777 protein-coding genes, 17 tRNA genes, 3 rRNA genes, 10 pseudogenes and 4 riboswitches (1 of these 811 running past the window's edge) are annotated in these 922746 nt (G+C 72.9%); of the genes and pseudogenes, 442 read left to right on the forward strand and 365 right to left on the reverse strand.

Annotated features, from left to right (window positions below):
• Positions 1 to 73: 73 nt before the first annotated feature.
• Positions 74 to 814: a hypothetical protein gene (locus LIX60_RS15080; protein ID WP_227958874.1), complete on the forward strand. Its 741-nt coding sequence runs from the start codon at positions 74 to 76 to the stop codon at positions 812 to 814.
• 168 nt (positions 815 to 982) lie between these two features.
• On the opposite strand, the gene LIX60_RS15085 is transcribed toward LIX60_RS15080, so the two are convergent.
• The 4 genes from LIX60_RS15085 to LIX60_RS15100 are packed head-to-tail and all read right to left on the reverse strand — an operon-like array spanning position 983 to position 4583.
• Positions 983 to 1702, reverse strand: coding sequence for an ABC transporter permease subunit (locus LIX60_RS15085; RefSeq protein ID WP_019707424.1), 720 nt, complete (start codon positions 1700 to 1702; stop codon positions 983 to 985).
• 31 nt (positions 1703 to 1733) lie between these two features.
• Positions 1734 to 2651 carry an ABC transporter ATP-binding protein gene (locus LIX60_RS15090; protein ID WP_227958875.1) on the reverse strand — a complete coding sequence of 306 codons (918 nt, stop codon included), beginning with the start codon at positions 2649 to 2651 and terminating at the stop codon, positions 1734 to 1736.
• Positions 2648 to 3568 carry an ABC transporter permease subunit gene (locus LIX60_RS15095; RefSeq protein ID WP_227958876.1) on the reverse strand — a complete coding sequence of 307 codons (921 nt, stop codon included), beginning with the start codon at positions 3566 to 3568 and terminating at the stop codon, positions 2648 to 2650. Before LIX60_RS15095 ends, LIX60_RS15090 begins: the two co-directional genes overlap by 4 nt.
• Positions 3558 to 4583 (reverse strand): ABC transporter ATP-binding protein, encoded by a 1026-nt coding sequence (locus tag LIX60_RS15100; RefSeq protein ID WP_227962775.1) that lies wholly within the window; start codon positions 4581 to 4583, stop codon positions 3558 to 3560. Before LIX60_RS15100 ends, LIX60_RS15095 begins: the two co-directional genes overlap by 11 nt.
• Positions 4584 to 4791: 208 nt before the next feature.
• Between LIX60_RS15100 and LIX60_RS15105 the strand changes: the two are divergent.
• The 4 genes and pseudogenes from LIX60_RS15105 to LIX60_RS15120 form a co-directional block, all read left to right on the forward strand.
• Positions 4792 to 5700, forward strand: a pseudogene (locus tag LIX60_RS15105) (alpha/beta fold hydrolase); the annotation flags it as partial.
• Between the two features lie 27 nt (positions 5701 to 5727).
• The gene (locus tag LIX60_RS15110) at positions 5728 to 6189 is read left to right on the forward strand and encodes a hypothetical protein (protein ID WP_227958877.1); all 462 of its coding nucleotides are present in this window, start codon (positions 5728 to 5730) and stop codon (positions 6187 to 6189) included.
• Between the two features lie 176 nt (positions 6190 to 6365).
• Positions 6366 to 7268, forward strand: coding sequence for an LLM class flavin-dependent oxidoreductase (locus tag LIX60_RS15115; RefSeq protein ID WP_227958878.1), 903 nt, complete (start codon positions 6366 to 6368; stop codon positions 7266 to 7268).
• Positions 7269 to 7425: 157 nt separating this feature from the next.
• Positions 7426 to 8337 carry an HAD family hydrolase gene (locus LIX60_RS15120; protein WP_227958879.1) on the forward strand — a complete coding sequence of 304 codons (912 nt, stop codon included), beginning with the start codon at positions 7426 to 7428 and terminating at the stop codon, positions 8335 to 8337.
• 38 nt (positions 8338 to 8375) lie between these two features.
• On the opposite strand, the gene cydD is transcribed toward LIX60_RS15120, so the two are convergent.
• From cydD to hisC, 4 genes are all read right to left on the reverse strand, one after another.
• Entirely contained in the window at positions 8376 to 12062 is a 3687-nt protein-coding gene (gene cydD / locus LIX60_RS15125) for a thiol reductant ABC exporter subunit CydD (protein ID WP_227958880.1), read from the reverse strand.
• Positions 12063 to 12087: 25 nt separating this feature from the next.
• Positions 12088 to 13089 carry a cytochrome d ubiquinol oxidase subunit II gene (cydB, locus tag LIX60_RS15130; protein ID WP_227958881.1) on the reverse strand — a complete coding sequence of 334 codons (1002 nt, stop codon included), beginning with the start codon at positions 13087 to 13089 and terminating at the stop codon, positions 12088 to 12090.
• Positions 13090 to 13105: 16 nt separating this feature from the next.
• The gene (locus tag LIX60_RS15135; protein ID WP_227958882.1) at positions 13106 to 14617 is read right to left on the reverse strand and encodes a cytochrome ubiquinol oxidase subunit I; all 1512 of its coding nucleotides are present in this window, start codon (positions 14615 to 14617) and stop codon (positions 13106 to 13108) included.
• Between the two features lie 226 nt (positions 14618 to 14843).
• Positions 14844 to 15956: a histidinol-phosphate transaminase gene (gene hisC, locus LIX60_RS15140; protein ID WP_227958883.1), complete on the reverse strand. Its 1113-nt coding sequence runs from the start codon at positions 15954 to 15956 to the stop codon at positions 14844 to 14846.
• Between the two features lie 345 nt (positions 15957 to 16301).
• Between hisC and LIX60_RS15145 the strand changes: the two genes are divergently transcribed.
• From LIX60_RS15145 to LIX60_RS15155, 3 genes are all read left to right on the forward strand, one after another.
• A complete protein-coding gene (locus tag LIX60_RS15145; protein ID WP_227958884.1) occupies positions 16302 to 17405 on the forward strand; it encodes a LacI family DNA-binding transcriptional regulator in 1104 nt (367 codons plus the stop codon).
• A gap of 316 nt (positions 17406 to 17721) precedes the next feature.
• Positions 17722 to 18765 (forward strand): metallophosphoesterase, encoded by a 1044-nt coding sequence (locus LIX60_RS15150; RefSeq protein WP_374117859.1) that lies wholly within the window; start codon positions 17722 to 17724, stop codon positions 18763 to 18765.
• Between the two features lie 187 nt (positions 18766 to 18952).
• Positions 18953 to 19855, forward strand: coding sequence for a hypothetical protein (locus tag LIX60_RS15155; protein WP_374117860.1), 903 nt, complete (start codon positions 18953 to 18955; stop codon positions 19853 to 19855).
• Positions 19856 to 19960: 105 nt separating this feature from the next.
• Here the strand turns inward: LIX60_RS15155 and thiC are convergent, their stop codons facing one another.
• The gene (gene thiC, locus LIX60_RS15160; RefSeq protein ID WP_019707409.1) at positions 19961 to 21736 is read right to left on the reverse strand and encodes a phosphomethylpyrimidine synthase ThiC; all 1776 of its coding nucleotides are present in this window, start codon (positions 21734 to 21736) and stop codon (positions 19961 to 19963) included.
• Positions 21729 to 21885, reverse strand: a riboswitch (TPP riboswitch). (Overlaps the previous gene by 8 nt.)
• A 69-nt stretch (positions 21886 to 21954) precedes the next feature.
• On the opposite strand from thiC, the gene LIX60_RS15165 reads away from it, so the two are divergent.
• Complete coding sequence (locus LIX60_RS15165) at positions 21955 to 23292, forward strand: YibE/F family protein (RefSeq protein WP_227958886.1); 1338 nt, start codon at positions 21955 to 21957, stop codon at positions 23290 to 23292.
• Between the two features lie 75 nt (positions 23293 to 23367).
• Here LIX60_RS15165 and LIX60_RS15170 read toward each other — a convergent pair whose 3' ends face one another.
• The 3 genes from LIX60_RS15170 to LIX60_RS15180 all read right to left on the reverse strand — a co-directional run bounded on the left by LIX60_RS15170 (position 23368) and on the right by LIX60_RS15180 (position 24820).
• Entirely contained in the window at positions 23368 to 23805 is a 438-nt protein-coding gene (locus LIX60_RS15170) for an SsgA family sporulation/cell division regulator (RefSeq protein ID WP_030543712.1), read from the reverse strand.
• A gap of 332 nt (positions 23806 to 24137) precedes the next feature.
• The gene (locus LIX60_RS15175; protein WP_227958887.1) at positions 24138 to 24365 is read right to left on the reverse strand and encodes a DUF5326 family protein; all 228 of its coding nucleotides are present in this window, start codon (positions 24363 to 24365) and stop codon (positions 24138 to 24140) included.
• Positions 24366 to 24502: 137 nt separating this feature from the next.
• On the reverse strand, positions 24503 to 24820 hold the full coding sequence (locus LIX60_RS15180) for a cupin domain-containing protein (RefSeq protein ID WP_043464479.1): 318 nt from the start codon (positions 24818 to 24820) through the stop codon (positions 24503 to 24505).
• A 56-nt stretch (positions 24821 to 24876) separates the two neighbouring features.
• Here LIX60_RS15180 and LIX60_RS15185 point away from each other — a divergent pair, with 56 nt between their 5' ends.
• The 4 genes from LIX60_RS15185 to LIX60_RS15200 all read left to right on the forward strand — a co-directional run bounded on the left by LIX60_RS15185 (position 24877) and on the right by LIX60_RS15200 (position 27703).
• Positions 24877 to 25254 (forward strand): phage holin family protein, encoded by a 378-nt coding sequence (locus tag LIX60_RS15185; RefSeq protein ID WP_227958888.1) that lies wholly within the window; start codon positions 24877 to 24879, stop codon positions 25252 to 25254.
• 43 nt (positions 25255 to 25297) lie between these two features.
• Complete coding sequence (locus LIX60_RS15190) at positions 25298 to 26437, forward strand: cystathionine gamma-lyase (protein WP_227962777.1); 1140 nt, start codon at positions 25298 to 25300, stop codon at positions 26435 to 26437.
• 241 nt (positions 26438 to 26678) lie between these two features.
• The gene (locus LIX60_RS15195; protein ID WP_043464474.1) at positions 26679 to 27158 is read left to right on the forward strand and encodes an NUDIX domain-containing protein; all 480 of its coding nucleotides are present in this window, start codon (positions 26679 to 26681) and stop codon (positions 27156 to 27158) included.
• Positions 27159 to 27250: 92 nt separating this feature from the next.
• Positions 27251 to 27703: a GNAT family N-acetyltransferase gene (locus tag LIX60_RS15200; RefSeq protein ID WP_227958889.1), complete on the forward strand. Its 453-nt coding sequence runs from the start codon at positions 27251 to 27253 to the stop codon at positions 27701 to 27703.
• 36 nt (positions 27704 to 27739) lie between these two features.
• Here LIX60_RS15200 and LIX60_RS15205 read toward each other — a convergent pair whose 3' ends face one another.
• Together LIX60_RS15205 and dnaB are read right to left on the reverse strand one after the other, a co-directional pair.
• Positions 27740 to 29134, reverse strand: a complete 1395-nt coding sequence (locus tag LIX60_RS15205) for a serine hydrolase (protein ID WP_227958890.1) — start codon at positions 29132 to 29134, stop codon at positions 27740 to 27742.
• Between the two features lie 22 nt (positions 29135 to 29156).
• Positions 29157 to 30638, reverse strand: a complete 1482-nt coding sequence (gene dnaB / locus LIX60_RS15210; RefSeq protein ID WP_227958891.1) for a replicative DNA helicase — start codon at positions 30636 to 30638, stop codon at positions 29157 to 29159.
• 458 nt (positions 30639 to 31096) lie between these two features.
• On the opposite strand from dnaB, the gene LIX60_RS15215 reads away from it, so the two are divergent.
• Positions 31097 to 32434 (forward strand): MATE family efflux transporter, encoded by a 1338-nt coding sequence (locus tag LIX60_RS15215; protein WP_227958892.1) that lies wholly within the window; start codon positions 31097 to 31099, stop codon positions 32432 to 32434.
• 250 nt (positions 32435 to 32684) lie between these two features.
• On the opposite strand, the gene rplI is transcribed toward LIX60_RS15215, so the two are convergent.
• From rplI to rpsF, 4 genes are all read right to left on the reverse strand, one after another.
• Positions 32685 to 33131, reverse strand: a complete 447-nt coding sequence (gene rplI / locus LIX60_RS15220; protein WP_227958893.1) for a 50S ribosomal protein L9 — start codon at positions 33129 to 33131, stop codon at positions 32685 to 32687.
• A gap of 18 nt (positions 33132 to 33149) precedes the next feature.
• Positions 33150 to 33386 carry a 30S ribosomal protein S18 gene (rpsR, locus tag LIX60_RS15225; RefSeq protein WP_004950692.1) on the reverse strand — a complete coding sequence of 79 codons (237 nt, stop codon included), beginning with the start codon at positions 33384 to 33386 and terminating at the stop codon, positions 33150 to 33152.
• Positions 33387 to 33444: 58 nt separating this feature from the next.
• Positions 33445 to 34044 (reverse strand): single-stranded DNA-binding protein, encoded by a 600-nt coding sequence (locus tag LIX60_RS15230; RefSeq protein ID WP_125622581.1) that lies wholly within the window; start codon positions 34042 to 34044, stop codon positions 33445 to 33447.
• Between the two features lie 114 nt (positions 34045 to 34158).
• A complete protein-coding gene (gene rpsF / locus LIX60_RS15235) occupies positions 34159 to 34449 on the reverse strand; it encodes a 30S ribosomal protein S6 (RefSeq protein WP_019707397.1) in 291 nt (96 codons plus the stop codon).
• A gap of 269 nt (positions 34450 to 34718) precedes the next feature.
• Between rpsF and LIX60_RS15240 the strand changes: the two genes are divergently transcribed.
• From LIX60_RS15240 to LIX60_RS15250, 3 genes are all read left to right on the forward strand, one after another.
• On the forward strand, positions 34719 to 35048 hold the full coding sequence (locus tag LIX60_RS15240) for a hypothetical protein (RefSeq protein ID WP_043464464.1): 330 nt from the start codon (positions 34719 to 34721) through the stop codon (positions 35046 to 35048).
• Positions 35049 to 35205: 157 nt separating this feature from the next.
• Positions 35206 to 36324 carry a peptidoglycan bridge formation glycyltransferase FemA/FemB family protein gene (locus tag LIX60_RS15245; RefSeq protein WP_227958894.1) on the forward strand — a complete coding sequence of 373 codons (1119 nt, stop codon included), beginning with the start codon at positions 35206 to 35208 and terminating at the stop codon, positions 36322 to 36324.
• 107 nt (positions 36325 to 36431) lie between these two features.
• A complete protein-coding gene (locus tag LIX60_RS15250) occupies positions 36432 to 37463 on the forward strand; it encodes an alanine racemase (RefSeq protein ID WP_227958895.1) in 1032 nt (343 codons plus the stop codon).
• A 46-nt stretch (positions 37464 to 37509) separates the two neighbouring features.
• On the opposite strand, the gene LIX60_RS15255 is transcribed toward LIX60_RS15250, so the two are convergent.
• Both LIX60_RS15255 and LIX60_RS15260 read right to left on the reverse strand, forming a co-directional pair.
• Complete coding sequence (locus tag LIX60_RS15255) at positions 37510 to 38985, reverse strand: glycosyltransferase family 87 protein (protein ID WP_227958896.1); 1476 nt, start codon at positions 38983 to 38985, stop codon at positions 37510 to 37512.
• 137 nt (positions 38986 to 39122) lie between these two features.
• On the reverse strand, positions 39123 to 41798 hold the full coding sequence (locus tag LIX60_RS15260; protein ID WP_227958897.1) for a transglycosylase domain-containing protein: 2676 nt from the start codon (positions 41796 to 41798) through the stop codon (positions 39123 to 39125).
• A gap of 421 nt (positions 41799 to 42219) precedes the next feature.
• On the opposite strand from LIX60_RS15260, the gene LIX60_RS15265 reads away from it, so the two are divergent.
• The 3 genes from LIX60_RS15265 (at position 42220) to LIX60_RS15275 (ending at position 45575) form a co-directional block, all read left to right on the forward strand.
• Positions 42220 to 43041, forward strand: coding sequence for a PadR family transcriptional regulator (locus LIX60_RS15265; RefSeq protein WP_227958898.1), 822 nt, complete (start codon positions 42220 to 42222; stop codon positions 43039 to 43041).
• 49 nt (positions 43042 to 43090) lie between these two features.
• Positions 43091 to 44173, forward strand: coding sequence for an inositol-3-phosphate synthase (locus LIX60_RS15270; RefSeq protein WP_227958899.1), 1083 nt, complete (start codon positions 43091 to 43093; stop codon positions 44171 to 44173).
• A gap of 112 nt (positions 44174 to 44285) precedes the next feature.
• A complete protein-coding gene (locus tag LIX60_RS15275) occupies positions 44286 to 45575 on the forward strand; it encodes an MFS transporter (protein WP_227958900.1) in 1290 nt (429 codons plus the stop codon).
• Positions 45576 to 45689: 114 nt separating this feature from the next.
• Here the strand turns inward: LIX60_RS15275 and LIX60_RS15280 are convergent, their stop codons facing one another.
• Positions 45690 to 47165, reverse strand: a complete 1476-nt coding sequence (locus LIX60_RS15280) for a CCA tRNA nucleotidyltransferase (RefSeq protein WP_227958901.1) — start codon at positions 47163 to 47165, stop codon at positions 45690 to 45692.
• Between the two features lie 168 nt (positions 47166 to 47333).
• Here LIX60_RS15280 and LIX60_RS15285 point away from each other — a divergent pair, with 168 nt between their 5' ends.
• The 7 genes from LIX60_RS15285 (at position 47334) to trxA (LIX60_RS15315) (ending at position 57015) form a co-directional block, all read left to right on the forward strand.
• Complete coding sequence (locus LIX60_RS15285) at positions 47334 to 49769, forward strand: DUF6049 family protein (protein ID WP_227958902.1); 2436 nt, start codon at positions 47334 to 47336, stop codon at positions 49767 to 49769.
• Between the two features lie 45 nt (positions 49770 to 49814).
• The gene (murJ, locus tag LIX60_RS15290; protein ID WP_227958903.1) at positions 49815 to 52013 is read left to right on the forward strand and encodes a murein biosynthesis integral membrane protein MurJ; all 2199 of its coding nucleotides are present in this window, start codon (positions 49815 to 49817) and stop codon (positions 52011 to 52013) included.
• A gap of 110 nt (positions 52014 to 52123) precedes the next feature.
• Positions 52124 to 53878 (forward strand): protein kinase family protein, encoded by a 1755-nt coding sequence (locus LIX60_RS15295; RefSeq protein ID WP_227958904.1) that lies wholly within the window; start codon positions 52124 to 52126, stop codon positions 53876 to 53878.
• A 49-nt stretch (positions 53879 to 53927) separates the two neighbouring features.
• Positions 53928 to 54602: an RNA polymerase sigma factor SigM gene (sigM, locus tag LIX60_RS15300; protein ID WP_192883677.1), complete on the forward strand. Its 675-nt coding sequence runs from the start codon at positions 53928 to 53930 to the stop codon at positions 54600 to 54602.
• Entirely contained in the window at positions 54599 to 55531 is a 933-nt protein-coding gene (locus LIX60_RS15305; RefSeq protein WP_227958905.1) for an anti-sigma factor, read from the forward strand. The genes sigM and LIX60_RS15305 overlap by 4 nt, the downstream gene beginning before the upstream one ends.
• Positions 55532 to 55658: 127 nt before the next feature.
• A complete protein-coding gene (gene trxB, locus LIX60_RS15310) occupies positions 55659 to 56645 on the forward strand; it encodes a thioredoxin-disulfide reductase (protein WP_227958906.1) in 987 nt (328 codons plus the stop codon).
• A gap of 40 nt (positions 56646 to 56685) precedes the next feature.
• On the forward strand, positions 56686 to 57015 hold the full coding sequence (trxA, locus tag LIX60_RS15315) for a thioredoxin (RefSeq protein WP_019707381.1): 330 nt from the start codon (positions 56686 to 56688) through the stop codon (positions 57013 to 57015).
• Positions 57016 to 57137: 122 nt separating this feature from the next.
• Here the strand turns inward: trxA (LIX60_RS15315) and LIX60_RS15320 are convergent, their stop codons facing one another.
• From LIX60_RS15320 to rpmH, 9 genes are all read right to left on the reverse strand, one after another.
• A complete protein-coding gene (locus LIX60_RS15320) occupies positions 57138 to 57755 on the reverse strand; it encodes a GNAT family N-acetyltransferase (RefSeq protein WP_227958907.1) in 618 nt (205 codons plus the stop codon).
• Positions 57756 to 57953: 198 nt separating this feature from the next.
• On the reverse strand, positions 57954 to 59054 hold the full coding sequence (locus LIX60_RS15325; protein ID WP_227958908.1) for a ParB/RepB/Spo0J family partition protein: 1101 nt from the start codon (positions 59052 to 59054) through the stop codon (positions 57954 to 57956).
• Positions 59051 to 60169, reverse strand: a complete 1119-nt coding sequence (locus LIX60_RS15330; protein ID WP_308101374.1) for a ParA family protein — start codon at positions 60167 to 60169, stop codon at positions 59051 to 59053. The genes LIX60_RS15325 and LIX60_RS15330 overlap by 4 nt, the downstream gene beginning before the upstream one ends.
• A gap of 291 nt (positions 60170 to 60460) precedes the next feature.
• Positions 60461 to 61189: a 16S rRNA (guanine(527)-N(7))-methyltransferase RsmG gene (rsmG, locus tag LIX60_RS15335; protein ID WP_227958909.1), complete on the reverse strand. Its 729-nt coding sequence runs from the start codon at positions 61187 to 61189 to the stop codon at positions 60461 to 60463.
• A 135-nt stretch (positions 61190 to 61324) separates the two neighbouring features.
• Positions 61325 to 61831 (reverse strand): R3H domain-containing nucleic acid-binding protein, encoded by a 507-nt coding sequence (locus LIX60_RS15340; RefSeq protein WP_125623983.1) that lies wholly within the window; start codon positions 61829 to 61831, stop codon positions 61325 to 61327.
• Between the two features lie 11 nt (positions 61832 to 61842).
• On the reverse strand, positions 61843 to 62970 hold the full coding sequence (yidC, locus tag LIX60_RS15345; protein WP_227958910.1) for a membrane protein insertase YidC: 1128 nt from the start codon (positions 62968 to 62970) through the stop codon (positions 61843 to 61845).
• A gap of 3 nt (positions 62971 to 62973) precedes the next feature.
• Positions 62974 to 63291 carry a membrane protein insertion efficiency factor YidD gene (gene yidD, locus LIX60_RS15350; protein ID WP_227958911.1) on the reverse strand — a complete coding sequence of 106 codons (318 nt, stop codon included), beginning with the start codon at positions 63289 to 63291 and terminating at the stop codon, positions 62974 to 62976.
• Positions 63288 to 63686: a ribonuclease P protein component gene (gene rnpA, locus LIX60_RS15355; protein WP_227958912.1), complete on the reverse strand. Its 399-nt coding sequence runs from the start codon at positions 63684 to 63686 to the stop codon at positions 63288 to 63290. The genes yidD and rnpA overlap by 4 nt, the downstream gene beginning before the upstream one ends.
• A 25-nt stretch (positions 63687 to 63711) precedes the next feature.
• Positions 63712 to 63849 (reverse strand): 50S ribosomal protein L34, encoded by a 138-nt coding sequence (rpmH, locus tag LIX60_RS15360; RefSeq protein ID WP_019707372.1) that lies wholly within the window; start codon positions 63847 to 63849, stop codon positions 63712 to 63714.
• A 452-nt stretch (positions 63850 to 64301) separates the two neighbouring features.
• Between rpmH and dnaA the strand changes: the two genes are divergently transcribed.
• The 11 genes from dnaA to LIX60_RS15415 all read left to right on the forward strand — a co-directional run bounded on the left by dnaA (position 64302) and on the right by LIX60_RS15415 (position 79521).
• On the forward strand, positions 64302 to 66194 hold the full coding sequence (gene dnaA, locus LIX60_RS15365) for a chromosomal replication initiator protein DnaA (protein WP_227958913.1): 1893 nt from the start codon (positions 64302 to 64304) through the stop codon (positions 66192 to 66194).
• Positions 66195 to 67229: 1035 nt separating this feature from the next.
• The gene (dnaN, locus tag LIX60_RS15370) at positions 67230 to 68360 is read left to right on the forward strand and encodes a DNA polymerase III subunit beta (RefSeq protein WP_019707370.1); all 1131 of its coding nucleotides are present in this window, start codon (positions 67230 to 67232) and stop codon (positions 68358 to 68360) included.
• A 181-nt stretch (positions 68361 to 68541) separates the two neighbouring features.
• On the forward strand, positions 68542 to 69477 hold the full coding sequence (gnd, locus tag LIX60_RS15375) for a phosphogluconate dehydrogenase (NAD(+)-dependent, decarboxylating) (RefSeq protein ID WP_227958914.1): 936 nt from the start codon (positions 68542 to 68544) through the stop codon (positions 69475 to 69477).
• Between the two features lie 8 nt (positions 69478 to 69485).
• Positions 69486 to 70676: a DNA replication/repair protein RecF gene (recF, locus tag LIX60_RS15380; RefSeq protein WP_227958915.1), complete on the forward strand. Its 1191-nt coding sequence runs from the start codon at positions 69486 to 69488 to the stop codon at positions 70674 to 70676.
• Positions 70673 to 71374, forward strand: a complete 702-nt coding sequence (locus LIX60_RS15385) for a DciA family protein (protein ID WP_227958916.1) — start codon at positions 70673 to 70675, stop codon at positions 71372 to 71374. Before recF ends, LIX60_RS15385 begins: the two co-directional genes overlap by 4 nt.
• A 410-nt stretch (positions 71375 to 71784) precedes the next feature.
• Entirely contained in the window at positions 71785 to 73818 is a 2034-nt protein-coding gene (gene gyrB / locus LIX60_RS15390; RefSeq protein ID WP_374117861.1) for a DNA topoisomerase (ATP-hydrolyzing) subunit B, read from the forward strand.
• Between the two features lie 95 nt (positions 73819 to 73913).
• Positions 73914 to 76553, forward strand: coding sequence for a DNA gyrase subunit A (gyrA, locus tag LIX60_RS15395; protein WP_227958917.1), 2640 nt, complete (start codon positions 73914 to 73916; stop codon positions 76551 to 76553).
• Between the two features lie 3 nt (positions 76554 to 76556).
• Positions 76557 to 77270 (forward strand): DUF3566 domain-containing protein, encoded by a 714-nt coding sequence (locus tag LIX60_RS15400; RefSeq protein WP_227958918.1) that lies wholly within the window; start codon positions 76557 to 76559, stop codon positions 77268 to 77270.
• Between the two features lie 83 nt (positions 77271 to 77353).
• Positions 77354 to 77427: transfer RNA gene (locus LIX60_RS15405), tRNA-Ile, on the forward strand.
• A 155-nt stretch (positions 77428 to 77582) separates the two neighbouring features.
• Positions 77583 to 77723: a DLW-39 family protein gene (locus LIX60_RS15410; RefSeq protein ID WP_019706276.1), complete on the forward strand. Its 141-nt coding sequence runs from the start codon at positions 77583 to 77585 to the stop codon at positions 77721 to 77723.
• A gap of 271 nt (positions 77724 to 77994) precedes the next feature.
• A complete protein-coding gene (locus LIX60_RS15415; RefSeq protein ID WP_227958919.1) occupies positions 77995 to 79521 on the forward strand; it encodes a hypothetical protein in 1527 nt (508 codons plus the stop codon).
• A gap of 61 nt (positions 79522 to 79582) precedes the next feature.
• Here the strand turns inward: LIX60_RS15415 and LIX60_RS15420 are convergent, their stop codons facing one another.
• Positions 79583 to 81055, reverse strand: a complete 1473-nt coding sequence (locus LIX60_RS15420) for a serine/threonine-protein kinase (protein ID WP_227958920.1) — start codon at positions 81053 to 81055, stop codon at positions 79583 to 79585.
• Positions 81056 to 81084: 29 nt separating this feature from the next.
• Positions 81085 to 81636 carry a DNA-binding protein gene (locus LIX60_RS15425; RefSeq protein WP_039820343.1) on the reverse strand — a complete coding sequence of 184 codons (552 nt, stop codon included), beginning with the start codon at positions 81634 to 81636 and terminating at the stop codon, positions 81085 to 81087.
• 162 nt (positions 81637 to 81798) lie between these two features.
• On the opposite strand from LIX60_RS15425, the gene LIX60_RS15430 reads away from it, so the two are divergent.
• A tRNA-Ala gene (locus LIX60_RS15430) sits at positions 81799 to 81871 on the forward strand.
• Positions 81872 to 81946: 75 nt separating this feature from the next.
• Here the strand turns inward: LIX60_RS15430 and LIX60_RS15435 are convergent.
• Positions 81947 to 82693, reverse strand: a complete 747-nt coding sequence (locus tag LIX60_RS15435; protein WP_227958921.1) for a DUF5324 family protein — start codon at positions 82691 to 82693, stop codon at positions 81947 to 81949.
• 229 nt (positions 82694 to 82922) lie between these two features.
• Between LIX60_RS15435 and LIX60_RS15440 the strand changes: the two genes are divergently transcribed.
• Together LIX60_RS15440 and LIX60_RS15445 are read left to right on the forward strand one after the other, a co-directional pair.
• Positions 82923 to 83456 carry a peptidylprolyl isomerase gene (locus tag LIX60_RS15440; protein ID WP_019707362.1) on the forward strand — a complete coding sequence of 178 codons (534 nt, stop codon included), beginning with the start codon at positions 82923 to 82925 and terminating at the stop codon, positions 83454 to 83456.
• Positions 83457 to 83664: 208 nt separating this feature from the next.
• On the forward strand, positions 83665 to 84564 hold the full coding sequence (locus tag LIX60_RS15445; protein ID WP_227958922.1) for a rhomboid family intramembrane serine protease: 900 nt from the start codon (positions 83665 to 83667) through the stop codon (positions 84562 to 84564).
• A gap of 278 nt (positions 84565 to 84842) precedes the next feature.
• Here LIX60_RS15445 and crgA read toward each other — a convergent pair whose 3' ends face one another.
• Positions 84843 to 85097: a cell division protein CrgA gene (crgA, locus tag LIX60_RS15450; RefSeq protein WP_019707360.1), complete on the reverse strand. Its 255-nt coding sequence runs from the start codon at positions 85095 to 85097 to the stop codon at positions 84843 to 84845.
• Between the two features lie 149 nt (positions 85098 to 85246).
• Here crgA and LIX60_RS15455 point away from each other — a divergent pair, with 149 nt between their 5' ends.
• From LIX60_RS15455 to LIX60_RS15475, 5 genes are all read left to right on the forward strand, one after another.
• Entirely contained in the window at positions 85247 to 86032 is a 786-nt protein-coding gene (locus LIX60_RS15455) for a DUF881 domain-containing protein (protein WP_125623275.1), read from the forward strand.
• 94 nt (positions 86033 to 86126) lie between these two features.
• Positions 86127 to 86324 (forward strand): hypothetical protein, encoded by a 198-nt coding sequence (locus LIX60_RS15460; protein WP_227962988.1) that lies wholly within the window; start codon positions 86127 to 86129, stop codon positions 86322 to 86324.
• Positions 86321 to 86974, forward strand: a complete 654-nt coding sequence (locus LIX60_RS15465) for an aminodeoxychorismate/anthranilate synthase component II (RefSeq protein ID WP_227958924.1) — start codon at positions 86321 to 86323, stop codon at positions 86972 to 86974. Before LIX60_RS15460 ends, LIX60_RS15465 begins: the two co-directional genes overlap by 4 nt.
• A complete protein-coding gene (locus tag LIX60_RS15470; RefSeq protein WP_227958925.1) occupies positions 86971 to 88509 on the forward strand; it encodes a class E sortase in 1539 nt (512 codons plus the stop codon). Before LIX60_RS15465 ends, LIX60_RS15470 begins: the two co-directional genes overlap by 4 nt.
• A 30-nt stretch (positions 88510 to 88539) precedes the next feature.
• The gene (locus LIX60_RS15475) at positions 88540 to 89268 is read left to right on the forward strand and encodes a class E sortase (RefSeq protein WP_227958926.1); all 729 of its coding nucleotides are present in this window, start codon (positions 88540 to 88542) and stop codon (positions 89266 to 89268) included.
• Between the two features lie 150 nt (positions 89269 to 89418).
• On the opposite strand, the gene pknB is transcribed toward LIX60_RS15475, so the two are convergent.
• The 6 genes from pknB to LIX60_RS15505 form a co-directional block, all read right to left on the reverse strand.
• Positions 89419 to 91422, reverse strand: coding sequence for a Stk1 family PASTA domain-containing Ser/Thr kinase (gene pknB, locus LIX60_RS15480; RefSeq protein ID WP_227958927.1), 2004 nt, complete (start codon positions 91420 to 91422; stop codon positions 89419 to 89421).
• A gap of 168 nt (positions 91423 to 91590) precedes the next feature.
• Positions 91591 to 93051 (reverse strand): penicillin-binding protein 2, encoded by a 1461-nt coding sequence (locus tag LIX60_RS15485; protein WP_227958928.1) that lies wholly within the window; start codon positions 93049 to 93051, stop codon positions 91591 to 91593.
• The gene (locus tag LIX60_RS15490) at positions 93048 to 94445 is read right to left on the reverse strand and encodes an FtsW/RodA/SpoVE family cell cycle protein (RefSeq protein ID WP_227958929.1); all 1398 of its coding nucleotides are present in this window, start codon (positions 94443 to 94445) and stop codon (positions 93048 to 93050) included. The genes LIX60_RS15485 and LIX60_RS15490 overlap by 4 nt, the downstream gene beginning before the upstream one ends.
• A 10-nt stretch (positions 94446 to 94455) precedes the next feature.
• On the reverse strand, positions 94456 to 95982 hold the full coding sequence (locus LIX60_RS15495) for a protein phosphatase 2C domain-containing protein (protein ID WP_265584865.1): 1527 nt from the start codon (positions 95980 to 95982) through the stop codon (positions 94456 to 94458).
• A 138-nt stretch (positions 95983 to 96120) separates the two neighbouring features.
• The gene (locus LIX60_RS15500; protein WP_043466399.1) at positions 96121 to 96642 is read right to left on the reverse strand and encodes an FHA domain-containing protein; all 522 of its coding nucleotides are present in this window, start codon (positions 96640 to 96642) and stop codon (positions 96121 to 96123) included.
• A gap of 10 nt (positions 96643 to 96652) precedes the next feature.
• The gene (locus LIX60_RS15505) at positions 96653 to 97477 is read right to left on the reverse strand and encodes a DUF3662 and FHA domain-containing protein (protein ID WP_043466396.1); all 825 of its coding nucleotides are present in this window, start codon (positions 97475 to 97477) and stop codon (positions 96653 to 96655) included.
• Between the two features lie 416 nt (positions 97478 to 97893).
• Here LIX60_RS15505 and LIX60_RS15510 point away from each other — a divergent pair.
• The 6 genes from LIX60_RS15510 (at position 97894) to LIX60_RS15535 (ending at position 105079) form a co-directional block, all read left to right on the forward strand.
• Positions 97894 to 97977: transfer RNA gene (locus LIX60_RS15510), tRNA-Leu, on the forward strand.
• Positions 97978 to 98473: 496 nt separating this feature from the next.
• The gene (locus tag LIX60_RS15515) at positions 98474 to 100891 is read left to right on the forward strand and encodes a cation-translocating P-type ATPase (RefSeq protein WP_227958931.1); all 2418 of its coding nucleotides are present in this window, start codon (positions 98474 to 98476) and stop codon (positions 100889 to 100891) included.
• A 304-nt stretch (positions 100892 to 101195) separates the two neighbouring features.
• Positions 101196 to 101666 (forward strand): hypothetical protein, encoded by a 471-nt coding sequence (locus tag LIX60_RS15520; protein ID WP_227958932.1) that lies wholly within the window; start codon positions 101196 to 101198, stop codon positions 101664 to 101666.
• A gap of 247 nt (positions 101667 to 101913) precedes the next feature.
• Entirely contained in the window at positions 101914 to 102441 is a 528-nt protein-coding gene (locus LIX60_RS15525) for a hypothetical protein (protein ID WP_227958933.1), read from the forward strand.
• A 125-nt stretch (positions 102442 to 102566) separates the two neighbouring features.
• The gene (locus LIX60_RS15530) at positions 102567 to 103760 is read left to right on the forward strand and encodes a PLP-dependent cysteine synthase family protein (protein ID WP_227958934.1); all 1194 of its coding nucleotides are present in this window, start codon (positions 102567 to 102569) and stop codon (positions 103758 to 103760) included.
• Complete coding sequence (locus tag LIX60_RS15535) at positions 103757 to 105079, forward strand: MFS transporter (RefSeq protein WP_227958935.1); 1323 nt, start codon at positions 103757 to 103759, stop codon at positions 105077 to 105079. The genes LIX60_RS15530 and LIX60_RS15535 overlap by 4 nt, the downstream gene beginning before the upstream one ends.
• Positions 105080 to 105174: 95 nt before the next feature.
• On the opposite strand, the gene LIX60_RS15540 is transcribed toward LIX60_RS15535, so the two are convergent.
• Positions 105175 to 106677: a SulP family inorganic anion transporter gene (locus LIX60_RS15540; RefSeq protein WP_227958936.1), complete on the reverse strand. Its 1503-nt coding sequence runs from the start codon at positions 106675 to 106677 to the stop codon at positions 105175 to 105177.
• A gap of 391 nt (positions 106678 to 107068) precedes the next feature.
• Between LIX60_RS15540 and LIX60_RS15545 the strand changes: the two genes are divergently transcribed.
• Complete coding sequence (locus LIX60_RS15545) at positions 107069 to 107470, forward strand: MerR family transcriptional regulator (RefSeq protein WP_227958937.1); 402 nt, start codon at positions 107069 to 107071, stop codon at positions 107468 to 107470.
• Between the two features lie 101 nt (positions 107471 to 107571).
• Here the strand turns inward: LIX60_RS15545 and LIX60_RS15550 are convergent, their stop codons facing one another.
• Positions 107572 to 109173, reverse strand: a complete 1602-nt coding sequence (locus tag LIX60_RS15550) for a peptide chain release factor 3 (RefSeq protein ID WP_227958938.1) — start codon at positions 109171 to 109173, stop codon at positions 107572 to 107574.
• Positions 109170 to 109532, reverse strand: coding sequence for a MerR family transcriptional regulator (locus LIX60_RS15555; RefSeq protein WP_227958939.1), 363 nt, complete (start codon positions 109530 to 109532; stop codon positions 109170 to 109172). The genes LIX60_RS15550 and LIX60_RS15555 overlap by 4 nt, the downstream gene beginning before the upstream one ends.
• Before the next feature lie 396 nt (positions 109533 to 109928).
• On the opposite strand from LIX60_RS15555, the gene LIX60_RS15560 reads away from it, so the two are divergent.
• The gene (locus LIX60_RS15560) at positions 109929 to 111614 is read left to right on the forward strand and encodes a ribonuclease J (protein WP_227958940.1); all 1686 of its coding nucleotides are present in this window, start codon (positions 109929 to 109931) and stop codon (positions 111612 to 111614) included.
• 236 nt (positions 111615 to 111850) lie between these two features.
• A complete protein-coding gene (locus LIX60_RS15565; protein WP_227958941.1) occupies positions 111851 to 112114 on the forward strand; it encodes an SHOCT domain-containing protein in 264 nt (87 codons plus the stop codon).
• A gap of 73 nt (positions 112115 to 112187) precedes the next feature.
• Here LIX60_RS15565 and LIX60_RS15570 read toward each other — a convergent pair whose 3' ends face one another.
• From LIX60_RS15570 to LIX60_RS15580, 3 genes are read right to left on the reverse strand one after another with little or no spacing between them, the layout of a single operon-like run.
• Entirely contained in the window at positions 112188 to 112415 is a 228-nt protein-coding gene (locus LIX60_RS15570) for a DUF2180 family protein (protein ID WP_227958942.1), read from the reverse strand.
• Positions 112412 to 113536 (reverse strand): ACR3 family arsenite efflux transporter, encoded by a 1125-nt coding sequence (gene arsB, locus LIX60_RS15575; protein ID WP_227958943.1) that lies wholly within the window; start codon positions 113534 to 113536, stop codon positions 112412 to 112414. The genes LIX60_RS15570 and arsB overlap by 4 nt, the downstream gene beginning before the upstream one ends.
• On the reverse strand, positions 113533 to 113847 hold the full coding sequence (locus LIX60_RS15580; RefSeq protein WP_227958944.1) for a helix-turn-helix transcriptional regulator: 315 nt from the start codon (positions 113845 to 113847) through the stop codon (positions 113533 to 113535). Before LIX60_RS15580 ends, arsB begins: the two co-directional genes overlap by 4 nt.
• Positions 113848 to 113956: 109 nt before the next feature.
• Between LIX60_RS15580 and LIX60_RS15585 the strand changes: the two genes are divergently transcribed.
• The gene (locus LIX60_RS15585; protein ID WP_227958945.1) at positions 113957 to 114370 is read left to right on the forward strand and encodes an arsenate reductase ArsC; all 414 of its coding nucleotides are present in this window, start codon (positions 113957 to 113959) and stop codon (positions 114368 to 114370) included.
• A gap of 202 nt (positions 114371 to 114572) precedes the next feature.
• Here LIX60_RS15585 and arsM read toward each other — a convergent pair whose 3' ends face one another.
• Positions 114573 to 115385 carry an arsenite methyltransferase gene (gene arsM, locus LIX60_RS15590; protein WP_227958946.1) on the reverse strand — a complete coding sequence of 271 codons (813 nt, stop codon included), beginning with the start codon at positions 115383 to 115385 and terminating at the stop codon, positions 114573 to 114575.
• Between the two features lie 246 nt (positions 115386 to 115631).
• Here arsM and LIX60_RS15595 point away from each other — a divergent pair, with 246 nt between their 5' ends.
• From LIX60_RS15595 to LIX60_RS15615, 5 genes are all read left to right on the forward strand, one after another.
• Positions 115632 to 117560 (forward strand): sensor histidine kinase, encoded by a 1929-nt coding sequence (locus tag LIX60_RS15595; protein ID WP_374117862.1) that lies wholly within the window; start codon positions 115632 to 115634, stop codon positions 117558 to 117560.
• A 142-nt stretch (positions 117561 to 117702) separates the two neighbouring features.
• Entirely contained in the window at positions 117703 to 118365 is a 663-nt protein-coding gene (locus LIX60_RS15600) for a response regulator transcription factor (protein WP_227958947.1), read from the forward strand.
• Between the two features lie 292 nt (positions 118366 to 118657).
• Complete coding sequence (locus LIX60_RS15605; RefSeq protein ID WP_227958948.1) at positions 118658 to 120214, forward strand: DUF2252 domain-containing protein; 1557 nt, start codon at positions 118658 to 118660, stop codon at positions 120212 to 120214.
• A gap of 104 nt (positions 120215 to 120318) precedes the next feature.
• Positions 120319 to 121152: a hypothetical protein gene (locus tag LIX60_RS15610; RefSeq protein WP_374117863.1), complete on the forward strand. Its 834-nt coding sequence runs from the start codon at positions 120319 to 120321 to the stop codon at positions 121150 to 121152.
• A gap of 80 nt (positions 121153 to 121232) precedes the next feature.
• Entirely contained in the window at positions 121233 to 121577 is a 345-nt protein-coding gene (locus tag LIX60_RS15615; RefSeq protein WP_227958949.1) for a rhodanese-like domain-containing protein, read from the forward strand.
• Between the two features lie 149 nt (positions 121578 to 121726).
• Here the strand turns inward: LIX60_RS15615 and paaE are convergent, their stop codons facing one another.
• From paaE to paaA, 5 genes are read right to left on the reverse strand one after another with little or no spacing between them, the layout of a single operon-like run.
• On the reverse strand, positions 121727 to 122851 hold the full coding sequence (paaE, locus tag LIX60_RS15620) for a 1,2-phenylacetyl-CoA epoxidase subunit PaaE (RefSeq protein WP_227958950.1): 1125 nt from the start codon (positions 122849 to 122851) through the stop codon (positions 121727 to 121729).
• Positions 122852 to 123355: a 1,2-phenylacetyl-CoA epoxidase subunit PaaD gene (paaD, locus tag LIX60_RS15625; RefSeq protein ID WP_227962782.1), complete on the reverse strand. Its 504-nt coding sequence runs from the start codon at positions 123353 to 123355 to the stop codon at positions 122852 to 122854.
• The gene (gene paaC / locus LIX60_RS15630; protein WP_227958951.1) at positions 123349 to 124098 is read right to left on the reverse strand and encodes a 1,2-phenylacetyl-CoA epoxidase subunit PaaC; all 750 of its coding nucleotides are present in this window, start codon (positions 124096 to 124098) and stop codon (positions 123349 to 123351) included. The genes paaD and paaC overlap by 7 nt, the downstream gene beginning before the upstream one ends.
• Positions 124095 to 124382, reverse strand: a complete 288-nt coding sequence (gene paaB / locus LIX60_RS15635; RefSeq protein ID WP_227958952.1) for a 1,2-phenylacetyl-CoA epoxidase subunit PaaB — start codon at positions 124380 to 124382, stop codon at positions 124095 to 124097. Before paaB ends, paaC begins: the two co-directional genes overlap by 4 nt.
• Positions 124379 to 125506, reverse strand: a complete 1128-nt coding sequence (paaA, locus tag LIX60_RS15640; protein ID WP_227958953.1) for a 1,2-phenylacetyl-CoA epoxidase subunit PaaA — start codon at positions 125504 to 125506, stop codon at positions 124379 to 124381. Before paaA ends, paaB begins: the two co-directional genes overlap by 4 nt.
• Before the next feature lie 226 nt (positions 125507 to 125732).
• On the opposite strand from paaA, the gene LIX60_RS15645 reads away from it, so the two are divergent.
• The 3 genes from LIX60_RS15645 to LIX60_RS15655 all read left to right on the forward strand — a co-directional run bounded on the left by LIX60_RS15645 (position 125733) and on the right by LIX60_RS15655 (position 128517).
• Positions 125733 to 126449, forward strand: coding sequence for a DUF5819 family protein (locus tag LIX60_RS15645; RefSeq protein ID WP_227958954.1), 717 nt, complete (start codon positions 125733 to 125735; stop codon positions 126447 to 126449).
• A complete protein-coding gene (locus LIX60_RS15650; protein WP_227958955.1) occupies positions 126446 to 127768 on the forward strand; it encodes an HTTM domain-containing protein in 1323 nt (440 codons plus the stop codon). The genes LIX60_RS15645 and LIX60_RS15650 overlap by 4 nt, the downstream gene beginning before the upstream one ends.
• A gap of 101 nt (positions 127769 to 127869) precedes the next feature.
• A complete protein-coding gene (locus LIX60_RS15655; RefSeq protein ID WP_227962783.1) occupies positions 127870 to 128517 on the forward strand; it encodes a TrmH family RNA methyltransferase in 648 nt (215 codons plus the stop codon).
• Between the two features lie 168 nt (positions 128518 to 128685).
• Here LIX60_RS15655 and LIX60_RS15660 read toward each other — a convergent pair whose 3' ends face one another.
• On the reverse strand, positions 128686 to 130062 hold the full coding sequence (locus LIX60_RS15660) for a 6-phospho-beta-glucosidase (protein WP_227958956.1): 1377 nt from the start codon (positions 130060 to 130062) through the stop codon (positions 128686 to 128688).
• A 293-nt stretch (positions 130063 to 130355) separates the two neighbouring features.
• On the opposite strand from LIX60_RS15660, the gene LIX60_RS15665 reads away from it, so the two are divergent.
• Entirely contained in the window at positions 130356 to 131423 is a 1068-nt protein-coding gene (locus LIX60_RS15665; protein WP_227962784.1) for a carbohydrate kinase family protein, read from the forward strand.
• Between the two features lie 105 nt (positions 131424 to 131528).
• Here LIX60_RS15665 and paaN read toward each other — a convergent pair whose 3' ends face one another.
• On the reverse strand, positions 131529 to 133226 hold the full coding sequence (gene paaN, locus LIX60_RS15670; protein WP_227958957.1) for a phenylacetic acid degradation protein PaaN: 1698 nt from the start codon (positions 133224 to 133226) through the stop codon (positions 131529 to 131531).
• A 194-nt stretch (positions 133227 to 133420) separates the two neighbouring features.
• Between paaN and LIX60_RS15675 the strand changes: the two genes are divergently transcribed.
• Both LIX60_RS15675 and LIX60_RS15680 read left to right on the forward strand, forming a co-directional pair.
• Positions 133421 to 135043, forward strand: coding sequence for a 3-hydroxyacyl-CoA dehydrogenase (locus tag LIX60_RS15675; RefSeq protein ID WP_227958958.1), 1623 nt, complete (start codon positions 133421 to 133423; stop codon positions 135041 to 135043).
• Complete coding sequence (locus tag LIX60_RS15680) at positions 135040 to 135630, forward strand: TetR/AcrR family transcriptional regulator (protein WP_125624379.1); 591 nt, start codon at positions 135040 to 135042, stop codon at positions 135628 to 135630. Before LIX60_RS15675 ends, LIX60_RS15680 begins: the two co-directional genes overlap by 4 nt.
• Before the next feature lie 75 nt (positions 135631 to 135705).
• Here LIX60_RS15680 and LIX60_RS15685 read toward each other — a convergent pair whose 3' ends face one another.
• Positions 135706 to 136197, reverse strand: a complete 492-nt coding sequence (locus LIX60_RS15685) for an Lrp/AsnC family transcriptional regulator (RefSeq protein WP_043466340.1) — start codon at positions 136195 to 136197, stop codon at positions 135706 to 135708.
• 198 nt (positions 136198 to 136395) lie between these two features.
• On the opposite strand from LIX60_RS15685, the gene pdhA (LIX60_RS15690) reads away from it, so the two are divergent.
• From pdhA (LIX60_RS15690) to LIX60_RS15730, 9 genes are all read left to right on the forward strand, one after another.
• Positions 136396 to 137604 carry a pyruvate dehydrogenase (acetyl-transferring) E1 component subunit alpha gene (gene pdhA, locus LIX60_RS15690; protein WP_227958959.1) on the forward strand — a complete coding sequence of 403 codons (1209 nt, stop codon included), beginning with the start codon at positions 136396 to 136398 and terminating at the stop codon, positions 137602 to 137604.
• Positions 137605 to 137657: 53 nt separating this feature from the next.
• Positions 137658 to 138653, forward strand: a complete 996-nt coding sequence (locus LIX60_RS15695) for an alpha-ketoacid dehydrogenase subunit beta (RefSeq protein ID WP_227962785.1) — start codon at positions 137658 to 137660, stop codon at positions 138651 to 138653.
• A complete protein-coding gene (locus LIX60_RS15700) occupies positions 138653 to 140350 on the forward strand; it encodes a dihydrolipoamide acetyltransferase family protein (protein ID WP_227958960.1) in 1698 nt (565 codons plus the stop codon). Before LIX60_RS15695 ends, LIX60_RS15700 begins: the two co-directional genes overlap by 1 nt.
• A gap of 130 nt (positions 140351 to 140480) precedes the next feature.
• On the forward strand, positions 140481 to 141497 hold the full coding sequence (locus LIX60_RS15705; RefSeq protein WP_227958961.1) for a DUF6457 domain-containing protein: 1017 nt from the start codon (positions 140481 to 140483) through the stop codon (positions 141495 to 141497).
• Entirely contained in the window at positions 141494 to 143599 is a 2106-nt protein-coding gene (locus LIX60_RS15710) for a molybdopterin molybdotransferase MoeA (RefSeq protein WP_227958962.1), read from the forward strand. The genes LIX60_RS15705 and LIX60_RS15710 overlap by 4 nt, the downstream gene beginning before the upstream one ends.
• On the forward strand, positions 143596 to 144690 hold the full coding sequence (locus LIX60_RS15715; protein ID WP_227958963.1) for a TrkA family potassium uptake protein: 1095 nt from the start codon (positions 143596 to 143598) through the stop codon (positions 144688 to 144690). The genes LIX60_RS15710 and LIX60_RS15715 overlap by 4 nt, the downstream gene beginning before the upstream one ends.
• Before the next feature lie 16 nt (positions 144691 to 144706).
• On the forward strand, positions 144707 to 145684 hold the full coding sequence (locus LIX60_RS15720) for an NAD(P)H-quinone oxidoreductase (protein WP_227962786.1): 978 nt from the start codon (positions 144707 to 144709) through the stop codon (positions 145682 to 145684).
• Between the two features lie 147 nt (positions 145685 to 145831).
• Positions 145832 to 146440, forward strand: a complete 609-nt coding sequence (locus LIX60_RS15725; RefSeq protein WP_227958964.1) for a hypothetical protein — start codon at positions 145832 to 145834, stop codon at positions 146438 to 146440.
• Between the two features lie 147 nt (positions 146441 to 146587).
• Positions 146588 to 147160: a bacterial proteasome activator family protein gene (locus tag LIX60_RS15730; RefSeq protein ID WP_308101399.1), complete on the forward strand. Its 573-nt coding sequence runs from the start codon at positions 146588 to 146590 to the stop codon at positions 147158 to 147160.
• A gap of 235 nt (positions 147161 to 147395) precedes the next feature.
• Here the strand turns inward: LIX60_RS15730 and LIX60_RS15735 are convergent, their stop codons facing one another.
• Positions 147396 to 149105, reverse strand: coding sequence for a Stk1 family PASTA domain-containing Ser/Thr kinase (locus LIX60_RS15735; protein ID WP_227958965.1), 1710 nt, complete (start codon positions 149103 to 149105; stop codon positions 147396 to 147398).
• A gap of 358 nt (positions 149106 to 149463) precedes the next feature.
• On the opposite strand from LIX60_RS15735, the gene LIX60_RS15740 reads away from it, so the two are divergent.
• Entirely contained in the window at positions 149464 to 151089 is a 1626-nt protein-coding gene (locus LIX60_RS15740; protein WP_227958966.1) for a protein kinase, read from the forward strand.
• A 157-nt stretch (positions 151090 to 151246) separates the two neighbouring features.
• Here the strand turns inward: LIX60_RS15740 and LIX60_RS15745 are convergent, their stop codons facing one another.
• A complete protein-coding gene (locus LIX60_RS15745; RefSeq protein WP_227962788.1) occupies positions 151247 to 152296 on the reverse strand; it encodes a phosphotransferase in 1050 nt (349 codons plus the stop codon).
• 613 nt (positions 152297 to 152909) lie between these two features.
• Here LIX60_RS15745 and pdhA (LIX60_RS15750) point away from each other — a divergent pair.
• The 5 genes from pdhA (LIX60_RS15750) (at position 152910) to LIX60_RS15770 (ending at position 158737) form a co-directional block, all read left to right on the forward strand.
• Positions 152910 to 154073 (forward strand): pyruvate dehydrogenase (acetyl-transferring) E1 component subunit alpha, encoded by a 1164-nt coding sequence (gene pdhA, locus LIX60_RS15750; protein ID WP_227958967.1) that lies wholly within the window; start codon positions 152910 to 152912, stop codon positions 154071 to 154073.
• Position 154074: 1 nt separating this feature from the next.
• Positions 154075 to 155064: an alpha-ketoacid dehydrogenase subunit beta gene (locus LIX60_RS15755; protein ID WP_227958968.1), complete on the forward strand. Its 990-nt coding sequence runs from the start codon at positions 154075 to 154077 to the stop codon at positions 155062 to 155064.
• 19 nt (positions 155065 to 155083) lie between these two features.
• A complete protein-coding gene (locus tag LIX60_RS15760; protein WP_227958969.1) occupies positions 155084 to 156571 on the forward strand; it encodes a dihydrolipoamide acetyltransferase family protein in 1488 nt (495 codons plus the stop codon).
• Positions 156572 to 156707: 136 nt separating this feature from the next.
• The gene (locus tag LIX60_RS15765; protein ID WP_227958970.1) at positions 156708 to 157379 is read left to right on the forward strand and encodes a GntR family transcriptional regulator; all 672 of its coding nucleotides are present in this window, start codon (positions 156708 to 156710) and stop codon (positions 157377 to 157379) included.
• Entirely contained in the window at positions 157376 to 158737 is a 1362-nt protein-coding gene (locus LIX60_RS15770) for a nitrate/nitrite transporter (RefSeq protein ID WP_374117864.1), read from the forward strand. The genes LIX60_RS15765 and LIX60_RS15770 overlap by 4 nt, the downstream gene beginning before the upstream one ends.
• Before the next feature lie 73 nt (positions 158738 to 158810).
• On the opposite strand, the gene LIX60_RS15775 is transcribed toward LIX60_RS15770, so the two are convergent.
• Positions 158811 to 159539 carry a GntR family transcriptional regulator gene (locus LIX60_RS15775; protein ID WP_227958972.1) on the reverse strand — a complete coding sequence of 243 codons (729 nt, stop codon included), beginning with the start codon at positions 159537 to 159539 and terminating at the stop codon, positions 158811 to 158813.
• A 133-nt stretch (positions 159540 to 159672) separates the two neighbouring features.
• Here LIX60_RS15775 and LIX60_RS15780 point away from each other — a divergent pair, with 133 nt between their 5' ends.
• Complete coding sequence (locus tag LIX60_RS15780) at positions 159673 to 160551, forward strand: hypothetical protein (protein ID WP_227958973.1); 879 nt, start codon at positions 159673 to 159675, stop codon at positions 160549 to 160551.
• 44 nt (positions 160552 to 160595) lie between these two features.
• Here the strand turns inward: LIX60_RS15780 and LIX60_RS15785 are convergent, their stop codons facing one another.
• Entirely contained in the window at positions 160596 to 161423 is an 828-nt protein-coding gene (locus LIX60_RS15785) for a maleylpyruvate isomerase family mycothiol-dependent enzyme (RefSeq protein WP_227958974.1), read from the reverse strand.
• A 149-nt stretch (positions 161424 to 161572) separates the two neighbouring features.
• Here LIX60_RS15785 and LIX60_RS15790 point away from each other — a divergent pair, with 149 nt between their 5' ends.
• From LIX60_RS15790 to LIX60_RS15795, 3 genes are all read left to right on the forward strand, one after another.
• Positions 161573 to 162400 (forward strand): carbon-nitrogen family hydrolase, encoded by an 828-nt coding sequence (locus LIX60_RS15790; protein ID WP_227958975.1) that lies wholly within the window; start codon positions 161573 to 161575, stop codon positions 162398 to 162400.
• Between the two features lie 180 nt (positions 162401 to 162580).
• Positions 162581 to 162703 carry a hypothetical protein gene (locus tag LIX60_RS31480; protein WP_265584868.1) on the forward strand — a complete coding sequence of 41 codons (123 nt, stop codon included), beginning with the start codon at positions 162581 to 162583 and terminating at the stop codon, positions 162701 to 162703.
• A 91-nt stretch (positions 162704 to 162794) separates the two neighbouring features.
• Positions 162795 to 164708 carry an NHL domain-containing thioredoxin family protein gene (locus LIX60_RS15795; protein ID WP_227958976.1) on the forward strand — a complete coding sequence of 638 codons (1914 nt, stop codon included), beginning with the start codon at positions 162795 to 162797 and terminating at the stop codon, positions 164706 to 164708.
• 154 nt (positions 164709 to 164862) lie between these two features.
• On the opposite strand, the gene LIX60_RS15800 is transcribed toward LIX60_RS15795, so the two are convergent.
• The 3 genes from LIX60_RS15800 to LIX60_RS15810 form a co-directional block, all read right to left on the reverse strand.
• Entirely contained in the window at positions 164863 to 165093 is a 231-nt protein-coding gene (locus LIX60_RS15800) for a DUF6458 family protein (RefSeq protein WP_019707302.1), read from the reverse strand.
• 161 nt (positions 165094 to 165254) lie between these two features.
• The gene (locus tag LIX60_RS15805) at positions 165255 to 166553 is read right to left on the reverse strand and encodes a M18 family aminopeptidase (RefSeq protein ID WP_227958977.1); all 1299 of its coding nucleotides are present in this window, start codon (positions 166551 to 166553) and stop codon (positions 165255 to 165257) included.
• Between the two features lie 196 nt (positions 166554 to 166749).
• Positions 166750 to 168576: an acyl-CoA dehydrogenase gene (locus LIX60_RS15810; protein ID WP_227962789.1), complete on the reverse strand. Its 1827-nt coding sequence runs from the start codon at positions 168574 to 168576 to the stop codon at positions 166750 to 166752.
• Positions 168577 to 168709: 133 nt separating this feature from the next.
• Here LIX60_RS15810 and LIX60_RS15815 point away from each other — a divergent pair, with 133 nt between their 5' ends.
• The 4 genes from LIX60_RS15815 (at position 168710) to LIX60_RS15830 (ending at position 173396) form a co-directional block, all read left to right on the forward strand.
• Positions 168710 to 169189, forward strand: a complete 480-nt coding sequence (locus tag LIX60_RS15815) for an SseB family protein (protein WP_019707299.1) — start codon at positions 168710 to 168712, stop codon at positions 169187 to 169189.
• Between the two features lie 386 nt (positions 169190 to 169575).
• Entirely contained in the window at positions 169576 to 170850 is a 1275-nt protein-coding gene (locus LIX60_RS15820; RefSeq protein WP_227958978.1) for a glycoside hydrolase family 16 protein, read from the forward strand.
• A gap of 98 nt (positions 170851 to 170948) precedes the next feature.
• The gene (locus LIX60_RS15825; protein WP_227958979.1) at positions 170949 to 172139 is read left to right on the forward strand and encodes a glycoside hydrolase family 64 protein; all 1191 of its coding nucleotides are present in this window, start codon (positions 170949 to 170951) and stop codon (positions 172137 to 172139) included.
• A 285-nt stretch (positions 172140 to 172424) separates the two neighbouring features.
• Positions 172425 to 173396 carry a pirin family protein gene (locus LIX60_RS15830; protein WP_227958980.1) on the forward strand — a complete coding sequence of 324 codons (972 nt, stop codon included), beginning with the start codon at positions 172425 to 172427 and terminating at the stop codon, positions 173394 to 173396.
• Between the two features lie 72 nt (positions 173397 to 173468).
• Here LIX60_RS15830 and LIX60_RS15835 read toward each other — a convergent pair whose 3' ends face one another.
• Positions 173469 to 175658 (reverse strand): SpoIIE family protein phosphatase, encoded by a 2190-nt coding sequence (locus LIX60_RS15835; protein WP_227958981.1) that lies wholly within the window; start codon positions 175656 to 175658, stop codon positions 173469 to 173471.
• A gap of 154 nt (positions 175659 to 175812) precedes the next feature.
• On the opposite strand from LIX60_RS15835, the gene aspS reads away from it, so the two are divergent.
• Positions 175813 to 177585 (forward strand): aspartate--tRNA ligase, encoded by a 1773-nt coding sequence (gene aspS, locus LIX60_RS15840; RefSeq protein ID WP_043471039.1) that lies wholly within the window; start codon positions 175813 to 175815, stop codon positions 177583 to 177585.
• Positions 177586 to 177659: 74 nt separating this feature from the next.
• Here the strand turns inward: aspS and LIX60_RS15845 are convergent, their stop codons facing one another.
• The 3 genes from LIX60_RS15845 to metG form a co-directional block, all read right to left on the reverse strand.
• Positions 177660 to 178055, reverse strand: a complete 396-nt coding sequence (locus tag LIX60_RS15845) for a type II toxin-antitoxin system VapC family toxin (RefSeq protein WP_227958982.1) — start codon at positions 178053 to 178055, stop codon at positions 177660 to 177662.
• Entirely contained in the window at positions 178052 to 178318 is a 267-nt protein-coding gene (locus LIX60_RS15850) for a hypothetical protein (protein ID WP_227958983.1), read from the reverse strand. The genes LIX60_RS15845 and LIX60_RS15850 overlap by 4 nt, the downstream gene beginning before the upstream one ends.
• A gap of 123 nt (positions 178319 to 178441) precedes the next feature.
• Positions 178442 to 180166 (reverse strand): methionine--tRNA ligase, encoded by a 1725-nt coding sequence (metG, locus tag LIX60_RS15855; protein WP_227958984.1) that lies wholly within the window; start codon positions 180164 to 180166, stop codon positions 178442 to 178444.
• A gap of 349 nt (positions 180167 to 180515) precedes the next feature.
• Between metG and LIX60_RS15860 the strand changes: the two genes are divergently transcribed.
• Both LIX60_RS15860 and LIX60_RS15865 read left to right on the forward strand, forming a co-directional pair.
• A complete protein-coding gene (locus LIX60_RS15860) occupies positions 180516 to 181013 on the forward strand; it encodes a hypothetical protein (protein WP_019707290.1) in 498 nt (165 codons plus the stop codon).
• Between the two features lie 235 nt (positions 181014 to 181248).
• On the forward strand, positions 181249 to 182742 hold the full coding sequence (locus LIX60_RS15865) for a flotillin family protein (protein WP_227958985.1): 1494 nt from the start codon (positions 181249 to 181251) through the stop codon (positions 182740 to 182742).
• A gap of 229 nt (positions 182743 to 182971) precedes the next feature.
• On the opposite strand, the gene LIX60_RS15870 is transcribed toward LIX60_RS15865, so the two are convergent.
• Positions 182972 to 184822 (reverse strand): VWA domain-containing protein, encoded by a 1851-nt coding sequence (locus tag LIX60_RS15870; RefSeq protein ID WP_227958986.1) that lies wholly within the window; start codon positions 184820 to 184822, stop codon positions 182972 to 182974.
• A gap of 588 nt (positions 184823 to 185410) precedes the next feature.
• On the opposite strand from LIX60_RS15870, the gene LIX60_RS15875 reads away from it, so the two are divergent.
• Positions 185411 to 187504, forward strand: coding sequence for a PhoX family phosphatase (locus LIX60_RS15875; protein ID WP_227958987.1), 2094 nt, complete (start codon positions 185411 to 185413; stop codon positions 187502 to 187504).
• A gap of 174 nt (positions 187505 to 187678) precedes the next feature.
• Here LIX60_RS15875 and ligD read toward each other — a convergent pair whose 3' ends face one another.
• Together ligD and LIX60_RS15885 are read right to left on the reverse strand one after the other, a co-directional pair.
• Positions 187679 to 188608: a non-homologous end-joining DNA ligase gene (gene ligD / locus LIX60_RS15880; RefSeq protein ID WP_374117979.1), complete on the reverse strand. Its 930-nt coding sequence runs from the start codon at positions 188606 to 188608 to the stop codon at positions 187679 to 187681.
• Between the two features lie 137 nt (positions 188609 to 188745).
• Complete coding sequence (locus tag LIX60_RS15885; protein WP_227958989.1) at positions 188746 to 189333, reverse strand: TetR/AcrR family transcriptional regulator; 588 nt, start codon at positions 189331 to 189333, stop codon at positions 188746 to 188748.
• Positions 189334 to 189666: 333 nt separating this feature from the next.
• On the opposite strand from LIX60_RS15885, the gene LIX60_RS15890 reads away from it, so the two are divergent.
• The 3 genes from LIX60_RS15890 (at position 189667) to LIX60_RS15900 (ending at position 195753) form a co-directional block, all read left to right on the forward strand.
• Positions 189667 to 190302, forward strand: coding sequence for an NADPH-dependent FMN reductase (locus LIX60_RS15890; protein WP_227958990.1), 636 nt, complete (start codon positions 189667 to 189669; stop codon positions 190300 to 190302).
• Positions 190303 to 190568: 266 nt separating this feature from the next.
• A complete protein-coding gene (locus tag LIX60_RS15895) occupies positions 190569 to 191549 on the forward strand; it encodes a polysaccharide lyase family 1 protein (RefSeq protein WP_227958991.1) in 981 nt (326 codons plus the stop codon).
• A 283-nt stretch (positions 191550 to 191832) separates the two neighbouring features.
• Positions 191833 to 195753 carry a substrate-binding domain-containing protein gene (locus tag LIX60_RS15900; RefSeq protein ID WP_227958992.1) on the forward strand — a complete coding sequence of 1307 codons (3921 nt, stop codon included), beginning with the start codon at positions 191833 to 191835 and terminating at the stop codon, positions 195751 to 195753.
• A gap of 51 nt (positions 195754 to 195804) precedes the next feature.
• Here LIX60_RS15900 and LIX60_RS15905 read toward each other — a convergent pair whose 3' ends face one another.
• The 9 genes from LIX60_RS15905 to LIX60_RS15945 form a co-directional block, all read right to left on the reverse strand.
• Positions 195805 to 196596 (reverse strand): ABC transporter permease, encoded by a 792-nt coding sequence (locus LIX60_RS15905; protein WP_227958993.1) that lies wholly within the window; start codon positions 196594 to 196596, stop codon positions 195805 to 195807.
• Between the two features lies 1 nt (position 196597).
• Complete coding sequence (locus tag LIX60_RS15910; RefSeq protein ID WP_227962790.1) at positions 196598 to 197560, reverse strand: ABC transporter ATP-binding protein; 963 nt, start codon at positions 197558 to 197560, stop codon at positions 196598 to 196600.
• A gap of 80 nt (positions 197561 to 197640) precedes the next feature.
• Positions 197641 to 199077, reverse strand: coding sequence for an MFS transporter (locus LIX60_RS15915; protein WP_227958994.1), 1437 nt, complete (start codon positions 199075 to 199077; stop codon positions 197641 to 197643).
• A gap of 211 nt (positions 199078 to 199288) precedes the next feature.
• Positions 199289 to 199957: a hypothetical protein gene (locus LIX60_RS15920; protein ID WP_227958995.1), complete on the reverse strand. Its 669-nt coding sequence runs from the start codon at positions 199955 to 199957 to the stop codon at positions 199289 to 199291.
• A 300-nt stretch (positions 199958 to 200257) separates the two neighbouring features.
• Positions 200258 to 200701 carry a DoxX family protein gene (locus LIX60_RS15925; RefSeq protein ID WP_227958996.1) on the reverse strand — a complete coding sequence of 148 codons (444 nt, stop codon included), beginning with the start codon at positions 200699 to 200701 and terminating at the stop codon, positions 200258 to 200260.
• 236 nt (positions 200702 to 200937) lie between these two features.
• Positions 200938 to 201990, reverse strand: a complete 1053-nt coding sequence (locus tag LIX60_RS15930; protein WP_227958997.1) for a hypothetical protein — start codon at positions 201988 to 201990, stop codon at positions 200938 to 200940.
• Between the two features lie 678 nt (positions 201991 to 202668).
• Positions 202669 to 203037 carry a thioredoxin gene (gene trxA, locus LIX60_RS15935; RefSeq protein ID WP_043470998.1) on the reverse strand — a complete coding sequence of 123 codons (369 nt, stop codon included), beginning with the start codon at positions 203035 to 203037 and terminating at the stop codon, positions 202669 to 202671.
• A 76-nt stretch (positions 203038 to 203113) separates the two neighbouring features.
• Positions 203114 to 204835, reverse strand: a complete 1722-nt coding sequence (locus LIX60_RS15940; protein ID WP_227958998.1) for an aminotransferase class V-fold PLP-dependent enzyme — start codon at positions 204833 to 204835, stop codon at positions 203114 to 203116.
• Positions 204832 to 205137, reverse strand: a complete 306-nt coding sequence (locus tag LIX60_RS15945) for a hypothetical protein (RefSeq protein ID WP_227958999.1) — start codon at positions 205135 to 205137, stop codon at positions 204832 to 204834. Before LIX60_RS15945 ends, LIX60_RS15940 begins: the two co-directional genes overlap by 4 nt.
• A 434-nt stretch (positions 205138 to 205571) precedes the next feature.
• Here LIX60_RS15945 and LIX60_RS15950 point away from each other — a divergent pair, with 434 nt between their 5' ends.
• The 4 genes from LIX60_RS15950 (at position 205572) to LIX60_RS15965 (ending at position 208768) form a co-directional block, all read left to right on the forward strand.
• Positions 205572 to 206249 carry a peroxiredoxin gene (locus tag LIX60_RS15950; RefSeq protein WP_227959000.1) on the forward strand — a complete coding sequence of 226 codons (678 nt, stop codon included), beginning with the start codon at positions 205572 to 205574 and terminating at the stop codon, positions 206247 to 206249.
• 280 nt (positions 206250 to 206529) lie between these two features.
• Positions 206530 to 207819: an NAD(P)/FAD-dependent oxidoreductase gene (locus LIX60_RS15955; RefSeq protein WP_227959001.1), complete on the forward strand. Its 1290-nt coding sequence runs from the start codon at positions 206530 to 206532 to the stop codon at positions 207817 to 207819.
• A gap of 22 nt (positions 207820 to 207841) precedes the next feature.
• Positions 207842 to 208159: a TusE/DsrC/DsvC family sulfur relay protein gene (locus tag LIX60_RS15960; RefSeq protein WP_227959002.1), complete on the forward strand. Its 318-nt coding sequence runs from the start codon at positions 207842 to 207844 to the stop codon at positions 208157 to 208159.
• 138 nt (positions 208160 to 208297) lie between these two features.
• Positions 208298 to 208768: a DsrE/DsrF/DrsH-like family protein gene (locus LIX60_RS15965; RefSeq protein WP_043470985.1), complete on the forward strand. Its 471-nt coding sequence runs from the start codon at positions 208298 to 208300 to the stop codon at positions 208766 to 208768.
• 160 nt (positions 208769 to 208928) lie between these two features.
• Here LIX60_RS15965 and LIX60_RS15970 read toward each other — a convergent pair whose 3' ends face one another.
• Positions 208929 to 209882, reverse strand: coding sequence for a LysR family transcriptional regulator (locus tag LIX60_RS15970; RefSeq protein WP_227959003.1), 954 nt, complete (start codon positions 209880 to 209882; stop codon positions 208929 to 208931).
• Between the two features lie 70 nt (positions 209883 to 209952).
• Between LIX60_RS15970 and LIX60_RS15975 the strand changes: the two genes are divergently transcribed.
• The gene (locus LIX60_RS15975) at positions 209953 to 210924 is read left to right on the forward strand and encodes a dihydrodipicolinate synthase family protein (RefSeq protein WP_227959004.1); all 972 of its coding nucleotides are present in this window, start codon (positions 209953 to 209955) and stop codon (positions 210922 to 210924) included.
• On the opposite strand, the gene LIX60_RS15980 is transcribed toward LIX60_RS15975, so the two are convergent.
• Positions 210867 to 211133: a GntR family transcriptional regulator gene (locus tag LIX60_RS15980; protein ID WP_227962791.1), complete on the reverse strand. Its 267-nt coding sequence runs from the start codon at positions 211131 to 211133 to the stop codon at positions 210867 to 210869. The two genes, LIX60_RS15975 and LIX60_RS15980, sit on opposite strands and share 58 nt — an antisense overlap.
• 270 nt (positions 211134 to 211403) lie before the next feature.
• Between LIX60_RS15980 and LIX60_RS15985 the strand changes: the two genes are divergently transcribed.
• From LIX60_RS15985 to LIX60_RS16000, 4 genes are all read left to right on the forward strand, one after another.
• On the forward strand, positions 211404 to 212873 hold the full coding sequence (locus LIX60_RS15985) for an FG-GAP-like repeat-containing protein (protein ID WP_227959005.1): 1470 nt from the start codon (positions 211404 to 211406) through the stop codon (positions 212871 to 212873).
• A 245-nt stretch (positions 212874 to 213118) separates the two neighbouring features.
• Positions 213119 to 213850, forward strand: a complete 732-nt coding sequence (locus LIX60_RS15990; RefSeq protein WP_227959006.1) for a peptidoglycan recognition protein — start codon at positions 213119 to 213121, stop codon at positions 213848 to 213850.
• A 152-nt stretch (positions 213851 to 214002) separates the two neighbouring features.
• The gene (locus LIX60_RS15995; RefSeq protein ID WP_227962792.1) at positions 214003 to 215337 is read left to right on the forward strand and encodes a ferric reductase-like transmembrane domain-containing protein; all 1335 of its coding nucleotides are present in this window, start codon (positions 214003 to 214005) and stop codon (positions 215335 to 215337) included.
• A 130-nt stretch (positions 215338 to 215467) separates the two neighbouring features.
• Positions 215468 to 216070, forward strand: a complete 603-nt coding sequence (locus LIX60_RS16000) for an FMN-binding protein (protein WP_227959007.1) — start codon at positions 215468 to 215470, stop codon at positions 216068 to 216070.
• 59 nt (positions 216071 to 216129) lie between these two features.
• On the opposite strand, the gene LIX60_RS16005 is transcribed toward LIX60_RS16000, so the two are convergent.
• The gene (locus LIX60_RS16005) at positions 216130 to 217137 is read right to left on the reverse strand and encodes an alpha/beta fold hydrolase (RefSeq protein WP_227959008.1); all 1008 of its coding nucleotides are present in this window, start codon (positions 217135 to 217137) and stop codon (positions 216130 to 216132) included.
• 381 nt (positions 217138 to 217518) lie between these two features.
• On the opposite strand from LIX60_RS16005, the gene LIX60_RS16010 reads away from it, so the two are divergent.
• From LIX60_RS16010 to LIX60_RS16025, 4 genes are all read left to right on the forward strand, one after another.
• Entirely contained in the window at positions 217519 to 218379 is an 861-nt protein-coding gene (locus tag LIX60_RS16010) for a DUF4397 domain-containing protein (RefSeq protein WP_227959009.1), read from the forward strand.
• A gap of 371 nt (positions 218380 to 218750) precedes the next feature.
• A complete protein-coding gene (locus LIX60_RS16015; protein ID WP_227959010.1) occupies positions 218751 to 219521 on the forward strand; it encodes a class F sortase in 771 nt (256 codons plus the stop codon).
• A 46-nt stretch (positions 219522 to 219567) separates the two neighbouring features.
• Entirely contained in the window at positions 219568 to 220125 is a 558-nt protein-coding gene (locus tag LIX60_RS16020) for a sigma-70 family RNA polymerase sigma factor (protein ID WP_227959011.1), read from the forward strand.
• Complete coding sequence (locus LIX60_RS16025) at positions 220109 to 220699, forward strand: hypothetical protein (protein WP_227959012.1); 591 nt, start codon at positions 220109 to 220111, stop codon at positions 220697 to 220699. Before LIX60_RS16020 ends, LIX60_RS16025 begins: the two co-directional genes overlap by 17 nt.
• A gap of 247 nt (positions 220700 to 220946) precedes the next feature.
• On the opposite strand, the gene LIX60_RS16030 is transcribed toward LIX60_RS16025, so the two are convergent.
• Positions 220947 to 221846: a serine hydrolase gene (locus LIX60_RS16030; protein ID WP_308102065.1), complete on the reverse strand. Its 900-nt coding sequence runs from the start codon at positions 221844 to 221846 to the stop codon at positions 220947 to 220949.
• A gap of 410 nt (positions 221847 to 222256) precedes the next feature.
• Here LIX60_RS16030 and LIX60_RS16035 point away from each other — a divergent pair, with 410 nt between their 5' ends.
• Both LIX60_RS16035 and LIX60_RS16040 read left to right on the forward strand, forming a co-directional pair.
• Complete coding sequence (locus LIX60_RS16035; protein ID WP_227959013.1) at positions 222257 to 223207, forward strand: DUF3048 domain-containing protein; 951 nt, start codon at positions 222257 to 222259, stop codon at positions 223205 to 223207.
• A 238-nt stretch (positions 223208 to 223445) separates the two neighbouring features.
• Entirely contained in the window at positions 223446 to 224723 is a 1278-nt protein-coding gene (locus LIX60_RS16040; RefSeq protein ID WP_227959014.1) for an alkaline phosphatase PhoX, read from the forward strand.
• 131 nt (positions 224724 to 224854) lie between these two features.
• Here LIX60_RS16040 and LIX60_RS16045 read toward each other — a convergent pair whose 3' ends face one another.
• Together LIX60_RS16045 and LIX60_RS16050 are read right to left on the reverse strand one after the other, a co-directional pair.
• The gene (locus LIX60_RS16045; RefSeq protein WP_227959015.1) at positions 224855 to 225268 is read right to left on the reverse strand and encodes a hypothetical protein; all 414 of its coding nucleotides are present in this window, start codon (positions 225266 to 225268) and stop codon (positions 224855 to 224857) included.
• Between the two features lie 263 nt (positions 225269 to 225531).
• Positions 225532 to 226977 carry an erythromycin esterase family protein gene (locus tag LIX60_RS16050; RefSeq protein ID WP_227959016.1) on the reverse strand — a complete coding sequence of 482 codons (1446 nt, stop codon included), beginning with the start codon at positions 226975 to 226977 and terminating at the stop codon, positions 225532 to 225534.
• 274 nt (positions 226978 to 227251) lie between these two features.
• Between LIX60_RS16050 and LIX60_RS16055 the strand changes: the two genes are divergently transcribed.
• On the forward strand, positions 227252 to 229039 hold the full coding sequence (locus tag LIX60_RS16055) for a cellulase family glycosylhydrolase (RefSeq protein ID WP_227959017.1): 1788 nt from the start codon (positions 227252 to 227254) through the stop codon (positions 229037 to 229039).
• A gap of 83 nt (positions 229040 to 229122) precedes the next feature.
• Here the strand turns inward: LIX60_RS16055 and LIX60_RS16060 are convergent, their stop codons facing one another.
• Both LIX60_RS16060 and LIX60_RS16065 read right to left on the reverse strand, forming a co-directional pair.
• Positions 229123 to 230340, reverse strand: coding sequence for an FAD-dependent monooxygenase (locus LIX60_RS16060; RefSeq protein WP_227959018.1), 1218 nt, complete (start codon positions 230338 to 230340; stop codon positions 229123 to 229125).
• On the reverse strand, positions 230337 to 231026 hold the full coding sequence (locus LIX60_RS16065; RefSeq protein ID WP_227959019.1) for a TetR/AcrR family transcriptional regulator: 690 nt from the start codon (positions 231024 to 231026) through the stop codon (positions 230337 to 230339). Before LIX60_RS16065 ends, LIX60_RS16060 begins: the two co-directional genes overlap by 4 nt.
• Before the next feature lie 491 nt (positions 231027 to 231517).
• Between LIX60_RS16065 and LIX60_RS16070 the strand changes: the two genes are divergently transcribed.
• The 3 genes from LIX60_RS16070 (at position 231518) to LIX60_RS16080 (ending at position 234448) form a co-directional block, all read left to right on the forward strand.
• A complete protein-coding gene (locus tag LIX60_RS16070) occupies positions 231518 to 231727 on the forward strand; it encodes a hypothetical protein (RefSeq protein WP_227959020.1) in 210 nt (69 codons plus the stop codon).
• Positions 231728 to 233240: 1513 nt separating this feature from the next.
• Positions 233241 to 234032, forward strand: coding sequence for a YeeE/YedE family protein (locus LIX60_RS16075; protein ID WP_227959021.1), 792 nt, complete (start codon positions 233241 to 233243; stop codon positions 234030 to 234032).
• Positions 234032 to 234448: a YeeE/YedE thiosulfate transporter family protein gene (locus LIX60_RS16080; protein WP_043463676.1), complete on the forward strand. Its 417-nt coding sequence runs from the start codon at positions 234032 to 234034 to the stop codon at positions 234446 to 234448. Before LIX60_RS16075 ends, LIX60_RS16080 begins: the two co-directional genes overlap by 1 nt.
• A 187-nt stretch (positions 234449 to 234635) precedes the next feature.
• Here LIX60_RS16080 and LIX60_RS16085 read toward each other — a convergent pair whose 3' ends face one another.
• The gene (locus LIX60_RS16085) at positions 234636 to 235085 is read right to left on the reverse strand and encodes a DUF5707 domain-containing protein (protein WP_227959022.1); all 450 of its coding nucleotides are present in this window, start codon (positions 235083 to 235085) and stop codon (positions 234636 to 234638) included.
• Positions 235086 to 235436: 351 nt separating this feature from the next.
• Here LIX60_RS16085 and LIX60_RS16090 point away from each other — a divergent pair, with 351 nt between their 5' ends.
• The 7 genes and pseudogenes from LIX60_RS16090 to LIX60_RS16120 all read left to right on the forward strand — a co-directional run.
• On the forward strand, positions 235437 to 237887 hold the full coding sequence (locus tag LIX60_RS16090) for a histidine kinase (protein ID WP_227959023.1): 2451 nt from the start codon (positions 235437 to 235439) through the stop codon (positions 237885 to 237887).
• Positions 237884 to 238564: a response regulator transcription factor gene (locus tag LIX60_RS16095; RefSeq protein ID WP_227959024.1), complete on the forward strand. Its 681-nt coding sequence runs from the start codon at positions 237884 to 237886 to the stop codon at positions 238562 to 238564. Before LIX60_RS16090 ends, LIX60_RS16095 begins: the two co-directional genes overlap by 4 nt.
• 77 nt (positions 238565 to 238641) lie before the next feature.
• Complete coding sequence (locus LIX60_RS16100) at positions 238642 to 238965, forward strand: SCO4225 family membrane protein (RefSeq protein ID WP_227959025.1); 324 nt, start codon at positions 238642 to 238644, stop codon at positions 238963 to 238965.
• 35 nt (positions 238966 to 239000) lie between these two features.
• On the forward strand, positions 239001 to 239780 hold the full coding sequence (locus LIX60_RS16105; RefSeq protein WP_227959026.1) for a VCBS repeat-containing protein: 780 nt from the start codon (positions 239001 to 239003) through the stop codon (positions 239778 to 239780).
• 249 nt (positions 239781 to 240029) lie between these two features.
• The gene (locus LIX60_RS16110; RefSeq protein WP_227959027.1) at positions 240030 to 240971 is read left to right on the forward strand and encodes a hypothetical protein; all 942 of its coding nucleotides are present in this window, start codon (positions 240030 to 240032) and stop codon (positions 240969 to 240971) included.
• Positions 240972 to 241386: 415 nt separating this feature from the next.
• Positions 241387 to 242904, forward strand: coding sequence for an FAD-binding oxidoreductase (locus tag LIX60_RS16115; protein ID WP_227959028.1), 1518 nt, complete (start codon positions 241387 to 241389; stop codon positions 242902 to 242904).
• 210 nt (positions 242905 to 243114) lie between these two features.
• A pseudogene (locus LIX60_RS16120) lies at positions 243115 to 243257 on the forward strand (site-specific integrase); the annotation flags it as partial.
• 476 nt (positions 243258 to 243733) lie between these two features.
• Here the strand turns inward: LIX60_RS16120 and LIX60_RS16125 are convergent.
• The 3 genes from LIX60_RS16125 to LIX60_RS16135 form a co-directional block, all read right to left on the reverse strand.
• Positions 243734 to 244168 carry a PIN domain-containing protein gene (locus tag LIX60_RS16125; protein WP_227959029.1) on the reverse strand — a complete coding sequence of 145 codons (435 nt, stop codon included), beginning with the start codon at positions 244166 to 244168 and terminating at the stop codon, positions 243734 to 243736.
• Positions 244165 to 244404 carry a ribbon-helix-helix protein, CopG family gene (locus LIX60_RS16130; protein ID WP_019707241.1) on the reverse strand — a complete coding sequence of 80 codons (240 nt, stop codon included), beginning with the start codon at positions 244402 to 244404 and terminating at the stop codon, positions 244165 to 244167. The genes LIX60_RS16125 and LIX60_RS16130 overlap by 4 nt, the downstream gene beginning before the upstream one ends.
• Positions 244405 to 244587: 183 nt before the next feature.
• Positions 244588 to 244661 (reverse strand) — tRNA-Gly (locus tag LIX60_RS16135).
• A 671-nt stretch (positions 244662 to 245332) separates the two neighbouring features.
• Between LIX60_RS16135 and dcd the strand changes: the two genes are divergently transcribed.
• The 4 genes from dcd to LIX60_RS16155 all read left to right on the forward strand — a co-directional run bounded on the left by dcd (position 245333) and on the right by LIX60_RS16155 (position 249970).
• Positions 245333 to 245908: a dCTP deaminase gene (gene dcd, locus LIX60_RS16140; RefSeq protein WP_125623515.1), complete on the forward strand. Its 576-nt coding sequence runs from the start codon at positions 245333 to 245335 to the stop codon at positions 245906 to 245908.
• A gap of 389 nt (positions 245909 to 246297) precedes the next feature.
• Positions 246298 to 247761: a DUF3494 domain-containing protein gene (locus LIX60_RS16145; RefSeq protein ID WP_227959030.1), complete on the forward strand. Its 1464-nt coding sequence runs from the start codon at positions 246298 to 246300 to the stop codon at positions 247759 to 247761.
• A gap of 501 nt (positions 247762 to 248262) precedes the next feature.
• Entirely contained in the window at positions 248263 to 248838 is a 576-nt protein-coding gene (locus LIX60_RS16150; RefSeq protein WP_227959031.1) for a DUF5819 family protein, read from the forward strand.
• Positions 248828 to 249970 (forward strand): HTTM domain-containing protein, encoded by a 1143-nt coding sequence (locus tag LIX60_RS16155; protein ID WP_227959032.1) that lies wholly within the window; start codon positions 248828 to 248830, stop codon positions 249968 to 249970. Before LIX60_RS16150 ends, LIX60_RS16155 begins: the two co-directional genes overlap by 11 nt.
• 126 nt (positions 249971 to 250096) lie before the next feature.
• On the opposite strand, the gene LIX60_RS16160 is transcribed toward LIX60_RS16155, so the two are convergent.
• From LIX60_RS16160 to LIX60_RS16170, 3 genes are all read right to left on the reverse strand, one after another.
• Positions 250097 to 251038: a Yip1 family protein gene (locus LIX60_RS16160; RefSeq protein ID WP_227959033.1), complete on the reverse strand. Its 942-nt coding sequence runs from the start codon at positions 251036 to 251038 to the stop codon at positions 250097 to 250099.
• Between the two features lie 551 nt (positions 251039 to 251589).
• Positions 251590 to 253185 carry an FG-GAP-like repeat-containing protein gene (locus tag LIX60_RS16165; RefSeq protein ID WP_227959034.1) on the reverse strand — a complete coding sequence of 532 codons (1596 nt, stop codon included), beginning with the start codon at positions 253183 to 253185 and terminating at the stop codon, positions 251590 to 251592.
• Between the two features lie 354 nt (positions 253186 to 253539).
• Positions 253540 to 255819 carry a (Fe-S)-binding protein gene (locus LIX60_RS16170; RefSeq protein ID WP_227959035.1) on the reverse strand — a complete coding sequence of 760 codons (2280 nt, stop codon included), beginning with the start codon at positions 255817 to 255819 and terminating at the stop codon, positions 253540 to 253542.
• 431 nt (positions 255820 to 256250) lie between these two features.
• Between LIX60_RS16170 and dnaK the strand changes: the two genes are divergently transcribed.
• From dnaK to LIX60_RS16195, 5 genes are all read left to right on the forward strand, one after another.
• Entirely contained in the window at positions 256251 to 258110 is a 1860-nt protein-coding gene (gene dnaK / locus LIX60_RS16175; protein ID WP_227959036.1) for a molecular chaperone DnaK, read from the forward strand.
• Entirely contained in the window at positions 258107 to 258802 is a 696-nt protein-coding gene (gene grpE, locus LIX60_RS16180) for a nucleotide exchange factor GrpE (protein WP_125624734.1), read from the forward strand. The genes dnaK and grpE overlap by 4 nt, the downstream gene beginning before the upstream one ends.
• A 33-nt stretch (positions 258803 to 258835) precedes the next feature.
• Positions 258836 to 260035, forward strand: coding sequence for a molecular chaperone DnaJ (dnaJ, locus tag LIX60_RS16185; RefSeq protein ID WP_227959037.1), 1200 nt, complete (start codon positions 258836 to 258838; stop codon positions 260033 to 260035).
• A 1-nt stretch (position 260036) separates the two neighbouring features.
• Positions 260037 to 260567 carry a heat shock protein transcriptional repressor HspR gene (locus LIX60_RS16190; protein ID WP_227959038.1) on the forward strand — a complete coding sequence of 177 codons (531 nt, stop codon included), beginning with the start codon at positions 260037 to 260039 and terminating at the stop codon, positions 260565 to 260567.
• A 414-nt stretch (positions 260568 to 260981) separates the two neighbouring features.
• Positions 260982 to 261329 carry a YkvA family protein gene (locus LIX60_RS16195; protein WP_227959039.1) on the forward strand — a complete coding sequence of 116 codons (348 nt, stop codon included), beginning with the start codon at positions 260982 to 260984 and terminating at the stop codon, positions 261327 to 261329.
• A 42-nt stretch (positions 261330 to 261371) separates the two neighbouring features.
• On the opposite strand, the gene LIX60_RS16200 is transcribed toward LIX60_RS16195, so the two are convergent.
• Together LIX60_RS16200 and LIX60_RS16205 are read right to left on the reverse strand one after the other, a co-directional pair.
• On the reverse strand, positions 261372 to 261827 hold the full coding sequence (locus tag LIX60_RS16200; RefSeq protein WP_227959040.1) for a DoxX family protein: 456 nt from the start codon (positions 261825 to 261827) through the stop codon (positions 261372 to 261374).
• A gap of 169 nt (positions 261828 to 261996) precedes the next feature.
• Positions 261997 to 262413 (reverse strand): ATP-binding protein, encoded by a 417-nt coding sequence (locus LIX60_RS16205; protein WP_227959041.1) that lies wholly within the window; start codon positions 262411 to 262413, stop codon positions 261997 to 261999.
• 304 nt (positions 262414 to 262717) lie between these two features.
• Between LIX60_RS16205 and LIX60_RS16210 the strand changes: the two genes are divergently transcribed.
• From LIX60_RS16210 to LIX60_RS16230, 5 genes are all read left to right on the forward strand, one after another.
• Entirely contained in the window at positions 262718 to 263569 is an 852-nt protein-coding gene (locus LIX60_RS16210; RefSeq protein WP_227959042.1) for a helix-turn-helix transcriptional regulator, read from the forward strand.
• Positions 263570 to 263576: 7 nt separating this feature from the next.
• Positions 263577 to 263768 carry a DUF397 domain-containing protein gene (locus LIX60_RS16215; protein WP_227959043.1) on the forward strand — a complete coding sequence of 64 codons (192 nt, stop codon included), beginning with the start codon at positions 263577 to 263579 and terminating at the stop codon, positions 263766 to 263768.
• Between the two features lie 125 nt (positions 263769 to 263893).
• Positions 263894 to 264532, forward strand: a complete 639-nt coding sequence (locus tag LIX60_RS16220) for a Uma2 family endonuclease (protein WP_227959044.1) — start codon at positions 263894 to 263896, stop codon at positions 264530 to 264532.
• Between the two features lie 250 nt (positions 264533 to 264782).
• Positions 264783 to 265154, forward strand: coding sequence for a cupin domain-containing protein (locus LIX60_RS16225; protein ID WP_374117980.1), 372 nt, complete (start codon positions 264783 to 264785; stop codon positions 265152 to 265154).
• 44 nt (positions 265155 to 265198) lie between these two features.
• Entirely contained in the window at positions 265199 to 265489 is a 291-nt protein-coding gene (locus LIX60_RS16230; RefSeq protein ID WP_227959046.1) for a hypothetical protein, read from the forward strand.
• A 108-nt stretch (positions 265490 to 265597) separates the two neighbouring features.
• On the opposite strand, the gene LIX60_RS16235 is transcribed toward LIX60_RS16230, so the two are convergent.
• The 5 genes from LIX60_RS16235 to LIX60_RS16255 all read right to left on the reverse strand — a co-directional run bounded on the left by LIX60_RS16235 (position 265598) and on the right by LIX60_RS16255 (position 270063).
• Entirely contained in the window at positions 265598 to 266527 is a 930-nt protein-coding gene (locus tag LIX60_RS16235) for a transketolase family protein (RefSeq protein ID WP_227959047.1), read from the reverse strand.
• A gap of 48 nt (positions 266528 to 266575) precedes the next feature.
• Positions 266576 to 267226 carry a transketolase gene (locus tag LIX60_RS16240; RefSeq protein ID WP_227962794.1) on the reverse strand — a complete coding sequence of 217 codons (651 nt, stop codon included), beginning with the start codon at positions 267224 to 267226 and terminating at the stop codon, positions 266576 to 266578.
• A gap of 166 nt (positions 267227 to 267392) precedes the next feature.
• The gene (locus tag LIX60_RS16245) at positions 267393 to 267797 is read right to left on the reverse strand and encodes a pyridoxamine 5'-phosphate oxidase family protein (protein ID WP_227959048.1); all 405 of its coding nucleotides are present in this window, start codon (positions 267795 to 267797) and stop codon (positions 267393 to 267395) included.
• Between the two features lie 74 nt (positions 267798 to 267871).
• Positions 267872 to 269233: an MFS transporter gene (locus LIX60_RS16250; RefSeq protein WP_227959049.1), complete on the reverse strand. Its 1362-nt coding sequence runs from the start codon at positions 269231 to 269233 to the stop codon at positions 267872 to 267874.
• A gap of 251 nt (positions 269234 to 269484) precedes the next feature.
• Positions 269485 to 270063, reverse strand: a complete 579-nt coding sequence (locus LIX60_RS16255; RefSeq protein WP_227959050.1) for a Uma2 family endonuclease — start codon at positions 270061 to 270063, stop codon at positions 269485 to 269487.
• Between the two features lie 248 nt (positions 270064 to 270311).
• On the opposite strand from LIX60_RS16255, the gene LIX60_RS16260 reads away from it, so the two are divergent.
• Entirely contained in the window at positions 270312 to 273044 is a 2733-nt protein-coding gene (locus LIX60_RS16260; RefSeq protein WP_227959051.1) for an ATP-dependent Clp protease ATP-binding subunit, read from the forward strand.
• Positions 273045 to 273151: 107 nt separating this feature from the next.
• A complete protein-coding gene (locus LIX60_RS16265) occupies positions 273152 to 273697 on the forward strand; it encodes a YbjN domain-containing protein (protein ID WP_227959052.1) in 546 nt (181 codons plus the stop codon).
• A 133-nt stretch (positions 273698 to 273830) separates the two neighbouring features.
• On the opposite strand, the gene LIX60_RS16270 is transcribed toward LIX60_RS16265, so the two are convergent.
• On the reverse strand, positions 273831 to 275003 hold the full coding sequence (locus LIX60_RS16270; protein WP_227959053.1) for a pyridoxal phosphate-dependent aminotransferase: 1173 nt from the start codon (positions 275001 to 275003) through the stop codon (positions 273831 to 273833).
• Between the two features lie 245 nt (positions 275004 to 275248).
• Here LIX60_RS16270 and LIX60_RS16275 point away from each other — a divergent pair, with 245 nt between their 5' ends.
• The 11 genes from LIX60_RS16275 (at position 275249) to LIX60_RS16325 (ending at position 287033) form a co-directional block, all read left to right on the forward strand.
• Complete coding sequence (locus tag LIX60_RS16275) at positions 275249 to 275515, forward strand: hypothetical protein (RefSeq protein ID WP_374117865.1); 267 nt, start codon at positions 275249 to 275251, stop codon at positions 275513 to 275515.
• Between the two features lie 378 nt (positions 275516 to 275893).
• Positions 275894 to 276412 (forward strand): DUF2617 family protein, encoded by a 519-nt coding sequence (locus LIX60_RS16280; protein WP_227959054.1) that lies wholly within the window; start codon positions 275894 to 275896, stop codon positions 276410 to 276412.
• Between the two features lie 76 nt (positions 276413 to 276488).
• Positions 276489 to 278126, forward strand: a complete 1638-nt coding sequence (locus LIX60_RS16285; protein WP_227959055.1) for a polyamine aminopropyltransferase — start codon at positions 276489 to 276491, stop codon at positions 278124 to 278126.
• 181 nt (positions 278127 to 278307) lie between these two features.
• Entirely contained in the window at positions 278308 to 279519 is a 1212-nt protein-coding gene (locus LIX60_RS16290) for an SRPBCC family protein (RefSeq protein ID WP_227959056.1), read from the forward strand.
• 168 nt (positions 279520 to 279687) lie between these two features.
• Positions 279688 to 280476, forward strand: a complete 789-nt coding sequence (locus tag LIX60_RS16295) for an aldose 1-epimerase (RefSeq protein ID WP_265585487.1) — start codon at positions 279688 to 279690, stop codon at positions 280474 to 280476.
• 126 nt (positions 280477 to 280602) lie between these two features.
• Entirely contained in the window at positions 280603 to 281139 is a 537-nt protein-coding gene (gene pyrE / locus LIX60_RS16300) for an orotate phosphoribosyltransferase (protein WP_019706803.1), read from the forward strand.
• Positions 281140 to 281519: 380 nt separating this feature from the next.
• Entirely contained in the window at positions 281520 to 282542 is a 1023-nt protein-coding gene (fbaA, locus tag LIX60_RS16305) for a class II fructose-bisphosphate aldolase (protein WP_019707211.1), read from the forward strand.
• 223 nt (positions 282543 to 282765) lie between these two features.
• Positions 282766 to 283179, forward strand: a complete 414-nt coding sequence (locus LIX60_RS16310) for a DUF3151 domain-containing protein (RefSeq protein WP_227959058.1) — start codon at positions 282766 to 282768, stop codon at positions 283177 to 283179.
• A 260-nt stretch (positions 283180 to 283439) separates the two neighbouring features.
• Positions 283440 to 284282 (forward strand): tryptophan 2,3-dioxygenase family protein, encoded by an 843-nt coding sequence (locus LIX60_RS16315; RefSeq protein ID WP_019707209.1) that lies wholly within the window; start codon positions 283440 to 283442, stop codon positions 284280 to 284282.
• A gap of 13 nt (positions 284283 to 284295) precedes the next feature.
• Entirely contained in the window at positions 284296 to 285861 is a 1566-nt protein-coding gene (locus LIX60_RS16320; RefSeq protein ID WP_227959059.1) for a kynureninase, read from the forward strand.
• The gene (locus LIX60_RS16325) at positions 285858 to 287033 is read left to right on the forward strand and encodes an alpha/beta hydrolase (protein ID WP_227959060.1); all 1176 of its coding nucleotides are present in this window, start codon (positions 285858 to 285860) and stop codon (positions 287031 to 287033) included. The genes LIX60_RS16320 and LIX60_RS16325 overlap by 4 nt, the downstream gene beginning before the upstream one ends.
• Before the next feature lie 263 nt (positions 287034 to 287296).
• Here LIX60_RS16325 and LIX60_RS16330 read toward each other — a convergent pair whose 3' ends face one another.
• Positions 287297 to 288034 carry a dienelactone hydrolase family protein gene (locus LIX60_RS16330; RefSeq protein ID WP_227959061.1) on the reverse strand — a complete coding sequence of 246 codons (738 nt, stop codon included), beginning with the start codon at positions 288032 to 288034 and terminating at the stop codon, positions 287297 to 287299.
• Between the two features lie 381 nt (positions 288035 to 288415).
• Between LIX60_RS16330 and LIX60_RS16335 the strand changes: the two genes are divergently transcribed.
• Complete coding sequence (locus LIX60_RS16335) at positions 288416 to 289960, forward strand: sensor histidine kinase (protein WP_227959062.1); 1545 nt, start codon at positions 288416 to 288418, stop codon at positions 289958 to 289960.
• A 65-nt stretch (positions 289961 to 290025) separates the two neighbouring features.
• Positions 290026 to 290721 carry a response regulator transcription factor gene (locus LIX60_RS16340; RefSeq protein ID WP_308102067.1) on the forward strand — a complete coding sequence of 232 codons (696 nt, stop codon included), beginning with the start codon at positions 290026 to 290028 and terminating at the stop codon, positions 290719 to 290721.
• A gap of 388 nt (positions 290722 to 291109) precedes the next feature.
• On the opposite strand, the gene LIX60_RS16345 is transcribed toward LIX60_RS16340, so the two are convergent.
• A complete protein-coding gene (locus tag LIX60_RS16345; RefSeq protein WP_227959064.1) occupies positions 291110 to 292777 on the reverse strand; it encodes an ABC transporter permease in 1668 nt (555 codons plus the stop codon).
• Complete coding sequence (locus LIX60_RS16350) at positions 292774 to 293757, reverse strand: ABC transporter ATP-binding protein (protein WP_227959065.1); 984 nt, start codon at positions 293755 to 293757, stop codon at positions 292774 to 292776. The genes LIX60_RS16345 and LIX60_RS16350 overlap by 4 nt, the downstream gene beginning before the upstream one ends.
• A gap of 214 nt (positions 293758 to 293971) precedes the next feature.
• On the opposite strand from LIX60_RS16350, the gene LIX60_RS16355 reads away from it, so the two are divergent.
• Entirely contained in the window at positions 293972 to 294469 is a 498-nt protein-coding gene (locus LIX60_RS16355; RefSeq protein ID WP_227962796.1) for a GbsR/MarR family transcriptional regulator, read from the forward strand.
• A 648-nt stretch (positions 294470 to 295117) separates the two neighbouring features.
• Here LIX60_RS16355 and LIX60_RS16360 read toward each other — a convergent pair.
• Positions 295118 to 295789: pseudogene (locus LIX60_RS16360) on the reverse strand (hypothetical protein); the annotation flags it as partial.
• 176 nt (positions 295790 to 295965) lie between these two features.
• Between LIX60_RS16360 and LIX60_RS16365 the strand changes: the two are divergent.
• A complete protein-coding gene (locus tag LIX60_RS16365) occupies positions 295966 to 297249 on the forward strand; it encodes an adenylosuccinate synthase (RefSeq protein WP_227959066.1) in 1284 nt (427 codons plus the stop codon).
• A gap of 155 nt (positions 297250 to 297404) precedes the next feature.
• On the opposite strand, the gene LIX60_RS16370 is transcribed toward LIX60_RS16365, so the two are convergent.
• Positions 297405 to 298745: a vanadium-dependent haloperoxidase gene (locus LIX60_RS16370; protein WP_227959067.1), complete on the reverse strand. Its 1341-nt coding sequence runs from the start codon at positions 298743 to 298745 to the stop codon at positions 297405 to 297407.
• A 307-nt stretch (positions 298746 to 299052) separates the two neighbouring features.
• On the opposite strand from LIX60_RS16370, the gene LIX60_RS16375 reads away from it, so the two are divergent.
• From LIX60_RS16375 to LIX60_RS16390, 4 genes are all read left to right on the forward strand, one after another.
• Positions 299053 to 299913: a Scr1 family TA system antitoxin-like transcriptional regulator gene (locus LIX60_RS16375; protein ID WP_227959068.1), complete on the forward strand. Its 861-nt coding sequence runs from the start codon at positions 299053 to 299055 to the stop codon at positions 299911 to 299913.
• Positions 299914 to 299926: 13 nt separating this feature from the next.
• Positions 299927 to 300118, forward strand: coding sequence for a DUF397 domain-containing protein (locus LIX60_RS16380; protein ID WP_227962797.1), 192 nt, complete (start codon positions 299927 to 299929; stop codon positions 300116 to 300118).
• 497 nt (positions 300119 to 300615) lie between these two features.
• Complete coding sequence (locus LIX60_RS16385) at positions 300616 to 300840, forward strand: hypothetical protein (RefSeq protein ID WP_227959069.1); 225 nt, start codon at positions 300616 to 300618, stop codon at positions 300838 to 300840.
• Positions 300840 to 301133: a hypothetical protein gene (locus tag LIX60_RS16390; RefSeq protein ID WP_227959070.1), complete on the forward strand. Its 294-nt coding sequence runs from the start codon at positions 300840 to 300842 to the stop codon at positions 301131 to 301133. Before LIX60_RS16385 ends, LIX60_RS16390 begins: the two co-directional genes overlap by 1 nt.
• Positions 301134 to 301238: 105 nt before the next feature.
• Here the strand turns inward: LIX60_RS16390 and LIX60_RS16395 are convergent, their stop codons facing one another.
• Entirely contained in the window at positions 301239 to 301679 is a 441-nt protein-coding gene (locus LIX60_RS16395) for a VOC family protein (RefSeq protein WP_227959071.1), read from the reverse strand.
• Positions 301680 to 301893: 214 nt separating this feature from the next.
• Between LIX60_RS16395 and LIX60_RS16400 the strand changes: the two genes are divergently transcribed.
• Positions 301894 to 302136 (forward strand): type II toxin-antitoxin system HicB family antitoxin, encoded by a 243-nt coding sequence (locus LIX60_RS16400; protein WP_227959072.1) that lies wholly within the window; start codon positions 301894 to 301896, stop codon positions 302134 to 302136.
• On the forward strand, positions 302136 to 302351 hold the full coding sequence (locus LIX60_RS16405; protein WP_227959073.1) for a type II toxin-antitoxin system HicA family toxin: 216 nt from the start codon (positions 302136 to 302138) through the stop codon (positions 302349 to 302351). Before LIX60_RS16400 ends, LIX60_RS16405 begins: the two co-directional genes overlap by 1 nt.
• A gap of 125 nt (positions 302352 to 302476) precedes the next feature.
• On the opposite strand, the gene LIX60_RS16410 is transcribed toward LIX60_RS16405, so the two are convergent.
• The 3 genes from LIX60_RS16410 to LIX60_RS16420 all read right to left on the reverse strand — a co-directional run bounded on the left by LIX60_RS16410 (position 302477) and on the right by LIX60_RS16420 (position 306064).
• On the reverse strand, positions 302477 to 304642 hold the full coding sequence (locus tag LIX60_RS16410; RefSeq protein ID WP_227959074.1) for a serine/threonine-protein kinase: 2166 nt from the start codon (positions 304640 to 304642) through the stop codon (positions 302477 to 302479).
• A gap of 82 nt (positions 304643 to 304724) precedes the next feature.
• Positions 304725 to 305150: a MarR family winged helix-turn-helix transcriptional regulator gene (locus tag LIX60_RS16415; protein ID WP_227962798.1), complete on the reverse strand. Its 426-nt coding sequence runs from the start codon at positions 305148 to 305150 to the stop codon at positions 304725 to 304727.
• Between the two features lie 158 nt (positions 305151 to 305308).
• Entirely contained in the window at positions 305309 to 306064 is a 756-nt protein-coding gene (locus LIX60_RS16420; protein ID WP_374117866.1) for a DJ-1/PfpI family protein, read from the reverse strand.
• A gap of 539 nt (positions 306065 to 306603) precedes the next feature.
• Here LIX60_RS16420 and LIX60_RS16425 point away from each other — a divergent pair.
• From LIX60_RS16425 to LIX60_RS16435, 3 genes are all read left to right on the forward strand, one after another.
• Positions 306604 to 307308: a GntR family transcriptional regulator gene (locus tag LIX60_RS16425; protein WP_227959075.1), complete on the forward strand. Its 705-nt coding sequence runs from the start codon at positions 306604 to 306606 to the stop codon at positions 307306 to 307308.
• Positions 307309 to 307429: 121 nt separating this feature from the next.
• The gene (locus tag LIX60_RS16430) at positions 307430 to 309490 is read left to right on the forward strand and encodes a glycosyl transferase (protein ID WP_227959076.1); all 2061 of its coding nucleotides are present in this window, start codon (positions 307430 to 307432) and stop codon (positions 309488 to 309490) included.
• A 144-nt stretch (positions 309491 to 309634) separates the two neighbouring features.
• Positions 309635 to 310288, forward strand: a complete 654-nt coding sequence (locus LIX60_RS16435; protein WP_227962799.1) for a hypothetical protein — start codon at positions 309635 to 309637, stop codon at positions 310286 to 310288.
• A gap of 187 nt (positions 310289 to 310475) precedes the next feature.
• Here the strand turns inward: LIX60_RS16435 and LIX60_RS16440 are convergent, their stop codons facing one another.
• Positions 310476 to 311198: an SLATT domain-containing protein gene (locus tag LIX60_RS16440; RefSeq protein ID WP_227959077.1), complete on the reverse strand. Its 723-nt coding sequence runs from the start codon at positions 311196 to 311198 to the stop codon at positions 310476 to 310478.
• 468 nt (positions 311199 to 311666) lie between these two features.
• On the opposite strand from LIX60_RS16440, the gene purD reads away from it, so the two are divergent.
• The 4 genes from purD to LIX60_RS16460 all read left to right on the forward strand — a co-directional run bounded on the left by purD (position 311667) and on the right by LIX60_RS16460 (position 318134).
• Complete coding sequence (gene purD / locus LIX60_RS16445) at positions 311667 to 312956, forward strand: phosphoribosylamine--glycine ligase (RefSeq protein ID WP_227959078.1); 1290 nt, start codon at positions 311667 to 311669, stop codon at positions 312954 to 312956.
• A gap of 373 nt (positions 312957 to 313329) precedes the next feature.
• Entirely contained in the window at positions 313330 to 315315 is a 1986-nt protein-coding gene (locus tag LIX60_RS16450) for a hypothetical protein (protein WP_227959079.1), read from the forward strand.
• 201 nt (positions 315316 to 315516) lie between these two features.
• Positions 315517 to 317010 carry a N,N-dimethylformamidase beta subunit family domain-containing protein gene (locus LIX60_RS16455; protein ID WP_227959080.1) on the forward strand — a complete coding sequence of 498 codons (1494 nt, stop codon included), beginning with the start codon at positions 315517 to 315519 and terminating at the stop codon, positions 317008 to 317010.
• A 170-nt stretch (positions 317011 to 317180) separates the two neighbouring features.
• A complete protein-coding gene (locus LIX60_RS16460; protein ID WP_227959081.1) occupies positions 317181 to 318134 on the forward strand; it encodes a phosphoribosylaminoimidazolesuccinocarboxamide synthase in 954 nt (317 codons plus the stop codon).
• 49 nt (positions 318135 to 318183) lie between these two features.
• On the opposite strand, the gene LIX60_RS16465 is transcribed toward LIX60_RS16460, so the two are convergent.
• From LIX60_RS16465 to LIX60_RS16500, 8 genes are all read right to left on the reverse strand, one after another.
• Positions 318184 to 318256, reverse strand: a tRNA-Gly gene (locus tag LIX60_RS16465).
• A gap of 34 nt (positions 318257 to 318290) precedes the next feature.
• On the reverse strand, positions 318291 to 318992 hold the full coding sequence (locus LIX60_RS16470) for a response regulator transcription factor (RefSeq protein ID WP_227959082.1): 702 nt from the start codon (positions 318990 to 318992) through the stop codon (positions 318291 to 318293).
• Positions 318989 to 320491, reverse strand: a complete 1503-nt coding sequence (locus tag LIX60_RS16475) for a histidine kinase (protein WP_227959083.1) — start codon at positions 320489 to 320491, stop codon at positions 318989 to 318991. The genes LIX60_RS16470 and LIX60_RS16475 overlap by 4 nt, the downstream gene beginning before the upstream one ends.
• Positions 320492 to 320598: 107 nt before the next feature.
• Positions 320599 to 321375: an ABC transporter permease gene (locus LIX60_RS16480; RefSeq protein ID WP_227959084.1), complete on the reverse strand. Its 777-nt coding sequence runs from the start codon at positions 321373 to 321375 to the stop codon at positions 320599 to 320601.
• Positions 321375 to 322409 (reverse strand): ABC transporter ATP-binding protein, encoded by a 1035-nt coding sequence (locus LIX60_RS16485; protein ID WP_227959085.1) that lies wholly within the window; start codon positions 322407 to 322409, stop codon positions 321375 to 321377. The genes LIX60_RS16480 and LIX60_RS16485 overlap by 1 nt, the downstream gene beginning before the upstream one ends.
• A gap of 188 nt (positions 322410 to 322597) precedes the next feature.
• A tRNA-Gly gene (locus LIX60_RS16490) sits at positions 322598 to 322670 on the reverse strand.
• An 86-nt stretch (positions 322671 to 322756) separates the two neighbouring features.
• Positions 322757 to 322828, reverse strand: a tRNA-Gly gene (locus LIX60_RS16495).
• A gap of 87 nt (positions 322829 to 322915) precedes the next feature.
• Positions 322916 to 323233: an Lsr2 family protein gene (locus LIX60_RS16500; protein ID WP_043463578.1), complete on the reverse strand. Its 318-nt coding sequence runs from the start codon at positions 323231 to 323233 to the stop codon at positions 322916 to 322918.
• A 402-nt stretch (positions 323234 to 323635) separates the two neighbouring features.
• On the opposite strand from LIX60_RS16500, the gene purS reads away from it, so the two are divergent.
• From purS to purM, 8 genes are all read left to right on the forward strand, one after another.
• The gene (purS, locus tag LIX60_RS16505; protein ID WP_019707179.1) at positions 323636 to 323899 is read left to right on the forward strand and encodes a phosphoribosylformylglycinamidine synthase subunit PurS; all 264 of its coding nucleotides are present in this window, start codon (positions 323636 to 323638) and stop codon (positions 323897 to 323899) included.
• A complete protein-coding gene (gene purQ, locus LIX60_RS16510; protein ID WP_227959086.1) occupies positions 323896 to 324576 on the forward strand; it encodes a phosphoribosylformylglycinamidine synthase subunit PurQ in 681 nt (226 codons plus the stop codon). The genes purS and purQ overlap by 4 nt, the downstream gene beginning before the upstream one ends.
• Positions 324573 to 326822 (forward strand): phosphoribosylformylglycinamidine synthase subunit PurL, encoded by a 2250-nt coding sequence (gene purL / locus LIX60_RS16515; protein ID WP_227959087.1) that lies wholly within the window; start codon positions 324573 to 324575, stop codon positions 326820 to 326822. Before purQ ends, purL begins: the two co-directional genes overlap by 4 nt.
• A gap of 251 nt (positions 326823 to 327073) precedes the next feature.
• Positions 327074 to 327583, forward strand: a complete 510-nt coding sequence (locus LIX60_RS16520; protein ID WP_227959088.1) for a helix-turn-helix transcriptional regulator — start codon at positions 327074 to 327076, stop codon at positions 327581 to 327583.
• Between the two features lie 247 nt (positions 327584 to 327830).
• Positions 327831 to 328772, forward strand: a complete 942-nt coding sequence (locus LIX60_RS16525; protein WP_227959089.1) for a M23 family metallopeptidase — start codon at positions 327831 to 327833, stop codon at positions 328770 to 328772.
• 97 nt (positions 328773 to 328869) lie between these two features.
• Positions 328870 to 329712: a sterol carrier family protein gene (locus LIX60_RS16530; RefSeq protein ID WP_227959090.1), complete on the forward strand. Its 843-nt coding sequence runs from the start codon at positions 328870 to 328872 to the stop codon at positions 329710 to 329712.
• Positions 329713 to 330159: 447 nt separating this feature from the next.
• Positions 330160 to 331719 (forward strand): amidophosphoribosyltransferase, encoded by a 1560-nt coding sequence (gene purF, locus LIX60_RS16535; RefSeq protein WP_019707173.1) that lies wholly within the window; start codon positions 330160 to 330162, stop codon positions 331717 to 331719.
• Positions 331720 to 331815: 96 nt separating this feature from the next.
• Positions 331816 to 332907: a phosphoribosylformylglycinamidine cyclo-ligase gene (purM, locus tag LIX60_RS16540; RefSeq protein WP_227959091.1), complete on the forward strand. Its 1092-nt coding sequence runs from the start codon at positions 331816 to 331818 to the stop codon at positions 332905 to 332907.
• A 179-nt stretch (positions 332908 to 333086) separates the two neighbouring features.
• Here the strand turns inward: purM and LIX60_RS16545 are convergent, their stop codons facing one another.
• Both LIX60_RS16545 and LIX60_RS16550 read right to left on the reverse strand, forming a co-directional pair.
• Entirely contained in the window at positions 333087 to 333344 is a 258-nt protein-coding gene (locus LIX60_RS16545) for a DUF3073 domain-containing protein (RefSeq protein ID WP_019707171.1), read from the reverse strand.
• 319 nt (positions 333345 to 333663) lie between these two features.
• Entirely contained in the window at positions 333664 to 334779 is a 1116-nt protein-coding gene (locus LIX60_RS16550; RefSeq protein WP_227959092.1) for a Glu/Leu/Phe/Val dehydrogenase dimerization domain-containing protein, read from the reverse strand.
• A gap of 323 nt (positions 334780 to 335102) precedes the next feature.
• Between LIX60_RS16550 and LIX60_RS16555 the strand changes: the two genes are divergently transcribed.
• Together LIX60_RS16555 and bldC are read left to right on the forward strand one after the other, a co-directional pair.
• Complete coding sequence (locus LIX60_RS16555; protein WP_227959093.1) at positions 335103 to 335957, forward strand: hypothetical protein; 855 nt, start codon at positions 335103 to 335105, stop codon at positions 335955 to 335957.
• Positions 335958 to 336601: 644 nt separating this feature from the next.
• Positions 336602 to 336808, forward strand: coding sequence for a developmental transcriptional regulator BldC (bldC, locus tag LIX60_RS16560; RefSeq protein ID WP_003949541.1), 207 nt, complete (start codon positions 336602 to 336604; stop codon positions 336806 to 336808).
• Positions 336809 to 338024: 1216 nt separating this feature from the next.
• On the opposite strand, the gene LIX60_RS16565 is transcribed toward bldC, so the two are convergent.
• A tRNA-Asp gene (locus LIX60_RS16565) sits at positions 338025 to 338099 on the reverse strand.
• Positions 338100 to 338190: 91 nt separating this feature from the next.
• Complete coding sequence (gene hrpA / locus LIX60_RS16570) at positions 338191 to 342252, reverse strand: ATP-dependent RNA helicase HrpA (RefSeq protein WP_227959094.1); 4062 nt, start codon at positions 342250 to 342252, stop codon at positions 338191 to 338193.
• A gap of 503 nt (positions 342253 to 342755) precedes the next feature.
• Between hrpA and LIX60_RS16575 the strand changes: the two genes are divergently transcribed.
• The 6 genes from LIX60_RS16575 (at position 342756) to LIX60_RS16600 (ending at position 347357) form a co-directional block, all read left to right on the forward strand.
• Positions 342756 to 343274 carry a hypothetical protein gene (locus LIX60_RS16575; protein ID WP_227959095.1) on the forward strand — a complete coding sequence of 173 codons (519 nt, stop codon included), beginning with the start codon at positions 342756 to 342758 and terminating at the stop codon, positions 343272 to 343274.
• A 162-nt stretch (positions 343275 to 343436) separates the two neighbouring features.
• A complete protein-coding gene (locus LIX60_RS16580) occupies positions 343437 to 344021 on the forward strand; it encodes a hypothetical protein (protein ID WP_227959096.1) in 585 nt (194 codons plus the stop codon).
• Between the two features lie 301 nt (positions 344022 to 344322).
• Positions 344323 to 345114 (forward strand): DsbA family protein, encoded by a 792-nt coding sequence (locus LIX60_RS16585; RefSeq protein WP_227959097.1) that lies wholly within the window; start codon positions 344323 to 344325, stop codon positions 345112 to 345114.
• Entirely contained in the window at positions 345111 to 346007 is an 897-nt protein-coding gene (locus LIX60_RS16590) for a cytochrome c biogenesis CcdA family protein (protein WP_227959098.1), read from the forward strand. Before LIX60_RS16585 ends, LIX60_RS16590 begins: the two co-directional genes overlap by 4 nt.
• Positions 346008 to 346194: 187 nt before the next feature.
• Positions 346195 to 346800, forward strand: a complete 606-nt coding sequence (locus LIX60_RS16595; RefSeq protein WP_227959099.1) for a DUF1349 domain-containing protein — start codon at positions 346195 to 346197, stop codon at positions 346798 to 346800.
• A 245-nt stretch (positions 346801 to 347045) separates the two neighbouring features.
• Entirely contained in the window at positions 347046 to 347357 is a 312-nt protein-coding gene (locus LIX60_RS16600; protein ID WP_227959100.1) for a DUF6234 family protein, read from the forward strand.
• Between the two features lie 106 nt (positions 347358 to 347463).
• Here the strand turns inward: LIX60_RS16600 and LIX60_RS16605 are convergent.
• The 4 genes from LIX60_RS16605 to LIX60_RS16620 form a co-directional block, all read right to left on the reverse strand.
• Positions 347464 to 347537: transfer RNA gene (locus LIX60_RS16605), tRNA-Phe, on the reverse strand.
• A gap of 20 nt (positions 347538 to 347557) precedes the next feature.
• Positions 347558 to 347632, reverse strand: a tRNA-Asp gene (locus LIX60_RS16610).
• A 51-nt stretch (positions 347633 to 347683) separates the two neighbouring features.
• A tRNA-Glu gene (locus LIX60_RS16615) sits at positions 347684 to 347756 on the reverse strand.
• A gap of 83 nt (positions 347757 to 347839) precedes the next feature.
• Positions 347840 to 349456 carry a metallophosphoesterase gene (locus LIX60_RS16620; protein ID WP_374117867.1) on the reverse strand — a complete coding sequence of 539 codons (1617 nt, stop codon included), beginning with the start codon at positions 349454 to 349456 and terminating at the stop codon, positions 347840 to 347842.
• 219 nt (positions 349457 to 349675) lie between these two features.
• On the opposite strand from LIX60_RS16620, the gene LIX60_RS16625 reads away from it, so the two are divergent.
• Genes LIX60_RS16625 through crcB form a run of 3 tightly spaced genes read left to right on the forward strand, consistent with a single transcriptional unit; the run spans position 349676 to position 351146 of the window.
• The gene (locus LIX60_RS16625; protein WP_030547706.1) at positions 349676 to 350026 is read left to right on the forward strand and encodes a metallopeptidase family protein; all 351 of its coding nucleotides are present in this window, start codon (positions 349676 to 349678) and stop codon (positions 350024 to 350026) included.
• Complete coding sequence (locus LIX60_RS16630) at positions 350023 to 350772, forward strand: CrcB family protein (protein WP_374117868.1); 750 nt, start codon at positions 350023 to 350025, stop codon at positions 350770 to 350772. Before LIX60_RS16625 ends, LIX60_RS16630 begins: the two co-directional genes overlap by 4 nt.
• Positions 350769 to 351146, forward strand: a complete 378-nt coding sequence (crcB, locus tag LIX60_RS16635; RefSeq protein ID WP_227959102.1) for a fluoride efflux transporter CrcB — start codon at positions 350769 to 350771, stop codon at positions 351144 to 351146. The genes LIX60_RS16630 and crcB overlap by 4 nt, the downstream gene beginning before the upstream one ends.
• Before the next feature lie 150 nt (positions 351147 to 351296).
• Here crcB and LIX60_RS16640 read toward each other — a convergent pair whose 3' ends face one another.
• The gene (locus LIX60_RS16640) at positions 351297 to 351911 is read right to left on the reverse strand and encodes a hypothetical protein (RefSeq protein ID WP_227959103.1); all 615 of its coding nucleotides are present in this window, start codon (positions 351909 to 351911) and stop codon (positions 351297 to 351299) included.
• 814 nt (positions 351912 to 352725) lie between these two features.
• Between LIX60_RS16640 and LIX60_RS16645 the strand changes: the two genes are divergently transcribed.
• The 3 genes from LIX60_RS16645 to LIX60_RS16655 all read left to right on the forward strand — a co-directional run bounded on the left by LIX60_RS16645 (position 352726) and on the right by LIX60_RS16655 (position 357096).
• On the forward strand, positions 352726 to 354954 hold the full coding sequence (locus LIX60_RS16645; RefSeq protein WP_227959104.1) for a DEAD/DEAH box helicase: 2229 nt from the start codon (positions 352726 to 352728) through the stop codon (positions 354952 to 354954).
• 214 nt (positions 354955 to 355168) lie between these two features.
• Positions 355169 to 355244, forward strand: a tRNA-Lys gene (locus tag LIX60_RS16650).
• Between the two features lie 1102 nt (positions 355245 to 356346).
• Complete coding sequence (locus LIX60_RS16655; RefSeq protein WP_227959105.1) at positions 356347 to 357096, forward strand: MerR family transcriptional regulator; 750 nt, start codon at positions 356347 to 356349, stop codon at positions 357094 to 357096.
• Positions 357097 to 357320: 224 nt separating this feature from the next.
• Here LIX60_RS16655 and LIX60_RS16660 read toward each other — a convergent pair whose 3' ends face one another.
• Entirely contained in the window at positions 357321 to 358688 is a 1368-nt protein-coding gene (locus tag LIX60_RS16660; RefSeq protein ID WP_227959106.1) for a hypothetical protein, read from the reverse strand.
• A 317-nt stretch (positions 358689 to 359005) separates the two neighbouring features.
• Here LIX60_RS16660 and LIX60_RS16665 point away from each other — a divergent pair, with 317 nt between their 5' ends.
• The 3 genes from LIX60_RS16665 to LIX60_RS16675 all read left to right on the forward strand — a co-directional run bounded on the left by LIX60_RS16665 (position 359006) and on the right by LIX60_RS16675 (position 363754).
• Complete coding sequence (locus LIX60_RS16665; protein WP_227959107.1) at positions 359006 to 360193, forward strand: PP2C family protein-serine/threonine phosphatase; 1188 nt, start codon at positions 359006 to 359008, stop codon at positions 360191 to 360193.
• Between the two features lie 369 nt (positions 360194 to 360562).
• Positions 360563 to 360730, forward strand: a riboswitch (cyclic di-AMP (ydaO/yuaA leader).
• Positions 360731 to 360741: 11 nt separating this feature from the next.
• Complete coding sequence (locus LIX60_RS16670) at positions 360742 to 361773, forward strand: M23 family metallopeptidase (protein WP_227959108.1); 1032 nt, start codon at positions 360742 to 360744, stop codon at positions 361771 to 361773.
• A gap of 466 nt (positions 361774 to 362239) precedes the next feature.
• Positions 362240 to 363754 (forward strand): MFS transporter, encoded by a 1515-nt coding sequence (locus tag LIX60_RS16675; RefSeq protein WP_227959109.1) that lies wholly within the window; start codon positions 362240 to 362242, stop codon positions 363752 to 363754.
• 133 nt (positions 363755 to 363887) lie between these two features.
• Here LIX60_RS16675 and LIX60_RS16680 read toward each other — a convergent pair whose 3' ends face one another.
• The 3 genes from LIX60_RS16680 to lhgO all read right to left on the reverse strand — a co-directional run bounded on the left by LIX60_RS16680 (position 363888) and on the right by lhgO (position 367581).
• Positions 363888 to 365396 carry a PrsW family intramembrane metalloprotease gene (locus LIX60_RS16680; RefSeq protein WP_227959110.1) on the reverse strand — a complete coding sequence of 503 codons (1509 nt, stop codon included), beginning with the start codon at positions 365394 to 365396 and terminating at the stop codon, positions 363888 to 363890.
• Positions 365397 to 365441: 45 nt separating this feature from the next.
• The gene (gene trmB, locus LIX60_RS16685; RefSeq protein ID WP_374117869.1) at positions 365442 to 366260 is read right to left on the reverse strand and encodes a tRNA (guanosine(46)-N7)-methyltransferase TrmB; all 819 of its coding nucleotides are present in this window, start codon (positions 366258 to 366260) and stop codon (positions 365442 to 365444) included.
• Between the two features lie 103 nt (positions 366261 to 366363).
• Entirely contained in the window at positions 366364 to 367581 is a 1218-nt protein-coding gene (lhgO, locus tag LIX60_RS16690; RefSeq protein WP_227959111.1) for an L-2-hydroxyglutarate oxidase, read from the reverse strand.
• Between the two features lie 237 nt (positions 367582 to 367818).
• Between lhgO and LIX60_RS16695 the strand changes: the two genes are divergently transcribed.
• Positions 367819 to 368634: an alpha/beta fold hydrolase gene (locus LIX60_RS16695; protein ID WP_227959112.1), complete on the forward strand. Its 816-nt coding sequence runs from the start codon at positions 367819 to 367821 to the stop codon at positions 368632 to 368634.
• Positions 368635 to 368731: 97 nt separating this feature from the next.
• Here the strand turns inward: LIX60_RS16695 and LIX60_RS16700 are convergent, their stop codons facing one another.
• Positions 368732 to 370165 carry a hypothetical protein gene (locus LIX60_RS16700; protein WP_019707144.1) on the reverse strand — a complete coding sequence of 478 codons (1434 nt, stop codon included), beginning with the start codon at positions 370163 to 370165 and terminating at the stop codon, positions 368732 to 368734.
• A gap of 620 nt (positions 370166 to 370785) precedes the next feature.
• Here LIX60_RS16700 and LIX60_RS16705 point away from each other — a divergent pair.
• A complete protein-coding gene (locus LIX60_RS16705) occupies positions 370786 to 372936 on the forward strand; it encodes an asparagine synthase-related protein (protein WP_227959113.1) in 2151 nt (716 codons plus the stop codon).
• A gap of 293 nt (positions 372937 to 373229) precedes the next feature.
• Here LIX60_RS16705 and LIX60_RS16710 read toward each other — a convergent pair whose 3' ends face one another.
• Both LIX60_RS16710 and LIX60_RS16715 read right to left on the reverse strand, forming a co-directional pair.
• Complete coding sequence (locus tag LIX60_RS16710) at positions 373230 to 375191, reverse strand: NPCBM/NEW2 domain-containing protein (RefSeq protein ID WP_227959114.1); 1962 nt, start codon at positions 375189 to 375191, stop codon at positions 373230 to 373232.
• A gap of 210 nt (positions 375192 to 375401) precedes the next feature.
• Complete coding sequence (locus LIX60_RS16715) at positions 375402 to 376172, reverse strand: TetR/AcrR family transcriptional regulator (RefSeq protein ID WP_227959115.1); 771 nt, start codon at positions 376170 to 376172, stop codon at positions 375402 to 375404.
• Between the two features lie 428 nt (positions 376173 to 376600).
• On the opposite strand from LIX60_RS16715, the gene LIX60_RS16720 reads away from it, so the two are divergent.
• Both LIX60_RS16720 and LIX60_RS16725 read left to right on the forward strand, forming a co-directional pair.
• On the forward strand, positions 376601 to 377896 hold the full coding sequence (locus tag LIX60_RS16720) for an NAD(P)/FAD-dependent oxidoreductase (protein ID WP_374117981.1): 1296 nt from the start codon (positions 376601 to 376603) through the stop codon (positions 377894 to 377896).
• 251 nt (positions 377897 to 378147) lie between these two features.
• Positions 378148 to 380151 (forward strand): SpoIIE family protein phosphatase, encoded by a 2004-nt coding sequence (locus tag LIX60_RS16725; RefSeq protein WP_227959117.1) that lies wholly within the window; start codon positions 378148 to 378150, stop codon positions 380149 to 380151.
• A gap of 63 nt (positions 380152 to 380214) precedes the next feature.
• Here LIX60_RS16725 and LIX60_RS16730 read toward each other — a convergent pair whose 3' ends face one another.
• Positions 380215 to 381528 carry an MFS transporter gene (locus LIX60_RS16730; protein WP_227959118.1) on the reverse strand — a complete coding sequence of 438 codons (1314 nt, stop codon included), beginning with the start codon at positions 381526 to 381528 and terminating at the stop codon, positions 380215 to 380217.
• A 162-nt stretch (positions 381529 to 381690) separates the two neighbouring features.
• On the opposite strand from LIX60_RS16730, the gene LIX60_RS16735 reads away from it, so the two are divergent.
• From LIX60_RS16735 to rrf, 4 genes are all read left to right on the forward strand, one after another.
• Positions 381691 to 382239, forward strand: coding sequence for a MarR family winged helix-turn-helix transcriptional regulator (locus LIX60_RS16735; protein WP_227959119.1), 549 nt, complete (start codon positions 381691 to 381693; stop codon positions 382237 to 382239).
• 571 nt (positions 382240 to 382810) lie between these two features.
• Positions 382811 to 384336, forward strand: a 16S ribosomal RNA gene (locus LIX60_RS16740).
• 305 nt (positions 384337 to 384641) lie between these two features.
• Positions 384642 to 387767, forward strand: a 23S ribosomal RNA gene (locus tag LIX60_RS16745).
• Between the two features lie 75 nt (positions 387768 to 387842).
• A 5S ribosomal RNA gene (gene rrf, locus LIX60_RS16750) occupies positions 387843 to 387959 on the forward strand.
• The 16S, 23S and 5S rRNA genes sit together here, the layout of an rRNA operon.
• A gap of 149 nt (positions 387960 to 388108) precedes the next feature.
• Here rrf and LIX60_RS16755 read toward each other — a convergent pair.
• The 7 genes from LIX60_RS16755 to LIX60_RS16785 all read right to left on the reverse strand — a co-directional run bounded on the left by LIX60_RS16755 (position 388109) and on the right by LIX60_RS16785 (position 396276).
• On the reverse strand, positions 388109 to 390148 hold the full coding sequence (locus LIX60_RS16755) for a type IV secretory system conjugative DNA transfer family protein (RefSeq protein WP_227959120.1): 2040 nt from the start codon (positions 390146 to 390148) through the stop codon (positions 388109 to 388111).
• A gap of 2 nt (positions 390149 to 390150) precedes the next feature.
• The gene (locus tag LIX60_RS16760) at positions 390151 to 391581 is read right to left on the reverse strand and encodes an ATP-binding protein (RefSeq protein WP_227959121.1); all 1431 of its coding nucleotides are present in this window, start codon (positions 391579 to 391581) and stop codon (positions 390151 to 390153) included.
• 10 nt (positions 391582 to 391591) lie between these two features.
• Complete coding sequence (locus LIX60_RS16765) at positions 391592 to 393145, reverse strand: SCO6880 family protein (protein WP_227959122.1); 1554 nt, start codon at positions 393143 to 393145, stop codon at positions 391592 to 391594.
• Positions 393142 to 394449 (reverse strand): hypothetical protein, encoded by a 1308-nt coding sequence (locus tag LIX60_RS16770; RefSeq protein WP_227959123.1) that lies wholly within the window; start codon positions 394447 to 394449, stop codon positions 393142 to 393144. Before LIX60_RS16770 ends, LIX60_RS16765 begins: the two co-directional genes overlap by 4 nt.
• Entirely contained in the window at positions 394439 to 395284 is an 846-nt protein-coding gene (locus LIX60_RS16775; protein ID WP_227959124.1) for a hypothetical protein, read from the reverse strand. The genes LIX60_RS16770 and LIX60_RS16775 overlap by 11 nt, the downstream gene beginning before the upstream one ends.
• A gap of 243 nt (positions 395285 to 395527) precedes the next feature.
• A complete protein-coding gene (locus LIX60_RS16780) occupies positions 395528 to 395836 on the reverse strand; it encodes a hypothetical protein (RefSeq protein ID WP_019707132.1) in 309 nt (102 codons plus the stop codon).
• Between the two features lie 239 nt (positions 395837 to 396075).
• Positions 396076 to 396276, reverse strand: a complete 201-nt coding sequence (locus LIX60_RS16785; RefSeq protein ID WP_227959125.1) for a DUF397 domain-containing protein — start codon at positions 396274 to 396276, stop codon at positions 396076 to 396078.
• A gap of 252 nt (positions 396277 to 396528) precedes the next feature.
• On the opposite strand from LIX60_RS16785, the gene LIX60_RS16790 reads away from it, so the two are divergent.
• Positions 396529 to 397530, forward strand: a complete 1002-nt coding sequence (locus LIX60_RS16790) for a bifunctional lytic transglycosylase/C40 family peptidase (RefSeq protein WP_308101460.1) — start codon at positions 396529 to 396531, stop codon at positions 397528 to 397530.
• 301 nt (positions 397531 to 397831) lie between these two features.
• Complete coding sequence (locus tag LIX60_RS16795; protein ID WP_227959127.1) at positions 397832 to 398551, forward strand: phosphatase PAP2 family protein; 720 nt, start codon at positions 397832 to 397834, stop codon at positions 398549 to 398551.
• Between the two features lie 146 nt (positions 398552 to 398697).
• Here LIX60_RS16795 and LIX60_RS16800 read toward each other — a convergent pair whose 3' ends face one another.
• On the reverse strand, positions 398698 to 398871 hold the full coding sequence (locus LIX60_RS16800) for a hypothetical protein (RefSeq protein ID WP_265585948.1): 174 nt from the start codon (positions 398869 to 398871) through the stop codon (positions 398698 to 398700).
• A gap of 118 nt (positions 398872 to 398989) precedes the next feature.
• Between LIX60_RS16800 and LIX60_RS16805 the strand changes: the two genes are divergently transcribed.
• Together LIX60_RS16805 and LIX60_RS16810 are read left to right on the forward strand one after the other, a co-directional pair.
• Positions 398990 to 399826, forward strand: coding sequence for a hypothetical protein (locus LIX60_RS16805; RefSeq protein ID WP_227959129.1), 837 nt, complete (start codon positions 398990 to 398992; stop codon positions 399824 to 399826).
• A gap of 170 nt (positions 399827 to 399996) precedes the next feature.
• Positions 399997 to 400191, forward strand: coding sequence for a hypothetical protein (locus LIX60_RS16810; protein WP_039820188.1), 195 nt, complete (start codon positions 399997 to 399999; stop codon positions 400189 to 400191).
• 225 nt (positions 400192 to 400416) lie between these two features.
• On the opposite strand, the gene LIX60_RS16815 is transcribed toward LIX60_RS16810, so the two are convergent.
• On the reverse strand, positions 400417 to 400719 hold the full coding sequence (locus tag LIX60_RS16815) for a metal-sensitive transcriptional regulator (protein ID WP_019707125.1): 303 nt from the start codon (positions 400717 to 400719) through the stop codon (positions 400417 to 400419).
• Positions 400720 to 400967: 248 nt separating this feature from the next.
• Here LIX60_RS16815 and LIX60_RS16820 point away from each other — a divergent pair, with 248 nt between their 5' ends.
• Both LIX60_RS16820 and LIX60_RS16825 read left to right on the forward strand, forming a co-directional pair.
• Positions 400968 to 401588, forward strand: a complete 621-nt coding sequence (locus tag LIX60_RS16820; protein WP_030545898.1) for a DUF47 domain-containing protein — start codon at positions 400968 to 400970, stop codon at positions 401586 to 401588.
• A 6-nt stretch (positions 401589 to 401594) separates the two neighbouring features.
• On the forward strand, positions 401595 to 402593 hold the full coding sequence (locus tag LIX60_RS16825) for an inorganic phosphate transporter (RefSeq protein ID WP_227959130.1): 999 nt from the start codon (positions 401595 to 401597) through the stop codon (positions 402591 to 402593).
• 150 nt (positions 402594 to 402743) lie between these two features.
• Here the strand turns inward: LIX60_RS16825 and pstB are convergent, their stop codons facing one another.
• The 4 genes from pstB to pstS all read right to left on the reverse strand — a co-directional run bounded on the left by pstB (position 402744) and on the right by pstS (position 406883).
• Positions 402744 to 403520 (reverse strand): phosphate ABC transporter ATP-binding protein PstB, encoded by a 777-nt coding sequence (gene pstB / locus LIX60_RS16830; protein ID WP_019707122.1) that lies wholly within the window; start codon positions 403518 to 403520, stop codon positions 402744 to 402746.
• Between the two features lie 57 nt (positions 403521 to 403577).
• A complete protein-coding gene (gene pstA, locus LIX60_RS16835; protein WP_227959131.1) occupies positions 403578 to 404657 on the reverse strand; it encodes a phosphate ABC transporter permease PstA in 1080 nt (359 codons plus the stop codon).
• Positions 404654 to 405652: a phosphate ABC transporter permease subunit PstC gene (gene pstC, locus LIX60_RS16840; protein ID WP_227959132.1), complete on the reverse strand. Its 999-nt coding sequence runs from the start codon at positions 405650 to 405652 to the stop codon at positions 404654 to 404656. The genes pstA and pstC overlap by 4 nt, the downstream gene beginning before the upstream one ends.
• Positions 405653 to 405752: 100 nt before the next feature.
• Entirely contained in the window at positions 405753 to 406883 is a 1131-nt protein-coding gene (gene pstS, locus LIX60_RS16845; protein WP_227959133.1) for a phosphate ABC transporter substrate-binding protein PstS, read from the reverse strand.
• 392 nt (positions 406884 to 407275) lie between these two features.
• Between pstS and LIX60_RS16850 the strand changes: the two genes are divergently transcribed.
• Both LIX60_RS16850 and LIX60_RS16855 read left to right on the forward strand, forming a co-directional pair.
• The gene (locus LIX60_RS16850; protein WP_227959134.1) at positions 407276 to 408370 is read left to right on the forward strand and encodes an NlpC/P60 family protein; all 1095 of its coding nucleotides are present in this window, start codon (positions 407276 to 407278) and stop codon (positions 408368 to 408370) included.
• 417 nt (positions 408371 to 408787) lie between these two features.
• Complete coding sequence (locus LIX60_RS16855) at positions 408788 to 410152, forward strand: PP2C family protein-serine/threonine phosphatase (protein WP_227959135.1); 1365 nt, start codon at positions 408788 to 408790, stop codon at positions 410150 to 410152.
• Positions 410153 to 410394: 242 nt separating this feature from the next.
• Here LIX60_RS16855 and LIX60_RS16860 read toward each other — a convergent pair whose 3' ends face one another.
• The 3 genes from LIX60_RS16860 to LIX60_RS16870 all read right to left on the reverse strand — a co-directional run bounded on the left by LIX60_RS16860 (position 410395) and on the right by LIX60_RS16870 (position 412087).
• Positions 410395 to 410754: a DUF2516 family protein gene (locus LIX60_RS16860; protein WP_030545914.1), complete on the reverse strand. Its 360-nt coding sequence runs from the start codon at positions 410752 to 410754 to the stop codon at positions 410395 to 410397.
• Positions 410755 to 410949: 195 nt separating this feature from the next.
• Positions 410950 to 411585, reverse strand: a complete 636-nt coding sequence (locus LIX60_RS16865; protein WP_227959136.1) for a hypothetical protein — start codon at positions 411583 to 411585, stop codon at positions 410950 to 410952.
• A 25-nt stretch (positions 411586 to 411610) separates the two neighbouring features.
• On the reverse strand, positions 411611 to 412087 hold the full coding sequence (locus LIX60_RS16870; RefSeq protein WP_227959137.1) for a helix-turn-helix domain-containing protein: 477 nt from the start codon (positions 412085 to 412087) through the stop codon (positions 411611 to 411613).
• A gap of 252 nt (positions 412088 to 412339) precedes the next feature.
• Between LIX60_RS16870 and LIX60_RS16875 the strand changes: the two genes are divergently transcribed.
• The 4 genes from LIX60_RS16875 to LIX60_RS16890 are packed head-to-tail and all read left to right on the forward strand — an operon-like array spanning position 412340 to position 416999.
• Positions 412340 to 413122 (forward strand): TnsA-like heteromeric transposase endonuclease subunit, encoded by a 783-nt coding sequence (locus tag LIX60_RS16875; protein ID WP_227959138.1) that lies wholly within the window; start codon positions 412340 to 412342, stop codon positions 413120 to 413122.
• Complete coding sequence (locus LIX60_RS16880) at positions 413088 to 415175, forward strand: Mu transposase C-terminal domain-containing protein (RefSeq protein ID WP_227959139.1); 2088 nt, start codon at positions 413088 to 413090, stop codon at positions 415173 to 415175. The genes LIX60_RS16875 and LIX60_RS16880 overlap by 35 nt, the downstream gene beginning before the upstream one ends.
• Entirely contained in the window at positions 415166 to 416029 is an 864-nt protein-coding gene (locus LIX60_RS16885; RefSeq protein WP_227959140.1) for an ATP-binding protein, read from the forward strand. The genes LIX60_RS16880 and LIX60_RS16885 overlap by 10 nt, the downstream gene beginning before the upstream one ends.
• A gap of 52 nt (positions 416030 to 416081) precedes the next feature.
• Entirely contained in the window at positions 416082 to 416999 is a 918-nt protein-coding gene (locus LIX60_RS16890) for a hypothetical protein (RefSeq protein WP_227959142.1), read from the forward strand.
• Positions 417000 to 417109: 110 nt separating this feature from the next.
• On the opposite strand, the gene LIX60_RS16895 is transcribed toward LIX60_RS16890, so the two are convergent.
• Positions 417110 to 418150, reverse strand: a complete 1041-nt coding sequence (locus LIX60_RS16895) for a hypothetical protein (protein WP_227959143.1) — start codon at positions 418148 to 418150, stop codon at positions 417110 to 417112.
• A 459-nt stretch (positions 418151 to 418609) separates the two neighbouring features.
• On the opposite strand from LIX60_RS16895, the gene LIX60_RS16900 reads away from it, so the two are divergent.
• From LIX60_RS16900 to LIX60_RS16915, 4 genes are all read left to right on the forward strand, one after another.
• Positions 418610 to 419128 (forward strand): hypothetical protein, encoded by a 519-nt coding sequence (locus tag LIX60_RS16900; protein WP_227959144.1) that lies wholly within the window; start codon positions 418610 to 418612, stop codon positions 419126 to 419128.
• 274 nt (positions 419129 to 419402) lie between these two features.
• A complete protein-coding gene (locus tag LIX60_RS16905) occupies positions 419403 to 421661 on the forward strand; it encodes a glycoside hydrolase domain-containing protein (protein WP_227959145.1) in 2259 nt (752 codons plus the stop codon).
• A gap of 48 nt (positions 421662 to 421709) precedes the next feature.
• Positions 421710 to 422162, forward strand: a complete 453-nt coding sequence (locus LIX60_RS16910) for a hypothetical protein (RefSeq protein ID WP_227959146.1) — start codon at positions 421710 to 421712, stop codon at positions 422160 to 422162.
• Entirely contained in the window at positions 422159 to 422905 is a 747-nt protein-coding gene (locus LIX60_RS16915; protein WP_227959147.1) for a hypothetical protein, read from the forward strand. Before LIX60_RS16910 ends, LIX60_RS16915 begins: the two co-directional genes overlap by 4 nt.
• 131 nt (positions 422906 to 423036) lie before the next feature.
• Here the strand turns inward: LIX60_RS16915 and LIX60_RS16920 are convergent, their stop codons facing one another.
• The 12 genes from LIX60_RS16920 to LIX60_RS16975 form a co-directional block, all read right to left on the reverse strand.
• A complete protein-coding gene (locus LIX60_RS16920; protein ID WP_227959148.1) occupies positions 423037 to 424095 on the reverse strand; it encodes a 3-oxoacyl-ACP synthase III family protein in 1059 nt (352 codons plus the stop codon).
• A gap of 169 nt (positions 424096 to 424264) precedes the next feature.
• Positions 424265 to 425440 carry a hydroxymethylglutaryl-CoA synthase gene (locus tag LIX60_RS16925; protein ID WP_227959149.1) on the reverse strand — a complete coding sequence of 392 codons (1176 nt, stop codon included), beginning with the start codon at positions 425438 to 425440 and terminating at the stop codon, positions 424265 to 424267.
• Positions 425430 to 426506, reverse strand: coding sequence for a hydroxymethylglutaryl-CoA reductase (locus tag LIX60_RS16930; RefSeq protein WP_227959150.1), 1077 nt, complete (start codon positions 426504 to 426506; stop codon positions 425430 to 425432). The genes LIX60_RS16925 and LIX60_RS16930 overlap by 11 nt, the downstream gene beginning before the upstream one ends.
• Positions 426503 to 427582 carry a type 2 isopentenyl-diphosphate Delta-isomerase gene (gene fni, locus LIX60_RS16935; protein ID WP_227959151.1) on the reverse strand — a complete coding sequence of 360 codons (1080 nt, stop codon included), beginning with the start codon at positions 427580 to 427582 and terminating at the stop codon, positions 426503 to 426505. Before fni ends, LIX60_RS16930 begins: the two co-directional genes overlap by 4 nt.
• The gene (locus LIX60_RS16940; protein WP_227959152.1) at positions 427582 to 428766 is read right to left on the reverse strand and encodes a phosphomevalonate kinase; all 1185 of its coding nucleotides are present in this window, start codon (positions 428764 to 428766) and stop codon (positions 427582 to 427584) included. Before LIX60_RS16940 ends, fni begins: the two co-directional genes overlap by 1 nt.
• Positions 428766 to 429767: a diphosphomevalonate decarboxylase gene (gene mvaD, locus LIX60_RS16945; RefSeq protein ID WP_227959153.1), complete on the reverse strand. Its 1002-nt coding sequence runs from the start codon at positions 429765 to 429767 to the stop codon at positions 428766 to 428768. Before mvaD ends, LIX60_RS16940 begins: the two co-directional genes overlap by 1 nt.
• Complete coding sequence (gene mvk, locus LIX60_RS16950) at positions 429754 to 430788, reverse strand: mevalonate kinase (RefSeq protein ID WP_227959154.1); 1035 nt, start codon at positions 430786 to 430788, stop codon at positions 429754 to 429756. Before mvk ends, mvaD begins: the two co-directional genes overlap by 14 nt.
• Before the next feature lie 166 nt (positions 430789 to 430954).
• A complete protein-coding gene (locus LIX60_RS16955; protein WP_227959155.1) occupies positions 430955 to 432325 on the reverse strand; it encodes an NAD(P)/FAD-dependent oxidoreductase in 1371 nt (456 codons plus the stop codon).
• Positions 432322 to 433776: an NAD(P)/FAD-dependent oxidoreductase gene (locus LIX60_RS16960; RefSeq protein WP_227959156.1), complete on the reverse strand. Its 1455-nt coding sequence runs from the start codon at positions 433774 to 433776 to the stop codon at positions 432322 to 432324. Before LIX60_RS16960 ends, LIX60_RS16955 begins: the two co-directional genes overlap by 4 nt.
• Positions 433773 to 434801, reverse strand: coding sequence for a terpene synthase family protein (locus LIX60_RS16965; RefSeq protein WP_227959157.1), 1029 nt, complete (start codon positions 434799 to 434801; stop codon positions 433773 to 433775). Before LIX60_RS16965 ends, LIX60_RS16960 begins: the two co-directional genes overlap by 4 nt.
• Before the next feature lie 227 nt (positions 434802 to 435028).
• On the reverse strand, positions 435029 to 436108 hold the full coding sequence (locus LIX60_RS16970; RefSeq protein WP_227959158.1) for a polyprenyl synthetase family protein: 1080 nt from the start codon (positions 436106 to 436108) through the stop codon (positions 435029 to 435031).
• Positions 436105 to 437205 (reverse strand): polyprenyl synthetase family protein, encoded by a 1101-nt coding sequence (locus LIX60_RS16975; RefSeq protein WP_227959159.1) that lies wholly within the window; start codon positions 437203 to 437205, stop codon positions 436105 to 436107. Before LIX60_RS16975 ends, LIX60_RS16970 begins: the two co-directional genes overlap by 4 nt.
• A 587-nt stretch (positions 437206 to 437792) precedes the next feature.
• Here LIX60_RS16975 and LIX60_RS16980 point away from each other — a divergent pair.
• Positions 437793 to 439151 (forward strand): tetratricopeptide repeat protein, encoded by a 1359-nt coding sequence (locus tag LIX60_RS16980; protein WP_227959160.1) that lies wholly within the window; start codon positions 437793 to 437795, stop codon positions 439149 to 439151.
• Positions 439152 to 439388: 237 nt separating this feature from the next.
• The gene (locus LIX60_RS16985; protein ID WP_227959161.1) at positions 439389 to 440795 is read left to right on the forward strand and encodes a cytochrome P450; all 1407 of its coding nucleotides are present in this window, start codon (positions 439389 to 439391) and stop codon (positions 440793 to 440795) included.
• Positions 440796 to 441619: 824 nt separating this feature from the next.
• Here the strand turns inward: LIX60_RS16985 and LIX60_RS16990 are convergent.
• From LIX60_RS16990 to LIX60_RS17005, 4 genes are all read right to left on the reverse strand, one after another.
• The gene (locus LIX60_RS16990) at positions 441620 to 442411 is read right to left on the reverse strand and encodes an ABC transporter permease (RefSeq protein ID WP_227959162.1); all 792 of its coding nucleotides are present in this window, start codon (positions 442409 to 442411) and stop codon (positions 441620 to 441622) included.
• The gene (locus LIX60_RS16995; protein ID WP_227959164.1) at positions 442408 to 443430 is read right to left on the reverse strand and encodes an ATP-binding cassette domain-containing protein; all 1023 of its coding nucleotides are present in this window, start codon (positions 443428 to 443430) and stop codon (positions 442408 to 442410) included. Before LIX60_RS16995 ends, LIX60_RS16990 begins: the two co-directional genes overlap by 4 nt.
• 81 nt (positions 443431 to 443511) lie before the next feature.
• Positions 443512 to 444357 (reverse strand): DUF4097 family beta strand repeat-containing protein, encoded by an 846-nt coding sequence (locus LIX60_RS17000; protein WP_227959166.1) that lies wholly within the window; start codon positions 444355 to 444357, stop codon positions 443512 to 443514.
• 97 nt (positions 444358 to 444454) lie between these two features.
• Positions 444455 to 444967: a toxin-antitoxin system HicB family antitoxin gene (locus LIX60_RS17005; RefSeq protein ID WP_227959168.1), complete on the reverse strand. Its 513-nt coding sequence runs from the start codon at positions 444965 to 444967 to the stop codon at positions 444455 to 444457.
• Positions 444968 to 445442: 475 nt separating this feature from the next.
• On the opposite strand from LIX60_RS17005, the gene LIX60_RS17010 reads away from it, so the two are divergent.
• Entirely contained in the window at positions 445443 to 446291 is an 849-nt protein-coding gene (locus LIX60_RS17010) for a helix-turn-helix transcriptional regulator (RefSeq protein ID WP_227959170.1), read from the forward strand.
• Positions 446270 to 446491, forward strand: coding sequence for a DUF397 domain-containing protein (locus tag LIX60_RS17015; protein ID WP_227959172.1), 222 nt, complete (start codon positions 446270 to 446272; stop codon positions 446489 to 446491). Before LIX60_RS17010 ends, LIX60_RS17015 begins: the two co-directional genes overlap by 22 nt.
• Here LIX60_RS17015 and LIX60_RS17020 read toward each other — a convergent pair.
• The gene (locus LIX60_RS17020; RefSeq protein ID WP_227959174.1) at positions 446472 to 447221 is read right to left on the reverse strand and encodes a tyrosine-protein phosphatase; all 750 of its coding nucleotides are present in this window, start codon (positions 447219 to 447221) and stop codon (positions 446472 to 446474) included. The two genes, LIX60_RS17015 and LIX60_RS17020, sit on opposite strands and share 20 nt — an antisense overlap.
• A gap of 129 nt (positions 447222 to 447350) precedes the next feature.
• Between LIX60_RS17020 and LIX60_RS17025 the strand changes: the two genes are divergently transcribed.
• The 4 genes from LIX60_RS17025 (at position 447351) to LIX60_RS17040 (ending at position 449659) form a co-directional block, all read left to right on the forward strand.
• Positions 447351 to 447878, forward strand: a complete 528-nt coding sequence (locus LIX60_RS17025; protein ID WP_227959176.1) for a GNAT family N-acetyltransferase — start codon at positions 447351 to 447353, stop codon at positions 447876 to 447878.
• Positions 447879 to 447882: 4 nt separating this feature from the next.
• The gene (locus LIX60_RS17030; RefSeq protein ID WP_227959178.1) at positions 447883 to 448104 is read left to right on the forward strand and encodes a DUF397 domain-containing protein; all 222 of its coding nucleotides are present in this window, start codon (positions 447883 to 447885) and stop codon (positions 448102 to 448104) included.
• 162 nt (positions 448105 to 448266) lie between these two features.
• Positions 448267 to 449103 (forward strand): alpha/beta fold hydrolase, encoded by an 837-nt coding sequence (locus LIX60_RS17035; protein WP_227959181.1) that lies wholly within the window; start codon positions 448267 to 448269, stop codon positions 449101 to 449103.
• A gap of 22 nt (positions 449104 to 449125) precedes the next feature.
• The gene (locus LIX60_RS17040; protein WP_227962802.1) at positions 449126 to 449659 is read left to right on the forward strand and encodes a TetR/AcrR family transcriptional regulator; all 534 of its coding nucleotides are present in this window, start codon (positions 449126 to 449128) and stop codon (positions 449657 to 449659) included.
• A 105-nt stretch (positions 449660 to 449764) separates the two neighbouring features.
• Here the strand turns inward: LIX60_RS17040 and LIX60_RS17045 are convergent, their stop codons facing one another.
• Positions 449765 to 450655 (reverse strand): HAD family hydrolase, encoded by an 891-nt coding sequence (locus LIX60_RS17045; protein ID WP_227959182.1) that lies wholly within the window; start codon positions 450653 to 450655, stop codon positions 449765 to 449767.
• A gap of 250 nt (positions 450656 to 450905) precedes the next feature.
• Complete coding sequence (locus LIX60_RS17050; protein ID WP_227959185.1) at positions 450906 to 451886, reverse strand: GntR family transcriptional regulator; 981 nt, start codon at positions 451884 to 451886, stop codon at positions 450906 to 450908.
• Between the two features lie 136 nt (positions 451887 to 452022).
• On the opposite strand from LIX60_RS17050, the gene LIX60_RS17055 reads away from it, so the two are divergent.
• Positions 452023 to 452202 (forward strand): hypothetical protein, encoded by a 180-nt coding sequence (locus tag LIX60_RS17055; RefSeq protein ID WP_019707101.1) that lies wholly within the window; start codon positions 452023 to 452025, stop codon positions 452200 to 452202.
• 51 nt (positions 452203 to 452253) lie between these two features.
• Here LIX60_RS17055 and LIX60_RS17060 read toward each other — a convergent pair whose 3' ends face one another.
• The 3 genes from LIX60_RS17060 to LIX60_RS17070 are packed head-to-tail and all read right to left on the reverse strand — an operon-like array spanning position 452254 to position 455496.
• Positions 452254 to 453516 carry a GNAT family N-acetyltransferase gene (locus LIX60_RS17060; RefSeq protein WP_227959186.1) on the reverse strand — a complete coding sequence of 421 codons (1263 nt, stop codon included), beginning with the start codon at positions 453514 to 453516 and terminating at the stop codon, positions 452254 to 452256.
• A 24-nt stretch (positions 453517 to 453540) separates the two neighbouring features.
• Positions 453541 to 454746, reverse strand: a complete 1206-nt coding sequence (locus LIX60_RS17065; RefSeq protein WP_227959187.1) for an asparaginase — start codon at positions 454744 to 454746, stop codon at positions 453541 to 453543.
• Between the two features lie 48 nt (positions 454747 to 454794).
• Positions 454795 to 455496 carry a hypothetical protein gene (locus LIX60_RS17070; RefSeq protein WP_227959188.1) on the reverse strand — a complete coding sequence of 234 codons (702 nt, stop codon included), beginning with the start codon at positions 455494 to 455496 and terminating at the stop codon, positions 454795 to 454797.
• A 138-nt stretch (positions 455497 to 455634) separates the two neighbouring features.
• Between LIX60_RS17070 and LIX60_RS17075 the strand changes: the two genes are divergently transcribed.
• Complete coding sequence (locus LIX60_RS17075; RefSeq protein ID WP_227959189.1) at positions 455635 to 456141, forward strand: D-aminoacyl-tRNA deacylase; 507 nt, start codon at positions 455635 to 455637, stop codon at positions 456139 to 456141.
• Positions 456142 to 456181: 40 nt separating this feature from the next.
• Here LIX60_RS17075 and LIX60_RS17080 read toward each other — a convergent pair whose 3' ends face one another.
• From LIX60_RS17080 to LIX60_RS17090, 3 genes are all read right to left on the reverse strand, one after another.
• Positions 456182 to 458359 carry a SpoIIE family protein phosphatase gene (locus LIX60_RS17080; protein WP_227959191.1) on the reverse strand — a complete coding sequence of 726 codons (2178 nt, stop codon included), beginning with the start codon at positions 458357 to 458359 and terminating at the stop codon, positions 456182 to 456184.
• 191 nt (positions 458360 to 458550) lie between these two features.
• Entirely contained in the window at positions 458551 to 459534 is a 984-nt protein-coding gene (locus LIX60_RS17085) for a folate-binding protein YgfZ (protein WP_227959193.1), read from the reverse strand.
• Positions 459535 to 459543: 9 nt separating this feature from the next.
• The gene (locus LIX60_RS17090) at positions 459544 to 460110 is read right to left on the reverse strand and encodes a Fur family transcriptional regulator (RefSeq protein ID WP_227959194.1); all 567 of its coding nucleotides are present in this window, start codon (positions 460108 to 460110) and stop codon (positions 459544 to 459546) included.
• 382 nt (positions 460111 to 460492) lie between these two features.
• Here LIX60_RS17090 and LIX60_RS17095 point away from each other — a divergent pair, with 382 nt between their 5' ends.
• A complete protein-coding gene (locus tag LIX60_RS17095) occupies positions 460493 to 460930 on the forward strand; it encodes an ATP-binding protein (RefSeq protein ID WP_227959195.1) in 438 nt (145 codons plus the stop codon).
• A gap of 54 nt (positions 460931 to 460984) precedes the next feature.
• On the opposite strand, the gene LIX60_RS17100 is transcribed toward LIX60_RS17095, so the two are convergent.
• From LIX60_RS17100 to LIX60_RS17115, 5 genes are all read right to left on the reverse strand, one after another.
• A complete protein-coding gene (locus LIX60_RS17100; RefSeq protein WP_019707093.1) occupies positions 460985 to 461548 on the reverse strand; it encodes an FABP family protein in 564 nt (187 codons plus the stop codon).
• Positions 461549 to 461863: 315 nt separating this feature from the next.
• Positions 461864 to 462943: a hypothetical protein gene (locus tag LIX60_RS17105; RefSeq protein WP_227959196.1), complete on the reverse strand. Its 1080-nt coding sequence runs from the start codon at positions 462941 to 462943 to the stop codon at positions 461864 to 461866.
• Entirely contained in the window at positions 462940 to 463662 is a 723-nt protein-coding gene (locus tag LIX60_RS17110; protein ID WP_227959197.1) for a hypothetical protein, read from the reverse strand. The genes LIX60_RS17105 and LIX60_RS17110 overlap by 4 nt, the downstream gene beginning before the upstream one ends.
• Before the next feature lie 182 nt (positions 463663 to 463844).
• Positions 463845 to 463970, reverse strand: coding sequence for a hypothetical protein (locus LIX60_RS31485; RefSeq protein WP_265584878.1), 126 nt, complete (start codon positions 463968 to 463970; stop codon positions 463845 to 463847).
• A gap of 51 nt (positions 463971 to 464021) precedes the next feature.
• Positions 464022 to 464513 (reverse strand): hypothetical protein, encoded by a 492-nt coding sequence (locus LIX60_RS17115; protein WP_227959198.1) that lies wholly within the window; start codon positions 464511 to 464513, stop codon positions 464022 to 464024.
• 388 nt (positions 464514 to 464901) lie between these two features.
• Here LIX60_RS17115 and LIX60_RS17120 point away from each other — a divergent pair, with 388 nt between their 5' ends.
• Positions 464902 to 465264: a DsrE family protein gene (locus LIX60_RS17120; protein ID WP_019707090.1), complete on the forward strand. Its 363-nt coding sequence runs from the start codon at positions 464902 to 464904 to the stop codon at positions 465262 to 465264.
• Positions 465265 to 465312: 48 nt separating this feature from the next.
• Here LIX60_RS17120 and LIX60_RS17125 read toward each other — a convergent pair whose 3' ends face one another.
• The 8 genes from LIX60_RS17125 to LIX60_RS17155 all read right to left on the reverse strand — a co-directional run bounded on the left by LIX60_RS17125 (position 465313) and on the right by LIX60_RS17155 (position 471300).
• Positions 465313 to 465567: a DUF3099 domain-containing protein gene (locus tag LIX60_RS17125; protein ID WP_043466493.1), complete on the reverse strand. Its 255-nt coding sequence runs from the start codon at positions 465565 to 465567 to the stop codon at positions 465313 to 465315.
• A gap of 191 nt (positions 465568 to 465758) precedes the next feature.
• Entirely contained in the window at positions 465759 to 466046 is a 288-nt protein-coding gene (locus tag LIX60_RS17130; protein ID WP_043466490.1) for a DUF1416 domain-containing protein, read from the reverse strand.
• Positions 466047 to 466109: 63 nt separating this feature from the next.
• Entirely contained in the window at positions 466110 to 466949 is an 840-nt protein-coding gene (locus LIX60_RS17135) for a sulfurtransferase (RefSeq protein WP_227959199.1), read from the reverse strand.
• 234 nt (positions 466950 to 467183) lie between these two features.
• Positions 467184 to 467264 (reverse strand): putative leader peptide, encoded by an 81-nt coding sequence (locus tag LIX60_RS31950; RefSeq protein ID WP_362475060.1) that lies wholly within the window; start codon positions 467262 to 467264, stop codon positions 467184 to 467186.
• Between the two features lie 274 nt (positions 467265 to 467538).
• Positions 467539 to 468246 carry a DUF2993 domain-containing protein gene (locus tag LIX60_RS17140; protein WP_227959200.1) on the reverse strand — a complete coding sequence of 236 codons (708 nt, stop codon included), beginning with the start codon at positions 468244 to 468246 and terminating at the stop codon, positions 467539 to 467541.
• 63 nt (positions 468247 to 468309) lie between these two features.
• Positions 468310 to 469755, reverse strand: coding sequence for a hypothetical protein (locus LIX60_RS17145; protein ID WP_227959201.1), 1446 nt, complete (start codon positions 469753 to 469755; stop codon positions 468310 to 468312).
• Positions 469756 to 469765: 10 nt separating this feature from the next.
• Positions 469766 to 470029, reverse strand: coding sequence for a MoaD/ThiS family protein (locus LIX60_RS17150; protein ID WP_043462777.1), 264 nt, complete (start codon positions 470027 to 470029; stop codon positions 469766 to 469768).
• 191 nt (positions 470030 to 470220) lie between these two features.
• Positions 470221 to 471300: an alpha/beta fold hydrolase gene (locus tag LIX60_RS17155; RefSeq protein ID WP_308101487.1), complete on the reverse strand. Its 1080-nt coding sequence runs from the start codon at positions 471298 to 471300 to the stop codon at positions 470221 to 470223.
• Between the two features lie 260 nt (positions 471301 to 471560).
• Between LIX60_RS17155 and LIX60_RS17160 the strand changes: the two genes are divergently transcribed.
• The 6 genes from LIX60_RS17160 (at position 471561) to LIX60_RS17185 (ending at position 477340) form a co-directional block, all read left to right on the forward strand.
• The gene (locus LIX60_RS17160) at positions 471561 to 471725 is read left to right on the forward strand and encodes a hypothetical protein (protein WP_227959202.1); all 165 of its coding nucleotides are present in this window, start codon (positions 471561 to 471563) and stop codon (positions 471723 to 471725) included.
• Positions 471722 to 472534: a response regulator transcription factor gene (locus LIX60_RS17165; protein ID WP_227959203.1), complete on the forward strand. Its 813-nt coding sequence runs from the start codon at positions 471722 to 471724 to the stop codon at positions 472532 to 472534. Before LIX60_RS17160 ends, LIX60_RS17165 begins: the two co-directional genes overlap by 4 nt.
• Before the next feature lie 24 nt (positions 472535 to 472558).
• Positions 472559 to 473584, forward strand: coding sequence for a LacI family DNA-binding transcriptional regulator (locus LIX60_RS17170; protein ID WP_039817960.1), 1026 nt, complete (start codon positions 472559 to 472561; stop codon positions 473582 to 473584).
• 130 nt (positions 473585 to 473714) lie between these two features.
• The gene (locus tag LIX60_RS17175; protein WP_227959204.1) at positions 473715 to 474848 is read left to right on the forward strand and encodes a S1C family serine protease; all 1134 of its coding nucleotides are present in this window, start codon (positions 473715 to 473717) and stop codon (positions 474846 to 474848) included.
• 165 nt (positions 474849 to 475013) lie between these two features.
• On the forward strand, positions 475014 to 475745 hold the full coding sequence (locus tag LIX60_RS17180) for a response regulator transcription factor (RefSeq protein ID WP_227959206.1): 732 nt from the start codon (positions 475014 to 475016) through the stop codon (positions 475743 to 475745).
• Positions 475742 to 477340, forward strand: coding sequence for a HAMP domain-containing sensor histidine kinase (locus LIX60_RS17185; protein WP_227959207.1), 1599 nt, complete (start codon positions 475742 to 475744; stop codon positions 477338 to 477340). The genes LIX60_RS17180 and LIX60_RS17185 overlap by 4 nt, the downstream gene beginning before the upstream one ends.
• 159 nt (positions 477341 to 477499) lie before the next feature.
• Here LIX60_RS17185 and LIX60_RS17190 read toward each other — a convergent pair whose 3' ends face one another.
• Entirely contained in the window at positions 477500 to 479308 is a 1809-nt protein-coding gene (locus tag LIX60_RS17190; RefSeq protein WP_227959208.1) for a bifunctional UDP-sugar hydrolase/5'-nucleotidase, read from the reverse strand.
• Between the two features lie 244 nt (positions 479309 to 479552).
• Here LIX60_RS17190 and mshD point away from each other — a divergent pair, with 244 nt between their 5' ends.
• The 5 genes from mshD (at position 479553) to LIX60_RS17215 (ending at position 485619) form a co-directional block, all read left to right on the forward strand.
• A complete protein-coding gene (gene mshD / locus LIX60_RS17195) occupies positions 479553 to 480482 on the forward strand; it encodes a mycothiol synthase (RefSeq protein WP_227959209.1) in 930 nt (309 codons plus the stop codon).
• Positions 480483 to 480700: 218 nt separating this feature from the next.
• A complete protein-coding gene (locus LIX60_RS17200) occupies positions 480701 to 483100 on the forward strand; it encodes an RNA degradosome polyphosphate kinase (RefSeq protein ID WP_374117870.1) in 2400 nt (799 codons plus the stop codon).
• 82 nt (positions 483101 to 483182) lie between these two features.
• Positions 483183 to 484565 (forward strand): CHAD domain-containing protein, encoded by a 1383-nt coding sequence (locus tag LIX60_RS17205; RefSeq protein ID WP_308101490.1) that lies wholly within the window; start codon positions 483183 to 483185, stop codon positions 484563 to 484565.
• Between the two features lie 167 nt (positions 484566 to 484732).
• Positions 484733 to 485131 carry an NUDIX hydrolase gene (locus LIX60_RS17210; protein ID WP_227962805.1) on the forward strand — a complete coding sequence of 133 codons (399 nt, stop codon included), beginning with the start codon at positions 484733 to 484735 and terminating at the stop codon, positions 485129 to 485131.
• A 110-nt stretch (positions 485132 to 485241) separates the two neighbouring features.
• Positions 485242 to 485619, forward strand: coding sequence for a VOC family protein (locus tag LIX60_RS17215; RefSeq protein ID WP_227959211.1), 378 nt, complete (start codon positions 485242 to 485244; stop codon positions 485617 to 485619).
• Positions 485620 to 485834: 215 nt separating this feature from the next.
• Here the strand turns inward: LIX60_RS17215 and LIX60_RS17220 are convergent, their stop codons facing one another.
• The 8 genes from LIX60_RS17220 to LIX60_RS17255 all read right to left on the reverse strand — a co-directional run bounded on the left by LIX60_RS17220 (position 485835) and on the right by LIX60_RS17255 (position 492145).
• Entirely contained in the window at positions 485835 to 487364 is a 1530-nt protein-coding gene (locus tag LIX60_RS17220) for a DUF6177 family protein (protein ID WP_227959213.1), read from the reverse strand.
• A 112-nt stretch (positions 487365 to 487476) separates the two neighbouring features.
• Positions 487477 to 488013 carry a hypothetical protein gene (locus LIX60_RS17225; protein ID WP_227959214.1) on the reverse strand — a complete coding sequence of 179 codons (537 nt, stop codon included), beginning with the start codon at positions 488011 to 488013 and terminating at the stop codon, positions 487477 to 487479.
• Between the two features lie 235 nt (positions 488014 to 488248).
• Complete coding sequence (locus LIX60_RS17230) at positions 488249 to 488893, reverse strand: hypothetical protein (protein WP_227959216.1); 645 nt, start codon at positions 488891 to 488893, stop codon at positions 488249 to 488251.
• Between the two features lie 8 nt (positions 488894 to 488901).
• The gene (locus LIX60_RS17235) at positions 488902 to 489363 is read right to left on the reverse strand and encodes a hypothetical protein (protein WP_227959217.1); all 462 of its coding nucleotides are present in this window, start codon (positions 489361 to 489363) and stop codon (positions 488902 to 488904) included.
• 16 nt (positions 489364 to 489379) lie between these two features.
• Positions 489380 to 490054: a hypothetical protein gene (locus tag LIX60_RS17240; protein ID WP_227959218.1), complete on the reverse strand. Its 675-nt coding sequence runs from the start codon at positions 490052 to 490054 to the stop codon at positions 489380 to 489382.
• A complete protein-coding gene (locus tag LIX60_RS17245) occupies positions 490054 to 490440 on the reverse strand; it encodes a hypothetical protein (RefSeq protein WP_227959219.1) in 387 nt (128 codons plus the stop codon). The genes LIX60_RS17240 and LIX60_RS17245 overlap by 1 nt, the downstream gene beginning before the upstream one ends.
• Before the next feature lie 5 nt (positions 490441 to 490445).
• Positions 490446 to 490835, reverse strand: coding sequence for a DUF6507 family protein (locus tag LIX60_RS17250; protein WP_227959220.1), 390 nt, complete (start codon positions 490833 to 490835; stop codon positions 490446 to 490448).
• A gap of 500 nt (positions 490836 to 491335) precedes the next feature.
• Positions 491336 to 492145, reverse strand: a complete 810-nt coding sequence (locus tag LIX60_RS17255) for a class I SAM-dependent methyltransferase (protein WP_227959223.1) — start codon at positions 492143 to 492145, stop codon at positions 491336 to 491338.
• Between the two features lie 327 nt (positions 492146 to 492472).
• Between LIX60_RS17255 and mshA the strand changes: the two genes are divergently transcribed.
• The 3 genes from mshA (at position 492473) to LIX60_RS17270 (ending at position 495206) form a co-directional block, all read left to right on the forward strand.
• Positions 492473 to 493735 carry a D-inositol-3-phosphate glycosyltransferase gene (gene mshA, locus LIX60_RS17260; RefSeq protein ID WP_078649339.1) on the forward strand — a complete coding sequence of 421 codons (1263 nt, stop codon included), beginning with the start codon at positions 492473 to 492475 and terminating at the stop codon, positions 493733 to 493735.
• Positions 493722 to 494282: a YbjN domain-containing protein gene (locus LIX60_RS17265; RefSeq protein ID WP_227959224.1), complete on the forward strand. Its 561-nt coding sequence runs from the start codon at positions 493722 to 493724 to the stop codon at positions 494280 to 494282. The genes mshA and LIX60_RS17265 overlap by 14 nt, the downstream gene beginning before the upstream one ends.
• Positions 494283 to 494447: 165 nt before the next feature.
• Positions 494448 to 495206: a phosphoglyceromutase gene (locus tag LIX60_RS17270; protein WP_019711287.1), complete on the forward strand. Its 759-nt coding sequence runs from the start codon at positions 494448 to 494450 to the stop codon at positions 495204 to 495206.
• A gap of 232 nt (positions 495207 to 495438) precedes the next feature.
• Here the strand turns inward: LIX60_RS17270 and LIX60_RS17275 are convergent, their stop codons facing one another.
• From LIX60_RS17275 to phoU, 3 genes are all read right to left on the reverse strand, one after another.
• On the reverse strand, positions 495439 to 495975 hold the full coding sequence (locus tag LIX60_RS17275) for a hypothetical protein (protein WP_227959225.1): 537 nt from the start codon (positions 495973 to 495975) through the stop codon (positions 495439 to 495441).
• A 370-nt stretch (positions 495976 to 496345) separates the two neighbouring features.
• Complete coding sequence (locus LIX60_RS17280) at positions 496346 to 496507, reverse strand: hypothetical protein (protein ID WP_185831369.1); 162 nt, start codon at positions 496505 to 496507, stop codon at positions 496346 to 496348.
• Between the two features lie 469 nt (positions 496508 to 496976).
• Positions 496977 to 497654: a phosphate signaling complex protein PhoU gene (gene phoU / locus LIX60_RS17285; protein ID WP_019711284.1), complete on the reverse strand. Its 678-nt coding sequence runs from the start codon at positions 497652 to 497654 to the stop codon at positions 496977 to 496979.
• A gap of 440 nt (positions 497655 to 498094) precedes the next feature.
• On the opposite strand from phoU, the gene LIX60_RS17290 reads away from it, so the two are divergent.
• On the forward strand, positions 498095 to 499447 hold the full coding sequence (locus tag LIX60_RS17290) for a cell wall metabolism sensor histidine kinase WalK (RefSeq protein WP_227959227.1): 1353 nt from the start codon (positions 498095 to 498097) through the stop codon (positions 499445 to 499447).
• 211 nt (positions 499448 to 499658) lie between these two features.
• The gene (locus tag LIX60_RS17295) at positions 499659 to 500339 is read left to right on the forward strand and encodes a response regulator transcription factor (protein ID WP_030546079.1); all 681 of its coding nucleotides are present in this window, start codon (positions 499659 to 499661) and stop codon (positions 500337 to 500339) included.
• 241 nt (positions 500340 to 500580) lie between these two features.
• On the opposite strand, the gene LIX60_RS17300 is transcribed toward LIX60_RS17295, so the two are convergent.
• Positions 500581 to 501255 (reverse strand): DUF461 domain-containing protein, encoded by a 675-nt coding sequence (locus LIX60_RS17300; RefSeq protein WP_227959228.1) that lies wholly within the window; start codon positions 501253 to 501255, stop codon positions 500581 to 500583.
• 606 nt (positions 501256 to 501861) lie between these two features.
• Between LIX60_RS17300 and LIX60_RS17305 the strand changes: the two genes are divergently transcribed.
• The 7 genes from LIX60_RS17305 to LIX60_RS17335 all read left to right on the forward strand — a co-directional run bounded on the left by LIX60_RS17305 (position 501862) and on the right by LIX60_RS17335 (position 509850).
• Positions 501862 to 502344, forward strand: coding sequence for a CarD family transcriptional regulator (locus LIX60_RS17305; RefSeq protein WP_003953493.1), 483 nt, complete (start codon positions 501862 to 501864; stop codon positions 502342 to 502344).
• A gap of 393 nt (positions 502345 to 502737) precedes the next feature.
• The gene (gene ispD, locus LIX60_RS17310; RefSeq protein ID WP_227959229.1) at positions 502738 to 503547 is read left to right on the forward strand and encodes a 2-C-methyl-D-erythritol 4-phosphate cytidylyltransferase; all 810 of its coding nucleotides are present in this window, start codon (positions 502738 to 502740) and stop codon (positions 503545 to 503547) included.
• Complete coding sequence (gene ispF / locus LIX60_RS17315) at positions 503537 to 504109, forward strand: 2-C-methyl-D-erythritol 2,4-cyclodiphosphate synthase (protein WP_374117871.1); 573 nt, start codon at positions 503537 to 503539, stop codon at positions 504107 to 504109. Before ispD ends, ispF begins: the two co-directional genes overlap by 11 nt.
• Positions 504110 to 504414: 305 nt before the next feature.
• Positions 504415 to 504819 (forward strand): PPOX class F420-dependent oxidoreductase, encoded by a 405-nt coding sequence (locus LIX60_RS17320; protein WP_227959230.1) that lies wholly within the window; start codon positions 504415 to 504417, stop codon positions 504817 to 504819.
• A 157-nt stretch (positions 504820 to 504976) separates the two neighbouring features.
• Positions 504977 to 506392: a cysteine--tRNA ligase gene (gene cysS, locus LIX60_RS17325; RefSeq protein WP_227959231.1), complete on the forward strand. Its 1416-nt coding sequence runs from the start codon at positions 504977 to 504979 to the stop codon at positions 506390 to 506392.
• A gap of 321 nt (positions 506393 to 506713) precedes the next feature.
• Complete coding sequence (gene rlmB / locus LIX60_RS17330) at positions 506714 to 507664, forward strand: 23S rRNA (guanosine(2251)-2'-O)-methyltransferase RlmB (RefSeq protein ID WP_227959232.1); 951 nt, start codon at positions 506714 to 506716, stop codon at positions 507662 to 507664.
• A gap of 281 nt (positions 507665 to 507945) precedes the next feature.
• Entirely contained in the window at positions 507946 to 509850 is a 1905-nt protein-coding gene (locus tag LIX60_RS17335; RefSeq protein ID WP_227959233.1) for a DoxX family membrane protein, read from the forward strand.
• A gap of 334 nt (positions 509851 to 510184) precedes the next feature.
• Here the strand turns inward: LIX60_RS17335 and LIX60_RS17340 are convergent, their stop codons facing one another.
• The 3 genes from LIX60_RS17340 to LIX60_RS17350 form a co-directional block, all read right to left on the reverse strand.
• Entirely contained in the window at positions 510185 to 510928 is a 744-nt protein-coding gene (locus tag LIX60_RS17340; RefSeq protein WP_227959234.1) for a nucleotidyltransferase family protein, read from the reverse strand.
• 267 nt (positions 510929 to 511195) lie between these two features.
• Positions 511196 to 511618 carry a hypothetical protein gene (locus tag LIX60_RS17345; protein ID WP_227959235.1) on the reverse strand — a complete coding sequence of 141 codons (423 nt, stop codon included), beginning with the start codon at positions 511616 to 511618 and terminating at the stop codon, positions 511196 to 511198.
• Between the two features lie 273 nt (positions 511619 to 511891).
• Entirely contained in the window at positions 511892 to 513028 is a 1137-nt protein-coding gene (locus LIX60_RS17350) for an ABC transporter ATP-binding protein (protein ID WP_125626028.1), read from the reverse strand.
• Between the two features lie 355 nt (positions 513029 to 513383).
• Here LIX60_RS17350 and LIX60_RS17355 point away from each other — a divergent pair.
• A tRNA-Thr gene (locus tag LIX60_RS17355) sits at positions 513384 to 513459 on the forward strand.
• A 697-nt stretch (positions 513460 to 514156) separates the two neighbouring features.
• Here LIX60_RS17355 and LIX60_RS17360 read toward each other — a convergent pair.
• From LIX60_RS17360 to LIX60_RS17405, 10 genes are all read right to left on the reverse strand, one after another.
• Positions 514157 to 515308: a site-specific integrase gene (locus LIX60_RS17360; RefSeq protein WP_227959236.1), complete on the reverse strand. Its 1152-nt coding sequence runs from the start codon at positions 515306 to 515308 to the stop codon at positions 514157 to 514159.
• Positions 515308 to 515490, reverse strand: coding sequence for a helix-turn-helix domain-containing protein (locus LIX60_RS17365; RefSeq protein WP_043462853.1), 183 nt, complete (start codon positions 515488 to 515490; stop codon positions 515308 to 515310). The genes LIX60_RS17360 and LIX60_RS17365 overlap by 1 nt, the downstream gene beginning before the upstream one ends.
• The gene (locus tag LIX60_RS17370; RefSeq protein ID WP_227962807.1) at positions 515483 to 516805 is read right to left on the reverse strand and encodes a replication initiator; all 1323 of its coding nucleotides are present in this window, start codon (positions 516803 to 516805) and stop codon (positions 515483 to 515485) included. Before LIX60_RS17370 ends, LIX60_RS17365 begins: the two co-directional genes overlap by 8 nt.
• 136 nt (positions 516806 to 516941) lie before the next feature.
• On the reverse strand, positions 516942 to 517187 hold the full coding sequence (locus LIX60_RS17375) for a SpdD protein (protein WP_227959237.1): 246 nt from the start codon (positions 517185 to 517187) through the stop codon (positions 516942 to 516944).
• Between the two features lie 25 nt (positions 517188 to 517212).
• On the reverse strand, positions 517213 to 517407 hold the full coding sequence (locus LIX60_RS17380; protein ID WP_227959239.1) for a hypothetical protein: 195 nt from the start codon (positions 517405 to 517407) through the stop codon (positions 517213 to 517215).
• A 14-nt stretch (positions 517408 to 517421) separates the two neighbouring features.
• Positions 517422 to 517613: a mobile element transfer protein gene (locus tag LIX60_RS17385; RefSeq protein ID WP_043462864.1), complete on the reverse strand. Its 192-nt coding sequence runs from the start codon at positions 517611 to 517613 to the stop codon at positions 517422 to 517424.
• Positions 517614 to 517624: 11 nt separating this feature from the next.
• Entirely contained in the window at positions 517625 to 518263 is a 639-nt protein-coding gene (locus LIX60_RS17390; RefSeq protein ID WP_227959241.1) for a DUF2637 domain-containing protein, read from the reverse strand.
• Between the two features lie 82 nt (positions 518264 to 518345).
• The gene (locus LIX60_RS17395; protein ID WP_227959243.1) at positions 518346 to 519725 is read right to left on the reverse strand and encodes an FtsK/SpoIIIE domain-containing protein; all 1380 of its coding nucleotides are present in this window, start codon (positions 519723 to 519725) and stop codon (positions 518346 to 518348) included.
• Positions 519725 to 520084: a hypothetical protein gene (locus LIX60_RS17400; RefSeq protein ID WP_227959244.1), complete on the reverse strand. Its 360-nt coding sequence runs from the start codon at positions 520082 to 520084 to the stop codon at positions 519725 to 519727. The genes LIX60_RS17395 and LIX60_RS17400 overlap by 1 nt, the downstream gene beginning before the upstream one ends.
• Before the next feature lie 156 nt (positions 520085 to 520240).
• The gene (locus LIX60_RS17405) at positions 520241 to 521029 is read right to left on the reverse strand and encodes a GntR family transcriptional regulator (RefSeq protein WP_227959245.1); all 789 of its coding nucleotides are present in this window, start codon (positions 521027 to 521029) and stop codon (positions 520241 to 520243) included.
• A gap of 108 nt (positions 521030 to 521137) precedes the next feature.
• Here LIX60_RS17405 and LIX60_RS17410 point away from each other — a divergent pair, with 108 nt between their 5' ends.
• From LIX60_RS17410 to LIX60_RS17430, 4 genes are all read left to right on the forward strand, one after another.
• Positions 521138 to 521545: an NUDIX hydrolase gene (locus LIX60_RS17410; RefSeq protein WP_043462880.1), complete on the forward strand. Its 408-nt coding sequence runs from the start codon at positions 521138 to 521140 to the stop codon at positions 521543 to 521545.
• A gap of 46 nt (positions 521546 to 521591) precedes the next feature.
• Entirely contained in the window at positions 521592 to 522020 is a 429-nt protein-coding gene (locus LIX60_RS17415) for an ATP-binding protein (RefSeq protein WP_227959246.1), read from the forward strand.
• Positions 522014 to 522364, forward strand: a complete 351-nt coding sequence (locus tag LIX60_RS17420; protein WP_374117872.1) for a hypothetical protein — start codon at positions 522014 to 522016, stop codon at positions 522362 to 522364. The genes LIX60_RS17415 and LIX60_RS17420 overlap by 7 nt, the downstream gene beginning before the upstream one ends.
• A gap of 822 nt (positions 522365 to 523186) precedes the next feature.
• Complete coding sequence (locus LIX60_RS17430; RefSeq protein WP_227959249.1) at positions 523187 to 523849, forward strand: HNH endonuclease; 663 nt, start codon at positions 523187 to 523189, stop codon at positions 523847 to 523849.
• Between the two features lie 300 nt (positions 523850 to 524149).
• On the opposite strand, the gene LIX60_RS17435 is transcribed toward LIX60_RS17430, so the two are convergent.
• The 3 genes from LIX60_RS17435 to LIX60_RS17445 form a co-directional block, all read right to left on the reverse strand.
• Positions 524150 to 525028: a serine protease gene (locus LIX60_RS17435; RefSeq protein ID WP_227959250.1), complete on the reverse strand. Its 879-nt coding sequence runs from the start codon at positions 525026 to 525028 to the stop codon at positions 524150 to 524152.
• A 523-nt stretch (positions 525029 to 525551) separates the two neighbouring features.
• Positions 525552 to 526748, reverse strand: coding sequence for a tyrosine-type recombinase/integrase (locus tag LIX60_RS17440; protein WP_227959252.1), 1197 nt, complete (start codon positions 526746 to 526748; stop codon positions 525552 to 525554).
• The gene (locus LIX60_RS17445) at positions 526741 to 527289 is read right to left on the reverse strand and encodes a helix-turn-helix domain-containing protein (protein WP_227959253.1); all 549 of its coding nucleotides are present in this window, start codon (positions 527287 to 527289) and stop codon (positions 526741 to 526743) included. The genes LIX60_RS17440 and LIX60_RS17445 overlap by 8 nt, the downstream gene beginning before the upstream one ends.
• A gap of 138 nt (positions 527290 to 527427) precedes the next feature.
• Here LIX60_RS17445 and LIX60_RS17450 point away from each other — a divergent pair, with 138 nt between their 5' ends.
• The 6 genes from LIX60_RS17450 to LIX60_RS17475 are packed head-to-tail and all read left to right on the forward strand — an operon-like array spanning position 527428 to position 531407.
• Positions 527428 to 527625 carry a helix-turn-helix domain-containing protein gene (locus tag LIX60_RS17450; protein ID WP_227959254.1) on the forward strand — a complete coding sequence of 66 codons (198 nt, stop codon included), beginning with the start codon at positions 527428 to 527430 and terminating at the stop codon, positions 527623 to 527625.
• Positions 527622 to 527921 (forward strand): hypothetical protein, encoded by a 300-nt coding sequence (locus LIX60_RS17455; protein ID WP_227959256.1) that lies wholly within the window; start codon positions 527622 to 527624, stop codon positions 527919 to 527921. Before LIX60_RS17450 ends, LIX60_RS17455 begins: the two co-directional genes overlap by 4 nt.
• Complete coding sequence (locus tag LIX60_RS17460; protein WP_227959257.1) at positions 527921 to 528802, forward strand: bifunctional DNA primase/polymerase; 882 nt, start codon at positions 527921 to 527923, stop codon at positions 528800 to 528802. Before LIX60_RS17455 ends, LIX60_RS17460 begins: the two co-directional genes overlap by 1 nt.
• A complete protein-coding gene (locus LIX60_RS17465; RefSeq protein ID WP_227959258.1) occupies positions 528799 to 530133 on the forward strand; it encodes an AAA family ATPase in 1335 nt (444 codons plus the stop codon). The genes LIX60_RS17460 and LIX60_RS17465 overlap by 4 nt, the downstream gene beginning before the upstream one ends.
• A gap of 19 nt (positions 530134 to 530152) precedes the next feature.
• Positions 530153 to 531091: a hypothetical protein gene (locus LIX60_RS17470; RefSeq protein WP_227959259.1), complete on the forward strand. Its 939-nt coding sequence runs from the start codon at positions 530153 to 530155 to the stop codon at positions 531089 to 531091.
• 13 nt (positions 531092 to 531104) lie between these two features.
• Positions 531105 to 531407, forward strand: a complete 303-nt coding sequence (locus LIX60_RS17475) for a hypothetical protein (RefSeq protein WP_227959262.1) — start codon at positions 531105 to 531107, stop codon at positions 531405 to 531407.
• A gap of 618 nt (positions 531408 to 532025) precedes the next feature.
• Here the strand turns inward: LIX60_RS17475 and LIX60_RS17480 are convergent.
• The 11 genes from LIX60_RS17480 to LIX60_RS17530 all read right to left on the reverse strand — a co-directional run bounded on the left by LIX60_RS17480 (position 532026) and on the right by LIX60_RS17530 (position 537687).
• The gene (locus LIX60_RS17480) at positions 532026 to 532163 is read right to left on the reverse strand and encodes a hypothetical protein (protein ID WP_227959263.1); all 138 of its coding nucleotides are present in this window, start codon (positions 532161 to 532163) and stop codon (positions 532026 to 532028) included.
• A gap of 163 nt (positions 532164 to 532326) precedes the next feature.
• Positions 532327 to 534453 (reverse strand): FtsK/SpoIIIE domain-containing protein, encoded by a 2127-nt coding sequence (locus tag LIX60_RS17485; protein ID WP_227959265.1) that lies wholly within the window; start codon positions 534451 to 534453, stop codon positions 532327 to 532329.
• 87 nt (positions 534454 to 534540) lie between these two features.
• Positions 534541 to 534864 (reverse strand): hypothetical protein, encoded by a 324-nt coding sequence (locus LIX60_RS17490; protein WP_227959267.1) that lies wholly within the window; start codon positions 534862 to 534864, stop codon positions 534541 to 534543.
• 3 nt (positions 534865 to 534867) lie between these two features.
• Positions 534868 to 535074 carry a hypothetical protein gene (locus LIX60_RS17495; protein WP_227959269.1) on the reverse strand — a complete coding sequence of 69 codons (207 nt, stop codon included), beginning with the start codon at positions 535072 to 535074 and terminating at the stop codon, positions 534868 to 534870.
• Between the two features lie 22 nt (positions 535075 to 535096).
• Positions 535097 to 535477, reverse strand: a complete 381-nt coding sequence (locus tag LIX60_RS17500) for an RNase adapter RapZ (protein WP_227959271.1) — start codon at positions 535475 to 535477, stop codon at positions 535097 to 535099.
• The gene (locus tag LIX60_RS17505; RefSeq protein ID WP_227959273.1) at positions 535477 to 535665 is read right to left on the reverse strand and encodes a hypothetical protein; all 189 of its coding nucleotides are present in this window, start codon (positions 535663 to 535665) and stop codon (positions 535477 to 535479) included. The genes LIX60_RS17500 and LIX60_RS17505 overlap by 1 nt, the downstream gene beginning before the upstream one ends.
• An 88-nt stretch (positions 535666 to 535753) precedes the next feature.
• Complete coding sequence (locus tag LIX60_RS17510; protein WP_227959275.1) at positions 535754 to 536116, reverse strand: DUF6251 family protein; 363 nt, start codon at positions 536114 to 536116, stop codon at positions 535754 to 535756.
• Positions 536113 to 536919: a DUF2637 domain-containing protein gene (locus tag LIX60_RS17515; protein WP_227959276.1), complete on the reverse strand. Its 807-nt coding sequence runs from the start codon at positions 536917 to 536919 to the stop codon at positions 536113 to 536115. Before LIX60_RS17515 ends, LIX60_RS17510 begins: the two co-directional genes overlap by 4 nt.
• The gene (locus LIX60_RS17520) at positions 536916 to 537143 is read right to left on the reverse strand and encodes a hypothetical protein (protein WP_227959277.1); all 228 of its coding nucleotides are present in this window, start codon (positions 537141 to 537143) and stop codon (positions 536916 to 536918) included. Before LIX60_RS17520 ends, LIX60_RS17515 begins: the two co-directional genes overlap by 4 nt.
• Positions 537140 to 537286 carry a hypothetical protein gene (locus LIX60_RS17525; protein ID WP_227959278.1) on the reverse strand — a complete coding sequence of 49 codons (147 nt, stop codon included), beginning with the start codon at positions 537284 to 537286 and terminating at the stop codon, positions 537140 to 537142. Before LIX60_RS17525 ends, LIX60_RS17520 begins: the two co-directional genes overlap by 4 nt.
• Positions 537283 to 537687 (reverse strand): hypothetical protein, encoded by a 405-nt coding sequence (locus tag LIX60_RS17530; RefSeq protein WP_227959279.1) that lies wholly within the window; start codon positions 537685 to 537687, stop codon positions 537283 to 537285. The genes LIX60_RS17525 and LIX60_RS17530 overlap by 4 nt, the downstream gene beginning before the upstream one ends.
• A 397-nt stretch (positions 537688 to 538084) precedes the next feature.
• Here LIX60_RS17530 and LIX60_RS17535 point away from each other — a divergent pair, with 397 nt between their 5' ends.
• The gene (locus tag LIX60_RS17535) at positions 538085 to 538399 is read left to right on the forward strand and encodes a hypothetical protein (RefSeq protein WP_227959281.1); all 315 of its coding nucleotides are present in this window, start codon (positions 538085 to 538087) and stop codon (positions 538397 to 538399) included.
• 652 nt (positions 538400 to 539051) lie between these two features.
• Here the strand turns inward: LIX60_RS17535 and LIX60_RS17540 are convergent.
• The 3 genes from LIX60_RS17540 to LIX60_RS17550 form a co-directional block, all read right to left on the reverse strand.
• The gene (locus LIX60_RS17540; RefSeq protein ID WP_308101507.1) at positions 539052 to 540281 is read right to left on the reverse strand and encodes a hypothetical protein; all 1230 of its coding nucleotides are present in this window, start codon (positions 540279 to 540281) and stop codon (positions 539052 to 539054) included.
• Positions 540282 to 540954: 673 nt separating this feature from the next.
• Positions 540955 to 541539: a QsdR family transcriptional regulator gene (locus LIX60_RS17545; RefSeq protein WP_227959282.1), complete on the reverse strand. Its 585-nt coding sequence runs from the start codon at positions 541537 to 541539 to the stop codon at positions 540955 to 540957.
• A gap of 277 nt (positions 541540 to 541816) precedes the next feature.
• Entirely contained in the window at positions 541817 to 543706 is a 1890-nt protein-coding gene (locus tag LIX60_RS17550; RefSeq protein WP_227959283.1) for a glycosyltransferase family 39 protein, read from the reverse strand.
• A gap of 144 nt (positions 543707 to 543850) precedes the next feature.
• Between LIX60_RS17550 and LIX60_RS17555 the strand changes: the two genes are divergently transcribed.
• Complete coding sequence (locus tag LIX60_RS17555) at positions 543851 to 544414, forward strand: GNAT family N-acetyltransferase (protein ID WP_227959285.1); 564 nt, start codon at positions 543851 to 543853, stop codon at positions 544412 to 544414.
• Between the two features lie 88 nt (positions 544415 to 544502).
• Here LIX60_RS17555 and LIX60_RS17560 read toward each other — a convergent pair whose 3' ends face one another.
• The gene (locus LIX60_RS17560) at positions 544503 to 545519 is read right to left on the reverse strand and encodes a zinc-binding dehydrogenase (RefSeq protein WP_227959287.1); all 1017 of its coding nucleotides are present in this window, start codon (positions 545517 to 545519) and stop codon (positions 544503 to 544505) included.
• Positions 545520 to 546532: 1013 nt separating this feature from the next.
• On the opposite strand from LIX60_RS17560, the gene LIX60_RS17565 reads away from it, so the two are divergent.
• Positions 546533 to 547234, forward strand: a complete 702-nt coding sequence (locus LIX60_RS17565) for a triphosphoribosyl-dephospho-CoA synthase (RefSeq protein ID WP_374117873.1) — start codon at positions 546533 to 546535, stop codon at positions 547232 to 547234.
• A gap of 525 nt (positions 547235 to 547759) precedes the next feature.
• Positions 547760 to 548581 (forward strand): intradiol ring-cleavage dioxygenase, encoded by an 822-nt coding sequence (locus LIX60_RS17570; RefSeq protein WP_227959289.1) that lies wholly within the window; start codon positions 547760 to 547762, stop codon positions 548579 to 548581.
• 54 nt (positions 548582 to 548635) lie between these two features.
• On the opposite strand, the gene LIX60_RS17575 is transcribed toward LIX60_RS17570, so the two are convergent.
• From LIX60_RS17575 to LIX60_RS17590, 4 genes are all read right to left on the reverse strand, one after another.
• Positions 548636 to 549133, reverse strand: a complete 498-nt coding sequence (locus tag LIX60_RS17575) for a hypothetical protein (RefSeq protein ID WP_227959290.1) — start codon at positions 549131 to 549133, stop codon at positions 548636 to 548638.
• 264 nt (positions 549134 to 549397) lie between these two features.
• Positions 549398 to 550138, reverse strand: a complete 741-nt coding sequence (locus LIX60_RS17580) for an MBL fold metallo-hydrolase (protein WP_227959292.1) — start codon at positions 550136 to 550138, stop codon at positions 549398 to 549400.
• The gene (locus tag LIX60_RS17585) at positions 550138 to 551223 is read right to left on the reverse strand and encodes an S-(hydroxymethyl)mycothiol dehydrogenase (RefSeq protein WP_227959294.1); all 1086 of its coding nucleotides are present in this window, start codon (positions 551221 to 551223) and stop codon (positions 550138 to 550140) included. The genes LIX60_RS17580 and LIX60_RS17585 overlap by 1 nt, the downstream gene beginning before the upstream one ends.
• 247 nt (positions 551224 to 551470) lie before the next feature.
• On the reverse strand, positions 551471 to 552046 hold the full coding sequence (locus LIX60_RS17590; protein ID WP_019711265.1) for a TerD family protein: 576 nt from the start codon (positions 552044 to 552046) through the stop codon (positions 551471 to 551473).
• Between the two features lie 197 nt (positions 552047 to 552243).
• Here LIX60_RS17590 and arfB point away from each other — a divergent pair, with 197 nt between their 5' ends.
• Together arfB and LIX60_RS17600 are read left to right on the forward strand one after the other, a co-directional pair.
• On the forward strand, positions 552244 to 552681 hold the full coding sequence (arfB, locus tag LIX60_RS17595; protein ID WP_125625793.1) for an alternative ribosome rescue aminoacyl-tRNA hydrolase ArfB: 438 nt from the start codon (positions 552244 to 552246) through the stop codon (positions 552679 to 552681).
• A gap of 413 nt (positions 552682 to 553094) precedes the next feature.
• Positions 553095 to 553442 carry a hypothetical protein gene (locus LIX60_RS17600; RefSeq protein WP_227959295.1) on the forward strand — a complete coding sequence of 116 codons (348 nt, stop codon included), beginning with the start codon at positions 553095 to 553097 and terminating at the stop codon, positions 553440 to 553442.
• 262 nt (positions 553443 to 553704) lie between these two features.
• Here LIX60_RS17600 and LIX60_RS17605 read toward each other — a convergent pair whose 3' ends face one another.
• The gene (locus tag LIX60_RS17605) at positions 553705 to 554256 is read right to left on the reverse strand and encodes a flavin reductase family protein (protein WP_227959296.1); all 552 of its coding nucleotides are present in this window, start codon (positions 554254 to 554256) and stop codon (positions 553705 to 553707) included.
• A gap of 295 nt (positions 554257 to 554551) precedes the next feature.
• Between LIX60_RS17605 and cdgB the strand changes: the two genes are divergently transcribed.
• The gene (gene cdgB, locus LIX60_RS17610) at positions 554552 to 556222 is read left to right on the forward strand and encodes a diguanylate cyclase CdgB (RefSeq protein ID WP_227962810.1); all 1671 of its coding nucleotides are present in this window, start codon (positions 554552 to 554554) and stop codon (positions 556220 to 556222) included.
• Between the two features lie 352 nt (positions 556223 to 556574).
• Positions 556575 to 557600 carry a carbohydrate-binding protein gene (locus tag LIX60_RS17615; RefSeq protein WP_227959297.1) on the forward strand — a complete coding sequence of 342 codons (1026 nt, stop codon included), beginning with the start codon at positions 556575 to 556577 and terminating at the stop codon, positions 557598 to 557600.
• A 130-nt stretch (positions 557601 to 557730) separates the two neighbouring features.
• Here the strand turns inward: LIX60_RS17615 and LIX60_RS17620 are convergent, their stop codons facing one another.
• Positions 557731 to 558783 carry a PfkB family carbohydrate kinase gene (locus LIX60_RS17620; protein ID WP_227959298.1) on the reverse strand — a complete coding sequence of 351 codons (1053 nt, stop codon included), beginning with the start codon at positions 558781 to 558783 and terminating at the stop codon, positions 557731 to 557733.
• Positions 558784 to 558964: 181 nt separating this feature from the next.
• Positions 558965 to 560254, reverse strand: a complete 1290-nt coding sequence (gene nagA / locus LIX60_RS17625; protein WP_227959299.1) for an N-acetylglucosamine-6-phosphate deacetylase — start codon at positions 560252 to 560254, stop codon at positions 558965 to 558967.
• A gap of 914 nt (positions 560255 to 561168) precedes the next feature.
• On the opposite strand from nagA, the gene LIX60_RS17630 reads away from it, so the two are divergent.
• The 3 genes from LIX60_RS17630 to otsB all read left to right on the forward strand — a co-directional run bounded on the left by LIX60_RS17630 (position 561169) and on the right by otsB (position 564237).
• A complete protein-coding gene (locus tag LIX60_RS17630) occupies positions 561169 to 562386 on the forward strand; it encodes an extracellular solute-binding protein (RefSeq protein ID WP_227959300.1) in 1218 nt (405 codons plus the stop codon).
• Positions 562387 to 562691: 305 nt separating this feature from the next.
• Complete coding sequence (locus tag LIX60_RS17635) at positions 562692 to 562949, forward strand: DUF3263 domain-containing protein (protein ID WP_227962811.1); 258 nt, start codon at positions 562692 to 562694, stop codon at positions 562947 to 562949.
• A 421-nt stretch (positions 562950 to 563370) separates the two neighbouring features.
• On the forward strand, positions 563371 to 564237 hold the full coding sequence (gene otsB, locus LIX60_RS17640; RefSeq protein WP_227959301.1) for a trehalose-phosphatase: 867 nt from the start codon (positions 563371 to 563373) through the stop codon (positions 564235 to 564237).
• 504 nt (positions 564238 to 564741) lie between these two features.
• Here the strand turns inward: otsB and LIX60_RS17645 are convergent.
• Together LIX60_RS17645 and LIX60_RS17650 are read right to left on the reverse strand one after the other, a co-directional pair.
• Complete coding sequence (locus tag LIX60_RS17645) at positions 564742 to 566196, reverse strand: trehalose-6-phosphate synthase (RefSeq protein ID WP_227959302.1); 1455 nt, start codon at positions 566194 to 566196, stop codon at positions 564742 to 564744.
• A gap of 581 nt (positions 566197 to 566777) precedes the next feature.
• Positions 566778 to 567743, reverse strand: coding sequence for a glucosyl-3-phosphoglycerate synthase (locus tag LIX60_RS17650; RefSeq protein WP_227959303.1), 966 nt, complete (start codon positions 567741 to 567743; stop codon positions 566778 to 566780).
• 178 nt (positions 567744 to 567921) lie between these two features.
• A riboswitch (SAM riboswitch) is annotated at positions 567922 to 568077 on the forward strand.
• Positions 568078 to 568094: 17 nt separating this feature from the next.
• Between LIX60_RS17650 and thrC the strand changes: the two genes are divergently transcribed.
• From thrC to groL, 4 genes are all read left to right on the forward strand, one after another.
• Positions 568095 to 569450, forward strand: coding sequence for a threonine synthase (thrC, locus tag LIX60_RS17655; protein WP_374117874.1), 1356 nt, complete (start codon positions 568095 to 568097; stop codon positions 569448 to 569450).
• Entirely contained in the window at positions 569447 to 569722 is a 276-nt protein-coding gene (locus tag LIX60_RS17660; protein ID WP_043462920.1) for a MoaD/ThiS family protein, read from the forward strand. Before thrC ends, LIX60_RS17660 begins: the two co-directional genes overlap by 4 nt.
• A 469-nt stretch (positions 569723 to 570191) precedes the next feature.
• Complete coding sequence (locus LIX60_RS17665) at positions 570192 to 570395, forward strand: cold-shock protein (protein ID WP_003986833.1); 204 nt, start codon at positions 570192 to 570194, stop codon at positions 570393 to 570395.
• Positions 570396 to 570757: 362 nt separating this feature from the next.
• The gene (groL, locus tag LIX60_RS17670) at positions 570758 to 572380 is read left to right on the forward strand and encodes a chaperonin GroEL (protein ID WP_227959305.1); all 1623 of its coding nucleotides are present in this window, start codon (positions 570758 to 570760) and stop codon (positions 572378 to 572380) included.
• A gap of 162 nt (positions 572381 to 572542) precedes the next feature.
• Here the strand turns inward: groL and murQ are convergent, their stop codons facing one another.
• Together murQ and LIX60_RS17680 are read right to left on the reverse strand one after the other, a co-directional pair.
• Entirely contained in the window at positions 572543 to 573526 is a 984-nt protein-coding gene (gene murQ, locus LIX60_RS17675; protein ID WP_227959306.1) for an N-acetylmuramic acid 6-phosphate etherase, read from the reverse strand.
• A 186-nt stretch (positions 573527 to 573712) separates the two neighbouring features.
• On the reverse strand, positions 573713 to 574723 hold the full coding sequence (locus LIX60_RS17680; protein WP_227959307.1) for a MurR/RpiR family transcriptional regulator: 1011 nt from the start codon (positions 574721 to 574723) through the stop codon (positions 573713 to 573715).
• Between the two features lie 326 nt (positions 574724 to 575049).
• Here LIX60_RS17680 and LIX60_RS17685 point away from each other — a divergent pair, with 326 nt between their 5' ends.
• Both LIX60_RS17685 and LIX60_RS17690 read left to right on the forward strand, forming a co-directional pair.
• Complete coding sequence (locus LIX60_RS17685; RefSeq protein WP_227959308.1) at positions 575050 to 575412, forward strand: hypothetical protein; 363 nt, start codon at positions 575050 to 575052, stop codon at positions 575410 to 575412.
• Between the two features lie 301 nt (positions 575413 to 575713).
• Positions 575714 to 576019, forward strand: a complete 306-nt coding sequence (locus tag LIX60_RS17690; protein ID WP_227959309.1) for a DUF4031 domain-containing protein — start codon at positions 575714 to 575716, stop codon at positions 576017 to 576019.
• Positions 576020 to 576240: 221 nt separating this feature from the next.
• On the opposite strand, the gene LIX60_RS17695 is transcribed toward LIX60_RS17690, so the two are convergent.
• From LIX60_RS17695 to LIX60_RS17705, 3 genes are all read right to left on the reverse strand, one after another.
• Positions 576241 to 577446, reverse strand: coding sequence for a Cmx/CmrA family chloramphenicol efflux MFS transporter (locus LIX60_RS17695; protein WP_227959310.1), 1206 nt, complete (start codon positions 577444 to 577446; stop codon positions 576241 to 576243).
• A 473-nt stretch (positions 577447 to 577919) separates the two neighbouring features.
• Positions 577920 to 578558: a hypothetical protein gene (locus tag LIX60_RS17700; protein WP_227959311.1), complete on the reverse strand. Its 639-nt coding sequence runs from the start codon at positions 578556 to 578558 to the stop codon at positions 577920 to 577922.
• A 125-nt stretch (positions 578559 to 578683) separates the two neighbouring features.
• Positions 578684 to 580822 (reverse strand): ATP-binding domain-containing protein, encoded by a 2139-nt coding sequence (locus LIX60_RS17705; protein ID WP_227962812.1) that lies wholly within the window; start codon positions 580820 to 580822, stop codon positions 578684 to 578686.
• Between the two features lie 682 nt (positions 580823 to 581504).
• On the opposite strand from LIX60_RS17705, the gene LIX60_RS17710 reads away from it, so the two are divergent.
• A complete protein-coding gene (locus tag LIX60_RS17710) occupies positions 581505 to 581816 on the forward strand; it encodes a hypothetical protein (protein WP_227962989.1) in 312 nt (103 codons plus the stop codon).
• 220 nt (positions 581817 to 582036) lie between these two features.
• Positions 582037 to 583314 carry a glycosyltransferase 87 family protein gene (locus LIX60_RS17715; RefSeq protein WP_308102070.1) on the forward strand — a complete coding sequence of 426 codons (1278 nt, stop codon included), beginning with the start codon at positions 582037 to 582039 and terminating at the stop codon, positions 583312 to 583314.
• Here the strand turns inward: LIX60_RS17715 and LIX60_RS17720 are convergent.
• Entirely contained in the window at positions 583266 to 584936 is a 1671-nt protein-coding gene (locus tag LIX60_RS17720; RefSeq protein ID WP_043462934.1) for a DNA repair helicase XPB, read from the reverse strand. The two genes, LIX60_RS17715 and LIX60_RS17720, sit on opposite strands and share 49 nt — an antisense overlap.
• Positions 584937 to 585380: 444 nt before the next feature.
• Positions 585381 to 588374 (reverse strand): helicase-associated domain-containing protein, encoded by a 2994-nt coding sequence (locus LIX60_RS17725; RefSeq protein WP_227959313.1) that lies wholly within the window; start codon positions 588372 to 588374, stop codon positions 585381 to 585383.
• A 211-nt stretch (positions 588375 to 588585) separates the two neighbouring features.
• Between LIX60_RS17725 and LIX60_RS17730 the strand changes: the two genes are divergently transcribed.
• Both LIX60_RS17730 and LIX60_RS17735 read left to right on the forward strand, forming a co-directional pair.
• Positions 588586 to 589932 carry a hypothetical protein gene (locus LIX60_RS17730; protein ID WP_227959314.1) on the forward strand — a complete coding sequence of 449 codons (1347 nt, stop codon included), beginning with the start codon at positions 588586 to 588588 and terminating at the stop codon, positions 589930 to 589932.
• Positions 589933 to 590031: 99 nt separating this feature from the next.
• Positions 590032 to 590766, forward strand: a complete 735-nt coding sequence (locus LIX60_RS17735; protein WP_227959315.1) for an HAD family hydrolase — start codon at positions 590032 to 590034, stop codon at positions 590764 to 590766.
• On the opposite strand, the gene LIX60_RS17740 is transcribed toward LIX60_RS17735, so the two are convergent.
• Positions 590739 to 590993 (reverse strand): hypothetical protein, encoded by a 255-nt coding sequence (locus tag LIX60_RS17740; protein WP_043462936.1) that lies wholly within the window; start codon positions 590991 to 590993, stop codon positions 590739 to 590741. The genes LIX60_RS17735 and LIX60_RS17740 overlap by 28 nt on opposite strands.
• A 215-nt stretch (positions 590994 to 591208) precedes the next feature.
• Between LIX60_RS17740 and LIX60_RS31760 the strand changes: the two genes are divergently transcribed.
• On the forward strand, positions 591209 to 591592 hold the full coding sequence (locus tag LIX60_RS31760) for a cold-shock protein (protein WP_019711245.1): 384 nt from the start codon (positions 591209 to 591211) through the stop codon (positions 591590 to 591592).
• 68 nt (positions 591593 to 591660) lie between these two features.
• Here the strand turns inward: LIX60_RS31760 and LIX60_RS17750 are convergent, their stop codons facing one another.
• The 4 genes and pseudogenes from LIX60_RS17750 to LIX60_RS17770 all read right to left on the reverse strand — a co-directional run bounded on the left by LIX60_RS17750 (position 591661) and on the right by LIX60_RS17770 (position 596130).
• Positions 591661 to 592653, reverse strand: a complete 993-nt coding sequence (locus tag LIX60_RS17750) for a 1,4-dihydroxy-6-naphthoate synthase (protein ID WP_374117982.1) — start codon at positions 592651 to 592653, stop codon at positions 591661 to 591663.
• 354 nt (positions 592654 to 593007) lie between these two features.
• Positions 593008 to 593730, reverse strand: a pseudogene (locus tag LIX60_RS17760) (futalosine hydrolase); the annotation flags it as partial.
• A 70-nt stretch (positions 593731 to 593800) separates the two neighbouring features.
• Entirely contained in the window at positions 593801 to 594319 is a 519-nt protein-coding gene (locus LIX60_RS17765) for a hypothetical protein (RefSeq protein WP_227959316.1), read from the reverse strand.
• Positions 594320 to 594345: 26 nt separating this feature from the next.
• Positions 594346 to 596130 carry a hypothetical protein gene (locus LIX60_RS17770; protein WP_227959317.1) on the reverse strand — a complete coding sequence of 595 codons (1785 nt, stop codon included), beginning with the start codon at positions 596128 to 596130 and terminating at the stop codon, positions 594346 to 594348.
• Between the two features lie 502 nt (positions 596131 to 596632).
• Between LIX60_RS17770 and LIX60_RS17775 the strand changes: the two genes are divergently transcribed.
• The 3 genes from LIX60_RS17775 (at position 596633) to LIX60_RS17785 (ending at position 602552) form a co-directional block, all read left to right on the forward strand.
• A complete protein-coding gene (locus LIX60_RS17775) occupies positions 596633 to 597577 on the forward strand; it encodes a DUF3027 domain-containing protein (RefSeq protein WP_227959318.1) in 945 nt (314 codons plus the stop codon).
• A gap of 704 nt (positions 597578 to 598281) precedes the next feature.
• The gene (locus LIX60_RS17780; protein ID WP_227962813.1) at positions 598282 to 601761 is read left to right on the forward strand and encodes a sacsin N-terminal ATP-binding-like domain-containing protein; all 3480 of its coding nucleotides are present in this window, start codon (positions 598282 to 598284) and stop codon (positions 601759 to 601761) included.
• A 302-nt stretch (positions 601762 to 602063) separates the two neighbouring features.
• A complete protein-coding gene (locus LIX60_RS17785) occupies positions 602064 to 602552 on the forward strand; it encodes a GNAT family N-acetyltransferase (RefSeq protein WP_227959319.1) in 489 nt (162 codons plus the stop codon).
• Between the two features lie 91 nt (positions 602553 to 602643).
• On the opposite strand, the gene LIX60_RS17790 is transcribed toward LIX60_RS17785, so the two are convergent.
• Both LIX60_RS17790 and LIX60_RS17795 read right to left on the reverse strand, forming a co-directional pair.
• The gene (locus tag LIX60_RS17790; RefSeq protein ID WP_227959320.1) at positions 602644 to 605157 is read right to left on the reverse strand and encodes a cation-translocating P-type ATPase; all 2514 of its coding nucleotides are present in this window, start codon (positions 605155 to 605157) and stop codon (positions 602644 to 602646) included.
• A gap of 42 nt (positions 605158 to 605199) precedes the next feature.
• The gene (locus LIX60_RS17795; RefSeq protein ID WP_227959321.1) at positions 605200 to 605577 is read right to left on the reverse strand and encodes a DUF2530 domain-containing protein; all 378 of its coding nucleotides are present in this window, start codon (positions 605575 to 605577) and stop codon (positions 605200 to 605202) included.
• Positions 605578 to 605959: 382 nt separating this feature from the next.
• Between LIX60_RS17795 and LIX60_RS17800 the strand changes: the two genes are divergently transcribed.
• From LIX60_RS17800 to thpR, 4 genes and pseudogenes are all read left to right on the forward strand, one after another.
• The gene (locus LIX60_RS17800) at positions 605960 to 607420 is read left to right on the forward strand and encodes an NCS2 family permease (RefSeq protein WP_227959322.1); all 1461 of its coding nucleotides are present in this window, start codon (positions 605960 to 605962) and stop codon (positions 607418 to 607420) included.
• 230 nt (positions 607421 to 607650) lie between these two features.
• Positions 607651 to 608088, forward strand: a complete 438-nt coding sequence (locus LIX60_RS17805) for a MarR family winged helix-turn-helix transcriptional regulator (protein WP_019711236.1) — start codon at positions 607651 to 607653, stop codon at positions 608086 to 608088.
• Positions 608089 to 608254: 166 nt separating this feature from the next.
• On the forward strand, positions 608255 to 609646 hold the full coding sequence (locus tag LIX60_RS17810; RefSeq protein ID WP_227959323.1) for an MFS transporter: 1392 nt from the start codon (positions 608255 to 608257) through the stop codon (positions 609644 to 609646).
• A 95-nt stretch (positions 609647 to 609741) separates the two neighbouring features.
• A pseudogene (thpR, locus tag LIX60_RS17815) lies at positions 609742 to 610374 on the forward strand (RNA 2',3'-cyclic phosphodiesterase); the annotation flags it as partial.
• 349 nt (positions 610375 to 610723) lie between these two features.
• Here the strand turns inward: thpR and LIX60_RS17820 are convergent.
• Both LIX60_RS17820 and LIX60_RS17825 read right to left on the reverse strand, forming a co-directional pair.
• Complete coding sequence (locus tag LIX60_RS17820; RefSeq protein WP_227959324.1) at positions 610724 to 611719, reverse strand: aldo/keto reductase; 996 nt, start codon at positions 611717 to 611719, stop codon at positions 610724 to 610726.
• Positions 611720 to 611822: 103 nt separating this feature from the next.
• On the reverse strand, positions 611823 to 612518 hold the full coding sequence (locus tag LIX60_RS17825; protein ID WP_227959325.1) for an SGNH/GDSL hydrolase family protein: 696 nt from the start codon (positions 612516 to 612518) through the stop codon (positions 611823 to 611825).
• 76 nt (positions 612519 to 612594) lie between these two features.
• On the opposite strand from LIX60_RS17825, the gene LIX60_RS17830 reads away from it, so the two are divergent.
• Positions 612595 to 613830 carry a hypothetical protein gene (locus LIX60_RS17830; RefSeq protein WP_227959326.1) on the forward strand — a complete coding sequence of 412 codons (1236 nt, stop codon included), beginning with the start codon at positions 612595 to 612597 and terminating at the stop codon, positions 613828 to 613830.
• Positions 613831 to 613960: 130 nt separating this feature from the next.
• Here LIX60_RS17830 and LIX60_RS17835 read toward each other — a convergent pair whose 3' ends face one another.
• The gene (locus tag LIX60_RS17835; RefSeq protein WP_227959327.1) at positions 613961 to 614860 is read right to left on the reverse strand and encodes a TetR/AcrR family transcriptional regulator; all 900 of its coding nucleotides are present in this window, start codon (positions 614858 to 614860) and stop codon (positions 613961 to 613963) included.
• A gap of 312 nt (positions 614861 to 615172) precedes the next feature.
• Between LIX60_RS17835 and LIX60_RS17840 the strand changes: the two genes are divergently transcribed.
• Together LIX60_RS17840 and LIX60_RS17845 are read left to right on the forward strand one after the other, a co-directional pair.
• Positions 615173 to 616198 carry an ATP-binding cassette domain-containing protein gene (locus LIX60_RS17840; RefSeq protein ID WP_227959328.1) on the forward strand — a complete coding sequence of 342 codons (1026 nt, stop codon included), beginning with the start codon at positions 615173 to 615175 and terminating at the stop codon, positions 616196 to 616198.
• An 89-nt stretch (positions 616199 to 616287) separates the two neighbouring features.
• Entirely contained in the window at positions 616288 to 617205 is a 918-nt protein-coding gene (locus LIX60_RS17845; RefSeq protein WP_227959329.1) for an ABC transporter permease, read from the forward strand.
• A gap of 131 nt (positions 617206 to 617336) precedes the next feature.
• Here the strand turns inward: LIX60_RS17845 and serC are convergent, their stop codons facing one another.
• Positions 617337 to 618455, reverse strand: a complete 1119-nt coding sequence (gene serC, locus LIX60_RS17850) for a phosphoserine transaminase (RefSeq protein ID WP_227959330.1) — start codon at positions 618453 to 618455, stop codon at positions 617337 to 617339.
• Between the two features lie 475 nt (positions 618456 to 618930).
• Here serC and LIX60_RS17855 point away from each other — a divergent pair, with 475 nt between their 5' ends.
• Positions 618931 to 622125 (forward strand): FAD-binding and (Fe-S)-binding domain-containing protein, encoded by a 3195-nt coding sequence (locus LIX60_RS17855; RefSeq protein WP_374117875.1) that lies wholly within the window; start codon positions 618931 to 618933, stop codon positions 622123 to 622125.
• 86 nt (positions 622126 to 622211) lie between these two features.
• Here LIX60_RS17855 and LIX60_RS17860 read toward each other — a convergent pair whose 3' ends face one another.
• Both LIX60_RS17860 and LIX60_RS17865 read right to left on the reverse strand, forming a co-directional pair.
• Positions 622212 to 622463 carry a DUF397 domain-containing protein gene (locus LIX60_RS17860; RefSeq protein WP_227959331.1) on the reverse strand — a complete coding sequence of 84 codons (252 nt, stop codon included), beginning with the start codon at positions 622461 to 622463 and terminating at the stop codon, positions 622212 to 622214.
• Positions 622460 to 623248, reverse strand: a complete 789-nt coding sequence (locus LIX60_RS17865) for a helix-turn-helix transcriptional regulator (RefSeq protein ID WP_227962815.1) — start codon at positions 623246 to 623248, stop codon at positions 622460 to 622462. Before LIX60_RS17865 ends, LIX60_RS17860 begins: the two co-directional genes overlap by 4 nt.
• Positions 623249 to 623411: 163 nt before the next feature.
• On the opposite strand from LIX60_RS17865, the gene LIX60_RS17870 reads away from it, so the two are divergent.
• From LIX60_RS17870 to LIX60_RS17880, 3 genes are all read left to right on the forward strand, one after another.
• Positions 623412 to 624128: an ATP-binding protein gene (locus LIX60_RS17870; protein WP_227959332.1), complete on the forward strand. Its 717-nt coding sequence runs from the start codon at positions 623412 to 623414 to the stop codon at positions 624126 to 624128.
• Positions 624129 to 624919: 791 nt separating this feature from the next.
• A complete protein-coding gene (locus tag LIX60_RS17875) occupies positions 624920 to 626254 on the forward strand; it encodes an HNH endonuclease signature motif containing protein (RefSeq protein WP_227959333.1) in 1335 nt (444 codons plus the stop codon).
• Between the two features lie 863 nt (positions 626255 to 627117).
• The gene (locus LIX60_RS17880) at positions 627118 to 627606 is read left to right on the forward strand and encodes a GNAT family N-acetyltransferase (protein WP_227962816.1); all 489 of its coding nucleotides are present in this window, start codon (positions 627118 to 627120) and stop codon (positions 627604 to 627606) included.
• Between the two features lie 163 nt (positions 627607 to 627769).
• Here the strand turns inward: LIX60_RS17880 and LIX60_RS17885 are convergent, their stop codons facing one another.
• Positions 627770 to 629011 (reverse strand): PP2C family protein-serine/threonine phosphatase, encoded by a 1242-nt coding sequence (locus LIX60_RS17885; RefSeq protein WP_227959334.1) that lies wholly within the window; start codon positions 629009 to 629011, stop codon positions 627770 to 627772.
• A gap of 738 nt (positions 629012 to 629749) precedes the next feature.
• On the opposite strand from LIX60_RS17885, the gene LIX60_RS17890 reads away from it, so the two are divergent.
• The 8 genes from LIX60_RS17890 (at position 629750) to LIX60_RS17925 (ending at position 641286) form a co-directional block, all read left to right on the forward strand.
• Entirely contained in the window at positions 629750 to 630586 is an 837-nt protein-coding gene (locus LIX60_RS17890) for a TIGR03084 family metal-binding protein (RefSeq protein ID WP_227959335.1), read from the forward strand.
• 149 nt (positions 630587 to 630735) lie between these two features.
• Positions 630736 to 632517: an acyclic terpene utilization AtuA family protein gene (locus LIX60_RS17895; protein WP_227959336.1), complete on the forward strand. Its 1782-nt coding sequence runs from the start codon at positions 630736 to 630738 to the stop codon at positions 632515 to 632517.
• A 118-nt stretch (positions 632518 to 632635) separates the two neighbouring features.
• Positions 632636 to 634231 (forward strand): acyl-CoA carboxylase subunit beta, encoded by a 1596-nt coding sequence (locus LIX60_RS17900; RefSeq protein WP_227959337.1) that lies wholly within the window; start codon positions 632636 to 632638, stop codon positions 634229 to 634231.
• 8 nt (positions 634232 to 634239) lie between these two features.
• Positions 634240 to 636333, forward strand: a complete 2094-nt coding sequence (locus LIX60_RS17905; protein WP_227959338.1) for a biotin carboxylase N-terminal domain-containing protein — start codon at positions 634240 to 634242, stop codon at positions 636331 to 636333.
• A gap of 356 nt (positions 636334 to 636689) precedes the next feature.
• Entirely contained in the window at positions 636690 to 637940 is a 1251-nt protein-coding gene (locus LIX60_RS17910; protein ID WP_227959339.1) for an acyl-CoA dehydrogenase family protein, read from the forward strand.
• A 291-nt stretch (positions 637941 to 638231) separates the two neighbouring features.
• The gene (locus LIX60_RS17915; protein ID WP_227959340.1) at positions 638232 to 639833 is read left to right on the forward strand and encodes a 4-coumarate--CoA ligase family protein; all 1602 of its coding nucleotides are present in this window, start codon (positions 638232 to 638234) and stop codon (positions 639831 to 639833) included.
• Positions 639830 to 640630, forward strand: a complete 801-nt coding sequence (locus LIX60_RS17920) for an enoyl-CoA hydratase family protein (RefSeq protein WP_227959341.1) — start codon at positions 639830 to 639832, stop codon at positions 640628 to 640630. Before LIX60_RS17915 ends, LIX60_RS17920 begins: the two co-directional genes overlap by 4 nt.
• The gene (locus tag LIX60_RS17925) at positions 640618 to 641286 is read left to right on the forward strand and encodes a TetR/AcrR family transcriptional regulator (RefSeq protein WP_227959342.1); all 669 of its coding nucleotides are present in this window, start codon (positions 640618 to 640620) and stop codon (positions 641284 to 641286) included. Before LIX60_RS17920 ends, LIX60_RS17925 begins: the two co-directional genes overlap by 13 nt.
• Before the next feature lie 138 nt (positions 641287 to 641424).
• Here LIX60_RS17925 and LIX60_RS17930 read toward each other — a convergent pair whose 3' ends face one another.
• A complete protein-coding gene (locus LIX60_RS17930; protein WP_227959343.1) occupies positions 641425 to 642525 on the reverse strand; it encodes a citrate synthase 2 in 1101 nt (366 codons plus the stop codon).
• 515 nt (positions 642526 to 643040) lie between these two features.
• Between LIX60_RS17930 and pdxH the strand changes: the two genes are divergently transcribed.
• On the forward strand, positions 643041 to 643670 hold the full coding sequence (gene pdxH, locus LIX60_RS17935; protein WP_039823699.1) for a pyridoxamine 5'-phosphate oxidase: 630 nt from the start codon (positions 643041 to 643043) through the stop codon (positions 643668 to 643670).
• A gap of 652 nt (positions 643671 to 644322) precedes the next feature.
• Positions 644323 to 645813 (forward strand): PAS domain-containing protein, encoded by a 1491-nt coding sequence (locus LIX60_RS17940; protein WP_227959344.1) that lies wholly within the window; start codon positions 644323 to 644325, stop codon positions 645811 to 645813.
• Between the two features lie 42 nt (positions 645814 to 645855).
• Here the strand turns inward: LIX60_RS17940 and LIX60_RS17945 are convergent, their stop codons facing one another.
• Positions 645856 to 646677 (reverse strand): SIS domain-containing protein, encoded by an 822-nt coding sequence (locus tag LIX60_RS17945; protein WP_227959345.1) that lies wholly within the window; start codon positions 646675 to 646677, stop codon positions 645856 to 645858.
• A 321-nt stretch (positions 646678 to 646998) separates the two neighbouring features.
• Here LIX60_RS17945 and LIX60_RS17950 point away from each other — a divergent pair, with 321 nt between their 5' ends.
• Complete coding sequence (locus LIX60_RS17950) at positions 646999 to 647691, forward strand: metal-dependent transcriptional regulator (RefSeq protein ID WP_227959346.1); 693 nt, start codon at positions 646999 to 647001, stop codon at positions 647689 to 647691.
• A gap of 976 nt (positions 647692 to 648667) precedes the next feature.
• Positions 648668 to 649531: an alpha/beta fold hydrolase gene (locus tag LIX60_RS17955; protein WP_227962817.1), complete on the forward strand. Its 864-nt coding sequence runs from the start codon at positions 648668 to 648670 to the stop codon at positions 649529 to 649531.
• Between the two features lie 32 nt (positions 649532 to 649563).
• On the opposite strand, the gene LIX60_RS17960 is transcribed toward LIX60_RS17955, so the two are convergent.
• Positions 649564 to 651246, reverse strand: coding sequence for a transporter (locus LIX60_RS17960; protein WP_374117876.1), 1683 nt, complete (start codon positions 651244 to 651246; stop codon positions 649564 to 649566).
• A complete protein-coding gene (locus tag LIX60_RS17965; protein WP_043471708.1) occupies positions 651243 to 651986 on the reverse strand; it encodes an ABC transporter ATP-binding protein in 744 nt (247 codons plus the stop codon). Before LIX60_RS17965 ends, LIX60_RS17960 begins: the two co-directional genes overlap by 4 nt.
• 956 nt (positions 651987 to 652942) lie before the next feature.
• Here LIX60_RS17965 and LIX60_RS17970 point away from each other — a divergent pair.
• Positions 652943 to 654322, forward strand: a complete 1380-nt coding sequence (locus LIX60_RS17970; RefSeq protein WP_227959348.1) for a transcriptional regulator — start codon at positions 652943 to 652945, stop codon at positions 654320 to 654322.
• Between the two features lie 322 nt (positions 654323 to 654644).
• Positions 654645 to 656261 carry a hypothetical protein gene (locus tag LIX60_RS17975; protein ID WP_227959349.1) on the forward strand — a complete coding sequence of 539 codons (1617 nt, stop codon included), beginning with the start codon at positions 654645 to 654647 and terminating at the stop codon, positions 656259 to 656261.
• Positions 656262 to 656370: 109 nt separating this feature from the next.
• Here LIX60_RS17975 and LIX60_RS17980 read toward each other — a convergent pair whose 3' ends face one another.
• The gene (locus LIX60_RS17980) at positions 656371 to 657690 is read right to left on the reverse strand and encodes an ABC transporter substrate-binding protein (RefSeq protein ID WP_227959350.1); all 1320 of its coding nucleotides are present in this window, start codon (positions 657688 to 657690) and stop codon (positions 656371 to 656373) included.
• A gap of 172 nt (positions 657691 to 657862) precedes the next feature.
• Here LIX60_RS17980 and LIX60_RS17985 point away from each other — a divergent pair, with 172 nt between their 5' ends.
• Entirely contained in the window at positions 657863 to 658309 is a 447-nt protein-coding gene (locus LIX60_RS17985) for a hypothetical protein (RefSeq protein WP_019711901.1), read from the forward strand.
• A gap of 127 nt (positions 658310 to 658436) precedes the next feature.
• The gene (purU, locus tag LIX60_RS17990; protein ID WP_125626450.1) at positions 658437 to 659378 is read left to right on the forward strand and encodes a formyltetrahydrofolate deformylase; all 942 of its coding nucleotides are present in this window, start codon (positions 658437 to 658439) and stop codon (positions 659376 to 659378) included.
• Positions 659379 to 659494: 116 nt separating this feature from the next.
• Here the strand turns inward: purU and LIX60_RS17995 are convergent, their stop codons facing one another.
• Together LIX60_RS17995 and LIX60_RS18000 are read right to left on the reverse strand one after the other, a co-directional pair.
• Positions 659495 to 660730 (reverse strand): zf-HC2 domain-containing protein, encoded by a 1236-nt coding sequence (locus LIX60_RS17995; RefSeq protein WP_227959351.1) that lies wholly within the window; start codon positions 660728 to 660730, stop codon positions 659495 to 659497.
• Positions 660727 to 661317, reverse strand: a complete 591-nt coding sequence (locus LIX60_RS18000) for a sigma-70 family RNA polymerase sigma factor (protein WP_227959352.1) — start codon at positions 661315 to 661317, stop codon at positions 660727 to 660729. Before LIX60_RS18000 ends, LIX60_RS17995 begins: the two co-directional genes overlap by 4 nt.
• A gap of 309 nt (positions 661318 to 661626) precedes the next feature.
• On the opposite strand from LIX60_RS18000, the gene LIX60_RS18005 reads away from it, so the two are divergent.
• From LIX60_RS18005 to LIX60_RS18025, 5 genes are all read left to right on the forward strand, one after another.
• Entirely contained in the window at positions 661627 to 662001 is a 375-nt protein-coding gene (locus LIX60_RS18005; protein ID WP_227959353.1) for an STAS domain-containing protein, read from the forward strand.
• A gap of 318 nt (positions 662002 to 662319) precedes the next feature.
• Positions 662320 to 662901, forward strand: coding sequence for an EF-hand domain-containing protein (locus LIX60_RS18010; RefSeq protein ID WP_227959354.1), 582 nt, complete (start codon positions 662320 to 662322; stop codon positions 662899 to 662901).
• Between the two features lie 387 nt (positions 662902 to 663288).
• Entirely contained in the window at positions 663289 to 663921 is a 633-nt protein-coding gene (locus LIX60_RS18015; RefSeq protein WP_227959355.1) for an ATP-binding protein, read from the forward strand.
• Between the two features lie 559 nt (positions 663922 to 664480).
• Positions 664481 to 665032, forward strand: a complete 552-nt coding sequence (locus LIX60_RS18020; protein WP_227959356.1) for an RNA polymerase sigma factor — start codon at positions 664481 to 664483, stop codon at positions 665030 to 665032.
• Entirely contained in the window at positions 665029 to 665766 is a 738-nt protein-coding gene (locus tag LIX60_RS18025; protein ID WP_227959357.1) for a hypothetical protein, read from the forward strand. The genes LIX60_RS18020 and LIX60_RS18025 overlap by 4 nt, the downstream gene beginning before the upstream one ends.
• Before the next feature lie 117 nt (positions 665767 to 665883).
• On the opposite strand, the gene LIX60_RS18030 is transcribed toward LIX60_RS18025, so the two are convergent.
• Together LIX60_RS18030 and LIX60_RS18035 are read right to left on the reverse strand one after the other, a co-directional pair.
• On the reverse strand, positions 665884 to 667029 hold the full coding sequence (locus tag LIX60_RS18030; RefSeq protein WP_227959358.1) for an NAD(P)/FAD-dependent oxidoreductase: 1146 nt from the start codon (positions 667027 to 667029) through the stop codon (positions 665884 to 665886).
• A gap of 354 nt (positions 667030 to 667383) precedes the next feature.
• Positions 667384 to 668034, reverse strand: coding sequence for a TetR family transcriptional regulator (locus LIX60_RS18035; RefSeq protein ID WP_227959359.1), 651 nt, complete (start codon positions 668032 to 668034; stop codon positions 667384 to 667386).
• Between the two features lie 313 nt (positions 668035 to 668347).
• Between LIX60_RS18035 and LIX60_RS18040 the strand changes: the two genes are divergently transcribed.
• From LIX60_RS18040 to LIX60_RS18050, 3 genes are all read left to right on the forward strand, one after another.
• Entirely contained in the window at positions 668348 to 669148 is an 801-nt protein-coding gene (locus LIX60_RS18040) for a VOC family protein (protein ID WP_227959360.1), read from the forward strand.
• A 407-nt stretch (positions 669149 to 669555) separates the two neighbouring features.
• Positions 669556 to 672183 carry a PQQ-binding-like beta-propeller repeat protein gene (locus tag LIX60_RS18045; protein WP_227959361.1) on the forward strand — a complete coding sequence of 876 codons (2628 nt, stop codon included), beginning with the start codon at positions 669556 to 669558 and terminating at the stop codon, positions 672181 to 672183.
• Between the two features lie 318 nt (positions 672184 to 672501).
• Positions 672502 to 673002, forward strand: coding sequence for a hypothetical protein (locus tag LIX60_RS18050; RefSeq protein WP_227959362.1), 501 nt, complete (start codon positions 672502 to 672504; stop codon positions 673000 to 673002).
• 430 nt (positions 673003 to 673432) lie between these two features.
• On the opposite strand, the gene LIX60_RS18055 is transcribed toward LIX60_RS18050, so the two are convergent.
• Complete coding sequence (locus LIX60_RS18055; RefSeq protein ID WP_227959363.1) at positions 673433 to 673591, reverse strand: hypothetical protein; 159 nt, start codon at positions 673589 to 673591, stop codon at positions 673433 to 673435.
• Positions 673592 to 673809: 218 nt separating this feature from the next.
• Positions 673810 to 676743: a BTAD domain-containing putative transcriptional regulator gene (locus LIX60_RS18060; protein ID WP_227959364.1), complete on the reverse strand. Its 2934-nt coding sequence runs from the start codon at positions 676741 to 676743 to the stop codon at positions 673810 to 673812.
• Positions 676744 to 677091: 348 nt separating this feature from the next.
• On the opposite strand from LIX60_RS18060, the gene LIX60_RS18065 reads away from it, so the two are divergent.
• A complete protein-coding gene (locus tag LIX60_RS18065; protein WP_227959365.1) occupies positions 677092 to 677799 on the forward strand; it encodes a bifunctional 2-polyprenyl-6-hydroxyphenol methylase/3-demethylubiquinol 3-O-methyltransferase UbiG in 708 nt (235 codons plus the stop codon).
• Between the two features lie 166 nt (positions 677800 to 677965).
• Here LIX60_RS18065 and LIX60_RS18070 read toward each other — a convergent pair whose 3' ends face one another.
• Complete coding sequence (locus tag LIX60_RS18070; protein WP_227959366.1) at positions 677966 to 679090, reverse strand: DoxX family protein; 1125 nt, start codon at positions 679088 to 679090, stop codon at positions 677966 to 677968.
• A gap of 169 nt (positions 679091 to 679259) precedes the next feature.
• Positions 679260 to 680933, reverse strand: coding sequence for a CehA/McbA family metallohydrolase (locus LIX60_RS18075; RefSeq protein ID WP_227959367.1), 1674 nt, complete (start codon positions 680931 to 680933; stop codon positions 679260 to 679262).
• Positions 680934 to 681749: 816 nt separating this feature from the next.
• Here LIX60_RS18075 and LIX60_RS18080 point away from each other — a divergent pair.
• Complete coding sequence (locus LIX60_RS18080) at positions 681750 to 684371, forward strand: bifunctional FO biosynthesis protein CofGH (RefSeq protein ID WP_227959368.1); 2622 nt, start codon at positions 681750 to 681752, stop codon at positions 684369 to 684371.
• A gap of 213 nt (positions 684372 to 684584) precedes the next feature.
• A complete protein-coding gene (locus tag LIX60_RS18085) occupies positions 684585 to 685700 on the forward strand; it encodes an ADP-ribosylglycohydrolase family protein (RefSeq protein WP_227959369.1) in 1116 nt (371 codons plus the stop codon).
• Between the two features lie 141 nt (positions 685701 to 685841).
• On the opposite strand, the gene LIX60_RS18090 is transcribed toward LIX60_RS18085, so the two are convergent.
• From LIX60_RS18090 to LIX60_RS18100, 3 genes are all read right to left on the reverse strand, one after another.
• Positions 685842 to 686075: a DUF397 domain-containing protein gene (locus tag LIX60_RS18090; RefSeq protein WP_227959370.1), complete on the reverse strand. Its 234-nt coding sequence runs from the start codon at positions 686073 to 686075 to the stop codon at positions 685842 to 685844.
• 335 nt (positions 686076 to 686410) lie between these two features.
• Complete coding sequence (locus LIX60_RS18095; RefSeq protein WP_227959371.1) at positions 686411 to 687268, reverse strand: helix-turn-helix transcriptional regulator; 858 nt, start codon at positions 687266 to 687268, stop codon at positions 686411 to 686413.
• Between the two features lie 374 nt (positions 687269 to 687642).
• Complete coding sequence (locus LIX60_RS18100) at positions 687643 to 688371, reverse strand: GPP34 family phosphoprotein (RefSeq protein ID WP_227959372.1); 729 nt, start codon at positions 688369 to 688371, stop codon at positions 687643 to 687645.
• Between the two features lie 297 nt (positions 688372 to 688668).
• Between LIX60_RS18100 and LIX60_RS18105 the strand changes: the two genes are divergently transcribed.
• The 4 genes from LIX60_RS18105 (at position 688669) to LIX60_RS18120 (ending at position 697228) form a co-directional block, all read left to right on the forward strand.
• Complete coding sequence (locus LIX60_RS18105; protein ID WP_227959373.1) at positions 688669 to 691833, forward strand: D-alanyl-D-alanine carboxypeptidase; 3165 nt, start codon at positions 688669 to 688671, stop codon at positions 691831 to 691833.
• Between the two features lie 257 nt (positions 691834 to 692090).
• Entirely contained in the window at positions 692091 to 692540 is a 450-nt protein-coding gene (locus LIX60_RS18110; protein ID WP_227959374.1) for a hypothetical protein, read from the forward strand.
• Between the two features lie 288 nt (positions 692541 to 692828).
• Positions 692829 to 695702 (forward strand): hypothetical protein, encoded by a 2874-nt coding sequence (locus LIX60_RS18115; protein WP_374117877.1) that lies wholly within the window; start codon positions 692829 to 692831, stop codon positions 695700 to 695702.
• A 68-nt stretch (positions 695703 to 695770) separates the two neighbouring features.
• Positions 695771 to 697228 carry an extracellular solute-binding protein gene (locus LIX60_RS18120; RefSeq protein ID WP_227959376.1) on the forward strand — a complete coding sequence of 486 codons (1458 nt, stop codon included), beginning with the start codon at positions 695771 to 695773 and terminating at the stop codon, positions 697226 to 697228.
• 129 nt (positions 697229 to 697357) lie between these two features.
• Here the strand turns inward: LIX60_RS18120 and LIX60_RS18125 are convergent, their stop codons facing one another.
• The gene (locus LIX60_RS18125) at positions 697358 to 698116 is read right to left on the reverse strand and encodes a DUF4232 domain-containing protein (RefSeq protein WP_227959377.1); all 759 of its coding nucleotides are present in this window, start codon (positions 698114 to 698116) and stop codon (positions 697358 to 697360) included.
• Positions 698117 to 698296: 180 nt separating this feature from the next.
• Between LIX60_RS18125 and LIX60_RS18130 the strand changes: the two genes are divergently transcribed.
• On the forward strand, positions 698297 to 699868 hold the full coding sequence (locus tag LIX60_RS18130; protein WP_227959378.1) for a helix-turn-helix transcriptional regulator: 1572 nt from the start codon (positions 698297 to 698299) through the stop codon (positions 699866 to 699868).
• A gap of 67 nt (positions 699869 to 699935) precedes the next feature.
• On the opposite strand, the gene LIX60_RS18135 is transcribed toward LIX60_RS18130, so the two are convergent.
• Positions 699936 to 700355: a nuclear transport factor 2 family protein gene (locus LIX60_RS18135; RefSeq protein WP_227959379.1), complete on the reverse strand. Its 420-nt coding sequence runs from the start codon at positions 700353 to 700355 to the stop codon at positions 699936 to 699938.
• 97 nt (positions 700356 to 700452) lie between these two features.
• On the opposite strand from LIX60_RS18135, the gene LIX60_RS18140 reads away from it, so the two are divergent.
• Positions 700453 to 701067, forward strand: coding sequence for a TetR/AcrR family transcriptional regulator (locus LIX60_RS18140; protein WP_227959380.1), 615 nt, complete (start codon positions 700453 to 700455; stop codon positions 701065 to 701067).
• 85 nt (positions 701068 to 701152) lie between these two features.
• Here the strand turns inward: LIX60_RS18140 and LIX60_RS18145 are convergent, their stop codons facing one another.
• Positions 701153 to 701533, reverse strand: a complete 381-nt coding sequence (locus tag LIX60_RS18145) for a helix-turn-helix domain-containing protein (RefSeq protein ID WP_227959381.1) — start codon at positions 701531 to 701533, stop codon at positions 701153 to 701155.
• 148 nt (positions 701534 to 701681) lie between these two features.
• On the opposite strand from LIX60_RS18145, the gene LIX60_RS18150 reads away from it, so the two are divergent.
• Positions 701682 to 702089, forward strand: a complete 408-nt coding sequence (locus tag LIX60_RS18150; protein WP_227959382.1) for a RidA family protein — start codon at positions 701682 to 701684, stop codon at positions 702087 to 702089.
• 223 nt (positions 702090 to 702312) lie between these two features.
• Here LIX60_RS18150 and LIX60_RS18155 read toward each other — a convergent pair whose 3' ends face one another.
• The 4 genes from LIX60_RS18155 to LIX60_RS18170 form a co-directional block, all read right to left on the reverse strand.
• Positions 702313 to 704577 (reverse strand): UvrD-helicase domain-containing protein, encoded by a 2265-nt coding sequence (locus LIX60_RS18155; protein ID WP_227959383.1) that lies wholly within the window; start codon positions 704575 to 704577, stop codon positions 702313 to 702315.
• Between the two features lie 229 nt (positions 704578 to 704806).
• Entirely contained in the window at positions 704807 to 705013 is a 207-nt protein-coding gene (locus LIX60_RS18160) for a DUF397 domain-containing protein (protein ID WP_125625259.1), read from the reverse strand.
• Between the two features lie 34 nt (positions 705014 to 705047).
• Positions 705048 to 705254 (reverse strand): DUF397 domain-containing protein, encoded by a 207-nt coding sequence (locus tag LIX60_RS18165; RefSeq protein WP_227959384.1) that lies wholly within the window; start codon positions 705252 to 705254, stop codon positions 705048 to 705050.
• Positions 705251 to 706138 (reverse strand): helix-turn-helix transcriptional regulator, encoded by an 888-nt coding sequence (locus LIX60_RS18170; protein ID WP_227959385.1) that lies wholly within the window; start codon positions 706136 to 706138, stop codon positions 705251 to 705253. Before LIX60_RS18170 ends, LIX60_RS18165 begins: the two co-directional genes overlap by 4 nt.
• A gap of 149 nt (positions 706139 to 706287) precedes the next feature.
• Between LIX60_RS18170 and LIX60_RS18175 the strand changes: the two genes are divergently transcribed.
• Together LIX60_RS18175 and LIX60_RS18180 are read left to right on the forward strand one after the other, a co-directional pair.
• Complete coding sequence (locus LIX60_RS18175) at positions 706288 to 706776, forward strand: ATP-binding protein (protein ID WP_227959386.1); 489 nt, start codon at positions 706288 to 706290, stop codon at positions 706774 to 706776.
• 4 nt (positions 706777 to 706780) lie between these two features.
• Complete coding sequence (locus LIX60_RS18180) at positions 706781 to 707263, forward strand: GNAT family N-acetyltransferase (protein WP_227959387.1); 483 nt, start codon at positions 706781 to 706783, stop codon at positions 707261 to 707263.
• A gap of 133 nt (positions 707264 to 707396) precedes the next feature.
• Here LIX60_RS18180 and LIX60_RS18185 read toward each other — a convergent pair whose 3' ends face one another.
• The 11 genes from LIX60_RS18185 to LIX60_RS18235 all read right to left on the reverse strand — a co-directional run bounded on the left by LIX60_RS18185 (position 707397) and on the right by LIX60_RS18235 (position 721888).
• Positions 707397 to 707816 carry a hypothetical protein gene (locus LIX60_RS18185; RefSeq protein WP_227959388.1) on the reverse strand — a complete coding sequence of 140 codons (420 nt, stop codon included), beginning with the start codon at positions 707814 to 707816 and terminating at the stop codon, positions 707397 to 707399.
• 239 nt (positions 707817 to 708055) lie between these two features.
• Positions 708056 to 709720: a phospholipid carrier-dependent glycosyltransferase gene (locus LIX60_RS18190; protein WP_227962819.1), complete on the reverse strand. Its 1665-nt coding sequence runs from the start codon at positions 709718 to 709720 to the stop codon at positions 708056 to 708058.
• 426 nt (positions 709721 to 710146) lie between these two features.
• On the reverse strand, positions 710147 to 712126 hold the full coding sequence (locus LIX60_RS18195; protein ID WP_227959389.1) for an ATP-binding protein: 1980 nt from the start codon (positions 712124 to 712126) through the stop codon (positions 710147 to 710149).
• Between the two features lie 129 nt (positions 712127 to 712255).
• Complete coding sequence (locus LIX60_RS18200; RefSeq protein ID WP_227959390.1) at positions 712256 to 712873, reverse strand: histidine phosphatase family protein; 618 nt, start codon at positions 712871 to 712873, stop codon at positions 712256 to 712258.
• Between the two features lie 197 nt (positions 712874 to 713070).
• Positions 713071 to 714147, reverse strand: a complete 1077-nt coding sequence (locus LIX60_RS18205) for a hypothetical protein (protein WP_227959391.1) — start codon at positions 714145 to 714147, stop codon at positions 713071 to 713073.
• Positions 714144 to 715793 (reverse strand): GMC family oxidoreductase N-terminal domain-containing protein, encoded by a 1650-nt coding sequence (locus LIX60_RS18210; protein WP_227959392.1) that lies wholly within the window; start codon positions 715791 to 715793, stop codon positions 714144 to 714146. Before LIX60_RS18210 ends, LIX60_RS18205 begins: the two co-directional genes overlap by 4 nt.
• Positions 715790 to 716551 (reverse strand): DUF5987 family protein, encoded by a 762-nt coding sequence (locus LIX60_RS18215; protein WP_227959393.1) that lies wholly within the window; start codon positions 716549 to 716551, stop codon positions 715790 to 715792. The genes LIX60_RS18210 and LIX60_RS18215 overlap by 4 nt, the downstream gene beginning before the upstream one ends.
• Entirely contained in the window at positions 716536 to 717252 is a 717-nt protein-coding gene (locus tag LIX60_RS18220; protein ID WP_227959394.1) for a hypothetical protein, read from the reverse strand. The genes LIX60_RS18215 and LIX60_RS18220 overlap by 16 nt, the downstream gene beginning before the upstream one ends.
• A gap of 383 nt (positions 717253 to 717635) precedes the next feature.
• Positions 717636 to 718976 carry a ferric reductase-like transmembrane domain-containing protein gene (locus LIX60_RS18225; protein ID WP_227959395.1) on the reverse strand — a complete coding sequence of 447 codons (1341 nt, stop codon included), beginning with the start codon at positions 718974 to 718976 and terminating at the stop codon, positions 717636 to 717638.
• A 232-nt stretch (positions 718977 to 719208) separates the two neighbouring features.
• Positions 719209 to 720681 (reverse strand): hypothetical protein, encoded by a 1473-nt coding sequence (locus LIX60_RS18230; protein ID WP_227959396.1) that lies wholly within the window; start codon positions 720679 to 720681, stop codon positions 719209 to 719211.
• Positions 720682 to 720904: 223 nt separating this feature from the next.
• A complete protein-coding gene (locus LIX60_RS18235) occupies positions 720905 to 721888 on the reverse strand; it encodes a hypothetical protein (protein WP_227959397.1) in 984 nt (327 codons plus the stop codon).
• A 181-nt stretch (positions 721889 to 722069) separates the two neighbouring features.
• Here LIX60_RS18235 and LIX60_RS18240 point away from each other — a divergent pair, with 181 nt between their 5' ends.
• From LIX60_RS18240 to amaP, 5 genes are read left to right on the forward strand one after another with little or no spacing between them, the layout of a single operon-like run.
• Positions 722070 to 722543 carry an Asp23/Gls24 family envelope stress response protein gene (locus LIX60_RS18240; RefSeq protein WP_227959398.1) on the forward strand — a complete coding sequence of 158 codons (474 nt, stop codon included), beginning with the start codon at positions 722070 to 722072 and terminating at the stop codon, positions 722541 to 722543.
• A 48-nt stretch (positions 722544 to 722591) separates the two neighbouring features.
• On the forward strand, positions 722592 to 722783 hold the full coding sequence (locus LIX60_RS18245) for a hypothetical protein (protein ID WP_019711856.1): 192 nt from the start codon (positions 722592 to 722594) through the stop codon (positions 722781 to 722783).
• A 3-nt stretch (positions 722784 to 722786) separates the two neighbouring features.
• On the forward strand, positions 722787 to 723194 hold the full coding sequence (locus LIX60_RS18250) for a hypothetical protein (protein ID WP_227959399.1): 408 nt from the start codon (positions 722787 to 722789) through the stop codon (positions 723192 to 723194).
• Complete coding sequence (locus tag LIX60_RS18255) at positions 723191 to 724033, forward strand: DUF6286 domain-containing protein (protein WP_374117878.1); 843 nt, start codon at positions 723191 to 723193, stop codon at positions 724031 to 724033. The genes LIX60_RS18250 and LIX60_RS18255 overlap by 4 nt, the downstream gene beginning before the upstream one ends.
• A gap of 8 nt (positions 724034 to 724041) precedes the next feature.
• Positions 724042 to 724638, forward strand: a complete 597-nt coding sequence (amaP, locus tag LIX60_RS18260; protein ID WP_227959400.1) for an alkaline shock response membrane anchor protein AmaP — start codon at positions 724042 to 724044, stop codon at positions 724636 to 724638.
• A gap of 117 nt (positions 724639 to 724755) precedes the next feature.
• Here amaP and LIX60_RS18265 read toward each other — a convergent pair whose 3' ends face one another.
• Positions 724756 to 725187, reverse strand: a complete 432-nt coding sequence (locus tag LIX60_RS18265) for a DUF2000 domain-containing protein (protein ID WP_227959401.1) — start codon at positions 725185 to 725187, stop codon at positions 724756 to 724758.
• A 49-nt stretch (positions 725188 to 725236) separates the two neighbouring features.
• Here LIX60_RS18265 and LIX60_RS18270 point away from each other — a divergent pair, with 49 nt between their 5' ends.
• The 4 genes from LIX60_RS18270 to LIX60_RS18285 all read left to right on the forward strand — a co-directional run bounded on the left by LIX60_RS18270 (position 725237) and on the right by LIX60_RS18285 (position 728608).
• Complete coding sequence (locus LIX60_RS18270; RefSeq protein WP_227959402.1) at positions 725237 to 726115, forward strand: AraC family transcriptional regulator; 879 nt, start codon at positions 725237 to 725239, stop codon at positions 726113 to 726115.
• Between the two features lie 266 nt (positions 726116 to 726381).
• Complete coding sequence (locus tag LIX60_RS18275; RefSeq protein WP_227959403.1) at positions 726382 to 726768, forward strand: GntR family transcriptional regulator; 387 nt, start codon at positions 726382 to 726384, stop codon at positions 726766 to 726768.
• A complete protein-coding gene (locus tag LIX60_RS18280) occupies positions 726765 to 727673 on the forward strand; it encodes an ABC transporter ATP-binding protein (protein ID WP_227959404.1) in 909 nt (302 codons plus the stop codon). The genes LIX60_RS18275 and LIX60_RS18280 overlap by 4 nt, the downstream gene beginning before the upstream one ends.
• Positions 727670 to 728608 (forward strand): ABC transporter permease, encoded by a 939-nt coding sequence (locus LIX60_RS18285; protein ID WP_227959405.1) that lies wholly within the window; start codon positions 727670 to 727672, stop codon positions 728606 to 728608. The genes LIX60_RS18280 and LIX60_RS18285 overlap by 4 nt, the downstream gene beginning before the upstream one ends.
• A 279-nt stretch (positions 728609 to 728887) precedes the next feature.
• Here the strand turns inward: LIX60_RS18285 and LIX60_RS18290 are convergent, their stop codons facing one another.
• The 3 genes from LIX60_RS18290 to LIX60_RS18300 form a co-directional block, all read right to left on the reverse strand.
• A complete protein-coding gene (locus tag LIX60_RS18290; RefSeq protein ID WP_227959406.1) occupies positions 728888 to 729070 on the reverse strand; it encodes a hypothetical protein in 183 nt (60 codons plus the stop codon).
• The gene (locus tag LIX60_RS18295; protein WP_227959407.1) at positions 729067 to 729387 is read right to left on the reverse strand and encodes a hypothetical protein; all 321 of its coding nucleotides are present in this window, start codon (positions 729385 to 729387) and stop codon (positions 729067 to 729069) included. The genes LIX60_RS18290 and LIX60_RS18295 overlap by 4 nt, the downstream gene beginning before the upstream one ends.
• A gap of 84 nt (positions 729388 to 729471) precedes the next feature.
• Positions 729472 to 730326, reverse strand: coding sequence for a helix-turn-helix transcriptional regulator (locus tag LIX60_RS18300; protein WP_227959408.1), 855 nt, complete (start codon positions 730324 to 730326; stop codon positions 729472 to 729474).
• A gap of 271 nt (positions 730327 to 730597) precedes the next feature.
• Here LIX60_RS18300 and LIX60_RS18305 point away from each other — a divergent pair, with 271 nt between their 5' ends.
• Positions 730598 to 731305, forward strand: coding sequence for a type 1 glutamine amidotransferase domain-containing protein (locus LIX60_RS18305; RefSeq protein WP_227959409.1), 708 nt, complete (start codon positions 730598 to 730600; stop codon positions 731303 to 731305).
• Between the two features lie 116 nt (positions 731306 to 731421).
• Here the strand turns inward: LIX60_RS18305 and LIX60_RS18310 are convergent, their stop codons facing one another.
• The gene (locus LIX60_RS18310) at positions 731422 to 731868 is read right to left on the reverse strand and encodes a DUF1772 domain-containing protein (RefSeq protein ID WP_227959410.1); all 447 of its coding nucleotides are present in this window, start codon (positions 731866 to 731868) and stop codon (positions 731422 to 731424) included.
• A gap of 91 nt (positions 731869 to 731959) precedes the next feature.
• Between LIX60_RS18310 and LIX60_RS18315 the strand changes: the two genes are divergently transcribed.
• Complete coding sequence (locus LIX60_RS18315) at positions 731960 to 732538, forward strand: TetR/AcrR family transcriptional regulator (RefSeq protein ID WP_227959411.1); 579 nt, start codon at positions 731960 to 731962, stop codon at positions 732536 to 732538.
• Between the two features lie 134 nt (positions 732539 to 732672).
• Here the strand turns inward: LIX60_RS18315 and LIX60_RS18320 are convergent, their stop codons facing one another.
• A complete protein-coding gene (locus tag LIX60_RS18320) occupies positions 732673 to 733281 on the reverse strand; it encodes a hypothetical protein (protein WP_227959412.1) in 609 nt (202 codons plus the stop codon).
• Between the two features lie 262 nt (positions 733282 to 733543).
• Between LIX60_RS18320 and LIX60_RS18325 the strand changes: the two are divergent.
• The 3 genes and pseudogenes from LIX60_RS18325 to LIX60_RS18335 form a co-directional block, all read left to right on the forward strand.
• A pseudogene (locus LIX60_RS18325) lies at positions 733544 to 734390 on the forward strand (ATP-binding protein); the annotation flags it as partial.
• Between the two features lie 306 nt (positions 734391 to 734696).
• On the forward strand, positions 734697 to 735074 hold the full coding sequence (locus tag LIX60_RS18330) for a Pycsar system effector family protein (protein ID WP_227959413.1): 378 nt from the start codon (positions 734697 to 734699) through the stop codon (positions 735072 to 735074).
• A 27-nt stretch (positions 735075 to 735101) separates the two neighbouring features.
• A complete protein-coding gene (locus LIX60_RS18335) occupies positions 735102 to 735827 on the forward strand; it encodes a Crp/Fnr family transcriptional regulator (protein WP_227959414.1) in 726 nt (241 codons plus the stop codon).
• A gap of 190 nt (positions 735828 to 736017) precedes the next feature.
• Here the strand turns inward: LIX60_RS18335 and LIX60_RS18340 are convergent, their stop codons facing one another.
• From LIX60_RS18340 to LIX60_RS18365, 6 genes are read right to left on the reverse strand one after another with little or no spacing between them, the layout of a single operon-like run.
• Positions 736018 to 737631, reverse strand: a complete 1614-nt coding sequence (locus tag LIX60_RS18340) for a hypothetical protein (protein WP_227959415.1) — start codon at positions 737629 to 737631, stop codon at positions 736018 to 736020.
• Positions 737628 to 739136 (reverse strand): protein phosphatase 2C domain-containing protein, encoded by a 1509-nt coding sequence (locus tag LIX60_RS18345; RefSeq protein WP_227959416.1) that lies wholly within the window; start codon positions 739134 to 739136, stop codon positions 737628 to 737630. The genes LIX60_RS18340 and LIX60_RS18345 overlap by 4 nt, the downstream gene beginning before the upstream one ends.
• A 2-nt stretch (positions 739137 to 739138) precedes the next feature.
• Positions 739139 to 739819 carry a hypothetical protein gene (locus tag LIX60_RS18350; protein WP_227959417.1) on the reverse strand — a complete coding sequence of 227 codons (681 nt, stop codon included), beginning with the start codon at positions 739817 to 739819 and terminating at the stop codon, positions 739139 to 739141.
• Positions 739820 to 739860: 41 nt separating this feature from the next.
• Positions 739861 to 741582, reverse strand: a complete 1722-nt coding sequence (locus LIX60_RS18355) for a hypothetical protein (protein ID WP_227959418.1) — start codon at positions 741580 to 741582, stop codon at positions 739861 to 739863.
• A gap of 2 nt (positions 741583 to 741584) precedes the next feature.
• Positions 741585 to 743846, reverse strand: coding sequence for a hypothetical protein (locus LIX60_RS18360; RefSeq protein WP_227959419.1), 2262 nt, complete (start codon positions 743844 to 743846; stop codon positions 741585 to 741587).
• Positions 743843 to 744613 carry a hypothetical protein gene (locus tag LIX60_RS18365; protein ID WP_227959420.1) on the reverse strand — a complete coding sequence of 257 codons (771 nt, stop codon included), beginning with the start codon at positions 744611 to 744613 and terminating at the stop codon, positions 743843 to 743845. Before LIX60_RS18365 ends, LIX60_RS18360 begins: the two co-directional genes overlap by 4 nt.
• On the opposite strand from LIX60_RS18365, the gene LIX60_RS18370 reads away from it, so the two are divergent.
• Together LIX60_RS18370 and LIX60_RS18375 are read left to right on the forward strand one after the other, a co-directional pair.
• Positions 744612 to 745034, forward strand: a complete 423-nt coding sequence (locus tag LIX60_RS18370) for a type II toxin-antitoxin system RelE/ParE family toxin (RefSeq protein WP_227962821.1) — start codon at positions 744612 to 744614, stop codon at positions 745032 to 745034. The two genes, LIX60_RS18365 and LIX60_RS18370, sit on opposite strands and share 2 nt — an antisense overlap.
• A 72-nt stretch (positions 745035 to 745106) precedes the next feature.
• Positions 745107 to 745457, forward strand: coding sequence for a helix-turn-helix domain-containing protein (locus LIX60_RS18375; protein ID WP_227959421.1), 351 nt, complete (start codon positions 745107 to 745109; stop codon positions 745455 to 745457).
• Positions 745458 to 745791: 334 nt separating this feature from the next.
• Here the strand turns inward: LIX60_RS18375 and LIX60_RS18380 are convergent, their stop codons facing one another.
• Positions 745792 to 746088: an HGGxSTG domain-containing protein gene (locus tag LIX60_RS18380; protein ID WP_308101546.1), complete on the reverse strand. Its 297-nt coding sequence runs from the start codon at positions 746086 to 746088 to the stop codon at positions 745792 to 745794.
• A 237-nt stretch (positions 746089 to 746325) separates the two neighbouring features.
• On the opposite strand from LIX60_RS18380, the gene LIX60_RS18385 reads away from it, so the two are divergent.
• Both LIX60_RS18385 and LIX60_RS18390 read left to right on the forward strand, forming a co-directional pair.
• Positions 746326 to 747264 (forward strand): MerR family transcriptional regulator, encoded by a 939-nt coding sequence (locus tag LIX60_RS18385; protein WP_210986940.1) that lies wholly within the window; start codon positions 746326 to 746328, stop codon positions 747262 to 747264.
• Between the two features lie 146 nt (positions 747265 to 747410).
• A pseudogene (locus LIX60_RS18390) lies at positions 747411 to 747906 on the forward strand (GNAT family N-acetyltransferase).
• A 35-nt stretch (positions 747907 to 747941) separates the two neighbouring features.
• Here LIX60_RS18390 and LIX60_RS18395 read toward each other — a convergent pair.
• The 3 genes and pseudogenes from LIX60_RS18395 to LIX60_RS18405 form a co-directional block, all read right to left on the reverse strand.
• A pseudogene (locus LIX60_RS18395) lies at positions 747942 to 749197 on the reverse strand (IS256 family transposase).
• A gap of 529 nt (positions 749198 to 749726) precedes the next feature.
• A complete protein-coding gene (locus tag LIX60_RS18400) occupies positions 749727 to 749936 on the reverse strand; it encodes a KTSC domain-containing protein (protein ID WP_227959423.1) in 210 nt (69 codons plus the stop codon).
• Positions 749936 to 751837, reverse strand: a complete 1902-nt coding sequence (locus LIX60_RS18405; RefSeq protein ID WP_227959424.1) for an ATP-dependent endonuclease — start codon at positions 751835 to 751837, stop codon at positions 749936 to 749938. The genes LIX60_RS18400 and LIX60_RS18405 overlap by 1 nt, the downstream gene beginning before the upstream one ends.
• Positions 751838 to 752031: 194 nt before the next feature.
• On the opposite strand from LIX60_RS18405, the gene LIX60_RS18410 reads away from it, so the two are divergent.
• Both LIX60_RS18410 and LIX60_RS18415 read left to right on the forward strand, forming a co-directional pair.
• Positions 752032 to 752571, forward strand: coding sequence for a winged helix-turn-helix domain-containing protein (locus tag LIX60_RS18410; RefSeq protein WP_227959425.1), 540 nt, complete (start codon positions 752032 to 752034; stop codon positions 752569 to 752571).
• Complete coding sequence (locus LIX60_RS18415; RefSeq protein ID WP_265585546.1) at positions 752568 to 753095, forward strand: transposase; 528 nt, start codon at positions 752568 to 752570, stop codon at positions 753093 to 753095. Before LIX60_RS18410 ends, LIX60_RS18415 begins: the two co-directional genes overlap by 4 nt.
• A gap of 430 nt (positions 753096 to 753525) precedes the next feature.
• On the opposite strand, the gene LIX60_RS18420 is transcribed toward LIX60_RS18415, so the two are convergent.
• The 3 genes from LIX60_RS18420 to LIX60_RS18430 are packed head-to-tail and all read right to left on the reverse strand — an operon-like array spanning position 753526 to position 754675.
• On the reverse strand, positions 753526 to 753921 hold the full coding sequence (locus LIX60_RS18420) for a hypothetical protein (RefSeq protein WP_227959427.1): 396 nt from the start codon (positions 753919 to 753921) through the stop codon (positions 753526 to 753528).
• On the reverse strand, positions 753918 to 754271 hold the full coding sequence (locus LIX60_RS18425; protein ID WP_227959428.1) for a hypothetical protein: 354 nt from the start codon (positions 754269 to 754271) through the stop codon (positions 753918 to 753920). The genes LIX60_RS18420 and LIX60_RS18425 overlap by 4 nt, the downstream gene beginning before the upstream one ends.
• Positions 754271 to 754675, reverse strand: coding sequence for an ATP-binding protein (locus LIX60_RS18430; RefSeq protein WP_227959429.1), 405 nt, complete (start codon positions 754673 to 754675; stop codon positions 754271 to 754273). The genes LIX60_RS18425 and LIX60_RS18430 overlap by 1 nt, the downstream gene beginning before the upstream one ends.
• Positions 754676 to 754888: 213 nt before the next feature.
• Here LIX60_RS18430 and LIX60_RS18435 point away from each other — a divergent pair, with 213 nt between their 5' ends.
• Together LIX60_RS18435 and LIX60_RS18440 are read left to right on the forward strand one after the other, a co-directional pair.
• Positions 754889 to 755197, forward strand: coding sequence for a putative quinol monooxygenase (locus LIX60_RS18435; protein WP_227959430.1), 309 nt, complete (start codon positions 754889 to 754891; stop codon positions 755195 to 755197).
• On the forward strand, positions 755194 to 756417 hold the full coding sequence (locus LIX60_RS18440; RefSeq protein ID WP_227959431.1) for a helix-turn-helix domain-containing protein: 1224 nt from the start codon (positions 755194 to 755196) through the stop codon (positions 756415 to 756417). Before LIX60_RS18435 ends, LIX60_RS18440 begins: the two co-directional genes overlap by 4 nt.
• Positions 756418 to 756555: 138 nt before the next feature.
• Here the strand turns inward: LIX60_RS18440 and LIX60_RS18445 are convergent.
• Both LIX60_RS18445 and LIX60_RS18450 read right to left on the reverse strand, forming a co-directional pair.
• Positions 756556 to 756631 (reverse strand) — tRNA-Arg (locus LIX60_RS18445).
• Positions 756632 to 756862: 231 nt separating this feature from the next.
• A complete protein-coding gene (locus LIX60_RS18450; protein ID WP_227959432.1) occupies positions 756863 to 757336 on the reverse strand; it encodes a MarR family winged helix-turn-helix transcriptional regulator in 474 nt (157 codons plus the stop codon).
• Between the two features lie 72 nt (positions 757337 to 757408).
• Here LIX60_RS18450 and LIX60_RS18455 point away from each other — a divergent pair, with 72 nt between their 5' ends.
• Positions 757409 to 757783: a cupin domain-containing protein gene (locus LIX60_RS18455; RefSeq protein WP_227959433.1), complete on the forward strand. Its 375-nt coding sequence runs from the start codon at positions 757409 to 757411 to the stop codon at positions 757781 to 757783.
• Positions 757784 to 757839: 56 nt separating this feature from the next.
• Here the strand turns inward: LIX60_RS18455 and LIX60_RS18460 are convergent, their stop codons facing one another.
• The 4 genes from LIX60_RS18460 to LIX60_RS18475 form a co-directional block, all read right to left on the reverse strand.
• Positions 757840 to 758472 carry a hypothetical protein gene (locus LIX60_RS18460; protein WP_227959434.1) on the reverse strand — a complete coding sequence of 211 codons (633 nt, stop codon included), beginning with the start codon at positions 758470 to 758472 and terminating at the stop codon, positions 757840 to 757842.
• A gap of 151 nt (positions 758473 to 758623) precedes the next feature.
• Positions 758624 to 759529: a zinc metalloprotease HtpX gene (htpX, locus tag LIX60_RS18465; RefSeq protein WP_227962822.1), complete on the reverse strand. Its 906-nt coding sequence runs from the start codon at positions 759527 to 759529 to the stop codon at positions 758624 to 758626.
• A gap of 5 nt (positions 759530 to 759534) precedes the next feature.
• Entirely contained in the window at positions 759535 to 759816 is a 282-nt protein-coding gene (locus LIX60_RS18470) for a hypothetical protein (protein WP_228429500.1), read from the reverse strand.
• Complete coding sequence (locus tag LIX60_RS18475) at positions 759813 to 760697, reverse strand: PspA/IM30 family protein (RefSeq protein WP_227959435.1); 885 nt, start codon at positions 760695 to 760697, stop codon at positions 759813 to 759815. The genes LIX60_RS18470 and LIX60_RS18475 overlap by 4 nt, the downstream gene beginning before the upstream one ends.
• A gap of 334 nt (positions 760698 to 761031) precedes the next feature.
• Here LIX60_RS18475 and LIX60_RS18480 point away from each other — a divergent pair, with 334 nt between their 5' ends.
• Entirely contained in the window at positions 761032 to 763656 is a 2625-nt protein-coding gene (locus LIX60_RS18480; RefSeq protein ID WP_227959436.1) for an FUSC family protein, read from the forward strand.
• Positions 763657 to 763769: 113 nt separating this feature from the next.
• Here the strand turns inward: LIX60_RS18480 and LIX60_RS18485 are convergent, their stop codons facing one another.
• Entirely contained in the window at positions 763770 to 765479 is a 1710-nt protein-coding gene (locus tag LIX60_RS18485; RefSeq protein WP_227959437.1) for a M6 family metalloprotease domain-containing protein, read from the reverse strand.
• A gap of 419 nt (positions 765480 to 765898) precedes the next feature.
• Between LIX60_RS18485 and LIX60_RS18490 the strand changes: the two genes are divergently transcribed.
• Positions 765899 to 766549: a TetR/AcrR family transcriptional regulator gene (locus LIX60_RS18490; protein ID WP_227959438.1), complete on the forward strand. Its 651-nt coding sequence runs from the start codon at positions 765899 to 765901 to the stop codon at positions 766547 to 766549.
• A gap of 485 nt (positions 766550 to 767034) precedes the next feature.
• A complete protein-coding gene (locus LIX60_RS18495) occupies positions 767035 to 768591 on the forward strand; it encodes an MFS transporter (RefSeq protein WP_227959439.1) in 1557 nt (518 codons plus the stop codon).
• A 199-nt stretch (positions 768592 to 768790) separates the two neighbouring features.
• On the opposite strand, the gene LIX60_RS18500 is transcribed toward LIX60_RS18495, so the two are convergent.
• A complete protein-coding gene (locus LIX60_RS18500; RefSeq protein ID WP_227959440.1) occupies positions 768791 to 769294 on the reverse strand; it encodes a MarR family winged helix-turn-helix transcriptional regulator in 504 nt (167 codons plus the stop codon).
• A gap of 174 nt (positions 769295 to 769468) precedes the next feature.
• On the opposite strand from LIX60_RS18500, the gene LIX60_RS18505 reads away from it, so the two are divergent.
• Entirely contained in the window at positions 769469 to 770284 is an 816-nt protein-coding gene (locus LIX60_RS18505) for a dioxygenase (RefSeq protein ID WP_227959441.1), read from the forward strand.
• Positions 770285 to 770341: 57 nt separating this feature from the next.
• On the opposite strand, the gene LIX60_RS18510 is transcribed toward LIX60_RS18505, so the two are convergent.
• Positions 770342 to 770899 carry a GNAT family N-acetyltransferase gene (locus LIX60_RS18510; protein ID WP_227959442.1) on the reverse strand — a complete coding sequence of 186 codons (558 nt, stop codon included), beginning with the start codon at positions 770897 to 770899 and terminating at the stop codon, positions 770342 to 770344.
• Between the two features lie 163 nt (positions 770900 to 771062).
• Between LIX60_RS18510 and LIX60_RS18515 the strand changes: the two genes are divergently transcribed.
• The 5 genes from LIX60_RS18515 (at position 771063) to LIX60_RS18535 (ending at position 776883) form a co-directional block, all read left to right on the forward strand.
• Positions 771063 to 772088: an RNA polymerase sigma factor RpoD/SigA gene (locus tag LIX60_RS18515; RefSeq protein ID WP_227959443.1), complete on the forward strand. Its 1026-nt coding sequence runs from the start codon at positions 771063 to 771065 to the stop codon at positions 772086 to 772088.
• Between the two features lie 333 nt (positions 772089 to 772421).
• On the forward strand, positions 772422 to 773183 hold the full coding sequence (locus LIX60_RS18520; RefSeq protein ID WP_227959444.1) for a DeoR/GlpR family DNA-binding transcription regulator: 762 nt from the start codon (positions 772422 to 772424) through the stop codon (positions 773181 to 773183).
• Positions 773184 to 773469: 286 nt separating this feature from the next.
• Positions 773470 to 774420 (forward strand): 1-phosphofructokinase, encoded by a 951-nt coding sequence (gene pfkB / locus LIX60_RS18525; protein WP_227959445.1) that lies wholly within the window; start codon positions 773470 to 773472, stop codon positions 774418 to 774420.
• A 57-nt stretch (positions 774421 to 774477) separates the two neighbouring features.
• Complete coding sequence (locus tag LIX60_RS18530) at positions 774478 to 776589, forward strand: fructose-specific PTS transporter subunit EIIC (protein WP_227959446.1); 2112 nt, start codon at positions 774478 to 774480, stop codon at positions 776587 to 776589.
• A 111-nt stretch (positions 776590 to 776700) separates the two neighbouring features.
• Positions 776701 to 776883 carry a hypothetical protein gene (locus LIX60_RS18535; RefSeq protein WP_019711817.1) on the forward strand — a complete coding sequence of 61 codons (183 nt, stop codon included), beginning with the start codon at positions 776701 to 776703 and terminating at the stop codon, positions 776881 to 776883.
• Between the two features lie 62 nt (positions 776884 to 776945).
• Here LIX60_RS18535 and mscL read toward each other — a convergent pair whose 3' ends face one another.
• The 5 genes from mscL to LIX60_RS18560 form a co-directional block, all read right to left on the reverse strand.
• Positions 776946 to 777431 (reverse strand): large conductance mechanosensitive channel protein MscL, encoded by a 486-nt coding sequence (gene mscL / locus LIX60_RS18540; RefSeq protein WP_227959447.1) that lies wholly within the window; start codon positions 777429 to 777431, stop codon positions 776946 to 776948.
• 1116 nt (positions 777432 to 778547) lie between these two features.
• Positions 778548 to 779417: an S-methyl-5'-thioadenosine phosphorylase gene (locus LIX60_RS18545; RefSeq protein ID WP_050363591.1), complete on the reverse strand. Its 870-nt coding sequence runs from the start codon at positions 779415 to 779417 to the stop codon at positions 778548 to 778550.
• Between the two features lie 159 nt (positions 779418 to 779576).
• Positions 779577 to 779921 (reverse strand): FmdB family zinc ribbon protein, encoded by a 345-nt coding sequence (locus tag LIX60_RS18550; protein ID WP_227959448.1) that lies wholly within the window; start codon positions 779919 to 779921, stop codon positions 779577 to 779579.
• Positions 779922 to 779987: 66 nt separating this feature from the next.
• Entirely contained in the window at positions 779988 to 781478 is a 1491-nt protein-coding gene (locus tag LIX60_RS18555) for an MFS transporter (protein WP_227959449.1), read from the reverse strand.
• A 433-nt stretch (positions 781479 to 781911) separates the two neighbouring features.
• The gene (locus LIX60_RS18560) at positions 781912 to 783375 is read right to left on the reverse strand and encodes a potassium/proton antiporter (RefSeq protein ID WP_227959450.1); all 1464 of its coding nucleotides are present in this window, start codon (positions 783373 to 783375) and stop codon (positions 781912 to 781914) included.
• A 230-nt stretch (positions 783376 to 783605) separates the two neighbouring features.
• Between LIX60_RS18560 and LIX60_RS18565 the strand changes: the two genes are divergently transcribed.
• Positions 783606 to 786404, forward strand: a complete 2799-nt coding sequence (locus LIX60_RS18565) for a penicillin acylase family protein (protein ID WP_227959451.1) — start codon at positions 783606 to 783608, stop codon at positions 786402 to 786404.
• A gap of 143 nt (positions 786405 to 786547) precedes the next feature.
• On the opposite strand, the gene LIX60_RS18570 is transcribed toward LIX60_RS18565, so the two are convergent.
• Positions 786548 to 787153: a 5-formyltetrahydrofolate cyclo-ligase gene (locus LIX60_RS18570; RefSeq protein ID WP_227959452.1), complete on the reverse strand. Its 606-nt coding sequence runs from the start codon at positions 787151 to 787153 to the stop codon at positions 786548 to 786550.
• An 82-nt stretch (positions 787154 to 787235) separates the two neighbouring features.
• Here LIX60_RS18570 and galU point away from each other — a divergent pair, with 82 nt between their 5' ends.
• The 12 genes from galU (at position 787236) to LIX60_RS18630 (ending at position 799717) form a co-directional block, all read left to right on the forward strand.
• Positions 787236 to 788138: a UTP--glucose-1-phosphate uridylyltransferase GalU gene (gene galU / locus LIX60_RS18575; protein WP_039824437.1), complete on the forward strand. Its 903-nt coding sequence runs from the start codon at positions 787236 to 787238 to the stop codon at positions 788136 to 788138.
• Between the two features lie 211 nt (positions 788139 to 788349).
• Entirely contained in the window at positions 788350 to 789729 is a 1380-nt protein-coding gene (gene glp, locus LIX60_RS18580) for a gephyrin-like molybdotransferase Glp (protein ID WP_227962823.1), read from the forward strand.
• A gap of 54 nt (positions 789730 to 789783) precedes the next feature.
• Positions 789784 to 790284 carry a cyclic pyranopterin monophosphate synthase MoaC gene (moaC, locus tag LIX60_RS18585; protein WP_019711806.1) on the forward strand — a complete coding sequence of 167 codons (501 nt, stop codon included), beginning with the start codon at positions 789784 to 789786 and terminating at the stop codon, positions 790282 to 790284.
• Complete coding sequence (locus LIX60_RS18590; RefSeq protein WP_227959453.1) at positions 790281 to 790853, forward strand: molybdenum cofactor biosynthesis protein B; 573 nt, start codon at positions 790281 to 790283, stop codon at positions 790851 to 790853. The genes moaC and LIX60_RS18590 overlap by 4 nt, the downstream gene beginning before the upstream one ends.
• On the forward strand, positions 790850 to 791473 hold the full coding sequence (locus LIX60_RS18595) for a GNAT family N-acetyltransferase (RefSeq protein WP_227959454.1): 624 nt from the start codon (positions 790850 to 790852) through the stop codon (positions 791471 to 791473). The genes LIX60_RS18590 and LIX60_RS18595 overlap by 4 nt, the downstream gene beginning before the upstream one ends.
• 151 nt (positions 791474 to 791624) lie before the next feature.
• On the forward strand, positions 791625 to 792773 hold the full coding sequence (gene glpR, locus LIX60_RS18600; RefSeq protein ID WP_227959455.1) for a gephyrin-like molybdotransferase receptor GlpR: 1149 nt from the start codon (positions 791625 to 791627) through the stop codon (positions 792771 to 792773).
• Between the two features lie 117 nt (positions 792774 to 792890).
• Positions 792891 to 792964 (forward strand) — tRNA-Ala (locus tag LIX60_RS18605).
• 383 nt (positions 792965 to 793347) lie between these two features.
• The gene (locus LIX60_RS18610) at positions 793348 to 794655 is read left to right on the forward strand and encodes an extracellular solute-binding protein (protein WP_227959456.1); all 1308 of its coding nucleotides are present in this window, start codon (positions 793348 to 793350) and stop codon (positions 794653 to 794655) included.
• 38 nt (positions 794656 to 794693) lie between these two features.
• Complete coding sequence (locus LIX60_RS18615; protein ID WP_227959457.1) at positions 794694 to 795614, forward strand: carbohydrate ABC transporter permease; 921 nt, start codon at positions 794694 to 794696, stop codon at positions 795612 to 795614.
• A gap of 38 nt (positions 795615 to 795652) precedes the next feature.
• Entirely contained in the window at positions 795653 to 796438 is a 786-nt protein-coding gene (locus tag LIX60_RS18620) for a carbohydrate ABC transporter permease (RefSeq protein ID WP_050363613.1), read from the forward strand.
• 50 nt (positions 796439 to 796488) lie between these two features.
• Positions 796489 to 798729, forward strand: a complete 2241-nt coding sequence (gene yicI, locus LIX60_RS18625) for an alpha-xylosidase (protein ID WP_227959458.1) — start codon at positions 796489 to 796491, stop codon at positions 798727 to 798729.
• Positions 798713 to 799717, forward strand: coding sequence for a LacI family DNA-binding transcriptional regulator (locus LIX60_RS18630; protein WP_227959459.1), 1005 nt, complete (start codon positions 798713 to 798715; stop codon positions 799715 to 799717). The genes yicI and LIX60_RS18630 overlap by 17 nt, the downstream gene beginning before the upstream one ends.
• A gap of 85 nt (positions 799718 to 799802) precedes the next feature.
• Here the strand turns inward: LIX60_RS18630 and trxA (LIX60_RS18635) are convergent, their stop codons facing one another.
• Positions 799803 to 800228 (reverse strand): thioredoxin, encoded by a 426-nt coding sequence (trxA, locus tag LIX60_RS18635; RefSeq protein WP_019711798.1) that lies wholly within the window; start codon positions 800226 to 800228, stop codon positions 799803 to 799805.
• Positions 800229 to 800638: 410 nt separating this feature from the next.
• Between trxA (LIX60_RS18635) and LIX60_RS18640 the strand changes: the two genes are divergently transcribed.
• Entirely contained in the window at positions 800639 to 802096 is a 1458-nt protein-coding gene (locus tag LIX60_RS18640) for an NAD(P)/FAD-dependent oxidoreductase (protein ID WP_227959460.1), read from the forward strand.
• A 45-nt stretch (positions 802097 to 802141) separates the two neighbouring features.
• On the opposite strand, the gene LIX60_RS18645 is transcribed toward LIX60_RS18640, so the two are convergent.
• The gene (locus LIX60_RS18645; RefSeq protein WP_227959461.1) at positions 802142 to 802708 is read right to left on the reverse strand and encodes a GNAT family N-acetyltransferase; all 567 of its coding nucleotides are present in this window, start codon (positions 802706 to 802708) and stop codon (positions 802142 to 802144) included.
• 66 nt (positions 802709 to 802774) lie between these two features.
• Here LIX60_RS18645 and LIX60_RS18650 point away from each other — a divergent pair, with 66 nt between their 5' ends.
• Together LIX60_RS18650 and LIX60_RS18655 are read left to right on the forward strand one after the other, a co-directional pair.
• Positions 802775 to 803581, forward strand: coding sequence for an exodeoxyribonuclease III (locus LIX60_RS18650; protein ID WP_227959462.1), 807 nt, complete (start codon positions 802775 to 802777; stop codon positions 803579 to 803581).
• A 94-nt stretch (positions 803582 to 803675) separates the two neighbouring features.
• On the forward strand, positions 803676 to 804518 hold the full coding sequence (locus LIX60_RS18655) for a class I SAM-dependent methyltransferase (protein ID WP_227959463.1): 843 nt from the start codon (positions 803676 to 803678) through the stop codon (positions 804516 to 804518).
• A gap of 42 nt (positions 804519 to 804560) precedes the next feature.
• Here LIX60_RS18655 and LIX60_RS18660 read toward each other — a convergent pair whose 3' ends face one another.
• Positions 804561 to 805361 carry a MerR family transcriptional regulator gene (locus LIX60_RS18660; protein ID WP_227962824.1) on the reverse strand — a complete coding sequence of 267 codons (801 nt, stop codon included), beginning with the start codon at positions 805359 to 805361 and terminating at the stop codon, positions 804561 to 804563.
• Positions 805362 to 805948: 587 nt separating this feature from the next.
• Here LIX60_RS18660 and LIX60_RS18665 point away from each other — a divergent pair.
• From LIX60_RS18665 to LIX60_RS18675, 3 genes are read left to right on the forward strand one after another with little or no spacing between them, the layout of a single operon-like run.
• The gene (locus tag LIX60_RS18665) at positions 805949 to 807556 is read left to right on the forward strand and encodes an NAD(P)/FAD-dependent oxidoreductase (RefSeq protein WP_227959464.1); all 1608 of its coding nucleotides are present in this window, start codon (positions 805949 to 805951) and stop codon (positions 807554 to 807556) included.
• Positions 807553 to 808557, forward strand: a complete 1005-nt coding sequence (locus tag LIX60_RS18670) for an alpha/beta fold hydrolase (RefSeq protein ID WP_227959465.1) — start codon at positions 807553 to 807555, stop codon at positions 808555 to 808557. The genes LIX60_RS18665 and LIX60_RS18670 overlap by 4 nt, the downstream gene beginning before the upstream one ends.
• Entirely contained in the window at positions 808554 to 809465 is a 912-nt protein-coding gene (locus LIX60_RS18675) for an SDR family oxidoreductase (RefSeq protein WP_227959466.1), read from the forward strand. Before LIX60_RS18670 ends, LIX60_RS18675 begins: the two co-directional genes overlap by 4 nt.
• Positions 809466 to 809596: 131 nt before the next feature.
• Here the strand turns inward: LIX60_RS18675 and LIX60_RS18680 are convergent, their stop codons facing one another.
• Together LIX60_RS18680 and LIX60_RS18685 are read right to left on the reverse strand one after the other, a co-directional pair.
• Positions 809597 to 809941, reverse strand: coding sequence for a hypothetical protein (locus tag LIX60_RS18680; RefSeq protein WP_227959467.1), 345 nt, complete (start codon positions 809939 to 809941; stop codon positions 809597 to 809599).
• Between the two features lie 124 nt (positions 809942 to 810065).
• On the reverse strand, positions 810066 to 813503 hold the full coding sequence (locus LIX60_RS18685; protein WP_374117879.1) for a S41 family peptidase: 3438 nt from the start codon (positions 813501 to 813503) through the stop codon (positions 810066 to 810068).
• Between the two features lie 335 nt (positions 813504 to 813838).
• Here LIX60_RS18685 and LIX60_RS18690 point away from each other — a divergent pair, with 335 nt between their 5' ends.
• From LIX60_RS18690 to LIX60_RS18725, 8 genes and pseudogenes are all read left to right on the forward strand, one after another.
• Positions 813839 to 814438: a TetR/AcrR family transcriptional regulator gene (locus LIX60_RS18690; RefSeq protein ID WP_227959469.1), complete on the forward strand. Its 600-nt coding sequence runs from the start codon at positions 813839 to 813841 to the stop codon at positions 814436 to 814438.
• A 398-nt stretch (positions 814439 to 814836) separates the two neighbouring features.
• Positions 814837 to 817191: an MMPL family transporter gene (locus LIX60_RS18695; RefSeq protein ID WP_227959470.1), complete on the forward strand. Its 2355-nt coding sequence runs from the start codon at positions 814837 to 814839 to the stop codon at positions 817189 to 817191.
• 387 nt (positions 817192 to 817578) lie between these two features.
• Entirely contained in the window at positions 817579 to 818460 is an 882-nt protein-coding gene (locus tag LIX60_RS18700) for an energy-coupling factor ABC transporter permease (protein ID WP_227959471.1), read from the forward strand.
• A gap of 35 nt (positions 818461 to 818495) precedes the next feature.
• Positions 818496 to 818723 (forward strand): annotated as a pseudogene (locus LIX60_RS31955) (PDGLE domain-containing protein); the annotation flags it as partial.
• Between the two features lie 248 nt (positions 818724 to 818971).
• Positions 818972 to 819733, forward strand: a complete 762-nt coding sequence (gene cbiQ, locus LIX60_RS18710; protein ID WP_227959472.1) for a cobalt ECF transporter T component CbiQ — start codon at positions 818972 to 818974, stop codon at positions 819731 to 819733.
• 127 nt (positions 819734 to 819860) lie between these two features.
• Entirely contained in the window at positions 819861 to 820682 is an 822-nt protein-coding gene (locus LIX60_RS18715; protein WP_227959473.1) for an energy-coupling factor ABC transporter ATP-binding protein, read from the forward strand.
• A 171-nt stretch (positions 820683 to 820853) separates the two neighbouring features.
• On the forward strand, positions 820854 to 822050 hold the full coding sequence (locus LIX60_RS18720) for a serine hydrolase domain-containing protein (RefSeq protein WP_227959474.1): 1197 nt from the start codon (positions 820854 to 820856) through the stop codon (positions 822048 to 822050).
• A 795-nt stretch (positions 822051 to 822845) separates the two neighbouring features.
• Positions 822846 to 824186 (forward strand): HNH endonuclease signature motif containing protein, encoded by a 1341-nt coding sequence (locus tag LIX60_RS18725; RefSeq protein ID WP_227959475.1) that lies wholly within the window; start codon positions 822846 to 822848, stop codon positions 824184 to 824186.
• Between the two features lie 880 nt (positions 824187 to 825066).
• Here the strand turns inward: LIX60_RS18725 and LIX60_RS18730 are convergent.
• Positions 825067 to 826698, reverse strand: coding sequence for a penicillin-binding transpeptidase domain-containing protein (locus LIX60_RS18730; protein ID WP_227959476.1), 1632 nt, complete (start codon positions 826696 to 826698; stop codon positions 825067 to 825069).
• A 93-nt stretch (positions 826699 to 826791) separates the two neighbouring features.
• Complete coding sequence (locus LIX60_RS18735; protein ID WP_374117880.1) at positions 826792 to 828726, reverse strand: dolichyl-phosphate-mannose--protein mannosyltransferase; 1935 nt, start codon at positions 828724 to 828726, stop codon at positions 826792 to 826794.
• Between the two features lie 115 nt (positions 828727 to 828841).
• Between LIX60_RS18735 and rsmI the strand changes: the two genes are divergently transcribed.
• The 20 genes and pseudogenes from rsmI to LIX60_RS18835 all read left to right on the forward strand — a co-directional run bounded on the left by rsmI (position 828842) and on the right by LIX60_RS18835 (position 854131).
• On the forward strand, positions 828842 to 829768 hold the full coding sequence (gene rsmI, locus LIX60_RS18740) for a 16S rRNA (cytidine(1402)-2'-O)-methyltransferase (RefSeq protein WP_227959477.1): 927 nt from the start codon (positions 828842 to 828844) through the stop codon (positions 829766 to 829768).
• Positions 829769 to 829856: 88 nt separating this feature from the next.
• Positions 829857 to 830843 (forward strand): TatD family hydrolase, encoded by a 987-nt coding sequence (locus tag LIX60_RS18745; protein WP_227959478.1) that lies wholly within the window; start codon positions 829857 to 829859, stop codon positions 830841 to 830843.
• Between the two features lie 1295 nt (positions 830844 to 832138).
• Positions 832139 to 833128, forward strand: coding sequence for a ubiquitin-like domain-containing protein (locus LIX60_RS31765; protein ID WP_308101570.1), 990 nt, complete (start codon positions 832139 to 832141; stop codon positions 833126 to 833128).
• 178 nt (positions 833129 to 833306) lie between these two features.
• Positions 833307 to 834275, forward strand: coding sequence for a 16S rRNA (adenine(1518)-N(6)/adenine(1519)-N(6))-dimethyltransferase RsmA (gene rsmA, locus LIX60_RS18755; protein WP_227959480.1), 969 nt, complete (start codon positions 833307 to 833309; stop codon positions 834273 to 834275).
• Positions 834276 to 834416: 141 nt separating this feature from the next.
• On the forward strand, positions 834417 to 835472 hold the full coding sequence (locus LIX60_RS18760) for a 4-(cytidine 5'-diphospho)-2-C-methyl-D-erythritol kinase (RefSeq protein WP_227962826.1): 1056 nt from the start codon (positions 834417 to 834419) through the stop codon (positions 835470 to 835472).
• A gap of 138 nt (positions 835473 to 835610) precedes the next feature.
• Positions 835611 to 837431 carry an ABC-F family ATP-binding cassette domain-containing protein gene (locus LIX60_RS18765; protein ID WP_227959481.1) on the forward strand — a complete coding sequence of 607 codons (1821 nt, stop codon included), beginning with the start codon at positions 835611 to 835613 and terminating at the stop codon, positions 837429 to 837431.
• A gap of 304 nt (positions 837432 to 837735) precedes the next feature.
• Entirely contained in the window at positions 837736 to 839850 is a 2115-nt protein-coding gene (locus tag LIX60_RS18770) for a PQQ-binding-like beta-propeller repeat protein (RefSeq protein ID WP_227959482.1), read from the forward strand.
• Positions 839851 to 840175: 325 nt separating this feature from the next.
• Complete coding sequence (locus LIX60_RS18775) at positions 840176 to 840856, forward strand: LuxR C-terminal-related transcriptional regulator (protein WP_227959483.1); 681 nt, start codon at positions 840176 to 840178, stop codon at positions 840854 to 840856.
• Between the two features lie 333 nt (positions 840857 to 841189).
• On the forward strand, positions 841190 to 842263 hold the full coding sequence (gene galT, locus LIX60_RS18780; protein ID WP_227959484.1) for a galactose-1-phosphate uridylyltransferase: 1074 nt from the start codon (positions 841190 to 841192) through the stop codon (positions 842261 to 842263).
• A 14-nt stretch (positions 842264 to 842277) separates the two neighbouring features.
• A pseudogene (gene galE / locus LIX60_RS18785) lies at positions 842278 to 843369 on the forward strand (UDP-glucose 4-epimerase GalE); the annotation flags it as partial.
• 215 nt (positions 843370 to 843584) lie between these two features.
• Positions 843585 to 844739 carry a galactokinase gene (galK, locus tag LIX60_RS18790; RefSeq protein WP_227962827.1) on the forward strand — a complete coding sequence of 385 codons (1155 nt, stop codon included), beginning with the start codon at positions 843585 to 843587 and terminating at the stop codon, positions 844737 to 844739.
• Between the two features lie 336 nt (positions 844740 to 845075).
• Complete coding sequence (locus tag LIX60_RS18795) at positions 845076 to 845852, forward strand: response regulator transcription factor (RefSeq protein ID WP_227959486.1); 777 nt, start codon at positions 845076 to 845078, stop codon at positions 845850 to 845852.
• Between the two features lie 489 nt (positions 845853 to 846341).
• Entirely contained in the window at positions 846342 to 847151 is an 810-nt protein-coding gene (locus LIX60_RS18800; protein WP_227959487.1) for an ABC transporter substrate-binding protein, read from the forward strand.
• 85 nt (positions 847152 to 847236) lie between these two features.
• Entirely contained in the window at positions 847237 to 847890 is a 654-nt protein-coding gene (locus tag LIX60_RS18805) for an amino acid ABC transporter permease (protein WP_043470408.1), read from the forward strand.
• A 14-nt stretch (positions 847891 to 847904) separates the two neighbouring features.
• Positions 847905 to 848681, forward strand: a complete 777-nt coding sequence (locus tag LIX60_RS18810; RefSeq protein WP_374117881.1) for an amino acid ABC transporter ATP-binding protein — start codon at positions 847905 to 847907, stop codon at positions 848679 to 848681.
• Between the two features lie 91 nt (positions 848682 to 848772).
• Entirely contained in the window at positions 848773 to 849690 is a 918-nt protein-coding gene (locus LIX60_RS18815; protein ID WP_227959488.1) for an enoyl-CoA hydratase/isomerase family protein, read from the forward strand.
• Positions 849687 to 851288 carry an AMP-binding protein gene (locus LIX60_RS18820; protein ID WP_227959489.1) on the forward strand — a complete coding sequence of 534 codons (1602 nt, stop codon included), beginning with the start codon at positions 849687 to 849689 and terminating at the stop codon, positions 851286 to 851288. The genes LIX60_RS18815 and LIX60_RS18820 overlap by 4 nt, the downstream gene beginning before the upstream one ends.
• Entirely contained in the window at positions 851285 to 851827 is a 543-nt protein-coding gene (locus LIX60_RS18825) for a thioesterase family protein (protein WP_227959490.1), read from the forward strand. Before LIX60_RS18820 ends, LIX60_RS18825 begins: the two co-directional genes overlap by 4 nt.
• Positions 851818 to 853458, forward strand: a complete 1641-nt coding sequence (locus LIX60_RS18830; protein WP_227959491.1) for an amidohydrolase — start codon at positions 851818 to 851820, stop codon at positions 853456 to 853458. Before LIX60_RS18825 ends, LIX60_RS18830 begins: the two co-directional genes overlap by 10 nt.
• 10 nt (positions 853459 to 853468) lie before the next feature.
• Positions 853469 to 854131 carry a TetR/AcrR family transcriptional regulator gene (locus LIX60_RS18835; RefSeq protein WP_125624005.1) on the forward strand — a complete coding sequence of 221 codons (663 nt, stop codon included), beginning with the start codon at positions 853469 to 853471 and terminating at the stop codon, positions 854129 to 854131.
• Positions 854132 to 854167: 36 nt separating this feature from the next.
• Here the strand turns inward: LIX60_RS18835 and LIX60_RS18840 are convergent, their stop codons facing one another.
• Positions 854168 to 854665: a MarR family winged helix-turn-helix transcriptional regulator gene (locus tag LIX60_RS18840; RefSeq protein ID WP_227959492.1), complete on the reverse strand. Its 498-nt coding sequence runs from the start codon at positions 854663 to 854665 to the stop codon at positions 854168 to 854170.
• A gap of 161 nt (positions 854666 to 854826) precedes the next feature.
• Here LIX60_RS18840 and LIX60_RS18845 point away from each other — a divergent pair, with 161 nt between their 5' ends.
• Positions 854827 to 855654 carry a trans-aconitate 2-methyltransferase gene (locus LIX60_RS18845; protein WP_227959493.1) on the forward strand — a complete coding sequence of 276 codons (828 nt, stop codon included), beginning with the start codon at positions 854827 to 854829 and terminating at the stop codon, positions 855652 to 855654.
• A 157-nt stretch (positions 855655 to 855811) separates the two neighbouring features.
• Here LIX60_RS18845 and LIX60_RS18850 read toward each other — a convergent pair whose 3' ends face one another.
• A complete protein-coding gene (locus tag LIX60_RS18850) occupies positions 855812 to 856501 on the reverse strand; it encodes a TetR/AcrR family transcriptional regulator (protein WP_063831803.1) in 690 nt (229 codons plus the stop codon).
• A complete protein-coding gene (locus LIX60_RS18855; RefSeq protein ID WP_227959494.1) occupies positions 856498 to 857502 on the reverse strand; it encodes a fatty acid desaturase in 1005 nt (334 codons plus the stop codon). Before LIX60_RS18855 ends, LIX60_RS18850 begins: the two co-directional genes overlap by 4 nt.
• A 192-nt stretch (positions 857503 to 857694) precedes the next feature.
• On the opposite strand from LIX60_RS18855, the gene ppc reads away from it, so the two are divergent.
• Positions 857695 to 860436, forward strand: a complete 2742-nt coding sequence (gene ppc, locus LIX60_RS18860) for a phosphoenolpyruvate carboxylase (protein WP_227959495.1) — start codon at positions 857695 to 857697, stop codon at positions 860434 to 860436.
• A 98-nt stretch (positions 860437 to 860534) separates the two neighbouring features.
• Here ppc and LIX60_RS18865 read toward each other — a convergent pair whose 3' ends face one another.
• From LIX60_RS18865 to LIX60_RS18895, 7 genes are all read right to left on the reverse strand, one after another.
• On the reverse strand, positions 860535 to 861059 hold the full coding sequence (locus LIX60_RS18865; protein WP_227959496.1) for a hypothetical protein: 525 nt from the start codon (positions 861057 to 861059) through the stop codon (positions 860535 to 860537).
• Positions 861060 to 861151: 92 nt separating this feature from the next.
• Positions 861152 to 861742 carry an aminoacyl-tRNA hydrolase gene (gene pth / locus LIX60_RS18870; RefSeq protein ID WP_227959497.1) on the reverse strand — a complete coding sequence of 197 codons (591 nt, stop codon included), beginning with the start codon at positions 861740 to 861742 and terminating at the stop codon, positions 861152 to 861154.
• 146 nt (positions 861743 to 861888) lie between these two features.
• Positions 861889 to 862473, reverse strand: a complete 585-nt coding sequence (locus LIX60_RS18875; protein WP_227959498.1) for a 50S ribosomal protein L25/general stress protein Ctc — start codon at positions 862471 to 862473, stop codon at positions 861889 to 861891.
• 318 nt (positions 862474 to 862791) lie between these two features.
• Complete coding sequence (locus tag LIX60_RS18880; protein ID WP_019711758.1) at positions 862792 to 863769, reverse strand: ribose-phosphate diphosphokinase; 978 nt, start codon at positions 863767 to 863769, stop codon at positions 862792 to 862794.
• 104 nt (positions 863770 to 863873) lie between these two features.
• Positions 863874 to 865328: a bifunctional UDP-N-acetylglucosamine diphosphorylase/glucosamine-1-phosphate N-acetyltransferase GlmU gene (gene glmU / locus LIX60_RS18885; protein WP_227959499.1), complete on the reverse strand. Its 1455-nt coding sequence runs from the start codon at positions 865326 to 865328 to the stop codon at positions 863874 to 863876.
• Between the two features lie 114 nt (positions 865329 to 865442).
• Positions 865443 to 865514: transfer RNA gene (locus tag LIX60_RS18890), tRNA-Gln, on the reverse strand.
• Positions 865515 to 865543: 29 nt separating this feature from the next.
• Positions 865544 to 866437: a hypothetical protein gene (locus LIX60_RS18895; protein ID WP_227959500.1), complete on the reverse strand. Its 894-nt coding sequence runs from the start codon at positions 866435 to 866437 to the stop codon at positions 865544 to 865546.
• A gap of 154 nt (positions 866438 to 866591) precedes the next feature.
• Here LIX60_RS18895 and LIX60_RS18900 point away from each other — a divergent pair, with 154 nt between their 5' ends.
• Positions 866592 to 868100, forward strand: a complete 1509-nt coding sequence (locus tag LIX60_RS18900) for a sensor histidine kinase (RefSeq protein ID WP_227959501.1) — start codon at positions 866592 to 866594, stop codon at positions 868098 to 868100.
• A gap of 143 nt (positions 868101 to 868243) precedes the next feature.
• Here the strand turns inward: LIX60_RS18900 and LIX60_RS18905 are convergent, their stop codons facing one another.
• The 3 genes from LIX60_RS18905 to LIX60_RS18915 all read right to left on the reverse strand — a co-directional run bounded on the left by LIX60_RS18905 (position 868244) and on the right by LIX60_RS18915 (position 873302).
• Positions 868244 to 869338 carry a cellulose-binding protein gene (locus tag LIX60_RS18905; protein ID WP_227959502.1) on the reverse strand — a complete coding sequence of 365 codons (1095 nt, stop codon included), beginning with the start codon at positions 869336 to 869338 and terminating at the stop codon, positions 868244 to 868246.
• Positions 869339 to 869595: 257 nt separating this feature from the next.
• Entirely contained in the window at positions 869596 to 872289 is a 2694-nt protein-coding gene (locus LIX60_RS18910; protein WP_227959503.1) for an SUKH-4 family immunity protein, read from the reverse strand.
• 5 nt (positions 872290 to 872294) lie between these two features.
• The gene (locus LIX60_RS18915; RefSeq protein WP_227959504.1) at positions 872295 to 873302 is read right to left on the reverse strand and encodes an SMI1/KNR4 family protein; all 1008 of its coding nucleotides are present in this window, start codon (positions 873300 to 873302) and stop codon (positions 872295 to 872297) included.
• 417 nt (positions 873303 to 873719) lie between these two features.
• Here LIX60_RS18915 and LIX60_RS18920 point away from each other — a divergent pair, with 417 nt between their 5' ends.
• The 7 genes from LIX60_RS18920 (at position 873720) to LIX60_RS18950 (ending at position 886128) form a co-directional block, all read left to right on the forward strand.
• Entirely contained in the window at positions 873720 to 874244 is a 525-nt protein-coding gene (locus LIX60_RS18920) for a YwqJ-related putative deaminase (RefSeq protein ID WP_227959505.1), read from the forward strand.
• A gap of 1 nt (position 874245) precedes the next feature.
• Positions 874246 to 874767 (forward strand): SUKH-3 domain-containing protein, encoded by a 522-nt coding sequence (locus LIX60_RS18925; RefSeq protein WP_227959506.1) that lies wholly within the window; start codon positions 874246 to 874248, stop codon positions 874765 to 874767.
• Positions 874768 to 875412: 645 nt separating this feature from the next.
• Positions 875413 to 876282 carry an ABC transporter ATP-binding protein gene (locus tag LIX60_RS18930; protein ID WP_227959507.1) on the forward strand — a complete coding sequence of 290 codons (870 nt, stop codon included), beginning with the start codon at positions 875413 to 875415 and terminating at the stop codon, positions 876280 to 876282.
• Positions 876282 to 878846: an ABC transporter permease gene (locus tag LIX60_RS18935; RefSeq protein WP_227959509.1), complete on the forward strand. Its 2565-nt coding sequence runs from the start codon at positions 876282 to 876284 to the stop codon at positions 878844 to 878846. Before LIX60_RS18930 ends, LIX60_RS18935 begins: the two co-directional genes overlap by 1 nt.
• Positions 878847 to 879131: 285 nt before the next feature.
• Positions 879132 to 879551 (forward strand): hypothetical protein, encoded by a 420-nt coding sequence (locus LIX60_RS18940; RefSeq protein ID WP_227959511.1) that lies wholly within the window; start codon positions 879132 to 879134, stop codon positions 879549 to 879551.
• Positions 879552 to 879822: 271 nt separating this feature from the next.
• Positions 879823 to 883368, forward strand: a complete 3546-nt coding sequence (gene mfd / locus LIX60_RS18945) for a transcription-repair coupling factor (RefSeq protein ID WP_227959513.1) — start codon at positions 879823 to 879825, stop codon at positions 883366 to 883368.
• 39 nt (positions 883369 to 883407) lie between these two features.
• The gene (locus LIX60_RS18950; protein ID WP_227959514.1) at positions 883408 to 886128 is read left to right on the forward strand and encodes an HAD-IC family P-type ATPase; all 2721 of its coding nucleotides are present in this window, start codon (positions 883408 to 883410) and stop codon (positions 886126 to 886128) included.
• A 147-nt stretch (positions 886129 to 886275) separates the two neighbouring features.
• On the opposite strand, the gene LIX60_RS18955 is transcribed toward LIX60_RS18950, so the two are convergent.
• Complete coding sequence (locus LIX60_RS18955; RefSeq protein WP_227959516.1) at positions 886276 to 888354, reverse strand: neutral/alkaline ceramidase; 2079 nt, start codon at positions 888352 to 888354, stop codon at positions 886276 to 886278.
• Positions 888355 to 888782: 428 nt separating this feature from the next.
• Here LIX60_RS18955 and LIX60_RS18960 point away from each other — a divergent pair, with 428 nt between their 5' ends.
• The gene (locus LIX60_RS18960) at positions 888783 to 889556 is read left to right on the forward strand and encodes an HNH endonuclease family protein (protein WP_374117882.1); all 774 of its coding nucleotides are present in this window, start codon (positions 888783 to 888785) and stop codon (positions 889554 to 889556) included.
• A gap of 52 nt (positions 889557 to 889608) precedes the next feature.
• Here the strand turns inward: LIX60_RS18960 and LIX60_RS18965 are convergent, their stop codons facing one another.
• Positions 889609 to 890445, reverse strand: a complete 837-nt coding sequence (locus tag LIX60_RS18965; RefSeq protein ID WP_308101585.1) for a DUF4352 domain-containing protein — start codon at positions 890443 to 890445, stop codon at positions 889609 to 889611.
• Between the two features lie 347 nt (positions 890446 to 890792).
• Between LIX60_RS18965 and LIX60_RS31495 the strand changes: the two genes are divergently transcribed.
• Positions 890793 to 891527: a hypothetical protein gene (locus LIX60_RS31495; RefSeq protein WP_265584889.1), complete on the forward strand. Its 735-nt coding sequence runs from the start codon at positions 890793 to 890795 to the stop codon at positions 891525 to 891527.
• The gene (locus LIX60_RS18975; RefSeq protein ID WP_227959517.1) at positions 891524 to 893125 is read left to right on the forward strand and encodes a serine/threonine-protein kinase; all 1602 of its coding nucleotides are present in this window, start codon (positions 891524 to 891526) and stop codon (positions 893123 to 893125) included. Before LIX60_RS31495 ends, LIX60_RS18975 begins: the two co-directional genes overlap by 4 nt.
• Before the next feature lie 88 nt (positions 893126 to 893213).
• Here LIX60_RS18975 and LIX60_RS18980 read toward each other — a convergent pair whose 3' ends face one another.
• The 3 genes from LIX60_RS18980 to LIX60_RS18990 form a co-directional block, all read right to left on the reverse strand.
• On the reverse strand, positions 893214 to 894746 hold the full coding sequence (locus tag LIX60_RS18980) for an alpha-2,8-polysialyltransferase family protein (RefSeq protein WP_227959519.1): 1533 nt from the start codon (positions 894744 to 894746) through the stop codon (positions 893214 to 893216).
• A gap of 2 nt (positions 894747 to 894748) precedes the next feature.
• Entirely contained in the window at positions 894749 to 895714 is a 966-nt protein-coding gene (locus LIX60_RS18985; protein ID WP_227959520.1) for a glycosyltransferase family 2 protein, read from the reverse strand.
• Positions 895715 to 895913: 199 nt separating this feature from the next.
• Positions 895914 to 897203: an acyltransferase gene (locus LIX60_RS18990; protein WP_227959521.1), complete on the reverse strand. Its 1290-nt coding sequence runs from the start codon at positions 897201 to 897203 to the stop codon at positions 895914 to 895916.
• Between the two features lie 427 nt (positions 897204 to 897630).
• On the opposite strand from LIX60_RS18990, the gene LIX60_RS18995 reads away from it, so the two are divergent.
• The 13 genes from LIX60_RS18995 (at position 897631) to LIX60_RS19055 (ending at position 912075) form a co-directional block, all read left to right on the forward strand.
• The gene (locus LIX60_RS18995) at positions 897631 to 898272 is read left to right on the forward strand and encodes a SurA N-terminal domain-containing protein (protein WP_227959522.1); all 642 of its coding nucleotides are present in this window, start codon (positions 897631 to 897633) and stop codon (positions 898270 to 898272) included.
• A 170-nt stretch (positions 898273 to 898442) separates the two neighbouring features.
• A complete protein-coding gene (locus tag LIX60_RS19000; protein ID WP_227959523.1) occupies positions 898443 to 899531 on the forward strand; it encodes a MazG family protein in 1089 nt (362 codons plus the stop codon).
• 28 nt (positions 899532 to 899559) lie between these two features.
• Positions 899560 to 899994, forward strand: a complete 435-nt coding sequence (locus LIX60_RS19005; RefSeq protein ID WP_050364393.1) for a DUF6479 family protein — start codon at positions 899560 to 899562, stop codon at positions 899992 to 899994.
• 167 nt (positions 899995 to 900161) lie between these two features.
• Positions 900162 to 900986: a lysoplasmalogenase gene (locus tag LIX60_RS19010; RefSeq protein ID WP_227959524.1), complete on the forward strand. Its 825-nt coding sequence runs from the start codon at positions 900162 to 900164 to the stop codon at positions 900984 to 900986.
• Positions 900987 to 901193: 207 nt separating this feature from the next.
• Positions 901194 to 902507, forward strand: coding sequence for a cytochrome P450 (locus LIX60_RS19015; RefSeq protein WP_227959525.1), 1314 nt, complete (start codon positions 901194 to 901196; stop codon positions 902505 to 902507).
• Positions 902508 to 902622: 115 nt separating this feature from the next.
• On the forward strand, positions 902623 to 903504 hold the full coding sequence (locus LIX60_RS31770; protein WP_308101589.1) for a transglycosylase family protein: 882 nt from the start codon (positions 902623 to 902625) through the stop codon (positions 903502 to 903504).
• Positions 903505 to 903824: 320 nt separating this feature from the next.
• Positions 903825 to 903989: riboswitch (cyclic di-AMP (ydaO/yuaA leader) on the forward strand.
• A gap of 4 nt (positions 903990 to 903993) precedes the next feature.
• A complete protein-coding gene (locus LIX60_RS19025; protein ID WP_227959526.1) occupies positions 903994 to 904731 on the forward strand; it encodes a transglycosylase family protein in 738 nt (245 codons plus the stop codon).
• Positions 904732 to 905019: 288 nt separating this feature from the next.
• Positions 905020 to 906306: a phosphopyruvate hydratase gene (gene eno, locus LIX60_RS19030; RefSeq protein WP_019711736.1), complete on the forward strand. Its 1287-nt coding sequence runs from the start codon at positions 905020 to 905022 to the stop codon at positions 906304 to 906306.
• 147 nt (positions 906307 to 906453) lie between these two features.
• The gene (locus tag LIX60_RS19035; protein WP_227959527.1) at positions 906454 to 906930 is read left to right on the forward strand and encodes a septum formation initiator family protein; all 477 of its coding nucleotides are present in this window, start codon (positions 906454 to 906456) and stop codon (positions 906928 to 906930) included.
• Positions 906931 to 907062: 132 nt separating this feature from the next.
• Positions 907063 to 907653 (forward strand): DUF501 domain-containing protein, encoded by a 591-nt coding sequence (locus LIX60_RS19040; protein WP_227959529.1) that lies wholly within the window; start codon positions 907063 to 907065, stop codon positions 907651 to 907653.
• The gene (locus tag LIX60_RS19045; protein WP_227959531.1) at positions 907650 to 908591 is read left to right on the forward strand and encodes a Ppx/GppA phosphatase family protein; all 942 of its coding nucleotides are present in this window, start codon (positions 907650 to 907652) and stop codon (positions 908589 to 908591) included. Before LIX60_RS19040 ends, LIX60_RS19045 begins: the two co-directional genes overlap by 4 nt.
• Before the next feature lie 486 nt (positions 908592 to 909077).
• Positions 909078 to 910496, forward strand: coding sequence for an NAD(P)/FAD-dependent oxidoreductase (locus tag LIX60_RS19050; protein WP_227959533.1), 1419 nt, complete (start codon positions 909078 to 909080; stop codon positions 910494 to 910496).
• A 256-nt stretch (positions 910497 to 910752) separates the two neighbouring features.
• A complete protein-coding gene (locus tag LIX60_RS19055) occupies positions 910753 to 912075 on the forward strand; it encodes a cyclopropane-fatty-acyl-phospholipid synthase family protein (RefSeq protein ID WP_227959534.1) in 1323 nt (440 codons plus the stop codon).
• A 163-nt stretch (positions 912076 to 912238) separates the two neighbouring features.
• Here the strand turns inward: LIX60_RS19055 and LIX60_RS19060 are convergent, their stop codons facing one another.
• Together LIX60_RS19060 and LIX60_RS19065 are read right to left on the reverse strand one after the other, a co-directional pair.
• Positions 912239 to 914755 carry an ABC transporter permease gene (locus LIX60_RS19060; protein ID WP_227959535.1) on the reverse strand — a complete coding sequence of 839 codons (2517 nt, stop codon included), beginning with the start codon at positions 914753 to 914755 and terminating at the stop codon, positions 912239 to 912241.
• Between the two features lie 144 nt (positions 914756 to 914899).
• A complete protein-coding gene (locus tag LIX60_RS19065) occupies positions 914900 to 915676 on the reverse strand; it encodes an ABC transporter ATP-binding protein (RefSeq protein ID WP_227962830.1) in 777 nt (258 codons plus the stop codon).
• Between the two features lie 458 nt (positions 915677 to 916134).
• Between LIX60_RS19065 and LIX60_RS19070 the strand changes: the two genes are divergently transcribed.
• A tRNA-Leu gene (locus LIX60_RS19070) sits at positions 916135 to 916217 on the forward strand.
• Between the two features lie 264 nt (positions 916218 to 916481).
• Here the strand turns inward: LIX60_RS19070 and LIX60_RS19075 are convergent.
• Complete coding sequence (locus LIX60_RS19075; protein ID WP_227959536.1) at positions 916482 to 917492, reverse strand: potassium channel family protein; 1011 nt, start codon at positions 917490 to 917492, stop codon at positions 916482 to 916484.
• Positions 917489 to 918718 carry a cation:proton antiporter gene (locus tag LIX60_RS19080; RefSeq protein WP_227959537.1) on the reverse strand — a complete coding sequence of 410 codons (1230 nt, stop codon included), beginning with the start codon at positions 918716 to 918718 and terminating at the stop codon, positions 917489 to 917491. The genes LIX60_RS19075 and LIX60_RS19080 overlap by 4 nt, the downstream gene beginning before the upstream one ends.
• A gap of 579 nt (positions 918719 to 919297) precedes the next feature.
• Here LIX60_RS19080 and LIX60_RS19085 point away from each other — a divergent pair.
• Complete coding sequence (locus LIX60_RS19085) at positions 919298 to 920137, forward strand: Bax inhibitor-1/YccA family protein (RefSeq protein WP_227959538.1); 840 nt, start codon at positions 919298 to 919300, stop codon at positions 920135 to 920137.
• Positions 920138 to 920341: 204 nt separating this feature from the next.
• On the opposite strand, the gene LIX60_RS19090 is transcribed toward LIX60_RS19085, so the two are convergent.
• Complete coding sequence (locus LIX60_RS19090; protein WP_019711705.1) at positions 920342 to 920572, reverse strand: DUF4287 domain-containing protein; 231 nt, start codon at positions 920570 to 920572, stop codon at positions 920342 to 920344.
• Between the two features lie 97 nt (positions 920573 to 920669).
• Here LIX60_RS19090 and LIX60_RS19095 point away from each other — a divergent pair, with 97 nt between their 5' ends.
• The gene (locus LIX60_RS19095; protein WP_227959540.1) at positions 920670 to 921035 is read left to right on the forward strand and encodes a hypothetical protein; all 366 of its coding nucleotides are present in this window, start codon (positions 920670 to 920672) and stop codon (positions 921033 to 921035) included.
• A 40-nt stretch (positions 921036 to 921075) separates the two neighbouring features.
• On the opposite strand, the gene LIX60_RS19100 is transcribed toward LIX60_RS19095, so the two are convergent.
• Both LIX60_RS19100 and LIX60_RS19105 read right to left on the reverse strand, forming a co-directional pair.
• A complete protein-coding gene (locus LIX60_RS19100) occupies positions 921076 to 921888 on the reverse strand; it encodes a hypothetical protein (protein ID WP_227962831.1) in 813 nt (270 codons plus the stop codon).
• Positions 921889 to 922370: 482 nt separating this feature from the next.
• Positions 922371 to 922746, reverse strand: partial view of an acetyl-CoA C-acetyltransferase gene (locus LIX60_RS19105; protein ID WP_227959543.1) — the 3' end only. The gene runs 845 nt beyond the window's last position; 376 of the gene's 1221 nt are visible here — the last part of the coding sequence; the start codon falls outside the window, past its right edge; the stop codon is at positions 922371 to 922373.

Raw genomic sequence — 922746 nt, forward strand, 5'->3', positions numbered from 1 at the left:
AGCAGCCTTCGCTCCTGGTCCCTGGATACGGGCAGTCCCACATCCGTTCCGGAACGAAGGGGAGGGCACTCTCATGCCACCCGAATCCGCACTGCTCGAATCACGCGCGCTCCGCGAGAGCCTCGCCGCGCGCACGGGCGTGCTCGACAAGGTCAAGGTCCTGGCGATGCTGCCGGACGGGCTGCATGTCACGACGCGCATGGTCGCCGAGTACTTCGAGGTCTCCCACGACACGGTCAAGACGCTCGTCAAACGTCACCGCGGGGAGCTCTCCTCGCATGGCCTGCGCACACTGCGGGGCTCTGAACTGCGCTTCTTCGAAAGGTCCACCTTGGACCCTTCAGAAGGGAGTTATCCACAGGGGCGCGTGCACCTGACGCTTTTCACCCGCCGCACCGTCCTCAACGCCGCGATGCTGCTGCGCGACAGTGAGGTCGCCCGTGCGGTCCGGAGGTATCTCCTCGACGCGGAGGAGGAGGCCGGCCGGGCACACCGGGAGGCCGTCGGCGACCGGCCGTCCCCGGAGCGCTCGCTCGAAGCCAGGATGACCGTCGCCGAGTCCTGTCTCGCCGATGTCGGTGCCGCGCTGCGCGACCTCGGTCCGGTGCTGCGCCGGACCTCCGACCGGCTGGACCGGATCGATGAGCGGCTCGACGGGATGGACCGCCGCATCGCCTTCATGGACCGGCGGCTGGACCACACCAACCAGGTCGTCTGTGCGATGAGCGAGCGCATGGCCGGCATGGACGTCCGGCTGCGGCAGCTCCGGGAGGAGACGGCGCGATGCCCGCGCCCGCGGGGCGGCCGGCGCTGACCGGTCACGGCCCCGCGCGCCCGCGGGGTCCGCACGGCCCGCGCTGACCCGAGGGCAGTCTCCGCGGGCGGGCACGGCCGAGGCCGGGGCGCGCACCCCTTCAGTCGCGCGCCCCGGCCCGTTCCGTTCCTTCTCGTCGCCCTTCCGCCGTCCCGCCGTCGCCCCGGCTCACTCCTCGCCGGCCAGCTTCAGGACGCGCAGCTTCTGGCCCGCGTACCAGGTGGCGAGGGCCGTGACGACGGAGAGCAGCACCACGGCGGGGACGAGTCCCACGTCCGAGGTCACCAGCCCGCCGTCGGCGGTCTTCTGCGCGAGGGCCAGCGCCCACTGCTGCACGCTGAGGGTCCGGGCCCCCTCGATCAGGCTGCCGAACAGCGATTCCCACACCAGCGCGTAGACGAGCCCGGCGACGACCGCGTGCCGGGTGACCGTGCCGAGCAGCAGGAAGACGGCGCTGTAGGCGACGGAGGCGACCGCGGCGGCCAGCGCGTACGCGACGGCGACGTTCTGGCTGTTGCCGTTCAGGATGAAGCCGGCGATCAGCGTGGGCACCGCCGAGAAGACGACCGTCACCCCGATCGCCACCAGCAGTTTGGTGACGATGATGGTGGGCCGCTTCACCGGTTTGGCGAGCAGGTAGACGATCGAGCCGTCGTCGATCTCGGGGCCGATCGCTCCCGTGCCGGCGATCACGCCGATCAGCGGGACCATCGTGGCGAGGGCGAAGCCGCCCAGCACATCGGCGGCGATCTGGTCGTCGACTCCGGTCAGCTGGCGCACCGCCACCGCGATGAGCAGCAGCAGTGCGGGGAGGAGGAAGAGGATCAGCGCCCGGCGGCGGCCGAGCAGGCCCCGGTAGGTGAGCCGGGCGACCGTGGAGTTGTACATCGGTTCGGGCTCCTTCAAGCCGCTGGGCCGCTCAGGCCGTTACGAGGTAGGAGAAGACGCTCTCCAGGGACTCGTCGGAGGGCGAGACCGTGAGGAGCCGGATGCCGTGCTCGCGGGCGACCCGCGGCAGCAGTTCGGTGAAGCGGGGGAAGTCGACGGCCTGGACGTGCAGCGCCCCGTCCGCCCGGTCGATCTCGATCCCGGCCGTGGACGGATCGGCGATCAGCGCGGCGGCCAGGGCGCGGTCGTCGCTGGACCGGATGAGATAGCGGTGCGGGCGGTCCGTCATCAGGCGGCGGATCTTCCGGAAGTCGCCCGAGGCCGCGTGCCGGCCGGCGACGATCACCTCGATGTGCTGGGCGAGCTGTTCGACCTCTTCCAGGATGTGCGAGGAGAAGAGCACGGTGCGGCCCTCGTCCCCCATCCGCCGCAGCAGGTCCATGAGCTGCATCCGCTGGCGCGGGTCCATGCCGTTGAACGGTTCGTCGAGCAGGAGGACGGACGGCTCGTGGACCAGCGCGGAGGCCATCTTCACGCGCTGCCGCATCCCCTTGCTGTAGGTGGCGATCTTGCGGTTCTGCGCGTACTCCATCTCGACGGTGGCCAGCGCCTGCCGGGCCGCCCCGCGGGGGTCCTTCAGCCCGTGCAGTTCGGCGTTGGCGAGCACGAACTCCCGTCCCGTCAGGAAGTCGTACATGGATTCCCGTTCGGGGACGATGCCGATCCGCCGGTACGCCCCCTCGTTGCGCCAGACGGCCGCGTCGTCGAGGGTGACGGTGCCGGTCGAGGGGGCCAGGAAGCCGGCCATCATGTTGATGAGGGTGGACTTGCCGGCGCCGTTGGGGCCGAGGAGGCCGGTCACGCCGGGGCCGATGGTCATGGTGATGTCGTTGACGGCGACCACGTTGCCGAACCAGCGGGAGACGTGGTCGATCTTGAGGGTGGTCACAGCCCGACCTTCCGGTAACGGCGCATCAGCAGCGCGTACGAGCCGGCGATCAGCCCGAGGACCACCGCCGGGTAGACGATTCCGGCGAGCGCGCCGGACGGCCCCTCGGCGCCGGGGAAGGCGGAGTCCGCGCCGAGGAACAGCGACTGCACCCCGTCGACGAGGGTGACCGGTGAGAACAGGCCGAGCCAGCCGATGGCCTCCTGGTTGCCCTGCTCCCAGGCGATCGCCTGGACGGTGCTGACCGCGCCGTAGGAGATCGTCATCACGGCGATGACGGCGGCGACGCCGAAGCCCCGGCGGGGGGTGAGCGCCGCGACGACCAGCCCGATGCCCGCGAAGAGCACGGACAGGACGGCCACGGAGGCCAGGCCCTGGCCGAACCCCTTGGTCTGGTCGGCGAAGTCCAGCTTCGCCAGCAGCGCGCCCGCGTAGAGGATGACGAGCGGTGCCGCGGTGAGCAGGAAGAGGGCCGAGGCCATCGCCGCGTACTTCGCTGCCACGTAGTCCACCCGTTCGATCGGACGGGAGAAGTAGAGCGGCACGGTGCGGAACCGCAGATCGCGGGAGACGGACTGCGGGGCCTGGGCGGCGAGATAGAGGCCGATGACGGCCTGGAGGTAGATCGCGTACCGCGTGTATTCGAGCGGCAGGTCCTTCATGTCGGTCGCCACGGCCACCGCGACGATGATGCCCGCCGGCAGGCACATCACGGCGAACAGCAGCATCGGCAGGACCTTGGACTTGGCCGAGCGGCCGAGTCCGTACGCACCGCGCAGGCTCTGGGAGAAGAGGGAGAGCCGGGCGTAGGAGCGCCCGAGGCGGGGGCCGTCGTAGCGGCGGTAGCCGATGTTGTGGATGCGGGTCGGGTCGGCGGACGGGTCCGCCGCCGTTGGCGTCGTGCTCTCAGGCGGCATCGCGGCCACCTCCGTTCCGTCCGTCCGTGCTGCTGGGGTGCGGCTGGGCGGAGGGCTCCGGCCCGGCGGGCCCCGTGGGTTCCGGGGGCTCCCCGGGGCGGAAGACCTCCGCGATGTGGTGACGGCGCTGTTCCATGCGCACCAGGCCGAGCCCCAGTCCGGCGACGGTGTCGCGGACCGTGTCGTACGTCCGGTCGCCCTCGGCGTCGAGGAGCAGCACCCGGCCCGCCCCGGGCGCGTGTCCGCCGGCGGCGTGGCGGACGCCTGCGCGGGCCAGTGCCTCCGCCAGCGCGGCCGTGCCGTCGGGGTGCTCTTCGGTGTCCGTGACCTCGACCGCGATGACCGCGGTCTTCTGGGTGAAGTCGCTGGTGGAGCTGGAGCGCAGCAGGGCACCGCCGTCGATGACGACGACGTGGTCGCAGGTGCGTTCGAGCTCGCCGAGGAGGTGGGAGGTCACCAGCACGGAGATGCCGAAGTCGGTGTGGACGCGGCGGATGAGGCCCAGCATCTCGTCCCGGCCGACCGGGTCGAGGCCGTTCGTCGGCTCGTCCAGCAGCACCAGTTTCGGGTCGTGGACCAGCGCCTGGGCGAGCTTGACCCGTTGCTTCATACCGGTCGAGTAGCCGCCGATGGGCCGGTAGCGCTCCTCGTAGAGGCCGACGTGGCGCAGGGTGTCGGCGGTGCGCTCGCGGGCGGCGGAGGGCGGCAGCCCCGAGATCCGGGCCATGTGCACGACGAACTCGGTCGCGGACACGTCGGGGGGCAGGCAGTCGTGCTCGGGCATGTAGCCGACCTGTTCCCGGATGGCGCCGCCCTCGCCGGCCACGTCGAGGCCGAGCACGGCGGCCCGCCCCTCGGTCGCCGGGGACAGTCCGAGCAGGATCTTGATCAGGGTCGACTTGCCGGCCCCGTTGGCACCCACCAGGCCGGTCACGCCCGGGCCGATGGTCATGGTGAGCCGGTCGAGCGCGGTCACCTTGGGGAACCGCTTGCTGAGGCTTTCGGTCACGATCACTGTCACGGCCCTGACGCTAGTGGTGCGGACCACACCGGGCGTCAGCCCTGACGGCTGTCTCCGCGTCCCCCTTCAGGCGTAGGGACCCGTAGGGGCCGTACACCTAAGTTGTTACCATCGGTAACAATCGTTGGTAACGTCGGGCGCGGAGGAGCCGGGAGAGCAGCGGCTCCCTGAGGGCGGAAGGCGGTGCCGGGTGACCGGTGACATGCGCGAACGCTGGGTGCGGGGCGGGGACGGCGTACGGCTGTGCGTGGCCGCACTGGGAGATCCCGGGCGGCCGGTGGTGGTCCTGGTGCACGGCTATCCGGACAGCAAGGAGGTCTGGACGGAGGTCGCGCGGCAGCTGGCGGACCGTTTCCACGTGGTCCTCTACGATCTGCGCGGCTGCGGCCGCTCGACCGCGCCCCGGCCGCTGCGGGGCGGCTTCACCCTGGAGAAGCTGGCCGCCGACTTCCGCGCCGTCGCGGACGCGGTGAGCCCCGGCCGGCCCGTCCATCTGGTGGGCCACGACTGGGGCTCGGTGCAGGGCTGGGAGTTCGTCACCACGGCCGCCGCGGACCGGATCGCCTCCTTCACCTCCGTCTCCGGCCCCTCGCTGGACCACTTCGGCCACTGGGCCGCACGGCGCCGGAGCGGGGCGCTCGGCGCACGCGGTGTCCGCGAACTGCTCGGCCAGCGTCTGCGGTCCTGGTACGTCTACGCGCTGCACACGCCGGTTCTCCCCGAGCTGGCCTGGCGCGGGCCGCTCGCCCGCCGGTGGCCCGGCGTCCTGCGCCGGCTGGAGAAACTGCCCGGCGACGGCTACCCGACTCCGTCCCTGGCCCGGGACGCCGCCCACGGCGCGTGGCTCTACCGCGACAACTTCCGCCCGCGCACCCGCCGTCCGCGCGGGGACGCCCGTGCCCGGGTGCCCGTCCAGCTCGTCGTGCCCGCCGAGGACGTCTTTCTCTCCGAACACCTCTACGACGACCTCGGTTTGTGGGCGCCCCGGCTCGTCCGCCGGCGCGTGGCCGCCGGGCACTGGGTGATCCGGACACAGCCGGAACGGGTGGCCGGCTGGATCGCGGAGTTCGCTCTGGAGACCGGTGCCTCCTCCGGCTTTCCCGCCACGGAGCCGTCGGCCGGCTGACACACTCGGGGCATGGAGCCGCCTCCCGAACAGTTGCCCAGCACCGAGGCCGCCGTCACCGCCGTCCGGGAGATCGCGCGGGAGTTCGAGCTGACAGTACGGGTCACCGACGACATCGGAGCCGACCGCTCGGCCCGGCGGACGGCGGCCGGGGCCTTCGCCGTGACCGATGAGGACGGCTCGCTCCCGCACGAGGCCCATGCCGAACTGTCCGGCTCACCGGCGGTGGAGGTCGAGCTGTACTCGGAGGGCGACGCCAAGATCACCGTCGAGGGGGTCGAGTTCCACGACCTCCCGCGCGACGTGGTGCCGGACTTCCTGCGCTCCGTGTACGGGGGAGCGGCCCATGTGAAGGGCCGCTTCTTCCCGCCGGGTCACTGGCTCGTCGTGCCGCTGCCCGGAGGCCGCTCCTACAAGGAGCTCGTGCTCCCCGGGCCGGTGCTCTCCCCCTGGCTGAGCCGGTCGGTGCGCTGAGCCGGTCGGTGCACCGAGACGTTCGGTGCACCGAGGCGGTCGGTGCACCGAGGCGGTCGGTCGGACGGCCGGGCGATCGGTACGGCGCTCGGCCGGGAAGGCGCGGTGCCCCGCACGATCCCGGCCCGATCCCCGCACGACCGGGGCCGTGGGGAGGCCGACGTAGGCTCGGGGCCATGAGTCCGCGCCTGAGCACCGTGATCCTCCCCGTCGACCGCTGGAACGAGGGCGGCCGCGCGAAGTGGCAGCGCGCCGAGGAACTGGGCTTCCACGCCGCGTACACCTACGACCACCTGTCCTGGCGGTCCTTCCGCGACGGCCCCTGGTTCGGCGCCCTGCCCACGCTCACGGCCGCCGCCACGGCGACCGGCCGGCTCCGCCTGGGCACCCTCGTGACGTCACCGAACTTCCGGCATCCCGTGACGCTCGCCAAGGAGCTGATCTCCCTCGACGACATCTCGGGCGGCAGGATCAGCCTCGGCATCGGGGCGGGCGGCAGCGGCTTCGACGCCACGGCGCTCGGCCAACGCCCGTGGACCCCGCGCGAGCGGGCCGACCGTTTCGGCGAGTTCCTGCCGCTGCTGGACCGGCTGCTCACCGAGGGCACGGTCTCGCAGCGGGGCGACTTCTACACCGCGGAAGAGGCCAGGAACCTCCCCGGCTGCGTCCAGCGGCCCCGGCTTCCCTTCGCCGTCGCCGCCACCGGCCCGCGAGGGCTGAGGCTGGCCGCACGGCACGGACAGGCATGGGTGACGACGGGTGACCCGAAGCTCTACGAGACGGGCACGCCGCAGCAGTCGGACGAGGCGATGCGCCGCCAGCTCGGAGGACTCACCGCGGCGTGCGCGGAGACCGGCCGGGACGTCGCGGAGCTGGACAAGATCCTGCTGACCGGGTTCACCCCGGACCGCGCCCGCCCGCTGGAGTCCCTGGACGCCTTCGTGGACTTCGCCGGGCGCCACCGGGAGCTGGGCTTCACCGAGATCGTGGTGCACTGGCCGATCCCCGGCTCGGACTTCGCCGCCGACCAGGCCGTCTTCGAGAAGATCGCCACCGAGGCGGCCGCGCAGCTCGGCTGACGGGCGGAACCCGTCCCCGCACGGTCCGGCACGGGCTCCGCACGGCATACGGCCCGCAGACCGGGGGCGCAAGGGACCAGAGGAGTCGCACGGCGGCGTTCTCCCCGGCCCCCCGTGACGCTCCCTTGTGCGTACCGTCGCACGCTTGTGCGCGCATATGCGCGAAGATGGAGAGGTGACCTCAGCTACCGAGCGGCCCGAGCCGCACCACCCGGCCCCCGCCGGAGCCGGTGACCCGGCCTCCGTGACCGGGCCCGTACGGCTGATCGCCACCGATCTCGACGGCACCCTGCTCCGCGACGACAAGACGGTCTCCGACCGGACGGTCGCCGCGCTGGCGGCCGCCGAGAAGGCCGGCATCGAGGTCTTCTTCGTGACCGGCCGGCCCGCGCGCTGGATGGGAGTCGTCAGTGACCATGTGCACGGCCACGGCCTGGCGATCTGCGCCAACGGCGCGGCCGTCGTCGATCTGCACCGGGGCGGCCGGGTCGTCGAGGTCCGCCCGCTGCACCGGCTCGCCGCCATGGACGTGGTCGGTGCGCTGCGCGTCGCCGCGCCGGGCACCTCGTTCGCCGTCGAACTGACCACCGGGCTCCACTACGAACCGGAGTACCCGCCCTTCCACCTCGACCCCGGGGCCACGGTCGACGCCGCCGAGCGGCTTCTCTCCCAGGACGCGTGGCACGCGGAGACGCCGGTGCTCAAGCTGCTGGCCCACCACCCGGAGATGTCCCCGGACGACTATCTCGCCCTCGCCCGGGAGACGGCGGGCGCGCACGCCTCGTTCACACGTTCCAGCCCGACCGCGCTGCTGGAGATCAGCGGGCTGGGGGTCAGCAAGGCCTCCACCCTCGCGCAGTGCTGCGCGGAGCGCGGGATCTCCCCCGGTGAGGTGGTGGCGTTCGGCGACATGCCCAACGACCTGGAGATGCTGACCTGGGCGGGCAGCTCGTACGCGATGGCCAACGCGCATCCCGAGGTGCTGGCCGCCACTCCGGCCCGTACGGCCGCCAACAGCGAGGACGGCGTCGCGGTCGTCATCGAGCGCATCCTGGAGGAGCAGGCGTAGCGCCGTCCCACCGTCCGGCCACCCCGTGCGGAGCGGCCTCAGCACGCCGCCGGCGCGGCCTCCGGAAGCTCACGGGGCAGCCGGGCGCCCGCCGTGTCCGCCGCACGCTCCCGCTCCCGCATCCGCCGGAACGGCCCGTCGGCGGCCGCCAGCTCCGCGTACGTGCCGCGCTGGACGGCGCGGCCCCGGTCCAGCACGACCACCTCGTCGACATCCTCCAGCCCCGCCAGCCGGTGGGTGATGAGGACGGTCGTGCGGCCCTCGGTCGCCGCGAGCAGATCGGCCGTGAGGGCGTCCGCCGTCGCCAGATCGAGGTGTTCGGCGGGCTCGTCGAGCACCAGCACCGGGAAGTCCGCGAGCAGGGCCCGGGCCAGGGCGAGACGGCGGCGCTGGCCACCGGACATCCTGGCGCCGTGCTCGCCGACCATCGTGTCCAAACCCTCGGGCAGTCCGTCCACCCAGCCGAGCAGCCGGGCCCGGGCCAGGGCGGCGCGCAGCTCGGGTTCCCCGGCGGACGGGCGGGCGAGCCGCAGGTTCTCGCGGAGTGAGCTGTCGAAGATGTGCGCGTCCTGCGCGCAGAGCCCGACCAGCCGCCGCACGGCGTCGCCGTCGAGCGCGCCGGCATCGGTACCGGCCAGCGTGTAGCGGCCGGATTCCGGGTCCAGGAAGCGCAGCAGCACCTGCGCGAGCGTCGTCTTGCCCGAACCGGACGGGCCCACCACGGCGATCCGGCGCCCCGGTACGAGGTCGAGATCCAGGCCGTCGAGGGCGGGCAGCCGCTGCCCGGCGTAGCGGGCCGTGAGATGCCGCACCGCCAGCGGGAACGGTGTGGCGGGCGGTGTGGCGGGTTCGGCCGGCTCGCGGACCGGCTCGGGAGCGGCCAGCACCTCCCGGATCCGCCCGGCGGCGCGCCGGGCCCGCTGCTGGTGGAGCACGGCGAGGGGAAGGTCCGTGACCGCCTCGAACGCCGCGAGCGGCAGCAGGACCACCACCGCGAGCGCGACCCCGGCGAGCCTCCCCTCGTGCACCGCCTGCACTCCGGCCCAGGCCGTACCGGTCACGGTGAGCCCGCAGACCAGTGCGGAGAGCCCGGCACCGGCGCCGGCGGCGGCCGCGGAGCGCCCGGCGAGCCCGGTGAGCTCGGCGTCCGCGCGCCGGGCCTCCTCCGTACGGGACCGGAGCGCGCCGGCCACCGTCAGCTCGGCGGTGCCGGACAGCAGATCCACGACCCGGGTCGCCAGAACACCCCGGGCCGGGGCCAGTCGCCGCTCCGCCCGGCGCGACACGGCCCCGGAGAGCAGCGGCACCCCAGCTCCGGCGGCGAGCAGTCCCAGCGCCAGCACGGCCCCGGCCTCCGGCAGCAGCCAGGCGGTGAAACCGGCGGAGCCCGCGGAGACCAGGAGCGCGACGCCCACGGGCAGCAGGCGGCGCAGGAAGTAGTCCTGGAGGGAGTCGACGTCGGCGACGAGCCGGGAGAGGAGGTCGCCCCGGCGGGTGGTGCGGAGGCCCGCCGGCGCCAGCCGTTCGAGCCGCTGGAAGACGGCCACGCGGAGGTCGGCGAGCATCCGGAAGACGGCGTCGTGCGCGACGAGCCGCTCGGCGTAGCGGAACACGGCCCGTCCGATGCCGAAGGCCCGGGTGGCCGTGACGGCCACCATGAGGTAGAGGATCGGCGGCTGCTCGGAGGCCCGCGAGATGAGCCAGCCGGAGACACCCATGAGGCCCACCGCGCTGCCGAGCGCAAGGCTGCCCAGCACCAGGGCCAGCACGAACCGGCCCCGCCGTGCCCGGGCCCGGTCCCGCACCCAGCGCAGCGGATCCGGGCCCCGCCGGCGGAGGATCCCGCCGGGCCGGCCGCCCCGGTCGGGCCCGTCCGGCCGCTCCCCCGCCGCCGCGGGAACGGCCGCCACGATGCCCGCGCCCCGCGGGCCGCCCCGGCCGCCGGCACAGATGCCGTCCACCGGCCCGCCCGGTGTCTCCGGCGACGCGGCCGGCGTCACCTCCCCGTCCTCCGGGACCGGCGGGACGGAGACCGCGGCGACCGGTGCCGATACCGGAGCCGTGACGGGCTCCGCCGTCCCGGCCGGCCGGGGCAGCTCCACCACCCGGTCGGCGACCGCCAGCAGGGCCGGCCGGTGCACGGCCATCAGCACCGTGCGCCCCGCCGTCAGCCGTGCGACCGCCTCCACGACAGCCGACTCGCTCTCGCCGTCCAGGTTGGCCGTCGGCTCGTCGAGCAGCAGCACGGGACGGTCGGCGAGGAAGGCCCGGGCGATCGCGATCCGCTGCCGCTGGCCGGCCGACAGCCCGGCGCCGCCCTCGCCGAGGACGGTGGCGGGCCCCTCGGGCAGCGCGGTGACGAAGTCCAGTGCGCCCGCGTCGCGCAGCGCCTCCCGCACGGCCGCGTCGTCCGCGTCCGGCCGGGCCAGCCGTACGTTCTCGGCGACGGTCCCGGCGAAGAGGAAGGGGTGCTGGGGGAGCCAGGCGATCTGCCGCCGCCAGCCGTCGAGGTCCACGGTGGAGAGGTCCGTGTCCCCGAGCAGCAGGCGCCCCTCCGCCGCCTCGGCGAACCCGAGGACGGCGTGGAGCAGGGTGGTCTTCCCCGACCCGCTGGGGCCGGTCAGTGCGACCGTCTCACCGGGCCGGACGGTCAGGGAGGTGCGCGGCAGCGAGGGCTCCGGGCGCCCGGGGTGGCGGACGGCCACACCGTCCACCCGCAGCCCGGAGACCCGGGCGTCGGGGGCGGGAGCCGTCCCGCCGGTGCTCCCCGGCGGGGTCTCCAGCACCGTGAACACCTGCTCGGCGGCGGCCAGCCCTTCGGCGGCCGCGTGGTACTGGGCTCCCACCTGCCGGATCGGCAGATAGGCCTCGGGGGCGAGGATCAGCACCACCAGCCCGGTGAAGAGATCCAGGTCGCCGTGGACGAGCCGCATACCGATACCGACGGCGACCAGCGCCACCGACAGGGTGGAGAGGAGTTCCAGCGCGAAGGAGGAGAGAAAGGCGATCCGCAGGGTTCGCAGGGTGGCCCGCCGGTAGTCGGCGGTGATGGCGCGGATCGACTCGGCCTGGGCCTTGGCGCGGCCGAAGACCTTCAGGGTCGGCAGGCCGGCCACCACGTCGAGGAAGTGCCCCGACAGCCGGGTGAGCAGCTGCCACTGACGGTCCATCCGTGCCTGGGTGGCCCAGCCGATGAGCACCATGAAGAGGGGGATCAGCGGCAGGGTCACCACGATGACCGCCGCGGACACCCAGTCCGCGGTGACGATGCGGGCGAGGACCGCGGCCGGGACGACGACCGCCAGCCCCAGTTGCGGCAGATAGCGGGCGAAGTAGCCGTCCAGGGCGTCGATGCCCCGGGTGGCCAGTGCCGTCAGCTCTCCGGTGCGCTGCGAGCTCAGCCAGCCGGGTCCGAGCCGTGTGGCATGGTCCAGCAGCCGGGTTCGCAGCTCGGACTTGACCGAGGCTCCGGCCCGGTGCGCGGCCAGCTCGGTCAGCCACGAGACGAGCGCCCGTCCGGCGGACACGGCCACGAGCAGCAGCAGCTCAGTGGTCAGCCCGCCGGCGTCCAGCCCCTGCTGGAAGGCGCCCACGATCACCTCGGCGAGCAGCACGGCCTGGGCCACCACCAGGCCGGCCCCCGCCAGTCCGAGGGCTACGGCGGCCAGCAGGAAGATCCGGGTGGCCCGTGCGTAACGGAGCAGGCGGGGGTCGACGGGTTTCACGTGAAACAGTCCCTCGGTTTGTTCCTCAGTGCACGTCGGCGAGGTGCTGGGTGCCGATGCGCTTGCGGAAGACCCAGTACGTCCAGCTCTGGTAGAGCAGCACCAGCGGGGTGGCGATGCCGGCGCACCAGGTCATGATCTTCAGCGTGTACGGGGTGGAGGAGGCGTTGCTGACCGTCAGGCTCCACTCCTCGTTCAGCGTGGACGGCATGACGTTCGGGAAGAGCGTCAGGAAGAGCATCGCGACGGCGGCCACGATGGTGACCCCGGAGAGCGCGAAGGCCCAGCCCTCCCGGCCCCGCTGGTTCATGGCGATGGCTCCGAGCAGCGCACCGGCCGCGGCCAGCATCGCCATGAGGCTCACGGCATCGCCCTTCTCCAGCTGGGTCCAGCCCAGCCACAGCACCGCGAGCACCGCGGTCACCAGGCCCACCCCGGTGGCCAGCTTCCGGGCCCGGACCCGGATGTCGCCCACCGTCTTGAGGGCGACGAAGACGGCACCGTGGAAGGTGAAGAGGGTGAGCGTGACCAGCCCGCCCAGCAGCGCGTACGGGTTGAGCAGATCGAAGAAGCCTCCGACGTACTCCTTCTCCTGGTCGATCGCGACGCCGCGCACGATGTTGCCGAAGGCCACGCCCCAGAGGAACGCCGGCAGCAGCGAGGTCCAGAAGATCGCGTGCTCCCAGTTGGTCTGCCAGCGGTCCTCGTCCCGCTTGTGCCGGTACTCGAAGGCGACGCCCCGCACGATCAGGGCGAGCAGGATGAGCAGCAGCGGCAGATAGAAGCCGGAGAAGAGAGTGGCGTACCACTCGGGAAAGGCCGCGAAGGTCGCGCCACCCGCGGTGAGCAGCCAGACCTCGTTGCCGTCCCAGACCGGTCCGATCGTGTTGATCAGTACCCGGCGCTCCTTCCGGTCGCGGGCCAGCACCTTGGTGAGCACGCCGACCCCGAAGTCGAAGCCCTCCAGAAAGAAGTAGCCGGTCCAGAGGACGGCGATCAGGATGAACCAGACGTCGTACAGTTCCATGTCCAGCTCCTCACTCTCAGTACGAGAAGGCCATGGGCCGGTCGGCGTCGGCGTCGTCGTCGCCGCCGATCTTGGTGGGCGGGTTGAGGTCGGCCTCCGTGAGCTCCGGCGGTCCGGCCTTGACGTACTTGACGAGGAGCTTGACCTCGATCACCGCGAGAATCGCGTAGAGCAGCGTGAACACGCTCATCGACAGCAGCACCTCGCCCTGGGTCACGCCGGGGGAGACGGCGTCCTCGGTGCGCAGCACGCCGTAGACCACCCACGGCTGGCGGGCCATCTCGGTGAAGATCCAGCCCCAGGAGCTGGCGAGCAGCGGAAAGCCGATGGTGAGCACGGCCAGCTTCCAGTACCAGCCGGTGAGCGCGGCGCCGAGTTCCCGGTCCCGGGTGAGGGCCAGGCGCGGCGGCTCGTTCTCGGTGGTACGGAGCCGGGGCGCCAGCCACAGCTTGTTGCGGGTGAGGTAGAGGCCCACCACGCCGATGGCGAAGGAGACCATGCCGAAGCCGATCATCCAGCGGAAGCCCCAGTAGGCCACCGGGATGTTGGGCCGGTAGTCGCCGGGCCCGTACTGCTCCCGCAGGTCCTCGTTCACATCGTTGATGCCGGGGACCTCGGTCTCCAGATCGCTGTGGGCCAGGAAGGAGAGGAGCCCGGGGATCTCGATGGCGACCTTGTTGTGGCCCTCGTCGACATCGCCGTAGGCGAAGACGGAGAAGGGCGCCGGCCCCTCGGTGTCCCACAGCGCCTCCGCCGAGGCCATCTTCATGGGCTGCTGCTCGTACATCACCTTGCTGAGCCGGTCACCGCTGACGGCGGTCAGCAGGCCGCCGACCACGAGGGTGACCAGGCCGAGCCGGAGCGACGTCCGCATCTCCGGGAGGTGCCTGCCGCGGCGGAGGTGGACGGCGGCGATGCCCACCATGAAGGCGCCGCCGGCCAGGAAGGCCGCGGTGAGGGTGTGGAAGACGACGACGACCGTCGTGTCCTGGGTGAGCACGGCCAGGAAGTCGGTGAGTTCGGCGCGCCCGGATTCCTCGTTGATCCGGTAGCCGACGGGGTGCTGCATCCAGGAGTTGGCGGCCAGGATGAAGTAGGCGGAGAGCACGGTCCCGATGGCGACCATCCACATGCAGGCGGCGTGGATCTTCTTGGGCAGCTTGTCCCAGCCGAAGATCCACAGGCCGATGAAGGTGGACTCGAAGAAGAAGGCGATCAGCGCCTCGAAGGCCAGCGGGGCTCCGAAGATGTCACCGACGAAGCGGGAGTAGTCGGACCAGTTCATCCCGAACTGGAACTCCTGCACGATGCCGGTGACGACGCCCATGGCGATGTTGATCAGGAAGAGCCTGCCCCAGAACTTGGTCGCCCGGAGGTACTTTTCCTTGCCCGTCCGCACCCAGGCGGTCTCGAGGCCTGCCACCAGGGAGGCGAGAGAGATCGTCAGCGGTACGAAGAGAAAGTGGTAGACGGTGGTGATGCCGAACTGCCATCGCGCCAGCGTCTCGGGCGCCAAGGCTATGTCCACGGTTCCTCTCCTTCACATCGCGGTGATTCGATGCGGCAGATGTCCCGCTGCCTCCCCCGCGAGGAGACAGACAGGCTGGTGCTTGTGAACGCGTTCACATTCACAAGCACCAGTATGGCGCACCCTTTCCGTCCCGACACAACCAGGGGGTGTGCCCTGCGGCACACCCCCCTACCTGCGGTTTTTATACCCCCACCGGCATCTTGACGAAGCTGGTCGGCGCTGTTCACAGCTCCTTGCGGAAAGCCTCCGCGGCGCTCAGTAGAAGATCGTTCGCCTCGGTCTCACCGATGGTGATCCGCACCCCCTCGCCGGGGAACGGCCTCACGACCACACCGGCCCGCTCGCACGCCGCCGCGAACTCGGCCGTCCGCTCCCCCAGCCGCAGCCAGACGAAGTTCGCCTGCGACTCCGGAACCGTCCAGCCCTGCGCCGTCAGCGCCGCGGACACCCGCGCCCGCTCACCCACCAGCGCCTCCACCCGCTCCAGCAGCGCCTCCTCGCTGCGCAGCGAGGCCACCGCCGCGTCCTGCGCCAGCTGGCTCACCCCGAAGGGCACCGCCGTCTTCCGCAGCGCGGCCGCCACCGGCTCGTGCGCCACGGCGAAGCCGACCCGCAGCCCCGCCAGCCCGTAGGCCTTGGAGAAGGTGCGCAGCACGCAGACGTTCGGCCGGTCCCGGTAGACCTCGATCCCGTCCGGCACCTCCTCGTCCCGGATGAACTCGCGGTACGCCTCGTCCAGCACGACCAGGACGTCCGACGGCACCCGGTCCAGGAAGCGCTCCAGCTCCGGGCGGCGGACCACCGTGCCGGTCGGGTTGTTCGGGTTGCAGACGAAGACGAGCCGGGTCCGGTCGGTCACGGCGCCCGCCATGGCGTCCAGGTCGTGGGTCTCCCCGCCGGTCAGCGGCACCTGCACCGAGGCCGCCCCGGAGATCCGTGTGATGATCGGGTACGCCTCGAAGGACCGCCAGGCGTACATGACCTCGTCGCCCGGACCGGCCGTCGCCTGGATCAACTGCTGGGCGACACCCACCGAGCCGGTACCGGTCGCGAGATGGGTGGCCGGCACGTCGAAGCGCTCGGCCAGTTCGGCCATCAGCCCGCTGCAGGCCATGTCCGGGTAGCGGTTGAAACTCCCCGCCGCGCCGAGAACGCTCTCCATGACCCCCGGCAGCGGGGGATACGGGTTCTCGTTGGAGGAGAGCTTGTAGGTGACCGGCCCGTCGCCGGCCGTGGCCGGCTTGCCCGGCTTGTACGTCGGAATGCTCTCCAGCACACCGCGCAGCCTGGGAATCACCGGGGTCTCGGGGGAGTCCCCCCGGGAATCAGTGTGCATCGCCGTCCTCCTCGACCGTCCCACCGCCATCAATGCTGCTTACCTTATGAGGATTGCGGCGCCGGGCAATGGGCCGGGCAAACCGGAGGCGCGCGCTTCCCCGCGGCGCACGCCGGTGGCCCGCGCCCTGGCGCGCGTCACTCTTCCAGGTGACTTGAGACCGCTTCACACCAAACATCGTTCACTGGACAACAGCACATCTTGTCCCCAACGAGAGCCGGGGAACCGCTCAACGGCCTTTGATATAAAGGCGGTTGATAGATTCGATCTTGCAGAAACGTGACTCTTGACGGTTCATCGCCGACCCCCTCGGCCGGAGCCCAGTCGCCCTAGTATCGGCTGGCCATGACAGCAGCAGAGAAGCACCAGGTGAGCCGGTCGACCAGCCGTCGGCTGGGGCGGGCGGGCATCCGGGACGTGGCCGCCGCCGCCGGTGTCTCGATCACGACTGTCTCCGACGCCCTCAACGGCAAGGGCCGGCTCCCCGACGCCACCCGACGCCATGTCCGGGAAGTGGCCGAGCGGCTCGGGTACCGGCCGTCCGCCGCCGCCCGCACCCTCCGCACCGGCAGATCCGGCCTGATCGGCCTGACCGTGACCACCTACGGGGACGAGCCCTTCACCTTCACCGAGTTCGCCTACTTCGCCGAGATGGCCCGCGCCGCCACCTCCGCCGCGCTGGCCCGCGGCTACGCGCTCGTCATCCTCCCCGCGACCTCCCGTCACGACGTCTGGTCCAACGTCGCCCTCGACGGCACGGTCGTCATCGACCCCTCCGACCACGACCCGGTCGTCACCGAGCTCGCCCGGCAGCGCATCCCCGTCGTCTCCGACGGCCGGCCCGCCGGCTCCGTACCCGTCACCGCCTGGGTCGACAACGACCACGAGGCCGCCGTCCTCGGCCTGCTCGACCATCTCGCCGACGCCGGCGCCCGCCGGATCGGCCTGCTCACCGGAACCACCACGGACACCTACACCCGGCTCTCCACCAGCGCCTATCTCTCCTGGTGCGAACGGGCCGGACAGGACCCGGTCTACGAGAAGTACCCCGCCCACGACCCGCGCGCCGGAGCGGTGGCCGCCGACCGGCTGCTGGCCCGTCCCGACCGGCCGGACGCCGTCTACGGCCTCTTCGACCCCAACGGCACGGATCTCCTCGCCGCCGCCCGCCGCTACGGCCTGCGGGTCCCGGAGGACCTGCTGCTGGTCTGCTGCAGCGAGTCCACCGTCTACGCCAGCACCGAGCCGCCCGTCACCACCCTCTCCCTCAAGCCGCGCCGCATCGGCACCGCGGTCGTCCAGCTGCTGATCGACGCCATCGAGGGTCTGGACGAGGGGCGGCCGGTGGAGCAGGTGATACCGACCGAGCTGATCGTGCGCACCTCCTCCCAGCCGCGGACCTCGCGCGCGACCGTCAGCCCGCCCCGGTCGCCCGCCGAACCGGCCTGACGCGGAGGGCGCCCGGCCGTCCCGACGGGCGGCATGCCCGGCGGTACCACCGGGCGGGACGGCCACGGCGGCGACCACGACCACCGCGACCACCAGGGCAATCCGGCACAAACTCCCGGCGCTCACGCCATCGCGGTGATTGCCGGCTCCCTGGTGCGTCACAACCCACGAGCGGCATTCCTATGATGGGCGCACGACACCGCGGATCCCTTGACCACGAGGGGCCTCCCCACCCTGTGGTGTGGGGCGAGTGCCTCCGCCCGCAGCGGGGAGGCAGGTCCGACCGGTGCACGGCGGCGCGATGGTGGAGGGGTCGATGATCCAGGGGGCCGGTCAGGGACCCGCGGTGCGGGGCATGATGGTCATGCCGGTGGTGCCCGTGAACGCTGCGGTACCGCCGTACGCGGCCGACGAGGGCTACACCCCCACCGAACGGAACCTCCCGGTGGTCGGCCGCGGGCCCACCCCCGACGTGCCGACGGTGCCCCTCATGCCACCGGTGCCCGAACCCGAGGCGGGCGCCCCCGCCTCCGCGGACGGCCCCGGCCCGCTGTACGTCGTCGGCGACGTCCACGGCTACCTCGACGAGCTGCGGGCCGCCCTGCTCGCCCAGGGGCTGATCGACTCCCAGGACCGCTGGGCCGCCGGCAAGGCCCGCCTGTGGTTCCTCGGCGACTTCACCGACCGCGGCCCGGACGGCATCGGGGTCATCGACCTCGTCATGCGGCTCTCCGCCGAGGCCGCCGCGGCCGGCGGCTACTGCAAGGCCCTGATGGGCAATCACGAACTGCTGCTCATCGGCGCCAAGCGCTTCGGCGACACCCCGGTGTCCTCCGGCGCGGGAACCGCGTCCTTCCACGCCGCGTGGCTGCTCAACGGCGGGCAGCGCAGCGACATGGACCGGCTGCAGGACCACCATGTGCAGTGGATGTCCCGGCTCGACGCGATGGCCGAGGAGGACGGCCATCTGCTCGTCCACTCGGACACCACGGCCTACCTCGACTACGGCGATTCGATCGAGGCCGTCAACGACGCGGTGACCGAGACCCTTCAGCGCGCCGACGCCGAGGAGTGCTGGGACCTGTTCCGCAAGTTCACCAAGCGCTTTGCCTTCCGCGACCAGGGCGGCGCCGAGGCGGTCCGCGAGCTGCTCGGGGCGTACGGCGGCCGGCGCGTCGTCCACGGTCACAGCCCGATCCCCTATCTCACCGGCCAGGTGGGCAGTGAGGACGGCGAGGACGGCGGCGCGCCCGTCGTCGACGGCCCGCACGTCTACGCCGACGGACTGGCCATCGCCATGGACGGCGGCGTCACCATGGCCGGAAGGATGCTGGTCGCGCAACTGCCGCTGCCTGGCTGAGGATTACGCGGTCCGCTGCCGGGGCAGGTAGTCAGGTCCACGGTCGGGTCAATTTCCGGCAACACCTGTCACCGCGTGCCGTGGGCGCCCTACCATCGGCTTATCCGCAGCAGGCTCTCCTCCGTTTCCGCCCTTCCGCCCGGTGAGAATCGGCGTGCCAGGGCCTACGGAGCATCGGGGGATGCACATGAACAGCGCACCGCATCTGCTTCCCGAGGACCGCCCCGACTTCGCGCGAGTCCTCGACCAGGTTCTGCGTCATGCGCACCGGCGCCCGGAGCTCGGCGCCGTCGGCCGGCGGCTCAACGCCGAGCAGCTGCGCACCAGAGCCCTGGACGCGGCCCCGGAGATCGCGGCCCGCGCCGCGGCCGAGTACCGGCAGTACACCGAGCTCCGCGACGAGTCGCGCCGCGTCCCGCCGCAGGACGACGGCCGGGGCGGTGCCCCGGCGGTGAGCGGGAAGGACGGCAGGGGCGGGAACGGAGCGGGCTTCGCCGGAGCCGTCGGCGAGGTGGCCGAGAACTCCGGCGCCGGACTCCTCGCGGTCTTCGCCGTGCTGGCTCCGGTGCTGGCGGGCGCCGCGGCGGCGATCTTCCTGCTGATCGGCTACCTGCTCCATCTGGTCAGCCCCGAGCAGCCGATGGCGGAACCGATCATCACCGCCGGCTGGATCTTCCTCGCGCTGACCGCCGCGGGCATCGTCATCGCGATGTTCGGTCTGCTGTTCACCGCGCGGCGCGACGGCGCCGGCTCCCTGCGGGCCTCGGCCGAGGAGGACGGGACGAGCGAGCTGGCCCTGGCCCGGGAGGCCTGGCGGCAAGCCCTGCTCGACCGCGGCATCGTGCCGTTCCTGCGAGAGGTCCTGGAGGAGCCGCCGGCGGCCGGGCAGGCCACCGGAAGCCCGTACGGCGGCGCTCCGGACCCGGCCGGGGCCCCGGAGGCCCGCACGCCCCAACTCGGCTACAGCAAGCCGGGATTCAGCAGCCCGGCCACGGGCGACGACCCGGGGCGCGGCAGCACGCGCCCCAGCTTCAACAGCCCCGGCTTCTCCAGCCCGGACTACGGCGGCCCGGAGCACCAGCCGGAGTAGCCGCCGCTCCCGGCCGCCGGCCGCCCGTCCGTCCCGCCGCCCGGAAGCGCGTTCGCGCCGGAGGGGCGGGACGGACGGGACGGACGGGACGGGAACCGGGCTCGGTCAGTCGGTGACCGGCAGATAGACCCGGTTGCCCGCCGCCGCGAACTCCCGGGATTTCTCCGCCATACCGGCCTCGATCTCCTCCATCTCCCCGCCGTGCCGCCGGCGGATGTCCTGGGAGATCTTCATCGAGCAGAACTTCGGCCCGCACATCGAGCAGAAGTGGGCCGTCTTCGCCGGTTCGGCCGGGAGGGTCTCGTCGTGGAAGGCCCGTGCCGTGTCCGGGTCGAGCGCCAGGTTGAACTGGTCCTCCCAGCGGAACTCGAAACGCGCGTCGGACAGCGCGTCGTCCCACTCCTGGGCTCCCGGATGCCCCTTCGCCAGATCCGCCGCGTGCGCCGCGATCTTGTACGTGATGACACCGGTCTTCACATCGTCGCGGTCGGGCAGCCCCAGGTGCTCCTTGGGGGTGACGTAGCAGAGCATCGCCGTCCCCCACCAGGCGATCATCGCCGCCCCGATGCCCGAGGTGATGTGGTCGTAGCCGGGCGCCACATCGGTGGTCAGCGGGCCCAGCGTGTAGAACGGCGCCTCCTCGCAGATCTCCTGCTGGAGGTCGATGTTCTCCTTGATCTTGTGCATCGGGACATGGCCCGGGCCCTCGATCATCGTCTGCACGCCGTGGGCCTTGGCGACGGTGTTCAGCTCGCCCAGGGTGCGCAGTTCGGCGAACTGCGCCTCGTCGTTGGCGTCCGCGACGGAGCCGGGGCGCAGCCCGTCGCCGAGCGAGAACGTGACGTCATAGGCCGCGAGGATCTCGCAGAGCTCCTCGAAGTTCTCGTAGAGGAAGCTCTCCTTGTGGTGGGCCAGGCACCAGGCGGCCATGATGGAGCCGCCGCGCGAGACGATGCCGGTCTTCCGGCGGGCCGTCAGGGGGACGTAGCGGAGCAGGACCCCGGCGTGGACCGTCATGTAGTCCACGCCCTGCTCGGCCTGTTCGATGACGGTGTCCTTGTAGATGTCCCAGGTCAGCTCCTCGGCCCGGCCGTCGACCTTCTCCAGGGCCTGGTAGAGCGGGACGGTGCCGATGGGGACGGGGGAGTTGCGCAGCACCCACTCGCGGGTCGTGTGGATGTTGCGGCCGGTGGACAGGTCCATGACCGTATCGGCGCCCCAGCGGGTGGCCCAGGTCATCTTCTCGACCTCCTCCTCGATGGAGGAGGTGACGGCCGAGTTGCCGATGTTGGCGTTGACCTTCACCAGGAACCGCTTGCCGATGATCATCGGTTCGGTCTCGGGGTGGTTGACGTTGGCCGGCAGCACCGCACGCCCCGCGGCGATCTCCTCGCGGACGGTTTCCGGGGAGACGTTCTCCCGGAGCGCGACGTACTCCATCTCGGCGGTGATCTCACCGCGTCGCGCGTAGGCGAGCTGGGTGACGGGGGAGCCGTCCCGGCTGCGGCGGGGGCGCCGCGGCCCGCCGGGGAAGACGGCGTCGAGATTCCGCAGCCCGCCGCCGGGGCCGGTGGCCCTGAGGCCGTCGTCCTCGGGGCGCGGCGGCCGCCCGTCGTACTCCTCGGTATCGCCTCGGCCGGTGATCCAGCCCTCCCGGAGCGGCGCCAGGCCGCGCCGGACATCGGTGTCGACAGTGGGATCGGTGTACGGGCCGGACGTGTCGTACAGCGTGACGTCGCGGCCGTTGGTGAGGTGCACCCGTCGTACCGGAACCCGCAAGTCCGGGCGTGAGCCGGTCAGATGGTCCTTGTGCCATCCGATCGGCCCGTTCCCGTTCCCGCCGGGTTCCCGGGCAGACGTGTGCGCATCCTGAACGGTCATGAGACCTACTCCCTACGCCGGCATTACCCGGTACCAGGTTCGGCGGTCGGCGCAGCGGCTTCCGCGACGGTACGGCCGGTCCCGGCCACTCCGTGTACGGAGGTCAGCGCCCTCTCAGCCCGGTGCTCCGAGCTCCCGCGTGTGCAAAGGCAGCCCCCACGCTAACGCCGCCCCGGTGTTCATGACCAGAGGGCCCCTCTTCTTGCGATGATCTGGCGGTGACCTCGATCCCCGAAAGCCACGCGCACACCCACGCCCACGGCCCGGCGGCTCCCGTGTCCCGGAGACTGCGCAAGATCATCGCCGCGGTGCTGATCCCGTTCGCCGCGGCCGTCGCCGTCGGGCTGCTGGTGCTCTGGCCCGGTGGCACGCCGGGGCACGAGCCGAGCGGGGTCGGCATGGACCGGCAGATGGAGCAGGGCGAAGTCGTCGGCGTCGAGAAGGTGAAGTGCTCCGACGTGAACGCGGGAGGCGGACAGCCGCCCGGCGAGGGGCAGCCGGAGACGCCCGGCACACCGGGGGAAGCCCGTGGCGACATCTGCGAGAAGGCGACCGTGCGCGTCACCACCGGCGACGACAAGGGACGCGAGTTCACGGAGATCGTCCAGCCGGACTCCACCCGCCGGCTGAGCGAGGGTCAGGGCGTGGTCGTGGCGTACGCGCCGGACGCGCCCCGGGAGCTGCAGTACTCGGTGACGGATGTGGACCGCGAGGTTCCGATCTCGCTGCTCGCCGGGCTCTTCGCGCTCGCCGTGGTGGCGGTGGGAAGGCTGCGCGGGCTGTTCGCGCTGGTCTCCCTGGTCGTCAGCTTCGGGGTGCTGACGCTCTTCATCCTCCCCGCGATCCTGCAGGGGGAGAATCCCCTGCTCGTCGCGGTGATCGGCAGCAGCGCCATCATGCTGGCCGCGCTCTACCTCTGCCACGGGCTGACGGCCCGTACCTCCGTGGCCGTCCTGGGCACGCTGATCTCCCTGCTGCTGATCGGTGTGCTGGGGTCCGTCTTCATCGACTGGGCGAGGCTGACCGGCAACACCTCCGACGAGACCGGGCTCATCCACGGCCTCTACCCGGACATCGAGATGAGCGGCCTGCTGCTGGCCGGCGTCATCATCGGTTCGCTGGGCGTGCTCGACGATGTGACGGTCACTCAGACCTCGGCGGTGTGGGAGCTGAAGCAGGCGGATCCGACGATGTCGGCGCGGCGGCTGTACCGGGCGGGCATCCGGATCGGGCGCGACCACATCGCGTCGGTGGTCAACACCCTGGTGCTGGCCTACGCGGGTGCCGCCCTGCCACTGCTGCTGCTGTTCTCCATCGCGCGGAGCAGCGTCGGCACGGTCGCGCTGAGCGAGGTCGTGGCCGAGGAGATCGTCCGGACGCTGGTGGGCAGCATCGGGCTGATCGCCTCGGTGCCGGTCACCACCGGCCTCGCGGCGCTCGTCGTCTCGGCGGACCGGTCCGCCGCGGCCGTCTCGGCGCAGGGTGCGGGGACGGAGACGGGGCAGCCGCGGCGCGCGGAGGGCGGGCGGGGGCGCGGGCGCCGCCGCAAGCCGTGACCGCGCGGACGAAGGCGCCGGGTGTGCCGGGCCGGTGGCCGGCCGCGCCCGCCGCCGTCCGCGCGGCCCGGGAACTCAGCCCGCGTTGCGGGCCTGGGAGAGGATGCGGTCGAGTGTCTCCGCCAGACGGTCGTCGAAGTCCCCGGCGGACTGCTCCTGTCCCATGGGGACGATGCGGTCGGTCCGGTCGAGGAAGGCCACCAGCGGGGCCGCGCCCGCCCGGAAGGTGGCGCGGTCCTCGCCGACCTGGAGCCGGATGAAGACGTCGGAGAGCACGCCGGGGGTGACGGGAGCGATGTGTACGTCACCGTCACCGGTGGGCGCGCTCAGCCCGTCCAGCAGCAGATCGCGGGCGAATGCCCAGGTCACCGGTGCGTCGCCCGGCAGATGGAAGGTGAAGCGGACCGCGAAGGGGTCGGCCGGTTCGTACTCCAGCTCCACCGGAATGCGGAAGGAGAGCTCCTCGGAGACGAGGAAGCTCATCATCAGCTCTGCCTGAATCGTGTCGCGCATGGTCCACTGCCCCGTGTCGCTCGGGTGGCCTGTCCTGGAGCCTCCTCGGTCCTCCCGGCGCCGTGGTGCTCAACGCTCCGGCGGGACCGCTAGGAGTGGTGGTGCAGGTGTTTCAGGTGCGGGCGGGGCCACAGGGAAGTCCGCCCAGTGCGCAGCGTAGCCGTTTCGGCGCAAGGAGTTGCTGACCGCCATGGGGTCGGGGCGGAGAAAGACGACGGGATGAACGCGACGGCGCCGAGCCCCGGCCGGCGGGCCGGGGCTCGGACGCGGACCGGACACGGGCATCCGGCCGGCCGGTGGACAGGGCACCCGGCCGGCACCGGCGACGCGCTTCACCAGTCGCCGCGCGAGGACCCGTCCCGTGAGGCCGTGCCGAACTTCCGGACGACGTAGACCAGACCGGCCACCAGGGCGACGAACACCAGAACCTTGAACAGCAGTCCGATGATGAAGCCGACCACGTTCATGAGCAGGCCGCCGAACACGATGAGCGCCAGGACCGGAATGGCGACCCACTTCACCCACCACGGCAGACCTTCGAAGATCTCCTTGACCGCCACTGTCGTTCCCCTGCTTCCCGATTGCCGAGCCGGGATCTCCGGCTGCTTCCGATGCTAGACGCGCCGGGGGCGCGGCGGAGGGGCCGCTGCCCCCGTCCTTCCCTGACCCGTCCCCTACGGGGCCCGGAGGCGGTGGGTCAGCTCTCCGGGGGAGAGAAGACCACCATGACCCGGAGGTCCTCGCTGATGTGGTGGAACTTGTGCGGCACCCCGGCCGGTACGTACACGACACTGCCGCGGGCCACCGTGGTGGTCTCGGTGCCGACCGTGATCGAGGCCCGGCCGGTGATGACGACGTAGATCTCGTCCTGCCGGTGCGGCTGCTGCGGGTCGATCGACCCCGCGTCGAGCGCGTACAGCCCCGCCGACATGTTCCGCTCGCGCAGGAACTGCAGATACGCGCCCTCGTTCGCGGCGCGTTCCGCGTCCAGTTCGTCCAGCCGGAAGACCTTCATGCCCACCCCTCGCTCCGCCCCTCGGCTCAGCCCGTTCCGTCTGGGACGATCACACCATGACGAACTTCGTAGTCAAGACACTCGCCAACGCGGCCGCTCTGGCCGTGGCCATCTGGCTGCTCAAGGACATCACGCTCACCGGGGACAGCACAGGCGGCAAGACGCTGGCGCTGTTCCTGGTCGCGCTGATCTTCGGCGTGGTCAACATCGTGGTGAAGCCGGTGGTGCAGTTGCTGTCACTGCCCCTCTTCGTCCTCACCCTCGGGCTGTTCACGCTGGTCGTGAACGCGCTGATGCTGATGCTGACCTCCTGGCTCGCGGATCTGGTCGATCTCCCCTTCCACGTCGAGGGCTTCTGGACCGCTGTGCTCGGCGGCCTGATCATCTCCGTCGTCTCCTGGGCGGTGAACATGATGCTGCCCGACGGCCGCTGACCGGGACCGGACGGGACTGACCGATGATGGACGGATGAGCGAGATGACCGGAGACGGAACACGTGCCGTCCGGGCCGGGCTGCCCGAGCCGGTGGCGTACGAACCTTCGCTGCCCGGGCCGGTGTTCGCCGCCCACTACCACCTGCCGGGCGAACCGGTCGGTCCCTATACCTACGGCCGCGACGAGAACCCGACCTGGACCCGGCTCGAGGAGGCCATCGGGGAGCTGGAATCCCCGGGCACCGCGGCCGAGACCGTCGTCTTCCCGTCCGGGATGGGCGCCGTCTCGGCCGTGCTGCTCTCCCAGGTGCGCTCCGGGGACGCCGTGGTGCTGCCCAGCGACGGCTACCAGGCACTGCCGCTGGTGCGGGAGAGGCTGGAGGCCTACGGCGTCGAGGTGCGCACCGCGCCGACGGCGGGGGACGCACAGCTCGGGGTGCTCGACGGCGCGAAGCTGCTGTGGATCGAGACTCCGTCCAATCCCGGCCTGGACGTCTGCGACATCCGCCGGCTGGCGGGGGCGGCTCATGCGGCGGGCGCGCTCGTCGCCGTCGACAACACCCTGGCCACACCGCTCGGCCAGCGCCCGCTCGACCTGGGTGCCGACTTCTCGGTGGCCAGCGGCACCAAGGCGCTCACCGGGCACGGCGATGTGCTGCTGGGCTATGTCTGCTGCCGTGATCCGGAGCGGGCCGCGACGGTGCGGAAGTGGCGCAAGACCGCGGGCGCCGTGACCGGCCCCATGGAGGCCTGGCTCGCGCACCGCTCGCTGGCCACGCTCCAGCTGCGGGTCGACCGGCAGGCGGTGACCGCCCTGGCGCTGGCCGAGGCGCTGCGCGAACGTCCCGAGGTGACCGGACTGCGCCACCCCGGGCTGCCGGACGATCCCGCGCACCCGGTCGCCGCGGCGCAGATGCGCGCGGGGCGCTTCGGCTGCGTCGTCTCCTTCACCCTGCCCGACAGGGCGCACGCGGAACGCTTTCTGGCCGCCCTGCGGCTGGTCGACGAGGCCACGAGCTTTGGCGGCGTACGGTCCACGGCCGAGCGGCGCGGAAGGTGGGGCGGGGACGCCGTGCCGGAGGGCTTCATCCGCTTCTCGGTGGGTGTCGAGGACGCGGACGATCTGCTCACCGACGTGCTGCGGGCCCTGGACGAGGCGGCCGGCCCGGCGGCGCAGGGCTGACGGACCGCGACGGCCGGACGGCTCGAACCTCCCCCCTCATGGTTCGAGCCGTCCTCGGTTCCGCGCGCGAGAAACCGCTTCCACAAGGCTAGTTGACGGTCAGTCATTGTCCAATCACCCTGACAGTACAAACCTGGACGACGCCTGTGCCCGCCGGGCGCCCGTCTCTTCGCGGTGCGCGCCGACAGCGCATCTCGGGCGCCGGTGTTTCGATCGGGCCGCCCTGGGCCACATCAACCCCATGACCGAACGGTTGGTGGTCAAGCGCACCGCCCGCGCCATTCTGCTCGACGGCGACCACATGATTCTGATCAAGCGGACGAAACCGGGCCGTCCCCCGTACTGGATCACGCCCGGCGGCGGGGTGGAGCAGGAGGACGCCACCGTCGTCGACGCTCTGCACCGGGAGGTGGACGAGGAGCTGGGGGCGAAGGTCACGGATGTGGTCCCGGCCTTTGTCGACACCGTGGAGCACGCCACGGAGGACGGGGCGGCCGGGGTGAAGGTGCAGCACTTCTTCCTCTGCCGGCTGGAGTCGATGGACCCGTCCCGGCGGCATGGCCCCGAGGTCGAGGAGCCGAGCGGGGAGTACGAGATCGTGCGGATTCCCTTCACCCGCGTCGGGCTGGCGTCCGTAGAGGTCGTACCGCTGTCGCTGCGGCACTATCTGGACGGCAACATCGAGGGCGTACGGGCTCTCCACGCGCCGGATCTGGGCTAACCCTCCCCATCCCCGGCCCGATCCGTTTCACGTGAAACAGGCAGTTTCACGTGAAACGGATCCGGATGATCCCCGCTTCTAGACTCCTGACCATGAGCACCCTCGCGATCCGTCCCGCCACCCCGGACGACTTGGGCCCCATCGTGGCCATGCTGGCCGACGACCCTCTCGGCGCCCAACGGGAATCCCCCGACGACCTGGCCCCGTACCGCGCCGCCCTCGACCAGCTCACCGTGGACCCCAACCAGTACCTCATGGTGGCCGTACGGGACGGCCGACCAGTCGGAACCCTGCACCTCACGGTGATCCCTGGACTGTCCCGCCGGGGCACCACCCGCTCGGTGATCGAGGCCGTCCGCATCCATGCCGACGAGCGCGGGAGCGGGCTCGGCACCCGGCTCATCGGGTGGGCCGTCGACGAATCCCGGCGCCGGGGATGCGGGCTGGTACAGCTCACCTCGGACGCCACGCGTACCGACGCCCACCGCTTCTACGAGCGGCTGGGCTTCACCGGCTCGCACATCGGCTTCAAGCTCGGGCTCTGACCCGTCTCCGGCGCGTCCGCACCGCACGCCCGGGCATCACCGCGGCGGGTGGGCGTCGGCCGGCCGCCAGCCCTCCCCGTCCACTCCGCCCGGCACCGGCGCCGAAGGGTCGTACGGCTCCCGTGTGAAGACGAAACTGCCCAGATCCAGGTGGCTGAGAGAGCCGTCCGGGCGGCGGACGGCCCGGAGCGTTTCACCGAGGTAGTAGCCGTCCAGTCCGGTCCAGGTACCGTCCTGGGCGGCACGGAAGCGAGAGGTGCGGCCCGCGCCGGCGAGTGCGGCGAGCTCCAGCCCGCTGCCGGGGAGCAGCCGCAGCGCGAAGGGCGTCGGACCCCAGTACCAGGGGCCGGTCAGCTCCAGCAGCCCCGGATCGGCCTCGGGAAGCGGCCGCCAGGGCTCCGGGATCCGCGGCTCGCGCTCCGCCACGATCTCCACCAGATCCGCCGAGACCTGACCGACCGCGGGGCCGGAGGTGGCGTTGGCCATCACCAGTCCGGCGACATCCTCCTCGGCGCTGATCCACAGGGTCGCCAGATAGCCCGGCAGCGACCCCGTGTGTCCGGAGAACGCCCGCCCGTTCCTGCGGAACAGCTGCAGGCCGAGTCCGTATCCGGCGTCCCAGCCGCCGGGTGCCGGCACGGCGGCGGGACGGCGCATCTCGGCCACCGTCTCCGGGCCGAGCACCCGTTCGTCGCCGCGCATCAAAAAGGCGGCGAAGCGGCCCAGGTCCGCGGTGGTGGACCACAGCTGCCCGGCGGGGGCCATGATCCCGAGGTCCTCGGCCGGCTCGGGCAGCATGACGTCCGCCCACGGATGCACCGCCCAGCCCTTGGCGTAGGGAGCGCGGGGCCGCACGCCGGTGCGCGTCATCTCCAGTGGTTCCAGCACTTCCCGGAGGAGCGTCTCCTCCCACGGCTCCCCGCGCAGCTTCTCCACGAGGGCGCCGAGCAGGGTGTACCCGGGGTTCGAGTAGTGGTGCACCCGGCCCGCCGGATGCAGCACCGGCCGGTCCCCCAGCACGTCCGCGAGACCGGGCCGCAGCTCCCCCGGGCTCCGCTCCCACCACGGCCCGGGCGCCTCGGCGGCCAGACCCGCGCCATGGGAGAGCAGTTGGGCGATGGTCACCTCCCCCACGCCGGTGTCCGGCAGATGCCTCTCCAGCGGGTCGTCGAGCCCGATGAGGCCCTCCTCCCGCAGCCGGAGCACCAGCACCGCGGTGAAGACCTTGGTGATCGACCCGACGCGGTACTGCGTCCCGTCCCCCGGTGTCCCGTCCGCGGCCGTACCGCGCCCCGCGCTCCAGACGGTCCGGCCGCCGCGCACCACGGCCGCCACCAGGGACGGCGTCCGGCCCTCGGTCTGGGCCACGGCAATCCGGTGGTACAGCGCACGGACCGTCTCGGGCAGAAGATCTTCGAAGGAGGCAGTCATGGGCCAACTCAAGCAGGCCGGATCAGGTCTGTGCCATGTCGACGAAGCGGGAGTAGTGGCCCTGGAAGGCGACGGTGATGGTGGCCGTCGGGCCGTTGCGATGCTTGGCCACGATCAGGTCCGCCTCGCCGGCCCGGGGGGACTCCTTCTCGTAGGCGTCCTCGCGGTGGAGCAGGATCACCATGTCGGCGTCCTGCTCGATGGAGCCGGACTCGCGGAGGTCGGAGACCATCGGCTTCTTGTCGGTCCGCTGCTCGGGTCCCCGGTTCAGCTGCGACAGCGCGATGACCGGGACCTCCAGCTCCTTGGCGAGCAGCTTCAGGTTCCGGGACATGTCCGAGACCTCCTGCTGGCGGCTCTCCGGCCGCCGGGATCCGCCGGACTGCATCAGCTGGAGATAGTCGATCACGACGAGCTGGAGATCGTTCCGCTGCTTCAGCCGGCGGCACTTGGCCCGGATCTCCATCATCGAGAGATTCGGGGAGTCGTCGATGTAGAGGGGGGCCTGGGAGACGTCCGGCATCCGGCGGGCGAGCCGGGTCCAGTCCTCGTCCGTCATGCTGCCCGAGCGCATGTGGTGCAGGGCCACCCGGGCCTCCGCGGACAGCAGGCGCATCGCGATCTCGTTCCGGCCCATCTCCAGGGAGAAGATGACGCTCGGCATGTTGTTCTTGATCGAGCAGGCCCGGGCGAAGTCCAGGGCGAGGGTGGACTTGCCCATCGCGGGCCGGGCGGCGATGACGATCATCTGGCCCGGGTGGAGCCCGTTGGTGAGCGAGTCGAGATCGGTGAAGCCGGTCGGCACCCCGGACATCTGGCCGCTGCGGGAGCCGATCGCCTCGATCTCGTCGAGCGCGCCCTCCATGATGTCGCCGAGGGGGAGGTAGTCCTCGCTGGTGCGCTGCTCGGTGACGGCGTAGATCTCCGCCTGGGCGCTGTTGACGATCTCGTCGACGTCGCCGTCGGCGGCGTATCCCATCTGCGTGATGCGGGTGCCCGCCTCGACGAGCCGGCGGAGCACCGCGCGCTCGTGGACGATCTCGGCGTAGTACTCGGCGTTGGCGGCCGTGGGGACCGACTGGACGAGGGTGTGGAGGTACGAGGCGCCGCCGACGCGGGTGATCTCACCGCGCCGGGTCAGCTCGGCGGCGACGGTGATCGGGTCGGCCGGCTCGCCCTTGGCGTAGAGGTCGAGAACGGCCTGGTAGACCGTCTCGTGCGCAGGGCGGTAGAAGTCGCTGCCCTTGAGGACCTCCACCACATCGGCGATGGCGTCCTTCGAGAGCATCATGCCGCCGAGGACGGACTGCTCGGCGTCCAGGTCCTGGGGCGGTACCCGCTCGAAGCCGGACCCTCCGCCCGGGCCGGCCCACGGGTCGTCCCGGCCGCGGTCGTGCTGGTCGGTGCGGGCGCGCTCGCCCCGGTGGGCGGGGCGCGACGCGGGCAGCCGCTCGCCCGGGCGGACGTCCGGTGCCCAGGTGTCTTCCATGTCCGGCTGGGTCATTCCGGCACCTCCTCCCGTCCGCGGCGCGGACTGTTCACCGCCCGGCAGACCCCCTCGCCGTGCGACTCTTTCTTACGGCACGGCTCTGACAAATGGGATGCCCGACTGCCGTGGCGGCGCGTCGAGTTCAGTGCGGTGGCCGGACCACCGTAGGGCCGGGGGAGCGGAGGACCAAGAAAGTTATCCACAGGGTGTGTGGACGACGGATCCCATCCTGTGGAGAACTCGCCCCAACCTGTGCACGAGCCGGGGGACAGCCCTGTGGACAGTACGCCAATCACACCATTGAGACCGCCCTGACCTGCTGTTTCGTCATCCACCGGCTGTGCAGAAGAAAAAAATCCGCAACCCGGCCGAGATCACGGGAAAGAGGTCCCGGCGGACCGCCGGGATACCGGGCCGGTAAGGGCTGTGGGTAAACTCCGTCCCTTACCTGTGGAAGATTGGAGCCGCCGGCCATGTCCCAGGCCCCCGCGCCGCCCCGGCCCGGCCGCCGCCACGACCGCGAGATCGTGTCACTCGCCGTCCCCGCCTTCGGCGCCCTGGTCGCGGAACCCCTCTTCGTCATGGCCGACAGCGCCATCATCGGTCACCTCGGCACTCCGCAACTGGCCGGTCTCGGCGTCGCCGCCGCGCTCCTCATGACCGCCGTCAACGTCTTCGTCTTCCTCGCCTACGCCACCACCGCCGCCGTGGCCCGACGCGTCGGGGCCGGCGACCTCCCCGCCGCGATCCGGCAGGGCATGGACGGCATCTGGCTCGCCCTGCTCCTCGGCGCCGCCGCCGTCGCCGTCGCGCTTCCCGCCGCCCCCTGGCTCATCGGCCTCCTCGGCGCCTCCGGCACCTCGGCCCCGTACGCGGTCACCTATCTCCGCATCAGCGCGCTCGGCATCCCGGCGATGCTGGTGGTCCTGGCCGCCACGGGCGTACTGCGCGGGCTGCAGAACACCCGCACCCCGCTCCACATCGCCGTCGGCGGATTCACCGCGAACGCCGCCCTCAACGCCCTGCTGGTGTACGGCGCCGGGCTCGGCATCGCCGGCTCCGCCTGGGGCACGGTCATCGCCCAGTGCGGCATGGCCGCCGCCTATCTCACCGTGGTCGTCCGGGGCGCCCGGCGGCACGGCGCCTCGCTGCAGCCGGACGCGGCGGGGATCCGCGCCTGCGCGCGGGCGGGCGCCCCGCTGCTGGTCCGCACCCTCTCGCTGCGCGCCATCCTCGTGATCGCCACCGCGGTGGCGGCCCGCCTCGGGGACGCGGAGGTGGCCGCCCACCAGATCGTGCTGACCCTCTGGTCGCTGCTGGCCTTCGCGCTGGACGCGATCGCCATCGCCGGGCAGGCCATCACCGGGCGCTATCTGGGCGCGGGGGACACCGCGGGCGCCCGGGCCGCGTGCCGTCGCATGGTGCAGTGGGGCGTCGCCTCCGGGGTCGTCCTGGGCCTGCTCCTCGTCCTGGCCCGGCCCCTGCTGCTGCCCCTCTTCACCGCGGACGAGGCCGTCCACGGCCTGCTGCTGCCCGCGCTGCTGGTGGTGGCACTCGTCCAGCCGGTGTCCGGGGTCGTCTTCGTACTGGACGGGGTGCTGATGGGCGCCGGCGACGGACCGTATCTGGCCTGGGCGATGCTCGCGACCCTCGCCGTCTTCGCCCCGCTCGCCCTCGCCGTGCCGGCGCTGGGCGGCGGCCTGACCGCGCTGTGGTGGGTGATGGGGGTGATGATGGCCGTGCGGCTGGTCACCCTGGGCCTGCGCGCCGCCTCCGGCCGCTGGCTGGTCACCGGCGCCGTACGGGGCTGAGAGCCCCGCGGGGGCCCGGAGCCGCCCCGGAGGCCCGGGCGCCACGCCCGGGAGGGCTGGGCGGTACGGAGACCGCGGCCCGGGGCACGGGACGGCCGTCCCTGCGGGCGCCGCGTGGCACACCGCGCCCGCCCGGGCATCAGGGAAGCCACCGGAAGCCTTCGGAAGCCACCGCCACCGGACATGCCACGGGGCCGTACCCCCTCGCGGAGGGGATACGGCCCCGTACACGCTCTGCCGAGCGCCGCGATCAGGCGGCGACGACCTCGACGCCCACCTTGGCGGCGACCTCGGCGTGCAGACGCACGGACACCTGGTGCGCGCCCAGGGTCTTGATCGGCGAACCGAGCTCGATGCGGCGCTTGTCCACGTCCGGACCGCCGGCCTGCTTGATCGCCGAGGCGATGTCGGCCGGGGTGACGGAGCCGAAGAGGCGGCCGGAGTCACCCGAGCGGGTGGCCAGGCGGACCTTCACGGACTCCAGCTGGGCCTTGACGGAGTTCGCCTGCTCGATCGTGGCGATCTCGCGGATCTTGCGGCCGCGGCGGATCTGCTCGACGTCCTTCTCGCCGCCCTTGGTCCAGCGCATCGCGAAACCGCGCGGGATCAGGTAGTTGCGAGCGTAGCCGTCCTTGACGTCCACGACGTCGCCCGCGGCACCGAGGCCGGAGACCTCGTGGGTGAGGATGATCTTCATTTTCCGGTCACCCTTCCCTTATCGCGCGGACGAGGTGTAGGGCAGCAGCGCCATCTCACGGCTGTTCTTCACAGCCGTGGCGACGTCGCGCTGGTGCTGGGTGCAGTTGCCGGTGACGCGGCGGGCACGGATCTTGCCGCGGTCGGAAATGAACTTCCGCAGCATGTTCGTGTCCTTGTAGTCCACGTACGCGGTCTTGTCCTTGCAGAACGCGCAGACCTTCTTCTTCGGCTTGCGCGGAGGCGGCTTCGCCATTGTCTCTCTCCAGTGTGATCAAAAAGTTTCGCTGACCGCCCGGTCGGGGCCTCGCGGCCTAGAAGGGCGGCTCGTCCGAGTAGCCGCCGCCGGAACCGGAGCCGGAGCCACCGCCCCAGCCACCGCCGCCGCCGGCCTGCTGTCCGCCGCCGGCCGGTGCGCCGGTTGCCCAGGGGTCGTCGGCGGGAGCACCGCCGCCGCCCTGCTGGCCGCCGCCGGGGCCGCCGCCCCAGCCGCCGCCACCCTGGCCGCCACCGCCCTGGCCACCGCCGTAGCCGCCCTGTCCGCCGCGGCCGGTGGTCTTGGTGACCTTGGCCGTGGCATTGCGCAGGCTGGCGCCGACCTCGTCGACGTCCAGCTCGTAGACCGTGCGCTTGACGCCCTCGCGGTCCTCGTAGGACCGCTGCTTCAGACGGCCCTGCACGATGACGCGCGTGCCGCGCTGGAGCGACTCGGCGACGTTCTCCGCCGCCTGCCGCCAGACCGAGCAGGTGAGGAAGAGGCTCTCGCCGTCCTTCCACTCGTTCGTCTGGCGGTCGAAGGTGCGGGGGGTGGACGCGACACGGAACTTCGCGACCGCCGCACCGGACGGGGTGAAGCGCAGCTCGGGGTCGTCGACGAGATTGCCGACGACCGTGATGACGGTCTCGCCTGCCATAGGGGTACCTCTCGGCGGTTCTGCTGGCTGCGGATTGCTGGTGGACCGGACTGCTCGGCGCTGCCCGGTTCAGCCCCGGGCATCACCGCTGAACGTGCGCCGGAGCGCGGGCGCTCAGTGGGTCTCGGGACGGAGGACCTTGGTCCGGAGGACCGACTCGTTCAGGTTCATCTGACGGTCGAGCTCCTTGACGACCGCGGGCTCGGCCCGGAGGTCGATGACCGAGTAGATGCCCTCGGGCTTCTTGTTGATCTCGTACGAGAGACGACGACGGCCCCAGGTGTCGACCTTCTCGACCTTTCCGTTGCCCTCACGGACGACGGAAAGGAAGTTCTCGATCAGCGGCGCGACTGCGCGCTCCTCGAGATCGGGGTCGAGGATGACCATCACCTCGTAGTGACGCATGTGGAACCCACCTCCTCTGGACTCAGCGGCCACGGTCTTTCCGTGGCAGGAGGGTCGTGATGCGTGCGCAACGGTACCGGCCGGCACTGACAACCGCGGGAATCCGGGAGGAGCCGGGGATGAGGGCCGGGCATGTGGACACCGGTGCAGACCGTTCAGCCTACCCGCAAGTCCGCTTCCGGTTGAAATCCCGTGGCAGGGCCCCGCAATCTGGGTACATCGGGTGTGACCGGCGCTACAGTTCGCCGCTTTCCGCCAGGAGGTGTCTCATGGCGCAGCCAGTACGTCATCACCGCAATCCCCTCTCCGCCGTCAGTTCCGTCTTCAACAGCGACGGCAGGGCCCACCCCGTCGAGAACAGCTTCGTCGCCGCCACCGTGGTCCTCGGTGTGGTGGCCTTCATCACCGCGCAATTCGACGACCTGCACCTGGTCAGCTCCTGGACCGGCCTGCTCGGCATCCTCAGCGGGGCCTGGGGCCAGATGATCTCCGCGACGACCGCCGAGCGCTTTGCGCTGATCATCGGTCTGGGGGCGGCGGGGTTCGGCTTCTTCCTCGGCATGGCGAACGGCGGTCTCTTCGGCGGCCTGATCGGTTAGCCCGCGCTCCCCGGAAGGTGCGGGCCGGGCCGGGGCCGCTCCCGGCGCGGCCCCCGGGGCCGTACGCCCGAACGGGGCCCGCCCCGGCGCAGTAGGCTTCGCGGCGAGAGCCGGAGCCCCAACCCCCTGGGGACGAACCTGCCGAGGAGCACCCCGCATGAGCCTGACCCTGAGGACCATCAGCCGTGAGCAGCATCTGGCGTACATCCAGAGCCTGCCCTCGGCCAGCCACTGCCAGGTTCCGGCGTGGGCGGACGTGAAGACGGAGTGGCGCTCGGAGAATCTGGGCTGGTTCGACGGATCCGGCCGCCTCGTCGGCGCCGGGCTGGTCCTCTACCGGCAGCTTCCCAAGGTCAAGCGGTATCTGGCGTATCTCCCCGAGGGCCCGGTCATCAACTGGTTCACGCCCAACCTCGAGGACTGGCTGCAGCCGATGCTGGCCCACCTCAAGCAGGCCGGCGCCTTCTCCGTCAAGATGGGCCCGCCCGTCGTCATCCGCCGCTGGGACGCCCCGGCGATCAAGGCCGGTATCCAGAACCCGGACGTCAAGCGGCTCCGGGACGTCGAGGCCACGTTCATCGAACCGCGCGCCTTCGAGGTGGCCGACCGGCTGCGCCGGATGGGCTGGCAGCAGGGGGAGGACGGCGGCGCGGGCTTCGGTGACGTCCAGCCGCGCTACGTCTTCCAGGTGCCGCTGGAGAACCGCTCCCTGGAGGACGTCCACAAGTCCTTCAACCAGCTCTGGCGGCGCAACATCAAGAAGGCCGAGAAGGCCGGCGTGGAGGTCGTCCAGGGCGGTTACGACGACCTCGCCGAGTGGCAGCGGCTGTACGAGACCACCGCCGAGCGCGACCGCTTCCGGCCGCGGCCGCTGAGCTACTTCCAGCGCATGTGGACGGCGCTCAACGCCGAGGACCCCAACCGCATGCGCCTGTACTTCGCCCGGCACGAGGGCGAGAACGTCGCCGCCGCCACGATGCTCATCGTCGGCGGCCACGTCTGGTACTCCTACGGCGCCTCCGCCAACCACAAGCGCGAGGTGCGGCCCTCCAACGCCATGCAGTGGCGGATGCTGTGCGACGCCTACGCGCTCGGGGCGAGCGTCTACGACCTGCGCGGCATCAGCGACTCCCTCGACGAGAACGACCATCTGTTCGGGCTCATCCAGTTCAAGGTCGGCACCGGCGGCCAGGCGGCCGAGTACCTGGGCGAGTGGGACTTCCCGCTCAACAAGCTGCTGCACAAGGCACTCGACATCTACATGTCGCGGCGCTGACCCCGCCGGGCCGCCGGGCCGCCGCAGCCGCAGGCGCCGCCGCTTCAGCCGCTGACCGCCGTTCACAGCTCATCCACCGAAAACACGAGAGAGGTACCGGACCGGCCATGGCGCTCACCCTCTATGTCGACACCGCTCGCTGGCGGGCGCATCAGCAGTCCGTTCTCCAGCAGTTCCCGGGCATGGTCCCGGTCTGCAAGGGCAACGGCTACGGCTTCGGCCACGAGCGGCTCGCGGAGGAGGTCACCCGCTTCCGCTCCGACATGCTGGCCGTGGGCACCACCTACGAGGCCGCCCGGATCAAGGACTACTTCAGCGGCGATCTGCTGGTTCTCACCCCCTTCCGGCTGGGCGAGGAGCCGGTGCCGCTGCCGGACCGCGCGGTGCGGTCCGTGTCCTCCGTGGAGGGCGTGCGCGGGCTGGTCGGCGCACGGGTCGTCATCGAGCTGATGAGCAGCATGAGGCGGCACGGCGTGGTGGAGGACGACCTGCCCAAGCTGCACGCGGCCATCGAGGACGTCCGCCTGGAGGGCTTCGCGCTGCATCTGCCGCTCGACCGCACGGACGGCTCCGACGCGGTGGAGGAGGTCCTCGGGTGGATGGACCGGCTGCGCAGCGCGCGGCTGCCGCTGCACACCATGTTCGTCAGCCATCTCGCGGCCGGTGAACTGGCCCAGCTCCAGCAGCAGTTCCCGCAGACCCGCTTCCGCGCCCGGATCGGCACCCGGCTGTGGCTGGGCGACCACGACGCGACCGAGTACCGCGGCGCGGTCCTGGACGTCACCCGTGTCGCCAAGGGCGACCGCTTCGGCTACCGCCAGCAGAAGGCCACCTCCGACGGCCATCTGGTGGTCGTCGCGGGCGGCACCTCGCACGGCGTGGGCCTGGAGGCCCCGAAGGCCTTGCACGGCGTCATGCCGCGGGCGAAGGGCGTCGCCCGGGCCGGGCTCGCCACCGTCAACCGCAATCTGTCGCCGTTCGTGTGGGCCGGGAAGCAGCGCTGGTTCGCGGAGCCGCCGCACATGCAGGTGTCGATCCTCTTCATCCCCGCCGAGGTGGCACCGCCGCAGGTGGGCGACGAACTGGTGGCCCATCTGCGCCACACCACCACCCAGTTCGACCGGATGGTCGACCGCTGAGGCCGTTTCCCGCCCGCTCCGGCCGTCCCCGGCCGGAGACCGGGGTTCATCCCCGCTGCGCCGTCCCGCCGGCCTGTACGCCCCACTGCAGCCGCTGTCCGCCGAAGGACGGCGGCTGCTCCGCGTGCGGCGCGGGGCGCCGCAGGACGAAGGCGTCCGGGGCGCCGTCGAGGAGGCCCCCGGAGGGGTCGTCGGAGCCGTCCCGCCGTACCGGGTCGCGCTCGGGGAAGAGGATGTCGCGGACGACGACCGCGCAGAGGTAGAGGGTGCCCAGCAGATGCACCAGGATGATCAGCTGGTAGCCCTCGGCCGGGAGCCCCCGGTGCGCGTCACCGCTGGAGGTGTAGGCCAGGTACATCCAGATGCCGAGGAAGTAGACGGCCTCGCAGGCCTGCCAGATCAGGAAGTCCCGCCAGCGCGGCCGGGCCAGCGCGGCGAGCGGTACGAGCCACAGCACGTACTGCGGGGAGTAGACCTTGTTGAACAGGATGAAGACGGCCACGACCAGGAACGCCAGCTGCGCGAAGCGCGGGCGGCGGGGCGCGCGGAGCGTCAGTACGGCGATGCCGGCGAAGGACAGCAGGGTCAGGGCCGTGGCCCAGGTATTGGCCCCTTCCAGGGGGTCGCCCGTGCGCTGGGAGATGATCAGCCAGAACGAGCCGAAGTCGACGGGCCGTTCCTGGCTGAACGTGTAGAACTTCTTCCAGCCCTCCGGCGCCAGCGCCATCACCGGCGCGTTCACCACGAGCCAGGCCACGACCGCTCCGCCCAGCACGCTGCCGTACGCCCGCATCCGCCCCGCGCGCAGGCAGAGCAGGAACAGCGGCCCGAGAAGCAGCACGGGGTAGAGCTTGGCGGCGGTGGCCAGACCGATCAGGACACCGGCGGGGAGCGGGCGGCCGCGGGACCACAGGAGCATCGCGGTGGCGGTCAGGGCGACGGCCAGCAGATCCCAGTTGATGGTCGCGGTGAGGGCGAAGGCCGGCGCGAGGGCGACCAGCAGGGCGTCCCAGGGGCGGCGGCGGTGCGTACGGGCCACGCTGACGGCGATGACGGCCGCGCAGATCATCAGCATCCCGGCGTTGACGAGCCAGTAGACCTGCTCGCGGTGCTGGATCGTGCCGTCGTGCGGGGTGAGCCAGGAGGCGACCTCCATGAACACCCCGGTCAGCACGGGGTATTCGAGGTACTCCATGTCACCGGGCAGCCGGTCGAAGTACGGGATGAGGTCGGCCGCGAAGCCGCGGGCGTTGTACAGGTGCGGGATGTCGGAGTAGCAGGCGTGGGTGTACTGGGTGCCGGCGCCGTGGAACCAGCCGCCGTCGTAGCACGGCAGCTTCTGGACCATGCCGAGCGCGAACATCCCGATGGCGAGCAGGGCGATGATCCGTACGGGAGTCCACCAGCCGGTGCCGTACCGCGCCCGGCGCCCGGCCGGGCCCCCGATCACCTCGCCGGCGGCGGCGGCCACGTCGTCCTGCAGGGTGGGCCGTACGGGTTGCTCGTCACGCACGCTCGTCATGGGGCCATCCTGCCGTACGGGCCGGGACGCGGCGGTGCCCCCGCCCATGACGGTCCATGGGGGCGGGGGCACCGCTGACGGGGCGGGAGGAGCGGGGCGGCGTTGGCCCGCGGCCGGCGCGCCCCGCCCCTCCGTTCCTATCCGGTGTCTCCGTCGGGGCCGCCGAGCCAGCCGCCGCCACCGTTGTTGCCGTTGCCACCGCCCGGCGGCGAGGTCGTCGGCGAACTGCTGATCCCGCCGTCGGCTCCCCCGTCGACGCCCCCGTCGACGCCCCCATCGGTGCCTCCGTCGGCACCGCCCGTGGGCTCGTCCTCGTTCTTGCACTTCGGGTCGAAGAAGCCACAGGTCTTGCTCGGCGACGAGGACGGCGTCTCGCTGGGCGTCTCGCTGGGCGAGGGCTCGGTGGGCTCGCTCTCCGACGGGGTGGGGGTGGGGGTCGGCGTCGGGGTCGGGCTGGCGCCGTCGCCGTAGATCTTCTTGCCGATCGGCTCGGGCTTCGGGAACTGCTCGATCTTCTCGCCCTTGAGCGCCCGGCCCATGTAGTCGGCCCAGATCTGGGCGGGGAACGACGAGCCGTGGATGCTCTGCTGGTCACCCGTGCCGTACATCTCCAGGAACTTCTGCTTCTCCGCCCGGTCGTTCACCCGGAACATGCCGATCGCGGTGGAGAGCTGGGGGGTGTAGCCGGCGAACCAGGCGGACTTGTTGCCGTCGGTGGTACCGGTCTTGCCCGCCGCCGGCCGGCCGTCGGGCAGCTGCGCCGTGGTGCCGGTGCCGTTCTCGACCACGTTCTTCAGCACGTCGGTGACGTTGTTGGCGACCTTGGTGTCGAGGCCCTGGGTCTTCTTGGCCTTGTGCTCGTAGACGGGCTGGCCGTTCTTCTCCACCGTCTTCACCGACCACGGGGTGATCTGCTCGCCCTCGGCGGCGAAGGTGGCGTACGAACCCGCGAGCCGAATGGCGCTGGGGGAGGAGGTACCGAGGGAGAAGGAGGGCACGGTCTGGGCGAGCTGGTCCTCGACCAGACCGGCCTCCAGCGCCGTCTCCTTCACCTTGTCGGTGCCGACGTCCACGCCGAGCTGGATGAAGGGGGTGTTGATGGACTCCTGCATCGCCTTCCGGAGGGTGACCTCGCCGTAGCTCTTGTCACCGTCGTTGGTCTGGTGCCACTCCTTGTTGTCCTTGTCCAGCCAGGTGGAGCCGTCGTAGTTGAGCAGCTTCACCTTGTTGTCGCCGTTGTAGACGCTCAGGGGTGAGACCGGGGTGCGCTGGTCAGGCCCCTGGTCGGGATCTCCTTCGGGGTCGCGCACACCGTCGCTCATCGCGGCGGCCAGGACGAACGGCTTGAACGTCGACCCGACGGGGACACCGGTGTAGTCGGAGTTGTTGGTGAAGTGCTCGGTGGCGTCCTTGCCGCCGTAGATGGCGACGATCTCCCCGGTCCGGGGGTCGATGGACGCCCCGCCGAACTGGACGTACTTGTCCTCGTCGCGCTCCTTCGGCCTGAGATTCTTCTTCGTCACCTTCTGCACAGCCTTCTCCAGCTGCTGCATCTTCTTCTTGTCGAAGGTGGTGTGGATCTCGTAGCCGCCACGGTCCAGTTCGGCCTTGGAAATGGTGCTCTTGGAGGTGATGAAGTTGTCGGCGAGCGTGGTGAGGTAGCCGATCTGGCCGGCCTTGTTCGTGGCGGGCTTGGGGTCGTTCGGTTTCGGGAAGCCGTCCGCGATCCACTTGCTGCGCTCGGCGGCCTCCATCCGGCCGGTCTCGACCTCGCGCTTGAGGGTCCAGGCCCAGCGCTCCTCCGCGCGCTTCCGGTTCTTCTCCGGTGTCGCCGCCGAGCCCACGCCACCGGCCGGGTCGTAGAGGTTGGGACCGTTCAGGGTGGCGGAGAGAAACGCGCTCTCGCTGGCCGTCAGTTTGTCGCAGTCCTTGCCGTAGTACGCGCGGGACGCGGCCTGGATGCCGTAGGCGCCCCGGCCGTAGTACGCCGTGTTGAGGTAGCCGGCGAGGATCTCTTCCTTGTCCTTGACGGCGCCGACCTTGATGGAGATGAACAGCTCCCGCACCTTCCGGGAAATGGTCTGCTCCTGGCTCAGCATGGCGTTCTTGACATACTGCTGGGTGATGGTGGAACCACTCTGGGTGGTGCCGCCCTTCGCCATGTTGAAGACGGCACGGGCGATGCCCATCGGGTCGACGCCCGGGTCGTCCTCGAAGGAGGCGTTCTCCGCGGCGATGACCGCGTTGCGCATCTCCTTGGGGATGCTGTCGTACTTGACGATCTGGCGGTTGAACTCACCGGCCCCGGCCACGACCATCTGCTCGCCGTCCGCCCAGTAGTAGACGTTCTTCTCGACCTGGGAGTCGTCCTTGACCTCGGGGATGTCGACCACGGCGAACGCTATCCCCGCGCCGCCCACGAGCAGGCCCATGAAGCCCACGGCCGTGCCCGCGACCTGCTTCCAGGACGGGATCCACCGGCGGGCACCGGTCCGGCCCGACCGCGGATAGTCGATCAGGCGCTTCTTCTGCGGACCGTTCGCGGCCGCGCGGCGGCCCCGCCCCACGGCACCCGCACCGGTGGCCGTGGCCCCGGCCTCGGCGGCCCGGCGTCGACCGCCGCCTCCGCGCTGCGCCGCCCGCCGGGCCTCGGCGCGCCCTCCGTAGGGGCGCCCCTCACCGGGCGGCGGCGACTCGGGTTCGGTGGCTCCACGCCTCGGCGCGGCACGGCGGCCTGAGGCCTGCGCCCCGCGCCGGGCCGCGGCGCGTCCACCACCTGCGGACTGCGGTGGCTTGCGACGGTGCTCGCTCATGGAACAGATACTCCTCGGGCAGGCGCTATCGCCTGAAAGCGGCAGTTTTCTTCCGGTACCCCCGACGTACGGACCGGCGGCCACCCCGGAGGGGCGCCGGGCCGCACTGCACCCAGGACGAGGACGCTCCGCCGCGCCCCGCGGTTCCCGGTGGTCTGCATGGCGCACAGACTACGCAGGGCCAAAACCCTCCGGATGGCCATCTTCCGCACAAAACAGGCAACTTGTCTGTGTCAAAACAGTGATGTGACGCCGTTCACCCCAGCCCCTCTTGTGACGGCGGTGAGGCCGTTCTATCGTCTGGATGTATCGATCCGATACATCGGCTGGACATAGCAGAAGACACAGCAGAAGACGCAGCAGAAGACAGCGCGGACGGCAGCGCGGATCACGGAGCAGCGGAAGGCGAGGGAGGAGACGCATGAGCAGACGCTCCGGCGTCCTCGAGTTCGCCATTCTCGGACTGCTCCGCGAGTCCCCCATGCACGGCTACGAGCTGCGAAAACGCCTGAACACCTCCCTGGGGGTGTTCCGGGCCTTCAGCTACGGAAGCCTGTATCCCTGCCTCAAGACGCTGGTGCGCCAAGGCTGGTTGATCGAGGAGTCCGGCAGCGCGCCGGAGGACGCTCTCGCCGCCACCCTCGCCGGCCGGCGAGCCAAGATCGTCTACCGGCTGACGGCCGAGGGGAAGGAGCACTTCGAGGAACTCCTCGCCCACTCCGGTCCGGACGCCTGGGAGGACGAGCACTTCGGAGTCCGTTTCGCCTTCTTCGGACAGACCTCGCGGGATGTGCGGATGCGGGTGCTGGAGGGCCGCCGCAGCAGGCTGGAGGAGCGGCTGGAGAAGATGCGCGCCTCGCTCGCCCGCACCCGGGAGCGTTTGGACGACTACACCCTGGAGCTCCAGCGGCATGGAATGGAGTCCGTGGAGCGCGAGGTCCGCTGGCTCAACGAGCTGATCGAGAGCGAGCGGTACGGGCGTGACCGCAACCGGGCCGCGCCGGCCGCCGGCCCGGCGTCGGGGGAATCCGCGCCGGGCACCGCACCGGAGCCGGCCTCACCGGCGGGGCCCGGACCGGATTTCGGAGCAGACCCCGGAGCGGACTCCGCAGAGCGCGCACCGGAGCGGTCCCGGCCTCCGCGGTCTCGCGCGTCGTTTCAGGAACCATCGGAAAGCACGGGCGGCCTGCCCCGGAACCGGGGTAGTTCCCGGCCGGATCCGTCCGACGACACCGCCAAGTGAGGCCCGCATACAGCGGGACCTCGTCGAATGAACAAGGGGAGTAACCGGAATGGGTTCGGTTCGTGTAGCCATCGTCGGTGTGGGCAACTGCGCCGCCTCGCTGGTGCAGGGCGTCGAGTACTACAAGGACGCCGACCCGGACAGCCGTGTCCCGGGTCTCATGCATGTGCAGTTCGGCGACTACCACGTACGTGACGTGGAGTTCGTCGCCGCCTTCGACGTGGACGCCAAGAAGGTCGGTCTTGATCTCGCGGACGCCATCGGCGCCAGCGAGAACAACACCATCAAGATCACCGACGTGCCCTCCACCGGTGTGACGGTGCAGCGCGGCCACACCCTCGACGGTCTCGGCAAGTACTACCTGGAGACGATCGAGGAGTCCGCCGAGTCGCCGGTCGACGTGGTCCAGGTGCTCAAGGACCGCCAGGTCGACGTGCTCGTCTGCTACCTGCCGGTCGGGTCCGAGGACGCGGCCAAGTTCTACGCCCAGTGCGCGATCGACGCCAAGGTGGCGTTCGTCAACGCTCTTCCGGTCTTCATCGCCGGCACCAAGGAGTGGGCGGACAAGTTCACCGAGGCGGGCGTCCCGATCGTCGGTGACGACATCAAGTCGCAGGTCGGCGCGACGATCACCCACCGAGTGATGGCCAAGCTGTTCGAGGACCGGGGTGTGATCCTGGACCGCACCATGCAGCTGAACGTCGGCGGCAACATGGACTTCAAGAACATGCTGGAGCGGGAGCGCCTGGAGTCGAAGAAGATCTCCAAGACGCAGTCCGTCACCTCGCAGATCCGTGACCGCGACATGGGCGCGGACAACGTCCACATCGGCCCCTCCGACTACGTCGCCTGGCTCGACGACCGCAAGTGGGCCTATGTGCGGCTGGAGGGCCGCGCGTTCGGTGACGTCCCGCTGAACCTGGAGTACAAGCTGGAGGTCTGGGACTCCCCGAACTCCGCGGGTGTCATCATCGACGCGCTCCGGGCCGCGAAGATCGCCAAGGACCGGGGCATCGGCGGCCCGATCCTCTCCGCCTCCTCGTACTTCATGAAGTCCCCGCCGGTGCAGTACTACGACGACGAGGCCCGCGAGAACGTCGAGAAGTTCATCGCCGGCAAGGTCGATCACTGACCGGTGACTGAGCCGCGCCCTCTGCCGCACGGCTTACCCGCTTCCCCGTACGGACCCCGGGCACCGCGCCCGGGGTCCGTCCGCGTCCCCGCACTGTGTGAGGCTGTGGAGCATGGCTGTTCTGCGTGACGCGGGAACACTGCTGCGGCTCCGCGGCTTCCGCCGGCTGCTGGCCGTCCGGCTGCTCTCCCAGTCCGCCGACGGCGTCTACCAGATCGCGCTCGCGGCGTACGTCGTCTTCTCCCCCGAGCGGCAGACGTCCGCCGCCGCCATCGCCTCGGCCATGGCGGTCCTGCTCCTGCCGTACTCCCTCGTCGGCCCCTTCGCCGGCGTCCTCCTCGACCGCTGGCGCCGCCGCCAGGTCCTCCTCCACGGCAATCTGCTGCGGGCGGCACTGGCCGCCGCCACCGCCGCGCTGATCGTCGCGGAGGTGCCCGACTGGCTCTTCTACCTCTCGGCGCTGTCCGTCACGGCCGTGAACCGCTTCATCCTCGCCTGCCTCTCGGCGGCGCTTCCCCATGTCGTCGCGGACGAACGGCAGTTGGTGACCGCCAACGCCCTCTCCCCAACGGCCGGCACCCTCGCCGCCACGGCCGGCGGCGGGCTGGTCTTCGCCCTGCGCCTCACCGGGTGGGAGTCCGACGCGGGAGCCGTCCTGCTCGGGGCCGCGGTCTACCTCGGGGCAGCCCTGACGGCACTCCGGCTCGGACGCGATCAACTGGGCCCCCGCGGTCTGGTCCGGGTCCGGTTCGGGGCCGCGGTGGCCGGCACGGCACGCGGGCTCCTGGACGGGCTCGCGCATCTGTCCCGGCGGCGTCCGGCCGCTCGTGCGCTCGCCGCCATGGCTCTGATGCGCTTCTGCTACGGAGCGCTGACCGTCATGGTCCTCATGCTCTGCCGCTACGCCTGGACCGGCGACGGCACGGAAGGACCCGCCGACGAAACGAGCGCCGCCGCCGGCCTCTCCCTGCTCGGCCTGGCGGTCGCCCTGTCCGGAGCCGGCTATTTCACCGCGGCCGCCATCACCCCCTGGGCGGCCGGGCGCCTCGGCCCTTCCGGCTGGATCACGGCGTGCGCGCTGGCGGCGGCCGTTCTGGAACCGGCCCTTGGCCTCACCTTCGCCCCGGTACCGGTCCTGACCGCCACCTTCTTCCTGGGCCTCACCACCCAGGGGGCCAAGATCGCCACGGACACGGTGATCCAGTCCACGGTGGACGACGCGTTCCGCGGCCGGGTCTTCTCCCTCTACGACATGCTCTTCAACGTCGCCTTCGTCGGGGCGGCCGGGCTCGCCGCCGTGATATTGCCGCCCGACGGGCGTTCCGCCCTCCTGGTCGGCCTGGTGGCTCTGCTCTACAGCGCGACCGGCCTCACCCTGCACCGGTTCCGGACGCCCACCTGAGCGCCGGCACCACAAGGGGCGGGGTGTGTTTCACGTGAAACGCACCCCGCCCCTCCATCCCGACCGGCCGCCGGGCGCCGTGTTTCACGTGAAACAGGGCCCCGCGAAGGAGCCTCACCCCTGAGCGGCCCACCACTCCTTCAACGCCGCCACCGCCGCGTCATGCTCCATCGGGCCGTGCTCAAGCCTCAGCTCCAGCAGATGCTTGTACGCCTGGCCCACCACCGGCCCCGGGGGAACGCCGAGGATCTCCATGATCTCGTTCCCGTCGAGGTCCGGCCGGATCGCGTCCAGCTCCTCCTGCTCCTGGAGCTGGGCGATGCGTGCTTCCAGACCGTCGTACGCCCGGGAGAGGGCGTTCGCCTTCCTCTTGTTCCGGGTCGTGCAGTCCGACCTGGTCAGCTTGTGCAGCCGGTCCAGCAGCGGGCCGGCGTCCCGCACATAGCGGCGCACCGCCGAATCCGTCCACTCACCCGTGCCATAGCCGTGGAAGCGCAGGTGGAGTTCGACCAGCCGCGAGACATCCTTGATCATCTCGGTCGAGTACTTGAGCTTCGCCATCCGGGACTTCGTCATCTTGGCCCCGACCACCTCGTGGTGGTGGAAGGAGACCCGGCCGTCCTTCTCGAACCGCCGGGTCTTCGGCTTCCCGATGTCGTGCAGCAGCGCGGCCAGCCGCAGCACCAGGTCGGGGCCGTTCTCCTCCAGGTCGATGGCCTGCTCCAGCACCGTCAGCGAATGCTCGTACACATCCTTGTGCCGGTGGTGCTCGTCACGCTCCAGACGCAGCGCCGGCAGTTCCGGCAGCATGTGCGCGGCCAGGCCGGTGTCCACGAGCAGCGTGAGCCCCTTCCTCGGCCGGTCGGCCAGCAGAAGCTTGTTCAGCTCCTCACGCGTGCGCTCGGCGGAGACGATCTCGATCCGCCCGGACATCGCGGTCATGGCCGCGACCACCTCCGGGGCAACCTCGAAGTCGAGCTGTGCCGCGAACCGCGCGGCCCGCATCATCCGCAGGGGATCGTCGGAGAACGACTCCTCCGGGGTGCCCGGGGTCCTCAGGATCCGGGCCGCGAGGTCCTCCAGCCCACCGTGCGGGTCGATGAACTCCTTCTCCGGCAGGGCGACCGCCATCGCATTGACCGTGAAGTCACGGCGGACGAGATCCTGCTCGATCGCGTCACCGTAGGACACCTCGGGTTTGCGCGAGGTGCGGTCGTATGCCTCCGAGCGGTAGGTGGTCACCTCGATCAGGAAATCGCCCTTCCGGCAGCCGACCGTCCCGAAGGCGATGCCCACCTCCCAGACCGAGTCCGCCCACCCGCGCACGATCTTCAGCACGTCGTCGGGGCGGGCGTCCGTGGTGAAGTCCAGATCGTTGCCCAGCCGGCCCAGCAGCGCGTCCCGCACCGATCCGCCGACGAGGGCGAGCGCGTGACCGGCCTCCCGGAAACGGCGCGCCAAGTCGTCGGCGACGGGGGACACCCGTAGCAGCTCCCCCACAGCGCGGCGCTGCGCCCGGCTCAGCGTCTGCGCGGCGTTCGAGATCTGCGGGGCCTGCGGGTTGAGGCTGTCATTCTTCGCGTTCGGCACGACAGACCAGGGTACGGCCCCCGCGCCCCCGCGGCGTCCACGTTTCCCGCGGCAGCTCCCCCGCGGATCTTGTGAGGCCATCCCCAGCACTCGGCCCGGCCGGGCATCGTTACCATGCGTGGACGCACATCCGACGACCACCACCGATGACGAGGGACGGGCGAGCGCGTGGCCGAGGTGGCAGCAATCCAGGGGACGACCATCGGTCCCGCCCGCCGGTGGTGGCGGAAGGCTGCCGCAGTACTGGCCGGCACACCGCTACTCGCCGGACTGGTCCAGCTTCCCGCCGCGCCCGGAGCGGAGGCCGCGGCATCGGCCACCGGCTCCCGGACCGTCGATGTCTCCATCAACTCGCTGACCCCGGTGGTACCCGCGGACGACGACACGATCACCGTCACCGGCCGGATCAGCAACAACGGGAAATCCGCCGTCGACGGTGCCCGTGTGGGTCTCCGTGTCGGCCAGACGCCTCTGAGCAGCCGCGGCGCCATCGGCATCGTCGCCAAGCGCAAGGGCTTCTCGGCAGCGGAGGACGGCCGCGCTGTCGACGGCGAGCACACCGTGAAGCTCGGCGAGGTGCCACCCGGCGCCAGCCGCGAGTTCAGCATGACGCTCCCCGCCGAAGATCTGGACCTGGGGGAGGCGGGGGTCTATCAGCTCGGTGTGGCCCTCAGCGGCCGCACCGCGGGCCAGTACGACCAGGTACTGGGCATCGAGCGGACCTTCCTCCCCTGGCAGCCGGGGGAGGCACGGAAGCCGACGAAGATCGGGTACCTCTGGCCGCTCGTCTCCACCCCCCACCTCACGGCCCGGACCGGGTCGGACCAGCAGCAGACCCCCCAGTTCCGCGACGATTCCCTCGCCGCCGAACTGGCACCGGGCGGTCGGCTCCAGCAGCTCGTGGCCCTCGGCAAGGACCTCCCCGTGACCTGGGTGGTCGATCCCGACCTGCTCGTCAGTGTCGAGATGATGACCAAGGAGTACGAGATCCGGGAACCCGACGGGTCGGTCACCAAGGGGGAGGGACAGGCGGTCGCCCGCCAGTGGATGAGCGACCTGCTGGCCGCCGTGGAGGGCCGGGAGCTGGTCACACTGCCGTTCGCCGATCCCGACCTCGCCTCACTCGCCCACCGCGGGACCAAGGTCTCCGGATCGATCAGTCATCTGAAGACCGCCACGGATCTCGCCGTGAAGACCGGCGAAACGATCTTCGGCCGCAAGCCGCGCGCCGACTTCGCCTGGCCCGTGAACGGGGCCGTGGACACCTCCGTCATCGACGTCGCCACCTCAGCGGGCGCACGCAACGTCATCACCCGCGGCGACAGCCTGCGCGGTGAGGACGAGCCGCCCTACACCACCAGCGCCGTCCGGCCGATCGGTGGCGGCACCACGGCCCTCGCGGCCGACACCCGTCTCTCCACGGCCTTCCGGGGCGACATGACCGGCGCGGAGAACTCCACACTCGCGGTGCAGGAGTTCCTCGCCCACACCCTGATGGTCAACCGGGAGGCGCCGGGCCGGGAACGCAGCCTCGTCATCGCTCCGCAGCGCAGGCCCACCGCGCACCAGGCCCGGGCGATGGCCGAGGCACTGGAAGGGCTGCGGGCCGGCGGCTGGACCCAGCCGCAAGAACTCCGGGACGCCGTCCAGGAGAAGCCCGACCCGCGGGCGGCCACCCGGGTCCCGGGCGTTCGCTCCTATCCGGAGGCGCTGCGCAAGCAGGAGTTGGCCACCGGGGCTTTCGAGGACGTCCAGCGGACCCAGAACGCGCTCAACGGCTTCACGGTGATCCTCTCCGAGCCGGACCGGGTGATCACACCGTTCGGCAACGCGATCCTGCGCGAGATGTCGACCGCCTGGCGGGGCGAGCCCAGGGCCGCCGAGGCCTACCGGGAGTCCGTGGAGGACTATCTGGCGGGTCTCACCCAGGAAGTGAAGCTGATCGAGAAGGCCCAGCGGAAGCTGACGCTGTCCGGACGCAGCGGCACGATCCCCGTCACCGTGCAGAACAACCTCCTGCAGGGCGTCGAGGACCTCAAGCTGGTGCTCCGGTCCAGCTCTCCGCACCGGCTCGACCCGGGGGAGCCCCAGTCGGTGGAGATCGGCAGCGGCCACAGCCAGACCGTCAAGTTCGACACCACGGCCAACGCGAACGGCCTCGTCTGGGTCGAGGCCCAGCTCTACACGGAGGACGGCCGGCCCTACGGCGCCCCGATGTCGTTCAAGGTGAACGTCACCGAGATCACCTCCACGGTCATGCTGGTCATCGCGGGCGGGGTGCTCCTTCTGGTTCTGGCCGGCATCCGGATGTACACCCAGCGCAAGCGGGCCGCGGCACGGGAGGCGGACGGGCCCACCGGGGGAGCGGGGACCGCGGAGGACGAGCCGCAGCCCGCCGGGACCACCGGAAACGCGGGCGCGGAGAACGCCGGGGACCCCGAGGAGGCGGAGGGAACCGGGCAGGACGCTCCGACGGATCCCGCGCCCGCCGGCGGGGACGGCACGGCCCGAACCGAGGCCCCCGGCGAGCGCGAGACCGGGGGCGCCGAGGCGGGACCGGAGAAGAGCGAAGCTCCCGATCCGGGTGAGAGGGTGGAGCGTTGAGCGAAGTCGTGGTCTGGTGGCCCGGGATGATGAAGTGGGGAAGCGATGAACGCGCCGTACGACGGTGACCGGGGCCGGTACCCGGGCGGTGACCCGGCCGGCCAGGCACCGCCGCCCGCCCACGACCCGTACGCCCGGGAAGCCGGCCACGACCCATACGCCCCGGACACCGGCCACGCCCCCTACGCCGGAGCCCCGCACACCCCGGCGTCCGGCCCGGACCCGTACGCCCAGAGCCCCGGCCCGGACCCGTACGCCCAGGCGCCCGCCCCGGGCCCTTCGGCCGGCCCCGGCGGCGACGCTCCCCACCACCAGACCACCGGGCCCCCCGCCCCCGGGCCGTCCCCGTGGACGCCCCCACCCGGTCCCGAGCGCGGGGCCGCCGGGCAGCAGGACGCCTTCGCACACCTCTACCGGGACCAGCAGCAGCCGTACGAGCCGCAGCAGCCACCCCATGCGCCCCCGGCCGTCCAAGCGCCTCCGCCGCCCCAGTCCCCCGCCTTCCGGGCCCCTGAGGCCTCTCCGCCCCCCGCCCCGCCCCCGGCCACCGGCCCGAACCCGGAGCGTCCGTCGGATCCCGAACCGGCGCCGGCGAAGAAGTCCGCCGGACGGGCTTCGGGACTGCTGAAGTCCAGCGCGGTGATGGCGGCCGGCACCCTGGTCTCCCGGATCACCGGATTCCTGCGCACCCTGGTGATGGCCGCGGCCATCGGCGTCGGCACACTCAACGACGCCTACCAGGTCGCCAACACCCTCCCGACGATGATCTACATCCTCGTCGGCGGCGGGGCGCTCAACGCCGTCTTCATCCCGCAGCTGGTGCGGGCCATGAAGAACGACGACGACGGCGGCGAGGGCTACGCCAACCGCCTGCTCACGCTCGTCATCGTCCTGCTCGCGGGCGTCACCACCGTCTGTGTGCTCGCCGCCCCGCTGCTCATCAGGATGATGTCGGCGAAGTGGGTCTCCCAGCCCGCGCAGATGGACGTGGCCGTCGCGTTCGCCCGGTACTGCCTCCCCACCCTGTTCTTCATGGGCGTCCACGTCGTCCTCGGGCAGATCCTCAACGCCCGGGGCCGGTTCGGCGCCATGATGTGGACCCCGGTTCTCAACAACGTCGTCGTCATCGCCACCTTCGGCGGCTTCATCTGGGCCTTCGGCGGCTTCACCAGCACCGGCATGGACGCGGAGACCATCACCCCGGAAGGCGTCCGGCTCCTCGGCATCGGCACCCTGCTCGGACTCACCGTCCAGGCGCTGGCGATGCTGCCCTACCTCCGCGCGGCGGGCTTCACCTTCCGGCCCCGCTTCGACTGGCGCGGCCACGGCCTCGGCAAGGCAGCCCGGCTGGCCAAGTGGACGTTCTTCTTCGTGCTCGCCAACCAGCTCGGCATGATCGTGGTCACCCAGCTCGCCACCTGGGCGGGCACGGTCGCCGAGAAGCAGGGCTACCCCGGCACCGGCATCACCGCGTACAACTACGCCCTGCTGCTCTGGCAGATGCCGCAGGCCATCATCACGGTCTCCGTGATGACCGCGGTCCTCCCCCGGATCTCCCGTGCCGCGGCCGACGACGACCCCGGAGCAGTCCGCGACGACATCTCCTACGGACTGCGCACGTCCGCCGTGGCCATCGTCCCCTGCGCCTTCGCCTTCCTGGCGCTCGGCGTCCCCATGGCCACCCTGCTCTACGGCGCCTCCGGCGAGTCCGGCGCACGCAACATCGGCTTCACCCTGATGGCGTTCGGCCTGGGTCTCATCCCGTACTCGGTCCAGTACGTGGTCCTGCGCGGTTTCTACGCCTACGAGGACACCCGGACGCCGTTCTACAACACGGTCATCGTCGCCACGGTCAACGCCGCGGCCGCCGGGGCGAGCTTCCTTCTGCTCCCGGCCCGCTGGGCCGTGGTCGGCATGGGGGCGTCCTATGGATTGGCCTACATCGTCGGGGTAGGCGTTGCATGGAAGAGGCTGAGCCGTCGGCTCGGCGGCGATCTCGACGGGCGCCGCGTCACGCGGACCTACGCCCGGCTGGCAGGGGCCGGTATCCCGGCCGCGCTCGCGGGAGGAGCGGCGAGCTATGGCATCACACAGGCTCTCGGCAACGGCGGACTCGCCTCGCTGGCGTCGCTGGCCGCGGGCGGGATCGCGCTCCTGGCGGTCTTCGTCCTGGCGGCGAAGCGGATGAGGATCGAGGAGATGACCGCCATGGTCGGGATGGTCCGCGGCCGCCTCGGCCGCTGACCGCGTACAACCATCGTCCGACGCCGCATGTCGTGCGGAGGGACGGACTGTGGGCACAATTGCTTAGCTGTGGTGACCGGCGTGCAACGGATGGGGAGGCAGGAACGACGGTGGCGGAACGGAGTACGGCTGCCGTCGACGTGGCAGACAACAGCGGCGAGGACCCGCTGACCGCCCAGGCGGGAGATGCCAACGCCGACGAGGTGAAAGCCCAGGACACGACCGGCACGGCGGACACGGACGCCGCCCGCACCGACACCGGCCCCCGGAACGCGACGAGACCACGGCCGGCGTCCGTGGCCGATGTCGACCCTCCCGAGCTGCACAGCGGGCACAAGCTCGCCGGACGCTACCGGCTGGAGGAGTGCCTCACCCGTCTGGACGGCTTCAGCAGCTGGCGGGCCGTGGACGAGAAGCTCCGCCGCGCGGTCGGCGTGCATGTGCTGCCCGCCGACCACCCGCGCGCTCGGCCCGTCCTCGCCGCCGCGCGCTCCGCCGCCCTGCTGGGCGACCCCCGCTTCGTCCAGGTCCTCGACGCCGTCGAGGAGAACGACCTGGTCTATGTCGTTCACGAGTGGCTGCCCGATGCCACCGAACTGACCGCCGTCCTCGCCGCCGGCCCGCTGGAACCGCACGACTCCTACCAGCTCGTGACCCAGGTGTCCCAGGCCATGGCCACCGCGCACCGCGAAGGCCTCGCCCACTTGAGGCTCACCCCCGGCTGCGTTCTGCGCACCCACTCCGGCCAGTACCGGATCCGGGGACTGGCCGTGATGGCCGCCCTGCGCGGCATCAGTTCCCAGCATCCGCAGCGCGACGACACCGAGGCGATCGGCGCCCTCCTCTACGCCTCCCTCACCCAGCGCTGGCCGTACGAGGAAGACGCCTACGGTCTGCCGGGGCTGCCGAGAGGAACGGGGCTCATCGCTCCCGACCAGGTGCGGGCCGGGGTCCACCGCGGGCTCTCGGACATCGCGATGCGGGCCCTGGTCAACAACGGCTCCACACCGCTCCGCCTGGAGCAGCCGTGCACCACTCCGGAAGAACTCTGCAAGGCCGTCGCGGCGCTTCCCCGCATCCGGCCCCCGGAGCCCTCCTTCGCCACCCCCGCCTATCAGCCGGGCTCGTACCAGCCACCGGCCGCCTACCCGCAGACTTCCGCCAGGAACGGTATGGCACCGGCGGCCCAGCCCGTCCCGCCGCCCCCTCCGCCGCCGCTGCACAGCCGGACGGGGAAAGCACTGAAGTGGACCGTATCGGCCCTGCTGATCACCGCGCTCGGTCTCGGCAGCTGGCAGGTCGCGGACACCCTGATGAACCGCGACCAGCGCACGCCCGGCGATGCCGACCTTGCCCAGGGCGGCGAACCCGAGGAGAAGCCGCAGCAGAAGGAGAAGGCGACCCCTCTGAAGATCTCGGCCGCGACCGAGTTCTCACCCCTGGACGCGCCCGTGGCCGCCGGCAAGGTACCCAACGCCGTGGACGGCGATCCGGGCACCGCGTGGGTGACTCCCCACTACAAGGGCCATGCCAACTTCGGAAATCTCCCGAACCGCAAGGACGGCAGCGGACTCATCGTCGATCTCGGCAGTGTGCAGGCCGTGACCGGTGTCCGGGTGCAGATGTACCGCAGCGGTCAGACGGCTCAGGTGCTGGCGGCCCCGGAATCCGGCTCCGCTCCCGCGTCACTGGACGACTTCTCCAAGCGTCTCAGCAAGCAGGAGAAGGCCGGCAGTGAACTGAGGATAAGCACCGGCAAGCCCGTCCGGACCCGGTACGTACTCATCCACATCACGGAGCTGCCGCACGACGGTTCGGCGAACCAGTTCCGGGGCGGAATTTCCGAGATCACTGTGACAGGCTGAGTCGCAGCCGGAGCCGAGGCGGAGGGGAGGGCCCGACGTGGACGACGCCATGCGCGGCTCCATGACCGACAAGGATCTCCTCGCACGACACGTCGCCGGTGATCAGGAAGCCTTCGGAGAGATCGTCCGACGCCACCGTGACCGTCTGTGGGCGGTGGCGCTCCGGACCCTGGGGGACCGCGAGGAAGCCGCCGACGCGGTCCAGGACGCCCTCGTCTCGGCCTACCGGGCCGCACACACCTTCCGCGGCCAGTCGGCCGTCACGACCTGGCTGCACCGCATCACCGTGAACGCCTGTCTGGACCGGGCCCGCAAGACCGCCTCCCGCAGAACGTCCCCGGTCGCCGAGACCGAGCGGCTGGAGCAGCTCCTGGAGCCCCACGAATCGGCCTCCGCCCCCGCCGAGCGGGGGGATCTGCACCGCGAACTCCTGCAGGCCCTGGGCACCCTGCCCCCGGAACAGCGCGCCGCCCTGGTGCTCGTCGACATGCAGGGGTACCCCGTGGCAGAAGCCGCCCAGGTTCTCGGTGTTCCCAGCGGAACCGTCAAGAGCCGGTGCGCCCGTGGCCGGGCCCGGCTGCTCCCTCTGCTCTCCCATCTCCGCGGTGGCGAAAGCGGTAGTACGGATTCGAATGAGGGAAGGAACCGTGCGCCGAGGACATCCGTCCCACCGGCGGCACCACCGCGGGATCCAGATGCCGTGAAGGGAGGCAGGCGGGCGTGACATCCACGATCGACACGGATCAGCATCCGGACGTTGCGGAGATCTCCGCGCTCACGGAAGGAGTGCTGCCTCCGGAGCGCACCTCCGCTGTCCGCGGCCATCTCGATGACTGCGATCTCTGTACGGAGGTGCGGGTCTCCCTGGAAGAGATCCGCGATCTGCTGGGCACCCTGCCGGGGCCGTCCCGCATGCCCGCCGATGTGGCAAGCCGGATCGACGCGGCGATCGCCGCGGAGTCCCTTCTCGATGCGAGCGCCCCCGGCACGGTTTCACGTGAAACGGCCTCCCTCGCCCCTTCCTCTGTTTCACGTGAAACAGAGGAAGGCCGGTCGCCGCTCACCCGTCCGGGTGGACGGCGGATGCGGCCCCGCGGCAGCACGGGTCCCGGACGGCAGGCCGGCGGCCGGCGCCGCTGGCGGACGGCGGTCCTCGGCGTGGCCTGTGTCCTGGGTCTGGGAGTCGGCGGTGCGGCCCTCGTCCAGTCCATGGGCTCCTCCCAGCAGGGTGATGCAGCTGCCGCGGGCGAAACCTCCTCCGACACGAAGAGCGAAGGCGCGGGACTGAGCGCCGCGACCTTGGAGAGCAAGGTACGGAGCCTGCTCGACGAGGGCCGCGAGAGCCGGGAAGGCCCGAAGGAAAATCCCTCCACCACGGAGCCGGATACGCTCGGAGCCCAGTCGAGCCCTGCTCAGCCGTTGAACGGAGCCGATGTGGTGCTGCCTCCGTGCATACGGAATGGCATTGATCCCCAGGCGGAGCCGCTGGCCGCGGGGGAGAGCACCTTTGAGGGCAAGCCGGTCTACGTCGTCGTCCTGCCCCACCGCGTGGATGCGGACAGGGTGGACGCCTACGTCGTCGACTCCTCGTGTATCACCACCGCGGAGCCGCGTGGCGACGTCCTTCTGAACCGCGTCTATGCCCGACACTGACCCCTGGAAACCCACGGGGTCAGCAGTGGGAATGCCTGCCGTCTAGGATCCGTTGGGTGGGGTGGGACTCCGGAACGGGCCCCTGATTGACCCTGGACAGCAGTCGGCAGAGACGAGGAAGACACCCGTGAGCGACGTCCGTAACGTGATCATTATCGGCTCCGGGCCGGCGGGGTACACCGCGGCGCTCTACACCGCCCGCGCCTCGTTGAAGCCCCTGGTCTTCGAAGGGGCGGTCACCGCCGGTGGCGCGCTCATGAACACCACCGATGTGGAGAACTTCCCCGGCTTCCGCGACGGCATCATGGGCCCGGACCTCATGGACAACATGCGGGCCCAGTCGGAGCGTTTCGGTGCCGAGCTCGTTCCCGATGACGTCACGGCTGTCGACCTGACCGGGGACATCAAGACGGTCACCGACTCCGCCGGCACTGTCCACAAGGCCCGCGCGGTCATCATCGCCACCGGCTCCCAGCACCGCAAGCTCGGGCTGCCCCGCGAGGACGAACTCTCCGGGCGCGGGGTCTCCTGGTGCGCCACCTGCGACGGGTTCTTCTTCAAGGACCAGGACATCGCTGTGGTCGGCGGCGGTGACACCGCGATGGAGGAAGCGACCTTCCTCTCCCGGTTCGCCAAGTCCGTCACCGTCATCCACCGCCGCGACACACTGCGTGCATCCCGGGCGATGCAGGAGCGGGCCTTCGCCGACCCGAAGATCACCTTCGCCTATGACAGCGAGGTCGCCGAGATCCACGGCGACCCGAAGCTCACCGGCGTCACTCTGCGCTCCACCAAGACCGGCGAAACCCGCGAGCTTCCCGTCACCGGCCTCTTCATCGCCGTCGGCCACGACCCCCGCACGGAGCTCTTCACCGAGCAGCTGGACCTGGACGACGAGGGTTACCTCACCGTCGACGCCCCCTCCACGCACACCAACCTCGCCGGTGTCTTCGCCGCCGGCGACGTCGTCGACCACACGTACCGCCAGGCCATCACGGCCGCCGGGACCGGCTGCTCCGCCGCCCTGGATGCCGAGCGCTACCTCGCCGCCCTCTCCGACACCTCCGCTGAGCACACCCCGGAGCCGGAGAAGACCGCCGCGGCCACCGTCTGACCATCCCCCCTTCCCCTCCCGAGAAAGCTAGGAGATCGCCATGGCCGGCGCCCTCAAGAATGTGACCGACGCGAACTTCGATGAAGAGGTTCTCAAGAGCGACAAGCCCGTTCTCGTGGACTTCTGGGCCGCCTGGTGCGGTCCGTGCCGTCAGATCGCCCCCTCCCTTGAGGCCATCGCCGCGGAGCACGGGGACAAGATCGAGATCGTGAAGCTGAACATCGACGAGAACCCGGCGACGGCCGCCAAGTACGGCGTCATGTCGATTCCGACGCTCAATGTCTACCAGGGGGGCGAAGTCGCCAAGACGATCGTCGGTGCCAAGCCGAAGGCGGCGATCGTGCGCGACCTGGAGCCCTTCATCGGCTGACAACGGGGTTTCACGTGAAACAGGGCCTGCCCTCTCAAGGGGGCAGGCCCTGTTCCGTTCTCCGCTTCGTGTCCCCCGGCACCGGAGATCAGTCCGGCACACAAGAGCTACCCGAGTGAGAGCTACAGCGGTCGGAGTGCCGGTTCCTTCTGCACCGCACCGAGCAGGCGGTCCAGCGCCATCTCGACGTCCTCCTTCCAGGAGAGCGTCGTCCGCAATTCCAGCCGCAGCCGGGGATAGCGGGGATGCGGCCGCACGGTCTTGAAGCCGACCGCCAAGAGGTGGTCCGCGGGCAGGACGCAGGCCGGTTCCGTCCAGCGGGCGTCACCGAAGGCCTCGATCGCCTTGAAGCCCCGTCTCAGCACGTCCTTCGCGACGGTCTGGACGAGGACGCGTCCCAGCCCCTGGCCCTGGTAGCCCGGCATGATCGAGGCTGTCATCAGCTGAACGGCGTCCGCGGCGACCGGGCTTGTCGGAAAGGCCGTCGACCGCGGCACATACGCGGGCGGCGCATAGAGGACGAAGCCCGCGGGCACCTCGTCGACGTAGAGAACGCGACCGCAGGATCCCCACTCCAGCAGGACACCGGAGATCCAGGCCTCCTTCTCCAACTCCGGCCGGCCTGCCTGAACCGCGGCCTCACCACTGACCGGATCGAGCTCCCAGAAGACGCAGGTACGGCAGCGCTTGGGAACGTCCGGAAGGTTGTCCAGGGTGAGCGGTACGAGCCGACGACCCATGAAGTCTGCTCCTCACTTTCACTCCCGTCCTCCACCACTTCGAGCGCGGCTCACGTCGGTCCCACTCGCTCTCCGCGCGAACAGCGAAGCCGAACGCCCGCCATGTCCTCGGGCATCGTATCCAGCCTGCCTCCGGTCCGGAGCGAAGGCAGAGCACAGGGCGGGTCACGATCCGCGTGACCCGCCCTGTGCCTCGGTTCACCTGCCCTCGGAGCCCTCGGCTTCCGCCTCCGGGCCGAGTTCCAGAACCCGGTCCTCTCCCGGAGCGAGCGTCCCCAGGATCCTCTCCAGATCCTCTATGGAGGCGAACTCCACGACGATCTTGCCCTTCTTCTGCCCGAGGTCGACCTTCACCCGGGTCTCGAAGCGGTCGGAGAGCCGCGAGGCCAGCTGGGTGAGCGCCGGGGACACCCGGTTTCCCGCTCGCGGCCCCTTGGGCTTCACCGTGCTGTCCTGCCGGGACCCCATAAGAGTCACGATCTCCTCGACGGCCCGCACCGACAGCCCTTCGGCCACGATCCGGTGGGCGAGGCGGTCCTGCTCCTCCGAGTCCTCCACGGACAACAGGGCCCGTGCATGCCCGGCGGACAGTACTCCGGCGGCAACACGGCGCTGGACAGGGGTGGAGAGCTTGAGCAGCCGTAGCGTATTGGACACCTGAGGCCGGGACCGGCCGATGCGGTCCGCCAGCTGATCGTGCGTGCACTCGAAATCCTTGAGCAACTGATCGTAGGCAGCCGCTTCTTCGAGAGGGTTCAGCTGGGCCCGGTGGAGGTTCTCCAGCAGCGCGTCCAGCAGCAGCTTCTCGTCCTCGGTGGCCCGGACGATCGCCGGGATGCGCTCCAGGCCCGCCTCACGGCAGGCACGCCACCGGCGCTCCCCCATGATGAGCTCGTAGCGCTCCGGAGCCACCTGCCGCACCACGACGGGCTGCAGCAACCCCACCTCTTGGATGGACGTCACCAGCTCGGCCAGGGCGTCCTCGTCGAACACCTCCCGTGGCTGGCGCGGGTTCGGCGTGATCGAGTCCAGGGGCAGTTCCGCGAAATGGGCACCGGCCGGCTGCTCGGCCACCACCTCGGCCGTCGCGGGCACGCTCTCCGCGCTCTCATCGGCACCGTTCTGGGGCAGCGCGGTCACCCTGGCCGCCGCCACACCCCGCTCCTGCGTGAGAACCGGGACCGCCGTGGGGGAGGTGGCTCCCTGGGCCACCGCCGAGACCGGCTGGTCGCCGCCCTGAGGCGCGGCGGGGATCAGCGCGCCGAGCCCCCTGCCCAGACCTCTGCGTCGTTCACTCACTGCGTCCCCTCCGGCCTGCCGTGCTGTTCGTGCTGAGCGTTGCCGCCCATGGTGTGGGCATTGTGACCCTCATAGTTGACTCCCACCCCGCGCAACGCGATCTCCCGGGCCGCTTCGAGGTAGGAGAGAGAACCACTGGAGCCGGGATCATAGGTCAGGACCGTCTGACCGTAGCTGGGGGCCTCCGAGATCCGCACGGAACGCGGGATGCTGGTCCGCAGGACCTCGTTGCCGAAGTGGCTGCGCACCTCGTCCGCGACCTGCGAGGCAAGCCGGGTCCGGCCGTCATACATCGTGAGCAGGATGGTGGAGACGTGGAGCTTGGGGTTGAGGTGCCCACGTACCAGTTCGACGTTCCTCAGGAGCTGACCCAGCCCTTCCAGCGCGTAGTACTCGCACTGGATGGGGATGAGGACCTCGGCCCCCGCGACGAGCGCGTTCACGGTCAGCAGCCCGAGCGACGGCGGGCAGTCGATGAGGATGTAGTCCAGCGGCTGTTCATAGGCCTGGATGGCGCGTTGCAACCGGCTCTCCCGGGCCACCAGCGAGACCAGTTCGATCTCCGCGCCGGCCAGGTCGATGGTCGCAGGCGCGCAGAAGAGGCCCTCCACATCGGGTACGGGCTGCACGACATCGGAGAGGGGCTTGCTGTCGACCAGGACGTCATACACCGAGGGCACCTCGGCATGGTGGTCGACACCAAGCGCGGTTGAGGCGTTTCCCTGCGGGTCGAGGTCGATCACCAGGACCCGCGCGCCGTGCAGAGCGAGCGACGCGGCGAGGTTGACCGTGGTGGTGGTCTTGCCCACTCCACCCTTTTGGTTGGCCACCACCATGACCCGGGTCTGCTCGGGGCGCGGCAGACCGTCACCGGCGTGCCCCAGAGCTTCGACGGCCAGTTGAGCGGCGCGGCCGATGGGGGCGCCGTCCAGGGAGGGCGGCGTTTCACGTGAAACATCAACCCCCGGTGGCGGGGTGTCGGAGGTCACCCCCCGAGAGGGCTCAGCGGCACGGGGACCGGGGACCGGATCGGTCATCGGTCCCGCGATATTGGCGTCGGACCGCAAGGATTCACTCTCCTCGACTTCTGGCTCGCGATAGACAGAGCCTGCCATGCTTTCGGGGTTATGAACCAGCGAGGTCCGTTCTCCTGTGGATGAATCCGCCTCGGACGACCCCTCTGTGGAAAACCGGACCCCCCGCCGGGGCGAGTCCGACGGTGGGTCGGTTGCCGCTTTCTCGGATGCGGCGTGGTGGCGGGGCACGGCGGCCCGGCCGCGACTAATGATTCCATGCAACAGGGAGCGACGTTTCACGTGAAACACGATGCACGCGCCCGGGTTCACCGGGCGCAACGACACTCCGATTTGGGTGGTTTTGGCAGCTTGTATGGAGCAATGCCGGTTTCAGCGCCGCCTTCGCGCACTCCGTGAGGGCCTGGCAACCCGCGCGGCCTTGGCCCGTTTGGCAGCGAAGCGGACACCGCCGGGGCTCTCGCCGACCTCAACCCTCACCACTGTGGAGAGGGGATCCACCACACCCTCTCCGACCTGGAGCACGGAGGTCCGGACGACACCGAGTTTGCTCAGCGCCGCCCTGGCCCCCTTGAGTTCCTCCTCCGCCGTGTCCCCCTTCAGGGCCAGCATTTCGCCGTACGGCCGCAGCAGGGGAACGCCCCATCCCGCCAACCGGTCCAGCGGTGCCACGGCCCGCGCCGTCACCACATGCACGGGTGGCAGTGAGCCCAGCACCTCCTCGGCCCGCCCGCGCACCACCGTGACATGGTCGAGGCCCAGGAGTTCCACCACCTCCTGCAGGAAAGTGGTCCGCCGCAACAGCGGTTCCAGCAGAGTGATGCGCAGATCCGGACGGACGAGCGCCAGCGGAATGCCCGGCAGCCCCGCCCCGGAACCCACGTCACAGACCGTCACGCCCTCGGGTACGGCCTCGGAGAGCACCGCGCAGTTCAGCAGATGCCGTTCCCAGAGCCGGGGTACTTCCCGGGGACCGATCAGACCGCGGCGCACCCCCGCGTCCGCGAGCAGTTCGGCGTAGCGGACGGCTTCCGGGAGGCGCTCGCCGAACACCGTCTGTGCGGCGGGAGGTGCCGGGGGAAGCTCTGCTGCCTCGGTCACGGGACCGTCCTTCCTCGGGTTTCCGGGGCACCGCTGCCCGGACCTACGACGCCCGGCGGGACGCCGGCTTGCAAGGCTCACAAAGTACGGCCCCGCCTGCGAACAGGCGGGGCCGGGTGACACATCCGCGTGTGGTCAGACCGGAAGAACGACGACGCAGCGCTGGGGTTCCTCGCCCTCCGACTCGCTGCGGAGGCCCGCGGCGGCGACGGCGTCGTGAACGACCTTGCGCTCGAACGGGGTCATCGGCTTCAGCTTGACCGGTTCTCCGCTGCCCTTCGCCTCTTCCGCGGCCCGCGCGCCGAGCTCCGCGAGCTCCTCGCGCTTGCGGGCGCGGAACCCGGCGATGTCCAGCATCAGCCGGCTGCGGTCACCGGTCTCGCGGTGCACGGCAAGGCGCGTCAGCTCCTGGAGCGCCTCCAGCACCTCGCCGTCACGCCCGACCAGCTTCTGCAGATCACGGCTGGTCGAGTCGCTGATGATCGACACCGCTGCCCGGTCGCCCTCGACATCCATGTCGATGTCGCCGTCGAGGTCGGCGATGTCCAGCAGACCTTCGAGATAGTCGGCCGCGATATCACCCTCCTGCTCCAGGCGGGTCAGGGTGTCGGCGCCGTCGGTGGCGGTGGTGCCCTCCGTCACTGGGTGGCTCCTCACTTCTTGGTCGGGTGCTTGGGCCGCTGCCGGCCCTTGCGCTGTCCGGACTTGGTGGTGCGGGAGGCGGACGCGCCCCCGGACTGCTTCTGCTGGTCGCCCTGAGCCGGCTTCTTCTCCAGTGAGGGCTTTTCCTGGGCCTTCTCACCGCCCGCCGGCTGCTTGCCCGTACCCGGCCTGGCGGGTCCCTGGGGGGTGGCCGCCTGGCGCTTCGCCTTGGGCTGCCGCTTCGGCTGCTGCCGCTTGGCCCGCGCTTCCTCGACCGCCCGCTTGGCCTCGGCCTGGGCCGGGTCCTCCTTGAGCTTGCCCTTGGCGCGCAGCTTCTCCTGGCGCTGCTGGAAGGCGATGCTGCCCGGAGTGGGATTGCGCTGGATCACGTACATCTGCTGACCCATGGTCCAGACGTTGGTGGTCAGCCAGTAGACCAGGACACCGACCGGGAAGTTGATGCCGAAGACGGCGAACATGATCGGGAAGATGTACATCAGCATCTTCTGCTGCTGCATGAAGGGCGTCTTGACCGTCAGGTCGACGTTCTTCGTCATCAGCTGGCGCTGCGTGTAGAACTGCGAGGCCGACATCAGGACGATCATGATGACGGTGACCACGCGGACGTCGGCGAGGGTGGCACCGAGACTCTCGACCTTGGCCGCGCTGTCCATGAACTTGGACGCGATCGGAGCACCGAAGATGTGCGCGTTACGGGCGCTGCCGACCAGGTCCTTGCCCATGACGCCGACCGCTTCATCGTTCGCGATCTTGTTGAGGACCTGGTAGAGCGCGAGGAAGAAGGGCGACTGCGCCAGAATCGGGAGACAGCTCGAGAGCGGATTGGTGCCCGTCTCCTTGTAGAGCTTCATCATCTCTTCGGACTGGCGCTGCTTGTCGTTCTTGTAGCGCTCCTGGATCGCCTTCATCTTCGGCTGGAGCACCTGCATGTTCCGCGTCGCCTTGATCTGCTTCACGAAGAGCGGGATCAGAGCGATACGGATCAGCACCACCAGCGACACGATGGACAGACCCCAGGCCCAGCCGCTGTTCTCGTCGAAGACAAGGCTGTACAGCGAGTGGAACTGGACGATGATCCAGGAGACGGCGATATAGAGAGGACCGAGGATCGTGTCCACGAATCAGGCTCCTTGGGCGTTGGGCTGAGTCTCGGGCTGTCCCTCGGGCGCCCCGGTGGAGTGAGCACTCCACCGGTTCCGCAGCCGTTGGTGCCAGACCGGATGCTTCCGGGGAGGGACGTGGTCGACGCCACCGGGCGACCACGGATTGCAGCGCAGGATGCGCCAGGCGGTCAGTGCCGTCCCTTTCACCGCGCCGTGCACCCGGATGGCCCCATAGCCATAGTGTGAACACGACGGGTAGTACTTGCAGACCGGACCCAGCAACGGGCTGATGGTCCACTGATAGAGCTTGATCAACCAGAGCAGCGGATACTTCATCGCTCCGCCTTCTCCTCGGCCTTGCCATGGACGGCCCCACCCAGCAGCCGCCTCAGCGCGGCGTCGAGATCGCGGGTGAGCTCGTGGTGACCGGCCGTTCCCGCCCCGGGCAGTGCCCTTACGACCACCAGGCTACCGGCGGGCAGTGCGGGCAACCGCTCCCGCATCAGGTGCCGCAGCCGCCGCTTCACCAGATTCCTGGTCACGGCCCCGCCGACGGCCTTGCTGACGACGAAACCCGCACGCGCCGGGGGAACCTTCTCCCCAGGCGCGTGCGGGTCGGTTGAACCGTTGCGCAGGTGCACGACGAGGAGCGGGCGACCGGCCCGGCGCCCTCGGCGTACCGCGGTGGCGAAGTCCTCGCGCCGCCTCAGCCGATTCTCGGTAGGCAGCACGACATGGACCCTGAGCTCTGGTCGCTCAGGCCGACAGACGCGTGCGGCCCTTGGCGCGGCGGGTCGCGAGGATCGCGCGGCCGGCACGGGTCCGCATACGCAGCCGGAAGCCGTGGGTCTTCGCGCGGCGGCGGTTGTTCGGCTGGAAGGTGCGCTTGCTCACTCGGGGGCTCCACTAGGACTCGGGTATTGCGTGACGTCATCTGGCTGTCACCGTGCGCCCACGAGTAGCTCGCACACGCCCGAGTGCACCGCATGATCGACACTCAAGCGATCTTCGCCCATCGGAGGCAGGCGGCAGCAGCCATCGACAACTCGACCTGCTCACGGTACGCGCGGCCACGTCACCCGGTCAAACCGGGTCCACGCCGGGCACCGGAGCCCCGCCGTCATGCCGCGGCCCCGTCTCCGCCGGCGGGGCTGCGGGCGAGGCCGTGGAACAGCGGGCGGGCCGAGCATGGCACATTTGTACACACCCTGTGGACAACGACTTGAACCCCGCGCGTCGGCCTGACTACCGTGGCGGAACTCCCGATTCTTCCCTCCCGCCCCGAGAACCACACATCCGTGGGATCCGTCGGCGCCACCCACCCAGTGAGTGAGAGAGCGTGCCTTGTGGCTGACGTACCTGCTGATCTTGCCGCGGTGTGGCCCCGCGTCCTCGATCAGCTTCTCGGCGACGACGCCCAGGGCATCGAGGCCAAGGACCGCCGCTGGCTGAAGGACTGCCAGCCGCTCGTTCTGATCGCCGGGACCGCGGTGCTCGCGGTCCCCAATGAATACGCCAAGGGCGTCCTCGAAGGCCGGCTGTCACCGCTGATCAGTGACGCCCTCAGCCGCGAGTGCAACCAGACGGTGCGCCTGGCGGTGACCGTCAGCGCCGCCGAGTCCGGCTCCGCTCCCCCGGCCCCGGCGCCGAACCCGGTACCGCAGCAGGCCCAGCGCTACGAGGACCCCCAGCACTACGAGGAGCCGCAGCACCCGGAGCCGCAGCGGGACGTCTACGACTACGACGGCGGATACGACGGCTACGGCCGCCCCGCCGACGGCCTGCCCACGGCCCGCCCCGCCTACCCGGACTACCAGCGGGGCCGCCCCGAGCCCGGCGCCTGGCCCCGGCCGCGCGAGGACTACGGCTGGCGCCCGCCCCGGTCCGGGGGCTTCCCGGAGCGCGATCCCTACGCCTCCCCGCACGGGGACCAGCAGCAGGGCCGCCCGCACCGCTACGAGGACGCCCCGCGCTACGACGAGCCGCAGCGCTACGAGGACCCCCAGCGCTCCGTGCCACAGCAGGGCGACTACCGGTCCGGCGCCTCCGACCGCCCGCCGTACGGATCCCAGCACCGCGAGCTCCCCGAGCCGCCGGCCGGCCGCGGCCACGGGGGCCCCGGCGGACCGGCCGGGCTTCCCGCGCCGAGCGGTGCGCCCGGGCCGCTGGCCGCGCAGCCCGCGCCCGCGACCGGCCCGGGTGAGCCCACCGCGCGGCTGAACCCGAAGTACCTCTTCGACACCTTCGTCATCGGTGCCTCCAACCGCTTCGCGCACGCCGCCGCGGTGGCGGTCGCCGAGGCGCCGGCCAAGGCGTACAACCCACTGTTCATCTACGGGGAGTCGGGGCTCGGCAAGACCCACCTGCTGCACGCCATCGGGCACTACGCGCGGAGCCTCTACCCGGGCACGCGGGTGCGCTACGTGAGCTCCGAGGAGTTCACCAACGAGTTCATCAACTCCATCCGCGACGGCAAGGCGGACGCGTTCCGCAAGCGCTACCGCGACATGGACATCCTGCTGGTCGACGACATCCAGTTCCTGGCGAGCAAGGAGTCGACGCAGGAGGAGTTCTTCCACACCTTCAACACCCTGCACAACGCCAACAAGCAGATCGTCCTCTCCTCGGACCGGCCGCCCAAGCAGCTCGTCACCCTGGAGGACCGGCTCCGCAACCGCTTCGAGTGGGGCCTGATCACGGATGTGCAGCCGCCCGAGCTGGAGACGCGGATCGCGATCCTCCGGAAGAAGGCCGTCCAGGAGCAGCTCAACGCCCCGCCGGAGGTCCTGGAGTTCATCGCCTCCCGCATCTCCCGCAACATCCGGGAGCTGGAGGGCGCGCTGATCCGGGTGACCGCCTTCGCCAGTCTCAACCGCCAGCCCGTGGATCTCGGCCTGACGGAGATCGTGCTCAAGGACCTGATCCCGGGCGGTGAGGACGCGGCACCGGAGATCACGGCCTCGGCCATCATGGCGGAGACGGCCGCCTACTTCGGGCTCACCGTGGAGGATCTCTGCGGTTCGTCCCGGAGCCGGGTGCTCGTGACCGCCCGCCAGATCGCCATGTATCTCTGCCGGGAGCTGACGGATCTCTCCCTGCCGAAGATCGGTGCCCAGTTCGGCGGACGCGACCACACGACCGTGATGCACGCCGACCGCAAGATCCGCGCGCTGATGGCCGAGCGGCGCTCGATCTACAACCAGGTCACGGAGCTCACCAACCGCATCAAGAACAGCTGACGGACCGCGCGGCCGCCGCGGCGGCGGTACGAGAGGGCGCTCCCGGGAGTACGGCTCCGGGGAGCGCCCTTGGCGTTTCCCGGCCTGGGCCGGCCCCGAGCCGCTGAGCCGGGCCGGACGGTGCGCGCCCGCGGCTCGGGGCGCGCCTTTCCATGGCCTGCCGCGGCGTCTCCGTGCGCCTCTCCTTGGGCGTCTCCGTTGCCTCTCCCCGCGCATCCGGGGCCGGTCCCGGCTCCCCGAAGACATGCGTACACCGCGCGCACCTCGCGGCGACCGTGCTCCGCGCGTCCCGGCGCTGTTCGAATACGCACCGCCGCAGGGCAGTTCTCCACAGCGGATGGGCAAATGAGCCGTCCACACCCTGGGGAGAGGGAAGTTGTCCAGATCTTGTCCACAGCCGGCCTCCGGCGAGGGCGGCACCGGGAGGTCAAGCGCCTGTGGACTTGTGGCTATCCGGTCTCCACAGACTGTGGAGGAACGGCCCGGCCTTCGGGCGTCGGTCCGGTTGTCCACCGTCCGCCCACAGGGAAGGGCCTGTTGTGCACAGCCTTTCCACACCGTTGTCCACTGTTCGGCAACACAACACCCCTCGTCACCGCCAAGAGTGAACTGCATCACATCAACGCGCCGGATTGGGCTGTGCAGAACCTGGGTAAAACTGGGGACGCCGCTGGGGAGAACCCGCCCTTCCCTGTGTACGGCGTGTGCAGAACTCTTCCCCGTCCACAGGACCGGTGAGTTGTCCACCGGTCCCGCCCACAGGGCCCGTGGACAAAAAACAGCTGCTGAGCTGCGAAAAGCGGGTTATCCACGGTTTCCACAGGCCCTACTACTACGACCACGTAGTTACAGGGGGAAATCCGTTTCGAAGTGGGGCCTGTGCACAACTCGCCCTCGGGCCGCGCCACGCCTCCCGGCCCGACTTGACCCCGGAGCGCACCGAGTGTCCGTGGTGTGCGTCAGACTGGACCGGCGGCACACAGCCGACGACGAAGGCCAGCAGGGCGAGCCAGCAACAGCAGGAGGCGGCTTACGGTGAAGATCCGGGTGGAGCGCGATGTACTCGCGGAGGCGGTGGCCTGGGCGGCCCGCAGCCTCCCGGCCCGTCCGCCGGTGCCCGTCCTCGCGGGCCTGCTGCTGAAGGCCGAGGACGGTTCCCTGAGCCTGTCGGGCTTCGACTACGAGGTCTCGGCCCGCGTCTCCGTCGAGGCCGACGTTGAGGAGGGCGGCACCGTCCTCGTCTCCGGCCGGCTGCTCGCCGACATCTGCCGCGCCCTGCCGAACCGCCCCGTGGAGATCTCCACGGACGGTGTGCGGGTGACCGTGGTCTGCGGCTCCTCCCGCTTCACGCTCCACACCCTCCCCGTGGAGGAGTACCCGGCGCTGCCGGACATGCCGGACGCCACCGGTACCGTCCCCGGCGAGGTCTTCGCCGCGGCCGCCGCGCAGGTCGCCATCGCCGCCGGCCGGGACGACACCCTCCCGGTGCTCACGGGCGTCCGGATCGAGATCGAGGGCGACACGGTCACGCTGGCCGCCACCGACCGCTACCGCTTCGCGGTCCGCGAGTTCCTGTGGAAGCCCGAGGTCCCCGACCTCTCCGCCGTCGCCCTGGTGCCCGCCAAGACGCTGCTCGACACGGCCAAATCGCTCACCAGCGGCGACACCGTCAGCATCGCGCTGGCGGGCTCCGGCAAGGGCGAGGGCCTGATCGGCTTCGAGGGCGCCGGCCGCCGCACCACCACCCGCCTCCTCGAAGGCGATCTGCCGAAGTACCGCACCCTCTTCCCGACCGAGTTCAACTCCGTCGCGGTGATCGAGACCGCTCCGTTCGTCGACGCGGTCAAGCGCGTGGCGCTGGTCGCCGAGCGGAACACCCCGGTGCGGCTCAGCTTCGAGCAGGGCGTGCTGATCCTGGAGGCCGGTTCCAGCGACGACGCACAGGCTGTGGAAAGGGTGGACGCCCAGCTCGACGGGGACGACATCTCGATCGCCTTCAACCCCGGCTTCCTGCTGGAGGGCCTGAGCGCCATCGACTCCCCGGTGGCCCAGCTGTCCTTCACCACCTCCACGAAGCCCGCCCTGCTGAGCGGCAGGCCCGCCGTGGACGCGGAGGCGGACGACGCCTACAAGTACCTGATCATGCCGGTGCGACTGAGCGGCTGAGCGGCGGGTACCCGGCGGGAGCCGGCGCCCGCGCAGGCCACCGTGCCGGGCCCGGCGTTTTGTCCCCGCCGCCCCCTCCGACGTGCGTCTGAGCACCGGAAGCCCACAGGTGAGCGGCGGGTGCCCGGGCGTAGGCTCGGCCGGGTACCAATCGCAACGACTAAGTCGAAGAGGGTCACTGATGGAGCTCGGTCTCGTCGGTCTCGGCAAGATGGGCGGCAACATGCGCGAGCGCATCCGCCGCGCAGGTCACACCGTCATCGGATTCGACCACAATCCGGATCTTGCCGATGTCCACAGCCTGGAGGAGCTGGTGGGCCGGCTCACGGGCCCGCGCGTCGTCTGGATCATGGTCCCGGCCGGTGCGGCGACCCAGTCGACCATCGACGCCCTCGGCGAACTGCTCTCCCCCGGGGACGTGGTGGTGGACGGCGGCAACTCCCGCTGGACGGACGACGAGAAGCACGCCCGGGAGCTCGCAGAGAAGGGTGTCGGCTTCGTCGACTGCGGCGTCTCCGGCGGTGTCTGGGGCCTGGAGAACGGCTACGCGATCATGTACGGCGGTGACGCCGCGGACGTGGCCAAGGTCCAGCCGGTCTTCGACGCCCTCAAGCCCGAGGGCGAGTTCGGCGCCGTCCACGCGGGCACGGTCGGCGCCGGCCACTTCGCCAAGATGGTCCACAACGGCATCGAGTACGCCATGATGCAGGCCTTCGCCGAGGGCTGGGAGCTGCTGGAGGCCGCCGGCTCCGTCACGGATGTGCGCGAGGTCTTCCGCAGCTGGCAGGAGGGCACGGTCATCCGCTCCTGGCTGCTGGACCTGGCCGTTCGCGCCCTGGACGACGACGAACACCTCACCGCCCTGCGCGGCTACGCCCAGGACTCCGGCGAGGGCCGCTGGACCGTGGAGGCCGCCCTCGACCACGCGGTGCCGCTGCCCGCGATCACCGCCTCGCTGTTCGCCCGGTTCTCCTCCCGCCAGGACGACTCCCCGGCCATGAAGATGATCGCCGCCCTGCGCAACCAGTTCGGCGGCCACGCGGTCACGGCCGCAACGGGGGACGAGAAGGGCGCCGACGCCCCGGGCGCGGACGTCGAACCGCCGGTGGGCGGCTGACGGTCCCGATGCACGTAGCCCATCTGTCGCTCGCCGACTTCCGGTCGTACGTCCGGGTCGAGGTCCCCCTCGAACCGGGCGTCACCGCCTTCGTCGGTCCCAACGGCCAGGGCAAGACCAATCTGGTGGAGGCCGTCGGCTATCTCGCCACGCTCGGCAGCCACCGCGTCTCCTCCGACGCCCCGCTGGTGCGGATGGGCGCCGAACGGGCGGTGATCCGGGCCGCGGTGGTCGGCGGCGACCGGCAGCAGCTCGTCGAGCTGGAGCTCAACCCGGGGCGGGCCAACCGGGCCCGGATCAACCGCTCCTCGCAGGTGCGGCCGCGGGACGTCCTCGGCATCACCCGCACCGTGATGTTCGCGCCGGAGGACCTCGCCCTGGTCAAGGGCGACCCGGGAGAGCGCCGGCGCTTCCTGGACGAGCTGATCACCGCCCGCTCCCCGCGCATGGCGGGGGTGCGGTCGGACTACGACCGGGTGCTCAAGCAGCGGAACACGCTGCTGAAGAGCGCCGCGATGGCCCGCCGTCACGGCGGCCGCGGGGCGGACCTCTCCACGCTCGACGTCTGGGACCAGCATCTGGCCCGGGCCGGCGCGGAGTTGCTGGCCCAGCGGCTGGATCTGATCGCCGCGCTGCAGCCGCTCGCCGACAAGGCCTACGAGCAACTGGCGCCCGGGGGCGGCCCGGTCGTGCTGGAGTACCGCGGCTCGGCGGGTGAGCGGCTGGGTGAGGCGGGCAACCGCGAGGAGCTGTACGAGGTGCTGCTGGCGGCGCTCTCGGAGGCCCGCAAACAGGAGATCGAGCGCGGGGTGACGCTGGTCGGGCCGCACCGGGACGACCTGGTGCTCAAGCTCGGCCGGTTCCCGGCGAAGGGCTACGCGAGCCACGGGGAGTCCTGGTCGTACGCGCTCGCGCTGCGCCTCGCCTCCTACGATCTGCTGCGCGCCGAGAGCCCGGCCGGTCCCGCCGTTCCGGCGGCTCCGGAGGGCGGCGGCGGGCGGCGGGCCGGCGAGCCGGTGCTCGTCCTGGACGATGTCTTCGCGGAGCTGGACACCCGCCGCCGCGACCGGCTCGCGGAGCTGGTGGCCCCGGCGGAGCAGGTGCTCGTGACGGCGGCGGTGCCGGAGGACGTGCCCGGCGTGCTGGCGGGAGCGCGGTACGAGGTGGCCGGCGGCACGGTCGAGCGGGTGGCGCCATGACGGACGGCGGAGTGCGCGGGCCGGGCGGGCCGGGCGGGCCGGTCCGCCGGGACGGCCCCGGAGCGCCGGGTCCGGCCGCGGCCGGACCGGGAACCGGCGGCTCGGGCCCAGGCGGCTCGGGCGGGCCCGGAAGCGGCGGTCCCGGATCCGCGGGCGAGGTACCGGCGGGGACGGCGCCGGAGCGCCCCGCGGGGCCGGAGTCCTCCGGGGTCGATCTCGCCCGCGTCGCCCTGCGGGCGGCGAAGGAGCAGGCCCGGGCCCGGGGCGCGGCCGCCCAGCAGAAGAAGCAGGCCCGCCGCGGTGGTCTGCGCTCGGGGGCGCGGGCCGACGGCCGGGACCCGCTGCCGCTGGGCGCGGCGATCGACCGCCTGATCACCGACCGCGGCTGGGAGGCCCCGGCGGCGGTGGGCGGGGTGATGGGCCGCTGGCCGCAGATGGTCGGCCCGGATGTGGCGCAGCACTGCGCGCCCGAGCGGTACGACGAGGAGGCGCGGGTGCTGACGGTGCGCTGCGACTCCACCGCGTGGGCCACCCAACTACGCCTTCTGGCACCTCAGTTGGTGGCCCGGCTCAATGGCGACCTGGGCCGGGGCACGGTCCGGCTGATCAAGGTCCTGGGTCCGGGGGGCGGGCCCCGGCAGGGCTACGGTCCGCTGCGCGCGCCGGGCAGCAGAGGGCCGGGCGACACCTACGGCTGACGCTTCTCCGAGTCCGGGACGGCGCCCGCGGAACCCTCCGCGGAGCCCTCCCCGACCGCCCCGCGGACGGCCCCGGAACCGCTGGGGAACCGCCGCCGGGCCGCCGCCGCGGCGCCGCCAGGACGCTGTGACGGATGTGCCTCCGGGGGCGTCCCGCTGCGTGGTCGGGGGTTGACAGCCCGAAGCGCTGAGTGCCCCTGTGGGCCGCTCGGAGCCCGGGCCCGCATATGGGGAGTCGGCGGACGCCGGTTCAGGGCGGCACACAACGATCCAGGCACCGGCAAACCCCCATTCATGTCAGCGCTACCGGTAGACTGGTGGCCATACCGCCGACTTGCGGAACATGTCGAACGACGCAGCCGCTCCTGCACGCCGGGAGATGGCGTGTGCTGTGCCAGAAAGGGCGCTTCGTGGCCGATTCCGGCAACCCCAACGAGACCAACACCGCTCCCCCCACCGCTTCCGGTGACGGCCCGCCGTCCGTGTACGAGGCCGCACAGGAGGTCGCGTACGACGCCAGCGCGATCACGGTCCTGGAGGGCCTGGACGCGGTGCGCAAGCGGCCCGGCATGTACATCGGTTCGACCGGTGAGCGGGGCCTGCACCACCTTGTGCAGGAGGTCGTCGACAACTCGGTCGACGAGGCTCTGGCCGGGCACGCGGACACCATCGAGGTCACGATCCTCGCCGACGGCGGGGTGCGGGTGACCGACAACGGCCGCGGCATCCCCGTGGGCATCGTCCCGTCGGAGGGGAAGCCCGCCGTCGAGGTTGTGATGACCGTGCTGCACGCGGGCGGCAAGTTCGGCGGCGGCGGCTACGCCGTCTCCGGCGGTCTGCACGGCGTCGGCGTCTCGGTCGTCAACGCGCTGTCGACGCGCGTCGCCGTCGAGGTGCGCACCGAGGGCCACCGCTGGACGCAGGACTACAAGCTCGGGGTGCCGACGGCGCCGCTGGCGAAGAACGAGCCGGTGGAGAACACCGGCACCACGGTCACTTTCTGGGCCGACCCGGACATCTTCGAGACCACCGACTACTCCTTCGAGACGCTGGCGCGGCGCTTCCAGGAGATGGCCTTCCTCAACAAGGGTCTGGCCATCTCGCTGACCGACGAGCGCGCGGACCATGTGGACGAGGAGGGCAAGCCGCTCTCCGTCCGGTACCACTACGAGGGCGGCATCGTCGACTTCGTGAAGTACCTCAACTCCCGCAAGGGCGAGCTGGTCCACCCCTCCGTCATCGACATCGAGGCGGAGGACAAGGAGCGGCTGCTCTCGGTGGAGATCGCGATGCAGTGGAACGCCCAGTACACCGAGGGCGTCTACAGCTTCGCGAACACCATCCACACCCATGAGGGCGGTACGCACGAGGAGGGTTTCCGGGCCGCGCTGACGGGGCTGATCAACCGCTACGCGCGCGAGAAGAAGCTGCTGCGGGAGAAGGACGACAACCTCACCGGTGAGGACATCCGCGAGGGCCTGACGGCGATCATCTCGGTCAAGCTGGGCGAGCCGCAGTTCGAGGGCCAGACGAAGACGAAGCTGGGCAACACCGAGGCGAAGACCTTCGTCCAGAAGATCGTCCACGAGCACTTCATGGACTGGCTGGACCGCAACCCCAACGAGGCCGCGGACATCATCCGCAAGGGCATCCAGGCCGCCACGGCCCGGGTCGCGGCCCGCAAGGCGCGCGATCTGACCCGCCGCAAGGGCCTGCTGGAGAGCGCGTCGCTGCCGGGCAAGCTGAGCGACTGCCAGTCCAACGACCCCACCAAGTGCGAGATCTTCATCGTCGAGGGCGACTCCGCCGGCGGCTCCGCCAAGTCCGGCCGGAACCCGGAGTACCAGGCGATCCTCCCGATCCGCGGCAAGATCCTCAACGTCGAGAAGGCGCGGATCGACAAGATCCTCCAGAACCAGGAGGTGCAGGCGCTGATCTCGGCCTTCGGCACCGGGGTGCACGAGGACTTCGACATCTCCAAGCTCCGCTATCACAAGATCATTCTGATGGCGGACGCCGATGTCGACGGCCAGCACATCAACACCCTGCTGCTGACGTTCCTCTTCCGCTTCATGCGCCCGCTGGTCGAGGCCGGTCACGTCTACCTCTCCCGCCCGCCGCTCTACAAGATCAAATGGGGCCGCGACGACTTCGAGTACGCCTACTCGGACCGCGAGCGGGACGCGCTGATCACCCTCGGCCGGGAGAACGGCAAGCGGATCAGGGACGACTCGGTCCAGCGCTTCAAGGGTCTGGGCGAGATGAACGCCGAGGAGCTCCGCATCACGACCATGGACACCGACCACCGGGTGCTGGGCCAGGTCACCCTGGACGACGCGGCCCAGGCGGACGACCTGTTCTCGGTGCTCATGGGCGAGGACGTCGAGGCGCGGCGCTCCTTCATCCAGCGCAATGCCAAGGACGTCAGATTCCTGGACATCTGACGCATCCCGGCATCCGCTTCTGGACTCCGGCGCGGCGCCGGCCCCGATCCGGGCCGGTGCCCCGCGCCGTACCTCGAAAGGACTTCTGAACTGCCATGGCCGACGTGACCCCGCCTCCCTCCGAAGGCGGCCCCGCCGTCCCCGTTCCCGTCAGCCCCGAGGGCGAGCCCGTCGCCATCGAGGGTGTGGGCATGCGGGTCGAGCCGGTGGGCCTCGAAACGGAGATGCAGCGCAGCTATCTCGACTACGCGATGTCCGTCATCGTGTCGCGTGCGCTGCCCGACATCCGCGACGGGCTCAAGCCGGTGCACCGCCGGGTGCTGTACGCCATGTACGACGGCGGCTACCGCCCGGAGAAGGGCTTCTACAAGTGCGCCCGCGTCGTCGGCGACGTGATGGGCACGTACCACCCGCACGGCGACTCCTCGATCTACGACGCGCTGGTCCGCCTGGCGCAGCACTGGTCGATGCGGCTGCCGCTCGTCGACAGCAACGGCAACTTCGGCTCCCCGGGCAACGACCCGGCCGCGGCCATGCGGTACACCGAGTGCAAGATGACGCCGCTGTCGATGGAGATGCTCCGGGACATCGACGAGGAGACCGTCGACTTCCAGGACAACTACGACGGCCGCAACCAGGAGCCGACGGTCCTGCCGTCCCGCTTCCCGAACCTGCTGATCAACGGCTCGGCCGGGATCGCGGTCGGCATGGCCACCAACATCCCGCCGCACAACCTCCGCGAGGTGGCGGCGGGCGCGCAGTGGGCGCTGGAGAACCCGGAGGCCTCCCGCGAGGAGCTGCTGGACGCGCTGATCGAGCGCATCAAGGGCCCGGACTTCCCGACCGGCGCGCTCGTCGTGGGCCGGAAGGGCATCGAAGAGGCGTACCGGACGGGCAGAGGCTCGATCACCATGCGGGCCGTGGTGGAGGTCGAGGAGATCCAGGGCCGCCAGTGCCTGGTGGTCACCGAACTGCCCTACCAGGTCAACCCGGACAACCTCGCGCAGAAGATCGCCGACCTCGTGAAGGACGGCAAGGTCGGCGGGATCGCCGACGTCCGCGACGAGACCTCCTCGCGCACCGGCCAGCGTCTGGTCATTGTGCTCAAGCGGGACGCGGTCGCCAAGGTCGTGCTGAACAACCTCTACAAGCACACCGATCTGCAGACCAATTTCGGTGCCAACATGCTGGCCCTGGTGGACGGCGTGCCGCGCACGCTCTCCCTGGACGCCTTCATCAAGCACTGGGTGGACCACCAGATCGAGGTCATCGTCCGGCGGACGCGGTTCCGGCTGCGGAAGGCCGAGGAGCGGGCGCACATCCTGCGCGGCCTGCTCAAGGCGCTGGACGCGATCGACGAGGTCATCGCGCTGATCCGGCGCAGCGACACCGTCGACACGGCCCGCGGCGGCCTGATGGGCCTGCTGGAGATCGACGAGATCCAGGCGAACGCGATCCTGGAGATGCAGCTCCGCCGGCTGGCCGCCCTGGAGCGGCAGAAGATCACCTCGGAGCACGACGACCTCCAGGCCAAGATCACCGACTACAACGAGATCCTGTCCTCCCCCTCGCGGCAGCGGCACATCGTCAGCGAGGAACTGACCGCGCTGGTCGAGCGGTTCGGCGACGACCGGCGCAGCAAGCTGGTGCCCTTCGAGGGCGACATGTCCATCGAGGACCTGATCGCCGAGGAGGACATCGTCGTCACCATCACGGGCGGCGGTTACGTCAAGCGCACCAAGACGGTGGACTACCGCTCCCAGAAGCGCGGCGGCAAGGGCGTCCGGGGCACCAAGCTGAAGCAGGACGACATCGTCGACCACTTCTTCGTCTCGACCACCCACCACTGGCTGCTGTTCTTCACGGACAAGGGCCGGGTCTACCGGATCAAGGCCTACGAACTGCCGGACGCGGGCCGGGACGCGCGCGGGCAGCACGTCGCCAATCTGCTGGCCTTCCAGCCGGACGAGAAGATCGCCCGGATCCTGGCCATCCGCGACTACGACGCGATGCCGTACCTGGTGCTCGCCACCAAGTCCGGCCTGGTGAAGAAGACCCCGCTCAAGGACTACGACTCGCCGCGCTCGGGCGGCGTCATCGCGATCAACCTCCGGGAGACGGAGGACGGCCGCGAGGACGAACTGATCGGCGCGGAGCTGGTGTCGGCCGACGACGACCTGCTGCTGATCAGCAGGAAGGCCCAGTCGATCCGGTTCACCGCCTCGGACGAGACGCTGCGCCCGATGGGGCGGGCCACATCGGGCGTGAAGGGCATGAGCTTCCGCGAGGGCGACGAACTCCTCTCGATGAATGTCGTCCGGCCGGGTACTTTCGTCTTCACCGCCACCGACGGCGGTTACGCGAAGCGGACGAACGTCGACGAGTACCGCGTCCAGGGCCGCGGCGGCCTCGGTATCAAGGCCGCCAAGATCGTGGAGGACCGCGGTTCGCTGGTGGGCGCTCTGGTGGTCGAGGAGAGCGACGAGATCCTCGCCATCACGCTGAGCGGCGGTGTGATCCGGACACGGGTCAACGAGGTCAGGGAGACGGGCCGTGACACCATGGGCGTCCAACTGATCAACCTGGGCAAGCGCGATGCCGTGGTCGGTATCGCCCGGAACGCCGAGGCCGGACGTGCGGCTGAAGAGGTCGAGGAAATCGCCGACGCAGCCGTCGCGGCCGAGCCCGAGGCGGCCGGGGACGAGGAGTCCTCGGCCGGAAGCCAAGAGGAGTAAGCCGTGAGTGGAGCCACGGGCACCGGCGCGGGTGGTGCGGAGGCCGAGGGGCGACCCGTCCCCCCCGGGGCCACCGGGACGGGCGGTGTCCGCGGCCCCGCCGCGGCCGGCGGCCCTCCGCACGCCGCCCCGTATCCGGCAGGCACACACCATGGGGGGACCGCCGCTGTGACGGACACGCGCCAGCCTTATCCGCAGCAGCCGGCGGAGCCGTACCACCCGCCGCAGGCCTACGCGTCGCCCGCCGAGGCGGGGCAGCCGCCCGTCGCGGTCCCGGCCCAGGCGCCGGGGCAGCCGGTGCGCAGACCGCGCACCGGCGCGGGGGCCCGTACGGTCCCGCGGACGCGCAAGGCGCGGCTGCGGGTCGCCAAGGCGGACCCGTGGTCGGTGATGAAGGTCGGCTTCCTGCTGTCCATCGCGCTGGGCATCTGCACCATCATCGCCGTGGCGGTGCTGTGGATGGTGCTGGACGCCATGGGGGTGTTCAGCACGGTCGGCACGACGATCGGGCAGGCGACGCAGTCCGGCGAGGGCGGCGGTGGCGGTTTCGACCTGGAGTCGTTCCTGTCGCTGCCGCGGGTGCTGATGTTCACCTCGGTCATCGCGGTGATCGATGTGGTGCTGGCGACGGCTCTGGCCACGCTGGGCGCCTTCGTCTACAACCTCTCCGCCGGCTTCGTCGGCGGTGTCGAGCTGACGCTCGCCGAGGACGAGTAGCGGCCGGACGGGGGCGCCTCACCACCTGCGGAACCGATTTTGGGACCGGGCCCGGTGTGCGCTAATCTTCAGGGGCAGCGCGCGGGGCTATAGCTCAGACGGTTAGAGCGCTTCCCTGATAAGGAAGAGGCCACAGGTTCAAGTCCTGTTAGCCCCACTCCTGTGCATCGGCCCGGACGGATCCCGTCCGGGCCGATCTCGTCTGTCCCGGCGGCCGGTTGGCGCTGCCGCCGGAGGTCACCGACGGGTATCGGCCGGTGTGTATAGTCGGGCGGCAGAGGTCCCCTACGTCAAGAAGGACGAGGTAGCGCGGTGAAGAAGCTGCTCCTGGTCGCACTGGCCGCCATCGGCGGGCTCCTCGTGTACCGCCAGATCCAGGCGGACCGCGCCGAGCAGGATCTGTGGACGGAGGCGACCGACTCCGTGCCCGCAGGTTCGGGTTCCGGTGTGTGAGACCGACGCCAAGCCTGTACGAGCCCCGGCCGCCGTGAGCGGCCGGGGCTTCGTGCTGTCCGGCCGCTCATGGCGGCCTCTTGCTGTTGCTCCAGCGAATAAATATGGTGCAAAAGCAAAGAGTCCTGGCCGGTCCGGGAGGGGGCACGGGGCGCGGCGGGCGGACCGGGGGCCGTGCCGCGCGGCGGCGCCCCGCACCGCCGTACGCTGCGTGCCCGTACGGCCGGGGCCCGGCGGGGACGGCCGGGGGACGACGGAGGGCGGTCGTGCGATGAGGCAGGGCGCAGGGGGAGGGACCCGGCTCGCCGCGGTGGCGGCGCTGTGCGCGGCGGTGCTGTGCGGGGCGTTACCGGCCCCGGGGCAGCCCGCCGCGGTGGCCGCCGACGGCACGGCGGACCCCCCGTCGGCGTACCGGACCGCCGAGGGCGCCGAGCGGACCGAGGGCACCGCGAGCAGCACCGGCGCCCCGGAGCTGAAAGCCCGCCATCACTACACCGACGCGATCGGTGCCGGCGAGACCCTCTTCTACCGGGTCCGGCTGGACGAGGAGTCCAACGCCCATCTCTCCGCGGTCGCCGCGCTCCCGCCCGCCGGCGGAACGGCCTACGGCGACGGCATCGAGGTGACGCTGCGGAGCGCGGACGGCGCCCGGTGCAACGGTCTGCGCGGCACGGCCGGCCCCGGCGGCTTCGGCCTGCCGGTCGCCGCCACCGCCTCCCGTCTCGTCCGGCCCAACGCGAGCTGCCAGGAGGCCGGTGAGTATCTGTTCACGGTGGAGCGCATCGGTGACGCCGCCTCCGGTCCGGGGGACTGGCCGCTGGAGATCTCCTTCCTGGCGGAGCCCGGTGTCACCGGCGGGGCCACCGAGGCGCCCGGCGGGGCCGGGTGGAGCACCGAGCCGCCCGCCGCTTCCGGTGACGCGGGCGGCCTCCCGCGGAAGGTGCGGGGCGGCACCGGATTCAACGACGCGGCGGCCACCGGTACGGGGGTCTGGAGGGACCGGCTGGAGCCCGGTGAGACGCTCTTCTACAGAATCCCGGTCGACTGGGGCCAGCGGCTCCGCGTCACCGCGGACGTGGGCGGCGCCGAGCTCACCGGCGGTGCCCCCCACCTCGGCAGCGGAGTGCTGCTGCGGCTCCACAACACGGCCCGCACCCCCGTCCACGAGCAGGGCGCGGTCTTCGACGGGCAGCCGAAGAGGCTGGGGTTCTCCACCGCGCCCGCCGCGTTCGGCCACCGGTTCGGCGGCACCGCCAAGGCCGGGGAGATGCGCTTCGCCGGCTGGTACCACCTGTCGGTGGCCCTGACGCCGGAGGCGGCCGGGCACATGGAGGGCGGTGTGGACCTCACCCTCCGGCTGGCCGTGGAGGGCGAACCGCAGCCCGGGCCGGCCTACGACGGCGACGCGGCCGCGGCCGGATTCGCCGTCTCCGACGAGGACCGGGAGCGGGCGGCGGAGGGGCGGGCGACGGCACCGGAGCACGCGGTCGGGGAGACGGACGGGAAGACGGACGGGGACGGGGCGCTGCGGACCGTCGGGTTCGCGGGCATCGGCGCGGGCACCGTGCTGCTGCTGGGGCTCGTGGTCTGGACCCTGGCCGCCCGGCGCCGTACGGCCGGGTCCGCCGACACAGCCACCACAACCGCCGGACCCGCTGTCACCGCCGCCTCCGGCGGAATGCCGCACCTGCCGGCACCGGGCCGGCGGCCGGAGCATCCGCTGCCGGGAGGCCCCGGTCCGGAGAGCACGCCGCCGGAGCGGCACGGCGGCGGCTACGGGCAGCCGCCCCGGCACTGACTCCCGCGGGCATCGGCTCGGGCCCCGGCACCGGCTCACGCCCTGCCCCGGTGGAGCCGGCTCACCCGGCGGTCAGGGCCCAGATGCCGACGGCGTAGCACAGCAGCGCCAGGACGAGCACCGGAACGGCCACCTTCGCGGGCGGCCCCGGCCGCCTCCGCGCCGGAGCGCGGTGAGCCGCCGGGCGGCGTGCGGCGGCACCGGGCGGCCCGGCGGCCGCGGGGATGCCGGGCGCGGTGTACGGACCCGTGGCGGCGTAGTCGCGGGGTACGTCGGCGGTGGTGGCCTGGGAGAAACCGGGGGAGCCGGGGAAGGCCGCGAGGGACACGGGCCCCGCCGTGCCGGGGCGGGGGACACCGGGAAGCGGGGTACCGGCGAACGGGCCGGGCGGGGGCGCGTACGCGGGGGCCGGAGCGGGAGCCGGGGCCGGGACCGGGACAGGGGTCGGCGGTGTGGCCGGCGGCTCGGGCACCGGCGGTGCGGCCGCTCCCGGGTGCGCCGGGGGGCGGGCCGGAGGCGCCAGGGTGAAACTGCCGGTGTCCGTGAGCGGGGAGCCGGGCGCCGTGGTGGCCGCCGGTCCGCCCGGTCCGGGGCTCCGGGCGCCCCCGGTTCCGTCCCCCTCGCCGCCGGCTGCCGGTACCGCGGGCCGCGGCCGTAACGGGCCATCGGGCCCGAACCCCTCGGGCAGCGGCCCGAGTTGGTCGAAGACCTCCACGGCCTCCTCGTCCACCGCGCCCTCCGGCAGCAGTTCGACGGCGGCGGCCAGCGCCTTGCGCGCGCCGGTGGCGGTACGGAAGCGGGCGCCGGGGTCCGGCCGCAGCAGGCCGGCCAGTGCCTGCCAGAGCGGGTCCGGCACCTCCTCGGGGGCGTCCGGCACGCCGTGCGCCGTGAACCGCTCGACGAGCGCCCGGGCGTCGGGCTTCTGCCCCGTCAGCAGATAGAGGGCCAGCAGGCCGGTGGCGAACAGGTCGGCGGGGAAGTCGGGTTCGGCGCCCAGCATCTGCTCGGGCGCGAAGTAGCCGGGGGTGCCGACCACGTAGTCGGTCTCCGTCAGCCGGGGTTCTCCCTTCCGCAGCGCGATGCCGAAGTCGGAGAGCCGCAGATGCGGCTGCCGGACCCCGGTGGCCTCCAGCAGCACGTTGGCCGGCTTGATGTCCCGGTGGATGACGCCCTCCGCGTGCACCGCGGCCAGCCCGGAGAGCAACTGGTCCAGCAGCAGGCAGACATAGCGGGGCGGCAGCGGTCCGTAGTCGCCGATGAGATGGGCCAGCGAGCCGCCGCGCACCAGGTCCATGGTGAAGAGGACCTTGTCGTCGTCCGCGGCCCAGCTCGCCGGGGCCAGCACATGCGGGTGGTCGATGCGCAGCGCCTGTTCCCGTACGAAGCGCAGCAGTGTGTGGGCGTCGCTCTGCCGCAGCACCTTGGCGGCGACGTAGCGGCGCCTCCGGTGGTCCCAGGCACGCCAGACGGCGCCCGCCCCGCCCCGGCCGACCGGGTCGACCAGTTCATACCGCCCGGCGAAGACCTCACCCATCGTGCCGCCTCCCCTCGCGGACCGTCCGGTCAGCTCTGGTGCGCCTCGTAGTGGGCGACCGCTTCCGCGGTCCGCCCGGCACCGTACACCCGGAGGAACTCCGCCAGTTCGGGCTGGGAGGGTGCGAGCGCCTCGGCGGCCTCGATGATGTCCCCGGCGGCGGCGACGGAACGCAGCAGCGACTGGATCTCGCGCACCACCCGGCGCACGGTGGGCGCGCCCGAACTGGAGGTCGTCTGCGAGCCGGTGGGGGTGAGCACCGAGCCGCCCGAGCTCCGTTTGATCTCCTCCATGCGCTCCGCGGCCTCGGCGGCGCTGACGCTGCCGCCCGCGACCTGCGCGGCCAGTTCCTGCAGCGCCTGCACGCGCTGCACGACGGCCGGGTTGCCGATCTTCGCCCGCTGGCCGCTCATGAGCTGCGACAGCATGGGGGCCGAGAGTCCCAGCACAGCGGCGAGCCGGGCCTGGTTGAGCCCCAGATCGTCGATGAGCCGCCGGAAGAGCGCCCCCAGCGGTTCCCCGTACCAGCTCCGCTGCATCTCGCGGGCTCTGGCGGTGGCTTCCTGCTGTGCTGCTTCCATGGCGACTCCCCTTCGCTGCTGCGAACCTCGCGCCGCCATCCTACGGAGCGTGACGGGGGATCGGGAGTCCCCGTCCTTTGCCGGGATCACTCCGCGGACCCGGTACTCTTGTCTGCGGCGGACACCGGAGCGCGCCCGCGCGCGACGGGGATTCACCGGCCCGGGGCCTTAGCTCAGTTGGTAGAGCGCTGTCTTTGCATGGCAGATGTCAGGGGTTCGACTCCCCTAGGCTCCACGCGCACGACGAACGGCGGGAGACCACTGGTCTCCCGCCGTTCCGCTGTTCCCGGCCGCTCGCGCGGGTACCGGTTCAGCGCTTTTCGTCGCTTTCCGTAGCGCCGCCGCTCTCCGCTCCCCCCTCGGGGACGCCGGTCTGGTGTGACCGGAGCTCCGCGTCCAGCTCGGCCTGCTCGGTGCCGTCCACGGACGCCAGGGGCGCCCCCTCGCCGAGTTCGGTCGCGGCGGGCGGCTCGACCAGCCAGTCGGGGTTGGCCTGCTTGTCCCACCACTTCCAGGCGGCGACGGCGGCGCCCGCCAGGGCGCCCAGGATCAGCAGCCGCTTCGCCGCCCGGCCGTTGCGGGCGCGGCGCTCGCGCTTCCTCACCAGCTTCTGGATCTCCGCGGAGGTGACCTGCCCGCGGATCGCGGCCACCGCGGCCGCACTGCGCGCGGCGGCCTCGGCGCGGGCGGGCTCGGCCGCGGCGATGGCGTCGGCCAGGGCGTGCTCGACCCTCGGCACGGCGTAGTCGGCGGCCTGGCGGGCGGTCTCCCGCGCCCGGACCACCGCCTTCTGCGCCGCCAGGTCGACCTTGGGCGGCAGCTGGCCGCGGGCCAGCTCGATCCGGGGCTGCAGCGCGCCGTACTGCGCGCGGGCGGTGGTGCGGGCCTGCTGCGCAGCCTGCGACACCTTCGGCGCCAGCTTGGCCCGTGCCTCGTGCGCGTAGTGCGCGGCCTGGTGCCTGGCCGTGCCGGCGTACGGCGCCACCACCTCCGCTGCGTGCAGCACGCTCTCCTTCGCGGTGTCGGTCGCGGCGCGCACGCTGTCGATGCGTGTCACGGGATCCTCCTCCTCGGTGGTGGAACACGGGTGCCTGGGGGATCCCCCAGTAGGGACGCAGTTCGCCTATCCACCCGAAGAGAGATCATGCCCGTGGCGCCGGGGCACGGCATGCGGTGACGCGCATCCGGGTGGGGCCGGGCGGGCGGCCGGATCGGTGGTTGCTCGTCGCCGCGGGGCCGGGCGTGCGAGGATCGGGGGCGTCAGTGAGAACTACGGAAGGCAGATCGTGGCCGAGCAGCTCTACGCCACCCTGAAGACCAACCACGGAGACATCGAGGTACGGCTGCTGCCGAACCACGCCCCGAAGACGGTCAAGAACTTCGTCGAGCTCGCCCGGGGCGAGCGTGAGTGGACGCACCCCCGGACCGGCAAGAAGACCAGCGACCGCCTCTACGACGGCACGGTCTTCCACCGGGTCATCAGCGGCTTCATGATCCAGGGCGGGGACCCGCTGGGCAACGGCACGGGCGGACCGGGCTACGAGTTCGGGGACGAGTTCCACCCCGACCTCTCGTTCGACCGTCCGTACCTGCTCGCCATGGCCAACGCCGGCCCGGGCACCAATGGTTCGCAGTTCTTCATCACCGTCTCGCCCACCGCGTGGCTGACGAACAAGCACACCATCTTCGGCGAGGTCGCGAACCCGGAGGGGCAGAAGGTCGTGGACACCATCGCGGCGCTCCCCACCAACCCGCGCACCGACCGTCCGACGCAGGACGTGGTGATCGAGTCGGTCGTCGTGGAGACCCGCGAGGGCTGAACCCCGGCCGGCGGACCGCCGGAGGACCGCCCCGCCCGTCCGCGAACGCCGGCCGGGGCGGTCCCGGTGATCCGCCGGCGGCCGGCCGCCGCCCGCTGCCGCACGCGGCACGGGCAGGGGGAACCGCGGCACCCGTACGACCGTCAGGTGTACGGCCGCCGCACCGTACGACGCAGGACCGCAGGGCCCGCAGGACCGAGGGGGATCGATGGAGCAGGCGCCGGGAAACCCGGAACGGCCCGCGGCCGAGGGCGGTCTGCCCGGCTGCTACCGGCATCCGGACCGTGAGACCGGGATCAGCTGTGTCCGCTGTGAGCGGCCCATCTGCCCGGACTGCATGATCAGTGCCTCGGTCGGCTTCCAGTGCCCGGACTGCGTGCGGAGCGGCTCGGGCACGGGGCACGCGCCCGGAGCCAACCGGCCGCGGACCCTCGCGGGCGGAGTGCAGACCGCCGATCCGCGGCTGGTGACGAAGGTCCTGCTGGCCGTCAATGTGGCGGTCTGGATCGCGGCCCTGGTGATCCAGGACCGGTTCATCGACTCCCTCGACATGCTCGGCCTGGCCGTGGACCGCGGTACGGGCGAGGTGGTCGGCGTCGCCGACGGCGAGTGGTACCGGCTGCTGACCTCGGCGTTCCTGCACGAGCAGCCGATGCACATCGCGTTCAACATGCTCGGTCTGTGGTGGCTCGGAGGACCGCTGGAGGCGGCCCTGGGCCGGGTCCGCTATCTGGCGCTCTATCTGCTGTCCGCGCTCGGCGGCAGCGCCCTGTCCTATCTGCTCGCGGCCCAGAACCAGCCGTCGCTGGGCGCTTCCGGCGCGATCTTCGGACTGCTGGGGGCCACCGTCGTGCTGCTGCGGCGGATGAACCAGGACATGCGGCCGGTGGTCATCCTGCTGGTGCTGAACCTCTTCATCACCTTCACCTGGGCGAACATCGCCTGGCAGGCGCACATCGGCGGTCTGGTCGTCGGCGCCGCGGTGGCGTTCGGCATGGTGCACGCCCCGCGAGGCCGGCGCGAGCTGGTGCAGTGGCTGACCTGCGGGGCGGTGCTGCTGGCGATCGCCGTGGTGCTCTGGGTCCGGACCCTGCAGCTTCTGGGCTGAGCGCCTCCCGGACCGGGGGTTTTCCGCAGCGTGACGGCCGTTGTCCACAGCGGGTGCGGGATCTTGTGCACAGTGTTGACGGGAGGACGGGCACCCTCCGTCAACACCAGGTTGACCTGCGCTTTTGCGGACCGGACTGCGGATTGTACGACAACGAGGCAGTCGTATCGGCGGTCTGCCCGGCTGAGTTATCCACAGCTCTTAGTATCTTTTCCCCCGCTGTGGATAACTCTGTGGACAACGTGTGGGCAAAGCTTGACCGGCACGGTCACCGACCGCTACTTCCACTGGGTCGAGACCACGAACCCCGCCGCGATGAACCCGAAGCCCACCACGATGTTCCAGTTGCCGAGCGACTTGACCGGCATGTCACCGGTGGTCACATAGAACACCACGATCCAGGCCAGCCCGATCAGGAACAGGGCCAGCATCAGCGGCGCCACCCAGCTGCGGCCGCTCGACAGCTTGACGGTGGTCTGCTTCGCCGGCGGCGGCGTGAAGTCGGCCTTCTTGCGGATACGTGACTTCGGCACGAGAGACTCTCCTGTCGATCCTGTCGATGCGCTGTGCGGCCGCGCAGGGATCTGGGCTGTCGGCCGGTTGAGAGCGACGGGGACACTTGCTCCCCCGGGCGCGTCCGTTAGCGTAGTGCTTCCGCGGCTTCGAAGGAGATAAGGGTACGGTGAGCAATCCGGCGGATCCCGCCCCCGAACCCCGCCTCCCCGCGCCCCGGAGGCCGGGATGGCATCCGGTGCGGCTTCTCACGGCAGGCATCTTCGCCCTGGCCGGCCTGCTGTTCTGGACCAGTTTCAATACCGCTCAGGGTACCAATCTCCGCACCGACGACTCCCTGCTGGAACTCTCCGATCTCATCCAGGAACGCAGCCGGGAGAACGCCCGGCTCGACGACCGGTCCGCCGCCGTGCGCGCCGAGATCGACCGGCTGGCCCGGCGCGACGACGGCAGCACCGACGCCCAGGACCGGAAGCTGGACGCGCTGGAGAAGGCCGCCGGCACCGAGAAGGTCAGCGGCCCCGGTTTGACCGTCACCCTCACCGACGCCCCGCCGGACGCCACGGCCCGCACCCCCGGCGCCCCCGACCCCCAGCCCAACGATCTCGTCATCCACCAGCAGGACCTCCAGGCCGTGGTCAACGCCCTCTGGCAGGGCGGCGCCAAGGGCATCCGCGTCATGGACCAGCGGCTCATCTCCACCAGCGCGGTCCGCTGCGTCGGCAACACCCTGATCCTGCAGGGCCGGGTCTACTCGCCGCCGTACGTGGTCACCGCGGTCGGTGACACCGGGTCCCTCCAGCAGGCGCTCAACGACTCCCCGGCGATCGAGAACTACCTCCGCTACGTCGACGCGTACGGCCTGGGCTGGGAGGTGGAGCGGCACGACGCCGTGACCCTGCGCGGCCACGCCGGCACCGTCGACCTCCAGCACGCGACCCCGGTGGAGAGGTGATCCGCCGCGGGGCCGCGGTCCCGCGGCGTCAACCGGAAGAGGTGCTTTCCCCCGCCGACCCCCGGCCGGGGCCCGGATCCCCTTACTCTGGTCGGTGCACCGATCGGAAAGGGTCAGCATGTACGGCTGGATCTGGCGGCAGCTGCCGGGGAACACATGGGTGCGGGCACTGCTCTCGCTCGTGCTCGTGCTGGCGATCGTCTTCGTGCTGTTCCAGTACGTCTTCCCGTGGGCGGAGCCGCTGCTGCCGTTCGGCGACGTGACGGTCGACAACGGGGGTGGTTCCCGGTGAGCGCGCGCATCCTCGTCGTGGACAACTACGACAGCTTCGTCTTCAACCTCGTCCAGTACCTCTACCAGCTCGGCGCCGAGTGCGAGGTGGTCCGGAACGACGCGGTGGAGCTCGGCCACGCCCAGGACGGCTTCGACGGCGTCCTGCTCTCCCCCGGCCCCGGCACTCCCGAAGAGGCGGGCGTCTGCGTGGACATGGTGCGCCACTGCGCGGACACCGGCGTCCCGGTCTTCGGCGTCTGCCTGGGCATGCAGTCCATGGCGGTGGCCTTCGGCGGCGTCGTCGGGCGGGCCCCCGAGCTGCTGCACGGCAAGACCTCCCTCGTGAACCACGGCGGTGAGGGCGTCTTCCGGGACCTGCCCACACCGTTCACGGCCACCCGCTACCACTCGCTCGCGGTCGAGCGGGACACCGTGCCCGCCGAGCTGCGGATCACCGCCTGGACGGGCGGGGACGGCCCGGAGAGCGGCATCGCCATGGGGCTGCGCCACCGCGAACTCCCGGTCGAGGGCGTGCAGTTCCATCCGGAGTCGGTCCTCACCGAATGGGGGCACCGGATGCTGGCGAACTGGCTCGCCGAGTGCGGGGACGGCGGCGCGGTGGAACGGTCGGTGGGTCTCGCGCCGGTGGTCGGCAAGGCCGCCGCGTGACCGCCCTCCGCCCCGAACGGGACAGCTCCCGCGCCCCGTACGAGGGCGGCGGGACACCGCCGTACGACGAGCCCGTCTCGTTCCCGGCGGACGGCGGTCCGGCCGACCCGCTGAACGGTCCCCTCCCCGGCTCCCCCCGGCACGCCCGCCCCGGCGGAAGCACCGTGCCCGGTTACGGCGAGACGCACGCCGCGGCCGCCCACTCCGGGGGGTACGACGACCCGTACGCACCGCCGGCGGCCCGCCCGCACGAGGAGTTCCCGGCCGAGGCGTACCCCCGGAGCCCTGCCTTCCGGGCCGTGGCGGACCCCCTGGCGCCTCCGGCGGGCCCCGTGCACAGCGGCTACGGAGACGCCCCCGCGGAGCCCTACGAGAACGCTCAGGCGCCCCGGACGCACCGGCGGGGCCCCAGCCCCTTCACCGCCGGGCTGGCGGCCGTCTCCGGCGCCCCGGAGACCCCCGCCGCACCGGACCCGGCGGTTCCGCCCGGCCCCGCCGCGGCCCCCGGCGACGACCGCACGGTGACCTTGCGCGCCCCGGAACCACCCGCGGACGAGGCCACGGTGGCCCTGCGCATCGCCGACATCCCGGCCACGGACACCGGAGCCGGCCGCGCGGACCCGTCCACCGGGACCCCCGCCACCGGCGGCCGGGCGGCCCGGCGCAAGGCCGCGCAGAGCGGCGGCCGGCGGCACGGGAGCGGCCGCCGTGCCCGCCGTCCCGGAACCGCCGCGGCCGGCGGTGCGGCCGCGACCGCAGCCGCTGCCACGGCTCCGGCCGGCTCCGGTGCCGCCGCGGCGCCGTGTTCCCGGGTCGAGGCCCGCCGGCTGGCCCGGGCCCGCAAGGACAGCCCCGGGGTGATCGCCAGCCGGGTGCTCGGTGAGACGTTCATCACGGTCGGCGTGCTGATGCTGCTGTTCGTCACCTACCAGTTGTGGTGGACGAACGTCCTGGCGAATCAGCAGGCCGGCGGCGCCGCCAGCAACCTCCAGGAGGAGTGGGACAAGGGCGGCGGCGAGAAGACCGAGAACCGGGACCCGGGCGTCTTCTCGCCCGGCGAGGGCTTCGCGATCATGTACATCCCCAAGCTGGACGTGAAGGTCCCGATCGCCGAGGGGATCGACAAGCACAAGGTGCTCGACCGCGGCATGGCCGGGCACTACGCCGAGGGCAAGCTGAAGACGGCCATGCCCTGGGACGAGAAGGGCAACTTCGCGGTGGCGGGGCACCGCAACACCCACGGCGAGCCGTTCCGCTACATCAACAAGCTCAAGCCGGGCGACGAGATCATCGTCGAGACGCGGGACACCTACTACATCTACGCGATGGCGAGCATCCTCCCGCAGACCCCGCCGTCCAACATCAGCGTGATCGACCCGGTGCCGAAGCAGTCGGGCTTCACCGGACCCGGCAGGTATGTCACCCTCACCACCTGCACCCCGGAGTTCACCAGTACGTACCGGATGATCGTCTGGGGCAAGATGGTCGACGAACGGCCGCGGAGCGAGGGCAAGCCCGACGCGCTCGTCGGCTGAGGACCGAGCAGAACGGACAACGGGGACGCCGTGGCAGCCACGACCGAACACGACGAGCAGACCGGGGCGCCGCGGCCCGCCGCCCGACCGCGCCGGAGGGGGCGGATCGCGGCGGTGGTCGGCGTGCTCGGCGAACTGCTCATCACCGCGGGGCTGGTGCTGGCCCTCTTCGTCGTCTACTCGCTGTGGTGGACGAATGTGCTGGCCGACCGCGAGGCGGACCGCAAGAGCGAGCAGATCCGGGACCGCTGGGCGGGCGGCCCCGGCGCCCTCGACACCGGGGACGGCATCGGCTTCCTGCACGTCCCGGCGATGGAGGAGGACGCGATCCTCGTCACCGAGGGCACCGACACCGAGGAGCTCAACGCGGGTGTCGCCGGCTACTACACGGACCCGGTGAAGGCCGCGATGCCGTGGAAGAAGAAGGGCAACTTCTCGCTCGCCGCACACCGCGACGGCCACGGCGCCAAGTTCCACAACATCCACAAGCTTCAGGACGGCGATCCGGTCGTCTTCGAGACCCGCGACACCTGGTACGTGTACCGGGTCTACGAGAAGCTGCCGGAGACCTCCAAGTACAACGTGGACGTGCTCGCCCACGTCCCCGAGGCGTCGGGGAAGACGAAGGCCGGCCGCTATCTGACGCTGACGACCTGCACCCCCGTCTACACCTCGGACTACCGCTACATCGTCTGGGCCGAGCTGGAGCGCACGGAGAAGGTCGACGCCGACCGCACCCCGCCGGCCGAACTGCGCTGACCGCGGGGGCGCCCGCACACCACCGGACGCCGGTCCGTCGTCCCGCCGGCCGCTCATGACGAAGTCCCCGGCACCCGCGAGGGGTACCGGGGACTTCCGCGTGACGGAACGGGCCGCCGGAAGGCGGAGTGCCGGTTCCGCAGCCCGGGGCTAGTCGTCGCCGCCGGCACCGCCGAAGAATCCGCCGAAGCCGCCGCCGTCCCCGCCGTCACCGCCGCCGTTGCCGCCCGGTGCGGCGATGGTGACCAGGGTGACGGCCTGGCCCTTCTTCACCTGTTCGCCCGCGGCCGGCGAGGTGTTGATCACCACGGCCTTGTCGTCGTCCGGGCCGGTGAAGCCGCCGATGGTGAGCCCGGCGTCCTGCAGGGTCTTCTTGGCGTCCTTGACGCTCTGGCCCTTCACATCCGGCATCGGGAACTGCTCGGCGGCCTTGGCGATCTGGATGTTGACGGTCGAGCCCGCCGCGACCTGCTCGCCCGGCCGGAAGCTCTGCGAGACGATGGTGCCCGGCTCGGCGTCCGACTCGACCTCGCTCTGCTCACCCAGCACCAGACCGGCGCCCTCGAGGATCGTCTTGGCCTCGTCCGGCCGCTTGCCCGTGAGATCCGGGACGGTGGACTGCTCCGCCTCCTTGGCGACGGAGAGGGTGATGGTCACGTCCTTCGCCCGCTCACTGCCCGCCTTGGGGGACTGCTCGATGACCGTGCCCGGGGTGCGCTCGGAGACCACGTCCTTGCGCTGGATGTTCTCGAAGCCCTTGTCCTCCAGATCGGACTTGGCCTCGTCGAACTTGGCCCCGATGACATCCGGGACGGAGATCTTCTCCGGGCCGGAGCAGACGGTCACGGTGACCGTGTCGCCCTTGGGCACCTCGGTCTCCGGCTCCGGCGACTGCTTGATGACGTCGCCCTTCTCACCACTCTCGCAGGGTTCGCTGCCGCCCTTGGCGATCTCCAGATCGGAGTTGAGGACGCGCTCCTCCGCCTCCTCGTAGGACTTGCCGATCAGGTTCGGGACGGGGCGGTCGTCGTCGGGGCTGCTGCCGAAGATTTCCCGGCCGATGAAGATCGCGCCGATGAGGACCAGCAGCCCCGCGACGACGAGCAGGATCGTCGAGGTGTTGGTCTTCTTGGCCGCGCCGCGGCGCCGGTCGGGCCGCTCGTCGTAGCCGAAGCCGCCGTCGTCGTCGCGCATCGGCGGCAGCATGCTCGTCTGCCCGCCCGCGCCCTGGGCCGGGAGGGCGGTGGTGGGCTGGTCGGCGCCGTAGGCCGCGCCGTAGCCGACGGCACCCATGGCGGCGGTGGCGGCGACGGGCTGGCCGTCGAGGGCGGCCTCGATGTCGGCGCGCATCTCGTCGGCCGACTGGTAGCGGTAGTCCGGGTCCTTCGTGAGCGCCTTGAGGACGATGGCGTCCATCTCCGGCGTGATCTCGGGATCGAAGGTGCTCGGCGGCTGAGGCTCTTCACGGACGTGCTGGTAGGCCACGGCCACGGGTGAGTCGCCGACGAACGGTGGCCGCACCGTGAGCAGTTCGTAGAGGAGACAGCCGGTGGAGTAGAGGTCGGAGCGGGCGTCGACCTGCTCGCCCTTCGCCTGCTCCGGGGAGAGGTACTGGGCGGTGCCGATGACGGCGGCGGTCTGCGTCATCGTCATGCCGGAGTCGCCCATGGCGCGGGCAATGCCGAAGTCCATGACCTTGACCTGGCCGGTGCGGGTCAGCATGACGTTGGCGGGCTTGATGTCGCGGTGGACGATGCCGGCCCGGTGGGAGTACTCCAGCGCCTGGAGGACCCCGATGGTCATCTCCAGTGACCGTTCGGGCAGCAGCTTCCGCCCGGAGTGCAGCAGCTCCCGCAGCGTGGAACCGTCGACGTACTCCATCACGATGTACGGGATGGAGACGCCGTCCACGTAGTCCTCGCCCGTGTCGTACACGGCGACGATGGACGGGTGGTTCAGGGAGGCGGCCGACTGGGCCTCGCGGCGGAACCGGGCCTGGAACGACGGGTCGCGGGCGAGGTCCACCCGCAGGGTCTTCACAGCGACGGTACGGCCGAGCCGGGTGTCGTGGGCGAGGTACACCTCGGCCATGCCACCACGGCCGAGCACCGAGCCCAGCTCGTACCGGCCGCCGAGGCGACGCGGCTCTTCCATAGCTTCTCCAGCCCTCTCCGTCATTCCCGACCGCACCGACATGGGGCCCGGCGGTGTGCTGTCCGGGCATACCGTACCCGGCGCGTCTTAAGCGGTCCGGGCGTCAGGACGAGCTGATACACGACCGGTACGACAAGAAGGGCGGATCGCTTCATGGGGTGACCGAGATCACTTCTTCAGCACGGCCCGCATGACGTCTTCCGCGATCGGAGCAGCCAGCCCGCCACCGCTGACGTCGCCCCGGGCGGCGTCGGAGTCCTCGACCACGACGGCCACGGCGACCGGGGAACCCTCGTCCGTCTTCGCGTAGGAGATGAACCAGGCGTACGGCTTCTCGCTGTTGTCGACACCGCGCTGGGCGGTACCGGTCTTGCCGCCGACCGTCACCCCGGGGATCCGCGCCGCTGTGCCGGTGCCCTTCTCGACCACCGTCTCCATCGCGGACTGCAGCTTCTGCGCGTTCTCCGGCGAGAGCGGCCGGCTCATCTCCTCGGGGCTCGTCTGCTCGATCACATTGAGGTTCGGCGCCCGCAGCTCGTCGACCATGTACGGCTGCATCAGCTTGCCGTCGTTGGCGACGGCCGCGGCGACCATGGCCATCTGGAGCGGGGTGGCCGCCGTCTCGAACTGGCCGATGGCGGAGAGCGCCGTCTGCGGCTTGTCCATCTCGGTGGAGACGTTGCTGCGGCCGGCCCGGACCGGGGTGTCGATCTCGGAGTTGTTGAAGCCGAACTTCTTGGCCGTCTCGACCAGCTTGTCCCGGCCGAGATCGGCGCCGATCTTGCCGAAGACCGTGTTGCAGGAGACCCGCAGGGCCTCCCGCAGGGAGCCCTTCTCACACGTCGGGTGGGGCCCGTCGTTCTTCAGCTCGGTCTGTGTGTTCGGGAGGATGTAGGGGTCGGGGGTGTCCGTCTTGGCGTCGATGTCGTCGATCAGACCGTGCTCGAGCGCCGCGGCTGCGGTGACCACCTTGAACGTCGAGCCCGGGAAGAAGGTCTCGCGCAGTGCCCGGTTGTGCATCGGCTTGTCCGGGTCCTTGAGGAGCTTCTGGTAGTTCTCGCCCTCCTCCTCGCTCATGCCGGCGATGTCGGAGGGGTCGTAGCTCGGGGCGCTGGCGAGGGCGAGGATCGCGCCGGTGGACGGGTTGATCGCCGCCACGGCGCCCTTCTTGTCGCCCAGACCCTCGAACGCGGCCTTCTGCGCCTTGGCGTTGAGCGTGGTGACGACCTGGCCGCCGGTCTTCTCCTTGCCGGTGAGCATGTCGATCGTGTTGGTGAAGAACAGCCGGTCGTCGTTGCCGGTGAGGATGCCGTCGTAGAGCTTTTCGAGCTGGTTGGCGTCGTAGACCTGGGAGGCGTAGCCGGTGACCGGCGCCCACATCTCACCGTTCTTGTATGTGCGCTTGTACTTGAAGTCGCCGCTGTCGGTGGTGGTGGAGCCGGTGATGGCCTTGCCGTCGACGATGATGTCGCCGCGCGGCACGCTGTACCGCTCGATGGCGACTCTGCGGTTGTGCTTGTCGCTCTGCAGTTCGTCGGCCTGGACGAACTGCACCCAGTTGACGCGGACCAGCAGGGCCAGTATCAGCAGGCCGCAGAAGATCGCTACACGGCGGAGTGGCTTGTTCACGTTCGGACCACCTGGGTCATCTCGGCGTCGGTGGACGGTGCCGGGGCGGGGGCCGGGCGGCGGGCGGTGTCGCTGATTCTCAGCAGGATGGCCACGAGCGCCCAGTTGGCGATCACGGAGGATCCGCCCTGGGCGAGGAACGGCAGGGTCATACCGGTCAGCGGGATGAGGCCGGTGACGCCGCCGGCGACGACGAACACCTGGAGGGCGAAGGCTCCGGCGAGGCCCACGGCGAGCAGCTTGCCGAAGGGGTCGCGGGCGGCGAGCGCGGTGCGCATCCCGCGCTCGATCAGCAGGGCGTAGAGCACCAGGACGGCCATGACGCCGGTGAGCCCCAGCTCCTCGCCCACGGTGGCCAGGATGTAGTCGCTCTTGGGGGCGATGCCGCCGATGAGGCGGGAGTAGCCCTGGCCGAGACCGGAGCCGAGGATGCCGCCCGCGCCGAAGGTGTACATGGCCTGCGCGGTCTCGGTGACCCCGCCGTCCTGCAGCTCCAGCGGGTTCAGCCAGTTGTGGACCCGGCTCTGGACGTGGGAGGCGAAGGAGGCGACGGCGACGGCGCCCACGGCGCTGAGGGTCAGGCCGAAGACGACCCAGCTGGTGCGCTCGGTGGCCACGTACAGCATGATCACGAAGAGGCCGAAGAAGAGCAGCGAGGTGCCGAGGTCGGTCTCGAAGATCAGGATCATCAGGCTGAGCGCCCAGATGACGATGATCGGGCCGAGGTCCCGGCCGCGGGGCAGGTACATGCCCATGAAGCGGCGGCTGGCGAGGGCGAGGGCGTCCCGCTTGACCATCAGGTAGCCGGCGAAGAAGACCGCGATGATGATCTTGGCGAACTCGCCCGGCTGGAGCGAGCCGACGCCCGGAATGGTGATCCAGATCCGGGCGCCGAAGCGGGCCGGGAAGAACATCGGCAGGATCAGCAGGATCAGCGCCACCACCATGGAGATGTAGGTGTAGCGCTGGAGCACCCGGTGGTCCTTGAGGAAGAACAGCACGCCGAGGAAGAGGGCGACGCCGAGGGTGGACCACATCAGCTGGCCGGGCGCCATCGCGCCGCCGAGCTGCGGGGTGGTGATGCTCGGCTCCAGGTCGAGCCGCCAGATCAGCACCAGGCCGAGGCCGTTGAGGAGGGTGGCGATCGGCAGCATCAGCGGGTCGGCGTACGGCGCGAACTTGCGCACCATGAAGTGGGCTATGCCCGCCAGCAGGCCGAGGCCCGCGGCGTAGCCGAGGACCCCCGCGGGGACGGTGCCCTCCTTCGCCAGGCCCACGTTGATGTAGGCGAAGACGGGGATGAGCACGGCGAAGACGAGCAGCGCCAGCTCGGTGTTGCGCCGGCTCGGTGCGCCCATCGGCCCGATGGTGGTGGTGTTGGCTGAACTGCTCATGGCTGGCCCCCTACGGCTGCGTGCTGTCGCACTGCTTGGCCAGCCGTTGCTCTTCCTCCGAAAGGCTGGGGCCCGGCGACGGAGTGGCGGCCCTGCTGGCGTCGTTGTCCTGGTCCTCGGTGCCGGTCCGGTCGCCCGGGGCGCCGGCCTCCTTCTGCCGTTCCTCGGCTTCCTTCTCCTGGGCGGCCTGTTCCTCGGCGGCGGCCTGCTGTTCGGCCTTCTTGCGGCAGGCGGTGGCCTGCTTGCCGAGGTCGCCGACCTTGTCGCGGGCCTGCGAGAGGCTCGCGACCGCGATGGTCTCCTTGACCTGGTTGCGCTGGTAGACCGGAAGGTACTTGAGTTCGATCTCGGGGTGGTCCTCGTGGACCTTGTTGAGGCTGATCCAGGCGAGGTCCTGGCTGATCCCCTGGTAGAGCGCGACGTGCTCGCCCTCGGTGCCCACGTAGTACTGGGTCTGGGTCCAGCGGTATCCGGCGTAGAGGCCGCCGCCGAGGACGCCCAGGACGAGGACGAGCCCCAGGGATCTCTTGAGCCACTTGCCGCGCCGCGGCTTGCCCGGATCACCGCCGGCGTAGTCGCCGTAGGCGCCGTCACCGGGCGGGTCGCCGACGGGGGCGCCGCTGCCGGGCGGGCCGAAGCCGCCCGCCGGGGCGCCGGGGTTCTGGCCCTGCTGGGGCACGCCCCGGCCGAGGCCGGCCGCGCGCCCCGCCGGGGTCTGCATCGCGCCGTTGTCGCCGAGCTGCGCCTGGTTCTCGGCGACGGCGCCGACCACCACGGGGGTGTCGTTGAGCCGGCCGGAGAGGGTGTCGGTGCCGTCCACGTCCAGGACGTCGGCCACGATGCAGGTGATGTTGTCGGGTCCGCCGCCGCGCAGCGCGAGCTGGATGAGCTCCTGCACGGTCTCGTGCGGGCCCTGGTAGCCGGCGAGGGTGTCCTCCAGCGTCTGGTGGCTGACGACGCCGGAGAGCCCGTCGGAGCAGATGAGGTAGCGGTCGCCGGCCCGGACCTCGCGGATGGAGAGATCGGGCTCGACGTGGTCGCCGCTGCCCAGCGCGCGCATCAGCAGGGAGCGCTGCGGGTGGGTGGTGGCCTCCTCTTCCGTGATCCGGCCCTCGTCCACCAGCCGCTGGACCCAGGTGTGGTCCTGGGTGATCTGGGAGAGGACGCCGTCGCGGAGGAGATAGGCGCGGGAATCGCCGACGTGGACCAGGCCGAGGCGGCGGCCCGTCCACAGCAGCGCGGTGAGGGTGGTGCCCATGCCCTCCAGCTGCGGGTCCTCCTCGACCATCACGCGCAGCTGGTCGTTGGCGCGCTGCACGGCCGTGCCGAGGGAGGTGAGGACGTCCGAGCCGGGCACGTCGTCGTCGAGCTGGACGAGGGTGGAGATCACCTCGGAGCTGGCGACCTCGCCCGCCGCCTGACCGCCCATGCCGTCGGCGATGGCGAGGAGGCGGGGGCCGGCGTAACCGGAGTCCTCGTTGCCCTCGCGGATCATGCCTTTGTGCGATCCGGCGGCGAAGCGCAGTGACAGACTCATGCGCACCTCGCCTGTCGGCTCCGGGTACATCCGCACGGTGCCCACCCTCCGGTCGGGAGCGCGCGGGAGTCCCCTGCCGGGACGGTCCCGGCGGCTGTGTCCGCCGGGGCGCGCTCGCTCCGCTCGCTCATTGTCTTACTACTTCCGCAGCTCGATGACGGTCTTGCCGATGCGGATCGGCGCACCCGGCGGAATCGGCGTCGGCGCGGTGAGTCGGTTCCGGTCGAGATAGGTGCCGTTGGTGGAGCCGAGGTCCTCGACGATCCACTGGCCGTCCCGGTCCGGGTAGATCCTGGCGTGCCGGCTGGAGGCGTAGTCGTCGTCGAGCACGATGGTCGAGTCGTGCGCGCGGCCGAGGCTGATGGTCTGCCCCTGCAGCGCGACGGTGGTGCCCGTCAACGTGCCCTCGGTGACGACGAGTTTGGTCGGGGCGCCACGCCGCTGCCGGCCCCCGCCGCGGCCGCCCGTCTGCTGGCGCGGGGGCTGCGGCGGACGGGCCGCCGGGGCCGCGCGGCCGGGCTCGGCGCCGCGGCGTGCCGCGCGCTGCGTCACGCGGGTGCCGAACAGATCGCTGCGGATGACCTGTACGGCCACGATGACGAACAGCCACAGTACGGCGAGAAAACCCAGCCGCATGACCGTCAGGGTCAGCTCTGACATTGCCCCCGCTTCACCCTTCGGCTTGCCGGTAAACGATGGTGGTACTGCCCACGACGATTCGCGAGCCGTCGCGGAGCGTAGCGCGGGTGGTGTGCTGTCCGTCCACCACGATGCCGTTGGTCGACCCGAGATCCTGGATCACCGTGGGCGTACCCGTCCGGATTTCACAGTGCCGGCGGGAGACTCCGGGGTCGTCGATGCGGACGTCGGTCTCGGTGCTGCGGCCGAGGACCAGCGTCGGACGGGAGATCTGGTGGCGGGTGCCGTTGATCTCGATCCAGCGGCGGGTCTGCGCGCCGGGCAGCGGTGCCGCGCCGGGCAGCCGCGACACCGGCGCCGGACCGGGCGGAGGGCCGGGCGGCGGCGAGGACGGCATCGGCGGCGGACCGCCGGGCTGCGCCGGATAGCCGCCGGGGTGCGGCGCCGCGGCGGGGCGGCGGCCGGCCGGGGCCTGGGACTCGCTGGAGGCGAGGGTGCGGCTGCGGACCCGGTACAGACCGGTGTCGAGGTCCTCGGCCTTCTCCAGATGGACCTGGACCGAGCCCATGAAGGTGTAGCGCTGCTGCTTGGCGTAGTCGCGGACCATGCCGGACAGTTCGTCGCCCAGCTGGCCGGAGTACGGGCTGAGGCGCTCGAAGTCCGGTGCGCTCAGCTCGACGATGAAGTCATTGGGCACGACCGTCCGCTCGCGGTTCCAGATGGTCGCGTTGTTGTCGCACTCGCGCTGGAGCGCGCCGGCGATCTCGACCGGCTGCACCTCGGACTTGAACACCTTGGCGAAGGTGCCGTTCACGAGACCCTCGAGACGCTGCTCGAAGCGCTTCAGTACTCCCACTGGGCACCTCCTTCCCTGACCCGTGCCGCAACCCGCCGCTGGTACTGCCTACTGATCGTATCCACGAGCCGCAAACACGACTGGTTCCACATCCCGCCCCTGCCTGTCAGTGTCGCCGCTCACAGGATCGTAGAGGCGGCTGCCAACAGTGTCCCGCAACCTGCGGGGTGCTCGGGCGGTCGGGGGCGGGAAAGCGGAGCTCCGGGAGAAGATCGCGGGACGGATGGGGAGAGAGCGGACGCGCGGGGCGGGGAACGCGGCCGGCGCGGGCCCTGCGCCGGGTCGCGCGGAGGCGCCGGAACGCATGTGAAGTCACCCTGGCCGGCGTGCTAATCTTCTGGATGTCGGAAGGCGCTCACACACCACCGGCCCGAGAGGGTCCGGGAGATGTGAGAGAATCGTTCGGCAGCACCCATGCGCGGGTGGCGGAATAGGCAGACGCGCTGGATTCAGGTTCCAGTGCCCGAAAGGGCGTGGGGGTTCAACTCCCCCCTCGCGCACGCATGAGGTATCGGTAACGGGCCTCTCCGAGTGACACATGTCGCTCGGAGAGGCCCGTTTCGCGTTGCCGGGGCCGGGGCCGGGGCCGTTGCGGACGCCGGAGCGCGGCGCAGGGCGGCAGGCCCGGTCCGCGCAGGCGCGGTCCGGTGTCCGTCCGCGTCGGCACGTGACCGGCGAGCTGGGAGGCGGGCGCGGAAACCCCGTCCATGGGGGTGAACGGTGCGCGGCCCCGGCGGGTCAGCGACCGGGGGTCCCCCGTGGTCGTCCCACACTCGGACGGTGCTGGTCACCAGGGGCCCGGGGCCGGTACACGGCCGCCCGGTGCCGGACCGCGCATCCGGTCGGGGCGTTCCCGTGACGGCCTCGTCCGCCCGTCCGGGCGGTGGGGGGCCCGGGCTTCGGCCGGGCCCGCGGCGTCGCCTCACCGTTCCGGCGGACGCGTCCTCAGCGGCCCTCCGGCGGACGGCCGCTGAGGAGATGAAGGAGGAAGCGGCCGTGTCCCACCCGGCACGTGATCACCGTGATGCCGCGGACCACCCGGCCGGCGACAGCGGCAGGCACGGCACCGTCGTACTGGAGACGGGCGGGCTGCAGTGGGCGTCGCAGCAGAGCACCGTGACCGCCGTCCTGAAACGCCGGCCCGGCGTCCTGGAGGTCGAGGCCAACCCGGTCGCGCAGACGGCCACCGTCGTCTTCGACCGGGAACGCACATCACTGGCCGAGTTGCGGCGCTGGGTGACCGAGTGCGGATATCACTGCGCGGGTCAGTCCGTCCCCGGTCACATCTGCGACCCGTTGACCGACCCCGGCCGGACTCCCGCCGAACGGGCCGCCGGCCGGCCCGCGGAGCCCGGGGCTCCCGCCGGGGCCGGGGAAACGCGTGCACCGCGGGAGGCGATGGGACACGGTGGCCACGGTGAGACCTCCATGGCCGCCATGGTGGCCGGCATGCGCAACCGCTTCCTGGTGGCCGTGCTGTTCTCGGTTCCCATCGTGATCTGGTCTCCGATCGGTGAGGAAGTCCTCGGCCTGCACGCCCCCGTGCCGTTCGGGTTGCGGCAGGACGTGTGGGCGCTGTTGCTGAGCCTGCCGGTGATCTTCTACTCGTGCACGGTTTTCTTCGGCGGCGCCGTACGGGCCCTGCGGGCGCGGACCCTGGACATGATGGTGCTGGTGGCGGTCGCCGTCGGCTCGGGCTGGCTGTACTCACTGATCGTCACGCTCACCGGCGGTGGTGAGGTCTTCTACGAGGCGGCCACCGTCCTGGCGGCCTTCGTGCTGCTGGGCCACTGGTTCGAGATGCGCGCCCGGGGCGGCGCCAACGACGCCATCCGCACCCTGCTGGACCTCGCCCCGCCCGGGGCGCTCGTTGTCCGCGACGGTGAGCCGGTGGAGATCCCCACGGCCGAGGTCGTGGTGGGGGATCTCCTGCTCGTCCGCCCCGGTGCCAAGATCGCTGTCGACGGCACCGTGGAGGAGGGCGAGAGCGAGGTCGACGAGTCGATGGTCACCGGTGAGAGCCTGCCGGTGCACAAGGCCCCCGGCTCGGAGGTCGTCGGCGCCACCCTCAACGCCAACGGCACCCTGCGGGTGCGGGCCGGCCGGGTCGGTTCCGACACCGCGCTGGCCCAGATCGTCCAGCTCGTCCAGGAGGCCCAGAACTCCAAGGCGCCCGGCCAGCGGCTGGCCGACCGGGCCGCCTTCTGGCTCGTACTCCTCGCCCTGATCGGCGGCCTGACGACGCTGGGTGTCTGGCTGCTGCTCACCGACAGGACCTTGGGCGCGGCGATGCTCTTCGCGATCACCGTCGTGGTCATCACCTGCCCGGACGCCCTGGGCCTGGCCACTCCCACGGCGATCATGGTGGGTACGGGGCTGGGAGCGGGCCGGGGTGCGCTGTTCAAGAACGCCTCCGCCCTGGAGACCTCTGCCGGGATCCACACCGTGGTCATGGACAAGACCGGCACCCTGACCAAGGGCGAACCGGAGGTCACCGACGTCATCACCGCGCAGGACTTCGGCGAGGACGAACTGCTGCGGCTCGTCACGGCGGTGGAACGGGAGTCCGAACACCCGCTGGCGGAGGCCGTCGTCCGCTGTGCCGCAGACCGGGGCGTGGTGGCCCCGAAGGCCGGCGGCTTCGAGAACGTGCCCGGCCACGGGGCGACCGCCGTCGTGGACGGCCACCGGGTCGCGGTCGGGAACCGCCGCCTGGCCGAACGCGAGGGCGTTGATCTGGGCCCCCTGGCCGCACGGCGGGAGGAACTGGCCGCCACCGGCCGCACCGTCGTCATCGCCTGTGTCGACGGCCGGGCGGCCGGGCTGATCGGCATCGCCGACGCGCCCCGGGAGACCTCGGCCGGCGCCGTGCGCGCTCTGCACGACCTGGGCGTCGAGGTGGTGATGCTCACCGGCGACAACCGGGCCACCGCCGAACGGATCGCGCGGCGACTCGGCATCGACACCGTCATCGCCGAGGTCCTTCCCGGGGACAAGGCCGCCCGGATCGCCGAGTTGCAGCGCGGCGACCGGAAGGTCGCCATGGTCGGCGACGGTGTCAACGACGCCCCCGCTCTCGCTCAGGCCGATCTCGGCATCGCCATCGGCGCGGGCACCGATGTCGCCATCGAGACCGCCGACCTCGTGCTGATGCGCTCCGACCCGCTCGACGTGCCCACCGCTCTGCGTATCGGCCGCGGAACCCTGCGCAAGATGCGGCAGAACCTCGGCTGGGCCATCGGCTACAACGCCGTGGCCCTGCCGATCGCGGCGGGGGTCTTCGAGCCGGCGTTCGGCCTGGTCCTCCGGCCGGAGATCGCCGCGCTGTCCATGTCCGGTTCCAGCGTCATCGTCGCCCTCAACGCCCTGGCCCTGAAACGGCTGCGGCTGCCGGGGAGCGGAGCTGAGGCGTGATCCGTACCGGCTGCAGGAGGGCATGACCGTTCGACGGTTCGGCGGTGAGGGGAGCGGAGGGCCCGAGAGGGCGTGCGGCCTCCGCCGCAGCGCCGGTCCGGCCCGGCCCGGCCGGCATCCGGCCGGGCGAAGCTGGCACGACCCGGCCTGTCCGGCCCGTCCCGTGCGGGCCCCGGGCCGGGGGATGCCACCGGGCCCTCCCGGCGGGCCGGGGCACCGGACCCGCCGCTTCAGCCCCGTCGTGAACCCGCCGTTCTTGCGGAGGAGTTCGGTGCTGGAACGGTCAAGTGGCTAGGATCACGGCATGATTACGGCCCGGCCGCCTTTCGGTACGCGGCGGTTCCGCTCCTGGGCGGAACCGCTGCGGGTGCTGTGGTTGGCCGCGCTGGTGTTCGGCGTGGTGTACGCCCACGCGGTGAGCACGGAGGGCGTGACGGGCCACCTCGCGGTACCCGCGCCCGCGTCGGCCGCCATGAGCCCCGTGACCCAGGTGAGCGGGACGGGGCCCGGCGCCGGCAGCGGGCCGCAGGTGATCGAGGGCACGGCGCCGGAGCGCCATGGAGGTGGCCGCGGCCACGACTCTTCCCACCCGGTGCAGGAATGCGTGCCCGGACAGCCGCAGCAGGGCCCCGGATCGGGAGCTCCGTGCGCCTCCGCGCCCGCCGGTGAAGGGAACATCCCGCACATGGCGCCCAGCGGGCTCTTCCCGGGTGGCTCGGTGGCCGCCGAGCCACCGCCGGTGGATTCCTCCAGATCGGCCGTACTGCGGATCTAGCATCCGGCGCTCTTCCCACCGGTTACGCCGATGCCCTGGTCCGCCGCATCCCGCGGCCCGGCCGTCTCCGGCCCCAGGGCTCCGCGCCTCCGGTCACCGGCGTCCGGCTTCTCGTCAACTCCTCTCCCGCCGCCCCTCGGCGGGGTGGTCGAGCGAGCCCGGCGCCGCGCCCCGAGCCGTCCGTCACCGCCCGTACGCCCCCTTTTCCGGCCGCATGCCGGGAAGGCGGCCGCTCCGCGGAGGACCTGTGCCGACCCGCTTCCGTACCCCCCGGATCTCCCCCGTACCCCGTGTCTCCACCGCTCGGCCCGGGCCGTACCGGCTTCTCTCGCTGGTGCTCGGCGGGTTGCTGCTGACCGCCTTCGACTGCGCGGTGCTTCTGCACGGCCCCGGCCACGCGGACGGCACGGCGGCCCGCGCCGTTTCCGGACCCGCCCCGTTCCACCCCTCGGACCACCGCAACGCGCACGATCCCGACGCCGACGCCGACGCCAACCACGCCCACGCCCACGACGCGGTCGGAGCGGAGCGCGCGGGGCCGGATCCGGCCGAGCCGGCCCGTCCCGGCGACTCGTGTTCCCCGCCGGGACCCGCCGCTGTGCCCCACAGCCGTGCTCTGTCACCGGTCCCCGGCCCGGCCGCCCCGGCCGTCCCGCCGGCGGCGACCGCGGAGACGGCGCCCGGCGGTGCGGCGCTGTGGCCCGCTCCCCCCGAGGCCCGAAGAACGCTTTCCGGCCGGTCCACGCTCCGCGTCGTCTGCCGGTGGCGCATCTAGACCGCCCGGCAGCCGTGAGAAACCGGCTGCCGCGTGCCGCCGGCCGGCCCCCGGACACCGCCCGGGCCGAGAAGGCGGCACACCGAGCCCCTCGACGCACCTCTCCATCGACCGAGAGCGGGAAGATGAACCCCCCGACCACCGATCTGACACCCCCCACCGGCTCCGCCCTCCCCGGGCTGGTCGGCAACACCCCTGTGCTCCGCGTGTCCGAACCGCTCGCTCCGGCGGGCCGCGGCTTCTGGGCGAAACTGGAAGGCTTCAACCCCGGCGGGATCAAGGACCGCCCCGCACTGCACATGGTGGAACGGGCCCGGGCCCGCGGCGATCTGCGGCCCGGCGGCCGGATCATCGAGTCCACCAGCGGCACCCTCGGCCTGGGGCTGGCCCTGGCCGGCATGGTCCACCGCCACCCGGTCACCCTGGTCACCGACCCGGGCCTGGAAACGTCCATGACGCGGCTGCTGACCGCCTACGGAGCCCAGGTCAACGTCGTCTCCGACCCGCACCCCACCGGCGGCTGGCAGCAGGCCCGCCGCGACCGGGTCGCCCGGCTGATGGAGCGGCACCCCGGCTCCTGGTGCCCGGACCAGTACAACAACCCCGACAACACCACCGCCTACACCCCGCTCGCGCTCGAACTCGCCTCCCAGCTGGGCCATATCGACGTCCTGGTGTGCAGCGTGGGCACCGGCGGCCACTCCGCCGGCGTGTCCCGGACGCTGCAGCACCTCTACCCGGGGTTGCGGCTCGTCGGCGTCGACACCATCGGCTCCACGATCTTCGGCCAGCCCGCCCGTCCCCGTCTGATGCGCGGACTGGGCTCCAGCATCTACCCCCGCAACGTCGCCTACGGGAGTTTCGCCGAGGTCCACTGGGTGGCGCCGGCCGAGGCGGTGTGGGCCTGCCGGCAGCTCGCGGCCTCGCACTACGCCACCGGCGGATGGAGCGTGGGAGCGGTCGCCCTGGTCGCCGGCTGGCTGGCCCGCACCCTGCCCGCGGACACGAGGATCGCGGCGGTCTTCCCCGACGGCCCGCAGCGTTACCTCGGCACCGTCTACGACGACGACTACTGCGCCGCCCACGGACTCCTGGAGACCCCGCCGGCCGCCGAACCGGAGGTGATCGGCCGGCTGAACGAGAAGGAGGTCACCCATTGGACGCGGTGCACCACCGTGACCGACCCCCTCACCCTCACCGCCGGCGAACCGCGGGACACGGAACCCGCGGCCCCGCGGGCCACCGTGGACCGGCCGGACACCCCCGAGGCCGGGACCGAGGTCCACGGCGGGTCCGGAACAGGGGAGGAGAGCCGGTGAAGGCGGCCGTCACGCAGCTGCGGTCGTACGAGCGCAGCGTCCAGTTGCTGATGGTGAACCAGTTCACCATCAACCTCGGCTTCTACATGCTGATGCCGTACCTGGCCGCGCATCTCTCGGGCACGCTCGGGCTGGCCGGATGGATTGTCGGACTCGTCCTCGGCGTACGGAACTTCAGCCAGCAGGGCCTGTTCCTGGTCGGCGGCACGCTGGCCGACCGGCTCGGCTACAAACCGCTGATCGTCGCCGGGTGCGTGCTGCGCACGGCCGGTTTCGCGATGCTGGGGCTGGTCGACTCGCTCCCGGCCCTGCTGGCCGCTTCGGCGGCCACCGGGTTCGCCGGGGCGCTGTTCAACCCCGCGGTCAGGGCCTACCTCGCCGCCGACGCGGGGGAACGCCGGGTGGAGGCGTTCGCGTTGTTCAACGTCTTCTACCAGGCCGGGATTCTGCTCGGCCCGCTGGTGGGGATGGTGCTGACCGGGGTCGACTTCCGCGTCACCTGCCTGGTCGCGGGAGGGATCTTCGCCGTGCTGAGCATCGTGCAGATCCGCAGCCTGCCCGCCCGCCGGGCCGGTGACTCCGGCGGCACGGAGACGGAGACGGGGAACGCGGGAAGGCGGCGGGAGAGCGTGGTGTCGCAGTGGCGCGGCGTGGTCCGCAACCGGCCGTTCCTGCTGTTCTCCGCTGCCATGATCGGCTTCTACGTCCTGCAGTTCCAGGTCTACCTCGCGCTGCCGATGGAGGTCCGGCGCCTCGGCGGCGACGGGAACTCCGGCACGGCGGCGGTGGCGCTGCTCTTCGCCGTCTCCGGGCTGAGCACGATCCTCTTCCAGACGAGGGTGACCGCCTGGTGCAAGGCCCGTATGGAGCCGGGTCGTGCTCTCACCTGGGGACTGCTCGTCATGGGCGCCGCCTTCACACCGCTGCTGGCTGCCACGGCCGTTCCCGTACCGGAGGACGGTGCGGCGCTGTGGCTGCTGGCCGCCGTGCCGCCGACACTGGCCGCGCTGGTGCTGGCCATCGGCACGATGATCGCTTACCCGTTCGAGATGGACACCATCGTCCGGCTTTCCGGTGACCGTCTCGTCGCGACGCACTACGGGCTGTACAACACCATCTGCGGTATCGGGATCACCCTGGGCAATCTGCTCACTGGTGCCGCCTTGGACGCGGCCCGCGCGGCGGAACTGTCCGCACTGCCGTGGCTGGCGCTGCTCGCGCTGGGACTGGCCTGCTCCGGTGCCCTCTACGGGCTGCACCGCAGTGGCCGCCTGGCACGGCCCGCGCCGCGGGCGGAACCCCGGCCCGCGACGGCCTGATCCGCCGGCTCCGCACGGGAGGGGGCGGGCCGCGCCGCCCGCCCCCTGCTCCGCACTCGGGTGCCTCGTCCCGGTCACCGGCCGGGACGGCGGGGTCAGTGCCCGGGGGTGAGCTGGCCGGCGAGCTTGGTGTGCATCTCGGCGCTGGGCTTGTTCAGGCCGACGATGGTGACCTTCTTGCCGCGCTGGGCGTACTTGGTCTCGATGGCGTCCAGGGCGGCGACGGAGGAGGCGTCCCAGATGTGGGCGTCGGTGAGGTCGATGACGACGTCGTCCGGGTCGTCCTTGTAGTCGAACTGGTAGACGAGGTCGTTGGAGGAGGCGAAGAAGAGCTCGCCGGTGACCGCGTAGACCACCTGGTTGCCGTCCGGGTCGACCACGCCGGAGACCTCGGCGAGGTGGGCGACGCGCTTGGCGAAGATGACCATCGCGGTGACGCAGCCGACGATCACGCCGATGGCGAGATTGTGGGTGGCGACGACCACGGCGACGGTCACCGCCATCACCCCCGTCTCGCCCAGCGGCAGTCGCCGCAGCGTCCCGGGCTGGACGGAGTGCCAGTCGAAGGTGGCGGCCGAGACGAGAATCATCACGGCGACCAGGGCGGCCATGGGGATGTCGGAGACGACGGGCCCGAAGACCACGACCAGGATCAGCAGGAACATGCCGGCCAGGAAGGTGGAGAGCCGGGTGCGGGCCCCGGAGGTCTTCACGTTGATCATCGTCTGGCCGATCATGGCGCAGCCGCCCATGCCGCCGAAGAAGCCGGTGACGACGTTGGCGATGCCCTGGCCGATGGATTCCCGCGTCTTGTTGGAGTGGGTGTCGGTGATGTCGTCGACCAGCTTGGCGGTCATCAGCGACTCCATCAGGCCGACCAGCGCGAAGGCGAGGGAGTACGGGGCGATGACGGTGAGCGTCTCCAGCGTCAGCGGCACGTCGGGCAGGCCGGGGACCGGCAGCGAGGAGGGCAGCTCTCCCTTGTCGCCGACCGTGGGGACGGCCAGACCGGCGCCGATGGTGATCAGGGTGAGGATGACGATGGAGACCAGCGGGGCCGGGACGGCCTTCGTCAGCCGCGGGAAGAGCACCATCAGCACGAGGCCCCCGGTGACCAGCGGATAGACGGCCCAGGGCACGTTCCGCAGCTCGGGGACCTGGGCCAGGAAGATCAAGATCGCGAGGGCGTTGACGAAGCCCACCATCACCGAGCGCGGGACGAAGCGCATCAGCTTGGCCACGCCCACCGCGCCGAGGGCGATCTGCATGAGGCCGCCGAGGATCACCGCGGCGATCAGGTGCCCCAGTCCGTACTCGTGGTTGAGCGGCGCGATGACCAGCGCGATCGCACCGGTCGCCGCCGAGATCATGGCCTTCCGGCCGCCCACGACGGAGATCACCACGGCCATGGTGAAGGAGGCGAACAGGCCGATGGCGGGGTCGACTCCGGCGATGATCGAGAAGGAGATGGCCTCCGGGATCAGGGCCAGGGCCACCACGAGGCCGGCCAGCACCTCGGTGCGGAACACCTTGGGGGAGGCGAGCCAGTCGGGGCGGGACAGGCGCAGCTTGGGTCCTGCGGACAGCGAGAAGGACATGCAACCGTTTCTGTTCGGGCGCAGACGTCCAACCGCTGGATGCCCACGCGTGCTCTGCTCCGCACCCGGTGCGGAATCCCGGCGGCCCGGCCTCGACGGGGGCCCTGCCGGTAGGGGGTGGCGGCCGTCGTGGCCGCCGGTCGGGCATCATGGCCCGGAAGTCTGCTGGTGCCGGCGCGGCCCGGTGGGGCCGCAGTACGGCGGCGCCCGGGCCGCAGCTGTACAGCGCGGGCGTCCACGTCGAAAACCCTACCCTGACGTGAGGGCAGAGTGGGACGCGGAACTGTGAAATGCAGGTAAACAAGCGCTCGGATCATGTGATTCCAGACACGTGGGCTGGATCGATGCGAACGTTCGAAGCGGTGGAACGGCAGAGGGAGCAGGCGCGGCGATGACTGAGCGGCAGATGCAGATCGGCGAGGTGGCCGAGCGGACCGGGTTGTCGCTCCGGACGATCCGCCACTACGAGGACGTCGGTCTGGTCAGCCCCTCCGCCCGCAGCAAGGGCGGCTTCCGCCTCTACACCGACGCCGACGTGGAACGTCTCATGGTCGTCCGCCGGATGAAGCCGCTGGACTTCTCCCTGGAGGAGATGCGGGACCTGCTGGAGATCACCGACCGTCTCTCGGGCGCCGGTGATCCGCCGGCGGGCGGAGAACGGGAACGGCTGCGCGAGCGGCTGGACGCGTACCGCAAAGTGGCCGACGCCCGCTGCGAGACCCTGCGGGCCCAGCTGATGGCCGCCGAGGACTTCGCCGCCACGCTGCGCCGGCGGCTTGACGCGGGCGGCTGACGGTACGGCGCGCAGGCGCCCACGGGCCCCGGGTGTGCCCGGCCTCCCGCACGGCCGGGACCGAAGGGCCCGGTTTCCGTTCCGCCGCTGCCTTCGGGGCTCTACTGGTGGGCGGCCAGCAGGGGTTCCAGCCGGGCGTCCGGGAAGGCGCGGCGGAAGGAGTTGGCCTGCCAGCGGTCCTGGAAGAGGGCCAGGTGCGCGTTGTCGCGGATCCTGGTCAGCGCCTCGCCGCGGGCCAGCCGTGAGCCGTTGAGCGCTTCGGCCCCTTCGGCGTCGGTGGCCCTGGCCACGTGGTACGGGAGCGGCTCCAGCCGTACGGGGGCGGAGAACTCCCCCGCCATGCGGGCGGAGACCACGTCGAACTGCATGGGTCCCACGGCCGCCAGGACGGGCGCCTGGTCGCCGCGGAGATCGGACACCAGAACTTGCACCACACCCTCCTCGTCCAGCTGCGCGATACCGCGCCGGAACTGCTTGGAGCGGCTGATGTCGGCGGGGCGGGCGACCGCGAAGTGCTCGGGCGCGAAGGTGGGCATGGCCGGGAACACCGCGGGCGGACCGGCGTGGAGGGTGTCGCCGACGCGCAGCGCCGCGGCGTTGACCAGGCCGACGACGTCGCCCGGGTAGGCGGTGTCGACCATGGAGCGGTCCTGGCCGAAGACGCTGTGCGCGTACTTGGTCGCGAACGGCTTGCCGGAGGCGGCGCGGGTGACGGTCGTCCCGCGTTCGAACACCCCGGAGCAGACCCGCAGGAACGCGATCCGGTCCCGGTGCGCGGGGTCCATGTTGGCCTGGACCTTGAAGACCAGGCCGGAGAACGGGGCGTCGACCGGGCGGGTGCCGCCGCCCTCCAGTTCGCGGGGTCCGGGCGGCGGTGCGAAGTCCACGAGGGCGTCGAGCAGCAGCCGTACCCCGATGTTGGAGATCGCGGCGCCGAAGAAGACCGGGGTGGACTTCCCCGCCAGGAAGGACTCGCGGTCGAAGCCCGCCCCGTCCGCCTGGAGCAACTCCAGCTCCTCGACCGCCTGTTCCCAGTCCGGCCCTTCCGCGGAGGCGGCCTCGGCGGCGGAGACCGGCTCCTCCAGCGCCTCCTTGGACCCGCCCGGGGTGCGGGTGTAGCGCAGCATGTGCTCCGGTTCGCGGACGTCCACCAGCCCGCGCAGATGGCCGGCGATGCCCACGGGCCAGGTCACCGGGGTGGGGCGGAGCCCGAACTCCCGCTCGATCTCGTCCAGCAGCTCCAGAGCCTCGCGGCCGGGCCGGTCCCACTTGTTGACGAAGGTGATGACCGGGATGCGGCGGTGCCGGCAGACGTCGAACAGCTTGCGGGTCTGCTCCTCCAGGCCCTTGGCTGCGTCGATGAGCATCACCGCGCAGTCCACCGCGGCCAGCACCCGGTAGGTGTCCTCGGAGAAGTCCGCGTGCCCGGGGGTGTCCAGCAGATTCAGCACACACCCGCAGTGGGCGAACTGCAGCACCGCGGAGGTCACGGAGATCCCGCGGGCCTTCTCCATCTCCATCCAGTCCGAGGCCACCCCGCGCCGCCCTGACTTGCCGTGCACCGCACCGGCCTCGGTGATCGCGTGCGCGTGCAGGGCCAGCGCCTCGGTCAGCGTCGACTTGCCCGCGTCCGGATGGCTGATCACGGCGAAGGTCCGCCGCCGGGCCGCCTCACGCGCCGCCGACCGCGCGGCCGCGGTCACCGGACCGCCTTCCGGGACGCCGCCGAGGCGGCCGGCAGCCGCGGGAGACGCCCGTGCGGGGCGCCGGCGAAGTCCTCGGCCGCCCTCAGCTCACCGCGCAGGTCCTCGCCCCGCGCATCGGCCCTCTCCCAGTACTTCCGCAACGTCGTCACCAGTTCCTCGTGTGCCTGTTCCCCGGTCGCGGGCAGCGGCCCGCCGGTGTCCGGCAACTGCCCCAGCACGTTCAGCAGCCTCCGCACATCCTCCAGGCAGAAGCCGAGCGGACGCATCCGCCGCACCAGCACCGGCCGGCGCACCTCCGCCCCGGTGCGGAGACGGAAGCCGCCCGGGCTGCGCTCGCCGGGGCCACCACCTCGCATCGCCCGCCGGCATGCTCGCCGCCGCAAATCTACCCTGACGTTAGGGTAGGTTGGCAATCGCTGAACCGAGGGTGGCCCCGCGGGCCGCCGTCGTCGTCGGGCGCCGCCGCTCCTTCCCCCCGTGGGGGCGGCGCCGATCATGGCCGCGTCCCGTCGGCGGCCCGGCCGAACGCCCCGCGTCGGCAGGGGAGTTGCTGTCCTCGTCGGCGTGGCGGCCGCGCTTGCGAAGAGGGCCGGGACGGAGACCGCCCGGGCCGGCCCGGCATGCCGCGGCGCCCGCCTCCCCGGCCACCGCGGTGGCCGCACACCCCGGCCGTACCCGATCGGGCGGTGCCCGGTCGCCCGAGCGGTGGGGGCGGGGAGCCGCCTGCCGGACTCTCCGGTAGCGTCAGGATAATGAGTCATCCCCATCCCGAATTGAAAGCCGCTCCTCCGCTGCCCGACGGCGGGCTGAGGGTGGTCGCCCTGGGCGGCCTGGGCGAGATCGGCCGCAACATGACGGTCTTCGAGCACGCCGGCAAGCTGCTCGTCGTCGACTGCGGTGTGCTCTTCCCCGAGGAGCACCAGCCCGGGGTGGACGTGATCCTCCCCGACTTCACCTCGATCCGGGACCGGCTGGACGACATCGTGGCGGTGGTGCTGACCCACGGCCACGAGGACCACATCGGCGGTGTGCCGTATCTGCTCCGCGAGCGGGCGGACATCCCCGTGGTGGGCTCCAAGCTGACGCTGGCGTTTCTGGAGGCCAAGCTCAAGGAGCACGGCATCAGGCCCCGCACGGTGCGGGTCCGCGAGGGGGACCGCCGGGGCTTCGGCCCGTTCGACTGCGAGTTCGTCGCGGTCAACCACTCGATCCCGGACGGCCTGGCCGTGGCGATCCGCACCGGCGCGGGCCTGGTGCTGCACACCGGCGACTTCAAGATGGACCAGTTCCCGCTGGACGACCGCATCACCGACCTGCGGGCCTTCGCGCGGCTGGGTGAGGAGGGCGTCGACCTGTTCCTCACCGACTCCACCAACGCCGAGGTGCCCGGCTTCACCACCTCCGAGCAGGAGCTGAACCCCGCGATCGAGCAGGTGCTGCGCACCGCGCCGCGGCGGGTCATCGTCTCCAGCTTCGCCAGCCATGTGCACCGCATCCAGCAGGTGCTGGACGCGGCGCACCAGCACGGCCGCAAGGTCGCCTTCGTGGGCCGGTCGATGGTCCGCAACATGGGCATCGCCCGGGACCTGGGTTATCTGAAGGTCCCGCAGGGGCTGGTGGTGCCGGTGAAGGAGCTGGAGAAGCTGCCGCCGAGCAAGATCGCGCTGGTGTGCACCGGTTCGCAGGGCGAGCCGATGGCCGCGCTGTCGCGGATGGCCAACCGCGACCACATGATCCGGATCGGCGAGGGCGACACCGTCCTGCTGGCCAGCTCCCTCATCCCGGGCAACGAGAACGCCATCTACCGGGTGATCAACGGGCTGACCCGGTGGGGCGCCAACGTCGTCCACAAGGGCAACGCGAAGGTGCACGTCTCGGGGCACGCCAGCGCCGGTGAGCTCGTGTACTGCTACAACATCGTCAAGCCCCGGAACGTCATGCCGGTGCACGGGGAGTGGCGCCATCTGCGGGCCAACGCCGATCTGGCCGTCCGCACCGGGGTCGACCCCGACCGGGTGGTCATCGCCGAGGACGGCGTGGTCGTCGACCTGGTGGACGGGCGGGCCTCCATCACCGGCAAGGTGCCCGCCGGGAACATCTACGTGGACGGCATGGAGGTCGGCGGAGCCACCGAGGCCTCTCTCAAGGACCGGGTCACGCTCGCCGAGGAGGGCGTCGTCACCGTCGTGGCCATCGTCGACGCCGACACCGGAGCCCTGGCCGAGGCCCCCGATTTCCTCGCCCGTGGTTTCGTCCACGACGACACCACGTTCGAGCCGGTCGTCCCCGTCATCGAGAAGACGCTGGCGAAGGCGGCGGAGGAAGGGGTCGGAGAGGCCCACCAGCTCGAACAGCTCATCGCCCGCGCCGTGGCCTCCTGGGCCTTCCGCACCTACCGCCGCAAGCCCCTCATCATTCCCGTCGTCATCGACGCCTGACGACGGGCCGCCGGCCGGCCCGGCCCGGCCGGGGCGGCTGCGGCCTCGGCCCGGACTCCGCTTCATGCCCCCAGGGGAGTCACCCCTGCAGGGTGGGGGTATTTGGTCCCGGGCCACGGCCCCCACCGGCTCATGCGGGTGGCCGGGAGAAGAGGCAGTCTGGAGGGTGAGGGCGGTGGACGGCCTGGGCGGCCGGCCCGTGTTCGCGGCCCGGGATCCGAAGGGCGTGAGAGATCATGATGTTCTGGTACGACCACGATGTCAGCGGCTGGGGCTGGTTCGCGATGTCCGCCGGGATGATCCTTTTCTGGGTGCTGATCATCACCGGTGCGGTGATGCTCTTCCGTGCGCTGGGCAGCCGGTCGGAGCAGCCGCAGCGGTCCGTTCCCCCGTCGCCGGAGCAGGTCCTCGCCGAACGGTTCGCACGGGGCGAGATCGACGACGAGGAGTACCGGCGGCGTCTGGACACGCTCCACTCCGCCGGGCCGCCCCGGAGCTGAACGGCCGGCGGCCCGCGGCGGGCCTGTGCGCCCGCCGCGGGCCGCCGTGATGCCGGCGCTCGCGAGCTCGCGGTTACGCGGCCGTGGTGACCGCCACCGGGGTCTCGGCGCCGGCCGTCGCGCAGTCCGGGCAGAGGAGCCGGCGCTCGGTGCCGTACAGCGCCGGGCCGATGATCGGGCCGCGGCGGACGTGCCGGAGTCCGATCCGGGTGTGCTCCCGGCAGACTCCGGTGCCGCAGGTGTGGCAGAGGCCGGTGGCCGGGGCGGTGTCCCCGTGCAGGGTGCAGGTGAGGCAGTTCATGACAGCTTTCCTTCCGGGCCGGCGGCCGGGGCGGGGGAAGCGAACCGGTTGCGCCAGGCCAGTGACACGTAGACGAGGCCGATGAGGACGGGGACCTCGATCAGGGGGCCGACGACGCCGGAGAGCGCCTGGCCGGAGGTGACGCCGAAGGTCGCGATGGCGACTGCGATGGCGAGCTCGAAGTTGTTTCCGGCGGCCGTGAAGGCCAGGGTCGCGGAGCGGGCGTAGGGCAGGCCGATGGCCTTGCCGAGGGCGAAGCTGCCGAACCACATCACCGCGAAGTAGACGAGCAGGGGGAGAGCGATGCGGGCGACGTCCAGCGGCTGGGAGGTGATCGTCTTCCCCTGCAGGGCGAAGAGGACCACGATGGTGAAGAGCAGGCCGTAGAGGGCCCAGGGGCCGATCCTCGGGAGCACCTTCGCCTCGTAGGACTCGCGGCCCATCCGCTGTTCGCCGATGCGGCGGGTGAGGAAGCCGGCGAGGAGCGGGATGCCCAGGAAGATGACGACGTTGAGGGCGATCTCCCACATGGAGATGTCGAGGCTGCTGCCGTCGCCGAGGCCGAGCCAGCCGGGGAGCAGGTCGAGGTAGAACCAGCCGAGCAGGCCGAAGGCCAGGACCTGGAAGACGGAGTTGAGGGCGACGAGGACGGCGCCGGCCTCGCGGTCGCCGCAGGCCAGGTCGTTCCAGATGATGACCATGGCGATGCAGCGGGCCAGTCCGACGATGATCAGCCCGGTGCGGTACTCGGGCAGGTCGGGCAGGAAGATCCAGGCGAGGGCGAACATCACGGCCGGGCCGACGATCCAGTTGATCACCAGCGAGGAGATCATCAGCCGCTTGTCGCCGGTGACGGCGTCCAGCTTGTCGTAGCGGACCTTGGCCAGGACCGGGTACATCATGATCAGGAGGCCGAGCGCGATGGGCAGGGAGATGCCGCCGATCTCCACCGCGGCCAGGGCGTCGTTCATCCCGGGGACCAGCCGGCCCAGGCCGAGCCCCACGGCCATGGCGATCAGGATCCACACCGCGAGGAAGCGGTCGAGGGTGGAGAGCTTCGCGACGACGGAGGAGCCGGGGTCCTCCGCGGTCGTCGCGGGAGGCGGGTCGGTGCGGGTCACGGGCAGGACCTCTTCGTGTCGGTGGCCTGGGTGGCGCGGGCGGCGCGGGCCAGCTCGGCGAAGGAGCCGGCCAGGGCTTCGATGACGTCGGGCCGCAGCCTGTAGTACGTGTAGCGGCCGCAGGGCTCGGTCTCGACGACCCCGGCCTCGCGGAGCACGCGGAGGTGGTTGGAGAGGTTCGTCTGGCGGGCGCCGGTCTCCTGGACCAGATGTGTGGTGCACAGCGTCTCGCTCGCGAGCAGCGTCACGATTCTCAGCCTGAGCGGGTCCGCGAGCACCCTGATCAGTTCAGTGTCGACTGACGTCATCATGGGCTGATACTCTCACATCAGCGGCGGATGATGCCAGTGGCCTCGGGTCCTCTTCGCCGCGCCTGTGTGCTCCCGCACGGTCCGCCCCGACGGCAAGAGAGAACCCCTGATGACCGAGAAGCCCTCCGTGCTCTTCGTCTGCGTCCACAACGCCGGCCGCTCCCAGATGGCAGCGGCCTGGCTGACCCACCTCGCGGGTGACCGCGTCGAGGTCCGCTCCGCCGGTTCGGCCCCCGCCGACCAGGTCAACCCCGCCGCCGTCGAAGCCATGCGCGAGGTGGGCGTCGACATGTCCGCGGAGGTGCCCAAGGTGCTGACCGTGGACGCCGTGCGGGCCTCCGACGTCGTGATCACCATGGGCTGCGGCGACACCTGCCCCGTCTTCCCCGGCAAGCGCTACCTGGACTGGAAGCTGGACGACCCGGCCGGGCAGGGCGTCGACGCCGTACGGCCGATCCGCGACGAGATCAGGACCCGGATCGAGGGCCTGATCGCCGAGATCGCCCCGGAACCGGCGGCCTGAGCGCCCTCGGCGGCCCGGGCGGACCGCACGCCGCGGTCCGCCGAACCCCCGGCATCGGAATCCTGTGGGGCCGGCACTCGTGCGGGTGCCGGCCCGGGGTGGGACCGGGGGCCGTGGAGCCGGGCGGGCCCGGGGGCCGGGTCCGCCCGTCCGTGCGCCGTCGCGGTGCGGCGGGTGCGGCGGGTGCGGTGGGTGGCCGGTGTCAGCCGCAGCAGGAGCCCCCGGCGGTGGTCTCCGGAGTGCTCCGGACGCCCGGGGCCGCGGGAGCGTCCGCGGGCTTGACCGCCCGGACGATGGCGGACCGCATGCCCTCGGCGACCTCGTGCGCCGGCGTGATCCCGATCTCGCCGAACCCGGCCGCCTCCAGGCCCGCGCGGTACTCGGCGTAGGACAGCGCCCCGGCGATGCAGCCCACGTAGTTGCCGCGCTCCGCGCGCTGTGCGGGGGTGAGGTGGTCCTCGGCCACCACGTCCGAGATGCCGATGCGGCCGCCGGGCCTCAGGACGCGGAACATCTCGGCGAAGACGGCGGCCTTGTCCACGGACAGGTTGATCACGCAGTTGGAGATCACGACGTCGATGGTGCCGGCGGGCAGCGGGATGGACTCGATGGTGCCCTTGAGGAACTCGGCGTTGCGGGCACCGGCCTTCTCCGCGTTGGCCAGCGCGAGGGCGAGCATCTCCTCGGTCATGTCCAGGCCGTAGGCCTTGCCCTTCGGTCCGACCCGGCGGGCGGAGAGCAGGACGTCGATGCCGCCGCCCGAGCCGAGGTCGAGCACCCGTTCGCCCGCGCGCAGTTCGGCGACGGCGAGCGGGTTGCCGCAGCCGAGGGAGGCCGCCACGGCGTCCTCGGGGAGCGCCGAGAGGTCCTCGTCGCCGTAGGGGCGGGCGCCGAAGCTCTCGTCGATCTCCGGGGACCCGGATCCGCAGCACGCGGTCCCGCCCCGGGTCACCTGGAGTGCGGCGGCGGCGTATCCGGCGCGGACGGTCTCGCGCAGCTCGGACTGGTCGTTCATGAGGACTCCCCTGGGATCGATCCTGCATTGACGGTTGTGGAATCAAGAGTGGTGCTTGAATCGAAGAACGTCAACATAGAGGTGCGTCGAATCAGAACATCGCATCAATCCGCCGCTCTCCCGGGCTGCCGTCCCCCCGAGGCGCCCGCCGGGTCGGCCGGCGGTGCCCCCGAGGACGACTTTCGTTGCGCGCGGCCGCGACGAAAGGCGGTGCCGCCGGGGCACCGGCCTGCCTAGGTTGGGCCCGTGGAAGCACGGGAGGACGTACGGGAGAGGGCGCGCGAGCTCCGGGGGCGGCTGTTCCCCCGGGCCGACTGGCCGGGCAGGCGTATCGCCGGGGAGCTGGTGCTGGCCGCGCTGCTGGCACTGTCCGCGGCCGGGATGGAGGCGCTGGGGGACGGCGGCGGGCTCCGCGCGGCGGCCACCGCACTGGCGGTGGCCGTGCTGTCACTGCTGCGGCGGGCGCTCCCGGCGACGGTGCTGGTGGTCACCGCGGCCGGATCCGGGATGGTGGACGGTTTCGCGCTGCTGCTGATGGCCGCGGGCTGGTCCGCGGGGCGGCGGATCACCGGGGCGGGCCGGGCCCTGGCGGCGTTCGCCGCGGCGCTGGTCCTCAACTCGGGGCTGGGGGTGCTGAGGGAGTACCCGGGGTTCGGGGCGGAGCTGCCGGCCCTGATCGTCTTCTCCGCCGCCTTCTTCCTGGCGACGACGGTGGTGCCCGGTCTCGCCAGCCGCCACTGGTGGCAGCGCCGCACCCTGCTGCACACCCTGCGCGAGCACAACGCCCACCTGCTGCGCGAGCGCGCCATGGTCGTACGGCAGGCGCGGCTGCGGGAGCGGCAGCGCATCGCCCAGGACATGCACGACAGCCTCGGCCACCAGCTCGCGCTGATCGCCGTCCACACCGGTGCGCTGGAGGTGGACCGCGAACTGACGGGACGGCAGCGCGAGGCGGTGGGCGTGCTGCGCGAGGCGTCGGTGGCGGCGATGCACGAATTGCGCGAGGCCGTGGGCATCCTGCGGGACGGCACGGAGGGCCCGGAACCGGCCGGGGACGCGCGGCCGGCGGCCCGGGGCGTGGCGGGCGTCGAGGGGCTCGTCGAGGCGTCGCGGAGCGCCGGGACACCGGTCGAACTGGTGCGCTCCGGTGAACCGCGGGACCTGCCGCCGGCCGCCGGGCACGCGGCGTACCGGATCGCGCAGGAGGGGCTGACGAACGCGCACAAGCACGCGCCGGGTGCGCCGATCACCGTGCAACTGCGGTACGAGCCGGACTCGCTCGTGGTCGAGGTCGCCAACGGTCCCGCCGCGGTGCCGCTGCCCCGGCCCGCCTCCGTTGCCGCGGCCGTCGGCGCCGTGGCGGTTGCGGACGGCGGGCGCGGTGACGGCGCGGCGGGGGGTGCGGCCCTCCGGGTGGCGGTTCCGGTCGGCAGTGAGGTGAGCGGCGGGCAGGGACTCCCGGGGCTGCGCGAACGGGCCCGGCTGGTCGGCGGGATGGTGCACGCCGGCCCGGTGGACGGCGGCGGTTTCCGGCTGGCGGGCGTGCTGCCGTACGGGCCGGAGCAGGGAGGGGCGCGGGAACGCCCCGGGAGCGCCGGGGAGGGCCGCTCCGGTGTGGTGGGCGCGTACGGCGCCGAGGGCGCCGCGCAGATCCCCGGGGCGCACGGGCCGGGGGGCGGGGCGGACGGGTGGCCCGGTGCGACCGGTGCGACCGGTGCGGACGTCCTCCCCGCTCCCGACAGCGTGTACGGGGATGCCCCGGACCCCTGGGCGTACCGGCCGCAGAGCGGGTCCGGCGCGGTCACCGACGGCAGGTCCGGGGGCGTGGCCACCGGCTGCGGGATCGCCGTGCTGGTGCTGCTGGTGGTGGCCCTCCTCGGCTGGGGGGCCGTGACGCTGTTCCGGTCGATGGAGGCGTCGATGATCACGCCCGAGGTCTATCAGTCGGTGCGGGTCGGGGACTCCGAGGCCGAGGTGCGCGAGAAGCTGCCGGAGGGGCGTTCGTGGTTGACGGACGGACTGGCGGAGCAGGGGCCGCCCCGGCCGGAGGGCTCCCGCTGCCTGGCGCTGCTGTCCACCGAGACCTCGGCGGACTGGTATGTCGATCCGGCGTTCCGCTTCTGCTTCCGGGACGGAAAACTGGTGCAGAAGCGGTCCTACGACGGCCGGCTGTAGCCGGTCCGTCCGCGCGGGCCGCTCCGCCCGGTCTCCCGTGGTCCGCTCCGCCCGGCTCGGGTGAGGGTGCTTCCCCGCACGTCACCGGGCGCGGAGCCCCGGCGGGCTCCGCCAGAGGAAACGGCCGTCGGACAGGAGAGCTGTGATCAAGGTCCTCGTCGTGGACGACGAGCCGCTCATCAGGGCGGGCATCAGAATGATCCTCACCTCGGACCAGGACATCGACGTCGTGGCGGAGGCGGGCAACGGCCGGGAGGCGGTCGAACTGGCCCGCGCGCACGGCGTCGACGTCGTGCTGCTGGACCTCCAGATGCCGGTGCTGGACGGGCTGTCGGCCCTCCCGGAGCTGCGCCGGGCCGCGCCGGGTGCGCGGGTGCTCGTCCTCACCACCTTCGGCGAGCGGGAGAACGTCCTGCGGACGCTGGGGACGGGCGGGGCCGGGTTCCTGCTGAAGGACTCGGCTCCCGGGGAGCTGATCCGGGCGGTACGGGCGGCGGCCGCGGGGGACGCCTATCTGTCGCCGGCGGCGACGCGGCATGTCGTCGACTCCCTGGCGTCGGGGGGAGCGGGCCACGCGTCGGCACGGGCGGAGCAGGCGCGGCGCCGCCTGGAGACGCTGACCGCGCGGGAGCGCGAGGTGCTGGCCCTGCTGGGCGAGGGGCTCTCGAACGCGGACGCGGGCGCGCGGATCCATATGAGCGAGGCGACGGTGAAGACCTACGTCAGCCGCATCCTGGCGAAGCTGGACTGCGAGAACCGGGTCCAGGCGGCGCTGCTGGCACGGGACGCGGGACTGGGGGCGTAGGGCGCGGGACGCGGGGCGCGGCGCGGGGCCGGGGACAGCCCGGGGCAGGGAGGGGCGGGGAGGGGCGGGGACGCGGGCCGGCACCGGGAGCGGCCGGGACGGCGGGGCAGCCGGGGCCGCGCGTCCGGGAGGATGACGGACCTTGCGCAGGTCGGACCGGGGGACGGAGCCCTGTGGAGAAGTTGTCCACAGGGGAGTGCCCGGTGCCGGCGGCCGGGGGTACGGTCATGGGCAGTCGAGGGCGGGCCGCCGTACCGGACGGCGGCCGCGGCTGTGGGGGAGGCGACAGGACATGGCGGAGACGGGTGCCCGCGGGCCGGTGGAGGCGCGGGCCGGCGGGGAGCCGGGCCCGGGCGGGGCCGGGGCGTCCCGTCCCGAGGCCGGACCGGGACGGGCCGTTGCCGGGCCGGGGCCCGGCGGCGCGGGGCGGGCGCGACCGGACCACCGGATCCCGGCGGTGCCGGGCTTCGCCCCCCGGCCGGCGGAATCCGCGGTCTCCCCCAAGCGCCTGGGCAAGGAGCTGCGGGAGCGGGTACCGCGGTCCGCGCACGGCGGGCTGAGCACGGCACCGGACCGGCCGGGCGCGGTCCGCGCGGTCGAGGAGTCCAACACCGGCCGGCTGCCGGAGCTGACTCCGATCCGGGTCGGCCGGATGGCAGCGAGCCCCTTCGCCTTTCTGCGCGGCTCCGCCGGGCTGATGGCGTACGACCTGGTGTCCACGGCGGTCAGCGGGATCGGCGCTCAGCTGTGCGGGGACGCGCACGCGGCCAACTTCGGGCTGTACGGCGACGCCCGCGGCGGACTGGTCATCGACATCAACGACTTCGACGAGACGGCGTACGGCCCCTGGGAGTGGGATCTCAAGCGGCTCGCCGCCTCGCTGGTGCTGGCGGGCCGGCAGAGCGGCGCCGCCGAGGACAGCTGCCGCGCCGCCGCCCACGACGCCGCCGGCGCCTACCGGCGGACCATGCGGCTGCTGGCGAAGCTCCCGGTGCTGGACGCCTGGAACGCCATCGCCGACGAGGAGCTCGTCTCGCACACCGACGCCCATGACCTGCTGGGCACGCTGGGGCGCGTCGCGGAGAAGGCGCGGCGCAACACGAGCGCGCGGTTCGCCGCCAAGTCCACGGAGCGGCTGCCCGACGGATCCCGGCGCTTCACGGACGCGCCGCCGGTGCTGCGCCGGGTGGAGGACGAGGAGGCCGCCGCCGTGGCGGGCTCGCTGGGCGAGTACCTGGGGACGCTCCCGGAGGACCGGCTGCCGCTGCTCGCGCGGTTCTCGGTGCAGGACGTGGCGTTCCGGGTGGTGGGCACCGGCAGCGTGGGCCTGCGGTCCTATGTGGTGCTGCTGCTGGACCACCGCGGGGCGCCCCTCGTGCTCCAGGTGAAGGAGGCACGGCCGTCGGTGCTCCTGCCGTATCTGGAGAAGACCGCGCTGGACCCGCGGCCGGGCCGCCCGGCTCCGGAGTCCGGCCACGAGGGTCGGCGGATCGTGCTGGGACAGAAGCGGATGCAGGTGGTGAGCGATGTCCTGCTCGGCTGGTCCACCGTGCGGGGCCGGCCGTTCCAGGTACGGCAGTTCCGCAACCGCAAGGGCAGCGTGGATCCGGCGGCGCTGACGGCGGCCGAGCTCGACGACTACGGGCGGATGACCGGCGCGCTGCTGGCGCGGGCGCACGCGCACAGCGCCGACCCCCGGCTGATAGCGGGCTACTGCGGCCGCAGCGAGGAACTGGACGAGGCGGTGGCGGCGTTCGCGGTGGCGTACGCGGACCGGACGGAGGCGGACCACGCGGACCTCGTGGCGGCGGTCCGGAGCGGCCGGATCGCGGCGGAGACGGGGGTCTGAAGGCGGGCCGGGCGGACCGGGCGGCACGCCGGGCGGGGGGACGGCCGCGGACTGCGGGCGGCCGCGGGTCCGACGCGCGCCGGCGTTGCTCGTAGGCTGTACCGGTGACGAATCCGGAAGCCGAGCAGACCGAGCCCACGCCCGAGCAGCGCGAGGCCGAGCGGGCGGCCACCCAGCGTCTGGAGCGGGCGGTGCTCGCGGCGGAGCAGGCACTGATCGAGTTCGAGATCGCCGTGGAGACCTTCCGCATCGAGGTGGAGAACTTCTCCCGGCTGCACCACCAGCGGCTCGGCCCGATGTACTCCCGGCTGGACGAGCTGGACGCGCTGATCGCGGAGGCGGTCGCGGCGCGCACGGGCAAGCCGGAGGACGTACGCCGGGCGGAGGAGCTGCGCGGCCTGGTGCAGCCGATGCCCGGGGTGGAGGAGCTGTTCCACGGCTGGATCGACTCGGAGGGCATCCCGCCGGAGGCCGCGGCCATGCTCAACGAGAAGCCGGTGCGTCCGCCCTCCCGGGTGCGGCCGAGCGAGGAGGCCCGGCGGATCTACCGCGAGCTGGTGCGCAGGGCCCACCCCGATCTCGCCCGGGACGACGCCGAACGGCGGCGCCGGGACGACTTCATCGTCCGGGTCAACGCCGCGTACTCCATCGGGGACGAGGACGCGCTGCGGAAGCTCACCGAGGAGTGGGAGTCGGGCCCGCCGCCCGCGGAGCGCACGCTGGACCGGAGTGAGGAGCTGTACGCGCGGCTGGAATGGCTCGCCCAGCGGAAGGAGATGCTGTCCGGTCTCGCCGCGGAGCTGGAGTCGAGCGCCATCGGGCAGATGCTGAAGATGGCCCCCGACGATCCGGACACGCTGCTGGAGGAGATCGCCGAGCAGTTGCTGGCCCAGGTCTCCGAGCGCGAGGCCGCGCTGGCGAAGCTGGCCGCCGAGTAGCGCGCCGGACGGTTCGGGGCGCTGGTGCCCGACAACGGCCGGGTGTTTCAACGGTCCGAAGGTTCGACGAAAGGCTGATCATGCACTTCGCCCAGGTGCCCGCGGTGGACGCCGCGGCCGTACCGCAGGACGGTTTCCTGCTGGACGTCCGTGAGGACGAGGAGTGGGCCGCCGGGCATGCGGAGGGCGCGCTGCACATTCCGATGGGTCTGATCCCCGCGCGCATCGGAGAGGTGACCGAGGCGGCGGCGGAGGCGGACCGGGTGTATGTGGTGTGCCGCGTCGGCGGCCGGTCGGCCCGGGTGACGCAGTACCTCCTCGCCCAGGGTGTGGACGCGGTGAACGTGGACGGCGGCATGCTGGAGTGGGAGGCGGCCGGACGGCCCCTGACCGGTGACGGTGACGGGCAGCCCCGCGTGATCTGAGGCGCCGCCCCGGAACCCGGGCGGGCCGCCGGGCACGGAGCCCGGCACCGGACCCGGTCGCGTCCCCCGGGCCCTGCCCTCGGTACGGCCCGGGCCCTCGGTAGGCTGGCCCCTCAGCCCTCAGCCCGGCCCTCCGCCCCGGCGGCTGGTCAGCGGTCGAAGTCCAGGGCCACCCGTTCCGTCGCGGGGTGCGACTGGCAGGCCAGCACATAGCCGGCGTCGAGCTCGTCCGGTTCCAGGGCGAAGTTGCGGTCCATCCGCACCTCCCCCGAGACCAGCAGGGCCCGGCAGGTGCCGCAGACGCCGCCCTTGCAGGCGTAGGGGGCGTCCGAGCGGTTGCGCAGCACCGTCTCCAGCAGGGATTCGCCGCTCCGCACCGGCCAGTCGCCGGAGCGGCCGTCGAGGGTCACGGCCAGCGTGCTCTCCTCGGGGCCCGGCGCCGCCGGGGCCGAGACGGTCGTTCCCTGCCCGGCGGTCACGGTCCCGTTCGTGCCGTCCACGCCGTCCGTGCCGTCCACATGGAAGATCTCCTGGTGCACACGGTCGCGCCGGACACCGAGTCCGCGCAGGGCCCGGGAGGCGCCCTCGACCAGCCCGTACGGGCCGCAGAGGAACCATCCGTCGACACGGTCCACGGGCAGCAGCGCCGGGAGCAGGGCCGTCAGCCGCTCCGCGTCGAGCCGGCCGGAGACCGGACCGGTCTGCTGCTGCTCCCGGGAGAAGGTCTGCACGAGCTGGAACCGCCGCGGATGGCGGTCCTTGAGGTCCGCCAGCTCTTCCAGGAACATCGCCGAGGCCGTGGTCCGGTCGCTGCGGACGAGGCAGAAGCGGGCCTCCGGTTCCCGCGCGAGCAGGGTCGCCGCGATGGACAGCACGGGCGTGATGCCGCTGCCGCCGACCACGGCGGCGTACGTCCCGGGGCGCGGGTCGAGGACGAACCGGCCGGCCGGCGTCATCACCTCCAGGGTGTCCCCGGCGGAGAGTTCCTTGAGGGCGTAGGTGGAGAAGGCGCCGCCCTCCACCAGCCGGATGCCCACGCGCAGGGTGCCGGGGCCGTCCGGGCCGGTCACCGGGGCGCAGATCGAGTAGGTGCGGCGGACCTCCGCGCCGTCGAACCACGTCCGCAGGGTCAGATGCTGCCCGGGGCGGTGGCGGAACGCCGGGCGGAGCTCGGGTGGCACGGTGAAGGTGACGGTGACCGAGTCGTCGGTCAGCCGGTCGACCGCGGCCACGCGCAGCGGATGGAACGCGCCGTGACGGGCAGCCGCGGTCATCTACAACTCCTTGAAGTGGTCGAAGGGTTCGCGGCAGGCGTCACAGCGGCGCAGCGCCTTGCACGCCGTCGAGGAGAAGCGGCTCAGCAGGGTCGTGTCGGTCGAGCCGCAGTTCGGGCAGCGCAGGGACAGCTCCACGGGCACCGGTCCGCCGGCCGCGGCGGGCCCGCCGGGGCGGGGCGGAGCGATGCCGGACTCCCGGAGCTTCCGCCGCCCCTCCGCGCTGATGGCGTCCGTGGTCCAGGGCGGGGAGAGGACGGTGCGGACGGTGACCTCCGGTATGCCGTCCTCCCGGAGGATCCGCTCGATGTCCGCGGCCATCGTGCCGACCGCGGGGCAGCCGGTGTAGGTGGGGGTCAGTTCGACCTCGACCCGGCCGGGCCCCAGCAGCCGGAGCCCGCGGACGACGCCCAGCTCGGCCAGCGAGAGCATCGGCAGCTCCGGGTCGGGGACGGAGCCGGCCAGTTCGCGCAGCCGCTCCTCCAGCGCCGTGGCGGTCACCAGGACGCTCCGGGGTGGCTGCGGTGCAGATGCTGCATCTCGGCCAGCATCCGGCCGAAGGGCTCCGTGTGCAGGCCCTGCCGCCCGGCTCCGGCCGTCCAGGCGCTGTGCCGGGGGCCCTCCGGGAGGGGGAGCGCGGCCCGCCGGAGCACGTCCGTGATCCGGGCGGACCACTCCGCCTCCAGCTCCGCCGTCGCGGCCGCGTCGAGGCCGAGCCCCTCCACCGGCTGGAACAACTCGCCGGTGAAGCGCCACAGTTCGGTCAGACCGGCCGCCATGCGGCGGTGGCTCTCCTCCGTGCCGTCGCCGAGGCGGAGGGTCCACTGCTCGGCGTGGTCGCGGTGGTAGGCGACCTCCTTGACGGCCTTGGCGGCGATCGGCGCGAACGGCCCGCCGCCCTCGGCCAGCCGTCCGTACAGCAGCTCCTGGTACACGGAGAAGTAGAGCTGGCGGGCGATGGTCCGGGCGAAGTCGCCGTTCGGCTGCTCCACGAGCTGGGTGTTGCGGAAGGCGCGCTCCTCGCGGAGGAAGGCCAGCTCGTCCTCGTCCTCGTCACCGGCGAGGGAGAGCAGCAGCCGGGCCTGGCCGAGCAGATCGAGCGCGATATTGGCGAGCGCGACCTCCTCCTCCAGGACGGGGGCGTGCCCGGCCCACTCCCCCAGCCGGTGGGAGAGGACGAGGGCGTCGTCGCCGAGGGCCAGGGCCGCCGCGGCGGGCGCCCCCGTGAGGTTCGGTGGCGTGCTCACAGATGCCGCACCCCCTCGGGGATCTCGTAGAACGTCGGGTGCCGGTACGGCTTGTCGGCGGAGGGATCGAAGAAGGAGTCCTTCTCGTCCGGGGAGGAGGCGGTGACGGAGGCGGAGGGCACCACCCAGATCGAGACGCCCTCGGCGCGCCGCGTGTAGAGATCGCGGGCGTTGCGCAGGGCCATCTCGGCATCCGGGGCGTGCAGGCTGCCGGCGTGGGTGTGGGAGAGGCCGCGCCGGCTCCGTACGAAGACCTCCCACAGCGGCCAGTCGTCGTGGCTCATGCGTCCGCCTCTCCGTGCGCGGCGGCCCGCGGCCCGCCGGTGCTCTGCTCGCCGGTGTCCGGCCCGCCGGTGCCCGGTCCGCCGGTGCTCTGCTCGCCGGGCTCCCGCCCGTCCGCGCCGTGCCTGGCGGCGTACGCCGCCGCTGCCTCCCGCACCCAGGCGCCCTCCTCGTGCGCCCGGCGGCGCTGGGAGATCCGCTGGTCGTTGCAGGGGCCGTTGCCGCGCAGGACCTCGCGGAACTCCTGCCAGTCGATCGGACCGAAGTCGTAGTGCCCGCGCTGCTCGTTCCAGGCCAGCTCCGGGTCGGGGAGGGTCAGGCCGAGGGACTCCGCCTGCGGGACGCAGATGTCCACGAAGCGCTGCCGCAGCTCATCGTTGGAGTGCCGCTTGATCTTCCAGGCCATGGAGCGGTCGCTGTGCGAGGACTCGGCGTCCGGGGGGCCGAACATCATCAGGGAGGGCCACCACCAGCGGTCGACGGCGTCCTGCGCCATCGCGTGCTGGGCCTCGGTGCCCCGGCTGAGGGCGAGCAGGAGTTCGTACCCCTGGCGCTGGTGGAAGGACTCCTCCTTGCAGATCCGCACCATCGCGCGGGCATAGGGCCCGTACGAACAGCGGCACAGCGGGACCTGGTTGGTGATCGCCGCGCCGTCCACCAGCCAGCCGATCGCGCCGACGTCGGCCCAGGTGAGGGTGGGGTAGTTGAAGATGGAGGAGTACCGCTGGCGGCCGCTGTGCAGCTTGTCGAGCAGCTCCGCGCGGCTCACGCCCAGCGTCTCGGCGGCGCTGTAGAGGTACAGGCCGTGGCCGGCCTCGTCCTGCACCTTGGCCATCAGGATCGCCTTGCGGCGCAGCGAGGGCGCGCGGGTGATCCAGTTGGCCTCCGGCTGCATGCCGATGATCTCGGAGTGGGCGTGCTGCGCCATCTGCCGGACGAGGGTGGCGCGGTAGTCGTCCGGCATCCAGTCGCGGGGCTCGATGCGCTCGTCCGCCGCCACCGTCGCCTCGAAGACCGCCTGCGCGGCCTCGGCGCCGGGCGTCTCCGGTGCCGCCCTCCCGGCGGGCGCCGCCGGGCCGGGCGCCGCCCCGGTCCGCGCCGCCGCTGTCGTCCCAGCCGCCGTCATGCCACCCCTCGTTCCCGTCCTCCGGCCCCAGCGGCCACCGACATCCGGCCCCTGCGGGCCACCGTCCTCCGGCCCGGGCGGGCCACCAACCGACCGATCGTTCGGTTCAATGGTGCGGGGAGGGATGTGGGGTGTCAAGGCTGTGGATAACCTGACGGACCTGTGCCGGTCCGGAGCGCGCTGAGTACCGTTCTCCGGAACCGGGGGGAAGCCAGGGAGAGGCGCGATGGACGCACACGAACAGGGAGCGGCGGGGCACGCCGGGGTGGGGGCGCTGTCGTGGCCCGCGCGAATAGCCGTCGCGGTGGCCCTCGGGGGCATCACGGTGACCGCCCTGGTCCATCTGGCCATGGTGTTCCTGCACGTCGCCCCCGGTAACACGGTCTCCGACCGGCACGGCGGAACGATCGACGGCTACGTCTACCCGGAGTTCGAGCAGAACTGGAAGCTGTTCGCCCCCAACCCGCTCCAGCAGAACATCGCCGTGCAGGCCCGGGCGGAGGTCATGGGGCCCGACGGCGGCGTCTCCGTCACCCGCTGGACCAACCTCACCGCCCGTGACGCGGAGGCCGTCCGCCACAACCCCGTCCCGAGCCACGTCCACCAGAACGAACTCCGCCGCGCCTGGGACTTCTTCACCGGCTCGCACGACGACGAGAACCGGCCGAACGGGCTGCGGGGCGCGCTCTCCGAGGAGTATCTGCGGCGCATCGTCCTCTCCCGGATCGGCCCGGAGACCGCCGGGACCGAGGTCCTCCGCGTACAGGTGCGCTCCGCCACCACTCCGGTGGCCCCGCCCGCCTGGGCCCCCGGCGAGGACGGGACGGCCGGCCGGGAGGACGGCGGTACGGTGCACCGCGAACTCCCGTGGTGGCCGGTCGGCCCCGGTGACGTACCGGGCAGTGCCCGCCCCGGGCAGGCAGCGGTGGTGAGCGGCACATGAGCGTCTCCCGCCTCGCCGGCGCCCTCGCGCGCGGCATCACCCGTGTCACGGGCGGTGCCCTCGGCCCGTACCAGTCCGCCGTGGTGCGGATCGGCTTCTCCTTCACCTGGCTGGTCTTCCTGCTCCGCGAGTGGCCGCACCGCCGGGAGCTGTACGGCCCGGACGGGCCGTGGAGCTGGGACATGGCCCGGCAGCTGATCGACGGCAACGGCGCCTTCACGGTGCTCATGTGGTCCGACGGGCGGCTGTGGTTCGAGACGGTGTACCTGCTGTCCGTGGCGGCGAGCGCGCTGCTGCTGCTCGGCTGGCGCACGCGCACGGTCTCCGTGCTGTTCATGGTGGGCGTGCTGTCGCTGCAGAACCGCAGTGTCTTCATGGGCGACGGCGGGGACAACGTCATCCACCTCATGGCGATCTACCTGGTGCTGACCCGCTGCGGCAGGGTCTGGTCGCTGGACGCCCGCCGGGAGCGGCGGCGGGCGCGGGAGCGGGAGAGCGGTTCCGCGGGCGGGGAAGCGGCGGAAGCCGCCCCGGCCGTGGGGCCCGGAGGGCCCTCGGCGCTCCGGGACCTCCGGGCGCCCCGGGCCCCGCGGGATGTCACCGGCATCGTCCTCTGGTCGCTGCTCGGCCTCGTCCTCGCCCTGGCGTCCCTCCTCCCCGGCCTGGCCACCGGCTGGGCGGTGGTCTTCTGGGGCCTCTGGCTGGTGCACGCCCTGTGGTGGGCGGTGAACCGGTACGTGCCCGGCGGCGAACTCCGCGCCGTCCTCGACATGACCGCCAACCTCGTCCACAACGCCGCCCTGTTCGTGATCATGGCCGAGGTCTGCCTGATCTACGCGACGGCCGGCTGGTACAAGGTGCAGGGCTCCCGCTGGCAGGACGGCACCGCGCTGCACTACCCGCTCCACCTCGACTACTTCACGCCCTGGCCCGCCCTCTCCGAGGCGCTCGGTTCCAACGGCGTGATGGTGATGCTCATCACCTACGGCACGGTGATCGTCCAAGTCGCCTTCCCGTTCACGCTCTTCAACCGCCGGGTCAAGAACGTCCTGCTGGCCGCGATGATGACCGAGCACTTCGCCATCTCGGTGGTCCTCGGACTGCCCTTCTTCTCGCTGGCGATGATCGCGGCGGACGCGGTGTTCCTGCCGACCGGCTTCCTGCGGGCTACCGGACGGATCGCGGGACGGATCACCGGCCGGGCCCGCGACCGGCTGCTGCCCGGCCCGCGGCGGCCCGGTGGCGGCACGGACGGCACGTCCGGGAAGCCGGCGGCCGGCGACCCGGAGGACCGGCGGCGCCGTACCCTCGTCGGGTGAGCAGCGAGAACCCCTCCCGGACGGAACCACCGGCGGCACCGGACGAGCCGGTACGGGAATCCGGGAGGGAAGCCGAGGGGGAGACCGGCCGGGAAGCCGGCCTGGAAGCCCTCCCCGAACCCGTGCAGTACGACGAGGGCTACGCCCCCGGGACCGTCGGCGTCGGGCCGCATCCGAGGCCGTGGCCCGCCGGGGACCGCTGGGACCCGGAGCTGCTCGCGCACGGCGACCGCCGCAACGTCGTCGACCGGTACCGCTACTGGACGCGCGAGGCGATCGTCGCCGACCTGGACACCCGCCGCCACGACTTCCACATCGCCGTCGAGAACTGGGCCCACGACTTCAACATCGGCTCCGTGGTGCGCACCGCCAACGCCTTCCTGGCGAAGGAGGTGCACATCGTCGGACGGCGCCGCTGGAACCGGCGGGGCGCCATGGTCACCGACCGGTACCAGCACGTCCGGCACCACCCGGACACGGCGGACCTCACCGCCTGGGCCGCCGCCGAGGACCTGCCCGTCATCGGCATCGACAACCTGCCCGGCTCCGTACCGCTGGAGACCACCGTCCTGCCGCGCCGCTGTGTGCTGCTGTTCGGACAGGAGGGGCCGGGGCTCACCGAGGAGGCGCGGAAGCACGCCGCCATGGTCTGCTCCATCGCGCAGTTCGGCTCCACCCGGTCGATCAACGCGGGCGCCGCCGCGGCCATCGCCATGCACGCCTGGGTCCAGACGCACGTGTTCGGCTGAGGGCACGCCCGACACCCCTCGGTGATGCGGTGATGCGGTGATGTGGTGATGTGGTGACGCGGCTTGCCGTTGACACGCCTGCGAGCCGGCTCCGCCGTCCCGGCGCCTCCCAACCGCGCTCCTTCCCCGTCGCCGGTCCTCCCCCGTCGCCGGTCCCCCCCGGGCGGGTCACCCGCGGAAGCCACCCGCCGCGTCCAGGATCCGCTCCGCGACCCGCACCGAGTCCACCAGCGGGTGGAGGGCCAGCGCCCGCAGGGCCGCGGCGCGCGAGCCGCTCTCGGCGGCCCCGATCGCCGACCGCTCCACGGCCTTGAGGGTCAGCATCAGCCCGAGCTGGTCCGGTGCCACCGCCCCGGTGGCCAGCGGACGCGCGCCCCCGGCGTCCACCAGGCAGGGGACCTCCACCACGGCGTCCGTGTCGAGCGCCGGCACCGCGCCGCGCCCCGGCACGTTGAGAATCAGCTTGGTCCGTTCGTTGCGGGCGATCGCGCGCATCAGGGCCAGCGCCACCCGGTCGTAGCCGCCGCCGTCGAGGTCGCAGCTGTCGCGCTGCCAGCCGCCGGTCGCCTCGCGGCTCTCGGCCATGTACGTCTCCTCGCGTTCGAGGCGGGTGCGCTCCCACGCCTCGTAGGGATCCGCCGCGGCGTCGCCGCCCGCGGCCTCGCCGGCGTAGAAGCGGGCCTGCTGGCGGTGGAGGAACTCGCCCCGGGTGGCCTCGGCGGCGGTCACGGAGGCCACCGTCTCCCGGTTGAAGTAGTAGTAGTGCAGATACTCGTTGGGCAGTGCGCCGAGGGCCCGCAGCCAGTCGGCGCCGAAGAGCTTGCCCTCCTCGAAGGACTCCAGCGCGGCGCGGTCGCCGAGCAGGCCGGGCAGCAGATCGCGGCCGTCCACGGTCAGCCGGCGCAGCCAGCCCAGATGGTTGAGGCCGACGTAGTCGTAGTCCGCGCGGTCGGGGTCGGCTCCCAGGGCGCGCGCGGCACGCCGGCACAACCCCACCGGGGAGTCGCAGATGCCGATCACCCGGTCGGGCAGGCCGCGTTCGCGGAAGACACGGCCCATGGCCTCGGTGACCATGCCCGCCGGGTTGGTGAAGTTGATGACCCAGGCGTCCGGGGCGACCGCGGCGACCCGTTCCGCGATCCGTACCGCCACCGGCAGGGTGCGCAGCCCGTAGAGCACGCCCCCCGCGCCCACCGTCTCCTGGCCCAGGACCCCCTCGGCCAGCGGGATCCGCTCGTCGCGCACCCGGCCCTCCAGACCCCCCACGCGGATCGCGGAGAAGACGAAGTCGGCGCCGCGCAGCGCGTCGTCCAGTTCCGTGGTGAGCCGGACCGCGGGCGCGGGGCCGCCGGTGCCGCGGCCGTCCCCGGCGCGGCGGGCGGCCTGGCGGGCGAGCACGGCGCCGATGGCGTCGAGACGGCCGCGGTCGGTGTCGTACAGGACCAGTTCGGTGCAGCGGCCCGCCGGATCACCGCTGTCGTCGAGCAGCGCCCGGTACACCAGCGGTACGCGGAAACCGCCTCCGCCCAGCACGGTCAGCCTCATACCTGGACCACCTCCCCATCGCCTACGCAAGGTGTCCGTCACACTAAGGGTTGTCCGGTGATCCCCCTCGGGTCCGTGACACCCGGCACCGCGCCTCGCCGCGCAGCCGGGCACGCCCGTGTACGCCCAGTGCGCGGGCGGGCCTCCGCCGTGCGGTGCACCACGGCACCGGACGCCGCGGCCCGGCCGGCGGGCAGGACCGGACGGGCCCCAGTGAGATCAGGTCCAGCGAGAGAGGCACGAATGCGTTGAGTAACACCGGAACCGCCCATCCGGCGCCGTCGCGGACGCCGATGGACCCGCTGGCCTCCGTACGGCGCGAGGACGACCCCGTGACGGACGTCTTCCTGACCGGCACCGTCTTCCTCGACATCGTCTTCACCGGGCTCGACCACGCCCCGGTGCGGGGCACCGAGACCTGGGCGCGCGGCATGGGGTCCAGCCCGGGCGGCGCGGCCAACATGGCCACCGCGCTGCGCCGGCTCGGGCTGCGGACGTCACTGGCGGCGGCCTTCGGCGACGACGTCTACGGCGACTACTGCTGGGAGAGCCTCGCGGACTGCGAGGGCATCGACCTCGGGCCCTCCCATCGCGCGCCGGGCTGGCACTCGCCGGTCACCGTCTCCATGGCCTACGAGGGCGAGCGGACGATGGTCTCGCACGGCCACGAGGCGCCCACCCCGTGCGTCAGCGTCGCCGAACGGCCGCGCTCCCTGGCCTGTGTGGCCTCGCTCGACCCGGGCCGGCGGCTGGACGACTGGGTGCGCCGGGCCCATGGCGAGGGCAGCAGGATCTTCGCCGATGTGGGCTGGGACGGAAGCGGTGTCTGGGATCCGGACACTCTCGCGGACCTGACGCACTGCCACGCCTTCCTGCCCAACGCCACCGAGGCCCAGCACTACACCCGTACCGACAGCCCCGAGGCGGCGGTGCGGGCGCTGGCCGAACTGGTGCCCGTCGCGGTGGTCACCAAGGGGGCCGCGGGCGCGGTCGCCGTCGACGGCCTCACCGGGGAGAGCGCCGATGTGCCGGCCCTCGGGGTGGACGCCCTCGACCCGACCGGCGCGGGCGATGTCTTCATGGCGGGCTTCATCACCGGCACCCTGGCCGGCTGGCCGCTCGCCGACCGGCTCGCCTTCGCCAATCTCACCGCCGCGCTGTCCGTACAGCACTTCGGCGGATCGCTCTCCGCCCCCGGCTGGGCCGAGGTCGCCGCCTGGTGGCAGTACGCCATCAAGTGCGGCGGGCAGAGCGACGAGGTGATGCGGCGCTACCGCTTCCTCGCCGATCTGCTGCCCGCGGGCACCGCCGACTGGCCGCTCCGGCGGGCCACCCCGACGATCGGTTTCCGCGCCACCTGAGCGGACCGCGGGCGGCCGGGAACGGCCACCCGATACGCAGCCGCCGCCGGGGTCACCGGACTCCGGCGGCAGCTGCGCCCTGCCCGGGGGCACCGGGCTCCGCGCTCAGGCGGGCCGGCGCACCTCGACGGTGCGGAAGCGGTTCGCCACGAAGGCCGCGTCGCACAGCGCGGCGTTCGCCGCCGGGTTTCCGCCGGAGCCGTGGAAGTCGGAGAAGGCCGCGGTCTGGTTGACGTAGACCCCGCCGGTCAGGTTGAGCGACAGCTGGGCGCACTCCTCCAGGCAGACCTCCTCCACCAGCCGTTCCACCTCCTCGGAGGTGGTGTACGCGGAGACGGTCATCGCCCCGTGCTCCCGGACGGTGCGGCGCAGCAGCTCGATTCCGTCGGCCGTGGAGTCCACGGCGACGGCGAAGGCCACCGGGCCGAAGCACTCGCCGAGGAAGGCCGGCCGGTCCCCGGCGCCCTCCCACCGCTTCCGGGCGCCGTCGAGCTTGACCACGACCGGGGTGCGGACCGTGGCGCCGGGGAACTCCGGGTTGGCCACCGCGCGGGAGGCGAGAGCGGTCTCGCCCAGTCCGCCGGCCTCCTCGACGCGCTTCTCCACCTGCGGGTTGACGAGGGCGCCGAGCAGGGCGTTCGCCCGGGCGTCGTCACCGAGGAGCTTGTCCACGGCGGCCCCCAGGTCCGCCACCACCTCGTCGTAGGACTTGGGGCCGGCGTCCGTGGTGATGCCCTCGCGCGGGATGAGGAGGTTCTGCGGGGTGGTGCACATCTGGCCGCTGTAGAGCGAGAGGGAGAAGGCGAGGTTGGCCAGCATGCCGCGGTAGTCGCCGGTCGAGTCGACGACGACCGTGTTGACCCCGGCCTTCTCGGTGTACACCTGCGCCTGGACGGCGTTCTCCTCCAGCCAGTCGCCGAACGAGGAGGAGCCGGTGTAGTCGATGATGCGGATCTCCGGCCGGGTGGCCAGCGTCTTCGCCAGGCCCTCCCCGGGCAGCTCCGCGGCCAGCGCCACCAGATTGGGGTCGAAGCCGGCCTCCGCCAGGACCTCCCGGGCCGCCGCGACGGTCAGGGCGAGCGGCAGCACGGCCCGCGGGTGCGGTTTGACCAGCACCGGGTTGCCGGTGGCCAGGGAGGCGAAGAGGCCGGGGTAGCCGTTCCAGGTGGGGAAGGTGTTGCAGCCGATGAGCAGCGAGATGCCGCGCGCCACGGGCGTGAAGGTCTTGGTCAGTTCGAGGGGGTCGCGCTTGCCCTGCGGTTTGGACCACTCCGCGCGCTCCGGCACCCGGGTCTGCTCGGCGCAGGCGTACGCCACCGCCTCCAGGCCCCGGTCCTGGGCGTGCGGGCCGCCGGCCTGGAAGGCCATCAGGAAGGCCTGGCCGGAGGTGTGCATCACGGCGTGCGCGAACTCATGGGTGCGGGCGCTGATCCGGGCCAGGATCTCCAGGCAGACCAGGGCGCGCGTCTCCGCGCCGGCCCGCCGCCAGTCGCCCATGCCGGCCCGCATGGCGGGCAGCAGCACCTCCGCGTCGGGGTGCGGGTACTCCACGCCGAGCTCGGTGCCGTACGGCGAGACCTCGCCGCCCGTCCAGGCGTCGGTGCCGGGCTGGTCCAGCTCCAGGCGGCGGCCGAGCAGCGCCTCGAAGGCGGCCCTGCCCTCCTCGGCGGCGTTCTCGCCGTAGGCCTTCGGATGCTCCGGGTGGGGCGACCAGTACGCCCGCGTCCGGATGGCCTCCAGGGCCCGGTCGAGGGTGGGGCGGTGCCTCTCGGCGAGCTGGTGTGCGGTGAGATGGGGGGCCATGTCTGACCAACTCCTCGTCGAGCCGGAATGACGGCGCGCGTGAGCGCTCCGCGGGGGGCGGTGAGTTCTCGGGTGGGGTCTCGGGTGGGGCGTGGATGCGGGAACGGCTTTAGAGTAACCGAACGATCGGTCGGGACAAGGGGCTGTGGAAAACTCCGGAAACCCCTCGTCCCCGGGGTGAAAGGGATGTGCGCATGACCGCAGCCGAGCCGACGCCGGCCCCCGGTGGGAAGGCCCGGGCGGACTCCGTCCGGCCCTCCGAGGACACGGCCCCCGCCCCTGCGACCGCCCAAGCCGCCCCCCTCGGCACCGACCGGACGGTCGCCGTCGTCGGCACCGGCACCATGGGCGCCGGCATCGCCCAGGTCGCCCTCGTGGCCGGGCATCCCGTCCGGCTCTACGACGCCGTGCCCGGCCGGGCGGCCGAGGCCGCCGAGGGCATCGCCGCGCGCCTCGGCCGGCTGGTGGAGAAGGGGCGCATGACGCCCGCCGACCGCGACGCGGCCCGCGCCCGCCTCATCCCCGCCGCCGGGATCGCCGAACTCGCCGACGCCGCACTGGTCGTGGAGGCTGTCGCCGAGGACGCCGAGGTCAAGCGGGGCCTGTTCACGGCCCTGGAGGAGGTCGTCGCGGACGACTGCCTGCTGGCGACCAACACCTCCTCGCTCTCCGTCACCGCCGTGGCGGGCGCCCTGCGGCGGCCGGGCCGCTTCCTCGGACTGCACTTCTTCAACCCGGCGCCGCTGCTGCCGCTCGTCGAGGTCGTCAGCGGCTTCGCCACCGACGCCTCGGCGGCCGACCGCGCGTACGCCACGGCCGCCGCCTGGGGGAAGACCCCGGTGCGCTGCACGGACACCCCCGGCTTCATCGTGAACCGGGTCGCGCGCCCGTTCTACGCCGAGGCGTTCCGGGTGTACGAGGAGCGGGCCGCCGACCCGGCCACCGTCGACGCCGTCCTGCGCGAGTCCGGCGGCTTCCGGATGGGCCCCTTCGAACTGACCGATCTCATCGGCCAGGACGTCAACGAGGCCGTCACCCACTCCGTGTGGGAGTCCTTCTTCCGGGACCCCAGGTTCACGCCCTCCCTCGCCCAGCGGCGCCTGGTGGAGTCCGGGCTGCATGGCCGCAAGACCGGCCGCGGCTGGTACGCGTACGGCGAGGACGCCGAGCGGCCCGCCCCGCACACCGCGCCGCCGTGCGAGGCCCCCGCCGTGATCGCCGTCCACGGCGACCCGGGGCCGGCGGCGGCCCTGTGCGCGCTGATCGAGGAGGCGGGGATCGAGGTCACCCGGGACCTGACGCCGGACGCCTCCGAGGGCTTCCTCGCGCTGCCCGGCGGCACCCGCCTCGCCCTGACCGACGGCTCCCCGGCCACCGCCGACGAGGCCGGCACGTACATCAAGTTCGACCTCGCGCTGGACTACCGCACCGCGGCCCGTATCGCGCTCGCCCCCTCCGAGCGGGCCGATCCGGAGGCGGTCGCGGCGGCCATCGGGCTGTTCCAGGCGCTGGGCAAACAGGTCAGCGTGGTCGGTGACGTACCCGGCCTGATCGTCGCCCGCACGGTCGCCCTGCTCGTGGACTTCGCCGCCGACGCGGTGGGCCGCGGCGTGGCGAGCGCCGAGGACACCGACACCGCCCTGCGGCTGGGCGTCAACTACCCCCGCGGGCCGCTGGAGTGGGGTGACGCGCTGGGAGCCCGCTGGGTGCGGGATGTCCTGCTGAACCTCCACCGGGTGTACCCCACCGGCCGCTACGCCCCGTCCCCGTACCTGCTCCGCCGGGCCGCCGCCGGACAGAACCTGCTTGAATCGTGACCATGACCAAGCGCGACACCTACACGCCCGAATCGCTCCTCGCGGTCGCCGTCGGGGTGTTCAACGAGCGCGGTTACGACGGCACCTCCATGGAGCACCTCTCGCGGGCCGCGGGGATCTCCAAGTCGTCGATCTACCACCATGTGCGCGGCAAGGAGGAGCTGCTGCGGCTGGCCATAAGCCGGGCGCTGGACGGCCTCTTCGCCGTGCTCGACGAACCGGGCGCCCGGGAGGGCCGGGCGGTGGAGCGGCTGGAGCACGTGACCCGGCGCACCGCCGAGGTGCTGATGGCGGAGCTCCCCTACGTCACCCTGCTGCTGCGGGTGCGCGGCAACACGGGCACCGAGCGCTGGGCCATGGAGCGGCGCCGGGAGTTCGACCAGCGGGTCGCGGCCCTGCTGAAGCAGGCGGCGGCGGACGGCGATCTGCGCGAGGACGTCGACGCGCGGCTCGCCACCCGCCTCCTCTTCGGCATGATCAATTCCATCGCGGAGTGGTACCGCCCGGACGGCGGCGGGGCGGCCGAGCGCGAGCGGGTCGCGGACGCGGTGGTGCTGCTGGCCTTCGGCGGTCTGCGCACCTCCTGAGCGGAGCGCCCCGGCCGGGCCGGTCCCGCCCCCGGGGCCGGAACCGGAACCGGCGGGGGGTGCCGGACGGAACACCTACGGCTCCGGGCCCAGGTCCGTCTCCTCGAAGACCAGCAGGGTGCGGGTGCTGAGCACCTCCGGGATCGACTGGATCTTCGTGAGCACCAGCTCCCGCAGCGCCCGGTTGTCCTCGGTGTGCACCAGCAGCAGCACGTCGAAGTCTCCGCTGACCAGGGCGATGTGGGCGGCACCCGGCAGCTCCTGCAACTGTTCGCGGACCCGGCGCCAGGAGTTCTGCACGATCTTGAGGGTGATGTACGCGGACGCGCCCTGGCCGGCCCGTTCCTGGTCGACCCGGGCGCTGAAGCCGCGGATCACCCCGTCCTCGATGAGGCGGTTGATGCGGGCGTAGGCGTTGGCGCGCGAGACGTGCACCTGCTCGGCGACGGACCGTATGGAGGCACGGCCGTCCGCGCGCAGGATCTGCAGGATGTCGCGGTCGATGGAGTCGAGCGGCCGTGCGGGAGGTCTGGACCCGTCATCGGCGGCCATCTGTTCAGCCGGCATTTCCCTGCGCCACCCCCTCCTGGACGTCCTGTACACATCCCACGTTGTGGAAAACCGTTTGTCCACAGGCTGGGGCCGCCTGTAGCCAAACTGTGCCGACGGACCGAACAATCGGTAGGTGGAGTCCACCCCGCTCCGCGCCCGAAGCCGCCCGCCCCCCGGCGCATCCCGCCGGGGCAGTTCAGGAGGTGTTCGTCCATGACGGTCCTGCAGCAGACCGCCGCGTCCCCCCGGCCGGTCCCGCCGCCCGCCTGGCGGCCCCGCACCGATCCCGCCCCCCTGCTGCCGGACCAGGAGCCGTTCCGCGTGCTGGGCACGCCCGCGGCCCGCGACGCCGACCCGGCGCTGCTGAAGCGTCTCTACGCCGCCCTCGTGCTCGGCCGCCGCTACAACACGCAGGCCACGGCCCTCACCCGGCAGGGCCGGCTTGCCGTCTACCCGTCCAGCACCGGCCAGGAGGCGTGCGAGGTCGCCGCCGGACAGGTCCTGGCCGAGCGCGACTGGCTCTTCCCCAGCTACCGCGACACCCTCGCCGCCGTGTCCCGCGGCCTCGACCCGGTCCGGGCCCTGACCCTGCTGCGCGGCGACTGGCACACCGGCTACGACCCCCGCGAGCACCGGGTGGCCCCGCTCTCCACTCCGCTCGCCACCCAGCTCCCGCACGCCGTGGGCCTGGCGCACGCCGCCCGCCTCAAGGGGGACGACGTCGTGGCGCTCGCCATGGTCGGCGACGGCGGCACCAGCGAGGGCGACTTCCACGAGGCGCTGAACTTCGCCGCCGTCTGGCGGGCCCCGGTCGTCTTCCTCGTCCAGAACAACGGCTTCGCCATCTCCGTACCGCTCGCCAAGCAGACCGCGGCGCCCTCCCTGGCGCACAAGGGCGTCGGCTACGGCATCCCCGGCCGCCTGGTCGACGGCAACGACGCCGCCGCCGTCCACACCGTCCTGGACGAGGCGGTGCGGCGCGCCCGCTCCGGTGGCGGGCCCACCCTCGTCGAGGCCGTCACCTACCGCATGGAGGCACACACCAACGCCGACGACGCCACCCGCTACCGGGAGGCGGACGAGGTCGAGACCTGGCGCGGCCACGACCCGATAGCGCTGCTGGAACGCGAGTTGCGGGAAGCGGGGCAGCTCGGCGACGCGGACGTGGCGGCCGCGCGGGAGGCGGCCGAGGAGATGGCCGCCGGCCTGCGGGCCCGGATGAACGAGGAGCCGGTGACCGACCCCATGGACCTCTTCGCGCACGTCTACGCCCGGCGCACCTCGCAATTGCGCGAGCAGGCCGAGCAGTTGCGCGCCGAGCTGGACGCCGCCGAGGAGACGGAGCCGACGGACGGGGCCGAGCCGACGGAGCGGACGGACCAGGCGGAGCAGACGGAGCAGACGGGGGAGGACCACCGGTGACCACCGCACCGGCCGCCGAGAGGCCGGCCACGACGACCCGCAGGCCCGCCACCATGGCGCAGGCCCTCAACCGCGCCCTACGCGACGCGATGGCCGCCGACGCGGCGGTGCACGTCCTCGGTGAGGACGTCGGCCCGCTGGGCGGCGTCTTCCGGATCACCGACGGGCTGGCCGCCGAGTTCGGGGACGACCGCTGCGCCGACACCCCGCTGGCGGAGGCGGGCATCCTCGGCACGGCCGTCGGCATGGCGATGTACGGGCTGCGGCCGGTCGTCGAGATGCAGTTCGACGCCTTCGCCTATCCCGCTTTCGAACAACTGCTCAGCCATGTGGCCAAGATGCGGAACCGCACGCGCGGTGCCATGCCGCTGCCCATCACGGTGCGGGTGCCGTACGGCGGCGGCATCGGCGGCGTCGAGCACCACAGCGACTCCTCCGAGGCCTACTACATGGCGACGCCCGGCCTCCACGTCGTCACCCCCTCCACGGTCGCCGACGCCTACGGCCTGCTCCGCGCGGCCATCGCCTCCGACGACCCGGTGGTCTTCCTGGAGCCCAAGCGGCTCTACTGGTCCAAGGCCGACTGGTCCCCGGAGTCCCCGGAGACCGTCGCCCCCATCGGCCGCGCGGCGGTCCGCCGCACCGGACGCTCGGCGACGCTCATCTCCTACGGCCCGTCCGTGCCCGTCTGCCTGGAGGCGGCCGAGGCGGCCCGCGAGGAGGGCTGGGAGCTGGAGGTCGTCGATCTGCGCTCCCTGGTGCCGTTCGACGACGAGACGGTGACCGGCTCCCTCCGCCGCACCGGCCGGGCCGTCGTGGTGCACGAGGCCACCGGATTCGCCGGCCCCGGCGCGGAGATCGCCGCCCGGGTCACCGAGCGCTGCTTCCACCACCTGGAGGCCCCGGTGCTCCGCGTCACCGGTTTCGACATCCCGTATCCGCCGCCCATGCTGGAGAAGCACCATCTGCCCGGCGTCGACCGCGTCCTCGACGCGGTGGCCCGGCTCCAGTGGGAGGCGGACTTCACCGGCCGCGAAGGGGCGCGCTGATGGCCGCCGTCCGTGAATTCGCGCTGCCCGACCTGGGCGAGGGACTGACCGAGGCGGAGATCGTCCGCTGGCTGGTGGAGGTGGGCGACGTCGTCGCCGTCGACCAGCCCGTCGTCGAGGTGGAGACGGCCAAGGCCATGGTGGAGGTCCCCTGCCCCTATGCGGGGGTGGTCACGGCCCGCTTCGGCGAGGAGGGCACGGAACTCCCGGTCGGCGCGGCGCTGCTGACGGTCGCCGTGGGCGCGGGGTCCCCGGCGGAGGGCGGCGCGGGCTCCGGCGGCTCCGCCCGTTCCGGCGGCCCGGCCGCTTCCGGGGAGCAGGGGCCGGAGGGTTCCCGCGCGCCCGCGGCGGGCGGCGGGGCGACGGACGGGGCGGCCGGTGAAGGCTCCGGCAACGTCCTCGTCGGCTACGGCACCGGCGCGCCCCCCGCGCGCCGCCGCCGGGTCCGCCCCGCCACGGGCTTCGGCGCCCGCGGCACCACCGGCGCGGGCCGCGCCCCGGCGGCCCCGGGAGACACCCGTTCCCGGAACGGCTCCCGCCCCGGGAGCGGCTCCGGCCGCACCGGGTACGGCGGAACGGGCTTCCGCGAGCCCGGGGCGGAGACCGGCCCCGGTAGCACCGCCGGACCGGTGCGCGGCGCTGCCCCCGGCCCCGGCACGGCCGGGACCGCCGGCGCGGACGGAGGCGCTGCCGGAACGGACGGGCGGGGCGGACCGGTGGCCGTCATCTCCCCGCTGGTCAGGCGGCTGGCCCGGGAACACGGCCTCGACCTGCGGCAGTTGGCGGGCTCCGGTCCCGAGGGACTGATCCTCCGCGCCGATGTCGAGAGCGCGGTGCGGCGGGCCGCCGGGCGGACCGGCCCGGCCGCTCCGGCCACGGCACCGGAGACGCCGGCCCGCGTGGAGCCGCGCACGGCCGGGGCCGGTGCCGCCGGCGGGGCGGAGCCGCCGTCCTCCGCGGCCCGAACGGGGACCTCACCGGCGACCGCGGCGGCCGGGCGGGGCCTGCGCTCCGAGCGGATCCCGCTGCGCGGCGTCCGGGGGGCCGTCGCCGACAAGCTGTCCCGCAGCCGGCGCGAGATCCCCGACGCCACGACCTGGGTCGACGCCGACGCCACCGAACTGCTGGCGGCGCGGTCGGCGATGAACACCCCCGGGCGCCCCAAGGTGTCGCTGCCCGCGCTGCTGGCCCGGATCTGCACGGCGGCCCTCGCCGAGTACCCGGAGCTGAACTCGACCGTGGACACCGCGGCCCGCGAGGTCGTCCGGCTTCCGGCCGTGCACCTGGGGTTCGCGGCGCAGACCGACCGGGGCCTGATGGTGCCGGTGATCCGGGACGCCCACACCCTCGGCGCCGCCGCGCTGTCGGAGGAGTTCGCCCGGCTCACGGAGTCCGCCCGCGCGGGCCGGCTGACCCCCGCCGAACTGACCGGCGGCACCTTCACCCTCAACAACTACGGCGTCTTCGGCGTCGACGGCTCCACACCGATCATCAACCACCCGGAGGCGGCCATGCTCGGCGTCGGCCGGATCGCCCCGAAACCCTGGGTGCACCGGGGTGAGCTGGCTGTGCGGCAGGTGGTGCAGTTGTCGTTCACCTTCGACCACCGGGTCTGCGACGGCGGCACGGCCGGCGGCTTCCTGCGCCATGTGGCCGACTGCATAGAGCAACCGGCCCTGCTCCTGCGCACGCTCTGACGGGGGCCGGGCCGGCCGGGACGGGACGCGGGACGCGGGACGCGGAATGGGGGACGCCGGTCGGCAGGGGGCGCGGGACCGGAGGCCGGCCGGTTGTCCGCGCCGGTCGGCTCCCGGTGATACTCGGGGCATGACTGTGCTGGTGTACGACGCCGTGGTGCTGGCCGGCGGAGCCGCGAAGCGGCTGGGCGGGGCCGACAAGCCCGGGCTGCGGGTGGGCGGCCGCCCCCTGCTGGACCGGGTGCTGGACGCCTGCGCGGAGGCGGCCGGGACGGTGGTCGTGGGCTCGCGCCGACCGACCGTACGGCCCGTGCGCTGGACGTTCGAACAGCCGCCGGGCGGCGGGCCCCTGGCGGCGCTCGACGCGGGCGTCCGTCACGTCACCGCCCCGGTCGTGCTCGCGCTCTCCGCCGATCTCCCGTTTCTGACGGCGGACACCGTACGGGCCCTGCTCACCGCCCTCGACGCGCCGTACGCGGACACCGGCACGGAGACGGACGCGGGCGCGGGGGCCGGGACCGGCGCGGGCGCGGCGACGGGCACGGGCCGGGAGGCTGCCGTCCCGCGGCCGCCCGCCCGGGCCCGCCGCCCGGAGAGCCCGTACCTCCCGGCCGGCCCGGACCGCCCCGACGGCGTGCTGCTGACCGACGCCGACGGCCGGGACCAGCCCCTCGTCGCCGTCTACCGCACCGAGCCGCTGCGCCGCGAACTCGCCCTGATCGCGGCCGAACACGGCGGCCTCGCGCACCTCCCGCTGCGCCTGCTCACCGCTGACCTGTCGCTCCGCCGCCTGCCGGCCCCCGACCCCGCCGCGGCCTTCGACTGCGACACCTGGGACCACCTTGCCGCGGCACGGGCCCGCATCAGGGACCATGGGCGGGTGTTGGACGAATGGATTTCCGAAGTCAAGAAGGAACTCGGCATCGAGCTGGACGTGGACACCGCCGCGCTCCTCGATCTCGCCCGTGACGCCGCCCACGGGGTGGCCCGGCCCGCCGCGCCGCTCACCACCTTCCTGGTGGGCTACGCGGCCGGTCACTCCGGGGGCGGTCCCGAGCAGGTGCTGGCCAACGTCCGCCGGGCCGCGGCGCTGGCCGCGCGCTGGGCCGAGGAGGCGGGCGAGGACCCGGGGAAGAACACGGAATGAGACACCCGGGAGCGGACCGCGGTGCCGCCGGCGCCGACCGGGACGTCGACGAGGCCCTCGCGATCGCCAACGACGGCCCGCCGTCGCCGCGTCCGGCCGTGGCACCGTCCGCGGGACCCGCCGCGGAGCCGGCGGCGCCTTCCGCCGGGGCACGCTCCGAACCGGCCGCCGCGGCACCCGGCGGGTCCGGCGGACCGTCCGCCGGGCCGCTCGCCGGGGCCGACGGCGCCTGGGACCCGTGGGAGCGGATCAACGGCGACGGCTCCCCCGAGGGGGCGGCGCCCTCCCCGGAGGCGGCGGCCTCCGGCGGAGAGCCGGGAGACGGCCACGGCCACGGGTACGGGCACGGCCACAGCCACGACCGCGACCACGGCTGCCACGCCGGTACCGGCGGCCGGGAGACCCCGGCGGGCCACGTCGTACACACCGCAGGGCCGGGCCCGTCCGGCACCCCGAGCGCACCGGGGGCACCTGGGGCACCTGGGGCACCGGGGTCACGTGCCGGGCACCGGCACGGGGCCATGCCCTGGTCCGAGGCCCGCGCCACCGCCGCCCGCGCGGTGCGCGGTCCGCTGGCCCCGGAGGTCCGCCAACTCCCGGACGCGCTGGGCACGGTGCTGGCCGAGCCGCTCACCGCGCTCACCGATCTGCCGTCCTTCGACTCCTCCGCCATGGACGGCTGGGCCGTGTCCGGCCCGGGCCCCTGGCGGATCGCCATCGGCGGACACGGTGTCCTCGCCGGGGACGACGGGCTCGTACCGCTGGAGGACGGCCACGCGGTCCGGATCGCGACAGGGGCGCGGGTGCCGCCGGGCACCACCGGTGTCCTGCGCAGCGAGTACGGCGAGATCCGCCGGCGCCCGGCCCGGGGCCCCGGCGGGAACGGCGGCGCGGACCGCGACGTACACGGCGGCGCCGACGGCAGCGCGCACAGCGGCGCGGACAGCCGGGACGGCCACCGGAACGTCCCCGAGGACGGCGGGCACACCGGCGGGCACACCGGCGGGCACACCGGCGGGAACGGCGGCGGGAACACCGGCGCGGGCAGCGGCGGCACGGGCGACCGCAGCGGGACGAACCCCCCGGCCGGCGCCCCCCGCGGCGCGGAGCACAGCACCGCCGGAGCCCCCGCCCCCTGCGACGCCTCGCTCCACACCACCGGCGGCCATACCGTCGTGCCCGGCCAGGACATCCGCCCGCGCGGCCAGGAGTGCCGCAGCGGCGACCGGCTGCTGGCGGCCGGGACGGCGGTCACCCCCGCGGTCCTCGGCCTCGCCGCCGCCGCGGGCTACGACGAGCTGCGGACGGTCCGCCGCCCGCGCGTGGAGGTGCTGGTCCTCGGCGACGAGCTGCTGCACGCCGGGCTCCCCCGCGACGGGCGCATCCGCGACGCGCTCGGCCCGATGCTCGGCCCCTGGCTGGAGACGCTCGGCGCGGAGGTCACCGGGACGTACCGGCTCGGCGACGACGCCGAGGTGCTGCACACCGCCGTCACCGCGTCGGCCGCCGACCTGATCGTCACCACCGGCGGTACGGCCGCCGGCCCGGTCGACCATGTGCACCCGGTGCTCCGCCGGGCCGGGGCCGAGGTGCTGGTGGACGGCGTCGCCGTGCGGCCGGGCCATCCCATGCTGCTGGCCCGGCTCGCGCCCGGCCGGCATCTCGTCGGCCTGCCCGGCAACCCCCTCGCCGCCGTCTCGGGGCTGCTGACGCTCGTCGAGCCGCTGCTCCGCGCGCTCACCGGCCGCGCCCCGCGCGCCGCCGCGTACGTCCCGCTGGCGGAGGGGGCGCCGGGCCACCCCCGGGACACCCGCCTGGTGCCCGTGGTGCGCCGCACCGGCGACCCGGCGGCGTCGCTGTCCGGCCGCTCCGGGCACCCCGGCGGACGTGCCCCGGGCAGCCGGGGGACCGGCGCCCGGAGCAGCGGAAACACCGGCGCGGGGACCGGCCACCGGGCGGTGCCGCTGCGCTTCAACGGACCGGCTATGCTCCGCGGGATCGCCGCCGCCGACGGGCTCGCCGTCGTGGCGCCGGGCGGCGCCGAGGACGGATCCATGGCGGAGATTCTCGAACTCCCCTGGTTCGAGGGGGAGACCGAGTGAAGCTGCCGAGTTACGACGTCGCCGCGCGGGATGCCCCGGACGCCACCGGCTTCCGCATCCAGCTGCCGCGCCGCATCGCCGCGCACCCCCTGCGCCAGGTGGCGCGGCGGCTGCTGCTGGCGCTGCTGGTCCTGCTGACCACCATTCTGATCGTCTACCTCGACCGCGACGGCTACACCGACAACACCGACGAGAGCGTCGATTTCCTCGACGCCGCCTACTACGCCACTGTCACCCTCTCCACCACCGGCTACGGCGACATCATCCCGGCCAGCGACAGCGCCCGGCTCGTCAACATCCTGGCGGTGACGCCGCTGCGGGTGATGTTCCTGATCATTCTCGTCGGCACGACCCTGGAGGTCCTCACGGAGCGCACCCGTGAGGAGTGGCGGCTGGCCCGTTGGAGGACCCACTTGCGCGACCACACCGTCATCATCGGCTACGGCACCAAGGGCCGTTCAGCCGTGCAGACCCTGCACGCCAAGGGTCTGCCGAAGGAGCAGGTCGTCATCGTCGACCCGAGCAGCAAGGTGATCGACTCGGCCAACGCCGAGGGCTTCGTGGGCGTGATCGGGGACGCCACCCGCAGCGACGTCCTGCTGCGCGCCGAGGCGCAGAAGGCCCGCCAGATCATCATCGCCACCCAGCGCGACGACACCGCCGTCCTCGTCACCCTGACGGCCCGTCAGATGAACCGGGCGGCGAAGATCGTCGCGGCCGTCCGGGAGGAGGAGAACGCCCTGCTGCTCCGCCAGTCCGGCGCCGACGCCGTGATCACCAGCGCCAGCGCGGCCGGCCGGCTGCTCGGCCTCTCCTCCCTCAGCCCGAGCGCGGGCACGGTCATGGAGGACCTCATCCAGCAGGGCAGCGGACTGGACCTCGTCGAGCGCCCGGTGGTCAAGTCCGAAGTGGGCCGTTCCGTGCGGGAGACGGACGACCTGGTGGTTTCCGTGCTCCGCGGGCACCGGCTGCTGGCCTACGACGACCCGACCGCGAGCCCGCTGCGCTCCACCGACCGCCTCATCACCATCGTCCGGGCCCGCCCCCGGCCGCACCCGGCGGAACCGGAGGAGCGCCGGCCGCGGGAGTAGCCTCGCGGGCATGTCCATTCACGCGATCACCATCCCCGAACCCGGCGGACCCGAGGCCCTGGTGTGGGCCGAGGTCCCGGATCCCGTACCCGCAGAGGGGGAAGTGCTGGTCGAGGTGGCGGCCAGCGCCGTCAACCGCGCCGACCTCCTGCAGCGCCAGGGCTACTACGACCCGCCCCGGGGCGCCTCGCCGTACCCCGGTCTGGAGTGCTCCGGGCGGATCGCGGCGCTGGGACCGGGGGTCGCGGGCTGGGCCGTCGGCGACGAGGTGTGCGCGCTGCTCTCGGGCGGCGGTTACGCGGAGAAGGTGGCCGTGCCGGCCGGGCAGCTGCTGCCGCTGCCCGAGGGGATCGACGCGGTGACGGCCGCGGGCCTGCCGGAGGTCGCCTGCACGGTCTGGTCCAACGTCTTCATGATCGCCCATCTCCGGCCCGGCGACACCCTGCTGGTGCACGGCGGGGCGAGCGGCATCGGGACCATGGCGATCCAGCTGGCCAAGGCGGCCGGTGCCCGGGTCGCGGTCACCGCGGGCAGCGCGGAGAAGCTGGAGCGCTGCCGGGAGCTGGGCGCGGACATCCTGATCAACTACCACGAGCAGGACTTCGTCCAGGAACTGCGCAAGGCCACCGACGGCGCCGGGGCCGACGTCATCCTGGACATCATCGGCGCCAAGTACCTGGACCGGAACGTGAAGGCGCTGGCGGTCAACGGCCGGCTCGCCATCATCGGCCTGCAGGGCGGCGTCAAGGGCGAACTCAACCTCAACGCCCTGCTGTCGAAGCGGGGCGCGGTCACCGCCACCTCGTTGCGCGCCCGCCCGGACGCGGAGAAGGCGTCGATCGTCGCGGCGGTGCGCGAGCACGTGTGGCCGCTGGTCGCGGCGGGCCGGGTGCGGCCGGTCGTGGACCGCACGCTGCCGATGCGGGACGCCGCCGAGGCGCACCGGGCGATGGAGGCCGGCGGCCACGTCGGCAAGATCCTGCTGGTGCCGTAGCGGCCTCCCCGCCGGGGCGGCGGGAGGACGCCGAGTGCCGGGGCGGCCGCGGCGACGGAAGGCCCGGGACGGCCGGGATGCCGGGCGGGTCCCCCCGTGTGACGCTGGACACCGTCCTACCGTTTCGGCCCGGGAAGGTGTCCGACCGTGACTCCGGTGTTCCGTGCACGGCTCGCGTCGGGACTGCTGGCAGCCGCGGTACTCGTCCCCGCGCCCCTCGTCCTCCTGCACGACCGCCTCTCCGGCGACGCGGAGCCGCGGGCCGCGTCCTCCCCCACCGCCCGGCGCGACGCCGAGACCGCCGCGGGACGGCGGGCGGCCGAGGGGCGCACCCGGCCCGGCCGGAACACGCCCCCGCCCCGCCCCGGCCGCCCCGGGCACCCACCGCCCGGCGGCGCGGCCCCCTGGTTCCCGCCCCCGGAGGACCACGGCGCGGCGGCGGAGGGGCGGCGCCAGGACCTCCCGTACGGGTACCGGTACGAGGACGAGACGTATCCGTACGGCCCGCGCCCGTACGAGTGGAGCCCGGACCGAGCCCCCGGCCCGCCGGAGAAGGGGCCGGACGGCTCCACGGAAGCGGGCGGCACCGGTGGCGCCACGGACGCGGGCCCGGGCTCCGGTACGGATTCCGGTACGGGCGCCCCCGCCGCCGTGCGGACCGGCCGCCCGGCGATGCGGGTGCTGCCGCTGGGCACCGGTCTGGTGCTGGTCGGTCTGGGGCTCGGCTTCATCGGCCTCCGCCTGCGCCGCGGCTGAGCCCGCGCGCTCCGTCGCGCGCCCGCCCGGCGCCCGCGCTGCCTCTCCGCGCCCCCGCCCGATCCGGTACCCCTCCGCGCCGCTGTGAGGATCGTCTCCCCGGGCCCCTGCCCGCCCGGCCCGCGCCGTGTGCGCGAGAATGGCCGCATGGAGAAGCCGAGTAATGAACGGTCGCAGGAGAGCTCCCATGTCCTGGTCGTGGGGCCGGACGGGATGGCTCTCGGAAAGGCCGCCGGCGCCGGCGAGGAGGAGCAGGGCGAGTCCCGCGAGACCCCGCTGACGGAAATGGTCGAACAGCCCGCCAAGGTCATGCGCATCGGCAGCATGATCAAGCAATTGCTGGAAGAGGTCCGGGCGGCTCCTCTCGACGAGGCGAGCCGGGTGCGGCTCAAGGAGATCCACGCGAGCTCCGTCAAGGAGCTGGAGGACGGACTGGCCCCGGAGCTGGTGGAGGAACTGGAGCGGCTCTCGCTGCCGTTCACCGACGACGTGGTGCCCACCGAGGCCGAGCTGCGCATCGCGCAGGCCCAGCTGGTCGGCTGGCTGGAGGGCCTCTTCCACGGCATCCAGACCGCGCTCTTCGCCCAGCAGATGGCCGCCCGCGCCCAGCTGGAGCAGATGCGCCGCGCGCTGCCCCCGGGCGTCCAGCTGCCGGACCAGGAGATCGAGGAGGAGGGCGGCCGTCCCGGCGGCGGCGCCCGCTCCGGCCCGTATCTCTGACCGGCCGGAACGCCCCGCGGACGGTCCGAGGACGGTTCGCGGGGCCTCTCGCGGGATTCCCGTGCCTCCCGGCCTCCCGTGCCCCGGCTGCGCGGGCAACGGCCGGGGACCGGCACACACGGCGTGTGACGCGCGCCGTACGTGCCGGTCCCCGGCCCAGTTCTTCTCCCGGCTCCGTTCCGCGACCCCCGTCGGGACTCCCTGTCCGGGACGCCCCGTCCGGGACCGGTTCCGCCTACTCGGGCTTGCCCGTGGCGACGGTCAGCGTGATCGTGTCCTTGTCCGGGTCGAACGGCTCGCCCTTGCGGGGGATCTGCTCCAGGACGGCGTTCTTCCCCCAGATGGAGGAGTCCTCGTACTCCAGGTCGTTGTACTTCCACCCCGCCTGGTTCATGCAGTCCTTCACCGACGCGATGTGGCGGAAGCGCAGATCCGGCATGGACACCGCGTCCTTGTCGTCGTAGTGCTCGTAGGCGTCCGTGCACTTCTCCGGGTCGATCGTCCGGCTCTTGTCCTCCGCGATCTCCTTGGCCGGCGCGGCCTCGCCGCCTTCGCCGTCACCCGTCTCGCCGCCCGTGGGGGACGGGCCCGCGGACTCGCCGGTCCCGGGACCGGCCTGCTTCCCGTCGTCGTCCTTGTTGAGGGCGAGAGCCGTGATCAGACCGCCGAGGGCCAGCAGGACCACGACGACGGCGCCCACGACCACCGGCATGTTGCTCCTGCCGCCGCCCGTGCCGCTGCCACCGGCCGGCGGCGAGAGGTTGTACGGCGCGGCCGGGCCGGAGGGGCCGTAGGGGGAGGGCGTCGGATAGCCCTGCTGCCCCATCGGATAGCTGGGCGGCGGCGGAGTGGACGGGCCGAAGCCGCCCGGGCCCGCGAGGCCCGGCACGGGCGGCGGCTGGTACGGCGTCTGCACGCCCTGCATGCCCTGCGCGCCCTGCGCGGACAGGGCGGGGTTCTGCTGGTCCAGCGGCGGGAAGACCGCCGAACCCACCCCCGCGCCGCTGGCCCGCGCCCCCGCCCCGTCGACGATCGCCGGGGCGGCGCCGGTCCGCGCCGCGGACGCCACCCGCTCGCACTCCTGGCGCATCGCCTCCGCCGTCGGGAAGCGCTCGTTCGGGTTCTTCTTCAGCGCCCGGGCGATGAGCGCGTCCACCGCCGGCGGCAGGGAGCGGTTGATGGACGACGGGACGGGCGGCTCCTCCTGCACATGCGCGTAGGCGATGGCCAGCGGGGAGTCCGCGTCGAACGGCAGCTGCCCGGTGAGCAGTTCGAAGAGGAGGATGCCGACGGAGTAGAGGTCGGAGCGGGCGTCGACGCCGCGCCCCAGCGCCTGCTCCGGCGAGAGGTACTGGGGGGTGCCGACGACCATGCCGGTCTGCGTCATCGACGTCACGCCGGACTGCATGGCCCGCGCGATGCCGAAGTCCATGACCTTGACGACCTCGCGCCTGTTCATCATGACGTTGCCCGGCTTGATGTCCCGGTGGACCAGGCCCATCTCATGGCTGACCTCGAGGGCCGCCAGCACATCGCCCGCGATCTTCAGGGCCTTCTCGGCGGGCATCGCGCCGTACCGGGCGATGTCCTCGTCGAGCACGGAGCGCAGCGGGCGGCCCTCCACGTACTCCATGACGATGTACGGCATCTTGCCGCCGCCCTCGGCGTCGGAGAGGGCGTCCTCGCCGGTGTCGAAGACGGAGACGATGTTGGTGTGGGAGAGTTTGGCGACCGACTGCGCCTCGCGCCGGAAGCGCTCGCGGAACGCCTCCTCGCGGCCCAGCTCGGTGTGGAGGACCTTGATGGCCACCTGCCGGTCCAGCACGGTGTCGTACGCCAGGTGCACGGAGGCCATCCCGCCCGCGCCGAGCAGGTCACGCAGCTGGTACCGCCCGCCCGCGACCGAGCGCCCCCGGTAGCGGCCCTGCCCGCCGTCCTCGCTCATGTGACTGACTCCCCCTGTGCGGACGGCCGGGCCGATCGTCCTGGCCGGCTGCTCGAACAACCTTGATTACCGGCCAAGTCTGCCGCAGGGGTCGGCCACGTCAAGCCGGGTGCCCGTTCCGTGACCGGATGGGCGAGAAGAGTTCGAGAAGCGTTACAGCATCACCATGGACGGGGGAAGGATTTGCCTCCGTGCGCCCCCGGCGGTTTGGATGGTCTGTCCACCGGGGAACGGCGCGCCGCGCGGAGGCTGTAGCGTGCCTACCGGAAGACCCCTGGGTCCCCGAGCCGGCGGCGGGGGATTCGGTGAGGGGATCCCGGACCGCGTACAGCGGACAGACTGACTACGGCGAGGACTGATGGCACAGACGCGCTCCGGGGGCCCGTCCGAATCCGAACCGGCGAACGGCGGCAACGGCAACGGTAACGGCGGCTCCGGTGACTCCCCCGAGCTGTGGGGCGACGGCGGACTGGTGGGGGACGGGCGCTACCGCCTGACCCACCGGCTCGGCCGCGGCGGCATGGCGGAGGTCTTCGCCGCCGAGGACGTACGGCTCGGCCGCACGGTCGCGGTGAAGCTGCTGCGCTCCGATCTCGCCGAGGACCCGGTCTCCAAGGCCCGCTTCACGCGCGAGGCCCAGTCGGTGGCGGGGCTGAACCACCACGCGGTGGTCGCGGTCTACGACTCCGGCGAGGACGTGATCGGCGGCAGCACCGTCCCCTACATCGTCATGGAGCTCGTCGAGGGCCGGACGATCCGGGATCTGCTGATCGAGTCCGACGCGCCGCCGCCGGACCAGGCGCTGATCATCGTCTCCGGGGTGCTGGAGGCGCTGGCGTACAGCCACCACCACGGCATCGTGCACCGCGACATCAAGCCCGCGAATGTGATCATCACCAACACGGGCGCGGTCAAGGTCATGGACTTCGGCATCGCCCGCGCGCTGCACGGCGCGCAGTCCACGATGACCCAGACCGGCATGGTCATGGGCACCCCGCAGTACCTCTCGCCGGAACAGGCCCTCGGCAAGACCGTGGACACCCGCTCCGACCTGTACGCCACCGGCTGCCTGCTCTACGAACTGCTCGCGCACCGCCCGCCGTTCACCGGCGAGAGCCCGCTGTCGGTGGTCTACCAGCACGTCCAGGACATGCCGGTGCCGCCCTCCCGGGTGTCGGGCGCGGTGCCGCCGGAGCTGGACGGGCTGGTGATGCGGTCGCTGGCCAAGGACCCGGACGACCGGTTCCAGACCGCCGAGGAGATGCGCGGGCTGGCGCAGTACGCCCTGCAGATGCTGACCGAGCACGGCGGCCACACCGGCGCCTGGGACACCGGCACGGTCGCCATGGCGGGCGCGGCCCCCGCGGCCGGTGCGACCGCCATGATGCCGGCGGGCGGCGGCGACACCTCGCAGATCCCGGCCCCGCTGCTGGGCCCGCCGCGGGGCGACGACGGCGGCTTTGACGGCACCCGGCACGACGGCGGCCGGGGCGGCTCCGGCCGGAGCCGCGGCCCGCTGCTGCTGGTGGCGGCGCTGGCGCTGATCGCCGTCACCGTCGGGATCATCTTCGCGCTCGACAGGAGCGACGACGGCCGGGAGCCGGACCAGAAGCCCTCGCCGACGGTCTCCCAGAGCCAGGACAAGGAGACCTCCCCGTCGCCGGAGGACGAGGCCACCCAGGACACGGAGACGGATCCCGGGACCGGCGGGCAGAACGAGGACTACACGCCCGAACAGCCGAGCGGCGAGTACACCCCGTCCCAGGACCCGACCGGCGGCGAGACCCCCTCCACCACGCCGAGTCAGCCCTCGCCGTCGACCCCGTCCCAGAGCACCCCGAGCGATCCGGGCAGCGACCCGGGCGACACCGGGGAACCCGGCGGTGACACGGGCGATACGGGCGATGCCGGCGGCGATCCGGGCGGTGCCGGCGCCGGCGGTGGCGACGCGGGAGCGGTCGACGGCGGGGGCGCCGGAGACTGACCGGCCCGGGCCCGCACTCCCCGGCCCGCCACCACCGCCGTACATGGCCACGGCCCCCGTCCGCACCGGACCATCTGCCCGGTGCGGACGGGGGCCTTCGCCGTCGCGGTCCGGTGTGCCCGGCCCCGGCCCGCCCGCTGCCGTACCCCCCCGGTCCTCAGGCCGTGAACGCGTCCCGCACCGCGTCGTAGTGCTCGGTCCACCACACGGCCAGGGCCGCCGCCGCGGGGAACTGGGCGTCGGCGCGCGGGTCGCGCAGTTCGTAGCGCCAGCGCAGCATCCAGAAGTCGTTCAGCCGTTCCCACCACACCCGGTGGACGGCCGCGGCCAGTTCGGCCGGGTCCGCACCGGAGGCCCGCCGGTAGCCGCGCGCGTAGGAACGGATCTTGGGCAGGGCGAGGGGACCGCGGGGGCGGACGAAGAAGATCGCCGCGGCCCGGACGGCCTCCTCGGCGCGCGGCTGGACGCTCAGCCGGTCCCAGTCGACGATCGCGGCCGGCTCGGTGCCCCGGTAGAGAAGGTTGAGCGGGTGGAAGTCGCCGTGCACCCAGCCCGCGGCGGGTTCGGCGCCGGGGCGTGGGCGGCGGTGGGCGTGGCGGCGGAGCAGGGCGCGCCGCTCGGTGAGCCGGTGCTCGGCGAGTTCGTCGAAGGCGTCGCGCTGCGGCCGGCGGCGGGCGCGTGCCAGGAGTTCGTCGATCAGGGCGTAGGTGTCGGCGGGCTCGGCGCTGGCCAGGGCGGGCGGGCTGGTGGGCGAGGCGGGGCGGCGGGGGCCGGGTAAGCGGAGGCGGTCGCCCGGCCCGGTGCCGCCCGGCCCCGGAGCGGACGCCGGCGCGGGCGGCATGATCCGCTCCAGTGCGGTGTGCACCCGGCCCAGGAGTTCGCCGAGCCGGCCGCACTCGGCGCGGGTGAGCTGGGATCCGTAGCGGTGCCGGCCGTCGATCCAGGGGTGCAGGGCGAAGCAGCGGCCGCCGGTGACGGTGACGGTGGAGCCGGCGGCGTCGGCCAGCGGCGGGACGACGGGGAGGCCGAGGGCGGCGAGCCGGGCGGTCGCGCGGTGCTGGCGGGCGATGGCGGGGCTGTCGCCGTCGAGATGGTGTTTGAGGAAGAAGCGGCCGCGGGTGGTGGTCAGGGCGTAGCCGCGGTTGAGCAGGCCGTGCGTCACCCGTTCGCAGGAGAGCGGCCCGCCGAGGGCGTAGCGGCGCACCAGGACGGTCAGCGCCTCCGTGCCGGGAGTGTCCGTGCCGGGCGCGCCGGGGTCGCCGGGCCCGTCGGTCCGGGAGGGGCCGGAGCCGCCGGGACCGGGGTCCGGCCGGGCCGGTGCGAGGGCCGTGGCCGGGGTGACCGGGCCGGGGACGGGGCCGGGTGGAGCGGGGGCAGGGGAGCCCGGTGGAGCGGGGGCAACGGATGAGCGCGGCACTCGTCAAATGTTAGATCACGCTGAGTACTCGATCCGGAACCGGGGCCTCAACAAGACGGGCTCCCGCTCCGGCTTATCCCCGCGAACTCTTCCCGTGCTCTTGCCCCCCGGGTTAACGTGCCGTTGTCCCGGCTCCGCAGGGCTGTGACCAGTGGTCTTCCCCGGCTTTCCCGATTTACTTGGAAATCCAAGCAAAATCCCAGGTCAGAGGGGGTTTCGCAGGAATGCGGACCACTGGGTAACGTGCGTCCTGCGGCCAGAGCCGGGCGCCTGTCACGCCCGGTCCGCCGGCCGCACCCACCCCGTGCGCCGTTTCGAATCGGGTGAGCCCCCCCTGCCGTCGGCAAGGGGACCTACTGGGCCACCGGCGACCCCGGGGGCCGGACAGACGGAGGAGCACACCGTGACCGTGGAGAGCACCGCGGGGCGCAAGCCACGCCGCACCACAGCGAAACGCGCCGGCGCCAAGAAGCCACCGGCACCGGCCGCGGCAGCCGGGCAGCCGGAGCTCGTACAGCTGCTGACCCCCGAGGGCAAGCGCGTCGAGCACCCCGAGTACTCCATCGACCTCAGCCCCGAGGAGCTGCGCGGGCTGTACCGGGACATGGTGCTGACCCGGCGCTTCGACGCCGAGGCCACCGCGCTCCAGCGCCAGGGCGAGCTGGGCCTGTGGGCCTCGCTGCTGGGCCAGGAGGCCGCGCAGATCGGCTCCGGCCGGGCGCTGCGGGACGACGACTACGTCTTCCCCACCTACCGCGAGCACGGTGTGGCCTGGTGCCGGGGCGTGGACCCGACCAATCTGCTGGGCATGTTCCGCGGTGTGAACAACGGCGGCTGGGACCCGACGAGCAACAACTTCCACCTCTACACGATCGTCATCGGCTCGCAGGCGCTGCACGCCACCGGCTACGCCATGGGCGTGGCCAAGGACGGCGCCGACTCCGCCGTGATCGCCTACTTCGGCGACGGCGCGAGCAGCCAGGGCGACGTGGCCGAGGCGTTCACCTTCTCCGCGGTCTACAACGCCCCGGTGGTCTTCTTCTGCCAGAACAATCAGTGGGCCATCTCCGAGCCCACCGAGAAGCAGACCCGCGTCCCGCTCTACCAGCGCGCCCAGGGCTACGGCTTCCCCGGCGTCCGGGTCGACGGCAACGACGTCCTGGCCTGCCTCGCCGTCACCCGCTCCGCGCTGGAGCGCGCCCGCCGCGGCGAGGGCCCGACCCTCGTCGAGGCGTTCACCTACCGGATGGGCGCCCACACCACCTCCGACGACCCCACCAAGTACCGGCGGGACGAGGAGCGGGAGGCCTGGGAGGCCAAGGACCCGATCCAGCGGCTGCGCGCCTATCTGGAGGCCGAGGGCATCGCCGACGCGGCGTTCCTCGCCGGGCTGGACCAGGAGAGCGAGGAGCTGGGCCGCCATGTGCGCGACGCGATCCGGCTGATGCCGGACCCCGACACCATGGCGATCTTCGAGAACATCTACGCGGACGGCCACGCCCTGGTCGACGAGGAGCGCGCGCAGTTCGCCGCCTACCAGGCGTCCTTCGCCGAGGAGGGCAACTGACATGGCTGCCGAGAAGACCGTGAAGCTCCCGATCGCCAAGGCGATCAACGAGTCCCTCCGCAAGGCCATGGAGGACGACCCCAAGGTCCTGATCATGGGTGAGGACGTCGGCAAGCTCGGCGGCGTCTTCCGGGTCACCGACGGCCTGCAGAAGGACTTCGGCGAGGACCGGGTCATCGACACCCCGCTCGCCGAGTCCGGCATCGTCGGCACCGCCATCGGCATGGCGCTGCGCGGCTACCGCCCGGTGGTGGAGATCCAGTTCGACGGTTTCGTCTTCCCCGCGTACGACCAGATCGTCACCCAGCTCGCCAAGATGCACGCGCGGGCCCTCGGCAAGATCAAGCTGCCCGTGGTCATCCGCATCCCCTACGGCGGCGGCATCGGCGCGGTCGAGCACCACAGCGAGTCGCCCGAGGCGCTGTTCGCGCACGTCGCGGGGCTCAAGTGCGTCTCCCCGTCCAACTCCGCGGACGCCTACTGGATGATGCAGCAGGCCATCCGGAGCGACGACCCGGTCATCTTCTTCGAGCCCAAGCGGCGCTACTGGGACAAGGGCGAGGTCGACACCGACGCCGCCCCCGGCCCGCTGCACGGGGCCGTCACCGCCCGCGAGGGCACCGACCTCACCCTCGTCGCCTACGGCCCGATGGTGAAGGTCTGCCTGGAGGCGGCGGCCGCGGCGGCCGAGGAGGGCAAGTCGCTGGAGGTCCTCGACCTCCGCTCGATGTCCCCGATCGACTTCGACGCGATCCAGCGCTCGGTCGAGAAGACCCGGCGGCTGGTCGTCGTGCACGAGGCTCCGGTATTCCTGGGTACGGGATCGGAGATCGCCGCCCGGATCACCGAGCGGTGCTTCTACCACCTGGAGGCCCCGGTGCTGCGCGTGGGCGGATACCACGCGCCGTACCCGCCGGCCAGGCTGGAGGAGGAGTACCTGCCCGGCCTGGACCGGGTGCTCGACTCCGTCGACCGCGCTCTGGCGTACTGAAGGGACGGGGACAGTGACGATGACAGCGACTTCCCAGCGCTTCCGCGAGTTCCGGATGCCCGACGTGGGCGAGGGGCTCACCGAGGCCGAGATCCTCAAGTGGTACGTGGGGCCCGGCGACACCGTGTCCGACGGGCAGACGGTCTGCGAGGTGGAGACCGCCAAGGCGGCCGTGGAACTGCCCATCCCCTTCGACGGCGTGGTGCGCGAACTGCACTTCGAGGAGGGGGCGACGGTCGACGTCGGCTCCGTCTTCATCACCGTCGACACCCAGCCGGGCGCTGACGGCGACGGTGACGGCGGCGCCGCACCGGCCGCCGAAGCGGTGCCCGCCCCCGCCCCCGCCGCGGAGGCGGCGGCCCCCGAGGGGGCGGAGCAGCCGCAGGAGCGGCAGCCGGTGCTGGTGGGCTACGGCGTCTCGGCCGCGTCCACCAAGCGCCGCGCGCGCAAGCCGCAGCCCGGTGCCGGACAGGCGGGCGGCGGAGCGGCCGTGGCCGCCGCCGCGCCCCCGGCACCCGTGCCGGCCCCGGCCGCTCCAGCCGCTCCGGCGCAGAGCGTCCCGGCCGGTGTCCCGGAGGCTCCCCGGCCGCTCGCCAAGCCCCCCGTCCGCAAGCTCGCCAAGGACCTCGGCGTCGATCTGGCATCGATCACCCCGACCGGTCCGGACTCCATCGTGACCCGCGAGGACGTGCACGCCGCGGCCGCCGCGGCGAGCGCCCCCGCGGCGGCTCCGGAGGCGGCCCCGGCCGCTCCCGCCCCGGCCGCCCCGGGCGCCGGAGCGGCAGCGGCCCCCGTCTCCGCCGACGGCCGCGAGACCCGGGTGCCGATCAAGGGCGTCCGGAAGGCCACCGCGCAGGCGGTGACCGGCAGCGCCTTCACCGCCCCGCACGTCACGGAGTTCATCACCGTCGACGTGACCCGGACGATGAAGCTCGTCCAGGAGCTCAAGCAGGACCCGGAGATGGCCGGGCTGCGGGTCAACCCGCTGCTGCTGGTCGCCAAGGCCCTGCTGGTCGCGATCAAGCGCAACCCGGAGGTCAACGCGGCCTGGGACGAGGCCAACCAGGAGATCGTGCACAAGGAGTACGTCAACCTCGGTATCGCCGCGGCCACCCCGCGCGGTCTGATGGTGCCGAACATCAAGGACGCGCACGCCAAGACCCTGCCGCAACTGGCCCGGGAGCTCGGCGAACTGGTGGCCACCGCCCGGGAGGGGAAGACCTCCCCGGCGGCCATGCAGGGCGGCACGGTCACCATCACCAACGTCGGCGTCTTCGGCGTCGACACCGGTACGCCGATCCTCAACCCCGGCGAGTCCGCGATCCTCGCCTTCGGCGCGGTCAAGGAGCGGCCGTGGGTGCACAAGGGCAAGGTCAAGCCGCGCCAGGTGACGACGCTCGGCCTCTCCTTCGACCACCGGCTGGTCGACGGGGAGCTGGGCTCCAAGGTCCTCGCGGACACCGCGGCGATCCTGGAACACCCCAAGCGGCTCATCACCTGGGCCTGACGAAACAGCCTGCAGAGCCCAACCCCCGGAAGCCCGGACGCCATGCGCGTCCGGGCTTCCCGGCGTTCAGCCGCCGGACCCGTCCGCATCCCGGACCGCTCCAAACCCGTTCATCTCATGTATCTAAGCTGTGTCCATGCTGTCCGCCCTCACCCCCGCCACCGCCCCCGGCAAGCGGCCGCCCGCCGCCGACCGGGTCTACGCCCACGTCAAGCAGGCCGTCCTGGACCGCCGGTACGAGGGCGGCACCCTGCTCACCGAGGGCCACCTCGCCGAGGTCACCGGCGTCTCCCGGACCCCGGTGCGGGAGGCCCTGCTGCGGCTGGAGGCCGAAGGGCTGCTCAAGCTCTACCCGAAGAAGGGCGCCCTGGTGCTCCCGGTCTCCGCGCAGGAGATCCGCGACGTGGTCGAGACCCGGCTGCTGGTCGAGGAGCACGCCGCCCGCAAGGCCGTCCCCGCGAGCCCGCGCCTGGTGGAGCGGCTGGAGGAACTCCTCGGCGAACAGCGGCGCCACGCGGCCGCCGGCGACCTCCCGGCCTTCTCCGCCAGCGACCGCTGCTTCCACGCCGAGATCGTGCGCAGCGCCGGCAACCTCATCCTGGAACGCCTCTACGACCAGCTCCGCGACCGGCAGCTGCGCATGGGCGTCGCCGTGATGCACGCCCACCCCGACCGCATCGCCAAGAACATCGCCGAGCACACCGAGATCCTCCGCGCGCTGCGCTCGGGTGACGCGGAAGCCGCCGCCGGGGCCGTCGGCCGGCACATCGGCCGGGTGCGGGAGCTGGCCGGGGGCGATCCCCGGTGAGTCCCGGCGCGCGTCCCGGCGGTCCCGCGCCCGCCTTCCCCGGCTCCGCCGTGCCCGACCCCCGCGGTGGCGGGCGGGCGGCCTTCGTCTGGGGCATCGGGGTCCTGGTCTACTTCCTGGCCGTCTCCTACCGCACCAGCCTCGGCGTGGCCGGACTCGACGCCGCTGACCGCTTCCAGGTGAGCGCCTCCGCGCTGTCGACCTTCTCCATCCTCCAGCTCCTCGTCTACGCGGGGATGCAGATACCGGTGGGCCTGCTGGTCGACCGGCTGGGCACCAAGCGCGTCCTGATCATGGGCATCGCGCTCTTCACCACCGGCCAGTTCGGCTTCGGCCTCTCCGACTCCTACGCCATGGCCCTGGCCTCGCGGGCGCTGCTCGGCTGCGGCGACGCCATGACCTTCATCAGCGTGCTGCGGCTGGGATCCCGCTGGTTCCCGGCCCGTCGCGGCCCGTTGATCGCGCAGGTGGCGGCGCTGATCGGGATGGCCGGCAACCTGCTCTCCACGCTGGTGCTGGCCAGACTGCTGAACACCTTCGGCTGGACCCCGGCCTTCGCGGGCAGCGCGGCCGGCGGCGTGGCCGTGCTCGCCCTGGTGCTCGTCTTCCTCAGGGACCACCCGGAGGGCGCCGCCCCCGCCCCGCGGGACGGCGCGCGCAAGGGAAGGGCCGCGGCGCCCCGCTTCGGCGTCGGCCGGCAGATCGCCGACGCCTGGCGCGAACCCGGCACCCGGCTCGGCATGTGGGTGCACTTCACCACCCAGTTCCCGGGCATGGTCTACCTGCTGCTCTGGGGGATGCCGTTCCTGGTCGAGGCACAGGGCCTCTCCCGGACGGAGGCCGGTGAGCTGCTGACCCTGGTGGTGCTCTCCAACATGGCCGTCGGTCTCGTCTACGGGCAGCTCATCGCCCGGCACCACCGGGCGCGGATGCCCCTCGCGCTGGGCACGATCGGCCTGACCGCCCTGTTCTGGGGCACCGCGCTGGCCTGGCCGGGCACCGCGCCGGGGTGGCTGCTCGTCGCGCTCAGTCTGGTGCTGGGGCTCTGCGGCCCCGCCTCGATGATCGGCTTCGACTTCGCCCGCCCGGCCAATCCGCCGGAACGCATCGGCACCGCCTCCGGCATCGTCAACATGGGCGGCTTCACCGCCTCGATGACGACGCTGCTGGCCATCGGCGTGCTGCTGGACGCGACCGGGGACAACTACCGCGCCGCCTTCGCCTCCGTGTTCGTCCTCCAGGCACTGGGCGTCGCACAGATCCTGCGCCTCCGGAGCCGGGCCGACCGCCGCGAGCGGGAACGGACCGTCGCCAGCCGGGTCGAGACGCTGCACGTGCCGGCCGTCCGGCAGGGCTGACGGGCCCCGGCCCCGGCGCCATCGGCCGGCCCGCGCGCCGCGACGGCGGTTGGGCGAACTCGCGGTGTGTCCGCTACGCCCGGCCGCTGTGTGACGTGGCGCCCCGCCCCGTTCCGTGCTGAGCGGAATCGGCCAGACCGGTCGCGGTCAGCGTGAGATGCCGGATCAGCACCTCGGCCGCGGTGCCGGCGTCGCGGGCCAGCGCGGCCTCTTCCAGCCGTCGGTGCTCCGCGGCGCCGTCCCGGCCGGGATTACGGTGTGCCGACCAGCGGCGGGCCAGCTCGCTCGCCGTCCACATCCGGTCGAAGGTCTCCAGCAGCACGGGGTTGCCGCAGCCCTCCAGCAGGGTCCGGTGGAAGACCCGGTGGGCCTCGGACCAGGCTTCGCTGTAGTGCGTGGTCTCCTCCGGCGTGTACGCCGGGGTCCGGGCCAGCCGGTGGTGGGCGGCTCGCACCCGGGCCTCCCAGTCGACGTCGCCGCGCTCGACGGACAGGCGCAGGACGACCGGTTCGATCGTGCGACGGGCCTCGGCGATCTCCTGCCAGCGCCGGTCGGAGAAGGCCGGGACGGCGAAGCCGCGGTTGTGCAGCCGGTCGGCGAGGCCGTCGCCGACCAGCCGCACCAGCGCCTCGCGCACGACGGCCAGGCTCACGCCCTGTTCCCTGGCCAGATCCTGCGGCTTGAGGGCCTCGCCCGGAGCGTGGTCCCCGCGCATGATCGCGTCCCGCAGGCGGGCGTGGACCTGCTCCGAGAGCATCTGCTTCCCCGGCGGGGCGGAGGAGGCGGCAGCTGTCCGTGTCATGGCCCCAGCATAGACAACGCGGTCAATAATCGATTATTGCTGTTATGGTCGATGGTGCGGGCCGCTCTTCGCGCGCTCCCGCGGCCGCCTCCCGGCCCCTTGACGACCCGTCACGCCCAAGGAGAACAACGCGATGCACACCGCCCGCCCGTCCGACGGCGCCCGGCCGGACAGCCGTCCGACAGCTCTGACAGCCGTCCGCGAGGTCAGCCGCGCCATTCAGGCGTCCCACCTGTTCGTCTACCTCGTCCCCGAGACCGCCGAGGAGGCCGCCGGGCTCGGCGTGACCGAACGCGGCCCGGCCTACTTCGCGTTCCGGTCGGCCGCGATGGGGGCGGTCCCGTGGCAGGTCGCGCTCGCCGCCTTCTACAACTTCAGCCCCCGGGCGGTGCGGCGCATGACGGGTGTGTGGGACGCCGCGCCCCCCGAGCGGTGGCAGGCCGCCCGCTTCGTGGCCGTCGGCCGTGCGCTGCGGCGCGTCGGCGTGTGTCTCACGCCCGACCGGATCGCGGAGGCGCGGTCGCTGATCGACCCGGTCGTCGCCGGTGCCGACTACGCCGGCAAGACGCTGGCCGCCGCGAACGCGTCGGTCGCGCTTCCGTCCGACCCGCTCGTCGCGCTCTGGCAGCAGATCACCGTCCTGCGCGAGTGGCGTGGCGACGCGCATCTCGTCGTGCTCGCCGGCAACCGCCTCGGGCCCTGCGAGTGCAACGTCCTGCAGACCGCGATGGGCCGCCTCCCGACAGGGCTCATCCGGGCGACCCGCCGGTGGAGCGACGAGGAGTGGGCCGCGGCGACCGCACGCCTCGTCGAACGCGGCTGGCTCACCGCCGACGGCACCGTCACCGACACCGGCACCGCGGCACGCGAACGGATCGAGGCCGAGACCGACGAGCACTGCGCCGAGCTGTGGGCACCGGCCGGCGAGGCGGGTGCCCGCCGCCTCGCCTCGCTCCTCACGCCGATCGACGAGGCCTTCACCGCGGCCGGGACCTATGAACAACTGCGCTAATCGCAGCGGCCGGAGAGTCCCGGGGCCTCGCGGGCCGCGCGACCCTACGGCGTCGTCGAGAAGTTCCGGAGGATCGCCTCGGCGAGCTTCTGGTCGCCCTCCGTCTTGATCCGGTCCGCCACCGCCGCCGGCTTCACCCGGCCGCAGGCCAGCAGCGCGTACGTCTCCCAGTCCAGGGTGAGCGTCACCGCGGGGCCCAGCGACGGGCTGCCGCTGACCGAGGCCCGGCCCTCGCCGTCGACCCGCACCGTGCGCATGAACTCCACCGGCCCGTGCACGTCGACCACCACCGCCGTGTTCGGCGGTGCGCCCGCGTCCTTGGCGACGACCTTCGGCAGTCCCTCCAGCAGCAGGTCGCGGGCGACCAGCGCGCCCGGCGAGTCCAGATTGCCGGGCTGCCGCAGCGCGCGCCGCAGATCCTGCTCGTGCACCCAGACGTCGAACGCCCGCAGCCGCAGGCAGTGTTCCAGCGTGATCTCGGCGCCGCCCAGCGGCCCCCGGACCTTCGTACCCGGGTCGCGTCCCTCGTTCCGCAGCTGCCGCGAGCGGCGGATGATCGTGTACTCCAGCTCGGACGTCATCTCCGGCCCCGTGTGGCAGCGCCGCACGTCGACCTGGACCTCCATGTAGCGGGTCAGCTCGTCCGTCACGTGGTACAGGTCGCGCGGCAGCGTGTGGATCGGCCGGGGATCGCCCAGCATCTCGCACTCGATTCCGATCACATGGGAGACGACGTCCCGCACGGACCAGCCGGGACAGGCGGTCGCGCGGTTCCACTCACCCTCGACGAGCGGTGTCACCAGCTCGGAGATCGCCTCGATGGAGTGGGTCCAGGCGTCGATGTAGGGCTGCAGGCTTGGGTGGACGGTCACGTGACCCCTCGGCGGTTCGTACGCGGGCTGGGTGCTTGAGCCACCGGCTCACGCAGTTAAGTTACGCTGCGCGTGGGCACACCGGCAGTGCTTTCGTGTGACGATCGTAGGCCCGTCACGACGGGCCGAAGGCCGAGAGTGGTGGTACCGTGCGCGCCTCCCTGGTGCAGATTGCCGTCAATTCCGGCGAAACGGTCGAAGCGCGCCGGGAACGGGTGGCCGCGCTAGTCCGGGAACAGGCCGGTTCGGACCTGGTCGTCCTCCCCGAGCTCTGGCCGACCGGCGCCTTCGCCTACGACCTCTTCGAGGAGCACGCCGAGACCCTCGACGGCCCCACCGTCACCGCCATGGCCGCCGCCGCGGCCGAAGCGTCGGTCTGGCTGCACGCCGGGTCCGTCGTCGAACGCGCCCCCGACGGCACCCTCTACAACACCTCCGTGGTCCTCGGCCCCGACGGCGGCCTCCGCGCCTCCTACCGCAAGATCCACCGCTTCGGCTTCGACAAGGGCGAGGCCGCCATGATGGGCGGCGGCGGGGAGGTCGTCACCGTCCGCCTCCCGGAGAGCGGGACCGAGACGGAGACCGTGGCCGGCCTGGCCACTTGCTACGACCTGCGCTTCCCCGAACAGTTCCGGCAGCTCACCGACGCCGGCGCCGAACTGCTCGTCATCCCGGCCGGCTGGCCCGCCCGCCGCCGGGAGCACTGGACCCTGCTGGCCCGCGCCCGCGCCGTCGAGAACCAGGCGTACGTCCTCGCCTGCTGCTCCGCCGGAACACACGGCGGCGTCGAACAGGCCGGGCACAGCCGGATCATCGACCCCTGGGGCGAGGTGATCGCCGAGGCCGGTGAGGACGAGGAGATCCTCACCGCCGACCTCGACCTCTCCCGCGTCGCGAAGACCCGCACCGACTTCCCGGTCCTCCGCGACCGCGTCCTCGGCCTCCCGACCCCCCGCCCCGCCGCGCCGGACGCCTGAGCGGGGTACACGCCGGGGCGCGAGGGCCAAGACGCGGCGGCACCCCACGCCCCCGTCAGTCCCGACGTGATCTCTTCCGCGAGGTGGTCGGCGATCTGCTGGTACGGGTGGCGCGGGTCGTCGGGGTTGATGGTGCGGACCATGAGCCAATAGTGCGTTCTGGACGACCCGAAGGCGACGGTGTCCGAACTGCGGTACGCGGCGAAACGGCTCGCCGAGTGCCTGGCTGATGCCCTGCTGGTCGCCGAGTCACGCGGTGGCCGGCTTGGGTCGCCGGACCCGGACGAAGCGGTGCTGCCGTGACGCGCTGACCGCTCCCCGGAGCCCTTGGGCGACCGCGGCCATGCCCGTGCCCGGCGTCCGGGCCCCGCCCGTCGTCAGGCACGATGGACGGATGGCAAAGCACGCACGCGTCCGCGCTCCCGAATTGACCGGCAAGGGCGGCTGGCTCAATACCGGCGGCACCTCGTACACCCTCGCCGACCTGCGGGGGCGGATCGTGATTCTCGATTTTTGGACGTTTTGCTGTGTAAATTGCCTGCATGTGCTCGACGAGTTGCGGGAGTTGGAGGAGAAGCACCGCGACACGGTCGTGGTGATCGGGGTCCACTCGCCGAAGTTCGTCCACGAGGCGGAGCATCAGGCGGTCGTGGACGCCGTCGAGCGCTACGAGGTGCATCACCCCGTCCTCGACGACCCCGAGCTGGCCACCTGGAAGCAGTACGCCGTGCGCGCCTGGCCCACGCTCGTCGTCATCGACCCCGAGGGCTATGTCGTCGCCCAGCACGCCGGTGAGGGCCACGCCCACGCCATCGAGCGGCTCGTGACCGAGCTGGAGGAGGAGCACGCCGCCAAGGGCACCCTGCGGCGCGGCGAGGGCCCGTATGTCGCGCCCGAGCCGGTGCCGACCGATCTGCGGTTCCCCGGCAAGGCCGTGCGGCTGCCCGGCGGTACCTTCCTCGTCTCGGACTCGACCCGGCACGCGCTGGTGGAGCTGGCCGCCGACGGCGAGACCGTCGTCCGCCGGATCGGCAGCGGTGAGCGCGGCCTGGCCGACGGTGGTCCGGCCGAGGCGCGGTTCAGCGAGCCGCAGGGCCTGGCGCTGCTGCCCGACGGCAGGGTCGTGGTGGCCGACACGGTCAACCACGCGCTGCGGTCGGTGGACGTGGAGACCGGCCGGGTGACGACGGTCGCCGGCACCGGCCGCCAGTGGTGGCAGGGCTCCGCGACCTCCGGACCGGCCCGGGAGACGGACCTCTCCTCACCTTGGGACGTCGCCTGGTTCGGGGACCGGCTGTGGATCGCCATGGCCGGCGTCCACCAGCTCTGGACCTGGACCCCACCAGGGGACGGGGACGGGGAGGGGGACGGGGGCGAGGGAGCGGGCGGCAGCGGCACGGTCGAGGCCGTCGCCGGTACGACCAATGAGGGCCTGGTGGACGGCCCGGCCGCCGAGGCGTGGTTCGCGCAGCCCTCCGGGCTCGCCGCCGCCGGGGACCGGCTGTGGATCGCCGACTCCGAGACCAGCGCCCTCCGCTGGATCGAGCGGGCCGAGCAGGCCGAGCCGGACGATCCGGCCGAGCGGGCCGAACCGGGCGCCGGGGGCGCGGAGTTCATCGTCCGTACCGCCGTCGGCACCGGCCTCTTCGACTTCGGGCACCGCGACGGGCCCGCCGGTCAGGCCCTGCTCCAGCACCCGCTGGGCGTCACCGCCCTCCCCGACGGCTCGGTCGCCGTCAGCGACACCTACAACCACGCGCTGCGCCGCTACGACCCGGCCACCGGTGAGGTGACCACCCTCGCCACCGATCTGCGCGAGCCCTCGGACGCCGTGCTCGACGGCGACGCGATCGTGGTGGTCGAGTCCGCCCGGCACCGGCTGACCCGGCTGCGGTTGCCCGAGGAGGCGGTGCGGGTCGAGCCGGTGGCGCACCGGACGCAGCGGGCGGCCACCGAGGTGGCGCCGGGGCGGCTGCGTCTCGACGTGGTGTTCCGGCCGCCGGCCGGGCAGAAGCTGGACGAGCGCTACGGCCCCGCGACCCGGCTGGTCGTCAGCGCGACACCGCCGGAGCTGCTGGCGGAGGGCTCCGGTACGGACACCGGCCTCGGGCGCGACCTCGTCCTGGCCGAGGGGGTCACGGAAGGTGTGCTGCACGTCTCCGCGATGGCGGCGTCCTGCGACGACGACCCGGCGCAGGAGTATCCGGCCTGCCATGTGCACCAGCAGGACTGGGGGGTGCCGGTGACGGTGGCCGAGGGCGGCGCGGACCGGCTGCCGCTGGTGCTGGCGGGGCTCGACGCTCCCTGAGACGGGTCCGGGCTCGCCTGACGGGGGCCGTACGACGGCGTCCGCGGCCCCCGGTGGTGCGGGACCGCGGACGCCGTTGTCCCGCAGCTGAGTGCTTCTCCGTCGTTCTCCGTCGTTCTTCGTTGTTCCCGTTGTTCCTCCGCGCCGTTGCGCGTCACCTGTAGTAGCGGTTGTGGTCCTCGACCTCGACCACCGGGGCGCCCGGGGCCGGCGGCTGGACCCTGCGCCGCTTCAGGATGCTCACGTAGGCCGCGAGCCCGATGAGGCCGACCGCCATCATGATGAGGCCGGCCAGATCGAGGTTGACTCCGGCAATGTTCCAGTCCACGGCGAAGGTGAGGATGGCACCCACCGCCATCAGACCGATGCATCCGCCGATACCCATGGGATCCGCCTCCTCAAGCGTTGGCTCTCTGGGCTTCGTGCGTAGCCTCCGGATACCCGGGGCGGGGGGCTCCATGCGCCGCGTGGTGGAGGGGGAACCGGCGGGGTGTCAAGTGCTTCGCGCGCCAGGGCGTTCCGGCCGCGGGCCGGAACGCCGCCCGCTCAGTCCTCCAGGAAGGCCCGGATCGCGTCCGCGAGCAGGTGCGGGTCCTCGGCGCCGCACAGTTCGCGGGCCGAGTGCATGGAGAGGATGGCGGCGCCGATGTCGACCGTCGCGATGCCGTGCCGGGCGGCGGTGATGGGGCCGATCGTGGTGCCGCAGGGCATGGAGTTGTTCGAGACGAACGCCTGCCACGGCACCCCGGCCCGTTCGCAGGCGCGGACGAAGACGGCCCGGCCGGCGCCGTCGGTGGCGTAGCGCTGGTTGACGTTGACCTTGAGGATCGGGCCGCCGTTCGGCATCGGGTGGTGGCCGGGCTCGTGCCGCTCCGCGTAGTTGGGGTGGACGGCGTGGCCGGTGTCGGAGGAGAGGCAGAAGGAGCCGGCGAAGGAGCGGGCGCGGTCCTCGTGGCTGCCGCCGCGGGCGAAGAGGGAGCGTTCCATGACGCTGCCGAGGAGGGGCCCGTCGGCGCCGGTGTCGGACTGGCTGCCGTTCTCCTCGTGGTCGAAGGCGGCGAGGACGGGGATGGCGGTGAGGTGTTTCCCGCCGTCCCGGGCGACGGCGGCCAGGGCGGCCGTGCCGGCGTGCACGGACAGCAGGTTGTCCATGCGCGGCCCGGCGAGCAGTTCGCGGTCGCGGCCGAGGTAGGCGGGCGGTTCGACGCTGTGGACCATGAGGTCCCAGCCGGCGATGTCCCCGGCGGCGACCCCGGCCTCGTCCGCGACGAAGGAGACGAGGTCGCCCTCGTGGACGTCGCCGATCCCCCAGATCGGGGTCATGTGGCGCTGCTTGTCGAGCTTGACGCCCTCGGCGTTGACGGCGCGGTCGAGGTGGACGGCGAGCTGCGGCACCCGCAGCAGCGGCCGGTCGGCGCAGACGAGCCGGCTGGAGCCGTCGCGCAGGGTGAGCCGGCCGCTGAGGCCGAGGTCCCGGTCGAGCCAGGTGTTGAGGAGCGTGCCGCCGTAGATCTCGACGGCGATCTGCCGCCAGCCGTGCGCGCCGGTGTCCGGCACGGGCTTCACGCGCAGGTTGGGGGAGTCGGTGTGGGCGCCGATGATCCGGTACGGCGTCTCGGGGCCGGCGCCGTCCGGGACGTACCAGGCGATGAGGGCCCCGCCGCGCAGGACGTACCGGCCGCCCGCCGAGCCGTCCCACGCCTCGGTCTCCTCGACCCGCCGGAACCCGGCCGTCTCCAGCCGCCCCGCGGCGTTGGCCACCGCGTGGTAGGGCGACGGGCTCGCCGCGAGGTAGGAGATCAGGTCGTCGGTGTGGGCTCGGGTGAAGCGGGGAGGTCGGCTCATGGGCCTCAGCATATGGAAGGGCCCGGAGCGGCCCGAACGGGCTCGCTGCGCGCAGAAGATGACCCCCGCCCGGTGGGACCTGCCGGGCGGGGGTCGGGACCTCGGCCGCTGGGGCGCGGACGGCCTGGGCGGCCGAGGTTTCAGGGCCTCATCCGCGGACGGGGACCTGGTTGCGGGGGAGCCGGGGGAGGAAGCCTCAGAAGGCGGCCTCGTCCAGCTCCATCAGGGAGTTGTCGGTCTTCTCGGCCAGGGTGCGCTGGACGGAGACGCCCGGCAGCACGGTGTGCGCGAAGAACTTGGCCGCGGCGATCTTGCCCTCGTAGAAGGACTTGTCCTTGGCGGAGGCCGAGGCGAGCTTGGAGGCGGCGACCGCGGCACCCTTGAGGAGCAGGTAGCCGACGACGACGTCGCCGGAGGCCATCAGCAGGCGGGTGGTGTTGAGGCCGACCTTGTAGATCGACTTCACGTCCTGCTCGGTGGCGGCGAGGTCGGTCAGCATGTGGCCGACGATGGCCTCCAGGTCCACCGCGGCCTTGGACAGCTCGGCGCGGGCGTCGGCCAGCTCCTCGCCGCCCTCGGCGTCGCCCAGGAACTTCTTGATCTCCTCGGAGAGGGCGGTCAGTGCCTGGCCCTGGTCGCGGACGATCTTCCGGAAGAAGAAGTCCTGGCCCTGGATGGCGGTGGTGCCCTCGTAGAGGGTGTCGATCTTGGCGTCCCGGATGTACTGCTCCAGCGGGTACTCCTGGAGGTAGCCGGAGCCGCCGAAGGTCTGCAGCGACTGGGCGAGCAGCTCGTAGGACTTCTCCGAGCCGTAGCCCTTGACGATCGGCAGCAGCAGGTCGTTCAGGCGGTGGATGGCGGAGGCGTCCTCGCCCGCGGCCTCCTTGACCAGGATCTCGTCCTGGATCGAGGCGGTGTAGAGGACGAGGGAGCGCATGCCCTCGGCGTACGCCTTCTGCGTCATCAGCGCGCGGCGGACGTCGGGGTGGTGCGTGATGGTGACGCGCGGGGCGGTCTTGTCCGTGAAGGCGGCCAGGTCCGGGCCCTGCACGCGCTCCTTGGCGTACTCCAGGGCGTTGAGGTAGCCGGTGGAGAGGGTGGCGATGGCCTTCGTGCCGACCATCATCCGCGCGAACTCGATGATCATGAACATCTGGCGGATGCCGTCGTGCTTGTCGCCGATCAGCCAGCCCTTGGCGGGGTGGCGGTCGCCGAAGGTCATCTCGCAGGTGTTGGAGACCTTGAGGCCCATCTTGTGCTCGACGTTGGTGGCGTAGACGCCGTTGCGCTCGCCCAGCTCGCCGGTCTCGAAGTCGAACTCGTACTTCGGCACCATGAACAGGGACAGGCCCTTGGTGCCGGGGCCGGCGCCCTCGGGGCGGGCCAGCACGTAGTGGATGATGTTCTCGGACATGTCGTGCTCGCCCGAGGTGATGAAGCGCTTCACGCCCTCGATGTGCCAGCTGCCGTCCTCCTGCTGGACGGCCTTGGTGCGGCCGGCGCCCACGTCGGAGCCGGCGTCCGGCTCGGTCAGCACCATGGTGGAGCCCCACTGCTTCTCCACCGCGATCTGCGCGATCTTCTTCTGCTCCTCGGTGCCCTCGTCGTAGAGCACGCCGGCGAAGGCCGGGCCGGAGGAGTACATCCAGACCGCCGGGTTGGAGCCCAGGATGGTCTCGGCGAAGCCCCAGAGCAGGGAGCGCGGGGTGATGGTGCCGCCCAGCGCCTCCGGGATGCCCAGCCGCCACCACTCGGCGTCCATGAAGGCCTGGTAGCTCTTCTTGAAGGACTCGGGGAGCGGTGCGGTGTTGGTCTCCGGGTCGAACACCGGCGGGTTGCGGTCCGCGTCGGCGTAGGACTCGGCGAGCTCGTTCTCGGCGAGGCGGGCGATCTCGGACAGGACGCTCTTGGCGGTGTCGACGTCCATCTCCGCGAACGGGCCGGTGCCGTACAGCTTGTCGCGGCCGAGCACCTCGAAGAGGTTGAACTCGATGTCGCGGAGATTCGACTTGTAGTGCCCCATGGCGACGGCTCCGTAGCTTCGGGGAGGCGGCATACCTCTACTGCGTACCAAACGTGGTTCCGCCATGATGCTACCCGTCAGTAATAAGACGCAAGCCCCCGCCGGTCAACTGTGACTCGTTACCCTTTGGGGCATGTACGGCTATGACCAGAACCCGGGCGCCGGGCAGAGCTACGCGGCCCCTCCGCCACCCCCGCAGCAGGGGCGCGGCGGCTACGGCGCCCAGCCGGGCCAGCCGCTCTACCCCGAGCCGTCCCCGCCGTCGCTGGCCGACGCGGTGCGCGCCTTCACCACGGGCTCGATGTCGGCCGAGGACTTCCAGCACATCTTCTCGACGTCGAAGATTTACTGCCCGCGCGGCGAGGGCCCCGGTTTTCTGGCGCTGCACAGCACCCAGCAGCCGGTGATCCCGCTCTTCACCTCGCTGAAGGAGCTGCGCGGCTACGCCGGCAAGGAGTCCAAGTACTTCACGCTGACCGGCGCCGAGGTGCTCGACCTGCTGCCCACGGGCTACGGCTTCGTGCTGGACATGGAGGGCGAGCACCGGATGGTCTTCGACGCGAAGGCCGTCGAGCAGATGGTCGACTTCGCGATGCGGCGGATGTACGGCTGAGGGCCGTCCCTGTCTCCTCCGCGGTGGCCCGGCGCCGCCCCGCCGGGCCCGCAGCCGGCACGGCCGGCGGCATCCCGGGCGGGTCCGGGGCGCATCCCGGACATAAGCGTCACGGTCCGCGGCCGGCGCATTAAGCCTGGCTTAAGCGCGGCTCAAGCGTTCCTCAGCTCCCCGCACCTTCTCGCGTTTCCGCAGGTCAGAGGTTTTTGGAGCTTCGCCTTCCGATTGGCGGGGCCCTTCGTCGTGCGTATCGTCGTGGGCCACCGGCGGCGCGCGGCGCACAAAGAGAGCGCTCTCAAGGAACGAGTCCGGCTGTCCGTGTGCTCGATGCGCACCGTCCGGCGCCCGACGCCGAACCTTCCCCACAGACGAGGTGTGTCCACGCCATGGCAGCTCATCGCGCACGCCGATGGTCCTTCGGAGGGCTGGTGCTTCTCATCACCACCGCCCTCGCCTCCGCCATCCTCTTCAACACGTCCGGCCCGGCCACGAACCGGGCGAGCGCCGCCGCGGCGCAGACCTGGTCCGACGACTTCGACGGCGCCGCGGGCAGCGCGCCCGACTCCTCGAAGTGGACCCTGGAGACGGGCGGCAGCGGCAACGGCAACAACGAACTCCAGTACTACACGAACAGCACCGACAACGCCGCGCTCGACGGCAAGGGCAACCTGGTCATCACCGCCCGCAAGAACAGCGACCCGGGCCTGCAGTGCTGGTACGGCACCTGCCAGTACACGTCGGCGCGGCTGAACACGGCGAAGACCTTCACCCAGAAGTACGGCCACTTCGAGGCCCGCATCAAGATCCCGCGGGGCCAGGGCATCTGGCCGGCCTTCTGGATGCTGGGCGACGACCTCGGCTCCGTCGGCTGGCCCGACAGCGGCGAGATCGACATCATGGAGAACGTCGGCAACGAGCCCGGCACCGTCCACGGCACCCTCCACGGCCCCGGCTACTCGGGCGCGGGCGGTATCGGCGCCTCGTACACGCTGCCGAACGGCGCGGCCTTCGCCGACGACTTCCACGTCTTCGCCGTCGACTGGACCCCCTCCGGGATCACCTGGTCCGTGGACGGCCGGGCCTACCAGACCCGCGGCCCCGGGGACGTGGGCGGCAACAAGTGGGTCTACGACCACCCGTTCTTCCTCATCCTGAACCTCGCGGTCGGCGGTAACTGGCCCGGCAGCCCCGACGCCGGCACCTCCTTCCCGCAGACGATGACCATCGACTACGTCCACGTCACCACCTCCGACTCCGGCGACAGCGGCGGCGGCACGCCCCGCACCGGCGCCATCAAGGGCATCGGCGGCATGTGCGCCGACGTCGCGGGCGCGAGCAGCGCCGACGGCACGCCGATCCAGCTGCACAACTGCACGGGCCACGACGCCCAGAAGTGGACGGCGGGCAGCGACGGCACCGTGCGGGCCCTCGGCAAGTGCCTGGACGTCAAGGGCGGTTCGCACGACGACGGCGCGGCCGTGCAGCTCTACACCTGCAACGGCACGGCGGCGCAGCAGTGGACCCACACCGCCGCCCGCGACCTGGTCAACACCGGATCCGGCAAGTGCCTCGACGCCAAGGACAACTCCTCGGCCGACGGCACCCGCCTCCAGATCTGGACGTGCACCGGCGCCGCCAACCAGAAGTGGACCATCGGCTGAGCGCCCGCGGCGCCGCGCCGCGCCGCCTCCCGCTTCCTCCTGCTTCCTCCTGATCCCCCGAGTGCCCCGGCCCCCCGGCCGGGTCCCAAGGAGTACCCATGGCACCTCGTCACCAGCGCAATCTGACCCGTCGCAAGATGCTGTTCGCCCTGGGCGGCGCGGCCGTCGCCGTCCCGGCGATCGCGACCGTCACCCCGTACGCCATCGGCGGCGAGGCCCGCACCTCGGCCGCCGGCTCGCTCCCGGTGACCATCGCCAACAACACCGGTTCCTTCCGCAACACCTCCGTGCACCTCTACGTCGTCGGCAACCTCGACGGCCGGCAGGTACGGCTCACCCCGGAGGGCACCGTCGTGCCCATCGCCCTGTCGGACAACGGAGCCGACGGCTTCACCGACTACGCCATCCCCCTGGCGGGCAGCGGCGAGACGAAACTGTCCCTCCCCCACATGTCGGGCCGCATCTATGTGTCCCTCGGCGAGAAGCTCAAGTTCAAGGCCGTGGCCGACGGCAACGGCAACGCGGCTCTGCAGTACCCGGCCGGGTGGGTCGAGTCGGACCCCAACTACGGCGTCCTGCACGACTGCGCCGAGTTCACGTACAACGCGGCCGGCATGTTCTGCAACACCACGATGGTCGACATGTTCAGTGTGCCGCTGAGCATCCGGCTCACCGGTGAGAAGGACCAGACGACGGGCACCCTGCGCGACGGCGGGCGCGCCGCCGCCTTCGCCGCCGTCAAGCGGACCGAGGAGTTCGCACGGCTGGTCGTGGACGACACCCGCATCATCGCTCCCGGCCACGGTCTGGACGCGGGCCTCTTCCCGAAGGACTACTTCGCCCCGTACATCGACGAGGTGTGGAGCACCTACACCGGCAAGGACCTCAAGGTCACCACCAACGCCGGCACGTTCACCGGCCGGGTGCGCGGTGAGCGGTTCACCTTCGACGGTCCGGCCTCCGTGTCCTTCGCCAAGCCCTCCACCCGCGACGTCTTCTTCTGCGACGGCAACCTCGCCGCGCCCAACGACGGCACCACCGGTCCCGTCGCCGCCGTCCTCGGCGCGGGCTTCAACCGCTCGACCCTGCTCACCGACACCGCCCAGCCGGCCACCGACCCGGCCGCCTTCTACCGGGGCGAGCTGACCAACCACTACGCGAAGGCGGTGCACGCGGCGACCGAGGACGGCAAGGCGTACGGCTTCGCCTTCGACGACGTCGCGGACTTCGCCTCCTACATCCAGGACACCCGCCCGACCGGCTTCACCCTCACGCTGACGCCGTTCTGACGGGCCGGGACGGCGGACCGGAAGAGGGACCGCCCGCGCGGTGATCGCGGGGCCGTGGCCGCGCCCTCATGAGAGGGCGCGGCCGGCTCCGTCCGCCGCCCGCTTCCGCCGTCCGCGCCTCCGCGCCGTCCGCCGCGGACCGGAGGCGGTCTCGCGCGCCGTGCCGTGCATGGGGCATGCTCCCCGCACAAGGGGTGCCGGATGAGGGGATGATGTCCGGTCTCGGGAATGGCGGCGCCTCGGGTTGTTGTTTACTGTTCAACTAAAGCCCCCGAGGAGGACCCCATGCCCGCCATCACCGTCGATAACCCCCTGACCCTGCCGCGCGTGGCCGCGCCGGCGGATGCCGCGGCCCGCCCCGTGCTGGCCGTGACCACCGCGCCGAGCGGCTTCGAGGGCGAGGGCTTCCCCGTCCGCCGGGCCTTCGCGGGGATCAACTACCGGCACCTGGACCCGTTCATCATGATGGACCAGATGGGTGAGGTGGAGTACCAGCCGGGGGAGCCCAAGGGGACCCCGTGGCACCCGCACCGCGGCTTCGAGACCGTCACCTACATCATCGACGGGATATTCGACCACCAGGACTCCAACGGCGGTGGCGGCACCATCACCAACGGTGACACCCAGTGGATGACGGCCGGCGCCGGCCTGCTGCACATCGAGGCGCCGCCGGAGCAGCTCGTCATGTCCGGCGGGCTCTTCCACGGGCTCCAGCTGTGGGTGAACCTCCCGGCGAAGGACAAGATGATGGCGCCGCGCTACCAGGACATCCGGGGCGGCAGCGTCCAGCTGCTCACCTCACCCGACGGCGGCGCGCTGCTGCGGGTGATCGCCGGTGAGCTGGACGGACACCGCGGCCCCGGGATCACGCACACGCCGATCACGATGGTCCACGCGACGCTGGCCCCCGGTGCCGGGATCACCCTGCCCTGGCGCGAGGACTTCAACGGCCTCGCCTACGTCCTCGCGGGCCGCGGGACGGCCGGGGCCGAGCGCCGTCCGGTCCGCCTGGGCCAGACCGCCGTCTTCGGCACCGGTTCCTCGCTCACCGTCCGCGCCGACGAGAAGCAGGACGCCCACACGCCGGACCTGGAGGTCGTTCTGCTCGGCGGCCGGCCGATCCGTGAGCCCATGGCCCACTACGGTCCGTTCGTCATGAACACCCGCGAGGAACTCCAGCAGGCGTTCGAGGACTTCCAGAAGGGGCGGCTGGGCACGGTCCCGGCCGTGCACGGGATGTCCGAGGGCGGGCTGTAGGCCGGACCGGGGCCCCGCCCCTTCCCCGCCGCCGGCCGGCCGGACCGCTCCCGCCGGCCGCGCTCCGGCCGGTCAGGCGGCGAAGTCCGGCACGGCCTCGGGGAACAGCGGCCCGCGCGGCTCCGGCTCGTCCGGGCCGGGCGGGCCGGGGTTCTCGTACAGCTCGAACCAGGTGGTCTTGCCCTCGCCCCGGGGATCGACCCCCCAGGCGTGGGCGAGCAGCTCCAGCAGCACCAGACCGCGCCCCGAGGAGGCCAGCTCGCCCGGGCGGCGGCGGTGCGGCAGCTCGTCGCTGCTGTCGGCCACGTCGACGCGGAGCCGCCGGCCCGCACTGCCGTCCCCGTCCGGTGCGGTGATCTCCGCGACCGCCACGGCGTCACCGTCCGTGTGCACCAGCACATTGGTGACCATCTCGGACAGCATCAGCTCGGCCGAGTCCACCTGCTCCGGGTCCGACCAGTCGTGCATCAGCTCGCGCAGCTGGCGGCGGGCCAGGGAGATGCGCTCCGGCTCGGCCTGGGCGATGGTCATGACCGCGCGGCGCATCTGGCGCGGCGGATACAGGGCGGGGGCGCCGCAGCCGGGTCCGTTCCGGCAGAGCAGCAGGAGGACGATGTCGTCCTCGCGCCGGTCGGAGAGCGGGCCGGTCCGGTAGTGCGAGGAGGGGCCGTGCACGGCCTGGATCAGGCTGTCGGCCATGTCCTCCATGTCCTCCGAGACATGCTCCTCGATCGCCTCGCGCAGCCGCTGCCAGCCGGTCTCCAGGTTGTGCCCGCCGGTTTCGAGCAGACCGTCGGTGAAGAGCATCATCAGCTCCCCCGGCTCCAGGACGATCCTGGTGATCGGGTAGTCGGCGTCCGGGGAGACGCCGAGCGGCAGCCCGCCGGCCGTGGTCCGGGTCATCATGGTGCCGTCGTGCATCCGGGTGACGGGCTCCTGGTGGCCGGCGCGGGCGATGTCCAGGGTCCCGGACGCCGGGTCCGCCTCGATGTAGAGGACGGTGGCGAAGCGCGGGTCGTCCTCGCCGCCCTCGCCGTCCGGCCGCCGGTCGGCGAGCCCGGCCAGGAAGCGCGAACCGCGGGAGAGCACGGCGTCGGGGTGGTGTCCCTCGGAGGCGTAGGCGCGCAGGGCGATCCGCAGCTGGGTCATCAGGCTCGCGGCGCGCACGTCGTGGCCCTGGACGTCGCCGACGACGAAGGCCACGCGGTCGGACGGCAGCGGAATCATGTCGTACCAGTCGCCGCCGATCTGGAGCCCTCCGCCGGTCGCCACATAGCGGGCGGCGACCGTCATCCCCGGGGTCTCGGGCGGCACCGGGGGCAGCATGGCCCGCTGGAGCCCGACGGCCAGCTCCCGCTGGGACTCCTGGGTGCCGGCCCGGGAGAGCGCCTGGGCCAGCATCCGGGCCACGGTGGCCAGGATCGAACGCTCGTCCGGGGTGAAGGCGACGCGGTGGTCGAAGGTGGCCAGCCAGGCGCCGGTGGTGCGGCCCGCCGTGATCAGCGGGACGTAGGCCCAGGACTGCAGGTCGAAGCGGGACACCAGCGGCCAGGTGAGGGGGTACCGCTCGCGGAACTCCCCGGGCGAGGAGAGGTAGACGGCCCGGCCGGTGCGCACCACCTCGGCGGCCGGGTAGGGCGTGTCCAGCGGCATCTCCTCGAAGGGCGGCTCCTCGTCGTCGGGGCGGGCGCCCTGGAACCCCACGATCTTCAGCCAGTCCCCCTGGACGGTGAAGACGACCAGGCCGTTCGGGGAGAACCCCGGCATGGAGAGGTTCCCGGCCACCCGCAGCACCTCGGAGGTGGACCTGGCCTCGGCCAGCGCCCGTCCGGCGTCCAGCAGGAAGGCCTCCCGGGCCCGCCGCCAGTCGCCGGTGACCCGGGGCGGCGCCTCGGTGTCGTCGGCGTGCCGCGGCTCCTCGGGGAGCTCCTGGACGGTGCCGATCAGCGTGACCCGGCCGGCGTGCCGGTGCGGCCGGGCGCGGACGCGGATCCTGCGGAGCACCCTGCCGTCGTCGCCGATCACCCGCATCAGCACCTCGGCCAGGGTGCGCTCGGCGAGGGCGAGGCTCACGACCTCGTTCATCTCCACCCAGTCCACCGGGTGGAAGCGGGCCCGGGTGGCCCCCGGGGAGAGCGTGGTGTCGACCGCGTCGAACCCCAGCAGCCGGGCCGCCTCGGCGTCCACCCGCAGGGCTTTGGAGGCGGTGTCCCAGCGCCAGAGGCCGGTCGCGGTGGCGGACAGGACATCCTCGGAGCGCATTACATCACTTTAGGCAGCTTTGGGGCATTCTGACGACCGGCTGTGGGGCAGGTGGCTACCGGTACCCTTGACGGGGCCCTCGACGGGCCCGCTCCCACGGGCGCCCGGCGCCCCCCACCACGATCCGACGACGATCCGACGACTTGGATGAGCGATGCATCGGTACCGGTCCCACACCTGCGGCGAACTCCGCGCCGCTGACGTCGACACCGAGGTGCGACTGAGCGGCTGGCTGCACAATCGTCGCGATCTGGGCGGCATCCTCTTCGTCGACCTCCGCGACCACTACGGCCTGGTCCAGCTCGTGGCCCGGCCGGGCACGCCGGCCAACGAGGCGCTGGGCTCGCTGACCAAGGAGACCGTCGTCCGGATCGACGGCCGGGTCAGCGCCCGCGGCGCCGAGAACGTCAACCCCGACCTGCCGACCGGCGAGATCGAGATCGAGGTCGACGAGGTCGAGGTGCTGGGCGAGGCCGAGCCGCTGCCGTTCACGATCAACACCGAGGACGGGGTGAACGAGGAGCGCCGGCTGGAGTACCGCTTCCTCGACCTGCGCCGTGAGCGCATGCACCGCAACATCGTCCTGCGCTCCCAGGTCATCGCCTACCTCCGCCGGGAGATGACCGCCCTCGGCTTCATGGACATGGCGACGCCGATCCTCTCGGCCACCTCGCCCGAGGGCGCCCGCGACTTCCTCGTCCCCTCCCGGCTGCACGCCGGCAAGTTCTACGCGCTGCCGCAGGCCCCGCAGCAGTTCAAGCAGCTGCTGATGATCGCGGGCTTCGACCGCTACTTCCAGATCGCCCCCTGCTTCCGCGACGAGGACGCCCGCGCCGACCGCTCGCCGGGCGAGTTCTACCAGCTCGACATCGAGATGAGCTTCGTCGAGCAGGAGGATGTCTTCGGGGTCATCGAGAAGGTGATGACCGACCTGTTCACCGAGTTCGGGCAGGGCCGCGAGGTCACCTCGCCGTTCCCGCGCATCCCGTTCCGCGAGGCGCTGCTCAAGTACGGCAGCGACAAGCCGGACCTGCGCGCCAAGCTGGAGCTCACCGACGTCTCGCACGTCTTCGCGGACTCGGGCTTCAAGGCCTTCGCCGGCAAGCACGTCCGCGCGCTGGCCGTGCCGGACACCGCGGAGCAGCCGCGGAAGTTCTTCGACCAGATGGGCGAGTTCGCCGTCGAGCAGGGCGCCAAGGGCCTGGCCTGGGTCCGGATCGGCGAGGACGCGAAGCTCACCGGCCCGATCGCGAAGTTCCTCACCGAGGACGACACCGAGCGGCTGATCGCCGAGGTCGGCGGCAAGCCCGGCACCGCGGTGTTCTTCGGCGCCGGCGAGTTCGACGAGGTCTCGAAGATCATGGGCGCCGTCCGCGTCGAGGCCGCCCGCCGGGCCGGGCACTTCGAGGAGAACGTCTTCCGCTTCTGCTGGATCGTCGACTTCCCGATGTTCGAGAAGAACGAGGACACCGGCGAGATCGAGTTCTCCCACAACCCCTTCTCCATGCCGCAGGGCGGCCTGGAGGCGCTCCGGGAGAAGGACCCGCTGGACATCCTCGCCTGGCAGTACGACATCGTCTGCAACGGCGTGGAGCTGTCCTCCGGCGCCATCCGGAACCACGAGCCCGACGTCATGTACGAGGCCTTCGGGATCGCCGGCTACTCCCGGGACGAGGTCGAGCGCGAGTTCGGCGGCATGCTCCGCGCCTTCAAGTTCGGCGCCCCGCCGCACGGCGGCATCGCCCCGGGCGTGGACCGCATGGTGATGCTGCTGGCCGACGAGCCCAACATCCGCGAGACCATCGCCTTCCCGCTCAACGGCAACGCCCAGGACCTGCTGATGGGCGCCCCGACCGAGGTCGAGGAGGCCCGCCTCCGGGAGCTCCACCTCAGCCTGCGGAAGCCGCAGGTGAAGCAGGAGCGGTAGGCGGCGTCTCCCCCTGCACGTGATCTCGGCCCGGTCCCTCGAAGGAGGTACCGGGCCGAGATCGCTTCGGGCTGTCAGTCGATGACCCTGACCGGGCAGCGGAGGCCCGGAGCGCGGGCCAGGCGTCCGTCCGCCGTGAGCAGCGCGCAGTCGTAGGCCTCGGCCGCGGCCACATAGGTGGCGTCGTACATCGTGAGGTTGCCGTGGAGTCCCCAGACGCGCTGGAGCAGCATTCGGGTCAGCGGGACCACGGGGCTCAGCTGGGAGAGGGCCGACACGGCGTCGACGGCGTGCTCCCGGGTGATCTTGCCACCCAGCAGATTGCCCCGGATCACGGACATGACCTCGACCGTCCAGTGCTCCGGGGAGATCCAGCGGTCGTCCGCGGCCAGGGCCTCCCGGCACCGGTCACCCGTGGGCCCCTCGTCCAGGAGTGAGAAGGCGTAAACGGAGGCATCGACAACGATCACTGCGCGGCCTCCGGAAGGCCGAGGTGCGCCAGCCGCTCCGCGCGGGCCTCGTCCAGGGCTCCGAGGATGTCCTCCTTGGAGAGGTGGGTGCCGTACCGCTTGTCGGCGAACCGCTCCAGGACGGCCAGGTTGTCCCTGCGGCGGACCTCGTCGTTGACCAGGTCGAAAAGATAGGCCTGCAAGGACTGCCCGCGCTGTTCCGCTATCGCCGCCAGACGGTCGCGGACGTCTTCCGGCACATCACGGATCTGGAGAGCTACCATGCATGCGATTGTACATGCGTGGTGTCCGGTTTGTGTGGTCCACCGGGGATTCCGGTTCTGCCGGTGTGCCGAAGCCCCGGGCACCAGGCCCGGGGCTTCCTCTGATACCGGAGAGGGCGGCCGTTACTCCTCGCCGCCGAAGCGCTCGCGGTAGGCGGCCAGGTCGTCCTCGGTGATCTTGGCGAAGAGGACCGGCGGGACGGTGAAGGCCGTGCCGGCCGGGACGGCGGCCAGGGCCGCGGCCTCCTCGGCGGTGACCCAGGCGGCGGTGTCGTCCTTCAGGTCGAACGCGGCGCGCATGGCCTTCGCCGAGGCCGGGATGAACGGCTCGGAGACCACCGCGTAGAGGTGGATGAGGTTCATGGCCGTACGGAGGGTGAGCGCCGCCGCGTCCTGGTCGGTCTTGATCTCCAGCCAGGGGGCCTTCTCCTCCAGGTAGGAGTTGCCCGCGCTCCACAGGGCGCGCAGCGCCTGCGCCGCCTTGCGGAACTGCAGCTCCTCCATGTGCCGCTCGTACTCGGCGAGCAGGCCCGCGATCTCCCCGCCCAGCTTCCGCTCGGCCTCGCCGGCCTGCGCGCCCGCCGGGACGGTGTCGCCGAAGCGCTTGCGGGAGAAGGAGAGCACGCGGTTGACGAAGTTGCCGAGGGTGTCGGCGAGGTCCTTGTTGACGACCGAGGAGAACAGCTCCCAGGAGAAGGAGGTGTCGTCCGACTCGGGGGCGTTCGCCATCAGGAAGTAGCGCCAGTAGTCGGCCGGCAGCAGCTCCAGGGCCGCGTCGGTGAACACCCCGCGCCGCTGGGAGGTGGAGAACTTCCCGCCGTAGTAGGTGAGCCAGTTGAAGGCCTTGACGTAGTCGACCTTCTTCCAGGGCTCGCGGGTGCCGAGCTGGGTGGCCGGGAACATCACGGTGTGGAACGGGACGTTGTCCTTGGCCATGAACTCGGTGTAGCGGACGTCGTCCGCGCCCGCGGGCTCGTACCACCAGGACTTCCAGTCCCGGACCTCGCCCTCGCCCGCGCGGTCCGCCCACTCCTTGGTGGCGCCGATGTACTCGATCGGGGCGTCGAACCAGACGTAGAAGACCTTGCCCTCGGCGGCCAGTTCGGGCCAGGTGTCGGCCGGGACCGGGACGCCCCAGTCCAGGTCGCGGGTGATCGAGCGGTCGTGGAGGCCCTCGGTCAGCCACTTGCGGGCGATGGAGGAGGCGAGCGTCGGCCATGCGTCGCCGACGGCGTCGATCCACGCCTCGACCTCGCCGGCCAGCTTCGACTGGAGCAGGAAGAGGTGCTTGGTCTCGCGGATCTCCAGATCGGCGCTGCCGCTGATCGCGGAGCGGGGCTCGAACAGATCGGTGGGGTCGAGCACGCGCGTGCAGTTCTCGCACTGGTCGCCGCGGGCCTTGTCGTAGCCGCAGTGCGGGCAGGTGCCGACGATGTAGCGGTCCGGCAGGAAGCGGTCGTCGGCGAGGGAGAACACCTGGCGGATCGCGCGTTCCTCGATGAAGCCGTTCTCCTTGAGGCGGCGCGCGAAGTGCTGGGTGATCTCGATGTTCTGCTCCGAGGAGCTGCGGCCGAAGTAGTCGAACTCCAGGCCGAAGCCGTCGTAGACGGCCTTCTGCGCGTCGTGCTGCCCGGCGCAGAACTCGTCCACCGGCAGCCCGGCCTCCTTGGCGGCCAGTTCCGCCGGGGTGCCGTGCTCGTCGGTCGCGCAGATGTACAGCACCTCGTGACCGCGCTGCCGCAGATAGCGGGCGTACACATCGGCCGGGAGCATGGACCCCACCATGTTGCCCAGGTGCTTGATCCCGTTGATGTACGGAAGGGCGCTGGTGATGAGGTGTCGAGCCATTGCGGCTGCTCCCGGGTAGCAGGTGGATGCGCGGAGTGATGAAGGGTTCTGCGGGCGGTCAATATCGTATCGGAGCGGGTGGCGCCACCCGTCCGGTTATCCGGTGGGCGGACGCCGGGCGGTGACCGGGCGCCTCCGCGCGCGACCGGGGCGCCGGAGGGGCCGGCCGCGGGGACGCGGGACCGGGACGCCGCGGTACGGGCCGGGGCGGTCCCCCGGCATCAGGGCGGCGTGAAGATTGCCGGAACCCGGCAGTGCGCCAGGGCCCTTCCGGCTGCGAGACTGCCCGGAACGCGGGAAGTGCGGGGCGCGTACGGGGTCCCGCTCCACGCGGGGAGAGGGGGACCGGATGGCGTGGTTTCTGGGGCTCGGCGCGGCGGGACTGGTGCTGCTGGTCCTCGCGTTCGTCTTCGACGGTGTGCTGGACGGCGTGCTGGACGGGGCCTTCGGGGGGATGGTCTCGCTGCCGGCCCTGGCCGGGTTCGTCTCGATGCTCGGCTTCGGCGGCGCCATCGTCCTCGGCACCACCGGAGCCGGGCCCGTCGGCGCGACCGCGGCCGGGACGGCCGCCGGGCTGGGCACCGCCTGGCTGGTGGTCCGGCTGAGCCGGGTGCTGATGCGGGACCAGACCGCGCCGACGCTCCGCTCCGCCGACCTGGTGGGCACCCCGGGCTCGGTGGTGACGCCCATCCCGCCGGGCGGCTACGGCGAGGTGCTGCTCCGGGTCGGCGGCCAGCCCCTGAAGTACGCGGCGCGCAGCGAGGTGGCGCAGCCGCTCGGTGAGGAGATCTGGGTGACGGCCGCGCTGTCCAGTACGGCGGTCGAGGTGCGCGCCGTGGAGCGCTAGCGGTCCTGCCCGGTTGTCCGTTCGCCGGCCCGCTCGCCGGTCCGTCCACCCTCGGCCCGGCCGTCCGCCCGTCCGCTCGCCCGGCGGGCCGCCCCGGCCCTGCCGCGGGTCGTCCCGCCGTCCGGGCGCCGCCGGTTCGTACGTCCACGGGGGGACGGGCGAACCGGCCCTCGGGCCGCCCCGGTTACCCCAGTTGTTATGCATCATCCGGTTGTCCGCAGAGAGGCAGGACCCCATGAGCCCAGTGCTCGTCGCCGTGGTCGGAGTCGCCGTACTCCTTGTTCTTCTGGCCGTCATCGTCATCTCGCGCTACAAGGTGGCCGGGCCGAACGAGGCGTTCATCATCACCGGACGCCGGGGCAAGAAGTCCGTCGACGCGGTGACCAGCCGCGTCAGTTACGACACCAGCGGCCAGAAGGTCGTCGTCGGCGGCGGCGTCTTCGTGGTGCCGTTCGTCCAGCAGCGCCATGTGATGGACCTGTCCAGCCGGCACATCCCGGTCGCCGTGCGCGGCGCGGTGACGCTGCGCGGCGTCAAGGTCGACCTGGACGGTGTCGCCATCGTCAAGGTCGGCGGCGACGAGGACGCGATCCGCGCCGCCGCCCAGCGGTTCCTCCAGCAGCAGGACGGGGTGGTCGGCTTCACCCAGGAGGTGCTGTCCGGAGCCCTGCGCTCGATCGTCGGCCGGATGTCCGTGGAGGACGTCATCCGGGACCGGGCGGCGTTCGCCGGGCAGGTCGCGGAGGAGGCCGAGGCCAGCCTCTCCGGCCAGGGGCTCGTCCTCGACACCTTCCAGATCCAGGACATCTCCGCCGAGGGCAGCTATCTGCAGGACCTCGGCCGGCCCGAGGCCGCCCGCGCCCGGCAGGAGGCCGACACCGCCGAGGCCGACGCCCGCCGCATAGCCGAGCAGGCGCGGCTGCGGGCCGAGGAGGAGATCGCGGTCGCGCAGCGGGTGCTGGCGCTCCGTCAGGCCGAGATCAAGGCCGAGACGGACGCGGCGGCCGCCCGCGCCGCGGCGGCGGGGCCGCTGGCCGAGGCCGCGCGGCAGCAGGAGGTGCTGTCGGAGCAGGAGAAGGTCGCCACGCGGCAGGCCGCGCTGAAGGATCGCCAGCTCGACACGGAGATCCGCAAGCCGGCCGACGCCGCCCGGTACCAGGCCGAGCAGGAGGCGGAGGCGCACCGGGTGGCGCGGGTGAAGCAGGCCGAGGCGCAGGCCGAGGAGTCCCGGCTCACCGGTGAGGGCGAGAAGCAGCGGCGTGCGGCGCTGGCCGACGCGGTCCGGCTGGAGGGCGAGGCGGAGGCCGCGGCGGTTGCCGCGCACGGCACCGCCGAGGCCGAGGCGATGCACAAGAAGGCCGACGCCTTCGAGCGGTACGGCGACGCGGCCGTACTGCAGATGCTCGTCGAGGTGCTGCCGCAGGTCGTCGCGAAGGCGGCGGAGCCGATGGCGGCCATCGACAAGCTGACGGTGATCTCCACGGACGGTGCCGGGAAGCTGCCGCGCGCGGTGGCGGACAACGTCGCCCAGGGCATGGAACTGCTGGGCTCCACGACCGGGATCGACCTCGCGTCGATGCTCTCCCGGCTGGCGGGTGGCGCGGCCGGCGCTCCGGGGGCGGACGCCGGGACCGGGACGGCCGCGGCGGAAGGCGGGCCGGCCGGGTCCGCCGGGGCGGCCGGCGGGAACGGCAAGCCGGGCGCGGAGCGGATCGAGGTCACCGGCTGAACGGCGGCGCGGCCGCCCTGCGGACAGCCGCGCCCGGGGATCTCAAGGCTCCGGAGGAGCCACGGGAAACCCCGGGCGCGGCGCCGTGCCACCGGAACGGCAGGGGACGGAACGGGAGAGGACGGGACGGGCGCGGCCGCCGGCGGGTGAGCCGGCCGGGCCGCGCCCGGTGCCGTGCCGACCGCCCGTCTCCCGTGTGCTCCGGGTACGGGCGCCGGGTGCGGGGCTGTCAGCCGAGGATGCCCTTCTCCCGGGCCTCCTCCAGCCACGTCGGGAACTCGGCGAGCAGCTGCTCGTACAGCTTGCGGTTGGTGAGCTTCTTCGGCTCCGGGCCGGCGTGGAAGAAGCCGGCGTTGTCGGCCTTCCGCCGCTCCGGCACGGACAGGTTGTCGAGCTTCCGGAGGAAGTCGAAGCCCTTGGCGTCCGTCTCGCCGAAGCCGATGAACTGCCAGAAGAGCGGCAGCTCCGCCGCCTCGCACAGGGCCTTCTCGGCGGCCGCCTTGCTCGTGGGGGCGCCGTCGGTCTGGAAGATGACGAAGGCCGGGGCGGTGGAGCCGGACTTCTTGTAGTGCTCGACGACGGTCTCGATGGCGCGGTGGTAGTTCGTCCGGCCCATGTGGCCGAGGTCCGCGTGGAGCGCCTCGATACGGCCCTTGTAGTCGTCCAGGGCGATGTCGGCGGTGCCGTCGATGTCGGTGGAGAAGAACACCACGGGGACGGTGCCGTCGTCGTCCAGGTTGGCGGAGAGGCCGAGGGCCTGCTCGGCGAGGTGCTGGACGGTGCCGTCCTTGTAGTAGCCGCGCATGGAGCCCGAGCGGTCCAGGACGAGGTAGACGGCGGCGCGCTGTCCGGCCAGGCCCTCCTTGTCGAGGGCCGCCGACGCGGCCTTGTAGAGGCTGACCAGGCCGGGGGCGGTCTTCCGGAGCTTCTCCGGCGGGATGGCCCCGGCCGCGGGGCCGTTCCCGGCCGCCGTGCCGGAATCCTGCCCGGCCGTGCCGGTGTCCTCCGTCGCGGACTGCTCCGTCGCGGACTGCTCCGGCTCGGGCGCCTCCGCGGGTGCGGCCTCCTTCTCCGGGGCCGTCTTCGCGGCGGTGGTCTTCGCGGCGGTGGTCTTCTTCGGGGCGGCCGTCTTCTTGGCGGCGGTCGCCTTCTTCGCCGTGGTCCCGGCGCCCTCCGCGGTGGCCGGGGTCTTCTCCGGCCCGGCGTCCGGGTCCGGGGCGGTGGGGTCGTTGTCGCCGGCCAGCGACGCGGCCTCCGCCTTGGCCTCGTCGGCGGCGGTGCCCGCCCCGGTCTCGGTGCCGGGTGCCGGCTTGCCGTCGGTGGCCTCGGCGGCCTCGGCCTTGGCGTCCTTCACCGGCTCGGGCGGGGCGTCGCCCGAGAGCTCGGCGACCGTGGCCGTCACGGCGTCGACCTCCGCCCGCGCCTCGGCGGAACCCTCCGCCGCGAGATCCCGGCCGGTGCCCCCGGTCTTGTCGGCGGACCCGGCGGTGTCCTGGCCGGCGGGGCCGGTGACGGGCTCCGGAACGGCGCCGGCGGAGAGGGAGCCGGCCTCCGCGATGGCCTCCTCGGCGGCCCGGTTGGCCTCGGCCGCGGGGCCGGACCCGCTCGTCGCGGCGCTGTCGGCGCTGCCAGCGGTGTCGGCGGTGGCATCGGCGGGAGTGGCGGCGCTGGGTTCGGCGGCCTTGCCGCCGGTGGGCTTGCCGGACGCCGCGTCCTTCGCGTCCTCCGAAGCCGCCGTCCGCTGTTCGGGGGTCCGGGGCTGGTCGAAGGCCGACATCAGGTCGGCGCTGATCCCGCCGGTCTCCTGCTCCGGCTCCGCCTTGCCGGCCGGGCCGGTGCCCTCGGACCCGGTGGTACGGCGCGACTGGGCCGGGACGGAGCCCTCGGCGCCCGCCGGTTCCCCGGCTCCCCGGGACTGTTCCGGTACGGCCGTGCCGCCGCTCTCGCCGGCGCCGCCGGCCGGAGCGGCCGTGCCGGTGGCGTCTGTCGCGCCGGCCGTACCGGCCGCCGGGGGTGCCTGTTCCTCCCGCCCCGCCCGGGACCGGCTGAACACATTCCGCAGCAGACTCCGAATGCCCATGGGAGAAGCCCTTTACAAGTATCGGGTGCGATGAATGTCCGAGGTGCGGGATTCGTCCCTGACCAGGACGGACATGTAAGGCTAGCCAGCAGGGGTCCGGCCGGGCGCGGCCGCCCTCCGCGGCGGGCGGAACGGGGTGCCCGCCGTCCGCGGCCCCGTCGTCAACGGGCCGTACGGAACGGCCCGTTCGAGCGGGGTCGGGGGTTCTGCGATCACGGGTGCTCCTCGCGCCTCCGCCGCGCGGCACCACGCGTCGTCTCGGCCGAGCCGGCCCGGCCGGGCGTGCGGCTCTGCGACAGCGTCCCAGAAGTCGCCGCGTGTGGCGAGATCTTGTCCTCACGGATCACCGGTCCGATACGGATCGTTGGCCGGATTCCGCCCTGCTCCGGCCGGTGCGGGGCTTGCCGGTGACCGCGGCCCGTGCTCCGCCTCCGTTTCCGCGGCTTCACCCCGGGTTCATCCGGGGGTTTCCGGCGCGCGGGTCTACGCCCTTAGCGTCAACGCGCGGAGACTGGCTGTGCGCCCGGTCGTATCCGGTCGTAACCGGTCGGGAGCCGGTGCCGGAGGAACCCTACGGAGGAGAATCACGTGCGGAGACTGCTGCCTCTGATCAGTTCGCATCCGGGCGGGAGGTCTGCCATGACCTGCCGTTACCGGTGCGGGAACGCCTGCTTCCACGAGGTGCCCAACACCAGTGACAACGCCTACGCGGGCGACATCATCGCCGGTGCCCTGTCGCGCCGCTCCATGCTGCGGGCGGGCGCCGTGGTGACCGTCGCCTCGGCGGCCGGAGCGACGCTGCTGGGGCAGGCGCCCGGCGCCGAGGCCGCCCCCCTGGACGCCTCCTCCGCCGCCGCGGCGCGGGGATCCGGCCATCACCACCACGGCCGGCGGGCCGCGCGGGGGCTCCGGTTCACGCCGGTCCCGCCGAACACCGCCGACGCCGTCACCGTCCCCCCGGGGTACCGGCAGCAGGTCGTCATCCGCTGGGGAGAACCGATCCTGCGCGGGGCGCCGGCCTTTGACCCGGACCGGCAGACCGCCCGGGCCCAGGCCGGTCAGTTCGGTTACAACAACGACTATCTGACGTTGCTGGACCTGCCCGGCGAGCGGTGCCGTCAGGTCATGGTGGCCAACCACGAGTACACCAACGAAGAACTGATGTTCACCGGCTACGACCCGGAGAACCCGACGCGCGAGCAGGTCGAGATCGCCTGGGCGGCGCACGGCCTGTCGGTCGTCGTGGTGGACGAGGAGCGCCGCGGCGGCGCGCTCACCCCGGTCACCCGCCACCGGCTCAACCGCCGGATCACCGCCACCACGCCGTTCCGGGTCACCGGCCCGGCCGCGGGCAGCCGCCTGCTGCGGACCTCCGCCGACCCGGAGGGCACCACGGTCCTCGGCACGCTCAACAACTGCGCGGGCGGCACCACCCCGTGGGGCACCGTCCTCTCCGGCGAGGAGAACTTCAACCAGTACTTCGGCAACGCCGACGCCGTCACCGACCCGGAGACCACCGCGCGCCTGGCGCGCTACGGCATCACCGACGCGGTCAGCGAGCGCAAGTGGGAGCGGTTCGACCAGCGGTTCGACCTGGGCCGGGAGCCCAACGAGGCCAACCGTTTCGGCTGGGTCGTCGAGCTCGATCCGTACGACCCGGACTCCGTGCCGCGCAAGCGGACCGCCCTCGGCCGCTTCAAGCACGAGGCGGCCCAGCCCCGGCTGACCCGGGACGGCCGCCCCGTCGTCTACATGGGCGACGACGAGCGGTTCGACTACTTCTACAAGTTCGTCTCGAACAAGCGGATGATGCGCGGCCACGGCCGGGCCGCCCGCGAGCACAACCTCACCCTGCTCGACGAGGGCGCGCTGTACGTCGCCAAGCTCACCGGCGACAGCCCCGCGAGCGAGATCGACGGCAGCGGCAAGCCGCCCCGGGACGGCGAGTTCGACGGCTCCGGCGAGTGGATCAAGCTGGCCGAGGGCGACACCTCGTATGTGCCCGGCATGACCGCGGAGGAGGTGTACGTCTTCACGCGCCTCGCGGCCGACAAGATGGGCGCCACCAAGATGGACCGCCCCGAGGACGTCGAGCCCAGCCCGCGCACCGGCCGGGTCTACATCGCGCTGACGAACAACAAGGAGCGCGGCCTGGCGGGCAAGGCGCCCGCCGACGAGGCCAACCCGCGCAACGAGAACAAGCACGGCCAGGTGCTGGAACTCACCGAGCGCCGGAACGACCCGACGGCGGAGCGCTTCGCCTGGCGGCTCTTCCTGGTCTGCGGCGACCCGGAGGACCCGGGCACCTACTACGCGGGCTTCCCCAAGGACAAGGTCAGCCCGATCTCCTGCCCGGACAACATCACCTTCGACGCGTACGGCAACCTCTGGCTCTCCACGGACGGCAACGCGCTCGGCAGCCACGACGGCCTCTTCGGCGTGGCCGACCGCGGCCGGAACGAGGGCCAGGTGCGGCAGTTCCTGACGGTGCCGGCCGGGGCGGAGACCTGCGGGCCGGTGGTGCAGGAGAAGCGGGTGCTGGTCTGTGTGCAGCACCCGGGCGAGGTGGACGGTGCGACGGCCGAGAACCCCGCCTCGGCGTGGCCGGACGGACCCGGGAAGCTCGTCCGCCCGTCGGTGGTCTGCGTCTGGCGCGCGGACGGCGGCGCGATCGGGGTCTGAGCCCGCGGACGTGGACCCCCGCGGTGCGGTCCGGCCGATACCTGGCGGAGGCGGCCGGGACGACCGGCGGGGAAGGGCCGAGCGGTGAGGCGGAACCGAGCGGCCGATGGCGCGGTGTGAGGTGATACGGCTGAGCGGCACCGGCGGGACCGGAGACGGTTCCGCCGGTGCCGCTCAGCGTTGCTCCGCCATCTCCGCGAGCCGGCCTTCCGCGGTCCGCAGGGTGCGCCCCCGGCGGGGCATGCCGGCCCAGGGGTCGTCGCCGGCCAGCCGTTCGCCGAGGGTGGCCAGCGTCCAGCGGCGGGCGTGGAGCTTCGGGTCGTCCAGCTCCCGGCGGGCTATCGGCGTGGCGACCGGCGCCCCGGGGAGCGCGCGCACCGCGTACGGGGCGACCGCCGTCTGCGCGTAGGCGTTGCGCTGGATGTCCAGGTAGACCCGGTCCTTGCGCTCGGCCTTGCGCTGCTCGGTGGTGAGCCGGCCGGGGTGCCGCTCCGCCAGCAGCCCGGCCACGCGGCCCGCGAAGGCCCGTACGGTGCCGAAGTCCGCCTGCCGGTCCAGCGGCACGACGACGTGCAGGCCGCTCGACCCGGTCGTCATCAGCAGGGTGGGGAGCCCGAGTCCGTCGAGCAGTTCGCACACCCGGTGGGCGGCCCAGCGCACGTCCTCGAACCCGGAGCCGTCGGACGGGTCGAGGTCGAGGACGAGCCGGTCCGGGTGGTCCGGCCGGTCGGCGCGGGAGAGCCAGCGGTGCGGGGTGACGCAGGCCTGGTCGGCGAGGTAGACCAGGGTGGCGGCGTCGTCGCAGACCACATGGGTGACGGTGCCGCCGCTCTCCCTGCGGACCTCGGCCCGGTGCACCCAGTCCGGGAAGTGGCCCGGGATGTTCTTCTGGACCAGCGGCTCGCCGTCGATGCCGTCGGGGTGGCGGACCATCATCAGCGGACGCTCCCGCAGCTGGGGCAGCATCCGCCGGGAGACCGAACGGTAGTGCTCGACGAGGTCCGCCTTGGTGATGCCGTCGTCGGGGAAGAGGACCTTGTCCGGACGGTGAAGGGTGAGGGTCCGCCGGCCGATCCGGATCTCGCTCGTATCGCTCACCTTCAGCGCCTTGCCCCGGCGGTGCGCGCCAAACTCCCCCCGCGCGGCCGGTGCGTTGGGCGGGGCGATCGCTTCGGGCGCGGGGGGTCCCGCACGTGTGCCGGACGGCCGTGGGAGTTCCGGGGGGCGCGGCCGGAGGCCGTTCAGTGGCGGGCCCGGCAGCCGTCCAGCAGCAGGGCGAGGAGGGCCCGGGCGAACTCCTCGGTCGGCGGCCGCCGCCGCAGCAGGAGCTGCACCCACAGCGCTCCGGCCAGGGCGTCGGCCAGGGGGCCCGGATCGAAGCCGGCGGGCAGCTCGCCCCGGGCCGCGGCCCGTTCCAGGATCGGCTGCCGCCGTGTGAAGCCGTCGTCCAGCAGGGAGACCACCAGCTCGCGCAGCGCGGGGTGGCGCACGGCCCCCACGAGCGCCGCCTCGACGAGGGCGCGGGTGCGCTCCTCGCGGAGCAGGCCGCGCACGGCGTCGGCGAGCGCGGCCAGATCGCCGTGGAGGCTTCCGGTGTCGGGAACCGTGACGCGGAGGACGCCGGAGTGCAGCAGGGCGTCGCGGAGTAACTCCGGCTTGGAGCCCCACCAGCGGTAGATGGTGGTCTTGTTGACCCCGGCGTGCTCGGCCGCCTGTTCGATGGTGAGCTCGTCGTATCCGCGCTCGGCCAGCAGATCGAGGGTGGCGCCGAAGATCTCGGCCTTCCGCCGGGGCCCGGCTTCCTTCGGCACCGCTTGCAGGTCCGTCATCCGCCCGCTCCTCTCCGTGAGTTGAGCCGCCAAGGGCAGCACGGCGCAAGGTTGCTCTGCAAACGGGGCCGATGGTGCTGAACGGCATGTGCGGGTTCCGTGGGGGCCGCGGGGTGCGGGGGTCTCCCCGGTTTGCGCAGCCCACGGGTGTTCCGGGCCCCGGGGGCCGCTCCCGGCGGCCGCTCCCGGCAGCCGGGGCCCGGGGGCCGCGGCCGGTGCCGGTTGACCTCAACCATTGTTGAGGTTGAAGGCTGTTGCCGCGGGCCGGAGGGCGGTCTCCGCCGCCGGCCCGCATGTCTTCGTCCGACCATCAGTCCGTCCGAGGAGTCTCCGATGTCTCTCACCACCGTGTCCTCCCCGTCCGTCGCGCCGTCCGCTCTCCCCTCGTCTGCCCCGCTCCGGCTCGCGGTCATCATCGGCAGTGTCCGCGAAGGGCGGTTCGGGGCGGCCGTGGCGCACTGGTTCGCCGGCGCCGCGCGGCAGCGCCCCGATCTGGAGGTCGAGGTGATCGACCCGGCCGGGCTGCCGCTGGAGGTCACCGGGCCCACGGAACGGCCCGGTGACGGGACGGCGCGCTCGCTGGAGGCGCTGCGCCCCCGGCTGGCGGCCGCCGACGCCTTCGTCGTGGTGACGCCCGAGTACAACCACAGCTACCCGGCGGCGCTGAAGAACCTCATCGACTGGCACCGGGAGGAGTGGCAGGCGAAGCCGGCCGGCTTCGTCTCGTACGGCGGCATGTCCGGCGGCCTGCGGGCGGTGGAGCATCTGCGGCAGGTCTTCGCCGAGCTGCACACCGTGACGGTGCGGGACACCGTCAGCTTCCACAACGCCTGGGACCGCTTCGGCGAGGACGGCCTGCGCGGGGACGACGAGAGCGCCGGCGCCGCCGCGAAGACCCTGCTCGACCAGCTCGTCTGGTGGGGCCGGGCCCTGCGCGAGGCCCGCGCCGGCCACCCGTACGGCGGCTGACCGCGCCGGCTCGCGGACGGCACACCGGGCCGGAAGCCCGGTGTGCCGCCCCGCACGGGCCCGCCGCGCCTGCCCGCCGCACCCGGCCGGCGCCGGCGGCCAGGGCGGCGGGGCAACGGCCGCGCGCAATAGTCCACATGGGGCGCCTGATCGTCCACGGGAGCCGCCCTAGCATCGTCGGAGATGCCGGCCGCGCGGCACCGGTGTGCACCCAGGAACACAGTTCGACACCCCCCTCACATCCCCCACATCGGACGGAGATTTCGATGCGCAGGACGAGCGCGCGATACAAACTGGCCGGCGCCGCCGCCGTGACGGCGACCGTCGTCGCCCTCGGCGGGCTGACCGCCGGCAGCGGCGGGGCCGCCGAGCGGCAGGCCGAGAAGGAAGCGGCCCCCGCAGCCGCGGCCTCTCCCGTCGGCTTCGGCGCGGGCACCACGGGCGGCGCGGGCGGCTCCACCGTCACCGTCTCCAGCGCGAGCGCCTTCATCGACGCCGTGCAGAGCAGCAGCCCGCTGACCGTACGCGTCAACGGCACCATCTCGCTGAGCTCCATGACCAAGGTGGCCTCGAACAAGACGGTCGTCGGTGTGGGCACCTCCGGCCGGATCACGGGCAGCGGGCTCAACATCAGCAAGGTCTCGAACGTGATCATCCAGAACCTCACCTTCACGGGGTCGAACGACGACGCCATCAACGTCCAGTACTCGACGAAGGTGTGGATCGACCACAACGACATCTCCGGCGCCAAGGACGGCGGCGTCGACATCAAGCGGGCCTCGGACCAGATCACCGTGTCCTGGAACCGCTGCCACGACCAGGACAAGAACATGCTGCTCGGGCACTCCGACAGCAACGCCGGCGAGGACTCCGGCAAGCTCCGGGTCACCTACGACCACAACTGGTTCGACGGCACCAACCAGCGCAACCCGCGGGTCCGCTTCGGCAACCCGGTGCACGTGCTGAACAACTACTTCGACAACGTCGGCAGCTACGGCGTGGCGTCCACCGAGGGCGCCGGGGTGCTCGTCGAGGGCAACTACTTCGAGAACACCGAGGACCCCTTCCACCTGGGTGAGGCGTCCTCCGGACCGGGCACGCTCCGCGCCGTGAACAACAGGTTCGTCAACTCCGGTGCCGGCCAGAGCGGCGGCAGCGTGGCGCCGATCCCGTACGGCTACTCGGCCGAGAACGCGGACAGCGTCAAGTCGAGCGTGACCGCGGGCGCGGGGGTCGGGAAGATCTGACCCGGCCGGCCCGCCGGGCCGGTACGGTCCGGCCGTTCAGCTCCCACCGGGCGGGGTGCGGAGGGGACGACCGCGCCGTTCCCCCGCCCGCGGCACCACCGGGCCCCGGGCGCCCCGCCCCCCCGGGGCCCGGGGCCCGGGGCCTCCGGGCCGGCGCCCGGGCAGGACCGGAGACCTCTCCGGCCTTGTCCGGGCGCGGGCCCGCCGCTATCGTCCACGACCCCCGGCCGGTATGCCGCTCGCGCGGCGGCCCGGGGTCGTTTCCGACGACCAGCGAGGCACCATGGCGGAACAGGGGCCCCCACGGGCGCGGCCACCGGACGGCCCGGACGGCCCGGACGGCGGCCGGGAGAGCCGCCCCGGCTGCCGCCCGGACCGCCCCGGCGGCAGCCGTCACGGCAGTCGTCCCGGCAACCGTCCCGCCGGCGGGCGCCCCGGTGACGGGCGCCTCACCATCGGCCTCGTCACGGCCAATATCCACCTCGGCGTCGGCGCCACCCTCTGGTCCGGCGTGCTGGCCGCCGCCGAGCGCAACGACGTCAGCCTCGTCTGCTTACCCGGCGGCCCGCTCCGTCCCGGCGGCGCCCCGCGCAACGCGCTCTACGAGCTGATCGGCCCGGACCGGCTCGACGGCGTCATCTGCTGGACCTCCACCCTCGGCCTCCCCGGCGCGAGCGACCGGGCCGAGCGACTGGCCCGGCGGCTCGACGGGCTCCCGGTCGTCAGCCTCAACCGCGGTCTCGACGGCCACGAGACCCTGCTCCTCGACAACCACGCGGGGATGCGGGATGCGGTCGGCCATCTCGTCGGGCACCACGGCCGCCGCCGGCTCGCCTGCATCCGCGGCCCGCTGGCCAACCCCGTCTCCCTCGACCGCTACCGCGCCTACGCCCACGCCCTGGCCCGGCACCGCCTCCGCCTCGACCGGTCGCTGGTCTCCGCCGCCGTCGACTTCGGCAGCGGGGCGGGCGCCTCGGCGATGCGGGTGCTCCTCGACATCCGCGGGCTCCGCCCGGGCCGCGACTTCGACGCCGTCGTGGCGTGCAGCGACGTCCTGGCGGCCGACGCCCTGCGCTTCCTCACCGGCCGGGGCGTCCGGGTCCCGGAGGACGTGGCGGTCATCAGCTTCAACGACTCCCCGGAGGCCCGGCTCTCCGATCCGCCGCTCACCTCGGTGGCCCTGCCCTTCGCCGAGCTCGGGGAGCTGGCCGTGGACACCCTGCTGGCCCGGTTGCGCGGTACGCGCCCGCCGGCGCGGAGCGTGGTGCCGGGGACGCTGGTGACGCGCCGGTCGTGCGGCTGCCCGTCCCCGCTGGTGACCCAGGAGACGGACACCCCGCCGGACCCGGGGACGCCGCTGGCGGGGGTGTTCGCCGGACTCCCCGGGGCGGGCCCGGAACTGGCCGCCGCGCTCCGCGCGGACTCCGCGCTCGGCGGCGGGTTCCTTCCGCTGCTCGAACGGCTGATCGGGAGCGAGGTCCGCACCCCCGAGGACGCCGCCGCCTGGGACGGCGCGCTGCTGCGCGCCCGCGCCCTGGTGGCCGCCGGCAACGCACCGGGCGCGGGGACGCCCACGGCGACGGCCATGGGCGCGGCCCGGGCCGAACGCCTCTTCGGGCAGGCGCGGTTGATGGTCGCCGACAAGTCCCGTCGGCTGCTGGAGGGCGAGCGCTGGGCGGAGGAGCAGGAGTCGCGCCGGCTGCGCGAACTCGGCACGGCGCTCACCACCGCCGTCGACATCGACGCGCTCACCGGGGCGCTCTCCCGGCATCTGCCGTACATCGGCGTCAACGGCTGCCGTCTCGTGCTGTACGAGGACGGGGCCGCCCCGTTCCGCGCGGTGCGGGCCGCCCCCGGAGCGCCCTCCGCCCCCGCCCGGCCGGCCGGCCCCCCGGACGTCTCCCGCGCGGCGCGGGCCGTCCTCACCCGCGAGGAACTGGAGGCGTCGCGTGCCGCCCGGGCCGGTGCGGCCTCCGGCGCGGGTGCCACATCCGGCCCGGGCCCCGGCTCCGGCCCGGGCGCGGCCGTTCCGGCACAGGCCCCGTACCGGGCCGAACTCCTGCTCCCCGACGCGTTGTTGCCGCCGGAGGGCCGGCGCTACACGCTCGTCGCCGAGCCGCTCCACATCGGTGACGAGCAGCTCGGCTTCGCCCTCTTCGACGCGGGCGGCCGCCGCCACTCCGCACACCGGGACGGCGCGCTGTACCGGGCGCTGGGGGACCAGATCAGCGCGGCGCTCAAGGGCATCCGGCTGTTCGACGAGGTGCGCCGTGCCCGGGACGCGGCCGAGCAGGCCAACCGGCTGAAGACCCGGCTGCTCGACAACGCCACCGATGAACTCCGCACCCCGGTCGAGGCGGTCCTCCACCACACCCGCCCCGGCCCCGCACCGTCGTCCCCGGGCCCGCGGCCCGGCCCGGACCCCGCCGGGGTGGCCGACGCCCTGCGGACCGCGCACGAGCACGCCGGGCGGCTGCTCCGGCTCATCGACGACCTGCTGGACCTCTCCCGCTCCGAGATCGACGCCCTCGACCTCTCCCGGCACCTGCTCGACCCGCGCCCCCTGCTCGCCGAGGCGTTCGACACCGCGGCCCGCGCCCGTCCGGGCGGCGACGGCTGGCGGCTCCGGCTGCCCGGACGGCTCCCGGCGGTCAGCGCGGACGGCCCGCGCCTCCGGCAGATCCTGCTCAACCTGCTGAACGCGGCCGCCGACGGGCCCGCCGACGGGCCCGTGGAAGGACCGGCCGGCGGGCCGGGGCCGCGCTCCGGGGGCGGCCCGGGGAGCGGGCCCGGCCCGGGGAGCGGGGCCGTCCGGCTGACGCTGGAGGCCGAGGTCCGGCCGCCGCTGCTCCGCGTCCTCATCACCCGCCCCGACCCGGCCGCGCCGGCCGCCGAGGCCGAAGACCTGTTCCAGCCCTTCGCCTCCGGAGCGCCGGGGATGCGGCTCGGGCTGGCCATCGCCCGCCGCCTCGCCGTACTGCACGGGGGCTCGGTCACCGCACGTACCGACGGCGGCCGCTACGGCTTCCGGCTCGAACTGCCGCTCCCCACCCCGGCGGACGCCCCCGGCGCCGTCCCCGCGCCCGTGCCCGGCGGCGGCCCGGACGGTCGTACCCTCCTCGTCGCGGCCGCCGGCACCCCGCCGCGCGAGATCGCCGCGATCGCACGCCGGTGCGGGCTGCATCCGCGCCGTCTGCACCCGGACGACGACATCGCCTCCCTCGTCGCCGGCCACGCCCCCGGCGACGGCGGCGGTCCCGGCGCCGCTCCCGCGCCCGGCTGCGCTCCCGGCCCCGCCCCGGGGCCCGCCGCCGTCGCCTGGGACACCGACCGGACCCGCCCGCAGGAGTGGTCCCCCGTCCAGCGGCTGCACGACCACCCGGCGCTCCGCCACACGCCGTTCCTGCTCTACGGACCGGTCTCCGGCCGCGACCTCGCGCAGGCCCTGCACGCGCTGCGCCCGCCCGGCCTGGCCGACCCGGTGGTCGTCGTGGACGGCGACGCCGCCTCCCGCGAACGGTTCCGGCGGCTGCTCGGCGGAGCGCTGCCCGGTCACCCCGTCCGCACGGCGGCCGACGGCACGGCGGCGCTCGCCCTGTTCGCCGAGGACGTGCCCTGCCTGCTCGTCGTCCCGCGCGAACCCGCCGACATGGACGGCTTCGACATCGTCGAGCGGATGTACGAGATCGCGAGCCAGGACCGCGGCCCGGAACAGCCCGTGATCCCCGTCCTGATGCTCAGCGACCGGGGCTTCACCCACGACGACGTGCGCCGCGCGGAGCCGCACCCCGGGCTGATGCTGCTGGGCCGGGACATCCTGACGGAGGAGGAGACCGCCGGCCTGCTGACCCGGATGACGCGCCGCGGCGACCCGGGCGCGCACCGCGCCCACGCACCCGTGCGGCACGCCCTCGCGTACATCGAGCAGCACTACCGGCATCCGCTGTCCCGCCGCCAGATGGCCCGCGCGGCCGGGGTCAGCGAGAACCACCTCGGCCGCCTCTTCCACCGCGAGATCGGCCTGACCCTCTGGGACTACCTCACCCGGCTGCGCATCCAGCGCGCCAAGGAGCGGCTGCGGCAGAGCGACGACAGCGTGCAGACGATCGCCCGCGCCGTCGGCTTCCACGACCGCGCCTACTTCAGCCGTGTCTTCCGCAAGGTCACGGGAGTCGCCCCGCACGTCTACCGTGAGGCGTCCTGAACCCGCGGGCCGCCGCACGGTGGTCCCGGGCCCGGCCGCCCGTCCGGGTCCTCACTCCCAGCGGAACCAGCGGGCCGCGGCGACGACCAGGACGAGGGCCCAGAGGCCGCTGACCCCGAGGTGCGTCCAATCCGGCCAGTCACCGGCCGAGGCCTGGCGGAGGGCCTGGGCGGCCGAGCCCAGCGGGGTGAGCTCCACAACGGTCCGCAGCGTCCCGGACATCACCTGCACCGGCACCCAGACGCCCGCCGTGAACATCGCGGGGAAGAAGACCAGCGAGCCCAGGACATTCGAGATCTTCGTGCTGGGCGAGACCGCCGAGATGACCGTGCCCAGGGCGAGCGCGCTCAGCGTCGCGGTGCCGAACGCCAGGGCGTATCCGAACGGCTGCTGCGGGAACGCGACGCCGTACGCGGTCCGGCCGACCACGAGCGCGACGGCGGCCGCGACGAGGATGGCGCCGAAGTGCACGGCGATCTGGGCCGTCAGCAGGCTCACGGGGCGGGCCGGCGTGGTGGAGAGCCGGCGCAGGATGCCGCGTTCGCGGTAGCCGGTGAGCACGGCCGGCATGCTCTGCAGCCCCGCCGTGATGGTCGACAGCAGGATGACCGTCGGGACGTACAGGTCGATGACGCGCAGCCCGCCCAGATCCTCCCCGGGCCTGCGGAAGTCCGGGATGAGGCCGAGGATGACGAGCAGCAGGGTCGGGAAGGCGATGATCCAGAAGATCGCCACGGGTTCCCGGCGGAAGAGCCGCACCTCGGCCCTCAGCACGGCGAGGGACACGGCGCCGGACGGCGTGCGGGCGAGGGCGCGGGACAGGGCCGCGGGTCCTACGGGCATCTCACTTCGCTCCCTCGGAGGAGGCGGCGGCCGGGCCGGACGGGCCGGAGGGTACGGGCGGGCCGGCCCGCCGCCCGGTGAGGTCGAGGAAGGCGTCGTCCAGTGTGGCGTCCTCGATGCGCAGCCGCTCCGCCGTGATGCCGTCCCGGACGAGCAGCGTGATCAGGGCGTTCACGGTCTCGTCCGTCCCGCCGACGGTGATCCGGCCGCCCTTCTCCGCGACGGAGGCGGCCCCCGGCAGGGCCCTCAGCGCCTCGTGGCCGATCGGCCGCGAGGGCGTGAAGGAGATGAGGGTGGCGTTCGCGGCGTGCCGGATCAGCTCCGCCGGGGTGTCCAGCGCGACGAGGCGGCCCCGGTCGATCACCGCCACCCGGTCGCACAGCCGCTGCGCCTCCTCCATGAAGTGGGTGACGAGGAGGACCGTCACGCCGGAGCCGCGGACGTCCTCGATCAGGGACCAGGTGTCGCGCCGTCCGCGCGGGTCGAGTCCGGCGGTCAGCTCGTCCAGGACGACGATGCGGGGATTGCCGATCAGTGCGAGGGCGATGAACAGCCGCTGCTTCTGGCCCCCGGAGAGCTTCTCGAAGCGGGCGCCCAGATGGCCCGTGAGGCCGAGCCGTTCGCCGAGCAGCCGCCAGTCCGCCGGTGCCCGGTAGAAGGAGCTGTAGAGCTCCAGGGCCTCCCGGACGGTGAGCTTCGCCTGGAGCTCGCTCTCCTGGAGCTGGGCACCGAGGATGCGGGTGATCTCGTCGTGGTCGGCCACGGGGTCGAGCCCCGCGACCCGTACGGTGCCGCCGTCGGGCGTCCGCAGACCCTCCACGCACTCGACGGTCGTGGTCTTGCCCGCGCCGTTGGGGCCGAGGATGCCGAAGATCTCGCCCTCCTCGACGGCGAAGGAGACCCCGTCCACGACGGGTCTGCCCCCGTACACCTTGCGCAGCCCGTCCACCTCGACCATCGCCATGACCATGGCAGCAGTCTCCCCGGCCGGGATCTCCGCGGCATCCTCCGCAGGTCCCGGTTTCCCGGCCCCGGACGGCCCCGTCAGGCGCGGGTGCGGGCCGGTGCGGGGGAGACGGCTGACCGGGCGGGGGCGGGCGGGCGCAGGATGCCGGCGGTGAAGACGGCCGTCACGCAGAACGCCACCGGCAGGAAGAACGTGAGGTTGAGCGGCATGAACGCGGTCATCGGACCGATGATCGCGGGTCCGGCCAGCATGCCGAGATAGCCGAGGCCCGCCACCCGGGAGACGTTGGCCCCGGAGGCGTCCTCGTCCACATGGCCCGCCGCGCTGAAGAACTGCGGGACGCAGCCGGACAGTCCGAGTCCGAAGACCGTCCAGCCCGCCAGGGCGAGCGGCACCCAGGACGACAGCGCCGCGGCCGTCAGCCCGGCCGCCGCCAGGCCCGCGCCGTACCGGACCACGAAGACGGGGCCGTACCGGGCCGCGACGCGGTCCGCCGACAGCCGTCCGAGGGTCATCGCCGTGGCGAAGGCGCCGTACGCCAGGGCGGCCGTGGCGGCGGGGGCGTCGAGCACGGTCCTGACGTGCAGCACGCTCCAGTCGTAGGCCACGCCCTCGCTGAGCATCAGGATCAGGGCCAGCAGGGCCAGTGCCCACACGCGGCGGGGCGGCCGCCGCTTCGCCGGCGGCGCGGGGGGCGCCTCCGGCGGGGGCGCGGGCTGCTGGGCCGCGGGCTGCTGGGCCGCGGTCTGCTGAGGCAGGGGTGTCCGCGGACCCGCCGGGCCGTCCGCCCCGGGCGCCGTGACGGGAGCCGCCGCCCCGGACGCCTTCCCGGCCTCCTCCGGGACGGTCCCGGTGTCGCGCGCGTCCGCCGCGGAGAGCGTGCCCGGCCGCAGCAGGGTGGGCGCGGTGAGCACCGAGGCCACCGCGCAGAGCGCGCCGATGCAGCCCAGGGTGAGCGGCACGCTCCAGCCCCAGCTGATGGTGCGGGCGCCGGCCAGGGCCGCGAAGACGCCGCCGATCGAGAACACCGCGTGGAAGGCCGACATGACGGGCCGTCCGTAACCGCGTTCGACCTGCACCGCGTGGGTGTTCATGCTGACGTCCATACAGCCGTTGCCGAAGCCGAAGACGACCACGGCGGCGCCCAGCGCCCAGACGTTCTCCGCCAGGCCGGGCAGCACCAGGGAGCCGCTGCACAGCACCGCGGCCACCGGCAGCGTACGGTGGCTGCCGAACCGGTCGCTCAGCGGGCCGGCGAGCTGCAGCCCCGCGAAGGCGCCGCCGCCCATGCACAGCAGCAGCCAGCCGAGCACGGCGTGGGAGATGCCGGCCCTGTCCTCGACGGAGGGGATGTGCACCACCCACACGCCCATGACGAAGCCGTTGAGCGCGAAGTACGCGAACGTCCCCCGGCGGGCCCGGCGCAGGAGCGGGCCCGGTGGGGTCCGCCCGGTGGCCGTCCGGCCGTCCGTGCCCGGGCTCCCGCCGTCGTCGCTCCTGCTGCCCTTCCGCATGCACAGCAGGCTAACGCGCAGGTGACGGGCGCATGGAAGCGTGCCCACCCTGTGGACGGCGCCGCCCGGGCGCCGGCCCGTGCGGGCCCGGCCCACGGCGGCGGCATGCGGGAGCGGGGGCCGGGAGTCCGGCGCGGGGCCGGTCGGTCGGCGCGGGGCCGGTCGGCCGGGGCGCGGCACGGCTCCGCGGAGAGCGGCCGCGCGCGGCCGCTCAGCCCGTGGGCAGGCCGTTCCCGCCCCAGCCGAGCCCGCCGGTGAGGTTCCCGGTGAGCTCGCCGAGGGCTCCGGTGAGGCCCTCCACGGTGCCGGACAGGGCGGTGCCGTCGTCGTCCCGGCTCCCGCCGCCCGTACTGCCGCCCGTGCCGCCGGCCGGCCCGGCCGCGCGCGGCTCCGTTCCGGGGTTCGTTCCGGTGTTCGTCCCGGCGGAGGAGGGCGCGGAGCCGGCACCGGACGCGGAACCGCCGGGTGCGGGGCCGCCGCCGGGCTTCCGGCCGGCCCCCTCCGCCTTCCGTGCCGCGGCGGCGTGCTCGCGGGCCCGGCCGGGACGGCCGTCCGGGGTGCTCTCCGCGGCGGCGGCCCCGCTCCGCAGGGAGCCGGTATCCGAGCCGTGCGTCACCGGCCGGGGCGCGGCGGAGGACGAGGGGGAGGGGCCGCCGGTCTCCCGCGACCCCGGCTCCCCCGACGATTCGGCGGGGCTCGCCGGGAGGTCGGGCCCCCGGTCCTGGGCGGTGACGTCGGCGCGGGCCCGGGCGGTTCGGTCGTCGCCCGAGGAGGCGTGGAACGCCACGGCGATCGTCCCGGCCACGCCGAGTGCCGCCACCGTCCGCAGGGCCGTACTCCGTACGTGCCCCGCGGAGGTCTGTCTGCTGTGTCTGCCCATCGGACGCGCTGCCTTCCCCCGTTGACGTGAACCGGGGTCAGTTAAGCGGATGGAAGGTTTCTGTGACGGTGCGATATCGAGTTGTGACGGGAAGGGGTGGTCAATCGATGCTCTCCGCCGTCCTGTTGACCGGGTCTGCGCGCAACTGATCGTTCCGGGGCTGCTTCGGCGTAGTTCCTCCGCTCGTTCCCATCGGCGCCTTCCCGCCTTCCCTTCCCTTGCTCTTCCGGACCGGTCCGCGCGATGCCCCGGAGACCCGCCCCCTGGGGGGCAGTCCTCCGGGGCACGGGAACGCGGAGGTCAGTCCGCCGTGGTCACCCGGGCCCGCTGGCCGTGGCGCCGCTCGCCGGACGGGCGGACGAGGGGGTCCACCGCCCAGGGGCCCGGCCCGAGGGCGGCGATGAGCAGGAAGGCCCAGGCGTAGAACGCCGACAGTTCCCCGTGGTTGACCAGCGGCAGCAGCCCGTCCGGCTGGTGCACCACGAAGTACGCGTAGGCCATGGAGCCGGACGCGACCACCGCGGAAACCCGGGTGAGGAGCCCCACCATGACGAGCGCGCCGCAGACCAGCTGGATCAGGGCCGCCCACCAGCCGGGCCAGACGCCGAAGGCGACGGCCTCGCCGGTGCCCCGGTTGCCCCCGAGTACACCGAACAGGGAGGCCAGACCGTGGCACAGGAACATCAGCCCCGTGACGACACGGAAGAGGGAGAGTACGGGTTCGCCGAGCCGGTCCGTCTGCACGAGATCACCTCTCTGCGGGGTGTGGGGGTGGGGTGCGGGAACGCGGTGTGCGGGAAGGCGGCGTGCGGGAAACGCGGTGTGCGGGAACGCTCGAACAGCGGAACGGGGAGGTGGGTCTGCCGGGGAACGGCGGGGAGGAGACCGCGGCCGGGACCCGCGGCCCGGTTGGGCCGGGCCGGGACCCGGGCCGGGCCCGGTCTCCTGGAGCGCCGGGGCGGCCCGGGGCCCGGGGTGGATCAGCCGCGGGCGATCCAGCCGACCATGATCCCCATCACGCCGTGGTGGGAGTGGCCCGCCAGCTCGTACCGGCTGGTGATCCGCAGTTCGTCACCGCGGCTGATGGCGCCCAGCGGCTCGCCCGTGCAGGAGGACATGTCGGAGATCTCGGTGCGCCCGTGGAGATCGATGAACTCGGGCGTCCCGCCCTCCTCGGCCACCGACTCGCAGAGCAGCCGCCCGGTGGTGAGGTTTTCGGTCTTCACCGTCGTACCGCCGTGGTGCAGATGGCCGCGCATGTGGATCAGCTCGCCGGAGACCGTGGACGTCCATGTCCAGCTCTTCTCACTGACCCCTTCCGGAGCGTCGTACTCACTGCCGCGGCAACCGCCGACGTCCATCCAGAGCGGCGTGAGGGCCTTGCGGCCGGAGAGGAAGGCGGACTCGTGGGTGAAGGTCAGCTCGATGTGGACGGTCTTCTCCGTGTCGGCGTGGTTCATCAGGTCGTACAGCAGCGTCCAGCGCTCGCCGGAGTCCACCTTGATGCCGTAGCCGTCGGGGAACACGCTCTCGACCCGCTCGTTGCCGGAGGCGAAGACCCGCTGCCCCGGGAGTTTGCAGGTGACATCCGTCGCGCTGCCCTTGAAGAGCACCATGTGATGGAGCATCGGGCCGGTGTTGACGTTGGCGTTCGAGCCGTCCTCGTAGACGAGGTTGGGCTTGACGCTCGTGATGAAGCAGTTGGTGCACGGTTTTCTGACATTGAACGCGATCCGGTTGCTGAGCTCTCCGTGCTCCTCCCCGGTCGACGCCGGAATGGTGTACGAGCCGTAGCGCACGGTGGTGGTCCGCTCGGCCGTCGCGCCCTGCCGTTCGCTCGCGGTGCCGGCAGCGTCCGTGCCGCCCTGCGCGCCCCGGGCGGCCTGCGTGGCCTGTGCGGTCTGGGTGGTCTGCGTGGTCTGCGTGGCCTGTGCGGTCGCCGGTGCGCCGTGTGCGGTGGCCGGTACGAGGACCATCAGGCCGACCGCCGCTGTGAAAGCGGCGATCCGGCGCACTAATCGATTCGGCACCATGGATTTCCTCCTGGGGGGTTGGTGAATCCCTGTCCGTACTGCCGTGCCCCCGGCCCGGAAGGGGAACCGGCCGCTTGCGGAGAAGCGGGAGGGGAAGGGGAGAAGGCCGCTTCGAAAGGCGCTGTACGGCCTTGTGCGGCACCCGTGGGCCGGGATCCACCACAGAGTGGGGGTGGGGTGTTCCACTGTCAACGGGCGAGGGAACGGCCGGTCGCCGGAGGCGTGACGGACACGGCCGTGAGCTGGTGCGGCGCGGGTCCGGGGTGCCGCGCCGCCGGGGAAGACTGGTGATTTCACCGATAGGCGCGTGAGTGCGCCCCCGGCCGCAGGAGGGCCCGGGGGAACCGGAATTGCGGAGATCGTTGCGCACCGGGGGTCCCTTTGCCGGCCCGCTGGATGCGGGGCACCGGGCGTATTTCCGTCACCGGCGCCCGGATTCGCCGTGAAAAGGGCGGCGGAAAGCCCCCGGGCCGAGGGGCCGCGAGGGCTTTCCGCGGTGCGGCGGGGCATCACGCACACGCATGCGCACACACCGCACCGCACCGGAATCGGGGGAAGGTTTCCGGATGCGGTGCGGTGGCGTCGGGGGATCCGGTCCCGCGCGGGACGGATCCGGAGGGCGGCCGGTCGAGCCCGGCGGGTGCTCAGCCCCGGCGGGTGCTCAGCCCCGGCCGGTGCTCAGCCCTGGCCGGCGCGGGCCGCGAGCTGCCGCCGTACGTCCTCCATGTCCACGGCGCGGATCTTGCCGATCAGCTCCTCCAGCGCGGGGGCCGGGAGGGCGCCGGGCTGGGCGTAGAGGACGGTGCGGTCGCGGATGGCCATCAGCGTCGGGATCGAGGAGATCTGGAACTCCGCGGCGAGCTCCGGCTGCGCCTCGGTGTCCACCTTGCCGAAGACGATGTCGGGGTGGCTCTCCGCCGCCTTCTCGAAGACGGGGGCGAACATCCGGCACGGTCCGCACCAGGCGGCCCAGAAGTCCACCAGCACGATGCCCGCGCTCGTGACGGTCTCCTCGAAGTTGTCCTTGGTCAGCTCAATGGTCGGCATGGGCCCGGCTCTCCTTCTCTCTATACCCACTGGGGTATTGCGGCGGGTATCCCTGCCAACAGGGGGCAGGGCGGATTCATTCCGGGACCGCGCCCCGGTCCAGGCACGCCGGTGGCAGATGGAACCAGCGCATCCGTTCGAAGTCCTCGGGCAGTCCGGTCGGGCCGTCGTCCACGCCGTCCGGACGGGAGGCGAAGAGGCTCCGGGCCTCGTCGAGCCGGCCGGCGAGCGACTCCTCGCCCGCCCGGCGCCGCTCGTCGCGGACGACCGGCCGGCCCCCGGCGTCGTAGCCGAAGGAGGACAGCCGCAGCGGTGGCTCGGTGGCGGCGCGGCGGTGGTGCCAGCCGCCGGTGTGCGGGTCGAAGCGGTAGTCCGGCAGCAGCCGGTGGCCGTGGCGGGCGATCAGTTCCACGGCACGCACGAGGTAGTCGCGCACCGTCTCGGAGATGAAGTAGTTGAAGTTGATCCGGACCCAGCCCGGCTTGACGCCGTCGCAGCCGCGGGTGATCTCGTCCAGGTAGGCGTCGGAGGCGGCGGTGTCGATGGCGAGCAGCCGGTGCCCGTACGGCCCGGCGCAGGAACAGCCGCCGCGGGCCTGGATGCCGAACAGGTCGTTGAGCAGCGCCACCACGTAGTTGTGGTGCAGATAGCGCTCGCCGTGCCGGATCCGGAAGGAGACGATCGACAGCCGCCGCACCCGGTGGTTTCCGAGGATCTCGATGGCGGGATCGCGCTCCCAGCGCTCCAGCGCGTACTGCCAGTGGCTCTCCTCGCGGGCCTGGATGAGATCGGTGCCCACGGCCTGCTTGAGCGCGAAGACGAGCCCGGCGCGGATCGACTCGACGATCGCCGGGGTACCGCCCTCCTCGCGGACCACCGGATCGTCCAGATAGCGGTGGCCCAGCGGGCCGACGAAGGCCACGGTGCCGCCGCCGGGCGCGGTGGGCACCGGATTGCGCACCAGTTCCCGCCGCACCACGAGGACGCCGGGCGTCTGCGGGCCGCCGACGAACTTGTGCGGCGAGAGGAAGACCGCGTCCTTGTGGTCGCCCGCGCCGGGCGCGCTCGCCGCGACGCGCAGCGGCACATACGGGCCGGCCGCCGCGTAGTCCCAGAAGGACAGCGCGCCGTGGGCGTGCAGCAGGCGGGCGATGCGGTCGGTGTCGGTGAGGATGCCCGTGACGTTGGAGGCGGCCGAGAAGCTGCCGATCAGCAGCGGCCGCCCGGCGTACCGGACCAGTTCCTCCTCCAGCCGGGCCGGGTCGATGTGGCCGTCGGCGTCCTCGCCGATGACGACGACGTCGGCCACCGACTCGCGCCAGGGCAGCTCGTTGGAGTGGTGCTCGTAGGGGCCGACGAAGACCACCGGACGCTCGGCGGGCAGCACCGCGGCGCTCGGCTGCTCCCGCAGGCCGAGGATGCCGACCAGCTTGTTGACGGCGGCGGTGGCACCGGAGCCGGTGAAGATCACCAGATCGTCCTCGGTGCCGCCCACGGCGTCGCGGATGACGCGGCGGGCGTCCTCGCGGAGGCGGGTGGTCTGCAGGCCGGTGCTGGAGCTCTCGGTGTGCGTGTTGGCGTAGCGGGGGAGGACGTGGTCCCGGATGAAGTCCTCGATGAAGCCGAGGGACCGCCCGGAGGCGGTGTAGTCGGCGTAGACCAGGCGGCGGGGGCCGTAGGGGCCGTCCAGCACCTCGTCGTCGCCGATGATGCCCCGGCGGACGCGCTCCAGCAGGGGCGTGGTGGGCGCCGGGTCGCGGGAGGGCCCGGTCCGCCGGGCGGTGGGCGCGGCGGTCACGGTCTGAACCCGTGGCCGGCGTGGCGCGCCGGGCCGTGCTGGGCCGCGTAGAAGGCGACGGAGCTGGGGCGGGCCGCGGCGGTCGCCCGCTCGGGGGTGCCGGTGGTGCCGGTGCCGTGGTGCGCGCCGGTGGCGCCGCCGTCGCCGGTGGTGGCCGCTCCGGGCCGGGCGTTCCGCGGCTCCGGGGCGGCGCGCTGTGCGGGTGTGGACGGCCGTGGGGCGGCGGACCGCTGTGGAGCGGCGGACCGCTGTGGAGCGGCGGACCGCTGTGGAGCGGTGGTGCCGGATGTCCTGGGGGTCATGGCCACGTCTCCTTCCTCCGGGCCGCCGGCCTCCCGGATGGAACCCCGGATGTGCCGGGCGCCGGGTGCCGTGCGGCCGGCCGGTGCCGGTGGGTACCGGTTCACCGGACGGGTTACCGGTTGCCGTGGCCGGAATCACGTCCGGCCCGGCCGGTCGGGCCGAGCGGACGGAACCGGATGTGCGGAACCGGACGGACAGGACTGGACGGACAGGACTGGACCGGGCCGTCCGGGGAACCGTGCTCTCCAGTGCACCCCGGCCGGAATGGAGCAGGCAGGGGCCTTGCGTACCGGGGAAAGGGCCGTTCGGCCCTGCCCCCGGACCCGGGATTGCAATACCCTCCCCCGTATATGACCCGGGGCTGGGAGTACTCGGGGTAACGCTCCCGGTTCCGTCCGGATTCCCGTCCAGTACCCCGAAGGAGTTCCCGACCATGACCGTCTCCGAGCAGCAGGCGCCCGCCGCGACCGAGGGGCGGCTCCCCCTCATCGGCGACCCGGCCCCGTACTTCGAGGCCGACAGCACGCACGGCACCGTCAAGCTCACCGACTACACGGGGAAGTGGCTGATCCTCTTCAGCCACCCCGCGGACTTCACCCCGGTCTGCACCACCGAGTTCATCGCCTTCACGGAGCTCGCCGACGAGTTCGCGGCCCGCAACGCGGCGCTGCTGGGCAACTCGGTCGACTCGGTCTTCAGCCACCTGGCCTGGGTCCGGGCCATCGAGGAGAAGCAGGGGGTGCGCATCCCCTTCCCGATCGTCGCCGACCTGGACATGAAGGTCTCCCACGCCTTCGGCATGCTCCACCCGAACACCTCGGGGACCTCGGCCGTGCGCGCGGTCTTCGTCATCGACCCGGAGCAGACCGTCCGCGCGGTGCTGTACTACCCGATGAACGCGGGGCGGATGATCCCCGAGATCCTGCGTCTCCTCGACGCCCTGCAGACCTCCGACCGCGACCAGGTGTCCTGCCCCGCCAACTGGCAGCCGGGTGACGACGTGGTGGTCGGCGCCCCGAGGACGCAGGACGAGCTCGACGCCCGGCTCACCGACGACAGCGTGCAGCTCGCCGACTGGTACCTCGCGACCAAGCCCGGCGCGAAGAGCTGAGCCGGCCGGCCGGCCGCCGCGGGGCGCATGCGCTTCCGCTCCCGCCGGCCCGCCGCGGCACGACCCCGGGGCCCGGCCGTTCCCCCGCGGCCGGGCCCCGGCGCGTCCAGCCGTCGTCCGAGGTCCGTGCCGGCCCGTGTGCCGCCTGTGCGCCGAACGGCCGGTGTGCCGACCGGTGTGCCGACCCGGGACCGACCGCCTCCGGATATACCCCTATGGGTAACTGGCCGGGGACCAAAGGCCCCTGACCGCGCCTCGTTCCCCGCACGACAGTGGAGGCATGAACAGGCGCATCGTGATCCTCGGAAGCGGCACCGCCGGAACGCTCACGGCCAACCGGCTGCGGCGGCTGTACGACAAGAGCGAGTACGAGATCGTGGTCGTCGACCAGAACGACGAGCACGTCTACCAGCCCGGACTGCTGTTCGTTCCCTTCGGCCTCGCCGAACCCCACGCCCTCGTCCGCCCCCGCGGACGGCAGCTGCTGGACGGGATCGAGTACCGCCGGGCCGAGATCGACCAGGTGGACCTGGAGGCGGACCGGGTCCGCTTCACCGACGGCGACTCCCTCGGCTACGACGTCCTGGTGGTCGCCACCGGCGCCGTCCTGCTGCCCGAGGAGACCGAGGGCCTGACCGGCCCCGCCTGGGGCAAGCAGGTGCACACCTTCTACGACCTGCCCGGCGCCACCGCCCTCCACCGGGCGCTGGAGGAGTTCGAGGGCGGCCGGCTGGTCGTCAACGTCGCCGACCTGCCCCTCAAGTGCCCGGTCGCACCGCTGGAGTTCTCCTTCCTCGCCGACTGGTACTTCCAGCGGCGCGGCATCCGCGACAAGGTGCAGCTCACCTACGTCACCCCGCTCGACAGCGCGTTCACCAAGCCGGTGGCCGCCCAGGCGCTCGGAGGGCTCCTGAAGGAGAAGGGCGTGGAGCTCGTCACCGACTTCACCCTCGGCTCGGTCGAGATGGACGAGGTGGAGACCGGCCCCGGCGGAGGCGGCCGCCTGGTCTCCTACGACGGCACCGAGGTGCCGTTCGACCTCGCCGTGGTCGTCCCGCTGCACGGCGGCGCCCCGTATGTGGGCCGCTCCGAAGGGCTCGGCGACGAGCTGAACTTCGTCCGCGTCGACCAGCGCACCCTGCAGTCCAAGGCCCGCCCGAACGTCTTCGCCCTCGGCGACGCCGCAGGACTGCCCGCCTCCAAGGCCGGCTCGGTCGCCCACTTCGAGGGCGAGGTGCTCGTCCACAACATCGGCCGCCACCTGGCGGGCGAACCGCTGGACGGCTCGTACGACGGCCACACCAACTGCTTCATCGAGACCGGCTTCCACAAGGCGCTGCTGATCGACTTCAACTACGAGACCGAACCGCTGCCGGGCCACTACCCCGCGGCCGTGGGCCTGCCGCTCCTCAAGGAGTCGCGCGCCAACCACCTCGGCAAGCTCGCCTTCGAATGGCTCTACTGGCACAGCCTGCTGCCCGGCCGCGACCTCCCCGGCATCGGCTCGGCCATGCCGGAGCACGGCAAGTCCCGGCCCGCGCCCGCGGACGCCGCCCACCCCGTCGCCTGACCGCACCGAACGGAGAACAGCCATGACCACCACCACCTACGCCGGCACCCCGGTCGTACTCGACGACGAGGGCTTCTTCGCCGACCCGGACCAGTGGACGAAGGAGATGGCCCCGGAGATCGCCAAGGAGCAGGCCATCGACGAACTGACCGACCGCCACTGGACCGTCATCACCTTCATGCGCGCCGAGTACGCCGAGAAGGGCACCGGCCCCACGGTCCGGGTGCTCGGCAAGGCGTCGGGCGTGAGCGTCAAGGAGCTCTACCAGCTCTTCCCCAAGGGCCCGGCCAAGACCGCCGCGAAGATCGCCGGCATCCCGAAGCCCAAGGGCTGCATCTGACCGCCGGACCCGCCGCGCCGGCCCGTCCGCCCCGCACACCACGGCCCGCCGGCGCGGCCGCGGCCACCGGTCCGCCGCCCGCCACACCAGCCCACCCGGCCCACCCAGCCACCGCTCACCGATACAGGAGAACCCGCGATGACCACCGCCACGCTGGAGAAGGTCTCGATCGTCGTCTCCAAGGGATCCCTGGAGGGGATCTACCCGGCCCTCATCATGGCCAACGGCGCCCGCGCCGAAGGCATCGAGGCCGATCTCTTCTTCACCTTCTTCGGCCTCGACGCGATCACGAAGAAGCGCTACGAGCACATCAAGTTCGCCACCGTCGGCAACCCCGGACTGCACCTCCCGACCGTGGTCGGCGCCCTCCCCGGCGCCCCGGACATGATCACCCGGCTCATGGAACGCCGGATGGCCAAGCTCGACATCCCGCCCATCCCCGAGTTCATCGAGATGATCAGCGACACGGGCGCGGGCCTCTACGCCTGCAAGGCGTCCGTGGACCTCTTCGAACTGGAGAAGGACGACCTCATCGACGAGGTCCAGGGCATCATCACCGTCGGCGACTTCTACAACCTCGCCGCCAACGCCCAGATCATCTACACCTGAGGGCAGCCGCCCATGACACCCACCCCCGAAGACCGCCCGGCCGGGACGCGACCCCCACGTACCGGCCGGGCCCCGCGTTTCCGGGCCTGTGCGTCCCGGTGACCGATCCGCACTCCGGGCCCCTGCCGACCGAGACCTCTCCGAGCACAAGATCCGCGACTCACCGCACCGAAGCGGCCCGTGCGGAAGCACCGCCCGTGGCGCCCACCGCTGTCCGCGCCGCCGCCACGAATGCCGCGATCGCCGGGTGGGTGCCGCCGCCCGCCCGGAAGGCCACCTTCGAACGGCGGAAGAGGGGCAGCCGGGTCAGGACCACGTCCTCGGGGGCGTGTGCGGTGGCCATCTCGGGTACGAATCCGGCGCCTTGCCCGATGGCGGCCAGCGCCAGGACCGTACGGAAGTCGTTGACCTGATGGCGGATGCGCGGCTGGAATCCGGCCGCCTGACAGGCGCGTACGGCCATCGCGTGACCGGTCGTGCCGTCCCGGGCCGTGATCCACGGTGACGCGGCCCACGGTCCGAGCAGCTCCGCCAGCGTGTCGCCACGGGCGGCAGGACCAGTGGCGGGCGCGCTGCCGGTGGCGCCACCCGTGGCCAGGTACATCGGCTCCTCCAGCAGAGGCACCTGGCCGACCGTGGTGTCCGGTGACGCGGGCACGAAGTCGTAGTCGTGGACGAGGGCCACGTCGAGTTCGCCGGCGCGCAGGCCGTCGGAGACCCGCGCCGAGTCGATCTCCTGCACCATCGGTTCCAGCGCGGGATGCCGCTGGGCCAGTTCGGCCAGCGCGGCGGGCACGATCGCGGGGCCGCCGGAGGGAAACGTCCCGATCCGCAGCGGCCCGCGGATGCCCTCGCGCGCCCCGGCCAGCTCGGAGACCGCCAGTTCGAGGCGTTCGAGGACGGCATCGGCGTGGGTGACGAGGGCGCGGCCCGCCGGGGTGAGCACCACCCGTCTGCCACTGCGTTCCAGCAGGGGCACGCCCGCCTCGCGCTCCAGCACGCTCAGCTGCTGGGAGACGGCCGAGGCGGTGAAGGTCAGCGCTTCGGCGACGGCCGCGATGGTGCCGCGCCGGTCCAGTTCGCGCAGCAGGTGCAGACGCCGGACATCGAGCATAAGACCAGCTTATGCAAGAGCGAAGAAACATGAACTGGATCTACTGGGTTTGCCGGGTCAGGCTGGACGTATGAAGCCCGAAGCGCATCTCACCGGCCTGTTCGTCCCCTTGGTGACTCCGTTCACCGATGACCTGCGCCTCGCCCCGGACGCGCTCGCCCGTCTCGCCGACGAGGCGCTGTCGGCCGGCGGCGCCCGGGGACTCGTCGCCCTGGGGACCACCGCGGAGGCGGCCACGCTGACCACCGAGGAGAAGCGGGCCGTGGTCCGTATCTGCTCGGCCGCCTGCCGGGCACACGGAGCTCCGCTGATCGTCGGCGTCGGCACGAACGACACCGCCGCCGCCATCACGACACTGCGGGAGCTCGCAGGGAGCGGTGACGCCGACGCGGCGCTGGTTCCGACGCCGCCCTACACCCGGCCCGGCGAGGCGGGAGCGCTGGCGCACTTCACGGCACTCGCCGAGCACGGGGGCCTGCCGCTGGTCGTCTACGACATCCCGTACCGCACCGGTCAGTCCCTCGGCACCGGCACGCTGAACGCGCTCGGGCACCTGCCGGAGGTCGTCGGGGTCAAGTACGCGACCGGCGCGATCGACGCGGCCGCGATGGAACTGCTCGGCTCCCCGGCCCCGGGCTTCGCGGTGCTCGGCGGCGACGACGTCGTCATCTCGCCCCTGCTCGCGGCGGGCGCCCACGGCGGCATTCTGGCGTCGGCCAACGTCCGCACCGCTGACTACGCCGAGCTGGTCTCGCTGTGGCAGCGCGACGCCGCCGGACCGGCCCGCAGGCTGGGAGCCGAGTTGGCCCGGCTGTCCGCCGCTCTCTTCGCCGAGCCGAACCCGACCGTGATCAAGGGGGTGCTGCACGCCCAGGGCCGTATCCCCAGCCCGGCCGTCCGGCTGCCGCTGCTGGCCGCCTCCGCCGATTCGGTCCGGCAGGCGGCAGCCCTGGCCACTGCCGGGATCCACCGGGGTGTACGGGTTCAGTGTGGGAGCTCGTCCACCACGAACGTCCCCAGCCCGACCTCCCCGCGTGTGTAGCCCTCCTCGCGGACGTGCCGCATCGCCTTGGCCGCCGTGGCGTTGACGACTCCGAACTCTTCGGCGACCTCCAGCGTGGACGGCACACGGCTTCCCGGCGGATAGGTCCCGCCCTCGATCCGCCGGATGATCTCCGCTGCGATCTGCCGCCACAGCGGGCGTTGCGACCAAGATCCATATTTCCAGCGCCACCTGCCTGTGCTTCTGATGTCCGGGCTCGCACACCCCCGAAAACGGCCCGGCCGGGACGCCCCCCAGGCCCCGGCCGCGCCCTCGCGCGGGTCGCGCCGCGTGGTGCCGCAGCGGCGGAAAAGGACTTACGGGGCGTCTCGTTTTCTCGTACAACCCTTCGAGTTCACCCGGGGTCTTCTCTGCGTCAACTGCCGCCCGCCCGGGGAACGTCCGGGCAGGGACGCGCGGTCCGGCACCCACTCGACTGCGGATGCGTCGCGCATCCCGCATGCACAGGAGAACCCCGCATGCACAAGCACTTCCGTACGGTCCTGGCCACCGCTGCCGCCGCGGCGCTGACCGGTGGCCTGCTCGCGGCCACGGCGGGCACGGCCGCCGCCGAGGGCGCCCGCCCGACGGCCGACTTCAACGGCGACGGTTACCTGGATGTCGCGGTCTCCGCCCCGGGCGCCTATGTGAACGGCCGGGCCCACGCCGGTCAGGTCGTCGTCCTGTACGGCACCGCCAACGGCATCTCCGGTGCCAAGCGCACCGTGCTCAGCCAGGACAGCGCGGGCGTCCCCGGAGTCTCGGAGCAGGGCGACCGCTGGGGCGCCGACACCACGGCCGCCGACTTCAACAACGACGGCTACACCGACCTCGCCGTCAGCGCTCCCTACGAGAAGGTCGGCGACGACGTCAACGGCGGCACCGTCCAGATCGTCTGGGGCTCCGCGAGCGGCCTGTCCGGCGGCACCACCGTCAAGGACCCGGCGTCCACCTCGCACGACCGGTTCGGCTACACCCTGGAGGGCGCCGACTTCAACGGCGACGACAAGGCCGACCTGGCGATCGGCTCCAGCTCCGCCACCATCCGCGTCTACCGCGGCGGCTTCGGCAAGACCTCCGGCACCACCGGCGGCGTCTACTCCGTCCGTCCCGCCATGCTCAGCGGCTCCGACACCGGACCGCTGAACCTGCACTCCGGTGACGTCAACGGCGACGACATCGCCGACCTCGTGGCCGACGGCTTCGAGAACGAGTCGTCCGACGGCGAGACCCACTGGAACGCCAACTACTACCTGCCGGGCACCGCCTCGGGCCTCACCGTCACCGGCGGCTCGAAGCTGGCCGCGGGCGTCATCACCGACATCGGCGACACCAACAGCGACGGCTACGGCGACATCGTCATCGGCATGTTCTGGGACGCCGACTCCGGCGTGCCCGGTGCGTCGAAGGGCGGCAAGGTCAACATCGTCTACGGCTCGGCCAACGGCCCGGACAGCGGCCGCACCGCGATCACCCAGGACAGCCCCGGCGTCCCCGGTGGCTCGGAGAACTACGACGGCTTCGGCGCCGAACTCGACCTGGGCGACGTCAACGGCGACGGCCACCTCGACCTGGTCGTCGGCTCGCCCGGTGAGTCGCTGGGCGGCCTCGCCGCCACCGGCGCCGCCACCGTGCTCTACGGCGCCGCCGACGGCTCCGGGATCACCGGCGCCGGCGCGCAGATGTTCCACCAGAACACGGCGGGCGTCCCCAACTCCAACGAGGAGGGCGACAACTTCGGCTCCGACGTGCACCTCGCCGACCTCAACGGCGACGGCAAGGCGGACCTGACGGTCGGCGCCATGGGTGAGAACGGCGGCAACGGCGCGGTGTACGCGCTGAAGTCCAACGGATCCGTGATCGGCGGCAGCGGCGTCTCGATCTACACCTCCACCGTGGGGGTCTCCGCTTCCGGCTCCCCGGTCCTCGGCGTCAACTTCGCCGGCTGAGCGGGCCGTTCGGCGCGCCAGCAGCACGACGGCACAGCATGTGACACCCGGGGCCCGGTCGGCGACGACCGGGCCCCGGCCCGTCCCCGCCCTCTTCCCGGGCGTTCCCCCGCCCCGTCCGCGCCGCCGCTGTCCGGCGCCCGCCTGGCGTGCTCGGGAAAAACCCGCAGCTCAGAGCAGGTGGCTTCACCCGAACGGCGCAGTTAACCCGGGGCCCCGGGGGCCGGTGCCCGCAGGCTGGTCCCATGTGGTCACGCCGACTGGCCCTGGGCGCCGGGGCCGTCGTCCTCCCGCTGGCTCTGCTGGCGGTGCGGGACGCGGCCGTACGGTCCGACCCTCCCGGCCGACACGAACCCGCCGCGATACGCCCGGCGGCACCCCGTCCCGCGATCGTCAGCAGGCAGAAATGGGACGCGGACGAGGACCTGGTCCGCGAGCGCGCACCGTACAGCGGCGCCGTCAGCGCCGTCTTCGTCCACCACACCGGGCACCCCAACGGCTACGACTGCGCCGACGTCCCGGAACTGCTGCGCTCGCTCCAGACCGAGCACGTCACCCACGAGGGCTGGGACGACATCGGCTACAACTTCGTCGTGGACCGGTGCGGCACCATCTACGAGGGCCGGGCCGGCAGCGCCAGCCGCCCCGTCCGCGGAGCGCACGCCAAGGGCTTCAACGCCCACACCGTGGGCATAGCAGCGCTGGGCACCTTCACGGAGGGGACGCCGGTACCGGGGGAGCTGATCGCGGGCATGGCGAAGGTCGCCGCGTGGAAACTGCGGCCCGGGGCCGACCCCCGCGGCATGGTGCGGCTGACCTCGAGCAACGACGAGAGCCGCTACGACAAGGGCGACCAGGCCGAACTCGACGTCATCTCCGGGCACCGCGACGGCTACGAGACCGACTGCCCCGGCGAGGCGCTGTACCAGCGGCTGCCCGCGCTCCGCGAGGCCGTGGCCCGGCTGCGCGACCGCTGAGGGCCACCGCCGTACGCCGGCCGGGGCCCGTCCGCCTCTTGCTCCGGGGTGCACGCCGGTGGGTAGGGTGCCCGGGCGCCCCCCACGCGCAGCATCGGGAAAGAAAGTCCGTGACGACGATCCAGTACAGCCGCGCGGGGAGACGGCAGGCCATGCGCCGCGTCCGTCCCCGGCGCTCCCCCGCCATACCGCTGCTTCTCCTCGCCTGGTCCGGCGCGGCCGCCGTCCTGTGGCTGTGGTGGCGCAACACCCCCGCCGTCTCCGGGGCCTCCGGATGGGCCGTGAACGCGGGCCGCATGACCGGACTGCTGGCCGGCTACGCCGTCGCCCTGGTGATCGTCCAGATGGCGCGCGTCCCCGCCCTGGAGCGCAGGGTCGGCTCCGACCGGGTGACGCGCTGGCACGCGACGAGCGGCCGCTACGCCGTGCTCCTGACCGCGGCCCACGTCGGTCTGACCCTGTACGGCTACGCGCTCCAGGCCGGCACCGGCCTCGTGGCGCAGACCGTCTCCGTCGTGACCCGGTACCCCGACATGGCCGAGGCGGCCGCCGGCACGCTCCTGCTGTTCCTGACCGGTCTGCTGTCCGCCGGCCCCCTGCGGCGCCGCATGCGCTACGAGCTCTGGTACTACCTGCACCTGCTCACCTACGCGGCCGTCCTTCTCGCCTTCTGGCACCAGCTCTCCACGGGCGCCGAGTTCGCCGGCGACCCCGCCGCCCGCACGGCCTGGTACGCCCTGTACGGAGCGGCCGGCGCGCTGCTGCTCTGGTACCGGGTCCTCGTCCCCCTGCGGCTCAACCTGCGGCACCGGATGCGGGTCGACTCGGTCGTCCCGGAGGCCCCCGGCGTGGTCTCGGTGCTCATCCGGGGCCGGCGGCTGCACCGGCTGGGCGCCGAGGCCGGGCAGTTCTTCCGCTGGCGGTTCCTGACCCGGGGCCTGTGGTGGACCGCGAATCCGTACTCCCTGTCGGCCCCGCCCCGCCCCGACCTGCTGCGGATCACCGTCAAGGCGGTCGGGGGGCACAGCGCCGCGCTGGCCGCGCTCCCTCCCGGTACCCGGCTCTGGGCCGAGGGCCCGTACGGGGCCCTGACCGCGGCCCGGCGGAGCGGCGGCGGTGGCAAGGTCCTGCTGCTGGCCGGCGGGGCGGGGATCACACCGCTCCGGGCGCTGTTCGAGACGCTGCCCGGCGCGCCCGGTGACCTGACGCTGCTCTACCGGGCCCGCACGGCGGAGGAACTGGCGCTCCGCGCCGAGCTGGAGGAGATCGCCGACCGGCGCGGGGCCCACCTGCTCTACGCCGTCAACGGCCCCGACGGCAGGCGCCCCGCGATCAGCGCCCGGACCCTGCGGAAGCTGCTCCCCGACATCGACCGGCACGACGTCTACCTCTGCGGACCGCCGGGGCTGGCCGAGGAGTCCTACGCGGCGCTCCGCGAGGCCGGGGTCCCCGACCGGCGCATCCACCACGAGTCCTTCGCATTCTGAGCCCGGGGCCGGAGACCCGAGGCCGAACCCGGAACCCGGAGCCCCGAGCCCCGGCCCCGCGTTTCGGCCCCGCGTCCCGGCCCGCAAGGCCGGGCCCGGCCCGGTGAGCCCTCGGAGGTGTCACAAGCCCGTGAGGAACAGACATCCGTACCGCAGAACGGTGCTGGCCGCGGCCGGCACCGTCTCCGTCATCGTGGCGCTGCTCGCGCTCAAACCGGACCGGGACCCGGCTCTCGCCCGGGCCGGCGGCCCCGGCACCCCGTCCACGGCGGCCGTCTCACCGGCGCAGCCCTCCTCGCCGTCCCCCTCGTCCGCCTCGGCGAAGCCGTCGAAGAGCACCAAGCGCGCGTCGGCCGAGCCCTCCCCGAGCCCGCCGGCGCCCCGCACCACCGCGCCGGCCCCGGCCCGGACCAGCAGGGCCCCGGCCGCCCCGGAGACCACCACGGCGCCCCCCGCCACCCGCAGCGTCACCGGCGACACCGTCCGGACGGAGCACGGCCCCGTACAGGTGCGGATCACCCTGACCGGCAGCAGGATCACGGCGGCGGCCGCGCTGCAGTCGCCCGCCGGCGACCCGCGGAGCGAGCAGATCTCCTCCACCGCCATTCCCCGGCTCAACCAGGACACCCTGGCGGCGCAGAGCGCGGACATCGACACGGTGTCCGGCGCCACGTACACCAGCGACGGATACCGGCAGTCCCTGCAGAGCGCCCTGGACCGGGCCGGGCTCTGACACCGGCGCTTCCGGTGCTTCCGCCGGCCGCCGGCACCCCGGCACCGACGGCCCGGCCGCTACGCGACCGGCGTCCGCGCCACCCCGCCCCGGTCGCCCCCGCCACCGGAGACACCCCCGTCGCCACCGTCGCCCCTGTCGCCGCCGTCGCCCCGTTCGGGCAGGCGTGCGGTGTGCGCCGTGTGCTCCGCCGCGTCGGTGATCAGCCGGGCCACCGGGCCCGGGTGGGAGACCTGGGCGAAGTGCGGGGCGTCGATCTCCGCGGTGCGGGCGCCGGCGCGGCGGGCCATGAAGCGCTCGGCGGCGGGCGACAGGGCCCGGTCCTCGCGAGCGACCAGGAACCACGAGGGGATGGTCCGCCAGGCCGCCGCCTGGGACACGCCGGTCACCGCGGCCAGCCCGATCGGCCGCTGGTGGACCGCCATCAGCGCCGCCTCGCGCCGGGGGACGTCCGCCATCAGGACCTCGCGGTACCGGTCCCGCCGGACGTAGAACTCGGTGCCCGTACCGCCGTCCGGCCGCGTGTAGGGCACCGGCACGACCGCTTCCGAGACCTCGCCGCCGGGGAACGCCTCGCTGATCGTCTCGGTGCTCTCGCCCACGTCGAGCGCGAAGGCCGCGATGTAGACCAGCGCCTTGACGTCCGGGTCGCCCGCCGCGGCGTTGCTGATCACCGCGCCCGCGTAGGAGTGGCCGACGAGCACCACGGGCCCCTCGATGTTCCGGAGGACGGACGCGATGTACGCGGAGTCCCCGGCGAGGTCCCGCAGCGGGTTGGCCGGGGCGATCACCGGGTACCCCCGGTGCCGCAGCCGCTTGATCACGCCGCGCCACGCGGAGCCGTCGGAGAAGGCCCCGTGCACCAGCACCACCGTGGGCCGGTCCCGGTGCCCCGGCCGGGAATCGGTCCCGCCCGCGCCGCCGTCCCCGCCGCCGGGGGTTCCGGCGTGCGACGGGACCACGCTGCCGAGGAGAGCGGCGGCGATCAGGGCGACGGCGCCGGAGGCGCGGCGGAGCCGCGAGCGGGCGGTGCGGCGGGTGCCGGAAGCAGGCGGGAGCAGGGGCACGGCGGAACTCACTCTCTGGCGGGGCCGGGGCGGTGCGGTGTGGTGTGGTGCGGTCCGTGCCACGCGCGGGCTCGTGCACGAGCCGGTACGGGCCCGCGCACGGACCCTGCGAGGGCGGTGACAGCCCGAGCCTCACCGAGCCGGCCGCGCCCGTCGCGCCGGGCAGGGCGAACGAGTGAGGTGCGGGGCGGCAGCGGAAGACGGACGGCGCCGATGGCGGAGAACGGGGCACGGGGGACGGGGGACGGGGGACGGACGGACCCGGGAGAAGCGCCACCGCAAGAAGATCTGCTCTCCCTGCATCCGAACACGGTCCTCAACCCGAAATATGTGATGAATGCTCCGCAATCGGACGGAGCGTCGTCGTGAAGGGGTATTTCGATGAGGAATTGCCGCAGCGCCGCCGCCATCGCGGCCACGGTGGGCATATGCGCCCTCGGACTCTCCGCCGCCCCCGCCCAGGCCGGGCCGGCGCAGACCGGTGAGGGCAAGGCACAGGTATCCGTCTTCCATGGCGTTCCGGGCCTCACCGTCGATGTGTACGCCAACGGCAAAGAACTTCTGTCGGACTTCAAGCCCGGCACCCTGACACCGCCGCAGGCGCTCGACCCGGGCAGCTACGACATCGAGGTCTTCAAGGCCGGCGCCGACCCCGAGGGCGAGCCCGCCATCCAGAAGACGGTGGAGGTCCCGGCCGGGGCGAACGCCACGGTCGCCGCCCACCTGACCGCGGACGGCAAGCCCACCCTCAACGCCTACGTCAACGACGTGTCGAAGGTGCCGGCCGGCAAGGCCCGGCTCACCGTGCGCCATGTCGCGGCCGCACCGGCCGTGGACGTACGGGCCGACGGAACACCGATCGTCAAGGGGCTGGAGAACCCCAAGGAGGCCACCACCACGGTGCCCGCGGGCACGGTGAACGCCGACGTCACCCTGGCCGGGACGGACGATGTCGTCATCGGCCCGGCACAGCTCGCCCTGAAGGAGGGCACGAGCAACGTCGTCTACGCCTGGGGCAGCGCGGAGGAGAAGAACCTCGCGCTCAAGACCCAGACCTTCAGCGGCCTCCACAGCGCTCCGGGCGGAGTCAAGGGCGGCCAGAGCGACTCGCTGATGCGGGCCGGCGTGGACAGCTCGGACGGCGCCTCCGCCTGGGCGGCCTGGTCGGGTGCGGGCGCGCTCGCCGCGGCGGGTGTGCTGCTCACCCGTACGGCCCGGCGCGGCAGCCGCTCCCGGAGCTGAGCACCGGTCGGGGCCGGTGCCCCGGCCCTCCCCGGTCTCCCCGGCACCCCTCGGCGCCGCGGTGCCCGCCGCCGGCTCCGGCCGGCGGGTGGTGGGCGACCCGCGGCCCGGATGGCCGGTGACCGGTGACCGGAGCGGCCGGACGGACCGGACGGGCAGGTGCGGCAAGGCCGCCCGGCGTGCGCCCGCGCGCCGGGCGGCCGCCCGCGCGGCCGGGGCCGGGCCGCGGAGATACGGGCCGTGCTGTGCCTCCAGGGCCAGGAAACGGAGCGGAACCCCGCGCGAGGAGAGACCACCGGATGAGAACCCGGGCGAGAACCCGGACGAGGGACCGGACGAGGGACCGGACGAGAGCAGGGGCGAGAGCTGGGATGAACGTGAGGACCGGAGCGGGAACGCGAGTGTGGACGGCGGTGCGGCAGGCCCTGGCCTCCCGCGGATTCCGCCCCTGGCTGTCGGCCGGCGCCGTCGCGGCGATGGCCGCGATCGTGGTGGTGGCGACTCTGCTGGCCGTGCCGGAGCCGGGAACCGGGGAGGGCGCGCCGCCGCCCGGTTTCGGCGACCGGCGGTCCGCCGCGGAGACGGGCGGCGGGGACGGCGGCCGGGAGGACGACGGGGGCGCACCCCCCGGCCGTACGCGGGACGCACCGGACGGCATCGCCCGCGCGGAGCCGGACCGGCGGGCCTCCGCGGTCACGCCGCCGGTCCGGCTCCGCATACCCCGGCTGCGGGTCGACGCGGAGGTCCAACCGGTCGGCCTGGCCCGGGACGGCACGGTCGCGGTGCCCGGTGACGCCGCCGGCACCGGCTGGTACCGGTACGGCCCGGCCCCCGGTGCCCCCGCCGGCTCCGCCGTCCTGGTCGGCCATGTCGACTCGCGCACGGGCAGGCTGGGCGCGCTGGCCGCGCTCCACGACGTCCGCGCGGGGGACGCTGTCGTCGTCCGCCGCAAGGGCGCGCCGGCGGTTCGCTACAGGGTGGCGTCGCGGGAGGTCCGGGACCGCGACCGGCTGCCGGGCGAGCTGTTCCGCCGCAACGGCCCCCCGGTGCTGACGCTGATCACCTGCACGCTGCCGTACGACCGCGAGCAGGGCGGCTACCGGAACAACCTGATCGTGACCGCCACCCGGGTGAGCGGCTAGCCGTGGTGCGGAGGATCGGGACGACCGGCTCCCTATCGTCGCGTGGGTGACCGGAACCCGCACGGACGCCGAACTGGCCGAAGGCTTCGCCCGCGGTGACGAGGGCTGCCTCGCGGAGGCGTACCGCCGCTGGGCGGGACTGGTGCACACGTTCGCCGGCCGCGCGCTCGGCGACGCGAGCGAGGCGGAGGACGTCACCCAGGAGGTGTTCGTCAGCGCCTGGCGGGGCCGTGCCGGCTACTCGCCCGACCGGGGTTCCCTGCCGGGCTGGCTGCTCGCCATCGCCCGCCGCAGGATCGCCGACGCCCTGCGGGCCCGCAGCAGCCGCCAGGACAAGGCCCGGCGGGCCGCGGGCGCGGTCGTCGACCGGCCGGGGGGCGACCCGGTGGACGGGGTCGTCGACAGCGTGCTGGTGATGGACGAGCTCTGCGCCCTGCCGCAGCCGCAGCAGCAGATCCTGCGGCTGGCCTTCTACCACGACTTCACGCAGGCGCAGATCGCGGAACGGCTGGATCTGCCGCTGGGCACCGTGAAGGCCCATGTCCGCCGGAGTCTGGGCCGGCTGAGAATGCGAATGGAGACGGACGGTGACGGAGCACGCTGACCCGGCCCTGCTGGCCGAACTGGCCCTCGGCAACCGGCCGTCCGCCGGGGAGGGAGCCGAGGCGGACCCCGGCTCCGCCGGCGGCGGGACGGAGACGCGGGCCGCCGAGCACCATCTCGCGGCCTGCCCGCGGTGCCGGGACACCCTGGCCGTGCTGCGCCGGATCATCGGGGCCGCCCGGAACGTCTCCCCGGACGACAGGGTGACGGCGCCGCCGGAAGCCCTCTGGGAGAGCATCGCGGCGGAACTCGGCCTGACCGGCGTGACCGGTGCGACCGGTGCGACCAGTGCGACCGGCGTGACCGGCGGCGGAACGCCCGGCTCCCGCCTCCGGAGCCGGCTGCGCCGCACCGGCCCGGTCGAGCCCGTGCCGGTCCGCCCGGCGGAGCACCCCGCCGAGCCCGGGCCGGCGGCGCATTCCGTCCCGCTGCGAGCCGTACCGGCGGAAGAAGCCGTGCCGCAGGCCGCCGTGGGAGAACCGGCCCAGCCGGAAGCGGCGGAGGCCGAACCCGTCCCGGCCCGCCCGGGCGGCCCGGGCGGCACGGACGGGCCACCCGGCGACAGCACGCGCTGAGACCGTCGAGCCGCAGCCCGCCGTCCGGCCGACCGGCAATCTGCCAACCGCCGCCCGCTGACCGCGACGTCACGCGGCCGGCCGTACGGGCCCCGGCACGACGCCGCCGTCCGCACGGCGCTCGGCGAGCCGTGCGGACGGCGGCGGCCGGACCGGCACCGCGGACCCCTCGGGGTCCGGCGGTCCCCCGTCCACGTTCCCGGGTCCCCGCTCCCCGCTCCGCTCCCCGGTCAGTACGGCCGGCCGGTCAGTCCTGCTCCGCGCCCGAGGGCAGCCGGCGCAGGGTCATCCTGGAGGCGGTGTCGCTGCCGAAGCCGTAGTCCAGCAGCTTCGCGGCATCGGTGTAGCGGCTGCTGCCGTTCAGGATGACACCGACCAGGGTCTTGCCGCCGCGGGTCGCGGCGAAGACGAGGCACGGTCCCGCGGCGGTCCCGGTGCCGGTCTTGATGCCGACGGCGCCGGAGTAGGAGCCGAGCAGCCGGTTGGTGTTGTACCACGTGTAGGTGCGGGTGCCGCCGGTGCTCGTTTTGGCGTAGCGCACGGTCTTCCGCGTCTTCACGACGGTGCGGAACGTCGAGTACTTCATGGCGCTGCGGGCCAGCTTCGCCAGGTCGCGCGGGGTGGTGTAGTTGTTGCCGGTCGTCGAGATGCCGTCGAACGAGTCGAACTCGGTGTTGCGCATGCCGAGGGTGTCGGCCTTCTTGTTCATCTTCCCGATGAACGACTTCACCCGCGCGGAGCGCGTGGTGCCGCTGCCGAAGGTGTCCGCGAGGGCGTACGCGGCGTCGCAGCCGGAGGGCAGCATCGTCGCGTAGAGCAGCTGCCGGACGGTGACCTTGTCGCCCGTCCTGAGGTCGGCCGTGCTGGCGCCCTCACGGGCGACGTAGTCGCGGTACGCCTGCTGGACGGTGACCTTCCGGTCCAGGTCGAGACCGGTCTGGCTGAGCACCACGCGGACCGTCATGATCTTCGTGGTGCTGGCCATCTGCCGCTTGGTGTCGGCGTACTTGCCGTAGACCCTGGAGCCGTCCGCCTGGTTCAGCAGGAACGCGCCCTTGGCGCTGACGGAGGGCGCGGGCGGCCCGGACGGGGCGGCTTGCGCGGGCGTGGCCACGGCCGGTACGGCCAGGACGGCACCGGCGGTCACGACGACGGCGGCGGCCCGGCGTCCGCGCGCGAGCGGGGGCGCACCGGCTCCGCGCGCACGCGGGCCCTTGTCGAGGGTTCTCACTTCACACGCTCCGAATCGGCCTGAAACGGCGGGAATCTGTCAGCAGCGGACAGCCGGGCGGGCGCTGTTCCACTCTCTCCACGACTCATGACTCATGAGACCGGCCGAAGTATGTACGGACCGGAGGAGTGGATTCTCGTACGGTCCGACCGGACCGCCCGAGCCGGGTCCTGCTTCGCACCCGCCCCGGCCGAGGACCGCACGCACGGCCGCCCCTGGGCGCCCCCGCCCCAGGGCGGTCGGGCCCTTCTTTGCCCCGATGGGCCGATGCCGTTCGCCGGCCGGGGAGGCACACTTCGAGTACACGGACGAGGAGGCGGGCAGCCATGGCCAGGACGGCAACGCGACGGACCGTACTGCTGACAGCGGCGCTGTCGCTGCTGGCGGCGGCCTGCCAGACGGAGGACGGTGACGGGGACGGCGACGGACGTTCGCCCTTCACCGGCGAACGGGGCGCGGGTGAGAAGGTCCTCGCCGTCAAGATCGACAACGTGCGGGCGGCCAGGCCCCACACGGGCCTGGACAAGGCCGACATCGTCTACATCGAGCAAGTCGAGGCCGGGCTCACCCGGATACTGGCGATCCTCGCCTCCGAGCTGCCCGAATCGCTCGGCCCGGTGCGCAGCGCCCGCGAGTCGGACCTCGAACTGCTGCGCCAGTTCGGCACCCCCGCACTCGCGTACTCCGGTGTGCAGAGCAAGCTGCGCCCCCTGGTGGAGGCCGCCCCGCTGATCCCCCTCCCGCCGGGCGAACTCACCGACGGGTACGTCCGCGACCCGAGCCGCTCCGCGCCCCACAACCTCTACCTCCGCCCCGACCGCGCCGTGCGCGCCGCCTCCGGGGCCTCGGCGCCGAGCGACATCGGCTTCCGCTTCGGCCCGGCACCGAGCGGCGGCCGGGAGACCGGGGAGCACACCGTCCGCTTCCCGGCCGCGAGCTTCACCTTCGACTGGTCCGCCTCGGAGAAGCGCTGGCTGGTCTCCATGGACGGGTCACCGGCCCGCACGAACGGCAGCGACCGGCTGGGCGCGGCCACCGTCGTCGTCCAGTACGTGACGGTCCGCCCCTCCGACTACGGCGACCGCTCGGGCAGCATCACCCCCTACACGGAGACCGTGGGCTCCGGCCGCGCCCTGGTCCTGCGCGACGGCCGGGAGTACGAGGCCGAGTGGAGCCGCCCCTCGGCGAACGCCGGCACCACCTTCACCGACACCGAGGGCCGCCGCCTCCCCTTCGCCCGCGGCCCGGTCTGGGTGGCCCTCGCCCCGGTGGACTGACCGGCGGCGGAACCGAACACGGTCGGAAGGCGTGTCCGTGCAGCCTGGCCGGCGGCCGAGGGCTGCTGCGCGGCAGCTGAGGGGCGTGCGGTCCTGCCCGATCGTTTTCGGACAGGGCAACGTTCACCGGCCAATACCCCGGCGGGTAACCGGCAGGGGGTCGGGCGTTAACGAAGCGCTCTTAGCGTCCGGCGCAGCCACCCCGCACATCAGGGTCACCCACAGAAGGACGCACACCATGCGCCGCACCCGCCGTACCCGCCTCATCACCGCAGCCCTCGCCGTCGGCATGGGCCTGCCCCTCGGTCTGCTCTCCGCCGCTCCCGCCTCCGCCCACGGCCACGGCCGCTCCCACGGCGGGCCGATGGCGTTCCAGCCGATCGAGGGCTCCGCCTACGACCGGATGTCGGCCGACTGGTCCGAGCCGCTGGTCGCCCCCCGGGGCTTCCGCCAGAAGCTCGTCGCCGACGAGACCGTCCTCGACATCTACGGGGGAGGCACCGACGACCTCACCGACATGAACACGGTCAACGAAACCGGCCGTCAGGCGGGCCGCTACCTCTACCGCACCCACGAGGTCTCCTCCAATGGAGCCGTCTCCGTCGTCGACCTGAGGACCGGCGAGGCGAAGGTCATCGCCCAGCGCGCGGACTGGCGCCGCCTCGACGGCGTGCGCTGGACCCCCTGGGGCAGCCTGCTGGTCACCGAGGAGACCAGCGGTGGCCGGGTCTTCGAGGTGTTCCTCGACCGGAAGGACCTCACGAAGGTGACCCGGGTCGAGGAGCGCCGCGAGCTCGGCATCCTGCGCCACGAGGGCATCGACGTGCTCCCCGACGGCACCGTCTTCGTCATCGACGAGCTCAACGGCGGCTCGGTCTACAAGTTCGTGCCGACCCGCCGCGGCGACCTCTCCGAGGGCCGGCTCCACGCGCTCAAGATCAACGGTCTCTCCGACGCCGCGCAGAAGTGGAACCCGGAGACCTACGGCGAGAAGACCGGCGCCTTCACCTGGGTCCCGCTCGACGAGGAGCAGGTGGTCTCCGACGCCGACGCGGCCTCCGACGCGGTGAACGCCACCGAGTTCGGCCGTCCCGAGGACGTCGAGGTCATCGGCGACACCCTCTACGTCGCCAACACCAGCGAGAACCGTGTCGTCGCGGTCAACCTGCGCAAGAACGTTCTCTCCGCGTTCGTCCAGGCCGGCGTGAACGCGCCCGTCGAGGACCGGGCCGCCGGCGTCACCGGCTTCAAGAGCCCGGACAACCTGGCCGAGGGCCCCGACGGCCGGCTGTGGATCGTCGAGGACAACTACGCCAGCGACATCTGGGTCGCCGGCCGGGACCGTGACCGGGACGGCGCCGCCGACACCACTGAGCTCTTCGCCTCCCTGAAGGACCCGGGCGCGGAGGTCAGCGGCATCTACTTCGGCAAGGACCCGAAGACGCTCTTCTTCAGCGTCCAGCACCCCGACAAGCCGCTCGCGGACGGTACCTGGAAGATCACCCGCCGCCGCTGACGGCGCCGCCGGCGGCCCCGGCCGCCCGGACACGAGGGTCCCCGCCGGTCATCCGGCGGGGACTTTCCGATGCCGGGTCCGGGCCCGGTGCCCGGGAGCGGCCGGGACACACCGTCAGAGCCTGCGGACCGTCACCAGCCGGTGGGCAGGGCGGCCACCGGTACGAGAGAGAGCTCGTAGAGGTAACCGGCCTCCTCGATGCCGGTCAGCGTGACGTCGTAGGCGTAGTAGACGATGGTGAGACCGGTGTACTGCGAGACCTCGGTGACGTAGGCGATGCGGTCGGCCATGTCCCCGATCTCGCTCTCGGTCGCCAGGATCCTGTCGGCCATGACACCAATGGAGTCCTCGGTGTAGAGGACACCGTCGAGCGACTGCTCGTAGACCGAGGCGCCCTCCTGCCCGACGTAGACGACGGCGTCGGAAACCGTCGTCGCCGCGGCGGCCCGCGGCGCGGTGATGCCGGCCGTCACGGCCAGCAGGCTGGTGAGAAGGAGAACCGGCAGAAGGATCTTCCTGAGGGTCGGTGTCACTGCTTGCAGCATTGCTTTCTCCTTTCGGAGAACGGGAATCGGGAATCCGAGGTATATACCCCTGGGGGTATATACCTCGGTGAACTCTCGACCCCGGGCCGGGATTCCGGTCTGCGCTGTGCTCTCCGCCACAGCCGCCCCCGAGGGGGCCGGGACCACCCGGCCCCCTCCGCACCGGCTCGGCCGCACACCGCCCGCCACCGTGCCCGCCCGCACCGGCACCGCCGTGCCCTGGGGCGGCATGACCGAGCGGACCAGGGCACGGCCGGGCGTCGTCAGGAGGCGGGCAGCGGCTTCGCGGCCGTGACCCGGTGCAGATGGATGAGGACGTCGTGGGCCTCGCCCAGCGCGATGTCCTGCTCGGGCACCGGCCAGGCGGCGCCGATGTTGCGGGTCGGGCGCGCCTCCGCCAGCCAGGCGCGGGCGGGAGCGGGGGCGGTGCGCAGGTCCACGATGTAGTCGCGGTGGCGGACACGGTCCAGGAGATGCTCGTTGCCACCGGGCCGAGCGGCGCCCACGGTGAAGGTCTCCTCCGGCGAGGCCGGCCCCTCCTCGGAGCCGAAGCCCTGGAAGGACCCGCGGTCGAAGGTGAAGCCGATGCTCACATAGCCCTCGCCGAACCGGTCCCCGAGGACGGCGCCCTGCGTCTTGGGATAGAACGGGTCGAAGCTGTCGTAGGCGACGTGGGTGTTGTGCGCGGACAGCAGGATCTTGTCGCCGGTGTGCCGCTGCCACCAGGCCACGTTGTCGGCCATGACCCGGTCGCGGTACTTCATCATGGCGGTGATCTGCTCGTCGTCCTCGACGTCGAAGGCGTAGCCCCGGGTCATCTGGTCGACGGCACGGGCGTGCTGGACGGCCCACAGGCGGTCCCGGCGGTCGGCGCCGGAGCCGGCGGGCAGCTTCTCCAGCAGGTCGAGGACCTTTCCGGTGCGCTCGGCGCGCTCCTGGCGCTCGGCGAGGGGAAGGGACGGGTAGTCGGTCATCCAGGTGCCCGCCGAGGTCGTGGGCCGCAGGCCCTGGTACAGCTCGGTGACGCGCGGCAGCAGCCGCGGATGGGCCTCCGCCACATAGTCGGTGACGCGGTCGTACAGTTCCGGACCGACGTGGCCCATGTCGTTGCCCATGAACCGCACCGGGTCGTGCGGATGGCTGCGGTTGTGGGCGCGCATCCACGAGAAGAGCTCCAGGTACTCGGCCTTGCTCATGATCCTGTAGACGCCCTGGAACTCCTCGTCCATGATCTGCCGCGGGTCGCCCTTGCCGTGCAGGACATAGTCGTTGAGCCGCATGCCGGTGCTCCAGGGGGCCTCCAGGGAGAAGGTGCGGAACCCCTTCTCCTCCACCAGGTGGCGGAAGACCCGGTGCTTCATGGCGAAGAACTCGTGGGAGCCGTGGGTGGCCTCGCCCAGCCCCACCACCCGGGCGTTGCCCACCATGCGGCTCAGCGGACGGAGGTCCCGCGAGCTTCCGTACGGCTCGGTGGAGCGCAGCGGGCGGGCGGCGCGTTCGAGGGCGCGCAGAACGCGCCGCTCCTCCCCGGAGCGGGAGGCGGAGGACGGGGCGAACGTGCCCTCCCGCGCGGAGACGGACTGCTGCGCGGAGACGGTCTGCGGCGCGGCCGGCGCCCCCTGCGCGGGAGCCGCGGAGACGAGCGCTCCGAGCGAGAGGAGAACGGCGGCCGGGACGAGTCCCGCGGTGCGGATGCGTCGTGAAGTCATGCCACAACCCTCCTGTGCGCACCCCTGGCGCCACCAACCGCCGGGCACCCCGGTTCCGGGGTGTAGGTAAGTCCACCCCGGGCGGGGGCGGCGCCCCCGGATGCCGTCCCTCCGCCCTTCGCCGGCAGCCGGGGGCGCGGGCCGGTGCTCTTGCGCCCCCGGGGTGTCGCTGCCAGCATCGCGGCGAAGCGGAGTCGGCCGCCCCGCCCCGGCCGGCCCCGGACACGTTCGGTTCCTTTCCCCCACTCCGGCGTACGCGCCGACAAGGAGCATGATGAACGTCTTACACGGCACCACAGGAACGGTCCGCGGGCGGGCCCGCGGGCCGGCGAGATGGGCGGTCGCACTGCTCGCGGGGCTGAGCATGCTGGCCGCGGGCGGCAGCGCGTCGGCGGCCACCCCCGCAGGGCCCGCCACGGCACAGCCCGCCGCCGCACAGCCCGCCACCGCACCGGAAGTCCGGGCCTCCGGGGACGCGATGGCGCAGGTCGCCGCGATGCAGCCCGGGTGGAACCTCGGCAACTCGCTCGACGCCACCGGCAGCGACGAGACCTCCTGGGGCAACCCGCGCATCACGGAGGAACTGCTCGACAACGTCCGGGCGCAGGGGTTCAAGAGCATCCGCATCCCGGTGACCTGGAGCGGCCACCAGGGCCCGGCCCCCGGGTACACCCTGGACGCGGACTATCTGAACCGCGTCGAGGAGGTGGCCGGCTGGGCGCTCGCCGACGGCTTCCACGTCATGATCAACATTCACCACGACTCCTGGCAGTGGATCGCGGACATGCCGGCCGACCGCGCCGGCGTGCTCGCCCGCTACAACGCCATCTGGACGCAGGTGTCCGGCACCTTCCGGGACTCCTCGTCCAAGCTGGTGTTCGAAAGCATCAACGAGCCCCAGTTCAGCGGCAGTTCGGGCGACGCCGAAAACGCGGAGCTGCTGGACGAGCTCAACACCTCCTTCCACCGCACCGTGCGCGGCTCCGGTGGCGCCAACGAGACCAGGCTGCTCGTCCTGCCGACCCTGCACACCTCGGCCGACCAGGCCCGGCTGGACGAGCTGACCACCACCTTCGACGCCCTGGACGACCCCAACCTCGCCGCGACCGTGCACTACTACGGGTACTGGCCGTTCAGCGTCAACGTCGCGGGCGGCACCCGCTTCGACGCCACCGCGCGGAAGGACCTGACCGACGCCTTCGACCGGGTGCACAACACCTTCGTGGCCCGCGGCATCCCCGTGATCCTCGGCGAGTACGGGCTGCTCGGTTTCGACCGGCACACCGGCACCATCCAGCAGGGCGAGAAGCTGAAGTTCTTCGAGTACCTCGGCCACCACGCCCGCACCCGGCAGATCACCACCATGCTGTGGGACAACGGCCAGCACTTCCAGCGCAGCGGTTTCCGGTGGAACGACCCGGAGCTGTTCGCGCAGATCAGGTCGAGCTGGACGACCCGGTCGGGCACGGCCTCGTCCGACCAGGTGTTCAGCGCCCGCTCCGGGCCCGTCACCGCCAAGACGCTCACGCTGAACCTCAACGGCACCGCGTTCACCGGGCTGCGCCACGGCGGCACCGAACTGGTGCGCGGCACGGACTACACCGTCCAGGGCGACCAGCTGACGCTCACCGCCCCGGCCCTCACCCGGTTGAGCGGCTCGCGGGAGTACGGCACCAACGCGGAGCTGTCCGCGCGGTTCTCGGCCGGGGTCCCATGGCGGATCAGCCTCGTCACGTACGACACGCCCGTCCTGCGGGACGCCACCGGGACGACGGACTCCTTCGCCGTTCCCACCGACTTCCGCGGTGACCAACTCGCCACCATGGAGGCCCGGTACGCCGACGGCAGCAACGCCGGACCGCACGACTGGACGTCCTACAAGGAGTTCGACCGCTCGTTCGCGCCGGACTACAGCGCCGGCGAGACCGTCCTGACGTCCGAGTTCTTCGCCGAGGTGCAGGAGGGAGCCCGGGTGACCCTCACCTTCCACTACTGGAGCGGAGCGGCGGTCACCTACCACGTCACCAGGACCGGAACCTCGGTCACCGGCACCACGGCCTGACCGGCGCCGCCCCGGCCCCCTTCGCCACCCCGGCCCCCTGCGCCGCCGCTCCCCCGGAGGCGGCGGCGCACGGGCCGGGGAGGTCATTCGCTCAGCTGCGCCACCGTGGAGCGGGACGTGGGGAACAGCGCGCCGGTCAGCAGGCGGTCCAGGCCCGGCACCCGCATCGCGCGGAACCCCCAGCGCCGCAGCAGCAGCCGGGAGGGCGAGGTGGGCAGGAACCACTCGCCGACCCGCTGCCGTGCCCGCGCCTGGACCTCGCCCGCCACGGGGCGCCAGCGCTCCTCGTACCCGGCAAGCGCCGCGGCGACGGATCCGGCGGGCGCGGCGGCCCCGGCGGGCGCGGCGGACGGCGCGGCCCCGGTCGCGCGCAGCCGCTCGGCCAGCACATAGGCCCCGGCGACCCCCAGCGAGGCCCCCTGTCCGGCGATCAGCGACACCGCGTGGGCCGCGTCCCCCAGCAGCACCACCCTGCCGCTCCGCCACCGGGGCGCGTCGATCTGGGCGACGTGGTCGTAGTACACCTCTCCGCCCGGAGGGCACCGGTCCAGGGCCCGGCGGACGAGCCGGCCCATGCCGCCGAACTCCCGCCGGAGCGCCTCGCGCGGGTCGGCGGGGAGGGCCGGGTCGCGGGTGCGGTGCACGGTGAAGACGGCGACGCGTCCGTCGGACAGTCCGTAGAACCCCATCTGCCGGTGCAGGGTGTCGGTGAGCGCGAACCGGTCGCGCATCCGCCGGAACACCTCCTCGTCCTCGAAGACGAAGGCGCCGGTGTGCATCCCCAGATAGCGGAAGTGGTCGCGCTCGGGCCCGAAGACCAGGGAGCGGATCCGGGAGTGGATGCCGTCGGCGCCCACGACGAGGTCCGCGGTGGTCCGGGTGCCGTCCGAGAGCGTCACGGACCCGCTGTCCTCCGCCACCTGGTCGACGGTGGTGCCGTACTGGAGCACCGCCCGGTCCGCGACGGCCTCCCGCAGCAGCAGCTCCAGGTCGGGACGCATGATGCTGACGAGCCCGCCGCCCGTCGCCTTCCGGAACCGGTCGTAGTCCACGCCGGCGACCCGGCGGCCCTCCCCGTCGACGTAGCAGAACTCCGTGGCCGGATGACCGAGTTGGCGGAGCCGGGGCTGGAGGCCCATCGCGGTCAGGGCCTCGAACCCCGGACCGAAGAAGTCGATCATGTAGCCCTGTGCGCGCGGGCCGGGGGCCTTGTCCACGAGGTGGACGTCCCAGCCCTGGTCGAGGAGGCGCGCGGCGAGCGCCAGTCCGGCGATGCCGGCTCCGCAGATGAGCGCCTTCACGGGCGTTCTCCCTTCGGTGGCTTCGGTGGCTTCGGTGGCTTCGGGGGGTCGGCCATGAGGCCGCGGACGAGGGGGGTGATCCGTGCGGCGGAGAGGCCGGGGTCCACGGCCTTGTGGAGGAGGTAGCCGTCGAGGACGGCCATCAGAGCGGTGGCCGCGGCCTCGGGGTCCCGGTGCCCGGCCAGTCCGGGGCCGGCGGTGAGGCCGGCGCGGAAGCCGCTGGTCAGCTCGCGCAGCCGCGTGCGCAGGACCTCGTCGCGGGTGGCCGCCAGATAGGTCTCGGTGAAGAGGAGGGACTCCGGATCACGTCCGGTGAACCGGTCCAGGGACACCAGCAGGGCCTCGGCGCCGTCGGCCGGGGTGGCCGCGGAGGCGAACACGGACACGGCCTCGTCGAGGGCGGGGCGCATCGCCTCCAGCGCGGCCTGCCGGAGCAGGGCCGCCAGGGACTCGAAGTGGTAGTGCACCAGCCCGGACCGGACTCCGGCCCGCTCGGCCAGCATCCGGGTGGTGACCGCGTTCCAGCCGACCTCACTGATCAGCACGGCGGCCGTGGTCAGCAGCTTTCGCCGCACCTCCCGGCCCCGTGCGGCGGCGGTCGGCCGTGCGGGGCTCACCTCGTGGTCGCCTTGGCCGCCCTGGTCGCCCTGGTCGTCTTGGCCGCCTTGGTCGTCTGCCTTGGTCATCTGTCCAATGTAGCGCGGCGGCCCGGACTCCGCGACCGGGGCGGGGGGCCGCCGGGCGGGCGGTGGGCCGGCCGGGCGGAACGGGCCGGCCGGTTTCCGTGAATCTGCACACCGAATGCGCAGCTGCGGCACGGAACGCACGGGCCGCGCACGAGGGATCCCGCCGGGCACGCCGTTTCTGCGGAATGTCCCGCTCCATTTCGCGGCGTCAATCCCGGTGGTGTTACCGGGGCCACAGGGAATGTGAAGAAGCGACCCCGAATGTGTGTGCGCATCTGCACGAATGGATAACCGTGGCGCCGAACCACTGTGACGGGGGTCTCAGTCGATTGGATACCCGGCGGACCCCCGTGCTTTGATCCTTGGCAGCCGCCGGAGTCGCACGAGTATTTCCCGAAATGGATGCCGTGCGTCCGTGGCCGAGGCCCGCCATCTGTGCCGAGCGGGGCCACCCCCCACTGTGGAAAACCCATACGAAGGGAAATATCGCCATGAACTCCGCTCACCGGATTGAGACGGCCGACCTCTCCGACGCCGAACTCGACACCGTCTCCGGCGGTCTGAGCCCGGACGTCAGCGTCGTCGCCGGCCCCGCGTCGATCAGCGGCTCGGACGTCCTCGCCCAGGTTGACGCGGTCAAGGACCAGGCCCTGGGCGCCGTCGGCCAGTACGGCCACGCCGGCGTCAGCGTCTCCCTCTGACCCATGCCCTGATCACCGGCGCACCCCGCCCGCCCGAGGGCGGCGGGGTGGAGCCGGGCGCAGGCCGTACGCCACGGCGAAGCTCCTGGCAGACGCGTTCTCGCACCGAGAACACCCGTGTCTGCCAGGAGCTTTGTGCTGCTGTCGCCGAGGGGCGGGTGTGCGCCCGCCCGTCCGGCGTGTGGGGGAGGCCCGGGGCCGGGCGGCCGGACGGGGTGGGGGGCGCCGCCCGGCCGTCACGTCATGCGGGGCCCTTCAGCCAGCGGACGAGCCGGTCCCGCAGGCCGCCCCGCGACCGGTGCGCCGGTGCTCCCGTGTGCCGGGGCGAACCCGGGTCCGGGAGGGCGGCCGCCTCCGGTGCCCGCTCGCGCGCGCGTCCGCTCTGCGCCGGCGCGCAGGTGCAGCGACGCGGCGCCGGCACGCCCGCGAGTACTTGCTCGACATGCCTGCCACAGCCCGTATAGGTCACCTTCCGGCAGGTCGGACAGATGGCGCGTTGGCACATAACTCCCCATGAGGTGTTCTCATTGAAAATGCGAATGGTTGCTTTTCCGCCGGGTCCGCGTATCGGCGTGTGAGCCGGCGGGGTGTTCGTCATGCCTGGTGTTGCTCTATGGCGTTCACCGTCCCACTGTCCGATCCAATACCCCCGGGCGTTTCTGAAGGATACCCCCAGGCGTTTACGTCGAGAATACCCCTAGGGGTTTGTTTTCCCTGCTCGGGCGGGAATCCGGACGCTGCCGTACCATCACCACTTGCTTGCGATACGGAAAGAATGATTGGGTCGCGCATGAACGTGGTGACGGAAAGTCACACACGCCGCTGTGCCCGAATTCCCGGATGGCTCGAAATCGCCGAACGGGCGCGGCAGGAATCCAGAACCGAGGACGGCAACCATCCCCCGAGGGGGCGGTACGCCCGATCCCGAAGGGAGCGACGTGGGCTGCACACACGCCGTGGGGTGCCCTCTCTTCCCGCTGCTGAAGGCGGGCATGCAGAGCTGGCGCGACCACTACTGCGACAGTGACCATCAGTGGCGCGCCTGCGCGCGCTACCAGACTTCGCTCACCGGTGAGCGCGTGCCGATCAGCCTGCTGCCCAACGGACGCCACGCGCACCACCTGCGGCGCGCGGCCGACACCGCTTCGTGCGGTGAGGCGATACCGGAGCAGCCGCCCCGGCAGGCCCGGCCCGCCCCTCCGCCTCCGCCCCGGCAGGCACAGCCGCCGCAGCCGTTACAGCGTGATCCGTGGGCACCGGAAACGGATCCCTGGTTCCGGCCGCCGGTACAGGAACAGCCGCGGCCCCACGACCCCTACGCGCCGTACGGCCGGGGACCCGCGGCACCGGAGACCACGGCCCGGTTCGAACCGGCACCCCTGTGGGAACCGGCCCGGCCCGGCCAGGCGCCCGTCAGACGAGCTCCCGCGACACCCGACCACCGCGCCCGGCAGGCACCCGGCACGAAGCGGGGCCGGTGGGCGCGGTTGATGGAATGGATGAGAGGTCCCGCATGAGTCCTTACTGGCCCTGGTGGGCGGGCGCCGTCGGGCTGGCCCTGGTCACCATCGTCCACACCCTCACCACCGACCGGTCCCTCGGGGTGTCGTCGGCGTGGGACCGCGTCCTGCACTGGCGCAGCGAACGCGAACTCGAGCGCCTGGACGAAGAGTTCACCGACGAACAGGCCTTCGCCGACGCGCTCGCCGCGGCCACCGCGGAGCACTTCGGGCCGGCCGCCGGGGCGCCGGCCGCGCCGCAGCACTTCCCGGGACAGCACTCCCCGGCGCAGTACTCCCAGGCGCAGTACTCCCACGCGCAGTACTCCCATGCGCAGTTCGCGGAGGAGCAGTACCCCCCGGCGCAGTACCCCCAGGAGCAGTACCCCCCGGTGCAGTACACCCGGGACGACGCCCCGGCCCCGGCCGCGGAGCCCGGGCCGGCGACGGCCGGCAGCACCCCGGTCGCGGCCCCGCGTCCGGCCCCGGTGGTCACCCAGGCCGCCCTGCTCGTCTCGATCCTCCTCGGCGGATGGATCGCCGCGTACACCTCCGGGCGGTTCGAACTCCGCTTCGACATGGGCGCCGGTTTCGAGAGCCTCGTCACGGCCGATCCGCTCATCATGACCGCCGTGCTGTTCGCGGGGGGCATCCTCGTCGGCTTCGGCACCCGGCTGGCGGGCGGGTGCAGCTCCGGCCACGGGCTCAGCGGCTGCGGCCGGCTGCGCCCGGTCAGCCTCGTCGCGACCGCCGTGTTCTTCGGCACCGCCGTCGCGGTGTCGTTCCTCCTGTGGAAGGTGATCTGATGCGTACCCGGGGCGGCGTGCTGCTGGCCAACATCATCGCCGGACTGGGTCTCGGCTACACCGTCACCAACATCGGCTTCGGCGACTACGCCGAGCTGAACCGCATGTTCACCTTCCAGGACCTGCGGATGTTCCTCGCCTTCGCGGGCGCCGTCGGCATCATCGTGTGCGTGTTCGCCCTGCTGCGGGTCCGCCGCACCCCCGGCCGCATCCACGCCGGAGTGATCCCGGGCGCGATGCTCTTCGGCACGGGCTGGGCGATCTCGGGCGGCTGCCCGGCCATCCCGATCATCCAGGTCTCCAGCGGCTATCTGCCCGCCCTGGTCACGCTCGCCGGCGTCGTCGTCGGCATGCGGCTGTGCCGCTGGGCCAACGGCCGCTACTTCCAGCTCGACAGCGGCTCCTGCGGCCTGTGAGGAGACCCCCCGCCGGCCGGGCCCTCCGGACCCGGCCGGCTCAAGGGCCGCACCCGGGAGGGGCGTTCCCGCCCCTCCGGTGATCTCCCCGCCGGCCGGCCTCGCCGTGATCTCCGGCGACGACCGGACCATGCGGTGACCGGGCACGAACCCCCGCGTGCAGGAACGGGGGTTCGTGCCGGGCGGGTCAGCGGGTGACGTCGAAGGCAGCGGCGCGGGGCACGAACGCCGTGCCCCCGTCCTCGGCCTCCGCCCGCGCCGAGACATACCAGGTGCCCTCGGCCATGCCGGCCGCGTCCCGCTCCGTGACCTTCAGCGTGTAGACGCAGCGAGCGGTCTCGCCGGAGGTGCTCCGGCACTCGGCGCTCTCCACGAAGCGAAGCTCCGCCTCGGTCGGGTCGAGCTTCGAACTCGCGGGCCAGACGAGGACCTTGAGGTCCCGGATACCCGAGTCGTCACTCACGTCGGCGGTGTAGGTGAACGAGCCCGTGCCGCCGCCGGACGGAGCCGTGTAGCGGGCCGAGCCGTTCTCCACGGCCGGCTCCGTGGGGGCCGAGGCCAGGGCGATACCGCCGGCGGCCACCGCGCCGAGGGCGACGGCGCCGATGAGCGAGGAGAGGACGATGCGCTGGGACATGGGAGATCCCCCGATTTCGGTGAAGGGCCGAAGAGCCGAAGAGTTGAAGATGCGGAGAGCTGCGGAGCTCTGGAGCCGGAGAGCCGGAGAGCCGCAGCGGACGCGGACGGAGTGGAAGAACCGCCGGCGGAGCCGCTGGGGAAACCGGTTCCGGCAGATGTTCGTGGAAGCGGTGGCCTGCCGCGTTCCCGATGTGATCGAGCCTAGGGCCGGGGTACGGCGCCGTCCTCGTGCCACAGGACGGTTGGCGCGTTGAACCGCGGGCGGAGACTCTGCACCCCAGGTAAGAGACCGGAATCCCCCTTCAGCCGGAGCCGGGCCGCTCACCTGCGGCCATAGCCTTGCTCCGACATGAAGCGAACCGACGACCGGCTGCTCCCGGTCCTGCTGATCTGCGCCCAGGCCGTGGTGTGGCCCGGGGCGGCGCTGGTGCGCGGGGCCGTCCCGCCCGCGTCCGCCCTTCTCGTGGCGGCCCTGGTCGCCGGCGTGGTGACGGCCGCGCTCGCGCTCCGCCGTGCCCGCCCGGTGACCACACTCGTCGTGGTCGCCGCGGCCTGTGCGCTGGGAGCGGGGCCGTTGCCCACCGGGGCGACGGCGGTCCTCGGCACCGCGGGCGTCGCGCTCGCCCTGTTCACCGTCGCGACCGAACGCGACGCCTTCACCGCCGTGTTGTGCGTGGTGGCACTCGCCGCCTGGCAGCTTCTGTACAACCTCAGCCTGCACGGGCTCAGCGACCACGACGGACTCGACCTCGTCCTGACCTCGGTGCTGTACGCCGCGGCGTGCGGCGCCGGCCTCCTCGTACGGCGGGCCCGCCGCGCGCGGAAGGCGGCCGAGCGACTGCTGCGCCGGGCCGAGTCCGAGCGTCACCGGCTCCCGGCGGTCGAGCGGCGCCGTATGGAGCGGGAGCTGCACGACGTCAGCGCCCACCATCTGACGGCCGTGGTCGTCACGGCGGGGGCGGCCCTCGGGCTGCGCGACCGCCGCCCCGAACTGGCCGCCGAAGCACTGGAGTTCGCGGCCGAGACCGGCCGCGAGGTCACCCGCGCGCTCGGCGCGGTACGGGCGCCGGCGCCCTCCCGCGAGGACACGCCGTCACCGGAGGAGAGGCTGCTGGACCTGGTCGCCGGGTTCCGGCGCCTGGACCAGCGGGTGGACTGCGAGATCGACCCCCTGCCGGACGGCACCGTCGCGGACGCGGCGTACGGCATCGTGCGCGAGGCGCTGACCAACGTGGCACGGCACGCCCCCGGCGCGGACACCAGGGTGCGCGTCCGGTACGGCGACACCCGCACGGACGTCCGGGTCACGAGCGCGCCACCGCCGCCCGGCGCGGTGGCGCACGGCGCGGGGCTCGGCGGCGGCCGCGGCCAGGCCTTCCTGAGGTCGCGGGCCCGCGAGGCGGGCGGCACCCTCACCAGCGGCCCGACGGCGGCGGGCGGCTGGGACGTGCACGCGGTCCTGCCCGGCCGGACCGCGGCCCTGGTGGAGCGGTCCGTACCGCGGAGCTACCGCCTGGCGCAGCTGACGGCCGCCGTCGGCCTGGTGGTGCAGCCGCTGCTCCCGCTGCTGGTCATCCGGGCGGAGGAGATGCCGAGCGGTGGGCGGGTGTCCGCGGGCGTCCTCTTCGCGCTGCTGGTCGCGGCGCAGGCGGTCGCGCTGCTGTGGCTGCGCCGCGCGCCCCGCGCGGCCCTGGGGATCCTGTTCGGTCTGGCCCTGCTCTGGCCGGTGGCGATGGCCACGGGCGGCTACACCGGTCCGGTGGTACTGCCCCCCGCGCTGAGCCTGCTGGCCACGTGCGCGGCGCTCGCGGCGGACGCCGCCGGTACGGCGGCCGGGCCGTCCCGCGCGGGGAACCGCCCGCGCCTGCCGCTGCGGGCCCGCACCGCCGCCGGCCCGCCGGCCGCCGGCCCGTCCGCTGCCGGCCCGTGCGCTGCCGGTGTCCGTCCGCGCCTGCCCCTCCCGGCTCTCCTGGCCCTCCTGACTCTCCCGGCCTTCCCGGCTTTCCCGCTCGCGGCCGTGGCCGTGGCAGCGCACGCGGCGGCCGCGACAGCGGCCGTCCTGGACCGGGGCACGACGGTCCCCGTCTGGGCGGTCGTCGCGGGGACGACGGCCGCGGCGTCCCTGGCGGTCGCCGCGGCCCGCCGGGCCGGTGTCCTGCGCGGGCGGCGCGACCGGGCCGCCCGGTCCACGCGGGAGGAACGCCTCGCCGCCTGGACCGAGGAGGCCGTACGCGACGCGTGGGCCGAACGCCGCAGGATCGCCGCCGGACTGGAGACCACCGTCCTCTCCCGCACCGGCGACATGGTCGCGGAGGCGGAAGCGGGCCGGCTCGACGTGACCGCCGAACGCGCCCGCGAGGCCCTGGCCGCGATGCGCGCCCTGCTGGACGCGGTACGGGAGGGCGAGACGGGGCCCGACCTGCGGCCGCAGCCCACCCTCCAGGCGCTCGACCTGCTCGCCCACCAGCTCCGCGCCACCGGCCGCGACGTCGAGATACGGCTGACCGGCCGGATACCGGAACGACTGCCCACCGCCGTCGACCTGGCCGCCTATCACGCCGCCGAGACGGTGCTCGCGGCCGTCGGCGAGGAGCCGGCGGTGCTCGAACTCGACGCGGACGACGATAGGTTGACGCTCACGGCCACCGGTGTGCCCCGCGCCGCCGACCCCGGCGTACGGGAGCGGCTGACCACGCGGGTCACGGCACTCGGCGGCACCCTGACCACCGGCCCGCGGGGCACCGTCCGCCTCCGGCTGCCCCTCGCGGCCGCGCCGGGCGACGAGAAGAGGGAACGATGAGCCTCAACGTGCTGGTCGTCGACGACCAGGGCATCGTCCGGGCGGGGTTCGCCGCCGTGATCGACGCCGAGGAGGACATGACGGTCGTCGGCGAGGCCGCCGACGGCGCCGACGCGGTACGGCTCGCCGGAGAACTGGCGCCCGACGTCGTCGTCATGGACGTCCGCATGCCCGAACTGGACGGCATCGCCGCCACCCGCATCATCACCGGCCGCCCGGACGCGCCCCGTGTCCTCGTCCTGACCACCTTCGACCTCGACGCGTACGTCTTCGACGCCCTGCGCGCCGGCGCCTCGGGCTTCCTCCTCAAGGACGTGCAACCCTCCGAACTGCTGGACGGGATCCGGGTGGTGGCGTCCGGCGAGAGCGTGCTCGCCCCGTCCGCGACCCGCCGCCTGATCAGCCACTACGCGTCCGGACCGCGCCCTGTGCTCCCGGTCGGGAGCTCCCCCGAACTGGACAGCCTGACCGGCAGCCAGCGGGGCGTCCTCACCCTGGTCGCGTCCGGCCTCACCAACGCGGAGATCGCCGAGCACCTCGGCATCACCGTGGGCACCGTCAAGTCCCATGTGAACGCGGTGCTCCGCAAGCTCGGGCTGCGCGACCGCGTCCAGGCGACGATCCTCGCCTACGACCTCGGCCTCGCCCGCCCGAACCCACCGGGCACCCACCTCTGAGCACCGCGCCGCACCGCACTGCGACACACCGCACGAGCACCGCACGAGCACAGCACCGCAACCAAGGAGCCCACCCCGTGACCGGTACCGCTTCCGGCAGATCCGTCCTCCACCGCCTGCGCGGCGCATTCGGCGCCGTCGGCCTCGCCTACCTCGCGCTCTGCGTGGCCCTGCTCGTGTGGGCGATCGTGGTGTCCGCGACCGACGACTCGGGTGAGTCCATGGCGGGCGTCATCCCGATCCTCGCCGCCGCCCCGGGCAGCCTCGTGCTGCTGGTCCTGCCGGAGAGCGCCGTGATGCTCGTCGCGGCCATCCTCTTCGGGGCCCTGGTCAACGCCGCGATCATCGGCTGGTGCACCCGTGCCCTGAGCCGCGGCAACCGCCCGGACCCGGCGTCCTGAGCCCGGACGCCCGGGAGAGGAGCACCATCGATCCGATGTCCGCCATCGGCCAGGGAAGGGGGCACGTCGTGCGCGGTGGAGAAGGGACGCCCGGGCGGGTGCGGTGCGCACTGGCGCTCGCCGCGACCGTTCTGGTGACCGGGTGCGGCGACGGCCTGGGCGATCCGCCTCCGCGCCCGACCGCCGGGCCGGTGATCAGCAGTTGTGTGACCCCTTCCGGGGACCTCGTGGCCGACCTGAACGCCGACGGCACGGCCGACCGTGTCTCTCCTCCTTCGCTCACAGGCGCCGGCCTGACCGTCACCTTCGGAGCCGAGAACGGGCGGGACACGGAGGTGGGACCCCGGGACCTCGTCGGAAAGCAGGGTGAGGACGCGGTGGACGTGCTGGCCGCCGTGGCCGACTTCGACCAGGACGGCTGGAACGACCTCTTCATCGCCGCCACCGGTGCGAACGGCGGTGACGACCCGTTGGAACCGGAGGTCTCCGAACTGCGGCTCGGACCGTTCTCGCCGCGCGGACGCGGACAGAGCGCTCACCCGGTGGAGCTGTCCGAGCCGCGTGCCGTCACCGTCGCCGACTACAACCACGACCGCTACCCGGACCTCGCCTCCTACGGCCACGAGGGCGACGGCGTCTACGCGACCACGGCCCGCCTGGGCGGCGGGAAGGGCGTCGACCGGGGGTTCGACGAGGGGAACAAGCCGTACGAGAAGGAGGCCGAGCGCACCGGCCGGATGACCCCCGAGTCCATGCCCGAGGCCGACCCGACGGCGTTCCACCCGCCCTGCGCCGGCGACGACGGCCCCGGCTGACGAGCCGCCCCGGAACCGCCGGCGCCCCGGGACCGGCGGCAGCACGGCGGCGAACCTGCCGCAGTTCCCTGCCGACTTCTCGCACACCTTTGGCACGGACGACGTGCTGAGAGCAGACACGGTGCGGGCGCCCCCGGTCCGGCGGACGTGACGGGGTGCCTGACCATGCGCGTGACGCTTCATGATCCACTTGCGCTCCTGGAGCAGGAGCCGGGGAAAGCCGGCTCCTGTTTCCCAGGAAGGATTGACGTGCTTTTCAGACGCACCGTGCTGACCGCGGCGCTTGTTGTCGCCGCCGGTCTGCCGATGGCAGGGACCGCCGCAGCCGAGCAGAAGCCGGCGGCCGGCTGGATCACCGCCACCGACTACTCCTCCGGCTCTCCCGCCCTGGCCGCGCTCGACCCCGTGAGCGGGGACATCGCCGGCCCCTTCGTGCAGAACGCCGAGGACGGCGTCCTTTCCCCGAAGGGCTCTGCCGTGGCGTACATCCAGCGCGACGACACCTGCATCCCCCAGGACGAGGGCTGCATGTACGCCCGGAATCTGGTGGTCGCCGACACCGACGGCGGTGACCAGCGCGTCCTGGTCCAGGGCATCCGGCCCGAGACCGGCGAGGCCCCCTACGTCGGGCACCCCGACTGGTCCCCGGACGGCCGGCGGATCGTCTACCACAGCCCGCGCGGCATGGAGTGGGTCAACACGGACGGCACCGGGCAGGAGGTGCTCACGACGGCCGGCGGAGCGGGAACCTTCTCGCCCGACGGCCGGAGCATCGCCTTCGTGAAGACCACCAGGTACGAGACGCCCGACGGCTGGGAATCCGCCAGGGACGTCTGGGTCATGGACACCGCCACCCGGCAGGCGCGCCAGATCGGCACCGCCGGCAACGCGCTGTCCGGGCCCGTTGACTGGTCCCCCGACGGGCAGCGCATCGTCTACGCCACCGAGTACGGCCTGAGCGTCGTCACCGTGGCGACCGGCGCCGTCACCGAACTGCAGAGCGGCTGGACGACCCCGCTCACCGGCATCCGGGGCGCCGTCTTCTCACCGGACGGTGCCCGGATCGCCTTCTCGGCCATGGACGCCTTCACCTATACCCGCAGCACCTACGCCGTCGACGCCACCGACGGAAGGAACTCGCAGGTCCTCACCGCCCAGTCCGTGATCCCCACCGACTGGCGCACCAAGTAGCCCGGACGCCGGCTGCGGGCCCGAGCACCCGCAGCCGGCCGCTCCGTACTCGGAGTTCAGGGCGCACGAGAGCGTTCCGCACGGTTGATGCCGACAACCCCGGCTTCCCCAGCCGGGTGCGGAGGCGCGTCGATGTACATGCACAGCTGCTCGCGCTCGCCGGTCTCGGTCGCACGCCCGCGGCCGCCGCTGAATGAGACGGAAACCGAGACGGAAGGGTGTCGCCTGCCAGGGTGGTTGCCTCACCGGCCAGGTGCATCCGGCTCGTGCCGAACCTACGGCGTCAAGCGCCTCGGTCGTGGTTGCGAGCGTGTCGAGAGAGGCCGCTCTGGCCGCCCTTGCTAACGTCCGATTCGTCGAAAATATTCATAAAAGGGCTGATTGGTGCCCGCCGGCGGTCGAGAGGACACGGACCATGAACGACTTTTCCCGTCGCAGACTGATCAAGGCGACGGCGATCGCCGGTGCCGGCGCGGTCGTCGTGCCGGGCCTCCAGGCCGCCGAAGCCTTCGGTGCGAGTGCCGTGACCGGGGCCTCCATGAGCGAGGCGCACGGGGCGGAGTGCCCGCCGGCGAAACTGACCGGCCGCATCGTCCGCCCCGACGACCCCGGGTACACCGACGCGCGCCTCGGCTGGGACCAGCTCTTCTCTCACTATCCGCTGGTCATCGTCTTTGCTCAGAACACTCAGGACGTGGTCAACGCCCTGACGTGGGCGCGGCAGAAGGACGTCGCGCTGCGGATCCGGGGCGGCCGCCACAGCCTTGAGGGCTGGTCGAACGTCGACAGTGGCCTTGTGATCGACATCAGCGAGCTGAAATCGGTCCGCATCGACAGCGCCGCTTGTGTCGCGACGGTCGGCGCCGGACTCAACCAGCTGGAAGCGGTGACCACGCTCGCGCAACAGAACTTCGCGGTGACGACAGGGACCGAGGGCAGCGTGGGCCTGGCCGGGGCGACTCTCGGCGGCGGCTTCGGCTTCCTCACCCGCTGGCTCGGTATGGCCTGCGACAGCCTGATCGGCGCCGAGATCGTCGTCGCGGAAGGCGCCGAGTGCGCCAAGGTGATCAACGTCGATCTGCACGACAACGCGGACCTGCTCTGGGCGCTGCGTGGAGCGGGAAACGGCAACTTCGGGATCGTCACCTCACTCACCTACAAAGTGGCCCCGCTGAAGAGCGTCTCGTATGTGCAGGCCACGTGGGACGGAATCGGCGACCTGCGCAGGGTCTTCGACGCCTGGCAGCGGACCGCGCCGTACACCGACGACCGCCTCGGCACCCAGCTCGAAGTGCACCGGAACCAGACCCTGTTGTTCGGGGTCCTCGCGGAAGGAACACCTTCGGAGGCGAAGAAGCTGCTGGCCCCGATCCTGTCGGTCGGCAGTCCCCAGGTGTCGGTGCAGGTGGGTAACTGGGGCCAGGTGTATTCGGGATTCCAGACCCCGACAGAGCAGGACCCCGCGAACTGGAAGTTCTACTCGCAGTTCACCAGGAAGCCGTTCCCGAGCAAGGCGATCGACGTGATCTCCTCGTTCATGCGGGACGCACCAACGGACGAAAGCAACTTCTTCACCCAGGCGTTCGGCGGGGCGGTCAGGAGGAGCCCCCGCGGCGGCACGGCGTTCCCGCACCGCGACGCGATCTTCTACTCCGAGCCCGGAGCCGGCTGGGGGACCCGTTCCGACGAGCCGGGCGTGTGCGACCCGCTCACCCCGCAGGCCCAGGCTTGGATCGCCGAATTCAGCCACGCACTGCGGCCCTATGTGGACGGCGCCTACGTCAACGTGCCGAACATCGGCATGCAGGACTGGGAGACCGCCTACTGGGGGTCCAACTTCGACCGGCTGCGAAGGATCAAGGCGAAGTACGACCCGCACAACGTCTTCCAGTACGACCAGAGCATCCCGCCCGCGACCCGCCGGCCGGTCTGAGGCCCTGAGCGGAGACCGTGTCCGCGCATCGCGGAACACGGCGCGTCCCGCCGGTCTTTGACGGCTCCGGAAGCCCAGCGGCCAGGGACAGGAATAGGAGTCCCCCGTCTGACAGCCCAACAGTGGCCTCAGGACATCGAAGGGTCTCCTGCCCACGAGGCGCTCGCGGGCAGGAGGCCCTTCCATTCACTTCTTCTGTTCGCGGGGGCAAGCTGTTTCGGGCGGAAGTGGCGCAGGGCCCGGGCCGCTGCGGGGACGCCGGACGGCTTCCGCTTCCACGGTCTTCGTCACACCGGGTACACCTGGCGACCCGCTCCGGGGCGACGCTCAAGGACAGGATGGTGCGCGCCGGGTAGTCCTCGGAGAAAGCGGCGCTGATGGAAAGGCCCGGGTCTATGACCTGGGCCTTCGTCGTGGAGCGGGTGACGGGAATCGAACCCGCGCTCTGAGCTTGGGAATCACCGGGCTGCGCGGCCCAGAAGAAGCTTTGACCTGCGCAAATGAGCGAGATGCGGTGCTGCACGACCCCTTCCGCAAGACCCTGGTTGGCCGCGGTGTACCCCCCGTCGGGCACGCATCGGGCACGGCCACGAACAGTCGCCCCTCGCTCCGACACTCCCGCCGGCGCACACGCTTGCCAACTGTCCACCCCGCGGCGGGAAATTCGCCTGCGTCCATCACCGGCTGGTCGCCGGGAGGCGTGTTGGATGACGGTCGGCTGCGGCCGACGCCGACGCCGACGCCGACGTGCGGCGGTGATGTGCATGTACTGCCTGCCGCCAGCCGGTGACTGCGGCTTTCAGCCCTTCAGGACGGCGACAACTGCCTTTTACAGGTCGTCGGGCAGAAGCCGAAAGGCGTGATTGCCGGTGAGGGGGGTGACAGCTCTGAAGTCCCGGCGGTCGAGGGTCAGGATGGTCTCGGTGTCGTACGCCTCGGCCAGGACGATGTTCACGGCGTCGGTCAGATCGAGCCGCAGGGCCGCGTAGCGGTTCTGGACCATGCGAGCCTTGCGCAGTGTGTCGGCGGACAACTCAGGGATGGCCAGGCGTCCGGTTCGCTCTTGGGCCAGCAGCCAGTCGTTCACCACGTAGGCGGCTCTGCGGTTGACGTTGCGCGTGGTGATGTGCTCGATCTCCAGAGTCACCAGTGGCGATACAACGGTCAGTGCAGCCTGGCGCAGGGCGGTCCGTGCGGCTTCGTGCTCGGGATCCGACGCGTTGAGGGCAGCCACCAAGCCGGAGGTGTCACCGATGACGATCACTCGGTGTCCGCCACGCCATCCGATACCGCTCGGTCGATCTCCTCGGCACTAACCGGTCCCCCGAAGTCCAGGCTCGGGATGTCCCAGTCCTCGTCCCAGCGCCGGGTACGCAGGGCCGCGAGGTGGAAAGCCTCCCGGAAGTACTCCGACTCCGGCCTTCCCTCGCGCGCTGCCGCTTCCTTGATCAGCGCGAGATCCTCCTCATCGACCATGACGGTCGTCTTCTTCAGGCTCATGTGGTTATGGTACCTCAACCATAACCATGCCTCTGGGGTCTTCCGACGGCAACCGCCCATCCCGTGGCTCGGGAATGCTTTCGCGCCAGGGGAGAGTGGCCTTCCGGTGCGGATCTAGTGCAAGGCGCTTGGAGCGGTCCAAACGCCAAAGAAGCCCCGAGCCGCTGGCCCGAGGCTTTCGCGTGGAGCGGGTGACGGGAATCGAACCCGCGCTCTGAGCTTGGGAAGCTCATGTTCTACCATTAAACTACACCCGCGAGGAGGGGCTGTTGGAGGCGCCTCACCGTCGCATACTGTACCCCATCGTGACCCCCGGCGTAGAAGCCGCGGGGTCTTTTGCGTTGTTTGGGAGGGGGTGGGGCCGGTGTGCGGGACCGGTCGGGACTCGGTGCGACGGGGAGCGCGGGAGGTGCCCGGGAGCGGTTATGGGGTGCGGGAGTTGGGGCATACGGTGGGGCGGAGAGCCGCCTCGGGTGGCGTCGGGTCCATCCCCTAATGTGGCCTTCGTCCGTCCACGCTTCATGGGGATTGGGGAAAAGGACTCGATGCAGCACACCGTCGTCCGCTGTGCCGAAGGGCACGTTTTCAGCACCGCTTCGTTCCCGATGCAGAACCTCGGCCGTGGCCGGCTCGGGCCCGGCCGGCTGCTGCGGTGCCCGCGCTGCGCCCGGCTGCGTCACTCGGTGCCGGTGGGGCAGGGGAAGCGCTAGCGGGAGCGGTTCCCGGCTCGGGCTCCGCCCAGGGCTTCGGCTCCGGCGCCCGGTCCGGGCCTCGCGCCCGGGTCCGGCTCCGGGGCCCGGCGCCGGGGTCTCCCGGCCGCCGGTGAGCGGTCGTTGAGCGGGTTGCGGTCCGCGGGCAGGCGGAGGGAGCGGCGTGGGGGCCCGGGGCGATTGGGCCGGGTCCACACCGGCCGCGTAACCTTCGGTCCGTGCTTCTCTCCGACAAGGACATCCGGACCGAGATCGACGCCGGACGGGTGCGGATCGATCCCTACGATCCCGCCATGATCCAGCCGTCGAGCATCGACGTGCGGCTGGACCGCTACTTCCGGGTGTTCGAGAACCACCGGTACCCCCACATCGACCCCGCCGTCGAACAACCCGATCTGACGCGGCTGGTCGAGCCCGAGGGGGACGAGGCGTTCATCCTGCACCCCGGCGAGTTCGTGCTCGCCTCGACCTACGAGGTCATCACGCTGCCGGACGATCTCGCCTCCCGGCTGGAGGGCAAGTCCAGCCTCGGCCGGCTCGGGCTGCTGACCCACTCCACCGCCGGATTCATCGACCCCGGCTTCTCCGGCCATGTGACGCTCGAACTCTCCAACATGGCCACGCTGCCCATCAAGCTCTGGCCCGGGATGAAGATCGGACAGCTCTGCATGTTCAAGCTCGCCTCACCGGCGGAGCACCCCTACGGCTCCGCCGCGTACGGCTCCCGTTACCAGGGGCAGCGCGGGCCGACGCCTTCGCGCTCGTATCTCAATTTCCACCGGACCCAGGTCTGAGACCCCCTGCCGTCTTGATGCGGTGACAGCACGCCCCTCGACGGGTTGTGCGCAAACCCGCTCTTCCGGGGGCTTCCCTTGCTTTTCGCCGCGGCCATGAGGACCTTTCATGGCTGCTTTTGTGGTGTGACGTAGATCTTCAGTCGGCATATGCGGTCGTGTGGTTATGTGATGTATTTTGATCACCCATGGCCATTATTGTCGTAATTCACTCATATGCACTGTGTTGTAACGTTCTTCAGCGGCTGATCTGGCGTTTGATTCGGGGGATCGAAGAACAGAGCGTTGAACCCTGATGCCGTCGTTATGGGGAAAGGCAAAACGGTTCGGCGTGCCGGCCAAGAGCCGTGAAAAATTCCTCACAATTCCGCGCAGGAGTAGGGCTCTCCATGACACTGAACATCTCTTGTGTGCCTCGTTGGCGCACGCTTTCCACCTGGATCGCGGCAGCCCTCGCCGTGGCAGTCGCCACCTTCGCGGTGGCCATGATGCCGACGCGAGCGCACGCCATCGCAACGGCCGTCCCGCTCGGCACCGCCGACTCCTTCGCGGTGCTGGCGGGCCAGTCGGTCACCAACACCGGTCCGACCGTGGTGCTCGGCGACCTCGGAGTGAGCCCGGGAACGGCGATCAGCGGATTTCCTCCCGGCCTGGTGATCGGCAGTGTGCATTCCGCCGATGCCGTGGCACTGCAGGCCAAGACCGACTTGACCACCGCGTATCTCAACGCCGCCAGCCAGGCTCCGGATGCCAGCATCTCCGGTGACCTGGGCGGCCTGACGCTGACTCCGGGCGTCTACAACGCCTCTTCCTCCATCGGACTCACCGGCACACTCACGCTGGACGCCCAGGGCGACCCCAACGCGGTGTGGGTGTTCCAGGTCGGATCGACGCTGACGACGGCGTCCGCCAGCCGCGTGCTCCTGGTCAACGGTGCCTCGCCGTGCAACGTCTTCTGGCAGGTCGGGAGTTCCGCCACGATCGGCACCGACTCGACCTTCGTCGGCACGATCCTGGCCCAGGCGTCGATCACCGTCACTTCGGGGGCGGACATCAACGGCCGGGCACTGGCGCGGACCGGCTCCGTGACGATGGACAACAACAGGATCACGCGGCCGTCGTGTGGGGGCGCCACCACCGGCGGGACCACTGGTGGGACCACCGGGGCGACCACTGGCGGGACCACCACTGGCGGGACCACCACCGGTGGAACCGTCGGCGGCGCTCCGGGCGGTGTGCTCGGTGGTGCCACCACCGGTACCACTACGGGCGGAACGACCACAGGTCTGATCGGCGGCCTCATCGGCGGCCTCTTCCCCGGCGGCACCACGGGTGCCACAACGGGCGCCACCACAGGCGCCACAACGGGTGCCACCGCGGGCAGCACCGCAGGCGGATTCCCTGGCGGCACCATCGCCGGGACGACGGGCGGCGTCGACGGCGGTCAGACCATCGGTGGTGGAGACGGCGGCAAAGACCACGGCAAGCACGGCAAGCACGGCAAGCATGATGAGCACCACGGTGATCACGGTGACAAGCACCATGGCGAGCACCACGGCCAGCAGTGTGAACACCACGGCAAGCACCACGGCAAGCACGGCAAGCACGGCAAGCACCAGGGTGAGCACCACGGCAAGCACCACGCCAAGCACGGCAACCACCACGGTGACCATCACGCCAAGAAGGGTGAGCACGGCAAGCATCACGGTGAGCACCAGGCCGGGGACGCCACCCACCACGGCAAGCACCATGGCAAGCACCACGACAAGCACTGCGGCCACCAAGGGCACGAGAAGCACAAGGACCGGCAAGGTCATGAGGCCCATCAGGGCCACACCGGCAACCACGCGTGATGATCACGAGGGGCGTGCCTGATCTCGGCTCGGGCCGAGAGAGCGGGAAGGCGTAGCCGGCCTCCCGCACCCCCCTCTGCCGGTCCCCCTCCGGGCAGTTGCCCTCCCTCAGCGGCTCGCGGACACGCGCAGCGCAGTGGGACGGACGGTGCGCGGCGGATCCTCCGGGATACCGCCGCGCACCGTTCGAGGGCTTCACCCGGGAAACCGGAAACCGGAAAGGGGACGGCGCCGGCGTGGAGCCGTCGGGCGATGCGCGCAGCCGGGTTTTGGAGCAGCAGAACGAGAGCAGTCAGGACGGAAGGACCGAGTGCGGCCGTGACGAGTGCCACCCCATCACTTCACGTCGGAGAACCGGACGGCGCGCCGGACGGCGGCCCGGCCGGCGAAGACCACACCGCGGACCCCGCTGGGCCCTCTCGGCAGGGATCCGGCCGAGGATTCGCGGGACTCTCGCGGTCGCTGAGGACGGCCGTCGGCGGCGCGGTCATTCTGTGCCTGGTGGTGTCCCTTCTCCATGTACTTCTGGTGTTTCTGCACATCGCGCCCTCGAACAGGATCTCGCAGCATTACGGCAAGCAGATCAACGCCTGGATCTACCCTCTCTTCGAACAGAACTGGCGGCTCTTCGCGCCGAACCCCGAGTCCGTCAACCACCGGATCTCGGTGCGGACCCTGCGGACTTCCGCCGACGGCGGCGCTCACGTCAGCGGCTGGTTCGACCTGACGGCCCTCGACACCTCCGCCGTCGAGCACAACCCGTTCCCGAGCCACACGGCGCAGAACACTCTCCGCCGCGCCTGGACCGCCTATCTCGAGACATTTGGCGGTGAGGACGAGGCACGCTCGGACCGGGCCCTGATGATCCGGGACTACCTGCGCAACATCGCGGCGGAGCGGGTCCGCGCCCATCGGCCCGGGCCCGGCGACTTCACGTCGATCCAGCTGAGGGTGGTCACGCAGCCGATCGTCCCGCCCCGGCCGGAGGGCGCCGCAGCGGCTGCGCCCGCCCCGCCCCCCGCCCCCGCGAACACCAGGCATCTCCCGTGGTGGAAGGTGACGAACCATGCCGGCTGAGCAGGCCTCTCTTCCCACGTCCCCGTCGTCTCGCACGGACCCGGGGACCACCGGGGCGGGCGCACGGCGGTGGCCCGGCCGCCTCGCCGCGCTCCGCACCACCCTGACCGAGCGGCCGGTCTCCCTCTACGCGGCATCGGTGCTGCGGATCGGGTACGGCCTCCTCTATCTCGCCTTCCTGCTGCGGGAGTTCCCGCACCGGGACGAGATCTGGGGCCCCGGCTCGCCCTGGACTCCCGCCCTCGCGGCTCAGCTGTTCGAGCAGACGGGCTGGTCGAGCATCCTCCTGCTGTCCGACAGCCGCGTGTACTTCGAGTTCTGCTACGGGCTGGCTCTCCTCACCTCCGCTCTCTTCATGCTCGGCTGGCGGACCAGGGCGATGTCCGTGGTGTTCGCCGTCGTGGTGGCCTCCTTCCACGCGCGGGCCATCCTGATGACGGACGGGGGAGACAATCTGATGCTCCTCATGGCCGTCTACCTCTGCTTCACCGCCTGCGGCCGGCGCTGGTCCCTCGACGCGCGCAGGCACCGGCTCCGGGCTTCCGCGAGCGGGGCCGGGTCCTCGCCGGCCGGTGCGGAGGCGGACGCGCCCCGCCTTCTGCCGCAGCTCGGTGCCGCTCGCCGGCTCCTGGTCACCGTGGCGCACAACTGCGGTCTCGTCGTCATCGCCGCCCAGGTGTGCCTGCTCTACGGTTCGGCCGGCCTGTACAAGGTGCAGGGCAGCTTCTGGGCTGACGGGACCGCGCTGCACTACGTCGTGAACCTCGACCTGTTCCGGCCCTGGCCCGCGCTCTCGCAGATGGTGGACGAGCGCTGGCTGTTCGTCGCCGCCGCCGGCTACCTGACGGTGCTCCTGCAACTGGCCCTGCCGTTCGTTCTGTTCGGCAGGTTCAAGTACCCCGTCCTGGTCATGTTGCTCGGCATGCACCTGGCCATCGCCGTGCTCATGGGGCTGCCGCTGTTCTCCGGCGCGATGATCGTCGCGGATGCCGTGTTCCTGCCGGACCGCTTCTACCGGGCCCTCGCCGAGAGGGGACGGCGCGCGGTCCGGTGGGTGGCCTCCGGGGGCGGGAAGAGCCCGTCCCGGGCGGACGCCGCACTCGTACCGCCGCAGCCCGGGCCGGCCGGATGACAGCCGGTGCGCCGGCGCGGTGAGCCGGTCAGAGGATGCCGGAGGGCCCCGTTCCGTCATGGAACGGGGCCCTCCGGCGCGTGGTCCACGTCGTCTCCGGCGGCGGTGTGCCGGCGGACGCGCGTCCTAGAACGTGCCGAGCTTCAGCAGCGCCAGCAGCGCCGCGAGCTGGATCGCGGAGGCGCCCAGGGCCTTCGGCCACGGCAGGTCGTGCGACTTGCTCACCATCGAGGTGAACAGCGCGGCGGCCGCCAGCCAGGTCAGCCAGCCCACCACCTGCACCACGGTGTTGTCACCGCTCATGAACATCCCGAGCAGGAGCCGGGGCGCGTCCGTGATCGCCATGATCAGCATGGAGAGGCCCACGGTCGGCTGCCAGGTGCCGTTGCCGCCGAGCTGCCGCGCGAGGGTGTGGGTGACGGCGCCCAGGATCAGCGCGCTGAGGACGATCGCGATGCCACTGCTGATGACCCACGGAACGCTGTTGGAGAGGGTCGCGTTCAGCACGTCCTCGCGGGCGTCCGCGAAGCCGAAGACGGCGAGCATGCCGTAGACGAAGGTGACGGTGAGCGCGGGGCCCCACACCGGGTAGTCCCGCATCTGCCAGAAGGTGGCGCCCGGGCGGAACACGATGCCGCTCAGCAGCTGCTTCCAGTGCAGCCGCGGGCCGGCGGGCGGGGCGGGTTCCCCGCCGTACGGGTCGTAGCCGCCGCCGGGGCCCGGACCGTACGCGTCCGGGGCGTCGCCGAGGGAGAACGCCTGCGTGTGGCCCGGGTTGTTGGCGTACGGGTCGTGGCCGTGCGCCGCCCGCCCGGGAGCGCCGTGCGCCGGGCCGCCGTGACCGTGGTGCGGATCGTGACCGCCGAAGTACTCCGGGCCCTCGCCCGGACCACCCTGGCCGCCGTGCCCCGGCCACTGCTGGTGCGGGGCGTGAGGCGCGGTCGGGGGCGCGGGCTGCCCGCCGTACGGCGGTCCGTACGGCTGCTGCCGCTGCCCTTGTTGGTACTGCGGGGCCTGCTGCTGCGCGGAGCGGGAGTCCCGGCCGCGTCCCATCCTGAATCCAGCCACCATTCGAACGTACCTGGTCGGCGGGGACGAGGTGCGCCCACGGCCCCAATGGCCCCGCTTTGCTGCCTACCTGTGACATCCCTTAGGGGGACCCGGTGGGGAAAACCCCAGGCGGGGAGGGGTGATGGCGATACGGACGGATTGCCGCCGCGCGGCGGTGGCGCGCATCCGCCCGCGGCGGCACAGGAGTTGGCATCTGCCGGTGCCTCAGGGAGCGGGCGTGCGGCGGTGGGTCACGAAGGTCCTCGGCGCCGTGTTCCCGGGGCCGGAGTGACGCGGTGGGCGCGAGGGGCGGGAGTGTCAGTGGGGGCTGGCAGACTCCCTGCGAGTCGGCGGCGGGAAGGTGCTTCCACGGGGGGATGCACCATCCCGCACCATCCCGCAGCGGGCGCCCGTGTGCTTCCGCGCGGGCCGGAGGGCGGGACGGCGCCGCGCCACGGCCGGGCCTCCGGTCCGGACGTACGGTCCGGGCTTTCGGCCCGGGCGTCCGCTCCGGGCGTCCCGGGATCCCGGGCGCGGCCGGGCCGTGGCGGGGCGCCGTCGTGCCCTCGCTACTCGTCGATCGCCGCCCCGTAGCGCGCGTTGGCGGACGGTGCCGAGACGGAGCTCGCGCCGTACGTCCAGGAACCGGCGGCCGTCACGCCGCCGCTGCCCGCCGGGAACACCCACACCACACCGTCGTCGGTGTTCTCCCCCGGCGCCGCCGCCAGCAGCAGGTGCCGGCCGTCACCGTCCGGGTCGGCGAGACGGACCTGGCCGCCGAAGCGGTCGGCCGTCTCCGGGACGCCGGGCACGTTCTCGGTGTCCTGGTTGGCGTCCCGTACTCCGGTGGCGGTCAGGCCGCCCGCCGCGCCGCGCAGCACCCAGACCGCGCCCGCGTCCGCGAGCGAACCGATGTCCTCGCCCGGGGCGCCGATGGCCACGTCCGCGTAGCCGTCGCCGTCGGTGTCCGCGACGGAGAGGTCGGAGCCCCAGCCGTCGCCCTGTTCGGCGACGCCCGGTATGCCCGGGGAGTCCTGGGTCCACCACTGGGGCGGGGTCTCCGGGTCGGCGGCGCCGCCCTGCCCGGCCGGGCCGGACGCGCTGCCGTAGTAGACGCCGACGAGGCCGCCGGTGAGCGTGGAGCCGCCGTCGTCGGGGCTGCTCGGCTCGCCGGTGACGAGGTCGTCGAGGCCGTCACCGTTGATGTCCCCGGAGGCCGCGGCGGGGCCGCCGCGCAGCTCGCGCTGGTACGCGAGGGCGTCCTGGCCGCCCGCGAAGTACATCGACCAGCCGTGGCCGGGCTCCGCGCCGGTGCTGAGGCCCGTGACGACGAGGTCCGCCCAGCCGTTGCCGTCGTAGTCGCCGGTGGTGACGGCACGGGGGCGGATGTTCTGCGTGGGCGCGGCGGTGAGGCGCGCGGAGCCGGAGCGGCCGGAGCCGCCTGAGCCGCTGGAGCCACCGAGGCCCCGGACGGCGTCGTTCCGCAGAACGGGTGTGCGGGCCCCGGCGCCGGCGCCGTCCCGGCCCTCGCTGCGGATGGAGAAGTCGCGGGCGGCCTCGAAGGCGTACAGCTGCAGCCCGTCGCGGTCGACCACGGCGAGGAGGTCGCCCGCGTTGCCCTCGTCGAAGAATTGCGCCGCGGCCAGTCCGGTGCCGAAGGACTGGTCCTGGGTGGGGGAGGTGGACTCCAGCCAGACGGAGCCCGTGCCGGTGAGTCCCTGCGGGGAGCCCCAGAGGACGACGGCGCCGCCGGCCCGGGCCGTGGTGCCGATGGCCTCGTCCGGGATGCCGACGGCCGCGTCGTCGTAGCCGTCGCCGTCCAGGTCGCCGGTGGCCAGGGCCTGGCCGAAGGCGTCGCCGGGCTCGGCCCCGCCGGGCACTCCGGCGCTGTCCTGGTGGAGGACCACGGCGTTGGAGGTCGTGAGACCGCCGGAGGTGCCGTACTGGACGGTGACGTACCCGGCGCCGGCGTCACCGTTCACCGTGCCGCCGGGGGCGCCGACGAGGACGTCGTCGCGGCCGTCGCCGTTGAAGTCGCAGTTGCGGTCGGCCGCACGGATGCTGTCGTGGACGCCCGCGTGCGCCACGGGGGCCGCGGCGAGCCCCGCGGCGGTCAGCAGGAGTAACGAAGCCGCCGTGACGGCGGCCGGACGGTTCTTGTGCACGGAACGGCTCCTTGGTCGAGCGTCGAGCAGGGCCGGGCGGGCGCGGGGGGTGGGTGGCCGGGGAGGGCCCGGCGTCCCCCGGTGCCGGTTGGACGGTGGCGGGGCCGCGAGGGTTGTACGTCAGGTGTCGTACGGGACGGGAGAGGCGGGCCGCCCCCGCCCCCGCCCCCGTCCCCGCCCGCGCCCCGTCCGCGCACGGCCCTCGCCGCGCAGGAGGCCGCCGCACGCCGGGCGGGAGACACGCACACGGCAACGCCGACGGCCGGTGGCGCAGCACGCGGGGTGCTGTACCACCGGCCGTCCCGTGAACGCCCTGTGGGCCCTCCGCCGCGCGGGCCGCGCGGCGGGTGGTGCTCAGTCGACCGGCGCGGGCTCCGGCGCGTCCGTCGTCTCGGCGGCGCCGTCCGGCTCGGCGGGGGCCTTCACCGACTCCAGGAGCAGCTGGGCCACGTCCACGACCTTCAGCTCCTCCTTCGCCTTGCCGTCGTTCTTCTTGCCGTTGACCGAGTCGGTCAGCATGACGAGGCAGAAGGGGCAGGCGGTGGAGACGATGTCCGGGTTGAGGGAGAGGGCCTCGTCGACGCGCTCGTTGTTGACGCGCTTGCCGATCCGCTCCTCCATCCACATCCGGGCACCGCCGGCGCCGCAGCAGAAGCCGCGCTCCTTGTGCCGGTGCATCTCCTCGTTCCGCAGGCCGGGCACGTTGGCGATGATCTCGCGCGGCGGTGTGTAGACCTTGTTGTGCCGGCCCAGGTAGCAGGGGTCGTGGTACGTGATCAGGCCCTCGACCGGGTGCACCGGCACGAGCTTGCCCTCGTCCACCAGGTGCTGCAGCAGCTGGGTGTGGTGGATGACCTCGTACTCGCCGCCGAGCTGCGGGTATTCGTTGGCGATGGTGTTGAAGCAGTGCGGGCAGGTGGCGACGATCTTCTTCTTGGACTTGTCGAGCTTCGTCGACTCGTCCTCGTCGTCCTCGCCGAAGGCCATGTTCAGCATGGCCACGTTCTCCTGGCCGAGCTGCTGGAACAGGAACTCGTTGCCGAGGCGGCGGGCCGAGTCGCCGGTGCACTTCTCGTCGCCGCCCATGATGGCGAACGAGACGCCCGCCGTGTGCAGCAGCTCCGCGAAGGCCTTGGTGGTCTTCTTGGCGCGGTCCTCCAGGGCGCCGGCGCAGCCGACCCAGTAGAGGTACTCGACCTCGCTCAGGTCCTCGATGTCGCGGCCGACGACCGGGACGGCGAAACCGGTCTCGGCCTCGACCTCCTTGGTCCACTCCAGCCGCTGCTTCTTGGCCAGGCCCCAGGGGTTGCCCTTCTTCTCCAGGTTCTTGAGCATCGTCCCGGCCTCGCTCGGGAAGGACGACTCGATCATGACCTGGTAGCGGCGCATGTCGACGATGTGGTCGATGTGCTCGATGTCCACCGGGCACTGCTCGACGCAGGCGCCGCAGGTGGTGCAGGACCAGAGGACGTCCGGGTCGATGACGCCGTTCTCCTCCAGGGTGCCGATCAGCGGCCGCTCGGCCTCGGCGAGCGCGGCCGCCGGGACGTCCTTGAGCTGCTCCTCGGTGGCCTTCTCGTTGCCCTCCTCGTCCTTGCCGCCGCCCGCGAGCAGGTACGGGGCCTTGGCGTGGGCGTGGTCGCGGAGCGACATGATCAGCAGCTTCGGGGAGAGCGGCTTGCCGGTGTTCCAGGCGGGGCACTGCGACTGGCAGCGGCCGCACTCGGTGCAGGTGGCGAAGTCGAGGATGCCCTTCCAGGAGAAGTGCTCGACCTGGGAGACGCCGAACTGGTCGTCCTCGCCCGGGTCCTCGAAGTCGATCGGCTTGCCGCCGGACACCATCACGGGCAGGGCACCGAGGGCCACGTCGCCGCCGGCCTCGCGCTTGAACCAGATGTTGGGGAAGGCGAGGAAGCGGTGCCAGGCGACGCCCATGTTGGTGTTCAGCGCGACGGTGATCATCCAGATCATCGAGACGCTGATCTTGATCATCGCGAAGAGGTAGACCAGGGTCTGCAGCGAGGCCGCGGACAGCCCGTCGAAGGCGAGCACCAGCGGGTACGAGGCGAAGTACGCGGCCTCGTAGCCGTCGACGTGGTGGAGGGCGCCCTCCAGGCCGCGCAGCACCAGGATCGCCAGGCCGATGGTGAGGATGACGTACTCGACGAAGTACGCCTGCCAGGCCTTGGAGCCGGTGAAGCGGGACTTGCGGCCGGCCCGGACCGGCAGGTTCATCAGCCGGATGGCCATCAGCGTGACGATGCCGAGGACGGTGGCGAGGCCGATGAACTCGACGTACATCTCGAACGGCAGCCAGCCGCCGATGACCGGCAGCACCGAGTCGGCGGCGAAGAGCTGGCCGTAGGCCTGCGCCAGGGTGGGCGGCAGCGTGAGGAAGCCGATGGCCACGAACCAGTGCGCCACGCCCACGATGCCCCAGCGGTTCATCCGGGTGTGGCCGAGGAACTCCTTGACCAGGGTGAGGGTGCGCTGCTTCGGCTGGTCGGTGCGGGAGCCCGCGGGAACCTGCTGGCCGATCTTGACGAAGCGGTAGAGCTGCACGACGGCACGGGCGATGAGCGCAACGCCGACCGCCGTGAGGACCAGCGACACGATGATCGCGGCGAGTTGCATAGGGGCTCCTCGGACCTGCGAGAGCGGTAATTACTAAGCGGTAACTTAATCAGTATTCCTGAGATTACCCAGGATCGAGGACCGCTTGAAGGCGGCTGGCCGGTGATCTGTATCGCTCACCGGGCCTCCGGGCGCCCTCCGGCGCGCCCTCCCGCGCATCCCGGCGGGCTCCGGAGGTACGCGGAAGTATGGCCTCCGGCCGGTGCCGGTGTCATGGCGCGCGGCGTCGGGGGTGCCGGGGATGCCGGGGACGGGGGTCTCGGCGTGGGTCCCCGCAGAGGCCGTGCGAAGGCTCGTGCGGAGGCCTGCGCGGCGCGTGACAGACGCCCCCGCACAAGACTTGAGCCGGGTCGGCTCAGCTCCTTTGACAGAACCGAACGGGTCCGGCACCCTTGAGTCAGTTCCACTCAAGTCAGCTGGAGGAATCAACCATGGCACGTGCGGTCGGCATCGACCTGGGCACGACGAACTCCGTCGTCAGTGTTCTCGAAGGCGGTGAGCCCACCGTCATCACCAACGCCGAGGGCGCCAGGACCACGCCGTCCGTCGTGGCCTTCGCCAAGAACGGCGAGGTGCTGGTCGGCGAGGTCGCGAAGCGCCAGGCGGTCACCAACGTCGACAGGACCATCCGGTCGGTCAAGCGCCACATGGGCACCGACTGGAAGACCACCCTGGACGGCAAGGACTTCAACCCGCAGCAGATGAGCGCCTTCATCCTGCAGAAGCTGAAGCGGGACGCCGAGGCCTACCTGGGTGAGAAGGTCGCCGACGCGGTCATCACCGTCCCGGCGTACTTCAACGACTCCGAGCGCCAGGCCACCAAGGAGGCCGGTGAGATCGCGGGCCTCAACGTCCTGCGCATCGTCAACGAGCCGACGGCCGCCGCCCTCGCCTACGGGCTGGAGAAGGACGACCAGACCATCCTCGTCTTCGACCTCGGCGGCGGTACGTTCGACGTCTCGCTGCTGGAGATCGGCGACGGCGTGGTGGAGGTCAAGGCCACCAACGGCGACAACCACCTCGGTGGCGACGACTGGGACCAGCGCGTCGTCGAGTACCTGGTCAAGCAGTTCCAGAACGGTCACGGTGTCGACCTCTCCAAGGACAAGATGGCGCTCCAGCGCCTGCGCGAGGCCGCCGAGAAGGCGAAGATCGAGCTGTCCTCGTCCACCGAGACCACGATCAACCTCCCCTACATCACGGCCTCCGCCGAGGGCCCGCTGCACCTGGACGAGAAGCTCACCCGCGCCCAGTTCCAGCAGCTGACGGCCGACCTCCTGGAGCGCTGCAAGCACCCGTTCCACAACGTCATCAAGGACGCCGGCATCGCGCTGTCCGAGATCGACCACGTGGTCCTGGTCGGCGGTTCCACCCGCATGCCCGCCGTCGCCGAGCTCGTCAAGGAGCTGACCGGCGGCAAGGACGCCAACAAGACCGTCAACCCGGACGAGGTCGTCGCCATCGGCGCGTCCCTCCAGGCCGGTGTGCTCAAGGGCGAGGTCAAGGACGTCCTCCTGCTCGACGTCACCCCGCTGTCCCTCGGTATCGAGACCAAGGGCGGCATCATGACGAAGCTCATCGAGCGCAACACGACCATCCCGACCAAGCGCTCCGAGATCTTCACCACGGCCGAGGACAACCAGCCGTCCGTGCAGATCCAGGTCTACCAGGGCGAGCGCGAGATCGCCGCGTACAACAAGAAGCTGGGGATGTTCGAGCTGACCGGCCTGCCGCCGGCCCCGCGCGGCGTCCCGCAGGTCGAGGTCACGTTCGACATCGACGCCAACGGCATCATGCACGTGTCCGCGAAGGACCTGGGCACCGGCAAGGAACAGCGCATGACGGTCACCGGCGGCTCCGCGCTGCCGAAGGAAGACATCGACCGCATGATGCGCGAGGCCGAGCAGTACGCGGACGAGGACCACAAGCGCCGCGAGGCCGCCGAGACCCGCAACCAGGCCGAGCAGCTCTCGTACCAGACCGAGAAGTTCCTCAAGGACAACGAGGACAAGGTCCCGGGCGATGTGAAGACCGAGGTCGAGGCCGCCCTGGCGGACCTCAAGGAGAAGCTGAAGGGCGAGGACACCGCCGCCATCCGCGAGGCCACCGAGAAGGTCGCCGCGGTCAGCCAGAAGCTGGGCCAGGCCATGTACGCCAACGCCCAGGCCGAGGGCGGGGCGGCCGGTGCCGACGCCGGTGCCGCCGGCGGCGAGACCAAGGACGACGACGTCGTCGACGCCGAGATCGTGGACGACGACAAGAACGACAAGCGACAGGACGGTGCCGCGTGACGGAGGAGACCCCGGGCTTCGACCAGGAGCCCGACGTCCCCGCCGACGCCGAAGCCGCACAGACCCCTGACGCGGCGCAGGCCGCCGGACCCGCCGACCAGGCGGGCCCGGCGGGCCAGGCCGGGGACGCCGGGACGGACGACCAGGCCAACCGCATCACGGCTCTGACGGCCCAGCTGGACCAGGTCCGCACGGCGCTCGGCGAGCGCACCGCAGACCTCCAGCGGCTCCAGGCGGAATACCAGAACTACCGCCGCCGGGTGGAGCGCGACCGGATCACGGTCAAGGAACTCGCCACGGCGAGCCTCCTCTCCGAGCTGCTCCCGGTGCTCGACGACATCGGCCGGGCGCGGGAGCACGGCGAACTCGTCGGCGGCTTCAAGGCCGTCGGTGAGTCCGTGGAGACGGTGGCGGCCAAGCTGGGACTGCAGCAGTTCGGCAAGGAGGGCGAGCCCTTCGACCCGACGATCCACGAAGCGCTGATGCACTCCTACGCCCCGGACGTCACCGAGACCACATGCGTGTCGATCCTCCAGCCTGGGTATCGGGTCGGCGAACGAACGATCCGCCCCGCGCGGGTCGCGGTCGCCGAACCCCAGCCGGGCGCCCAGCCCAACCAGGCCCAGGGCGACGGCGGCCAGGAGGCGGCACCGGCGGCCGACGAGGAGAACGGTGGCCCGGACGAGGGCTGACGTCATGACGGACCGGAAGGAGGGACGCCGGGAATGAGCACGAAGGACTTCATCGAGAAGGACTACTACAAGGTTCTCGGCGTCCCGAAGGACGCGACCGAGGCGGAGATCAAGAAGGCGTACCGGAAGCTCGCCCGCGAGTACCACCCGGACGCCAACAAGGGCGACGTCAAGGCCGAGGAGCGCTTCAAGGAGATCTCCGAGGCCAACGACGTCCTGGCCGACCCCAAGCGCCGCAAGGAGTACGACGAGGCGCGCGCGCTCTTCGGCAACGGCGGCTTCCGTCCCGGTGCCGGGGGCCGCGGCGGCGGTCCCGCCGGCTTCAACTTCGACCTGGGCGACCTCTTCGGGGGCGCCCAGGGCGGAGGCGCCGGCGCGCCGGGGGCCGGCGGCTTCGGCGGCGGGCTCGGGGACGTCTTCGGCGGGATCTTCAACCGGGGCGGCGCCGGCCCCGGCACCCGCACCCAGCCGCGGCGCGGCCAGGACATCGAGTCCGAGGTGACGCTCAGCTTCACCGAAGCCGTCGACGGGGCCACCGTCCCGCTGCGGATGTCCAGTTCGGCCGCGTGCAAGGCGTGCTCCGGCACGGGTGACAAAAACGGTACGCCGCGGGTCTGCCCCACCTGCGTCGGCACCGGGCAGGTCACCCGCGGCGGCGGTGGCGGCTTCTCGCTCACCGACCCCTGCGCCGACTGCAAGGGCCGCGGCCTGATCGCCGAAACCCCCTGCGACGTGTGCAAGGGCAGCGGACGGGCGACCAGTTCGCGGACCATGCAGGTGCGCATCCCCGCGGGCGTCAGCGACGGCCAGCGGATCCGGCTGCGCGGCAAGGGCGCGCCGGGCGAGCGCGGCGGACCCAACGGCGATCTGTACGTGGTGGTGAACGTCGACAAGCACCCCGTCTTCGGACGCAAGGGCGACAACCTCACCGTGACCGTGCCCGTGTCCTTCACGGAGGCGGCGCTCGGCGGCGAGATCAAGGTTCCCACCCTCGGCGGGCCGCCGGTCACGCTCAAGCTGCCGGCCGGCACACCCAACGGGCGGACCATGCGCGCCCGGGGCAGGGGCGCCACGCGCAAGGACGGCACCCGCGGCGACCTGCTGGTCACCATCGAGGTGTCCGTTCCCCGGGATCTGAGCGACAAGGCGCGGGAAGCGCTGGAGGCGTATCGCGAGGCCACCGCGGGTGAGGACCCGCGGGCGGAGCTGTTCCAGGCCGCGAAGGGAGCATGAGATGGACATCCGAGGAGGCGGGCGCGCAGCCGGGAGCGCGGGCGGAGGCGGCACCGGAGGCTCCGGTGGCGTCGCCGGCGGGGGCACCGGCCGCGGCAGCCGGAACCCGTACCAGCTGACGGACGAGTCACCGGTGTACGTCATCTCGGTCGCCGCCCAGCTCTCCGGTCTGCACCCGCAGACCCTCCGGCAGTACGACCGGCTGGGCCTGGTGTCCCCGGACCGCACCGCGGGCCGCGGGCGGCGCTACTCCGCCCGGGACATCGAACTGCTGCGCCAGGTCCAGCAGTTGAGCCAGGACGAGGGCATCAACCTCGCCGGGATCAAGCGCATTATCGAACTGGAGAACCAAGTCGCGGCGCTCCAGGCGCGGGTGGCCGAGCTCCAGCAGGCGGTCGAGGGCGCGGCGATGGCCATGCGCCAGCGCGAGGCCGCGGTGCACGCCTCGTACCGCCGGGACCTGGTGCCGTACTCGGATGTCCAGCAGAGCAGCGCGCTGGTCGTCTGGCGCCCGAAGCGGCGGGGCGAGTAGGGCCCGGGCTCCGCCGCGGTGACGAGATGAACCGTTCCGCCCGGCTGACCGGGTTATTACCCTGCGGCAGGTCCCGCCGCGCCCGGCCCCGCCCGCGCCGCCGGCCGCCCTGTCCTTCCCGCGTGCCCGTTCCTTCCCGCGCACCGTCCCGGGCCCGGAGAGCATCCCGCTCCCGGGCCCGAGGCGTTTGCGGGCCTCGGGCGTTCCCGGCCTGAGCCGTTCCGGACCTCAGGGCCTCCGGACCTCAGGCGTTCCGGGCCGCATCCGCCGGACGGTGTAGGCGCGTGGTGGCCACCCGCTCGGGAAGAAGTAGCACAACCACCGCCACGACCGGACTCCCCGGTTAGGATCCGGACAAGACGGTACGAGTCCCAACCCCGGGCATGCTCCGGGCCGTTACGAGGGTGGAAACCTGTGATCGACCAGCTCGGCGGACCGGTGTTCTGGGGGCTTGTGCTGCTTGCCGTGGCGATGCTGGCCGTCGCCGTCGTCCTCGCGGTGAAGCTGTGGCGCACCTACCGGATGCTGCGCAGCGAGGACACTCCGGTCGGCGACAAGCTCCTGTTCTGGGGCGCGATCGTCTACACCGTCTTCCCCGTGGACCTGCTGCCGGACCCCATCTACCTGGACGACATCGGCCTGCTGCTGGGCGCCCTCCACCACCTGGGCAAGGCCGCCGCGAAGCGCGGCACGGACGCCCGGACACCGGCACCGCGGGACGGCGACCGCACCCCGCCGGCCCGCCCCGCGAAACGGCTCTGATCCGCTCCTGACCCGTCCCTCTCCACCCGCCCGGTCGGGGTCTCACCGGCCGAGGGCACTCCGCAGCCGGGTGAACAGCTCCGGCACGGTGTGCCGCTGATGCCAGGCGATGACGGCGATCGGTATCGCGAAGAGCAGCGGCGAGGCGGCGTTCTCCCCGTCGAAGACGGTCATGGTGATACCGAACGCGCAGATCAGCAGCGCGACCAGCGAGAACGCGGCCAGTCCGGAGAGCAGCGGGATCAACAGCGCGATCCCGCCTGCCAGTTCGAGGACCCCGGTCAGGTACATGAACCAGTCACCGAGGCCGATCTCGTCGAAGCCCTCGGTGGCCGAGGGGTGCGCGATGAGCTTCGGCAGCGCGCTGGCGAAGACGAAGAACAGGCCGAAGACGATCCGGAGCACCAGCACCGTGATCGCCATGGCGCGCCCCTTCCGCGCCCCGCCCGCCGTGCTCCCCCGAACCGTGCCGTCCTGCTGTGCCTGCGTGTCACTCATGACGTTCTCCCGTTCCGCTCTCTCCGTGGTCTGTGCAGGGGTTGACCGGCGGGCGGCCGAAAACTCATCGGTGCGCGCGGAACCCCTGCCGGGGAGGGGAGTTGGCAGACCCCCGTGTCTCCTGCGGACAGTCCAGCACGGGGGACTGACACCGGCGGCGGGCCGCGGTTCAACCGGGCGCGGACCGGCTGATCCTGCACCAGACGACCTTGGACTCGGCGCCGCCGCAGACGTCCGGCCGCACCGGATAGTGCGACCAGCGGTCGGCCAGCGTCCGCAGCAGATGGAGACCCCGGCCGCCCTCGCTGTCGTCGTCGGAGATGCGCAGCTCCGGCGGCTTGGGGTTGGTGTCCCAGACGGACAGCCAGAGGGATTCCCGCGCCCAGCGCAGCCGGAGCTGTGCCTCGCCGTCGGAGTGCACGATGGCGTTGGTGAGCAGCTCGCTCGCGAGGAGTTCGGCCCGTTCGGTCAGCTCGGGCACCTCGTGCGCGGTGAGGGCGGCGCGGAGGGAGCGTCTGGCGACGCCCACGGCGCGCGGGTCGTGCGGGAGTTGCATCCGGTACTCGAAAGGGGCGGGTGTGGGCATGGTGGCCTCCGGGCGTGGGTGCATGCGGTTGAGTGGTGAGCCGTGTCGACCGCGAACGCTGCGCGGCGTACGTACTGACGTGGGGCCTCCGCGGTGGCCTGCCACCGCCCGCCGCCCTCGGCCAGCCCGGGGCAGGGCACGGTGGTGCGCTTCCGGCTGGCCGGAGTCCCGCTGCGTGAGCGGCGCAGTACTGAAAGTAAGTAACAGCCTTGATACGTTGCAAGCCTTATCCGAGATTTCCCCCGAACGGGGTGGGACGGGTATGGAGCGCTCGCAAGGCCCCGTACGTACCGAGGAAGGACCCATGCCGCCGAGGAGCCATCCCACTGCCCGGCAGGAGCGTTTGGGCGCGGAGCTGCGCAAGATGCGCGAGCGCGCCGGGATGACCGCGCGAGAGGCCGGTGAGCTGCTGGGGACCGGTCCCATCCAGATCAGTCACATCGAGGCAGGCCGCATCGGGGTCAGTGAGGAGCGGCTGAGGCGGCTCGCCTCGCACTACCGCTGCGCAGACACCGAGTTGGTCGACGCTTTGGTCTCGATGGCCACGGAACGAGGGCGTGGATGGTGGGAGGCGTACCGGGGTGTCCTGTCGAGCAGGTCCCTGGATCTCGCGGAGCTGGAGCACCGGGCCAGGCGCCTGTGCAGCCTTGAGATCGTCCATGTGCCCGGGATCCTGCAGACAGAGGACTACATCAGGGCGATCCACACCTACGCCGGCCCTCAGCCGACGGCCGACTACCTGGAAGCCGTCGTCGGCTTCCGCCTGCAGCGCGGACAGGCTCTTGTCGGTAAGCCGGCGAATCACTTCTCGGCTGTCATCCACGAGGCCGCACTGCGCATCAGGGTCGGCGATCGCAAGGTGGCTCGTGAACAGCTCGCGTTCCTCCTGGACGTCGCCGAAGGTCCGACTGCGATGGTGCGCGTAATCCCCTTCGACGTCGATGGTTTCGCCGGCTCGGGCTACTCCATGCTCTACGCCGAGGGCCCCGTGGCAGACCTCGACACGGTGCATCTCGATGCCGCTCATGGCAGCGTGTTCCTGCACGCGGAGGCCCAACTTGACGCCTACCGCGAGTTGTTCGAGAAGGCGGCCGACCTTGCGCTCAGCCCTGCCGACTCCCGGAAAATGATCAGCCGAATCGCCCGAGACTTGTGAGGTGCCCATGACCGAATGGCAGAAAAGCTCCTTCTCCGGCAACGGACCGGACAACAACTGTGTCGAAGTCGCTGCTGAGTCCGGGGTGGTCAGCCTGCGGGAGAGCGATGCGCCGGGTGTGGTCGTCACGGCGACGCCCTGTGCTTTTGGAGCGCTGATACGCGGGATCAAGGAGGGCGAGTTCGGCCACCTCCGCTGAGGGTTCACCCGGACGAGTGGCGATGACCCGTTCGGGAGCCGTGCGTCGGATCGTCTACGTAGCGTGACGGTGTTGCTTGTGCCGCAAGGCCGCTCAGCCCACACTTGAGGAGGAGGTGCTGCGCCATGACCGCTGTGCTGTGCGAGAGGACCGAGGCTCCCATGATGACGAGTGAGGCCGAAGTCGATCTCGACGGGGCTCTGTGGCAGGCGTGGAAGACCCTGGAACTCCCCGAGGGCTTCCACGCCGAGATCGTCGAGGGGTTCATCGAGGTGTCTCCCACTGGCCGCAGCCGTCATGGCATCGTCTCCAACCGGCTCCGTCGCCGTGTGGAGAAGTTCCTCGAAGGCAGTGACTGCGCCGCTTACCAGGACATGAACATTCTCCATGGCCGAAAAGTGCTGATCCCGGACGTTTTTGTCGCGCCCGAGGATCTTGAGGAGGCGCTGGACGAGGACGGGCTGGGCGTCTCGGCCGAGTCTGTCGCCCTCGTCGCCGAGGTCGTCTCGCCCGGGCGGGACGCTACCGAGCGGGACCGGGTGCGGAAGCGGAGGGCGTATGCCCGGGCCGGGATTCCGGTCTATGTGCTGATCGACGACTTCGACGGGCACGGCACGGTGACGGTGCTGACGTCGCCCTCCCCGAAGGAGGCCGTCTACGCGGCCGAGATTCGCGTGCCGTACGGCAAGGCGGTGGAGATCCCCGACGGGCCGGCCAAGGGGTTCGCGATCGCTGAGGAGATCACCGGGGAGCCGCTGGACTGACGGCCGGGCTGCTGCTCTCCGGGCTTTCGCGGAGGCGCCTGCCGCATGCGTGACCGGGGTCCGTCGCTCGATCGGAGCGGCGGGCCCCGGTCGTTTGGTCACATCCGGGCTCAAGTCGCGTAATAGGCCAAATGGGTCGATACTGGATGTGTATGGGGCTCAGTCGGCGTGCCGCGGCAGCGGAGCCGATGCCCCGGTGGCGGCGGTAACCGACCGGGTCCGTGCACGGATCGACCCAACCCGGATGGAGATGATCGCCGTGCAACTGGAAATCAAGACCGTCGACAAGCCCGACGAACGCCGGGACTTCCCCCGCGGCCACATCGAAGCCCTGCATCTGACCGGGCTCGACTTCGCCGTGGCGACCTTCGAGCCCGGCTGGCGCTGGTCGGAGTCGGTCGGCCCGGTGGTGGACACCGAGAGCTGCCAGGTGCACCACAACGCCTACATGGTGCAGGGGCGCCTGCGGATGCGGATGGACGACGGTGCCGAGGCCGAGGCCGGCCCCGGGGATGTCGTCGTCTGCCCGCCCGGCCACGACGCCTGGGTCGTCGGCGACGAGGCCGTCGTCCTGTACGACTTCGCCGGCGGGATGGCCGCGGAGTACGCCAAGTCCGGCTGAATCGGCTGGGCCACGTTCGCACAACCTCCAAGGAGCGAGAAATCATGGCCTTTGTGCAGATCATCGAGTACGAGACGACCCGCGAGCAGGAACTGGAGCCGCTGTTCGAGGAGTGGGAGCAGGCGACCGAGGGGAAGCGCACCTTGGCGCGCGAGTTCCACGCCCACGACCGGGACAACCCGAACCACTACGTGGACATCGTCGAGTTCCCGTCCTACGAGGCGGCGATGAAGAACAACTCGCTGCCCGAGACCCAGAGCTTCGCGGACCGGCTGCGCGAGCTGTGCACCACGGAGCCGAGGTTCATCAATCTCGACGTGGTGAGCCAGCACTGAGCACAGCACGTGCCCGCTGAGTCCGCCTCGGGCGCACGGCCATGCCGCCGCGCACAACTCATCCGCAGTTGGCGTGAGCGGCATCTGCCGTGCTCGATCGAGACGCGCTCACGTCCGCGGGCGTCCCGGCGCGCCGGAAGCTGCCCGCAGGAACGCGGTGATGCGCTCCCGCAGCGAGTGCGGGTCGAGGCCGTGCGCGGCCAGGTGCTCGGGGAGGGTGCCGTAGCGGCGCAGTTCGCGGCGGGCCACGCCGAGGCCGAGCACGCGGTGCGGGATGTCGGCGAGGGCTTCACTCGCGGCGGCCGTGGAGGTCCCGGCGAGGTACGGCTCGACGAGGACGACGTCGGAGCCGCCCGCCTTGGTGGCCCGGCGCAGGGCGGGTCCGTCGAAGGGGCGCACGGTGGTGGCGTACAGAACGGTGAGGTCCAGCCCTTCGGTGGCGGCGAGTACGGCGTCGAGCATCGGTCCGACGGCGACCACGACGCCGGAGCGGCCCTCGCGGAGGGTGAGGAAGCGTGCCCCGTCGACGGGCAGGGCGTCGGTGTTGGACTGGACGGACAGCCGGACGTAGACCTTGTCGTCACCGGCCGCGACGGCGTGCCGCAGCAGGGTCTCGGCCTCGTCGGGATGGCCGGGTACGTGGACGGTCCAGCCGTCGAGGGTGTCGAGCAGGGAGATGTCGCCGGGGGCCATGTGGGTGTAGCCGCCGGCGGGCCAGTCGAAGGAGGCGGCGGCGCTGACCAGGACCGCGCCGAGGCCCTGGTGGCCGAGATCGAGCTTCACCTGCTCGAAGGGCCTTTCGACGAGGAAGCTGGCGAAGGTGTGCAGGACCGGCCGCATGCCCGTCAGGGCCAGACCGGCGCCCGCGCCGATGAGCAGTTGCTCGCGGATGCCGACGTTGATCACGCGGTCGGGGTGCCGCCGCCGGGCTGCCGCGAAGCCGTCGACGCCGATCTCGGCGAGGACGACCGCGACGCGCGGGTCCTCGTCGAGCAGGCGGGAGACGACCGGGGCGAAACGGTCGCGCATGGTGTCCACGGGAAGACGTCCTTCCGGATCACGGGGAGGGGCTGCGGGCGGGATTGCTCAGGCCTGTTTGGGCTGGACGCGCGCCACGACGACGTGCGGGCGCCCCGGGTGCGGGGCCGTGAAGGCCGCGTACAGGGCTTCGTGGTCGCGGCCGTCGACGGTGACGGCGGACCAGCCCGCCGCCTCGAAGCGGGCGACGATGCCGCCCGGACGGGCATGCGAGGCGGAGGAGTTGTCGACGACGACGGTGTGCAGCCGCTCCAGCCCGGCGGGGCCGGCGAAGGCGATGGCCTCGTGGTTGCTGCCCTCGTCCAGTTCGGCGTCGCCGGTCAGCACCCAGACGGCCGGATCGGCCAGCCCCTGAGCCCGCAGGCCGAGGGCGGTGCCGACGGCGATCGGCAGCCCGTGCCCGAGGGATCCGCTGCCGATCTCGGCGCCGGGGACCAGGGTGCGGTCGGGGTGGTGGCCGAGTAGGGAGTCGTAGGAGCCGAAGGCGGGGAGCCAGCCGGCCGGGAGGAAGCCCTTGGCGGCCAGCACCGCGTAATACGCCATGGGGCCGTGCCCCTTGGACAGCAGGAACCGGTCCCGTCCGGGGTCGTCCATGCGGTCCGGGGCGACCCTCAGGACCCGGTCGTAGAGCACCCACAGCACGTCGAGGGTGGAGGTCGCGGCGGGCCCGTGCTTCTCGTCACCGGTCATCAGGCCCATCAGATGGTGCAGATGGTGCAGCGGGGGGTGGCCGAGGGCGTCGGGCGCCGGGTGCGGGGGAGAGGCGGTGGTCTTCATACCGCAGATCCTGATACCTCAACTTTAGTTGAGGTCAAGTCCCGGATTCAGGCGTCGGACGACCGGCGCCCCGCGGAGCGGCCCGGGCTCAGCAGTGGCCCATCGCCCGGTCCACCGTGATCTCGACCAGCACCCGCTCGGGGTTCGGCGTGGGCGTGCGCTCGTAGCGCACGGCGTAACGGTTCACCGCGTCGGCCACCGCCTCCGGCTCCGTACGGACCACCGCGCGGCCCTCCAGCGTCGCCCACCGGCCGCGCGAGACCTGGCAGACCGCGACCCGCGCGCCGTCCGGTCCGGCGGCCAGGATGTTGCGGACCTTGCGGCTGGTCTTGCGGGTGATCACCCGGGCGATCCCCTGCTCCGCGTCGAAGGTGACGCCGACCGGCACGACATGGGGGGTGCCGTCGGGGCGGAGGGTGGTGATGGTGCAGAGGTGGCGCTCGCCCCAGAAGGCGAGGTAATCGGGGGTGAGCGTGCTGAGGTCGGTGGCCATGCCGGAGAGCGTATCCGGGGCGCGGAGGGCGGTTGGCCGGGGTTGCGCCCATCGGGCCGGGAACGGCCGGTTCCCTACGGTTCCCGGGATATCTCCCGCGCGTCCGAGGGGGGACGGGAGCGCAGGGTGTGGGGCGGAAGGTGCCGTTCGAGGAGCAGGACGGCGCCCGCGGCCAGGCAGTTGACCGCGCCGAGGGCCGCCCACGGCAGGGAGCGGTGCAGCTCGAACAGGGTGGTGAAGAAGGCGGGCGCGACGATCCCGGCGAAGGTGAAGCTGTACTGGTAGGCGGCCAGATAGCGGCCCCGGGCGGCGAGCGGGGAGACCGCCGTCGCCAGGCCTATCGAGATCGGGGCGTGCATCAGTTCGGCCAGGGTGAAGAGCAGCGTGGCGGCGGCCAGCAGCGGGAACACCCACGACGGCCGGTCCGGGACGAGCCCGGAGTACGCGAAGGACCAGACCGCCCACAGCACGGCCGCGGCCACCAGCACCCGGGTCCGCCGGTACGGGGCGAGCCGCCGCGCCACGGAGGCGGCGAGCAGCGCCACCAGCACCGTATTGCCGACCAGGACCGCCGAGGTGAGCCCGGCGGGGCCGTGCAGCCCGGTCTCCACGAAGGTCGGGAGCGCGAGGGCGAGCATCATGGTGGTCATGGCGAAGATCGTGTTGACGCCGGTCAGGGCGAGGAAGGGGCCGTCCCGGAGCAGGGTGCGGTAGCCGGCGCGCGGGGCTCCCGTACCGTCCGCGCGCCCGCCGGCGCGCACCTCCGCCTCTTCCGTTCCGCCCTCTCCGCCGCCGTCCCCCCGGCCGCGGTGCAGGGGCCTGGGCGCGCGAACGAAGACCGCGATCACCAGGGCGGCCACGGCGAAGCACCCCGCGGCCCCGTACGCGACGGCGCGGTAGGCGTCCGCCCGGCCATCGGCGATGACGAGCCCGGTGAGGAGCCCGCCCGCACCGAACCCCGCCGTGCGGGCCATGGTCGCCCAGCCGAACCAGGTCTCCTTCGTCAGCGCGGACCGGCTGCCGTCCGCGTAGTCGGCGATCGCGGTGAAGACGGCCGACCAGAAGAAGCGGACACCGCTCGCGACCAGCGTGACGGCGAGGAAGACGCTCACCGGCCCGTCGGCCCGGCCGTACGCGAGATAGCCGAGGCCGTGCAGCACCTGCGAGGCGACGACGACGGGGAGCGCGCCGAACCGGTCGGCGAGCAGCCCCGTCCACACGGGGATCGGCAGGGTGAGGATGTTGGCCGTGCTGATCAGCACCCCGAGCGGGCCGACCGGGATGTCGGTGAGCCGGAGGAAGTAGACCAGGGAGAGCGGCAGGAACAGCCCGTTGCCGATCGCGTCGAGGACGAGCGCCCCGATCAGCACGGGCCCGCCTCGGCTCGCCCCGCCGCCGTGCCCTGGACTTCCCTCGGCGGATGCTGCCATGGCCATGGGACGGGGGTCTCCGGGTGCTCGTCGAGGGGTGAGCGGTCGTGGTGGGGCGGGAGTGGTGCGGAAACGGGGGGCGGGGCGGGCGCGACGAGCGACGGTAGTGCCCCGGACCTCTGGGCGCACCTCAATTCGGCTGCGGCGAAGGCGGGTTGGGCGCCGCCACATCGGCGGACCGGCAGGAGCCCAGGCGACGTGCCTTGCGGAGCGGGGTGTCCGGCGGGCGCTTCGGCCCGGGAAGACGAGAGCTCGCCTCAGGCGAACTCGGAGGTGTCCAGGGCGAAGCCGAACGGCTCGGGCAGTGGCATGGGCTTGCCGAAGGACGCGGAGTGCGACTCGGCGTAGTCGGCCTCCTCCGGTTCCTCGAAGAGCGTGACCGTGCCCTTCTCCCGGTCGATCAGGAGGTAGAGGGGGATGCCGGCGCGGGCATAGCAGTGCCGCTTGGCGAAGCGGTCGCCGTCCGGCTTGGCGGAGGTCACCTCGGCGACCATGGCGACGCCGTCGGCGGGCATCCAGGGTTCGGCGCCGCGGAAGAGCCGGAGGTCTCGCGGGGCGAAGGTCGCGTCGGGAATCGCGTAGTTCTTGGGGCACAGTCCGCCGCGGGGCAGGACGAGTCCCTTGTTCCCCGAGCACTGCATGTCGGTTGCCGACCGCCGGTAGACCTGCATGACGACGAGGTCCACGGTGTGCTGGTGGTTGCCGTCGGGTGGTGTGGTCACCGAGATCTCCCCCTCGATCAGCTCGGCCCGGACCCCCTCCGGGGTGCCCAGGGCCAGAAAGCCTTCCCGGAGAAGTTCGTCCCCCGCGGGCGCTGGATCGTGTGCCACGGCCATCGTGCTCCCCTCCCCGTCCTTCCTCGTGCTGCGGCGACCGTACGAGCCGAGGGCGGTCCGTTGTTCGGAAGAGCGGATGAGTTCGCCCGATCGTGGGGCGGAGCGGGTAGCCGCTGACGAGGGCCGAGGTGCTCCGCCGCCCCGCCAATCCGGGCCGGGAGCCGCACCCGCCCCACCCTTGAGTGGGGTAGACTCAACTTAGTTCAGGTGAGCCAGAGCAGGACCCGCAGGAGAGGAGCAGAGGTCACGTGGATGCCGAGCTGACCAACAGGAGCCAGGAAGCGATCAGCGCGGCCGGCCGGCGTGCTGTGTCCGCGGGCAACCCGGACATCACCCCCGTCCATCTGCTGCTCGCGCTGCTCGAGGGCCAGGAGAACGAGAACATCCAGGACCTCCTGGCCGCCGTCGAGGCCGACCAGGCCGCCCTGCGCTCCGGGGCCGAGCGGCTGCTCGGCGCGCTGCCCGCCGTGCAGGGCTCCACCGTCGCCCCGCCGCAGCCGGACCGCGAGCTGCTCGCGGTCGCCGCCGACGCCTCGCAGCGCGCGAAGGAGCTCGGCGACGCCTACATCTCCACCGAGCATCTGCTGATCGGCCTCGCCGCCCAGGGCGGCCGCACCGGTGAGCTGCTCCACCAGCAGGGCGCGAGCGCCGAGAAGCTGCTCGACGCCTTCCAGAACAACCGCGGAGGACGACGCGTGACCACGCCCGACCCGGAGGGCACCTACAAGGCCCTGGAGAAGTTCGGTACCGACTTCACCGCCATCGCCCGCGAGGGCAAGCTCGACCCGGTCATCGGCCGCGACGCCGAGATCCGCCGGGTTGTGCAGGTGCTCTCCCGCCGTACGAAGAACAACCCGGTCCTGATCGGTGAGCCCGGCGTCGGCAAGACGGCCGTCGTCGAAGGGCTCGCCCAGCGCATCGTCAAGGGCGACGTCCCCGAGTCGCTCAAGGACAAGCGCCTGGTCGCGCTCGACATCGGCGCGATGCTCGCCGGCGCCAAGTACCGCGGCGAGTTCGAGGAGCGGCTGAAGACCGTGCTCTCCGAGATCAAGGAGAGCGAGGGCCGGATCATCACCTTCATCGACGAGCTGCACACCGTCGTCGGCGCGGGCGCCGGCGGCGACTCGGCGATGGACGCGGGCAACATGCTCAAGCCGATGCTGGCCCGCGGCGAGCTGCGCATGGTCGGCGCCACCACCCTCGACGAGTACCGCGAGCGGATCGAGAAGGACCCGGCCCTGGAGCGCCGCTTCCAGCAGGTGCTGGTCGCCGAGCCCAGCGTGCAGGACTCCATCGCGATCCTCCGCGGCCTCAAGGGCCGCTACGAGGCGCACCACGGCGTGCAGATCGCGGACTCCGCGCTGGTCGCCGCCGCCACCCTCTCCGACCGCTACATCACCTCCCGCTTCCTCCCGGACAAGGCCATCGACCTCGTCGACGAGGCCGCGTCCCGGCTCCAGATGGAGATCGACTCCTCGCCCGTCGAGATCGACGAACTCCAGCGCGCCGTCGACCGTCAGATGATGGAGGAGGAGTCGCTGCTCGCCACCGAAGTGGGCGACGAGAAGCGCAAGTTCCTCAAGAAGCAGGACCGCGAGAAGGACCTCTCCCCCGACGCCCGCGAGCGGCTGGAGAAGCTGCGCCGGGAGCGCGCCGAGAAGGAGGAGAAGCTGCGCGCCCTGCGGGCCCGCTGGGACAACGAGAAGGCCATCCACACCCGGGTCGGCGAGCTGAAGAAGCGCCTCGACGAGCTGGAGACGGAGCTGGAGCTGGCCGAGCGCAAGGCCCCCGAGACCGGTGACTGGGTCACCCCCGGGCGGCTGCGCTCCGAGGTCATCCCGCAGACCCGCAAGGAGCTGGAGGAGGCCGCCGCCGCGCAGAAGGACCTCCAGGGCGGCGGCATGGTGGGCGAGGAGGTCGGCCCGGACGACATCGCCGGCGTCGTCGCCGCCTGGACCGGCATCCCCGCCGGCCGGCTGCTGGAGGGCGAGACGCAGAAGCTGCTGCGGATGGAGGACGAGCTCGGCAAGCGCCTCATCGGGCAGCAGGAGGCGGTCCGCGCGGTCTCGGACGCCGTGCGCCGCACCCGGGCCGGGATCTCCGACCCCGACCGGCCCACCGGATCGTTCCTCTTCCTCGGCCCGACCGGTGTCGGCAAGACCGAACTGGCCAAGACGCTCGCGGACTTCCTCTTCGACGACGAGCGCGCCATGGTCCGCATCGACATGAGCGAGTACAGCGAGAAGCACTCGGTGGCCCGGCTCGTCGGGGCGCCCCCCGGCTACGTCGGCTACGAGGAGGGCGGCCAGCTCACGGAGGCGGTGCGCCGCCGCCCGTACAGCGTGATCCTGCTGGACGAGGTGGAGAAGGCCCACCACGAGGTCTTCGACATCCTGCTCCAGGTGCTGGACGACGGGCGGCTCACCGACGGCCAGGGGCGGACGGTCGACTTCCGCAACACCATCCTCGTCCTCACCTCCAACCTCGGCTCGCACTATCTGGTCGACCCGGCGATCAGCGAGGAGGACAAGAAGGCGCGGGTGCTGGAGACCGTACGGTCCTCCTTCCGGCCCGAGTTCCTCAACCGCCTCGACGACCTCGTGGTCTTCCACGCCCTGGGCACCGGACAGCTCAAGCGGATCGCCCAGCTCCAGATCGAACACCTCCAGCAGCGGCTGACCGACCGCCGGCTCACCCTGGACGTCAGCGAGGACGCCCTGGAGTGGCTGTCCCGGCTGGGACACGAGCCGAAGGCCGGGACCGCCGGTGCGGAGGGGGCCGGGGCCGCCGAGGCCGGGCCGGATCTGTCGTACGGAGCGCGGCCGCTGCGCCGGCTGGTCCAGACGGCGATCGGTGACCAGCTCGCCCGGGAGATCCTGTCCGGCACCGTCCGGGACGGCGACACCGTACGGGTCGACGTGTCGGAGGACGGCCGCGGCCTGACCGTCGGCGCGGCCGCCCGGACCGGGACGGACGGCTGAGGCGGCGCCCGGCCTGACACGCCGGGTGCCGGATCGGCGGCCCGGGCTTGCCAGCCCCCGCCCGCAGTGGGGGAGGATGGCAGAAATCGTCTGAAGGGAAATCCACGGTGAGCATCGACCCGTCCTCGATTCCGAATTTCGGGGGCCAGCAGCCCGAACAGCAGCCGTCGGGGCCGCCGCCCGGTCCCGTCGTCCCCGATCAGGACCTGGTCAAGCAGCTTCTGGAGCAGATGGAGCTGAAGTACGTCGTCGACGACGAGGGTGACCTCGCCGCGCCGTGGGAGCAGTTCCGCACGTACTTCATGTTCCGCGGTGAGGAGGAGCAGCAGGTCTTCTCGGTGCGGACGTTCTACGACCGGGCCCACGAGATCGGCACCAAGCCTCAGCTGCTGGAGGCGATCGACGACTGGAACCGCCGCACCCTGTGGCCGAAGGTCTACACCCACACCAATGACGACGGCACCGTCCGTCTGATCGGTGAGGCGCAGATGCTGATCGGCGTCGGCGTCAGCCTGGAGCACTTCGTCTCCAGCACGGTCAGCTGGGTGCGCGCCTCGATCGAGTTCGACAAGTGGCTCGTCGAACAGCTCGGCCTGGAGGCCGAGGTCGAGTCCGCCGAGCCGGAGGACAAGAAGGACGACGGCCAGGCCTGACCACGCCCCGCCGCTCCACGGCACCACAGCACCACAGCACCACGCGAGCCCGGCCCTCCCGGCCGGGCTCGTGCGCGTTCCCCGGGCCTGGTGCGGCGCACGCCCCGGCGCCCGGCACACGGCCCGCGCCGTCTCAGCCCTCCCGCAGGCACCCCAGCCGCTCGACCGCTTCCGCCAGGACCTCGGTCCGCTTGCAGAACGCGAAGCGGACGAAGGGCGCGCCCTCCTCGCGGTGGTCGTAGAAGACGGCGTTGGGGATCGCCACGACTCCGCAGCGCTCCGGCAGCGCCCGGCAGAAGGCGAAGCCGTCGTCGAAGCCGAGCGGCCGGATGTCGGTGGTGATGAAGTACGTGCCCGCGGGCCGGTAGACGGTGAAGCCCGCCTTCGCCAGGCCGTCGCCGAGCAGGTCGCGCTTGGCCCGCAGATCGTCGCGCAGCCCGTCGAAGTAGCTCCGCGGCAGCCGCAGCGCCTCGGCCACGGCGTACTGGAAGGGCCCCGCCGAGACATAGGTCAGGTACTGCTTGGCGGAGCGGACGGCGGTGACCAGCTCCGGCGGGCCCGTCACCCAGCCGACCTTCCAGCCGGTGAACGAGAAGGTCTTCCCCGCCGAGCCGATGGTGACCGTGCGCTCGCGCATCCCGGGGAACGCGGCGAGCGGCAGGTGCTCCCCGTCGAAGACCAGGTGTTCGTAGACCTCGTCGGTGACGACCAGCAGATCGCGCTCGCAGGCCAGTTCGGCGATCGCGGTCAGCTCCTCGCGGCCCAGGACGGTGCCGGTCGGGTTGTGCGGGGTGTTGAGCAGCAGCAGCCGGGTGCGGCCGGTGACGGCGGCGCGCAGCTCGTCGAGGTCGAGCCGGTACGCACCGCCGTCGGGACGGAGGGTGACGGGGACGCGGGTGCCACCGGCCATCGCGATGCAGGCGGCGTAGGAGTCGTAGTACGGCTCCAGCGCGATCACCTCGTCCCCCGGTTCGAGGAGGGCGAGGAGGGCGGCGGCGATGGCCTCGGTGGCTCCGGCGGTGACGAGGACCTCGCGGTCCGGGTCCCAGGCGAGCCCGTAGCGCTCGCGCTGGTGATCGGCCACGGCGGTCCGCAGCTCGGGGATGCCGGGGCCCGGCGGGTACTGGTTGCCCTTCCCCTCCCGCAGGGCGCGGACGGCGGCCTCGCGGATCTCCTCGGGGCCGTCGGTGTCGGGGAAGCCCTGGCCGAGATTGATGGAGCCGGTGCTGAGCGCCAGCGCCGACATCTCGGCGAAGATCGTCGTCCCGAACTCGGCCAGGCGGCGGTTGAGCGGTGGTCTTCCCATGCGGCCCATGGTCCCACGGGCGGGTGCGCGTGCGGCCTGTGCGGCCGGCTCCGCCGGCGGCGCCGGGGGCTGCCACGGCGCCTGGTCCCGGGGGGCGTTCACCCGGTGCGTCCGCGCCGGGGCGCGTCCTCCGGCGCCGAACCTCTGGATTTGCTCAACTCTGCTTTCGCCTCCTGACGCGACGGGCATCTCCCCCGCACAGTGCGAGCGGGGGCTCGCTTCGGGGGACGAGAAGGGGGAGTCGCGTGATGGGAATCGTGGTGTTCGGGGTGCTGGTCGCCGTGGTGCTGGCGGCGGTCGCGGGGGCACGGGGCCAGTCCGGGCGCGACCGGGGGCGCAAGCGGACGCGGGGGCGGAGCGGCGGAGGAGACTCCGGGAGCTCCGGCAACTCCTGGTGGGCCGGCGACAGCGGTTCGTCCGGTGACGGTGGTGCGTCCGGTGACGGTGGTGCGTCCTGCGGGGGCGGTTCCTCGTCCTGCGGCGGGGGAGGCGGCTGCGGCGGAGGCAGCTGACCGCGGGGAGAGCACCGCGGGGGCGCCCGGCCGCGCGCCGGGTGCGGGGGGAGGGAGTGACGCCGACCGGCACGGGGCGGTCGGCGTCACTTTCGCGGCCACGGCCGGGTCATGCGTCTGGCCCATACCACCTCGCATATGCCGTGGACCGTATTCAACATCGTTTTATCGCATAGTTTTTGAACTGGTGAACAGCACAACCCCCTGGGGCATGGAAACCCGTCGAAGATGGGTAAAAACGCTGTGGGCACCGTGCACTTCATGATTCCGTATTCATCGGAACACCCCACGTGGGCACGAGCCGGCGAGTGATCTTTCTTGGGTCCTCCTCCGAGGCGGGCCGGCCCACCATCCACTGCGTGCTTGCGGAGCCGACCCATGCTCACCACTCTCGAAACCGCTTATTCCGACACCCGCGCAGCCGATCTCGCCTGGTGTCTCGGCAAGGAGGCACTGCCCGCGCTGGCCGTCCTCGATCTGCGGCTGGGCCCGGCGGAGGTGCAGTTGCGCCTGCTCGGGGCCTCCCATCAAGTCATCCTCAGGGAAGGGGAGAGCCTGTGCTCCGAGACGGTCGCCTGCATACCCGGCAGCAGCACCCCGCTGCCCCTCGGAGCCGCCGAGAGCATCGGCGGCTGGGAGTACGAGTTCGCGGCGCGCGTCGAGACGCTGTCGCGCGGGTCGTTCGCCGGCCGGGCGCAGGAGCTGCTGGCCCTGGTGGCCGACCATCCCAACGGCCTGGCCGGGACCTTCCCCGGCGATCCGCACGCCTTCACGGCGATGCTGGTCCAGCGGTGCGAGGGCCGGGTGCGGTGGCGCACCTGGCACGCGTATCCGCAGGAGGGGGCGCTCGTCACCACGCGCACCCAGGTCGGCGCCCGGACGATGGCCCCCCTGTAGTGCGCCCCCGGGCGCCCTTCGAGACAACCCTTGTGGGTGACAGGGCCGTTCACGCGGCTCACGTAGCGTTCCCCGCATGATCGATTCGCCTGAGCCACGGCTCCTGTCCCGCGCGGTCGCGCCGGACGAGCCGGAGACCCCGGTGCGGCTGCCCGTACCGGCCGGGCTGGGACGACTTCTGGTGCTGGCCGCGGTCTTCGTCTGCGCCGCCTGCGGACTGGTGTACGAACTCGAACTGGTGGCGCTGGCCTCGTATCTCTTCGGTGACTCCGTCACCCAGGCGTCCGTCGTGCTGTCCGTGATGGTCTCCGCCATGGGCGCCGGCTCGCTGCTCGCCAAGCGGCTGCGGTGCCGGGCCGCGGTGGCCTTCGGACTGGTGGAGGCGGTGCTCGCGCTGGTCGGCGGCTGCTCGGCCATCGCGCTGTACGCCTCCTTCGTCTGGTTCGGCGGCTCCCATGCCGTACTGGTCGGCTTCTCGCTCGTCATCGGAGTGCTGATCGGGGCCGAGGTGCCCCTGCTGATGACCCTCATCCAGCGCGTCCGGCGGCAGGACGCGGGCGGGGCCGTCGCCGACCTCTTCGCCGCCGACTACATCGGCGCGCTGGCCGGCGGGCTCGCCTTCCCCTTCCTGCTGCTGCCGCTGCTGGGCCAGCTGAGCGGTGCCCTGCTGACCGGGGCGGTGAACGCCCTGGCCGGCGGGGCGCTCGTGCTGTGGCTGTTCGGCCGCGATCTGACCACCCGGGGCCGGTGGGTCCTGATCACGGCGAACGGCGCGGTGCTCGCGGTCCTGGCCGCCGGAACGTTCCTGGTGCCCTCCTTCGAACGGGCCGCGCGGCAGGCCGTCTACGGGGAGGACGTACGGGTCGCCATACGAACGGACTACCAGGAGGTGGTCCTCACGGGGGGTCCCGACGGGGCCGGCGGTGGTGCTCCGCTCTCGCTCTTCCTCGACGGCCGGCTGAGATTCAGCGGACGCGACGCCTGCCGCTACCACGAGGCCCTGGTCCACCCGGCCATGGCCGGCCCCCGCGCCCGGGTGCTCGTGCTGGGCGGCGGGGACGGCCTCGCCCTGCGCGAAGTGCTGCGGTACCCGGACGTCCGTTCGGTCACCGTGCTCGCGCCCGACCCCGGGCTGCTGCGGCTGGGGCGCAGCGATCCCGGGCTCTCCCGGCTGAACGGGCGCTCCCTCGCCGACCCGCGGGTGACGACGGTCACCGGGGACGTCTTCGGCCGGCTGCGGACGGGCACGGCGGCCGCGGGCCCGTACGACGTGATCGTCTCGGATCTGCCCGACCCCGGCATCACGGCCAGCGCCAAGCTGTACTCCCAGGAGTTCTACGGGCTCGCGGAGCGCGCCCTCGCGCCGGGCGGACGGCTGGCCGTGCACGCGGGCGCCCCGGACACCCACCCCCGGAGCTACTGGACGGTCGACGCGAGCCTGCGGGCGGCCGGGCTGCGCACCTCGCCCTACGCGGTCGGCGGCCGGCGGTCGGCCTACGCCGCCGGCCCGGACCGCTCGGCGGCGGCCGAACACCCGCCCCGCACCTGGGGTTTCGTCCTCGCCGCCCGTGAGCCGGAGCGCCCGCGCCTGGCGCCCGACGCGCCCGTACCGCTCACGCTGACCCCCGGCACGCTCCGCTCCGCGGAGCGCACGGCCGAGAAGTTGCGGGTCCCGGGGGCGCGGGCGTCCACGCTGACCCACCCCCGGCACTGAGGCCCTCCGTTCCCCGCCGTTCCGCCGGAACGATTCACCCCGCGCGGGGCGGGTCGGGGCCCCCGGCGGGCCCGGCGGGCGGTCCGGGCACGGGCGCGCCGCGCCCGGCGGACCCGGGCGCCCCGCGGAACTCGCGCGGACAGGGGTGCCGGAGCGCGTCCGCTGGGTAGGCTCGGCTCCCATGGAGCATGAGGTGTTCGTTCCGTTTCCGCCCGGGACCGTGCGGCAGGCGCTCGCGGACCCGGAGCGCGTCGCCCGCTGCGTCCCCGGTTTCCAGTGGGACGCCGGCTCGGGTCCCGGCACGCTGGCGGGCCGGCTGCGGCTCCGCGCCGGCGGCTCGACCATCACGTACCACGGCACGCTCCGCGTCACCGAGCGGGACGGCGGTGAGCTGGCCTTCGAGGCGGAGGGGTCGGAGGCCCGCGGCGACGGCTCCGCCGGAGTCACGCTCGTCCTGCGGCTGAACGCCGCCGACGGCGGTACGTCTCTGGGCTGCGACGGGACCGTACGGAGCCGGGGGCGGCTCGCCGAGGTGGACGGCAAGGCGGCGGCGTCCGCCGGACGGCGCCTGCTCGACCGGTTCGCCGCGGCGCTCGCCGCCGACCTGGAGGAGACCCCGGTCCGCCCGGCGCCCCCCTCGGCCCCCGCGGCCTCCGGCGAGAACGGCGACGGCAGGGCCGGGCGCGGCGAGCCCGGTGGTGACGGCGGTGGGCAGGCCCCGGGCGGCAAGCGGTCCGGGGAGAAGGGCCGGAAGGACGCGCACGGCACCGGCGGCACCGGCGGCAACGGCACGGCCCCGGACGGCCCGGAAGCCGGCGGCGACGGCCCGGACGGCTCCGGGGGCGCGGAGGACGAGGCCGGCGCGGCCGGCGGCGGGGAAACCGGCGGCCTCGGCCGGGCCGACGACAACGACCCCGTCATCCCCGGCATCCCCTCGCCCGAGCCGGGCCCCGACGCTGCCGGCGCGCCGACCGCGAAGCCCGGGACCGGGGACAAGCCAGGAGCCGGGCGGGCCGGCGGCGAGGGCGAGGAGCCCCGGCCCGGCACGGCCGAGGCCGCGAGCGCCGCCGCCGAGGCGGGAGGCGGCACCGCCCCCGAGGCGGCGTCCGTCTTCGAGACCGACGTGCCGCCCTCCTCCCTCGACCCGCTCGCCGACGACCTCGCCGAAGCGGACGGCGACACCCCGCCCGCCGAAGCGGCCCACGCCCGCCGCACCATGATCGGCCGCAGCGCCGAGGAGGTGGACCACGCGCCGCCCCGGGGCCGCTACGCCCCCGTACCGGCGCCCCAGCCCGCCTCCGCCGGTGAGACCCTGCGCTGGGCGGCCCCGGTGGCCGCCGCCGTGGTCGCCTCGGCGGTGATCCTCAACCGCGTCCTCCGCCGCAGGCGCTGAGGCCCGGCGGGGATCCGCCGCCCCGGCCGCGCGGGGCGGCGGCGTCAACCCGCGTCCGTGGGTGCGCGCGTGGCGGAAAAGGCGGGGCCGCGGGGCGGGCCCGGACTCGCATAGGGTCGGTGCGTGAGCACTCACGAGACGACCGAAGCGGCCCCGGAGGCCGGAGTCCTGCTGGCGGCGGGCAACGCCGAGGTGACCGTACGGCCCGAGCTGGGCGCCCGGCTCGGTTCGCTGCGGATCGACGGCACCGAACTGCTGAGACAGGGCCCCCGATACGGTTCCTTCCCCATGGTGCCGTGGTGCGGCCGGACCGCGAACGGCGTGTTCCGCGACGGCGCCGAGCGGCACGAACTCCCGCTCAACTCCCCGCCCCACGCCATCCACGGCACCGGCCGCGACCAGGTGTGGCGGACCGTCCGCGCGGACGGCACGGCGGCCGTCTTCACCTACGACCTGGGCGACCCCTGGCCGTACACCGGCCGCGTCACCCAGCTCGTGGAGCTCGCCGACGACGCGCTGACGCTGAAGATGGGCGTCGAGACCTACGGCAACTCCTTCCCGGCACAGGCCGGCTGGCACCCCTGGTTCCTCCGCCACCTCGCCGGCGGCGGAAACGGCGCGGACGAGGGCGTGCGGATCTCCTTCGACGCCGCCTGGCAGGAGGAGCGCGGCGAGGACCACCTCCCGACCGGCCGCCGGACCGACCCGCGCCCCGGACCCTGGGACGACTGCTTCGGCATGCCCGACGGCGTGGACGTCACCCTCACCTGGCCGGAGCGGCTGGAGCTGAGGGTCACCAGCCGGGCCGAGTGGGTCGTGGTCTACGACGAGCAGGACGAGGCCGTGTGCGTCGAGCCGCAGTCGGGGCCGCCCAACGGCCTCAACACGGCCCCGCGCCTGGTGACCCCGATCGACCCGCTGGAGATCTCCACCACCTGGCGCTGGCGCCGGCTCTGAACCGGCTCCGGACGGCGGCGGGGCGCGGCCGGCCCGGGGCAGCCGGCCCGGGGCGGCTCCGGCCCCGGGCGGCCGGCACCGCCGCTGCCCGGGGCGGCCGCCGGGGCCCCGGATAGGCTCGTGGCCATGACCGACGCGCGTGAAGCCCTGCTGCGGCAGATCAAGGACAAGGCCGTGGTGCACGGCAAGGTGACCCTCTCCTCCGGCCTGGAGGCCGACTTCTACATCGACCTCCGCCGCATCACCCTGGACGGCGAGGCCGCCCCGCTCGCCGGACAGGTGATGCTGGACCTCACCGCCGATCTGGACTACGACGCGGTGGGCGGGCTGACGCTGGGCGCCGACCCGGTGGCGACGTCGATGATGCACGCGGCGGCGGCGCGCGGACGCCGGCTCGACGCCTTCGTCGTGCGGAAGGCGAACAAGGCCCACGGGCTGCAGCGGCGCATCGAGGGCCCGGACGTCAAGGGCCGCCGGGTGCTGATCGTCGAGGACACCTCCACCACCGGCGGGTCCCCGCTCACGGCCGTCGAGGCGGCGCGCGAGGCGGGGGCCGAGGTGGTGGCGGTCGCGGTGATCGTGGAGCGGGGCGCGGCGGGTGCGATCGCGGAGGCCGGACTGCCGTACTACCAGGCGTACGGGCTGGACGACCTCGGCCTCTGACCCCGCGCCGGCGGGGCTGCCGGGCCGGCCGGTCCGACCGGGCCGGCGGGGGCGGGCCGGTGGCCTCCTTCCGGCCGGCGGGTGGGCCGCGCCGCCGCCGCGCCACCCCGCCCCGTCCCTTCTCCGGCCCGTCCGGCGGCCCCTCCCCGGCCCGTCCGGCCCTTCCGGGCCGGGGGCGGAGGGACGAAAATGCGCTGCGCGAACGGGAGTTCACCGGGGGAAGAGGGGTTTCACGTGAAACCCGCACCGCCCGTGTCCGGTTCGTCCGCTTGGGTGGTGTGGAGCGGAACGCCGTATCTGGGAGGATGACCCCAGACGATGATGTCGCCCCACGGTCAGGGCCTACTCGAATAACCGGCACATTCACAAGGAGCCGACAGATGCCTATCGCAACCCCCGAGGTCTACAACGAGATGCTCGACCGGGCGAAGGCCGGCAAGTTCGCCTACCCCGCCATCAACGTGACCTCGTCCCAGACCCTGCACGCGGCGCTCCGCGGTTTCGCCGAGGCCGAGAGCGACGGCATCGTCCAGATCTCCACCGGCGGTGCCGAGTTCCTCGGGGGCCAGTACAGCAAGGACATGGTCACCGGCGCGGTCGCGCTGGCCGAGTTCGCGCACATCGTCGCCGAGAAGTACCCGGTCAACATCGCGCTGCACACCGACCACTGCCCCAAGGGCAAGCTCGACGGCTATGTACGGCCGCTGCTCAAGGTCTCGCAGGAGCGCGTCGCCGCCGGCCGCAACCCGCTCTTCCAGTCCCACATGTGGGACGGTTCCGCCGAGATCCTGGACGACAACCTCGCCATCGCGCGCGAGCTGCTCGCCGAGGCCGTCAAGGCCAAGATCATCCTTGAGGTCGAGATCACCCCGACCGGCGGCGAGGAGGACGGCGTCTCGCACGAGATCAACGACGAGCTCTACACCACCGTCTCCGACGTGGAGCGGACCGCCGACGCGCTCGGCTTCGGCGAGAACGGCCGCTACCTGCTGGCCGCCTCCTTCGGCAACGTGCACGGCGTCTACAAGCCGGGCAACGTAGTCCTCCGCCCCGACCTGCTGCGCCAGCTCCAGGACGGTGTGGCCGCGAAGGCCGGCAAGGCCGACCCGTTCGACTTCGTCTTCCACGGCGGCTCCGGCTCCACCGAGCAGGAGATCCTGACCGCGCTGGAGAACGGCGTCGTCAAGATGAACCTCGACACCGACACCCAGTACGCCTTCACCCGCCCGGTCGCGGACCACATGTTCCGCAACTACGACGGTGTGCTGAAGGTCGACGGCGAGGTCGGCGACAAGAAGACCTACGACCCGCGCAGCTGGGGCAAGAAGGCCGAGGAGGGCATGGCGCAGCGCGTCGCGCAGGCCTGCTCCAACCTCCGCTCCACCGGCACCAAGCTGAAGTAACCCCCGGCACCACCGCAACAGCACCACCGCAGCAGCGCAGCGGCACCACCGCCGCAGCAGCACCGCCGCGGTGCGGAGCGCGCCGGAGCCCGGTGGCCGCGACCGTCCAGGTCACGGCCGCCGGGCTTCCGTGCGTGCCGGAGCTTCCGCGGCGGAGCGCGCACCACGGGACGCACACCACCGCGCCCGTCCGTTCCGCGCGTCCGGCAGGCAGACTGGGCCCATGGCCACACACGAGAACCTGCTCGGGGGACCGCCCCCGACCCGCCTGCCCGACGACCCGGAGCCCCGCGAACTGCTCGCCTCCGGCTCGGCCCCCGCCGAGGTCGCCGCGAAGTACCCGTCCTCCTCGCTGGCCTGGGCCCAGCTCGCCGACGAGGCGTACGAGAACGGCCGCGTCGTCGAGTCGTACGCCTACGCCCGCACCGGCTACCACCGGGGACTGGACTCCCTGCGCCGCAACGGCTGGAAGGGCCACGGGCCGGTCCCGTTCGAGCACGAGCCGAACAGGGGCTTCCTGCGCTCCCTGCACGCCCTCGCCCGCGCCGCCCAGGCGATCGGCGAGGAGGAGGAGTACGAGCGGTGCAGCACCTTCCTGCGTGAGTCCTCCCCGACCGCCGCGGAGACCCTCGGCTGACGGGCAGGACCGGGCCGCACCGGCCCGGCCGGGCCGCGTCCGGCCCCGGCGGCCCCGCGCGGGCCGCGCACCCTCCGTCCCCCGGGCCGGCCGTGCTCACACGGCCGGCCCTTGCCGTCGCGCCCCCGGTCCACGGATGATGCGCGGAGGGATCCGCTCCGCGCCGACCGTGCGGGCGGACCCGAGAGGGGACCGGGGCTCCGATGCCGAGAGGAAGGGGCGGACCGCTACCCGGGAGCACGCAGTACGAGGAGACAGCGATGTCGGCACAGCACGACCTGCCCGAAGCCGGTCCGGAGACCCCGAACCTCGACTTCCAGGGCACCACCCCCTACGAGGACTACGTCAAGGCGGACGTTCTCACCCATCTGCAGCACCCGCTCTCCGACGACCCGGGTGAGATGGTCTTCCTGGTGACCACCCAGGTCATGGAGCTGTGGTTCACCGTGATCGTCCACGAGTGGGAGACGGCCGCGCAGGCCCTCCGCCGGGACGACCTGCCCACCGCCATGGCGGCGCTCAAGCGGTCCGAGCACGAGCTGCGCGCCCTCAACGCCTCCTGGGAGCCGCTCGCGCACCTCACCCCCGCCCAGTTCAACGCCTACCGGGGCGCGCTCGGCGAGGGCTCCGGCTTCCAGTCCGCGATGTACCGGCGGATGGAGTTCCTGCTCGGCGACAAGTCGGCGTCCATGCTCGTGCCGCACCGGGGCGCGCCCCGCGTCCACGCCGAGCTGGAGAAGGCGCTCGGCGAGCCCGGCCTCTACGACGAGGTGCTGCGGCTGCTCGCCCGGCGCGGCCACGCCGTCCCCGCCGAGGTCCTCGAACGCGACCTCACGCTGCGCTATGACGCCCACCCGGCCGTCGAGGAGGTCTGGGCGCGGATCTACGCCGGGCCCCAGGAGGACGAACTGGTGCGGCTGGGCGAGGCGCTGACGGAGGTCGCCGAGCTGGTCTGGCGCTGGAAGAACGACCATCTGGTGGCGACCCGGCGGGCGATGGGCGCCAAGACCGGCACCGGTGGCTCCCCGGGCGTCTCCTGGCTGGAGAAGCGGGCCCGCAGGAACGTCTTCCCCGAGCTGTGGACCGCCCGCAGCCATGTCTGACACCACGGAAGCCATGTCTGAGACCACCGATCACCGTACGGCCGGCACCGCAGGGGCCGCTGGGGCCGCCGGCGCCGGGTTCGCCGAGCGGGCCGCGCGGCTCGACGCCGGAGACCCGCTGGCCGGGCTCCGCGACCGCTTCCTGCTGGAGCGGCCCTCCGACGGGGACGCCGCCGTCTACCTCGACGGCAACTCCCTCGGTGCGCTGCCCGCCGGTGTGCCGGCCCGGATCGCCGAGGTCGTCGAACACGAGTGGGGACGGCTGCGCATCCGCTCCTGGACGGAGGGCGGCTGGTGGCAGGCGCCCGAGCGGATCGGCGACCGGATCGCCCCGCTCGTCGGCGCCGCGCCCGGCCAGATCGTGGTCGGCGACTCCACCAGCGTCAACCTCTACAAGGCCCTGGTCGCGGCCGTGCGGATCGCGCAGGAGGGCGCCCCGGGCACCCTCGGCGGCTCCGGTGCGGCGGGCACGGCCGGTGCCCAGGGGGCGGGCTCCGCGGGCGGGGTCGGCTCCCCGGACGGCGCGGGCTCCGCGGACGGGCAGGTCGGTCTGCCGTCCGCGCCGGCCGCCGACGGTCCGCTGGCGCGGGCCGGTTCGCTGCCGCGGCCGGCCGGGGCCGGGGGCGGCGGTGAGGGTTCCGGGCCGCCGCGCGACGAGATCCTCGTCGACGCGGAGACCTTCCCCACCGACGGCTACATCGCCGAGTCGGCTGCGCGCATGACCGGCTGCCGCATCCGCGCCGTGCCCGCCGGGGAGATCGGCGCGGCCTGCGGGCCGCGCACGGCCGTGGCGCTGGTCAACCACGTCGACTACCGCACCGGGCGGCTGCACGACCTGCCCGGTACGACCGCCGCGGCGCACGCTGCGGGCGCCCTGGTGGTGTGGGACCTCTGCCACAGCGCGGGCGCCCTGCCCGTCGGACTCGACGCGCACGGCGTGGACCTGGCGGTCGGCTGCACCTACAAGTACCTCAACGGCGGGCCCGGTTCACCGGCCTTCCTGTACGTGCGGCGGGAGCTCCAGCCCCGGTTCGACTCCCCGCTGCCGGGCTGGAACTCGCACGCCGACCCGTTCGGGATGGCGCCCTCCTACGCGCCCGCCGACGGCGCTGTGCGCGGCCGTGTCGGAACCCCGGACATCCTGTCGATGCTGGCGCTCGAAGCGGCGCTGGAGGTGTGGGACGGGGTCGCGGTCGAGGACGTACGGGCCAAGAGCCTGGCGCTCACGGACTTCTTCCTGGAGTGCGTGGCCGCGTACGTGCCGCGCGGGCGGGTGGAGTGCGTGACGCCCGCCGCGCACGCCGAGCGGGGCAGCCAGGTCGCGCTGCGCTGCGAGGACGCGGAGGAGGTCATGCGGGAGCTCATCGCGCGCGGGGTCGTCGGCGACTTCCGCCGCCCGGACGTCCTCCGCTTCGGCTTCACCCCGCTCTACGTGGGCTACGCCGACGCGGAACGGGCGGCGCGGACCCTGGCGGACGTCCTCGCCGAACGGCACCCGGGCGGCGGCCCTCCCGGCGCCGGCGGCACCGGGGGCGGCCTCCCCGGCGCCGGCGGCCCGGGCACCGGCTCCGGGGCATGACCGCGCCGGACAGCGGCTCCGGCGGGCACCCTCGGGTGCCCGCCGGGGCGGCCCCCGGCGTCGGCCCGGCCGGCCGCTCCCCCGGAGAATCCGCGGAGGCCGTCCGGGCCGACGAGGGAGCCGACACCACCGGTCACACCGCGGATGCGGCCGGTCACACCGCCGACGCGGCCGTCCGCGCCGCCGCCGAGGCGGAGGAGGCCGCGCTGCTCGGTCTGGCGCCCCGGGCGCCGCACCGCACCGTGCGCTACGGCCCGCACCCGTCCCAGCTGATCGACTATCACCTGCCGGACGGCACCCCCGAACTCCGGGTGACGATCCTGCACGGCGGCTTCTGGCGCGAGGCGTACGACCGCACGCATCTGTCGCCGCTCGCCGCCGCGCTGGCCCGGGAGGGCTTCGCGGTGGCGCTGGCCGAGTACCGCCGGGTCGGGGGCGGCGGCGGCTGGCCCGCCACCTTCGACGACGTCTCCCGGATCGTCGCCACGGCCTGGGAGGCGCAGGATCCCCGGGGCGGTGGGGAGGAGCAGGACCCCCGGGGCGGCGGGCCCGACGGCGCCCCGCGCGCCGGCTGCTCGGAGCGCTCCGGCCGCACCGGGGGAGCCGCCGCGGAGAGCGCGGGGCGCCCCGGCGTTCCGGCCGCCGGACGGGACGGCCGCGCGCGTCACGTCCTGCTCGGGCACTCCGCCGGCGGGCACCTCGCCCTCTGGGCGGCCTCGATGCGCACGGCCGCGGGGGCCGCGGGCAGAGGCGGGACGTACGGAGGCGGGACGTACGGAGCCGACGGAGCCCCGGCCGCCCCGGACCGTGTCGTGGCCGTCTCGCCGGTCGCCGCGCTGGGGCGGGCCCATGAGCGGGAGCTGAGCCGGGGAGCGGTCGCCGGGCTGCTCGGCGGCCCCGGTGCCGTGGCCGAACTCCTGCCGCTGGCCGACCCGTTGCTGCTGCCTCCCCCGGTCGCGCCGGTGACGATCCTGCACGGCACCGCCGACCCGGACGTCCCCCTCGCCCTCTCCCGCGAGTACGCCGGCGTCATGCGCCGGGCCGGTGCGCGGGTGGAGCTGCGGGAGCGTCCCGGAGGCGGGCACTACGCACCGCTCACCCCGGGCACCGGCGCCTTCCGCGAGCTGCTGGACGCGCTGCGGGGCCTCCCACCGGAGCCCTCCCCCGGGTGAGACGGGCGGTCCGGCGCCGCTCGCGGGACTCGTCACACCGCCGTCCGGAGCCGGTGCCGGGGTCCGGCCGAGATGCGTGCCACCGAGGCAATGAGTTGAGCTTGATGTGACTTTGCGGTGGTCAGCACAGTGAAGCCGCAGTCAATGCGTACGCCTCGCCCTGGCGGCCGGAACGGACCGCCGCGGGTCGCGAGGATCACGGCAGGGAGGGGACGGTGAGGGCCCGGCGCGGACCGGGCCCGGCGCCAGGCTGTTCGCCCGGGTCAGGCCCGCGGATTCTCCGTCACGGGCAGGCACTCGGCGAGCAGGCCGACGACATCGCGCCAGGCTCGCTGCGCGTGCTGGGGGTGGTAGCCGACGCCGGGGACCGTGGGGTGGTCGACCGGCGGGTGGTGGAAGGCGTGCAAGGCGCCGCCGTAGACCGCGAGGCGCCAATCGACGCCCGCGGCCTGCATCTCGGCGGTGAACGCGTTCCATTGCGCGGGCGGCATGATCGGGTCTTCCGACCCGACCCCGGCCCACACCGGGCAGCGGATGCGCGCTGCCTCGCCCGGTCGCCCCGTGGTCAGTGCGTTGACTGTCCCGATCGCGCGCAGGTTGGCGCCGTCGCGCCCGAGTTCCAGCCCGATGGCGCCTCCGGTGCCGTAGCCGATGGCGGCGATCCGGTCGGGGTCGGTCCGCGGTTCGGTGCGCAGCACGTCGAGCGCCGCATGGCCGATGTCCCGCATCCGGTCGGGGTCGGCGAGCAGCGGCAGGCAACGGGCCAGCATCTCCTCGGGGTCAGCCACATAGCGCCCGCCGTGAAGGTCGAAGGCCAGCGCTACGTATCCCAGTTCGGCGAGAGCATCGGCCCTGCGGCGCTCGACGTCGCTGAGCCCCATGCCCTCCGGTCCGAGCAGCACCGCGGGCCGGCGGTCGGTACCGGCCGGGAGCGCGAGGTGCCCGATCATCGTCAAACCGTCGGCCGGGTACTCGACCGTGCGCGTGGTCATCGTCGTCATGAGCTGGACTGTAGTGATCGTCGAGCCCGGTCCGGCCGGTGTTCTGCCGCCGGCGGAACCGTGCGCGTGTCCCTCTGGAGTACGGGGCCGGGCACTCAGGGCTTCAAGATCATCGCCGTGCTCCTCTGGCGGGCGCCTGGGGCACACCCGTGGTGCCTCCCCGGCGGCCCGCCCGCGTCGCCCTCCCGGCTCCCCGGGCGCGGGGAGGCGGGGTCAACGCGCGCCGCGAAAGGGTGTGGTGCGAGCCCGGCGCCCCGAACCGCGTGAACCGGCCATGAGCAGGGATGACGCTCCGGACCACGGGTCATCCTCAAGTCGTATGCCGGGAAGTCCGCATTCACGGTGACGACGCGGACGGCCCGCGTGCGTAGCGTTCACCGTATGAACGAGACGACGCCGACGCCGGCCTGGACCGAGTCACGGATAGCCCGGACGGTCTGGAGCAACCTGCGGGAGGACCTCCTCCAGGACATCTGGAAGTTCCGGCCCCTCCCCCCGGTCAGCGCGGCGCGTCTGCGGCAGCGCCCGCTGTTGCGGCGGCTGGGCGGCCGCTGGCTGACGCACTGGCTCGTCGGTTCCCTGGCGCTGTTCCTGCTGCTGACGGACATGACCGCAGCGCCGTGGGAGCGGCCCGGATTCCTGGTGCTGATTTTCGGGCTGGCGCAGACCCTGCCGCTGGTGCTCGCCCTGTTCCGGCCGCTGGGGGCCTGGTGGGTGTCGCTCGGTGTCTTCCTCTTCATGACGGTGACGTCCGCCTGGCAGGGCCCGGGGGTCCTGGCGCTTCTGGGCGTGATGGTCGTGGTCGCGCTGCGGTCCCGGCCCCGGGTGGCCCTGGAGATGTGGGCCATCGGCGTGCTGTCCGTGACCATGGCCGCCTTCGTGTTCCACCCCGGAAACGCCTATGTGGTCTTCCCGGTGGCCATCTTCTCCGGCTGCGTTCTCGGCACGGTGGTCGCGATGCGCGGCTGGTGGCTGGCGCGGAACCGGGTCGAGGAGCAGGAGACGCTGGTCGCGGACGTGCGCGGCAAGCACACCGCGCTGGAGGAGCGGGCCCGGATCGCCCGCGAACTCCACGACGTGGTGGCCCACCACATGTCGGTGATCGCGATCCAGGCCGAGGCGGCCCCGTACCGCGTCGACGACGCCCCGGAGGAGCTGACCCGCAGCTTCGGCACCATCCGGGAGAGCGCCGTCGAAGCCCTGTCCGAACTGCGCCGGGTGCTGGGCGTGCTGCGGTTCGAGGAGGCCGGCTCCCTGGGCGTGCCGGACGCGCCGCAGCCGGACCTGTCCCGCCTCGACGAACTCGTCCAGGGCGTACGGGAGGTGGGTCTGGACGTGGAGATCGCCCGCACGGGTGCGGAGCGGCCGCTGCCGCAGGGTGTGGAGCTGTCCGCGTACCGGATCGTCCAGGAGGCGCTGAGCAACGCGCTGCGGCACGCGCCGGGTTCCCGGGTGCGGGTCGAGGTGGCGTACGTCCTGACCGGCCTGGGCCTGCGCATCGTCAACACGGCGCCGACCGGACCGGTGTCCCCGTCGCCCGGGATGGGCCACGGGGTGACGGGGATGCGGGAGCGGGCCGTGATGCTGGGCGGCGAACTGACGGCCGAACCGACCGCCGAGGGCGGCTACGAGGTCGCGGCCTTCCTGCCCGCCGGGCCGGTCGAGGACGAGGAGCGCGAGGCGCCCGTCGGGCGGCGCGGCGCGAGCCCGGGGGACGTGCCGGAGCCGCGGCGCCCGGACGGTCCGGTGGGCTTGACCAAGACCGGCGCGGTGGGGCCGGCGCGGGGACGGACGCCCGCCGCCCGTGCGGACGCCGTCGGCCGCTCCGAGAACACCGGCTCCGGCGACCCGGCCGAGAGCCGGGGGAGCCAGGAGAACCCGGACAGTGCCGATCGCGGTACCGGCCGTTCGGAGGAGCGCTCGTGAACGACGCCGACGCCACCCCCGACACCACCCCCGCCCCCACCCCCGGCCCGGAGCACAGCACCCCCGTGCCCGCCCGCGACTCCGCCGCCCCCATCCGCGTCCTGATCGCGGACGACCAGGCGATGGTCCGCGAGGGTTTCTCCGTCCTCCTCGGCGCCCAGCCCGGGATCGAGGTGGTCGGCGAGGCGGTGGACGGTGAGCAGGCGGCCGTGCGGGCGGCGCGGCTGCGGCCCGACGTGGTGCTGATGGACGTCCGGATGCCCGGCACCAACGGCCTGGAGGCCACCCGGCGGATCGCGGCCGAGCGCGAGGAGGGCGGCCACCCGCGCGTCCTCATCCTCACCACCTTCGACCTCGACGAGTACGTCTACGAGGCGCTGCGCGCCGGAGCCAGCGGCTTCCTCCTCAAGGACGCCTCGGCCCGCCAACTCGCCGACGCCGTACGGATCGTGGCGGCGGGCGAGGCACTGCTGGCGCCGACCGTCACCAAGCGGCTGCTCGCCGAGTTCACCCGTCTCGGCGCCCCCCGCGCCCCGCGCATGGACCGCATCCGCGATCTCACCGAGCGCGAGACGGAGGTGCTGGCCCTCATCGCACAGGGCCTCTCCAACGGGGAGATCGCGGCCCGGCTGACCGTTTCGGAGGCGACGGTGAAGACCCATGTGAGCCGCGTCCTCGTCAAACTCGGCCTGCGGGACCGCACCCAGGCCGCCGTTTTCGCGTACGAGATCGGCCTGGTCACCCCGGGCGGCAGTATGTGAGCCGGGGCGGGTGCGCCGTCGGGGTGAAGGGGAAGGGGCAGGCAGCGGCACGGCGGCGGCCACCGAAACCCCGCCGCCCCGCTATGCGCCGACTTCCGCCGTTCTGTGCGCGGCGGGCGGGAACTCTGTCCACAGGCTGTGGACAGAGTTCCCGGTGAGGGCTCGGCCCTTCTCCCCTTGCGCGGAGTGCGTTCGCAGGCACCGAAGGGCAAACCAGGATAAATCGCCAGCAGCGCCCGCTGCGTCACCGCCCCGGGGCCGTCACCCGGCGACGGCGACGGCGACGGCGAGGGCGAGGGCCAACGGCAACGGCAACGGCAACGGCACGGCGACGGCCCCGGCGCGGGAAGCCGCCGGGGCCGTCGTCCCAACCGAGCCGGGATATCGCCTACTTGGTCTCCAGGTCCCGCCGCCGGAAGCCCAGGAGCCCCAGCCACACCAGCCCCGCCGCGAGCGCGGTGAGGACCAGCAGCGGCGCCCACTCCAGATCGGCGGCGGGCAGCTGCGGCACGTGGCCGAACGGCGAGAGGTTGTTCAGCCAGTCGGCGAACTGGAGCATCTGCCCCAGGTAGCCGACGACGAACGAGTACACCGGGATCAGCCAGGCCAGCGTGCCGTAGCGCGGCACCCAGCCGAAGAGCGCGACCGCGAAACCGATGGTGAACCAGAGGGCCGGCGCGTAGGCGATCGAGGCCCACGTCAGCTTCCCCACCAGGTCGTTGTCCCCGGTCGCCGCCGCCCCCGCGATCCCGAAGCCGAAACCGGCCACGGCCAGCAGCAGCACACCGCCGACGGCGGCCACGGTGACGTGGCTGAGCACCCAGCGGGTCCGCGACAGCCCGGTGGCCAGGAGGGGTTCCGCGCGGCCCCCGCTCTCCTCGGCGCGCGGCCGCAGGGCGGCCATCACCACGTAGATGGAGGCGACGATGGCCAGGATGAGCGCGATGATCGAGGCGAAGGACTCGGTGATCGTCGCTCCGCCCAGCGCCTCGATGGCCTCCTGGATCTCCTGCAGGTCCTTGAGCATGTCCTCGGCGTCCCCGAGGATCGATCCGTACATCACGCCCAGCGCGAAGACGCCGGCGCCGAAGCCGATCAGCATCCCGCGGTGCAGCCGGAGCGCGAAGCCCACGGGCCGGGTCAGCAGGTCGGAGGCCGCCGGGCGGCCGAGCCGGGTGGGCCGCAGCCCCGCGCCCACGTCCCGCCTGGTGCTCAGCGGGAACGCCACGGCGGCGACGAGCGCGGCGAAGGCGAGCGTCAGCAGGACCGGCCACCAGCGGTCGTCGACGTAGACGTAGGTGCGCTGCACCCAGCCGATCGGCGACAGCCACGCCAGCGCCTCGGTGCCGACGTCGCCGGTGGCGCGCAGGGCGTAGGCGAGACCGATCACGGCGAGCGCCATGCCGGAGGCGCCCCGCGTGTGCGCGGTGATCTGGACGGTGATGGCGGCCACCGCGGCGAAGACGATCCCGGCCGCGGCATGCGCGAAGCCGTAGAGCAGCGAGCCGCCCCAGCCGATGGACTCGATGCCCATGACGGCCAGCCCGGCGGCGAACAGCAGGGCCAGGGCGACGTTGGCGACGACGGCGACGCCCAGCGCGGCGGCCAGCTGGGCATGGCGGCCAACCACCGTGGAGCGGACCAGCTCGGCGCGGCCGGTCTCCTCCTCGGCCCGGGTGTGCCGGGAGACGATGAGCACGCTCATGATGCCGACCAGGACGGCCGTGAAGCCGAGCATCTGGTGGCCCATCATCGAGCCGAAGGTGTAGTCGGTGAGGTAGTGGCGCGGGCCCGAGGTGGCGAGGGCGGCGGGGCTGCCCATGGTCTCGGCGGTCGAGGCGCGCTCGGCCTCGGTGGTGTAGAGGGTGCTCAGGCTGTTCGCCGTGAGCATGGTCCCGAGCGTCAGCGAGAGCAGCCACACGGGGATCCGGATCCGGTCCCGGCGCAGCCCGAAGCGCAGGAGGACGCCGGTGCCGGCCAGGGCGGCGGACCGCGCGGTGGCGGGCGGTGGCGGTGACGGGGTCCGCGGTGCGGCGGTGGCGGTGGCGCCGGTCATCGGACGCCTCCGTCGCCGGCGGTGCCGGTGCCCGAGGTGCCGCCGGTGCTGTCGGCGTGGCCGTTGAGGTCGCCGTTGGAGTGGCCGTTGGCGGCGAGCTCGTCGCCGTAGTGGCGCAGCATCAGCTCTTCGAGGGTCGGCGGGTGGCTGGTGAGGATGTGGATGCCGAACTCGCTCAGCTTGCGGATGGCGCCGTCGAGGTGGGTGCCGTCGACGGCGAAGCGGACCCGGGTGCCGTCGATCACCGGCGTGTGGATGCCGGGCAGTTCGGCGAGGCCGGTGACGGGGCGTTCGGTCTCGGCCTCGACGGTCGTCCGCGTGAGGTGGCGCATCTCGCTGAGCGTGCCGGACTGGACGGTCTGCCCCTTCCGGATGATGCTCACGCGGTCGCACAGCTTTTCGACCTGGGCCAGGATGTGGCTGGAGAGCAGCACGGTCTTGCCCGCGGCCTTCGCCTGGAAGATCACGTCCTGGAAGACCACTTCCATCAGCGGGTCGAGTCCGGCGGTCGGCTCGTCGAGCAGCAGCAGTTCGGCGTCCGAGGCGAGCGCGGCGACGATCGCGACCTTCTGCCGGTTGCCCTTGGAGTAGGCCCGGCCCTTCTTGGTCGGGTCGAGGTCGAAGCGCTCGATGAGCTCGTCCCGGCGCTTCTTGTCGAGGCCGCCGCGGAGCCGGGCGAGCAGGTCGATGGCCTCGCCGCCGGTGAGGTTGGGCCACAGTTCGACGTCCCCCGGGACGTAGGCGAGCCGGCGGTGCAGTTCGACGGCGTGGTGCCAGGGATCCTTCCCGAGCAGCTGCGCGGCGCCGCTGTCGGCGCGGAGCAGACCGAGGAGGACGCGGATCGCGGTGGACTTGCCGGCGCCGTTGGGGCCGAGGAAGCCGTGCACCTCGCCGGTCTCGACGGCCAGGTCCAGGCCGTCGAGCGCGTGGGTCCGGCCGAACGACTTGTGGAGGCCGGCTACGGAGATTGCCTTCGTCATGGTTCCGAAGCTACGCGCACTTCACAAACTTGTGAAGTTAAGGAAGCATATAAACTCGCCCTCACCGCCCAGGATGCTGATCAAGGGAGATGGAGCGGACGTGACCGACGAGCCGACCGGGTGGCCGCAGCGGCCGGAGACGCAGCCGGAATCGCAGCCGGAGCCGGAGGCGAAGCCGGAGACCCGGGCGCAGTCGCAGCCGCAGCCGCGGTCCCTGCGGCGGACCGACCCGGACCCGGAGGGCCTCTCCCGCTTCGTGGAGCGCTTCGCCTCGGAACTCGTCGAGGCCGGGGTGCCGCGGATGCCGGCCCGGGTCTTCGCGGCGCTGATGGTCTCCGAGAAGGGCCAGCTCACCGCCGCCGAACTGGGGGAGCAACTGCAGGTCAGCCCGGCCGCGGTCTCCGGCGCGATCCGGTACCTCACTCAGGTCAGCCTCATCAGCCGGGAACGCGAACCGGGTTCCCGGCGCGAGCGCTACCGCCTCCACGACGACCAGTGGTACCTCTCCTTCAGCCGCCGGAACGAGGTCCTTCTCCGCTGGGAGAACACCCTGCGCACGGGCGTCGAAGCGGTCGGCACGGAGAGCGCGGCCGGGCGCCGGCTGGAGGAGACGCTGGACTTCTTCGCGTTCCTCCGCCGGGAGATGACCTCGATGCTGGACCGCTGGATCGAGCACCGGGACCAGCGGCGCAGGGAGGGCGGCGCCGGCTGACGCGGTGTCGCCGGGCCGGGTGCTCCCGGGGCGGGTGCTCCCCGGGCCCGGCGCTCGTTCCTGCACCCCGGCGAGGGCCGGGGCCGCTCAGGATCCGCCCGAGGGCGGAGCCGGATGCGGAAGAGTCAGCCGAAGGGCCCCGGGGCGGACCGTCCAGGTACGGGTGCGGACCGGTCCGCCGACCACCGCGTCGGCCCGGTAGTGGAAATCGGGACCGGAGACGGTGATCGCCCGCGCGTGCGCCGTGACCGGGGCACCGCCCCGGCCGCCGTCCACCGGCTGGATGACGATGTGCGCGAGCCCGCCGCAAGCGGAATCCGGTCCGTGCGCCGTCGCCCCGGGGCCGCCGCCCGCCGCCGGTCCGGCGCCCGGCTCCCGCGTCCGGCCCGCCCCGCCTCCGTCCTCCGTACCGGCTGCCCCGGGACCGCCGGACCCGTTCCGCGCCGCGCCGCCCCGTCCGGCGCCGGAGGCGGAACCGGACGGGGCGCCGTGGCCGGTCGTTCCGTGGCCGTTCCGGCCGGAGCCCGCCGCGCGCCGGCCGCGGGCTCCTTCCCCGCCGGTCCCGTCCCCGCCGGTCCCGTCCCACCGCGACCCGTCCCGCCCCGCGCCGCCGGCCTCCCACGGCTCCGTCCCGCCCGGCCGGAACCCGGAGGCGCCGCCGCACACCGTCACCGACACGTCCCGCACCGGCCGGTCGAGGTCCACGAGCACCACCCCGTCCGCCTCCACGCGCAGCCGGTGGTGGCCCGCCCCCTCGCCGTCCCGGCCCCCGTCCCCCGCACTGCCGTTCGTCCGGCGGTGGCCGCGCACCAGTCCCCGGCAGCCGCGCAGCGCCGGCTGCCACCAGGGCGTACGCACCGCGAACCCGCCGTCCCGCCCCGGGATGCTCAGCCCGCCGATCACCACCCCGTCGCTGTCGTCGACCAGCAGATCGAGCCGCCGCTCCCTGCCGTCCAGCACCACCCGCGCCGCCGGCACCGCTCCCAGCGGCACCCCCAGCTCCCGCGCCAGCGCGGTCGACCGGGCCGAGGCCCCCACCGGGACGAAGGCCAGCGCCGCGTCCGCCAGCTCCCGTTCCCGGTGCAGCAGCCCCACGATCCGGCGCAGCGCGAGATCGTCACCGACCACCACCGGACGCCGCCGTCCCCGGTGCGCCAGATGGCGGGCCACGTCCTCCGGCCCGTCCGGGAGGCAGACCTTGGCGGACGCCCCCGCGCACAGCACGTCCCGCACGATGCGGACCGATTCGGCGTCGTCGCGGCGGGCCACGGGGTCGATGACGATGAGCAGTGGGCGTTCGCCGGGTGCTGGAGCCGACACCTCGGTCCTTCCTCAGGTAATCTCTCGGTGCAAGAGCCCCTGTCGCTGTCTTGCGCCAGGGGCTTCGTCTATCCGGGGCACCGGTTCGACGGCTCTGCGGACGGCGCGCGCCGAGAACGCCGCGCGATCGCCGCCGTGCACGTTGGACATGCCCCGCCCGGAAGGGGTGTACGCCTGTGCCCGCACTTGTGCTGCTCGGTGCTCAGTGGGGTGACGAGGGCAAAGGGAAGGCCACCGACCTGCTCGGCGGCTCCGTGGACTATGTGGTGCGCTACCAGGGCGGCAACAACGCCGGCCACACCGTCGTCGTCGGCGACCAGAAGTACGCGCTGCATCTCCTCCCCTCCGGCATCCTCTCGCCGGGGTGCACCCCGGTCATCGGCAACGGCGTCGTCGTGGACCCGGCGGTCCTGCTCTCCGAGCTGAGCGGGCTCCAGGAGCGCGGCGTCGACACCTCGAAACTGCTGCTCAGCGGTAACGCGCACCTGATCACGCCGTACCACACGACCGTCGACAAGGTGACCGAACGTTTCCTCGGGAAGCGCAAGATCGGCACCACCGGGCGCGGCATCGGCCCGACCTACGCCGACAAGATCAACCGGGTCGGCATCCGCGTGCAGGACCTCTTCGACGAGTCGATCCTGCGGCAGAAGGTCGAGGCGGCCCTCGACTTCAAGAACCAGATGCTGGTCAAGCTCTACAACCGGCGCGCCATCGCCGCCGACCAGGTCCTGGAGGAACTGCTCGGCTACGCGGACGAGCTGCGCGGCTTCGTCGCCGACACCACCCTCGTCCTCAACAACGCCATCGACGAGGGCAAGGTCGTCCTCTTCGAGGGCGGCCAGGGCACGCTGCTCGATGTGGACCACGGCACGTACCCCTTCGTCACCTCCTCCAACCCGACCGCGGGCGGCGCCTGCACCGGCGCCGGAGTCGGCCCCACGAAGATCAGCCGGGTCATCGGCATCCTGAAGGCGTACACCACCCGTGTCGGCGCCGGCCCGTTCCCGACCGAACTGTTCGACGAGGACGGCGACAAGCTCCGCACCATCGGCGGCGAGCGGGGCGTGACGACGGGCCGCGACCGCCGCTGCGGCTGGTTCGACGCTGTGATCGCCCGCTACGCCACCCGCGTCAACGGCCTCACCGACTTCTTCCTCACCAAGCTGGACGTCCTGACCGGCTGGGAGCGGATCCCGGTCTGCGTGGCGTACGAGATCGACGGCAAGCGCGTCGAGGAGCTCCCGTACAACCAGACCGACTTCCACCACGCGAAGCCGGTCTACGAGATGCTGCCGGGCTGGTCCGAGGACATCAGCAAGGCCAAGACGTTCGAGGAGCTCCCGAAGAACGCCCAGCGGTACGTCAAGGCCCTGGAGGAGATGTCCGGCGCCCCGATCTCCGCCATCGGCGTGGGCCCGGGCCGTACGGAGACGATCCAGATCAACTCGTTCCTCTGAGCCGCGCGCCGTGGCCGGCGGGCTTGCACCCCCGCCGGCCCGGACCGGGCACGGCTCAGACTCCTCGGCAGGTGAACGGATGACGTGAGGCTGCCGCAGCACAGCACCGCCGATCCGACCGGATCGGCGTGCTGCGGCGCTTCGGTGCCAGCGCCCTACAGCTTCTGGAGTTCGTTGCCGATGACGTACGTGGCCACGTCACGTCCCAGCTCGAGTCCGTCGACGGCGTCCCAGCGGTAGTGGACACCCAGGTACAGGCGGCTGAGCGCGTTTTCCTCGGCCGCGGCACTGAAGCTGTCGAACGTCCGGTTCCTGACCGGCGAATTGGGCTCGTCGGTGGTGGCGGTGAAGGAGATCCGGTCGGAGCCCAACGCCTCCCTCATCACGGTCTCCCACGCTCCGGCGAAGGTCGCGTGCCCGGACGCCCAGGCGGGGAAGCAGGGGGTGGGCCCCAGCGGCTGCCAGGCCGGGTCGTTCAGGCCCACCTGAATCGCGGAGACGGGCCGCCAGAGGTCGATCGGCGTCCTGTACTTGACGTCCCACTCGGCGATCGCACCGTCCGCCATCGCCAGCGACAGCAGCGCGAAGAGCCGTGCCGTCCGGTAGGTCTGCAGGTTCTGCTGGTTGGCGACGGCCGTGGTGATGGCAAGCAGCTGTCCCAGCGGCTTGTAGGTGCCGTCCGCGTCGTTGGCCCAGAACCAGGCCGCCGCGGTCTGGTCGGGGGTGCGCGCCGTCGAGGTCGCCGAACCGAGCCTGCGCACCTCGTCCACCTGAGCCTGGTATGCCTGGCTCGCCAGGAGCACCTCGTACGTGCCGTAGGTCTCGGGCGTCGCGGGCCGGAACTGCGCTCCCGAGGACAGGACGAACGGCCGCACGAGCCCCCAGTCCGGGTCCACGGCGTCGCTCTCCAGGGCGCAGGTGCCGCCGGTCGGACGCCAGGCGCCCGGCTTGTCCTCCACGGTGTACGCCTCGCCTTCGCTGGAGCCGTCGTTGTAACGGGCGTTCCAGATCCGGTCGGCGACCGGCTCGGCCACCAGCGGCTTGAGGACGTCGAAGCTGGTCCACTCGTTGCCGAAGCGCTCCTTGAAGCGGGTGTTGATGAACGTCGTCTGGGCGGGGAAGAGCCGGACCAGGAGGTTGCGCGCGGTGTGGCCGATGACGCGCTCTTCCTCGTCGGGTCCCTCCAGTAAGGGGGCCCCGGAGTACTTGGGCGCCTCCAGGAAGGGTTCGTACCTCAGGGAGTGCCAGGTCCGCTGGTAGGCGCTCTCCGCGTCGTAGATACCCGCGTTCATGATCGCCGCGGCCCTGGCGAGCGGGCCGGGGCCCACGTCCGTCTGCCGCCTGAAGACATCGATCAGTACGGAGTTCCAGAACTGCACCGGCCTGCCGTCGAACGCGGCCGCCTGTGCGGAGCCGGCCGCGGAGGAGGGTGCCGCGGTCGACGGGGCGGCGGTGGTGAGCGGTGCGAGAAGCGCCGCGAGTACGACGAACAGCACGAGCCCGGTTCTCCGGCTCGTGCCTCGCCACGGAATCGGTAGCCGTCTTGAGGGCGGTGAGGCCATGTGCCATCCCCTGTTCCACTGAACCGGTACCCGCTGCACCGGCGCGCTCAAGCTAGCGAGTGCCTGCGGACCCCGGCGTCCCACAGGAGACGGACCACCGGGTAAACCGGTGCGGTAGCCGGCGCCGGTCGCTGCAACCCGGGCGGTAGTGACCCAGCCGCAGGCGGGAGCCCTGGGTTTTGCGGCTACGGTGGCCTGGCCGGAGGAAGTGCTGGGGCACCATGACGGAGGGGGAGTGCCGATGCCGGTCAGGAAGCCGGCGACCGAGCGGCAGCGGCGGCTCGGGGCGGAGCTGCGCAAGATGCGCGAGCGGGCCGGGCTGACCATCAACGAGGCCGCCGTCATGCACCGCACGGACCGGACCACCGTGAGCAACGTCGAGTCCGGCCGCTTCGGGGTGAGTGCCGATCGTGTGCGTGTCTGGGCGGCCAACTACTCGTGTCACGAAGCCCCGTACATCGACGCGCTCGCCGAGATGGCCAGGGAGCGTCGTGCCGGAGCCGCCAAGTGGTGGGACGAGTATCGGGACGTACTCGTCTCGACACTGCTCGACCTCGCGGAGTTGGAGGACTGTGCCGTGGCTCTCCGTGCGGCGCAGATCACGCACATGCCCGGGCTGCTTCAGCACGAGGAGTACGTGCGGGCCGTCTTCGGCGAGGCGGTCCCGCCCATGGCGCCGGACGACTTCGAGCGCAAGCTCGCGTTCCGGCTCAGGCGGTCCGGCGTGCTCGGTAAACCGCAGCCGCCCGAGTGCGACTTCATCATTCACGAAGCGGCTCTGCGGATGGAGTTCGGTGGCCGGAAGACGGTCAGGACGCAGTTGCGGCACTTGCTGGAGGAATCCGAGCGGGAGAACGTCACCGTCCGCGTTCTGCCGTTCGCGGCCGGTGGTTTCCCCGCTGCGGCGAGTTCGACTCTCTACGCGCAGGGGCCGGTGGCACAGCTCGACACGGTGCAGACCGACACCCCGGTCGGGTCGTCGTTCCTGGACGCGGAGACCCATCTGGCGAACTACCGTTCGGTGTTGGACCGTATGGAAGAGCGCGCCCTCAGCCCGAGCCGGTCGCGGGACTTCATCCGCGACGTGGCGCAGGAACGATGAAAGCGTGGGAAGAATGGACATACGGTGGCAGAAGTCTTCGTTCTCGGAGCAGCCGGAAGGTAACTGCCTGGAGCTTGCGGCAGGCGAAGCTGTGGTCCTGATGCGAGAGAGCGATGCCCCGGCGGGGGTCATCGTGACCACACCCGAGCGTCTTCGTGCGTTGGTCGCGGGAGTCAAAGCCGGAGAGTTCGACACACTTCTCTGACTCGCGTTATCGATTTCCGGACCTGCGTTCGCCCTGGCGGGCGTTCTACAACCCCTTTGGTGCGGCAGGGCATATGCCGTATCGAATTCACGCTTACAACACGTTGTAAGTAGCTGCTGTTTGTCGCTAGCGTTTCCACGGCTTCGCGGAACGGGAGATCACGTTGCGCGCAGGCACAAGGTGCCCCGGCGGCGTTGCAGCGCCCCGGGGCGTGGCCAACGCCTACCAGGAGCGTCAGCATGAACCACCGTATCCGGCGTGCCCTCCGGCGCGCACTCGCCCGGCTCCGCGCGCCGCTCGCCCCTGCCACGGGGCGGCGGCGCGCCACCGGGGCTGTGCCCGTTCCGTTTGCCGCACCGGCCGTGGCCGCGGCACCTGCCCGAGAAGCACGTACCGCCACCGGTGTGCGGCTCCTCGTCCGGGCCGGTGACCCGCCGTACCGGTTGGGGCGCCTCCGGCCGCACCCCTGGCCGGAGCCCCAGCCGTACCACCGGCCCGTGGAGCTGCCGGTTCGGGACGGCGGTGGGCGGCAGGCCGGTGCGTCCGTGGGGCCCGGCCCCTCTGCTCAGGCACGGCGCCGGGCCGCGCTCGCGCTGGCGATGGACGGGGTCCTCGCCTGCCCCGAGACCGTTCAGGCTTATGACCTCGGGGCGGCGCTCCTCACGCGGGGCGCCGGCGGCCCGGTCGGCGGGACGGCTCCCGTGGCGGGGGTGGCTGCCTGATGCGCACCCGGACCCCCGGCAACTCCGGCCCCGCGCAGGGGCTCTGCGTCAGCCGCGTGCCCGGCAAGCCGGTGGCGTGGGAGGCGGACGGCCGGCTCGCCGTCCATCTGTGGCTGCGGCAGGACGGCCGGTTCGACACCGACCTCGCCCTGCGGCTCTCCGTCGCCGAGGCGGAGGTGCTGCACGCGCAGCTCTGCTACGCCCTCGCCGACGAACCCGTGACGACCCCGCCCGGCGCCACGCCGTACTGCCGGAGCCACCAACGGGAGGACGCGGCGGCGCGCCGCTCGTAGGAAGCCCCGTGAACCGGTCCGGGCAGGCGTCCCCCGTGCCTGCCCGGACCGCTCCGTTCCCGGCCATGGCCGGCAGGGGCCCCGGCCCGGCGCGGCGGACACGGCTCACCCGGGCTCCGGGAGGTCGAAGGCGGGGATGCGCGCCAGGACATCCAGGTAGTGCGCGTTGTACATGATGCCCAGGACGTTGCCGAAGGGGTCGGTCACGGATGCCGTCACGAAGCCCTCCCCGCGCGGGGTGACGGGCTGGTACTCCGTGGCGCCCATCGACAGCAGGCGCTCCACGGTGGCCGCCACGTCGCCCACATGCCAGTGGACGACGGCGCCGCCCGGGCCTTCGGCCGCCGCGGCGGGAGGGGCGTAGCGGCGGTCGATCAGGCCGAGTTCGGCCTGGAAGTCGCCGAGGCGGAACTCGGCGTAGGCGAGCTTGCCGTCCGGGCCGGAGCGTTCGAAGTACGGCCTGATGCCGAGCAGTTCGCTGTACCAGCTCTTCGCCGCTTCGACGTCGTCCGCCCAGAAGCTGACGGTGGCGAGACCTCGCAGCATGACCGTTGATCCTTCCGTCACCGCGAGATCCTTCCGCTCGCGCCGTGCCGTCACGCTATGGGCCCTTGCGGACAGGACGGGTCCGCAACGCGCGGCTGGGCGGGCTGCCGGCCCGTCGGCCCAACTCTCGGCGATCGCAGATCAAGACCGTGGCCCGGACGGAGCGGGCCGTAAAATCAAGATGATGTCCTCACGCTGCTCCAGGAGAGCCCGAATGGCTGATCAGCGCGTTACCTTCCACATCCATTACACGCCCGACGAGGGCGGCTACAACGCCTTGGAGCCGGTGACCGGTACTACGAGCTGGGGCAAGGATCTCGCAGAAGCCAAGGCGATGATCACGGAAGCCCTTGAGCTGTACTTCGCCGAAATGTCCCGGGAGGATGCCGAGGCGATCGCCGCCCGCCAGGCCGATGCCTGGTCCGGTGACGTCGACGTCACGGTACAAGCAGCCTGATGCCTCCGCTTCCTCAGATCTCCTCCGACCGGCTCATCAAAGCCCTGGAACGGCTCGGCTTCACTCGCCGGACCGGCAAGGGCTCGCATACGGTGTTGCGTCGCGGCAGCGTTGTCTGTGTGGTCCCGCATCGCAGTCCGGTGCCCCGGGGGACCCTCGCCAACGTGCTCCGGCAGGCCGGTGTCAGCGCGGACGAACTCAAGGACGTGATGTGACCGGCCGGGATGCCGCAGCGTGGAGAGCCTGCGTGTTGACGGGAGCCGCGCCCGGCGGAGACAAGACTCCGGCCGCCGGACCTCTGGCACCTGAGAGCTGTACATGACGGGGCATCCGGTCCGGGTCAGTCGATCCTCGTGTAGACGAGGGGCTTCTCGGTGCCCTCGGAGAAGACGCGGCGGAGGCTGCCGTCGGACTCCATCTCCAGGGTGGTGACCGGGCCGGGTTGGCAGGCCGTGTCCGGCTGGGCGATCTCCACGGTGGACGCCTCCAGTTCGACCGGAGGGCCGCCGGTCCGCAGCCGGGCGCTGAACTCGCAGTGGTAGCCGGGGCCGTCGGCGTCCAGCCGGAAGACCGTGTCGCCGGGGCTGCCCTGGGCCAGGGTGAAGCGGCGGACGTCCTGCTCCGCCGTGCCGAAGGCCGCCTCCCAGGTGCCGAGGTACTCCTGCGGGACGGCGCCGGGTGTGGGCTGCGGCGAGGGGGAGGCGTGGTCGGTGTCCGGGTTCGGGCTGTTCGGGGTGTCCGGGGTGCCCTGGGAACCGGAGGCGCCGTTCCGGCTCCGGTCGGCTGCTGAGCCCGCGTTCTTGAGCAGGGTGTAGACGGTCGTGCCGCCGATGACGGCCACCGCCAGGGCCACGACGGTGACCAGAGCGCTTATGCGCCAGTGGCGGGTCGTCCGGGCCGAGCCGTCGGGATGGACTCCGTGGTCCGGCCGGTACGGGGGGAGGTAGCCCGGCGTGGTGTTGTACTGCTGCGTGCCGTATCCGTAGCCGGAACCGGGGGGCGGCGGGCCGTAGTACGGCGTGGAGGCGGGCGGCGCGGACCCCCGGGGCGGGGGAGGAGGCGGCGGCGGTGCCGGGACGTCCGAGGTCGCCGTGGGCGCGGTGTGCGGGGTGTGGGGGGCGGGCCCGGCGGGCGGGGGCTGGTGGCGGTGGTTCTCCCGTCCGCCCTGGCCGCCCCGGTGGCCCTGTCCGGTGTGGCGGCCATGCGGGCCGTAGCCGTTCCGGCCGCTGGGGCCGCCGGGGCCGTCCTCGTGCCCGGTCGGGCCCTCGTGTCCGCTGAGGCCGTTGCGGTCGTCGTGGCCGTTCCGGCTGTCGCCGTGGCCCGCGCGCGGGGCGCCGTGGGCTTCCCCGCGCGCCGGTCCGCCACCTGGTCCGTTCTCCCGGCCGGGGCCGTACGGTCCGGCGCCGTACGGGTCTTCGCCCGATCCGTTCACCGGTGTGTGCTCCGGCGCCGGCTCGTACGGCTGTTCCGGTGCCGGACCCGTTCCGTGCGCCAGGCCGTGTCCGTACGCGTGTCCGGTTCCGGCCGTGGGGCGGTCCGCCGCCGGAGGGGCCACCGGGTTTGTCGCGGCCGGGCCGCCGTCGGCCGATGCCGGGTTCTCCGCGTCCAGCAGCTGTACGGCGTGCCGTCCGAGCTGGGCCACCACCCGGCCCGGGAGCCACGGTTCCAGCGCCCGGCCGTCGCCCAGCGTCGCGTCCGCGCCCGAACGTTCCCGCAGCTCGGCGGGCGAGGGCCGCCCGGCCGGGTCCTTGTGCAGACAGTTCGCCACCAACTCCCGCAGGCCGTCCGGCAGTCCGGTGAGGTCCGGCTCCTCCTGCGCGATCCGGTACAGCACCGCCGGCACCCCGCTCTCCGTACCGCCGAACGGCGGCCGCCCCGTCGCCGCGTGCACCAGCACCGAGCCGAGGCAGAAGACGTCGCAGGCCGGCGTGATGCGTTCGCCGCGCACCTGTTCGGGCGCCATGAAGCCGGGGGAGCCGACGATGGCGCCGGTGCGGGTCAGCCCGCCGTCCGTGACGGTCTCCAGGGCGCGGGTGATGCCGAAGTCGATGACGCGCGGCCCGTCGATGGTGACCAGGACGTTCGACGGTTTGAGGTCCCGGTGCACCAGCCCGGCCGCGTGGATGTCCTCCAGAGCGGCGGCCAGCGACGCCGCCAGGATGCGCACCGACCGCTCCGGCAGCGGCCCGTGCTCGCCGATCAGCCGCTGGAGCGACGGCCCGGCGATGTAGCCGGTCGCCAGCCACGGCAGCGCCGCCTCGGTGTCCGCGTCCAGCACGGGCGCCGTCCACCGGCCGCCCACCCGGCGCGCCGCCCGCACCTCCTGGCGGAAGCGGTCCCGGAACTCGCCCTGGGCCGCCAGCTCCTGCCGCACGAGCTTGACCGCGACGGTGCGGCCCCGGTCGGAACGGGCGAGGTAGACCAGGCCCATGCCCCCCGCGCCCAGCCGGCCCAGCAGCCGGTACGCGCCGATCCGCTGCGGGTCGCCGTCCCTCAGCTCATCCATAAGCCCCGTGCCCTTCCCCCTGGTGCTCTCCCCAACAGGGGGAGAATAGGGCGGGACGTCCCGTGGTGGGACGACTGCGCGCTCAGCGACCCCCGATTGTGTCCATCGCGTCCACCAGCCGTTCCAGAACCCGTACCGTTTCCTCCAGTTCCCCGGGCCCCATGGACCCCGCCAGCCGCCGCGCGAACTCCGCGTGTGCCGGGTCGATGCGGCGGACGGCCGCCCGGCCCTCCTCGGTGGGGCGCAGCAGCTTGGCCCGCCGGTGCGCCGGGTTCGGTATGTACTCGGCGAGGCCCCGGCCGGCCAGCAGGTCGGCGACGCGCTGCACGCTCTGCCGGGTGACGCCCATGGCACGGGCGATCCCGGCGACCGGCAGCGGCTCGCGGAGCACCGCGCCGAGCACCTGCCACCAGGCGGCGGTGAGCCCGGCCGGGCGGGCCATGGCCTCGGCCGCCGCCAGGAACTGCCCGTTGAGGCGGAAGGCGGCCAGGGCGGTACGGGACAGCAGTTCGGGCTCGGACGGGCTCCCCGGCTCCGCGGGTCCCTGGGGCTCCGCCGGTCCCTGGGGCCCCGCCGGCCCCGCCGGCGCCCCGGCGGCGTCCGGGGCTTCCGGGTTTTCCGGGTCTTCCGGGCTCCCCGTGCCCTCCCGTGGGCTCGTCGGCTCGTTCACGCGGCGCTGTCTCCCGGAGCGGACACCCGTCCGGACTCGGCGCCCGGGTGGGGCGTCTCCGCCGTGCCGTTCACGATGCCCCCCGCGGTGTCGTCGCCGGTGTGGTCCGCCGCCGCGCTCTCCGCCGCGCTCATCAGCACGGGGAAGGCGGTCGGGTCCGAGGCGGCGTAGAGCCGGAACCAGGCGTCCAGGACGTGCGGCTCCATGAGGTCCAGCTCGGTGGCGATCTCACGGGCGAAGGCCACGGGCTCGGTCGGCCCGGCGGTGATCAGGCCGCGGTCGCGGACGGCGTCCGCGTCGCGGTACCGGTCGTGCCCGCCGTAGCCGGGCTGGTGGGCCAGGTACTCGGCGACGGCGCTGGTGTGGTCCCGGTCGTCGAGCAGGCCCGCGCGGGCGAGTCCGGCCGTGCCGCCGCAGATCGCGGCCACCGGGACGCCGGCGTCGAGGAAGGCGCGGGCCGCGCCGGCGAACGGGGCCAGCTCCTCGCCCGCGTCCCAGAGCCGTGCCCCCGGGATGATCAGCAGCGAGCTGTCACCCGGGCGCAGCTCGTCCAGCGCCATGTCGGGCACGATCCGCACGCCGCCGATGGTGGTGACGGGCCGGCCGGCCCCGCCGAGCGAGACGGTGCGGACCCCGACGGGACGGCGGGGCGCGCGGTGGTAGGTGGACTCGCGGAGGACGGCGGTGGCGTAGCCGAACTCCCAGTCGGCGAGGGTGTCGTAGACGGCGAGGTGCACGGTGGTGCTGCTCATGGCTCTCTCCTGGGTCCGGACCCGGTGGACCGGGGCGGCGGTGGCGGGCCGGTGGGCGCGTGGGCCGCGCGGCATCCGGCCTGCCTTGGACAGCATGTTGTCAATCCGTCAGTATGCTGTCAATCGGAGAGGGCGTACGGGTGCCCCGCCTCCCGGACGGAACCCCGCCCGGCAGGCCCTGGCCCCAGGGGGGCCGGGGGCGCGCGGAGCCCGGCGCGGGCGCACGCCCGGAGGGATCGCGGATTTCCCTCCCCGCCCGGTGAACAAGGGCCGCCCCCGCCCCGTACCCATGGGTGCAACCGCCGCGGAGGCCGAGGAAGGGCGGGCGGCTCTCGACGAGGAGCCGCCGGTCGCCTCCGCGCATACGGTGCGAACGGGGCCCGCCGTGTCCGCACGGCCGGGCCCCGTTCGTCCGGCCGGGCCGTCCCACGTGCGGGGACGGTGTGAATCCGCCGGAGACGGGTGCCCCGCCGTCGCCTAAGGTGACCCGGAGGCCGCGCGACCAGCGCTCCCGTGTCACGGCGAAGGAGACCGACCCCATGCCCGGCAGCGGCAGCCACCCCCGCGGCTCGGCAGTCACCCGCAACACACTGCGGCAGCAGATCGCCGAGGCGCTCCGCGACGAAGTGCTGGCCGGCCGTCTGCCCGCGGGGCAGCACGTCGCCGTCAAGGAGATCGCCGAGCAGTACGGCGTCTCCGCCACCCCCGTGCGCGAAGCGCTGGTCGACCTCGCCGCGCAGGGCCTGGTCGACCTGGAGCACCACCGCGGTTTCCAGGTGCACCGGTTCACCCCGCAGGACTTCCGCGACATGGTGGAGGCGCGCACCCTGATCGTCGACGGCATCTTCCGGCACGCGGTGCAGCGCATCCTGGACGCCCTCACCCCGGCCGCTCTCCGCTCCCTGCGGCGCCGGGCCGACGAGGCCGTGCGCGCCTCCCGCGCGGGCGATCTCGACGTGCTCATCGGGCACGATCTGCGCTTCTGGCGGGAGCTCGGCCAGCTCGTCGGCAATCCCTACATCCGCGACATGCTCGACCGGGTGCGGGTGCAGAGCTGGGTCTTCGCCGTGCCGTACCTGCGGCGCGAGGCGGATCTCGCGGGGCGGCTGTGGAGCGGGCACGGGGAACTGGCGGACGCCGTCGCCGCCCGCGACGAGCAGGCCGCCCGGCTCATCATCACGGGCTACAACGACCACTCCCTGGAGCTGCTCGACCGCTTCACGGCCCGTTACGGACCGGCATGACGACCGCCCGCGCCGGCGCTCCGGCGCACCGCTCCGCCGGCGGACCGGACGCCGCACGGGCCTCCGGCACCCATGCCCCGGCCCTTCCCACCGGGCGGCACGACAGGACGGGAGAAGGACAGTGAGCGAGACGTACGCGACCCGGGACGGGGAGGCCGGAGAGGGCGCGGCGGAGAGCGCGCCGGGAAGCACCCCGGCGGACGTGCCCGTGGACGTCCCGTCCGGCCCGCCGTCCGAACCGCTGCCCGAACCCCCGTCCGAGGCTCGGCCGGACACCCTGTCCGAAAGGCCGTCCGAAACCCCGGCCGGTACTTCATCCGAAAGCCCGTCCGAAGACACCGCCGCCACCGCCGCCGCCACCGGCACCCCGGACGGCGCCGGTGAGCGGGCCAACGCCCGGCGCCGCCGGCTGCCGCGTCCCGCCGCGCTCGCCGTGCCGGCCGGCTACCTCCTCGCGTCCCTGCTGCTGTACGCCGGGCTCTGGGCCGATCTCGACCGGAGCTATCTCGTCGACAGCGGGCGGGACCAGAACCAGTGGGAATGGTTCTTCGCGGTCACCGCCCACCACGTCCTCAGCGGTGACAGCCCGCTCTTCACCACGCTGCAGAACTACCCGCTCGGCGCGAACCTGATGGCGAACACCGCCATGTTCGGGGTCTCCATCCCGCTCGCCCCGCTGACGGCCCTCCTGGGGCCCACGGTCACCTGGGCCGCCGTGCTCACCGGTGGCCTCGCCGCCACCGCCACCGCCTGGTACTGGCTGATCCGGCGCCACCTGACGGGCAACCGCACGGCGGCGGTCGTCGGCGGCGCCGTCGCGGCCTTCGCGCCGCCGATGATCGCCCATGCGAACGCCCACGCGAATCTGGTCGTGCTGTTCGTCCTGCCGCTGGTCATCGACCGGATGCTCAAGCTGTGCACGGGCCGCCGCGTCCTCCACGACGGGGTCGTTCTCGGTCTGCTGATGACGTGGCAGATCTTCCTGGGCGAGGAGGCGCTGCTGCTCGCCGTCACCGGCATGGTCGTCTTCGCCGCCGGCTACGCCTGCGCGCGGCCGAGCGCCGCCCGCGCCGTGGCCGGGCCGCTGGCGCGCGGTCTGCTGACCGGCGCCGGCGTCTGCCTGGCCCTGGTGGCGTTCCCGCTGTACTGGCAGTTCTACGGCGAGCAGAGCTACGCGGCCATCAACCACGGCCCGACCGGCAACCCGCTGCTCGCGCTCGTCGAGTTCGCCGAACGCTCCCTCGCGGGCGACCCCGCGACCGCTGACCGGCTCTCCCTCAACCCGACCGAGCAGAACGCCTTCTACGGCTGGCCGCTGGCCGTGCTGTTCCTCGTCGTGACGGTGACGCTGTGGCGGCGCCCCGTGGTCAAGGCCCTGGCCGCCACCGTGCTCGTCGCGGCGGCCCTGTCCCTCGGCTCGGACATCTCCCTCGCCGGCACCGAGGGCGCGGCGACCGTCCCCGGCCCCTGGCGGCTCCTCGACGGGCTGCCGCTCTTCGAATCGGTGATCGAGTCCCGGTACGCGATGGTGTGCGCCCCGCCGCTCGGGATGCTGCTGGCGCTCGGCTGGACCGCCGTCTCGGACGCCGCCGCGGCCGCCCGTTCGTCGTCGTCCGCGCCCGACGACCGGGCCCGCCGCGACCGGGCCGTCCTCATCCGGGTCGCGGGCGCCCTGGCGCTCTGCGCCGCGCTGCTGCCCGTCGTGCCCACGCCGCTGGAGACCACCGAACGGCCGACCGTGCCGACGGTGGCGACGAGCGGCGCCTGGCGGTCGTATGTGCGGCCCGGCGAGTCGCTGGTGCCCGTACCGCTGCCCTCGCCCGGTGAGGCGAGCGCGCTGCGCTGGCAGATCGAGGCGGACTTCGCCTTCCCGCTGCCCGGCGGCTACTTCATGGGCCCGGCCGGCCCCCGGATCCCGGGGCAGGGCAGCCCGCCCGGCTACTACGGAGCCGTACCGCGCCCGACCGGCGAGCTGCTCTGGGACGTGCGCTGGAGCGGCCGGGTGCCCGCCATCGGCCCCGAGGAGCGCCGGGCCGCCCGCGAGGATCTCGCCTTCTGGCGGGCGGGCGCCCTGGTGCTCCAGCGGCAGCCGAACGACACGGCCCTGCGCGCCACGCTCGACCGGCTGCTCGACGAGCCGGGACGGCCGGTCGGCGACGCCTGGGTCTGGGACGTCCCGTAAACGGGCAGAACGGGCAACGGGGGGCCCGGAGGCGACGCTTCCGGCCGTTCCGCCCCGCTCCACCCCGTGCCGCCGCCCGCGCGGCGGCCCCGCCCATTACGCTGATCCGACCATCGTGCCGACCCGGACAGAGAGCGAGTGCTCGTGGCGTGTGATCTGTGGCTCGTCCCGCTCGTCGATGTGCTGTGCCAGAGCCCCGACAACCCCTTCGCCGAAGAGATCGCGGTCTACGACAAGGCCCTGCGCGAGGCGGGGCTGCCCCCCGTTCCCGTGTTCGGCTACATGCCCGGCCTGAGCGGGGACGTCGCCCCCGTCGCCGGCTTCGACTACGACGCGCTGCACTTCCTGCGCCGTGCCTATCTGCTCCAGGTCTGCGGACTGCCGGTCACCCCGGTGGACGAACTCGGCGGCGACTACGAACAGTTGCTGGAGATGTTCGAGACCACCGCGCAGCAGTCGCACCTGGTCTGGCACTACGACCACGCCGGCGCCTACGTTCCGGTCGACTTCCCCCAGCCGCTGTCCAACGAGGAACTCCTCGGCGGCGGCGGCCCGCTGGGCTCCGCCCACGGCCTGCTCCGCGAACTGGAGGCGGTCGCCCCGGCGATCGGCATCGACCCGGTCAACCCGCCGATGGCGCCCGCGCCGCCGGGCCGCCCCACCAGTCTGGAGGAGCCCGCGGTCACCGTCTCGTACGAGGACAGCAGCCCGTATGCCCGCGAACGGCATGTGTGGCTGGGCCTGAACGCGGCGGCGACCCGGAGCCTCAGCCAGGGATCGATGATCGTCTTCAGCTGACCGGAACCCGGACCCGGACCCGGACACCCGGACCCGGACACCCCGACCGGACACCCGGGCCCCGCGCCCGCCCGGCCCGTACCGCAGCCCGGCGGTACGGGCCGCGGTCGTCCCGCGCGGCGGCGGCGCGTTGCCGCGCCCCCCGGGGCTGCTGCCCCCGGGCCACCGCCCCCCGGCCGCCGCCCCGCTACCGCGGCGGCTCGGGAGGCCGCTGCCGGGGCATGTTGGGCCGGGTGCCCGGCGGCAGCTGGAAGCGGGTGACCGTACGGCCCTCCTGCCGGCCCCAGGGCACCAGCGACTGGGTGAGCAGCGGCGCCGAACCGGACCGGAACTCCACCATCCAGTCCGCCGTCTCGAACCGCACGAGCTCGGACACGTCCTCCGAGAAGCGCCGCAGCACCGACAGGCAGCGCTCGGCGGCCTCGCTCGCCGTGCCCTCCGTCGGGCCGAGCACCTCGCGGACGCTCTCCGAGGCCCAGTCGAACTGCAGTGCCTCCAGCCGGCGCTGCACGGCCTGCGCCGTGGCGACGTTCCGCATCCAGCCGGACGTCAGTCCGAAATAGCGGTCGCAGACCACGCAGGCGGCGGCGCCGACCAGCGCGGCACAGCCCCAGGCCGCGCCGTGGCCGACCGCGCCGGTCAGCTCCAGCAGCGGCAGCGAGAAGCCGGCCGTGGCCAGCAGGGCGCTGCCCGTCCGCAGCAGCCTGGCGCCGCGGCGCTTCCAGCCGCGGTCGGCGAGATACCACTCGGAGGTGCGCAGCGCACGCTCCTCCACCCAGCGGTACAGCTCGTCGAGCCGTTCCGCGGGCTCTCCCCAGTCACCGAGCGGAAGAGGACGGCCGAGCAGATCGCCCTGCCGCCCACCGTCCTTCGGGGGAGGCCCCTCGGGCTGCATTTCCGGCTGGCTCACCCGTGTGCTCCCTCTGTGGTCGGCGGTGCTGCCCGCAAGGATGCCGTCGTTCCGCGTCCGATGGGACACGGGGGACGGGCGGGAACCGCGTGACGGCTGCTGCGCGCCACCCTTCATACCGCCGAATGGTGGGGCTCACCTGCGATACGGCTCGATTTACCCACAGATGGGGCCTGTGATCAGGTATAGAGCCCGATTCGATCACCCGAAAGGGTGGTGGCCGCCGGAAGACGGGATATGCCCCGCGCGCCACCGCGATGCTGGCCGCGGGTGCGGTGCGTGTGCCGCGTGGGGCCCGCGGGGCTCCGGATTCTCCCAACTCGCCTGTGGGGCACGGCTCGTGGCCGTCCCGGGGGCCGCCCGGCGGGCCGGGACGGGCGCGCGTACCGCCACGGATCCGGACGGCCCGGGCGAGCGGCCGTGAGACGGCCCGGCGGGCCCGCCCCGGCGGCGGCTACCCTGAGCCGCGTGAAGGTCCTCGTCATCGGCGGCGGCGCCCGCGAACACGCCCTGTGCCGCTCTCTCTCCCTCGATCCCGACGTCACCGCGCTCCACTGCGCCCCCGGCAACGCCGGCATCGCGGAGCTCGCCGAGCTGCACGCGGTCGACGCCCTCGACGGCGCGGCCGTGGCGGATCTCGCCGCGGACCTCGGCGCCGGGCTGGTCGTCGTCGGCCCCGAGGCGCCCCTGGTCGCCGGGGTCGCCGACGCGGTGCGCGCCCGGGGCATCCCCGTCTTCGGCCCGTCCGCGGAGGCGGCGCGGCTGGAGGGCTCCAAGGCGTTCGCCAAGGACGTCATGGCCGCCGCCGGCGTGCCCACCGCCCGCAGCCACGTCTGCACCACCCCGGAGGAGGTCGACGACGCGCTGGACGCCTTCGGCGCCCCCTACGTCGTCAAGGACGACGGCCTCGCCGCCGGCAAGGGCGTCGTCGTCACCCACGACCTGGAGACCGCCCGCGCGCACGCGCTGAGCTGCGACCGGGTCGTCATCGAGGAATTCCTGGACGGCCCCGAGGTCTCCCTCTTCGCGGTCACCGACGGCCGGACGGTCGTCCCGCTCCAGCCCGCCCAGGACTTCAAGCGGGCCCTGGACGGCGACGAGGGCCCCAACACCGGGGGCATGGGCGCCTATTCGCCGCTGCCGTGGGCCGACCCGAAGCTGGTCGACGAGGTCCTGGACACCGTCCTCCAGCCCACCGTGGACGAACTCCGGCGCCGCGGCACGCCGTTCTCCGGACTGCTCTACGCCGGGCTGGCGATCACCTCCCGCGGCGTGCGCGTCATCGAGTTCAACGCCCGCTTCGGCGACCCGGAGACGCAGGTCGTCCTGGCCCGGCTGCGCACCCCGCTCGCCGGGCTGCTGCTCGCGGCCGCCACCGGCGACCTCGCCGACTTCCCGCCGCTCGCCTGGGGCGGCGGCGCGGCCGTCACGGTCGTCGTCGCCTCCCACAACTACCCCGGCACACCCCGCACCGGCGACCCGATCACGGGCCTGGACGCGGTGGCCGCCGGGGACGAGCACGCGTACGTACTCCACGCGGGCACCCGGCGCGACGCGTCCGGGCAGGTGCTCAGCGCGGGCGGGCGCGTCCTGTCCGTGACGGCCACCGGGCCGGACCTGGCCGCGGCGCGCGACCGCGCGTACCGCGCGGTGTCCCGGATCCACCTCGACGGCTCGCACCACCGTACGGACATCGCGGCCGGTGCGGCGGCGGAGGCCGCGGAGGCCGCGGAGGCTGCAGGGGCCGCGGAGAGCTGACGCACCGTCCACCCACCGGAGCCACGGGGCCCCGGGCCCCTTCGCCGCGCCCCGCGCGCGGCCGGAGGAGCCCGGGGCCCTCGCGGTGTCGCGCAAGTGTCCCGGAAACCAAGCCCGGGGGAATGAGCTCTGACCAAAGCCATTCCATCGAGTGACCGCCCGGAGGTACTGCTGACGTACACCCGCCCGGCCGCTTAGGGTGCCCGCTGACGGCCCCGTACCGGTTCCCGACCGGACGGGAGCCCGTTGCGGCAACCGGACCACCGGCGTTGCGGTCGCCGTGCCCGGTGCCACAGTGGGGGTGGGGAACAGTCGGCAGACCAGCAGGGAGTGAGTTTCGTTGGCGTCCGAACCGGCCGGTGCGGAGCCCGGAATGCGGGTGGCGCGCACCCGGGCCCTGGCGGTCCTCCACGTCCGCGGTACGGCGGTGGCCGCCGTGCTGCTCCCGGCCGCCGTCGCGATCGTGCTGTTCGCCGCCGCGGCCTCCGGCCTGGCCACCGGCGCGGGCTGGGACACGGCCCGCTGGGCGGTCACCGCGCTGGCACTGGCCGTGCTGCTCCCGGCGGTGGTCACCGCGGCCGTCGTGGCGCGGGCCCGGCCCGCGGTCAGCCCGACCGTGGCGATCCGGGAGGAGACCGCCCCGGATCTCTACCGGCTCGTCCGCGAACTCGCCGACCGGCTCGGCGTCCCCGCGCCGTCGGCCATAGCGACCACCCCCGACTGCGACAGCTGGCTGGAGGACCGGGCGCATCTCACGCGCCGGGCGCCCCTCGGCGGCCTCCGCGCCCTCCTCGGCCGGCCCGGCCTCCGGGGCCGCGGCGGGCTCCGCCGGAGCGGGAAGCCGGGGAGCCCGGCGGTCCCGCCGGGGGACCGGCGCTTCCGCCGCCCCGCTCCCGAGCCGCCGGAACTGGTCATCGGCTCACCGTTCCTGTGGTGGATGCGGGTGGCCGAACTGCGGGCGCTGCTCGCCCCGGTGGTCGCCGGAACGGGCCCCTCGGCGCAGCCCGACATAGCGGCCGCCCGGCGCTTCGTCCGCGGTCTGGACGCGGCCGTGGCCGTCGCCGCCCGCCACCGGGCGCTCGCCGTCACCGGCTGGGCGGCCCGGACCCTGCTGCGCGCCTGCCGCGCCCACGCCGCGGAGATGGAGCGCGGGGTCGCCGCCGCCGCGTCGGCCCGCGCCCAGGCGGTCGACTACGGCCTGCGGATCGTCGCCCAGGAGCAGGTCGGCCTCGCCTACGCGGGCTGGGACCGGCTGCTGACCCGGGTGGCGCTCCCGGCCTGGCGGATGGGCCGCTGGCCGTCCCGGCTCGACGCCGGGGTGGTCTCCGCGCTGACCGAGCTGTCCCGGCGCGACCGGCTCGCCGAGGGCTTCGCCTCCCGGCTGGGCGAGCGCCCGGCCTGCGATCTGCTGGAGGAGCCCGGGCTGGTCGACGAGGCGGCGTCGCTGCTGGCGGCCCGGCTGTTCCACGGCGGCCCGGCGGAGCGCGGGCCCGGCTGGGCGCCGGTCGACTGGGAGACCTATCCGGAGGAGATCGTGGACCGCAAGTGGCGGCTGGACGCCGCCCGCCTCCAGCGGGTCCTCGACGAACTCCCGCCCGCCGACGGCCCCGGGACGCCCCGGACGCCGGGCGGGCCGAAGGCCGCGGTGACGGCCGGGGTCGCGCCCGCGGCGCCCGGCGTGGTGCCCGCGGCGGCCGGGGCGGCGCCCGCGGCGGCCGGGGCGGCGCCCGCGGTGACACCCGGGAAGGCACCCGGGAAGACGGCGGGGAAGGCAGCCGGGAAACCGGCCGGCGCGGCGCCCGGGGCTGCGCCCCTGGAGGCGGCCGCGGTGACGCCCGCCGAGGCCGCCGCCGGACCGCCCTTCGGCGGCCCCACCCTCGCCCGCGTGCTGGACCGGCTCACCGGCGGACGGGCAGCGGACGACGGCGGGCTGGGCGAGCGGCTGGCCGCGCGTCTCGACGCGGAACTCCACCGCGAGGAGCGGGAACGGGACCGGCCCGGCGCGCCCGGCGGCGCGGCGGCGGACGGCGCCCCGGCGCCCTCCGCGGAGGGCCCGGGGGGAGCGGAGCCCCGCGGAGTGGACGCGGTACCGCTCTTCCCGCTCCAGGTCCCGCGCTCCGGCAAGGAACTGCTGGTCGACCATGTGACGGCCATGGTCTGCTGCGCGGCGGTGGACACCGCCGGCGCGGCACCGGGTCTTGACTGGCTCGACGGCCCCGTGCTGTTGTTCGGCGACAGCCGGGGGGCCGACCTCGGCGGCCCGGTGCTGCGCCTCGTCGAAGAGGGGGACGACACCGAGCTGCGGAGCTGGCTGAACGAGGCGGGGGTGCGCCCGGAGAAGCCCGTGCGCCTCGTCTGACGGGCCGGTGGCACGGCGCCGGTAAACGACCGCACGGAAATCGAACACGGCAATTCACGACGACCGGTGACGCAATGCGCGCGGAATGTGATGTGCTGTCACGTATGGCCGTGTCTCCCGCCGCGCCGGGGAATGTCGTGCATAACGGGCGCGGCGGCGGAGCACGGTCCGGAAGACGCGGTGCGGGGAGGGGAACGTTCGATGGGTACCGATCACATCCGGCGCTGGGAGTCGGGGGCCCTCGCGCACGGGGTCACGGACCCGTTCGGCCAGGGCCCGCTGCCCTGGCTCCGCGGCAGCGAGAACTACTTCGACGACACGGGCCGCATCGTCCCCTGGTACGTCGACCCGGCCGTCGCCCTCGACGAGCCCGGCATTCCCCGGCCCCGCCGCGGCTCCGGCAGTTCCTCCCCGCGTACGGCCGACGACGTCCACCAGCAGATCAAGGGATTCGTCTCCACCGGCGCGGTCGCCCCGGGGGAGGCCCTGGACTTTCACATCGCGGTCAACCCGCCCCAGCAGTTCGGCGTGGACATCTACCGCATCGGCCACTACGCCGGTGACGGCGCGGCGAAGATCACCACCAGCCCGCGGCTCTCCGGGATCGCCCAGCCCGCCCCGCTCACCGCCGACCGCACCGTCTCCTGCCACCACTGGTGGCTCTCCTGGCGGCTCCACGTGCCCTCCTACTGGAGCACCGGTGCCTACGTCGCCGTCCTCACCACCGCCGACGGCTACCGCAGCCACGTCCCGTTCACCGTCCGCGACGACCACCCCGCGGACCTGCTGCTGGTGCTGCCCGAGGTCACCTGGCAGGCGTACAACCTCTTCCCGGAGGACGGCCGCACCGGCGCCAGCCTCTACCACGCCTGGGACGAGGAGGGCCGGCTGCTCGGCGAGGAGGACGCGGCGGTCACCATCTCCTTCGACCGCCCCTACGCCGGCGCCGGGCTCCCCCTCCACGTCGGCCACGCCTACGACTTCATCCGCTGGGCCGAGCGCTACGGCTACGACCTCGCCTACGCCGACACCCGCGATCTGCACGCCGGCCGCGTCGACCCCAGCCGCTACCGGGGCCTGGTCTTCCCCGGCCACGACGAGTACTGGACCGTCCCCATGCGCCGCGCCGCCGAGCGCGCCCGGGACGGCGGCACCTCCCTCGTCTTCCTCTCCGCCAACACCATGTACTGGCAGGTGGAGCTCTCCCCGTCGGCCTCCGGCGTCCCGGACCGCCTGCTGACCTGCCGCAAGCGCCAGGGACCGGGCCGCTCCGCCCTCTGGCGCGAACAGGGCGCGCCGGAGCAGCAGTTGCTCGGCATCCAGTACCTCGGCCACGTCCCGGAGCCCCATCCGCTGATCGTGCGGAACGCCGGGCACTGGCTGTGGGAGGCCACCGGTGCCGGCGAGGGCGACGAACTGCCCGGGCTGGTCGCGGGCGAGGCCGACCGCTACTTCCCCCGCACCGCCCTGCCCGAGCACACCCACCGGAAGCTCCTGGCCCACTCCCCGTACGAGGACCGGGCGGGCGCCCTCCGCCACCAGGAGACGTCGATCTACCGCGCACCCAGCGGCGCCCTGGTCTTCGCCTCCGGCACCTTCGCCTGGTCCCCGGCGCTCGACCGGCCGGGCCACACGGACCCGCGCGTCCAGCGGGCCACGGCCAACCTCCTCGACCGCATCTGCAAACGGGACTGAGGCGGGGCCCGGCACGGGCCGGGTACGGCGGAGTGCTCCGGGCAGGCGGAGAGGGACGGCCGGAGCGGCCCCGGGCGGGCCCCCCGTCCGCAGGAGCACCCTGGACGGGCCGCGCCGACGCCTATGCGGAAGAATCGGAAGCTGTCCAGGACCGACCGATGGAGGGCAGTGTGTCCGGATTCGTATGGAAACCCGAGCCGGTGCAGGTACCCGGTCTGGTACATCTGCACACCGGCAAGGTGCGCGACCTGTACCGGAACGAGGCCGGTGACCTGGTGATGGTGGCCAGCGACCGCATCTCGGCCTATGACTGGGTGCTGCCCACCGAGATCCCCGGCAAGGGCCGCGTCCTCACCCAGCTCTCCCTGTGGTGGTTCGACCTCCTCGCCGACCTCGTCCCGAACCATGTGCTGAGCACCGAACTCCCCGAGGGCGCCCCCGCCGACTGGGAGGGCCGCACCACGATCTGCCGCTCGCTGCGGATGGTCCCGGTCGAGTGCGTGGCCCGCGGCTATCTGACCGGCTCCGGCCTCGCCGAGTACGAGCGCGACCGCACGGTCTGCGGGCTCGCCCTCCCCGAGGGCCTCACCGACGGCTCCGAGCTACCCGCGCCGATCTTCACCCCGGCGACCAAGGCCGCCGTCGGCGACCACGACGAGAACGTCAGCTACGAGGAGGCCGCCCGCCGGGTCGGCGCCGACACCGCCGCCCGGCTGCGGCAGACCACCCTCGCCGTCTACAGCCGGGCCCGCGAGGTGGCCCGTGAGCGCGGCATCATCCTCGCCGACACCAAGTTCGAGTTCGGCTTCGTGGAGACGGGCGGCGGGGGCGGGTCCGCCGACGAGGGCGGCAACGAGCTCGTCGGCGACCGGGACCTGCTGCTGGCGGACGAGGTCCTCACCCCCGACTCCTCCCGCTTCTGGCCCGCGGACCAGTGGGAGCCGGGACGCGCCCAGCCGTCCTTCGACAAGCAGTTCGTCCGGGACTGGCTGACCTCCCCCGCCTCCGGCTGGGACCGGCACAGCGAGCAGCCGCCGCCGGAACTCCCCGCCGAGATCGTCGAGCGCACGGCGGCGAAGTACATCGAGGCGTACGAGCGGCTGACCGGCACGGCCTGGTCGTGACCGAACGCCGGAGGGCCCCGGTCGTGATGACCGGGGCCCTCCGGGAACGAGCGGACGACGAGATTCGAACTCGCGACCCTCACCTTGGCAAGGTGATGCTCTACCAACTGAGCCACGTCCGCCTGCGCCGCACGTCGCCGCGCGGTGCGCCTCCCACTATAGCCAACCCCGCTCGCGTGCGATGCGCACCGCCGTGTGACGGTTCTCGGCGGAGAGCTTCGCGGCGGCGGCCGAGAGATAGTTGCGCACCGTCCCCGGGGACAGCGCGGCCCGCCGCGCGATCTCGGCGACGGGCGCCCCGTCGGCCGCCAGCTCCAGCAGCTGCGCCTCGCGGGCGGTCAGGGGCGAGTCACCGGCGCTGATCGCGTCGGCCGCCAACTCCGGGTCCACATAGCGCTGTCCTGCGTGCACCGTGCGGATGATCTCGGCCAGCCGCCGGGCGGAGACCGTCTTGGGCAGAAACCCGCGCACCCCGGCGGCGAGAGCCCGCTTGAGATGGCCGGGACGGCCGTAACTGGTGACGATCATGCTTCGGCAGGCCGGCAGTTCCGTGCGCAGCGATGTGGCGACCGCCACACCGTCGATCCCCGGCATCAGCAGATCCAGCACCGCTACATCCGGACGGTGCGCCCGGGCCATGGCCAGGGCCTCCGGCCCGGTGGCCGCCTCGGCGACGATCAGCAGATCCTCCTCCAGGGAGAGCAGGGCGGCCAGAGCGCCCCGGATCAGATGCTCGTCATCGGCGAGCAGCACCCGCACCGGTGCTCCGGCGGACGCCGCGTCCGCGGACCCGGCGTCCGCGGACCCGGCCTCCGGCTCCGCGCCGTCGGCGCCCCCCGGGATTCCGGCCCCGGTCATCCCGTCCCCTCCGTTCCCGGTCCGTCCCACCGCGGTCGCCGCCGACCGACCCGGAGCCGGAACGACCACGTCCGGACGGGCCCGGTGCCCGCGGGGGCCCGGCCGGAGGAATCCCCGTCCACGCTCCGCACTCCCCCCTCCGTGTCCGCACCGGCGCCCGTCCCCGCTGCGGCGCCCGTCCCCGCCGCGGCGCCGGTCTCCGAGCCTGCGGGGGCGGTCACGCCGTCCGGCACCTCCGCCGTCAGGCGGAAGCCGCACCCGGCCAGCGGGCCGGCCGTGACCGTACCGCCCGCCTCCGCCAGCCGCTGCCGCAGTCCGGCGAGGCCCGAGCCCGCACCACCGTTCGCGCCCGGTGCAACGTCCGGACCGCCGCCGTCCGCACCGCCGTCCGGCACGCCGTCGTTCTCCATCACCAGGACGGTCGTCCGCCCGCCGTCCGGTGACCGCCCGGGCCGTACCCGGATCGCGCAGTGCCGGGCTTCCGCGTGCCGCAGCACATTGGTGGTGCCCTCCCGGACCACCCAGCCCAGCGCCGAGCGGGCCGCCGGCGAGAGCCCGCCGGGATGCCGGTCGTCGATCCGGCAGTCGATGCCGGCCGAGCGCAGCACGGCGCCCGCGCCGACCAGTTCCGTGTGCAGATCGGCCTCCCGGTAGCCGCGGACGACCTCCCGGACCTCCCGCTGCGACTCCTGCGCGATCCGCTGGACCTCCACCATCTGGTCCACGGCGGCCGCCGAACCGCGCCGCGTCAGCTGGACGGCAAGCTCGCTCTTGAGGGCGATCACGGCCAGGTTCCGTCCCATCACGTCGTGCATGTCCCGGGCGAACCGCAGCCGTTCCTCGGCGACGGCCAGCCGGGCCTGCACCGTCCGGGACTCCTCCAGCTCGTACATCACGGCCAGCATCCACACCGAGCAGCGCACCGTGAAGGCGGACCAGGCGCAGGAGAAGACCAGCCCCAGGGCCGTACCGGCGAGCAGCGGCCGGTCCACCCCGGCGACCGCGAACCCGGCGAGCACCGCGGCCACCCAGCCCGCCTCCACCAGGACGACGGTGCGCAGCGGCGCCAGCAGCGCGTACGGGGCGAGGAACGGGATCACGGTCAGGGACGCCAGCAGCACGGGCAGACCCTCGTCGCCCAGGGCCTCGCCGGCCGCCAGGACGGCCACCGGCACCAGCGCCGCGGTCATCAGCGCGGCCCCGGCCACCGTCTCCCCGCGGGGCACCGGGCCCCGGCCCCGGTACTGGTCGATCCCCCGCCGCAGCAGCCGCACCGCGGACACCGCCTGCGCCGGCGCGACCAGGGCGAGCAGGACGGCCGCCCCGTTCTCCACCGCGCCGCCGAGGCCCTTGGAAGCGGTGGCCGCCAGCAGGAAGAGCGTGTACGGCGGGATCAGCCAGATCATGACGTACAGCGAGCCGCGCGTGTAGAGATCGACCTGCGCGATCCTGCTGCGCTTCCCCCAACGGCCCCGTGCCCCGAACACCCGCCCGAACACCCGTCGGTCCCTTCGTCGTTCCGCAGCCGTCACCGGGCCGTCTCCGGGCCGTCTCCGGCCGTGCCCGCGAGCAGCCCCCGCCCGTCCCGCCCCCGCGCCGCGAGCGCTCAGCGCCGCGGCTCCCAGCGGAACCACCGTCGCACGGCGTACCCCGCGAGGGCCGTCCAGGCCACCGCGAGGAGCAGCGCCCGGACCGTCCCGCCGCCTGCCGCGGTCTCACCGAGCCAGCCGGTCCGCACCAGCTCCACGACCGGGGTGAACGGCAGCACGCCCAGCGCGTCCGCCAGCCGGTCCGGCATCAGCTCCAGGGGCACCACCAGCCCGGAACCCAGGAACGACACCATCATCAGCGGCAGCACCGTGACCTGAGCGCTCTCCACGGTACGGGTCACCATCGCCGTCGCCGCGGCCAGCACGGACAGCAGGACGACGCCCAGGACCAGCCCGGCCACCAGCAGCTCCGGCCGCCGGGGTGCCGTCAGATCGAGCAGCGCGGTTCCCGCGGCGACGAGCAGGGCGCACTGGGCGAGCGCCAGGCCGGCGGTGGGCAGCGCGGTCCCGGCCAGGATCTCCGGGTCCGTCGGCTCGCCCGTCCGCAGCCGCTTGAGCACCAGCTCCTCCCGGCGGGCGACGTAGGCCGCGACCAGATTGGTGTACACGACGAGGATCAGGACGGCACCGATGCCACCGGTCATCGTCACCCCGCCCGCACTGAGCCCGGTCCCGCCCAGATCCGCCTCGGCGACCGAGGTGCTGATCAGCCAGACCATGCCGATCGGCATCAGCAGCGCCGTGAAGAGCGCCGTCCGGTTCCGCAGGAGCAGGGTGAACTCGGCCCGCCCCAGGGCCGTCATCCGCGCCGTCGTCGCGCTCACCGAGGCCATCACCGCTCCGCTCCCGTCCCCGTCGTCTCCTTCGCACCGGCCCCGCCGCGCACCGCTCCGAAGGCCGCTTCCGCCGCGGCGCCCGCCGGCGCGTCCGGTGGTGCGTCCGCCGGCGCGTCCGAGCGCGCGATGGCGAGGAACGCCTCCTCCAGCGAGGCCGAGCGGGCGTCCAGCCCGTCAAGGGCCAGCCCCTTCTCCCCGGCCCAGCGCAGCAGCACCCCCAGCGACTCCTGGAGCCCGTCGGTCCGGATCTCCACCCACCGGTCGTCCCCGACGGCGGCGCGCAGCGACAACGGCAGCTCGCCCGGCGCCACCCCGTCCGGCAGCAGGAACCGGATCCGGGACGGCCGCGAGGCCGTCACCTCGGCCGGGGTCCCGGAGACGACGATCCGGCCCTGCCGCATGATGGCGAGCCGGTCCGCCAGGGACTCGGCCTCCTCCAGGTAGTGGGTGGTGAGCAGGACGGTGGTGCCGGCGTCGCGCAGCCCGCGCACCAGCCGCCAGGTCTCACGCCGCCCCTCGGCGTCGAGCCCGGTGGTGGGCTCGTCCAGGAACAGCACCTCGGGCCGGCCGAGCAGGGCCATCGCCAGATCGAGCCGCCGCCGCTCACCGCCCGAGAGCTGCTTGACCCGCACCCGGGCCCGTCCCGCCAGCTCGGTCATCTCCAGGGCCTCGCCGGGGGGCCGGGCGCCGGTGGTGCAGCCGGCCCACATCCGGGCCGTCTCCGCCACCGTCAGATCGGAGGGGAAGCCGCCCTCCTGGAGCATCACGCCGATCCGGGGCCGGACGGCGGGCCGCTCCCGGTACGGATCGCGGCCCAGCACACGGACCCGTCCGCCGGTGGGGGCGGCCAAGCCCTCCAGCAGCTCCACGGTGGAGGTCTTGCCCGCCCCGTTCGTGCCGAGCAGGGCGAAGAGCTCGCCCCGCGCCACGGAGAAGGTGAGTCCCCGTACGGCGTCGAATCCGCCCCGTCCGGCGGGCCCGTACCGCCGCCGCAGGTCCGTGACGTCGATCACTCTTGCGTCGCTGTCCATGCTTCCGAGTCTCGCGGCGGTGCCGGAGCGCGGTAAGTGCGTGGTGTCACCGCCGCGCATGACAAATGCCATGAGGGGCGGGCCGGGAGCTCCGGGGGATTCCGTCCCCGGCGGGCCCGCGGCGGATCGGGTGATCGGGGGACGGAACGACGAAGGCCCCGGTCACGATGACCGGGGCCTTCAACCCGAGCGGACGACGAGATTCGAACTCGCGACCCTCACCTTGGCAAGGTGATGCTCTACCAACTGAGCCACGTCCGCATGCCTCCGAGAAGCTTTCACCTCTCGGCGCGAGCACTACTCTACCTGATCCATTCGACTGGTCGACTGATCCGGTGAGTAATGAGAGCGGGTGACAGGGATCGCACACTGCGCCTCCCTCTTGGAAAGAGGGCGCTCTACTACTGAGCTACACCCGCGTGACTCCTCGGGGCCCGGCCTTCCGGCCTCGCCCCTCGGCGTGCTCCAGACTTTAGCCGATCAACGGGGGTGGAGCGCAAGTCGGTTCAGCTCGCGGCCTCGAAGGCCTCGTAGACCTTCTTCGGGATGCGTCCGCGGGGCGGGACGTCCATGCCGTGGGACCGGGCCCAGGCGCGGACGGTGGCCGGGTCCGGGGCGACCGCGGTGCGGCGGTACGTCCGGCCGGACCGGGACCGCTTGCGGCCGGCCTCGACGTAGGGCGCCAGAACTCCCCGCAGCTTCTTCGCATTCGAAGTGCTGAGGTCGATCTCGTACGTCTTGCCGTCGAGACCGAACATGACCGTTTCCGCCGCTTCCCCGCCGTCGATGTCGTCGGAGAGTGTGACCACTACGCGCTGAGCCACGGATATCGGTCCTTTCTGCCGGCGTCACCACCATGACATGCGGTGATGGTGTACGCCGTGGTGATCGGGGACAGGGCTAATTCATTTGTACAGGCATGGGCATTGCATGGTGAAACCCTGTGAATTCCCATGCGGGCGTCACAGGGCAATCAAGACCGTACGTTTTCTCTGCCGGTTTTTCCACAACAGTTACGGCGCCCGATACGCGAATGTGACCGCCGGGGCGATATCTACCCGCGTAGATTTCCCGGCCGGGTAGGCTGGGGTACACCTAGCCGGGGGTCCGGGGAGTCAGCTCCCCGCAGGACTTCGGGGCTCCGGGGCCGTACCCCGGATCACTTTGGGCCCGATGGCGCGCCTCCGGAATGACACAGCCGCACCACCACACCACCGGGAGTGCCAGTGGCACGCGTCGTAGTCGACGTCATGCTCAAGCCGGAGATCCTCGATCCGCAGGGCCAGGCGGTGCAGCGTGCACTGCCCCGCCTCGGCTTCGCCGGAATCTCCGACGTACGCCAGGGAAAGCGCTTCGAACTCGAACTGGACGGACCGGCCGACGACGCCGCGCTCGCCCGGGTCCGGGAGATGGCCGAGACCTTTCTCGCGAACACCGTCATCGAGGACTTCACCGTCCGGGTCGAGGAAACCGTGAAGGCGGAATCGTGACCGCTCGTATCGGAGTCATCACTTTTCCGGGAAGCCTCGACGACGGGGACACCCGGCGCGCGATCCGGCTGGCGGGCGCCGAACCCGTCACCCTCTGGCACCGCGACAAGGAGCTGAAGCAGGTCGACGCCGTCGTCCTGCCCGGCGGCTTCTCCTACGGCGACTACCTCCGTGCGGGCGCCATCTCCCGCTTCTCGCCGGTCATGGAGACCCTGATCGGCGAGGCCCGGGGCGGCCTCCCGGTGCTCGGCATCTGCAACGGCTTCCAGGTGCTCGCCGAGACGCATCTGCTGCCCGGCGCCATGCTGCGCAACAACCACCTCCACTTCATCTGCCGGGAGCAGAAGCTCCGGGTGGAGAACGCGGAGACCTCCTGGACCACCGACTTCACCGCCGGCCAGGAGATCCACATCCCGCTCAAGAACGTGGACGGCCGCTATGTCGCCGACGAGCGCACCCTCGACATGCTGGAGGCGGAGGGCCGCGTCGTCTTCCGCTACCGGGATCTGAACCCCAACGGTTCGCTGCGCGACATCGCCGGCATCACCAACGAGGCCGGCAACGTGGTCGGCCTCATGCCGCACCCGGAGCACGCCGTCGACCCCCTGGTCGGCACCGGCGGCACGGACGGCCTCGGATTCTTCACCTCGATCCTGAAGAAGCTGGTCAGCGCATGAGCCTCGACACCACCAAGCACGCCGCGGACACCCCCGGCACCGAGCAGCCCTGGGCCGAGCTCGGCCTCAAGCAGGACGAGTACGAGCGCATCCGCGAGATCCTCGGCCGCCGCCCGACCGGCGCCGAGCTCGCGATGTACTCCGTCATGTGGTCGGAGCACTGCTCGTACAAGTCGAGCAAGGTGCACCTCAAGCAGTTCGGCGAGAAGGCCCCGGAGAACGACGCCATGCTCGTCGGCATCGGCGAGAACGCCGGCGTCGTGGACGTCGGCCAGGGCTACGCCGTCACCTTCAAGGTCGAGTCGCACAACCACCCGTCGTACGTCGAGCCCTACCAGGGCGCGGCCACCGGCGTCGGCGGCATCGTCCGCGACATCCTCGCCATGGGCGCCCGCCCGGTCGCCGTCATGGACCCGCTGCGCTTCGGCGCCGCGGACCACGAGGACACCAAGCGGGTGCTGCCCGGCGTCGTCTCCGGCATCGGCGGCTACGGCAACTGCCTGGGCCTGCCCAACATCGGCGGCGAGGTCGTCTTCGACCCCTGCTACCAGGGCAACCCGCTGGTCAACGCGCTCTGCGTGGGTGTGATGAAGCACGAGGACATCCACCTCGCCAAGGCGTCCGGCGCCGGCAACAAGGTGATCCTCTACGGCGCCCGCACCGGCGGCGACGGCATCGGCGGCGTCTCCGTGCTGGCGTCGGAGACCTTCGAGTCCACCGGCCCCGCCAAGCGCCCCGCCGTCCAGGTCGGCGACCCGTTCCAGGAGAAGCTCCTCATCGAGTGCACCCTGGAGATCTTCGCCGAGGACCTCGTCGCCGGCATCCAGGACCTCGGCGGCGCCGGTCTCTCCTGCGCCACCAGCGAGCTGGCGAGCGCCGGCTCCGGCGGTATGCGCGTCGAGCTCGACACCGTGCCGCTGCGCGACGCCAGCCTCTCGCCCGAGGAGATCCTCATGAGCGAGTCGCAGGAGCGGATGTGCGCGATCGTCGAGCCGGACAAGGTCGGCCGCTTCCTGGAGATCTGCGAGAAGTGGGACGTCATCGCCACCGTCATCGGTGAGGTCACCGACGGCGACCGGCTGGAGATCTACTGGCACGGCGAGCAGATCGTCGACGTACCGCCGCGCACGGTCGCCCACGAGGGCCCCGTCTACCACCGGCCCTACGCCCGGCCGGACTGGCAGGACGCCCTCCAGGCCGACGACGCCGGCAGGCTGCCGCGCCCGGCGGACGCCGCGGAGCTGCGCGAGCAGGTGCTCCGGCTGGTGGCCTCGCCGAACCAGGCGTCCAAGAGCTGGGTCACGGACCAGTACGACCGCTTCGTCCAGGGCAACACCGTCCTCGCCCAGCCCGAGGACTCCGGCATGATCCGCGTCGACGAGGAGACCAACCTCGGCGTCGCGGTCGCCACGGACGGCAACGGCCGCTACGCCAAGCTCGACCCGTACACCGGCGCCCAGCTGGCGCTGGCCGAGTCCTACCGCAACGTCGCCGCTTCCGGTGCCAAGCCGCTCGCCGTCACCGACTGCCTCAACTTCGGCTCGCCGGAGGACCCGGCGGTCATGTGGCAGTTCGCGGAGGCCTGCCGCGGGCTGGCCGACGCCTGCCTGGAGCTGGGCACGCCCGTCACCGGCGGCAATGTCTCGCTGTACAACCAGACCGGTGAGACGGCCATCCACCCGACCCCGGTGGTCGGGGTGCTGGGCGTCATCGACGACGTCACCCGCCGCACCCCGATGGCCTTCGCCGAGGAGGGCCAGCTCGTCTACCTCCTCGGGGAGACCCGGGAGGAGCTGGGCGGCTCGGCCTGGTCCCAGGTGGTCCACGGGCATCTCGGCGGGCTTCCGCCGAAGGTCGACCTGGCGCGCGAGAAGCTGCTCGCCGAGATCCTGATCGCGGGCTCCCGCGACGGCATGATCGACGCGGCGCACGACCTCTCCGACGGCGGCCTGGTCCAGGCGGTCACGGAGTCCTGCCTCAAGGGCGGGAAGGGCGTCCGGCTGGTCGTCCCGGAGGGTCAGGACCCGTTCGTGTTCCTCTTCTCCGAGTCGGCGGGCCGCGCGATCGTCGCGGTGCCGCGGAGCGAGGAGCTCCGCTTCACCGACATGTGCGGCGCGCGGGGCCTGCCGGCCACCCGCGTCGGTGTGATCGACGGCGACGCGGTGGAGGTGCAGGGCCAGTTCTCCCTCCCGCTGGCCGAGCTGCGCGAGGCGCACGAGGCGACGATCCCGGCCCTGCTGGCCTGACCGGCCCCACTCCGGGACCGCTTCGCGCGGTCGCCCCGGCCGCCGCGCCACCCGGGTTGTCACGGCCCCGTCCACTCCAGTGGACGGGGCCTTCGCGCTGCCCGGGGTCCCGGGGGGCGGGGTGCCGGGCGTGCGGGCGTCCGGGCGGCCCGCGGCCGGCGTCCCCGTCTCCGCCTTCCCGGCCGACGTTGTCAAGGATTACGTCATTACGTAAAGTGGTTCTCGCGGAAGGCGGAGAAACCGGAGAAGCCATGGCACTGGAGGAGCGGGTCACCGCGCTGGAGCGGCGGCTGGCCGAGCTGGAGGAGATGGGGAGCCGGAAGGACCGGCCCGCCATCACGGAGCGCCCGGACTTCTGGGCGCTGGACGGGCTCAGGGCCCGGCTGTCGGAGTCCGGGGCGGAGAGCGGCGGCGTGCTGTTCACCGGATCCGTCCGGCTGCCCACCGGCGAGCAGTACGAGTGGCAGTACGGGCTGCCCACGGACCAGCTGCTGGCGGACCCGTGGGAGGACGCCGCCGAGGCGTTCGCCGCGCTGGGGCGCCCCGTGCGGCTGCGGCTGCTCCGGGAGATACTCGGCGGCCGCCGCACGGCGGCGGAGCTGACCGAGCTGACGGAGATCGGCACGACCGGGCAGGTCTACCACCATCTGCGGCAGCTGACCGCCGCCGGATGGCTGCGCTCGTCGGGCCGCGCGGGATACGAGGTCCCGGCCGGCCGGGTGGTCCCGCTGCTCGTCGCGCTCGCCGCGGCCGGGCACTGACCACGGCCCGGTCCGGCCCCGCGCCGGCCCTTCCCGTCCCGGCCGTGCGCCGGCCGCGCGAACCGGCTCACCTCCGCGGCCCCGGTCCGCCCGGGCACCGAGCGCGCCGGGGACGCCGGGACGCCGGGGACGCCGCCCGCACCGGCATCCGTGCCGGTGCCGCCGTCCGCACGGGACCGCTGTCCGCACGGGACCGCTGTCCGCACGACACAGGAACCGAACCGACACACCGCAGGGGGAACCGGCGATGTCCTTGATCCACGCGCTCAAGCAGGCGCGGCCGTACTACTACGGTCTGCTGGCGCTCCTCATCGTGCTCGACCTGGTGTGGCTCGACGCCGTCCGCGACGTCCCCCTGTGGGTCATCGGGCTGGTCGTGGCGTCCGGCCTCGCGGCCGAGTTCCTTCCCGCCCGCTCGCAGCGACGGCCCCGGGCCGAGCGGCGGGAGAACCCGGGGGAACCCCCGGCCGCCGAGGTGGAGCCGCCGGTCTCCGGGCGGTGGCGGGCGCTCAACAGCCCGGCGGACAAGGTGCCCAGCCACGGCACCCGCGTCTACGGGCAGTCCCACGCCATCGACCTCGTGCGGGAGGCGGAGCCCGGGGAGCGGGCCCGGCCGGGGTTCGGCTGGTGGCCCGTCGTCCGCCGGAACCAGGACTTCCCCGCCTTCGGGGAGCCGGTCCTGGCCGTCGCCGACGGCACGGTGGTGCGGGTCCGGGACGGGCGCCGCGACCATCTCAGCCGCACCTCCTGGCCCGCTCTGCTGTACTTCTTCGCCGAGGCCATGGTCCGCGGCTGCGGCACCCCGGCCGCCGTCGTCGGCAACCACGTGGTGCTCGACCTGGGGGACGGCACCTACGCCCTCTACGCCCATCTGCGCCGCCGGTCGGCGGCCGTCCGCGAGGGCGACCGGGTGAGCGCCGGGCAGCGGCTGGCCGGAACCGGCAACAGCGGCAACTCGACCGAGCCGCATCTGCACTTCCAGCTGATGGACCGCCCCGACCCGCTGGAGGCCCGGGGCCTCCCGTTCCACTGGCGCGGCATAGGCGTGCCGGCGAACGGCGAGGTCTTCACGGCACCCGAACCGGGGCCCGGGGGCGGAAGCGGCGCGGGGGAGAGCGCGTCCGAGGGCGCTTCGCGAGAGAACGCGGCGGCCACCCGTCCGGCCACCCGTCCGGCCACCGGGCCGTAACGGAGCACGGTCCCCGCCGGCCGTCGCCCGGCCCGGATGGTCCGGATCCGAACCATGTCCGGGCGGCACCGCCGCGCCGGGCTCTAGGCTCGCCCGTATGACCTCGCGAGCGCGCAAGCCACGCCCCCGCAGCTACGACCCCGCCCGGACCCGCGCGGCGCTGGACGCCGAGGTACGGGCCGTACGGGAGGCCGTCCGCGTCCTCTGCGCGGCCCCGGACGCCCCCGAGCTGCTGGAGGCCCCGTCCGGGCTGGCGGGCTGGACGGTCCGGGACCTGGTGGTGCACATCGCCGTCTGCCTGGACTTCCTCCCGCGCCGGCTGGCCGAGGAGCCGGGACCGGCCAAGCCGGACCTGGACCTCCAGGGATACCTCGCCCGGTTCGGGTCGGAGGGGAAGGACCTGGCCGCCGGGGTCGCGGAGACGGCGGTGCGGGAGGCCGCCGCCCTGCCCGGCACCGGCGCGGCCGTACTGGACCGGTTCGACACCGCGGCGGCCCGGCTGGCCGGGACGGTCGCGGAGACGGACGCCCGCAGCACGGTCCGCACCCTCTTCGGGGTGATGACCGTCGACGACTTCCTGGTCACCCGGCTGCTGGAGGCGGTGGTGCACGGCGACGACCTGACCGCCGCCACCGGTACGGCCGTCTCCCACGACCGGCAGGCGCTGGCCGCGGTGGTCCGGCTCACCGCCGACGCGCTCGCCGCGAAGGCGCCGGGCGGATCCGTCGAGGTGCGCATCCCGCCGTTCGCGGTCGTGCAGTGCGTCGAGGGACCCCGGCACACCCGGGGCACCCCGCCCAACGTCGTCGAGACCAACCCGCTGACCTGGATCCGGCTGGCCACCGGCCGCAGGCCCTGGGCCGAGGCGCTGGACGCGGCCGAGGTCTCCGCGAGCGGCGAGCGCGCGGATCTCTCCGGGCTGCTCCCGGTCCTGGGCTGACCGGCCCGCGCCGCCGCTCCGGGCCCGGCCCCCGCACCGTCCGGCCGGGTCTCCCCGCTGCGCCGGGATCCGGGGCCCGACCGCCGTCCGGTGGCACCCCCGCGACCGCGCGCGGTGCCTCCCCCGGCAGGGGACGCGGGCTCCCGCGGACCGTGACCTTCGACACCGCTCCCGGCCACGGTGAACCGGGCCGCGAGGACCGTCGGCGGGCGGGCCCGAGCGGCCCCCGCCCGGCCGTGCGCAGCCCGTCCGCACCCGGCCCGGGCGCCCGCACACCCCTCCCACCAGGGACTCCGCCGATGTGCGGGCCTCCGCACGCTCCCCGCCCCGGAGCAGCGGAGAACGGCGCTCCGGCCGGGCCCTTCCCGCTTCCGTCCTGTCCGGGAAAGCCCTTGCGCCGGAATCCCCGGTTCGGACGAACCCGCAACCTGGCCTAGACTCGGTGACGTGCCACGTGGTGACGGACGACTCAGCCACGATCTCCTTCCCGGGGAGAAGGGCCCCCAGGACGCCTGCGGCGTCTTCGGTGTCTGGGCCCCGGGAGAAGAGGTCGCCAAACTCACCTATTTCGGGCTGTACGCGCTGCAGCACCGTGGACAGGAGTCCGCGGGCATCGCTGTGAGCAACGGCTCCCAGATCCTCGTCTTCAAGGACATGGGCCTGGTCTCCCAGGTCTTCGACGAGACCTCGCTCGGCTCCCTCCGGGGCCACATCGCCGTGGGCCACGCCCGCTACTCCACCACCGGTGCCTCGGTGTGGGAGAACGCGCAGCCGACGTTCCGTGCCACCGCGCACGGTTCCATCGCGCTCGGCCACAACGGCAATCTCGTCAACAGCCACGAGCTGGCCGCGATGGTCGCCGAGCTGCCCCGGGAGAACGGCCGCGCCTCCCAGGTCGCCGCCACCAACGACACCGACCTCGTCACCGCGCTGCTGGCCGGCCAGGTCGACGAGGACGGCAAGCCGCTGACCGTCGAGCAGGCGGCGCCGATCGTGCTGCCCAAGGTCCAGGGCGCCTTCTCCCTCGTCTTCATGGACGAGCACACCCTCTACGCGGCCCGCGACCCGCAGGGCGTGCGCCCGCTGGTCCTCGGCCGACTGGAACGCGGCTGGGTCGTGGCGAGCGAGACCGCCGCCCTCGACATCTGCGGCGCGAGCTTCATCCGCGAGATCGAGCCCGGCGAGATGATCGCCGTCGACGAGAACGGGCTGCGCTCCTCCCGCTTCACCGAGGCCCGCCCCCGCGGCTGCGTCTTCGAGTACGTCTACCTCGCGCGCCCCGACACCGACATCGCCGGCCGCAACGTCTACCTCTCCCGGGTGGAGATGGGCCGCAGGCTGGCCGCCGAGGCCCCCGCCGAGGCGGACCTGGTGATACCCACACCCGAGTCCGGCACCCCGGCCGCCGTGGGCTACGCCGAGGCCAGCGGCATCCCGTACGGTTCCGGGCTGGTCAAGAACAGCTATGTGGGCCGGACCTTCATCCAGCCGAGCCAGACCATCCGCCAGCTCGGCATCCGGCTCAAGCTCAACCCGCTCAAGGAAGTCATCCGCGGCAAGCGGCTGGTGGTCGTCGACGACTCGATCGTCCGCGGCAACACCCAGCGGGCCCTGGTCCGGATGCTCCGCGAGGCGGGCGCCGCCGAGATCCACGTCCGGATCTCCTCCCCGCCGATCAAGTGGCCGTGCTTCTTCGGCATCGACTTCGCGACCCGGGCCGAGCTGATCGCCAACGGGCTGTCCGTCGAGGAGATCGGCAAGTCCCTGGGCGCCGACTCGCTCGCGTACATCTCGATCGACTCGATGGTCGAGGCGACGACGATCCCGAAGAACGAGCTCTGCCGGGCCTGCTTCGACGGTGAGTACCCGATGGACCTGCCGGACCCGGAGCTGCTGGGCAAGCACCTGCTGGAGTCCGAGACGGCGGAGCCGGACCGCACCGACGCGGACGGCCTGGTCTCGCCGACCGCGGGGGTCGGCGGCGCGGACGCCCTGCGCCGCCCGTAGCCCGGCCGTTCCGCCGCCCCGCCCGTACCGGGGCGCTTGTCCACCGAGCCCCCGGCCCGAGCCCCGAGCCACCGAGCGACGAAAGACTGAGGCGTCATGTCCGAGAGCACCGCTGCCGGCCGTCCGACGGCGTCCTACAAGACGGCGGGCGTCGACATCGAGGCGGGCGACCGCGCGGTCGAGCTGATGAAGCAGTGGGTGAAGAAGGCCACCCGCCCCGAGGTCGTGGGCGGTCTCGGCGGCTTCGCCGGGCTCTTCGACGCCTCCGTCCTCAAGCGCTACGAGCGCCCGCTGCTGGCGTCCGCCACGGACGGCGTCGGCACCAAGGTCGACATCGCCCGCCGCATGGGCGTGTACGACACGATCGGCCGCGATCTGGTCGGCATGGTCGTGGACGACCTGGTGGTGTGCGGTGCCGAGCCGCTGTTCATGACCGACTACATCGCCGTCGGCAAGGTCCGCCCGGAGCGGGTGGCGGCCATCGTCAAGGGCATCGCCGAGGGCTGTGTGCTGGCGGGCTGCGCGCTCGTCGGCGGGGAGACCGCGGAGCACCCGGGCCTGCTGGAGCCGGACGACTTCGACGTCGCCGGGGCCGGCACGGGCGTGGTCGAGGCCGACCGCCTGCTGGGCGCCGAACGGATCCGCGCGGGGGACGCGGTGATCGCCATGGCCTCGTCCGGACTGCACTCGAACGGGTACTCGCTCGTCCGCCATGTGCTCTTCGACGGGGCGGGCTACGCGCTGGACCGTGAGATCCCCGAGTTCGGCCGGACCCTCGGCGAGGAACTGCTGGAGCCCACCCGGATCTACTCGCTGGACTGCCTGGCGCTCACCCGCACCACCGAGGTGCACGCCTTCTCGCACATCACCGGCGGTGGCCTCGCCAACAACCTCGCCCGGGTGATCCCGGACGGCCTGCACGCCACCGTGGACCGCGCCACCTGGACGCCGTCCCCGGTCTTCGGCCTGGTCGGCTCCGCCGGATCGGTCGAGCGCACCGAGCTGGAGAAGACGCTCAACATGGGCGTCGGCATGATCGCGGTGGTGGCGCCGGAGGGAGCCGACGCCGCCCTGGCCACGCTGGCCGACCGCGGCGTGGACGCCTGGATCTGCGGTGAGATCACCGACCGCGGGGAGAGCGGCGAGCGCGCCGAGGCGGTGGCCCTGACCGGCGACTACGCCGTGTGACGGGCGCTACCCGGTATGCACGGTCGCCCCGGAACGGCGCACCACCTCGCGGCACCGGTCGTGATGACGGCCGGTACCGCGAGGCGGGCGGCGCCGGAGGACAGCACAGAACCCGGTCCGTTGGCGGGCCCTCGGACCGGGTCTGTTGTGTGCGTGCCGGGGACGCGGACGCCGCGGCGTCAGGCGCGGCGGCGTGAGGAATGGTCGGAGGCTTGCGCCTCCTCGTCCTCGTCCTCGTCGTCGTTGTACAGCTCCGCGTACTGTGCGTACGGGTCGTCGTCCGGCTCATCGTCCGCGAAGCGCTCGCCGTTCGGCGGCTGTTTCGTCGTCGATGCGCCCAGCTCGTCGGCCAGCCGTGAGAGGTCAGTCCCACCGCTGTTGTACTTCAGCTGGCGGGCGACCTTCGTCTGCTTGGCCTTGGCCCGGCCGCGCCCCATGGCTCGACCCCCTCGATTGCGGGGCTCGACGGCCCCAGAGTCTTGACACGCGTTCATGATCCGGAGCGGACTCTCCGTGAAGAGGCCGTCCCGTAGGACTTCAACGGTACCTGCTTCCGCCGCCATACGGTACGTCGCCCGCAGGACGCGCCCGGCGGCGGGGTCCGCGAGGAGGATCGTCCTCGCTGGTCAGCCCCGATTTTACCGAGTCTTCCGGATCGACCCGCCGACGGGTGGTGAGTCTTCTCTCGTCGCTTCCCGTCACCTCGCGTCGGCGGGTCGATCCGGCGTGCGTGCCCCGGATGAGCGCCGTCAGGCGTCAGGCGGTGCGGGCCTCCGCCATGCGCTGCTCGGCGATCCGGTCGGCGGCGACGGCGGGCGGGACACCGTCGGTCCTGGCGCGGTCGAATATGGCCAGCGTCGTGTCGAAAATCTGCGCCGCCTTGGCCTTCGCCCGGTCGAAATCAAAACCGAGCAGCTCGTCGGCGACCTGGATCACGCCACCGGCGTTGACGACGTAGTCGGGCGCGTACAGGATGCCGCGGCCGGCGAGGTCCTTCTCGACACCCGGGTGGGCGAGCTGGTTGTTGGCCGCGCCGCAGACCACGCGCGCGGTCAGCGCGGGCACCGTGTCGTCGTTCAGGGCACCGCCGAGGGCGCAGGGGGCGTAGACGTCCAGGTCCGCGCGGATCAGGGACTCCGTGTCGGGCACGGCCACCACCTGCGGATGCCGGGCGCGCACCCGCTCCACGCTCTCCGGCCGCACATCGGTGACCACGACCCGGGCGCCGTCCTCCACCAGGTGGTCCACCAGGTGGTGGCCGACCTTGCCGACCCCGGCCACGCCGACGGTCCGGCCGCGCAGGGTGGGCTCGCCCCACAGCGCCTGGGCGCTGGCCCGCATGCCCTGGAAGACGCCGAAGGCGGTGAGGACGGAGGAATCGCCGGCGCCGCCGTTCTCCGGGGAGCGGCCGGTGGTCCACCGGCACTCGCGGGCGACGACGTCCATGTCGGCGACGTAGGTGCCGACGTCACAGGCCGTGACGTAACGGCCGTCCAGGGAGGCGACGAAGCGGCCGTAGGCGCGGAGCAGCGCCTCGCTCTTCAGCCCGCCCTCGGAGACCGGGGCGGGGCTGCCGATGATCACGGCCTTGCCGCCGCCGTGCGGCAGCCCGGCGAGGGCGTTCTTGTACGACATGCCGCGGGCGAGGTTCAGGGCGTCGAGCACGGCCTCCTCGTCGGAGGCGTAGGCATGGAAGCGGGTGCCGCCCAGGGCCGGGCCCAGGGCGGTCGAATGGAGGGCGATGACGGCCTTGAGGCCGCTCTCGCGGTCCTGGCAGAGCAGGACCCGCTCGTGGCCGCCCTGCTCGGAGCGGAAGAGGGTGGAGAGGGCGCCGAGGTCGCCGGCGGCGGTGGGGTGGGACGCGTCGGTCACGGTGGTGACTCCCGGAGTCGCGAAGGGTGCCCTCCTGTGGGTGGGGAGGGCCGGTGAGGCACAGAGTAGAACCTCAACCGGCTCCGATCACCAGTGCCGTGGCGGAGGACGGGGGCGGGGACCGGAGCGGGCCGCCGGAGCCGCCGCGACGGTGCGCCGGTCGTGCGCCGGTGACGCGCCGGTGACGCCCCGGGTGGTGCGCCGGCGTTCCGGGGCACCATGACCGCGGCGGCCCCCGGGTCCGTAGGCTCTGACGCGGAACGGACATGGACGCTCCGGACCCTCCCGCGGGCGGATCCGGGCTTGTGGACGGGAGTGAACGGGTGGGGCTGGCGTCATCGCTGTTCGTGCCGTACGCCGCGTATCTGCGGGTGTACGAGCCACTGGCGGCGTTTCCCGAGCCGGAGCGCTCGCACTGGTACCGCTACGCCGGGCGCACCGACCCCCCGACCGCGCAGGACGAGCTGCGCCGCTCGCTGGTGGACCTGCTGCCCACCCCGCCGGTCGCGGTCCCGGTGCACGAGAGCGGGGACGCCTTCGTGACGATCGTGGACGGCGTCACCTGCGTCTGTCCCTGGCGGACCCGGCTGCGCGGCTGGGAGGCGCTGGAGGCGCTCCCCGAGCTGCTGCCCGCCCCGGTCCTGGACGCGGCCCTGCCGCAGGTGGTGCGCCGGCAGGCGGCGGACGACCACGAGCGCTGGCGGGAGCGCAACCCGGACGCCCGGCCGTGGATCCGGACCGCGACCTGGCATGTGCCGGTGCGGTGGTTCGCGCTCTTCACGGAGGGGGAGCGGGAGTACGTCCAGCGGTCGGGGGAGGGGGACAAGGCCGAGGGGCCGGTGCTCCGCTACCGCACCCCGATGGTCGAGGCGAGACGGCGCGTGGCGCGTGGGCTTAGAGTTCTGCGTGAGGCGTTGAACGAGAGTCCGTTGATCGACGGCCTGGAGGATGTGGGTCGTTGGCTGGAGGAGTTTCACCCCCGCTCGCTGGTCGAGCTGGACTACGGGGGTCTGGTGCACGCCCTGACGGACGACTGGCTGGCCGGGGACCGTTCGGCCGCCGACGTCACCGAGGGGCTGGAGGCGCTGCGCGCGGGGGACGGCGTGCGGGCCGGGGAGGTGTACCAGCGGCTCGTGGAGCGCTGGCGCGCGGTCCGGGAACGGGAGTTCGCCAGCTGACATCCGGGCGCCGCCGGGGCGTTCCCGTTCCGCTCCGGCGGGCCGGTCCCGCGGCGGTCCGGACCGGTGCCCGCGGTCGTCGGCCCCGCCGTGCGGCGCCTTCCGGGGCGTTCCGGGACGAACGGCGCGAACGGGCCGGGGGTCGGGCGCATTCCGGCCGTACGGCTGACCGAGAGCTCACCGGCGCGGGCGAGGCATCCCGGGCGTAGTGCCCGATCCGGGCCATTGGTGCAAGCGTGACGGAGAGCACTAATCAGGGCCTTGCTCTTTTCCCCCACCTGCGTGCCAAAATGGGACAAGGAGTCCCGCAAGGGCTCCTTCCGTCCATGTATGGGCGGATGGCTCTGTTATGCGCTCCTTGGTGGGGCTGGTGGTCACTGATCACGGTGTGACTGATCGTCACGAGCGGGTAACTGTCCGTTCTGGACCGGTCCATCGGGATCCGTCGAGCTTGGACACCTCGGAGGGCAATTCCATCGGTTTGGCCGACGCGGCTGGACAGATGGTGTAGTTGTAGTGCCGAGGACAAGCCGTTCGTCCTATAACCGACTCGGCCCGCGTCTGCCATTTCGGGCAACGCGGGTCAAGGTGCAGAATTTAGAGGAAAGAACCGTGATGGTTCGGTTCTCCCGAGGAGGCCGCTCATGACCGCTCGCACCCCTGATGCCGAGCCGCTGCTGACCCCGGCTGAGGTCGCCACGATGTTCCGCGTGGACCCGAAGACGGTCACGCGCTGGGCCAAGGCCGGCAAGCTCACGTCCATCCGCACGCTCGGAGGGCATCGGCGCTACCGCGAAGCGGAGGTCCGCGCACTGCTGGCGGGCATCCCGCAGCAGCGCAGCGAGGCCTGAAACACCTGCATAACCGGGCATTTCCGGGTCCCCCACGGTCCGGTTCGAGCCCACACCCCACCCCACGACAGGAGCCTGCCCCTTCAGGCTCCGGTCCCTTGTTCCTGAGGGCGCGTCGTCGATCGCGCTGGACTCCGCCGGGTCCAGCGCGATCTTTCGTTTGTGCGGGGCGGGAGGCCGGATCCGCGGTCGCGGAGGGGGTCGGAAGTCGGTTCCGGGCGCCTTTTTCCGGGCCCTCGCCGGGGTGGCCGGCGATCGGTTCTGCGCGTCCGTGTTGGGCTCCGGATGCCCCTTCGGGCGGCCCCCGGGAAGCCTTCGCGCAGCCCTGTCGAGGAGAGTGCAATTGCACATATTAAATCGACGGCCCGCGAGCGGTGTCCGAGTTCCCCTGGTGGAAAAACTCATTCAGTGACACCCGTCACAGCCCGGCATCCTTGCCCGTCCCAACTGGCTTGCGGTAGTGGGAATTGAGTCTTCCCGCCGCTGCTCAGCGGCGGGCCCGCACGGGAGGGCGCGGGACGGCACGGCGTGGACGGACCGGTTGAGCCCGGGGGCCGCGCCGTACCGGTCGGCGGCGGGCCGGCGGGCGGCCCCCGCGTCTCCGCCGGAGCCTCGCGGACGCGGCTGGGCGGCAACTCGCCACGGGTCTCCGCGGTCCCGTCCCTCCGCGGGCCGCCCCGTCTCCCCCCGCCTGGGTATCCCCCGGCGCCCGGCACCGTCAAGACGGCGCGGCCCGCGCACCGGCCGGGCAGGCGCATGTCGGCCAACCTGTGGCCGAGCCGGGCGAGTTGATGACGCAGCGTCCGGGGCCGGCCCACGCGCGGGTGTGCGGCGCGGAGGGCGGCCCGTACGGAGACGGCCGGGCCCGGAGTGGCCGGAGGGGCGGGCGGGGCGTGTGAGGCCGCTGGAGGCCCGCGTGCAGCCGGGTGTGCGGTCCTGAGGGGATTTGCTGAGTTACCGGCGGCTACACCGCCCGGGCGGGCGGTGAGCGGCGGGCGGCAGGCGTTCACCGCGGGCGCGGCCCGCCTCGGGGGAGGGGGAGGCGGCTCGGGGTATGGGCCCGCCTCGGGTGCCGGCTCATCCGGCGCGTGGGGGCCTGACGGGATGTGCTGTGCTCGTCTGCGGCTGTCGCCGCGGGCGCCGCCTCCGCCGTGGGGTGGCTCGGGAATGGAGAAGGGCCCGCACCCTCGCGGGGTGCGGGCCCTTCCAATCCGTGCGGTCCTGACGGGATTTGAACCCGCGGCCTCCACCTTGACAGGGTGGCGAGCACTCCAAACTGCTCCACAGGACCTTGTTGCCGCGCTGTCTTCCGTTGCGCTGCGAAGGCAGACTCTACAGCAGGTCAGGCAAGCAGTCGAACTGAAGCCTGGCCGTCCCGGAGGTCAGCGCGCGGTGGAGGGCGCGGCCGCGTCGACGGCCTTCACGATGCGCTTGTCGGAGACCGGATACGCCGTGCCCAGCGCATGGGCGAAGTAGCTGACCCGCAGTTCCTCGATCATCCAGCGGATCTTCCGCGCCTCCGGCGGCACCGGGCGGCCCGGCGGGAACTGCTCCAGCAGCCAGGCGTACTCGTCCTGCATCTCGTGGACCTTCGCCATCCGGGTCCGGTCCCGCTCGGAGTGGGCGGGCATCTGCTGGAGGCGGCGGTCGGCCGCCACCAGATAGCGCATGAGGTCCGGCAGCCGTCCGACCCCGTGCTCCGTGACGAAGCCCGGTCCGATCAGTCCGGCCAACTGCTGCTTGACGTCCGCCACCGAGGTGAGGAGCGCCGGGGACGTGGTGGACCGCAGCCGCTGCTCGCAGGCGTGCCAGGCGGCCAGCACCTCGCGGACCTTGCGGACGGCGTCCATCGTGGCGTCCACGAGGTCGGCCCGCACGGCGTCGTAGAGCTTGCGGAAGCTCTCCTCGTCCCAGGCGGGGCCCCCGCGGGCGGCGATGAGGCGGTCGGCGGCGGCTGTCACGCAGTCGTCGAAGAGGGCCTGGACGCTGCCGTGCGGATTGCGGGAGAGCGCCAGCTTCTGCTGGTTGGAGAGCTGGTTCTGGGCGAACTTCGCGGGGTTGACCGGGATGCCGAGCAGGATCAGCCGGCGGGTGCCCCGCCACATCGCCTCCGTCTGCTCCCACTCGGTGTCGAAGAGCCGTACGGCCACCGAATCGCCCTCGTCCACCAGCGCCGGGTACGCCTTGACGGGTTGTCCGGCCCGCCGGGTCTCGAAGGTGCGCGGCAGGGTGCCCAGCGTCCAGGAGGTGAGCCCGGTGCGCTGGACCGGGCCGGCCGGTGCCCCCGCGGGGCGTTCACCGGACGCGGGAGCCTCGAAGGACTGGTCGAAGGCCTTGGTGATCGCGGCCTGGGTCCTCGGCTTGAGGCGCAGCTTGAGCGTCTCGATGTCCTTGTCCTCGGCGACCTTGCGGCGGCGCTCGTCCACCACCCGGAAAGTGATCTTGAGGTGGTCCGGCACCTTGGCCGGGTCCCAGTCCTCCGGGTCGATCCGGACGCCCACCATCCGCTGGAGTTCCCGGCCGAGGGCGGCCGTCAGCGGCTCCTGCCCCGGGACGGCGGCGGCCAGGAAGCGCTGGGCGTAGTTGGGCGCCGGTACGTAGTTGCGGCGTACGGGCTTGGGGAGGGAGCGGATCAGCTCGGTGACCAGCTCCTCGCGCAGCCCCGGGATCTGCCAGTCGAAGCCCTCGGGGGTGACCTGGTTGAGCACCTGGAGCGGGACGTGGACGGTGACGCCGTCCGCGTCGGCGCCCGGCTCGAACTGGTACGTCACGCGGAACTTGAGCTTGCCCTGCCGCCAGGTGTCCGGGTAGTCGTCCTTGGAGATGCCCTCGGCGCGCTCGTTGATGAGCATCGACTTCTCGAAGTCGAGCAGTTCCGGTTCCTCGCGGCGCTTCTTCTTCCACCAGGAGTCGAAGTGCGCACCGGAGACGACATCGTCGGGCAGCCGCTGGTCGTAGAAGTCGAAGAGCGTCTCGTCGTCCACGAGGATGTCGCGGCGGCGGGCGCGGTGCTCCAGTTCCTCGACCTCGCTCAGCAGCTTGCGGTTGTCGTGGAAGAACTGATGGTGCGTCCGCCAGTCGCCCTCGACCAGGGCATGACGGATGAACAGTTCCCGCGAGGTCTCCGGGTCGATCCGCCCGTAGTTGACCTTCCGCTGGGCGACGATCGGGACCCCGTAGAGCGTCACCCGCTCGTACGCCATCACGGCCGCCTGCTTCTGCTCCCAGTGCGGTTCGCTGTGGTTGCGCTTCACCAGATGCTGTGCGAGCGGCTCGACCCACTCCGGCTCGATCCTCGCGTTGACCCGCGCCCACAGCCGCGACGTCTCCACCAGCTCGGCCGACATGATCCAGCGCGGCGGCTTCTTGAAGAGCGCGGAGCCGGGGAAGACCGCGAACTTGGCGCTCCGCGCGCCCAGATACTCGTTCTTCGCCTCGGTGTCCTTGAGCCCGATGTGCGAGAGGAGACCGGCGAGCAGGGAGGTGTGGATCCGGTCGGCGGGCGCGACGGGCTCATCCGCGGCGCCGGTGTGGATGCCCATGCTCCGGGCCACCTGCCGGAGCTGGGTGTAGATGTCCTGCCACTCCCGTATCCGCAGGTAGTTCAGGAACTCGCTGCGGCACATCCGGCGGAACGCGGAGGAGGACAGCTCCTTCTGCCGGTCGCGCACGTAACGCCAGAGGTTGAGGAAGGCGAGGAAGTCGGAGGTCTCGTCGCGGAAGCGGGCGTGCTGCTGGTCCGCCTGCTGCTGCTTCTCGGCCGGGCGTTCGCGCGGGTCCTGGATCGAGAGGGCCGCCGCGATCACCATGACCTCGCGGACGCAGCCGTTCCGGTCTGCTTCGAGGACCATCCGGGCCAGCCGCGGGTCCACCGGCAGCTGGGAGAGCTTGCGGCCGGTCTGCGTGAGCCGCTTGCCCGCGTCCCGCGCCGAGCCGGCGGCACCCTTCTGCCCGGTGGAGAAGGCGCCCAGCTCCTCCAGGAGTTGCACGCCGTCCTTGATGTTGCGGCGGTCCGGCGGGTCGATGAACGGGAAACGCTCGATGTCGCCGAGCCCGGCCGCGGTCATCTGGAGGATGACGGAAGCGAGGTTGGTGCGGAGGATCTCGGCGTCCGTGAACTCCGGGCGGGAGAGGAAGTCGTCCTCCGAGTAGAGCCGGATACAGATGCCGTCGGCCGTACGGCCGCAGCGGCCCTTGCGCTGGTTGGCGCTGGCCTGCGAGATCCGTTCGATCGGCAGCCGCTGCACCTTGGTGCGGTGGCTGTAACGCGAGATACGGGCCGTACCCGGGTCGATGACGTAGCGGATACCGGGAACGGTCAGCGAGGTCTCGGCGACGTTCGTGGCCAGGACGACGCGGCGGCCGGCGTGCCGCTGGAACACCCGGTGCTGCTCGGCGTGCGAGAGGCGGGCGTAGAGCGGCAGGATCTCGGTGGAGCGCAGGTTCCGCTTGCCCAGGGCGTCCGCCGTGTCGCGGATCTCCCGCTCGCCGGAGAGGAAGACGAGGATGTCGCCGGGGCCCTCGGCCTGCAGCTCGTCGACGGCCTCGCAGATGGCGGTGACCTGGTCGCGGTCGCTCTCCTCGGACCCCTCCTCCAGGAGCGGGCGGTACCGCACCTCGACGGGGTAGGTGCGGCCGGACACCTCCACGATGGGGGCGGCGCCCCGGTCGTCTTCCTCGCCGGCGCCGGCGCCCGCCGCGCCGCCGGGGACGGGGGTGCGGAAGTGGCGGGCGAAGCGCTCCGGGTCGATCGTCGCGGAGGTGATGACGACCTTGAGGTCGGGACGCTTCGGCAGCAGCTGGGCGAGATATCCCAGGATGAAGTCGATGTTGAGGCTGCGTTCGTGGGCCTCGTCGATGATGATCGTGTCGTACTGGCGCAGCTCCCGGTCCGTCTGGATCTCGGCGAGCAGGATGCCGTCCGTCATCAGCTTGACGTGCGTGGCGGGGCTCACCTGGTCCGTGAACCGGACCTTCCAGCCGACCGCCTCGCCCAGCGGTGTGTTCAGCTCCTCGGCCACCCGCTCGGCGACCGTGCGGGCCGCGATACGGCGCGGCTGGGTGTGCCCGATCAGACCGCGGACCCCTCGCCCCAGCTCCAGGCAGATCTTGGGGATCTGGGTGGTCTTGCCGGAGCCGGTCTCGCCCGCGACGATCACCACCTGGTGATCGCGGATCGCCGCCAGGATCTCGTCCTTCTTCTGGCTGACCGGCAGCGCTTCCGGATACGTCACGACCGGCACGCCCGCACGCCGCCGCGCCACGCGCGCCTCGGCCTGCTCCATCTCGGCGGCGATCTCGTCCAGCACCGCCTGCCGGGCCTCGGGCTTGCGGATGCGGCGGGCACCGTCGAGGCGCCGCCCCAGCCGGTGCTCGTCACGCAGCATCAGCTCGGGCAGCCGGGCCTGGAGGGCGGCGAAAGCGGGGGGAGAGGAAGTAGACATACCGAACCCAGGATCTCACCTCGCGGAAGCGACTGGCGAACGAGTTACGCGGCGCCGCCGGGAAGTCCCGCGGGCGGTGGGGGCCGGCGGCGGAGAGCCGGGGGCCGGGAGCCGGGGCGCCGGCTCGGTGAAGCGGGGGTCGCGCGGGGTGCCCGGGCGCCGGTGCGTGGGGTGACGCGGTCAGGGCCGGGGTGACGCGCGGGGCGGGTGCCGTGTCCGAACCCGGCCCGGGGTGTGTCCGTGGCCCGGCTCACGCTGGGGCCGTCCTCGTCCTCGTCCTCGTCCTCGTCTCCGTTCTCGTTCCCGTCCGTTTGCCGTGCCCCCGTGCCCGTGACCGTCGTCCCCGCGCCGGGGCAGACCTCCGACGGGTGCGAGCCGTCTCGTGCCGGGGTCCCGGCCGGTGGTGCCGGCCGCCGGGTCCGGATCGGGCGGGCCCGGCCCGTCCCGGCGTGCCGAGCCGGCGGTTACGATGCCTGGAGTCCACCTCTCCGGAAGGCCCCGCAGTGATCAGCAGCACCGCCGCGCACCGCCGCCGCCTCGCGGCCGGCGCGGTCGCCGGTGCGCTGATGGCCGTTCTGGCGGCGCTGCTGTGCCTGCCGGGCCGGGCGGCACCCGCCGCCGCGCCCGGCGGTGGCGGAACCGCGGCGGTGGCCCAGGGCTTCCCGGTGGCGGACCGGAGTCCCGTACCGGCCGAGGAACCGGCGGATGCCGCGCCCGAGGCCGGACAGCCGTCCGGGCGGGCCTTCGCCGCCTCCGGAACCACCGGCCGGGCCGAGGCACCGCCGGCGTGGTCGGCGGACGACGACGGCTCCTCGAACTGCAAGCGTCCGCAGGACGGGGGAACCGGCGCCGCCGTGCCGGCGACCGCCGTCTCCGTCCATGACCAGTGCCCCGCCCTCGGCGCGCGGCTCGCGTACGCCGAGGGCGACGCGTCCGAGGCGGCCCGCGGGCTGCCCGCCGTACGCGGTCCGACGGGCGGCCCCGCCACTCCTGTGACGCTCTCCGTCCTGCTGCGCGTGTAGATGCCGCGCACCGGTGCGGGCCCGTAGCGCCACCGCGCAGGGTCTGCCGCCGTCCTCGCGGTGCGCGGACAAGGCGTCGTCCGCCGCGCGCCGCGCGCACGGCTACGGCTTCCGCACCGGTCTCCGCGCCCCGGCATCCGCCGTCCCCGGACAGGAGCAGACGTGAAGGACCCTCGAACCACCGTGCGGCTGGCGTTGCGCGCCCCCGCCCTCTGGCCACCCGCCCGCTGGGGCGCCGCCCTGGCCGCGGCCGTACTGACCGCGCTGGCGGCCGGCCTGCCCACCGCCGTCATCCCGAACCCGGTCTTCGGCCGGACCGTGCCCACCACGTGGTGGGCCTACCCGGTGCTCGCCGCCACCGCCGTCCTCGGCGGGCTGCTGCTCGCGACCTACGTACGGATCGGCGCCGAACGCCGGACCGAACCGCCGGAACCGGACGGGCCGGAGCGCAGGCGCCGCCGGCTGGGCACGGCGGGCGGGCTGCTGTCGTTCCTGGCCGTCGGCTGCCCGGTGTGCAACAAGGTCGTCCTGCTGCTGCTCGGAACCTCCGGCGCGATGACGGTCTGGGCGCCGGTCCAGCCGGTGCTGGCGGTCGCCTCGGTGGTGCTGCTGGCCGTGGCGACCGCGCAGCGGCTGGCGGGCGAGGTCGCCTGCGGGGCGCCGGCGGGAGCCGCCCCCGCGGCGGCCGTGTCCGGCGCCCGGGGCCCGTCGGCCGCACCGGACGCGCGCGACACACGCCGCGGCTGACCGGCAGACGGGGCTCCCCGGGGCTCCCCGGGGCCCCGGTGCGTACGGCGCACAGCGCGGCAGAGGCGCGTGCTGTGCGCGGCCCGAGCCCTTCCGCCGGGTCGGTGCCCGGTCGGCGTCCTGTTGACGCCCGGTCTGCGCCCGGTCTGCGCCCGGGAACGTGCCCCGTCCGGCTGTGCCCGCCCGCCCGGGCCGGCTCCGCCGCCCACCTCAACTCCCCATCCGTCCATCCGTCTTCACGTCCACGCGCGGACGGCACCGCCCTGTGCCGGCCCCGCGCCGCTCCCCAGGAGAGACCTCCATGCCCAAGAACGGCGACAAACCCACGTCCGGCCCCTCCCCGGCCACCCGCAGGAACCGCGGCATCGCGATCGGCGCCCTGGTGCTGGTCGCCGCCCTGGTGCTCGGCGTCCTCTCGGCCTTCGCGACGGGCGGCGGCTCGTCCGGCGACTCCCCGGCCGTGACGGTCGAGACGCCCGGGGAGGGCTCGGCCGACCCCAACGCCGACACCTATGCCCAGCTCGCGGAGCTCGCCCGCCGCGACAAGGACGACAAGCTGGCGATGGGCCGCGCGGACGCCCCCGTCGTCCTGATCGAGTACGCCGACTTCAAGTGCCCCTTCTGCGGCAAGTTCGCCCGCGACACCGAGCCCGAACTGGTGAAGGAGTACGTCGACAAGGGCGTGCTGCGCATCGAGTGGCGCAACCTCGTGGTCTTCGGTGAGGACTCCGCACAGGCCGCCTACGCGAGCTGGGCGGCCGGGCAGCAGGGCCGCTTCTGGCAGTTCCACGAGGTGGCGTTCTCCGAGGAGGACAACATGAAGAAGGGGTATTCGAAGGAGCGCCTCGACGCGATCGCCGAGAAGGCCGGCGTCAAGGACATGGACCGCTTCCACACCGACATGGAGAGCTACGCGGCGAAGCAGGCGGTGGAGAAGGACCAGGAGGAGGCCTACGGCATCGGCGCCACCAGCACGCCGTCCTTCCTGGTCAACGGCAAGCCGATCGCCGGGGCCCAGCCCACGGAGGTCTTCGCCGAGGCCATCGAGGCGGCGGCGAAGCAGGCGGAGGCGGCCGAGGGCTCGGACAAGTGACCGACATCGGCTATCTCGCCGCCTTCCTGGGCGGACTGCTGGCCCTGCTCAGCCCGTGCAGCGCGCTGCTGCTGCCCGCCTTCTTCGCCTACTCGATCGACAGCACCTCGCGCCTCGTCGCCCGCACCGGCATCTTCTACCTGGGCCTGGCGACGACCCTGGTGCCGCTCGGCGTCGGCGGCTCGTACGCGGGGCGGCTGTTCTACGGCCACCGCGATCTGCTCGTCGCTCTCAGCGGCTGGCTGATCATCGCGCTGGGCGTGGCGCAGATCCTCGGGCTGGGCTTCGCCTCGCGCCGCCTCCAGGAGGCGTCCGGCCGCATCCGCCCGACGAGCGCCGCGAAGGTCTACGCCCTCGGCACGGTCTACGGTCTCGCGGGCTTCTGCGCGGGCCCGATCCTCGGCAGTGTGCTGACGGTCGCCGCGGTGAGCGGCAGCCCGGTCTACGGGGGTGTGCTGCTGGCGGCGTACGCGCTGGGCATGGCCGTACCGCTGTTCGTCCTGGCCCTGCTCTGGGAGCGCTTCGAACTGGGACGGAAGGGCTGGCTGCGCGGGCGTACCGTCCGCGTCGGCCGGCTGGAACTGCACACCACGTCCCTTCTCTCCGGGCTGTTCTTCATCGCCCTCGGCACGATGTTCCTGGTCTTCGACGGAACGACGGCCCTGCCCGGACTGCTCGGCGTGGACGGCTCGTTCGAGGCGGAGCGGTGGGCCCAGAGGGTGGGCGCGGCCGTACCGGACGGGGTCCTGCTCGGCCTGCTGGGCGCGGTGGGCGCGGGCATCGCGCTGCTCGCCGTACGGCGGGGGCGGCGGGAAGGGAAGGACGATCCGGCCGCAGGGGCGGAAGCGTCCTCCGCCCGTACCGGGAAGGCGCCCGCCGACGACCCGCGCTGACGGGCCGCCGACGCGCTGACGGACACCGCTGCACGGCCGGGCCCGCGGAGGGAACTCCTCCGCGGGCCCGGCCCGCGGTCGTCCACGGGACTCCCGGCCGTACCGCCCGTCCGGCTCCCTGGCCGAGGCCCGGCCCATCCGACAGGATGACGCACGGCGGGGCAGCCGGCAGACACAAGGAGAGACGGTGGCGGACACACAGCACCGAACCGTGGCATGGGACGAAGCGCGGTGGCTGAACCACCCGCCGCAGGCGGCCCCGGACGGCACGGGCGCGCTCGTCGTGACCACGGGGGCCCGCAGCGACTTCTGGCGCCGCACGAGCTACGGCTATGTGCGCGACGACGGACACGCCCTGCTGACCGCCTTCCCGCAGGGCGGCGCGGTCGAAGTGACATTCGAAGCCGACTTCACACACCTGTACGACCAGGCGGGACTGATGATCCGCGTCGACGAGGCGAACTGGGTCAAGGCGGGAATCGAGTACACGGACGGCGCGCCGCATCTCGGCGCCGTCGTGACGCGCGAGTTCTCGGACTGGTCGCAGTCGCCGGTGCCGGAGTGGGCGGGCAGGCCGGTCACCATCCGGGCCAGCCGCGCCGGCGACGCCCTGACGCTGCGGGCCCGGTGCGCCGACGGCCCCTGGCGGATGTTCCGGCTGGTGCCCCTGCCCCCGGACGCGGCGGCGACGGCGGGCCCGTTCTGCTGCTCACCGGAGCGCGAGGGGCTGACAGTCCGGTTCACCGGTTACACCACGAGCCCGGCGGACCCGGACCTGCACGGGGCGGAGTAGGCCCGGGTCGCCTCCCGGCCCCGTTCCGAAGCCGCTGGCGGGGACGCGGCGGGGGCAGCGATCACCGCACGGGGGCCCCGCCGGATGACCTGGTCTCCGCCGGGGCCCTGCTGGGTCCTTGCCGCCGGCCTCGCCACTGAACAGCCGCGCGCCTGAGTAGCCGTACTCATGTGCGGTGCCCGCCACGCCAGCATGCTGGACGGCATGCGATCGCAGGCTGTCACTCGCGGACGAAGGTGGTGGGGATGGGGAGCGGGAGTGAGCCGTCAACCGGCCGGCAGGTCGGGGTGAGCATGGCGCTGCTCGTCATCGACCTGATGGTCATCGCCTGGCTGCTGTTCCGCTACGGCATGGCGGGATGGGCCGATGGCTACGACCCCGGCAACCCGCCCGACGCGCCCGGGGAAGCGTTGCGGGGGGCCTGGATCCTGGCCGGCGGCGCGGTCGTCACGGGCGGTGGTCTCCTGTACCAGCGGTGGCGCATTCCCGGCATCGTGCAACTGGTGGTCCTGGGCGCCGGAGCGGGTCTGCTGGCCCTCCTCCCCGCCGCTGAGTAGGGGGCTGCCGGGCCGGGAGCCCCTCGCGCACACACCGCTGCCGAAACGGCACGAAGAAGCCCCCGCCGAATGATCTCGGCGGGGGCTTTGCCCTGCTGGGCGGTTGTGGCTGGGGCCGGGGTCGAACCGGCGACCTTCCGCTTTTCAGGCGGACGCTCGTACCAACTGAGCTACCCAGCCACGCAACCTCGCGGTTGCAGCGGTCCTGACGGGATTTGAACCCGCGGCCTCCACCTTGACAGGGTGGCGAGCACTCCAAACTGCTCCACAGGACCAAGCTCGTGCGAGCACTGGCGACGTTCTCCAGTCTCGCACATGGTGATGCGTGCCCCCAACGGGATTCGAACCCGTGCTACCGCCTTGAAAGGGCGGCGTCCTGGGCCACTAGACGATGAGGGCTGAATGGCCCGCCTGCAGCGCCTTCCGGCACCGTCGGGGACGTGAGAAGCATATGGGATGCGGGGAGGGATCGCCAAAACGGTTTACGGCGCCTCCGTGGGGGAGGGCGACGGTGTCCGGCGGGCGGGCGGTGAGGCCGTACCGGAACCCGGTCCGGCGGACGGGGACGAGGGCGACGGCGAGGGTGACTCCGCCCCGCCCGGAGTGTTCTCCTCCGGCAGCCTGCGGCTCACCTCGGCCGTCGACAGGCCTAGGCCGCCGAGCGTGATCTCGTCCCAGGCCTGCAGCTTCCGGGTCTCCCGGTCCAGGTAGAGCACGGAGGCCTGGACGTCGGCGGGTTCGTCGCCCTCCACCGCGCGGAGCCCGTCGCCGCCGGTCGAACCCTGGACCATCAGCCGGGTCCCCCCGTCCAGCTCATGGGTCTTGCGGTTGTGGGTGTGCCCGGCCAGGACCAGGGGGACCGCCCCCGCCGTCTCGCGGGCCGCCATCGGGTTGTGCGCCACCGCGATGTCGGCCGGGTCGCCCTTGGCCCGCTGCCGGCTCATCGCCGCCGCCAGCCTGCGCCCCGCGGCCCGCTCGGAGCCGTCACCGGCCGGCTGCACCGAGCGGTCCGGGGTGAACTGCGGGTCGCCGATCCCCGCGATCCGCAGACCGGAGACGGTGATGGACTTGCCGTCGTCGAGGACACGGACGTTGTCGAGGTCCTCCAGGTACTCCTGTGTCGCCGCCGAGTCGTGGTTGCCGCGTACCCAGACGTAGGGGGCGCCCAGATCGCTGATCGGGTCGAGGAAGCCGTTCTCGGCGGTGGTGCCGTGGTCCATGGTGTCGCCCGAATCGATGATCACATCGATGTCGTACTGCTTGACCAGCGACTCGATGATGTGCCAGGCCGCCGGGTTGAGATGGATGTCCGAGACGTGCAGCACGCGCATGGTCGTCGGGTCCGGCTGGTACGTCGGCAGGTTCGCCGTGGCGTCGTAGAGCTGGGTGACGTTGGTGACGAGGCGGGCCAGTTCCTGCTGGTAGATGTCGAAGTCGCTGACGATGCTGCGGGCGTTGCCCACCACACTGGGCGCGCTGCTCAGCAGCCCGGAGAACTTCGGCTCCAGGACGGACTTCGGATTCCAGGTGGCGTACGCGGCGGCGCCGGAGGTGACCAGCAGCGCCAGCGCCAGACCGCCCGCCGTCAGCGCGCGCCGCGGGCGCCGGTAGACGGCCAGGCCGAGCAGCGTGGCGCCGGAGACCACGGCGACGACCGACCGCACACCCAGGTCGATGGTGCCGGCCGCCACGTCGCCGGCGATCTCCTCCTGCAGCCCGGCGAGCCGCTCCGGATGCTTGACCAGCGCCTGGGAACGCTCGGGGTTCAGCTGGTCGACGTCCACGTCGAGGCGGAGGGGCGCGTGGTGGCTGTCGAGTTCGAGGGCGCCGAGCGGTGACACGTTGATCTTCGTACCGCCCGAGACCGACGGGCGCAGCGCCATCTTGGTGTCCATGGGACCCACCGGCGTCCGCACGCTGCCGACCACCAGAAGGCCCAGCCACGCGCCGATCAGCACCACGGACACCATTCCGAGGGCACGGGCGTACGGACGCGGTGTGTGGCCGAGCGGCCGTACCGCCGGACCCTTCGGAGGAAGGCCGCCGCTCCGGCCCCGGAAGGGCATGCGAAAGCGGCGGCGGAGTGGTTCGCGTGCCATTGCAGCCGTATGCCCTTCCGCGGTGATCGCTATGCGGAAGTCAACCGGCGCGGCCTCCGGTTCGTTCCCGCCGGTCGCCATCGACGGTCTCCGCCGGCCGCCGCCGCCGCCGCGGCCACCGCCACCGCCACGGCCGCGGTCCGGCCCCGGCCGCCGTCCCCGGTCCCCCTCTCCGGCCGGACGACGGCGGGGGGCGCGGGTGTGGCGCAGAATGGCGGCGTGCTGGAGATGACGCGTGAGGAGTTCGAGGAACTGGTCGCCGAGGCGCTGGACCGCATCCCGCCCGAGCTGACGCGGCTCATGGACAACGTGGCGGTCTTCGTCGAGGACGAGCCGCCCGCCGAGGACCCGGAGCTCCTCGGCATCTACGAAGGGACTCCGCTCACGGAGCGGGGGGAGTGGTACGCGGGCGTGCTGCCGGACCGGATCACCATCTACCGGGGGCCGACGCTCCGGATGTGCGGAAGCCGGGAAGAGGTCGTCGAGGAGACCGAGGTCACGGTCGTCCACGAGATCGCCCACCACTTCGGCATCGACGACGAGCGGCTGCACGCCCTGGGGTACGGATGAGCGGGACGGGCCCGGGGGCGGGCGGTTCCGCCGACGGGGACGGCTCCGCCGCCGCACCGGAGGACCGGGACGGTCCGGGATGGCCGGCGCCTCCGTCCCGCCCGGGGAACCCGGGAGGCCCGGGCGCGCCCCCGGGATCCCGCAGCGGTGCGGGGGACGCCGCCGGCCCGGCCGGCGCCACGCCCGCGGGCCGGGCGCCCCGGGCGGTCGACCCCGACGTCGATCTGCGCGTACCGGAACAGCGGGCCGAGGCCACCGGCCGCGCGCTGTGGGGCATCCTCGCCGTCGTCTCGGCGGGCGGTGCGCTCGGCGCCTGCGCCCGGTACGGGATGACGCTCGCCTGGCCCGCGCCGCACGACGCGGCCCCGTGGGCGGTCCTCCTGGTCAACGCGTCGGGCAGCGCGCTGATCGGCGTCCTGATGACGCTGGTGAGCGAGCGGCCGGGTGTCTCCCCGCATCCGCTGCTGCGCCCATTCCTGGGCACCGGTGTGCTCGGCGGCTTCACCACCTTCTCGACGTACGCGGCCGATGTGCCGGAGCTGCTGGCGCGGGGCGAGACCGCTGCCGCCCTGGCCTACGCGGCGGGCACGCTCGCCGCCGCGCTGACCGGCGTAGGGGCGGCGGCCGTGCTGACCCGGAAAGCCCTGGGCCTGCACGGCGCTGCGGTGGCGGAAACGGGCCCCGGGGCGGAGGCCGGGGCGAGCGGGGCGGGGAACGGTACGGGAACGGGGGCGCGGGCCCGGTGAACTGGCTGCTGGTCGCCCTGGGCGCCGCCGTGGGCGCGCCCCTGCGCTATCTCATCGACCGCGCGGTCCAGGCACGGCACGGCTCGGTGTTCCCGTGGGGCACGGTCGTCGTCAATGTGGCGGGCAGTCTGCTGCTCGGGCTGCTCACCGGCGCCCTCGGGGCCGGAACGGGCTCCGACCAGGCCCGGCTGCTGCTCGTGACAGGGCTGTGCGGGGCACTCACCACCTACTCGACGTTCTCGTACGAAACCCTGCGGCTGGCCGAGCGGGGGCGCGCGGGGCTCGCGGCGGCCAATGTCGGCCTGTCGCTGGCGGGCGGACTGGGGGCGTACGTCCTGGGCGCGGGACTGACGGGAGGGCTCGGCCCGGGCTGAGGTCTCCGTTCAGCCCCCGGCCGGGGCGGGAGGAGTGCGCGGGGTGCTGGACTCACCTCGCAAGAGTCCAGCTCGCAAGAGCCCAGCTCGTAAGGTCGGCCGCACCACGTCCGCCCACGGGCCTCGCCACGGTCCGCCCACGGGCCCCGCTCACGGCGCCGGGACGCCCGGCGAGAGCGGTGCGGGCGCCGACTCCGGGGACACGCCCGTCGCCGACGCCGCGCCACCGGGCTCGGGCTTCGGCTCCTCCCCCGTCGGCGCCGGATCCGGGCTCGACGGCTGCGGCTCCGGCTCGGGCTCCGGCTCGGGTTCCGGGGACGGCCGCTCCGGTGCCGGGCGGGTCGGATCCCCCTCTCCTCCCGGCTGCCGCGGCGCGCGGGGGCCGGGCCCCCCGCGGTCCTTCTCACGGCCGCTGTCCGCGGCCGGGCCGGAGCCGGGCGCGGAGGCGTGCCCGGCGCCCGAGTCCGGGCGGCCGGACACCCCGCCGGCACCGGTCTCGCGCTCCGTGCGGGAACCCGGGCGGCCCGCCTCGGCACGGTCGTCCTTGCCCCGGCCGCGATCGGCCTTGCCGCGCCCGTCCCGCGCCTCCGGGCCGCCGTCCGCTCCGTGGGGCTGCTCCACGCCCTCGCCGTCCGGGGACCGGTGACCGGCGCTCCCCGGTCCGTCCTCCTGCCCGGCAGACCCGGTGGGCTTGGGCGGGTCGGTCCTGTCGCTGACGTTCATGCACCCGGTCGCGGTGGCCAGGGCGAGTGCGGCGGCGGCCACGCGCAGGGGGGTGCGGAAGCCCGTGCGGCCCTCCGTCCGGGGCAGGGCTGCGGACCTTGCCCCGGCCCCGCCCTCCGGCCGGGCGGGCTGTCCGGCTCCGGCCCCGGCCCCGGCCCGGTACCCGTCCACGGACCCGTTCCCGTTTCCGGCCCCGGCCGCCGGGGGCCGGGCGGGCCGCCGGGACGGCTCGCGCGCCCCGCCCTCCGGGGCCGCCATGGGCTCGGCAGGGTTTCCGGCGACGGGGGAGGGACCGGGGAGACGGGTGGGGAGCGGGCGCACAGGCGGGCACCTCCGGATACGGGGCGGGCAGGCCGCTCTGCTCAACTCCGCCCACACCGCGCAGGACACGGACAACGCCGGACAACCACGCCGTCCGGCCCAGGCGCGCGGCGGCGGTTCGTCCGGTGGCGGCCGGCGGGGCGACGGGGCCGGGGCTCCGGACCCGGGCGTCCGACGCTCCGGGGCGGCCGGGGCTCAGCCGGGCCCGCACCAACCGGAGAGCCGGTGGCCGCGCCCGTCCGGTACGCTGGGTGCAGCGCGGTTCAGGCCGCGACGACGACCCCGCGACCGACCACCACATCCACCCCGGGATCCCCCGCCGGAGCCGATTTGCGCTCCGGGGTTCCGAGTGCGTATGGTGACAGATCGTTTGATCCCATTTGCCCGGCGCTACCGTATCTCCTCGCAGACCGAGGTGATGAACGCGCCGTGTGGCGCGTTCCTGTACCGAACCGTGGCTGACCGCATAGAGGCGGGCGTATGCATACACGGAGTTTGGGCGCGTGCCGAGACTCCGGAAGGTTTTGCATTTCGCATGTCCATTTCTGCCACTGACCGCGCCGTCATGCCCGAGGACGCGGAGATCACCGCCCTCGCCGGTACCGGGCTCGACGAGATCCCCACCACGGCCGACGCCACCACCGAGGCTCCCGAGGCCCCCGGAGTCACCTTCGGTGACCTCGGTCTCGCCGAGGCGATCGTCCGCAAGCTCTCCCAGAACGGTGTCGTCACCCCGTTCCCGATCCAGGCCGCGACCATCCCGGACGCCCTGGCCGGCAAGGACATCCTCGGCCGCGGCCGCACGGGCTCCGGCAAGACCCTCTCCTTCGGTCTGCCGCTGCTCACCCGCCTCGCCGGGGGCCGCACCGAGAAGAAGCGCCCGCGCGGCCTGATCCTCACCCCCACCCGCGAGCTGGCGATGCAGGTCGCCGACGCCCTCCAGCCCTACGGTGACGTCCTCGGCCTGAAGATGAAGGTCGTCTGCGGCGGCACCTCCATGAGCAACCAGATCTACGCGCTGGAGCGCGGCGTCGACATCCTCGTCGCCACCCCCGGCCGGCTGCGCGACCTCATCGACCGGGGCGCCGCGACGCTCGACCAGGTCGAGGTCGCCGTCCTCGACGAGGCCGACCAGATGGCCGACATGGGCTTCCTGCCCGAGGTCACCGAGATTCTCAACCTCGTGCCGGCGGGCGGCCAGCGCCTGCTGTTCTCCGCGACGCTGGAGAACGAGATCGACACGCTCGTCAAGCGCTACCTGGTCGACCCGGTGACACACGAGGTCGACGCGGCGCAGGGCGCGGTCACCACCATGAGCCACCACGTGCTCGTCGTGAAGCCGAAGGACAAGGCGCCGGTCACGGCCGCCATCGCCGCCCGCAAGGGCCGCACGATCATCTTCGTGCGGACCCAGATGGGCGCCGACCGCGTCGCCGAGCAGCTCCTCGACACCGGGGTGCGCGCGGACGCGCTGCACGGCGGCATGACGCAGGGCGCCCGGACCCGGACGCTGGCCGACTTCAAGGACGGTCGCGTCAACTGCCTCGTCGCCACGGACGTCGCCGCGCGCGGCATCCACGTCGACGACATCGACCTGGTCCTGAACGTGGACCCGGCCGGTGACCACAAGGACTACCTGCACCGCTCCGGCCGTACGGCCCGCGCGGGCCGCAGCGGCACCGTCGTCTCGCTCGCGCTGCCGCACCAGCGCAAGCAGATCTTCCGGCTGATGGAGGACGCGGGTGTCGACGCCTCGCGCCACATCGTCGGCGGAGCGGGCGCGTTCGACGAGGACGTCGCCCGGATCACGGGTGCCCGTTCGCTGACCGAGGTGCAGGCCGAGTCCGCCGGCAACGCCGCGAAGCAGGCCGAGCGCGAGGTCCAGGACCTCACCCGTCAGCTGGAGCGCGCACAGCGCCGCGCCGCCGAACTGCGCGGGGAAGCCGACCGGTTGGTGGCGCGGGCCGCGCGCGAGCGGGGCGAGGACCCGGAGGCGGCCGTCGCGGCCGCCGCCGAGGCCATGGTCGCCGCCGCCGCGGCGGAAGCCGCGGAGGAGGAGTCGCGGGCCGCCGCGTCCGTGCCGGCCCAGTCCGCGGCCGCGGGCGAGCGTCGCGACGACCGGGGCAACTTCGACCGCCGTGACCGTCGCGACGACCGGTCCGGCGGCTACGGAGACCGCGGTGGCAACAGCGGTGGCTACGGCGACCGCGGCGGCTACGGCCGCGAGCGCCGGGACGACCGCTCCGGCGGCTTCAACCGCGACCGCGGTGACCGCCGCGACGACCGCTCCGGCGGCGGCTACCGTCGGGACGACCGCCCGAGCGGTGGGTTCAACCGTGACCGCCGGGACGACCGCCCGGGTGGCGGCTTCAACCGTGACCGCCGGGACGACCGCCCGAGCGGTGGCTACAGCCGCGACCGCCGGGACGACCGTCCGAGCGGTGGCTACGGTGCCGGCCGTTCGGGCAGCGGTTACAGCCGTGACCGCCGCGACGACCGTCCGGCCGGCGGCTACAGCCGCGACCGCCGGGACGACCGCGGAGGCTTCGGCGCCGCCCGTCCGCACGAGCGCCGCGACGACCGCCCCGGCTTCGGCCACCGGGGCGGCGACCGCCCGCACAACCGCGACCGTCGTGACGACCGTCCCTTCAGCCGCGACGACCGCCCGGCCCGCCGCGACGACCACCGCGGCAGCACCAACACCGCCGGCGGCCGTCCGTTCGACCGCCGCGCCGACAAGCCGCGCTGGAAGCGCAACGGCTGACGGCACCTGACCGAACACCCGTGCCTCGGGGCCCGTACGCACCGCGTCGTACGGGCCCCGAGGCCGTGTCCGGGCCCGCGCCACCGTGCCCGGTCCGCACCGACGGCGGGGCGCGGCGACGCGGGCCCGGAATCCCGGGCCGCTGTCGGCGAACAGGGGTATACCCGATCGGTTCGCGGCCCGCGGAGGGCTATGCTCGGGGGAGCACGACCAAGGGCCGTTAGCTCAATTGGCAGAGCAGTGGACTTTTAATCCATTGGTTGTGGGTTCGAGTCCCACACGGCCTACCACCGAGGCCCGGATCGGCACCGACGCCGATCGGGGCCTCACGCATTCCGGCCACTCCCCGCACCGGCAGGACGAGTTGGCGGGTGCGGTGGTGGCGTTCGCGGCAACTGTGTCCGCCGTCCCGCCGGTTGGGGCGCCGGCGGACTGCCGGGCACGCCGCCCGCCCTGAAGCCGGTGATGTGCGGTTGCGCGTGGGTCAGGGGCAGGGGCCGTGTGCAGGGGCCGCTGTGACCGCGGCAGCGCGCCGATGACCTCGATGACACCGGTGGTCGCGGTGATCCCCATGACCGGGAGAGGTCCTGGGGTCCCGGTGCGGGAGGAGCCCGGGCACCGGCTGAAGGAGAGGGCCGCGGAGGAGGGGGACCAATGGTCCCTCTCCCGGGCCGACCGGGCCCTGCCGCCCGTGTGCCGCTACGGCGATGGTGGGTCATGCGGGTCCTGCTGTGGGGGCGGGACACATTGGGGTAGCCGGACGTGCGGTCGGGCGACCGGGCACGGATACGACCCGTGCCGGGTGCCGCGCGCACCGTACGTCCGGCAGGTCTCCGGACCGGCTCGTGGGGACGGGTGCGGTCACGGCTCCGCGACGGGGACGGCGGGTGGGACCGCCGTCCCCGTCGTCATGCCGTCCACCGCCGGCACTGCCGCGGCCCCGCCACCGCAGCCGCCACCACCGCCGTCCGGCGCCGCACCCGGCCGGCCCGCTGCGGCCCCGCCGCCCGGCTCTCCCGTCCGGTGCCACCTTCAGCGCGCGGTCCGGCCGGCCGCCGTCCACCCGGTTTCGGCCGTCCCCGGCCCGGCGTCCGGTGCTCCGCTGCCGTCACGGGCGGACCTGTCGCCTCGCTCCTGGTCCGTGCGCCCGGAACGGCCTTCCGCGGTCCCGCCCGCCTCCGCGGTCGCCTCTGCGGTCACCTCCGCAATCGCCTTCGCGGTGCCGTGGCCCGGTGATCCGGAGTGGCCGCGGCCCCGGACCGATGGCCCGTATGCCGGGAGCCGAGCTGTTCGTCCGCATTCGGGTTGACCTTTACGCTACGTCAAGTTCTACGGTCGTGAGCACCGGGTGAGAGACGCCCGGGGATGTGAAAACAGCAAGGGGGAGCCGCGATGGAGTGGTCGATCCAGGACATCGCGCGCCGTGCGGGGACGACCAGCCGGACGCTGCGCCACTACGACGACATCGGCCTGTTGCCGCCCAGCCGGATCGGCGGCAACGGCTACCGCTACTACGACCAGTCCGCGCTGGTCAGGCTTCAGCGGATTCTGCTGCTGCGCGAGCTGGGCCTGGGGCTGCCCGCCATCGCCGAGGTGCTGGCCGGGCAGCGCGACGAGACCGCCGCGCTCCGCACGCACCTGCGGCTGCTGGAGCATGAACGGGAGCGGATCGGGCGGCAGATCGCATCGGTGCGGACCACCTTGCGCAAGACGGAGGAGGGCGAAGAGCTCATGGCCGACGAAATATTCGACGGGTTCGACCACGACCGGCACAAGGAGGAGGTGATCGAGCGCTGGGGGCGTGACGCCTACGACAGTTCCGACCGCTGGTGGCGCTCGCTCGGCGACGAGGGCCGGCGATCCTTCCAGCAGCGGGAGCTGGACATCGCCCTGGACTTCGGGAAGGCCGCGCGGGCCGGTGCCTCCCCGGACAGCGAGGAGGCGCAGGCGATCACCCGGCGCCACTACACCTGGCTGTCGGACGCCTCCCCGGATCCCTCCAAGGGCTACTTCATCGGGCTGGCCGAGATGTACGTCGCCGATCCGCGGTTCGCCGCTCATTACGACCGGCATGGTGAGGGCGTCGCGGAGTTCGTCCGGGATGCCATGAAGGTCTATGCCGAGCGGCACCTCGGCGACTGAGGGGGCGTGGCGGGAAGGGGTGTCCGGTGGTCCGGCGGACACCCGGCCGGGGCATGGCACCGGACGTACCCGGGCCGCCGATCCGGGTCGGCGGCCCGGTTGCCGGTTCGAGCCGTCGGCCCGGACCGCCGGGCGGGCCGGGTTCGTCCGGTCCCGGCGGCCGCCGGACGGTCCGAGGAACCCGGGCCCCGGAACGGCCCGGATACCGCGGACACGGCGGACGGTCAGAAGCCTCCGCCGCCGCCGAAGTCCCCTCCGCCTCCGAAGCCGCCGCCGTCGAACCCTCCGCCGAAGTCACCCGGGTTGAAGTCGGAGCCGGTGTACTCGCCGCCCTCGGCGCCCGCACCGTAGTCACCGCCGCCGTAGGCGCCGTAGGCGTGAGGGGCGAACATCATGTTGCCGAGCATGGTGCCGACCAGCAGCCCGGGCAGCATCCCGCCGCCGAAGTAACCCCCGGCCCAGGGCGCGTAGGCGGGTCCGGCCTCCCAGTACGGCCGGCGGCCGGACGCCGTCTCGACGGTGCGGGCCATCGGCTCGTGGCCGTCGGCGATCCGGGCGGCATCGGCGGCGCACACCGGGACGGTGCGCGCCGTTCCGCCCTCGGGCGCCCACTCGACGTCCTCGGTGGACGGGCCGTGGCGGGGGTCGAAGAAGCAGGGCGGCCGGCGTTCCGGCAGTGGAGTTCCGGCGCGCCGGGCCTCCAGGGTGGCCAGCGCGAAGCGGCCGTCCTCCAGGGCCTCGGTGACAGGGCGGACGTCACCGGGGTGGTGGGCGCGGGCCATCGCGGCCTTCGCCTTCTCGTAGGAGTCCAGCGCGTGGGAGAAGTCGCGGCGCATGGTCTCGTCGGTCTCCGGCGCGGAGGGGTCGAAGTCGAGCCGGTCCAGTTCCTCGCCGAAGGCGGTGATGTCCTCGTCCACCAGGGGCCGTACGGTCTCGAGTTCGGCCTTCTCGCGTTCCGCCCGGCGCGTGCGGTTGCGCCGGGAGACGGTGAAGGCCGCCAGGACGCCCGCCAGCGCCAGAGCGCCGATGGTGACCAGAGTGACGACACCGGCCACGGTATTCGTCCCGCCGTCGCCGCCGCCGTCGCTCCAGGAGGCGGGCGCGGAACCGTTGGCCTGCTGGACCGCCTGGCCGACAAAGTCGTCGAGCAGGGCGGCGGTGTCGGTGCCGTGTTCCCGCTCGACGGCGCCGGTCAGGTTCCCCATGGCGTTCTGGGACATGACCCGGTTGTCGGCGCCCGCGTCGAAGCCGTCGCCGAGGGCGACCGCGTAGACGCCGCTGACACCGACCCGGGTCCGCAGATCCCGGAGCAGGCTGTCGGGATCGAACTCCGCGGCCTCCGGCAGGACGGCGACGAAGACGGGCTTGTCGGCGTTCTCGATGGTGTCGGCCAGTGCCTCGGCCTCGGCGCCGGAGAGCCGGCCGGAGGCCCGGGGATCCACATAGACCGGGCCGCTCCGCAGGGCTTCCGCGGCGCCGCCGAGGCCGTCGGCCGCCCGGGAGCCCGGAGCGAGGAGCCCGGCCGCGACCAGAAGGGCCGCTAGCAGGGCGAGCACCGGTCCGAGCACGGCATTGCGCGATGTGCTCCTCATATCTTCGAAGCTACACGAAAGGGGGCAAGAACCACCGGGTCCGGAGTCACCGGACTCCGGGCGGAGGCCGACGGTGAGGCCCGGTGGACCCAGCGCTTGCCGTCCGCCCACGCCCCTGACCCACGCCCCTGACCCACGCCCCTGACCCACGCCCCGCCCCGGCCCTTGCCGCTGTCCGTGCCACCGCCCGTGCCACCGCGGCCCGTCACCCGAACGGCGGACGCGGATTCGCCCTCCGGACCGGAACGGCCGAGGGTGGCAGGGGGCGCGGTGTCGTTCCGTAACCGGACGGACCGGGACCGGGCAGGAGATCACAGGTGGTGCAGCGAGGACAGCTGTGCAGCAGGGGCGACGGCGGGACACGGTTCCGCGGTGCTCCGTTCCCCTGCTGGATCCCGGGCGTCCTGATCGTCGGCGGCCTGGCCTTCGGCCTGTTGGCACCGCCGGAGCTGACCGGCTCGCCGTTCTTCGCGGCCGCGCCGATGGTCGCCGCGGCCCTCTACACCGGCCCCGCCACGATCCTGACGGCCGTCGTCTCCAGCCTGGCGATGCTCGGGATCGCTCTGCTGCACGGCACGGTCGGGCAGTACCAGTCACTGCTCGACACCGCCACGGTGGTGACCGTGGCGGGCCTCGCCGTCTTCATCAACCGTGTGGTGCGCCACGGCCACCGCGCACTGGCCTCCGTCCGGAACGTCGCGGAGGCCGCCCAGCGGGCCGTGCTGCCGGCCCCTGCCGGCCGCATCGGCGGGCTGCGCGTCGCCGCCCGCTACGAGGCCGCGCAGGCGGACGCGGGAATCGGCGGCGACCTCTACGCGGTCCAGTCCACCCCGCACGGGGTGCGGCTCATCGTCGGTGACGTACGCGGCAAGGGCATAGAGGCGGTGGGCGCGGTCGCGATCGTCCTCGGGGCGTTCCGGGAAGCGGCCGAGGAGGAGCCGGAGCTGACGGGGATCGCGGAACGGCTGGAGGTCGCGCTCGTGCGGGAGGCCAAGCGCCGGGAAGGGCTGGAGCGGGCCGAGGGGTTCACCACGGCCGTGCTCGCCGAGATCCCGCACGAGGGCTCCCTCGGGGCGGACCCGGGTGGATCCGGCGCTCCCGGCGGGAGCGCTTCCGGGCTGTCGGCCCGGAGGCTTCGGCTGCTCAACCGCGGCCACCCGGCCCCGCTGATGCTCACCGGGGACGGCGCCGTGTGCGCCGTCGAACCGGAAGTGCCCGCCGTACCGCTCGGCCTGGCGTGGCTGCGGACCGAGCCGGACCGGGTGGAGGAGATCGTGTTTCCGCGCGGGTGCACCCTCCTGCTCTTCACCGACGGCGTCACGGAGGCCCGCAACCGTGCCGGTGAGTTCTACGATCCCCAACTCAGTCTGGCCGGACGGTCCTTCAGCGACCCGGAGGAGTTGCTGGACACCCTCGTCGGGGACGTGGCCCTGCACACCGGCGGCCGCGCCCACGACGACATGGCGCTCCTCGCGGTCACGGACGTCCCCGAGCGGCGCTCCTGACCGCCGGATCCCCGGACCGCCGCCGGACCTCCCCGCTGCCGTACCTCCCCACGGCCGGATCTCCAGACTGCCGGGCCGGGGCCACGGGCCCCTGCGGTCCGCTCCGGCGCCCCGCCCCTCACGCCCGCCACCCGGCCTCCGCAACGCTGCGTGACGACAGGTGTCCGGGCGATAACGACTGACGCACGATCAGCGGGAACAGGTTTTCCGGCGCCCGGTCAACTCGCCCGGCTCTGGCGGCCGATGTCCGTTTTCTCCGTGGGGTCATTACCAAAAGATCAGCCGGAACGGCTTGGAATACGGGGGCTCCGTCAATTAACGTTCGATAACGCAGCGCGGTCGTCCCAGCCGCCACCAAGGGTGGCACCGCCTGCGCAGTCGCCGAATCCCGCATGCGCGGAACAGCACCACCTGCACCAAGGGAACCGGGGAACCAATCCTTGGGGTGAATCGGGCCCCTCCGCGAGGAGGGAACCGTAGGAGACCTTCCTGCTCCGAACCCGTCAGCTAACCCGGTAGGCGAGAAGGAAGGAAAGGAGTGCGCCTCCGTGGCGTCCAGCAGCCCTGCCCCCGAGACGTGGGCCGGTCCGTCCACCTCCGGACCCCTCTTCGACGGAGAGCCCGTCGGTGAGTGGAATCCCACCGCCGACTCCACCGCCCCGGTCCGGGGCAGGCACCGCGTCGTCAAACAGCGCGGCGGAGGCATGGCCCGGAGCGGCGCCGTCCTGGGCGTCGGGGTGATCGCGGCTGTAGGCGCCGGCGGCATGGCCACGGCCAAGGACCGTCCCCCGGCCCCCATCTCGCTGCCCGACCTCTCCCCGGTGACGGACAAGCTGCCGGCCATCGACTCCCTGGTCGGCGGCTCCAACGACGTCTCCGCCACCGCGAGCCGCGCCCCGCTGTCGCAGGCCGGGCTCACCACGGACGAGATCGCTCAGGGCGCCGACGCCGGTGAGGCCCTGCGGGCCCGCATCATGCGCCAGGCCGAGCAGCAGCAGAGCGTCGCCGAGACCACCGAGCGGCTGGCCGCCGAGCAGGCCGCGCGGGAGAAGGCCGCCGAGGACGCCGCCGCCAAGAAGGCGGAGGCCGAGGCGGCCAAGAAGAAGGCGGCCGAGGAGGCCGAGCGCAAGGCGGCCGAGGAAGCCGCGCGCAAGGCGGAGGAGGAGCGGCTGGCCAAGCTGGCCGCCAGCTACGCGCTTCCGCTTTCCTCCTACACCCTCACCTCGAGCTTCGGCGAGTCCGGCTCCATGTGGTCCAGCAGCCACACCGGCCAGGACTTCGCCGCCCCGACCGGCACCCCCGTCAAGGCGGTGCACGGCGGCACGATCACCGAGGCCGGCTGGGCCGGTTCGTACGGCTACCGCATCATCCTCACCCTCGATGACGGCACGGAGATCTGGTACTGCCACCTCTCCTCGATGACCGTCACCTCCGGCGAGGTCACCACGGGCGACACGATCGGCCGCGTCGGCTCCACCGGCAACTCCTCCGGCCCGCATCTCCACCTGGAGGTCCGGCCCGGCGGCGGCGACCCGGTCAACCCCGCGGCCTGGCTCCGCGACCACGGCAAGAACATCTGAACCGCGCCACCGCACCACCACACCGCAGCCCAAGCCGTCAACCTCCGGCATCCCGCGGCATGTTCGCGGACGGGCCACGCTCGCTCGGCCCGGTCCGGGGGCCGGAAGCGGAGGGCGCGCTCGCAGACGCGCCCTCCGGCCTCCGGGTGTTACCCCGTGTCCCGCTTCTGCGTATGCCCCACCCGCCCGTCGCAAACCCCGTGCCCCGCGGTTTTCCACGGACGGTCCCGGCAGACCCCGTTCCGGCCTCCGACCTCCCCGCGTCTCCCCGCCCGCTCGCGGCGCGGGCCTCTACTCCGGCAGCCCTGGTGCGTCCCCCCGACGCCAGGGCTGCCGGCCTGTCCGCCTCCCTGATCCGCGTCGGTCGACCCGCCCCGGGGGCGTGAATCGCACGGCGCCGGGAACCTGCATGCACGGATGAGCCCGGGGCGCCGCCCCGGGCCGGAGTCGAGCGGAGGGTGCGGGGATGGCGGCGGACTACCCCTTGGACGCACGAGCGGGAACGGGCACGGTCACCACGGCCGTGCCCGCCCGGCTGGACAGACTGCCCTGGTCGCGCTGGCACTGGACCATCGTCATCGGCCTCGGCACCGTGTGGATCCTCGACGGCCTGGAGGTCACCGTCGTCGGCAACATCGCGGGCCGGCTCTCGGAGGAGGGCAGCGGTCTGCCGATCAGCTCCGGCCAGGTCACCGGTGTCGCCGCCGCGCTGTACGTCGCCGGGGCCTGTCTGGGCGCGCTCTTCTTCGGCCGGCTCACCGACCGCTACGGCCGCAAGAAGCTGTTCATCATCACGCTGGCCGTCTATCTCGGCGCCACCGCGCTGACCGCCGTCTCCTTCTCCAGCTGGTGGTTCTTCGTCTTCCGCTTCCTCACCGGCTTCGGCATCGGCGGCGAGTACGCGGCCATCAACTCGGCCATCGACGAGCTGATCCCCTCCCTCTACCGGGGCCGGGTCGACCTCATCATCAACGGCAGCTTCTGGCTGGGCGCGGTCGGCGGTTCCCTGCTGTCCATCGTCATGCTGGACACCGACATCTTCCCCAAGGACCTCGGCTGGCGGCTGACCTTCGGCCTGGGCGTCGTCTTCGGACTGGTGATCCTCCTCGTCCGCCGGCACGTGCCGGAGAGTCCGCGCTGGCTCTTCATCCACGGCCGGGGCGAGGAGGCGGAAGCCCTGGTCCGGGAGGCCGAGGAGCAGGTCACCGCCGAGAAAGGCGGGGAACTCCCGGAGCCGGCCGGCGAGATCACCATCCACCAGCGCAAGAGCATCGGCTTCGGCCTGATCGCCCGCACCGTCTTCTCGCACTACCGCAGGCGCGCCGTCCTCGGCTTCTCGCTCTTCATCGGCCAGGCCTTCCTCTACAACGCCATCACCTTCGGCTTCGGCGCGATCCTCACCACGTTCTACGACGTGGGCACCGGATCCACCGGCTACTTCTTCGCGGTGATCGCGCTGGGCAACTTCTTCGGCCCGGTGCTGCTCGGCAAGCTCTTCGACACCGTGGGCCGCAAGGTCATGATCTCCGGCACCTACATCCTCTCCGGTGTGCTCCTCTTCATCACCGCCTGGCTCTTCGACGGCGGCCATCTGACCGCCAGGACCCTGACCGCCTGCTGGTGCGTGGTGCTCTTCTTCGCCTCGGCCGGTGCGAGCTCCGCGTATCTGACGGTCAGCGAGGTCTTCCCGATGGAGACCCGGGCCATGGCGATCGCCTTCTTCTACGCCATCGGCACCGCCGCGGGCGGCATCAGCGGCCCGCTGGTCTTCGCGAAGCTCACCGGGTCGGGCGTCGTCGGCGACACCGTGCTGGCCTTCCAGATCGGTGCCGCGCTGATGACCCTGGCCGGTGTGGTGGCCGCCATGCTCGCCGTGCCGGCGGAGCGGCGTTCGCTGGAGGACATCGCCACCCCGCTCTCCCAGCGGACCGCCGAGCCGAGCGGGGCCGCCGGGGGACCGGCGCCCCGTACCGCGGGCTGACACCGGTGCCGCGCCCCGCGCCGGATCGGTGACCCCGGCCGGGGAGGGGTGCCCGCGACTCAGTGACGGTGGCTCAGTAACGGTGGCTCAGTGACCGCGGCTGAGCCACGGCGGCTGGCTGAGCGACGGTGGCTCAGTGGCCGCGGGAGCCGGGGCCGTACGAGCCGTGACCATACGGTGCGTACGGCCCCGGCCGCGGCTGTTGCCCCGGCGGCCACGGTCCCGGCTGTGCTCCCGGCTGCGGCCCCGTCCACGGCCCCTGCTGCCCCTGCTGCCCCGGCTGGTACGGGACCCCGGGTCCGCCGGGCCCCGGCCCGTACGGCATCCCCGGCCCGTACGGCTGCCACCGCGGTGGTGCCACCGGTGCCGTGACCGCCGCGGCGTGCAGCAGGGCGGGCCGCGCCAGGGCCTTGCGCTGCCACAGATGGTGCAGCAGCTCCTGCTCGCGGACGGCGAAGTCCGCGCCCGCCGCGCCCTGGTGGGCCCGCCGCCGCAGAAAGGCCAGGGCCGTGGCGAAGGACTGGTACTCGGAGACGGCCCGGGCCGCCGGAGCGCCGTGCGTACGGCGCGCGAGCCGCCGGGCGACCGCACGGGCCCGCATCGACGCCAGCGCGTGCGGCTCGGCGGGCGCGAGCCAGCCCGCCGCCACATACGCCGGCAGGTACTCCCGGACGGCCCGCAGCTCGCCCGCCCGGGAGCGGATCACCACGGTGGTCAGCACCACGAACAGCGGCACCATGAACAGGGCGTAGACCGCGATGAAGCCGTGACCGCCCAGGGACGTCGAGCCGTTCCACACACTGTGCAGGCCCATGGCCGTCGCCAGCCCGGAGAGCGGCAGCAGCACCCGGCCGGCGCGTGCCCGCGGCGTGAGCTGCGCGACGAGCCCGAAGCCGATCCCGGTCAGCGACGTGAACAGCGGATGCGCGAACGGCGACAGCACGATGCGGACGATGAAGGTCTGCGCGGTCACGGACTCGAACCCCGAGTTGCCGAGCGCCTCGTCCTCGCCGAAGGCGGTGCCCAGGAAGAGGATGTTCTCGGTGAAGGCGAAGCCGGTGGCCGTGATCCCCGCTATCACCACACCGTCGACGATGCCGTGGAAGTCCCGCCGCCGGAAGACGAACAACAGCAGCAGCGCCGCGGCCTTGGCGCTCTCCTCCACCACCGGGGCGACGACCGCCGCCCCCCAAGTGTCCGCGTCACCGGCCGAGGAGACCCCGGCCCGCGCGACGATCCACCGCACCGCGAGACCGTTGGCCAGAATCGCCACGAGGGTGGCGGCACACGCTCCCCAGGCGAAGGCGAACGCCAGATTCCGCCAGGGCTCGGGCTCGACCCGGTCCAGCCAGCAGAACGCCGCCACCAGCAGGGGAACGGGAAGCACGGCGAGGCCCAGACCGACCACGAAGCCCCGGGTGCCGGTCTGCTGCCGGACCAGCGCGAGGATCACCAGACCGCACAGCGCCAGCAGGATGACCAGCGCGCCGACGCGCACCGCTCTGCTCTCCCAGAGCGCGCGGCGCGGCCGGTAGCGCCACTGCGCACGGTCGGGCACGGCGTCGAACCGGGGACGCGGCTGGTACTCCGGCACCGGCGGCTGCGCGGGACCGGGCCGCTGCGGGGGTGGGGACGGGTGCATCCACCGACCCTAACGAGACGGGCCCGGCGGTGCGGCGGCCTTCGGTCAGCGGCGGCGGAACAGGACGTCGTGGACGCGGTGCCCCTTGCCGAGACCGGCGTTCTCGAACTTCGTCACCGGACGGAACGCGGGCCGGGGGGCGTAGCCGCCGCCGGGCACGGTGTTCTCCAGCTCGGGGCAGGCGGTCAGCACCTCCAGCATCTGCTCGGCGTACGGCTCCCAGTCGGTCGCGCAGTGGAACAGCGCGCCCGGCCGCAGCCGGTCCGCGGCCAGTGTGACGAACTCCGGCTGGATCAGCCGGCGCTTGTGGTGCCGCTTCTTGGGCCAGGGGTCCGGGAAGAACACCCGCAGGCCCGCCAGGGTGCCCGGCTCGATCATCTCCCGCAGCAGGATGATCGCGTCGCCGTTGGCCACCCGGATGTTCGTCAGCCCTTCGCGCTCGGCGAGCGCCAGCAGATTGCCCTGGCCGGGGGTGTGCACATCGGCGGCGAGTATGCCGGTGCCGGGGTCGTCGGCGGCCATCCGCGCGGTGGCCTCCCCCATGCCGAAGCCGATCTCCAGCACCACGGGCAGGCCCCCGAACAGGGCGTCGAGATCGAGCGTGGACCGCCCGTCGATGTCCAGGCCCCGCGTCGGCCAGAGCCGGCGCAGCGCCTCCCCCTGCCCGGCTGTCACGCGCCCGCGGCGCGGCCGGAAGCTCCGGATCCGGCGCTCGTGGTGCGACCCGGCCGGGTCGACCGCGGGACCTTCGGGAAACAGCAGCTTCCGCTCGGAGCGGTTCGCCGCCCGCGGGGCGGCCTCGGCGCGGGTGGCGCCGTGCGGCTCGGGCACCGGCGGGGACGTGTGGTTACGGGAATCGGACACAATGCCTCCGATTCTACGGCGGCCCGCACCCGCCCCGCCCCGGCCGGGGCCGGAACCTCCGCAGCCGGCGGGCGGGTCCGACGCGCCGAGCGGCGGGCAGGCCCTACACCCGCACCATGCCCAGGGCGGCCAGGGCCCGCCGCGCCACCTCGCGTCCGATCGGCAGGGAAGCCGTGGCGGCCGGGGAGGGGGCGTTCAGCACATGGACGGTCCGAGGCGCCTCGGCGAACAGGAAATCGTCCACCAGACCGCCGTCCGGCAGCACCGCCTGCGCGCGGACCCCCGCCGGCGCCGGCACCAGGTCCGCGGGGGACACCTCGGGCAGCATCCTCCGCACCGCCTCCGTGAAGGCCCTCTTCGAGAGCGAGCGGCGCAGCTCACCGGCGCCGTACCGCCAGTGGCGGCGGGCTATCCGCCAGGAGCCGGGGAACGCCAGCGTCCCGGCCAGCTCGGCGGGGCGCAGGGTCCGCCAGTCGTAGCCCTCGCGGGCCAGCGCGGGGACGGCGTTGGGGCCGATGTGCACATGGCCGTCGATGCCCCGGGTGAGATGGACTCCCAGGAACGGGAACGCCGGGTCCGGCACCGGATAGACCAGGCCCCGGACCAGCCCGGCCCGGCTCGGCGCCAGTGCGTAGTACTCCCCGCGGAAGGGGACGATCCGCATGCCCGGCTCGTCACCGGCCAGCCGCGCCACCCGGTCGCTGTGCAGCCCCGCGCAGTTCACCAGGGCCCGGGCCCGCAGCACCGCGCCGTCGGCGGTGCGCACCGCCACCGACGAGGAGCGCCGGGCGACGGCCCGCACCTCGGCGCCGTACCGGATGCTCGCGCCCGCCTCCTCCGCCAGCCGGGCCAGCCGGCGGGCGACCGCCCCGTAATCGCACACCCCGGTGGAGCCGACATGGATCGCGGCCAGCCCTCGCACCGCCGGTTCCCGCTCCGCGATCTGCGCCGGCCCCAGCTCGCGCACCGGTATGCCGTGTTCCCGGCCGCGCTGCACCAGGGCGTGCAGCCGCGGCAGCTCCTCGCGTCCGGTGGCGACGATCAGCTTGCCGGTCACCTCGTACGGCAGGCCCTGCTCGGCACAGAACCGCACCATCTCCGCGGCACCCCGCACCGCGAACCGCGCCTTGAACGAGCCCGGGCGGTAGTAGATGCCGCTGTGGATCACACCGCTGTTGCGCCCCGTCTGGTGGAGCGCCGGGCCGGGCTCCTTCTCCAGCACGACCACCCGGGTGCCGGGCGCCGCGCGCGTGATCGCGTACGCGGACGACAGCCCGACGATTCCGCCGCCGATCACCAGGACGTCGCAGTCGTACGACACCGCCCCGCACCTCCCCGCTCGCGCTCCGCCTCTCCCGATGATGCCCTGGCCCACTGACAGTCACCCGAAACCTGTCGGCACAGCTCCGCCGCCGGGTCCCCGAGGGCGGGATCGCCGGGATCGGCGGGATCGGCGGGATCGGCGGGACCCTTCGTCAGGGCGGTGCCCACGCCGCCCCTGGGGCCGGAGGCGTAGGCTTCCGTCCCCGTGCCGGTGACCGACGCCAGGGGTGCCCCGATGAGCCGTTTGACGGTGAACGACGCCACGCTCCACTACGACGACCTCGGTCCGGCGGACGGCATACCGGTCGTCCTGGTGCACGGGCACCCGTTCAACCGCACGCTGTGGGCTCCGCAGACCCGCGCGCTCACCGCGGCCGGGCACCGGGTGATCACCCCCGACCTGCGCGGCTACGGGGACAGCGATGTCACGCCGGGCAAGGTGTTGCTCTCCGGCTTCGCGGACGACATCGCCGCCCTCCTGGACCACCTCGGCGTCGGGCGCGCGGTGGTCGGCGGCGTGTCCATGGGAGGCCAGATCGCCATGGAGTTCCACCGCCGCCACCCGCGGAGGGTCCGGGCGCTCCTGCTGTCCGACACCTCGCCGTCCCCGGAGACGGCGGAGGGCAGACGCTTCCGCAACCACCTGGCCGACCGGCTGCTCGCCGAGGGCATGGACGGCTACGCGGACGACGTCATCGACAGGATGCTCGCCTCCTACAACGTCACCGCCCTCCCCGACGTGGCCGAACACGTCCTGGGCATGATGCGCGCCACCGACCCCCGAGGTGCCGCGGCCGCGCTGCGCGGGCGGGCGGAACGCCCCGACTACCGCGACACGCTCGCCGACGCCGGGGTCCCCACCCTGGTCGTGGTCGGCGCGGACGACGTGTACACCCCGGTCGCCGAGGCCGAGGCCATCAGCCGTCTCGTCCCGCACGCCGCGCTGAGCGTGATCGACGGAGCCGGGCACCTGCCGGGAGTCGAACAGCCCGAGCGCTTCAACGCCGTCCTGCTGGACTTCCTCCGCACGCGGGTGTCCGCCCACGCGTGAGGTGAGGTCTGTGCGGGGCTGTACGGATCCGTGCCCGGGTGGCCGGCTCCCGCTCATGGGCCTTCCCGGCTCGCCCCTCGCTCCGGACGATCTCCGCCTAGGCCGGCGCCACCAGCAACGGCCGTGCCCGCTCCCGCAGTTCCGCCACGCGCGGCTCGTCCCCGTACGGCTCCAGCCGGTGCAGGAGGTCCCGCACATACTCGGTGGTCCGCGCGGAGGAGATCCGCCCGGCCACCTCCACCGCCCGCGTCCCCTGCGCGCACGCGGCGTCCAGGTTCCCGGATTCCAGTTCGGCGACCGCGGCGACGACCAGCCGCAGTCCGTGCGAGCGGACGAACTCCTCCGTCGGCTGCGAGAGCGCCTGCTCGGTGAAGCGCCGTACCTGCCGGGGCACCTTGAGGTCGCGGTAGCACTCCGCGGCGTCGGCCGCGAACCGCCCCTCGGAGTAGAACCCGAGCCAGTTGGGGTCCTGATCGCCCGGCCGGGAGCGCTCCAGCCAGCCCTCGGAGGACCGCAGCGCGGCGCTGGCCGCGTGCGAGTCGCCGGCCTTGGCGTGGGCGCGGGCCTCGACGAGCCGGAAGAAGCTCATGGTGCGGGCGGTGGCCAGGCCGCGGTTGCGTTCGACGGCGGCCTGGGCGAGGTCGACGCCCTCGTCGGCGAAGCCGCGGTAGGTGGCCTGGAGGCTCATGGAGGCCAGGACGTAGCCGCCCAGCGGCACATCGGCGGCGGCGCGCGCGAGCCGCAGCGCCTGGATGTAGTAGCGCTGGGCCGCCTCCTGCTGGCCGGTGTCGAAGGCCATCCACCCGGCGAGCCGGGTGAGTTCGGCGGTCGCGCCGAACAGGGAGCGCCCGACCTCGTCGCTGTACGAACCGAGGAGCAGCGGCGCCGCGTCGACCCGCAGGCACTCGGGGACCATCGACGAACGCCAGTCACCGCCGCCGTACTTGGAGTCCCAGCGGCGGGCGTCCTCCGCGGCCTCGCGGAGCTTGGTGACGTCGCTGTGCCCGACGCGCTGTGGCGGGCCGTCGGCGGCGGCGGCCTCGGCCTCCTTCGGGTCGCGGGCGGCGTTGCTGTCGGCGGGCGTGATCAGCCAGCGCGAGGCGGGCGTCGCGTAGGCGCTGACGGCGAACGATCCGGCCAGGCTCTGCCAGATGCCGCCGCTGCCGGCCCGGCGGCCGGCGAGGTCGAGGCGGTACAGCTCGGTGGCCGAGCGGACGGCGGCACCCACGGCCCGCGGGAAGGCGAGACCGACCTCGGGTGCGGGATCGGCGTCGGCCAGGCCTATCTCGTGCAGCGGCACGGGGCGGCCGAGTTTGCTGCCGATGGCGGCGGCGATCAGATGGGGCGCGGCGCCCTGCGGAACCATGCCCTTGGAGACCCATCTGGCCACCGAGGTCTTGTCGTAGCGGAGCGTCAGACCGCGCTGGGCTCCGAGGTCGTTGACGCGGCGCGCCAAGCCGGCGTTGCTGATGCCCGCGAGGGCGAGAACGGTGCCGAGCTTCTCGTTCGGCCCGCGTTGCTCCCTGGACATGAGCCACCCCTCGACACACCGACGGCCGCCCCGGCATAGGCACGGGGCATTCGTAAGCCCAGCGTAGTTGCCCACATCCCGACCGTTAAGGGGCGAAGTACCGGATGGCGAGAATGTGGCCGTGACGGGGAGCGCGGCCGGGCCCGTGCCCCGGGGGTGTGCCGCCTTGCGCCCGGATGTGCGCGCTGTCCCGGCCAGCGCGAGAGCGCTTCCATGAGGAGCGCGTGGGTCGGCCCGCCGCACCGGATCCAGCGGGCCGGGGGGACCCCGTCGCCTCTTTCCCCGCGGGCGGCGGGACGGTCCGGGAGGCGCTGATCGTCTCCCGGACCGCACCGTTCCCGACGGTGGCGCCCACCCGTACGGCCGCCCGAAGTTGGCTTGTTTTCGCCCTTCTCAACGGGGCGCATGGCGTGGGAGTGCGTGCTCCCTCAACCGCCCCTTGTGCGCCGTTCCCGTGGCAGCATGGAGCCTGACGGGAACCACATTGCCCCGGCCCGCGGCCAGTTGGCGGGCGCGCCGCTCCCGGAGCGTCGCCGGGCCGATGCCGGACCTGTCGGACTACTGTGCACGATGACTGCGTGCGGCGGGTACAGGGTTGCCCTCGGGCTGTGGAGGCGGCGATGCGGTGGTTGGTGGGGTGGAGCAGTGCCGCCGCAGGCGCTTCCCGCAGCGCGTGGAGCACGACAGGCGACGGCGGCGGGACCCCCGTCCACCCCGTCGGCTCCCAGCCGCTCTGGAGCGGCCCCGATCCGCTCTGGGCCGTCGGTGACTGGCGCCCCGACGAGATCCGCGTCGTCCAGGCCGACCCCTTCACCCGGATCGCGGTGCTCGGCTGCTGCGGCGCCACCGACGAGGAACTGCGCGTCGCCCTGTTCGCCGCCCGCGGCGGCGCCCTGCGCCATCTCACCGCCTGGCCGGGCGGGTACACCGCCGTCCTCCAGGTCGGCCGCCGCATCACCGTCACCGGCGATCTCGCCGGCGCCCGCCCCGTCTTCCACACCCCCTGGCGCGGCGGCACCGCCTACGCCACCGCGGCGCTGCCGCTCGCCGACCTCGTCGAGGCACAGCTCGACGTCGGCCACCTCGCCGCGCTGCTCGCCTGCCCCGACTCCCCGGAGGCCCTGCGCGACGGCACCCCCTACAGGGGCGTCAGACGGGTGCCGCCCGGCCACGCCCTCGTCCTGCGCGACGGAGCCCGCGAGATCACCGGTTACGAGCCGACCGCCTCGCTCGCCGTGGCGGCGCCCCAACTCGACCCCGGCCAGGCCGTCGACGGGGTGCGCGACGCCCTCGTCGAAGCCGTACGCGCCCGCCTCGCCGCCCCCCGCCACGCCCCGGAGGCCGAGCCGGCCGACCCGGGGCCCGTGCCCGGCATGGGCCCCGCGGAACGCCGCGCGGCGCGCGGGGCCCCCGCCCCCGGCATAGGCGCCGACCTCTCGGGCGGCAGCGCCTCCTCCACCCTCGCCCTCCTCGCCGCCGGACTCCCCGGCAACCCCGGCACGATCCACGGCCAGCACGGCACCGGCGCCGGCGAGCGGCTGCTCGCCGTCACCTTCAACGACCTCGCCGCGGGCGGCGGCCGGGAGCGCGAGGCCGAACTGGAACGGGCCCGCGGCCTCGCCGCCAACCCCCGCCTCCACCACGTCGTCGTCGCCGGCGGCGAGGAGGCCCTGCCGTACGCCGGCCTCGACACCGTCTTCCTCACCGACGAGCCCGGCCCGTCCCTCGTCACCGCCGCCCGCCACCGGTACCGGCTCGCCGCGGGCAGCGCCGACCACATCGTCGGCCACGGCGCGCGCCAGGTCCTCGACGCCCACCCCGCCCGCCTCGCCGACCTGCTCCTCGACCGCCAACGGCGGCGGCTGCTCCGCCCGATGGCGGCCCTCGTCCGGGCCGACGGCCCCGGCGCCCAGTCGCTCTTCGTCCCCTTCACCGTCTACCGGGCGGCGCGCCGGCTCGCCCGTACGCCCTACCGCGAGGGCGTACGGGACGTGGCGGGGATGCTCCTGGAACGCCGCTTCACCGACGCGGGCGGCCACGGCGGCCAGGTCCGCGGCCTTCCGGTGACGGCCGCCGACGCGGGTGCCGTCGACGCCTCCCTGGCCGCGCTCGCCTGGTGCCGGCCCGGCCCGGCGGCGCGCTGGCTGACGGGCGAGGCGCTCGCCGAGGTGTCGGTCCGCCTGCACGACGCGGCGTCCCGGCCCGGCACCGTGGAACGCCCGGGCGAGCGGCGCGCCAATGCCGCGCTCGCCCGGTACGCGGCCGACCACCGGGTCTTCGAACAGGCCGCCGAGATCAGAAACCAGCGGCTGCACGCGCCCTTCCTCGACAACCAGGTCGTCCGTGCCTGCCGCGCGCTCCCCGAGGCGCTCCGCGTCCAACCGGGGGCGCGCTCCTCGGTGTTGCGCACCGTGCTGGCGGGCGCGGGCATCCACGACCTGCCGCCCGGCTGGGGAGCGCCCTCCCAAGCCTCCCAGGCGGCCTCCGTCCGGGCCGGGCTGCGCGCCTCGGTGGACGGGCTCGTGGCGCTCTTCGACGCACCGCTGCTGGCGGACGCGGGGCTGGTGGAGGCCCGGGTGGTGCGCAAGGCGCTGCGCGCGGCGGCCCAGGGCGAACCGGTACCGCTGGACGGCCTGGCCGAACTGGTCTCCACCGAGCTCTGGCTGCGCCGGCTGATCGCGCGCCGGGGGAGCTGCTGGACGGGCTCGGAGGCGCCGCGGCAGCGTGCGGTGTCCGGAGGGGTGCCGGGGACCTCACGACCGGCTCTGTGAGGTGCTGAGCCGTTCCACGGGCTTGCCCGGGGGGCCCGCGGCCCGGACCGGGGCACGGCCCCGGAGCCGGCTGCCGGACCGTGGGCCACCGGTCTGTACGGCAGTCCGTACGGCAGCCCCGTACGCGGAGGGCAGGGCGCGCCGGCGCGCGAGCTTCACGCCGGGAAGGCCGTTCGGCGCCGGACGGCTCGCTCTCCCGCGCGCCGGGCGCCCGGCGGCCTCCGATCCCGCCGCCGCCCGGTGGGGCGGCCACCGCGTCCGCCTCACCGGCTGGCACGCTCCCGGGCCGCCGGTCACCGGCAGCTGATGCGCGCCCCGGCCCAGTCCGCCAGAGCCTCCGGACTCCGGCGGTACGGCTCGACGACCAGCCGGAGGGTCCGGACACCCGCCAGGGGGACCTGGACCGGCAGAGCCGCGTCCCCGTCGCGCAGGACGTCCGAACGCCACAGCAGCGCGCCGTCCCCGTAGACGGAGAACAGGGCAGCGCCCGGCACCGGTCGCAGGTCGTCCAGCCCGACCCGCGCGCTGTACGCCGTGCACGGCCGGTTGAGGTCGACCGTGACCGACGACCGGGCCTGCACGGTCACCCCGTCCGGGAACAACTCCCGGCCGATCATGATCCCTTGACGGGGCCACAGCCAGGAGCTCTCCGCGCTGCGCACCTCCGGGCCCGTGCCGTCGCCGTGCGTGTCGTACGCCAGCTCGCCGAGGTCGTACGCCAGCGGGGCCGGCTTCGGCTCGACGGAGGGGCCGGGCGAACTCGGGACGGGAGCGGAGGACGGCGGCGAGGAGCCGGAGGCGGATGCCGGCGGGGAGGACGTGGTACCGGACGGGGACGCGACCGCCCCCGGGGAGGAAGGCGCCGGGGAGGTGCCCCCGGACCGCGCCGGCCCCCGGGACCCCGCCGGGCCCGTGGACCCGCCCGCCGCGGAACCGGGCGGAGCCCCGGAGCCGGCACGCTCCCGCCGCGTCTGCGCGGGCGTGGCCGCCGGCCCGGGCGCTTCCGGCCCCGGGCCGCCGACCGCCCCGGAGCCCGGGCCCGGCTCCCCGGGGGCCACCGGCGCCGGTGCCCGGCCGGCCCGCGGCCCGCTGTCGGGCGCACCCGCACCCCCGGCCAGAACGACGAGAACGGCTGCGGTGGCGGCCGCAACCCCGGCCGCCAGCCCCATCCGCACCGGCGCACCGCCGGTCTCGGGCACGACCCGGCCCGTTCCTGCTCCGTCACCCGGATGCCTCCCCGGGGCGGCCCCGGCCGCATGCCGCGGATATCCCGCCGCCAGGGGCCCGAGGACCGCGACGGGCAGCGCCATCCGCAGCCGGACGCCGGCGTCCGCCGCGTCCCGTACAGCCGCGCGGCACCGTGCGCAGGCCGCGAGATGCCGGCGCACCCCCCGTACCGTGCGGGCCCGCGGACCGCCCTCGGCGCAGGCGGCGAGGAGCGGAGCGGAGCGGGCACAGTCGCCGCCCCCGGCCGAGGCATCCGCCAACCGGACCCTCAGGCAGGCCTGTTCGAGCCCCTTGCGCGCCCGGTGCGCCAGTGCGGTCGCGGCCTCGGGGCTCATTCCGAGCAGCCGGGCGGCGCTCTCCGGGGACTCGGCCTCGACCAGGGTGTGCCAGAGCACGGTCTGCCAGGGCGCGGGCAGTCCGCGGAAGGCCCGGACGACCTCCGAGTGCGCCGCCTCCCGCATCGCCCGGACCCCGGCGTCCGCCTGCGCCCGCCGGTCCGCGGCTCCGGCCGGAGGCCCGGCCGGGCCCGCGCCGCCGGCGCCGCTCCCGGAACGGGCATCGTCGAAGTCCGGCGCACCCTGAGTCCCCGGCGCGTCCGCACACCCGGGCAAGCCCGCCGTGCCGGGTGCCGGGGCCGCGCCGGTCATCCCGGCGCCCCCCGCGGGGCGGCCGGGGCCGGTGGCCTCCGCGAGGAGGGCGAAGCCGGCGAATCCGGGGCGGAGCCGCTCACCCTTGTCCGTCCGGCTCCACTCCGCGGCCACCCGGCGGACCGTCGTCAGCAGATGGATCCGCTCGGGTGCGTCGGGGCGGACACCGCCGCGAATCCCGCGAAGCGTACGGGCGAAGGCCTCGGTGGTGAGGTCGTCCGCGGAGTCGGTGTCGTGGCAGCAGTCGCGGGCGTGGCGCCGGACGGCCACCGCATGGCGCCGGAAGAACTCCTCGAAGGCCGTGTCGTCCCCGTCCGCGGTCCGCCGGAGCAGATCCGCGTCGGCCGGCGGCGGTCCGCCCGTCGGCTGCTCAGATCCCATGGCAGAAGCCCCCGTACCCGACGACACACCCGAGCCCCCGGGAAAGACTGCCACAATGCCCGGCCCCGGCCCCATACAAGGAACCAGAACCACCCTCCGGACAGGGGGACTTCACGGAAAAAGACGCGAAGGCCACCCTGCCCGCCGGGCCTGCGGACATCCGGCCGGACCGGCCCCGGGCCCCGAAGGACCGCGGAGCCGGTCCCTCCCTCAGAGCGCGCGCGGGCGCAGCCCCTCCAGGAGGATGTCCAAGAGCCGCGCCGAGGCCGCTTGCTGCTGCGCCGCGTCGGGCAGAGCCGGAGCCGCGGTGGCTATCACGAGCAGCACGTCGGCGACGGTCACATCGCCGCGCAGCTCGCCGGCGGCCCGGGCGCGGTCGACCAACTGCCCCACGACGTCCAGCAGGACCGCGGCGCCCGGGTCGTGCTCGGCCGGCTCCGGGGTGCGTTCGACGAGCCGCAGATCCGGCTGTCCCTGCCCCGGCACGGCGGGCTGCCGCTGCTGCGGCACCCGGGCGGCGGCGTCCGCCCCCTCCGGCTCCGGGCCGACGCCGACCCGCAGCACCTGCGGCGGCAGCAGCCGGCCGGCTCCGGACGCGACCGAGGTGCGCAGGAAGCGGGAGAGCGCCGACCACGGCTCCTCCTCCTGGCCCAGGGCGGCCCGCGCCTGCTCGGTGAGGCGCGCGGTCTCCTCCTCGGCTATCCGCCGGACGAGTACGTCCTTGCTCGGGAAGCGCCGGTAGACGGTACCCACACCGACCCGGGCCCGCCGTGCGACGTCCTCCATCGGCGCCCCGTATCCCAGCTCACCGAAGACCTCGCGCGCCGCGCGCAGGACGTGCTCCAGATTGCGCTGTGCGTCCACCCGCAACGGCGTCGAGCGCGCGGCACCCATGACGTCGGAGCCGTCCGCGGTCGCCCGCGCGCTCCCGTCCGGTGCCGATGCGAGAGCGGCCGGCCAGTGAGAACTCTGCGTATGCATGTGTTTTCCCCCGGTAAATGACGTCTCCCCCCGGAGACTCCCCGCCGTGACTGCCGGGAGACGGTCTGGCTCCCCCGACGGGATACGAACATAGTTGAGCCCAGGCCCGGAAAGAAGAGGGCAGTTCCGCACAGACCGCCCTCCGGCCGGTGCGGAGGACCACCCGGCCCCGGCCGGCATGTCCCGCTTGGCGAACGGCCCCGCGCTGACCTGCGCAGCTTGCGGCCATCCCTGCGGAATCGCCCGTTCCGCACGCCGCGGCGCACCGGTCATACATTTAGCGGGGCCTGTGGACAAACGGCCGCCGCCGGTGCGTCATGGGAGGGTGCCGCGCTTTCAGGGAGCGGGCACGGCGGAACAACATCGCGAGGAGACCCTCTGTGACGGAACCGGCGCGCATTCTCGTGGTCGGCGGTGGCTGTGTCGGGATGTACACCGCGCTGCGGCTCCAGCGGAGGCTCAAACGCGGCGAAGCACTGATCACCGTGCTCGACCCCGAGCCCTACATGACGTACCAGCCGTTCCTCCCGGAGGCCGCGGCCGGCTCGATCTCCCCGCGCCATGTCGTCGTCCCGCTGCGCCGGGTGCTGAGGAAGTGCCAGGTGGTGGTCGGCGAGGCCACGGCCATCGACCACATCGCGCGCACCGCGACCGTACGGACCCTCGCCACCGAGGAGGAGGGCACCGACCCGGTCGAGATCGGCTACGACGAACTGGTGCTGGCCCCCGGCTCGGTCTCCCGCACCCTCCCCGTCCCCGGCCTGGCCGAATTCGGCATCGGGTTCAAGACGGTCGAGGAAGCCATCATGCTGCGCAACCACGTCCTGGAGCAGCTGGACATCGCCTCCTCGACCCGCGACCCGGCGGTCCGTTCCGCCGCCCTCACCTTCGTCTTCGTCGGCGGCGGCTACGCGGGTGTGGAGGCGATCGCCGAGCTGGAGGACATGGCCCGCTACGCCCTGCGCTACTACCACAACGTCGAACCCGAGGACATGAAATGGATCCTCGTCGAGGCCACCGGGCGCATCCTGCCCGAGGTCGGCGAGGAGATGGGCACCTACGCCGTCCGCGAGCTGCGCGGCCGCAACATCGACATCCGCCTCGACACCCGGCTCGAATCCTGCGAGAAGCGGGTCGCGGTGCTCAGCGACGGCTCCCGTTTCCCCACCCGCACCCTGGTGTGGACGGCGGGCGTCAAACCGCACCCCGTGCTCGCCGCGAGCGGCCTCCCGCTCAACGACCGGGGCCGGCTGCGGTGCACGGCGGCCCTGCGCGTCGACGGCACGGAGCACGCGTGGGCCGCGGGTGACGCCGCCGCCGTACCGGATCTCGCGGCGGGCACACCGGACGCGCTCTGCGCCCCCAACGCCCAGCACGCGGTGCGCCAGGCGCGGACCCTCGCCGACAACCTCGTCGCCTCCCTCCGCGGCGGCGGGACCAAGGACTACGAGCACGCGCACGCCGGATCGGTCGCCTCCCTGGGCCTCCACAAGGGCGTCGCACATGTGTACGGCAAGAAGATCAAGGGCTATCCGGCCTGGTTCATGCACCGCGTCTACCACCTCGGCCGGGTGCCGACCTTCAACCGCAAGGCCCGGGTGATCGCCGAATGGTCCCTCGCCGGACTCTTCAAACGCGAGATCGTCTCTCTCGGCTCTCTGGAGCACCCCCGCGCCGAATTCGAACTCGCGGCCGGGACAGATCACCCATCCGACGGCAGATGACCCGAAGGCGAAGCAAGCCGGAACTACGCGATCGGCGGCCTCGTCTGACGGATGTCAGCCCGGTCCGCCACACTGGGCATGTGACCATCAAGGGTGGGCTCGCACCCGTCGAGAGAGCCGCTGCCTCCCGGCCCCGGGACAGCGGCGACCGGCGGCACCGCCGGGCCCCCGCTCCCCTTCCCGAACCAGGAAACCAGCGGCATTCCCCGGCCGTCCCGCTGATCCGAAGCGACATCACGAGGCAAATCTCAGTGAACTTCACGCGCTGGAGCGCCCGGCTCCCCGGTACACAGCGACGCGCCGCGGTGCGGTCCGACCGCGGCGGCAGTCCCCAGGCTCCGTCCGCGCCGGGCAGCGCCGTGCCCACCGCCCGGGAGGAGCCGCCGCAGCCGTTCGAGACGCCACCACCGGCCGGATCCCCGGGCGGGCGCCCGGCCGCGCGGGAGCTGCTGGCCCGGGACGTCCTCGACCAGGTGCCCGGGCTGGTCGCGGTCGTCCACGGCCCGGAGCACCGCATCGCCTACGTCAACGACGCCTACACCACCGTCTTCGGGGACCGCTCCCTCGGCGGCCCCGCCCGTGAGCTGCTGCCGGAGCTCACGGAGCTCGGTCTGCTGCCGCTCATGGACCAGGTCCTGCGCAGCGGCAAGCCCCGCACCCTCAAGGCCCGCCGCGCCCGCGGGCTGTCCCGCTCGGGCCACTACACCTTCACCTGCACTCCCGTCGAACTCTCGTCCGCGGACGGGCCGGAGGGGAAACCGCACACCGAGGGAGCGGCCGCCCTTGCCGCCACCGGCACGGTGCCGGGCCCTCCCCCGGACAGCGCGTCATCCGACGGCGCGTCATCCGACGGCGCGTCACCCGACAGCGCGTCTGCCGACAGCACGTCCCCCGACGGCACAGCTCCCGGCTCCGCCCCAGGCGGCACCGCTTCGGCCGGCGGCGACGGTCACCCCGACGGCGCCCGCGACCGCGCGGCGGCCCGGGCCGTCCTCCGCGCGGCGGGAGCCGCGGACCGCCGCCCGGCCCGGCCCGGTTCACCCCGCAAGGGCGTCATGGTCTTCGCCACGGACGTCACTGACCAGGTCGAGGCCGCCGAGCGGCTGCGCACCAGCGAGCGCCGGCAGCGCGAGACCGCCGTCACCCTCCAGCGGAGCCTGCTCCCGCAGAAGCTCGAACAGCCCGACGACCTGCGCGTCGCCGCCACCTACCAGCCGGGCGGCACCGACGAAGCCGTGGGCGGGGACTGGTACGACGTCATCACCCTCGGCGCCGGCCGCACCGCCCTGGTCATCGGCGACGTCATGGGCCGCGGAGTCCGCGCCGCGGCGGTGATGGGTCAACTCCGCACCGCCGTACGGGCCTACGCCCGGCTCGACCTGCCCCCGCACGAGGTGCTCCAGCTCCTCGACGGACTCGCCGCCGAGATCGACCCCAACCAGATCGCCACCTGCCTCTACGCCGTCCACGACCCCAACGAGAACCGCCTCGTCCACGCCTCGGCCGGCCATCTGCCGATCATCGTCCGCGACGCCGACGGCACGGTCCGCCGCGCCGCCGAACCCACCGGCCCTCCGCTCGGCACCGGAGGCTGGGTGCACACCTCCGGCTCCGTGCCGCTGGAGCCCGGCGCCACCGCCGTGCTCTACACCGACGGCCTCGTCGAGCGCCGCGACGCCGACATCGACGACGGCGTCTCCGCGCTCGAACAGGCCCTCGCGGGCGCCGACGGCACCCCGCAGGCCGTCTGTGACCGGCTGATCCGCGCCCTGGGCGTCACCGCCGACCACGACGACGACGTCGCCGTCCTCGTCCTCCAGCACCCCGCCCGCACCGGACACGACGCGGAGCTCTTCCACAACGCCGCCCTCGACCTCCTCGGCGGTGTCGAAGCGGCTCCCCGCGCCCGGGCGTTCGCCTCGGGCGTCCTCACCAGCTGGCGCTTTCCCACCGAGCTGCACGACCTGGGCGTCCTGGCCGCGAGCGAACTGGTCGCCAACTCCCTCCAGCACGGCGTCCCGCCCATGCGGCTCCGGCTGCGCCGTACGGACCGCCGCCTGATCGTCGAGGTGACGGACGGGGACGACCACCTCCCGCGCCGCCGCCGCGCCGAACCGGCGGACGAGTCCGGCCGCGGCATCTCGATCATCGCGACCATCGCCTCCTCCTGGGGCTCCCGGCGGACCCCGGGCGGAGGCAAGGCCGTCTGGTGCGAGTTCGCCCTCCCCGACAGCTGCCGTACACCGCATCCCTGATGGAGTCCGCGGCGCAGGGAACCGCGACCGCGGTCGGCGACCCCTCGGCGTCCCGGCGAGCCGTCAGATGCCCACGGGCACCGGTGCCGAAGCGTGCGTCTCCGCGCCGGCGACTGCCGGAACCGGCGGTGCGGCCGCCCGCAGCGGGCTGTCCTGTTCCGCTGTGAGCCGTCTCCCCAGCCGCAGCGCCAGCACCGAGATCCCCAGCGAACAGACGACCAGCATCGCGATGTAGGCGGTATACGCCCCGGCGCCGGCCATGAGTCCGCCCACCGCCGGCCCGACGGCCAGCGCCAGCTGCTTCACCAGCGCGAAAGCGGAGTTGTACCGGCCGATCAGCTCTCGCGGAGCCAGGTCCGCCACCAGCGGGGCCACGGTCGGCGACAGCATCGCCTCGCCCAGCCCGAACAGCGCGTAGGTCGAGATGATCGCAGCCACCGCCCAGGCGTGACGGCCGTGCAGCAGTCCTGACGCACCGGCCGCCACCCAGGCCAGGGTCCATATCAGCCCCACCAGAGCGATCACACGGCTCCGCCGCCGCCGTTCCACCAGCCGCAGGACCACGAACTGCGCCAGCACGATGACCGCGGTGTTGGCGGCCAGAGCCACCCCGAGGGTGGCGGGCGATATGCGCGCGACATCGACCGCGAAGGCGGAGAGCCCCGACTCGAACTGGCCATAGCAGGCGAAGAAGAGCACGAAACCCAGCACACACAGGCCCACCATCGACCGGTCCCGGAGCAGAACCCGCAAGCCGCTCCCGCCACCGCCGGCAGCCGGAACCGCCTCTCCGTATCCCGCCCCCGCGGCCTTCGCCGGACGGACGGATGCCACGGCCGCGCCGAGCACCAGGAACATCACCGCCTCGATCCCGAACAGCACCAGGAAGCTGCCGGCACGGGAGATGTCCACGATCAGCCCGCCGAGCAGACCGCCGATGCCCAGCCCGAGGTTGTTCAGGAAGAACTGCGTGGCGAACGCCCGCGAGCGAGTGGCGGGGGACGAGCACCAGACGATGAGCGTGGCCAGGGCGGGCTGGATCACCGATATCCCCGTGCCCAGCAGCGCGGCCGCAGCGATGACCAGCGCCTCGGTGGACGCCAGGCCCATCCCGGCGGACCCGGCGGCCGCGGCAGCCGAACCCACGACCACCACCGGCAGCGGCCCGCGCCGGTCGATGATCCGGCCGGTGAACGGCAGCGCCACCAGGGCGGCCAGGGCGAAGACGGCGAGCACGACCCCCGCGGTGCTCGCTCCGAGATCCCGCACCCGCGCCACATAGAGGAACAGATACGGAACGGTGAAGCCGTTGCCGAACGCGCTCAGCGCATTGCCCAGCTGGATCCGGCGCAGCGCGGCGCTCGTCGCGGTGGTCACACTCACCTGCCCAGGTCGTGGAGGAAGAGAAGAAGAGAGAGGAGAAGGAGGGAGCAGGACCCATGGAGTCCAGCCTTGAAGACTTCGAACCTAAACTTTGACGGTGAAGACTACACATCCGAAGCCTTCGATGCCAAAGAGACGCGTGCCATACTGCCCGCCATGTCTGACAACGCCACCGAGGACGAGCCGAGCATCGAGGAACAGATCGCCGCCTACCAGCGGGAGTTCCGCGACCTCGACCCCCAGGTCGAGCAGGTCGTCTCATCGCTGCAGCGGCTGAACCGCAGGATGAACGTCGCCTACGGCCGGCAGACCGCCACCCTCGGCATGAGCAACGCCGAGTGGGAGGTCCTCCAGGCCCTGGTCCTCTCCGGCGCGCCGTACCGACTGGGCCCCGGAGACCTGGCCAAGCGCCTCGGCCTCACGCCAGCCGCGATGACCCACCGGATCGACCGCATGGTGGGGGAAGGGCTCGTCACCCGGGAACGCGACGAGAGCAACCGGGTCCGCGTCATCGTGGAGCTGACGGCCGCCGGCCGGGAGAAGTGGCTTGAGGCGATGCGCCTGGCAACCGTCTTCGAGGAGGGGCTGCTGCAGGACCTGACGACAGCCGAACGGGCCCTACTGGGAGAACTGCTCACCCGCCTTCTCCGGCGGGTCGAGGACGCCCAGCCCGACGCGGAAGGACGCCTCAGCGACCTTGACTGAGGCGAGTTGACACCTTCCGGGGCCGACCGTAGTGTTCTCCGGGTTGCCACGGATCCCCGAGGATCCCGGCGGCCACTTCCCGCCGCTTTCGGCGGCACCCACTGAAGCAGGGTCTCCCCGATCGGGGATGGGTTCCGGCATGCCGGAATTCGATACCGAAAGGCTCGATTATGAGCCGGCCGGGAAATCCGCTAACGTAGGGGCCGCGCCGGAAGGCGCAGCGGAAACCCTCTCCAACGGGGACCGGAAACGGAATTCGGGCCGGGAAATCGGTTCGGAAAGTGTCTGGTAGGGTTGGAAACACCGAAGGGAAGCGCCCGGAGGGCCCGGAGACGGGGCCGAAGGAAGCGTCCGTTCCTTGAGAACTCAACAGCGTGCCAAAAGTCAACGCCAGATATGTTGATACCCCGTCCGGGCGGCAGATTCAGGTTTGCTGCCGGGATGAGGTTCCTTTGAAACAAGTCCTTCCGTGCCACCGTTTCGGCGGTGGTGGTCGGGAGGCAATTGACAGCGAGGACGCTGTGCGCGGTCCGGATTATTCCTCCGGGCTGCGCCGCTCTTGCGTGAAGCATTCACGGAGAGTTTGATCCTGGCTCAGGACGAACGCTGGCGGCGTGCTTAACACATGCAAGTCGAACGATGAACCTCTTCGGAGGGGATTAGTGGCGAACGGGTGAGTAACACGTGGGCAATCTGCCCTGCACTCTGGGACAAGCCCTGGAAACGGGGTCTAATACCGGATACGACCATCTCGGGCATCCGATGGTGGTGGAAAGCTCCGGCGGTGCAGGATGAGCCCGCGGCCTATCAGCTTGTTGGTGGGGTGATGGCCTACCAAGGCGACGACGGGTAGCCGGCCTGAGAGGGCGACCGGCCACACTGGGACTGAGACACGGCCCAGACTCCTACGGGAGGCAGCAGTGGGGAATATTGCACAATGGGCGGAAGCCTGATGCAGCGACGCCGCGTGAGGGATGACGGCCTTCGGGTTGTAAACCTCTTTCAGCAGGGAAGAAGCGCAAGTGACGGTACCTGCAGAAGAAGCACCGGCTAACTACGTGCCAGCAGCCGCGGTAATACGTAGGGTGCGAGCGTTGTCCGGAATTATTGGGCGTAAAGAGCTCGTAGGCGGCTTGTCGCGTCGGATGTGAAAGCCCGGGGCTTAACCCCGGGTCTGCATTCGATACGGGCAGGCTAGAGTTCGGTAGGGGAGATCGGAATTCCTGGTGTAGCGGTGAAATGCGCAGATATCAGGAGGAACACCGGTGGCGAAGGCGGATCTCTGGGCCGATACTGACGCTGAGGAGCGAAAGCGTGGGGAGCGAACAGGATTAGATACCCTGGTAGTCCACGCCGTAAACGTTGGGAACTAGGTGTGGGCGACATTCCACGTCGTCCGTGCCGCAGCTAACGCATTAAGTTCCCCGCCTGGGGAGTACGGCCGCAAGGCTAAAACTCAAAGGAATTGACGGGGGCCCGCACAAGCGGCGGAGCATGTGGCTTAATTCGACGCAACGCGAAGAACCTTACCAAGGCTTGACATACACCGGAAAGCCGTAGAGATACGGCCCCCCTTGTGGTCGGTGTACAGGTGGTGCATGGCTGTCGTCAGCTCGTGTCGTGAGATGTTGGGTTAAGTCCCGCAACGAGCGCAACCCTTGTTCTGTGTTGCCAGCATGCCTTTCGGGGTGATGGGGACTCACAGGAGACTGCCGGGGTCAACTCGGAGGAAGGTGGGGACGACGTCAAGTCATCATGCCCCTTATGTCTTGGGCTGCACACGTGCTACAATGGCCGGTACAATGAGCTGCGATACCGCGAGGTGGAGCGAATCTCAAAAAGCCGGTCTCAGTTCGGATTGGGGTCTGCAACTCGACCCCATGAAGTCGGAGTCGCTAGTAATCGCAGATCAGCATTGCTGCGGTGAATACGTTCCCGGGCCTTGTACACACCGCCCGTCACGTCACGAAAGTCGGTAACACCCGAAGCCGGTGGCCCAACCCGTAAGGGAGGGAATCGTCGAAGGTGGGACTGGCGATTGGGACGAAGTCGTAACAAGGTAGCCGTACCGGAAGGTGCGGCTGGATCACCTCCTTTCTAAGGAGCACTTCTCACCCGGTTCTGCCGGGTCAGAGGCCAGAACACCGGCGAGTGTCCGGTGCTGGTTGCTCATGGGTGGAACGTTGACTATTCGGCGCATCACGGTTGCTGCTGCTAGTACTGCTCTTCGGGGCGTGGAACGCGGTGGGGGCCGGGGTGTGCCGGGCGCGCTGTTGGGTGTCTGAGGGTACGGGCTGTTTGCTTGTGTCTTCGGTTGCCGGTCCCGGTGAACCGCACGGTTGGTGTGGGTGGCGGGTGGCTGGTCGTTGTTTGAGAACTGCACAGTGGACGCGAGCATCTGTGGCCAAGTTTTTAAGGGCGCACGGTGGATGCCTTGGTACCAGGAACCGATGAAGGACGTGGGAGGCCGCGATAGGCCCCGGGGAGCTGTCAACCGAGCTTTGATCCGGGGGTGTCCGAATGGGGAAACCCGGCAGTCGTCATGGGCTGTCACCCATACCTGAACACATAGGGTATGTGGAGGGAACGCGGGGAAGTGAAACATCTCAGTACCCGCAGGAAGAGAAAACAACCGTGATTCCGGGAGTAGTGGCGAGCGAAACCGGATGAGGCCAAACCGTAGGCGTGTGATACCCGGCAGGGGTTGCGCTTACGGGGTTGTGGGATCGCACTTCGGTGGTCTGCCGGCCATCGGGCGAGTCAGAAATTGTTGGTGTAGGCGAAGGGCATGCGAAAGGCCCGGCGTAGAGGGTAAGACCCCCGTAGCCGAAATGTCAGCAACTTGCTTGTGCGACACCCAAGTAGCACGGGGCCCGAGAAATCCCGTGTGAATCTGGCGGGACCACCCGCTAAGCCTAAATATTCCCTGGTGACCGATAGCGGATAGTACCGTGAGGGAATGGTGAAAAGTACCGCGGGAGCGGAGTGAAATAGTACCTGAAACCGTGTGCCTACAAGCCGTGGGAGCGTCGCGCATCGGACTTGTCCGGTGCGTCGTGACTGCGTGCCTTTTGAAGAATGAGCCTGCGAGTTTGCGGTGTGTTGCGAGGTTAACCCGTGTGGGGAAGCCGTAGCGAAAGCGAGTCCGAATAGGGCGGTATAGTAGCGCGCTCAAGACCCGAAGCGGAGTGATCTAGCCATGGGCAGGTTGAAGCGCGGGTAAGACCGTGTGGAGGACCGAACCCACCAGGGTTGAAAACCTGGGGGATGACCTGTGGTTAGGGGTGAAAGGCCAATCAAACTCCGTGATAGCTGGTTCTCCCCGAAATGCATTTAGGTGCAGCGTCGTGTGTTTCTTGCCGGAGGTAGAGCACTGGATAGGCGATGGGCCCTACCGGGTTACTGACCTTAGCCAAACTCCGAATGCCGGTAAGTGAGAGCGCGGCAGTGAGACTGTGGGGGATAAGCTCCATGGTCGAGAGGGAAACAGCCCAGAGCATCGACTAAGGCCCCTAAGCGTACGCTAAGTGGGAAAGGATGTGGAGTCGCAGAGACAACCAGGAGGTTGGCTTAGAAGCAGCCATCCTTGAAAGAGTGCGTAATAGCTCACTGGTCAAGTGATTCCGCGCCGACAATGTAGCGGGGCTCAAGCGTACCGCCGAAGTCGTGTCATTGGCACATATACCCCTAACGGGGGTGCTGATGGGTAGGGGAGCGTCGTGTGCCGGGTGAAGCCGCGCCGGAAGGCAGTGGTGGACGGTTCACGAGTGAGAATGCAGGCATGAGTAGCGATACACACGTGGGAAACGTGTGCGCCGATTGACTAAGGGTTCCTGGGTCAAGCTGATCTGCCCAGGGTAAGTCGGGACCTAAGGCGAGGCCGACAGGCGTAGTCGATGGACAACCGGTTGATATTCCGGTACCCGCTTTGAAGCGCCAGCGCTGAACCTTCTGATGCTAAGTCCGTGAAGCCGCCGGCTGAGTCTTCGGACGAGGTCGGAGTGGTGGAGCCGACGGCCCGAGGGGGTAGTAGGTGAGTGATGGGGTGACGCAGGAAGGTAGTCCAGCCCGGGCGGTGGTTGTCCCGGGGTAAGGGTGTAGCCCGGAGGGTAGGTAAATCCGTCCTCCGTGTAAGGGTGAGACCTGATGCCGAGCCGATTGTGGTGAAGTGGATGATCCTATGCTGTCGAGAAAAGCCTCTAGCGAGTTTCATGGCGGCCCGTACCCTAAACCGACTCAGGTGGTCAGGTAGAGAATACCGAGGCGTTCGGGTGAACTATGGTTAAGGAACTCGGCAAAATGCCCCCGTAACTTCGGGAGAAGGGGGGCCATTGCTGGTGATCACCCTTGCGGTGTGAGCTGGTGGTGGCCGCAGAGACCAGCGAGAAGCGACTGTTTACTAAAAACACAGGTCCGTGCGAAGCCGTAAGGCGATGTATACGGACTGACGCCTGCCCGGTGCTGGAACGTTAAGGGGACCGGTTAGTCATGATCCGTCATGGCGAAGCTGAGAACTTAAGCGCCAGTAAACGGCGGTGGTAACTATAACCATCCTAAGGTAGCGAAATTCCTTGTCGGGTAAGTTCCGACCTGCACGAATGGCGTAACGACTTCTCGACTGTCTCAACCATAGGCCCGGTGAAATTGCACTACGAGTAAAGATGCTCGTTTCGCGCAGCAGGACGGAAAGACCCCGGGACCTTTACTACAGCTTGATATTGGTGTTCGGTTCGGCTTGTGTAGGATAGGTGGGAGACTGTGAAGCCCGGACGCTAGTTCGGGTGGAGTCGTCGTTGAAATACCACTCTGGTCGTGCTGGATGTCTAACCTGGGTCCGTGATCCGGATCAGGGACAGTGTCTGGTGGGTAGTTTAACTGGGGCGGTTGCCTCCTAAAGGGTAACGGAGGCGCCCAAAGGTTCCCTCAGCCTGGTTGGTAATCAGGTGTTGAGTGTAAGTGCACAAGGGAGCTTGACTGTGAGACCGACGGGTCGAGCAGGGACGAAAGTCGGGACTAGTGATCCGGCGGTGGCTTGTGGAAGCGCCGTCGCTCAACGGATAAAAGGTACCCCGGGGATAACAGGCTGATCTTCCCCAAGAGTCCATATCGACGGGATGGTTTGGCACCTCGATGTCGGCTCGTCGCATCCTGGGGCTGGAGTCGGTCCCAAGGGTTGGGCTGTTCGCCCATTAAAGCGGTACGCGAGCTGGGTTTAGAACGTCGTGAGACAGTTCGGTCCCTATCCGCTGTGCGCGTAGGAGTCTTGAGAAGGGCTGTCCCTAGTACGAGAGGACCGGGACGGACGAACCTCTGGTGTGCCAGTTGTCCTGCCAAGGGCATGGCTGGTTGGCTACGTTCGGGAGGGATAACCGCTGAAAGCATCTAAGCGGGAAGCCTGCTTCGAGATGAGGACTCCCACCCCCATGAGGGGTTAAGGCTCCCAGTAGACGACTGGGTTGATAGGCCAGATATGGAAGCACTGCAAGGTGTGGAGTTGACTGGTACTAATAGGCCGAGGGCTTGTCCTCAGGTGCTCGCGTCCACTGTGTTGGTTCTGAAACAACGAACTGTGTTGCCGTCCGGTTCGTATGGTTTCATAGTGTTTCGGTGGTTATAGCGTGAGGGAAACGCCCGGTTACATTCCGAACCCGGAAGCTAAGCCTTTCAGCGCCGATGGTACTGCAGGGGGGACCCTGTGGGAGAGTAGGACGCCGCCGAACAATTCTTGAGAATGAAGAAAGCCCTGTGGGGGACTCCGGTCCCCCACAGGGCTTTCTCGCGTTTCAGAGCCCTTTCCCACCCCCTGGCTCCCGAGCAGGTTCGGTGGTTTCCGCGGAAAGAGTGCCCGCCGCCCGCTGCCGCGGCGGTCTCAGCCGGCCGGGAAGTGCCGGGGCCAGCGGGCTCGGGCCTGCTCCTTGGAGCGGAGCAGGGCCAGTGTGGGCATTCCCTGCTCGCGGCCCGAGTTCAGGAGCCCGGGGAGCTGGGGGAGGGGAGCGACCCGTGCGACGTCGTCCAGGACGACGGTAAGTGGTGGGTCGAGCCGGCCGGCGGATGACCGTTCGGCCATGCTCCGGCCGTGCTCGACCACGTTCGAGGCGAGTGCGGTGAGGAACGGCATCGCGCCCGGGTGGGTCCGCGGGTCCTCGATGGCTTCGCCCATGACGTAGAGCGTTCCCCCTTCGGCGACGAATGACTCCAGCGCGAGGGAATCCGCCCGGGTCGGGTTACACGCGTTGCGGATGTGGACGGAGGAGAGCGCCGACAGGGCACGGGCCGTCAGCTGGAGGGCCATGTCCCGGCGTTCCGGGTGCGCGGTGAGCGTGGCCTCCAGTTCGCCGGCCGAACCGGCGGCGGCACGGCGGTTGGTGCGGAGGATGCGGACCGGCTCATGGGCGGAGTTTCCGGAGGCCCAGCGGTGGACCTGGCGGATCGGACGGTCGTCCACGGCGGCGGCGTGCAGCCAGCAGCGCAGCAGGGTCTCCGCGGCGTCCGCGGTGGCGGAGTCGAGGGCGTGCTGCGGCCGTACGGGGGCGAGCAGGGCGGCCGCGCGCGACGCCGCGGCCTCGCGGGTCTCGCAGCCGCTGACGGGCGACCAGCGGAGCCGGGAGGGAGTGTCGAGCTGTTGCCCGGGGTCGTAGACGTGTGTGGGGCCGAGTTTGGCGCGGGCGTCCTTGCTCTCGGTCCAGAGAGCCGGGTCCGAGGTGACGACCAGGAGAGGGCCTTCGGCGTCCGCGACGGCGCGCAGGGCCAGCCGGAGGCGGTCCCGGGCGCCGTCGATGCCGAAGAAGTGGAGGCCGTGGGTGACGTGGGCGGAGCCGTCAACTCCCGCCGGGACGTCGGGGGGTGTGGGGTACGGGCTGCCGTGCTGTGGGTCGTATGCCGTCCCCGGGTGGGTGGTGCCGGATGCGGGCGGGCTCTGCTGGGCAGCGGTGCTCTCGTGGCCCGCGGCGACACCGGTGAGGTGCTCTGCGGCGGGGTTGCCCGGGGTGATCGTGCCCGGTGTCCCGGGGTTGGCGATGCCCTGTGCGGGCGCGGGCGCGGGCGTTGCGGGGTACGGGGTGGCCGCGGGGCCAGGAGAGCCTGGGCTCGGACCCGTGGGGCCGGGAGCCGGGGCCGACGGGGCCGGGCTGTGCGGGGCCGCGGCCGGGGTGTGCGTTCCGTACGGGGTGGCGGTTCCGGCGCGGCTCGGTGTGCCGTTCGGGGCGTCGGTGGGACGGGGGGCGCCCGGGACGGGGCGGACCGGGGCAGTGGCGTCTGCGGGGGGCGTCATGCCGGTGGTGGTGGCTTCCCGGGCCGGGGAGCCGGGGCCGGCCGGGTGTCCGCCCGGGGTGGGCGCGGCGCCGGTGGGGGCGTTCGTCTGCCCGTTCGCGGGGTGTGGCGGGCCGGTGGAGAGGCCACGGGCGGCTGCGTCCCCGGCGCGGGCCTTGGGTTCGTCCGGACCGTGCCGTCCGTCCGGACCGTGCTGCCCGTCCAAACCGTTCGTACGGCCGGTGCGGCCCGTGTGGTCCGGACCGGCCGTACGGGGTCTGTGGCGGGTGGCGCGCCAGCGGGCGACGGTGCCGATGGCGAAGACCGCCAGCACCGTGAGCGCCATGATCTCGCCGATGAGGAGGCCCCAGAAGAGGCCGGGCCCGGAGAGTTCTCCCGCCGCCCGGGGCCAGGCGGCGGCCAGGTCGCCCGGGTCCGTCAGCAGGTGCCGCAGGGCGAGGGGGGTTTCGGTGAAGCCGGCGCCCGAGGGCCAGGAACCGTGGGCCAGCAGTCCGGAGAGGCCCGCGGCCGACCAGACCAGCACGGTGAGGATGACGAGGAAACCGAGCAGGCCGATGAGGAGTCCGTCGGGGATGCCGCCGCTTCCGCCGCTTCCGTCACTCCCGGGCCGGCGCTCTGCGCCCCTGTTCCCTTGCGCCATGCTCAGGCCACCGTGGACTCGGAGGAGCCGACCACCTCGTCCTCGAGGTGCTGCTCGACGGCCCGGGCCGCGCGCTCCTCGGCCTCCGCCTCGGCGGCCTGTTCCAGGGCCAGCGCCTCGTCGCTCAGAGCGGAGGACTCGGTCATCGCGCGGTCCGTGTAGACGAGGGGGCGTTCGGTCTCCGTGATGAGGTGCTTGACGACCTGCACATTGCCGTTGACGTCCCAGACGGCGATGCCGGGGGTGAGGGTGGGGATGATCTCGACGGCCCACCGGGGCAGGCCGAGTACCCGGCCGGTGGCCCGCGCCTCGTCCGTCTTCTGGGCGTAGATGGTGCGGGTGGAGGCCATTTTGAGGATGGCCGCGGCCTCGCGCGCGGCCGCGCCGTCGACGACGTCGGAGAGATGGTGGACGACGGCGACGAAGGAGAGGCCGAGCCGGCGGCCGAACTTCAGCAGCCGCTGGAAGAGCTGGGCCACGAACGGGGAGTTGATGATGTGCCAGGCCTCTTCCACCAGGAAGATGCGCTTGACCCGGTCGGGGCGGATCCAGGTGTGCTCCAGCCAGACGCCGACGATGGCCATCAGGATCGGCATGGCGATGGAGTTGCGGTCGATGTGCGAGAGGTCGAAGACGATCAGCGGGGCGTCCAGGTCGATGCCGACGGTCGTCGGCCCGTCGAACATGCCGCGCAGGTCTCCGTCGACGAGCCGGTCGATGACCAGGGCGACGTCCAGGCCCCAGGCGCGGACATCGTCGAGGGCGACGTTCATGGCCTCGGCGGACTCCGGCTTGGGATGCCGCAACTGCTCGACGATGTCGGTGAGGACGGGCTGGCGGTCGGTGATCGTCCGGGTGACGAAACCGTGGGCGACCTTGAGGGCGAAGCCGGAGCGTTCGTCGAGCCCGCGCCCCATCGCGACCTCGATGATCGTGCGGAGCAGGGCCAGCTGGCCCGTGGCGGTGATCGAGGGGTCGAGCGGGTTGAGCCGTATGCCGTCGTTGATCGCCGAGGTGGGGTCGAGCCGGATGGGGGTGATCCCCAGTTGCTCGGCGATGAGGTTCCACTCGCCGACGCCGTCCTCGCCCTGGGCGTCCAGGACGACCACCTGCCGGTCGCGGAAGCGGAGCTGGCGCAGGACGTAGGTCTTCTCCAGCGCCGACTTGCCGTTGCCGGACTCGCCGAGCACCAGCCAGTGCGGGGCCGGGAGCTGCTGGCCGTAGAGCTGGAAGGGGTCGTAGATGTACCCCTTCCCCGAGTACACCTCGCGTCCGATGATCACTCCGGAGTCGCCGAGGCCGGGGGCGGCGGTCGGCAGATAGACGGCCTGGGCCTGGCCCGTGGAGGTGCGCACGGGCAAGCGCGTGGTTTCCACCTTCCCGAAGAGGAAGCTGGTGAAGGCCTCGGTCGCGGCGGACAGCGGATCGATCACGGCGGTGCCCCTAACGTCGGATGCCGGTCGCGAAGGGCAACGTGTTCACGAAGGCCCGGTGGTGTTCCCGGTCGCACCACTCCAGCTTGAGATAGGACTTGCCGGCCGAGGCGCGGATGGTGCGCTTGTCCCGGGCGAGCGCTTCGGGGGAGCGGGAGGAGACGGTGATGTAGCCGACGAGGTTGACGCCCGCCGCGCCGCTGGCGAGATCCTCGCCGCGCTGGTCGAGACGGCCGTGGGCGGCGATGTCGCGCGGGTCGACGGTGCGGTTCATCTTGGCCGCGCGGCTGGCCTCGGCCTCGTCGTTCGTCTTCTCCGTCAGCATCCGTTCGATGGCGACCTCGGTGGGTTCCAGGTCCATGCAGACGGCGACCGTGCGGATCACATCGGGGGTGTGGACGAGCAGCGGGGCGAGGAAGTTGACGCCGACGGGGGTCATCGGCCACTCCTTCACCCAGGCCGTGGCGTGGCACCAGGGGGCCCGGGTGACCGACTCGCGGGTCTTGGCCTGGAGGTACGTCGGCTCCGTGGCGTCCAGCTCGGCCGGCCAGGCGTTGCGCTTCGTCATGGCCTGGATGTGGTCGATCGGGTGGTCCGGGTCGTACATGGAGTGGACGAGGGAGGAGAGCCGCGCCTGGCCCAGCGGCTGCCGGACGCGGATGTCGGCCTCGGCGAGACGGGCGCAGATGTCGGTGAGCTCCCGGGCCATGACGACGGCCAGCCCGGCGTCCTTGTCGAGCCGGCGCCTGCCCCCCGCCGCGCGGGCCGCGCGGGCCATGGCGTGCGCCTCGGCCGCCAGTTCGCGGTTGTAGTGCATACAGGCGACGAGATAGGCCCGGTGCTGCTCGGAGGAGGTGGAGACCATGGACTGGAGCTGGTCGTACGAGTCCTGGAGCCAGTGCGGGGCCCTGCGGTCGCCGCGCCGCTCGACGTCCTTGGCGTGCGCGTCGGGGTCGGCGGGGAGGGTGCGGGCGAGCATCTGGATGCGCGTCACGAAACCGTCGCCGTTGGCCACGTGCTTGAGGAGCGTGCCGAAGCGGTCGACCAGCGCCTCCTGGTCCTCGCTGTCGCGCAGTCCGACGCCCGGGCCCTCGATCTCGATGGCGGCGGTCACGGTGCGGCGGTCGGCGTGCAGCAGCACCGCGATCTCGTCCGGGCCGAACGGCGCGGAGAGCCAGTTGATCCGGCCGATGCCGGGGGGCGGGCCGACCTCGACCTCGCGCCCGTCGAACCGTATGCCCGCCTCGGCGGCGGCGGAGCGGTAGGTGGCCCTCTTCTTCACCTGCCGCTTGTAGGAACGCCGGATCTCGAACCACTTGTAGAACGTCCGGTGCTTGTACGGCACGTAGACGGCGGCCAGGGCCAGCGCCGGGAAGCCGGTGAGCAGGGTGATGCGCAGGGACAGCACGGGGACCAGCAGACCGCACATCATGCCGAGGAACGCGCCCGCGATGATCAGGGCGATCTCGCCGGTCTCCCGGTTCTTGCCGATGATCGCGTTCGGGCGGGCCCTGCCGATCAGATAGGTGCGCCGCGGCGCGACCGGATGGGACTGGGTCGTCACGTCCGCTCACCTCCTGAGGAATTGCCGGTGGCCCGGTCGCGTGCGCGGGGCACGGCCGCGGCCGGTGTACCGCCGCCCGTCCCGCCGGACGAGCCGCCGCGCGAACTGTGGGCGGCGACGCCGCCGGAGACCGCGGAGGCCGGCCGGGGCTCGGGCCGGGACGGGGCCGCTGCCTCGCCGCCGCCGCCTCCGCCGCCGCGGGTGCTGTGGGTCTTGATCCCCTGCTTGACCAGGGCGGCCGGGGACGAGATCAGGGCGGCGGCCTGGGAACCGTCGGTGGCCGCCTTGCGGTTGGTGCGGGCGGAGACGATGTCGTCACCGAAGCCGGGGACGAAGCGGTAGATCATCGCGCTGGCGAAGATGGCCAGCAGGATGATGGCGAGCCCGGAGACGACCGCGGAGAAGGCGTTGGGGCCGTCCTCGCTGGCGCTGAGGGCGCCGGCCAGTCCGAGCACGATGACGATGACGGGCTTGACGAGGATGACGGCGATCATGATGCCCGCCCAGCGGCGGACGTGGCCCCACATGTTCTTGTCGACCAGCCCGGCGTACACGACGACGCCGAGCAGGGCGCCCGCGTAGAGGAGCGCGGCCCGGATGACGAGTTCGAGGTAGAGGATGCCCGCGGCGAGCACGGAGACCAGGCTGACGATGATCAGCATGATCGGTCCGCCGCCGATGTCCTCGCCCTTCTTCAGCGCCTCCGCGAAGGAGCCGAAGAAGGTGTTCGTGTCGTCGGAGGTGCCGGAGGCGATCACCTCGGTGAGGCCGTCGGTCGCGGACACCACCGTATAGAGGATCAGCGGGGTGAAGGCGGAGGCCAGGACGGTCAGCCAGAGGAAGCCGACGGCCTCGGTGACCGCCTCGGTGAACGGCACTCCGCGGATGGCGCGCTTGGCGACCGCGAACAGCCAGAGCAGCAGAGTGAGAACGGCGGAGACGGCGAAGACGACCGCGTACTGCTTGAGGAACTCGGTGTTGGTGAAGTCGACCTCGGTGGTCTTCTCCACCGCCTCGGACAGCTTGTCCACGACGAAGGCGGCGGCGTCGGCGCAGCCCTTGGCGAGGGAGGAGAGGGGGTCGAGGGGGTTGGAGAGGGAATCGGCGGGGGTGCGGCCGCCCGATCCGTCTTCGCGTTCGCAGAACTCCGCGGCTCCGCCGCGCAGCCCTTCACAGGCATCGCCGTCCTCCGTGGGGCCGGGTGACGGCTCGGCGAGCGCCCGGGTCGCCGTGAGGGCGAAGAGAGCTTGCGCACTCGTGAGTGCTGCCGCGAAGGTGAGTACGCGACGGGGATTACCGGGCATAGGTGAACCCTCCGAACCCTTCGACGGCCTCGGCCATCTCTTCGGCCGACGACGCGACCTGGTCACGGCCGACGGGTGTCGGACCGTCCTTCTCCTGGAAGTCGGCCACCTTCCAGTCGTTGTCGAGCCACTGGAGTTCGAGGGTGTTGGTGTACCAGCCTTCGGTCACCGGATTCTTGGACCCCTCACCGGCGAGGCCGAACAACTGGGAGTACCAGACGGCCACGGTGGCGGAGTCGTTGCCGAACTTCTCCACCTTCGTGCCGACCGGGTTGGCGCGAGCGACGAACGTCATGCCCTCGGGCGCGCTGCCGTCGGATTCCAGGCCGATGCCGGCCAGGAACTTCTCGCGGGAGTACGCCCTGTCCAGCTCGGTCCGGCGCTCGCTTGCCACGCGCGGGCTGTAGACCGCTTCCACGATGTCCCGGCGGGTTTCCGCGTCGAACATCCCGTCCCCGCTCAGGGCGACGACGTAGTTGGCCGCCGCCGACTCCGCGCCCTGTTCCGTGCGGGGGAAGCCCGTGGCGATGCCCGCCTCGGAGTCCGTCACCGGGCGTTCGCCGGTGGGGGCCGTCGCCCGGGCGGCCGGGCCGCCCTTGCCGTCCTTTCCGGGGCTCTCCCCGCCGCCGTCGCCGCGGTTGGCGAAGGCGATGGCGGCGATCAGCAGCACGACGACGCCGACGACGCCGACGAGCCCGCGCGGGGAGCGGGAGGAGCGTCTGCCGCCGCCGTAGGTGCCGGTGCCCGGCTCGTCGGGCAGCCGGGTGCGGGTCTGGTGGCCGCCGGGTCCGTCGCCCGGGTGGTCGCCGCGGTATCCGCCGTCGCCGTGGCTCATGCGGGGTACGACCTCTCGGAGGCGGCCCGGGGGCACGTGCCGCGGGCAAGGCCGGAGGAGTGGGGGTGCGGCACCGGCCCCGGTGGTTTCCGCCGGGGCGGGGTGTGGTGAGTGGACATCAGAAGGACGCAACCTCTGCCGGTGGGCACGACGGACGGGTGGGACGGGGCATCGGGACGCACCGCTCCCGTCGAGGGGCCGGGGGAACGGGCGCCGGAGTCGCGGACGCGCGGGCCGGCGTCGCTACACGGCCATGCCGTAGACGATGGTGAACAGGGTGCCGAGGGAGCCGATGATGAAGACGCCGGTGAGCCCGGCGACGATCAGTCCCTTGCCCTGTTCCGCGCTGAAGGTGTCGCGCAGTGCCGTGGCTCCGATGCGCTGCTTCGCCGCGCCCCAGATCGCGATGCCCAGGCAGAGCAGGATGGCGATCGCCATCACGACCTCGATCATGATGCGGGCCTCGTTGCCCAGGCTCCCGAACGGCCCCCAGTCGGGAGCGATGCCGCCGATGATGGTGGTGATGTCGCCCTTTTCGGCTGCCAGGAACATTGTGAAACTCACCGCCCCTAGTGGGTAGTTGTGCGCCCCTGCCGGATGGCACGGGTCCGCTCTCCATCTTCCCCGACGATTCCGCCGCCGGGCGTCGCCTTGGTGGCATTTATTGGCGGATCCCGCGCGGATCCGCGGGAGTTGCACCACCGGAGGTCACCCGCCGTACCGGCCGAGCCGTGTTTTGTCACTCTGTGTATCACGCTGGGTGACGTCCGGCAACGGCCTTTGACGGACGATCACTCGACGAAGTGGTCGAACTCACCTGCCTTGACGCCCTTCACCCAGGCGTCCCACTTGGCGGGGGTGGTGGTCACGATCTCCTCGGGGCTGGTGCTCTGTCTGATGTGGACCATCCCGTCCGGCCCGACGGCCACTTCGAGGTACTCCTCCTGCCCGTCCTCCACGAAGCTCGGCCGCTGCCAGGCGAGTTCCGGCATGATGTCCTTCCTTGACGTGCCATCGGGCCCGGTACCGGCGTTCCCGGTCGCGGGTCCCGGTCTCCTTCGCATGGGACCGCGCCGCCGCTCCCAGGTCAAGGGCGACCCGTGGGTCTGCCTCCGTGCCCCCGGCCATGCGCCCGGGTGTTCGAGCGTGACCCCCGGTGCGCCGTCGCGGGCACCGGGGTGCCGGCTGTACCGTTCAGCGTCGAACAGCCGCTGGGATGCCGGGTTTTGGGGAATGGTGGAGGCATGCGGAAGGTCTGGCTGGGCGTCGGCGTCGGTTTCGGGCTGCTCTCGTGCTTCCTCGGGCTGCTGGTGATCGGGGTCTACACCGCGGCGTCGAACCTCGTCGGCGGCGGGAGCGTGCGGGGCCTGGCCGAGAACGCCGTCCCGGCCGCGTACCGGGCCCTGGTGGACCAGTGGGGCCGGCGCTGCTCGCAGATCAGCCCGTCGCTGCTGGCGGCGCAGCTGTACCAGGAGAGCGGCTGGAACCCGAAGGCGCAGAGCCCCGCGGCCGCGCAGGGCATCGCGCAGTTCATCCCGGGCACCTGGTCGACGCACGGCGTGGACGCCAACGGCGACGGCCGGGCCAATGTCTGGGACCCGGAGGACGCCATTCCGTCGGCGGCCCTGTACGACTGCAAACTGGCCTCCTACGTGAAGGACGCTCCGGGGGACCCGACCGCGAACATGCTGGCGGCGTACAACGCGGGCCCGTACGCGGTCCTCAAGTACGACGGCGTGCCGCCGTACCGGGAGACGCAGAACTACGTGAAGCGGATCACGACCCTCGCCAAGAGCTTCGAGGCGCCGGCGGCCAAGGTGCCGGCGTCGGGGCGGGCGGCCGGGGCGATCTACTACGCGAAGGACAAGCTCGGGACCCCGTATCTCTGGGGCGGCGACGGCACGGCGGAGGACGGCGGGCGGTTCGACTGCTCGGGGCTGACGAAGGCGGCGTACGCGAGCGTCGGGATCGAGCTGCCCCGGGTGGCCAATGACCAGTACAACGCCGGAGCGCATCCGTCGCGGGACGAGCTGCTCCCGGGTGATCTGGTGTTCTTCTCCGACGATCTGACGGACTCCCGGGCGATCCGGCATGTGGGGATCTATGTCGGCGGCGGCTATATGATCAATGCGCCCTACACCGGCGCCGAGATCCGTTACGACAAGATCGACAGCCCGGACTACTTCGGTGCCACCAGAGTGACCGAGGACGGCGCGGCGGCCCTGCCCCGGCGGGATTCCGCTTAGCGCGGGCGCGGCGGCGACGCGCGGGCCCGGGCCGTCCGGCGGCTGGCCGCCGGGCCGCCGCTGACGGCCCGTAGAGTGACGGATGAGGCCGCGCCTCCCGGACTCCCCGCGGGTCCGCGTCGCTGAACTGCGACGACGGGTCACCCTTCGGTAACAGCCCGATGCCCGTTCGGTGGAGAGCGGAACACCCGGCCGGTCCCCGCCGTTCTCCGGCCGGGACAGCGGGAGGCGACTCCTCTTTCTGACGGGGGCGGCGGATCGACGGACACGAGCAAGCGCTAGAGACAAGGGGCCGTGGCACATGGCTGGACTGGAGGCGGGGTCACCGGTGTCGGAGACCACGGGAGAGCCGGGCCCCGATGTGGACCTGCTCTACGACATCAACGGCCTGACGGCCGGCACCCCGCACTGGTTCGACCGGGTCATGGAGTGGACCGGCGAGTACGGCACCGTCTTCGCGCTGCTGCTGCTGGTCGTCTGGTGCTGGTGGTCCGTCAGGAAGCGGCCGGACGCGCCGCTCGCCGTGGCCGGTCTGGTCTGGGCGCCGCTCGCCACCGGTCTGGCGCTGCTCGTCAACATCCCCATCCGCAACTTCGTCGAACGCCCCAGACCCTTCCTCGACCACCAGGGCCTCGAGGTGCTGGTGGACGGGAAGACCGACTACTCCTTCGTCAGCGACCACTCCACGATGGCGATGGCCATGGCGGTCGGCGTCTTCGTCGTGCACCGCAGGTTCGGGCTGGCGGCGATCTTCCTCGCGGTGCTGGCCGGCTTCTGCCGGATCTACATGGGCGTGCACTACCCGACCGATGTGATCGGCGGCTTCGCCCTCGGCACGGCGGTCACCCTGCTGCTCGCGCCGCTGGCCATGGCCATGCTCACCCCGCTGACCCGCACGGTCGCGGGCTCGCGGGCCGGCTGGCTCGTCCAGAGCCGCGCCGCCCGCGCTGCCGGGCCCCGGGGCGGCGGCTCGACGGGCACGCGCCCGGCCGAGGACCACGAGAGCAACCTCGCGGCCTGACCCCCCGGGCGCCTGCATACCCGCGCGCCCGCATCACCGCGCGAACCCGAACCCCTGCGCCCCCGTCACCGGAACCCGTACGGGCCGCGCGCGTCACCGTCGCCGGGGACCCCGCCCGGCCGCGTGCCACGGGACGGCCGCGGACGTCAGGCCGCCGGCCCGGACGCATCCCGCGCCGCGGCGTTCCCCGGATGCGACGCGGCGTCCGCCCGCGCCTTCGCGCGGGCCCGTCTCGCGGGGCCGGCCCAGCCGCAGGAGCAGCGGGCCAGGGCGAACGCCCCTCGTTCGGTGGTCTCGGTCAGATGATCCTCATCCCGCACGGAGCGGTCCTCAGGAGCTTGCCGGCGCACCCCGCCACGGTACCGCCGTAACGACCGGCCGGGCGCGGTCGTTGGCAATTCACCGAGTTACCGCGGGTCTCCTGGGGGTGCGCAGCCGATGGTGGTGCAGCGACGCAAGGTCGGGGCCGTCGTGCTCGGTCTGGCGGCCGGCCTGACGGCGGGCTGTTCCGGCCCGGGAGTGGTGGCCGCCGACGAGCGGTCGGCGGCCCGCCATCTCGCCCTGGTGCAGCGCACGGCCGATGTGCTGGTGCGGTCCGGGAGTTCCCGGGCCCGTACGTCCCTGGAGACCGCCAACGGCGGCACCCGGGTCACCATCCGGGGTGCGGGCGGTTTCGACTACGGCGCGCGGCTCGGCCGGCTGACGGTTGTCCTGCCGGCGGACGCGGCGGGCGAGACGGGGCACCGGCCGGTCACCGAAGTCCTCGCGCCCGGCGAGCTGTATTTGAAGAACCGCGGCGCGGGGGTGCCCGCCGACAAGTGGGTGCGGATCCACACCGCCGCGCTGGCCGACGGGAACCTGGTGACGGGCGGTGCGACGGATCCCCTGGCGGCGGCCGAGCTCCTGCGCGGGGCCCGCGAGGTGACGTATGTCGGCGAGGCCCGGGCGGAGCGGGACGGCACGCTGGTACGCCACTACCGGGGCACGGCGGACATCCGCCGGGCCGCGGCACGGGCGGCGCATGTGCGCGGGGCCCTCCGCGCCGCGGCGCGCGGCTTCCGCATCCGTTCGGTGCCGTTCGACGTCTTTCTGGACGAGCGGGGACGGCTGCGGAAGGTCCGGCACCGCTTCACCTTCTCCCAGAGCCCCGGGGGCGGCGCGGAGCTGCAGGTGGTCTCCACAACCGTGCTGTACGCCTATGGGACGCGGGTGGACGTGGAGCTGCCGCCGGAGCGGGACATCTACTCGGGGGCGGTCGCCGTGACCGGTGCCTAGACCCCGGAGTGCGCCCGGGGGTACGCCCCGCGCACCGGCGGGGGTACCCGGTGGGGCGGGGGTAAATGGTCCGTCCGTGCCATGCGCGCTATGTGTCCGGCTCCCTACGCTGGGCTGTGCGCGAGGACGAGCGGTCGGAGCTCGTGGAGGAGGAGGTGACACGGGTGTCGATGTCCTGCCATATCACCCGGAGGGTCCAGGACCATCTGGCCCTCGCCGAGATCGAGCTGTGCGGGGAGCTGATGATCGCGGCCTCGGCGGCGGTGGAGGAGCGGCTCAGCCCGGACCGCATCGACGAGGTGCTGAAGGTGGGCGGGAAGCCGCCGGGCCGGCGGGGCCGGTGCATCGCCCCGCGGGGCGACTGAGCCGTCTTCCCGGGGCGGGGCGGCCCCCGGCGGGATTCCGGGCGCGGGCGCGGCTCCGGGCGCGGCGCTCCGGACGTGCCCGGGGCGTCACGGTCGTCCCCGTAGCGCTCCCCGCGCCCGGCGCGTGCCCCGTACCTTCTCCCGGGCTCCCCGGGCTCCCCGGGCTCCCCGGGCTCCCCGGGCTCCCCGGGCTCCCCGGGCTCCCCGGGCTGTGAGGGCCCGCTCTCAGGTGCGGAGCAGGCGGGCGATGGCCGCGGTCGCCTCGGCCACTTTGGCGTCGATCTCCGGGCCCCCCTCGGCGGCGGCCGCGGCGACGCAGTGCCGCAGGTGTTCTTCGAGGAGCTGGAGCGCGAAGGACTGGAGCGCCTTGGTGGAGGCGGAGACCTGGGTGAGTATGTCGATGCAGTAGACGTCTTCCTCGACCATCCGCTGGAGGCCGCGGACCTGGCCCTCGATCCGGCGGAGCCGTTTGAGGTGCTGGTCCTTCTGCTGGCTGTAGCCGTGCACGCCGGTCTCCGTGGCTGTCATGGCGTCCTCCCGTGGTGGCGCGAGGCGCTCGGCCTCATCGGTGGTGAACCGGGCAAGGCGGCGGAACCGGCACAACCGGCACATATACCCCTGCCCGGTATAGGGTACCGGATTTGGAAGCGGGTTCCGGGACTGCGGGCTGGGTACGCTGTCCGGTGCCGGGCGGAGGACGACCGGTTAACCGTGGCCGGATCGATGCGCTTAGCATCGGCTCCGGCCGACATCCGATGCACCCCAAGGAACCCGACGTGCGCTTTCGTCTGACCCCCCGGGAGACGAGCTTCTACGACATGTTCGCCGCCTCCGCGGACAACATCGTCACCGGCTCGAAGCTCCTGATGGAACTGCTCGGCGCCGAGCCCGCCGGACGGAGTGAGATCGCCGACCGGATGCGGGCCGCGGAGCACGCCGGGGACGACGCCACGCACGCGATCTTCCACCAGCTGAACTCCTCCTTCATCACCCCGTTCGACCGCGAGGACATCTACTCCCTGGCCTCCTCGCTCGACGACATCATGGACTTCATGGAGGAGGCCGTCGACCTGGTCGTCCTGTACCAGATCGAGACGCTGCCGAAGGGGGTCGACCAGCAGATCGAGGTGCTGGCGCGGGCCGCCGAGCTGACCGCCGAGGCGATGCCCAACCTCCGCACCATGACGAACCTCACCGAGTACTGGATCGAGGTCAACCGCCTGGAGAACCAGGCCGACCAGATTCACCGCAAGCTGCTGGCCCAGCTCTTCAACGGCAAGTACGACGCCATGGACGTGCTGAAGCTCAAGCAGATCGTGGACGTGCTGGAGGAGGCCGCGGACGCTTTCGAACACGTGGCCAATACGGTCGAGACGATCGCCGTCAAGGAGTCCTGACCCCCGGTGGACATCTTCGCACTCATTGTCACCATCGGGGTCGCGCTCGGCTTCACCTACACCAACGGTTTCCACGACTCCGCGAACGCCATCGCGACCTCCGTCTCGACGCGCGCGCTGACCCCCCGGGCGGCGCTGCTGATGGCCGCCGTCATGAACCTGGCCGGCGCCTTCCTGGGCAGCGGGGTCGCCAAGACCGTCAGCCAGGGCCTGATCGAGACGCCCAGCGGCTCACGCGGGATGGCGATCCTCTTCGCCGCCCTGGTGGGCGCCGTGGTCTGGAACATGATCACCTGGTACTTCGGGCTGCCGTCGAGTTCCAGCCACGCGCTCTTCGGCGGCATGGTGGGCGCCGCCCTCGCCGGCTCCATCGCCGTCTACTGGATGGGGGTCGTCGAGAAGGTCGTCATCCCGATGTTCCTGTCGCCGCTGGTGGGCATGGCTCTGGGCTATCTGGCCATGACCGCCATCCTGTGGATGTTCCGCCGGGCCAACCCGCACAAGGCCAAACGCCACTTCCGGATCGCGCAGACGGTCTCGGCGGCCGGCATGGCGCTGGGCCACGGCCTCCAGGACGCGCAGAAGACCATGGGCATCGTGGTGATGGCGCTGGTCATCGCCGATGTCGAGGACTACGGCGACCAGATCCCGGTCTGGGTGAAGGTCTCCTGTGCCCTGATGCTCTCGCTCGGCACCTACGCGGGCGGCTGGCGGATCATGCGGACCCTGGGCCGGCGGATCATCGAGCTCGACCCGCCGCAGGGCTTCGCCGCGGAGACCACGGCCGCCTCGGTGATGTACACCGCCTCGTTCATGTTCCACGCGCCGATCTCCACCACCCACGTCATCACCTCGGCGATCATGGGCGTGGGTTCGACCCGGCGGATCAAGGCGGTCCGCTGGGGCGTGGCCAAGAACATCGTGATGGGCTGGTTCATCACCATGCCGGCCGCGGCGCTCGTCGCGGCGGTCTCCTTCTGGGGCGTGAGCCTCTTCTTCGGCTGAGGCCCGCCCGCTCGAGTCCCGCCCGCCGCCCGCCCGAGGCCTCCCGCACGCCCTCCCGTCCCCCCACAGAAAAACAGGGCCCGCCCCCGGGAAGCCGGGAGCGGGCCCTTCGTCTTGCGGTGGCACCGCCATGCAGCACCGCGAGACGGGCTATCCGAACCGGCCGGAGATGTAGTCCTCGGTCGCCTGCACGGAGGGGTTGGAGAAGATCCGCTCGGTCTCGTCGATCTCGATGAGCTTGCCGGGCTGGCCGACGGCCGACAGGTTGAAGAAGGCCGTACGGTCCGAGACACGCGCCGCCTGCTGCATGTTGTGCGTCACGATGACGATCGTGAAGCGCTCCTTGAGCTCGCAGATCAGGTCCTCGATGGCGAGGGTCGAGATGGGGTCCAGGGCCGAGCAGGGCTCGTCCATCAGCAGCACCTGCGGTTCGACCGCGATGGCGCGGGCGATGCAGAGCCGCTGCTGCTGGCCGCCGGAGAGGCCGGAGCCGGGCTTGTTGAGCCGGTCCTTGACCTCGTTCCAGAGGTTGGCGCCCTTGAGCGACTTCTCGACGATCGTGTCCAGCTCGCGCTTCTTGTGCGAGCCGTTGAGGCGCAGGCCGGCCGCGACGTTGTCGTAGATCGACATGGTCGGGAAGGGGTTGGGGCGCTGGAAGACCATGCCGACGGTGCGGCGTACGGCGACCGGGTCGACCTGGGAGCCGTAGAGGTTCTCGTCGTCCAGCATCACCTTGCCCTCGACGCGGCCGCCGGGGGTGACCTCGTGCATCCGGTTGAGGGTGCGGAGGAAGGTGGACTTGCCGCAGCCGGACGGGCCGATGAAGGCCGTCACGGACCGCGGCTCGACCGTCATGGAGATGTCTTCGATCGCCTTGTGGCCGCCGTAGTAGGCACTGAGGCCGCTGACGTCGATGCGCTTGGCCATGGTGTTGCTCGCAATCGTGTGGGATGGCCCCGGGCACGGAGCCGCATATCGGGTGCCTTAGCGGCCGGTCTTGGGTGCCTTCCAGCGGGCGATGCCGCGGGCGACCAGGTTGAGGACCATCACAAAGATGATCAGGACGAGCGCCGCTCCCCAGGCCCGGTCGTACGAGTGCGGGGTGCCGAGCATGTACTCCTGGTACACGTACAGCGGGAGCGAGGCCTGCGTGCCGTCGAACGGGTCGTTGTTGATGAAGGAACTGCCCAGGACCAGCAGCAGGACCGGGGCCGTCTCACCGGCGATACGGGCGACCGCCAGCATGACGCCGGTGGTGATGCCGCCGATGGCGGTGGGCAGGACCACCTTCAGGATGGTCCGCCACTTCGGCACGCCGAGGGCGAGCGAGGCCTCGCGGAGCTCGTTGGGGACGAGTTTGAGCATCTCCTCGGTGGAGCGGACGACCACCGGCATCATCAGGATCGTGAGGGCCAGCGAGCCGGCGAAGCCGGACGGGCCCATGTCGAAGGTCAGCACCCAGGTGGAGAGGATGAACAGACCGGCCACGATCGACGGGATGCCGGTCATGACGTCCACGAAGAAGGTGACGGCCTTGGCCAGCGAACCCCGGCCGTACTCGACCAGGTAGATCGCGGTGAGCAGACCGATGGGGACGGCGATCAGGGTGGCGATGGCCACCTGCTCCAGGGTACCGATGATCGCGTGGTAGATGCCGCCGCCGGGGGTGTTCTGGTTCAGCCCGGCCATGGAGTGCGACAGGAAGTACCCGTCGAGGATGCGGGAGCCGCGCTCCACGGTCGTCCAGGCGAGCGACGCCAGCGGGACGATCGCGAGGACGAAGCACACCCAGACGACACTGGTGGCGATCCGGTCCTTGGCCTGCCGGGAGCCCTCCACGGCGGTGGTGATCACGTAGGTGCCGATGACGAAGAAGACCGCGGCGATCATGCCCCACTGCACCCGGCTCTCCCAGCCGGCGGCCATGCCGATGCCGGAGGCCAGCACGACGGAGACGAGGGCGATGCCCGCGGGGGCCCAGCGGGGCATCCTGCGGTGGGCCAGGCTGCGGGCGGGGGGCGCCTCGCCGGTGCTCGGCTTGCGGTCGATGACGGTGTGGCTCATGCGTTGGCCCCCGAGTACTCCTTGCGGCGGGCGATGATCAGCCGGGCCGCGCCGTTCACCAGCAGCGTCATGACGAAGAGGACGAGGCCGGAGGCGATGAGCGCGTCCCGGCCGAACTCGTTGGCCTCGTTGAACTTGGCGGCGATGTTCTGGGCGAAGGTGCCGCCGCCGGGGTCCAGGAGATGGCCGGAGAAGAGGAAGCTGGGGGAGAGGACGGTGGCGACGGCCATCGTCTCGCCGAGCGCGCGGCCGAGGCCCAGCATGGAGGCGCTGATGATGCCGGAGCGGCCGAAGGGCAGCACCGACATGCGGATGACCTCCCAGCGCGTGGCGCCGAGAGCGAGCGCGGCCTCCTCGTGCATCTTCGGCACCTGGAGGAAGACCTCACGGGTGACGTTGGTGATCACCGGGAGGATCATCACGGCGAGCAGGATGCCGACGGTGAAGAGGTTCCGCGCGGGGCCGCTGCCGGACTTGTCGAAGATGTAGGTCCAGCCGAGGTACTGGTCGAGCCACATGTTCATGCCGCCGAGGTACGGCACGAGCACCAGCGCGCCCCACAGGCCGTAGACGATGCTGGGGACGGCGGCGAGCAGGTCGATGAGGTATCCCAGCGGGCCGGCCAGCCGGCGCGGCGCGTAGTGGGAGACGAAGAGCGCGATGCTCACGGATATCGGCACCGCGATGACCATGGCGATGATCGAGGAGACGACGGTGCCGTAGGCGAGGATCGCGATGCCGAACCGCGGGGGGTCGCCCTGCGGGTCCCACTCGAAGGCCGTGAGGAAGTTGGCCTCGTTCTCGGAGATCGCGATGTACGCGCGGTAGGTGAGGAAGGCCGCGATGGCGGCCATGACGACCAGCAGGAAGATGCCGGAGCCCCGGGACAGCCCGATGAAGATCTTGTCCCCGGGGCGGGTGGCCTTCCCCTTCGCGGCCGGTTCTGGTGTGAGGCGCGCCGGCGGCGGTGTCGACGCGCTGGATGCGGTAGTCATGATGGCTCCGGTCTGGGTGGGGAGATTCCCCTGGCGGCGGTGCACCGGATGGGTTCGTCCGGCAGGCCCCGCGGGGTTCCGCGGGGCCTGCCGGCTCGGGTCAGGAAAGGGTCGGGACGATCTCGCGGACCTTGGCGGCGATCTCGGCCGGGATCGGGGCGTAGCCCTCCTCGGAGAGGATCTTCTGGCCGTCCTCGCTGGCGGTGTAGGTCAGGAAGGACTTCATGGCCTCCAGGGAGTCGGCCTTGTTGCCCTTGTCGCAGGCGATCTCGTAGGTGACGAGGATGATCGGGTAGGCGCTCTCGGCCTTGGTCGCGTAGTCGAGCTCCAGGGCGAGGTCGTCGCCCTTGCCGACGACCTTCGCGGCGGCGATGGCCTTGGAGGCGTTGTCCGACGTGGCCTCGACGGGCTCGGCGGCACCGGTGTCGATCTTCACCGAGCTGAGGTTGTTGCTGGTGGCGTAGGAGAGCTCGAAGTAGCCGATGGCACCCTCGACCTGCTTGACCTGCGCGGCGACACCGGAGGAGCCGCTGGCGGACTGGCCGCCCTTGGCGGGCCAGGACTTCTCGGCCTCGTACTTCCAGTCGTCCGGGGCCGCCTCGGCCAGGTACTTGCCCAGGTTCTGGGTGGTGCCGGACTCGTCGGAGCGGTGGAAGGCCTGGATGTCGGTGGACGGCAGCTCGGCGTCCGGGTTGAGCTTCTTGATCGCGGCGTCGTCCCACTTCTTGATCTTCGAGTCGAAGATCTTGGCGATGGTGGGGGCGTCCAGGACGAGGTCGTCCACGCCGGAGAGGTTGTAGCTGATGGCGACGGGTCCGCCGACCATCGGCAGGTTGATGCCCTGACCGCCCTTGCAGATCTTCTTCGACGCCTCGACCTCGTCCTCCTTGAGGGCGGAGTCGGAGCCGGCGAAGGCGGTGGTGCCCTGGTTGAACTGGGTGATGCCGCCGCCCGAGCCGATCGGGTTGTAGTTGATCTGCACATCGGGGCAGGCGGCCATGTAGTTCTTGATCCAGAGGTCCATGGCGTTCTTCTGCGCCGAGGAGCCGGAGGCGAGCAGCTTGCCCTCGCCGCCGCACTTGATGTTCCCGGCGGCCTTGGTGGCGTCCTCGCCGCCCTGCTGGGTGTTGTCGTCCGAACCGCATGCGGTGAGAAGGAGTGCCGTCGAAACAGCGGCCGCGCCGACGGTGAGGGCCCGCAGACCGCGGACGTTCCTACGCTGAAGCTTCACCTTTGTGTGTTCCTTCCTGGGGCCCGCCGGCGACGGCGAAGCAAGGTCGGTGGTTCTGCTGGATCTGCGTTCACCCGCCGGCTGCCCGCCGACCGGTAAGGCTGAAATTAGGCAGATCAGGTGAATCGATCGACGGGAGAGGGTGAACACCGGGTGAACCTCGCCTATCAGTGCGGCAACCCGCTCAGGCGTACGCCACGCCGAGTGACGGGTGTGACGGATGGGGTGAGAATTGCGTCGGCGTGATGCCTCCCCGGCACAGCGGCGGCTCTTGCGCAATGGCGCGAACTCGCCCCCCTCTGTCGTATTCCGCTCAGTCGTGCGACCATCCGCGATTGAGAGACATCGCGTCAGCAAGACGGTTGACGGTGTGGACGAGGCGGAGGTGGCCGGTGGGGCGGCAGCGGGCGATCGTGACGGCGACGGCACTGGTGTGCGCGGTGGGGGGCCTGCTGACGCCGGGCGCCGCGCTGGCCGCTCCGAACGACCCCGATCCGGTACCGGCCTCGCGTCTGGAAGAGATCCGCAAGGAGATCGAGACCCTCTACCGCAAGGCGGAGGCCGCGACGGAAGCCTACAACGCCGCGCGGGAGAAGACGGGCGAGCAGTCGCGCAAGCTGGCCCGGATCGAGAAGAAGAGCGCCGCCGCGGAGAAGCGCATGGAGCTGCTGCGCTCCCAGGCCGGCGCGATGGTCCGCTCCCACTACCGGGGCGCCGGCATGCCCGACACCCTGAAACTGCTCCTGGAGGGCGGCTCAGGGGACTTCCTGCACGACGCCGACACCGCCCGCAAGGGCCGGCAGGCGCAGCAGGGCCTCCTGAAGAGCCTGGAGAACACCCGGGAACGGCTGGACGAGTACGCCGACACCGCGGACCGGGAGTACCGCCGGCTCCGCGCGCAGCAGAAGAAGAAGGCCGTCGCCAAGAAAGCCGTCGAGACGAGGATCGAGGCGGCCGAGGAGCTGGAGTCCCGGCTCCAGGCGGAGGAGCTGGAGAAGCTGCGCGAGCTGGAGGCCGAGGCCGCGCGGAAGGCCCAGGCCGCGTGGCTGGACTCCGGCGTGCTGGAGGAGATCGACGCCCGGGCCTCCGCGGAGGGGAAGAAGGCGATCGCGTACGCCACCGGGCAGCTCGGCAAGGACTACGAGTGGGGCGCCGAGGGCCCGGACACCTACGACTGCTCCGGACTGACCTCGCAGGCGTGGGCGGCGGCCGGCCGGCCCATCCCGCGGACCTCGCAGGAGCAGTGGAAGCGGCTCCCCAGGATCGCCGTCCGGGACATGCGGCCGGGCGACCTGATCATCTACCACTCGGACGCCAGCCATGTCGGGATGTACATCGGGGACGGCGACATCGTGCACGCGCCGCGTCCGGGCCGGCAGATCACCGTCACGGGGGCGGGCTCGATGCGGATCCTGGGCGTCGTACGGCCGGACGAGCGGGCCGGCGAGCAGACCGGGGGGAGGGCCGGCGAGCGGACCGGGGACTAGGCCCGCGGGCGCCGGCCGGGCCCGCGCCGGGCGCCGCGGTGTGCCGGGCCGCCCGGCGCCCCGGCACGTCCCCCACCGGCGCCGGTCGTGACCCGGAGCGGTCGGCCGACGGCACCGGGTGCCGTTCCGCGGACGGCCGGCCGGGACGCCGTACGGCCGCCGGGCTCCGGGCGGGCAACCGCAGCGCGTGATGTTCATCATCGGCGCTTTCGCCCAGAGAGGGGCAAATGGCCATCTCTGCTTGGCATATGACATCACAGAGTGGTTGCCCGGCATTCCGCTCCGGCAGGGCGTGCCGCTATGGTCGCCTCTCAGCGCCCGGCACAGTGTGACCGCCGACCCGTCCGGCGGGCCGGGCCTGGCGGCGTGCCGATCCGGTGGCCGTCTTGCCCTCGGGGGGAGGGAAGGAACAGAGCGATGCCCGTACCCGCGCCTCGGCAGGGGGAAACCCTGGCCGCGGGAGGTGCTCCGGCTGCCCCCTCACCGCGCTCCGCGGAGGGCCCCCCGGCCGTATCCGCGTCCGCGTCCGCTTCGGCGCCGCCGGCCTCCGGTCCGGCGCAGGCCCCGCCGCTCACCCTGCTGGTGATCGAGGACGATCCGTCGGTGGCCTTCTCCGTTCCGGACAAGCTCGACACCGGGGGCCGCCGGGTCCGCCTCCGGACCGCCCGCAACCTCACCGAGGCCGAGCGGCTGCTCACCGACGACGTCGACTGCATCCTGCTCGACCTCGCCCTGGACATCCGGCAGGCCGGCGAGGAGCTGGACACCCTGCGCCAGGTGCTGCGGCTCGCGCCCGGCCACGCCGTCCTCGTCCTCACCGCCGAGGCGGACGCGGAGCGGGGCGCCGAGGCCGTACGCGTCGGCGCGCAGGACTACCTCTTCCGCGACGAGCTGGACGGCCGCGCCCTCGGCCGGGCCATCCGCTACGCCGTCGAGCGCAAGCGCGCCGACGCCGCGCAGCGCCAGCTCACCGAGTCGCGGCTGCGCGGCCAGGAGAACCGGCGGCTGGAGCGCGGGCTGCTGCCCAAGCCCCTGCTGGAGGGCTCCGAGCTGCGCTTCGCCGCCCGCTACCGGCCCGGCCGCAGCCGCGCCCTGCTCGGCGGCGACTTCTACGACACCGTCCGCACCCCCGACGGCACCGTCCACGCGATGATCGGCGATGTGTGCGGGCACGGCCCGGACGAGGCGGCGCTCGGTGTGCTGCTGCGGATCGCCTGGCGGTCCCTGACCCTGGCCGGGCTCTGCGGCGACGAACTCCTGGGCACGCTGCAGAAGGTGCTGGAGAACGAGCGCGCCAGCGACGAGATCTTCGCGACCCTCTGCACCCTCGACATCGCCCCCGACGGCCGCCGCGCAGGGCTCTGCCTCGCCGGGCACCCGGCGCCGCTGGTCGTGCGCGAGGGGCGGCGGGTGAAGCTGCTGCACTACGACGACGGCGGGCCCGCGCTGGGTGTCCTGCCGCGCGCCCGCTGGCCGCGCCGGCAGGTGGAGCTCGGCGGCACCTGGAGCCTGATGATGTACACCGACGGGCTGATCGAGGGCCGGGTCGGGCAGGGCCGGCAGCGGCTCGGCCAGGAGGGCATCGTCGAGGTGATCGGCGGCCTGCGGGACAAGGGGCTGGGCGGTGAGGAACTGCTGGACGCGGCGATGGCCGAGGTGCGGGAGCTCAACGGCGGCGAGCTGACGGACGACGTGGCGGTGCTCCTGCTGGACCGCGACCGGGGCCGGAGCCGCGACCAGGGCCCGGACCGGGGCAGGGGCCGGGGACCCGGCGGCCGGTAGCCCGGCTGGCGCCCGCCCGGGAGGCCCGGTCCGGATACTCCGCCGCGGCCCCGTGGTCTCCTTCCGCGCGGCCGCTCCACGCAGCGGGCCCCGTCCGCCCTGAGGCGATGACGGGGCCTGGAGCGGCGCGGCCGGTCGGCGGCGGGTGGCTCGGCGGGGGGTGGCTCGGGAAGGTCCGGCGGAGGTCGGGGGCGCCCCGGCGCCCGGTGGGCGGGCGATCGGTGCGCGCAGGCCGGGACGGCTCAGCGGCCGCCGTTGTACGGGCCGTACGGGCCGTCGGAGCTGCTGCCGCGCCGGCCGCGGCCGCCGCCACCGCCGCCCGAGAGCGCCCGCACCGCGGGCCGTACGTCCACGACGTACACGATCGCGGCGATCAGCCCGATGATGGTGAGGAAGAACAGCCCCAGCGGCAGCACGTTCACCACCACCGCGATGCCCAGGATGATCAGCCAGAACGGCTTGGTCTGCTTGTCGGCGGCGCGGAAGGCGTCCTCGCGCCGGATCACGGCGTCGATGAAGGCGAACACCGTGAAGAGCAGAATCGCCAGATAGAGGAAGCTCAGAATGTTGTGAAAGCCCTGCACCAGCACGCCGTCCACCACCCAGTCCTATCGCGCGCGTCGGTCACGTCGTATCGTCCGTCGGTGCCGCCGTTCCGGCGGCCGGTCCCGGCGGCCGGTGGCATGACGGCCACCGTACAGACCGTATAGGGAGAACGGTCCGGGCACGTCGCTTGTGCCCGGACCGTTCTCCCGGCTGCCGTCCGGCGCCGTCGCGTCACCCGGTGTGCCCGGATGTCACTCGGCGGACTTCGGCGCCGTCTTCTTGGCCGGGGCCTTGCGGGCGGCGGCCGGCTTCTTCGCCGCGGCCGGCTTGGCCTCGGCGGCGGGCTTGGCCTCGGTGACCGGCTTGGCGGCCGGGGCGGGCTTCGCCTCGGCGGCGGCCTTCTCCTCCGGGGCCGGCTTCGCGGCGGGCTCCGGCTCGGGCTCGACGGCGATGGCGATGTCGGTCATCTGCTCGGCCGCCTCACCGCGCCAGGTCTGCACGGCGCCGCGGCCGCGGTCGGCCAGCTCGTCGTACGTCTCGCGGGCCTTGACCGCGTACTCGGCGGCCCGGCCGACGCCCTGGAGCGCCAGGTGCTGAGCGTTCTCGCGCAGCTTCCTGATGTCGCTGTCGAGCGTGCCGAGCACCTCGGTCACCTTGGTCTGCACGGTGGCCTGGGCCTCCTTGGCCTGCCGGCTCACCTTCTCCTGGACCACCTTGGGGTCGGTGGTCCGGACGGCGGCGAACCGCTCCGGGGCCTCGGCGCGCAGCTTCTCGATGAGCGCCGGGAACTCCCGGAGCTTCTCGGCGGCGAGGTCCGCGGTGCCGACGGCGGCGTAGAAGGGGGTGGATTCCTGGATCGTCTTGCGGAGTTCGTCGGTGGTGGCCATGGCGGGATCCTCCCGGATCGGTCGGTCAGCTTGATTGCTTGGCTTCGCCGCTGTCGCCGTCGTCGTCGGCACCGGCCCGCGAGCCGGAACCGGACGGCGGACCGGACGGCGGCGCGGCGGGGGTGCCGTCGGGGGCGTCGGCGTCGGCCTCCGCGGGGTGCCCGTTCTCCCTGCGGAAGGACTCGTAGATCTGGATGAGCACCTGCTTCTGGCGCTCGTTGATCGACGGGTCGGTCATGATGGCGCTCTTGACCTCGACCTCGTCCCGGTCCCGCTCGTCGAGGATTCCGGCCTGGACGTACAGCGTCTCCGCGGAGATCCGCAGCGCCTTGGCGAGCTGCTGCAGGATCTCCGCGCTCGGCTTGCGCAGCCCGCGCTCGATCTGGCTGAGGTACGGGTTCGACACCCCGGCGGCTTCGGAGAGCTGCCGCAGTGACAACCGCGCACTGCGCCGCTGCTCCCGCAGGAACTCCCCGAGATTGCCGACCTTGAGTGAAGCCATGGCCCCATCGTGCACCCGAATGCTAACTATTGCAAGCGACCTGCTTGCAACTGGCATGCACGCGCCCGCGCGGCGGTGGGGGCGGTGTCCTGTCTCTGTGATGTCCGGGCAGTCTCGGTCGTCTCCGGGCAACTGAGCTGACGTCTCAGTCATCTCCGGGCGATTGGTGGGGTGTCTCGGTCTTCTCCGGGTACGTCATCGCCGCCTTCCGTACGGTCTTCGCGACTGGTCGGCGTCGTACCGGAGGCCCGGATGGATACGAGCGTGTTGTCGGTGGAAGACGTCGAGCTGGAGTACGTCAGCGCTGCCGGGGTCCGTGAGCGGGGTTCGCTGGGGCGGCTGTGGCCGGTGCCGTTCGAATCGGTACGGCCCGAGCGCCGGTTCCCGACTTTCCGGGGGCAGGGCAACCGGTGCGGCTGGTACTGGTCGGTGACCTGCGGCGGGCATGTGGGCTACGAGTCGTGGCTGGAGCGGGACCGGCTGATGCTGCTCGACTTCGATCCGTTGGTGACGGGCATGGCCTCGCAGCCGTTCCGGCTGTCGTGGACGGGACCGGGGGGAAAGCAGGTCCGGCACACGCCGGACTTCTTCGTACGCCGCGCGGACGGCACTGCTCTGGTGGTCGACGTCCGCCCCGATGAACGGATCAAGCCGCCCGATGCGGTGAAGTTTGCCGCGACCGCGGCGGCGTGTTCGCTGGTGGGCTGGGATTTCGCCCGGGTGGGGGTGCCGGATGCGGTGCTGATGGCGAACGTCCGGTGGCTGGCGGGGTATCGGCATCCCCGGGGGCACCGCGCCGGGGTCGCTGCCCGGCTGATGGCAGTTTTCGCCGGGGGAGGCGGGCTGCTGGACGGGGTTCGCCACGTGGGCGATCCGGTCGCGGTGCTTCCAGTGCTGTTCCACCTGCTCTGGCGGCAGGTCCTGGCTGCGGACCTGGGGGCCGGACTGTTGGCCGCGGACACGGAAGTCCGGCTCGGCGTGGTGCGGGAAGGGGGTCAGGATGCCGCTGCGTCCGCGGCTGTTGCGAGCGGGTGACCTGGTCCGCTTCGACGGCCGCCTGCAGACAGTGGCCGCGCTGGAGGGGACCGCGGTCCGGCTGGTCGACGAAGCACAGTCGGCTAGCGTGGTGATGCTCGCCCATCTGCTGGCCGGCGAGGACTTCGAGGTGGTCACGCCGGCTTCGGTGCGCACGGTGCTGCCGGCGGCCGGGGTGCTGGAAGGACTTCCCGCCAAGGCGGTTGAGCGGGCCGGGTGGTGGCAGCGGCACCTGGTGGAGATGCTGACCGGCCGCCCATTCAATGACCCGCACGGGCCAGTGAGAGGCGAGTACGACCCAGCCGTCCGCTCCTTGCGACAGCGAGAATTGACGAAGGTCGCTGAACTGGATGCGGCGGGGACGGCAGTGTCGTTGACCGTGCTGCAGGACATGCGGGCCCGGTTCGAACGGGAGGGTGTGCTCGGTCTGGTCGATCCGCGACTGCGTTCGGCCCCGGACGGCACGGGCCGCGCCGACCGGCGGGTGGTGGCGGCTCTGCGGAAGGTCGTGGAAGAGCAGACAGCCAGGTCCACGGTCTCTGCACAGGTGCTGCGGCGTCGGATGGAACGTCTCCTGGAGGACGAGCACGGGGCCGGGGTGGTGCCGTTGCCGTCGCGGGCGACGTTCTACCGGCTGCTCAAGGCGGTCTCCTCTGGCCGGCACACGCTGGGTTCGGCCCGCACCCGCCGTTCGCTGGCCAAGCAGCCCGATGGCATGTTCGGCCAGCTGACCGCGGTCCGGCCAGGGGAGGTGATGGAGATCGACTCGACTCCGCTGGATGTGCTGGTCGTTCACGACGACGGCACGGTGGACACCGTGGAGCTGACCGGCATCGTCGATATCGCGACCCGCACGCTGGCCGCGGCGGTGCTGCGGCCCTCGACGAAGGCGGTGGATGCCGCGCTGCTGCTGGCGCGGGCGATGACGCCGGAGCCGATGCGTCCGGGCTGGCCCGACGCGCTGCGGATGTCTCGCTCGGTGCTGCCGCACGTCTCGCTCACGGCGCTGGACGAGCGGCTGGCCCAAGCGGCGGCGATCCCAGTGATCACGCCGGAGACGATCGTCTGTGACCGGGGCAAGGCTCACATCTCCGACACGTTCCGCTCGGCCTGCCAGTCGCTGGGCATCTCTTTCCAGCCCGCGCATCCCGATACTCCGACGGACAAGCCGCACATCGAGACGACGCTGGGCTCGGTGGCCACGATGTTCGTCTCGCACCTCCCTGGTCACAAGGGCCGCAGCACCGAGCACCGCGGCACCGATCCGGCAGCGCAGGCGGTCTGGTCGATGCATCAGCTCCAGGAACTGCTCCAGGAGTGGATCGTGATCTGGCAGAACCGCCCGCACGACGGCCTGCGCGACCCGCTGATGCCCGGCAAGGCGCTGAGTCCGAACGAGAAGTACGCCGCGCTCGTTGCGGCGGCCGGACACGTTCCGGTCGCGCTCAGCCCGGACGAGTACATCGAGTTGCTGCCCCGCTGCCGTCGGACGATCAACTCCTACGGGATCCGGCTGGGTCACCGCACCTACGACAGTACGGAGTTGACGCCGTTCCGCCGCCAGCCATCCGGCGTCGGCCCGGGCGGGAAGGGGTGGGAGGTCCACTACGACCCTTACGACATCTCTCGCATCTGGGTACGCAATCACCGTGAGGGCGGCTGGATCACCGCGATCTGGCGGCATCTGCGCACCGCTCCGATGCCGATGGGTGAACTGGCCTGGGACCAAGCCCGCCGGGTCCTTGCCGAGCGGGGTGCCGATCCGGTCACCGAGGAAGAGATCGCGCAGGCCGCGGTCGCTCTCCTGGACCGCGCCGCCGACGGCCCCCGGGACACGGCGGGCAGGCCCTCTGGCCGCAGCCGCAAGGACCGCAAGGTCGCCGCCCGGACCCGGACCACCAGCGCTCCCTCCTGGCCCCGGCCGGCTCCTGCAACGCCTGCTGAGCCACCACCTCCCGACGCAGAGGAACCGGAGGAAGGCGAGGGCGCCCTCGCCGACGTCGTCCCGCTCGGAATCTTCGATGCCCGCAAGGAGGCCGAGAAGTGGTGGTGAACATGCCGGACCCGGACACTGGTGGCGCCGCCGGGCTGCTGGAGTCGCGGCGTGATCCCACCACGCAGCTCACCGGCTGGCGGCAGTTCGTCGAAGCAGACCAAACCAGCTTCGATCTGCTGCCCGAAGACCGGTGGCGTTCGCTGAGCCCCGCCGATCAGGAGTCCTATGACGATGCCCGCATCCTCTACCACTCCGAGCTTCAAGTCGTACGCACCTCGGCCGTCCGGGAGATCGCCCATCAAGGGCGCCTGCTGACCCTGCTCAACCAGCGTGAAACCGGAGCCCGGCGCGGCCTGATCGTCTCCGGTCAGCAGACTACGGGCAAGACCACCGCGCTCAAGCAGCTCGGCCGTCTCCACGAACTACGCGTCCGTCAACGCCATCCCGGCAGCGACGGAATTCCGGTCGTCTATCTGACCGCCCCGCCCAAAGGGTCACCACGGAAACTCGCCATCGAGTTCGCCCGCTTCCTCGGCTTGCCCTCCGTCTCGGCCCGTCACAACACGATCGACATCACCAATGTCGTCTGCCAGGTGATGATCGAGGCCCGCACGGACCTCGTGCTCGTCGATGAGATCCATCTCCTGAACCACGCAACCACCGCCGGCGAGGACCTCTCCGATCACCTGAAGTACTTCACCGAGCACCTGCCGGCGACCTTCGTCTATGCGGGCATCGACGTCGAACAGTCCGGCGTTTTCACCGGCATCCGCGGCCGCCAGATGGGCGGACGCTGCACCCTGGTCCGCACCGGCGCCTTCCCCCGCAACGCGGAGTGGCGATCACTGATCGCCACTCTGGAGGACACCTTGCGCCTCCCCAGAGCGAACGCATCACCCAGAGCCTGCTGAAGAAGACCCGGATCGATCACAACAGCGAGAACGCCTCCCGCCAGAGGGCCGGATGAGCGAACCAACCAACTACTGGCTGACCAGGCCCCTCCCTCGCCCCGTCACCCCGTTCCCACAGGAGACCGAGAAGTCCTACCTCCGCCGCCTGGGCGAGGCGAACGGAGTCATTCCCGGACGAGCACTCGCGCAGAGCAGCTGGCTGGAGTCCCGGCAGGACTACATCGACCGACTCAGCATGGCCAGCGGACAGTCCCGGGAGAGCCTCCTGCAGGCGATCCCCTATCTCGGTCAACAGCCGAAGATTTTCCACCCCTCCCGCCCGGACTTTCTTCAGGGCGTCCCCTGCCATCTCTGCGTCGCCCGTCGCACCGGAACCTACAACCGCATTCATCAGGTCACCGCCTGGCGCTCGCGCTTCCACCACCAGGTCTGCCTCCGCCACAGGCTCTGGATCGGAGAACCAGCGGGGCATTACCAAATCCAAGCCGGCCTCACCGGTCTCCCCGACGTTCTGCACGCCCAACGACGTCACCACCGCCTTCTCCATAAGTACGGCCCCGTCGTCCTCACCACCTGCTACGAGCGCGGAGCCAAGCTCTGGCACGACCTCTCCAGCCGCAGCTTCCGCCACGAGGACACAGCGCGACGTGTCCAAGCCCTCCCCCGGCTCCAGCACGGCAGCAACCGTGACCACCGCCGTCTCATCGCCCGCTACCCGGAAACCGTCACGACCACCGCTCTCTACGCCTCACCTCACTGGCGCTCACTCGCCCTCGCACGGGGACACGGCTTCGGGCAGTTCATCGACGAGTTCAACAACCGACTCCAGGTCGAGCTGATCCCCCGGTTCGACGGATCCATGTGGTTCATCCATGCCCTGCGGGATACCGCCGACCGGATCGAAAGATCTCTCACCGCATATGCTGAACGAGGAGATACCCGGCGCAGGTTGCGACGACCTCACAACTAGGCGTCTCAAAATTTTCCGAGCATTCCAGGTCCGGAGCCCTATGCCCGGACGTATTAACTGCGACAGGACAGCCGCCCTCGTCTCGCTCGGCCTCCACGGAGGCAGAACGGCTACGTAGTCGCGTCGGAGAAGCTCACCCGCACCGCGACCACAGCGCCTGACGCATCCAGGTCGGCCGACACGGGGAAGTAGCCGTCGCCCCAGCTCGTCATCGCGCAGAGCAGTCGGGCGTCGCCGATGTCCACAGTTCCGGCCTCGACTTCAGAGGCGCGAATCTGTCGCATGACCTGCCAGTGATGGGAATGGGGCCGGAAGTCCACCATCATGCGGCGCCCGGTCTCCTCCTTCCAGCTCTGCACAGCGCGAGCCTTCTCCATCGCCTCCGCCACGGCCAGCCCAGTCCACCCGCGGACACCGTCCTCGCCGGGTTCGCCGAGTTCCGGTGCTGCGAACGTCGCGGCGGCTTCCTCTGCGGCAGCACCCCAGAACGCGACGTCGGCCAAGCCGTCCACAGGCTCGTCGTGCTGCCAGGCATTCAGGGCATCGGTATCGCCGAAGAGCACCCGGGCCCAGTCGACGCCGATGTCACCGAGCAGCACGGATGACTCCGCTGGGACGTCGCTCATCCGAACCGATATCTCTGACCAGCGCGGCCCGACACCGTCGCCGAAGTCAACCCGCGAAGCCAGCACCGGCAGATGCCGGTCGCGGGGCACCCCGCCCACTGCGACGACAGGCACCCCGAACATCAGGAAACTGCCGCCGCCTTCAGCGGCAGTCCGGCGCACACGTTGTGCATGCGGTTCACGGACCGGCAACGCCTCCAAGCGAGCGTCCAGGCCAGCGGCCCGGCAGTGCTCTTCGAACATCCTCCCAAACTCCGCCGCCCGGGAGGCCGGGATGTCATGGAGCAATGCACCCGGCTGTCGGTCGAAGCTGCGCACCGCTACCGAAGCGTCCGGGCCAACCCCAGCGAAGTCGACCGAGTTGATCACTTCGGCAGCCATCGCCGGGTCGTCAACGCCAAGCAGAGCAGGATCAATCTCCGCCGGCGACCGCTCACCGTTCCACAACCCCAAATAGCCGCCGTCCACGACGACCAGGGTCCCCGACGGACAGCGGATCTCACCAAGCCTGAAGATCTCTTCCATGGCGCGCGAGTCTACGGCCGCCCCTCCGGCCATCAGCAGACGCACTGGGGCAATCCAGAGAAACGGCTGCCCGGACTTGAGAGAGACGCACCGACGCCCAGCGTCTCAGCCAAGTCCGGGCACTGCAGACCAGGAACCCGCCATGCCCGGACCTACCTGAGACAGGACACCCGCCTCCGGGACGGGCCGGTGGCGAGCGACATGATCAGGCCATTCTCGGACAGGTGGGAGCATTCCGTTCCGCCCTTCTCTCCTGCCGTCCGCGTGATCCGCGCGCGGATCCGGCGGCTTCCTCCTCATTCCGGTCCGCGGATGGATCAGGCCCCCCGCTCGCGCCGGTCGGCGGGGAAGGTCTAGACCGGCCTACGCTGGCCGGGTTCCGTGAGGGCCGGGGCACGTCCGGGCAGGGCTGCCGCCCCTCGCGCAGTCGTCATGCACCCGTCGGAGAGGTTGTTTGTCATGCCCAAATCCATAGGTGTGAAGTGCGCGGCTCTTGTCGCTTCGGTACTGGCCACGGTGGGGGTGACCGCTCCTCAGGCCGTGGCCGTGGAGGAGCCCGCCGTCCGGATAGCTGCGAATGCCGACGCCGCGACCCGCGCCCTTGCGCAGGCCGACCCCGGGAGCGTTGCCGCGGCGGCGAACGTGTGCGGGTCCGGCTACGAGTTGCAGCGGGGCATCCCCCTGCCGAAGGGGACCGACCCGAGTGAGCGGCTGGCGACCCTGTTCTCCTACGGGAACGGCGGGAAGGGCTGCGTCATCCTCGACAACAACGTCGGCAACACCGAGTACATGTACCTCAAGGTCTGCAAGATGGGCGGCGGCGGCTGCGACACCGACGCCGGCAACTTCAGCCAGTACGCGGGGCCGGTCCGCGTCTCCAGCTTCGTCTGCGCTCCGGTGACGGCCAAGATGGCCAGGACCTCCGGCAGCACCTTCTACATCAACTACAAGTCCGACTACGTGTTCCCCTGCAACTGACGGAGAACGCCGGGAACCGGAGCTCCGCTCTCGCGGCGGCTGCGTCCCTCGTCACCGCCCGCAAGAAGCTTGTGCGGCGCGGCCGGGAGGAATAGGCCGGGAACGCTTCCGTCCGGAACCCGGCCCGCCGGGCCTTGCGCGAACCCCCCGAGGTGCGCGTGAGGCCACCCGCCGGCCGCCCGCTGCCCCTGTGAGACTCCCCCGCCTGCGCGCCGACGGCGCGCCAGGACGTGCCGGCGGCCGCTGATGCCGCACCTCCCGTGGAAGGAGCACCATGGCTGACGAGATGGTTCGTCGCGCCCAGAGATTCATCAACACCACGTACGGCGACGGCGCCACACTCGGCATATCCAAGCTGGAGGAGAACGGGCGGACCAGTTGGACCGTCATGTATGCCCTCACCAGGGCGTTGCAGTACGAGATGGGTATCACGAACCTCTCGAACAACTTCGGACCGGCCACCCTGGGAGCGCTTCGGGAGAAGTACGGCAAGCTGGACGAGACCACCATCCCCTCGGCGAACTTCTGCCGGATCATCCAGTCCGCCTTGTATTGCAAGGGCTATGACGGCGGCGAGATCGACGGAAAGTACAACTCCCGCGTCAAGGCCGCCGTGGTGAAGCTGAAGCAGAACATGGGCGCATACGTTCCCTACCCCGATGATGCGCTGTGGCCGAAGGTGGCCAAAGGGCTGTTCAACATGGACGCCTACGTCACCGTCAACAACGGTTCGGACGGAATCCGTCTCATCCAGCAGTGGCTGAACGGCCAGTACCTGCTTCGCAAGGACTTCTACGTCATTCCGTGCGACGGTCACCATTCCCGCGACGTGGCCACGTCGCTGCTGCTCGCCGTCCAGTACGAACTGGGGATGGCCGACGGAGTCGCCAACGGATTCTTCGGACCCGGCACCCGGGCGGGACTGAAGAACCACACGCTGTCCACCGGCGACTCGGGCGTGTGGGTGCAACTCTTCTCAGCGGCCATGGAGCTCAACAAGCGACCGGTCGCCATGACGGGCTCTTTCCAGGGTGTTCTGGAAGACGCCGTCCGGGAGTTCCAGTCCTTCGTCAAGCTGCCGGTGACCGGCAAGGGCGACTTCCAGACCTGGGCCTCCCTGCTGGTCTCCTATGGGGACCAGTCCCGTAGGGGAGAGGCCTGCGACGGGGTCACGAAGGTCACGCCGGCTCGTGCGCAGGCGTTGAAGGACGCCGGTTACAAGTACATCGGCCGCTACCTCTACAACCCGTCGACCACATCCCTTCCGGAGAAGGAGATCCAGCCGGGCGAGCTGGAAACGATCAAGGAGTACGGGCTGCGCTGCTTCCCGATCTACCAGACGTGGGCGCGGTCGGTCGACTACTACAGCGTCGAGCAGGGTGTCACCGACTGCATGAACGCCGCGTACAAGGCCGAGGAGCACGGGTTCCGGTCCGGGACCCGGATCTACTTCGCGGTTGACTACGACGCCGTCGATCACGAGGTCACCTCGCACATCCTGCCGTACTTCAAGAGCATCAGGGAGCGGATGACCCGGATGGGGAGCCCGTACAAGATCGGTATCTACGGGCCGCGCAACGCGTGCTCCCGCGTCTCCGCTGCCGGACACGCGGACACGAGCTTCGTGTCCGACATGTCGTCGGGTTTCTCCGGCAACCTGGGCTACGCGATGCCGGAGAACTGGTCCTTCGACCAGATCGTCACCAAGACGATCGGTTCCGGTGACGGGGAGATCGAGATCGACAACAACATCGCCTCCGGCCGCGACACCGGCCAGGGCGACTTTCTCCCCGCTCCGTCCGGGAAGCTCGATATCGGCTTCAGTCTGGACTACTGGGAGGCCCTGCTGAACGAAGCCGACGGCTACATGGAGTCCATCGGCAAGCCGGCCGAGGGATCCGAGTCGGGCAACGGCTACGTGTACACCAGGAAGCAGTGTCTGGAAACGGTCATCTCCCACGACGATGTGATCACATCGGCGGCCCGCCGGTACCGCATGCGCAAGGCCCTCATCCAGACCTCGGCCTTCTGGGAGTTCTGCCACTACAGTCAGGTGGACGTGGTGCAGGACGCGGGGGTCGTCTGGTACCACACCGGGGCCATCCCCGACTGGGGCAAAGACCTTCCCGGCGTCAGCAAACTGGTGGACAGCAGCACCGGTGTCGCCAAGATATCCGGACGCACCTGCATCCTCTCCCGCAACCATTCCATCCGGTCCGGGATCCTCGACGGGAAGATCCTTGACTCGGCCGCGGAATCCGACCGGTGGGCGATGTGGCAGAAACTCAACCAGAACAACGCATTCAACCTGAGCACCGTCCCGCATCTGCACATCTGGGGGGCCGGCGGCAAGAAGGGCGACCATGAGGAGACCGTGATCCGCCGGCCCGCGCTCGACTACACCGAGACCGAGATCTACGAAGTGCTGCGCCGGTACCAGGGGTTCGGACCCGAGGCCGAGGCCCACGCGAAACTGCGTATGCCCCTCTATGCGATCTTCGAGAAGTACAACCGCATCATCCGCGAGTCCTGACACATGGTGATCACGGCATCCGGGCCATGGCAGGAGCACAATCCCGCGGTGCTCCTCACCCTCATATTTCTCGACGCGGTGACCTTGCTGAGCTTGACCGTGTACCTGTGCTCACGGCTCACACAAGAGGTCAGGAAGCGCTATACCCCCGCTGCGCTGTGCCGGGACGCATCCCTGGCGGCGGTCGCCGTGTCGCTCGCCCTCTACCTGTGGGGATGTCTTCACCTGCTCGTCCTCGGACGACAGGAACGGTACGTGGAGTGCGCGAGGGCGCACCCCGGCGGTCCGGCGGACATCGACGGAATCACCGCCGACTTCGTCCCCCTGCGGCTCGCGTGCCATCTGCCGGACGGCCGCAGCTACCCCGTCGTGATCCCCGGCTACATCAACCCCTCCATCGCGGCCCTCCTGACGCTCGCTCTGGCATCCGTGATCACCGCGGCTCTGCTGTACCGCAGACAGCGCCGGAGCAGCGGCAACAAGGAAAGGATGACCTCTTGAGGCACACGGGTCCGACTCGCAGACACCTCCTCACGACCACGGCCGGTGTCACCGCCGCCGCAGGCCTCACGTCCGCGGGCCTCCTCGCCGTACCGGCCGTCGCGGCACCTCAGCCCTTCACGAACGATGAGTTGAAGCAGGCACTGCGCCGTCTCGAAGCCCGACGCCGTCGCCTCCTCACGGGGCGGCCGTCCGCCAACCGGTGGGAGATGCAGAAGGCCGTCGACGCGGGCGGAGACATCGTCACGCGTCCCGTGCCCGGTACCGGGCTGAAGGTCTCGGTTCGCCAGGGCGACGTGGAAACGGTCCTCGTGCATGTGATCCGCCGCTTCCACTACGAGATCGACACCCTCGGCCTGCGGGAAGAGCCCAGGCCGGTCGAGGGGTGGGTGGCACCGTCGAAGGTGCGCGACGCCGGCCTCCCGGAGTCGAACCAGGCCTCGGGCACAGCCGTGGTGATCCGGCCGGACTCCTACCCGCCCGGCGTGCGGGGCGGCTTCACCGGGGGGCAGCATCTGATCATCCGGGACATCATGGCCGACACCGGAGGCGTCGTCCGGTGGGGTGGCGACGACCGCCGCCCGTACGAGGGCCTGTTCTACCTCACCGTGCGTCCCGGCGACCCGCGTCTGACACAGGTCGCGACCAAGATCCGCACCTGGGACGAGACCCCTGGTCTGGGCGCCGGAGTCCTCGTTGACCTGACACAACCCTCACGGCGCGGCCGCGCTGCCCGGCACTGAGCGGGGCGCACCGCCACACACCGGACCACCCGGTCCGGCTCAGGCGGGCGGCCCGGCCCTTGACCAGCGGCTGCGTACCGACGGCGGCCGGTGAGGCTTCGTCCAGGGCCGGGGCCGGCTGTCGCGAGCAGTCACCCGACCGGTCGCGGTGTGTCGAGCCCGGGGTCCGGGGCGGGGGGTTCCCACTCGAGGAGGGCGAGGCCGGCGGCCATGCCCCCGCCGAAGCCGGCGAGGAGTACGAGGTCGCCGGGTGCGAGGCCGCCGGTGGCGTGGTCGAGGGTGAGGGGTACCGAGGCCGCTCCGGTGTTCCCGTACTCCCGTACCGTCGTATGGGTACGCGCGGCCGGGAATCCGAGGTCTGCCGCGAGTGTGCCGATCATGCGGCCGTTGGCCTGGTGCGGGACGAGGTGGGTGCGCGGCCCGCCGCCGGACGGACGGAGGCGGTGTTCGTCCAGGAAGTCGCGGATCATCGGCCCGACCCGGCTGTCGACGAAGGCGCGTACGGCCCGGCCGTCCATCGTGAAGTAGTGCAGCCCCTCCGCGAGGGACTCCGGTGAGGCGGGGATGCGGGAGCCGCCGGCCGGGACCCGGATCAGGTCCCGTTTGTCGGGGAAGGTCGCCAGCCGGGTGGCGAACACGCCCCGGCCCCGGGCGGGGCCGAGGACGACCGCGCCCGCGCCGTCACCGAAGAGCACCACGGTGCGGCGGTCGGTGGGCTTCAGGGTGCGGGAGTAGACGTCCGCTCCGATGACGAGGGCATGTCCCGCGGTGCCGTGCAGCATCCGCTCCGCGGTGGCCAGGGCGAAGACGAAACCGCTGCAGACCGCGTTCATGTCGAAGGAGGGCGTGCCCGCCGGGACGCCCAGTTCGAGAGCGACGGCGGTGGCGGTGGGGGGTTGCGGGGAATCCGGGGTGGAGGTAGCCACGATGATCAGTGAGATGTCCTCGGCGCGGACGCGGGCGTCGGCCAGCGCGGTGCGGGCGGCCGTGGCGGCGAGGCCGGAGGTCACCTCGTCGGGCTTGGCCCAGCGGCGTTCCCGGATGCCGGTCCGCCGGACGATCCACTCGTCCGTGACCCCGGCCGGTGCTCCCACCTCCTCGTTGGTGACGACGTTGCCGGGCAGGCAGGAACCGGTGCCGAGTACTCCGACGGCGCCCTCGGCGGAGGACGCGGCTGCACGACTGGTCATGATCCCTCGTTTCGTGTCGGGGCGGGACGGGGCGGGACGGGGCGGGACCGGGACGGAACGCACTGTCGCGCTGCCCCGGCCCCGCGGCCGGCTTCCCGTACGGAGAAGGCCCCGGGAGCCCGGGCCCTCCGGGGGAGAGGGGAGAGGGGAGAAGGGCGGCCGGGGCCGGTCAGGCGGCCTCGTAGACGCGCTGGTGGTCGCGCAGGGCCGCCAGTCGGTACGGGCCCCGCGTCTCGTGCGGGAGTTCGTACCAGCTGCCGTCGGTGGGCAGGGTCTGCTCCCGCAGTTCCCGGTAGGTGCCGTAGTCGACGGCCCGTCGTGAGCCGATCGCTTCCCGGTGGGCCTCGCCCCGCAGGAGCGCCTTGTAGCCGGCGCGGACCCGGCCGGCGAAGAACTCGGCGACGCTGCCCGAGCCGTAGCTGAACAGGCCCACGGTCTGCTCGGTCAGATCGTCCGCGTCGTCGAGGAGCGCGGCGAGGGCCAGATACATCGAGGCGGTGTAGCTGTTGCCCACCGTTTCGTTGTAGCCGGTCGTGGCGGCGAGGGCGTGGTCCAGCGTCTCCTCGTCCGCCTGCGCTCCGCAGGTCTCCAGCAGTTGGCGGTGGGCCTTGAAGGCCATCCGGGTGTAGGGCTGGTGGTAGCAGAAGGCGCGGAACTCCTCCAGCGGCAGGCCGCCACGGCGCTGGTAGTCCTTCCAGGCGCCCTCGACGGCCTCGAGGTAGGCCGCGATCGACTCCTTGCCGTTGACCAGGGCGGTGGTGCGGTAGTTGGGGCGCCAGAAGTCCATCACGTCGCTGGTGAACAGGCCCGAGGGGCGGGTGAGTTCGAGCAGCGCCGGGTCGGCCGAGACCAGCATGGCCGCTGCCGCCGCCCCCTGGGTGGCCTCGCCGGGGCTGTCGAGGTCGTAGCGGGAGATGTCGCTCGCGATGACGAGGACCTGCTCCTGCGGGTCCCGGTGCACCAGCCCGGCCGCGAACTGGAGGGCGGCGGTGGCGCTGTAGCAGGCCTGCTTCATCTCGACCACGCGGACGTGCGGCTCCATCCCGAGCAGGGAGTGGACGTAGATCCCCGCTGCCTTGGACTGGTCGACGGAGCTCTCGGTGGCGAGGACGACGGTGCGGATGCGGTCGGTGCCGTGCCGCTCGACCAGGGGGGCGGCGGCGGCCGCGGCCATGGTGACGATGTCCTCGTCGGCGGTGGGCAGGCTCATCGCGCGCTGCCCGATGCCCTGGTGGTACTTGGCGATATCGGTGCCGTTGCAGCGGGCGAGCTCGGTGTGGCTGAGGACGAGGCCGGTGGTGCGGAAGGACAGATCGTGGATGCCGATGGCGAGGTCACTGGGCATGCGTGTCTCCGTTGGCGCGCTCGAAACGGGTATGGGCTTCCATCAGTTCGCCGGGGTTGGTCTGCGCAGCGAGGAGGGAGAGCTCGCCGCACAGCACGGTGGCGGCGGCCAGGACGGCGAGGCGGCGGGCGTTCTCCCCGGCGGGACGGTCCTCGCGGCAGCCCAGACGGGCGAGGTTGGCCTCGACGAAGCCGATCCCCTTGCCGTTGCCCACGGTGCCGAGGACGAGGTTGGGCAGGGTGCAGGAGAAGTACAGGTCGCCGTCGCGGTCCTGGACGTAGGTGACGCCCTGTGAGCCCTCCACGATGTTCGCCGCGTCCTGGCCGGTGGCCAGATAGAAGGCGAGGAGCATGTTCGCGTAGTGGGCGTTGGCCGAGCGGATGCCGCCGGCCAGGAGCGTGCCGACGAGGTTCTTGTTGGTGTTGAGCGTGGTGAAGCGGGCCGCGGTGGTGCGCAGGCGCTCGGCCACGATGCGCCGGGGGACGAGGATCTCGGCGACGACGTTCTTGCCCCGGCCCAGGATGCCGTTGACGGCGGTGGCCTTCTTGTCGGTGCAGTAGTTGGCGGATATGGAGCCGTAGCGGATGCCGGGGACGGTGGCCAGCAGATGGGCCAGGAGGGCGTCGGCGGCGAGGGTTGCCATGTTGTGGCCGGACGCGTCGCCGGTGGCGAACTCGAACCGGAGGAAGAGCAGCGGGCCGGTGATCTCGTGGCGCAGGTCCAGCAGCTGGGCGTAGCGGCTGCTGCGGCGGGTGATCTCCCGCAGCTGCGGCAGCTGGTCGTGGACGGCGCGGGCAGCGGTGCAGGCGTGGGCGGCGTCGTCCGCCTCGACCAGGACGGAACGGGTCATGCGCTCGTCGACCAGGGTGGTGCGGATGCCTCCGTCGACCAGCCGGGAGATCTTCGCACCGCGGCCGACGGAGGGCCACAGCGGGGATTCGAAGGTGGCCAGCGGGACTTCGGTCTCGGTGGTGGCGACATTGCCCGAGACGCGCAGCGGTCCCACCCAGCGCAGGGGAACGCCCGCTGTCGTGAGGTCGGTCCGTGGCTCGGCCGTGACGGTCATACCGTGACTCCTTTCGCCGCGGCCGTCGTCAGGCCGCAGTCCAGACAGAATTCGCGCAGTGAGCCGGACAGCAGGACGTCGCAGTCGGCGAGTTCCGCCGGGCTGTGTGCGCCGAGCAGGGTCATCAGGGCGGTGAGCTGGTCCAGCCAGGTGGTGATGTGCCGCACCAGGGCGTCCACGCCGCCGTCGAGCAGCGTGGTCAGGTAGGGGCCGGAGGCGCCGACGGCCCCGGCCCCCAGAGCGAGGGCACGGGCCACGTCCAGGGGGTGGCGTACGCCACCGGAGGCGAGCAGGGGCAGGCCGCAGCCGCGGGCGTCGAGCAGCGCGGCCGGAGTGCTCAGGCCCCAGCCCTCCAGGTAGGCGTAGTCGGGCCGGGAGCGGCGGCCGTTCTCGATGCGGGCGAAGTCGGTGCCTCCGCTGCCGGCCACATCGGCGATCCGGACACCCAGCGAGGCCAGTTCCCGGACCGTCCGGCCGCTCAGCCCGAAGCCGACTTCCTTGACGATCACCGGCACCTCGACGGCGGCGGCGATCCGCTCGATGCCGGAGGCCCAGTGGCCGAAGGAGCGGTCGCCTTCCGGCATGACGGTTTCCTGCACGGTGTTGAGATGGATCTGCAGGGCGTCGGCCCGCAACAGGCCGACGGCGCGCCGGGCCTGCTCGGGGGTGGCGGTGGCGTTGAGGTTGGCCAGGACGAAGCCGTCGGGGTGTTCGCGGCGGACGGGCGTGAAGGTGGGTGCGGTGCCGGGGTCCTTGAGGTAGGGGCTCATGGAGCCGGTGGCGATGGGGAGCCCGGTCTCCCGGGCGGCGATGGCCAGATCGCGGTTGATCTCCCCGGTCTTCGCACTGCCGCCGGTCATGGCGTTGATGTAGAGCGGGACCGGCCAGTGCAGTCCGGCGAACCGGGTCTCCAGGGAGACCTTCTCCCGGTCGGTGCCGGCGAGGGCGTGGTGCACGAAGTGCACCTCGTCGAACTGGCTCGCCGGCTGCGGTGCGCCGGGGGGTGCCGCGCGGTTCCCCGGTGCGTACTGGGCGTGGGCGAGCTGTACGTGCTCGTCCTTCCGGTGTGCGGTCATCAGGTGTGTCCTCGCAGAGCTCGCGGAGAAGGGGGGACGGAGCCCGGCCGGGTGCCGGGACCGGCGTCGTACGGTCCGGAGTCCGGCGTGGTGCCGGTGGTCACGTCGAGCGGCAGCGGCGTGATGCCGGCCGCGCTCCAGCGCTGCCGCAGGAGATCGGGGGAGCGGTGGGACGGGAGCAGGGCGATGCCGCAGTCGCCACCGCCCGCGCCGGAGGGTTTGGCGGCGCCGCCACAGGACTCGGCCACCTCGCACAGCCGCCGCAGCGACGGGGTGAAGATGCCGAGGGCGGCTTCGGCGTCCAGCCGGGCGAGGAGGTGGCGGGCGGTCCGCACCGCGTCGAGCAGGGCCTCCGGCTCACCTCGCCGGAGAGCACCCGCCACGGCCGTCACGCAGTGCTCGCTGTCGGTGAGGAAGCCGCTCCGGGCGGCGCCGTGCCACCACCGCTTCGCGGCGAGGCCGGCGACCAGGTCCGAGGTGGACGCCGGGCTGCCGCTCCAGCCGATGTGCAGGACGAGGCCGGGCGGTGGCGGCAGCTCCTGGACGGCGAAGCCCGGCCAGGGGGCGCGCAGCGTCCGCGCGACCCCGTGCCGGTGCAGGCTGTCCCGCAGGATCTGCCGGTCGGGTGCCCGGTAGGCGACCCAGCCGTGCCAGACCGCGGCCGCGAGATCGGCGCCGGAGGGGCCCGCGTCGACCCGGATGGCGGCCAGCAGGGCGAGCCGGAAGAGCTCCTGCGGGGACAGCCGCATGCCGTAGTGGTCCGCCACGGCCCGTGTGGCCGCGACGGTCACTGCCGCGCTCGACCCCAGCCCGATCTTGACGCCGTCGTGGTGCAGGTCGCTGCGCACCGTGAGCCGCAGCGGGGCGAGCCCGAGCCGTTGCTCCGTCCGCAGTCCTTCGACGGTCTCCACGACCGAGACCAGGTGCGCCAGCACACCGCGGACGAGGCCGGGGTCCCGGGGGGACACGGCCCGCAGTCCTTCGTCGCCGCGGCACAACCGCACCTCGTGGTCCAGCAGGTCGGAGTCGACGACGACCCCGGCGTCCTCGGCGGGGCGGGCGGTGACGGTGACGTACCGGTCCACCGCCACCACCACGGCCGGCTGCGCCGGTTCCAGGACGGCGTACTCCCCGGCCACCAGGAGCTTGCCCGGTGCCCGGCGGGTGACGGCCCGGCCCGCCATCACCCGTCCTCCGCCCGCAGCCGGGCACCGGGACCGCTGCGGGCCACGACCACCGGGGCGCCGGTCACGGCGCGCATCCGGTCGGCGATCCGCTCCGCGTCGGCGCCGGCGCACAACACCTTGACGTTGGGCCCGGCGTCCATCGTCGCCCAGGCGCCCACGCCTTCCTCGCGTAGGGCGCGGACGTGGGCGAGCACCGCGTCCGAGGCGGCCGTGCGGTAGCGGACGGCGGGCTGTGCCGCTTCCATCGCGGCGTGCATGCCGAGGGCGTTGTGCTCGGCGATCTCGCCCACGGTCGTCATGTCGCCCCTGCGCAGTGCCTCGCGCATCCGGACCAGGGCGGCACGGCAGTCGTCCAGCCAGTCCCGGTACGGCGCGGAGGTGGCGACGGTGTGCCGCATGGCCTCCCGGCTGGATACGGGCTTGGGGCCCGGCTCCAGGACGACGGCGACCAGCGCGGCGTCCAGACGGGCGTCCGTGACCGGCTCCGCGTAGGAGCCCCGGTCGGGGTCGGGGGCGTCCGGGATGCCGGCGTGCCAGACCACGAAGCCGCCGAAGACCGACCGTGCGGCCGAACCGGACCCCCGGCGGGCCAGCCGGGACAGCGCCCGGGAGTCGCCGGGCAGGCCGTAGGCGTGGGCCGCGGCCAGGGCCAGCGCGGCGAAACCACTGGCGGACGAGGCGAGTCCGGCCCCCACGGGCACGGTGTTGCGGGTGTCCACCACGGCCCGCTCCCCGCGCCCGGCCCGCTCGCGCACCAGATCCAGGAAGCGGACGGTCCGGTGGAGCACCTCGCCGCGGGCGGCGGCGCCGTCCATGACGACGTGGTCCGCCCCGGCGGCCGGATCGAGCCGGACGGCCGTCGTGGTGGGGAACACATCGAGGGTCATCGACAGGCTGTCCGCGAAGGGCAGCGCCAGGTCCTCGTCGCGTTTGCCCCAGTACTTGACCAGCGCGATGTTCGGGTGCGCGACCGCCACCGCCGGCTCAGAAACCGTCATGGCCGGCCCCCTTCGCCACCGGCGCGGTCCAGGTGCGTGCGCCGTGCCCGCGGCTGAGCGCCCCGGCCACGGCCTCGGCCTCCTCCGGGGTCGCGGTCAGGGCGAGGACGCAGCCGCCGAGTCCGCCGCCGCTCATCTTGGCGCCCAGTGCTCCCGCGCCGAGCGCGGCGCCGGCCAGTGTGTCGGTGCGCTCCGTCGTCAGGCCGAGTCCGGCGAGGAGTTCGTGGGCGGCGGTGAGCCGGCGGCCCAGCGCGGCGAGCCGTCCGTCCGCCAGGTCGCCGAGCGCGGCCCGGGTCAGTGCGGCCGAACGGTCCACGAACCGCGCACGGCTGCCCGGGTCCCGTGCGAAGGCGCCCCGCAGCATGGTGACGGCCTTCCTGGTGCCGCAGCCGCTGCCGCTGTCCGCCACCACGACCTGGAATGCGGTGCCCACCGGCGGCTTGCCGCGGCGGCCCTCCGCCAGCAGCACCGGTCCCGTGCTCCCGGTGGTCAGTGCGTCGATGCCGCTGGCCAGACCGTGCGCCGACCGTTCGGACACCTGCACCAGCTCGAAGACGTCCCGTTCGCCCAGGCCGGTCGCGAAGAGGGAGTCCAGGGCGTGGACGAGCGCGCGGGCGTTCGCCGCGCTGGAGCCCAGACCGCGGGCCGCCGGGATGCCGCTGTCGAGCAGCACCTCCAGGGACGGGGTTCCGCGGAGGCCGGCCCGCCGCGCGAAGGCGTCCAGGAGCAGCCGGAACTCCTCGGGGGCGTCCTCCTCCGTCTCCTCGTCGAGTCCCCGTGGGGCGGGGACGGGGGCGGGGGCGGAAACGGTGCGGCGCAGGCGGAGCGGCCCCGGCCGGGCTCGCTCCGAACGGCTTATGGTGGCGCGGCAGTTCAGGGCCGGCAGCGGGAGGGCCAGCGCCGGGGCGCCGTAGACCACCGCGTGCTCGCCGAGCAGGATGGCCTTGGCGTGCGCCCCGCCCGTCGCGACGCGCCGCGCCTCGGTCGCGGACGCGGACGCGGACGCGGATTGCGTGGACATGATCCGGGTTTCCCTTCGTGTCGGGGGCGGATGGTGTGGGGACCCGTCGAGGCCGGCCCCGCTCCCCCCGCCGGCGCCCCGCCGGGCGGGGACCGGGCGGGCGCGGCGGCCGGAACCCGCCGCCGTGCCGGGCGCCGCGAGCCGGTGCGAGCCTCCGGTCGCGGCGCTAGCCGCGGCCCGCGGAGACCGCGCCGGTGGTGACGACGTCGCGCACCCGCTCGGCCGCGCGTTCGCCCGTGACGAGGCTGGAGTTGGTGGCGCTGAAGGCCAGGTAGTCCCCGGCGAGCTGGATGCGGCAGCGGGGGTCCAGACCGCGGTTGAAGTCGCGCAGCCGCGCGTAGTCACCGGGCTTGCGCAGGATGACCGCGTTCTTCCACCGCTGGACGTACGCCATGTCCTGGTGGGCCTCGATGTGCCGGGCCAGCTCCGGCCACGCCTGCCGGTGCACCTCGTGGGTCAGCTCCACGACCTTCTCGTCGTCCGCCTCCCAGTGCCGCATCGCCCACGGGTAGCGGTAGTAGCTGGTCAGCAGGGCATGGCCCTGAGGGGCGCGGCCGGGGGCGAAGTTGTGGTTGAAGGTCACCACGCCCAGGTCGGGGTGTTCCCGCTGCGGGAACAGCACGCAGGTGGCCGTCTCGTCCGGTCGGCGGTCCACGCCGAAGTACACGTGGATGTCCGGCACGTAGGGCACGTTCGCCAGATAGTCCAGCGTCGCGGGCGCCAGGCCGGGGCACAGGCGGGCGGCGACCGGACCGGGCAGGGCGACCACCGCGGCGGCGGCCTCCTCCGTGTGCTCGGGTTCGCCCTCCCGCCGCCAGTGCACCCGGACCCCGTCCGGAGTCTCCTCCACCTGCGTGACCTCGGCGCGGGTCTCCACCGGCAGCCGGGCGGCGAGCGCCGTGGTGAGGGTGTCCACCCGGTCGTGGAAGTTGAACCACTCGGCGTTGACGGCCGGCATCGAGAACAGGAAGTTGACCACCGACAGATCGGGCGGCGAGTTGAAGAACATCGCGCTCATCGGGTCCACGACCCAGTCGCGGAACTCCGCGTCGAGGCGGCGGTCCGCGTAGGCCGCGGCGGTCTCGGTGTCGAGCGCCGCCGCCTCCCCCATGTCGCTGTCCCAGCGCAGCCGGCTCCCGTACTTGCCCAGGTCCGCCTGCAGCCGCAGCATGGCCGGCAGCGAGGACCAGGGCAGCAGGCCCGAGCGCTTGAGGTCGGTGGGCCGGTTCGCCCGCATGCGATGGATGCGTCCGCCGCGGCGGATGCCGACGACGTTGTTGGTGCGCTGCGTGGTTCCCTCGATGCCGAGGTCGCGGACCAGGGCCCGCATCTGCGTGTAGTTCTCGATCAGCAGGATCGCGGCCAGGTCCATGTGGTAGCCCCGGCGCTCCACCGTGCGCATCCGGCCGCCGGCCCGGTCCTCGGCCTCCAGGACCCGGACCGGATGCCCGTCCTGCTGAAGGCGGAAGGCGGCGGTCATGCCGGCGATGCCGGCGCCGATGACGATGATCGGTTCCTTGGTGCCCGTGGCGTTCACGGCTGTCCTTTCGTCCGAGCGGAGGCGGGGATGAGTTCGCCCGGCCGGTCCGGCGGGCGTGCCGGCAGCAGCAGGCCCGAGAGCTGACGGGCCGCCTGAACGGCCGAGCAGATGCTGTGGTGGGTACTGGACTGGGTGAAGAAGTCGCCTCCGGCGAGCCGGACCCGGGAGGAGCCCGGCCACGCCGTGCTGAGCCGGGCCAGCTCGCGGTAGTCACCCGGGCGCCGGAAGACCACGCACTGCCCGGGGCGCAGGACATGGGTCATCGTGGTGTGGCTCTCGACCTCGGGTACCAGCCCCAGCGCCCGCAGCGCTTCACGGGCCTCGTCGACGAGCCGCTCCTCGGGCAGGTCGCGGTGCCGGTCCGACCACGAGCCGCGGAAGTGCGCCATGACCAGCCCCCGCCCTGCGGGGACCCGGCCCGGAGCGGTGTTGTGCGGCAGGATGACGCCCACCAGCGCGGGGTGCTCCGCCCGCGGGACGTTGACCATCACGGCCCGCTCGGCCGTGGGCCGGTCCAGGCCGAAGGCCACGTGGACGCTGCCGGTGTACTCCACGCGGCGGAAGAACTCGGCGAACGGCTTCTCCATCTGGCCGTAGAGGTCCGGTGCCTGCACGGCGGGCACCGCCAGCACGCAGGCGTCGGCCCGTTCGGTCCGCTCGCCCGTGCCGTCGCCGGCCCGCCAGGTGACCGAGACCCCGGCCCGGTCCTCCTCGACCTGGCACACCCGCGCGTGATGGGTCACGGACAGCTGCGCAGCGAGGGCCCGCGGCAGCATTCCGACGCCGTCGCGGAAGGTGAACAGCCCGCCGCCGCCCAGCAGGGAGTTGAGCAGCATGAACGGTGCGACCGACGAGGTGCGCTCGACGTCCTGCAGGGAGGCGAGCATGCACAGCGGATCCAGCAGGTGGTCGACGGTGCCCGGCCGCAGCCCGCGGCGGACCGCGTATCCCGCTACCGACTCCCCGTCGTGGCGGGCCGCCGCCGACATGTCGTACCAGTCCAGCGTCCGCCGTACGCGGAGGTGGTCGAGCATCAGCTTGGGCAGGTCGGACGGGAACGGCGCGAACCGCAGCAGTCCGGCCGCCATGCGCGGCAGGGAGCCCACCCGTACGTGGTGCACCCGGCGGTCGCGCATGAGCCCGACCGTGTCGGAGGACGGCAGGATCCGGTCGCCGACCCCCGCCGTCTCCGCCAGCCTCAGCATCGCGTGGTAGCGCCGGGACAGCAGCGAGGCGCCGGTGTCGACGAAGAAGCCACCGTGCCGCACCGACCCCATCCGGCCGCCCACGTTCTCCGGCCCCGCGCTGTCGAGCACGGTGACCCGGCAGCCGCGGCGCTGCAGGAGGAAGGCGCTGGTGAGGCCCGCGATGCCCGCGCCGACCACGATGACGTGGGGCCGTCCGTCCGGCCCGGCGGCCGGCCGCGGGGCGGGAACCGGGCCGCTCACGCGGGCACCTCCGGGTGCGGTTCCGGGTGCGGTTCGTCCCGGTCGTACCGGCCGTGCCGCAGATACCACTCGACGTGGTTCTGGAAGGACAGCAGGCCGTCGGCCCAAATCCGGATGGCCGCGGTCTCGCTGTCGTTGTACGGGCCGGAGGGGCCGCTGACCCGGTCCAGTGCCGCCTTCAGCGACCGCACCCGCTGTTCGATCCGCTCCAGCGTCTCGGCCGCGGCGTCCTGCAGCGACTTGTGCTCCAGGCGGTGCAGCAGGACCACCAGGTTGTAGGCGTCCGGCCGGTCCAGCTCCTTCGACACCGAGCACAGGTCGTTGATCCAGGAGGCGATGTCGGCCGCGCAGCCGATCATCTCGGTGTACTCGGGGGTGCCGTAGAAGCGCGCCGGGAGCCGTACCGACTCCGCCTGCTCGACGAAGTCCAGCAGCGGGAGCACCGGACCGGTGTCCCGGCGCAGCGCGATGTAGGCGTCGACACCCGGCAGGTTGCCGCGCGCCCGGTAATCCGACTCGATCACCAGGGAGGTGAAGTAGTCGTCCAGGTGGGCGAGGAACTCGCGGAACTGCACCGGTGCCATGAACTGCGCGGTCCGGCTCAGCAGATCGGACAGGGCGCGCTGCAGGGAGTCCTCGGCTGCGGGCAGCGGCTCGCGGCGCCGGGCCGCGTCCACCATGCGGCGCAGTGGCTCGGCCGCCTCCTCGGCGGCAAGGGCGCTGGTGCCGGCGGGGCCGTCCTCGAAGTGGTCGTCGAGGTGGAAGTACCACATCGTCCACTGGGTGATCAGCACGCGCATGCCGGTGTCCGCGTGCGGATAGCCGTGGCTGACCAGTTCACCAGCGCACAGGCGGCGCAGCGGGTGCCGGGCGTCGCCGGAGTCGATGAGACCGCACTGCCGGGCCCATTCCTCACCGCCGTTCTCGACGGCCGCGATGTCGTCGGGGTCCCGCGAGGGCGCGGCGGGGAAGGGCCATCGGGGCAGAACGGTCTCGAGGACCGGATCGGAGACGGGGCTGTGCACGGTGGTTCTCCTTTCGCTCCCGCCGGTGAAGCGAGCGCCGGCCGGGGACTGGACAGGGGCGCGGACAACAGAGGAGACACGGGAGGACAAGAGGGGACGGGTACGGGTACGGGTGGACGGGTCCGGAAGGGGACCGCCGCGCATGTGCGGGAGGGACGCCCGCCGGTCGCGGGGGTGAGGCCTCGCAGCGCTCGGCCCGGGAGGGCCGGGGGCGGGGGCCGGTGGCGTCAGTGGTCGCGGCCGGCCAGCCACTGGGCGAGCGTGCGCAGCGGCCGTGTGCCCGGTCTCGGCAGGCCGGTCCCGTCCAGGTGGTCCAGTGCTTCGGACAAGTGCCGGCGGGCGAGATCGGCGGACCGCCGCCGCCCGCCCGCGCGCTCGGCCAGTGCGGCGGCGCGCCGGAGGGTCTCCGCGTCGTCCAGGGAGGGGTCGCGGGCGTAGAGCGCGGTCAGTTCCGCCGCCTCCGGAGTGCCGGAACTCAGGGCGGCCACCACGGGCAGGCTCTTCTTGCGGGCGTGGAGGTCGGCGCCGGCCGGCTTGCCGGTCGCCCCGGGATCCCCCCAGATGCCGAGCAGGTCGTCCACGTGCTGGAAGGCCAGGCCCAGGGACCGGCCGAAGGCGTCCAGCCCCGCGGCCCGGGTCTCGTCCGCGCCGCCGGCCAGGGCACCGAGCCGGCAGGCGGCCCCCATGAGGGCGCCGGTCTTGCGTGAGGCCATGGTGGTGCACTCGGTAAGGGAGACATCGGCGCGCTGCTCGAAACCGATGTCCTCGAACTGCCCGCCGATGAACTGCTGCACGGCCTCGTTGAGCGCCGTGCCGGCCGGCGTGCCGCGACCGTCTTCCCGGACGAGGGAGACCGCCAGGGCGAGCATGGCATCGCCCGCCAGGAGCGCACCGGCGAGGCCGAAGACCCGCCACGCGGCGGGCCGGTGCCGTCGTGTGGCGTCCCGGTCGATGATGTCGTCGTGCAGCAGGGAGGAGTCGTGGGCGAGCTGGACCGCCGCGGCGGAGCTGCCGGCCGTGCCGGGGCGGGCTCCGGCGGCCCGTGCGGCGAGCAGGACGAGCGCGGGGCGTACGGCCTTGCCCCAGCCGGCCGGGACGGGCCGGCCCTGCGCGTCCCACCAGCCCAAGTGGTAACCGGCGACGGTCCGGGCCCGGGGGTGGAGGGTGCGGACCGCTTCGCGCAGCACCGGGTCGGTCACCTCCCTGGCGTGGCGCAGCCAGGTCTCGGGCCCGGCGTCGCCGGGGGGTTCCGCCGCCGTGCCCGCTTCCGTCGCGTTCCGCGTCCTGGTTCCGCCTGCTGTCGTCACCGTGCCGCTCCCCTCATGGCGGGGGTGGCCGCGGCCGCCGCGGTCCGCTTGCCGTGCCGGTCCAGTACATGACGGAACAGCGCGGCGAGGCCGTCCAGGGCCACCGGGTCGCCCCCCGTCTTCCCGAGCAAGTGCACGGCGCGGTCGAGGTGCTCCCGTGCGGTCCGCTCGGCCTCCGCGCGCCCGCCCGCCTCCTCGACGAGGCGGGCGAGTTCAGCCAGCTCGTCCTCGCCGCGGGCCCCTGGGGAGCTCAGTCGCCCGGCCAGCCGGGAACCCGCCGCGGTACCGGAGCGCAACGCGGCGATCACCGGGTACGTCCGCTTGTCGCGCCGCAGGTCGCCGAAGGCGGGTTTGCCGCTGGCGGCGGGATCGCCCCAGATGCTCTCGACGTCGTCGGCCACCTGCCAGGCCACGCCCAGGTCCCAGGCCGCCGCCTGGAGCGTGCGCACCCCGGCCGCGGGGGCGTTCGCCAGGGAGGCACCCACCGCGACGCAGCCGCCGAGCAGCCCGCTGGTCTTGGCGCAGGCCGCCAGATAGTCGTCCACGCCGACCCGGTCCACCGGAAAGCCGTCCAGCCCCAGGTCGGCCGCCTGGCCCCGGATGATCGTGCTCACCGCTTCCGTCAGGGTCCTGCCGGCCGGCTGCTCCGGTGTGCCCTTCATCTCGGCGGTCATGCGCAGTGCCTTGCTCAGCAGCGCGTCACCCGCGAGGACGGCCGGGCCGGCCCCGAAGACCACCCAGGCCGTCGGCCGGCCCCGCCGCAGTTCGTCGGCGTCCATCAGGTCGTCGTGCAGCAGGGAGAAGTTGTGCACGAGCTCCGTGGCGACCGCACCGGGCACCGCGGTCCTCGTGCTCGCGCCGAACGCCCGGGCCGCGAGCACGGCCAGGGCGGCGCGCAGCATCTTGCCCGCGTGGACGCCGGTGGGCCTGCCGTCGGGTTCGCACCAGCCCAGGTGGTAGGCGCTGATGCGGGCCAGCCGGGGGTGGAGTTCCCCGACCGCCTCACGCAGTGCGGGAAGAGTGGCCGCCCGGCACTCGGCCAGTATCTCCTTGACGACGTCCGCAGCCGTGTCGCTGAGGACCGTTCCATCGCTCATGGGTGCTCTCTCCCACTCCCACGGTCGTCGGTTCCTGAACGGGTGCGGCGCCCGCGTGCGGCGGGTGCGCCGAACACGCCGCACCCGGCGTCGTGCGCTCTCCGCCCCCGGTGCTTCCCGGGGGCACTGCGGACAGGTGCGGGCAGTCCTTTGCCTTAGTGAATTCTTCTTATGGAATATGTGGCGATTCGGAAAACCGGACTCGTCTTCGGTGCGCCCGTGTGCGCCCGGGTGTCGCCGGTGTGCCGGGAAGGTCAACTCGCCGACTCGCTGACACCGTCAGTCAAACACCCGCCGTGTCGGCGGGCCAAGGGGCTATTGCCGGTGGCGATGTCCGACGAGTCGCCTTCTTGTGAAAGCGTGAATGTGTGATTGCGGGGCGCGGTATCCGGCCGGGGATTGGCCCCGGATCGTGGTGCGGCCGAAAACAATCGGTTTTGTGTCCCGGGGCGTGGTAAGCCGCATAAAGGGTTTCAGGTCGTGGTGCAGGCTTGCCGGGCCCCCGCCGCCGCGACGGAACCGCCGGTCCGGAGCCGTCACCGTGGTTTCCCTTCCGGCCTCCCCCACTCGGACCCCAAGGAGCCGCCATGGCGCGCAGTCATCCGAATCACAAGCTGAAACGGCTCTTAGCGGAAGCCGGGCTGTCCGGCGAAGCGCTCGCCCGGTCCATCAACCTCGCCGCCGCGGAGAATCACAGAACTCTGCAGTACAACCGCAAGTCCGTGGCCGGCTGGCTGGCCGGCTCACGGCCTCCGGCCCCGGTTCCCGCGCTGGTGGCCGAGACGCTCACCCGGCGTATCGGACGGCACGTCAGCATCCAGGAGACGGGCCTGGCGCTCGTCCCCGACGAACCCGGAGACGTGCTGCGCACCACCGGCGGCAGCGGCCGGGCGGCACTGGCGACGCTGACCGCGGCCGACACCGGGGCCGCCACCCGGGGAGCCTTCCGCGCGCTCCCCTTCCGGCTGGCCAACACCCCTCCGGCCTGGACCGACGCCGAGCCGCGGCCGACACCGGGCGACTGGCGGCTCGGCCCGGGCGACCTGGCCGCCCTGACCCACAGCATCACCTACTACGCGGAGTCCATCGACACCTATGGCGGCGCGCACGCGCGCACCGCGCTGGCCGCCTACCTCGCCACCGACGGTGCCGCGTTCCTCGCCGCCCGGACCGACCCGCGGACCCACGCACAGCTGCTCGGCAGGCTCTCCCGGCTGACGCATCTGCTGGCCCGGATGTGCGTCGACTGCGGTCAGAGCGGCGCGGCCCAGCAGTACTTCAACGTCGCCGCACAGCTGGCGATCGAGGCCGGGGACCGCACCCTGTACGCCGTCACCCTCCGGGCCATGAGCGCGCAGCTGTGCCAACTGGGCCACCGGGGCGGGGATCTCGGGGTCGCCGCCTGGTCGGCCGTGCCCGAGGACGCGCCGGCCCCCATCAAGGCGTTTCTGAAGAGCCATCTCGCCGTGGTGCACGCGACGGCGGGCATGCGGCGCCAGTCGCTCACGGCTCTCTCCGACGCCATGGAGCTGCACGGCGGGCGGGACGAACAGCCCGCCGCTCCCTTCAGCGGCTATCCCGTGGCGGCGCTGCACTACCAGCGCGGTCACGTCTACCAGAGCCTCGGCGACTACGACAAAGCGGCCAACGCGCTCGCCGCCTCGCTGCGGCACCGGCCCGGCCGCGCCCACCGCGCCCGCGCACTGACACTCGCCCAGCTCGGCGAGGTCCTCCTGCTGGACGGCCGGGTGGACAGCGCCTGCGGGGTCACGGACCGCCTGCTCGACAACTACGGCCGCATCCGCTGCCCCCGCACCGCCGGCCGGCTCCGCGGCCTGCGGACCAGGCTGCTGCCCCATGTGCGGAGGCCGTCGGTGCGGTCGGCCATCAGCCGCGTGGACGGCTACTCCGCCTACCAGAACCCTCCGGCGAGCCTCGCGCTGTAGACCGTCCCCGGGCCTTCCCCTCCGGTGCCGGACCCGAGCCCGCACACCGGTGGCCCCGGCCTGCCCGCCGTGGAGCACACAAGCGCACAAGCGTGAGTCGCGCACGGCAGGCGCCCGCCCGGCAGCCCTACCGCACCCGGCCGGCCCGACGTGGAATGGACGGCGAGAACGGCAGGCCGGCGCCCCGAGCTCCGCGGGGAAGGCCGCCCCGCCGAGCTACCGAGAGGGGTGCGGGCCATGCAGACGAATCCGATCGAGGTGCCCACCGCAAGCGGACTGCCGCTCCTGGGCTCCATGCTGGACCTGCGGCGTGATCCACTGGAAACCTACGAACGAGCCCGGAAGGAACACGGCGACCTGGTGCGGATCGTGGCCGGGCTCCCCGGTCTGCGCACGAAGATCTACTTCGTCTTCTCCGCCGACGGGGCCCAGCAGGTGCTCGCCTCGCAGTCCGCCAACTTCCGCAAGGACGACGCCTTCTCCCTGGAGATGCGGGAGACCTTCGGCAACGGCCTGCTGAGCAGCCTGGACGACGACCACCTGCGGCAGCGCCGCCTGCTCTCCCCGCTCTTCACCAAGAAGAAGGTGGCGGACTACGCCGACGCCATATGTGACGAGGTCGACGCCCTGTGCGGCCAGTGGGAGGCGGACGGGGGCACGGGGGCCGACCTCAACGAGGACATGAGCCGGCTGACCGTACGGATGATCACCCGCATCCTGTTCGGCGCGGACGCGGAGGAAGCAGCCGAGGTCGTGCGGCGCTGCATGCCCGCGCTCAGCACGTACACCCTGCGGCGGGGCCTGATGCCGGTGAAACTCCCCCGGTCCGTCCCCACCCCGGCCAACCGCCGGGCGCGGGCGGCGCAGGCGGAGCTGCACGCACTGTGCGACCGGCTCATCGAGCAGCGCCGCAGGAGCGGCGGCACCGTCGGGGAGCAGGGGGCGGACGATCTGCTGACCCTGCTCATCAACGCGCGCAGCGACGAGGACACCCCGCTCAACGACCGCGAACTGCGCGACCAGGTACTGGTCTTCCTCCTGGCCGGTTCGGACACGACGGCGACGTCGCTGACGTTCGCCCTGTATCTGCTGGCGCGGCACGGGGAGGTCCAGGACGCCACGCGCGCCGAGGTGCTGTCCGTGCTGGGCGGGCGCCGGCCCGCCCCCGCCGACCTGGACGCACTGCCCGGCCTGGAGCGCGTGCTGAAGGAGGCCATGCGCCTCTACCCGGCCGCACCGGTCCTCATCCGCAGGGCGGTGCGGGCCACCGTCGTGGAGGGGCGTGCCATACCGGCTGGCGCCTATGTCTATGTGTCGCCCTGGGTGACGCACCGCCATCCCTCCTACTGGCCGCAGCCGGAGCGCTTCGACCCCGAGCGCTTCCGGCCCGAACGGGAGAGCGGCCGGTCGCGCTACGCGTGGTTCCCGCTCGGCGGCGGACCGCGCTCCTGCATCGGCAATCACTTCGCGATGCTCCAGATGAAGCTCACCGTGGCGGTGCTCCTGCAGCGCTACCGCTTCACCGGGGTGGCCGAGGAGGTGCCGCTGGAGACGGGCGTCACCATCCGTGCGGCGCGGAGCGTCGACTGCCGGCTGGCCCCGGCCGAGCACTCCCCGGCGGACCCGCTGCCCAGCTCCCGGTGAGGCCGTGTCTCTCCCGGTGCGGGCACGGGATCCCGGCGCCCGCGGACCGCCGGGGGCCCCGAGCGGGCCTATATCGCCACCCGCCGATTCACCCGGCGGGCAGGCGAAGCGGGCACGGATCGGTCCCCGGGCAAGGGCATACGGGCACGCCTGAAATTGCGTTCGCCGGCGGCGGCAAAGTCGTCGTTTTCGTTTGGGCGGCACTGTCCTGCACTTTTCCGCGACGGCATTGGAGGGGGAAACCTGTTCGCAGGCGGCAGCGCGTGACCGTTAGCGGGCATTCAGGACGCCTCGGCGAGCCTTGTGTCGTACTTGGGGTTGACTTAGTCTTTTGTTCGCCCCTTCCGGAGCAGACCCGCCGGCCGATGCTGTGCAGGAAATACCACATGCGGGGGGAGTGGAGAAAAGCGCACTCCGTGGCCTGTGCGGATCGCTTGGTCCGGCCCGATTCGGAAATACCGTGCCATCCGTTCCTGTGTCAGGAGGAGGAAATGAGTGTTTCCACCGGCGTCGTGTCGTCTGTGACGCGCCTTTGCTGTTCGCGAACCGAATGCCGACCGGGCGGCGTACTGCCGGCGCGTCGCCCGTACGCCCGGCATCGGGACGCCCTTCACGCCCCGCTCGCCACTGACGACCCCTTCACCTGGCTGCCGTGGCGCCCTCGGGAGGAACGGCCGGAGGAAGAGGAGCAGGGACCGCCCCGCCCCCAGGCCCCCCAGGACGCACTCCCCTGAGAACGCGGACGGGCGGCGTGCGCCGGCGTGGTGCCGGAGTACGCCGCCCGGGGCGGGAGGAGTGGCGGCGGCCCGGGGGCGCCGTCCCCGCTACTTCGGATCGCGGTGGAAGACCGCCTTCGACCAGAAGTGGCCGAGCACGGCGAGCCCCAGGCACCAGGCGACCGCCAGCCACCCGTTGTGGCCGATCCCGCTGCCGAGCAGCAGCCCGCGCAGCGTCTCGATGGCCGGTGTGAACGGCTGGTACTCGGCGACCGGCTGGAACCAGCCCGGCATCGCCTCGACCGGGACGAAGGCGCTGGAGATGAGCGGCAGGAAGATCAGCGGCAGCGCGTTGTTGCTCGCCGCCTCCGCGTTCGGGCTGATCAGGCCCATCCCGACGGCGATCCAGGTGAGTGCCAGGGCGAACAGCGTGAGCAGCCCGAGCGCCGCGATCCACTCCAGGGCCGTGGCGTCCGTGGAGCGGAAGCCGATGGCCACGGCGACGGCGCCCACGAGGACCACGCTGATGAGCGACTGCAGAACGCTGCCGACGACGTGCCCGGTGATCACGGAGCCGCGGTGGATCGCCATCGTGCGGAAGCGGGCGATGATGCCCTCGCTCATGTCGTTGGACACGGACACCGCGGTGCCGATCGTGGTGGATCCGATGGTCATGAGCAGAAGGCCCGGCACGAGGTAGGCGATGTACTCGGAGCGGTCCGCGCCTCCGCCGCCGATGCCCGCACTCATCACGTCCCCGAAGACGTAGACGAAGAGCAGGAGCAGCACGACGGGGGTGAGCAGCAGGTTCAGGGTGAGGGACGGGTAGCGCCGCGCGTGCAGGAGATTGCGGCGCAGCATCGTGGACGAGTCGCGCACGGCGAGGGACAGGGAGCTCATCGGACGGCCTCCTCGGAGGGCTGGTGGTCGGTGCTGCCGGTGCCGCCGGTCAGGGCGAAGAACACGTCGTCGAGGTCGGGGGTGTGCACGGTCAGTTCATCCGCCTCGATGCCGGCGGAGTCCAGCCAGTCGAGGAGGGAGCGCAGCTCGCGCGGGGTGCCGTCGCTGGGGATCCGGAGGGTGAGGGACTCGTCGGCGGTGACGCCCCGGGTGGTCCCGGCCGGGCCGGGAGCCTCCGGGAGGCCCGCCGCGCTCAGCGCCCGGGCGGCGCTCCGGTGGGCGGACGGATCGGAGAAGCGGAGCCGGATGTGCCCGCCGGGGATCAGCCGCTTGAGCTCCTCGGCGGTGCCCTCGGCGGCGATCGCGCCGTCGTGGAGCACGGCGATGCGGTCGGCGAGCTGGTCGGCCTCCTCCAGGTACTGGGTGGTGAGGAGGACGGTGACGCCGTCGGAGACGAGTGTGCGGATGATCTGCCACATGGTGTGCCGGGAGCGGGGGTCGAGGCCGGTGGTCGGCTCGTCGAGGAAGATGATCCGCGGGTTGCCGACCAGGGTCATGGCGATGTCGAGGCGGCGCTTCATGCCGCCCGAGTAGGTGGCGGCGGGCTTCTTCGCGGCATCCGTGAGGCCGAAGCGTTCCAGCAGTTCGGTGGTGGTGCGGCGGCCCTCGCGGCGGGAGAGGTGGTGCAGGTCCGCCATGAGGAGCATGTTCTCCTCGCCGGTGATCAGGCCGTCGACGGCCGAGAACTGGCCGGTGACACCGATCGCGGACCGCACCGCCTGCGGGTCGGTGGCCAGGTCGTGGCCGCCGACGTGCAGCTCGCCGGCGTCGGCGGTGATGAGGGTGGAGAGGATGTTGACGGCGGTGGTCTTGCCCGCGCCGTTGGGCCCGAGCAGCGCGAACACGGACCCGGCCGGGATGCGCAGATCGATGCCGTCGAGCACGGTCCTGCCGCCGTACGACTTGCGCAGACCGGTGGCGGAGACGGCGGCGGGCGACCGGAAATTGGATGTGGACATGACAGGTATACCCATGGGGCTCTCCCTTGCGAAGGCGGAAGTGGGCGCGGGCGGGGCGGGACGGGCGGAGGGGGCCGGCGTTCAGGCCCGGGCGCGGCGCACGTCGATGTTGCCGTAGCGGGTACGGGCGCGGACCTCGACGGTGTCCTCGCCCTTCTCCGGGGTCTCGGAGACGGCGAGGGTGTTGCGCACCTGCCCGTGACCGGAGTTGACGTCGAGCCAGGCGGCGGTGCCCTCGCGGACGCCGACCTCGATGGCGCCGTAGGAGGTCTCCAGATGGACGGTGCCGCGGGCCACTTCGCCGACGCGCAGGGTGCCGTGGGCGGTCTTGGCGACGACCGATCCTCCGGCGCGCGTGATGTCGATGTCGCCGTTGGCGCCGCTCACCCGCAGGTCGCCGGTCGCGACGCCGACGGTCGTGGTGCCGTGCGAGTTCTTCAGAACGGCGGGACCGTCGACGAGCCCGACGCGCAGGCTGCCCGAGCTGGTGGTGATCTCGGCCGCGCCCTCGACCCGGTCGACGGTGATCGAGCCGTGGGAGGCGGTCAACCGCAGCGGACCGGTCGTGTCGAGACGGACGTCACCGGAGGAGGTCTTCACCCGCACCTCGCCCAGCCGGCCCTCGCCGAGCACCTGGGTCCAGGCGCCCGTCACGCCGACGCGCGAGCCCGCCGGCAGCTCGACCGTCACATCGACGGTGCCGGTGCGCCCGACGAGATAGCGCTGCTTGGGCGTCCTGACGGTCAGGTCGCCGCTCGCGTACGTGACCTCGGTCTGCTCGGCCGCCCGGACGTCCTGGTCCCGCTTCGGGTCGCGGGGCCGCACCTCGACGACGGTGTCGGGGCGGTCGCCCGCGGTGAACTGGATGGACCCGGCCTCCACGTGCGCCGTGGCCGTGATCGGTTCGGGGGTGTCGAAAGAAGGCATGGCTGTCCCGTCCTCTTGGGTCTTCACGGCGTCCCCGCTGGTGGGACGTGGTGTGGTTGATGTGGTGTGCGTGCCGGGCGCCGGGTGCCGGGCGCTGTTAGCGCACCCAGCCTGTGAAGCTCTGCCCGATGGTCTGGCTCTTCTCCGTCGTGCGCGGCCGGGTGCCGCCGTCGACCGCCGCCGACACGGCGCGCACCAGCCACGCGTTGACCGACAGGCCCTCGCGGCTCGCGGCCTCCTCGGCGCGGGCCTTGAGGTGGGCCGGCAGGCGCAGGTTGACGCGGGCGGTGCCGCCCTCGTCGCCGTCGGCCGGGGCCCTGAGCGGTTCGGCGGGCCCGGCGGGCTCCACGGGGGCACCGACGTCGCTCGGCGGCGGTGTCACCACGAAGTCGGGGTCGAGCCCGCGCAGCCGTACGTCGACCGAGCCGGGGGCGAGTTCGCGGGTGATCTCGTCCATCGCGGCGGAGAGCACGTTGAGCATGGTCAGCCGGGCCGCCGACTCCAGGGGGGCGGTGAGCCTCTCGGCCAGCTCGCGGGCTTCGCCACCGCCGGCCTCGGCGGCCACCGCGAGTTCGCGGCGGAGGGTGTCGACATACGGAGTGAGGTCCATAACGCCACTATGGCACCACTGTGGCGCCATATGCAAGCCCGGGTGGCGCCCCGTGGGGGGCGGATTGCGGGGCGAGTGTCCTGAACTGCGGAAACGCGGTGGAGGTGGCTTGTGTGAGGTGGGCGTCCTGCGAGTGCGAGCACTTTCGGGCGTCCAGTGATGGCGTCGAGTGGCACCTGGTGGTGTCAAAGCTGCGCCAACATGCGGCGCCATGTGGTGTCAGTGTTTCTCGTCTGTGTCGTCTCTGCCTCGCCGCCAGGCCGGGAAGGCGGTCAGCGCGGTGGCCGCCGGTTCCCTCGTACGGGCGGCGGGCGCGGGTTTACGCGGCGCGAGTTCGGGTTTGCGCGGCCGGGGACCGCAACAGCCCGGAATCCGCCGGTTCGGGTGAACCGGCACCGTGCGCGGGGTGCCGGTCGCCGGGGCGTCCCTACGCTCCGTCCGGGAGCCGTAACCGCCCGGCCGCGAGGAGGAGTTCATGGACGAGATCGCACCACCCCCCGGTACCGACCCGCGCGCCTCGACGCTCGCCTTCTTCGGCGCGGAGCTGCGGCTGCGCCGGAAGGCGGCGGGGATGACGCAGACGGAGCTGGCCCGGGCCCTGCACTGCGCACCCTCGCTGATCTGCAAGATCGAGTCCGCCGCCCGCGCGCCGCAGGAGGACTTCGCCGAGCGGTGCGACGAGGCGCTCGGCACGGACGGGCTGTTCGCGCGGCTGTGGCCGGTCATCGTGCGGAACGCGTACCGGCCCTGGTTCCGGCCGTTCGTCGAACTGGAACAGCAGGCCACGGCGATCCGGGCGTTCGAGCCCCAACTCGTGCCCGGCCTGCTCCAGACCCCGGACTACGCGCGGGCGGTGCTCGCCGGGCGCCGCCCCGACCACCTCCGGCTGGAGAAGGCGCTGATGGCCCGGATGCACCGGCAGCGTCTGTTCGAACGAGAGGAGCCGCCCCGGTTCTGGGCAGTCCTGGAGGAGTCGGCGGTCCGGCGGAGGGTCGGCGGCCCGGCCGTGATGCGTACCCAGCTCGCCCGGCTGCTCGACGCCATGGAGAAGCCGCGGATCGTGGTGCAGGTTCTGCCCTCGGATGCGGCTGTGCACCCCGCTCTCACTGGCGCGTTCTGGCACTTCTCCTTCGAACAGGGACCCGAGGTCGTCTACCTTGAGGGCTTCTACGAAGGGCAGTTGAGGGCCGAACCGGAGGTCGTCGAGGCGGCCGCCCAAGCCTATGATCTGCTCAGGGCCCAGGCGTTGCCCCCGGACGCGTCGGCCGACCTGATCGCGGCAGTCATGGAGGAACTGACCCCATGGACCACGCAGCAGAACTGACCGGCGCCGTATGGCGCAAGAGCAGCTACAGCGGTGAGAACGAAGGGGCGTGCGTCGAGGTCGCCGACGCCGTGCCCGGCCTGGTGCCCGTCCGCGACAGCAAGGTTCCGCACGGGCCCGCGCTGGTGTTTCCGGCCGGGGCCTGGTCGGCGTTCGTGGGCGCCGTGCGGGAGGGCGGGTTCAACGGTCCGCGCGGCTGACGTCCGGCTGTTCGCCGGGCTCCAGCAGGCGGGTGCGCAGAGCTGCCACATCGTCCGGGGTCAGGCCGCCCGAGCGGAGATGGGCGGCGGTGTCGAAGCCGTCCAGGGCCGCCAGCAGGGCCTGTTCGGCCGTGGTGCCCTTGCTTGCCAGGTAGGCGGCGATCTCCTGGCGGTGGTCGGGTATGCCGAGCGTGGTGAAGAAGCGGGCGTCGAGGCGGTCGTTGCTCAGCAGGTAATCGGCGGCGATGTCCGCCGGATCGGCCCCCGCCAGGGTGAGCAGGAGCAGGGTGACCAGTCCGGTGCGGTCCCGGCCGGCCGCGCAGTGCACGAGGACGCCACCGGGCCGGGCGTGCGCGACGGCCCGCACGGCACGGGCGGCGCGGTCCGGGAAGTGGTCGAGGAACGGCCGGTAGTAGAGCGGGGTGCCGTCCGGACCCTTGCCCCAGACGTTCCAGAATCCGGTGTCCTCGATGCCGTCCAGCGGGAGGCGGACGGTCGTGAGGTCTGCCGGGCGCGGCGCGGCATCGACCCCCACCTCGTCGTCGTTCCGCAGATCGATGACGGTACGGAGGCCGTACGCGTGCAGGGCGGCCCACCCGTCGGCGGTGAGCTTGTCGACCGCGTCCGACCGGACCACAGCCCCGCGCCGGACGACGTGCCCTCCGGCGGCCGGTATGCCGCCGAGATCGCGGGCGTTGAAGCAGCCGTCCCAGTTCAGGTGGCGGTCCATCAGGTGTGGCTCCTTCGGGCCGGTCGAACGCGTTGGCTGGTCGGACTGTTGAGGACGCGTGGACAACGGGCAGGGTTCCGCCGGGACGGGCCGTGCCGTGGACCGGCCGCGGAGGGGAAGAGGCAGCGGATGACGCGGATCGAGACGGAGCGGCTGGTGCTGCGGCGGTGGCGCGCGGAGGACCTCGCGCCGATGGCAGCCGTCAACTCCGATCCGGAGGTGATGCGCTGGATCCGTGACGGCTCCGTCCGTACGGGGCGGCAGACCGCCGAGGCCATCGCGGGCTGGGAGCGGGAGTGGGACGCGGAGGGGTACGGGCTCTTCGCCGTCGAACTGCGGGAGACGGGGGAACTGGCGGGATTCACGGGCCTGTCCGTGCCGCGCTTCCTGCCCGAGGTGCTGCCCGCCGTGGAGATCGGTTGGCGGCTGGGGCGCTCCTTCTGGGGACGCGGTCTGGCCACCGAGGCGGCACGCGCCGCACTGCGCTTCGGCCGCGCGCACCCGGGGCTGCCCCGGATCGTCAGCGTCGTCCAGACCGGCAACCGTGCCTCGGAGCGGATTGTCCACAAGCTGGGGATGTCACTGGAGCGGGAGACGGTCAGTCCGTCCTGCGGGCGGCGGGTGCGGGTGTACGTGGTTCCGATGGCGGAGGAGTGAGGCAGTGAACGGTGTACCGGAGCCGACCGCCGTGACCTGGCGCAAGAGCAGCCACAGCGGTGAGAACGAAGGGGCGTGCGTCGAGGTCGCCGACGCCGTGCCCGGCCTGGTGCCCGTCCGCGACAGCAAGGTTCCGCATGGGCCGGCGCTGGTGTTCCCGGCTGGTGTCTGGTCGGCGTTCGTGGGTGCCGTGCGGGAGGGCGGGCTCGTCGGTCGGCGCGGGTGAACTCGCGGCGGCTCTGCGCGCGGGTGCGGACCGGCGTCCCGATGCCGTCGAGCGGGCGGCGATCCGGTCGTGTGTCCGGTCCGTGCCCGGGGCTCCGTCGTTGACAAGGTTGGCTAATAGGATTAGTTTTTAGCTAATTGAGTTAGCTGAATCGGAGGTGTCATGACCGAGTACCTCGCCGTCGACGGCGGCACGATCGCATACGAGGTGGCGGGGACCGGCCCGCTGATCGTCCTCGCGCACGGCATGGGTGACAGCCGTGCCGCTTACCGCGCCGTGATCCCGAAACTGGTGGCGGCGGGTCATCGGGTCGCCGCGGTCGATCTGCGCGGCTGCGGTGAGTCCGGCACCGACTGGCCGGACTGGAGCCGCACCGCCGTCGCCGGCGACCTGCTCGCCGTGATCCGCCACCTGGGCGGCCCGGCCGTGCTCGTCGGCCATTCGTTCTCCGGCGGGGCCGCCACCATCGCCGCGGCGCTGGAGCCCTCACTGATCACCGCGGTCGTCGAGTTGGCACCGTTCACCCGCAAGCAGTCGATCCGCCTCGGCGATCTCCGGGTGAGGCGCTACCGGCGCGGCATGCTGCGGCTGCTCGGCGCGGGCGTGTTCGGCAGCGTGCCGCTCTGGCGCTCGTACCTCGACGTGGCCTACCCCGGTGTGAAGCCGGCCCACTGGGCCGAGCGGCTCGGCCGCATCGACTCCCTGCTGCGCGAGCCGGGCCGGATGAAGGCCCTGCAGAGCATGGGCCGCAGCGCCCCGGCCGACGCCGGCGCGCAGCTCGGCCGTGTCCGCTGCCCGGTCCTGGTCGTGATGGGCACGCTCGACCCCGACTGGGCCGACCCGCGCGCCGAGGGTTCGGCGGTCGTCGACGCCCTGCCGTCCGGCCTCGGCCGCCTGGAGATGATCGAGGGGGCGGGGCACTATCCGCACGACCAGTTCCCCGACCGGGTGGTCTCGCTCGTACTCGCCTTCCTCCGGCCGGACGCCGCCCGTGCCTAGGGCCGGCCTCGACCCCGCCGCCGTGGTCGCGGCCGGCGCCGCCCTCGCCGACGAGGTGGGGTTCGCCAAGCTGACGATGGGGCTGCTCGCCGAGCGGGTGGGTGTGCGCACCCCCTCCCTGTACAAGCACGTGGGCGGCCAGGAAGACCTCGTCCGGCGCATCGCGGCCCTGGCGCTGAGCGAGGCCGCCGATGCCGTCGGCGGCGCGGTCCAGGGGTATGCGGGCCGCGACGCCCTGGCAGCCGCCGCGCGCGCCTTCCGCGCCTTCGTCCTGGAGCACCCCGGCCGGTACGCCGCGACGATCGGCGTGGAGCCGTCCGGCCCGGATGATCCGGTGGCCGCCGCGGGCCGGCGGCTGCACGGCGCGTTCACCGCGGTCCTGCACGGCTACGAGATCCGGGAGCCGGACGTGGACCACGCCCTGCGCCTGCTCCGCAGCCTCTTCCACGGCTTCGCCACCCTGCAGGCGGCCAACGGCTTCCAGTGGAGCGCCGACATCGACGAGAGCTTCGAGTGGCTGATCACCTTCGCCGACCGGGGCCTGCGCGCCGTGTGAGCATCCGCCGCCGTCGGCCGCCGTCGGCCGCCACCTCGCGCCACCGTGCCGGAATGAAGCCGCTCCACGGGGCCGGCGTACGCCTTCGCTCCGTCCGGCCCGCGGTCAGCCGGCCGGCTGCCGCCGCTCCGGGAGCGCCGCGAGCACGTCCCCGAGCGAGGTGACGACGGACCCGGCGCCCGCGTCCCGCAGCCGGCGCCACCGGGTCTCGTCGCGGGCGTAGCCGAGGAAGCGGACGCCCGCCGCTCGGGCGGCGAGCAGATCGGCGGTGCTGTCGCCGATCATCACCGCCATCGCGGCGTCGTGCCCGGTGGACCGCAGGGCCCGGTGCAGGCAGTCGGGATCGGGCTTGAGGAGCCACGGTTCGGTGACGCGGCCGTGGATGTGCGGCCGGAACAGCTCGGCCAGCCCCCGCCGCTCCAGGTACGCCTCGGCGGCCCCGGCCGTGTTGTTGGTGGTGACGGCGAGAGCGTGGCCGGTGGCGTGCAGCCGCTGGACGAGTTCGTCGGCGTACGGCGTCGGCTCCGCCGAGGCGGCCGCGCGGATCTCCTCGGCGGCGAGCAGCCGCTCCAGCTCGGCGACGATGCCGGAGCGCGCGGCGGGGCCGGGCGGGCCGCCCGGGCCGCCGGGGGCACCGGCGCCGAGGGCCAGGGCGTGGAGCAGGGCGTGCGGGTCGCGGGTGGCGGGCACGTCCGGCACACCGGGCAGGCCGGCCAGGCCCGACCCGCGGGTGCCGTGAGCCGTGCCGGAACTGCCCGGACTGCCCGGACTGCCGGGCGCGCCCGCAGCGGTCGCGGTCACGGGTGCCGGCCGGGCGGCCGGGCGCAGTCGCCGCAGCCGGGCCCGCATCGTGTCCGCCACGGCCGGGGCGGGGTGCCGGGCGAAGAGATCGCAGACCGGGCCGTCGAAGTCGAACAGCACGCATTTCACGGAGGCGAGGAGCGCGCCGAGCGCGGCCGGGTCCGGACGGCCGGTGCCGGACCGCGCCTCAGCCACGGCGGGTCCGCGCGCGGGAGGTGCCGGGGAGGCGGCAGGTGCGGAAGAGCGAGGGGTCCACGGCAGGGAACGCTACTGCGGTCGCGCAGGAATCATCGGCAAGGCGGGCGGAACGGGGCATATCGGTACGGCGGGCGGCGCCCGTCGCACCGGCCACACGGGTCATGCCCGGCGCAGGGGTCACACCCGTCACACCCGTCACACCGGTCGCACCGGCGGGGAAGAACGGCATCCGCGTCATGGGCTCGTCTCAGATGTCCGAGAAACCGGCGCCGAGCTCCAGCTCCGAGGAGACCGTCTCCCAGAGGGAGTCGAACCAGAGCTGCGACTGCTCCACGAAGACCCGGTTCCGGCGGTTCTCGGCCCCGGTGAGGAAGGGGAAGAGCATCGACTGCATCCCCAGGGTGTCGATCAGCTCCACGGACTCGTTCTCGATCTCCGCCTCGCGCCGCCTGACGAGGTAGTAGCCGAACAGCGCCTCCTCGCCGTTGAGCAGATAGAGCTTCACCGACGGGGTGAAGGGGAGCGCCCGGAAGCGCACGGAGACGTCCACGGAGTAGGGCGGCTTGCGGAGCGAGCCGAGGAACGTGGTGAGAGCCATCCCCTGGGCGTTGCGCTGCCGCAGCCAGCGCTGGTGCACCCGGTCGTCGTCCGTGCCCTCCGTGGCGGTGGGGAAGGCGAGGTTGATGTTGCGGCCGGGCATCAGCAGGCGCAGCTCGATCCGCTCCGGCCGCGCGGTGCCCGCGTGGACGAGGTGGATGGACTCGGCGACGGCCAGGGTGAGGGTCTCGGCGGTGAGGCAGAGGGCGTCGATACGGACCCGGGGGGCGGTGAAGGCGGCGGCCACGCGGGGCGCGAGGGCGACGACGCCCCGTTCGAGCCCTTCGGGCACGTCGCGGGCGGAACGGGGGTCCGCGACCCTGGCGGGGCTGCCCTTGCCTGTGTCGGTGAGCAGCGCCTCGTCCTGGAGGATGCGCAGCGCCTGCCGGATCGTGCCGCGGGGGACGTCGAAGCGGTCCGCGAGCTCGGCCTGGGTCGGCATCCGCTCCCCGGGGGCCAGGGCGCCCGAGTGGATCTGCTGGCGCAGCTCGTCGGCGATCTGCAGATGGGACCGCTTCTTGGCCGCCGTCGCCGGGCTCTCGGGTTTCACGAGGCCACCGTACAACTTGGTGTCGATGTGCGGGAGTTGGTGGTAAGTAGTTTTATTGATGTTCCAACTTGGGGACAACATCTTTGAATTGGTTGCCAACTTTGCAACTACAACGAGGTAAGGCGGAGTTGGTCATGTATCCAGCGCCATAGCCCGTACCGTGCGCGGTGCGGGGAGGGGGCGCGAAGGTCTGCGTCATCCAACGGGGGAGGCTCTCATGCCTGCGTTCGCGTTATTCGTCGCTGTCGTCGTGGTCTGTTTCGAGCAGCTCGTCGAGTCGCGCTTCGGCGCGGTCGGGGTGGTCGGCATGCTGCTGCTGTCCATCGGGGTCAAGGCCCGCAACGTCACCTGCAGCTGCGTCGGGGCCGTGATGCTGGCCCTGCTGCTCACCCGGTGAGCGACCGGTTCACCCGGTGAGCGTCCGGGGCACCCCGCCCCGCCGGGCGGTCTAGAAGATGTCCGGGCACCAGGGCCTGCGGGAGGTGCGCAGCAGGCGGTCCGCCAGGGCCGCGGCGCCCTCCCGCGTCTCCTCCGCCCGGCCCAGGGCCGTCAGCCGCACCGCCGACTCGTCGCCGAGGTACAGCGTGGCGAGGTCCGCCACGGAGAGGACCAGGTCCGGCTCCGCCGTGGTCCGGGCGCAGGACGCGCCGTCCGGGGTGGCGTCCAGCCGGAAACGCCCGCCGGTTCGTCCCGTCTCCGCCGCCGGCCCCGTCTCGTCGCGCACGTCCAGGACGAGCGTGCCCGAGTCCGCGTAGGTGCGGGCCCCCAGGGCGCGCGGGATGTCCAGCAGCCGGATCCACAGCAGGTCCGCGTGCGTGGTGACGCGGGCGGCGCGCGGGTCGGGCAGGAGCAGGGGCAGCAGGTCGTCGGGCGCGCGGAGTCCGGAGTCGACGCTCATCACCCAGTCCACCGAGCACAGGAAGTGCCACAGGGCCCGCTCGGCGGCGGGGGTGAGGGCGAGCAGTTCCCGGACCGTCGCCCTGTCCTGCGGCTGCTTGGCCTCCCACACGTCGGTCGCCGTGTACGTGAGCAGCCCCTCCACCTCACCCCGCGGGGAGCGGTACACGGCGTGGAACGGCTCGGTCCACGGGCCGAGGGACGGATAGTGCAGATCACCCGTGGCCAGGCGCCAGACGTGCTCGCCGCGGCTGACGAAGCCGGGCCGGCGGGACCGGAGCCGCTCGTGCAGCTCCGGGCCCAGCTTCCGTATGCCGGCGCCGTCCGTGAAGTCGATCCGGCCGCCGCACTCCGGGCCGGACCACCGCGGGTCCAGACCGGCCCGGGGGACGTCGATCCGCCACTCGGTCGTCCAGGTGGCGGGGCCGAAGCCGTAGCGGCCGTAGATCGGGTACTCGGCGGCGATCAGCGTGGCGACGACGTCGCCGCGCTCCCGGGCCTCCGCCAGATCCCCGGCGATCATCCGGCTGAGCAGCCCGCGCCGCCGGTGCGTGGCGGCGACGGTGGCGTTGCTGATCGCGTCGGCGGCCACCGTGGCGCCGCCGGGCACCGTCAGCTCCTGCGCGAAGCTGCGGAGGGTGCCCACGCAGCGTCCGCCGTCGAAGGCGCCGCGCACCCGGCTCATGTCCCAGGAGCACCGGCGGCCCTCGATCTCCTGCTCGGACGTCTCCGGCGGCCGGAGGAATCCGGTGTGCAGGGTGCGGATCCAGTCCGGGAGTTCGGCTTCGGTGATCGTACGGACCTCTGGGCTCATGCGGTCACGCTAGCCGCCGCGCCCTCAGAAGCTCGCGCGAATTTCTCCCACCCGGAGCCCGCCGCCCAGCACCGGGGCGTCACCCAGCCGCTCCGGAAGCGAGCCGTCCACGCCGAGCAGCCGCAGGGCGCGCCGCAGCACCGGGCCGACGGCCCGTCCGCCGCCGTCCTCCACCTTGAGGGCCAGCGCGCGGCCGTCGGGCAGCGCCACGGCCTGCACCGCCTCGGCGCCCACCTTGGCCAGGGCGCCCGGCACCTCCCGCATCAGCCAGGTGTCGTGCCGGCGGGTGCCCGCCACGTACTCGGGGTGGGCGCGCATCGCGTCCGCCACCAGCCGCTCCGGCGAGCCCGGCCCGGCGAGGGCGTAACGGCGGTAGGCGCGGGCCAGGCCGGTGAGCGAGACGGCCATCAGCGGGGCACCGCAGCCGTCCGTACCGGTGTGCGCCACGCGCTCGCCGGTGGCGCTCTCGATCGCGTCGCGGACGAGCCGCTGCAGCGGGTGGTCGGGGGAGAGATAGCCGTCCGTGGGCCAGCCCGCGGTGACGCAGGCGGTGAGCATCCCGGCGTGCTTCCCGGAGCAGTCCATCGCCATCCGGCTCGGGCGGCCGCCGGAGGCCAGCAGCGTCTCGGCCTCGGCCGGGTCGAGCGGCAGCGCGGGCGGGGTGCACAGATCGGCCTCGGACAGTCCGGCGTCCGCGAGCACGGCGGCCACCAGTTCGAGGTGGAACGGCTCGCCGGAGTGGCTGCCCGCGGCCAGAGCCAGCCGCTCCCCGGAGAGCCGGGCGCCCGCGCGGAGCATCGCCGCCGCCTGCATCGGCTTGGCGGCGGAGCGGGGATAGACGGGCGCGGTCACCTCGCCGAGCGCCAGCAGTTCGCTGCCGTCGGCCGCCAGCAGCACCAGGGAGCCGCGGTGACGGCTCTCCGTGAAGCCGGACCGGACCACCTCCGCGAGCACCGGCGGGGCGGGCGGCCCGGGCTCGGCGGCGGCACGGGGCGGGGCGCCCGGAGCGGCGGCGGGGGCCGCGGCGGACGGAGTGCGGGACGCCGGCGCGGGCTCCGGCCGCCCGGCCGCGGGGCGCCGGGGCGCGGGCCGTCCGGCCGGACGCCCGGCCGCGCCGGGGGCCGCCCCGGGGGAGGCGGGGGCCGCCGTCGCACCGGCCGCGGGCGACCGGAGCGGCGGGCCGGGGCGCCCGGCGTCCGCGGGGCCGGAGGTCGGGTCCGTACGGGTCATGCGGCGGTCTCCCGGGGGGAACGCGGGGGTCCGCCCCGCGGCGGCCGCTCAGGCGAGCAGATCGTCCACCTGCGCCTCGCCCTCCCGGTAGCGGCGGGCGATTTCGGCGCTGCAGTCGTCGGCCGTCCGCTGCGTCACCCGCCGCCGGACCGACACCTGCTGCTCGCAGCGCAGCAACCGGCCGATGCCGGAGCGCAGTTCGGTGTCCGTACGGGCGTGGAGGTCGGAGAGGCCGATCTCGGACAGCATGTCCTCCGCGAGCCGCCGGTACTCCTCGCAGTGCGGGGTGCTGAGCGTCACATGGCGGGCCGAGGAGCGGACCGGCGACGGCTCGTCCGCCAGGATCCGCGACAGCCGCCGCAGGTCGAGCCGGTTCGCGTCCCCCGAGTCGGGTGTCGCGCGGCGGGCCAGCTCGGCGCGGAGGATGTCGATGCGGCCCTGGAGCAGCCGGCGCACATAGCTGAGGTCGGCCTCCTCGCGCCGGGCCCGCTGCCGCAGCGAGCGCAGCTCGGGCAGGGTCAGCAGGCCGAGTTCGTGCAGCGCGGACCCCGGGGGCGAGGCCGTGCGCTGGAGCGGCGGGCGCGGCTGAAGGGCGTCGGCCTGGTGGAGCATGGGCCCATCCTCGGTACGAGACGGATCGAAGCGAGGTGCTGCGGTGGCGGCTGCGGTGGCGGCCGCGGGGCGGGCGCCGGGATCCGGCGGGCCGGCCGGTCCGTGCCCGGGTGTCTGGCCGGCGCTGGTTGTGCTCATCTGTGTCCCCTCCGTTCGGTACGGCCCCGTATCGGCGGGAGACGTACCGTGTGTCTGCATCGTGCCACTGTGAGTGCTGCACGTGCATGGCCAGCGCACCCGATCGAACCCGGTTGGCCGCAGTGCATGATGGTCCGTATGCGTGCGGTGGTACAGAGAGTGAGCGGTGCGAGCGTCGTCGTGGACGGCGAGACGGTCGGCGAGATCCGGGGGCGCGGTCTGTGCGTGCTGGTCGGGGTCACGCACGACGACACGAAGGAGAAGGCGGAGCGGCTGGCGCGGAAGCTGTGGACCGTACGTCTCTTCGACGGCGACGGCGACGGCGAAGGGGACGGGGACGGCGGCGGGGGAGCGGGCGGGGACGGGGAGAGCGGCGCGCCGGGTCCCGGGTCGGAGAAGTCCTGTTCCGACCTCGGTGCCCCGCTGATGGTGATCTCCCAGTTCACTCTCTACGGTGACGCGCGCAAGGGGCGCCGGCCCACCTGGAACGCGGCCGCACCCGGGGAGCTCGCCGAGCCGCTGGTGGACGAGGTGGTGGCGCGACTGCGGTCGCTGGGCGCGCGGGTGGAGACCGGGCGGTTCGGCGCGGACATGAAGGTCTCGCTCACGAACGACGGGCCGTTCACGGTGCTGCTCGAAGTCTGAGCGCGGGCGGGGTCCGAGCGCGGCCGGGCGGCCGCCGTCGTCACCCGCCGCCGGGCCCCGCGGCGGGAGCCGTCCCGGACGCGCCGCCGGGCTCCGCATCCGAGATCGCGCCGGGGTCCGCGCCGGGGTCCGCGCCGTCGTCGTCCGGCACCCGCACGGCCACCACGGCGATGTCGTCGTTGCTCTGCTCCGCGACCCCCTCGATCAGCTCCCGGCAGAAGTCGGCCAGCGGCACGGTCGCGAGCCCGGCGGCCTTCCTGCGCAGCCACGCCAGTCCGTCGTCGATGTCCTGCCCCGGGCGTTCGATGAGGCCGTCGGTGTAGAGGAACACGGTGCAGCCCGGCGGCAGCGGTTCGACCGAGCTGTTGCGCACCAGGTCGGTGGCGAGCCCGCCGAGCAGCACGTCCTGGCCCTGGTCGAGGAAGCGCGCGGTGCCCTCGGGCCCGACCAGGAGCGGCGGAGGATGCCCGGCGACGCTGTAGTGCAGTTGCCGTCGCCCGCCGGGCGCGTGTTCGACCCGGGCCAGCACGCACGTGGTCGTCGTCTCCTCCGGGTTGAGGATCCGGGTGCCGAGGTCCAGCCGGCGCAGGATGTCCCCCGGCGGCTCCTGCCGGTCCACGACGAGGCCGCGCAGCATGTTGCGCATCTTGCCCATGGTGATGGCCGCCGCGAGGTCGTGGCCGGCGACATCGCCGATGATCAGCGTGACGGCACCGTCGGGCAGGACGAACGAGTCGTACCAGTCGCCGCCGACCTCGTCGGCCATCGCGCTCGGCTCGTAGCGGGCGATGATCTCCAGGTCGTCCAGCCGGGGCGGTTCGGTGAGCAGGCTCTGCTGCAGGGCCAGGGCGATCCGCTGGGTCCGGCGGTATTCGAGGATGTGGCCGAGTGAGGGTTTCGACTGGTCGATCAGATCCCGGATCAGCGTCAGCTCGGTCGGGCCGAGCGGCGGCCGGTCACCGCAGACGTAGGCCGTGAGGACGGACACCACGACATCGCCGACCGTGATCGGGACCATCACGATGTCGTGGACGCCCACCGCGTTCGCCCAGGTGAGAGTGCCGGGTGGTACGTCATCGGGCTCGGCGGCGCCGGGCCGCGGATGCCGGTGGACCGGCCGCCGTTCGCGGACCGCCAGGTCGAAGGCCGAGTCGCGGGCCACCCGCTCCTGGCGCGGTGGTGCCGGGGCCATCTCCCCCGTCACCAGCCCGTCGCGGACGGAGACGGCGACCCGGTTGACGAGGAACGACTGGTCGGTGAGGGGCTCCGTGGGCTCGGCGAACAGGTAGAGGCCGCACCCGTCGGCCAGTTCGGGCACGATCGCCTCCCCCAGCGAGGCCAGGGCCTCCTCCACGCGGGTGGACTCGGTGACCGCCGAGGAGACCCGGGCCAGCAGATCCTTCCGGCGGTCCACCTGCCAGCGGTCCTCGATGTCGGCGCAGGCGCCCACCCACTCCACGACCCGGCCGCTCTCCCGGACCGGCACCGCGCGCAGCTCGAAGTGGCGGTACGAGCCGTCCGCGTGCCGCAGCCGGCAGGTGTGGCGGAACAGCTGCGGGACCTCCTCGACCGCCCGTTCCCAGGCCCCGGCCAGCTCCTGCCGGTCCTCCCGGTGGGCGCTGTCCAGCCAGCCGTTTCCGCGCAGCTCCGGCGCGCTCAGACCGGTGGCCTCCTGCCAGGCCGGACTGCTCTCGGTGACCAGACCCGCCGGATCGGCCACCCACACCATCTGGGTGCCGGCCGTGACCAGGCTCTCGTAGCGCTGGAGGGCCCGGCGGCGGGTCTCGGCGAGCGTCCGGATCTGCTCCCGCGCGGTGACCTCCGCGGTGATCTCCAGGGCGACGAAGAGGACGCCCTGCTCCTCCGGGCCACCGCCGCCGTCCCGCGGGGCGGCCCGGGACATGCTGATGGTGAAGTACCGGTCCCGTACTTTGCCGTACTTGTCCCTGAGCCGGACCGGGGAGTCCGAGGTGACGCGGAAGGCCTTGCCGGTCTCCAGGACCCGTTCCGCCCAGTCGAAGGCGACCGCCTGCTCCAGATCGGGCAGCGCCTCCCGGGCCGGTACGCCCAGCGGCCGGTCCCCGTAGAGCTCCTTGTACTCGGCGTTGGTGTAGGCGAGCAGCAGGCGCGGGCCCATGAAGAGGGCCACCGCGACCGGCGCCTTGTCGAGGAGGTACAGGGCCGGGGCCGCGGGCACCGTGCTGTCGGAACCTGTCATCGCCATCCCCGGAGGACATGCCCGGCGGCTCGGCCTGCCTCCGCTGAGACGCCCGGCTATCGGTCTGCGGCCGTATGCGGCAAATATCCCATTGATCCGGGGCGCTTTCACGCCGCACACGGATCCGGTGCGCCGTCCGGTCCCGGACCGGCCCCGGACCCGGCCCTGGACCGGCCCCGTCCCGGGCGGTTCTACGGCTCGACCACGACCTCCTGGGCGGCGGCCGTGCCGTCGGCCAGAAGAGTGGCGTCCACCGGGACGTTCCGCTTGATCAGGGCGAGCGCGATCGGCCCGAGCTCGTGGTGGCGGGCGGAGGTGGTGACGAAACCGAGCTGCCGCCCGTCCGGGCCGTCCGACGCCAGCCGCACCGGGGCGCCGTGCCCCGGCAGCTTCACCTCGCTGCCGTCCAGGTGCAGGAAGACCAGCCGGCGCGGCGGGCGCCCCAGGTTGTGGACCCGGGCCACCGTCTCCTGACCGCGGTAGCAGCCCTTCTGCAGGTGCACCGCCGTGTCCAGCCAGCCCAGCTCGTGCGGGATGGTGCGGTGGTCGGTCTCCATCCCGAAGCGCGGCCGGTGCGCCTCGACGCGCAGCGCCTCCAGCGCGAGCGTGCCCGCGGCCGGGCCGTGGGACCGGGCGAACTCCTCCAGGCCGGCGCGCGGCAGGAAGAGGTCGCGGCCGTACGGGGTCTCCCGGACGACGACGCCCTCGGGGGTCTCGGCGATCGAGCCGGCCGGGAGGTGGACGACCGCGTAGTCGTCCGTCGCGTCGGCGACCTCCACCCGGTAGAAGAACTTCATGCTCTCCAGATAGGCGATCAGCGCGCCCTCGGTACCGGGCTCCACATGGGCCCAGGTGGTCGCGCCGTCGTCCACGAGGTGGAGCGCGTGTTCGATGTGGCCGTGGGCGGAGAGGATCAGGGCCTCGGTGGCCCGGCCCGGCGGCAGCTCGCTGACGTGCTGGGTGAGCAGCAGATGCAGCCAGCTCAGCCGGTCGTCACCGGTGACCGTGACGACTCCGCGGTGCGACTGGTCGACGAAGCCGGTGCCGTCGGCGAGCGCGCGCTGCTCCCGGAACGGATCGCCGTAGTGCGCGGCGACCCCCTCGTCGGGGGCCTCGGCGGCGACGGCGCCGGGCAGCGACAGCAGAGGGCTGGCTCGGTGGTGTGGCTGCTCCATGGGACCAGCCTACGGCCCGGCCTCCGGACCGTCCGTCCCGCGGGGGCGGGAGGCCCGCGCGGTGGCCCCGCCGGGGGCGTCCGGGCCGGCGGTGACGGCGGCGGGCCCGGCCGTGCCGGTGGCCGTGTCCCCGTCCGTGTTCCCGTCCGCGCCGGGCGTCTCCGCCGAACAGGCCGCGCACCGGCCGAAGATGGCGAAGTGCTTCATATCGGTCTCGAAGCCGAAGGTTTCCCGCAGCCGCGCCGTGAAGGCGTCCGCGACGGAGAGGTCGGCCTCGATCACCTCCGAGCAGTCCCGGCAGACCAGGTGCAGATGGTGGTGCCGGTCGGCGAGGTGGTACGTCGGCGCACCGTGCCCCAGATGCGCGTGGCTGACCAGGCCCAGCTCCTCCAGGAGCTCCAGCGTGCGGTAGACGGTGGAGATGTTGACGCCCCCGGCGGTGCGGCGCACCTCGGTGAGGATCTCGTCCGGCGTCGCGTGCTCCAGCTTGTCCACGGCCTCCAGTACGAGCTGGCGCTGCGGGGTCAGCCGGTAGCCGCGCTTCCGTAGATCGCTCTGCCAGTCGGTGGTCACCACACGGCCAGTGTAGGAGCCCGGCCGGGACGGGGGCGGCGCACAGCGGAACGGGGGCGCGGAACGGGGCGGGGACGGAGCGCGGGACGGACCGGAGGACGGACCCGAGGACGGACCCGAGGACGGACCGGAGGACCGGGCGGGCCCGGTGCTCGCGCGGCCCCGGTACGGCACGTCCGGTACCGGCCGTTCACCGGGGCATCCGGAACCGTGCCTTCCCGGGGGGTTGACCCGGGAGTCGAACATCTGGAGGGTTACGGATGCTTTGTCTTTCGGTCTGTGCCGACCTTCCCCCACCGGCCGTGCTCAGCCGTCACTGAGCGCATCCGTTCCGTAGAGCTGTAGGTCTGGCCGGGGGGTCTCCCCGGCCCGGGAGGTGGGCCCCATGAGGCAGGCGTCGTCACTGGACGTGTCGGATGGCGCGGAGCTGCGGACGTACCGGACGAGGCTGGTCGCGGTGCCGCAGCGCTTCGCGCTGGCCCGCAGGTCCGTCGGGGCGCAGCTGCGGCTCTGGGGCTACGACGGCCTGGTCGACTCCGCCGCCATGTGCGTCACCGAACTGCTGGCCAACGTCCACCGGCATGTCAGCTCGCACGAGTGCGGTCTGATGCTGCAGGCGCTGCCCGAGGGGGTGCGGATCTCCGTCAGCGACCGCTCGCCCGCCCTGCCCGTCGCGGAGGACGAGCCGGACTGGCACGCGGAGCGCGGGCGCGGCCTGTTCCTGCTCAGCCGCACCGCCGACCGCTGGGGCTCCGAGCGGACACCGACCGGCAAGGAGGTCTGGGTCCTGCTCCTGGACCCGGACGCCGCTCCCCGGGCGTGACACCGGGGGCGGCACCCGCCCGCTCCGGGCGGCCGGGCCGGACGGCCGGCCGGGCTACTTGAAGAAGGCGATGCCGTCGTCCGGGAGGTCCCCGAGGTCCTTCGCCCAGGTGCTCGGGTCGACGACCTTCTTCAGATGCGCCGACATGTACGGGCGCAGCTCGACCTCCGGGGTGGCCTTCTCGCCCACCCACATCAGATCGCTCTTGACGTAGCCGTAGAGCCGCTTGCCGCCCGAGTACGGGCCGGAGGCGGCGGTGCGGGCCACGGCGTCGGTGGCCAGGTCGATCTGCGGCTTCTGGTCCGCCAGTTCGCCGTACCAGACCTCGACGACACCGTCCTGCCGGACCATGACGACCTCGACCTTGCGCTCCTTGTCGATCCGCCAGAAGCCCTTCTCGGACTCCAGCGGACGGACCTTCTTCCCCTCCGCGTCGAGCTCCCAGGTGTGCGAGGTGTACTCCAGGAAGTCCCGGCCGTCGTGGGCGAAGGTCACCTCCTGGCCGAAGTTGCACTTCTCCGCGCCCGGGAAGTCGTGGACGCCCGCGCCCTCCCAGTCGCCGAGGAGGAAGGCGAGGGGGACGAGGTCGGGGTGCAGGTCGGACGGGATTTCGATCATGAGTTCAGGCCCTGGCGATCTGTGGGGTGCGAAAGAGGTCGGTCAGCGCTGACCCTGGTACAGCTTCTTCCAGGTCAGACCGGCGAACGCGAGCACACCGACGACGACCAGGGCCAGCAGTACGGTGAAGAATGCCTCAAGCACGGGAGCGCGCCTCTCGGAACGGGGGAACGACGGACCTCTCCCGAGTCTAGTCGGCACGGTCCGGGGCGGCGGTGTGAGGTCCACCGCCCCGGGACCGGGCGCCTCCGCCGGGCGGGCCGGGGGAACGCGCCCGTTCCCCGCTCCCGCTCGCCCGCCCGGCTGCTCGCCCGGTCAGCCGAGCAGCCGGGTCTGGAGGACCACCGTCTGCTGGAACGGCACCTCCGGGGTCTCCCCGGGGCTCGACTGGACCACCAGGGCGATGGTGTCGCCCGCGGTGATGTACGCGTGCCGGACCTGCCGCTTGCCGTAGGGCTCGGTCTCGTCGTAGACGTACCGGCTGCCGTTCTCGGCGCGGACGCCGGCCGGCCAGTCGCTGTTGAGGGCCGACTGCGGCGCCTCCACCAGGTCGGCCTTCGCCAGGAGACCGGTGGCCGCGAACGCCTCGCTGTAGGCGTGGTCGGCCAGGCCCTCCGTATTGAACCGCAGCAGGTGGATCCGGGTCCTGGTGCCGTCCGGCATGGTCCAGCCGCGGGCGGCGATGTGGCGGCAGGAGTTCTCGGTGAGCTGCTCGCGGACCTCCCGGCGGTAGTCCTCGTCGTACTGCCGGAGGAAGTCCTTCATCGCCAGCCAGCCGTCCTCGACGGGCAGCAACCGGTCCGGTTCCGCCCCGGCGGGTGGCTGGAGGAGGAGATCCCGGGAGTCCGCGTGGTGCACCGCGGCGGGGTTGTCCTCGTCGAACGGGCCCGGGGCACCGGCGGGCAGGACGGGCGGCTCCAGCGGACCGTAGTCCCAGCGGCCGTCGTGTTCGGTGCCCAGACCGGGCAGGTCGGTGCGCTCGGCCTGCGACAGTCCGTAGCCGACGCCTCCCGCCAGACCGGCGAAGACGAGGGTGGCGGCGGTCCACCGCAGAACGGCGCGCAGGGTGCGGCGCTCGGGGCGGGGAGCCGGGGCGGCGGCGGTGGGGGCCGCTGACTGCGGGGCGGTACCGGGTGCGGAGCCGGTTTCCCGCTGCGGGCCCGGGCCGGGCTCCGGCTCCGGCTCCGGCTTCGGCTCCGGCTTCGGGTCCGCCGCTTCTGCTTCCGGAAGCGGCTGCGGATCCGGCACCGGCTGGGGCTGGGGCCGGGGAGCGGGTGCGGTCTCCGGGGTCCCGGGCGGGGTGGTGCCCTCCGGCTGCCGGGGGGCCTCGGAGTGGGGGGTTCCGGTCTCGTCCGCCCCGGTCCCGCGGGTCTCGGTCCGTTGTGTCTCGGTCACACGTACTCCCCGGGGGCGGTGATGTGGTCGAGCTGGTCCTTCATCAACCCGGCCATGTCCTTCGCCGGGAGCGGCTCGGCTCCGCCGACGATCAGGGTCACCAGGAGGTCGTCCACCTGGGCCATGCAGTTCATGCTGGTCAGGCCGTTCTTCTCGGGCTTGGGGGCCAGGAGGCAGGTCGCGTTCTTGTGGTCCTTGACCCGCGGCCCGTCGCGGAAGATGCCCAGCAGTTCGTACATCTGTGCATACGACTTGTTCAGCTCGCGGGCGCCCGCGCGGTTCTTCATCCGCATGATCTGGATCTCGGTGACGGTGCCGTGCTCCTCGGAGTAGTACGTGCGCCCGGCCAGACCCTCGATACGCAGCTTCTTCAGCACCCGCTCCCGCTCGCGCCGCTGCTTCGCGGGGAGGTCGCGCCCGCTCTCCCTGATCACCGCGCGGGCGTCCTCGCCGGTGAGGGAGTAGTCGTTGCCGAACTCGCCGATGTCCGGTCCCGGGGCGTGGTCCCGCGGCATCGGCAGCAGCCGGCCGGCCAGGGCACGGGCGTCGCCGGGCGCGGTGGCCCGGGTCCCGTCCTTCCCGTCCTTCCCGTCCTTCCCGTCCTTCCCGGTCTTCTCGCTCTTCTGCTCCGTCCCGTCCGTCTCGTCCGACCCGGATCCGGCCCACACCACGGTGGGCGCCGTCCGGTCGGCGGCATCGAGCTTCTGGACGGCGTACACGGTGCCGCCCCCGACCGCGCCGAGGCACAGAAGGACGGCCAGGCCGGTCGTGAGGGCCCGGCGGCCCGGCCGGCGCGAGCGGCCCGGCGGGCCGGACGGCGGAGGGTCCGCGGCGGCCGGCGGGAGGGCCCCTGGTGCCGGTTCGGCGGGGGGCATGGGCCCGGGTGGGGTCACGGGGTCGTTCACAGGTGCTCCAGTTGCCGCTCGGCGAGGGACATGATCGTGCCGCGGCCGATGGCCTTCTGGCTGTAGACGGAGATCTCCATGACGATGTCACCGCGCCGGGCGAGCGCCCGTGCCGCGTACACCGGCAGATAGCCGGCCTCGGTGTGCGGCCGGTCGTAGACGTAAGCGCGGCCCTACGCCGTCCCCGGGATCGGTTCACCGTCGTTGCCGGCGAACCCGCCATCGCTCATGTACCACTGCTGGCTCGAGAGGAAATCCACGGAGTACGGAGTCTGGGAATCCCGGAACTGGATGAGCCGGATGGAGACCAGGGCCCCGTCGCCCTTCTCCCAGCTGACGGCCGCGATGCGGCGCAACCCGTCGTGGGCGAGCGCTTCGAACATGCCCGCCGGATTGTTGAAACCCTCCGCGTAGCGGGCCGGCGTCATCCAGTCCCCGTCCGGGGCGCCCGGCGGGGTCTGGGCGCCTTTCGGCTTCTTGAGCAGCAGCTTGCGCAGATCGCCGCCGGTGCGCACGATCCGGTCCTCGCGGGCCGACAGCGGCTCGGGGCCGTCCTTGTCGCCGGCTGCTTCCGGTGTGCCCGGACCGGGCTGGGAGAGTGGCGGGAGCGGGGTGGGCGGCCGGTCGTACTGGACGGTGTAACCGGTGATGACGCCGGTGAGCACGCCGAGCACCGCCGCCCCGGCGATCAGTGCCGCGGTACGGCCTCGTGGCCGGGGTGACCGGGGCCGGCTGGCGGGTGCGGTCTCCGGCAGCGGCTCGGCGGGAGTCCCGTCGTGAGCCGCCGCTGCCGCGGGTCCGGCGGGCGGCTCCGGTGGTGCGGGCGGCGGCGCGGTGGCCGGCGCGGCCGGCGGTTCCGTGGGGGGAGCCCCGGGCGGTTCGACGGGTGGTCCGGTGGGTGGAATGGGTGGCACGAGCCCCTCGCCTACGGGGTGGAACAGCGCACACGGACCCGGTCCGGGGGATCCACCCCTCTTGATCTGTCGGTTGGTACGGGCCCTGACACGCGACCTCACCGAATGGTTGTACGAGAGGGGGTCCTAGAGTGAACGCATGGCGAAGAAGCTCGTGATCAAGGTGACGGCCGGGGCGGACGCGCCCGAGCGGTGCTCGCAGGCGTTCACGGTGGCCGCGGTCGCCGTGGCCAGCGGGGTGGAGGTCTCCCTCTGGCTGACCGGGGAGTCGGCCTGGTTCGCGCTGCCGGGGAAGGCGGCCGAGTTCGAACTGCCGCACGCCGCTCCGCTGCCGGACCTGCTCGACGCGCTGCTCGCGGGCGGCCGGGTCACGCTGTGCACCCAGTGCGCGGTCCGCCGCGGCATCGAGGAGAAGGACACCCTGGAGGGCGTGCGGATCGCGGGCGCACAGGTGTTCGTCAGCGAGGCCATGGCGGACGACACGCAGGCGCTCGTCTACTGACGGCGGAGACGGCCGGAGACAGCCCGGACGCGCACCGGGCCGTGGGCGTCAGCCGCGGTCGTGGCGGTCCAGCTCCCGCCACCAGCGGTCCGACTCCGGGTCACCGGACTCGTCCCACCAGCGGTCCTCGGGGCCGCGCCGGTTGGCGACGATCGCGGCGACGGGCGGGATGGCCGCGGCGACCACGCACATGGCGATCGCGGCCGCCACCGACCACAGGCGCACCACGGCCCAGGCCGTGACGAAGAGGGTCAGGCACGCGCCCATGAGGATGAAATAGCTGCGCCGGCGTCGCGCGTACATCTCTCCAGCGTACGACCGGAAGGGCCGTACGGCTCCCGTCCGGGGCGGAGTCCCGGGGCGCGCGGGGGTGTTCGCGGTACACGGCACGGAGGGCCGCGCCCCGGGGTGAGCGGGGAGCGGCCCTCCGTGGCGGCCCTGCTGTGAGCCGCGCCGTGTCATGCCGTGCCGGTCGGTGCCGGCCCGTACCGCCGTCAGACGGCGATGGAGACCTCGGCGAGGCCGCCCTTCTGGGCGACGACCTTGCGGTCGGCGGTGCCGCCGGGGACGAGGGCGCGCAGCGTCCACGTGCCCTCGGCCGCGTAGAAGCGGAACTGTCCGGTGGCCGAGGTGGGGACCTCGGCGGTGAACTCACCGGTGCTGTCCAGGAGCCGTACGTAGCCGGTCACCGGCTCGCCGTCGCGGGTCACCTGGCCCTGGATCGTCGTCTCACCGGGCTTGACGGCCGAGGTGTCCGGGCCGCCGGGCTGTGCTCCACACATGTGCTGTTCCTCCGGTCGATGGGGTACGGCACCCTCGGGTGCCGAACGGGCGGGGCCCGATGGTTACTTGGCGGGGCCGAGCTCGATCGGCACGCCGACGAGCGAGCCGTACTCGGTCCAGGAGCCGTCGTAGTTCTTGACGTTCTCCTGGCCCAGCAGCTCGTGCAGCACGAACCAGGTGAGGGCGGAGCGCTCACCGATGCGGCAGTAGGCGATGGTGTCCTGGGAGAGGTCGACGTCCTCCGCCTCGTAGAGGGCCTTCAGCTCCTCGTCCGACTTGAAGGTGCCGTCGTCGTTGGCGTTCTTCGACCACGGGATGTTGCGGGCGCTCGGCACGTGGCCGGGGCGCTGCGACTGCTCCTGCGGCAGGTGCGCCGGGGCGAGCAGCTTGCCGCTGAACTCGTCGGGGGAGCGGACGTCGACCAGGTTCTTGGCGCCGATCGCGGCGACGACGTCGTCGCGGAAGGCCCGGATCGAGTTGTCCTGCGGCTTGGCCCGGTACTCGGTGGCGGGGCGCTCCGGGACCGCGGTGACCAGGTCGCGGGAGTCCAGCTCCCACTTCTTGCGGCCGCCGTCGAGCAGGCGGACGTCCTGGTGGCCGTAGAGCTTGAAGTACCAGTAGGCGTAGGACGCGAACCAGTTGTTGTTGCCGCCGTAGAGGACGACGGTGTGGTCGTTGGCGATGCCCTTGGCGGAGAGCAGCTTCTCGAAGCCGGCCTGGTCGACGAAGTCGCGGCGGACCGGGTCCTGGAGGTCCTTCTGCCAGTCGATCCGAATGGCGTTCCGGATGTGGTTCTTCTCGTACGCCGAGGTGTCCTCGTCGACCTCGACGATGACGACCTCGGGGTCGTCGAGGTGGGCCTCGACCCAATCGGCGTCCACCAGAACGTCGTTGCGGCTCATGTGTCTTCTCCTCCGGGGCAGTTCGGGGCGGTTCGGGGTGGTACGCGCCCCGGGGCCGGGAGCTCCGGGGCGGCTGTGGGAATCCGGGTGGCGCTGGTTCGCTCGTTCGCGGGGTGCGGAGGTGCGGGACCGGCGCTCGCGCGGGGGCGGTCGGCGGCCGGACGGCACGCGGTCCTGCGCCCCGGGGGGGCGGGGAGGGCCTGCGAGGCCGGGGAAACGGGAGTGGTCACCCGCTCAGAGAGAGCGACACAGCATGGCGGCGACACGGCACAGGTCGACTGCCCGCCGCTTCGTGAGATCCGCCTGTCGCTTCATGGGCCCGATCGTAGGGAGCCGTGGCCGGTCGTGTCACCGGCGTGTCATATGGCGAGATGGAAAAGTCCGTGATGTGGGATGGTGGGCCCCGGGGGAGACCCGGTGACGTGCGGCGCGGCCGGGTGGGGCGGGGCTTTCCGGGGCGCGGACACCGCCGTCTCGGCTTTCGGGACGGTCGGTGAACGTGCGTGCGACTGTGGTGGGTTCGGATCTCCGGGGCGGGTGGCCGTGACGGCCGTGCCCGCCGCCCCGGTGGTGCGGGGCGCGGCGGGCCTCAGCCCGCGAGCGCCACCTGGCTGCCCTTGAACGTGATGTCGATGCCCTGTTCGGTCGGCTCGACCGACTCCAGCTCCAGGCCCCGCGGCAGGCCGGAGATCTTCCGCTCCATGTCGATCCGGCTGCGCACCAGCTGCTCCACCCCGGGCAGCCCGTCGGTGGCGATCTCCTCGGCGCGCAGCTTGATCGTGTCTCCGCCGGCGACGGAGACCGTGCTCACCACACTGCGCTCAAAGGACTGCCCGGTGGGCAGTTCGAGGCTCGCCGAGACCTTCACCTGCGGCTTGCCGGCGTCGTCCTTGCCGCCGTAGCCGATGGTGATGCCCTCCTCGGCCAGCTTGGAGAGGTCCGCGTACTCGATCGACGCGGCGCCGGAGGCGGTGGCGGCCGTGGCGGAGGAGAAGTTGTTCTCCAGGGCCACGTCGCGCAGCTGCGCGGTCATGCTGCTGAGCCGCACGGACTGGCCGTTCGCCTCGGCCGTCATGCCGTCCATGGTGACCTCGACCTCGTCGAGCTCCTTGCCCACGACCTGCGTCAGGAAGGGGAACCCCTCGATCGACACCTGGGGTTCCCCGGTGAGGCCCTGGCTGCTCTTGATCTTCGAGGCGGCCTCCGACTCGGCGAGATTGACCGCGAGCCGGTCGGCGGCCACGAAGAGCCCGCCGAGAACCACCGTGAGAATCAGCAGTATTCGCAGTGCGCGCATCCGTTTCCACCCCAGAGAGAGATCCACCCGTTTCGCGCGAGCCTAACGTGAGGGGCGGGACGGTCAACCGAGCGTCCGGCTCAGCACATACACGGCGGGAGCCGCGGCGGCGAGCGGCAGCGCGACCCCGGCGGTCAGGTGCACGAACCGGGACGGATAGTCGTAGCTCGCCACCCGCAGCCCGATCAGCGCGCAGAGACCGGCGACGGCGCCGAGCAGTGCACCGGCCGTCCCGTCACCCGCCCACTGGCCCGCGCCGAAGCCCGCCGCGGCGGCCGCGGCCAGCGCGGCGGCGGGCCGCAGCGGGGAGGGCAGCGGCAGCGCGCGGACGACCGCCGCGGCGGCCACCGCCGCCGCCCCGACGACGACGGCGTCACCGGAGTACGCGGCCGCGGCGAGATAACCGCCCGCGAGAACGGCGAGCGCGCTGGACGCCACCCCGGCGGTCAGCGCGTACAGCCGCTCGTCCGGCGAGCTGTGGTTGCGGAGCTGGAGCACGAGGACGAGGAGGAACCAGACCCCGAGCGTGCCGAGGGCCACGGTCGCGGCGTCACCGCGGTCCGTGGCGAGCAGCGCCGCGTCGGCGGTCAGGCCGCCCGCGAACGCGAGGGCGATGCCCTGGCGGGCCGGCCACATGCCGTTCAGGCGGTACCAGCCCGCCGCCGTGACGGCCTGGAGCAGGATGACGGGGACGGCCAGGGCCGGCCGGGCGACGGACGCGGCCAGCGCGATCAGCGCGGCGAGCGCGGCGGTGATCAGGGCGGGCTGCAGACCGGGCGCGATGATCGGCGAGCGGCCCTCGGCGCGGGCGCGCTGAGCCGGCGTGAGCGCCGGCTCGGGACGGCCGGCGGGCGGCTGCCCGGGATGCGGTGCGGCGGGGGAGCCCGCGGGGGCAGCGGGGCCGGGGCCCTGCCGGGACCCGGGGCCGGCTCCGGTGCCCGCTCCGGGGGCGTACGGGGCGGCGCTGTAGGGGCCGGCGCTGTACGGGGTGGCGCTGTAGGGGCCGGATGCGTGCGGGCCGCCGTACCCGCCCGCGGCGGAGCCGTAGCCGCCCGCAGGGGTGCCGTACGCGTGCGCGGGAGGGCCGTAGCCGTCGGCCGGCGGGCCGTAGCCGCCCGCGGCGGTGCCGTACCCGTCGGCCGGAGGACCGTAGCCGTCCGCGGCGGGGGTGGTTCCGTACGGGGCGGGCTGTTCGGGCGGCAGCGGGCCCGGCCCGCTCCAGCCCTGCCGGCCGGGGGCCTGCCCCCGCACCTCTGCCCGGCCCGGGCCGGGCTCGTGGCCCTGGCCGGGGTGTGCTCCGTGGCCGGGGTGTGCTCCGTGGCCCTGGACGTGGCCGGGGGGCCGCGCCCCCGGGTCGTAGGGGGCCGCGGGGCCGCCGGCCGGCGGGGCGCCCTGCGTGCCGGGGTCGCCGTACGGTCCGGGCGCGGGGCGGTGGTCCGGGGAGGGGCGGGGACCGCGGGCTGCGTACGGGTCGTACGGGTCGTACGGCCCCTGGGGCTGGTCGGTCATGCTGTGGTGTTCACCCTCCTGCGAACGGGGGGAGCACCTCGACCGTGCCGCCCGTGGTCAGTGTGACCGTGTCGTGGCCGCGGAGGCCAACCGGGTTGCCGTCCACCAGGAACGAGCAGCTGAGCAGTACCCGTGCGAACTCCGGCCGCGTGCTGTGCCGTTGCCGTGCCGCCTCCAGGGCTTCCGCGAGGGTGGCCGCCTCGTACGGCTCCTCGGCGGTACCCGCGGCGGACTTGGCCGCCGCCCAGTAGCGGATCGTCCCTGCTGCGGCCATGACGGCTCCCTCTGTCCTGTCGCTGTCTCGCGGGCGGCGCCCGGCCCGGCCCCGCCCGTCAAATCTAAGCGAGGGAGCCCCGGTGCCGGCCCGGCGCACCCCTCGGGCGGACGCCCCGCCCTCCGCGCTCAGCCGCCCCGGCACCCGGCTCCCGTCCCGCCACCGGGGCCCGGAGCCCGGATTCCGGCCGGTCAGCGGCTGTCGAGCCAGCCGGCGATGCGGTGCAGCAGGGGAGGCGCGACCGCGTTCTCCGCGTGGCCCATGCCGCGTTCGAGCCAGAGTTCCACCGCGTCCGGGGAGGGGGCCGCCGCCAGCAGGGAGTACGGGTGGTCCACCGGGAAGTACGCGTCACGGTCCCCGTGCACGACGAGCAGCGGCACCGGCGCGATGAGCGGCACGGAACCGACGGGGGACAGCGGCACCGGGTCCCAGTCCCGGGTGTCGATCCGGGTGCGCAGTCCGTAGCGGCCGACGAGGCGGCCCGCGGGGCGGGTCACCACCCAGTGGACCCGGCGCATGGGCGCGGTGCCCCGGTAATACCAGCGTGCGGGGGCGCTCACGGCGACGACCGCGTCCGTGCGCGCTTCCGTGCGCCGGTCGTGCTCCATGCGCCGGTCGTGCTCCGTGCCCGCGGCTCCGGGCGGACCGGGCGGACCCGGGGAAGCGGGCCGACCCGGCAGGCCCGGCAGGCCCGGCACCGGTCCGTCCGCCGGCGCGTTCGGCCCGTACAGCGCTGCGTGCCGGATGACGACCGAGCCGCCCATCGAGAAGCCGACCGTCGCCACCCGGCGGTGGCCGAGCGAGCGGGCCCAGCGCACCGCGGCGGCGAGGTCCAGCACCTCGCGGTCCCCCACGGTCGTGCGTCCGCCGGAGCGGCCGTGCCCCCGGAAGGAGAAGGTGACCACGGCCGCGTGCCCGGCGAGGACCTCCGCCACCCGCCGGACGGCGGGGCGGCCGAGGGAGCCGGTGAAGCCGTGCGCGACGACGATCACCGGTCCGTCCGCGGGCCGCTGCCCGGGCGGGCCCGCGGCCCCGCCGCCGTCCCCGGAAGCGGGCCCGTCCTCCTCCCCGGCCCCGCTCACGGACCCGCCCGCACTGCCGAGCGGCCCGTGCGCGGACCGCCGGGCGGGCCGGTACGCGGCCTCGATCGGTACCCCGTCGTCGGTCAGCAGCGTGGCCCGGCGAAGCCCCTGAACAGGGCCCCGCCCGCCACGCGAGGTGATCGGGGAAACACCGATCCGTACGAACTGGGCCTCCGGTTCCGCCGTCATGTGGGCTATTCTGCTGTGCATGAGGATCCGGGCAGCGACGCCCCCGGGTCCTTTCGTGCATTCGGGCACGTCCGGCACGGAGCTCCCCGGTCCGTGCCCGGGAGGAGACGGGAGACGGGGCGTACGGAGCGTTGCCGCGGCGAGGCGAGCGGCACGGTGCGATACGAGTATCCGGCAGTACGGAGCAGTACTCAGCAGTACGTAGCAGTACAGAGCAGTGCCGCTCACGTCCTCGCAGGGACCGAGGAGGAACCGACGTCATGGGCAAGCGCACATCGCGGAACCGGAAGGCCCGCTCGGCCGGGCACCATATCCAGGCCGTTCCGGCCACCGACACCCCGGCCGTTCCGGCCACCGAGGCCGATCGGGCCACGACGACAGCGACGACACCGATGACCACCCCGCTCGAAGGGGGCCGGCGATGAGTTCTCTCCTGCTGCTGACCAACGCGCTCCAGCCGTCCGCGGAAGTGCTCCCCGCCCTCGGTCTGCTGCTGCACCACGTCCGCGTGGCCCCCGCCGAGGGGCCCGCCCTGGTGGACACCCCGGGCGCCGACGTGATCCTCGTCGACGGGCGGCGCGATCTTCCCCAGGTCCGCTCCCTCTGCCAGCTTCTCCGCTCCACCGGCCCCGGCTGCCCGCTGATCCTCGTGGTCACGGAGGGCGGGCTCGCCGCCGTCACGGCCGAGTGGGGCGTCGACGACGTCCTGCTCGACACCGCCGGCCCCGCCGAGGTGGAGGCCCGGCTGCGGCTGGCCACCGGCCGCCAGCAGCTCACCGGCGACGACAGCCCGATGGAGATCCGCAACGGCGACCTCTCCGTCGACGAGGCGACGTACAGCGCCAAGCTCAAGGGCCGGGTGCTCGACCTCACCTTCAAGGAGTTCGAGCTGCTGAAGTACCTCGCCCAGCACCCGGGGCGGGTCTTCACCCGCGCCCAGCTCCTGCAGGAGGTCTGGGGCTACGACTACTTCGGCGGCACCCGCACCGTCGACGTGCACGTACGGCGGCTGCGCGCCAAGCTCGGCCCGGAGCACGAGTCGCTGATCGGCACCGTCCGGAACGTCGGCTACCGCTTCGTCGTCCCGGAGAAGGTCGAGCGGGCCGCGGAGGAGGCCAAGGCGAAGGCGGAGGCCAAGAAGGGCGCGGGGCAGGGCACGGAGGCCGGGGGGTCCGCCGGCGCGGGCGCCGCCGAGGCCGCGGGCCCGCGTTCCGCCGGGGCGGCCAAGGGGTGAGGTGGCCCGCGTAGACTGCCGCGCGTGGCCAAGGTGACGCGTGACGATGTGGCAAGACTGGCGGGGACCTCGACCGCGGTGGTCAGCTACGTCATCAACAACGGACCGAGGCCGGTCGCCCCGGCCACGCGCGAGCGGGTTCTCGCCGCCATCAAGGAGCTCGGCTACCGGCCGGACCGCGTCGCCCAGGCGATGGCCAGCCGCCGTACCGACCTCATAGGGCTCATCGTGCCCGACGCCCGGCAGCCGTTCTTCGCGGAGATGGCACACGCGGTGGAACAGGCGGCCGCCGAGCGCGGAAAGATGGTCCTGGTCGGCAACTCCGACTACCTGGACGAGCGCGAGGTGCACTACCTCCGCGCCTTCCTCGGGATGCGGGTCTCCGGGCTGATCCTCATCAGCCAGGGCCCCAGCGAGCACGCGGCCACCGAGATCGACGCCTGGGACGCCCGGGTGGTGCTGCTGCACCGCCGGCCGGACGCCATCGACGACGTGGCCGTGGTCACCGACGACGTGGGCGGCGCGCAGCTCGCCACCCGGCACCTGCTGGAGCACGGCCATCCGTACGTCGCCTGCCTCGGCGGGGTCGAGACGACGCCGGTGGTCGGCGACCCGGTCACCGACCACGTCGAGGGCTGGCGGCGGGCCATGGCCGAGGCCGGCCGCTCCACCGAGGGCCGGCTCTTCCAGGCCCCGTACAACCGCTACGACGCCTACAAGGTGGCCCTGGAGCTGCTGGCCGGCCCGGACCGGCCGCCCGCCATCATCTGCGCCGTCGACGACCAGGCGATCGGCGTGCTGCGGGCCGCCCGCGAGCTGCGGATCGACGTGCCGGGCGAACTGGCCGTCGCGGGCTTCGACGACGTGAAGGAAGCCGGGCTCACCGATCCGCCGCTGACGACGGTCGCCTCGGACCGCCCGGCGATGGCGCGGGCGGCGGTCGATCTGGTGCTGGACGACGGGCTCCGCGTCGCGGGCTCGCGGCGGGAGCGGCTGCGGCAGTTCCCGTCCCGGCTGGTCGTCCGGCGCTCCTGCGGCTGCGAGGGGTAGGACCCGCCGCACCGCGGGGGCCGGGCTCCGGCCCGGCGGCCCGGGTCCTTATGTCGGGCATACGCGCTTCTGCCGGGCTTCTCAGGACGTATTCATCGCATTCTCATCTTCGCGCCGCACCGTCGGAGGCATGGATGAGAACCGCACCCACCCGCAGCAGCCGCAGTCCACGCCCTCCGGGGCGCCCGTTCCGGAGCGGCCCGCGCACGCGCCCTTCGTCACCCCGGACGGTGCCACCGTATGGCCCTCCGGCACCGCGTCCGCCAGTGGCAGCGGTCACGGAGACCCGGGGGCTCCGCCTCCGCCGCCCGCGCCGCCCGCTCCGGTCTCCTCCGCCGCCCCGGCCGGGCCGCCGGAGCCCGTGACCCGGGCCGGGCACCGGCGGCGCCGTGCCCGCGGGCCCGTCGGCCTCTTCGCCGCCGTGGCCGTCGTGGCCGGTGTGATCGGCGGCGGAACGGGCTGGGCGGCCGGCGAGCTGACGGACGGCGGCAGGAACACCGCCACCACGGCCGTCGCCCGGACCAACGCCGCCAAGGCCCTGGACGGCACCGTCGCCTCCGTGGCCGAAGCCGTCCGGCCGAGCGTCGTCGAGATCCGCGCCACCTCCCCCTCCGGGGAGTCCACCGGCTCCGGGGTCGTCACGACCTCCGACGGCGAGATCCTGACCAACAACCATGTGATCTCCGGAGCCTCCTCCGTCGAGGTGGTGTTCAGCGACGGGAAGACGGCGTCCGCCGAGGTCGTCGGCACCGAGCCGGACCTGGACATGGCGCTGCTGAAGGCTCAGGACGTCAGCGGGCTGCAGGCCGCCCGGCTGGGCGACTCCGACGGGGTGAAGGTCGGCGACCAGGTCGTCGCCATCGGCTCCCCGGAGGGACTCACCGGCACGGTCACCAGCGGCATCGTCTCCGCCCTGGACCGCGACGTCACCGTGCGGCGCGACGACGGCGAGCAGCAGCGGCCGTACGGCGGGGGCGAGCGGTGGCCGTTCGAGTTCGGCGGCGGCGAGTACAACGGCGAGGTCGGCTCCGACACCACGACGTACAAGGCGCTGCAGACGGACGCCTCGCTCAACCCGGGCAACTCCGGCGGGGCGCTGATCGACATGAACGGCCGGATCATCGGCATCAACTCGGCCATGTACGCGCCGAGCACGGCCGCCGGCAGCTCGGCGAGCGCGGGCAGCGTGGGGCTGGGCTTCGCCATCCCGATCAACGAGGTGCAGGAGATCATGGACGAGCTGAGGTCCGGTTCCGGCGGCTGACGGCCGCCGCGGGAGCCGGCGCGGCCCGCCGGAGGGCGGCGGCCGTGCGAGTCTGAGACCCGTGCCGTGCACGCCGGTGCCGGGCACCCCGGCGCCGGACACCCCCGTGCCGTCCGTCCCCGTCCCGTCCAGCTCCTGCCGTACACCCCGTGAGGTAGCGCGTCGATGAGCCCCGCCGAAGGCGACCACCGCATCCTGATCGTCGACGACGAGCCCGCCGTGCGCGACGCGCTCCGCCGCAGCCTCGCCTTCGAGGGGTACGGCACGGAGACCGCCGTCGACGGTCTCGACGCCCTCGCCAAGGCCGGGGCGTACGAGCCGGACCTGGTGCTGCTCGACGTGCTCATGCCGCGCATGGACGGCCTCACCGCCGCCCGCCGCCTCCGGGCCTCGGGCAGCACGGTGCCGATCCTCATGCTGACGGCCCGGGACACCGTGGGCGACCGCGTGACCGGCCTGGACGCGGGCGCCGACGACTACCTCGTCAAACCGTTCGAGCTGGACGAACTGCTGGCCCGCGTACGGGCCCTGCTGCGCCGCAGCTCGTACGCGGCCGCGATGGCCGGGGCGGGGGAGGAGCCGTCCGACGTCCTCACCTTCGGCGACCTCCGGATGGACCTCGGCACGCGCGAGGTGACCCGGGGCGGGCGGCGGGTCGAACTGACGCGCACGGAGTTCACCCTGCTGGAGATGTTCCTCGCGCACCCCCGGCAGGTCCTCACCCGGGAGCAGATCCTCAAGGCCGTCTGGGGGTTCGACTTCGAACCCGGGTCCAACTCCCTGGACGTGTACGTGATGTACCTGCGGCGCAAGACGGAGGCGGCCGGTGAGCCGCGGCTCGTCCACACCGTGCGGGGCGTCGGCTACGTCCTGCGCGGCGACAACGGAGCGTCATGACCACCCCGGACCGCCCCGGCAGCCCCTCCGGCTCCTCCGGCCCCGACCGCCCGGGCGCCCCGGAGCCCGCCGCCCGGCCCGCCCCGGCGCCGCCGCTTCCGCCCGTGCCCGCTGCTCCGCCGCCCGTCGCGCCGTCGGCTCCGCCGTCCGGCCCGCCGTCCGGCCCGCCGCCCGGCCGGCGTCCGGGGCGTACGGTCCGCCGCCTTCCTCTGCGCACCCGGCTGACGCTGCTGACGGCGGTCGCGGTGGCCGTCGCCGTCGCCGTGTCCGCCTTCGCCTGCTGGTTCCTCACCCGGGACCAGCTCCGCTCCCAGCTCGACGCCTCGCTGCGCAACGTCAACGTCCCGCCGACCTACATCGCCCAGACCGTCCGCGACTGCGAGTCCACCGACCCCCCGACGAACGAGCGCACGCTCCCCGGCATCGCCTACGGCCAGGTCGTCACGGACGACGGCCGCCGCTGCGTGGGCTTCAACTCCCGCCCCGTGCGGGTCGAGCCCGAGGACACCGAGGTCGCGGCCGGCACCCGGGACACGGTCCTGCGGGACGGCGTGACCGAGAGCGGTGAGCCCGTACGGGTGCTGACCAAACGGCCCGGCCCGGGGGAGGGCGTCACCGGCTACGCGGTCTCCGTGTCCCGGCCGCTGAGCGAGATCCAGGAGCCGCTGGACACGCTGGCGCTGCTGCTCACCGCCGTGGCCGGGATCGGCGTGCTGGGCGCGGCCACGGCGGGTCTGTGGATCGCGCGCACCGGTCTCAAACCGGTGGACCGGCTCACCGGCGCGGTCGAACACGTGGCCAGGACGGAGGACTTGGCGGTCCGCATCCCGGCCGAGGGCGGGGACGAGATCGCCCGGCTGTCCCGCTCCTTCAACGCGATGACCGCGGCCCTCGCCTCCTCACGCGACCGGCAGCAGCAGCTCATCGCCGACGCCGGACACGAGCTGCGCACCCCGCTGACCTCCCTGCGGACCAATGTCGACCTGCTCGTCCGGAGCGAGGAGACCGGCCGGGCGATTCCCGCGGAGGACCGCCGCGCGCTGCTGGCCTCCGTGCGCGCCCAGATGACGGAGCTGGGGGCGCTCATCGGCGATCTCCAGGAGCTGGCCCGGCCGGACGCCGTGGCGGGCAGCGGACCGCCGGAGGTGGTCGGGCTGCACGAGATCGCCGCGCGGGCGGTGGAACGGGCCCGGCTGCGCGGCTCCGGCATCGCGATCGTGACGGACCTGGCGCCCTGGTACGTACGGGCCGAGCCGGCCGCGCTGGAGCGCGCGGTGGTCAACCTGCTCGACAACGCGGTGAAGTTCAGCCCGCCGGGCGGCGAGGTGGAGGTGGCGCTGTCCGGCGGCGAGCTGACGGTGCGCGACCACGGCCCGGGGGTGCCGGCCGAGGAGCTGCCGCACGTCTTCGAACGGTTCTGGCGCTCGCCCTCGGCGCGCGGGCTGCCCGGATCGGGGCTCGGGCTGTCCATCGTCGACCGCTCCGTCCGGCAGTCCGGCGGTGAGGTGGCGCTGCGTCCGGCGCCCGGCGGCGGCACGGTGGCGGCCGTACGGCTGCCGGGCGCCCCGCATCCGCCGCCCGGGACGGCGGAGTAGCCGGGCGCGTTCCCCGCCGGCCCCGCGGGGTGCGGGACCACGAAGCCGGGCGCGGCCGGCGGGCGGTGGAACGCGGAGGGCCGGGCGGGGAAGCTCCCCGCCCGGCCGCTCGCACCGGCCGCGCGCGGCCCACCGGGCCACCGCGCCACCGCACGCGTACTACTGCACGACCGTGATCCGGTCCGCCTTCGGCGGCGCGAGGGGCGCCTCCGCCGAGGAGTGCGCTCCCAGGTACGCCGTGAAGGCGTCGAGGTCGGAGTTGCCGACGTACTTGTCCGTGGCCTCCTTGAAGACCGCGAAGCCGTCACCGCCCCCGGCCAGGAACTCGTTCATCGCGACCCGGTAGGTGCGCTGCGGGTCGATCGGCTCACCGTTCAGCCGCACCGAGTCCGTGACGATGCGGTCGGCGCCCGACCGCGTCAGGTCGAGGGTGTAGGTGAGGCCCTCCGAGATCTGGAGGATCTTCGGGGACGCCTCGTTGGAGCCGCTGACCTGCTGCCGCAGCGCGGTCAGGAGCTGCTCGCCGGTCAGGTCGACGGCCGTGAGCATGTTGGTGAACGGCTGCACCGTGAAGGCCTCGCCGTAGGTCACCACACCGTCGCCCTCGCTCCCGGAGGCGGCGTACGCCAGGTCGGAGCGGATGCCGCCCGGGTTCATCAGGGCGAGTTCCGCGCCGCCCTTGTCCGCGGGCGCCATGGCCTCCAGCTGGGCGTCCGCGATCAGGTCGCCGAGCGGGAGTTCGGGTGTGCCGGCGCCGCGGCCGGGGATGTCGGTGGCGATGTGGCCGACGGGCCGGTTGGCGACCGGGGCGGCGATCGTGTTCCAGCGCTCGATGAGCGCGGTCATGTCGGCGGCCTTGGGCTGGTCGCGGCGGACGACGTGGTTGGCGGAGCTGACGCCGGTGCGCACGATGTCGCGGGTGCGCCGGTCGTAGGTCAGCGTCGTGTCGGTGTAGAGCTTGCCGTACGAGGCGGCCGAGGTGACCGTGCGCGGGGTGCCGGACGGGTCGGGGATCGTACAGGCGTACGCCTGGTGGGTGTGGCCGGTGACGAGCGCGTCCACTCGCGGGGTGATCTTCCCGGCGATCTCCGCGATGGGCCCGGAGATGCCGTCGCCCGGACCGGGGCTGTCGCAGTCGTAGTTGTACGCCGGGCTCGCCGGGGAGCCGCCCTCGTGGATGAGCGCGACGACCGACTTGACGCCCTTGCGCTCCAGCACCCGGGCGTACTTGTTGACGGTCTCGGCCTCGTCGTGGAACTTCAGGCCCTTGACGCCCTCCGCCGACACGATGTCCGGGGTGCCCTCCAGGGTCACGCCGATGAAGCCGATGCGGACGCCCCCGCGCTTCCAGATCGTGTACGGCTTGAGCACCGGCTTGCCGGTCTTCTCGTCCGTCACGTTCGCCGCGAGGTACGGGAAGTCGGCGCCCTCGAACTCCTTGCCGTCCTCGAAGCAGCCCTCCTCCGGGTGGCAGCCGCCGTTCTGAAGCCGGGTCAGTTCGGCGCGGCCCTCGTCGAACTCGTGGTTGCCGACACCGGCGACGTCCAGGCCGACCTTGTTCATCGCCTCGATGGTCGGCTCGTCGTGGAACAGGCCGGACAGCAGGGGGCTGGCGCCCACCATGTCGCCGGCGGCGGCGGTCACGCTGTAGCGGTTGCCCTTGCGGGCCTCGCGCAGCGAGGTCGCCAGGTACTCGACACCGCCCGCGTCGGTCTTCTCCGTCGTGCCGTCCTCGCGCACGTGCGTGACCTGCCCGGAGGAGCCGGCCGGCGGCTGCAGGTTGCCGTGGAAGTCGTTGAACGAGAGCAACTGGACGTCGACGGTCCTGCTGTGGCCGGGCCGGCCGCGGTCACCACTGTGGGCGCCGGCCGGCACGGCGGCGGACAGCACCCCGGCCGTGGCGGCCAGGACGGCCGTCCCTGCGGTCAACCGGCGCACACGGCGGCGCCGTTGGGATGAGGCTGGCATGAGTTCCCCTTCACAGGCTGTAAGACCGATGCGGTGCGTCGCAGCCTACGGTCAACGCGCGTAGCGTGTCAGGGCCGGTCGGGTAACGAGCGGGTTGCGGCCCGGTGCCGCGGCGGTGCGGCGCCGGCGGGGGCGGCCGTGGCGGCGGTGCGGTGGGCCCGCGGCGGCCGGGGCACGGCCACGGCGTACGGCAACGGCGTGCGGCCCTGCGGCGGGCCGGAGCGCCGCGTCGTAGGCTCGGCGCATGAGCGACGTGATGAACGGTGTGGGCGCGGGCCGCACGATCGACATGGTCGACGAGGTGCCGCCCGGACTGCTCACCGAGGTACGGGAACTGATCGACGGGGCGGCGCTCGAGGACGGCCGCCAGGCGGTGTCCGAACAGGGGCGGCTCAATCTCCGCGGGGGCCCGCGCGAGGGCGTCCGGCACTTCCTGCTCCGCGAGACGGACGGGGGCACGCTCGCCGGCTACGCCCAACTGGACGGCGCCGACCCCGTGGAGGCGCCCGCCGCCGAAATGGTGATCCACCCGGCCCACCGGCTGCAGGGCCACGGCCGGGCGCTGGGCCGGGCGCTGCTGACGGCCACCGGGCAGCGCCTCCGCGTCTGGGCGCACGGCGGCCACCCCGCCGCCCGCCATCTCGCGAAGGCGCTGGGCCTGACCCTCTTCCGCGAACTCCGGCAGATGCGCCGCCCGTTGACCGGCGATGCCCTCCCCGAGCCCCGGCTGCCGGAGGGCGTGACCGTCCGCACCTTCCGGCCGGGCGAGGACGACGCGGCCTGGCTGGCCGTCAACGCGGCCGCCTTCGCCCACCACCCCGAGCAGGGCTCGCTCACCCAGCGGGACCTCGACGACCGCAAGAGCGAGGACTGGTTCGACCCGGAGGGCTTCTTCCTCGCCGAGCGCGACGGCCGCCTCGTCGGCTTCCACTGGACGAAGATCCACCGAGCGGAGGAACTCGGCGAGGTGTACGTCGTGGGCGTCGCCCCGGACGCGCAGGGCGGCGGCCTCGGCAAGGCCCTCACCCTGACCGGCCTGCGGTACCTGGCGGCCCGCGGGCTGCCCGCCGTCCTCCTCTACGTCGACGCCGACAACACCGCGGCCGTCGGCGTCTACGAGGGCCTCGGGTTCACCGTCCACGAGACGGACCTGATGTACCGGACGGAGACCTGACGGGTCCCGCCCGCGCCGGGGCCGGTACGGGCGGCACGGGACCTCTCCGGTCCCCGGGGGCTTCCGGTCCCCGCCTCCGGCCCGGCCCCGGCCCGTACGGCCGCGGCCCCCGCCTCCCGGCCCGGGCAGGGCCGCGGCCACCTCCGTGAGGGCCCGCGCTTGCCTGTCCGCCATGTGGCCGTTACCGGTGATTCAAACTCGCTTGCGAGCATCGCCGAATGCAGCCCGCTGTTCCGACGGCCCCCCACCGGCGGCCCTCCCGCGCCGCCCGACCGCCTTCCGGCGAGCCGGTCCCCACCGCGTCGCGGAACAATGGGGACATGAACGACTCCAGCGCCCAGGAATCGGCCCGGACCACCCCGGCCACCACCGCCCCGGCCGCCACCGACGGCCCGGGGGCCGCCGCCGAACCCCAGGCGCGCCCCCAGCCGTCCGTGGGCTCCATCGCCGCGCACCGCCCCACCGCCGTCGTCCCCGCCGCGGCCTCCGACCTCGACCCGGACCTCGACGGCGACCCGGACACCTGGGAGGAGGACGACGAGGCGGCCGCCGAACTCCCGCAGGGCCGCTTCCTGGACCGCGAGCGCAGCTGGCTCGCCTTCAACGAGCGGGTGCTCGAACTCGCCGAGGACCCGGCCACCCCGCTGCTCGAACGGGCGAACTTCCTCGCGATCTTCGCCAGCAACCTGGACGAGTTCTTCATGGTGCGGGTCGCCGGCCTCAAGCGCCGTATCGCCACCGGCGTCGCCACCCGCTCCGCCTCCGGCCTCCAGCCCCGCGAGGTGCTGGACCTCATCTGGACCCGCTCCCGCGAGCTCATGGCCCGGCACGCCGCCTGCTTCCAGCAGGACGTGCTGCCCGCCCTCGCCGACGAGGGCATCCACCTCATCCGCTGGCGCGAGCTGACCGAGGCGGAGCAGGCCCGGCTGCTCACCCTCTTCCGGCAGCAGATCTTCCCGGTGCTGACCCCGCTCGCGGTCGACCCGGCGCACCCCTTCCCGTACATCTCCGGCCTCTCCCTCAACCTGGCCGTCGTGGTGCGGAACCCGGTCAGCGGCCACGAGCACTTCGCGCGGGTCAAGGTGCCGCCGCTGCTCTCCCGCTTCCAGGAGGTCTCGCCGCAGCGGTACGTGCCGCTGGAGGACGTGATCGCGGCCCATCTGGAGGAGCTCTTCCCGGGCATGGAGGTGCTCTCCCACCACATGTTCCGCGTGACCCGCAACGAGGACCTGGAGGTGGAGGAGGACGACGCCGAGAACCTCCTGAAGGCGCTGGAGAAGGAGCTCATGCGCCGCCGCTTCGGCCCGCCGGTGCGGCTGGAGGTCGAGGAGTCGATGGCCCCCGACGTGCTCGACCGGCTGATCCGCGAACTGAAGATCACCGAGGCGGAGGTCCACCCGCTGCCCGGCCCGCTGGACCTCACGGGCCTCTTCGGGATAGCCGCCCTGGACAAGCCGGAGCTGAAGTACCCCAAGTTCGTGGCGGGCACCCACCGGGACCTCGCCGAGGTGGAGTCGGCGTCCGCGCCCGACATCTTCGGGGCGCTGCGCGAGCGGGACGTCCTGCTGCACCACCCGTACGACTCCTTCTCCACCTCCGTGCAGGCCTTCCTCGAACAGGCGGCCGAGGACCCGGACGTCCTCGCGATCAAGCAGACGCTCTACCGCACCTCGGGCGACTCGCCGATCGTCAACGCCCTCGCGGACGCCGCTGAGGCCGGCAAGCAGGTACTCGTCCTCGTCGAGATCAAGGCACGCTTCGACGAGCAGGCCAACATCAAGTGGGCGCGGAAGCTGGAGGAGGCCGGCTGCCATGTCGTCTACGGCCTCGTCGGGCTGAAGACGCACTGCAAGCTCTCCCTGGTGGTCCGCCAGGAGGGCGACACCCTGCGCCGCTACTCGCACGTCGGCACCGGCAACTACCACCCCAAGACCGCCCGGCTCTATGAGGACCTCGGGCTGCTCACCGCCGACCCGGACGTCGGCGCCGACCTCTCGGACCTCTTCAACCGGCTCTCCGGCTACTCCCGCCGCGAGAGCTACCGCCGGCTGCTCGTCGCGCCCACCTCGCTCCGCGACGGCCTGGTGCAGCGCGTCAACCGGGAGATCGCGCACCACCGGGCGGGGCGGCCCGCCTCCGTCCGGTTCAAGGTCAACTCGATCGTCGACGAGGTCCTCGTCGATTCCCTCTACCGGGCCGCCCGGGCGGGCGTGCCGGTCGACGTCTGGGTGCGCGGCATCTGCGCCGTGCGGCCGGGCGTCGCCGGGCTGTCCGAGAACATCCGGGTGCGCAGCGTCCTCGGCCGCTTCCTCGAACACTCCCGGGTCTTCGTCTTCGGCAACGGCGGCGACCCCGAGGTCTGGATCGGCAGCGCCGACATGATGCACCGCAACCTGGACCGGCGGATCGAGGCCCTGGTGCGGGTGACCGACCCGGGCCACCGCGAGTCGCTCAGCCGGCTGCTCGAGACCGGCATGTCCGACGACACCGCCTCCTGGCACCTCGGCCCGGACGGCAACTGGACCCGGCACGCGGTGGACACGGAGGGACAGCCGCTGCGGAACGTACAGGAGATGCTCATCGACGCCCGGAGGCGCCGGCGTGGCCCAGCGACATGACCCCACGGGTGGCACCACCCGCGCCCACGGCCCGGCCGGGCCGCCCCCCGCGGCCGGCCTCCCCGTGCCGGGAGGACCCGCCGTGATCACGGCGGGCCGCGGGCCGGCGGGCGGCGGGCTCACCGGCCACGGACTCAGCGGCCCCGGGCTCACCGACCGCACGGCCGGCGAGGTGCTGTCGGCGTATCTGCACGCGCAGGCCGCGGAGTTCCTGCGCAGCCTGCGGCTGCACCGGGAGAGCGGCTCCGACGCGGAGGAAGCCGTCGAGGCCCTGCTCCAGATGCGCCGCTCCGCACGGCGCATCGGCGGCGCGCTGCACACCTACCGGGCCCTCACCGACACCGGATGGGCCGACCCGCTCTCCGCCGAACTGACCTGGCTGTCGACGACGCTGGCCCGCGAACACGGCTACGCCGAGCGGCTGGAGCGGCTGCGCGGCGCCCTGCAGCGGCTGTCGGGCGGCGCGGGGGCGGCGGACGCCACCGGCGCGGAGGAAGAGGGCGCCGAGGCCGCGGGCACGGAGACCGCCGGGCCGCGCGGGACCGGCCGGATCTCCGTCGCGGCCTACGGCAACGACGCGGGGACGGGGAGCGCGTACGGGAGCGGACCCGCCGACGGCAGCGGACCGGCCACCGGGGCGGAAGCGGCGCCGACGGGCGCCGGAACGACCGGCCGGAACGACCCGGCCGCGCCGCTCGTCGGACCGCAGCGCGGAAGCGGCAACGGTGGCAGCGGAGGCGGCAGCGGAGGCGGCACCGCGTCCGCCGGGACCTCCGCCAGGGGCACGCTCACCATGGGCGCCGCCCGCGCCGGGGCGCTGCTGGAACGGCAGTTGACGCTCGCCCGGACCCGCGCGCACTCCGCCGCGCTCCAGGCTCTCGGCTCCTCCCGCTTCCACGCGGTCGCCGACGCCATAGCGCTGCTGGCCTCCGAGGTGCCGCTCGCCCCGGACACCGCCGGGCGGCCGGCCCACGAGGTGCTGCCGCCCCTGGCGGAGGCGGCGTACCGGCGGCTCGGCGAGGCCGTCGAGTCACTGCCGCTGAGCCGCGCGTCCCACCCGTACAACGCGGAGGCGCTCACCCACGCGCTGGCCGCCACCGGCTCGGCCGACGCACCTCCCGCCGCCGAACGGCAGGACGCCCGGTGGCACCGGGTACGGCTGCTGGTGCGGCTCTGCCGGTACGCGCAGGAAGTGCTCGACCGGGCAGGGGCGTACGAGGTACCGCCGCACTCCGGCGCGCACCCCGTGGCGGAGACTCTGCGGAGCGCTGGCCAGGCGCTGGAACAGCACCGGGACGCCGCCGAGGCCGCGGCCGCTGCCGCCGCCGCGGCCCGCACCCCGCGGATCGCCCCGGCCACCGCCTACGCGCTGGGGGTGCTCCACGCGGACCAGCGGCACGAGGTGGAAGCGGCTCGTCTAGTCTTCGGCCGTATCTGGCAGCGACAGGCGACGGGCGCGTTATGAACGGCGACGAGGACCACGGCGGCACGCCCCGGCGGGCGGACGGGCAGCCGGGCGAACACTCGCACGGGCAGGAGCACACCCCCCCGGCAGCCGAACCGGCACACGAACCCGAGCCGGGGCACGGACCCGCCACCGAGCCGCAGCCCAAACGGACCGGCGGTGTCACCATCCGAGCCGCCGGCTGCGTGCTGTGGCGGCGCGCCCCGGGGGGCGGCATCGAGATCGCCCTGGTCCACCGCCCCAAGTACGACGACTGGTCGCACGCCAAGGGCAAGCTGGACCCGGGCGAATCGGCCCTGACCGCCGCGCTGCGCGAGGTCGCCGAGGAGACGGGCATGGCCTGCGAGCCGGGCCCCGCACTGCCCACCGTGCGCTACACGGTCAGCGGCCGCCCGAAGGAAGTCCGCTACTGGGCGGCGGAGGTGGGACCGGGCGAACGCTTCGTCCCGAACCCGGAGGTGGACCGCCTCCTCTGGCTCAAGCCCGAGGCCGCCCGCCCCCGCCTCACCCACGAACACGACCGCACCCTGGTCGACGCCCTGCTGACCACGCTCGATCCGGTCTGACGGAGACACCTGGCCCCACGCGCCGCAAGGAGCGGCGACGAACACGGTGGCGAACGGGGTATTCGACGGTCCTGCCCCTCGTACTCCAGCTGTCGTGAGACGCTGCCCGGATGGTGGCCAAGCTGCAGTGCGTGGTGCTGGACTGCGCCGATGTCGTCGAGCTGTCCCGGTTCTACCAGTCGCTCATCGGCGGTGCGGTGAACCAGCCGGATCCCCGCTGGTCGCTCGACGACGACTGGGCGACACTCCACACCGAGGACGGCTTCGTCCTGGCCTTTCAGCGCGTGGAAGACCATCGGCGGCCGCGGTGGCCGGACCCCGCTCACCCCCAGCAGTTCCACCTCGACCTGGGGGTCGAGGATCTGGACCGGGCCCAAGAGGACGCCCTCGCCCGGGGCGCCACCCTGCTCGATGACGGCGGCGGAGAACGGAGCTGGCGCGTCTTCGCCGATCCGGCGGGACACCCCTTCTGCCTCGTCCGGGACTGACGGGAAACAGCGCGGACACCGCGACCGCCGGTCATCAACGCGGGGCGTGCACTCACGAGGAGACCGTGGCCGCAACCCACCCTGCGCATCACGCACGGTGGCTGGCATTCACCGCGACCGGTCCGGCACCAGGACGTCCGCACACGCGGCAGGAAAACCGGACTACAGGGGGCGCGGCGTACATCTCTCGGACAACGAAGTCCCCGAAGGCCGGCTCATCCGGTCCTCAGATGCCGGTACAGCCGCTGCAGCGCCTCGCCGCCTGCCGCCGGATCGCCGCCGCCACCGAGGACGTAGTGCAGCGCCGGGCGGACCGAGGGCCCGAGCCGGGTGGGGTGCGCGGGGGCGGGAGCGCGGAGGGCGCGGTCGATCCCCAGTTCGTGAACGGCGTCCGCGCCGAGTGTGAACGACACCGGCACGGGCGCCGGCTCGAAGTGCGCCGGGGTGGTCAGATCCGCACGGGCCGCACGGAGCTGGACCAGCATCGTGGCGAGGTGGTGCCGCGTGGCGAGGGCCTTGGCCAACTCGCGCAGGGAATCCACGGGCGGGGCCTCCCCGGCGGAGTACCCCAGGGCGAGCGTGATGTGCTCCTCGACGCCGAGCGGGGAGTGGCCGACGCGCACGGTGGCCAGCGCCGGGCGGTCCCGATGGCCCACCGCCGTGATCCAGCTGGGCAGCCCCTCCCGGGCCCGCCCGCGCGCCAGTTCCGTCAACTGCCGCCGTGACCACGGCAGATTGACCGGTTCGGCGGTGGACCATCCGGCGGGCGGGGCCCCGGTCAGCACCTGCCAAGCCGTCTCCAGCGCGCCGCCGAGGAGCAGTTCCCCGGTGGCGGGGTGGACGGTCCGGAGGGACAGCAGCAACTGCTGTTCACCGCCGCCGAGTCCCGCACCGTCACCCTCGTCAACGGAGGCGTCCGCCGCGGCCGAACCGGCCCGGACGGGGGCCGCGAAGGCGCGAGCGATGCGGGGGCGGTCATCCGGTCCCGACGTCGCCGGACGGAAGTGGCCGCCCTGATCCTCTCCGCCGTCCCGCCAGCTCAGCACGGTCCCGGAGAGCCCGTCGTAGTAGCCGCACTCCTCGTCCCGCACGACCCAGCGCGCGGGCAGCCGGGCCAGCAGGGTGCGGGCGGCCAGGGTCAGCCGGGTGCCGGGCGGGGTGAGGATCTGCACCTCGCGCTCCGCCCGCGCGGCCGCACCCAGGACCTCGGTGAGCCAGGTGGCGGCGGCCACGACGGGCCGGTCCTGGATGACGACGGCGGCCCGCGCGGTGAGCACGTCGACCCCGGCAGCACCGGACCCGCCCACCCCGCCCTCGTCCGCCGAACCCCCGGCAACGGAGGACTCGGCGGGGCCGGAGGGCTGCGCGGGCACGGCCACGACTCCGGTGTGCGCGGCGTCCCGAGGCCAGGTCGTCCCCCCGAGCACGGCGGTCAGCCGCCCGGCCACGGACCCGGCCAGCCGCCCGGCCTCCCCGGACGTGCTGAGCGCCCGCACCTCGGTCCACCACACGGGACCGTCGGCGGACGCCTCCACGCCGAGTAACCTCCCGGTCTCACCCGGCACTTGCACGTAGCGAGGCGCCTCCAGCGACACCAGCACCTGGCCATCGTCCGCGCACAACTGCACAACCGACCCACCCGCCGCCCGGTCCACGCGCAGATCGGGCCCACCGGCGTACAGCCCGGCCAGCAGCGTCTTGACATCCGGCATCCGGGGGGTGAGGGCAATGACGTCCTGAGTCATCGGGTGCCTTCCGTGAGAAGGGGCGAGAGGGCGAGACGGCGGGAGACGGCCTTGCCGGCCGCCGCGCAGCGGCAACAACGGTCGCCACCGGCCGCGGACGGACCGGAGGCGATCACATCAGGTCCGTGACATCCAGCCCCATGCCGTTCTCGTCCGGATCGGGCGTGACGATCCCCGATTCCATCGGGGTGCCGTAGTAGGTCGTTTCCCCGGTCTCCAGTTCCACGCCGAGTACCGCATTGAGTTTTCGCAGCGCCTCGGCGAGCCGGGGAGCATTGCGGTTGTAGACCTCCGGATGCGGCCGCCCGGTGAAGTCGAACCATTTCCAAATGTCGTGGTGCACAGAGATCCTGGCCGACATTCCCGCTTTGTATATCCAGACGGTAAGTTCCACCAGTTGGTCCCTGCGCGACTTTCCCGTCGCGTCGAACCATGTCCCGGAACCGATGACGTCGAAGTGATTGAGCTGCGCATCGGGGAACGCCGACGGGCGGCTTCCCAGCACTCTGCCGGGAACGCTCGGGTCATCGATCGGCGAGCCGAGGATCAGCCTGTTGATCACTCCGACGCTCCCGCAGCCGCGTACGAACCATCCATATTCGAGCATGATGGGAGAAAGCAGACCGAGGTCGTTCAGTGCCTTGGTCATTCTCGCAGAGACGGTCAATGCCGATTCGAGGCCGGAAGGGACGACATCATCGAGCTCCCAGTGCCATGAACCGCACGCTCGTGGCGCTCGCATCAAAGTCGACATGGTTGAACCTCCTGGCTGCAGTACTCACCCGGGCAAAAATGGTGGAAAAGCGATGCCTCCGTGACGTGCTCCGGCCCGGAGCCCCTGCTGCCCGTAGCAATCCTCGGAACCGTCCTCGATGGACCAGTGCTCACAATCTGTGTGAGACGTCGGGTCCTGAACCGTCGTCATAGGGATCTGGCGTGTCGATGCCAAGTTCCGTTGCGGCTCCGAAGATGGTGGGCTCTCCTGGCTCCGGTTCCACACCGAGAACGGAGTTGAGTTCCCGCAGGGCCTGTGCGAGTCGGGGAGCGTTCCGGTTGTACACCTCGGGGTGTGGACGCCCGAAGAAGTCGTACCACTTCCAGACGTCGTGGTGCACAGCAAGCGTGGCCGCCAGCCCGATGGGTTGCGGCGAGACGGAGAGTTCAAGCAACCGCGGTTCCCTGTGGGAATTTCCCGCCGCATCGATCCAGGTTCCGGAACCCACGACATGCACGTCGTCGATCTGTGCGTCGGGAAACGCGGTGGGCCGACTGCCGCGCAGCCTCGCGAGAACATCCGGGGTGTCTAGCGCGGTCGATACGGAAAGTGTGCTCCCCACTCCTGTGTAGCCCGAATCGAGAACGTACCAGTCATATTCGAGCCTGTACGGAAAGAGCAGGCCCAGTCTTTTTAGTACTCCTGCCATGGTCTCTGCCGTTTTCATTGCTGATTCCAGCCCGGGTGGGGCCGTCTCTTCAAGGTCCCAGAACCAGGAACCGCATTCCTTCGGTGCGCGCATCAGGGTTGACATGGTTTTCCTTAAGGGAAGATGGAGCCGTTCGGAGGGATTGTGATGGCCCCGTCTTCGAAGCGGAGAAGGAACGTGCTATCGGATCGACGTGCAGCGTATTCGGCCTGTGCGAATGCTCTGGGGGTAAGCGCCGGCATGGGCTGATGTACATCAAGTATTGCGACGCGGTGACTGGTGTCGCCGCCCTTGAGTTGGTCTGCGGACTTCCTGGTGGCGTTCTTGATTCCCTGGATTGTATTCACGTCTTTGAGTTGATATCCGTAATCGACTGTTCCGTCGGGGTTGCGTGTGTATACGTCGAGGTCGAATGTGTCGGTGTCGAGTTCGAACCCCAGGCGAGTAATTCCCCGATTCTGAAGTTCGGTGGCATGGGTCAGTGCCATGTAGGCGGCCGGTACCATGCTGTTGTCCGGATGCCTCCTCGATGCTCCCTGCTTGCACATGTCGAGGATTTTGCCGTAGTTGTCCAACTCTCGAAGGTGTCCTCTATTGAGCAGCTCGGCAACAGCTGCCCCATAAGGGTCCTTCCGCAGGGTGTGGAGGACTTTCTGCTGGTCCGCAGCGGGCATCTTCGCGCGGCCGAGTTCGGCGAGAAGACCCGCTTCCTGGTCCGGCCTCAGCGGACCTGAGAACTCCTGGGCGAAGTGGTTGTCCACCCTGCTGTAACGACTGGGGTCGATGTCCGGCAGGACATCGGGCCGGGTGGCATCTCCAGGCGGTGTCGTTCCGTCCGGTGTGCCATCCCCTGGGCCGCCCCGCCCAGTCCATGCCGTACGCGTACGCGCCGACGAAGGTGCGCCGCAGACCGTCCCACGCCTGCCCCGCGGCCTCCGCGCCGTCGTAGCCGAGCAGTGTGCCGATGCCCTCGACGCCGCCCCAGATGCTGTCGACGACGATGCCGTCCCACACCCAGCTCTTGGCCCCGTGGCCCCACCACTCCAGGCTCCAGCGCTCGTAGGTGCGCCCCTCCGGGCTGCCCCAGGGGAGGTCCTCGACACCCTTCAGCATCTCGGCGCTCTGGCCGTACATGCCGGGCTGGTGGCTGCCGTCGTCCTCGACCCACTTCGGGCGGCACATCGCCGGGCCGATCGCGTTGATGGTGTTGGCGGCTTTGCGCTCGGCCTCCTGGAAGCCCTCGCGGGCCGCCGCCACCCCGTCCATCAGCGCCTGGTGGGCGTCGACCTTCTCCTGGTCGTCGGTCCAGTCGTCGTCGCCCTCGACGCCGTCACGAAGGTGAACGCCTTCTGCTTGAGCTGCTTGAGCCGGTCGGCGTGCGGCTTCGCCTCGGAGACGAACGTCTCCAGGGCCTTGGCGAGCGCCTCGATGTCGTCGGCGAACTCGTCGGCGGTGGTCTTGACCGGCAGCGTGGAGGAGAGCAACTGCCCCGCCTCGGGCGCCTTGTAGTGGGCGGACACACCCTGGAAGCGGGAGTGGACGTCGCCGCCCGCCCCGCGGATGCCGCCGGCCTTCTTGCGCAGCGCGGCGATGTCCTTCTCCAACTGCGCCCAGTCGCCCGTGTACTGCGGGATCATCCCCGGTTCGATCACGGCGGCTACTCCTGGCCGTTCTTCGCCGTGACGGCGCGGAGTTCGGCCGGGGTGGGCGCCTTGGCCGCCTCGCGCTGTGCGCGGGCGGCCATCTCCAGGTCGCCCTCCAGGTACTCGGTGACGGCCTTGACCGTGCCGTCCATCGTCTTCCTGGTCCGGGCCGCCATGAAGACGATCTGTGACTGGGTGTCGTTGACGAAGTTCACCACCGCGGCACCCACCGGTCCGGCGGGCGCGTCACCGCAGTACGGGCCGCTGATCGTGCCCGCCGACGCCGCCGCGCTCTGCACGCTCTTGCCGTAGGCCGAGATGTCCTCGCTCAGATCGCCGGCCGCCGTGCGCACCTGCGACAGCACCGACTCCACCCCGCTGGGCGTGATGTCCCAGCCCGTCATGCCAACCAACCCCCGTCAGTCGTCCTGTTCCTCTGCCGCCATCCGCCGTGTTCCCGTCGCGCGGCCCCGGTCGTGTCAACGGTGCCCGCTGCCGGGGGAGTTCACGGTCCGCAGCCGGGCCCGTCCCCGCTGAGCCCGTACCGGCGTCCCGACGGCTCTGCCCCCATGGCCGTCATCCTCCCCCGTGCCTCCGACAATCGGTGCCCCGGCGGCCGTACACCCGAGGCCGTACTCCCGTACCGCCGGATCCCTGTGGCTCCGGGCCCCTGCACCCTGCACCCTGCACACCCTCGCCCCGCACCTCCGCCACCGGGCCCACCCTCCGTATCAACCCTCACCGGCGCCCGCAACGGAGTTCCGGCCCGGGCGAACGGATCGAGCCGGAAGCGGCGCGGCACCCGGGCAGCAAGGAGCGTGGTGGCTCTCCGCACTCGTCCGGACACCGTCCCGGGAGTACCACGCGCCCCACCCCGCCCGTGGTTCCCCCGGCCGCGGTGCCCTCAGCGCGGGGCCAGCGCCTCCCAGCGCACCGTGACCTCGCCCTGCCGCCGGCGTCGCGGCCCGTCCGTGACCGGCCAGTCCGTGCTCAGCGAGCGGACGGCGTGGATCCAGCGCTGCCGGGCGCCCAGCGAGGCGTACGGGGCGGCGGCGGCCCAGGCGCGGTCGAAGTCGCGGAGGAAGGCGTGCACCGGTTCCCCGGGCACATTGCGGTGGATCAGTGCCTTCGGCAGCCGCTCCGCCAGATCGGACGGGGCGGTGAGCGAGCCGAGCCGGGTGGCGAAGGTCACGGTGCGCGGCCCCTCCGGTCCGAGCGCGACCCAGACGTGGCGCCGGCCGATCTCGTCGCACGTGCCTTCGACCAGCAGCCCGTCCGGCACCGCCAGCCGCTCGCACAGCCGTTCCCAGACGGCCCGCACCTCGTCCTCCTCGTACTGGCGCAGCACATTCGCCGCCCGGATCAGCAGCGGGCGCTCCCCGCCGGGCAGCGGCACCTCGAAGCCGCCGTGCCGGAAGCTCAGCCCGTCCCGCTCGTACGGGCGTGCGGCCTCGACCCGGGCCGGGTCGATCTCGACGCCCACCACACGGCTGTCGGAGCGGACCCGCCGCAGGCGTGCCAGCAGTTCGACGGCGGTCCACGGCGCGGCCCCGTAGCCGAGGTCCACGGCGACGGGGGGCCCGGCGGCCCGCAGCAGCGCGGGGGCGTGGACGGCGGTGATCCAGCGGTCCATGCGCCGCAGCCGGTTGGGGTTGGTGGTCCCGCGGGTCGCCGTCCCGACGGGCCGGGAGCTCGGGGGGACGCGGCCTGCCATGCCCCCGAGCCTATGCGGCCCCGGCGCCCGCCGACCGGGCCGGTACGCGGGGCCCGTCCGGGCGGCAGACCGTTCCCCGCACCGTTCGGCCGTCCGCTTTTCGCCGCCCGCGCGGAATGAAGCGTTTCCCCCACCGGTTGCACCTCGGAGGAGGGGCGGCCCAGGCCCCGGTCAAGGAGGTCTCGCGCGGTGAGCCATCACGTGCCCTGGCTGCGATCGGCCCTGCCCGAGCAGCGGAGCGCCCAGCAGCCGAGGAACGACCGGCGCGGCCGCCCGCACCTGCGCTTCGGCGGCCTCGGCGGCACCCGGCGGCCGCGCAGGGTCGCCATGCTCAGCGTGCACACCTCCCCGCTCCACCAGCCCGGCACCGGCGACGCGGGCGGCATGAACGTCTACATCGTCGAGCTGGCCAAGCAGCTGGCCGCCATCGACATCGAGGTGGAGATCTTCACCCGCGCCACCACCGCCTCCCTCCCGCCCGCCGTCGAACTGGCGCCCGGCGTGCTCGTACGGCATGTGGACGCGGGCCCGTACGAAGGCCTGGCGAAGGAGGAGCTGCCCGCACAGCTGTGCGCCTTCACCCACGGCGTGATGCAGGCGTGGGCCGAGCAGCGGCACGGCCACTACGACCTCGTGCACTCGCACTACTGGCTCTCCGGCCATGTCGGCTGGCTGGCCGCCGAGCGCTGGGGCGTACCGCTCGTGCACGCCATGCACACCATGGCGAAGGTCAAGAACGCCTCCCTGGCGGCCGGGGACACCCCCGAGCCCGCCGCCCGGGTCATCGGCGAGACGCAGATCGTGCACGCCGCCGACCGCCTCGTCGCCAACACCGCGGGGGAGGCCGGTGAGCTCGTCGAGCACTACGACGCCGACCCCGGTGAGGTCGAGATCGTCCACCCCGGTGTCGATCTCCGCCGCTTCCGCCCCGCCGACGGACGCGCCGCCGCCCGCGCCCGCCTCGGCCTCCCGCAGGACGCGCTGATACCCCTCTTCGCCGGCCGCATACAGCCGCTGAAGGCCCCCGACATCCTGCTGCGCGCTGTGGCCGTGCTGCTGGACGAGCGGCCGGAGCTGCGCGAGCGGATCACCGTTCCGGTGGTCGGCGGACCCAGCGGCAGCGGTCTCGCCAAGCCGGAAGGGCTGCAGAAACTGGCGGCCAGGCTGGGCATCTGCGATGTCGTACGGTTCCACCCGCCGGTGGACCAGGACCGGCTGGCCGACTGGTACCGGGCGGCATCCGTCCTCGTCATGCCCTCGTACAGCGAGTCGTTCGGGCTGGTCGCGGTGGAGGCGCAGGCGTGCGGCACGCCGGTCGTCGCGGCCTCGGTCGGCGGCCTGCCGGTGGCGGTGCGCGACGGGGAGAGCGGCTTCCTCGTCGGGGGACACGACCCGGCCGACTACGCCCGGGTGCTCCGCCGCTTCCTGGACGGGCCGGAGCTCACCGACCGGATGGGCGCAGCGGCGGCCCGCCACGCACAGTCGTTCGGCTGGGACGCCACCGCCGCGGCCACGGCCGACGTCTACGCGGCAGCCATGCACCAGATGCACCAGAGGCGTCGCCTACGATCACTGCATGGCCGACCTTGACCCGCATGCGATCGAGACCGTCGAACGAACACTGGACGAGGCGGGCCTCACATGGGACAGCCCGTCCGACGGCCACTACGTCGTCACACTCCCCGGTGTCCGGAAGCTCTCCACGACCTGCTCGCTGGTCGTCGGCAGGCACTCCCTGTCCGTGAACGCCTTCGTCGTCCGGCACCCGGACGAGAACGAGGCGGCCGTCCACCGCTGGCTTCTGGAGCGCAACACCAAGCTCTACGGCATGAGTTACGCCATCGACCGGCACGGGGACATCTACCTCGCCGGCAAGCTGCCGCTGGCCGCCGTCACGCCCGAGGAACTGGACCGGCTGCTCGGCACCGTGCTGGAGAACGCGGACGGCAGCTTCAACACCCTGCTGGAGATGGGTTTCTCCACCGCGATCCGCAAGGAGTACGAGTGGCGCGTCGCCCGCGGCGAGTCCACCCGGAACCTCGAAGCCTTCGCCCACCTGACCGCACCGACCGGGGGCGGACCGGGCAGCGGGACCGGAGAGGCGTCCGGCGGTGCGGCCGGTAGCGCGGCCGGCTGACACGGCGGGCGGCCTGGCCGGCCCTCTGCCGCCGTAAGCACCCGAACCGTCAACGGGTATTACCGATCCCGGTCGTGGCCCGGACTCCGCCGCCCGCTGTCCGGGGTCCGAGACGGCCGGGGAACGGGGTTCGTGCCATCACAGGGGTCGATTAGGCTCGGGGCCATGGCCACCGCACCGTACAAGCTGATCCTGCTCCGCCACGGCGAGAGTGAATGGAACGCGAAGAACCTCTTCACCGGCTGGGTTGACGTCAACCTCACCGAGAAGGGCGAGAAGGAGGCGCAGCGCGGCGGCGAGCTGATGACTGCCGCCGGCCTGCTCCCCGACATCGTGCACACCTCCGTGCAGAAGCGCGCCATCCGCACCGCGCAGATCTCCCTGGAGGCCGCCGACCGCCTCTGGATCCCGGTCAAGCGCTCCTGGCGGCTCAACGAGCGCCACTACGGCGCCCTGCAGGGCAAGGACAAGGCCCAGGTCCGCGCGGAGTTCGGCGAGGAGCAGTTCATGCTCTGGCGCCGCTCCTACGACACCCCGCCGCCGGCCCTGGAGGACGGCGCCGAGTGGTCGCAGAGCGACGACCCGCGCTACGCGATGATCCCCAGCGAGATCCGCCCGCGCACCGAGTGCCTCAAGGACGTCGTCCTCCGGATGCTGCCGTACTGGTACGACGGCATCGTCCCGGACCTCCTGACCGGCCGCACGGTCCTCGTCGCCGCCCACGGCAACAGCCTGCGGGCCCTGGTCAAGCACCTCGACGGCATCTCGGACGCCGACATCGCCGGCCTCAACATCCCGACCGGCATCCCGCTCTCCTACGAACTGGACGCCGACTTCCGCCCCCTCAACCCGGGCGGCACCTACCTCGACCCGGACGCTGCGAAGGCGGCCATCGAGGCGGTCAAGAACCAGGGCAAGAAGTAGTCTCCAGCATCGAACAAGCCCCCTACCACCTGCGGGTCTCCGCTGGTAGGGGGCTTTTCGGTGGGCCTGGGCCGCCCCTGGCCGTCCGAGCCCAAGTGCTGCTCTGCGCCAGCGCACGAGGCGCACCGAACGCAGAGGCACACCAGGAGCGCGACAGGGATCACCACTTCGGCGGGGCCCGGACACAGATGGCCAGTCGCGGGTCTGCGCCGACTGGAAGGAGCCCCCGCGATCAGGGAGTCTGGGGCGACGGGAGCCGCCATTGCCCGGAATGGCCGGGTGGGAGCGCCAGGTCGCGCCGGACGGCCGCGTAGTAGCTGTCGCGCGCGGCGCGCTGGCGCTCAAGCATGGCTGACCACGTTTCCGGGCTTTGGGTCCCGTCGCGCAGGAATCCCTCCATGTCCATGACCGCGACGACCCATTCGCGGGCTTTCTCCACCACGTCCGGGCTGCCGAGCATCAACAGCGCTTCTCCGGCCGGGTCCCGGTCATCAGTGGCATCGGCCAGATGAGGCGCTGCCTCCTCGGGTGACAAGGGGTGCGGGTGAGGGTCGTTGCCGAGGTGCGCCGCGATCCGATAGGTCAGAGTGACGGTCTTCTTGAGCGACCGGGCGTAGTCGGCGTATGCCGTGAGCCGCCGTTCCTCCCACCGGACCGCCTGCTCGCGACGGAAGCGGGCTTGATCGCCGCGCATAACCACCAAGTACGACCCGAGGGCGCCTATTACCACGCCTATCAAGGCGGGGAGCTGTTGTATGAACACGGTCATAGCCACACGCTATGGCCGGGCAAGCCCGGCATCCGGATGCGTCCGACCACGACCGTGCGGGGTACGTCCGGGCATCCGCACCGGTGACCAGGCGCGGGCCCCGGCCGGTTCCTCCTTCGGCCGGGGCCCGCGCCCCGTGTCGATCCGTGCCGGTGCCCTGCCTACGGCCCCGTGGTCGCCGGGGCCGGAGCCGGGGCCGTACGGGCCCGGCCCCTGAGACGGGCCCGTACGGCACTGGCCCGGCCGGGGCCCGCGCGTCGTGGCCGGTGCTCCGTGCGACCGCGCGCGACCCATCGCTGCGGTCGGCGGGCGGCCCCGGCGCGCGGGGGTCAGCGGGGTCAGGGGTTTACGGCCGGGCGTCCGTGACGCCTCAGCCGCAGCTGCCGCCGCACTGGCAGGAGCCGCCGCTCTGGCAGCCGCAGCTGCATCCGGAGCCGCAGCCGCAGGCCCCCAGCAGCGGAACCGGGATCTCGGTGACGCGTGGCTCGCGGACGGTCGGTGTCGGTGACGGTGTGGTCGGGAAATCGGCCATGAGTACCCTTCCTCGACTGTGCTGGACCTACCCCACAGCGGATCCGCGGTGGACCCGCGGCGGTCCTGCCGACCACTGGACACCTGCTGCGGCGGGCGCAGCAACGGCGCGTGAGAGCACTCGCACCGCCCGCGGCGAACGGGCGTCCATCGCGGTGCGCTCGCGCCGTCCGCGTCCGCCCCCCACGCCCCCGTGGCCCCGCCCCCTTGGCCGTGCCACGTCCGGCGTGACGGCTGAGGCCCGGGCAGGCCGGTGTTTCCACCGCTCCTCCCCGGGCGGCCGCCCGCGCCGCCTCCGACGCCCTGCCGTCTCCCTGCCGTCTCCCTCCGGCCCCGAGCCGCCCCCGCAGCCCCCGCCGCTCACATCCGGCCGGGGCCTCCACCGTCCGTCCCGGCCGGTCGGTTCCTGCCCCGGCCGGTCGGTTCCTGCCCCGGCCGGCTCACTCACGTCCCGCCCGGCGACCCCGCGCTCACGCCCCCTCGTCGGAGGACTCCGCCGCGAGTTCGTCCGCGTGCTCCCCGGTGACCAGGTAGACGACGCGCTTCGCGACCGACACCGCGTGGTCGGCGAACCGCTCGTAGTAGCGGCCGAGCAGGGTCACGTCGACGGCCGTCTCGATGCCGTGCTTCCAGCGGTCGTCCATCAGGTGCTGGAAGAGGCTGCGGTGGTAGAGGTCCATCGCGTCGTCGTCCTGCTCCAGCTGGAGCGCCAGGTCCACGTCCTTGGTGATGATGACCTCGGCGGCCTTGGCCATCAGCCGCTGCGCCAGCTGCCCCATCTCCAGAATGGTGGAGTGCAGGTCCCGCGGCACGGCGGTGTCCGGGAACCGCAGCCGGGCCAGCTTGGCCACGTGCTGCGCCAGGTCGCCGGAGCGTTCCAGGTCCGCGCTCATCCGCAGACTGGTGACGACGATCCGCAGATCCGTGGCGACCGGCTGCTGGCGCGCGAGCAGGGTGATCGCCTTCGCCTCCAGCTCGTGCTGGAGGGTGTCGACCTTCTCGTCCCCGGCGATCACGTTCTCCGCGAGCTTGAGGTCGGCGTCGAGGATGGCCGTCGTGGCCCGGCCGATGGCGGAGCCGACGAGCCGGGCCATCTCCACCAGGTCGTCACCGATCGAGTCCAGTTCCTCGTGGTATGCGTCCCGCATCGCGCTTTCCTTCCATCGAAATCCTGCGAATCCTGCAAATGCTGCGATTCCTGCGTCAATCCCGCGTCGGGCCGCCGCCGGTCCGGTTCCGGCCGGTGCCGGAACGGCGGCCGGCGAAGGCTGCCGGCCCCCACGGTGCCACGCTGGTGGGCCTCGGCGTCGGCTTCCGGCATCCCGGGTGAACCGGTGTGGACGCCGGAGTGAACTCTCGGCAACGGATCGTTCCCGTGCCGGCCCCGGAGCGCCGGTCCCCGAGCAGCGTACGGAAGCGACTACGGCGCGTACGGATTTCCGTGCGCCTCCTGGCTCACCTCCCGCGCCGCCGACAGGTCCGCGGGAATGAATCAGCGCCGACCTGCCGGTGAACTCTCGGCAACCAGTCTCCGAGACGGTCCCCGGACGGCTGTGGAGAGGTCTCCGCACCCGCTTAATCTGGACTCATGGACGTGAACGCGGCGGTAGCCGCCACGGCAGCGATCGCCGGGGTCTGTACCGGTGTCATCGCCATGCTCGCGTTCCGCTGGAGCGAGCGGGAGCAGGCCAAACCCACCCGCAGCTCCCTCCACACCGAGGCCGTGCTGCCACCGGGCGTGGACACCGTGCTGTCGGTGCTCCGCTCCTCGGCCGTCGTGCTCGACGAGGCCGACAGCGTCGTCAAGGCCAGCTCCGCGGCCTACGCCCTCGGGCTCGTCCGGGGCGGGAAGCTCGCCGTGGAACCCATGCTGAAGATGGCCCGGGACACCCGCCGGGACGGCGAGATACGCCAGGTCGAGCTGGATCTGCCGCGCCGCGGCACCGGCCGCGGCGAGGCCCTCGCCGTCTCCGCCAGAGTGGCCCCCCTCGGCTCCCGGCTGGTGCTGCTGCTCGTGGAGGACCTCACCGAGGCGCGCCGGATAGAGGCCGTCCGCCGCGACTTCGTGGCCAACGTCAGCCATGAGCTCAAGACCCCGGTGGGGGCCCTCTCCCTGCTGTCGGAGGCCGTCATGGACGCCTCCGACGACCCGGAGGCGGTCGTCCGCTTCGCCGGGCGGATGCAGAAGGAGGCCACCCGCCTCACCAACCTCGTCCAGGAGCTGATCGACCTCTCCCGGGTGCAGAACGACAACCCGCTGGAGGACGCCGAGCCGGTACGGGTGGACGAGCTGGTCGCCGAGGCCATCGACCGCTGCCGCCACCAGGCCGGCGCCAAGCAGATCACCATCGCCTCCGGCGGCACCGCGCACCTGGCCATCTGGGGCAACCGCGGCCAGCTCGCCGCGGCCCTCGGCAACCTCGTGGAGAACGCCGTCAACTACAGCCCCGCCCACACCCGGGTCGGCGTCGCCGCCCGGCGCATCGCCGGAACCGGCGGGGACATGATCGAGATAGCCGTCACCGACCAGGGCATCGGGATCTCCGAGAGGGACCGGGAACGCATCTTCGAGCGCTTCTACCGCGTCGATCCCGCACGCTCGCGCGCCACCGGCGGTACGGGCCTCGGCCTCGCCATCGTCAAGCACGTCGCCGCCTCCCACGGCGGGGAGGTGACCGTGTGGAGCGCCGAGGGACAGGGCTCCACCTTCACCCTCCGGCTCCCCGAGGCCGGACACGGCAGGGACCGGAGCACGGCCGGGCACGACGAGCACGGACCCGGCACGGCGGGCCCCGGCGGAAGCGGACCCGACGCGGCGCCCGACGACCTCCACGCCCCGGACCGGCCCTTCACCGAGCCGGACGACGACCTCGACGAGGACGACGCCTCCTTCCAGCCCTTCACCCGGGCCTCGCTCTCCGCCCCGGAGACGCTCCCGTGACCCCGGCCGGCCTTCCCCTGCCCGGCACCACAGCCCCCACCGACCCCCCTGACACCACCGACACCACCGACACCGACACCACAGCTGCTCCCGGGCCCGTGTGCACCGGGGCCGCGCCAACCCCCCGTATCCCCGTACGACGCGGGGGTGCCGACCGAAGCCGGAGTGGCGCCGAGCAGCGCCGCTCGCAGAACAGACCGGAGGTCCCTTCGTGACCCGAGTGCTCGTTGTCGAGGACGAGGAATCGTTCAGCGACGCGTTGTCCTACATGCTCCGCAAGGAGGGCTTCGAGGTCGCCGTCGCGGCCACCGGGCCCGACGGGCTGGACGAGTTCGAGCGCAACGGCGCCGACCTGGTGCTGCTCGACCTGATGCTCCCCGGGCTCCCCGGCACCGAGGTCTGCCGCCAGCTGCGCGGCCGTTCCAACGTCCCGGTCATCATGGTGACCGCCAAGGACAGCGAGATCGACAAGGTCGTCGGCCTGGAGATAGGAGCCGACGACTACGTCACGAAGCCCTTCTCCTCCCGCGAACTGGTCGCCCGCATCCGGGCCGTGCTGCGCCGCCGGGGCGAGCCGGAGGAGGTCGTACCGGCGGCCCTGGAGGCCGGGCCGGTACGGATGGACGTCGACCGGCACGTGGTCACGGTCTCCGGTGCCAAGGTCGACCTCCCCCTCAAGGAGTTCGACCTGCTGGAGATGCTGCTGCGGAACGCCGGCCGCGTCCTCACCCGCATGCAGCTGATCGACCGCGTCTGGGGCGCGGACTACGTGGGGGACACCAAGACCCTCGACGTCCACGTCAAGCGGCTGCGCGCCAAGATCGAACCCGACCCGGGGGCCCCGCGCTATCTGGTGACCGTGAGAGGTCTCGGCTACAAGTTCGAGCCGTAGGCCGGCCGAGCGGACAGACGGCCACGGCACCAGCACAACCGCACCAGCACAACCGCCGCGGGGCCCCGCCACCGATCAGTCTTCGGATGGCGGGGCCCCGCGGCGGTGCTGTGCGCGGCGATGCCCGGGCGTGTGCGGCTCCCGTGTCCCGGTGGCCGTACGGAGGCCGTACAGAGGCTGTACGGGACCGCAGGGACCGCTGGGACGGCCGGACGGCCTGCCGGGATCCGGCCGGACGGGATCAGTCGCCCGGGGTGCCCGCCGGCTCCTCGTCGCCGTTGGCCACGTCCTCCTGGGCGCCCGTTCCGGCCTCGTCGCCGGCCGGGGACTCCGGGGCGGTCGCGGAGCCGGACGGGCTCTCCGTGCCCTCCGGCGTCTCGCCCGGTGAGGCCGTGGGCGACTGCGTCGGCTGGGAGCTGGGGCCGAAGCGCTCGTAGTAGCCGTCGGCGGGCATGACCAGGGCGCCGACCTCGATCTCGCCGGTGCCGCTGAGGGTGAAGACGACGGGGGTGACGCCGCCCTCCTCGACCTCGGGGCTGTCCAGCGTGGCGGCGGCGTTGCCCTTGCCGCCGAGGATCACCGAGCCGTTGGCCGGGATGGTCACCGGGCCGGAGCCCTTGGCGGGGGACAGCTCGGCCTCGACGCCCTGCGGGGAGACCGTCACGGACTTCAGGGTCTGGGCGGTGCCGCCGGTGTTGAAGATCTTGGCCGAGACGACGGCGGGGCCCTCGGAGCCCTCCGCCTGCGTGATCACATTGACGTTCTGGATCTTGATCTTGCCGACGGACGTGCCGGCGTTGTCGGGCCTGACTTTGTTCGTGTCGGCCTCGTTGCCCGCCCCGCACGCGGAGACGGTGAAGAGCGAGAACGCGACGGCGGTGGCGGCGAGGATGCCGCGTCGAAGGCTGCGGCTCACGGCGGCGGCTTCTCCTAGGACGAGCTACGGCGGCCGAACGGCTTCGCCCGGACGCGGATGGACGGCGGGGGCGGCCGAGGGCCGCCCGGGGTGTGTCAGCGGGGTCAGGTTACCGATCCGCTCCTTCGCTTCCGCACCCGACCCGCTTCCGCGGCCGCTGCGCGCGGAACCCGGGGTCACCTGCGGTGCCGCGGAATAGCGTTCCGGCGCCTGTCGCCGCCGTTATCGGCGGGGAATGCGCGGCGGTCCGGAATTCCGGCCGGTCCCGGCGCGCCGCGGCCGCCCGGCGCGCTTCGTTGATCAAATTCCGGAACCGGCCGGGAGCAGGCGCCCAGAGCTGAACGGAGTAGCGGAAATCCTCCGCCTGGATTCCGACATTTCGGGACGTTGCGCCGAGTCTGAAGAAGTTCGGGGGCGTGCGGCCGGTGGGTTTCGCGCCGCCCGGAGAGCCGCCCCGACCTGCGAATACCCGCTTATCCGGCCCCTCCGCAGCACGTCCCGGCCGGTGTTGTCAAGCCCCGAGATGCGCCCTGACCTGCGAAAACGCCATTCAGAACACCCCGTTCCCGTGTTACTCTGGATAGCCACGGAAGGGGTACCTGTCACATGACGTTCAAGGTTGGCGACACCGTGGTCTATCCCCATCACGGGGCCGCGCTGATCGAGGCCATCGAAACTCGCCAGATCAAAGGCGTGGACAAGACCTACTTGGTGCTGAAGGTCGCCCAGGGCGATCTGACGGTTCGCGTTCCGGCGGACAACGCGGAGTTCGTCGGTGTTCGCGACGTGGTCGGCCAGGACGGGCTGGACCGGGTCTTCGAGGTGCTGCGCGCACCCTACGCGGAAGAACCGACCAACTGGTCCCGACGCTACAAGGCAAATCTCGAGAAGCTCGCGTCCGGCGATGTGATCAAGGTCGCCGAGGTCGTTCGCGACCTCTGGCGCCGTGAGCGTGAGCGTGGACTCTCCGCCGGTGAGAAGAGGATGCTCGCCAAGGCCCGCCAGATCCTGGTGAGCGAGCTCGCTCTCGCGGAGAACACGAACGAGGACAAGGCCGAGGCTCTGCTCGACGAGGTCCTCGCGTCCTGAACAACGGGGCCGCCCCCGCCGGGGTACGGAGGCGCATCAGCCGGTGATGCGCGTCCCTCCGGCAATGGCGGAACAGCAATGCCGTGGTGCCCGAGTGACGTCTGTCCGTCGCCGGGCGCTGCGGCATGCCCGCCCCCGGGGCTCGTGCGATGACGCACCGCAACGGGACGGATGGGCCGGTGGGCCGGAGAAGGCCCCGCAGCCCGTAAAGAAATCCCCGCCGCGCCGCCGGCCCGATCGCCCGGTGGTGCCGCGATCCGGACCGCTCAAGGCGTGCCGGGCCCGGGCAGTTTCCCGATCGGTTGTCACGGAAGGGACCGATCGAGGCATCGAGCCTGGCACGCTGTGGCCATACCCATGTCGGCCGAGGAAGCAAACCTGAACGCTAATCCGATGTCCTCTTCAACGACTCCTCCCAGCAGCCCATTCCGGCCGGGCCCCGGCCCGCACCCGGAAACCGGGCCCCCGCCGCCCCCGCCCCGCACCGCCGCGGTCATCCCCGCGGCCGGCCGCGGCGTACGCCTCGGGCCGGGCGCCCCCAAGGCGCTGCGCACCCTCAACGGCACCCCGATGCTCGTCCACGCCGTCCGCGCCATGGCCCGCTCGCGTGCCGTCTCGCTGGTCGTCGTGGTGGCACCGCCCGACGGCGCCGCCGAGGTCCGCACCCTCCTCGACGACCACGCGCTGCCGAGCACCACCGAGGTCGCGGTCGTCCCCGGCGGCTCCACCCGCCAGGAATCCGTGAGCCTCGGCCTCGCCGCGCTGCCCGCCGACATCACCGACGTCCTCGTCCACGACGCGGCGCGCCCGCTCGTGCCCGTGGAGACCGTCGACGCCGTCGCGGCCGCCGTGCGGGGCGGCGCCCCCGCGGTCGTACCGGCGCTGCCGCTGGCCGACACCGTCAAGGAGGTCGATCCCCGCACCGACGGGGGTCCGGAGACCGTGCTCGGCACACCCGAGCGCGCCCGGCTGCGTGCCGTGCAGACCCCGCAGGGCTTCGACCGCGAGACGCTCGCCCGCGCGCACGAGAAGACAGCGCCCGAGGGGGAGGGCGCGACGGACGACGCCGGCCTGGTCGAACGGCTCGGGCTGCCGGTCGTGGTCGTACCGGGCCACGAGGAGGCGTTCAAGGTGACCCGCCCGCTGGACCTCGTCCTCGCCGAGGCCGTACTCGCCCGCAGGAGGGCCACCGATGGCTTCTGAACCCGCCCCTTCCCGGCCCGGGACCGCCGGCCCCGCGGTCCCGGGGAACCCCGGCTTCCGGATGCCGCTCGTCGGTGTGGGCACCGATGTGCACGCCTTCGAGGCCGGCCGCGAGCTGTGGTGCGCCGGCCTGCTCTGGGAGGACGCCGGAGACGGCCTCGCCGGGCACTCCGACGGTGACGTCGCCGCCCACGCGGCCTGCGACGCCCTCTTCTCCGCGGCGGGGCTCGGCGACCTGGGCGCCCACTTCGGCACCGGCCGGCCCGAGTGGTCCGGCGCCTCCGGTCTGACGCTGCTGGGCGAGGCGGCCCGGATCGTCCGGGAGGCCGGCTTCGGCATCGGCAATGTGGCGATCCAGGTCATCGGCGTACGGCCGAAGATCGGCAAGCGGCGCGAGGAGGCCCGGAAGGTGCTCTCCGCGGCGGTCGGCGCGCCGGTCTCCGTCTCCGGTACGACGACGGACGGCCTCGGGCTGACGGGCCGCGCCGAAGGGCTCGCCGCCGTGGCGACGGCCCTGGTGTTCCCGGATCCGGACGCGGATCCGGACGCGGACGCGGGCTGAGACGGGAGGCGGCCGGGTTCGACCGCCCGGCCGCCTCCCGTTCCCCACCCCGCCCTACTCCGCCTTCCACCGCCTTCCCCCTCCGTCCCTGCCGGGCCGCCCGCCCCCGGCCCCGGCCGCTCACCCACGGCCGCGCCGGCACCGCCCGCGGCACCGGGGCGCGCCGCCGGACGGATGCCTCTGCCGGGCCGTCATGTGTCCCGGGTACGCGCGCGGGAAGGGATCAGCGGTAAGGGGGGCAACGGCAGCGGCGGCGCCCGCCGCCTACGCCCGTACATCCGTACGTCCCGAGGGAAGGACATCCGGTGCCGACCGCACTCTCCGACGAACTCAAGAAGGTCCTCGACGCCCCCGTCTTCGCGTCCGTGGCCACGATCCAGCCCGACGGCAGCCCGCAGGTCTCCGTGGTCTGGGTGAAGCGTGACGGCGACGACGTGCTGATCTCGACGACCGTCGGCCGCCGCAAGGAGAAGAACCTCCGCCGCGATCCGCGGATCAGCGTGGTGGTCACCGACCCCGAGAACCCGTACAGCTACGGCGAGATCCGCGGTGAGGCGTCCGTCACGGAGGAGGGCGGCCAGGAGCTGATCGACGAACTGGCGCTCAAGTACACCGGCAAGACGTACGCCGAGTTCAACCCCCGGTCCGGCGAGGACGCCCCCCGGGTCGTCGTCCGCGTCACACCCCGCAAGGTCGTCGGCCGGCTCTGAGCCGCCCGGCGCACACGACTCGGTGTGGGCGTATCGCGCCGGCCGTGCGCGCCTCGCGCCCGCACCGCGCGCCGGGACCCGCGGCGGGCCGCGGAACCGTCCCGCGGCCCGTGGAAACCTGGCCGGAACGGCCCGCAAAACTCAGTACCCTGGGCGGGTGACTATTCGGCTGTACGACACCGGCGCCCGGCAGATCCGTGACTTCACCCCGCTCAGTCCGGGCCGGGTCTCGATCTACCTGTGCGGCGCGACCGTACAGGCGCCCCCGCACATCGGGCACATCCGCTCGGGGCTCAACTTCGACATCATGCGCCGCTGGCTGGAGTACCGCGGCTACGAGGTGACGTTCATCCGCAACGTCACCGACATCGACGACAAGATCATCACCAAGGCGGCCGAGTCCGGCGAGCCCTGGTGGGCGATCGGCTACCGCAACGAGTGCGCCTTCAACGCCGCGTACGACGCCCTCGGATGCCTCCGCCCGACCTACGAGCCCCGCGCCACCGGCCACATCCCCGAGATGATCGAGATGATGCGCCGCCTCATCGACCGGGGCCACGCCTACGCCGCCGACGGCAACGTCTACTTCGACGTCCGCAGCTTCGACGGCTATCTCGCCCTCTCCAACCAGCAGTTGGACAACCTCCTCCAGCCCTCCGGCGAGGGTGAGACCGGCAAGCGCGACCCCCGCGACTTCGCCATGTGGAAGGCCGTCAAGCCCGGCGAGCCGAGCTGGGAGACCCCGTGGGGCCCCGGCAGGCCCGGCTGGCACCTGGAGTGCTCGGCCATGGCCCACAAGTACCTCGGTTCGGCCTTCGACATCCACGGCGGCGGCGTCGATCTCGTCTTCCCGCACCACGAGAACGAGATCGCCCAGGCCAAGGCGTACGGCGACGACTTCGCCGGATACTGGGCGCACAACGCCTGGGTGACGATGAGCGGCGAGAAGATGTCCAAGTCGCTGGGCAACTCGGTGCTGGTCTCCGAGATGGTCAAGCGGTGGCGCCCCATCGTGCTCCGCTACTACCTCGGCACCCCGCACTACCGCTCCACCATCGAGTACGCCGAGGAGGCGCTGCAGGAGGCCGAGGCCGCCTTCGGGCGGATCGAGGGCTTCGTGCAGCGGGCCGTGGAGCTGGCCGGGGGCCCGGTCGAGCCGGCCGCCGAGGTGCCGCGGGGCTTCGCCGAGGCGATGGACGACGATCTGGGCGTGCCGCAGGCCCTCGCCATCGTCCACACCACCGTCCGCAACGGCAACACCGCGCTGGCCGACGGCGACAAGGAGGCGGTGGCCGCCCGGCTCGCCGAGCTCCGTGCGATGCTCGGTGTCCTGGGCCTCGACCCGCTGGACTCCCGGTGGGCCGGGGCGGGCGCGGGCGGTGCGGCGGAATCGGCCGCCGATCTGCACGGCGTGGTGGACTCCCTGGTCCACCTGGTGCTCGAACAGCGGCAGGCCGCGCGGTCCCGCAAGGACTACGCGACCGCCGACGCCATCCGGGACCGGCTCCAGGAGGCCGGCCTCTCCATCGAGGACACCCCGTCCGGCCCCCGCTGGAGCCTCGGCTCCCGCTGAGGCCGGCGGACGGACCTACGGGCCCGGCGGCCGCGCGGGCTGCCGCCGGGCCCGTCCGTCCGCGACGGTCCGATCCGGTCCGGTCCCGGTCCGGCGGGGGCGCTTCGCGCGGCTCTTGGCATGCTGGTCGGAGACGCACACGCGTACGCCCGCCCGAACGCCCGCCCCCGCGCAGCGCACCACCCACGCACCACCCACCACGCACCCCGTATGAGACACCAGGCACCACCCACAGGCACCACGCACCACACCCGCGTACTCCCGTACACACGCATCCGAGCAGGCAGTCGCCAGGACGGCCGAGGAAAGACCAGGTGAACCATGGCCGGCAACAGCCAGCGCAGGAACCGTCGTACCAGCAACAAGAAGGGCCAGCAGGTCGGCAGCGGCGGCCAGCGCCGCAAGGGGCTGGAGGGCAGGGGCCCGACCCCGCCCGCGTCCGCCCGTAAGGGGCATGTGAAGAACCGCATCGCCAACGCCAAGGCCAAGCAGTCCGCCCGCCGCCCCGCGCCCCGGCGCGGCGGCCCCAAGGGCACCAACGAGCTGGTCGTCGGCCGCAACTCGGTCGCCGAGGCGCTGCGCGAGGGCGTCCCCGCCAACACCCTCTACGTCCAGCAGTACATCGACAGCGACGAGCGCGTCCGCGAGGCGATCCAGCTCGCCACCGAGAGCGGCATGAACCTCATGGAGGCGCCGCGCCCCGAACTCGACCGGATGACGAACGGCCTCAACCACCAGGGCCTCGTCCTCCAGGTCCCGCCGTACGACTACGCGCACCCGGACGACCTGCTCGCCGCGGCCCAGGACGCCGGTGAGGACCCGCTGATCGTCGTCCTCGACGGCATCACCGACCCGCGCAATCTGGGCGCCATCGTCCGCTCGGTCTCCGCGTTCGGCGGCCACGGCGTCGTCGTGCCGGAGCGGCGCGCGGCCGGGATGACCGCCGGTGCCTGGAAGACATCGGCGGGGACCGCGGCCCGTACGCCCGTGGCACGCGCCGCGAACATGACGCGGGTGCTGGAGTCGTACCAGAAGGCCGGGCTCATGGTCGTCGGCCTGGCGGGGGACGGTGACACGGAACTCGGCGGGACCGAGGTGCTCGACGGCCCGGTCGTGATCGTGATCGGCAGCGAGGGGAAGGGCCTGTCCCGGCTGGTCGCGGAGACCTGCGACCTGCTGGTGCGCATCCCGATGCCGGGTGGCGCGGAGTCCCTCAACGCCGGTGTGGCGGCGGGTGTGGTCCTGTACGAGGCGGCGAGCCGCCGGACCTGACCGGGGCGGGCCGGCAGGCCGGGGCGGAGCGGCTGCCGCCCGGCCGGCCGGCGCGGGGCCGGCCCTCGCGGGGCCGGGCGCCGCCCGGGTGCGGAACGCGCCCTGACCCGCCCGGAACCGCCCTGACCTGCCCGGACGGGCCTTGACGGGCCTCGGACAGATCGGCGCGGCGGCGGCAGTGTCTTAACCGGCCGTCACTCGGTTAGATGAGTGTGGAGACCAGAACACACCGTCCTCCCGGGGGACGCGCGCAAGGGTTCGACGAAGAGCCGCCGTGGAGCATGGCCAAGGTGCCGTCCGACCCGGCCCAGGTCGTCGTCAACCAGGCCAGCTTCCGGGTGCAGCTCGCCGCGCCGCCGACCCGCCTGCGCGTGCCGGTCCCGGCCCGCTTCACGCGGGTGACCCCCGCCCCCGCGGCCGGCCCCGGCCCCGCGACGGGGCACCGGGCCCCGGCGGTGTGGAGCGGCCGCACGACCGAGCCGGCGGAACATCCCGGGGCGCTGCCTCCCCGGGCCGGCCGTCCCCCCGCGGCCGGCCTCGGCGGCCCGGGTCTCACGGGCGACCAGGCGGGCGGTGCCCCCACACGTCTCCTCGACATCGCCGGGTACGACCCGGGCGACCGCGGAGGCCCGGGCGCTCGCCCCGGCCCCGGCGGCCGGAGCGGCCCCGACGACACCACCCAGCTCATCCCCCGGGCCCGCCCCGAGGAGGACACCCGGCCCCAGCCGGCCGTCCACGAGCCGCGCGCCCCCCGCCCGCCGGGCGGACTCCTCGGCGGCGCCGAGCCGGCCCGCGGCGCCTTCGACACCGCGCCACAGCCGCCCCCGCCGCCGTACCTGCCGTACGGCCACCGCCCGCAGCGGGGCGCGGACGAGCCGCACGACCAGGGCGGACCGGGCGGCCCGTACGACCAGGGCGGACCGGGCGGTCCGTACGCGCCGGACGACCCCGGGGACAGGGACACCCTCACCTACGAGAGCACCGACCCGTACCGCACCGACCCGTACGACGAGGACACCGGCCCGTACGGCACGGCCGGCCCGTACGAGGACGGTGCCCCCGGCGAGGAGGAGCAGCGCGACGGGAACCGGCCGGGCGCCGACGCGGTGCGGCACGCGTACTACCCCGGCCGCCGGATGAACCTGGGCGTCGTCCTGCTCCCGCTGCGCCTCCTCCTCGGCTTCATCTCCGTCTACGCGGGGATGGGCAAGCTCTGCGACCCCGTGTACTTCGACGGCAGTGAGCGCGGCTCCCTCGTCAACTGGCTCCGCAAACTGGAGCCTTCGGGGGTCGCCGCCCCGCTGCACGACTTCGCGCTGGCGCACCCGGTCGGCTCCGGGCTGACGGTGGCGTTCCTGCAGATCGTGGTGGGGGTGCTCACCGTCTGCGGACTGTGGCAGCGCTTCGCCGCGTCCGTCGGCGCCCTGCTGTCGGCCGCCCTGCTGCTGACCGTCAGCTGGCGCGGCGCGGTCGGGTACGAGGCGCCGGACATGCTCTATCTCGCCGCCTGGAGCCCGCTGATCATCGCGGGCGCCCCGGTCTACTCCCTGGACGGGCGGCTGGCGAGCGAGGCCTGGCGACGGCTGGGGCCGCGGGTGGACGTCCGGGAGCTGCGCGGGCGGGTGCTGCGGCGCGGTGCGGTGATGGCGGCCGTCGTCGTGGGCGGCTCACTGATCACCGGTGCGGTGCTGGGCGGCGCGGTGCGGTCCACGGATCTGACGACCGTGCCCAGCGGCCCCGGAGAGACCCCGCGCAACCATCTGCCCGGGTCACCGCTGCCGGACCGCTCCGACGAGGAGAGTCCGGCCGGGGAAGGGGCGGCCGAGAGCCCGGGCGCGCGCGAGGGCGACCGTTCGACGGACCCGGCCACATCGCCGTCGGCACCGGAATCGGCGGACGCGGCCGAGAGCGGGAGCGACGAGGCGCAGCCGACGCAGGGCGCGGCGGAGGGCGGCCAACAGGCGCCGCCCGAGCCCACGTTCGCGCCGGAACCCCCGGCGGCCGGGACGACCGGTCCGTCCTCGGCGGGCGCCGACGGAGGCGCGCCGTACAGCGGTTCGACCGGCGGTGAGTCGACGGGCGGTTCCGGCGGCGGTGCGAGTGGCGGCTCGACGGGAGGCGGCGGGTCCGACGGCGGGTCCTCGGGCGGCGGCGGCCGCGGGGCGCTGGGCGGCCTGCTGGGCTGACGGCGACGGTGGCCTGCCGGGCTGACGCCGGCAGGCCGACGGGGGCTGCGCAAGGCGCAGTTGTACGTTGTGCGGCCTGCGTGGCGCGGGGTCCGCTCCTCCGCTGGGCGCGGGCGACCGCTGCGGGCACCCGCGCGGTGCGAGGCACCCTGTCGAGGACGTTGCCGTTGCCGTGGACACGTGGAGGTGGACGCAGGCGGCCCCCGGCATCACGCGCGACGCCAGGGCGCCGGGCCCCGGCGCGGGGGCTCCTCCGTACCGGGAACCGGAGGAGCCCCGTACCGGAACCGGAGGAGCCTCGTACCGGAGGCGGAGCGCGGGTTCCGACCGGGCGCTACCCCGGGCCCTCGCCGGTGGCGGTCCCGCGTACGGCGGCCAGTTCCTCCGCGGCCTTCTCCAGGTCCTTCGCCGTGTCGATGGCGCGCCAGTACACCCCTTGCGGCAACGGATAGCCGGCCAGCCGCCGCTGCCGGGCGAGCCGCGGGAAGGTGGTGCGTTCGTGGTCGCCCCGGTCCGGCAGGAGGGCGGCGAAGGAGGGCGAGAAGACGTAGATCCCGGCGTTGACGGGGTAGGGCGACGGCGGAGCCTCGATGAAGTCGAGGACGTGCCCGAAGGCGTCGGTCTCCACCACACCCCACGGGATGCGCGGCCGGGCCAGCGCGAGGGTGGCCTCGGCCTCGCGTTCCTGGTGGAAGGCTGCCATGTCGCGGAGCGGGAAGCGGGTCCAGACGTCCGCGTTGGCGGCATACCAGGGCCGGTCGGGGTGGGGGAGCGAGGCGGCGGCGTACTTGAGCCCGCCGCCGCGGCCGAGCGGTTCCGTCTCGACGACGGTGGTGACGCGCAGCGGAAGCCGGTCGGCGGAGGCGGTCAGCCAGCCCTGGAGGACCTCGGCGAGGTGGCCGCAGGAGACCACCACGTCCGTGACGCCCTCGTCGGCGAGCCAGGCCAGCTGGTGGCCGATGATCGGCGTCCCGGTGCCGGGGATCTCGACCATGGGTTTGGGCCGGTCGTCGGTGTACGGGCGCAGTCGCGTCCCCTGGCCGCCGGCCAGGACCACGGCTTGGGTGGGGAAGGTCATGAGCCGCACGATATGCGAGGTACGGACGGCACACGGCCGCGCCCCGGGCGGACACGGGGCGCGGAGGAGAACGGGGGATGCCCCGGGACGATGCCCGGTGACGGCCTGGGGCGCAGCTGACGATCCCCGGAGCCGGAGCCGGAGCCGGAGCCGGAGCCGTAGCCGGGGCGGAGGCAGGGCCGGGGCCGGGACCGGAGCCACCGGAGTCAGGACCGGAGCCCGGGCCGGTGGCCGTGACCGGGGTGCGGAGCGCGGTGCTGCGGTCGGTCAGCGTCCCCGTTGCGCCTGCTGGGCCACGCCGGCGGCGAACGCCGTGTCGCACACCGGCCGGGCGAACTTCTGCGCTTCCCGGGGCCCGTACTTGGCGACGGCAGCGCGCCCGAGCGTCCGGGCGAGGGAGACGCAGTGCGCGGCCAGCGACGGGCGCCGGTTGACCTCCTCCTGGAGGTGGGTGAGTGCCACGCCCGGGTCCTTCTCCCGGAGTTCGGCGACGAGCCGGTCGCGCAGCCGTTCGTGGGCGGGACGCGGCGCGGCGGCGCTGGAGGCCCGCGCCGAGGAGGCGGCGAGCACGGACTCGGATCCGGGGGTCGACCAGGCGACGCGCGTGACGGCGAGCGTCCCGGAGAGGACGAGCACGACGGGCAGAACGAGGGCGAGACTGCGGCCGATGCGGCGGGCTACGGTGTTCACGCCGCGATGGTAGCCGGGTGTGATTGCGGGGCGACAGTCGGTCACTCCGGTGAGTGACGGATCCCGGCGAGTCCACTCGCTCGTGGTTGACGCGCGGGCCGCCTCGGGCCGCTCCGGGCCGCTGCGGATCGCCCCGGGCCGCCGTCCCGCCGGCCGGGCGCCGGGCCAACTCCCGCGCGCCCGGCCCCCGTACGGCACAAGACGAACGGCGGCGGTGCCGCGCCCCCGTCGGGGACACGGCACCGCCGCCATCGGACAGCCGGGCTGCGGGACTCAGTCGGCGAGGCGCTCGCCGGTGGAGGTCGCGAAGACGTGGATCTCGCCCGGACGCGGCACCACGTGGACCGTGGAGCCCTTCTCCGGGACCGCGCGGCTGCTGACCCGGACGACGAGGTCCTTGGACTCGCCACCGACGTCCACGGAGCCGTAGATGTAACCGTCGGCGCCGGTCTCCTCGATGACGTTGACGTCGACGGCCAGCCCGGCCGGGGCGGCATCCGACTCCTTGGAGAGCGACTGGGCGGCGCCGCCGTTCTGCTCGACGACTTCGAAGTGCTCGGGGCGCACACCGACGGTCACCGTGCGGTCGCCCCGGGCGGAGGCGGTGCTCAGGGCCTCGCGGGAGACCGGCACGACGCTGTTGCCGAACTTGACGCCGCCGTCGGTGATGGGCACCTCGATGAGGTTCATCGCGGGGGAGCCGATGAAGCCGGCGACGAAGAGGTTGGCCGGGCGGTCGTACATGTTGCGCGGGGCGTCGACCTGCTGGAGCAGACCGTCCTTGAGGACCGCGACCCGGTCGCCCATGGTCATGGCCTCGACCTGGTCGTGCGTGACGTACACCGTGGTGATGCCGAGGCGGCGCTGCAGTCCGGCGATCTGGGTGCGGGTGGAGACGCGGAGCTTGGCGTCGAGGTTCGACAGCGGCTCGTCCATGAGGAACACCTGCGGCTCACGCACGATGGCACGGCCCATCGCCACACGCTGCCGCTGACCGCCGGAGAGGGCCTTCGGCTTGCGTCCCAGGTACTCGGTGAGGTCGAGGATCTTGGCGGCGTCCTCGACCTTCTTGCGGATCTCCGCCTTGTTGACGCCGGCGATCTTGAGCGCGAAGCCCATGTTGTCGGCGACGGTCATGTGCGGGTACAGCGCGTAGTTCTGGAACACCATGGCGATGTCCCGGTCCTTCGGGGGGAGGTGCGTGACGTCGCGCTCACCGATGCGGATGGCGCCGCTGTTGACGTCCTCCAGGCCGGCCAGCATCCGCAGGGAGGTCGACTTTCCGCAGCCGGAGGGGCCGACGAGGACGAGGAATTCGCCGTCCTGGATGTCGATGTTGAGCTTGTCGACCGCCGCCTTCTCCGAGCCCGGATAGATGCGCGTGGCGTTGTCGAACGTGACCGTAGCCATGGTGATGTGTCCCTTCACCGGCAGGAACGTGCCGGACGATCCGAGTAAAGGTGATGTCGGACCCGCGAGATCGCGGACCGTTGGCCTGACGTTATCCGTATGACCAGCCTTTGTCAGTATCGATTGGGTTGCGAAGTTCCCGGACCCTCCCCGTCCCCGGAGGGAGGCCGCCGCCCTCCGGGGCGGGGACGGAGAGCCCGGGCTGCGTTCCCGACCGCCCCGCCCGGCCGGCCGGAGGAGGCGGGGGCGTACGGCGTGGGCGCCGGGACCACCCCGCCCGCCGCGCCCCAATGACGTGGCCGGTGAAGCGGCGCTCTGTGTACAGTGGAGCCGCTTTCGCGCGGCGACGCGCGACGCCGACTTAGCTCAGCTGGTAGAGCACCGCTCTTGTAAAGCGAAGGTCGTCGGTTCGAACCCGACAGTCGGCTCCAGCCATGAACAGCGGGAACGCCCCGGACGCTTGATCGTCCGGGGCGTTTGACATCTACAGGTGACATCAACGGGAGAGAGTTGCCGCACTCGGGGGTGCGCGGCAAGGCCGCAAGTCGGCTGATACCTCGTGCGTTTCCAGCGACCTGGTGCTGGGTGGTCCGCCTTGCCAGGCGTATATCGCACTGAGGCTCCGATGTGACCGAGGTCACGAAAGGTGGGCGTCGTGCCTGGTCATGGTGAGTCTCGGTGAGCCGTAGTTAGTCCTGGTTGGCTCTAGTCAGCCCTAGATCGGAACACATCGGAACTCTGGCACATATTCCGCGCTCGGGTTGCGCGCTAGGGCGTCCTACACTCCTGTCAGCAGTGCAGAGGAGCCCCAACCGACCAGGTTTCTGAGGCCGTTTGGTCGGCGGGACTCCTCGCGTGATGTCCCTAGCGATGTAGACGAGAGGAACACTCCTATGGAGGATACGAGCAAGCCGCCGTCTGAGCGCAAACCGTCGTGGGCGTCCAGCTCCAGCCGTTGGATCTCCCGACGACGTCGGACGGCCGTCAGTCTCCTGCTTCGCGGCGCGTGTACCGGTACCGGCACGGCCGCCGTGGGCATCATTGCGGTTTGGGTCCAACACCGGATCTGACGACTACGACGAATGAGGCCCGCCATCGTGGTGATGGCGGGCCTCTGCGGCTGGTCGGTCAAGCTCGGTTGATGCGCCGTTTCAGCAGCCGGTCCATGTGGCTGATGGCTTCGCGCTGGGTGTCCTGCGCGACGTGCGTGTACACGTCCATGGTCATGCTGATCTGGCTGTGGCCGAGGATCTCCATCAGGACCCGGGGAGCGACCCCGGCCGCCGTGAGCAGCGTTGCGCAGCCGTGCCGGGCGTCGTGCAGGCGGATCGGGCGGAGGCCGGCCGAGGCGGTGAGCCGGGAGAAGGACCGGTTCAGGTTGCGCGGCTCGATCGGCTGGCTGGTGCGGGTGGTGAAGACGAGCCCGGACGGGTCCAGCTCGGCGCCCCGCTTCCGTGCCGCGTCGGCCTGGCGGAGCCGGTGCCAGCGGAGGGCGGCCAGGCAGATCAGCGGCAGCGGCACCGGCCGGGCCTTCCCGGTCTTGGTGGTGCTCTGGTACAGCTCGCCGCCGATGCGCTGGAGCTGGTTGCTGACGCGGAGCACACGGCCGTCCAGGTCCACATCCGACCACCGCAGGCCCAGCACCTCACCGCGCCGCAGTCCCATGGCGATGCCGAGCACGAAGGCCGCGTACAGCGGATCGCGCCGCGCTTCCTCCAGGAAGGTCAACGTCTCGTCCAGGGACCACGGCGTCGTCTCCCGGCTGTTCACCTTCGGGGCCTCCACGAGCGATGCGACGTTGCGCGTGGCCAGCTCCTCGCGGCACGCCGCAGTGAGGGCGGAACGAAGCACCCGGTGCGCTTCCTTGGCGGTGGCCGGAGTCGCCCTGCGGCTCACTTCGGCGAGGAAGACTCGGACATCCCGAGGGCCCAGCGTCTCCAGCCGCTTCTTGCCGAGGAGGGGCACCAGGTACAGCCGGACGTGCATCGCGTACTTGCTGTACGTCGTGGGCTTCCGGTTCGGCCTGATCACGTTCTCCAGCCAGTACGGCAGCCACTCCGCGAGCTTGGCCGAGCGGGTCGGCACCGGTACGCCGCTCTCCACCTTGGCCAGCAGCTCGCGCCGCTTGGTGTCGCACTCGGCCCAGGTCTTGCCGTAGGCGAACTTCCGGGCGCGGGTGCCGTCCGGCTGGAGGACGTAGACGGCGCAGTGAAAGCGGCCGTCCTTGCGCTTGGTGATGGTGCCGGCCCCGTTGGGGTTGCGCTTGCGCTGCTGGGCCATCAGGCAGCCGCCTCCAGTTCGTTGGCGATGTAGTCGCGGACGGCCCGCGCCGGGATGCGGCGGCACCGGCCGATGGTGATCGAGGGCAGGCGACGGGACCGGATCAGGTCGTAGACCGTGGACCGGCCGAGCTTGAGCCGTGCCATCACGTCCGGCACGGTCAGCAGTTCGTCGTCACGCATGGGTCGGATCTCCTTCCGTTCCGGGTGCGGGTGCGAGGGATGCGGCGAGCCAGGCTTCGGCGGGGGACAGGCCGGTTCCGGCGAAGGCCCAGTGGGCGAGGACGTAGGTCGTCTCCGGCTCGGCCTCTGCCGTCGCGGCTGCGGCGGCGGCTTGGGCGCGGCGCCATTCGGCGCGGGCGGTGCGGAGGGCGCCGAGGGTGGTGGAGTAGCGGCGGGACTTGGTGGAGAAGTGGCCGCGGAAGCCGAGCATGTGGGCCCAGGCACGCAGCCGGAGCTGTTCGAGGTCCTTGCGCGCGCCGAGGGTCCACGCCGTGCGGATCAGCCGTCGGGCGTGGTCGCTGATGTCGAGTTGGGCCAGCTCGGCGGCGAACTTGAGCGGCCGGTCGAGCGCACCGGTCGCTGTCTCGGCGCCCTTGGTGGCGTACTTGGCGATGTAGGCGGCGACGGCGCGTTCGGTCAGCTCCTGGCCGCCGTCGAAGTCGGCGCCGCGGATGGTGCGGATGTCGAGCTGGCGGCCGAAGGTGAAGGCGTGCGCACGGCCGTCGAGTACGGGGCCGTCCACGCGAGCCTTGGCTGTAGCGGCCCGGATGGCGTCGGTCAGCAGCTCGGCGGTCGCCCAGGCCGGGGGCGGGGTGTCGCCGCCGCCGGGGCCGTCGAGGCGGATGACGGCGTGGAAGTGGACCGCGCCGCGCTTCTGGTACTCGGCGACCTTGGCGAAGGACACCCGCGCGTGCTCCCGGAGCGCGCGTTGAGTGAGCCCGGCCCGCTTGGCGACCTCCCGGCGCAGGTAGATGGAGAAGCGCCGCCAGAGCATCCCGGCGTGCGCGTTCCACAGCACGGCCGCTTCGTAGTCGTACGTGTCCGGGTCCAGCGGGGTGCCGAGCGCTTCGTCGTCCTGGTCGTGGAGGACGCCGCAGCGGCAGCGGCGGACCGAACCGGCCGGGCCGGTCGGGCGGTTGTGTACGGGGCCGAAGCCCGGCGCGGTGAAGGTGGCGAAGACGCGCGGGTGTGCGGCGACGCGTTCGGGGACGCCCTTGCCGCCGCGCAGGCCGGAGGTGATCAGGTGGAAGGTGTCGCGCCGGTAGACCTCTGCACAGGCCGGGCAGCGGGTCGCGCGGCGGTTGTTGCAGCGGACGAGGAGTTGGCCGGCCGGGAGGCGGGCGGAGTCGAGGTGGTGCAGGACGCGGCCGATCTCGCCGGTCCGGGTGTTGACGTCGTACTCGGTGCGGTGGCCGTCCAGCCGGATCGGGCGCGTGCAGCCGCCGAGGCCGGAGAGCTGCCGCAGCAGGCCGGGCAGGGTACCGAACGCCGCCAGCTTGCCGAGTTCGGGCAGCGGAGGCGGGGTGGTGCGGGTGATGATGGCTGTCTCCTTCTGGCTTCGGTCGGAGGGGTTCGGGCTCCCGGGGCGGCGGATGCTTGGCGGTATCAGGGCCGCCCCGGGAGTCGGCGGTTCAGCGCCGGTGGTGCTCGCGGAGCAGGGAGCGCAGGACGACGGCGGCGACGGCCACGGAGATGGCCGAGACGGCGACGGCGGCCAGGAGCGCGGTCAGCACCACGCCGCCGGTGATCAGCGCCACGACCGCTCCCGTGCCGACGGAGATCGAGGGGGCCGCGCGCTGGACGGGCGCCGGGTCGGCGGGTGCGTGCCGGTAGGCGGGCGGCGGCGTGGGGTTGTCCGGGTACTGGGGCAGGAGCATCGGAAGACCTCTCACATCTACTCGTCTAGTCATGTGTGCCGTTGATGACGTCCACGCCGGAGCGCGTGCCGGACTCGATGGCGGGCGCGAGGAAGGTGTCCGAGAGCCAGAAGCCGAACAGCGCGACCAGGACGACGACCCAGGTGCGGACGCCGAGGAACTTGATAGCGCCCCAGGCGAAGCGGCCGAGGACCAGGACGAGCGGCAGGGTGACGGTCACAGCGACGGTTCCTTTCAGCGGACGGGGCAGCGGTGGGTACGGGCGGCCAGCTCGGCGGCGGCGCGGCTGTCGTAGTCGGCGGAGAAGCCGCAGCGCGGAGCGGTGCACGCGGCGGTGTGCTTCTCCCGCCCCCGGCCGTCGTAGGACGTGCCGACCTGTACGGGGCCGATGCGGGTGACGGCGCGGAAACGGCGGTTGGCGGTCACGGGCTCTCCTCTCAGAGACGGGCGGTGATGGCTTCGGCCATGGGCGCGGGCACGCCGAGCCGGGCACGTAGGGTCGGGGCGTCGATGGGCGTTCCGGTGCGGTTGCGGTGGTCGGCGGCCACCTTGCGTGCGTGCTCGACCAGGGCGGCCGGGACGGGCACGGCAGGCCGTTCGGGCGCGGGCTCCCGTACGGACTCCGGTTCGGGAGCCGTGGCCCCCGGTTCCGGGGACGGCTCCGTCCTCGGCTCGGCAACGTCTTCCCGCTGCACGGGCTTTGGCTCGACAGCCGGGCCGGAGTGCGCGAGGAGCGTTCCGCCGAGGAAGGCGACGGCGGGCCAGCCCGCGACGGTGATGCGCAGCCAGGCCGGCACGTCGTCGAGGTCGAGCAGTCCGGCCGTGGCGACGTTGGCCCCGAGCGACGCGGCGAGCGCGATGACGAACCAGCACCACCCGGCCGCCCGGTCCCGGCCCGACCGCAGCCGCCGCCACGCAGCCACGAGCAGCAGGTCCACGGAGACGGGATAGGCCCAGGCTTTCCACCCGTCCTGACCGGCCGCCGCCGCGAGGTCGTGCAGGTGCGCGAAGGACAGCGCGGCGGCGATGACGGCTTGGACCAGCACCGCGTCGACGCGGGCCAGGTGGGCGCGCATGATGCGGCTCCTTCCGGGTTGAGGCATGGCAGGGGTAGGGACTTGGCGCGAGGCGGTCACGCCGACCGATGCGGGATGGCGGTCAGCCGGTCACGGGATACGGCTTGACGGCCGGAGCCGACTCCTTGGCAGGCGACGGCACGGGAACGGCGGGCCGGAAGCGCTCCAGCGCGGGCAGCTCCGGCACCAGGTCCGCCGACTCGCGGCAGATCTCGGCTGCTGCACCGAGCGACAGGTACGGGGTCCGGATGCGGGACCACCCGCCGGAGGTGTCACCGGCCACGGCCAGCCCCGGCCGTTCTGGAGCGATGGCGCAGGCCGCGGCGACCGCTTCCGGCGCGATGTCCCCGAGCGCCATCTTGGCCGAGGCTTCATCGTTGACCCGGTGGCAGACGCGGCCGGTGAGCTGGGCCCGGAGCATGGTCGCGCCCTTGCCCAGCTCGGCGCCGAAGCGCTGCCCGCACACCTCCAGGTAGATCCCGGCGGCGCGGCCGAGCTGGGCGAGCCGGATCAGCTGCGTGACCATCTCGTCCCGTCGCTCCTCGTCCTTCCGGCTGGCGACGAGAAACAGCTCGGCCACCTCGTCCACGAACAGCACGACCGGCACCGGCCGTTCGCTCTCCGGCAGCCCCCAGACATCCGAGGTGATCTCGTCCGCCGGGGTGTCCGGGGCGATGCCCTGCCGCTTCTTGATCAGGTCGTATCGGTCCTCCATCAGTCGTATGAGCGCGGGCAGCAACTCGGCCGCCTGCTTCGGATCGGTGGCGAGCGCCGACAGCCGCGGCGCGAACGGCGCCAGCTCCACACCCCGCTTGCAGTCGATCCCCACCAGGGCGACCGGTTGCCGGGCAAGCCCGGTGATCAGGTGCCGCAGGTACATGGACTTGCCCGACAGCGTTGCACCGAGCGTCAGTTGATGCGGCACGGTCCGGTAGTCGCGTACGAACGCCGTGGCGTCCTCCCGCAGCGCGACGGGAACCTTGAGAAGGCCGGCCCCGGCCGTGCGCGGCATCCGGACCCGCCGCAGCACGTCGAAGCCGACGAGCCGCAGCTCGACCACACCCGGCCGGACCGTGGACACGTACACGGCGTGAACGCCCCAGGCATGCCGCAGCCGTTCCGCCGAGGCAGCCACGTCCGCCGGTTCCTGCCCGGGCGCCAGCCTCAGCCGGAGCCGCAGCCCCGTCGAGGTGGGCCGCAGCAGACCCCGCCGTGGCGGGACGGGCCGGACCTCCCGGCGGGTGGTGGCCTTCACCGCCAGGACCCGGAGCCGGGACGGTGCCACGGTCAGACCGCACGCCTCCATCACGGAGCCGTAGGAGGTGAGCAGCCGGGCCGTGGACACCGGCAGGCCGACCGCCGACCAGTACACGGCCGGGTGCCGGGCCCGGGTGTAGGCGGCCCCGCCGCCGAGCGCGGCGAGGGGGCCACCCACTTCCAGCAGTGCCGAGAGGTCGGCCATCAGGCCGCCTCAGCGGAGGCCGAGCCCGGGAAGGCCGCCGGGACCACGGCCGTGGCGCGGAAGGCGATGCCGTGCCGCTGCTGGCCGTTGAACACGTTCTCCCAGGGCCGGGCCACCAGCCCCGGCAGCGAGACCGGCGCCCCGAGGGTCAGCCCCTCCGAGATGCCGCTTTCCGGCACGGTCACCTTGATCAGCGAGGACTCACCGTCCTCGATGTGGACGACGCCGATCGTCATCAGCGTCTCGCCGCTGGTGGCGTCCTTGGCGACCTCACCGGTCTGCCGGTCGCGGACCTTGGTCTCCGGAGCCTCGGTCAGCAGCATCGTCGCGCCGGAGGTCTCCACACGAATGGTGCGCAAGACACCTCTCCCATCTACTCGTCTATACAAGATGCGTCTTGGTGAACCCGGATCACCGGGAACGCGGATACCTTGCCACACAACTTGCCCACTCGTCTATACGAGTATGCGTGTCGAGGTGTACGAGTCCGGGGAAATGGCCTCGCGCACCGCCCGTCACGTCGCCGGGAGCTGGTACGACAGCACGTAGGCGTCCGCGGCCATCACGGTGTCGCAGACCTCCACGGCCCGCCCCTCGGTGTCGAACGCGGTCCGGATCAGGTGGATGACCGGCACACCGGAGGCCAGCCGCAGTGTCTTGGTCTCGGCGGGGGAGGGCATCCGGGCCTTGATCTCTTCCTCGAAGTGGTCGAGCCGGTGCCCCAGCTCCTCAAGCCGGGCGTAGATGCCGCCGGGCCCGGGGTTGGGCTGGGCGATGGGGGTGTCCCGCGCCAGGTCGAGGGGCAGATACGAGGTGGCGAACTCCACCGGCCGGCCGTCGAGCAGATACCGGCGCCGCCGCGCGAGCACCCGGCGCACCGAACCGAGCCGGGCGGAGATGTCGGGTGTCGCCCGCTCCTCCTTGACCTCCAGGCTGTCCACCTCCGGACGGCTGCCCGCGGCGTCCGCCTCCACGATGAACGCGGACTTCCCCTGCTCCCGGTGGCGCCGGGCGAAGCGGTCGGAGGCCAATCGCCGCACCGGCGGACGTGGCCGCACGAAGACGCCCCGCCCGTGCTCGGAGTGGACCAGGCCCTCGCCCTGGAGGACGGAGAAGGAGTTTCGGACGGTCATCCGGGAGACGCCGTAGTGATCGACCAGCTCGGCTTCTGACGGCAGCTTCTCGCCCTCCTTGAAGCGGCCTTTGTCGATCGCCGCACGCAGCTGATCGGCGATCTGCCGGAAAACGGCGCGATCACTGGTGGGATCGAGGGCACCGAGCACGCCGCTGGGAAGAGGGCTCACAGGTACTCCTTTAGGTATCTAGACGAGTGGCCGAGTTCTGTTGCTACGGTTGAGAGCCTAGCCAGCTATGAAGGGCCAAGGGACGTGACTGCTGATCGCCCGCACTCCGTGAGCGTTGCCGGAGTGATCATTGATGACCAGGGCCGGGCCCTGCTGATCAAGCGGCGCGACAACGGCCACTGGGAACCGCCGGGCGGCGTCCTCGAACGTGAGGAAACCATCCCCGAAGCCCTTCAGCGAGAAGTCCTCGAAGAGACCGGAATCAAGATCGCGCTTCCCGCGACCCTGACCGGCGTCTACAAGAACATGAAGGGCCTGATCGTCTCCCTGGTCTTCCGCTGCCAGGCCGCCGACGGCACGCCCACAACCGGTGAGGAGACCCGAGCACTGCGCTGGGTCACCCGCGAAGAAGTCTCCGACCTCGCTGACGAGGCATACGCGATCCGCGTCCTGGATGCCATGGACGCAGCGACCCCGCCGGCCATACGCGCGCACGACGGCGTGAAACTCGTCTAGCCCGAACCCGCTGCACATGGCGGCCTACCAGCACGAAGGAACTTGTATGCACGAGTATACGAGCAGTCCACGGGTGTGGGGACTGATCTGCCCAGGATTCCCCGAAGAGGTCAGCCGGGCCCGCCGCTGGACACGGGACATCCTCAAAGGCTCGCCGTGCGCCGACGACGCCGAGTTGATCGTCAGCGAGCTGAGCGCGAACGCCGTCCTCCACACCGCCAGCGGCCACCCCTGCGGCAGCTTCCACCTGGCCCTCGCCGTCTGGCGCCAGGTGATCGCCCTTTCGGTCACTGACGCAGGCGGCACTGCATCCACCCCGAAGGCCGGCCACCCGAGCGAGGACGCCGTACATGGCCGCGGACTGGCCATGGTCACCGCCCTCGCCCACCGCGTCGTCATCCACGACAGCCACCAAGGGCGCACCGTCACCGCCGAACTCTTCATCGGCCTCCACCCGGGAGAGCTCCCGTGCTGACCTCCGGCTCCCGGCACCCCTTATTCACCCCGGCCGAACAGCACACCCCGTACCGCTGCTGGGCCACCGCCTACCCGCTGCAAGCGGTCAGCTCCATCCTGCTCAGCGCCCGAACGGCCACCAGCCCACGCCTGGCCCTGCGCTGGCTCCGCGACCGAACCCGCGACATCACCGACCAGTTGGACCCGCCCTACGCGCAGCCGGGCCGCCACTGGCTCACCGACGAAGCCGAACACGAACGCGCCCTCGCCTACCTGGCCGCCGGTACGGCCTACCAACTCACCCTCCACGACGAGGAATGCCGCTACGTCCTCGTAGCCCACCCACCGGAGGACGCCCGATGACACACCCCATCCCGGGCTACTGGTGCGAATGCTGGACCGATAGCCCCAGCTGCACACAACGACCCGCGCTCCTGGCCTCGATCGAGACCTACTCGGCCCCACAGGCAGTCCGCTGGATCGCCATCGCACTCCGCACGATCACCTCAGGATTGGAACCAGCAGCAGCTGCACAAGCCTGGGACTGGCTCCACGAAGGCCGCAGCGCAACCACCAAGGCCCTCCACAGCGGGGAACCCTGCACCGTGTCGGTCAACAGCCACGGCACCCACGTCACATGGACAGCCCGACCCGTGCTTTTGCTCCCCCTGGCACACCGCCAGAACACCAACTTGCCGGACTGCGCCTGGCTTTTCCGACCCACAACAGCCGACTGAGTTACAACCTTCTCCACGGGTTCAAGTCGGCTCGCTCCGCTCGCCGCGCGGCCCGGCCCCCGGCCGGGCCTGCGCTCTTGCCTTCGTCCCGCTCCAGCCCGGCCGGGGGCCGGCCCACGCTCGCAGCGATCAACCAACCTGCCCTCAGAGATGGATGCCTCCGGCGGGGGCGCTCAGGCTCCGGGATGGACGGGCGCCGTAGCCGAGTGCCGGTGAGCCGGTGGCGTGCGTGGGGAGCTCCCATCCCGTCTGCCGTCGACCCAGGCAGAGCCGAGCAGACGTGGTCCCTGGCGTCCAGGTCGTTCGTACAGTGGCGCGCTCCACCTGGACGCCAGGGACCACGCCCGCTCCACGGTGTGTGGGTCGACGCAGACGGGATGGGAGCGGAGGTGGTGGTTCCCCTTGAGGCGGCGGGCTCTTGTCAGTCGGGATGACTAGCATGCAGAGCGTGGCAGCGACGAGACCCAAAGTACCGAGCGAGCTTCGCCGGCGAGTCCTCCTTGAAGCCGGTCATCGCTGCGCAATTCCGACCTGCAAATCCACTCCCGTCGAAATTGCGCATATTATCCCTTGGTCAAAAATACGCAAGCACGAATTCAAAAATCTAATTGCACTTTGCCCGACATGTCACGCCCGTTTTGACGACCGCCACGGACCTATAGATCAAAAGGCGATGCGTCAATACAAGGCTAACCTGAACCCACTTCTTTCACTCGGCCTGGCCAATCGGGACGGACAGGTTGCCATGCTCGCCGCCTATCAGGAATTCAGAGGCTTTTTTGCCGAGTGGGTTAAAGCTGAGACACGGTACGCGGCAGTTAAGTCTCGCCGCTCTTCTTCACTCAAAGAAATAGCAGACAGCAGGGAGGATGCGATTCATAAAGTCGCACGAGCTATCGGAGCCGTTGCAGATTTCCATACCGTCTGGGGTGACTCAGAAGTGTCGGATCTGGCGGGGGCGATCTTCTATCATATAGCTGATTGGTCCGACGAAATCGAAGGTACTCCATTCCCTCTCCCGCGACGTGTGAGTCAGCGGAACATCGCGGAGGAAATTTCGGAAGCTTCGACTGAGCTTCACCTGGCGATCTGCGAGCAGATTTCGATGTAGGAAAAATAACCCCCATGGCAGGCCGATCTAAATTTTAGAGATGAGGTCACGCTACGGATTACGGATAAGGAATGGTCGGTGCTAAGCCGCCTGCGGGCCGTCCGAGGGTGGGCGATGGCGACAGTCAGCTCCTGCCTTACCCCCACTCGGAGACAGGGCTTTCGGGTGCCGGAGCGGGCGCTCGTCTGTGAAGCAGCGTTGAAGCCACTTCCCCGCGGCGAGAGAGCAGTCTCTTCCCTTCTGGGAGGGCTGCTGCTGGCATCCTCTCTTGCTCATCGCACTCCCTATCCATCTAGGCGGTCATGGTGACAAATCCCCTTGCTCCGTTCGATTGGCCTCAGTGGAAGTAGGAGTGTCCACTGAAGCATCCTCCCTCCGCTTAAGCCTCCGAAACGTTTCTTGATTGAACGGAAAATCATCATCCGAAAAGCCCCACGCATAGCGCAGGTCGTACATCATATCTGCATTCGAGGCGGGGAAGATCCTGTGTTCAAAAAGAAGTTCCCATAGCGGCTCAATCGTCAGAACTGCACCGTACCCAAGTTCGGGGGCTGCGTGATCCGTGAGTAGCGAGGAAGTGACCACCCCGAGCAGCCATCCTTGTTCGGTCAGCACAGGGCCGCCACTGAAACCACCACGCGCCATCGGGGAAATGATAAATAGGGGATCTTTCGAACCGACATATGGATCGATTACCGCATTGACTTCACCCCGCACCGCTACGACTTGCGGTTCCGGAGACGTGGGAATCGGTGGATATCCGAAAGCCACCACCTTCATGAGGACTAACCCGTCATCAATCCAGTCGTTAAGATGTCCGCCAATCTCTATGTGGTCAACCTTCCTCACATCGGTCCGCCCCCAGAAGCTAACGTGATTCGTGTAATAGTCTAGCGAAAAATCCGTCTTCAAAACCGCAAGATCCACATCGGGATCAGACGGGTATACTGCCTCAACAGATTCCAATGAGACATTTCCGTAGCTTGCCGGAATCAGGTTCACTAGCCGGCGCCCCTCAATCACGTGCCGTGCAGTAACAAGGTAGCCGTCCCCGATGTGAAAAGCCGTCCCAATTCCAGGCTCTCCATCCTCCCCTTCCGTTTCGACGCACAATAAACACGGCTTATAAAGACTGTAGAAATCTAGTTGCTGATTTCGCGGGCTGGGCGAAGCGTCCATGTCATGGATGCTAGCGAGAGACGAGCGGCGTGGGAGGCACTTCGCGGTAGCCGCAGCCGTGCCCCCTGTAGCAGCTCACTACCCAACCCTCCCGGTGGGAATCGATCTTGCGGAAAGTCCCCATCGGGGACTGCGGCTGGGTCAGCAGAGGGCGCGCGCGGAGGGCAGAAGCTACTCCACTGGGCGGGAGGCGGTGGTCCGGACCCACCGCAGCTGGCGAGCCTGGAGCAGGATGGTCTATCCCATGCCTCTTGGTGCTGCTGTCCGACATCAGCGATTGACATCAACGACGCCAGACGGCCCCGGACTCTGCCGTCCGCTCCTGGAAGGTGATCCTGGTCAGGGGCCTGTGTTGGCCCAGGTAGCTGTGCGGACACGGTCGAACTTGTAAAGCGAAGGTCGTCGGTTCGAACCCGACAGTCGGCTCTGACTTACCGCACTGGTCACAGGCCAGTTGGTGACTGCTCGTCCGGTGGGCCCCGGGCGGGCAGTACGCATTCTGTACACATGATCTCGCCCCTTGTCACGCCGCGAGCGGCGCATTCATCTGGTCGAGTGCGGCCCGGCGTCCGGCGTCGAGGGCGTCCGCGACCTCGTCGAGCCGGTCCGGCCACAGGTGCCCGTACACATCGAGCGTCATCGCCGCGGACTTGTGCCCGAGCATGAGCTGAACGACCTTCACGTCGGCGCCGGCCGCGATGGCGAGCGACGCCGCGGTGTGCCGCAGCTTGTGCGGCGTCACCCCGAGTTCGCCGAGCCCGGCCGCCTTGACGGCCTTGTCGAAGTACCGGGTGCGGAAGTTGCTGTACCGCAGCGGGCCGCCCCCCGGCGCCGTGAACAGCAGATCGTGACGCCCGCGGCCCTCGACCAGCGGCCGCAGCTCGTCGGCGAACGACCGCGGCACCGGCACCGAGCGCTTCTCGTGGTTCTTCACCGGCCCGGCCGCGAGCTTGCCCTTGACGTCGCTGTACGCCTGCACGATCCGGATGCGGCGGTTGTCGAGCTGCAGACGGCCGGCCTTGATGGCGATCGCCTCACCCCACCGGATGCCGCAGTACCCGAGCACCAGGACGAGCAGCCGGTGCTCGCCGGCCGCGGCCGCGAGCGCTTCGAGCTGGGCGTGCGAGAGGTAGACGTGGTCATCGTCGTCATCCTTGCGCGGCAGGTCGTGCTCGGTCGCCGGGCTCGCCGCGATCCTGCCCGTCTGCACCGCGCGCTTCATCACGGCGGAGAACACCCGGTAGACCTTCACGACGCGGGCCGGGCCCAGCTTGCGGCCGGACCGTCCCGGCTTGGTGCACAGCTCGTCGACCCACTCGGAGACGTCCTCCCACCGGATCGCGCCGACCTGCCAGTCGCGCCACTTCGGCAGCACGTAGGAGTCGAGCGCTTCGCGGTAGTCGGCCTTCGTGCGCCGGCCCTGCTTGCGAAGCGAGCCGTGCCACTCCTCGGCGACGACGGCGAACGCGGCCTTCGCCGACTGCGGGTCGCGGTACGAACCCTTGTCGAGCCGGTTCAACAGGGCCTGCTTCTCGGCCTCGGCCTGCGGCAGCTTCCCGAACGTCTTCGCCTTCGGCTTGCCGTCCGGGCCGTACCACCGCACCCGCCACCGGCCCGGCGCCTGCCGCTTGCTGCCTTCACGCTTCGCGGCCTGCCACTTGTCCATGGCGGCCTGGTAGTCGGCGTGGTTCTGCCGGTCCTCGATCCAGACCCTAGCCATCGTCGCCCCCCTCCCTGCGCGTCCCGTCCGGGTTGAATCCGGTCTGCTCAAGGATGTGCTCGTATTCCTTCTTCGCCTGATGGGCCGACCACTCGGCGTACTGCCGCGCGCTGATGGCGCGCCAGGCTTCCGGCAGGGCGTTGAGGCGGAATCGCAGCCAGCCGCGGTCTTGGTCCTCTCGCAGCGGCCGCATTCCGTGGGCCCACTCCCACGCTCGCCGGGCGGGCACCTCTCCCGCGGTAGTGATGATCGCGGTTTGGTCGCTCGCTGCGGTGTGGGGGAGCAGCAGCGCGGCCGGGTGAACGTCGAGGGCGACAGCCAGTGCGACCAGGTCGTCGGCATCGACTCGGCGGATCGGACGCGGTTCCTCACTCGCCCCGTTCTCGATCTTGTTCAAAGCATCGGCGCTCAAGGGCCGACCCTTCTCTCTGAGTGCTTTCGAAAGGGCTCGAAGGGTGAGCCCGCGGCCCTCTCGGAGCCGCTTCACGTTGGCGGCGACTGTCCGCCCTGTCGGTCCCAATTCAATGCGTCCTGTCGTCATGATCCGGACGTTAGCAGTCGCTATTAACGCGACAAACGCTGGATCTTGCGGACCGGGACTATCCCGGATAGGGTCCCATCATCACTGGGTATCCGCGATGAAGCAAGCTCTATCGCGAAAATCATGACAGGAGACCGGATGAAGTCCGAGAAGCTCACTCCGGCGCAGGCTGCCGCTGAGATGGGTGTCTCTCCGCAGACGTTGGCCAACTGGCGGTGGCAGGGCATCGGGCCTGCGTACATCAAGCTCACGCCGGGCAGGGGCGGCCGCATTCGGTACACCCGGGCCGCCGTCGAGGCGTGGCTGCGTGAGCGCACTACCGGGGCCGCCGCATGAGCACTGGGAACGAAAAAGCCCCCCGGCTGCGGGCACAGACCGGAGGGCGAAACGACCACCTGGCGGGCGGGTCACCGCACATCGTGCCACAGCAGGACCTGCCACGGGTACCGGGCCGCATCGAGGTCTACCGCGGACACCGCGGCTGGCACCGGCAGGTGCACGTCGACCCCTGCCCCGGCTGCGGGATGCCGCACCTTCACCGCGTGCCGCAGAAGAAGCCGGCCACGATGCGGCGCGCGGCCCCGTGCGGCGCGGCCTACGTCGTCGAGCTGCTGCCCGGGGCGGTGGCGTGATGACCGTGACCACCCTCGACGCCGCACTGTGGCTCGTTGCCCGCGGCTTCCCCGTCTTCCCGGCCGACCACCCCGGCACCCGGTACTGCACCGGCATCGGCCGGGGGCACGACCCGAAGACGTGCATCGACCGCGGCAAGCACCCGTGCGTGAGGTTCAGCACGACGTACGCCACCGACGAGCGGCAGGTACAGCGCGCGTTCGACGGCCGCCTGCGGAACGTCGCGGTCCCCGTCGGCAAGGTCCCCGGGCCCGACGGCGCGCAGCTGCTCGTCATCGACTCCGACCGGCCCGACGCCATCGAGGACACCGCGGCCGCGCTCGGCGAGCAGTGGTTGCCCACGATGCGCGTCACGACGGCCAAGGGCTACCACGACTACCTGTGGGCCCCGGGCGACGCCCCCCTCGGGCTCGGGCTCGGCGCGCTGCGCGGCAAGTTCGACGGCGACGTACGGGCGGGCAACGCCTACGTGATCGGCCCTGGTTCGGTGCACGCCTCCGGCGTCGTCTACGAGCCCGTTGATCCCGAGCAGCCGCCGGTGCCGGCCCCGGGCTGGTTGCTGGACGCGCTCACCAGCCGCCCGGCGCCGACTCCCGGGCCCGTACGGCGGCCCGGGGCCGCCGCTCCCGTGAGGCGCCGTTCGGCGACGCTCACGGGGCTGGTGAAGTACGTGCTCGACTCCCGCGAGGGACAGCGTCCGGGCCGGAACGAGCGCCTGTACTGGGCCGCGCAGAAGGCGTTCAAGGACGCCCGGCAACGCGGCCTCGACCTGCGGGCCGTGGAGGACGCCATGTTCGAGGCGGCTACCTACGTCGGGCTTGGTGAGGCCGAGGCCCGACACGCCATCAAATCGGCCTGCAACGCGAGGAACGCCCGGTGAACAACCCCGACAAGGCGCACGAGATCGCAGCTCGGCACGGGCTGGCCGACGAACCGGAGGTGCCCGCCCGGCGACTGGAACTCACTCCCGCGTCCCAGATCGAACCCGAACCCGTGGTCTGGGCGTGGCTCGACGAGAACGAGGGCCGGGTGCCCGCCGGCGCCCTGTCCATCGCGGCCGGGCGGGAGGGCACTGGCAAGTCCTCGTTCGGCATGTGGATGGCCGCTCACATCACTCGCGGCACCCTGCCCGGGGCGTTCTTCGGCCGCCCCCGCGCCGTGTTCTACGTCGCGGTTGAGGACTCGTGGAAACAGACGATCGTGCCCCGGCTCATGGCCGCCGGGGCCGGGCTGGACCTGACGTACCGAGTGCAGGCGGTCGAGGCGGAGTACGGCGAGACGACGCTCAGCCTGCCGCAGGACAACTCCCTGATGGAGAAGGCCATCATCGAGTACGACGTCGGCCTGGTGGTGCTCGACCCGCTCATGTCGTGCATCGGCAAGGGCATCGACACCCACCGCGAACGCGATGTGCGGACCGCGCTGGACCCGCTCGCCCGGATGGCCGACCGCACCGGGGCCGTGCTGCTCGGGATCGCGCATTTCAACAAGGGAGCGAGCACCGACCCCGCGTCGCTCATCACCGGCTCGGGGGCGTTCAAGAACGTGCCTCGTTCCGTGTTCGGATTCGCCCGGGACGACGACAACGAGTGCCGGGTGATGACGCAGGCGAAGAACAGCCTTGGCCGCGCCGACCTGCCGTCGCTCTCATACAACATCGTCTCGGCGCAGGTCGACACGAAGTATGGGGCGGCCCACGTGGGCCGCTTCGTGTTCCTCGGTCAGTCCGCGCGCACGGTCGACGAGATCCTCGCGGCCGGCCAGGAACACGACCGCGGCGAGCGGGACGAGGCGGCCGACTGGCTCCGCGGCTACCTCATGGACAAGGGCGGAGAGGCGCCCGCGAAGGACGTGAAGGCGGCCGCGCAGGCGGACGACATCCCGCCCCGGACGCTGCAGCGGGCCATGACGAAGGCGGGCGTCGTATCCGAACGAACCGGGTTCGGGAAGGGCGCCGTCTGGCGTCTGACCGACCTGACTCTGCCTACGCAGAGTGAAGACGGTTCCCCATCCGCGCCACAGTCGCGCCATTCGCGCCAAGCCTCAGACCCTGGCGCGAATGGCGCGAATGGTGGCGCGGATGGGGTCGACGTCGACGGAGGGTCACTCTCCGTGTTGTTCCCGCCGGCCAAATGCACCGTGTGCGGCACCGACTTGATCCCGCTCACCCCTGACCAGACCACACACCCCGGCTGTGACGACGCAGCCTGACCCCAGGAAGGACACCACCATGACCACCGAACGAGAGCCGATCGACATCGCGTACGACGCGATCCCCGAATACCGCGCCATCCAGGCCGCCGACGACGCCCTGCGGCAGCGCGTCACCGCCCTCCGCAACGGCGGCGGCGCACCGCCCGTCGACCTCGTCGCCGACGTCGTCGACGCGGTCACCGCGGGCAAGCCCGTCCCCGGCGACCTCGGCCGCCGAGCGTGGGAAGCCCAGCAGACCACCGAGTTCGTCAAGGCCGAGCTCCTGATCCTCCAGGGTGCCGAGAAGCGGCTCAAGAACCAGCGCGAGATGGCGGTGCGCGCCGGCGCCGACAACGGCCTGCGGGCCCTGCGCCCGCTCCTCGACGAACTCATCGACACCGCCCGGCCCATGGCGGCCGCGCTCCGCGGCGTGCACGACGCACAGACCGCCATCGACCGCGGGCCCGACGCCGTCACCGCCTGGTCGAACTTCAACCAGCTCGTCGACCGGTACGCCCGCATCCGCGGCGCGCAGTACAAGCTCACCCGGGACGCGGCCGGCGAAAACATCGCCATCGACGGGAAGTACCTCGACTTCGGCTCGGTGTTCTCCCTCTGGTCCGAGATCGCCAACGTGACGCAGCTGTGGCCCGAGTGGACCCCCCGCCGCGGCGGCGCCCCGGTGCGTCCCCCGTGGCCCGTGGCCAACCCGGCGAAGCCGTTCCGGGTGCGGCACGACCGCGAGTGGTTCATGTGGGTGCTCAACACCCCGCAGGTGCAGCTGTGGGTGCCCACCCTCGGCGAGCTGCGCAAGGCATACGCCGACCAGCTCGCCGACGCCGTGGCGCGCGGCGGGGAGCCTGCGGAGAAGACCGGCGAACCCCTCAAGCGGCCCGTGCACTACCGGGGCGGCGACGGTTCCGAGTGGACCGAGTTCCAGCCCGTGACCCCGGCCGACACCGCGGCCGCCAAGTAGGAAGGTGACAGAGATGACCGACCACAAGCGCCGGCGCCCCGTCGACAGCAAGGCCCTGTACCGCGAGCTCATCGGCCCGCTGCACAGCGACACCGCCGCCGACGAGTTCGCCGCGATGAAGGACACCCGCGGCAACCGGGCCCAGCTCGCCTATCTGGCCGGCCGCGGTGGCGAGCGCGGCCGCGCCGCCCGAGCCCAGCTCGACAAGTGGGAGGCCGACGACGCCGAGCCGCTCCGCTCCCCGCTCGACGACCGGCAGGTGACCAGCGGCCGCCGCCGGGCCGTCGACCCGTTCGACGGGCCGCCCGCGGCCTGACAGACCAGGCGTCAAAGCCACCCGGCGGCCGCAGGCTGACCGGGAGCCATGGACGCGAGCGCACCCCGTGTCGCGCACTGACCGTCCAGCGCCTACCGAGCGCCCCGCCAGCCACCCGGCCGGCGGGGCGCTCTGCTGCCCAAGGGGTGGCAGGCACCCGACTCCCCGGGGTGCACATCTGAGCACCGGAAGGTGCTGCGGCTGCCTGCCTGTATGAAACTCGGAGATCCTGCCGCACCGGTCCCGTCACGGCCCCCGGCGGCCGGTAGCACGGCCGAACACCGGCCCGCTGGACTGCCGCAGACCCCCAACCGCGCAGACGGCCGCCTACGGCCTCGGACCGTCCGGCGACACGCCGACGCGCTCTGTGCCCGCCTGCCGGATACGGCATCGAATCACTCTCGACGACCGGTGAACGGGCGGCCACGGGGCGGCCGGACGGCGGCATGGGGGCACGGGCGGCCGGTCCCCCAGACCCGTACAGACAGACGCCCACAGCTCCTCCCGGGGCTCAGATGAGCACCCCCGGGAGTCCGCCCCCACCCCGTCCGGGCAGACGACGACGGCCCCGGCCTGGTGGTTCCAGGCGGGGCCGTCGTGGTGTGTGGCGAGGGTGTGTCAGCGGGTGCCGGCGTCTCGGTTGCGGCGCCACCAGTTCAGCAGGCGGCGGCCGAGCCGCGGTTTCCCGGCGGGGGTGAACGGCTGGCTCATGCACAACGCTGTGTAGGCGACGAGCCAGAGTGCGGCGGAGATCATAGCGAGGATCATCGGGTCTCAACTCCCTGTCTGGGCGGTGTTCTGGGTGTTCGTGCTGGTGGGGCGCTAGGGACTAGATCACTGGTCAGGGCCGGGGTTCGGGCGCTAGCGGGGTTGCTAGGTCTAGCGGCGCGGGGTGCTAGGTCTAGCGGCTGTGCTCGGGTCAGCTCGCGGCCCGGTCGGCGTGACGGCGGGTGATGGCGGCGGTGACGTCGGCCCGGGTGATGCCGCGCCGGTTGGCGCCCTGGCCCTCGTCGTCGGTGCCCCAGACCTGGCCGCTCTTGATGCCCCAGGGCTTGAGGGCGGCGGTCACCTGTTCGGCCTTCCACCCGGGGTAGGTCTCCGGGCGCAGCTCGGCGAGGCGGGCGGCGATGCGCTCGCACCAGACCCGCTCTTCGTCGGGGGCGAGGACGGCCAGGACGTCGGCGAGGACGTCCGTCCCGGCGGTGGCGTCGGGCTCTTGGCCGATGGCGTGGCCGGTGAGGTTGCCGTACTTCTCGCGCAGCTTGCGGGCCCGGGCGACGACCTTCTCGGCGGCCGGGGCGTCGACGAATGCCGAGGCGACGATCCGGGGGTCGTCGCCTTCGCCGGCCATCCAGCAGATGCCGAGGTCGGACCGGCTGAACATGGTCGCCCGGATGCCGGCCTTGTAGGCGCCGGTGCCAAGGACCATGTCGTTGGCGGTGTGTCCCATCACCTTGAGGCAGAACCTCAACACGGCGTTCGCGGAGATCCCGGGCGGAAGCGACTTGGCGTCGGGGCGCTGCGTGGCGAAGATGCCGACGATCCCGAGTGCCGGGCCGCGCTTGGTGATGTCCGTACAGATGGACTCGATCTCGGCGCCGTACTTCTCGTGCTCGAACAGCATCTGACACTCGTCGATGCCGACGACGACCGGGTGCAGTCCGAGAGCCTTGTCGCTGGCCAGGGCCGGGGTCACCTTGGACTCGGGGCAGCGCGAGCGCGGCAGGGACTTGATGACCTTCGCCCGGCGGCGCAGTTCCTCTTTGAGCTCCCGCAGGGCCTGCAGGATGTACGCGACGTCTTCGTCGTCCTCCCCGGCCCGGTAGCGGTGGCAGACCGTTTCGAGGGCGCCGAGGTCGCCGGTCCCCTTGAGGTCGAAGGCGTACAGGGTGGCCCGCGGGTCGAGTGCGGCGATGAGCAGCAGGAGCCGCAGCAGGAACGTCTTGCCCATGCGGGGGATGGAGCCGATGACGATGGCGGCGAACATCAACGTGACGGTCATGTCCCTCATGCGCTGGTCGTTGCCGAACACGACCGGCTTGAACAGGTCCACTTGCCCTTCCCGCAGCAGCGGCCATGCGGGCTTCGTCGTCTCGTTCATGGGCTTGTCGCCGACCCACAGGATCAGCCGGCCTTCGTGCTCGGTGGCGTCGGGCGACGGCCACACGCAGCCGACCTTGCGCCGCAGACCACTCGCGAGCGGCTTGCGGGCCTCCATGATGTCGTCGGGCGTGACGCCGTACGGCAGGTCGAGGTCGGCGCGGTAGCCGGGCCCGTCGCGGGTGATGGGGGAGACGAACCGCAGCCCGGTGTCCCCGCCGCGCTTGATGGCGGCCGAGATCTTCGGGTTGCCGATGGCGTCCAGGCCGCGCAGCACGATGTGACTGGTCAGTTTCTCCACTTCGGTCCGGAGCACGGCCGGGCCGACGACCGGCGCGTCTTGGGACTGGCCGGCCCAACCGAGGGCGAGGACGGCGGCGCCGGCTGCGGCGTACAGCAGGCCGGGGGCGAGGACGTACACGGCGGCGGCCAGGACGGGCCCGAACACGGCGGCCGCGGCGACGGCCAGGCCGCGCAGCCGCACCCGGTCCCCGCGCAGCTTGGCCAAGCGCATGTACTCCTCGACGTCCTCGGCGCGGACGGCGGCCGCGCGCAGCGGCGCGGCCTCCTGGTCCCACACCCACCGGCCCGTGCTCGTGATGAAGCGGGCGGTGCCGCGCGGTGCCATCGCGCCGAGCCGCAGCGTGTACCAGGGCAGCCGCAGCCCGTGGAACGCCGCGGCGTACCCGGCCCGGGAGGTGGCGTGCCCGGCGGTGGCCACGAACTCCGGTCGGGAGCGCAGCCACGCGGGCACGATGGGCCGGCGCTTCTCGGTGTGGACGCCGGGCGCGGGCAGCTCCGGGTCGTCGACGAGCCGCGGCGGCTCCTGGTGCTCGTCGACGTCGACGGGCGCCGGCGGTGCGGGCTTGGTGAGGGGCACGGTCGGCGGGTCGGCGGCCGCGGTGCCGTTGATGTGCTGCGGCGGGGTCAGGGTGGTGTCGGTCATGCTGGTCTCTCCTGGTGCTCGTAGCGGGTGCCGGGGGCCCGGGGCGGGCGGCAGTGCTGGCAGGCCGTGCGCCCGCCCCGGGGGTCTCTACCTGCGGGCGGCTCGCTCGGCGCGGCGCAGCCGGTCCTCGGCCTGCTTGCGGGCGGTCTTGGCCGCGGGCCGGTCCGACCGGGCGGCGCACCGTTCCTTGACGCGGGCGGCGGCCAGCTCCTCTTTCGCGGCCTCCAGCTCGCGGGCCAGGGCGGAGCGCTCCCGGGCGGCCCGCTCCTCGGCCGCGGCGTCGATCCGCTCGATCTCCCGGTCGAGCCGCGGGCATACGGCGTCGGCTACGGCCTGCTTGGCTGTGCGGGCCAGCAGCACGGCGCGGCGCCGTCGCTCGGCCGGGGTGTAGGTGCGTTCGGGCAGCGGCATCGGTCAGCGCTCCTGGGGGGCGGTGGCGAGCCGGGCCCAGACGTCGGCGGCGCGCACCAGCTCGTCACGGCGGTAGCTCTCCGCGGAGCGCTCGGCCTTGAGCAGCAGCGCGGCGGCCTTCGCCCGGAAGTCGGCGGCCGTGAGGTTGCGCAGGTCCTTGCCGGTCATGTTGTCCAGGTCGGCGCCGGTGGGCAGTTGGTGGCGGTCCATGGTGGTGTCCTCTCGGTTCGGTTCAGCGGTTGATGACGGGCCGGGACAGGTCCCGGTGGTGGAGGTCGACGTCCTGGTCGTCGTCGCGGAGCAGCGTGGCCAGGGCCAGGGCGACGGTGGGGGCGCGGTGCCGGCCACCCGCGCAGCCGACGGCGACCGTGACGGGCCCGGCGGTGGGCCCGGCCTGGTAGGCGCGGACCGCCGCGGCGGCGGCCTCGGTCAGCTCCAGCACCCCGGCCGTGCCCATCACCACGTCCCGCACGGCCCGGTCGGCGGCCGTCTGCTGGCGCAAGGCGGGGTCGACGTGCGGGTCGCGGAAGTGGTGGCGCAGGTCGAGCACCAGGTGCGCGGCCGGGGGTTCGGCGTGGAGGTAGCCGAAGCTGACGATCGTGACGGCGGCCATCAGCGGGCGTCCCGGTTGTAGCCGTCGAGGGCGGAGTCGAGCCGCTGTTCGGCGCGGGCCACCCACGTCTGGTCGCCGTCTTCGCGGGCTTCGTTGAGGACCTCGGCGCGGTGGCTGATGCGGGACTCCCACGTGGCCTTGTCGGCGGGCAGGTCGTCGATGTTGTAGGTCTTCTTGCGCAGGCCCATGACGGGCTCCTCTCGGATTGTGGGCCGGGGCTGTCCCGGATCCCCGCCCCCGCCCGGCCGTCGTGGTCGGGCGAGGACAGGCAGCCGGTCAGCCCTTCCGGCGCTTGAGGTTCTTCGCGGCCTGCGTGCCCTCCGGCCCGCCCACCGCGCGGACGACGGAGACGACCGTCCAGCCGACGACGCCGACCACCAGGGCGACGACGGCGAGGCTGATCGCCATGGACGTCATGGCGGCCACCAGGAGCGGGCCGAAGTACACCCCGGCCGCGACCGCCCCGGCGCCGATGCCGGCGCCGAGCGCGACCCGCTGAACGGTGCGGTCCGGCGGCGCCTGGTGGACGTGGACGACCTGCGGCACCGGCTGGTGCTCGGGGAGCGGCTGCGGGTGGTGCACCGGCAGGTTGTCGGGCGAGTAGCAGCCGCATCCGGCGTGGTGGACGTGCCCGCTCATGACGCCACCGCCCCGGCCCGGTCGGCGTTGAGCTGCTGCATCCAGGCGTCGTCCTCGGCGCGGTCCCTGTCCCGGCGCTCCTGCCGCTCCTCATCGAGCCGGCCGTACACCTTGTGCACGTAGGACCGGGACCGGGTGGACAGCTCGGCCGCCTCGGTGACGGACTTGCCCACCACCCACGCCGCGCGGATGCGGTTCATCGCCTCGTCGGCCGGGAGCCGGTCCGTCGGGGTGTCCACCTCGGCGTCCACCTCCCGGGGCGGAACGGCCGGGGTGAACGTCTCGCGTCCACCACAGATGACCAGCGGTTCCGCTGCTGCCGGCGCGAGCTCCCGCCGGGGCTCAGGCGTCACCTCCAACGTCACCTCGACCGGCTCGTCGGGCCCGGTGACGACCCTCGGCGACAGGGCGTCGTGCACCTGCCTCATGAGGGCGCCGAACGCCAGCAGCGCGGCGACCGGCGGGACAGCGGCGACGACGTAGTCGAGCGGGTGTGCGTGCTGCCCGACTCCGGCGACGTTGAGGGCGATCGAGCCGAGTGACCCGGTGGCGGCCAGGGCGATTGCCCACCGGTCGACGGTGCCGCGCAGCGACGCCCGGAGGATCAGCAGCTCTCCGGCGACGATGAACAGGTCCACGGTGGCCGGCCACGCCCACGCTCGTTCCGGGGCGTGCCCGAGACCGTGGGCCGCGGCGACGTCGTGCAGGTGCTCGTAGGAGAGCCAGAACGCGGCGGCGGTGAGCGCGACCGTGACGACGGCCGCGCCGGCGGCGAGGGCGGAGTGCGGCGTTACGCGCTTCATCGGCCGTCCTCCTCGTCGGCGCACAGCGGGCAGTTGTCCGGGGCCCCGGCCATGGGCCGGGTAGCGCTGGCCCATCCGGTGACGGCCACCGCCAGGGCGGCGGCCGCGGTCCACCACTGGCCGGCCAGTAGGGCGACGACGGCGACGGCCAGGGCGGCGAGGATCAGCACGGGTTCGGCCAGGACGTGACGGGTGGCCAGGACTGCGCGGCGCAGGGCGTTCACTGCTGTGCCTCCTTGTGGAGTGCGGCCAGCCGGGCGGCGGTCTCGCGCTGCGCGGCGAGAGCGGCCTCGGCGGCGGCCAGGTCGGCGGCGGCCTGCTGGCGGGCGGCCTCCAGCTCGGCGGCCGCCTGCTCCCGGGCGGTCACCGGCCCTGTCCCAGCAGCGCGGCCAGCGCGGCGCGGGCGGCCCGCAGCCGCCGCAGGTGCTCGGCCATGTCGGCGATGAGCTCGTCGACCTGGTCGAGGTCGAGGTCGGGCCAGTCACCGCGGCCGGCGAACGCCAGCTCGGGCCGGTCGTCGTCGTGCTGGGCGATGCAGAACGCGGCGAGCCCGGTGCCGTATGAGCCGGTCATCGACAGTTCGGGGCTCTGGTGGATGTGCTCGCGCGGGTCGGAGTGGTCGCGCGGCTCGCCGGTGCACCAGGGGCGCCCGTCGGGGCAGGCGGTGCGCTGCAGGGGGATGGTGTCGAGGACGCGGTCGGCGAGGGTGGCCGGAAGCCTGAGGGGCTGGTCGGCGGGCCGGTGAGGGCCGGGTACGGTGTTGCGCACGGTTCGGACTCCTTGTCTTGGAAGGGTCCGGCCGCAGGCCCCGGTGAGGTGTTCGCGCACCTTCCGGGGCCGCCCCGTTCTCGTACACATGCCGTACACATGAGAACGGGAGAGGCCGGGATAGCTGAGGATGTGGCGAGATGCCAAATCCGCTGGTCACCGGCCTGTGAGGCGGTTAGCGCTGGTAGATCAGTCGCCCTTGATGCTCTTGTAAAGCGAAGGTCGTCGGTTCGAACCCGACAGTCGGCTCCAGCCCTGAACAGCGGGAATGCCCCGGACGGTTGATCGTCCGGGGCGTTTGACATCCACAGGTGGCATCAACCGGGCGGTCAGCCCCGATCGATCCTGCGCTGCGGTACGGTGCGCGCCCATCGGTCATGACGAGGGGGGAACCGCTGTGCACGTGCTCGCGCATCTGGCCGGCCGGGCCATGTCACCCCAAGGCGAAGCCGTCTTCCTGCTGCTCTGGGGTACGGGAGCGGGTCTGGTGGGATGGTTCTCGGCGCTCAAGAGGACCGGGTATGCCGAGGCGGCGGCAGCCTGGGGCGATCAGATGCACAAGGATTTCCACAGCGCCTACGGTCTCGGTGACCCGCCGAGCGCGGAAGCGCGCAAGAACAGACGTATTGTCACCAAGCTCGTGGGGTGGTTCTTCGCGATCGTGGGCACCGTATGCGCCATCACCGGTGCCGTGCTCCTCGCGCAGCAGTAGGTGCGCCCACTGCCCGGCGCGACCGTCCGTTCCTCTCCGGACCGGTCGGGAGTCGCTCAGTCCGCAGCGCCGCAGCCGCCCGAGCGCACGTGGACGACGACCTGCGCGTCGTGCACCCTGGCCGGATCACACCTGCGGAAAGCCAAGGTCTCGTCCTGCACGGGGCCGGGGCTGGTCCTCTGCGGCGGTGCCTGGCCCGACGGGAGACTGACCCTGGAGGAGTCCCGTGAAGCGGCGGTTTGCCCAGTTCGGAGTCATCTTTCTGGGCATCGAGGCGTGGGTGGCCCTTCGCGACACGACTTCAGTCGTTTCGTTGGTGATCGGCTGTCTGTGCGTCGCCATACTTGCTTGTTGCTTCGCTCTCCGTGTCTGGAGAGAGATCCAGACCATCAAGGCCGACAACGAGCAGGCCCGGGACCGCCGGGAAGCGCGCAGGCGCAGGCAACAGTGGTGACGCAAGCATCAGCGGTGATGCGCTGACCGGCCCGCGACGATCGTGTCAAGCCCACGTGAGACTCCACCGGCCTCAGGGCGCCCGTAGGCTTCCGCTGAGCCGGGCGCCCGGCCCGCGGGCCCCTGGGCGGAAGGTCGCGCAGGGGCCCGCGGGCGGTCCGGCGGTGCTGCCGAGTGGGTGGCCGGTGGGCCTCATCGGTCAGCGGGTTCTGCCGAACGCGGTGTCGGCGTAGTCCTTGAAGAGGACCGACACCGTGTCGCTGTCCGACGGCCAATTGCGGACGGCGAGTGTGCGCCTCTCGCCGCCGGTCCCGCGCATGGTCTGGGTGACGGTGATCGTGCCGTCGGCCGCCGGGGAGGCCGGGAGGTGGAGGTCCGTGGCCGTCAGGAACGGAATCCTGTCGAACGGGGGCAGTGGCGCCTCCGTGTGCGAGACCCCGTCGCAGTCCCGGTCGAACGCGAAGACGGCCAGGATCTGGCGGAAGGCGGGGGACACCGCCGGGTTGAGCACCTGGACGCCGTTCAGTGCGAGCCGGTCGGTGTCGGCGGCGGCGGTGTCCGCCCACCACTCCCGGTTGCGGACGACGGTGACGGACGTGTGTCCCGGGCAGGCGTCGGCCCGGTCCGCCACACCGCCCGGCGCGGAGACGAGGAGCCGCACGAAGCGGTCACTGCGTTCGAAGGGCTCGGGGTAGAAGTGGTTCACGCGCTCACCGGGGCGGACGAGCACCAGTTCGTAGGTGTGGCGTCCGTTGACGTCGAGTGGGCCGAAGGCACCGTCCGTGCCGGTCCGTACGACGTGCCGCGGACGGCGGTCCGCCCGGGCACCGGTGGCGGGGTCCAGCCGCCACACCTCGAGGCGGCCCGCGAGCCCGCTGTTGAGCGGGAAGTGCACGACCCGTCCCGCGATCTCCACGTGTCCGGGAGGCTCGGGCAGCACCTTCTCCGTAGCCGGTGCCCGGCCGCGGAGAAACGTGTGGATGTGGGCGAAGCTGCGGGCGGACGTCGCGGTCTCCGTGTGCCCCTGGTCCGTCGTGTGGACGTTGACGGCGCCGCCGATCGATCCGTTCGGCTGGGCACTGCCCCAGATCGCCAGGGTGGGCACGCCACCGGGCTCTTCCGCGCTGGAGGTGCCGTCCAGATTCACGTACTTGCGCACCTCGGCCGCCCGTTCGGGGACGGAGAGGTACCGGTGCAGCACGCGGGTTCCGCGCGAGTGCGCGACGACGTCGACCCGGGGCGCCCCGGTCCGGGACCGGACGCCGTCGATGAACTCCTCCAGCCCCGCGACCGCGTGGTCGTCGGTCGGGACGCGGGTGTTGTACTCGAAGGCGTACAGCAGACGGTCCGGGTAGCCGTTGCTCGAGAACCGCTTGGCCTGGGACTGCCACTGCTGTGCCGAGCCCTCGTGGCCGTGGACGAAGACCACCGGGACCGTCCGGGTGTTCGTTCGCCGTGTCGTCGTCTTCGCGGCGCCGGTCGTCCGCTCCGCTCGTGCCGCCCGGACCGCTTCTACCGTCTGCGGCCCTGTCGCCGGCGCCGCTGCTGCCCCCGCCCCGGCGGATTCCGGTCTGGCCGGTCTCTCCGCCGCACCCACCGGGGACGCCGGGACCATGAGCGTCGCGCACAAGGCCGCAAGAGCGGCCGGCCGTAAGGCCCTCGCTGATCGGGACGGGACGAAACGCACCGTGATCACCTCCGAAGTCTTCTGCCCGGAGCCGGAGCCGGCGTCCGGGGACAGTGACCGCCACTGCCCGTCGACGCGTCGGCCGGGCGATGTCGGGCCGCTTACCTCCCGCTGCGGCGATGCCGGCCGGCGTGCGCCCCCGCGCCCGGGGTACCTCCCGGCCTGCGTGTGTTTCGGTTCGGAGCAGGCAGGCAGGCAGACAGACAGGCCGACCGGGCGGCAGGCCGCCGCGCCGCCGCTGCCGCCGGTGGGGGTGGTGCGGACCGGCGGGCCGAGCGGGACCGGACCTTCCTACGGCCGCCGGGGCGAGCGCACCAGACCCGGCGGCGCTTCCGAGACGGCCGTCTCAGCTGTGCGAAGACGGGTTTCAGCAGCCGCGGGTGCGCTCCGCTCCCGGTGTCGGCCGGCATCGCCGTCAGCGGCCATGCAGGAGGACCGCGCGGGCCGCGCGCTCCGCGCGGGCGAAGTCCGGCGGGCGTCTGCTCAGCAGCTCGGAGTACAGGGCGGACTCCACGACCCGGACGTAGAGATAGGCCAGTTCGTCCAGCTCGGCGAGATCGGCCGGGGAGCCGGGAGGACTGACGCCGCCCGCTTCCAGCAGGATGGCCCGTTGCGCCCGGACGGCCCGCCGATGCACCACACCCGAGGTCAGCAGGCGCGTCGCCGTCTCCGGATCGGTGCGGAGGAAGTGCTGGAAAGGCGCGGCCCCGCGCAGCCCGTCCGTGAAGCGGCGGGTGACCTCGAGTACGCCGTCCACCCCGGCGCTGGTCCGGCGCCGGCGCGCCCGCGTCAGCAGATCGTCGGCCAGCTGCCAGAGCACGTCGCCCAGGAGTGCGTCCCTGCTGCCCGCCACCCGGTACAGGGTCGCCCGGCTCACGGCGAGCGCGGGCGCCAGTGCGTCCATGTCCACGGTGCCGTGCCGGAGGAAGTACCGGCAGGCGCCCCGCACGACTTCGCTCCGGGTGATGACCCTGCGGCGGCCCGGCGGTGGTTGCGGCATGACGACCCTCCTCCGGGCGGCCGGTCGTCGCCGGTCGTCCCGTACCTTTGGCGGCTGCCGGCCGAACCCGGCCGGCGGGTGAGCGGGTTCCGCTTGCGACGAGAACGCGGCTGCGTTCCTCAGCTGGATACCGCGGACCCCTGCTGCGCGTCACGCGTCAGTGACGTGGAACACCTCGGCCGAGTCCTCGGCGGGCGGCACCCGCCTCGTTCCGTCCCCTCGCCCGGCCACGGTCCGCGCGGGTCGGGTCGGGTCGGGGCGGTGCGGGGCGGTCCGGTCAGTCCGGTGCCTCGCAGCTGCCCGAGCGGACGTGGACGACCACCTGCGCGCCGTGCACCCGGACCGGCTCGCAGCGGCTGAAGCGGGCGTCCAGCGTCTCGCGCTTGACGGCCTCGCCCCGGAACGCGTCGAGCGGCTGCCCCTCCGGGTCGGTGACGGCGATGACGCGGTCCGCGGCCAGGACGCGGCGGCGGATCTCGTCCGCCGGGAGCTCCGTGCCCTGAAGGGTCGCGGAGGCCGCCGGGCCCTGCCGCAGCGCCAGGTCCTTCACACCGGCACGCACCTCGGGGAAGGAGAGCAGCCATTCCCGGCGGCGGGAGGGCATGAACAGCACGGCGTCGCCGGGGGCCGCCACCTCCCGTACGGCGTCCGCCACCGCGACCACGTCGTCCTTGCGGCTCTCCGGGGAACGGACGAGGAGCGACCACGGGAGCAGGACGGCGAGCAGCCCCGCCGCGCAGCCGCACACGGCCGCGATCCGGGCCGGGCGCCGGGGCAGAAGCCGCCGCAGGAGCACCGGCTCCGTGACGCGGGCCAGACAGATGCCGAGGAGGAGGGCGAGGCCTGTCATGCCGTAGAGGACGTATCGGTCGACGTACCAGGGCTTGACCAGGGAGACCGTCATCAGCAGGCCGGCCGGGACGACGAGAAGCGGCAGCGCCAGGGCGGCCGCGCCGACGGCGGGGCCCGGGGGCGGGGAGGTCCGGTCCGGAAGCTCCGGTCGCTCCGGCTGCCCTGGCCGGCCCGGCTGTTCCCGTCGCCGTCCCCCTTCCCGCTGCTCCGGCTGCCCCTGCCGCACCTCGGGCAGCACCGGCAGCGCCCGCGCGCACGCCCAGCCAGCCGCGGACACGGCGAAGAAGAGCAGCCACGCGCCGAGTTCCGGCCGGCCGAGCCAGCCGAGTTGCCGCTCCGCCTGACCGGCGCTCACCAGGGCCAGCGGCAGGACCCCCGCGCCGACGCGTCCGGAGGCGGTCAGCCATGCCCGGCGCGTGGCGGGTCCCGCGGCGGAACGGAGCAGCGTCACACCGTGGGCGGCCAGGACCAGGATCGCGAACTCGTGCAGCCAGCAGGCGACGAGCAACACCCCCGCGTAGGCCGTCCAGATCCGGGCACCGCCACCCTCCACACCCCGGAGCAGCAGATAGCAGGCCCAGGTGACGGCGGCGCAGACCAGGGCGTAGGAGCGGCCCTCCTGCGCGTAGTGCTGCACCATCGGGACGACGGCGAAGACGGTCCCGGAGAACACCGCGGCCCGCGCCCCGGCGAGCCGGAGGGCGATCGCGGCGACACCGGCGGCGGCGAGGGCCGTCGCCAGCACGGACGGCAGGCGCAGCGCGACGAGCCCGCCGTCCCAGACGGTGAACACGGCCTTCATCAGCAGGTAGTACAGGCCGTGGACGGCGTCCACCTCGCTCAACAGGCGCCAGATGTCCTGGAGTTCGCGGTGGGCGACCTGGTACGTCACCGACTCGTCCCGCCACATGCTGTTCTCCCGGCGGATGCCCCAGAGGCCGAGCAGCAGGGCCACGGCGGCGGGCGCCAGAACGGCAGCCGAGCGGACGCGGAGGCTGCGGGCCGGGCCGCGGGGGGTAGTGGCGGTGGCGGCGACTGCGGTGGCGGTGGCGGTGGCGACCGTGCCAGTGGTGTCGCTGCCGGGCGGGAGGGGTGACGCGGGGCCCGGTGACCCGGGCCCCGGGGCGGGCGGCCGCGGTAACGCAGCCGGTGCCGAGCGCTGTTCCGGCAGGACCCGGCCGGAGCCCGCCGCACCGGCCGTTCTTCCGGCCGCCGTCTCGGGCTGCGCGTTGCTCGCGTCGGTTCGCCGGCTGACGGCGTCCTCCCGGGGAGAAGTCACGGAGAGGGGGACGCGGTGGAAGGCTCGTGGGTTCACTCCGGCGGCCGGACCTTTCCCCTGAGGCCGCGCTCCGCCGGATGTTCGACTCCCGGGAGGGCTACGGAGAGCCGCGGAAGGCTGCCCCCGGCGACGAACGGTGACGGCCCGGTGACCCGCCGGGCGGGCCCGTAAGTTGGTCACATGATTCGTACCGCCACGGCCGGCGACGTCCCGGCCATCGTCGCCATGATCCGTGAGCTGGCCGTCTACGAGAAGGCGGAGCACGAGGTGCGGGCCACCGAGGAGCACATACGCCGCGCGCTCTTCGGCGACCGCCCCGCCGCCTACGCGCACATCGCGGAGACGGACGGCGTGGTGGAGGGTTTCGCGCTCTGGTTTCTCAACTTCTCCACCTGGCAGGGGGTGCACGGCATCCACCTCGAAGACCTGTACGTCCGCCCGGAGGCGCGCGGCCGGGGCCACGGCAAGGCCCTGCTCGCCGAACTCGCCCGGATCTGCGCCGAGCGCGGCTACGGCCGCCTGGAGTGGTCCGTCCTCAACTGGAACACGCCGTCGATCGACTTCTATGAGGCGCTGGGCGCGGTGCCGATGCGCGAGTGGACGGGCTACCGCCTGACCGGCGACGCCCTGGACCGTCTGGCCGTGCCTCGGGCCGCTCAGGCCGCTCAGGCCGCTCAGGCGGCTCAGGTGTCGCAGCCGGCGCAGGCGGCGGGGCCGGCCGCGGCGGCCGAAGCGGTCGGGTAGACCAGGGCGTCGGGGCGTTCCGGTGGTCCGGCGTCCCGTCCCGTCCCGGCTCCGTGCCGTCCCGTCCGGTGCCCCTGCCCCGCGTCCGTCAGCCGGTGCGGGGGCGGCGGCCTGCCCGTCCGGTGTCCGGGACCAGGACGACCTTTCCCAGCGTGGCCCGGTTCTCCAGCGCCCGGTGGGCGGCGGCGGCCTCGGCGAGCGGGAAGAGCTGGACGGCCGGGACGAGATGCCCGGCCGCGGCCGCCTCCAGCGCGGCGGTCTCCAGCGGGCGCAGCCCGCCGGGCCGGTTCAGCAGCCGCGGCCCGACGGCGGCCTCGGAGGTGACGCCGCGCGCGGCCAGTTCCCCGGGCGTGGGGTACAGCGGGTCGTCCGGCATCCAGCCGTACACGAACTGCCGGCCGCCGGGTGCCAGCAACTCGAAGGCGGCGCGGGCGACTTCGCCGCCGGTGCCCGCGAGGACGAGCGTCACCTCGCGGCCGCCGAGCTCCTTCCGCAGCCGCTCCGGCCAGCCGGGGACGGTGTGGTCGGCGGCGGCGTCGGCGCCGTTGGTGAGCACCGCGTCGGCCTTGGCGGCGCCGCCCGCGACACCGGCCACGGTGGCGCCCCGCCGGTGCGCCGCCTGGACCAGCAGGGTGCCGAGGCCGCCTGCGGCGCCGGTGACCAGCACGGTGTCGGCGGCCGTCGGCGCGGCCGTCTCCAGCACGCCCATGGCCGTACGGCCCGTACCGATCATGGCGACGGCCTGTTCGGCGGTCAGCCCGTCCGGGACCGTGTGCAGTGCCGTGGCGGGGGCCACGGCCAGCTCGGCGTAACCGCCCGACGCCTGCCCGAGATGGGCGACGACCCGGCGGCCGAGCAGGGCCGGGTCCGTTCCCTCGCCCAGGGCGTCGACGGTGCCCGCCACCTCGCGCCCCGGCGTCATGGGCAGCCGGGGCAGCGGGAAGGGCCCGCCCTGTACGCCGGAGCGGATCGCGGTGTCGATCAGATGCACCCCGGCGGCCTCCACGGCGATACGGACCTCTCCGGCGCCGGGGACGGGATCCGGGACCTGCTCGGGCAGCAGGTTCCCGGCGGGCCCGAAGGCGTACTGACGGATCGCGAGCATGGGCACTCCCGGGTGTGCGAGGTGAACGGTCGGCGGTGGGGCGGAGACTCAGCCGCCTCACGCCTCACTGGGACCACTCTTCGACCTCGACCAAGCTTGAGGTCAAGCGGTGTCAAGCAGCGTCGAGCGGGCTTTCCGGCAGGGGAGTTGCCCGGACGTCCGCCAACCTCCAAGATCGCGTCACCGGCGGCCGTCCGCCGGGACGGGTGGTCGGGTGCCCGGAACGCCCGGGAGCCCGGATGCCCGGGTGGACGGGCCGAGAGGCGGCCGTGTGGACGGCGGGAAGGGCGGGAGGGGCGATGACGCTGCCGGCGAGCGGAGCGGCAGGCGGAGGCGGCGGGCGGCGCGTCCGCTTCACCGACGCCCGCGACACCTGGCTTGCGGAGACGGCGATCCGTGCGGTCGTGGCGGTGGTGGAGCTGACCCCGAAACCGGGACTCGCCGATCCCCGGGACCCGGACGCGCGGCACTCCGCCGCCCGGGCCGCCGCCACACGCGACCGGGGGCCCCGCGACGCCTGCCCAGGTGACCCGGGCGCACGTGCCGCAGAGAGCCGGGGGCCCGGGGGCCGGGCCCGTGTCCGGGTCCGCGATGCACAGAGCCCCGGCACGGGGACGCCGGACGCCCCCGCGGGCGGGGCCCGGCACGCGGAGAGCCGGACTCACGACGGACGGGGCGGCCCGGGGCCACGGACCGGCGATGCATGCGGCGGCGCACGCGGTGGCGCACGCGGCGTACGCAACGGTGCGGGTGATGCTGTCGGGGCCCGGCGGTCCGAACCCCCGGCCCGCGACGCGGCCGACACCCGTGCCGACCGCGATGCCCGTGCGCTCCCCGCCGGCCGCGGTGCCCGGGATGCCGGCGACACCGGGGAGACCCCTGAGGACGGCGGCGTCCGCGCCCCGGGCCTCCTTCTCCCCGGTGTCCCGGCCCCCGGCACTCGCCGCCCCGCCGCTCCGGATCCGGGCGCGCTCCGCTGGGCCGCGCGGGCCCTCGCCCCCGGGCTCACGGCGATGGCCGCCGCCGCGCGCCGCACCGGTGAACCCACTCCGGAACTCCGCGCAGAACTGGGCGCCATCGGCCGCTCCACGGAGTGGACCGTGCGGCGCGCCGCCTGCGGCACCAGGGCGCACCACGGGGCGATCTGGGTGCTGGGCCTGCTGGTGGCGGCGTCGGCGCTGGAGCTGGGGGCCGCGCCCGGCGAACTCGGCGCCGTGGTCAAACGCCTCGCGGCTCACCGCGACCGGGGCGCGCCTCTCCGCCCCTCCCCGGGGTCGGCGGTCTCGGTGCGCTACGGGGCGGCTGGCGCGCGAGGGGAGGCACGGGCGGGCCTGCCGCATGTGCGCCGGGCGCTCGACGCGCTGCGCATCGCCCGGGACACCGGCGCGGACGAGTCCTGCGCCCGGCTCGACGCCCTGCTCACCGTCATGACCACCCTGCAGGACACCCGCGTGCTGTACGAGGCGGGCCCGCACGGCCTGCGCCGGGTCCAGTCCGGTGCCCGCGCCGTCCTCGACGCGGGTGGTACGGCGACGCGGACGGGGCGGGAGGCGCTGGCCGCCTTCGACGCAGACCTCCGCGCCCATGCGCTGAGCCCCGTGGGAGGCGTGCCGCTGCTGGCCGGCGCCCTCTATGCCGAGCAGGCGGGCACCGCAGCGCCCGGCACCGCAGCGGCGGGCGGGCGGTCTGCGGCCCGGGTCCGGGGCCGCCGGTGATGCGGGTGAACACCGTCGCCCCGCTCGGCGCCGCCTGCGTCGTCCCGGACGGTTGGCGGGCGCCGCTGCTCCGAGCGCACCGCGCACCGCGTCGTGCTCCGGCTTCCGCGCCCGCCCGGCACCCCGCCTTGCGCCGCCCCGGGCGTCCCGCATCGGTCCCTCGCGCGCCCACCGCGCCGTCCCGGCCGCCGGTGACCGCTGGGATCCCGGGCGCCGCCCTTCGCGTCGGCCCGTCGGCCCGTCGGCCGTCAGCCGTCCGCGCCGGTGCCCCGCCTTCGGCGTGCCCCGGCCGCCCGTGAGACGAAGGCCGCCACCCCGGACCGCCGGGGCGGACGGTCATCCCGCCCCGCACCTCGCCTCCGAACGGCCGGCTGGCCGGAGCCGGAGCAAGAACAGACACCGGAGCAGGTGCCGGTGCCGGTGCCGTGGAGCGGAGCCCGCGGAGACGGGCGTCCACCAGTGCCGTTGCCCGCAAGTCGGGGGGACGATGAAGGCCGCTCAACGGTGTGCTCTACTTTCGTGCCCATGACAGACAACCCTCAACTCCCGTTCCCCCGGCGGGCGAACACGGGCAAACACCGGCGCAAGAGCCCGGTCAGCCGCCGCCGGGTCATCATCGGCGGTTCCGCCGCCGCGGCCGCCACGGGTCTCGGTCTGGCCGGTATGGCCTCGGCGGGCGGGTCCTCCGGGGGCGCCGGCGCGGCAGGCTCCGCCGGCGACGCCTCCGGACTGGGCGTCTGCTCGCTCACCGCCGAGGTCACCGAGGGTCCCTACGCGCTGCCCAGCGCGCTGATCCGCAACCAGATCAGCGAGGACCGGCCGGGCTTCCCGGTGCACTATCTGCTCACCGTCGTCGACCAGTCCGCCGGCTGCGCCCCGCTCCCGGACGCGCTGGTCGAGCTCTGGCACGCCGACCACCTCGGGGAGTACTCCGGCTTCGTCGGCCGCAACGGCCACCCCGGCGAGGACAACGGCACCTTCTGCCGCGGCGGGGCGGTGACCGACGAGAACGGCCAGGTCGAGCTGGTCTCCATCTGGCCCGGCCACTACACCGCCCGCGCCGTCCACGCCCATCTGCGGGTGCACACGGACATCACGCCCGCCGGCGGCTCGTACACCGGTGGCGAGATCGTCCACACCGGCCAGCTCTACTTCGACCCGGACACCAACGACCGCGTCCAGGCGGCCGCCCCGTACCGGGAGAACACCACGCCCGAGACGCATCTGTACGACGACGGCGTCTACGACGGCGGCGGCTCGGCCTCCGGTCTCCTCACGCTCACCCCGCTCGGTGGCTCGCCGGCCGAGGGCTATGCGGCGACGCTGACGATCGGCGTCAACGCGTAACGGCGATCGGCGGTCGGCGGTGTCGGTACCGGCCCGGGCCGGCCGGCTCCCTGCTCAGACGCGCGGGAAGCGGGCCAGGAGATCCCAGACGACGGGGTTGTCCGCGAGCCCTTCGTGCAGATCCGTGAGGTCCGCGACGACGTCCTGGAGGAAGTCCCGGGCCTCCCGGCGCAGCGCCGAGTGGCCGAAGGTCAGCGGCGGTTCGCCGGCCGGCTGCCAGTCGGCGCCGATGTCGACCCAGCCGAACCGCCGCTCGAAGAGCAGCCGGTCCGCGGACTCGGTGAAGTCCAGCTCGGCCTGTTGCCGCCGGTGCGAACGGCTGCCGCGCGGATCGCGGTCGAGCTGCTCGACGATGTCGCAGAGCGCCCAGGCGAAGTCCAGCACGGGCACCCATCCCCAGGCTGTGGACAGCTCCCGGTCCGCCTTGGTGTCGGCGATGTAGACGTCGCCGCAGAACAGATCGTGCCGCAGGGTCCGCACATCGGCGGTGCGGTAGTCCGTCTGCGGGGGATCCGGGAAGCGGCGGGAGAGGGAGTAGCCGAGGTCGATCACATGGTCGATGGTCCCACGGCGGGGACCCGTCCCGTCCCGGCCCGGCCCCCGGCCGGAGCGGACCCGGACGGGCAGCCGGAGCGGACCCGGACGCGCGCCACCGCCCGCAGCCCGGATCACAGACGGCCCGCGACAGACGGCCCGCGAAGCCCTCCCACACCCCTTCCCCGCGCTCGTGTGACCAACAGCGGCCGTACCGCGGCCGTACCGCGGCGGCACGCCCGACCGGCCCCGCTCCCGCCCGCCCCGCCGCCGCCGTGCGTCTCAGTGCCCGCGCGCGATCCACTCCTCCAGCTGCGGTGCCTCGTCCCCCACCGTGGTGGGGTCGCCGTGCCCGGTGCGCACCACCGTCTCCGGCGGCAGGGTCAGCAGCCGGTCCCGGATCGAGTCGATGATCGTCGGGAACGAGGAGTACGAGCGCCCGGTGGCGCCCGGCCCGCCCCGGAAGAGCGTGTCGCCGGAGAAGACGGTGCCCAGCCCGGCCGCGTACAGGCAGACCGCCCCGGGGCTGTGCCCGGGGGTGTGCAGCACGCGCAGCTCCGTGCCGGCGACGGTCAGGGTGTCCCCGTCGGCGAGGGGGCCGTCGGGCCGGCGGTCCGGATGCCGCATCTCCCACAGCACCCTGTCGTCGGGGTGCAGCAGGATCGGGGCGCCGGTGCGGTCGGCCACCTCGGGCGCCGCGTCGATGTGGTCGTCGTGGCCGTGTGTGCAGACCACCCCGAGCAGGCGGCGGCCGCCGACCGCGGCGAGGACGGCCTCCGCGTCGTGCGCCGCGTCGATGACGTACACCTCGCGGTCGTCGCCGATCAGCCAGACGTTGTTGTCCACCTCCCAGGTGGAGCCGTCCAGCGAGAAGGTGCCGGAGGTGACGAGATGGCTGATCCGCGCCCCGCCGGGCGAGGGCGCGCCGTCGCCGGGGGCACCGGAGGAACCGGGGGCACCCGAGAAACCGGGGGAACCGGGGGAACCGGGGGAACCGGGGGAACCGGGGGAAGCAGCCGCCATCAGAACACCACCACCGAGCGCAGCACGTCACCGCGGTGCATCTTGTCGAACGCGGCCTCGACGTCGCCCAGTCCGATGGTCTCGCTGACGAACGCGTCCAGGTCGAGCCGCCCCTGCCGGTAGAGGTCGATGAGCACGGGGAAGTCCCGCTCCGGCAGGCAGTCCCCGTACCAGGACGACTTGAGGGACCCGCCGCGCCCGAAGACGTCGAGCAGCGGCAGTTGCAGCACCATCTCCGGTGTGGGCACACCCACCAGGACGACGGTCCCGGCCAGATCGCGGGCGTAGAAGGCCTGGTGGTACGTCTCCGGGCGGCCCACCGCGTCGATGACGACGTCCGCGCCGAAGCCGCCGGTCAGCTCCTGGATGCTCTTGACGACGTCGGCCGTGCCGGCGTGCACGGTGTGGGTGGCGCCGAGGCCGGTCGCCCACGCCAGCTTCCGCTCGTCCAGGTCCACCGCGATGATCCGCGAGGCGCCGGCCAGCCGGGCGCCCGCGACGGCGGCGCTGCCGACCCCGCCGCAGCCGATGACGGCGACCGTGTCGCCGCGCTCCACCTGCCCGGTGTTGAGGGCGGCGCCGAGGCCCGCCATCACACCGCAGCCGAGCAGCCCGGCGGCGGCGGGGGAGGCCGAGGGATCGACTTTGGTGCACTGGCCGGCCGCGACGAGGGTCTTCTCGGCGAACGAGCCGATGCCCAGCGCGGCCGTGAGCACGGTGCCGTCGGCGAGCGTCATCGGCTGCGTGGCGGTGTGGGTGTTGAAGCAGTACCAGGGGCGGCCGCGCTTGCAGGACCGGCAGGTGCCGCACACCGCACGCCAGTTGAGGATCACGAAGTCGCCCGGGGCCACGTCGGTGACGCCCTCGCCCACCGTCTCCACGATTCCGGCCGCCTCGTGTCCGAGGAGAAACGGGAACTCGTCGTTGATTCCGCCGTCGCGGTAGTGGAGATCGGTGTGGCAGACCCCGCAGGCCTGCACCCGCACCACCGCCTCGCCGGGCCCGGGATCCGGCACCAGGACCGTCTCGACCCGGACCGGCTCTCCCTGGGCATGAGCCACGACGCCACGCACTTCCTGAGCCATCCAACCGCCTCTCTCTCACCGTTCGGCCGCCCCGTGCTCCACTCGTACCCGGCGGGAGGGGCGTCCAACGGCCCGGCGGACGGTGTCCGGCCGGTCGGCCGTACGGGGGGTGGGCGAGCGGGGCACGCGCAGCGGCCCCCGGGGGCCGGTGACCCGGCCGGGGGCCGCTGCGTTCTCCGCGTCCGTGCCGTTCGGCGGGCCCGTTACCGGGGCCGGCCGAGGCGCGGTCAGAGGTGGAGGCCGCGGGTCAGACGTTGACCCCGAAGTCCTGCGCGATGCCGGTGAGACCGGAGGCGTAGCCCTGGCCGACGGCGCGGAACTTCCACTCGGCGCCGTTGCGGTACAGCTCGCCGAAGACCATGGCGGTCTCGGTCGCGGCGTCCTCGCTCAGGTCGTAGCGGGCGATCTCGGAGCCGCCGGCCTGGTTGAGCACGCGGATGTAGGCGTTGCGCACCTGGCCGAAGTTCTGGCTGCGGGCCTCGGCGTCGTAGACCGACACCGGGAACACGATCTTCTCGACCTCGGCCGGGAGCCCGGCGAGGTTGACGTTGATCTGCTCGTCGTCGCCCTCGCCCGCGCCGGTGCGGTTGTCACCGGTGTGGACGATGGTCTGGTCCGGCGTGGCCTTGTTGTTGAAGAACACGAAGTGGCCGTCGGAGACGACCCTGCCCGCCGCGTTGACCGCGATGGCGCTCGCGTCGAGGTCGAAGTCGGTGCCGGTCGTGGTGCGGACGTCCCAGCCGAGGCCGACCGTGACGGCGGTCAGGCCCGGTGCCTCCTTGGTGAGCGATACGTTGCCGCCCTTGGACAGGCTTACAGCCATGGGATGTCCCTTTCATCGAAGTGTGTCGGGCTTCGCCCGGAGGTGAAGCCACCGTCATCCTCCACAACGCGGGGACGGCCCCGCCGGGTTCCAGCCGCTTCCGCTTCGTTACGGTTCCGCGCCCCGGCCGGCGGAGGGAAGGCGCCGGCCGGCCGGGGCGCGAAATGGAGGTGACGGCCGCCGCCGGGCGGGGGATCATGGCACATGTGTCCGGTCCCCATGTCATCCGCGGTTCGGTCTCCCTCCCGGAGGCCGAGCTCAAGTGGCGTTTCTCCCGCTCCTCGGGACCGGGCGGCCAGCATGTGAACACCAGCGACAGCCAGGTGGAGCTCCGCTTCGACCTGGCGGCGACGGAAGCGCTGCCGCCGGTGTGGAAGGAGCGGGCGCTGGAGCGCCTCGCCGACCGGCTGACGGACGGCGTGCTCACCGTACGGGCCTCCGAGCACCGCTCGCAGTGGCGCAACCGGGAGACCGCGGCCGTCCGGATGGCCTCCCTCCTTGCCGAGGCCACCGCGCCGCCGCCCCGCCCGCGCCGGAAGACGAAGATCCCGCGCGGCGTCAACGAACGACGGCTGCGGGCCAAGAAGCAGCGCGGCGACACGAAACGCGGCCGCAGCGGCCGCGGTTGGGACTGACCTCACCCCTGGCCTCACCGGACCGCCGGACCGCCGGCCCCGGTGGCCTCTCCGGCCGCGACCGGCCCGTTCCCGCCCCGGCAGCCGTGGGGAATCACGCTCGCACGGCGCCGCCGGACCCGCACTCCGGGAATTCCCGTATTCCGCCGATCGGCGGATGGAATCAGCGGATCGGCGGACTTCCGTCCTGCCTGAATTCCACCTTGAGAACGGGTTGTTGGGGGACTCAATTGCGGTCGGTGGACAGGGGTGAAGCAGGTGTAAGAGCCGTCTCCGGGCAGATGTTCGGCCATCCGTATGAAGTCCTCGATCGATGTGGAAATTCCCTGTGTCGGTTAAGCGGAAGAGCTGCTGAGGCAGTGATAGAACTCGATCGGCCCTTCCAACGGGGAAGGCGGAAAGTGGAGAACAATATGCGTACAACAGCCAAGCTGTCGTTCCTGTCGCTTGCCGCGGCTGCCATGATCGCGGGCTCCGCGACGTCTGCCGCCGCCAACGACGGCTACGACGGTGGTTACAAGATCAAGGACGTGGTGGCGCTCGCGCAGAACTGCGGCAACACCGCGCAGCTGGCGCCGTTCCCGCCCGAGGCTGAGCAGACGTCCGGGCAGAACCAGACCATCTGCCAGATCGGCGAGGAGAACATCGCCGTCAACTACGCCCCGGAGACCGAGACCGAGACCTTCACCACCGGTGCCAGTGACGCGGTTCTGCTCAGCCTGATCGGGCTCCTCACCCCGGTGGCAGTGCCCGCGGTCTGACCAAAAAGTAGCTCGCACCAACGTCATTCCGGCGTGAAGGCCAGTATCCGGCCTTCACGCCGGAATGCGTTTCCGTATTTCGGGGAGGGGTGGGCGGGTTTGACCGGGACGGCCGGTCCGTATGAACGGGTGAATTCCGCCGCGTCACCCGTTTGCGGCGTCCGCCCGCGGCTCGGAAACAATCGCCCGGCCCCCGGCCTCTCGTCCTCGCGCTACCGGAATGCACGCCCGAACGCGGCCGTCGGCCGGCGGCCTGCGCCGCTCAGCCCAGCCGCCGGTAGCGTCCCCGGAAATAGGTGAGCGGCCCGGCGCCGTCGGGCCCCAGCCGGGTGCCGATCACCCGGCCGATCACCAGGGTGTGGTCCCCGGCCCGGACGCGCTGCTCCGTACGGCACTCCACGGCGGCCAGAGCGCCGTCGACGAGCAGTGCCCCGGACGCCTCGCCGCGGGTGTGCGGCGCATCCCGGAAGAGCAGTTTGTCGCTGATGCGGCCTTTCATCGCGAATCGCCCGGCTGTCTGCCGCTGACTCTCGGAGAGTACGGAGGCGGCCCAGAGCGGCTGCCGTTCCAGCAGCTCCTCCATGCGGGAGTCGTTGCGAACGCTCACCATCGCGAGTGGGGGGTCAAGTGACACCGACATAAAGGCCGTCGCTGTCATGCCCACGTCCTCCCCGTGGGGGCCCTCCTCCGGGTCGCGGGTCGTCACCAGCACCACGCCGGCCGTCAGGCGGGCCATGGCCGCACGGAACTCGTCGTCACTCACCCCTTCAGGATGAGGGATGATCGCTGCGGGGGATGAAGGAGTCTGCTGCACGTGCGCACGCTATCCGGGTGCACGAGGCGCCCACATCGGGCGCGGGGACCGTCCTGGACCTAGGTCGCCCGGCGGATGCCCGCCCCGGGGATTTGCGTTCAGGAAGGAATCGGCAGGGCAGACGGCCCGTCACCGGCGCAAGCGTCAATACACCGAAAGATCATGTGACATGAGTCACAGCAGCCGGGAATTGTTGACCCTGTGTACCGGGTGGGCAGCTCGCTGTGATTCAGTGGCCGTGGAATCAGACGACAAGATCCTGGAGTTGCTGTCGAGGTCTCGGGGAGTGCAATCGATGGAGGCCGAGTCGGAACCGTACGTCCGTCTTGCGACCCTGCGGCAGCTCCACCGTGTCGTCGCGGACCTGAACACCGCCCGCAGCCTGGCCGACACCCTGCAGGCCGTCGCCGACGGAGTCATCACCGGCCTCGGCTACGAGCTGGCCGCCGTCAACCTCGTCCAGCCCGACGGTGACCTCGTCGTCGCCGCCGTGTCCGGCAGCGCCGGCGCCGAGGCGCTGCTCGCCGGCCGCGTCGGCTCGCGCACCGCCTGGGAGCGCCGCCTCTCCATGGGCACCCGCTGGGGCGAGCTGCGCTTCATACCGCACACCGAGGGCTGGATCCTCGACGACGACGACGTACCGCAGTGGCACAGCGGCGGCCCCCAGCCGCGCTTCGCCGACGAGTGGCACCCGGGCGACCGGCTGCTCGCCCCGATGTACTCCTCCAGCGACGACCTGCTCGGCGTCATCGCCGTCGACCGGCCCCGCAACGGCCGCCGGCCCGGCCCCTGGGGCCGCGAGGCCCTGCAGATGTACGCCTTCCAGGCCGCCATCGCCATCAGCAACGCCCGGCTGCGCGCCAACATGCAGCGCGCCCTCGTCCGGCTGGAGCGCGAGCAGCAGGCCCTGCGCGCCAGCGAGGAGAGCTTCCGCCAGGCGTTCGAATACGCGCCCAGCGGCATGGCCATCGCCGAGATGGGCGGCGACCAGCACGGCCGGCTGCTCCGCGCCAACGACGCCCTCTGCCGGCTGCTGGCCCGCCCCGCCTCCGCGATGCGCCGCTACTCCTTCTCCGACCTCGTCCACCCCGACGACATCGGGCTGCTGCTCCGCACCTCCGCCGAGGGCGGCCGGGCCGAGCTGCGGCTGGCCCGGCGCGACGGCAGCTATGTCTGGGTCTCGCTGCGCAACTCCGTCGTCGCCGACGCGGCCGACGGGCCGCGCTTCCTGCTCACCCACGTCGAGGACATCGAGGAGCGCAAGCGGCACGAACTGCAGCTCGCCCACCGCGCCAGCCACGACGCCCTCACCGGCCTCCCCAACAGCGCCGAGCTGCGCACCCGGCTCTCCGCCCGGCTCTGCGACCGCCCACCCTCCCGGGACGGCGATACCTACGCGCTGGACGGTGCGGCCGGCAGCGCCTACGGACCGGCCGCGGGCGTCGAGACCGACGAGAACGGCTTCCGGACCGACGGCTTCGACGCCCCCTTCGGCCCGCCGGGCAGCGCCTTCGACAGCCACGTCCACACCGTCGCCCCGGCCGAGGAGCAGCCGGACGACGGCACCAAGGGGCTCGCGGTGCTCTTCTGCGACCTCGACGGCTTCAAATCGATCAACGACCGGTTCGGGCACCACACCGGTGACGCCGTCCTCATCGAGGTCGCCCGGCGGCTGACCAACGGCGTACGGGACGGCGACACGGTCGCCCGCCTCGGCGGCGACGAGTTCGTCGTCCTCGCCGACGGCCTCGGCCGCGCCGACGCCCAGGACCTGGCCGTCCGGCTGCGCAACGCGATCATCCCGCCGATCCGGGTGGACGGGCGCGCGGTGCGGGTGGGGGCGAGCTTCGGCATCGGCTGGGCCGGCTGCGGGATGTCCGCCGAGGAGGTCCTGCAATCGGCCGACCAGCGGATGTACGTGGAGAAGCGCTCCCGGGCGGGGCGCGCCCACCGCCGCGCGGGGTGACCCCCCGCCGGTTCCGGGGGCGCGTGCCCGGTCCCGGCCCGTCCGCCGCCGGTACGGAACGGGCCGGTACGGGTGGTACTGGACACATCCGGACAGCGCCGCACGCCCGCGAGCGGGGCTTTTGCGGGCCGCCTCCCGCGGCGCCCCGGCGAGCGGCGACGGACCGGGAACAGTGGCCGTGGTGAGCGGGTAGGCTCGATCGATCGGCCGCGGGCCGAGGTAACGCGATCGTGAACATTGACCATCCGGACAGCACAGGCCTTATCCGGGCCGCCCCGCCGCTGATAGGAGCTGTCCAGGCGCTGTGGACGCGGCGCCGGTGGTCCGGAAACCAGTTGGGGAGTGACAGGGGATGACGGCCGGCAACAACGGCGCGGGCACGCCCGAGAACGACGACCCGTTCGCCTACCTCTACCGCTCGGAGGGCGGTGACGGGGGCGGGAACGGCGCGGCGGACGGCGGAACCGCTCAGTACGGCCGGCCCGCGGCGCAGCCCGGGGTCCCCCGCACCTCGTACAACCAGGTACACCGGGTCGGGGAACGCCAGTACGGCGGTCAGCAGGCCGCTCAGCGGCCCGGCTACGGACCCGGCGCCGCACCGGCGGACCAGCCGACCGCCGCCTACGCGCAGAGCCCCCACACCTCCTACGCCGCCCCCGAGACCCTGCCCGGCGGCGCCCCGCCGCGCCGCGCCGCGCCCGCCGGCCACGGAAGCCGCGGTGTCCGCGGTGGCGGCGGCCGCGGGCCCAACAGCCAGGGGCTGCTGATCGGGGCGATCGCCGTGGTCGCCGTGGTGGTCATCGGCATCGTCATCGCCATGCTGACCAACGGCGACGGCGACGAGGGCAAGAAGGAGGCCGGCAGCTCGGAGTCGCTCCCCGCCGACGGCGGGCAGGACCAGCCGGCGGACGAGGACAAGGGCGAGGGCGAGGGGGAGAAGGAGACCAAGCCCTTCTCCTCCGACAAGTTCGACGCGGTCGGGATGAAGACCGCCGGCGGTGCGACCGTCGCCAACGACGTGGAGGGCGCCCGGTCCAAGAGCGGGGCCTATATCGCGGGCATGAACCAGCCCGGCGCGACGGCCACCTGGCGGATCGACGTGCCCAAGGCGGGCAAGTACACCTTCTACATCGGCTACGGCGTGCCCGGCAAGGACACCAAGGCCACGCTTCTCGTCAACGGCAAGGACCGTGAGCAGGAGCTGAAGAACTGGGCGAACGCCAAGGAAGGCGAGTGGGACAAGGGCTGGACCACCACCTACTCCTACGTGAACCTTACCAAGGGCACCAACACCCTCGACCTCACCTGCGGCGAGGGCCAGGGCTGCGAGTTCAACCTCGACTGGGTGCAGCTCAAGGAGGGCCACATCAAGGACTGAGCCCCGCCCGCTCCGCGTACTCCGCCCGCCCCGCGCGGGCCCGGCTCAGGGTTTTCCGTCCGCAGGAGTTCTCGTCGCACCGGCCGCCTCGGGATCCGTTCCCCGGGGCGGCCGGTGCGTTTCCCGGGCGTCACAGGGGGTGTTCGGTGGCCTCGATGTCCGGCAGCAGGCGCGTGTACGCGGCGTGGTCGAACTCGCCGGGCCCCCGGGCGGTCGCGGCCGCCGCCGAGAGGGCGACCGCGCGGCTCAGCCGCTCCGGCCAGGGCAGACCCTCGGCGAGGGCGGAGAGCAGTCCGGCCACGGCCGCCTCGCAGGCCCGGGTGGGGTCGCCGCCGGGCGGCCGGGGCGGGGCCGCGCGGCGGCTGCCGTCCGCCGTGGCGACGAGTACGCCGTCACCGCCCAGCGAGGCGGCCACGGCGCGGGCGCCCCGCCGCCGGGCCTCGTGCGCGGCGGTGACGGGTTCGGCGAAGCCGGTGAGCGCGGTCAGCTCCCCGGCCGTCGTCGCGACGAGGTCGGGGCGGGCGGCGATGCCCCGGCGCAGCGGTTCGCCGTGGGTGTCGAGCAGGACCGGGACGCCCGCGGCCTGCGCTGCCCGCACCAGGGTGGCGTAGCTGCCGACCGGGAGGCCCGGGGGCAGGCTGCCGCAGAGGGCGACGGCGTCCGCGCCCGGGAGGAGCCCGGTGAAGGCCGTGTGGAAGGAGTCCCATTCGGCGCGGGTGACGACCGGGCCGGCCTCCTTGAGGCGGGTGACCTCGCCGGTGGCGGTGTCGACGACGCCGATCGTGCGGCGGGTGGAGCCGGAGACCGGGGTGAGAACCTCCTCGACCCGGCCGGGACCGGGGGCCCCGGGGGTGTCCTCCGCGCGGTCCGGGCGGCGGCCGCCCCCGTCCGCGTCCCCGTCGCCCTCCCCGTCCTTCTCCTTCTCGCCGTACCGCTCCCTTCCGTACCGCTCCGTTCCGTACTCCTCGGCGAGCAGCCGGCGCAGCACCTCGCCGGTGGGTCCGCCCGCGAAGCCCGTGACGACGGTGCGGTGGCCGAGCGCCGCCAGCAGCCGGGCCACGGTGACGCCCGTGCCGCCCGGGCGTTCGATGGTCTCGGTGACCCGGTGAGCGGTGCTCGGGGTGAAGCGGGGGACGCGGTAGGTGATGTCCAGGGCGGCGTTGAGCGTGACGGTGATGATCACCTGGTCCCCCTTCTCTCCTCTGGGTCCGGCGCGCTGGGATGGCGTGCCCGGTCGGCCGAGTCGAGCCGGTCGCTCACTCGTGCGGGGGTGATCATGCCAAAACAGCGGCGGCCGGCCCAGTGTGCCGAACCGCTCGCCGCAGCCTGGACGACGGGTGCCGGGGAGTCAACGGCGCGGGGAATCAGTCCACTTCCGGCTCAACCACCCATTCCCCGCGGCGCATGACGCCGGCGACCGCGAACTCCGCGTCGAGGACGACCAGATCGGCGTCCTTGCCCGCTTCGAGCGAGCCGACGCGGTCCGCCACGCCCAGCAGCCGGGCCGGATTCTCCGACAGGGCGCGGACGACGTGCCCGACGGGGAGGCCGCCGAGGGTGACGGCCCGCCGGAAGGCGGTGTCCAGGGTGAGCGTGGAGCCGGCGATGGCACCGCCCTCGACGAGCCGTGCCACGCCGTCCCGCACCTCGACCTCCAGTCCGCCGAGCGGGTAGCGGCCGTCGCCCTTGCCCGCCGCCGCCATGGCGTCGGTGATGAAGGCGACGCGGCCGGCGCCCGCGCGGCTGAAGGCGAGGCCGACCACGGCCGGGTGGAGGTGCACGCCGTCGTTGATCAGCTCGACGGTGACCCGCTCGTCCTCCAGGAGGGCGGCGACGGGGCCGGGGGTGCGGTGGTGCAGGCCCGGCATGGCGTTGAAGAGGTGGGTGGCCACGGTGGCGCCCGCGTCGACGGCCTCGGCGGTGGCCTCGTATCCGGCGTCGGTGTGGCCGACGGCCGCGATCACGCCCAGGTCGGCGAGGAGCCGTACGGAGTCCAGGCCGCCGGGCAGTTCGGGCGCGAGGGTCATCATCCGGGCGGTGCCGCGGGCCGCGTCGATCAGCCGTTTCACGTCTCCCGGCTCGGGGTCGCGGAGCAGCCCCGGGTCGTGGGCGCCGCGGCGGCACGGGGCGATGAACGGGCCCTCGAAGTGAATGCCCGCCAGCTCGCCCTGCTCGACGAGCTCGGAGAGGACGGCCGCCTGCCGGACGAGGTCGTCGAGGCGGTCGGTGACGGTGGAGGCGGCCATGGTGGTGGTGCCGTGCCGCCGGTGGGTGGCGGCCACGGCCAGCGCCTCCTCGGCGGTGCCGGCGGAGAAGGAGGCCCCGCCGCCGCCGTGGACGTGCATGTCGACGAAGCCGGGGACGATCCAGTACCCGGTGAGGTCCAGGGTGGTGGCGTCGGCGGCCGTGCCGGGGGCGGTGCGGGGGGCGGCGCCGCCGGCCGGGCCGGCGGGGCCGTCCGGCGGCACCGGACCGGTGGGGCCGTCCGGTCCGGCCGCTCCGGCCGGGGTGCCGCCGGGGAGGCGCGACGGGCGCGCGGGGTGCTCGGCGGCGGCGTCCGCGATGACGGTGCCCTCCACGACCAGCCGTCCGTTCTCGACGACGCCGGACGGCAGCACCACACGGGCGCCGGTGAACACGTGTTGAGTCGCCATCAGGTGGCTACCTCCGCGGAGAGGGGGACGCGGGCCGGCGGGCCCGCGTCCGGGCGGCCCGCGGCGTTCCCCGGGGCCGCCGGGACGAGGTGGGGGAGCGGTCGCCGGCCGGCCCGGCCCCGGGTGCGGGCCGTGCCTCCGGCCCGGGGCGGAGTGGCTTCCGTCCCGGTGCCGGGCGGAGCGGGGGCGATGGCAGGTCTCACGGAAACAGTCTCGCCCGGATGGCACCGACAGGTCTAGTCCACTTACCCTCGTAGAGTAAAGCGTTCGTATAACGGACGGCGGTGTCCGGTCCGATGCCTTATGCGCGATTCCGTCCGCCGGTGCGGAGCGCCGGTGCGGAGCCGGTGCGGCAGCCGCAGCTGCCCGATGGGCCGGTCACGGCCGGGGGCACCGGATCGGCACGGCATGAAGACAGTGGGAAGAGACCGAGTAGACACCGGGAAGAGATCTGGCAGGACCGGCAGGACACCGGCAGGGTGCGGGGAAAGCCGCGGACGGTGCGAACGGTGCGGGCGGGGCGGATGGTGCGGGAGAGGAACCGTCAGACCCCAAGCGGCGCGGGCAAACCCCGCCGGGCCGCTGCCGGCCGGAACCGGGGGCGGGGCCGGGTGCGGACCGGGAGCGGACCGGGAGCGGACCGGAGCGGAAGGCCCGGCGCGGCGCCGGGCGGGGCCGGCCGGTAACCGGTCGAGGACCGGCCGAGGACCGGCCGAGGACCGGCCGAGGACCGGCCGGGACCCGGAAGCGGCCGGACGGCAAGCGCACGACAGCCGGAGGGCGGCCGCACGGCGGCCTGACATCAACCGGGCAGGAACCGGACGAAAAACCATGAACAAGAAGCAAGACAGAAGGCGGTATCGGTAGTGCGACGGCGGTACTCGGGACTCCTCGCGGCGGCTGTCGCGACGGCCATGACCCTCACGCTCTCCGGATGCGGAGGCTCCGGCGGCGAGGTCACCCTCCGGCTGGTCGCCGCCGACTACGGCGACAGCGAGGCCAACACCTCCCGGAGGTACTGGGACCAGCTCGCGGCGGACTACGAGTCCAGCCACCCCGGTGTCTCGATCGACATCAGCGTCTACAGCTGGGCGGAGGTCGACAAGAAGGTCGCCGACATGGTCAAGCGCGGTGAGGAACCGGACATCGCGCAGATCGGTTCCTACGCCGACTACGCCGACCGGAACAAGCTCTACCGCGCCGACGAAGTCCTCTCCATCCCCACCCAGGCGGACTTCCTCCCCAAGCTCGCGGAGGCCGGCGAGTTCCGCCGGGTGCAGTACGGACTGCCGTTCGCCGCCAGCACCCGGCTCTTCTTCTACAACAAGGCCCTCTTCGCCGAGGCCGGTATCGAGGAGCCGCCGCAGAGCTGGGCCGAACTCCAGGACGCCGCCGAGGCGTTGAAGGACGCCGGGGTGGAGACCCCGTACGCGCTGCCGCTCGGCCCCGAGGAGGCGCAGGCCGAGACCATGCTGTGGTCGCTCAGCGGGGGCGGCGGCTTCGTCGACAGCGTCGGCTCGTACACGCTGGACTCGCCCGAGAACATACGGGCGTTCGAGTGGCTCCGCGACGAACTCGTCGGCAAGGGCCTCACCGGTCCCGGGGACCCGGCCGCCCTCAACCGCCAGGACGCGTTCGACGCCTTCGCCCGCGGCGAGGTGGGCATGCTCAACGGCCACCCGACGCTGATGCGGCAGGCGGAGAAGGAGGGCGTCGAGTTCGGGACGGCGCCGCTCCCCGGCAGGACCGGCGCGGCCGAGGCGACGATGGGCGTCAACGACTGGCTCATGGCCTTCAAGAAGAACGGCAACCGGGAGCAGATCGGCGACTTCCTCGACTACGTCTACAGCGAGCCGAACGCGCTGGAATTCGCCGACCGGTACGACATGCTGCCCGTCACCCGCTCCGCCTCGGAGGCCATGCGCGCCGACGAGAAGCACGAGCCGATGCGGGAGTTCCTCGACCAGCTCCCGGAGGCCGTGCACTATCCGTCGAACAAGACGACGTGGGCGTACGTCAGCAAGACGATCAAGCAGGAGATCGGTTCGGCGGTGGCGCGCGACGGCGATCCGAGCGGGGTGCTCTCGCGGATCCAGCGCGACGCCTTCGCCACGGAGAACGCCGCCCGCTGAGGGCTCCGCCTTCCGCGGCCGGGGCAGCGGTACGGGTCTCCCGGGGCCGGGTCCTTCGGTTCGGGTCGTTCCGGTTGGGGCCCGTTCCAGTTGGGGCCCGTTCCGGTCTGGGCCCGTTCCGGTCTGGGCCCGTTCCGGTCGGGGTCCGTTCCGGTCGGGGTCCGGGCCCCTTCCGGTTTGGGTCTCCTCCGGCCCGGGACGCGTCCTCCGGGGCCGCTCGCCCGGGCGGGCGGCGCGGGCCGGCCGGGGCGTCGGCGGGGGCCGTTATGTTGGACGGTGTGAACGAGACCGGAGACGACGAGGCGGTGCCCGAGGGCGGCGGTGACCGGGGCGGCGCCCAGGGGCTGACCGACCGTGACCGGGCCGTCCTCTCCGTCGAACGGCGTTCCTGGCCGGGGCCCGGAGCCAAGGAGCGGGCGATCCGGGAACAGCTCGGGCTCTCCCCGACCCGCTACTACCAGCTCCTCAACGCCCTGCTCGACGATCCGCGGGCGCTGGCCCACGATCCGGTCACGGTCAACCGTCTCCGCCGGGTGCGCGAGGAGCGGCGCGCTCGCCGCTGAGGCCGGTTCGCCTTTCCGGGCGCGGAGCTCTTCTCCCGCGCTGGGCGCGGGGTGCCACCCTCCCGCCCTGCCCGTTGCTGCTCATCCCTCCTGCGGGCAGGGTGCCGGGAGCGGCCCGGGTTCATGTGGTGGGTGGAGCCGGGGAGGCGCTTCCCGGTGCGGGTGCGCAGTTCTGTTCCCGCGCTGCGCGCGGGGGCGTGACGGTGGACCGGCGTCCGAGGAGCGCCCCGATGTGGTTCCCGCGCTGCGCGCGGGGCGTGACCCTCCCGCCCTGCCCGTTACTGCTCATCCCTCCTGCGGGCGAAGAGCCGGGTGACCCTCGGACGCGGTTCGTGCGGCCCGTGCGGCAGTCGGAGGAAGGCCGGGATGGCCGGAAAGGCGGGGCGTCGGGGGCGCCGCCGGTCCCGGTAGGCTCGGCCGCATGGGCAGTCATCCGCATCCCCTGCCGGCCCCTGTCACCGACGCCGGGCGCGACGGTCTCGCCGCACTGCTGGAACGGCCCGAACGGGCTGTCGTGGCCCTCGACTTCGACGGCACCCTCGCACCGATCGTGTCCGACCCCGAACAGGCCCGCGCCCACCCCGGTGCCGTACCGGCGCTCGCCCGCCTCGCGCCGCTCCTCCGTTCGATCGCCGTGATCACCGGCCGCCCCGCCGACGTCGCGGTGCGGAACGGCGGTTTCAGCGGGGTCCCCGGGCTGGAACACCTCGTCGTTCTCGGCCACTACGGCGCCGAGCGCTGGGACGCCGTCAGCGCCACCGTGACCGCCCCCGAGCCGCACCCGGGCGTCGCCGCCGTACGCGCGGAACTCCCCGGGGTCCTCGACCACAACGGGGCCTGGAAGGGAACGTGGGTCGAGGACAAGGGCCGCGCCGTGGCGGTGCACACCCGCCGGGCCACCGATCCCCAGGCCGCCTTCGAGCAACTGCGCGAACCCCTCGCCGCCCTGGCCGAGCGGCACGGACTGATCGTCGAACCCGGCCGGATGGTGCTGGAGCTGCGCCCGCCGGGGATCGACAAGGGCGTGGCGCTGACCGAGTACGTACGGGAGAGCGGGGCCGGTGCTGTCCTGTACGCCGGGGACGACCTCGGGGACCTGGCGGCCTACGCGGCGGTGGACGAGCTGAGGTCGGACGGCGTGCCCGGACTGCTGGTGTGCAGCGCGGCCGCCGCCGGGGAGGGCGCCGAGGAACTGGCGGAACGGGCCGATGTGGTGGTCGACGGCCCGGAGGGGGTCGTGAACCTCCTCGACGCCCTGGCCACCGCGGTGGCGGAACAACAGGGCTGAGACCGGCCGGCCCGGCCGGAGGCCGGAGGCTCTGCCCGGCAACTCCGCTTGGTGCCCTTCCCCGGCGGCGCCCCCTGCCGGTGCTCCTGCCCGGCGACTCCGCCTGGCGCCCCTGCCTGGCGGATTCGCCCCGGCGCCAGGAAGCCCCGGCCCCTGCCGTTTGCCCGCAGGACGATGAGCAGTAATGGGCGGGCGGGAGGGTCGCACCCCGCGCGCAGCGCGGGGAAAACGGCGCCGCGGACGCCGGACTACCGCCCTCGCACCCCGGACCGGCGCACCCCGGACCGGCGCACCGCGGACCGGCGCACTCCGGACCGGCGCGAACCCCGGCCCGAACCCGGCGCAACGAAGCAAGCCCCGCGCCCCTGCGCGAACCCGCCCCGCGCCCGGCGCGAACCGGCCATCCCGCGCGGAACCCCGCACCCGCGCGGCCCCGGCGCACCCGGGTCCGGATCACCCCGGACCTGCGACCTGTGCGGAACCCCGCGCACCCCGCGCCCCGGGCTACAGCGCGTTCAGCTGGTCCAGGAACCACCGCTGGGGCGGGAGCGAGGACGCCGCGGCGGCCAGCCGTTTGGTGCGTTCGGCGCGTTCGGCGGTCCCCATGCCCAGGGCGGTGTCCAGGGCCCGGGCCGTGCCCGACACGTCGTAGGGGTTGACCGTCACCGCGTCCTCGCCGAGCTCCTCGTACGCCCCGGCCTCCCGCGAGAGGACCAGCGCGCAGCCCTCGTCGGAGACAAGCGGGATCTCCTTGGCGACGAGGTTCATGCCGTCCCGGATCGGGTTGACCAGGGCCACGTCGGCGAGCCGGTACGCGGCCAGGGAGCGGGCGAAGTCGTCCTCGACGTGGAGGATCACCGGCCGCCAGCCGTCCGTGCCGAAGGTCTCGTTGATCTCCTCGGCGACCCGGGCGACCTCGGCGGTGTAGTCGCGGTAGACGGCCAGGTCCTGCCGGGAGGGGTAGGCGAACGCGACGTGCACGACGCGCCCGCGCCACTCGGGGCGGTCCGTCAGCAGCTCGCGGTAGGCGAGCAGGCCGCGGACGATGTTCTTCGACAGCTCGGTCCGGTCGACCCGGACGATCACCTTCCGGCCGGGGCCGATCTGCTCGCGCAGGATCGCGAGCCGCTCGTCGACGTCCGGCCGCCGCGACCGCTCGCGCAGGAAGTCGGCGTCCGCGCCCAGGCCGTGCACCCCGACGCGGGTGGCCGGCGGTTCGCCGAGGAGGTCGGTACAGCAGGCGGTGAAGGCGTCGGCCCAGCGTTGGGTGAGGAAGGCCGCGCGGTCGGCGCCGAGGATGCCGCGCAGCAGCTGCCGCCCGATGTCGTCGGGGAGCAGCCGGAAGTACTCCGGCGGGGCCCAGGGGGTGTGCGAGAAGTGGCCGATCCGCAGGTCGGGCCGGCGTTCGCGGAGCATTCCGGGCACGAGGCAGAGGTGGTAGTCCTGCACGAGGACGGCGGCGCCCTCGGCGGCCTCCTCGGCCAGCGCGTCCGCGAAGGCCGCGTTGTACGCCTCGTAGGCGGCCCACTGGCGGCGGAACTCGGCGTCGAACACCGGCTCGAACGGCGTCTGGTACAGCATGTGGTGCACGAACCACAGCACCGAGTTGGCCACGCCGTTGTAGGCGGTGGCGAAGACGTCCGGGTCGATGTCCAGCATCCGTACCGTCTGGCCGCCGGTGTCGGCGGGGTCGAGATGCCCGCCGGTGCGGCGCACGGCCTCGCGGTCGCCGTCGCCGAGGGCCGCGCAGACCCAGACCGCGTCGCCCTCGACCGCCGAGAGCCCGGAGACGAGCCCGCCGCCGCCGCGTTTGGCGACGAGAGCGGGGGCCGGCTCCGCCCCGGACCCGCCGTCACCGCCGTCACCGCCGTGACCCGGTGGTTCCTGCCCGGCGAGGCTGTACGAGACGGGGCCGCGGTTGGACGCGACGAGTATGCGGGCTGCCTGCTCAGCGACCATGACGCGAGCCTAGCCCGACCGTGATCCGCTCAAACGTGCGTTTCCGCACCCCGGCCGAGTCCGGCCGGAAGATGCCGCCCCGGGGGCGGGCGGGCCGCACCGGTGCCGGGGGCACCGGCGGTACGGGCACGGGCCGCACCGGGGCGGGCGGCGGCACGGGTACGGGCACCGGCACGGGCCGTACCGGCACCGGGACCGGCGGCACGGGCACGGGCACCCGCACGGGCGCCACCGGCACGGCCCGCCGCACCCGGACCGGCACCGGCCCGGAGAGACCCGCCGGGTCCGGCCGGATCCCGCCGCCGCTGCCGCCACTGCTGCCCCCGCCGCCCCCGCCGCGCCCGGCGGACCGGGACCCGTGCCCGCCGCCTCGCGCCGGCACCACCGGGCCCCGGCCCGGCGGGAGCGGCGCGCCGTGACGGGCGGCCGGGACGGCGGCCACCGCCGCGTCGGCGGCCCCGGCGGCCCGGGTCATGCCGGGACCCCGCGCACAGCGCCGCCGCCGGGCGCCACGGAGCCCGCCCGGCGGCCCGCCGTCGGCCTGCCCGGTCGCCCGCCCGGCGGGCGGCTCCGCGCCGGCCTCACGCCGCCCTCCGGCGCTGCCGGGCCGTGTACTCCGGGATGGTGCACATCGGAGGCCGCTCCTCGGTGGTCACCTCGTGCACGGTGGGGCTGAAGAGCCGGTCCGAGCCGCGGTCGAACTGGGTCAGCACGGGGCGCACGAGGTGGCCGCGTTCCAGCCGCCGCTGGGCGGTGCTGTAGATCGTGGCTGCCATCCGCCCGAGCGCCTGTCCGTCCTGGTTGCGGTGGTGCCGGACGCCCACGTCCACCTGGGCGAGCGCCTCCAGCCCGGCGAGTTCCAGGGTGTCGACGAGCATGCCCAGCTCGACGCCGTAGCCGACGGGGAACGGCAGCCGCTCCAGCAGCGTTCTGCGGGCCGCGTACTCGCCGCCCAGGGGCTGGACGAATCCGGCGAGCTGCGGCCAGTGCAGATTGAGCAGCGGGCGGGCCACCAGCTCGGTGACCCGGCCGCCGCGTTCGCCGCCGCCGCTCATCGGGCGGTCGTACATGGCCTTGACCAGGTGCAGGCCGGGATCGGTCAGCAGCGGCCCGACGATGCCGGAGACGAACCGGCAGTCGAACTCGCGCAGGTCCGCGTCGACGAAGCAGACGATCTCCCCCTCGGTCACCAGCAGTGACCGCCACAGCACCTCGCCCTTGCCGGCCGCGACCGGTATCCGGGGCAGGACGGAGTCGCGGTGCACGACCCGGGCTCCGGCCTCCGCGGCGACCCGGGAGGTGCCGTCGGAGGACCCGGAGTCCATCACGACGAGTTCGTCGACGAGCGGGGTCTCCCCGGACATCAGTTCGCCGCGTATCGCCTCGACGATCGCCCCGACCGTAGCCTCCTCGTTGAGGGCGGGGAGAACGACGCTGACCGTCCCGGAGGCTCCGGCCGCCCGTTTCGCGGCGCGCAGAGCATCGAGCGGACGTTCGGAGGCGGACCAGGAGTGCCGGTCCAGCCAGAGCTCCACCTCTTCCAGCACGTGATCGTCTCCCTGCCTGTTCGGGGATGCCGCCGCCCAGCAGCGGCCGCATCTCGCGGTTCGGACGCCTGCCTCCACAGTCCGAGCCTTCGGTTACAGTCTTGAACAACACGCGTGACCACCGCATCTCGGGGGTGGTCGGCGCCCACAAATGCCCGGGCCCCGCCCGGCGCCATACCGCTCATCCAGAGGGGCAGAGGGAACGGCCCGTTGAAGCCCCGGCAACCCTCCCGCCGGTCTCGGTCCTCCGACGCACAGCGTCCGGAGCGAGGCTCCCGGTGGGGAAGGTGCCAATTCCGGCTCACGGCGAGGTACGCCGTGAGGAAGATGAGGAGAAAGGGCCTCGCCTGCATGGCTGTGCACACCGTTGGAACAACGGACACCACCGAAACCACCGGAAACGCCGGGAACACCGGCTCCGCCGCCGGGAACCCCGGACACCCCCAGCAGCCCGGCCGGGTCGATCTCGGCCCCGCCGCCGCCCTCTCCTGCCGCGAATGCGGCCACCGCACACCGCTCGGCCCCGTCTTCGCCTGTGCCGAGTGTTTCGGCCCGCTGGAGGTCGCCTACGAGCTGCCCGCCGGTGACCCGGAGGCGCTGCGCGAGCGGATCGCGGCGGGACCCGACAACATCTGGCGTTACGCTCCGCTGCTGCCCGTCCCGGCGGATGTCGCGGAGAAGCCCAACCTGAACCCCGGCTTCACCAAGCTGATCAAGGCCGACCGGCTCGCCCGCGAGCTGGGCGTCACCGGCGGGCTGCACGTCAAGGACGACTCCGGCAACCCCACCCACTCCTTCAAGGACCGGGTGGTGGCCATCGCCGTCGAGGCCGCCCGCGCCTTCGGCTTCACCACCCTCTCCTGCTCCTCCACCGGCAACCTGGCCGGCGCGGTGGGCGCCGCGGCGGCCCGCTCCGGCTTCCGCTCCTGCGTCTTCATCCCGCACGACCTGGAGGCCGGCAAGGTCGTCATGGCCGCGGTCTACGGCGGCGACCTGGTCGGCATCGAGGGCACCTACGACGACGTGAACCGCTTCTGCTCGGAGCTGATCGGCGACCCGATCGGCGAGGGCTGGGGCTTCGTCAACGTCAACCTCCGCCCGTACTACGGCGAGGGCTCCAAGACCCTGGCCTACGAGATCTGCGAGCAGCTCGGCTGGCGGCTGCCGGACAACCTCGTCGTCCCCATCGCCTCCGGCTCCCAGCTCACGAAGATCGACAAGGGTCTGAAGGAGCTGATCGCGCTCGGGCTGGTCGAGGAGAAGCCGTACAAGATCTTCGGCGCGCAGGCCGAGGGCTGCTCCCCGGTGTCCCGCGCCTTCAAGGACGGGCACGACGTGGTGCGCCCCGTGAAGCCGGACACCATCGCCAAGTCGCTGGCGATCGGCAACCCGGCCGACGGCCCGTACGTCCTGGACATCGCCCGCCGCACGGGCGGCGCCGTCGAGGATGTGAACGACGAGCAGATCGTCGACGCCATCAAGCTGCTGGCCCGCACCGAGGGCGTCTTCGCGGAGACCGCGGGCGGTGTCACCGTCGGCGTGCTGAAGAAGCTCATCGAGACCGGGCAGCTCGACCCGGCCGGTGAGACCGTCGTGCTCAACACCGGTGACGGCCTCAAGACCCTGGACGCGGTGGCCCCCACCACCGGTCCCTCCGCCACCATCCGTCCCACCCTCGCATCCTTCCGAGAGGCAGGCCTCGCATGAGCGTCACCGTCCGAATCCCGACCATCCTGCGGACCTACACCGGCGGCAAGGCCGAGGTGGAGGCCGAGGGCGCGACGCTCGCCGAGGTGCTCGCGGACCTGGAGAAGAACCACCAGGGCATCGGCGCCCGCGTGCTGGACGACGCCGGCAAGCTGCGCCGCTTCGTGAACGTCTACGTCAACGACGACGACGTCCGCTTCGCCGAGGGCCTGGAGACGGCCACGCCGGACGGCGCGGGCGTCTCGATCATCCCGGCGGTCGCCGGCGGCTGAGCCGCCGCACCGGGGCGGTCCGGAAGCGGATCACCCGGTGGACCCACCCTGCGTCACCGCGATTGCCCCCTCCGTCAAAGAAACGGAGGGGGTAATTCCGCGTCGTTGAGCACGGTACAGTTGGTCCGATCCCCTTCCGGCATCCGCCGACCGCAGACGAGAACGCGACAACCTGTGTCCGAAGGACGAGGGCGATTTGTCGCGCAGGTCCGTCATGCCCGGTCCGGGTTGCCCCGGATTTTCCGTGAATCCCCCGGAAGCTCCTTTCCGGCCGCGGCTGAATTCTCGTCCGATTGACCTGTTGCAGAGGGCAGTTGGGCAGATACATTCGGCCGCGGTCGACGCGTTCCGGCGCACACTTCCCGGTGGTCCCCCCATGCCGACGGCCAAGGGACCGCTGGGTCGTGAGGTCTGACCCGGGTCCGCGGAGTGCGGTCCTGCGCAAGGGCCAGTAATAGGGGAGTTAGGAATGGCTCAGGGCACCGTCAAGTGGTTCAACGCGGAGAAGGGATACGGCTTCATCGCGGTCGACGGTGGTGCGGACGTCTTCGTGCACTACAGCGCGATCCAGATGGACGGCTACCGCACCCTCGAAGAAGGCCAGCGGGTGGAGTTCGAGATCTCGCAGGGCCAGAAGGGGCCGCAGGCGGACATGGTCCGCGTCGCCGGCTGAGCGCCGACCGGCCACACCTCGGAAGGGCCCGCATCCCCGGCGCAGGGGGTGCGGGCCCTTCGTCGTGCCCGCGCCCGTCCCCGTCCCGGCCCGTGCCCGTCCCCGTCCGCGCCATGAGGGCCGTACGCGCCCGGAGGCTCCGGTGGGCGCTTGCACTCGAAGGGGGAGAGTGCTAATCATTGGCGTTAGCACTCTCCCCCGGAGAGTGACAGAAGGACCGGGTCGGTGAGGCCCGCAGGCCAAGCGGGGCAAGGAACCGCGAGGCCGGCAGGCCGTCCGTCGCGGGCGCCAGCGCGGTCCGGAGAAATCCTCCCCCAGCCGCAGGCCGGGGGGACCCCGAAGTCCTGGGAGGACCACTTCACATGGCCAAGACCATCGCGTTCGACGAGGAGGCGCGGCGCGGCCTCGAGCGCGGAATGAACCAGCTCGCCGACGCCGTCAAGGTCACTCTCGGCCCCAAGGGCCGGAACGTCGTCCTCGAGAAGAAGTGGGGCGCGCCCACGATCACCAACGATGGTGTCTCCATCGCCAAGGAGATCGAGCTCGAGGACCCGTACGAGAAGATCGGCGCCGAGCTGGTCAAGGAAGTCGCGAAGAAGACCGACGACGTCGCCGGTGACGGCACGACGACCGCGACCGTCCTGGCCCAGGCGCTGGTCCGCGAGGGCCTCCGCAACGTAGCCGCGGGCGCCAACCCGATGGCTCTCAAGCGCGGTATCGAGAAGGCCGTCGAGGCCGTCTCCGCCGCCCTGCTGGAGCAGGCGAAGGACGTCGAGACCAAGGAGCAGATCGCCTCCACGGCCTCCATCTCCGCCGGCGACCCCCAGATCGGCGAGCTCATCGCCGAGGCCATGGACAAGGTCGGCAAGGAAGGCGTCATCACCGTCGAGGAGTCGCAGACCTTCGGGCTGGAGCTCGAGCTCACCGAGGGCATGCGCTTCGACAAGGGCTACATCTCCGCCTACTTCGCCACCGACATGGAGCGGATGGAGGCGTCGCTCGACGACCCGTACATCCTGATCGTCAACTCCAAGGTCAGCGCGGTCAAGGACCTCCTCCCGCTGCTGGAGAAGGTCATGCAGTCCGGCAAGCCGCTGCTGATCATCGCCGAGGACGTCGAGGGCGAGGCGCTCTCGACCCTGGTCGTCAACAAGATCCGCGGCACCTTCAAGTCCGTCGCGGTCAAGGCGCCCGGCTTCGGTGACCGCCGCAAGGCCATGCTCGGCGACATCGCCATCCTCACCGGTGGCACCGTCATCTCCGAGGAGGTCGGCCTCAAGCTGGAGAACGCCGGTCTGGAGCTGCTGGGCCGCGCCCGCAAGATCGTCATCACCAAGGACGAGACGACGATCGTCGACGGCGCCGGCGACAGCGAGCAGGTCCAGGGCCGCGTCAACCAGATCCGGGCCGAGATCGAGAACTCCGACTCGGACTACGACCGCGAGAAGCTCCAGGAGCGCCTGGCGAAGCTGGCCGGCGGCGTGGCCGTCATCAAGGCCGGTGCCGCCACCGAGGTCGAGCTGAAGGAGCGCAAGCACCGCATCGAGGACGCGGTGCGCAACGCCAAGGCCGCCGTCGAGGAGGGCATCGTCGCCGGTGGTGGCGTGGCCCTGCTGCAGACCGTCTCCGTCTTCGAGAAGCTGGACCTCTCGGGTGACGAGGCCACCGGTGCGCAGGCCGTCAAGCTCGCGCTGGAGGCCCCGCTCAAGCAGATCGCGGTCAACGCCGGTCTCGAGGGCGGCGTCGTGGTCGAGAAGGTGCGGAACCTGACTCCGGGTCACGGCCTCAACGCCGCGACCGGCGAGTACACCGACCTGATGGCCGAGGGCGTCATCGACCCGGCGAAGGTCACGCGCTCCGCGCTGCAGAACGCCGCGTCGATCGCCGCGCTGTTCCTCACCACCGAGGCCGTCATCGCCGACAAGCCGGAGAAGGCCGCCGCGGCCGCTCCGGGTGGTATGCCCGGCGGTGACATGGACTTCTGATCGGCCCCGGCCGGTCACGTCGATCCTCTGTACCGGAGGGCGGCACTCCTCGCGGGGTGCCGCCCTTCGGCGTTCCCCGGCCCGCGTCGCGGGCCGCCCGGCTGCCGGAGCCGGACCGCCGGGTTGCTGGGTTGCCGGGCTGTTGGGCTGTCGGGTGGCGGCTCAGCGTTCCGCGGCCGCCTCCAGGGCGGTGCGGAGACGCCCGTCCGCCCCGTCCAGCAGACGGGCCGCCGTGGGGGCGTCCACGCCGCCGAGCAGCACCAGAACGGCGTTCTTCACCTCACCGCCCGTGGCGGCCAGCGCGGCCTCGATCTCCTCCTCCCCGGCGCCGGTGGCGAGCGCCACGATCCGCCGGGAACGGGCGCGCAGCTTCTCGTTCGAGGCCCGGACGTCGACCATCAGATTCCCGTAGGTCTTGCCCAGCCGGATCATGGTGATCGTCGACAGCATGTTGAGGACCAGCTTCTGCGCGGTGCCGGCCTTGAGCCGGGTCGAACCGGTCAGCAGCTCCGGGCCGGTGACCACCTCGATGCCGTGCTCGGCGGCCGCCGCCAGGGCCGAGCCCGGGTTGCAGGACAGCCCGACGGTCAGCGCGCCCCGGGAGCGGGCGTGCTCGACGGCGCCGACGGCGTACGGGGTGCGGCCGGAGGCGGAGACGCCGACCACCGTGTCCTCCGGGACGAGGGCGAGGGCGTCGAGGTCCGCGGCCGCCTGCCCCCCGTCGTCCTCGGCGCCCTCGACGGAGTGCACCACGGCGGACGGGCCGCCCGCGATCAGCCCGACGACCTGACCGGGCGGGGTGTTGAACGTCGGCGGGCACTCACTGGCGTCCAGCACACCGAGACGCCCGGCGGTGCCCGCACCCGCGTAGACCAGCCGGCCGCCCCGGGCCATCCGCGCGGCGATCGCGTCGACGGCCGCGGCGATCCGCGGCAGCTGCGCGGCCACGGCGGCGGGAACGCCGGCGTCCTCGCGGTTCATGATGTCGGCGATCTCCCGCGTGGACAGCCGATCGATCCCGGCCAGTTCGCCGCGGAACGCCTCGGTGGCGAGGGTGTCGAGCTGGGCGCGGAGGTCTTCGGAGGGACGGTCGGGCGCGGGGACGGGCTCGGGTGCGGGGGAGGACTGTGCGGGGGTGGGGGGCATGGCTGCCGCTCTCTCGGGGAGGACGATGCGGTGAGTGCGGCCGGTTGCGCGCGGCCGGTGTGCGGGGCCGGTGTGCGGTCCGGTACGGCGGACGTGGCGGATGCGGCGGGCCGGATGGGCGCGGCGGGTGCGGTGAGGGTTGTGCGAGTGCCGCGGGGGTCCGGTGAGCCCGGGCCGGGCCGCCGGTCAGCCGCGGGGGTTGTGGCGGTGGGCCAGGGCCTCGTACGAGGCGGCGAGGGCGGGCGCCGCGGTGTCATGGGTCCGCTGCGCCACCCCTATGAACAGGCAGTCCACGACCAGCAGTTGGCTGGTGCGGCTGGACATCGCCGCCGGCCGCAGCTCGCTCTCCCGGGCCGGGGAGGTCGTCAGTACGTGGTCGGCGTACTGGGTGATCTCGCCGTCCGGGCGGCCGGTGACGGCGACGGTCGTCGCGCCGCGGTCGAAGGCGGTGCGGAGCGGTTCGATCACGTCGACCGTGCGGCCGGAGTGGCTGACGGCGACGGCGGCGTCCCCGGCGCGCAGCTGGACCGCGCCCGTCATGGCGAGGTGCGGATCGGCGTGCGCGTGCGCCGACAGGCCGATGCGCAGCAGCTTCTGGGCCAGGTCCTGGGCGACGAGGTTGGACGCCCCGATGCCGTAGACATCGATCCGGCGGGCGCCGGCCAGCGCGGTGACGGCCGCGTCGAGCTGCGTGGCGTCGAGGCCGGCCGCGGTGTCGGCGAGGCACTGCTGCTCCTCGCGGGCCAGTTTGGCGATGACGTCCGGCAGCGGATCGTCCACCGCGATGTCGGCCGTCACGGCCGGGGCGGCACCGGACTCCTGCTGAGCGGCGAGGCCCGCGAGGGCCAGCCGGAGATCGCGGTAGCCGGGGTAGCCGAGGGTGCGGGCCGTGCGGACGACCGTGGCCTCGCTCGTGCCGGTGCGCTCGGCCAGGCCGGTGACGGTGAGCGCGGCGCAGCCGGCCGGGTCCCCGGCGACGGCCTCCGCCACCCGCTGCATGGAACGGGTCATCGTCGGCCCGAGCATTCTGACCTTCGCGGCGAGGGCCGCCGGGGCGGGCGGGAGCGCCGTGGCCGCTGCGGCCGCTGCGGCCGCTGTGGCTGCCGGTGCGCGGGCCGGGCGGCGGCCGGGGTGGTGTGGGGTGGACCCGGAGCGGGGTTCCGGGGCGCTGAAAGTTTCCTTCACGCTGTTGCTCACTCCTGAAAGGTATTTTCAGTGCTTCCGGGCCGTCAACCCCGGGCGGGGGCGGGGGTGCCCGCCGGCACGGGGTGCGCCGGGGTGTGGCCCGCGGAGTTTTTTCCCCGCGCTGCGCGCGGTGTGCGGGTGCCGTTCCGGCGCGGGCCCCCGGGGCGGTGCGGAGTTCTTTTCCCGCGCTGCGCGCGGGTTGCCGCCCTCCCACCCGCCCATTGCTGCATACCTGTTCTGCGGGTGGGGCGCGCGGCCCCGAAGCGGCGGCTGTGGTGTGGCCGGGCGGTGTGGGCCGTTGCGGTGCGTGCGTGGCCGGAGGCGGGAGAATGGTGGGCATGGACCTCGAACACGCACTGCACGCCGCTCGGGCCCTGGTGATCGCCGACCTGGCATCCGCCGAGGTCGCCGACGCCGATGTCGTCTCCCTGGTCGAGGACTCGGTGACGCACCGGCGCTGGTGGGTGGAACAGTGGCCGGAGGGCGCCGGGTTCGTCATCGGACTGGTGGCCCAGGACGTCCAGGACGCGCTGCTGGAGCGGTACGGACGGTGGCCGCTCTGCCCCGTCTGTATGGAGAGCGGCGACCCGCACGCCCTCGACGTCGAGCCGGAGCTCGGCACGGACCCGCACTGGGTCTGCCCCAAGACGGCGGTCTCGGTGGCCGCGGTCGGCAAGCTCGGCACGGTGCTGGGGAGATGAGACCGGTGCCGACGGAGCAGGCGGGGCGCGCGGCGGCGGACCGCATGGCGATACGGGGCGTGGTGGCGGTGGCGGCCGGGCCGGTGGTACGGAGCGCGGCGGCGCAGGTGAGGGCTCGGTGCGCGGAGCCGCCGGCGACGCAGGACGTGGCTCGGGCGGCGGTGTCGGCAGGGTCGGCGGAGCGGCCCGCGGTACAGGGCGTGGCGCGGGCGGCGGCACAAGGTGTGGCGCGTCCGGTGGCACGGGGGATGACGGCGGCACGCGGGATGACGGCGGCACGGGGCGCGGCCCGGGTGGCCGGGTGACCGTCTACATCGATCCGCCGGTGTGGCCGGGGCACGGGCGGATGTGGTCGCACCTGGTGAGCGACGTCTCGTACGAGGAACTGCACGCCTTCGCCGAGCGGCTGGGTTCACCGCGCCGGGCCTTCGACCGCGACCACTACGACGTTCCGAGCGAGCGCTACCCGGCGGCGGTGGCGCTCGGGGCCGTGGAGGTCGGCTCGAAGGAGCTGGTGCGGCGGCTCACGGCCGCCGGGCTGCGCCGTCCCAAGGGGCGCCCCGCCCCGGTTCCGCCCCGTGCCCCCAGAGCCTTCCCGGGGCCCTGAGGTTCGGCGTCCCGCCCTCCGGATCACCGTGCCGCCCGGGGCCTCTCACACGCCCCGGGCCGTCGCCCTCCTCCGGCCGTCGGGCGGTCGTGCCCCCTGGGCCGTCACGTCGTCACGCCGTCCGGCCGGTCACGCCGTCCGGTCCGTCCGGTCCGCCCGCCCACGCCGTCCGGCCGGTCGCGCCGTCCGGTCCGTCCGGTCCGCCCGCCCACGCCGTCCGGTCAGCCCGTGGGCCGTACCTGTTCCGGGGTCCGGCTGGAGCCGGCGATCACCGCGCTCGGCCCCCGGCGTCGCGCACGGGCCGACAGGGCGATCGCCGGGATCGCCAGCAGCGTCAGTGCCGCCCCCGCCCACGCCGTCGAGGTGAAGCCGAAGCCCGCGTCGATGACCGCTCCGCCGAGCCAGGGGCCGCCCGTGTTGCCGAGGTTGAAGGCGGCCGTGACGGTGGCACCGGCCAGCGTCGGCGCCGCCCCCGCCACGTCGAACATCCGGGCGTTGAGGGCGGGAGCCGTGTAGAAGGCCGAGATGCCCAGCAGGAAGGAGAGCGTCACCACGGCGAACGGAACGCTCGCCGTGAGCGCCACGGCGACCAGCAGCACCAGCGACGCCACCGCGCCGCTGAGCAGCACCCCGAAGAGGTGGGCGTCCGCGAACCGGCCGCCCAGCGCCGTCCCCAGCAGGGCACCGAAGCCGAACAGCATGAGCACCGTGGGCACCCAGCCGTCCTCGAGGCCGGCGACATCCGTGAGCAGCGGCGCCAGATAGCTGAAGAAGCAGAAGACGCCGCCGCCGACGAGCGCGGTGGTGACGACCGCCAGCCACACCTGTCCGTCGCGGTAGACACGCAGCTCCTTGCGGAGCCTCGGCAGCTCGGCCGGGCGCGGGATGCGGGGGATCAGCGCGACGATCCCGGCGAGGGCCACCGCCGAGGCCGCGCCGACCGCCCAGAACGCCGAGCGCCAGCCGAAGTGTTCGCCGAGGAACGCCCCGGCCGGTACGCCGAGGACATTGGCGATGCTCAGCCCGCCGAGCATGACGGCCATGGCTCGGGCCCGCACCGTCACCGGGACCGTGGCGACGGCCACCGCCGCGCCCAGCGCCCAGAAGCCCGCACACGCGAGGGCGCTCACGACCCGGGACGCGAACAGCCATCCGTACGAGGGGGCCAGCGCCCCCGCGACCTGCCCCAGACCGAAGACGGTGATCAGGGCGATGAGTGTGGCGCGGCGCGGGAGCCGGAGCGTCGCCATGGCGAGCAGCGGGGCGCCGACGACCATGCCGAACGCGAACGCCGAGATCAGCAGCCCGGCCCTCGGAATGCTGACGTCCATGTCCTCCGCGATCGGCGGCAGCAGCCCCGTGAGCATGAACTCGGACGTTCCCAGGGCGAAGACCGACAGACCCAGGACGTACACGGCGAGGGGCATGCGGGAGCGATCGGTTGGCATGACTCGGAGCAACAACGGTCGCGGTCATGCCATTCCCCGGCAGCGGGTGTCGTACGTCTCCCCGGCGGGCTGTCCCCGGCCCGTGAGCAGGGGCTTCCCCGGGCCTCTCCGCTCCGTACGGCATCCCGCCTATGGCCTCCGGCCGCGGACCGGGGCCGGGGAACCGGGACCGACGGCACGGGAGCGGGACGCCGACCGGGAGGCCGACCGGCGGGCCCGGTTACGGCCCGGCCGGCCGTCGCCGAGTGAACACGAACCCGGATGTCCGCGGGGCGAAGACCGGCAGGTCCAGGACGCACACGGCGAGGGGCATGGGGGCACAAGGGCGCGGGGGCACGAGGAGCGGGAGATGCCCGGAACCGGAGAGGAGCCGCCCGATCGGACGGAAGGCCCACCCCGCCCCGGCCGTCACCCCGTCCCGTCCGTCGCCCCAGCCCGTCAACCCCGCCCCGTCACCCCGTGAGCAGGCTCAGCTCCGTGGCCATGTTGTGCCGGGCGGTCGGCTCCCACCGCTCGCCGCCGGGGGTGCGGAACAGCCGCTCCAGCCCGAGCAGCGACCGCAGCACCTCGGCGCGCCCCTCGCGGAACTCCTCGTCCGGCACGAACGCGTACTCCTCGCGGACGGCCGCCGCATAGGCCGCGTACTCCTCGGGCGGGCCCGCCAGGACGGCCAGGTCGGCGTCGCACAGCACCTCGCCGTTGGTGTCGCCGGGCGCCGGATCGTGGGTGACGGTGAGGCGGACGAGCCGGGCCGTCTCCGCCGTACGGTCCGGGGAGACACCCGCCTCGGGCAGGGCGAGTTCGGCTAGCCGGGCGCTGCGCTCCTCGTTCTCCGAGCGGTCCGGGCGGTAGACGGCGTCGTGGAACCAGGCGGCCAGCCGCACCGCGTCCGGGTCCGGGCAGTGGCCGGCCAGCTCGTCGATCCGGTCGAGGACGGCCGCCAGATGGCCGGTGGTGTGGTAATGCCGCTGCGGCTCGGCCCAGCGGGCGAGCAGGTTCTCGCCGTACGGACGCGGGTCCGGGAACGGGCCGGGGCCCTCCTGGCAGCGGCGAAGCAGTCCGGTCCAGCGGTCGAGAAGAGGGACGGGCATGGGCCCATTGTGCGATACGGCGACCGGCGCCGCCGGGCGTATGGGCGAGCCCGGCCGCGACCGGGGATGCGCGCCCGGCCGCGACCCGCGGTGCCGGACCGGCCCACACCGGGCGCGCCCCGCCGTCATCCCAACTCGACCGGCAGATCCTCCGCGTGGAGCACCGTCAGGCCCGACACCGCCCGGGTGAGGGCCACGTACAGCCGGCGCAGCCCGGTGCGCCGGTCGGGCTCGGCGGCGACGACCGCGGCCGGCTCGTCCAGCACCACGTAGTCGTACTCCAGGCCCTTGGCGAGCGAGGCCGGGACGAGCGTGAGCCGGGCGTCCGCCGTCGTCTCCTCGCCCGGGGACAGATACGGCAGCCCGGCCGCCGCCAGGGCCCCGGCCAGCGCCGGGACGCGCGCGTCGGCCGCGATCAGGCCCACGGAGCCCTCGTGCTCCAGCGCCTCGCGGCACGCCTCCGCGACGGCCGCGCCGAAGCCGGGCCGGGGGCCGGAAACCCCGGAGCCGTCACCGTCCCCGTCCCCGTCTCCGGCTTCGCCCGCGCCCCCGGCCCCTCTCCCGGCACCGCCTCCGGCTCCACTTCCGCCCCCGCCCCCGGCCGCGTCCACCCGGCGGATCTCCAGGGCGCCCGCCGCCTCCCGCACCGAGGTGGCCTCCTTCAGCCCGGGCGCGATGGCGGGCAGCAGCCGCGAGGCGTACGCGATGACGTCGCGCGGCACCCGGAAGCCCTCCGTCAGCTCCTCGATCCGCCCGTCCGGCTTGCCGAGATGGGACAGGGCCTCGGACCAGGCGGCGGTGGACCACGGGGTGGTGCCCTGGGCGAGGTCGCCGAGGATCGTCGCGGAGCCGGTGGTGCAGCGGCGGCCCACCGCCCGGTACTGCATGGGGGAGAGGTCCTGCGCCTCGTCCAGGACGACATGGCCGAGGGAGGGGGTGCGTTCGACGAGGTCCCGCACCTCGTCGATCAGCACGGCGTCGGCCGCCGACCACGCCGCCGACCGCACGCTCCGCGGCGGCTTCGGCCGGAGCAGCAGCGCCTGCTCCCCGGCGCTCAGCACGCCCTCGGCCTGCTCGGCGAGGAACGCCGCGTCGGAGAGCAGCCGCAGGACCAGCTTCGCCGGATCGACCGGCGGCCAGATCGCCTTGACCGCCGCCTTCACCGCCCGGTCGCGGGCCACCGCGTTCTGCGTCCGGTCGTCCGGTGCCTCGCCCGCGGCCTCCATCCGCACCAGCACGGCATGCGCGATCCGCTGCGGCAGGGCCTCGCGGGCGGCGCCGTAGCGGATGCCCCGGCCGAGCAACTCGTCCACGATCCGCCGGAGTTCCTCGGCGGGCAGCCGCCAGCGCCGGGAGCCGCGGACGACGACCAGCCCCTCCCCGGGCGGCCGCACCCCGGAGCGGACGGCTCGGCGCAGCACCTCCGCCATCCGGGCGTCGCCCTTGAGCCGGGCCGCCTCGGGGGTGTCCGTACCGGTGACCGGGACGTGTGCCACCAGGTCGTCGACGGTGGCCTGCGCGACCTCCAGCTCACCGAGAGCCGGCAGCACCTGCTCGATGTAGTGGAGGAAGGAGCGGTTCGGGCCGATGACGAGCGTCCCGGCGCGGGAGAGCCGCTCCCGGTGGGCGTAGAGGAGATACGCGACCCGGTGCAGGCCGACGGCCGTCTTGCCGGTGCCGGGCGCGCCCTGCACACAGAGGGTGCCGCCCAGACCGGCGCGGACGATCTCGTCCTGTTCGGGCTGGATCGTCGCCACGATGTCGCGCATCGGGCCGACGCGCGGCCGTTCGATCTCCGTCTGGAGCAGCCGGCTGACGGTCTCGGCGGCGGCGGGATCGGAGAGCCGTTCGTCCTCGTAGGCGGTCAGTTCCCCGCCGGTGTAGCCGAAGCGGCGGCGGAGCGCGACATCCATCGGCTCCTTGGGGGAGGCCCGGTAGAAGGGCTGCGAGACGGGGGCCCGCCAGTCGACGACCATGGGATCCCCGTCGGCGTCGTGCACATGGCGGCGGCCGATGTAGTAGCGCGCCGCGCCGCCGGCCGCCGCCGTCTCTCCGGCTTGTCCCGCGCCTTCCGCGTCTTCCGCGTCCCCCGTCCGCTCCCCCTCGGGTGGGTGGAGGTAGTCCAGCCGGCCGAAGAAGAGCGGGGTGCCGGCGTGGTCGGCGAGGGCCTTGATCCGGCCGTCGATCTGGGACCGGAGGACGGCGGCGTTGACCCAGTTCGCGGTGACGTCGGTGATGTCGAGGGCCTCGGCGTCCGCGCGCATGGCGCGCAGCGCGGCCCGGGAGGCGGCGAGGTGGGCCTGTTCGCGGCGGAGCGGGCCGGCGGGGTCTCCCGGACCTTCCGGCTCTCCCGCTCCGCGGGGCGTCCCGCGTCCCCCGGGCGCCGCGGTGTCCGGGAGACCCGCGGAGGCGGCCGGAGCCGGGGGGCTCCCGGGTTCCGCGGGGTCGTCGAGATCGGCCGAGGACGGATGCGCGGGCACGGCGAAGCCTCCGGAGTGACGTGACACGGCGTGACGTGCCACAGGGTGTGACGGACCATGGCGTGCAGCGCGCGGTGCTGCGGGTGCGCGCTGCGGGTGAACGAAGGTGGAGAACCGGCCGGTTTCCGTCCGGGCGGCGGCTCTCCCGGCGCGGCGGAACCGGTCCGGCGGGACGCTGCGGCGACGCGCTGCGGGAGGCGGGCAGACGGGCGATTGTAGCCAGCGGCGGCCGGACCGGCGAACGCTTTTCCCGTACGGTCCCCGCCTCGTTCCGCCCCGCCCCCGCCGGGCCCCGGGGCCGTCCGCGGTCTCCGCCGTCCCGTCCCCTACGGGACGGTCTCCTCCCAGGTCATCCGCCGGGTGGGTGCCCGGCGGGGCGGCTCGGTCCGGCGGAGTACCCGGGCCTCCGCACGGTTACATCCCTGGACCGATGTGCGGCAACCGGATGAATCGCATCATGGAGCACATGAGCACCATGACGACACCGCCCATCCCGCCGCCCAGGCGGCCGTCGCCCGGGGCCGGCGCCTCCGGCGCGGAGCCCGGTCACCGCCGGCATGTCCTGGGTGACGCCCTGCACGCGATCCGGGTCTTCGCGGGGGCGGCGCTCAGCGTCGTCGTCCTCGGCGACACCGGCGACAAGGACGAGGAGGACGACAGGGACGCCAAGGACGACCGCGCTGCCGCCCGGGAGCCCGGCCGCGCTGCCGCCCGGGAGCCCGGCCGCGCTGCCGCCCGGGAGCCCGGTCACGGCCCGGACCGGTCGCCCGGCCGGTAACCCCGCAGGGCCCCGGCCGCAGGCGCGGCCCGTCCGGAGAAGAAACCGAACACAGGAACGGACACGCCGGAAACAGCGCTGCCGCCCGCTGACCCGTTCGAGTAGGGTTACCGCCGTTTGGTACTGACGGGACGGCGGACCGGAGGACGAACAGGTGGCTGCTGCTGCGACCGGCTCCGGCAGACGGCGCCTCACCCGGCCGACGGCCGCCGCGCTGCTGCTGCTCCTGCTCTCCCTCACCGCTTTCGCGGCGCTCTGCCTGCTCCGGCCGACGCCCATGGCCGACCTTCTCGTCTACCGCGCCGAGGGCCGCGCCGTCCTCGACGGCACCGACCTCTACGGGTTCCGGGTCACCGAGTGGAACCTGCCCGCCACCTACCCGCCGTTCGCGGCGATGCTGTTCGTCCCCACCGCGCTGCTGCCCCTGCTGCCGCTGAAGGCCGCCTTCGCCGCGACGAATGTGCTGCTGCTGGCCCTGCTCGTCCATCTCTCGCTGAGGCTGGCGGCCCCCGCCGCCGGGACCCGGCTGGCCACCTGGCCGCGCGGAGCCCTCGTCATCGGTGCGACCGCGCTCGGGCTGTGGCTCGAACCCGTCTTCCAGACGATGCTCTTCGGGCAGATCAACCTCGCCCTGGCCTGCCTGGTGCTGTGGGATCTGACCCGGCCCGACGGCGCCCGGGGCAAGGGCCTCGCCATCGGCGTCGCGGCCGGGATCAAGCTCACGCCCGCGATCTTCGCCGTCTACCTGCTGCTGACCGGCCGGGTGCGTGCCGCGCTGTGGTCCTTCGCGGGCTTCGCGGGCACGGTGCTCGCCGGGGTCGCCGTCCTGCCCGGGGCCAGCCTCGAGTTCTGGACCCGGCGGATGCTCGAGACCCGCCGCGTCGGCAGGGTGTGGATCGTCGACAACCAGTCCCTTCAGGGCCTGTTCGCGCGGCTGCTGCACACCACCGACCCCGGCACCGTCTGGCGGGTGGCCGCTCTGGTGACGGCCGTCGCCGGGCTGCTGCTCGCCCGGCACGCGGTGCGGGCGCACGGTCACGAGGCGTGGGGCGTGCTCTGCACGGCGCTGACCGCGGTGCTGGTGTCCCCCATCAGCTGGTCGCACCACTGGGTGTGGTGCGTGCCGCTGCTCGTGCTGCTCGCCGTCGAGGCCGGGGCGCGGCCGCGGCCGGTGCTCGCCGTCGCCGCCCTGGTCCTCTTCTCCGCCCGCAGCCACTGGCTGGTGCCGCACGACGGAGTCCTCGACCTGCGGCTGCCCTGGTGGCTCCAGGCGGCCGGCTCCCCGTATCCGGTGCTGGGCCTCGGCCTGCTGCTGTTCGCCGCCTGGCGGCTGCGCGGCACCCCGCAGGGGCCGCCGCCCGGGGCCGCCGGGGAGCCCGCGGGCACCGGGACGGCCGGCACCGCAGGCACGCCCGGCACCGCACGGGCGCCGGGCCTGCCCGGGCCGCGTCAGACCTCGTCGCCCGCCGCCAGCTCGGACGCGTCGACGATGCGGTAGGAGTAGCCCTGCTCGGCCAGGAAGCGCTGGCGGTGCGCCGCGAAGTCCTGGTCGATGGTGTCGCGGGCGACGACCGAGTAGAACCGCGCCTCGTGGCCGTCCGCCTTGGGCCGCAGCACCCGGCCCAGCCGCTGTGCCTCCTCCTGGCGGGAGCCGAAGGTGCCGGAGACCTGGATGGCGACGGTCGCCTCGGGCAGGTCGATCGAGAAGTTCGCGACCTTGGAGACGACGAGGACGGACAGCTCGCCCTGCCGGAAGGCGTCGAACAGCTTCTCGCGCTGCGCGTTGCTCGTCTCGCCCTTGATGACGGGGGCGTCCAGATGCTCGCCGAGTTCGTCGAGCTGGTCGATGTACTGGCCGATGACCAGCGTCTGCTGCCCCGCGTGCTTGCGCACCAGCTCCTCGATCACCCGCTGCTTGGTGACCGTCGTGGCGCAGTAACGGTACTTCTCCTCCGGCTCGGCGGTGGCGTACGCCAGCCGCTCCGCGTCCGTCAGATCGACCCGCACCTCCACGCAGTCCGCCGGCGCGATGTAGCCCTGCGCCTCGATCTCCTTCCACGGCGCGTCGAACCGCTTCGGGCCGATCAGCGAGAAGACGTCCGACTCCCGGCCGTCCTCGCGCACCAGGGTTGCCGTCAGCCCGAGCCGGCGGCGCGCCTGGAGGTCCGCGGTGAACTTGAAGACCGGCGCGGGCAGCAGATGCACCTCGTCGTAGAGGATCAGGCCCCAGTCGCGCGAGTCGAACAGCTCCAGATGCGGGTAGACGCCCTTCCGGCGCGTCGTCAGCACCTGGTACGTGGCGATGGTGACCGGCCGGATCTCCTTGCGGGTGCCGCTGTACTCGCCGATCTCGTCCTCGGTGAGCGAGGTGCGCTTCACCAACTCGTGCTTCCACTGCCGGGCCGAGACGGTGTTGGTGACGAGGATCAGCGTCGTCGACTTGGCCGTGGCCATCGCCCCCGCCCCGACGAGCGTCTTGCCCGCGCCGCACGGCAGGACGACGACACCGGAGCCGCCGTGCCAGAAGTTCTCCACGGCCTGCCGCTGGTACGGGCGGAGCTGCCAGCCGTTCTCCTCCAGCTCCATCGGGTGCGCCTCGCCGTCGACGTATCCGGCGAGGTCCTCGGCGGGCCAGCCCAGCTTGAGCAGCGTCTGCTTGATCTGCCCGCGCTCGGACGGATGCACCGCCACGGTGTCCGGGTCGATCCGGGCACCCACCAGCGGCTGGATCCGCTTCGACCGCAGGATCTCCTCCAGGACGGGGCGGTCGGAGGACTCCAGGACCAGCCCGTGCACCGGGTGCTTCAGCAGCCGCAGCCGCCCGTAGCGGGCCATCGTCTCGGCGACGTCGACCAGGAGGGCGTGCGGCACGGGGTAACGGGAGTACTCGACCAGCGCGTCGACGACCTGCTCGGCGTCGTGCCCGGCGGCGCGCGCGTTCCACAGGCCGAGCGGGGTCAGCCGGTAGGTGTGGATGTGCTCGGGGGCGCGTTCCAGCTCGGCGAAGGGCGCGATGGCGCGGCGGCACGCGTCCGCCTGCTCGTGGTCCACTTCGAGCAGGAGCGTTTTGTCGCTCTGGACGATCAGGCAGGACACGCGTACCTCCGCGGTTCGAATCATCAGTCGGCGTGACGGACGGCACGGACGGCAACTCTGCCGCCGCTCGGCCGTGCCCCCCGGGCGTGCCGGAGAAGGAGGACCGGCCGGTGCGCCGGGGACGCGCGCCGCTCTCCATGGTCGCCCATCGCGCCGGCCGGACGGGACGGTTCCTGCCGGCCGGCGTGACCGGACGCCTCGCCGCCTGCCGGGCCGGCCGCCTGCCGGGCGCCCGGCCCGGCACCTGTGCGAACGCCCGTCCGGGCCGTGCCGAGCGACTGTCCGGGCGCCTGCCGGGCGCCGCCACACCGGGTGCGAACGCCGTACGGGCGGCCACGTCCCTGGGGGTTCCGGGCGCGGGGCCGTGAGCCGGTCGGGCCCGGCCCCGTCGGAGGGGGAACCCCCGTGGGCGGCCGGGTATTCCGTCACGGTGCGGGCCGCCCCGCCCGCGGCCGACCCCGCCGGTGCTCAGATCTCGCCGCCGGAGGGCTCGGCGACGCCCGTGATCCGGTGCAGCGGGTACGTGCGGACCTCCTCGGCGGTGTGGTCGTAGGCCGTGACGACGCCGCTCTCCACGCGGACCAGGGCGATGAGCCGCCGGTCGGCCGCGCCCTCCGCGGTGATGCAGCCGATCCACACCGGGCTGCCGGTGAGCGCCGCGGCCTGGAGCGCGGCCAGGGTGTCGCCGGGTGTGCTCCGCGGCAGCCCGCCCGGGGCCCGGGGCGGGGCGCCCGCGCCGCCGGCCGGGCCCGGTCCGCCGGACGCCGCGCGGTCCCCGGCCCGTACGGCCCGTACGGTCGCGGTGAGCAGGGTGTCGTCCGGCACCGGCAGGCCCTCCGCGACCGGCGCGGGCGGGGTCCGCGGCGGCGTGCGGTGCACCCCGGGGCGGGTGATCAGCACATCGCCCTCGGCCGACTCGGCGGCCGGCGCGTACCCCATCTCGCGCAGCTTGGTGAGCAGTGTGGCCGGGTCCAGCTCCGCGGCCAGCACGGTCGGCGCCAGCCGGCGCAGCCGCAGCCCCTCGGAGCGCTTGTCGGCCAGGATCTCGGCGAGCAGCCCGTCGTCCTCGCAGCGGACGTACGAGGACGCGGCGCCGACCCGCAGATGACCGTGGCGACGGGCCACGTCGTCGATGAGATAGCTCAGCGGCTGCGGCACGGGGGTGCGCGAGTGCTCCGCGAGGAAGGCGTGCAGGTCTTCGGCGATCCGCCCGGAGTCCAGCGCGCGGCGCACGGAGTCCGGGGTGAAGCGGTAGACCGTCGCGCCGCCCTTGGACTCGATCTCGGCGAGCACGTCGAGGGCCTCCGCGAGCGGGCGCTCCAGTGGCCCCGGCGCCACGGCGGTCAGATCGGCCTGCAGGAGGACGTGGTCCAGCGGCTCGGGCAGCAGCGGTGCCAGCACCTCGGCGGCGCGGGCGGCGGAAGCGGCGATCGCGGTGGCGGACCGCGGGGCGAAGGCCCCGGCGGGACGCGGACCGGCGGACGCGGCCGGGGAGCCGGGTGCGGCACCGGAAGCGGCGGCACCGGAAGCGGCGGCACCGGAAGCCGCGGTGCCGGAAGCCGCGGTGCCGGGGCCCGGGCCGTCCCCGCCGCCCGTGTCCGTGCCGCCCCCGCCGTCTGTGCCGTCTGTGCCGTCCGTGGCGGCGGGCAGGCCGAGCAGGACCCGGCCGTGCGCGGAGAGGGCGCCGCGGCCCGTCACGCCGAGGAGTTCGGCCTCGCGCAGGGTCCACTCGGTGAGCCGTGTCCGCAGCTCCTCGGCGGAGGACAGCCCGCGCGCCGACACGGGCGCCGTACCCGCCGTGCGCCAGCCGTCCGGTGCGCCGCCCCTGCGGGCTCCGGCGGGGGCGGTACGGCCGGACGGCGCCCCGTGGCCGGCCCGGTCGCGGGAGCCGTCCCCGTACCCCGGGCCCGTTCCGCCGCCGTATCCCGCGCCGGCGCCCGCCCCCGTGCCCGTTCCCGTCCCCGGGGCGAATCCGCCCGTGACCGTCCCCGCTCCCGCGCCGCCGCGCGCTTCGGAGGCGACACCGCGCTCCCAGCGGAGCCGGGCCAGCACGCTCTCCGGACGGGGCGCGGCGCCCGGCGGCAGGGTGGCGAGCAGTTCCAGTGTGCGGTGGCGCATCTCGGGTGCCTGGGAGCGGTCCAGTCCGGGGCCGAGCACCGTCAGGGCGCGCCCCTTGGCGTCGTGGCCCCCGACGACCCCGGCGGTGCGGGTGGCCGGCAGCCAGGCCGCGACCAGGGCGGCCCAGCGCTCCTGGGCGGGCCGGGTCCGCCAGTCGTCGTACTCCGGGGTCGGTACGAAGCGTTCGTCGGTCGTGCCGTCGGAGGCCAGCAGCCCGGCGGCGTAGGCCAGTTCGATCCAGAAGACGGCCGTGGCCTCGTCCGTGTCGAGCGCCGCGGCCGTCCGCTTCAGATCGCGGATGCTCACGCCGCCCGCGCGCAGCACGGCCGGTCCGGCCGTCTCCCACGTGTGCAGCAGGTCGTCGACCGTCCCGATGGCCGTGAACGCCTGTCCGGCGCCCGCCGAGTCCACCGAGCGCGGACTGTACTGGGCCGCGGTCTCCACGGGCGGCGGCAGCGGCTCCGGGAACCGGTGCGCCCGCCCGCCGCGCAGGTGCAGCGCCACCTCGCGGGGCAGGACGACCGTGCCGGGCGCGGTCGGCAGCAGCAGCCCGCGGGCGACGAGCCAGCGCACGGCGGGCCCCGGATCGGCCGGCACCTGGCCGTAGGGCGGACCCCACACCAGCCGGTCCAGCACCCGCAGGGCCTCCGGGGGTGCCTCCCCGAGCAGGCCGGCCATCCGTTCCCGGTCGGTGAAGAGCGCGGTCAGCGCTTCGACGGCGGTCACCGAGTCGTGGGTGGTGGGCAGTCCGGCGGTGGCGAGGATCTGCTGGAGCCGGCCGGGTGACATCCCGGCCGTGGCCTCGGAGACGGTCGGGCCCAGCCCGGTGGAGGGCGCGGCCGGGCCGGTCGTGGCGGGGGCGAGGAGTTCACGGGCGGTGCGGACGAGGTGGAGCCGGCCGCTGCCGCCCCACAGCAGCGCCCGGGTGCGCAGCGTGGTCACGGCGCGCGGCAGTTCGGCCGTGACGGTCTCCTCGCGGTCCTCCCCTGCCATCAGGGTCAGCAGGGTGTCGTACGCACAGGGGTCCGGGGCGACCGCGAGGGCCTCGGCGGTCTGCACGGCGAACCGGTCGAGCTGTTCCAGGGCCCGGGCGACGGAGGCGCGGTTCACGGCGCGGGTGGCGAGCTGGGTGAGGTCGCCGGGCACCGGGGAGAGCAGGTCGGGGCGGGCCCGCAGCAGCTCGGCGAGTTCGCCGTCACCGCGGCTGCGCAGCTCCTCGGCGAGCGTGCGCGGCCCGGCGCCGGCGCCCGCACCGGTGCCGGTGCTGCCGCCGGCGGCGCCGGCTCGTCCGGCCGGGCCGGTCTCTGCGGGCACGCGCGCCTCCCCGTTCCGCTCGGTCGTCATCCGACTCACAGTAGCGTTCGCGCCGGGGGTCGGGCCCCGCGCGCACCCCCGGACGGGCGGGGCGCACTCCGGCGCGAGCCGCGGCGCGCCGCCGGTGGCGGCGGCGGGCGGCACACCGCCGGAGCTGCGGCGCGTGCCCGCTTCCGGCGCGGCGGAAGCGGGTACCGTCGGGTGAGGCGGTCACCAACAGTGCACACCCGCAGGGGATTTCGTGGGGATCGAAAGCGATCAGCTCGTTCTGGACTATCTGAGCCGGGTCGGGGATCTGGCCCAGCAACGGCAGCTGTCGTCCGGGGACCGGATGCGCCTGGTGTCACAGTTGCGCCAGGAGATCGAACAACAGCGCACCAAGGCCGCCGACAGCCCGGGCGCGGTGAAACGCATCCTGGGCCGCCTCGGGTCCCCGGAGGACGTGGTCCGCGAGGCGGGCGGCCGGGCCCCCGGCGAGACCGGCGGAGGGAGCGCGGGGCGCGGGGGAGACGCGCCGGAACGGCCGGTGCACCGGCCGGTGACGGAGGCCGGCCGGGAGGACGGGCCCGGCGCGGGGCGGAAGCCCGGCCGGGCCGGCAAGGCCGGCGGAAGGGGCGGCGGACGGAGACCCGGGCGCGGCGCCGGACCGGCGGCCGGGGACGGAACCGGCCCCGGAGGCGGAACGGGAACGGGGGCGGGGGCGGGAGGCGGCGGAAGCCGCGCCGCCGGGACCGGGGCGGCCGCCGGGGGACACCCGGACGGCCGCTCCACCCTGGGGCGGCTGGGCGCCCTCGCCCGGCGTGCGGGTCTCATCGGCGGCACCGAGGTCCCGGCGCCCCGCGACGGTGCGGGGTACCACCCCGCGGAACCGCCCGTGGTCCCCGTCATCCCGCTGACCGGTCCCATGCCGCCGCACCTGGCGGGCGAGGACGAACTGCGCGGCGCCGACGGCACGGAGTGGTGGCGCGTCGAACCGGGCCCGTTCGGCACCGCGCGGCCCGGCGGGTCCGGGTTCGCCGCCGGGCACTTCGGCGCCGGCGACTCCGTACCGGGCTTCACCGGCGGCATCGAGATCCCCGAGATACTGAAACCGCCGCCGCAGAAGCCGTTCGAGACCGCCCCGTCGGCGGCGGCCGGGGCGGCCGGCGGCGCGGAGGCGGCCGGTGCGGACACGGACGGGACGGAGGAACTCCCCGTCCGCCGTGGCCTGTTCCGCCGCTCCGGGGGCGGTGCGCCCGGGCGCGCCGGCACCCCCAGCCCACTGCTGCTGCTCGCCGCGGCGCTGCTGGTCGGCGGGGCGGTGTTCGGTTCGCTGCTCGCCCTGGCCGCGGGCTGGCTCATCGCGTACGCCGGCCCCCGCCTCAGCCGTACGGAGGCCAAGTGGGCCGTGCTGGCCCTGCCGGGGCTGGTCGCCGGGGGAGCGCTGGTGTGGCTGTGGGGCCGGATGGACGGACGCTGGGGCGAGCCGATCCGGGACGGCGGGATGAGCACCGCGCTCACCGAGACCTGGCCGGTCGCCCTGCGCGCGGCGGCCGTCGCCTCGGCCGTGTTCCTGGTCTGGCGCGCGCGGCGGCGGCCGCGCGGCTGAGGGGTGAGCGGGGGCCGGCCGCCGGGCTCGGCCCGTCGGGGCCGGGCTCCCGGCCGGGCGGCCCGGAGGCCCCTCGCGCGCCCCGGGCACAATGGCCGTATGGCATCGCATCCCCAGCCCCCGACGGTCGGCTTCGACCTCGACATGACGCTGATCGACTCCCGGCCCGGGATCAAGGCCGCCTTCGATGTGCTCGCCGACCTCACCGGGACGTCCATCGACACCGAGCTCGTCGTCACGCGGCTCGGGCCGCCGCTCGAACACGAGCTCGCGCACTGGTTCCCGGCCGACCGCGTCGACGCCGTCGCCGACCTCTACCGGGACATCTACCCCCGGTACGCCATCGGCCCGGCCCTCCCCATGCCCGGCGCCCGCGAAGCCGTCGAGGCCGTACGGGACGCGGGGGGCCGGGCCGTGGTCGTCACCGCCAAGTACGAGCCCAACGCCGTACTCCACCTCGAACACCTCGGCATCGAGCCCGACGCCGTCGTCGGCTCGCTCTGGGCGGAGGCCAAGGCGGAGGCGCTGCGCACGCACGGCGCCGCCTACTACGTCGGAGATCACACCGGTGATGTACGGGGCGCGCGTACGGCCGGTGCGCTGTCGATAGCAGTGCCGACCGGGCCGTGTGACGCGGAGGAACTGCGCTCCGCCGGCGCCGACGTGGTCCTGGACGACCTGACGGCGTTCCCCGGCTGGCTCGCCTCCCGGCTGGCGCGGGTGTCCGGCGGGTCCGGGGAGCCCGGTGGGCCCCAGGAGCCCGGGGAGCCACGGGGCCCTCGGGAGTCCCGGGTGCCGCAGACCCCTCAGACGTCCCCCGCGCCCCTGGCCTGACGCCGCTGTGCCGCGATGGTGCGCAGCACTCCGGCCCCGGCCACGGCGAAGCCGAGACCCATCAGCATCGAGATCAGATAGGCGGCCGTCGGGAACGGCGGCCTGCCGAGGAAGAGGGGCGCCACCGTCACCACGGTGGCCACGGCGCCGATCAGGAAGATGACGCCGCCGACACGTACGAGCCGGTCGCCGGGACCGGCGCCGTCCGCTGGGGTTTCACTGCTCACCCCACAAGGGTAGATCGGGAGCGGCGGCCCGGGACCGGGGGCCTCCGCCCCGCTCTCCGTTCTCCCTGAACGCTGAGGAACCACCCGGCGACTTCTTGTCACCGGGCGCGGGACCATTAGCCTGAGACCCGAAGGGCCGCAAGGCCGCTCCACCGCTCTTTGAGCTGCTGTTTGTGTGTTTGCCATCCCCGACGAGTACGAGGACGAGGACAGACGTGCCTACCGGCAAGGTCAAGTGGTTCAACAGTGAGAAGGGCTTCGGCTTTCTCTCCCGCGACGACGGCGGCGACGTCTTCGTGCACTCCTCGGTGCTCCCGGCCGGAGTCGACGCGCTGAAACCCGGGCAGCGGGTCGAGTTCGGCGTGGTCGCGGGCAACCGGGGAGACCAGGCGCTCTCGGTGACCATCCTCGACCCGGCGCCCTCCGTCGCCGCGGCGCAGCGCCGCAGGCCCGACGAACTCGCCTCCATCGTCCAGGACTTGACGACCCTCCTGGAGAACGTCGGCGCCCAGCTCGAACGCGGCCGCTACCCGGACCGGGTGCACGGCCAGAAGATCGCGGGCATGCTCCGCGCCGTCGCCGACCAACTGGACGTCTGAGACGGCGGTCCGGGCCCGGGCCCGGCGGCGGGAGGGCTCAGCCGCCGGCGGGCGCCGGCCCTCCGGTCTCAGACACCGGGGAACGCCAGCGCGTGCGGCCCGAGGGGCGGCACCAGCCCTTCGGCCGCCGCGCGGGTGAGCAGCCCGCGCACCGCCGCGTAACCGGCCTCGCCGAGGTCCGCGGTGAACTCGTTGACGTAGAGGCCGATGTGCTGGTCGGCCACGGCCGGGTCCATCTCCTGGGCGTGCTCCAGCACATACGGCCGTGACGCCTCCGGGTCGTCCCAGGCCATCCTCACCGAGGTGCGCACGGCGTCCGCCAGCTCGCGCAGCCGCCGGTCGCCGAGCGAGCGCTTCGCGACGATGGCGCCCAGCGGGATCGGCAGGCCGGTGGTGTTCTCCCAGTGCTCGCCCATGTCGGCGAGGCAGTGCAGGCCGTAGTCCCGGTAGGTGAAGCGGGCCTCGTGGATGACGAGTCCCGCGTCGACGGCACCGTCCCGCACGGCGGGCATGATCTCGTGGAACGGCAGCACGACGATCTCCCCGACGCCGCCCGGCACTTCGGCCGCCGCCCAGAGCCGGAACAGCAGATACGCCGTCGAGCGCTCGCTCGGCACCGCGACCCGCTTGCCGCGCAGACCGTCGGCCCGGCCGGGTGCGGCCGTCAGCACCAGCGGCCCGCAGCCCCGTCCCAGCGCACCGCCGCAGGGCAGCAGGGTGTACGCGTCGAGGATCCACGGCAGGACGGCGTAGGAGACCTTCAGGATGTCGTGGTCGAGCAGGGGGCCGAGGCGCGGGTCGGAGCCGGAGACAGTGCCGGTGCTGGTGCTGGTGCTGGTGCCGGTGCCGGAGCTTGAGCCGGTGTCGGTGTCGGTGCCCGTGTCCGCGCTCTCCCGCCGCGCGGCTTCCCGGCTTCCGGCCGCGGCGCGTTCGGCGAGGCCGTTGGTGATGTCGATGTCCGCGAAGGTCACGTCCACGGCCGGGGCGCCGGGCACCAGCCCGTGCGACCACGCGTGGAAGACGAAGGTGTCGTTCGGGCACGGCGAGTAGGCGATCCGCAGCGGCCGCCCGCCCGCCGCCCCGGGCCCGGAGGCGCCGGCAGCGGGGGAAGTGGCGGCAGCGGGGGCTGCGGCGGCGGTGGCCGGGCGGGCCCCGGGGGCCGTCTCCGCCGCCTCCGCCGCGCTGTCCGTACGCGCGTCCCGCGATGTCCGGGCCGTGGGCTCGGTGCCGTTCATGGGCTGCTCCTTCCCTGCCGCGGCTGATCGATCCGCCGTGTCAGCCGTGTCCGCTGTCTCCGCCGTGCCTGCCGCGGGCGCGTTCCCGGATGGGCCCCGGAGGCCGGCGTCGCCGTCGCCCTCGCCCGGGGAGGGCCCGGCCCGGAAAGCCGTCGCCGCCCCCGGGCGCGTCAGGACGGCGAAGGTGTCCGTGAGAGCGGCCAGGGCCTCGGGGATGCGCCAGGCGGCGCGGTCGCGCGGGCCGACGGGGTTGGAGACCGTCCGGATCTCCAGCACCGGCAGACCGTGGACGGCCGCCGCCTCGGCCACTCCGAAGCCCTCCATGGCCTCCGCCCCGGCCCCGGGGTGACGGGCCGCCAGCTCGGCGGCGCGGGCCTCGTCGCCGGTCACGGTGGAGACGGTGAGGACGGGGGCCAGCGCCACGGTCAGCCCTGCCCCGGCCAGGGTTTCGGCGGTCCGGCGGGCGGTGTCCGGCGGTGGCGGATGGACGGACCGGCCGAAGCCGAGCCGGTCGACGGGCAGGAAGCCGTCCGGGGTCCGCGCCCCCAGATCCGCGGCGACGATCGCGTCCGCCACCACGATGGAGCCGGGCGGGGCGGTACCGGGGAAACCGCCGCCGATCCCGGCCGACACGACGAGGCCGTACGGCTGCCCGCTGAGCGCGGCGGCGGTGAGCGCCGAGGCCGTCCCGGCCGCCGCGGCCGCGGGCCCGACCCCGGCGGACAGGACATCGACCGCGTGGGGCGCTCCGTCCGCGGGCGCCGGGCCGCCCTCGTGGCGGCGCAGGAGGTACCCGGGGAGCGGCAGTTCGCGGACGGGGGTTCCCGCGCCGTGCCCTCGGCCCAGTCCCGCCAGCACCGCATCGGCCTCGGCCGGTACGGCCGTCACGACGAGTACGCGCATCAGCGGTCAGTTCCGCAGGGGCGGCGGGCCGCCGCACCGGGCACCGGGCGGGGGGATGAGCGGCGGTCCGTCAGGACTCCCGTTTCAGGGTGAACGACCAAGTGCCCCTGGCCTCGCCCTTCTTGTCGACCTCGACGATCGTGACCTTCGCCGTCTTCGGCACCTCGGCGCCGCCCGACTGGCCCTGGCGGGGCGCGAAGATCTCGTCGTGGTCGAAGGAGCGGTACGTGTCCTCGGACGCCTCGGGCATGACGCCCTGGCCGTTGACGACCATGGCCCAGCCGGACTCGGCGATCTCCGGGTCGACACCGATGCGGACGCGCTCGGCGTCGCTGACGGTCAGCTCCTCGCCGCCCCGGCCCAGGCAGTCGTTGAGCTCCTTCTGGGCGAGCTTCTTGCCGTCGTTGTAGCAGGAGGCCTCACTGGACACCGAGTCCGAGCCCGCGGTGACCGTCGCCATCGGCGTCGGCTTCTCACAGGCGACCAGGGCGGCGAGCCCGAGGGACACGGCTGCGAGGGCGCCGGCGGCACGACGCCCGCGTCCCCGTGACGGCATCGGATTGCGGCTCGGCCGCGTGGCAACGGTCATGCCCGAAGGCTATCGTTCCGCCCTGCTCACGCCACGCGGGGGTGCGGCGTGCCACGCCGCGTGGCCGCCAGCAGCCCCCGTACGGTGGCGGCGGCGCCGGTGGCCACCAGCGCCGCCGCCACCGCCATGCCGAGGACGCCGTGGAGCGGCAGGGCGATGCCGATCGCGCCGCCCACCACCCAGGACATCTGGAGCAGCGTCTCCGAGCGGGCGAAGGCGGACGTCCGCCCCCGCTCGGGGACGTCCCGCTGGATCATCGCGTCCAGCGACAGCTTGGCCAGCGCCTGCGACAGCCCGGCCACCGCCGCGACGAGGGCCAGGGCCACGGTGCTGAACAGCACGGCGGACATGATCGTCACGGCGAGGGCGAGCGCCAGCACCGTGGCGATGATCGCCTCGGGCCCCCGGTCCTTCAGCCAGGCGCCGATGGCGGTACCGAGGGCGTTGCCGGTCCCGGCGGCGACGCCGACGATGCCGAGGGAGACGGCGGCGCTCTGCCCGTCCAGCGGCTCCTCGCGGAGCAGGAACGCGAGGAAGAAGATCAGGAAGCCGGAGAGCGCGCGGAGCGCGGCGTTGGCCTGCAGACCGTGCAGGACGGACGGGCCGACGGAGCGCAGCCCGGGCCGCTTCGCCCGGTCGCCGGAGCCGGCGGACGGGGCGCCACCGGAGTCGTCGGACGGGGCATCACCGGGGCCGGGGCCCGGGCCGGGCGCGGCCTCGGGGTCCGGCCCGCCGCCGCGGGGCCCCGGCGGTGCGCTGTGGGGCGCGGCGCCGGAGACGGGGAGCGCGGCCGTGTCCCCGTCCCGCGCGGGGCCGCCGCCGCCCGCCTCGCCGATGCCGTACCCGCCGCCGGTCTCCGTGCCGTACCCGCCGTCGGCCCGGGCGTGCAGCCCCGCCGGGTGGACGCGCGCGGGCCGTGCGCCCGGTCCGCCCGCGGCCTCCGCCGGGCCCGCGGTCTCCGCCTTCGCCGTATCCGCCATGTCCGCACCCGAACCCGAACCCGGAACCGAACCCGGAACCGAACCCGAACCCGGCACCGCACCCGAACCCGCACCCGGGCCCGCGGTCAGCGCCCGGGCCGGGGCACCGGTCGCCCAGCCGTGCGGGCTTCCGTGTTCGAAGAACGGGGCCGCCGTCTCGCCCTTCGCCGAGTCCACCTTGGGCGGCAGCGAGAAGGACAGGAAGGTGCCGGCGATGAACACCACGAACGCCCCGTAGAGCGGCCAGGCGAGCCCGAGCACCTGCAGCCCCGCCCCGATGGGCGCGGCCACGCCCGTGGCGAGCAGACCGGCGAGTGTCACCCGGGAGTTGGCCTTCACCAGGGCGATCTGTGACGGCAGCAGCCTCGGCACGACGGCCGACCGCACCACCCCGTACGCCTTCGAGGCGACGAGCACCCCGAGCGCCGCCGGATACAGCTCCAGGCCGCCCGTCGCCACCGCACCCGACAGGGCCAGGGCCAGCAGCGCCCGCACCAGCATGGCGGCGGCCATCGCCGCGCGCCGCCCGTGCGGCAGCCGGTCCAGAACCGGGCCGATGACCGGGGCGAGCAGCGTGAACGGCGCCATCGTGATCGCCAGATAGAGCGCCACCCGGCCGCGGGCCTCGTCCGTCGGCACGGAGAAGAAGACCGTGGAGGCGAGCGCGATGGTGATCATCATGTCGCCGGCCGAGTTCACGGCGTGCAGCTCGATCAGCTTGCCGAGACCGGACTCACCCGCGCCCTGCGCGTGCGTCGCGCGCCGGATGTGCCGGCCACTCGCCGCGAACGGAAAGCGCAGCGCGCGGCCGAAGCGGCCGAGTCCCGACACGAAACCCCTCAGCCGGGACATACCGGCCTCCGGCCCGCTCGGCTGGGGAGCGGGCCGTTCGCATCGCACGGCCGGTCGGTTGCCACTCCGCCATCCTGCCCCAACTCCGTCACCGCATGGCCTTTTCGCTCGACGCGTCCCGGCTCTGTCACCGGACGGCGGAGGGCGGAGGGAAGAGGGGGAGGAGGTGTGACGGACCCGCGCCGGCAGGGGCGGAGGAACCGGTGCGACGGGCCCGAGCCGGGCGGAAGAGGAGGGCAGGGTGGGCCGAGTGCCGGTCATGGGGGTAGCGTGCACATAATGCGCCACCGGCTGTCGTTCCCGGCCGCGTGCCTGTCCACGATCCCGCAGAATGGTTCGCAGGAGGTGCGCCCGGGTCCGGTCGGGTGCGGACGTCGACGCGGCCCCACGGTCCGCTCCGCCCGCGCCTCCCCCCAGCCCGCCGTTTCGGCACGGTCGGCCGGCGCACCCGTGAGACGGCGTAGGAGAGAATCGATTCATTGTGAGTGCTGCGACGATGCGAAGCCGTACCCCGGACCGTCTGTGCGCCGAGGCGGTCGACATGGCCCGCGCCGAGGCGGTGGCGGCCGCGGGTGAGGCGGCCGTCGGCGAGCACTTGGGGGCGGTCGCGGACGGCGACCGGGTCGTGACCCACTTCTTCGCCTGCCTGGAGCCCGCGTACCGCGGCTGGCGCTGGGCGGTCACCGTCGCCCGGGCCGCACGCGCCAAGAACGTCACCCTCGACGAGACGGTCCTGCTTCCCGGTGACGACGCCCTGCTGGCCCCCGAGTGGGTGCCCTGGAGCGACCGGCTCCGCCCCGGCGACCTGGGCCCCGGGGATCTGCTCCCCACCGAGGCGGACGACCTCCGCCTGGAACCCGGCTACACCGGCGAGGACCTCCCGCCGCCCGACTCCCCCCTCTCGGAGGAGATGGAGGAGCGCGTCGCGGCCGAGGACGCCGACGTCACCGCGGGCCCGCCCGCCGCCCAGCCGTCCCCGGCCCGCGCGTCCGGCACCCTGGCGGCCGTCGCCACGGAGCTCGGCATGGGCCGGGCCCGGGTGCTCTCCCGCCACGGGCTGCACACCGCCGCCGACCGCTGGGACGAGTCGTACGGGTCGGGCACCGCCATGGCCCAGGCGGCCCCCGCCGCCTGTATGACCTGCGGCTTCCTGGTGCCACTGACCGGTTCGCTCCGGCAGGCGTTCGGTGTGTGCGCCAACGAGTTCAGCCCGGCGGACGGCCATGTCGTCTCCCTGACGTACGGCTGCGGGGGCCACTCCGAGGCGGCCGTCATGCCGAAGCCGCCGCGTCCCGCGCCGCCCGTGATCGACGAGACGAAGGTGGACCCGATGCCGCTGCGGCCCGGCCGGCCGGGCGACGGCCCGGCGGAGGACGCCACTCAGGCGGAGGACACCGCACCGGCGGAGGACCGCGGCCGCTCCTGACGCGACCGTCAGGCCGCCCGGGCGGCGGCCGGAAGCCCGCTCGGAGCGTGGCCGGGGATGCGCCCGGTACGCGCGGGCCCGCCGGGGGCGGGATCCGTGGCCGGGGTGTGCCCGGGCCCGGTGCGTGCCCGGCCCGTTTCATGCCCGTGTCCGGCGCGGTCGCGCCCCGCTGCCGGTCCGGAGTGGCCGGGCGCCGCTGCCGAAGTGCTGCCGGCGTTCCGGGTGCGGGAGCGCCGTGCTGCGGGCGAAGGCCGTCCTCCCCACCGTCAGCCCGAGCCCGAGCCCGAGCCCGAGCCCCAGCCCGAGCCGGGCTGGCCGCCGCCCGGACCCGGACCCGGACCGGAAGCCGGAACCCACGCCGGACCACAACCGTCCGGACCTCTCGCGCCCGGCCGGCCACCGGTCGAACCCGGGGCCGTGCGGGCCACAGCCCCGGGATCCCGGCCCGGCATCCCTCCGTTCCGCCGCCTCCCCGGCCTCCCCGGCCTCCTCCGACCGGCCGGCGCACCGCCGGCCCCCGCCCGCCGCAGGGGGCTGCGGAGCCGCCGGCGGGCCGGAGGCGGTACGTTCGGCGCTGGCAGCCACTGCACGGATGCACGGATGCACGGATGCACGGATGCAAGGACCCACGCATGCGCCGATGGGCAGAAGCACAGACGCGCGACGGCACCCGGGAGAAGGAGCGACACGTGAGCGGCACGGCGATGGTGCGAGCGGCGGCCGGCGGGCACGACCCGCACGGAACGGCGCGGCTGCGACGCGGTGTGCTGGACGCCTGGGCCGCCTCGCCCGCGCGGTTCCGCGAGGACGCCAACGCGGAGGAGGACCTGGCGCTCGGCGGCTACCGCGACCGGCTCGTCGTCGAACTCGCCCAGAACGCGGCCGACGCGGCCGCCCGCACCGGTGTCCCCGGCCGGCTCCGCCTCACCGTGCACGCGGCCGAGGGCGACAGCCCCGCCGTCCTGGCCGCCGCCAACACCGGGGCCCCGCTCGACGCCGCCGGTGTCGAGTCGCTGGCCACCCTGCGCGCCTCCGCCAAGCGCGACGAGTGGCGGGAGGGGGAGGGCACCCCGTCCGTCGGCCGCTTCGGGGTCGGCTTCGCCGCCGTCCTGGCCGTGAGCGACGAGCCCGCCGTGATCAGCCGCGGCGGAAGCGTCCGGTGGTCCCTCGCCGAGGCACGCGACCTGGCGGCCGAGGCGGCAGGCGGCAGCCCCGGCCTGGCCGACGAGCTGCGCCGGCGCGACGGCCACGTCCCGCTGCTGCGCCTGCCGCTGCCCGCCGAGGGCTCCGCGCCCGTCGGCTACGACACGGCCGTCGTGCTGCCCCTGCGCGACGGCGCGGCCGAGGACCTGGCGGAGCGCCTTCTCGCCGGAGTCGACGACGCGCTGCTGCTGACGCTCCCCGGCCTCGACGAGATCGTCATCGAGATCCCCGGGGAGGACGCGCGGACCCTGACGCGCCGCCAGGACGGCCCGTACACCGTCGTCGAGGACAGCGCGCGCGGCACCACCCGCTGGCGCACCGCCTCCTCCGGGGGGCGGCTGGAGTCCGCACTGCTCGCCGACCGCCCGGTGGAGGAGCGGCTGCGCCCCTTCTGGTCGGTCACCTGGGCCGTCCCCGTCGACGCCGAGGGCGCCCCGGCCCGGCCCGCCACGGCCGCCGTGGTGCACGCGCCGACCCCGACCGAGGAACCGCTCGGCCTGCCCGCGCTGCTCGTCGGTTCGTTCCCGCTGGAGCCCACCCGCCGGCACACCGCCCCCGGCCCGCTCACCGACTTCCTGACGGCCCGCGCCGCCGAGACGTACGCGGAGCTGCTCCGCGCCTGGCAGCCGCTCTCCACCGGGACGATCGACCTGGTGCCCGGCCCGCTCGGCAAGGGCAGGCTGGACGGGCGGCTGCGCGCCGAGGTGCTGCGGCTGCTGCCGCGGGTGCCGTTCCTGGCGGGCGCGGGTACGGCGGCCGAGGGGGCGGAAGAGCCGGGCGCGGACGGGGAGTTGGAGACGTTCCCGGGCTTCGGTGGCGGCGGTGCGGGCACGGGAGCGCGCACGGCCGCCGGAGCGGCGGGGGGAGCGGGCGGCGGAGCGGGCACTTCCGCGACCGGCACTTCCGCGACCGGCACTTCCGCGACCGGCACCGGCGCCGAAGCGGCCGGGGGCCCGCGTCCCGTGCGGCTCCGTCCCGTCGACGCGGAGATCGTCGAGGGCGCCGGGGCCGAGACCGTGCAGGTACTCGCCGAACTGTTCCCCGGCCTGCTCCCCGCCGGCCTGGAGCGCCGCCCCGAGCTGCGCAGCCTGGGCGTGGTGCGGGTGCCGCTCGGCGAGGCCGTCGACCGGCTCGCGGGCGTCGAGCGCTCCCCGTCCTGGTGGCGGCGCCTCTACGACAGCCTGGCCGGCACCGACCCGGAGCGGCTCAGCGGCCTTCCCGTTCCGCTCGCCGACGGCCGGACCACCATCGGCCCGCGCCAGGTCCTGCTGCCGCTGCCGGGCGAGGAGCACGGCGCCGGCCGAGCGGGCCCGGGCGGCCCGGACGGCGCGGACGGCGCCGGTGCGGACGGTGCCGCCGGGGAGGAGCGGGACCGGGCCGCGGCCCCCAGCGCCGCCACCCTCGCCCGCCTCGGCCTCAAGGTCGCCCACCCCGACGCCGCCCACCCGCTGCTGGAGAAGCTGGGCGCCCTCCCCGCCTCCCCCCGGGCCGTCCTGACGACCCCGCAGGTGCGGGCGGCCGTCGCCGCCTCCCTCGACAGCGAGGACGTCTGGGACGAGGACACCCTCGACGCCGAGGAACTGGCGGAGGCCGTGCTCGGTCTCGTCAGCGAGGCGGGGCTCGCTCCCGACGACGAGCCCTGGCTCGGCGCCCTCGCCCTCCCCGACGAGGAGGGCGAGCTCGCCCCGGCCGGTGAACTGGTCTTCCCCGGAAGCGACTTCGAGCAGGTCATCCGCGAAGGCGAACTCGCCGCCTGCGACGCCGGCCTCGCCGGACGCTGGGGCCCCGAGACCCTGGCGGCCGTCGGCGTGCAGTCGACCTTCGCCCTCGTCCGCACCACCGACGTGGTCCTCGACCCGGACGAGTTCGAACCGCGCGACAGCGACTACGCCGAGCCCGACGACGCCGGGCTCCTCGACTCCGTCGACGTCTGGTGCGAGGACGTCCTCGACCAGCTCCCCGACAGCCCCGTGCCGCCCGTCGCCACCGAGATCACGGCCGTGCGCGACCTGGACCTCGTCGACGACGACGCCTGGCCCCGGGCCCTCGCCCTGCTCGCCCGGCCGCCGCTGCGCGACGCGCTGACCCAGCCCGTGCGCGTCCTGCTCCCGGACGGCACCACCGAGACCGTCCGCCCGTACACCGCCTGGTGGCTGCGCGGGCACCCGGTGCTCGACGGTCGCCGCCCGGCCGGACTGCGCGCGGCGGGCGGCGACCCGCTGCTGGCCGGGCTCTACGAGGCCGCCGACGCGACCGGCTTCGAGGACGAGCAGGTGCTGCGCGCCCTGGGCGTCCGCACCTCCGTGGCCGCGCTCCTGGACGAGCCCGGCGGCGCCGCCGAACTGCTGAACCGGCTGGCCGACCCCGAACGCCCCGTCCGGGCCCGCCAGCTGCACGGCCTCTACAACGCCCTGGCCGCCCTCGACCCCGAACAGGTGACCCTGCCCGACGAACTCCGGGTGGTCGTCGGCGCGGCGGGCGACGTACGGGTCGTGGACGCCGCCGACGCCCTGATCGCCGACGCCCCCGATCTGCTGCCCCTGGCCGAGGACCGCCCGCTGGTCCCGGTGAGCCCGGCGCGGGCGGCGGACCTGGCGGAGCTGCTCCAGGTGCGGCGGCTGAGCGAGGCGTACCCGGCCCCGGTCGCGGACCCGGACGCGGGCGAGGTCCGCGAGGTCCCGGAGGCGGTCCGCGTCCTGCTGGGCCCGGGCACCCCCGAGGCGTACACCGAGTACGAGGAACTGTTCGTCCGCGCCGGAGTGGACGGCACGGGCGGCGCGGGCGGGAAGGACACGGCGGGGCTGGTGGAGGTGGACTGGCGCCGCACCCCCGACGGCGTGGTGCACGCGGCGACCGTGGAGGGCGTGGCCGCGGGCCTGGCCTGGGCGGCGGGCCAGTGGCCCCGCCGCTTCGAGGTCGCGGCCCTGCTGGAGGACCTGTCCCGCACGGAGGAACTGGCCCGGGACCGCTGGTTCGACTGAGCCGGTTCCGGTTCCGGTGCCGGTTCCGGGAGCACGGCCGGGCGGCGGAGTTCGGACGGTGCGCGGAGTTCGGGCCCTCCGGCGGCGGGGTGACCGGGGCGGCCGGGTGACCGAGGTGACCGGGCTCGGCGGAGGACCAGCGGCGGTACGCCAGTCCGTGCCCGGGACACGGCGCCCGAGCCGTGCCCGATGCCCGCTGCCCGAGCCGTGCCCGCTGCCCGAGCCGGGCCCGGTGTCCAGTCCGCGCCGGACGCCGGTATGGGGTGGACGGCCGCCCGGGCGGCACCGGTACGGTGCGCGGCATGACTGCGTCTCGCCTCCGCCTGGAGAAGGTCACGGCCGACAACGTTCTGGCCGCCTGCCGCCTGGCGGTCCGCCCGGACCAGGAGCGTTTCGTCGCCCCGGTCGCCCGCTCACTGGCCGAGGCCTACGCACAACCCGACATCGCCTGGCCCCGGCTGGTCTGTGACGGCGACCGGCTGGTGGGGTTCGTGATGGCCTTCTTCGACGTCCGCCTCCACCCGGAGGACCCCGGCGACCGGCCCCGCTCGGGACTGTGGCGGCTGGCTGTCGACGCCGCCGAACAGGGGCGCGGATACGGCCGTTTCGCGGTGGAGTCCGTGTGCGAGGAGATCCGCAGGCGGGGCGGGAGCCGGGCGACGGTCACCTGGACACCCGGCGAGGGCAGCCCCGAGGCGTTCTACCAGAAGCTCGGCTTCCGGCGGACGGGCGAGATGAGCGGCCACCAGATCGTCGGCGAACTCGACCTGACCCGACCTGACCTGATCTGAGCCGACCTGACCCGGCCCGGCCCGGCCGCCCCGCCGAGTCACCGCGCCCACCGGGCCCACGGCGCCCACCGCCCCACAGGGGCGCGTCCGCTCAGGCCGGGAAGCGCCGGCCGACCCACCGCCAGCTCAGCTCCATCAGGACCGCCGCGGCCGCCGCGATGCCCACCGCCGTCCACGGCATCACCGTCCCCACCAGCCGCAGCGCGAAGAAGTGCTGCAGCATCGGTGTGACGATCACGACCAGGAAGGCGGACGCCATGGTGGCGACCAGCCCGATCCGCCACCACGTGTAGGGGCGGGCCACGATCGCCAGCACCGACATCGCGATCAGGAACAGCGTCAGCGTCGCCGCGCTCGTCTCGGCGGCCAGCGCCCCCGGGCCCGTGTAGTGGTGCCGGGCCATCAGGTACGAGGTGAACGTCGCGGTCCCCGCGATGAGGCCGGCCGGGACGGCGTACCGCATCACGCGCCGGACGAAGTGCGGTTGCGCCCGCTCCTTGTTGGGGGCGAGGGCCAGGAAGAAGGCCGGGATGCCGATGGTGAGCGACGAGATCAGCGTCAGATGCCGGGGCAGGAACGGATACGGCACCTGGGAGCTCACCACCAGGACCGCCAGCAGCACCGAGTAGACCGTCTTCGTCAGGAAGAGGGTCGCCACGCGCGTGATGTTGCCGATCACCCGCCGCCCCTCGGCGACCACCGACGGCAGGGTGGCGAAGCTGTTGTTGAGCAGGACGATCTGGGCGACGGCCCGGGTGGCCTCCGAGCCGGAGCCCATGGAGACGCCGATGTCGGCGTCCTTCAGGGCCAGGACGTCGTTCACGCCGTCACCCGTCATGGCCACGGTGTGGCCGCGCGATTGCAGGGCGCCCACCATGTCGCGCTTCTGCTGCGGCGTGACCCGCCCGAAGACGGCGCCCTTCTCCAGCACCTCCGCCATGTCCTCCCGGTCCTCCGGCAGCCGGCGGGCGTCGACCGTGGTCTCCGCGCCCGGGAGGCCGAGCTTGCCCGCGACCGCGCCCACCGACACGGCGTTGTCGCCGGAGATCACCTTGGCGGCGACGTCCTGCTCCGCGAAGTACCGCAGGGTGTCCCCGGCGTCGGGACGCAGCCGCTGTTCGAGGACGACCAGGGCGACGGGGTGCGCGCCGCAGCCCGCCTCCGGGGCGAGCAGCGGCTGCCCGGTGCGGGCGAGCAGCAGCACGCGCAGCCCCTGCGTGTTGAGCTCGTCCACCGAGGCCAGGGCCGGATCGCCGGCGGGCAGCAGGACGTCCGGCGCGCCCAGCAGCCAGGTGGTGGTGGCGCCGTCGGTGTCGGTGAGCGACGCGCCGCAGTACTTGCGGGCGGAGGAGAACGGCAGCGTCTCGGTGTGCCGCCAGCCGTCCGGGGCGGGGCAGTGCCGGCCGACGGCCTGCAGGCTGGCGTTGGGCCGCGGGTCGCAGGCGCCGAGCGAGCCGAGGACGTGCCGCACCCGCTCCTCGCCGCTGCCGTCGAGGACGCGGATGCCGGTGACGTCCATGCCGCCCTCGGTGAGGGTGCCGGTCTTGTCCAGGCAGACGACGTCCACCCGGGCCAGTCCCTCGATGGCCGGCAGCTCCTGCACCAGGCACTGCTTGCGGCCCAGCCGTATGACACCGATGGCGAACGCCACCGAGGTCAGCAGCACCAGGCCCTCGGGGACCATCGGCACGATGCCGCCGACCATGCGGCGGACCGCCTCCCGCCAGTCGTGGTCCTGCACGAAGAGCTGGCTGACGACGAGCCCGATCGCCGCCGGGATCAGCATGTACGTGATGTATTTGAGGATCTGGCTGATGCCGCTCCGCAGCTCGGAGTGGACGAGGGTGAACCGCGACGCCTCCTCGGCCAGTTGGGCCGCGTACGCCTCCCGGCCGACCTTGGTGGCGGTGAAGGCGCCGGTGCCCGCGACCACGAAGCTGCCGGACATCACCGGGTCGCCGGGGCGCTTGAGGACGGGGTCGGCCTCGCCGGTGAGCAGCGACTCGTCGATCTCCAGCCCGTCCGCCTCGGCGACCTCGCCGTCGACGGGGCACTTGTCGCCGGGGCCGATCTCGACCAGATCGCCGAGGACGATGTCGCCCGTCCGCACCTCGGCGGAGTGGCCGTCGCGCCGGACGACCGGCCGGGCCTCGCTGATCACGGCGAGGTTGTCCAGGGTCTTCTTGGCGCGCAGCTCCTGGACGATGCCGATGGCGGTGTTGGCGATGATGACGAAGCCGAACAGGCCGTCCTGGATCGGGCCGACGATCAGGATGATCAGGAAGAGCACGCCGATGATCGCGTTGAAGCGCGTGAAGACGTTGGCCCGGACGATGTCGGCGGTCGAGCGCGAGGACCGCACGGGAACGTCGTTGACCTCGCCCGCCGCGATCCGCGCCGCCACCTCCGCGGGGGTCAGCCCGGGCAGCCTGGCGGGCACGGCCGGGGCGGCGGGTGCGGCGGGTGCGGCGGGAGGAGACGCGGCGGGTGCGGGTGCGGGCACCTGCGCGGTGCGCGCCGCGGTTCCGGCGGGAGGAGCCGGGGCGGCGGGGACGGCGGTCCCCGGCTCCGGCTCTCCGATGTCGGCGGGGGAGCGATGCGTCATGCGGAAGACGGTACGGGGGCGGACGGCTCCCGCGCCGCCGGGTCACCGGGAATCGGGGGAGCTTCCGGGTTCCGTGCCGGTACGGGGGTCGCGGCCGGCGCCGGGCTCCGCTGTGCCGGGCTCCGCAGGCGGGTCCGTCGGAGCGGGGCCGGCCGGGCCGGGGGCGCCGGAGGGCTCCTCCGCCGTGCGGCGGAGGGCGGCCTCGCGGCCGCGGACGTAGTGGATGCCGTAGAGGCCGAGCCCGCCCCCGGCGAGGCAGGTCCACAGCCACCACAGCAGCCCCTGCCCCTCGAACCAGCGGTAGAAGGGGATCTGGACCAGGAACATCACGAACCACAGGACGGTGCCGCCGGTCACGACGGCGACGACGTTCCCCTCCAGCGGCTCCGGTGCCTCCCGCGTGGGAGTCCACTTGCCCATCGTTCCCCGTTCCTGCTGACTGCTGCGGTGTCCTCGTCCTGCCGGCCGCCGCGAGCCCGGCGGTACCGCCGTCGGCGGTGGCGCGGGTGGCGGCGCCGGTCAGTCTATGCGGCCGACGACGGCGGTTCCGGGATGGCTGCCCCGGGGGTTCTACGCGCGAAGATTGGCTATCCGAAGCTTATGTATTCATACTGAATCGGTCCGGAGTTGACTCGTTTCTTTCGTAGCTTCGTCCAACCCGGTCGGGCGGGTGAACGGGGGCGCCGATGTGCCCCGCCGTTCGCTCCGCTCCGTCCCTTCCGTCCCGTCCCGCTCGTCAACGGTTCTGCCCGGCCGGCCGACCACGCCGCCACAGACCCCGTCCTCCCCCTGAGGTCCTGTCATGCCATCCCCGGCCCCCACCCCGGTCGACCAGCAGCCGCCCGCGCGACCCGCGAACGGCCTCGACCGCTTCTTCAAGCTCTCCGAGCGCGGAACCGGTGTCTCCCGCGAGATCCGGGGCGGCCTGGCGACCTTCTTCGCCATGGCCTACATCGTCGTACTGAACCCGATCATCCTCGGGTCCGGTACGGACAAGTTCGGGCATCAGCTGGATGCGGGGCAGCTCGTCACGGCCACCGCGCTGATCGCCGGCCTGACCACGATCCTGATGGGCCTCATCGGCAACGTCCCGATCGCCCTCGCCGCCGGCCTGGGCATCAACGCGGTGGTCTCCCTGCAGCTCGCACCCGTCATGAGCTGGCCGGACGCGATGGGCATGGTGGTTCTCGCGGGCCTGGTGCTGATGATCCTCGTCGCCTCCGGTCTGCGGCAGCGGGTCCTGGACGCCATCCCGAACGGTCTGCGCCGGTCGATCGCGATCGGCATCGGCCTGTTCATCACCCTCATCGGTCTGGTGGACGCCGGCTTCGTCACCCGCAACCCGGACGACGCCCACACCACCGTGCCGCTCGGCCTCGGGGTCGGCGGGCGGCTGGAGGGCTGGCCGGTACTGGTCTTCGTGCTCGGCCTCGCGCTGACGTTCGTCCTGGTCATCCGCCGCACCAAGGGCGCGATCCTGCTGAGCATCGCCGCGATGACGGTCCTCGCCCTGATCGTCAACGCCGTCGCCGACATACCGAAGGGCGCCTGGGGCCTCACCACGCCCGAGCTGCCCGACTCGGTCGTGAGCACCCCCGACTTCGGGCTGATCGGCGAGGTGAGCCTCTTCGGCGGCTTCTCGGAGGTCGGTGTGCTCACCGGCTCGCTCTTCGTCTTCACCGTGCTGCTGTCCGGCTTCTTCGACGCGATGGGCACCATCATCGGTGTCTCCGAGGAGGCGAAGCTCACCAGCAAGGACGGCCAGGTCCCGCGGATGGGCCGGATCCTGATGGTCGACGGCGCGGCCGTCGCGGCGGGCGGTTTCGGCTCCGCCTCGGCCAACACCTGCTTCGTGGAGTCCACCGCGGGTGTCGGCGAGGGCGCCCGCACGGGGCTCGCCAACCTCGTGACCGGCGGCCTCTTCCTGCTGGCCCTGGTCTTCACCCCGCTCGCGCTGATCGTGCCGTCCCAGGCGGCCACGCCGGCGCTGGTCGTCGTCGGCTTCCTGATCATGATGGCCAACATCCGCTCCATCGAGTGGGACGATCCCACCATCGCGGCCCCCGCCTTCCTGACGATGATCGCGATGCCGTTCACCTACAGCATCACCAACGGCATCGGCCTCGGCGTGCTGGCGTTCATCCTGCTGCGGGCGGCCACCGGCAAGTTCCGCACCGTGCCGTGGCTGCTCAACGTCGTCGGCCTCTGCTTCCTCGTCTACTTCCTGCTCAGCCCCATCGAGCAGGCCCTCGGCCTCGGCTGACACCCCGGCCGACCGGGCCGGTCCGCGACCCCGCCGCTCCGGCAGCCGGCCTCCCCGGCCCGGCGCGGCCCGCGCCCCGGCTCGCCAGCGCCCGGAACCACGAGTTCCGGGCGCTGCGGCGTTCCCGGAGAAGGGTGCGCGGCGCACTGCCGTCAGCCATTCGGAGGAGCATCTGTTGGCTTCCTCACCCCGGCTGTATTTAGCTAGGGTAATGAGTTACGCTAACAAACATGTCGGATCTGTCCCTCGGCGACGACGCGGTCGCCGTGAACTCCCTGCGCTCCGGCGTGATGCGCCTCTCCCGCAGGCTCAAGCACCAGCGGGTCGACGAGTCGCTCAGCCCCACCGAGATGTCCGTCCTCGGCACGCTCGCCCGCTGCGGCAGCGCCACCCCGGGCGAACTGGCCCGCAAGGAGCACGTACAGCCGCCGTCGATGACCCGCATCGTGGCCCTGCTCGAAGCCAAGGGACTCGTCCGGCTGGAGCCCCATCCGGACGACCGCCGCCAGAAGGTGGTCACCCGGACCGAACGGGCCGAGTCGATGCTGGAGGAGAGCCGCCGCAAGCGCAACGCCTGGCTGGCCGAGCTCTGCGAGGGCCTGACCGACGAGGAATGGGCCACACTCCGCGCGGCCGCGCCCGTCCTGGAGAAGCTCGCCGAGACCTAGTGCCGCACGGTCCCGGCCCGCCGGGGCACACGGCATCCGCCCGGAAGCCCGGACGCCCCCGGACGCACAGGCCCCGCCGGGGACGGCCGGGGACCGCCGCACGCGACCGAGAACGGCCGAAGACCTGCTGAAGACCTGCTGAAGATCGCTGAGGAGGCGACGCAGTTTGAGTACGGGACCCGGAGCACACTCCGCACCCGTTCCCGACCCCGACCCCACCCCCGAGCCCGCCCCCGCCGCAGCACCCGCGAACGGTGCCACCGAACGGCGAGGCATGTTCAGCTCGCTGCGCAACCGCAACTACCGGCTCTTCGCGGGCGGCCAGATGGTGTCCAACACCGGCACCTGGATGCAGCGCATCGCCCAGGACTGGCTGGTCCTCACCCTCACCGGCTCCTCCGCGGCCGTCGGCATCACCACCGCCCTGCAGTTCCTGCCCATGCTGCTGCTGGGCCTCTACGGCGGTGTGATCGCCGACCGGCTTCCCAAGCGGCGGCTGCTCCTGATGACCCAGAGCGCCATGGGCCTCACCGGCCTGGCCCTCGCCGCCCTGACCCTCTCCGGGCACGTCCAGGTGTGGCACGTCTATCTCATGGCCCTGCTGCTCGGCCTGGCCACCGTCGTCGACAACCCGGCCCGGCAGGCCTTCGTCGCCGAGATGGTCGGGCCGCGCGACCTCCGCAACGCCGTCAGCCTCAACTCGGCCAACTTCCAGTCCGCCCGGCTCGTCGGCCCCGCCGTCGCCGGTGTGCTGATCAGCGCCGTGGGCAGCGGCTGGGCCTTCCTGGCCAACGGACTGTCCTTCCTCGCGCCCATAGCCGCGCTGCTGCTCATGCGCCGGGACGACCTCCACGAGGTCGCGCCCACCCCGCGCGGCAAGGGCCAGCTCCGGGACGGGCTGCGCCATGTCGCCGGGCGCCCCGAACTCCTCTGGCCGATCGTCCTCGTCGGCTTCATCGGCACCTTCGGCTTCAACTTCGCGATCTGGCTGACCGCCTTCGTCGACGAGGTCTTCCACGGCGACGCCGGAACCTACGGCCTGCTCAACACCCTGATGGCCGCCGGTTCCCTGGCCGGCGCCCTGCTCGCCGCCCGCCGCGGCACCTCGCGGCTGCGGCTGCTGGTCGGCGCGGCGCTCCTGTTCGGCCTGCTGGAGATCACCGCGGCCGCGGCCCCCGTCTTCTGGCTCTTCGCGCTGCTGCTGGTGCCGATCGGCATGTTCGGCATGACGATCAACGTCACCGCCAACTCCACCGTGCAGCTCGCGGCCGACCCCGCCATGCGGGGCCGGGTGATGAGCCTGTACATGATGGTCTTCATGGGCGGCACGCCCCTGGGGGCCCCGCTCGTCGGCTGGATCACCGACGCCTACGGGGCGCGGACCGGCTTCCTCGCGGGCGGCCTGATCTCCGCCGGCGCGGCGCTCGCCGTCGGGCTGATGCTGGCCCGGATCGGCGGGCTGCGGCTCAAGGTCGATCTGCGCCGGGGACGGCCCCGGGTCGCCTTCGTCGAACGCGCCCCGCGGAAGAAGGAGAAACAGCTGGCCGCGATGGTGTGAGCGGCGGGTCGCCGGGGCATGGAGGCCGGCCGCCACCGTCCCCCGGTCCCTGGCACCCGGCTCCCCTGGCGCCGACCCCGGGCGACACTGGTCCCATGAGACTCTTCGCCGCCGTGGTGCCGCCGATGCCGGTGGCCGGTGAACTCGCCGAGGTCGTGGCCGGGCTCCGGGAGCTGCCGGGTGCCGACCGGCTGCGCTGGACCCGGCCGCACGGCTGGCATTTCACGCTCGCCTTCTACGGCGAGGTGGCCGAGGAACCGCTGCCGGACCTGCACCGGCGCCTTGCCCGCGCCGCCCACCGGCACCGCGCGTACGAGCTGAGCCTGGCCGGAGGCGGCCGCTTCGGGCACCGGGCCCTGTGGGCCGGGGCCACCGGGGACGTCCGCGCGATGGCCCGGCTCGCCGCCACGGCCGTCGCCGCCGGCCGCCGGGCGGGCATCCCCATGAAGGACGAGCACCCGGGCTTCACCCCGCACCTGACGCTGGCCCGCGGCAACGCCCGTGGCCGCCGCCGCGGGCGTGGCGGCGACGGCGGCCACGGCGGCGACGACCGCGGTGCCGGCGGCGGCCGGGACGTGGACCTGCGCCCGTACGTCGAGGCACTGGCGGACTTCGCGGGCAGCCCCTGGACCGTCTCCGAACTGGCGCTGATCCGCAGCCATCCGCCCGCCCCCGGCATGCCGGGCGCCCAGCCGCACTACGAGACGGTGGCCCTCTGGCCGCTGGGCCGGGCGGACACCGGGCCGCGGCCGGACCGGGAGGCGGCGCCCGGGGGGCCCGCCGCCGGCCCCGGCGCGGTACCGGAGCCCGCCCCCGGCGCCCCGGAAGAGCACGGCTAACCTCGGGGAATGGACCCCAGGACCAGAACCCTGATCGTCAGCGGCACGCTGGTGCTGATGCTCGTCGTCGTCGCCGTGGCGGCCGTGCTGCGCTGAGCGGGCACGGCCGCCACGGACGTCAGGGCCGCGCGACAGCCGCCACGGACGTCAGGGCCGCGCGACAGCCGCCACGGACGTCAGGGCTGCCACAGCCGACGTCACGGCCCCCACCGGCCGGTTCCGGCGCGGTCCGGAGACCTCACCAGGCGAACGCCTCCGGCGACGGGCCCGGGCCCGGGAAGATCTCGTCCAGTGAGGCGAGCACCTCGTCCGTGAGCGTCAGTTCGGCGGCCCGCACCGCCGAGGCCAGCTGGTCCGCCGTGCGCGGTCCGACGATCGGGCCGGTCACGCCGGGGCGGGTGAGCAGCCAGGCCAGCGCCACCTCGCCCGGCTCCAGGCCGTGCCGGTCGAGCAGGTCCTCGTACCGCTGGATCTGTTCGCGCTGCCGCGGGTCCTTGAGCGCGTCGGCGGCCCGGCCGGAGGCGGCGCGGCGGTTGCCGCCCTCCTGCTCCTTGCGGATCGCGCCGCCGAGCAGACCGCCGTGGAGCGGCGACCAGGCGATGACCCCGAGGCCGTACTCCCGGGCGGCCGGGACGACCTCCATCTCGGCGCGGCGCTCGCAGAGGTTGTACAGGCACTGCTCGCTGACCAGCCCGAGGCGGCCCTGGCGCGCGGCCGTCTCGTTGGCCTGGGCGATGTTCCAGCCCGCGAAGTTGCTCGACCCCACGTAGAGGATCTTGCCCTGCCGGACGAGGACGTCCATCGCCTGCCAGATCTCGTCCCACGGGGTGTCCCGGTCGACGTGGTGGAACTGGTAGAGGTCGATGTGGTCGGTGCCGAGCCGCTTGAGGCTGGCGTCCACGGCCCGGCGGATGTTGAGGGCCGAGAGCTTGTCGTGGTTCGGCCAGGCGGGACCGTCGAGCCCCATGTTGCCGTAGACCTTGGTGGCGAGGACGACCTTGTCGCGGCGGTCGCCGCCCTGGGCGAACCAGCTGCCGAGGATCTCCTCGGTGCGGCCCTTGTTCTCGCCCCAGCCGTAGACGTTGGCGGTGTCGAAGAAGTTGATGCCCGCGTCGAGAGCGGCGTCCATGATCGCGTGGCTCTCGGCCTCGTCGGTGGTGGGGCCGAAGTTCATCGTGCCGAGAACGAGGCGGCTGACCTTGAGTCCGGTGCGTCCGAGTTGCGTGTACTCCATGACCACCAGCCAACGCCTTGGAGTGCGCTCGAAGCAAGGACGGCACTCGGCCCGCCGCACCCCGTCCGGCCCGGTTCGGGCCGGCTGCCCGCCCGGCCCGGGCTCAGTGCGCCGCGAGCCGCGCCTCGTACGGGGCGCCGAGGCCCCACTCCTCGTACAGCGCGTCCGCGAACGCCGCCGCCATGCGGTGCTCGCCGCGGGCGCTGGGGTGGGTGCCGTCGTAGGTGTCCCGGTGCAGATCCCAGCCGGCGGGCGGCCCGGCGAGGACGACCGGGGAACCGGGGCCGTCGAGCTCGGCCACCGCCTCGGCGAGGAGGGCGTTGAAACGCCGCACCTCGGCGCCGAACGCGGGGTCGTCCGCCGCCCGCACGTTGGGCAGCACGGGCATGATCAGCATCCGTACGGACGGGTTGGCCGCCCGCGCCTCCGCGACGAACCGCCGGACGTTCCCGGCCGTCTGCTCCGCGTTGGTGTAGAAGCCGAGGTCGATCAGGCCGAGGGAGACCAGCAGCACGCCCGCCCGGTGCGCGGCGACCGTCTCCCGGATCAGCGGCGCCATCTGCAGCCAGCCCTCACCCCAGCCGGCGAGGTGGGCGCGGGCGTGCTCGGGGAAGTCCGGGTCGGCGTAGTCCTGGGAGACGGGTGCCCCGGCCCGCTGGTCGTAGAGCGCGGTGCGCGGTCCGACGATGCGGTACGGGCCGCCGAAACTCCGGTTGAGGTGCTGCCACATGTGGTAGCGCCAGGTGTGCTCGCCGGCGCTCCCGATGGTCATGGAATCGCCGACGAAAAGAATGCGCATTCGGACATCATCGCGGAACCAGCCATTGCCCCGCGACGTGACGCTGCCCACCCGCGGGGGATGGCAGGCTTGCCCCATGCCTCGTCGTTCGCCTCAGCCGCTCTTCCGGACGGCCGCCCGTGCCGTGCCGGACGCCCGCCCCGGGCCTGCCCGGCTCGCCCCCGGGCCCGGCCGGCTCCGTCGCGCACGCGCCGTCGCGGCCGTCGCCGTGACCGCTCTCGCCGGTCTCGGAGCCGTACCGGTGGCAGCGGCGGTGGCACCCTCCGCCGCGGCGGCACCCCCGGCGGCACCCCCGGCGGCACCCCCGGCGGCACCCCCGGCGGCACCCCCGGCGGCTCCCGGCACGGCGCGGGCCGGCGCCCCGGACTCCTTCCGCATCGAGGACGAGCGGATCACGGAGTCCAGCGGCCTGGCCGCGAGCCGCGCCCACCCGGGCGTCTACTGGACGCACAACGACAGCGAGGACGGCCCGTACGTCTACGCCGTCGACAGCGCGACCGGGCGCACGGTGGCCACCGTCACGCTCGCCGGGATCGAGCCCCGCGACCTGGAGGGCATCTCCATCGGCCCGGGCGGCACGGTCCACGTCGGCGACATCGGCGACAACATGGGCGGCAACTGGCCCGAGGTGTGGGTCTACCGCTTCAAGGAGCCGGAGAAGCTGCGGGACACCACCGTCACCCCGACCCGCTTCACCGTCCGCTACGACGGCGGCCCCCGGGACGCCGAGTCGCTGATGGTGCATCCGAAGACCGGCCGCATGTACCTCGTCAGCAAGCACAAGGAGGGCGGCGGGCTGTACGAGGGCCCGGCCGAACCGTCCGCGTCCGGCGTCAACACCTTCCGGCGGATCGCCGACATCGGTGAGTGGGCCACCGACGCGGCCTTCTCCCCGGACGGGACCAGGCTGGTGGTGCGCGGCTACTTCGGCGGGAGTGCGTACCGCTGGCAGGACGGCAAGCCCGTCAAGCTCGCCATGAGCCCCGGCGTGCCGGTTCAGCGGCAGGGGGAGTCGGTGACCTTCACTCCGGACGGCCGGGCCCTGATGTTCGGCTCGGAGGGCCTGCGGAGCTCCGTCACCAAGGTGGAGCTGAAGGGCGAACTGCTGCCCGAATCGGTGGCGAAGGCGGACGCCGACGCGGATTCGGACGGCGGGAAGCCCGACGGCGAGGGAACCGCGGACGGCGACGGGACGGGCGCGGACGGGGAGTCCGGGACCGGGGTGGACCGCAATCTGGTCATCGGCGGACTGGCTCTCGCGGCTGTCGCCGTGCTGCTGGCGGGCGCACGGAAGGCGTTCCGCCGCGGTTGACCGCGGCTGGCCGCGGCTGGCCGCGACTGACGGCGGTTGACCGCGACTTCGGCTGCCGGGTGCCGCGGCCCTCTGACCGGCGCTGCTGCCACCGGGGCCGATCCCGCCCGGCAGCCGGCCGGTGCTGCCGTTACCGGGGCCCGCCGCCGTCCGCGCGGCTGTCGTCACCGCTGCCGTCGTCCGCGCGGCTGTCGCCACCTCTGCCGCCGGGCCCGCTCTCGCCGGGCCCGCTCTCGCCGGGCCCGCTCCCGGCGCCGCCTCCGGCGCCTTCCCGCTCCCGCCGCCGGCGTTCGATGAACGTCTCCATGCCGTCCAGGAGTTGCCGCAGCCCGAACTCGAACACCTCTTCCCAGGGGGTGCTGAACGCCTCCATGCCGAGCGCGGCCAGCTTCGGGTAGGCACCGGTCGCCATCACCCGTTCCAGGATGGGCGCCTGCGCCGTCCAGAACTCCTCGTCGCTCATGCCGGTGCGCTGTTCGGCCAGGTCGGCGTTGACCCGGCTGCGCGCGGTGCCCGTGACGTAACCGTCGATGACGACGAGCAGGCTGATCCGCTCCGGGTCGGCCAGCGGCAGCCCGTCGAGGCCCTCCAGCGCGTACTCCAGACCGGCGAGCGCCCCCGGGCCGAGCAGGGGGCGCGCCTGGTCGACATGGACCAGCCAGGGGTGGCGGCCGTAGAGCTCCCAGGTGCCGCGGGCCACCCGTTCGAGGGTGCCCCGCCAGCCGAGCAGCGCCGGGTCCTGCGCCTGCTCGCGGTCGAAGCCGTTGACCTTGTCGAGCATCAGGTCCAGCAGCTCCGCCTTGCCCGGGACGTAGCGGTAGAGGGACATGGCACCGACGCCCAGTTCGCCCGCGAGCCGCCGCATGGAGACCGCGGCCAGCCCTTCGGCGTCCGCGACGGCGACGGCGGCCGTGACGATCCGGTCCAGGGTCAGGGCGGGCTTCGGTCCGCGGGTCCGGCGCTCGTCGCGTCCCCAGAGCAGCTCCAGGCTGCGGCTGAGGTCTCCGCTACCGCTGTGTTCGGTCGTCATCTTCCCGCCATCGTAGCCGCCGTGCCGTGGCCCGGCCCGTGGCCGTCGCGTGCGCTGTACGCGTCACTGAGTACGGTGTACCCTGAAATGCATACGCCGTACCCAGTTCTGTTCGCGTCCGGCGTGAATCCGGCTTCGCCAAGGGGGAGTTCACCCGTGAAATCGTCTGTGGAACCGCCCGTGCAACCGCCCGTGAACCCGGCAGGAGACCCGTCGGCGAGCCCGCGGTCGGGCCCGACCGCGGGCCCGACCGCAAGGCAGTCCGTGAACCCGTCCGCGACCCCATCCGCGAACCGGCCCGCGTACCCGCCCGTGAGCCCCGGGCCGCACGCCGTCCTCGCCGAGGGGCTGGAGAAGCGCTACGGCGAGAAGCGCGCCCTCGACGGATTCGCCCTCACCGTCGCGCGCGGCACCGTCCACGGCCTCCTCGGGCCCAACGGCGCCGGCAAGACCACCGTCGTCCGCATCCTCTCCACGCTGGTGCGCCTCGACGGCGGACGGGCCGAGGTCGCCGGGATCGACGTGGCGGGCCGCCCGCGCGAGGTCCGCCGCCGGATCGGCCTCACCGGCCAGTACGCGGCGGTGGACGAGATCACCACCGCCCGTCAGAACCTGGTGATGTTCGGCCGCCTCTTCCACCTCGGCAAGAAGGCGGCGGAGCGCCGGGCCGCGGAACTGCTGGAGCAGTTCGCGCTGACCGACGCCGCCGACAAGGGCGTCAAGGAGTTCAGCGGCGGTATGCGCCGCCGGCTCGACCTGGCGACGAGCATGATCCTCGCCCCGCAGGTGCTGTTCCTCGACGAGCCCACCACCGGCCTCGACCCGCGCGGCCGCAACGAGGTGTGGGAAGCGGTGCGTTCCCTGGTCGCGGGCGGTACCACCGTGCTGCTCACCACCCAGTACCTGGACGAGGCCGACAAGCTCGCCGACCGTATCGCCGTCATCGAACGGGGGCGCACCATCGCCGACGACACCCCCGCCGCCCTCAAACAGCAGATCGGGGGCGACCGGATCGAGGTGGTCGTCCAGGAGGCCGCTGACCTCCCGGCCGCGCTCCGGGTCGTCGCCCGGGTCACGGGCGCCGAGCCGGACAGCGATCCCGAGGCCCGGCGGGTCGCGGCGCCGGTGACCGACCGCGTGGCCGCCCTCACCGAGGTCGTGCGGACCCTCCAGGACGAGAAGATCTTGGTCGAGGACATCGGGCTCCGGCGGCCGACCCTGGACGAGGTCTTCCTGCGCATCACGGGACGGCGGGCGGAGGACGGCACCGGGGACGCCGGACAGCCCGAACAGCCCGAACAGCCGGCACGGACCCGGGAAGCAGGCCGGGCCGCATGAACGCACACACCGATACGAGTTCGGGCAGCAAGAGCAGCACGGGCGGGAGCCCGGACACGGGCGGAACGGAAGCCGGAGGGCGGACGGGCATGGCCACGACCACGGGTACGAGCGCGGGCACGAGCAGCACAGCCACGAGTACGACCGCCCCCGGCCCGTCCGCGCCGCCCGCGGCGCCGCCCCCCGCGGCGGGATTCGCGGCGGACCTCGCGGTCCCCGAGCGCAGGATCTACTGGGCGGTCGCCGACTGCCTCGTCATCGTCCGCAACGAACTCACCCACCTGGCGCGCCAACCCGCCAACATCGCCTGGCAGCTGGGCTTCCCGATCGTCTCCGTCCTGCTCTTCGTCTATGTCTTCGGCAGCGCCATGGACGTCGGCGCGGACGACTACAAGGACTACGCACTCCCCGGCATGTTCGCCATGACCATGGCCTTCGGCTTCATGAACACCGCGATGATGGTCGCCATCAACAAGGAGAAGGGCGTCATGGACCGCTTCCGGTCCATGCCCATGGCCCCCTCGGCGGTGGTGAGCGGGCGCGGCGTCTCCGACGTGATCGGCGCCTGCCTGGACCTCGTGGTCCTGGCGCTGATCGCCCTCGCCGTCGGCTGGCGCTCCGACGGCAGCTTCCCGGCCACCCTCGCCGCCTTCGGGCTGCTGATCCTGCTGCGCTTCGCGCTGATCTGGATCGGGGTGTTCCTCGGACTGCTCGTCCCCAACCAGGAGGCGGCGGGCAACCTCTTCGCGCTGGCCTTCCCCTTCGGGATGATCTCCAGCGTCTTCACCCCGCCGTCGATGATGCCGGACTGGCTGGGCGCCGTCGCGATGTGGAACCCGGTCTCGTCCACGGCCAACGCCATCCGGGAGCTGTTCGGCAATCCGGTGCCCTCCGGCGGCAGTTGGATCGAACAGCACGCGCTGCTCATGGCCGTGGTGTGGCCGCTGATCGTCACGGCCGTCTTCCTGCCCCTGGCGGTACGCCGCTACCAGCGGCTCAGCCGATGACGGCTGCTGACGGCTGCTGACAACCGCTGAACGGAGCGGGCCCCGGCTGTCGCAGCAGTCGCAGCCGGGGCCCGCTCTCGCCGGTCGATGTGCTCACGACCGGACCGTCTCAACTCAACTCCGCGGCTCCGTCAGAGCCGCTCGATGACGTAGTCCACGCACTGCGTCAGCGCCTCGACATCCGCCGGCTCGACGGCCGGGAACATCGCCACCCGCAGCTGGTTGCGGCCCAGCTTGCGGTACGGCTCGGTGTCCACGATGCCGTTGGCGCGCAGCACCTTGGCGACCGCCGCCGCGTCGATGCCCTCGTTGAAGTCGATCGTGCCGACGACCTGGGAACGCTTGGCCGGGTCGGTGACGAACGGGGTGGCGTACTCCGCCTTCTCCGCCCAGCCGTACAGCCGGGAGGAGGAGTCCGCGGTCCGCCGCACGGCCCACTCCAGACCGCCCTGGCCGTTGATCCAGTCGAGCTGGTCGGCGAGGAGGAAGAGGGTGGCGAGCGCCGGGGTGTTGTACGTCTGGTTCTTCAGCGAGTTGTCGATCGCGGTCGGCAGCGAGAAGAACTCCGGGACGTGCCGGCCGGAGGCGTGCACCCGGGCGGCACGCTCCAGGGCGGCCGGGGAGAACGCGGCGATCCACAGACCGCCGTCCGCCGCGAAGCACTTCTGCGGGGCGAAGTAGTAGACGTCCGTCTCGGTGATGGTGACGGGCAGGCCGCCCGCGCCGGAGGTCGCGTCCACCAGCACCAGCGAGCCCTCGTCGGCGCCCTGCACCCGGTGGATGGGGGTGGCGACACCGGTGGAGGTCTCGTTGTGCGTGAACGCGTAGACGTCGACACCGGCCTCGGCGGTGGGCTCCGGGTGGGAACCGGGGTCGGCGGTGATGACGGTGGGCTCCTCCAGCCAGGGCGCGAGCTTCGCGGCCTTGGCGAACTTCGAGGAGAACTCACCGAAGGAGAGGTGCTGGGACTTGCGCTCGATGAGGCCGTGGGTCGCGATGTCCCAGAAGGCGGTGGTGCCGCCGTTGCCGAGGACGACCTCGTACCCCTCGGGCAGCGAGAACAGTGTGCGGACGCCGTCGCGCACCCTGCCGACCAGGTTCTTCACCGGGGGCTGGCGATGGGAGGTGCCGAGCAGGGAGCTGCCGGTGGCGGCCAGCGCGCTGAGCGCCTCCGTACGCACCTTGGAGGGGCCCGAGCCGAATCGACCGTCGGCGGGCTTGATGTCAGCGGGGATCTGGATATCAGCCACGGCTGCAGCCTAATCCTTGGATGTGCAGGCGGGGGGCATTCGTCCACCGGATGAGACGGCGGTCTCGTCCTGACGCGGGGCCGGGCGGGGAGCCCGGGGGAGCGTCGCCGTCGAGGCGGGTCGAGGCGGCAGGGCTCGATCGGCGGGCGCGATATGCGCGGCAGGCCGGCGGGCCGGCAGGCAGGCAGGCCCGGTGGGCCCGGCGGGCGCGGGGGCGCGAGCGCTGGGCGCGAGCGCCGGGCCCAGGCGTCCAGCAACCCACGGCTGGCAGCCCGGCAGCCATCAGCCCGGCGTACCCGTCAACGCCTCGGCCACGTCTCCGCCACCACGCCGCGCCCACCGGACCGCGCTAGACCGCACCGGACCGCGCCGAACCCCGCCGCCCCACACCGCCCCACACCACACCGCGCCGTGCCGACCAGCACCGTGCCGCCGCCTGGTGTGCCCGGAGCCCGTCGGCGGGCAGTCTGGACTCATGGCTGATCACGACCCGGCACGGCCCGGCCCCGCGCACCCCCGCCCCCCGCGTCCCGATCCCGCCCGGCCCGGCCCCGGGGCGGCGCGCCCGGATGTGTCGGGGCTTGCGCGGGACCTGCGCCGGGCCGTCGGCGGAGACGTGGAGTTCGACACCGCGAGCCGGGCCCTGATGACCATGGATGCCTCCAACTACCGGCGCGTGCCCCTCGGCGTCGTCGCCCCGCGCGACGCCGACGACGTGGCCGCGGCGCTCGCCGTCTGCCGCCGCCACGGAGTGCCGGTCGTACCCCGGGGCGGCGGCACGTCCATCGCGGGCCAGGCCACGGGCACCGGCGTCGTCCTCGACTTCACCCGCCACCTGAACCGGATCGTCTCCCTCGACCCGGAGACCCGTACGGCAGTCGTCGAGCCCGGAGCCATCTGCGACAGCCTCCGCACGGCGGCCGCGGCCCACGGGCTGACCTTCGGCCCCGATCCGTCCACGCACAGCCGCTGCACCATCGGCGGCATGATCGGCAACAACTCCTGCGGCGCGCACTCCGTCGCCTGGGGCACCACCGCCGACAACGTCCGCGCCCTGGACGTCCTGACGTACGGCGGCGAGTACGCCCACCTGGCGGCCGGGGACGGAGACTCCGCCAGCGCCGCCGGCCCCGGGGGGACAACGCTCCCGACCGCCCTGCGCGAGGGAGCCGAAGCCCTCGTCGCACGCCGCCGCGCTCTGCTGCGCACCGGCTTCCCCGCCGGTCTGCCCCGGCGCATCTCCGGCTACGCGCTGGACGCCCTCCTGCCCGAGAACGGCACCGACTGGGCCCGCGCCTTCACCGGCAGCGAGGGCACCCTCGGCGTCCTCACCCGGGCCGCCGTACGGCTCGTCGAGGCCCCCGCCGCCCACGCGCTGGCCGTACTCGGCTACGCGGACGAGAGCGCCGCCGCCGAGGCCGCCCACACCCTCCTCCCGTACGGGCCGCTGACCGTCGAGGGCATGGCCTCCGACCTCGTACCCGCCCCGGCCGCCGCCTCCCTGCCCCGGGGCGCGGCCTGGCTCTTCGTCGAGACGGGCGGCTCCGGACCGGAGGAGGCGCGGGCCCGCGCGGAGCGGCTGTGCCGGGCCGCGGCCGACGGCACCACGGACAGCGTCGTCGTCACCGACCCCTCCCACCGGCGCGCCCTGTGGCGGATCCGCGAGGACGCCTCCGGCACCGCCACCCGGATGCCCGACGGCAGCGAGGCCTGGCCCGGGTGGGAGGACTGCGCCGTACCGCCCGCGCGCCTCGGCCCGTATCTGCGCGACTTCCGCGCACTCCTGACCGAACACGGCCTGCGCGGCACCCCGTACGGGCACTTCGGCGACGGCTGCATCCACGTCCGGATCGACTTCGACCTGCTCACCGGCCCCGGCATCGCCCGCTTCCGGAGCTTCTCCACCGACCTCGCCGACCTGGTCGTCGCCCACGGCGGCTCCCTCTCCGGCGAACACGGCGACGGGCAGGCGCGGGCCGAACTGCTGCCGCGGATGTACGGAGACGAACTGGTCGGTGCGTTCGAGGAGTTCAAGACACTCTGGGACCCGGCGGGCGGTCTCAACCCGGGCATGCTCGTCCGCCCCCACCGCCTCGACGAGAACCTCCGCTTCGCTGTCCTGCCGGGGAAACCCGTGGACGTCGCCTTCGGCTACCCGCACGACGGCGGGGACTTCACGGCGGCCGTGCGCCGCTGCGTGGGCGTCGCCAAGTGCCGGAACACGGCGGCCCCCGGGACCGCCGTCATGTGCCCGTCCTTCCGCGCCACCGGCGAGGAGCAGCACTCGACCCGCGGCCGGGCCCGGCTGCTCCACGAGATGCTGGCGGGGGCGGCGGACGGGCCCGGCGGCATCGTCACGGACGGCTGGCGCTCGGAGGAGGTGCGGGAGGCGCTGGACCTCTGCCTGTCCTGCAAAGGCTGCCGCAGCGACTGCCCGGTCAACGTCGACATGGCCACGTACAAGGCCGAGTTCCTGCACCACCACTACGCGGGCCGGCTGCGGCCGGCCGCCCATTACGCGATGGGGCGGCTGCCGCTCTGGCTGCGCGCGACGGCGCCGGTGGCACCGGTGCTGGCGCCCCTGGCCAACCGGCTGGCCCGGGTGGCACCACTGGCATCGGCGGTGAAGCGGCTGGGCGGCATCGCGCCGGAACGGGAACTGCCGGAGCTGGCGCGGGAGACGTTCCGGCGCTGGTGGCGCCGCCGGGCGGCGGAGGCGGGTGCGGGTGCGGATGCGGCGGCGGATGCGGGGATGGGCGCAGCAGCGGAGGCGGAGGGACAGAGGGAGAAGGCGACGGAGACCGGAGCGGAGACCGGAGCGGAGACCGGAGCGGAGACCGGAGCCGAGACCGGAGCCACAGCCGAGACGGAGGCGACTCCCGCTTCCGCCGGATCGCCCCGCCCCACCGGCTCCGGCCGTGCCGGGACGGACCCCGACCGCCGCCGCACGGTCGTGCTCTGGCCGGACACCTTCACCAACCACCTCTCGCCCTCCGTCGGCCGCTCGGCCGTGGCCGTACTGGAGGCTGCGGGCCTGCGGGTCGTCGTACCGCCCAAGCGGGTGTGCTGCGGGCTGACATGGGTGTCCACCGGGCAACTGGACGGCGCACGCAAGGTCATGCGGCGCACCCTGGACGTCATGGCGCGCGCCCTGGAGGCGGGCCTGCCGGTGGTCGGCCTGGAACCGAGCTGTACCGCCGCGCTCCAAACCGACCTGCCTGAACTGCTGTCCGACGACCCGCGTGCGGCGCGACTGGCGGAGGCGGTGACCACCTTCGCCCAGGCACTCGACCAGTACGCCCCCGACTGGCAGCCCCCGCGCCTGGACCGCCCCGTCGTCGGCCAGACCCACTGCCACCAGCACGCCGTCCTGGGCGACGCCGCTGAACGCAAACTGCGGGAGCGGGCCGGGCTGACGGGCGACCTGTCCGGCGGCTGCTGCGGCCTCGCCGGCAACTTCGGCTTCGAACGCGGGCATTACGACGTCTCGGTCGCCTGCGCGGAGGAACAACTCCTGCCCTCCGTACGCGACGCCGCCCCGGACACCGAAGTCCTCGCCGACGGCTTCTCCTGCCGCACCCAGCTCGACCAGCTCGCGGGCCGCCGGGCGCGCCACTTGGCGGAGGTGCTGGCGGAAGGGCTGGAGAACGGGCCGGGGCCGACCGGATGACGCTCTGGCCAACGAGTTGAAGGCCGCCACGAGGCCCGCCCGGAGGCCGTCGGAGGACGGCGCGGAAGAGAACGGCTGACGGCCCGCTACGCCAAGGGCTGCCGCGCCGCGTGTGCGACGAAGGCCGCCCATGCGGCGGGCGCGAGGAGGAGCTGTGGACCGGACCGGTCCTTGGAGTCACGGACGTGGACGGCGCCGGGGCAGTCGGCTATCTCGACGCAGTCGCCGCCTTCGGAGTCGCTGTGGCTGGACTTCCGCCAGGAGAGGGCCACTTCGACGCAGTTGCCGCCTCCGCTGTCGCTGTAGCTGGACTTGAACCACGCGAGTCGCGCACTCATAGTTCCTCCGCCACCTTCTCGATGAACCGGGCCGACTCCTCCGTGCCGAGGGCCTCCATCCGGATCATTCCATGGCGCTGGACGAGTGCGCTGAGCTTGCCGGGATCGGTGTACAGAGCCCCCGTCTCCTGTCCCTCCACATAGGCGTACTGCTCGTGCTCCGAGGTCTCCAGAAGGACATACGGACCGCTGAGCCCGGTAACGGAGCCGGGCCCGGCACGGAGTACCTGGACGGAGACGTTGCGCAGCTCGCCGGTCTTCACCAGGTGGCGAAGCTGCGGCCTCATGACCTCGGGTCCACCGACCATGCTCCGCAGCGCCGCCTCGTAGATCACAAAGCTGAAGAGGACAGGCGGCTTGCGTGTCAGCTTCTCCTGGCGCTGGAGGCGGGCGGCCACCCGCTCATCGACCGTCTCGTCGTCCAGCGGCGGACAGTGACTGCCGATCAGCGCCCGGGCGTATGCCTCGGTCTGCAACAGACCGGGGATGAGCAGGGTCGCGTACGAGTGCAGCGCGACGGCCGCCTCCTCGGCCGCCATGAAGTCCTGCGTACGGGCCGGGTACTTCTCCGGCTTGAGATAGTCCTGAGCCGCGAGCAACAGCCCGTGCGCCCCGCACATCTCGTCGGCGACCTGGAGCAGCCGCAGGGTGGGCTTCCGGCGGCCCTGCTCCATCGACTTGACCGAGTCGTACTCGTAGTTCGCCTCCCTGCCCAACTGCTCGCGGCTGATGCCCGCTTGGGTCCGCCACAGTTTGATCTGGTTGCCGCAGTACCGCCATGCCATCGGCGGCTGGGGGTTCTCCGTGGTCACTGCGCCCCGCCTCCTCGGTGCTCGGTTCCCGGTCCCCGGCCATCGCTCCGGAACCCGGATGCGCACGGGGTACGGCTACGCTCCGTACCCGTTCCGCTCCTTGGGGAGGCTAGGAGCGCATCAGCACGCTGGCAGCGTGAACAGCGCAAAGACTCCCCTCACGGGCGATTCCCGACCGGTCGGCACGCCTGTGGACGTAAACCCTGGCAAGCTGCCCCGCGACATCGAATGGCGCCTGCCGCGCCACGCGCGCAGCGTGAGCCGCGCCCGGACGCTGCTGCGCGAGCAGGCACGCTCCTGGCAACTCCCCGACGAGACCGTGGAAACGGCCGTCCTCCTGCTCAGCGAGCTGGTGACCAACGCCTACCGGCACGCACGGACGTCCCCCGGCCGCCAGATCAACATCCGCTGCGTGGCGGACGGACCGGCCCTGCGCGTCGAGGTGTCGGACGCGGGCGACGAGATGCCGCGTCTCCGATTGGCGACGGAAGCCGACGAGTCGGGCCGTGGACTGGCTCTGGTGAACGCCCTCGCCGACTGGTGGGGTGCTCACCGTCGACCGTGCGGTATCGGCAAGACGGTGTGGTTCGAACTCGGCTTGCCCACAGCCGACGGACCGGACGCCGCCGGGACGCAAGAGGTGCAGAACGCACAGGAGATGCGAGAGGTGCGGGCGGCGGAGGCGGCGAAGGAAAGGGAGTGGGCGGCAGACGGAGCGGGCGGAGCAGGCGGGGGCAGCGGGGTGGACGCACAGCAGGCAGATCAGGGGGAACGGCTGGAAGGTCGGAGCGACGACCGAGCCGCAGAAGACGGCGCAGCCGCTCCCGTTGGCCGTGCTGCGGCACATGGCTGAGCGGGCAGGCCGGCCTCCCGGTCTGCGGACGACGACTCGGGCGCGGCGAAACGAAGAGGCTCGTACCGGGGCTTCCTTGCGTCTCAGGTTGGCTCACCTCGGGTGGCCGCGCCGCACTGCTGGACGGGACCGACGCCTCCGAGCGGCCGCGACGACGCTGGCACGCAGGGTATGCGTCGGTGTGATGCCGGTGGACGCGTACGGGCGGTGGGTGATTGGGGTTACGGCGCCGGGTGGGCGGCGCGATGGTGGTGACCGGTGCGTCGCGGGCTGCCCGTTGTTGTTTTGGTGGGGGTTACGGAATCCGTGCTGGGGGTGGGCCGGTGGTCGGTCGTCTATCCGGTGCCGTGCGCGCCCGGGGTCGTTTTGAAAAGCGATGGCGTGGCTGGTGCCGGTGGGTGGTTGAGGGGGCACACGCGCGCCTGGGCTTCTCGGCTTACCCGCCGTCGTGGCGGGCTGTCGGTGGTGGCGGTTGAGTCCGGCTGTCGTGACTGCTGCGGGAGTGTCGGCTGCCGCTGGGGTGGGGGCTTCGCGGAAGCGCTGGGCGTTGGGGTTCTCCGGCCCTCTGCTGCGTCGTGGCGGGCTGCTGGTGGCCGTGGTCGTGGGCGGGTGGCGTTGCTGGTGTTCGGTGTGGGCGATGAGTGGAGTTCCCGGGTCCGCTTTCGCTCACTCGTTCGGGTGGTTCCATGCTCTGGACCTGGATTCATCACCGTACGTGACGGAAAATAGGGGGTAGGAACTCGCTCCGTGAGGGCGGGAGTTCACGCGGTGATCCGGACGGGGGGAATGTCATGCAGGCCACGTTGCTCGACCACGACGACACGGCCACGACCGGGGTGCCGGGACAGCCGGTGACGGCGGATGAGTGGGCCGCCCACCTGGCGTCGGCTGTGCCGGGTCCGCAGACAGCGGCGATGCTCGCTCTGCTGGAACGCGAGCAACTCTCCACCACGGGGCGGATCGACGCGCTGAAGGCCTGGGAGCGGCACACCTCCTGGATCCAGGCGCAGCAGGTGCGTCTGCTGGCCGATATCGAGGCGGATGCGCTGGAGGCGACGCCGAATGAGATGGGCTGGGTGGACTATGACTGGAACTTCGCCTGTGAGGATGTCGCCTGCGCGTTGAAGCTGTCGGGAAACACGGCCGCGGACCGCCTGGCGGTCGCCACCACCCTGGAGGGACGCTTCCCCACCACGGTGGGCCTGTTGGAGCGCGGGGAGATCTGCTATCTGCAGGCGAAGGCGGTGGCGGAGGTCACCGGCACCCTCGACCCCGAGGCCGCCGCGCGGGTGGAGGCCCTGGTGGTGCCGAAGATGCCCGCCCAGTCCGTCGGCCAGACCCGGCGGGCGCTGAACCGCGCGGTCCTCAAGGCCGACCCGCAGGGGGCGGAGGTGCGGCACCGCCGGCGGCGGGAGGACCGTACGATCTGGCACCGGGCCACCGAGGACGGCATGGCCACCTGGACCGCGTTCCTCCCCACCCCGCAAGCCGCACAGCTCGACGCGGCCGTCGACGCCCACGCCGCCACCTTCACCGACGACGGGCGCACCCTGAACCAGAAGCGCGTGGACGCCCTGTATGACTTGGTCGTCAACCGCCCCGCCGGGACGGACACCCCCGGTGGCCGCTCTGCGGCGGTGGTCCAGGTGACGGTGTCGATGGACACGCTCATCGGGGTGGATGAGGAGCCCGGACAGCTCAAGGGGTACGGGCCGGTCAGCGCCACCGCGGCACGGGAGGTGGCCTTCGCCCCCGGCACCATTTGGCGGCGTCTGATCACCCACCCCACCACCGGCCTGCTGATCAAGACCGACCCCACCACCTACCACCCCACCGCGGAAACCCAGCGCCACGTCATCGCCCGCGACATGACCTGCACCTTCCCCTCTTGCCAGATGCCCGCCCACCGCTGCGACCTGGACCACATCGAACCGTTCGACCACCAGGACCCGACAGCGGGCGGGGCGACGGAGCCGGACAATCTGATGCCGCTGTGCCGACGCCACCACCTTCTCAAACACCGCACCGACTGGCAGGTGCAGCGCGACCCCGACACCGGCGAGGTCCGCTGGACGGCACCGACCGGCCACACCTACACCAACCCACCCCACACCCACACCACCTAGCCCCACCCCCGGCCGCCGCCGAGCAGGCCGCAGCCACCGGCACCAGCCCCTCCGACACCGCGCGGAGGGGCCCACACCCATGCCCAACACCCGAAACACCCCGGGCCACCACCGGGCGGGCAACACCTGACAGGGGCCGCGCGCACCTTGGCATCGGGAGCACCGGCGACGGCACACACCTTGGCGTCAACGGGCACGAGTTGCTTCCAGCACCCACCAACCGGCAACCGGCGAGATTAGAGGACAGAGCCCGTCACGCCGCCCGCTACGACCGTCACCATCGACAGCCCGCCACGACGAGAGGGAAAGCCGAGAAGCCCAGGCGCGCGTGTGCCCCCGCAACCACCCACCGGCACCAGCCACGCCATCGTCTTTCCGAACGACCCCGGGCGCGCACGGCACCGGATAGACGACCGACCACCGGCCCACCCCCAGCACGGATGCCGTAACCCCCACCCGACACCCACCCGTCGGCCCGCAACGCACCCGCGACCACCATCGCGCCGCCCACCCGGCGCCGTAAGGCCAACCAGCACGGCACCGGACAGCCCGCGACGCATCCGCCACCACTCCGGCCCTGCCCACCCGGTGCCGTAACCCCCACCAGCACGCCACAGTCCGGCCGCCCCGCACCTCCGCTCCCGCTCAGCCCAGTCCGCCCAGCACACCCGGCCACTGCACCTCACGTCCGCGCGACCCTCGCCACCACCAATCGGAAACGACAGCGGGGACTGCGCCTATGCGGACCGGGCCGGGCCGACGTGTGCTCCCGGACTGGAGAAACATGTTGACGTGTCATCGGGCCGCTCGGCACGCTCACGGCCGTGAGCACTGAACAGGGACCGGCCGATGCCACCGTCGTCATGCCCGTCGGCGTGCGTGACTTACTGCCCCGGGACCTCCCTGCATGTGCCTGGTCGGGCTCGGCAACTCACCTGCGCCAGGTGGAGCGAGAGCTGGCGCGTGCTGCGGTCGGCGAGGTCGACTACCTGGCCGTGACCACTCGGATGGATCTGCCGGTGGCGATCGGCGGCGTCGACTACCAGGTGGCCGAGGAAGCCGGGACCTTGTGGCAACTCGCCGTGCTCCCGGCTCTCCGGTCCTGCGGATTGGGAACCTTGCTGATCCGGGCCGCCGAACAGAGGATCAGGGACCGCGGCCTGAGCAGGGCCGAAATCGCCGTGGAGGAGAACAACCCCCGGGCTCGCGCCCTGTACGAGCGTCTGGGCTACGTCGCGTACGGCCGCAGGCCCGATGCCTGGGATCTGGAAGGGCCCAACGGGCTGATCAGCCGACACGAGACGGTGTGCGTTCTCATGCGAAGGGAACTGCAGGGCCCCGCTCGACAGTAGATGCCGGAGGGGCAGCCGAACGGGCACCTGTGCTACGCCGAGAACCGGTCATCCGGCCGACGTGGTGACGTCGGCCCCGGTTCCCCGGTGCGTTGCGTGAGACTGCCGGACTGCCGGACTGCCGGACTTGCAGGGATGCCGAACCGATCGGCGGCTTGCCGGGTCATTCCACGGTGGCGAGATGGTCTGCCGCGCCCCCGCGCCACTCGATCAGGAAGAGCGTCGCGTCATCGCTGGTGCTTCCGCCCCGTTCTCGTTTCAGGGTGTGGGAGAGAGAACGCACCATGGCCCGCACCCCCTCCTCCGTGTGCTCGATGCGGTTGACCCAGGCGATGAGCTGTTCCTCGCCGAACTGCTCTTCGCCCGCTCGGTGCTCCTCGATCACGCCGTCGGTGAAGCACAGAACCCGGTCGCCCCGCTGGAGGATCTGCTCGCTGATCGAAGGCATTTCACCGCCGAAGCCCACCGGCAGGGTGGTCGGGCTGTCCAGGCGCCGGACGACCTGGTGGTTGCGGATCAACAGGGGTGCCGGGTGGCCCGCGTTGACCCATTGCAGGTGACCTGTGGTGATGTCCAGACGCATCATCTGCGCTGTGACGAAGTGTTCGGTCCCGAACTGCTCCGCAATGGCCTGGTCCATGAAGGAGTAGATCCCGGCCAGTCCCACATGGGCGCGTCTGGCGTGCCGATAGACGCCGATGGCGACGGTCGCCATGGTGGCGGCGCGGAGACCGTGGCCCATCGCGTCGATCACGGCCATGTGCAGGACGTCGTCGTTGAGGGCGTAGTCGAAGCTGTCACCGGCGACGTTGTATGCGGGCTCGAGAATCCCCGCGACGGCGACCTGGGGAACGGCCATGGCCAGCGGGGGCAGCAGCGACCATTGGATCTCCGCGGCCACGCTCATAGGTTCGAGCCGCCGGGCCTGGAAGAACTGGTCGGTGTAGCTGTGCTTGGTCACCAGCATGTCGGCGACCAGACCGGCGAGTCTGCGCAGCAGCCTCCTGTCGTCGTCATCCACGACGGACAGGGTGAGGGCCATCACCCCCACCTGGTCGCTGCCGTCCAGCAAGGGCAGGAACATGCGGACACCGTCAGCCTGAGGAACCTCGATGACAGTGCCGTGCAGGAAGGCCGCGCCCGCGGGGGAATCACCGATCGGCTCGGGTTCGCCGACGACCAGCAGCCGGCCCGGTAGCGGCACCAGCACTTGCTGCGCGTAGTCCTGCAGGAGGATCGAGACGTCGCGGCCACCGACCTTGGCGACCTCTTCCGCGATCAATGGGGCGATGAGCTGGGGCGGCATCTCGTGGGCCCGGTCCAGCAGCAGCCCCAGCAGCCGCTCGCCGAACCCCTCCGACCGGTTCGTGGTGTCCTTGCCTGGCCGGTTCTCATCCACTGCCATGACCGGTCGCCCTTTCGCTGCGTGGTCTTCGTGCGGGGAGTGGTTCGCAGACCGGTGTGGCTGCCGTCCCGGCCTCCGAACGCAGCACCGGGGCCGGGCGGCAGCTCTCCGTTTCCCGTGCCCGGCACAGGCCGCGCGCTCCGGCACCTTGTGTTCCGTCCGGTGTTCGCAGCGGATCCACTCGGAGGTCCGTTCACGTGATCTGCGCACACGGGCCCCCGGCAGGGTCGTGGTCACTGTGGCTCAGCGTGACGCGGTTGAGCGGCTCAGCGAGCCATTACGCCGGATGCGGCATGTCTTACCGGCATGTCATACCGGTATGGGGAGGGGGTGTGGTGGCACGGAGATCCTCGACCCGGCCGGGGATGAGGAGATCGTCCGCGGGTGTGCGGGTGTGCGGGTGTGCGGGTGTGCGGGTGTGCGGGTGTGCGGGTGTGCGAGGGAGCGGAGAAAATAATGCAAGCACGCTTGCTTGTTTCTTGTTCTGCTGCCACAGTCGGTCCACGCCGCGCCGTTGCGCCGCCCCGGCAGCCAACCGGCCGGCGGAACGGTCGGCCGAGTACCGGCCGCCTCGCCGTCCGGCCGTATCAAGCCGTCCGGGCAACGGGGCACGCTCAACAGCAGTCCTTGTCCCGCCTCCCGTGCCCACGCGCGGCGCCTGAAGCCCGCAACTTCACCACGCACCTCCGTACACCTCCGTAGACCGCCGTCTCCGCCGTCCGTACAAGGGAGCACCCCGTGGCCGATCCAGCAGCAGTGCTCGGCGATCTCCATGCCGAGGGCGAGGAGTTGGAGCAGCTTGTCGCACCGCTCGCCGCCGAACGCTGGAGCATGCCGACCCCCGCACCCGGGTGGACCGTCGCGCACCAGATCGCCCATCTCGCCTGGACCGACGAGCGTGCCCTGCTCGCGGCCACCGACCCCGGCGCCTTCGCCGAGGACGCGGCCCAGGCGCTCACCTCGCCCGAGACCTTCGTCGACGACGGTGCTCAGCGGCTGGTCGACGAGCTACCGCCCGCAGCCCTCCTCGACCGCTGGCGTACCGGTCGCACAACCCTTCACCGCGCCCTCGCCGGCCGGCCTGCCGGGGTCCGGCTCCCCTGGTACGGGCCGCCGATGAGCGTGGCTTCTATGGCGACGGCCCGCCTGATGGAGACCTGGGCCCACGGACAGGACGTGGCCGACGCGCTCGGGGTCCGCCGTGAGCCGACGGCTCGGCTGCGCCATGTCGTACGGATCGGGGTGCGGGCCCGCGACTACGCGTACATGGTGCACGGGCTCGTACCGCCCGCCCAGGAGTTCCGGGTGGAACTGACGGCCCCGGACGGGGACTTGTGGGTGTACGGGCCCGAGGACGCCGCGCAGCGCGTCACCGGTGCCGCCCTCGACTTCTGTCTGCTGGCCACCCAGCGGGCGCACCGCTCAGACCTGGCCCTGCGGGCCGAGGGCCCGGACGCCGCGCACTGGCTGGACATCGCTCAAGCGTTCGCCGGGCCGCCCGGCAACGGGCGTGAACCGGCGACCGTGGAAGGGATCGGCGGGGGCAGCGCCGACGGTGCGGGAGCAGCCCTGTGACCGGGGCCGGTAAAGCGGCCGGGAACGGGACCCCGCCGGAAGACGGAGCCCCGTCGGCCGGTGCCTCGCCCGCCGGTGCCCCGCAGTCCCGCACCCCGCAGTCCCGCATCCCGCAGTCCGGCACGTCACCGGACCACAGGACCGCGCCGGTGAACGGAACCGACCTGAGAGCCAGCGCCCTCACCTCGGCCTCCGCCCCCGACGGGACCCCCGCCCCCCTCCGCATCGGCAACGCCTCCGGCTTCTACGGCGACCGCTTCGACGCCGTCCGCGAGATGCTGACCGGCGGCCCGCTGGACGTCCTCACCGGTGACTATCTGGCCGAGCTGACCATGCTCATCCTGGGCCGGGACCGCCTCAAGGACCCCTCCCGCGGCTACGCCAAGACCTTTCTGCGCCAGCTGGAGGAGGGCCTCGGTCTCGCCGCCGAACGGGGCGTGAAGATCGTCACCAACGCCGGCGGCCTGAATCCCGCCGGGCTCGCCGACGCGGTCCGTGCCCTGTCGGAGCGCGTCGGCGTCCCCGTGCGGGTCGCGCATGTCGAGGGTGACGACCTCCTGCACCGCGCCGGTCGGCACGGTGGGGAAGGCGAGGGCTGGGGCGGGGGTGTTCTCACCGCCAACGCTTACCTCGGCGGCGCGGGCATCGCCGCCTGCCTGCGCGCGGGTGCCGACGTGGTGGTCACCGGCCGGGTCACGGACGCCGCGCTCGTCACCGGACCGGCCGCCGCGCACTTCGGCTGGGCGCCCGACGACTGGGACGCCCTCGCCGGAGCGGTCGTCGCCGGACACGTCCTCGAATGCGGCACCCAGGCGACCGGCGGCAACTACGCCTTCTTCACCCGGCACGGCCTCCCGTCCCTGCGCCACCCCGGCTTCCCGGTCGCCGAGCTGCACGCGGACGGCAGCTCCGTCATCACCAAGCACCCGGGCACCGGCGGCGTGGTCACCACCGGAACGGTCACCGCGCAGCTCCTCTACGAGACGGCCGCCGCACGCTACGCCGGGCCGGACGTCACCGCCCGCCTGGACTCCGTACGCCTCGCGCCGGACGGCCCGGACCGGGTGCGGATCAGCGGTGTGCGGGGCGAGGCGCCGCCGCCGGCGCTCAAGGCCGGGCTGACCCGGATCGGCGGCTGGCGCAACGAGGTCGTCTTCGTGCTGACCGGGCTGGACATCGAGGCCAAGGCCCGGCTGGTGCGCGACCAGATGGAGGCCGCGCTGGCGTCCCGCCGCCCCGCCGAGGTGCGCTGGACACTGGCCCGCACGGACCGCGCCGACGCGCCCGTGGAGGAGGAGTCGAGCGCGCTGCTGCGGCTGGTGGTCCGCGATCCGGACGCGGAGGCGGTCGGCCGCCGGGTCAGCGGGGCGGCCGTGGAGCTCGGGCTGGCCAGTTACCCCGGCTTCCACCTCACGGCCCCGCCCGGCCCGGGATCCCCGTACGGGGTGTTCGAGGCGGTGTTCGTGGACGCGGCCGGGGTACCGCACACGGCCGTGCTGCCGGACGGGGAGCGTGTCGCCGTGGAGCCGCCGCCGACGACGCGGCCGCTGGAGGAGGTCCCCGAGCCGCCCCTGCCCGAGCCGCTTCCGCCCGGTCTGCCGACCCGCCGCGCACCGCTCGGTCAGGTCGCGGGGGCGCGCAGCGGGGACAAGGGCGGCAGCGCGAACGTCGGTCTGTGGGCGGAGACGGACCACGCCTGGCGCTGGCTGGCCCATGAGCTGACGGTGGACCGGCTGCGCGAACTCCTGCCCGAGGTACGGGCTTTGCCCGTCACCCGCCATGTACTGCCGGGGCTGCGCGCCCTGAACTTCACCGTGGACGGCCTGCTGGGCGAGGGCGTCGCCTCCCAGGCCCGCTTCGACCCGCAGGCGAAGGCCCTGGGGGAGTGGCTGCGCGCCCGCCACCTGGACATACCGGAGGTACTGCTGTGACGCGTCCGCCGAACCGGCACCCGGAGCGCCGCCGGAAACCGCGACAGACGCGGGAGACACGGAAACCGAGGGAGATGCGGGAGATGCGGGAGATGCGAGAGACGCGGGAGGGCACCCGATGACCGTGCTCCCCTCCGCGCTCGACACCGCCGGCGCCGACTACGCGGCCAACCGTGCCGCGATGCTCGCCAAGCTCGCCGATCTCGACGCCGAGCACACCAAGGCCCTGGCGGGCGGCGGCGAGAAGTACGTGGCCCGGCACCGGAAGCGGGGCAAGCTGCTCGCCCGCGAGCGGATCGAACTGCTCCTCGATCCGGACACGCCCTTCCTGGAGCTCTCCCCGCTCGCCGCCTGGGGCAGCGACTACACCGTGGGCGCCTCCCTCGTCACCGGCATCGGGGTGATCGAGGGCGTCGAGTGCCTGATCACCGCCAACGACCCGACCGTGCGCGGCGGTGCCAGCAACCCCTGGACGCTCAAGAAGGCCCTGCGCGCCAACGAGATCGCCTTCGCCAACCGCCTCCCGGTGGTCAGTCTGGTCGAGTCGGGCGGCGCGGATCTGCCCAGCCAGAAGGAGATCTTCATCCCGGGCGGGGCGCTCTTCCGGGACCTCACCCGGCTGTCGGCGGCCGGGATCCCCACCATCGCCGTGGTGTTCGGCAACTCCACGGCCGGCGGCGCGTACATCCCCGGGATGTCCGACCACACGATCATGGTGAAGGAGCGGGCGAAGGTCTTCCTCGGCGGGCCGCCGCTGGTCAAGATGGCCACGGGCGAGGAGAGCGACGACGAGTCGCTGGGCGGCGCCGAGATGCACGCCCGCACCTCCGGCCTCGCCGATCACTTCGCCGTCGACGAACCCGACGCGCTCCGGCAGGCGCGCCGCGTCGTCGCCCGTCTCAACCACCGCAAGGCGCACCCCGATCCGGGCCCCGCCGGGCCGCCGAAGTACGACGAGGACGAGCTCCTCGGCATCGTCCCCGGCGACCTGAGGACTCCGTTCGACCCGCGCGAGGTCATCGCCCGGATCGCCGACGGCTCGGACTTCGACGAGTTCAAGCCGCTCTACGGCAGCAGCCTCGCCACCGGCTGGGCGTCCCTGCACGGCTATCCCGTCGGCATCCTGGCCAACGCCCAGGGGGTGCTGTTCAGCGAGGAGTCGCAGAAGGCGGCGCAGTTCATCCAGCTCGCCAACCAGCGCGACATCCCGCTGGTCTTCCTGCACAACACCACCGGCTACATGGTCGGCAAGGAGTACGAGCAGGGCGGCATCATCAAGCACGGCGCTCAGATGATCAACGCGGTGTCCAACTCCCGGGTTCCGCATCTCTCCGTGCTCATGGGCGCCTCCTACGGCGCCGGCCACTACGGCATGTGCGGACGGGCGTACGACCCGCGCTTCCTCTTCGCCTGGCCCAGCGCGAAGTCGGCGGTGATGGGACCGCAGCAGCTCGCGGGCGTCCTGTCGATCGTCGCCCGGGCCTCCGCCGCCGCGAAGGGACAGCCGTACGACGACGACGCGGACGCCGCGCTGCGCGCCATGGTCGAGCAGCAGATCGAATCCGAGTCGCTGCCGTTCTTCCTCTCCGGACGCCTCTACGACGACGGCGTCATCGACCCGCGCGACACCCGCACCGTGCTCGGCCTGTGCCTGTCCGCGATCCACACCGCACCCGTGGAAGGCGCCCGCGGCTTCGGCGTCTTCCGGATGTGAGGGGACCCATGCCGAACACAGAGCCGAACGAAGAGTCGAACGCAGAGCCGGGCCCGGGGACGGCCACCGGTCCCGCCGGCAGCGGCACGGCCGGCCCTGTCCCCGTCACCACCCCCGCCCGCCCCCTGCGCACCGTCCTGGTCGCCAACCGCGGCGAGATCGCCTGCCGCGTCTTCCGCACCTGCCGCGAGCTGGGCCTCGCCACGGTCGCCGTGCACTCCGACGCCGACGCGGAGGCCCTGCACGTGCGGACCGCCGACGCCGCCGTGCGTCTCCCGGGCGACAGCCCCGCGGACACCTACCTCCGCGGTGACCTGATCGTGAAGGCGGCCCTCACCGCCGGCGCCGACGCGGTCCACCCGGGCTACGGATTCCTCTCCGAGAACGCCGGCTTCGCCCGGCAGGTCCGGGACGCCGGACTGGTGTGGATCGGCCCGCCACCCGAGGCGATCGACGCGATGGCCTCCAAGACCCGCGCCAAGGACCTCATGGCCGAGGCGGGGGTGCCGCTGCTGCGCCCCGTGGACCCGGACCGGGCCACCGGCTCGGACCTCCCGCTCCTGGTCAAGGCGGCGGCCGGTGGCGGCGGACGCGGTATGCGGCTGGTCCGCGACCTGGCCGACCTCCCCGCCGAACTGGCTGCCGCCTCCGCGGAGGCCGCCTCGGCCTTCGGTGACGGCGAGGTGTTCGCGGAGCCGTATGTGGAGAACGGCCGCCACGTCGAGGTGCAGATCCTGGCCGACACCCACGGCACCGTCTGGGCGCTCGGCACCCGCGACTGCTCACTCCAGCGCCGTCATCAGAAGGTCATCGAGGAGGCCCCCGCCCCCGGCCTGCCGCAGGCGCTGCGCGACACCCTCCACACGGCCGCGGCCGAGGCGGCCCGCGCCATCGGCTACACCGGCGCGGGGACGGTCGAGTTCCTCGTCTCCGCCGCACACCGGGCGTACTTCCTGGAGATGAACACCCGTCTGCAGGTGGAGCACCCGGTGACGGAGGAGGTCTACGGTCTCGACCTCGTCGCCTGGCAGCTCCGTGTCGCCGAGGGCGCCGAGCTGCCCGCCGAGCCGCCCGCGCCCACTGGGCACGCCGTCGAGGCCCGGCTGTACGCGGAGGACCCGTCACGGGACTGGCAGCCCCAGTCCGGGCCGCTGTACCGCCTCGACGTTCCCGGCGTGCGGCTGGACACCGGGTTCACCGGGGGCGACACCATCGGCGTCCACTACGACCCGATGCTGGCGAAGGCGATCGTCCACGCGCCGACGCGGGCCGAGGCGGTCCGCCGGCTGGCCGACGCGCTGGCCCGGGCCCGCGTCCACGGCCCGGTCACCAACCGGGACCTGCTGGTCCGCTCCCTCCGCCACCCGGACTTCGCGGCGGGCCGGCTCGACACCGGCTTCTACGACCGCCATCTGCCGGAACTCACCGAACCGGCCTCCGCCGGGCCCGCGGCGGGCGGCCCGGTGGGCCGTACGGCGGGCAGCACGGCGGCGGGCGGCCCGGTGGGCATCTCCGCCCTGGCGGCCGCGCTGGCCGCCACAGCCGCCCGCACCGGTTCCGCGGCGGGCCTCCCCGCCCGTCTGGGCGGCTGGCGCAATCTGCCCTCCGGCCACCAGACCACCGTCTACCGCGCCGAGCCCGACGGCACCGCGTACGAGATCCGCCACCGCCTCACCCGGGACGGCCTGGACGCCCCCGGCCATCCGGACGTACGGCTGGTCGCGGCGGGCCCGGAGCGGGTCGTCCTGGAGACGGCGGGGGTCCGCCGCACCTTCGAGGTGGCCGTGTACGGCACCCGGGTCCACGTCGAATCGCCCCTGGGGGCCTGTGCGTTCACTACCGTCCCCCGCTTCACCGACCCGGCCGCCCGTACCGAGCCGGGCTCGCTGCTGGCTCCCATGCCGGGCACGGTGGTGCGGGTGGCGGACGTCGCCGTCGGCGACCGGGTGGAGCAGGGGCAGCCGCTCCTGTGGCTGGAGGCCATGAAGATGGAGCACCGCATCACGGCCCCCACCCCGGGCACGCTGACGGCCCTGCACGCCGCCCCGGGCCGGCAAGTGGAGGTGGGCGCCCTGCTGGCCGTCGTGTCGGACGGCCCCTGAGTACGGGCCCGGGGGCCGGGGGCCGGGGGCCTGGGGCTGTCGCAGCGGGGCCGGCGGCTCGGGGCCTTCCCGGCCGCGGCTGCCCGGTCTCATCCGCCCGGCTCGGTCATACGACCCCAAGTGCCCGGTCTCAACTGCCCGGTCTCAACTGCCCGGCCCCAACTGCCCGGTCTCCACTGTTCGGTTCCCGACGCGACGCCCGGAGGCGTCCGTCCACCCGTCCGGCCCCCGCCCCACCGGCGGCCCGTCCCGCCCGTAGCCGCCACCCCGTACCCGTCCGCACCCTCCCGCATCCGTCCACACCGTCACCCGTACAGCACGCCCCTCTCCAGCAAGCCCCTCCCGAGGAGGCCCTCATGCCCGCGTCCCCGTCCTCCAGCGCAGTCACCGCGTCCACAGCCCTCGAATCCGACGAACACCGCGCCCTCCGTCAAGCCGTCGCCGCCCTCGGGGCCCGCTACGCCCGCGACTTCTTCACCGCGGACGGCCCCGGCCCCGGCCCCGGCGCCGGCCCCGGCGGGAAAGGCGAGCCCACCACCAGGACCCGCCACATCCAGGACCTGTGGCAGGAGGCCGCCAAGCTGGGCTACCTCGGCATCAACCTCCCCGAGGAGTACGGCGGCGGGGGCGCGGGCATCTCCGAACTCGCCATCGTGCTGGAGGAACTGGGGGCGGCCGGCTGCCCGCTCCTCATGCTCGTCGTCTCGCCGTCCATCTGCGGCACGGTCATCGCCCGCTTCGGCACCGAGGAGCAGAAGCGGCAGTGGCTGCCGGGCCTCGCCGACGGCAGCCGCGTGATGTCCTTCGGCATCACCGAGCCCGACGCCGGTTCGAACTCGCACCGGATCACCACCACCGGCCGCCGCGCCCCCGACGGCAGCGGCGACTGGCTGCTCACCGGCCGGAAGGTCTTCATCTCCGGGGTGGACATCTCGGACGCCACGCTGATCGTCGGCCGGGCCGCGGACTCCCGCACCGGCAAGCTCAAGCCCTGCCTGTTCATCGTCCCCCGGGACACCCCCGGGTTCGAGTACCGGCAGATCGACATGGAACTGCACGCCGCCGAGAAGCAGTTCGAACTGAGCTTCGACGACATCAGGCTGCCCGCCGAGGCGCTCGTCGGCGACGAGGACGCCGGACTGCTCCAGCTCTTCGCGGGGCTCAACCCGGAGCGCATCATGTCGGCCGCGTTCGCCCTCGGGATGGGCCGCTTCGCCCTGGCGAAGGCGGTCGACTACGCCCGTACCCGGCAGGTGTGGAAGGCGCCGATCGGCGCGCACCAGGCGATCGCGCACCCGCTCGCCCAGGCGCACATAGAACTCGAACTGGCGCGCCTCATGACGCAGAAGGCGGCCCGCCTGTACGACGCGGGGGACGACATCGGCGCGGGCGAGGCGGCCAACATGGCCAAGTACGCGGCCGCAGAGGCGAACGTCCGGGCGGTGGACCAGGCGGTGCACACGCTCGGCGGCAACGGCCTCACCAAGGAGTACGGCCTGGCGCAGCTCGTCACCGCCTCCCGGGTCGCCCGGATCGCCCCGGTGAGCCGGGAAATGATCCTCAACTATGTGTCCCACCAGTCCCTGGGGCTCCCCAAGTCGTACTGAGTCGGTCATCCTTGTGAGCCACCCGCGGGGGCTGTGAGCCTCATCACAGCGCCGGGGTGTGGCGGTGCCGTGCACCCGGGGGCCGACCGGGGCCGCGGCCCGGCGCGCGATGCGGCTCGGGAACACGGGCGAGCAGGCACCCGGGCAGCACACCCGAAAACAGCACACCCCCGAATACAGCACACCCCCGAAAACAGCACACGCCCGCAGGCAGCACACACCCGCAGGCACAGAGGCACCAGGCACACAGGGATACAGGCACACAGGGACCCAGAGAGCGGAGGGATCACCATGATCCACCGGAGCGCCTACCCGGACGTCCGGCCCGTCGATCAGCCCATCCACGAAGCCGTCCTCGGCCGGGCAGCCGAGTTCGGGGACACCCCCGCGCTGATCGACGGCGTGGACGGCACCACGGTCAGCTACGCCCAGCTCGACACGTTCACCCGCCGGATCGCCGCGGCGCTCGCCGAGGCGGGGGTCCGCAAGGGCGACGTCCTGGCCCTGCACAGCCCGAACACCATCGCCTATCCGGCCGTCTTCTACGCCGCGACCATGGCCGGCGCCTCCGTCACCACCGTCCACCCGCTCGCCACCGCCGAGGAGCTCGCCAAACAACTGCGCGACTCCGGGGCGCGCTGGATCGTCACGGTGTCCCTGCTCCTGGAGACGGCCAAGGCGGCGGCCGCCGCGGCGGAGGCGGCCGGGGGCGGTCCGGTCGCGGAGATCTTCGTCTGCGACCGGGCGGAGGGCCACCGCTCCGTCCTGCACGACATGCTCGCCTCGACGGCCCCGGAACCGGTGGTGGAGATCGACCCCGCCGAGGACGTGGCGGTGCTGCCGTACTCCTCGGGCACCACCGGCGCCCCCAAGGGCGTGATGCTCACCCACCGCAGCATCGCCACCAACCTCGCCCAGCTCGATCCGCTGCTCCCGAACGAGACGGACGAACGCATCCTCGCCGTTCTCCCCTTCTTCCACATCTACGGCCTGACCGCCCTCATGAACGCCCCGCTCCGCCGGGGCGCCACCGTCGTCGTGCTGCCCCGCTTCGACCTGGAGCAGTACCTGGCGGCCATCGAACGCCACCGGGTCACGGCGCTCTACGTCGCCCCGCCGATCGTGCTGGCCCTCGCCAAGCACCCGGCGGTCACGGAGCACGACCTGTCCTCCGTGCGGTACGTCCTGAGCGCCGCGGCGCCCCTGGACGCCGAGCTGGCCGCGGCCTGCTCCCGCCGCCTCGGCGTACCGCCCGTGCTGCAGGCGTACGGGATGACGGAGCTGTCGCCCGGCACGCACGCCGTGCCGCTCGACGCGGAGAACCCGCCGCCGGGCACCGTCGGCACCCTGGTGCCCGGCACCGAGATGCGGATCGTCTCCCTCGACGACCCCGCACAGGACGTGGACCCGGGCGAGCCGGGCGAGGTCCTGATCCGCGGCCCGCAGGTGATGAAGGGCTACCTCGGCCGCCCGGACGCGACCGCCGCGATGATCGACGAGGACGGCTGGCTGCACACCGGGGACGTCGGCCGGGTGGACGCCGGCGGCTGGCTCTTCGTCGTCGACCGGGTCAAGGAACTCATCAAGTACAAGGGCTACCAGGTGGCGCCCGCCGAGCTGGAGGCCTGCCTGCTGACCCACCCGGAGATCGCCGACGCGGCGGTCATCGGCGTCACGGACGAGGACGGCAACGAGATCCCCAAGGCGTACGTCGTGCGCAGGCCGGGGGCCGGGACCACGGCCGGGCAGGTCATGACGTACGTTGCGGAACGGGTCGCCCCCTACAAGAAGATCCGCCGGGTCGAGTTCCTGGACGCGGTGCCCCGCGCCGTCAGCGGCAAGATCCTCCGGCGCGAACTCCGGACCCGGGAAAGGACGTCCACCACGCCATGACCGACGCACAGGCCCCGGCACAGCAGCCGGAACAGCCCTCCGCGCGGCCCCTGGTGCGCCGCGCGACCGAACGCGGCGTCACCACGCTCACCCTCGACTCGCCGCACAACCGCAACGCGCTCTCCACCCGCCTCGTCACCGAACTGCACGAGGCCCTGGCGGAGGCCGCGGCCGACGCGGACGTCCGCGCCGTCCTGCTCACCCACACCGGCACCACGTTCTGCGCCGGCGCGGACCTCACCGAGGCCGGCTCGGCGGACGCGGCCTCCGCCCCGCTCGGCCTGGCCCGGCTGCTCCGTACGGTCACGGAGCTGCCGAAGCCCGTGGTGGCGCGGGTGACCGGCCATGTGCGGGCGGGCGGGCTCGGCCTGCTGGGGTGCTGCGACATCTCGGTGGCGGGACCGGGCACGAGCTTCGCGTTCACCGAGGCCCGGCTCGGCCTGGCGCCCGCGGTGATCTCCCTGCCGCTGCTGCCGCGCCTCGACCCGCGCGCCGCCGCCCGCTACTACCTCACGGGCGAGCGGTTCGACGCGGACGAGGCGAGCCGGATCGGCCTCGTCACCGTTTCGGCCGAGGACCCGGACGAGGCGCTCACCCCGATCCTGGACGGACTGCGGCGGGCGTCCCCGCAGGGGCTGGCGGAGTCGAAGAAGCTGGTCACCGCCGATGTCCTGCGCCGGTTCGACCGGGACACCGGGGAGCTGGCCGAGCAGTCGGCCCGCCTCTTCGCCTCCGCCGAGGCCCGCGAGGGCATGACCGCCTTCCTGGAACGCCGGGACCCGGTATGGGCGCGGTGACGACGGTCCGCGGCCCCAAGCAGGACCGCAGCCGTGCCACCCGGCAGCGGCTGCTGGAGGCCGCGGTCGCCTGCCTGGCCGAACACGGCTGGAGCGGCAGCACGGTCACGGTCGTCGCCGAGCGCGCCGGGGTGTCCCGGGGCGCGGCGCAGCACCACTTCCCCACCCGGGAGGATCTGTTCACGGCGGCGGTCGAACACGTGGCGGAAGAACGCTCGGCGGCGCTGCGCGCGATGCTCAGCGGCGAGGGGGCCGTGCGGGGCGGGAACGCGGCGCCGGGCGGCCGCACCCGGGCCGTCGTGGAGGCGATCGTCGCCCTCTACACGGGGCCGCTGTTCCGGGCCGCGCTGCACCTCTGGGTGGCCGCCTCGAACGAGGAGCAGCTCAAGCCGCGCGTCACCGCGCTGGAGGCCCGTATCGGCCGGGAGAGTCACCGGATGGCGGTCGGGCTGCTCGGCGCCGACGAATCGGTGCCGGGGGTCCGCGAGACGGTGCAGGGCCTGCTGGACATGGCCCGGGGCCTCGGCCTGGCCACGCTGCTCACGGACGACGCGGCCCGCCGCGACCGGGTGGTGGCCCAGTGGGCCCGCATCCTGGACGAGACGCTCGGCCGGGGGCCCGGCGGCACCGGGGAGCACGGGGCCGGGGACTCCTGAGTTTTCCGGCCCGCGGCACACCGCCCCCGCCCCCCTGCCCCCGCACCGGGGTGCGGGGGCAGGGGGGCCGGCGGATGCGGCCGGGGCCCGGCGGGCGTAGCCGGGGCGCGGGGGTGCCCGGCGGGAACGGGCCGGTGCTCAGCCGGCGATGTCCGCGAAGCCCTCGACCTCGCGCGGGTTCCGGGTGCCCGGGCCGATGTAGCGGGCCGAGGGGCGGACCAGGCGGCCCGTGCGCTTCTGCTCCAGGATGTGCGCGGACCAGCCGGCCGTGCGGGCGCAGGTGAACATCGAGGTGAACATGTGCGCGGGCACCTCGGCGAAGTCGAGCACGATGGCGGCCCAGAACTCGACGTTCGTGGCCAGCACCCGGTCGGGGCGCCGGTTGTGCAGCTCCTCCAGGGCGGCGCGCTCCAGCGCCTCGGCGACCTCGTAGCGCGGCGCGGCCAGTTCCTTGGCGGTGCGGCGCAGCACGCGGGCCCGCGGGTCCTCGGCGCGGTAGACGCGGTGGCCGAAGCCCATGAGGCGCTCGCCCTTGTCGAGGGACTTCTTGACGTAGGCGGTGGCGTCGCCGGTGCGCTCGATCTCCTCGATCATGCCGAGCACGCGGGACGGCGCGCCGCCGTGCAGCGGGCCGGACATGGCGCCCACGGCGCCGGAGAGCGCCGCGGCGACGTCGGCGCCGGTGGAGGCGATGACGCGGGCGGTGAAGGTGGAGGCGTTCATGCCGTGCTCGGCGGCGGAGGTCCAGTAGGCGTCGACGGCCTTGACGTGCCGGGGGTCGGGCTCGCCGCGCCAGCGCTTCATGAAGCGCTCGACGACGGTGTCGGCCTTGTCGATCTCCCGCTGCGGGACCATCGGCAGGCCCTGGCCGCGCGCCGACTGGGCGACGTAGGAGAGCGCCATGACGGCGGCCCGGGCGAGGTCGTCGCGGGCCTGGGACTCGTCGATGTCGAGGAGCGGTTTCAGGCCCCAGACGGGGGCGAGCATGGCGAGCGCGGACTGGACGTCGACGCGGATGTCACCGGAGTGGACGGGGATGGGGAACGGCTCGGCGGGCGGCAGGCCGGGGTTGAAGGCGCCGTCGACGAGGAGGCCCCAGACGTTGCCGAAGGAGACGTGGCCGACGAGGTCCTCGATGTCGACGCCGCGGTAGCGGAGGGCGCCGCCTTCCTTGTCCGGTTCGGCGATCTCCGTCTCGAACGCGACGACTCCTTCGAGTCCGGGTACGAAGTCGGACATCAGGCGGCTCCTCTGTGGCGTGATGTGGTCGACACACATGGCTTGTGACCAGAATGTCAAGCTTTGCGGTGTGCGGTGCCGGTCCGGATGCGCGGCCGCCCCGCTCCGCGGCTCTGCGACGCCGACGCGGCTCACGCTCCGTAACGGTTACCCCGGTGATGCCCGGCCCGGGAGATGGTTATCCGTTCGGGCGCACACCGGAGAGGCACTGAGGGTCTCTACAGGCGGGACACGATATCTCGCGCCATCCGGGGGCTATAGGGGCCCAGCCGATGATTTTGGCCGGTTCGGCCGATGCGGGGAAGCGTGAGAAGCGGCACACCGTGCCATCTTCCGGGGGAGGAGTTACGCCGCGTAGGGCCCCACAACGCTGCGTCAACGCTCCGTCAGTGTCTTCGGCTCTTCGGATGATGCTGCAAGATGAGTCCGTGCCTGATGATTCTCTGGAGTCCGTGGAGTCCGTGCCGCACGTCGACGCCGATCAGCCGGTGGCGCCCGACTACGATCCCGCCGCCATGCGCGAGCACTACCGCTCGGGAGGTCTGTACGAGGGGGATCTCGCCGGGGCGCCGATGGAGCAGTTCGCCCGGTGGTTCCGGCAGGCGTCGGAGAGCGGCCTCTACGAGCCGAACGCCATGGTCGTCTCCACGGTCGACGCCAGCGGCCGGCCCAGCTCGCGGACGGTCCTGCTGAAGGGCTTCGACGAACGCGGGTTCGTCTTCTTCACGAACTACACCTCCCGCAAGGGCCGGGAGATCGACACCAACCCGTATGTGGCGCTGCTGTTCCCCTGGCACCCCATCGCCCGCCAGGTGCTGGTGGAGGGGGTGGCCGAACGGGTCGGCCGGGACGAGACGGTGGCGTACTTCCGCACCCGCCCGCACGGCTCGCAGCTCGGCGCCTGGGCGAGCCGCCAGTCGGAGCTGGTGGTCTCCCGGGAGGAACTCGACCGTTCCTACGGGGAGCTGGCGGACCGCTATCCGCCGGGCGAGCAGGTGCCGGTGCCGCCGGAGTGGGGCGGGTACCGGGTCTTCCCGGAGGCGGTCGAGTTCTGGCAGGGCCGCGAGAACCGCCTCCACGACCGCCTGCGCTACATCCGCTCCGCGACGGCGAAGGGCTGGACGGTCCAGCGGGTGTGCCCGTAGGGCCACTGCGGCACCGGATGGCGGTACCGGGCGGCGGGACGGCGGCGGCTGCCCGCGGCGGCCCCACGGGGAGCGCCGGGGCCCGGGCCCGTGCCGGTCCCGTGCCCCTGGACGGCGCGGGCCGGGAACGCAGACGACCCGCGAGCCTCTTCCCCCAGCGCCGGGCCAACGGCTCGGCGGCAAGGGGGCCGGTCGGACGTACCGGCGGCTCGCGGGTCGGGTGACTGCTGGGAATTGGGCCGGCTGCACGCATCTCTCACGTGCGGGTCCGGCGGTGCGCAGAGCGCGACGACGGACTGCTAGCCCGCAGTCACCTCACGCGTCCGGATTTCTGACATCTGCCGAACCACCTCCCTTCTCGTGTGCTGCGAGGGTAGGCGGACGACCCGCCGGGACTCAACGCTTTTTCGGGGGACTTCTCCGGACAGGGCGGGCGGCCGCGTCCTCCCGCCCGCCGTCCGCGTGCGTCTTCCTTCCCAACTGTCTGCCGGTACCGGACCGTTGCGGACCGCTCCCGGCCCCGGTCGTCGCCCGGGGCCACCGATTTCCGGGAACACGGTGTGGGCTCCATCACGTTCGAGTTCAATGAAACGGGATTACGGATTACGGAGTACGTACAGCGCTACGCAGCCACGTCGTCTGGAGGTGCCAGGTGACTGCTCAACGGCCGTCCGGCTCAGGCCCCGTCCCGTCGGCGCGTTCCGCCGGTCCCGGCCGGGAGACTCCTTGTCCCCCGCCGGACTGCGAGGACTCCGACCTGCTGGCCGCGCTGCTGGACGGCATGGACGCCGCCCTCTGCGCCTTCGACGCCGACGGTGTCGTCACCCACTGGAACCGCGAGGCCGAACGCATCCTCGGCTGGTCGGCGGAGGAAGCGGTCGGCCGGCACGGCTTCGCCGGCTGGGCCGTCCGCACGGCCGACGCCGACGAGGTGCAGGGCCGGCTGATGGCGGCGATGGACTCCCCGGGCCGCCAGGTTCACGAATTCGCGCTGCTCACCAAGGACGGCGGCCGGGTCCTCGTCCGCACCCAGTCGGCCGCCGTGCGGGGCGCGAAGGGAGAGCCGGCGGGCGTCTACTGCGCGTTCAGCGAGGTGCACGCCCAGATCGATCTGGAACGGTCCCTGGCGCTGAGCGACGCCCTGTTCGAAGACGCCGCCTGGGGCGTGGTCCTGGTGGACGCCGACCTGCGCCCCGCCGTGGTGGGCGGTCACGCGGCGCGCACCCTCGGCCGGGAACGGGCCGAGCTGCTGGGACGCCCGCTGGGAGATCTGCTGTCGCAGGGCGCGGAGGAACTGGAGAGCTCGCTCCAGCACGTGCTGGCGGAGGGCACGCCCCCCGCCCCCAGCGACCTGTGGGTGACGCTGCGCCCCGCCCGGAGCGACGGCACGGGCGGCACGGGCGGCACGGGCGGCGCCGGCGGCGCCGGCGGCTCCCCGGACGCGGCCGGGGCCGGGCGCGACGACGGCGGGCGCCGCTGCTGGCGCAGCGGCTTCGTCCGGCTGGCGTCACCGCTCGCGGAGGAGCCGGTGCCGCTGGGCGTCGCCTGGTTCTTCCAGGACGTCACGGAGACGAAACTGCTGGAGCGGGAGAGCTCGCTGCTGCGCTTCCGCGGCAACCAGCTGCACCGCGCGGGCATCTCGGCGGCCGAATGCGAGGACCCGGCCGAAGCGGCGACCGTCCATGTCGACTTCGCCCTGGCCGGGTTCGCGGACCACGCGCTGCTCGACCTGCTGTCCCCGGACGGACCGGCCGCCGGCCGGCTGGTGCGGGCCGCGGCCACGCCGACCGGTGCGGGGGGCCCGTGCTCGGCGATCGAACCGGGCGGCATCCCCGTGGGCTACCCGGAGGGCCACCCCGCGCCGCGGGCCGTGGAGCGCACCGGTTCCGTCCGCTCCTCCGCGATCACCGGGGGCGCGGCGGACCCGCGCGACTGGGCGCGGGCCCGGCAGTGGCCGGAGGACTCGGTGCACGCGCTCTGCGTCGTCCTGCGCAGCCGCGGCCGGACCCTGGGCGTGCTGACGTTCCTCCGGGGCGCGAGCCGCCGGCCGTTCGAACGCCAGGACGCGGTGTACGCGGAGGACGTGGCGGTCCGCACGGCCGTCCTGCTGGACCTGGCCGGGGTGACGCGCCCCGGACGGTGAGCCGGGGGCACCCCGGACCCGGTGGGCCCGGTCCGCCGGGGTTCAGGTGTGCCGGTAGAAGATCCGGTCGCGGTACTCGTCCAGGACCTCGCGGTTCCAGTCGTGGCCGCCGTCGACGTTGCCGGAGCGCAGCAGCGGCGGGGTCACCCCGCGCGCGGCGAGCTCGCCGGCGGCGGAGGCCATGACGGCCTGCATCAGCGCGCTGGTCACGACGGTCGAGGCGGGGGCGAAGGGTGCGTCGATGCCGTCGGCGGTCAGTTCCGCGTCCCCCACGGAGATCTTGCTGTCGAGGACCACGTCGCAGTGGTCCTTGAGGAAGGTGCCGCTGGGGTTCTGCGGCTTGGTGGCGGCGGCGTAGGCGACGGAGGTGACCCCGATCACCGTCAGCCCGCGCGCCCGGGCGCCCCGGGCCATCTCCACCGGCAGCGCGTTGCGCCCGGAGAGCGAGATGATCACGAGCAGATCGCCGGACCGCACCGGGGCCGTGCCGAGGACGGCCTCCGCCAGCCCGTCCACCCTTTCGAGTGCGCTGCCGAGGGTGGCGGGCACGACGTCGACTCCTGTCACGCCCGGTACGGCGAGCAGGTTCATCAGGGCGAGACCGCCCGCGCGGTAGACGACGTCCTGGGCGGGCAGCGAGGAGTGCCCGGCGCCGAACGCGAAGAGCCGTCCGCCCGCGGTGACGGTGTCGGCGATCAGGGACCCGGCCCGGAGGATGGCGTCGGTCTCCTCGTCGCGGACGCGCCGCAGCAGGCCGGCGGCGGCGTCGAGGAACCGTCCGGGAAGGTCCTCGCCGGGCCGGGGGGTGGTGAGCTGTGCCGTGAGCCGTGTGGGACGGTTCCCGGGAAGCGCGCTGTCGCTCATCGCCGAGGGGCCCTTTCCGTGGGGTCCGTTGGGGTTTCCGCCGGACGTCCGGCGGAGATCGGGGGAGGATCGGGGGAAGCAGGCCGGAGGATTCGCGGGAGGCCCGGGAGCCGCCGGAGTCCGAGCGGGGCTCCGCGGGATCGCCGCGGTCGGTCCGCCGCGGTGGGGCCCCGGCCGGGCCCGCCCCGCGGCGATCACGGTGCGGTCTACACCACTTCCCTGTCAATACCGCGCCGGCCCGCCGCACGACAGGGGCCGGTTGTCCCCGGCATGCGCAAGAATTGGGGGCCGGGGCCACCGCACCATCTACGAGGGGCACGCATGTCCGGACTCATCGACACCACGGAGATGTATCTCCGCACCATCCTGGAGCTCGAGGAGGAAGGTGTGGTGCCCATGCGCGCGCGGATCGCGGAACGGCTCGACCAGAGCGGTCCGACGGTCAGCCAGACGGTGGCGCGGATGGAGCGCGACGGACTCCTGAGCGTGGCCGGGGACCGCCACCTGGAGCTGACCGAGGAGGGCCGCCGGCTGGCCACCCGCGTCATGCGCAAGCACCGGCTGGCCGAGTGCCTGCTGGTCGACGTCATCGGGCTGGAGTGGGAGCAGGTCCACGCCGAGGCGTGCCGCTGGGAGCACGTCATGAGCGAGGCCGTCGAGCGGCGCGTGCTGGAGCTGCTGCAGCACCCCACGGAGTCCCCGTACGGCAACCCGATCCCGGGCCTGGAGGAGCTGGGCGAGTCCGGCCGGTCCGATCCGTTCCTCGGCGAGGGCGTGGTCAGCCTGGTCGATCTGCGCCCGGGCGCGGAGAGCAAGACGGTGGTCGTCCGGCGGATCGGCGAGCCGATCCAGACGGACGCCCAGCTGATGTACACGCTGCGGCGGGCCGGGGTGCAGCCGGGCTCGGTGGTGAGCGTCCGGGAGTCGGCGGGCGGTGTGCTGGTCGGCAGCGGCGGGGAGGCCGCGGAGCTGGACGCGGACGTCGCCTCCCATGTGTTCGTGGCGAAGCGCTAGCGCCGGCGCGGAGCGGGCCGGCGCCCGGGTCCGCGCCCCGGTCCGCGCCGTTGCCGCGGCGGGCGGGCGCGGCGCCGGGTGAAGGTGCCCCGCCGTACGCCGCCCGTGGTCCGTTCGGGCACCGCACCGGGGGCCGGGCGCGGCGGCGCGGGAGGGGCGCGCGGCGAGGCGTCCGAGGTGCGGACGGCCCGTCAGAAGCGCGGGCGCGAGGGGCACACAGGGGCTGGATTAAGGGCGTAGGGGCAGCGCGCGGACGGCCGGGCATGTCACCCTGTCGCTGAGGCATATGGCGCTGGGGCATTCGCGGGGCGCCGCGTTCTGTCCGCCGACCGGGAGGTGTGCGCGATGGGCCGAGGGAGCCGGATCGGTGCCGATACCCCGGCCGGAAGCGCCGGGGGAGGGCCGGTCCGGGCGGGCGGACGAAGCGGCCGGAGCGGGCTGAACACCGTACGAGCCGGGGGCGGTACCGCATCGGCCCCGCAGGCCGGCCCACCGATCCCGTCGAGCCTGCTGATCCCGCCGAGCCCGTCGATCCGGCGGTCTTCCGGCGTCCGTCCCGGGCGTTCGAAGGCCCCGGCTCGCCATGGCGTAGCCGGGGCCTCGCCTCCCCGTGGCGCGCCGGTCGACCCGGAGCCCCGAGCTCTCAGGGTCGGTGCCGGCGTTCTCACCTCGTTCTTTCCATCCCCTCGGCCGCGGCGGCCAATCCTTGAGGGCTGTCACCCGTACGAGGGTTCTTGTACGGCGATGCGGCTCCATCACCCCATGTTCGAATAAGAGTTCGATACTGTATCCGTGTTCCACCCCGCACGGCACGACCCCCGCTCACCACACGAACCGCACGCCACCACCGGCACGGCACAGAGCGAGCGGCACGAGAGGCACGACGGACCCGACGGACCCGAGACAGACGCGCCGCGGCCGGCCGCGGGGCGGCACACCGCAACGGCAGCCGGAAGGAATGGGGGTGCCAGATCACATGGTTCGGCGCATCAACACGACCGGAGCCGACGGAGTCCGGCTGGCCGCCTGGGAGTTCGCCGACCCGCCCAAGGGCGTACGGGAGGGCGAGGCGGCCCCGGGGGCCCTGCTCCTGCACGGGCTGATGGGGCGTGCGTCCCACTGGGCGGAGACGGCCCGCTGGCTCTCCGCGCGCCACCACGCCGTCGCCCTGGACCAACGGGGCCACGGGCGCAGCGAGAAGCCCGCCGGCGGCCCGTACACCAGGGAGGCCTACGTCGCCGACGCCGAGGCCGTTCTGGAGCGGCTGGAGCTCGGCCCGGCCGTGCTGATCGGCCACGCCATGGGCGCCCTGACGGCCTGGCAGCTCGCCGCCCGCCGCCCCGACCTCGTCCGGGCGCTCGTCATCTGCGACATGCGCGCCTCCGCGCTCGGCGCCCGTTCGCAGCGCGAGTGGGAGGAGTGGTTCGCGTCCTGGCCGCTGCCCTTCGCGACCCTCGCGGACGTCCGCACGTGGTTCGGCGAGGACGATCCGGGCCTGGAGCGCCCCCGGCCGTCCCGCGGCGACTTCTTCGCCGAGGTGATGGCCGAGCGCGCCGACGGCTGGCGCCCGGTCTTCTCCCGCCGGGCGATGCTGCGGGCGCGGGAGTCCTGGGTGCACGACGCCCACTGGGACGAACTGGCCCAGGTGCGGTGCCCCACCCTCGTCGTACGGGGCCTCGACGGCGAACTGGGCCGTGCCGAGGCCCAGGAGATGGTGCGGGTGCTGCCGCGGGGCGAGTACGCCGAGGTGCCGGACGCGGGGCATCTGGTCCACTACGACCGGCCCGAGGGCTGGCGGGCGGTCGTCGAACCGTTCCTGGAGAGCGTGACGCCGGCCTGAGCGGCCCGTCGCGGGGCCCGCCCGGGCGGCGGTCAGGCCTTGCTGACCGCCGCCAGGATCTCCGGCAGCCGGGCGGCCGTGCGCGGGGCCGCCAGCCGCAGGCCGAGGCGGGTGATCCCCCAGGCGTAGAGGGCACCGGCCGGCAGGATCAGCCACAGCCAGGCGTGGGCGCCCGCGACATGCATCCAGATGACGAGTGCCAGGAGCGGCGCGCACAGCAGCGCCGCCGCGAGCATGCCGCCCAGGATGCTCAGCCACGCCAGCCCGGCCTGCCCCGGTGCGACGTTCTTGAAGCCGCTGTCCTGCGGGATCGAGTACGGGAAGAGCTCCGAGGCGAGTGCGCCCGTCGCCAGCATGGCGCCCAGCAGGGCCAGGGAGACGCCCAGGGCCTCCGGGAAGGCGCTCCAGTCCCCCAGCAGGACCGAGGAGATGATCACCACGAGCGTCACATACGGCACCGCCACGACCGCCAGGGCCATCGCCCGCCCGCGGAGTTCGAGGTAGGCGTCGCGCGGCGAGGAGATCGTCTGCGCCACGATCCAGAAGGCGGAGGTGTCCTGCCCGAACTGGTTGTACATCTGCATGCCCAGCAGCCCTGCCGCCCAGCACGCCGCGTACGGGCTGCCGTTGCCCTGCACCGCGTACACCACCGGCAGCAGCAGGCCGATGCCCAGCGCCGAGACCCAGCCGGTCTTGGCCTTGGGGTCGCGCCAGGCGTAGCGCAGGGTGCGTTCCATGACGGTGCCGGTGCGGCCGGGCGGCAGCAGCCGGGCGAGGCCGGTGCCGTCGCCGGACGGCTTCTTCTCGGGGGTGGTGGCGGCCTGCAGGGTCGAGCCGTCGGGGGCGGTCATCAGCCGGGTGAGGCTCCGCTGCCACCACCAGACCAGCAGGGCCAGCGCGGCGCCGGTCAGCGCGAGCTGCGCGGCCGCGGTGGCGTACGAGCCCGCGCCCGCGGCGCGTACGGCGTCCAGGGCGGAGGCCGGGGGCACCCAGCGCAGCACGTCCGCCGCCGGTTCCAGGACCCGCAGTCCGCCGGGCTCGGACAGCTTCTGCACCCCGAGGTTGACGAACTGGGCGCCGACCGCGATGAACAGACCGCTGAGCAGGGCCAGATCACGGCCCCTGCGGCTGGTCAGCAGCCGGACGTTCGCGGCGGCCACCGCGCGGGACAACGCCACGCACACCAGCAGCACCAGCGGCGCGGCCACCACGCCCGTCACGACGGCCGCCGTGCCGTGGGCCACCGCCACCACCGAACCGGCGGCCAGGGTCAGGGTGAACAGCGAGCCGATGCCGATGAGCGAGGCCACCAGCAGGGAGAGCGCCAGCGGGGCCGGGCGCAGCGGCAGCATCACCAGCCGCGTCGGGTCCAGCGTCTCGTCGCCCGCGGAGAAGAACAGCGGCATCACGGCCCAGCCCAGCGTGAGGACGGCGGTGATCGTCAGGACGAGGGCGGGCGCGTGCTCATTGCCGCGCAGGGCGATCAGGCCCAGCAGTTGCAGAGCCGCGAACAGCAGGGTGAACACGAGCGAGGCGATGTAGGCCGCCTTGCGGCCGGCCGACTGGCGCAGGCCGTTGCGGAGCAGGGACAGCTTCAGCCGGACGAAGACGGCCGTGACGGCGGCTCCTCCGGCGGACGGGGGCGCGTCCGGGCGGCCGGCGGCACCGAGCGCGGGAACGGCGGGGGCGGTGGGTGGGGTGGGTGTGGTGCTCACCGGGCGCCGCCGCCCAGCCAGTCCAGGCTCTGCCCGGCGTCGTGGCCGCCCGCGCCGACCAGTTCGAGGAAGGCGTCCTGCAGCGTGGGCGCGTCGCCGCGCACCTCGGCGAGCGGACCGCGGGCGCGGATGCGGCCGGCGGCCATCACCGCCACCCAGTCGCACAGGCTCTCGACCAGCTCCATGACGTGGCTGGAGAAGACGACGGTCGCGCCGGAGGCGGTGTAGCGCTCCAGCACGCCGCGGATCGTCTGGGCGGAAACCGGGTCGACCCCTTCGAACGGCTCGTCGAGGAACAGCACTTCCGGGTTGTGGAGCAGCGCGGCGGCGAGGCCGATCTTCTTCCGCATACCGGTCGAGTAGTCGATGACCAGCTTGTGCTGGGCGCCGGCCAGGCCGAGCACGTCGAGCAGCTGCGTCGTCCGCTGGTCCACCTCCTCGCCGGGCAGCCCGCGCAGCCGGCCCAGATACGTGAGCAGTTCGCGGCCGGAGAGACGTTCGAAGAGCCGCAGTCCCTCGGGGAGGACCCCGATCCGGGACTTCACGGCGACCGGGTCGGCCCAGACGTCGTGGCCGCCGATCAGCACCTGGCCCGCGTCGGGGCGCAGCAGCCCGGTGACCATGGACAGGGTCGTCGTCTTGCCCGCGCCGTTCGGCCCGACGAGGCCGATGAACCGCCCGGCGGGCAGCTCCAGATCGACCCCCGCGACGGCCGCCTGCTCGCCGAACCGTTTCCACAGCCCGCGGACCCGGACGGCGACGGGGGCTCCGGCCGTGTCCGCCGGGGGCGCCGCACCGGTTTCCGCTACCGCTGCTGCCGTTTCCGCTGCCTCCGTCCCCGCTTCCGCCGGCTCCGTCCCCGCGTCCGCCGCCGCCGTGCCGGCTGCCGCGCCCGTCCGGTCGGTGTGGTCGGTGTGGTCGGGCCTCTCCGCCGTCCGCTTCTCTGCCACGTCCCGCGCCCTTCATCGTCCCCGCGTGTTCCCCCGGGGGAGCCTCCCGTTCCGGCCCCCCGGCAAGGCACCCTACGGGGTGGGGAGCCGGACGCACGTCCGACCGCAGGAGGACCTGTGGCGCCTTCTCCGGAGGCGCCGAGGGGCCCCGCCACGCCGCCCGCCACCCGGCGCTCCGCGCCGCGCTTCCGGATGCGCCCCCGGCGCACGGTGGCCCGTCCCCCACGGGAGCGGCGGGTTCCGGAGCCGGGGCGGGTGCCCGCCCGGCCTCCTCCGCTTCCCGGGCGCTCCGCTCCGCCGGCCGCGCCGCCGGGCCCGGACGCGGCCAGGTGACGGCCGGGCGGCACCGCCCGGCGCCCCCGCCGTGCCCGCCGGGGCGCGGCTTCCGGCGGCGGCTGTCCGCGCGGTACCGGAATGCGGCCCGCCGTGCGGGGGCCGCGCGCTCCGTCCCCACCGGTCACCGCTCGCCGTGTCCGCCCCGGGGTACGGCTCCGCGGTGGTGCGACCCGGCGCACCCCGCCCCCGTCCGGGGCGCACGGATGCACCGGCGGGGGCGCGTGGGCGACAGGTGCCGTGTGGGCGGGTAGTCCGTAGTGCGACATCTTGCGCACGAGTAACCCGCCGAACGATCTCGTAGGCACCGATCAGACGACATGGCAGGAACTGACCGGTACGTCCCCGTGGGGAGCGGAGACGGAGCCGGGGCACCGCCTGCCGACCACGCTCGCGATCAAGGGGGTAGAGGCATGGCAGCCAGGCCGCTCGTCGCACGCCGGCCCAACGAAAGGCTCGGGGCGCTGATACAGGAAGCGGGCTGCTCGAACGCCGGGCTCGCCCGCAGGGTGAACCTCTGCGGCGCGGAGCACGGTCTCGACCTGCGCTACGACAAGACGTCGGTGGCCCGCTGGCTCCGCGGCCAGCAGCCGCGCGGCCGTGCCCCGGCCGTCATCGCGGAGGCCCTGGGCCGCAAGCTGGGGCGCACGGTCACGATCGACGAGATCGGCATGGCCGAGGGCAAGAACCTCGCCTCCGGGGTGGGGCTGCAGTTCTCGCCCACGGTGCCCGGCGCGATCGAACAGGTCTGTGAGCTGTGGCGGAGCGACGTGGGCCGCCGCGACTTCCTGTCCGGGTCCACCGTGGCCTCGTCCGCGCTGGTCGAGCCCAGCCGCGACTGGCTCATCACCGGAACCGACCCGCAGGTGGCGCGGGCGGGCGGCGCGCGGGTCGGCATGACCGACGTCGAGGCCGTACGGGACATGACCGCGGCGCTGACCGAGCTCGACCACCGCTACGGCAGCGGGCATGTGCGCCCGGTCGTCGTGCACTACCTCAACAGCGTGGTCTCCGGGCTGCTCGGCGGCTCGTACAAGGAGCCGGTGGGGCGCGCCCTGTTCGCGGCCGTCTCCCGCCTGACGGAACTGGCCGGCTACATGGCCGTCGACACCGGCCAGCCCGGGCTGGCCCAGCGCTACTACATCCAGGCCCTGCGGCTCGCCCAGGCCGCCGGGGACCGCGGCTACGGCGGCTACGTCCTCGCCGCCGGCATGAGTCACCTGGCCGCCTCCCTCGGCAATCCGCGGGAGATCGCGCAGCTGGCCCGGGCGGCGCAGGAGGGGGCGCGCGGCCACGTCACTCCGCGGGCCGAGGCGATGTTCCTGGCGGCGGAGGCGCGGGGGCACGCGCTGATGGGCGACGGCGCGGCCTTCACGACTGTGGCGGCGCGCGCGGTGTCGGCGATGGAGCGGGCCGGGAACGGCGACGACCCCGCCTGGATCGGCCACTTCGACGAGGCCTACCTCGCCGACGAACTGGCGCACTGCCACCGCGACCTGGGCGACGCCGGACCGGCCCGCCGCCGCGCCGAGGAGGCTCTCGCGGGTCATCCGGAGGGGCGGGTGCGGCGCCGGGCGATCGGACTGCTGCTGCTGGCGGCGGCCCAGACCCAGCAGCGCGAGATCGAGCAGGCGTGCGACACCGGGACACGGGCGCTGGAGCTCCTGGGCGGCCTCCGTTCGAACCGGGGCATGGAGTACCTGGAGGACTTCCAGCAGCGGCTGAAGCCCTTCGCGGCCGAACGCGCGGTACGGGAGTTCGGCGAGCGGGCGGCGGAACCGGTGGCGGCGTAGCGGCGGGCTGGGCGGCCGGGCCGGGTCCCCCGGTCCGGCCCGAGGCGTCGCCGACGGGGGAAGCCCTCTCGTCCGCCGGGGCCCGCGGCGGCACGGGACGGCACGGGCGGCGCCGGTACGGCACCCGCGGCAACCGCGGCACCCGCGCGGCACCGGCAGGACACCGGGGCGACAACTGCGGTACACCCGTGGGGCCTTGGCCCCGAGCCGCCCTTCCGGGGCCGGGTGGGCGGCTGTGACCAGGCGCGTGGCAGAGGCGCGCGGACAACGGGTAGCGTGCAGGGAGCTTCCGTAGTGGTCCCCGCAGAGCCAAGGAGTCCTGGTGTCGCAGAGCGGACAGGGCAACGAGCCGCAACGTCATGCGTACGAGGGCATCGTGCTGCCTGCCGGTGGCGGCGAGCCGATCGTGCCCGAGCGGCACACGGCGCCCGCGGCCGGGCAGCCGTGGGGGCAGCCCTGGGGCCCGGAGCAGCAGCAGGAGGAGCGGCAGCGGTCCGGGGGCGGGCGGTCGCAGTACGAGCCGCAGGACCAGCGGCACGGGCAGCAGGACCAGCGGCACGGGTCGCAGGATCAGCAGTACGGGCAGCAGGATCAGCAGTACGGGCAGCAGGATCAGCGGTACGGGCAGCAGGATCAGCAGTATGGGCAGCAGCCGCCGCCCCAGCCGCGGTACGAGCCCCAGCAGTCGCGGTACGAGCCGCAGCGGCACCATGAGCCCCTGCCGCCCGCGCCGGGACCGATGCCGCTGCCCGCAGAGGAGACGCAGGTGCTGCCCCCGCAGAGCCCGGCCCCTCCGGCACCACCCTCGTCCGACGCCGAGGCGACCCAGTTCATGGCGCCGGTGGCCGGGGGGCCGCTGCCGCCGGAGAGGCCCTCCGAGTCCACCACCTTCCTCGGCCGCCGCACCGATGGCGGCCCCGCGCCGCGGCCGCCGGAGAACGCGGACGAGCAGGCCACCCAGTACATCGCGCCCGTACCGGGCGACGGCCCGGCCCCTGGCCGGCCCTCCGGCCCGCCGTCCGCCGCGGCACCGGCACCGCCGCCCCCCGGGCACGAGCCCTACGGCGTCAGGCCCGGCTCGCCCGGCGACCGGCAGCCGCCCGCGGAGTTCGACGGCCTGTTCCGGGACTCCCGCGCCGCCGACGGGCCGGACGCCACGCAGCAGATGCCCCGCTTCGACCAGCAGCCCCCGCCCCCGCCGCCGTCCCGGCCGCAGTACGGGCAGCAGCAGTTCCAGCAGCCGCCCGCGCCGCACGAGGCGCAGGCTCCGCAGGGCCGCGCCGCCCGCCGCAACGCCGAGCGCAAGCGGCCGCTCTCCCCGGCCGCGCTGGCCGGCATCGTCATCGGCGGCTGCGTCGTGGCCGGCCTGGCGGCGGGAGCCGCGCTGAGCGGCGGCAGCGACGACGGGTCCGGGGAGGACGACAAGAAGCCGGTCGCCGCGAGCCAGTCGGCGGGCACGGAGCCGTCATCGGCGGCGGACCCGGTGAAGGAGCAGGCCGAGGCGCTGGACGCGCTGCTCGCGGACAGCAACAACAGCCGGGAGGCGGTGATCAAGGCCGTGCAGAACATCGGCGCCTGCAAGAACCTGCCGAAGGCCGCCTCGGATCTGCGGGACGCGGCGAAGCAGCGGAACGAGTTGGTCACCCGGCTCGGCGAGATCTCCGTCGACCGGCTGCCCGAGCACGCGTCGCTCACCGCCTCGCTGACCAGCGCGTGGAAGGCGTCGGCCGCCGCCGACAACCACTACGCGGCCTGGGCCGACCAGGTGGCCTCCGGCAAGGGCGGCTGCAAGGGCGGCAAGGCGAAGGTGACCGGGCAGACGGCCAAGGGCAATACCGCCAGCGGGCGGGCCACCGAGGCGAAGAAGAAGGCCGCCGCGCTCTGGAACCCGATCGCCAAGGAGCACGGCCTCACCGAACGCCAGTACCTGCAGCTCTGATCCGAACGGCGGCGGCCGGCCCCCGGTTCACCGCCGGGGCGCCGGTGCCGTGCCCGTCGTGCGCACGGCGGCCGCGGCGCGCCCGAACCGGTCCGCGCCGTGCCCCGCGTCACTCCTCGGCGGCCCTGCTCTGCGCATAGGTGTAGCGGCGCTCCAAGGTATTGGCCACGTTGACGAAGCCGTCGCGCGACGCCACCAGCCGCCCGTCCCGCACCTCCTGGAAGGACACCATCGTGTTGGCGATCCTCGGGTAGTCGCCCGCGCCCAGCACGTCCTGGTAGTTCCAGCTCAGCTTGGGGGTCAGCCCGCCGGTGTCGATGCCGTCGGCGCCGACGCCGCTGTCGAGCGCCTGGCGCAGCGACCGGCCGGTGACGGGACCGTCGTGGATCGACTCGATCAGCCGGTGCAGCACCGTGTAGGCGATCCAGGTGGTCTGGACGCCCGGGTCGGAGACGTCGACGCGGTTGTCGCTGAAGGCGTGTTCGCGGACGACCGCGCGCATCGTGTCCCAGGCCGGGTCGTCCGCCGCCGGGTACCAGCTGGTGATGGAGGCGCCCTCGAAGGGGCTGCCGGAGCCGCCGGTGCGGTCCACGAGCGACTGCTGGACGCTGCCGAGGACGGAGGCCAGCCGGATCGGATCGCTGTTCTTGCGCAGCCGCCGGAAGGAGTCGAAGAAGGTGCCGGTGCGGTCGCCGAGGGCGGCGGTGACGCACGCGCCCTCCGTACCCCGGTCCTCGACCTCCAGGAGTTCCAGGGCGAGCTCGCTCTGCCGCTTGTACTCCGAGGCGTCCTCGGGGGCGCGGACGTCGCTGGCCTCCTGGCGGTCGCCCTCGGCCAGGCCGGCGCTGATCAGGGAGGGCATCTGGTCGCCGTTGATGGTGTCGGGACGGACCAGGGTGACGCGCTCGCACTGCGCCGCGAGCTGCCGGCCGCTGCCGGCGATCAGGGTGGCGTGCCCGCCGTTGACGGGATAGGACAGCGGGCTGGTGAACTCCTCGTCGGTGACCCCGTATCCGCCGATGTACGGGATGCCCTCGGATTCGAGGGGCGACATGAAGGCGCGTCCGTGCTGGCTGTAGGAGCCGACCACCGCGGCGACCTCCTCGGCCACGGCGCGGCGTGCGCAGCGTCCGGCGCTGACGGTGTCGTTGTGCTCGTTGCAGGTGATGACCTCGAGTTCGTGGCCGTTGATGCCGCCGTTCTCGTTGACCCAGCGGGCGTAGGCCCTGGCCATGGCGGGCATCCCGGGCATGTTCGTCGCCGAGGTGCCCTCGGGGGCCCAGGTCATCACGGTCACCGGGTCCTTGGCGCCCGAGGTGCCGGTGAGGCTGCCGCAGCCGGCGAGCAGCGAGGCGCAGACCGCCGTCGCGGCCGCGACGGTGACCGCCCTGCGCGGAAACGGGGGGGTGGGGCGTAGCCGTCCAGTCATGGGTAGGGACGATTCCGCCCGGCCGGTAACTCCGCCGTGATGAAAGGTCAACACGGGGTGACGGGAGGGTGAACAGCGGGGGCGCGGAAAGGGCGCCGCCGAGCGGAACGTACCATTCCATCCTGTGCAGGGTTCGGAGAGGTCTTCCCGTCGCGGCCACCGCTCACTCAGTATGGGCGGTATGCCGCTCAATGACATGCCCTGGTGGCGCTGGCGCGCCCATGTGCGTTCCGCGCTCCACATGCTCTCGGACCCCGTGTTCCAGCAGGAGTGCTGGCTGGCCGGACGGGAGGGGTACGGGGACGTCACCGACGCCGTCTACCGGCTGGTCGAGGACACCTGGCTCGACAACTGGTCGGCGGAGAAGTATGTCGGGACGATCTTCCGCGACTCCCAGGAGGCCGCGCTCGTCGACGTCGCCGTGCTCCGCGTGCTGCGCATCATGCACCAGGTCGGCCCGGACGCCCCCGTCGCCGTCTACCTCGAACACCACGGCTGGCCGGAGGCCGTACGGGCCGCCCGGGACGCGCACGTACGGCTGGCGCAGAACGACGGCGAGGACCCGGACGCCCCGCCGCGCTCCCTGGACGCGCTCGCGCTGATGGCCCGGGCGGTCTGACGGGACGGGCGGTCCGACGGGCCGGGCGGAGCGCCGGGCCGCGGGGCCGGACGGCCGGGCCCGGGGTGAGCGGGCGGATATGGACCGGGCCGCTGGGAACCGGGCGGATGTGGGAGCCTATGGGGTCATGAGCGAGTCGCAGCCCGCCGCCTCCGGGCAGGCCCCCGAGCAGTACATCCTCACCCTGTCGTGTCCCGACCGGCAGGGCATCGTCCATGCCGTGTCCAGTTACCTCTTCATGACCGGCTGCAACATCGAGGACAGCCAGCAGTTCGGCGACCACGACACCGGACTGTTCTTCATGCGGGTGCACTTCAGCGGCGGCACCGCCGGCCAGGGCCGCTACGGCGGCCGCCCCCCGGGTGAGGACGGCCACGCCCAGGAGCCCGTCACGCTGGAGAAGCTGCGCGCCAGCTTCGCCGCCATCGGCGACTCGTTCCGCATGGACTGGCAGCTGCACCGGGCCGACGAGAAGATGCGCGTGGTGCTCATGGTCAGCAAGTTCGGGCACTGCCTGAACGACCTGCTGTTCCGCACCCGGATCGGGGCGCTGCCGGTCGAGATCGCGGCCGTGGTGTCCAACCACACGGATTTCCGCGAGCTCGTCGAGTCCTACGACATTCCGTTCCACCACATCCCGGTGACCAGGGAGAACAAGCCGGAGGCCGAGGCGCGGCTGCTGGAGCTGGTGCGCACGGAGCGCGTCGAACTCGTCGTGCTGGCCCGCTACATGCAGGTGCTCTCCGACGATCTGTGCAAGCAGCTGTCCGGCCGGATCATCAACATCCACCACTCCTTCCTGCCGAGTTTCAAGGGCGCCAAGCCGTACCACCAGGCGCACGCCCGGGGTGTGAAGCTGATCGGCGCCACGGCGCACTATGTGACGGCCGACCTCGACGAGGGCCCGATCATCGAGCAGGAGGTCGAGCGCGTCGGGCACGAGGTCAGTCCCGAGCAGCTCGTCGCCGTCGGCCGGGACGTGGAGTGCCAGGCGCTGGCGCGCGCGGTGAAGTGGCACAGCGAGCACCGGGTCCTGCTCAACGGCCACCGGACCGTGGTCTTCACCTGAGGCGCCCCGCCCGCGGACGGAACGGCGGCCGGTCCGGGTTCACGGCCCCGTCCGGTTGGCCTCCAGGACAGTCACAGCCGGGGCACTCACGGCCACGACAGTCACAGCCAGGACACTCACAGCCAGGACAGTGAGGCCGCGGCCGCCAGGACGTCGTGGATCGCCTCCCGGTCCCCCTCCTGGCCGGCCGCCGCCTCCTCCGGCGGCACGTGCCCCGCGGCGAGCCGGCAGAACTCGGTCCCGTCCAGGGCGACATGGGCCACGGCCTTCTCCGCCGAGGGCGCCGCGGCCGGTGAGTCCAGGGCGATGTACCAGTGCCCGCCGCCGCTGCCCTCCACCTCCAGGTGCAGGGTCCGGCCGGGCGAGCCCGCCGTGACCAGGCTGCGCGGCGGTCCGGCGAGACCGTCCCGGCGGCGCCGCGCGAGGACGCCCGGCAGCAGCCGCGCGGTCAGGTCGATCATGCGGTGCAGATGCGGTGACAGCGGTGGCCGGTACGGGTAGTCGACGGCTTCCGCGATGTCACCGGCGCGTACCCAGCAGGCGAAGGCGCGTTCGAGGAATGAGTCGCTCAGCGGCAGGGTCAACCCGCCGTAGGGCACGGTCACTCCGTGGGTGTCGCGCAGGGAGACGGCGCGGACCAGGGCGTGCGTCTGGCCTCGCCAGGCGTCCCGGACCGCGCCCGGCGAGGGGACGGGCCCGTGTTTCCAGTAGACCTCCACCCGGTCCGCCGGGGAGGCGTGGCCGTCCGTCGGCCGCGCGTCGTGTGCCAGCGCGTCCTCCAGCGGGTCGTCCAGCCCCAGGACGGCGGCGATCAGGCCGTCCACCGCCGTCAGCTGCCCGAGCGCCCCGGCGACGGTGGCGACCCGGCTCCGTTCCCGCTGCCCGTCGAACCACTTGAGCGGCACCGGCGCCCGCCACTCGGACTCGCCCATGTCGTGCAGCAGGGTGTCGAGCCGTGCGGTCTCGGCGTCGTACGGTGCCGCCCACTCCGGTACGGGGATACGGGCCGGGCGGCGCCCGAGGCAGCCGGCCAGCACCCGGGAGCGCAGTTGCGGGTCGAGGTCGAGGTTGTCCTCGGGGTGCAGCAGGGCGACCGCGTCGCGCAGCCGCAGGGCCTCGTCGGCGCAGGGCGCGCAGTCGGTGAGATGGGCCTCGACGGCCGCGGTCTCCTGGGCGGAGCAGGCGGCGAGGGCCCAGGCGCCCAGCAGGGACTTGAGCACCCTGTGGTCGGTGGGCGGCGGCCCCGCGGCGAGGGAGGTGCCGTCGCCGAGCGCGTGGCCGGTGGCGGCGCCGGGCGGTCCGGAGGGCAGGGAGGGCCCGGGGCCGGGACCGGGGCCGGAGGGGCCGTTCACGGGTTTCTCCCGTAACCGGGCGACGAGCCGGCGCGGTCACCGTCACCGGCGCGGTTGTTCGCGGACGAGAGCAGCTGCAGGCCGAGCCGGAGCCGCCGCCGGGCCTCGTCCTCGGTGACGCCGAGGTCGGCGGCGGCCTGGCGGTAGTCGCGGCGTTTGAAGTACGCCAGCTCCAGCGCGTCCCGCAGCGGCGCCGGCATGGAGGTGACGATGTAGTCGGCGCGGGCGGCGCGGGAGGCGGCGCGCACCTTCTCCTCGACCTCCTCCGCGGTCCGGGCGCCGCCGGCGCGCATCAGTTCGGCCTCGGCGGCCCGCAGCCGGTGCACGGACTGCCGCTGGGCGAGGGAGGCGATCCAGGAGCGCATCGGGCCCTGTCCGGGGTCGTAGGCGTCGGGATGTTCCCAGATGTGGGCGAAGACGTCGCGGGTGACCCGGTCCGCGGCCTCCTCGTCACCGAGCACCCGGTACGCCAGGCTGTGAACAAGAGAGGCGAACCGGTCGTACAGTTCACCGAGTGCGGCGGCCTCGCCGCGTGCCAGGCGCTGCTGCATCTTCCGGTCCCACCGGGGTGGTGCGTCGTTCGCCATACGGCCCCCATTCGTGCCGTGTCGTCGTTCGGCCGCCCGCTGTGGTCGGGATCATTCCGCACTCCGCACGACGAATGTAGTGGGCGGGTCCCGCGGCGCACGCTCTTTTGCGGCAGCGGGCCTCTTCCGGGCACGGCGAAGGGTATAGATCTCGTCACTTTGCCCGCTGTCACGGTCCACGGGGGGCAAGGCTGTGCCTAGAGTCGACGGAAGAGCCGCATGACGAAAGGTGTTTCGGGGGAGAGTGGCCGGACGGCGGAAACGGGAAGAACTGCTTCCGGATCCGGGAGACGAAGGGACTTCGCGCGCGTGACCTTGAAGGTGATGGAAGACGAGCAGGGCACCTGGGCCATTCTCCGCGTCAGTGGGGAAATGGACCTGGTGACCTCGCCCGCGGTACGTCAGCACGTGCACGACGCGGTGGCCGACGGCCGCCACAGCCTGGTGCTCGACCTCTCCGGGGTCCGGTTCTGCGACTCCAGCGGTGTGGGCGTCCTGATCGCCGCGCGGCGGCTGATGCGCTCCTGCCAGGGGCGGCTGCGGCTGATCCTCCCGGCCCGCGGCGCGGAGGACGGCTCCCACGTCAACCGGGTGCTCGCCGCGCTGGGCGTCCGGCGGCTCTTCGAGGTCTACCCGGATGTGACCTCCGCACTGGACGAGACGGCCCCGCCCCTGTCGGCCTGAGTCCCGCCCGCCCTGTTCTTGGCCCGGACCCGGCCGGTCCAGCGGTCGCGCGGGCCTGCCCGGCGCCGTCCGCACCGCCGTCCTTCCGCCCGCCCGCCTGCCGTCCTTCCGTGCGCCGCGCATGCGCCGTGCTCTCCCCGGGCGTGCGGTTCCGCCGCGGGTTCTGCGGCGCCTCCCCCCGTTCTCCCGGTGGCGCACACCGCGCGCCGGGCGGCCATCGGTGCGCGCTGTCCGCTCCCTTCCGTGAACTTCGCCTGAACACCGAACGTACGTACCATCATCTGAGGTCAGCCCCGTCACGACGCAACCGAGGTCACCGTGGACAGCTCTGAGTACGAGCGCAAGATCGCTTCTCGTTTCGCCTCCTTCGACCAGGACGGCAACGGCCATATCTCCCGCGAGGACTTCCACACCGCCGCGGCGGCCGTGCTGAGGGAGTTCGGAACGGCGGCCAGGTCGGACTGCGGGCAGGCGCTGTACCACGGCGCCGAGGGGTTCTGGCAGGGCATGGCCGGCATGGCCGACCGGGACGGCGACCAGCGCATATCCCGTGAGGAGTTCACGCACGGCGCGGTGAAGCGGCTGCGCGACAACCCGCAGAGCTTCGCCGAGATCGCCCGGCCCTTCCTCCGCGCGGTGATGGCGGTCGCGGCCGGCGTCTGCTCCGGCGGAAAGGGCGGTACGCGCGGTACGGGCGGCGGCGGTACGGGCCGGGAGTCCGGCAACACCGGTACGGTGACGGTCGATCAGGCCAAGCGGGTGCTGCTCGCCCTGGGCGTGCCCGAGGACCTGCGCGGTACGGTCGCGGCGGCGCTGGACAAGGACGGCGACGGCCGGATCACGGAGAAGGACGCGGTGGCGGCCTTCGCCGCGTACTACACCACCCCCGAGCCGGAGTGACGGCGGCGGACCCTCACGGACCGTACCCGCGGCGGCGGACGCCGATCGCGGCCGGTCACGCCCAGTGAACCGAGCGGCCCCCGGGAAGCCTTCCCGGGGGCCGGCGCGTCGTACGGCGCCGGCGCCGGTTCCCGTCCGCCCCCGCGCCCCCGGCGATGGGGTGCGCGCCCCGCTGGAACGCGGTGGAGACCTTGGGGCGCCCGGTGTTCGACTGGCGGCACCGCGGGTCGCACAGTATGCAGTACGCGTACTCCTTTGCGCCGGAATATGCCCGAAGCGCTTGTTCGGGTGACTGTACGTCAACCATGCTGTTCTCCGTCGGGGTCACTTTCCGTGATCATTGGGAGACGCGCGGCGATGGGTCCGCCGGTTCGGATGGTGTGAGCGGTGCAGGTGCTTCAGGTTCAGCTGGAGGTTCGGCCCGATCCCGCGGAGGTGGGGCGGGCCCGGAGATGGGCGCGTTCGCGTCTCGCCGGGTCGGGGGTGGAGGGCGACGAGTCGCTGGCGGAGACGCTGCTGCTGCTGGTCTCCGAGCTCGTGACCAACGCGGTGGTGCACACCGGCCGTCCGGCCGTGCTGCGCATACTGCTGCCTGCGCCCGAGGGTGCGGGCGCCTCGGGGGACGTCAACGGCTCGGAGGACGCGGGCGGTCCGCCCGGTCCGCCCGGTCCGCCCGGTCCGCCCGGCTCGGGCGGTGCGGGCGGCGTCGGCGCGGGGGTCGCCCGCCGTCACGGGGGCGCTCCGGAGACGGTGCGGGTGGAGGTCGCCGACCGCAGCCCCCGCCCGCCCTCCCGGCGTCATGCCGACGGCGACGAGACCAGCGGGCGCGGACTGGAGCTGGTGGACGGGCTGGCCGACCGCTGGGGATGGCGGGCGGAGGGGGCCGGGAAGGCCATCTGGTGCGAAGTGGACCGGGGGGAGCCGATGTGCGGGGAGGAGTCCGCCGAGCCGGTGGAGGTGCCGGTCTCCGTTCCGGTGGCCGCCCAGAAACCCCAATGCGCCATGTCAAAGCTGGCATAACCGGACATAGTTGCGCCCGGGTGTTGACGTCCCGACACTGGTTGATCACTCTAGGATTCAACGATTCGTTGTGAGGGGACGCCGAGGAGCCCGGAGACGGGTGTGGCCTCGACGAGTACGGGTCGTCGTCCGGCGCGACGGTACGAGGTCCGGGTGCCGGAGCCGGGTGGTGGTCCCCGCCGTACCGGCCCGGGGTGCGCGTCAGCGCACCGTCGGCCGGCCGGTCCGCGGGGACCCGCGCCGGGGCGCCCGCCGCCGGTGCTCCCGCCCCACCGCTTCCCGGCTCACCCTCCCCGCGCTCTCCCTTGTGTCGCTCGTCTCCCTTCGCCGGGCCCCGCTTCCCCGCTTCCCCGCTTCCCCGCCTCCTCCGCGACCCCGGGCCGTCCCGGGCTCCCCCCACCCTTCCGGTCCGGGCCCCGCCCCGGGGGGCCCGGCGGGGGAGGCGGGCCCGCCGGGGCGTCAATCTCCGCGGCTGCGGACCACTCGTCCGTGGCGATAACCACCGTGCGTGCCCGGGTAGTTACCCGCCTGGTCCGGCAACCCGGGGAGGTAGGTGCCAGTGAGCCACACGCCCGGCGCGTCGGCGGGATCTCCGATCGACGACGTCTTCTGCGCCCTGCTGCCCAGGCTCTACCGGAGAGCCGTCCTCATCGCGGGCGGCCGGCAGTCGGCGGAGGACATCGTGCACGAGGCCTACCTCAAACTGGCGGCCCGCCCGCAGCGGTTCCTGGCCCACCCCGAGCCGTACGCCTACGCGTTCAGCGCCCTGGTCAGCGTCGCCCGCGACACCTACCGGCGGGACCGGCGGCAGGTGCCGGTGGGGGACGTGGACCGGGAGGCCGAGGCCACCGGCGCGGAGGAGTGGGACGGCGGGGTCGGCGACCGCCAGGCGCGGCTCGAAACGGTGCGGCTGCTCCGCGGGCTGACACCACGTCAGGCGGCCGTGGTGGTCCTGGTCGATCTCGACGGCTACACCATCGACCAGGCCGCCGAGATCCTGCGCGTCCACCGGGGCACCGCCGCCCGCCACCGGGAACGGGCGCTGGGCAAGCTGCGCACGCTCGTCCGCGCGCCCCAACGGGCCGGATCGGAGAGGGAGGGGGCGCCGTGAGGAGCCGCGAACCGGACGAGGAGACCGTCCTGCTGCTGCGCGAGCGGCTGCGGGCCGTGGACGAGGCCCTCGGAACACCACCTGGCCTCTGGGAGCGGGTCCGCTCGGGACCGCCCGCCGTACCCGCGCCGCGCGCCGAACCCATCGTCCCCCGGCGGGCCCGCGGGCTCCCGCGCCGGCTGCCGGGCCGACTGCCGGGCGGCCGGTCGCGCGGCGCCTCGCGCCGCCTGCCGTCCGCCGCGCCGCGCCGGGTGCCGCGTCTCCTGACGGGCGTGACCGCCGCGATGGTCGTGAGCCTGGTCCTCCTCGGCGCCTGGTGGCTGGCGGGCCCGCCGGGCGGCACGGACGGCAGCGGCGGCGACGGCCGGGGCGGGCACCCCGCGGGGCCGCCCGCGGTGACCCTCACCGTCCACAACGCCGAGGAGGCCTGCCGTCCGCTGCGCACGCTGGAGTGTGCCCTGGGCCTCGCCAAGGACCCCTACCGGCGCTACGGCTCCCCGGACAACCGCGCGGGCCGGGTGTGGCACGGCGACCGGGTGTCCGCGGTCTGCGTGGTGGCCGACGGCCAGTTGATCCGGGACGAGGCCGGGATCACGTCACGGCGCTGGTATCTGGTGTCCGGCGGCGGCGCCGTCGTCCCCGTCGACGGCTGGCTGCCGGGCGTGCGCACCCGCAACACCACGGAGGTGCGGGAGTGCTCGGCGGCGGAAACGGCCGAGGGGCGACGGAGCTGAGGCGCGGGCCACGGCCGCGGTGCCCCCGCGACGGCCGGCCCGGGCCGTGATGCGCCCGCGCCCGATCCGGCCCGCCGGTCCCCGGTCCCTCGGCCTCGGTCCCGGGCCCGTGGTCCGTCAGCCCCGGTCCGCGGTCCGCGCTATCCGCCGGGCGATCCGGCGGGCGTCGAGGGACAGCTCGCGGAGCATGCCGCTGATCGGGTTGGTGTAGCCGGTGAAGTAGAGCCCGGGCGCCCCGGCCGCCGCGCGCGGTCCGTGGACCACCGGACGGCCGCGGCCGTCCAGGACGTCGAGATGGCCGACCAGCGTTTCCAGGCCGCGGCGGTAACCGGTGGCCGCGATCACCACGTCCGGGGAGATACGCGACCCGTCGGCCAGGACCACCTTGTCGTGGTCGAACGAAGCCACGGCGGCCACCGGCTCCACGGCCCGCGAGCGCACCGCGTCGATCAGCCCGGTGTCCTGCACCGGGATCGCCCCCTCCACGGCGCGCGAGTACAGCCCGGTCTCCGGGCGCGGCAGCCCGTACTCGGCCAGGTCGGGCAGCGACAGCCGGGCGAGGCCGCGGGCCGCCCGGTCCACCGCCCCGACCGGCAGGCGGCGGCAGAGGATGCCCGTGCGCTGCGCGGGCCAGCCGGCCGTGGTGCGGCGCACGATGTGCGGCGGGGTGCGGACGGCGAGCCGGACCCGGGAGGCGCCGCCCCCGGCCAGGTCGACGGCTATGTCGGCGCCGGTGTTGCCGCTGCCGACGACCAGCACGTCCCGGTCCGCGTACGGCTCGGCATTGCGGTACGCGCGGGCGTGCAGCAGTTCGCCGGTGTAGCCGTCGCGGCCCTCCCAGTCCGGGAGGTACGGGGTGTGGTTGAAGCCCGTGGCGATCACGACGTCCCGGGCGGCCAGCCGGCGGCCGCCGGTGGCGTGCAGCAGCCAGCCGGAGTCCGTCCGCTCGATCCGGGACACCTCCACGCCGGTGACGACGTCCAGCCGGTGGTGGCGCGCGTACTCCTCGAGATAGCGGATCACGTCGTTCCGGGCGAGCCAGCGTCCGTACGCGCGGGGGACGGCCAGGCCGGGCAGGGCGGAGAGCCGCCGGGTGGTGTGCAGGCGCAGGCTGTCGTAGTGCCCGCGCCAGGAGGCGGCGACCGCGTCCGCCTTCTCCAGCACCACGGCCCGTATGCCGCGGTCGGCCAGCGCCGCGGCCGTGGCGAGCCCGCCGGGGCCGCCGCCTATGACGTACACGGGGGAAGTGGTGTTTTCCGGCATGACCGTGAGCGTAGCGGTGCATTGACGTGTGTCGGTCAACAGGGCCCGGTTCCGTTTTCACCATCCGGTTGCGGATCGGTCACGGGGACGGCACCAGAAGCGCACCGGAGGCCGGTCGTGGCGGTGCGGCCCGGGGCCGGCGCGAGAGGGAGAGGCGGCAGGCAGGGCCGGATGACCGCCGGATGAGTCCGGTGGTGCGCTGCGGAGAGGGAGGGGGAGAGAGGAGCCCCGTGGCGGGGGCCGAGGGGGAAGAGCCCGGTGCGGGATCCGAGGGAAGGCCCAGCGGCGCGAGACGTGCCGCCCGGGGAGATACGCCGGCGTGGCCGGCTCCGGTGCGGTGCGCCGTACGGGGCGCTACTTCGCGGGCTTCTTGCCCGTGATGCCCAGGTGCACCAGGACCGTCAGATTCGGCTTCAGTTCGTTCTGCTTGACGCCCCAGGCGGAGAAGCCCTTCTGGTGCGAGGCGACCGCGGCCAGCATCATGACCACGGAACCGGCCATGGCGGCCGCGCTGATCTCCTGGTCGATCCGCCCCTTGGCCTGGAGGTCCTTGACGGTCTCCGTCAGGGAGCCGGTGACCGAGTTGAGGATCTTCATGCGGATCTTGTTGAACCGCTTGTCGCCCTCGGCCGCTCCCAGATCGATGACGCGGAGGATGGCGTCGTTTCTTCGCCAGAAGGTGAGGAAGCCGTCGACGAGCTGTTCCGCCGACTGGCGGCCGGATTTCCCGGCCCACGACCGGCCTGCCACCAGCTCGGTCAGGCTGCCGGTGCCCTCCTGGGCCACTTCCTCGGCGAGCTCCAGCACGGCGCCCTCGACATCGGGGAAGTACTGGTAGAAGGTCGCGGGCGAGGTGCCCGCCTTCCGGGCGACGTCGATGACCTTGACGTCCCGGTACGGAGACGACTTGAGCATCTCGCTGAGACAGTCGAGGAGCTTCTGGCGCGTCGCCTGTCCACGGCGTCCGGCCACCCGCCCGTCGACGGTGCGAACTTGTCCTGTCATGTCGTCAGCTTACCGACGGGTGATCGGAACGCGATCTGGCCGCAGGCAAACGGGGGGCGGCCCCGGAGCGGCCCGCACCCGCTCTGTCCGGGGGTTTCACCGGTCGGCGGCGGTTGCTCCGTACCGGTGAGAGGCGCGGGGGAGGCGCGGGAGGGATGCGTTGTCCACAGCCTGTGGACAGTGATCCGGGCCCTTCCGCGCACCGCCCGGCCCACCCGGCCCGCCCGTCTCGCCGGGCGTGACGGACGGGCCGCGGATAGCCTGGTCCGGGCGGTATCGCAGCGGATCACCGGATACGGGAGGTATCGGCACCATGGCGCCATTCGCGGAGGGCGTGCCCTGCTGGGCGGACGCGATGCTGCCCGATCTGGAGGCCGGGAAGCGCTTCTACGGGGAGCTCTTCGGCTGGACCTTCGGCGCCTCGGAGGAGCGGTTCGGCCGTTACACCGAGGCCCGTCTCGACGGCGGGGCCGTCGCCGCCCTCGTCCCCAAGACGGACGGCCGGATGCCCACCGCCTGGGGGATCTATCTCGCCACCGCCGACGCGGCCGCCCTCGCCGGCAAGGTGCGCGAGGCCGGCGGACAGGTGATCACCGGGCCGATGGCCGTCGGCGACTACGGGGTGATGGGGCAGGCGGCCGACCCGGGCGGCGCTGTCTTCGGCTTCTGGCAGGCCGGCGAGCACGCCGGGTTCGCCCACCAGGGCCGGCCCGGCTCCTACGCCTGGATGGAGATGTACACCCGGGACAAGGAGGCCGTGGACCCTTTCTACGAGCGGGTGTTCGGCTACGGCATCGAGGACATCGACACCGGGGACGACCTCGAGTTCGCCATCTGGTCACCGGCCGGAAAGCCGGCGAACGAGGAGACGGCGGTCGGCGGACGGTGCGTCATGGACAGCCGTTTCCCCGCCGAGATGCCGCCCTACTTCCTGGTGTACTTCGCCGTCGGGGACTGCGACGAGGCGGTGCGGACCGTCTCCCGTCTCGGCGGCCGGTGCGTGTTCGGGCCGATGGACACCCCGTACGGCCGGATCGCCACGGTCGTCGACGACCAGGGCGCGAGTTTCGCCGTCATCGCCCTCACTGAGCCGGAAGCGGGCCCGGAAGCGTAGGAGAGGTCATGACGGGGGCCGCGTGACGGACACCACGGCGGCGTCCGGCTGGAGCCCGGTACGGGACCCCGTACGGCAGTTGGGGCGGAAGCCGTCGAGAAGCCGTACCGGGAGCCCGGGCGTTCCACCGGTAACCCCGGGCGTTCCGCCGGTCACCCGCTGACCTGTGCGTACAGTGTCGTTCCGGGCGGCCCGACGGCCTCTCACCGGCCACCGTCACGGCTGCGCCGTACCGGCAACGGCGCGGCGGAACGCAGTGATTCGCGGTGTGACACCCCGATTCGGCCCCGGGTTCGCAACCTCCGCGTCCGGCAGGAAGAATCAGGGTGCGTACCCCGGGTCCGTTCCCGGTGAGACGCTGCACGGGGCCGGACGACTTCGAGCCCTGACGGGGAGGTGGCAGGCAAGTGGCGGAGCAGCTGACGCAGCACGATCCGAGACGGATCGGCCCGTTCGAGGTTCTCGGGCGGCTCGGCGCCGGCGGCATGGGGCTGGTCTATCTCGCCCGTTCGGCGTCCGGCCGGCGCGTCGCGATCAAGACGGTGCGCACGGAGCTCGCCGAGGACCAGCTGTTCCGGGTGCGTTTCACCCGTGAGGTGGAGGCGGCGCGCGCGGTCAGCGGCTTCTACACGGCGGCGGTCGTGGACGCCGACCCGCACGCGGCCGTGCCCTGGCTCGCCACCGCCTATGTGCCGGCGCCCTCCCTGGAGGAGATCGTGGGGGAGTGCGGCCCGCTGCCGACGCAGGCCGTGCGCTGGCTGGCCGCCGGGGTCGCGGAGGCCCTGCAGTCCATCCACGGGGCCGGGCTGGTGCACCGCGATCTGAAGCCGTCGAATGTGCTGGTCGTCGAGGACGGCCCGCGGGTCATCGACTTCGGTATCGCCTCCGGGGCCTCCAACACCCGGCTGACGATGACCAACGTGGCCGTCGGCACCCCCGCCTACATGTCGCCGGAGCAGGCCCGGGACTCCCGCAGCGTCACCGGCGCGAGCGACATCTTCTCCCTGGGCTCCATGCTCGTCTTCGCCGCCACCGGCCACGCGCCGTACCACGGGGCCAACCCCGTCGAGACCGTCTTCATGCTGCTCCGCGAGGAGCCCGACCTGGAGGGGCTGCCGGACGACCTGCGGCCGCTCATCGAGTCCTGTATGCAGACCGAGATCGACCGGCGGCCCAGCCCGGCCGACCTCCAGTCGCAGCTCGCCCCGCACCTCTTCGCCTCCGGCAGCGACGACAGCGGCACGGCCTCGGCCTGGCTGCCCGGGCAGGCCGTCTCCCTGATCGAGCAGCGGCGCGGCGGACGGACCCCGGCCGCCGGGAGCGCCGGCAGCGCTGCCCACGGCCGGGGCGCCGGCCGCGGCGCGGGACCCGCGCAGGACCGGCCCTCGCGGCTCCCCGGGCAGCAGCCCGGCGGCGGCCGGCGGGACGGTGCCGCGGACGACCCGCGCGGCGGACCGGGGGCCCAGGCCGCGCCCGCCGCACGGCTCGGTGACATCCCCGTCGGCCCGGGCGGCCCCGCCGCCGTCGGCCGGGCGTCCGGCGACCCGCGTGGTGCGCGGCCGGACGGCGTGCCTCCCCCGCCCTCCCACGCCCCGCCCGGTGGCGCGCACCCGGGCGGCTCCGGGCGGCACGCCGCCGCGTACGGCGGTGGCGGCGGTGACGGCGCCGTACGGCTCGCCGGTTCGCCGGTGCCGATCGGGCCGGGCCCCCGCGCCGACGCCCGCGATCCGCAGGCGCGGGCCGACGCCGGACCCGCCACCGGCTGGGTGCGGCCGCCGAACGGGATTCCCGCGCTGCCCGCCGCCGCGCCCCCCGTACCGCCGGGCCCGCCGCCATCCGCGGCCGCCGGCGTACCGCCGCAGCAGGGGCCGGGCGGCCCGGAGCAGGCCGCGGCCGACGGGCACTGGCGCCCCTGGCGGTTCCGGATGTCGAACGACGTCTGGGGCACGCCGGTCGTCGTGGACGACCTGCTGTACGTCACCTCCTTCGAGGTGCACGCCCTCGATGTGGCCACCGGGCGCCGCCAGTTCAAGACCCGCGAGGTCGCCTGGTCGATGGACGTGGCCGACGGCCGCATCCACGCCTCCGACGGGCCGACCCTCTACGCCCTCGACGCCAAGAACGGCACCGAGCTGTGGCGCGCCCCCACCGACGGCTGGGCGTACACGCTCAAGACGGACCACGGCACCGTCGTCACCGCCACGCGCGGCGGCGGCGTCCAGGCGTGGGAGGCCGCGAGCGGCGAGCGGCTGTGGGAACTGACCGGCGCGCAGAGCGACTTCGAGACCCCGGAGGCCGGGCCGGTCATCCACGGCGGTGTGGTCTACGTGTGGTCCGACGCGCGGCTGCGCGCCCTGGAGGCCCGTACCGGCGTCGAACGGTGGTCCTACCCGGTCGGTGACGCGGCCTCCTGCGGCGGGGTGCCGGTGCGGCTGCTGCCCGCGCCCGACGGCGTCGTCTACATCTGCGCCGGTACGCGCGTGCTGGCGGTCGACATCGCGCGGGGCGAGGTGCGGTGGCGCTTCGAGGCCCCCGCGGCCTTCCTCGCCCCGCCCGCCTTCGCGCCGGGCCCGGCGATCACCGGCGGCGGGGTGTACGTCGCGGACTACCTCGGCACGGTCTACGCCCTCGACGCGGCGGACGGGCGCGACCGGTGGCGGATCGCCACCGAGGCCCGGCAGTCCACCGCCCCGGTGCTGGCCGCGGGCGGCGCGCTCCATGTGGGCAGCGGCAACGCCCTCTACACGCTCGACGCGGTCACCGGCGCCCCCAAGTGGCGGTTCGCGGCCCAGGGCGAGGTCATCGGGGCGCCGGTGGTGGCCGACGGCCGGGTGCACTTCGGCTCGGCGGACCACTGCCTGTACACGCTGGACGCGGGTGGCGGCGCGCTGCGCTGGAAGCTGGCGACCGGCGGGGAGATCACCGGGGCTCCGGTGGCGGCGAACGGCGTCGTCTACGCCTGCAGCAAGGACCGCTGCGTGTACGCGCTCGACGCGCTCAAGGGGACGGGGCTGGCGAGGCCGCCGCAGCGTTGAGCGGCGCCGCGGTGGCCCGCGGTGGCCTGCGGTGGCCCGCGGTGATCCGCGGCGATCCGCGGTGGACCGACGGGATCCGGCCGCCCGCCCGGGCCCGTTCCCTGCCGTGGGCCCGGTGCGTCAACGCTCCTGCTCCAGCGCCCGGTTGAGCCCTCTTCGCCCCTGTGACAAGGCTGTGACGGCCTGCGGACAGGATCGTTCTCCCGACCCGGGAGTACCTTGCTAGCGTGGCGTGCACTCATCAACTCGGCCGTCTTTCGGCCATGTTCGCCACTCCATGCCCACCACGGGCATGTCCATCAAACGGGGGTTAGAAGCGTGAAGCTTCGTCATGTCCGGACCGTCGCCGTCTGCGCGCTCGTGCTCGTCACCCTGACCGGAGCGCGCGGCTCCAGGAGCGGTGGCGGCTGCGACGACAACAGCGGCAGCGGCTCGCACAGCAGCAGCGGCGGCTCCTACGGGGACAGCGGCTCCTCGTCCTCGGGCGGCAGCGGCGTCACCAGCGGCGGCAGCGGCAGCCGCAACTCCGCCCTGCGGGACATCACCATCGACACCTGCGGCTTCGACGCCTCCGGCAAGAACATGACCGCCACGCTGCGAGTCGACAACACCGCCGGCTCGCTGGACTACGAGTACGACATCACGGTCGTCTTCAAGGAGACGAGCGGCGTCACGGCGGGCACCGCCCGGGTCGACGACTTCCCGGTCACCTCCGGCCGGACGGGCACGACCGAGGCCACCACCCCGTACACCGGCACGGGCGACGGCTCCGAGGTCACCAAGTGCGAGGTCCGCCGGGCGAGCCGCAGCAGCGTCTGAGCCGGGCTGCCGCTGAACGCCGGAGAGGGCCGAGCCGTCGTGGCTCGGCCCTCGCGGGTTCCCGGGAATCAGCGGTCAGGGAGTGGGGAAAACGGTGAGATGGCTGTCCAGGGGGGTCTCGGTGCCACCCGTGGTGAGACTGTCGGCCACTGCGGGTGCCGCGGGGACAAGGGCCAGGGCTGCCACTGCGGCACAGGCCGCCAACAGCCTCTTCATGTGCTTCATTTCTTCTCCTCATTCCAGGGTGGCAACGCGTTCTTGCCCGAATCTATGGAGGCCCTGACGGAAATGCTGTGGTCTTGGCCGAAATCTTGCGAAGGATGACCAAAGAAAGAGACCCTTCCGAAAGAAATCCATGAGACGCGGCGGCCGCGGCGGCTCCCCCTCCGCGCCGCCGCGGCCGTTCCCCCGGATATCTCCTTCGTATGGTCTAGTCGGCCTCGTCCCCGGTCATGTGGTTGTCCTGGGTGGTGAGTTCGCCCCCACCGGTCATGTGGTTGTCCAGCGGCTTCAGCTCGCCGCCGGTCATGTGGTCGTCCAGCGGCTTGGAGTCGCCCGGCTTCTTCTTCGGCGTCTTCTCCACGGTCATGGCGATCACTCCGTTCGTCCGTAGCCAGGGGCCGAAGTGACCCGCCCGGCAACTCCCCCGACGGTTGCCGGACGGGTCCTCAGGGCCGCTCACCCCTGGCGGGGTGGGGCTACCTGACCGGACCGCCTGCCCCCCGTTGCGGCGATCCGGCATGCATCAAGCATCGCTGGAGCCGATGAACGATCGATAAACGTCCGCTGCACCGCGCTGACCCGTGCTCATGCCGCCGTGCTGAGCGGCTGGAGCAGGGCGCGCACCTCGGCCGCCTCGGGGGAACCGAGCTGGTCGTAGACCGCCAGGGCCTCCTGCCAGCAGACCCGTGCCCGGTCGAGCTGCCCGATGTCGTTCAGGGCGCGCCCGAGCATGGTGAGGGCGTTGGCCCGCCGCCATTCACCGCCGATGCCGCGCAGGACGGAGAGGGCCTGTTCGGCCAGGCTTGCCGCCTGCGCCGGCCTGCCGGCTGCCAACTGCAGTTCCGCCAGCCGGAAGTGCGTCATGCCCTCCCAGAGCCGCTGCCGGCTGGCACGGAAGATGGCGAGCGCTTCGGTCAGCTCCTGGTGTGCCTGCTCGGCCCGTCCGGCCCGGGCCAGCGCGAGGCCCAGGGCGTACTTGCCGTTGGCCAGGCGCATGGCCACCCCCAGCTCGCGATAGGTGGCGACGGCCTGCTCGGCCAGCGCCACGGCGCTGCCCACCCGGTCGGTCAGCAGATGCGTGCGGGAGAGATTGCTGAGCGCGCTGGCCGCGGACTGCTGGTTGCCGTCGGCGAGGAACAGGTCCAGCGACTGCTGGAGATAGGTCTCGGCGTCCTCGTACCGGGACTGATAGGCCGCGGCGAGCCCGCGGTCGTTCCGGGCGAACGCCGAGGACACGGGATCGCCCACGGAGTCTCCGGCATCCATGGCCAGCCGTGCCTGCTCCTCGGCATCGGCGAAGCGCCCCGCGAGGTTGTACACGTTGGCCAGCGACACCCTCGCCCGGCCCTCGGCCTGCCGGTCGCCGGTCTCCTGCGCCGCTTCCTGCAGTGCGAGGGTCGCCTGCTCGTAGGCCCGGGAGTCGGCTCCCGACTCGCCCAGGTCCTTGGCGACCATCAGCAGATCCGCCGCCCGCCGCAGCAGGGCCTCACCCGTGGACTGGTGGGCGCAGGCCAGCAGGCAGCGGGCCTCCGAGAACAGCCATTCCAGGGCGGACTCGCGGTCGGCGAAGGCCAGGCCGCGGCCGGAGGTGGGCGCCACATGGTCCGGCAGCCGGTCCCCGGGCCGCTCCAGCGCGTACACCTGGGCCGCCGTCGCCAGGTAGAAGTCCAGCAGCCGCGACACTGCCGCCTCGCGTTCCGTCGGCGGGTGTTCGTCGCGTTCGGCGCACGCACGCGCGTAGAGGCGGACGAGGTCGTGGAAGCGGTAGCGGCCCGGGGCGGCGGATTCGAGCAGCGAGGTGTCGACGAGGGACTCCAGCAGCTCTTCCGTCTCGTACGGGTCGAGGCCGAGCATCGCGGCGGACGCCGCCAGGGAGATGTCGGGGCCGTCGGCCAGGCCGAGCAGGCGGAAGGCGCGGGCCTGCTGGGGTTCGAGCTGGCTGTAGCCGAGTTCGAAGGTGGCCTTGACGGCCAGGTCGCCGGCCTGGAGCTCGTCCAGCCGGCGCCGCTCGTCGCCCAGCTTCTCGGCGAGCACGGAGACCGTCCAGGTGCGGCGGGAGGCGAGGCGGGAGGCGGCGATGCGGATGGCGAGGGGCAGGAAGCCGCAGGCGGCGACCACGTCGAGGGCGGCCTTCCGCTCGGCCGCGACCCGTTCCACGCCGACGATCTTCGTGAAGAGCTGGAGGGCCTCCTCCGGGCTCATCACATCCAGGTCCACCAGGTGCGCCCCCGCCAGGTCCACCATCCGCATCCGGCTGGTGATCAGCGCGGCGCAGCCCTCCGTGCCCGGCAGGAGCGGCCGGACCTGGGCGGCGTCGCGGGCGTTGTCCAGCAGGACGAGCACCCGGCGGCCGTCCAGCACCGAGCGGTACAGCGCGGAGCGCTCGTCGAGGGAGTCCGGGATGGCGGAGTCCGTGCAGCCCAGGGCGCGCAGGAAGGAGCCGAGGACGGCGTCGGGCTCGGCCGGGCGCGGGCCGGCGCCCTGCAGGTCGATGTAGAGCTGGCCGTCGGGGAACCGCTCGCGGGCGGCGTGGGCGACGTGGACGGCGAGGGTCGTCTTGCCGACGCCGCCGATACCCGCGACCGCCGACACCGCCATGATCCGGCCCTCGGCGGTGGCCAGTTGCTCGCTCAGCTCGCCGACGAAGGTGGTTCGGCCGGTGAAGTCCGGTACGGACGCGGGCAGTTGGGCGGGGCGGACCACGGAGGGCGCCGCCTCGCCCGGCAGGCCGTCGCCGTCGGCGGGGGCGGCCAGCCCGTCGTCGGCCTCCAGGATGCCCTGGTGGAGATCCCGGAGCTCCCCGGACGGGTCGACGCCCAGCTCCTCGGCGAGCAGCCGCCGGGTGTCGGCATAGACGGCGAGGGCCTCCGCCTGCCGGCCGCTGCGGTAGAGCGCCAGCATGAGCTGGGCGCGCAGGCGTTCGCGCAGCGGGTGGTCGGCGGTGAGGGCGGTCAGCTCGGAGATCACCTCGGTGTGGTGCCCGGCCTCCAGATCGAGGTCGATCCGGTACTCCAGGAGCTGGAGCCGCCACTCGGCGAGCCGGTTCCGCTGGCTCTCGGCGTACGGGCCGGGGAGCCCGGCCAGCGGCTCGCCGTCCCACAGGTCGAGGGCGGCGGCCAGCAGGTCGCGGGCCGAGCGGCGGTCGCCGTTGTGCCGGGCCTTGTCGGCCTTCTGGGCGTACTCCTCGGCGAGGGTCACGTCGAGCCCGCCGGAGCCGACCCGGATCGCGTAGCCGCCGGACTCGGTCACGAGGGTGGTTCCGGCCTCCTGCCCGAACGACTTGCGCAACCGGGAGGCGTAGGTGCGGAGCGCGGCGAGCGCCGCGTCCGGCGGCTCCTCGCCCCACAGGGCGTCGACCAGCTCGGAGGCGGTGGCGGTACGGCCGCGGCGCAGCAACAGGGCGGCGAGCAGTGCGCGTTGCTGCGGGGAGCCGGTGGACAACTGCTCCTCCCCGCGCCACGCCCGTACGGGACCGAGCACCGTGAAGCGCAGGGTGCCCGTTCCGCTGTCACCGTCCATCGCTTCCCCCTGCTGTCAGAGTTGTCCCGCGCACAGGTCAGTTTGCCTTGCTCGTGACTCCGGCGTCAGTAGAGGCGTCAGGTCTCCACAAGGCTCGTACAGGCACCGGGAGTTCGTACACCTGACGCATGGTCGGGCCAGCTTGTCACGAGGTGTGTCCGGTCCGTGGCCCGGGGTGAGACGGTGGGTGTGCGAACAGCGGTACGTTAACTTCCGGTTGCCCACACTCTGGGGGAAGGGAACGGCCGTGCGCCACCGTGCGAATTCGGCCACGGGCGAGCCCGCCCCCTGCTCACCGGGACCGGCGGGCGCATCGACAACCGGTGGCGGCTGCGGTGGGATGGCGCCATGACGGAGACCGGACGGCGCAGGCGGGCGGGATACGACGGGACGGGCCCCGGGGCGATCACCCCGGACGGCTGCGCGGTGGAACTCTACGAGCGGCTGCCGGTGGGGGACGAGCCGGATGTCGTCGAGCGGCTGGTGCCCGCCGGGGCCCACATCCTCGAACTGGGCTGCGGCGCGGGCCGGGTGACGCACGCCCTGCTGGACCGGGGGTTCACCGTCACCGCCGTGGACGAGTCGCCCGAGATGCTGGAGCGGGTGCGGGGGGCGCGCACGGTGTGCTCCCCGATCGAAACACTGGACCTCGGGACCCGGTTCGGCGTGGTGATGCTGGCCTCGTTCCTGGTCCACGCGGGGGATCCGGCGGTGCGGCAGGGGCTGCTGCGCACCTGCCGGCGCCATGTCGCGGAGGACGGGGCCGTGCTGATCCAGCGGGAGCCGGCGGACGCGCACACGCGGGTGCCCCGGGAGCGGCGGATCGCCGGCGGGGGCGTCGTCCGCGTCGTCTCGGCCGAGCCGGCCGGCCCCGGCGTGGACGCGATCGTCTGCGAGTACGACTTCCCCGACGCACGCTGGACCCAGACGTTCCTGTCCCGCCCGCTGACCCCGCGGCAGTTCGAGGAGGCACTCGCCGGGGCGGGGCTGGCCGTGGAGTCGTACGCCACCGGGGACGGCACCTGGGTCCGGGCGGTGCCGGCCGGCGAGTCGTGAGCCCGGGGGCTCCTGACGGGCGGAGCCGCGGCGGTGCCGGACCCGAGCCGGACCGGGAGCCGGTGCGCCGGGCCTGCAGCCGGAGCCGGATCGGAGCCGCGCTCCCGGCTCGGACCCCGGGGCCGTGCCCGAACCGCCGGGTCGGGGGCGGCGGTCCGGGCCCGGGTCAGTGGCCGGTGCCGACGAGCTTCCGCAGCGCCTGCGGGTCCATCCGTGTGATCCCGTCGCGGCCGCCGTGGCCGTTCCGCGACGGCGCGGACGTCTTGAACGGGCGCGAGGACTGCGAGGGCCGCGACGGCAGGGACGGCAGGGACGGCAGGGACGGCAGCCCCGCCCGGGACGAGCGGGAGGACCGGGAGAACGGGGAGGTCCAGGAGGTGCGGGAGGTCCGGGAGGTCCGGGAGGTCCGGGACGCGAGCGGCCCGCGTCCGCGCAGGCCGCGCAGCGCTCCGGTGCGGCGGGCGCCGCCCGGCGCGAGCCGTACCTTCACGCCGGTGGCCGCGCCGCTCAGCGCCTTGGACGCGGCGGAGGCGGTGCGGGACGCCGTGCCGGACGCGGCCGACGCAGTACGGGATGCGGTCGCGGACGCGGCCTTCGAGGCGGCCTTCACCTGCGGCTTCACCGTGGCGGTCGTGCCGCGCACCGCCTTGGACGCGGCGGCGGACGTGGCCGTGGCGCCGGTCTTCACCGGTGCGGTGGTGGCGCGAAGGGTCTTCGCGGCGGCCTTCGCGGTGCCCCGGGTGGTGCCCTTGGCCCGGGTCTTCCCCGGCAGCGCCGGGACCACCCGCTTGACGCGCGGCCGCTTCCCGGCGGCCGTGGCGGTGCGGCGCACCAGGTTCATCTCGCGGCGGGCGGTGTGGGCGGCGTGGTGCGCACGCCAGTTCAGCGAGGGGCGGTCGCCGATGTCGGCCGCGGCGGCCAGCAGCCCGCCGAGCAGCGACACGTTCTTCAGGAACTGCATCTGCTGCCGGGACCTCTCCTCGGGGTCCTCGGCCTCCCAGAACCGGTGTCCTGCCAGCGTCGTCGGGACCAGGCTGCCGGCGAGGGCCAGCGCGGACAGCCGGGGGAACTTCCCGAGCCCCAGCAGCGTCCCGGCCGCGATGTGGACGGCGCTGTTGAGCCGTACGGCCTGCTCGGTGTTCTCCAGGGGAAGGTTGAGCCGTTCGGTGATCGGGCCGACCACGTTCTCGGCGGCGGGGGCCACGGCTTCGGCATTGCGGATCGTGTTGACGCCGCTGTAGACGAAGAAGGAGGCCAACAGGGGGCGGGCAATCCATCGCAGAGCACTCATGCGCTACCCGGTGCCCGTCCCCGGCCGCGTCATGCACATTAATGCTCCACTTGGACGAACGCGACGCAAGGCGGCGCAACGCGGCGCAACGCGGACGGACCGGGAGGACGGCCGGGCCGGGAGCACGGCCGGGCCGGCTCCGTCCGGTGCGCACCCCCTGCGGGCGCGGTCAGTCCCGGCCGAGGAACACCGGGTTGGTCATGGCCGCCATCGGGCCCGGCAGCCCGGAGGCGCCGCCGTCCGCCGCCGGGTGCCGCACCTCGGCCCGTACATAGGCGGCGTACCGCGGCGTGGTCCGCCACTCGGCGGTTCCGGTGCCGGAGGCCGGCAGCTCCGCCGCGTACAGCTGCCCCTGATCGGTGATGAACCGTACCGAGCAGCCCGGGGCGCCCGAGACCTTCAGCGCGGCGGTCACCTCCGCGTCCGGGGCGGCGCGCAGCCGCTCCCCGATGCCCGCGCGCCGGCCCCGGCCGTCGGTCACCGAGAAGGACAGCCCGACCTCCGAGGACTCCGCGATCCAGCAGCGGCCCGCCCGGATGCCGTCCAGGACCGCCTCCCGCGACAGGTCCTCGGCGAGCACCACGGTCTGCGGCAGGCCGACGTCCTGGCCCTCGCGGTGCGCGTCGCTGTTGCCGATCGCGGGGAGCCAGCCGGGGCCGGCCGGGCGGGGGCGTGAGCCCGGGCGCGAGCCGGGCCCGGTGTCCGTGCGGGAACCCGCGTGCGGGACGAAGGCGTGTGCCGCGGCGGCGAGGGTGTTGTCCCAGGCGGCGATCGTCACCTCGTCGTCCGCGGTGAACGGGCCGTTCCAGACCTCCAGCGCGTCCGCCTCGCCGAGGCCGAACTTCCAGTTGCAGCCGATGCAGGTGGCGTGCGGATGAGCGGGCACCACCAGACCGCCGGCCCGCCGGATCCGTGCGGCGTACCGGCCGAAGACGTTGTCGCGCGCACGGTAGCGCCAGTCGACGAAGGTCCCCGGGTCGGTGCCGAGGGCCAGGACGTGGCCGTTGCGGGTGGTGACCTCCTCACCGGCCATGATCAGCAGATCGTCGCCCCACAGGCCCTCCCAGGCGGCGTGGCCGGAGTGGGTGTTGTGCTCGGTGGTCGTGATGAAGTCCAGCCCGGCGGCCCGCGCGGCGGCGGCCACCTCCGCCGGGGTGCGCCGGCCGTCCGAGTACACGGTGTGCAGATGGCAGTCGCCCCGGTACCAGGCCCGCCCGCGGCCCTTCGCCCGCCCCGGGGGATACACCGGCCGCGGCGTCTCGCCCCGTGGGCCCGGCCGCAGCGTGACGGTGACCTCGTACTCCAGGCCCTGCGGCGCGACGGTGTACGGGGCGAGCACCACCTGCCAGGTGCCGGAGCGCACCGGGCCCGGCAGGTAGCCCGGGGTGGCCCGCTCCGCGCTGATCGCGAACTCCGTGCGGAAACCGCCCGACCAGCCCCGGAATCCGCGGCCGCCGGGCGCGGTGCCGCGCTCGTCGAAGATGCCGATGTCGAGGGCGTTGCCGGGGGTTCCGGCGGGCACGGACGGCTTGTCGTAGCGGTACGAGACGGCGAGCTCGCGGATGCCCTTGGGGACCTCCACCGGGACGTAGACGTAGTCGGGCGCCCCGGGCTCCAGCCGGCCCCGGACGGTTCTCGTCTCCGCGCCGTCCCGCCCGGTGTCCCCGGAGGCGGAGGCCGCACCGGCGCCCGCGCCGCCGGGGGCGCCGGCCGCAGAGGCGGGGGACGCGGCGCCCGCCGCTGTCAGAGCGGCCGCGGCGCCCGTCGCGGCGGAGGCCCGCAGCAGCCCGCGCCTCCCCAGGGCCTCGGCGTCGCCGTCGCTGTGAACGTTCCGGTCCTTCATCGGATCCTCCCGGGAAGTCGGCGGTCTCGGGTGGTGTGGTGCGGCCTGTGCCTGTGTGCCGGTGCGGCGCGGTGCGGTGAACGAGCGGGTGGTGCCTGGCGCGGCCGGCCGGCCGGGGTGGACGGTGGAGCGGTGGAGCGGCTGAGGGCCGAAAGGCGGTGCGGCGTGTGGCCGTACGGTGAGCGGTGGTGCGGCGTGACGTCCTGTGGTGCGGGGTGCGGGGTGCGTGGTGCGTGGTGCCGGTGCCGTGAACGGCTGGGCGGTGGGCGCTCCCGGCCGGGGCCCGCCGGCCGTCCCGGGGAAGGCGCCGGAACACCCGGACCCCCGGACCCCCGGCCCCCGGCCCCCGGCCCCGTCATGGACCCGGGATCCCCGGTCCCAGGGGCCTCCAACCCCCGGGTCACGATCCCCGACCCTGGCGGTGAGCCGTGAACAACCGCCGAACGGAAAGCCGGTGGCCGGTTTCCCTCCGGTGAGGTCCCGGTGAGGTCCCGGTGAGGTCCCGGTGAGGTCCGATGAGGTTCCGATGACGTCCCGGCCGAGGCCCCGCCGGCCCCCGGCGGGTCCCCGCCGGTCCCCGGGTGGGTCCCGGGTCGGCTCCCGGTGGAGTCCCGCTGGGTCCCGGCCGGGGCCCCGGTGGCCTCGATGTCCGCGCTCCGGCGCCCCGTCTCCGGCTCCCACCGGGCCGATACCTGCGGAACCACCGGTACCGGTGCCCCGCGCCCGCCCCGCGCCCGCCCCGGGGCGGCCCCGCCTGCCCCGGGCGGAGCCGCCCCGCCCCTCCGCGGCCGCCCGCGGTCCGCATACGCTCGTGTGATGACCACGAGCGAGCAAGGCACCGAGACGCCCGGAGCGGAGGCCGCTCCCACCGCCAACGCCATGCGGCGAGCCCTCAGGCGGGCCCGCGACGGCGTGGCCCTGGACACCGCCGAGGCCGCCGTCCTGCTCCGGGCCCGCGGTGCCGACCTGGCCGGTCTGACCGCCTCGGCCGCCCGGGTCCGCGACGCCGGGCTGGAAGCGGCCGGCCGCCCCGGCGTCATCACGTACTCCCGCAAGGTCTTCATCCCCCTCACCCGCCTCTGCCGCGACACATGCCACTACTGCACCTTCGTCACGGTCCCCGGCAAGCTGCGCCGTGCGGGCGAGGGCATGTTCCTCTCGCCGGACGAGGTGCTGGACATCGCCCGCAGGGGCGCCGAACTGGGCTGCAAGGAAGCGCTGTTCACGCTCGGCGACCGCCCCGAGGACCGCTGGCCCGAGGCCCGCGCGTGGCTGGAGGCGCACGGCTACGACGACACGCTCGCCTACGTCCGCGCCATGGCGATCCGCGTCCTGGAGGAGACCGGCCTCCTCCCGCACCTCAACCCCGGCGTCCTGTCCTGGACGGACCTCCAGCGGCTGAAGCCCGTCGCCCCCTCCATGGGGATGATGCTGGAGACGACGGCCACCCGCCTCTGGTCCGAGCCCGGCGGCCCGCACCACGGCTCGCCCGACAAGGAACCGGCCGTGCGGCTCCGGGTGCTGGAGGACGCGGGCCGCTCCAACGTGCCGTTCACCACCGGCGTCCTCATCGGCATCGGCGAGACGTACGAGGAGCGCGCCGAGTCGCTGTTCGCGCTGCGCCGCACCGCCCGCGCCTACCAGGGCATCCAGGAGGTCATCGTCCAGAACTTCCGCGCGAAGCCGGACACGGCGATGCGCGCCATGCCCGACGCGGAACTGGAGGAGCTGGCCGCGGCCGTCGCCGTGGCCCGGCACATCCTCGGTCCCTCGGCGCGCATCCAGGCCCCGCCTAACCTCGCCGACGCCGAGTACGCCCTGCTGATCGGCGCGGGCATCGACGACTGGGGCGGCGTCTCCCCGCTCACCCCCGACCACGTCAACCCCGAGCGTCCCTGGCCGCAGATCGACGAACTGGCCGCGCGCACCGCCGACGCCGGCTTCGAACTCCGCGAACGCCTCACCGTCTCCCCGGAGTTCATCCGCCGCGGCGAACCCTGGCTCGACCCGCGCCTGCTGCCGCACGTCACCGCCCTCGCCGACCCGGAGACCGGCCTCGCCCGCGAGGACGCCCGCCCCTCCGGCCTGCCCTGGCAGGAGCCGGACGAGCAGTTCACCGCCACCGGCCGCACCGATCTGCACCGCACCATCGACACCGAGGGCCGCACCGCCGACCGCCGCGCGGACTTCGACGCGGTGTACGGCGACTGGGAGGCGCTGCGCGAGGCGGCCGCCCCGGGCATGGCCCCGTCCCGGATCGACGCCGACGTGCGCTCCGCGCTGGCCACCGCCGCCGACGACCCGGTCCGGCTCACCGACGCCGAGGCGCTGGCCCTCCTCCACGCCGACGGCCCCGCCCTGGACGCCCTGTGCTCCGTCGCGGACGACCTGCGCCGCTCGGTCGTCGGGGACGAGGTGACGTACATCGTCACCCGCAACATCAACTTCACCAACGTCTGCTACACCGGCTGCCGCTTCTGCGCCTTCGCGCAGCGCCGCACCGACGCCGACGCCTACACCCTCTCCCTGGAGCAGGTCGCCGACCGGGCCGCTCAGGCGTGGGACGTGGGCGCCGTCGAGGTGTGCATGCAGGGCGGCATCCACCCGGATCTGCCCGGCACCGCCTACTTCGACATCGCCCGCGCCGTGAAGGAGCGCGTGCCCGGGATGCACGTCCACGCCTTCTCGCCGATGGAGGTCGTCAACGGCGCCTCCCGCACCGGTATGCCCGTCCGCGAGTGGCTGACGGCCGCGAAGGAGGCCGGGCTCGACTCCGTTCCCGGCACCGCGGCCGAGATCCTCGACGACGAGGTCCGCTGGGTGCTCACCAAGGGCAAACTGCCCGCCGCCACCTGGGTCGAGGTGATCGGGACCGCGCACGAACTGGGCATCCGCTCCTCCTCCACCATGATGTACGGGCACGTGGACCAGCCCCGCCACTGGCTCGGCCATCTGCGGCTGCTCGCCGGGATGCAGCGGCAGGCGCTGGAGAAGGGTGTCGAGGGCTTCACCGAGTTCGTGACCCTGCCGTTCATCCACACCAACGCCCCGGTCTATCTCGCGGGCATCGCCCGGCCCGGCCCGACCGTGCGCGACAACCGGGCCGTCACCGCCATGGCCCGGCTGCTCCTCCACCCGTACATCCCGAACATCCAGACGAGCTGGGTGAAGCTCGGCGCGGAGGGCGCCGCCGAGATGCTCCGCTCCGGCGCCAACGACCTCGGCGGCACGCTGATGGAGGAGACCATCTCCCGTATGGCGGGCTCCTCCTACGGCTCGTACCGCTCGGTGCGCGATCTGACGGCCATCGCGGAGGCCGCCGGCCGCCCGGCCCGGCCCCGCACCACCACCTACGGCGAGGTGCCCGCGGAGCGGCAGGCCGCGGCGGCCGCCTCCGACGGGCATCTGCCGGAGCTGCTGCCGGTCCTCGGCGACTGAGCGGGCGCCGGACGGGCGGGGCGGAAGTGACCCGCGGGGCGTCCGGCGGCAGTTGAGGCGAGCCGGCGCGCGGCTGCCCCGCGGCCGTGCCGGAGAACGGCGTCCGGCCCGGCCGGAGGTGTGGACCAGTCCACTACAGTGCTGCGCGCCGAAGAGATAGATGGCGGGGGGACAGCGCGCTGGGGGGCGCGTACATCGTCGGGAGGGAACGCAGTGACCGCAGTGCGCACGGCCGTCTGGGGCCGCGCCGAACAGCAGGACTTCCGCAGCCGGGTGCGCGGCTGCCTGCTCGGGGGCGCCATCGGCGACGCGCTCGGCGCCGGGGTCGCCGGCGACTCGCTCCCGGACATCCGCACCGCGCACGGCCAGCAGGGACTGACGGACCTCGTCCCGGTGTACGGGCGGCGCGGCGCCGTCACCGACGGGACCCAGATGACGCTGTTCACCGTCGACGGCCTGATACGCGCCCAGGTGCGCCGGGACACCGGGGCCTGGCACCCGCCGACCGATCTGTACCGGGCCTACCGCCGCTGGGCGGCCACCCAGCACGAGTGGGGTCCGGACGAGCGGCGGACGGAGGACGGCTGGCTGGCCCGCGAGGAGTGGCTCTACACGCGTCGCCACCCGGACCGCGCCAGCCTCCTCGGACTCGCCGACGACCGGATGGGCACCCTCGACCGGCCGAAGAACCCCGAGGAGAAGGGCTGCGGGGCGCTGGCCCGCTCGGCGCCGTTCGGCCTGCTGGTCGGCTGGGATCCGCAGCTCGTCTTCCAGCTCGCGGTCGAGTGCGCGGCGCAGACGCACGGCCACCCGACGGGCTATCTGGCCGCCGGGGCCTTCGCGGTCGTCGTGCACGGGCTGGGGCGCGGCGACAACCTCGACCAGGCCGTGCAGCAGTCCATGGTGCAGATCGCTTCCCGGCCGGGCCACGAGGAGACGACGGCTGCGCTCAAGCAAGCCCTCGGCACCGTACGGCAGGGGCTGCCGTCGGCCGCCCGGGTCGAGTCGCTGGGCGAGGGCCGCACGGCGGACGAGGCGCTGGCGATCGCGCTCTACTGCGCCCTGGTCGCCGAGGATGTGCGCAACGGGCTGCTGCTCGCCGTCAACCACGGCGGCGATTCCGACGCCACCGGCTCCGTCTGCGGCAACCTCCTCGGCGTGCTGCACGGCGAGACGGCCCTGCCGCCGGGCTGGCTGGCCGAGGTGGAGGGGCGGCAGACGATCCTGGAACTGGCGGACGACTTCGCGATGGAGATGACGCAGGGCCCGGCCCTGCACGGACCGGCCAACTCCTCCCCGGGCTGGCTGGCCCGCTACCCGCGGGCGTAGCACCGGGCGCGGGGAGGGGGTGGAACGCGGAACGGGGGGCGCGGGACGCGGGGCGCGGGGGAAGGGTGGCCGAGCCCCCTCGGCCGGGACGGCGGACGCAGTCGAGAGGGCTCAGCGCGGCGCGGTCACCGCGGTGGGGGGTCAGCCCAGGCCGGTGGTCCGGTGGCCGAGGTCCGCGAGGAAGGTCTGCCAGGAGCTTCCGGAGAAGCTCAGGGACGGGCGGGTGATGTCCTTGGAGTCCCGGACCGCGACGGCTCCGGGGATCCGGGCGGCGACCTCGACGCAGTTGCCGTTGCCGGAGTAGGACGACTTCCTCCAGGCGCCGCTGAGGCCCTGTGCGCGGGGGGTTGCGGGGGTGACGGGTGGTACAGCCATGATTGCTCCGATGGCTTCGCGGGTTGATGTGACGCCCGCGGCGCCCGGGCCGCAGGCGGCATCCGGGAGTCGGGGCGTGAGCGACGCTACGGGCTCACCCCACCCCCACCGGAAGCCCCATCACCCGATCGAATGGCATATGCGGTTATCTCTGCCGCCCTCCGGACAGGGGCGTGTACCCTACCCCGGCGCCGCCACCTCGTGGACATCCGGTGGTTGACGGGACGTCACCCCACCGACACCCGGGCCCGATACAGCTGGAGACGGCGCTCCCACGGCCCCTTCCCGGCCGGCCTCCCCGCCAACCCCGACCGGGCCGCGCTGCGCCGCGCCGCTCAACTGGCGTACTCCTTGGCCAGTTCGGTCATGAACTGCCGGGTGCGCTCCGGGTGGTGGGCCTGCGCCCGCAGATGCTCGTACATCACGCTGTAGTGCTGCACCTCCGCGTGCTTCTCCAGGTAGAGGTCGCTGGTGACGCCCTCCAGGTAGACCACGCTGGAGTCCGCCGCGTCCGCGAACTCCAGCAGCGAGAAGGTGCCCACCATGCCCGGGTGCGCGCCCACCGAGTACGGCAGCACCTGCACCGTCACATGCGGGCGGTGGCTCAGCTCGATCAGCTGCTCCAGCTGTTCCCGCATGATCCGCGGGCTGCCGACGACCCGGTGCAGCGCCGACTCGTCCACCACCGCCCAGAAGCGCAGCGGAGAGACGGGGTCGTGGATGCGCTCCTGGCGCTTCATCCGGACCTCGACCCGCTTGGCCTTGTCGGCCGGGGCGGCCTCCGGCTCGATGCGCTCGATCACGGCCTCGGCGTACTCGCGGGTCTGGAGCAGCCCGGGGACGAGCAGCGACTCGTAGTTGCGGACGGACGCGGCGTCCGTCTCCAGGCCGATGTAGACGCTGTACGGAAGGTCGCCGAAGGCGTGCCACCACCCCTGCTGCCGCGATTCCTTGGCCATCTGCATCAGGGAGTCGACGACGCGCTGGTCCTCGACCTCGTAGACCCCGCAGAGGTCCCGCACATCGCGCTGGCTGATGCTGCGGCGGCCGTTCTCCAGCCTGCTGATCTTGGACTGGGAGACCAGCAGCCGCTCCGCGACGGCCTCCGCCGTCATGCCCTTGAGCTCGCGGAGCCGGCGCAGCTCCTGGCCCAACCGGCGACGCCTGACCGTGGGATTGACATGGGACGCCACGAGGCCGCACCTCCGACTCGAAACCGCTGTTTTTCCAGCAGCCTGCCACTGCGGACCGCGGCGGCGCTGGGAAACGGCGACAGAGGGTCGTCCTCCGGACACCTCGGGCGATGGCCGCACCGCCGCGTGTGCGGACATACCCGGATACGCCGCGCGCGGACGGCGGACCGGGCGCCTCTCCTGGCCTCCGGCCCACCGCCCGCGCGTTCCGGCGGCTCCCGGACCGGCTCGTGGAGACGGCGGTCCGGTCGGTGGGTGGTGGTGCTGTCCGATTCGATGGTGGTTGGGGGTGTCGGGTACGGACTGGGGTGCGGATACTGCCCCGGCGCACCGGTGCCGGGGGTGCTCCGGGCCCGCTGGGACCGGAACGGGCCCTAACGGGCCGCGGCGCGCGCCATGCTCCCGCGCCGGGGCTGTGGTGGCACGCCCGCCGGGTCGCCCGGTCCTCCCCGGGCCGGCGCAGGCCGCCGCGGCTGCACGGCCACACCGTTCTGCACGTCCATCACGGCGTGTGCCACGAGCCCGCCCATCGGGTCGTGCCGGATCAGATCCCGCAGCCTGGAGCGGCAGGACCTGCCCTCGTTGCCCGGGTAGAGGTGCTTGCCGAGCCCCACCGCGTGGGCGAGCGCGGCCAGCGCCGCGGTCCGCGGGTCCGGTGGTACACCGGTGCGGATCGCGTTGTCGAGCCGGTTCCTGATGTCCCGGCTGATGGCCGTCTCCGTCGCCTGGTAGCGCGTCGTCGGCAGTACCCCGCACATCTGTCCGGCCACGGCATGCACCATGCCGCACCGCTCCAGATGCGTGAGATACGTCTGGCGCAGCCCCAGCCGGGGCCCGCCGATCCAGTGGACGGCGCGCACCGGGCTGCCGCGACGGCGCAGCAGTTCGAGCGCGGAGTCCAGTGTCGGATCTCCTGTCGGCCGTGGCAGCACCACGGCGATACGATCCCCGTCAGGGGCTATCCGTCCTGCCAGAGCCAGCTCCACTAGCTGTGCCCCGGCAAGACCGAGGTCGAGCGACTGCGGCTGCGCCGTGGTTCCCGTGGCCGGGTCCAAGGCCAGCAGCAGAAGCTCCTCCGGAATTGTTCTGCGGCTCCTGCCCATCCATGCCTCCCCGCGTGGATGTCTGACAGGGTGACCCCTCTCACAATGGTCTGTCGAGAGTGCCTGGGGACTTTGTGAGGGAACCGTTAGGTATGTCGTCCTCGTCTAGCCACCGGGCGGGTGCCTCTGGGGGACGGAAACCGGATCGCGGCGGTCCGATGACCGGAGCGGAGGGCTCCGGGCTGGACACTGGTGGTGCGGATCGGCAGTGGCGCGCGGTGCCGTCGGATCGGGTGCCGTCGGATCATACGGGGTCCCCGCGGCACGTTGGACAGCAGTACGTATGGAGGAGGCACGGTGGCGGGCGAGTCCCCCGGTAGGTCGGAGCAGCGGAAGTCATCGGGGGCGGCGGCGGAAGCGGAAGCCGGGCGAGACCCGCGCCTCGCCGTTTTCGGAGCCCGGCCGGGCGGCGCGGACGCGGGCGCGGACGGCCGGGACGGTGCGGACGGGGCGGACAGCCCCGAGGGCGCCGGCGGCGGAGACGGCGGAGACGGCGCGGAGGTCCCGGCGACGGGAGGCGCCGCGGCGAAGGCGGTCCCCTCGCAGGGCGGCGCCCAGGGCGGCGCCGGGCCGGAGGACGAGCCTCTGGGGGATGAGGCTGCGGCCGACGAGACGCCGGACGGCGAGACCGCGGACGGCGCCACGGACCAAGTCGCCTCCCCGAAGGCCGGGGCGGAGAGTGACGGCTCCGGGACCGGCGCGGCCGGGAACACACGGGAGACGGCGGAGCAGGGGGACGAACGGCTGCGGGAGGCGGTCGCGGCCTGGGTCGCCACGAGCGACGGCGAGCGGCCCGCACGGGACACCGCAGGGGACACCGCTCCGGAGGGGAAGGCGGGCGCGCCCGCCGGACCGGCCGCCGACGCGGTCGAGGAGGACGCGGCAGGGCGCGCGGACCTGGTGACGGCGGCCTTCGGCGGCCTCCGCGCCGCCCGCGCCGAGTCCTCGGACGGCGGCGGATCCTCCGGCTCCGGGGCTTCGGCCGGAGGCGGCGGGGACCGGGGGACGATGGTCTTCGGCCGGCCGCTCCCGGACGACGAGGAGCGCGAAGCCGCCGAGCCGTCCGGCCCGTCCACCGGGGAGGCCGCGGACGACGCGGGCGCGGTGGACGCCGACGAGAGGCCGGGCCCGGACGGCACCACCGAGGACCGGGACGGGTCCGAACCGCTTGCGAAGGCGAAGGCAAAGGCGAAGACGGCGGCGCCGCCGGCCGCGCCGGAGGGCGGAGACGCGGAGGCGCCCGCTGGCGCGGCGCGGGACGGGAAGCCCTCGGAGAACGCCGAGAAGGCCCGGCCCGGCAAGGGCGGCACGGCCGCGTCGCCGAGCACGGAGAGCCTGCGCACGGAGAAGACCGGGAAGACCGGGACGGCCGAGAAGACCGAGAGCAGCGAGGGCACTCCGGACCACGGCAGCGCCGACGCGGTCGGAGGCGCCGCAGGAGCCGCGACGGGCGGCGGTGCCACCGGGGGCAAGCGCGTGGACCAGCCGACGGCGGTCTTCCGGGTGCGGAATCCGGGCAAACCGGATGATTCCGGACCGGTCGGCGGAACCGCGGAGCCCGGCGCCGAAGGGCCCGGGGACGGTGACACCGAGCCCGCCACCGGTGAGGCGGACCGGAAGGGTACGGCTGGAGCAGCCGTGAAGCCGGTCGCGGACAAGGGCAAGGCGGTCGGCGGACGGCCGGAAGCCGGGAAGGCGGGCGAGGGCAAGCCCGGCGACGGCAAGCCCGGGAGCGCAAAGCCGGAGGCGGCGACTCCGGAGACCGTCAAGCCCGAATCCGGGAAGCCCGAATCCGGCAAACCCGGCGACGCCGAGCCCGAATCCGGCAAGGCGGGGTCCGCCAAGCCCGAGTCCGTCAAGCCCGAGTCCGGTAAGTCGGGGTCCGGCAAGCCGGGGTCCGCCGAGCCGGCCGCCGGGCGGACCAGCACGTTTGTGCCGTTGCAGTCCGCCGACACCGCGCCCCGCACGCCCGCGGCGTCCAAGGCCCCGTCCTCCGGGCCGTCCTGGGCGGCGCGCCCGGACGCGGCTCCCGCGGACTCCGCGAGCGGCAGCGGCGCGTCCCGCGCGTCCGGCACACGGGCCGGAGCCGGGGCCGGAGCCGCGGCCACCGCCGCCCCCGAAGCCGCCGCCCCCGAAGCCGCCCCCGCCGGGGAGTCCGAGGTCGAGCGGACCAAGCAGCAGCCGCTGCCCCCGCTCGACCTGCTGGCCAAGCTCACCAACACCCCGCCGCCGCCGGAGACTCCGCTGCGCACGCTGGTGCGCCGGGTCAAGATCTGGACGCCGCTGGTCCTGCTCCTCCTGGTCGTGTTCGCGATCGCACAGTCCATCCGTCCGCTGCCGGAGCCCGAGCTGCGGCTGACGGCGGCCTCGGAGTACGCCTTCAAGGGCCAGAAGCCGTCGCTGCCCTGGCCGGACGAGGGCCAGGCGTATGTGGAGATCGACGGCCTCGGCAGCCTCGGCTCCTCGGGCGAGGAGAAGCCCGTTCCGATCGCCAGCGTCGCCAAGGTGATGACCGCGTATGTCTTCCTGCGCGAGCACCCGCTGAAGAAGGGCGACGAGGGTGTGCGGATGAAGGTCGACGCCCAGGCCGTGGAGGACTACGAGACGGGCAAGGCCGACAGCGAGTCCGTGGTGCGGCTGACGGAGGGCCAGATGCTCTCGGAGTACGAGGCGCTGGAAGCGCTGATGCTCCCCTCCGCCAACAACGTGGCCCGGCTGATGGCCCGTTGGTATGAGAAGGAGAACGGCGGGAAGTTCGTCGCCGCGATGAACGACGCCGCCAAGGACCTCGGCATGAAGAACACCACCTTCACCGACCCCAGCGGTCTGGAGAAGTCGACGGTGAGCACCGCCAAGGACCTGGTGAAGCTGGGCAAGGCCGCGATGGCGATCCCGGTCTTCAAGGAGATCTCCGCGAAGCCGTTCTACATCGACAGCAACGACGACAAGCAGCTCAACTACAACCGTCTCATCCCCTACACCGGCATCGGCATCAAGACCGGCACCAGCACCGCCGCGGGCGGCAATCTGCTCTTCGCCGCGGAGCAGGAGATCGCCGGGACGAAGCAGCTGATCGTGGGCGCGGCGCTGGGCCAGTACAAGGTGCCGGCCATTGACTCGGTGACGGAGGTCAGCAAGCAGCTGATCGAGTCCGCGCAGGCGGCGCTCACGGACGCCAAGGTGGTGGAGAAGGGCCAGGTGGTCGGCCATGTCGACGACGGCCTGGGCGGCACGGTGCCGGTGGTCGCCACCGAGGACGTCACGGCGGTCGGCTGGCCGGGGCTCACGGTGGAGCTCGCCCTCAGCGACGGCGGGAAGACCGTTCCGCACGAGGCGGAGGCGGGCACCGAGGTCGGCCTGCTGACGGTCGGCAGCGGGCCGGGCCAGGTGAAGGTGCCGGTGGCGCTGGAGAAGGTGAAGGAGGAGCCGGGCTTCGGCAGCAAGCTGACCCGGATTCTCTGAGCGAAACGGACGCCCGGAACGCCGGGACGACAGAACGCCGGGACGACGGAAGCCCCGACCGCCCGACCGCCCGACCGCCCGACCGCCCGGACCGGCCTCCCGGTCCGGGCGGTCGTCTTCGCGGACGAGGAGGCGGCCGCGGTCCGGGGCGGCGTCCTGCCCTCCCTTACCCCATCCGCGGTCCCGCCGGTCAGGATCCGGCCAACTGGCACCCAAGTCAGTCCGATTGGCTGTGTGTCACAGGACACAGACGTATCGTGTTCACCGGGCACAGGTCGACCGAGCGGGGGCTGGCGGCAGTGAGAATCCGGATCGGTGTGGACGGGGTCGCGGACACCGGCAGAGAACTGCACGGCATCGCCGGCTGGCTCGGGGACGACGCAACCTTCACCGACCACTGGCGGTTCACGGAGGAGCCGGCACCGGGCCGGGCCGGCTTGGTGGAAGCCATCGTGGTCACCGTCGTCTCGAACATCGCCGCCGCCACGCTGCACGAGCAGCTGAACGCCCTCTTCGGCGGGTTGGCGGGCTGGCTGCGGAGCCGCCGGCGGCTCGGATCCGGCGGCGACGACATCGTCGTCCGGGTCGAACTGGAGAACCGGGACCCGCTGCGTTTCACGGCGGCCGAGCTGGACGACCTGGGCGTCCCCGAAATCGTCGACCGCGTCCGGGCGGAGCTGGAGGCCGGCACGGCCGGTGAGGCCTAGGCCATGACCCGGTTCCGGCCCGATCCGCCTCCACCCTCCTCCCCGGGCACACCGGGACAGCCGCACACCCACGATCGTGACCCCACACCCGGACACGGCGATGACCGGAAACCCGGTCCCGGCCCCGGCCGGAGCCCCGGTCAGAGCCATGGTCACCGACACAGCCCCGGCCACGGTCACAGCCACAGCCCCGGACGCCCTCACCCTCACCCCCACCCCGACCCCGCCCGCTCCCGGGCCCTGCTCGTCGGGGCGCCGTCCGCGCCGGGCTTCGAGACGCTGCGCTATGTGAAGCGCGATCTGGAGGACCTCAAGGCCGCGCTCTGCGAGGAGCCGCACGGCATCCTCCGTCCGGACCGCGTCGAGGTGCTGCACTCCCCGCGCCGCGCCGAGTGGCTGGCCGCGCTCGAACGGGCGGGCCGGGACGCCACGGACCTGCTGTTCTTCTACTTCGTGGGCCACGGCTACCGTGCCCCGCACGGCAGGCAGGTGCTCCATCTGCTGACGGAGAACTCGGACGTCCGGGGGGATCTGCCGGCCACGGCGGTCCTCTGGCCGGACGTGCTCGAACGGCTCGCGCCCGGCAGCTTCCGGCACGCCGTCCTCGTCCTCGACTGCTGCTACTCGGGCACGGCGGCGACCAGCGGCACGCTGCTGACGGGCGAGGGGTACTACGTGCTGGCCTCCTCGCAGCCGACCAGGACCCAGCCGGTCGACGGAGTGGCCGGCACACCGCCGCGCAGCCGCTTCACCCACGCCGTCATCACCGCCATGGCGGAGGGCGGTGAACCGGGGTCCCCGGGGCTGAGCATGCAGGACCTCTACCAGTGGCTCCGCCGGGAGACCCGCCGCTGGCCCAAAGGACTGGAGGACGGCTGGGGTCCCAAGAGCGGCAGCAGCGGCGACGGACCCGGGGTGCTGATCTCGCGCGCCGTCCGCCCCGGTACTGCTCCGCCCCACCGCCCGCCGGCCGTGTCCCTGCCGCGTCCGGACCCGCAACCCTCCCCGCCGGCCCGGCTGTTACGCCGGCTGAGGGAGGCGGGCGGAGCCAAGGGCGTCGCGGTCGCGGGCGTCCGCGCCGTCTCCCGGCGGTGGAGGCCGGCGGCCCTGGTGCTGAGCGCCCTGCTGCTGCCCGCCGCGCTGTACGCGTACGCGGGCACGGACGAGCCGGACGGTCCCGGCTGCGCCCCGCCGACGGAACTGCGCGTCATGACCGGCGCCGAGACCCGGACGGCCGTGACCCGGGCCGCCAACGCCTACATGCGCAGCGACGCCAACCGCAAGCCGCTCGGCCCGGACGACGGCGAGCCGGCGCACTGCCGCCGGGTGAACCTCACCGTCTACGAGGCGGGGCCGGGCGAGACGGCGGAGGCGTTCGCGGCCTCCGACCTCTGGGAGGGGTACGACAGCGCCAAGGGCGCCGGCCCCGGGGGTTCGGGTACCGGAACGGGCGGCATCCCGGCCGGAGCGTGCCGGCACCCCGCGCGGGACTCGTCTCCGGCCGGGGCGGACGGCGCGGACGGGGACGAACAGGCCGAAGAGGGGCGGAAGAAAGACGGCGGGAAGAAAGACGGTCAGGCCGAGGACGGTCAGGCCGAGGACGGCCGGGCCGAGGAGAACGCGGAGGACCGGAAGGCCGGCGTCGGCGAGGACACGGACGCCGCCTGCCCCGACCCGCTGCGCGACGTGGGCCCGCAGCCGGACGTCATCCTCGCCGGCTCCAGCACGGAACTCGGCCGGATCGAGGGCAGCCTGCGCCGGGCCCCGGGCCCCGCTGCCGTCACGTCCTACCGGACGGTGGGCTATTCGCCGCTGGTCCTCGCCGTCCCGGCCGCTCTGGAGCCGCGGCTGCGGGAGGCCGGGGTCCGCCGCACCGGCAGCAGCTGGGACGAACTCCTCGCCGCCCTGAAGGAGGTGGAACCCGGCCTGCCGCTGCTCCGCCCCGACCCCGACTCCTCCGGTGCCGGGCTCCAGCACACCGTCGGCCTGTACGAGGCGCCCGACGGCCGGTTCGCTGGCGGCGAGGACCGGGACGCCGAGCGGATGGAGAAGCGGCTCGGCGGCCGCTCCGTCCCGGCGGCCGACGCGGACACCCTGCTCTGCGACCTCACGCGGGAGGCGGCGGACCGCGACGGCCCGGGTCTCGGCCACGCGGCGGTGCTCGTCGCGGAGAAGCACGTCGCCGACTTCAACCTCGGCGACCGTCCCGGTGCCGACTCGTCCTGCGGCAACAGCCGGCCCGCGGACGACGAGGCGCGGCTGCTGGCGTACTACCCGGAGGGGGTGCCCTGGATGGACTTCCAGGTGGCCGAGGTCGCGTGGGAGAGCGCGGGCGACGCGGAGCGGCGGTCGGCGGCGGTCGGGGCGTTCCAGCGCTGGCTCGCGGGGGAGGGCAGCGGGCAGCTGCTGGGCGGCCTGGTCCGCGGTTCCGACTCCGGCGGCCTTCCGCTGCCGCCGTCCGGTGAGGCGTGGAAGGACCCCGGGGAGAGCGGCGTGCTGCCGGGCGTCCCCTTCGTACGGGAGGTCCCCGGCCATCTCGTCGCCGACGCCGTGGTCGCGGACTACACCCGCACCCGCGACCCCGGCCAGGTGCTCTTCCTGGTGGACGTCTCCGGTTCCATGGCCGGGGGCGGCAAGCGGGAACTGGCGGCCGACGCGCTGCGGCGCGCGCTGCGCCGGCTCGGCCCCCAGGACAGCTACGGCATCCGGTCGTACCCGAAGTCGGCGGCGGAACCGGCCGAGGCGGAGGAGGTCGTCGAGCGGGGCACCCCGGGCGACGACCAGGCGCGGGCCCAGAACTGGGCCAGGGGCCTGCCCGGGCAGCGGGTGGTCCCGGAGGGGGCGGCGGTCTACGAGGTCCTGACGCGCGCCCTGCGCGACACCCGGGGCGACGACAGGCCGCTGATCGTCCTCATCACGGACGGGGACGACCGGCCCCGGCACGACTCCGACGCGGTGGCCTTCAAGGCCATGGAGGAGGAACGGACCAGGGAGGGCAGCGCCGACGTGCTGGTGCTCTCCACCCGGCTGGAGGGCTGCACCGCCGAGATCCAGGGGTTCAAGAACCCCCAGGACCGCGCCGAGTGCTTCGCCGGGGAGGACGCCGCGAAGAAGCTGGCCGAGCAGGTGGCCGGCGCGGTGCGGGGCAGGGCGGCGCGATGAGGGGGCGGCAGGGCGGCGCGGTGGGGGAGCGGGGGCCGGTGCGGAACGGCCGGGCGCGGGGCGGGGGAGTGACGGCAGCCCCGGCCACCTTGGCCGCCCTGGCCACCCTCGCAGCCCTGGCCGCCCTGGCCGGTTGCGGCAATGGCGGGGACGACCGGCCCGGCCCGGCGCCGTCCGGAGTGAAGCGGGTCCTCCGGCTGGCCACGGCCTCGGACGTCTCCCAGGAGCCGGTGCGGCAGAACCTCATCAGGGCGTGGGACGCCGCCCGGCCGGACGTGGAGGTGGAGTTCGTCCATCTGCCCACCGCCACCGACGACGCCCGCAGCCAGCTCGTCGCCACCCTGCAGGGCGACAAGGCCGCCTACGACCTCGTCAACATGGACGTGACCTGGACCGCCGAGTTCGCGGCCGGCGAGCTGATCCGGCCCCTGGACGGGGACCCGCTGGAGGGCATGTGGGAGCAGGTCGCCAGCACCGCCCGGTACGGCGACGACGTCTGGGCCGTCCCGTTCAACACCGACGCCGCGCTGCTCTACTACCGCACGGACGTCTGGCGGGACCGGGACTGGAAGCCCCCGCGGACGTGGCGTGATCTCGAACGGGCCGCGGCCGCGGCCACGGACGGGGACCAGGTCACCGAGGTCTTCGAGCACGGCTACGCCACCCAGCTCGGCGAGTACGAAGGGCTGACGGTCAACACCCTGGAGTCGGTCTGGGCGAGCGGCGGTGAACTCGTCGAGAAGAAGGACGGGTCGGCGACGGCGTACGAGGTCCGTGCCGCCACCCCGCGGACCGAGGCCGGCCTGCGGAACCTCGCCGAGCGCTACCGGCGGATCATGCCCCCGGAGGCCCGGCGCGCCACGGAGCTCGACACCCTGCGCATGTTCGAGCGGGGCGAGGTGGCCTTCATGCGCAACTGGCCCTACGTCTACAACGTGCTGGACGCGAAGATGGCGGGCAAGTTCGGCGTCGTCCCGCTGCCCGGGCCGAGGGGGCGCGGCGCCTCCGTGCTCGGCGGCCAGAACCTCGCGATCACGGCGGGCAGCGAGAACGCCGGCCCGGCCCGGGACCTGCTCGACCACCTGGCCGCGCCCGAGCAGCAACGCTGCCTGCTGGACGGGGGGTTCGCGCCGGTCCTGAAGGCGTCCTACGAGCCGGAGGGCCCGGAGTGCTCCCTCACGGGCAGCGCGGCGCCGGGCGGCGGCGGTGCGGACGGGGCGGGCGGCGAGGCCGGGGAAGCCGGGGAAAGCGGCGAGGGCGGGGAGGGCGGGGAAGAGGGGGAGGACGGGGGGAACGTCGCGGACTCGGGGCCCGGCCCCGGCCCGGACGGCCTCCCGCCGTACACCCGCGCCCTCAAGGAGGCCCTGGGAACCGCCCGCCCGCGTCCCGTCACCCCGTACTACGCGGCGTTCACGGAGCTGATCCAGACGGAGGTCCACCCGTCCCTGCGGCAGAACCCGGACGAGGGCACGGTCGCCTCGGAACGGCTCGCCAAGGAACTCCGGCAGGTCATGGAGGGCGGCTGACACCGGGAGCCGCGACGGCGGCCGCGGTCCCCGGTGCCGGGATCGGGACCGGATCGGGGTCGGGGTATCGGGCGGTACCCGGCCGGGGCGTGGCCGGGACGTGCCCGGGCAGCCGGTGCCCGAGCCGGGTCACCAGGTCAGCGCGGTTGCCACGTCCGTCTGCCAGTACGTGACGGCGGCTCCGTCGTTGACGGTGACGCCCTTGCCCGGGAGCGGCAGCTTCACCATGGAACCCGTCGAACCACCGTTCCGGGCGGCGAACAGGACGTCCAGCCGCTGGGACCGGAGGTCGTGTCCGCCGTCCGGCACCCAGGTGAGGATGCCCGCATAGGCGGATTCGCCCGGTGCGAGGGTGACGACGGCCTGCGGCTTGCTGTCCTCCACGATCGCGAGGGCCGACTGCGCGCTCTCGTCGAACCGCAGGAGCGGGGCGCTGTACGCGAAGCAGGGTGCGGTTCCGGTGTTGGTGGCGGTCAGCAGCAGGTGGTTGATGGGGCGCGACACCTCGGTGACGGTGACCTCGGTGTTGGCGGCGGAGCAGGTCACCGGCTTCCGGCCCGCCTTGCCGGACCGGGAGCCGGAGGCGGCGGCCTCCTCCGTGCCGTCCTTGTCGGCGGCGGAGCCGGCGGGCACCGCGTTGATGCCGTCCCCGTTGTCCTTCCCGACCCCGTTCCCGCCCTCGTTGCCGCTCCCGGAGCCGGACTTGCCCTTCCCCGCCGGCTCCTGCGGCGTACCGCCGCCCTGCTTCCCGGCCGCACTCGACGAGGCCGGCCCCTCGCTCTGCACGCCCCCGCCGTCGGCACAGGCGGTCAGTGAGAGCGCGGCGAGGGCCGCGGAGGCCGCCGTGAGGACGAGGCGGGTACGGGAGCGGTGGGTGACTGCGGACATGGTGATTCCCCTAACAGGACACGCGATGCGGAGCACGGGCTCGACCGGCGGGCGGGAGCCCCGTGCTTGGATGTCCTCAGCTTGTGCCGCGATCCGTTCCAGCCGGTAGTCATGACGGGGGTTTTGGAGGGCTGGAACGTTCGGAGCGGTGCTGACCAGGGGAAATGACCCTCCCCTCGAATGCGTGAATGGGATGGAGACCAGGTGGGGACGGCGGAGGAGAAGGCCGAGTTCGCCGAGTTGTTACGGGGGCTGAAGGACCGCTCGGGGCTCAGCTACGGCACGCTGGCGAAGCGCCTGCACATGAGTGCGTCGACACTGCACCGCTACTGCAACGGCGACGCCGTGCCGGCGGATTACGCACCGGTGGAACGCCTCGCACGGCTGTGCAAGGCCACACCGGACGAGCTGGTCGAGGTGCACCGCCGGTGGGTGGTGGCGGGCGCCGCCCGCGACCGCGAACGCAGGGCGGCGGCAGCGGCGGCGGGTACGGCGGCGGGTACGGCACAGTCCGACGGCACGGCCGCGCCCCCGAGCCGCGAGGCGCCGAACGCTCCCGCTGACGGTGTGCCCGGCCCCGGGCCCCGGGCGGGAGCCGCCGGGGCCACGGGGCCCGCGGCACCCGCGGCACCCGCGGAATCCGCCCGGGACGCCGGAACCGCCGCGGGCGCGGGGCCTGTTGGGGCCACTGCACCTACCGCACCCGGTGACGACGCCGCGCCCACCGCCGAAGCCGGCACCGCGAACCCGGCGCCGGACCCGGACGGCCCTCTCCGTCCCCGTTCCCGGCCCGTTTCCCGCACCCGCAGCCGCCCCCGGCGCTTCGGGCGCAAGGCCGTGCTCGGTGCGTCCGCCGCTGCCCTGGCCGTCGCCGCGACGGCCGCGCTGGTGAGCCTGGTGCCCGATGGCAAGTGGGGCGAGCAGCGGTCGGGCTCGGCGTCCGCCGCCGACAGCGCTGCCGAGAGCGCCGCCGGCGGGAACGCGGCGGAGGACAAGAACGGCACCTCGCCCTCCCCTTCGTCCTCTGCCTCCCCCTCCGCCGATGGCGCGAGCCCTTCGGCCCCCGCTCGCGGGAAGCCGGAGCCCGGCACGTCCGGAAACCCCTCTCCGGGCGGAAACCCGGGCCGGAACGAGGCGCGTGGGCAGACGGGCGCCGCCCCCCTCGCGGTGACCACCCGTGCCCACGCCTGGGAACACCCCTGCTCCGCGCGGTACTTGATCAACCGCCCGCCGGAGAAGGTCTCGCCGCCGCCCGCGGTGCAGGAAGCCCCGGGCTGGGTGAACGCGCAGGGCGCCGTCGCGGCGGGCGAACACCGGGTCGGACTCACCGTGCAGGGCACCGGTGAGGAGACGGTGGTGCTCCAGGCCCTGCGCGTCCGGGTGGTGGAGCGCGCGGGCGTGCCGGCCTGGAACGCGTACCGCATGGGGATCGGCTGCGGGGGTGATGTCCCCACGAGGACGTTCGCCGTCGACCTGGCGGCGGGCAACCCGGCGCCCGTGCCGAAGGCCGGCCAGCGCGACTTCCCGTACAAGGTGAGCGAGAGCGACCCGGAGGTTCTGTACGTCACCGCCGAGGCCGACGCCCAGTACGTCAGCTGGTACGCGGAGCTGGAGTGGTCGAGCGGCGGCCGCCACGGGATTCTGCGCGTCGACGACAACGGCCGGCCGTTCCGCACCACGTCCGCGAAGGGCCGCCCGGACTACGGCTACCCGCTGGGCGGTGACGGCTGGATCACCCCGCTGGATGACTGACCGCTTCGCGGCGGCACGGCCGGGACTCCCGGCGAGCGCCCTCAAGACGGTCGGCGCGCGCCCTCGGTCACGAAACCGCCTCCTGCCGCTCGCCGTTACCGGCCGCGGGAAGAGTGCGGGTCGTCATGTGCGCCCGACGCATCCGCCCTTCGGGGGTGAACTGCCCGAAGAAGTAGATCTCGATGGCGAGGTCCTTGCCGCGCTGTGAGGAGTGCAGGGTGTAACGGGCGGCGAGCCGGCCCTCATCGGCGATGGCCTCGTGCACGTCCATACGGATGGTGGGCCGGTTCTTGCGGACCGGGCGCGTGTGCGCGATGAGCTTGTCGCGGTCCATCCGGTGTCCGTCGGCGATCTCGACGATGTCCGGGGTGTGATAGCGGTCGACGATCACCGCCGCGTCGTCGTCCGTCCGCAGCAAGTCCTCGGTGAAGCAGGTGTAGAAGTCGGCGATGAATTGCTTGGGGTCGGTGGTGCCGAGTGGGCGCATGTCACTCCCGCCGGTCGGATGCTCACGGATGCTCGCACACGATCTCTTACTCCTTGTAAGATATGCACGCCCTCATAAATTTGGCAAGGTGTAAGAGATGACATCGTCCCCCGCCCGAAACCGCCGTGCTGACGCCCGCCGCAGCAGGGCCGCCATCCTCGATGCCGCAACCCGGGTTCTCAACGCCGAACCCGACGCCGGCCTGGAGGCGGTCGCCGGCGCCGCCGGCGTGACCCGCCAGACCGTCTACGCCCACTTCCCCTCACGGGATCAGCTGTTGCTGGCCGTGGTCGAGAGGATCACCGAGGAGGCCGTAGCGGCCATGGATGCCGCCGACCCCGGCTCGGGTCCCGCCGCGGACGCCCTGATGGGCATGCTCGATGCCGCCGCACGGGTTACGGGGCGCTACCCCGTACTGCTGCGGGTGATCAGCGCGCACCCCGTCAGCTCGCAGGCCGACCACGACCGGCACACGCCCGTCGCCGACCGGATCGGACGGGTGATCCAACGCGGACGGCGGACCGGAGATTTCGACGACCGGCTCCCCGTCGACTGGCTGGTCGCGGCGACCATCAGGCTCGGCCACGCCGCGAGCGAGGAGCAGGCCGCCGGCCGCCTGTCCGCCCCGGCTGCCCAGGACGCCCTGCGTGTCAGCCTTCTCCGCATGCTCGGCGCCACCGGACAGGCGGATTCCTCACCCCGGCGCCGGTGAGCGCATCGGGCCATATCTCGTGGGCCTTGCGCCTGCCGTGCCCGCCGTGCCTTTCGCCACCAACCGCCGGCACGTGTCCGGTCCGTCAGCTGCCGAAGCGGTGGCGGGCGGCTTCGATGTGGCCGAGGTACCGGTGGGTCCAGTCGCACAGTCCGTCGACCGTCTTCCGCAGGGCCGTGCCCGCCTCGGTGAGGGTGTACTCGACGCGCGGCGGCACGGTGGGGTGCACCGTCCGTGAGACCAGGCCGTTGCGCTCCAGCATGCGCAGGTTCTGGGTGAGCATCTTGTGGCTGATGCCCTCGAGCTCGTTCCGCAACTCGCTGAAGCGCAGGGTGCGGTCCCCGAGTGTCTCGATGATCAGCAACGCCCACTTGTTGGCGACGTCCGAGAAGACCTCCCGCGCCAGGGAGTCCGCGCGCAGCAGATCCGCATCATCGGGCGAGCCCGTGAACTGCTTGGTCACCATGAGGTTCCCCAGTCACTCAAAAGTGCGTTCTTCCATGTCAGCCACCACTCTCCTACGGTTCCTTAGTAACCACAAGAGAGCGACTGCGCTCCTGCTCCGTGGTGACGAGAAATGAACCCACGGGTTCCGATGACAAGGAGACGGACAGATGGCCATCACCCTGGTGAACCCCACCGGCCTGCCGGAGATCGACGTGTACCGGCAGGTGTCGGTCGCGAGCGGGTCGAAACTGGTCTTCATCGCCGGGCAGGTCGCCTGGGACGCCGAAGGGACCACGGTCGGCGAGGGAGACCTCGCCGCCCAGGTCGAGCAGTGCTATCTCAACGTCGGCACGGCCCTGGCCGGGGTGGGCGCGAGCTTCGACGATGTCGCGAAGCTGACCGTCTACGTCGTCGACTGGACCCCCGACAAGATGCCCCTGCTTCTGGAGGGAATCTCCCGGGCGGCCGGGAAGATGAAGGTCACCCCGGCCCCGCCGGCCACCCTGCTGGGCGTTGCCGCACTGGACGTCCCCGAGCACCTGGTGGAGATCGAAGCCACCGCGGTCATCGACTGAGCGGGGGGGCGCCGCCCCGACGCTGCGGCGCAGCCGGTGGGGCCGGAGAGGGGCCGGTCCGGGGGCCGGGGCAAGGCTTCGGCCGCCCCGGCTCCCGGCCCCGGCTCCCGGCCCCGGCTCCCGGCCCCGGCTCCCGGCCCCGGCTCCCGAGCCCGGCCCTGCGCCTCAGCCCCGGACAGCCGGCCCTGAACCCCCGGCGCACCCCTCGGCCGGCGCCCCCACCTCACCCCGCCCCCGGCGCGAGCCCTGCCTCCAGCCCTCCCGTCCCTTCCAGCCCTGCCGGCAGCGCCGCCGCGTGGACGATGCCCAGCCGCTGCGTCGCCCGGGTCAGCGCCACATAGAGATCGCTCACCCCGAACTCCGCCGGTTCCACGACGATCACCGCGTCGAACTCCAGCCCCTTCGCCTGCCGTGGGCCGAGCACGACCACCGGCCGGGTCAGGTCCGGCCGCGGCCCGGCGGAGGACTCCGGCAGCGCGGCGGCCAGCGTCTCCACCAGTTCCCCGGGAGCGATCACCGCGAGCCGTCCCTGCCCGGCCTCGTCGCCGAGCCGTGCGGCCTCCCGTTCCACCGCCGCGGCGACGGCGTCCGCCAGCTCCTTCTCCTCCGCCACCCGGTGCGCCCACGGCGCGCTGCCCGTCGTACGGATCGAACGCGGCGGCCGGAACGACGGGTCGACGGCCCGCAGCACCCCGGCCGCGACGTCCATGATCTGGCTGGGCGTGCGGTAGTTGACGCCCAGCCGGACGTGCTCCCACCGCTCGCCCACATACGGCTCGAGGATCCGTTCCCAGGAGCCGCAGCTCCCGGGCTCGGCGGTCTGCGCCGGGTCGCCGACCAGCGTCATGGAACGGGTCGGGCAGCGCCGCATCAGCAGCCGCCAGGCCATCGGGGACAGCTCCTGCGCCTCGTCCACGATGATGTGCCCGAACGCCCAGGTGCGGTCCGCCGCCGCGCGTTCGGCGGCGCTGCGGTGGTCCGCCTCCTCGGCGCGGTCGGCCAGCCGTTCGGCGTCGATCAGGTTGTGCGCGGCCAGCACCTCCGAGTCCTCGTCGTCGCGGTCCTCGAACTCCTGGGTCCGGGAGCCGTACGACAGGTCGAGCACGCCCTGCGCGTAGGCGACGCGCTCCTGCCGCTCGGCCTCGGCGCGGGCGCGGGCCGCCGAGTCGTCCTCGCCGAGCAGCTCGGCGGCCTCGTCCAGCAGCGGGATGTCGGCCGTGGTCCACTCACCGCCGGTGCGCCGGATGGCCTCGGCGTCGGCCTCCGGCAGATGGACGGGGTCGGCGAGGAACCCGGCGACCAGCTCCTGCGGCGTCAGCAACGGCCACAACTCATCGATGGCCGCCTGCACTTCCCCACTTGCGGCGACGGAGATGCCGAGCTGGGCGATGTCGTCCGGGCCGAGGAAGTTGGGACCCCCGAACGGGTCGGCGCCGATGCGGTCGGCGAGCTGGGCGGTCAGCTCGTCGATGACGCGGAACGCGAAGTGCGGCCGGGCGAGGTTGTGCGGCAGCTTCGTCTCGCGGGCCTGGTGGCGGGCGAGGGTCACGATGTCGGCGTCCAGCAGCAGATCGCCGTCCTCGGTGCCGATGACGGTCCCGGGCTCGGGCAGCGTCTGCCGGTCCCGCACATACCGGGCGAGGACATCGGCCATCTCGGCCCGGCCCTTGACCTCGGCGGCCTCGGGGGTGTCCGTCGCGGTGGCGGTGACGCCGGGGAACAGCTCGCCGGGCGTGGCCATCAGCACGCCCGTCTCGCCGAGCGAGGGCAGCACCTCGCCGATGTAGCCGAGGAAGGCCGGGTTCGGCCCGACGATCAGCACGGCGCGGCGGGCCAGCAACTCCCGCTGGGCGTACAGGAGATACGCGGCCCGGTGCAGCGCGACGACGGTCTTGCCCGTGCCGGGCCCGCCCTCCACCACCAGCACGCCCCGGTGTGGGGCACGGATGATCCGGTCCTGCTCGGCCTGGATGGTCTGCACGATGTCGTGCATCCGGCCGGTGCGGGCGGCGTCGAGGGAGGAGAGGAGCACGGCGTCGGCGTCGGTGCCCTCGTGGCCGGTGCGCTCGCTGTCGCCCAGGTCGAGGATCTCGTCGTGCAGGGCGGTGACCTGCTGCCCCTCGGTGGTGATGTGCCGCCGGCGGCGCAGCCCCATCGGGGTGTGTCCGGTGGCGAGATAGAACGGCCGCGCCACGTCGGCCCGCCAGTCGATCACGAGCGGGGTGCGCTCGGCGTCGTCGCGGCGGATGCCGATCCGGCCGATGTGGTGGTCCCGGCCGTCCCGGAACACCAGCCGCCCGAAGCAGAGCCCGCGCTCACCGGCGTTGAACGCCGCCAGCAGCCCCGACTGCTCGGCCACCATGACGTCCCGCTCCAGCCGCGCCTGGAACGTGCCGCCGCCCGCTTCCCCGGCGGGGGCCATGGCCGAGCGCAGCGCGTCCTCGGCCTGTTCCCGCAGCTCTTCGAGCCGCGCGTACAGCACATTCATGAATTCCTGCTCGCGACCCAATTCCGCGTTTGACAATGCAACTCCCACCCCGATATGATGGCTGTATAAAGCTTCTCCGTGCCGCCGTTCGGTCTGGACACGGAAACCTCTAATATACGCAATGAAATACCCCGGACGTCAATTCGTCCGGGGTATTTCTTTGCGCACGAACAGCGGCGGGCGGGCAGCCCGGGCCGCGATGGGGGCGCCCGGTGGCGAGGATCCGCGGTCAGCCCTCGGCAGCGAAGCGGACGAAGCCGGCCCACGCGCCGGACCTGAACGCAAGCCTTGGGCCCTGGGGGTTCTTGGAGTCGCGGAGGAGGACGGCCCCGGATGCGGCGGCTACCTCGACGCAGGCGGGGCCGTCGTCGGTGCTGTGGCTGCTCTTGTGCCACTCAAGGACGGGATCGTCTCCGAGTGAAGGACTGAGGGCCATGTACTCTCCAACGGTCTTCGGCGGAGTCACGGGGTCAGCGTTCGGCGGTGTACGAGAGGAAACGGGCCCAGGCGCCGGGCTCGAAGCCGAGCTGCGGGCCCTGGACGTTCTTGGAGTCACGGACCAGGATTGTTCCGGGTATGGCCGCGACCTCGACGCAATCGGGGCCGTCGTTCGTGCTGTAGCTGCTCTTCGTCCACTCCAAGGCCGGACTGTTTCCGGCCGAGGGCCTGATGCTCATGTCTCTCCCAGCACATTCTCGATAAAGGCCAACGACTCACGCGGCGTGAGCGCCTGCGCCCGGATGGTCTCATACCGCATCTCAAGGATCTGGACTTCCTTGGGATTTGTGATCAACCGGCTGATGAGCTGGACCTCGTTCTGACCGACCGACGTACCGTCCTTGAGCTTCAGTACACGGAGTGAACCACCAAGCCCCGCGTGCTCCTCGACGGCGGTGGGCATGACCTGAATCTCCACATGCCGCAACCGTCCTACGGCCAGTAGGTGTTCGAGCTGACGCCGCAGCACCATTCTGCCGCCGATCGGCCGTCGGAGCGTGGCCTCTTCTTGGACAAACGTCAGCATGGGAGCAGGAGTCCGGTCAAAGATGGCCTGCCGGGCCAGGCGAGCAGCTACAAGGCGTTCGAGTTCATCTTCTCCATACGCCGGTCGTCGCATGCCGAAGAGCGCTCTCGCGTACTCCTCCGTCTGCAAGAGACCGTGGATCACTGTGTTGATGTACGCCCCCATGGCAACTGCTTCGGCCTCCAGCCTGGCCAGATCCCGAACCTTCTTCGGGTAGCGGGCCTCCGCCACGTCCTTCGCCATCGCCGCGATCCGGCCGCCGGCCTGGAGTGCCTGGTCCGCGTTCTTCAGGAACTCCGGCTGCGGTACGCGACGGGCGCGCTCCACCGACGACACCAGGTCCTCGCCGTACCCGATGGCCTTGCCCAGTTCCGACTGCTTGAGGCCCGCAGCCTCCCGCCACAGCCGGATCTGGCGGCCGACCGTCCGCAGTACCGCCCCGTCGTCGTCCACGGCGGAAGCCCAGCAGGCGCTGTCCGCCCCGTCCGTCGTGTACTCCGTACCGCGCTCGCTCGTACCGTTTCCGTCCACGCTCATGAAGACCCCCTTCGTCATGTGTGGAACGGCGGCGTGCGGAGGACGACACGACCGACGGGCGGTACCAATCCCGCACCCGGCCGACATATACGCTGCGTGCCGCCGCCGTTACTGGTCACGGTAGACCCGGAACGGCCACGCTGAGTGATGTGAAGCAAGAAATCACCCGAACCGGAAATTCCGCTCCAACCCGGGGGTTCAGCGTCCGGCTGTCCCCCACTCGCCGGGGCGCGCGGCTGGCCCGGCGCCTCGCCGTGGCACAACTGTGCTCGTGGGAGCTGCCGTACGAGACGGCCGAACACATCGTGGCCGAGTTGGCTGCCAACGCCGCGCTGCACGGCCGCGTACCCGGGCGCGACTTCCGCTTGGCGCTCAGCCTCCGGGGTACCGACACGCTCCGTATCGAGCTGACCGACACCCGGGATGACGCCCTCCCGTCCGTCCCCGCTCCCGGCCGCACCGGCCCGGACGCGGAATCGGGCCGCGGTCTGCTCCTCGTCGAAGCCCTGGCCGACCGCTGGGGCGTCATCACGGGCCCGCCGCCCCACAAGACCGTCTGGGCCGAACTTGACCTCGTCACGCGCAACCGCTCATACGACGCGGCTCGCTGTGACGACGCCAGGGCAGGGACACACTGAAGCCATGCTGCGTCTGCGGGTTCTCACCGAGCACGACTGGCCGTTGTGGCGGGAAGTCCGTCTCGCCGCGCTGAGCGAGGCGCCGCACGCGTTCAAGGCCCGGCTCGCGGAGTGGAACCGGGGTGGCGAGGAACGGTGGCGTGCGCGGCTGGAAGCGCCGGACGCCTACAACGTCGTCGCCCTGCTGGACGGCCGGGCCGTTGGGATGGCCAGTGGCGTTCCGAGCGGGAACGGGCTGCGTGAGCTGCGGTCGGTGTGGGTCGGCCCGGAGGCACGGGGGCGCGGCGTGGCGGACGCGTTGCTGGCGGCGGTGGAGGAGTGGGCCCGGCGCTCGGGGGCCACGGCACTCAAGCTCGCCGTGATCCCGGGCAACGAGCCCGCCGCCGCGCTCTACCGGCGGCACGGTTTCGTCGCCACGGGGGAGGCGGGGGACGTCCTGTCCGACGGGGTGACGCGGGAGCAGGTGATGGTCAAGGCGCTGGGCTGATACGACCGTGTGGCGGAACTTCCCGGAGCAGGACCGGACTTGTGGGTGTCGTCGTCCGGGTCAGGGATGGGTGATCAGCCAGTACCGGCGGGGAAGCCGTCCATGGGCCCGGTCCGGCCCCCAGGGGAAAGCCTCAGTTGCTTTCACTGAGTTCGGTGCAGAGTTTTCCCCAGGCCAGTCTGGCCTTGTAGCTGCGCGTCGAGGCGCTCGACCGGTAGCTCTCCTTGCGTGCCATCGCCTGGGCGAACTCCGTGGAGGCCTCCCCGTCGATCCGGAGCAGTTCCCTCAGCTCCACGTTCTCGGTCTCTTCGGCGACTGCCGAGAGCTTCTGGCCGTAGAGGCGTAAGGACTGTTCCATGCCCATCGATGGCATGTCCTCCCCGTACTCCCGCCAGGCCCGGGAGGCGTCCGTACAGGCATCGCGGGACGCGGACTCGGGGTCGAGCTTCGCGCCCAGTTCGTCGAAGCTGGTCACGCCGAAGAAGGCGAGCAGGGCCAGGACGGATGCCGCTGCCCCCAGCCACACCGCTACGGGTTGCCCGTTCTCCGCCATGTTCGCCCCCTGGCCCCGGTCGACAGAACATCCATCTTGCCGACACCCCGGCGCGCTGGGAGGCCAGTTGCCCACAATCGGTGACGCGAGGCGGAACGTGCCACGGACCTCGGCCCGTTGGGTCGCCGGGAGTCCCCCTTGCCGCAGGCCACAACTGCTCGGACTCCCGTCCTGCCATCGTCCTGACCCGTCAGCTTGCCCGACCCATAGGGGCGCCCGCGGTGCTCAGCGCAGCACGCCTACCGGCGGAAGACCGTGATCGAGTGGCCGACCTGCTCGATCGGCCTGCTGCTCTCCACCAGCGCCGCCAGTCCGCCCTCCGCCTTGGCGATCGCGGAGTTCGAGACGACGAGCAGCCCGCGCACCCGGCTCGGCGGCACCTTGCGGGGATCGGACGCCTCGATGCCGTAGTGGGACGGGACGCCGCTGCCCTTGTAGACGAGCCAGACCCGCTCGCCCGGATACCGCTCCCGCAGGCGGTCGGCGAGCCGTCCCAGGTCCTGGCCCCAGTCGACGTTCGAGTCGTGCAGATGGCGGTGGGTGTTCGAGGGCCCGCCGAACGCCTCGTTCGCGTACGGCAGGTAGTACGGGAACGTCCGCAGTGAGCTGACGGCGGCGAAGAGGAGCAGCGCGGCGACCGTCACCCCAGGGGTCCGCCGCCATCGCGCGGGCATCCGCAGTGCGGTCGCACCGGCTCTACCGGCGACGGCGACCGCACCGGCTGCCGCGACCGCCAGCAGCATCGGCAGGAAGACTGCGTAGCGGACGCCCAGATCGCGGTCCCCGCTCATGGCCGCGAGCAGCAGTACGGCCGCCGGGAGGAGCACGTACGGTGCCGCTGGGCGCAGCCGGGGGACGGCCACCAGCGCCACCGCGCCCGCCGCCCACAGCGCGAGCGCGCCGAGGGGTGTCTTCACCAGCAGCGCGGCCGGTAGGTAGTACCAGAGCGAACCGCTGTAGTGCCGGCCGAAGAGGAAGCCCTCCCACCCGGCGTCCTCGAACGCGAACTGGATGAGCATCCCGTCCCGGAAGGGTTCGGGGAACGGCAGCAGGCCGACGAGCTGTCCGCGCAGCCGGTGCGCGTCCGGAACGCTCGTTGGCGCCGTCCAGCGCAGCCGCGGATCGACGGCCAGGTAAGAGGCCCAGACGACGGCGATGCCGGCCAGGGCCACGATGCTCACCGCCAAGAGGGCCGGTCCGAACAGCCGGGCAGCGGCACGGGGGAGACGGAGGAGGCGGGAGCCCTCTGAGGCGGCAGGGTCGTCCGCGCTGCCCGGGTCCCCGCGCGACCGCCCTGAGGAGTGATGGACGACCACCGACAGCGCGGCCAGCGGCAGCAGCACCGGCACGGCCGCCAGCATGCTCATCTTCGTCGCCACGGCCGCGCCGAGCGCCGCACCGGCGAGCGGGAGGCAGAGCAGTGGTCGTCGCCGGGCCCGCCACAGCAGCCACACAGCCGTCAGCAGGAAGCCGGCCGCCGGGACGTCGAGCGTGGCCAGCGAGCCGTGGGCGATGACGTCGGGGGAGAACGTGTACAGGGTGAGTGCCGCCAACCCGCCCACCGCACCGGTCAGATCGCGGGCGAAGGCGAAGACGACAACACCGAACAGCAGGGTCAGCGCGATCACCGGCAGCCGCGCCAGCAGCATCAGCCGCCCCGGGTCGTTGCCCGACTCGTAGAGGAGACGCCGCCCGAGTTCTGTCTGGTTGCCGTCGAATCCCGGTTCGAGACGGGCGTCGGCGAAGGCCGTGCCGGCCGCGATGACCAGTTTGCCCAGCGGCGGATGCTCGGGGTTGAACCGCAGGCTGTGCTCGCGCCGGTAGATCTCGGCCGTGCCGACGTACACGGGTTCGTCGATGGTCGGCGTCTGCCGCACGGCCGTCGTGACCATGGCGACCGTCATCTGCCCGAGCAGCGCGGCCACGAGGAGCGCGAGGACCCACCGGCGGTGCCGCCGCAGCCACGCCTCAACGCGCCCGCGCGGGTCGGGCGCTTCCCGTCCCGGCGCCGGGACGGCCGCCGTAGGCCCGCCGGCGACTTCCCTCGCCGGCTCGCATCCGGGCGCGCCCGGGGCCCCGAACCGCCCTTCGCCCTCCGCCGGTCCGAGAACCGAGCCCTGCCCCGGCGTCATCGGCCGCTCGTCGCGCCGAGCCCTCCGACCGTGCCGCCGGACCGTCTACGTGTCCCGGTCCCGGTCACAGCCGTGGGTCGGAAACCGGGACCGGCTCCGGGACGGCGGCGAAGACGATGCGAAGCGACCATGACCCCACCCTCGCAAGCAACTCCCACCCCCGCAGCCACTTCCGCGAACGGCGCGGACGGGAAGGGCTCACCGCGGAACGCTGTGCTCCCCCGGCCGTTGAGTCGGCAGGACACCCTGGTCGGCCAGCTTCGTCACCGCATCCGTGTGCTCGCGGATCAGGTAGTCCATGGCGTGCTGGCTCGTCGACTCGTACTCCAACTGCTCGCGGTAGAAGCGCAGCCGTTCCTCGAAATCCTGGATCACCTCGCCCCAGGTACGGACCCAGACCCGGTACGAGGGCTGGTCGACAGCGCAGCCGGGTGCGCGTCCGCGCTGGTGGGCCATCTGCCGGAGGTTGCCGTCCACGGTGTTCCCGATCAGCCAGAAATCCCAGGTGACGCGGGTGTCGCGGAACCGGTCATCGCCCATCACCGCCTGGGCGTAGCCGCTGATCTGCCCCAGCTCGGCCATGCCGAGGAGCACGCTCGGCCGCTTGAGTTCGACCACGAGATGGTGGCGCTCCCCCTGCCGCTGCCGGCTCGCGCGGGACAGCATGAGGTCGACGATGCCCTTCCGGCCGTCCGCGCGGAGCACCGGTTCGCACGACGGGGCCTCCCTGCCGAGCAGGTGGCAGTGGCGCCGGAGGACTTCGTTCAGGCTGCGGTCACTGACATGCAGCCCGTACTCCTCGCCGAACACCCAGCACTCGTTCTCGAGGATGCGGTGGAGTTCCGTGCGCTCCTTGACGCGGCCCTTGGCCTCGGGGTCGAAGACGAGATGTTCGAGCGCCGCCAGGAAGTCGAGCCTCCCCGAGGCTTTGGTGGACGCCTTGATGAGGGAGGTGAGGGGCGTGCGGTCCAGGAGACGGGAGAGTTCCTCCTGCTCCTGCTGGGTCAGGGAGAAGACATCCTCGACGATCCGGAGCACATCGCCCGGCTCATGTGTCAGGACGGACCGCAAGAAGGCCAGTGTCATCCTGCGCGTCCGCTTGTACTGGGGGAGGTGGCGGACCACTGTCGTCGCCACGGCGTCGAAGGTCTCCCGCTCGGCGCGCTCTCGGTTGTCGGTCGGCTCCCCCTCGTAGGGATAGATGCCGTCCGTGCGCCATTCACTCACTAGTTCGCGCCGGCGTTCGTCGGCCCGGTCGCGGAAGTGGGCCCGCATGCGTTGCCGCGCGGCCGCCACTACCTCGGCCGTGGCGCCGTCCGGCAGCCAGTCGGCGAAGGTGAGGTCCCCCGCTTGGTCGTCCTCGAACCCCGGCCAGGAGAGGTAGGCCGTGAAATGGAAGCCGGGGGCTTGGATTTCGGGTTTGAGCTGGGCCACGGACATGCCGCGGCCGTCGCACAGGATGAGGGCGCGGGAGACGGGGCGGGCCCACTCGATCAGCTTGAGCTGGGCCGGTCCGTAGGCGCTGCCCGTCCCGGCCGGCAGGTCGTAGGCCGCGACATGGATCTGCTCCGAGGACGGGTCGAGTCGCCGGCCGTCGTACTCGATGTGGATGTCCGGGTAGGCCTCCAGGTGCAGGGCGAACGCGGCGGTGAGCGTGGACATCGCCGTGCTGTCGGTCAGTTTGTGCAGCTCCTCGCCGCCGAATGCCTCGAAGACGGTTCCCGTCGAGCCCTCCGTCGGCTCGGGGTCACTGACGTCGAACTCGTCCATGGAGGTTCGGCCGGATTCGATGACCACACGCTGCCGCCCCTGTGGGCCGTCGCTCACGCTGGTCCACCGCACCTCGCTGCCCAGGGCGAAGGCGCGGACCCGGCCGCGGCCGTTCTTACCGTGCAGCCTGCGCTTCTTCTCCGGGCTGACCTGGGCGTACCTCTTCCACGACACGCCGATGTGGCGGAACCGGGCGTCGCAGTGCTCGGCGGCGATGCCCGTGCCGTCGTCGGCGACGGTCACCCGGGCCACGCCCCCGAGTTCGTTGCGCTCCAGTTCGACGGCCACATGCTCGGCGTCGGCGTCCAGAGCGTTCCAGATCAACTCCTCCACGGCACCCACGGGATTGCGCAGCCGCGCGAGTTCCGCGACGTGATCCCGGCCGATTGTCAGACGCAGCTTCACCATCGATGCGTGCCCTTCCCCGTGGTCCCGTGTCCGTGCGGGCGGGAAGGCCGGTGCGTGGGTCTTCTCCCCCCACGGGTTACAACTCGGATGTTCGGAACAAGTCACTGGGAGTTCCCGCACGGTGTGGTCTCAGAGGCGCAGCTCGGCCGGGAAGCCAGTCCACCGCAGCTCGGGCGGCAAGTGCCCCGTGTCGTTGTGGAGGAGCACGGAGGCCGGGCGGTCCGGGGCGTAACGGATCACCGTGAGGGCGGCGTTGGCGTGGTTCAGCCCGATCCAGCGCCAGTCGGGGGCGTCGAGGGCGGCGCGGACCAGCCAGCCGATCAGGAAGGTGTGCGTGACGACCAGTTCGTGGCGCGGTTCGGCACCGTCCACCGGCCCGGTGAACCGCCGGAGGGCTTCCCGGGCCAGGGCCGGTCCTTTCTCCCGCTCCTCCGCCGGGAATCCGGAGAGTCGGTCGAGCAGGAGCTCCGCGGAGTCCGGCGGCAGTTCCTCGCGGCGCGGGACGTGGGGCACGTAATCGCCGGCCGGCTCACAGCGGTGCACGGGAACGCCGTCCACCTGTGCGGCGATCAGCCGGGCGGTCTGGGCCGCGCGGGGCAGCGGGCCGTGGTGGATCACCGAGACCGGGCGGCTCCGCAGCCGTTCGCCGAGAGCCGTCGCCTGGCGGCGGCCGTTCTCGGTGAGGGTGCTCTCGTCCGGCGACGCCTCGCCGTGCCGGGTCAGCCAGAGGTAGCGATCGGCCGCCATGTCGCTCTCCCGGGGGATGGTGATGATCTCGCCTTGACGGGATGGACGCGGCCCTCCTCGCCCCGGTTGCGGTTCGGGAGCGGAATAACGCTCCGCCGCTCCCTCCCCGGTTCCGTCGGCGGGGAGGGAGCGGCGGCTCGGTCAGGTGTACGGCTGCGAGGTTCGCTCCGTTCGGCCGGACACCGACCGCTTCGGGGTCACGGCCGCTCGCCGACCTCCGCGTGCGCCGTGTGGTCCAGGGACCAGCGGTGTTCGGTCTCCCAGCGGGAGCCGGTGCGGCGCTCGGCCACGACCTCCGCGCTCGCCCGTTCGCTGTTGGTGCAGGTAGCCGTCGCGCCGTCCGGATCGGTGTACGAGAGGGCGACGCAGTCGGCCGGGTCCTGGCGGACCTCCACCCGGAGCCGGCGGCGGCCCGCCCGGCCGGTCACCGTCCACTCCGGCAGGCCGATGTCCGCCGTGAAGCGCGGCGCCGCGAGCAGCGGGTCGCGCGGCCAGTCCTTGCCGCCCAAGCGCAGTTGCAGCAGGGGGAGGGGCGGAAGCAGCCGCATCCCGGGGCGGCGGGCCACGGCCGCCACGATCTCCAGGACATCGCCGCCGCCCAGACCGGCGTGGAGCCAGGCCCAGCGCTTGGCGTTGCCGTGCCCGGCGATCCGGGCCACCCCGCCCCGCGCGCCCGCCAACTCCAGCTTCTCGCCGCGCACGTCCACCTCGCCGTAGAAGCGGGCGTCCGGCACGGGCACGATCTGCGCGGCCGGGAGCAGCCCCGTCCGCCACGCCCAGCGCGGGAAGGTGTACAGCGGTGCGCCGCCGCCCTCCACCACGCGCAGCCGCCAGCGGATGCCGCCCGCCGCCCCCGCCAGCAGGCTGCTGGAGGCGTGGACTTCGGGGGAGGTGTAGTACGGGACGGGGGTGTCGGCCACCGGCAGGGTGGCCCCGGGCGACTCCGGGCCGAAGCGTTCCGTCACCGGCGGGCGGCCGTCCGCCGGGAAGACGGAGATCCAGCCGTGCGGGCGGGCCGGACCGCCGTCCGCCGGGGCGAGCACCTCGTGGTGGATCCAGACACCTGTTCCGGTGCGCGGGTCGGTGAGGGTGGCGTACCAGACCTCCAGGCGGCCGGACTTGCCGGTGAGCCGGGGCCGGTACAGCCGCTCCAGCGCCTCGCGGCCCGCCGTAGCACGCGCGCCCGAGCCCGAGCCCGCGCCCGAGCCCGCGCCTGTACCCGGGCTGCCCGGGCCCGTCCCTGCGCCCGTCCCCATGTCCGCTCCGCCCTTCATCGTCCGCTCCCCTGCAGTGTCCTGAGCGCCGCGTCTCGCGCCGCCGTCCCGCCATCCGGGGACGGCGCCCCGTACCGCACATCCACCCCCGCCTCCGCCGCCCGTTCCACGATGGACGGGCAGGCGCGCTCGGCCAGCGCCGCGACCGTCAGCGAGGGGTTGACGCACAGCGAGGTCGGGACGGCGGAGGCGTCCGTCACGAACAGGCCCGGGTGGCCGCGCAGTTCGTTGCGGTCGTCCAGGGCGGACGTGGCCGGGTCGTCGCCGATCCGGCAGGACGACAGCGGGTGCGCGCTGACCGACCCCGCGAACCCGCTCCACGGCCGTACCCGCGCCAGCCCGTCCTTCTCCAGCACGGCCCGCGCCTCCTGGTCCGCCTCCGCCCAGCCGCGCAGGGTGTTGGCGTTCGGCCGGTACCTCAGCGTGGACAGGCTCAGCGAGGAGGCGAGCCGCACGGCGGCGCCGGTGGGCGGCGGCGGGCCGAACACGCCTTCGTTGTCGTCCTCCGTCATCGCCAGGACGGAGAGCCAGGAGCGCCAGCGCGCCCGCAGCGCCTTCTTCTCCGTGCCGAACCAGCTCGTCGCCGGGTCGTCCGTGGCCTGCGCCAGGACGTTCGTGATGCCCGGGAAGTAGATCTGCTGGAGCGAGAAGCGGCTGAACTCCGGGGCCTCCGGGTCGAGCCGGTCGTAGGACATCGAGCCGATCGGCTTGCCGACGGGGAAGCCCTCGTACGGGACGCCCGGCGCCCGCTCCAGTCCGAGCAGGTCGCGCACCTTCGTCTCGTCCACGTCGGCGATGGACACCCGGTCTCCGTTGCCGGAGAAGTGGCGCCCCACCGCGCGCGGCATGGAGCCCAGCAGGGCGGCCGACCGCCGGAGGATCACCGGGGTGGCCATGGCACCGGCCGCGACGACCACGATCTTCGCCTCGATGAGGCCCGCGCCGGCCGGGACGCGGTAGTCGGTCCCGTCCAGCACGCTGTACGCGACCCGGTAGCGGTAGCCGGGCGTGACGGCGGGGGCGATGGTCTGCACCTCGTGCAGCGGGCGCACCTCCGCCCCGGCCGCCGTGGCCGCGGGCAGGTAGTTGAGCAGCATGGAGCGTTTGGCGTCGAAGCGGCAGCCGTTCAGCATCCAGTTGCAGTCGGTGCAGGTGGCGAGGTCGACGGCGAGCGGGACGGGGTTGCAGCTGCGCCCGGCCCGGTCGCAGGCGGCCGCGAACAGCCCGCCGGGGTACGGCACGTCGTCCCAGCTCTGCCGGGCCACGGGGATGGCTTCCTCGACCCGGTCGTACCAGGGGTCGAGGGCGTCGCGGGTCAGCGCGGCCGGCCACAGGCGGCGGCCGGGGCCGCCCCGGCGTTCGAAAACGAAGCCCGGGGCGCGGAGGGAGGCGGCGAAGTAGACGACGCTGGAGCCGCCGACGCAGTTGCCGGCGACGACCGTGATGCCATCGCCCTGCACGAGGTCGACGGCGCGCGTGTAGCCGCCCATCCGCAGGTCGTGGGCGAAGTCCTGCGCGCTCAGCTCGGGCCCGCGTTCGAGAACGGTGACCTTCGCCCCGCCCGCCGCCAGATGGTAGGCGGGAATGGCACCGCCGAAGCCGCTGCCGATGACAAGGACGTCGGTGCGTTCGATGGCGGTCGTCATGCGGGGTGGCCTCCCGATGTGGTGCGCGGGTGGGTGCGGGCGAGTTCCCGGCCGTAGCCGGACTCCGGGAAGCGCCAGAGGCCGTCCGCGTCCGGAGGCGGGAACGCGCTCCAGGCCAGGCCGGGATGGCGCTGCGCGACCGCGTCGGTGGTGTGGAGGTGGGCCGCGGTGTCGAAGGCCAGCGAGGAGAAGAGGGCGAGCAGGACCCAGAGCTTCTGGTCCGCCGCGCCCGGCTCGAGCAGTTCCGCGGCGAGGGCGGTGCGGTCACGGAAGCCGAGACCGGCGAAGGCGGAGCCGACGACCGGCAGCAGGACCCGGCCCTTGCGCAGCGCGTACGCCACGGCCCGGGTGTCCAGCAGTTCGGCCAGGACCGGCAGCAGCGGCGCGAGTCCCAGCTCGGGCAGGCACAGCAGTTCGACGGTTCCGGCCTGCACGGCACCGGGCCCGGCGGCGGCGCCCGCGACGGCACGGTCGCCGGAGTGGCGCTTCTCGCCCGGGACCATGGTGTCGGCGAACGCCTCCAGGGCGGTCCGCCACGCACTGATGTCCGGGACGGCGGCGGGTCCGGTGGCGAGCGCGGCGGCCGGCCCGGCGGCCGAGGCCCGCGCGGGGGCGGCGACCGCACCGGTCTGCAGCGCGGCGACGGCACCGGCCAGCCCGAGCACGAGCTGCCGCCGGGTGGGGCGGCCACGCTCCGCCGTCCCGCCCGGTGCCCCGCCCGGCCGTGGCACGATCGGCCCGTTCACCGCGTCCGCCACGCACAGGACAGGCTCAGCGGCAGCTCGACCTTGACGCCGAGGGAGGCGCGCCGCAGGGCGTCGGCGAGCGCGGGATCGTACGGGCGGAGGGCGTCGGCCGCCTCCCCGCCCGTGGCCGGTGCCCCGGCGACCGTGATGTTGCGGGCCTTGAGCGCGGCCTCGCCGGACGACTGGTCGAACCAGTAGCTGCCGTCCCAGCCGACGAGGGCGGGGCCGCCCGGGTGGGTCTGGACGCTCCAGTGGTCGATCTGCCAGTAGCGGCAGGCGGGGACGGCGAGGGCGAAGCGGGCGGGCTCGGCGAGCAGGAAGCGCAGGGCGCCGCCGTTGCTGACGGTGATGTCGCGTTTGGCGTACTCCACGCAGACCGGGTCGGTGCCGATGAGGCCGAGCGGCGGGGTCTCGCCCTCGCCGTACCGGTGGAAGGTGCAGGCGTCGGCGAAGGCGGGGTCGGTGTAGCCGCCGAGGCCGACGCCCAGCGGGACGGTGCTGCCCGTGGCTCCGGCGGTATCGGCGGATGCGGCAGTACCGGCCATGCCGGTGATCTCGGTGATCTCGGTGAGGTCGGCGACATCGGTGAGGTCGGTGAGGTCGGCAGCGGCGGCGGGCGCGGCGGGGAGCGCGAAGAGGAACAGCGCGGCGCTCAGCCCGGCCACGGCGGCGCGCAGGCGTACGGGGGAGACGGCGCGAGATGGCGTGGGCACGGCAGGGACCTGCTTCCCGTCGGTCGGGATGTGCGGGGCGAGGGACGGAGGTGGGGGCGGGGTAGCGGAGGCGGGGGATTCCGGCCACCGGTAGCTGGTTACCGCCGGTTACCGGGCCTGCATCCTGATGTCCCGGCGCTCGCCGCGCAACCCCTCCGCCTCCGCCTCCACAAACTCCACCCGACTCCTGACCTGCGGCTCCCGACTCCCGGCTCCCGACTCCCGGATCGGGGCCCCGGCTCCGGGCTCCCGGATCCCGAGGCCCGCCCCCCGGCCCCGTCCTCAGGCCGTCCGCCGCGTCGCGCCGTCCCCGAGCGCCGGCGGACACACGTCCGCCGTCCGCAAGACCGGCGTCCGTCCCGGAGGCGTGGCCGCTGTCCGCGTCAGGCCAGCCCGAACCTCTCGGCGTGCACCTGGCGCGCCGGGACCTTCAGGTCCCGCAGGCCGGACAGGACGGCCGTGGTCATGGCGGGCGGGCCGCAGACGTACACGTCGCGTTCGGTGATGTCCGGGACCAGCCGGTGCAGACTGTCCGGGCCGAACGGCGGGGCGCCGCCCTCGCCGGTCCTGCCGGTGAGCAGATGCAACCGTCCGCCCCGCAGCGCGACCAGCTCGCGCACCTCGTCCAGCAGCACGGCATCGGCCTCGCTGCGAACCCGGTACAGCACGACGATGTCGCCGGTCCCCTGTTCCCCCAGCAGTGCCCGCACGGGCGTGATGCCCACGCCGCCGGCGATCAGCACGGCGCCGGGCCGGGTCCGGTGGAGCGAGGTGAACGCCCCGTACGGTCCCTCGACGAAGACGCGGCTGCCGACCGGGACGTTCCGCAGGCCGGCGCTGGTGCCGCCCGCCGCCTTCGCCGTGAGGCGCAGCCCCTCCCCGTCGGGCGTCGCCGACAGGGAGAAGGGGTTGGCCGTCCACCAGTGGTTGTGCCCGGGGAACCGCCAGATGCAGAACTGCCCGGCCCGGGCGGGAAGTTTGCCGAGGTGCCGGCCGGTGACGTACACGGACACCGCGTGGTCCGACTCCGGCACCACGGCCGCGACGCGGAACCGGTGGTGGGCATTGCGCCACAGCGGCACGGCGACACGCCCGGCCAGCAGAGCGCCGAAGGCGAACAGCCACAGGGCCCACCAGTAGGCCGTCGCGAACGCGGAGGAGGTGAACGTCTTGGTCTCCAGCAACTGGTGCACGAACGACAGGCCCAGGGCCACGTAGAGCAGCAGGTGCAGACCGTGCCAGACCTCGTACCGCAGCCGCCGCCGCAGGGACCGGGTGGAGACCACGGCGATCACGAGGATGACGGCCGCGGCGAGTATGCCCAGCAGGGAGGCCGGCACCCCGCTCAGGGCGAGGAACGTCTTCCCCATGGAGGCGTCGTCGAGTGTCGCGTAGCCGAGCACCACCAGCGTGGCGTGGGTGAGGACGGTCCACACCAGGGAGAAGCCGACCCAGCGGTGCCACACCGTCAGCCGGTCCATCCCGATGCGGCGGTCCAGCCACGGCAGCCGGGCCACCAGCAGCAGTTGGCAGAGCATCAGCAGGGCCGCGTGCACTCCGAAGAACTTGGCGACCGTGAGCACCCCGTTCTTGCCCGGACCGGCGCCGAGGAACAGCGCCTCGACGATCACCACGTTGACGATGACGCAGGTCCACATGGCCCAGCGCGCCGCGTCCACCGGAGCCACGCCGCCTCTCCGCACCGCGTTGTTCACTGCCGCCATGTTCTCCCCCATCCCCTGCGGCCGCGGTATGCGCGGCCCGTGTACCGGAATCCCGTGAAGACCGAGAGCTTCTGTACGCACACCTCGGTCATATACGGATACGGGGCGCGGGCCGGGCCCGTTCACGCCGGAACCGCCGAATCCCGCGGGCAGCGTTCGGTGCGCTCCGCGGCCCGGCCGCGCCCCCTGCCGGCGGCCCCACCGCCCGGACCGGCCGGCGACCGGGTGCCTCCTACTCCACGTGGACGCCGGTGTGGTTGGCGAGGACCGCGCCGAAGCGGGAGCCCGCGGCCGGGATGCCCAGGTCCACCGGGTTGAAGGCGGCCGAGCCCGTGGCCGTGAGGCCGGAGGCGGTGCCGCGCAGGGACCAGACGGCGCCGGTGCCGTTCTCCTCCGGCGCGGACGCGGCCAGTTCGGCCCTGCCGTCCCGGGTGACGTCCAGGAGACGGACCGCGTCGCCGAAGTGGTCGCCCGTCTCGGCGATGCCGGGAATCCCCTGCGTGTCCTGGTGGAAGGCCTGCGCGCCGGTGCCGGTGAGGCCGCCGGAGCCGCCCTTGAGCAGGACCACGGCTCCGGCCCCGCTCCGGTTGCCGATGGCCTCGTAGGGCACGGCCGCGGCGAGGTCCGCGTAGCCGTCGCCGTTGGCGTCCCCCGCGGAGAGGCGGGCGCCGAAGTTGTCGCCCTTCTCGCCCGTGCCCGGGACGCCCGGGGTGTCCTGGTGGATCGTCGTGACGCGGCCGGTGCCCGGTCCGGAGGGGGTTCCGTAGTGGACCCTCACCGTGCCCGCGTCGTCGGGCAGGTTCTCGACGATGTCGCCGGGGACCACACGGGTCGCCAGGTCGCCGATGCCGTCCTTGTCGAAATCGCCGGTCACGGCGGTGGCCGCGGAGGGCAGCGCGGCCGGGACCGTGGAGAGGCCCGAGGCGGTGCCGCGCCAGAACTTCCCGCCCTCGGCGTGGTTCTGGTACGCGTAGAAGGTGGCGAGGTCGTCGATGCCGTCGCCGGTCATGTCGCCCGCGGCGATCGCGGAAATGCTGTTGTCGGTGCTGAAGAGGGTGAGGTTCCGCACGCCCGCCGGTTCCCCGGCCCGGCTGAACGGGCCGCGGAGTACGGAGCGCACGTCCCAGTCGGGCCCGTACTCCAGGAAGAGGTCGGCGTTGCCGTCGCCGTCGAAGTCGCCGCCGGTGAGGTTGGAGCCGACGCTCCAGTGCATGCTGTCCGCCGGTGCCTTGAGGACGGCCGAGCCGTCACCGCTGAGGCCGCCGGTGCCGCCCCACAGCACCGTCACCATGCCGCGGCTGCCGGTGCCGGCGACGTTCTCGCCCGCGCTGTGGACGGCGAGATCGGTGATGCCGTCCCCGTCGAGGTCGCGGGCGATCAGTTTCTCGCCGAAGCGGTCGCCCTCCTCGGGGGTGCCGGAGATGCCCGCGCTGCTCTGCGTGAGATACCCGCGGGAGGAGGTGTCGGGGCCGGCCGCCGAGCCGTAGGTGATGACGACGTACCCGGCCTGCCCGTGCCCGGAGACCGTGGCGTCGGGGGCTCCGATCGCCAGGTCCTGGTAGCCGTCGCCGTTGAAGTCCTCGCCGGCGGACGCGGCTGCCGCCGGCGACTGCCGGGCCCCGTCGGCGGCCTGGGCGGGAGCTCCGGTGAGGGCGGCGCCGAGACCGAGGGCGGCCAGGACGCACAGCGCGTGCGGGCGACGCATGATTCCTCCAGGAGCACCATGGCGGGACGGGACGGGGCGAGGCGAGGATCCACACGGTGAGACCTGCGGTACGGCGCGAAGGTTGTGCGCCGGAGGAGGCGGCGTCGCGGGGGGCGCGTGAGCGCCCCCGGCCCGGGGCGTGAACTCCCCTGCCGGGCACGGGCGTTGTGGCGGCGGGCGGCGGGCGGCGGGCGGTCCGGCGGGGTCCGGCCGGTGGCGCCGGTCAGCCCGGCGGGGTCCCGGCCGGTTCCACCGCCGTCACGAGGACGGTGACCGTCACCGGACCGGGGGCGTCGCCCTCCGCCGCCCCGGCCACCGCCGTGCGGACGGCCCGGGCGACGTCGAGGGCGCGATGGTCCTCGGCGGTGGCGAGCTGGATCCGGACGTGCCGGCTCGGGGGATCGTCGCCGTCCTTGATCCGTACGGCTTGGGCGAACCACCGGCTGGTCTGTTCCGCCGGCGGCTCCGGAACGGGGGCGAGGCGGGTGACGCCGGGCACGGCCGTCACGGCGTCGGCCAGCTCCGCGGCCGGCTCCCGCACGGGCACCGGGCCGGGTGAGGGGTGCGGCGTCGGGCCCGGCGACGGGTGCGGGGAGCCGGAGACCGGGGCCGGTCCGGCGCCGTCGGCTCCTGCCGGGGCCGGACCGGAACCGTCGGATCCGGGCGGAGGCGTTCCCGTGCCGGCGGCTTCGGCCGGGTCCGGACGCCACTCCGCGAACCGGGCCGCGGACGGGTCCGAGGCCCGGGCCGAGGCCCGCTCCCCGGCCCGGTCCGGGGCACGGTTCGCAGCCCGGTCGTCCGCGCGGGCGGGCTCCCCCAGCAGGTCCGTCACCCGCAGGTCGATCTCGGCCGTCGGCAGCCCGAGGCGTTCGGTGGCCGCGGCGAGCAGCGCCCGGCGGAGCTCCCCCGCGGTGCGGGGCAGGGGCTGCCGGGCCGACGCCGAGAAGTCCGCCTCGATCCGCAGCGGTTCCGGCCGCAGCGCGGCCCGGTGGGCCCCGGCAGCCGGCTCCGGCGCCGCCTCCGGTACGGCCAGGCGGATTCTCACGGCGCCGAGCTGGACACCGTCCACCCGGGCGGACGCCCGGTTCAGCACCGCACAGGCGGCGCGCTCGGTGATCCACGCTCCGTCCCCGGGCCCGCCGAGGGGCAGGAGAAGGCCCGGGCCGAGCGGGTTCCGTCCGGCCTGCGTCCATCCGTCGGCCGTCATCGGCCACCACCTCTTCCGTACCGTGCCGTGTCCAGACTGCCGGAACCGGGTCCGTGCGGCCGCTCGCGCCGCTGGTCCGGCGGGCCGGGTCCACCGTATGCCCGCACAAGGAGCATCTCGCGCAGAACGGCCTTAACGTGGAAAACCGGGAGGAATCCGTTCCAGGAAGGGATCACCGGCCATGACGGAAACGGCACAGAAGAGCAGGCCCGACACCTCTGGCAAGGAGACCGCGGGCGGCGGGTCGTACACCGCCGACGGCGGGGCGCGCGGCAAGACGAGCGTCGCGGACAGTGTGGTCGAGAAGATCGCCGGGATGGCGGCCCGTGATGTGGACGGCGTGCATGCCATGGGCGGCGGCATCACCCGGGCCTACCACGCGGCGCGGGAGCGCGTGCCCGGGACGACCAAGTCCGTCTCCCACGGAGTCCGGGTCGAGGTGGGCGAGAAGCAGACCGCGATCGATCTGGAGATCGTCATCGACTACGGGGTCTCGATCTCGGACGTCGCGTCGTCCGTGCGGGAGAGCGTGATCTCCGCCGTGGAGTGGATGACGGGTCTGGAAGTCGTCGAGGTGAACATCTTCGTCAGCGACGTGAGTCTCCCGGGCGAAGAGGAAGAGCAGACAGAGCAAGAGCAGCCACGGCTCCGTTAGCCGAACCCCGCGGAGCGCGGAGAAGGCGATGAACGCGAAAGAGGCACGATGAGCATGGCCATGGTGGGCCTGGTCGCCGGAATGGCGCTCGGCTTCGCAGGGTACTTCGGCGGCTTCGGGGCTTTTCTCCTCGTGGCGGCGCTGGGCGCGGTCGGATACGTCGCCGGGCGGTTCGCGGACGGCGATCTGGAGCCCGGCGACTTCTTCCAGTCCCGTGAGCGCCCCGCCCGGCGACGGTGAACGGTGGCACAGCCGCAGACCGCAGCCCCGGCGGTACCCGCACATGAGCGAGGGGCGACGCGTGTCGCCGACCGGGTCGTCGCGAAGATCGCTTCGCGGGCGGCCCGTGAGGCGCTGAGCGGATTCGACGCGTCCGCTGCTCTCGTGACTCCCGGCCGTACGGCACCCCGCGCGCGAGCGTCCGTACGGCCCGCGTTCGGGCGGGGGCCGTCGCTCGGTGACGCACGCCTGCACATCGGGGTGGAACTGGGCTACCCGTCCGACATCGGCGCGCAGTGCGGGGCGGTCCGCCGCGTCGTCACCGAACGGGTCGGCGGGCTGGCGGGCATGAAGGTCCATGACGTCGTGGTCACGGTCGAGCGGCTGCACTCACCCCACACGCGGGGCGAGGGCCGGGGGAGGGTGCGATGAGCGAGCGGGAGCCGGGGCCGGAGCGAGGGCGGGAGCCGGGACCGGAGCCGGCCCCCGGGCCGCCGCCGGCCGGCGACGCCGGGCCGTCCTCGTCCACGGCGGCGGGCGGGACCGCACCGGGCGGGACAGCAGCGGGCGGATCGTCGGCCGCCGCCGGACGGGGCCATGGGCGCTCCGCAGGGCGAGCCGACGGCGGGACGGGCGCCGGGACCGGCGGTGGCATCGGCGGAGGGACCGGCGGACCAGCCGAGGGGCGGGCCGGGGAGCGGATCGACGGGCACGCCGGGGGACGGGCCACCCACCGGTTCTGGTCCACCCGGCGCGTGCCCGCCGCCATCGTCGCCGTGGTGGCTGTCGCGGGCACCGGCCTGCTCCTGTACGACGTGGCCGCCGTACGGGCCGGCGGGCCGGCGATGCGCTGGCGGCGCGTGCTCGCCGACGAACTGGCGACCCGGCCGCTCGACGACCGCTGGGTGCTCGCCGGCGCCGCGCTGGCGGCGGCCGTCGGGCTGTGGCTGCTGATCCTCGCGGTGACCCCCGGCCTCCGCGACCTGCTGCCGATGCGGACCCCGGCCGGGTCCGGCGACGTACGGGCCGTACTCGGCCGCTCCGCAGCCGCGCTCATCCTGCGCGACCGCGCCATGGAGGTGCCGGGCGTCCAGTCGGCCCACATCCGCGTGCGCCGCCGCCGGGTCAGGGCCAGGGTGACGTCCCACTTCCGCGACCCCGGCGACATCCGCGCCGACCTGGACGCGGCCCTGACGGACGGGGTGCGGCAACTCGGTCTCGCCCGGCGGCCCTCGCTGTCCGTCCGCGTCCACCGCCCCAGGAAAGGGTGACACCACACATGCTCAGGACCGTCAACCGGCTGCTGCTCGGGCTGGGAGGGCTGGCCCTGTTCGCCCTGGGCGGCGCCGCGCTGGTCGGTGGCCTCGACCTCGAGCGGCACTGGGACTTCCGCCTGCCCGGCTGGTGGCCCTTCGGGGGACCGGACGACGTGATCCTCACCGACGGGGCACGGACCCGGTTCCGGGACAACGGGTGGTGGTGGCCGGTCGTCCTCGCGGCGCTCGGCGTGCTGCTCGCGCTCCTGCTGTGGTGGCTGCTGAGCCAGCTGCGCCGGCACCGCCTCACGGCGGCCCCGGTCGACAGCGGCGACGGCGTGGGAGGGCAGCTGCGAGGACGGGCACTGGAGGACGCCGTGGCCGCCGAGGCGGAGGCCATGGACGGCGTCGCCCGGGCACGCATCAGGCTGATGGGCCGCCCCGCGGCGCCGAGAACGCGGGCCGGGCTGCGGCTCGAACCGCACGCCCGGCCGGCGACCGCCCTGGAGCGGCTGAGCCGGGAGGCACTCCGGCACGCCCGTGAGTCGGCGGGCGTGGGCAGCCTTCCGGCCGAGGTCAGGCTCAACGCGGTCCGCCACCGGGCCCGCCGGGTCACCTGACGTTCCGCCGCCCGTGACCGGGTCCCGGGCCCGGCCCCCGCGGGCGGGCCGGGGAACCGCGGGCCCGGATCGGCCGGCACGGATCGGCCGGCCCGTGCGCCCGTGCGCCCGTGCACCTCAGGGATGCATCCGGGCGCCCTTGAGCACCTTGTCGACCGCGTTGCGCGGCCCGTGCACGGCCAGACCCACCAGATCCAGCTGATCCCGCGGCACGGCCCGCACCGCGGCGCGGTTGTCCCGGTCGTGGCCGGTGGCGAAGAGGTCCGAGGTGAACACCGACCGGGGAAGCGAGCGGGACAGGGCGCGGCCGTGGGCGGCGGTCAGGATCTCCTTCGTCCCCTCGAACACCAGGACGGGCTGGCGGAACATGGGCAGATAGGGCGTGCCGTCGGCGTCGGCGTACGGTTCGCCGATCACCTCGGGAAGCTCCGAACCGAGCCCGCTGACCAGGAACGCGGTGACGTTCAGCCGCTGCCAGGACTCCAGATCGTCGCGCAGCAGCACGGCGATCTTGGTGTCGAACCGTACGGGGGTGTGCTCGTTCGTCATGCCCTGAGCCTGCACGCCACCACGGCACACCTTCTTGTACGTTCTTGACATGCTGGCACGGCCGGAGATCTCCGCGTGGCGACCGCGGGTTCCGGGCGTCGCGGAAGTCCTCCACGCCCACTTCACCGAGCACGCGTACCCGATGCACGTCCACGACGTGTGGACCCTGCTGATCGTCGACGACGGTGCCGTCCGCTACGACCTGAACCGCCGCGAGCACGGCACCCCCCACGACACGGTCTCGCTGCTCCCCCCGCAGGTGCCGCACAACGGCTCGTCCGCCACCGCGCGCGGCTTCCGCAAACGGGTGCTCTACCTGGACCTGACGCAGCTGGACGAGGGCTTCATCGGCCCGGCGGCGGACAGCCCCGACCTGGCCGACCCCCTGCTGCGCCGCCGCGTCGGACAACTGCACACGGCCCTGGCGCGGCGGGGCGACGAACTGGAGGCCGAGAGCCGCCTCGCCCTGGTCGCCGACCGGCTGCGCGGCCACCTGCGGCCCCGGCTCGTCGCCCACCCGCCGAACGCCGGCCGCGGCGTGGCCCACACCCTGCGGGAACTCCTCGACGAACGGCTGACCGACGGGGTGAGCCTGGACGAGGCCGCGAAGCTGCTGCACGCCCACCCCACCCACCTGGTCCGGGCGTTCACCGCCGCCTTCGGCATCGCCCCGCACCAGTACCTGATGGCACGCCGCGTCGAACGCGCCCGGCGGCTGCTCCTGGACGGCCGCCCGCCCGCGGAGGTGGCGACCGCGTCCGGCTTCTACGACCAGCCGCACCTGACCCGCCACTTCAAACGCATCCTGGGCACGACGCCCGGCCGCTACGCCCCCCGAACGGCCGGTCCGGAACGACGGCGCGGGCCGAGGCGCGGGCCGAGGCGCGGGCCGAGGCCTTCGCCGGCGGCGCCGGCGGCGGAAAGCTGATCAACCGCCCGGGCGGGGTGCGTCCGGCCCGGCTGATCGCTCCCCGCAGGGCGCAACAGGATGTGTGAGGGGTTCTTCCTGGGCCGGTGGGACACGGCCCGGGCCGTGTCGAGCCATCCGTACACCGTCGAGCGGTGCACGCCGGACGAGCGGGCACGCCGAACAGGCCGGTGATCGCCTCACAGGCCCATGCTCACGGTGACTTGACGTGGACTCCGGCGCTGCATCATCCTTTCACTACTTAATTAGTGAAAGGGGGTTTCGCAGTGATCGAATACCGGATCGACCGGGGGACCGGCGTGGCCACCTACCTGCAGATCGTCCAGCAGACGAAGCGGGCTTTGCGGCTGGGCCTCCTCGAACCGGGCGATCGGCTGCCCACCGCCCGCGAGGTCGTCGAGGCAACCGCCATCAACCCCAACACCGTGCTCAAGGCCTATCGCGAGCTGGAGCGCGAGGGCCTGGTGGAGGCGCGACGCGGCCTCGGCACGTTTGTGCGGAAGTCGCTGGGGGCGGCGGTGGCTCAGTCGCCGCTCGCCGATGAGCTGGCCGGCTGGATGAAGCGAGCCCGCACGGGGGGGCTCGCTCGTGAGGACGTCGCCGCACTGTTCAGCTCCGCTCTGGAGCAGGAGTTCACCGAGGGAGAGCAATGAGCAAGGAACCAGCTGCGCTGGAAGCGCGCGGGCTCGTCATGCGCTACGGCCGCCGCCGCGAGCCGGTCCTGCGGGACTGCTCCTTCCGACTGCCCGCCGGCCGGATCTGCGCACTGGTCGGCCCGAACGGCGCCGGCAAGTCCACGCTGCTGGCACTCGCGGCAGGGATGCTCCGCCCGACGCGGGGGACGCTGCGGGTGCTCGGGGCCGACCCGGCCGGGTCCCGGCCGCGGATCGGCTACGTGGCGCAGACCCGTCCCCTGTATCCGCAGCTCACCGTGGCGGCCACGCTCCGGCTGGGCGCCGAGCTCAACCCGGGTCGCTGGGATCAGGAGGCCGCGGAACGCGTCGCGTACGGCGCCGGTCTGGATCCGCAGGCCGGGATCCGCACCCTCTCCGCGGGCCAGCGCACCCGAGTCGCCCTCGCGCTGGCTCTGGGCAAGCGCGCCGAACTGCTGCTGCTGGACGAGCCGATGGCGGACCTGGACCCGCTCGCCCGCCACCAGCTGATGGGCGCCCTGCTGGCCGTGGCCGTCGAGCACGGCACCAGCGTGGTCATGTCCTCCCATGTCCTCGCCGAACTGGAAGGCGCCTGCGACTATCTTCTGCTGCTCGGCAGCGGGCAGGTCAGGCTCGCCGGCGAGAGCGACGACGTCGTGACCGCGCACGCCCGCCTCACCGGCACCTCACCCGACTTCGCGCCGCACACCGTCGTGGAGTCCGGCACGACCGGTCGCGGTCACACCGCGCTGGTGCGCCCGCGGGGTTCCGTCGATACGGCCTCATGGCTGGTCGAGCAGCCGTCCATGGAAGAGCTGATCCTGGCCCATCTGCGCAACCCCGGTGCTCCCGCCCTGTTCACGGAGAGCGCCTCGCCCGCACCGAGCCAGGAGGCTGCCGCATGACCACTCTCCCGCACACCCCGCACCACGGCCTGACCCGGGCGGTGCTGCGGCTGCACCGGGTGCCGCTGTGGGTCTGGGCGGTGCTGGTCATCGCCGGGGCCGGCGGGCTGACCTGGCTCTACGCGCTGGGGCAGGAGGCTGCTTCGTATGGCGCCTGTGGTGGCGCAGGAATGCTGGAATGCGCCACGGAGATGCGCTATTGGGGTTCTGAACACCGGTCCGCCAGGCTCCTCGCCTGGCTGCCGTGCGCCATCGCCGCCTGCGCGGGCGCTGTGCTGATCGGCCGCGAACTGGAACGCGGCACCGCCACCTTGGCGTGGACCCAGTCCGTGTCCCCGGTCCGCTGGCTCGCTGCGAAGCTGGCTGTCCCCGTGATGGCGCTGCTCGGTGGTATGACCGCGCTGACCTTGCTGTTCCGGTGGGTGTGGGTGTCCGGTCCCGATGACGGGGTCAACCGGTGGAACAGCGAATACTTCCACGCCGCAGGATCGGTGGGCCCGGCGTACGTTCTGCTCGGACTGGCGCTCGGTGCGCCGGCGGCGTTGCTCACGCGGCGCACCCTCCCCGCGACGGGCCTGGCGCTGGCCGGCATCGGGTTGGCGTACCACCTGGGCGACAGGGTCCGGTCTTCTCTCTGGCCGGCGAGTGAGGTACGAGGCCCGTGGGACTCGGCACTCAACCATGTCGATCAGCTCGAGTTCGGGATGATCATGGAGTCCGGGGAGCGTGTCAGCGGTCTCGACTGCAGCGACCAGGCCGTGCCCGGCGACCTCGGTACGTGCCTCTCGGATCACGGGGCGGTCGACTTCTACGCGAAGATCCACCCGACCTCGCACTACTGGCCGATCCAACTGGTCGAGACCGGCATCGTCCTGGCCCTGGCCGCCGCCGCGGTGGCCGCCGCGTTCTGGATACTGCGGCGCAGGCTTCCTTGACGGCCAGCTCCGGGCGCAGGCTTCCCCGACCGTCCGCGCCCGGAGCCCGTTCCGAGCCCGCGGACCCCGGTCCGTGAAGTTCCGCGGCGATACGTGGGCACCGTGTCCTGGCCGGCGCGGACGCGGTGCCACTGGCCGGGGGCAGGGGCGGTGCGTTCGGCCGGGGCAGAGGCTGACCGCCGCCGCACCCCCGGGCTCGCGGCGCGCCGGATCCCCACCGTGAGCAGGACAGGGCAGGTCCCTCAAGGGTTCGCCGGGCCGGCCCACCCTCAGGGAACGTCACGCCGGCTCAGGATCTGCCCGCCGCTGCCGCCACGCGTAGACCGGTGCCACGACCGACATCACCAGGAAGAGCAGGGCCGTTCCGCCCGACATCACCGCCAGCACGGCCGCCCCGCCGCCGCCGACATCGTCGTCCCGCACGGCCACTCGGGGATCGTCCGCGTGATAGCGGACGGTCATCCGGGCTCCGACGGAGCTCTTGCCGCCCCCGCTGCCCACCGGCAGGTCCGCCACCACAGTCTGTCCCCGGCCCGGAACTCGACCTTGCACTGGCCGATCATGCAGGAGCCCTCCGTGTGCAGCGTCGCGGAGGTCTGCTCGCCGTCCTGGAAGGAGCGCAGGTGCTGGGCCGCCGGAAGCGTGACCAGGACGGAGAGTGCGCCCGACAGCAGCGCGATGCCCAGCATGATCAGCGCGGCCGTCAGAGGCCGTACGCTTCCCGCGGCCGCGTCCTGGTGCCGCCCGCCGGCAGTGGTTCCGTCCGGTATGCCGTCCATGTCTCGCCGTCCGTTCCCGTTCCCGTTCCTCCGCACATGACGGCCCCAGCATCCCAAGCGCGGCGGCAGGTCACCCTCACCCGGTCAAGCGCTGTCGCCGGTCAGTGACCAGCTGGCCAGAAGGCTCAGGGCCCGCTGCGAGGGTGAGTTCGCCTCGGCCGAGTAGACGAACAGCGTCGTATCGGGGTCCCCGGGCAACGTCAGGGTCTCGTACTCGACGGTGAGGTCTCCGACCACGGGATGGCGCAGCCGCTTGGAGCCGTGCGTCCGCTGATAGACGCGGTGCTCATCCCACCACAGGGCGAACTCCGGGCCGGCCTCGCGCAGTTCGGCGATCAGGTCGATCGTCGCCCGGTCGGCGGGGTCGGCCCCCGCCTCCAGACGGAGGTTCTCCACCGCCGCGCGGGCCTGTTCCTCCCAGTCGACGAACAGCGACCGTGCCGCGTCGTCGAGGAACATCCACCGGGCGTAGTTGCGCCGGGACGCGGGGAACCGCTCGAAGTCGGTGAACAGCGCCTTTCCCAGACGGTTCTGCGCGAGCACGTCGGCGCGGCGCCCCAACACCAGGGCCGGTACGTCGCCGAGCGCGTCGAGCAACTGGTACAGCCCGGGACGGACTCGCTGGACAGGACGCGTACGCGGCCGCGCAGCCGCGGCCTCCGGACCGATCAGGTCGGCGAGGTGAGCGCGGCCCGCCCGGTCCAGCCCGAGTGCGCGGCCGACGGCGTCCACCACCGACGGGGAGGGAACGATCCGCCGTCCCTGTTCGAGACGCGTGTAGTAGTCGGTCGACACACCGGCCAGGAACGCGACCTCCTCGCGCCGCAGGCCCGGCACGCGACGCACGCGACCGTCGGCCGGCAGGCCGGCTCGCGACGCGTCGCACTGGCTCCGTGCACGGCGCAGGAAGTCCGCCAGTTCGGTGTTCTTCTCCGGCATCCGTCCATTCTGGCCACTCGGCTCGCCACCGTGGGCCCGCCCGGGTGGGTCCGTCAGTCCCAGGCAGCCGGTCCCAGGCAGCCGGTCCCAGGTCGCGGAGGGCCGGAGGAGCCGTCCCGGACGGGGGCCTCCGGAGCCACGCTGATACCGGCATGCACCGTCACCCGCACGACCGGGAACGGCAGCCGCGTGGATCGACGCGCGAACCGGTCGTATCGACCGCTCGGACATGCGCGCCACGAGGAAGCACTGCAACGCTGAGGAGACCACGATGAGCAGGATCCTGATCGTCATGTCCGCCGCCGACCGGTGGGAGCGCACGGACGGCACGTCCTACCCGACGGGCTACTGGGCCGAGGAACTGGCCGCCCCGCACCTGAAGTTCACCGAGGCCGGATACGAGGTCGACTTCGCGTCGCCGGGCGGAGTCCCGCAGCCCCTCGACGAGCACAGTGCGGACCCGGCGCTCGCCGGCCCGGACTGTGCCCGGTACGTCGAGCACGCCCGGAAGGCACTGAGCGCGTTCGGCCGGCCCGTCCCGCTCGGCGAGGTCGAGCCCGCCGACTACGCGGGCGTCGTGCTGCCCGGTGGCCACGGCCCGGTGGTCGACCTCCACCAGGACCCCGATCTCGGCCGCATCCTGCGCCGGTTCGACGATGCGGGCGCCCTGATCGGTGCCGTATGCCACGGCCCCGCGGGCTTGCTCAGCGCCATCGACCCCGACGGAAGCTGGCGCTTCGCGGGCCGCCGGATGACCGCGTTCACCGATGAGGAGGAGCGGATCTTCGGGACCGCCGAGGGGGCGCCCTGGCTGCTGGCGTCCCGGCTGCGCGAGTGGGGAGCCCGGCACGAGGGCGGAGCGCCGTACCAGCAGTACAACGTCCGGGACGGGAACCTGTTCACCGGTCAGAACCCCGCCTCGAGCACGCGCCTGGCCGAGGACATGATCGCGGCCCACGGCGCCCGGCCAGTGCTCTGACCGCGAGGCTGCGTTCCCGGATCCCGGGTGTCCGGTGGCACGCTGCCGCCGGGGGAGTGCCGGGGAGTAGCAGGGAGCGGGGTTGGTGCGACGGGTGCGGGGGTCGGCTCGCGGGGTCAGGCGAGGGCGGCGGCCAGCAGGGCGAAGGCGGCGATGATGACGGCGACGCGGACGTGGTGGAGGCGGTCCCAGCGGTTCATCTGCTCCTTCCAGTCGGCGGGCCGGTTGTCGGGGGTCCACGTCCTGCCCCGGTTGTTGATCGGGACGAGCAGCAGGATCGACATGATCACGCTGAGGGCCAGCAGCGCGCCGGCGGTGAGGACGAGGCCGGTGCCGTGGTGGTGCCGTCCGGCGACGGCCCAGACCGCGACGAGGACGAGCGAGGTGATGTACCAGACCGGCATCACGGCGCCGAGCATGCGGCCCCCGTGGGCGCGGCCGAGTTGGCCACTGTCGGCGGGGAGCGCGTTGAGGATCGGGTTGACGACGAAGGCGACGGAGAACTCCACCCCCACCATCACGCCGACGACCACGGTGGTGAACACCTCGAGTGCGTTGAGCATGATGAGCCCTCCTGGCTTCTAGCATTGCTAGCGAATGAGGCAACGCTAGTACTGCCACCGCTCGATTGTCTAGCAGTGCTAGGATCGCGTCATGTCGGTACAGGAGCGCAAGGAGCGCGAACGGGCGGGCCGCGAACGCCTCATCGTGGCGACAGCCCGCGAACTCGCCGAGCAGCAGGGCTGGGACGCGGTCACCACGCGCCGGCTCGCCGAACGCATCGAGTACAGCCAGCCCGTCCTCTACAGCCACTTCCGCGGCAAGCGGGAGATCATCGGCGCCGTCGCCCTCGAAGGCGCCGCCGAGATGGCCGCGGCGCTGAGAGCCGCGACCCGCGCCGCGAACGGCCCACGCGCCCGGGTCTCCGCCCTGGCCCGCGCCTATCTCGACTTCGCCGAACGCAACCCGGCGGTCTACGACGCCATGTTCCGGCTCGACGGCGGCCTGGCGTTCGCCCACGAGGACACCCCGGAGCCCCTGAAGGACGCCTTCGCCGCCCTGCTGGAGAACCTCGACGAGGTCACCGGGGACGGCGTCCACCCGGGACTGTTCACCGAGATCTTCTGGGCGGCCCTGCACGGGCTGGCCACCCTGACCCGAGCCGGACGGCTGCCGCCGGAGGACACCGAGCAGAGGCTGGAGCTGCTGGTGGACCGGCTGGCCGTGGTCTGACACACCATCCCGGCGGGCACGCGGCCGGAGCAGAGGCCCTCGGGCCCCGCCACCACCGGCCTGGGGCACCGCTTCCGGTCACCCGCACCCACACGGCAGGCCTTGTGACGGGCAGCCGGTGAGGGGGACCCGCCTCACCACCCGCAGCCGATCTCGGTCAGCCACCCGCTGACCACCGGATCGGTGCCCGTACCGCTGACCCGCAGCAGACCGCCGTCCCGGCCCCAGTTCAACTCGTACGTGCCGGCGGCGAAGGGCCGGTAACCATCGTCGACCACCCAGGATCCCGACTCGCCCAGGGCCAGGCCGGTGGCCCCCACCGCGTACGCCTCACCATTGCCGATCACGAGGAAGGACGTCTCCCGCACCACGGCCGTGCAGCCCTCAGGCCCCGCGGGGCGCAGCACGTGGTACTCCGCGCCCGAGATCAGATCGTCCACCGCTCCCCACGTCGTGCCGAGCACCGCTGTGACGATCAGCAGACTGCTCCCCAGTCGTGTCCAGGAGGCCGCCTCCCGGGCCGCCTCCCGCGAAGACCTCGACGAAGACGAACTCGCCCGGCGCTCCGCCTGGGTGAGAGCGGACCGGAGAACGAGGGAGATCACCACGAGCACCGCGCTCACGCCCCAGCCGGGGACCACCCGCCCCTGCACGACCAGCAGGAGGCTGCTCCAACTCGCCGAGGCGGCGAGGGCCGGAACCCCGATGCCGACTGCGGTGGAGGCGCCGGGCGGCAACCTCACGGTGCGCTGTAAACGTTCCTCGGCCACGGCGGGTACGACGCTTGCGAACGCGCCGGCAGTTGCGGTGAGAAACGGAAGCCAGGCGAGATCCGTGTCCCCATCACGCGCCGCTCAAGCATCCGTCAACTGTGGGGCGTCCAACGGCGGACCATGCCGGGGCGCGGGAAGGCTGGCTTTCTTCCGTGAGCGCCTCGGGGGAATGGCATCCCTCCGAGACCCACCCCATAACTAACAATGATGTAACTAACATCGATGTACGTACCGGGCGGGCGTGGTGGTCATGGACGAGGTGCCCTATCTGATGGATACGGAGGGCGCCTTCGAGGGCATGCTTCAGCGGGCCTGGGACCGAGTGCTGGAGAAGAAGCCGGTTCTGCTGGTTCTCACCGGCTCCGACCTGTCGATGATGGAGGCGCTGAACAGCTATGGGCGCCCGTTCCACCAGCGCGGACGGGAGATGGTGCTGGGTCCGCTCAACCCGGCGGAGGTGGGCGAGATGCTCGGGCTCGATCCCGCCTCGGCCGTCGACGCGACCTTGATCACCGGTGGACTGCCTCTGATCTGTGCGGAGTGGAAGCACGGCGCCGGGATCTGGGAGTTCCTGCGGGCGGCACTCAGTGATCCGGTCTCGGCCCTGCTGGTGTTGGTGGAGCGCTCGCTCGCCGCGGAGTTCCCCCAGCAGGTCCAAGCTCGCACTGTCCTCTCGGCGATCGGCAGCGGCGAACGGATGTTCTCCAACAGTGCCCGCGCTGTGCCGGCGGCATCGGAGCGGCCCCGCTCCAGCGGTCGCTGGGGATTCTCGGGACAAGCGGGTGATCGCGGCGGAGCTTCCCGTGTCCACCCGGCCTTCAAAGGATCGCCGCTACCGGGTCGCGGATCCCTACTTCCGTTTCTGGCTGAAGCTCCTGGGGCCCGGCGATGGAGGAGATCGAGCGGGGCCGGGGCGATCTGACACTGCAACGCATCCGCGAAAACCGGACCAGCTGGCGTGGCAGGCCGTGGAACCTCTGGTGCGCGAGGCGCTGGCACGGCTGCTGCCCGACGCGAACCTCCCCGCCGCCCCCGTCATCGGCGGTTACTGGGCCCGTACCAACGATGTGGAGATCGACTGGAGAACCCGGCCGTCCCCGTCACCCAGCTCCTGCGGGAGATCAGAGAGCTGGGCTGCACCGGCAGCTCGAACCTGCTGGTCCGGTTGCGGAGGCAGGCGGATGGGTAACGTCCTCCTGGGCCGGCCGGCGCACACGTTCGCCAGCCACGAGGAGGGGTGCGTCCCGTGTCCGAGGGTGAGCCGGTGACCCGCGAGGAAGCGACCAAGAGTGCCTGGCGAGTGCACTCCGTACTCGCCGAGTGGACCCGCACCGTGGACGCCAAGGCCTCCGTCGTCCTGGGGATGGAGTCCGCGGCCCTCGCGGGTGTGGCCGCGCTGTCCGGCTCCGGGCACCGGCTCGGCAGCGTCGCGGGCGCCCTGCCGAAGACGGCTGTGGACGGGCCTGACACTGCTCGCCCTCACCGCCGTGCTCGCGGTCCTCGCCGTTCCGCCCCGCTGCAACCCTGCGGGCCGCGTACGCTCGTACCACGTCGACGACTTCATCTTCTACGGCCACCTACGGCACTGGAGCCCGGAGGAGCTCGCCGACCGCCTCGGCCGGCACACCCCGCTGCCCGCGCTGCTCCGCCGGTTGGTCGACATGAACCGCATTGTGTGGATCAAACAGCGGCTCGTACGGCAGTCACTGCTCACTGCGGTGGGCGGCTGCGTGCTGATAGCGGTCGCGGGCCTCACCGGCTGACGGCGCGGTGAGGCGGAAAGGGCGGGGATGACCGCGGATTTCCGAGAGAGCGGCCCGCTCCGACACGGGCCCAGCCGGACTCCGTTCTGGAACCTGCTGGACGCCACGGCCCAGCGGACACTGCGCGAGGCGGGCAAGGTGACCGAGTTCACGCCCCGGGAACACCTGCTGCGGCGAGACGAACTCAGCGACCATCTCCTCGTCCTGGGCCGTGGCTGGGTCAAGGTCACCACGGTTGCCGCCGCCGGTTATCAGGCGGTGCTGGCCCTGCGCGGCCCCGGGGATCTGCTCGGCGAACAGGCTGGGTTGGACGGCGGGCCCAGATCGGCGACGCTCACCGCCCTCATTCCGGTCCAGGCCCTGGTGATACCCGCCGAGGCGTTCCGGGCGGCGGCCCGAGACCATCCCGTCATCACCGGTGCCGTCCGCCAGGTGCTCTCCGCGCGCCTGCGGGACGCCGACCAGCAGCGCACCCTGGTCGGTGCTGATCCGCTCGCCGCGCGCCTGGCCGGTCTGCTGCTCGACCTCGCCGCCAGCCACGGCCGGCGCAACGCCTCCGGGGACGTGGACATCGGTCTGCCGCTCTCCCAGGACGACTTCGCCGGCCTGGTACTCGGCTCCCGCAGAACCGTCAGCCGGGTCCTGGAGCAATGGCGGGCCGAGGGCTGGGTGACGACCGGGCGCACCCATGTGACCGTCCACAACGCGGACGCGTTGAAGCGGGTGCGGGAGGGTGGCCCGGCCGGGAGGTGACGGCGCAGGCCCGGGGCAACGGGTGGCGCGGTCGGCCGGAGTTCGTGGCACCGCGGCACGCGGACGGCTCCGCCCCGGCCGCCTCGATGCAGGCGGTCGGCACGGTCCGGCCCAGGGCGCGCCAGGGAAAGGGACGGCCGGGACCCCGCGGACCGGTTCGGGGGGCTCATGCGTGGGGCCGGGCAGTGGTTCACAGATCGGACCAGGCGAACGTCTCCAGGCCGAACTCCCGCGCGACGGGGTTCCATACGGCTACGAAGTCCTTCTTCGCCGCCGTGGCGTCGGCGCTCGCCGAAACCGCGTCCTGCCAGGCGCTCGATCCGGTCACGGCGGAGGTCGAGCAGTCGCGCGACACGTCGTCGACCACCCGCACGTAGGCCCGGTCGGCCTCCTCCGAGCTCTGCCAGGCGCGGTGCAGGTCCGACGCCAGGTCGTCGGCCAGCTGGTCGAGGGAGAGCGTGTCCAGTTTCTCGACCAGGCCGGCCCGTGCGTCGGCCGCGTCCTCGAAGACCTGCCGGTTCTCCTGGAGATTGCTGCAGTTCATCATCGACTGCACGGCGTCGGAGACCCCATGGCGCCGGCCGGCGTTCTGTGCCAGGAGCGTGTGCAGCGCTGTCGCCTGCTCCTCGCGCGTGTCCGTGGTCCCGATCCCGGACTGGCCCGTGCTGCCACCGCTGCTCCCGGAGTCACTGTGCGTCGCGATCTGCCAGACGATCAGCGCGATGATCGCCAGCACGATCCCGAACACGACGGCACCCGCCCGTCCCGACGAGGGCGCGCGTTGGGGTGTGCTGCGGGGAGGGTTGTGGGGGCCGGAGGGGAACGGGCCGGAGGTCCGCGGGGGTACCCGGCCGCCGACCGTGGCCGCTCGCGGACCGGTCGTCGGCGCACCCGCTGTCGGCCGGGTCGCCCTCTGCGGCCCGGTCTGCGCGGCGGCCGGCCAGGTCACGGGGGCGCTGTCGAAGGCGTGGCGCAGGGGGTCGAGCCAGTCGCTGAGGGGAGGCCGGTCGGTGGGCGACCGGCTCAGGCCGCGCTCGGCCAGATCGGCCACGGCACCGTCCATCCGCCGCAGCGCGGTGACGTCCTTGCCGTGCTGCTCGTGCAGGAAGAGCCGCACCGCGAGCAGCGCGAACTTGTAACGGTCGCCCTCCGGTGTCTCCGGTGCCTCGCCGTCGGGCAGCTGCCAGCCGGGCGTCTGCACGGGCTTGAGCACCCAGTCGCCGCGCAGTCCCATGGCATCGCAGTCGATGAGGAAGCAGCTGGGCCGCGGCCCGGACAGCGAGAACAGCAGGTTCTTCGGGGAGAGGTCCCCGGCCACCACACCGAGGCCGTGCAGCCGTTCCAGGGTGTCGGCGAAGGCGAGCAACAGACCAAAGAACTGGCGAGGCGTCACGTCGCCCACCATCAGGTTCACGTAGGTCAGCGAGTTGAGCAGGAACTCGAAACCCGCCGCCTTCCTGTCGCCCGACGGCATGGTGATGAAGAACTCGTCCGGGATCTGCCGCATCAGAAAGCCGCGGACCTGCGATCCCTCGGTCACCAGCGCCGCGGGCCAGGCGGCGTGCTCGGCCAGCCACTGCCCGACCGCGAGCGGCTGCCCGGGCAGGAAGGCGACCATCCGTTCCAGCGCGTCGATCCGCAACTGCCCCTGGGATTCCGGCTTGTACTCCTTGTACGCCACCGGCCATTTTCTGTTGACCAGCCGCTTCTCGACCGCCCAGACCTTGCCCTGCCCGCCGCCCCCCAACGCCGTGCCCAGCACCAGATCCGAACGGGCGATCCGCGCTGCCCCGGACCCGGTCACGGTGCCCCGCTGGAGAGCCGGTGCCGGGGCCAGACGGCGAGCAGCGTGCGGTCGTCGTCGAAGGTCTCCCGGGAGAAGTCCAGCAGATGGGCCAGACCCCGCGGCTCGGGCGGGTGCACCGCCAGCTCCGCGAACAGCTCGCCCACCATGCCGGAGCCGTCGCCGAGCGGATCACCGAAACCGTCGGTGCCGACCAGCAGGACTCCGTCGGCGGGCAGGGTGTACGACAGCGGGCGGGAACGGGTCGACAGGCGCGGCAGCGCGACCACCGCGTTGCTGGTGATCTCGCCGGAGCCGCTGTTCTTGTCGCTCAGCAGCGGATTGAAGCGGCCCTGCTGCAGGCACCACGCCGAGGAGTCCCCGGCGCACGCCAGCGTGACGTGCATCCCGCCGCCCTCGGCCGGTGCGACCGTGCCCGCCACCAGGGTCGTCGCCAGAGTCCGGGCCGCCTCCGCCAGGTCGCCCTCGTCCGGTTCCCGGCCACGGGCCACCCGCATGAGCAGCTGATACCGGGCCGCCTGGAGCACCCGGGTCCAGTCGGGGCCCGGCCTGTCCTCACCCAGCTGCACCAGCAGGTCGTTGACCGCCGTACGGCAGACCAGCGCGGCGCCCACGTGCGACTGCGCGGCCGCCGAGACACCGTCGGCCACGGCGAAGACGACCGTGGCCGACGGTTCGTGCCAGGCGACGACCACGTCGTCCTGCCGCGGCCGCCCGTCGAAACGGTGCTGGTCCCCTCGTACGGAGGCCAGCCGCACGGTCAGCTCCGGGGCCGACCACCCGTCGAAGAGGGTGTCCGGCCGATAGGGATCGCCGGGCGGCGGCTTGGGCTCCACGTGGGCAGAGGGCTTCCCCAGCACGACCCGCTGGTACCGGTTCGTGCCGCGCCGGGAGTCCGGTGCGGCACGGTCGGCCCCGGGCTCCGGCGCCCCCGGCGCCGCGTGCCGTGGTGCCGAGCCGTGCTGCGGCGGAGCTCCGGCCTGCCCGTCGGGAGACGCGTGCCGCGGTGCCGGAGCCTGCTGCGGTGGTGCCAAAGCCTGCTGCGGTGGTGCCGGGGCGTACTGCGGGGGTGCCGGAGCCTGCTGCGGTGGCGCCGGGGCGTACGGGGGCGGTGCCGGGGTGTGCTGCGGTGGAGCGACGGGCGGATCCCGTATGCCCTGCGGTTCCATGCCGTGTACCTGGCCGGAGCCTTGCTGCCGGGGCGGGGCCGACCGCTGTCCGGTGCCGGGGCCGGGAGAAGACGGGGACTCCAGCGCCGGGCCGTCGTATTCGGGTACGACGTATGGCTCGACCCGGTACTCGGGCACCATGTAATCGGAGAAGTGCCCGGAGGGCGGTGCCGTACCGCCCCCACGCGGCGCGGGCGTGTGCCCGGCCTCGGCCTGGCGCGGGCCGGGGGGCTGCCGGTCGGCGGCCCCGGCCGGGTCGATGTCCGGCGATTCGGGCGTGTCCCGTTGCTCGTCTTCCCGGCTCTTGTCCCGCCGGAAGCGCAACCACTTGTCCACCGTCAGACCTCGTCGATCGCGAGGCGGAAGCCCTCCGGCTTCTCCACCGCCAGCTCGGCCTGCTGGCCGGCGGCCAGGGCGTTGGCCGACTCGACCACGCTCTTGGTGAGCGCGGTGAAGAACGTGGCGATCGCGTCGCCGAGCTGGGCACCGGGGATCGATATGAACGCGAACTTCTGCTCGGTCGCCACGGCCAGGATCGTCTCGGCCCGCGCCCCACCGATCCCGAAGGCGATGACGTTGGGTGCCGCGCCGGTCACCTTGCGGTCGGTCAGCCGGCTGTGCGTCTGGCGCCACTCCTCGCCGCAGGTCGGCTGGCCGTCGCTGAGAAAGAAGACCGCGGGGCGCAGCACCTTGTACCCCTGGGACTTCAGCGTCTGCACGTCCTGCGGGATGCGCTCCAGCAGCGCGGCGAACGCCGCGTCGTAGTTCGTGCCGCCGCCGGCCGACAGCCGTGGCAGTTCGTTCTCGCTTCTCAGATCGGCCATCACCAGGTGTTCCACGACGCTGTTGGAGAAGCCCAACACGGAGAAACGCACCTTGGCGGCGGCCATCGGCTCCCCCAGGAGCGCGACGTGCAACGACTTCATTCCTTCGTTGAGGTCGCCGACGTAGCCCGACATGGAGCCCGATTCGTCGGCGAGGACATACACCGGCAGCAACTGCCCAAGCGTCTCGGCCATCCCAGTTCTCCCCCTTTGCTGTTTGCTGTTCAGCCGCTCTATTACTCGTGCGTGACGGGCCGAAGGCCCTGCGGGCAGTCGAGTTTCAACTCCATACCGCCCGCGATCGCGCTCCGGCCCAGATGCAGCAGTGTCTGCTGCAGCAGGACGGAGAACTGCACCGCCGACTGCGCGAGATCCGCGCCCTCGACGGCGACGACGCCCAGTTCCGGCCGGGAGGCGAGGCGCTGCACGACCCGGACCCGGTCCGCTCCGATGCCGCACGCCACGACGTGCGGAAAGTACTTGTGCGCCATGAGATCGGCGTGCGCCGCCGGCCATTCGCTGTCGTCCTCGGCCTGGCCGACGGCCAGGAAGAACACGACGGGCCGCAGTACCCGGGGCACTTGCTCCTTCAGCCGCTCCGTCTCCAGCGGCACCAGGTCCAGCAGCCGCCGCAGCACCGGCCGGTAACGGCAGCCCGGCGATGTGTTCAGCCCCGGGACGCCGGTGCGCCAGGAGACCTCGGTGAGCGGCAGCACCACGTCGGCGCCGTCGGCGTAGGTGATCACCGAGAGCCGGATGGCGGCGGCCACGTCGGGGCTGTTGGCCAGCAGCGTCTGCACCGAGCGCAGCGCGTTGCCGAGGTCGGTGACGCAGCCGGCCGCGGCCTGCGAGGTGTCCAGGACGACGTACACCGGTATCAGTCCGCTCGGCGGCGCCACGGCGGGCGCCGGAGTGCTGCCGCCCCACTGCACGGGTCCGCCCTGCGCCGCCGCGGGCGCGGACCCCGAGTAGTCGGGGCCGCCGGGTGTCGCACCGGAAGTGAAGGAGGCCGGCTGTCCGGCGTCGGGACGCTCCAGTACCCCCGCGACTCCGTTGCCGGGCGCGCTCGGACCGAGCACACCCTGGCGCAGGCCGGGCAGGTCGACCTCGCGTACGACGCCCCGCTCGATGAGGTACTTGACCATCTCGGCGTGCCGCTGGTCCCGGACCTCGTGCTGGGTGGCCTCGGTCTCGCGGACCCGCGCCAGCAGTTCGAGGGCGTGCGTGGTCTCCTCGGGATGGCGGACCAAGTGCTCGCGGATCAGATGGTCGAAGTCGAGCCGTGTGTCCCCCAGCGCGGCCCTCTCCTCTGACTCCCGGCGCCTGCGGCCGGCCGCCCTGATGTCCTCGATGTCCTCGTCGGAGTAGGTCTCCGAGCGTCTGGCCTCGTGAACATGCACACCGAGCCTGGCCCGGCGCCGCGCCTCCTCCAGCTCCTGGATGTAGCGGGCCGCGGCCTGGTCGGGCTCCATCTGGACCTTGCAGTAGTAGATGGTGATGCCCTCGGGGAGCCGGATCTCCCGGTCCAGCTCCTGGTTGACGGCCAGTTGCGCCGCCATGGCCTCGGTGATCGTGAACCGCGCGGCCTGCAGTCGGATGCGGTCGGTGAGGTATCCGTAGACGACCGTCAACGCGTCCCGCACGTTCCTGGACACCACCATCACCGGGTCGTGCACCCGGAAGCCGATGTCGATCGTGGCCTGGAACCGGTGTCCGCCGTCCTTGCAGGTCAGCGGGGTCTTGCTGACGGACGCCTGGCGCCTGTGGTCGCTGAGGTCGACGACGTAGCAGGCCCGGTTCTTGCCGAACCAGCGCTGCCCGAAGGTGCGGACGGTCTCGACCTCGAAGGGTCCGCCCTCCACCGGGTAGACGATCGCCACCGAGGGCGGCAGGTTGGGCAGCTCGCCCACCCGGCTGCGGGAGATCACCCGCTCGTTGAGAATCAGGGAGACGCCCATCCTCACACCCCTTCCGTGTCGAGCTGCGCGTGCACCATGGCCGCCGTGAGGGGCAGTCCGACGATCCGGTCCGGATGCACCCAGTCGTCGGCGCAGGAGCGCAGGATCCGGCCCGAACGCTGATCGCCGTGGGCGACGGCGCCGACCAGCAGTCGTAACATCTCGCGGAGTTCGGAGTCCCGTTCGGCCAGCTTCGCCCAGTCCCCGACGACCTGTTCCGCCTCGTCGTGGAAGAAGGACTCGTTCAGCGCCGCACGCCACAACCACACGAAGGAGTCCCGCAGTTCGGGCCGCCGGTGTGCCAGGTACAGCAGCGTCGGCCACTCGGGCACCGCGGCTCCCGGTTCGACGTCCTTCGTCTCCACGACCACCTGTGCGGCGACGATCAGGAAGGCGAGCACCGCCGCCCGGCCGGAGCGGTGGTCGCCGGTCCTGTCCCGCAGCATGGGCAGCACCGAGCCGGCCGCGTCGGGATCGTCGGCGACCAGATCGGCCAGCGCGCAGCCGACGGCCACCGCCACCGTCACGCTGTCCACCGCGAACAGCCGGGCGAGTTCCTCCACCGGACGTCCCGACACCGCGCCCAGCCCGTGCACCCGGGCCGCGGCCGCCCGCACCTGGGGTCGCTCGTCGGCGTACCAGCCGCCCACCAGTGCGGTCGCCTGCTCCCGCACCCAGGGGCTCTGGCAGGCCACGGAGAGCGCGTAGGCGACGGCGGTGCGGCGCAGCGCGCTGTCGCTGCGCGCCCAGGGCCCCAGGACTCGGCGCTCGATGTACCGGTAGGCCTCGGCGGCCAGCACCCCGAGCCCGGAGGCCGCCGCGTAGACGCGCACCTGCTCCGCCGGGTGCACCACCAACTCGTCAAGCCAGGCAAGGAGTTCGTGCTGAATCTCGTACTGGGTCCAGGCGTGCAGGATCACCCGGCGCGCGTACCCGGGGTCCTTGTACTCGATGATCGTCCCGGGCTCGCCGCCCGGCTTGTCCCGCTCCTGGGCGCGCAGGTGCTGCAGCCGCCGTCGCCGGGGCGTCTCGAACAGGTCCTTGGACCTGACCGGGTGTCCGTTGGGCCCGGGCGCCCGGAGGTAGGGTCCGTCGTCCTCCAGTCGCTCGCGCAGCGAACGGGCCGCCTGGGCGACGTCCTCCTGCGGCAGCCCGTTGAGCACTGCAAGAGCGAGCGCGAAGCTGCGCGTGCCGGCGTCCGGCAGACTCTCGGCCCAGATCTCGAAGTCCTCCGCCTCCAGCCGGGCCCGGTGTTCACGCAGCCGGTCCAGGTCGACGACGCCGTGCAGGTCGTACTGCTCGATCATCGCGGCTGCGAGGTCCCCGGCCTGCCGACAGGCAGGGAGGCCGCCCACCAGCTCGGCGATCAGGTCCCGTACGTCCTCCCGCGCCAGCAGCCGGTCGGCGTCGCGTTCCCCCAGCCGCCAGCGCAGGTGCGCGCGCACGACCTCCAGGGGCTGTGGGGCGTCCGTCAGATCCCGTACACCGACGAGCAGCTCACCGTCGGCGAGCTCACCGTCCGTCACCGTGACGACCATCCACGAGTCCGCCTGGGACAGCGCGCCCTGAACCTTCTCGTACGTCTCCCGGCCGAGGTTTCCGATGTCCTCGGGCCGCTCCAGCAGGAAGCCGACACCGCGCTCGATGACCCCGCCGTCGTTCTCCAACTGCTCGGCCAGCGAGGCGAAGTCGACCCCGCTGTCCAGGTGGTAGACCGCACCCCGGCACGCGCCGAGCAGCAGCCGTACGGCCATCGCGGACTTGCCGTAACCGGCCGCCGAACGCAGGATCAGCAGCCGCTGTCTGGCGAGCGCCTCGCGGGCGTCGGGCAGGTCGGCGGGGGCGCTGTAGGCGAACCGGACCCGTTCCGCGATGAGCGGGGACAGCACCCGCAGCCGGCGTTTGTGCCCGCCCAGCACCACCACGTACTTGTCGCCGCCGACCATGTCACCCTCGACGTTGGCGACGGCGTTCTGCAGCAGCCCGCGGCGCTGCGAACCCTGCCCCAGCTGACCGGTCGCCTCGTACGACTCCGCGCCCGGCCCGGACTGCGGGGGCGGCGGAGTCTCCGCCCCGCCGTCGCCTCCCGTGGCCGGCTGGGCCTGGGGCGGGTCGTCCTGTCTGTCCTTCGCCGGCTCCTGGCCGGCACCCGGGGCGGACGGTTTGGGTGCACCGCCCCCCGCGGGTCCCCCCGGTCCGGCCGCCTGCTGGCTCCTCCCGGGATCACCGGCGGCCGGGGGTCCTCCTGCCGCTGCCGCCGTCACAACCGCACATTCCCCGTGTTGTGGACGGTCACGTGCTTGGACCCGGCGACCTGGTCGCCCTGCACTGTCTGCGCGTGCTGCACGACGGAGGGCTGCCCGGCGCCGGTGCTCTGCCGTCCGTCCGGGGCGGGCAGCGGCTCCTGGTCACAGGGCGGCTCGGCGGCCGACTCGGGCAGCCCCGGAGGGGCCGGGTAGCCAGGGACGGTGATCCAGGTACTGATCGTCTCACCGTGCTTGGTGGTGAGGTCGAACGGCAGATAGGCCGCGGGGTCGATGCCCCGGTGACCGTGCCTGATCACCGCGCGATGGACCTCGTCCGACACGGCGAACGCCATTCGGGCCGACGGAGTGGAGGCGAGGACGTCGCGCAGCGGCTGGGCGTCGACGATCCGGCAGGCGGTGTTGACCGCGTCACCCGACCAGCCGTGCTCGTCCTTTGCCGCCAGACCCTGGTGCAGTGCCATCCGCAGCCGGACCGCATGATCCTCGTTGGCCTCCTGCGCGTATTCGCCGAGCCCCTCGTCAAGCTCGCGGACGAACGGCCCGGCGATCACCACGGGTGCCACGGACGATCGGATGAGCATGAGTACGCCATCGCCGCGATCCTCGGACACGGTGTCCGCCGCCGCGAGCCCGGCACGCTCCATCGCGCCGTCGAGAACGCGGTACATCGCGGCCCGAACTCGTCGCTGCACAGGGTCTCGGCGCGGACTGAAGTTCTCGATGTCCAGCGAGATGATCCAGTGATGCTTGGCTTCCTCTGACATGTGCGGAACTCCCCCGTGCTCCCTGCAAAGACGCTGCCGAACGATCGGCTCCACCAGTAGACGGCATCCGCAGAAAGCGGGTCCACGCCATTTGGCGCACGCACGAGATTGGCCGGAAACGATCTGCGACAAGAGTTCGAGCAAGCTCCGCGCTGCTTTGCTGCAACCACGAAGTGCCGACCAACGAAGATCTGAGTTCGGCCTCCCAGGTCGCGCAGGCTGTAGCTGCCTTGCGCGAGGCGGGGCCGACCTTGGGACGCCCCTTGTGGACCGGTTGAAGGACTCAGGGCCGCATCATCCGAAGAAGCTGAGGACGGGGTCGGGCGGGCGCTCTGAAATCCGGATCATCTTCGCCTTCGATCCGACGCGCTCGGCCCTGCTGCTCCTGGGCGGTGACAAGGCCGGAAACTGGAATCGCTGATACCGCGACAACATTCCGCTGGCGAGCAGCTCTACCACGACTACGTCGGCGACGAAGACTGAAGGAGCGGCCATGCCCAAGAAGGCTGCGCAGGACTGGGAAGCCCTGGAGCAGGAGCTGTACGAGGCCGGTGTGGAGCCCGCCGAGGTGAAGGCAGGGTCCCGCCGGCTTCTCGCCGAGGCACGTGGCCACCAGCTCGCCGAGGCACGCAAGCAGTCGGGGTTGACCCAGCGGGATGTGGCGACCCGAATGGGAGTCAGCGTCGCGCGGATTTCCCAGATCGAACACGGTGAGGGCGCCACCCTGGACGTCATCACCCGCTACGTGGAGGCGCTCGGTGGGAGGCTGTGTGTGGTCGCGGACTTCGGCGACCACACCCTTCGCATCCCGGCCAGCGGCAACCAGGGCAGTGCGGCGGCGTAGTCGTCTCCAGGCGGTGGCTCTGGTGAGGCCATGAGCGCCCGTAGCCGGGACGGCCGACGTTTTCCCTGGCTGTCCCCGGCTCTGACCCGTACCGGGCTGGGCGAGGAGCCCGGTGCCTGGACACGGCGAAGGGCCGGCCTGGGAGGAAACCTCTCCTGGGCTGGCCCATTTCGCTGTGCCCCCGGCAGGATTCGAACCTGCGACACCCGCTTTAGGAGTTCGGCTCGGAAGCGTGCTGACACCTGTCGCCTGCTCCTGGGGCGGCCGGACACGAGTGCTCGTGTACGCCTCTGTCCGGCGTCGTTGATGTCAACTGCAGATGTCAGCTTTGGAGTCACTTCCTCCTGCGCTTGCGGGCGGCCTTGGCCTTGCGCTCACCCTGCTTACGCTTCTCGATCGTGTACGGAGACCATTCCCCACGGTGCAGGTCGCAGCGCGATGCGCCCACCATGGCCAACCGCTGACAGCTGCGACCGCTCTTCGTTCGAGCCCCACACTTCGACTGGGTACGAGCCACGACCCACCACCCCTGACTCTCACACAGACTGACCGGGACAACTACCTGAGGGTCATCGGTTCTGAGTCCTTGCGGAAGGCGCACAGGGGCGCACGGCGGTGGTGCTTGGAGCACGAGCGACCCAGCCCGTGCACCGGTCTCGCCGGGGATTTGCGAGGGCTGGGCCCACAGGCCAGGGGCCGCGGTGCCACACCGGAACGAGTGTCATTGGTCGTCGTCGGTCACCGCCGAGCAGCGCCGGCCGGGGTCCGGGACGGGAGGAATTGTCAAGACTTGTGGATGAGGAGTGGTTGGCTGCTGGCAGGCATAGGGGCTTGAGTCTCCAGTAGGGGGAGACGCAAAGGTGGGGGCATGGACGGCGACACGCTCTACTCGATCGGCGAGCTCGCTCGGCGGACCGGTCTCACGGTCAAGACCATTCGGTTCTACTCCGATCGCGGAATCGTGGCGCCGACGGACCGCAGCCCGGCCGGCTACCGCCTCTACAACATCGACGCCGTCGCACGCCTGGACCTCGTGCGGACCCTGCGCGAGCTGGGACTGGACCTTCCCACGATCCGCAAGGTCGTGGACCGCGAGCTCTCGCTTCCCGAGGTCGCCGCGGCGCACGCCGAAGCACTGGCAGTGCAGATCCGCGTCCTGCGTTTGCGGCGCGCGGTGCTGACGGCGGTGGCCGAGCGCGGGTCCACACCTGAGGAGACGGAACTCATGCACCGGTTGGCCCAGCTCTCCGAGGACGAACGCCGACGTCTGATCGGCGATTTCCTCGACATCGTTTTCGGTGGTCTTGACGCCGCCCCCGCATTCGCGGGGGTCATGCGCTCGATGACCCCCGAGTTGCCCGACAACCCGGAAGCGGAGCAGGTCCAGGCATGGGTAGAGTTGGCCGAAATGTCCCTGGACCCGGATTTCCGCGCCGCCGTGCGGCGGATGGCCGAGGACCAGGCAGCCGAGCAGGCCCGAAGCGACACGATGGGCCCGCGCCGCGACATCGCCGCAGTCGTCCGTGACCAGGCCGGCCCGGCCCTGACCGCCGGCATCGACCCGGCCTCGCCCCAGGCCGATCCGATCGTCGCGGCGTTCACGGCGCACTACGCGCACCTCCTCGGCCGCCCCGACGACGTCGAGCTTCGCCGCCGGCTGGCGACTCGGCTGGAGAGCGTGAACGACCCCCGCAGGGAGCGATACCTCCAGCTGCTCGCAGTGGTCAACGGCTGGCCGGCCCCGGAGAGTCTGGCGCCGGTGTTCGACTGGTCCGTCCAGGCTCTGCACGTCCGGACACAGCAATGACGGGGTGGTCGCAAGGCGGCATAGGCCGGACGCGGCTGGCGTCGGGTGAAAAGGCCGCCGCATATGATCGGTTGGTGAATGCCCCCGTCGTACTTCAGGTGGCCGCGACGCCGGCCTCTCCCACTCTCGTTCTTCGCCCCTGGCGCATGGAGGACGTTCCCGCATTGGTCGAGGTGAGCCGGGATCCCGCATTGCGCCAGTGGGCGAGCTCTGTCGTGGACAACGATGCTGACGGGGCACGGTGGGTGCAGGCCCAGCAGCGGGGCTGGGCAGCGGGGGGTCGGTTCGGCTTCGCCGTCCTTGAGGCACAACCTGGTTCAGTTCGCGAACAGTTGGTGGGCAACGTGGTCCTCAAGGAAGTCATCTCCGGCAAACCGGCGGCCGAGGTGGGCTACTGGACCGCGGCGCACGCTCGCGGGCGGGGAGTGGCCCCCCGGCGCTCTGGAAGCACTCACCAGCTGGGCCTTCGACACCTTCGAGGGCGACGGGCTGGAGCGTCTCGAACTCCTGCACCAGGTGGACAACCTGGCATCGTGCCGGGTTGCGCAGAAGAGCCGGTACGACTTTGACAGCGTCCTGCCCGCGGCGCCGCCCTCCTTCCCTCGCGATGGCCACCTGCACGTACGGCGCACGAGTGCCTGAGATCCTCCCGGCTTCTGCGGATCGGCTGAGGCTGCTCACGCCGCGAGGGTCTCGGGGCGTTCGACGAGTTGGCCGCGTTCGAAGCGGGCCCCGGCACGGACCAGAGCGACGAGGTGGGGTGCGTTCACGGCCCGCCAACGGGCCTGGGCGGACTCGACCAGCTTGAAGACCATGGCCAGCCCGGCGGCCCGGCTGCCGGCGCCCTTGGTCACCTTGGTCCGCAGCCGCACGGTCGCGAAGGTCGACTCGATGGGATTCGTGGTCCGCAGATGGACCCAGTGCTCGGCGGGGAAGTCGAAGAACGCCAGCAGCTCGTCCTCGTCGTCCGTGATCTTCTTGACCGCCTTGGGGTATTTCGCGTTGTACTGCCGGGTGAACGCGGCGACGGCTTTGCGGGCCTGGTCCTTGGCCTCGGCGTTGTAGATGTCCTGGATCGCGCGCTTGGCCGCGGGCTGGGCCGACTTCGGCAGGGAATCGAGAACATTTGCGGTTTGTGAGCCCAGCATCTTTGTTCGCGGGTGTCGGGGAACACCTCGGCCAGGGCCTTCCAGAAGCCGAGCGCGCCGTCCCCGACGGCCAGCACCGGGGCGCGCATGCCCCGGCGGGCACAGTCGCGTAGCAGGCCCGCCCACGCCTCCGTCGACTCGCGATATCCGTCGGCCAACGCGATCAGCTCCTTGGTGCCATGCGCCCGCACGCCCATCACCACCAGCACGGCGGCCTTGGCCTCCTCCAGGCGTATGCGCAGGTGAATGCCGTCGGCCCACACGTACACGTAGTCCATGGCCGACAGATCGCGGTCCATGAAGGCTGCGTGGTCGGCCTGCCACTGGGCCGTCAGCCGCGTGACCGTGGCCGGCGAAAGCCCGGCCGAACTACCGAGGAACTGCTCCAGCGCAGGCACGAAGTCCCCAGACGACAATCCGTGCAGGTAGAGCAGCGGCAGTACCTCGCTGATCTTCGGGGACTTCCGGGTCCAAGGCGGCAGGATCGCCGAGGAGAACCGCCTGCGTTCGCCCGTGTCGAGGTCGGTGCGCTTGTCGTTCACCCGCGGGGCCTTCACCTCCACGGTCCCGGCCGCGGTGGTGACCTTCCTCGGCTGGTGATAGCCGTTGCGCACTACCAACCGCCGCCCGTTCTCGTCCCGCTGGTCGGCCAACTCGGCGATGTATGCGTTGACCTCGGCTTCCAGTGCGGCGGCCAGCATCCTGCGGGCGCCCTCCCGGACGATGTCGTCCAGCAGCGACGACCCGTCTCGCGTGGCGCCGTCTTCGTTGACTACGGTGAGCACGAACGTGCCTTCCCGACCGACGCCGCGAACGTCAGTCTTGCTCGGTGACCTATCGATCAATCACCCGGGAAGGTACGTCCTCCCGGGCCCGATCCACAGGATCTGAGCATTGCTCCCGGGACGCCCAGCCAACACCGTCATGAGCGCCGGGTTATGGCGCTGCGCAGCACTTCGAACCAACTGACGAAGAGCCATCGCAGCCGCCACAACCAACCTCGCCATCCTCTCTGCCCCTGTGGCCGTGATCCCGCTGGCATGCGTGATGGCACACCAGGAAGGTGGGCACTGCGCAGTCCCACGCTTCGCCGGCCTCCCCCTCCGTGCAAATGGCAGAAGCCATTCCACCCGGCTCGGTTCCCGCATGCCCGCCCTTGCCGTGTCACACCAGCGCAATGCCCCATGTGCGGAGTCTGGCAGAGCCGGTGCTAGGAAGATGCCAAATGTGGTGACACAACACGACGGTTGGCCGGTTCCAGGGCCGAGCCATCAACTCTGGAGGCACAGGTGATCTGGCCTGCGATCAGGAACCTCAGGTAATCCTGACAAAGACGTAGCGGTCTTTGATAGACCGCGCGAAGTACCGCCCATGGCTTGCGGCTGCCATAAATTCTTCGTGGACGTTTTCCGGTACTGAATGATACCGGTAAATACCCGACGCGAACTCCACCTCCAACAACTCCTCTGCCGCACTGTAGCCAATTGATCTAATATTTGAAGAAACAACCGAGACTCTCTCCATCACTGCCCCTGCCGTGCGATAGACTTCGCGTTTTCGATGATCTGTTTAATCACAATCGGCGGCTCACCCTCTGCCTCAAAGGCGGCCCTTTCGTAAGTGTAGGAATTTTTTTCACTGTATCCGAGCCCGGATTCGATCAGCTCGTCTACCTTTTGTCCCCATTCCGGCCAGTACTCATTCAGCGATTCTTCGAGGCGATCCGCAAAGACGGCAAACTCGCTTTCTGCGTGTGTTTGGGGCCACTCCGACTTACTGGGGTGACCGAGGTACAGGAAGAGGCGACGATTCTCGGTACGCTCTTTGCACTCGGCGTCGTGGATATCACTCTCCTTCCTCCCTTTTCGCTCCATCCTGATGCCGACACCGGAATCGGCATCGAATACCACAAAGCATGGGATGCCGAGGAGGCTCAAGATAGCGCGACTCAGATAAATGGCGGTCTTGCTTCCCGCCTCTGCGACATGAATTCCCTCTACAGCTAGAGGGGCGCCATCTCGCGCGGCGCAGCCCTCTAGGACGGCCTTATCGGTATCACCCTCAACCAAAATAACGGCGGAGGCGAAAAGAGCCTCGGCCAATCTGTGAAGGATTGATGCACCGATCTGCTTCTTCACCCGTTCTTCGGGAACGAATCCCGATAGAGACTCAACGACGTCCTCTACTCGTACATGCGCAATTGAAAGGGCGCGTTCACTGGTTCCGCCCCGGACTCTACTGATGCGGCGAACTTCGTGGAAGTGGTGAGGGTCCACGAAGATTGGGTTGTGCGTTGCGTAAGCGACCTGCGCCATCTGATTTGGGTCTTCGGCGATTTTCCGCAGGACCTGAGAAAATGCGCGCGCCTGCACAGGGTGCTGGTAAAGCTCAGGCTCTTCGATGGCCAGACACACAGCCCTAGACCGCGGCCCGTCGCTACCCCGGTCTGATAGAAGCTTCAAAGCGGCAATGATCATAGCGCGCTGAAATCCGTGCCCCTGGCGTTCCACGCCGGTCTCTACTGGTCCATCAAGGATGCTGACCTTGAAAGACGCCTTAACCGGTTTGTATGGATTCTCCACAGGCGATACCAGAACATTCCTACCTGCCGAAAAGACTTCTACGGCCTTGGTAAGCTCCTTCGAAATTAGGTCAAGCTGGGGCCCAAAATTCTTAGTGGCAATTCGAGCCCGCTCAACATTTAGACGATTGTCAAGCTCAGCCAACTCGGCGTCCGCAATCTTCCTATCGACCGCACGCTCGATAATTCGACCAAAGATCGTCGAGCGCATATCAGTTGACTCTTCAAGCGCGCGCAGATCGGCACTTACCAAAATGAACTCAAAGAGATTCGCCAGTTTGCCCTTTCCAGCAAAACCGAAAAAATTAGTAGCCTGGATGTCAGACTCCATGAGCTCTTCAGGGTGGTTTCTCTCCCACACGATCATTGCTTCTTCTACCAGCGCTTCGCTTCCAGCCGCCGGCAAACCCAGCCCGGGACGTTCTTCGCGCAGCGAATTGTACGCACGGCGCTTCGCCGTAGCGTTTTGCTGACTACGCACCACTTCGAACGGTGGAAAGGTGAGCCCTTTACCTGTGATCCTGTCTTCGCCGTTATCCCAGGTTCGCCAGATCACGATGCTTTCTACGCCCTCGGGTGCGTAGTGTCCCAACTCCTCGCGATCGCGTATCGTGAGCGAGTCAAATTCGACTTCTACGCGAATCCTGCTGCTTTGCGTATCAACGCATAGGTCATCAGTGCTTAGAGATGTTCCTTTTTCTCCATTGAAGAACCAATCAAGGGCGCGCAGAATGGTCGACTTCCCCACCCCGTTAGGGCCGATGATGGAAGTAACGCCATCGAATCGCACTTCAGCTTCTTGGAGGCAGCGGAAATTCTCAATCCGCGCGCGGATCATCCTCATGCTTCATGATGACGGCGGAGAACAGTCACAGACAACCCGTTTCTACACATTGGAAATTTTGGGCACTTTGGCCAGGCTTGTCACTCAACCATCAGTTCAGGCTCTGAACACCAGTTCTAAAACTGGCTACTGACCTTCAAAGCGTGGTGTCGGTGGGGGCTGACGGTTCGTGATCCCTGCGGTATGCCGGTTGTATGAGGTATGCGCAAGGCGGTGGGCTGACCGATGAGCGGCGGGCCTTCCGCGAGAAGTTGAGGATGGCGGCGGCCGAGCGGTTCGTTCAGGGCGAGGAGAACACGGTCATCGCTCACGACCTGCGGGTCAGCGTCCGGTCGGTGCAGCGCTGGCGCCGGGCGTGGTCCCAGGGCGGGTCGAGGGCCCTGGTCTCGAAGGGTCCGGCCTCGTTGCCGCTGCTGAGCGACGAGTTGTTCGCCGTGCTGGAGCGTGAGCTGGACAAGGGACCGGTGGCGCACGGCTGGCCGGATCAGACCTGGACCCTGTCACGGATCAAGACGCTCATCGGTCGCCGGTTCCACAAGAGCTACACGGTGCAGGGAGTGGCCGCGCTGCTCAAGCGGCATGGCTGGAGCTGTCAGGTTCCGGCCCGCCGGGCGGTGGAGCGCGACGAGGCGGCGGTGGCCGGCTGGGTGAAGGAGACCTGGCCGAGCGTGGAAGGACCGTGGCGGCGCTCGACGCCTGGCTCGTCTTCGAGGACGAAGCCGGCTTCTCGATGACGCCGCCCACAACCCGTACGTGGTCCCGCCGCGGCCGCACGCCCGTGGTGCGGGTGCGGGGCCGCTCCCGCCGCCGGTTATCGGTCGCCGCCCTGGCCTGCTACAAACCCGGCGAGTCCTCCCGGCTGATCTACCGGCCCCGCCCCGACGCCCGGCCCGACGGCCGCAAAAGCTTCTCCTGGAAGGACTACCGCGACTTGATCCAGGCCGCCCACCAGCAGCTCGGCAGCCCGATCGTGCTCGTCTGGGACAATCTCAACACCCACCTTGCGGCTGGGATGCGCCGCTACATCGCCGACCGCGACTGGCTCACCGTCTACCAACTCCCGCCCTACACACCGGACCTCAACCCGGTCGAGGGCATCTGGTCGGTACTGCGACGCACCACCACTGCCAACCGCGCATTCGCCGACCCGCACGACCTGATCACCGCCGTCCGACAGGGCCTACGCCGGCTCCAATACCGCCACGACGTCCTCGACGGCTGCCTCACTGGAACCGGCCTCCAACGCAATCCACCATGACGACACCACGCATTCAAGGTCAGTAGTGGCCGATCTGAGGTCGGCGGAGCGGCTTTGGGCTGGAGCTGCTTTGGCGCGAGTGATCATGGCCCCGTAAGCTTCCGGCGCGTCGGGCAGTCTGTGGACCTGCCCGGTGAAGCACGACGTTGGGGCCATGATCTGCGAGGCTCGCGCCAAAGTGGCTGCGTAAAGCCGTGGAGCCGACGGCCCCAGCCACGACGTACCCTTTCTACGGCAAGCAGCTGATTGCTGAGCGCGCGGGACGGGCGCCGGCCGGGGTGGAGCGGGACGGAGGCAGGAGCGCAGGCCCGGCCGGGGGCCGGGCCGCGCGCGGCGAGCGAAGCGAGCCGACTTGAACCCGTACTGAAGATTTCTACTCAGTGGCGGTGGGGCTGCTGTCCGGTCCCGGTAGATGCCTGACGCTTCGGCTTCAGCTCGTGGTGGGCCGCTGCTTGAAGAGCAGGGCGCATGGTGGGAGTTCTCGGTTCTGACGGTGTGCCAGGACGAGGAACAGGGCCGGGCGTGCGGTCCATTCGATGCGGGTGTCTGCCTGGCTGATCGTGACGGTGCACAACTCGCCGTCGGACAAGGCCGGAGCGTCGGTGCGGTGCCCTGTGGTGAGCCAGGCGTCGGCCCTGGTGGCAGCTTCTACGTCGAGTGATGGGCTGATCGTCCGGAGCGCTACTCGGATCCAGTTGATGGCCTCGGCCGTCGTCGTGGCGTCGAAGGAGGCGAGCAGGACCGGGGCTTGGCCGGTGGCTGCGGTCTGGGCCCAGCATTCGCACCAGTAGCCGCGGGTGAGGGTGCTCTGTGGGTGGTGGGTCATCGCGGGCTTCCCGTGGGGTGGGCCGAGAGGATGTAGCGGGTGGCTTCCTCGGCGAGGGCGAAGGAGTACGGCTTGCCCCGGGCGAGGGTGGCTAACGCTCGTTCGTTCTCGGCGTGGTCGTGGATCCAGTGGCGGGCCGGCCGGGCTGCGGTTGGGTCGAGCTGGTCGGCGATGTCCCGGGCCCGGCCGTGCAGCCAGCGCATGGCCAGGCGGGGAGTGCTCGCGAGGTGGTGGCCGAGCTGGAAGGTGCGGCCGTCTGCGGGGGTGTAGGCGATGGCCTGGCACCAGCAGTCGGCCGCCGTGGTGCCGAGCGGCAGTCGGCGGGTCGTCTGTTGGTCGTGGGCTGTCATCAGCACCGGTGCTCTCCGGCGCGGGGCATGGGGAGTTCGGCGGTGATGGTCCGGCCGCGGTGGTCGCCATGGACCTCGACCCGCCCGGCGAGTGCGGCGACGATGCCGAGTCCTCGGCCGCAGGTGGCTTCGGTGTCGGGGTGGTGGAACTCCGGTTTGGTGTCCGTGGTTCCGGTGTCGGTCACCGAGACGGTGAGGGTGTGCGCGGTCTGGTTGAGGGTGACGTGGAAGGTCCCGGCCGGGGTGCCGCTGGTGGTGTGGCGGAGGGCGTTGGTCGCCAGCTCGCTCACGATCAGTTCTGCCGTTGCTGCGGTGGTCGGGTCGCTGAGGCATTGGACGGTGAAGCGACGCGCGTTGTGGATCTCTTCCGGGTGGCCGGGGAAGGCGCGGCGGTATGTGGGCATGGCATTCCTCCATGGCGCTCACCTGCGGCTTTCCTGTTCGGTCGGGCCATTGTGCTGACCCGGATCAGGTAGAGCCGTACAATAAGTACTAGCACCGTACCCGGCGTGTGAGTACCTGAAGTGCCAGATCGCACTATTAGTGCGGGTGGCAGGGGTGGGACGTCACTCGAAAGCGGGAGGTGCCCCAGGCAGTCACAGGAGGGAGACCGCGAGATGTTCGGATTGATGGTCCGCTTCACCTGCAAGGACGAGGAAGCGGCGGCCGGGTTCGACGCGCTGGTCGCGCGGACCGGTGAGCAGATCAAGGCCCATGAGCCCGGAACGCTGATCTACACCGTGCACCGAGTGGAGGGCCGGCCGCTGGAGCGCATCTTCTACGAGCTCTACCGGGATGAGGCAGCTTTCCAGGTGCACGAGGAGCAGGACTACGTGAAGGTGTTCCTCGCTGAGCGTGGGCAGTATCTGTCCTCCACCGAAGTCGATCGCTTGGACTTCGTGTCCGGCAAGGGTGTGGCGGTGTGAGTCCCGACTATGAGAAGGCGCTCGGGCGCAAGATCGCCTTCAACCGCAAGCGTCGTGGCTTCTCGCAGAAGGAGTTCGCCGCTCTCCTGGACCGGTCGGAAGCCTGGGTGTCCCAGGTGGAGCGCGGGGTCCGGCGTATCGACCGGATGACGGTCCTGGAGAAGGTCGCCGATGTCCTCGACGTGCCGCTCGCCGAGCTGGCCGCTGAGGCGCCCGTCGTCGCGTCGGCCGCCGTGGAGCCGCCCGGCGCCAGCCGACTCCGCCTGGTCCTGAGCGCGGCCCACTCCCTCAAGGCGATCCTCGGGCAGCATGACGAGCCGGACATTCCCGCGCTCCGATCCCAGGTGGAACGCGCCTGGACGCTGACCCATGAGGGCAACTACGCCGATCTCTCCGAGCTGCTGGCCGAGCTGGTACCCGCCCTGGAAGCGGCCGTGCGGTCGGCGCCGGAGCCGGAGCGTCCCGAGCTGTTCCGGCTCCTGGCCGGCATGTACCACACGTGCAGTGCGGCCCTGGCGAACATGGGGGAGCCGGAAGCGGCCTGGATCGCCGTGGACCGCTCCGTCGTCGCCGCCGAGCGGGCCGGTGATCCGCTGCTGATGGCGGCCGGGGAGTTCCGTCTCTCGATCGTCTTCCTCGGCGCCCGCCACTACGACCAAGCCGCCCAGGTGTCCGGCACCGCTGCCGACGCCTTGCAGCCGCTGGCCGAGTCCGGCGACGTTCAGGCCGTCGCCCTCCGTGGTGCCCTTACCCTGCAACGCGCCGTCGCCGCTGCCCGCGCCAATCAGGCCGATGACTCCTACGAGTGCATCCGGCAGGCCCGGGAGATGGCCGAGCGGGTCGGCCCCGGCCGCAACGACTACAACACCGAATTCGGCCCCACCAACGTCGACTTGCACGAGATCGCCGTCGCCGTGGACCTCGGGGATGCCGGAGTCGCGCTGCGCACAGCTGCCCGGGTGGACGCCTCGTCCCTGTCGTCCGAGCGGCAGACGCGCTTTCAGCTCGACGTGGCCCGGGCGCACGCCCAACGGCGTCAGATCGCCGATGCCGTGACGGCCGTACGGGCGGCACGGAACCACTCGCCCGACATCGTCCGCGCCATGCCCGCAGTGAAGCAGCTCGTGTCCGACCTGCTGGCCATGAGCCGGGCACCGTCGGAGGAACTGCGGTCACTGGCAGTCGAACTGGGCGTACACGAAGCTGCCTCCCGCGCCTGAAGTGCGGTTGGCGCCCAGCGGGAGGGCATCGACCACTGGATCGTCTGCTCAAGGGGTGTCATCGGCGTGGGTGACCCCGCCGATGATGAAGCGAATGCCAAAACGCCCCGGACCATGATCGGTCCGGGGCGTTTTGGCTGGTGCCCCCGGCAGGATTCGAACCTGCGACACCCGCTTTAGGAGAGCGGTGCTCTATCCCCTGAGCTACGGAGGCTGGACTGTGGCGGCGGACCCGGTGAGGGGCTTCGCCGCCGCGGTCAGTGTAGCGGGTGGGGGTCCGGGGGCCACCGGGTTGCCCCAGCGGATGGTGACGGTTGCCCAGCGCCGCCTCAACGGCCACTCACGATCACCGGGCAAGCCGCCGGAACGGTCCGCACCCTCCAGTGCAGCGGGTGTTCGGTGCGGTCCGCCGGATGGCCTCGGTTGGTTGAGCAGCAGGAGTACGTCACCAGACGGGGCGCAGTGGCGGGATCGAGTCGCCCGCCAACGTGCGGATGATGGCCGCGAGCTCGGCTCGGGGGACCTCCAAGCCGGCCTCGTGCAGGCGCTTGGTCAGCTGTGCTTCGAGCTGGTGCAGGATCCTTCCGGCCACGGCCAGGTGATCCGTCGCCTTGGGCGTCAGGACGACGAGCTTGCGCCGTCCACCGGCCGGGTGTGGTCGGCGCTCGACGTATCCCCGCATCTCCAGGTCGTCGAGGATCTGGCCGGCGGCCTGCTTGGTGACCCCGAGGTGCTCGGCGAGTTCACTGCTCGTGGCACCGTCGCCGTGGAGCACTTGGAAGACCAGGCCGTGCATGGGGCGGAGGTCCGCGTAGCCGACGGCGTCCAGACGGCTGACGAACTCGGAGAGGACCACCTGGAAGGCCATCCCGAGCAGGAAGGTGAGCTCGGTGCGCTCGAGGGGCTCGTTGGTCTCCATCGGTTCATCTTGACACACCCGTATAAAGTCCCTTTACTCGCATGAGTAAAGTTACTTTATGCGGGAGGTTTCATGCACGTGGTCAGTGAGAGCGAGCAGCGGACGACCACCACGCCCGCCGGCTCGATGTATGGATTGGCGGGTCCCAGCCAGGGGAGCGCAGAGGTCAGCACCTGGCGTGTGGAACTTGGCGCGGACGCATCCACCCCGGTGCACGTCATCGATCGCGAACAGGTGTGGATGCCTCTGTCGGGTGTGTTCGAAGCCGAGGTGGACGGCAGGACCGAAGAGGTCGGTGCCGGTCAGGCACTCATTCTTCCCGCCGGTGCGGTGCGGCGGCTCAAGGCTGTCGGCGGCTCCGCGGAGGCCCTGGTCGCCATGGCCGTCGACGGCAGGGCCATGCTGCCCGGCAGTGACAAGAGGATCCCTCTGCCCTGGGCGGAATGACTCCGCGGGCGGGCAGGCACATCCGCCGGGCGGCCTGCCGAGCCGGGCCCGCCCCGTCACAGACCCGGGGCGCCCCAGAGGGGGAACCAGCGGCTCAGGTCTTCCTCTAGGCGGAGGTCGTCCTTGATGGCTGCCTTGATCTGGAGTTCCAGTGGGTTGTCGCGCTTCTCGCCGGGGAGGGGCGCGAAGGGGTAGAACGTGCCGCGCTTGTAGAGGTACACCAGCGCGAGCGGGCGCTGTTCGGTGTTGCGGAAGGTGACGAGGGAGCAGAGCAGTTGCGGGCCGAAGCCGCTGTCCTGGAGGGCGGTGTTCACCGCGTGCAGGTCGTTGACCAGGGCGGGCAGTTCGTCCGGGGGGCGGCGGGACAGCAGCCAGGAGTAGCCGAAGTCGTCGCGGATCAACTCCACCGGTACGCCGCCGCGTTCGGAGTCCGCGTCCAGCAGGGCCCGGACTTCCTGGCGGACCTCGGTGAACGCGCCGCCCTCGATGGTGGCGAAGCAGACCGAGCCCGCTCCGGTCGGGGTGAAGCCCGCGGCCGCCTGCAGGGTGATCGCCGCCGAGGGGAGGCCGAAGAGCTGGTCGAGGTCGGGCCGTACGGGTTTGCTCCGGCCGAGCAGCGCGTTCCAGAAGCCCGGTGTGCCGCGGCCCCGGTCCCGGGCCCTTCCCGTGGCGTCCCGGCTTCTTCTCATCGTGGGCCTGCTCCTCTCCGGGGCGACGGCGCGTCGGACTGCCGCCGGTTGTCGTGAGCCCTGTCGCGGGGCAGTGCCGAGTTCGGGTCCGGGTCCGCCCCGGTTCTGCTGGCCTCGGTCCGGGGATCCGCGTTCGCCGCCCTCCTCGTTCTCACCGCTGCCCGCCGCCGCCCAGTTGTGCGGCGATCTCCTCGAGTGCCTCCAGGCGGCGTTGCAGGGTGGGGTGGGTGGAGAACATGTTCGCCACCGCCGTGCCCGGGCGGATGGCGGGGGTGAAGAAGAACGCGTTGAACGCCTGGGCGGTGCGCAGGTCCCGGGTGGGGATCCGGGCCACGTCGCCGCTGACCTTCGTCAGCGCCGAGGCCAGGGCCGACGGCTTGCCGGTGAGCATGGCCGCGGCCCGGTCGGCGGCGAGTTCGCGGTAGCGGGAGAGGGCCCGGATGAGCAGGAAGCTGAGGGCGTAGACGAGCGCGGAGACCGCCATCACCATCGCCAGCACCGCCGCCGTGTTCTGGTCGCGCCGGCCGCCGAACAGCTGCGAGTAGAAGGCGAAGCGGACGACGAGCCCGGCCAGTACGCCCAGGAAGGAGGCGATGGTGATCACCGCCACGTCCCGGTGCGCCACATGGGACAGCTCGTGCGCGAGGACGCCTTCGAGTTCCTCGGTCTCCAGCCGTCTCAGCAGCCCGGTGGTGACGCAGATGACGGCGTGGTCCGCGTTCCGGCCGGTGGCGAAGGCGTTGGGCAGGTCCATGTCGGAGACGGCGACCCGGGGTTTGGGCATGTCGGCGGTGGCGCACAGCCGGTCCACCACCCCGTGCAGCTGGGGCTGCTGTTCCGGGGTGACGAGATGGCCGCGCATGGCATAGAGGGCGATCCGGTCGGAGAACCAGTACTGCGCCCCCAGCAGCCCCGCGGCGATGACGATCACCAGGACCAGGGATTCGAGCAGCACGATCAGCGCGGCGACGAACGCCACGTACACCAGCCCGAGCAGGAACATCGTGAGCGCCATACGGGTGGTCAGCCCGCGGTCGGGCTCGAAACGGCTGCGCATCGCCATCACCCCGGGATCAGGCCCTCGTCGGTGAGCAGATCCCGCACCTGGGACAGGCTCGTGTCCTCGTCGGGCAGGACCAGGTCCGAGACGGTGATCATCTCGTCCGGTAGCCGGGTGCCGAGGGTGCGCACCGCCCCCACCAGGGCCGACAGGGCCGCGGTGAACGCTGCCGCGTCGTCCGCCCGCGCCGCCGACTGCAGCGCGGAGTCGAGTTTGTTGAGGCGGTCGAGGTGCTTCTCGTCGATCTCGTACTGGCCCTCGCCGAGAATGCGGGTGATCATCATGTCGCCTCCTGGTCCGGCGGACGGCGGCTCTCCCGGGCTGCCGTGGCGTCCCGGGCCTGCCGGGCGTGCCGGTCCTCCCGGTCCTCCCGGTCCTGGTCCTCCCGGCCCTGGCCCTCCCGGTCCTGGTTCTGCCGGTCCTCCGCGGAGCCGCTTTCGACCGCCGCCGGGCCTCCGGACGACGCGATCTCCGTCTTCATCCGCGCCAGCTCGGTCTCCACGTCCCCCTCCGCCGTCACGGCGTCGAGTTCGGCCCGGAGATCGTCGCGGCCGGCCGGGAGCGTGGCGTCCTCCAGCGCCCCGGTGGCCATCAGCTCGTCCAGGGCGGCGGAACGCGCCTGCAACTGCTCGGTCCTGTCCCGGGCGCGCTCCACGGCCAGGCCGACATCGCCCATCTCCTCACCGATGCCGGTGACCGCCTCGGTGACGCGGCTCTGGGCCTCCGCCGCCGTGTAGCGGGCCTTGATGGTCTCCTTGCTCGTGCGGAAGGTGTCGGTCTTCGCCTGGAGGCGCTGCGCGGCCAGGGTGAGCTTCTCCTCCTGGGCCTGGAGCGACGCGTGCTCCTCCCGCAGCTCCGTGAGGCGCGAGCCGGCGGCCGTGCGCCGGTCGAGGGCTTCGCGCGCCAGGTCCTCGCGGCCGGCGGCGAGTGCCTGTCCCGCCTGGTCCCGCAGGGTTTCGGCCGACTGCCGCAACCGGTCCGCCTGCTGCTCCACGCGCTTGCGTGCGGCCGCCACATCGGCCAGGCCGCGCCGGACCTTCTGCAGGAGTTCGAGTTGCTGCTGGTAGGAGTAGTCGAGGGTCTCGCGGGGGTCCTCGGCCCGGTCCAGGGCCCGGTTCGCCTTCACCTGGAACAGACCGGCGACGCGTTGGGCGATGCTGGGCACGGCGGTCGCCCTCCTCTCCGTTGCCGGGTTTCCGAGTGTCCGGGTCGTGCCGGGGAAAACCAGCCGGGCGGTGCCGGGTCCGGCCGGTGCGCGGAAGAGCCGTGGTGCGGCCGGGCGTCACCCTCAGCCTCCTCCGGCCGGCCGGTGCGCGACAGGGCCGGGTGGTACCCGCTTCGGGAGCCGCCGGACGCCGGACGGCTGTTCGGGACCCCGCGGGTACGAAGCCGTGCCCCGGCACCTTCGCACCCGACCGCACAGAGCCGCCACGAACGCGGGGAACGGGCAGGTGGCGGGGGACATGGGAGCGGCCGCCCCGGGTAGGGAAGCGGGCGACATGATCTCCTCAGCTGCTGATGCCGGCGGGCCCGGACCCCGCCGGGACGCGCGCCGCGCGCTGTCGCGGCGCGTACGGCTGCCCCTGCCGGCCTCCGACCCCGGGCTGCTGCGGCTCACGGCTGCCCTGCGCACCGTGCTGTCGGTCGGACTGACCCTGGCCGTGCTGGCGCTGCTGGGCGTTCCCCTGCGGATCCAGGTCACCGGTGCCATGGCGGCGCTGATCTCGACCTTCGCGGTCAGTGAGACCCGCCTCCGGGACCAGGCCGTGACGCTCGCGCTCGGGCTGCCGGTCGCGGGCGCGACGGTCGCCGCCGGTACGGCGCTGGCACCGCACCGCATCGCCGCCGACACCGTCTTCGTCCTGGTCATCTTCGGCGCCGTGTACGTACGGCGGTTCGGGCTGCGGGGCAAGGCGCTCGGGATGATCGCCTTCCAGATGTTCTTCATCGCCCAGTTCGTGCAGGTGGAGACGGCACGGCTGGCTCAGGTGGGGCTCGCGCTGCTGGTGGCCTTCGGCTGCGGAGCGCTCGTACGGTTCGGGCTGCTGCGCGTGACGCCCGAACAGACACTCGATCTGCTGATGGGTTCCTTCCGCACCCGGCTGCGGCAGGCCGTCGGCGCCATGGCCGCCATGGCCGCCATGGCCGCACTGGCCGAGGCGGCGGAGCGGGACGGGCCGGCCGGGGAGTCGAACGGACCGGCGGTTGCCGGGGGCTCGGCGGTGTCCGGGAAGCCGGCGGCTCCGGCCGCGCCGGCCGGGGGAGGGCCCGACGGCACCGGACGGGAGCGCGCCGAGCGACGGCTGCGGCAGCGGATCGTACGCCTGCACGAGGGCGCGCTGATGATCCAGGACCGGCTGGAGGACAGCACCCCCGACGCCTCCACGGCGGAGGCCGTACAGCGCCGCATCGCGGGCATGGAGGTCACCGCCGAGCGGCTGGCCGCTGTCCTGCTGGACGGCGAACGCCCGCCGCACAACCCACTGGTGACCGTCCGGCTGCGCGAGCTGTACGAGGCCGTCGGCCGGGACTGGCTGCAGAAGCGCACCCCCGTCGGCCTCGCCCACGTACGGGACCGGCTGCTCGGCTACCGCGAGAACGAGAACCTCACCGGACTCCCCGCGGGCGACCAGGAAGCGCTGCGCGCCATGGGGGAGCTGGCGTTCAGCGTGCTGGGCCTGCGGGTCGCCCTGGGCGCGGCGGACGGCGACGACGAGAACGACAGCCCCCGCACCCGCCAGTACCGCGAGGAGCTGGAGACCGAGGAGCTGTCCCGGCGGGCCGAGAGCGGTCTGCGGGCGGAGAGGGGCCCGCGGGCGGACAGCAGTCTGCGGGCGGAGAGCAGCCTGCGGGGCCGCCCGGACGCGGAGAAGACGCCGGCGGACGAGGGGACCGCGGAACCGGGCGGTCTGCGGCGGCCGAGCACCCGTACGGCCTTCCAGGTCACCGTCGGCTCGGCGATGGCCATTGTCGGCGGCGAGCTGCTGTCGCCGCAGCGCTGGTACTGGGCCGTGCTCACCTGCTGGGTGGTCTTCCTCGGCACCGCCTCCACGGGCGAGATCCTCGTCAAGGGCTACCGGCGGCTGGCCGGTACGGCCGTCGGCGTGGTGGCGGGCGCCGGGCTCACCGGGCTCGTGGCCGGCCACACCGGTGTGTCCTTCGCGCTCATCCTCTTCTGCGTGTTCGCCGCCTTCTACTTCGCGCCCGTCTCGCACACCCTGACGTCGTTCTTCATGACGGCGATGCTCGGCCTGCTCTTCACCCTCCTCAACACCTACAGCCGGGACATCTTCGTGCTGCGCGTCGAGGAGACCGCGATCGGCGTCGTCTGCGGACTCACGGCCGCGCTGCTCGTGCTGCCCATCCGGACCGCCGAACACACCGACGAACTCCTCCGCACGGTGCTGGAACGGTTGAGCGATGTGACGCAGGAGGCGGTACGGCGGCTCAGCGGCGAGCGGCCGGGGGTGTCCGGCGGCGCACCGCCGGGCGCCCGGGGCGACACTGTTGCCCCGGCGGTGCCTGGTGCGGGGGAGGGCTCCGGCGCGCCTGCGCCTGCGTCCGTCCCGCCCCTCCCGTCCACCCCGTCCGCCCATCCCGTCGATCTGCTGGAGGCCGCCCGGGAACTCGACGACGCCCTGGACGGTCTGCGGTCCGCCGTGCAGCCGCTGACCCACCCCGTGAGCCCGCTGCGCTCGCGGAGCCAGACCGCCCGCTATGTCGTCGCGCTGCTGGACAGCGCCGCGTACCACGCGCGCGGACTGGCCGCCGTCGCCGAACAGTTGACCGGTGACAGCCGCATCACCCCCGACCCTCGCGTCGCCGCCGCGGCCGGGCGGCTCACGCGCAATCTGCGGACCCTCACCCGGAGCCTGGAGGAGCCCGAGGAGCAGCGGGACGAGGCGCTGCTGCCGGGGTCCGACACCCTCACCATCGCGGTCATCGACCATCCCTCCCGCTCACCGGTCGGTTCGCGGGTGGCCCGGCACATCCACCGGCTGGACGAGATCGTCATCGGCCTGGCCGAACCGCTGGGCGTACGGGTGGAGGGTGCGCGGGGTGCTGGGGATGCTGGGGGTTCTCGGGGAGGGGCGGGTGCAACGGGTGAGACCGCCGCCGGGTAGCGCGTCGGCCCTGCCCGTGCGGGTGCGGGCCGGCAGGTGCGGACCGGGCAGGTGCGGGTGCCCGGCAGAGCGGCCCGGACGGGTGCGGGCGCCGGTTGGTGCGGCGGGGAGGGTCAGGGCCTCGTCACGGTGATCCGGTGGGTGCCGTCCGGCTCCCGGCCGGTGACCTCGACCGCGACGCCCGTCCGCGCGTCCCGGTAGCGCTCGCCGACGCCGAAGGGCGCGTCGGTCAACTCCGCGGCGACATTGGGCAGCCGGGCGCAGCCGCCGCTGGCCGGTGTGCTGTCCCGCACCTCCACGGGGCCCCGGCCGGTCTCCACCCGGGTGTCGACCCAGTAGACCAGCACCCCGGGCTTGCACACCGCCTCGTCGTTGCCGGAACGGGTACGGACCTCGATGGCGTAGCCCGTGCTGTCGGTGACCGGTACGTACACCAGTTTGGTCTGCCGGGTCTGCCGGGTTGGTCGAGCCCGGTGGCTGCGGGATGGGGAGGCAGCGGCGGCTGAAGCGTTCCGGTCCGAGGTGTCCGCGGCCCGCCCGGCCGCCGGGTCTCCCGGTCGGGGGTGCCCGGTCCCGGCCTCCGCCCTGCCGGCCCCGCCGGCCCTGCCGGCCCCGTCCGCCCCGTAGCCCCCGGCGTCCTCGTGACCTCCGCCCTCCTCGTCCGCCACGGCCTGCTCGTACCCGTCCGTCCCGCCGTTGCCGCCGCCGTTCCCCCCGGCGTCCCGCTTCCCGAGCGGGCGGATCGTGTGCCGGCTGCGCCCGCTGCCGTTGGCGCACTCGACGTGCCGGTCGTCGTCCAGCCAGCCGAGCTTGCGTTTGTGCCAGCCGAGGAAGTCGTTCCCCGGCCCCCAGTCCTCCGACATCAGATCCCAGTGGCCGGCCTTGTTGCCGCCGCCGTCGTCGGTGTAGAGGTCGGGCAGGCCCAGGGAGTGGGCGTTCTCGTGCGGCAGTACCCGGTACGCGTTGGCCGCTGCCCCCGGTGAACCGTCGTTCTGGCGGCTGTAGATGAACGAGATGCGGTTCAGGGGGACGCCGTCGGCCTCGGGGGCGTCGGCGATCCCGGTGAAGCTGACGGACAGCACGGTCTCCGCGGCGGGCGGCCCGGCGTTGGGGGTGACCAGTACGTTGATCAGGTCGTAGCGGCCGAAGTCGATCCGGTCGTCGGCGGTCCGCGCGAGATCCTCGATGAGCCTCCGGTAGCCCGGCTCGTAACCGGCACCGCGTTCGATGCCGTACGAGGAGAACGGGCGCGGCATCCGCAGCCAGCCCTTGACGGGGGTCTCGGCGCGGTAGTCGAGGGCGCCGTAGGAACTGGCCGCGTACCAGTCGGCGGTCGCCGGAAAGAACTCGGCGAAGCGTTCGCGGGCGCTGCCCTCCCCGCGGACGTCCGGGAAGTCGATCATCAGGGTGAGGGCGCGGAGCGTGCCGGTGCTGGGGGCATGCCCCGGCGGGGTGGGGATCCCCTCGGACATCTGTATGCCCTCGGCGTGGCCCGGGACGCAGGTGGAGCCGGTCTGTGCGAGGGAGGGCGCGCCCGGGCCGGGGTGGGTGACGGGGACGGCGGCCGGCGCTGCCGCCATGGATATGGATACGGAGGTGAGGGCGAGCGCGGCCGTCGTCAGCCGGGTCCGGGGATGGAGCCGGGGCCGGGGCCGGGAGGGGGAGTACGGCCGGGCAGGAGACGGGGAGGCCCGGCCACCCAAGGGGTGCGCGCCCGCCGCGCGCACGGGGCCCGTGCGGTGGCCGGTGCCGCGGCCCGGGCGGGTGCCGTCGGCCGGGCGGTTACCGCCGGTGGGGCCCGGCCGGGGGACGTCCTGCTGCATACGGCCGCCTTCGTGATCGGGGCGGCCGTCCTGCGCCCCGGCCGCTCGCTGGTGTGATCACCGTGCGCCGAATGCCTGTACGGGCGCACGCGATGAGCGGCCGAACGTGGGGAAACGGTGCTCCGATCGGGGGCCGGGGCGGCCGGGGGTGTTTCCCGGCCGGTGCCCGCCCCGGACGAGTGACGGGCATCACAGCGGGCTGCGAAATAACCGGGGACCCATTCCCCGTTCTGGCAGATGTTCGGTGAACCGGGGAGGACTTCCCCGGTTCACGGTCCGGCAATTCAGCGGATCCCCCGGGAAGGCTGAGAGCCGTGAACACCGAACACGGGACCGAGAACTCGGAAACCGAGAACCCAAGACGGGGGACCGGGAACCCGGGAACCGAGAAGAGCGGGAAGACCGGAAGGAGCGCCGTCGTGAACCCCCTCGCCACCCCACCGGTGTGCAAGCCCGAACCACGGCTGCGCGCCGACGCCCTGCGCAACAGGGAACGGATCGTCGCGGCGGCCCGGGAGATGTTCGTCGAGCACGGACCGGACATCCCGCTCGACGAGGTCGCCCGCCGCGCCGGCGTCGGCAATGCGACGCTCTACCGGCACTTCACCGACCGGGTCGAGCTCGTCCGCCGCGTCACCCTCTACGTCACCGACCGTGTCGCCGACGAGGCGGCGGCGGCGCTCGCGGAGGAGGCCGACGGCTTCGAAGCGCTGAGCCGCTTTGTCCACGCGGCCGTCGCCGAGCGGGTCGGTGCCCTGTGCCCGCTGCTCGCGGGGGTCGCTCAGGAGGACGGGGAACTGGCCGCGGCGCGCGAGCGGTTGGAGCGGGCGGTCGAAGCGCTGGTGAAGAGCGCCAAGAGCTGCGGTCGGCTGCGGGCCGACGTCGAGATCGGCGATCTCATGGTGGTCCTCACCCAGCTCACCCGTCCGCTGCCCTCCAGCGGGTGCCTGGACTTCGACAGCTTCGTCCACCGGCACCTGCAGCTCTTCCTGGACGGGCTCCGGGCCCCGGCCCGTTCCCGGCTTCCCGGATCCGCCGCCACCTTGGAGGACCTCCGGCAGAGACCCTGACGCCCCGGCCCGCCGAGACCGGGACAGGACCGGCAACCGGCCCGGAGCACAAGAGCCACCGGGGCCCGGCACCACGGACCGTGCGATCGCCAGGGTCCGGCCGACAGGCCGCCGATACCCACCGAACCGCCGATACCCACCGATCTCCACCGACCACCGACCACCAGACCGTCCACCCCACCGCGCCCCACCGGCCGGACCGGACCACACCACAGCCCACAGAAGACCCGCGGGATCCGACGGATCCGGGATTCCGCGCCCCAAGGACCCCGCCGGCCCCACCCGGCGCCGGGCCCGCGGCCGTCCACGCCCGAAAGCGTGCCCTCCCCCGGGAGTGCCCGACGGCCCCGGAGCGTGCCCGGCCTCCCCCCACCGGTCCTGCCAGCAGGAGTTCCCTTCCGGGCGCTTCGTCACATCGTCACTGCACGCACCGTCTTTTCGTCATCGCGTTACTCAGAACTCCGTACCGACAGGGGGACCCCGTCATGCCCGACACCGAACAGCGGCAGGCACCTGATCCGCTGCGCTGGAAAGCGCTGGTCTTCATCGCGCTCGCCCAGCTCATGGTGGTGCTCGACGCGACCATCGTGAACATCGCCCTGCCCTCGGCCCAGGCCGACCTGGGCATATCCGACGGCAACCGGCAGTGGGTCATCACCGCCTACGCCCTGGCGTTCGGCGGGTTGCTGCTCTTCGGCGGCCGGGTCGCCGACCTCTGGGGCCGCCGCCGCACCTTCGTCATCGGCCTCATCGGCTTCGCGGTGGCCTCGGCGCTCGGGGGCGCCGCCGTCAACACGGCCATGATGCTCGGCGCCCGCGCCCTCCAGGGCGTCTTCGGCGCGCTGCTCGCGCCGGCCGCGCTCTCGCTGCTGGCGGTGACGTTCACCGAGGCCCGGGAGCGGGCCAAGGCGTTCGGCATCTACGGCGCCATCGCGGGCGGTGGCGGCGCCATCGGCCTGATCCTCGGCGGACTGCTCACCGAGTACCTGGACTGGCGCTGGACCTTCTACGTCAACATTCCGTTCGCCGTCATCGCCGCCGCGGGCGCGCTCTTCGTCATCAAGGAGCCGGCCGAGGGCCGCAACCCGTCCCGGCTGGACATGCCCGGCGTCTTTCTGGCGACCTCCGGCCTGGTCGCGCTCGTCTACGGATTCACCCGTGCCGAGGCCGACGGCTGGCGCGCCGGACCGACGGTCGGCCTGCTCACCGCGGCGGGCCTGCTCCTTCTGGCCTTCGCCATCGTGGAGTCCCGGGTGCGCAACCCGCTGCTTCCGCTGCGCGTGGTGACGGAACGGAACCGGGGCGGCGTCTATCTGTCGCTGGGACTGGCGATCATCGGGATGTTCGGGCTGTTCCTCTTCCTGACCTACTACCTCCAGGTCGTGAAGGCCTACAGCCCCGTCACCACCGGTCTGGCGTTCCTGCCGATGGTCGCGGGCATGATCACCGGTTCCACCCAGATCGGCGCCCGGCTGATGAACCGGGTCCGGCCACGGCTGCTGATGGCTCCGGGCTTCCTGGTCGCCGCGCTCGGCCTGCTGATCCTGACCCGGATCGACGTCGGAACCCCGTACGCGACCGTGATCCTGCCCGGGCTGGTGCTGATGGGCCTCGGTATGGGCACGGCCTTCATGCCGGCCATGAGCCTCTCCACCTACGGAGTGCAGCCGCAGGACTCGGGTGTCGCCTCCGCCATGGTCAACACCTCGCAGCAGGTCGGCGGCGCGATCGGCACCGCGCTGCTGAACACCGTCGCGGCCAGCGCCACCACGGCGTACGTCACCTCGCACGCGGCGGGTGCCGGATCCGCCGCGGGGGCGGTGGAAGCGCTGCGGCTCCAGGCGATGGTGCACGGCTTCACGACGGCGATCTGGTGGGCGGTGGCCATCCTGGTGCTGGCGGCCGTGGTCGCGTTCACGCTGGTCAACGCCCAGCGGCAGGGCGCGGTGGCGGTCACCCGCCCGGACCGGGACGAGCCGGAGGGCCAGGGCGGCGAGGGGGAGAAGGGCGACGAGCTCACGGTCCCCGTGTTCGCGCACTGACCCGCTGACCCGCTGACCCGCCTGCCGGGAAGGACCTCGCTCCGGGGGGAGCGAGGTCCTTCTTGCTGTGCCGTGCTGTTCTTTGCCGGCTGTGACTTTCCGTGCCGGACCGCTTCAGCCGCCGTGCCGGACCGTTCCCGTCGCCGCAACTGTGGAGAGGGCCCTTGGCCCCAACCCTCGGCGGAGCCGGGCTCGACCCTCAGCGGAGCCAGGGGAGGTCGGCGTCCGCGCTGTCGGGCTGGAGCCCTTCGGCGACCAGCCGGCAGATCTCACCGAACTGTTCGACCTGCTGCGGGCTCAGGCGGTCGAACAGCGCGGCCCGTACGGCCGCCACATGGCCCGGTGCCGCGCGCTCCAGTACGGCCTTCCCCTGTTCCGTGAGGACGGCGAACTGGCCCCGCTTGTCGGACGGGCAGCTCTCCCGGCGTACCCACCCGTTGTTCTCCAGACGCGCTATGGCGTGGGACAGCCGGGAGCGAGTGATCTTGGAGTTGCGGGCCAGTTCGGTCATCCGCATCCGGCGCTCCGGTGCCCCGGAGAGCTGGACCAGCAGGCCGTAGTAGACGTGCGGCATCCCCGCGTCGCGCTGCAACTGGCGGTCGAGGTGATCGTCCAGCAGAGCGGTGGCGTGCAGATATGCCTGCCACGTGCACTGTTCTTCGTCGCTGAGCCAGCGGGGCTCGCCGCCGGGGGGCGTCGTCATGCCCCCACCGTACAGAAGCTTGAAGGTTAAATGAAACGGGCGTACGGTGAGACCAGAGCTTGAACTATCAAATATGTGGTCCGGTGAGCCGGCCGACCGACCGGCTGCCCGTCCCGCCAGCCGTCACCGATCGCACGCGCCAGCAGCGCAAGCCGCGCCAGCCCGGGAGCCGCCATGTCCGCCACCGCCACCGCCACCGCCTCCGCCTCCGGCGAGCGCATGCCCGCCCTCTACCTCAGCCACGGCGCGCCGCCGCTGGCCGACGACCCCGTCTGGCCCGGCGAACTCGCCGCCTGGGCCGCCGGGCTGCCGCGACCCCGCGCGATCCTGATGGTCTCCGCCCACTGGGAGGAGGCCCCGCTCGCCCTGGGCGCCACGGAGACCGTGCCCCTCGTGTACGACTTCTGGGGTTTCCCCGAGCACTACTACCGGGTCCGCTACGCCGCCCCCGGCGCCCCCGGGCTGGCCGAACGCGTCCGCAAGACCCTGCGCACCGCCGGCACCCCGGTCCAGGACGTCCCCGACCGCGGGCTCGACCACGGGGCCTATGTGCCGCTCGCCGAGATGTACCCGGACGCCGGCATACCCGTCCTCCAGATCTCCCTCCCCACCCTCGACCCGGAGCAGCTGCTGCGGATCGGCCGCAAGCTCGCACCCCTGCGCGACGAGGGCGTGCTGATCGTCGGCAGTGGCTTCTTCACCCACAACTTGGCGGCGCTGCGCCACCCGGGCGGCGGGGTGCCGGGCTGGTCGGCCGAGTTCGACGACTGGGGGCGGCGCGCGCTGGACGGCGGTGACGTCGACGCACTGCTCGACTTCCGGCACTCCTCCCCGGCCGGTGAACTCGCCCACCCGCGCACGGAGCACTTCGCACCGCTCTTCGTCACCCTCGGGGCGGCCGACGCCGCCGGAGACCTCGGCAGCGGACGCAGCGTGATCGACGGCTTCTGGATGGGGCTGGCGAAGCGCTCGGTGCAGTTCGGCGGCTGAGCCGGGGGGCCGTGCCGGGGGAGCCGCCGGGGCCCGTGGGCCGGTGCCGGCGGAGCCCTACTCGGTTCCTCCGGACCCGACGGACCCGAGCCGCCGCTCGAACCAGGCGACGTCCCAGTACCGGCCGAACTTCCGGCCCGCCTCGTGGAACGTGCCGACCCTGCCGAAGCCGAAGCGCTCGTGCAGCCGCACCGAGGCGGCGTTGGGCAGCGTCACCCCCGCGTAGGCGCGGCGGAGGTCCTGGGTCTCCAGGATGCGGAAGAGCTCCGTGTAGAGACGGGTGCCGACGCCCCGGCCGCCGGCGTCCGGGGCGCAGTAGACGGTCACCTCGGCCGAGGTGGCGTAGGCCGCTTTGGGGCGGAAGGGGCTGCTGGTGGCATAGCCGAGAATGCGGCCCCCGCCGTCCCCGGACGAGTCCTCCACGGCAACCAAAAGACGGTGCGGGCCGTCCTCAGGGTGGGAGAGCAGCCAGGGGCGGCGCTGTTCGGCCGTGAAGGGCTCGGTGTCGAACGTGATGGGCGTCTCACGGACGTAGTGGTTGTAGAGGTCCGTCAGCTCGTGGAGGTCCCGCTCCCCACCCGGTCTGACCAGCACTTCTGTACGCCGGCTCGCCATTGCTCCCCCATCTGTGGCCGGACAGGGTACTGCATGATCGGGAAAAACGGTGGTCGGCATGGGAATTCTGTCCGGATTGCAGTCGTTGTTTCCATCGGAACGGGCACCCGGTTGGGTGTACGTCCGCCACAGACCGCGACCTACTCATCGTAAGGGAGCACGCATGGCAACCCGTGCCGTCGCCCGTCGTCAGCCCGCCGCCTCCGGTGTGGATGACCGGGCCAACAGTGTTCGCGCCGTAGGCGAGATCGCCGATCGCGACCTGGTCGGCATGTACCTCGACGAGATCGCGCGCACACCGCTGCTCGACGCCGCCAAGGAGGTCGAGCTGTCCCAGGCCATCGAGGCGGGCGTGTACGCCCAGCGGATCCTCGACGGAGACGCCGGCGCGGACGGCGGGACCGCCCGGCCCGAGGTCAACGCCGCCGGGGCGAGCCGCGAAGAGCTGAAGGCGATCGCCGCTCAGGGCGAGCGCGCCAAGGACGTCTTCATCCGCTCCAACCTCCGGCTCGTCGTCGCCGTGGCGCGCCGCTACCCGCGCAGCGGGCTCCCTCTGCTCGACCTCATCCAGGAGGGCAACGCCGGCCTGGTCCGCGCGGTCGAGAAGTTCGACTACACCAAGGGCTTCAAGTTCTCCACGTATGCCACGTGGTGGATCCGGCAGGCCATCACCCGTTCCATCGCGGACCAGTCCCGGACCATCCGGCTGCCGGTCCACCTGGTCGAGGAGCTCGGCCGTATCCGGCGCGTGCAGCGGGAGTTCAACCGCGAGCACGGCCGCGAGCCGGACCACGCCGAGATCGCCAAGGAGCTGGGCTCCAAGGCCGAGCGGATCACCGATGTGCTCGACTGGGCCCGCGACCCGGTCAGCCTCAACATGTCCGTGGACGACGAGGGCGAGACCCAGTTCGGCGACCTGCTGGAGGACACCTCCGCGGCCTCGCCCGAGCAGTCCGTGATGATCATGCTCCGCCGTGAGGAGCTGGACGACCTGATCGGCAAGCTCGACGACCGCACCGCGTCGATCATCAAGATGCGGTACGGCATCGACGACGGCAAGGAGCGCACGCTCACCGAGGTCGGCAAGCAGCACGGCCTCACCCGTGAGCGGATCCGGCAGATCGAGAAGCACGCCCTGCTGGAACTCAAGAAGATGGCCCGCGACACGGGCTTCGACGCGGCGGCCTGACCGCCGCCTGCCGGCGGCGGGAACGGCCCGCTCCGCCGCCCCACCGCGCAGAGCCCCGGCGCCACCAGGCGACCGGGGCTCTGCGCGTGCCGCGCCACCGGTGGGCCCCGCCGGATGTCCTCCGGGAGGCCGTGCCGCCACGGTTCCTTCCGCCCGGGCGTCTTCCCGGCCGCCTCCCCGGACACCGGGACGGCTCCACGGGGGCGCCGCTCGCGCGCCCTCCCCGATATCCGTTCCTGCCCGAGTGTGCCCGAACATGTTTACTTCTTCCCGTTCCAGTCGTAGCCTGCCGGTGAAACCACACGATCGGGCAGCGAACGGACGTCAACCATCATGTACGCACCGGAGCGCCAGCAGGAGATCCTGCGGCTCGCCCGCGAGAACGGACGGGTCGACGTGCTCTCCCTCGCCGAGGAGTTCGACGTCACCGCGGAGACCGTCCGCCGCGACCTGAAGTCGCTCGACCGGGCGGGGCTGCTGCGCCGGGTGCACGGCGGGGCCATCCCGGCGGGACGGCTCGACTTCGAGCCGGGCCTCGCCGAGCGCGACACCGTGGCGGCCGCCGAGAAGGACCGCATCGTGCGGGCCGCCCTCGCCGAACTGCCCGCCGAGGGCAGCGTCATCATCGACGCCGGAACGACCACCGCCCGCCTCGCCGCGGCCATCCCCCCGGAGTCCCCGCTCACCGTCGTCACCCACGCGCTGCCGGTCGCCACCCGGCTCGCCGACCACCCCGGCATCGCCCTCCACCTCGTCGGCGGCCGGGTACGGCACCGCACGCGCGCCGCGGTCGACGCCTGGGCCCTGCGCGCCTACGGGGAGTTGACGGCGGACGTGCTCTTCCTCGCCACCAACGGGTTCTCCCCCGAGGGCGGCCTGACCACCCCCGACCTCGCCGAAGCGGCGGTCAAACGGGCGGCGATCGCGGCTGCCCGGCGCGTGGTGCTCCTGGCCGACTCCGGGAAGTGCGGCCAGGAACACTTCGCCCGCTTCGGGGACCTCTCCGACGCGGATCTGCTCGTCACCGACACCGGACTGGACCCCGAGACCGCGCTCGCCATCGAGCGGCGCGGCACGGAGGTGATCCGCATATGAACCCCGATATGAACCCCGCGACCACCGGCAGCCGGAGCGGCAAGAAGCCGCTCAACCGCCGTACCCGCACCGGCTTTTCACTCCACGGCCCCTGCGCCGCACCACCTCCCGGGGCCTCCCCGCCTCCCGGCGCCGGCCGGCCTGCCGGTCCTGCTGTCCTCCTCGGCCACGGCACCGGCCGCCGCCCGGACGCTTCCGGTGGCACCGTCACCACAGGTCGGCTCCCCCTCGCGGACGCCCCGGGACGCGCCCGCGCACGGCGGCTCCTCGCCCAGGCAGGCCGCGCATGATCCTCACCATCACCCCCAACCCCAGCCTGGACCGGACCTATGAGGTGCCCACCCTGGTCCGCGGCGCGGTGCTGCGCGCCACCGCCGACCGGATGGACCCGGGCGGCAAGGGCGTCAACGTCTCCCGCGCCATCGCCGCCGCAGGAGGCCGCACGGTAGCCGTCATGCCGCTCGGCGGGCCGGCCGGCGCCGTGGTCGCGGACCTGCTGCGGAACGAGGGCATTCCGGTGGCCGGGGTGCCCGTCCTCGGCCCGACCCGGTCGAACATCTCCGTCGTGGAGTCCGACTCCACCCTCACCAAGATCAATGCCGCCGGTCCGGAACTCTCCGCCGTGGAGGCGGAAGCGCTGCTGGAGAAGGTCCGTGAGTATGCCGCCGGCGCCTCGTGGATCGCCTGCTGCGGCAGCCTGCCCCGTGGGCTTCCGCTGTCGTGGTACGCCGAACTGGTCGACCGCGCGCACCGGGCGGGCACCCGGATCGCCCTGGACACCTCCGGACCCGCCCTCACCGCCGCGCTCGGTGCCCGGCCCGATGTCGTCAAACCGAATGCCGCGGAACTGGCCGAGGCCGTGGGACGCCCTCTCCTGAGCGTCGGCGACGCGGTGGAGGCGGCACGGGAACTGCGCGACCGGGGCGCCCGCGCCGTCCTCGCCAGCCTGGGCGCGGACGGGCAACTGCTGGTGGACGGCTCCGGAGCGCGCTACGGCAGCGCCCGGGTCACCACCGTCCGCAGCAACGTGGGGGCCGGTGACGCCTCCCTGGCCGGCTTCCTCGGCGCGGGCGGTGAGGGACCCGCGGCTCTCGCCGCGGCACTCGCCCACGGCGCCGCCGCCGTCGGGCTGCCCGGCAGTGTCATGCCGTCCCCCGCCGACCTGGACCCCTCCGCGGTCAGGACGACCGGGGATCCGCCCCTCGGCCGTCCGCTGACGGAGCCGGTGCACCCGTGAACCACCCCCCACGTCCCCGAGCCGCCTCCCGGCGGTGTGTGAGCAATGGAGCGCGAGATGAGTGAGTTGATCACCGAAGGTCTGGTTGACCTCCAACTGCCCGCCGGCAACAGGGCCGCGGCCGCCCGGGCCCTCGCCGAGCGGATGGCCGCTGCCGGACGCGTCACCGACCTCGACGGCTTTCTCGCCGATGTCGCCGCCCGCGAGGAACAGATGCCGACCGGCCTGGAAGGCGGCATCGGCATACCCCACTGCCGCAGCGCCCATGTCACCGAGCCCACCCTGGCCTTCGGGCGCAGCGAGACCGGTGTCGACTTCGGCGCGGCCGACGGGCCCGCCGACCTCATCTTCCTCATCGCCGCCCCGGCCGGCGGCGACGCCGACCATCTGTCGATCCTCTCCACGCTGGCCCGGCGCCTCATGGACGACTCCTTCACGGGCGCTCTCCGCACGGCGGCGGACCCGGCCGGGGCCGCGGCCCTCATCCGCGGTGACCAGCCGACCCCGGACGCCGCCACCGCTGCCGACGCCGAACCGTCCGACACCGAACCGGCCGCAGCAGGCCCGGCCGCGGCAGGGCCGGAGCCGTCCGGTCCCGCGGCGGCGGTCACCACCCCGGACACGGATGCCGAGAAGGACGCCACTCGCACGGACACGGAGGCCGCACCGGCCGCCCGGCCCTTCCGTATCGTCGCCGTCACCTCCTGCCCGACCGGCATCGCGCACACCTATATGGCGGCAGAGTCGCTCGAACAGGCCGGCAGAGAAGCCGGGGTGGAACTGGTGACGGAGACGCAGGGCTCCGCCGGGTTCCGCAGACTGGACCCGGCGGTGATCGCCGCCGCCGACGCCGTGATCTTCGCGCACGACGTGGAGGTCCGGGAAAAAGCCCGCTTCGCGGGGAAGCCGACCGTCGACACCGGCGTGAAGGCCGCCATCAACCGCCCCGCCCAACTCATCGCCGAGGCCCGGGCCAAGGCCCGGCGCGGCGAGATCACGGCCCCCGCCGGGCCGGGGACGGCGGTGCCCGCAGACACCACCGGCGAAGGCCGGGAGGAGGGATTCGGCTCGCAACTGCGCCGCTACCTGATGAGCGGTGTCAGCTACATGGTGCCGTTCGTCGCCGCCGGCGGACTCCTCATCGCCCTCTCCTTCGCGCTCGGTGGCTACGACATCACTGAGGCGAAGCCGGTCACCGAGCACTTCGTCTGGACGGAGGTGGCGAGCTGGGCCGCCCTGCTCCTCCAGATCGGCAGTGCCGCCTTCGGCTTCCTCGTGCCGGTGCTGGCCGGGTACATCGCCTACGGCATGGCCGACCGGCCGGGGCTCGTCCCCGGTTTCGTCGGCGGAGCCGTCGCGGTCACCGTCGAGGCCGGCTTCCTCGGCGGTCTGGTCGCCGGTCTGCTCGCGGGCACGGTGGTCCGCGGCATCCAGCGGGCCCGGATTCCCGCGGCCCTGCGCGGGATCATGCCCGTGCTGGTGATCCCCCTGCTCGGGTCCGCGGCCGTCGGCTTCCTCATGTTCGTGGTGATCGGTGAGCCCGTTGCCGCGCTCCAGCGGGGACTGACCGGGTGGCTCGGCGACCTCTCCGGCTCCAACGCCATCATCCTGGGAGCCGTCCTCGGCCTGATGATGTGCTTCGACCTCGGCGGACCGCTCAACAAGGTCGCGTACACCTTCGCCGTCGGCGGGCTCGCCGACGCCAACAGCGGGAGCCTCAAGGTCATGGCCGCGGTGATGGCGGCCGGTATGGTCCCGCCGCTGGCGATGGCGCTCGCCACGGCCCTCCGGGGCAGGCTCTTCACCACCGCCGAACGGGAGAACGGCAAGGCGGCCTGGGTGCTGGGCGCTTCCTTCATCACGGAGGGCGCCATCCCGTTCGCCGCGGCGGACCCGCTGCGGGTGATCCCCTCCGTGATGGCGGGCGGCGCGGTCACCGGTGCGCTCTCCATGGCGTTCGGCGCCACCCTGCGAGCGCCGCACGGCGGTGTGTTCGTGGTTCCGCTGATCAGCGGACCTCTGCTCTACCTGGTGGCCATCGCCGCCGGTACGGCCCTCGCGACCGGGCTGGTGGTGCTCCTCAAGGAGATACGGGACCGGACGTCCGGCGTCCCGGAGCGCACCGCGCCGGGCGGGACGGCACAGCAGACCAAGGCCGCCACGGGCTGAGCGGAAGACCGCTACGAGAAGGGCGGCGAGGAGCCCGAGCCGGACGGAGGAAGGACGGGCAGGACGGGGCACGCGGGGCCTGCGGGAAGGGCGGAGCCGTACTCTGGACGGATGAGCACCCCCGCACCCGGTCCCGCGCCCCGCGACCCGGCCGACTCCCTCGTCTTCGACGACCCGCTCGCCCAGCCGTCCGCCGACGACACCGACAGCGGCTGGGGCGAGCGGCCGGCGGGCGGAGACAGCGCCGCCGACCTCGCCCGGTTCCTGGACGAGAAGCCGCCGCACCACATCTGAGACCCCCGCGGGCCCCACCCGCTCCGCCGTTCCGGAGCTGCTTCCGTGCCCGCGGACGCCCGCTACTTCGGGCTGGGAACCCGCGGACCCGGGCCGCCCCGCTGGGCGACCAGCTCGTCGCGGATCTCCCGGAGCAGCACGATCTCGACGGCCTCCGCCTCGGCCTGCCGCTCCTCCGCGACCTTCTGCCGGGCCGCCTTCCGGGCGAGGAACTTCGCCATCGGCAGCACCATGAGGAAGTAGACGACCGCCGCGGTGATCAGAAAGCTCAGCGTGGCGCTGAGCACGGAGCCCCACATGATTGGGATGCCCCGCACCACGTCCCCCGCCTGGTTGGTCTCGCAGGGCCCGTCGAGGCAGGAGCGGTACCGGTCGAGATCCTTGGTGCCGAAGGCTCCCACCACGGGATTGATGAGACCCTTCACCACCGAGTTGACCACGTTGGTGAACGCGGTACCGATGACGACCGCGACCGCCAGGTCGATCACATTCCCGCGCATGAGGAAGGCTTTGAAGCCCTCCCACACATTCTGCTTGTCCTCGCTCAAGGAGGGTCTTTCCCTTCGATGAATCGGAACCAGGTGGTCCGGGTCGATGCGACGGCCATCGTGGACGGGCCGGGGACATGCTGTCCAGCCGGGAGTTCATCGCTCGGTGAGCGTGCCGAGGGCGGGTACCGAGAGCACCGCGGCTGCCAGCGCCATGACGGCCGGCCAGCCGCGCCGTACGGCGCTCTGCCTCCACCACCGCCCACCGCCGAGCCGCAGCGGCCCGAACTGGGGCACCTGCCGGGGCGGGAGAACCGGCCGCGGGGGCCCGACCGGCACCGTGCCGCTCCACTCCCGTCCGGCCGGGTTCCACCCCCGTCCCTGCCCTTCCCCGAGCTCCTGGCCGTGTGCGGAAGGGTCCGGGCCGCCCGCGCGCCCGCCTTCGGCGCCACCCCCGTCCCCGTTCGCCCGGACACCGCCGCACCGGAGAGCGCCCGCGGCTGCTCCGCCGGCCACCACGGCCCTGCCCGTCCACGAGGCTCCGGCCGGGCGACGGCGGGGCCGGGCAGCCGGCCGGGCATCGGGGTACGGGTCCACGGGGCACGGATCTCCCGTGCGCGGATCTTCCAGGTACGGGCTTCCCGGGTACGGATCTCCGGGACGACGGGCCCCGGGCCGGTGGTGCGGCCCCGACCACGGGGGCAGCAGCTCCTGGTCCGGGCCTCCGGGCGGCGCGACGGGCTGCCTCGCGACGGGCTGCCCGGGGATGGGCTGCCCGGGAATGGAGGCGCGCTGGGACAGGGGAAGAGCCCCGGACAGGACGAGGTGTTCGGGCCTACCGGTGTTCGCGGACATGAGGGTCACCACCTGCGGTGAAGAGGGCCGGATGCGTTTCCGCCCTCACGATGCCCCTGTTTCCCCCGCGCCGCCGGAGCCTGTGGACAACCGACGGGTTGTGGACAACGCGCTCACCCACAGGCACCCCACCAGCCGCTGAGGCACAGCTCCACCACTCCACCCAGGAGCCCAGGACGGGCCCCGGTGGGCGGGAGCCGCGTGCCATCCGCCCAGAGCCGACCGCAGCCGCCGGCGCGCCCAGCGAAGACCCGGAGGCGGGGGGGCGGGGCCCCGCGGAGACCCGGGGCGGGGCCCCGCGGAGGCCCGCGTCCCGTGCCGTCAGGGCAGCGTGATCCCCGTGTCCAGGCCGCTCAGTGCCGTCGTGCACAGGCAGTCCCGCGCGCCGGTCTCCGGCAGGGCCTCGACGGCGTCGAAGATCAGCGGCCGCAGCCGCCCGATGTTCTTGGCGAACACCGCCATGACCTCCGTGTGGGAGACACCCTCGCCCGTCTCGGCACCCGCGTCCAGATCGGTGACGAGAGCGATCGACGTGTAGCAGAGGCCCAGTTCACGGGCGAGCACGGTCTCCGGGTGGCCGGTCATGCCGACCACGGACCACCCCTGCGCCGCGTGCCAGCGCGATTCGGCGCGGGTGGAGAAGCGCGGCCCCTCGACGACCACGAGCGTTCCGCCGTCGACCGGCTCCCAGTCGCGCCCGCGCGCTGCCGCGAGGGCCGCCTGCCGCCCGGCCGGGCAGTAGGGGTCGGCGAAGGTGACGTGGACGACGTTGGGCACCGAGCCGTCCGGCAGGGCCTCGCCGTCGAAGTACGTCTGGATCCGGGACTTCGTCCGGTCCACGAGCTGGTCCGGGACGAGGAGCGTGCCGGGGCCGTACTCCTCGCGCAGTCCGCCCACCGCGCACGGCGCGAGCACCTGGCGGACACCCGCCGAGCGCAGGGCCCAGAGGTTCGCCCGGTAGTTGATGCGGTGCGGCGGCAGATGGTGCTTGCGGCCGTGCCGGGGGAGGAAGGCCACGCTCCGGCCGGCTATCTCGCCGAGGAACAGGGAGTCGCTGGGGGCTCCGTAGGGGGTGTCGACGGTGATCTCGGTCACGTCGTCGAGGAGGGAGTAGAAACCCGACCCGCCGATGACGCCGATCTCCGCCAGGGGTCCGGTCCTGTCCGCGTGTGTGCTGCTGGTCTCCGCCATGCCCGTTACCTTAAGGCCGCGCGGCAGCGCCGGTTCCGCCGTCCTTCACGAAGGGGCGGTGACCGGCGTGCACGCGGGCGGAATGCGACGGAAGTCAGGCGGGCGCCGACCGGACGGAGAGCAGACGCCGTGCGGACGTCGTCCGGACGCCGAGCGGTCTCAGGCGGCCGACGAGCCGGCGGAACCGCCGGACGACGACGCCGCGGAGGACGACGTGGAACCGGAGGACGAGCCGGAACCGGAACCGGAACCAGATCCCGTGGACGACGAGCCGCTGTCGCTCTTCGCCTTCGACGAGGAGGAGGTACTGCTGGACGAGGACGACGCGCCCCGGCTGTCGGTCCGGTAGAAGCCGGAGCCCTTGAAGACGACACCGACCGCGGAGAACACCTTGCGCAGGCGCCCCTCGCACGCGGGGCACTCGGTGAGCGCCTCGTCGGTGAACTTCTGCACCGCTTCGAGGCCCTCGCCGCATTCGGTGCACTGGTACTGGTAGGTCGGCACTTGCTCCTCCTGGCACTCTCACTTGTTGAGTGCTAACGACGCTCCATCTTGCAGCATTCCGTGGGCTCAGTCCACTGCGGCCGCCCGACGGTGATCCACCCCACGTGCCACCACCCGCCCCGGCAGGGCCGGTTCGAGCCGGGTCCGCAGAGCCACCGCCACCAGCAGGGCGAGCCCCGTGCCGGCCAGCGGCACGGTGAACCCCGCGTGCGCCCCGAAGCCGTCGGCCAGCCGTCCGGACGCCGTGACCGCCAGGGCCTGCCCCAGGGCCACCGCCCCGGTCAGCCAGGTGAACGCCTCCGTCCGCGCGGTCGCCGGAACGAGGGACTCCACCAGGGTGTAGCCGGTGACCAGCGCCGGGGCGATGCACAGGCCGACCAGCAGTCCGAGCGCCCCCACGGCGACGGCCGAGTCCACCGCCCACAGCGGTGACGTCGCCAGCGCCAGCGCCGTGTACGCGATCAGGAGCCGCCGGTGCGCCGGCCGGCGGCAGGCGACGGCACCGGAGACGGCGCCCGCGAGCATGTTGCCTCCCGCGAAGACTCCGTACAGCGCTCCGTTGAGACCGGGATGGCCGATCTCCTCGGTGAAGGCCGTGAGCGAGACCTGCATGCCTCCGAACACGGATCCGATCCCGAGGAACAGCACCGCCAGCACTCGGACACCCGGCACCGACAGGGCGGAGGCGGGACGCTCCGCACGCCGCCCCGAACGGACCGCCGGTCCGGAAGAGCCACCGGCCTTCCCCGCGCCGTGCCCCGCGGCGGTGGAACCGCTGGCGGCACCACGGCTGAACCCGGCCGCATGCTGCACGGAAGGCTGAGTACGCCGCTGCGCCGCGAAGAGCAGGCCGCCCAGGAACGTCAGGGCGCCCTCGGCGACCAGACCGGCGGCCGGGTGGACACCGATGCACAGCGCGGTCGCCAGCACCGGACCGATGACGAAGGTCAGCTCGTCCGTCACGGATTCGAACGCGGCAGCCGTCGCCAGCAGCGGCGAGGGACCCCCGCGCCCGCCGCCGGGGCCGCCGTGTACGGCATCCGAGGCTCCCGAAGCATCCGTGGCGCCCGAGGCGCCCGAGGCGCCCGAGGCGTCCGAATCACCCGAGCCGCCCGTGTCACCGCTGAGCAGCGCGGCCCACCGCGCCCGCACCATCGGGCCCCCCTGGGGCACCGAGGCACCCGCCGGGACGGCGGCCGCGAACAGCGCCCACAGGGGTGCGTCCAGCAGCGCGAGAGCCGTCAGCAGGGCCACCGCGGCGGTGTGGAGCAGCACGCCCGGGACGAGCACCGCAGCTTGACCCCAGCGGTCGGCGAGCCTGCCGCTCTGCGGCGCGAACAGGGCCATGGAGACGCCGGTGGCCGCCGCGACGGCGCCCGCCGTGCCGTAGGACCCGGTGGTGTGTTCCACCAGCAGCACGATGCTCAGCGTCAGCATCGCGAACGGCTGCCGCGCCGCGAAGCCGGGGAGCAGGAACGTCCAGGCCCCGGGGGTGCGCAGCAGCGATCCGTAACCGGGACGGCGCCCGCCGGAGCTCTTGGTGACCGTGGCTGCCACGGCCGTACCTTTCTGCCGCCTGGTAGCGCACCGCGGCTCGGGGCCGCCGTGTGCGCCGAGAGCTGTCCTCTCGCGCAGCACCGGGGTAGATACCGGGTCCGCACCCCAGGAGGACAGGGATGTCAGGGGACCGAGGCCGCCGTACGGTCGCGCCAGCTCTGCGTCAGGCAGGGTGGTGTGTCGGTTGCCCGGTCATCGTACAAGGCGGCCGCCGGGCGCGCCGGACGTCAGTACGAGGGAAGGGCCGACCACCGGTGCGGACAAGGGCGCGCGAGCCCGGGCACGGAAGCCCGGGCACGGAAGCCCGGGCACAGCGGCACTGGCACAGCGGCACGGATACGGCAACGCGACCAGCGAGAGCGCGCACGGCCTCGAACCGCGGCCCGCCTCGGCCGCCCCCGCCGCCTCGCTCAGTCCGCCCCCGCCGCCTCGCTCAGTCCGCCCCCGTCCCCAGCCATCCCGCGAGCTTGCCGCCCCGGGCCACCGCCCGCAGCCGCTTCTCCGCGGTGTCCCGCACCGGGTCGGTGGCGACGACCAGGAGTTCGTCCCCGCGGCGCAGCACGGTCGTCGGGCCCGGGACGAAGCTCTCGCCGTCCCGGACGACGAGGGTGACCGCCGCCCCCGGCGGCAGCCGCAGCTCGCCGACCTCCACGCCGTGCATCCGGGAGCGCTCGGCGACCGTGGTCGACAGCAGATGCCCGCGCAGCCGCTCCAGCGGGGCCGACTCGATGCCGAGGTCCGCCGCCGCCTCGGGGTCCCGGAGCCGCAGCCACCGGGCGACCCAGGGGAGTGTCGGGCCCTGGAGCAGGGTGTAGACGATCACCAGCAGGAAGACGATGTTGAACAGCCGCCCGCTTCCGCGCACCCCGGCCACCATCGGGATGGTGGCGAAGACGATCGGCACCGCGCCGCGCAGCCCGGCCCAGGAGAGCAGGGCCTGCTCCCGCCACGGCATCCGGAACGGCAGGCAGCTGAGGAGGACGGACAGCGGCCGGGCGACCAGGGTGAGCACCAGTCCGACGACCACCGCGGGCCAGATGTCGTCCACCAGTTCGTGCGGGGTGACCAGCAGGCCGAGCAGGATGAACATGCCGATCTGGGCCAGCCAGCCGAGCCCGTCGGCGAAGCCGCGCGTCGCCGGCGCGTGCGGCAGTTTCGCGTTGCCGAGGACCAGCGAGGCGAGATAGACGGCGAGGAAGCCGCTGCCGTGCGCCAGGGCGCCGGCCGCGTAGGCGGTGACGGCGATCGCCATCACGGCGATCGGGTAGAGACCGGAGGCCGGCAGGGCGACGTGCCGCAGGGCGAGCGCACCGAGCCAGCCGACCGCCAGGCCGATGGCCGCGCCGATGGCCAGTTCGAGGACGATCTTCCCGATCAGCAGATACCAGGCGTCGATCGGGCCGGCGGTGGCGAAGGCGACGACCAGGATGACCACGGGTGCGTCGTTGAAGCCGGACTCCGCCTCCAGCGCGCCGGTCAGCCGGGACGGCAGCGGCACTCTGCGCAGGACGGAGAAGACGGCCGCCGCGTCGGTGGAGGACACCACCGCGCCGATGATGAGCGACTGCCGCCAGTCCAGGCCGACGAGATAGTGCGCACCGGCGGCGGTGATCCCCACGCTGGCGGCGACGCCGATGGTGGAGAGCGCGGCGCCCACCGGCAGCGCCGGTCTGATCTCGTGCCACGCGGTCCCGAGACCGCCCTCCGCGAGGATCACGACCAGGGCGGCATAGCCGATCACCTGGGTCAGTTCGGGATCGCTGAAGTCGATCCCGATCCCGTCGGTGCCGATCGCCACGCCGATGCCGAGGTAGACGAGCAGGCTGGGCAGCCCGGACCGCGAGGAGATCCGTACCGCCGCCACCGCGACGAGCAGCAGGACGGAACCGAGCAGCATGAGTTCATTCAGCTGATGAATAGTCAGGGGCCTGGACCCTTCCGTGATGTATCGGACGGTTTGTCCCGCGCGAGCGACCGGAACTTCATTGCCTTACCTAATATTTTACGGGTTCTTGACGCCGCCGTGAGCCGTACCGCCGGACTTGACTCCGTGTAGGGGCGACCGCGTACCTGCGCCTACAGTTGCTCCAGCACTCCCAGGACCACCCTGCCCCGCGAAGGACAGCGATGCCCGCCAACACAAACGGCCCTTCCGGCAAGAAGAAGAGGGGCCGCGCGCGGCTTCTCGTGATCGCGATCGTGCTGGCCCTCGTGGCGGGTGTCGGCTACGGCGCGTTCTGGAGCGTGAGCACCGTCCGCGCGTCCTTCCCGGAGACCACCGGCTCGATCCGCCTCAAGGGCCTGTCCGGGCCGGTCGAGGTGAAGCGGGACGGCCACGGCATCCCGCAGATCTACGCCAGCAGCGACGAGGACCTCTTCCGCGCGCAGGGTTATGTGCAGGCCCAGGACCGCTTCTGGGAGATGGACGTCCGGCGCCACCTCACCGCCGGCCGGCTCTCCGAGATGTTCGGCGCGAGCCAGGTCGAGACCGACGCCTTCCTGCGGACCCTCGGCTGGCGCCAGGTCGCGGAGAAGGAGTACGAGACCAAGCTCTCGGCCCGGACCAAGAAGTACCTCCGGGCGTACGCGGACGGCGTCAACGCCTACCTCGCCGAGCACGAGGGCGCCTCGCTCTCCGTCGAGTACGCGGCGCTCGGCTTCACCAACGACTACAAGCCCGAGGCCTGGGACCCGGTGGACTCGGTCGCCTGGCTCAAGGCCATGGCCTGGGACCTGCGCGGCAATATGCAGGACGAGATCGACCGCTCCCTGATGACGACCCGGTTCTCCCAGAAGCAGATAGCCCAGCTGTACCCGGAGTACCCCGCGGACCGGAACAAGCCGATCGTGCGTGACGGCGCGGTCGGCGAACTGACGGACGAATTCGACCCGGAGGCGACCGCCGCGGACACGGGCACCGGCACCGGCACGGGTGTTCCCGGGGCCGGCACAGGCACCGGCGGTACGGGTACCGGCACCGGCGGTACGGGCACAGGCGCCGCCGGGGGCACCGGAACCGGCGCCGGCCTGCAGTCCCAGCTCGGCGCTCTCTCCAAGACCCTGGAGGAGATCCCCGCGCTCCTCGGCCCCAACGGCGACGGCATCGGCTCCAACTCCTGGGTGGTCTCCGGAAAGCACACCACCACCGGCAAGCCGCTGCTCGCCAACGACCCGCACCTGGCGCCGCAGATGCCGTCCCTCTGGTACCAGATGGGCCTGCACTGCCGCTCCGTGAGCGACAAGTGCCGGTACGACGTCGCGGGCTTCACCTTCTCCGGCATGCCGGGCGTGATAATCGGCCACAACCAGAAGGTCTCCTGGGGCTTCACCAACCTCGGCGCCGACGTCACGGACCTCTACCTGGAGAAGATCACCGCGGACGGCTACCTCTACGACGGCGAGCAGAAGCCGTTCACCACCCGCAAGGAGACCATCAAGGTCGCGGGCGGCGCCGACCGCCGGATCACCGTCCGCAGCACCGGCAACGGCCCGATCGTCTCCGACCGCAGCGACGAGATGGACGACGTCGGCAGAACCGCGCCCGTCACCACCGGCTCGCCCGACCGCGCCAGCGGCTACGCCGTCTCCCTCCGCTGGACCGCCCTCACCCCGGGCCGCTCCATGGACGCCGTCTTCGCCCTCAACGAGGCCGCCGACTTCGACCAGTTCCGCAAGGCCGCCCGGCTGTTCGACGTCCCCGCGCAGAACCTCCTCTACGCCGACACCGACGGCCACATCGGCTACCAGGCGCCGGGCCGGATACCCGTCCGCGGCAAGGGCGACGGCCGCTACCCGGCGCCGGGCTGGGACCCGGAGTACCGGTGGACCGGCTACGTCCCCCAGTCCGCGCTCCCCTGGGAGAAGGACCCCGGCCGCGGCTACATCGTCACCGCCAACCAGGCCGTCATCGACCCGGAGAAGTACCCCTACCTCCTCACCGAGGACTGGGGTTACGGCGCGCGCAGCCAGCGGCTCGACAATCTGATCCAGTCGAAGATCAAGGACGGCGGCAAGATCTCGACCAAGGACATGCAGACCATGCAGATGGACGACAGCAGCGAGATCGCCAAGCTGCTGACGCCCTACCTGCTCAAGATCGACATCGAGGACCCGTACATCCGCGAGGCGCAGAAGCTGCTGGAGGGCTGGGACTACACCCAGGACTCCGACTCCGCGGCCGCCGCCTACTTCAACGGTGTCTGGCGCTACACCCTGAAGCTCGCCTTCGGCAACAAGCTGCCCAAGGAGCTGCGGGTCACCGGCGAATGCCTGCGCGTGCCGCCGGCCGACGACTCCGGCCCGCTGGAGGACCTGGACGGCGACTCCCTGGTCCGCGAGTGCGGCGAGCGGGCGCGGGACGCGGCCCAGCCGGACGGCGGCGACCGCTGGTTCGAGGTGGTCCGCTCCATCCTGGAGGACGAGGACAACGCCTGGTGGAAGACGAGCACCCGCCCCGACTCCGGTGCCGGCGACCGCGACAAGCTGCTGAAGCAGGCGATGGAGGACGCCCGCTGGGAGCTGACCGCCAAGCTCGGCAAGGACATCGACAGCTGGAGCTGGGGCCGCCTCCACCAGCTGACGCTGCGCAACCAGACGCTGGGCATCAAGGGCCCCGCCGTGCTCCGCTGGGCGCTCAACCGCGGCCCGTGGAACCTCGGCGGCGGTGAGGCCGCGGTCAACGCGACCGGCTGGAACGCGGCCGGCGGCTACGGCGTCGTCTGGGTGCCGTCGATGCGGATGATCGTCAACCTCGCGGACCTCGACAAGTCCAAGTGGATCAACCTCTCCGGGGCGTCGGGGCACGCGTACAACACGCACTACAGCGACCAGACGTCCAAGTGGGCCACGGGTGAACTGCTGCCCTGGGTGTTCAGCAAGAAGAGCGTCGAGAAGGCGACCGAGGACACGCTGGCGCTCATCCCCTGACCCCGCCGCGGGTCTCCGGCTCCGCCGGGCCCCACGCCCTCCACCACCGGCCCCGGTGCACCGCGCGAAACACGGTGCACCGGGGCCGGTGGCGTCCGGGGGGTCCGGCGCCGTCGTCCCCCGGCGCGGCGCACCCGGCACGGTCATGCCCCGAAGCGGCGCACCCCCGAGGGCGTGACGGCCGCCTGTACGGGCCGGTCATGGGGCTCGGCGGGCACCTCCTCCAGCACCTCGTCCTCGTACACCAGAACGATCAGCGCCGGATCCGCCCCGGCCTCCGCCAGCCGCTCCAGCACCCGGTCGTACGAACCGCCGCCGCGCCCCAGCCGCAGCCCCCGCCCGTCCACCGCGAGCCCCGGCAGCAGCAGCGCGTCGGCCTCCAGCACGGCCCGCAGCCCCAGCGGCTCGCCGGCCGGCTCCCGCAGCACCATCCGGCCCGCCCGCCCGGCCGCCACCAGCCGCTCCGGACCCTCGTACGGCGCCCAGTCGAGATCGTCGTCGTCGCGCAGGACGGGCAGCAGCACCCGCACCCCCCGCGCGCGCAGCGCGTCCAGCAGCGGACCCGTCGCGGGCTCCCGGCCCACCGACACATAGGCGCCGACGGTGCGGGCGGAGGCGAGTTCGGGAAGGGCCAGGGCCTGACGCGCGAACGCGCCCCCGGCCACCGACACGTCATCTTCCGTCAACCGCGACCTCATCCGGCCGAGACCGTGCCGCAACTCCGCCTTGCGAGACTTCGGGGTGGACATCTGAGCCGGGAATCCTCTCGTATGCGGCCACACTTACCGGATCATCACGTTCCGCTCATACGTACCGGTTATGGTTCTCCGCATGACTGAATCGCGTACCCGGATCAGCAAGGCTGTCATTCCCGCAGCAGGACTCGGGACCCGCTTCCTCCCGGCCACCAAGGCCACTCCCAAGGAGATGCTGCCGGTCGTCGACAAGCCCGCGATCCAGTATGTGGTCGAGGAGGCCGTCACCGCCGGTCTCTCCGACGTCCTCATGGTCACCGGCCGCAACAAGCGTCCGCTGGAGGACCACTTCGACCGCAACTACGAGCTGGAGGAGATGCTCCGGCACAAGGGCGACGGCGACCGCCTCTCCCGTGTGCAGGAGTCCAGCGACCTCGCGACCATGCACTACGTCCGCCAGGGCGACCCCCGGGGCCTCGGCCACGCAGTGCTGTGCGCGGCCCCCCACGTCGGGCAGCAGCCCTTCGCGGTCCTGCTCGGTGACGACCTCATCGACCCCCGCGACCCGCTCCTGACCCGCATGATCGAGGCACAGGAGCGGTACGGCGGCAGCGTCGTCGCCCTTCTGGAGGTCGACCCCGACCAGGTCCACCTGTACGGCTGCGCCGTGATCGAACCCACCGGCGACGACGACATCCACCGGGTCACCGGCCTCGTCGAGAAGCCCAGCCGCGAAGAGGCGCCCAGCAACTACGCGATCATCGGCCGCTACGTCCTCGACGCCGCCGTCTTCGACGTGCTGCGGAAGACGGAGCCCGGCCGCGGCGGCGAGATCCAGCTCACCGACGCCCTCCAGACCCTGGCCCAGAACCCGGACCTGGGCGGCCCGGTGCACGGCGTCCTCTTCAAGGGCCGCCGCTACGACACCGGTGACCGCGCCGACTACCTCCGCTCCATTGTCAGACTGGCATGCGAACGTGAGGATCTGGGACCGGACTTCCGGGACTGGCTTCGGAGGTACGTCGCGGAGGAGATGTAGCACCTTGAGCACCGCTGAACAGGCCGCAGAGCGCGGGGCCGCGCCCACCGGAGGCGCAGAGGAGGCCGAGGACGCCGAGGGCACCGCCGGTGAGGCCGCCGGCCCGGAGGGCGGCGTCCCGGCCGATGTCCCGGCCGGCGTCCCGTCCCCGCACCCGGACCACCGGGGCGGCACGGGAGCCGCACCGCGCGTCTGGAGCGTCGACGAGCATCTGGCCGACATCCTCCGGCACGTCCAGCCGCTCGAGCCGCTGGAGCTCCAGATCCTCGACGCCCAGGGCTGTGTCCTCGTCGAGGACGTCACCGCCGCCGTCGCCCTGCCGCCGTTCGACAACAGCTCCATGGACGGATACGCCGTCCGCACCGCCGACGTCGTCGACGCGACCGAGGAATCCCCGGCGGTGCTCACCGTGATCGGCGACATCGCGGCGGGCAGCGGCAGGCTGCCCACCATCAGGTTCGGGGAGGCGGCCCGCATCATGACGGGCGCCCCCCTGCCGCCCGGCGCCGACACGGTGGTGCCGGTCGAGTGGACCGACGGCGGCGCCGGCGGCGGCCCCGCCACCGCCATGAGGGCCCACAGCGCGGCGCCCGAGGGAGCCGGCGGCGAAGTCCGCGTACACCGCCCCGCGGAGGCCAGGCAGCACATCCGCCCCCGGGGCGGTGACGTCTCCGCCGGCGCCCCGGTGCTGTCCGCCGGCACGGTCCTCGGCCCGCCGCAGATCGGGCTGCTCGCCGCCATCGGCCGCGCCACCGTCCGGGTCCGCCCCCGGCCACGGGTGGTCGTCATGTCCACGGGCAGCGAACTCGTCCCGCCCGGAACGCAGTTGGGGCCCGGCCGGATCCACGACTCCAACAGCTTCGCGCTGACCGCCGCGGCCCGCGACGCCGGAGCCATCGCGTACCGGGTCACCGCCGTCGCCGACGACGCGGCCTCCCTGCGCACCGCCGTCGAGGACCAGCTCCTCCGCGCCGACCTCGTCGTCACCAGCGGCGGCGTCAGCGTCGGCGCCTACGACGTCGTGAAGGAGGCCTTCTCCGGCGACGTCACCGCTCCCGCGGACCGGCCCCCGGAGCAGCGGGCGGAGACGGACACCGGACCGGACACGGAACCGGCCGAGGAGCCGGGCGCCGAGCCGGACGAGAAGGCGGAGTCCGGCCCGGCCGCGACGGCGCACCCGGGCCCCGGCCGCGTCGACTTCCGCAGACTCGCCATGCAGCCCGGCAAGCCGCAGGGCTTCGGCCGCATCGGACCCGACAGCACCCCGCTGCTGGCCCTCCCCGGCAACCCCGTCAGCGCGTACGTCTCCTTCGAGCTCTTCGTCCGCCCCGCGATCCGCGCGCTCATGGGCTTCGCACCGGACGGGCGCGAGACCGTCCGCGCGATCTGCCCCGAGGGCATCGCCTCCTCGCCCGAGGGCAAGCGGCAGTTCCTCCGCGGCCGCTACACGGACGGCGTGGTCACCCCGGTCGGCGGCCCCGGCTCCCACCTGGTCAAGGCGCTCGCCGACGCCGACGCCCTGATCGTCGTCCCGGAGGACACCACCTCGGTCCCGCCCGGCAGCGAGGTGGAGGCCATCCTGCTGCGCTGAACCGCGAAAGCCCCGGTACGGTTGCTGCCCTGGAAGCACCGGACCGGGAGAACGATGAGCAGCGCCCAGCAGCACCTCACCCACCTCGACGCCCGGGGCGCCGCCCGCATGGTCGACGTCTCCGCGAAGGACGTCACCGCGCGCGCCGCCCGAGCGAGCGGCCGTGTGCTCGTCTCCCCGCGCGTCGTCGAACTGCTGCGCGGTGAGGGTGTCCCCAAGGGCGACGCCCTCGCCACCGCGCGCATCGCGGGCATCATGGGGGCCAAGCGCACCCCCGACCTCATCCCGCTCTGCCACCCGCTGGCCGTCTCCGGGGTGAAGGTCGAACTCTCCGTCGCCGACGACGCCGTGGAGATCCTGGCCACCGTGAAGACCACGGACCGCACCGGTGTCGAGATGGAGGCGCTGACCGCCGTCACCGTCGCCGCTCTGACGGTGGTGGACATGGTGAAGGCCGTCGACAAGGCGGCGGTCATCACGGACGTACGGGTCGAGGAGAAGACCGGCGGCAAGTCCGGCGACTGGTCGCGCCCCTCCGGGGAGGGCACCGCATGAGCGGCTACCGGGCCCTGGCCGTCACCGTCTCGAACCGCGCCTCCGCGGGTGTGTACGCCGACAAGGGCGGCCCGCTGCTGGTCGAAGGGCTGACCGCGCTGGGCTTCGCCACCGACGGTCCCCGGGTGGTCCCCGACGGCGAGCCGGTCGAAACGGTCCTGCGGGAGGCCGTCGCCGCCGGATACGACGTGGTGCTCACCACCGGCGGCACCGGTATCTCGCCGACCGACCGCACGCCGGAGATGACGCGCCGGGTGCTCGACCGCGAGATCCCCGGCATCCCGGAGGCCCTCCGTGCCGAGGGCCTGGCCAAGGTGCCGACCGCCGTGCTCTCCCGCGGACTGGCCGGAACCGCCGGCGGCACGCTGATCGTCAACCTCCCCGGCTCCACCGGCGGGGTCCGGGACGGCCTCGCCGTTCTCGGCCGGCTGCTCGTGCACGCTGTCGACCAGCTCCGCGGCGGCGACCACCCCCGGCCCGCGGCGGACGGCGGCGGCACCGGGACGGCCCCGGACGGCGGCGCTCCGCCGGCCCCGGACGGCGGCAAGACCCCCCGGGCACACCGATGACTCCCCTCTGGCCGGCGGTCCTGACCGACGGCGATGTCACCCTGCGCCCGATCCGCATGCGTGACCAGCGGGACTGGCGCGAGGTCAACCGCCGCAACCGCGACTGGCTGCGGCCCTGGGAGGCGACCATCCCCCCGCCGGTGGCGGGCGGCCCGTCGGCGCAGCGCCCGACCTACCGCCAGATGGTGCGGCATCTGCGCTCCGAGGCGAACGCGGGCCGGATGCTGCCCTTCGTCATCGAGTACCGGGGCCGGCTGGCCGGGCAGTTGACGGTCGCGGGAATGGCCTGGGGCTCCATGTGCTCCGGCCACATCGGCTACTGGGTGGACCGGGAGGTCGCCGGGCGCGGGGTCACCCCGACGGCTGTCGCGCTCGCCGTGGACCATTGCTTCCGTACGGTGGGCCTGCACCGCGTCGAGGTGTGCATCCGGCCCGAGAACATGCCGAGCCGCCGTGTCGTCGAAAAGCTCGGATTCCGCGAGGAAGGGCTGCGCCCGCGCTATCTCCACATCGACGGCGACTGGCGCGACCACCTGGTCTTCGCCCTCACCACGGAGGACGTCCCCGGAGGACTGCTGGCCCGCTGGCACCGGGTCCGGCCCGGGACAGCCCACAAATAAAAAATATGTTCGATATTAAGCGGCAATAAAGCACATTCCCCGTCAGCCCGTCCTGGCAATCGGAAAAAAAGTTCGAGTTATCAGCCAGATCGTGCGACACACCGTGGCAATTGGCGGATGGCCTTGTGAAAACCCCTCTACCGTGTGAGGCGTGAGCAGCAGCGGCCTCATCTACGCAGTCATTGTCGGGGCCTGGGCCGCCTACCTGGTGCCGATGTGGCTCCGTAGGCAGGACGAACTCAACGAGGCTCGTCCCACGGAACGCTTCTCCACCGCCATCCGGCTGCTGTCCGGACGGGCCGGTATGGAGCGCCGTTACGCCAAGGACCTGGAGGAGCGCCACTCCGGCGAAGCGGACGACCACGTCGTTCCCGCCGAACCGGAACCGCGCACCGCCGACCCGGAAGCGCCGACCGACACGGTCGACGTCCGGGCCTTCGCCCTGTCCGCGGCCATGCCCGTGCCCGAGCCGCTGCGCGCCGGCGACGAACCCGCGCCGCCCGCACCGCCCGCGGCGGAGGAGGAGTCCGCCGGGCAGGACAGCCGCCGCGCCGTCTCCGTCGCCGAACGGGCCCGCCGCTCCAAGGTCCTCGCCCGCCGCCGCCGGACCACCATGGTGCTGTTCCTGGCCTTCGCGCTGGGCGCGGTCGTCGCCGCGGTCGGCGGGCTCGCCTTCCTGTGGGCCCCCGCCGTCCCGGCCGTGCTGCTCAGCTCGTACATCGTCCACCTGCGGGCGCAGGAGCGCCGCCGCTTCGCCTTCACCATGGACCGGCGTCGCGCCGAGGCCGCCGCCCAGCGGCTGCGCGAGCGCGGCCCGCGCGGCGCGCGGCAGCCGGTACGGCCCGCGGCCGCCGACGACGGGGCGGCCGGCGAGGAGCCCGGTCCGGCGGCGGACCCCGGGCCCGCCCCCGCGTCCCCGCACACGGCGGGCCGCCGCGCCCTCGTCGAGCAGACCGACCACGCCGAGTGGGTCGACCAGCAGCGCGAGCGCGTCCGGACCGAGGGCGAGAGCTGGGAGCCCGTCCCGGTACCGCTGCCCACCTACGTGACGGCCCCGGTCGCCCCCCGCGCCACCGGCGGCGTGGACCTCGACGCCCCGGACGCCTGGAGCTCGGCCCGCTCCAGCGCGGCCGGACAGCCGGCCGGCGAGCCGCCCGCCGAACACCGGCCCCAGCCGGAGCCGGGGCCCGGTCCCGCCGCGCGCGAGAGCCGCCGCGAGCGCGGCCGCCGCTCCCGTGACCGCACCCCGCTCTTCGACCAGTACGCGGACGAGGACCGGCCGCGCGCCGCCAACGAGTGATCCCCGGCCGGCTTCCGGCCGTTGGCCCGCCCGGGGCATGCCGGCGGACGCGGTGACCAGCGCGGGAACGGATTTCCAAGCGGCCCGGCCGGGATGCTAGAGTTCCTCACGTCGCAAGGGCCTGTGGCGCAGTCTGGTAGCGCACCTCGTTCGCATCGAGGGGGTCTGGGGTTCAAATCCCCACAGGTCCACAGCGGTCAGAGCCCCTGCCGGAGAGATCCGGCAGGGGCTTCTTCGTGCTGTACGGCGGCAAGGGGCAGCAGATGAGCGCAGCCGCGGCGGCTCTGCGTGATCGTGCTTGCCCCGGTGTCCGCCCCGCTTGTGCGGGGCCTGACGCGTCGCCGCGGACAGCGCCCGCGTAGGGCTTCCCCGCGCCGCCGGGCGCCGCTCCGGGTCCCCCGGTCCCGGCAGACGGACGGCGGCGTGTTTTGTCAGGAGCATTGACATACCCCTGGCCCGGACTTACGTTCCCTGCGTCGAAGCGCTTCGATGAATTCTTCGAATCGCTTCGACAGGGGTGGACTCCCCACACCACCCGTTTTCCTGCTCTGATCCACTCTCCCGGAGGAAGCGGATGTTGAAGGCACGGAAGCGCGGGGCGGGCCTGGTGGCAGCCGCCCTCGCGGGAGCCCTGACCCTGGCGCTGAGCGGCTGCGGCGGCTCGGACGGCACGACCGCGGGCGACGGAAAGACGCTGAGGCTCTGGCACTACGAGGGCCCGGACAGCGCCATGGGCCAGGCCTGGGCCGAAGCCGTCCGGGAATTCGAGAAGACCCACCCGGGGGTGAAGGTCGAGTTCGAGGAGAAGGGCTTCGAACAGATTCAGAAGACCGCCCCGATGATCCTCAACTCCGACGACGCCCCGGACCTCATGGAGTACAACAAGGGCAACGCCACGGCCGGCCTGCTCTCGCGGCAGGGGCTGCTGACCGACCTCAGCGCCGAGGCCTCCGCGCGCGGCTGGGACAAGAAGCTCAGCGACAGCGTCGAGACCACCAGCCGGTACGACGCGGACGGCGTGATGGGCTCCGGCACGTGGTACGGGGTCCCCAACTACGCCGAGTACACGATGGCGTACTACAACAAGGACCTCTTCGAGAAGCACGACGTCGACGTCCCCACCACCTTCGGTGAACTCACCGACGCGCTCGCCGCGTTCAAGGCCAAGGGCATCACCCCGCTCGACAACGCCGGCGCCGAGTACATAGCCCACCAGTACGTCTACCAGCTCGCCCTGTCCGAGGCCGACCGCTCCTGGGTGGACGCCTACGAGCTCTACCAGGGCAGGACCGACTTCCACGACGAGGCCTGGACCCACGCCGCCGAGACCTTCGCCGACTGGGTGAAGAAGGGCTACATCGCCGAGAACTCCAGCGGGACCAAGGCCGAGGACGCGGGGGTCGCCTTCATCTCCGGCAAGTACCCCATCCTCTTCTCCGGCAGCTGGTGGTTCGGCCGCTTCCAGAGCGAGATCGACACCTTCGACTGGGGCACCTTCCTGTGGCCCGGCTCGGACCTCACCCTGGGCTCCGGCGGCAACCTCTGGGTGGTCCCCAAGGGCGCGAAGAACAAGGAACTCGCGTACGACTTCATCGACATCACGATGACGAAGAAGATCCAGAACCTGCTCGGCAACAAGGGCGGCGTCCCCGTCGCCGCCGACCCCTCCGCCATCACCGACCCGCAGTCGAAGACCCTCATCGAGAACTTCAACACGCTGTCCGAGAACGACGGCCTGGCCTTCTACCCGGACTGGCCCGTCCCCGGCTTCTACGACGTCCTCGTCTCCGAGACCCAGAAGCTGATCACCGGCAGCGCCACCACCGACCAGTACCTGGACGCCCTGCAGAAGGCGTACGACGCGGGCGCTCCGAAGCGGTGAGCACCGTCGCCAAGCGCCCCGCGGCCCGCCGGAGCGGAGTGCTCCGGCGAGTCCGCGGCGGCCACCACCCCGCCCGCCGTGACTCCTACGCCGCCTTCCTGCTCCCCGGCACGCTCGCCTTCCTCGCCGTCGTCGTCCTCCCGTTCGCCATGAACACCGGCATCAGCTTCACCGACTGGCGGGGCGTGGGCACGCCCGACTGGACCGGCCTGGACAACTACCGGCGGCTCGCCGGTGACGCGGCCTTCTGGGAGTCCTTCCGGCACAGCGTCGCCATGGTCGTCGCGATGGCCGTGCTGCCGACCTTCCTCGGCCTGGTCCTGGCGGCCGCGCTCTTCGACTACATCGGCAAACACTTCGGCTCCCGCTGGGCGGCCGTCCTGCGGGCCTGCTTCTACCTCCCGCAGGTGCTGCCGATCGCCGTCGCCGGCATCGTCTGGTCCTGGATCCTCGCCCCCGAGAACGGTTCCCTCAACGAGCTGCTGAAGGCCGTGGGTCTCTCCTCCCTCCAGCAGGACTGGCTGGGCGACCCCGATCTCGCGCTCTACGGTGTCATGGCGGTGATGGTCTGGGTGCAGATCGGCTTCCCGCTGGTCGTCTTCATGGCGGGGCTGCAACGCGTCGACCCCGGGCTGTACGAGGCGGCCGAACTGGACGGGGCGGGCTGGTGGCGCCGGTTCTGGCACATCACCCTGCCGCAGATCCGGCCGGAGATCTACGTCGTCCTGGTGTGGTGCACCATCGCCGCGCTGAAGGTCTTCGGCGCCGTCTACGTCCTGACCAAGGGCGGCCCGGGCGGTGCCACCAACGTCCCCTCCTACTTCTCCTTCCAGAACTTCTTCGAGAAGACGCAGGTGGGTTACGGCGCGGCGGTGTCCACCGTGCTCACCGCTCTCATCCTGGCGCTGGCCCTGGCCGGGCTGCGCCTCCAGACCAGGGCGGAGGACGAGGACCGGTGACCACCACAGCCATCCGCCGTTACCCGGTGCTCGTCGCGATGTGCGTGGGTGCCGCGTTCATGGTGCTGCCGTTCGCCATCGTGGCGCTCAACGCCGTCAAGTCCCCGGCCGAGTACAGTGCCGGCGGCCCGCTCAGCCTTCCCGAGGGGCTCTACCTCGACGGGCTGAAGGACTTCTGGCAGCGCGTCGACTTCGGCCAGAAGCTCGTCAACTCCGTGCTGATCAGCGGATCGGTGGCGGCCGGTGCCGTGGTGCTGTCGGTGCTGAACGCGTACGCGATCGGCATCGGCCGGATCAAGGGCCGTCCGTATGTGCTGGCCTTCTTCGTGCTGGCCAACATGCTGCCGCAGGAAGCACTGGTCTACCCGGTCTACTACCTGTCGAAGCAGGTGGGGCTCTACGACACCAGACTCAGTGTGATCATCGTCTTCACGGTGGTCCAGGCCGCCTTCGGCACGTATCTGCTCGCCTCCGTCCTGGGCTCCTTCCCCCGCGAGGTCATCGAGGCGGCGAGGATCGACGGGGCGAACAAGTGGCAGGTGCTGTGGCGGGTCGTCGTCCCCGTCAGCCGGCCCACCATCGGCGTGCTGCTGGTCTTCTTCTTCATCTGGACGTGGAACGAGTTCCTGCTGCCGCTGGTCATGCTGATCTCCAACGACAACCAGACGGTCTCGGTCGCGCTCGGCGTACTCCAGGGGCAGCGGCTGATGGACGCCACGATGACCAACGCCGCCGCGCTGCTGGGCGTCCTCCCGGCGATCGTCTTCTTCCTCCTCTTCCAGCGGACCCTGACCCGCGGCATCGCCGTGGGAGCGGTCAAGTGACCCGGGTCTCCGCTGCGGCCCCCCACCACGTGAGCCGAAAGGGCTGACGCATGAAGTTCACCGACGGCTACTGGCTGATGCGCGAGGGCGTGACCGGCTCCTACCCGGTCCAGGTCCTCGACGTCACCACGGGCCCGGGCACGCTGGAGATCCACGCGCCCACCCGTCCGATCCGCCACCGGGGCGACCTCCTCAAAGGCCCGGTTGTCACGATCTCCTGCACCTCACCCATGCCGGACGTGATCGGCGTCCGCCTCACCCACTTCGCGGGCGGCACCGGCACCGCACCGCACTTCCCGCTCTCCGCACAGGAGGGCTTCCTCCCCGAGGTCTCGTACGACGGGGAGGAGGCGGTCCTCACCTCCGGCAGCCTGTCGCTGATCGCCGGCCGCAAGGGCCCGTGGGCCCTGGACTTCCGGGCCGGCGGGCGGACGCTCACCACCAGCGGTGTCAAGGGCATGGGCATCATGGAGACCGGCGACGGCGGCCACTACCTGCGCGAGCAGCTCGACCTGCGGGTCGGGACCAGCGTCTACGGGCTCGGGGAGCGCTTCGGCCCGCTGGTGAAGAACGGCCAGGCCGTCGACGTCTGGAACGCCGACGGCGGCACCTCCAGCGAACAGTCCTACAAGAACGTGCCGTTCTACCTCACCGACGCCGGCTACGGGGTCTTCGTCGACCACCCGGGCCGGGTCTCGTTCGAGGTGGGCTCCGAGGCCGTCTCCCGGGTCCAGTTCAGCGTCGAGGGCCAGGAGCTGCAGTACTACGTCATCTACGGGCCCACCCCGAAGGAGATCCTCCGCAAGTACACCGCCCTCACCGGGCGCCCGGCCCTGCCACCCGCCTGGTCCTTCGGGCTCTGGCTGTCCACGTCCTTCACCACCGACTACGACGAGGAGACCGTCACCTCCTTCGTCGAGGGCATGGCCGAGCGCGGACTCCCGCTCTCCGTCTTCCACTTCGACTGCTTCTGGATGCGCGAGTTCCACTGGTGCGACTTCGAGTGGGACAGCCGCGTCTTCCCGGACCCCGAAGGGATGCTGCGCCGGCTGAAGGAACGCGGGCTGCGGATCTCCGTCTGGATCAACCCCTACATCGCGCAGCGCTCGCCGCTCTTCGCCGAGGGCCGCGACCACGGCCATCTGCTGCGCAGACCGGACGGCAGCGTCTGGCAGTGGGACCTGTGGCAACCCGGCATGGCGCTGGTGGACTTCACCAGCCCGGAGGCCCGCGCCTGGTACGCGGGCAAACTGAAGCGGCTGCTCGACATGGGCGTGGACTGCTTCAAGACCGACTTCGGGGAGCGGATACCCACCGGCGTCGTGTACGCGGACGGCTCCGACCCGGAGCGGATGCACAACTACTACACGCAGCTCTACAACGAGACCGTCTTCGAACTGCTGCGCCGCGAGCGCGGTGAGGGCGACGCCGTCGTCTTCGCCCGCTCGGCGACCGTGGGCGGCCAGCGCTTCCCCGTGCACTGGGGCGGCGACTGCGAATCCACCTACGAGTCGATGGCCGAGTCGCTGCGCGGCGGACTGTCGCTGGGACTCTCCGGCTTCGGCTACTGGTCGCACGACATCGGCGGATTCGAAGGCACCCCGGACCCGGCTCTGTTCAAGCGGTGGATCGCCTTCGGGATGCTCTCCTCGCACAGCCGGCTGCACGGCTCGTCCTCCTACCGCGTGCCGTGGCTGTTCGACGAGGAGGCGGTGGACGTCCTGCGGGTCTTCACCCGGCTCAAGCTGCGGCTGATGCCCTACCTGGCCGAAGCCGCCCGGCAGGCCCACACCGAGGGCATCCCGATGATGCGGGCCATGGCGCTGGAGTTCCCGGACGACCCGGCCTGCGCGCACCTGGAACGGCAGTACATGCTCGGTCCCGACCTGCTGGTCGCACCGGTCTTCTCGGACGGCGGCGAGGTCGCGTACTACGTGCCCGAGGGGACCTGGACCCATCTCCTGTCCGGGGACCGGGTCACCGGGCCGCGGTGGGTGCGCGAGACCCACGGCTTCCTCAGCGCACCGGTGCTGGTCCGGCCCGGCGCCGTGCTCCCGCTCGGCGCCGTGGACGACCGGCCCGACTACGACTGGGCGGACGGGGTCACCCTCCGGGCGTACGGTCTCGCGGACGGAGCCGAGGTGACGGTGCGGGTGCCGCCGGAGGCCGAGTACACCGTCCGTCGGGAGGGGGAGGCCGTGCGGGTCACCGCGCGCGGCACGGAGGGGAGACCCTGGCACCTGGTCACCGACGGCTCCGGGGAGGATGTCCGGCATGGTCAAGATCACTGACGTGGCCCGGCATGCCGGGGTCTCGCCCAGCACCGTCAGCTACGCGCTGAACGGCAAACGGCCCATATCGGAGGAGACCCGCCGCCGGATCGAGGCCAGCATCCGGGAACTGGGCTACCACCCGCACGCGGGGGCGCGTGCCCTGGCCGGCGCCCGCTCCCACACGCTCGCCCTCGTCATGCCGCTGCGCAGCGGTGTCCATCTGCCGGTCGTCACGCAGTTCGCGATGTCGGTCGTCACCGCGGCGCGCCGTCACGACCACGATGTGCTGCTGCTCACCGGGGAGGAGGGCGAGGACGGGCTGCGGCGCGTCGCGGACAGCGCGCGCGCCGACGGTTTCGTCGTCATGGACGTCCAGATGAACGACCCCAGACTGCCGTTACTGCGCAGCCTGCGGCGGCCGTCGGTGCTCATCGGCTTTCCCGCCGAACCGGCCGGGCTGACCTGCGTCGACCTCGACTTCCGGGCGGTCGGCGAGGCATGTGTCGAGCACCTGGCCCTGCTCGGCCACCGCCGCGTGGCGCTGCTCGGCTCACCGCCGGAGGTCTACGAACGGGGGACCGGCTTCGCACGGCGCGTCGAGGACGGCTTCACGGCCGCCGCGGACCGGAACGGCCTCGCCGCCGCGGTCCACCCCTGTGAGGCCGATCCGGCGGCCGCGCCGGCCCTGGTGCGACGGCTGCTCGGGGAGGGCTCCCCGCCCACCGGTGTGGTGGTCCACAACGAGGCGATGCTGGGCCCGCTCACGGACGCGCTCCGCGCGGAGGGCCTCCGGGTACCGGGGGACCTGTCGGTGGTGGCCGTCTGCCCCGATGAACTGGCGGAGCGCTCCTCCGTCCCGCTGACCTCGGTGGCCATTCCGGCGGCCGAACTCGGCGCGCGCGCCGTGGACCTGCTGATACGGCAGCTCGCCGGCGATCCCGTGCCGGAGTCCACGCTGCTGCCGCCGCGGCTGACGGTCCGGTCGAGCACGGGACCCCGGGGATAGCGGCACAACGGGGGACAGCGGCGGCCCGGGGCGCCCGGCCCCGGGCCGTGCGCCCGGTACGGCGGCCGCTCGGCGGACGGACCGCTCAGACGGCCGGGTCGGACGGGCCGGGGGGCTGGCTGCCGCCGGACGCGCCGCCCTGCTGCTGCGCGGCCTGCTGCTCTTCCACGGACTGGTGGACCTTCTCCATGTCCAGGTCGCGGGCCTGGCCGATGATGTCCTCCAGGGCCGGCTCGGGCAGGGCCCCCGGCTGGGCGTACACCGCGACGTTCTCCCGGACGACCATCAGTGTCGGGATGGACTGGATGTTGAAGGCCGCGGCGAGCTCGGGCTGGGCCTCCGTGTCGACCTTGGCGAAGACCAGGTCGGAGTGGCGGTCGGCGGCCTTCTCGTACACGGGTGCGAACGTGCGGCAGGGGCCGCACCAGGAGGCCCAGAAGTCGATCAGGACGAAGTCGTTGGCGGAGACGACCTCGTCGAAGTTCTCCTTGGTCAGCTCGACCGTGCTCATATGTCCTACCTGCTTCCAGAGACGTCTTTGTTCGTTCTGTTCGATCTGTTCGGTCCTGCCGGAACCCCGCCGGCTGCCGTTTCCGGGGACCGGGCTTCCGGAGATCAGGGGGAGCCTGTCCGGATCCCGCCGGTTCATGTGACCGACTTCCCGGAGCGTTGTGAGGATGGCCGGAAAGGGCACTCGGAAGACCCACGAGTACCCGGATACGGAGAGGCGGAACAGGGATGAGCCGGACGCCGGACGCGAGCGCGGCGGGAGCGGTGGAACCGCCCGAGGCAGGAGGAAACGGAGGAGCAGGCGGGCCGGAGGGGGCGGGCGAGCCGCACGGGGCGTCCGGTGCGGCGCCCGGTTCCGGCCGGACCCCTTCCGGGACCGGTGCGCACAGTCCCCGGGCGCCGCGCGAGCAGGTGTACGACGTGATCGTGCTCGGCGGGGGAGCCGTCGGTGAGCACGCCGCCGGGAGCGCCCGTGCCGCCGGACTGTCCGTCGCCGTGGTGGAGAGCGAGCTGCTCGGCGGTGACTGCTCGTACTGGGCGTGCATGCCCAGCAAGGCGCTGCTGCGGCCGGTGTCCGCGCTCGCCGCGGCGCGGGGCGTCGCGGGCTCGCGGGAGGCGGTCACCGGGCCCCTCGCCCCGGAGCCCGTACTCGACCGGCGGGACGCCTTCGTGTCGCACTGGGAGGACGGCGGGCAGGTGGACTGGCTGCTGTCCGAGGGGGCCGAGCTGGTCCGGGGGCACGGGCGGCTCGACGGGCCGCGTCGGGTGGCCGTCCGTCCGGCCGAGGGGCCCGGGCACCTCCTGACCGCGCGGCACGCCGTGGTGGTGGCCACGGGCAGCCGGCCCCGGCTGCCGGAGCTGCCGGGGCTGCCCGGCGCGCGCCCGTGGACCAGCCGGGAGGCCACCAGCTCGCGGGCGATCCCGGAACGGCTGGCCGTGGTGGGCGGTGGCGTGGTCGCCGTGGAGATGGCCTGTGCCTGGCAGGCCCTCGGCTCCTCCGTCACGATGTTCGTCCGCGGTGAGGAACTGCTGCGGCGGATGGAGCCCTTCGTGGGCGAACTGGTGGCCGAAGGACTCGCCGCGGCCGGGGTGGAGATCCGCACCGGGGTGAGTGTGGCCGAGGTGCGGCGGGCGTCGGCCGGCAGCACGGTGACGCTGGTGCTGGACGGCGTCGGGGAGAGCGAGGCCGACGAGGTGCTGTTCGCCACCGGGCGGGAACCGCGCACCGAGGACATCGGACTGGAGACGGTCGGTCTGCGCCCCGGGGCGTGGCTGGAGGCCGACGACTCCTGCCGGGTCGGGGGCGTGGACGGCGGCTGGCTGTACGCGATCGGTGACGTCAACCGGCGGGCGCTCCTCACCCACCAGGGCAAGTACCAGGCCCGGATCGCCTCGGCGGCCATCGCCGCCCGCGCGCTGGGCGGCGGGGCGCTGGAGACCCGGGCGGCCGAGGACACCGGGCGCTGGGGCGCGCACGCGGCGACGGCGGACTCGGCGGCGGTGCCGCAGGTGGTGTTCGGGGAGCCGGAGGCGGCATCCGTCGGGCTGACCACGGCGGAGGCCGAGCGCCGGGGGTACCGGGTGCGGGCCGTGGACCAGGACTTGGGCGCCGTCGCCGGCGCCGGCCTGTACGCGGACCACTACCGCGGGCGGGCCCGGATGGTCGTCGACCTGGACCGGGAGGTGCTCCTCGGGGCGACCTTCGTGGGACCCGGCGTGGCGGAACTGCTGCACTCGGCGACGGTCGCGGTGGCGGGCGAGGTGCCGGTCGACCGGCTGTGGCACGCGGTCCCGGCCTTCCCGACGATGAGCGAGGTCTGGCTGCGGCTGCTGCAGAAGTACCGGCAGGGGACGGCCGCGCGGGGGTGACGCGGCCCCGGGCGGGCGGCGCCCCGGGCCCGCCTCCGGCCCGGTCTACCGGCCCTCGGCCGCCGCGGGCCCCGCTCCCGCCGTGTGGCGGAGCCCGGCGGCCGGGCCGCCGTCGTCGTCCGGGGCGTCGGCGGGGAGGATGAGCGGTTTGGCGAAGCAGCGGCTGTTCGGCTCGCAGCGGTAGTAACCGAACTTCGCGGTCGGCAGGTAGCCGCAGGAGGTGTAGAGGGCGATCGCCTCCGGCTGCTTGGTGCCGGTCTCCAGCACCATGCGGGCCCGGCCCGCCTCCCGGGCGCTCGCCTCCAGCACGGTCAGCAGCCGCCGGGCGAGGCCCCGGCCGCGTGCCTCGGGGACCACGTACATCCGCTTCAGCTCGGCGTCGCCGTCCCGGTACCCCTCGGGGCTGTGGTCCTGCGCACGCCAGCCGCCGGTGGCCAGCGGGGTGCCGTCCGGGTCGTACGCGATGAGGTACAGGCCGGCCGGCGGGTCGAACTGGGCGGGGTCCATCTCCGTGAGGTCCGGGTCGCCGTAGCGCTCGGTGTACTCGAGCTGGACGCGGTCGTTCAGCTTGCGGGCATCGGGATGGTCGAGACGCACGGTACGGAGCTGCATGGGCGCAATCGTACGGATGTCCCGGGCGGTCGGGGAGCGGAGCCCGCATCCCGGTATCGTGCGCTGGTGCTCACTGTGACCAGCGTGAATGTGAACGGGCTCCGCGCCGCAGCCAGGAAGGGCTGGGCGGAGTGGCTGGCGGAGACCGCCGCCGATGTGATCTGCCTCCAGGAGGTGCGCGCCGAGCCGGCGCAGCTGCCGGACGGCGTCCGCGAACCGGAGGGCTGGCACACCGTCCACGCGCCCGCCGCCGCCAAGGGCCGCGCCGGGGTCTCCGTCTACTCGCGCCGGGCCCCCGAGGCGGTGCGGATCGGCTTCGGCTCGGAGGAGTTCGACGCCGCCGGCCGGTACGCGGAGATCGACCTGCCCGGCATCACGGTCGGCAGCCTGTACCTGCCCTCCGGCGAGGTCGGCACCGAGCGGCAGGCGGAGAAGGAACGCTTCATGGCCGAGTTCCTGCCGTATCTGGCCGGGCTGCGGGAGCGGGCGGCGGCCGGCGGGCGCGAGGTGCTCGTCTGCGGCGACTGGAACATCGCCCACCGGGAGGCCGACCTCAAGAACTGGCGGGCCAACCGCAAGAAGGCCGGTTTCCTCCCCGAGGAGCGCGCCTGGCTCACCCGGGTCTACGAGGAGGCCGGCTACGCGGACGTGGTGCGGGAGCTGCACCCGGGCGTGGACGGGCCGTACTCGTGGTGGTCGTACCGGGGCCGGGCCTTCGACAACGACAGCGGGTGGCGGATCGATCTTCACGCCGCGACGCGGCGGCTGGCCGAGCGCGCCCTCAAGGCGGAGACCGAGCGGGCGGCGAGCCACGATCTGCGCTGGTCGGACCACGCACCGGTGACGGTCACCTACGACCTCCCGGGGGCGTAGCCCGGCGGATCGCGTCACCGGAGGGGCGGTTCCCTCCGTTCTTTCCTACCCTGGGCGGACCGGCACGGTCGTGCGACAAGGGAAGGGGAACGCGATGCCCCGGAAGAATCTCACCGCCATGCGCCACACCCTGGGCCACCGGGTCCGCTACGCGCTGCGCCACCCGGGCCGGGTGCCCCGGTACGCGGCCCGGGCCGGCCGGGACGCCTGGCTGCGGCTCCGCTCGCCCGACCACATCGCGTACTACCGCGCGGTGATGCGCTCGGACACGGCCGCCAGTCCGGACGCGGCGGTCGGCAGCCGCAGCCATGAGCGCTGGCTGGCGCTGGGAGCGATGCAGTTCGACTACCTCGTCGGGCACGGGCTGCGGCCCGAGCACCGGATGCTGGAGATCGGCTGCGGCAATCTGCGGGCCGGCTGGCGCTTCATCGACCACCTGGACACCGGCCACTACTACGGCATCGACATATCCCCGGACATCCTCTTCGCCGCCCAGGACACCCTCGTCCGCTGCGGCCTGCGGGAGAAGCTGCCGACGCTGACGCCGGTGCGGGATCTGACGTTCGCCTTCCTCCCGGACGCGTACTTCGACGTGGTGCACGCTCACAGCGTCTTCTCGCACTCCCCGCTGCCGGTAATCGAGGAGTGCTTCGCGCACGTGGGGCGGATCCTGGCCCCCGGCGGCTGGTTCGACTTCACGTTCGACCGCACGGAGGCGGAGGAGCACCACGTCCTGCGCGAGGACTTCTACTACCGGACGGAGACGCTGACCGCCCTCGCGGAGAAGCACGGTCTGTCGGCCCGGTTCATGGAGGACTGGGAGAAGCTCCCGCACGGGCAGTCGAAGATCCGTGTGACGCACGGGCCGGAGGCGGCGCGGCGCTCCGGTGAACGGCTCGACGGCGGGGAGACGGTGAGCGGGGCGGCTCCGGTCTGACCGGCCGGGCCCGGCTGGGCCCGCCCCGGCCCGCCCCGGCGGTCACGGTGCCGCCGGGTCCGGTCCGCCCGGTCCGCCCGGTCCGCCCGGTCCGCCGGGGCCGCCCTGGGCCCGCGGCCCGGGGGTGCGGGCCGTGCGCCAGTCGTCCACCTCGGCCTGGATGCGGCGTTCCATCGCCATCGCAAGCTCGGCGTCGACGACGACCTTCGCGATGGGGCGCAGCCGCTCCACGGTCTCGGTGATCCGCTTGACCTCCGCGGCGCTCAGCGGCCGCGAGGGGTCGGTGTGGTCCAGGAGGCCGGAGAGGACGTGGGTGCGGAAGAGGCCGGTGAACACCCCGGCGAGTGCTTCGGCGTGCACGCGGACCTCCCGGGCGGCGGCGAGGACGGAGGCGAGCGGCACCCCCTCGTCGACCAGCGCGCTGGAGGCCTCCAGCAGCCGGCGGCTGACGTGTACCACCTCGTCGCCGTCCAGGGCGACATAGCCGAGGTCCAGGGTCGCCTGGAGGTTCTCGGTGGTGACATCGCCCTCGAAGTGGTCGGCCAGTTCCTCCGGGGAGAGCCGGACCGGGGTCTCCTCGGACCAGGGGACGCTCAACGCGCCTTCCAGGCCGAGGAGTTCGCGCACGTCCCGGCCGCTTTCGAAGGCGGCGAGCAGATCGGCGATACCGCCGAGGGTGTGACCGCGGTCGAGCAGGGCGGCGATGGTCCGCAGCCGTGCCAGATGGTGCTCGTTGTACCAGGCGATACGGCCCTCGCGGCGCGGCGGCGGCAGCAGCTTGCGCTCGCGGTAGAAGCGCAGGGTGCGGACGGGCACGCCGGCCGCGGCGGCCAGTTCCTCCATGCGGTACTCGCGCGGGGCGCCGTCTCCGCCGGTTGCGCCGTCCCTGCCGGTTGCGCCGTCCCTGCCGGTCCCGCCGTCTCCGCCGGTCCCGTCCGGCTGCCCGGTCGCGTTCACCCGTTCCGTCCCGCCTGCCCGCCCGGTCCCGTTCACCCGCAGCGTTCCGCCCGCCCCCTCCGGCCCCGTGCCCGCCTCCGCCGCCCGGCCGGGTCCGCTCCTCCGGGCCCGCTCGGCGGCGCTCTGCGCATCCTCGTTCGCCACACCGGAAGCCTAGGGCCTGTCCGGCGGTTCCCCTCGGGTCCGCGGTATCCGGCACCGCGCCTCCCCGCGTCGCCGGGTGCGCCCGCCCGCGCCCGGGACGCGGGCGGCCCTCCGATGTGCGACGCGCGGCACCGGACGACGCTCCCCGGTCCGGCCTGATCCGGGGGAAGCGCTTGCGCCCCGCGGATCACCGACGGGGGGTGCAACCGCCGGTAACTTCTTTTCGCCCACCCCCTACCCACCGGTACGTTCCTGCTCTACCCTCCAAACCGTGCCAGTGATTGCTGGCGCAATTGCCCGGTGATGCACAGCGGTTCTGGAGGCTGGATATGGCGGAGCGGATACGGGAGCACCGGCATCAGCACGTACGCGTGGCCGTGATCGGTTCCGGGTTCGGCGGGCTCGGCGCCGCCGTCCGGCTCCGGCGCGCGGGAGTCACGGACTTCACCGTGCTGGAGCGCTCGGACTCGGTCGGCGGGACCTGGCGGGACAACAGCTACCCCGGCTGTGCCTGCGACGTCCCCTCCCACCTCTACTCCTTCTCCTTCGCCCCCAACCCCGACTGGCCCCGCAACTTCTCCGGCCAGCCGCACATCCGCGCCTATCTGGAGCGGGTCACCGACACCTTCGGCCTGCGCCCCCACATCCGTTTCCACAGCGAGGTGCTGAGCGCCCGCTGGAACACCGAGCGGCTGCACTGGGAGATCGACACGGCGAGCGGCCCGCTCACCGCCGACGTCGTCATCTCCGCGACCGGACCCCTCTCCGACCCCCGCATCCCGGACGTCCCGGGCCTGGACACCTTCCCGGGCAAGGTCTTCCACTCCGCGCAGTGGGACCACGACTACGACATCCGCGGCAAGCGCGTGGCCATGATCGGCACCGGCGCCTCCGCCATCCAGATCGTGCCCGCCATCCAGCCGGACGTGGAGCGGCTCACCCTCTTCCAGCGGACGCCGCCGTGGGTCATGCAGCGCATGGACCGCAAGATCAGCGGCCTCGAACGCCGGCTGCACAGCATGCTGCCGGTCACCGCCACCCTCCGCCGCGGACTGCTCTGGGGCGTGCGCGAGCTCCAGGTCCAGGCGTTCACCAAGCGGCCCCAGCAGCTCGGTCTGGTCGAGAAGCTCGCCAAGGCGCACATGCACAAGGCGATCAAGGACAAGGACCTGCGGGCCAAACTCACCCCGGACTACCGCATCGGCTGCAAGCGCATCCTGCTGTCGAACACCTACTATCCGGCGCTGGCCCGGCCCAACGTCGACCTCGTGGCCTCCGGCCTCAAGGAGGTGCGCGGCTCCACCCTCGTCGCCGCCGACGGGACGGAGACCGAGGCCGACGCGATCGTCTTCGGCACCGGCTTCCACGTCACCGACATGCCGATCGCCGATCGCGTCACCGGCGCCGCCGGCCACACCCTCGCCGAGGAGTGGAAGGACGGGATGGCGGCCCTCCGGGGCAGCAGCGTGCCCGGCTTCCCCAACTTCCTGATGATCATCGGCCCCAACACCGGCCTCGGCAACAGCTCGATGATCCTCATGATCGAGTCCCAGCTGAACTACGCCATGGACCACCTCCGCCAACTGGACGTCCTCGGCGGCACCGCCGCCCTCGACGCCCGGCCGGAGGCCACCGGCGCCTGGACCGAGACGGTGCGGCAGCGGATGAAGCGCACCGTCTGGAACACCGGCGGCTGCACCAGCTGGTACCTCGACGCCAACGGCAACAACACCACCGTCTGGCCCGGCACCACCGGCGAGTTCCGCAAGGCCACCCGCCACGTCGACCTCGCCGAGTACGAGGTGCTGCGGGCCCCCGCCCGCACCGGGCCGGAGCCCCGCCCGGCCGCGGCCACCGCCCCGGCCACCGCAGCCACCACCCCCAGCCCCACCCCCACCGCACCCACCACCCAGCCCACAGGGGAGACCGCCGCATGAGCCGCGCCACCCAGAGCCCCGGCGGACGGTACGTACCGCTCGCCGCAGTCCGCGAGCTGACCGTCACCTCCGCCGACGGCTCCCGCGTCCACACCGAGATCTACGGTCCCGAGAAGGCGCCCGCCGTCGTGCTCGTCCACGGCTGGACCTGCTCCACCGCCTTCTGGGCCGGGGTCGCCCGCGAACTCGCCGCGGACCACCGCGTCATCGCCTACGACCAGCGCGGCCACGGCCGCAGCCCCGTCCCCGGCCCCGGCGGCTACAGCACCACCGCCCTCGCCGACGACCTGGAGGCCGTGCTCGCCGCGACCCTCGCCCCGGGCGAACGGGCCGTCGTCGCGGGCCACTCCATGGGCGGCATGACCGTGATGGCCGCTGCGGACCGGCCGTTCCTCACCGAGCGCGCCGCCGCCGTCCTGCTGTGCAACACCGGGAGCTCCAAGCTCGTCGCCGAGTCCGTGGTGCTGCCGCTGCGCGCCGGGCGGATACGGACCGCGATCCAGCGTGCCGTGCTGGCCTCCAGCGCCCCGCTCGGCCCCGTCAACGGGATCTCCCGGAAGATCCTCCAGTACGCGACCATGGGCCCCCGCGCCACACGGGAGCAGGTGCAGGCCTGCGCCGAGATCGTGCACGCCTGCCCGCGCAAGGTCCGGTCCGGCTGGGCCACCAAGGTCCTCGCCCTCCTCGACCTGGACGCCGGCCTCGGCGGGCTCACCATGCCGACCGCCGTCATCACCGGCACCGCGGACCGGCTCACCCCGCCCGTCCTGTCGCAGCGGATCATCGACGCCCTGCCGAACAGCGCCGGGCTCACCACCCTCGACGGCATGGGTCACATGACGCCGATCGAGGCGCCCGACGCGGTCTGCTCCGTGCTTCGCGGGCTGGTCCGGGACCACCTCGCCGGTGACGGCGCGGCAGGCGGCAGGTCCGCCACCGCGGAAACCACAGCGAGCACCGCGAAGGCCACCGGGGACCTGGTCGGGGAGGAGTCGGCATGAGCGGCGGACAGGGCAAACAGGGAAAGCGGAAGCTCGCGGGGCAGGTCGTCGTCGTCACGGGCGCCGCGCGCGGCGTCGGCGAACTGCTGGCCCGCAAAGTCGCGGCCCGCGGCGCCAAGGTCGCCCTGCTCGGGCTGGAGCCGGAGCTGCTCGCGAAGGTGTCGGACGACATCCCCGGCGAGACCGGCCACTGGCACGTCGACGTGACGGACTTCGAGGCGATGGACCGGGTGGCCCGCGAGGTCGAGGAACGGTTCGGGAGGATCGACGTCGTCGTCGCCAACGCCGGAGTGGCGGCCGGCGGGCCCTTCACGGACTCCGACGCCGTCTCCTGGAACCGGGTGATCCAGGTCAATCTGATGGGCAGCGCCACCACCGCCCGCGCCTTCCTGCCCACTCTGACGGAGAGCCGCGGCTATCTGCTGCAGATCGCCTCACTCGCCGCCATCACCCCGGCGCCCATGATGTCGGCGTACTGCGCCTCCAAGTCCGGTGTCGAGGCGTTCGCCCACTGCCTGCGGGCCGAGGCCGGATACAAGGGCGTCAAGGTCGGTGTCGGCTACCTCAGCTGGACCGACACCGACATGGTGCGCGGCGCCGACCAGGACGAGGTGATGCGCGAACTGCGCTCCCGGCTGCCCTGGCCGGCCAACCGCACCTACCCCCTGGAGCCGGCCGTCGACCGGATCGTGGCGGGCATCGAGCGCCGCTCGGCCCACGTCTACGCCCAGTGGTGGCTGCGCGGCATGCAGTCCGTCCGCGGCTACCTCCCCGGCATCATCGGGACGATCGGGCAGCGCGAGATGCGCCGCGCGGAGCCCAAGCTGAGCACGACGGGCGTCACCCGGGGACTCGTCGGCGCCGGCGGCGCGGCGGACGAACAGGCCCGCGGGGAACGCACCGGATAGCGCGAGCGGCGGGACGGCGCGGGCAGCTGGACGGTGCGGGCAGCCGGACGGTGCGGGCAGCCGGACGGCGCGGAACGAGGACGCGGGAGAGCTGGGCGGCGGGGGCGGCGGGCCGCCGGATGCCGCCCCTCTCAGATGCCCATGTCCTCCACATCGCTCATGTCCGCCCGGCCCGTCCTGGCCGCTTGCTCCTCCCGGGACTCCCGGGGCTCCTTCCGGCGTTCCTCCCGGGACTTCTGCTCCCGCCGGGTCTTCCCCGCGTCCTCCGCCGCGCTGTCAGTCCGCCGCGCGTCTCCGCCGAACCTCTGGAGTTTGTTGCGCTCCTGCGGGGTCTCCTCGCGCGCCCCGCCCCCCGCCCGGTCGTGCTCCCGAGCCTGCTGCTCCCGCCGGTCCGGCGGCTCGTCCCGCGTCTCCTTCCGGCCCCGCTTCCGCGCCGCTTCGCGCGCCTTCTCCTGGAACTCGTCCCGGACGCCCATCCTGCGTTCTCCCTTGCCTCGGACTTCCTGTGGATCCCCCTGTGCTCCCGTGGTCGTCACCCCCGTCCACCCCCGTCCACTCCGCCTTCCCGGCCCGCCACGGGACGATCCCGCGGCCGGAGGTTCAGCCCTCGCGCGGTGGCAGCGGCGGGCGGCTGCGGCCCGGGATGTCCGAGTGGTCCGGCGGGCTCGCCGGCGGATGCTGCTCCAGCAGTTCGAGGGCGAGGTGCACCGCGTCGTCGAACTGCTTGTGCCGGCCCTCCGCCCAGTCGAGCGGGGTGCGGTCCACCTCGATGTCCGGTTCGACGCCGTGGTTCTCGACGCCCCAGCCGTAGCCCTCGAACCAGGCGGCGTTCATGGGCACGGTGATGACGGTGCCGTCCACGAGCCGGTGCCGGCCGGTCATCCCCACTACGCCGCCCCAGGTCCGCAGGCCCACCACCGGTCCGAGGCCGAGCAGTTTGAAGGCGGCGGTGATCATGTCGCCGTCGGAGGAGGTCATCTCGTCCGCGAGGGCGACGATCGGCCCGCGCGGCGCGTTGGAGGCGTACGAGATGGGCTGGGCGTCCCGGGTCAGATCCCAGCCGAGGATGGTGCGGGTCAGCTTCTCGACGACCAGTTCGCTGATGTTGCCGCCCGCGTTGCCCCGTACGTCCACGATGAGGGCGGGCCGGGCCATCTCCATCCGCAGATCCCGGTTGAACTGGGCCCAGCCGGAGCCGCCCATGTCGGGGATGTGCAGATAGCCGCAGCGGCCGCCGCTCAACTCGTGGACCACCGCCCGGCGCTTGGCCACCCAGTCCTGGTACCGCAGCGGCCGTTCGTCGATCAGCGGCACGACCGCGACCCGCCGGGACGGGCCCTTGGCCGCCGTGGCCGCCGTGGCCGCCGTCCGGGCCGCCTCCGCCTTCGCCTCCGCGCCCGTCTCCGCACCCGTCTCCGCCTCCCCGGCCTCCCCGCTCGCGCTCCGTTCGGAGACCGGTGGCGTGAAGGTGAGTTCGACGGTGGTGCCCCCGGCCGCCGCCAGCAGCGGATACGGCCCGGCCACCGGGTCCACCGGCCGCCCGTCGACATGGGTGAGCACCGAGCCCTCGTGGACCCCGGAGCCCGCGAGCGGCGAGCGCGCCCGGGAGTCCGAGGACTCGCCCGGCAGGATCCGGCCGACCACCCAGCGGCCATCCGCGGTGCGGTGGAAGTCCGCGCCGAGCAGGCCGATCGCCCGCTGGTAGTGCGGCGGTCCCTCGTTGCGCCGGGCGGGTGCGACATAGGCGTGCGAGGTGCCCAGCTCGCCCATGACCTCCCGCAGCAGGTCCGCGAACTCGTCGGGGGAGGCGACCCGTTCGACCAGCGGACGGTACTGCTCCAGCACCGCGTCCCAGTCGATGCCGCACATCCCCGGGTCCCAGAAGTACGCCCGGACGATCCGGCCCGCCTCCGCGTACGCCTGCCGCCACTCGGCCCCCGGGTCCGCCTCGTGCATGATCCGCCGGAGGTCGAGATGGACGGTGGTGTCCGTGTCGGGCAGGTCGTTCGACGGTACGGCGCGCAGATCGCCCTCGTCGTTGATCACCAGCCGGGTGCCGTCGCCGCTGACCTCGAAGGAGTCGAGGTGGACGGCCAGTTCGGCGCGCTTGGCCTTCACCAGGTCGAAGTGTTCGAGCGTCGGCCGCCCGGTCATGTCGGCCGGGTTGGCGAAGGTCTCGCCGAGCGCCCCGGAGATGGGCCACCGCAGCCACACCAGTCCGCCGCCCGCGACCGGCCGCAGCGAGGAGTACTTCGAGGCGGCGACGGGGAACGGTGTCACCCGGCTCGCCAGCCCGCTCACCTCGACGAAGACCGAACCGTCCCCCTCCGCGTCCTCCGCGTCCAGCCCGCCGGCCGCCGGACGCCCCTCCGCCGACAGCGCGAAGGGCGAGGGCGTCGTGGACGACAGCGGCACCAGATACGGGCGGCAGCCGAGCGGGAACGACAGATCGCCGGTGTGCACGTCGTACACCGGGTCGAAGCCGCGCCAGGAGAGGAAGGCCAGGTAGCGGCCGTCGCGGGTGAAGACCGGCTGTTCGTCCTCGAAGCGGCCGTCGGTGACGTCGATGATCGTCCGGTCGATGAGCCGGGCCAGTTTGATCTGCCGCAGCGAGCGTCCGATGCCCGGATGCGACCAGGTGATCCAGTCCGAGTCGGGGGAGAAGGCCAGGTCGCGCACCGGGCCGTTGACCGACTGGATCAGCTCCACGCTCTCGCCCTGGCCCTCCGGCAGCGCGTCGGCGATCAGCAGCCGGCCGTCGTGGGTGGCGATGGCCAGTAGTTCGCCGTCGGGGGAGGAGACCAGTTCGTGCACGCGGCCGATCCGGCCGCCCGCGATCCGGCGGCTGTCGCGGCCGCCGCTGGCCCGGGGCAGATAGGCGATCTCGATGGCGTCCTCGCCCTCGGCGTCCGTCACATAGGCGACCCGGCCGGTGGCGCCGAGGACCTCCGGCATCCGGATGCGCACCCCGGGAACGTCGGTGATCGTCCGGGCCGGGCCGTCGCGGTGCGTGAGCCAGTAGAGGCTGCCGCGGACGCAGACGGCGCTGGCCCGGCCGGTGTTGTCGACCGAGAGGGAGTTGACGTTCGCGGCGGCGGGCACCTGGTAGCGGCGGCGGCCGGCGCGCGGGGCGCCGAGGCGGACCGGCACCTTCCGCGGGACCCCGTCCGGGCCGAAGTCCTCGGCCAGCCAGAGATCCCCCGCGCACTGGTAGACCACCCGGGATCCGTCGGTGGAGGCGTGGCGGGCGTAGAAGTCGGCGTGGTCGGTGTGGCGGCGCAGGTCCGAGCCGTCGGGCCGGCAGGAGTAGAGATTGCCGACCCCCTCGTGGTCGGAGAGGAAGGCGATCCGGCCGCCGACGAACATCGGGCAGTCCAGATGGCCGTCGAGATCGGGCAGCAGCCGCTCGCCGTCGAGGAACAGCCGTCCGGTGGCGCCGCCGCGGTACCGCTTCCAGGCGGTGGGCTCGTGCGGGGGCTTGCCGGTGAGCAGGAGGGTGTGGCGCTCGCCGCCGCTGTCCGTGCAGGAGATGTGGGACACCGGGCCCCAGGGCAGCCGGTCGCCGGGGCTGCCGTCGGTCGGCACCCGGTACGCCCAGGAGAAGTACGAGAACGGCTGGCCGTGCGAGGCCACGGCGAGGACGGTGCCGTCGGGGCTCCAGCCGCAGACCCGGGTGTCGGTGCTGCCCCAGTGGCTGAGCCGGCGGGCGGGACCGCCGGAGACCGGGACCAGGTGGATCTCCGGGTCCAGGCTCCGCCAGGTGGTGAAGGCGATCTGCCGGCCGTCGGGGGAGAAGCGGGGGTGGCCGATCCGGGTCCGGTCGACGGTCAGCCGCCAGGCCCGGTCGGGCTCGGTGCCGGTGCCGCCGGGGTCCTCGCCGCCGCCCGTGCCGCCGTTCTCGCCGCCGCCCTCACCGTCGCCCTCGCCCTCGCCGCCGCCCCGCGCCGGGAGCCGGGCAAGCCACAGATCGTCCTCGGCGGCGAAGCAGAGGAGATCACCGTGGAGGTGCGGAAACCGGAGATACGCGCCATCGGTCACCTTTTCCATGGTTCGGGGGCGGGCGGTGGGCGGCAACTCGTGGCGGTGGGGGAGGGGAGGAACGGGGGTGGGAGAGGGCCGGCGGGGACGGGCCGCGGCGGGCCGGAGTCCCGGGCGGGGCCCCGGGGTCCGCCGGCGGAGACGTCCCCCCGCCCGCCCACACGGCCGTGCCGTGACGCTCGTGATGCGCGGCACACATCGAAACGTTGTCGTTTCGTTCGAGGCGGCCCTAGGATCTGCTGTACGAAACCGTTTCGTTCAAGTGGGCGGAGCGGGTGGCCGGTTCACCCGGCTTTCCCCGCTTTCCCATGCCCCTTTCCGTCCAGGAGGTCCGGATGCCGACCGAGGAGGCCGCGCAGCCCGTACGCCGCACCCGGCTCACCGCGGAGCGCGAGGCCGAGCTGTTCGGTGCCGTCCTCGACCTGCTGCGGGAGGTCGGTTACGACGCGCTGACCATGGACGCGGTCGCGAGCCGCACCAGGTCCAGCAAGGCGACCCTCTACCGCCAGTGGAGGGGCAAACCGGAACTGGTCGTCTCCGCCCTCCGGCACCAGGCCCCGGTCGACCTGATGCGGTTCGACACCGGATCGCTCCGCGGCGACATGCGGGCCATCGCCCGGCACATGGACGAGGGCCAGTGCGTCAAGGACGCCGAACTGCTGAGCGCCCTCGGTCACGCTGTGCACCGGGACGCCGAGCTCCACCAGGCCCTGCGGGAGCTGCTGATCGAGCCCGAGGTCCGGGCGCTCGACCAGATGCTCCAGCGTGCCGTGGACCGGGGCGAGCTGGCCGCGGACTCCCCGGCCCGGACGTATGTGCCGCACATGCTCATCGGGGGAGTCATCACCCGCTACCTGATCGAGGGGGTGTACGCCGACACGGACTTCCTCGTCGGTTACGTCGACTCCGTGATCCTCCCGGCCCTCGGCGCCTAGCCCGGCTCCGGGTCCTCCTGGCCCCGGCCCTGGCCCACAACTGAAGAAGCCCCCGGCACCCGGCACGCGGCGCCCGCCGGCCGCCACCGGGCGGGCCCGGTGCGGCCTCGTCCGGCCACCGGGCCGGCTCCGCACCGCCGGGACGGGCCCCCGGGCCCGAGGCGGGTGGTGCGACGGACGCGGGGGATGCCGGGGGGCGGCGTAACGCGTACGCGCCGCGCACGGGCCGCGTCCACACCGCGACCGGGGTCCCGCCCCGCTCCCGCCGGCGCGGCGCGCCGCGGGACCCGCCCGCCGCAGGCCGTAACCGCTCGTTCCGTCCGTATCCGCCCGCCCACCACGAACGTCACACACCCTTCCCCCTCACGACCATCCGACCCGACGGGAGACCACTTCTCGTGGCCACGTTCCTGTACCGCATCGGCCGGCTCGCCTTCCGGCGACGCTGGTTCGCCACCCTCATATGGACGGCGCTGCTGGCCGGTGTCGGCATCGCCGCGGCGACCGCACCCGGCCCCGCCGGCAACTCGTTCTCGATCCCCGGCACCGAGGCCCAGCGCGCCTTCGACGTCCTGGAGGAGCGCTTCCCGAACGCCGCGGCCGACGGTGCCACCGCCCGCGTCGTCTTCCGCGCGCCCGACGGCGAGAAGATCACCGACCCGGAGAACAAGGCGGCGGTGCGGGACGTCGTCGGCGAACTCGCCGGCGGCGGCCAGGTCGCCGCCGCCCCGGACCCCTTCCGGACCAAGGCCGTCAGCAAGGACGGCACCACCGCCTACAGCCAGGTCTCCTACGAGGCCAATTCCTTCGAGCTGACCGAGAAGTCGCGCGAGGAACTGCAGGCCGCCGCCGAGAACGGCCGCGAGCTGGGCCTGACGGTGGAGACCGGCGGCGACGCCCTCCAGGCCATCCCGGAGACCGGAAGCGGCGAGATCATCGGCGTCGTCGTCTCCGCCATCGTGCTCGCGATCACCTTCGGTTCGCTGATCGCGGCCGGGATGCCGCTGATCACCGCCCTGATCGGGGTCGGCGTCGGCGTCGGCTCCATCACCGCGCTCGGCAGCGTGCTGGACCTGTCCAGCACCACCTCGATCCTCGCCACGATGATCGGTCTGGCCGTGGGCATCGACTACGCGCTGTTCATCGTCTCCCGCTACCGCGCCGAACTGGCGGACGGCCGCGAATCGGCGGACGCCGCGGGCCGCGCCGTCGGCACCGCGGGCTCGGCGGTCGTCTTCGCCGGGCTGACCGTCGTCATCGCCCTGGCCGGACTCTCCGTCGTCAACATCCCGATGCTCACCAAGATGGGCCTGGCGGCGGCCGGCACGGTCGTCATCGCCGTCCTCGTCGCCCTCACTCTGATCCCGGCGGTGCTGGGCTTCGCGGGCGACCGCGTCCTGGGCCGCGGGGCCCGCAAGTCCCGCAGGGCGGCAGCCGCGGCGGAGAGCGCCGGCTCCGGCACCGACGGGGCCGGTGACGACGGCTCCGGCACGTCCGGGGCCGGTGCTCCGGCCAAGGAGAACATGGGTACCCGCTGGGCGCGCTTCGTCCTGCGGCGCCCGGCCGCCGTGCTCATCGTGGGTGTGGTCGGACTCGGCGCCCTGGCGGTACCGGCGACGGACCTGAGCCTCGGCCTGCCGGACGACGGCAGCCAGCCGACGAGCACCACGCAGCGCAAGGCGTACGACATGCTCTCCGAGGGCTTCGGCCCGGGCTTCAACGGGCCGCTCGTGGTCGTCGTCGACGCGGACGGCAGCGACGACCCGAAGGCGGCGGCGGAGCGCGTGACGGACCGGGTCTCCGACCTCGACGGCATCGCCACCGTCACCCCGGCGCAGTTCAACAAGGCCGGAGACACGGCCATGTTCAGCGTCATCCCCGCCTCGGAGCCGACCGGCGCCGAGACCGAGGAGCTTGTCGCGGACATCCGCGCCGAGTCCGATGACCTGGAGGCCGACACCGGCGCGCGGACCCTGGTCACCGGCACCACCGCGATGAACATCGACGTCTCGCAGAAGCTCAACGACGCCCTGCTGCCCTATCTCGCCCTGGTCGTCGGGCTCGCCTTCCTGCTGCTGACCGTCGTCTTCCGCTCCCTGCTCGTCCCGCTCAAGGCGGCGCTCGGCTTCCTGCTGTCCGTCGTGGCGGCGCTCGGCGCGGTCGTGGCCGTCTTCCAGTGGGGATGGCTGGGCGGACTGTTCGGCGTCGAGGAGACCGGCCCGATCATGAGCATGATGCCGATCTTCATGGTCGGTGTCGTCTTCGGCCTGGCGATGGACTACGAGGTCTTCCTCGTGACCCGGATGCGCGAGGCCCACGTCCACGGGGAGACCCCGCACCAGGCCGTGGTCACCGGCTTCCGGCACGGGGCCCGGGTCGTCACCGCGGCCGCGGTCATCATGATCAGCGTCTTCGCCGGCTTCATCGGCTCCTCCGACTCGATGATCAAGATGATCGGCTTCGGGCTCGCGGTCGCCGTGCTGTTCGACGCCTTCATCGTGCGCATGGCGATCGTCCCGGCCGTCCTCGGACTGCTCGGCAAGGCGGCCTGGTGGCTGCCGCGGAGCCTGGACCGGGTGCTGCCGAACGTCGATGTGGACGGCGACGGCCTCCAGCGCGAGCTGGACCTCCACGAGGAGGCCGCTGCCGCCGGAGCCGGCACGGGCACGGACGCCGATGCCGATGCCGATGCCGGTGCCGGCGCCGGCGCCGGACGTGCGGAGCAGACGTCCGGCGCGGGCCGGGCCCGGTAGGCACGTCGCGGCGGGCGGCCGCCCCCGGATCGCCGCCCGCCGCCCCGGAACGCGAGACTCCGGTGCCCCGGTCCCAGCGGAGCCGGGAGACACCGGACGGTGCCGCCCCGTGGGGACGAGGCGCGGCACCGAACCAGCCCCCGGTGGCATCAGCCGTCCAGTACGGACGCCACCGGGGGCTTCGTCATGCGGCCCTCGCCGTCTGCGGGGGCGCGGGCGGTGCGGGTGGCGCGGGGGCGCGGGGGGCGCCGGGGGCGCGGGCGGCGCGGGCGGCGCGGGCGGTGATTCCGGAAACCCGGGCGCTCTTGCAACTCATGTGCAAGTGCGTACTACTCTTGAGTGGTCGAACAGGACAGGCCGGCCCAGTGAGTAGAGCGGAGCCTCCCCATGCACGTCCCCGACGGGTTCTTCGACGCGCCCGTGTCCCTGGCCACCGGAGCCGTCGCCGCGGCCGCGGTGGCGGTCGGTCTGCGCGGCGCCCGGCGCGAACTCGACGAGCGCACCGCGCCCCTGGCCGGGCTCGTCGCCGCCTTCGTCTTCGCCGTCCAGATGCTCAACTTCCCGGTCGCGGCCGGTACCAGCGGCCATCTGCTCGGCGGGGCGCTCGCCGCCGTCCTCGTCGGCCCGTACACCGGCGTGCTCTGCATCTCCGTGGTCCTGCTCATGCAGGCGGTCCTCTTCGCCGACGGCGGCCTCACCGCGCTGGGCGTCAACATCACCACCATGGCCGTGGTCGGTGTCCCCGTCGCCTACGCCGTCTTCCGCGGCCTGGTCCGGCTGCTGCCCCGGGCCCGCGCCTCCGTCACGGCCGCCTCCTTCCTGGCCGCGTTCCTCTCCGTACCGGCCGCCGCGGCCGCGTTCACCGGCCTCTACGCCCTCGGGGGCACGGCCGATGTGGCGCTCGGCAAGGTCTTCGCCGCCATGGTCGGCGTCCACACGCTCATCGGCATCGGTGAGGGCGTCATCACCGCTCTGACCATCGGCGCGGTCATCGCCGTCCGGCCCGACCTCGTGTACGGCGCCCGGGGCCTCGGGCGGCCGACGCTTCTCCGCACCCACGGCCCCGCCGGCGCACCGGCCCGGCCCCGCCCGGCCGGCACCACCGCCGACTCCGCGGCCGACTCCACAGCCGATTCCACGGTCGTCGCGGCCACGGCCACAGCCGCGACCGGCTCCGCCCCGGGCGCCGGCAGCCCCTCCGACTCCGCCAGCACCTCCGACTCCGGTGGCACCGGCCGGAGCACCGACACCAAGGAGGCGACCGCCTGATGTCCGCCACCCCCCGCCCCCGGGGCCCGCGCACCCGGCTGCTCTGGATCACCGGCGTCCTCACCGCCCTGCTGCTCGCCGGGGTCGTGAGCTACTACGCCTCGGCCAGTCCCGACGGCCTGGAGAAGGTCGCCGCCGATCACGGCATCGACCGGAAGGCCGAGGAGCACGCGGCCAAGGACTCCCCGCTCGCCGACTACCAGGCCCGCGACATCGGAGACCCGCGGCTCTCCGGCGGGCTCGCGGGCGTCGTCGGCGTCGGTGCCACCCTCGTCCTCGGCACGGGTCTCTTCTGGCTCGTACGCCGCCGCCCGCAGGACGGCCGCGGGGAGGACGCCGCACCGCAGGGCGCCCCCGAGCAGGACACCCGAGCGGAGGGGAGCCCCGGAGCGGAGGCGTCCGGCGAAGCCGCCCCGGCGGCTGCCGGCACCGGCACGGGCACCCGCACCACCACCACCGGCACCGCGCCCGGCACGGAACGGGCCGCCACCGCCCGGGGCGAGCGCTAGCCATGGGTGCGGGCCACGCCCACAAGCTCTACCGGCACGGCCACTCGGCCGTGCACCGGCTGCCGCCGCACTGCAAGATCGCTGCGGCCTTCGGCTTCGTCCTCGCCGTGGTGGCCACCCCCCGTGAGGTCTTCTGGGCGTTCGGGGCGTACACCCTGCTGCTCGCGGCGACCGCGGCGGCGGCCCGCGTCCCGGCGGGCTTCCTGCTGAAGCGGATGCTGGTCGAGGTGCCGTTCGTCGCCTTCGCCGTCCTGATGCCGTTCGTCGCCGAGGGGGAGCGCACCCAGGTGCTCGGCCTGTCGCTCTCCGTCTCCGGGCTCTGGGGCGCCTGGAACATCCTGGTCAAGGGCACGCTCGGCGTTGCCGCCTCCGTGCTGCTGGCTTCCACCACCGAGCTGCGCGAACTGCTCCTCGGGCTGCAGCGCCTGCGGATGCCGCCGATGCTCGTGCAGATCGCCTCCTTCATGATCCGCTACGGGGACGTGATCACCGACGAGATGCGCCGGATGCGGATCGCCCGGCTCTCCCGCGGCTTCGAGGCCCGCGGCATCCGGCACTGGGGCGTGCTGGCGAAGTCCGCCGGGGCCCTGTTCATCCGGTCCTACGAGCGCGGCGAACGGGTCCATCTCGCCATGGTCAGCCGGGGGTACACCGGGACGATGCCCGTGATCGACGAGGTGACCGCCACCCGGTCGCAGTGGGCCCGCGCCGCCGCACTGCCCGCGGCCGCGCTCGCCGTGTGCCTGGCGGGGTGGTCCTTGTGACCGCTTGGCGTTCCTCCGCTCCCGCCTTCCCTCCCCACGCCTCCCGCCGTCCCGCCGTCCCGCCTCCCGTTCCCGCCGTCGGCCACGCCCCGGCCCCCTCCCCGCCCCCGCCGCCCAGCCCGATGGAATGGACACCGTGACCCCCGCCCCGGCCTCAGCCTCCTCCGCCGTCCCCGGCCCGGACACCGTCCCCTCGCTGGAGATCACCGGCCTCGCCTACGCCTACCCCGACGGCCACCAGGCCCTCTTCGGGGTCGACCTGGCCGTCGGGCGCGGCGAGCGCGTCGCCCTGCTCGGCCCCAACGGCGCCGGCAAGACCACCCTCGTCCTCCACCTCAATGGCATTCTGGGGGCCGACGCGGGAACGGGGGCGGGCACGGTACGGGTGGCCGGACAGCCCGTCGTGAAGAAGAACCTGGCCGAGGTCCGCCGCCGCGTCGGCATCGTCTTCCAGGACCCGGACGACCAGCTCTTCATGCCCACCGTCCGCGAGGACGTCGCCTTCGGCCCGGCCGCCGCCGGACTGCGCGGCGAAGAACTGGAGAAGACGGTCGCCCGCGCCCTGGAACGGGTCGGCATGGCCGGCTACGCGGACCGGCCGCCGCACCATCTGTCGTTCGGCCAGCGCCGCCGGGTCGCCGTCGCCACCGTCCTGGCCATGGAGCCGGAGATCCTCGTCCTGGACGAGCCCTCGTCCAACCTCGACCCGGCCTCGCGCCGGGAACTCGCCGACGTGCTGAGGTCCCTGGAGGTGACGGTGCTCATGGTCACCCACGATCTGCCGTACGCCCTGGAGCTCTGCCCGCGCTCCGTCGTGCTCAGCGGTGGGGTCATCGCCGCCGACGGCCGGACCCAGGAACTGCTGGCGGACGAGGAGTTGATGCGCGCCCACCGGCTGGAGCTGCCCTTCGGCTTCGACCCGTCCTCGGTGACCGTGCCCACACGCTAGAGACCCGCACCGGAGCCGCCACCGGCACTGGGCAGAACCCGCTACCGGCACCGGGCAGAACCCGCCATGGGCACCCGCCGCCCCGGCCACCGGACCCGCCGACCGGGCAGTGCGGCATACCAGGCACTATGGATGGTCGGTGACGGAACGGGCAACGGGAGATGCAGCACAGTGGTGGACGTCCACGGCACGGTGGCGGACGGCTTCGAGCCGGTCCGGGACGCCTTCGCCCGCAACTTCGAGGAGCGCGGCGAGCGCGGGGCGGCCGTGGCCGTGCACCGGGACGGGCGGAAGGTCGTCGACCTCTGGGCCGGAACGGCCGACCCGTACGGAACCGAGCCGTGGACGGCGGACACCGCGCAGATCGTGCGGTCCGTCACCAAGGGCGTCGCCGCGGCCGTACCGCTCCTGCTGCAGCAGCGCGGACAGCTCGACCTGGATGCGCCGCTCGGCACCTACTGGCCGGAGTCCAAGGCCGCCGGCAAGGAACGGGTGCTCGTGCGGCATCTGCTCAACCACCGCGCCGGGGTGCCCGTGCTGGACACCCCGCTCACCCCCGCACAGGCGCTCGACGATGTGAGCGGGCCGGAGGCGCTGGCCGCCCAGGCGCCGGCCTGGGAGCCCGGAACGGCGCACGGCTACCACGCCATGACCTACAGCTGGCTGCTGGCGGAACTGGTCCGCCGCGTCGGCGGCCGCCCGATCGGACGGTGGATCGCCGAGGAGATCGCAGCCCCCCTCGGGCTGGAACTGTGGCTGGGTCTCCCGGCCGGGCAACAGGAGCACGTGGGACGGATCGCGGAGGTACAAGCCCCCGACCGGCCCGCCGCGGCAGGGCTCCGCGTCCGCCCGAAGCGGTCCGTCACGGACGCCTACGCCGACCCGGCCTCCCTGACGCGTCGTGCCTTCGCCGCCGTCGACCCGCTGCCGGACGAGAACGACCCGGCCTACCGTGCCGCCGGACTCCCCGCCTCCGGCGGCATCGCCACGGCCCGGGCGCTCTCCCGCTTCTACGCCGCGCTGATCGGGCCCGTGGAGGGCGGCCGCAGGCTCTTCGTCCCGGCGACCCTCACCCAGGCCCGTACGGAGGAGTCCGCCGGTCCGGACCGCGTCCTGGTCGTGGACACCCGCTTCGGGCTCGGCTACATGCTCCACGGCCCGGCCTGCCCGCTGCTGTCCGCCGGTTCCTTCGGCCACCCGGGCCGCGGCGGCTCCCTGGCCTTCGCGGATCCGGAAGCGGGTATCGGCTTCGGCTATGTGACGAACGGTCTCCAGCAGAACGTGACGGCGGACCCCAGGGCCCAGGCGCTGGTCCGTGCGCTCCGGGGATGCCTGCGAGGGTTTGGGTCTCAGGCGTCGGGTTCCTGAGTCGGGAGGACGGACGCTGAGGCGGGGCGGCTGGGGGCCGCCTCTGGTGGCGGGTTGGAGTCTCGTCGCGCCGGGTCGGCAGTGGGGTGGCGCCACGGGATGCGTTGGAGGCTGTCCGGCGCAGGCTGTCCTTCGTCGTCCTGGTCGGGGTTACGGCGCCGGGTGGGCGGCGCGATGGTGGTGGCGGGTGCGTCGCGGGCTGCCCGTTGTTGTTTTGGTGGGGGTTACGGCATCCGTGCTGGGGGTGGGCCGGTGGTCGGTCGTCTATCCGGTGCCGTGCGCACCCGGGGTCGTTCGGAAAGACGATGGCGTGGCTGGTGCCGGTGGGGGTGCGCGGAAGCACACGCGCGCCTGGGCTTCTCGGCTTTCCCGTTCGTCGTGGCGGGCTGTCGGTGGTGGCGGTTGAGTCCGGCTGTCGTGACTGCTGCGGTGATATCGGCTGTCGCTGGGGTTGGGGCCTGGGTGGTGGCTCTTCCGGTGGGCAGGCGGTGGCCGGTGTGGGTCGCTCACGGGTGTTGACACCCGGCTGGAGAGGCGCGGCCCGGGCGCGCGTGCCCTGTTCTTGGGCTCTGCCGCTGCCGTGGCGGGTCCTCGGTCGTGGTGGCGATCGTGGGTGGCGTTGCTGGTGTTTGGTGTGGGCGATGAGTGGAGTTCCCGGGTCCGTTTTCGCTCACTCGTTCGGGTGGTTCCACGCTCTGGACCTGGATTCATCACCGTACGTGACGGAAAATAGGGGGTAAGAACTCGCTCCGTGAGGGCGGGAGTTCACGCGGTGATCCGGACGGGGGGAATGTCATGCAGGCCACGCTGCTCGACCACGACGACACGGCCACCACCGGGGCCACCACCGGTGTGCCGGGGGAGCCGGTGACGGCGGATGAGTGGGCGGCGCATCTGGCGTCGGCTGTGCCGGGTCCGCAGACGGCGGCGATGCTCGCTCTGCTGGAGCGCGGGCAGCTCTCCACCACGGGGCGGATCGATGCGCTGAAGGCCTGGGAGCGGCACACCTCCTGGATCCAGGCTCAGCAGGTTGGTCTGCTGGCCGATATCGAGGCCGATGCACTGGACGCGACGCCGAATGAGATCGGCTGGGCGGACTACGACTGGAACTTCGCCTGTGAGGATGTCGCCTGCGCGTTGAAGCTGTCGGGAAACACAGCCGCGGACCGCCTGGCCGTCGCCACCGCCCTGGAGGGACGCTTCCCCACCACGGTCAGCCTGTTGGAGCGCGGGGAGATCTGCTATCTGCAGGCGAAGGCGGTGGCGGAGGTCACCGGCACCCTCGACCCCGAAGCCGCTGCGACGGTAGAGGCCATGGTGCTGCCCAAGATGCCCACCCAGTCCGTCGGCCAGACCCGGCGCGCATTGAACCGGGCGGTGCTCAAAGCCGACCCGCAGGGGGCGGAGGTGCGGCATCGCCGGCGGCGGGAGGACCGCACGATCTGGCACCGGGCCACCGAGGACGGCATGGCCACCTGGACCGCCTTCCTGCCCGTCCCGCAGGCCGCGCAGCTCGACGCGGCCGTCGACGCCCACGCCGCCACCTTCGCCGATGACGGCCGCACCCTGAACCAGAAGCGGGTGGATGCCCTGTTTGACCTGGTCGTCAACCGCCCTGCCGGGCAGGACACTCCGGGTGGCCGGTCGGCGGCGGTGGTGCAGGTGACGGTGTCCCTCGACACCCTGATCGGGGTGGATGAGGAGCCCGGACAGCTCAAGGGCTACGGACCGATCAGTGCCGGGCAGGCGCGGGAGGTGGCTTTCGCCCCGGGCACGATCTGGCGGCGTCTGATCACCCACCCGAAGACCGGCCTGCTGATCAAGACCGACCCCACCACCTACAAGCCCACCGCCGAAACCCAACGCCACGTCACCGCCCGCGACATGGCCTGCGCCTTCCCTTCCTGCCAGATGCCCGCCCACCGCTGCGACCTCGACCACATCCAGCCCTTCAACCACCAGAATCCCACGGCGGGCGGGACGACGGAGCCGGACAATCTGATGCCGCTGTGCCGACGCCACCACCTGTTGAAACACCGCACCCGATGGCAGGCCGAACGCAACCCCGACACCGGCGAAGTCACCTGGACCGCTCCGACGGGCCACACCTACACCAACCCACCCCACAGCCCTTAGCCCCCTGCATTCCGGCGGGCCAGCCACCGGCACCAGCCCCTCCGCCACCGCGCGGAGGGGCCCACATCCCTGCCTGAAACCCGGAACCTTGCTCCGGACAACTACCGGGCGGGCAGCAGCTGGCAGGGGGCACGCCCCTCGGCGTTGATGCGTACCAGCGACGGCAGGCACCTCGGCCTCCACGGGCACGAGCTGCCCCAGCCACCACCGACCGGCGACCGGCGACCGTCAAGAGGAAGAACCGAGCCCGCCACGCCGCCACCCGCCACGACCGTTACCACCGAAAGCCCGCCACGACGGCGGGAAAGCCGAGAAGCCCAGGCGCGCGTGTGCCCCCGCAACCACCCACCGGCACCAGCCACGCCATCGTCTTTCCGAACGACCCCGGGTGCGCACGGTCCCGGATAGACGACCGACCACCGGCCCACCCCCAGCACGGATGCCGTAACCCCCACCAAGACAACAACGGGTAGCCCGCGACGCACCGGTCACCACCATCGCGCCGCCCACCCGGCGCCGTAACCCCAACCCGCCACCGAGCCGGCCGGTACATCTCGAAAGGTGTCAGTACGCCAAGAAGTCCGCATGTATCCGGCTGTCCGCCTTGGTCTGCCGGTTCAACGGTCTGCGCCCACAGGATCATGACCATGCCGGGCGCCGCCGTGGGCATGGTCCCGCTCAGCCTCCGCGCGCCCGAAGACCGCTGGGTCGGGCGGTGGACCGTGACCGAAGACCGCTGGGTCGGGCGGTGGACCGTGACCGAAGACCGCTGGGTCGGGCCGTGGGCCGTGGCCCGAAGACCCGCTGGTCTAAGCGCCCGAAGACCCGCTGTCTGCGCGTACAGAGACCGATGGTCACGACGACCGCAGACGGCTGGTGGTCAGCCGCCCGCGCGCAGGATGTCGGCGACGATCGGTCCCGCCGTCTTGCCGCCGTGGCCCGCCGCCGGAACGACCGCCGCCGCGGCGACGTCGTTGCGGTATGCCGTGAACCAGCCGTTGGGCTTCTTCTGCCCGTCGACCTCCGCCGAGCCGGTCTTCCCGCCGATGTCCCCGCCGAGCCCCGCCATGGCCTCGGCCGCCGTACCGGAGGTCGCCGTCAGCCGCATCAGGCCCCGCAGGGCGTCCGCCGTGCCGGCCGACATGGTGCGCGGTGCCTTGGCGATCGTGCGGTTGTCCACCGACACCGGCACGAGCACCGGCTGGCGGAAGACCCCCGACTTCACTGTTGCCGAGACGGACGCCATGGTCAGCGGGTTCATCCGGACTCCGCCCTGCCCGATGAGCGAGGCGGCCATCGGCGCGTCCTTCTGGGTGGGCACGGCGCCGTCGAAGGTCACCACCCCGGTCTGCCAGTCGAGGCCGATGCCGAAGAGGTCCCGGGCTGTCTTGCCGAGGTCGGCGCCGGACAGCTCTCCGGCCTGTGAGATGAAGGCCGTGTTGCAGGAGGCGGCGAAACTCTGCGCGAAAGTGCCGCCCTTGATCTCGAACTTGTCGAGGTTCTGGAACTTCCAGCCGCCGTACGAGAAGTACTTCGGGCACGGGTGCGCCTTCGACGGGGACGCCAGGCCCTTCTCCAGCAGCATCGCGGAGGTCACGACCTTCATCGTGGAACCGGGCGCCAGTGAACCCCGCAGCGCGACGTTGAAGCCGTCCGCCGGGGCGTTGGCGATCGCCAGGATCTCGCCGGTGCTGGGCTTGATCGCCACGGCGGCGGCCTTGGAGCGGTCGGCCACGGCCTTCTCGGCGGCGGCCTGGAGGCCGGCGTCGATGGTCGTCCGCAGCTCGCCCGGTTCTCCCTCGGCGAGCACCTTCAGCGTCTTGTCCGGCTGTTCGTCGCCCTCTTCGCGCTGTACGGCCAGCTCCACGGCGGGCTTGCCGCCGGCCTTGTCGCCGTACCGTTCGCGCAGGCTGGCCAGTACCTCGGCGAGCTGAGGGTGGTCTTCCTTGGTCAGTTCCTCGCCGTCGCGGTCCAGGGCCTTGATCGGCGGGGCCTCGGATTCGCCGGTGACAAGGGTGTCACCCTTTCCGAGTTCCGGGTGGACGACGGACGGCTCCCAGCGGACCAGGGCCTTGCCGGAGGTCTTGTCCCGGACGACGGTCAGCGCGGAGTCGTAGGAGACGGTCGCCCGCTCCTTCTCGTACACGACCTCCGCGGTGACCCCGAAGGGGACCTTCGCGCCGGTGGCCGCGCCGGGCTGGAGGGTGACCTTCTCGACGGCCGCTTCCTCGCGGTAGCCGGTGAGGGCGGCGGTGGCGGCCGTGCTGTCGTCCGTGAACTCCGCGGCCTTCTCCGGCTGTCCGGCGGCCCAGGCGGTGAGGAATCCCTCGGAGGTCTCACGTATCTCGTCCGCGCTGGGCGGGCCGGTCTTCACCTCGGGCCGGGCGGCCGTGGTCGTCGTGGAGCCGTTCCCGCCGTCGCCGGACGTCAGGCCGTACACGCCGTAACCTGCGGCCCCCACCATCGCGGTGAACACACCGCCGATGACGGCGGCCTTCGCGCCACTGCGCATCGGAGAAACCCCCACAGACACTTCGCACTTCGGAAAAGGCACGACACCCCGTGTGGAACGCAACGCGGCGCACTCTACGGCATCCCTCCGACATCACACCCAGGTGTCCAGCCACATGCGGTCCTGCCAGTCGGAGACCGGAATCGGCTGTCCTGTGTGGAGCGGAAAGAAGTAGATGAAGTTCCAGACGATCAGGAGGACGAGCACTCCGGCGCCCACGGTTCCCAGCACCCGCCGCTGTTCCGAGGAGCCCGGCGGCCCGAGCAGCGCGCCGATCGCCATGGCCACGGCGAGGCAGAGGAACGGAACGAAGACCACCGCGTAGAAGAAGAAGATCGTGCGTTCCTGGTAGAGGAACCAGGGCAGCCAGCCGCCCGCGATGCCGCAGAGGATCGCGCCCGCGCGCCAGTCGCGCCGGAACCCCCAGCGGTAGACCAGGTACAGCACCGCGAAGCACGCCGCCCACCACAGCATCGGCGTCCCCAGGGCCAGGACTTCCCGGGCGCACTTGTCGGCGGTGCCGACAGGGCAGCCGTCCTCGCCGGGCTGCGGCGACTCGTAGAAGTACGAGACGGGGCGGCCGAGGACGAGCCAGGACCAGGGGTTCGACTGGTAGGGGTGCGGATCGGTCAGCCCGACGTGGAAGTTGTAGACCTCGGACTGGTAGTGCCACAGGCTGCGCAGCGGTTCCGGCACCCAGGTCATGTCGGCCTGCGGCAGCGGGACGCGCAGGCCGAACAGGGAGACGGAGTCGGGCGAGAGGCCCCGGCGGCCCTCGGCCCAGCCGCGGAAGTAGCCGCCGCGGGTGAGAAACCAGCCGGCCCAGGAGACGGTGTACGTCACCACGGCGACCGGCACGATCGACAGGAACGCCGGCACCGCGTCGCGGCGCAGCATCGACCGGTACGGACGGTGGGCGCCGGCCGTGCGGCGCGCGGCGGCGTCCCAGAGGACGGTCAGCAGGCCGAAGACCGCCAGGATGTAGAGGCCGTTCCACTTCGTGGCGCAGGCCAGGCCGAGGAAGAGCCCGGCGGCGAGCCGCCACGGCCGCAGGCCGAGCCCCAGCCGGTCACCGATGAGAGCGTCCGGCCGGACGAGGCCCGTCTCTTCCGCCGTTCCCTTCCCCGTCCCCTTCGCTGTCCAGTTCGCCGTCCCGTCCGTCTCCTGTGCGGGCTTTGCCGTCGGAGCGGGCACGGGCGCGGCTCCCGCCGTCACGGCCGCCGAGTCCCCTCGGTCCGCGGTGGTCGTGAGGGCGTCCGCCAGTTTGGCGCGGGCCTTGTCCCGGTCGATGAGCAGCGCGCCGAATGCGGCCAGCACCCAGAACATCACCACCAGGTCGAGCAGCGCCGTCCGGCTCATGACGAAGTGCAGACCGTCCACGGCGAGCAGCGCGCCCGCGAGGCAGCCGAGGGCGGTGGAGCGGAACAGCCGCCGGCCGATGCGGCACACCATCAGCACGGAGAGGGTGCCGAGCACCGCCGGCATGAACCGCCAGCCCAGCGGGTGCAATCCGAACAGGCCCTCGCCGAGGGCGATCGTCCACTTCCCGACAGGCGGGTGCACGACGTAACTGTGCTCGGGGTTGAGGGGGATGCTCTGGGGATCGCGCAGGATCTTCTCGTTGGCCTTGTCCGGCCAGCTGCCCTCGTAGCCGAGCTGGAGCAGCGACCAGGCGTCCTTGGCGTAGTACGTCTCGTCGAATATCACCGCGTCCGGGCTGCCGAGGTGCCAGAAGCGCAGGGCGCCCGCGAGCAGCGCGACCAGCAGCGGACCGGCCCAGGCCGCCCACCGCACCAGCTTCTCGGCGGTGTACGGGTCCACGCCGAGGAGAGTCCACACCCGGGTGCCCGCGGTGCGGTACGGCGGGACCAGCCGGTCGCGGAGCGGGGTACGGGGCTGCTCCGCGTAGCCGTAGCGGCGCAGCCGGAGCTGCCACGAGGTCGGGCCGGCACCCGGAACCGACGCCCCGGAGGGCTGCTCGCCGAGCTCGTGCTCGTACCGGGAGCCGGTGGCGGTGTCACTGGTCACCGCGCCATCGTAGGGAACGCGGCCGCCGGGCGGGTGACGGCCGCCCCCGGCGGACGGGCCGGACCGCGGCCCCCGGCGGCGGCCGGGGAGGTTCCGCAGCTGCGAGGATGACCGGGTGACTGGAACGCTCGTACTGGCAGGGACGCCCATCGGCGCCATCGCGGATGCGCCGCCGCGGCTGGCGGAGGAACTGGCCGCGGCCGATGTGGTGGCCGCGGAGGACACCCGGCGGCTGCGGCGGCTCACCCAGGCGCTGGGGGTGCAGACCCGTGGGCGGGTCGTGTCGTACTTCGAGGGCAACGAGGCGGCCCGGACGCCCGAGTTGGTGGAGGCGCTGGCCGGGGGCGCGCGGGTGCTGCTCGTGACCGATGCCGGGATGCCGTCGGTGTCGGACCCCGGCTACCGGCTCGTCGCGGCCGCGGTGGAGCGGGGGATCGGGGTGACGGCGGTGCCGGGACCGTCCGCCGTGCTCACGGCGCTGGCGCTGTCGGGGCTGCCCGTCGACCGCTTCTGTTTCGAGGGGTTTCTGCCGCGCAAGGCCGGGGAGCGTCTGGGCAGGCTGCGGGAGGTGGCGGACGAGCGGCGCACCCTCGTCTACTTCGAGGCACCGCACCGGCTGGACGACACCCTGGCCGCGATGGCCGAGGTCTTCGGCGCGGAGCGGCGCGCCGCCGTCTGCCGGGAGCTGACCAAGACCTACGAGGAGGTGCGGCGCGGGCCGCTGGCCGAACTGGCGGCCTGGGCGGCCGAGGGCGTACGGGGCGAGATCACCGTGGTGGTGGAGGGCGCGCCGGAGAAGGGCCCGGCCGAGCTGGACCCGGCGGAACTGGTGCGCCGGGTCGGGGTGCGGGAGGAGGCCGGCGAGCGGCGCAAGGAGGCCATCGCGGCGGTCGCTGCCGAGGCGGGTCTGCCCAAGCGCGAGGTGTTCGACGCGGTGGTGGCGGCGAAGAACGCCGCGAGGGATGCAGTGAAGGACGCGGCGAGGAACGTGGGGGGAGAACGCGGGAGCGGCACGGTGAAGGGCGGGGGAGGGGCACGGTGACGGGCGCGGTGCAGGGCGGCTGAGAGCGGCGGCCCGGTCCTTGCCGGGCGTCGGGAACCGTGGTGGTCCGGCCCGTAAACTCGCTGCCATGGCGGCAGCGACATCATCCGGCGGACCCGGGCACAGCGGGAGCAGCGGCGGCAGCGGGAAGCGGGACGGCGTGACCGGGTCCGGGCAGGCGGGAAGCTCCGGCAAGGGCTCGGCGAAGGCCGACAGGAACGCGCCGCCGCCGCTGCCGGAGCCGCTGCGCGTGCCGGTCGCCGACTCGCACACGCATCTGGACATGCAGTCCGGCACGGTCGGGGACGCGCTCGCCAAGGCGGCCGCGGTGGGCGTCACCACCGTGATCCAGGTCGGCTGTGACATCGCCGGTTCCCGCTGGGCGGCGGAGACGGCGGCCGCGCACGAAAGTGTCTGGGCGACCGTGGCGCTGCATCCCAACGAGGCGCCGCGCATCGTCCTCGGCGATCCCGACGGCTGGTCCCGGCAGGGTGCCCGCGAGCCCGGCGGTGAGGCGGCGCTGGACGCCGCCCTCGACGAGATCGACGCTCTCGCGGGCCTGCCGCAGGTGCGGGGCGTCGGCGAGACCGGCCTGGACCACTTCCGTACGGGACCGGAGGGGATGGCCGCGCAGGAGCGGTCGTTCCGCCGGCACATCGACATGGCGAAGGGGCACGGCAAGGCGCTCGTCATCCACGACCGCGAGGCGCACGCGGACGTGCTGCGGGTGCTCCACGAGGAGGGCGCGCCCGGCACGGTCGTCTTCCACTGCTTCTCCGGTGATGCGGAGATGGCCAAGATCTGCGCCGACCAGGGCTACCTGATGTCCTTCGCGGGCAACGTCACGTTCAAGAACGCGCAGCCGCTGCGCGACGCGCTCGCGGTCGCGCCGCTCGACCTGCTGCTCGTGGAGACGGACGCTCCCTTCCTCACCCCGGCGCCGTACCGCGGACGGCCGAACGCCCCGTACCTCATTCCGCTGACGCTGCGGGCCATGGCCGAGGTCAAGGGCGTCCCGGAGGACGCCCTCGCGGAGGCGGTCGCGGCCAACACGGCGCGCGCCTTCGGCTACTGAGAGCCGGACGCGGGGCGGGGCCGGAGGCGCTCCGAGGGGCCGTCGGCCGGAGGTGCGGTGGCCTTCCGGTCACCACGCGACGTGACCACCCGTCCGGGAACGGTGTGTAGTCATACGACTTTGGAGAGTGAGCGTTGCTCCGCTACAGTCCGCCTCCGACCGCCGGACAGTGGAGCGTTGTGAGCACACATCAGGGGAGTCACCGGGGCGAACGCCGCGAGGGCCGTGGACCGGCTGCCGGAGGAGACGGTGCGGAGGCGGGAGCCGCACCCGCACCCGCACCCGGGGCCTGGGCGGAGCCGGGAACCACGGCGGGGCGCGGGGGCGCGAGCGCGCCCGGCGGGCCGTGGCCGGACGGCTGGTTCTCCAGAGACCCGGCGCCGTCCTGGCCGGGCGCCGCACCGGCGGGATATCCGGCGGCACCTGGGGGACCTCCGGCATTCCGGGAGGCGTCCCCGGCACCTCCTCGGCCACTCCCACCTCCGCAGCCTCTCCAACCACTCCCACCTCCGCAGCCTCTCTCCCCTCCACGGCCTTCGGCGCCTGTGGCGCCTTCGGCACCTCCCGCATCCTCGGCGTCACCGCCGGGGGTGCCGACGCGGATGGCCTCGGTGGTGCCTCCATCCAGCTCCCCGCCTTTCTCTCCGGCTCCCTCCCCTCCGGCTCCGCCCTCCCCTCCGGCGCCGCCGGCCGTCCGGACCCCACCGCTTTCTCCACCGCCTCCCCCGGGACCGCAGAGTCCGCCGCAGACGCCGTATGGCGCCCACCGTGCCCCGTACGGGCGCAGTGCCCACCCCGGGCCGCCGCCGGGCGGTTACGGCGCTCCGCCGCGCGTCCCGCGCCGGGAGGGCGACACGCTTCCCGAGTCGCACGGCCCGTACACCCACCCGCCGTACGACCCGTCCAGTGCCCGCACCGAACCGCGCGACCTGCCCTCGGTGCTGCGGACCACTTCGGAGAACGCGAACCCGTATGGAGGCGGGGCCAGTTGGTCGGCCCTTCCACCGGTCCGGCCTCCGGCGCCGATCCCGGCTCCGACAGCGGGATCGGCACCGGCAGCGGGATCGGCACCGGCATGGGGACCAGGACCAGGACCAGGACCAGGACCGGCGCCGGCTTCCGCCCCGGTCCCGGCCCCGGTCCGCCATGCCGCGATTCCCCCGGCCGGTCCGGTGTCCGATGCGCCGTCTCCCGTGGCTCCGCCCGTCCCCGCCCCGCCCCTCCGCCGGGGCCATGGCCGGGGCGGGACCCGGCGGGCGGTGCGGCGCAGGCACCGGCCGACGCGCCCGGAGCGGTTGCGCAGGCTGCTTCCGCAGGCTCTCGTCGTGGTCGCGCTGGCGGGCGGCACGTGGGCGTTCCTCGCTCACGACAAGGCCGTCCGGCTGAGCGTCGACGGCCGGCAGCGCACCCTGCACACCTTTGCCGGCGACACCGGTGAACTCCTCGACGACGAAGGCGTGCGCCTGGGCCCGCACGATGCCGTGGACCCCGTGCCCGGGCGCCCCCTCGCGCACGGCGACCGGATCGCCGTGCGCCGTGGCAAGCCCCTGGATCTCACCGTCGACACCGAGCGGCGCGCGCGCTGGACCACCGCCGCCACGGTCAGGGGCGCGCTGCGCGAACTCCGGGTGCCCGCGGAGGGCGCGCATCTCTCCGTGCCGCACTGGACCGGCATTCCGCGCTCCGGGCTCGTCCTGGAGGTGCGGACCGAGCGGACCGTCACGGTGACCGCCGACGGCCGGGAGCGCACTCTGCGCACCAACGCGGGCACGGTCAGGGAGGCCGTGGCGGAGGCCGGGGTCGTGCTGCGCGGCCCGGACACCACGTTCCCGCCGCCGGACACCTTTCCCCGCGACCGCGGAGTCCTCAGGGTCCTACGGGTCCGCGGGGAGCGACGGGTCCGGGAGGAACCGATTCCGTACTCCGCGGTCCGGCGGGCCGATCCGGTCCTTCTCCGGGGCGCGGAGGTGGTCGCGCAGGCGGGCGTGAGCGGCGTCCGGCGGGTCACCTACGCCGTGCGCACCGTGGACGGCGTCCGGCAGCGGCCGAGGGCGCTGCGGTCGGAGACCGTGCGGGAGCCGGTGCCGCGCATCGTGCGCGTGGGCACCCGCTCCGCCCGTGTCCCCGGCGCCGACGGGCCGCACGGGGCCGCCATGGCCCCTTGCGTGTCCGCCGGGCGGCCCCGGTATGCGCCGCCGGGTGAACGGACGTTCAGGGCCAGGAAGCTGTACGTCCAGCGAGGCGCGTTCCCCTGGCCGGACTGCGGGCCCGGGCCGAACCCGTGAGGACCGGTGCGGGACCGCGGGGCCACCGGGCTGTGGGGCCGAACCGGACCGCGGGTCCGGCCGGGCTGTCCGACCGGGCCGTCCGAACGGACCGCTGGTCCGGAACGCCCGGGCCGGGTTCACCCGCACCGGACGGGCGGGCGGCTGCCGGTCCCCGCCGCGGCCGTAAGCTTCACGGGTGAGCACGAGCACCGACACCGACGGGCCCGGCCCCCTCCTGGGCCCCGCCGACGTCCGCGAACTGGCCGCCGCCCTGGGCGTGCGCCCCACCAAGCAGCGCGGCCAGAACTTCGTCATCGACGCCAACACGGTGCGCCGTATCGTCCGGACCGCCGAAGTGCGGCCCGAGGACACGGTCGTGGAGATCGGCCCGGGGCTGGGATCGCTGACCCTGGCGCTGCTGGAGGCCGCCGACCGCGTGGTGGCGGTCGAGATCGACGACGCCCTGGCGGCCGCGCTCCCGGCCACCGTCGGCGCACGGCTGCCGGAGCGCGCCGACCGCTTCGCACTGGTGCACTCGGACGCGATGCGCGTCACCGAACTGCCCGGCCCGCCGCCGACGGCCCTGGTGGCCAACCTTCCGTACAACGTCGCGGTGCCCGTTCTGCTGCACATGCTGGAACGCTTCCCCAGCATCGAACGCACGCTCGTCATGGTGCAGGCAGAGGTGGCCGACCGGCTCGCCGCGCCGCCGGGCTCCAAGGTGTACGGCGTGCCGTCGGTGAAGGCGGCCTGGTACGCGACGGTGAAGCGCGCCGGGTCCATCGGGCGCACTGTGTTCTGGCCGGCGCCCAACGTCGACTCCGGGCTGGTCTCGCTGGTCCGCCGTGCCGAGCCGCTGCGGACCGGGGCCGCCCGGGAAGACGTGTTCGCGGTCGTGGACGCCGCCTTCGCCCAGCGGCGCAAGACGCTCCGCGCGGCGCTCGCGGGCTGGGCCGGTTCCGCCGCCGCGGCGGAGGAGGCGCTGGTGGCCGCGGGGGTGTCGCCGCAGGCGCGTGGCGAGTCGCTGACGGTGGAGGAGTTCGCGGCGATCGCGGAGCACAAGCCCGGGCGGGAGCCCGGGACCGGCGCCGGTCCCGGCACCGCTGTCCGTACGGGCGGCGGGCGGACCGGCGGGCACGAGACCAGGCGCCGTCAGCAGCGGTGAGCAGCGACGGAGCGACCGGACGAACGATACGGAGCGCCCCCAGTGACCGGAATCAGCGCGCACGGGCAGCACAGCCCGAGCAGCCCGCACAGTCCCAGCGGCCAGGGCGGCGCGAGCGGCCCGGCCGCCCGGCCGGACCGGGTGGCGGAGGACGGGTCCGTCACCGTCCGCGTACCGGCGAAGGTGAATGTGCAGCTGGCCGTCGGCGGGCTCCGGCCGGACGGCTTCCACGACCTCGCCAACGTCTTCCTCGCCGTCGGCCTGCACGACGAGATCACGGCCGCCCCGGCCGGCGCGCCGGGCATCACCGTCACCGTCACCGGCCCGGATGCCGGCCAGGTGCCGCTGGACCGCACCAACCTCGCGGTCCGGGCGGCGGAACTCCTCGCCGCCCGCCACGGAATCGAGCCCCGGGTGCGGCTCCACATCGCCAAGGACATCCCCGTCGCCGGCGGCATGGCGGGGGGCAGCGCCGACGCCGCCGGGGCCCTGCTCGCCTGCGACGCCCTGTGGGGCACCGGGGCGAGCCGCGAGGAACTTCTGGACATCTGTGCGGAGTTGGGCAGCGACGTGCCGTTCAGTCTGCTGGGCGGTGCGGCGCTGGGCCGGGGCCGGGGCGAACTGCTCACCCCGCTGGACGTGGGCGGCACCTTCCACTGGGTCTTCGCCGTCGCGGACGGCGGCCTCTCCACCCCGGCCGTCTACCGGGAGTGCGACCGGCTGCGCGAGGTCTCCGGCACCGGCGCCGGCGTGACGGACATCCCCGATCCGGAACCGTCCCGCCCGCTCCTCGACGCCCTGGCCGCCGGGGACGCCGCCGCCCTGGCGGACGCCCTCATGGCCGGCGGGGCCGGCAACGACCTCCAGGCCGCGGCACTCTCGCTGCGCCCCTCCCTCGCGGACACGCTCGCGGCGGGGGCCCGGGGCGGCGCCCTGGCCGGCCTCGTCTCCGGCTCCGGCCCGACCACCGCGTTCCTCGCCGGGTCGGCACGCGAGGCGGAGCTCCTGGCTCGTGCCCTGCACGAATCCGGCACCTGCCGCACCGCCCGCGTCGCCGCGTCCCCGGCCGCCGGGGCGACCTTGCTCACACCGGCCCGCACCCCCGCCCCCACGGCCGCACCCGCGCCGGCGCCCACCCCCGAACCCGCCCCCGCACCCGCGCCCCCGGGCACGGCAGCCGCGCACCCGCCCGCGTAGGCAGCCAGCCGCCCGCGACCCGCCGCGCTCCGCGCCCGCGGGGTTGTCCACAGCCCGTCCGGCCGGCCCGCCCGCGGCGACTACCCTGGAAAGCACCCACACGGACGCCGCCCAGCGCGGCGTGGAATCAGGAGCGGAATGGCCACGAACCTCGTCAATCTGGAAGCCGTCGGAAAGGTGTACGGCACCCGTGCGCTGCTCGACGGCGTCTCCCTCGGCGTCAACGAGGGAGACCGGATCGGCGTCGTCGGCCGCAACGGTGACGGCAAGACCACCCTCGTCCGCATCCTCGCCAAGCTGGAGACCCCCGACGACGGCCGGGTCACCCACGCGGGCGGTCTCCGCCTCGGCGTGCTGACGCAGCACGACTCGCTCGACCCGGCGGCCACCGTCCGCCAGGAGGTCATCGGCGACCTCGCCGACCACGAGTGGGCGGGCAACGCGCGGATCCGCGACATCATCACCGGCCTCTTCGGCGGTCTGGACATGCCGGGCTTCCCGCAGGGCCCGGACACGGTCATCGGCCCGCTCTCCGGCGGCGAGCGCCGCCGGATCGCCCTCGCCAAGCTCCTCATCGCCGAACAGGACCTGATCGTCCTGGACGAGCCGACGAACCACCTCGACGTCGAGGGGATCTCCTGGCTCGCCGGCCACCTCCGGGCCCGCCGCTCCGCCCTGGTCGTCGTCACCCACGACCGCTGGTTCCTCGACCAGGTCGCCACCCGCATGTGGGACGTCCAGCGCGGCGCCGTCCACGAGTACGAGGGCGGCTACTCCGACTACGTCTTCGCCCGGGCCGAGCGGGAGAGGATCGCCGCCACCGAGGAGACCAAGCGGCAGAACCTGATGCGCAAGGAGCTGGCGTGGCTGCGCCGCGGCGCCCCGGCCCGCACGAGCAAGCCGCGGTTCCGGATCGAGGCGGCCAACGAGCTGATCGCGGACGTGCCGCCGCCGCGCGACACCGCGGAGCTGATGAAGTTCGCCAACTCCCGCCTCGGCAAGACGGTGTTCGAACTGGAGGACGTGACCGTACGGGCCGGTGAGAAGGAGCTGCTGAAACACCTCACCTGGCAGCTCGGCCCGGGCGACCGCGTCGGCCTGGTCGGGGTGAACGGCGCGGGCAAGACATCGCTGCTGCGGGCGCTGGCCGAGGCCGCGTACAGCGGCGGCGAGCGGCAGCCCGCGGCCGGGAGGATCAAGGTCGGCAGGACGGTCAAACTCGCCCATCTCTCCCAGGAGGTCGCCGAACTCGACCGCGGCTGGCGGGTGCTGGAGGCCGTCGAGCGGATCCGGCAGCGGGTCGACCTCGGCAAGGGCCGCGAGATGACCGCCTCGCAACTCTGCGAGAAGTTCGGCTTCACCAAGGAGAAGCAGTGGACACCGGTCGCCGACCTCTCCGGTGGTGAGCGCCGCCGGCTGCAGATCCTGCGGCTGCTCATGGACGAGCCCAACGTCCTGTTCCTCGACGAGCCGACCAACGACCTCGACATCGAGACGCTGACCCAGCTGGAGGACCTGCTCGACGGCTGGCCCGGTTCCCTGGTGGTCATCAGCCACGACCGGTACTTCCTGGAGCGCACCACGGACCGCGTCATGGCCCTGCTCGGTGACGCCACGCTGCGGATGCTGCCGCGCGGCATCGACGAGTACCTGGAACGCCGGCAGCGGGTCCTCGCGCAGGACAAGGCGTCCGCCCCGGCCGCCGCGCCCTCCGCGTCCCGGCAGAAGACGCCGGGCGGAGCCGGCGCCAAGGACGCCCGTGCCGCGAAGAAGGATCTCCAGCGCATCGAACGCCGGCTCGACCGCATCGGTGAGCAGGAGTCCGGGCTGCACGCCCAGATCGCGGAGAACGCCACGGACTTCGAGAAGGTGGCGAAGCTCGACGCGGAGCTCCGCGAACTCGTGGCGGAGCGCGAGGAGTTGGAGACCCGCTGGCTGGAACTCGCCGACGGGGTCTGAGCCGGCCCCGCCGGCGGCAGAGGTGCCGGGCCGGTCCGGGGGCGGCCGGACCGTGCGGCGGTGGCGGATCCGGAGTGCGGTGGCGGCCCGGCAACAAGCGCGTCACGGGCCGGTCTCAGCTGTTCGATAGCCGGGAAAGCGGCCGCTGCGCCGTTCGAACCTGGTGATACAAAGAGCCTTGCTCGCCCTGCCCTTGGCAGGCGGGCCTCGTGTCCGATTCGCTCCGTTCCGGAAAGCTTCACGCCCACCGGTGACGCGGGGGAGACCGATATCGGGCCATGTGCCCGCGTGAAGAGGAAAACTGATGTCGCAGCCGCCGCAACCGCCCAATCAGCCCCCCTCCGGTCCGCCCGGGGGCGACTCCCACTCCGATGCCGACGGGCAGGCCCAGGGCCAGGGCGGCGGCTTCGGCCCGCCTCCGGCGCCTCCGTCCGGCTCCGGCCCCGCCGAGCCGGATCCCGCGGATTCGTCCCGGCAGGATCCCGCCCAGTCCGGTTCCGCCCAGCCCGATTCCGCCCAGCCCGGTTCCGCGCAACCCGGTCCGGCCAAGCCGGATCTGTCGAAGCGGGAGGCGCCGGGAACGGAGCCGTCCCAGCCCGCCGGGGAGCCTCCGCAGCCTTCGGGGCAGCCCCCGCAGGCCCCGCAGGCCCCGCCGGCCCCGGCCGGCCCGCCGCCCGCCGGGGGCTTCGGCGCACCGGTCCCGCCGCCCCCGGGACAGCAGCCGGGCTACGGCTATCCCCAGCAGCCCCCGGGAGCGCAGCCCGGTTACGGCTACCCGCAGCAGCCCCCGGCCCAGCCCGGCTACGGCTACCCGGGCCAGCCGCCGTACGGCCAGCCGGGCCAGCCCGGTCAGCCGCCGTACGGCCAGCCCGGACAGCCGTACGGTCAGCCGGGTCAGCCCTACGGTCAGCCCGGACAGCCGCCGTACGGCCAGCAGCAGTACGCCATGTACCCGCCCACCGGCCCGATGCCCGCCGCGGGCATGCCGCAGGGCGGCGGCCAGGGCAGCAAGCAGCGCATGATGATCATCATCGCCGCGGCCGTCGCCGTGCTGCTGATCATCGGTGGCGGTGTCTTCTTCGCGGCCTCCGGCGACGACGACGGCGACGGCAAGAAGGACACGGCCGGGAACTCCTCGGGCGGCACCGGCGGGGACGACGGCAGCGGCGGTGACGGCAGCGGCGGCGAGAAGCCCGCGAAGACCGACGCCGAACTGCTGTTCTCCGTCGACAAGCCCAAGCTCACGGATGTCACCAAGGTCGACGGCCTCTGGGTGACCGACAAGGCCTTCGCCAAGGGCTCGCTCAACTCCGTGGTCGGCTACAACAAGGCCGACGGCAAGGAGAAGTGGACCCTGAAGCTGGCCGGCCAGATCTGCTGGGGTTCCAAGCACATCAGCGAGGACGGCAAGGCGGCGGTTCTCTTCCAGGACGGCAAGGTCGGCAGCGACGGCCGCGTCCAGCCGTGCAGCCGGGTCGCCGCGTTCGACGTCAACACCGGTAAGAAGCTGTGGGAGAAGCAGGTTTCGCTCGGTGACGAGAACGTGCGCTTCTCCGAGGTGACGGTCGGCCCGGACGTGGTCGCGGCAGGCGGCCTCTACGGCGGCGCGGCGTGGAAGCTCGACAGCGGCAAGGAGCTGTGGCGCCCCGACCAGACCTCCGACTGCGAGGACGCCGGCTACGGCGGCGGCACCGGGCTGGTCGCGGTGCGCAAGTGCGGCAGCTACGACGCCCCGAAGATCGAGGTGCAGAAGCTGGACCCGTCCTCCGGCAAGCCGCAGTTCTCGTACGACGTGCCGGACGGCGTCGACTACGTCCACGTCATCTCCACCGACCCCCTGGTCATCGGCATCGACGCCGGCGGCGCCGTCGGCACGTCCGACGTCATCGCGATCGACGACAAGGGCAAGATGCGCAGCCGCATCTCCACGGAGAACGGCAAGTACACCATCCGCTGCAGCGCCGTCGAGGTCGAGGACTGCAAGATGGTCGCCGTCGACGAGGACTCCCTCTACATGGGCACGGAGGAGCACGAGAGCCAGGAGGAGGACTACGGGCGGACCAACGAGATCGTCGCCTTCGACCTGGACACCGGTAAGGCGAGGGGCAAGGCGGAGGCCGGCGGACGCCGCGTCATGACGCCGCTCCAGATGGAGGACGGCACGCTCCTGGCCTACATGGAACCGACCTACGACCAGGGCGGCCAGGTGATGGCCATCGACCCGAAGACGCTCAAGAGCACGGTCTATCTGAAGAACCCGAAGGACTCCATCGAGACGGAGTCCAGCTACCGGCCGTCGCTGAACGTCCGGCTGCTCTACGAGGGCGGGCGGCTCTACATGGGCCAGACGCTCATGTCGGAGCGGAGCTCGTCCCTGGACCGCAAGGAATATCTGCTGGTGGTCTTCGGCAGCGAGTGATCCCGCTGTTCCGCCTCCGCGGCGGGCGGAAGGGCCCGGCCGGCACGTACGACGCGTGCCCGCCGGGCCCTTCGGCTTCTCGTTCGGCCTCGCGCGGCCTCTGCGCGGCTGCTGCCGGCCCCTGCGCGGCCCGTCCGCGGGCCTTCAGCGGCCCCGTCGCCGAACGATCTTCCTCTGACCGAGGCTGACGCAATCCAGTCCCGAATTGACTGGTATTCCGGCGTTCCATGGCGCTTTTCCCAGGTAAGGGGCGCGTGAGGCCGCACAAACGTGTAGCTTCCCCGTCCAAAGGAGCCCGGGGGCTTCGGGGATGGGGGAGGAGCTCATGGGCGTGCGGCTCATCGTGGTCGACGACCACCGTCTGCTCGCCGAGGCGTTGGCCTCGGCTCTCAAGCTGCGCGGACACCGCGTGCTGGCCGCCGCGGCGCCGGGTGCCGGGGCGGCGGACCTGGTGGTGAGCAGGGCGCCGGAGGTGTGCCTGCTGGGCACCGCGGCTCCGGAGGAGCCCGGCGCGTTCGATCCGGTGGTGCGGATCAGGCGGGAGCGGCCGCAGGTGGCGGTGGTCGTGCTCGGCCCGGTGCCGAACCCGCGCGGCATAGCGGCGGCCTTCGCGGCCGGCGCCTCCGGGTACGTACGGCAGGACGAGCGCATCGAGGGCGTGGAACGCGCCATGGTGAAGGCCCGCGCGGGCGAGGCGGCGGTGGCGCCGCAGTTGCTCCAGGGCGCGTTCGCGGAACTCCTCAACCCCGCCGCCCAGCCGGACGACGAGGCGACGCGGCTGCTGCGCATCCTGACGCCTCGTGAGGTCGAGGTGCTGATGCGGGTCGCGGACGGCGAGGACACCCGGGTCATCGCGGCGGGCATGGGGATAGCGCCCAGCACCGCCCGCACCCATGTGCAGCGGGTGCTGATGAAGCTGGGCGTCGGCTCCCGGCTGGAGGCGGCGGCGCTGGCCGCCCGCACGGGACTGCTGGACCGGGCGGCGGACCGGCCGGACCAGGGCTGAGCCCGGCGGCCCGGGCGCGGGCCACGGGGGGCACCGGCGGAAGCGCGGAGCCCGGGGCCCGCCCCGGGAGCGCGGAAGCCGTGAAGCCCGGAGCCCGGAAGCCGTGAAGCCCGGAGCCCGGAAGCCGTGAAGCCCGGAGCCCGGAGACCCGGCCCGCCGGGGCCCCGCGAAGGCCGATCCACGGTGGCTCCGGAGCCCTTGGCGGTGGCCGCCTCACTCACCGCGCCCGCGGCGCGGGCACACACCCCCAGCAGGCCCCTCGTTTTCTTCTGAGCTGTTGTGTTGGATTATGTTTGCTATCGTTCTGCCAGGAGAACATCGCTAGGAGCCCCGGTGAAGAAGACGGTGACGAAGCTCGCGGACGGCCGTGAGCTGATCTACTACGACGCCGACGGCACGGCCGGCAGCGCCGTCGCCCCGCGCGACGCCGCCGACCGGCGGCCGCTCGGCTCCGTCGCCACCGCGTCGGAGATCCGCCGCGATCCCCTCCTCGGTGACTCCGTCGTCATCGCCTCCCACCGCCAGGGCCGCACCTACCACCCGCCGGCGGACGCCTGCCCGCTCTGTCCCTCCCGTGAGGACCGGCTCACCGAGATACCCGCCGCCGACTACGACGTCGCCGTGTTCGAGAACCGCTTCCCCTCCCTCACCGGCGACGCGGGCCGCTGCGAGGTGGTCTGTTTCACCGCCGACCACGACGCCTCCTTCGCCGATCTCACCGAGGACCGCGCCCGGCTCGTCCTGGACGCCTGGACGGACCGGACCGCCGAACTGTCCGGGCACCCCGGCGTCGAGCAGATCTACTGTTTCGAGAACCGGGGCCGCGAGATCGGCGTCACTCTGGGCCACCCGCACGGCCAGATCTACGCCTATCCCTTCACCACCCCGCACACCGAACGCGTCCTCCGCTCACTCGCCGACCACCGCGAGCGCACTGGTGGCAACCTGTTCGACGACACCGTCGCGGACGAACGCAAGGACGGCAGCCGCGTCGTCGTGGAGGGCGAGCACTGGACGGCCTTCGTGCCCTACGCCGCCCACTGGCCGTACGAGGTGCACCTCTACCCCCGCCGGCGGGTGCCCGACCTGCCCGCGCTCGGCGAGCAGGCCCGTGCCGAGTTCCCGCGGATCTATCTGGACCTGCTGCGCCGATTCGACCGGGTGTTCGGCCCGGACGAGCCGCCCACCCCGTACATCTCCGGCTGGCACCAGGCACCGCTGCGCGGATGGGAGGAACGCCCCGTGGAACGCGAGGAGTTCGCGCTCCACCTTGAGCTCTTCACCATCCGCCGCACTTCCGGCAAGCTGAAGTTCCTCGCGGGTTCCGAGTCCGGCATGAGGGTGTTCATCAACGATGTGCCGCCGGAGACGGCGGCGGCACGGCTGCGTGAGGTGGCGGACGAGTGAACGGGAGCGGGATCGTGAACGGACGCGGGACCGGAAGCGGACGCGGGGACGGAAGCGGACGCGGGGACGAGAGCGCGGCCGGGCGGCCGGGTGGCGCCACCGGCGGGCAGCCGGGCGGCGGGCGGAAGTACCTCGTCACCGGCGGAGCCGGCTACGTCGGCAGCGTCGTCGCGGCGCATCTGCTCGACGCCGGCCACCGGGTGACCGTGCTGGACGACCTGTCCACCGGCCACCGCGAAGCGGTCCCCGCGGGCGCGGAGTTCATCGAGGGCCGCGTCCAGGACCTGACCTCGCCGGCCGGCGCGGGCCGGCTCGACGGCTCGTACGACGGCGTGCTGCACTTCGCCGCGTTCTCACAGGTCGGGGAGTCCGTGGCGGACCCGGAGAAGTACTGGCGCAACAACGTCGGCGGCACCATGGAGCTCCTCGCCGCGATGCGCGCCGCCGGAGTCCGCCGGCTCGTCTTCTCCTCCACCGCCGCCACCTACGGCGACCCGGAGTCCGTGCCCATCGCCGAGACCGACGCCACCGCGCCCACCAGTCCCTACGGCGCCTCCAAGCTCGCGGTCGACCACATGATCGGCGGTGAGTGCGCCGCCCACGGCCTCGCCGCCGTCTCGCTGCGCTACTTCAACGTCGCGGGCGCCCACCGGTCCGCCGGCGGCTCCCTCCACGGCGAGCTGCACGACCCCGAGTCCCATCTCATCCCGCTGGTGCTGCGGGTCGCGCTCGGCCGGCGGGAGGCCGTCTCCGTCTACGGCGACGACTACCCGACGCCGGACGGCACCTGCGTCCGCGACTACATCCACGTCTCCGACCTCGCCGAGGCGCACCTCCTCGCCCTGGACGGCGCCGCCCCGGGCGAGCACCTGATCTGCAACCTCGGCAACGGCAACGGCTTCTCCGTCCGGGAGGTGATCGAGACCGTCCGCCGGGTCACCGGCCACCCGGTCCCCGAGAACGCCGCCCCGCGCCGCCCGGGCGACCCGGCCGTGCTCGTCGCCTCCGCGGAGCGCGCCCGGAACCGGCTGGGCTGGAAGCCCGCGCGCCCCGGACTGGCCGATATCGTCCGGGACGCCTGGGAGTTCGCCCTGGGGCGGAACGACGGCGCGGAGAAGGCGCCGGCGGAGCATGGACCGGTGGATCACGGACCGGCGGAGCGCGGGACGGCCGGGAACCGGACGGCGGAGCACGAGAGCGGAAGAACGGCGGAAGCGTGACGGACCAGCAGACGGCCGGCGGGACCCACGGCCCCCACCGGACCCCCGGGGCCGGACCGGGCGCCCGCACCGGAACGGAAACCTCCGAGACGGACGGGCCCGTGCCGGACGAGCACCTCGCCGGCACCTTCGCAGCCCTGTACGGCTACGCGCCCGAAGGACTGTGGGCCGCCCCCGGCCGCGTCAACCTCATCGGTGAGCACACCGACTACAACGACGGATACGTGCTTCCGCTGGCCCTCCCGCACACCGCCCGCGCCGCCGTGTCCCGCCGCGACGACGGCGTGCTGCGCCTGCACTCCGGCGATGTGCCCGGCGGCGTGGTGGAACTGCGCGCCGACGCCCTGGAACCCGGCGCGTCCGGCTTGGGCTGGGCCGCGTACCCCGCAGGCGTGGTGTGGGCGCTGCGCGACGCCGGCCACCCGGTCAGCGGCCTGGACCTGCACCTGAGTTCGACCGTCCCGGTCGGCGCCGGACTGTCCTCCTCCGCCGCCCTGGAGATCGTCACCGCGCTCGCGCTCAACGACCTCCACGGACTGGGGCTGCGCCACTGGCAGTTGGCGCGGCTGGCGCAGCGCGCCGAGAACGTCTTCGTCGGGATGCCCTGCGGGATCATGGACCAGACGGCCTCCGCCTGCTGCACCGCGGGCCACGCCCTGCACCTCGACACCCGCGACCTGACTCAGCGGCAGGTGCCGTTCGACCTCGCCGCCGACGGGCTGTGCCTGCTGGTCGTGGACACCCGCGTCCAGCACGCCCTGGGCGACAGCGCGTACGCGGAGCGGCGCGCGAGCTGTGAGGAAGGCGCCGCCCTGCTGGACGTCCCCGCCCTGCGCGACGTCGCCTTCGGGCAACTGGACGAAGCACTGTCCCGGATCGGCGGCGAGACGCTGCGCCGCCGGGTGCGCCATGTCGTCACCGAGAACCGGCGCGTGGAGGAGGTCACCACCCGCCTCGGGGCCGGGGACACGCGCGGCATCGGCCCGCTGCTCACCGCCGGGCACGCCTCGCTCCGCGACGACTTCGAGGTGTCCTGCCCGGAGCTCGACCTGGCGGTGGAGTCCGCGTGTGCCGCGGGCGCGCTCGGAGCGCGGATGACGGGCGGCGGCTTCGGCGGCTCGGCGATCGCGCTGGTGGAGGAGGCGTCGGCGGATACGGTGGCGAAGGCGGTCACCGCGGCCTTCGCGGCGGCCGGGCACCGTGAGCCCCGGGTCTTCCCGGCCGTACCGTCGGCGGGCGCGCGCCGGCTGGCCTGAACCGGCCTCCCGGCGCGCGGGGGTACCGGCGGGCACGCGGGCGCACATCGGCATTCCCAGTCGATTTCTTGCACAAGAAGTAACAGCGAACACAGGTCGAACGTCCGGGGCGAACACTTTCGCCAATCCACTTCACTTGTCGGAGTGCATCCGTACGCTGATGCTCAGCACCGGTGGGGGCCGGTGCCGATGCAGGGGGCGAGGCGGTCGGGTACGGCGCCCGGGGTGGGTCCGGTACGGCGGCGGCCGGCCGGGAGCATCCCGGCCACGGCCCCGGGCGCCGGAGCAGCCGGGCGCCGGGCCCGCTGGATCGTCCCGATACAGGGGGGTTCCTCAGTGACAGTCATTAGGGTGCTGGTGGTGGACGACCACCGCATCTTCGCCGAATCGCTCGCCGCCGCTCTCGCCGCCGAACAGGACGTCGAGGTGGCGGCGGCGGGCAGCGGACCGGCGGCGCTGCGCTGTCTGGAGCGGGCCGCCGCGGACGGCCGCCGGTTCGACGTCATGCTCGTCGACGCCGACCTGGGCTGCGCCCCGCCGGTGCCCGGAGCGGCGAGGAAGGGGCCGACCGTCATCGGCACCGCCCGGGCCGGCGGCGCGGAGCGCGCCGTGGACGGCATATCCCTGGTCGCCGGTGTCCGCGAACGGCGGCCCGCGGTCCGTACGGTGGTGCTCGCCGAGCGGGACGACTCGGCGCGCGCCGCCGCGGCCCTGCAGGCCGGGGCCTCCGGCTGGGTCGCCAAGGACTGCTCGCTCTCCCGGCTGCTGGCCGTCATACGCGGTGTGCTCCGCGGGGAGACCCATCTGCCGCCCGCTCTGCTCACCGGTGTGCTGCGGGAGCTGACGGCGGCGCGCAAGCATCGCACGGAGAGCGAGCGGCTGGTGCAGTCACTGACCCCGCGGGAGCGGGAGGTGCTGCGGTGCATGGTGGCGGGCCTGGGCCGCAAGGCTGTCGCCGAGCGGCTGTTCCTCTCCCCGCATACGGTCCGCACCCATATGCAGAACGTCCTGGGCAAGCTCGGCGTGCACTCCACTCTCGCCGCGGTCGCCCTCGCGCGCCGCGCCGGGGTGGGCCCGGCGGAGGACCTGCCCGCCGTCGGCAGCACGGGCTGACGCGCACCGCCGGTATCCCTCCCGGGTAGCCGGTGCGGGTGTCCGTTTCCCGGCGCAGGGTATCGGCTCTCTCGGCCGCCCGGTCCGCCGCCGCCCGGTCCGCCACCGTGCTGGTTCGCCACCGGTCCGGTTCGCCGCCGCGCCGGCCTGCCGTCCTCGGGCGGGGCCGCGCCCCTTCCCGTCTCGCGTCACCGATCCCGTGGTGCCCGCCCGCGGCTTCTGCCGCCGTTCCGGACGCGGGCCCCGGGGGGTTGTCATGAACCTGCCTTGCTCTTCGGCTTCCGGCCGCCTCGGCGGCGACCGCCCCGGGTGTCCGTATAGCGGACTCCGGGGTCCGGCGGTGCTTCCCAAAACGTAACCAGCGGCCGCGCTTCCGACTGTTGACAGTCATCTGCGCAGGTCAGTAGTTTCCCCGGAACCGATCAATCGATCGACTGGTTGTGGCTCGCGGATCGTGGAGGCTCGGCAATGCGGATATCTGCAGGACGTGTGACAAGACGTACGGCACTGGCACTCACCGGCTCTCTGGTGATGGTCCTGGCCGCCGGATGCGGCAGCGGTGACGCGGACTCCGAGAGCGCTCCGGCCCGCGACTACCAGCTCGTCGAGGACGGCAAGCTCACCTTCGCGATGAGCGGCCAGTACCGGCCGTTCAACTACTTCGAGGACGACGGCACCCTCGCCGGCTTCGACCTGGAGCTCGGCAACGAACTGGCGAAGCGCCTCGACCTGAAGCCGAACCCGGTCACCGGACCGTTCAACTCGCTGGTCGCCGGACTGAAGGCCAAGCGGTACGACCTGATCGTCGGGTCCATGTCGGCGACCGACGAGCGGAAGAAGCAGGTCGACTTCACCGGCGAGTACTACCTCTCCGGCGCGCAGCTGTTCGTCGGCAAGGACTCCCCGGTCAAGTCCGTCGACGACCTCAAGGACGCGAAGGTGGGCGTCGTCCTCGGCACGACCTTCGAGGAGTACGCCAAGAAGCAGCCCGGGGTTGCGGAGGTCAAGACCTACAGCAGCGACAACGAGGCGCTGACCGAGCTGGGCAACGGCCGCATCGACGCGGCGATCACCACGAAACTCCTGGGCCTCTACCAGATCAAGCAGACCGGCATCGCCATCAAGCCGGCCGGCGACATCCTCTTCCCGGACCCCGCGTCCATCGCGAGCCAGAAGGGCAACCCGAAGCTCACCGCCGAGGTGGACAAGGCCCTCGAAGAGATCAGGGACGACGGGACCTACGCCGAGCTCAGCGAGAAGTGGTTCGGCGTGGACATCAGCCCGGACAGCCAGTCCTGATCACCCACCGATCCCCCCGATCCCCCGGCCACCCCTGATGACCCGCTGACGACGGCCGGCCCGGCTGCCCGAGGAGAACCCCGTCATGTCTGTTCTGGACGGCTTCAGCCGTTCCCTGCCGCTCATGCTCGAAGGGCTGCGGATCACCCTGTCGCTGGCCGCGCTGGCGGTGGTGTTCTCCCTGGCGGTCGGGTTGGTCGTCGCCTGGATGAGGATGAGCCGCTTCGCCGTGCTGCGCTGGCTCGCCCAGGGCTATCTCGCCATCATCCGGGGCACGCCGCTCGTGGCCCAGCTGTTCGTCATCTACTACGGCCTCGTCACGATCGTCGACATCTCCTCGTTCTGGTCGGCGGTGATCGGCCTGACCGTGCACACCGCGGCCTATATGGCGGAGATCTTCCGCTCCGGTGTGCAGTCGGTCGTCAAGGGCCAGACCGAGTCGGCGCGTTCCCTCGGCATGAGCCGGACGCAGGCGCTGCGGATCGTGGTCGCCCCGCAGGCGTTCCGGTCCATCCTGCCCTCGCTCGGCAACCAGTTCATCATCGCCGTCAAGGACACCGCCGTGGCCTCCTTCATCACGGTCCCCGAACTGTTCATGCAGGCGCAGAAGCTGGCGGCCGCGACCTATGAGCCGCTGACCTACTACCTGATATCCGCCGTCTACTACCTGGTGATCGTGCTTCTCCTGACGGCGCTGCTGCGCCGGCTGGAGCGCCGGCACTCCCGTTACGCGATCTGAGAGGCGCCCACCCCATGCCACACCCCGACAGCGCCCCGGAGAACACCCCGCCGACCGCCCCGCTGGTGGTCATGCGGCGGATCCACAAGGCGTTCGGCGCGCACACCGTGCTGGACGGAGTGGACCTGTCCGTGGACACCGGTGAGGTCGTCGTCCTCATCGGCGCCTCCGGAGCCGGCAAGAGCACCCTGCTGCGCTGCGTCAACGGCCTGGAGCGCATCGACTCCGGCGGGATCGTCATCGACGGCCAGGAGCTCCGCTACGACGAGAAGTCCCTCAACCTCATGCGCCGCCAGGTGGGGATGGTCTTCCAGCACTTCAACCTCTGGCCGCACAAGTCGGTGCTGGACAATGTCGCCACCGCCCCGGTCCGGGTGGCCGGACGGGACCGGGACGAGGCCCGGGAGACCGCTCTCGGACTGCTGGAGCAGGTCGGGCTCCGGCAGTTCGCGGACCGCTACCCGATGAGCCTGTCCGGTGGCCAGCAGCAGCGGGTGGCCATCGCGCGGGCGCTGGCCATGCGGCCGAAGGTGATGCTCTTCGACGAGCCGACCAGCGCCCTCGACCCCGAACTGGTCGGCGAAGTCCTCGCGGTGATGAGGGACCTGGCCGACTCCGGAATGACCATGATGGTGGTCACCCACGAGATGCGGTTCGCGCGGAACGTCGCCGACCGGGTCGTCCTCATGGCCGACGGCGGGATCGCCGAAGAGGGGCCTCCGGCGGAGGTGCTGGACAACCCGCGCAGCGAGCGGGGCCGCGCCTTCCTCCGACAGGTGGAACGGGCCTGACCGGGCGGCCACGGGCCACCGGCAACCGGCCACCACGGCGGCGGGCGCGCGACCGCCCCGCCGCACACCACACGCCAGGGATAAGGACAGCATGTCGACAGTGACGGAGACGGGGCACCCGGAGCGGGACCCGGTGCGGTACGAGCGGAACGGCCCGGTGGCCGTGGTCGAGCTGCACCGGCCGCACCGTCTCAACGCGGTCACCGACGAGGTCAGCCGCGAGCTGGTCGGCGCTCTGCGGCGCGCCGTCGCCGAAGGTGCGCGGGCCGTGGTGCTCACCGGCGCCGGCCGGGCCTTCTGCAGCGGGCACGACCTCAAGGAACCCGCCCCGGCGGAGGATCCGCTGGCGGCCAGGGAGCGGCTGGAACGGCTGCAGGACGTCACCCGGACGATCAAGCGCAGCCCGGTCCCGGTGATCGCGGCCGTGCACGGCTGGGCGGTGGGCGCGGGGTGCGAATGGGCCCTGGCCTGCGATCTGGTGGTGGCGGCCGAGTACACCCGCTTCATGTTCCCGGAGGCGGGAGTCGGGCTCACCGTGACCAACGGCGTCTCCCAGCTGCTCGCCGCCGTCCTCGGGCCGCAGCGGGCCAAGTATCTGCTGATGACGGGGTCGGGCTTCACCGCGGAGGAGGCGCGCGGGTGGGGCCTGGTCAACGAGGTCGTGCCGGACGGGGAACACCGCCGGTACGCGCTGGAACTCGCCGGGAGGCTGCTCGACAAGCCGCCCCTGGCGCTCGCCCTCGCCAAGGAGACCCTCGACCGCGGCCTGGGCGCGGGACTGGAGGAGACACTCGCCATGGAAGTGGACCTGTCGATGCGCGTGGTCGGCACCGGCACCGACACCGGCACCGGCACCGGCACCGATGCCACCGAGGCCACCGATACCACCGAGGCCGGCCCGGGCGCCGGCCGCGGCACCGCCGCGGACTCCGGCGCCGGCTCCGTCTCCGGCGCCGGAGGACCGCACCGTGCCCCCGCGGTGCCGCGGCCCGGGCGGAGGCAGCCGTGACGCCCCGCGCCTCCGGACGCCCCGCACCCGGCACCCTCGGCGCGCTGGTCCGTCACGCGGCCCGGGCGCACGGTGACCGGGTGGCGTGGGTCTTCCCGCACGCCGCCCGGCCGCGCTGGACCTTCGCGGAGATCGACGCCGCGGTGGACCGGATCAGCGCGTTCCTCCGGAGCTCGACCGCCCCCGGCGACCGGGTGGCGGTGATGCTGCCGAACGTGCCGGAATTCCCGCTGCTGTGGCTCGCCGCGGCCCGGTCCGGACGGATCCTCGTACCGGTCAACACCCAGGCCCGCGCCACCGACGCGGCCCATCTGCTGCGCGACGCCGGCCCCCGGCTCGCGGTCACCACTCCCGTGTACGCCGAGGTGCTCGCGGCGGCCGCCGCGCAGGCGGGCCTCGATCTCGCCGTCGTGCCGGCGGACGACCTGCCCGCCGGCCCGGACGGCCCGGACGGCCCGGACGCCTCCGGGGCGCCGGCGGCCCCGGGCGACCTGGTGAACATCCAGTACACCTCGGGAACCACCGGGCTGCCCAAGGGCTGCATGCTCAGTCACCGCTACTGGCTCACCATCGCGCATGCCCTGCGGACCAACTTCCCGCGGCTCGGCGAGGACGACGTCCTCTACACCGCCCAGCCGTTCAGCTACATGGACCCGCAGTGGAACGTGGTGGCGGCGCTGCTCTCCGGCGCCCGGCTGGTGGTGGCGGACCGGTTCAGCGCCGGCCGGATGTGGGCCGACATCCGTGAGCACGGGGTGACCGTCTTCTACTGCCTGGGCATGATGCCGGCCGCGCTGCTGGCCCGGCCGCCGCACCCGGACGACCGGAACCACGCCGTCCGGGCGGTCCTGGCCTCCGGCATCCCCACCGGGCTCCACCGGGAGCTGGAGGAACGCTGGGGAGTGCCCTGGTACGAGGCGTTCGGCATGACCGAGTCCGGCGCGGACCTCATCGTCAGCCCGGAAGACCACGACGAGACCGTCGGCACCGGGTGCGTGGGCCGGCCCCATCCGGGCAAGCGGGCCGACGTCGTCGACGGCTCCGGCCGGCCGGTGGAACCGGGGCTCCCCGGCGAACTGGTGATCTCCGGCGAGGGGCTGATGGACGGCTACTGGGGGCAGCCCGAGGCCACCGCCCGGGTCCTGCGCTCCGGCCGGCTGCACACCGGGGACCGGGTGCGGGCGGACGCCGAGGGCCGGATCTACTACCTGGCCCGGACCAAGGACATGGTCCGCCGGTCCGGGGAGAACGTCTCGGCCCGGGAGGTCGAGGCGGTCCTCGAGTCCCATCCGGCGGTGCGGACGGCCGCCGTGGTGCCGGAGCCGGACGCCGTCCGGGGCGAGGAGGTGAAGGCGTTCGTCGTACCGTCCGGCGGGGACACCCCCGATCCACGGGAACTGCTGGAGTTCTGCCGGGAACGGCTGGCCTCCTTCAAGGTGCCGCGCTACTGGTGCGTGCGGCCCGAACTGCCGCGCACGCCCTCGGAACGGGTGGCCAAGGGGGAACTGCGCGCCGACCGCGGCCCGTGCTGGGACGCGGCCGCGCCCTCCCCGGAGGCGCCGCCGCCGGCCGGCGGCACGACGGGAGGCCGGCCGTGACGGCCCGCGGAGGCCCGCTCGGGCGTGGCGGGGACACGGGGGCCGCCACGGGCTCCGGCGCCACCGGCCTCCCCGGCAGCTTCCGCACCACGACCGAGGTCTCCTGGGACGAACTCGACGCGCTGGGCGTCCTGCACCACGCCCGCTTCCCGGTGCACGCCGAGCGGGCCTTCAGCCGCCTGCTCGACACCATGGGCTACCCCTACGACCCCGACCCCGCCGTCCGGCCCGAGCGCCACCATGTGGTGGCCCGCCTCGCCCTCACCTTCACCGGCCCCGTCGACCGGCCCGGCACGCTCCACATCGAGCAGCGGGTGACGGCGCTCGGCCGCACCAGCCTCACCACGGGCTTCACCGTCAGGGCGGCCGGCGGCGGAAGCGTCGTCGCCGAAGGGGTCCGCACCGCCGTGCACATCGACCGGGCCACCCGCCGGCCGCGGCCCTGGAGCGAGGAGTTCCGCGCCCGGCTGCGCGCCGCGCTCGCCGGCCCGCCCGCGGCCGGAGACGGGGAGACGAAGGAGACAGCACCATGGACGTAGACGTCGTCTACCGCAACGCCCGGATCCTGACCATGGACCCGGCCCGCCCCCGGGCCACCGCCTTCGCGGTGCTCGGGGACCGGGTCGTGGCGGTCGGCGGCCCGGAGACCGCGGGGCTGTCCGCCCGCCGCACCGTGGACCTCGCCGGGCGGTGCGTCCTGCCCGGCTTCCACGATGCCCACAACCACATGGCCTGGTACGGGCTGAGCCTGGACGAACTCGACCTCTCCCCGGGCCGGGTGACCCGCGTGGAGGACGTGTACGGCCTGGTGGCCCGGGAGGCGGCGCGCCGCCCGCCCGGCGAATGGATCATCGGAGCCGGCTACGACCAGAACCGGATGTCCGGCGGCCACCCGACGGCCGCCGGGCTGGACCGGGCGGCGCCGGACCACCCCGTCTGGCTGAAGCACACCAGCGGGCACATGTGTGCCGTCAACTCCGCGGTGCTGGCCCGCTGCGGGGCGGACACGGCCCCCGACCCGGACGGCGGGCGCATCGTGCGCGACGCCTCCGGGGCGCCCACCGGGCTGCTCCAGGAACGCGCCCAGGAACTGGTGCGGAACCTGCTCGTCCCGTTCCCCGCCGATGTGCTGGCGCGCGCTCTCGGGGCCGCCGCCCGCAACTACGCCGCCGAGGGCATCACCTCGGTGCAGGAAGCGGGCATCGGGGGCGGCTGGATCGGGCACAGCGGGGTGGAGATCGTCGCCTACCAGCGGGCCCGGGACGAGGACACGCTGCTGCAGCGGGTGACGCTCATGCCCGCCTCCGATGTGCTGCACCCGCTTCCGGCGCACGCCGCGGACCCGTACCGCTCCGGCCTCGACCTCGGCATGCGCACGGGCTTCGGCGACGACCGGCTGCGCCTCGGCGCGGTCAAGGTGTTCTCCGACGGCTCGCTCATCGGCCGGACCTCGGCGATGTGCTGCGACTTCGCCGACGATCCCGGCAACCGCGGCTATCTGCAGGCCGGGGAGGAGGAGCTGGCCGCCACGATCACCGCCGCCCACCGGGCCGGCTGGCAGGTGGCCACCCACGCGATCGGCGACCGCGCCGTGGACGTCGTGCTGTCCGCGTACGAGGAGGCGCAGCGGCTGCATCCGCGGCACGACCCCCGGCACCGGATCGAGCACTGCGCGGTCACCTCCCCGGAGCAGGTGGACCGCATCGTCCGGCTGGGCGTGATCCCGGTGCCCCAGGGCTCCCTGGTGCGGGAGGCGGGGGACGGCATGGCCGACGCCCTCGGGCCGGAGCGCGCCGCCTGGTGCTACCGGGTCCGCAGCTTCACCGAGCGCGGCGTGGAGGTGCCCGGGAGCTCCGACCGCCCGGTGGTCGCCGGTGCGCCGCTGGCCGGCATCCACGCCCTGGTGACGCGGCGGACGGCGGGCGGCCGGGTGCTGGCGCCGGACGAGCGGGTCGATGTGGCGACGGCGCTGCGGAGTTACACGGTCGGCTCCGCCCACGCGGCGCACGCCGAGCGGACCCGCGGCAGGATCGCCCCCGGTTTCCTGGCCGACTTCACGGTGCTCGACGCGGACCCGGCGGGGGTGGACGCGGACGCGCTGCCGGAGATCGGTGTGCTGGCGACGGTCGTCGGCGGCAGGGCCGTACACGACCTCGGTGTCCTGGCTTAGGGTTGGCGGCATGTCTTCGTACCAGCGTCTCCGGTCCAGTGCCCTGGAGCTCTTCGCCACCCGCGGGTTCCAGGCCACCGGCATCCGGGATCTCGCCGCGGGGGCGGGCATATCGCTGGCGACTCTCTACCACTACATGAACAGCAAGGAAGACCTGCTGGTCCGGCTGATGCGGGAGTCCCTGGGGCGGCTCAACGCCGACGCGCGGACCGTGCTGGCCGAGGCCGCCTCGCCCGTGGAGCGGCTGGCGGGGCTGACCGTCATGCACGTCTTCGCCCACGGGCTGCGCCGCACGGAGACGGTCGTCGTCGACCGGGAGCTGCGGGCGCTGAAGGAGGAGTCCCGTCAGGCCGTCGTGGCGCTGCGGGACGAGTACGAGGAGATGTGGGGCCGCCAGCTCGCGGACGGCACCGCGGACGGCACCCTGCTGGTGCCCGACGTCCGGGTGACGCGGCTGGCGCTGCTCGCGATGTGCACGGGCGTCGCCTACTGGTACTCGGAGAAGGGGGAGCTGGATCTCGACGAGGTCGCCGTGGTGCACGCGGATCTGGTGCTGGCCCAGGTCGGCGCCCGGCGGGGGTCGCGGCAGCTGCGCCTGGAGGATCTGGACCTGCCGCCGGTCGCCTGGTTCCGCGAACTGGCCGTACGCGAGGAGCGGCAGCCTGCCCCGTGACGGAGACGGAGACCGCGGCCCGGGCGCGCCGTCCGCTCAGCCGGGTACGTTGTCGAACGGCGCCGTCAACCGTCGCAGCAGCCCGGCGAGTTCCCGGCGCTGTTCGCGGGACAGCTCCGCGAGGATGGCGCGTTCCTGGGTGAGCAGTCCGGCGAGCGCGCGGTCGGCGCGGTCCCGGCCCTCCCGGGTGAGCCGGACGAGTACCCCGCGCCGGTCGCTGGGGTCGGGCAGCCGCTCGACGAGGCCCTTCGTGGCGAGCCGGTCGATGCGGTTGGTCATGGTGCCGGAGGTCACCAGGGTCTGGGTGAGGAGCTGTCCGGGGGAGAGCTGGTACGGCGCCCCGGCCCGGCGCAGCGCGGTGAGGACGTCGAACTCCCAGGACTCCAGGCCGTGCTCGGTGAAGGCCAGCCGCCGGGCGCGGTCGAGATGGCGCGCGAGCCGGCTGATCCGGCTCAGCACCTCCAGCGGCTCCACATCGAGGTCCGGGCGCTCCCGGCGCCATGCCCCGACCAGCCGATCGACCTCGTCCTCCATGCCGATCAGTGTAGTAGGTCTGTCGACGTGAAGTCTCTTGACATCAAATATCTTGATATCGAGGCTGATGGCCAGGCGTGGCGGGCACGTGACACGGGCATCGATCGGCCCGACAGCAGTTCCCCGTTCATCCACCGCACCGGCACCGAGAGGTTCACACGATGCAAAAACCCCAGAACCCGACCTGGGACCCGCAGCAATATCTCCGCCACTCCGGCCACCGCACCAGGCCCTTCCACGACCTGCTCACCCGGATCCCCGGCCTCCCGGCCCGCGGCCGCCCGGCGCGCATCGCCGACCTCGGCTGCGGGCCGGGCAACGTCACCGCGCTCCTCACCGAGCGCTGGCCCGACGCCCGCATCACCGGCTACGACAACTCCCCGGACATGCTCGCCGAAGCCGCCCGCCACGCCGGCCCCACCCCCGGCGGCGGCAGCATCGACTTCCGGCACGCCGACGCCGCCGACTGGATACCGGAGGAGCCCTACGACCTGATCGTCAGCAACGCCGCCCTCCAGTGGGTCCCCGGCCACGCCAAATCCTTCCCGGCCTGGATCGAGGGCCTCGCCCCCGGCGGCACCCTCGCCTTACAGGTCCCCGGCAACTTCACCTCGCCCAGCCACGCCATCCTCGACGACCTCTGCGACACCCCGGAGTGGCGCGAAAGGGTCGGCCGCCACGGCCGCCGCTACGTCCACGTGTACGAACCGTGGGAGTACCTCACCCAGCTCACCGGCCTCGGCTGCGAGACCGACGCCTGGGAGACCACCTACATACAGCTCCTCCAGGGCGAGGACCCGGTGGTCGACTGGGTCAAGGGCACCGCGCTCCGCCCCATCCTCACCGCCCTCGCCGACGACGAACGGGCCCGCACCGCGTTCCTCGGCCAGTACCGCGACCTGATCCGCAAGGCCTATCCGCCCGGCCCGCACGGCACCGTCTTCCCGTTCCGGCGGATCTTCGCCATCGCCCGGAAGAAGGACGCCTGACCACCGCGCCCGCCCCGCGATCCCCGCAGCCGCGGCCGCAGCCACGCCGGCGGGACGGGGCGGCACGTCCCCGGGGCCACCGCGACTGAGCGGCACGGGAACGACGCGGCCCCGGCCCGCCGCAACGGGCCGGGGCCGCGCCCCGCGGAGAAACCGGTCAGCTCTTGCGGTGACCTATCAGCCGCGGCTTCTGCTCCATGCCGTCCAGGCCGTGCCAGGCGAGATTCACCAGATGGGCGGCGACCTCCGCCTTCTTCGGCTTCCGCGCGTCCAGCCACCACTGGCCCGTCAGGGCGACCATCCCCACCAGCGCCTGGGCGTACAGCGGGGCCAGCTTCGGATCAAAGCCCCGGGCCTTGAACTCCAGCCCGAGGATGTCCTCCACCTGGGTGGCGATATCGCTGATCAGCGAGGCGAAGGTGCCCGTCGACTGGGCCACCGGCGAATCCCGGACCAGGATCCGGAAGCCGTCCGTGTACGACTCGATGTAGTCCAGCAGGGCGAACGCCGCCTGCTCCAGAAGCTCCCGCGGATGCCCGGCGGTCAGGCCGTTGGTGACCATCTCCAGGAGCTTGCGCATCTCCCGGTCCACCACCACCGCGTAGAGCCCCTCCTTGCCGCCGAAGTGCTCGTAGACCACCGGCTTGGAGACCCCGGCCTTCGCCGCGATCTCCTCCACCGACGTGCCCTCGAAGCCCTTCTCGGCGAACAGCGTGCGGCCGATGTCCAGCAGCTGCTCGCGGCGCTCCTTGCCGGTCATTCGTACGCGTCGGCCGCGCCGGCCACCCGGACTCGGAGCCTTGCTCTTCTCGCCACTGCTTCCATCACTCGCCACATGTTCAATCATGCCGCCTTCGCGGCCCCGTCTTCACGGGAGTTACCGGTCTTCCGCCGGGACTCCACGCGCTCCTTGCTCGGCCAGCGCACATCGTGGGCCCAGCCGAGCAGCTCGAACCAGCGGATGAGCCGGGCGCTGGAGTCCACCTGCCCGCGCATCACCCCGTGCCGGGCGGACGTCGGGTCGGCGTGGTGCAGGTTGTGCCAGGACTCGCCGCAGGACAGCACCGCGAGCCACCAGACGTTGCCGGAGCGGTCCCGCGACGTGAACGGCTTCTTGCCGACCGCGTGGCAGATGGAGTTGATCGACCAGGTGACGTGGTGCAGCAGCGCCACCCGCACCAGGGAGCCCCAGAAGAAGGCCGTCGCCGCGCCCTGCCAGGACCACGTCACCAGACCGCCGACCAGCGGCGGGATGGCCAGCGACACGGCCGTCCACAGCATGAACTGGCGGGAGATCCGGCGGATCGCCGGGTCCTTGATCAGATCCGGGGCGTACTTCTGCTGCGGCGTCTGCTCCTCGTCGAACATCCAGCCGATGTGCGCCCACCAGAGCCCCTTCATCAGGGCCGGAACGGTCTCACCGAACCGCCACGGCGAGTGGGGGTCGCCCTCGGCGTCGGAGAACTTGTGGTGCTTGCGGTGGTCCGCCACCCAGCGCACCAGTGGGCCCTCCACGGCCATCGACCCGGCGACGGCCAGGGCGATCCGCAGCGGCCGCCTGGCCTTGAAGGAGCCGTGGGTGAAGTAGCGGTGGAAGCCGATGGTGATGCCGTGGCAGCCGAGGAAGTACATGAAGACCATCAGGCCCAGATCCAGCCAGCTCACCCCCCAGCCCCAGGCCAGCGGCACCGCCGCGACCAGCGCCAGGAACGGCACCGTGATGAACAGGAGCAGCGCGAGCTGCTCGACGGACCTCTTGTTGTCGCCGCCGATCGTGGCGGACGGGACGGGGGAATGGGTGTCGGCGGCCTTCGGGGCGTCGTCGATCACATCGGAAGTCGTGGTCATGGGGGGCGTCCCTCACCGAACTGGGGGCATGGCTACGGATGCGTAACCTACGGCATCGTAAGTATGGCAGTGCTCCCCTCAAGGTCAATGGCCTGTGGATAACGTGGTGCGCCGGGCACCTATCCTGGTGGGCGCCGGACAGCGCGGTCCGCACCCCGCCCATCGTGCTCATCCATGCAAGGAGCCGCACCTGTGAGCAGTGCCGACCTCACACCCGAGACCGACGACAACGCACCGCTGCGCGCTGACATCCGGCGTCTCGGCGACCTCCTCGGCGAGACCCTCGTCCGCCAGGAGGGACCCGAGCTCCTGGAACTCGTCGAGCGCGTCCGCGCCCTCACCCGTACGGACGGCGAAGCCGCCGCCAAGCTTCTCGGCGAGACCGACCTGCCCACCGCCGCCAAGCTCGTGCGGGCTTTCTCCACCTACTTCCACCTGGCGAACATCACCGAACAGGTGCACCGCGGCCGCGAGCTGCGCGCCCGCCGCGCCGCCGAGGGCGGCCTGCTCGCCCGTACCGCCGACCGGCTGAAGGACGCCGACCCCGAGCACCTGCGCCAGACCGTCCGGCACCTCAACGTCCGGCCCGTCTTCACCGCGCACCCCACCGAGGCCGCCCGGCGCAGCGTCCTCAACAAGCTCCGCCGCATCGCCGCCCTCCTGGAGGAGTCCGTGGGCAGTGGCAGCGGCGACCGCCGCCGCCACGACCTGCGGCTCGCCGAGAACATCGACCTCGTCTGGCAGACCGACGAGCTTCGCGTCGTCCGGCCCGAGCCCGCCGACGAGGCCCGCAACGCCATCTACTACCTCGACGAGCTGCACGCCGAAGCCGTCGGCGACGTCCTGGAGGACCTCGCCGCCGAGCTGGAGCGCGTCGGCGTCGAGCTGCCCGCCGGCACTCGCCCCCTCACCTTCGGCACCTGGATCGGCGGCGACCGCGACGGCAACCCCAACGTCACCCCCGACGTCACCCGCGACGTGCTGATCCTCCAGCACGAACACGGCATCACCGACGCCCTCCGGCTCATCGACGAACTCCGCGGCCTGCTCTCCAACTCCATCCGCTACACCGGTGCCACCCAGGAACTCTTGGACTCCCTCTCCCTCGACCTGGAGCGGCTCCCCGGCATCAGCCCCCGCTACAAGCGGCTCAACGCCGAGGAGCCCTACCGCCTCAAGGCCACCGCCATCCGGCAGAAGCTCCTCAACACCCGGCAGCGGCTCGCCACCGGCACCCCCCACCAGGAGGGCCGTGACTACCTCGGCACCTCCGAACTCCTGGCCGACCTCGTCCTCATCCAGGAATCCCTGCGCGCCCACCGGGGCGGCCTCTTCGCCGACGGTCACATCGACCGCACCATCCGCACCCTCGCCGCCTTCGGCCTCCAGCTCGCCACCATGGACGTCCGCGAGCACGCCGACGCCCACCACCACGCCCTCGGCCAGCTGTTCGACCGGCTCGGCGAGGAATCCTGGCGCTACGCCGACATGCCCCGCGACTACCGCACCAGGCTCCTGGCCAAGGAGCTCCGCTCCCGCCGCCCCCTCGCCCACAGCCCCGCGCCCCTCGACGCCGCCGGAGCCAAGACCCTCGGCGTCTTCGAGGCCGTCCACGACGCCAAGGAACGCTTCGGGCCCGAGGTCATCGAGTCGTACATCATTTCGATGTGCCAGGGCGCCGACGACGTCTTCGCCGCCGTCGTCCTCGCCCGCGAGGCCGGACTCCTCGACCTCCACGCCGGCTGGGCCGGGATCGGCATCGTCCCGCTCCTGGAGACCACCGACGAACTCCGCGCCGCCGACGTCATCCTCGACGAGATGCTCGCCGACCCCTCCTACCGGCGGCTCGTCGCCCTCCGCGGCGACGTCCAGGAGGTCATGCTCGGCTACTCCGACTCCTCCAAGTTCGGCGGCATCACCACCAGCCAGTGGGAGATCCACCGCGCCCAGCGCCGCCTCCGCGACGTCGCCCACCGCTACGGCGTACGGCTCCGCCTCTTCCACGGCCGCGGCGGCACCGTCGGCCGCGGCGGCGGCCCCTCCCACGACGCCATCCTCGCCCAGCCCTGGGGCACCCTGGAAGGCGAGATCAAGGTGACCGAACAGGGCGAGGTCATCTCCGACAAGTACCTCGTCCCCTCCCTCGCCCGGGAGAACCTGGAACTCACCGTCGCCGCCACCCTCCAGGCCTCCGCGCTGCACACCGCGCCCCGCCAGTCCGACGAGGCCCTCGCCCGCTGGGACGCGGCCATGGACACCGTCTCCGACGCCGCCCACAGCACCTACCGCCGCCTCGTCGACGACCCCGACCTGCCCGCCTACTTCTTCGCCTCCACCCCCGTCGACCAGCTCGCCGAACTCCACCTCGGCTCCCGGCCCTCCCGCCGCCCCGACAGCGGCGCCGGCCTCGACGGACTCCGCGCCATCCCGTGGGTCTTCGGCTGGACCCAGTCCCGGCAGATCGTCCCCGGCTGGTTCGGCGTCGGCTCCGGCCTCAAGGCCGCCCGCGAAGCCGGACTCGACAGCGTCATCGACGAAATGTACGAACGCTGGCACTTCTTCCGGAACTTCCTCTCCAACGTGGAGATGACCCTCGCCAAGACCGACCTGCGCATCGCCCGCCACTACGTCGAAACCCTCGTCCCCGACGAGCTCAAGCACGTCTTCGACACCATCGAGGCAGAACACGACCTGACCGTCCGCGAAGTCCTCCGCGTCACCGGCGGCGAACGGCTGCTCGGCTCCAACCCGGTGCTCCAGCAGACCTTCCGCATCCGCGACGCCTACCTCGACCCGATCTCCTACCTCCAGGTCGCCCTGCTCGACCGCCAGCGCCGCGCGGCCGCCAACGGCGAACAGCCCGATCCGCTGCTCTCCCGCGCCCTGCTGCTCACCGTCAACGGTGTCGCCGCCGGCCTCCGCAACACCGGATGACCCCGCCGACCGCACACCTCTGACAGCGAACGCCGACGGACCCGCACCTCATCAGGTGCGGGTCCGCCGCGTTCCGGCCGCGCCCGGCAGCCCCTGGTTCACAGCGTCAGAAACGCCCCGCCCAGCAGAGCCGCACCTGCCAGCCCCAGCCACCACGCCGTACGCCGCATCCGCAGCCCGCCCGCCACCACCAGCGCCGCCAGCAGCAGCGCCCCCGCGAACGGGATCCACGCGTGCAGCACACCGCCCAGCCCCGTCCGCACCGCCTCGTCCGTCCCCGGCTTCACCGCCACCGGCAGCCGCTCCCCGCGCTCCCGGCCCGCGGCCTCCACCACCGTCACCGTCCGCCGCTCCGCGTCCGCCCCCGCGGGCGCCCCGGCCGCCGGCTCGAACCGGCCCCCGCACACATCCCCGTCACAGCGCTCTATGGTCACCGTGCCGCGCTCGCGCCCCTTCGTCAGCATCGCGTGCTGCGCCGCGTCCCAGGACGTGAACACCCCCGCGATCAGCACCAGCAGGGCCACCGCCGCCATCAACGCCTGCTTGCCGACCAGCAGCAGCCCGTAGGCGCTCTCTCCCGCCCGGCGGACGGCGGGGCGGCGCTTGGACTTCGTCGGTGCCATGCGGGCGATCCTTGGCCATGGGAAACCACCCGGTCAACCGCCGCTCCCCGGTTGCGGGACCCTGTCCCGTTAGACGGTGAAAGATGCCGCCGTCAGCTGTTGTACGTACTCTGCGCCCGCTCCAGACCGTCCTCGACCAGGCACTCCACGGCATCCGCCGCACGGTCCACGAAGTAGTCCAGCTCCTTGCGCTCCGCCGCCGAGAAGTCCTTCAGCACGAACGCCGCCACATCCATCCGCCCCGGCGGCCGCCCGATCCCGAACCGCACCCGGTGGTACCCCGCGCCCATCGCCTTCGTCATCGACTTCAGCCCGTTGTGGCCGTTGTCGCCCCCGCCCAGCTTCAGCCGCAGCGCCCCGTAGTCGATGTCCAGCTCGTCGTGGACGGCCACCACCCGCTCCAGCGGCACCTTGTAGAAGTCGCGCAGCGCCGACACCGGGCCACCCGACAGATTCATGTACGACATCGGCTTGGCGATCACCACCCGGCGGCTGCCCGGCCCCGGTGCCCCCAGCCGGCCCTCCACCACCTGCGCCCGCGCCTTGTGCGCCTTGAACCGCCCGCCCACCCGCGCGGCGAGCAGATCGGCCACCAGGAAACCGGCGTTGTGCCGGTTGCCCGCGTACTCCGGCCCGGGATTGCCCAGGCCCACGATCAGCCAGGGGCTGTCCGCATCGCTCATCTACGTCTCTCCTGCCGGTGCCCGGGTCCGGGGATCCCGGTCCCGGTCTCGTGGGTCGGAAGTCCAGGGATACACGACCGCCGCCCCGCTCCAGCGGAGCGGGACGGCGGTCACAGCGCGGCGCCTCGCGGCGGGGCGGCGGAGGCTCAGGCCTCCTCGCCCTCGCCCTCCTCGCCCTCGGCCGGAGCCTCGGCCTGCGTGGAGACGACCTGCAGGACCACGGTGTCGCCGTCCACGGCGAGCGCCGTGCCCTTCGGCAGCGTGACGTCCTTCGCCTGGATCGAGGCACCGGCCTCCAGGCCCTCCACGGACACGGTGAACGCCTCCGGGATGTGCGTGGCCTCGGTCTCCACCGGCAGCGCGTCCAGCATGTGCTCCAGAAGGTTGCCGCCCGGGGCCAGCTCACCCTCGGTGTGGATCGGGACGTCGACCGTGACCGTCTCGCCCTTCTTCACGACCAGCAGGTCGACGTGGACCAGGAAGCCGCGAATGGCCTCGCGCTGCACGGCCTTGGGGATGACGAGCTGGCTCTTGCCGTCCGTGGCCAGGCGGATCAGGACGTTCGGCGTCTTCAGCGCCATCATCAGCTCGTGACCCGGAATCGCCACGTGCACCGGCTCGCCGCCGTGGCCGTAGACGACGCCCGGCACCTTCTCCTCACGGCGGAGACGGCGCGCGGCGCCCTTGCCGAACTCCGAGCGGATCTCGGCGGGAATCTTGACCTCAGCCATGGCTGCACTCCTCGTACTGCGTACCCGACGGCGCCCGGAAACGGCCACCGCCCGTACGGATCTGATCTGACGGCCGTCACCCGGCCCACGACAGACCTGCTACGAAGAGCGCGTCGATAACGGACACCGCACACGAGTGCGGCCTCCCTCGCCGAGCAACTCCACGAGTCTACCCGGCGGGGAGGCCGCCCCCAAGTCGATCTACCGTCCGGCCTGCGAGGCCCGCCCGCGACCGGTCACCGCCCGGCGGCGCACATCAGCGGCGCACATCAGCGGTGCACGTCAGCGGCGACTCCCGGCGGTGACCGTGCCGGACCGTCAGGCCTGCTCCTCGAAGAGACTCGTCACCGAACCGTCCTCGAACACCTCACGCACCGCACGCGCGATCGTCGGCGCCATCGACAGCACCGTGATCTTCTCCAGCTCCAGCTCGCCGGGCGTGGGAAGCGTGTCGGTGAACACGAACTCGCTCACCTTCGAGTTCTTCAGCCGGTCCGCCGCCGGACCCGACAGCACACCGTGCGTCGCCGTCACGATGACGTCCTCCGCACCGTTCGCGAACAGCGCGTCCGCGGCCGCCGTGATCGTGCCACCCGTGTCGATCATGTCGTCGACCAGCACACAGATCCGGCCCTTCACATCACCGACCACCTCGTGCACCGTGACCTGGTTCGCCACATCCTTGTCACGCCGCTTGTGCACGATCGCCAGCGGCGCACCCAGCCGGTCGCACCAGCGGTCCGCGACCCGCACCCGGCCGGCATCCGGAGACACCACCGTCAGCTTGGAGCGGTCCACCTTCGCCCCCACGTAGTCCGCGAGGACCGGCAACGCGAACAGATGATCCACCGGACCGTCGAAGAAACCCTGGATCTGGTCCGTGTGCAGATCCACCGTGAGAATCCGGTCCGCACCCGCGCACTTCAGCAGATCGGCGATCAGCCGCGCCGAGATCGGCTCCCGGCCCCGGTGCTTCTTGTCCTGCCGGGCGTAACCGAAGAACGGCAGGATCACGGTGATGCTCCGGGCCGAAGCCCGCTTCAGAGCATCGACCATGATCAACTGCTCCATGATCCACTTATTGATGGGAGCCGTGTGGCTCTGCATCAGGAAGCAGTCCGCGCCGCGCGCCGACTCCTGATAACGGACGTAGATCTCACCGTTGGCGAAGTCGAACACCTTCGTCGGGACCAGGCCGACACCGAGCTGGTGCGCGACCTCCTCGGCGAGCTCGGGGTGGGCGCGGCCGGAGAAGAACATCAACTTCTTCTCGCCGGTCGTCTTGATCCCGGTCACAGCACAGTCTCCTTGGCAGCGACATCAAACTCTGGGGGAACAGGGGGCGCACTTTGGGTGCAGTTCTCACGGTACGCCCAGCGCGGCGCACCCCGGCACGAGGGCTAGGCCCCGTCACCCTCCTCCTGAGCTGCGGAAGCCGCCTGCGCGGCGGCGCTCCCGGGACGCTTCCGGGCCACCCAGCCCTCGATATTCCGCTGCTGGCCCCGGGCCACGGCCAGCGAACCCGGCGGCACATCACGCGTGATGACCGACCCCGCGGCCGTGTAGGCCCCGTCCCCGATGGTGACGGGAGCCACAAACATGTTGTCCGAACCCGTCTTGCAATGTGAGCCGACCGTCGTCCGGTGTTTGCTCTCACCGTCGTAGTTCACAAAGACGCTCGCCGCCCCGATGTTGGAGAACTCCCCGATCGTCGCATCACCCACATACGACAGATGCGGCACCTTCGTCCCCTCACCGATCTGCGAGTTCTTCATCTCGACGAACGTGCCCGCCTTCGCCTTCCGCGCCAGCCGCGTCCCCGGCCGCAGATACGCGTACGGGCCCACCGACACCTCCGGGCCGATCTCCGCCCCGTCCGCGACCGTCCGCACCACCCGGGCGCCCGCACCCACCGACGTGTCCGTCAGCGTGCAGTCCGGACCCACCTCCGCGCCCGCCGCCACACGCGTCGCACCGTGCAACTGCGTACCCGGGTGGACCACCGCGTCCGGCTCGAACACCACCGTCGCGTCCAGCCACGTCGTCGCCGGATCCACCACCGTCACCCCGGCGAGCATCGCCGCCTCCAGCAGCCGGTCGTTCAGCAACCGCCGCGCCTGCGCCAGCTGCACGCGGTTGTTGATGCCCAGGATCTCCCGGTGGTCGGCCGCCACGGCCGCGCCCACCCGGTGCCCCGCCTCGCGGAGAATCCCCAGCACATCGGTGAGGTACTCCTCGCCCTGGCTGTTGTCGGTGCGGAGCTTGCCCAGCGCGTCCGCCAGCAGCCGGCCGTCGAACGCGAAGACCCCGGAGTTGATCTCCGTGATCGCGCGCTGCTCGTCCGTGGCGTCCTTGTGCTCGACGATCGCGGTGACGGCGCCGTCCGCCGGGTCGCGCACGATGCGGCCGTAGCCGGTGGAGTCCGGTACCTCGGCGGTGAGGACGGTCACGGCGTTGCCGTCCGCGGCATGGGTGCCGGCGAGGCTCCGCAGCGTGGCCCCGGTGAGCAGCGGGGTGTCGCCGCAGACCACCACCACGGTGCCGTCGGCCGCGCGGCCGGCCGCGGCCAGGGACTCCAGCCCCATCCGCACGGCGTGCCCGGTGCCGTTCTGCTCGTACTGCACGGCCGTCGTCGCGGCGGGGTCGATCCCGGCCAGATGCGCGGCGACCTGCTCGCGGGCGTGGCCCACGACCACGACGAGCTGCTCGGGATCGAGTTCACGGGAAGCGGCGACGACGTGTCCGACGAGGGAGCGGCCGCAAATGCTGTGCAGGACCTTGGGAGTGGCCGACTTCATACGGGTGCCCTCACCCGCGGCGAGGACGACGACGGCTGCCGGGCGGTTGACGCTCACGGGTGTGCCCTTCGGCTTCGGATGGTGGACACCCGCAGGATACCGGGGTGTTTCGGCCCGGAACGCGCGCGGGCCCCGGCCGTGCGGCCGGGGCCCGTGAGAGGTGGTGATCAGCTCCGCTGCCAGGACTCGAACCCGGACTTAGGCCACCAAAAGACCCAGTGCTGCCCATTACACCACAGCGGATGGCATAAGTGGCCAATTCGGACATTTGGTTAAGCTGTCCGCTCGGCCGCTACTACTATGCCGTACCACCAGCCTTCGACGCGACGGTATAGATCGGCGCTGTCGTTCACGCGGATGGCAAGGCAGCCGTAGTAGTTGTCACCCGTATTCCTCCGGGTGGTTCTCGGGTTGTGCTTCTTCAGGGCCGTCTTGCCGAACTGGTCCGGGGCGGCACCGGTGTGCTCCAGCCAGAAGTGCTCGGCACGGCCGATGTCCGCCGACTCGTGGATGTTGAGGGAGTAGCGTCGCTGCCCAGCGGTCACTCCGAGTAGATCCAGCCAGGCCAGGAACGTGGACACCATGCCCGGATCGCTGTTGACGAAGACGACTTTCTCGCGCCGGTCGTACGGCTTGTCCTTCGCGCCCTCCGCCCAGTACAGGCCGACGCCGATCAGGAAGAGCTCCCGCCGGCTGAGGTTGCCGATCTCGTACGCGGCCGAGAGTTTTGTCTGCCAGCGCTCGAAGTTTCGCCGGTGCAGCATGGCCTCCCGGCTCCTCTGCGCCGCCGCGGAGGCCTCGACCGGTGTCCTGGGGGCCCGTTCCGGCTTCGGCAGGTCGCGTACCCAGAGTGAGATCGAGCTCTTCGAGCAGCCCAGTTCGAGCTGGATCTCGTCGTAGGTCATCCCGCGTGAGCGCATCTCACGGGCCGCGGCGCGCAGGTCGTCCTTGGCGTTGGGCCGTTTCGTCCAGTCCGGTGGGGGCTCGCCGTCGAGCAGGCGGTTGAGCAGGTTGTTGTTGTGCACCTTCAGCCGGTCGCGGATCTGCCTGCGGCTCAGTCCTTCTCTGCGCAGTGCGACGGCTCGTTCCCGCAGGTCCTCGAAGGTCGCGGAGCCGTCCCGGAGTCCGCCCGTGCCATCGCCGTCGCGGCGTCGTACGTCGGTCATGGGATCAGGGTCGGCCGTCCGTATGTGCGGGTGGGCGGAAATACGGGCGATTCAGCAGTTCGGGTGGAAGTCGCAGAAATCGACCGCGTTCGAGTCCGGTTTGTGTGGATGCCCCGCTCCGGTATCCGTGGAGTGCGGCCTTAGGGTGGACGTTATGACCACATCGGGGGTAGTAGAAGCCGCGGAATCGGGCGCTCGGGGCGCGCCCGCGGGGCCGTGGTGGTGGGAGCGGCGGCGCGGGATGGCGCTGGACGTCGCGCTGACGGTGGCGTCGGTCGTGGAGTGTGCGGCGGAGGGGTACGCGTTCGCCGGTGAGGCGCGGATTCCGGTGGTGCTGGGGGTGCTGCTGGGCGTGGTGGCGGGGTCGGTGCTGCTGGTGCGGCGGCGCTGGCCGATCGCGGTGGTGCTGGTGGCGGTGGCGGTCTCGCCGGCGGAGATGGGGCTGCTGCTGGGGCTGGTGGGCCTGTACACGCTGGCGGCGTCGGAGGTGCCGCGGCGGATCACGGCGGTGCTGGCGGGCATGTCGATGGCCGGGACGCTGCTGGTGACGTTCATCCAGTTCCAGCGGGACCTGGGGCAGCAAGAGGAGTATGTGGCGCCGGAGTGGGTGGTGCTGCTGGCGCCGGTGCTGATGTCGCTGGGGCTGACCGCGCCGCCGGTGTTCCTGGGGTTGTACGTGGGGGCGCGGCGGCGGCTGGTGGAGAGTCTGCGGGAGCGTGCGGACGGTCTGGAGCGGGAGCTGTCGCTGCTGGCCGAGCGGGCGGAGGAGCGTGCCGAGTGGGCGCGGGACGAGGAGCGCCGGCGGATCGCGCGGGAGATGCACGACGTGGTGGCGCACCGGGTGAGTCTGATGGTGGTGCATGCGGCGGCTCTGCAGGCGGTCGCGGTGAAGGACCCGGAGCGGGCGGTGAAGAACGCGGGTCTGGTGGGGGATCTGGGGCGGCAGGCGCTGACGGAGTTGCGGGAGATGCTGGGGGTGCTGCGCTCGGGGTCGGCGGTGAAGGCGGATGCGGAGCCGGGCGCGGGCCCGGATGCGGGTTCGCGGGCGGGGGCCGGTCCGGGTGCGGGGTCCGGCCCGGGCGCCGGGCGGCCGGTGGCGGCTCCGGGGGGCGACGGGGGTGGCGGGCGCGCGGCCGGGGGTGCGGAGCGGGTGGCCGTGCCGGCCGGGGCCGTGGTGTCTCCGGAGGTGCGGGGTGCGGGGCCGGGTGCGGCTGTGGCGGTGGAGTCGGTGCCGCGGCCGTCCACAACGGCGGAGCAGGCCGAGGGGCCGGGGCTGGGTGACCTGGAGGTTCTCGTCGGTGAGTCCCGGGCGGCCGGGATGGTGGTGGAGTTCTCCGTGGAGGGGGAGGCGGCCCGGGAGCGGGCGCCGCAGGTGGAGCAGACGGCCTACCGGGTGGTGCAGGAGGCGTTGACGAATGTGCACAAGCACGCGGCGGGTGCGGAGATACGGGTGCGGTTGGCGCACCGGGAGTCCGAGGTCGCGGTGCTGGTGGAGAACGGTCCGGCGGCGGAGGGCGGTTCCGACGCGCGGTTGCCCAGTGGCGGGAACGGTCTGGTGGGGATGCGGGAGCGGGTGACGGCGCTGGGGGGCGGTTTCGTGTTCGGCCCGACGGACTCGGGGGGGTTCCGGGTGTCGGCGGTGCTGCCGGACCGGAGCGGCTGAGACCGGTTCGGAGCGGATGCCCCTGAGTGGGCTGGGGGCGGCCCGGAGCGGTTGGGGCCCTGAGCGGCTGAGGGCGGCCGGGCCGGTTGCCGGTGCTGCCGTTCTGGTGTCCGGTGCCGACGGGTGCGGTGCTCGCTCAGTCCTCAGTCCTCAGTGCCGGGGGCCGGGGCCGGGCCGGGTACGGATCCGCTGTCGGGGGTGGGGCTCCGGTCGCGGGAGGGATCCGGGCGGTGTTCCGTGCCGCTGGCCGGAGGCTGCTCCTCGGTGCGGGGCCCGGGGCGTTCCGGGGTGTGGTCTCCGGCCGGGTCCCGAGGGTGTTCGCCGGCGCCTGCCCGGGGGTGGTCGGTGTCGCGGCGGGTGCCGCGGCCGGTGATGGTGGCCAGGCTGGTGCGGATGTGTTCCATCTGGGCGCGGAGGGTGTCGCGGCGGCTGGCGTGGTCGCGCAGGGCGCGTTCGGTTTCGCGTTCGACGCGTTCGCGGCGGGCGTGGGCCTGGGCGATGATGTCGGCGGCCCGGGCTTCGGCTTCGTCGCGTTCGCGCCGGGCGGTGTCCTCGGCGTCGGCGTGGGTGTCGCGGGCCCGGGCGAGGAGGGTCTCGGCGCGTTCCGTCAGTTCGGTGACCTGCTTCTCGGTGGCGGCCCTGGCGGCGGAGAGTTCCCGGTCGGCGTCGGCCCGGCGGGCGGCGAGTTCGCGTTCCTGTTCGGCCTGGAGGCGGGTGGCCTGCTCGCGGGCGTCCTTGAGTGCGGCGGCTGCCTGGGCGCGTTGTTCCTGGGCGGCCCGGCGGGCGGTGGTGAGGGTCTTGCCGGCGATCTCGCGGGCGGCGGCGAGGGCCTGCTCGGCCCAGTGGTCGGCTTCCTTGCGGAGTGCGGTGGCGTCGACGCGGGCGGCGTCGCGGAGGGTGCGGGCGGTCGCGTCGGCTTCGTCGCGGAGGGTCTGGGCGGTGGCCTCGGCGCGGGCGCGGAGTTCGGCGGCCTCGGCCTCGACGGTGAGGAGGAGTTCGCGGGCGCGGGCGCCGAGGACCTCGTAGGTCTGCGGGGGGAGTTGTGCGGCGTGTTCGCGGAGCCGGGTGAGTTCGGTCTCCATGTCCTCGGCGCGGGCTGCGAGCCGGCCGGCGCGGTCGAGGGCCTCGTCGCGGGTGCCGGTGAGTTCGGCGATCGCGCGGTTGACCTGCTCCGGCCGGTAGCCGCGCCGGTGGCCGCGTACGGTGGCGATCCCGTGGGGTGACACAGTCGCACTCATTTTGAGCCCTTTCGTCCCGATTGTGAGATCCGCTCCGGCGCATATCTTTCCGATGCGGGTCAGGCGCCCATAACGCGACACTCCGCCCTTCCGTCCCTGTTCAAGGATGCGGCATCGGCCGCGAAGCCGGAATGGGGTCCGGTGCGGCGGGGTGGGCACGGCGGGGGCCGGGCCGTGTGAGGACGCCGCCGGGTGCCCGGGGTTGCCGGGGCACCCGGCGGCGTACCGGGAGGGACGAGGGCGGCGGGCCGCCGGGGTCAGAGCAGTCCGTCCCACATCTGTTCGAGGATGACGGACCACCAGCTCTCGGGGGACGACAGGCAGGCGGGGTCGAGGGCGATCAGCTGGGCTTGGAAGTCGACGGTCCAGCGGCCGGCCTGTTCGGGCGTCAGCCCGTAGCGCAGCCGCCACATGCGGCCGAGCATGGCCATGCAGCGGACGAATTCGGGCAGTCCGGTGTTGACGAACTGCGGGGGCACCGGCTGTCCGCCCGGCCCCGCCTCGATGGGGACGGCGACGATGTTGGCCGTGCCGTACTGCACGCACAGCTGGCGGCCGAAGTCGCTGCCCATGACGAGGTACGAGCCGGCGTCCGGGGCGGGCTGCACGCCGCGTTCGGCCGCCAGTTCGGCCAGGGTCGGCACGGGGCGGCCGGGCTGGGCCTGGGCCCAGAAGAACGGGCCGAAGTCCACCGGCAGTCCGGCCCACACCAGGGTCTGCGCGACGATGTCGGGCACGCCCTGCCGGGACACCGCGTGCTGGTCGAACCGGAAGAGCCCCTGCGGGCCGAAGGACTGGGCCAGTTCGTGGGCGAGGCCCTCGGCCGGCACCGGCGGGATCGGCGGCACCTGGCCGGGGTGCGGCAGCGGCACCCGGTTCGGCGCGGGGCGTGCCGGGCCGTCGGCCACCTGGTGCAACTCGCCCTGGTGCTCGATCAGATGGCGTACGCCCTGCTGCCGTGTGGCGTGGTCACGGCCGTAGGGGGCGGTGTGGCTGATCCGCACCTGGGGGAAGGTCTCGCGGACCATCCGGGCGCAGTAACCGCCGGGCAGGTCGCAGGACTCCAGTTCGGTGTGGAGTTCCAGCACCTGCTGCGGCGGGACGTTCTGCGCGCGCAGTTCGTGCAGGATCTGCCACTCCGGGTGCGGGGTGCCGTAGGCGGAGCGGCGGATGATCTGCTGCTCCGAGCCGTCCTGGGCGCGGTAGCGGAGGACGGCCATATAGCCGGGGCCCACCATGGGCGGGCCGGCCGGTGCCTGCGGGTAGCCGTACGCGCCCGGGGCGGGCGGCGGTGGCGGCGGCTGGGCGCCGGGTGGCCTACCCGGGGCGCCGGGCGGGCCCGGGGGGTGCGGTGCCCCCGGGGCGGCGGGGCCGGCGGGGTTGGGTCCGGCGAGCATGGTCGCCTGGTAGTGCGGGTCGCCGCCGGGGGCGCCCGGCCCACCGGATGCGCCGGGGGTACCGGGAGGGCCGGGAGGTGGCGGGGTGCCCGCGCCGGCGCCCGGGGTGCCGGGCGGGCCGGGAGGATGGGGTGCTCCCGGGGCGGCGGGGCCGGCGGGGTTGGGTCCGGCGAGCATGGTCGCCTGGTAGTGCGGGTCGCCGCCGGAGGCGCCCGGCGTACCCGGAGTGCCGGGGGTGCCGGGCGGCCCGGGGGGTGGCGGGGTGCCCGCGCCGGGGGTGCCGGGCGGGCCCGGGGGATGGGGTGCTCCCGGGGTGGCGGGGCCGCCCGGGTTCGGTCCGGCGAGCATGGTGGCGGCATGATGCGCGCCGCCACCCGGTGCGCCGGGTGCGGGGGGCGGCGGGGGAGTGCCGGGGGCGCCGGACGCTCCCGGGGCTCCCGGGGGGCCGGGCGGCGGGGGCGCACCCGTGCCCGGGGCCTGCGGGGCCTGCTGGGCCTGGGGGGCTTGCGGGGCCCGCGGCGTGCCGCCCGGAGCCGGGGCGCCGCCGGTACCGGTGCCGCCCGGGGTGGACGGTTCACCGACGGCCGGGGCGACGGTGGTGCGGGGCAACTGGCTGCCCCCGGACATCAGTTCCGTCCGGTCGTGCGCCCGCGAACTCTGCTGCGGGCCTGCGGTCTCGTCTCCGTCCTCGCCGGCCAGGGGCGGCGCGAAGACGGTGGCTGGGAGGTCGACGGAGGCGTCGTCGGGCCCCGCGGTGATGTCGGTGCCGGCCCAGGGGGTGCCGCCGGGAGGAGCGGCGGGGCCGGGTACGGCGCCGGGGGCGGCCGGGGTGGCGCCGTCCCCCGTGGAGGGGCCCGGGGTGTTCCCGGCGGCGGAGCCCGTTCCGCCCGGGGAGCCGGAGGCGCCGGACGAGCCGGCCTCGGGCCAGGCGGTGCCCGCGACGGGCGTGCCGCCGGACGGGGCGGCCGCGGCGGGGGCGGGGTGCGTGGCGGGGCCGGTGCCCGCGCCCGGAGCCGCGCCGGCACCCGGGCCGGATCCCGCGCCGGAGACGGTGCCGGAGCCCGCTCCCGAGGTGCCGCCGGGGCCCGGGCCCGCAGCGGTGCCCGGGCCCGTGTCCGCGCCCGCCGCCGGTCCGGAGCCCGGGGCCGGCGCGGCGGAGTCCCGCCTGCGGTCGGGGATGCCGATCTGGTCGGCGGCGTCCTGGAGCCACTGCGGAGGTGTCAGCAGGAAGGAGGTGGCCTCCAGGTCGACCCGCTGCGGCCGTTCGGCCGGTTCGTCGCCGGTGTCGAGGGGGGCCGCGCCGTAGCGCTCCTCGTAGTGGCGGATGATCTCGCCGACCGGGAGCGCGGGCCACAGGGTGGCGTCGCCGCTGTCCCGGGCGATGACGAGCCGGGACCGGCCGCCGTCCGAGGTGGGGCCGTCCTCGCGGTCCTCGGCCCAGACCACGAAGCCCAGGTCGAACTCGCGTACCTTCACCTCGCGGTGCTGGTACGCGGGGACGTCGCCGTTGATCCACTCCTCGGCGCGCTCCTGCGCCTGTGCGAAGGTCACCATCGCGCTCATCCCTCCACCGGGACGGCGTACGCGAAGCCGCCGTCCACCATCAGGTTGGCCACGGTCTCCAGTTCGGGCGGGCTGCCCGCCAGCCGCCGCAGGAAGTCGTCGAAGTCGTCGCCGCAGGGCAGCAGGAGCTGTTCGACCCGCTCCTGGACGGTGAGGCCGTCGTGGTCGCGCGCGTCGTCGTAGGCGCAGAACCACACCGAGCCGAGCGCCGACCCCTTCACCTTGACCGCGAGGATGCCGCCCTGGACGAAGGCGACGCCCAGATAGTCCTTGGTGAGGTGGTCGCGCAGGCACTTGTTGACGTAGACGAGGTCGTTGACGGCGGCCTCGTCGCGCACCGTGAAGAACGGCTGGTCGACGAGGAGGCCCAGTCCGGCGTCGAGCGCGGCGCCGACCGGCGCGCAGCCGCCCGCCGCCTTGAGGAAGGAGCGGTAGGCACCGGGCAGCCGGTAGCCGAGGTCCTCCTCGGCGCCGAGGACCTGCGCCTCGGTGACGGACAGGGCGCCCTTGGGCAGCCCGAGGTGGGCGGGCCGGGTCTCCTGCAGGGGGCGGGTGCCGCGCTTGTCCTGGTCGACGGAGGCGGTGGCCAGTCCGCCGTGGTGCCGCAGCAGCGCCTTGACCTCGGCGGGCACGAGTTCCATCCGGCGGCTGTCCGGTACGTGGTGCCAGGTCCAGCCGTGCGGGGTGGCCACCGGCGGGAGGCTGCCCCAGAGGTCGTGGCCCGCGGCGTGCAGGGCGGCGTTGGCCGACACGTAGTCGGTGAGCCGGAGTTCGTCGACGCCGAAGCCCTCGGGCGGGTCGGCGATCTCGGCGGCCGCGCGCGCATAGGGGGCGAAGTCCGGACGGCCGTTCTCGTCGATCCGCACGCCGCCGGGGTACCGGGCGGCGCGGACCGGGTCCGGGAAGTGCACGATCTGCCCGGCGTAGGCGGTGTTGGGTGGCGCGGGGTGTTCCCCCGCCCGGGGGCTGGGAGGCGCCCCCAGCCCGGGCCGGCCTGTCGTCATGGCGGTTGCCCCCTGCTGCGTCCGATGTTGGCGCACAGCCTATGCGGTGCCGGGGGTGCGGGTCCCGTCCCGGTGACGGGGCAGGGGTGTACGCCATTCGGGGGTATTCGGTGCGGGGGCGCGGGGCCCTCGGGCGCCGGGGAGGGGCTCGTACGGGCCCGGGCCGGGTGCCCCGGGCCCCCGGAGGCGCCCGGAGTGGCTGCACCGGTGTTCGCGGGGCGGGCGCGCTTCCGTCCCCGGGCGGCCCGGGATAACCCTTTCGGGGTGTCTGTCGTCTTTCCTGTGACGACCTGTCACCCGCCGGTGACCTGCGGTCGTGCGACGCGCGGAGGGTGCCCGCCGGACTTCCTGATTTCCCCGGCGGTTTGGCAGGCTGTCCCCGCAACCAGGGGGATTGCACAGGAGGGGATCCACCGAATGAGCGCCACCCAGGACCTCCCGGCAACCCCGCCGGGTGACCCGCGGCTGCGATGGAGCAGCGACGCCGGTCCCGCGCGGCCGCCGGTTCTCCGGCACCGCCGGGACGGCATTCTGCCCGCGGTCGCCGCGGCGCTCTCCGTGCGCGGGAAGACGCTCACAGCCACGGCGGGGCGGGGTGACCGGCGGCCGGTGCTCCATCCGCTGGTCCAGGACTTCCTCGACCGGCTCGGCACGGCTCAGCGTGAACGATTCACCGGCCGCTGCCCCGAGGCCCTGCTGCTCTCCCGGCAGCTGGCCGAGGTCGAGGGTGCGCGGAGCAAGCGGGCCGCCCGCCGGCCGCTGACCCAGGGCGAGGCGCGGAAGGCGCTGAAGCAGGCCAAGTTGACGGCACGTCACATCCGGGAGGACGGCGACCCCCGGCACGGCCGGTACGCCCCGCCCTGCCGGTCCTGCACGGCGCTGCTGGCGCATTTCGGCGTCCGTGCCGTCGACCCCTCGGTGTCCGCCCCGGACAGGAGCTGATGTGCGCGCTTTCGACCGTACGGCCACCGACCGGTTCGCGGTCGCCGTGGACGCCGCTCTGCGGAAGGCGGGCTGGCGGCCGGGCCGCTGGGACATCCGGCAGGCCGAGATGTGGGCCGACGCCCTGCGCGCCCATGTGTCGCCGGCGGGCCACCGGCACACCGTGTTCCCGGCTGCCGTCGAGGCGTGGGCCGAGTTCGGGGGGCTGCGGATCGCGGGTGCCCCAGCGGGGCTCCAGGTGGCGCCCACGACCTGTCTGATCGACCCGATGTGCGGGCTGCACCTGGCGCGGACGCTCTCCGATCTGGGGCGGGCGCTGGGCACGGAGATCTGCCCGCTGGGCGAGGAGGCCCCGGGTGCGGAGCCCGGCAGCGGGCGGGCCGTTCTGGCCGTCGACAGCGAGGGGCGGGTCTACAGCCTCGACCACACCGGTGACTGGTTCCTGGGGCACAGCGTGGACGCGGCTCTCACCACCCTCGTCACCGGCGGCCGCCCGGAGCGGCTGACGGTCGACGGCGGCTGAGGGCGGCTGGGGGCGGACGGGGGCTTCCCCGCCTCCGCGACGCGGCCGGCGCCGCCGGGCTCCGGCGGGAGGTGCCGCGCTGCCCGCCGGGCGTGTGCGCCCCGTTCGGCCGGGCCGCCGCCCGCCGGGAGCGCCTCGGGGAAGCGGCGCGGGTCCGTGTACGACGCACACGTCATGGTCGGCCCGGTCCCGGGAGATGGGTGTTCCGGCTGGTCACAGGGGTGCCGGGAGCCGGGGTCGCGGTCCGCGGGGCGGCCGGTGCGGGCGGTCGGCTCCTCCACCCGGCGGAGGCCCCTAGGGGGAGATCCGTACCCACGGGAGGAGCGGTTTCGTACCGCCGGAGGACGAGGGGCGGTCCGGCCGCTCCTAATCTGGTGATGCGGTGCTCGGGGGTGCCCGGCCCGGGGCTCCGGGGTGGGGCCATCCCCACCGCGGGGACGGTGCCCCGCCCCATCGTGCCGGACGGGCCGGGGCGGCAGGCTGGAGGCAGCCGGCCGGCGCGGCACCGTCCGTACCGGCGGCCGGAACCGCGAGGCCACCCGGGACCACCGGGACCGGGTCACCGGACCACCGCACCACCGGACCACCGATCACGCGGGCCGCAGACGGCCCCGACACTGTTCGTAGCGACATAGGAGACATACCGTGACAACGGCTGTATCGAATCCCAGGACCGGGGGCAGCGGAGGACATACGGCCGTCGCGGCTCGTGCCCGCAAGGTCGTCAAGGCGTACGGCTCCGGGGAGACCCGGGTGCTGGCGCTGGACGGGGTGGACGTGGACATCGACCGCGGCCGCCTCACCGCGATCATGGGCCCCTCCGGCTCCGGCAAGTCGACCCTGATGCACTGCCTGGCCGGTCTGGACACCGTCACCGCCGGCGAGATCCACCTCGGCGACACGGAGATCACCGGCCTCAAGGACAAGAAGCTCACCCAGCTCCGCCGGGACCGGGTCGGCTTCATCTTCCAGGCGTTCAACCTGCTGCCCACGCTGAACGCCCTGGAGAACATCACCCTCCCCATGGACATCGCGGGCCGGAAGCCCGACCAGGCGTGGCTGGACCGCGTCGTGGACACCGTCGGCCTGCGGGACCGGCTGAAGCACCGGCCGACCGAGCTCTCCGGCGGCCAGCAGCAGCGGGTCGCGGTGGCGCGGGCCCTGGCCGCCCGGCCGGAGATCATCTTCGGCGACGAGCCGACCGGCAACCTCGACTCCCGGGCCGGCGCCGAGGTGCTGGGCTTCCTGCGCCGTTCCGTGGACGAGCTGGGCCAGACGATCGTGATGGTCACCCACGACCCGGTGGCCGCCGCCTACGCGGACCGGGTCCTCTACCTGGCCGACGGCCGCATCGTCGACGACATGCCGGACCCGACCGCCGAGCGGGTCCTGGAGCGGATGCTCAGCCTCTCGGCGGACGAGGGCCCCGGACGCGAGGCCCCCGGGCACGCGGCTTCCGGCGCGTCCGCACACGCCCCGTCCGGCCCGGCCGCGTCCGCCCGCGGGAGGGCGTGATGACCGTCCTCAAGACCTCGTTGCGCAACTTCGTCGCGCACAAGGGCCGCATGGTGCTCTCCGCCGTCGCGGTGCTGCTGTCGGTGGCGTTCGTGTGCGGCACGCTCGTCTTCACCGACACCATGAACACCACCTTCGACAAGCTGTTCGCCTCGACCGCCTCGGACGTCACCGTCTCGGCGAAGACCGACGAGAACGCCCAGCAGACCGGCAAGGCGCCCACCATCCCCGAGGCCACGGCCGCCCGGCTGGAGAAGCTGGACGGCGTGGAGAACGCGCAGGCGGACGTCTTCGACGAGCGCGTCACCCTCGTCGACGACCAGGGCAACAACCTCTCGCCGGACACCGGCGCCCCCACCATCGCCACCGACTGGGGGGCCGAGGAGGACTCGGTGATGGAGCTGGTCTCGGGCCACGCCCCGCGCGGCCCGACCGAGGTCCTCGTCGACTCCGACACCGCCGACCGGAAGAAGCTGGAGATCGGCGACGCCGTCAAGGTCATCTCCTTCCGGGGCACCACCGAGGCGGAGATCAGCGGTTTCGCGAAGTTCACCGCCACCAACCCCGGCGCCGCGCTGGTCTTCTTCGACCGCCCCACCGCCCAGGAGAAGCTCCTCGGCTCCACCGACCAGGTCAGCCAGGTGCTGCTGACCGCGGCCGACGGCGTCACCGACGAGCAGCTCAAGAAGGACGTCACCGCGGAGCTCGGCGCCGGCTTCGAGGTGAAGACGAAGGACGAGGCGGCGGACTCGGCCGCGGACGAGGTCGGCGGCTTCCTCGACTTCATGAAGTACGCGCTGCTCGGCTTCGCCGGGATCTCCGTCCTGGTCGGCATCTTCCTGATCGTCAACACCTTCTCCATGCTGGTCGCCCAGCGGACCCGCGAGATCGGCCTGATGCGCGCCATCGGGGCCAGCCGCAAGCAGGTCAACCGCTCCGTGCTCACCGAGGCGCTGCTGCTGGGCCTGGTCGGCTCGCTGCTGGGCATCGGCGCGGGCATCGGCATCGCCATCGCCCTGATGGAACTCATGGGCCTGGTCGGGATGAACCTCGACACCTCCGACCTGACCGTCAAGGCGACCACGCCCCTGATCGGTCTGGTGCTCGGTGTCGTCGTCACCGTCGTCGCCGCCTACCTCCCGGCCCGCCGGGCGGGGAAGGTCTCGCCGATGGCCGCCCTGCGCGACGCGGGCACCCCGGCCGACGGCCGGGCCGGCCGGGTGCGGGCCGTGGCCGGGCTGGTCCTGACGGCCATTGGCGCGGCCGGGCTCGTCCTCGCCGCGCGGGCCGACAAGGCCGGGGAGGGGGCACAGTTCCTCTCCCTGGGCATCGTGTTCAGCCTCATCGGCTTCGTGGTGATCGGACCGCTGCTCGCCGGTGTGGTGGTCCGGGCGATCAGCGTGGTCGTGCTGCGGCTCTTCGGTCCGGTGGGCCGGATGGCCGAGCGCAACGCCCTGCGCAACCCGCGCCGTACGGGCGCCACGGCCGCCGCGCTGATGATCGGCCTGGCGCTGGTCGCGGGCCTGTCCGTGGTCGGCTCCTCCATGGTGGCCTCCGCCGAGGACCAGCTCGACAAGTCGGTCGGGGCGGACTTCATCGTCGGCTCCGACACCGGTCAGCTGATCACGCCGGAGGCGGAGCGGGCGGTCAAGGACACCCCCGGGCTGGCCCATGTCACCGACTACAAGTTCGCCCGCGTCGAACTGTCCACGCCCGACGGGAAGAAGACCGAGACGGGTCTGTCCGCCGCCGATCCGACCTACGCCGAGGACCTGCGGATCGAGACCGTGGCCGGGGAGCTCTCCGCCGCCTACGGCGAGGACGCCCTGTCCGTCCCGGAGGACTTCGCCAAGGACCACGGCATCGAGCTCGGGGACACGGTCACCGCGGCCTTCACCGGCGGGAAGTCCGCGGAGCTGGAGGTGGCGGCGATCACCAGCCAGGACACCTCGGTCGACGAGGGGGCGATGTACGTCAACATCGCCACCGTCGAGCGGTACCTCCCCGAGGGCGAGATGCCGGCGAACACGATGATGTTCGCCAAGGCGGAGGAGGGCAAGGCCGACCAGGCGTACGCGGCGCTGAAGAAGAGCCTGAACGACTACCCGCAGTACAAGGTCCGCGACCAGGCCGACTACAAGGAGACCCTGCGCGACCAGATCGGCCAGCTGCTCAACATGGTCTACGGCCTGCTCGCCCTGGCGATCATCGTGGCCGTCCTCGGCGTGGTGAACACCCTCGCCCTGTCGGTCGTCGAACGCACCCGCGAGATCGGCCTGCTGCGGGCCATCGGCCTCTCCCGGCGCCAGCTGCGCCGCATGATCCGCCTGGAGTCCGTGGTCATCGCCCTCTTCGGCGCGGGCCTCGGTCTGGGCCTCGGCATGGCCTGGGGCGCGGCGACCCAGCAGCTGCTGGCCCTGGAGGGCCTGGGCGTGCTGGACATCCCCTGGCCGACGATCATCACCGTGTTCTTCGGCTCGGCGCTGGTGGGGCTGATCGCGGCCCTGGTCCCGGCGTTCCGGGCCGGGCGGATGAACGTGCTGAACGCCATCGCCACGGAGTAGCGGCCGCCGGCCGCCGCGGGCGGGCTCCGGACCGATCAGCGGTCCGGAGCCCGCTCCGTCGTCTCCGGCTCCGTCGCTCACCCGACCCGGACCCCGACCCCAACCCAGCCCCTGCCCCTCCCCCCGCTCTCAGCTCTTATGAAAAACGCTGCTTATGGGTGCTCTATCTGTTCTGCTCCGTGTCGCCCATGTGTTGGTTGATGGGCCGTTTTGATACTGGGCGCCCGCGGTCCCGCCGAGGACCCGGCCCAACCGGTGGACACCGGTCATCGAAGGGAGCACAGGATGCGGAAGAAGCGGATGCTCAGCGCGGGAGCGCTGGCTCTGGCCCTGCTGGCGGGCGGCGGCTGGGCGGCCGGTCAGGCCGGCGCCGAAGGCCAGGCGGGCACGGAAGGGCAGGCCGCCGCGGCGGACCGGGCCGGTGCGGCCGACCCGGACTGGTACCGCGGCCGCAGTGTGCGCGGCTGGGAGATCGTCGAACTGCCCAACGAGAACGTGCCCAACTTCCAGCGCCGGGTCGCCGAGTGCCCGCGCGGCAAGCGGGTCCTCGGCGGCGGTGCCGAGGCGCGGGGTGCGGACGCGATCCTGGTCGGCAGCTTCCCGACCGAGGACGGCCGCGGCTGGATCGGCCTCGGCCGGCAGAACGAGTACAGCACCGTCGGCATCAGCGTCTACGCGATCTGCGCCTACGCCCACCGCTACTGACGGCGCCCACCGCCGACGGTGCACACCACCGACGGCTCCGCCGCCCCGGCGGCGGCCATGACCCGACAGAGCACACGGCCCCGGATGCCCCACCGGCATCCGGGGCCGGAGTGCTTTCCGGGCCTCCGCCGCAGCGGGGCCACGGCTGTCCGCGCGGCGACGTAGGCTGAGAGCGTTACCCGGACCGTCCGCCCGCCCGCAGCACAGCCGCGGCGGGGACGTGCCGGGCCGTTCGCGTTGCCCATCTCCTCCCGGGACGGAATAAGCCCCCATGAGCCTGCACGGTCTGCTCGACGCCGTCGTCCGCGACCCCGCGCTCGCCGAAGCGGTGCGGGACGCCGGCGACGGCCGACGGCCGCACGTCGATCTCGTCGGCCCGCCGGCCGCCCGCCCCTTCGCCGTGGCGGCCCTGGCCCGGGACGCCGGGCGGCCCGTGCTGGCCGTCACCGCCACCGGCCGTGAGGCCGAGGACCTCGCCGCCGCCCTGCGCTGCCTGCTGCCCCCGGACGAGGTCGTGGAGTACCCCTCCTGGGAGACGCTGCCGCACGAGCGGCTCTCGCCCCGCTCCGACACCGTCGGCCGCCGCCTCGCCGTGCTGCGCCGGCTCACCCACCCCCTGGCCGACGACCCGTCCGCGGGTCCCGTGCGGGTCGTCGTCGCCCCCGTGCGCTCGGTGCTCCAGCCGCAGGTCAAGGGGCTCGGGGAGCTGGAGCCGGTCAGCCTGCGGCAGGGGGAGAGCGCCGATCTGGCCGAGATCACCGAGGCGCTGGCGGCCGCCGCGTACGCCCGGGTGGAGCTGGTCGAGAAGCGCGGCGACTTCGCCGTCCGCGGCGGCATCCTCGACGTCTTCCCGCCCACCGAGGAGCACCCCCTGCGGGTGGAGTTCTGGGGTGACGAGGCCGAGGAGATCCGTTACTTCAAGGTCGCCGACCAGCGCTCCCTGGAGGTCGCCGAGCACGGCCTGTGGGCGCCGCCCTGCCGCGAGCTGCTGCTCACCGAGGACGTGCGGCGGCGGGCCGCGGAGCTCGCCGAGCGCCGCCCGGAGCTGGGCGAACTCCTCGGCAAGATCGCCGAGGGGATCGCGGTGGAGGGCATGGAGTCCCTGGCGCCGGTCCTGGTCGACGAGATGGAACTGCTGATCGACGTCCTCCCCGAGGGCAGCATGGCCGTCGTCTGCGACCCGGAGCGGGTCCGCACCCGCGCGGCCGACCTCGTCGCCACCAGCCAGGAGTTCCTCCAGGCGTCCTGGGCGGCCACCGCCATGGCGGACACCGGCGAGGCGCCCATCGACGTGGGCGCGGCCTCCCTGCGGGGCATCGCCGAGGTCCGGGAACGGGCCCGGGAGATCGGGATGCCGTGGTGGTCGGTCAGCCCCTTCGCGGCCGACGAGGAGACCGGCTCGGACACCGTCAAGTTGGGCATGCGCGCCGCCGAGAGCTACCGCGGCGACACCGCCCGCGCGCTGGCCGACACCAAGGGCTGGCTGGCCGACGGCTGGCGCGCCGTCTACCTCACCGAGGGCCACGGCACAGCGGCCCGGATGGCCGAGGTGCTGGGCGGCGAGGGCATCCCCGCCCGGCTGGAGGACGGCCTCGGGGACGGACCGGGGGCGATCGCCCCGTCCGTCGTCCACGTCGCCTGCGGCACGCTCGACCACGGCTTCACCGACCCGGGCCTCAAGCTGGCGGTGCTCACCGAGACGGACCTCACCGGCCAGAAGACCGCCGGCAGGGACGGCGCCCGGATGCCGGCCCGCCGCCGCAAGACCATCGACCCGCTGACCCTGGAGGCGGGCGACTACATCGTCCACGAGCAGCACGGCGTGGGCCGCTATCTGGAGATGGTGCAGCGCACCGTCCAGGGCGCCACCCGCGAGTACCTGCTGGTCGAGTACGCCCCGGCGAAGCGCGGCCAGCCCGGCGACCGCCTCTACATCCCCACCGACCAGCTGGAGCAGGTCACCAAGTACGTCGGCGGCGAGGCCCCGACGCTGCACCGGCTCGGCGGCGCCGACTGGACGAAGACCAAGGCCCGCGCCAAGAAGGCCGTCAAGGAGATCGCCGCCGACCTCATCCGGCTCTATTCGGCCCGGATGGCCGCCCCCGGCCACACCTTCGGCTCCGACACCCCCTGGCAGCGCGAGCTGGAGGACGCCTTCCCGTACGCGGAGACCCCCGACCAGCTCACCACCATCGCCGAGGTCAAGGAGGACATGGAGAAGTCGGTCCCGATGGACCGGCTGATCTGCGGCGACGTCGGCTACGGCAAGACGGAGATCGCGGTACGGGCCGCCTTCAAGGCCGTCCAGGACGGCAAGCAGGTCGCGGTGCTCGTCCCCACGACCCTGCTGGTGCAGCAGCACATGGGCACCTTCTCCGAGCGCTACGCCGCCTTCCCGGTCACGGTGAAGGCGCTGTCCCGCTTCCAGACCGACGCCGAGGCGAAGGCCGTTCTGGAGGGGATGCGGGAGGGGTCCGTCGACATCGTCATCGGCACCCACCGGCTGTTCTCCTCCGAGACGAAGTTCAAGGACCTCGGGCTCGTCATCGTCGACGAGGAGCAGCGTTTCGGCGTCGAGCACAAGGAGCAGCTGAAGAAGCTCCGCGCCAATGTCGACGTGCTGACCATGTCCGCGACGCCCATTCCGCGGACCCTGGAGATGGCCGTCACCGGCATCCGGGAGATGTCCACGATCACCACTCCGCCGGAGGAGCGGCACCCGGTCCTCACCTTCGTCGGCCCGTACGACACCAAGCAGATCGGCGCCGCGATCCGCCGCGAACTGCTGCGCGAGGGGCAGGTGTTCTACATCCACAACCGGGTGGAGTCCATCGACAGGGCGGCCGCCCGGCTGCGCGAGGCCGTGCCCGAGGCGCGGATCGCGACCGCGCACGGCCAGATGTCGGAGTCGGCGCTGGAGCAGGTCGTCGTCGACTTCTGGGAGAAGAAGTTCGACGTGCTGGTGTCCACGACGATCGTCGAGTCCGGCATCGACATCGCCAACGCCAACACCCTGATCGTGGAACGGGCCGACACCTTCGGCCTCTCCCAGCTCCACCAGCTCCGGGGCCGCGTCGGCCGCAGCCGCGAGCGCGGCTACGCCTATTTCCTCTACCCGCCGGAGAAGCCGCTCACCGAGACCGCCCACGAGCGGCTGGCGACCATCGCGCAGCACACCGAGATGGGCGCGGGCATGTACGTCGCCATGAAGGACCTGGAGATCCGCGGCGCGGGCAACCTCCTCGGCGGCGAGCAGTCCGGGCACATCGCGGGCGTCGGCTTCGACCTCTACGTCCGGATGGTGGGCGAGGCGGTCGCCGACTACCGCGCCTCCCTGGAGGGCGGTGTGGAGGAGGAGCCGCCGCTGGAGGTCAAGATCGAGCTGCCGGTGGACGCGCACGTCCCGCACGACTACGCGCCCGGCGAGCGGCTGCGCCTCCAGGCGTACCGGGCGATCGCCTCGGCCACTTCCGAGGAGGACATCGCCGCCGTCCGCGAGGAGCTGACGGACCGGTACGGAAAGCTGCCGGAGCCGGTGGAGAACCTGCTGCTGGTCGCGGGCCTGCGGATGCTGGCCCGCTCCTGCGGGGTCACGGACATCACGCTCCAGGGCTCCAACATCCGCTTCGGACCGGTGGAGCTGCGGGAGTCGCAGGAGCTGCGGCTGAAGCGGCTCCACCCGCGGGCGGTGATCAAGCCGGCCACGCGGCAGCTCCTGGTGCCGCGCCCGGCGACGGCCCGGATCGGCGGCAAGCCGCTGGTCGGCCGCGAACTGCTGGCGTGGACGGGGGAGTTCCTGACGACGGTGGTGTCGTGAGGGTGGTGCTGCCGTGACGGCGGTGGATGAGGGACGGCGATGACGCCCACGGAGGGGCACCACGGACTGGCGGCCCACGAAGTGGTGATGCTGCTGGAGACGGACCCCCACCGGGGTCTGGACGAGGGGGAGGCGGCCCGGAGGCAGGAGCGCTACGGCCCCAACGTGCTGCCGGCCGCCACGGGTGGCGGCCTGCTCCTGCGGGTGCTGCGGCAGTTCCATCATCCCTTGGTCTACGTGTTGCTGGCCGCGGGCACGCTCACGGCCCTGCTGCACGAGTACACGGACTCCGCGGTGATCTTCGGCGTCGTGGTGGTCAACGCGGTCGTCGGATTCGTGCAGGAGTCGAAGGCCGAGGCCGCGCTGGACGCCCTGCGGTCGATGGTGCGGACCCGGGCCCGGGTGGTGCGCGGCGGCCGTGAGCGGATGGTGCCCTCGCAGGAGCTGGTCCCCGGTGACCTGGTGCTGGTGGAGGCGGGGGACAAGGTCCCCGCCGATGTGCGGCTGATCCGGCCGGTGTCGCTGCGGGTGGACGAGTCGGCGCTGACGGGTGAGTCGGTGCCGGTGGCGAAGGACGAGACGGTGCTGCCCGCCACGGCCGCGGTCGCCGACCGGCACAACATGCTCTACTCGGGGACGCTGGTGACCGCGGGCAGCGGCACCGGTGTCACGATCGCGACCGGTGCCGAGACCGAACTCGGGGCGATCCACCGGCTGGTGGGGTCCGCCGAGACGCTGGTCACCCCGCTGACGGCGAAGCTCAACCAGTTCAGCAAGGTGCTGACGGTGGCCATCCTGGCGCTGGCGGCGCTGACCTTCGGCATCGGCCTGGCGCGCGGGCAGGACGGGGCGGAGACCTTCACCGCCGCGGTGGCCCTGGCCGTGGGCGCGATCCCCGAGGGGCTGCCGGCCGCGGTCACCATCACGCTGGCCATCGGGGTGGCGCGGATGGCGCGGCGCAAGGCGGTGGTCCGCCAGCTCCCGGCGGTGGAGACGCTGGGCAGCACCACGGTCATCGGCTCGGACAAGACGGGCACGCTCACCGAGAACCAGATGACGGTGCGGGCGGTGTGGACCCCGGACGGGGCCGAATACGAGGTGACCGGCTCGGGATATGCGCCCCAGGGGGAGATCGTCCACGGAACGGACGGCACCGTGGCCGCCCCCCGGCCGCGCTCGGCGCTGTGGTGGACCCTGCTGGCCGGGGCCGCCTGCAATGACGCGGCCCTCACCCACGAGGAGGGGCGGTGGGGGCTCGTCGGCGATCCGACCGAGGGCGCGCTGCTCGTCGCGGCCGCCAAGGGCGGGCTCGACCCGGCTGCGCTCCCGGGAGCGTACGCCCGGGCCAGCACCCTTCCGTTCAGCTCCGAACGGCAGTTCATGGCCACCCTCCACCGCGACCCCGGTTCCGGCGGCGGCACCGGTCATGTCGTGCTGGTCAAGGGGGCGGTCGAACGCGTTCTGCCGCTGTGCGGCGGGCGATCGGCCGCGGACGGCACCGTCCGGGAACTGGACGCGGCCGCCGTGCTGCGCGCCGCGGAGGACCTGGCGGGCCGGGGGCTGCGGGTGCTGGCCACCGCGGTGCGTACGGACCCGGACCCCCGCGCGTTCGGTGCGGAAGCGCTGGACGGCACCCTGACCCTGACCGGGCTGCAGGCGATGCTCGACCCGCCGCGCCCGGCGGCCGCGTCGGCGGTCCGGGCCTGCCACACCGCCGGGATCACGGTCAAGATGATCACCGGGGACCACGCGGCCACGGCCGGGGCCATCGCCGAGCGGCTCCATCTCTTCGGTGACGTCGGAGGCTCGCGCGGCGACGCGGGAGTGCTGACCGGCGCCGACCTGGACGCGCTGGCTGCGGAGGAGTACCCGGAGGCGGTGGACCGCGCGCGGGTCTTCGCCCGGGTCTCGCCGGAGCAGAAACTCCGGCTGGTCGAGGCGCTGCAGTCGCGCGGCCACGTGGTGGCCATGACCGGCGACGGAGTCAACGACGCTCCCGCCCTGCGCCAGGCCAACATCGGCATCGCCATGGGGCGGGGCGGCACCGAGGTCGCCAAGGAGGCGGCGGACATGGTGCTCACCGACGACGACTTCGCCACCATCGAGGCAGCCGTCGAAGAGGGCCGTGGCGTGTTCGACAACCTCACCAAGTTCATCGTGTGGACGCTGCCGACGAACATGGGCGAGGGCCTCGTCATCCTGGCGGCGATCCTGTTCGGCTCCGCGCTGCCGATCCTCCCCACCCAGATCCTGTGGATCAACATGACCACGGCCGTGGCGCTCGGCCTGATGCTCGCCTTCGAGCCGAAGGAGGCCGGGATCATGGGCCGGGCTCCGCGCGATCCGGACAGACCGCTGCTCACCGGTGCCCTGGCCTTCCGTGTCGTGCTGGTCTCCACGCTGCTCGTGGCCGGATCCTGGTGGCTGTTCAGCTGGGAGCGGGCCGAGGGCGCCGGGCTGGCGGAGGCGCGCACCGCCGCGCTCAACCTCTTCGTCGTCGTCGAGTTGTTCTATCTGTTCAGCTGCCGCTCGCTCACCCGCTCGATGTGGCACATCGGTCCGTTCAGCAATAAGTGGATCATCGGCGGTGTCACCGTGCAGGCGCTGGGCCAGCTCGCCATCACGTATCTGCCGGCCATGAACACCCTGTTCGAGACCACCCCGGTCAACGGGGAGACCTGGCTCCGCATTCTCGGCATCGCCGCCCTGTCCTCGCTCGTCGTCGCGGCCGACAAGCGTCTGCGGCGGCAGTGGGTGTAGCCGCCGGGGGCCCGCGCTCCGCACCACGGTGAGCGCCGGGGCGCGCACACGGCGGCGCCCGCACCCCCGTTCGCCGGGGGTACGGGCGCCGCGCCCCGGGAGGGGCGGGAAGGCCGGGCGGGGCCGGGGAGAGCCCTGCCGGGCCGGTCAGCCGACCGTGAAGGTGCGGGAGACGCCGGTGAAGCCGTCGATCTCCCCGAGGAGGTTGCGGGTGTCCCCGCGGTGGACGAACCGGTACGTGCCCGGGGCGGCGTCCGCCGGGATCTCCCAGCCGGTGGTGGCCGTGGAGACGGCCGCGTAGGAGCGCTTCCAGCGGTAGGTGGTGGACCAGTCGTTGTCGGTGGCCACCGTCCGCCAGCCGTTCGCGGTCTGCCGCTGCACCTCCAGGAACGTGCCCTCGCCGCGCAGGTTGTTGCGCGGGTGGCCGGTGTAGAAGACGGCCTCGGCGCGTTCACCGCGCGCGTAGCCCGCGGCCGGCTGTTCGGCGAGGTCCCCGAACTCCTTGCCCAGCGGCGGGGAGTCCAGGACGACGCCGGGCTTCACGTCGAGCTGGGTGTTGCCGAGCCACGGCGGCCGGACGGCACTGGGGGTGGGCTCGCCGGACCGGAGCGCGGAGGCGAGCTCGGCGAACTCCTGCTGGTAGGCGGGGAGGGTGTAGCGGCCGAAGTGGGTGGACGCACCCTCGTAGTGCTGGGCGTCGTACTCCTCGGGCGTGGTGACGTAGCCCGAGTACGCGTTGGAGTAGCCGGCGAAGACGGTGTGCCGGGAGGAGGGGCCGAGCTTCTCGGCGACGGTGTCCATGACGCGGTGCCCGGCGACGACGGTGAACTCGGCCGGGGCCGCGGTCAGCGTCAGCTGCCCGATGCGGACGAGCTGCAGGGGCAGGATCTGCGGGGTCCAGGACGGCTTCTGTACACCGGTGGTGATGAAGACCGGCTTGGGCTTCTGGCACTCGCGCACGGCGGCGGGTGTCGGGGCGACGACCGCCCCGGCGACGGTGAGCAGGGGGTTCGGCTTGAGCTCGCCCTCCTCCGCGATGTCCGGACCGGGACCGTCCTCGGCGCCCGCGGTGAAGCCCTGGCCGAGCGCCGCCGGGCAGGTGCTGTGCGTCCGGCCGTCGCCGGTGTACGCGGGGCCGACCTCGACACCGGAGAAGTCGACGTAGCGCTGGCGGTGGGCGATGGGGCCGGCCAGCTCCTCCTCGGCCGCGTTGAAGAGTTCGACGGCCTTGTCGGCCTGGAGTTTCCCGATGATCTCGGTGTTCTCGAACTCGTCGTCCGTGGGGCCCTTGGCGCCGCCCTCGCGCAGATTGGGCGACATGTCGCCGGCGTTGGACTGCGGGAAGGCCGCGACGAACGTCCCGCGCTCGCCCCACTCGACGCCGTTGACGTCGTGCTCGACGCGGTACTGCGCATGGCCCTTGTTGTCCGGGCTGATGAGGGTGTTCTCCGGGGTCATGGAGGTGGCGTGGGTGGCGAACCAGCTGACCATGCCGACCGGCCGGCCCTCCTGTTCGAAGCGGAGCACGGTCATCGAGCGGTCCACGCCGTCCGGGAAGCGCTCCCGGTCCTCGGCCGGGTTGCGCCGGAACGCCTCCTGGGAGCGGTTGACGTTGGCGCCGTCCAGTTCACCGGTGGCGATCTTCACCGTGCCGGGGGCGAGGTCCGCGTCGGCCGCCGCGACGGCCCGGACGATGCCCGACACGATGGCCTCGTAGGTCTTCTTCTTGTGGCCCAGGATCGTCAGGTTGTAGAGCAGGTGGTGGGAGTGGCCGCCGGGGCCGGCGTGGGTGTGGGTGGCGGAGAGGACGACGTTGGAGTCGGTGTAGCGGGAGCCGTAGCGCTCGCCGAGCCGGCGGATGACGTCCTGCTGCACCCCCTGCATGATCATGCCGAGGTCGGTGGAGACGAAGACCGTGCGGCCGCCGCTGCCGTCGGCGACCGCGAAGGCGCGGGCCCACTGGCGGGAGTGGATGCCGGAGGTCTCCTGGTCGAGCCGGGCGTAGCCCATCATGCCGACCTCGGCGGCCTCGCCGGTGATGTCGGCGATACCCACGCCGACCCGGTAGCCGTCGGCCGCGGCGCTCGCCGGGGCCGCGGTCGCGGAGCCGAGGAGGAGCGAGCCGAGGGTGGCCGCGGCGGCGGTCAGGGCGACCGCCCGGGTGCGGCCCGGGCGGCCGGCGCGGCGCGGGTGGCGGTCTGCGGGGCGGGTGGTCCGTATCGGCATGCGTGAAGCCCCCGGGGGAGTGAGGGGAGGGCGGTGGTCCGGTGGCCGGGGCTTTCCGGCGCCCCGTCGCACCACGGGTCGGGGCTCAGGATGGGGCTGGGGTTACTGGCGGGTCAATAGGCGTGACCAAGTCGGCTTACGCCCGGTAACACCCGGGCGCCGGCGGGAGGTTTCCGCAAGGCCGGGCAGCGGTCCGGCCGCTGCCCCGCGTGTCCGGAATGCCGTACCGAACGCCGCCCGGCCGCCCTCCTGCCGTCCTCCGGCCGCTCTCCGATCGCCGTCCGGCGGCCGGTCTGGAGGCCGCCGGGGCGGGGCATACGATTCCCGGGCCGGGGCCGCAGCCGCGCCGCGGCCCGCCGCTCCGCCCGCGCCGCTCCACCCTCCGCACCGCCGTGGACGCTCCGCCACCCCGATGGGACTGACGCCTTGTGATATCCCGCCGCCGTACCGCCCTGGCCGCCGTCTCCGCCGCCGCGTCCGCCGTGTTCGTGCTCACCGGATGCGAACCCGGCTCCCTGGACGATCTCGCGGAGGGCGGCGGTTCCTCCGGTTCCGCCGCGGCGGACGGCCGTTCGGCCGGCCCGCTCGACAACCCTGACGGTACGAAGCCGGGCCTCGCGCCCGTCACCGAGTCCGCCGAACGGGCCGAGGCGCGGAAGCTGATCGAGGAGGTGCGCACCAAGGGCCGCGGCCCGCGCACCGGTTACGACCGCGACGAGTTCGGCTACGCCTGGATGGACACGGCCGACGGGGTGCCGATGGCCCGCAACGGCTGCGACACCCGCAACGACCTGATGAAACGGGACGGCCAGAAGCTGGAGTTCCGCTCCGGCTCCGACTGCGTGGTGGTCTCCATGACGCTGGCCGACCCGTACACGGGCAAGGACATCGCCTGGAAGAAGCGGGAGGCCATGGAGGTGCAGATCGACCATGTGGTGCCGCTGTCGTACGCCTGGCAGATGGGCGCCTCCCGCTGGCCGGAGGACAAGCGCCGGCAGCTCGCCAACGACCCGCTGAACCTGCTGCCGGTCGAGGGCCGCGCCAACTCCGTCAAGGGCGACTCCGGCCCGGCGGCCTGGCTGCCCCCGCACAAGGCCGTCCGCTGCGCGTACGCGGTCCGGTTCGCGCAGGTGGCGGCCAAGTACGAGATGCCGGTGACCGCCCCGGACAAGAGCATGATGCTCCGGCAGTGCGGGGCCTGAGGGGAGCACGCTCCCGGGCCGGAGGCCGGGCGATCCGGTGGGTCGGAGTGGATCAGAGCTCGAGGTTCCAGTGGCTGCTGTTGTACGACCAGCCGGGGCTGACCTCGACCTCCAGGGTCTTCGCTCCGGCCGGGGTGTCGAAGGCGAACTCCGCGGTGGCCGTCCTGCCGGGGACGACCGTGCCGTTGAAGCCCTGGCCGATCTTGTCGTCGAAGATGCTCTCGGCGGTCTTGCCGTCCTTGCCGGCGCGGGCGTCCACGGTGAGGAGGGCGGTGTCGAACTTCTCCTCGCCCTTGTTCACGACGGTCACCGTGACCTTGTAGGCCTTGTTGCCCTTCGTGTGGCCGATCGCGAACTCGCCGGGTGTGTAGGCGGTGTGCCGCGAGACGGTCACCTGGACGCCGTCGTCGTAGACGACCGTGTCGCCGGCCGCGTAGGTCTCCCCGCCGGCGGCACCGGGGTCCGCCGCGCCGTCGTCCCCGGCCTTCTCCTTCCCGCCGCCTCCGCCGCCGTCCTCCGCGGCGGCGCCCTTCTCCCCGGTCTCCGAGACGGACTTGTTGATCTCGTTCACCGCGTCGTCCACCGCCATGAAGGTGACCACGCCCATGACGACCGACAGGACCACGGCGACCGGGCCGAGGACCGCGCCCGCGGTGGCCGTGCCCTTGTTGGTCGCCTCGCCGCGCTTGGCCTTGCCGCGGCCGGAGAGCCCCAGGAGCAGCGCGATGATGCCGAGGATCCCGCCGAGCCAGAACATGAACGGGATGACGCCCGTGACGACACCGATGATGCCGAGGATCAGGGCCGCGGTGCCGAGCCCGTTGCGGGGCGGGAGCGCGGGCGGGGGCACGGGAGCGCCCTGGGGAGGTCCGTACATCTGCTGGGACATGGGGACACCTTTCGACACGGCGAACGCGGGTCGTTCGTCAAGCGGTGGTGTCATCTGAGCAGATAGCTGTGAACGGAGTCAATGTGTGTTTCTGTTTTTGCCTCTTGTTCCGCTGTCATCCGCCCGGGACGGTCCGCCCTCCCGGGTGACGGGGCGGGGCGCGGGGTGTCCGGGTTCGGGCCCGTACGGCACGGGCTGTCCGGCCGTGCGCGGCGCCGTCCGTCCCGGGAACGTCACAGGTGTGACCGGATCGTGAGCCGGATCTGTACAACCGCTGCCGTGCTGTCGGGGTCCCCGTATACGCTCAATTTGAGCCGCTCACCGGCACCCGTTTCCCAGGAGCATTCATGTACGGCCCCGTTCCCGTGCCGCCGCAGCCACGCCCCCCGGACGCGGGGAACGTCATCGCGCTGCGGGTCCTGTTCGTGGCGATGACGCTGCTGCTCCTCGGGCTGCTGGCATGGACCGCCATGCTGCGGATCGCCCTCCTCCGCCGCAAGGCGCTGGACTGGGTGCTGTTCGGCGTGGTGGTGGGGCTGACGATCACGTTCTTCGTCGTCGTCGAGATCTATCCGGAGACGGACTGGCGTACGGATGTCGCGGCGCTCGGCATGCTGGGCATGGCCGCCGCCGTCGTCGCCCACTACCTCGTCGCCGACATCCAGTACCACCGGCGGCCCGTCGCGGTGAGCCGGCCCGCCGGGCCCGGCGGCCCCGGCCCCTACGGCCCGGCCGCGTCCCGGGCCCAGACGTACGCAGCGGGCGGCGTGCCGACCCGGCCGGGTGGCATTCCGGCGCAGCAGCAGCCACCCGGTGTGCCCGCGTACGGCTTCCCGCACCCGCCCGCCGCCTCCGGTCCCACCAGCCCCACTGGTCCCACCGGTCCCGGCGGTTCCGCCACGCCCCCGCAGGGCCCGCCGCCGTCCGTGCCCGGAGCGGGTGAGCCGTATGCGCCGGGCACCGCGGGCAGCCGGCCGCAGCCGCAGCGCATCCACCGCGTCCGCGCCGAGCTGGACGAACTCAGCGACCTCCTCCGCAGGGAAGAGGGCGGCGCCGCGGAGGACGGGAGCGGCCCCCGGTGAACGGCCGTGTGATCGCCGGGCGTTACGAACTCTCCACGCTGCTCGGCCAGGGCGGCATGGGGCAGGTGTGGCTGGGCTACGACCGCCGCCTGGACCGCCGGATCGCGGTGAAGCTGCTCCGCCCCGACCGCATGGCCGGCGCCCCCGAGGCCGAGGAGATGCGCCGCCGCTTCCTCCGCGAGTGCCGGGTCACGGCCCGGGTCGACCACCCCGGGCTGGTCACCGTCCACGACGCGGGCAGCGACGGGGACGACCTCTACCTCGTCATGCAGCACATCGACGGCGCCGACCTCGGCGACCACCTCGCCGAGCACGAGCCGTACCCCTGGCCGTGGGCCGCCTCCGTGGCCGCCCAGCTCTGCGCCGTGCTCTCCGCCGTGCACGCGGCGCCCGTCGTCCACCGCGACCTCAAACCCCGTAACGTGATGCTCCGTCAGGACGGCACGGTCTGCGTCCTCGACCTCGGCATCGCCGCGGCCGTCGACACCGACACCACCCGCCTCACGCACACCGGCTCACCCATCGGCAGCCCCGCCTACATGGCACCCGAGCAGGCGATGGGCGGCGCCGTCGGCCCCTACACCGACCTCTACGCCCTCGGGGTGCTGCTGCACGAACTCCTCAGCGGCCAGGTCCCCTTCCAGGCGTCCACCTCGCTCGGGGTCCTCCACCGCCACCTCTACGACGCCCCCGTGCCGGTGCGCCGGCTGCGCTCCGAGGTTCCCGAGCCGCTGGAGGCGCTGGTGCTGCGGCTGCTGGCCAAGGACCCGCGGCACCGGCCGTCCGGGGCCCAGGAGGTCTACCAGGCGCTGGTGCCGCTGCTGCCGTCCCCCGGCTCGGCGCCCGGAGGCCCGCCCGGCCCGCTCGACCCCACCCGCCCCTTCCTCCGCCCGCACGCCCCCTGGCCCGACCGGGCCGGTGCGCTCCCCGCCCCGCCGGCCGTGATGCCCGCGCCCGCCGCCGCGATCCCCGACCCGCGCAGCGCGTCGGGCGGCGCGGCGGGCGGCGCGGCGGCCCCGCAGCGCACCGGCCGCACCGCGATCGCGGACGCCGTCGAGGAGGTGAAGCGGCTGCTGGACGCGGGCCGCCTCACCCAGGCCGTGGACGTCCTCGGCTCCGTCCTCCCGCTCGCCACCGCCCACCACGGCGAGCACTCGCCCGTCGTGCGGAGCCTGCGCAAGCAGTACGCCGCGACGCTCCTCGACGACGGCCAGTACCGCCGTGCCCTGCCCGAGCTGCGCCGGCTCGCCGCCGAGACCTCCGCCGGATCGGGACCGGACGCCCACCGCGAGGCGCTGCAGTTCCGCTACGAGGCCGCGCAGTGCCTGGAGCAGCTCGGCGAGGCGTCCGCCGCCATCGCCGAATACCGCGCCGTGCTGCCGTACTTCGAGCAGGACGCCGCCACCGGGCCCGCCCTCCCGCTGGAGATCCGCTCCCGCATCGGCGCCCTGCTGCACGCGGTCGGCGCCCACCGCGAGGCGCACGAGACGCAGTCGCGGCTGCTCGGCGACGTGGAGCGGATGTACGGCCCGTACCACCCGATGGCCGGCGAACTGCGCCGCGTGCTCGACCGCCAGCGGCAGGTACGGCTCGGCTGAGCACTGCGGGTGCGGCGGGCCCGGCGGGTGCGGCGGGCCGGGCGGGTGCCCCCGGCCCCGGCCGTGCCGGCCGCGGTGCTCACCGCCGCTACGGCCGGGACCACCGTCCCCGCACGGAGCGGGCCGCCCCGGCCATCCGGTTCACCCCGGAGATCCGTGCCACGCGCCGCAGTTGCCGGCCCGGCCAGGAGTGCTCCGACTTCCCGGGCAGATCGAGGGCGGTCAGCCGGCGGCGCTTGAAGTACCGCCGGGTGTCCTCCCCGAGCCGGGCCTCCAGCCAGGCCGCGCTCTCCGCGCGCAGCCACGGGTACGCCTCCGGGCGCATGCAGAACCCGACGGTGCGGAGCAGCGGCGTCAGCCCGTCCACGTCCCAGGATTCCGGCCGTGCGCCCGGTGGTTCGGCTGCCGCCCCCGCCGCCCCCGTCTCCTCTGCCGGTTCCGCTGCCGTCCCCGCGAACGCGCCGATCTCGGGGACGAGGTGATCGGTGATCGTCAGCGGGACGCGGTTGCTGTTCTCGTACGGGGCGATCCGTTCCAGCAGCAGGTCCGTGCCGACCCGGGCGACCGGGATGCCGTAGCAGACGGCGGCGGTGAACATCGCCGTGGAGAAGCAGCCGACGACCAGCCGGAGTTCGCCGCTCCGGAACAGTTCCTCGGCGAGCATCGGGGTGCCGGTGACGGTCAGCCGCACCCCGGCCTCCGCGGCGGCCTTCTCCAGCGCCCTGGAGTAGCGGGCCGGAGCCGTGGGGTGCGGCTTGAACAGCACGGAGCGGTGCCCGGCCGCGGCGGCCCCGCGCAGCATCCGCTCGTGCAGCGCCTCCTCCTCGGCGGGGGTGAGGATGTCCAGCGCGGCGAGGTACTGGCCCAGCAGGACGGCCGTGGGGGCGCCCGGGGCCGCGGCGCCGGCGGTCGCGGCGCCCTCGCCGGATTCCGGTCCCGGCCCCGGCCCCGGCTCCGTCCCGGCTCCCGCTTCCGGCCCGCCGATCTCCTCGATCACCTTCTTCAGCGCCTCGGTGGGCACCAGTTCGGCCGGCACCCCGTACTCGGAGAGCAGCAGCGGCCGCAGGCCCGGCACCAGGTCCGGGTGGAGCAGCCGCCGGATGCGGCGGGCGAGGGGGCCGGGCAGCGGGTTGCGGGTGGGGCCGTAGCTCATCAGGCCGTCGGCGTAGACGTCCACCGTGCTCTCGGCGAAGATCGTGGCGAGCGCCCGGGCCGGGCTGACCTGCACCGACTCCACGGCCAGCTCCACCGGTCCGTCCCCCAGCCGCCAGGAGTGGCGGAACAGGCGCTGCCAGATCTCGGCGTCGTTCGCCGCCGGCGACCAGGTGCTGGGATGGTGCGGGCGGATGGCGGCGTTCCAGTCGACGATGTCGTCGAAGCGGGCGGCCAGCCGGTCCCAGCCGCGCATCTCCGTGAGCCGGACGGCGGTCTCCGGCACCGCCGCGTTGTGCGAGACGAGCAGTACCCGGCGGACGTCCTCCCAGGGCCCGAACTGCCCTCCCTCCAGGGCCGCGACGAGCGTCGCCGCCCCGTAGAGCGTGGAGACCTGGAAGAGCTGGACGGTCTCCGGCCCGGTGGTCTGTGGTCCGGTGGTCTGCGGCCCGTCGGCCCTCGCGCCCACGGTCAGGCGGCCTTACGGGTCGGGCGGAGGGCGCCGAGCAGCCGGCCGCGTTCGGGGCCCATGTCGGTGAGGGTCCGCTCCAGGACGTCCGCCGGCATCCGTCCGAGCGCGGCGGCGGCCTCGCGCTTCAGCCGCCGCGCCACCCGGGGCTGGTACCGGTCCGCCTTGGACAGGTGGAAGGCGATCAGGGCGCAGTAGGTGCGCACCACCTTGGGGAGGAAGCGGTCGCGTTCGCGGTCGGCCAGCACCAGGTCGAGCATCGCGTCGTGGGCGGGGATGAAGTCGAGCTGGCGCTCGTCGAGGATCTGGGTGAGCGAGGTGGTGAGGCCTCGGCGGTAGAAGACGCCGAGCAGGCCGACGGTCGCGCAGGTCTCGGCGGTCAGATAGAGCTGCCAGGTCCACAGCCGGTCCTCGGCGGTGCGCAGTTCCGTGTCGAAGCGGAGGCCCCCGTTCTCGAACAGGCGGCGGTGGTAGATCCCGGCCCAGACGAACGGGTAGTCGACCATCGTCTCCATGTGGGGCGGGTTGACGGCGTCCCGGGGGCTGCCGACCGCGTTCCGCAGGGAGGCGGGGGCGCGGCGCACCACCCGGTCCTTCCCCGTGGACTGGACGTGGTCGGTGCGGACGAAGTCGCAGCCGAGCGTTTCCGCGGCGGCCAGCAGATTCTCCAGATAGCCGCGGCCGTACCAGTCGTCGCCGTCGAGGAAGGTGATCCAGCGTCCGCTCGCCGCCTCCAGGCCGGTGTTGCGGGCCCGGGAGATGCCGCCGTTCTCCGGCTGCCGGATGACCGTCGCGCGGGGCAGTTCGCGCCGCGCGCGGTCGAGGATCTCCGCGGAGGCGTCGGTGGAGTGGTCGTCGACGAGGATGAACTCGATGTGCTCCCCGGCGTTGTTGGCCAGGCTGCGCAGGGTGTCCGGCAGGTACTGCTGGACGTTGTAGCAGGGAACTATGACGGAGAGCTTGGTCACCTGGCTGCCTTGTCGCGATCGGGTGTCGTCAGCGGGACGGTAGGGGAAACGGCGGCCCTCCCGGATGGCCTCCGGGGGAGCACAGGGTGAACGCCGGGTGTCGGCTCGGTGCGGTGGGCGCTGCGGCTTCGGCGGGCGGGGCGGGTTCGCCCGCCGCGCACGGGGGCGTACGGGTGCGGCGCCCGCGGGGCGAGAGGGCTCAGCCGAGCCACCGCCGCAGCCGGAGCCGTCCCCAGAGCAGGCTCGTCCCGAACGACAGCACGATGGTGGCCGCGGTCAGCACGACCGTGAGCACGCCGGCGCGGAGCGCTCCCAGTTCGGCGTCGACGAACGGGTGTGCCAGCACGTCGATCACCAGGACGTGCACCAGGTACGCGCCGTACGCCGCCGCCGCGAGCCGGCCCAGCGCCGGCCGCAGCCGCTCCGGGACGCGGACCCGGTGGAGGGAGAGCAGCACCCCGCCCATGAACAGGGCGACGAGCAGATGGGCGTTGGGGATGACGTAGTGCACCGCGTGCTGGTACCAGAGGATGCCGCCCATCGCGAGGACGGCCAGCACCACCCACGGGGTCCGCCGCTTGCCCAGCGCGCCCGCGGGCAGCGCGAACAGCAGGGCGCCCAGGACGGCGTACACGATCTGGTAGACGACGAACCCCCAGCCGAACCGGGGCATCTCCCAGCCGGTGAACTCCCCGATGTCGCCCATCAGTTGCGGGGCCGCGGCCAGCACCAGCAGCCCCGCGCCCAGGCCCCACGGGCGGCGGCCCGAGCGCACCAGGGCGGCGCAGGCCAGCAGCGTGATCACCGGCAGATAGGTGTAGAGATACCAGAGGTGGTACGCGGGCCGTACGGAGGCGAAGACGGAGTCCAGCGCCAGTTCGCCGATGGGGTCCCCGTTGGTGCCGCGCCACCGCCCCCAGGCGAGATAGACCGCCGTCCAGACGGCCAGCGGCACACCGATCTTGACGATCCGCTGCCAGACGCGCCGGCCGTCCCGCGGCGGGGCGCCGACCAGCACGGCCCAGCCGGCGATGGCGAAGTACATGGGCACCGCGAACCGGCTGACGGCGTCGGCGCTCATGCCCGCCCAGTACGCGGCCGGACCGCCCGCCTCCTGACGGCCCACGGCGGCGATGAAGGCCGAGCCGACGTGGCCCAGGATCACGCCGCAGGAGCAGAGCATCCGGATCAGGTCGATGTCGTACCGGTGCTCCCGGGGAGCCGGGGCCGTGGGCGTGGGTGCGCCGGAAGCCTTGCCGGGAGCGGCGGATGCCGCGGATCCGGCCGGAGCGGCGGATCCGGCGGACGGGTCGGGGCCGGCGGAAGGGTCGGGGCCGGTGGTCGGGGCGGTCGTTCCGCCCGGGCCGGGGCCGCGGTCGCCGGGCCGGTCCTCCGCTCGCCCGGACGGTTCCGCCACCGCGGCGGCGACCGCTGCGGCCGCGGGGCGGGGTGCGGGGGCGCGGCCGGACGTCACATCGTTGGAGGGCACGGATCACCTGGGGAGGAGCGGGGGCGGAGAAGGAGGCCGGCGACGCACGGCACCCGCCGGGCCCGTGGCATCACGCCGAAGGGCGAGACTCCCACCCCCGGGCGACGGCCGGCGGACGCCGAGGGGAACGCCGGGCGAACTCTCGGCGTCCCCGGCCCCGACGCCGTCCCCGTCCCCGTCCCCGATCCCGTCCCCGATCCCGGCCCCGGCCCGTCCCCCGGTGCTCCGCCCTCCCGGCGCTCCGCGCCGCCGGGGCAGTCCGGAAGAAGTGCTGGTTCCCGCCGCCCGGACTGCCTAATATCGATCACCGCACCCGACCGTGCACCGCCCACCACGCACACCGCCCACGCACACCGCCCACGCACCGCCGCATGGCCCACGCTCCCCGCCCCGACGGGCGCCGGGAGCCCCACCGCCGGGAGGCACAATGCACCGCCGCAGGTCCGCGCTCTCCGTCACCGCCGTCGCGCTGCTCGCCGCGACGCCGCTCCTCACCGGGTGCGGCAGTGACGCCCATCCGGGGGCCGCGGCCGTGGTGGACGGTGACAAGATCACGGTCTCCCAGGTCCAGGCGCAGGCCCGGGGCGTCCGGGCGGCGCAGAGCGAGTCCAAGGACGCGGACCAGCTCATCAAGGGCACGGGCCGGCTCAGCCGCTCCACCCTCAACAGCATGATCTTCGACAAGGTGCTGGCGCGGGCCGCGAAGGACGCCGGGGTGAGCGCGAGCCGTTCCGACGTCCAGCGGATCAGGGAGCAGGCCGAGAAGGCCGCGGGCGGCGCGGACCGGCTGCGCGAGATGTGGCTCCAGCAGTACTCCATCGGCCCGGACCAGCTGGAGGGCACCCTCCGCAACCAGGTCCTCATGGACAAGCTCGCGAAGAGCCTGGGCGCGGACCGGACCACCCCGGAGGGCCAGGAGAAGGTGGTCGGGGCCCTGCGGAAGGCGTCCGAGAGCATGGGCATCGACGTCAACCCGCGCTTCGGCACGTGGAACGACGAGCAGGTGCTCCTCGACACCGTCCAGGAGCCCTGGCTGCAGCCGGAGCAGCAGGCCCCGCGCCAGTCCTGAGCGCGGGCCCCGCGCCGGTCCTGAGCGCGGGCCCCGCGCCGGTCCCGGGCCGGTCCGCCCCGGGACGGTCCGCCCCGGGCCGGCCCGCCCCGGGCCGGTTCGCCCCGCCGCGCCCCGCGGCGCGGGGGAGGCCCGGCGGGCGGCGCGGGCGGTGGGTTACGTTCGGTTCCGTGAACGACGCGACAACGGCGGCCGGGCCCGGCGCCCCGGTCCCCTCCGAGAGCGCGGCCCCCGGCCGTATCGTCCTGCTGACCACCAGCCACCGGGTGGCGCCCGGACTGCTGTCCTGGCCCGCCTGGCGCACGCTGCGCGCCGCCGACCGCGTGCTCTGCCCCGACCCGGACCACCCGCAGCTGCCGTATCTGCGGGAGGCGGGCATCGCGGTGGAGGCGGGCGGGGAGCTGCCGCCCGCCGAGGAACTGGTCGCCTACTGCACCGGGGACGCGGGGACGGGCGCCGCTGCCGGAGCCGATGCGGGGGCGGGAGCAGAGGCGGCGGCGGGCGGCCGCACGGTCGTCGTCGTCCCGTCCGGTGAGGGGGAACCGCGGCTGACCGACGGACTGGCCCGGCTGGCCGGCTCCGGCCGCTTCCGGATGCCGGACCTGGAGCTGCTCCCCGCCTCGTACGACCTGCCGGGCGCCCGGCTGCTGGACCTGGTGCAGGTCATGGACACCATCCGCGCCGAGTGCCCCTGGAGCAGCCGGCAGACCAGCGAGGGCCTGGTCAAGTACGGCATCGAAGAGGCGTACGAGCTGGTCGAGGCCATCGAGGAGGGCGACCGGGAGGCGCTCCGCGAGGAGCTGGGCGATGTGCTGCTCCAGGTCGTCTTCCACGCCCGGATCGCCGAGGAGGACCCGGAGGAGCCGTTCTCCATCGACGACGTGGCGGGCACGATCGTGGAGAAGCTCGTCCACCGCCATCCGCACATCTTCGGAGACGAGGCCGCCGAGACCCCCGAGGACGTCAAGGCGCACTGGCTGCGCACCAAGGCGGCCGAGAAGCGGCGCGAGTCCGTGACCGAGGGCGTCCCGCTGGGCCAGCCCGCGCTGGCGCTGGCCGCCAAGCTCGCCTCCCGCGTCCGGACCGCCGGACTGGACGTCCCCCTCCCGTCCGCGGCCGGTGACGGCGACGGCTTCGGCGAGGCGCTGCTGGCCCTGGCGGTGCGGGCCGAGGCGGCCGGCACCGACCCGGAGTCCGCGCTTCGAGCGGCGGCCCGGGCCTACCGGGACGCGGTCCGGGCGGCCGAGCGGTCCGATTGATCCCCATCCGCGGGGGTACCCGGCAGCCATGGATCTGCTGAGCTTGGAATTCGCGGTGGAGGACGACCACCTGGTGGGCCTCGGTCCGCTGTTCATCGGGTTGGCAGTCGTGGCGGCCCTGATCGCGGCCGTGTGGTTCGGCCGGAGGATGAAGGCACGGGAGCCCGGTGTGCCCAAGGGGCCGCAGCAGCGCTCCGGCGCCTGGCAGACCCGCCAGGAGTACGGCCACACCACGTCACCGGATCACGGCCCGGGGCACCAGGACGTCCTGGGCCACGGGGAAGCGGTCGAGGGACACCGTGACCACTCTCCCGAACTGCCCCGGGACGGCCATCGGTACCTCCCGCACGAGCTGGGCCCGTACGGCGTCGAGGAGGAGGCTCCCGGTACCGGCGAGGTCGGCGGCCCCGCCCCGAAGCGTCCCACCTGGGATCGCGGCGGCAGCGGCCACGGCACGGGCTGACGGGCCGGCGGGCCGGCAGGCCGGGAGGCCGGGCCTCCGCCGGGTGCCGCCGGCCGGGAGACGAGCGGGCGCCGGCCGGCACACCCCCCGATCACCGCACGTCATCAGGCCCTTCGTCCCGGCGGAGACTGTTGACGCCGTGTCTACCGACGGCGAGACTGCCCGGCATGACGATCAGCGGGTGGAGCGAAGCACGCGGCGGGAGCCCCGGCCGGGGCGCCGCCGTACCGGCCGGCGCGGAGCGGGGCCGGGACGGCCGGACGGTCCGCCGGGGCGGGCTGCTGCGGCGGACCGCCGCGGCCGCCGCCCGGATGGCGCGGCCCGACGGCCACGGACGCGGCCCGCTGGTCGCCTTCGGCGCGCTGGCCGCCGCCGACCTGATAGCCGTGGCCCGCGGCCCCCGCGGCTGGGAGCGCGCCGCCAAGCCCCTGCTGATGCCCGCCCTCGCGGCCCACGTGCTGCGCCGCAGGCCGGACGGGAAGACGCCCGCACCGGCACCGCTGATCGCCGGCCTCGCCTGTGCCACCGCCGGTGACACCGCCCTGCTCTTCGACGAGCACGAGCCCGCGTTCCTCCTCGGCATGGCCGCCTTCCTCGGCACCCAGGTCGGCTACACCACCGGCTACGCCCGGCTCGGCGCGTTCCGCGCGATCCGCGAGCGGCCCCTGCCGGCCCTCGGCTGCCTGGCCGCCTGGGCGGCCGCCAACGCGGTCATCTCCCCGGGGCTGGAGAGGAAGCTGCGCCTGCCGGTCGCCGGATACAGCCTGGCGCTGATGACGATGGGCGCGGCCGGCCTCGGGGTCGGGGGCAAGGTGGGCGCGGGAGCGGTGGCGTTCGTCGGCTCGGACCTGCTGATCGGCCTCCAGGCCGCGGGCCGCAAGGTGCCGGGCCAGGAGCTCATGATCATGGCGGGCTATCTCGCCGGCCAGTATCTGATCACCACCGGCTGGCTGGAACGCCGGGAGGAGCGGGAGCGCTCCCTGCCCGGCTGACGCCGCGGGGGCCGTACGGTCCGCGACGGGCGAGGCCACGAGCCGCCGGAGCACCGGCCGGCCGGGCACCGGCGGGCCCCCGCCTGGGCAGTGCCCGGCCACCGCCCAGGCAGCGTCCGGCCACCGCCCAGGCGCCGTCCGTGGCCCACCCGGCCCCCGGGCCGGGGGCCGGCCGGCCCCGTCCGGGCGCCGGGTACGGTCGGACACGTGCCCGAGAAGACCGCCGCCCCGTCCCCGCCCGAGCTGTTCACCAAGGAGTTCGCCGACGATCCGTACCCGGCGTACGCCTGGCTGCGCGAGCACAGCCCCGTCCACCGCACCACGCTGCCCAGCGGCGTGGAGGCCTGGCTCGTGACCCGGTACGCCGACGCCCGGCAGGCCCTGGCCGACGGGCGGTTGTCGAAGAACCCCGCGCACCACTCCGGGCCGGCGCACGCCAAGGGCAAGACGGGCATTCCCGGGGAGCGCGGCGCCGATCTGATGACCCATCTGCTGAACATCGACCCGCCCGACCACACCCGGCTGCGCCGTCTCGTCTCCAAGGCGTTCACCCCCCGCCGGGTGGCCGCCTTCGAGCCGCGCGTGCGGGAGCTGACGGACCGGCTCATCGACGGCTTCGCCGCCCGCGGGGAGGCCGATCTCATCCACGAGTTCGCGTTCCCGCTGCCCATCTACGCGATCTGCGATCTGCTGGGCGTCCCGCGCGAGGACCAGGACGACTTCCGCGACTGGGCGGGCATGATGATGCGCCACTCCGGGCCCGGCGGCGACCGGGCGCCGCGCGGCGGCGTGGGCCGGTCGGTCCGGAAGATGCGCGACTACCTCGCCGAGCTGATCCACCGCAAGCGGGCCGCGCTCGGACCGGTGGCCCGCCCCGGTGAGGACCTGATCTCCGGTCTGATCCGGGCGAGCGACCACGGCGAGCACCTCACCGAGGGGGAGGCCGCCGCCATGGCCTTCATCCTCCTCTTCGCCGGCTTCGAGACCACCGTCAACCTCATCGGCAACGGCATGTACACCCTGCTCCGCCAACCCGGCCCGCGCGAGCGGCTCCAGCGCTCACTGGCCGCCGGCGAGACGGAGCTGCTGGCGACCGGGGTCGAGGAACTGCTCCGCTACGACGGCCCGGTGGAGCTGGCGACCTGGCGCTACGCCTCCGAGCCGGCCGTCATCGGCGGGCAGCGCATCGCCGCCGGCGACCCGGTGCTGGTGGTGCTCGCCGCCGCCGACCGCGACCCGGCGCGCTTCACGGACCCGGACACCCTGGACCTCTCCCGCACCGACAACCCGCACCTCGGCTACGGCCACGGCATCCACTACTGTCTCGGGGCCCCGCTCGCCCGGCTGGAGGCGCGCACCGCGCTGGCGACCCTGCTGCGCAGGCTCCCGGATCTCCGACTGGCGGCCGATCCGGAGGAGTTGCGATGGCGCGGCGGACTGATCATGCGCGGCCTGCGTACCCTGCCGGTGGAGTTCGCCCCTGTGCCCGTACCGGACCCGGGGGAAACACGCCGCACCTGACGTGGCATCATTCGTGATCTTCGCGTGATCTCCACTACATCGACTTGTGACGCGCCTCCGGTGCCCGCTATTTTTCGGCGGGACTTGACCTTCGGCCCTCGACGAAAGGCCCTTCATGCTTTCCGGCAACGGCAGACACCGCAAACCCCGTCAGGCTCCGGCTCTTCTCGTCACGGCGGGCGTGGCCGGCGCGGGGATCGCGATGCCGCTGCTCGGCGCGACGGGCGCGCAGGCCGCCGACGCCGGCACCTGGGACAAGGTCGCCGAGTGCGAGAGCGGCGGCCTGTGGAGCGCGGACACCGGCAACGGCTACTACGGCGGACTGCAGTTCACCCAGCAGACCTGGGAGCAGTACGGCGGGCTGGACTACGCGCCCAGCGCCGACCAGGCCAGTCGCAACGCGCAGATCGCCGTCGCGGAGAAGGTCCTCGCGGCCGTCGGGCCGAGCGCCTGGCCGAAGTGCGGCGCGGACGCGGGCCTCACCGGGAAGGGCAAGGCGGCCGACGCGGCCTCCGAGGACTCCGATGCCGAGGGCGGGCAGCAGTCGGGCGGCCTGCTCGGCGGCCTGCTGGAGACCGGCGGCTCCGGTGACGACGCGGACGGCTCCGGCGCCGGGGACTCCGCTCCCGGGCAGGGCGGCGAGTCCGCCGCGCCGTCGGACGAGGAGGAGCCGGACGAGGGCCTCCTCGACCTGGGGCTGTCCGGCACCGCCGACGAGAAGGCCCCCTCCAAGAGCGGCAAGCACCGCGGGGAGCCCGCGCCGGAGGAGACCGCGGTGGAGGCCGGGGACGAGGACGAGGACCGCGCGTCCGGGCGCCACGCCTCCCGTGACGACGCGGCGGCCGACCGCGGTACCGAGCGCCCGTCGCCGGAGCCCGGCCCCTACGCCGTGCTTCCGGAGGCCGTCTACGGCGGCGCGGCCGACGACCGTTCGGTGTCGGGCGAGTGGACGTACTCCGCGAACGCCGCGACGTGGTCGGCGCGGCCGGCGCTCTGATCCGCCCCGGTGGCGGCCGGGCGCGCACCGTCCCGCGGAGTGCCCGGCGCCGGCTCCGGCCGCTCCGGGCCGCGCGGCAGCACACCCGGTGCGGCGCGCGGTCCCTGCGTCCCATCGGATGAACCGGGGCCACCGGCCGCCCTCTTCGCCGTCCGGGCCGTCACCTGCGACAACGGCGGTACGGACGACCGTGCGGGAGGTAAGTGACGGTGTGTCGGATTATGTCCCGTCAGCGACGATGTGCTTAACGTCTTATCGCTCGCCGCCAGCGGGCACCCCCGACCACCACGCCGAGTCCTGCCGGTGGCCGGAGGGCAGTCGCCGCGCAAGCGCCGTAGGCAGGAGCGGGGGACCCAGGTAAGTGCCGTGAGGACCGCCCGCGCGGACCGACCGGCTAGGGGTGAAGCCCAGTGCGGGAGCACTCGGCAGGGCCGCTCACAGCCCCAACCCGACAGCTCACCTCGCAGGCGTCGGTGAGAGAGACGTTTCATGCTGCGTACCGGTTACAAGGGCAGGCACCGCCGCCCCGCCCCGCCCAAGTCACGTCGTATCGTCACGTTCGCCGGCGCCGCCGGCACCGCCGCGGCCATCCCGCTCGTGGGCACCGCCGACTCCGCCTCCGCCGCCTCCGTCGACACCTGGGAGGCCGTGGCCCAGTGCGAGTCCAGCGGCAACTGGAAGATCAACACAGGCAACGGCCACTACGGCGGGCTGCAGTTCAAGCAGTCCAGCTGGAAAGCCGCCGGCGGGCTGCGCTACGCCCCGCGAGCCGACCTCGCCACCAAGGAAGAGCAGATCGCGACCGCCGAACGGCTGCTCGCCATGCAGGGGCCGGGCGCCTGGACCTGTGCCGGGGCGGGCGGGCTGAAGGCGGGCGGCCCCGCCCCCGGCGTCGCCCCGCTCACCGGACTCGGCCGGGAGACCGGTGGGCAGAAGCAGGAGCAGGCCGCGCCGCGGCAGGAGCGGTCCGCGGACGCGCCCGCCGCCCGGGCGGAGCGGCGGGACGCGGCCGCAGCGTCGAAGACCGGGGAAGCCGCCGGTACGGAGAAGAAGTCCGCTCCCGAGCTGGTCGACGGCAAGTACGAGGTCGTCGAGGGCGACACCCTCTCCGAGATCGCCGAGACCCTGGGGATCAAGGGCGGCTGGCAGAAGCTCTACGCCATGAACCGGGACAAGATCGACGCCCCGGACGTCATCTACCCCGGCCAGCTCCTCAGGCTGAGCTGACCGCCCCGCAGGGCCGCCCCGCTCCGGGCGGCACGGCACCGGCCCGGCGCGCCCCCCGGCGGCGCCGGGCCGGTGCCTTTCCGCTCCCCGCGCCACGGCGCCCCCGGGCACCTCTTCGAGCCACCTCTTCCGAGGTGATTGCCCCCTCAATGCCGGATTTCGGATGTCTTTTCGTCTCGCCGGACGGGCGGTCGGCCGACCCCGGCCCCCGGGCCGGTTAGGCTCGTGGCGCAGAGCCGTTCGCGGCGAGAAAGACACTGCGATCCAGCGTCACATTCCCAGAAGGAGATGCTCGTGCCGTCCATCGACGTCGTCGTAGCCCGGGAGATCCTCGACTCGCGAGGCAACCCAACGGTCGAGGTCGAGGTCGGCCTCGACGACGGCAGCACAGGCCGTGCTGCCGTCCCCTCCGGTGCCTCCACCGGGGCGTTCGAGGCCCTCGAGCTCCGTGACGGCGACAAGAACCGCTACGGCGGCAAGGGTGTGGAGAAGGCCGTCCTCGCGGTCATCGAGCAGATCGGCCCGGAGCTCGTCGGCTACGACGCCACCGAGCAGCGGCTGATCGACCAGGCGATGTTCGACCTGGACGCCACACCCGACAAGTCCTCGCTCGGCGCCAACGCCATCCTCGGCGTCTCGCTCGCCGTGGCGCACGCCGCCTCCGAGGCGTCCGACCTGCCGCTCTTCCGCTACCTCGGCGGCCCGAACGCCCACCTGCTGCCGGTCCCGATGATGAACATCCTGAACGGCGGCTCGCACGCCGACTCCAACGTGGACATCCAGGAGTTCATGATCGCCCCCATCGGCGCGGAGTCCTTCTCCGAGGCGGTGCGCTGGGGCGCGGAGGTCTACCACACCCTCAAGACCGTCCTGAAGGAGCGCGGCCTGGGCACCGGCCTCGGCGACGAGGGCGGCTTCGCCCCCAACCTCGGCTCCAACCGCGAGGCCCTGGACCTCATCGTGGAGGCCATCCGCAAGGCCGGTTACGAGCCGGGCCAGGACATCGCCCTGGCGCTCGACGTGGCCGCCACCGAGTTCCACAAGGACGGCTCCTACTCCTTCGAGGGCAAGTCCCTCTCGGCCGCCGAGATGACCGACTACTACGCCGAGCTCGTCGCCGCGTACCCGCTGGTCTCCATCGAGGACCCGCTGAACGAGGAGGACTGGGAGGGCTGGAAGACCCTCACCGAGAAGCTCGGCGACAAGGTGCAGATCGTCGGTGACGACCTGTTCGTCACCAACCCCGAGCGCCTCGCCCGCGGTATCGAGAGCGACACCGCCAACGCGCTCCTGGTGAAGGTGAACCAGATCGGCTCGCTGACCGAGACCCTGGACGCCGTCGAGCTGGCCCAGCGCAACGGCTACAAGTGCATGATGTCCCACCGCTCCGGCGAGACCGAGGACGTCACCATCGCCGACCTGGCCGTCGCCACCAACTGCGGCCAGATCAAGACCGGTGCGCCGGCCCGCTCCGAGCGCGTCGCCAAGTACAACCAGCTGCTGCGCATCGAGGAGATCCTCGACGACGCCGCGGTGTACGCCGGCCGCTCCGCGTTCCCGCGCTTCGGCCGCTAGCCCCCGGCGTACGCCAGTACGTCAGTGCGTCGCGTCCCCGGCCCGGTCCCGTACCGTGGCCGGGGACGTGACGCAACGGACGACAGGGGAGGCGAGAGCGTGTCCGCGGACCGCGACAGGGGTGCCCCCGCCGGCGGCGGGTCGAGGTTGTCCGGCTTTTCCCCCTTTTCCCAGCAGGGCTCGACCGCGACCCGGCTCCGGGCCCTCGGCGAGCAGGCCGCCGCCCGCGTCTACCGGGCCCGGCCCCAGCGCCGCAACCGGCTGACGGGCCGGGCCGCGCTGCTGGCGCTGGTCGTGTGCACGCTGGTCGTCGCCCTCGCCTATCCCATGCGGCAGTGGGTCTCGCAGCAGTCGGAGATCGCCGAGCAGCAGCGCCGCGCCGAGGAGGCGCGGGCGGCGGTCGAGGAACTGCGCGACCTCAAGGCTCGCTGGCAGGACGACGCCTACGCCGAGCGGCAGCTGCGCGAGCGGCTGCACTACGTACGCCCGGGCGAGACCGGCTACATCGTGCCGCGGGGCACGGACGGCGCCGGGGAGAAGGCCGGGCAGGACGCCGACGGCGAAGAGCTCCCCTGGTACCGGAAGCTGTGGAGCGACGTCGACCGGGCGGACTCCGGCGGCTGACACACCCGGGACGGCCCGGGCCCTCCCGCCGGCCGCCCTGCCCCGTCTTCTCCCCGTCCTCCCCGTCCTCCTCGTCTCCCCCCGACCCGTCCGGACTTCCCACCCGAACCGACCGAAGAGATCCGCACCGGCATGGACACGCCCCCTCCCCAGACCACGCCCACCGCACCCACCGAGGCCGACATCGCGGCGTTCCGCGAGCAACTCGGCCGCCCGCCCCGCGGTCTGCGAGCCATCGCGCACCGCTGCCCCTGCGGGCAGCCCGACGTGGTCGAGACGGCGCCGCGGCTGGAGGACGGCACCCCGTTCCCCACGCTGTACTACCTGACCTGCCCGCGCGCCGCCTCCGCGATCGGCACGCTGGAGGCGGAGGGCGTGATGAAGGAGATGACGGCCCGGCTCGCCGAGGACGAGGAACTGGCCGCCGCCTACCGCGCCGCGCACGAGGACTACATCGCCCGCCGTGACGCCGTCGAGGTCCTCCGGGGCTTCCCCAGCGCGGGCGGTATGCCGGACCGGGTGAAGTGCCTGCACGTCCTGGTCGCCCACTCCCTGGCCGCCGGCCCGGGCGTCAACCCGCTGGGCGACGAGGCGATCGCCCTGCTGCCGGAGTGGTGGCGCAAGGGCCCGTGCGTGAGCCCGGGCGGACCGGCCGCCGCCGGCCCGGGGGCGCCGGAGGGGGCGCGGGAGCAGGGGAGCGCCGCGGAAGGGGAGACCGCATGACCCGCGTGGCGGCGATCGACTGCGGAACGAACTCCATCCGGCTGTTGGTCGCCGACGTCGACCCGGCCACCGGCGACCTCACGGACCTGGACCGGCGGATGACCATCGTCCGGCTCGGCCAGGGCGTGGACCGCACCGGCCGGCTGGCGCCGGAGGCCCTGGAGCGCACCTTCGCCGCCTGCCGCGAGTACGCCGGGGTCATCCGCTCGCTGGGCGCCGGGCCGCTCCGCTTCGTCGCCACCTCCGCCTCCCGCGACGCCGAGAACCGGGACGACTTCGTGCGCGGGGTCCGCGCCATCCTGGGCGTCGAACCGGAGGTCGTCACCGGGGACCAGGAGGCGGAGTTCTCCTTCACCGGCGCGACCCGGGAGCTGGCCGGGCGGCGGGATCTGGACACCCCGTACCTGGTGGTGGACATCGGCGGCGGCTCCACCGAGTTCGTCGTCGGCACCGAGCGGGTGAGCGCCGCGCGCTCCGTCGACATCGGCTGCGTCCGGATGACCGAGCGCCATCTGGTGCGGGACGGCGCGGTCGCCGACCCGCCCTCGCCGGAGCGGATCGCGGCCATGCGGGCCGACATCGACGCCGCGCTCGACCTGGCCGGACGGACGGTACCGCTGCGCGAGGCCCGGACGCTGGTGGGGCTGGCCGGCTCCGTCACCACGGTGGCCGCGATCGCGCTGGGACTGCCGGAGTACGACTCGGCGGCCATCCACCACTCCCGCGTCCCCGTGCAGCGGGTCCGGGAGATCACCGAGCGGCTGCTGGGCTCGACGCACGCCGAGCGCGCCGCGATCCCGGTGATGCACCCGGGCCGGGTGGACGTGATCGGCGCGGGCGCCCTGGTGCTGCTGGCGGTCATGGAGCGGACCGGCGCCGCGGAGGTCGTCGTCAGCGAGCACGACATCCTGGACGGCATCGCCTGGTCCGTGGCGTAGGAGCCGCGCCGGCGGCCGGTTCCCCGCGCCGGGCCCGGCCGGGCCCGGGCCGGTGGCCCGCCTCCGGAGGAGGCGTCCGGCCCTCTCCTGAGCCGGGTGCGCATCGGGTGAGCGGGCCCGGCGGGGCCCTGCGGGGAGGGCGCGCGACCTGGCCAAAAAGAGTTCGTGAAACTCTTCACATGAAAAAGTGGCGGTGAATGCGCCCGGGCGGCTGATAAACCCCGGATAAGGGCGCGCGGAGCCTCCGAGACGAAGGTACGCGAGGCCCGGACGGTGGGGTGCTTCGAGTGGCCGCTCCGCGGCGGCCCGCTCGCCCCGGAGTGCTCAACCGCAGCTCACGGGGGGTTTCGCGGAGGCCGGGCCGGTTCGCGGTCCGCCCGGAATGTCGGGACTCCTGCGACGGGGCGCGGAGTGTAACACAGGGCTGAGGAGTCCTTGTGAAGGGCCTCACGAGCACCCCCCTCCGGAGTGCTGGATACTCGAATCATGAGCACCACGGAGCGTCCACGGATCCTCGTAGTAGGCGGCGGGTACGTCGGCCTGTACGCGGCGCGCCGCATTCTCAAGAAGATGCGGTACGGCGAGGCGACAGTCACGGTCGTCGACCCGCGCTCGTACATGACGTACCAGCCCTTCCTCCCCGAAGCCGCAGCCGGCAGCATCTCCCCGCGCCACGTCGTGGTCCCGCTGCGGCGCGTGCTCCCCAAGGCGGAGGTCCTGACGGGCCGCGTCACGACCATCGACCAGGACCGGAAGACCGCCACGGTCACGCCGCTCGTCGGCGAGGCCTACGAGCTGCCCTTCGACTACCTGATCGTGGCGCTCGGCGCCGTCTCCCGCACCTTCCCGATCCCCGGCCTGGCCGAGCAGGGCATCGGCATGAAGGGCGTGGAGGAGGCCATCGGCCTCCGCAACCACGTCCTGGAGCAGCTCGACAAGGCCGACTCCACGACCGATGAGGAGGTCCGCCGCAAGGCGCTGACCTTCGTCTTCGTCGGCGGCGGCTTCGCTGGTGCGGAGACCGTGGGCGAGGTCGAGGACATGGCCCGCGACGCGGCGAAGTACTACCCGAACGTCTCCCGCGAGGACATGCGGTTCGTGCTCGTCGACGCCGCCGACAAGATCCTTCCGGAGGTCGGCCCCGAGCTCGGCAAGTGGGGTCTGGAGCACCTCCAGAAGCGCGGTGTCGAGGTCTACCTGCAGACCTCCCTGGAGTCCTGCGTCGACGGCCACGTCGTGCTCAAGAACGGCCTGGAGGTCGACTCCGGCACCCTCGTCTGGACCGCCGGCGTCAAGCCCAACCCGGCGCTGGCCCGCTACGGCCTGCCGCTCGGCCCGCGCGGCCACGTCGACGCGGAGGCCACGCTCCAGGTCAAGGGCAGCGACCACATCTGGGCCGCGGGCGACAACGCCCAGGTGCCGGACCTCGCCGCCCGCGCCGAGGGCGTCGAGAACGCCTGGTGCCCGCCGTCCGCGCAGCACGCGCTGCGCCAGGCCCGGGTCCTCGGCGACAACGTCATCTCCGCGCTGCGGGGCTTCCCGCAGAAGGAGTACAAGCACGCCAACAAGGGCGCGGTCGCCGGTCTGGGCCTGCACAAGGGCGTCGCGGTGATCCGGCTCGGCAAGCGCGTGAAGATCAAGGTCAAGGGCCGCGCCGCCTGGTACTTCCACCGCACGTACCACGGCATGGCCGTGCCGACCTGGAACCGCAAGATCCGGGTCTTCGCCGACTGGACCCTGCAGACGTTCCTCAAGCGCGAGGTCGTGTCCCTCGGCGCGATGGAGAACCCCCGCGAGGAGTTCTACGAGGCCGCCCGCCCGGCGCCGGCCCCCTCCGACGCCCGGCCCGTGACGGCCGGGTCGTCCGAGAAGGCCGAGCGTTCCGAGAAGGCCAGGGCCTCCTGACCACGCGGGGCCCGGCCCCGCGAACAGCAGAACAGCAGCCCGAAGGGGCGTCCGCCGAATCCGTGGGGCGGACGCCCCTACGGCGTTCCCGGACCGCGGCCGCCGCTCCGTGATCGCTCGGCCCGGGTGCGCCGGACCTCCGTCCCGGCCGCGCTGCCCCCGGCTCTGTCCCGCAGGGGTCTGGGATTCGGGCGGGCCCGGTGCTTCCGTAGAGGCGTAGGCGTTCACCGCTCCTGCCCACGGAGGTGTACGAGACATGGCCGACGCCGCGCGGCGGCTCACCGCACTCGCCGAGGAACTGCTGGGCACCCCGTTCCCCCTGCGGATCCGGGCCTGGGACGGCAGCGAGGACGGCCCGCCCGGCGCGCCCGTCCTCTCCGTACGCCACCGGCGGGCGCTGCGCCGGTTCCTCTGGTGTCCGGGCGAACTCGGCCTGGCCCGCGCCTGGGTGGCCGGTGAGCTGGACATCCTCGGTGATCTCTACGAGGGGATGGACCGGCTGTCCGGCCTGTTCTGGGAGCGCGGCGCGGGACCGGGCGGCGGCGGTGTTCGGGGCGCCCTGGGCGCTGCCGCGGCCCTGCGCGACCCGCGGACCCGGGCCGCCGTCCGCGAACTCGTGACGCTGGCCGGCCCCGGGCTGCCCCCGCCGCCGCCCCGTGAGGAGGCGCGCCGCCTGCGCGGCGGGCCGCTGCACAGCCCGCGCCGCGACCGCCGGGCCGTCAGCCACCACTACGACGTGGGCAACGACTTCTACGCCCTCGTCCTGGGCCCTTCCATGGTGTACTCCTGCGCCTACTGGACGGAGGGCGCCGGCCTGGAGGCGGCCCAGCGCGACAAGCTCGACCTCGTCTGCCGCAAGCTGGCCCTGCGCCCCGGCTCCCGGCTGCTGGACGTCGGCTGCGGCTGGGGCGCGCTGGTGCTGCACGCGGCGCGCGAGTACGGGGTGCGCGCCGTCGGGATCACCCTCTCCTCCGAGCAGGCCGCCCACGCCCGCAAGTGGATCGCCGAGGAAGGACTGGCGGACCGGGTGGAGATCCGGGTGCAGGACTACCGCGAGGTCCCCGACGGCCCGTACGACGCCATCGCCTCGATCGGCATGGCCGAGCACGTCGGCTCGGCGCGCTACCGGGCGTACGCCGGCGTGCTCCACGGGCTGCTGCGCCCCGGCGGCCGGCTGCTCAACCACCAGATCGCCCGCCGCCCGGAGCCCGACGAGGAGGAGTACCGCATCGACGCGTTCATCGACGCCTACGTCTTCCCGGACGGCGAGCTGGCCCCGATCGGCTCCACCGTCTCCCGCCTGGAGGAGGCCGGCTTCGAGGTGCGCGACGTGGAGGCGATCCGCGAGCACTACGCGCTGACCCTCCGTCAGTGGGTGGCGCGTCTGGAACGGGACTGGCCGCGGGCGGTTCGTATGGTCTCGCCCGGCCGCGCCCGGGTCTGGCGGCTCTACATGGCCGCGTCCGCGCTCTCCTTCGAACGGAACCGGATCGGCGTCAACCAGATCCTCGCCGTCCGCACCCCGGAGGGTGGCTCCTCGGGCCTTCCGCTGCGCCCCCGGGCGTGGACGGAGACCTGAGCGGCGGTTCCGGCGGCCCGGCGGCCCGGCGGCCCGGCGGCCCGGCGGCCCCGGCGTTCCGGCGGCGTCCGGCACCGACCGCACCGGGCCCCGTTCGCGACGGCTGTACGCCGTGAACGGGGCCCGGTGCCGGTGCCCGCCCCACGGGGGCGGGGTCCCGCGGCTACTCGGCCTTGATCGCCTCCAGCGCGTTCAGCTTCGCCGCCCGCCGCGCCGGCCACAGCGCGGCCAGGACCCCGACGAGTCCGGCCAGGGCCAGGAAGGCGCCGATCCGCTCCCACGGGACCGTCATGGTGTACGTCTCCATCGACTCGGTGATGGACGTCCCGGCGGCCCAGGCGAGGAAGACCCCGAGCCCGATGCCGAGCACGGCGCCGAAGAGCGAGATCACGATCGACTCCAGCCGGATCATCCGCTTGACCCGCGAGCGGTCCATGCCGATCGCCCGCAACATCCCGATCTCGTGCTTCCGTTCGAAGACCGACATGGCCAGGGTGTTGATCACTCCGAGGACCGCGATGATCACGGCCATCGCCAGCAGGCCGTAGAGCATGTTGAGGATCAGGCTGATCACGCCGCTGATCTCCTCGCTGATGGCCCGCTTGTCCTGGATCCGGATCGCCGGGTTCTTGCCGAGCGCCTCGGTGATGGTCTCCTCGGCCTGCGCGGAGGGACCGTCCTTCATCTTCACCATCACCTGGAAGTCGGTGATCTCCTGCAGATGCGGATCGACCACGCCGGTGGTGACGAAGAAGCCGTCGATCATCTCGTTGCCGGTGTAGACGCCCGCGACCTCCAGCTTCTCGGTCTTGCCGTCGTCGAACTCGTAGCTGAAGGTGTCACCGGTCGCGATCCCGGCCGCCTCGGCCGTCTTGTGGTCGACGACCGCGCGGTGTCCTCCGAGGCGGTCCAGCGAGCCGCTGCTGAAGTCGAGGGAGAGCACCTGGCCGATGGACGCCGGGTCGACCCCGGTCATCCCCACCCACTCGTCGTTCACCGTGCCGTACGCGGCGCGCATCGGGCTGGTGGCCGCGACCTCCGGCATCTCGTCCAGCTTCTCGCGCACGTCGGGGGAGAGCCCGGTGTAACTCGCCATGCTCACCGCGTAGTCGGCCTTCATCAGCCCCACGGCCATCTTGTCGACGGCGCTCTGCACCGAGGTGGCGACCACCGTCAGGCCGGTGACCAGGGTGAGCCCGATCATCAGCGCGGAGGCGGTGGAGGCGGTGCGGCGCGGATTGCGCAGCGAGTTGAGCCGGGCCAGCTTGCCGGCCGTGCCGAAACGGTCCAGCAGGGGCGCGGCGGCGGCGATGACCGGGCGGGACAGCAGCGGCGTCAGCACGATCACCCCGACCATCATCGTCGCCGAACCGGCCGCCAGGAGCTGGTTCTTGTCCTGGGCGACGCCGAGGAAGAGGAGCGCCCCGCCGAGGGCGGTGATGCCCGCGCCGATGCTGTTGCGCACCACCAGTCCGCGGGGCGTCGGGGTGGCGTGCACGCTGTTCATCGCGGCCACCGGCGGCACCTTCGCGGCCCGCCGGCCGGGCAGCCAGGCCGCCAGCATGGTCACCACGACACCGATCACCAGAGCGATCAGCGGGGTCTGCGGGGCGATGACGAGCGGCCCGTCCGGGATGGTCGCCCCCGCCGCGCCGATGCCGGCGCGCATGCCGACGGCGATGCCGAGACCGGCCCCGAAGCCGAGGACGGCGGCCACCAGGCCGACGAGGAACGCCTCGATGAGCACCGAACGGGTCACCTGGCGGCGCGAGGCGCCGATGGCGCGCATCAGCGCGACTTCCCGGGTGCGCTGGGCGACGAGCATGGTGAAGGTGTTGGCGATGATGAAGATGCCGACGAAGAGGGCGACGGCCGCGAAGTAGAGCAGGACGTTGCCCATCTCCTCGGTCTGCGCGGTGATCTGCCGTGCCTGCTCGTCGGAGAGGACCTTGCCGGTGACGGCCTCGGTGCCCTTCGGCAGGATCTCCTCGACCGCCGCCTTGAGCTCGGTCTGCGAGGTGCCGGCCGCGGCCTGGACGGTGATCTCGTCGTATCCGTCGGCTCCGCCGAACAGGTCGAGCGCCGTGTCGTTGTCGAAGAGCACCAGGGTGCCGCCGGCCGCGACGTTGCCGTCCGAGGTGTCGAAGATCCCGGTGACCTCGGGCGTCCGGACCGGTCCGTCGACGGAGAGCCGTACGGTGTCGCCGGTGCGGTAGCCGGTGCGCTCGGCGGTACGGCGGTCGAGGGCCACCTCGTCACCGGTCTCCGGGGCGCGGCCGTCGGTGAAGGTGTAGCGGGGGTCCTTGCCGTCCGGGCCGGGGTGGTGGTTGCCGCCGAGGGTGGACCAGCCCTCGCCGACGAGCTTGCCGTCCTTGCCGGCGAGTGCGGTGAAGTCGGAGACGGCGGCCGTGGCCGACGCGGCGCCGGGCAGCTCCTCGGCCTTCTTCAGCAGGGCGTCGTCGAGCCGGGGCTCCTCCTCGCCGGCCGCGACGCCGCCCCACCGGATGGCGACGGAGACGTGGTCGAAGCTCTTGGCGGAGCTCTTCTTGAAGGCGTCACCGATGGTGTCGGTGAAGGTCAGGGTGCCGGAGACGAAGGCGACGCCGAGAAGGACGGCGAGCACGGTCATCAGCAGCCTGGCCTTGTGCGCGAGCACATTGCGCAGGGCGGTACGGAGCATGGTCCTGTCAATCCTGGTGAGGGGTGGGCGGCCCAGGGGCGGGCGGAACGGCCCGCGGGCCGGGTGGTGCACACACCGCTCCCGCACGGCGGCACGCCGCGGGGGCGCGCGGTGGGGCGCGGCTGGTCGGGCGGTGGCGGCGGTTCAGGCGGCGGTGCCGCCCGCCCCGGTCGGCAGGGTGCGCATCCGGTCGAGCACGGCCTCGGCCGTCGGGTTCTCCAGCTCGTCGACGATGCGGCCGTCGGCGAGGAAGACGACGCGGTCGGCGTAGGCGGCGGCGACCGGGTCGTGGGTGACCATCACGACCGTCTGGCCCAGCTCGCGCACGGAGTTGCGGAGGAAGCCCAGCACCTCGGCGCCGGAGCGGGAGTCGAGGTTGCCGGTCGGCTCGTCCGCGAAGATGATCTCGGGGCGGCTCGCGAGCGCGCGGGCGACGGCCACGCGCTGCTGCTGGCCACCGGACAGTTCGGTCGGCCGGTGCTTGAGACGGCCCTCCAGGCCGACGGTCTTCACGACCCGGTCCAGCCACTCCGGGTCGGGCTTGCGGCCCGCGATGTCCATGGGGAGGGTGATGTTCTCCAGGGCGTTGAGCGTGGGCAGCAGGTTGAACGCCTGGAAGATGAAACCGATCTTGTCCCGGCGGAGCTGTGTGAGCTGCTTGTCCTTGAGGGACGCCAGTTCGGTGTCGCCGATGCGGGCGGAGCCGGCGGATATCGAGTCCAGCCCGGCCACGCAGTGCATCAGCGTCGATTTGCCGGAGCCGGACGGGCCCATGATCGCGGTGAATTCGCCCCGGCGGAAGTCGGCGGAGACCCCGTCGAGCGCGACCACCTGCGTCTCCCCCTGGCCGTAGACCTTGGTGAGGTCCGTGGCGCGGGCGGCGACCGTGGTGGGGCGGGCGGCGGTCCGGGCATCTGTGATGCTGGTGGTCACGGGGAACTGCTCCTGTCTGCATGCGTTCGGGCCATCGGCTGGGACGCCCGGGGACCCCACCATCGTCGCGGCCGGAACAGCCCCTGGGATCACCCCGCGTACCCGTTTCCGTGGCCCTCCAGGGAGGTACTGCGGGGGCCGTTGTCATACCTGGGGATGACGGGATGTGCCGGAGGGGCGGTCGGAGGCAGTCGAGATCGCGTCAATTCCGGGCACGCCGGACCGAGCCGGACGCGGTGCCCCGTATGGACCAGCAGCAGGTTCTCGCCATCCCGGTTCTGATGGACCTTCAGCTGCCCATAAAATCAGACAACCACCCTTCGGGAACGGGCTGTTCAGCACCGCGCACCCGGATAGGCTCGGAGGGCGCCATGGGGGGACCGCGAGCCGCTGGGAGCGGTCCCGCAAGCCTGACCAGCCCCATCGGCATCGTCATGGGGGATCCCGCCCGGATGGTGGAATGCAGACACGGTGAGCTTAAACCTCACTGGCCTAGAAGGCCGTGCCGGTTCAAGTCCGGCTCCGGGCACCCCCTGTCCCCCGGTCCGAGGGGGAGGGCGGCGGAGAACCGGCCCTCCGGGACCGCTGCCGGGGGGATGCGGCGGGAACGCCGCCGGTCACTTCCGTCCCCGGAACGAGCCCACCCTCCCCGTTGACCGGCAGGGGCCCGTGCGCCCCCCGGCCGGCCCCGCGCGTGGTGTGAGCGACGGTCACCGGCAGCGGGGTGCCCTCGCCGGCGCCCCGGCAGCACGCTGAGAACCGTCGGCTCCGGATCCCGCCCCGCGCGCGGCCCTCAGGAGGCGGCGGGATCGTCACGCCATCCGTCGCTGTGCAGAAACCCCTGGATGGTGCGCCGTCGCCCGGCGTGCTCCCGGACCAGCTCCGCGTACCGGTCCTCCCCGACGGTGGGAATGCCCTCCCGGTGGAGGACCGACAGGGGAGGCGCGGGAAGCTCCCGTGCGGCCCGGGAGAAGAACCGGCCCCGCAGGGTGTCCAGCACCTGGTCCAGAGCCGCCAGCAGGGGGCCGGTCGCCGAGGGATCGGGACGGGCGTCGGGCGCCGTGCCGGCGTGCAGCAGCAGCAAGGCGTCGTCGAGGGCGGCGATGGCACGGGAGGGAGCCTTGGCGCGCGAGGCCGAGTGGAAGTAGTGGACGACCGGATAGGCCAGATGCTGCTCGCCCATGCGCAGCAGGGGAGCGGTCAGGGAGACCAGGTGCTGGTTGAACATGGAGCTGAAGGCCGTACCCGTCCACCCTCCGGCGACGATGCGGGCGGCGTCCTGGCCCAGGGCGTGGATGTGCTCGGCGAGCACGCGCTTGTGGACGACGGCCTCGACCACCTGGACCAGATACGTGATGGAGAGGGTCACCAGGAAGAGCCCCGAGAGGGTGGCGACGGTGGTGGCCCCCTGCGCCCAGGAGCTGCCCGGCACATAGTCGCCGGTGCCCAGGGTGAACACGGTGTAGCCCGTGTAGTACACCCGGGCCCAGGCGCCGGCGGGCTCGGCGGTGCGGGAGGCGACCACAGCGGTGTCCTCGGCGGTGAAGACCAGCCACCACCCCGTCCACAGCAGCACGGTCCAGCTGAGGAAGGTGGCCACGAGCGTCACCGTGCCGGTCAGCTCCAGCAGCCTGCCGCCACGGGGAGCCCTGGTGTGGACGGCCAGTACCGCCCGCCACACCCCCGCGGCCACCCGGCCGCTGACCGGCCCGGTGCCCGTGACCATGGACAGCGACGTCACCACGGCGTCGGCGAGCGCCAGCGCGGCCAGAGCACAGCCGCCGAGAAGCAGCAGCAGGTTCACTCCGCGGCCCCCGGTCCGCGGCGGGCGGCCTTGCGGTAGAGGGCCAGGCCCGGGGCGGTGGTCACGCCGTGCGCGACGGTGCTGGCGGCCACGACCAGAGTGCCCGCGGCCAGGACGACCGGATCGGCGCCGAGCCGGTGGGCCTCCAGGGTCAGGTAGAACAGCGCCGAGACGCCGATGGGCCCGAACCAGCCCAGGAAGACGGCGTCACGCCAGGTCAGGGAGAGCGGCCGCTTCAGCAGCAGCAGAACCGGCAGCCGGCGGAGCAGCAGGACGCCGAGGACCAGCAGGACGGCGCGCCACCAGCCCAGCTCACCCCACTCGCGCCAGGGGATCATGGCGCCCAGCACCGTGAACAGCGGCAGGACCAGCAGGCGGTTGACCGACTCGTCCACCTTGTCGTCCTCGGTGCGGTCGCGCGCGGAACTCGTCGCGTTGAAGGCCAGGCCGCCGGTGAACACGGTGAGGATGCCGTCGAGCCGGAGCAGCCCGGACGCGCCGAGCAGGACCAGGGCCAGCAGCAGGGTGTAGAGGAGCAGCGGACCGGAGCCCACGGCGCCCTCCTTCTCCGCCCAGCGCAGTGCTCTGCCGGCGAACAGCCCGGCCGCCGCTCCCAGGACGACCGCGCCGAGGACCTGCCACAGGGACTCCAGGAGCGCGTCGGTGCCCGAGAGGGACCCGGCGATCGCCACCGCGGCCAGCACCAGGGGCAGGGCGAGGCCGTCGTTGGAACCGGACTCGAGGGAGAGCAGCTGCCGGTTCCGCTCGGTGATGCCCTTCTCGGCCGGCTCTCCGGTGACCACGCTGGAGGCCAGGACCGGGTCGGTCGGGCACAGCGCCGCACCCAGCAGCACCGCCGTGCCCAGGCCGACGCCGAGGGCGGCGGCCGACACCGCCGTGGTGAGCAGCGCCATCCCGGCCATCGCCACCACGAGGAGGACGGCCACCGGCCGGACCCGCGACCGCGCCGCGCGGAACGGATAGCGCAGGGCCACGGCCATCACCGACAGCGCCAGCAGCAGGCGGGAGAACTCGTGCAGCTCCTTGTGCCCCTCCACCACGGTGGGCAGGTCGACGACTCCCAGCACTTCCGGGCCGAAGAGGATTCCGGTCAGCAGTGCGAGCAGCGGCCCGCTCAGTGGCAGGCGGTGGATGAGAGCGGAGCCGGCGGCCACCGCCAGGGCCAGGGCACCGGTGATCGTCAGCAGAAGGTCCAGCACGTGCATCCGGCTTCCCGTTCCTCATCTCGGTATGTCCTCGGTGGTTCATCCGGCGGGCACCGTGATGCGGGCACCGTGATGACGGCGGCCCGGAGCCGGACGGACGGGGCCGGGCCCGGGTGGCGCGTCACCGCCGGGAGCCAGGCGTACCCGGCGGGGACAGCCACCACGCCCCGGCGCGTGCCGCCCTCGGCCACCCGGGTGTGCCGGGGCGGTGGCGGTGCCCGTACCGACCCGCCGGACCCGGGGGGAGAGGGGGGACCGCCCGGCCGGGGGCGCGCCGGACTCGTGCGGGCCCCGGCCCGGGTGTGGCCGGGCGCACACCCGGCCACCGGCTCCCCGGCCCGATGGCGTCGGAAAGGCGTGAGGCCGTCCGTCCGGCCGCTTCCGGCGGAGTCCGGAAACCTGACGGGGAAAAACCTTCGCGCCCCCGGTGTGCCGCCGGGGGCCATCGCGGGAATGTGTATCCGGGCGACACCGTTGACGGTGTCGCCTGCAAAGATCCTCCCTGAGCACTAGGGTGCTTTTTTTGCTAACCCATTACTCTTGAGACAAGGTCGCGCAGGGCGGCCACGGAGGAGTGAGATGAGGAGCAGCAACCCGGTCTTCTCGCGACGGGGATTCAGCCGCGACAACGGTTACGCGGGCTTCAACGCGGCACCGCAGGCCGGGGGCCCCGCCGCTGTCCAGACCGGCAACCCGTACGCGGGCACCAACCCGTACGCACAGCCGGCCCAGCCGCAGCAGATGCACGGCGCGCCGCCGCAGGCCGACCGGATGACGATGGACGACGTCGTCATGCGGACCGGTATGACGCTCGGCACCGTCGTCGTCGGTGCCGCCGTCGCCTGGCTCATGGAGATGCCGCTCGGCCTGGCCATCGGCGCCGCGCTGATCGCGATGGTCCTCGGGCTGGTCCAGGCGTTCAAGCGCAAGCCCTCCCCGCCCCTGATCCTGGCGTACGCGGCCTTCGAGGGCCTCTTCCTCGGGGCGCTCAGCGGCGCGATCAACGAGCAGTTCGAAGGCGCGCCGATGCAGGCGGTGCTCGGCACGATGGCGGTCTTCGCCGGTGTGCTCATCGCCTACAAGACCCGCATCATCCGGGTCACGCAGCGGTTCTACCGCTTCGTGATGGCCGCCGCGATCGGCTTCGTGCTGCTGACCGCCGTCAACCTGCTGTTCATGGCCTTCGGCGGCGGTGACGGCCTCGGCTTCCGCAGCGGCGGCCTGGGCATCGTCTTCGGCATCGTCGGCATCGTTCTCGGCGCCGCCTTCCTCGCCCTCGACTTCAAGCAGGTCGAGGACGGTCTGGCCTACGGCGCTCCGCGCGAGGAGTCCTGGCTGGCGGCGTTCGGCCTCACGCTGACCCTGGTGTGGATCTACCTGGAGATGCTGCGGCTGATCGCGATCCTGCGCGGAGACTGACGTTCCCGCGGCGGGCGGTGCGAACCGTCCCCGAGCGGCGCGCGTGACACATGACACGACGAGGGGTCCGGAGGCGGAAAGCCTCCGGACCCCTTTCGCGTTCTCGCGCCGCCGCGTTTCTGTCGTCGCGCCGGGCGCGACGGGCGCGCCGGACGGGGGACGGGGACGGACCTACGGGGAGGGACCTACGGGGACGGACCTCCCTCAGAGAAGCTTGCGCGCGGCTCGCCTCAGGTCGTGTTCGTGAATGATCGCTTTGGCATGGCCGTAGGCGAGATTGTGCTCGCCCCGCAGCCAGCTGACCTTTTCCTCGAAGCGGAAGAGCGCGGGGCCTTCGTCGACGGTGCGCAGCCAGTCGGCGATATCGCGGCCGGTGCAATGGGGGATGCGGGAGAGCAGGTTCCGGTGAGTCTCTTCCGAGAAGACTTGGGACATCGGCGCCTCCGGGCGGTTCCAATGCTGGTCCTTCACGTCACCGTGCCTGAGCGTTCGTCCCTTGGCAATGGTCCGGAAGGCCCCATACGCTTCCGGCGTGCTGGATGTAACGCCCCTGGAGACCGCCGTCGACCGGCTCGCCGACCGCCTGCGCGCCGCGCCCCGGAGCCGGCTGCGCCGCGGCGCGGCGGCGCAAGGGCTGGAGCTGGCCCGCGAGTTGGCGGTGCGCGCCCAGCGGGTCGAGTTCCCCGGCCGGGAGCCGCTGGTGATGCCGGAGGCGGGGCTGTTCACGGTGGCCGACCAGGTCGCCGTCGCGGGACACGACCTGGCGGCGGCGCTGCGCGGTGCGGACGGCGGTACGGACGGCGGTGGTACGGACGGCGGGACCCCGGACGCGGTCGCGGCGGAGCTGTCCGAGGCGGTGGCGCTCGTCGGGGCGGCGGCGCGGCGCTGCGGCTGCTGAGCCCGGGCCTCCGGGTCCGCCCCGCCCGGGTGGCGCGCCGTCAGAGCGAGGCGATGACCCGGTCCGCGAGGACGTAGATGCTCTCCTGGCCGCAGGCGAACGTCAGGGCGTACGCGCCGGAGACGCCCGAGCCACCGAGCAGGAACGGGACGGTGCCCTCCTCCAGGGCCGCCACCAGGTGCTCCGCGGTCTCGCGGTGCCCCGGGGTCATGCAGACCGTCGTGCCGTCGGCGAAGACGTAGACGTCGAGCGTGCCGAGCGGGCCGGGGCGGACGTCCACCAGCGGTATGCCGTCCTCGGCCAGTTCCGCGAGGAGCGCGATGGTGCGTTCGTGGTGGGCCGTGGCCGAGGTGTGGGGGGTGAAGTCCGGGTGGGAGGGGTGGCGGCGGCGGGCGGCGGCCAGCTCCGGGGACTCGGCCGGCTCCTCGATCTCCACGTCCGCGTCGTCCTCCTCGCCGGCGTCGAGGGCGCTCAGGGAGTCCGCGGCGAGGAAGGACTCCAGGCCGGTCGGGTCGGGCTGGCGGGGGAGGAGGCCCGGGCCGTCCTCGCCGTATCCGGTGAGACCGCTGAGCAGGGTGGCGTCGGCGGCGTCACGGGCCTCCTGGGCGGCCCAGAAGGCGCGGGCCTCGGCGAGTTCGCGTTCCCGCTCCTCGGCGAGGGCCTGGGTGACGGCCGTCCGTATCTCCTCGGCGGGCGTGGAGCGGGGGGAGGGCAGCCGCGCGGCGGTGCGGTCGGTGGCGGCCAGTTCGGCCCGCAGGGCCGTGATCTGCCGGCGCACCCCGTGAGCGGCGTGCAGGGCCGCGGCTCCCGCGGCCGTGGCGGCCGACGCGGCCAGCAGCAGGGCGATGGACATGGCGCTCACTGACGTTCTCCCGGAATCGACGGCTCCCCAAGAATTCCTACCTCAGCTTGATGGTGGCTCCGCCCGGGTGTCAGTGCGGAACCTCACCAAACGGACGGCCGGCGTTGCCGATACGTTTCTGCTTCAACCGCCTGAGCTGCGGTAACGGCCTCTCCGGGGAGGTAGATCACATCCTGGGGGAGATTAGGTCACGACGGGGTCAGCCGGGTGGCCGCGGCCGCACCGTCCGTGACCGGCTTCCGTTTCGGCCGGAGCGGGCCGCGGAGTCCGCCGCCAACGCGGGGGCGTGCCCTCCGTTTCCCGGTGTGCGCCGCTGCCTTCCGGCGCCCGTGCTCCGTCTTCCGCTTCCCCTTTCCGGACCCGCCGGTCCGCCGGGTCCGCCCGCGGCGACGGACGGGGCCGCACCGCGGTCTCCCGTGGTGCGGCCCCGTCCTCGTGCCGGTCCGGTCCGGCCGGTCGCCGGCCCGTCCGGCTCAGCTCAGGCGCTCGATGACCATCGCCATGCCCTGGCCGCCGCCGACGCACATCGTCTCCAGGCCGAACTGCTTGTCGTGCCACTGCAGGGAGTTGATGAGCGTGCCGGTGATCCGGGCGCCCGTCATGCCGAACGGGTGGCCGACGGCGATGGCACCGCCGTTGACGTTGAGCCGGTCCAGGTCGATGCCCAGGTCCTGGTAGGAGGGGATGACCTGCGCGGCGAACGCCTCGTTGATCTCGACGAGGTCGATGTCGCCGATGGAGAGCCCGGCCCGGCTCAGCGCCTGCTTGCTGGCCTCGACCGGCCCGTAGCCCATGATCTCCGGGGAGAGGCCGGAGACACCGGTGGAGACGATCCGGGCGAGCGGGGTC

It is taken from the genome of Streptomyces sp. S07_1.15 (genome assembly GCF_020739505.1).
Taxonomy (GTDB): Bacteria; Actinomycetota; Actinomycetes; order Streptomycetales; family Streptomycetaceae; genus Streptomyces; species Streptomyces xinghaiensis.

Bases quoted from the DNA above. Each gene is read 5' to 3' on its own strand.
- LIX60_RS15080 (WP_227958874.1), top strand. From the start codon at position 74: ATGCCACCCGAATCCGCACTGCTCGAATCACGCGCGCTCCGCGAGAGC.
- LIX60_RS15085 (WP_019707424.1), bottom strand. From the start codon at position 1,702: ATGTACAACTCCACGGTCGCCCGGCTCACCTACCGGGGCCTGCTCGGC.
- LIX60_RS15095 (WP_227958876.1), bottom strand. From the start codon at position 3,568: ATGCCGCCTGAGAGCACGACGCCAACGGCGGCGGACCCGTCCGCCGAC.
- LIX60_RS15110 (WP_227958877.1), top strand. From the start codon at position 5,728: ATGGAGCCGCCTCCCGAACAGTTGCCCAGCACCGAGGCCGCCGTCACC.
- LIX60_RS15115 (WP_227958878.1), top strand. From the start codon at position 6,366: ATGAGTCCGCGCCTGAGCACCGTGATCCTCCCCGTCGACCGCTGGAAC.
- LIX60_RS15120 (WP_227958879.1), top strand. From the start codon at position 7,426: ATGCGCGAAGATGGAGAGGTGACCTCAGCTACCGAGCGGCCCGAGCCG.
- cydB (WP_227958881.1), bottom strand. From the start codon at position 13,089: ATGGAACTGTACGACGTCTGGTTCATCCTGATCGCCGTCCTCTGGACC.
- hisC (WP_227958883.1), bottom strand. From the start codon at position 15,956: ATGCACACTGATTCCCGGGGGGACTCCCCCGAGACCCCGGTGATTCCC.
- LIX60_RS15145 (WP_227958884.1), top strand. From the start codon at position 16,302: ATGACAGCAGCAGAGAAGCACCAGGTGAGCCGGTCGACCAGCCGTCGG.
- LIX60_RS15150 (WP_374117859.1), top strand. From the start codon at position 17,722: ATGATCCAGGGGGCCGGTCAGGGACCCGCGGTGCGGGGCATGATGGTC.
- LIX60_RS15155 (WP_374117860.1), top strand. From the start codon at position 18,953: ATGAACAGCGCACCGCATCTGCTTCCCGAGGACCGCCCCGACTTCGCG.
- thiC (WP_019707409.1), bottom strand. From the start codon at position 21,736: ATGACCGTTCAGGATGCGCACACGTCTGCCCGGGAACCCGGCGGGAAC.
- LIX60_RS15170 (WP_030543712.1), bottom strand. From the start codon at position 23,805: ATGCGCGACACGATTCAGGCAGAGCTGATGATGAGCTTCCTCGTCTCC.
- LIX60_RS15180 (WP_043464479.1), bottom strand. From the start codon at position 24,820: ATGAAGGTCTTCCGGCTGGACGAACTGGACGCGGAACGCGCCGCGAAC.
- LIX60_RS15185 (WP_227958888.1), top strand. From the start codon at position 24,877: ATGACGAACTTCGTAGTCAAGACACTCGCCAACGCGGCCGCTCTGGCC.
- LIX60_RS15190 (WP_227962777.1), top strand. From the start codon at position 25,298: ATGACCGGAGACGGAACACGTGCCGTCCGGGCCGGGCTGCCCGAGCCG.
- LIX60_RS15195 (WP_043464474.1), top strand. From the start codon at position 26,679: ATGACCGAACGGTTGGTGGTCAAGCGCACCGCCCGCGCCATTCTGCTC.
- LIX60_RS15200 (WP_227958889.1), top strand. From the start codon at position 27,251: ATGAGCACCCTCGCGATCCGTCCCGCCACCCCGGACGACTTGGGCCCC.
- LIX60_RS15205 (WP_227958890.1), bottom strand. From the start codon at position 29,134: ATGACTGCCTCCTTCGAAGATCTTCTGCCCGAGACGGTCCGTGCGCTG.
- dnaB (WP_227958891.1), bottom strand. From the start codon at position 30,638: ATGACCCAGCCGGACATGGAAGACACCTGGGCACCGGACGTCCGCCCG.
- LIX60_RS15215 (WP_227958892.1), top strand. From the start codon at position 31,097: ATGTCCCAGGCCCCCGCGCCGCCCCGGCCCGGCCGCCGCCACGACCGC.
- rplI (WP_227958893.1), bottom strand. From the start codon at position 33,131: ATGAAGATCATCCTCACCCACGAGGTCTCCGGCCTCGGTGCCGCGGGC.
- rpsR (WP_004950692.1), bottom strand. From the start codon at position 33,386: ATGGCGAAGCCGCCTCCGCGCAAGCCGAAGAAGAAGGTCTGCGCGTTC.
- LIX60_RS15230 (WP_125622581.1), bottom strand. From the start codon at position 34,044: ATGGCAGGCGAGACCGTCATCACGGTCGTCGGCAATCTCGTCGACGAC.
- rpsF (WP_019707397.1), bottom strand. From the start codon at position 34,449: ATGCGTCACTACGAGGTGATGGTCATCCTCGACCCCGATCTCGAGGAG.
- LIX60_RS15240 (WP_043464464.1), top strand. From the start codon at position 34,719: ATGGCGCAGCCAGTACGTCATCACCGCAATCCCCTCTCCGCCGTCAGT.
- LIX60_RS15245 (WP_227958894.1), top strand. From the start codon at position 35,206: ATGAGCCTGACCCTGAGGACCATCAGCCGTGAGCAGCATCTGGCGTAC.
- LIX60_RS15250 (WP_227958895.1), top strand. From the start codon at position 36,432: ATGGCGCTCACCCTCTATGTCGACACCGCTCGCTGGCGGGCGCATCAG.
- LIX60_RS15255 (WP_227958896.1), bottom strand. From the start codon at position 38,985: ATGACGAGCGTGCGTGACGAGCAACCCGTACGGCCCACCCTGCAGGAC.
- LIX60_RS15260 (WP_227958897.1), bottom strand. From the start codon at position 41,798: ATGAGCGAGCACCGTCGCAAGCCACCGCAGTCCGCAGGTGGTGGACGC.
- LIX60_RS15265 (WP_227958898.1), top strand. From the start codon at position 42,220: ATGAGCAGACGCTCCGGCGTCCTCGAGTTCGCCATTCTCGGACTGCTC.
- LIX60_RS15270 (WP_227958899.1), top strand. From the start codon at position 43,091: ATGGGTTCGGTTCGTGTAGCCATCGTCGGTGTGGGCAACTGCGCCGCC.
- LIX60_RS15275 (WP_227958900.1), top strand. From the start codon at position 44,286: ATGGCTGTTCTGCGTGACGCGGGAACACTGCTGCGGCTCCGCGGCTTC.
- murJ (WP_227958903.1), top strand. From the start codon at position 49,815: ATGAACGCGCCGTACGACGGTGACCGGGGCCGGTACCCGGGCGGTGAC.
- sigM (WP_192883677.1), top strand. From the start codon at position 53,928: ATGCGCGGCTCCATGACCGACAAGGATCTCCTCGCACGACACGTCGCC.
- trxA (WP_019707381.1), top strand. From the start codon at position 56,686: ATGGCCGGCGCCCTCAAGAATGTGACCGACGCGAACTTCGATGAAGAG.
- LIX60_RS15320 (WP_227958907.1), bottom strand. From the start codon at position 57,755: ATGGGTCGTCGGCTCGTACCGCTCACCCTGGACAACCTTCCGGACGTT.
- LIX60_RS15330 (WP_308101374.1), bottom strand. From the start codon at position 60,169: ATGGCAGGCTCTGTCTATCGCGAGCCAGAAGTCGAGGAGAGTGAATCC.
- yidD (WP_227958911.1), bottom strand. From the start codon at position 63,291: ATGAAGTATCCGCTGCTCTGGTTGATCAAGCTCTATCAGTGGACCATC.
- gnd (WP_227958914.1), top strand. From the start codon at position 68,542: ATGGAGCTCGGTCTCGTCGGTCTCGGCAAGATGGGCGGCAACATGCGC.
- recF (WP_227958915.1), top strand. From the start codon at position 69,486: ATGCACGTAGCCCATCTGTCGCTCGCCGACTTCCGGTCGTACGTCCGG.
- LIX60_RS15385 (WP_227958916.1), top strand. From the start codon at position 70,673: ATGACGGACGGCGGAGTGCGCGGGCCGGGCGGGCCGGGCGGGCCGGTC.
- gyrA (WP_227958917.1), top strand. From the start codon at position 73,914: ATGGCCGACGTGACCCCGCCTCCCTCCGAAGGCGGCCCCGCCGTCCCC.
- LIX60_RS15415 (WP_227958919.1), top strand. From the start codon at position 77,995: ATGAGGCAGGGCGCAGGGGGAGGGACCCGGCTCGCCGCGGTGGCGGCG.
- LIX60_RS15420 (WP_227958920.1), bottom strand. From the start codon at position 81,055: ATGGGTGAGGTCTTCGCCGGGCGGTATGAACTGGTCGACCCGGTCGGC.
- LIX60_RS15425 (WP_039820343.1), bottom strand. From the start codon at position 81,636: ATGGAAGCAGCACAGCAGGAAGCCACCGCCAGAGCCCGCGAGATGCAG.
- LIX60_RS15445 (WP_227958922.1), top strand. From the start codon at position 83,665: ATGGAGCAGGCGCCGGGAAACCCGGAACGGCCCGCGGCCGAGGGCGGT.
- pknB (WP_227958927.1), bottom strand. From the start codon at position 91,422: ATGGAAGAGCCGCGTCGCCTCGGCGGCCGGTACGAGCTGGGCTCGGTG.
- LIX60_RS15490 (WP_227958929.1), bottom strand. From the start codon at position 94,445: ATGAGCAGTTCAGCCAACACCACCACCATCGGGCCGATGGGCGCACCG.
- LIX60_RS15495 (WP_265584865.1), bottom strand. From the start codon at position 95,982: ATGAGTCTGTCACTGCGCTTCGCCGCCGGATCGCACAAAGGCATGATC.
- LIX60_RS15500 (WP_043466399.1), bottom strand. From the start codon at position 96,642: ATGTCAGAGCTGACCCTGACGGTCATGCGGCTGGGTTTTCTCGCCGTA.
- LIX60_RS15520 (WP_227958932.1), top strand. From the start codon at position 101,196: ATGATTACGGCCCGGCCGCCTTTCGGTACGCGGCGGTTCCGCTCCTGG.
- LIX60_RS15530 (WP_227958934.1), top strand. From the start codon at position 102,567: ATGAACCCCCCGACCACCGATCTGACACCCCCCACCGGCTCCGCCCTC.
- LIX60_RS15540 (WP_227958936.1), bottom strand. From the start codon at position 106,677: ATGTCCTTCTCGCTGTCCGCAGGACCCAAGCTGCGCCTGTCCCGCCCC.
- LIX60_RS15545 (WP_227958937.1), top strand. From the start codon at position 107,069: ATGACTGAGCGGCAGATGCAGATCGGCGAGGTGGCCGAGCGGACCGGG.
- LIX60_RS15555 (WP_227958939.1), bottom strand. From the start codon at position 109,532: ATGCGAGGTGGTGGCCCCGGCGAGCGCAGCCCGGGCGGCTTCCGTCTC.
- LIX60_RS15560 (WP_227958940.1), top strand. From the start codon at position 109,929: ATGAGTCATCCCCATCCCGAATTGAAAGCCGCTCCTCCGCTGCCCGAC.
- LIX60_RS15565 (WP_227958941.1), top strand. From the start codon at position 111,851: ATGATGTTCTGGTACGACCACGATGTCAGCGGCTGGGGCTGGTTCGCG.
- LIX60_RS15570 (WP_227958942.1), bottom strand. From the start codon at position 112,415: ATGAACTGCCTCACCTGCACCCTGCACGGGGACACCGCCCCGGCCACC.
- LIX60_RS15580 (WP_227958944.1), bottom strand. From the start codon at position 113,847: ATGATGACGTCAGTCGACACTGAACTGATCAGGGTGCTCGCGGACCCG.
- LIX60_RS15585 (WP_227958945.1), top strand. From the start codon at position 113,957: ATGACCGAGAAGCCCTCCGTGCTCTTCGTCTGCGTCCACAACGCCGGC.
- arsM (WP_227958946.1), bottom strand. From the start codon at position 115,385: ATGAACGACCAGTCCGAGCTGCGCGAGACCGTCCGCGCCGGATACGCC.
- LIX60_RS15605 (WP_227958948.1), top strand. From the start codon at position 118,658: ATGGCGGAGACGGGTGCCCGCGGGCCGGTGGAGGCGCGGGCCGGCGGG.
- LIX60_RS15615 (WP_227958949.1), top strand. From the start codon at position 121,233: ATGCACTTCGCCCAGGTGCCCGCGGTGGACGCCGCGGCCGTACCGCAG.
- paaE (WP_227958950.1), bottom strand. From the start codon at position 122,851: ATGACCGCGGCTGCCCGTCACGGCGCGTTCCATCCGCTGCGCGTGGCC.
- paaB (WP_227958952.1), bottom strand. From the start codon at position 124,382: ATGAGCCACGACGACTGGCCGCTGTGGGAGGTCTTCGTACGGAGCCGG.
- paaA (WP_227958953.1), bottom strand. From the start codon at position 125,506: ATGACGGCGGCTGGGACGACAGCGGCGGCGCGGACCGGGGCGGCGCCC.
- LIX60_RS15645 (WP_227958954.1), top strand. From the start codon at position 125,733: ATGGACGCACACGAACAGGGAGCGGCGGGGCACGCCGGGGTGGGGGCG.
- LIX60_RS15650 (WP_227958955.1), top strand. From the start codon at position 126,446: ATGAGCGTCTCCCGCCTCGCCGGCGCCCTCGCGCGCGGCATCACCCGT.
- LIX60_RS15660 (WP_227958956.1), bottom strand. From the start codon at position 130,062: ATGAGGCTGACCGTGCTGGGCGGAGGCGGTTTCCGCGTACCGCTGGTG.
- LIX60_RS15665 (WP_227962784.1), top strand. From the start codon at position 130,356: ATGGACCCGCTGGCCTCCGTACGGCGCGAGGACGACCCCGTGACGGAC.
- paaN (WP_227958957.1), bottom strand. From the start codon at position 133,226: ATGGCCCCCCATCTCACCGCACACCAGCTCGCCGAGAGGCACCGCCCC.
- LIX60_RS15675 (WP_227958958.1), top strand. From the start codon at position 133,421: ATGACCGCAGCCGAGCCGACGCCGGCCCCCGGTGGGAAGGCCCGGGCG.
- LIX60_RS15685 (WP_043466340.1), bottom strand. From the start codon at position 136,197: ATGCCGGCTGAACAGATGGCCGCCGATGACGGGTCCAGACCTCCCGCA.
- pdhA (WP_227958959.1), top strand. From the start codon at position 136,396: ATGACGGTCCTGCAGCAGACCGCCGCGTCCCCCCGGCCGGTCCCGCCG.
- LIX60_RS15695 (WP_227962785.1), top strand. From the start codon at position 137,658: ATGGCGCAGGCCCTCAACCGCGCCCTACGCGACGCGATGGCCGCCGAC.
- LIX60_RS15700 (WP_227958960.1), top strand. From the start codon at position 138,653: ATGGCCGCCGTCCGTGAATTCGCGCTGCCCGACCTGGGCGAGGGACTG.
- LIX60_RS15705 (WP_227958961.1), top strand. From the start codon at position 140,481: ATGACTGTGCTGGTGTACGACGCCGTGGTGCTGGCCGGCGGAGCCGCG.
- LIX60_RS15710 (WP_227958962.1), top strand. From the start codon at position 141,494: ATGAGACACCCGGGAGCGGACCGCGGTGCCGCCGGCGCCGACCGGGAC.
- LIX60_RS15730 (WP_308101399.1), top strand. From the start codon at position 146,588: ATGGAGAAGCCGAGTAATGAACGGTCGCAGGAGAGCTCCCATGTCCTG.
- LIX60_RS15735 (WP_227958965.1), bottom strand. From the start codon at position 149,105: ATGAGCGAGGACGGCGGGCAGGGCCGCTACCGGGGGCGCTCGGTCGCG.
- LIX60_RS15740 (WP_227958966.1), top strand. From the start codon at position 149,464: ATGGCACAGACGCGCTCCGGGGGCCCGTCCGAATCCGAACCGGCGAAC.
- LIX60_RS15755 (WP_227958968.1), top strand. From the start codon at position 154,075: ATGGCTGCCGAGAAGACCGTGAAGCTCCCGATCGCCAAGGCGATCAAC.
- LIX60_RS15760 (WP_227958969.1), top strand. From the start codon at position 155,084: ATGACAGCGACTTCCCAGCGCTTCCGCGAGTTCCGGATGCCCGACGTG.
- LIX60_RS15765 (WP_227958970.1), top strand. From the start codon at position 156,708: ATGCTGTCCGCCCTCACCCCCGCCACCGCCCCCGGCAAGCGGCCGCCC.
- LIX60_RS15775 (WP_227958972.1), bottom strand. From the start codon at position 159,539: ATGACACGGACAGCTGCCGCCTCCTCCGCCCCGCCGGGGAAGCAGATG.
- LIX60_RS15780 (WP_227958973.1), top strand. From the start codon at position 159,673: ATGCACACCGCCCGCCCGTCCGACGGCGCCCGGCCGGACAGCCGTCCG.
- LIX60_RS15795 (WP_227958976.1), top strand. From the start codon at position 162,795: ATGGCAAAGCACGCACGCGTCCGCGCTCCCGAATTGACCGGCAAGGGC.
- LIX60_RS15800 (WP_019707302.1), bottom strand. From the start codon at position 165,093: ATGGGTATCGGCGGATGCATCGGTCTGATGGCGGTGGGTGCCATCCTC.
- LIX60_RS15805 (WP_227958977.1), bottom strand. From the start codon at position 166,553: ATGAGCCGACCTCCCCGCTTCACCCGAGCCCACACCGACGACCTGATC.
- LIX60_RS15810 (WP_227962789.1), bottom strand. From the start codon at position 168,576: ATGGGGCACTACAAGTCGAATCTCCGCGACATCGAGTTCAACCTCTTC.
- LIX60_RS15815 (WP_019707299.1), top strand. From the start codon at position 168,710: ATGTACGGCTATGACCAGAACCCGGGCGCCGGGCAGAGCTACGCGGCC.
- LIX60_RS15820 (WP_227958978.1), top strand. From the start codon at position 169,576: ATGGCAGCTCATCGCGCACGCCGATGGTCCTTCGGAGGGCTGGTGCTT.
- LIX60_RS15825 (WP_227958979.1), top strand. From the start codon at position 170,949: ATGGCACCTCGTCACCAGCGCAATCTGACCCGTCGCAAGATGCTGTTC.
- LIX60_RS15830 (WP_227958980.1), top strand. From the start codon at position 172,425: ATGCCCGCCATCACCGTCGATAACCCCCTGACCCTGCCGCGCGTGGCC.
- LIX60_RS15835 (WP_227958981.1), bottom strand. From the start codon at position 175,658: ATGCGCTCCGAGGATGTCCTGTCCGCCACCGCGACCGGCCTCTGGCGC.
- aspS (WP_043471039.1), top strand. From the start codon at position 175,813: ATGCATCGGTACCGGTCCCACACCTGCGGCGAACTCCGCGCCGCTGAC.
- LIX60_RS15850 (WP_227958983.1), bottom strand. From the start codon at position 178,318: ATGGTAGCTCTCCAGATCCGTGATGTGCCGGAAGACGTCCGCGACCGT.
- metG (WP_227958984.1), bottom strand. From the start codon at position 180,166: ATGGCTCGACACCTCATCACCAGCGCCCTTCCGTACATCAACGGGATC.
- LIX60_RS15860 (WP_019707290.1), top strand. From the start codon at position 180,516: ATGGCGTGGTTTCTGGGGCTCGGCGCGGCGGGACTGGTGCTGCTGGTC.
- LIX60_RS15865 (WP_227958985.1), top strand. From the start codon at position 181,249: ATGAGCCCAGTGCTCGTCGCCGTGGTCGGAGTCGCCGTACTCCTTGTT.
- LIX60_RS15870 (WP_227958986.1), bottom strand. From the start codon at position 184,822: ATGGGCATTCGGAGTCTGCTGCGGAATGTGTTCAGCCGGTCCCGGGCG.
- LIX60_RS15885 (WP_227958989.1), bottom strand. From the start codon at position 189,333: ATGACGGACCTGCAAGCGGTGCCGAAGGAAGCCGGGCCCCGGCGGAAG.
- LIX60_RS15890 (WP_227958990.1), top strand. From the start codon at position 189,667: ATGTCTCTCACCACCGTGTCCTCCCCGTCCGTCGCGCCGTCCGCTCTC.
- LIX60_RS15895 (WP_227958991.1), top strand. From the start codon at position 190,569: ATGCGCAGGACGAGCGCGCGATACAAACTGGCCGGCGCCGCCGCCGTG.
- LIX60_RS15900 (WP_227958992.1), top strand. From the start codon at position 191,833: ATGGCGGAACAGGGGCCCCCACGGGCGCGGCCACCGGACGGCCCGGAC.
- LIX60_RS15905 (WP_227958993.1), bottom strand. From the start codon at position 196,596: ATGCCCGTAGGACCCGCGGCCCTGTCCCGCGCCCTCGCCCGCACGCCG.
- LIX60_RS15910 (WP_227962790.1), bottom strand. From the start codon at position 197,560: ATGGCGATGGTCGAGGTGGACGGGCTGCGCAAGGTGTACGGGGGCAGA.
- LIX60_RS15915 (WP_227958994.1), bottom strand. From the start codon at position 199,077: ATGCGGAAGGGCAGCAGGAGCGACGACGGCGGGAGCCCGGGCACGGAC.
- LIX60_RS15920 (WP_227958995.1), bottom strand. From the start codon at position 199,957: ATGGGCAGACACAGCAGACAGACCTCCGCGGGGCACGTACGGAGTACG.
- LIX60_RS15930 (WP_227958997.1), bottom strand. From the start codon at position 201,990: ATGGTGCCGAATCGATTAGTGCGCCGGATCGCCGCTTTCACAGCGGCG.
- trxA (WP_043470998.1), bottom strand. From the start codon at position 203,037: ATGCCGACCATTGAGCTGACCAAGGACAACTTCGAGGAGACCGTCACG.
- LIX60_RS15945 (WP_227958999.1), bottom strand. From the start codon at position 205,137: ATGACCCCCAGGACATCCGGCACCACCGCTCCACAGCGGTCCGCCGCT.
- LIX60_RS15950 (WP_227959000.1), top strand. From the start codon at position 205,572: ATGACCGTCTCCGAGCAGCAGGCGCCCGCCGCGACCGAGGGGCGGCTC.
- LIX60_RS15955 (WP_227959001.1), top strand. From the start codon at position 206,530: ATGAACAGGCGCATCGTGATCCTCGGAAGCGGCACCGCCGGAACGCTC.
- LIX60_RS15960 (WP_227959002.1), top strand. From the start codon at position 207,842: ATGACCACCACCACCTACGCCGGCACCCCGGTCGTACTCGACGACGAG.
- LIX60_RS15965 (WP_043470985.1), top strand. From the start codon at position 208,298: ATGACCACCGCCACGCTGGAGAAGGTCTCGATCGTCGTCTCCAAGGGA.
- LIX60_RS15970 (WP_227959003.1), bottom strand. From the start codon at position 209,882: ATGCTCGATGTCCGGCGTCTGCACCTGCTGCGCGAACTGGACCGGCGC.
- LIX60_RS15975 (WP_227959004.1), top strand. From the start codon at position 209,953: ATGAAGCCCGAAGCGCATCTCACCGGCCTGTTCGTCCCCTTGGTGACT.
- LIX60_RS15985 (WP_227959005.1), top strand. From the start codon at position 211,404: ATGCACAAGCACTTCCGTACGGTCCTGGCCACCGCTGCCGCCGCGGCG.
- LIX60_RS15990 (WP_227959006.1), top strand. From the start codon at position 213,119: ATGTGGTCACGCCGACTGGCCCTGGGCGCCGGGGCCGTCGTCCTCCCG.
- LIX60_RS15995 (WP_227962792.1), top strand. From the start codon at position 214,003: ATGCGCCGCGTCCGTCCCCGGCGCTCCCCCGCCATACCGCTGCTTCTC.
- LIX60_RS16010 (WP_227959009.1), top strand. From the start codon at position 217,519: ATGAGGAATTGCCGCAGCGCCGCCGCCATCGCGGCCACGGTGGGCATA.
- LIX60_RS16015 (WP_227959010.1), top strand. From the start codon at position 218,751: ATGAACGTGAGGACCGGAGCGGGAACGCGAGTGTGGACGGCGGTGCGG.
- LIX60_RS16035 (WP_227959013.1), top strand. From the start codon at position 222,257: ATGGCCAGGACGGCAACGCGACGGACCGTACTGCTGACAGCGGCGCTG.
- LIX60_RS16040 (WP_227959014.1), top strand. From the start codon at position 223,446: ATGCGCCGCACCCGCCGTACCCGCCTCATCACCGCAGCCCTCGCCGTC.
- LIX60_RS16045 (WP_227959015.1), bottom strand. From the start codon at position 225,268: ATGCTGCAAGCAGTGACACCGACCCTCAGGAAGATCCTTCTGCCGGTT.
- LIX60_RS16050 (WP_227959016.1), bottom strand. From the start codon at position 226,977: ATGACTTCACGACGCATCCGCACCGCGGGACTCGTCCCGGCCGCCGTT.
- LIX60_RS16055 (WP_227959017.1), top strand. From the start codon at position 227,252: ATGAACGTCTTACACGGCACCACAGGAACGGTCCGCGGGCGGGCCCGC.
- LIX60_RS16065 (WP_227959019.1), bottom strand. From the start codon at position 231,026: ATGACCAAGGCAGACGACCAAGGCGGCCAAGACGACCAGGGCGACCAG.
- LIX60_RS16070 (WP_227959020.1), top strand. From the start codon at position 231,518: ATGAACTCCGCTCACCGGATTGAGACGGCCGACCTCTCCGACGCCGAA.
- LIX60_RS16075 (WP_227959021.1), top strand. From the start codon at position 233,241: ATGAGTCCTTACTGGCCCTGGTGGGCGGGCGCCGTCGGGCTGGCCCTG.
- LIX60_RS16080 (WP_043463676.1), top strand. From the start codon at position 234,032: ATGCGTACCCGGGGCGGCGTGCTGCTGGCCAACATCATCGCCGGACTG.
- LIX60_RS16085 (WP_227959022.1), bottom strand. From the start codon at position 235,085: ATGTCCCAGCGCATCGTCCTCTCCTCGCTCATCGGCGCCGTCGCCCTC.
- LIX60_RS16090 (WP_227959023.1), top strand. From the start codon at position 235,437: ATGAAGCGAACCGACGACCGGCTGCTCCCGGTCCTGCTGATCTGCGCC.
- LIX60_RS16095 (WP_227959024.1), top strand. From the start codon at position 237,884: ATGAGCCTCAACGTGCTGGTCGTCGACGACCAGGGCATCGTCCGGGCG.
- LIX60_RS16105 (WP_227959026.1), top strand. From the start codon at position 239,001: ATGTCCGCCATCGGCCAGGGAAGGGGGCACGTCGTGCGCGGTGGAGAA.
- LIX60_RS16115 (WP_227959028.1), top strand. From the start codon at position 241,387: ATGAACGACTTTTCCCGTCGCAGACTGATCAAGGCGACGGCGATCGCC.
- LIX60_RS16130 (WP_019707241.1), bottom strand. From the start codon at position 244,404: ATGAGCCTGAAGAAGACGACCGTCATGGTCGATGAGGAGGATCTCGCG.
- LIX60_RS16145 (WP_227959030.1), top strand. From the start codon at position 246,298: ATGACACTGAACATCTCTTGTGTGCCTCGTTGGCGCACGCTTTCCACC.
- LIX60_RS16155 (WP_227959032.1), top strand. From the start codon at position 248,828: ATGCCGGCTGAGCAGGCCTCTCTTCCCACGTCCCCGTCGTCTCGCACG.
- LIX60_RS16170 (WP_227959035.1), bottom strand. From the start codon at position 255,819: ATGCAACTCGCCGCGATCATCGTGTCGCTGGTCCTCACGGCGGTCGGC.
- dnaK (WP_227959036.1), top strand. From the start codon at position 256,251: ATGGCACGTGCGGTCGGCATCGACCTGGGCACGACGAACTCCGTCGTC.
- dnaJ (WP_227959037.1), top strand. From the start codon at position 258,836: ATGAGCACGAAGGACTTCATCGAGAAGGACTACTACAAGGTTCTCGGC.
- LIX60_RS16190 (WP_227959038.1), top strand. From the start codon at position 260,037: ATGGACATCCGAGGAGGCGGGCGCGCAGCCGGGAGCGCGGGCGGAGGC.
- LIX60_RS16200 (WP_227959040.1), bottom strand. From the start codon at position 261,827: ATGAGTGACACGCAGGCACAGCAGGACGGCACGGTTCGGGGGAGCACG.
- LIX60_RS16205 (WP_227959041.1), bottom strand. From the start codon at position 262,413: ATGCCCACACCCGCCCCTTTCGAGTACCGGATGCAACTCCCGCACGAC.
- LIX60_RS16210 (WP_227959042.1), top strand. From the start codon at position 262,718: ATGCCGCCGAGGAGCCATCCCACTGCCCGGCAGGAGCGTTTGGGCGCG.
- LIX60_RS16215 (WP_227959043.1), top strand. From the start codon at position 263,577: ATGACCGAATGGCAGAAAAGCTCCTTCTCCGGCAACGGACCGGACAAC.
- LIX60_RS16220 (WP_227959044.1), top strand. From the start codon at position 263,894: ATGACCGCTGTGCTGTGCGAGAGGACCGAGGCTCCCATGATGACGAGT.
- LIX60_RS16225 (WP_374117980.1), top strand. From the start codon at position 264,783: ATGATCGCCGTGCAACTGGAAATCAAGACCGTCGACAAGCCCGACGAA.
- LIX60_RS16230 (WP_227959046.1), top strand. From the start codon at position 265,199: ATGGCCTTTGTGCAGATCATCGAGTACGAGACGACCCGCGAGCAGGAA.
- LIX60_RS16240 (WP_227962794.1), bottom strand. From the start codon at position 267,226: ATGGGCCTGATGACCGGTGACGAGAAGCACGGGCCCGCCGCGACCTCC.
- LIX60_RS16245 (WP_227959048.1), bottom strand. From the start codon at position 267,797: ATGGCCACCGACCTCAGCACGCTCACCCCCGATTACCTCGCCTTCTGG.
- LIX60_RS16250 (WP_227959049.1), bottom strand. From the start codon at position 269,233: ATGGCCATGGCAGCATCCGCCGAGGGAAGTCCAGGGCACGGCGGCGGG.
- LIX60_RS16255 (WP_227959050.1), bottom strand. From the start codon at position 270,063: ATGGCCGTGGCACACGATCCAGCGCCCGCGGGGGACGAACTTCTCCGG.
- LIX60_RS16270 (WP_227959053.1), bottom strand. From the start codon at position 275,003: ATGGGAAGACCACCGCTCAACCGCCGCCTGGCCGAGTTCGGGACGACG.
- LIX60_RS16280 (WP_227959054.1), top strand. From the start codon at position 275,894: ATGCTCACCACTCTCGAAACCGCTTATTCCGACACCCGCGCAGCCGAT.
- LIX60_RS16285 (WP_227959055.1), top strand. From the start codon at position 276,489: ATGATCGATTCGCCTGAGCCACGGCTCCTGTCCCGCGCGGTCGCGCCG.
- LIX60_RS16290 (WP_227959056.1), top strand. From the start codon at position 278,308: ATGGAGCATGAGGTGTTCGTTCCGTTTCCGCCCGGGACCGTGCGGCAG.
- pyrE (WP_019706803.1), top strand. From the start codon at position 280,603: ATGACCGACGCGCGTGAAGCCCTGCTGCGGCAGATCAAGGACAAGGCC.
- fbaA (WP_019707211.1), top strand. From the start codon at position 281,520: ATGCCTATCGCAACCCCCGAGGTCTACAACGAGATGCTCGACCGGGCG.
- LIX60_RS16310 (WP_227959058.1), top strand. From the start codon at position 282,766: ATGGCCACACACGAGAACCTGCTCGGGGGACCGCCCCCGACCCGCCTG.
- LIX60_RS16315 (WP_019707209.1), top strand. From the start codon at position 283,440: ATGTCGGCACAGCACGACCTGCCCGAAGCCGGTCCGGAGACCCCGAAC.
- LIX60_RS16320 (WP_227959059.1), top strand. From the start codon at position 284,296: ATGTCTGAGACCACCGATCACCGTACGGCCGGCACCGCAGGGGCCGCT.
- LIX60_RS16325 (WP_227959060.1), top strand. From the start codon at position 285,858: ATGACCGCGCCGGACAGCGGCTCCGGCGGGCACCCTCGGGTGCCCGCC.
- LIX60_RS16330 (WP_227959061.1), bottom strand. From the start codon at position 288,034: ATGACGACGATGACCACGCGCACGGTCGAGTACCCGGCCGACGGTTTG.
- LIX60_RS16335 (WP_227959062.1), top strand. From the start codon at position 288,416: ATGAACGAGACGACGCCGACGCCGGCCTGGACCGAGTCACGGATAGCC.
- LIX60_RS16345 (WP_227959064.1), bottom strand. From the start codon at position 292,777: ATGACCGGCGCCACCGCCACCGCCGCACCGCGGACCCCGTCACCGCCA.
- LIX60_RS16350 (WP_227959065.1), bottom strand. From the start codon at position 293,757: ATGACGAAGGCAATCTCCGTAGCCGGCCTCCACAAGTCGTTCGGCCGG.
- LIX60_RS16375 (WP_227959068.1), top strand. From the start codon at position 299,053: ATGCCGGTCAGGAAGCCGGCGACCGAGCGGCAGCGGCGGCTCGGGGCG.
- LIX60_RS16380 (WP_227962797.1), top strand. From the start codon at position 299,927: ATGGACATACGGTGGCAGAAGTCTTCGTTCTCGGAGCAGCCGGAAGGT.
- LIX60_RS16390 (WP_227959070.1), top strand. From the start codon at position 300,840: ATGCGCACCCGGACCCCCGGCAACTCCGGCCCCGCGCAGGGGCTCTGC.
- LIX60_RS16395 (WP_227959071.1), bottom strand. From the start codon at position 301,679: ATGCTGCGAGGTCTCGCCACCGTCAGCTTCTGGGCGGACGACGTCGAA.
- LIX60_RS16400 (WP_227959072.1), top strand. From the start codon at position 301,894: ATGGCTGATCAGCGCGTTACCTTCCACATCCATTACACGCCCGACGAG.
- LIX60_RS16405 (WP_227959073.1), top strand. From the start codon at position 302,136: ATGCCTCCGCTTCCTCAGATCTCCTCCGACCGGCTCATCAAAGCCCTG.
- LIX60_RS16410 (WP_227959074.1), bottom strand. From the start codon at position 304,642: ATGGATGAGCTGAGGGACGGCGACCCGCAGCGGATCGGCGCGTACCGG.
- LIX60_RS16420 (WP_374117866.1), bottom strand. From the start codon at position 306,064: ATGAGCAGCACCACCGTGCACCTCGCCGTCTACGACACCCTCGCCGAC.
- LIX60_RS16425 (WP_227959075.1), top strand. From the start codon at position 306,604: ATGCCCGGCAGCGGCAGCCACCCCCGCGGCTCGGCAGTCACCCGCAAC.
- LIX60_RS16450 (WP_227959079.1), top strand. From the start codon at position 313,330: ATGCGGGTGGCGCGCACCCGGGCCCTGGCGGTCCTCCACGTCCGCGGT.
- LIX60_RS16455 (WP_227959080.1), top strand. From the start codon at position 315,517: ATGGGTACCGATCACATCCGGCGCTGGGAGTCGGGGGCCCTCGCGCAC.
- LIX60_RS16470 (WP_227959082.1), bottom strand. From the start codon at position 318,992: ATGACCGGGGCCGGAATCCCGGGGGGCGCCGACGGCGCGGAGCCGGAG.
- LIX60_RS16480 (WP_227959084.1), bottom strand. From the start codon at position 321,375: ATGGCCTCGGTGAGCGCGACGACGGCGCGGATGACGGCCCTGGGGCGG.
- LIX60_RS16485 (WP_227959085.1), bottom strand. From the start codon at position 322,409: ATGGACAGCGACGCAAGAGTGATCGACGTCACGGACCTGCGGCGGCGG.
- purL (WP_227959087.1), top strand. From the start codon at position 324,573: ATGAGCCTCGACACCACCAAGCACGCCGCGGACACCCCCGGCACCGAG.
- LIX60_RS16520 (WP_227959088.1), top strand. From the start codon at position 327,074: ATGGCACTGGAGGAGCGGGTCACCGCGCTGGAGCGGCGGCTGGCCGAG.
- LIX60_RS16525 (WP_227959089.1), top strand. From the start codon at position 327,831: ATGTCCTTGATCCACGCGCTCAAGCAGGCGCGGCCGTACTACTACGGT.
- LIX60_RS16530 (WP_227959090.1), top strand. From the start codon at position 328,870: ATGACCTCGCGAGCGCGCAAGCCACGCCCCCGCAGCTACGACCCCGCC.
- purM (WP_227959091.1), top strand. From the start codon at position 331,816: ATGTCCGAGAGCACCGCTGCCGGCCGTCCGACGGCGTCCTACAAGACG.
- LIX60_RS16545 (WP_019707171.1), bottom strand. From the start codon at position 333,344: ATGGGGCGCGGCCGGGCCAAGGCCAAGCAGACGAAGGTCGCCCGCCAG.
- bldC (WP_003949541.1), top strand. From the start codon at position 336,602: ATGACCGCTCGCACCCCTGATGCCGAGCCGCTGCTGACCCCGGCTGAG.
- hrpA (WP_227959094.1), bottom strand. From the start codon at position 342,252: ATGTCTACTTCCTCTCCCCCCGCTTTCGCCGCCCTCCAGGCCCGGCTG.
- LIX60_RS16585 (WP_227959097.1), top strand. From the start codon at position 344,323: ATGCCCAAGAACGGCGACAAACCCACGTCCGGCCCCTCCCCGGCCACC.
- LIX60_RS16600 (WP_227959100.1), top strand. From the start codon at position 347,046: ATGGGGAGCGGGAGTGAGCCGTCAACCGGCCGGCAGGTCGGGGTGAGC.
- LIX60_RS16620 (WP_374117867.1), bottom strand. From the start codon at position 349,456: ATGGCACGCGAACCACTCCGCCGCCGCTTTCGCATGCCCTTCCGGGGC.
- LIX60_RS16630 (WP_374117868.1), top strand. From the start codon at position 350,023: ATGAGCGGGACGGGCCCGGGGGCGGGCGGTTCCGCCGACGGGGACGGC.
- LIX60_RS16645 (WP_227959104.1), top strand. From the start codon at position 352,726: ATGTCCATTTCTGCCACTGACCGCGCCGTCATGCCCGAGGACGCGGAG.
- LIX60_RS16655 (WP_227959105.1), top strand. From the start codon at position 356,347: ATGGAGTGGTCGATCCAGGACATCGCGCGCCGTGCGGGGACGACCAGC.
- LIX60_RS16660 (WP_227959106.1), bottom strand. From the start codon at position 358,688: ATGAGGAGCACATCGCGCAATGCCGTGCTCGGACCGGTGCTCGCCCTG.
- LIX60_RS16675 (WP_227959109.1), top strand. From the start codon at position 362,240: ATGGCGGCGGACTACCCCTTGGACGCACGAGCGGGAACGGGCACGGTC.
- LIX60_RS16680 (WP_227959110.1), bottom strand. From the start codon at position 365,396: ATGCACCCGTCCCCACCCCCGCAGCGGCCCGGTCCCGCGCAGCCGCCG.
- LIX60_RS16695 (WP_227959112.1), top strand. From the start codon at position 367,819: ATGAGCCGTTTGACGGTGAACGACGCCACGCTCCACTACGACGACCTC.
- LIX60_RS16700 (WP_019707144.1), bottom strand. From the start codon at position 370,165: ATGTCCAGGGAGCAACGCGGGCCGAACGAGAAGCTCGGCACCGTTCTC.
- LIX60_RS16705 (WP_227959113.1), top strand. From the start codon at position 370,786: ATGCGGTGGTTGGTGGGGTGGAGCAGTGCCGCCGCAGGCGCTTCCCGC.
- LIX60_RS16710 (WP_227959114.1), bottom strand. From the start codon at position 375,191: ATGGGATCTGAGCAGCCGACGGGCGGACCGCCGCCGGCCGACGCGGAT.
- LIX60_RS16715 (WP_227959115.1), bottom strand. From the start codon at position 376,172: ATGCATACGCAGAGTTCTCACTGGCCGGCCGCTCTCGCATCGGCACCG.
- LIX60_RS16720 (WP_374117981.1), top strand. From the start codon at position 376,601: ATGTACACCGCGCTGCGGCTCCAGCGGAGGCTCAAACGCGGCGAAGCA.
- LIX60_RS16735 (WP_227959119.1), top strand. From the start codon at position 381,691: ATGTCTGACAACGCCACCGAGGACGAGCCGAGCATCGAGGAACAGATC.
- LIX60_RS16755 (WP_227959120.1), bottom strand. From the start codon at position 390,148: ATGGCGCAAGGGAACAGGGGCGCAGAGCGCCGGCCCGGGAGTGACGGA.
- LIX60_RS16770 (WP_227959123.1), bottom strand. From the start codon at position 394,449: ATGCCCGGTAATCCCCGTCGCGTACTCACCTTCGCGGCAGCACTCACG.
- LIX60_RS16775 (WP_227959124.1), bottom strand. From the start codon at position 395,284: ATGAGCCACGGCGACGGCGGATACCGCGGCGACCACCCGGGCGACGGA.
- LIX60_RS16780 (WP_019707132.1), bottom strand. From the start codon at position 395,836: ATGTTCCTGGCAGCCGAAAAGGGCGACATCACCACCATCATCGGCGGC.
- LIX60_RS16785 (WP_227959125.1), bottom strand. From the start codon at position 396,276: ATGCCGGAACTCGCCTGGCAGCGGCCGAGCTTCGTGGAGGACGGGCAG.
- LIX60_RS16790 (WP_308101460.1), top strand. From the start codon at position 396,529: ATGCGGAAGGTCTGGCTGGGCGTCGGCGTCGGTTTCGGGCTGCTCTCG.
- LIX60_RS16795 (WP_227959127.1), top strand. From the start codon at position 397,832: ATGGCTGGACTGGAGGCGGGGTCACCGGTGTCGGAGACCACGGGAGAG.
- LIX60_RS16805 (WP_227959129.1), top strand. From the start codon at position 398,990: ATGGTGGTGCAGCGACGCAAGGTCGGGGCCGTCGTGCTCGGTCTGGCG.
- LIX60_RS16810 (WP_039820188.1), top strand. From the start codon at position 399,997: ATGTCCTGCCATATCACCCGGAGGGTCCAGGACCATCTGGCCCTCGCC.
- LIX60_RS16815 (WP_019707125.1), bottom strand. From the start codon at position 400,719: ATGACAGCCACGGAGACCGGCGTGCACGGCTACAGCCAGCAGAAGGAC.
- pstB (WP_019707122.1), bottom strand. From the start codon at position 403,520: ATGGCCAAGCGCATCGACGTCAGCGGCCTCAGTGCCTACTACGGCGGC.
- pstA (WP_227959131.1), bottom strand. From the start codon at position 404,657: ATGAGCCACACCGTCATCGACCGCAAGCCGAGCACCGGCGAGGCGCCC.
- pstC (WP_227959132.1), bottom strand. From the start codon at position 405,652: ATGACTACCGCATCCAGCGCGTCGACACCGCCGCCGGCGCGCCTCACA.
- LIX60_RS16855 (WP_227959135.1), top strand. From the start codon at position 408,788: ATGCCCGTACCCGCGCCTCGGCAGGGGGAAACCCTGGCCGCGGGAGGT.
- LIX60_RS16865 (WP_227959136.1), bottom strand. From the start codon at position 411,585: ATGGCCACCACCGACGAACTCCGCAAGACGATCCAGGAATCCACCCCC.
- LIX60_RS16870 (WP_227959137.1), bottom strand. From the start codon at position 412,087: ATGGCTTCACTCAAGGTCGGCAATCTCGGGGAGTTCCTGCGGGAGCAG.
- LIX60_RS16875 (WP_227959138.1), top strand. From the start codon at position 412,340: ATGGATACGAGCGTGTTGTCGGTGGAAGACGTCGAGCTGGAGTACGTC.
- LIX60_RS16880 (WP_227959139.1), top strand. From the start codon at position 413,088: ATGCCGCTGCGTCCGCGGCTGTTGCGAGCGGGTGACCTGGTCCGCTTC.
- LIX60_RS16890 (WP_227959142.1), top strand. From the start codon at position 416,082: ATGAGCGAACCAACCAACTACTGGCTGACCAGGCCCCTCCCTCGCCCC.
- LIX60_RS16895 (WP_227959143.1), bottom strand. From the start codon at position 418,150: ATGGAAGAGATCTTCAGGCTTGGTGAGATCCGCTGTCCGTCGGGGACC.
- LIX60_RS16900 (WP_227959144.1), top strand. From the start codon at position 418,610: ATGCCCAAATCCATAGGTGTGAAGTGCGCGGCTCTTGTCGCTTCGGTA.
- LIX60_RS16905 (WP_227959145.1), top strand. From the start codon at position 419,403: ATGGCTGACGAGATGGTTCGTCGCGCCCAGAGATTCATCAACACCACG.
- LIX60_RS16920 (WP_227959148.1), bottom strand. From the start codon at position 424,095: ATGACCAGTCGTGCAGCCGCGTCCTCCGCCGAGGGCGCCGTCGGAGTA.
- LIX60_RS16925 (WP_227959149.1), bottom strand. From the start codon at position 425,440: ATGCCCAGTGACCTCGCCATCGGCATCCACGATCTGTCCTTCCGCACC.
- LIX60_RS16930 (WP_227959150.1), bottom strand. From the start codon at position 426,506: ATGACCGTCACGGCCGAGCCACGGACCGACCTCACGACAGCGGGCGTT.
- fni (WP_227959151.1), bottom strand. From the start codon at position 427,582: ATGACCGCACACCGGAAGGACGAGCACGTACAGCTCGCCCACGCCCAG.
- LIX60_RS16940 (WP_227959152.1), bottom strand. From the start codon at position 428,766: ATGGCGGGCCGGGCCGTCACCCGCCGGGCACCGGGCAAGCTCCTGGTG.
- mvaD (WP_227959153.1), bottom strand. From the start codon at position 429,767: ATGACGGTTTCTGAGCCGGCGGTGGCGGTCGCGCACCCGAACATCGCG.
- mvk (WP_227959154.1), bottom strand. From the start codon at position 430,788: ATGTCCACGCAATCCGCGTCCGCGTCCGCGTCCGCGACCGAGGCGCGG.
- LIX60_RS16975 (WP_227959159.1), bottom strand. From the start codon at position 437,205: ATGAGCGATGGAACGGTCCTCAGCGACACGGCTGCGGACGTCGTCAAG.
- LIX60_RS16980 (WP_227959160.1), top strand. From the start codon at position 437,793: ATGGCGCGCAGTCATCCGAATCACAAGCTGAAACGGCTCTTAGCGGAA.
- LIX60_RS16985 (WP_227959161.1), top strand. From the start codon at position 439,389: ATGCAGACGAATCCGATCGAGGTGCCCACCGCAAGCGGACTGCCGCTC.
- LIX60_RS16990 (WP_227959162.1), bottom strand. From the start codon at position 442,411: ATGAGCTCCCTGTCCCTCGCCGTGCGCGACTCGTCCACGATGCTGCGC.
- LIX60_RS16995 (WP_227959164.1), bottom strand. From the start codon at position 443,430: ATGTCCACATCCAATTTCCGGTCGCCCGCCGCCGTCTCCGCCACCGGT.
- LIX60_RS17000 (WP_227959166.1), bottom strand. From the start codon at position 444,357: ATGCCTTCTTTCGACACCCCCGAACCGATCACGGCCACGGCGCACGTG.
- LIX60_RS17005 (WP_227959168.1), bottom strand. From the start codon at position 444,967: ATGGACCTCACTCCGTATGTCGACACCCTCCGCCGCGAACTCGCGGTG.
- LIX60_RS17010 (WP_227959170.1), top strand. From the start codon at position 445,443: ATGGACGAGATCGCACCACCCCCCGGTACCGACCCGCGCGCCTCGACG.
- LIX60_RS17015 (WP_227959172.1), top strand. From the start codon at position 446,270: ATGGACCACGCAGCAGAACTGACCGGCGCCGTATGGCGCAAGAGCAGC.
- LIX60_RS17020 (WP_227959174.1), bottom strand. From the start codon at position 447,221: ATGGACCGCCACCTGAACTGGGACGGCTGCTTCAACGCCCGCGATCTC.
- LIX60_RS17025 (WP_227959176.1), top strand. From the start codon at position 447,351: ATGACGCGGATCGAGACGGAGCGGCTGGTGCTGCGGCGGTGGCGCGCG.
- LIX60_RS17035 (WP_227959181.1), top strand. From the start codon at position 448,267: ATGACCGAGTACCTCGCCGTCGACGGCGGCACGATCGCATACGAGGTG.
- LIX60_RS17050 (WP_227959185.1), bottom strand. From the start codon at position 451,886: ATGTTGTCCCCAAGTTGGAACATCAATAAAACTACTTACCACCAACTC.
- LIX60_RS17055 (WP_019707101.1), top strand. From the start codon at position 452,023: ATGCCTGCGTTCGCGTTATTCGTCGCTGTCGTCGTGGTCTGTTTCGAG.
- LIX60_RS17060 (WP_227959186.1), bottom strand. From the start codon at position 453,516: ATGAGCCCAGAGGTCCGTACGATCACCGAAGCCGAACTCCCGGACTGG.
- LIX60_RS17065 (WP_227959187.1), bottom strand. From the start codon at position 454,746: ATGACCCGTACGGACCCGACCTCCGGCCCCGCGGACGCCGGGCGCCCC.
- LIX60_RS17070 (WP_227959188.1), bottom strand. From the start codon at position 455,496: ATGAGCACAACCAGCGCCGGCCAGACACCCGGGCACGGACCGGCCGGC.
- LIX60_RS17075 (WP_227959189.1), top strand. From the start codon at position 455,635: ATGCGTGCGGTGGTACAGAGAGTGAGCGGTGCGAGCGTCGTCGTGGAC.
- LIX60_RS17080 (WP_227959191.1), bottom strand. From the start codon at position 458,359: ATGACAGGTTCCGACAGCACGGTGCCCGCGGCCCCGGCCCTGTACCTC.
- LIX60_RS17085 (WP_227959193.1), bottom strand. From the start codon at position 459,534: ATGGAGCAGCCACACCACCGAGCCAGCCCTCTGCTGTCGCTGCCCGGC.
- LIX60_RS17095 (WP_227959195.1), top strand. From the start codon at position 460,493: ATGAGGCAGGCGTCGTCACTGGACGTGTCGGATGGCGCGGAGCTGCGG.
- LIX60_RS17100 (WP_019707093.1), bottom strand. From the start codon at position 461,548: ATGATCGAAATCCCGTCCGACCTGCACCCCGACCTCGTCCCCCTCGCC.
- LIX60_RS17120 (WP_019707090.1), top strand. From the start codon at position 464,902: ATGGCGAAGAAGCTCGTGATCAAGGTGACGGCCGGGGCGGACGCGCCC.
- LIX60_RS17125 (WP_043466493.1), bottom strand. From the start codon at position 465,567: ATGTACGCGCGACGCCGGCGCAGCTATTTCATCCTCATGGGCGCGTGC.
- LIX60_RS17130 (WP_043466490.1), bottom strand. From the start codon at position 466,046: ATGTGTGGAGCACAGCCCGGCGGCCCGGACACCTCGGCCGTCAAGCCC.
- LIX60_RS17135 (WP_227959199.1), bottom strand. From the start codon at position 466,949: ATGAGCCGCAACGACGTTCTGGTGGACGCCGATTGGGTCGAGGCCCAC.
- LIX60_RS31950 (WP_362475060.1), bottom strand. From the start codon at position 467,264: ATGAAGCGACAGGCGGATCTCACGAAGCGGCGGGCAGTCGACCTGTGC.
- LIX60_RS17140 (WP_227959200.1), bottom strand. From the start codon at position 468,246: ATGCGCGCACTGCGAATACTGCTGATTCTCACGGTGGTTCTCGGCGGG.
- LIX60_RS17145 (WP_227959201.1), bottom strand. From the start codon at position 469,755: ATGACCGACCAGCCCCAGGGGCCGTACGACCCGTACGACCCGTACGCA.
- LIX60_RS17150 (WP_043462777.1), bottom strand. From the start codon at position 470,029: ATGGCCGCAGCAGGGACGATCCGCTACTGGGCGGCGGCCAAGTCCGCC.
- LIX60_RS17155 (WP_308101487.1), bottom strand. From the start codon at position 471,300: ATGACGGCGGAACCGGAGGCCCAGTTCGTACGGATCGGTGTTTCCCCG.
- LIX60_RS17160 (WP_227959202.1), top strand. From the start codon at position 471,561: ATGGGCAAGCGCACATCGCGGAACCGGAAGGCCCGCTCGGCCGGGCAC.
- LIX60_RS17165 (WP_227959203.1), top strand. From the start codon at position 471,722: ATGAGTTCTCTCCTGCTGCTGACCAACGCGCTCCAGCCGTCCGCGGAA.
- LIX60_RS17175 (WP_227959204.1), top strand. From the start codon at position 473,715: ATGGATGAGAACCGCACCCACCCGCAGCAGCCGCAGTCCACGCCCTCC.
- LIX60_RS17180 (WP_227959206.1), top strand. From the start codon at position 475,014: ATGAGCCCCGCCGAAGGCGACCACCGCATCCTGATCGTCGACGACGAG.
- LIX60_RS17185 (WP_227959207.1), top strand. From the start codon at position 475,742: ATGACCACCCCGGACCGCCCCGGCAGCCCCTCCGGCTCCTCCGGCCCC.
- LIX60_RS17190 (WP_227959208.1), bottom strand. From the start codon at position 479,308: ATGCCAGCCTCATCCCAACGGCGCCGCCGTGTGCGCCGGTTGACCGCA.
- mshD (WP_227959209.1), top strand. From the start codon at position 479,553: ATGAGCGACGTGATGAACGGTGTGGGCGCGGGCCGCACGATCGACATG.
- LIX60_RS17200 (WP_374117870.1), top strand. From the start codon at position 480,701: ATGCAGCCCGCTGTTCCGACGGCCCCCCACCGGCGGCCCTCCCGCGCC.
- LIX60_RS17215 (WP_227959211.1), top strand. From the start codon at position 485,242: ATGGTGGCCAAGCTGCAGTGCGTGGTGCTGGACTGCGCCGATGTCGTC.
- LIX60_RS17220 (WP_227959213.1), bottom strand. From the start codon at position 487,364: ATGACTCAGGACGTCATTGCCCTCACCCCCCGGATGCCGGATGTCAAG.
- LIX60_RS17225 (WP_227959214.1), bottom strand. From the start codon at position 488,013: ATGACCAAGGCACTGAACGACCTCGGTCTGCTTTCTCCCATCATGCTC.
- LIX60_RS17230 (WP_227959216.1), bottom strand. From the start codon at position 488,893: ATGTCAACCCTGATGCGCGCACCGAAGGAATGCGGTTCCTGGTTCTGG.
- LIX60_RS17240 (WP_227959218.1), bottom strand. From the start codon at position 490,054: ATGGACGGGGTGGCGGCGGCCCGCGAGGGCTTCCAGGAGGCCGAGCGC.
- LIX60_RS17250 (WP_227959220.1), bottom strand. From the start codon at position 490,835: ATGACGGGCTGGGACATCACGCCCAGCGGGGTGGAGTCGGTGCTGTCG.
- LIX60_RS17255 (WP_227959223.1), bottom strand. From the start codon at position 492,145: ATGGCAGGCCGCGTCCCCCCGAGCTCCCGGCCCGTCGGGACGGCGACC.
- mshA (WP_078649339.1), top strand. From the start codon at position 492,473: ATGCTCAGCGTGCACACCTCCCCGCTCCACCAGCCCGGCACCGGCGAC.
- LIX60_RS17265 (WP_227959224.1), top strand. From the start codon at position 493,722: ATGGCCGACCTTGACCCGCATGCGATCGAGACCGTCGAACGAACACTG.
- LIX60_RS17270 (WP_019711287.1), top strand. From the start codon at position 494,448: ATGGCCACCGCACCGTACAAGCTGATCCTGCTCCGCCACGGCGAGAGT.
- LIX60_RS17275 (WP_227959225.1), bottom strand. From the start codon at position 495,975: ATGACCGTGTTCATACAACAGCTCCCCGCCTTGATAGGCGTGGTAATA.
- LIX60_RS17280 (WP_185831369.1), bottom strand. From the start codon at position 496,507: ATGGCCGATTTCCCGACCACACCGTCACCGACACCGACCGTCCGCGAG.
- phoU (WP_019711284.1), bottom strand. From the start codon at position 497,654: ATGCGGGACGCATACCACGAGGAACTGGACTCGATCGGTGACGACCTG.
- LIX60_RS17290 (WP_227959227.1), top strand. From the start codon at position 498,095: ATGGACGTGAACGCGGCGGTAGCCGCCACGGCAGCGATCGCCGGGGTC.
- LIX60_RS17305 (WP_003953493.1), top strand. From the start codon at position 501,862: ATGACGTTCAAGGTTGGCGACACCGTGGTCTATCCCCATCACGGGGCC.
- ispD (WP_227959229.1), top strand. From the start codon at position 502,738: ATGTCCTCTTCAACGACTCCTCCCAGCAGCCCATTCCGGCCGGGCCCC.
- ispF (WP_374117871.1), top strand. From the start codon at position 503,537: ATGGCTTCTGAACCCGCCCCTTCCCGGCCCGGGACCGCCGGCCCCGCG.
- rlmB (WP_227959232.1), top strand. From the start codon at position 506,714: ATGGCCGGCAACAGCCAGCGCAGGAACCGTCGTACCAGCAACAAGAAG.
- LIX60_RS17335 (WP_227959233.1), top strand. From the start codon at position 507,946: ATGGCCAAGGTGCCGTCCGACCCGGCCCAGGTCGTCGTCAACCAGGCC.
- LIX60_RS17340 (WP_227959234.1), bottom strand. From the start codon at position 510,928: ATGACCTTCCCCACCCAAGCCGTGGTCCTGGCCGGCGGCCAGGGGACG.
- LIX60_RS17350 (WP_125626028.1), bottom strand. From the start codon at position 513,028: ATGGCTACGGTCACGTTCGACAACGCCACGCGCATCTATCCGGGCTCG.
- LIX60_RS17360 (WP_227959236.1), bottom strand. From the start codon at position 515,308: ATGGCCCAGCAGCGCAAGCGCAACCCCAACGGGGCCGGCACCATCACC.
- LIX60_RS17365 (WP_043462853.1), bottom strand. From the start codon at position 515,490: ATGCGTGACGACGAACTGCTGACCGTGCCGGACGTGATGGCACGGCTC.
- LIX60_RS17375 (WP_227959237.1), bottom strand. From the start codon at position 517,187: ATGCTCCTGCCCCAGTACCCGGACAACCCCACGCCGCCGCCCGCCTAC.
- LIX60_RS17390 (WP_227959241.1), bottom strand. From the start codon at position 518,263: ATGCGCGCCCACCTGGCCCGCGTCGACGCGGTGCTGGTCCAAGCCGTC.
- LIX60_RS17395 (WP_227959243.1), bottom strand. From the start codon at position 519,725: ATGGCCGACCTCTCGGCACTGCTGGAAGTGGGTGGCCCCCTCGCCGCG.
- LIX60_RS17415 (WP_227959246.1), top strand. From the start codon at position 521,592: ATGCACGAGTATACGAGCAGTCCACGGGTGTGGGGACTGATCTGCCCA.
- LIX60_RS17435 (WP_227959250.1), bottom strand. From the start codon at position 525,028: ATGGACGCTTCGCCCAGCCCGCGAAATCAGCAACTAGATTTCTACAGT.
- LIX60_RS17440 (WP_227959252.1), bottom strand. From the start codon at position 526,748: ATGGCTAGGGTCTGGATCGAGGACCGGCAGAACCACGCCGACTACCAG.
- LIX60_RS17445 (WP_227959253.1), bottom strand. From the start codon at position 527,289: ATGACGACAGGACGCATTGAATTGGGACCGACAGGGCGGACAGTCGCC.
- LIX60_RS17450 (WP_227959254.1), top strand. From the start codon at position 527,428: ATGAAGTCCGAGAAGCTCACTCCGGCGCAGGCTGCCGCTGAGATGGGT.
- LIX60_RS17455 (WP_227959256.1), top strand. From the start codon at position 527,622: ATGAGCACTGGGAACGAAAAAGCCCCCCGGCTGCGGGCACAGACCGGA.
- LIX60_RS17460 (WP_227959257.1), top strand. From the start codon at position 527,921: ATGACCGTGACCACCCTCGACGCCGCACTGTGGCTCGTTGCCCGCGGC.
- LIX60_RS17470 (WP_227959259.1), top strand. From the start codon at position 530,153: ATGACCACCGAACGAGAGCCGATCGACATCGCGTACGACGCGATCCCC.
- LIX60_RS17475 (WP_227959262.1), top strand. From the start codon at position 531,105: ATGACCGACCACAAGCGCCGGCGCCCCGTCGACAGCAAGGCCCTGTAC.
- LIX60_RS17480 (WP_227959263.1), bottom strand. From the start codon at position 532,163: ATGATCTCCGCCGCACTCTGGCTCGTCGCCTACACAGCGTTGTGCATG.
- LIX60_RS17485 (WP_227959265.1), bottom strand. From the start codon at position 534,453: ATGACCGACACCACCCTGACCCCGCCGCAGCACATCAACGGCACCGCG.
- LIX60_RS17490 (WP_227959267.1), bottom strand. From the start codon at position 534,864: ATGCCGCTGCCCGAACGCACCTACACCCCGGCCGAGCGACGGCGCCGC.
- LIX60_RS17495 (WP_227959269.1), bottom strand. From the start codon at position 535,074: ATGGACCGCCACCAACTGCCCACCGGCGCCGACCTGGACAACATGACC.
- LIX60_RS17500 (WP_227959271.1), bottom strand. From the start codon at position 535,477: ATGGCCGCCGTCACGATCGTCAGCTTCGGCTACCTCCACGCCGAACCC.
- LIX60_RS17505 (WP_227959273.1), bottom strand. From the start codon at position 535,665: ATGGGCCTGCGCAAGAAGACCTACAACATCGACGACCTGCCCGCCGAC.
- LIX60_RS17510 (WP_227959275.1), bottom strand. From the start codon at position 536,116: ATGAGCGGGCACGTCCACCACGCCGGATGCGGCTGCTACTCGCCCGAC.
- LIX60_RS17515 (WP_227959276.1), bottom strand. From the start codon at position 536,919: ATGAAGCGCGTAACGCCGCACTCCGCCCTCGCCGCCGGCGCGGCCGTC.
- LIX60_RS17545 (WP_227959282.1), bottom strand. From the start codon at position 541,539: ATGCCGCAACCACCGCCGGGCCGCCGCAGGGTCATCACCCGGAGCGAA.
- LIX60_RS17555 (WP_227959285.1), top strand. From the start codon at position 543,851: ATGATTCGTACCGCCACGGCCGGCGACGTCCCGGCCATCGTCGCCATG.
- LIX60_RS17560 (WP_227959287.1), bottom strand. From the start codon at position 545,519: ATGCTCGCGATCCGTCAGTACGCCTTCGGGCCCGCCGGGAACCTGCTG.
- LIX60_RS17565 (WP_374117873.1), top strand. From the start codon at position 546,533: ATGGCCGCCGCCGCGCGCCGCACCGGTGAACCCACTCCGGAACTCCGC.
- LIX60_RS17570 (WP_227959289.1), top strand. From the start codon at position 547,760: ATGACAGACAACCCTCAACTCCCGTTCCCCCGGCGGGCGAACACGGGC.
- LIX60_RS17580 (WP_227959292.1), bottom strand. From the start codon at position 550,138: ATGGCGGCTGCTTCCCCCGGTTCCCCCGGTTCCCCCGGTTCCCCCGGT.
- LIX60_RS17585 (WP_227959294.1), bottom strand. From the start codon at position 551,223: ATGGCTCAGGAAGTGCGTGGCGTCGTGGCTCATGCCCAGGGAGAGCCG.
- LIX60_RS17590 (WP_019711265.1), bottom strand. From the start codon at position 552,046: ATGGCTGTAAGCCTGTCCAAGGGCGGCAACGTATCGCTCACCAAGGAG.
- arfB (WP_125625793.1), top strand. From the start codon at position 552,244: ATGGCACATGTGTCCGGTCCCCATGTCATCCGCGGTTCGGTCTCCCTC.
- LIX60_RS17600 (WP_227959295.1), top strand. From the start codon at position 553,095: ATGCGTACAACAGCCAAGCTGTCGTTCCTGTCGCTTGCCGCGGCTGCC.
- cdgB (WP_227962810.1), top strand. From the start codon at position 554,552: ATGGAGGCCGAGTCGGAACCGTACGTCCGTCTTGCGACCCTGCGGCAG.
- LIX60_RS17615 (WP_227959297.1), top strand. From the start codon at position 556,575: ATGACGGCCGGCAACAACGGCGCGGGCACGCCCGAGAACGACGACCCG.
- nagA (WP_227959299.1), bottom strand. From the start codon at position 560,254: ATGGCGACTCAACACGTGTTCACCGGCGCCCGTGTGGTGCTGCCGTCC.
- LIX60_RS17630 (WP_227959300.1), top strand. From the start codon at position 561,169: ATGACCCTCACGCTCTCCGGATGCGGAGGCTCCGGCGGCGAGGTCACC.
- otsB (WP_227959301.1), top strand. From the start codon at position 563,371: ATGGGCAGTCATCCGCATCCCCTGCCGGCCCCTGTCACCGACGCCGGG.
- LIX60_RS17645 (WP_227959302.1), bottom strand. From the start codon at position 566,196: ATGGTCGCTGAGCAGGCAGCCCGCATACTCGTCGCGTCCAACCGCGGC.
- thrC (WP_374117874.1), top strand. From the start codon at position 568,095: ATGGCTGTGCACACCGTTGGAACAACGGACACCACCGAAACCACCGGA.
- LIX60_RS17660 (WP_043462920.1), top strand. From the start codon at position 569,447: ATGAGCGTCACCGTCCGAATCCCGACCATCCTGCGGACCTACACCGGC.
- LIX60_RS17665 (WP_003986833.1), top strand. From the start codon at position 570,192: ATGGCTCAGGGCACCGTCAAGTGGTTCAACGCGGAGAAGGGATACGGC.
- groL (WP_227959305.1), top strand. From the start codon at position 570,758: ATGGCCAAGACCATCGCGTTCGACGAGGAGGCGCGGCGCGGCCTCGAG.
- murQ (WP_227959306.1), bottom strand. From the start codon at position 573,526: ATGCCCCCCACCCCCGCACAGTCCTCCCCCGCACCCGAGCCCGTCCCC.
- LIX60_RS17685 (WP_227959308.1), top strand. From the start codon at position 575,050: ATGGACCTCGAACACGCACTGCACGCCGCTCGGGCCCTGGTGATCGCC.
- LIX60_RS17695 (WP_227959310.1), bottom strand. From the start codon at position 577,446: ATGCCCCTCGCCGTGTACGTCCTGGGTCTGTCGGTCTTCGCCCTGGGA.
- LIX60_RS17700 (WP_227959311.1), bottom strand. From the start codon at position 578,558: ATGCCCGTCCCTCTTCTCGACCGCTGGACCGGACTGCTTCGCCGCTGC.
- LIX60_RS17705 (WP_227962812.1), bottom strand. From the start codon at position 580,822: ATGCGCGCGGACGCCGAGGCCCTCGACATCACCGACGTCACCGCGAAC.
- LIX60_RS17710 (WP_227962989.1), top strand. From the start codon at position 581,505: ATGAGCACCATGACGACACCGCCCATCCCGCCGCCCAGGCGGCCGTCG.
- LIX60_RS17720 (WP_043462934.1), bottom strand. From the start codon at position 584,936: ATGATTCGAACCGCGGAGGTACGCGTGTCCTGCCTGATCGTCCAGAGC.
- LIX60_RS17725 (WP_227959313.1), bottom strand. From the start codon at position 588,374: ATGACGACCGAGCGGAACGGGGAGGCGCGCGTGCCCGCAGAGACCGGC.
- LIX60_RS17735 (WP_227959315.1), top strand. From the start codon at position 590,032: ATGGCATCGCATCCCCAGCCCCCGACGGTCGGCTTCGACCTCGACATG.
- LIX60_RS17765 (WP_227959316.1), bottom strand. From the start codon at position 594,319: ATGACCGTTGCCACGCGGCCGAGCCGCAATCCGATGCCGTCACGGGGA.
- LIX60_RS17780 (WP_227962813.1), top strand. From the start codon at position 598,282: ATGGTGCGAGCGGCGGCCGGCGGGCACGACCCGCACGGAACGGCGCGG.
- LIX60_RS17785 (WP_227959319.1), top strand. From the start codon at position 602,064: ATGACTGCGTCTCGCCTCCGCCTGGAGAAGGTCACGGCCGACAACGTT.
- LIX60_RS17790 (WP_227959320.1), bottom strand. From the start codon at position 605,157: ATGACGCATCGCTCCCCCGCCGACATCGGAGAGCCGGAGCCGGGGACC.
- LIX60_RS17795 (WP_227959321.1), bottom strand. From the start codon at position 605,577: ATGGGCAAGTGGACTCCCACGCGGGAGGCACCGGAGCCGCTGGAGGGG.
- LIX60_RS17800 (WP_227959322.1), top strand. From the start codon at position 605,960: ATGCCATCCCCGGCCCCCACCCCGGTCGACCAGCAGCCGCCCGCGCGA.
- LIX60_RS17805 (WP_019711236.1), top strand. From the start codon at position 607,651: ATGTCGGATCTGTCCCTCGGCGACGACGCGGTCGCCGTGAACTCCCTG.
- LIX60_RS17820 (WP_227959324.1), bottom strand. From the start codon at position 611,719: ATGGAGTACACGCAACTCGGACGCACCGGACTCAAGGTCAGCCGCCTC.
- LIX60_RS17825 (WP_227959325.1), bottom strand. From the start codon at position 612,518: ATGCGCATTCTTTTCGTCGGCGATTCCATGACCATCGGGAGCGCCGGC.
- LIX60_RS17830 (WP_227959326.1), top strand. From the start codon at position 612,595: ATGCCTCGTCGTTCGCCTCAGCCGCTCTTCCGGACGGCCGCCCGTGCC.
- LIX60_RS17835 (WP_227959327.1), bottom strand. From the start codon at position 614,860: ATGACGACCGAACACAGCGGTAGCGGAGACCTCAGCCGCAGCCTGGAG.
- LIX60_RS17845 (WP_227959329.1), top strand. From the start codon at position 616,288: ATGGCCACGACCACGGGTACGAGCGCGGGCACGAGCAGCACAGCCACG.
- LIX60_RS17855 (WP_374117875.1), top strand. From the start codon at position 618,931: ATGGCTGATCACGACCCGGCACGGCCCGGCCCCGCGCACCCCCGCCCC.
- LIX60_RS17860 (WP_227959331.1), bottom strand. From the start codon at position 622,463: ATGAGTGCGCGACTCGCGTGGTTCAAGTCCAGCTACAGCGACAGCGGA.
- LIX60_RS17865 (WP_227962815.1), bottom strand. From the start codon at position 623,248: ATGGCATGGCGGTACTGCGGCAACCAGATCAAACTGTGGCGGACCCAA.
- LIX60_RS17875 (WP_227959333.1), top strand. From the start codon at position 624,920: ATGCAGGCCACGTTGCTCGACCACGACGACACGGCCACGACCGGGGTG.
- LIX60_RS17880 (WP_227962816.1), top strand. From the start codon at position 627,118: ATGCCCGTCGGCGTGCGTGACTTACTGCCCCGGGACCTCCCTGCATGT.
- LIX60_RS17885 (WP_227959334.1), bottom strand. From the start codon at position 629,011: ATGGCAGTGGATGAGAACCGGCCAGGCAAGGACACCACGAACCGGTCG.
- LIX60_RS17900 (WP_227959337.1), top strand. From the start codon at position 632,636: ATGACCGTGCTCCCCTCCGCGCTCGACACCGCCGGCGCCGACTACGCG.
- LIX60_RS17905 (WP_227959338.1), top strand. From the start codon at position 634,240: ATGCCGAACACAGAGCCGAACGAAGAGTCGAACGCAGAGCCGGGCCCG.
- LIX60_RS17910 (WP_227959339.1), top strand. From the start codon at position 636,690: ATGCCCGCGTCCCCGTCCTCCAGCGCAGTCACCGCGTCCACAGCCCTC.
- LIX60_RS17915 (WP_227959340.1), top strand. From the start codon at position 638,232: ATGATCCACCGGAGCGCCTACCCGGACGTCCGGCCCGTCGATCAGCCC.
- LIX60_RS17920 (WP_227959341.1), top strand. From the start codon at position 639,830: ATGACCGACGCACAGGCCCCGGCACAGCAGCCGGAACAGCCCTCCGCG.
- LIX60_RS17925 (WP_227959342.1), top strand. From the start codon at position 640,618: ATGGGCGCGGTGACGACGGTCCGCGGCCCCAAGCAGGACCGCAGCCGT.
- LIX60_RS17930 (WP_227959343.1), bottom strand. From the start codon at position 642,525: ATGTCCGACTTCGTACCCGGACTCGAAGGAGTCGTCGCGTTCGAGACG.
- pdxH (WP_039823699.1), top strand. From the start codon at position 643,041: ATGCGCGAGCACTACCGCTCGGGAGGTCTGTACGAGGGGGATCTCGCC.
- LIX60_RS17945 (WP_227959345.1), bottom strand. From the start codon at position 646,677: ATGAGCGACAGCGCGCTTCCCGGGAACCGTCCCACACGGCTCACGGCA.
- LIX60_RS17950 (WP_227959346.1), top strand. From the start codon at position 646,999: ATGTCCGGACTCATCGACACCACGGAGATGTATCTCCGCACCATCCTG.
- LIX60_RS17955 (WP_227962817.1), top strand. From the start codon at position 648,668: ATGGTTCGGCGCATCAACACGACCGGAGCCGACGGAGTCCGGCTGGCC.
- LIX60_RS17970 (WP_227959348.1), top strand. From the start codon at position 652,943: ATGGCAGCCAGGCCGCTCGTCGCACGCCGGCCCAACGAAAGGCTCGGG.
- LIX60_RS17980 (WP_227959350.1), bottom strand. From the start codon at position 657,690: ATGACTGGACGGCTACGCCCCACCCCCCCGTTTCCGCGCAGGGCGGTC.
- LIX60_RS17985 (WP_019711901.1), top strand. From the start codon at position 657,863: ATGGGCGGTATGCCGCTCAATGACATGCCCTGGTGGCGCTGGCGCGCC.
- purU (WP_125626450.1), top strand. From the start codon at position 658,437: ATGAGCGAGTCGCAGCCCGCCGCCTCCGGGCAGGCCCCCGAGCAGTAC.
- LIX60_RS18000 (WP_227959352.1), bottom strand. From the start codon at position 661,317: ATGGCGAACGACGCACCACCCCGGTGGGACCGGAAGATGCAGCAGCGC.
- LIX60_RS18030 (WP_227959358.1), bottom strand. From the start codon at position 667,029: ATGCCGGAAAACACCACTTCCCCCGTGTACGTCATAGGCGGCGGCCCC.
- LIX60_RS18035 (WP_227959359.1), bottom strand. From the start codon at position 668,034: ATGACAGGACAAGTTCGCACCGTCGACGGGCGGGTGGCCGGACGCCGT.
- LIX60_RS18040 (WP_227959360.1), top strand. From the start codon at position 668,348: ATGGCGCCATTCGCGGAGGGCGTGCCCTGCTGGGCGGACGCGATGCTG.
- LIX60_RS18055 (WP_227959363.1), bottom strand. From the start codon at position 673,591: ATGACCGTGGAGAAGACGCCGAAGAAGAAGCCGGGCGACTCCAAGCCG.
- LIX60_RS18060 (WP_227959364.1), bottom strand. From the start codon at position 676,743: ATGGACGGTGACAGCGGAACGGGCACCCTGCGCTTCACGGTGCTCGGT.
- LIX60_RS18065 (WP_227959365.1), top strand. From the start codon at position 677,092: ATGACGGAGACCGGACGGCGCAGGCGGGCGGGATACGACGGGACGGGC.
- LIX60_RS18070 (WP_227959366.1), bottom strand. From the start codon at position 679,090: ATGAGTGCTCTGCGATGGATTGCCCGCCCCCTGTTGGCCTCCTTCTTC.
- LIX60_RS18075 (WP_227959367.1), bottom strand. From the start codon at position 680,933: ATGAAGGACCGGAACGTTCACAGCGACGGCGACGCCGAGGCCCTGGGG.
- LIX60_RS18080 (WP_227959368.1), top strand. From the start codon at position 681,750: ATGACCACGAGCGAGCAAGGCACCGAGACGCCCGGAGCGGAGGCCGCT.
- LIX60_RS18090 (WP_227959370.1), bottom strand. From the start codon at position 686,075: ATGGCTGTACCACCCGTCACCCCCGCAACCCCCCGCGCACAGGGCCTC.
- LIX60_RS18100 (WP_227959372.1), bottom strand. From the start codon at position 688,371: ATGGGCAGGAGCCGCAGAACAATTCCGGAGGAGCTTCTGCTGCTGGCC.
- LIX60_RS18125 (WP_227959377.1), bottom strand. From the start codon at position 698,116: ATGTCCGCAGTCACCCACCGCTCCCGTACCCGCCTCGTCCTCACGGCG.
- LIX60_RS18130 (WP_227959378.1), top strand. From the start codon at position 698,297: ATGCGTGAATGGGATGGAGACCAGGTGGGGACGGCGGAGGAGAAGGCC.
- LIX60_RS18135 (WP_227959379.1), bottom strand. From the start codon at position 700,355: ATGCGCCCACTCGGCACCACCGACCCCAAGCAATTCATCGCCGACTTC.
- LIX60_RS18140 (WP_227959380.1), top strand. From the start codon at position 700,453: ATGACATCGTCCCCCGCCCGAAACCGCCGTGCTGACGCCCGCCGCAGC.
- LIX60_RS18145 (WP_227959381.1), bottom strand. From the start codon at position 701,533: ATGGTGACCAAGCAGTTCACGGGCTCGCCCGATGATGCGGATCTGCTG.
- LIX60_RS18150 (WP_227959382.1), top strand. From the start codon at position 701,682: ATGGCCATCACCCTGGTGAACCCCACCGGCCTGCCGGAGATCGACGTG.
- LIX60_RS18155 (WP_227959383.1), bottom strand. From the start codon at position 704,577: ATGAATGTGCTGTACGCGCGGCTCGAAGAGCTGCGGGAACAGGCCGAG.
- LIX60_RS18160 (WP_125625259.1), bottom strand. From the start codon at position 705,013: ATGGCCCTCAGTCCTTCACTCGGAGACGATCCCGTCCTTGAGTGGCAC.
- LIX60_RS18165 (WP_227959384.1), bottom strand. From the start codon at position 705,254: ATGAGCATCAGGCCCTCGGCCGGAAACAGTCCGGCCTTGGAGTGGACG.
- LIX60_RS18170 (WP_227959385.1), bottom strand. From the start codon at position 706,138: ATGAGCGTGGACGGAAACGGTACGAGCGAGCGCGGTACGGAGTACACG.
- LIX60_RS18180 (WP_227959387.1), top strand. From the start codon at position 706,781: ATGCTGCGTCTGCGGGTTCTCACCGAGCACGACTGGCCGTTGTGGCGG.
- LIX60_RS18185 (WP_227959388.1), bottom strand. From the start codon at position 707,816: ATGGCGGAGAACGGGCAACCCGTAGCGGTGTGGCTGGGGGCAGCGGCA.
- LIX60_RS18190 (WP_227962819.1), bottom strand. From the start codon at position 709,720: ATGACGGTCGCCATGGTCACGACGGCCGTGCGGCAGACGCCGACCATC.
- LIX60_RS18195 (WP_227959389.1), bottom strand. From the start codon at position 712,126: ATGGTGAAGCTGCGTCTGACAATCGGCCGGGATCACGTCGCGGAACTC.
- LIX60_RS18200 (WP_227959390.1), bottom strand. From the start codon at position 712,873: ATGGCGGCCGATCGCTACCTCTGGCTGACCCGGCACGGCGAGGCGTCG.
- LIX60_RS18205 (WP_227959391.1), bottom strand. From the start codon at position 714,147: ATGAAGGGCGGAGCGGACATGGGGACGGGCGCAGGGACGGGCCCGGGC.
- LIX60_RS18210 (WP_227959392.1), bottom strand. From the start codon at position 715,793: ATGACGACCGCCATCGAACGCACCGACGTCCTTGTCATCGGCAGCGGC.
- LIX60_RS18225 (WP_227959395.1), bottom strand. From the start codon at position 718,976: ATGGCGGCAGTGAACAACGCGGTGCGGAGAGGCGGCGTGGCTCCGGTG.
- LIX60_RS18230 (WP_227959396.1), bottom strand. From the start codon at position 720,681: ATGCGTCGCCCGCACGCGCTGTGCGTCCTGGCCGCCCTCGGTCTCGGC.
- LIX60_RS18235 (WP_227959397.1), bottom strand. From the start codon at position 721,888: ATGACGGCCGACGGATGGACGCAGGCCGGACGGAACCCGCTCGGCCCG.
- LIX60_RS18240 (WP_227959398.1), top strand. From the start codon at position 722,070: ATGACGGAAACGGCACAGAAGAGCAGGCCCGACACCTCTGGCAAGGAG.
- LIX60_RS18245 (WP_019711856.1), top strand. From the start codon at position 722,592: ATGAGCATGGCCATGGTGGGCCTGGTCGCCGGAATGGCGCTCGGCTTC.
- LIX60_RS18255 (WP_374117878.1), top strand. From the start codon at position 723,191: ATGAGCGAGCGGGAGCCGGGGCCGGAGCGAGGGCGGGAGCCGGGACCG.
- amaP (WP_227959400.1), top strand. From the start codon at position 724,042: ATGCTCAGGACCGTCAACCGGCTGCTGCTCGGGCTGGGAGGGCTGGCC.
- LIX60_RS18265 (WP_227959401.1), bottom strand. From the start codon at position 725,187: ATGACGAACGAGCACACCCCCGTACGGTTCGACACCAAGATCGCCGTG.
- LIX60_RS18270 (WP_227959402.1), top strand. From the start codon at position 725,237: ATGCTGGCACGGCCGGAGATCTCCGCGTGGCGACCGCGGGTTCCGGGC.
- LIX60_RS18280 (WP_227959404.1), top strand. From the start codon at position 726,765: ATGAGCAAGGAACCAGCTGCGCTGGAAGCGCGCGGGCTCGTCATGCGC.
- LIX60_RS18285 (WP_227959405.1), top strand. From the start codon at position 727,670: ATGACCACTCTCCCGCACACCCCGCACCACGGCCTGACCCGGGCGGTG.
- LIX60_RS18290 (WP_227959406.1), bottom strand. From the start codon at position 729,070: ATGACCGTCCGCTATCACGCGGACGATCCCCGAGTGGCCGTGCGGGAC.
- LIX60_RS18295 (WP_227959407.1), bottom strand. From the start codon at position 729,387: ATGGACGGCATACCGGACGGAACCACTGCCGGCGGGCGGCACCAGGAC.
- LIX60_RS18300 (WP_227959408.1), bottom strand. From the start codon at position 730,326: ATGCCGGAGAAGAACACCGAACTGGCGGACTTCCTGCGCCGTGCACGG.
- LIX60_RS18305 (WP_227959409.1), top strand. From the start codon at position 730,598: ATGAGCAGGATCCTGATCGTCATGTCCGCCGCCGACCGGTGGGAGCGC.
- LIX60_RS18310 (WP_227959410.1), bottom strand. From the start codon at position 731,868: ATGCTCAACGCACTCGAGGTGTTCACCACCGTGGTCGTCGGCGTGATG.
- LIX60_RS18315 (WP_227959411.1), top strand. From the start codon at position 731,960: ATGTCGGTACAGGAGCGCAAGGAGCGCGAACGGGCGGGCCGCGAACGC.
- LIX60_RS18335 (WP_227959414.1), top strand. From the start codon at position 735,102: ATGACCGCGGATTTCCGAGAGAGCGGCCCGCTCCGACACGGGCCCAGC.
- LIX60_RS18350 (WP_227959417.1), bottom strand. From the start codon at position 739,819: ATGGCCGAGACGCTTGGGCAGTTGCTGCCGGTGTATGTCCTCGCCGAC.
- LIX60_RS18355 (WP_227959418.1), bottom strand. From the start codon at position 741,582: ATGGGCGTCTCCCTGATTCTCAACGAGCGGGTGATCTCCCGCAGCCGG.
- LIX60_RS18370 (WP_227962821.1), top strand. From the start codon at position 744,612: ATGTGCGGAACTCCCCCGTGCTCCCTGCAAAGACGCTGCCGAACGATC.
- LIX60_RS18365 (WP_227959420.1), bottom strand. From the start codon at position 744,613: ATGTCAGAGGAAGCCAAGCATCACTGGATCATCTCGCTGGACATCGAG.
- LIX60_RS18375 (WP_227959421.1), top strand. From the start codon at position 745,107: ATGCCCAAGAAGGCTGCGCAGGACTGGGAAGCCCTGGAGCAGGAGCTG.
- LIX60_RS18385 (WP_210986940.1), top strand. From the start codon at position 746,326: ATGGACGGCGACACGCTCTACTCGATCGGCGAGCTCGCTCGGCGGACC.
- LIX60_RS18400 (WP_227959423.1), bottom strand. From the start codon at position 749,936: ATGGAGAGAGTCTCGGTTGTTTCTTCAAATATTAGATCAATTGGCTAC.
- LIX60_RS18405 (WP_227959424.1), bottom strand. From the start codon at position 751,837: ATGAGGATGATCCGCGCGCGGATTGAGAATTTCCGCTGCCTCCAAGAA.
- LIX60_RS18410 (WP_227959425.1), top strand. From the start codon at position 752,032: ATGAGGTATGCGCAAGGCGGTGGGCTGACCGATGAGCGGCGGGCCTTC.
- LIX60_RS18415 (WP_265585546.1), top strand. From the start codon at position 752,568: ATGACGCCGCCCACAACCCGTACGTGGTCCCGCCGCGGCCGCACGCCC.
- LIX60_RS18420 (WP_227959427.1), bottom strand. From the start codon at position 753,921: ATGACCCACCACCCACAGAGCACCCTCACCCGCGGCTACTGGTGCGAA.
- LIX60_RS18425 (WP_227959428.1), bottom strand. From the start codon at position 754,271: ATGACAGCCCACGACCAACAGACGACCCGCCGACTGCCGCTCGGCACC.
- LIX60_RS18430 (WP_227959429.1), bottom strand. From the start codon at position 754,675: ATGCCCACATACCGCCGCGCCTTCCCCGGCCACCCGGAAGAGATCCAC.
- LIX60_RS18435 (WP_227959430.1), top strand. From the start codon at position 754,889: ATGTTCGGATTGATGGTCCGCTTCACCTGCAAGGACGAGGAAGCGGCG.
- LIX60_RS18450 (WP_227959432.1), bottom strand. From the start codon at position 757,336: ATGGAGACCAACGAGCCCCTCGAGCGCACCGAGCTCACCTTCCTGCTC.
- LIX60_RS18455 (WP_227959433.1), top strand. From the start codon at position 757,409: ATGCACGTGGTCAGTGAGAGCGAGCAGCGGACGACCACCACGCCCGCC.
- LIX60_RS18460 (WP_227959434.1), bottom strand. From the start codon at position 758,472: ATGAGAAGAAGCCGGGACGCCACGGGAAGGGCCCGGGACCGGGGCCGC.
- htpX (WP_227962822.1), bottom strand. From the start codon at position 759,529: ATGCGCAGCCGTTTCGAGCCCGACCGCGGGCTGACCACCCGTATGGCG.
- LIX60_RS18470 (WP_228429500.1), bottom strand. From the start codon at position 759,816: ATGATGATCACCCGCATTCTCGGCGAGGGCCAGTACGAGATCGACGAG.
- LIX60_RS18480 (WP_227959436.1), top strand. From the start codon at position 761,032: ATGATCTCCTCAGCTGCTGATGCCGGCGGGCCCGGACCCCGCCGGGAC.
- LIX60_RS18485 (WP_227959437.1), bottom strand. From the start codon at position 765,479: ATGCAGCAGGACGTCCCCCGGCCGGGCCCCACCGGCGGTAACCGCCCG.
- LIX60_RS18495 (WP_227959439.1), top strand. From the start codon at position 767,035: ATGCCCGACACCGAACAGCGGCAGGCACCTGATCCGCTGCGCTGGAAA.
- LIX60_RS18500 (WP_227959440.1), bottom strand. From the start codon at position 769,294: ATGACGACGCCCCCCGGCGGCGAGCCCCGCTGGCTCAGCGACGAAGAA.
- LIX60_RS18505 (WP_227959441.1), top strand. From the start codon at position 769,469: ATGTCCGCCACCGCCACCGCCACCGCCTCCGCCTCCGGCGAGCGCATG.
- LIX60_RS18510 (WP_227959442.1), bottom strand. From the start codon at position 770,899: ATGGCGAGCCGGCGTACAGAAGTGCTGGTCAGACCGGGTGGGGAGCGG.
- LIX60_RS18515 (WP_227959443.1), top strand. From the start codon at position 771,063: ATGGCAACCCGTGCCGTCGCCCGTCGTCAGCCCGCCGCCTCCGGTGTG.
- LIX60_RS18520 (WP_227959444.1), top strand. From the start codon at position 772,422: ATGTACGCACCGGAGCGCCAGCAGGAGATCCTGCGGCTCGCCCGCGAG.
- pfkB (WP_227959445.1), top strand. From the start codon at position 773,470: ATGATCCTCACCATCACCCCCAACCCCAGCCTGGACCGGACCTATGAG.
- LIX60_RS18530 (WP_227959446.1), top strand. From the start codon at position 774,478: ATGAGTGAGTTGATCACCGAAGGTCTGGTTGACCTCCAACTGCCCGCC.
- LIX60_RS18535 (WP_019711817.1), top strand. From the start codon at position 776,701: ATGAGCACCCCCGCACCCGGTCCCGCGCCCCGCGACCCGGCCGACTCC.
- LIX60_RS18545 (WP_050363591.1), bottom strand. From the start codon at position 779,417: ATGGCGGAGACCAGCAGCACACACGCGGACAGGACCGGACCCCTGGCG.
- LIX60_RS18560 (WP_227959450.1), bottom strand. From the start codon at position 783,375: ATGCTGCTCGGTTCCGTCCTGCTGCTCGTCGCGGTGGCGGCGGTACGG.
- LIX60_RS18565 (WP_227959451.1), top strand. From the start codon at position 783,606: ATGCCCGCCAACACAAACGGCCCTTCCGGCAAGAAGAAGAGGGGCCGC.
- LIX60_RS18570 (WP_227959452.1), bottom strand. From the start codon at position 787,153: ATGTCCACCCCGAAGTCTCGCAAGGCGGAGTTGCGGCACGGTCTCGGC.
- galU (WP_039824437.1), top strand. From the start codon at position 787,236: ATGACTGAATCGCGTACCCGGATCAGCAAGGCTGTCATTCCCGCAGCA.
- moaC (WP_019711806.1), top strand. From the start codon at position 789,784: ATGAGCAGCGCCCAGCAGCACCTCACCCACCTCGACGCCCGGGGCGCC.
- LIX60_RS18590 (WP_227959453.1), top strand. From the start codon at position 790,281: ATGAGCGGCTACCGGGCCCTGGCCGTCACCGTCTCGAACCGCGCCTCC.
- LIX60_RS18595 (WP_227959454.1), top strand. From the start codon at position 790,850: ATGACTCCCCTCTGGCCGGCGGTCCTGACCGACGGCGATGTCACCCTG.
- LIX60_RS18610 (WP_227959456.1), top strand. From the start codon at position 793,348: ATGTTGAAGGCACGGAAGCGCGGGGCGGGCCTGGTGGCAGCCGCCCTC.
- LIX60_RS18620 (WP_050363613.1), top strand. From the start codon at position 795,653: ATGTGCGTGGGTGCCGCGTTCATGGTGCTGCCGTTCGCCATCGTGGCG.
- yicI (WP_227959458.1), top strand. From the start codon at position 796,489: ATGAAGTTCACCGACGGCTACTGGCTGATGCGCGAGGGCGTGACCGGC.
- LIX60_RS18630 (WP_227959459.1), top strand. From the start codon at position 798,713: ATGGTCAAGATCACTGACGTGGCCCGGCATGCCGGGGTCTCGCCCAGC.
- trxA (WP_019711798.1), bottom strand. From the start codon at position 800,228: ATGAGCACGGTCGAGCTGACCAAGGAGAACTTCGACGAGGTCGTCTCC.
- LIX60_RS18645 (WP_227959461.1), bottom strand. From the start codon at position 802,708: ATGCAGCTCCGTACCGTGCGTCTCGACCATCCCGATGCCCGCAAGCTG.
- LIX60_RS18655 (WP_227959463.1), top strand. From the start codon at position 803,676: ATGCCCCGGAAGAATCTCACCGCCATGCGCCACACCCTGGGCCACCGG.
- LIX60_RS18660 (WP_227962824.1), bottom strand. From the start codon at position 805,361: ATGGAGGAACTGGCCGCCGCGGCCGGCGTGCCCGTCCGCACCCTGCGC.
- LIX60_RS18665 (WP_227959464.1), top strand. From the start codon at position 805,949: ATGGCGGAGCGGATACGGGAGCACCGGCATCAGCACGTACGCGTGGCC.
- LIX60_RS18670 (WP_227959465.1), top strand. From the start codon at position 807,553: ATGAGCCGCGCCACCCAGAGCCCCGGCGGACGGTACGTACCGCTCGCC.
- LIX60_RS18675 (WP_227959466.1), top strand. From the start codon at position 808,554: ATGAGCGGCGGACAGGGCAAACAGGGAAAGCGGAAGCTCGCGGGGCAG.
- LIX60_RS18680 (WP_227959467.1), bottom strand. From the start codon at position 809,941: ATGGGCGTCCGGGACGAGTTCCAGGAGAAGGCGCGCGAAGCGGCGCGG.
- LIX60_RS18690 (WP_227959469.1), top strand. From the start codon at position 813,839: ATGCCGACCGAGGAGGCCGCGCAGCCCGTACGCCGCACCCGGCTCACC.
- LIX60_RS18700 (WP_227959471.1), top strand. From the start codon at position 817,579: ATGCACGTCCCCGACGGGTTCTTCGACGCGCCCGTGTCCCTGGCCACC.
- cbiQ (WP_227959472.1), top strand. From the start codon at position 818,972: ATGGGTGCGGGCCACGCCCACAAGCTCTACCGGCACGGCCACTCGGCC.
- LIX60_RS18715 (WP_227959473.1), top strand. From the start codon at position 819,861: ATGGACACCGTGACCCCCGCCCCGGCCTCAGCCTCCTCCGCCGTCCCC.
- LIX60_RS18725 (WP_227959475.1), top strand. From the start codon at position 822,846: ATGCAGGCCACGCTGCTCGACCACGACGACACGGCCACCACCGGGGCC.
- LIX60_RS18730 (WP_227959476.1), bottom strand. From the start codon at position 826,698: ATGCGCAGTGGCGCGAAGGCCGCCGTCATCGGCGGTGTGTTCACCGCG.
- LIX60_RS18745 (WP_227959478.1), top strand. From the start codon at position 829,857: ATGGCGGCAGCGACATCATCCGGCGGACCCGGGCACAGCGGGAGCAGC.
- LIX60_RS18765 (WP_227959481.1), top strand. From the start codon at position 835,611: ATGGCCACGAACCTCGTCAATCTGGAAGCCGTCGGAAAGGTGTACGGC.
- LIX60_RS18770 (WP_227959482.1), top strand. From the start codon at position 837,736: ATGTCGCAGCCGCCGCAACCGCCCAATCAGCCCCCCTCCGGTCCGCCC.
- LIX60_RS18775 (WP_227959483.1), top strand. From the start codon at position 840,176: ATGGGCGTGCGGCTCATCGTGGTCGACGACCACCGTCTGCTCGCCGAG.
- LIX60_RS18805 (WP_043470408.1), top strand. From the start codon at position 847,237: ATGTCTGTTCTGGACGGCTTCAGCCGTTCCCTGCCGCTCATGCTCGAA.
- LIX60_RS18810 (WP_374117881.1), top strand. From the start codon at position 847,905: ATGCCACACCCCGACAGCGCCCCGGAGAACACCCCGCCGACCGCCCCG.
- LIX60_RS18815 (WP_227959488.1), top strand. From the start codon at position 848,773: ATGTCGACAGTGACGGAGACGGGGCACCCGGAGCGGGACCCGGTGCGG.
- LIX60_RS18830 (WP_227959491.1), top strand. From the start codon at position 851,818: ATGGACGTAGACGTCGTCTACCGCAACGCCCGGATCCTGACCATGGAC.
- LIX60_RS18835 (WP_125624005.1), top strand. From the start codon at position 853,469: ATGTCTTCGTACCAGCGTCTCCGGTCCAGTGCCCTGGAGCTCTTCGCC.
- LIX60_RS18840 (WP_227959492.1), bottom strand. From the start codon at position 854,665: ATGGAGGACGAGGTCGATCGGCTGGTCGGGGCATGGCGCCGGGAGCGC.
- LIX60_RS18845 (WP_227959493.1), top strand. From the start codon at position 854,827: ATGCAAAAACCCCAGAACCCGACCTGGGACCCGCAGCAATATCTCCGC.
- LIX60_RS18850 (WP_063831803.1), bottom strand. From the start codon at position 856,501: ATGATTGAACATGTGGCGAGTGATGGAAGCAGTGGCGAGAAGAGCAAG.
- LIX60_RS18855 (WP_227959494.1), bottom strand. From the start codon at position 857,502: ATGACCACGACTTCCGATGTGATCGACGACGCCCCGAAGGCCGCCGAC.
- LIX60_RS18865 (WP_227959496.1), bottom strand. From the start codon at position 861,059: ATGGCACCGACGAAGTCCAAGCGCCGCCCCGCCGTCCGCCGGGCGGGA.
- pth (WP_227959497.1), bottom strand. From the start codon at position 861,742: ATGAGCGATGCGGACAGCCCCTGGCTGATCGTGGGCCTGGGCAATCCC.
- LIX60_RS18875 (WP_227959498.1), bottom strand. From the start codon at position 862,473: ATGGCTGAGGTCAAGATTCCCGCCGAGATCCGCTCGGAGTTCGGCAAG.
- LIX60_RS18895 (WP_227959500.1), bottom strand. From the start codon at position 866,437: ATGACCGACGTACGACGCCGCGACGGCGATGGCACGGGCGGACTCCGG.
- LIX60_RS18900 (WP_227959501.1), top strand. From the start codon at position 866,592: ATGACCACATCGGGGGTAGTAGAAGCCGCGGAATCGGGCGCTCGGGGC.
- LIX60_RS18905 (WP_227959502.1), bottom strand. From the start codon at position 869,338: ATGAGTGCGACTGTGTCACCCCACGGGATCGCCACCGTACGCGGCCAC.
- LIX60_RS18910 (WP_227959503.1), bottom strand. From the start codon at position 872,289: ATGGTGACCTTCGCACAGGCGCAGGAGCGCGCCGAGGAGTGGATCAAC.
- LIX60_RS18915 (WP_227959504.1), bottom strand. From the start codon at position 873,302: ATGACGACAGGCCGGCCCGGGCTGGGGGCGCCTCCCAGCCCCCGGGCG.
- LIX60_RS18920 (WP_227959505.1), top strand. From the start codon at position 873,720: ATGAGCGCCACCCAGGACCTCCCGGCAACCCCGCCGGGTGACCCGCGG.
- LIX60_RS18935 (WP_227959509.1), top strand. From the start codon at position 876,282: ATGACCGTCCTCAAGACCTCGTTGCGCAACTTCGTCGCGCACAAGGGC.
- LIX60_RS18940 (WP_227959511.1), top strand. From the start codon at position 879,132: ATGCGGAAGAAGCGGATGCTCAGCGCGGGAGCGCTGGCTCTGGCCCTG.
- mfd (WP_227959513.1), top strand. From the start codon at position 879,823: ATGAGCCTGCACGGTCTGCTCGACGCCGTCGTCCGCGACCCCGCGCTC.
- LIX60_RS18950 (WP_227959514.1), top strand. From the start codon at position 883,408: ATGACGCCCACGGAGGGGCACCACGGACTGGCGGCCCACGAAGTGGTG.
- LIX60_RS18955 (WP_227959516.1), bottom strand. From the start codon at position 888,354: ATGCCGATACGGACCACCCGCCCCGCAGACCGCCACCCGCGCCGCGCC.
- LIX60_RS18965 (WP_308101585.1), bottom strand. From the start codon at position 890,445: ATGTCCCAGCAGATGTACGGACCTCCCCAGGGCGCTCCCGTGCCCCCG.
- LIX60_RS31495 (WP_265584889.1), top strand. From the start codon at position 890,793: ATGTACGGCCCCGTTCCCGTGCCGCCGCAGCCACGCCCCCCGGACGCG.
- LIX60_RS18995 (WP_227959522.1), top strand. From the start codon at position 897,631: ATGCACCGCCGCAGGTCCGCGCTCTCCGTCACCGCCGTCGCGCTGCTC.
- LIX60_RS19005 (WP_050364393.1), top strand. From the start codon at position 899,560: ATGGATCTGCTGAGCTTGGAATTCGCGGTGGAGGACGACCACCTGGTG.
- LIX60_RS19010 (WP_227959524.1), top strand. From the start codon at position 900,162: ATGACGATCAGCGGGTGGAGCGAAGCACGCGGCGGGAGCCCCGGCCGG.
- LIX60_RS31770 (WP_308101589.1), top strand. From the start codon at position 902,623: ATGCTTTCCGGCAACGGCAGACACCGCAAACCCCGTCAGGCTCCGGCT.
- LIX60_RS19025 (WP_227959526.1), top strand. From the start codon at position 903,994: ATGCTGCGTACCGGTTACAAGGGCAGGCACCGCCGCCCCGCCCCGCCC.
- eno (WP_019711736.1), top strand. From the start codon at position 905,020: ATGCTCGTGCCGTCCATCGACGTCGTCGTAGCCCGGGAGATCCTCGAC.
- LIX60_RS19040 (WP_227959529.1), top strand. From the start codon at position 907,063: ATGGACACGCCCCCTCCCCAGACCACGCCCACCGCACCCACCGAGGCC.
- LIX60_RS19045 (WP_227959531.1), top strand. From the start codon at position 907,650: ATGACCCGCGTGGCGGCGATCGACTGCGGAACGAACTCCATCCGGCTG.
- LIX60_RS19050 (WP_227959533.1), top strand. From the start codon at position 909,078: ATGAGCACCACGGAGCGTCCACGGATCCTCGTAGTAGGCGGCGGGTAC.
- LIX60_RS19055 (WP_227959534.1), top strand. From the start codon at position 910,753: ATGGCCGACGCCGCGCGGCGGCTCACCGCACTCGCCGAGGAACTGCTG.
- LIX60_RS19060 (WP_227959535.1), bottom strand. From the start codon at position 914,755: ATGCTCCGTACCGCCCTGCGCAATGTGCTCGCGCACAAGGCCAGGCTG.
- LIX60_RS19080 (WP_227959537.1), bottom strand. From the start codon at position 918,718: ATGCACGTGCTGGACCTTCTGCTGACGATCACCGGTGCCCTGGCCCTG.
- LIX60_RS19085 (WP_227959538.1), top strand. From the start codon at position 919,298: ATGAGGAGCAGCAACCCGGTCTTCTCGCGACGGGGATTCAGCCGCGAC.
- LIX60_RS19090 (WP_019711705.1), bottom strand. From the start codon at position 920,572: ATGTCCCAAGTCTTCTCGGAAGAGACTCACCGGAACCTGCTCTCCCGC.
- LIX60_RS19100 (WP_227962831.1), bottom strand. From the start codon at position 921,888: ATGTCCATCGCCCTGCTGCTGGCCGCGTCGGCCGCCACGGCCGCGGGA.